This is a genomic window from Orbus sasakiae (genome assembly GCF_039542345.1).
GTDB classification, from domain to species: Bacteria; Pseudomonadota; Gammaproteobacteria; order Enterobacterales; family Orbaceae; genus Orbus; species Orbus sasakiae.
In genome coordinates this window covers 57,672-980,417 of record NZ_BAABHY010000001.1, presented here as the reverse complement: position 1 = coordinate 980,417, position 922,746 = coordinate 57,672, and the positions used below count along the sequence as shown (strand labels likewise).

General features: G+C 37.1%; 796 protein-coding genes, 9 tRNA genes, 1 other RNA gene, 8 pseudogenes, 2 riboswitches and 1 other annotated feature (2 of these 817 running past the window's edge). Of the genes and pseudogenes, 310 read left to right on the top strand and 504 right to left on the bottom strand.

All coding sequences use genetic code 11. The features are described from left to right. Positions 1-479, top strand: the 3' portion of a protein-coding gene (gene yddG / locus ABEA36_RS04300; RefSeq protein WP_345490856.1) for an aromatic amino acid DMT transporter YddG. 433 nt of this gene lie to the left of the window's left edge; 479 of the gene's 912 nt are visible here — the last part of the coding sequence; the start codon falls outside the window, past its left edge; the stop codon is at positions 477-479. Here the strand turns inward: yddG and ABEA36_RS04295 are convergent. Continuing rightward, positions 476-1,975 (bottom strand): MFS transporter, encoded by a 1,500-nt coding sequence (locus ABEA36_RS04295; protein WP_345489165.1) that lies wholly within the window; start codon positions 1,973-1,975, stop codon positions 476-478. The genes yddG and ABEA36_RS04295 overlap by 4 nt on opposite strands. 118 nt (positions 1,976-2,093) lie before the next feature. Between ABEA36_RS04295 and ABEA36_RS04290 the strand changes: the two genes are divergently transcribed. Beyond that, positions 2,094-2,684: a TetR family transcriptional regulator gene (locus ABEA36_RS04290; protein ID WP_345489162.1), complete on the top strand. Its 591-nt coding sequence runs from the start codon at positions 2,094-2,096 to the stop codon at positions 2,682-2,684. Between the two features lie 13 nt (positions 2,685-2,697). Here ABEA36_RS04290 and ABEA36_RS04285 read toward each other — a convergent pair whose 3' ends face one another. Both ABEA36_RS04285 and dbpA read right to left on the bottom strand, forming a co-directional pair. Beyond that, positions 2,698-4,290 (bottom strand): ABC-F family ATPase, encoded by a 1,593-nt coding sequence (locus ABEA36_RS04285; RefSeq protein ID WP_345489160.1) that lies wholly within the window; start codon positions 4,288-4,290, stop codon positions 2,698-2,700. A 122-nt stretch (positions 4,291-4,412) separates the two neighbouring features. After that, on the bottom strand, positions 4,413-5,792 hold the full coding sequence (dbpA, locus tag ABEA36_RS04280; RefSeq protein ID WP_345489159.1) for an ATP-dependent RNA helicase DbpA: 1,380 nt from the start codon (positions 5,790-5,792) through the stop codon (positions 4,413-4,415). Between the two features lie 278 nt (positions 5,793-6,070). Here dbpA and ABEA36_RS04275 point away from each other — a divergent pair, with 278 nt between their 5' ends. After that, complete coding sequence (locus tag ABEA36_RS04275; protein WP_345489158.1) at positions 6,071-7,165, top strand: phospholipase A; 1,095 nt, start codon at positions 6,071-6,073, stop codon at positions 7,163-7,165. A gap of 89 nt (positions 7,166-7,254) precedes the next feature. Here the strand turns inward: ABEA36_RS04275 and fabV are convergent, their stop codons facing one another. The 6 genes from fabV to msrA form a co-directional block, all read right to left on the bottom strand. Further along, on the bottom strand, positions 7,255-8,457 hold the full coding sequence (fabV, locus tag ABEA36_RS04270; RefSeq protein WP_345489156.1) for an enoyl-ACP reductase FabV: 1,203 nt from the start codon (positions 8,455-8,457) through the stop codon (positions 7,255-7,257). Positions 8,458-8,546: 89 nt separating this feature from the next. Beyond that, positions 8,547-9,965 (bottom strand): deoxyribodipyrimidine photo-lyase, encoded by a 1,419-nt coding sequence (phrB, locus tag ABEA36_RS04265; RefSeq protein ID WP_345489154.1) that lies wholly within the window; start codon positions 9,963-9,965, stop codon positions 8,547-8,549. Between the two features lie 56 nt (positions 9,966-10,021). Further along, the gene (msrB, locus tag ABEA36_RS04260) at positions 10,022-10,459 is read right to left on the bottom strand and encodes a peptide-methionine (R)-S-oxide reductase MsrB (protein WP_345489152.1); all 438 of its coding nucleotides are present in this window, start codon (positions 10,457-10,459) and stop codon (positions 10,022-10,024) included. A 69-nt stretch (positions 10,460-10,528) separates the two neighbouring features. Then, positions 10,529-11,548: a lipoate--protein ligase gene (gene lplA, locus ABEA36_RS04255; protein WP_345489150.1), complete on the bottom strand. Its 1,020-nt coding sequence runs from the start codon at positions 11,546-11,548 to the stop codon at positions 10,529-10,531. Between the two features lie 74 nt (positions 11,549-11,622). Then, positions 11,623-12,159, bottom strand: coding sequence for a cytochrome b (locus tag ABEA36_RS04250; RefSeq protein ID WP_345489148.1), 537 nt, complete (start codon positions 12,157-12,159; stop codon positions 11,623-11,625). Positions 12,160-12,164: 5 nt separating this feature from the next. After that, entirely contained in the window at positions 12,165-12,707 is a 543-nt protein-coding gene (gene msrA / locus ABEA36_RS04245) for a peptide-methionine (S)-S-oxide reductase MsrA (RefSeq protein WP_345489146.1), read from the bottom strand. A gap of 367 nt (positions 12,708-13,074) precedes the next feature. On the opposite strand from msrA, the gene ABEA36_RS04240 reads away from it, so the two are divergent. Continuing rightward, complete coding sequence (locus ABEA36_RS04240; RefSeq protein ID WP_345489144.1) at positions 13,075-13,344, top strand: DksA/TraR family C4-type zinc finger protein; 270 nt, start codon at positions 13,075-13,077, stop codon at positions 13,342-13,344. A gap of 176 nt (positions 13,345-13,520) precedes the next feature. Beyond that, positions 13,521-15,482 (top strand): FUSC family protein, encoded by a 1,962-nt coding sequence (locus ABEA36_RS04235; RefSeq protein WP_345489142.1) that lies wholly within the window; start codon positions 13,521-13,523, stop codon positions 15,480-15,482. On the opposite strand, the gene ABEA36_RS04230 is transcribed toward ABEA36_RS04235, so the two are convergent. From ABEA36_RS04230 to lolC, 12 genes are all read right to left on the bottom strand, one after another. After that, positions 15,475-16,833, bottom strand: a complete 1,359-nt coding sequence (locus ABEA36_RS04230; protein ID WP_345489139.1) for an MmgE/PrpD family protein — start codon at positions 16,831-16,833, stop codon at positions 15,475-15,477. The genes ABEA36_RS04235 and ABEA36_RS04230 overlap by 8 nt on opposite strands. An 8-nt stretch (positions 16,834-16,841) precedes the next feature. Beyond that, entirely contained in the window at positions 16,842-17,594 is a 753-nt protein-coding gene (locus ABEA36_RS04225) for an amino acid ABC transporter ATP-binding protein (protein ID WP_345489137.1), read from the bottom strand. 8 nt (positions 17,595-17,602) lie between these two features. Next, the gene (locus tag ABEA36_RS04220; RefSeq protein WP_345489135.1) at positions 17,603-18,274 is read right to left on the bottom strand and encodes an amino acid ABC transporter permease; all 672 of its coding nucleotides are present in this window, start codon (positions 18,272-18,274) and stop codon (positions 17,603-17,605) included. 84 nt (positions 18,275-18,358) lie between these two features. Then, a complete protein-coding gene (locus ABEA36_RS04215) occupies positions 18,359-19,138 on the bottom strand; it encodes an amino acid ABC transporter substrate-binding protein (protein WP_345489133.1) in 780 nt (259 codons plus the stop codon). Between the two features lie 8 nt (positions 19,139-19,146). Further along, positions 19,147-19,686: a GNAT family N-acetyltransferase gene (locus tag ABEA36_RS04210; protein ID WP_345489130.1), complete on the bottom strand. Its 540-nt coding sequence runs from the start codon at positions 19,684-19,686 to the stop codon at positions 19,147-19,149. Next, a complete protein-coding gene (gene purB / locus ABEA36_RS04205; protein WP_345489128.1) occupies positions 19,683-21,056 on the bottom strand; it encodes an adenylosuccinate lyase in 1,374 nt (457 codons plus the stop codon). Before purB ends, ABEA36_RS04210 begins: the two co-directional genes overlap by 4 nt. A 169-nt stretch (positions 21,057-21,225) precedes the next feature. Continuing rightward, positions 21,226-22,731: a glycine betaine/L-proline transporter ProP gene (gene proP / locus ABEA36_RS04200; RefSeq protein ID WP_345489126.1), complete on the bottom strand. Its 1,506-nt coding sequence runs from the start codon at positions 22,729-22,731 to the stop codon at positions 21,226-21,228. Positions 22,732-23,375: 644 nt separating this feature from the next. Next, on the bottom strand, positions 23,376-23,870 hold the full coding sequence (locus ABEA36_RS04195) for a hypothetical protein (protein WP_345489124.1): 495 nt from the start codon (positions 23,868-23,870) through the stop codon (positions 23,376-23,378). A gap of 21 nt (positions 23,871-23,891) precedes the next feature. After that, complete coding sequence (locus ABEA36_RS04190; RefSeq protein WP_345489121.1) at positions 23,892-24,359, bottom strand: hypothetical protein; 468 nt, start codon at positions 24,357-24,359, stop codon at positions 23,892-23,894. Positions 24,360-24,554: 195 nt separating this feature from the next. Further along, positions 24,555-25,790 (bottom strand): lipoprotein-releasing ABC transporter permease subunit LolE, encoded by a 1,236-nt coding sequence (gene lolE / locus ABEA36_RS04185; protein WP_345489119.1) that lies wholly within the window; start codon positions 25,788-25,790, stop codon positions 24,555-24,557. A 3-nt stretch (positions 25,791-25,793) separates the two neighbouring features. Next, on the bottom strand, positions 25,794-26,504 hold the full coding sequence (gene lolD / locus ABEA36_RS04180; protein WP_345489117.1) for a lipoprotein-releasing ABC transporter ATP-binding protein LolD: 711 nt from the start codon (positions 26,502-26,504) through the stop codon (positions 25,794-25,796). After that, complete coding sequence (gene lolC, locus ABEA36_RS04175) at positions 26,497-27,699, bottom strand: lipoprotein-releasing ABC transporter permease subunit LolC (protein ID WP_345489115.1); 1,203 nt, start codon at positions 27,697-27,699, stop codon at positions 26,497-26,499. The genes lolD and lolC overlap by 8 nt, the downstream gene beginning before the upstream one ends. 192 nt (positions 27,700-27,891) lie before the next feature. Here lolC and mfd point away from each other — a divergent pair, with 192 nt between their 5' ends. After that, positions 27,892-31,332 carry a transcription-repair coupling factor gene (gene mfd, locus ABEA36_RS04170; protein WP_345489113.1) on the top strand — a complete coding sequence of 1,147 codons (3,441 nt, stop codon included), beginning with the start codon at positions 27,892-27,894 and terminating at the stop codon, positions 31,330-31,332. Positions 31,333-31,366: 34 nt separating this feature from the next. After that, positions 31,367-32,755: a DUF945 family protein gene (locus ABEA36_RS04165; RefSeq protein ID WP_345489111.1), complete on the top strand. Its 1,389-nt coding sequence runs from the start codon at positions 31,367-31,369 to the stop codon at positions 32,753-32,755. A 62-nt stretch (positions 32,756-32,817) separates the two neighbouring features. Here the strand turns inward: ABEA36_RS04165 and ABEA36_RS04160 are convergent, their stop codons facing one another. Next, positions 32,818-33,426 carry a riboflavin synthase subunit alpha gene (locus ABEA36_RS04160; RefSeq protein ID WP_345489109.1) on the bottom strand — a complete coding sequence of 203 codons (609 nt, stop codon included), beginning with the start codon at positions 33,424-33,426 and terminating at the stop codon, positions 32,818-32,820. 83 nt (positions 33,427-33,509) lie between these two features. Continuing rightward, positions 33,510-33,578: riboswitch (Fluoride riboswitch) on the top strand. Positions 33,579-33,693: 115 nt separating this feature from the next. Between ABEA36_RS04160 and crcB the strand changes: the two genes are divergently transcribed. Next, entirely contained in the window at positions 33,694-34,074 is a 381-nt protein-coding gene (gene crcB / locus ABEA36_RS04155) for a fluoride efflux transporter CrcB (protein ID WP_345489107.1), read from the top strand. Between the two features lie 120 nt (positions 34,075-34,194). Next, entirely contained in the window at positions 34,195-34,656 is a 462-nt protein-coding gene (locus tag ABEA36_RS04150; protein ID WP_345489105.1) for a SulA-like leucine-rich domain-containing protein, read from the top strand. Between the two features lie 26 nt (positions 34,657-34,682). On the opposite strand, the gene ABEA36_RS04145 is transcribed toward ABEA36_RS04150, so the two are convergent. The 3 genes from ABEA36_RS04145 to ABEA36_RS04135 form a co-directional block, all read right to left on the bottom strand. Beyond that, positions 34,683-35,111, bottom strand: coding sequence for a hypothetical protein (locus ABEA36_RS04145; protein WP_345489103.1), 429 nt, complete (start codon positions 35,109-35,111; stop codon positions 34,683-34,685). Positions 35,112-35,218: 107 nt separating this feature from the next. Continuing rightward, complete coding sequence (gene rnd, locus ABEA36_RS04140) at positions 35,219-36,301, bottom strand: ribonuclease D (protein ID WP_345489101.1); 1,083 nt, start codon at positions 36,299-36,301, stop codon at positions 35,219-35,221. A gap of 56 nt (positions 36,302-36,357) precedes the next feature. Continuing rightward, on the bottom strand, positions 36,358-37,509 hold the full coding sequence (locus tag ABEA36_RS04135; RefSeq protein ID WP_345489099.1) for a metallophosphoesterase: 1,152 nt from the start codon (positions 37,507-37,509) through the stop codon (positions 36,358-36,360). Between the two features lie 72 nt (positions 37,510-37,581). On the opposite strand from ABEA36_RS04135, the gene cmoA reads away from it, so the two are divergent. The 5 genes from cmoA to ABEA36_RS04110 all read left to right on the top strand — a co-directional run bounded on the left by cmoA (position 37,582) and on the right by ABEA36_RS04110 (position 48,844). Further along, a complete protein-coding gene (cmoA, locus tag ABEA36_RS04130; RefSeq protein WP_345489097.1) occupies positions 37,582-38,313 on the top strand; it encodes a carboxy-S-adenosyl-L-methionine synthase CmoA in 732 nt (243 codons plus the stop codon). 36 nt (positions 38,314-38,349) lie between these two features. Then, entirely contained in the window at positions 38,350-39,318 is a 969-nt protein-coding gene (cmoB, locus tag ABEA36_RS04125) for a tRNA 5-methoxyuridine(34)/uridine 5-oxyacetic acid(34) synthase CmoB (protein WP_345489095.1), read from the top strand. A gap of 256 nt (positions 39,319-39,574) precedes the next feature. Next, on the top strand, positions 39,575-45,562 hold the full coding sequence (locus ABEA36_RS04120) for an alpha-2-macroglobulin (protein ID WP_345489093.1): 5,988 nt from the start codon (positions 39,575-39,577) through the stop codon (positions 45,560-45,562). A gap of 52 nt (positions 45,563-45,614) precedes the next feature. Then, a complete protein-coding gene (gene pbpC / locus ABEA36_RS04115) occupies positions 45,615-47,969 on the top strand; it encodes a penicillin-binding protein 1C (protein WP_345489091.1) in 2,355 nt (784 codons plus the stop codon). Between the two features lie 176 nt (positions 47,970-48,145). Then, on the top strand, positions 48,146-48,844 hold the full coding sequence (locus ABEA36_RS04110) for a glutathione S-transferase family protein (RefSeq protein ID WP_345489089.1): 699 nt from the start codon (positions 48,146-48,148) through the stop codon (positions 48,842-48,844). A 45-nt stretch (positions 48,845-48,889) separates the two neighbouring features. Here the strand turns inward: ABEA36_RS04110 and ABEA36_RS04105 are convergent, their stop codons facing one another. The 7 genes from ABEA36_RS04105 to ABEA36_RS04075 form a co-directional block, all read right to left on the bottom strand. Then, the gene (locus ABEA36_RS04105; RefSeq protein ID WP_345489087.1) at positions 48,890-49,180 is read right to left on the bottom strand and encodes a putative quinol monooxygenase; all 291 of its coding nucleotides are present in this window, start codon (positions 49,178-49,180) and stop codon (positions 48,890-48,892) included. Positions 49,181-49,742: 562 nt separating this feature from the next. Further along, entirely contained in the window at positions 49,743-50,804 is a 1,062-nt protein-coding gene (locus ABEA36_RS04100; RefSeq protein WP_345489084.1) for a beta/alpha barrel domain-containing protein, read from the bottom strand. A 198-nt stretch (positions 50,805-51,002) separates the two neighbouring features. After that, on the bottom strand, positions 51,003-52,016 hold the full coding sequence (locus ABEA36_RS04095) for an amidohydrolase family protein (RefSeq protein ID WP_345490854.1): 1,014 nt from the start codon (positions 52,014-52,016) through the stop codon (positions 51,003-51,005). A 540-nt stretch (positions 52,017-52,556) separates the two neighbouring features. Then, the gene (locus ABEA36_RS04090) at positions 52,557-54,080 is read right to left on the bottom strand and encodes a helicase HerA-like domain-containing protein (RefSeq protein ID WP_345489082.1); all 1,524 of its coding nucleotides are present in this window, start codon (positions 54,078-54,080) and stop codon (positions 52,557-52,559) included. A 254-nt stretch (positions 54,081-54,334) separates the two neighbouring features. Then, positions 54,335-54,976, bottom strand: a complete 642-nt coding sequence (locus tag ABEA36_RS04085) for a 3-oxoacid CoA-transferase subunit B (RefSeq protein WP_345490852.1) — start codon at positions 54,974-54,976, stop codon at positions 54,335-54,337. A 2-nt stretch (positions 54,977-54,978) separates the two neighbouring features. Then, positions 54,979-55,635 carry a CoA transferase subunit A gene (locus ABEA36_RS04080; RefSeq protein WP_345489080.1) on the bottom strand — a complete coding sequence of 219 codons (657 nt, stop codon included), beginning with the start codon at positions 55,633-55,635 and terminating at the stop codon, positions 54,979-54,981. 11 nt (positions 55,636-55,646) lie between these two features. After that, complete coding sequence (locus ABEA36_RS04075) at positions 55,647-56,825, bottom strand: acetyl-CoA C-acetyltransferase (protein ID WP_345489078.1); 1,179 nt, start codon at positions 56,823-56,825, stop codon at positions 55,647-55,649. 217 nt (positions 56,826-57,042) lie between these two features. Between ABEA36_RS04075 and ABEA36_RS04070 the strand changes: the two genes are divergently transcribed. After that, entirely contained in the window at positions 57,043-57,960 is a 918-nt protein-coding gene (locus tag ABEA36_RS04070; protein WP_345489076.1) for a LysR family transcriptional regulator, read from the top strand. Between the two features lie 18 nt (positions 57,961-57,978). Here ABEA36_RS04070 and ABEA36_RS04065 read toward each other — a convergent pair whose 3' ends face one another. Next, entirely contained in the window at positions 57,979-58,656 is a 678-nt protein-coding gene (locus ABEA36_RS04065) for a DUF4377 domain-containing protein (RefSeq protein ID WP_345489074.1), read from the bottom strand. Between the two features lie 102 nt (positions 58,657-58,758). Then, positions 58,759-59,487: a DUF421 domain-containing protein gene (locus ABEA36_RS04060; protein WP_345489072.1), complete on the bottom strand. Its 729-nt coding sequence runs from the start codon at positions 59,485-59,487 to the stop codon at positions 58,759-58,761. Positions 59,488-59,844: 357 nt separating this feature from the next. On the opposite strand from ABEA36_RS04060, the gene ABEA36_RS04055 reads away from it, so the two are divergent. The 3 genes from ABEA36_RS04055 to ABEA36_RS04045 all read left to right on the top strand — a co-directional run bounded on the left by ABEA36_RS04055 (position 59,845) and on the right by ABEA36_RS04045 (position 63,189). After that, positions 59,845-59,921, top strand: a tRNA-Arg gene (locus ABEA36_RS04055). A gap of 452 nt (positions 59,922-60,373) precedes the next feature. Beyond that, a complete protein-coding gene (locus ABEA36_RS04050; protein ID WP_345489070.1) occupies positions 60,374-62,806 on the top strand; it encodes a deaminase domain-containing protein in 2,433 nt (810 codons plus the stop codon). Between the two features lie 11 nt (positions 62,807-62,817). After that, on the top strand, positions 62,818-63,189 hold the full coding sequence (locus tag ABEA36_RS04045) for a hypothetical protein (protein ID WP_345489068.1): 372 nt from the start codon (positions 62,818-62,820) through the stop codon (positions 63,187-63,189). 152 nt (positions 63,190-63,341) lie between these two features. Here ABEA36_RS04045 and ABEA36_RS04040 read toward each other — a convergent pair whose 3' ends face one another. The 3 genes from ABEA36_RS04040 to ABEA36_RS04030 form a co-directional block, all read right to left on the bottom strand. After that, complete coding sequence (locus tag ABEA36_RS04040) at positions 63,342-63,848, bottom strand: elongation factor P hydroxylase (RefSeq protein WP_345489066.1); 507 nt, start codon at positions 63,846-63,848, stop codon at positions 63,342-63,344. Positions 63,849-64,187: 339 nt separating this feature from the next. After that, on the bottom strand, positions 64,188-64,382 hold the full coding sequence (locus ABEA36_RS04035) for a hypothetical protein (protein ID WP_345489064.1): 195 nt from the start codon (positions 64,380-64,382) through the stop codon (positions 64,188-64,190). A gap of 277 nt (positions 64,383-64,659) precedes the next feature. Then, positions 64,660-65,547 carry a LysR family transcriptional regulator gene (locus ABEA36_RS04030; RefSeq protein ID WP_345489062.1) on the bottom strand — a complete coding sequence of 296 codons (888 nt, stop codon included), beginning with the start codon at positions 65,545-65,547 and terminating at the stop codon, positions 64,660-64,662. Positions 65,548-65,663: 116 nt separating this feature from the next. Between ABEA36_RS04030 and ABEA36_RS04025 the strand changes: the two genes are divergently transcribed. The 8 genes from ABEA36_RS04025 (at position 65,664) to ABEA36_RS03990 (ending at position 74,105) form a co-directional block, all read left to right on the top strand. Next, entirely contained in the window at positions 65,664-66,245 is a 582-nt protein-coding gene (locus tag ABEA36_RS04025; RefSeq protein ID WP_345489060.1) for an NAD(P)H-binding protein, read from the top strand. 154 nt (positions 66,246-66,399) lie between these two features. Further along, positions 66,400-67,545 carry an iron-containing alcohol dehydrogenase gene (locus ABEA36_RS04020; protein WP_345489058.1) on the top strand — a complete coding sequence of 382 codons (1,146 nt, stop codon included), beginning with the start codon at positions 66,400-66,402 and terminating at the stop codon, positions 67,543-67,545. Positions 67,546-67,752: 207 nt separating this feature from the next. Then, the gene (locus tag ABEA36_RS04015; protein ID WP_345489056.1) at positions 67,753-68,970 is read left to right on the top strand and encodes a multidrug effflux MFS transporter; all 1,218 of its coding nucleotides are present in this window, start codon (positions 67,753-67,755) and stop codon (positions 68,968-68,970) included. Between the two features lie 21 nt (positions 68,971-68,991). Beyond that, positions 68,992-69,843, top strand: coding sequence for an aldo/keto reductase (locus ABEA36_RS04010; protein WP_345489054.1), 852 nt, complete (start codon positions 68,992-68,994; stop codon positions 69,841-69,843). 297 nt (positions 69,844-70,140) lie between these two features. Continuing rightward, positions 70,141-70,599 (top strand): DUF4822 domain-containing protein, encoded by a 459-nt coding sequence (locus ABEA36_RS04005; RefSeq protein ID WP_345489051.1) that lies wholly within the window; start codon positions 70,141-70,143, stop codon positions 70,597-70,599. Positions 70,600-70,707: 108 nt separating this feature from the next. Further along, on the top strand, positions 70,708-71,199 hold the full coding sequence (locus ABEA36_RS04000; protein ID WP_345489049.1) for a PACE efflux transporter: 492 nt from the start codon (positions 70,708-70,710) through the stop codon (positions 71,197-71,199). A gap of 259 nt (positions 71,200-71,458) precedes the next feature. After that, entirely contained in the window at positions 71,459-72,406 is a 948-nt protein-coding gene (locus tag ABEA36_RS03995) for an AEC family transporter (protein WP_345489047.1), read from the top strand. A gap of 34 nt (positions 72,407-72,440) precedes the next feature. Then, a complete protein-coding gene (locus ABEA36_RS03990; protein WP_345489045.1) occupies positions 72,441-74,105 on the top strand; it encodes an acetolactate synthase large subunit in 1,665 nt (554 codons plus the stop codon). A 92-nt stretch (positions 74,106-74,197) separates the two neighbouring features. On the opposite strand, the gene rluB is transcribed toward ABEA36_RS03990, so the two are convergent. From rluB to rnm, 3 genes are all read right to left on the bottom strand, one after another. Further along, positions 74,198-75,055, bottom strand: a complete 858-nt coding sequence (gene rluB / locus ABEA36_RS03985) for a 23S rRNA pseudouridine(2605) synthase RluB (RefSeq protein WP_345489043.1) — start codon at positions 75,053-75,055, stop codon at positions 74,198-74,200. A gap of 71 nt (positions 75,056-75,126) precedes the next feature. Beyond that, positions 75,127-75,747, bottom strand: a complete 621-nt coding sequence (locus tag ABEA36_RS03980) for an L-threonylcarbamoyladenylate synthase (protein WP_345489041.1) — start codon at positions 75,745-75,747, stop codon at positions 75,127-75,129. A gap of 30 nt (positions 75,748-75,777) precedes the next feature. Then, complete coding sequence (rnm, locus tag ABEA36_RS03975; protein ID WP_345489039.1) at positions 75,778-76,626, bottom strand: RNase RNM; 849 nt, start codon at positions 76,624-76,626, stop codon at positions 75,778-75,780. A gap of 345 nt (positions 76,627-76,971) precedes the next feature. Between rnm and rraB the strand changes: the two genes are divergently transcribed. Beyond that, positions 76,972-77,361, top strand: coding sequence for a ribonuclease E inhibitor RraB (gene rraB / locus ABEA36_RS03970; RefSeq protein ID WP_345489037.1), 390 nt, complete (start codon positions 76,972-76,974; stop codon positions 77,359-77,361). 50 nt (positions 77,362-77,411) lie between these two features. Here rraB and kdsA read toward each other — a convergent pair whose 3' ends face one another. From kdsA to hemA, 4 genes are all read right to left on the bottom strand, one after another. Next, complete coding sequence (gene kdsA / locus ABEA36_RS03965; RefSeq protein ID WP_345489035.1) at positions 77,412-78,266, bottom strand: 3-deoxy-8-phosphooctulonate synthase; 855 nt, start codon at positions 78,264-78,266, stop codon at positions 77,412-77,414. Positions 78,267-78,293: 27 nt separating this feature from the next. Next, the gene (gene prmC / locus ABEA36_RS03960; protein WP_345489033.1) at positions 78,294-79,130 is read right to left on the bottom strand and encodes a peptide chain release factor N(5)-glutamine methyltransferase; all 837 of its coding nucleotides are present in this window, start codon (positions 79,128-79,130) and stop codon (positions 78,294-78,296) included. Further along, entirely contained in the window at positions 79,127-80,212 is a 1,086-nt protein-coding gene (gene prfA / locus ABEA36_RS03955) for a peptide chain release factor 1 (RefSeq protein WP_345489031.1), read from the bottom strand. The genes prmC and prfA overlap by 4 nt, the downstream gene beginning before the upstream one ends. A gap of 81 nt (positions 80,213-80,293) precedes the next feature. Further along, complete coding sequence (gene hemA, locus ABEA36_RS03950; protein WP_345489029.1) at positions 80,294-81,577, bottom strand: glutamyl-tRNA reductase; 1,284 nt, start codon at positions 81,575-81,577, stop codon at positions 80,294-80,296. A 222-nt stretch (positions 81,578-81,799) separates the two neighbouring features. On the opposite strand from hemA, the gene lolB reads away from it, so the two are divergent. From lolB to ABEA36_RS03920, 6 genes are all read left to right on the top strand, one after another. Next, positions 81,800-82,435 carry a lipoprotein insertase outer membrane protein LolB gene (gene lolB, locus ABEA36_RS03945; protein ID WP_345489027.1) on the top strand — a complete coding sequence of 212 codons (636 nt, stop codon included), beginning with the start codon at positions 81,800-81,802 and terminating at the stop codon, positions 82,433-82,435. Continuing rightward, a complete protein-coding gene (ispE, locus tag ABEA36_RS03940; RefSeq protein WP_345489024.1) occupies positions 82,436-83,308 on the top strand; it encodes a 4-(cytidine 5'-diphospho)-2-C-methyl-D-erythritol kinase in 873 nt (290 codons plus the stop codon). Positions 83,309-83,332: 24 nt separating this feature from the next. Next, positions 83,333-84,208 (top strand): LysR family transcriptional regulator, encoded by an 876-nt coding sequence (locus tag ABEA36_RS03935; RefSeq protein WP_345489022.1) that lies wholly within the window; start codon positions 83,333-83,335, stop codon positions 84,206-84,208. Positions 84,209-84,346: 138 nt separating this feature from the next. Then, positions 84,347-85,555 carry an MFS transporter gene (locus tag ABEA36_RS03930; protein ID WP_345489020.1) on the top strand — a complete coding sequence of 403 codons (1,209 nt, stop codon included), beginning with the start codon at positions 84,347-84,349 and terminating at the stop codon, positions 85,553-85,555. 20 nt (positions 85,556-85,575) lie between these two features. Beyond that, on the top strand, positions 85,576-86,571 hold the full coding sequence (locus ABEA36_RS03925; protein ID WP_345489018.1) for an alpha/beta hydrolase: 996 nt from the start codon (positions 85,576-85,578) through the stop codon (positions 86,569-86,571). Positions 86,572-86,623: 52 nt separating this feature from the next. Further along, a complete protein-coding gene (locus ABEA36_RS03920; protein WP_345489016.1) occupies positions 86,624-87,079 on the top strand; it encodes a cyclophilin-like fold protein in 456 nt (151 codons plus the stop codon). A gap of 79 nt (positions 87,080-87,158) precedes the next feature. Here the strand turns inward: ABEA36_RS03920 and guaA are convergent, their stop codons facing one another. The 3 genes from guaA to ABEA36_RS03905 all read right to left on the bottom strand — a co-directional run bounded on the left by guaA (position 87,159) and on the right by ABEA36_RS03905 (position 92,351). Continuing rightward, on the bottom strand, positions 87,159-88,742 hold the full coding sequence (gene guaA / locus ABEA36_RS03915; protein WP_345489014.1) for a glutamine-hydrolyzing GMP synthase: 1,584 nt from the start codon (positions 88,740-88,742) through the stop codon (positions 87,159-87,161). 209 nt (positions 88,743-88,951) lie between these two features. Then, positions 88,952-91,090, bottom strand: coding sequence for a phosphate acetyltransferase (gene pta, locus ABEA36_RS03910; protein ID WP_345489012.1), 2,139 nt, complete (start codon positions 91,088-91,090; stop codon positions 88,952-88,954). Positions 91,091-91,148: 58 nt separating this feature from the next. Next, entirely contained in the window at positions 91,149-92,351 is a 1,203-nt protein-coding gene (locus ABEA36_RS03905) for an acetate kinase (RefSeq protein ID WP_345489010.1), read from the bottom strand. A 219-nt stretch (positions 92,352-92,570) separates the two neighbouring features. On the opposite strand from ABEA36_RS03905, the gene yfbV reads away from it, so the two are divergent. From yfbV to ABEA36_RS03885, 4 genes are all read left to right on the top strand, one after another. Beyond that, the gene (yfbV, locus tag ABEA36_RS03900) at positions 92,571-93,029 is read left to right on the top strand and encodes a terminus macrodomain insulation protein YfbV (protein ID WP_345489008.1); all 459 of its coding nucleotides are present in this window, start codon (positions 92,571-92,573) and stop codon (positions 93,027-93,029) included. A gap of 11 nt (positions 93,030-93,040) precedes the next feature. Next, positions 93,041-93,571, top strand: a complete 531-nt coding sequence (priC, locus tag ABEA36_RS03895) for a primosomal replication protein PriC (protein WP_345489006.1) — start codon at positions 93,041-93,043, stop codon at positions 93,569-93,571. Positions 93,572-93,694: 123 nt separating this feature from the next. Beyond that, positions 93,695-94,663 carry a cysteine synthase A gene (gene cysK, locus ABEA36_RS03890; protein WP_345489003.1) on the top strand — a complete coding sequence of 323 codons (969 nt, stop codon included), beginning with the start codon at positions 93,695-93,697 and terminating at the stop codon, positions 94,661-94,663. A gap of 138 nt (positions 94,664-94,801) precedes the next feature. Further along, positions 94,802-95,227 carry a hypothetical protein gene (locus tag ABEA36_RS03885; RefSeq protein ID WP_345489001.1) on the top strand — a complete coding sequence of 142 codons (426 nt, stop codon included), beginning with the start codon at positions 94,802-94,804 and terminating at the stop codon, positions 95,225-95,227. Positions 95,228-95,269: 42 nt separating this feature from the next. Here the strand turns inward: ABEA36_RS03885 and ABEA36_RS03880 are convergent, their stop codons facing one another. Continuing rightward, complete coding sequence (locus ABEA36_RS03880) at positions 95,270-96,217, bottom strand: type IV pilus twitching motility protein PilT (protein ID WP_345488999.1); 948 nt, start codon at positions 96,215-96,217, stop codon at positions 95,270-95,272. Between the two features lie 12 nt (positions 96,218-96,229). Between ABEA36_RS03880 and ABEA36_RS03875 the strand changes: the two genes are divergently transcribed. Genes ABEA36_RS03875 through zupT form a run of 3 tightly spaced genes read left to right on the top strand, consistent with a single transcriptional unit; the run spans position 96,230 to position 98,360 of the window. Next, positions 96,230-96,931 (top strand): YggS family pyridoxal phosphate-dependent enzyme, encoded by a 702-nt coding sequence (locus tag ABEA36_RS03875; RefSeq protein WP_345488997.1) that lies wholly within the window; start codon positions 96,230-96,232, stop codon positions 96,929-96,931. Between the two features lie 46 nt (positions 96,932-96,977). Next, complete coding sequence (locus tag ABEA36_RS03870) at positions 96,978-97,538, top strand: YggT family protein (RefSeq protein WP_345488995.1); 561 nt, start codon at positions 96,978-96,980, stop codon at positions 97,536-97,538. Positions 97,539-97,568: 30 nt separating this feature from the next. Next, positions 97,569-98,360 (top strand): zinc transporter ZupT, encoded by a 792-nt coding sequence (gene zupT / locus ABEA36_RS03865; RefSeq protein ID WP_345490850.1) that lies wholly within the window; start codon positions 97,569-97,571, stop codon positions 98,358-98,360. 39 nt (positions 98,361-98,399) lie between these two features. Here the strand turns inward: zupT and ABEA36_RS03860 are convergent, their stop codons facing one another. The 4 genes and pseudogenes from ABEA36_RS03860 to ABEA36_RS03845 all read right to left on the bottom strand — a co-directional run bounded on the left by ABEA36_RS03860 (position 98,400) and on the right by ABEA36_RS03845 (position 103,171). Then, entirely contained in the window at positions 98,400-99,584 is a 1,185-nt protein-coding gene (locus ABEA36_RS03860) for a M20 family metallopeptidase (protein ID WP_345488993.1), read from the bottom strand. 84 nt (positions 99,585-99,668) lie between these two features. Further along, positions 99,669-100,892: a hypothetical protein gene (locus ABEA36_RS03855; RefSeq protein WP_345490848.1), complete on the bottom strand. Its 1,224-nt coding sequence runs from the start codon at positions 100,890-100,892 to the stop codon at positions 99,669-99,671. Positions 100,893-101,214: 322 nt separating this feature from the next. Next, positions 101,215-101,888, bottom strand: a pseudogene (locus ABEA36_RS03850) (CatB-related O-acetyltransferase). Positions 101,889-102,304: 416 nt separating this feature from the next. Then, entirely contained in the window at positions 102,305-103,171 is an 867-nt protein-coding gene (locus ABEA36_RS03845; protein ID WP_345488990.1) for a YicC/YloC family endoribonuclease, read from the bottom strand. Positions 103,172-103,324: 153 nt separating this feature from the next. On the opposite strand from ABEA36_RS03845, the gene rph reads away from it, so the two are divergent. From rph to ABEA36_RS03830, 3 genes are all read left to right on the top strand, one after another. Next, complete coding sequence (rph, locus tag ABEA36_RS03840) at positions 103,325-104,044, top strand: ribonuclease PH (protein ID WP_345488988.1); 720 nt, start codon at positions 103,325-103,327, stop codon at positions 104,042-104,044. 81 nt (positions 104,045-104,125) lie between these two features. After that, entirely contained in the window at positions 104,126-104,770 is a 645-nt protein-coding gene (gene pyrE, locus ABEA36_RS03835; protein WP_345488985.1) for an orotate phosphoribosyltransferase, read from the top strand. A 155-nt stretch (positions 104,771-104,925) separates the two neighbouring features. Continuing rightward, positions 104,926-106,029 (top strand): SIMPL domain-containing protein, encoded by a 1,104-nt coding sequence (locus tag ABEA36_RS03830; RefSeq protein WP_345488983.1) that lies wholly within the window; start codon positions 104,926-104,928, stop codon positions 106,027-106,029. A 142-nt stretch (positions 106,030-106,171) separates the two neighbouring features. On the opposite strand, the gene dinB is transcribed toward ABEA36_RS03830, so the two are convergent. Further along, positions 106,172-107,239, bottom strand: a complete 1,068-nt coding sequence (gene dinB / locus ABEA36_RS03825; protein ID WP_345488980.1) for a DNA polymerase IV — start codon at positions 107,237-107,239, stop codon at positions 106,172-106,174. 71 nt (positions 107,240-107,310) lie between these two features. Continuing rightward, a complete protein-coding gene (locus tag ABEA36_RS03820; protein ID WP_345488978.1) occupies positions 107,311-107,661 on the bottom strand; it encodes a DUF4260 domain-containing protein in 351 nt (116 codons plus the stop codon). Positions 107,662-107,746: 85 nt separating this feature from the next. On the opposite strand from ABEA36_RS03820, the gene rnt reads away from it, so the two are divergent. Then, positions 107,747-108,379: a ribonuclease T gene (gene rnt, locus ABEA36_RS03815; RefSeq protein WP_345488976.1), complete on the top strand. Its 633-nt coding sequence runs from the start codon at positions 107,747-107,749 to the stop codon at positions 108,377-108,379. A gap of 18 nt (positions 108,380-108,397) precedes the next feature. On the opposite strand, the gene ABEA36_RS03810 is transcribed toward rnt, so the two are convergent. The 5 genes from ABEA36_RS03810 to ABEA36_RS03790 are packed head-to-tail and all read right to left on the bottom strand — an operon-like array spanning position 108,398 to position 112,621. Beyond that, positions 108,398-109,084, bottom strand: coding sequence for a hypothetical protein (locus tag ABEA36_RS03810; protein ID WP_345488974.1), 687 nt, complete (start codon positions 109,082-109,084; stop codon positions 108,398-108,400). After that, on the bottom strand, positions 109,084-110,223 hold the full coding sequence (locus tag ABEA36_RS03805) for a beta-ketoacyl synthase N-terminal-like domain-containing protein (protein ID WP_345488972.1): 1,140 nt from the start codon (positions 110,221-110,223) through the stop codon (positions 109,084-109,086). The genes ABEA36_RS03810 and ABEA36_RS03805 overlap by 1 nt, the downstream gene beginning before the upstream one ends. A gap of 6 nt (positions 110,224-110,229) precedes the next feature. Beyond that, entirely contained in the window at positions 110,230-110,523 is a 294-nt protein-coding gene (locus ABEA36_RS03800; protein WP_345488970.1) for an acyl carrier protein, read from the bottom strand. Positions 110,524-110,553: 30 nt separating this feature from the next. After that, complete coding sequence (locus ABEA36_RS03795) at positions 110,554-111,744, bottom strand: ABC transporter permease (RefSeq protein WP_345488968.1); 1,191 nt, start codon at positions 111,742-111,744, stop codon at positions 110,554-110,556. Next, on the bottom strand, positions 111,725-112,621 hold the full coding sequence (locus ABEA36_RS03790; RefSeq protein WP_345488965.1) for an ABC transporter ATP-binding protein: 897 nt from the start codon (positions 112,619-112,621) through the stop codon (positions 111,725-111,727). The genes ABEA36_RS03795 and ABEA36_RS03790 overlap by 20 nt, the downstream gene beginning before the upstream one ends. A gap of 188 nt (positions 112,622-112,809) precedes the next feature. Here ABEA36_RS03790 and ABEA36_RS03785 point away from each other — a divergent pair, with 188 nt between their 5' ends. The 4 genes from ABEA36_RS03785 to darH are packed head-to-tail and all read left to right on the top strand — an operon-like array spanning position 112,810 to position 116,344. Next, positions 112,810-113,724 (top strand): dialkylrecorsinol condensing enzyme, encoded by a 915-nt coding sequence (locus ABEA36_RS03785; protein WP_345488963.1) that lies wholly within the window; start codon positions 112,810-112,812, stop codon positions 113,722-113,724. Positions 113,725-113,738: 14 nt separating this feature from the next. Further along, a complete protein-coding gene (locus tag ABEA36_RS03780) occupies positions 113,739-114,896 on the top strand; it encodes a beta-ketoacyl-ACP synthase III (protein ID WP_345488961.1) in 1,158 nt (385 codons plus the stop codon). Positions 114,897-114,912: 16 nt separating this feature from the next. Next, positions 114,913-115,329, top strand: a complete 417-nt coding sequence (locus ABEA36_RS03775; RefSeq protein ID WP_345488959.1) for a DarG family dialkylresorcinol biosynthesis protein — start codon at positions 114,913-114,915, stop codon at positions 115,327-115,329. Then, a complete protein-coding gene (gene darH, locus ABEA36_RS03770; RefSeq protein ID WP_345488957.1) occupies positions 115,313-116,344 on the top strand; it encodes a BtrH-related acyltransferase DarH in 1,032 nt (343 codons plus the stop codon). The genes ABEA36_RS03775 and darH overlap by 17 nt, the downstream gene beginning before the upstream one ends. A gap of 46 nt (positions 116,345-116,390) precedes the next feature. Here the strand turns inward: darH and ABEA36_RS03765 are convergent, their stop codons facing one another. Further along, on the bottom strand, positions 116,391-116,720 hold the full coding sequence (locus ABEA36_RS03765) for a Grx4 family monothiol glutaredoxin (RefSeq protein ID WP_345490846.1): 330 nt from the start codon (positions 116,718-116,720) through the stop codon (positions 116,391-116,393). A gap of 216 nt (positions 116,721-116,936) precedes the next feature. On the opposite strand from ABEA36_RS03765, the gene yccS reads away from it, so the two are divergent. Further along, positions 116,937-119,063 (top strand): YccS family putative transporter, encoded by a 2,127-nt coding sequence (gene yccS / locus ABEA36_RS03760; protein WP_345488955.1) that lies wholly within the window; start codon positions 116,937-116,939, stop codon positions 119,061-119,063. 139 nt (positions 119,064-119,202) lie between these two features. Here yccS and ABEA36_RS03755 read toward each other — a convergent pair whose 3' ends face one another. From ABEA36_RS03755 to ABEA36_RS03740, 4 genes are all read right to left on the bottom strand, one after another. Further along, entirely contained in the window at positions 119,203-120,543 is a 1,341-nt protein-coding gene (locus ABEA36_RS03755; protein WP_345488953.1) for an APC family permease, read from the bottom strand. Between the two features lie 77 nt (positions 120,544-120,620). After that, complete coding sequence (locus ABEA36_RS03750; protein WP_345488951.1) at positions 120,621-121,361, bottom strand: N-formylglutamate amidohydrolase; 741 nt, start codon at positions 121,359-121,361, stop codon at positions 120,621-120,623. Next, positions 121,361-122,707: a type I glutamate--ammonia ligase gene (locus tag ABEA36_RS03745; protein WP_345490844.1), complete on the bottom strand. Its 1,347-nt coding sequence runs from the start codon at positions 122,705-122,707 to the stop codon at positions 121,361-121,363. Before ABEA36_RS03745 ends, ABEA36_RS03750 begins: the two co-directional genes overlap by 1 nt. A gap of 25 nt (positions 122,708-122,732) precedes the next feature. Beyond that, entirely contained in the window at positions 122,733-123,377 is a 645-nt protein-coding gene (locus tag ABEA36_RS03740; protein ID WP_345488949.1) for a cysteine hydrolase family protein, read from the bottom strand. Positions 123,378-123,802: 425 nt separating this feature from the next. Here ABEA36_RS03740 and ABEA36_RS03735 point away from each other — a divergent pair. Continuing rightward, positions 123,803-124,803: pseudogene (locus ABEA36_RS03735) on the top strand (LacI family DNA-binding transcriptional regulator). A gap of 55 nt (positions 124,804-124,858) precedes the next feature. Here the strand turns inward: ABEA36_RS03735 and ABEA36_RS03730 are convergent. The 3 genes from ABEA36_RS03730 to ABEA36_RS03720 are packed head-to-tail and all read right to left on the bottom strand — an operon-like array spanning position 124,859 to position 128,750. Next, on the bottom strand, positions 124,859-126,043 hold the full coding sequence (locus ABEA36_RS03730; protein WP_345488947.1) for a carbohydrate porin: 1,185 nt from the start codon (positions 126,041-126,043) through the stop codon (positions 124,859-124,861). 3 nt (positions 126,044-126,046) lie between these two features. Next, the gene (locus tag ABEA36_RS03725) at positions 126,047-127,516 is read right to left on the bottom strand and encodes a glycoside hydrolase family 32 protein (RefSeq protein ID WP_345488945.1); all 1,470 of its coding nucleotides are present in this window, start codon (positions 127,514-127,516) and stop codon (positions 126,047-126,049) included. Then, complete coding sequence (locus ABEA36_RS03720; RefSeq protein ID WP_345488943.1) at positions 127,497-128,750, bottom strand: MFS transporter; 1,254 nt, start codon at positions 128,748-128,750, stop codon at positions 127,497-127,499. Before ABEA36_RS03720 ends, ABEA36_RS03725 begins: the two co-directional genes overlap by 20 nt. A gap of 225 nt (positions 128,751-128,975) precedes the next feature. Between ABEA36_RS03720 and ABEA36_RS03715 the strand changes: the two genes are divergently transcribed. The 12 genes from ABEA36_RS03715 (at position 128,976) to ABEA36_RS03660 (ending at position 141,438) form a co-directional block, all read left to right on the top strand. Then, positions 128,976-129,926: an aminoimidazole riboside kinase gene (locus ABEA36_RS03715; protein ID WP_345488941.1), complete on the top strand. Its 951-nt coding sequence runs from the start codon at positions 128,976-128,978 to the stop codon at positions 129,924-129,926. 269 nt (positions 129,927-130,195) lie between these two features. Continuing rightward, positions 130,196-131,233 (top strand): phosphate ABC transporter substrate-binding protein PstS, encoded by a 1,038-nt coding sequence (pstS, locus tag ABEA36_RS03710; RefSeq protein WP_345488939.1) that lies wholly within the window; start codon positions 130,196-130,198, stop codon positions 131,231-131,233. 75 nt (positions 131,234-131,308) lie between these two features. After that, complete coding sequence (gene pstC / locus ABEA36_RS03705; RefSeq protein WP_345488937.1) at positions 131,309-132,265, top strand: phosphate ABC transporter permease PstC; 957 nt, start codon at positions 131,309-131,311, stop codon at positions 132,263-132,265. Positions 132,266-132,267: 2 nt separating this feature from the next. After that, positions 132,268-133,131, top strand: a complete 864-nt coding sequence (gene pstA / locus ABEA36_RS03700; RefSeq protein ID WP_345488935.1) for a phosphate ABC transporter permease PstA — start codon at positions 132,268-132,270, stop codon at positions 133,129-133,131. Positions 133,132-133,161: 30 nt separating this feature from the next. Beyond that, positions 133,162-133,929 (top strand): phosphate ABC transporter ATP-binding protein PstB, encoded by a 768-nt coding sequence (gene pstB, locus ABEA36_RS03695; protein WP_345488932.1) that lies wholly within the window; start codon positions 133,162-133,164, stop codon positions 133,927-133,929. A gap of 76 nt (positions 133,930-134,005) precedes the next feature. Beyond that, positions 134,006-134,710, top strand: a complete 705-nt coding sequence (gene phoU, locus ABEA36_RS03690; RefSeq protein ID WP_345488930.1) for a phosphate signaling complex protein PhoU — start codon at positions 134,006-134,008, stop codon at positions 134,708-134,710. 456 nt (positions 134,711-135,166) lie between these two features. After that, positions 135,167-135,958 (top strand): DeoR/GlpR family DNA-binding transcription regulator, encoded by a 792-nt coding sequence (locus tag ABEA36_RS03685; protein ID WP_345488928.1) that lies wholly within the window; start codon positions 135,167-135,169, stop codon positions 135,956-135,958. A gap of 73 nt (positions 135,959-136,031) precedes the next feature. After that, positions 136,032-136,715: a D-allulose 6-phosphate 3-epimerase gene (gene alsE / locus ABEA36_RS03680; protein WP_345488926.1), complete on the top strand. Its 684-nt coding sequence runs from the start codon at positions 136,032-136,034 to the stop codon at positions 136,713-136,715. Between the two features lie 17 nt (positions 136,716-136,732). Next, positions 136,733-137,662, top strand: a complete 930-nt coding sequence (locus tag ABEA36_RS03675) for a ribokinase (RefSeq protein WP_345488924.1) — start codon at positions 136,733-136,735, stop codon at positions 137,660-137,662. Between the two features lie 31 nt (positions 137,663-137,693). Continuing rightward, positions 137,694-139,010, top strand: a complete 1,317-nt coding sequence (gene fucP / locus ABEA36_RS03670) for an L-fucose:H+ symporter permease (RefSeq protein ID WP_345488922.1) — start codon at positions 137,694-137,696, stop codon at positions 139,008-139,010. Positions 139,011-139,012: 2 nt separating this feature from the next. Continuing rightward, positions 139,013-139,417 carry a VOC family protein gene (locus ABEA36_RS03665; protein ID WP_345488920.1) on the top strand — a complete coding sequence of 135 codons (405 nt, stop codon included), beginning with the start codon at positions 139,013-139,015 and terminating at the stop codon, positions 139,415-139,417. 188 nt (positions 139,418-139,605) lie between these two features. Then, a complete protein-coding gene (locus tag ABEA36_RS03660; protein WP_345488918.1) occupies positions 139,606-141,438 on the top strand; it encodes an ABC transporter ATP-binding protein in 1,833 nt (610 codons plus the stop codon). 74 nt (positions 141,439-141,512) lie between these two features. On the opposite strand, the gene ABEA36_RS03655 is transcribed toward ABEA36_RS03660, so the two are convergent. The 12 genes from ABEA36_RS03655 to ABEA36_RS03600 form a co-directional block, all read right to left on the bottom strand. Further along, positions 141,513-141,827: a MoaF-related domain-containing protein gene (locus ABEA36_RS03655; protein WP_345488916.1), complete on the bottom strand. Its 315-nt coding sequence runs from the start codon at positions 141,825-141,827 to the stop codon at positions 141,513-141,515. A gap of 23 nt (positions 141,828-141,850) precedes the next feature. After that, positions 141,851-142,402 (bottom strand): cupin domain-containing protein, encoded by a 552-nt coding sequence (locus ABEA36_RS03650; protein ID WP_345488914.1) that lies wholly within the window; start codon positions 142,400-142,402, stop codon positions 141,851-141,853. A gap of 253 nt (positions 142,403-142,655) precedes the next feature. Then, positions 142,656-144,824, bottom strand: coding sequence for a FepA family TonB-dependent siderophore receptor (locus ABEA36_RS03645; protein WP_345488912.1), 2,169 nt, complete (start codon positions 144,822-144,824; stop codon positions 142,656-142,658). Between the two features lie 249 nt (positions 144,825-145,073). Further along, entirely contained in the window at positions 145,074-145,832 is a 759-nt protein-coding gene (locus tag ABEA36_RS03640) for an iron ABC transporter ATP-binding protein (protein WP_345488910.1), read from the bottom strand. A gap of 1 nt (position 145,833) precedes the next feature. Further along, on the bottom strand, positions 145,834-146,817 hold the full coding sequence (locus ABEA36_RS03635) for an iron chelate uptake ABC transporter family permease subunit (protein WP_345488908.1): 984 nt from the start codon (positions 146,815-146,817) through the stop codon (positions 145,834-145,836). Next, complete coding sequence (locus tag ABEA36_RS03630; protein WP_345488906.1) at positions 146,804-147,769, bottom strand: ABC transporter permease; 966 nt, start codon at positions 147,767-147,769, stop codon at positions 146,804-146,806. Before ABEA36_RS03630 ends, ABEA36_RS03635 begins: the two co-directional genes overlap by 14 nt. 4 nt (positions 147,770-147,773) lie before the next feature. Further along, a complete protein-coding gene (locus ABEA36_RS03625) occupies positions 147,774-148,730 on the bottom strand; it encodes a siderophore ABC transporter substrate-binding protein (RefSeq protein ID WP_345488904.1) in 957 nt (318 codons plus the stop codon). A gap of 208 nt (positions 148,731-148,938) precedes the next feature. Further along, positions 148,939-150,267, bottom strand: coding sequence for an FAD-dependent oxidoreductase (locus ABEA36_RS03620; RefSeq protein ID WP_345488902.1), 1,329 nt, complete (start codon positions 150,265-150,267; stop codon positions 148,939-148,941). After that, the gene (locus ABEA36_RS03615) at positions 150,254-150,802 is read right to left on the bottom strand and encodes an STM3941 family protein (protein ID WP_345488900.1); all 549 of its coding nucleotides are present in this window, start codon (positions 150,800-150,802) and stop codon (positions 150,254-150,256) included. Before ABEA36_RS03615 ends, ABEA36_RS03620 begins: the two co-directional genes overlap by 14 nt. Further along, positions 150,795-151,760, bottom strand: a complete 966-nt coding sequence (locus ABEA36_RS03610) for a hypothetical protein (protein ID WP_345488898.1) — start codon at positions 151,758-151,760, stop codon at positions 150,795-150,797. The genes ABEA36_RS03615 and ABEA36_RS03610 overlap by 8 nt, the downstream gene beginning before the upstream one ends. A gap of 5 nt (positions 151,761-151,765) precedes the next feature. After that, positions 151,766-152,656 carry an EamA family transporter RarD gene (rarD, locus tag ABEA36_RS03605; RefSeq protein ID WP_345488896.1) on the bottom strand — a complete coding sequence of 297 codons (891 nt, stop codon included), beginning with the start codon at positions 152,654-152,656 and terminating at the stop codon, positions 151,766-151,768. 180 nt (positions 152,657-152,836) lie between these two features. After that, complete coding sequence (locus tag ABEA36_RS03600; RefSeq protein ID WP_345488894.1) at positions 152,837-153,727, bottom strand: LysR family transcriptional regulator; 891 nt, start codon at positions 153,725-153,727, stop codon at positions 152,837-152,839. A 139-nt stretch (positions 153,728-153,866) separates the two neighbouring features. Between ABEA36_RS03600 and ABEA36_RS03595 the strand changes: the two genes are divergently transcribed. From ABEA36_RS03595 to ABEA36_RS03585, 3 genes are all read left to right on the top strand, one after another. Next, positions 153,867-154,661, top strand: coding sequence for a dioxygenase family protein (locus ABEA36_RS03595; protein ID WP_345488892.1), 795 nt, complete (start codon positions 153,867-153,869; stop codon positions 154,659-154,661). 167 nt (positions 154,662-154,828) lie between these two features. After that, the gene (locus ABEA36_RS03590) at positions 154,829-155,227 is read left to right on the top strand and encodes a DoxX family protein (protein WP_345488890.1); all 399 of its coding nucleotides are present in this window, start codon (positions 154,829-154,831) and stop codon (positions 155,225-155,227) included. A 34-nt stretch (positions 155,228-155,261) separates the two neighbouring features. Further along, entirely contained in the window at positions 155,262-155,699 is a 438-nt protein-coding gene (locus ABEA36_RS03585) for a hypothetical protein (RefSeq protein ID WP_345488888.1), read from the top strand. Positions 155,700-155,749: 50 nt separating this feature from the next. On the opposite strand, the gene ABEA36_RS03580 is transcribed toward ABEA36_RS03585, so the two are convergent. After that, positions 155,750-156,013 carry an HPr family phosphocarrier protein gene (locus tag ABEA36_RS03580; protein WP_345488886.1) on the bottom strand — a complete coding sequence of 88 codons (264 nt, stop codon included), beginning with the start codon at positions 156,011-156,013 and terminating at the stop codon, positions 155,750-155,752. Between the two features lie 179 nt (positions 156,014-156,192). Further along, positions 156,193-158,019: a DNA helicase RecQ gene (recQ, locus tag ABEA36_RS03575; RefSeq protein WP_345488884.1), complete on the bottom strand. Its 1,827-nt coding sequence runs from the start codon at positions 158,017-158,019 to the stop codon at positions 156,193-156,195. A gap of 492 nt (positions 158,020-158,511) precedes the next feature. Here recQ and ABEA36_RS03570 point away from each other — a divergent pair, with 492 nt between their 5' ends. From ABEA36_RS03570 to ABEA36_RS03550, 5 genes are read left to right on the top strand one after another with little or no spacing between them, the layout of a single operon-like run. Next, complete coding sequence (locus tag ABEA36_RS03570) at positions 158,512-159,276, top strand: ABC transporter ATP-binding protein (protein WP_345488882.1); 765 nt, start codon at positions 158,512-158,514, stop codon at positions 159,274-159,276. Next, the gene (locus ABEA36_RS03565) at positions 159,273-160,181 is read left to right on the top strand and encodes an iron-siderophore ABC transporter substrate-binding protein (protein ID WP_345488880.1); all 909 of its coding nucleotides are present in this window, start codon (positions 159,273-159,275) and stop codon (positions 160,179-160,181) included. Before ABEA36_RS03570 ends, ABEA36_RS03565 begins: the two co-directional genes overlap by 4 nt. A gap of 4 nt (positions 160,182-160,185) precedes the next feature. Beyond that, positions 160,186-162,159, top strand: a complete 1,974-nt coding sequence (gene fhuB / locus ABEA36_RS03560) for a Fe(3+)-hydroxamate ABC transporter permease FhuB (protein ID WP_345488878.1) — start codon at positions 160,186-160,188, stop codon at positions 162,157-162,159. Between the two features lie 5 nt (positions 162,160-162,164). Next, on the top strand, positions 162,165-163,781 hold the full coding sequence (locus tag ABEA36_RS03555; protein WP_345488876.1) for a multidrug ABC transporter permease/ATP-binding protein: 1,617 nt from the start codon (positions 162,165-162,167) through the stop codon (positions 163,779-163,781). Next, the gene (locus ABEA36_RS03550; RefSeq protein ID WP_345488874.1) at positions 163,778-165,817 is read left to right on the top strand and encodes a TonB-dependent siderophore receptor; all 2,040 of its coding nucleotides are present in this window, start codon (positions 163,778-163,780) and stop codon (positions 165,815-165,817) included. Before ABEA36_RS03555 ends, ABEA36_RS03550 begins: the two co-directional genes overlap by 4 nt. A gap of 98 nt (positions 165,818-165,915) precedes the next feature. On the opposite strand, the gene ABEA36_RS03545 is transcribed toward ABEA36_RS03550, so the two are convergent. From ABEA36_RS03545 to dapF, 8 genes are all read right to left on the bottom strand, one after another. Beyond that, complete coding sequence (locus tag ABEA36_RS03545) at positions 165,916-166,896, bottom strand: alpha-L-glutamate ligase-like protein (protein WP_345488872.1); 981 nt, start codon at positions 166,894-166,896, stop codon at positions 165,916-165,918. Between the two features lie 12 nt (positions 166,897-166,908). Then, complete coding sequence (locus ABEA36_RS03540; protein ID WP_345488870.1) at positions 166,909-168,477, bottom strand: inactive transglutaminase family protein; 1,569 nt, start codon at positions 168,475-168,477, stop codon at positions 166,909-166,911. Positions 168,478-168,499: 22 nt separating this feature from the next. Beyond that, positions 168,500-169,018 (bottom strand): ATP-dependent zinc protease family protein, encoded by a 519-nt coding sequence (locus ABEA36_RS03535; RefSeq protein ID WP_345488868.1) that lies wholly within the window; start codon positions 169,016-169,018, stop codon positions 168,500-168,502. A 225-nt stretch (positions 169,019-169,243) separates the two neighbouring features. Next, a complete protein-coding gene (gene uvrD / locus ABEA36_RS03530) occupies positions 169,244-171,511 on the bottom strand; it encodes a DNA helicase II (RefSeq protein ID WP_345488866.1) in 2,268 nt (755 codons plus the stop codon). Positions 171,512-171,660: 149 nt separating this feature from the next. Next, positions 171,661-172,377, bottom strand: coding sequence for a 5-amino-6-(5-phospho-D-ribitylamino)uracil phosphatase YigB (yigB, locus tag ABEA36_RS03525; RefSeq protein ID WP_345488864.1), 717 nt, complete (start codon positions 172,375-172,377; stop codon positions 171,661-171,663). Continuing rightward, complete coding sequence (gene xerC, locus ABEA36_RS03520; protein WP_345488862.1) at positions 172,377-173,306, bottom strand: tyrosine recombinase XerC; 930 nt, start codon at positions 173,304-173,306, stop codon at positions 172,377-172,379. The genes yigB and xerC overlap by 1 nt, the downstream gene beginning before the upstream one ends. Positions 173,307-173,381: 75 nt before the next feature. Next, the gene (locus ABEA36_RS03515; protein WP_345488860.1) at positions 173,382-174,158 is read right to left on the bottom strand and encodes a DUF484 family protein; all 777 of its coding nucleotides are present in this window, start codon (positions 174,156-174,158) and stop codon (positions 173,382-173,384) included. Positions 174,159-174,170: 12 nt separating this feature from the next. Further along, positions 174,171-174,995 carry a diaminopimelate epimerase gene (gene dapF, locus ABEA36_RS03510; protein ID WP_345488858.1) on the bottom strand — a complete coding sequence of 275 codons (825 nt, stop codon included), beginning with the start codon at positions 174,993-174,995 and terminating at the stop codon, positions 174,171-174,173. A gap of 478 nt (positions 174,996-175,473) precedes the next feature. Here dapF and ABEA36_RS03505 point away from each other — a divergent pair, with 478 nt between their 5' ends. The 4 genes from ABEA36_RS03505 (at position 175,474) to ABEA36_RS03490 (ending at position 176,921) form a co-directional block, all read left to right on the top strand. Then, positions 175,474-175,665 (top strand): BRO-N domain-containing protein, encoded by a 192-nt coding sequence (locus ABEA36_RS03505; protein WP_345488856.1) that lies wholly within the window; start codon positions 175,474-175,476, stop codon positions 175,663-175,665. A 53-nt stretch (positions 175,666-175,718) separates the two neighbouring features. Next, a complete protein-coding gene (locus ABEA36_RS03500) occupies positions 175,719-175,967 on the top strand; it encodes a BRO-N domain-containing protein (protein WP_345488854.1) in 249 nt (82 codons plus the stop codon). After that, positions 175,964-176,254 (top strand): hypothetical protein, encoded by a 291-nt coding sequence (locus tag ABEA36_RS03495; RefSeq protein WP_345488852.1) that lies wholly within the window; start codon positions 175,964-175,966, stop codon positions 176,252-176,254. Before ABEA36_RS03500 ends, ABEA36_RS03495 begins: the two co-directional genes overlap by 4 nt. Positions 176,255-176,351: 97 nt before the next feature. After that, on the top strand, positions 176,352-176,921 hold the full coding sequence (locus ABEA36_RS03490) for a hypothetical protein (RefSeq protein WP_345488850.1): 570 nt from the start codon (positions 176,352-176,354) through the stop codon (positions 176,919-176,921). A 194-nt stretch (positions 176,922-177,115) separates the two neighbouring features. Here ABEA36_RS03490 and lysA read toward each other — a convergent pair whose 3' ends face one another. The 13 genes from lysA to aspS all read right to left on the bottom strand — a co-directional run bounded on the left by lysA (position 177,116) and on the right by aspS (position 189,025). Then, positions 177,116-178,363 (bottom strand): diaminopimelate decarboxylase, encoded by a 1,248-nt coding sequence (gene lysA, locus ABEA36_RS03485; RefSeq protein WP_345488848.1) that lies wholly within the window; start codon positions 178,361-178,363, stop codon positions 177,116-177,118. Then, positions 178,363-178,500 (bottom strand): LPS translocon maturation chaperone LptM, encoded by a 138-nt coding sequence (gene lptM, locus ABEA36_RS03480; RefSeq protein ID WP_345488846.1) that lies wholly within the window; start codon positions 178,498-178,500, stop codon positions 178,363-178,365. Before lptM ends, lysA begins: the two co-directional genes overlap by 1 nt. A 375-nt stretch (positions 178,501-178,875) precedes the next feature. Then, positions 178,876-179,886, bottom strand: a complete 1,011-nt coding sequence (gene ruvB, locus ABEA36_RS03475) for a Holliday junction branch migration DNA helicase RuvB (RefSeq protein ID WP_345488844.1) — start codon at positions 179,884-179,886, stop codon at positions 178,876-178,878. Positions 179,887-179,931: 45 nt separating this feature from the next. Next, positions 179,932-180,552, bottom strand: a complete 621-nt coding sequence (gene ruvA, locus ABEA36_RS03470) for a Holliday junction branch migration protein RuvA (protein WP_345488842.1) — start codon at positions 180,550-180,552, stop codon at positions 179,932-179,934. Between the two features lie 134 nt (positions 180,553-180,686). Continuing rightward, a complete protein-coding gene (ruvC, locus tag ABEA36_RS03465; protein ID WP_345488840.1) occupies positions 180,687-181,172 on the bottom strand; it encodes a crossover junction endodeoxyribonuclease RuvC in 486 nt (161 codons plus the stop codon). Further along, positions 181,172-181,915, bottom strand: a complete 744-nt coding sequence (locus ABEA36_RS03460; RefSeq protein WP_345488838.1) for a YebC/PmpR family DNA-binding transcriptional regulator — start codon at positions 181,913-181,915, stop codon at positions 181,172-181,174. The genes ruvC and ABEA36_RS03460 overlap by 1 nt, the downstream gene beginning before the upstream one ends. An 87-nt stretch (positions 181,916-182,002) precedes the next feature. Beyond that, the gene (locus tag ABEA36_RS03455) at positions 182,003-182,809 is read right to left on the bottom strand and encodes a helix-turn-helix transcriptional regulator (protein WP_345488836.1); all 807 of its coding nucleotides are present in this window, start codon (positions 182,807-182,809) and stop codon (positions 182,003-182,005) included. Positions 182,810-182,831: 22 nt separating this feature from the next. After that, a complete protein-coding gene (locus ABEA36_RS03450) occupies positions 182,832-183,368 on the bottom strand; it encodes a YbhB/YbcL family Raf kinase inhibitor-like protein (protein WP_345488834.1) in 537 nt (178 codons plus the stop codon). Between the two features lie 107 nt (positions 183,369-183,475). Further along, entirely contained in the window at positions 183,476-183,934 is a 459-nt protein-coding gene (locus tag ABEA36_RS03445) for a hypothetical protein (protein WP_345488832.1), read from the bottom strand. Between the two features lie 76 nt (positions 183,935-184,010). Continuing rightward, positions 184,011-184,547 (bottom strand): C2 domain-containing protein, encoded by a 537-nt coding sequence (locus tag ABEA36_RS03440; protein ID WP_345488830.1) that lies wholly within the window; start codon positions 184,545-184,547, stop codon positions 184,011-184,013. A gap of 129 nt (positions 184,548-184,676) precedes the next feature. Beyond that, the gene (locus tag ABEA36_RS03435) at positions 184,677-186,491 is read right to left on the bottom strand and encodes a hypothetical protein (RefSeq protein WP_345488828.1); all 1,815 of its coding nucleotides are present in this window, start codon (positions 186,489-186,491) and stop codon (positions 184,677-184,679) included. A gap of 275 nt (positions 186,492-186,766) precedes the next feature. Beyond that, the gene (gene nudB / locus ABEA36_RS03430; protein ID WP_345488826.1) at positions 186,767-187,216 is read right to left on the bottom strand and encodes a dihydroneopterin triphosphate diphosphatase; all 450 of its coding nucleotides are present in this window, start codon (positions 187,214-187,216) and stop codon (positions 186,767-186,769) included. Between the two features lie 51 nt (positions 187,217-187,267). After that, positions 187,268-189,025: an aspartate--tRNA ligase gene (aspS, locus tag ABEA36_RS03425; RefSeq protein WP_345488824.1), complete on the bottom strand. Its 1,758-nt coding sequence runs from the start codon at positions 189,023-189,025 to the stop codon at positions 187,268-187,270. Between the two features lie 282 nt (positions 189,026-189,307). Here aspS and ABEA36_RS03420 point away from each other — a divergent pair, with 282 nt between their 5' ends. From ABEA36_RS03420 to dusC, 6 genes are all read left to right on the top strand, one after another. Beyond that, positions 189,308-189,853: a cysteine hydrolase family protein gene (locus ABEA36_RS03420; RefSeq protein WP_345488822.1), complete on the top strand. Its 546-nt coding sequence runs from the start codon at positions 189,308-189,310 to the stop codon at positions 189,851-189,853. 35 nt (positions 189,854-189,888) lie between these two features. After that, positions 189,889-190,674 (top strand): DUF3100 domain-containing protein, encoded by a 786-nt coding sequence (locus ABEA36_RS03415; RefSeq protein WP_345488820.1) that lies wholly within the window; start codon positions 189,889-189,891, stop codon positions 190,672-190,674. Then, positions 190,674-191,123: a hypothetical protein gene (locus tag ABEA36_RS03410; RefSeq protein WP_345488818.1), complete on the top strand. Its 450-nt coding sequence runs from the start codon at positions 190,674-190,676 to the stop codon at positions 191,121-191,123. The genes ABEA36_RS03415 and ABEA36_RS03410 overlap by 1 nt, the downstream gene beginning before the upstream one ends. Positions 191,124-191,139: 16 nt before the next feature. Then, the gene (locus ABEA36_RS03405) at positions 191,140-192,459 is read left to right on the top strand and encodes an amidohydrolase (RefSeq protein WP_345488816.1); all 1,320 of its coding nucleotides are present in this window, start codon (positions 191,140-191,142) and stop codon (positions 192,457-192,459) included. A gap of 87 nt (positions 192,460-192,546) precedes the next feature. Beyond that, positions 192,547-193,299: a molybdopterin-synthase adenylyltransferase MoeB gene (locus tag ABEA36_RS03400; protein WP_345488814.1), complete on the top strand. Its 753-nt coding sequence runs from the start codon at positions 192,547-192,549 to the stop codon at positions 193,297-193,299. Between the two features lie 216 nt (positions 193,300-193,515). Further along, positions 193,516-194,448 carry a tRNA dihydrouridine(16) synthase DusC gene (gene dusC, locus ABEA36_RS03395; RefSeq protein WP_345488812.1) on the top strand — a complete coding sequence of 311 codons (933 nt, stop codon included), beginning with the start codon at positions 193,516-193,518 and terminating at the stop codon, positions 194,446-194,448. Positions 194,449-194,625: 177 nt separating this feature from the next. On the opposite strand, the gene ABEA36_RS03390 is transcribed toward dusC, so the two are convergent. The 5 genes from ABEA36_RS03390 to matP all read right to left on the bottom strand — a co-directional run bounded on the left by ABEA36_RS03390 (position 194,626) and on the right by matP (position 201,039). Beyond that, a complete protein-coding gene (locus ABEA36_RS03390; RefSeq protein ID WP_345488810.1) occupies positions 194,626-195,579 on the bottom strand; it encodes a glucokinase in 954 nt (317 codons plus the stop codon). Positions 195,580-195,919: 340 nt separating this feature from the next. Next, positions 195,920-196,864 carry a magnesium/cobalt transporter CorA gene (corA, locus tag ABEA36_RS03385; protein WP_345488808.1) on the bottom strand — a complete coding sequence of 315 codons (945 nt, stop codon included), beginning with the start codon at positions 196,862-196,864 and terminating at the stop codon, positions 195,920-195,922. A 46-nt stretch (positions 196,865-196,910) separates the two neighbouring features. Next, positions 196,911-197,882 (bottom strand): LysR substrate-binding domain-containing protein, encoded by a 972-nt coding sequence (locus ABEA36_RS03380; protein WP_345488806.1) that lies wholly within the window; start codon positions 197,880-197,882, stop codon positions 196,911-196,913. 34 nt (positions 197,883-197,916) lie between these two features. Continuing rightward, positions 197,917-200,532, bottom strand: coding sequence for a type I DNA topoisomerase (topA, locus tag ABEA36_RS03375; protein ID WP_345488804.1), 2,616 nt, complete (start codon positions 200,530-200,532; stop codon positions 197,917-197,919). Positions 200,533-200,571: 39 nt separating this feature from the next. After that, positions 200,572-201,039, bottom strand: coding sequence for a macrodomain Ter protein MatP (gene matP, locus ABEA36_RS03370; protein WP_345488802.1), 468 nt, complete (start codon positions 201,037-201,039; stop codon positions 200,572-200,574). A gap of 179 nt (positions 201,040-201,218) precedes the next feature. Between matP and ABEA36_RS03365 the strand changes: the two genes are divergently transcribed. Together ABEA36_RS03365 and ABEA36_RS03360 are read left to right on the top strand one after the other, a co-directional pair. Beyond that, on the top strand, positions 201,219-202,946 hold the full coding sequence (locus tag ABEA36_RS03365; protein WP_345488800.1) for an amidohydrolase: 1,728 nt from the start codon (positions 201,219-201,221) through the stop codon (positions 202,944-202,946). Positions 202,947-203,083: 137 nt separating this feature from the next. Next, positions 203,084-204,442, top strand: coding sequence for an APC family permease (locus ABEA36_RS03360; RefSeq protein WP_345488797.1), 1,359 nt, complete (start codon positions 203,084-203,086; stop codon positions 204,440-204,442). Between the two features lie 324 nt (positions 204,443-204,766). On the opposite strand, the gene potI is transcribed toward ABEA36_RS03360, so the two are convergent. From potI to ABEA36_RS03335, 5 genes are all read right to left on the bottom strand, one after another. Further along, a complete protein-coding gene (potI, locus tag ABEA36_RS03355) occupies positions 204,767-205,600 on the bottom strand; it encodes a putrescine ABC transporter permease PotI (RefSeq protein ID WP_425571889.1) in 834 nt (277 codons plus the stop codon). Positions 205,601-205,797: 197 nt separating this feature from the next. Then, complete coding sequence (gene potH, locus ABEA36_RS03350) at positions 205,798-206,772, bottom strand: putrescine ABC transporter permease PotH (RefSeq protein WP_425571888.1); 975 nt, start codon at positions 206,770-206,772, stop codon at positions 205,798-205,800. A gap of 242 nt (positions 206,773-207,014) precedes the next feature. Continuing rightward, positions 207,015-208,151 (bottom strand): putrescine ABC transporter ATP-binding subunit PotG, encoded by a 1,137-nt coding sequence (potG, locus tag ABEA36_RS03345; protein WP_345488793.1) that lies wholly within the window; start codon positions 208,149-208,151, stop codon positions 207,015-207,017. Positions 208,152-208,242: 91 nt separating this feature from the next. After that, positions 208,243-209,376: an extracellular solute-binding protein gene (locus ABEA36_RS03340; protein ID WP_345488790.1), complete on the bottom strand. Its 1,134-nt coding sequence runs from the start codon at positions 209,374-209,376 to the stop codon at positions 208,243-208,245. 370 nt (positions 209,377-209,746) lie between these two features. Further along, positions 209,747-210,220 carry a YbjN domain-containing protein gene (locus ABEA36_RS03335; protein WP_345488788.1) on the bottom strand — a complete coding sequence of 158 codons (474 nt, stop codon included), beginning with the start codon at positions 210,218-210,220 and terminating at the stop codon, positions 209,747-209,749. A 307-nt stretch (positions 210,221-210,527) separates the two neighbouring features. Here ABEA36_RS03335 and ABEA36_RS03330 point away from each other — a divergent pair, with 307 nt between their 5' ends. After that, positions 210,528-210,800 (top strand): GrxA family glutaredoxin, encoded by a 273-nt coding sequence (locus ABEA36_RS03330; RefSeq protein ID WP_345488786.1) that lies wholly within the window; start codon positions 210,528-210,530, stop codon positions 210,798-210,800. Positions 210,801-210,851: 51 nt separating this feature from the next. Here the strand turns inward: ABEA36_RS03330 and tsaB are convergent, their stop codons facing one another. The 5 genes from tsaB to ABEA36_RS03305 all read right to left on the bottom strand — a co-directional run bounded on the left by tsaB (position 210,852) and on the right by ABEA36_RS03305 (position 217,496). Then, entirely contained in the window at positions 210,852-211,544 is a 693-nt protein-coding gene (gene tsaB, locus ABEA36_RS03325) for a tRNA (adenosine(37)-N6)-threonylcarbamoyltransferase complex dimerization subunit type 1 TsaB (protein WP_345488783.1), read from the bottom strand. A 26-nt stretch (positions 211,545-211,570) separates the two neighbouring features. Beyond that, the gene (gene yoaA, locus ABEA36_RS03320; RefSeq protein ID WP_345488781.1) at positions 211,571-213,478 is read right to left on the bottom strand and encodes a DNA repair helicase YoaA; all 1,908 of its coding nucleotides are present in this window, start codon (positions 213,476-213,478) and stop codon (positions 211,571-211,573) included. Between the two features lie 267 nt (positions 213,479-213,745). Continuing rightward, complete coding sequence (locus tag ABEA36_RS03315) at positions 213,746-214,372, bottom strand: hypothetical protein (protein WP_345488779.1); 627 nt, start codon at positions 214,370-214,372, stop codon at positions 213,746-213,748. A 91-nt stretch (positions 214,373-214,463) separates the two neighbouring features. After that, positions 214,464-216,089, bottom strand: a complete 1,626-nt coding sequence (locus ABEA36_RS03310; RefSeq protein ID WP_345488776.1) for a phosphoethanolamine transferase — start codon at positions 216,087-216,089, stop codon at positions 214,464-214,466. Positions 216,090-216,125: 36 nt separating this feature from the next. Beyond that, positions 216,126-217,496: a phosphoethanolamine transferase gene (locus tag ABEA36_RS03305; protein ID WP_345488774.1), complete on the bottom strand. Its 1,371-nt coding sequence runs from the start codon at positions 217,494-217,496 to the stop codon at positions 216,126-216,128. Between the two features lie 891 nt (positions 217,497-218,387). Between ABEA36_RS03305 and ABEA36_RS03300 the strand changes: the two genes are divergently transcribed. Then, on the top strand, positions 218,388-219,482 hold the full coding sequence (locus tag ABEA36_RS03300) for a glycosyltransferase family 9 protein (RefSeq protein WP_345488772.1): 1,095 nt from the start codon (positions 218,388-218,390) through the stop codon (positions 219,480-219,482). 38 nt (positions 219,483-219,520) lie between these two features. Further along, positions 219,521-220,498 (top strand): glycosyltransferase family 2 protein, encoded by a 978-nt coding sequence (locus ABEA36_RS03295; RefSeq protein WP_345488770.1) that lies wholly within the window; start codon positions 219,521-219,523, stop codon positions 220,496-220,498. On the opposite strand, the gene ABEA36_RS03290 is transcribed toward ABEA36_RS03295, so the two are convergent. The 9 genes from ABEA36_RS03290 to ABEA36_RS03250 form a co-directional block, all read right to left on the bottom strand. After that, positions 220,485-221,531: a glycosyltransferase family 9 protein gene (locus tag ABEA36_RS03290; protein ID WP_345488768.1), complete on the bottom strand. Its 1,047-nt coding sequence runs from the start codon at positions 221,529-221,531 to the stop codon at positions 220,485-220,487. The two genes, ABEA36_RS03295 and ABEA36_RS03290, sit on opposite strands and share 14 nt — an antisense overlap. Positions 221,532-221,555: 24 nt before the next feature. Next, positions 221,556-222,836 (bottom strand): sigma 54-interacting transcriptional regulator, encoded by a 1,281-nt coding sequence (locus ABEA36_RS03285; RefSeq protein ID WP_345488765.1) that lies wholly within the window; start codon positions 222,834-222,836, stop codon positions 221,556-221,558. Between the two features lie 12 nt (positions 222,837-222,848). After that, complete coding sequence (gene nagZ, locus ABEA36_RS03280) at positions 222,849-223,868, bottom strand: beta-N-acetylhexosaminidase (RefSeq protein WP_345488762.1); 1,020 nt, start codon at positions 223,866-223,868, stop codon at positions 222,849-222,851. Positions 223,869-223,871: 3 nt separating this feature from the next. Beyond that, the gene (locus tag ABEA36_RS03275) at positions 223,872-224,465 is read right to left on the bottom strand and encodes a penicillin-binding protein activator LpoB (protein WP_345488760.1); all 594 of its coding nucleotides are present in this window, start codon (positions 224,463-224,465) and stop codon (positions 223,872-223,874) included. A 26-nt stretch (positions 224,466-224,491) separates the two neighbouring features. Then, a complete protein-coding gene (gene hinT / locus ABEA36_RS03270) occupies positions 224,492-224,839 on the bottom strand; it encodes a purine nucleoside phosphoramidase (protein ID WP_345488758.1) in 348 nt (115 codons plus the stop codon). 53 nt (positions 224,840-224,892) lie between these two features. After that, positions 224,893-225,666, bottom strand: coding sequence for a YchF/TatD family DNA exonuclease (locus ABEA36_RS03265; protein ID WP_345488756.1), 774 nt, complete (start codon positions 225,664-225,666; stop codon positions 224,893-224,895). A gap of 69 nt (positions 225,667-225,735) precedes the next feature. Beyond that, entirely contained in the window at positions 225,736-226,911 is a 1,176-nt protein-coding gene (gene lapB, locus ABEA36_RS03260) for a lipopolysaccharide assembly protein LapB (protein ID WP_345488754.1), read from the bottom strand. A 4-nt stretch (positions 226,912-226,915) separates the two neighbouring features. After that, positions 226,916-227,236, bottom strand: a complete 321-nt coding sequence (locus ABEA36_RS03255) for a LapA family protein (protein WP_345488752.1) — start codon at positions 227,234-227,236, stop codon at positions 226,916-226,918. Between the two features lie 85 nt (positions 227,237-227,321). Then, positions 227,322-228,041, bottom strand: coding sequence for a phosphatase PAP2 family protein (locus ABEA36_RS03250; RefSeq protein ID WP_345488750.1), 720 nt, complete (start codon positions 228,039-228,041; stop codon positions 227,322-227,324). 225 nt (positions 228,042-228,266) lie between these two features. Between ABEA36_RS03250 and ribA the strand changes: the two genes are divergently transcribed. After that, on the top strand, positions 228,267-228,875 hold the full coding sequence (ribA, locus tag ABEA36_RS03245) for a GTP cyclohydrolase II (protein ID WP_345488746.1): 609 nt from the start codon (positions 228,267-228,269) through the stop codon (positions 228,873-228,875). Between the two features lie 48 nt (positions 228,876-228,923). Here ribA and ABEA36_RS03240 read toward each other — a convergent pair whose 3' ends face one another. Next, entirely contained in the window at positions 228,924-230,177 is a 1,254-nt protein-coding gene (locus tag ABEA36_RS03240; RefSeq protein ID WP_345488744.1) for a TPM domain-containing protein, read from the bottom strand. A gap of 343 nt (positions 230,178-230,520) precedes the next feature. Here ABEA36_RS03240 and ABEA36_RS03235 point away from each other — a divergent pair, with 343 nt between their 5' ends. The 4 genes from ABEA36_RS03235 to ABEA36_RS03220 all read left to right on the top strand — a co-directional run bounded on the left by ABEA36_RS03235 (position 230,521) and on the right by ABEA36_RS03220 (position 237,090). Further along, positions 230,521-231,849, top strand: a complete 1,329-nt coding sequence (locus tag ABEA36_RS03235; RefSeq protein WP_345488741.1) for a hypothetical protein — start codon at positions 230,521-230,523, stop codon at positions 231,847-231,849. Between the two features lie 367 nt (positions 231,850-232,216). Beyond that, positions 232,217-234,775, top strand: coding sequence for a DNA mismatch repair protein MutS (gene mutS, locus ABEA36_RS03230; protein ID WP_345488739.1), 2,559 nt, complete (start codon positions 232,217-232,219; stop codon positions 234,773-234,775). 285 nt (positions 234,776-235,060) lie between these two features. Then, a complete protein-coding gene (locus ABEA36_RS03225) occupies positions 235,061-235,735 on the top strand; it encodes a response regulator transcription factor (protein ID WP_345488737.1) in 675 nt (224 codons plus the stop codon). After that, the gene (locus ABEA36_RS03220) at positions 235,732-237,090 is read left to right on the top strand and encodes a sensor histidine kinase (protein WP_345488735.1); all 1,359 of its coding nucleotides are present in this window, start codon (positions 235,732-235,734) and stop codon (positions 237,088-237,090) included. Before ABEA36_RS03225 ends, ABEA36_RS03220 begins: the two co-directional genes overlap by 4 nt. A gap of 48 nt (positions 237,091-237,138) precedes the next feature. Here ABEA36_RS03220 and ABEA36_RS03215 read toward each other — a convergent pair whose 3' ends face one another. From ABEA36_RS03215 to nlpD, 8 genes are all read right to left on the bottom strand, one after another. Then, on the bottom strand, positions 237,139-238,524 hold the full coding sequence (locus ABEA36_RS03215; RefSeq protein ID WP_345488733.1) for a TolC family protein: 1,386 nt from the start codon (positions 238,522-238,524) through the stop codon (positions 237,139-237,141). Between the two features lie 4 nt (positions 238,525-238,528). Beyond that, complete coding sequence (locus tag ABEA36_RS03210; protein WP_345488731.1) at positions 238,529-240,469, bottom strand: MacB family efflux pump subunit; 1,941 nt, start codon at positions 240,467-240,469, stop codon at positions 238,529-238,531. Positions 240,470-240,542: 73 nt separating this feature from the next. Continuing rightward, complete coding sequence (locus ABEA36_RS03205) at positions 240,543-241,712, bottom strand: efflux RND transporter periplasmic adaptor subunit (protein ID WP_345488729.1); 1,170 nt, start codon at positions 241,710-241,712, stop codon at positions 240,543-240,545. Between the two features lie 249 nt (positions 241,713-241,961). Further along, a complete protein-coding gene (gene rlmF, locus ABEA36_RS03200; RefSeq protein ID WP_345488727.1) occupies positions 241,962-242,927 on the bottom strand; it encodes a 23S rRNA (adenine(1618)-N(6))-methyltransferase RlmF in 966 nt (321 codons plus the stop codon). A gap of 123 nt (positions 242,928-243,050) precedes the next feature. Next, entirely contained in the window at positions 243,051-244,259 is a 1,209-nt protein-coding gene (locus ABEA36_RS03195) for an aldose 1-epimerase family protein (RefSeq protein ID WP_345488724.1), read from the bottom strand. Positions 244,260-244,700: 441 nt separating this feature from the next. After that, positions 244,701-245,081: a hypothetical protein gene (locus tag ABEA36_RS03190; protein WP_345488722.1), complete on the bottom strand. Its 381-nt coding sequence runs from the start codon at positions 245,079-245,081 to the stop codon at positions 244,701-244,703. Positions 245,082-245,787: 706 nt separating this feature from the next. After that, positions 245,788-246,540, bottom strand: coding sequence for a 2,3-diphosphoglycerate-dependent phosphoglycerate mutase (gpmA, locus tag ABEA36_RS03185; RefSeq protein WP_345488720.1), 753 nt, complete (start codon positions 246,538-246,540; stop codon positions 245,788-245,790). Positions 246,541-246,621: 81 nt separating this feature from the next. After that, the gene (nlpD, locus tag ABEA36_RS03180) at positions 246,622-247,653 is read right to left on the bottom strand and encodes a murein hydrolase activator NlpD (RefSeq protein WP_345488718.1); all 1,032 of its coding nucleotides are present in this window, start codon (positions 247,651-247,653) and stop codon (positions 246,622-246,624) included. Between the two features lie 249 nt (positions 247,654-247,902). Here nlpD and rsmI point away from each other — a divergent pair, with 249 nt between their 5' ends. After that, positions 247,903-248,763, top strand: coding sequence for a 16S rRNA (cytidine(1402)-2'-O)-methyltransferase (gene rsmI, locus ABEA36_RS03175; RefSeq protein ID WP_345488716.1), 861 nt, complete (start codon positions 247,903-247,905; stop codon positions 248,761-248,763). Positions 248,764-248,832: 69 nt separating this feature from the next. Here the strand turns inward: rsmI and ABEA36_RS03170 are convergent, their stop codons facing one another. Together ABEA36_RS03170 and ABEA36_RS03165 are read right to left on the bottom strand one after the other, a co-directional pair. Beyond that, complete coding sequence (locus tag ABEA36_RS03170) at positions 248,833-249,240, bottom strand: protein YgfX (RefSeq protein WP_345488714.1); 408 nt, start codon at positions 249,238-249,240, stop codon at positions 248,833-248,835. After that, entirely contained in the window at positions 249,227-249,481 is a 255-nt protein-coding gene (locus ABEA36_RS03165; protein ID WP_345488712.1) for an FAD assembly factor SdhE, read from the bottom strand. The genes ABEA36_RS03170 and ABEA36_RS03165 overlap by 14 nt, the downstream gene beginning before the upstream one ends. Before the next feature lie 194 nt (positions 249,482-249,675). Between ABEA36_RS03165 and ygfZ the strand changes: the two genes are divergently transcribed. After that, complete coding sequence (gene ygfZ / locus ABEA36_RS03160; protein ID WP_345488710.1) at positions 249,676-250,620, top strand: tRNA-modifying protein YgfZ; 945 nt, start codon at positions 249,676-249,678, stop codon at positions 250,618-250,620. Between the two features lie 513 nt (positions 250,621-251,133). Here ygfZ and ABEA36_RS03155 read toward each other — a convergent pair. The 6 genes from ABEA36_RS03155 to ABEA36_RS03130 all read right to left on the bottom strand — a co-directional run bounded on the left by ABEA36_RS03155 (position 251,134) and on the right by ABEA36_RS03130 (position 256,211). After that, positions 251,134-251,439 carry a contact-dependent growth inhibition system immunity protein gene (locus ABEA36_RS03155; RefSeq protein ID WP_345488708.1) on the bottom strand — a complete coding sequence of 102 codons (306 nt, stop codon included), beginning with the start codon at positions 251,437-251,439 and terminating at the stop codon, positions 251,134-251,136. Next, positions 251,436-252,509: an RNase A-like domain-containing protein gene (locus ABEA36_RS03150; RefSeq protein ID WP_345488706.1), complete on the bottom strand. Its 1,074-nt coding sequence runs from the start codon at positions 252,507-252,509 to the stop codon at positions 251,436-251,438. Before ABEA36_RS03150 ends, ABEA36_RS03155 begins: the two co-directional genes overlap by 4 nt. A gap of 145 nt (positions 252,510-252,654) precedes the next feature. Then, positions 252,655-253,398: a molybdate ABC transporter substrate-binding protein gene (gene modA, locus ABEA36_RS03145; RefSeq protein ID WP_345488704.1), complete on the bottom strand. Its 744-nt coding sequence runs from the start codon at positions 253,396-253,398 to the stop codon at positions 252,655-252,657. Position 253,399: 1 nt separating this feature from the next. Then, a complete protein-coding gene (locus tag ABEA36_RS03140) occupies positions 253,400-254,146 on the bottom strand; it encodes an ABC transporter ATP-binding protein (RefSeq protein ID WP_345488702.1) in 747 nt (248 codons plus the stop codon). A 1-nt stretch (position 254,147) separates the two neighbouring features. Then, positions 254,148-255,155: a FecCD family ABC transporter permease gene (locus ABEA36_RS03135; protein WP_345488699.1), complete on the bottom strand. Its 1,008-nt coding sequence runs from the start codon at positions 255,153-255,155 to the stop codon at positions 254,148-254,150. A 12-nt stretch (positions 255,156-255,167) separates the two neighbouring features. Further along, the gene (locus ABEA36_RS03130) at positions 255,168-256,211 is read right to left on the bottom strand and encodes an ABC transporter substrate-binding protein (protein WP_345488696.1); all 1,044 of its coding nucleotides are present in this window, start codon (positions 256,209-256,211) and stop codon (positions 255,168-255,170) included. A 334-nt stretch (positions 256,212-256,545) separates the two neighbouring features. Between ABEA36_RS03130 and ABEA36_RS03125 the strand changes: the two genes are divergently transcribed. Continuing rightward, positions 256,546-257,697 carry a serine hydrolase domain-containing protein gene (locus tag ABEA36_RS03125; protein WP_345488694.1) on the top strand — a complete coding sequence of 384 codons (1,152 nt, stop codon included), beginning with the start codon at positions 256,546-256,548 and terminating at the stop codon, positions 257,695-257,697. Positions 257,698-257,774: 77 nt separating this feature from the next. Here the strand turns inward: ABEA36_RS03125 and ABEA36_RS03120 are convergent, their stop codons facing one another. The 4 genes from ABEA36_RS03120 to tesA all read right to left on the bottom strand — a co-directional run bounded on the left by ABEA36_RS03120 (position 257,775) and on the right by tesA (position 264,578). Then, positions 257,775-260,228 carry an autotransporter family protein gene (locus ABEA36_RS03120; RefSeq protein WP_345488692.1) on the bottom strand — a complete coding sequence of 818 codons (2,454 nt, stop codon included), beginning with the start codon at positions 260,226-260,228 and terminating at the stop codon, positions 257,775-257,777. A gap of 178 nt (positions 260,229-260,406) precedes the next feature. Further along, complete coding sequence (locus ABEA36_RS03115) at positions 260,407-261,849, bottom strand: pyridoxal phosphate-dependent decarboxylase family protein (protein ID WP_345488690.1); 1,443 nt, start codon at positions 261,847-261,849, stop codon at positions 260,407-260,409. Positions 261,850-261,860: 11 nt separating this feature from the next. After that, complete coding sequence (locus ABEA36_RS03110) at positions 261,861-263,210, bottom strand: diaminobutyrate--2-oxoglutarate transaminase family protein (RefSeq protein ID WP_345488688.1); 1,350 nt, start codon at positions 263,208-263,210, stop codon at positions 261,861-261,863. A gap of 723 nt (positions 263,211-263,933) precedes the next feature. After that, positions 263,934-264,578 carry a multifunctional acyl-CoA thioesterase I/protease I/lysophospholipase L1 gene (gene tesA, locus ABEA36_RS03105; protein WP_345488686.1) on the bottom strand — a complete coding sequence of 215 codons (645 nt, stop codon included), beginning with the start codon at positions 264,576-264,578 and terminating at the stop codon, positions 263,934-263,936. Here tesA and ybbA point away from each other — a divergent pair. Both ybbA and ybbP read left to right on the top strand, forming a co-directional pair. Further along, the gene (ybbA, locus tag ABEA36_RS03100; protein WP_345488684.1) at positions 264,531-265,235 is read left to right on the top strand and encodes a putative ABC transporter ATP-binding protein YbbA; all 705 of its coding nucleotides are present in this window, start codon (positions 264,531-264,533) and stop codon (positions 265,233-265,235) included. The genes tesA and ybbA overlap by 48 nt on opposite strands. Before the next feature lie 41 nt (positions 265,236-265,276). Continuing rightward, positions 265,277-267,697 (top strand): putative ABC transporter permease subunit YbbP, encoded by a 2,421-nt coding sequence (ybbP, locus tag ABEA36_RS03095; protein ID WP_345488682.1) that lies wholly within the window; start codon positions 265,277-265,279, stop codon positions 267,695-267,697. A 591-nt stretch (positions 267,698-268,288) separates the two neighbouring features. Here ybbP and ABEA36_RS03085 read toward each other — a convergent pair. The 5 genes from ABEA36_RS03085 to ABEA36_RS03065 are packed head-to-tail and all read right to left on the bottom strand — an operon-like array spanning position 268,289 to position 277,673. Next, positions 268,289-269,569 carry an McrC family protein gene (locus ABEA36_RS03085; protein ID WP_345488680.1) on the bottom strand — a complete coding sequence of 427 codons (1,281 nt, stop codon included), beginning with the start codon at positions 269,567-269,569 and terminating at the stop codon, positions 268,289-268,291. Position 269,570: 1 nt separating this feature from the next. Next, positions 269,571-271,964: an McrB family protein gene (locus ABEA36_RS03080; protein ID WP_345488678.1), complete on the bottom strand. Its 2,394-nt coding sequence runs from the start codon at positions 271,962-271,964 to the stop codon at positions 269,571-269,573. 10 nt (positions 271,965-271,974) lie between these two features. Then, positions 271,975-274,875 carry a type I restriction endonuclease subunit R gene (locus ABEA36_RS03075; RefSeq protein WP_345488676.1) on the bottom strand — a complete coding sequence of 967 codons (2,901 nt, stop codon included), beginning with the start codon at positions 274,873-274,875 and terminating at the stop codon, positions 271,975-271,977. 12 nt (positions 274,876-274,887) lie between these two features. Next, on the bottom strand, positions 274,888-276,108 hold the full coding sequence (locus tag ABEA36_RS03070) for a restriction endonuclease subunit S (protein ID WP_345488674.1): 1,221 nt from the start codon (positions 276,106-276,108) through the stop codon (positions 274,888-274,890). An 8-nt stretch (positions 276,109-276,116) separates the two neighbouring features. After that, positions 276,117-277,673 carry a type I restriction-modification system subunit M gene (locus ABEA36_RS03065; RefSeq protein WP_345490840.1) on the bottom strand — a complete coding sequence of 519 codons (1,557 nt, stop codon included), beginning with the start codon at positions 277,671-277,673 and terminating at the stop codon, positions 276,117-276,119. A gap of 272 nt (positions 277,674-277,945) precedes the next feature. Between ABEA36_RS03065 and ABEA36_RS03060 the strand changes: the two genes are divergently transcribed. The 5 genes from ABEA36_RS03060 (at position 277,946) to ABEA36_RS03040 (ending at position 283,635) form a co-directional block, all read left to right on the top strand. Next, the gene (locus ABEA36_RS03060) at positions 277,946-279,907 is read left to right on the top strand and encodes a BglG family transcription antiterminator (RefSeq protein WP_345488672.1); all 1,962 of its coding nucleotides are present in this window, start codon (positions 277,946-277,948) and stop codon (positions 279,905-279,907) included. Between the two features lie 79 nt (positions 279,908-279,986). Then, positions 279,987-281,579 (top strand): PTS transporter subunit EIIC, encoded by a 1,593-nt coding sequence (locus ABEA36_RS03055; protein WP_345488670.1) that lies wholly within the window; start codon positions 279,987-279,989, stop codon positions 281,577-281,579. Next, on the top strand, positions 281,579-283,009 hold the full coding sequence (locus ABEA36_RS03050) for a glycoside hydrolase family 1 protein (RefSeq protein WP_345488668.1): 1,431 nt from the start codon (positions 281,579-281,581) through the stop codon (positions 283,007-283,009). Before ABEA36_RS03055 ends, ABEA36_RS03050 begins: the two co-directional genes overlap by 1 nt. A gap of 10 nt (positions 283,010-283,019) precedes the next feature. Further along, positions 283,020-283,328 (top strand): PTS sugar transporter subunit IIB, encoded by a 309-nt coding sequence (locus ABEA36_RS03045; RefSeq protein WP_345488666.1) that lies wholly within the window; start codon positions 283,020-283,022, stop codon positions 283,326-283,328. 1 nt (position 283,329) lies between these two features. Beyond that, the gene (locus ABEA36_RS03040) at positions 283,330-283,635 is read left to right on the top strand and encodes a PTS sugar transporter subunit IIA (protein ID WP_345488664.1); all 306 of its coding nucleotides are present in this window, start codon (positions 283,330-283,332) and stop codon (positions 283,633-283,635) included. A 140-nt stretch (positions 283,636-283,775) separates the two neighbouring features. Here ABEA36_RS03040 and ABEA36_RS03035 read toward each other — a convergent pair whose 3' ends face one another. The 3 genes from ABEA36_RS03035 to ABEA36_RS03025 all read right to left on the bottom strand — a co-directional run bounded on the left by ABEA36_RS03035 (position 283,776) and on the right by ABEA36_RS03025 (position 287,502). Further along, positions 283,776-285,155 (bottom strand): tripartite tricarboxylate transporter permease, encoded by a 1,380-nt coding sequence (locus ABEA36_RS03035; protein ID WP_345488662.1) that lies wholly within the window; start codon positions 285,153-285,155, stop codon positions 283,776-283,778. A 1-nt stretch (position 285,156) separates the two neighbouring features. Further along, positions 285,157-285,603 carry a hypothetical protein gene (locus ABEA36_RS03030; protein ID WP_345488660.1) on the bottom strand — a complete coding sequence of 149 codons (447 nt, stop codon included), beginning with the start codon at positions 285,601-285,603 and terminating at the stop codon, positions 285,157-285,159. Positions 285,604-285,924: 321 nt separating this feature from the next. Continuing rightward, positions 285,925-287,502, bottom strand: a complete 1,578-nt coding sequence (locus ABEA36_RS03025; RefSeq protein WP_345488658.1) for a sigma-54 interaction domain-containing protein — start codon at positions 287,500-287,502, stop codon at positions 285,925-285,927. 311 nt (positions 287,503-287,813) lie between these two features. On the opposite strand from ABEA36_RS03025, the gene ABEA36_RS03020 reads away from it, so the two are divergent. From ABEA36_RS03020 to ABEA36_RS03010, 3 genes are read left to right on the top strand one after another with little or no spacing between them, the layout of a single operon-like run. After that, entirely contained in the window at positions 287,814-289,181 is a 1,368-nt protein-coding gene (locus ABEA36_RS03020) for an acyclic terpene utilization AtuA family protein (protein ID WP_345488655.1), read from the top strand. 1 nt (position 289,182) lies between these two features. Further along, on the top strand, positions 289,183-289,506 hold the full coding sequence (locus ABEA36_RS03015) for an AtuA-related protein (protein ID WP_345488653.1): 324 nt from the start codon (positions 289,183-289,185) through the stop codon (positions 289,504-289,506). 18 nt (positions 289,507-289,524) lie between these two features. Then, the gene (locus tag ABEA36_RS03010; protein ID WP_345488651.1) at positions 289,525-290,793 is read left to right on the top strand and encodes a hydroxymethylglutaryl-CoA reductase, degradative; all 1,269 of its coding nucleotides are present in this window, start codon (positions 289,525-289,527) and stop codon (positions 290,791-290,793) included. A gap of 93 nt (positions 290,794-290,886) precedes the next feature. Here the strand turns inward: ABEA36_RS03010 and ABEA36_RS03005 are convergent, their stop codons facing one another. Then, positions 290,887-291,738: a PhzF family phenazine biosynthesis protein gene (locus tag ABEA36_RS03005; protein ID WP_345488649.1), complete on the bottom strand. Its 852-nt coding sequence runs from the start codon at positions 291,736-291,738 to the stop codon at positions 290,887-290,889. Between the two features lie 11 nt (positions 291,739-291,749). Then, a complete protein-coding gene (fdhD, locus tag ABEA36_RS03000) occupies positions 291,750-292,550 on the bottom strand; it encodes a formate dehydrogenase accessory sulfurtransferase FdhD (RefSeq protein WP_345488647.1) in 801 nt (266 codons plus the stop codon). Between the two features lie 174 nt (positions 292,551-292,724). On the opposite strand from fdhD, the gene ABEA36_RS02995 reads away from it, so the two are divergent. Continuing rightward, a complete protein-coding gene (locus tag ABEA36_RS02995) occupies positions 292,725-293,255 on the top strand; it encodes a DedA family protein (protein WP_345488645.1) in 531 nt (176 codons plus the stop codon). A 91-nt stretch (positions 293,256-293,346) separates the two neighbouring features. On the opposite strand, the gene gndA is transcribed toward ABEA36_RS02995, so the two are convergent. Continuing rightward, positions 293,347-294,768: an NADP-dependent phosphogluconate dehydrogenase gene (gene gndA / locus ABEA36_RS02990; RefSeq protein ID WP_345488643.1), complete on the bottom strand. Its 1,422-nt coding sequence runs from the start codon at positions 294,766-294,768 to the stop codon at positions 293,347-293,349. Positions 294,769-294,929: 161 nt separating this feature from the next. After that, entirely contained in the window at positions 294,930-296,192 is a 1,263-nt protein-coding gene (gene rho / locus ABEA36_RS02985) for a transcription termination factor Rho (RefSeq protein ID WP_345488641.1), read from the bottom strand. 537 nt (positions 296,193-296,729) lie between these two features. Between rho and ABEA36_RS02980 the strand changes: the two genes are divergently transcribed. Further along, positions 296,730-297,845 (top strand): YcbX family protein, encoded by a 1,116-nt coding sequence (locus ABEA36_RS02980; protein WP_345488639.1) that lies wholly within the window; start codon positions 296,730-296,732, stop codon positions 297,843-297,845. A gap of 95 nt (positions 297,846-297,940) precedes the next feature. Here ABEA36_RS02980 and ABEA36_RS02975 read toward each other — a convergent pair whose 3' ends face one another. Next, on the bottom strand, positions 297,941-298,537 hold the full coding sequence (locus ABEA36_RS02975) for a cell division protein ZapC (RefSeq protein WP_425571847.1): 597 nt from the start codon (positions 298,535-298,537) through the stop codon (positions 297,941-297,943). A gap of 270 nt (positions 298,538-298,807) precedes the next feature. Here ABEA36_RS02975 and ABEA36_RS02970 point away from each other — a divergent pair, with 270 nt between their 5' ends. Next, entirely contained in the window at positions 298,808-299,176 is a 369-nt protein-coding gene (locus ABEA36_RS02970) for an MmcQ/YjbR family DNA-binding protein (RefSeq protein WP_345488637.1), read from the top strand. 44 nt (positions 299,177-299,220) lie between these two features. Here ABEA36_RS02970 and ilvC read toward each other — a convergent pair whose 3' ends face one another. Continuing rightward, positions 299,221-300,699, bottom strand: coding sequence for a ketol-acid reductoisomerase (gene ilvC, locus ABEA36_RS02965; RefSeq protein ID WP_345488635.1), 1,479 nt, complete (start codon positions 300,697-300,699; stop codon positions 299,221-299,223). Positions 300,700-300,898: 199 nt separating this feature from the next. Between ilvC and ilvY the strand changes: the two genes are divergently transcribed. Then, the gene (gene ilvY / locus ABEA36_RS02960; protein WP_345488633.1) at positions 300,899-301,780 is read left to right on the top strand and encodes an HTH-type transcriptional activator IlvY; all 882 of its coding nucleotides are present in this window, start codon (positions 300,899-300,901) and stop codon (positions 301,778-301,780) included. Between the two features lie 40 nt (positions 301,781-301,820). Here the strand turns inward: ilvY and creD are convergent, their stop codons facing one another. The 3 genes from creD to ABEA36_RS02945 all read right to left on the bottom strand — a co-directional run bounded on the left by creD (position 301,821) and on the right by ABEA36_RS02945 (position 304,751). Continuing rightward, positions 301,821-303,194: a cell envelope integrity protein CreD gene (gene creD / locus ABEA36_RS02955; RefSeq protein ID WP_345488630.1), complete on the bottom strand. Its 1,374-nt coding sequence runs from the start codon at positions 303,192-303,194 to the stop codon at positions 301,821-301,823. A 183-nt stretch (positions 303,195-303,377) separates the two neighbouring features. Further along, positions 303,378-303,857: a hypothetical protein gene (locus ABEA36_RS02950; RefSeq protein ID WP_345488628.1), complete on the bottom strand. Its 480-nt coding sequence runs from the start codon at positions 303,855-303,857 to the stop codon at positions 303,378-303,380. A gap of 822 nt (positions 303,858-304,679) precedes the next feature. Beyond that, a tRNA-Arg gene (locus tag ABEA36_RS02945) sits at positions 304,680-304,751 on the bottom strand. Between the two features lie 191 nt (positions 304,752-304,942). Between ABEA36_RS02945 and ABEA36_RS02940 the strand changes: the two genes are divergently transcribed. After that, a complete protein-coding gene (locus ABEA36_RS02940) occupies positions 304,943-305,701 on the top strand; it encodes an MlaA family lipoprotein (protein WP_345488626.1) in 759 nt (252 codons plus the stop codon). Between the two features lie 34 nt (positions 305,702-305,735). On the opposite strand, the gene recO is transcribed toward ABEA36_RS02940, so the two are convergent. Then, positions 305,736-306,428 carry a DNA repair protein RecO gene (gene recO / locus ABEA36_RS02935; protein ID WP_345488624.1) on the bottom strand — a complete coding sequence of 231 codons (693 nt, stop codon included), beginning with the start codon at positions 306,426-306,428 and terminating at the stop codon, positions 305,736-305,738. A gap of 160 nt (positions 306,429-306,588) precedes the next feature. Here recO and ABEA36_RS02930 point away from each other — a divergent pair, with 160 nt between their 5' ends. Further along, positions 306,589-308,226 carry a Na+/H+ antiporter gene (locus ABEA36_RS02930; RefSeq protein ID WP_345488622.1) on the top strand — a complete coding sequence of 546 codons (1,638 nt, stop codon included), beginning with the start codon at positions 306,589-306,591 and terminating at the stop codon, positions 308,224-308,226. A 20-nt stretch (positions 308,227-308,246) separates the two neighbouring features. Then, a complete protein-coding gene (gene ubiT, locus ABEA36_RS02925; RefSeq protein WP_345488620.1) occupies positions 308,247-308,738 on the top strand; it encodes a ubiquinone anaerobic biosynthesis accessory factor UbiT in 492 nt (163 codons plus the stop codon). A 56-nt stretch (positions 308,739-308,794) separates the two neighbouring features. Here ubiT and ABEA36_RS02920 read toward each other — a convergent pair whose 3' ends face one another. After that, on the bottom strand, positions 308,795-309,058 hold the full coding sequence (locus ABEA36_RS02920; RefSeq protein WP_345488618.1) for a SemiSWEET family transporter: 264 nt from the start codon (positions 309,056-309,058) through the stop codon (positions 308,795-308,797). 70 nt (positions 309,059-309,128) lie between these two features. Then, entirely contained in the window at positions 309,129-309,989 is an 861-nt protein-coding gene (locus tag ABEA36_RS02915) for an ROK family protein (protein WP_345488616.1), read from the bottom strand. A gap of 296 nt (positions 309,990-310,285) precedes the next feature. Between ABEA36_RS02915 and ABEA36_RS02910 the strand changes: the two genes are divergently transcribed. Beyond that, entirely contained in the window at positions 310,286-310,729 is a 444-nt protein-coding gene (locus ABEA36_RS02910) for a hypothetical protein (protein WP_345488614.1), read from the top strand. Positions 310,730-310,860: 131 nt separating this feature from the next. Here ABEA36_RS02910 and ABEA36_RS02905 read toward each other — a convergent pair whose 3' ends face one another. Then, positions 310,861-311,154: a DUF6694 family lipoprotein gene (locus tag ABEA36_RS02905; protein WP_345488612.1), complete on the bottom strand. Its 294-nt coding sequence runs from the start codon at positions 311,152-311,154 to the stop codon at positions 310,861-310,863. A gap of 466 nt (positions 311,155-311,620) precedes the next feature. Between ABEA36_RS02905 and ABEA36_RS02900 the strand changes: the two genes are divergently transcribed. Then, positions 311,621-312,280 carry a DUF7424 family protein gene (locus ABEA36_RS02900; RefSeq protein WP_345488610.1) on the top strand — a complete coding sequence of 220 codons (660 nt, stop codon included), beginning with the start codon at positions 311,621-311,623 and terminating at the stop codon, positions 312,278-312,280. Between the two features lie 706 nt (positions 312,281-312,986). Here the strand turns inward: ABEA36_RS02900 and ABEA36_RS02895 are convergent. From ABEA36_RS02895 to ABEA36_RS02860, 9 genes and pseudogenes are all read right to left on the bottom strand, one after another. Further along, positions 312,987-313,295, bottom strand: coding sequence for a hypothetical protein (locus tag ABEA36_RS02895; protein ID WP_345488608.1), 309 nt, complete (start codon positions 313,293-313,295; stop codon positions 312,987-312,989). A gap of 379 nt (positions 313,296-313,674) precedes the next feature. Beyond that, a complete protein-coding gene (locus tag ABEA36_RS02890; RefSeq protein WP_345488606.1) occupies positions 313,675-314,136 on the bottom strand; it encodes a hypothetical protein in 462 nt (153 codons plus the stop codon). A 16-nt stretch (positions 314,137-314,152) separates the two neighbouring features. Continuing rightward, a pseudogene (locus ABEA36_RS13240) lies at positions 314,153-314,455 on the bottom strand (hypothetical protein); the annotation flags it as partial. A 584-nt stretch (positions 314,456-315,039) separates the two neighbouring features. After that, positions 315,040-315,645 (bottom strand): hypothetical protein, encoded by a 606-nt coding sequence (locus ABEA36_RS02885; RefSeq protein WP_345488604.1) that lies wholly within the window; start codon positions 315,643-315,645, stop codon positions 315,040-315,042. Positions 315,646-316,406: 761 nt separating this feature from the next. Then, entirely contained in the window at positions 316,407-316,619 is a 213-nt protein-coding gene (gene cspE, locus ABEA36_RS02880) for a transcription antiterminator/RNA stability regulator CspE (protein ID WP_345488602.1), read from the bottom strand. An 889-nt stretch (positions 316,620-317,508) separates the two neighbouring features. Continuing rightward, on the bottom strand, positions 317,509-318,114 hold the full coding sequence (locus ABEA36_RS02875; protein ID WP_345488600.1) for a hypothetical protein: 606 nt from the start codon (positions 318,112-318,114) through the stop codon (positions 317,509-317,511). A gap of 534 nt (positions 318,115-318,648) precedes the next feature. Next, the gene (locus ABEA36_RS02870; RefSeq protein ID WP_345488598.1) at positions 318,649-318,984 is read right to left on the bottom strand and encodes a DUF6694 family lipoprotein; all 336 of its coding nucleotides are present in this window, start codon (positions 318,982-318,984) and stop codon (positions 318,649-318,651) included. Between the two features lie 920 nt (positions 318,985-319,904). Next, on the bottom strand, positions 319,905-320,306 hold the full coding sequence (locus ABEA36_RS02865; protein ID WP_345488596.1) for a hypothetical protein: 402 nt from the start codon (positions 320,304-320,306) through the stop codon (positions 319,905-319,907). 454 nt (positions 320,307-320,760) lie between these two features. After that, a tRNA-Ile gene (locus ABEA36_RS02860) sits at positions 320,761-320,837 on the bottom strand. Between the two features lie 230 nt (positions 320,838-321,067). Between ABEA36_RS02860 and ABEA36_RS02855 the strand changes: the two genes are divergently transcribed. The 4 genes from ABEA36_RS02855 (at position 321,068) to argE (ending at position 324,204) form a co-directional block, all read left to right on the top strand. Continuing rightward, positions 321,068-321,433, top strand: a complete 366-nt coding sequence (locus ABEA36_RS02855) for a DUF4156 domain-containing protein (protein ID WP_345488594.1) — start codon at positions 321,068-321,070, stop codon at positions 321,431-321,433. A gap of 164 nt (positions 321,434-321,597) precedes the next feature. Next, a complete protein-coding gene (locus tag ABEA36_RS02850) occupies positions 321,598-321,978 on the top strand; it encodes a VOC family protein (protein ID WP_345488592.1) in 381 nt (126 codons plus the stop codon). 226 nt (positions 321,979-322,204) lie between these two features. Continuing rightward, positions 322,205-322,888: a helix-turn-helix transcriptional regulator gene (locus ABEA36_RS02845; protein ID WP_345488590.1), complete on the top strand. Its 684-nt coding sequence runs from the start codon at positions 322,205-322,207 to the stop codon at positions 322,886-322,888. Positions 322,889-323,040: 152 nt separating this feature from the next. Further along, positions 323,041-324,204, top strand: coding sequence for an acetylornithine deacetylase (argE, locus tag ABEA36_RS02840; RefSeq protein WP_345488588.1), 1,164 nt, complete (start codon positions 323,041-323,043; stop codon positions 324,202-324,204). Between the two features lie 87 nt (positions 324,205-324,291). On the opposite strand, the gene aroA is transcribed toward argE, so the two are convergent. The 6 genes from aroA to dnaQ all read right to left on the bottom strand — a co-directional run bounded on the left by aroA (position 324,292) and on the right by dnaQ (position 331,028). After that, on the bottom strand, positions 324,292-325,581 hold the full coding sequence (gene aroA / locus ABEA36_RS02835; protein WP_425571846.1) for a 3-phosphoshikimate 1-carboxyvinyltransferase: 1,290 nt from the start codon (positions 325,579-325,581) through the stop codon (positions 324,292-324,294). A gap of 81 nt (positions 325,582-325,662) precedes the next feature. Beyond that, positions 325,663-326,535: a helix-turn-helix domain-containing protein gene (locus ABEA36_RS02830; protein ID WP_345488586.1), complete on the bottom strand. Its 873-nt coding sequence runs from the start codon at positions 326,533-326,535 to the stop codon at positions 325,663-325,665. 118 nt (positions 326,536-326,653) lie between these two features. Then, positions 326,654-328,039 (bottom strand): hypothetical protein, encoded by a 1,386-nt coding sequence (locus tag ABEA36_RS02825; RefSeq protein ID WP_345488584.1) that lies wholly within the window; start codon positions 328,037-328,039, stop codon positions 326,654-326,656. A gap of 251 nt (positions 328,040-328,290) precedes the next feature. After that, positions 328,291-329,745 carry a catalase gene (locus ABEA36_RS02820; protein ID WP_345488582.1) on the bottom strand — a complete coding sequence of 485 codons (1,455 nt, stop codon included), beginning with the start codon at positions 329,743-329,745 and terminating at the stop codon, positions 328,291-328,293. 314 nt (positions 329,746-330,059) lie between these two features. Continuing rightward, positions 330,060-330,136, bottom strand: a tRNA-Asp gene (locus tag ABEA36_RS02815). Between the two features lie 136 nt (positions 330,137-330,272). Next, positions 330,273-331,028 (bottom strand): DNA polymerase III subunit epsilon, encoded by a 756-nt coding sequence (dnaQ, locus tag ABEA36_RS02810; protein ID WP_345488579.1) that lies wholly within the window; start codon positions 331,026-331,028, stop codon positions 330,273-330,275. A gap of 84 nt (positions 331,029-331,112) precedes the next feature. Here dnaQ and rnhA point away from each other — a divergent pair, with 84 nt between their 5' ends. From rnhA to ABEA36_RS02795, 3 genes are read left to right on the top strand one after another with little or no spacing between them, the layout of a single operon-like run. After that, positions 331,113-331,577 carry a ribonuclease HI gene (rnhA, locus tag ABEA36_RS02805; RefSeq protein ID WP_345488577.1) on the top strand — a complete coding sequence of 155 codons (465 nt, stop codon included), beginning with the start codon at positions 331,113-331,115 and terminating at the stop codon, positions 331,575-331,577. Positions 331,578-331,611: 34 nt separating this feature from the next. Continuing rightward, positions 331,612-332,349, top strand: a complete 738-nt coding sequence (gloB, locus tag ABEA36_RS02800; RefSeq protein ID WP_345488575.1) for a hydroxyacylglutathione hydrolase — start codon at positions 331,612-331,614, stop codon at positions 332,347-332,349. A 38-nt stretch (positions 332,350-332,387) separates the two neighbouring features. Then, the gene (locus tag ABEA36_RS02795) at positions 332,388-333,650 is read left to right on the top strand and encodes a transglycosylase SLT domain-containing protein (RefSeq protein WP_345488573.1); all 1,263 of its coding nucleotides are present in this window, start codon (positions 332,388-332,390) and stop codon (positions 333,648-333,650) included. Positions 333,651-333,750: 100 nt separating this feature from the next. Here ABEA36_RS02795 and ABEA36_RS02790 read toward each other — a convergent pair whose 3' ends face one another. The 8 genes from ABEA36_RS02790 to ABEA36_RS02755 form a co-directional block, all read right to left on the bottom strand. Continuing rightward, positions 333,751-334,542 (bottom strand): endonuclease/exonuclease/phosphatase family protein, encoded by a 792-nt coding sequence (locus ABEA36_RS02790; protein WP_345488571.1) that lies wholly within the window; start codon positions 334,540-334,542, stop codon positions 333,751-333,753. A gap of 20 nt (positions 334,543-334,562) precedes the next feature. Next, a complete protein-coding gene (gshA, locus tag ABEA36_RS02785) occupies positions 334,563-336,125 on the bottom strand; it encodes a glutamate--cysteine ligase (RefSeq protein ID WP_345488569.1) in 1,563 nt (520 codons plus the stop codon). 101 nt (positions 336,126-336,226) lie between these two features. Then, on the bottom strand, positions 336,227-336,922 hold the full coding sequence (locus tag ABEA36_RS02780; protein ID WP_345488567.1) for an aspartate/glutamate racemase family protein: 696 nt from the start codon (positions 336,920-336,922) through the stop codon (positions 336,227-336,229). Beyond that, positions 336,919-338,061, bottom strand: a complete 1,143-nt coding sequence (gene rlmC / locus ABEA36_RS02775) for a 23S rRNA (uracil(747)-C(5))-methyltransferase RlmC (RefSeq protein ID WP_345488565.1) — start codon at positions 338,059-338,061, stop codon at positions 336,919-336,921. The genes ABEA36_RS02780 and rlmC overlap by 4 nt, the downstream gene beginning before the upstream one ends. A 160-nt stretch (positions 338,062-338,221) precedes the next feature. Continuing rightward, positions 338,222-339,076, bottom strand: a complete 855-nt coding sequence (locus ABEA36_RS02770) for a carboxylate/amino acid/amine transporter (protein WP_345488563.1) — start codon at positions 339,074-339,076, stop codon at positions 338,222-338,224. Between the two features lie 103 nt (positions 339,077-339,179). Continuing rightward, positions 339,180-339,389: a transcription antiterminator/RNA stability regulator CspE gene (gene cspE / locus ABEA36_RS02765; RefSeq protein WP_345488561.1), complete on the bottom strand. Its 210-nt coding sequence runs from the start codon at positions 339,387-339,389 to the stop codon at positions 339,180-339,182. A 519-nt stretch (positions 339,390-339,908) separates the two neighbouring features. Next, on the bottom strand, positions 339,909-342,014 hold the full coding sequence (locus ABEA36_RS02760) for a 3-hydroxybutyrate oligomer hydrolase family protein (RefSeq protein ID WP_345488559.1): 2,106 nt from the start codon (positions 342,012-342,014) through the stop codon (positions 339,909-339,911). Positions 342,015-342,104: 90 nt separating this feature from the next. Beyond that, the gene (locus ABEA36_RS02755) at positions 342,105-342,332 is read right to left on the bottom strand and encodes a helix-turn-helix domain-containing protein (RefSeq protein ID WP_345488557.1); all 228 of its coding nucleotides are present in this window, start codon (positions 342,330-342,332) and stop codon (positions 342,105-342,107) included. A 396-nt stretch (positions 342,333-342,728) separates the two neighbouring features. Between ABEA36_RS02755 and ABEA36_RS02750 the strand changes: the two genes are divergently transcribed. Beyond that, complete coding sequence (locus ABEA36_RS02750) at positions 342,729-343,424, top strand: XRE family transcriptional regulator (protein WP_345488555.1); 696 nt, start codon at positions 342,729-342,731, stop codon at positions 343,422-343,424. Positions 343,425-343,778: 354 nt separating this feature from the next. Here the strand turns inward: ABEA36_RS02750 and mgtA are convergent, their stop codons facing one another. Both mgtA and ABEA36_RS02740 read right to left on the bottom strand, forming a co-directional pair. Continuing rightward, on the bottom strand, positions 343,779-346,472 hold the full coding sequence (gene mgtA, locus ABEA36_RS02745; RefSeq protein WP_345488553.1) for a magnesium-translocating P-type ATPase: 2,694 nt from the start codon (positions 346,470-346,472) through the stop codon (positions 343,779-343,781). A gap of 793 nt (positions 346,473-347,265) precedes the next feature. Further along, positions 347,266-349,260 (bottom strand): sigma-54 interaction domain-containing protein, encoded by a 1,995-nt coding sequence (locus ABEA36_RS02740; protein ID WP_345488551.1) that lies wholly within the window; start codon positions 349,258-349,260, stop codon positions 347,266-347,268. A 215-nt stretch (positions 349,261-349,475) separates the two neighbouring features. Between ABEA36_RS02740 and ABEA36_RS02735 the strand changes: the two genes are divergently transcribed. From ABEA36_RS02735 to iolE, 4 genes are all read left to right on the top strand, one after another. Further along, on the top strand, positions 349,476-350,882 hold the full coding sequence (locus tag ABEA36_RS02735; protein ID WP_345488548.1) for a sugar porter family MFS transporter: 1,407 nt from the start codon (positions 349,476-349,478) through the stop codon (positions 350,880-350,882). A gap of 42 nt (positions 350,883-350,924) precedes the next feature. Beyond that, complete coding sequence (locus tag ABEA36_RS02730) at positions 350,925-351,935, top strand: Gfo/Idh/MocA family oxidoreductase (RefSeq protein ID WP_345488546.1); 1,011 nt, start codon at positions 350,925-350,927, stop codon at positions 351,933-351,935. 16 nt (positions 351,936-351,951) lie between these two features. After that, on the top strand, positions 351,952-352,737 hold the full coding sequence (locus ABEA36_RS02725; protein WP_345488544.1) for a hydroxypyruvate isomerase family protein: 786 nt from the start codon (positions 351,952-351,954) through the stop codon (positions 352,735-352,737). 97 nt (positions 352,738-352,834) lie between these two features. Beyond that, entirely contained in the window at positions 352,835-353,731 is an 897-nt protein-coding gene (gene iolE, locus ABEA36_RS02720; RefSeq protein ID WP_345488542.1) for a myo-inosose-2 dehydratase, read from the top strand. A gap of 65 nt (positions 353,732-353,796) precedes the next feature. On the opposite strand, the gene ABEA36_RS02715 is transcribed toward iolE, so the two are convergent. The 3 genes from ABEA36_RS02715 to ABEA36_RS02705 are packed head-to-tail and all read right to left on the bottom strand — an operon-like array spanning position 353,797 to position 356,785. Further along, on the bottom strand, positions 353,797-354,096 hold the full coding sequence (locus ABEA36_RS02715; protein ID WP_345488540.1) for an AtuA-related protein: 300 nt from the start codon (positions 354,094-354,096) through the stop codon (positions 353,797-353,799). Between the two features lie 2 nt (positions 354,097-354,098). After that, complete coding sequence (locus tag ABEA36_RS02710; RefSeq protein ID WP_345488538.1) at positions 354,099-355,436, bottom strand: acyclic terpene utilization AtuA family protein; 1,338 nt, start codon at positions 355,434-355,436, stop codon at positions 354,099-354,101. 29 nt (positions 355,437-355,465) lie between these two features. Continuing rightward, the gene (locus ABEA36_RS02705; RefSeq protein ID WP_345488536.1) at positions 355,466-356,785 is read right to left on the bottom strand and encodes a CitMHS family transporter; all 1,320 of its coding nucleotides are present in this window, start codon (positions 356,783-356,785) and stop codon (positions 355,466-355,468) included. 324 nt (positions 356,786-357,109) lie between these two features. Here ABEA36_RS02705 and ABEA36_RS02700 point away from each other — a divergent pair, with 324 nt between their 5' ends. Next, the gene (locus ABEA36_RS02700) at positions 357,110-357,997 is read left to right on the top strand and encodes a LysR family transcriptional regulator (RefSeq protein ID WP_345488534.1); all 888 of its coding nucleotides are present in this window, start codon (positions 357,110-357,112) and stop codon (positions 357,995-357,997) included. Between the two features lie 76 nt (positions 357,998-358,073). Here the strand turns inward: ABEA36_RS02700 and rsmC are convergent, their stop codons facing one another. Beyond that, positions 358,074-359,105 (bottom strand): 16S rRNA (guanine(1207)-N(2))-methyltransferase RsmC, encoded by a 1,032-nt coding sequence (rsmC, locus tag ABEA36_RS02695; protein WP_345488532.1) that lies wholly within the window; start codon positions 359,103-359,105, stop codon positions 358,074-358,076. A gap of 81 nt (positions 359,106-359,186) precedes the next feature. Here rsmC and ABEA36_RS02690 point away from each other — a divergent pair, with 81 nt between their 5' ends. From ABEA36_RS02690 to ABEA36_RS02670, 5 genes are all read left to right on the top strand, one after another. After that, on the top strand, positions 359,187-359,603 hold the full coding sequence (locus ABEA36_RS02690) for a DNA polymerase III subunit psi (protein WP_345488530.1): 417 nt from the start codon (positions 359,187-359,189) through the stop codon (positions 359,601-359,603). Continuing rightward, positions 359,581-360,027 (top strand): ribosomal protein S18-alanine N-acetyltransferase, encoded by a 447-nt coding sequence (rimI, locus tag ABEA36_RS02685; RefSeq protein WP_345488528.1) that lies wholly within the window; start codon positions 359,581-359,583, stop codon positions 360,025-360,027. The genes ABEA36_RS02690 and rimI overlap by 23 nt, the downstream gene beginning before the upstream one ends. Positions 360,028-360,050: 23 nt before the next feature. Beyond that, positions 360,051-360,662 carry a thiamine diphosphokinase gene (locus ABEA36_RS02680; RefSeq protein WP_345488525.1) on the top strand — a complete coding sequence of 204 codons (612 nt, stop codon included), beginning with the start codon at positions 360,051-360,053 and terminating at the stop codon, positions 360,660-360,662. Positions 360,663-360,888: 226 nt separating this feature from the next. Beyond that, positions 360,889-361,659 carry a hypothetical protein gene (locus ABEA36_RS02675; RefSeq protein ID WP_345488523.1) on the top strand — a complete coding sequence of 257 codons (771 nt, stop codon included), beginning with the start codon at positions 360,889-360,891 and terminating at the stop codon, positions 361,657-361,659. 1 nt (position 361,660) lies between these two features. Beyond that, positions 361,661-362,161: a surface-adhesin E family protein gene (locus tag ABEA36_RS02670; RefSeq protein WP_345488521.1), complete on the top strand. Its 501-nt coding sequence runs from the start codon at positions 361,661-361,663 to the stop codon at positions 362,159-362,161. Between the two features lie 81 nt (positions 362,162-362,242). On the opposite strand, the gene ABEA36_RS02665 is transcribed toward ABEA36_RS02670, so the two are convergent. After that, positions 362,243-362,992 (bottom strand): Nif3-like dinuclear metal center hexameric protein, encoded by a 750-nt coding sequence (locus tag ABEA36_RS02665; RefSeq protein WP_345488519.1) that lies wholly within the window; start codon positions 362,990-362,992, stop codon positions 362,243-362,245. Positions 362,993-363,135: 143 nt separating this feature from the next. On the opposite strand from ABEA36_RS02665, the gene fbp reads away from it, so the two are divergent. The 3 genes from fbp to pntB all read left to right on the top strand — a co-directional run bounded on the left by fbp (position 363,136) and on the right by pntB (position 367,274). Then, positions 363,136-364,137 carry a class 1 fructose-bisphosphatase gene (gene fbp / locus ABEA36_RS02660; protein ID WP_345488517.1) on the top strand — a complete coding sequence of 334 codons (1,002 nt, stop codon included), beginning with the start codon at positions 363,136-363,138 and terminating at the stop codon, positions 364,135-364,137. 174 nt (positions 364,138-364,311) lie between these two features. Continuing rightward, a complete protein-coding gene (pntA, locus tag ABEA36_RS02655; RefSeq protein WP_345488515.1) occupies positions 364,312-365,877 on the top strand; it encodes a Re/Si-specific NAD(P)(+) transhydrogenase subunit alpha in 1,566 nt (521 codons plus the stop codon). Positions 365,878-365,882: 5 nt separating this feature from the next. Next, on the top strand, positions 365,883-367,274 hold the full coding sequence (gene pntB / locus ABEA36_RS02650) for a Re/Si-specific NAD(P)(+) transhydrogenase subunit beta (RefSeq protein ID WP_345490834.1): 1,392 nt from the start codon (positions 365,883-365,885) through the stop codon (positions 367,272-367,274). Positions 367,275-367,345: 71 nt separating this feature from the next. On the opposite strand, the gene cysZ is transcribed toward pntB, so the two are convergent. The 24 genes from cysZ to pgtP all read right to left on the bottom strand — a co-directional run bounded on the left by cysZ (position 367,346) and on the right by pgtP (position 392,766). Further along, positions 367,346-368,116 (bottom strand): sulfate transporter CysZ, encoded by a 771-nt coding sequence (gene cysZ / locus ABEA36_RS02645; RefSeq protein ID WP_345488513.1) that lies wholly within the window; start codon positions 368,114-368,116, stop codon positions 367,346-367,348. Beyond that, positions 368,109-370,124 (bottom strand): tRNA(Met) cytidine acetyltransferase TmcA domain-containing protein, encoded by a 2,016-nt coding sequence (locus ABEA36_RS02640; protein ID WP_345488511.1) that lies wholly within the window; start codon positions 370,122-370,124, stop codon positions 368,109-368,111. The genes cysZ and ABEA36_RS02640 overlap by 8 nt, the downstream gene beginning before the upstream one ends. Before the next feature lie 9 nt (positions 370,125-370,133). Beyond that, complete coding sequence (locus tag ABEA36_RS02635; protein WP_345490832.1) at positions 370,134-370,586, bottom strand: DUF441 domain-containing protein; 453 nt, start codon at positions 370,584-370,586, stop codon at positions 370,134-370,136. A gap of 155 nt (positions 370,587-370,741) precedes the next feature. After that, a complete protein-coding gene (purC, locus tag ABEA36_RS02630) occupies positions 370,742-371,452 on the bottom strand; it encodes a phosphoribosylaminoimidazolesuccinocarboxamide synthase (RefSeq protein WP_345488509.1) in 711 nt (236 codons plus the stop codon). Between the two features lie 212 nt (positions 371,453-371,664). Beyond that, positions 371,665-372,291: an NlpB/DapX family lipoprotein gene (bamC, locus tag ABEA36_RS02625; protein ID WP_345488507.1), complete on the bottom strand. Its 627-nt coding sequence runs from the start codon at positions 372,289-372,291 to the stop codon at positions 371,665-371,667. Between the two features lie 38 nt (positions 372,292-372,329). Continuing rightward, positions 372,330-373,208 (bottom strand): 4-hydroxy-tetrahydrodipicolinate synthase, encoded by an 879-nt coding sequence (dapA, locus tag ABEA36_RS02620; protein ID WP_345488505.1) that lies wholly within the window; start codon positions 373,206-373,208, stop codon positions 372,330-372,332. 206 nt (positions 373,209-373,414) lie between these two features. Then, the gene (locus tag ABEA36_RS02615) at positions 373,415-374,092 is read right to left on the bottom strand and encodes an ABC transporter ATP-binding protein (RefSeq protein WP_345488503.1); all 678 of its coding nucleotides are present in this window, start codon (positions 374,090-374,092) and stop codon (positions 373,415-373,417) included. Then, on the bottom strand, positions 374,092-375,315 hold the full coding sequence (locus ABEA36_RS02610; protein ID WP_345488501.1) for an ABC transporter permease: 1,224 nt from the start codon (positions 375,313-375,315) through the stop codon (positions 374,092-374,094). Before ABEA36_RS02610 ends, ABEA36_RS02615 begins: the two co-directional genes overlap by 1 nt. Before the next feature lie 38 nt (positions 375,316-375,353). Continuing rightward, on the bottom strand, positions 375,354-375,797 hold the full coding sequence (locus ABEA36_RS02605) for a DUF4418 family protein (RefSeq protein ID WP_345488499.1): 444 nt from the start codon (positions 375,795-375,797) through the stop codon (positions 375,354-375,356). Positions 375,798-375,800: 3 nt separating this feature from the next. Further along, positions 375,801-376,466 (bottom strand): ABC transporter ATP-binding protein, encoded by a 666-nt coding sequence (locus ABEA36_RS02600; RefSeq protein ID WP_345488497.1) that lies wholly within the window; start codon positions 376,464-376,466, stop codon positions 375,801-375,803. Between the two features lie 149 nt (positions 376,467-376,615). After that, positions 376,616-377,758, bottom strand: a complete 1,143-nt coding sequence (locus tag ABEA36_RS02595) for an ABC transporter permease (protein WP_345488495.1) — start codon at positions 377,756-377,758, stop codon at positions 376,616-376,618. Between the two features lie 12 nt (positions 377,759-377,770). Continuing rightward, positions 377,771-379,057 (bottom strand): ABC transporter permease, encoded by a 1,287-nt coding sequence (locus tag ABEA36_RS02590; protein ID WP_345488493.1) that lies wholly within the window; start codon positions 379,055-379,057, stop codon positions 377,771-377,773. A gap of 23 nt (positions 379,058-379,080) precedes the next feature. Continuing rightward, on the bottom strand, positions 379,081-380,343 hold the full coding sequence (locus ABEA36_RS02585; protein WP_345488491.1) for a Fe-S-containing protein: 1,263 nt from the start codon (positions 380,341-380,343) through the stop codon (positions 379,081-379,083). 106 nt (positions 380,344-380,449) lie between these two features. Next, on the bottom strand, positions 380,450-381,016 hold the full coding sequence (locus ABEA36_RS02580; protein WP_345488489.1) for an iron transporter: 567 nt from the start codon (positions 381,014-381,016) through the stop codon (positions 380,450-380,452). 41 nt (positions 381,017-381,057) lie between these two features. Then, positions 381,058-382,248, bottom strand: coding sequence for an FTR1 family iron permease (locus ABEA36_RS02575; RefSeq protein WP_345488487.1), 1,191 nt, complete (start codon positions 382,246-382,248; stop codon positions 381,058-381,060). 11 nt (positions 382,249-382,259) lie between these two features. Beyond that, on the bottom strand, positions 382,260-382,901 hold the full coding sequence (locus tag ABEA36_RS02570) for a nitroreductase family protein (RefSeq protein ID WP_345488485.1): 642 nt from the start codon (positions 382,899-382,901) through the stop codon (positions 382,260-382,262). A 381-nt stretch (positions 382,902-383,282) separates the two neighbouring features. Beyond that, positions 383,283-383,933, bottom strand: coding sequence for a glutaredoxin 2 (gene grxB, locus ABEA36_RS02565; protein WP_345488483.1), 651 nt, complete (start codon positions 383,931-383,933; stop codon positions 383,283-383,285). Between the two features lie 9 nt (positions 383,934-383,942). Beyond that, a complete protein-coding gene (locus ABEA36_RS02560) occupies positions 383,943-384,590 on the bottom strand; it encodes a Pr6Pr family membrane protein (protein WP_345488481.1) in 648 nt (215 codons plus the stop codon). 252 nt (positions 384,591-384,842) lie between these two features. Continuing rightward, positions 384,843-386,036 (bottom strand): sugar transporter, encoded by a 1,194-nt coding sequence (locus ABEA36_RS02555; RefSeq protein WP_345488479.1) that lies wholly within the window; start codon positions 386,034-386,036, stop codon positions 384,843-384,845. 118 nt (positions 386,037-386,154) lie between these two features. Then, complete coding sequence (gene tpx, locus ABEA36_RS02550; protein ID WP_345488477.1) at positions 386,155-386,664, bottom strand: thiol peroxidase; 510 nt, start codon at positions 386,662-386,664, stop codon at positions 386,155-386,157. A 304-nt stretch (positions 386,665-386,968) separates the two neighbouring features. Continuing rightward, positions 386,969-388,360 (bottom strand): allantoinase AllB, encoded by a 1,392-nt coding sequence (gene allB, locus ABEA36_RS02545; RefSeq protein WP_345488475.1) that lies wholly within the window; start codon positions 388,358-388,360, stop codon positions 386,969-386,971. Positions 388,361-388,475: 115 nt separating this feature from the next. Continuing rightward, positions 388,476-389,717, bottom strand: a complete 1,242-nt coding sequence (locus ABEA36_RS02540; RefSeq protein ID WP_345488472.1) for an MFS transporter — start codon at positions 389,715-389,717, stop codon at positions 388,476-388,478. 202 nt (positions 389,718-389,919) lie between these two features. Further along, entirely contained in the window at positions 389,920-391,326 is a 1,407-nt protein-coding gene (gene pyk, locus ABEA36_RS02535) for a pyruvate kinase (RefSeq protein WP_345488470.1), read from the bottom strand. Between the two features lie 75 nt (positions 391,327-391,401). Further along, the gene (gene pgtP / locus ABEA36_RS02530) at positions 391,402-392,766 is read right to left on the bottom strand and encodes a phosphoglycerate transporter PgtP (RefSeq protein WP_345488468.1); all 1,365 of its coding nucleotides are present in this window, start codon (positions 392,764-392,766) and stop codon (positions 391,402-391,404) included. A gap of 357 nt (positions 392,767-393,123) precedes the next feature. Here pgtP and ABEA36_RS02525 point away from each other — a divergent pair, with 357 nt between their 5' ends. From ABEA36_RS02525 to pyk (ABEA36_RS02510), 4 genes are all read left to right on the top strand, one after another. Next, on the top strand, positions 393,124-394,341 hold the full coding sequence (locus ABEA36_RS02525) for an ABC transporter substrate-binding protein (RefSeq protein ID WP_345488466.1): 1,218 nt from the start codon (positions 393,124-393,126) through the stop codon (positions 394,339-394,341). After that, on the top strand, positions 394,281-396,293 hold the full coding sequence (locus ABEA36_RS02520) for an ATP-binding protein (protein WP_345488464.1): 2,013 nt from the start codon (positions 394,281-394,283) through the stop codon (positions 396,291-396,293). The genes ABEA36_RS02525 and ABEA36_RS02520 overlap by 61 nt, the downstream gene beginning before the upstream one ends. 19 nt (positions 396,294-396,312) lie before the next feature. After that, positions 396,313-397,560 carry a sigma-54-dependent transcriptional regulator gene (locus tag ABEA36_RS02515; RefSeq protein WP_345488462.1) on the top strand — a complete coding sequence of 416 codons (1,248 nt, stop codon included), beginning with the start codon at positions 396,313-396,315 and terminating at the stop codon, positions 397,558-397,560. A gap of 256 nt (positions 397,561-397,816) precedes the next feature. After that, positions 397,817-399,241 (top strand): pyruvate kinase, encoded by a 1,425-nt coding sequence (pyk, locus tag ABEA36_RS02510; protein ID WP_345488460.1) that lies wholly within the window; start codon positions 397,817-397,819, stop codon positions 399,239-399,241. A 49-nt stretch (positions 399,242-399,290) separates the two neighbouring features. On the opposite strand, the gene ABEA36_RS02505 is transcribed toward pyk (ABEA36_RS02510), so the two are convergent. From ABEA36_RS02505 to clpS, 4 genes are all read right to left on the bottom strand, one after another. Beyond that, a complete protein-coding gene (locus ABEA36_RS02505; protein WP_345488458.1) occupies positions 399,291-400,397 on the bottom strand; it encodes a ribosomal protein uL16 3-hydroxylase in 1,107 nt (368 codons plus the stop codon). A 191-nt stretch (positions 400,398-400,588) separates the two neighbouring features. Continuing rightward, positions 400,589-401,950, bottom strand: a complete 1,362-nt coding sequence (locus ABEA36_RS02500; protein ID WP_345488456.1) for an esterase-like activity of phytase family protein — start codon at positions 401,948-401,950, stop codon at positions 400,589-400,591. 187 nt (positions 401,951-402,137) lie between these two features. Further along, positions 402,138-404,363, bottom strand: a complete 2,226-nt coding sequence (gene clpA / locus ABEA36_RS02495; protein WP_345488454.1) for an ATP-dependent Clp protease ATP-binding subunit ClpA — start codon at positions 404,361-404,363, stop codon at positions 402,138-402,140. After that, positions 404,360-404,662 carry an ATP-dependent Clp protease adapter ClpS gene (gene clpS / locus ABEA36_RS02490; protein WP_345488452.1) on the bottom strand — a complete coding sequence of 101 codons (303 nt, stop codon included), beginning with the start codon at positions 404,660-404,662 and terminating at the stop codon, positions 404,360-404,362. Before clpS ends, clpA begins: the two co-directional genes overlap by 4 nt. Positions 404,663-404,755: 93 nt before the next feature. On the opposite strand from clpS, the gene ABEA36_RS02485 reads away from it, so the two are divergent. From ABEA36_RS02485 to ABEA36_RS02475, 3 genes are read left to right on the top strand one after another with little or no spacing between them, the layout of a single operon-like run. Beyond that, entirely contained in the window at positions 404,756-405,697 is a 942-nt protein-coding gene (locus ABEA36_RS02485) for a VirK/YbjX family protein (RefSeq protein ID WP_345488450.1), read from the top strand. Positions 405,698-405,722: 25 nt separating this feature from the next. Continuing rightward, positions 405,723-406,631, top strand: coding sequence for a LysO family transporter (locus ABEA36_RS02480; protein WP_345488448.1), 909 nt, complete (start codon positions 405,723-405,725; stop codon positions 406,629-406,631). A gap of 18 nt (positions 406,632-406,649) precedes the next feature. After that, positions 406,650-407,045, top strand: coding sequence for a YchJ family protein (locus ABEA36_RS02475; RefSeq protein WP_345488446.1), 396 nt, complete (start codon positions 406,650-406,652; stop codon positions 407,043-407,045). Between the two features lie 121 nt (positions 407,046-407,166). Here the strand turns inward: ABEA36_RS02475 and ABEA36_RS02470 are convergent, their stop codons facing one another. From ABEA36_RS02470 to creB, 11 genes are all read right to left on the bottom strand, one after another. Beyond that, the gene (locus ABEA36_RS02470) at positions 407,167-408,519 is read right to left on the bottom strand and encodes a hypothetical protein (RefSeq protein WP_345488444.1); all 1,353 of its coding nucleotides are present in this window, start codon (positions 408,517-408,519) and stop codon (positions 407,167-407,169) included. 6 nt (positions 408,520-408,525) lie between these two features. Next, positions 408,526-414,789, bottom strand: coding sequence for an AAA domain-containing protein (locus tag ABEA36_RS02465; protein WP_345488442.1), 6,264 nt, complete (start codon positions 414,787-414,789; stop codon positions 408,526-408,528). A gap of 38 nt (positions 414,790-414,827) precedes the next feature. Further along, on the bottom strand, positions 414,828-415,484 hold the full coding sequence (locus ABEA36_RS02460; protein WP_345488440.1) for a 4Fe-4S single cluster domain-containing protein: 657 nt from the start codon (positions 415,482-415,484) through the stop codon (positions 414,828-414,830). A 1-nt stretch (position 415,485) separates the two neighbouring features. Then, positions 415,486-417,303, bottom strand: a complete 1,818-nt coding sequence (locus ABEA36_RS02455) for an AAA family ATPase (protein WP_345488438.1) — start codon at positions 417,301-417,303, stop codon at positions 415,486-415,488. A 307-nt stretch (positions 417,304-417,610) separates the two neighbouring features. Next, on the bottom strand, positions 417,611-418,327 hold the full coding sequence (locus ABEA36_RS02450; RefSeq protein WP_345488436.1) for a UDP-2,3-diacylglucosamine diphosphatase: 717 nt from the start codon (positions 418,325-418,327) through the stop codon (positions 417,611-417,613). A 3-nt stretch (positions 418,328-418,330) separates the two neighbouring features. After that, positions 418,331-418,822 (bottom strand): peptidylprolyl isomerase B, encoded by a 492-nt coding sequence (ppiB, locus tag ABEA36_RS02445; protein ID WP_345488434.1) that lies wholly within the window; start codon positions 418,820-418,822, stop codon positions 418,331-418,333. Between the two features lie 62 nt (positions 418,823-418,884). Continuing rightward, on the bottom strand, positions 418,885-419,739 hold the full coding sequence (folD, locus tag ABEA36_RS02440; RefSeq protein ID WP_345488432.1) for a bifunctional methylenetetrahydrofolate dehydrogenase/methenyltetrahydrofolate cyclohydrolase FolD: 855 nt from the start codon (positions 419,737-419,739) through the stop codon (positions 418,885-418,887). 84 nt (positions 419,740-419,823) lie between these two features. Further along, positions 419,824-420,591: a hypothetical protein gene (locus tag ABEA36_RS02435; protein ID WP_345488430.1), complete on the bottom strand. Its 768-nt coding sequence runs from the start codon at positions 420,589-420,591 to the stop codon at positions 419,824-419,826. A gap of 91 nt (positions 420,592-420,682) precedes the next feature. Continuing rightward, entirely contained in the window at positions 420,683-421,372 is a 690-nt protein-coding gene (locus tag ABEA36_RS02430) for a DUF2884 family protein (RefSeq protein WP_345488427.1), read from the bottom strand. 14 nt (positions 421,373-421,386) lie between these two features. Further along, a complete protein-coding gene (gene creC / locus ABEA36_RS02425) occupies positions 421,387-422,850 on the bottom strand; it encodes a two-component system sensor histidine kinase CreC (RefSeq protein ID WP_345488425.1) in 1,464 nt (487 codons plus the stop codon). A 10-nt stretch (positions 422,851-422,860) separates the two neighbouring features. Further along, positions 422,861-423,553 carry a two-component system response regulator CreB gene (creB, locus tag ABEA36_RS02420; protein ID WP_345488423.1) on the bottom strand — a complete coding sequence of 231 codons (693 nt, stop codon included), beginning with the start codon at positions 423,551-423,553 and terminating at the stop codon, positions 422,861-422,863. A 132-nt stretch (positions 423,554-423,685) separates the two neighbouring features. On the opposite strand from creB, the gene ABEA36_RS02415 reads away from it, so the two are divergent. Genes ABEA36_RS02415 through ABEA36_RS02405 form a run of 3 tightly spaced genes read left to right on the top strand, consistent with a single transcriptional unit; the run spans position 423,686 to position 425,974 of the window. Next, positions 423,686-424,372 carry a heavy metal response regulator transcription factor gene (locus tag ABEA36_RS02415; RefSeq protein ID WP_345488421.1) on the top strand — a complete coding sequence of 229 codons (687 nt, stop codon included), beginning with the start codon at positions 423,686-423,688 and terminating at the stop codon, positions 424,370-424,372. Beyond that, positions 424,366-425,751, top strand: coding sequence for a heavy metal sensor histidine kinase (locus ABEA36_RS02410; protein ID WP_345488419.1), 1,386 nt, complete (start codon positions 424,366-424,368; stop codon positions 425,749-425,751). Before ABEA36_RS02415 ends, ABEA36_RS02410 begins: the two co-directional genes overlap by 7 nt. 4 nt (positions 425,752-425,755) lie before the next feature. Continuing rightward, positions 425,756-425,974: a hypothetical protein gene (locus tag ABEA36_RS02405; RefSeq protein WP_345488417.1), complete on the top strand. Its 219-nt coding sequence runs from the start codon at positions 425,756-425,758 to the stop codon at positions 425,972-425,974. Positions 425,975-426,163: 189 nt separating this feature from the next. On the opposite strand, the gene ABEA36_RS02400 is transcribed toward ABEA36_RS02405, so the two are convergent. From ABEA36_RS02400 to ABEA36_RS02365, 8 genes are all read right to left on the bottom strand, one after another. Next, positions 426,164-426,469 (bottom strand): DUF6506 family protein, encoded by a 306-nt coding sequence (locus tag ABEA36_RS02400; RefSeq protein WP_345488416.1) that lies wholly within the window; start codon positions 426,467-426,469, stop codon positions 426,164-426,166. Positions 426,470-426,521: 52 nt separating this feature from the next. Continuing rightward, on the bottom strand, positions 426,522-427,325 hold the full coding sequence (locus ABEA36_RS02395; protein WP_345488415.1) for an AraC family transcriptional regulator: 804 nt from the start codon (positions 427,323-427,325) through the stop codon (positions 426,522-426,524). A gap of 76 nt (positions 427,326-427,401) precedes the next feature. Further along, positions 427,402-431,409 (bottom strand): NACHT domain-containing antiphage protein EruA, encoded by a 4,008-nt coding sequence (locus ABEA36_RS02390; protein ID WP_345488413.1) that lies wholly within the window; start codon positions 431,407-431,409, stop codon positions 427,402-427,404. A 72-nt stretch (positions 431,410-431,481) separates the two neighbouring features. Beyond that, complete coding sequence (locus ABEA36_RS02385; protein WP_345488411.1) at positions 431,482-432,201, bottom strand: JAB domain-containing protein; 720 nt, start codon at positions 432,199-432,201, stop codon at positions 431,482-431,484. Between the two features lie 486 nt (positions 432,202-432,687). Then, a complete protein-coding gene (locus ABEA36_RS02380) occupies positions 432,688-435,852 on the bottom strand; it encodes an efflux RND transporter permease subunit (RefSeq protein WP_345488409.1) in 3,165 nt (1,054 codons plus the stop codon). Continuing rightward, complete coding sequence (locus ABEA36_RS02375; RefSeq protein WP_345488407.1) at positions 435,852-437,117, bottom strand: efflux RND transporter periplasmic adaptor subunit; 1,266 nt, start codon at positions 437,115-437,117, stop codon at positions 435,852-435,854. Before ABEA36_RS02375 ends, ABEA36_RS02380 begins: the two co-directional genes overlap by 1 nt. Positions 437,118-437,162: 45 nt before the next feature. Beyond that, a complete protein-coding gene (locus ABEA36_RS02370; RefSeq protein WP_345488405.1) occupies positions 437,163-437,501 on the bottom strand; it encodes a copper-binding protein in 339 nt (112 codons plus the stop codon). 18 nt (positions 437,502-437,519) lie between these two features. After that, complete coding sequence (locus ABEA36_RS02365) at positions 437,520-438,887, bottom strand: efflux transporter outer membrane subunit (protein WP_345488403.1); 1,368 nt, start codon at positions 438,885-438,887, stop codon at positions 437,520-437,522. Positions 438,888-439,129: 242 nt separating this feature from the next. On the opposite strand from ABEA36_RS02365, the gene pssA reads away from it, so the two are divergent. Next, positions 439,130-440,485 carry a CDP-diacylglycerol--serine O-phosphatidyltransferase gene (gene pssA, locus ABEA36_RS02360; RefSeq protein WP_345488401.1) on the top strand — a complete coding sequence of 452 codons (1,356 nt, stop codon included), beginning with the start codon at positions 439,130-439,132 and terminating at the stop codon, positions 440,483-440,485. 52 nt (positions 440,486-440,537) lie between these two features. Here pssA and ABEA36_RS02355 read toward each other — a convergent pair whose 3' ends face one another. Continuing rightward, entirely contained in the window at positions 440,538-440,885 is a 348-nt protein-coding gene (locus tag ABEA36_RS02355; protein ID WP_345488399.1) for a hypothetical protein, read from the bottom strand. Between the two features lie 264 nt (positions 440,886-441,149). Here ABEA36_RS02355 and ABEA36_RS02350 point away from each other — a divergent pair, with 264 nt between their 5' ends. The 8 genes from ABEA36_RS02350 to ABEA36_RS02315 all read left to right on the top strand — a co-directional run bounded on the left by ABEA36_RS02350 (position 441,150) and on the right by ABEA36_RS02315 (position 447,808). Continuing rightward, complete coding sequence (locus tag ABEA36_RS02350) at positions 441,150-442,424, top strand: Zn-dependent hydrolase (protein ID WP_345488397.1); 1,275 nt, start codon at positions 441,150-441,152, stop codon at positions 442,422-442,424. Beyond that, positions 442,411-443,211, top strand: a complete 801-nt coding sequence (locus ABEA36_RS02345; protein ID WP_345488395.1) for a dihydroorotate dehydrogenase electron transfer subunit — start codon at positions 442,411-442,413, stop codon at positions 443,209-443,211. The genes ABEA36_RS02350 and ABEA36_RS02345 overlap by 14 nt, the downstream gene beginning before the upstream one ends. Continuing rightward, entirely contained in the window at positions 443,208-444,146 is a 939-nt protein-coding gene (locus tag ABEA36_RS02340) for a dihydroorotate dehydrogenase (RefSeq protein WP_345488393.1), read from the top strand. The genes ABEA36_RS02345 and ABEA36_RS02340 overlap by 4 nt, the downstream gene beginning before the upstream one ends. Before the next feature lie 173 nt (positions 444,147-444,319). After that, positions 444,320-445,981, top strand: coding sequence for a hypothetical protein (locus ABEA36_RS02335; RefSeq protein WP_345488392.1), 1,662 nt, complete (start codon positions 444,320-444,322; stop codon positions 445,979-445,981). An 11-nt stretch (positions 445,982-445,992) separates the two neighbouring features. Then, complete coding sequence (locus ABEA36_RS02330; RefSeq protein ID WP_345488391.1) at positions 445,993-446,334, top strand: hypothetical protein; 342 nt, start codon at positions 445,993-445,995, stop codon at positions 446,332-446,334. A 186-nt stretch (positions 446,335-446,520) separates the two neighbouring features. Further along, positions 446,521-446,868, top strand: a complete 348-nt coding sequence (locus ABEA36_RS02325) for an immunity 8 family protein (protein ID WP_345488390.1) — start codon at positions 446,521-446,523, stop codon at positions 446,866-446,868. A 409-nt stretch (positions 446,869-447,277) separates the two neighbouring features. Then, the gene (locus ABEA36_RS02320) at positions 447,278-447,454 is read left to right on the top strand and encodes a hypothetical protein (protein WP_345488389.1); all 177 of its coding nucleotides are present in this window, start codon (positions 447,278-447,280) and stop codon (positions 447,452-447,454) included. A gap of 15 nt (positions 447,455-447,469) precedes the next feature. Next, entirely contained in the window at positions 447,470-447,808 is a 339-nt protein-coding gene (locus tag ABEA36_RS02315; RefSeq protein ID WP_345488388.1) for a hypothetical protein, read from the top strand. Positions 447,809-447,940: 132 nt separating this feature from the next. Here the strand turns inward: ABEA36_RS02315 and ABEA36_RS02310 are convergent, their stop codons facing one another. Next, positions 447,941-448,714 (bottom strand): DeoR/GlpR family DNA-binding transcription regulator, encoded by a 774-nt coding sequence (locus ABEA36_RS02310; protein WP_345488386.1) that lies wholly within the window; start codon positions 448,712-448,714, stop codon positions 447,941-447,943. Between the two features lie 84 nt (positions 448,715-448,798). On the opposite strand from ABEA36_RS02310, the gene hisN reads away from it, so the two are divergent. After that, complete coding sequence (hisN, locus tag ABEA36_RS02305) at positions 448,799-449,590, top strand: histidinol-phosphatase (RefSeq protein WP_345488384.1); 792 nt, start codon at positions 448,799-448,801, stop codon at positions 449,588-449,590. 118 nt (positions 449,591-449,708) lie between these two features. Here hisN and ABEA36_RS02300 read toward each other — a convergent pair whose 3' ends face one another. Then, a complete protein-coding gene (locus ABEA36_RS02300; RefSeq protein WP_345488382.1) occupies positions 449,709-451,640 on the bottom strand; it encodes a peptidase U32 family protein in 1,932 nt (643 codons plus the stop codon). A 288-nt stretch (positions 451,641-451,928) separates the two neighbouring features. Here ABEA36_RS02300 and arsC point away from each other — a divergent pair, with 288 nt between their 5' ends. Further along, entirely contained in the window at positions 451,929-452,282 is a 354-nt protein-coding gene (gene arsC / locus ABEA36_RS02295; RefSeq protein ID WP_345490830.1) for an arsenate reductase (glutaredoxin), read from the top strand. A gap of 148 nt (positions 452,283-452,430) precedes the next feature. Here the strand turns inward: arsC and agp are convergent, their stop codons facing one another. From agp to ABEA36_RS02200, 19 genes and pseudogenes are all read right to left on the bottom strand, one after another. Then, a complete protein-coding gene (gene agp / locus ABEA36_RS02290; protein ID WP_345488380.1) occupies positions 452,431-453,690 on the bottom strand; it encodes a bifunctional glucose-1-phosphatase/inositol phosphatase in 1,260 nt (419 codons plus the stop codon). A 14-nt stretch (positions 453,691-453,704) separates the two neighbouring features. Next, positions 453,705-454,982, bottom strand: coding sequence for a tagatose-bisphosphate aldolase subunit GatZ (gene gatZ, locus ABEA36_RS02285; RefSeq protein ID WP_345488378.1), 1,278 nt, complete (start codon positions 454,980-454,982; stop codon positions 453,705-453,707). 11 nt (positions 454,983-454,993) lie between these two features. Continuing rightward, the gene (locus tag ABEA36_RS02280; protein WP_345488376.1) at positions 454,994-455,848 is read right to left on the bottom strand and encodes a tagatose bisphosphate family class II aldolase; all 855 of its coding nucleotides are present in this window, start codon (positions 455,846-455,848) and stop codon (positions 454,994-454,996) included. Then, on the bottom strand, positions 455,829-456,998 hold the full coding sequence (nagA, locus tag ABEA36_RS02275; protein ID WP_345488374.1) for an N-acetylglucosamine-6-phosphate deacetylase: 1,170 nt from the start codon (positions 456,996-456,998) through the stop codon (positions 455,829-455,831). Before nagA ends, ABEA36_RS02280 begins: the two co-directional genes overlap by 20 nt. Further along, positions 456,988-457,425 (bottom strand): PTS galactosamine/N-acetylgalactosamine transporter subunit IIA, encoded by a 438-nt coding sequence (gene agaF, locus ABEA36_RS02270; protein WP_345488372.1) that lies wholly within the window; start codon positions 457,423-457,425, stop codon positions 456,988-456,990. The genes nagA and agaF overlap by 11 nt, the downstream gene beginning before the upstream one ends. A 9-nt stretch (positions 457,426-457,434) precedes the next feature. Next, positions 457,435-458,328 carry a PTS system mannose/fructose/sorbose family transporter subunit IID gene (locus ABEA36_RS02265; protein ID WP_345488370.1) on the bottom strand — a complete coding sequence of 298 codons (894 nt, stop codon included), beginning with the start codon at positions 458,326-458,328 and terminating at the stop codon, positions 457,435-457,437. Further along, on the bottom strand, positions 458,318-459,100 hold the full coding sequence (gene agaW, locus ABEA36_RS02260; protein ID WP_345488368.1) for a PTS N-acetylgalactosamine transporter subunit IIC: 783 nt from the start codon (positions 459,098-459,100) through the stop codon (positions 458,318-458,320). Before agaW ends, ABEA36_RS02265 begins: the two co-directional genes overlap by 11 nt. A 12-nt stretch (positions 459,101-459,112) precedes the next feature. Continuing rightward, a complete protein-coding gene (agaV, locus tag ABEA36_RS02255; protein WP_345488366.1) occupies positions 459,113-459,601 on the bottom strand; it encodes a PTS N-acetylgalactosamine transporter subunit IIB in 489 nt (162 codons plus the stop codon). Positions 459,602-459,647: 46 nt separating this feature from the next. After that, a complete protein-coding gene (locus ABEA36_RS02250; protein WP_345488364.1) occupies positions 459,648-460,814 on the bottom strand; it encodes an SIS domain-containing protein in 1,167 nt (388 codons plus the stop codon). A gap of 56 nt (positions 460,815-460,870) precedes the next feature. Beyond that, on the bottom strand, positions 460,871-461,653 hold the full coding sequence (agaR, locus tag ABEA36_RS02245; RefSeq protein WP_345488362.1) for a transcriptional repressor AgaR: 783 nt from the start codon (positions 461,651-461,653) through the stop codon (positions 460,871-460,873). Between the two features lie 815 nt (positions 461,654-462,468). Continuing rightward, complete coding sequence (gene rlmKL / locus ABEA36_RS02240; RefSeq protein ID WP_345488360.1) at positions 462,469-464,571, bottom strand: bifunctional 23S rRNA (guanine(2069)-N(7))-methyltransferase RlmK/23S rRNA (guanine(2445)-N(2))-methyltransferase RlmL; 2,103 nt, start codon at positions 464,569-464,571, stop codon at positions 462,469-462,471. Between the two features lie 256 nt (positions 464,572-464,827). Continuing rightward, positions 464,828-465,382, bottom strand: coding sequence for a hypothetical protein (locus tag ABEA36_RS02235; RefSeq protein ID WP_345488358.1), 555 nt, complete (start codon positions 465,380-465,382; stop codon positions 464,828-464,830). Positions 465,383-465,532: 150 nt separating this feature from the next. Then, positions 465,533-466,987 carry a hypothetical protein gene (locus ABEA36_RS02230; RefSeq protein ID WP_345488356.1) on the bottom strand — a complete coding sequence of 485 codons (1,455 nt, stop codon included), beginning with the start codon at positions 466,985-466,987 and terminating at the stop codon, positions 465,533-465,535. A gap of 560 nt (positions 466,988-467,547) precedes the next feature. Beyond that, positions 467,548-470,109 (bottom strand): annotated as a pseudogene (mscM, locus tag ABEA36_RS02225) (miniconductance mechanosensitive channel MscM); the annotation flags it as partial. 93 nt (positions 470,110-470,202) lie between these two features. Next, positions 470,203-471,051, bottom strand: coding sequence for an archaetidylserine decarboxylase (gene asd, locus ABEA36_RS02220; protein WP_345488352.1), 849 nt, complete (start codon positions 471,049-471,051; stop codon positions 470,203-470,205). Between the two features lie 45 nt (positions 471,052-471,096). Continuing rightward, a complete protein-coding gene (gene dnaB, locus ABEA36_RS02215) occupies positions 471,097-472,500 on the bottom strand; it encodes a replicative DNA helicase (protein ID WP_345488350.1) in 1,404 nt (467 codons plus the stop codon). A 33-nt stretch (positions 472,501-472,533) separates the two neighbouring features. After that, positions 472,534-473,499 (bottom strand): hypothetical protein, encoded by a 966-nt coding sequence (locus ABEA36_RS02210; protein WP_345488348.1) that lies wholly within the window; start codon positions 473,497-473,499, stop codon positions 472,534-472,536. A 22-nt stretch (positions 473,500-473,521) separates the two neighbouring features. Then, complete coding sequence (murJ, locus tag ABEA36_RS02205; protein ID WP_345488347.1) at positions 473,522-475,054, bottom strand: murein biosynthesis integral membrane protein MurJ; 1,533 nt, start codon at positions 475,052-475,054, stop codon at positions 473,522-473,524. 33 nt (positions 475,055-475,087) lie between these two features. Further along, entirely contained in the window at positions 475,088-475,663 is a 576-nt protein-coding gene (locus tag ABEA36_RS02200; protein ID WP_345488345.1) for an LOG family protein, read from the bottom strand. Positions 475,664-475,827: 164 nt separating this feature from the next. Between ABEA36_RS02200 and ABEA36_RS02195 the strand changes: the two genes are divergently transcribed. Further along, a tRNA-Asn gene (locus tag ABEA36_RS02195) sits at positions 475,828-475,903 on the top strand. 260 nt (positions 475,904-476,163) lie between these two features. On the opposite strand, the gene fruA is transcribed toward ABEA36_RS02195, so the two are convergent. The 14 genes from fruA to ppsA form a co-directional block, all read right to left on the bottom strand. Next, a complete protein-coding gene (fruA, locus tag ABEA36_RS02190) occupies positions 476,164-477,912 on the bottom strand; it encodes a PTS fructose transporter subunit IIBC (protein WP_345488343.1) in 1,749 nt (582 codons plus the stop codon). A gap of 8 nt (positions 477,913-477,920) precedes the next feature. After that, positions 477,921-478,856, bottom strand: a complete 936-nt coding sequence (gene fruK, locus ABEA36_RS02185; protein WP_345488342.1) for a 1-phosphofructokinase — start codon at positions 478,854-478,856, stop codon at positions 477,921-477,923. Between the two features lie 2 nt (positions 478,857-478,858). Beyond that, positions 478,859-480,049: a fused PTS fructose transporter subunit IIA/HPr protein gene (gene fruB / locus ABEA36_RS02180; protein WP_345488341.1), complete on the bottom strand. Its 1,191-nt coding sequence runs from the start codon at positions 480,047-480,049 to the stop codon at positions 478,859-478,861. A 125-nt stretch (positions 480,050-480,174) separates the two neighbouring features. Beyond that, positions 480,175-481,209, bottom strand: coding sequence for a catabolite repressor/activator (gene cra, locus ABEA36_RS02175; protein ID WP_345488340.1), 1,035 nt, complete (start codon positions 481,207-481,209; stop codon positions 480,175-480,177). 580 nt (positions 481,210-481,789) lie between these two features. Then, positions 481,790-481,865: transfer RNA gene (locus tag ABEA36_RS02170), tRNA-Lys, on the bottom strand. Between the two features lie 153 nt (positions 481,866-482,018). Further along, positions 482,019-482,717 (bottom strand): tol-pal system protein YbgF, encoded by a 699-nt coding sequence (gene ybgF, locus ABEA36_RS02165; protein ID WP_345488339.1) that lies wholly within the window; start codon positions 482,715-482,717, stop codon positions 482,019-482,021. A 121-nt stretch (positions 482,718-482,838) separates the two neighbouring features. Next, positions 482,839-483,306 (bottom strand): peptidoglycan-associated lipoprotein Pal, encoded by a 468-nt coding sequence (gene pal / locus ABEA36_RS02160; RefSeq protein WP_345488338.1) that lies wholly within the window; start codon positions 483,304-483,306, stop codon positions 482,839-482,841. Positions 483,307-483,509: 203 nt separating this feature from the next. Further along, positions 483,510-484,805 carry a Tol-Pal system beta propeller repeat protein TolB gene (tolB, locus tag ABEA36_RS02155; protein ID WP_345490828.1) on the bottom strand — a complete coding sequence of 432 codons (1,296 nt, stop codon included), beginning with the start codon at positions 484,803-484,805 and terminating at the stop codon, positions 483,510-483,512. Between the two features lie 251 nt (positions 484,806-485,056). After that, complete coding sequence (gene tolA / locus ABEA36_RS02150; RefSeq protein ID WP_345488336.1) at positions 485,057-486,106, bottom strand: cell envelope integrity protein TolA; 1,050 nt, start codon at positions 486,104-486,106, stop codon at positions 485,057-485,059. Positions 486,107-486,218: 112 nt separating this feature from the next. Further along, positions 486,219-486,638, bottom strand: coding sequence for a colicin uptake protein TolR (gene tolR / locus ABEA36_RS02145; protein WP_345488334.1), 420 nt, complete (start codon positions 486,636-486,638; stop codon positions 486,219-486,221). A 5-nt stretch (positions 486,639-486,643) separates the two neighbouring features. Further along, entirely contained in the window at positions 486,644-487,324 is a 681-nt protein-coding gene (gene tolQ / locus ABEA36_RS02140; RefSeq protein WP_345488332.1) for a protein TolQ, read from the bottom strand. Continuing rightward, entirely contained in the window at positions 487,325-487,723 is a 399-nt protein-coding gene (gene ybgC / locus ABEA36_RS02135) for a tol-pal system-associated acyl-CoA thioesterase (protein ID WP_345488330.1), read from the bottom strand. It lies immediately after the preceding gene. Between the two features lie 356 nt (positions 487,724-488,079). Continuing rightward, positions 488,080-488,508 (bottom strand): universal stress protein, encoded by a 429-nt coding sequence (locus ABEA36_RS02130; protein WP_345488327.1) that lies wholly within the window; start codon positions 488,506-488,508, stop codon positions 488,080-488,082. Positions 488,509-488,659: 151 nt separating this feature from the next. Next, positions 488,660-491,047, bottom strand: coding sequence for a phosphoenolpyruvate synthase (gene ppsA, locus ABEA36_RS02125; protein WP_345488325.1), 2,388 nt, complete (start codon positions 491,045-491,047; stop codon positions 488,660-488,662). A gap of 271 nt (positions 491,048-491,318) precedes the next feature. Between ppsA and ppsR the strand changes: the two genes are divergently transcribed. Continuing rightward, positions 491,319-492,143: a posphoenolpyruvate synthetase regulatory kinase/phosphorylase PpsR gene (gene ppsR / locus ABEA36_RS02120; protein WP_345488323.1), complete on the top strand. Its 825-nt coding sequence runs from the start codon at positions 491,319-491,321 to the stop codon at positions 492,141-492,143. A 147-nt stretch (positions 492,144-492,290) separates the two neighbouring features. On the opposite strand, the gene trxA is transcribed toward ppsR, so the two are convergent. Then, positions 492,291-492,617 carry a thioredoxin TrxA gene (gene trxA, locus ABEA36_RS02115; RefSeq protein ID WP_345488321.1) on the bottom strand — a complete coding sequence of 109 codons (327 nt, stop codon included), beginning with the start codon at positions 492,615-492,617 and terminating at the stop codon, positions 492,291-492,293. 183 nt (positions 492,618-492,800) lie between these two features. On the opposite strand from trxA, the gene rhlB reads away from it, so the two are divergent. Beyond that, on the top strand, positions 492,801-494,048 hold the full coding sequence (rhlB, locus tag ABEA36_RS02110) for an ATP-dependent RNA helicase RhlB (RefSeq protein WP_345488319.1): 1,248 nt from the start codon (positions 492,801-492,803) through the stop codon (positions 494,046-494,048). A 6-nt stretch (positions 494,049-494,054) separates the two neighbouring features. On the opposite strand, the gene ABEA36_RS02105 is transcribed toward rhlB, so the two are convergent. From ABEA36_RS02105 to ABEA36_RS02090, 4 genes are read right to left on the bottom strand one after another with little or no spacing between them, the layout of a single operon-like run. Further along, on the bottom strand, positions 494,055-494,381 hold the full coding sequence (locus tag ABEA36_RS02105) for a prepilin-type N-terminal cleavage/methylation domain-containing protein (protein ID WP_345488317.1): 327 nt from the start codon (positions 494,379-494,381) through the stop codon (positions 494,055-494,057). Then, positions 494,374-494,811, bottom strand: coding sequence for a DUF2509 family protein (locus ABEA36_RS02100; RefSeq protein ID WP_345488315.1), 438 nt, complete (start codon positions 494,809-494,811; stop codon positions 494,374-494,376). Before ABEA36_RS02100 ends, ABEA36_RS02105 begins: the two co-directional genes overlap by 8 nt. After that, entirely contained in the window at positions 494,798-495,361 is a 564-nt protein-coding gene (locus ABEA36_RS02095) for a prepilin-type N-terminal cleavage/methylation domain-containing protein (protein WP_345488313.1), read from the bottom strand. Before ABEA36_RS02095 ends, ABEA36_RS02100 begins: the two co-directional genes overlap by 14 nt. Next, entirely contained in the window at positions 495,355-495,864 is a 510-nt protein-coding gene (locus ABEA36_RS02090; RefSeq protein WP_345488311.1) for a prepilin-type N-terminal cleavage/methylation domain-containing protein, read from the bottom strand. Before ABEA36_RS02090 ends, ABEA36_RS02095 begins: the two co-directional genes overlap by 7 nt. 234 nt (positions 495,865-496,098) lie before the next feature. Here ABEA36_RS02090 and epmA point away from each other — a divergent pair, with 234 nt between their 5' ends. The 4 genes from epmA (at position 496,099) to ABEA36_RS02070 (ending at position 499,567) form a co-directional block, all read left to right on the top strand. Next, positions 496,099-497,085, top strand: a complete 987-nt coding sequence (gene epmA, locus ABEA36_RS02085) for an elongation factor P--(R)-beta-lysine ligase (protein WP_345488309.1) — start codon at positions 496,099-496,101, stop codon at positions 497,083-497,085. Next, positions 497,085-498,434, top strand: coding sequence for a DNA recombination protein RmuC (rmuC, locus tag ABEA36_RS02080; RefSeq protein WP_345488307.1), 1,350 nt, complete (start codon positions 497,085-497,087; stop codon positions 498,432-498,434). Before epmA ends, rmuC begins: the two co-directional genes overlap by 1 nt. 149 nt (positions 498,435-498,583) lie before the next feature. Next, the gene (locus ABEA36_RS02075) at positions 498,584-499,039 is read left to right on the top strand and encodes a redoxin domain-containing protein (protein WP_345488305.1); all 456 of its coding nucleotides are present in this window, start codon (positions 498,584-498,586) and stop codon (positions 499,037-499,039) included. A gap of 12 nt (positions 499,040-499,051) precedes the next feature. Next, positions 499,052-499,567, top strand: a complete 516-nt coding sequence (locus ABEA36_RS02070) for a DsbA family protein (protein ID WP_345488303.1) — start codon at positions 499,052-499,054, stop codon at positions 499,565-499,567. Between the two features lie 60 nt (positions 499,568-499,627). Here the strand turns inward: ABEA36_RS02070 and era are convergent, their stop codons facing one another. The 8 genes from era to ABEA36_RS02030 form a co-directional block, all read right to left on the bottom strand. Beyond that, positions 499,628-500,539 carry a GTPase Era gene (era, locus tag ABEA36_RS02065; RefSeq protein ID WP_345490826.1) on the bottom strand — a complete coding sequence of 304 codons (912 nt, stop codon included), beginning with the start codon at positions 500,537-500,539 and terminating at the stop codon, positions 499,628-499,630. Between the two features lie 11 nt (positions 500,540-500,550). Further along, positions 500,551-501,237 carry a ribonuclease III gene (gene rnc, locus ABEA36_RS02060; RefSeq protein WP_345488300.1) on the bottom strand — a complete coding sequence of 229 codons (687 nt, stop codon included), beginning with the start codon at positions 501,235-501,237 and terminating at the stop codon, positions 500,551-500,553. A gap of 142 nt (positions 501,238-501,379) precedes the next feature. After that, complete coding sequence (lepB, locus tag ABEA36_RS02055) at positions 501,380-502,375, bottom strand: signal peptidase I (RefSeq protein ID WP_345488298.1); 996 nt, start codon at positions 502,373-502,375, stop codon at positions 501,380-501,382. Positions 502,376-502,397: 22 nt separating this feature from the next. Then, a complete protein-coding gene (lepA, locus tag ABEA36_RS02050; protein ID WP_345488295.1) occupies positions 502,398-504,194 on the bottom strand; it encodes a translation elongation factor 4 in 1,797 nt (598 codons plus the stop codon). A 114-nt stretch (positions 504,195-504,308) separates the two neighbouring features. Then, positions 504,309-505,340, bottom strand: a complete 1,032-nt coding sequence (locus ABEA36_RS02045) for a MucB/RseB C-terminal domain-containing protein (protein ID WP_345488293.1) — start codon at positions 505,338-505,340, stop codon at positions 504,309-504,311. 35 nt (positions 505,341-505,375) lie between these two features. After that, on the bottom strand, positions 505,376-505,936 hold the full coding sequence (locus ABEA36_RS02040; protein ID WP_345488291.1) for an RseA family anti-sigma factor: 561 nt from the start codon (positions 505,934-505,936) through the stop codon (positions 505,376-505,378). A 37-nt stretch (positions 505,937-505,973) separates the two neighbouring features. After that, positions 505,974-506,546 carry an RNA polymerase sigma factor RpoE gene (gene rpoE, locus ABEA36_RS02035; RefSeq protein WP_345488289.1) on the bottom strand — a complete coding sequence of 191 codons (573 nt, stop codon included), beginning with the start codon at positions 506,544-506,546 and terminating at the stop codon, positions 505,974-505,976. Positions 506,547-506,821: 275 nt separating this feature from the next. Beyond that, a complete protein-coding gene (locus ABEA36_RS02030; protein WP_345488287.1) occupies positions 506,822-509,314 on the bottom strand; it encodes a class I adenylate cyclase in 2,493 nt (830 codons plus the stop codon). A 147-nt stretch (positions 509,315-509,461) separates the two neighbouring features. Between ABEA36_RS02030 and ABEA36_RS02025 the strand changes: the two genes are divergently transcribed. The 10 genes from ABEA36_RS02025 to ABEA36_RS01980 all read left to right on the top strand — a co-directional run bounded on the left by ABEA36_RS02025 (position 509,462) and on the right by ABEA36_RS01980 (position 518,371). After that, positions 509,462-510,070, top strand: coding sequence for an NUDIX hydrolase (locus ABEA36_RS02025; protein ID WP_345488285.1), 609 nt, complete (start codon positions 509,462-509,464; stop codon positions 510,068-510,070). 32 nt (positions 510,071-510,102) lie between these two features. Further along, a complete protein-coding gene (ubiG, locus tag ABEA36_RS02020) occupies positions 510,103-510,801 on the top strand; it encodes a bifunctional 2-polyprenyl-6-hydroxyphenol methylase/3-demethylubiquinol 3-O-methyltransferase UbiG (protein ID WP_345488283.1) in 699 nt (232 codons plus the stop codon). Between the two features lie 173 nt (positions 510,802-510,974). Beyond that, positions 510,975-511,472, top strand: coding sequence for a single-stranded DNA-binding protein (locus tag ABEA36_RS02015; protein WP_345488281.1), 498 nt, complete (start codon positions 510,975-510,977; stop codon positions 511,470-511,472). Between the two features lie 370 nt (positions 511,473-511,842). Then, the gene (locus ABEA36_RS02010; protein WP_345488279.1) at positions 511,843-513,933 is read left to right on the top strand and encodes a BglG family transcription antiterminator; all 2,091 of its coding nucleotides are present in this window, start codon (positions 511,843-511,845) and stop codon (positions 513,931-513,933) included. Between the two features lie 55 nt (positions 513,934-513,988). Further along, a complete protein-coding gene (locus ABEA36_RS02005) occupies positions 513,989-514,294 on the top strand; it encodes a PTS sugar transporter subunit IIB (RefSeq protein ID WP_345488277.1) in 306 nt (101 codons plus the stop codon). A gap of 19 nt (positions 514,295-514,313) precedes the next feature. Beyond that, on the top strand, positions 514,314-515,603 hold the full coding sequence (locus ABEA36_RS02000) for a PTS sugar transporter subunit IIC (protein ID WP_345488275.1): 1,290 nt from the start codon (positions 514,314-514,316) through the stop codon (positions 515,601-515,603). A 17-nt stretch (positions 515,604-515,620) separates the two neighbouring features. Beyond that, entirely contained in the window at positions 515,621-516,028 is a 408-nt protein-coding gene (locus ABEA36_RS01995; protein ID WP_345488274.1) for a tetratricopeptide repeat protein, read from the top strand. 18 nt (positions 516,029-516,046) lie between these two features. Continuing rightward, a complete protein-coding gene (locus tag ABEA36_RS01990) occupies positions 516,047-516,901 on the top strand; it encodes a class II fructose-bisphosphate aldolase (RefSeq protein WP_345488272.1) in 855 nt (284 codons plus the stop codon). 13 nt (positions 516,902-516,914) lie between these two features. Further along, complete coding sequence (locus ABEA36_RS01985) at positions 516,915-517,523, top strand: P-loop nucleotide/nucleoside kinase family protein (protein WP_345488270.1); 609 nt, start codon at positions 516,915-516,917, stop codon at positions 517,521-517,523. Positions 517,524-517,708: 185 nt separating this feature from the next. Then, positions 517,709-518,371 (top strand): MarC family NAAT transporter, encoded by a 663-nt coding sequence (locus ABEA36_RS01980; RefSeq protein ID WP_345488268.1) that lies wholly within the window; start codon positions 517,709-517,711, stop codon positions 518,369-518,371. A gap of 44 nt (positions 518,372-518,415) precedes the next feature. On the opposite strand, the gene ABEA36_RS01975 is transcribed toward ABEA36_RS01980, so the two are convergent. From ABEA36_RS01975 to ABEA36_RS01925, 11 genes are all read right to left on the bottom strand, one after another. Then, positions 518,416-519,111 carry a DUF2461 domain-containing protein gene (locus tag ABEA36_RS01975; RefSeq protein ID WP_345490824.1) on the bottom strand — a complete coding sequence of 232 codons (696 nt, stop codon included), beginning with the start codon at positions 519,109-519,111 and terminating at the stop codon, positions 518,416-518,418. Between the two features lie 30 nt (positions 519,112-519,141). After that, positions 519,142-519,894, bottom strand: a complete 753-nt coding sequence (gene kdsB / locus ABEA36_RS01970; RefSeq protein ID WP_345488266.1) for a 3-deoxy-manno-octulosonate cytidylyltransferase — start codon at positions 519,892-519,894, stop codon at positions 519,142-519,144. Continuing rightward, on the bottom strand, positions 519,891-520,082 hold the full coding sequence (locus ABEA36_RS01965) for a Trm112 family protein (RefSeq protein ID WP_425571842.1): 192 nt from the start codon (positions 520,080-520,082) through the stop codon (positions 519,891-519,893). The genes kdsB and ABEA36_RS01965 overlap by 4 nt, the downstream gene beginning before the upstream one ends. 9 nt (positions 520,083-520,091) lie before the next feature. Further along, positions 520,092-521,081 carry a tetraacyldisaccharide 4'-kinase gene (gene lpxK / locus ABEA36_RS01960; protein WP_345488263.1) on the bottom strand — a complete coding sequence of 330 codons (990 nt, stop codon included), beginning with the start codon at positions 521,079-521,081 and terminating at the stop codon, positions 520,092-520,094. A gap of 17 nt (positions 521,082-521,098) precedes the next feature. Beyond that, positions 521,099-522,850 (bottom strand): lipid A ABC transporter ATP-binding protein/permease MsbA, encoded by a 1,752-nt coding sequence (gene msbA, locus ABEA36_RS01955; RefSeq protein WP_345488261.1) that lies wholly within the window; start codon positions 522,848-522,850, stop codon positions 521,099-521,101. Between the two features lie 39 nt (positions 522,851-522,889). Then, positions 522,890-525,019 carry a DNA internalization-related competence protein ComEC/Rec2 gene (locus ABEA36_RS01950; protein ID WP_486348660.1) on the bottom strand — a complete coding sequence of 710 codons (2,130 nt, stop codon included), beginning with the start codon at positions 525,017-525,019 and terminating at the stop codon, positions 522,890-522,892. A 394-nt stretch (positions 525,020-525,413) separates the two neighbouring features. Beyond that, entirely contained in the window at positions 525,414-527,453 is a 2,040-nt protein-coding gene (locus tag ABEA36_RS01945; RefSeq protein ID WP_345488259.1) for an oxidoreductase, read from the bottom strand. A gap of 457 nt (positions 527,454-527,910) precedes the next feature. Continuing rightward, on the bottom strand, positions 527,911-528,750 hold the full coding sequence (locus tag ABEA36_RS01940) for an SDR family NAD(P)-dependent oxidoreductase (RefSeq protein ID WP_345488257.1): 840 nt from the start codon (positions 528,748-528,750) through the stop codon (positions 527,911-527,913). Positions 528,751-528,791: 41 nt separating this feature from the next. Beyond that, positions 528,792-529,556, bottom strand: coding sequence for a type I 3-dehydroquinate dehydratase (aroD, locus tag ABEA36_RS01935; RefSeq protein WP_345488255.1), 765 nt, complete (start codon positions 529,554-529,556; stop codon positions 528,792-528,794). A gap of 132 nt (positions 529,557-529,688) precedes the next feature. Continuing rightward, complete coding sequence (locus ABEA36_RS01930) at positions 529,689-530,561, bottom strand: shikimate dehydrogenase (protein WP_345488253.1); 873 nt, start codon at positions 530,559-530,561, stop codon at positions 529,689-529,691. A gap of 21 nt (positions 530,562-530,582) precedes the next feature. Next, positions 530,583-531,404: a sugar phosphate isomerase/epimerase family protein gene (locus ABEA36_RS01925; RefSeq protein WP_345488251.1), complete on the bottom strand. Its 822-nt coding sequence runs from the start codon at positions 531,402-531,404 to the stop codon at positions 530,583-530,585. 468 nt (positions 531,405-531,872) lie between these two features. Between ABEA36_RS01925 and ABEA36_RS01920 the strand changes: the two genes are divergently transcribed. Further along, on the top strand, positions 531,873-533,102 hold the full coding sequence (locus ABEA36_RS01920; protein ID WP_345488249.1) for an MFS transporter: 1,230 nt from the start codon (positions 531,873-531,875) through the stop codon (positions 533,100-533,102). A gap of 371 nt (positions 533,103-533,473) precedes the next feature. On the opposite strand, the gene ABEA36_RS01915 is transcribed toward ABEA36_RS01920, so the two are convergent. The 9 genes from ABEA36_RS01915 to ABEA36_RS01875 form a co-directional block, all read right to left on the bottom strand. After that, positions 533,474-534,670, bottom strand: a complete 1,197-nt coding sequence (locus ABEA36_RS01915; protein WP_345488247.1) for an MFS transporter — start codon at positions 534,668-534,670, stop codon at positions 533,474-533,476. Between the two features lie 419 nt (positions 534,671-535,089). Then, the gene (aroL, locus tag ABEA36_RS01910; protein WP_345488245.1) at positions 535,090-535,605 is read right to left on the bottom strand and encodes a shikimate kinase AroL; all 516 of its coding nucleotides are present in this window, start codon (positions 535,603-535,605) and stop codon (positions 535,090-535,092) included. Positions 535,606-535,873: 268 nt separating this feature from the next. Then, positions 535,874-536,227 (bottom strand): Aca2/YdiL-like domain-containing protein, encoded by a 354-nt coding sequence (locus ABEA36_RS01905; RefSeq protein WP_345488243.1) that lies wholly within the window; start codon positions 536,225-536,227, stop codon positions 535,874-535,876. Positions 536,228-536,351: 124 nt separating this feature from the next. After that, entirely contained in the window at positions 536,352-537,179 is an 828-nt protein-coding gene (locus ABEA36_RS01900; protein WP_345488241.1) for a shikimate dehydrogenase family protein, read from the bottom strand. Between the two features lie 129 nt (positions 537,180-537,308). Continuing rightward, the gene (locus ABEA36_RS01895; protein ID WP_345488239.1) at positions 537,309-538,211 is read right to left on the bottom strand and encodes a LysR family transcriptional regulator; all 903 of its coding nucleotides are present in this window, start codon (positions 538,209-538,211) and stop codon (positions 537,309-537,311) included. 247 nt (positions 538,212-538,458) lie between these two features. Next, positions 538,459-538,743: an integration host factor subunit beta gene (locus ABEA36_RS01890; RefSeq protein ID WP_345488237.1), complete on the bottom strand. Its 285-nt coding sequence runs from the start codon at positions 538,741-538,743 to the stop codon at positions 538,459-538,461. Positions 538,744-538,896: 153 nt separating this feature from the next. After that, positions 538,897-540,579: a 30S ribosomal protein S1 gene (gene rpsA, locus ABEA36_RS01885; protein WP_345488235.1), complete on the bottom strand. Its 1,683-nt coding sequence runs from the start codon at positions 540,577-540,579 to the stop codon at positions 538,897-538,899. Between the two features lie 91 nt (positions 540,580-540,670). Beyond that, the gene (cmk, locus tag ABEA36_RS01880; protein WP_345488233.1) at positions 540,671-541,351 is read right to left on the bottom strand and encodes a (d)CMP kinase; all 681 of its coding nucleotides are present in this window, start codon (positions 541,349-541,351) and stop codon (positions 540,671-540,673) included. 103 nt (positions 541,352-541,454) lie between these two features. Next, a complete protein-coding gene (locus ABEA36_RS01875) occupies positions 541,455-542,822 on the bottom strand; it encodes a hypothetical protein (protein WP_345488231.1) in 1,368 nt (455 codons plus the stop codon). A 235-nt stretch (positions 542,823-543,057) separates the two neighbouring features. On the opposite strand from ABEA36_RS01875, the gene dusB reads away from it, so the two are divergent. After that, positions 543,058-544,080: a tRNA dihydrouridine synthase DusB gene (gene dusB, locus ABEA36_RS01870; protein WP_345488229.1), complete on the top strand. Its 1,023-nt coding sequence runs from the start codon at positions 543,058-543,060 to the stop codon at positions 544,078-544,080. Positions 544,081-544,096: 16 nt separating this feature from the next. Beyond that, positions 544,097-544,393: a DNA-binding transcriptional regulator Fis gene (fis, locus tag ABEA36_RS01865; protein ID WP_345488226.1), complete on the top strand. Its 297-nt coding sequence runs from the start codon at positions 544,097-544,099 to the stop codon at positions 544,391-544,393. Positions 544,394-544,457: 64 nt separating this feature from the next. On the opposite strand, the gene ABEA36_RS01860 is transcribed toward fis, so the two are convergent. The 10 genes from ABEA36_RS01860 to thrS all read right to left on the bottom strand — a co-directional run bounded on the left by ABEA36_RS01860 (position 544,458) and on the right by thrS (position 553,534). Continuing rightward, entirely contained in the window at positions 544,458-545,099 is a 642-nt protein-coding gene (locus ABEA36_RS01860; protein WP_345488224.1) for a 7-cyano-7-deazaguanine/7-aminomethyl-7-deazaguanine transporter, read from the bottom strand. Between the two features lie 45 nt (positions 545,100-545,144). Continuing rightward, positions 545,145-545,813: a 7-cyano-7-deazaguanine synthase QueC gene (queC, locus tag ABEA36_RS01855; RefSeq protein WP_345488222.1), complete on the bottom strand. Its 669-nt coding sequence runs from the start codon at positions 545,811-545,813 to the stop codon at positions 545,145-545,147. A 27-nt stretch (positions 545,814-545,840) separates the two neighbouring features. Then, positions 545,841-546,323 (bottom strand): preQ(1) synthase, encoded by a 483-nt coding sequence (gene queF, locus ABEA36_RS01850; RefSeq protein WP_345488220.1) that lies wholly within the window; start codon positions 546,321-546,323, stop codon positions 545,841-545,843. Positions 546,324-546,325: 2 nt separating this feature from the next. Next, positions 546,326-546,370: riboswitch (PreQ1 riboswitch) on the bottom strand. Between the two features lie 46 nt (positions 546,371-546,416). Continuing rightward, a complete protein-coding gene (locus tag ABEA36_RS01845) occupies positions 546,417-546,710 on the bottom strand; it encodes an integration host factor subunit alpha (RefSeq protein ID WP_345488218.1) in 294 nt (97 codons plus the stop codon). A gap of 5 nt (positions 546,711-546,715) precedes the next feature. Next, a complete protein-coding gene (gene pheT / locus ABEA36_RS01840; RefSeq protein ID WP_345488216.1) occupies positions 546,716-549,103 on the bottom strand; it encodes a phenylalanine--tRNA ligase subunit beta in 2,388 nt (795 codons plus the stop codon). A gap of 17 nt (positions 549,104-549,120) precedes the next feature. Continuing rightward, entirely contained in the window at positions 549,121-550,104 is a 984-nt protein-coding gene (gene pheS / locus ABEA36_RS01835; RefSeq protein ID WP_345488214.1) for a phenylalanine--tRNA ligase subunit alpha, read from the bottom strand. An 80-nt stretch (positions 550,105-550,184) separates the two neighbouring features. After that, positions 550,185-550,300: a sequence feature (Phe leader region), on the bottom strand. A 62-nt stretch (positions 550,301-550,362) separates the two neighbouring features. Further along, on the bottom strand, positions 550,363-550,716 hold the full coding sequence (gene rplT, locus ABEA36_RS01830; RefSeq protein ID WP_024496189.1) for a 50S ribosomal protein L20: 354 nt from the start codon (positions 550,714-550,716) through the stop codon (positions 550,363-550,365). 19 nt (positions 550,717-550,735) lie between these two features. Then, positions 550,736-550,933, bottom strand: coding sequence for a 50S ribosomal protein L35 (gene rpmI, locus ABEA36_RS01825; protein ID WP_039104146.1), 198 nt, complete (start codon positions 550,931-550,933; stop codon positions 550,736-550,738). Positions 550,934-551,016: 83 nt separating this feature from the next. Beyond that, complete coding sequence (gene infC / locus ABEA36_RS01820) at positions 551,017-551,559, bottom strand: translation initiation factor IF-3 (RefSeq protein ID WP_345490818.1); 543 nt, start codon at positions 551,557-551,559, stop codon at positions 551,017-551,019. A 46-nt stretch (positions 551,560-551,605) separates the two neighbouring features. Next, positions 551,606-553,534 (bottom strand): threonine--tRNA ligase, encoded by a 1,929-nt coding sequence (thrS, locus tag ABEA36_RS01815; RefSeq protein WP_345488119.1) that lies wholly within the window; start codon positions 553,532-553,534, stop codon positions 551,606-551,608. 558 nt (positions 553,535-554,092) lie between these two features. Here thrS and ABEA36_RS13235 point away from each other — a divergent pair. The 6 genes and pseudogenes from ABEA36_RS13235 to manA form a co-directional block, all read left to right on the top strand. Then, positions 554,093-554,468: pseudogene (locus ABEA36_RS13235) on the top strand (PTS sugar transporter subunit IIA); the annotation flags it as partial. A 71-nt stretch (positions 554,469-554,539) separates the two neighbouring features. Further along, positions 554,540-555,079 (top strand): annotated as a pseudogene (locus ABEA36_RS13230) (PTS sugar transporter subunit IIB); the annotation flags it as partial. A 22-nt stretch (positions 555,080-555,101) separates the two neighbouring features. Beyond that, complete coding sequence (locus ABEA36_RS01805) at positions 555,102-555,902, top strand: PTS mannose/fructose/sorbose transporter subunit IIC (RefSeq protein ID WP_345488115.1); 801 nt, start codon at positions 555,102-555,104, stop codon at positions 555,900-555,902. A gap of 17 nt (positions 555,903-555,919) precedes the next feature. After that, positions 555,920-556,831, top strand: a complete 912-nt coding sequence (locus ABEA36_RS01800; RefSeq protein ID WP_345488113.1) for a PTS system mannose/fructose/sorbose family transporter subunit IID — start codon at positions 555,920-555,922, stop codon at positions 556,829-556,831. A gap of 96 nt (positions 556,832-556,927) precedes the next feature. Beyond that, positions 556,928-557,302, top strand: coding sequence for a DUF956 family protein (locus tag ABEA36_RS01795; protein WP_345488111.1), 375 nt, complete (start codon positions 556,928-556,930; stop codon positions 557,300-557,302). 26 nt (positions 557,303-557,328) lie between these two features. Continuing rightward, complete coding sequence (gene manA, locus ABEA36_RS01790; protein ID WP_345488109.1) at positions 557,329-558,522, top strand: mannose-6-phosphate isomerase, class I; 1,194 nt, start codon at positions 557,329-557,331, stop codon at positions 558,520-558,522. A 40-nt stretch (positions 558,523-558,562) separates the two neighbouring features. On the opposite strand, the gene frdD is transcribed toward manA, so the two are convergent. Genes frdD through frdA form a run of 4 tightly spaced genes read right to left on the bottom strand, consistent with a single transcriptional unit; the run spans position 558,563 to position 561,888 of the window. Further along, positions 558,563-558,916: a fumarate reductase subunit FrdD gene (gene frdD / locus ABEA36_RS01785; RefSeq protein ID WP_345488107.1), complete on the bottom strand. Its 354-nt coding sequence runs from the start codon at positions 558,914-558,916 to the stop codon at positions 558,563-558,565. Between the two features lie 11 nt (positions 558,917-558,927). Beyond that, positions 558,928-559,356 carry a fumarate reductase subunit C gene (locus ABEA36_RS01780; RefSeq protein WP_345488105.1) on the bottom strand — a complete coding sequence of 143 codons (429 nt, stop codon included), beginning with the start codon at positions 559,354-559,356 and terminating at the stop codon, positions 558,928-558,930. Positions 559,357-559,382: 26 nt separating this feature from the next. Continuing rightward, positions 559,383-560,126: a succinate dehydrogenase/fumarate reductase iron-sulfur subunit gene (locus ABEA36_RS01775; RefSeq protein ID WP_345488103.1), complete on the bottom strand. Its 744-nt coding sequence runs from the start codon at positions 560,124-560,126 to the stop codon at positions 559,383-559,385. Position 560,127: 1 nt separating this feature from the next. Beyond that, the gene (frdA, locus tag ABEA36_RS01770; RefSeq protein WP_345488101.1) at positions 560,128-561,888 is read right to left on the bottom strand and encodes a fumarate reductase (quinol) flavoprotein subunit; all 1,761 of its coding nucleotides are present in this window, start codon (positions 561,886-561,888) and stop codon (positions 560,128-560,130) included. A gap of 484 nt (positions 561,889-562,372) precedes the next feature. On the opposite strand from frdA, the gene ABEA36_RS01765 reads away from it, so the two are divergent. The 8 genes from ABEA36_RS01765 (at position 562,373) to ABEA36_RS01730 (ending at position 571,874) form a co-directional block, all read left to right on the top strand. After that, positions 562,373-562,909 (top strand): fimbrial protein, encoded by a 537-nt coding sequence (locus tag ABEA36_RS01765; protein WP_345488099.1) that lies wholly within the window; start codon positions 562,373-562,375, stop codon positions 562,907-562,909. A gap of 83 nt (positions 562,910-562,992) precedes the next feature. Then, a complete protein-coding gene (locus ABEA36_RS01760) occupies positions 562,993-563,754 on the top strand; it encodes a fimbria/pilus periplasmic chaperone (RefSeq protein WP_345488097.1) in 762 nt (253 codons plus the stop codon). Between the two features lie 7 nt (positions 563,755-563,761). Further along, positions 563,762-566,308 (top strand): fimbrial outer membrane usher protein, encoded by a 2,547-nt coding sequence (locus ABEA36_RS01755; protein WP_425571887.1) that lies wholly within the window; start codon positions 563,762-563,764, stop codon positions 566,306-566,308. Then, positions 566,308-567,636: a fimbrial usher protein StbD gene (gene stbD, locus ABEA36_RS01750; protein ID WP_345488093.1), complete on the top strand. Its 1,329-nt coding sequence runs from the start codon at positions 566,308-566,310 to the stop codon at positions 567,634-567,636. Before ABEA36_RS01755 ends, stbD begins: the two co-directional genes overlap by 1 nt. Beyond that, positions 567,602-568,333 carry a fimbria/pilus periplasmic chaperone gene (locus ABEA36_RS01745; protein WP_345488091.1) on the top strand — a complete coding sequence of 244 codons (732 nt, stop codon included), beginning with the start codon at positions 567,602-567,604 and terminating at the stop codon, positions 568,331-568,333. The genes stbD and ABEA36_RS01745 overlap by 35 nt, the downstream gene beginning before the upstream one ends. A gap of 291 nt (positions 568,334-568,624) precedes the next feature. Continuing rightward, positions 568,625-569,449: a 2,3,4,5-tetrahydropyridine-2,6-dicarboxylate N-succinyltransferase gene (dapD, locus tag ABEA36_RS01740; protein ID WP_345488089.1), complete on the top strand. Its 825-nt coding sequence runs from the start codon at positions 568,625-568,627 to the stop codon at positions 569,447-569,449. A gap of 56 nt (positions 569,450-569,505) precedes the next feature. Next, positions 569,506-569,997, top strand: a complete 492-nt coding sequence (locus tag ABEA36_RS01735; RefSeq protein WP_345488087.1) for a YajQ family cyclic di-GMP-binding protein — start codon at positions 569,506-569,508, stop codon at positions 569,995-569,997. Between the two features lie 299 nt (positions 569,998-570,296). Then, the gene (locus tag ABEA36_RS01730; RefSeq protein ID WP_345488085.1) at positions 570,297-571,874 is read left to right on the top strand and encodes a phospholipase D family protein; all 1,578 of its coding nucleotides are present in this window, start codon (positions 570,297-570,299) and stop codon (positions 571,872-571,874) included. Positions 571,875-571,964: 90 nt separating this feature from the next. Here ABEA36_RS01730 and ABEA36_RS01725 read toward each other — a convergent pair whose 3' ends face one another. From ABEA36_RS01725 to ABEA36_RS01715, 3 genes are all read right to left on the bottom strand, one after another. After that, the gene (locus tag ABEA36_RS01725) at positions 571,965-573,488 is read right to left on the bottom strand and encodes an ABC transporter substrate-binding protein (RefSeq protein ID WP_345488083.1); all 1,524 of its coding nucleotides are present in this window, start codon (positions 573,486-573,488) and stop codon (positions 571,965-571,967) included. A 133-nt stretch (positions 573,489-573,621) separates the two neighbouring features. After that, positions 573,622-574,083 carry an NfeD family protein gene (locus tag ABEA36_RS01720; RefSeq protein WP_345488081.1) on the bottom strand — a complete coding sequence of 154 codons (462 nt, stop codon included), beginning with the start codon at positions 574,081-574,083 and terminating at the stop codon, positions 573,622-573,624. Positions 574,084-574,110: 27 nt separating this feature from the next. Beyond that, entirely contained in the window at positions 574,111-575,022 is a 912-nt protein-coding gene (locus tag ABEA36_RS01715; RefSeq protein WP_345488079.1) for an SPFH domain-containing protein, read from the bottom strand. 390 nt (positions 575,023-575,412) lie between these two features. Here ABEA36_RS01715 and trxB point away from each other — a divergent pair, with 390 nt between their 5' ends. From trxB to recG, 7 genes are all read left to right on the top strand, one after another. Beyond that, positions 575,413-576,366: a thioredoxin-disulfide reductase gene (gene trxB / locus ABEA36_RS01710; RefSeq protein ID WP_345490816.1), complete on the top strand. Its 954-nt coding sequence runs from the start codon at positions 575,413-575,415 to the stop codon at positions 576,364-576,366. Positions 576,367-576,382: 16 nt separating this feature from the next. Beyond that, positions 576,383-578,101, top strand: a complete 1,719-nt coding sequence (gene cydD, locus ABEA36_RS01705; protein WP_345488077.1) for a heme ABC transporter permease/ATP-binding protein CydD — start codon at positions 576,383-576,385, stop codon at positions 578,099-578,101. A 5-nt stretch (positions 578,102-578,106) separates the two neighbouring features. After that, positions 578,107-579,771, top strand: coding sequence for a heme ABC transporter ATP-binding protein/permease CydC (gene cydC / locus ABEA36_RS01700; protein ID WP_345488075.1), 1,665 nt, complete (start codon positions 578,107-578,109; stop codon positions 579,769-579,771). Positions 579,772-580,026: 255 nt separating this feature from the next. Beyond that, entirely contained in the window at positions 580,027-580,647 is a 621-nt protein-coding gene (gmk, locus tag ABEA36_RS01695; protein WP_345488073.1) for a guanylate kinase, read from the top strand. Between the two features lie 184 nt (positions 580,648-580,831). Continuing rightward, positions 580,832-581,122, top strand: a complete 291-nt coding sequence (rpoZ, locus tag ABEA36_RS01690) for a DNA-directed RNA polymerase subunit omega (protein ID WP_345488071.1) — start codon at positions 580,832-580,834, stop codon at positions 581,120-581,122. 43 nt (positions 581,123-581,165) lie between these two features. Next, complete coding sequence (gene spoT, locus ABEA36_RS01685; protein ID WP_345488069.1) at positions 581,166-583,280, top strand: bifunctional GTP diphosphokinase/guanosine-3',5'-bis pyrophosphate 3'-pyrophosphohydrolase; 2,115 nt, start codon at positions 581,166-581,168, stop codon at positions 583,278-583,280. A 6-nt stretch (positions 583,281-583,286) separates the two neighbouring features. Further along, complete coding sequence (recG, locus tag ABEA36_RS01680; protein WP_345490814.1) at positions 583,287-585,371, top strand: ATP-dependent DNA helicase RecG; 2,085 nt, start codon at positions 583,287-583,289, stop codon at positions 585,369-585,371. Positions 585,372-585,570: 199 nt separating this feature from the next. Here the strand turns inward: recG and ABEA36_RS01675 are convergent, their stop codons facing one another. The 7 genes from ABEA36_RS01675 to ABEA36_RS01645 form a co-directional block, all read right to left on the bottom strand. Beyond that, positions 585,571-586,230 (bottom strand): OmpA family lipoprotein, encoded by a 660-nt coding sequence (locus ABEA36_RS01675; RefSeq protein WP_345488066.1) that lies wholly within the window; start codon positions 586,228-586,230, stop codon positions 585,571-585,573. A gap of 155 nt (positions 586,231-586,385) precedes the next feature. After that, complete coding sequence (locus ABEA36_RS01670) at positions 586,386-587,177, bottom strand: TIGR03915 family putative DNA repair protein (RefSeq protein ID WP_345488063.1); 792 nt, start codon at positions 587,175-587,177, stop codon at positions 586,386-586,388. A 13-nt stretch (positions 587,178-587,190) separates the two neighbouring features. Continuing rightward, a complete protein-coding gene (locus ABEA36_RS01665) occupies positions 587,191-588,453 on the bottom strand; it encodes a putative DNA modification/repair radical SAM protein (protein ID WP_345488061.1) in 1,263 nt (420 codons plus the stop codon). A 245-nt stretch (positions 588,454-588,698) separates the two neighbouring features. Then, positions 588,699-589,553, bottom strand: coding sequence for a metal ABC transporter permease (locus tag ABEA36_RS01660; protein ID WP_345488059.1), 855 nt, complete (start codon positions 589,551-589,553; stop codon positions 588,699-588,701). Continuing rightward, positions 589,553-590,419 (bottom strand): metal ABC transporter permease, encoded by an 867-nt coding sequence (locus ABEA36_RS01655; protein WP_345488057.1) that lies wholly within the window; start codon positions 590,417-590,419, stop codon positions 589,553-589,555. The genes ABEA36_RS01660 and ABEA36_RS01655 overlap by 1 nt, the downstream gene beginning before the upstream one ends. A 1-nt stretch (position 590,420) precedes the next feature. Continuing rightward, positions 590,421-591,314, bottom strand: coding sequence for a manganese/iron ABC transporter ATP-binding protein (locus ABEA36_RS01650; RefSeq protein WP_345488055.1), 894 nt, complete (start codon positions 591,312-591,314; stop codon positions 590,421-590,423). Continuing rightward, positions 591,314-592,165 (bottom strand): metal ABC transporter substrate-binding protein, encoded by an 852-nt coding sequence (locus tag ABEA36_RS01645; RefSeq protein ID WP_345490812.1) that lies wholly within the window; start codon positions 592,163-592,165, stop codon positions 591,314-591,316. The genes ABEA36_RS01650 and ABEA36_RS01645 overlap by 1 nt, the downstream gene beginning before the upstream one ends. A gap of 404 nt (positions 592,166-592,569) precedes the next feature. Between ABEA36_RS01645 and ABEA36_RS01640 the strand changes: the two genes are divergently transcribed. Further along, entirely contained in the window at positions 592,570-593,382 is an 813-nt protein-coding gene (locus ABEA36_RS01640) for a tetratricopeptide repeat protein (protein WP_345488053.1), read from the top strand. A gap of 108 nt (positions 593,383-593,490) precedes the next feature. Here ABEA36_RS01640 and tusA read toward each other — a convergent pair whose 3' ends face one another. The 6 genes from tusA to ABEA36_RS01610 all read right to left on the bottom strand — a co-directional run bounded on the left by tusA (position 593,491) and on the right by ABEA36_RS01610 (position 597,785). Then, positions 593,491-593,718: a sulfurtransferase TusA gene (tusA, locus tag ABEA36_RS01635; protein WP_345488051.1), complete on the bottom strand. Its 228-nt coding sequence runs from the start codon at positions 593,716-593,718 to the stop codon at positions 593,491-593,493. Between the two features lies 1 nt (position 593,719). Further along, entirely contained in the window at positions 593,720-594,538 is an 819-nt protein-coding gene (locus ABEA36_RS01630; protein ID WP_345488049.1) for a Cof-type HAD-IIB family hydrolase, read from the bottom strand. A 67-nt stretch (positions 594,539-594,605) separates the two neighbouring features. Beyond that, the gene (locus tag ABEA36_RS01625; RefSeq protein ID WP_345488047.1) at positions 594,606-595,871 is read right to left on the bottom strand and encodes a secretin N-terminal domain-containing protein; all 1,266 of its coding nucleotides are present in this window, start codon (positions 595,869-595,871) and stop codon (positions 594,606-594,608) included. Beyond that, complete coding sequence (locus ABEA36_RS01620) at positions 595,871-596,245, bottom strand: hypothetical protein (protein WP_345488045.1); 375 nt, start codon at positions 596,243-596,245, stop codon at positions 595,871-595,873. Before ABEA36_RS01620 ends, ABEA36_RS01625 begins: the two co-directional genes overlap by 1 nt. After that, complete coding sequence (locus ABEA36_RS01615) at positions 596,239-596,784, bottom strand: hypothetical protein (RefSeq protein ID WP_345488043.1); 546 nt, start codon at positions 596,782-596,784, stop codon at positions 596,239-596,241. Before ABEA36_RS01615 ends, ABEA36_RS01620 begins: the two co-directional genes overlap by 7 nt. Positions 596,785-596,795: 11 nt before the next feature. Next, entirely contained in the window at positions 596,796-597,785 is a 990-nt protein-coding gene (locus ABEA36_RS01610; RefSeq protein WP_345488041.1) for a PilN domain-containing protein, read from the bottom strand. 279 nt (positions 597,786-598,064) lie between these two features. Here ABEA36_RS01610 and ABEA36_RS01605 point away from each other — a divergent pair. The 4 genes from ABEA36_RS01605 to ABEA36_RS01590 all read left to right on the top strand — a co-directional run bounded on the left by ABEA36_RS01605 (position 598,065) and on the right by ABEA36_RS01590 (position 599,929). Next, positions 598,065-598,140 (top strand) — tRNA-Val (locus ABEA36_RS01605). Positions 598,141-598,179: 39 nt separating this feature from the next. Then, positions 598,180-598,255, top strand: a tRNA-Val gene (locus ABEA36_RS01600). Between the two features lie 10 nt (positions 598,256-598,265). After that, positions 598,266-598,341: transfer RNA gene (locus ABEA36_RS01595), tRNA-Lys, on the top strand. A gap of 550 nt (positions 598,342-598,891) precedes the next feature. Further along, a complete protein-coding gene (locus ABEA36_RS01590) occupies positions 598,892-599,929 on the top strand; it encodes an alpha/beta hydrolase family protein (protein WP_345488039.1) in 1,038 nt (345 codons plus the stop codon). An 89-nt stretch (positions 599,930-600,018) separates the two neighbouring features. On the opposite strand, the gene ABEA36_RS01585 is transcribed toward ABEA36_RS01590, so the two are convergent. Beyond that, complete coding sequence (locus ABEA36_RS01585) at positions 600,019-600,441, bottom strand: DUF1090 domain-containing protein (protein ID WP_345488037.1); 423 nt, start codon at positions 600,439-600,441, stop codon at positions 600,019-600,021. A gap of 37 nt (positions 600,442-600,478) precedes the next feature. Beyond that, the gene (gene coaA, locus ABEA36_RS01580; RefSeq protein ID WP_345488035.1) at positions 600,479-601,414 is read right to left on the bottom strand and encodes a type I pantothenate kinase; all 936 of its coding nucleotides are present in this window, start codon (positions 601,412-601,414) and stop codon (positions 600,479-600,481) included. Positions 601,415-601,657: 243 nt separating this feature from the next. On the opposite strand from coaA, the gene yihI reads away from it, so the two are divergent. Together yihI and hemN are read left to right on the top strand one after the other, a co-directional pair. After that, a complete protein-coding gene (gene yihI / locus ABEA36_RS01575) occupies positions 601,658-602,146 on the top strand; it encodes a Der GTPase-activating protein YihI (protein WP_345488033.1) in 489 nt (162 codons plus the stop codon). Between the two features lie 152 nt (positions 602,147-602,298). Next, positions 602,299-603,684 carry an oxygen-independent coproporphyrinogen III oxidase gene (gene hemN, locus ABEA36_RS01570; protein ID WP_345488031.1) on the top strand — a complete coding sequence of 462 codons (1,386 nt, stop codon included), beginning with the start codon at positions 602,299-602,301 and terminating at the stop codon, positions 603,682-603,684. Positions 603,685-603,696: 12 nt separating this feature from the next. Here hemN and ABEA36_RS01565 read toward each other — a convergent pair whose 3' ends face one another. From ABEA36_RS01565 to ilvG, 9 genes are all read right to left on the bottom strand, one after another. Continuing rightward, the gene (locus tag ABEA36_RS01565) at positions 603,697-604,575 is read right to left on the bottom strand and encodes a hypothetical protein (protein WP_345488029.1); all 879 of its coding nucleotides are present in this window, start codon (positions 604,573-604,575) and stop codon (positions 603,697-603,699) included. Positions 604,576-604,670: 95 nt separating this feature from the next. After that, positions 604,671-605,063: a 30S ribosomal protein S9 gene (rpsI, locus tag ABEA36_RS01560; RefSeq protein ID WP_345488027.1), complete on the bottom strand. Its 393-nt coding sequence runs from the start codon at positions 605,061-605,063 to the stop codon at positions 604,671-604,673. 11 nt (positions 605,064-605,074) lie between these two features. Beyond that, on the bottom strand, positions 605,075-605,503 hold the full coding sequence (gene rplM, locus ABEA36_RS01555) for a 50S ribosomal protein L13 (RefSeq protein ID WP_345488025.1): 429 nt from the start codon (positions 605,501-605,503) through the stop codon (positions 605,075-605,077). A 225-nt stretch (positions 605,504-605,728) separates the two neighbouring features. After that, complete coding sequence (locus ABEA36_RS01550; RefSeq protein WP_345488023.1) at positions 605,729-606,712, bottom strand: Gfo/Idh/MocA family protein; 984 nt, start codon at positions 606,710-606,712, stop codon at positions 605,729-605,731. A gap of 47 nt (positions 606,713-606,759) precedes the next feature. Further along, positions 606,760-608,295: a threonine ammonia-lyase, biosynthetic gene (gene ilvA, locus ABEA36_RS01545; RefSeq protein WP_345488021.1), complete on the bottom strand. Its 1,536-nt coding sequence runs from the start codon at positions 608,293-608,295 to the stop codon at positions 606,760-606,762. 1 nt (position 608,296) lies between these two features. Then, the gene (ilvD, locus tag ABEA36_RS01540) at positions 608,297-610,147 is read right to left on the bottom strand and encodes a dihydroxy-acid dehydratase (protein WP_345488019.1); all 1,851 of its coding nucleotides are present in this window, start codon (positions 610,145-610,147) and stop codon (positions 608,297-608,299) included. A 177-nt stretch (positions 610,148-610,324) separates the two neighbouring features. Next, positions 610,325-611,254: a branched-chain amino acid transaminase gene (locus tag ABEA36_RS01535; protein ID WP_345488017.1), complete on the bottom strand. Its 930-nt coding sequence runs from the start codon at positions 611,252-611,254 to the stop codon at positions 610,325-610,327. Positions 611,255-611,309: 55 nt separating this feature from the next. Further along, positions 611,310-611,534 (bottom strand): ACT domain-containing protein, encoded by a 225-nt coding sequence (locus tag ABEA36_RS01530; protein ID WP_345488015.1) that lies wholly within the window; start codon positions 611,532-611,534, stop codon positions 611,310-611,312. A 13-nt stretch (positions 611,535-611,547) separates the two neighbouring features. Beyond that, complete coding sequence (gene ilvG / locus ABEA36_RS01525) at positions 611,548-613,254, bottom strand: acetolactate synthase 2 catalytic subunit (protein WP_345488013.1); 1,707 nt, start codon at positions 613,252-613,254, stop codon at positions 611,548-611,550. A gap of 1,081 nt (positions 613,255-614,335) precedes the next feature. Here ilvG and leuS point away from each other — a divergent pair. The 4 genes from leuS to nadD are packed head-to-tail and all read left to right on the top strand — an operon-like array spanning position 614,336 to position 619,145. Next, a complete protein-coding gene (leuS, locus tag ABEA36_RS01520; RefSeq protein ID WP_345490810.1) occupies positions 614,336-616,918 on the top strand; it encodes a leucine--tRNA ligase in 2,583 nt (860 codons plus the stop codon). A gap of 52 nt (positions 616,919-616,970) precedes the next feature. Next, positions 616,971-617,483, top strand: coding sequence for an LPS assembly lipoprotein LptE (gene lptE, locus ABEA36_RS01515; protein WP_345488011.1), 513 nt, complete (start codon positions 616,971-616,973; stop codon positions 617,481-617,483). After that, positions 617,480-618,496: a DNA polymerase III subunit delta gene (holA, locus tag ABEA36_RS01510; protein WP_345488008.1), complete on the top strand. Its 1,017-nt coding sequence runs from the start codon at positions 617,480-617,482 to the stop codon at positions 618,494-618,496. Before lptE ends, holA begins: the two co-directional genes overlap by 4 nt. Then, a complete protein-coding gene (gene nadD, locus ABEA36_RS01505) occupies positions 618,489-619,145 on the top strand; it encodes a nicotinate-nucleotide adenylyltransferase (RefSeq protein WP_345488006.1) in 657 nt (218 codons plus the stop codon). The genes holA and nadD overlap by 8 nt, the downstream gene beginning before the upstream one ends. Positions 619,146-619,219: 74 nt before the next feature. Here the strand turns inward: nadD and ABEA36_RS01500 are convergent, their stop codons facing one another. The 5 genes from ABEA36_RS01500 to ABEA36_RS01480 all read right to left on the bottom strand — a co-directional run bounded on the left by ABEA36_RS01500 (position 619,220) and on the right by ABEA36_RS01480 (position 623,021). Further along, positions 619,220-619,648 (bottom strand): YcgN family cysteine cluster protein, encoded by a 429-nt coding sequence (locus tag ABEA36_RS01500; protein WP_345488004.1) that lies wholly within the window; start codon positions 619,646-619,648, stop codon positions 619,220-619,222. Between the two features lie 3 nt (positions 619,649-619,651). Then, positions 619,652-620,710 carry a lytic murein transglycosylase gene (locus ABEA36_RS01495; protein ID WP_345488002.1) on the bottom strand — a complete coding sequence of 353 codons (1,059 nt, stop codon included), beginning with the start codon at positions 620,708-620,710 and terminating at the stop codon, positions 619,652-619,654. Between the two features lie 27 nt (positions 620,711-620,737). Next, positions 620,738-620,995, bottom strand: a complete 258-nt coding sequence (locus ABEA36_RS01490; RefSeq protein WP_345488000.1) for a YcgL domain-containing protein — start codon at positions 620,993-620,995, stop codon at positions 620,738-620,740. 24 nt (positions 620,996-621,019) lie between these two features. Then, on the bottom strand, positions 621,020-622,225 hold the full coding sequence (locus ABEA36_RS01485) for an MFS transporter (protein ID WP_345487998.1): 1,206 nt from the start codon (positions 622,223-622,225) through the stop codon (positions 621,020-621,022). Between the two features lie 157 nt (positions 622,226-622,382). After that, positions 622,383-623,021, bottom strand: a complete 639-nt coding sequence (locus ABEA36_RS01480; protein ID WP_345487996.1) for a hypothetical protein — start codon at positions 623,019-623,021, stop codon at positions 622,383-622,385. A gap of 140 nt (positions 623,022-623,161) precedes the next feature. Here ABEA36_RS01480 and ABEA36_RS01475 point away from each other — a divergent pair, with 140 nt between their 5' ends. Next, on the top strand, positions 623,162-625,267 hold the full coding sequence (locus tag ABEA36_RS01475; RefSeq protein WP_345487994.1) for a TonB-dependent receptor: 2,106 nt from the start codon (positions 623,162-623,164) through the stop codon (positions 625,265-625,267). 32 nt (positions 625,268-625,299) lie between these two features. On the opposite strand, the gene kdgK is transcribed toward ABEA36_RS01475, so the two are convergent. The 3 genes from kdgK to ABEA36_RS01460 all read right to left on the bottom strand — a co-directional run bounded on the left by kdgK (position 625,300) and on the right by ABEA36_RS01460 (position 628,577). Next, a complete protein-coding gene (kdgK, locus tag ABEA36_RS01470) occupies positions 625,300-626,232 on the bottom strand; it encodes a 2-dehydro-3-deoxygluconokinase (protein WP_345487992.1) in 933 nt (310 codons plus the stop codon). An 18-nt stretch (positions 626,233-626,250) separates the two neighbouring features. Continuing rightward, entirely contained in the window at positions 626,251-626,727 is a 477-nt protein-coding gene (locus ABEA36_RS01465; protein ID WP_345490808.1) for a NanQ anomerase/TabA/YiaL family protein, read from the bottom strand. A gap of 110 nt (positions 626,728-626,837) precedes the next feature. Next, positions 626,838-628,577 (bottom strand): DUF3413 domain-containing protein, encoded by a 1,740-nt coding sequence (locus ABEA36_RS01460; RefSeq protein WP_345487990.1) that lies wholly within the window; start codon positions 628,575-628,577, stop codon positions 626,838-626,840. Positions 628,578-628,731: 154 nt separating this feature from the next. Here ABEA36_RS01460 and ABEA36_RS01455 point away from each other — a divergent pair, with 154 nt between their 5' ends. Next, entirely contained in the window at positions 628,732-630,465 is a 1,734-nt protein-coding gene (locus ABEA36_RS01455) for an AAA family ATPase (RefSeq protein WP_345487988.1), read from the top strand. Between the two features lie 78 nt (positions 630,466-630,543). Beyond that, a complete protein-coding gene (fabA, locus tag ABEA36_RS01450; RefSeq protein WP_345487986.1) occupies positions 630,544-631,065 on the top strand; it encodes a bifunctional 3-hydroxydecanoyl-ACP dehydratase/trans-2-decenoyl-ACP isomerase in 522 nt (173 codons plus the stop codon). Between the two features lie 50 nt (positions 631,066-631,115). Here the strand turns inward: fabA and ABEA36_RS01445 are convergent, their stop codons facing one another. The 9 genes from ABEA36_RS01445 to ABEA36_RS01405 form a co-directional block, all read right to left on the bottom strand. Then, a complete protein-coding gene (locus ABEA36_RS01445) occupies positions 631,116-631,472 on the bottom strand; it encodes a RidA family protein (RefSeq protein ID WP_345487983.1) in 357 nt (118 codons plus the stop codon). A 31-nt stretch (positions 631,473-631,503) separates the two neighbouring features. Beyond that, a complete protein-coding gene (locus ABEA36_RS01440; RefSeq protein ID WP_345487981.1) occupies positions 631,504-631,875 on the bottom strand; it encodes a DUF5362 family protein in 372 nt (123 codons plus the stop codon). Between the two features lie 138 nt (positions 631,876-632,013). Next, positions 632,014-634,017: an excinuclease ABC subunit UvrB gene (gene uvrB, locus ABEA36_RS01435; RefSeq protein WP_345487978.1), complete on the bottom strand. Its 2,004-nt coding sequence runs from the start codon at positions 634,015-634,017 to the stop codon at positions 632,014-632,016. 409 nt (positions 634,018-634,426) lie between these two features. Continuing rightward, positions 634,427-635,908, bottom strand: coding sequence for a molybdate ABC transporter ATP-binding protein ModF (gene modF, locus ABEA36_RS01430; RefSeq protein ID WP_345487975.1), 1,482 nt, complete (start codon positions 635,906-635,908; stop codon positions 634,427-634,429). A gap of 182 nt (positions 635,909-636,090) precedes the next feature. Beyond that, a complete protein-coding gene (locus ABEA36_RS01425) occupies positions 636,091-637,242 on the bottom strand; it encodes an iron-containing alcohol dehydrogenase (RefSeq protein WP_345487973.1) in 1,152 nt (383 codons plus the stop codon). Between the two features lie 288 nt (positions 637,243-637,530). Continuing rightward, positions 637,531-638,502: a bifunctional biotin--[acetyl-CoA-carboxylase] ligase/biotin operon repressor BirA gene (gene birA / locus ABEA36_RS01420; protein WP_345487971.1), complete on the bottom strand. Its 972-nt coding sequence runs from the start codon at positions 638,500-638,502 to the stop codon at positions 637,531-637,533. Further along, on the bottom strand, positions 638,486-639,637 hold the full coding sequence (locus ABEA36_RS01415; protein ID WP_345487969.1) for an MFS transporter: 1,152 nt from the start codon (positions 639,635-639,637) through the stop codon (positions 638,486-638,488). Before ABEA36_RS01415 ends, birA begins: the two co-directional genes overlap by 17 nt. Before the next feature lie 180 nt (positions 639,638-639,817). Further along, positions 639,818-640,837, bottom strand: coding sequence for a UDP-N-acetylmuramate dehydrogenase (gene murB / locus ABEA36_RS01410; protein WP_345487967.1), 1,020 nt, complete (start codon positions 640,835-640,837; stop codon positions 639,818-639,820). 9 nt (positions 640,838-640,846) lie between these two features. Continuing rightward, the gene (locus ABEA36_RS01405) at positions 640,847-643,147 is read right to left on the bottom strand and encodes a Tex family protein (protein ID WP_345487965.1); all 2,301 of its coding nucleotides are present in this window, start codon (positions 643,145-643,147) and stop codon (positions 640,847-640,849) included. Between the two features lie 51 nt (positions 643,148-643,198). Here ABEA36_RS01405 and greB point away from each other — a divergent pair, with 51 nt between their 5' ends. Together greB and ABEA36_RS01395 are read left to right on the top strand one after the other, a co-directional pair. Further along, positions 643,199-643,687 carry a transcription elongation factor GreB gene (gene greB / locus ABEA36_RS01400; protein ID WP_345487962.1) on the top strand — a complete coding sequence of 163 codons (489 nt, stop codon included), beginning with the start codon at positions 643,199-643,201 and terminating at the stop codon, positions 643,685-643,687. Continuing rightward, positions 643,688-643,837 (top strand): hypothetical protein, encoded by a 150-nt coding sequence (locus ABEA36_RS01395; protein WP_345487960.1) that lies wholly within the window; start codon positions 643,688-643,690, stop codon positions 643,835-643,837. A 199-nt stretch (positions 643,838-644,036) separates the two neighbouring features. On the opposite strand, the gene yfbR is transcribed toward ABEA36_RS01395, so the two are convergent. From yfbR to prlC, 21 genes are all read right to left on the bottom strand, one after another. After that, complete coding sequence (gene yfbR, locus ABEA36_RS01390; protein ID WP_345487958.1) at positions 644,037-644,630, bottom strand: 5'-deoxynucleotidase; 594 nt, start codon at positions 644,628-644,630, stop codon at positions 644,037-644,039. A gap of 84 nt (positions 644,631-644,714) precedes the next feature. Continuing rightward, on the bottom strand, positions 644,715-645,629 hold the full coding sequence (gene lpxC, locus ABEA36_RS01385; protein WP_345487956.1) for a UDP-3-O-acyl-N-acetylglucosamine deacetylase: 915 nt from the start codon (positions 645,627-645,629) through the stop codon (positions 644,715-644,717). Positions 645,630-645,704: 75 nt separating this feature from the next. Then, on the bottom strand, positions 645,705-646,838 hold the full coding sequence (gene ftsZ, locus ABEA36_RS01380; protein WP_345487954.1) for a cell division protein FtsZ: 1,134 nt from the start codon (positions 646,836-646,838) through the stop codon (positions 645,705-645,707). A gap of 113 nt (positions 646,839-646,951) precedes the next feature. Further along, entirely contained in the window at positions 646,952-648,205 is a 1,254-nt protein-coding gene (ftsA, locus tag ABEA36_RS01375; RefSeq protein ID WP_345487952.1) for a cell division protein FtsA, read from the bottom strand. A gap of 15 nt (positions 648,206-648,220) precedes the next feature. Then, on the bottom strand, positions 648,221-649,051 hold the full coding sequence (locus ABEA36_RS01370; RefSeq protein ID WP_345487949.1) for a cell division protein FtsQ/DivIB: 831 nt from the start codon (positions 649,049-649,051) through the stop codon (positions 648,221-648,223). 34 nt (positions 649,052-649,085) lie between these two features. Then, complete coding sequence (locus tag ABEA36_RS01365) at positions 649,086-649,994, bottom strand: D-alanine--D-alanine ligase (RefSeq protein WP_345487947.1); 909 nt, start codon at positions 649,992-649,994, stop codon at positions 649,086-649,088. Next, a complete protein-coding gene (gene murC / locus ABEA36_RS01360; protein WP_345487945.1) occupies positions 649,995-651,458 on the bottom strand; it encodes a UDP-N-acetylmuramate--L-alanine ligase in 1,464 nt (487 codons plus the stop codon). A gap of 21 nt (positions 651,459-651,479) precedes the next feature. Further along, the gene (gene murG / locus ABEA36_RS01355) at positions 651,480-652,541 is read right to left on the bottom strand and encodes an undecaprenyldiphospho-muramoylpentapeptide beta-N-acetylglucosaminyltransferase (RefSeq protein WP_345487943.1); all 1,062 of its coding nucleotides are present in this window, start codon (positions 652,539-652,541) and stop codon (positions 651,480-651,482) included. Next, positions 652,538-653,692 (bottom strand): cell division protein FtsW, encoded by a 1,155-nt coding sequence (gene ftsW / locus ABEA36_RS01350; protein ID WP_345487941.1) that lies wholly within the window; start codon positions 653,690-653,692, stop codon positions 652,538-652,540. The genes murG and ftsW overlap by 4 nt, the downstream gene beginning before the upstream one ends. Then, positions 653,693-655,021: a UDP-N-acetylmuramoyl-L-alanine--D-glutamate ligase gene (gene murD, locus ABEA36_RS01345; protein WP_345487939.1), complete on the bottom strand. Its 1,329-nt coding sequence runs from the start codon at positions 655,019-655,021 to the stop codon at positions 653,693-653,695. A gap of 15 nt (positions 655,022-655,036) precedes the next feature. Further along, positions 655,037-656,119 carry a phospho-N-acetylmuramoyl-pentapeptide-transferase gene (gene mraY / locus ABEA36_RS01340; RefSeq protein WP_345487937.1) on the bottom strand — a complete coding sequence of 361 codons (1,083 nt, stop codon included), beginning with the start codon at positions 656,117-656,119 and terminating at the stop codon, positions 655,037-655,039. An 8-nt stretch (positions 656,120-656,127) separates the two neighbouring features. Beyond that, positions 656,128-657,480 carry a UDP-N-acetylmuramoyl-tripeptide--D-alanyl-D-alanine ligase gene (gene murF, locus ABEA36_RS01335; RefSeq protein WP_345487935.1) on the bottom strand — a complete coding sequence of 451 codons (1,353 nt, stop codon included), beginning with the start codon at positions 657,478-657,480 and terminating at the stop codon, positions 656,128-656,130. Continuing rightward, positions 657,477-659,057, bottom strand: a complete 1,581-nt coding sequence (murE, locus tag ABEA36_RS01330) for a UDP-N-acetylmuramoyl-L-alanyl-D-glutamate--2,6-diaminopimelate ligase (RefSeq protein WP_345487933.1) — start codon at positions 659,055-659,057, stop codon at positions 657,477-657,479. The genes murF and murE overlap by 4 nt, the downstream gene beginning before the upstream one ends. Positions 659,058-659,093: 36 nt before the next feature. Continuing rightward, on the bottom strand, positions 659,094-660,818 hold the full coding sequence (gene ftsI / locus ABEA36_RS01325; RefSeq protein WP_345487931.1) for a peptidoglycan glycosyltransferase FtsI: 1,725 nt from the start codon (positions 660,816-660,818) through the stop codon (positions 659,094-659,096). Beyond that, the gene (gene ftsL, locus ABEA36_RS01320) at positions 660,818-661,147 is read right to left on the bottom strand and encodes a cell division protein FtsL (RefSeq protein WP_345487929.1); all 330 of its coding nucleotides are present in this window, start codon (positions 661,145-661,147) and stop codon (positions 660,818-660,820) included. The genes ftsI and ftsL overlap by 1 nt, the downstream gene beginning before the upstream one ends. Continuing rightward, on the bottom strand, positions 661,144-662,085 hold the full coding sequence (gene rsmH / locus ABEA36_RS01315; protein WP_425571837.1) for a 16S rRNA (cytosine(1402)-N(4))-methyltransferase RsmH: 942 nt from the start codon (positions 662,083-662,085) through the stop codon (positions 661,144-661,146). Before rsmH ends, ftsL begins: the two co-directional genes overlap by 4 nt. Beyond that, positions 662,085-662,531: a division/cell wall cluster transcriptional repressor MraZ gene (gene mraZ / locus ABEA36_RS01310; RefSeq protein WP_345487924.1), complete on the bottom strand. Its 447-nt coding sequence runs from the start codon at positions 662,529-662,531 to the stop codon at positions 662,085-662,087. Before mraZ ends, rsmH begins: the two co-directional genes overlap by 1 nt. A 343-nt stretch (positions 662,532-662,874) precedes the next feature. Beyond that, positions 662,875-663,408: a gamma carbonic anhydrase family protein gene (locus ABEA36_RS01305; RefSeq protein WP_345487922.1), complete on the bottom strand. Its 534-nt coding sequence runs from the start codon at positions 663,406-663,408 to the stop codon at positions 662,875-662,877. Beyond that, a complete protein-coding gene (gene rsuA / locus ABEA36_RS01300) occupies positions 663,408-664,109 on the bottom strand; it encodes a 16S rRNA pseudouridine(516) synthase RsuA (RefSeq protein ID WP_345487920.1) in 702 nt (233 codons plus the stop codon). Before rsuA ends, ABEA36_RS01305 begins: the two co-directional genes overlap by 1 nt. 138 nt (positions 664,110-664,247) lie before the next feature. Next, positions 664,248-664,964: a class I SAM-dependent methyltransferase gene (locus tag ABEA36_RS01295; protein WP_345487918.1), complete on the bottom strand. Its 717-nt coding sequence runs from the start codon at positions 664,962-664,964 to the stop codon at positions 664,248-664,250. Between the two features lie 99 nt (positions 664,965-665,063). Continuing rightward, complete coding sequence (gene prlC, locus ABEA36_RS01290; RefSeq protein WP_345487916.1) at positions 665,064-667,115, bottom strand: oligopeptidase A; 2,052 nt, start codon at positions 667,113-667,115, stop codon at positions 665,064-665,066. A 145-nt stretch (positions 667,116-667,260) separates the two neighbouring features. Between prlC and ABEA36_RS01285 the strand changes: the two genes are divergently transcribed. Then, a complete protein-coding gene (locus tag ABEA36_RS01285) occupies positions 667,261-668,319 on the top strand; it encodes an FAD-binding protein (RefSeq protein ID WP_345487915.1) in 1,059 nt (352 codons plus the stop codon). A 167-nt stretch (positions 668,320-668,486) separates the two neighbouring features. Further along, entirely contained in the window at positions 668,487-669,368 is an 882-nt protein-coding gene (locus ABEA36_RS01280; RefSeq protein ID WP_345487913.1) for a D-hexose-6-phosphate mutarotase, read from the top strand. A gap of 73 nt (positions 669,369-669,441) precedes the next feature. Here ABEA36_RS01280 and ABEA36_RS01275 read toward each other — a convergent pair whose 3' ends face one another. The 4 genes from ABEA36_RS01275 to ABEA36_RS01260 all read right to left on the bottom strand — a co-directional run bounded on the left by ABEA36_RS01275 (position 669,442) and on the right by ABEA36_RS01260 (position 675,082). Next, positions 669,442-670,005, bottom strand: a complete 564-nt coding sequence (locus tag ABEA36_RS01275) for an ABC-type transport auxiliary lipoprotein family protein (protein ID WP_345487911.1) — start codon at positions 670,003-670,005, stop codon at positions 669,442-669,444. 3 nt (positions 670,006-670,008) lie between these two features. Further along, positions 670,009-671,613: an intermembrane transport protein PqiB gene (gene pqiB / locus ABEA36_RS01270; RefSeq protein WP_345487909.1), complete on the bottom strand. Its 1,605-nt coding sequence runs from the start codon at positions 671,611-671,613 to the stop codon at positions 670,009-670,011. 214 nt (positions 671,614-671,827) lie between these two features. Beyond that, complete coding sequence (locus ABEA36_RS01265) at positions 671,828-673,069, bottom strand: PqiA/YebS family transporter subunit (protein WP_345487907.1); 1,242 nt, start codon at positions 673,067-673,069, stop codon at positions 671,828-671,830. Positions 673,070-673,171: 102 nt separating this feature from the next. Further along, complete coding sequence (locus ABEA36_RS01260) at positions 673,172-675,082, bottom strand: ABC transporter ATP-binding protein (protein WP_345487905.1); 1,911 nt, start codon at positions 675,080-675,082, stop codon at positions 673,172-673,174. A gap of 207 nt (positions 675,083-675,289) precedes the next feature. Here ABEA36_RS01260 and ABEA36_RS01255 point away from each other — a divergent pair, with 207 nt between their 5' ends. Next, the gene (locus ABEA36_RS01255) at positions 675,290-677,548 is read left to right on the top strand and encodes a hypothetical protein (protein WP_345487903.1); all 2,259 of its coding nucleotides are present in this window, start codon (positions 675,290-675,292) and stop codon (positions 677,546-677,548) included. A gap of 114 nt (positions 677,549-677,662) precedes the next feature. On the opposite strand, the gene ABEA36_RS01250 is transcribed toward ABEA36_RS01255, so the two are convergent. From ABEA36_RS01250 to ABEA36_RS01160, 19 genes are all read right to left on the bottom strand, one after another. After that, complete coding sequence (locus tag ABEA36_RS01250) at positions 677,663-680,044, bottom strand: glucose/quinate/shikimate family membrane-bound PQQ-dependent dehydrogenase (protein WP_345487901.1); 2,382 nt, start codon at positions 680,042-680,044, stop codon at positions 677,663-677,665. Positions 680,045-680,515: 471 nt separating this feature from the next. Next, entirely contained in the window at positions 680,516-682,252 is a 1,737-nt protein-coding gene (locus ABEA36_RS01245) for a phage tail fiber protein (RefSeq protein ID WP_345487899.1), read from the bottom strand. Between the two features lie 608 nt (positions 682,253-682,860). Next, positions 682,861-683,436 (bottom strand): hypothetical protein, encoded by a 576-nt coding sequence (locus ABEA36_RS01240; RefSeq protein WP_345487897.1) that lies wholly within the window; start codon positions 683,434-683,436, stop codon positions 682,861-682,863. An 8-nt stretch (positions 683,437-683,444) separates the two neighbouring features. Then, positions 683,445-685,982: a prophage tail fiber N-terminal domain-containing protein gene (locus ABEA36_RS01235; RefSeq protein WP_345487895.1), complete on the bottom strand. Its 2,538-nt coding sequence runs from the start codon at positions 685,980-685,982 to the stop codon at positions 683,445-683,447. Positions 685,983-686,342: 360 nt separating this feature from the next. After that, positions 686,343-687,392, bottom strand: coding sequence for a hypothetical protein (locus ABEA36_RS01230; RefSeq protein WP_345487893.1), 1,050 nt, complete (start codon positions 687,390-687,392; stop codon positions 686,343-686,345). Beyond that, a complete protein-coding gene (locus ABEA36_RS01225; RefSeq protein WP_345487891.1) occupies positions 687,392-690,235 on the bottom strand; it encodes a TipJ family phage tail tip protein in 2,844 nt (947 codons plus the stop codon). Before ABEA36_RS01225 ends, ABEA36_RS01230 begins: the two co-directional genes overlap by 1 nt. Positions 690,236-690,238: 3 nt before the next feature. Then, positions 690,239-690,820: a tail assembly protein gene (locus ABEA36_RS01220; RefSeq protein WP_345487889.1), complete on the bottom strand. Its 582-nt coding sequence runs from the start codon at positions 690,818-690,820 to the stop codon at positions 690,239-690,241. Next, positions 690,763-691,491 carry a C40 family peptidase gene (locus ABEA36_RS01215; RefSeq protein ID WP_345487887.1) on the bottom strand — a complete coding sequence of 243 codons (729 nt, stop codon included), beginning with the start codon at positions 691,489-691,491 and terminating at the stop codon, positions 690,763-690,765. The genes ABEA36_RS01220 and ABEA36_RS01215 overlap by 58 nt, the downstream gene beginning before the upstream one ends. Then, the gene (locus ABEA36_RS01210) at positions 691,491-692,195 is read right to left on the bottom strand and encodes a phage minor tail protein L (RefSeq protein ID WP_345487885.1); all 705 of its coding nucleotides are present in this window, start codon (positions 692,193-692,195) and stop codon (positions 691,491-691,493) included. The genes ABEA36_RS01215 and ABEA36_RS01210 overlap by 1 nt, the downstream gene beginning before the upstream one ends. After that, positions 692,192-692,521, bottom strand: a complete 330-nt coding sequence (locus ABEA36_RS01205; RefSeq protein WP_345487883.1) for a phage tail protein — start codon at positions 692,519-692,521, stop codon at positions 692,192-692,194. Before ABEA36_RS01205 ends, ABEA36_RS01210 begins: the two co-directional genes overlap by 4 nt. Before the next feature lie 64 nt (positions 692,522-692,585). Then, positions 692,586-694,442, bottom strand: coding sequence for a hypothetical protein (locus ABEA36_RS01200; RefSeq protein ID WP_345487881.1), 1,857 nt, complete (start codon positions 694,440-694,442; stop codon positions 692,586-692,588). Between the two features lie 29 nt (positions 694,443-694,471). Further along, entirely contained in the window at positions 694,472-694,717 is a 246-nt protein-coding gene (locus tag ABEA36_RS01195) for a phage tail assembly protein T (protein ID WP_345487879.1), read from the bottom strand. Between the two features lie 50 nt (positions 694,718-694,767). Further along, the gene (locus ABEA36_RS01190; RefSeq protein WP_345487877.1) at positions 694,768-695,136 is read right to left on the bottom strand and encodes a phage tail assembly chaperone; all 369 of its coding nucleotides are present in this window, start codon (positions 695,134-695,136) and stop codon (positions 694,768-694,770) included. Between the two features lie 19 nt (positions 695,137-695,155). Continuing rightward, on the bottom strand, positions 695,156-695,590 hold the full coding sequence (locus tag ABEA36_RS01185; protein WP_345487875.1) for a phage tail tube protein: 435 nt from the start codon (positions 695,588-695,590) through the stop codon (positions 695,156-695,158). 205 nt (positions 695,591-695,795) lie between these two features. Continuing rightward, positions 695,796-696,119 carry a hypothetical protein gene (locus ABEA36_RS01180; protein ID WP_345487873.1) on the bottom strand — a complete coding sequence of 108 codons (324 nt, stop codon included), beginning with the start codon at positions 696,117-696,119 and terminating at the stop codon, positions 695,796-695,798. An 85-nt stretch (positions 696,120-696,204) separates the two neighbouring features. After that, complete coding sequence (locus ABEA36_RS01175; protein ID WP_345487871.1) at positions 696,205-696,645, bottom strand: lysis system i-spanin subunit Rz; 441 nt, start codon at positions 696,643-696,645, stop codon at positions 696,205-696,207. Next, positions 696,624-697,145 carry a lysozyme gene (locus tag ABEA36_RS01170; RefSeq protein ID WP_345487869.1) on the bottom strand — a complete coding sequence of 174 codons (522 nt, stop codon included), beginning with the start codon at positions 697,143-697,145 and terminating at the stop codon, positions 696,624-696,626. Before ABEA36_RS01170 ends, ABEA36_RS01175 begins: the two co-directional genes overlap by 22 nt. Next, positions 697,105-697,329: a phage holin family protein gene (locus tag ABEA36_RS01165; protein ID WP_345487867.1), complete on the bottom strand. Its 225-nt coding sequence runs from the start codon at positions 697,327-697,329 to the stop codon at positions 697,105-697,107. The genes ABEA36_RS01170 and ABEA36_RS01165 overlap by 41 nt, the downstream gene beginning before the upstream one ends. A gap of 257 nt (positions 697,330-697,586) precedes the next feature. Beyond that, positions 697,587-698,063 (bottom strand): hypothetical protein, encoded by a 477-nt coding sequence (locus ABEA36_RS01160; protein ID WP_345487865.1) that lies wholly within the window; start codon positions 698,061-698,063, stop codon positions 697,587-697,589. Positions 698,064-698,245: 182 nt separating this feature from the next. Between ABEA36_RS01160 and ABEA36_RS01155 the strand changes: the two genes are divergently transcribed. Both ABEA36_RS01155 and ABEA36_RS01150 read left to right on the top strand, forming a co-directional pair. Continuing rightward, on the top strand, positions 698,246-698,929 hold the full coding sequence (locus ABEA36_RS01155) for an XRE family transcriptional regulator (protein ID WP_345487863.1): 684 nt from the start codon (positions 698,246-698,248) through the stop codon (positions 698,927-698,929). Between the two features lie 131 nt (positions 698,930-699,060). Continuing rightward, a complete protein-coding gene (locus ABEA36_RS01150) occupies positions 699,061-699,429 on the top strand; it encodes a DUF423 domain-containing protein (RefSeq protein WP_345487861.1) in 369 nt (122 codons plus the stop codon). Positions 699,430-699,561: 132 nt separating this feature from the next. On the opposite strand, the gene ABEA36_RS01145 is transcribed toward ABEA36_RS01150, so the two are convergent. The 3 genes from ABEA36_RS01145 to ABEA36_RS01135 all read right to left on the bottom strand — a co-directional run bounded on the left by ABEA36_RS01145 (position 699,562) and on the right by ABEA36_RS01135 (position 704,271). Continuing rightward, the gene (locus ABEA36_RS01145) at positions 699,562-700,956 is read right to left on the bottom strand and encodes a sigma 54-interacting transcriptional regulator (RefSeq protein ID WP_345487859.1); all 1,395 of its coding nucleotides are present in this window, start codon (positions 700,954-700,956) and stop codon (positions 699,562-699,564) included. A gap of 19 nt (positions 700,957-700,975) precedes the next feature. Beyond that, positions 700,976-702,793 (bottom strand): two-component system sensor histidine kinase AtoS, encoded by a 1,818-nt coding sequence (atoS, locus tag ABEA36_RS01140; RefSeq protein ID WP_345487857.1) that lies wholly within the window; start codon positions 702,791-702,793, stop codon positions 700,976-700,978. A 131-nt stretch (positions 702,794-702,924) separates the two neighbouring features. Further along, on the bottom strand, positions 702,925-704,271 hold the full coding sequence (locus ABEA36_RS01135) for a TIGR00366 family protein (protein WP_345487855.1): 1,347 nt from the start codon (positions 704,269-704,271) through the stop codon (positions 702,925-702,927). A gap of 551 nt (positions 704,272-704,822) precedes the next feature. On the opposite strand from ABEA36_RS01135, the gene ABEA36_RS01130 reads away from it, so the two are divergent. Together ABEA36_RS01130 and ABEA36_RS01125 are read left to right on the top strand one after the other, a co-directional pair. Continuing rightward, positions 704,823-705,332: an ureidoglycolate lyase gene (locus ABEA36_RS01130; RefSeq protein WP_345487853.1), complete on the top strand. Its 510-nt coding sequence runs from the start codon at positions 704,823-704,825 to the stop codon at positions 705,330-705,332. Further along, positions 705,329-705,751, top strand: coding sequence for a GlcG/HbpS family heme-binding protein (locus tag ABEA36_RS01125; protein ID WP_345487851.1), 423 nt, complete (start codon positions 705,329-705,331; stop codon positions 705,749-705,751). Before ABEA36_RS01130 ends, ABEA36_RS01125 begins: the two co-directional genes overlap by 4 nt. 56 nt (positions 705,752-705,807) lie before the next feature. On the opposite strand, the gene ABEA36_RS01120 is transcribed toward ABEA36_RS01125, so the two are convergent. Further along, a complete protein-coding gene (locus ABEA36_RS01120) occupies positions 705,808-706,614 on the bottom strand; it encodes an IclR family transcriptional regulator domain-containing protein (protein WP_345487849.1) in 807 nt (268 codons plus the stop codon). A gap of 174 nt (positions 706,615-706,788) precedes the next feature. On the opposite strand from ABEA36_RS01120, the gene gcl reads away from it, so the two are divergent. The 5 genes from gcl to ABEA36_RS01095 all read left to right on the top strand — a co-directional run bounded on the left by gcl (position 706,789) and on the right by ABEA36_RS01095 (position 713,251). Next, positions 706,789-708,573 (top strand): glyoxylate carboligase, encoded by a 1,785-nt coding sequence (gene gcl, locus ABEA36_RS01115; protein WP_345487847.1) that lies wholly within the window; start codon positions 706,789-706,791, stop codon positions 708,571-708,573. A gap of 20 nt (positions 708,574-708,593) precedes the next feature. Continuing rightward, positions 708,594-709,373: a hydroxypyruvate isomerase gene (gene hyi / locus ABEA36_RS01110; protein WP_345487845.1), complete on the top strand. Its 780-nt coding sequence runs from the start codon at positions 708,594-708,596 to the stop codon at positions 709,371-709,373. Between the two features lie 16 nt (positions 709,374-709,389). Further along, complete coding sequence (locus ABEA36_RS01105; protein ID WP_345487843.1) at positions 709,390-710,286, top strand: 2-hydroxy-3-oxopropionate reductase; 897 nt, start codon at positions 709,390-709,392, stop codon at positions 710,284-710,286. A gap of 142 nt (positions 710,287-710,428) precedes the next feature. After that, positions 710,429-711,694 (top strand): glycerate kinase type-2 family protein, encoded by a 1,266-nt coding sequence (locus ABEA36_RS01100; RefSeq protein WP_345487841.1) that lies wholly within the window; start codon positions 710,429-710,431, stop codon positions 711,692-711,694. A 291-nt stretch (positions 711,695-711,985) separates the two neighbouring features. Beyond that, a complete protein-coding gene (locus tag ABEA36_RS01095) occupies positions 711,986-713,251 on the top strand; it encodes an MFS transporter (RefSeq protein WP_345487839.1) in 1,266 nt (421 codons plus the stop codon). 64 nt (positions 713,252-713,315) lie between these two features. Here the strand turns inward: ABEA36_RS01095 and ABEA36_RS01090 are convergent, their stop codons facing one another. Continuing rightward, positions 713,316-713,690: a YgiW/YdeI family stress tolerance OB fold protein gene (locus ABEA36_RS01090; protein WP_345487837.1), complete on the bottom strand. Its 375-nt coding sequence runs from the start codon at positions 713,688-713,690 to the stop codon at positions 713,316-713,318. A gap of 139 nt (positions 713,691-713,829) precedes the next feature. Here ABEA36_RS01090 and umuD point away from each other — a divergent pair, with 139 nt between their 5' ends. From umuD to ABEA36_RS01075, 3 genes are all read left to right on the top strand, one after another. Further along, positions 713,830-714,279 carry a translesion error-prone DNA polymerase V autoproteolytic subunit gene (umuD, locus tag ABEA36_RS01085; RefSeq protein WP_345487835.1) on the top strand — a complete coding sequence of 150 codons (450 nt, stop codon included), beginning with the start codon at positions 713,830-713,832 and terminating at the stop codon, positions 714,277-714,279. A 1-nt stretch (position 714,280) separates the two neighbouring features. Further along, entirely contained in the window at positions 714,281-715,546 is a 1,266-nt protein-coding gene (gene umuC / locus ABEA36_RS01080; protein ID WP_345487833.1) for a translesion error-prone DNA polymerase V subunit UmuC, read from the top strand. A 77-nt stretch (positions 715,547-715,623) separates the two neighbouring features. Further along, positions 715,624-715,908 (top strand): DUF2628 domain-containing protein, encoded by a 285-nt coding sequence (locus tag ABEA36_RS01075; protein ID WP_345487831.1) that lies wholly within the window; start codon positions 715,624-715,626, stop codon positions 715,906-715,908. A 32-nt stretch (positions 715,909-715,940) separates the two neighbouring features. Here ABEA36_RS01075 and ABEA36_RS01070 read toward each other — a convergent pair whose 3' ends face one another. Further along, the gene (locus tag ABEA36_RS01070) at positions 715,941-716,279 is read right to left on the bottom strand and encodes a hypothetical protein (protein WP_345487829.1); all 339 of its coding nucleotides are present in this window, start codon (positions 716,277-716,279) and stop codon (positions 715,941-715,943) included. Between the two features lie 26 nt (positions 716,280-716,305). Beyond that, positions 716,306-718,543 (bottom strand): ATP-binding cassette domain-containing protein, encoded by a 2,238-nt coding sequence (locus tag ABEA36_RS01065; RefSeq protein ID WP_345487827.1) that lies wholly within the window; start codon positions 718,541-718,543, stop codon positions 716,306-716,308. Between the two features lie 430 nt (positions 718,544-718,973). Here ABEA36_RS01065 and ABEA36_RS01060 point away from each other — a divergent pair, with 430 nt between their 5' ends. From ABEA36_RS01060 to celB, 6 genes are all read left to right on the top strand, one after another. Continuing rightward, the gene (locus ABEA36_RS01060; RefSeq protein WP_345487825.1) at positions 718,974-720,410 is read left to right on the top strand and encodes a 6-phospho-beta-glucosidase; all 1,437 of its coding nucleotides are present in this window, start codon (positions 718,974-718,976) and stop codon (positions 720,408-720,410) included. 25 nt (positions 720,411-720,435) lie between these two features. Next, complete coding sequence (locus tag ABEA36_RS01055) at positions 720,436-720,756, top strand: PTS cellobiose transporter subunit IIB (RefSeq protein ID WP_345487823.1); 321 nt, start codon at positions 720,436-720,438, stop codon at positions 720,754-720,756. A 170-nt stretch (positions 720,757-720,926) separates the two neighbouring features. Further along, on the top strand, positions 720,927-722,942 hold the full coding sequence (locus tag ABEA36_RS01050; protein WP_345487821.1) for a BglG family transcription antiterminator: 2,016 nt from the start codon (positions 720,927-720,929) through the stop codon (positions 722,940-722,942). Beyond that, positions 722,935-723,285 (top strand): PTS cellobiose transporter subunit IIA, encoded by a 351-nt coding sequence (locus ABEA36_RS01045; RefSeq protein ID WP_345487819.1) that lies wholly within the window; start codon positions 722,935-722,937, stop codon positions 723,283-723,285. Before ABEA36_RS01050 ends, ABEA36_RS01045 begins: the two co-directional genes overlap by 8 nt. Before the next feature lie 30 nt (positions 723,286-723,315). Next, positions 723,316-723,783, top strand: coding sequence for a hypothetical protein (locus ABEA36_RS01040; RefSeq protein ID WP_345487817.1), 468 nt, complete (start codon positions 723,316-723,318; stop codon positions 723,781-723,783). Positions 723,784-723,797: 14 nt separating this feature from the next. Further along, on the top strand, positions 723,798-725,147 hold the full coding sequence (celB, locus tag ABEA36_RS01035) for a PTS cellobiose transporter subunit IIC (RefSeq protein ID WP_345487816.1): 1,350 nt from the start codon (positions 723,798-723,800) through the stop codon (positions 725,145-725,147). 265 nt (positions 725,148-725,412) lie between these two features. On the opposite strand, the gene ABEA36_RS01030 is transcribed toward celB, so the two are convergent. Next, complete coding sequence (locus ABEA36_RS01030; protein ID WP_345487815.1) at positions 725,413-727,902, bottom strand: autotransporter domain-containing protein; 2,490 nt, start codon at positions 727,900-727,902, stop codon at positions 725,413-725,415. Between the two features lie 790 nt (positions 727,903-728,692). Between ABEA36_RS01030 and ABEA36_RS01025 the strand changes: the two genes are divergently transcribed. Genes ABEA36_RS01025 through ABEA36_RS01005 form a run of 5 tightly spaced genes read left to right on the top strand, consistent with a single transcriptional unit; the run spans position 728,693 to position 735,774 of the window. Further along, positions 728,693-730,045, top strand: coding sequence for an anti-phage deoxyguanosine triphosphatase (locus ABEA36_RS01025; protein WP_345487814.1), 1,353 nt, complete (start codon positions 728,693-728,695; stop codon positions 730,043-730,045). Between the two features lie 45 nt (positions 730,046-730,090). Further along, positions 730,091-730,942: a hypothetical protein gene (locus ABEA36_RS01020; protein ID WP_345487813.1), complete on the top strand. Its 852-nt coding sequence runs from the start codon at positions 730,091-730,093 to the stop codon at positions 730,940-730,942. Further along, a complete protein-coding gene (locus ABEA36_RS01015) occupies positions 730,918-733,854 on the top strand; it encodes a hypothetical protein (RefSeq protein WP_345487812.1) in 2,937 nt (978 codons plus the stop codon). The genes ABEA36_RS01020 and ABEA36_RS01015 overlap by 25 nt, the downstream gene beginning before the upstream one ends. Beyond that, positions 733,851-735,251: a hypothetical protein gene (locus tag ABEA36_RS01010; protein ID WP_345487810.1), complete on the top strand. Its 1,401-nt coding sequence runs from the start codon at positions 733,851-733,853 to the stop codon at positions 735,249-735,251. Before ABEA36_RS01015 ends, ABEA36_RS01010 begins: the two co-directional genes overlap by 4 nt. Then, positions 735,244-735,774 (top strand): condensin complex protein MksE, encoded by a 531-nt coding sequence (locus ABEA36_RS01005; RefSeq protein WP_345487808.1) that lies wholly within the window; start codon positions 735,244-735,246, stop codon positions 735,772-735,774. The genes ABEA36_RS01010 and ABEA36_RS01005 overlap by 8 nt, the downstream gene beginning before the upstream one ends. 148 nt (positions 735,775-735,922) lie before the next feature. Here ABEA36_RS01005 and ABEA36_RS01000 read toward each other — a convergent pair whose 3' ends face one another. The 7 genes and pseudogenes from ABEA36_RS01000 to ABEA36_RS00970 form a co-directional block, all read right to left on the bottom strand. Further along, positions 735,923-739,177, bottom strand: a complete 3,255-nt coding sequence (locus ABEA36_RS01000) for an AAA family ATPase (protein ID WP_345487806.1) — start codon at positions 739,175-739,177, stop codon at positions 735,923-735,925. Between the two features lie 12 nt (positions 739,178-739,189). Then, on the bottom strand, positions 739,190-740,419 hold the full coding sequence (locus tag ABEA36_RS00995; protein ID WP_345487804.1) for an exonuclease SbcCD subunit D C-terminal domain-containing protein: 1,230 nt from the start codon (positions 740,417-740,419) through the stop codon (positions 739,190-739,192). Between the two features lie 34 nt (positions 740,420-740,453). Then, positions 740,454-740,666 (bottom strand): KTSC domain-containing protein, encoded by a 213-nt coding sequence (locus ABEA36_RS00990; RefSeq protein ID WP_345487802.1) that lies wholly within the window; start codon positions 740,664-740,666, stop codon positions 740,454-740,456. 1 nt (position 740,667) lies between these two features. Next, the gene (locus ABEA36_RS00985; protein ID WP_345487800.1) at positions 740,668-742,455 is read right to left on the bottom strand and encodes an ATP-binding protein; all 1,788 of its coding nucleotides are present in this window, start codon (positions 742,453-742,455) and stop codon (positions 740,668-740,670) included. Continuing rightward, positions 742,448-743,623 (bottom strand): SIR2 family protein, encoded by a 1,176-nt coding sequence (locus tag ABEA36_RS00980; protein WP_345487798.1) that lies wholly within the window; start codon positions 743,621-743,623, stop codon positions 742,448-742,450. The genes ABEA36_RS00985 and ABEA36_RS00980 overlap by 8 nt, the downstream gene beginning before the upstream one ends. Positions 743,624-743,838: 215 nt before the next feature. Continuing rightward, positions 743,839-744,718, bottom strand: a pseudogene (locus tag ABEA36_RS00975) (phage integrase N-terminal domain-containing protein). Between the two features lie 1,338 nt (positions 744,719-746,056). Beyond that, positions 746,057-746,326 (bottom strand): helix-turn-helix domain-containing protein, encoded by a 270-nt coding sequence (locus ABEA36_RS00970; protein WP_345487796.1) that lies wholly within the window; start codon positions 746,324-746,326, stop codon positions 746,057-746,059. A gap of 114 nt (positions 746,327-746,440) precedes the next feature. On the opposite strand from ABEA36_RS00970, the gene ABEA36_RS00965 reads away from it, so the two are divergent. From ABEA36_RS00965 to ABEA36_RS00955, 3 genes are read left to right on the top strand one after another with little or no spacing between them, the layout of a single operon-like run. Next, the gene (locus tag ABEA36_RS00965) at positions 746,441-746,713 is read left to right on the top strand and encodes a helix-turn-helix domain-containing protein (RefSeq protein ID WP_345487794.1); all 273 of its coding nucleotides are present in this window, start codon (positions 746,441-746,443) and stop codon (positions 746,711-746,713) included. 36 nt (positions 746,714-746,749) lie between these two features. Next, positions 746,750-747,475 (top strand): caspase family protein, encoded by a 726-nt coding sequence (locus tag ABEA36_RS00960; RefSeq protein ID WP_345487792.1) that lies wholly within the window; start codon positions 746,750-746,752, stop codon positions 747,473-747,475. A 15-nt stretch (positions 747,476-747,490) separates the two neighbouring features. Further along, positions 747,491-747,970, top strand: a complete 480-nt coding sequence (locus tag ABEA36_RS00955) for a hypothetical protein (protein ID WP_345487790.1) — start codon at positions 747,491-747,493, stop codon at positions 747,968-747,970. An 88-nt stretch (positions 747,971-748,058) separates the two neighbouring features. On the opposite strand, the gene ABEA36_RS00950 is transcribed toward ABEA36_RS00955, so the two are convergent. The 10 genes from ABEA36_RS00950 to ABEA36_RS00905 form a co-directional block, all read right to left on the bottom strand. Next, positions 748,059-749,243 carry an integrase domain-containing protein gene (locus ABEA36_RS00950; RefSeq protein ID WP_345487788.1) on the bottom strand — a complete coding sequence of 395 codons (1,185 nt, stop codon included), beginning with the start codon at positions 749,241-749,243 and terminating at the stop codon, positions 748,059-748,061. 191 nt (positions 749,244-749,434) lie between these two features. Continuing rightward, positions 749,435-749,797, bottom strand: a transfer-messenger RNA (tmRNA) gene (gene ssrA, locus ABEA36_RS00945). Positions 749,798-749,846: 49 nt separating this feature from the next. After that, positions 749,847-750,209 carry a DUF488 domain-containing protein gene (locus ABEA36_RS00940; protein WP_425571886.1) on the bottom strand — a complete coding sequence of 121 codons (363 nt, stop codon included), beginning with the start codon at positions 750,207-750,209 and terminating at the stop codon, positions 749,847-749,849. An 86-nt stretch (positions 750,210-750,295) separates the two neighbouring features. Beyond that, positions 750,296-750,754: an META domain-containing protein gene (locus tag ABEA36_RS00935; protein WP_345487784.1), complete on the bottom strand. Its 459-nt coding sequence runs from the start codon at positions 750,752-750,754 to the stop codon at positions 750,296-750,298. A 134-nt stretch (positions 750,755-750,888) separates the two neighbouring features. Continuing rightward, a complete protein-coding gene (locus ABEA36_RS00930) occupies positions 750,889-751,869 on the bottom strand; it encodes a 2-hydroxyacid dehydrogenase (RefSeq protein ID WP_345487782.1) in 981 nt (326 codons plus the stop codon). A 125-nt stretch (positions 751,870-751,994) separates the two neighbouring features. Beyond that, complete coding sequence (locus ABEA36_RS00925) at positions 751,995-752,777, bottom strand: class I SAM-dependent methyltransferase (protein WP_345487780.1); 783 nt, start codon at positions 752,775-752,777, stop codon at positions 751,995-751,997. A gap of 10 nt (positions 752,778-752,787) precedes the next feature. Beyond that, positions 752,788-753,135 carry a cupin domain-containing protein gene (locus ABEA36_RS00920; RefSeq protein WP_345487778.1) on the bottom strand — a complete coding sequence of 116 codons (348 nt, stop codon included), beginning with the start codon at positions 753,133-753,135 and terminating at the stop codon, positions 752,788-752,790. Positions 753,136-753,152: 17 nt separating this feature from the next. Next, positions 753,153-753,893 carry an ABC transporter ATP-binding protein gene (locus ABEA36_RS00915; RefSeq protein WP_345487776.1) on the bottom strand — a complete coding sequence of 247 codons (741 nt, stop codon included), beginning with the start codon at positions 753,891-753,893 and terminating at the stop codon, positions 753,153-753,155. Further along, a complete protein-coding gene (locus ABEA36_RS00910; RefSeq protein WP_345490806.1) occupies positions 753,890-754,930 on the bottom strand; it encodes a FecCD family ABC transporter permease in 1,041 nt (346 codons plus the stop codon). The genes ABEA36_RS00915 and ABEA36_RS00910 overlap by 4 nt, the downstream gene beginning before the upstream one ends. 20 nt (positions 754,931-754,950) lie before the next feature. Continuing rightward, entirely contained in the window at positions 754,951-756,027 is a 1,077-nt protein-coding gene (locus ABEA36_RS00905; RefSeq protein WP_345487774.1) for an ABC transporter substrate-binding protein, read from the bottom strand. 97 nt (positions 756,028-756,124) lie between these two features. Between ABEA36_RS00905 and ABEA36_RS00900 the strand changes: the two genes are divergently transcribed. Then, positions 756,125-756,841: a Crp/Fnr family transcriptional regulator gene (locus ABEA36_RS00900; protein WP_345487772.1), complete on the top strand. Its 717-nt coding sequence runs from the start codon at positions 756,125-756,127 to the stop codon at positions 756,839-756,841. 405 nt (positions 756,842-757,246) lie between these two features. On the opposite strand, the gene ABEA36_RS00895 is transcribed toward ABEA36_RS00900, so the two are convergent. The 3 genes from ABEA36_RS00895 to smpB form a co-directional block, all read right to left on the bottom strand. Beyond that, positions 757,247-759,277 carry a TonB-dependent receptor family protein gene (locus ABEA36_RS00895; protein ID WP_345487770.1) on the bottom strand — a complete coding sequence of 677 codons (2,031 nt, stop codon included), beginning with the start codon at positions 759,275-759,277 and terminating at the stop codon, positions 757,247-757,249. Positions 759,278-759,430: 153 nt separating this feature from the next. After that, entirely contained in the window at positions 759,431-760,480 is a 1,050-nt protein-coding gene (locus ABEA36_RS00890; RefSeq protein WP_345487768.1) for a LacI family DNA-binding transcriptional regulator, read from the bottom strand. A 14-nt stretch (positions 760,481-760,494) separates the two neighbouring features. After that, complete coding sequence (smpB, locus tag ABEA36_RS00885) at positions 760,495-760,977, bottom strand: SsrA-binding protein SmpB (RefSeq protein ID WP_345487766.1); 483 nt, start codon at positions 760,975-760,977, stop codon at positions 760,495-760,497. 72 nt (positions 760,978-761,049) lie between these two features. On the opposite strand from smpB, the gene ABEA36_RS00880 reads away from it, so the two are divergent. The 5 genes from ABEA36_RS00880 to ABEA36_RS00860 are packed head-to-tail and all read left to right on the top strand — an operon-like array spanning position 761,050 to position 762,996. Then, entirely contained in the window at positions 761,050-761,481 is a 432-nt protein-coding gene (locus ABEA36_RS00880) for a type II toxin-antitoxin system RatA family toxin (protein ID WP_345487763.1), read from the top strand. A gap of 14 nt (positions 761,482-761,495) precedes the next feature. Then, complete coding sequence (locus tag ABEA36_RS00875) at positions 761,496-761,780, top strand: RnfH family protein (RefSeq protein WP_345487761.1); 285 nt, start codon at positions 761,496-761,498, stop codon at positions 761,778-761,780. Between the two features lie 4 nt (positions 761,781-761,784). After that, the gene (gene zur / locus ABEA36_RS00870; protein WP_345487759.1) at positions 761,785-762,240 is read left to right on the top strand and encodes a zinc uptake transcriptional repressor Zur; all 456 of its coding nucleotides are present in this window, start codon (positions 761,785-761,787) and stop codon (positions 762,238-762,240) included. A gap of 7 nt (positions 762,241-762,247) precedes the next feature. After that, complete coding sequence (locus tag ABEA36_RS00865; RefSeq protein WP_345487757.1) at positions 762,248-762,604, top strand: DMT family transporter; 357 nt, start codon at positions 762,248-762,250, stop codon at positions 762,602-762,604. Beyond that, on the top strand, positions 762,604-762,996 hold the full coding sequence (locus ABEA36_RS00860) for a DMT family transporter (RefSeq protein WP_345487755.1): 393 nt from the start codon (positions 762,604-762,606) through the stop codon (positions 762,994-762,996). The genes ABEA36_RS00865 and ABEA36_RS00860 overlap by 1 nt, the downstream gene beginning before the upstream one ends. A gap of 500 nt (positions 762,997-763,496) precedes the next feature. Here the strand turns inward: ABEA36_RS00860 and ABEA36_RS00855 are convergent, their stop codons facing one another. Together ABEA36_RS00855 and ABEA36_RS00850 are read right to left on the bottom strand one after the other, a co-directional pair. Next, positions 763,497-771,779 (bottom strand): SdrD B-like domain-containing protein, encoded by an 8,283-nt coding sequence (locus tag ABEA36_RS00855; protein ID WP_345487753.1) that lies wholly within the window; start codon positions 771,777-771,779, stop codon positions 763,497-763,499. After that, positions 771,779-775,570 (bottom strand): hypothetical protein, encoded by a 3,792-nt coding sequence (locus ABEA36_RS00850; RefSeq protein ID WP_345487751.1) that lies wholly within the window; start codon positions 775,568-775,570, stop codon positions 771,779-771,781. The genes ABEA36_RS00855 and ABEA36_RS00850 overlap by 1 nt, the downstream gene beginning before the upstream one ends. 576 nt (positions 775,571-776,146) lie before the next feature. On the opposite strand from ABEA36_RS00850, the gene ABEA36_RS00845 reads away from it, so the two are divergent. Beyond that, positions 776,147-776,401: a YfhL family 4Fe-4S dicluster ferredoxin gene (locus ABEA36_RS00845; protein ID WP_345487749.1), complete on the top strand. Its 255-nt coding sequence runs from the start codon at positions 776,147-776,149 to the stop codon at positions 776,399-776,401. Here the strand turns inward: ABEA36_RS00845 and ispH are convergent. The 5 genes from ispH to folE form a co-directional block, all read right to left on the bottom strand. Continuing rightward, positions 776,398-777,345 carry a 4-hydroxy-3-methylbut-2-enyl diphosphate reductase gene (ispH, locus tag ABEA36_RS00840; protein ID WP_345487747.1) on the bottom strand — a complete coding sequence of 316 codons (948 nt, stop codon included), beginning with the start codon at positions 777,343-777,345 and terminating at the stop codon, positions 776,398-776,400. The genes ABEA36_RS00845 and ispH overlap by 4 nt on opposite strands. After that, positions 777,342-777,827 (bottom strand): signal peptidase II, encoded by a 486-nt coding sequence (lspA, locus tag ABEA36_RS00835; protein ID WP_345487745.1) that lies wholly within the window; start codon positions 777,825-777,827, stop codon positions 777,342-777,344. Before lspA ends, ispH begins: the two co-directional genes overlap by 4 nt. A gap of 72 nt (positions 777,828-777,899) precedes the next feature. After that, a complete protein-coding gene (gene ileS, locus ABEA36_RS00830) occupies positions 777,900-780,707 on the bottom strand; it encodes an isoleucine--tRNA ligase (protein WP_345487742.1) in 2,808 nt (935 codons plus the stop codon). A 107-nt stretch (positions 780,708-780,814) separates the two neighbouring features. Beyond that, positions 780,815-781,759: a bifunctional riboflavin kinase/FAD synthetase gene (ribF, locus tag ABEA36_RS00825; RefSeq protein WP_345487740.1), complete on the bottom strand. Its 945-nt coding sequence runs from the start codon at positions 781,757-781,759 to the stop codon at positions 780,815-780,817. A 96-nt stretch (positions 781,760-781,855) separates the two neighbouring features. After that, positions 781,856-782,515, bottom strand: a complete 660-nt coding sequence (folE, locus tag ABEA36_RS00820) for a GTP cyclohydrolase I FolE (protein ID WP_345487738.1) — start codon at positions 782,513-782,515, stop codon at positions 781,856-781,858. A 245-nt stretch (positions 782,516-782,760) separates the two neighbouring features. Between folE and mog the strand changes: the two genes are divergently transcribed. Then, positions 782,761-783,330, top strand: a complete 570-nt coding sequence (gene mog / locus ABEA36_RS00815; RefSeq protein WP_345487735.1) for a molybdopterin adenylyltransferase — start codon at positions 782,761-782,763, stop codon at positions 783,328-783,330. 387 nt (positions 783,331-783,717) lie between these two features. After that, positions 783,718-784,188, top strand: a complete 471-nt coding sequence (gene argR, locus ABEA36_RS00810) for a transcriptional regulator ArgR (RefSeq protein ID WP_345487733.1) — start codon at positions 783,718-783,720, stop codon at positions 784,186-784,188. Positions 784,189-784,204: 16 nt separating this feature from the next. Here argR and nudC read toward each other — a convergent pair whose 3' ends face one another. From nudC to ABEA36_RS00770, 8 genes are all read right to left on the bottom strand, one after another. Next, complete coding sequence (nudC, locus tag ABEA36_RS00805; RefSeq protein WP_345487731.1) at positions 784,205-784,999, bottom strand: NAD(+) diphosphatase; 795 nt, start codon at positions 784,997-784,999, stop codon at positions 784,205-784,207. Positions 785,000-785,056: 57 nt separating this feature from the next. Continuing rightward, positions 785,057-786,682, bottom strand: coding sequence for a membrane protein insertase YidC (gene yidC / locus ABEA36_RS00800; protein ID WP_345487729.1), 1,626 nt, complete (start codon positions 786,680-786,682; stop codon positions 785,057-785,059). Next, entirely contained in the window at positions 786,666-786,932 is a 267-nt protein-coding gene (gene yidD / locus ABEA36_RS00795; protein ID WP_345487727.1) for a membrane protein insertion efficiency factor YidD, read from the bottom strand. The genes yidC and yidD overlap by 17 nt, the downstream gene beginning before the upstream one ends. A gap of 20 nt (positions 786,933-786,952) precedes the next feature. Next, complete coding sequence (gene rnpA / locus ABEA36_RS00790) at positions 786,953-787,315, bottom strand: ribonuclease P protein component (RefSeq protein WP_345490804.1); 363 nt, start codon at positions 787,313-787,315, stop codon at positions 786,953-786,955. Between the two features lie 16 nt (positions 787,316-787,331). Further along, positions 787,332-787,472, bottom strand: a complete 141-nt coding sequence (rpmH, locus tag ABEA36_RS00785; RefSeq protein WP_345487725.1) for a 50S ribosomal protein L34 — start codon at positions 787,470-787,472, stop codon at positions 787,332-787,334. A gap of 174 nt (positions 787,473-787,646) precedes the next feature. Continuing rightward, complete coding sequence (gene mtr, locus ABEA36_RS00780) at positions 787,647-788,870, bottom strand: tryptophan permease (protein ID WP_345490802.1); 1,224 nt, start codon at positions 788,868-788,870, stop codon at positions 787,647-787,649. A gap of 160 nt (positions 788,871-789,030) precedes the next feature. Next, entirely contained in the window at positions 789,031-790,428 is a 1,398-nt protein-coding gene (locus ABEA36_RS00775; protein WP_345487722.1) for a tryptophanase, read from the bottom strand. 554 nt (positions 790,429-790,982) lie between these two features. Further along, a complete protein-coding gene (locus ABEA36_RS00770) occupies positions 790,983-791,996 on the bottom strand; it encodes a LacI family DNA-binding transcriptional regulator (protein ID WP_345487720.1) in 1,014 nt (337 codons plus the stop codon). Between the two features lie 276 nt (positions 791,997-792,272). Here ABEA36_RS00770 and ABEA36_RS00765 point away from each other — a divergent pair, with 276 nt between their 5' ends. The 3 genes from ABEA36_RS00765 to ABEA36_RS00755 all read left to right on the top strand — a co-directional run bounded on the left by ABEA36_RS00765 (position 792,273) and on the right by ABEA36_RS00755 (position 798,880). Beyond that, a complete protein-coding gene (locus tag ABEA36_RS00765) occupies positions 792,273-794,399 on the top strand; it encodes an alpha-galactosidase (RefSeq protein WP_345487717.1) in 2,127 nt (708 codons plus the stop codon). 138 nt (positions 794,400-794,537) lie between these two features. Continuing rightward, on the top strand, positions 794,538-795,548 hold the full coding sequence (galR, locus tag ABEA36_RS00760; RefSeq protein WP_345487715.1) for an HTH-type transcriptional regulator GalR: 1,011 nt from the start codon (positions 794,538-794,540) through the stop codon (positions 795,546-795,548). Between the two features lie 224 nt (positions 795,549-795,772). Next, entirely contained in the window at positions 795,773-798,880 is a 3,108-nt protein-coding gene (locus tag ABEA36_RS00755) for a beta-galactosidase (RefSeq protein ID WP_345487713.1), read from the top strand. Positions 798,881-798,933: 53 nt separating this feature from the next. Here the strand turns inward: ABEA36_RS00755 and galM are convergent, their stop codons facing one another. The 9 genes from galM to xylA form a co-directional block, all read right to left on the bottom strand. After that, positions 798,934-799,965 (bottom strand): galactose-1-epimerase, encoded by a 1,032-nt coding sequence (galM, locus tag ABEA36_RS00750; RefSeq protein ID WP_345487711.1) that lies wholly within the window; start codon positions 799,963-799,965, stop codon positions 798,934-798,936. Further along, positions 799,952-801,109, bottom strand: coding sequence for a galactokinase (gene galK, locus ABEA36_RS00745; protein WP_345487709.1), 1,158 nt, complete (start codon positions 801,107-801,109; stop codon positions 799,952-799,954). The genes galM and galK overlap by 14 nt, the downstream gene beginning before the upstream one ends. Next, positions 801,109-802,152 (bottom strand): galactose-1-phosphate uridylyltransferase, encoded by a 1,044-nt coding sequence (gene galT, locus ABEA36_RS00740; RefSeq protein ID WP_345487706.1) that lies wholly within the window; start codon positions 802,150-802,152, stop codon positions 801,109-801,111. The genes galK and galT overlap by 1 nt, the downstream gene beginning before the upstream one ends. A 20-nt stretch (positions 802,153-802,172) precedes the next feature. Then, positions 802,173-803,189 (bottom strand): UDP-glucose 4-epimerase GalE, encoded by a 1,017-nt coding sequence (gene galE / locus ABEA36_RS00735; RefSeq protein ID WP_345487704.1) that lies wholly within the window; start codon positions 803,187-803,189, stop codon positions 802,173-802,175. Then, positions 803,186-804,490: an MFS transporter gene (locus ABEA36_RS00730; protein ID WP_345487702.1), complete on the bottom strand. Its 1,305-nt coding sequence runs from the start codon at positions 804,488-804,490 to the stop codon at positions 803,186-803,188. The genes galE and ABEA36_RS00730 overlap by 4 nt, the downstream gene beginning before the upstream one ends. A gap of 296 nt (positions 804,491-804,786) precedes the next feature. Further along, positions 804,787-805,770 (bottom strand): galactose-1-epimerase, encoded by a 984-nt coding sequence (locus ABEA36_RS00725; protein WP_345487700.1) that lies wholly within the window; start codon positions 805,768-805,770, stop codon positions 804,787-804,789. 129 nt (positions 805,771-805,899) lie between these two features. Then, positions 805,900-807,066, bottom strand: a complete 1,167-nt coding sequence (locus tag ABEA36_RS00720) for a XylR family transcriptional regulator (protein ID WP_345487698.1) — start codon at positions 807,064-807,066, stop codon at positions 805,900-805,902. Positions 807,067-807,189: 123 nt separating this feature from the next. Continuing rightward, positions 807,190-808,641, bottom strand: a complete 1,452-nt coding sequence (gene xylB / locus ABEA36_RS00715) for a xylulokinase (protein ID WP_345487696.1) — start codon at positions 808,639-808,641, stop codon at positions 807,190-807,192. Positions 808,642-808,703: 62 nt separating this feature from the next. After that, positions 808,704-810,023, bottom strand: coding sequence for a xylose isomerase (gene xylA, locus ABEA36_RS00710; protein ID WP_345487694.1), 1,320 nt, complete (start codon positions 810,021-810,023; stop codon positions 808,704-808,706). A 504-nt stretch (positions 810,024-810,527) separates the two neighbouring features. Between xylA and xylF the strand changes: the two genes are divergently transcribed. The 5 genes from xylF to nhaC all read left to right on the top strand — a co-directional run bounded on the left by xylF (position 810,528) and on the right by nhaC (position 817,177). Continuing rightward, positions 810,528-811,526, top strand: a complete 999-nt coding sequence (gene xylF, locus ABEA36_RS00705) for a D-xylose ABC transporter substrate-binding protein (protein WP_425571835.1) — start codon at positions 810,528-810,530, stop codon at positions 811,524-811,526. Between the two features lie 95 nt (positions 811,527-811,621). After that, positions 811,622-813,148, top strand: coding sequence for a xylose ABC transporter ATP-binding protein (locus ABEA36_RS00700; protein ID WP_345487692.1), 1,527 nt, complete (start codon positions 811,622-811,624; stop codon positions 813,146-813,148). After that, positions 813,141-814,307 carry a sugar ABC transporter permease gene (locus ABEA36_RS00695; RefSeq protein WP_345487690.1) on the top strand — a complete coding sequence of 389 codons (1,167 nt, stop codon included), beginning with the start codon at positions 813,141-813,143 and terminating at the stop codon, positions 814,305-814,307. The genes ABEA36_RS00700 and ABEA36_RS00695 overlap by 8 nt, the downstream gene beginning before the upstream one ends. Positions 814,308-814,543: 236 nt before the next feature. Then, positions 814,544-815,704: a MalY/PatB family protein gene (locus tag ABEA36_RS00690; RefSeq protein ID WP_345487688.1), complete on the top strand. Its 1,161-nt coding sequence runs from the start codon at positions 814,544-814,546 to the stop codon at positions 815,702-815,704. A gap of 12 nt (positions 815,705-815,716) precedes the next feature. Beyond that, positions 815,717-817,177 (top strand): Na+/H+ antiporter NhaC, encoded by a 1,461-nt coding sequence (gene nhaC / locus ABEA36_RS00685; protein WP_345487686.1) that lies wholly within the window; start codon positions 815,717-815,719, stop codon positions 817,175-817,177. A gap of 51 nt (positions 817,178-817,228) precedes the next feature. Here the strand turns inward: nhaC and lplT are convergent, their stop codons facing one another. The 3 genes from lplT to rpsO all read right to left on the bottom strand — a co-directional run bounded on the left by lplT (position 817,229) and on the right by rpsO (position 821,182). Beyond that, positions 817,229-818,407 (bottom strand): lysophospholipid transporter LplT, encoded by a 1,179-nt coding sequence (gene lplT / locus ABEA36_RS00680; protein ID WP_345487684.1) that lies wholly within the window; start codon positions 818,405-818,407, stop codon positions 817,229-817,231. A 62-nt stretch (positions 818,408-818,469) separates the two neighbouring features. After that, a complete protein-coding gene (aas, locus tag ABEA36_RS00675; RefSeq protein ID WP_345487682.1) occupies positions 818,470-820,614 on the bottom strand; it encodes a bifunctional acyl-ACP--phospholipid O-acyltransferase/long-chain-fatty-acid--ACP ligase in 2,145 nt (714 codons plus the stop codon). Positions 820,615-820,912: 298 nt separating this feature from the next. After that, entirely contained in the window at positions 820,913-821,182 is a 270-nt protein-coding gene (gene rpsO, locus ABEA36_RS00670; RefSeq protein ID WP_345487680.1) for a 30S ribosomal protein S15, read from the bottom strand. 682 nt (positions 821,183-821,864) lie between these two features. Between rpsO and purM the strand changes: the two genes are divergently transcribed. The 3 genes from purM to raiA all read left to right on the top strand — a co-directional run bounded on the left by purM (position 821,865) and on the right by raiA (position 824,159). Beyond that, positions 821,865-822,902: a phosphoribosylformylglycinamidine cyclo-ligase gene (gene purM / locus ABEA36_RS00665; protein WP_345487678.1), complete on the top strand. Its 1,038-nt coding sequence runs from the start codon at positions 821,865-821,867 to the stop codon at positions 822,900-822,902. 53 nt (positions 822,903-822,955) lie between these two features. Further along, positions 822,956-823,594: a phosphoribosylglycinamide formyltransferase gene (purN, locus tag ABEA36_RS00660; protein WP_345487676.1), complete on the top strand. Its 639-nt coding sequence runs from the start codon at positions 822,956-822,958 to the stop codon at positions 823,592-823,594. A 241-nt stretch (positions 823,595-823,835) separates the two neighbouring features. After that, positions 823,836-824,159: a ribosome-associated translation inhibitor RaiA gene (gene raiA, locus ABEA36_RS00655; RefSeq protein ID WP_345487674.1), complete on the top strand. Its 324-nt coding sequence runs from the start codon at positions 823,836-823,838 to the stop codon at positions 824,157-824,159. A 42-nt stretch (positions 824,160-824,201) separates the two neighbouring features. On the opposite strand, the gene ndk is transcribed toward raiA, so the two are convergent. From ndk to ABEA36_RS00640, 3 genes are all read right to left on the bottom strand, one after another. Then, positions 824,202-824,630: a nucleoside-diphosphate kinase gene (gene ndk, locus ABEA36_RS00650; protein WP_345487672.1), complete on the bottom strand. Its 429-nt coding sequence runs from the start codon at positions 824,628-824,630 to the stop codon at positions 824,202-824,204. 13 nt (positions 824,631-824,643) lie between these two features. Then, the gene (pbpC, locus tag ABEA36_RS00645; protein WP_345487670.1) at positions 824,644-826,986 is read right to left on the bottom strand and encodes a peptidoglycan glycosyltransferase PbpC; all 2,343 of its coding nucleotides are present in this window, start codon (positions 826,984-826,986) and stop codon (positions 824,644-824,646) included. 277 nt (positions 826,987-827,263) lie between these two features. After that, positions 827,264-832,396 carry an alpha-2-macroglobulin family protein gene (locus ABEA36_RS00640; protein WP_345487668.1) on the bottom strand — a complete coding sequence of 1,711 codons (5,133 nt, stop codon included), beginning with the start codon at positions 832,394-832,396 and terminating at the stop codon, positions 827,264-827,266. A 419-nt stretch (positions 832,397-832,815) separates the two neighbouring features. Here ABEA36_RS00640 and ABEA36_RS00635 point away from each other — a divergent pair, with 419 nt between their 5' ends. Continuing rightward, positions 832,816-834,225 carry a sodium:proton antiporter gene (locus tag ABEA36_RS00635; RefSeq protein ID WP_345487666.1) on the top strand — a complete coding sequence of 470 codons (1,410 nt, stop codon included), beginning with the start codon at positions 832,816-832,818 and terminating at the stop codon, positions 834,223-834,225. Here ABEA36_RS00635 and ABEA36_RS00630 read toward each other — a convergent pair. Continuing rightward, positions 834,215-834,535, bottom strand: a complete 321-nt coding sequence (locus ABEA36_RS00630; protein ID WP_345487664.1) for a YqcC family protein — start codon at positions 834,533-834,535, stop codon at positions 834,215-834,217. The two genes, ABEA36_RS00635 and ABEA36_RS00630, sit on opposite strands and share 11 nt — an antisense overlap. Before the next feature lie 122 nt (positions 834,536-834,657). Continuing rightward, on the bottom strand, positions 834,658-835,221 hold the full coding sequence (gene ampD, locus ABEA36_RS00625) for a 1,6-anhydro-N-acetylmuramyl-L-alanine amidase AmpD (protein WP_345487662.1): 564 nt from the start codon (positions 835,219-835,221) through the stop codon (positions 834,658-834,660). Positions 835,222-835,387: 166 nt separating this feature from the next. Between ampD and ppdD the strand changes: the two genes are divergently transcribed. The 5 genes and pseudogenes from ppdD (at position 835,388) to ABEA36_RS00605 (ending at position 838,975) form a co-directional block, all read left to right on the top strand. Then, positions 835,388-835,840 carry a prepilin peptidase-dependent pilin gene (gene ppdD, locus ABEA36_RS00620; protein WP_345487660.1) on the top strand — a complete coding sequence of 151 codons (453 nt, stop codon included), beginning with the start codon at positions 835,388-835,390 and terminating at the stop codon, positions 835,838-835,840. 5 nt (positions 835,841-835,845) lie between these two features. Continuing rightward, positions 835,846-837,018 carry a GspE/PulE family protein gene (locus tag ABEA36_RS00615; protein ID WP_345487658.1) on the top strand — a complete coding sequence of 391 codons (1,173 nt, stop codon included), beginning with the start codon at positions 835,846-835,848 and terminating at the stop codon, positions 837,016-837,018. Between the two features lie 11 nt (positions 837,019-837,029). After that, a complete protein-coding gene (locus tag ABEA36_RS00610; RefSeq protein ID WP_345487656.1) occupies positions 837,030-838,211 on the top strand; it encodes a type II secretion system F family protein in 1,182 nt (393 codons plus the stop codon). Further along, positions 838,211-838,489 (top strand): annotated as a pseudogene (locus ABEA36_RS13225) (prepilin peptidase); the annotation flags it as partial. The gene ABEA36_RS00610 and the pseudogene ABEA36_RS13225, both read left to right, overlap by 1 nt. Positions 838,490-838,510: 21 nt before the next feature. Next, a complete protein-coding gene (locus ABEA36_RS00605; protein ID WP_345487654.1) occupies positions 838,511-838,975 on the top strand; it encodes a prepilin peptidase in 465 nt (154 codons plus the stop codon). Here the strand turns inward: ABEA36_RS00605 and ykgO are convergent. Together ykgO and ABEA36_RS00595 are read right to left on the bottom strand one after the other, a co-directional pair. Then, positions 838,972-839,112, bottom strand: a complete 141-nt coding sequence (ykgO, locus tag ABEA36_RS00600) for a type B 50S ribosomal protein L36 (RefSeq protein WP_345487652.1) — start codon at positions 839,110-839,112, stop codon at positions 838,972-838,974. The two genes, ABEA36_RS00605 and ykgO, sit on opposite strands and share 4 nt — an antisense overlap. An 8-nt stretch (positions 839,113-839,120) precedes the next feature. Continuing rightward, the gene (locus tag ABEA36_RS00595) at positions 839,121-839,375 is read right to left on the bottom strand and encodes a type B 50S ribosomal protein L31 (RefSeq protein ID WP_345487650.1); all 255 of its coding nucleotides are present in this window, start codon (positions 839,373-839,375) and stop codon (positions 839,121-839,123) included. A 182-nt stretch (positions 839,376-839,557) separates the two neighbouring features. Here ABEA36_RS00595 and coaE point away from each other — a divergent pair, with 182 nt between their 5' ends. From coaE to tsaD, 4 genes are read left to right on the top strand one after another with little or no spacing between them, the layout of a single operon-like run. Next, positions 839,558-840,163 (top strand): dephospho-CoA kinase, encoded by a 606-nt coding sequence (coaE, locus tag ABEA36_RS00590; RefSeq protein ID WP_345487647.1) that lies wholly within the window; start codon positions 839,558-839,560, stop codon positions 840,161-840,163. A 13-nt stretch (positions 840,164-840,176) separates the two neighbouring features. Beyond that, a complete protein-coding gene (locus tag ABEA36_RS00585; RefSeq protein ID WP_345487645.1) occupies positions 840,177-840,932 on the top strand; it encodes a cell division protein ZapD in 756 nt (251 codons plus the stop codon). 40 nt (positions 840,933-840,972) lie between these two features. Next, positions 840,973-841,191 carry a DNA gyrase inhibitor YacG gene (gene yacG / locus ABEA36_RS00580; protein ID WP_345487643.1) on the top strand — a complete coding sequence of 73 codons (219 nt, stop codon included), beginning with the start codon at positions 840,973-840,975 and terminating at the stop codon, positions 841,189-841,191. A gap of 2 nt (positions 841,192-841,193) precedes the next feature. Next, on the top strand, positions 841,194-842,201 hold the full coding sequence (gene tsaD, locus ABEA36_RS00575) for a tRNA (adenosine(37)-N6)-threonylcarbamoyltransferase complex transferase subunit TsaD (protein WP_345487641.1): 1,008 nt from the start codon (positions 841,194-841,196) through the stop codon (positions 842,199-842,201). A gap of 56 nt (positions 842,202-842,257) precedes the next feature. Here the strand turns inward: tsaD and ABEA36_RS00570 are convergent, their stop codons facing one another. Then, positions 842,258-842,614, bottom strand: coding sequence for a DUF4282 domain-containing protein (locus ABEA36_RS00570; protein ID WP_345487639.1), 357 nt, complete (start codon positions 842,612-842,614; stop codon positions 842,258-842,260). Between the two features lie 175 nt (positions 842,615-842,789). On the opposite strand from ABEA36_RS00570, the gene ycaO reads away from it, so the two are divergent. Beyond that, entirely contained in the window at positions 842,790-844,553 is a 1,764-nt protein-coding gene (gene ycaO / locus ABEA36_RS00565; RefSeq protein ID WP_345487637.1) for a 30S ribosomal protein S12 methylthiotransferase accessory factor YcaO, read from the top strand. Positions 844,554-844,709: 156 nt separating this feature from the next. Further along, positions 844,710-845,384 carry a carbonate dehydratase gene (can, locus tag ABEA36_RS00560; RefSeq protein WP_345487635.1) on the top strand — a complete coding sequence of 225 codons (675 nt, stop codon included), beginning with the start codon at positions 844,710-844,712 and terminating at the stop codon, positions 845,382-845,384. Here the strand turns inward: can and nrdG are convergent, their stop codons facing one another. The 4 genes from nrdG to hemB all read right to left on the bottom strand — a co-directional run bounded on the left by nrdG (position 845,385) and on the right by hemB (position 850,519). Next, positions 845,385-845,855 carry an anaerobic ribonucleoside-triphosphate reductase-activating protein gene (nrdG, locus tag ABEA36_RS00555; RefSeq protein WP_345487633.1) on the bottom strand — a complete coding sequence of 157 codons (471 nt, stop codon included), beginning with the start codon at positions 845,853-845,855 and terminating at the stop codon, positions 845,385-845,387. Positions 845,856-845,977: 122 nt separating this feature from the next. Next, complete coding sequence (nrdD, locus tag ABEA36_RS00550; protein ID WP_345487631.1) at positions 845,978-848,113, bottom strand: anaerobic ribonucleoside-triphosphate reductase; 2,136 nt, start codon at positions 848,111-848,113, stop codon at positions 845,978-845,980. Positions 848,114-848,324: 211 nt separating this feature from the next. After that, complete coding sequence (locus ABEA36_RS00545) at positions 848,325-849,344, bottom strand: DUF481 domain-containing protein (RefSeq protein WP_345487629.1); 1,020 nt, start codon at positions 849,342-849,344, stop codon at positions 848,325-848,327. Positions 849,345-849,508: 164 nt separating this feature from the next. After that, positions 849,509-850,519, bottom strand: a complete 1,011-nt coding sequence (gene hemB, locus ABEA36_RS00540) for a porphobilinogen synthase (protein WP_345487627.1) — start codon at positions 850,517-850,519, stop codon at positions 849,509-849,511. 262 nt (positions 850,520-850,781) lie between these two features. On the opposite strand from hemB, the gene rpsU reads away from it, so the two are divergent. The 10 genes from rpsU to uspA all read left to right on the top strand — a co-directional run bounded on the left by rpsU (position 850,782) and on the right by uspA (position 861,429). Beyond that, the gene (rpsU, locus tag ABEA36_RS00535; protein ID WP_121145465.1) at positions 850,782-850,997 is read left to right on the top strand and encodes a 30S ribosomal protein S21; all 216 of its coding nucleotides are present in this window, start codon (positions 850,782-850,784) and stop codon (positions 850,995-850,997) included. Positions 850,998-851,117: 120 nt separating this feature from the next. Continuing rightward, a complete protein-coding gene (dnaG, locus tag ABEA36_RS00530; protein WP_345487617.1) occupies positions 851,118-852,911 on the top strand; it encodes a DNA primase in 1,794 nt (597 codons plus the stop codon). A gap of 299 nt (positions 852,912-853,210) precedes the next feature. Further along, positions 853,211-855,052 carry an RNA polymerase sigma factor RpoD gene (gene rpoD, locus ABEA36_RS00525; protein ID WP_345487615.1) on the top strand — a complete coding sequence of 614 codons (1,842 nt, stop codon included), beginning with the start codon at positions 853,211-853,213 and terminating at the stop codon, positions 855,050-855,052. Positions 855,053-855,287: 235 nt separating this feature from the next. Then, on the top strand, positions 855,288-856,073 hold the full coding sequence (locus tag ABEA36_RS00520; protein ID WP_345487613.1) for a transporter substrate-binding domain-containing protein: 786 nt from the start codon (positions 855,288-855,290) through the stop codon (positions 856,071-856,073). A 31-nt stretch (positions 856,074-856,104) separates the two neighbouring features. After that, positions 856,105-856,773 carry an amino acid ABC transporter permease gene (locus tag ABEA36_RS00515; protein WP_345487611.1) on the top strand — a complete coding sequence of 223 codons (669 nt, stop codon included), beginning with the start codon at positions 856,105-856,107 and terminating at the stop codon, positions 856,771-856,773. Beyond that, positions 856,773-857,429 carry an amino acid ABC transporter permease gene (locus ABEA36_RS00510; RefSeq protein ID WP_345487609.1) on the top strand — a complete coding sequence of 219 codons (657 nt, stop codon included), beginning with the start codon at positions 856,773-856,775 and terminating at the stop codon, positions 857,427-857,429. The genes ABEA36_RS00515 and ABEA36_RS00510 overlap by 1 nt, the downstream gene beginning before the upstream one ends. Next, positions 857,410-858,150 (top strand): amino acid ABC transporter ATP-binding protein, encoded by a 741-nt coding sequence (locus ABEA36_RS00505; protein ID WP_345487607.1) that lies wholly within the window; start codon positions 857,410-857,412, stop codon positions 858,148-858,150. The genes ABEA36_RS00510 and ABEA36_RS00505 overlap by 20 nt, the downstream gene beginning before the upstream one ends. 86 nt (positions 858,151-858,236) lie before the next feature. After that, on the top strand, positions 858,237-859,214 hold the full coding sequence (locus ABEA36_RS00500; protein WP_345487605.1) for a bile acid:sodium symporter family protein: 978 nt from the start codon (positions 858,237-858,239) through the stop codon (positions 859,212-859,214). A 188-nt stretch (positions 859,215-859,402) separates the two neighbouring features. Next, complete coding sequence (gene pitA, locus ABEA36_RS00495; protein ID WP_345487603.1) at positions 859,403-860,905, top strand: inorganic phosphate transporter PitA; 1,503 nt, start codon at positions 859,403-859,405, stop codon at positions 860,903-860,905. A gap of 62 nt (positions 860,906-860,967) precedes the next feature. Then, positions 860,968-861,429 carry a universal stress protein UspA gene (uspA, locus tag ABEA36_RS00490; protein WP_345487601.1) on the top strand — a complete coding sequence of 154 codons (462 nt, stop codon included), beginning with the start codon at positions 860,968-860,970 and terminating at the stop codon, positions 861,427-861,429. 48 nt (positions 861,430-861,477) lie between these two features. Here uspA and metC read toward each other — a convergent pair whose 3' ends face one another. Continuing rightward, positions 861,478-862,656: a cystathionine beta-lyase gene (gene metC, locus ABEA36_RS00485; RefSeq protein WP_345487599.1), complete on the bottom strand. Its 1,179-nt coding sequence runs from the start codon at positions 862,654-862,656 to the stop codon at positions 861,478-861,480. 35 nt (positions 862,657-862,691) lie between these two features. Beyond that, the gene (locus ABEA36_RS00480) at positions 862,692-863,966 is read right to left on the bottom strand and encodes an SLC5/6 family protein (RefSeq protein WP_345487596.1); all 1,275 of its coding nucleotides are present in this window, start codon (positions 863,964-863,966) and stop codon (positions 862,692-862,694) included. 290 nt (positions 863,967-864,256) lie between these two features. Between ABEA36_RS00480 and ABEA36_RS00475 the strand changes: the two genes are divergently transcribed. After that, positions 864,257-865,261 (top strand): LysR family transcriptional regulator, encoded by a 1,005-nt coding sequence (locus tag ABEA36_RS00475; RefSeq protein WP_345487594.1) that lies wholly within the window; start codon positions 864,257-864,259, stop codon positions 865,259-865,261. Between the two features lie 620 nt (positions 865,262-865,881). Here the strand turns inward: ABEA36_RS00475 and ptrA are convergent. The 7 genes from ptrA to dusA all read right to left on the bottom strand — a co-directional run bounded on the left by ptrA (position 865,882) and on the right by dusA (position 874,558). Beyond that, complete coding sequence (gene ptrA / locus ABEA36_RS00465) at positions 865,882-868,761, bottom strand: pitrilysin (RefSeq protein WP_345487592.1); 2,880 nt, start codon at positions 868,759-868,761, stop codon at positions 865,882-865,884. Positions 868,762-868,813: 52 nt separating this feature from the next. Continuing rightward, positions 868,814-869,755, bottom strand: coding sequence for a phosphatidate cytidylyltransferase (locus ABEA36_RS00460; protein WP_345487590.1), 942 nt, complete (start codon positions 869,753-869,755; stop codon positions 868,814-868,816). After that, positions 869,752-870,372 (bottom strand): lysophospholipid acyltransferase family protein, encoded by a 621-nt coding sequence (locus ABEA36_RS00455; RefSeq protein WP_345487588.1) that lies wholly within the window; start codon positions 870,370-870,372, stop codon positions 869,752-869,754. The genes ABEA36_RS00460 and ABEA36_RS00455 overlap by 4 nt, the downstream gene beginning before the upstream one ends. Next, entirely contained in the window at positions 870,317-871,069 is a 753-nt protein-coding gene (locus ABEA36_RS00450; RefSeq protein WP_345487586.1) for a CDP-alcohol phosphatidyltransferase family protein, read from the bottom strand. Before ABEA36_RS00450 ends, ABEA36_RS00455 begins: the two co-directional genes overlap by 56 nt. A gap of 27 nt (positions 871,070-871,096) precedes the next feature. Further along, complete coding sequence (prfC, locus tag ABEA36_RS00445) at positions 871,097-872,689, bottom strand: peptide chain release factor 3 (RefSeq protein ID WP_345487584.1); 1,593 nt, start codon at positions 872,687-872,689, stop codon at positions 871,097-871,099. A 116-nt stretch (positions 872,690-872,805) separates the two neighbouring features. Then, positions 872,806-873,576, bottom strand: a complete 771-nt coding sequence (locus ABEA36_RS00440) for a TatD family hydrolase (RefSeq protein WP_345487582.1) — start codon at positions 873,574-873,576, stop codon at positions 872,806-872,808. 10 nt (positions 873,577-873,586) lie between these two features. Further along, the gene (dusA, locus tag ABEA36_RS00435; protein WP_345487580.1) at positions 873,587-874,558 is read right to left on the bottom strand and encodes a tRNA dihydrouridine(20/20a) synthase DusA; all 972 of its coding nucleotides are present in this window, start codon (positions 874,556-874,558) and stop codon (positions 873,587-873,589) included. 226 nt (positions 874,559-874,784) lie between these two features. On the opposite strand from dusA, the gene ABEA36_RS00430 reads away from it, so the two are divergent. The 3 genes from ABEA36_RS00430 (at position 874,785) to ABEA36_RS00420 (ending at position 877,020) form a co-directional block, all read left to right on the top strand. Next, positions 874,785-875,390: a serine acetyltransferase gene (locus ABEA36_RS00430; protein ID WP_345487578.1), complete on the top strand. Its 606-nt coding sequence runs from the start codon at positions 874,785-874,787 to the stop codon at positions 875,388-875,390. A gap of 806 nt (positions 875,391-876,196) precedes the next feature. Continuing rightward, complete coding sequence (locus tag ABEA36_RS00425) at positions 876,197-876,598, top strand: GFA family protein (RefSeq protein ID WP_345487576.1); 402 nt, start codon at positions 876,197-876,199, stop codon at positions 876,596-876,598. Positions 876,599-876,600: 2 nt separating this feature from the next. Then, entirely contained in the window at positions 876,601-877,020 is a 420-nt protein-coding gene (locus tag ABEA36_RS00420) for an NUDIX hydrolase (RefSeq protein WP_345487574.1), read from the top strand. Between the two features lie 30 nt (positions 877,021-877,050). On the opposite strand, the gene bamE is transcribed toward ABEA36_RS00420, so the two are convergent. Both bamE and ABEA36_RS00410 read right to left on the bottom strand, forming a co-directional pair. Further along, positions 877,051-877,425: an outer membrane protein assembly factor BamE gene (gene bamE / locus ABEA36_RS00415; protein WP_345487572.1), complete on the bottom strand. Its 375-nt coding sequence runs from the start codon at positions 877,423-877,425 to the stop codon at positions 877,051-877,053. 126 nt (positions 877,426-877,551) lie between these two features. Next, entirely contained in the window at positions 877,552-878,655 is a 1,104-nt protein-coding gene (locus ABEA36_RS00410; RefSeq protein WP_345487570.1) for an extracellular solute-binding protein, read from the bottom strand. Positions 878,656-879,052: 397 nt separating this feature from the next. Here ABEA36_RS00410 and lpxL (ABEA36_RS00405) point away from each other — a divergent pair, with 397 nt between their 5' ends. The 12 genes from lpxL (ABEA36_RS00405) to ABEA36_RS00350 all read left to right on the top strand — a co-directional run bounded on the left by lpxL (ABEA36_RS00405) (position 879,053) and on the right by ABEA36_RS00350 (position 894,978). Beyond that, positions 879,053-880,003, top strand: coding sequence for an LpxL/LpxP family Kdo(2)-lipid IV(A) lauroyl/palmitoleoyl acyltransferase (gene lpxL, locus ABEA36_RS00405; protein ID WP_345487568.1), 951 nt, complete (start codon positions 879,053-879,055; stop codon positions 880,001-880,003). Positions 880,004-880,148: 145 nt separating this feature from the next. Beyond that, on the top strand, positions 880,149-881,099 hold the full coding sequence (gene lpxL / locus ABEA36_RS00400) for an LpxL/LpxP family Kdo(2)-lipid IV(A) lauroyl/palmitoleoyl acyltransferase (RefSeq protein WP_345487566.1): 951 nt from the start codon (positions 880,149-880,151) through the stop codon (positions 881,097-881,099). Positions 881,100-881,395: 296 nt separating this feature from the next. Further along, on the top strand, positions 881,396-884,473 hold the full coding sequence (gene fdnG / locus ABEA36_RS00395) for a formate dehydrogenase-N subunit alpha (RefSeq protein ID WP_345487564.1): 3,078 nt from the start codon (positions 881,396-881,398) through the stop codon (positions 884,471-884,473). 19 nt (positions 884,474-884,492) lie between these two features. Further along, positions 884,493-885,458, top strand: coding sequence for a formate dehydrogenase subunit beta (fdxH, locus tag ABEA36_RS00390; protein WP_345487562.1), 966 nt, complete (start codon positions 884,493-884,495; stop codon positions 885,456-885,458). Continuing rightward, positions 885,451-886,137, top strand: coding sequence for a formate dehydrogenase subunit gamma (locus ABEA36_RS00385; RefSeq protein WP_345487560.1), 687 nt, complete (start codon positions 885,451-885,453; stop codon positions 886,135-886,137). The genes fdxH and ABEA36_RS00385 overlap by 8 nt, the downstream gene beginning before the upstream one ends. Before the next feature lie 140 nt (positions 886,138-886,277). Next, a complete protein-coding gene (gene fdhE, locus ABEA36_RS00380) occupies positions 886,278-887,201 on the top strand; it encodes a formate dehydrogenase accessory protein FdhE (RefSeq protein WP_345487558.1) in 924 nt (307 codons plus the stop codon). Positions 887,202-887,234: 33 nt separating this feature from the next. After that, on the top strand, positions 887,235-889,124 hold the full coding sequence (locus ABEA36_RS00375) for a tetratricopeptide repeat protein (RefSeq protein WP_345487556.1): 1,890 nt from the start codon (positions 887,235-887,237) through the stop codon (positions 889,122-889,124). A 68-nt stretch (positions 889,125-889,192) separates the two neighbouring features. Then, positions 889,193-890,176, top strand: a complete 984-nt coding sequence (locus tag ABEA36_RS00370; RefSeq protein ID WP_345487554.1) for an ABC transporter substrate-binding protein — start codon at positions 889,193-889,195, stop codon at positions 890,174-890,176. A gap of 253 nt (positions 890,177-890,429) precedes the next feature. Then, positions 890,430-891,626, top strand: a complete 1,197-nt coding sequence (ubiM, locus tag ABEA36_RS00365; protein WP_345487552.1) for a 5-demethoxyubiquinol-8 5-hydroxylase UbiM — start codon at positions 890,430-890,432, stop codon at positions 891,624-891,626. Positions 891,627-892,188: 562 nt separating this feature from the next. Continuing rightward, the gene (locus ABEA36_RS00360) at positions 892,189-893,175 is read left to right on the top strand and encodes an ABC transporter substrate-binding protein (protein ID WP_425571832.1); all 987 of its coding nucleotides are present in this window, start codon (positions 892,189-892,191) and stop codon (positions 893,173-893,175) included. A 61-nt stretch (positions 893,176-893,236) separates the two neighbouring features. Further along, positions 893,237-894,187, top strand: a complete 951-nt coding sequence (locus ABEA36_RS00355) for an ABC transporter permease (protein ID WP_345487550.1) — start codon at positions 893,237-893,239, stop codon at positions 894,185-894,187. Further along, positions 894,184-894,978, top strand: coding sequence for an ABC transporter ATP-binding protein (locus tag ABEA36_RS00350; RefSeq protein ID WP_345487548.1), 795 nt, complete (start codon positions 894,184-894,186; stop codon positions 894,976-894,978). The genes ABEA36_RS00355 and ABEA36_RS00350 overlap by 4 nt, the downstream gene beginning before the upstream one ends. Before the next feature lie 41 nt (positions 894,979-895,019). Here the strand turns inward: ABEA36_RS00350 and ABEA36_RS00345 are convergent, their stop codons facing one another. The 5 genes from ABEA36_RS00345 to dcd form a co-directional block, all read right to left on the bottom strand. Continuing rightward, positions 895,020-896,039, bottom strand: a complete 1,020-nt coding sequence (locus ABEA36_RS00345; RefSeq protein ID WP_345487546.1) for an MFS transporter — start codon at positions 896,037-896,039, stop codon at positions 895,020-895,022. A 38-nt stretch (positions 896,040-896,077) separates the two neighbouring features. Further along, a complete protein-coding gene (gene gltP, locus ABEA36_RS00340) occupies positions 896,078-897,406 on the bottom strand; it encodes a glutamate/aspartate:proton symporter GltP (RefSeq protein ID WP_345487544.1) in 1,329 nt (442 codons plus the stop codon). Between the two features lie 93 nt (positions 897,407-897,499). After that, positions 897,500-900,184 carry a DNA topoisomerase (ATP-hydrolyzing) subunit A gene (gene gyrA, locus ABEA36_RS00335; RefSeq protein ID WP_345487542.1) on the bottom strand — a complete coding sequence of 895 codons (2,685 nt, stop codon included), beginning with the start codon at positions 900,182-900,184 and terminating at the stop codon, positions 897,500-897,502. A gap of 238 nt (positions 900,185-900,422) precedes the next feature. Further along, entirely contained in the window at positions 900,423-902,336 is a 1,914-nt protein-coding gene (asmA, locus tag ABEA36_RS00330) for an outer membrane assembly protein AsmA (RefSeq protein ID WP_345487540.1), read from the bottom strand. Positions 902,337-902,353: 17 nt separating this feature from the next. After that, positions 902,354-902,935 (bottom strand): dCTP deaminase, encoded by a 582-nt coding sequence (gene dcd / locus ABEA36_RS00325; RefSeq protein ID WP_345487538.1) that lies wholly within the window; start codon positions 902,933-902,935, stop codon positions 902,354-902,356. Positions 902,936-903,177: 242 nt separating this feature from the next. Between dcd and sugE the strand changes: the two genes are divergently transcribed. The 3 genes from sugE to ABEA36_RS00310 all read left to right on the top strand — a co-directional run bounded on the left by sugE (position 903,178) and on the right by ABEA36_RS00310 (position 905,567). Next, positions 903,178-903,495 carry a quaternary ammonium compound efflux SMR transporter SugE gene (gene sugE / locus ABEA36_RS00320; RefSeq protein ID WP_345487536.1) on the top strand — a complete coding sequence of 106 codons (318 nt, stop codon included), beginning with the start codon at positions 903,178-903,180 and terminating at the stop codon, positions 903,493-903,495. Positions 903,496-903,807: 312 nt separating this feature from the next. Continuing rightward, the gene (locus tag ABEA36_RS00315; RefSeq protein ID WP_345487533.1) at positions 903,808-904,161 is read left to right on the top strand and encodes a DMT family protein; all 354 of its coding nucleotides are present in this window, start codon (positions 903,808-903,810) and stop codon (positions 904,159-904,161) included. Positions 904,162-904,493: 332 nt separating this feature from the next. Next, positions 904,494-905,567, top strand: coding sequence for a 3-deoxy-7-phosphoheptulonate synthase (locus ABEA36_RS00310; protein WP_345487531.1), 1,074 nt, complete (start codon positions 904,494-904,496; stop codon positions 905,565-905,567). Between the two features lie 46 nt (positions 905,568-905,613). On the opposite strand, the gene rarD (ABEA36_RS00305) is transcribed toward ABEA36_RS00310, so the two are convergent. Further along, positions 905,614-906,510 carry an EamA family transporter RarD gene (rarD, locus tag ABEA36_RS00305; protein ID WP_345487528.1) on the bottom strand — a complete coding sequence of 299 codons (897 nt, stop codon included), beginning with the start codon at positions 906,508-906,510 and terminating at the stop codon, positions 905,614-905,616. Positions 906,511-906,715: 205 nt separating this feature from the next. After that, complete coding sequence (serS, locus tag ABEA36_RS00300; RefSeq protein ID WP_345487526.1) at positions 906,716-908,008, bottom strand: serine--tRNA ligase; 1,293 nt, start codon at positions 908,006-908,008, stop codon at positions 906,716-906,718. A 335-nt stretch (positions 908,009-908,343) separates the two neighbouring features. Between serS and focA the strand changes: the two genes are divergently transcribed. From focA to pflA, 3 genes are all read left to right on the top strand, one after another. Continuing rightward, positions 908,344-909,195 (top strand): formate transporter FocA, encoded by an 852-nt coding sequence (focA, locus tag ABEA36_RS00295; protein ID WP_345487524.1) that lies wholly within the window; start codon positions 908,344-908,346, stop codon positions 909,193-909,195. A 63-nt stretch (positions 909,196-909,258) separates the two neighbouring features. Next, positions 909,259-911,541, top strand: coding sequence for a formate C-acetyltransferase (pflB, locus tag ABEA36_RS00290; RefSeq protein WP_345487522.1), 2,283 nt, complete (start codon positions 909,259-909,261; stop codon positions 911,539-911,541). Positions 911,542-911,649: 108 nt separating this feature from the next. After that, a complete protein-coding gene (gene pflA / locus ABEA36_RS00285; protein ID WP_345487520.1) occupies positions 911,650-912,426 on the top strand; it encodes a pyruvate formate lyase 1-activating protein in 777 nt (258 codons plus the stop codon). Between the two features lie 52 nt (positions 912,427-912,478). Here pflA and ABEA36_RS00280 read toward each other — a convergent pair whose 3' ends face one another. Continuing rightward, on the bottom strand, positions 912,479-913,084 hold the full coding sequence (locus tag ABEA36_RS00280; RefSeq protein ID WP_345487518.1) for an FMN-dependent NADH-azoreductase: 606 nt from the start codon (positions 913,082-913,084) through the stop codon (positions 912,479-912,481). 108 nt (positions 913,085-913,192) lie between these two features. On the opposite strand from ABEA36_RS00280, the gene ABEA36_RS00275 reads away from it, so the two are divergent. Both ABEA36_RS00275 and ABEA36_RS00270 read left to right on the top strand, forming a co-directional pair. After that, a complete protein-coding gene (locus tag ABEA36_RS00275; RefSeq protein WP_345487516.1) occupies positions 913,193-913,534 on the top strand; it encodes a LysR family transcriptional regulator in 342 nt (113 codons plus the stop codon). Next, complete coding sequence (locus ABEA36_RS00270) at positions 913,488-914,102, top strand: LysR substrate-binding domain-containing protein (RefSeq protein WP_345487514.1); 615 nt, start codon at positions 913,488-913,490, stop codon at positions 914,100-914,102. The genes ABEA36_RS00275 and ABEA36_RS00270 overlap by 47 nt, the downstream gene beginning before the upstream one ends. A 96-nt stretch (positions 914,103-914,198) precedes the next feature. Here ABEA36_RS00270 and purL read toward each other — a convergent pair whose 3' ends face one another. Then, positions 914,199-918,083 (bottom strand): phosphoribosylformylglycinamidine synthase, encoded by a 3,885-nt coding sequence (gene purL, locus ABEA36_RS00265; protein WP_345487512.1) that lies wholly within the window; start codon positions 918,081-918,083, stop codon positions 914,199-914,201. 186 nt (positions 918,084-918,269) lie between these two features. Further along, positions 918,270-919,079 (bottom strand): bifunctional DNA-formamidopyrimidine glycosylase/DNA-(apurinic or apyrimidinic site) lyase, encoded by an 810-nt coding sequence (mutM, locus tag ABEA36_RS00260; protein ID WP_345487510.1) that lies wholly within the window; start codon positions 919,077-919,079, stop codon positions 918,270-918,272. 239 nt (positions 919,080-919,318) lie between these two features. Between mutM and pheA the strand changes: the two genes are divergently transcribed. The 4 genes in view from pheA to mltC are tightly spaced (at most 47 nt apart) and all read left to right on the top strand, a layout consistent with a single transcriptional unit that may run on beyond the window. Continuing rightward, positions 919,319-920,461 (top strand): bifunctional chorismate mutase/prephenate dehydratase, encoded by a 1,143-nt coding sequence (gene pheA / locus ABEA36_RS00255; RefSeq protein ID WP_345487508.1) that lies wholly within the window; start codon positions 919,319-919,321, stop codon positions 920,459-920,461. 17 nt (positions 920,462-920,478) lie between these two features. Next, positions 920,479-921,537: an A/G-specific adenine glycosylase gene (mutY, locus tag ABEA36_RS00250; protein WP_345487506.1), complete on the top strand. Its 1,059-nt coding sequence runs from the start codon at positions 920,479-920,481 to the stop codon at positions 921,535-921,537. Positions 921,538-921,584: 47 nt separating this feature from the next. Beyond that, positions 921,585-921,854, top strand: a complete 270-nt coding sequence (locus ABEA36_RS00245) for an oxidative damage protection protein (protein WP_345487504.1) — start codon at positions 921,585-921,587, stop codon at positions 921,852-921,854. A gap of 24 nt (positions 921,855-921,878) precedes the next feature. Further along, positions 921,879-922,746, top strand: the 5' portion of a protein-coding gene (mltC, locus tag ABEA36_RS00240) for a membrane-bound lytic murein transglycosylase MltC (protein ID WP_345487502.1). Its footprint extends 212 nt past the window's final position; only the first 868 of its 1,080 coding nucleotides appear in the window; it begins with the start codon at positions 921,879-921,881; its stop codon lies off the right edge, out of view.

Sequence of the window (922,746 nt, the reverse complement as noted above, 5' to 3'; positions counted from 1 at the left end):
ATGTACTGAGCATGTTGAATAATATTAAAGATAATCCATTAAGCTACTTTTTAGCTTTAATTGGTGCATGTATTTGGGCAACGTATTGTTTGATTACGGTTAGGTTTGCAAAAGGAAAAAATGCGGTAACACTGTTTTTCTTAATAACAGCTATCATACTATGGGCAAAATACTTGATGACCGATGAATCTACATTAACATGGAGTTATCAAGCGGTGATCTATTTATTCCTTGCTTCAGCGGCTATTGGCTTTGGTTATGCGGCATGGAATATTGGTGTATTACATGGTAACGTGACCCTTCTGGCTGGCGCCTCTTATTTTATCCCAATCCTATCTGCATCACTTTCAGCTTTATTGCTAAACACACCGCTTTCACTTTCATTTTGGCAAGGAACGGCTTTAGTGACCCTCGGTGCAATATTATGTTGGCTTGCTATCCGAGGGATAAAAAATACTAGAAAATTCAGTGATCATTAATGGTGTATAGCAACGGCTTTTGCGGGTAAAAACAACCAAATAACAACTGCAAGTCCTGATAATAAAAGTCCTGACATCAATAATACAATCACGTGTGCACTGACAAATGCTTGCTTAGCCGATGCAATTAATTGATCACTTAATTCACTTTGCTCCAGCTGGCTGGCAACAAAAAAAGCTTCATTAATCGAATTTTGTGCTTGTAAGACTAAATCGCCCGTTATACCAACTGGAACGGTGATATTATGGCTGAAAATAAGGGTCAACATGATACCAAAAAGCACAATACCAAACCCCGCGCCAAGTTCATATGCCATACCTTCAATTGCCCCTGCTGAAGCAGATTTATCTGCAGGTGCAGACGTCATAATCGCCGAAGTTGAAGCAAGAAGTGCGACACCGACACTTAAACCGAGCAAAATCATCATCGCCCATGCCATCAAAGGATAGTTGATAAAGTCACACATAGCTAATCCAAAAAAGCTAAAGGCACTTAAACCCATCCCAAATGTTGCGACAATTCTTAGACCTAAACGAGAAACTAACCAACCGGCAAGGGGCCCCCCCACACCACTAGCTAACATAGCTGGTAACATAAACAAACCCGCTTGTAATGGTGTTAAGCCATGCACAAATTGGAGTTCTTGTGCCATTAATAATTCAAATCCCACAATGCTAATCATCGCAGTTAACGCCATGATAATCCCAATGACCAGTACACGTTGCTTCAAGAGACTAAAATCAATCATTGGTGAAAGACTCTTTCGTTCTTTTTTAACAAAAAAGACGAGTAATAGCACACCACCTAACCCGATGCTTAATATCACAATCAGTGAATTATTGATATTTAGTGCTGATTTGATGGCATAGACTAACATTAAAATAGCAACGATAAATATCAGCGCTTTGCTAATTTGCCATGGCTGTTGATGATTTTGTGGTTGTTTAGGAACAATAATTAAAATCGCTATGATTGTGATAATCACGATTGGGATATTGATCCAAAATACGGACCCCCAATGAAAATGACTTAATAAATAGCCGCCGACTAATGGGCCAATGGCAGCCCCTCCAACACCAATGGTTGACCATATACCTAAGGCTAATGAGCGATTTTTTTCATCTAAAAATGTATTTCTTATGCCTGATAATGTAGCGGGTAAAATCATTGAAGCACCCAGTGCCAATAATGCCCTTGCAAAAATCAGCATAAGTGTATTGGTTGATAATGCAGCACATAATGACGCAATACCAAATATAATTAAACCAATAATCGCTAAAATTTTATAACCAAATTTATCACCTAACGCCCCCATCGGTAATAATAGCCCTGCCATGACGAGTGAATAGATATCAATAATCCATAGTAGTTCACTTGCTGTGGCATTAAGGGCAATACTTAATGTTGGTACTGCAACATGCAATACGGTAGCATCAATTGATACCGGTAAGTACATTAAGATAATGAGTGATAAAATTAACCATTTATTGTTCATCGTCTTTCCTTTTTAAATTCTGGACAAATGTTCAAGTCAAAGGATTCTATATAAATGTTGAACATATGTCCATTTTTATTGTATGATTATTTTAATAAAATTTTATGGATAGTGAATTTTGAGATACTTAAAAAAAACAGATAGATATAATGAGATCTTAAATACGGCAATACATATTTTGATTGACGAAGGCATCGCCTCGATTACCGCACGTAAAATTGCTGCTCATGCTAATATCTCGGTAGGCCAAATTCACCATCATTTTAAGTCAGTTGGGCAACTTAAAGCACAAGCGTTACTGAATGTGACAGAACAAGTGATTGAAAAAGCTGAATTAGCTAATTCCAATCAAACTATAATTGAAAAAATAGTTAATTTAGTCAGTCCGTTAGAGGGTCATGGTGGGTTAGTTTTAAGAACATTATGGAATGAAGCAGTTTTCCTTGCTGAGCGTGATGCCGATATTAAACTGGCTTATAAGGAATCAACATTAAAATGGCATACCACTATCATTACGTTGATTACACAAGCCAATGAAGATAATATTTTAGCGGTTAAAGCACCATCAGAACTTGCATGGCGCCTTATTGCATTGAGTTGTGGGATTGATACGCTTGCTATTATTGATGAGTGCAAATTTGATAAAACAGCCATTAAAGACCATATTATGGCTGTTTTATATAATGAAAAGACCTTACCGAGTAACTGACAGCAATAAAAGGTTAATCGATACCTTGACTGCGTAAATAGTCTTCATAAGTTCCGGTATAGTCGATCACTTTTTCTGGTGTGATTTCGATAATACGCGTTGCCAAAGAGCTCACAAACTCACGATCGTGAGATACAAAAAATAGCGTGCCTTTATAAAGTTCTAAAGCCATATTCAATGATTCTATCGATTCCATATCCAAATGGTTTGTCGGCTCATCCATGACAATAATATTTGGTCGTTGCATCATCAACTTACCAAACAGCATACGCCCTTTTTCACCACCGGATAATACTTTGACCTTTTTCTTAATATCGTCTTGAGAAAACAATAAACGGCCAAGAATACTCCGTACAGCTTGCTCATCATCATGAGGCTGTTTCCACTGACTCATCCAATCAAATACCGTAAGATCGTCATCGAATTCAAACTCATGGTCTTGGGCATAATAACCAATATTACAGTTTTCTGACCACTTAATTTCACCATTGTCTGGCGTCTGTTCGCCCATCAGAGTTTTGATTAGTGTTGTTTTACCAATACCATTGGTTCCCAAAATTGCGACTTTCTCGCCAACTTCAATCATTAAATTGAGATTTTTGAATAATGGCCCATTATCAAACCCTTTTGCTAAATCTTGAACAACTAACGCATTACGGTATAATTTTTTATCTTGCTCAAAACGAATAAACGGATTTTGACGGCTTGATGCTTTTACTTCCTCAAGCTGAATCTTCTCAATTTGTCGCGCTCGTGATGTTGCCTGCTTGGATTTTGAAGCATTAGCGCTAAATCGGCTAACAAATGACTGTAATTCACTAATTTGAGCCTTTTTCTTAGCATTATCCGATAACAATCGTTCTCGTGCTTGGGTTGCTGCTGTCATATATTCATCATAGTTACCTGGATAAATGCGTAATTCACCATAATCCATATCAGCCATATGTGTACACACCATGTTTAAGAAATGGCGGTCATGGGAAATGATAATCATCGTACTTTCACGTTCATTAAGCACTTGTTCAAGCCAGCGAATTGTATCAATATCCAAGTTATTGGTTGGTTCATCAAGTAATAAAATATCAGGGTTTGAAAAAAGCGCCTGTGCAAGTAACACACGCAGTTTCCAACCTGGCGCAACTTCACTCATTAAGCCATAATGTTGTTCAATAGGAATCCCCACACCAAGTAGTAACTCACCGGCTCGAGCTTCTGCGCTGTAACCGTCCATTTCAGCATATTCAACTTCAAGATCCGCGACTTTATAACCATCTTCTTCACTCATCTCAGCTAACGCATAGATTCGGTCTCGTTCTTGCTTAACTTGCCAAAGTTCATTGTGTCCCATAATAACGGTATCTAAAACAGTATATTGTTCAAAAGCAAATTGATCTTGTCTCAATTTACCTAATCGTTCATGGGGATCTAAGGCTACATTTCCCGCTGTTGGGACTAAATCGCCACCTAAAATCTTCATGAACGTAGATTTCCCACTACCATTCGCCCCAATTAAACCATAGCGATTACCATTACCAAATTTAACTGAAACGTTCTCGAATAAAGGTTTGCTACCAAACTGCATTGTAATATTATTCGTACTTAACACAACATAGACTCTCGAAATAAAACCATTTTAGTGTAAGATAAAATGGTCAAAATGTGATTTGGCGCACATTATGCCATAATGGCAAGTTTGGTGCGAGCAAAGAGTGAATTGATTTTGTCAATTTATAAGCTACGGGCTCTTACTGATTTCCCTTTAATCTTGCCCTGCTTGAAGTAATCTAAGGCTTTTTTAATCATTTTTTTATCAATGGCAACATATGAATACAAGTCAGTGATATTAATTTTACCAATGAGTTGACCATCAATTGCTGCATCTTTGGTTAATGCCCCTAAAATATCACCGGGTCGGATTTTATTTTTACGTCCAATTGTCAATGAAAGCGTTTGCATTTTAGGTTGCACAATTTTCGTTTTATCAAACGATACGTCATTAAGCGTGAGCCAATCAATTGTCAGATTTTGTGATTGTTCAAGCAAATTTGCTTTGGCAATTTCATTAGGTGAAACTAACGTAATTGCCAGACCATTTTGCCCTGCTCGTCCAGTTCGCCCAACACGATGAACATGCACTTGTGGATCATAAGCGATCTGATAATTAATCACTAAATCAAGTTCTTTGATATCAAGCCCGCGTGCAGCAACATCCGTTGCGACAAGTATGGTACGACTCTTATTGGCAAACTGAAGCAATACTTGCTCCCTGTCTCGTTGCTCTAAATCACCATTTAAACCAATAACGCTAAACCCAAGTTGACTAAGGTAATGTTCCACTTCATTACAGGCTTGCTTAGTATTACAAAATACCACGACCGATTGCGCCATATGATCAGTAAGTAATTTAGCTAAGATTAATTTGCGTTGTGCATCATCAATTTCATAAAATAATTGTTCAATTTGATCATTAACTTCATCAACAGTAATAAATTCAGGCTGTGTTTGAATACGAGTGCTCATTTTTTCAATACTATCAGGATAGGTAGCTGAAAAGAGTAGTGTCTGTTTCTGAGATGGTATATGTTTGATAATGTGCATCATATCATCTTCAAAGCCCATATCTAACATACGATCGGCTTCATCTAATACTAAAAATTGCAAAGCATCGAAATTAACTGTTTGTCTTTGTATATGGTCAAGTAACCGCCCTGGCGTACCCACTACAATATGTGCACCATGTGCAAGGGAATTGACTTGATGAATAATGGGTTGACCACCGCACAAGGTCAATATTTTTATATTATTTATGAGTCGAGCTAAGCGCCTTAGCTCGTTAGCAACTTGCTCGGCTAATTCACGTGTTGGACAAATAACCAGTGCTTGAGTTGCGTAACTATCGACATTGAGTTTTGATAAAATCCCTAGACCAAATGCAGCCGTTTTACCACTGCCTGTTTTCGCTTTAGCAACCACATCTTTACCCGACAAAATAGCGGGTAACGTCAAGGCTTGGATCGGCGTCATTTGGCTATATTGCATTGATTCTAAATTATCAAGTAACGACTTTGGTAGTGATAATTGATTAAATGCGTTTGATTGATTTGACATGATTTAAGGATTTCCTCAGTAAATACCACACTCAATATATGAGTAAAAAACGATGCTACCTTATACCACAATAAAATGAATGTGCGTAACAAATTACAACATTATTGTCTAGTATTACGCCATTAGTGCTGTGTCGTAACCGTTTATATGATAAATATCTAGGTAATAAGATGTAAATTTATTATAATCCCGCTGATCATTAATCAACGTAATTAATGGCCAAATCTTGCATATACAAAATATTATTAAAATAAGTATGTAATTAAAGGAAATAAAAATTGAAAAAGATTGCTGTAATAGCACTGGTAAGTGCTGTTTCATTTCCATCAATAGGTGCAACTCTTGAGGATGAAGCGAAATTAGGAAATAGCCAAGCAGCCTATCAACTGGCTGAGTTTTATGAAAATAACAATGATCTAAAAAATGCACTGCATTGGTATAAGCAAGCAGCAAAATTATCCATGCAACATCAGGGATCAATGCTTGCCACAAAATCGCCTAATCAAAAGCAAATGAATGCAAACGATAGTCAGTTAATTGAAAAAGACCCTATCTTAATTGCAGAACACGTCACTACCGATAATACGCGTCCTATCATTAGCGATCGTGTTGCGATGCACCAAGATTATGAAGTCAAAAATGGCGCTTTTAAGGTTCTGGATTCAACCTTTGGATTACGTCCTTATCACTCTAATTATATTTTGCCCGTCACGTATGATTCAAAGGCTCATAATGATGGACGTAAACATGTGGAAACAGCATTCCAAATAAGTTTCAAAAAGGATATTTTTACCAATACATTTGGTTTTGATGAAACAATCGGTTTTGCCTATTCACAACGTAACTGGTGGCAAATCACTGAAGATTCATCACCGTTTAGAGAAACCAATTATTTACCTGAAGTCTATGTACAAATACCCTTTCATAATCCAGACAGTAGCCTAAAAGGCACTCAATTTGGTTTTCTACATGAATCTAATGGACAGGGTAATGAAGCTGGGCGTTCACGTTCATGGAATCGTTTATATTTAGAAGGTTATTTTCAATATAAAGACGCGTACATCGTTCCCCGAGCATGGTATCGTATTTATGAAAATAAAAACCATGATGATAACCGTGATATTCAAAACTATTTGGGTTACGGCGATCTGAATATCTATATTCCTTATGATGAACACTTAGTTAAAGTTTTAATTCGTAATAATCTTAATTTAAAACATAATCATGGTGCATTTCAAATTGACTGGACCTACCCGTTAGGTGATACGGGCTTATTTGGCTATATCCAATATTTTAATGGTTATGGTGAGAGCCTGATTGATTATAATAAGAAAACCAATCGAATCGGTTTTGGCGTTGCATTAAGCCGTTAGATTTGATTGTTTAGTTTAACGGTTTCGTATGTTTAAGATAAAAAAATAGTGCCTAGCGCACTATTTTTTATTTTAAAGGAATTAAACACTTAGTTCACAAGATTAACAACATCAAATTGAACATCTGGATTCACATCAGCATCATAATCAACACCTGTGATACCAAAACCAAATAAGCGTAAAAACTCATCTTTATAACCTTGATAATCAGTGACGTCATAAATGGTATCATCCGTCACTTTTTCCCAAATAGCTTGGCAAGCATTTTGGACTTCCGGACGAAGTTCCCAATCGTCTAGACGTAAACGATTGCTGTCATCCGTTTCTACTTGACCATTTGCATACAGCTTAGTGGCAAATAAACGTTGAATCTGTTCAATACACCCCTCGTGAATGCCCATCTCTTTCATGACTTTAAATGACATTGCAATATATAAAGGCATAACAGGAATCGCTGAAGATGCTTGAGTTACCACTGATTTAAGGACGGCAACATAAGCATGCCCCTCTTTTGCAGATAGATTTTTATCAATCGCATGTGCCGCACGATCTAAATCTTCTTTTGCTTTACCCAGCGTACCGTGCCAGTAAATTGGCCACGTTAATTCAGTACCAATATAAGAATAGGCAACAGCTTGAGCATTATCAGCAAGAACCCCAGCATCTGATAGTGCTTTCATCCAAAGTTCCCAATCTTGACCGCCCATAACTTTAATGGTATCGGCAATTTCTTGCTCATTAGCCGGTTCAACTGTCGCTTCAATTAATACATCTTTATTGGTATCTAATGCGACTGATTTATACGGTTCACCAATTGGTTTTAGCGTTGAACGGACTAATTCGCCAGAGCCAGGCATTTTACGTACAGGTGAAGCAAGCGAATAAACCACAAGGTCAATTTGACCCAGATCTTTTTTAATTAAATCGATAACCACTTGGCGACATTCGTTTGAAAATGCATCACCATTAACACTTTTAGAATATAAACCCGCTGCTTTAGCAGCTTTATCAAAGGCTGCAGAATTATACCACCCTGCTGTTCCCGGTTTTGTCTCAGTACCCGGTTTTTCAAAGAAAACACCAATCGTCGCAGCATCTGAACCAAACGCAGCATTAATACGAGAGGCCAATCCATAACCGGTTGATGCACCAATTACCAGTACCTTTTTAGGGCCATGAGTTAGTTTTCCTTTAGATTTAACATAAGCAATCTGTTGATTAACATTTTCAGCACAGCCAACGGGATGAGTGGTTGTACAAATAAAACCACGAATTTTCGGTTTAATTATCATAATTTTTTATCTCAATTGGTTTCTTAACAAAAACAGCTAATTCTATCATTACTCGTTATTTAGTTCCACTCGATTGATAATGCTGTGTTCTATTTTGCGGCATTAAATGCCGCTAAGGTATATTGACGCGCTTTATTATGCTCAACAATCGGTTCTGGGTAATCGAGTTTCACATTATTTTGTTTTGCCCAACGATGAGGGTCACTCATTGCATCATCGGGGATATCTGCAAGTTCAGGTAAATACTGACGAATAAACTTACCATCGGGATCAAACCGTTTGCTTTGTGATGAGGGATTAAATATTCGAAAATAAGGTGCTGCATCAGTCCCTGTTGAGGCTGACCATTGCCAACCACCATTATTTGCGGCTAAATCACCGTCAATTAACTGAGACATAAAATAACGTTCTCCCCAGCGCCAATCTAGCATTAAATCTTTAACCAAAAAGCTTGAAACAATCAATCGTAATCGATTATGCATCCAACCCGTTTGGTTCAGTTGCCGCATGGCGGCATCGACAATAGGATAGCCCGTTAACCCTTTTTGCCATGCTGTAAAATCAGTTTTATCGTTACGCCATTTTATGCGTTGCGTCCAATCGATATACGGTTTATTTTTTGAGAGTTTAGGAAAAAGGAACAGTAAATGACGGTAAAATTCACGCCAAATAAGTTGATTAAACCAACCAAAAGCACCGCTTGATGTCACATCCAAAAATTCGGGGTATTCAAGTTTTAAACGAGCAAAACACTGCCTTGGGGAGAGTACTCCAATCGTGAGATAAGCCGATAAATGACTTGTTGAATCTAAAAAAGGAATATCACGCTGCTTTAGATAATCATCAACTTGTTCCTGACAAAATCGTTGTAAACATTTTATCGCCTGTGTTTCACCGATCACAAAATGATCAGTCTTTTGACACGGGTAAGAGAATGGTTTGATGGCATCCGAATCCACTTTAACCGATTGTACCCGTTTTTTAGGTTTTGGATAAACCTCAACAGGTTGATGACGTAAATAGTCACAATATTTGTTACGAAATGGAGTATAGACTTGGTACATTTTACCTGAACCATTAACAATAGTACCAGGTGCGGATAACACTGAATCATCATATCCATGTAATGCTATTGTTGAATCGGCTAATTGGCGAGCAATGGCTTTATCTCGTTGTACTTCGTTCCATTCATACTGTTTATTGTAAAAAAGATCCGTAATTTGATATTGCAGGCAAGTTGATTGAATGATGGACACCGCATCATCGAATGTGCCTGTTTCTTGGTAAAGTAGCGGTATATTAAGTGTTGATAACTGATTTTGCAGTTCGGCTAAATGTTGATGGATAAACCATGCTTGTCTTGGCGACATATCATGTTGTTGCCATTGTTTAGGCGTAGCGATATAAATAGCAATGACCGTGGCATCAGGGTCTTGACATGCGTGGTGAAGAGCCAAATTGTCAGTTACTCTTAAATCATTACGAAACCAGACTAAATGCGTAGCCATACTTGATCCTTAATACATAAATGAAATGTCAGACAATCGGTATTGCACAAAAATGACTATTTAAACAACGCTAAATATTCACCGTAGCCAGATTTTTCGAGATCCTCTTTTGCAATGAAGCGTAATGCCGCAGAGTTAATGCAATAGCGCAATCCACCTAATGATTGTGGCCCATCATCAAAGACATGGCCTAAATGAGAATCGGCATCTGCTGAGCGAACTTCGGTTCGACTCATGCCATGACTGTGGTCCGCTTTTTGCTTAACATGTTGTGAGTTGATCGGCTTGGCAAAGCTTGGCCAACCACAACCTGAATCAAACTTATCTAATGATGTAAATAGAGGTTCACCTGAGACGATATCCACATAGAGTCCTTCCGCCTTATGATCATTAAACGCATTGTCAAATGGTGGCTCTGTCCCATTTTGTTGAGTAACGTAATATTGCAATGGACTTAATGCCGCAATGTTTTTACTTTTATTTGAATCATTCATGATTGACTCCTCATGTTAATGGGCTATTTTTACACTATATTTATAGGTTATGATAAAAAAATAACGAAATTATTTAATTGCATTACCTAACCATGATGACATTTCTTGTAATTCTGCTGCAAAATCCGGATACTTAGGTAATATTTGATTAATGGCCGTCGTTACAGTTGTGACACTGTAACGATTTTGTTGCAACAAATCAGCTAATTCTTGTATAGGTGCTGGATTTAGGCTATCCGTAAAAATTTGGCAACGGCTAATTACGCCATGCTCAACATCAAAGTGAAAATCAATATTTCCCCAAGGGAAACGTTCATCAACAATATGACTAAAAGCCGGAGCATGACCAAAATTCCATTGCCAACTAGATTGTTTGGCAAAAACGTCCTCAAATCCCACTAGATCAGGTAGAGATTCTGGTGAAATACATTCTGCATCGGCTTGCTCACCATAATAATCAAAAAAGTGTTGCGTAATAACATCACATAGTTTTTGATGGGTTATATTGGGAATATGCTCGGCTAGATTGGTCACTCTCGAACGCACAGACGTGATACCTTTAGCCTGTAATTTTTTGGGATCTGGATTGAGGTAATCCGCTAATTTACTTAAATTGGCATTTAATAAAATGGTACCATGGTGAAAACCCCGATCGTGTGTTTCTTTATAAGCTGAACCTGAAATTTTTTTATCACCGTCATCGGTTGTAAGAACAAGATCATTACGGCCTGAAGCTGAAACGGCAAGTCCTAATGATCCTAGTGCATCAACCATAATTTGAGTTGATACGGCTTTGTTGTATTCAGGTTTGCCGGCCATAAAGGTAAAGCAGCTATTTCCTAAATCATGAAATACGGCCCCACCACCACTACTTCGTCTGGCGAGTTTTATACCGTCTTGAGCCATTTTACCCGTATTGCACTCTTTCCAAGGATTTTGAGCCCTGCCAATCACAACCGTATTATCGTTACGCCAAAGAAACAGCACCCGTTGATTTGCGGGCATATGTTTAAAAATGGTTTCTTCAACAGCGAGATTAAACCAAGGATCATAAGAGTTTGAAATCAGTAATCGTAGTGATGATGTCATAATAGCGTGTCCATAAATTATCCTGATTGATTGTGGTTTAGGTGGTCAATCAATCAGAATAAATTAATGATGAATTAGTCAAACCATCTCTCGGGTAACATCGACTTGAGAACCTTATCTTTAACCCAAAAATGATGATATAAAGCTGCAAACATATGCAGTGCAATCAGAGCTATTAATGCGTAAGCAGTAATAATATGTACAGAATGGAAAAAACCATAAAACGTATTTGGCATTTCAATTGCAGGAATTGAAATGATGCCAAGAAAATTAAGTGGACGACTACTCATTAAATAGCCAGATAAAGGTAAAATTAAAAGTAATAAGTAGAGTATACCTTGTACCGACTTTGATACTATACGTTGTAACCTTTCATCTTTAGGCAGTACTTCTGGCACACCTTGTTTGATAATGACATAAATCCGCCACAGTGTAATAAAGAAGATCATCACACCAAATGACTTGTGTATTGTAAACAGCGTACCCATGCCCCCGACATATTGAGCGACGGAAGTTCTCATTAATGAAAAGACAATAATGATAAAGACTAATATGGCTGTGAGCCAATGAATGGTTTTTTGTTTAACCGAGTATTGAGGACTTTTTTTCATAGTAATTAACTCTTATTATTTTTATCATCCCAGTGTCGCTCAATAAAACCTGCCCGACCCGATAATTGATGATAGCGTTGATAATGGTCAGGTTGTTTTTGGTAATAATCTTGATGATACTGTTCAGCCGGATAAAACTGCACCGCGGGTTCAATTGAAACTTTAATCGGATGAATAAATCGTTTACTCTGTTGAAGCTGAATTTTCGATTCTAGCGCTTGTTCTTGCTGCGTTTTATCATGATAAAAAATCGCAGGTCGATATGAGTCGCCACGATCAGCAAATTGGCCTTGATCATCGGTTGGATCAATTTGCTGCCAAAAGATATCGAGCAATGCTTTGTAACTGATTTTATCGGGATCGAAAGTAATTTCAACCGCTTCTGTGTGACCCGTATCGCCTTTACAGACTTGTTGATATGTCGGATTTTCGACATGACCACCAGTGTAACCGGCTATCACACTAATCACGCCATCATAATGGTCAAAAGGCTTGACCATACACCAAAAACACCCACCTGCAAATGTCGCTTTAGCAAATTGACTCATAACTCTACCCCTCAATAAAGTTAAAATGTACCACGCTTAAATCGTAATTATACATGGTTTAAACCAAATATCAGTAATTAATCAAGATACTGAATTTAAAACATAAATTTAACAAATTAAACGATTATACAGTTCATATCATCGGTTATTTTATACCTAAAATGAAACTATTTCTTTGATTGTTTTTAGTGATTGAAAATAACCGAAATTATCCCCATATAGATAGAAGATTGACTTTCATCCAATCAAATTCAGCATAAATATTACTATTTTAAATCAACTTGTTAAGTGAATACTGAGGCGGTGTATATCAATTCATCACCGTTTCAATACTTAATTGATATAAACGCAAATAAGGAGAATGATCATGGCGAGTGGTTGGGCCTCTGATGATGCAGTTAATCAACAAATTGAAAGCACCATAACAGATGCAATCCAAAAAGTAAGACGGCAGTTAAATACACAAACCGTCAGTGAGGATTATTGCTTGGAATGTGGTAATAAAATCGCCGAAGCACGAAAAAAAGCCATTGCGGGTGTGCAATATTGTATTACCTGTCAAAATGACATAGATAAGCAGCGCAAAAATGTCGACTTGTTTAATCGTCGAGGCAGCAAAGACAGTCAACTGAGGTAGTTTGATCGTTATTACATCACCAATTGAGAGAATGGCAAATAACTCATTGCCTCAATTGGCTGATGAATATTTTCATTACACTCTTCATTGATGCAATAAAAAAGAGTATATTACCTGTACAGTCGTTCAAGACTCTCTATCCAAACCCTATTAATTAATAAAAAGAATAATATATTATGTTTCTTAGTCGCTTTATTACTAAGCCCATTTTTACGCGACCTATTGTGTATTATGGTTTATGCTTAGCTTTTTCATCTTGGTTTGCATTTTGTATTGCCGTTTTATTTAATATTCCTAATCCTTATTGGGCAGCCATGCCTGCATGGGTAATTTTTCAACCAACTCGTGGCTTATTATTAGAGCGGGCTATTTATCGGTTTACAGGAACGTGTGTTGGTGCGGCAATCGGTTTTGGCATATTGCTTATCCCTATTCACCCCATCGCTCAATTGGTTATTTTTACGGTATTAATCGGTGTAACAACCAGTTGCTCTCATGTATTTAGAGGAACCGTGGGTTATGGTTTTTTTACCATTGCATTAACGATGGGGATCGTATTAGTTCCATCAATTATTTCACCCACCGATACGATTCATCTCGCCGTTTCCCGTGTAGTTTGTACCTTTATTGGTTGCATTATCGTGACCATTGTTTTAGCGTTATTTATTCCTAAGTTTCCGATTCGCTCGTTTTATCAAAAAATTCACCTATTGACCAGTGATGTTATTTTTTACTCTCATCAAGTTATAACCGCAAATACAAAAGAAGCGTGTCATGATATTGAACAAACGATTTTAGCCAGTATTAATGATATCAATGATAATGCCGCAATTGCTGCTGCTGGCTCAATTAATAAAAACCGTAAATTACGTTATATTGATGCCATTATTGCCGCTTCGCTTGATGTGATGGCTGCAAGTCGAGCCATTTTAACGCGTAATCAGCGTAGCAATGTCTTACCCGCTGAATTTAGCGACGATCTGCTATCACTATCAAAACAAATCAGTATAAAACAGCCGTTTGATATTAAAGATACGAACTTTTTTGAAAAATGGCAAATTGATAGTAATGAACTTGAACCCGAAATTAAACGCTTACTTTACACCATTGAACAATTACTTGCAGCCGAACATGCGCTACTAAATAACATAGAACAGCACCAAAATTTTATTAAACAAAATTATACATCCACCCTATTACTTCCTCACCGTGATTGGCGTGTTGCTATTAATATTGCCATGATTACCAGTTTTATTGTTTTTGTGGTGAGTTTAACCTGCTATTTTTATCACGTAAAAATGGCAGAACAAATCGCTTTAGGGATCAGTATCTTTGCAATTGTATTTGGCTCTTTTCCCTTTCCACAAAATAATGCCCCAAAACTATTTATGGGGGTGTGTAGTGGCGTCATCCTAGCCATGATATACCGTTTTGGGGTGCAGCCTTACATTCCTGATGCATTTTGGCTGTTAGTGACCTTGATACCGTTTTTGGTGTTAGCAGGAATTAGCCGAGCACATCCCAAAACAGCCATTGCGGCTATTGATGCCAACATGGCATTTTTATTTGTTGGGCATATTGGTATGGCATCCGATCCCGCACTAACTATTTTAAATACGGGATTAATTTATGTACTCAGTGCGGGGCTAATTTGTGGTATTTTCATCTTGTTGCCCCGTAAACCTGACAAACAAGCACTCAATGCCATTTTATCAATCCAACGTGATTTAGATCGAATTATTGCTGCGCAAGATGCGGTTAATAAAAACTGGTATCAACAATCCACTCGACAATTACTGCGTCTTATGTTGCATTTAAGCCGAGCGGGTAAAGTGGGTGATAGTGCACCAAATGGTCTATTATCAACGCTTAATGTAGGTTATGCGATTACGATGTTGCATGCTAAGTTAGAACAACCTAATTTGGATCATACGAGTTATATTCAAATTAAAACAATTTTATATATTTTATCGCTAAAACCGAAAGGTAATTTAACGATTATTAATGAGCTCAATAAACAGATACTTCATATTCAAAGTATCGATATTCGTCGTATTGCTGAAATGTTAGTTGATTCACTTAATGAAAGTCAGCCATTTTTTGACTATATTAGTGAGTTAAAACAAAGCATTAACTAATTTTGTGTCGAATAAATAAATCGCTTAATGGATGGATAATACTGTTGATATTTGTTTGCTCAGTAAACTTCATTAATAAATCATAGGCGTATTGTGCTGCTTGCTTATCTAAAATAGAATTAAAAAATTTCTGTTTTAATTCTATTTTAGAATAAGAATTATTTGGGCTCCCTTTGGGATAAACGATCTGTTGTGAAAGTTGTTGACCATTTTTTAATTGGATTAATACAGTTGCATAACGTTGCGTGGTTTTGTGATCATACTCACGCCTTACCTTTGCCATCATTATGTTTAAGGGTTCATCAATGGGATCATTATTAAAACTATCAAACGTTAATGGACGACCTAATAGTAATGAGGCGACAATATATTCTGCTGAAAAACGACCTTGACTGTGATGAGTGACGCTTTGATAAATCAATGCCTCATCCCCCCGAGCAGAAAAAATAATTTTAATATCATCGATTTGAGTGAGTGAAAATTGATGTTGTTTGAGTATTAATTGGGTAGCATCAGCAACATAGGAAGCAGCAGAACAATAAGAATACTGTTTAAACCATAAACCAGGTTTGACGATTCGCCATGGCTCTCCCCATCTATCTAAGTTTAAGGCATGATTACCTTGGCCATATACTGCTAAGAATCCTGATTTTTCATCTAAAAAGTCACAATCGGCCGTTAAGCCAGCCTGCGCCCATTGGCAGGATTGAATCGCTATTTGGGCCGCCATGCCAGCATGTAATGGTTTTATTGCACTTCCAAAAACCAGCCTTAATCCACATGCTTGTGTTGTGGCTAATGCTAACGCATCTTTAATAAATGCATAATTATGGTAATAACAAATTGCTGCAGTAGCGGCAATACCGCCTAGTGTTGCGGTATTGTGCCATCCTTTTTGGTAATGTTCTGTCCCAACCGCTTTACCTAAATGGGCCATCAATTCAATACCAATAATATACGCTGATAAAAATCGATCAGTCGGTAAATCAGCAGACTGTAGACTGGCCAGTAGTGCCGATAAAATGACTGCCGAGGGATGCCCCCTCACATCAGCATGGACATCATCATAATCAAGCACATGAGCTTGTAAACCATTATATAACGCAGCTTGTCGAGCTGTGGCATGCTGCGACTGACCGACTAACCAACTATTAGCGGTGCCACCTTCTGACTGTATCCACTGCCATAATTTTTGACAGTCAGTATGATGTCGAGCTTGTAAACTCGATGCAAAATAGTCAACAATACCTTGTATTGCCGCATCTTTGGCTGCTTTATTATGTAACGGCTGGCTTAGTAAAATTTTTTTAATCAAATGATCCGTTAAGCTAAGCTGATTAAGATCGGTCATATTGCTACCTAGATTTCAAATTCAATTGTTTCGGATAATTGCCTTAAAAACCGCTGTGTTTGTGGCTGCTTTGGTCTTTCTAACACATCAATAGCCGAGCCCTCTTCGACAATATGTCCTTCAGCCATAAAAATAACACGATCAGCAACCTGTTTTGCAAATTCCATTTCATGGGTCACAATCACCATGGTCGTATTATTATTGGCTAGCTTATGAATAACCTGTAATACTTCATGAACTTTTTCAGGATCGAGTGCCGAAGTCGGTTCATCAAATAGTAATACTTTTGGTTTAACAGCTAATGCTCTCGCTATTGCAACACGTTGTTGCTGTCCACCAGAAAGCGTTATAGGATATTGATTAGCTTGGGCAAGTAATCCAACTTGTTCAAGCAACCTAAGTCCTTCTTGATGCGCCTCTTTTTTACCCCATTTTTGAGCAACAACTAAAGCTTCTGTGATATTCGCTAACGCCGTTTTATTTTTAAATAAATTATAGTGTTGAAATACCATTGCAGACTGATGACGTAAATGATGTTCATCTTGTCGGCTATAGTGCTTAGCATTGAGTACGACATCGCCAATCGTAATAATACCACTCTGAGGTTTTTCAAGTAAATTCAGGCAACGTAATAACGTTGATTTCCCTGATCCTGATGGGCCAATAATTGCGACAACCTCGCCTTGATTAACATGGAAATTAATACCCGCTAATACGGTATTATCACCAAATTTTTTAATTAACTGTTTAACCTCTATCATAATAAATCCTAACGTTTATATGGCAAACTTAAACGGGTTTCCAATACTTTTTGTAGTCCCGAATAGATAACAACGGCGGCCCAATACACTAATCCAACAGCCAGATAGGTTTCAAAAAATTTATAAGAGGATGTGGTTAATAATTTCCCAGCTGCCAAAAGTTCTGATACCCCAACAAAAAAGGCTACCGATGAATCTTTTAAAAGTGAAATGAACATATTTCCGGTTGCTGGTAAAGCATTAACAAAGGCTTGCGGTAAAATAATATCCCGGTAAAGCTGAAAATAGTTAAGGCCAACGGTTAGGCCCGCTTCTTTTTGTCCATGGTCAACCGATTCTAATCCAGCTCTAAAAATTTCTGATAGATAAGCGGCAAATTTAAGACTAAAGCAGATGATAGCTGCGGTCATCGCCCCCATTGAGGTTAAACTTGGAAATAATTGAGGTAATCCATAGTAGATAATAAATAATAAGACGACAGAGGGAATCCCTCGAAATAATGAAACATATAATGCCAACAACGGATCAATGATGATAATTTTATCAATACGAAGTAATGCAATACATAACCCAAGCAGCATAGCAAAAAACATCGATACGATGGAGATAAATAACGTGATAGGGAAATACGGTAATATCTCAGGAAACACACTAAAAAAGTACTGAGTATCAAATTGCATAATTATTTCCCTTTATCCATCTTTCAGTATTTTATTTATGGCACTATCGTAAGCAACAATGCCAGTTATGATTTATGACAACAACTATGGTTTGCTAATATTTTGACCATAATATTTGATTGCAATTTGACTAATTACACCGTCTTTTTGTAATTTATCAATAGCCTGGTTAAATTGATTACGCAACTGCTCACCCTGCTCATTCTTATTAAATGGGTATGCAACTTGTTCAATAACAAGCGGTTCTCCAACCAGTTTAAACGGTAAATTGTTACGCTTAATTTCTGCGAGTAAAATCGGTTTTGAGTTAACATAACCATCAACACGGTTATAAACTAAATCATACATCGCTCCATCTCGTGTCTCATATGTTCTGATCTTGACTTGATCATCCGGAAATGCATTTTTTAATACCGCAATATGATTTGAGCCTAATACGCCAGAAATGGTCTTTCCTTTCAAATCGTCAAGGGTGTTGATATCCGTATTTTTTTGATTGGTCACAATTTGACTACCATAAAAGCTATATGGCACTGTAAAATTGTATTTTTGTACTCGAGCTTCTGTCACTGCAACAGCATTAGCTACGGTATCTAAACGCCCTGCTTCTAATTGAGCCATTAAACCACCAAATTCAGCCGTAACCCATTCAATGTTATAACCCAGTTCTTTAGCTATCGCTTCAGTGACCTCAACATCAAAACCGACCAATTTACCTTCTTGTTTAAATCCATTTGGATAACTTTGACCCGTTGAGCCAATTTTCAATGTGCGTGGTTGATTATCAGTTTTGCTATTTTGATTATCACACCCCACTAATACCGCAGCTGCGATGAATACCGCAACGAACCAATTTTTTTTCATATCTCACCTCATACTATTTGGGGGTTAGTTTGACATTGGCGATTTTGCCAGTTTTGATATAACGCTTCATTCAAAATTTTTTGTAGATAAATGGTAGTATGACCATGGCCTAAATTTGCATGACCAATGCGTCTAAAATGATACTTTTCATACATTTTAATTAACCATGGATGATTTTCGGCGGTGCCTAACGTGACGGCTGGTGCTTTGAGCACATTAATTAAAATATGCTCTTCAACCCATTGCATTAATTCGTTCCCTAAACCCAGTTGCTTATAATCTGGATCCGTAGCAAACCATCCTAAATGAGGTAAGCCATATGGACCGGGATTGTTGCCCCACGGGAAACGAATACTTAATGTAGAAACTAATTGACCACTTTTTTGTAAGCCGTATACCGCATTGTTAGTAATGTGTTCACAAATAAAATCTAAATCCGCAGTTGCTGCTGCGAAGTGGATACCAAGCGCTTCAACCGATTGATAAGCTTTATGAATCAGTTCTAAATATTGTTGCTGATCATCTAATGTAATTTGTCGAATTATCATGATTTATCACCACTTAACAAGCCTGATTGTTCCGCAAAGCGGATCACACTATCGACTTTTTGTGGCGCTGAGCCTAAATAATTCATTGGATCAAGCCATTGGGTTAATTCATCTGCATTTAATTTCGTTTGTAATTGTGGATCAGCTAACAATAGCTCCGCAAAGGGTCGGTTTTGCTCAAATGCTTGCATTGCACATTGGTACACTAAATGATGTGCAGTTTGTTTGCCTAACCGTTTACCTAATTCAAACATGACCTTCTCAGAAAGTAACAAACCATTTTGTAATGAAAGATTTTTAAGCATTTGCTGCTGATTAACCGTCATGCCTTTTAGAACATGTAAAGCGGTTTGCAGTTGTGCAGCTAAATAAATATTAATTTCCGGTAATGCAATCCATTCTGCCCGCCAACTCATTGCATCACGTTCGTGTTCAACTTTCATTGATTCATGAATTAATGCGACACTTTTTAAAATGGGTGGTGTTAAGCTAGCTAACCCTTCTAATGCAGCCGGATTTCGTTTATGAGGCATGGTGGTTGAGCCAATTTTTCCTTCAGAAAAGGGTTCTTCAATTTCGTTAATCTCGGTGCGCATTAGGTTATAAAATTCATTACCTATTTTGCCCAGAGTACCACTAATTAATGCAACGACCGATGCATATTCTGAAAATCGATCTCGTGCTGATTGCCAGCTGATATTCGGTGTATTGAGACCTAAAATCGTTAAAGTACGTTCTTCTACCTGTGGGCCATCTACACCAAATGACGAATAGGTGCCAATTGCCCCATTAATGTTACCCACTAAGACACGTTCTTTGATTTCATCCAGACGAGTTAAATGACGTACAAACTCATCTAACCATACGGCTAATTTGAAGCCAAACGTTGTGGGTAATGCTTGCATACCATGTGTACGTCCAACCATTGGGGTGTACTGATATCGTTTTGCTAACTGTTTCAATTCTAGGGCTATTAAACGTGTATCACGTTGCACAATATCAAAAGCTTGTTTTAATTGTAAAACAGTACCAGTATCAACAATATCCTGGGTTGTAACACCATAGTGAATGTATTGCCCCGCTTCACCGACTTGTTTTTCGATAGCATTAATGGTTGGCATTAATGAATGCTTTGCTTGGGCGACAGCTTTAGCGATATCTTGAATATCAAGTTTATCGGCATCCGCTTTTTCCATGATGGTCTCTGCAATATGCTTTGGGATGATACCGAATTCACCTTCAGCTTGAGCTAAAGCCACTTCAATGGCGACATGATGTTTTAGGCGATTTTGTTCAGACCACACATCTCGCATCTCTTGGGTCCCAAAATTGTTACCTAAAATCAAAAAATCTATAATATGTGATGCCATCTCATCCTCAATACATGTGCTTTTAATTAATTATGATGAAAGCATTATTGAAGATTAAACAATCAGCGTCCAATATGGAGTTTTTATATTGTTATAACTAAATGGAATATAGGAATGCTTAAATAAGCGGCAAAAAAAAGCGACATAAGTATGTCGCTTTATTGGTTTTTTAATCCAGTTTAGGATGCTGATCAATTAAATCCTGACGTTTCTTTTCCAATTCTTTGAGTTGTTGTTCAATATCTTCGACTTTTTGCTCAATATTATCATAGTGTTCTGAAAGAATTTGTTTCGCTTCACTTCGATCTGATGCTGCAGGCGTCGCACCACGTAAAGGCTTGTTGGCCGTCTCTTTCATTTTTAATCCAGTCACTATACCAATTACCGCCACGACCATTAAATAAAATGCTGGCATGTATAAATTACCGGTTGTTTCAACCAACCATGCTATTGCCGTTGGCGTTGCCCCCGCAACAAGCACTGAAATATTAAATGATATGGCTAATGCACTGTAACGGACGTTTGTTGGGAAAATTGCGGGCAATATTGATGCCATTACGCCAATAAAACAGTTTAATAAGATGGCTAAAACAAGTAACCCTAAAAAGATAAATCCAACCATATCACTGTTAATCATAATAAAAGCAGGATACGTGAATAATAGTAGGCCAATACTCCCCCCAATGACAAACGGTTTACGTCCGATTTTATCACTTAATAAACCAATCGCTGGCTGAACAAATAACATCCCTACCATAATCGCAATGATAATTAACAAACCATGATCTGCACTGTAATGTAAATTGTGTGATAAGTAACTTGGCATATAGGTTAATAACATATAGTAAGTGACGTTCGTGACAATGACTAACCCCACACACACAGCGAGACTTTTCCAATATTTGGTTGCAATTTCTTTAAGCGACACTTTCGGTTGATGATCACTATTTATTTTTTCATTCTTTTCTAAATTATCAACATGCTGCTGAAACGCAGGGGTTTCTTCTAAAGCATGACGTAAATAGAGGCCAATAAAACCCAGTGGCAAGGCTAAAAAGAACGGAATACGCCAACCCCAATCATGTAATCGGGCTTCACCAAGCAAACTTGATAATAAAACGACAAATCCAGCACCTAATAAGAATCCCGCAATGGAACCAAAATCAAGCCAACTCCCCATAAAGCCACGTTTGCGGTCTGGTGAATATTCAGCAACGAAAATAGCTGCACCGGAATACTCGCCACCGATCGAGAAACCTTGCGCAAGTTTAGCTAGTAGTAAGAGAATTGGAGCCCAAATACCGATTGCTGCATATGATGGGATTAAACCAATACAGAATGTACTAATTGCCATGATAATGATCGTAACTGAAAGCACTTTTTGACGACCGAATTTGTCACCTAAGATACCAAATACGACACCACCTAGCGGACGTACTAAAAATGGAACAGAAAACGTGGCCAATGCAGCTATCATCTGTACACTCGGTGATGCGTCAGGAAAGAAGACTTGACCCAGAATATAAGCTAAGAAGCCATATACACCAAAGTCAAACCATTCCATCGCATTACCCAGTGCTGCAGCGGTAATTGCTTTTTTAAGTTTTCCATCATCAATAATGGTTATATCATTAATATTTAATGGTTTATTTCGAGTTTTCTTTGTTTTTTTCATAAAAATTGAACCTTTGTGAATCTCTAAAAGAGATTGTTAAAGTAGAGATTACTTTGTCATTTGCTAACGTTAAAATAAAATAATGACAATTTGCTAATGCTAAAATTATCTAATGATAAATATGTGTTACTGATCAGGCTAATTTACTTAAACTGATAGTATTAAGGCAGCTAAATTAAGCTAATACAAAATCCGATTAGGATTGAAAATGAGGATGTTAAAAAAGCAAAGATTGATAGAGTGTTAAGATTAATAATGTTGTTATTTGATAAATACAAAACAAGTCCCTTTTGGTAAAAATGTAAACATACTATAACAAAAATAACTACTGCTGTAAAATCTATCGATTTAATAGGACAATTAATGGTGATGATTTTATTCAATATTTATAATATTTTCGTTATATTATTGTCATAACATGTAATTCTAGTGTAAAAAACATGAGAATAAAACATACTATTTTGGTGATTAATCAGCATTAAAAGGAATTGAACTTTATCAGTAAAGTTGATTATTGATTGAAAATTTAAGAGAGTTTATAAATACTTTTAATATTTTAATGTAGGCTTTTTAGCCATTATTCTATAATAAAGCTCCCTTTTGTTTTCTAAGAGAGCTTTTTTAGATCATCGCTAAAGATAGTGTTATTTTCTTAGGCAAGATCTAGCAACCACTTTTGATTCAACAATTTGTGAAGTTGTCTGCTCTGTGACATCTAATTTACAAAATTTATTTTTAACTTCATATTTCACTAAATATTTTTTGCCTGGTTCCGCGGTAAATTGCTGTATTGGGGCATAGCAAGACCCTTCTCCGCCAACATTATAATAAGCCATAATGCTAATTAAATTATTAGCAGGTACTTTTTCTGATAGTATTTCATTTTTACTTGCTAAAACAAAAAAGCTGCCATTTTGTGGAAAATAATAACCAAGTGACACAAAATCATCGCATTTAGTGCTATCAGGTTTATCAATATTAACTTTAAAATGTACCGGTGCAATACTGTCACCACTAAAATCGGAGATAAAATTAACAATTGGATCCGTATTTTTAGCTTGATATGAATAGTCAGAATGAGAACGACTACAAGCCGTTATCATTAAAGCTAAGATAATTAGAATTAAATAATTTTTCATGATATTTTCCTATAGATTTTTTTATTGTTGTACAAACATTTCATTTAAAAGCGATAAAATAATTTTATCTGTACTTTTCATTGATTCAGCTGAAACACTAAGCCCACTGAGACTATAATAATACTGAATGGATCCTAAGACGTTTTTCTCATTACTTAGCGTTACTTCCATTATAGATAAATATGTTGGTATACCAACATCTCGCCTGATGTTATACGCCAGTAAATATTGGCAGTTTTTTAAATCTTCTTTATTTTTTAATTCATAACTAATTTTTAAATCATCAAGTTTAGTTGTTATAATTTTTTCAGCTTCATTATAAGTCATAAACGTTTCAATATTTTTATAGACACACACATCATGCAATTCAGTTATATCCTTGACTGGTTCAACGTATTTTGTTGGCTTTGCAAATGAGAACCCACATCCTGATAGCAAAATTGCTCCAGTAAAAAGAATACTTATTTTTAGCATTATTAAAATTTTCACAGATTATTAACCATTTCTTTACAATTTGAAGTATGCTAATGTGATTAAATTGTGTTGTCTAGAAATAATGACTAATTTGCTATTATTTTATTAAAAAATATACAATTTTATGCAACTATCGATAATATTTGGCGAAGAATATATACCAATTCAAAGAAGCATTGACCTTGCTTCTTTGAATGCCGGGGAAAGCGATTAATAGCCGTTTAGAATTTTAACTGGATCAACTTTACAAGCTCGATGAGCAGGATAATAGCTTGCAATAAAGGTAAGGATCATCGAGGTAATAAAAACAATTACCACATCAGTTATATGAATTTCGGAAGGTAAAAAATCAATAAAATAGATATGACTATTGAGCAATTGGCGACCAATGATCGATTCAATAACTTTAATAATATTGGACAGTTGTGATGAGATAACTATCCCCAATAACACACCAATAAGACTACCGATTAATCCTGAGATGATGCCATAAAAAATAAAGGTTTTACTGATAAGCTGGTTTGTCGCACCTAACGTTTTTAATATTGCGATATCACGTTGTTTGTCTTTCACGACAATGACCAGTGTTGATACAATGCTAAAACAGGCCACCCCAATCACAACAACCATAGCTAAATACATAATTTGCCTTATCATCTGAATGTCATGGTACATGTAGCCATAATTTTGTTCCCAGCTAGCTGCTTTTAAGGGAACATTGAGATCCATTGCAATGCTGTGGATGATATAGTTGGCATTGTATAAATTATCAACATTGACCTTTATTCCCGTGACGTTGTCACCGATTTGTAAATAGGTTTGCGCATCATATAGTGGAATAATGCCAATACTGTTACCTAAATTACCACTAAAATCCATAATCCCGGCAATGTGTAAACGAACACGTTTTGGCTGTTTGAGTTGACCTGTATTATCGGTGACCGGAATCAGTAATGTTACCCAATCCCCTTCTTTTACCGATAATGAATTTGCTAGACCTATGCCTATAATGATCTGTTTGCTATTGTCTTTAAATGATTGCCATTTCCCATCGAGTACATATTGTGGCAATACACTGGTTTTTGCTTCTTGTTCAATATCAACACCTTGAATTTGAATCGCTTTGAGTTTGTTACCATTTTCAAGTAATCCCGTAAAGCTCACAAAAGGTGCTGATGAGACAATTTGCGGGTAATGTTGAATCGTCTCTTGAACGTGACGCCAGTTAGTTAAGTTACCATTTAATGCGGAAAATTCCCCATGAGGAATAACGGATAAAACACGATTTTTAAGCTCACGTTCAAAACCATTCATCGCACTAAGGCCAATAATCAAAGCCGCAATACCAATTGCGATACTGAGTGTAGAAATAATGGATATTAATGACAGCATCCCACTATTTTTTCGTCCTTGCCTTAATTTACGAGCTAGAAAAACAGATAACATAGTTTATTGACTCGCTACTTGAGTTAAGACACCATGGGACATCATATACTGTTGCTCCATTTTGTTTGCTAAATTTAAATCATGTGTAACGACCAAAAAGGCTGTACCGTGCTGCTGGTTAAGATTGATCAATAATTCAAAAATAGATTCTGCAGTTGCTTGATCTAAGTTACCCGTTGGTTCGTCTGCCATCACAATTGACGGTTGATTAATTAATGCTCTGCCAATGGCTATACGTTGTCTTTCACCACCAGATAACTCTGACGGTCGATGTTTTGCTCGATGGCTTAAGTTAACCGAATCAAGCATAGCAAGTGCTTTTTGCTGAGCTTCTTTTACTTTTATGCCCGCAATTAATAATGGCATCGCAATATTCTCTAGTGCAGTAAAATCAGATAATAAGTGATGAAACTGATAAACAAACCCAATTTCCTTATTACGTAGCGTGGCTTTTTGGACATCCGTTAATCGATTCAACGCGTGTGATTTAAAAATCACTTCACCTGATGTGGCTTTGTCCAGTCCCCCTAATAAATGTAATAAGGTACTTTTTCCTGAACCTGAACTACCAATAATAGATGTCATTGTTTTTGGTGCAATGTCAAAAGTAACCCCTTTTAACACATCGGTAGTAATTCGCCCTTCTTGGTAGCTTTTACACAAGTTTTTTGTTGAAATTAAGGGAGTTTGCTCAATAGAAGTATGATTATTCATAGCGTAATGCCTCAGCAGGCTCTGTATTAGCTGCTCGATAAGCTGGATATAAAGTTGATAAAATTGATAACATAAATAACGCAATAAATACAATACTGACTTGTGTTATGTTAACGTCTGATGGCAATTGGATACCGGAAAAAGTTAAACCTAGGATGGACATAATATCACTTAAATTTAGTGCAATAAGTAAACCAATCGTACAACCGAGTACGGTTCCAATTATGCCTGAACTCGCGCCTTGAATGATAAAAATCATCATGATTTTTTTTCGACTTAATCCTTGCGTTTTTAAGATAGCGATTTCATTTTGTTTTTCCATAACCAGTAAACTTAAAGACGTTATGATATTAAAAGCGGCGACAATGACAATTAAACTGATTAAAAGTCCCATCACGTTTTTTTCCATTTTAATCGCTTGAAATAGTTCACCGCGTTTCGCACGCCAGTCATCAAAATGTAAACCATCAGGTAATGTTTGATCAATAACGGATTCAATATTTAATGGGTTATCTAAATACAGTCGCCAGCTCGTGATGGTGTTTTGAGGATAACGCATCAATTTTGCTGCATCAACAATGTTAAGATAGACATTTGATTGTTCAATATCACGATTAACGGCAAAAATGCCTGAAACAGTAAAGATTCGTTGACTTGGAATTTTACCCACCGGCGTGATTTGACTGACTTCTGCAGACATTAGGCGGATTTTATCACCGACAGAAATATTTAATGAATTAGCTAAGCTACTGCCTAAAATAATATGATAATCGCCAGCTTGTAAACTGCTTAATTCGCCCCAAAAAAGTTGATCTTTGATGGGTTCATATTGATTGGGGTCAATCCCAATCATGGTGCTTAACGTCAGACTTTGTGAGCTTTGCAAAATGACATCACCGGTGACTAAAGGGGTAACATGTGAAACCCCTTTTAACGTGGGTATCATCGATTCAGGATATTGGTCAGTTGACAATTGATTATTCACGGTACTAATTTGTGCTTGAGGTATGTATTGTAAAATACGTTTTTGCATCTCATTTTCAAAACCATTCATGACCGACATAATAACAATCAGACCAATTGAACCCAACATAATGCCAATCATTGATAGCCATGACACAAATCGCCCAAAACTATCAGACTTCTGACTGTACGCATAGCGCAAGCCAATAAACAGCGGTAAAGGATGAAACATATTTATTTCTCTTAAAAAACAACAATCTATAAATTATTGATTTTTAAATATATCATTACGAATTATCACAATAATAGCGATAATCAGTGCGGTTATCAAGCATAAAACGATCATGATTGCTGATTTCTTAATTCGGTAAATTAAGCTATAATTTACCACTAAATCCATTATGATTTTTAGTAAGATTGGTACATGTCTGATATAAAATTACCTAGTGCAAAGGGCGAAGTTCAAGAGTTTGGTCAATTAATTGGTTCATCTATCTCACTATTTTGTGCCCATATTCTGTCTGTTCATCAAGGTCCAGTTGTTATTGTCACCGATGATATGCAACAAACAACACGTTTGAATGATGAGCTAAAGCAGTATTCTACCCTACCGACCCTATTATTTCCTGATTGGGAAACATTACCCTATGATAGTTTTTCACCTCATCAAGACATTGTATCTGAACGTTTAGCATGCCTTTATCAATTACCACATTTTAACAAAGGCGCTTTTATTTTACCGATTAATACCTTGATGCAAAAAGTGTGTCCAAGTGCTTATTTAAGTGGGCACGTTTTCATGATGCATAAAGGACAACAAATATCCCGTGAAGGCCTTCGAATTCAACTTGAAAATGCTGGGTATCGCCATGTAACACAAGTGATGGAACATGGTGAATATACAACTCGCGGCGCGTTATTTGATATTTACCCTATGGGTAGCCAATCCCCTTATCGTATTGATTTTTTTGATGATGAAATCGACAGTATCCGAATTTTTGATGTTGAAACTCAGCGAACGCTTGATGAAATTGATAAAGTACAACTGTTACCCGCACATGAATTCCCATTTGATAAAGCTGCTATTGAGCTGTTTCGTAGTCAATGGCGTGAAAATTTCCCCGTAAGACTCGAAGCTGAGAGTATCTATCAACAAGTTACAAAAGGGATTCTACCAACTGGTATTGAATATTGGCAAAGGCTATTTTTTAATGAGTCTTTGATTAGCCTATTTCGTTACCTGCCTGAAAATACGTTAATAATTAATACACAAAATATTTATCAGTTTGCAGAAAAGTATTGGCAAGATATCGTACAACGTTATGAAAGTCGTCAAGTCGATCCGATGCGGCCATTGCTTAAACCTGAAGAAATCTGGTTAAAAGTTGATGAAGTATTTGCTCAGTTTAAAGCCTATCCTAGAGTGGTTGTTAGCCAAGATATTCAAACGAGCAAAAAAGCGGTGAATCTTAATTATCAAGGCTTACCTGAGCTTGCCATTCAGATTCAACAAAAAGATCCCTATCTGCATTTTCAACAATTTATTGATCAGTTTAACGGTAAAGTGATTTTCTCCGTAGAATCAGAAGGCCGACGTGAAGCCTTACAAGATATTCTAACGCGTATTCGAATCTATCCTAAATTTATTGAAAAAATAGCGGACTTAGACGGCCATACAGAGCGTTTTTATTTAATGATTGGTTCCAGTGAGCAAGGTTTTATTCACCTCAATGGTCAATTTGCCTTTATTACTGAAAACGAATTACTTGGACGTCGAATGATTCGACGCCGTAAAGAAGCAAAACAAGCCATAAATACGGACAATTTAATTCGCAGCTTAGCGGAATTAAGCCCTGGAAAGCCGGTAGTTCATTTGGAACATGGGGTTGGTCGGTACGCGGGTTTAACGACACTTGAGACTGGCGGGATTACAGCTGAATATCTGATCATTTTGTATGCTAATGACACCAAATTATATGTCCCTATTTCATCGTTAAACTTAATCAGTCGTTATTCAGGTGGTGATGAGGAAAATGCACCACTCAATAAATTAGGCACAGATAGTTGGAGTAAGGCAAGAGAAAAAGCCGCAGAAAAAATAAGAGATGTGGCGGCTGAATTACTTGATATTTATGCTCAGCGTGAAGCTAAATCGGGTTTTGAATTTAAACAAGATAGGGAGCAATATGAGCTATTCTGTCAAGGTTTTCCTTATCAAGAAACGGATGATCAAATTAATGCTATTGGTGCCGTAATTAGTGATATGTGTGCACCGTTTGCGATGGATCGCCTTGTCTGTGGCGATGTTGGTTTTGGTAAAACAGAAGTTGCTATGCGAGCAGCCTTTTTAGCCGTCATCAATCATAAACAAGTTGCCCTCCTTGTTCCAACAACGCTGCTTGCACAACAACATTATGAAAATTTTTGTGATCGTTTCGCTAATTGGCCAGTTCGTATCGAAGTGTTATCTCGCTTTAAAACAGCCAAACAGCAACAGCAGATATTACAGGCTCTAGAAGAGGGAAAAGTCGACATTGTCATTGGCACACATAAATTACTTCAAACTGATGTTAAATGGCGTGATTTGGGACTACTGATTGTTGATGAAGAACACCGTTTTGGTGTCAGGCAGAAAGAACGGATTAAGGCGATGCGAGCTAATGTCGATATTCTCACATTAACCGCAACCCCCATTCCAAGAACGTTAAATATGGCAATGAGTGGTATGCGTGATCTTTCAATTATTGCAACGCCGCCAGCTAGGCGTTTGGCCGTAAAAACGTTTGTGCGTGAATATGATAACTATGTCATACGTGAAGCCATCTTGCGTGAAATTTTACGAGGTGGGCAAGTTTATTACCTCCATAATGATGTTGCTGATATTGAAAAAACGCAAGAGCGTTTGGCTGAACTGATTCCTGAAGCACGGATTACAGTGGGACATGGTCAAATGCATGAACGTGATCTAGAGCGTGTAATGAATGATTTTCATCACCAACGCTACAATTTATTAATTTGTACCACAATCATCGAAACAGGGATTGATATTCCAAATGCTAACACGATTATTATTGAACGAGCAGATAAGTTTGGTTTAGCACAATTGCATCAATTACGAGGGCGAGTTGGCCGTTCATATCATCAAGCTTATGCTTATTTACTTACTCCCCCGCCAAAAGCACTGACAAAAGATGCCAAAAAACGCCTAGAAGCGATAGCCTCTTTAGAAGATTTAGGCGCTGGCTTTGCATTGGCTACGCATGATCTTGAAATTCGAGGTGCTGGCGAGCTATTAGGTGATGATCAAAGTGGGCAGATCGAAAGTATCGGCTTTAACTTGTATATTGAATTATTAGATGAAGCAGTGAAATCATTAAAGCAAGGTAAAGAACCCTCATTAGAGTCACTATTGTATAGCCAACAAACTGAAATTGAATTACGGCTACCAACACTCATACCTGATGATTTCATACCTGATGTGAATACTCGTTTATCACTTTATAAACGTATTGCTAGCATTGAACAACTTGATGAGCTGGCTGAAATTAAAATTGAAATGATTGATCGTTTCGGCCGTTTACCAGATCCGGTACAATTTTTGTTAGATGTCACCAAAATTCGTTTTAATGCTCAGCAACTAGGTATTAGAAAAGTAGAATTTAGCGAAAAAGGTGGTTATATTGAATTTGGTGAAAATAATCGTGTTGCGGTTGATTATTTAATAAGTGAAATTCAAAAAGCACCAAAACAATTTCGATTAGATGGACAAAATCGATTAAAATTGTTAACGACAGAATTACAAAGACAGCAGCGAATTGATTATATTAACACCCTTCTTAACCAATTTGCTTTGCATAGTGATTAATAATTATTAAGATAAAAAGAGAGAGAAAAAAACAATGAAAAAGACCGTTATTGCAGCCAGTGTTGTTGCGGTATTAGTTATTGGCTATACAGCCGCTTCTTGGTATACCGGTAATAAAATTGAAGAAAATTTTGGACAAAGCATTACCCATTTAACGGATAAAATTAATCAAAAAATGGACAATACCGATAACGATATGTTCAGGAATCTGAATATCAGTTATAGCAATTATCAAAAAGGAATATTCTCTTCAACAGTCCACCTTAAAGCAAGTTTCACGTTGTTTGAAAATACTACAGAGACATTTTTTGATAATGATGTCACCTTGTATCATGGTCCTTTCCCGTGGAATTTAATTGCATCAGGTTCATTTTTACCTAAATTCGCAGCGGTTTTTTATGAAACGCAAGAAAGTGATAATACACTGCTTTGGAAAGCCGCCGATAACAAACCGTTTTTAACAGCTAATGGTATCATCAGCTACAACAATAATGTTGATATAGTGATAAAAACACCTACATTAGATATTAAAAATGATATTGATCAATATCAACTAAACGTGGCACCAACCTCAACACTTATCTCAATTGAAAACTTTAAAAAAGTTGATTTTGATATGAATGTCCCACAAATCATATTTACTGATTTAGTGCGTGAATCAAATGTAGAAGCAAACACGATTCAATATCATAGCTTATCATCATTTGATGAAGAACAAACCGGTAATGAGAAAGGTCAACTTTCAATTGCTAATCTCATCATCAATAACGATCCTAATGGTTCTGACAATAATGCAATCAATATTCAACAATTAATTCTTGATACTAATATAAATCAAAAAGCAAACCAATCCGTCGGACAACTTGCAATGACCATTGCCAAAGTTGAATTTGGTCAACAAAATTTAGGTAATAGTGAGCTGCAAATTAGTTATGATATTAATTCGGCATTGTTTGATAATGATATGAATATAAATAGTATATTTAATATTGATAAATTTATATGGCACACATCGCAAGGTGATATTGATGGTCGCTTAGCTTTAAATGTTAATCAAGATTTAGCTGATATTGATCAAGCGAATGAAGATGATGTAGAACTGATTGATGCAAAGTTAAACATCCCGCTTAAAACGTTAAATTATGTGATTGCACAGATTAACAATCCGAATAAATCAGAACCTGATAGCTCTGATATTCAAGCTGTTGAACTGATGACACAGCTTTATTTAGGCATTATTTTTGCTAATTCACCTTTGATAGAGGTTAAATTGGATGAAAATGAGGAAAATATCGAAAGTCTATTGTTAGATATGTATTATTCTAAAAATGACAATCAGGCTCGTCTAAAAGGCCAACCGCTGACACCAGGTCAATTTTGGCATAATTTGTTGACTGGCGTAAATCAAATCTCCCCTTATTAAGGGCTTTATATTGATGTGCAGCTTATCGAGTTGCACATCAAGTTTTCGATTCCGCTACAGATTTACATCTTATTTGCTAATACGCGTTCTACCGTATCAACAATCGCTTGTGTTTGTGAATCTATTTCGATATTCACAAAATCCCCTTCTTTTTTATCCCCTAGCGTTGTTATAGCTAGTGTTTCTGGAATCAAATGAAGATAGAAATAATTATTAGATACTTTACCTATGGTTAAACTTGCGCCATCAATACCAATAAAACCTTTAAATAAAACATATTTCATAAAGGATTCGGGAAGCACTAGCTGCATTTCACAATTGGTTGGGGTTTTATTCATCATCCTAATTTTAGCCGTACAGGAGATGTGCCCTGACATAATATGCCCACCAATTTCATCACCATATTTTGCACTGCGTTCAATATTGACCCAATCACCCACTTTTTTGCTACCCAAGGTTGTTAAGGCTAGCGTTTCTTCAATAATATCAAATTTGGCCCAATCCGCGCCAAAGTCCACTACCGTTAGACAGCAGCCATCGTTCGCTATTGATGCACCAATTTCTAACCCATGTGCTAGACTTTCTGGCAATTTGATTTGGTAAGTTCTGAGTTTATCTTGATCAACAATATCGATAATTTGACCAACACCTTGTACTATGCCTGTAAACATAAAGCAAATTCCTTATTTAATTGCTATTATGAATTATTTTATCATTAATCTATTGTAAAATAACCTATCTTATTATACCTTAAATCAAATAAGGTGATGGTGTTCCACCTTACCCAACCGCCGTCTTTACGGATGATGACGCCTGATTGAGTCGTTTTATAACGAGGATGTCGGACGCATATCGATCATATCATTACAGTATCCTTGTGAATTATTCCGACTTATAATACGTCTATTATTTTATATTATTGATATAAGGATATCGTTATGTTAAAGCCTATACTTGCTATTGCCGTAGGTTCAACTGTTGGTGGTGTATTACGCTGGCTATTATCACAAAAATTCAATGCTTTCTTTTATATTCCTTTTGGTACTTTATTATCTAATCTTATTGCTGGCTATATTATTGGTTTTGCGATGATGTTTTTCTCTCATGCACCGACGATTTCGGCAGAATGGCGTTTATTAATCATGACGGGGTTTTGCGGTGGCTTGTCAACCTTTTCGACATTTTCTGCAGAAGTTGTGATCTTCTTTCAAAAAGAACAAATTACTTTAGCATTAAGTACAATCGCAATACATGTAATCGGTTCAGTTTTAATGACAGTACTGGGCATCATGACTTATCAATGGATAAAAGCGATTTAAAATAAACAGTTATTCATTGGGACATATTCATCCATAAGATAAAAAATAAGCAGTTTGCTATTTACATCACCAAAATACTGTATTAATATACACTGTATATCAATACAGTTAGAGGTGGCTATGTTAACAACAAATAAAATGAAAACATCAAATTTGATTCATCTGAATAAGGATAATCAACTTGATATTGTAAGCTTTGATTCCCCACTTCAACATGTTCTACAACAACATCTACTATTATTACGTTTATTAAATCAACAAAATAAATGGCAATTATGGATTTCGAGCAGACCCATGCTCAAACGTTCTTGGATCAAACAAGCTGGATTACATGAACAAAAAGTCATTCAACTCGCCAATATTCATGATACAAATATGATAAGTATCATCGAAAAAGCATTGTTAAGTAAAACCTCAAGTTATGTGGTTGCTTGTATTAATCAACCATTGACGGATAGTGATAAACACAACTTACAAGTAGCCGTCAAAAAGAGCGGAACTCATCTATTCCTAATTGATGATAATTATTTAAATTATAATGATTTTATGACAATGTCACTAGCGGTTAACAATATTCATTGAATGTTAGGGGCTGATGCCCCTTATCGTTACTCAATCACTAAGCGTATATAGTACTCACCGTCATCATCAAGATAACGTTCATTAAATGCACGTTTGCCGAGCAAAGCATGGGATGCTTCTTGGATACAACTTAATTTTCCACCCAATTCAACGTATTCACAATTTAGCCTATTACGCTGACTGTTTTCTTCATCAAGAAAGTCCGCAACATGTAAGCTAAATTGATCTAAGATATCCTCCATCGGATATTGACCTTGAAATGTTTCATTATCTTCGATTTCAAATTGTATCGCCATGCGGTATGAATCATCAAAAAAATGCAGATCGTCCTCTGATATTGAACTAAATTGAGCCGGCTCAAATGCGCCTAATTCTTTATAAATTCCTGGTTCAATTAGTTGATAGTCTGTTTGGTTATCGTACTTTTTCACATGGAAAAATTGTATATTTTTCATTATTATTCTCTTTATCATGATAGTATTTGATGATAATTATATTGTATATAAATCAATCAAGTCAATAAACTATCATGATGTATTTCGCTTATTAGAAACCACAATTTTCACGACAAATAACGACTAAACAGATCCGCTCTCCAGCCAGATAATAATTCTGGTTTTTCAGATAATTCGTTGTTTTTCCAACGGACAAATTGTTCAATATGCCGCCTTGAAACCAATAATTCAGGACTTAATTCAGTTTGTACTGAAATATGATTAGCTGCCTCTTTAATCAGTGTTGTCCAATGTTTATAATCAGGGTATGTCACAATACGTTTTATCTCGGCAATGGGTTCAACTGGCTGAGCTAATAACGAGAGTAAAAGTTCACCAAATAAACGAATCTCTTTACCTTTTAACCCTAATGCAGATAATTCCGCCAATGATTTTGGTTGGAAACGAGCCATTTTCCATAACATTTCTTCATGAATTACAAAATTTAAGGCGATATCGTGTGATTTTGCATAATTAAACCGCCAAGCGGCTAATTGCTGTAAATGTGCGAGTTGTTCAGCACGAAGCTGCCAAGCATTTTTAATATGCAAATACGCGCTGTCAGCTTGAGTAAATTCACATCTTCGCTTAACTGCATTGGCACACTCTTCATAGGCAGCATTCAACCATCCTTTATCAAGCAATAATGATTTGAGCTTGATGATTAAAGGTAATAAGTAATACACATCATTAGCGGCATAAACGCATTGCTTATCCGATAATGGGCGCTGTAACCAATCGGTACGTGTTTCACTTTTATCCAGATCAATATCTAAATACTTTTTCACCAAATTGGCATAACCACTACTTAGTGGGTTGTCTAAAAATGATGCAAGTATTTGACTGTCTAAAATCGGTAGTGGAACAAAGCCAAAATGATGTAAAAACACTTCAACATCTTCACTGCAAGCATGGAAATGTTTTTCAACATCAGGTGTATTTAATGCCTTTTTAAACAAGGTCCAATCTGTAATATTTAATGGATCAATTAACACGACATTGTTACCATCAAAAAGTTGTAATAAGCCTAACTGAGGATAGAACGTACGCGTTCTCACAAATTCACTATCTAACGCAAGATAGCGAACATCATGCATGTTATGACAAAATTCCGTTAACTGTTGATCAGTTGTAATAAGTTGATAAGACAAAATAAATTCCAATATTTAATAATAATAAAAGTGACAGTGTATCGTTTATGATCACGTTACTTAAAGTTTAATTCGGTTACCACTATTTCAGCTCGGGTCATTAAACGAATTGGCGGGCCCCATAGACCATAACCGCTGCTCACAATACTTGTAAAATGCCCATTTGGCGAAGTATAACGTCCCCATGGGTTTTGGTACATCGAATCAACCACTAATGTCATAGGGAAAATCTGGCCTGCATGGGTATGACCTGAATACATGACATCAATACCTAATTTAGCTGGTTCAACCAGGTCTTGCGGCTGATGATCAAGTAAAATAGTAGGTTGATTAACATCAATTTGTTGCATTAATTCACTTAAACTTGCGCGAGTCTTGCCGAAATTTCTTACGATAAAATCATCACGACCAATAATGTAAATACCACTATTACTGTCATAGATCACATCATCTTGTAGTACTTTCATGTTCCCCGCTTCAAATGCATCAATTACCGATTGATTGCTGTTATTTGGCTCACGTTCAATACCATAATGTTCATGATTACCAAAAATAATCACGGTGCCAAATTTAGGTTCAAGTTGAGCAAAAATAGATGCAAATTGTTTATTAACAAACGGTTCTAAACGTAAGTCTAATGTATCACCTGTAATAAAAATATAATCAGGTTTTAAATCATTAACCTGCTCAACCATATTACTAATAAAATGGTTTGATGTGGTTTCATTGATATGAATATCGGTTAGTTGAACAATCTTTAAATGTTTGACTTTTGCGGGTTTATCAATATTAATCTGGTAATGAACGATCCGTGGAGAACTGGCCATATAGAGCCCACCAACAAAAAGTACCATACCAAGAATAACAAAGGTTAATTGCAACACATATCCGCTATTATTGGATTTACGCAATATAAACCAGCGGATAAAACGAATCAGGTCAATCACTAAAATGCTATAAAAAAAGCATAAAATCAAAGAGAAAACAATATTGCCGATTAAAGGTAACCAGTAATCAGACACGGTATAAAATGCACGGCTGCCAATAAAAGATAGCGATCCAGTCAGCAAAATCAGCCAAAATAACTTTCGACTTATTCCCTTAAAATAACCTTGCTGATGGCTATTGAATAGGTTTATTGATCGAAAACCTAAATAAAATGCAATAATTAATGATGTAATGGCAGCAACAACAAAAAACCAGCCCATAAAAGTTACATATACCGAATAATAAAATGGTATGATAGCAGAAATTTTTTAAAGATATTCACTTTTATAATTATGGAACTCAAAAAAGATTCACTTTTCTCAGCCCCTATTGAACGCTTAGGTGACTGGACGTTTGATGAAAAAGTAGCAGATGTTTTTCCTGATATGATCAAACGCTCGGTACCCGGTTATTCAAATATTATTTCAATGATTGGTATGTTAGCTAAACGTTTTGTTCAGCACGATTCCAATATTTACGATCTAGGGTGTTCACTTGGCGCCGCAACCTTATCAATCAGACGTAATATAGAGCAAGAAAATTGTACGATTTATGCGGTAGACAATTCGTCAGCAATGGTGGAACGATGTCAAAAGCACCTGAGTGGCTACAAGGCAAACACACCAGTTAATGTTTTATGTGCTGATATTAATGACATTGAGATGCATAATGCATCAATGGTTGTATTAAATTTTACACTGCAGTTTCTTACACCTGATGACAGACAACGTATCTTAACGAAAATTTACCAAGCGCTTAATCCCAATGGGATATTAGTATTGTCTGAAAAACTCAGTTTTAATGATGATTTGATTAATGATTTGTTGTTTGATATGCATTATGATTTTAAACGCGCAAATGGCTATAGTGAACTCGAAATTAGCCAAAAACGCAGTATGCTCGAAAATGTCATGATTACCGATACACTTGATATCCATAAATCACGTTTAAATCAAGCGGGTTTTAAGCATATTAATCAATGGTTTCAGTGTTTTAACTTCGGTTCAATTATTGCAATAAAGTAATTACATCATTCACATACATTATTTAAAGAGACACAAATGATCGATTTTGGTAACTTTTATCAGATTATAGCTAAAAACCAACTTGCACCTTGGTTAGAAACACTACCTGCACAACTATCCACGTGGCAAAAAAACACTATTGATAACCGGTTTAATCAATGGATCAATAGTATCGATCATTTACCCAATATTACGCCAGATGTTTTGGATTTATTACATAGTGTTACCGCTAAAAAACATCAACCATTATCGGAAGGTGAAACCAAACGAATTACACACTTATTAATGTCCTTGTCACCATGGCGCAAAGGCCCCTTTTCGTTATATGACATTTTCGTTGATGCTGAATGGCGCTCAGATTGGAAGTGGCAAAGACTTACTCCTCATATTGGTAGTTTAGAAGGCAAAACAGTATTAGATGTGGGGTGTAATAGTGGTTATCATTTATGGCGTATGATTGGTGCGGGGGCAAAATTAGCCGTGGGAATTGATCCTATGCCCTTGTTCCTTTGTCAATTTGAAGCGATTCGTAAATTATTAGGCAATGATCAACGAGCTCATTTTATTCCTGTCGGTATTGAAGATATGCCAAAGCTTAATGCCTTTGATACCGTATTCTCGATGGGGGTGCTATATCATCGTCGTTCACCACTTGATCACCTTTACCAATTAAAAGATCAATTAAACCACAGCGGTCAATTAATTTTAGAAACACTGGTTATTGATGGTGAAGAACACCAAGCATTAATGCCGGGTGAACGTTATGCACAAATGCGTAATGTTTACTTTATTCCATCTATCCCAACGATGGTCAATTGGTTGACAAAATGTGGTTTTAAAAATATCACGGTGGTTGATATCTCAAAAACGACACTCGAAGAACAACGCAAAACAGATTGGATGACGTCTGATTCATTAATCGATTTTTTAGACCCCAATGATCATAACAAAACAGTCGAAGGCTACTCTGCACCAATGCGCGCAGTCTTTATTGCAAATAAATGATCTTTTTTGTGTAATTTGATCAACTTCAAGTATAATGATCCTCGCATAAATAATAATGATACCAAGATATAAAATCTTACTTAGCAAGCCATGGATTAGAAAGGAATGATTAAAACGGTACGATAACAGTAATCACTATTTGTAGTGATTAAATTCATGACTATCACAGATTCTTCATCTAATCTTCACTTTCTAATTATAGAGTTGTTTTATTTGAGTGTTAGATACAATAATTATAATGATGATGAGGATCACAATGGGATTTTTACGCTTACTGCTTCGAGTGCCTTTTTATATTTTCGCTATTATCTGGGAAGCATGCCTTTATTTTGCGCTGTTTCTTCTGGTTTTAATCCGTGCTATATTATGGTTAATCAGCCCAATTATTGGTGATATTAATTGGTCTACTCCAAAATGGTACCCAAAAGCACAAACCCTTTACCACACCATTGCCAACTCACTCAGTAAACGTAGCACATTCATTGGTAGTTTGATCATTATTGCTATCATCGGTTATTTTTCAGCAAACTATGCTTATCACTGGTATCAAAACCGACCGAAACCAATCGACCCAGCTCCGATTATTGTTAATCATTATTCCGCAAATTATTACGAACCTAGCTACAGTAATTCAACATTGAAAATCGGTTTTGTCAATCGGACAGGAGCAAGCCCTGCACCACTCGATATGATAGGTAAAACAATTAGTGAAGGGATTACACTCAGTCCGCAGATTGATGGTCAGTGGCGTTGGCACAATAACAAAATGATAGAGTTCAAACCAACTCAACCATGGCCCCTTGGAACACAATATACAGTAAAATTAGAGAGTGATAAGCTTTTTAGTGAAAATAATCTTTTACAAACTAACTCATCATCTTATTCATTTAAGACTCAAGATTTTAGCTATTCAATTAGCCGTGAAGAACTTTATCAAGATCCGATTAATCCGAGTAATAAAATGGCCATTTTTACGGTTAATTTTTCACACCCTATTGATAAGTTGGTTTTTGAACGAAAGATTTCCCTCGCACTTTATGAAAAAAACAGCAATAACCGTGATAAAGATACTTTCATTAAGCAATATGACTACACCGTTACCTATAATAACGATTTGACAACTGCTTACATCAAAAGTGGGCAAATTGGTTTGCCGAATCAAGATGGTTATATGCAGTTATCGATTGAAAAAGGCATTACATCATCAATTGGTGGTACACCATCAAAATCGTTAAATCATAGCGTATTGGTCGTACCAAGTAAGTTTAATCTGAATATCAATAATTTTGATGTGTCACTCGTTGAAGTCAATAATCAAGAGATGCGCCAAGTTTTGACAGTTTCATTCAATTATAATGTGAAAGCATCTGATATTCATAAAGTGATCAAAGTTTGGCAATTACCCATTAATCCTAATAAGCAATATACTGAACGTTATTACGATGAATTGGACAGGACCTACAAAACAAAAATAAATGTCGATGGTCGTGATCTTGAAAAATCAACCCCTATTGCGTTGAAAGTGATTGATACAGAACAAAATTATCAAAATCAAATCAGTTTCGAATTTAAAGCTGAACAAAAACGTCAGATTTATATCGAGGTTGAGCAACCATTAGTCTCAGACGGTGGCTATTATTTATCAACGCCTTATCATGACGTAAAAACAGTACCCGCCTACCCTTATATCATGAATTTCGCTGCCAGTGGTTCACTATTATCATTATCAGGGGACAAGAAAATTCCTATTGTTTCCCGTAATATGTCAGCGTTAAAGCTCCAAATAGGACGTGTTATTCCTTCTCAACTGCAACATTTAGTCGCATTTAATGGCAATGATTTCCAATGGATGAATTTTGGTGATCTCGATAGTGAAAATTTTGTTGAAAAATATACGGTCATTAAATCCATTTCTGGAACGGCAGAATCTACAAAATACACGGATGTAGATATTAGCAAATACCTCACTAAAGACGTCGAAGGTAATGCGATTAGAGGCGTTTTTTTAGTTAATTTATATGGTAATACCAAAGATGCACGTAATGATGATTTTAATTATTACGATTCACGTTTCATCATTGTTACAGACATTGGGATTATTAATAAAAAATCATTAGATCAATCACAAGATATCTTTGTACAGTCTATACGAACGGGTCAACCTATCGCCGATGCTAAAGTCTCAGTTATTGGTGTAAATGGAGTTGAAATCACCGCGTTATATACTGATGAGTCAGGTCATGTGCACTTTGATCCGTTATCTGAGTATTATCAGGGCATTAGACCACTATTTTTTGTCGTTGAAAAAGGCCAAGACTTATCATTTTTACCGATTTCAAGTTATGACAGACAATTAAACTTTTCACGTTTTGATGTCGGTGGTATTTATGAAACGATTGATGGCGGTGAGTTACGTACCCACTTATTTTCAGATCGAGGTGTATATAGACCTGGGGATACATTCCATATTGGGATGATTGTTCGTGCACAAGATTGGTCTAAATCACTTAACGGTATCAGGCTTGAAGCTGATATCTATGATCCTAAATCGAATCAAGTTAAAACTGAATCAATTACCCTTGATAAATATGGATTTGAAGAACTATCTTATAAAACCGATTACAGCTCACCAACAGGTGAATGGTATATTAATCTATATCTTAAAAATCCACGAGAAGACTATCGTACATTATTAGGTTCAACTTCTGTTATAGTACGCGAGTTTGAGCCAGATAAAACGGCGGTAACACTTAAATTATTACCTGATATAAAAGAAGGATGGGTTCACCCTGACGCGCTATCAGCACAAGTTGAAGCAAAAAATCTCTTTGGTACACCAGCTCAAAACCGGATTGTACAAAGCCAATTATTTTTAGAACCTTCTGCGCCTTATTTTAAAAAATATGATAAATATGCGTTCTATCAAAATATTAGTCGTCAACAAAACAGTTTCAATATCGCCGTTGAAGAACGTATCACAGATGAAAATGGTTTGGCTCATTTAGATTTACCTATTGGTAGCTTTGAAGGCAATTATACGGCGAAGCTCCTAACAGAAGTCTTTGAACCTGATAGTGGACGAAGTGTCGCTGCAACAGCAACCGCTTTCGTTTCACCTAATGATTACTTGATTGGTTCAAAAGCTGACGGTCGATTAGACTACATTAAAAAAGATTCCCGTCGGATCATTAATTTTATTGCTGTGGATTCAAATCTTGAACCGATATCGTTGAACGAGTTAACACTGGTAAAAATCGAACAAAAATACCTTTCGGTATTGGTTAAACAGCCTTCTGGTGTTTATAAATATGAATCAAAACGTAAAGATGTGGTCATCAACGAAATCCCGTTTAGTATTGATAAAACATCGACTAACTATACGATTGAAAATGAAGATCCAGGCAACTTTACGTTACAAATTAAAAACAAAAACGGTCATATTATCTATCAAACGGCTTACTCAATTGCGGGAACGGCAAATGTGACACGTAATCTTGATCGTAATGCGGAATTGGTTTTAAAAATCGATGATAACCAATATAAAGCAGGAGATGAAATTGAAGTTTCAATAACCGCCCCTTATATTGGTAGTGGTATCATAACCATTGAGCGTGACAAAGTTTATGCCCATAAGTGGTTTAAAACCAATACAACGAGCTCCGTTCAGAAAATCACCGTTCCAGCAGGAATTGATGGTAATGCGTACATCAATGTGCAGTTTATTCGAGACCCAAGTTCAGATGAAATTTTTATGAGTCCATTAAGCTATGCTGTGGTTCCTTTTAAAATTTCAAATGATAAATTTAATGATCACATTAAATTAACCACACCAGACAAGATTAAACCAGGTCAAACACTACCCATTACCATTGAGACCCATACGAAACAACGCGTGGTTATTTTTGCAATTGATGAAGGTATTTTGCAAGTATCAGGTTATAAACTTAAAAACCCACTTAATGAATTTATTCGTAAAAAAGCATTATCGGTAAGGACACTGCAAATTCTTGACCTTATTTTACCGGAATATAGTCGATTATTGAATTTATCAGCTCCTGGTGGGGATTCAGATGAGATGACAGATGAACTATCTGCACATCTTAATCCATTTAAACGTAAAGTGGATGAACCCGTCGCCTATTGGTCAGGTATTATCGATGTCGATGGTATAAAAACGGTTGATTATACTGTCCCTGATTACTTCAATGGCAAAATCCGTGTTATGGCTGTTTCAGTGGGTCAACAAACGATGGGCAGTACACAAACCGTAGCGACCGTTCGTAACGATTTTGTTATTAGTCCAAATATTCCGTATTTTGTTGCCCCTAATGATGAATTTGAAATCAGTGTGAGTATAGCCAATAATTTAGATGATATTGGCGATCACGCTGTACCGATTCAGGTCACATTAAAAACAACACCGCAATTAACCATTCTTGATGAGGCAATTCGCACCATTACCCTTGCATCAATGAAAGAAGGATCGTTAACATTTAAGTTAAAAGCAACGGATACGTTAGGCAGTGGTGATTTACATTTTACCGCGAGTTATAATGATAAAGTTGTCGACCGACAGGTCAGTACATCGGTACGCCCAGCTTCACAGTATCGATTAAAAACCACCATGGGACGTATGGATGGGAGTCAACAAAGCATTTCTGATATGCGTCAAATGTATGCGCCATATAGTCAGCGTCAAGCGGCGGTTTCTTATTCACCGTTTATTTTAAGTAAAGGTTTGGCAACCTACTTAGCTGATTATCCGCATTACTGTTCTGAGCAAATTGTAAGCCGAGCAATGCCATTATTAATTGACAGTAAATACCCTGATTTTGAGTTAGTTAAAAATAACTCAATTCAATTAGATGCGTTATTCCAAACCTTACAAACCAGACAGAACAGCGAAGGTGCAATTGGTCTGTGGTATTCAACGTATAATGTGGATCCGTTTATCACATTATATGCGGTTAACTTTATGTTAGAAGCAAAAGAAGCGGGTCAAAGCATACCAAATCGATTGTTAGAGCGCGCCAATCAATATGTGGCACAAATCGCTACATCACAACGCACAGATCAATATGGTTTACGTTTAAGAGCTTATGCAAGCTACCTATTAACTCGCCAAAATCAAGTAACAACCAGCTATTTAGCTTCAATCATGGCTGATCTTAATGATAGCCGTAGCACTTGGTGGCAAACTGATTTAACCGCTCTTTACCTTGCTTCATCTTACCAAATGTTAAAAATGGATAAAGAGGCAGACAAATTATTTAAACCTGTATGGAAGTCATTATCTAACGCTTACAATAGTGCTTGGTGGAACCATAACTATTACGATCCTTTAGTGATGGACTCAGGTAAGATTTATTTGATCACCAAACACTTTAGTGGATATACAAAAGAGATACCGGCTCAAGCCCTAGAGAATTTAGTATTAATGCTTAAACAAGAGCGCTATACCACGCAATCCTCTGCCATGACGATGTTGGCATTAGACAGCTACGTATCCAGCATTAATCTTGGCGCTTTAACCGCTAATGATTTAACGATTACTAGCCAAGATCAGCAACATAAACGTCAGACCATTGCGACGCTGAAAGGATTATTAGCGAAGGGGGAATATGATGCTGATGTACGTACTATTTCCTTTAATAATCAGACAAAATTACCGGCCTGGTATATGGTTTCAGAACAGGGGTTTGATAATACCATACAGCAAAAACCTATCACAAAAGGACTGGAAGTTTATCGTGAATTTACCGATGACAACGGTAATGTGATTAATCAAGTCAAATTGGGTGATAAAGTGAATGTGACAATTCGTATTCGTTCACTCTCAAAAGAAGGGGCGACCAATCTGGCTATTGTTGATTTACTCCCAGGTGGTTTTGAAGTCGTCCAACAACCGATAAAAAGCAGCCAAGATAATGATGATGAATACGATGAATATGAAGGTGAGGATGAAGAGTACTATGATGATACAGATTCTCATTGGTTATCACCGATTGCTGTTGGTGATTATACTTGGTATCCAGATTATACGGATGTGAGAGAGGATCGCGTCATTATTTATGGTTCAACTGACAATAACCAAATTCAAACCTTTAAATACCAAATTAAAGCAACCAATGTTGGACAATATAGTGTTCCTTCCGCTTATGGTGAGGCAATGTATGATCGTGATATCCAAGCCGTTTCTCAAGGTGGTAATAACATCACGGTGATGCCTCGTTCGTGGTATTAAATTAGGGGGTGGCCTTACCACCCTCTTAACAATAAATTAATTGATAGAAATGATGTCTTACTTACTTCAATTTATTAAACGCCATCAAAACGGTTTAATGGCCCTGTTGCTATTGACGATTGTGATTGGTATTGTACGAGTTTATCCGCACTCACCGCTTAATACCTCATTAACGTTTTCCAGTACATTTTATGATGAAAAACATAAATTACTCCGCATTACCCTTGCTGATGATGATCGGTATCGACTGTGGACACCTCTTGAAGAGGTTTCACCACTGATTATTAAGGGTTTGCTACTTCATGAAGATCAATGGTTTTATTATCACCCTGGATTTAATCCCATCAGCTTAGTTAGGGCATTTTTTGCCACTTATATGGGGGGCGGTAACCGTCAAGGCGCCTCAACAATTACGATGCAACTTGCACGTATGCATTGGCAACTTAATACCAAAACAATTGATGGTAAATTGTTACAAATCATTCGGGCTATTCAGCTAGAATTAATGTATTCAAAACATGATATTTTAGAGGCCTACCTAAATTATGCCCCTTTTGGTCGAAATATTGAAAGTATTGGCGCAGCCTCATTAATCTATTTCAATAAACCGGCTGCGCAGGTTAATTTACCTGAAGCCTTGACGTTAACGGTGTTACCTCAATCGCCGACGTATCGTATTGATAAGTTAACGGGTGTTGCGGGAAAATCATTAGTTAGTGCACGTAATCAGCTTTTTCAACGCTGGCAAGAAACCTATGATGTTGATCAATATATAGCAGCGCTTTTTAACCAACCATTAATCATGCGCCAACCCGAACAATTACCTTTTTTAGCCCCTCACTTTATCAATCAAATCATAAGTCAGCAAAAACGTGCTGGACAACAAGAGGTGATGACCACATTAGATAGCAATTTGCAGCAGATCATCGAAGATCAAGTCACTATTTTTATTGAGCGAAATCGCCAAAAAGGCATTCAAAATGCCTCGGTATTACTCGTTGATACAAATACAATGGCGGTAAAATCCTTATTGGGTTCGGCTAACTATTTTAATTCAGATATTCAAGGGCAAGTTAATGGTACGTTAGCAAAACGTTCACCCGGGTCGACGCTAAAACCCTTTATTTATGGACTTGGTATAGACCAAGGTGTGTTACATCCGATGACGATTTTAAAAGATGTTGAAACGGATTTTGGTTTTTATACACCAGAAAACTTTGACCGTCATTTTAGCGGGCCGATCTCAGCAACAGAAGCCTTAATTCGTAGCCGTAATATTCCGGCGGTATACGTCGCTTCAAAACTAAAAAAACCATCTTTTTATCAATTTTTACAAAATGCCAATATCCAAAATCTAGCAACTGAAGAGCATTATGGTCTCGCTTTGGTATTGGGTGGGGGCGAAGTAACATCACAAGAACTTGCCACCTTGTATGCCATGCTTGCTAACAATGGGAAATGGCAACCATTGCAATTGATAACACCACAGCAACCGTCTACCGACAGTAAGCAACTGCTGAGTGCTGAAGCCAGTTTTATGACCAAAGACATGTTATTAAAAAATACACGTAAACAAGATATCCTATTTAAAAAACAGCACAATGCGATCCCCATTTATTGGAAAACAGGCACATCATGGGGCTTTCGTGATGCCTGGACAGCGGGTGGTTTTCAACAGTATGTCTTAGTGGTGTGGTTAGGCAATTTTGATGGTTCAAGTAACAATGCATTTGTCGGCGCTGATGCGGCCACCCCGCTGTTTTTTAATATTATTGATGCGATTAATGGGTATTATCATAATCCGATCATTTCACAATATGAAATCCCCAAACATGCAAAAAAGGTGGATATTTGCTTAACCAGTGGGAATTTAGTGACTCAATGGTGTAAAGTAAAAGGTAAAACATGGTTCATACCCGGTGTATCCCCTATTACAGTTGACTCAATTTATCGCCCAGTAATGATAAATAATCAAACGGGTGCTGTAGCATGCCCGCCTTATAATCCGCAAACCACCCATATTGAAGTTTTCGAGTATTGGCCATCAGATTTAGCTAATGTGTTTGCGAAAGCAGGTATTGCGAAAAAATCACCACCAACGAGTTCACATTGTGCCTCACCACAAACTTACTTAGGTCAGCCACCTAAAATTACCTCTCCACTAAAAAATGTGGTTTATCAATTTAGGCTCAATAATCAAAAAAATGAACGCATCAGCTTAAATGCAAATGTTGATGGTGATGTTAAACAACTTTACTGGTTTATTGATAATCAGTTTATTGGCCATAGCCCGCAAAATGAATCGATTGACTGGGTCCCAACACGCAGCGGTTTATTTAAAATATTGGTGGTTGATGACTTAGGTCGCAGTGATTCGCGTGAAATAAAAATTGAGCTAGTAGAATAAGATGATGGTAAATTCAATACTCATTAAGGAGTGATATTTTCGTTAAAAAATTATCATAACCTATCATTCTAGTGTAAAAACAGCCTATATTGTATTTAGGTATACACTTAAGATGATGTATATGCTTTATTATTGAGTAAGTTTAACACCCCGCGCTAGCGGTTAGAGGAGACATCATGAAATATACGCTTTATATCGGTAATAAAAATTATTCCAGTTGGTCGATGCGTGCTTGGATTGTGATGAAACATTTTGGTATTGAATTTAATGAGCGACTTGTTCGTTTTGATAGCTTTGATGATAACTCAATATTTAAGAAAACAATATTACCGCTTAATCCGCTGGGTACTGTGCCAATTTTAGTTGATGATGATTTGGTTATTACCGATTCCTTAGCAATTTGTGAATATTTGGCCGATAAACACCCGACTTTATCTTTGTGGCCAAATCAAACACGCTTAAAAGCAAAAGCAAGGTGTGTCACAGCCCAAATGCATAGTGGTTATCCGCAAATTCGTCGCTATTTGCCAATGAATATTGAAGCTAAATTTGCTGAATGGGGACAGATCATTTTACGTGATCATAGACAAGTCAAACAAGAAGTTGCCTTTTTTGATCGTTATATTTCATCCATGCTAGATAAATCGGAAGGGGCCTATTTATTTGGTGATTTCACTATTGCTGATGCTTTTTATGCACCAATGTGTATACGATTAAAAAATTTTGATATCACGATGTCACCTAAGGTAGCAGATTATATTGATGTTATTTGGCAAACAAAAGGTATTAAAGAATGGGTTGACGATGCCCTTAACGAAAATGATTTTATTGCAATGGATGAGCCCTACCGTTTAAATAATAAAAAGCGCCAATAAGGCGCTTTAATATAAAAATATCTAAGCAATAAAAATAGAAATTAACTAAATCACTTGTTTCATAACATGAACGGTTTTTTTAGCCACTTTACCTTCAGCAAATTTTGCAAATTGTTTATAGTGAGCTTGCGTATTATGTATATCAATTGCTTGACGTGATTGCCATGTTTCAATAAAAACGTAAGTATTTGGGTCTTTGACATCTTGGTTAAGATCATATTGAATACAACCTTCTTCTTGACGACTACCCTCAACAATTTTTTTAAATTCAGTCTGAAATTCAGTATGATATTCAGGTTTAATTGTAAAAATAGCCACAATGTTTAACTTGCTCATATATATCTCCAATTAATAACTCAACGTATTATAACATGTAACTTCAAGGAATTAATGCGATCTTTGCCCTTCTTTTATCGATACCTTCTACCATTCTTATCAAGCAAAATTCTATTTCTGATAGAATCATACATTTCCCCTATTCGCACCAGGAAAAAATATTCACATACCGTTAGTTGAAATCGATAAATGACACTTTGTTGCATCAGACGGTATCGATATCCTATTTCCTTAAAGTGATTAGGATCAATTTTATTTTGTGAATGATAGCAATAAGTAAAACTCACAATAATGCTATTCTATTTAACAGCTATAGCGCTGACTCGCTCATGATAATTTTCTGAATTGTAAGCGGAAAGTGACCATTAAGGAAACTAAAGGATAATTCCGCTGTTATCTAAGGCAACCCTGTCAACAGCAATAGATCCATTTATTGTGTCATGAGATATACCGGCAAGAATACAATACATGTTGCAATTCATATTCAAAAATACGTTATTAAATAACGCTATTTTTAGCGTTATTTATTTTCAATCCCCATTATCATTCTAATATCAATATCTTATTGATTAAGATTATGTTTAATATCAAATGCTAATTGAGGATTCCACATTGCACCAGTTGCACTCATGACTGCATCTGCGCCGGCTGTCATATATTCTTGATAATGTGCAACAGATGATACCCCACCAACACCAATAATAGCAAAGGCCGCATCTAATTCTTCACGTAACCGAACTAACCGTTTCACCATATCTAAGCCAGCCCAGCGAATCGCATCACCGCATACACCACCCGTCGGCCTATCTTGGCCCAGTGCAGGGTGACCATTTTTATCAATAGGACTTGCTGACAATGTATTAATTGTGCTAAAGCCATCAACCACGCCTTTGAGCTTTTTAATAAGAGGCATGACATCGTTGTCATTGGCAAAATAAGCTAACTTTAAAAATAAGGGTTTATCAGGTACAGCATTTTTAATCTCTTTAGCAACGCGCTCGACTTTATCAAAGTCGAAACATAAGAGCTTATGTACCCCTTCATTAGGACAACTTAAATTGGCTTCAAGAATCGGAGCATGAGTTTCATTAATTAAGCGTGCTGCTAATGCATAGTCTTTTTCAATTGTTGCTTCGTTACCTGGTGTACCTTGAAAACTACCAATAACATATTGTCCCTTTTTCGCAGCATTTACTGCATCAGCTAAATCAGCTTGCCATATGTCAGGATTGAATGAGGGAACACCAAATGAATTCGTAATTGAAACGGGTTGTTGATAATTTGTATCAGCTAAAACCGTATCCACATGATGAGATAGATGCCCTTTCGGATGAATTGATAATACATTAGGTAATGGATGGCTTTTATGGGCCTTGGTTCTTACTGTCTTATAAACACAGAGATCAAATCCATATGCAAGTGCTGCTTTAACATAATTCGCATTTAATAAAGGACCCGCAGGAATACCAAATGGTAAATCAACATCCAAATCTAAAAAACGACTTGGCTTATTCATCTTGGTAATGGTGTTTGGTGAAACAGCAAAATCACCAAATGGGCCTTGTTGGTAATTATCTTCATAACTTAATAGTGGATCATAAAAAGGAGTCGTTGTATTTTTCATTTATTAGCCTATTAAATTTTAGTTAGCACTTTATTGACTATTTAAAATTATATATCAATTACGATTGAATATATTGTTTTTTAGTCCATGCCACATTTTTATTTTTAAATAGAGAAAACACATTAAATAAAAAAAGCACAAGCAATAGCCGGGCTTTTTTTATTCATTAAAGAAGATTAAAATGATATTTATTCGTCGTTATTCAATCCCAAGCACAAGGCGACCATTTTTGGTTGCGACATTAATCACATTATCTAGATCCGTGTAGCGGCAACCTGTGACTAATAATTTTAATTCTTCCCACATGTTACCAGTTGAAAATGGTAACATATAATCACTGATATTATCTGTCCCAATTGCGACCGGTATACCTGCAGTTGAGAGTTCATCAACCGGGGTGAGTGAATTACGGGTTGGACCTTGATCTTCACGTCTTGGACTATCAATCCATGCAAATGGGCATGCGATGACCATCATTTTCGCTTCTTTCATTTTTTGATAAAGTTTTTGACGATATTCAAGGCTATGTGCCGTAATTGAAATGCTATGAATTGCAACGACTTTACCATGCATGCCATGTTCAATCGTTTTATCGGTTAATTGTTCTGTTTCCACTTCGTCTTGTGAATTAAATTGATCAACATGAACATGCACCATTTTACCCAATTTTTTACCGGTTTGCATTAATACATCCAAATGTACTAGCCCCATACCAACACCATGATCACGTTCATCTCGTCTTGGTAAACCACCAATGATATCGACAAGATCTGCACCTTTATCAAACCAGTAGCGCGCTTCCTTATCAATCACACCTTTTAATGTTTGATTGACTAATTTAATCGTAATATCATTTTTATACGTTTCACGTGCTTTTATCGCCGCTTTGATAGCACGTTCTTGTGCAATAGGATCAATATCGATAAACGAGCCCATTACCGTCACGCCTTGCTCGATCATCCGTTCGACGGCCATACTAAAATGGCGATAGTAATCATCTTCAGACATTGCGGCTTTAATTCTATCGAGTGTATCCCATTTTTGCATTAAGGTTTGTTTTTGATAAACATCAAAACTGTCTCGCGTAATTGTAAAAGCACGGTCAGCGTGCATATGAGCATTCACCCACCCACCATTTTGTTTAATACTGTTAATTAAATAAGCTTTTAAACTTTGATCTCGGCTTGCTAATAAAATATCTTTATTGGTCATGATAATCTCTCGCTCTCTTTTACTATTACGTTCATAAATTGCAGGCAAAAAAAATCCCCCAAATTGGAGGATCTAAAAATATAAATTAATTAGTCTAAAAACGGTACGTTCGAAATATAATCCATTACGTTGCTTCATCGTGCGAGTTACCTAATTAACTTAAATGACATTAACGGAAAAGAGTTTAATCAAATCATAATGAATAGCAATCATTTTTTTTAAATAAAAAACTAAATAAATGAAAATGTTACAGTATTATTTTTGAGACAAGTCATGGACAGCAAAACCCTTTTTGATATCATATGGTGCGCTAGTAACGTGAGTAAACATCATGATCTATTCAAAAAACAATCAATACACAAATTTTTAATTACCTGTTTTTTATTAATTATTATTTATTTTCAGCGAATAATATAGCATTAGATTGCATAAAAAAAAGCGACCATAGTGATCGCTTTTTTTAGCCTAAATTTTGCGCCAAAATGCAGATTAATCTCTTCAAATTAATGGGATAAAGTCGACAAAATCAAAAAAATGAGACTATTTACGCTTATTGCCACCCAAGATACCACGAGTAATTTCACGGCCAATTTTATTGGCAATTTGTCGTGTCGTGCTCTTTGCAACTTTTTGAGCTAAGCCATCTTTTTGACCGCCACGAGGACCTTTTCCACCAAATAAAAAGTCCCGTATCATTCCCCACAAGCCACCTGATTCAGTTTGACTGTCAGATGTTTGATTTTGTGTTACATCATTTTTTGATGTTTGACTCGTGGGCAATTTAAAACCATTCGTTAATTTTTCATAAGCCGATTCACGATTCACTGTTTCAGCATATTTAAGGTATAAATTAGATTGGTTAATAATCGCATTTTGCTCATCAGCGGGCATCATACCCATTAATGAACACGGCGCAATAATCATTCCACGTTCAACGATATTCGGTCGCCCTTTCTCATCTAGAAATGAAATTAGCGCTTCACCCACTCCTAATTCAGTGATAACTTTTTCAGTATCAATGTTTGGATTTTGACGCATAGTTTGCGCTGCCGCTCGCACGGCTTTTTGATCTTTAACCGAAAAAGCACGTAAAGCATGTTGAATGCGATTACCGAGTTGCCCTAAAACCGTATCAGGAATATCGGTTGGATTTTGAGTAACAAAATAGACGCCAACCCCCTTAGAACGGATTAAACGTACCACATGCTCAATTTTTTCTAATAATACTTTAGAAATACCACTAAATAGCAAATGGGCTTCGTCAAAAAAGAACACTAATTTTGGTTTTTCGACATCACCGACTTCGGGTAAGCGTTCAAACAATTCTGATAGTAGCCATAATAAAAACACAGAATACAGTTTTGGTGAATTGATTAATTTTGCACACTCTAAAATATTAATTTTACCTTTACCACTAACATCACGTTGCATCAAATCGGCGATGTCCAACATCGGTTCACCTAAAAAGAATTCAGCGCCCTGTTGTTCAAACGTTAATAAACTGCGTTGAATCGCACCAATTGAAGCCGATGAGACATTACCATAATCAGTAGTAAATGATTTCGCATTATCACCCACAAATTTGACTAACTCTCGAAGATCTTTAAAATCAATAAGTTGTAATTGATTATCGTCAGCAATTTTAAAAACAAGTTGCAAAATACCCGATTGGACTTCATTTAAATTAAGTAAACGGCTTAACAGTAACGGCCCAATATCACTAACTGTCGCCCGTACTGGTAAACCTTTTTCGCCATAAACATCCCACAACTCAATGATTGATGATTCAGGCTGCCAATCTGTCACGCCAATTGAGGCCAATCGTGCAAGTAATTTTTCAGATGCGGTGGCTTTCACACCTAAGCCCGTCAAGTCACCTTTGATATCAGCGAGGAAAACTGGTACACCGATTTGTGCAAAGCTTTCAGCCATTTTTTGCAATGTTACGGTTTTACCGGTTCCTGTTGCTCCCGTAATTAAACCATGGCGATTGGCTAAAGCAGGTAGAATGGCAAGATCTTTATGATCTTGGTAAGATTTCGCAATAATAATAGGGTCTAACATAATTTATCCTTTCATAACTCTTTTTATCAGCATGGCGTAATAACCGCCGCTCACTATTTTTATAATGACTTATTTTATGCTGAAGTGATTTAATTGACTAACTTTTTATCTCAAATTCAGTCACAATGAATAAATTAGACGCAAATTTTTGTACATCATACACAAAATTCTACGATAGAATGACAAATAATAAAAAGCCCGGGAGGTGACACTCCGGGCTTTTTAAACTATCTACTAATACAACAAGCAGATTCTTATTTAATGGATATCGTCAGATGAGCTTCTGTTGCCGCAATAACATCTTCAATCGTGTATTCAGGGTTCACTTCGGTCAACACTAAACCATGATCAGTTACTTCAATGACCGCCATTTCCGTGATAATAAGATCAACAGCATTAACTGCAGTTAAAGGTAATGAACATGCTTTTAAAATTTTAATTGAACCTTTTGACGTGTGCTCCATGGCAACAATCACTTTTTTGGCCCCCGTGACAAGATCCATTGCCCCGCCCATACCTGGTACCATTTTTCCTGGGATCATGTAATTAGCAATATTCCCTTTTTCATCAACTTGTAACGCACCAAGAACTGACACATCAACATGTCCACCACGGATAATACCAAATGATGTTGCGCTATCAAAAAAGCATCCACCAGGTAAAATGGTGACGGGTTGACCTCCGGCATTAACGATTGATTCATCAATTTGATCACTCGGTGGCGTTGGCCCAAGACCTGTAAAACCATTTTCTGATTGCAATGTAATTTGAATACCTTCCGGTAAAAAATTGGCAACACGTGTTGGTAATCCAATACCCAAATTAACGATATCACCATCATGCAATTCTAATGCAACACGTTTTGCAATATAGTTTTGAACTTGTTCTTTATCCATCATTAGCATGCTTTCCCGTCAACAATATAATCAACAAATACACCCGGTGTAATCACTTGATTTGGATCAAGCTCACCAATTTCGACAACCTCATCCGCTTCAACAATGGTAATATCTGCTGCGGCTGCCATGACATTATTGAAATTATTCATTGAACCTTTATAAATAAGATTACCGGCTTTATCTGCTTTTGAAGCAAAAAGTAATGCCACATCGGCTTTAATCGGTTTTTCAAGCAGATATTCTTTACCGTCAACCGTAATTTTTTGTTTACCTTCTTCAACTAAAGTACCCAGTCCAGTCGGTGTTAAAAATCCACCAAGCCCATAGCCGGCACAGCGTATTGATTCAACAAGCGTCCCTTGTGGCACTAAAACAACGTCTGTTTCGCCTGCGCCCATTTGACGGCCTGTTTCTTTATTTAAACCAACGTGTGATGCAACAATTTTGCTAAATTGTTTTTTCATCACCATTTTACCAACCCCCTTTTCAGGTAAGCCAGTGTCATTACAAATAAGCGTTAAATTTTTGATGCCTTTAGCGCAAAGATAATCAATTAATTGTTCTGGTGAACCATTAGCCATAAAGCCACCAACCATAATCACCGAACCATCTTTAACGTGAGCCATTGCTTTTTCAATACTGATGAGTTTGTTCATTGTTGCTCCAGTTATTGCGATACGATCATAGCAATACCCTGACCACCACCAATACATAATGTTGTTAGGCCATGTTTTGCATTACTTCGTTTCATTTCATAAATTAATGAGATTAATACTCTTGCCCCACTTGCACCGATTGGATGACCTAAAGCAATAGCACCACCATTAATATTTAGTTTTTCAGATGGAATATTGAGTTCTTGTTTTACAGACAATGCTTGTGCTGCGAAGGCTTCATTGGCTTCAAACAGATCGATATCATTTACGGTTAATCCTGCTTTTTCTAGCGCTTTACGTGAAGCGGGGATGGGACCTGTTCCCATAATCTCAGGAGCAACGCCTGCAGAAGCGGCACTGGTGATAGTCACTAAAGGTTTAAGACCTAATTGATCGGCTTTTTCTCGGCTCATTAGAATAAGAATAGCGGCACCATCATTAATACCCGATGCATTACCTGCGGTTACCGTACCATCCTTTTTAAAGGCCGGTTTTAAGCTAGCAAGTTTTTCCATTGTTGAACCAAATTTTGGGTATTCATCTGTATCAACAACATCTGGATCACCTTTACGTTTTGGAATTAACACTGGTACAATTTCATCTTTAAAACGACCCGCTTTAATAGCTGCTTCAGCTTTTTGTTGGCTTGCCAACGCTAACTCGTCTTGATCCTGACGTGAAAAACCATATTTTTCCGCAACATTTTCGGCTGTGATTCCCATGTGGTAATGATTAAACGCATCCGTTAAACCATCACTGATCATGGTATCAACCACTTGGCCATTGCCCATTCTTAAACCAAATCGGGCATTAGGAATCACATATGCAGATTGACTCATACTTTCTGCACCGCCAGCAATAATTACATCGGCATCGCCTGCTGCAATGGCTTGTGCTGCTAATTGCACCGTTTTCAGTCCTGAACCACATACCTTATTGACAGTAAAACTTGGTACTTCATTTGGAATACCGGCATGTACAGCAATTTGTCTTGCCACATTTTGGCCTAGACCCGCTTGTAGAACATTGCCTAAAATGACTTCATCGACTTCTTTCGGATCTAATGAAATACGATTCATTGCTTCTTTTACTGCGGTTACACCAAGATTAACAGCTGAAACATCTTTGAAAGCACCACCAAAACTACCAATAGGTGTTCTGACTGCTGAAACAATAACAACCTCTTTCATGGCTAAACTCCTTTATCTTTTAATCGAAATAATTGGTGCTTATGCTAATCGATGTCTATTTGTTTGTCTAAGTCTTGTTTTTTATACTATCTATAAGTTATATTTATAGTGTAAATTTAATTAAATTGCTTATTTTCTTTTTATAATAAGTATTAACAAACAATATTGTTCGATTTTAACAACTCACTTATTTAAGACAAAATTATAGGTAATACTTATGGAAATTCGCCAATTAGACTATTTTATTGAAGTGGTTAAATCGCATTTTAATTTATCCCTTGCAGCTAAAAAACTGTATATTTCACAACCAGCTCTGAGTCAATTTATTAAATCATTTGAAGCAAATGAAGGTATTGAGCTCTTTGAGCGTTATAAGGGACGGTTACAAGGCCTTACCCCAGCAGGTGAAATTTTTTACGACAATGCAAAAAAAATCCTGACACAATACAACACCATGTTGACTGAAATCAGGGAAGATTCAGGAAAGTTAAAAGGGAAAGTACGAATCGGTATCCCGCCACTGATTTTAGGCGTTGTTTTTGCTGATGTGATTGCTCAATTGATTATTCACCACCCTGATATTGAATTCGAGATTATCGAAAAAGGGGCTTATGAGCTCAGTAAAATGTTTATTGTTGATGAGTTAGATTTCGCTATTTTACTTGATCCAACCAACATCAATCCCGATATCATCGATGAACACCTTTTACAACAAGATGAACTTAGTGCCTTTATGAATCATCATCATCCACTGGCCAAAAAACAAAAATTAGAGTGGGCTGATTTAAATAATCAATTAATGGCAATTTTAGATCCCAGCTTTATTATCCAACATAAATTACAAAAACAATTTGATGAATATGGCATCACCCCTAAAATTTCAGCCATGTCATCATCGTGGGATTTTTTAATGCTAGTGGCAAAAAATTCTGATTTTATTACCGTTTTACCCTCGCCGGTTCACGACTTTTATTTGGATAAAAACATTATTGAAAAACATTTTAATCAGCCTATTTCATGGAAAGTATTATTGTGTCGTCCAAAAAAAGAACATTACAATCGCATCGATCAATATGTTTTTGAATATATTTTAGACTATTTTAAGAAAGGAAAAGAGAAACAGCATAATGATTAATTATGCTGTAAGGTAATGTTAAGCGCGCGTTTTACTGATAACTGACACTAATTTCCAGATAATGGTTGAACGATCTGCTGGTGCATCATCACGTTCCATTTCGGCAATTTTTAAACGATAAATGAATCCAGGTTTGTAATCAAAACCTTCAATGGCTTCATAATGTAAAGACCAACTTTTGTCACCGACGTGTTTGACTTGTAAACATTGCATCGGAGCAACGCCTTGGCAGGGAATAAGTTTTGGCCCGACTTCAATCTCTTTGATAACACGATCCCCTTCAAAAACTTGAATTTGGTTTAGTGTATAGTTAAGTTCGCTTTCGATTGGATTACCTTCAATGTCATAGGCTTTAACATAGCCTTCACCGACAAAGTAAATACGTTGCTCATCGTTTTGTGATAAGTAAATAACGGGTCTGCTTTTATCCCAAACAATGTTTCCGGTCATCGCTTGTGGGATGTAGGTTAAATTACCATCTTCATACGCTTCTTCAAGTTTAAACTTACCATCGTAGGTTAGCGTTAACGTTGTTTTTATTCCTTCACAGTCAGCACAAGGTAAAACACCTTCATAAACGCCGGCCCAATCAAGTGAATTTTGAGCAGTATGTTCTGTGTCAACAGAATCCGTTTGTTTAGATGCACTACAACCCGCCATCAATATTACGGCTAAAACTAACATTATTTTTTTCATTTCAATTCTCCATTTCATGCATTTTGCTTAACTATCTTATCAGTAAACCATTTCTGTGAAATTAAATCCTTTTTATAAAGCATTAATTACACATTTTATATTTTACTTTTCAACTGACGTCTTGCTACTTTTTGACGGTGATTTTCTTGTGCGTTTTTTTGATGGCTTAGTGTTGTCAGAGTCTGTATTTAATTCATTAATATTATCTTTGGGGTAAACCCATAATTTATTATCATACCACTCAGCACAAAACACGTTTGTCACATCATCATAGCCTTGGTCTTTCAACTCTTTTTTGAGCCACGTTTCTGATTTTTTAGCTTGTTTTAAATTGTCTGAGTTAATGGCACCATCCTCAACTAATAAAGAGGCAATATCTTTATCCCCTTTTTTAATAATGGTTAATGAACCATTGAGTTCGTACCATACATGTTGTAATTCGTTAAACGATGAGATTCCTTGCACATTAACGAGCGCCTCAAAATCCCTGACTGGAAGATTTGCTTTTAAAAAATTATTCGACAATAAATGGCCATTTTTCACAAGTTCGATTGGCCGTCCATCAATAATATCCCGCAATTTGGCATTTTTAGATTTGATAAACCGGATAGCCACAAGCAACGACGACCAGACAACGATTACCCCTATCGCCTCCCATGTTGATACGGTTGGACTCAGTAAAGCGCCACCAACGAGTGCACCGATAACCATACTTCCTACTTGATCAAGTTGTGACATGGGCGCAATTTGGCTTTTACCGGATAATTTGACATACAGAAGTAAGATGAAAAGTGCTAAAAAGAATTTTGGTAACATTGATAATAAGTACATAACTCAATCCTTAATGAATATCACTTTTTGTAAGTAAAAACTGATTTTGCTTAATAATAAATCTAAAGATAAATATGATTAAACGCTACTCAAAACGATCATACTCATGCTTATCGAGGTAAATTAATCAACGCTGACTGAATATACGCTGTAGCGATATTATAGCAACTTAATAAAAAAATTAAATAAATCAATGGCACTTTGTCATTCAATTATTGATACTGACGTTTTAGTAACCATTAAGAATTAAATCGAATTGTCGATATTTTAACAGAATAACCAACAAATGATGAAAACTCATTGACTCAATGAAATTGCTTTATATAATACATCTCGTTATTTAAACATTCCAAGATTGTCTCCTTAGCTCAGCTGGATAGAGCAACGGCCTTCTAAGCCGTAGGTCACAGGTTCGAATCCTGTAGGGGACACCATTTCATGATTTCCTATACTTTTCAAATAATATTTATTAAATCTAAATACCTTTTGCACACGCTTTTAATCTGATAGTTCAATTTAATACAAGTTAGTCCGCAAGTTAAAAACTAGCTTTAATCTTGTACTTGGATACCAGAATGTGTTCTATATACGGCGTTGATCTTATCTTGCAAACAGACATATGACACTCAATGTTTAGAGTAAATATGCTGTGACGAAACAATGTAGTTTAGCTATGCTTAAATTGGGTCGGATCATGAACAGTAACAATAGACAAAATTTGATCTGTTTAATTAAACAGGAATAACACATCTTTATTTACCACTTTTTTCATCTTTTAGAGTTTGTTACAATTTACGCGGTTCTATGTATAAAATAAATAATTATAAAAAATGGAATAGTAAAATACATGTATCTTTATCAACTGATGTTAAAAAAGCAGTGGTTAATGCTTGAGGAAAATGAGGCATCATCATCTTCTTATTATCAGCCAAAACCGACACGCATTAAGCACTTTTATGACTGTGGTTATGATGATATTGTTAAACAACTGGCTAATCAGCCACAAAGTTGCAAAGACTTTTATTCTGTCCTACAGCAAGTCGGTTTACCTTATCAACGCTATTATGACAAAATTCCGGATAAAGTCTCAAATACCTTAAAAATGGCATTACATCAAGAACACGTCGTATTAGTTCAGTTGCCCGTGATTAATGGCTATAGTGGAACACCATCCTATTCGCATGATATCAAGCCGATACCAATAGTGAAAAAAGAGCCGACGTTTGAGCCGGATGACAGTTGGTTGGTGGTGGATTTACTCAATCACAAACCAGAGCTGATTCAAATCCTTGATGCCAGTAATAATCATCAGGTGACGACGGCGCAAACCAGCCCCAACCAGATTTTTTTAAAACACGGTGATGTGTTTTCACCCTCCAAGGTCCTGCCCAAGGTACATATTGTCTTAGGCGGTTTAGGCGGGAGCCATGATTTGGCGCTGCGGGGTGATAAACCACTACGCGTTAAACAACTCGCACAAAGCTGGCTCGATGAGTTATCAACACTGCTAGCGTCAGGTAACTCCCCTTTTACCATAGAGCTTGATGAAGCAATGGCAAGTTTGATTAATCAAAAAGCCCTACCGCAACGTGGGCTTCAAGCCAAACACATTGATGAGCTCGCCGCCTTTCGACCCGATGAAACGGTGGGTGTCTTTTTTTACCACATGCTCGCTTTACTCAATCATACCAATTTTATTACCGCAAGGCAGCGTATCGGTACCTGTGGTGCGGATGAGAGTGAAGGTGCAATACCGGATGTTAAATCACTCAAACAAGCCCTAAAATCCTTACATAATATTCACCACAGTGACGGGCAAGATAAGCCAGACTATGCATATCACAGTGATACCCTATCTAAAACGGCTAACCACTATCTAAGCAGTCCACTTGTCCTTGATGGCACAGGCGGTGATAACGACGCACTGTCAGCCTTACTTACTCAAATAAAAATAGCAACAGAGCATGACCAACTAACAGACATTGAGTCGTTATATGCTAATGCCATTAAACTGCTTAAACATCTGCGTGAGCCTGGCATCATTCGCCATGTAGAAACCCGGCGAGAATATCAACTTAAAGCCACTCAACTTGATTATCGCCCGGTTGAGCTTAAAAAGCTGGACTTTATTCAGCTTGAACTTCATGCCAATTATCGTTATGAAATTGTCTCTGAAGATAAGGCTTATCAATTTATTGGGCGATTTAATCCTGACGGTAAAGTGCAGGTTAAAGTGCCTGCTAAATGGGCTTCAGCTAAAAGCTGGCAACTTAATGCACAAGCGGTTGAAGATGATTTTGTGGCTAAAATATTTCCTAAACTGGTTAATCCAACGTGGACTTTACAAGATAGAAATAATGCCGTCATGGGGTTGGCAAGCGGTGGCCTTATCGGTGGTGTTACTGGCTACCTTTACGGTGACCAAATTAAAGAAACAGTGCTTGAAAATCTACCAAGAATAACGGGTGCAGCCCAAGTTGCCAGTGGCATCATGAGTCTTTACGTCGCTGGCGTAGTCGGTGTAACCGGTGTGGGAGCCCCATTAGCCGCTGCAATTGGCTTTGTGGCATTAGATAATATTCAAGCTGGCGCCCGTTCAATGTGGACCAACGAACATACCCCCACCTACGGTGGCGAGCTGATTGAATGGTCAGGATTATTGCCGAAAGGTTATGGTGAAATCGCCTATTCACTGGTTGATATTGGTTTAGTGGGTAAAGCTGCATCAGTACTCAAAACAGCAACACAAACACAAAATGTGATTAAACTGCAAGCGACAAAAGCTGTGAAGGTCGGACAGACAATAAAACCGACGGAGGTGACAATATCTGTTGAGAAAATCAGCTTAAATCAGAAGAATGTTATTGAGCTAAAATCAATAAAAAAATTAATTAATATTGATGAATTGAAAAAAGTTTTTCAAAAAAAATTAGATAATATTAGAGATTTGATGCCTAATATAAAATTTAAAACGCAAGGTAACATGGCTATTGCTAAAGTTGAAATAAATGGTTTACCTAATGAATTTATAGCTCACAGTAAGATTCACAATGCAAATAGTAAAGGTGCTAATATTGCAAATTTTTCATATGCTAGAGATAATAAAATATTTAATTCATATGTTGTCGATAAATTTCCAAGATATAATGATACTGAAGCGAAAATTTTAGAAGACATTGCATCAAAAATTAAAGATCCAAGTATCAGTGGAAAAATTGATCTTTATACTGAATTACCGCCTTGTCAAAGTTGTTCAAATATTATCCTAGAATTTAAACAAAAGTATCCTAATATTGAATTAAATGTATTTTCACAGTAAAGGACACATTTATGTATAATATCAATTACATAGAAGCAAAAAAATTGACGTTAGAATCTTATCATGAATTTATTGATGAAGGGTTTAGCCCTGAACAAGCTATTCCAGCAACATTAGAAGATTTTGTTATTAGTATGAAAAAAAACAATAAAATTCTGATTGCAGTTATTCAAAATTTATCAATATTAAGCTTAAAACATAATTTTATCCCTGATTATTTACTAAATAGATTATCAGATTTAAAAATCAGTTCAGATTTAAACAATGATGAAATATTAGAATATAAAAAAGATGAAAAAGAATTAAATACATTGTTAAAAAATAAATACACTCTTGATGAAGATGAAAGTTATAGTGAAAGAGTGGATAATTTATTAGACTAAACGAAAATGTATTAAGTTTGATTAATCAAAAAGCCCTACTTCAACGTGGAATATTGATCAACAAGTCGCCTTTCGGTCAGATGAAACAGTGGGTGTCTTTTTTATCACATGCTCATTTCACTCAATCATACCGATCATATTAAGACACCTATCTATGTTGATAATGTAATGGGGCCAATTGTAGCAAGTGCGGTTAAGGCTTTTTGGGCTGTAGGTGGTGGTGATAATGTCATTTCTTGATAGACTTCATCAAGTTTAGTTAAAAATTCAGTTGATGATGGTCTGCCTGAAAAGTCATCAATGCTGGGGATAAATTTGATACCCAAAATTTCATACATACGCTTTTCAAGGCCTTGTGGTCTCGCTTCTACTTGTTCAAAAAGCTGTTGCTGCTCTTGTGTTCTGCCACATGGGAAATACCAATAACCAAAATCATCTAACATTCTACGTTTATCTCCCGCTAAACAATAATGAGAAAGCTCGTGTAGCAAGCTCCTTGGGTAATTACTCCGAAAATAGAGTATGGCTTTAGCGTCAGCTTTTGGAGCTTGATAAAACGGCTCATCTGCCCCACCCTGTATAACCAAATCAGGGAATACTGTTGAAAATAATGTTATGAGTAATTGGCATAATTCATCATCATTTAAAATCGTGTTCATATATGTTCCATCAACGTAATACTTCCGTGTATTTTTTTAAATATTCATTTATTAGAGCAAACTTTAAAATGATTATATAAAAATTTCATTCATTTTACAGTAGCTAACCCTGTTAAAATATTAAATGTAAATAGGCCATGAGATAAACTCGTTAAGCTGAAGATAATGTTTGGCGCTAAATCGCTTTGACGGGGACTTATTTTCTTAGTTGCTGGGTAAATGTGAGAAATCAAAGCAATTCGTGATAAACAAATTTAATGCGGTTAATGCGATCAAAAAAACTCGCTAATAGCGAGTTTTATTCATTAATATGTTATGTAATGTTAGACTATCGATAACTTATCGGTTAGTAATATGCATATTTTCATTTAAAAATTGCGTTTTAAATGGTGCATCAACTGATTGATTGGTGCTTGGTGCAATTTGTGTTTTAGTTTGTTCTGCTTGCTTTACAAAATAATTTTTTAAATCTGCATGACTTGAAACAGAAAAAACAACTAATAAACTTGTAACTGCTAAAATAACCTTTTTCATAAATACTCCGTATAAATTTAAATTTGTTTATTTGTTAACATTATGATTATTTTATATAAAACTAAACTGTTTTAATGTAATCGATGACTTGTTTGTTAACAGTGGAGTTATCTTACTCGTTATTATTTCTGTGATAAATAGGGTTTATTTCAATGCACTAATGAATTTAATTCATGAATAATAGCATAAACAGCTTATTATTATTATCGATTATGCCTTGTAAAATATGAATATGTATAAAAGATAAGCGATATTGTATATTAAATAAGCGCGTTTTTTAACGGTGATACCGTAAAGCATCAATCACCAATTTAAATGCATTTGAATGGCCCCGCCTGCTCGGGTAATAAATATAAAAAGGTTCATAAGTAATGGCAAAATCGGCCAATAATTCAACTAATTGACCATTTGCTAATTCATCTTCAACACTTAATTGACCAAACCAACCAATGCCAATACCATCAATGGCAGCTTGCTTACGTAAATCATTGCTGGTTGAAAATTGTGGTTCTGGCATAAATTCAATTTTCCGTCCTTCTACATTAAATTCCCATACCATTTCAGTGCCATGTTGAGCCGAAATACGCATACCAATTAATGTGTGGTTAAGTAAATCTTCGATGTGTTGTGGTTGAGGTTTATCAATAAAATAATTGGGACTCGCTACAAGTGCCATTTTTAACGGTGCAGAAATTTGTACGGCAATCATCTCTTGTGAAACATCTTCCCCTAATCGGCAACCAATATCAAATCCTTGTTTAACAATATCAGCCCAGCTATTATCAACTTGTATTTCTAAATTAATTTGAGGGTAAAGCTTTAATAGTTCTCTGAGTTTAGGGTAAAGAATTTTTTCAGCTGCGATCATCGGTGCATTAATACGAATGGTTCCTGACGGTGTATTTAAAAAATCATTTAATGCATCCACTTCATTATTGATCGAATTAAACAACGGTGAAATTTGATTATACAGTTGTTGTCCAACTTCAGTCAGCGAAACATTACGCGTTGAACGATTAAGTAAACGTAAGTTTAAGCGAGTTTCTAAGCTTCGCATACTGTGACTTAATGCAGAAGAAGATATGCCTAGCAACTTTGCAGCTTTTACAAAGCTACTGGTTTTCGCTATCGTAATAAAATAACTGAGTTCGTTAAAGTTATGCATAAAGATTAATGATTACTGAATTTAATTCAGCATACTATAAAACAATACCCTGTTTATCTCAATAAAATTAATGCATAAAATTATCCCACATTGATTCAGTGATAGGATAATACAATATGAAACATGTTTTAGTCTTAGGAGCAACGGGAAGTTTGGCAAACGTAGTCATTCCCGTTTTATTAAAAAATCCAGATATTAAACTGACTCTATTTGCACGCAATATAAATCCGCTGAGTAAAATATTGGCTGACAATGTGTGTTTGGTACAAGGTGATGTGCTTAATTTTGTCCAATTAAATGAAGCGATGCAAGGACAAGACATTGTTTACGCAAATCTTGCTGGCTCGCTTAAAGAGATGGCAAATAATGTGGTCAAAGCAATGAAAAACCAACATCTTAAACGCCTTATTTGGATAAGTTCGATGGGGATTTATGATGAAACGGGCCAATCACATGGTGCCATCTTACAGCCTTATCGTGATTCAGCTAAGGTTATTGAACAATCAGGCTTAGACTATACGCTTATACGCCCTGCTTGGTTTACCAACGATGCGGCGATTGATTATAAATTAACAACCAAAGGTCAACCGTTCATTGGCTCACAAGTATCAAGGCGTAGCATTGCCGCTTTAATCGATAAATTAATTCAACGTCCAGATTATGCTATCGGCGAAAGTTTAGGTATCGCCAAGGGATAAGTAAAATAGAATCTATTTATATAGCGCGGTTTTTAATAACGAGTATTAATGAATAAAATTCATTATAACAATGAGTTATTAAGCATTTATTTACTTAACGATTATCGATACAATTTAATAAAATTAAACGTAATTTAACAGTGAGGGAAAAGCAATGTATCAATTCAGTTTTCAAAATCCAACTCGAATCGAATTTGGTCTTGATAAAGAAAAAAATATTGGCACGTATATGAGTCAATTCGCAACAAAAAAAGTCCTTATTGTTTACGGCAGTGAGCGTATCAAACAATCAGGATTATTTGATGAAGTTGTCCAAAATTTGCGTGATAATCACATTGAATTTATTGAATGTGGTGGTGTAAAAAGTAATCCGACATTAAGTAAAGTCAAACAAGGTGTGATGCTTGCAAAACAATTTGGTGCAGACAGTGTCTTAAGTATTGGTGGTGGCTCTTGTTTAGATAGCGCAAAAGCGATTGCAGCCGGCAGTTTATATGATGGTGATGTTTGGGATTTCTTTACTGGTAAAAAAGTCACGCAAGCGTTAAATATTTTCTCAATTATGACATTAGCAGCTACAGGCAGTGAAATGAATAATGGTGGCGTCATTACTAATGAAGAAACCAAACAAAAATACCCGATTCATGGTTTTAGTTTATTTCCAAAAGTATCGGTCATTAACCCCAAGCTACAAGCAACGGTGAGTCGTGATTATTTAGTTTATTCAGCTGCGGATATTATTGCGCACTCTATTGAAGGGTATTTTACAGCAACCGTTCAACCAGAACTCATTAATTTACAAGTTGAAGCAAACATCAAAACAGTGATCCGTACAACCGAAATTTTATTGCAAAATCCAGATGACTTAGATGCTCGTGGTGAATTAGCCTGGGCTGCGACCCTAGCTTTAAATGGACTAACGTATCTTGGTACAAGTGGTTACAGTTATCCCAATCATATGATTGAACATGCAATGAGTGCAATTTGTGATGTTCCTCATGGTGCAGGATTATCTGTTGTAATGCCAGCATGGATGACATGGAGGAAAGACCATAATCCAAAACAGTTTACGCGTTTTGCTAAAGAAATTTTTGGTTTAAATACCGCTGATGAAGGCATTGCAGCATTAAAAAATTGGTTTGATAAAATTGGAACGCCAACCACACTCAAACAACTTAATATTTCAGGTCAAGTACTTGATGACGTGATAGATAATGCGACACAAAATGCAATTGATTGGCGAATGGATAAAACCTATAACCGACAAACCATTGCTGATATTTTTGCATTAGCGAAGTAGTCACCGCTAGCCAATTTGATAGCGTGGGTCAGATAATGACTGATACCACGCTATTTTCTACTGAGTATTCATCGTGATAATTGCCTGTTATCACTACTTTTAAATATATCGTTTTACAAAAAGTTTTACTAATAAAGTAATCAATCACAGACAGTGATTTAATGAAAATTCTGCGTTTTATTCATCGCAATTAAGAGAAAAATTGACATGTCGAACAGTCCGGTTTTAAACGTTTCACACAAAAGATCCCAGCATATATCAACTAAAGGTTGGCGATTTTTACTTATTCTAAGTATGTTGATGGCATTTACCTCCTTATCGGTTGATATTTATTTACCCGCAATGCCTAAAATGCATTTGGAACTACAGGGTAATATTGAGTTAACCATTACGGGTTTTTTGATCGGATTTGCAATTGGACAGCTGATTTGGGGACCAATTAGTGACCGGATTGGGCGTCGAATACCACTTATGGTTGGTATGATTCTGTTTGTGATTGGTGCTATCGGTTGTGCGTTATCTGAAACAATGACCCAAATTGTGTTTTGGCGTGTTTTTCAAGCATTAGGGGCATGTACTGGCCCGATGATTGCACGGGCTATGATTCGCGATCTTTACACCCAAACTCGAGCAGCACAAATGCTGTCAACGTTAGTCATCATCATGGCAATTGCGCCTATTGCTGGCCCTTTAATTGGTGGACAAATGATTGTTTATACGAGTTGGCATGCCATTTTTTGGTTACTGGCCATTATTGGCACTATTATGCTGTTCTCTGTGTATTTTTTACCTGAAACCTTACCATTTGATAAACGCAGTACAGGCTCACTCAAACATATTTTTGTGAATTATGCACAGTTATTACAAAACCAGACGTTTATGCGATATGCGCTCTGTGTTACGTTCTATTATGTTGGTGCTTATGCCTTCATTACGGGGTCGCCGTTTATCTATATCTCTTACTATGGTATCGCAGAACAATATTACGGCTGGCTTTTTGGTTTAAATATTCTCGGTGTGATGGGATTAAGTTTTGTTAATCGTAAATGGGTGGGTAAATATGGTATCCGTTTTTTACTGAGTATTTCAACTAAAGTGGCCATGCTTGCCGGATTATTGTTAGCAGTTCTCGTTTATTTTGATATCGGTGGTATCTATAGCATCATTATATTGGTATTTGTCATCTTCTCGATGAATGGCATTATTGCTGCTTGTGCGACTGCTGGCGCGCTCGATAGCGTAGGTAAAATAGCGGGTTCGGCGTCTGCACTCATCGGCAGTTTACAATATGGCAGCGGCATTTTATCTTCGTTTTTATTAGCATTTTTTCATGATAACACGCCATGGACTATGGTTTGGATCATGGCGTTAGCGGTTTTATTTAGTGCATTAATTATTCTCAAACAACCACATCGTTCACTTTAAACTGAATTAAGGAAAATGATTATGAAGACAGTACAATTAAACAATGGCATCAATATGCCACTACTCGGTTTTGGTGTATTTCAAATGACCGATAGTCGAGAATGCGAACAAGCCGTTATCCAAGCGATTGAAACTGGATATCGTTTAATCGACACTGCAGCGTCTTATCAGAACGAAACTGAAGTCGGTAACGCAATTAAACAAAGCAATATTGCTCGTGACGAATTATTTATTACAACCAAATTATGGTTACATGATGCAAACTATGCTGGAGCTAAAGCGCAATTTGAACGTTCAATTAATCGTCTGCAACTTGATTATGTTGATCTTTATCTTATTCATCAACCATATGGTGATGTTCATGGTGCATGGCGTGCGATGGAGGAACTGTATCAACAAGGCAAAATTCGTGCAATAGGTGTCAGTAACTTTCACCCCGATCGTTTAGCTGATCTCATGGCATTTAATCGTATTATTCCAGCCGTGAATCAAATTGAAGTCAATCCGTTTAATCAACAACTGCATGCTGTGCCCTGGATGAAAACCCGCGCAATTCAACCCGAGGCGTGGGCCCCTTTTGCTGAGGGTAAAAATGGCCTCTTTCAACACCCTGTATTAGAGGCAATTGGTCAGCAATATGGAAAAACAATCGGCCAAGTGGTACTACGTTGGCTATTTCAACGTAACATTGTTTCACTCGCTAAGTCAGTTCGACAAGCACGTATGCAAGAAAATATGGCCATTCTTGATTTTGCCTTAAGTGATGATGATATGCAAAAAATCACTGCCCTTGATACCGCAACAAGTGCGTTTTTTTCACATCGAGATCCTGCTCGAATTGAATGGTTAACAAGCCGTAAAATTGATGTATAAAGTAAAAACATGAATATGTAGGCTGCGTATTATCAGTGATATTCAGCCTATTTATTGCGTTTATTGTTAAGGTAATATTGATTCTTTTTGTTATGCAATCCTTCATTATTCCGATTTATGAGACAATTAATCTCACTTTTAGTAGTTTGTCTTAATTTTTATTTGATTATAATGAAAATCGTAAAGTATATGCTTGTGTTAACACATAAGGGTATTCAAGAATAATTAATGAATAACATTAATTATAAAAAACGTGTTGTTAATAAGATCAACAGTTAGACAAAAAAGGATGATAATATGTATATTAATAAATTAATTTTTGCCACTGTCGCATTTTTAAGTATTAATACTGCCTTTGCTGCAGATAAACTCAATCAATATGAAGATCAAATGGTCAACAAAGTTTGGATCACAACCGATGCAATCGATGCAAAAAACCAAGCCATTGCCCCATCAGATAAAAGTGTTAATAACTTCTTTGGGATTGCACAATACAACGAAGATCACACCTTTAAAATGTATACGCCTGAAGGTAAGTTAAAGCTCTCTGGTGATTGGTCAATTAGTGATGATGGTAAAAACCGTGTGATTACCGCCAAAAGACCAGATGGGACCGTGTTATTTACACGAACTGTCGAAAATGTTGCAGTAAAAGCCGATGAGTATACTTATCGAATCTACCCTGATACCAACAACAGCAAAGTCTATTTTGATATCGTTCATAAACCATTATCAGATTTACTGTCTGCAAATTAATTCTTTAAACAATAGCGCATTTGCCCCCATTTATGCGCTATTTTCTTTATTTTTAGCAGTGATATAATAGCCCTCTTAGTAATTGACCGTTAAACCCATTCACGATATATGAAAGCCGATAATTTACAGAATAAACCCAAAAGTAAAATGGAATTAATTTTCAATGCGATTCTTTATGAAATCTGTGGTTCAATTTTAGCATCCGTTTTAATGAAACTGATTAGTGGCTATGAACTCGTTGATACGTTTTTCTTAAGTATTATGCTGTCTTTTATTGCATTATTTTGGAATATGATTTTCAATTATCTGTTTGATCGCTATCTGATTAAAAAACGCGGTAACATTGTTAAAACAGCTAAAGATCGAATTTTACATGGTATTGGCTTTGAAGCGATTTTTGCGATTTTTGCACTTGCATTTATTATGTTTTATAAACAAGTGGGTTTTGTTGAAGCAATGATGATGGAAGCCTTTTTCTTAATTTTCTTTTTGGTCTTCACCATGATCTTTACCTATATTTATGATATGTGTAGAGCATTTGTACTGAAAAAGTTTTGTCATCGCAAAGAGCACAATAAGCAAACGCCTTATCTCAGCTGATAAAAATGGTGTCAGCTGTCCCCTTCCACTTGGTATTTGCCAAAAAAATACGGTTTACTGGCTTTAAAACCATCATTTTTATTATTTAATTTCAATATGTTAAATTTAAAAGTGCGTTTTGAAGAAATAACACCCTACTTATCCATTTTGATTATCAACACCACATCAATAACCAATTTGCCACTAAAATTTAGCTATTTAAACTCATAAAAATAAGCGTATGATAAATAAGTATCAAGTTTTGCAAAGGACATTTTTTATGTTAGAAACATTGATCGCAGCCTTATTACCCATCGTTATTACGCTCATTTTAGGTTTTTTTGCCGGTTGGCATCATGATTTTTCTTCAGACCAAGGTGCTATTCTTAACCGAATGGTCATGCTCTATGCCCTACCAATGAGTTTATTTGCGGGTATTATTGCGACCCCAAAGCAACAAATCATTGATAATCTTGCTATGTTTGGTTGGCTAGCTATTGGTATGGTTGGTGGTTTAGCTTTTGTATTTGTCATCGCCCATTTTATTTTTAAACGTTCAGCCCCTGTTGCGATTCTTCAAGCATTAGCAATAAGTGGTCCTGCCGTCCCCTTTGTTGGCGTATCTGTGCTCGGTGAAATATTTGGTGGAACCAGTGTATTACCTATCGCCATTTGTGGACTACTGATGAACTTGGTACAAGTTCCGTTGACCATCATGCTCTTATCAGGTAACGACTATGCGTCTGGGCAACAACATTCAACTAGCATTTTATCGATCATTGGGAATCGTATTGTCTCTGCGTTGAAAGAGCCTGTCGTTTGGGCTCCAATCCTTGCTTTTGTCATTGTTCTATGTGGTTTTAATTTGAGTGGTTCTTTGCTTGATTCATTCACATTACTTGGTAAAGCAACGGGTGGAGTGGCATTATTTGCCTCGGGTATTATTTTATTTGCCCAAAAAGTGAAAATATCGTCTGCTGTTTGTGTCAATACCATCAGTAAAAACCTGATTTTACCGGCTATTGTTTGGCTAATAATGTACTTGTGCGGTGCAACAATCACTATGCAACATTTAGTTGTCATATCGTTATGTATCCCGACAGCCTCTATCGTCGTTATTCTTGCTGTGCAATATAAAGTGGCTGAGCAAGAAATGGCATCAAGTTTATTCGTAAGTACCTTAATGTCAATGATTACCATGGGTATTTTTATCTGGTTATTTCAGTAAATAAGTCAATTTGATTTGATTAAGGAATTATAAAATGGTCAATAAATCATCAGCTATTGTAGCAAATAACATTGTTAAATGTTTAGAGAATGAAGGCGTTGAATATATCTTTGGTATACCCGGCGAAGAAAACATACGTTTAGTCGATGCAACATTTAATTCGAAAATACGATTTATTTTAGTACGTCATGAACAAGGTGCCTCTTTTATGGCTGATATTTACGGTCGTCTCACCGGTAAAGCAGGTGTATGTGCGGCAACACTTGGCCCAGGTGCAATTAATTTGATTATGGGAGTGACAGATGCACAAACGAATTCATCACCATTGGTGGCGATTAGTGCACAAGTGGGCATCAATCGGATTTATAAAGAATCTCATCAATTAGTCGATTTAGTTCAACTTTTTAAACCCATTACAAAATGGGCCGATATAGTTCTGACACCTGCCGCCGTCCCTGAAATGGTTAGAAAAGCCTTTGCTGTCGCACAAGGTGAACGTCCAGGATCCACATATTTGGCAATTCCAGAAGATGTTGAGGCTATGCCCCAAGCAAAAATAAATAAACCGTTATCCATTTCACCATCTTCTAAACCAGCCGCTGACGAAACACAAATTGAACAAGCCGTTAACTTAATTAAAAAAGCAAAAAAACCGATTATTTTGGCAGGACAAGGTATTGCTCGTGATCATGCGGAGAAATCATTACTCGCTTTGTGTGATCAATTAAATGTTCCGGTTGCAACCAGTTTTATGGGTAAAGGTGTTATTTCAGACCGCTACCCTAACGCACTTGGTGTTATTGGATTTATGCGTCATGATTATGAAAACTTCGCTTTTGATTCTGCCGATTTAATCATTGCCATCGGTTATGAATTGCAAGAGTTTGCTCCGTCACGAATTAATCCAAATGGTGATAAAAAAATTATTCATATCAACTCATTTGCTGAAGATATTGACGTTAATTACCAAATTAGTGTCAATATTGTTGCAGATATTGAAAAAGCAGTCGATTTACTCACAGCGCAACTTAAAGCAAAAAACATTACATTTGTTCCTCAAAAAGCTGTCATCAAAGATTTAGTTGCAGCTGAACTTGATAAAGGTGCTGCTGATAATAGTTACCCTCTTAAACCACAGCGTATTGTCAGTGATGTTCGAAAAGCACTCTCTGATGATGATATTGTTTTAGCTGACACTGGCGCTATAAAAATGTGGATGGCACGACTTTACCCGACTTATCAAACAAACACATGCCTGATCGGTAATGGTTTATCGCCGATGTCTTTTGCGTTACCCGGTGCACTCGGTGCGCATTTAGCTAAACCGACTAAAAAAGTGTTAGCAACCATGGGAGACGGCAGTTTTATGATGAACTCACAAGAAATTGAAACCGCCGTGCGTGAAAATATCCCATTGGTTGTACTGATTTGGGAAGATAAATCTTATGGTTTAATTAAATGGAAAATGGATATGGAAATCGGTCATCATGACAATGTCGATTTTAGTAATCCAGACTTTGTAAAATATGCAGAAAGTTTTGGTGCGAAAGGCTATCGTATTAAAAAAGCTGAAGAATTATTACCAACGTTAAAAACAGCGTTAGCGAGTACTGGTGTTCACATTATTACATGTCCCGTTGATTACAATGAAAATATGAAACTGACGAATAAGTTAGGCGAATTGACTATTTCGCTATAATTTACAGCACATAAAAAAAGCAGCACATGTATATTGGGCTGCTTTTTTATGTCCAAAATTCAAACCTTAATGGTTCATTATAAAAAATTGGATCAACGTTTATTGGAAAAATTAACACTAGGACGTTTTGCAAAAATCCGTTTTGATTTATTTTTTTGTTCGTCAACACTTAAAAAGCTTTTTTCTTCAACTGATAATCCGACTAGACCACGTAAATAGTTGACCGAATTGAGATCAAGCTCTAACCATGTACCTCGCGATAAACGCTTAGGAAGCGTAATATTACCATAGCGTACACGCAATAATCGACTCACTTGAACGCCAACGGCTTCCCACATACGTCTAACTTCACGATTACGACCTTCCGTAATAACGACATTAAACCAGTGGTTTAAGCCTTGGCCACCTTGATTTTGAATTGATTTAAATGCTGCCGGTCCATCTTCTAATTGAATGCCTTTTTTCAATTGGAAGATTTGTTGGTCAGTCACTTTACCAAATACGCGTACAGCATATTCTCTTTCAACTTCATTTCGCGGATGCATTAAACGATTGGCTAATTCACCATCCGTTGTAAATAGCAATAAACCTGAAGTATTGATATCTAAACGGCCAATATTAATCCAACGTGCATTTTTCAATTTAGGAAGATTAGTAAAAACCGTTGCTCTCCCTTCTGGATCATTTTTAGAACAGATTTCACCTTCAGGCTTATAATAGGCTAATACTCGGCAGACATCTTTCTCTTTTGGTCTAACAGGAATTAAATTACCATTAATTCTGATTTTAGGCTGAGTACGAATATCGATTCGATCGCCTAATGTTGAAATTTTACCATCAACACTGATTTTTTTAGCCACAATCAACGCCTCAATTTCACGACGTGATCCATGTCCTAAATTTGCCAATACTTTTTGTAGTTTTTCAGTGTTATCTTTAGGGGTTTTCATTTTTACCTCGTTACCTTCACAGGTATCATTTGTTAATCATTTTAATTAAATATGTATTTATTATACTACAATTATTCAAATGGTGTTATATCACCACTACCCTTACGAATAATATCTGGGTAGTCATGCGTTAAATCAATAATTGTTGTCGGTTGTTCACTGATATAGCCACCATGAATAATGGCATCTAATTGGTGTCCAATTGTTTGTTCTATCTCTTCTGGATCGGATTGAGCAAAGCCATCGTTAGGTAAAATTAACGTTGTGGTCATTAATGGTTCACCTAACAATTCAAGTAAACTTAAATCAATTTTATGATCAGGAATTCTTAGCCCTATCGTTTTACGTTTCTCATTCATTAATCGACGAGGGACTTCTTTACTCGCTTCTAAAATAAATACATAACGACCGGGTGTATTATTTTTAAGCAGTCGAAACGTTGTGTTGTCGACATAAGCGTAAGCGGATAATTCAGATAAATCACGACACATGAGTGTAAAATTATGATTTTTATCAAGTGCTCGGATTTTACAGATGCGATCTAATCCTTGTTTATTATCAAGCATACAGCCAATTGAATAACCAGAATCAGTTGGAAATGCAATCACGCCCTGATCTTTAAGGATATTAACAACTTGTTCAAGTAACCGTTTTTGTGGATTATCGGGATGAATATAAAACATTTGAGCCATAATTTAATCACTTTTCGTTAAGAGTCGATTTTATAACGACCAATCAGTCCAAATTGGTGTTACGCTACCCGGTAAAGGTTGAGTTTTACCTAAGTCTAAATAACTCACATTATCATGGAAATCCGATCCCTGCGATGCCAGTAAATTAAACTCATTGGCACATTTTGCGAGTAAATGTAATTCATCAATTGATTGACGACTTTGCGAAACTTCGATTGCATCTCCGCCATATTGTTTAAAGTAACCAATCAAATTTTTCATTTTTGTGGTGGTAAAGTCATATCTTGAAGGATGTGCAAGTACTGCTTGTCCCTTTGCCTGATGAATCACCTCAATAGCATTGTCGATTGTTGTCCACTGTGGTGCAACATAGGCATAGCCTGATTTACCTAAATATTTTTTAAATGCACGCTTAATATCTTTAGCATAACCTTTTTCCACTAGAAACCGAGCAAAGTGAGCGCGTGAGACGATATCACCTTTTGCATAAACCTGAGCGTGTTCATAAGCATCAGCAACACTCACTTTTGACAGTTTATACGCTATTGCCTTGGCTCGTTCTATGCGTTGATTCTCTTGCTGTATCAATAATTCAGTTAAAATCTGACTGTGAATATCAATATTCAAACCAACAATGTGTATTTCCGTACTTTTCCACAGTGTTGAAATTTCAACGCCATTAATTAAGTGAATCGCTAAATCATGCTCTTTGATACATTGATGAGCTTCATCTAAACCTTTTACAGTATCATGATCCGTAATAGCCAAAACATTGACTTGATTTTGCACCGCACGCAAAATCAGCGCTGAAGGTGTTAATGTGCCATCAGATGCGGTGGTATGGGAATGAAGATCATAACGGTATGCAGAATTAGTCATTCAATTGTATTATCTCGATTTTTTATACTAGAATTAAGCATTACAACAAAAAAATAACGAAACAATTTTATTGATAATTAACTTAACAAAATAAAAGATTATTCTTTAAATAAGAAACGTGTAATATATCACACAATATTCGTTATTTCTCATTATATATATTCATGACAAGGCAAAATGTAAGATTTGGGTCTGTGTGGTAATGAGTTTACGTTTTTTTTCGTGTATAACCATGCAACTCATGCAAGGGCTAGTAAAGGTGATGCTTTTACTCATATACTGTTAATTTAAACTTAATCCTCATCGCATCAGCTTGGATTGCGTATATTTATTTATAGGTTGATTATGAAAACACAAATTGAATTAGCACAACAAGATACTTATTCTATTATTGAAGAATTGTTAAATGATGGTAGCGATCCCGATGCGTTATACTTGATTGAGCATCACATTTCAGCAACAGATTTTGATACACTTGAAAAGGTCGCGGTAGAAGCTTTTAAATTAGGATATGAAGTCACAGATCCTGAAGATATGGATGATGAAAATAGCCAAGAGCTAGTTTGCTGTGATGTGATTTCAGAAATTCCACTTGATGCCGAATTAATCAATGCTCAAATTGCACAAATTATCGAATTAACAACCAAATTTAATATCAATTATGATGGTTGGGGCACGTATTTTGAAGATGGTGAAGATGACGAGGATGAAGACGACGAAGAAGTGCTTCACTAAATCGCGATAAACTCAGTGCGTTTCATGACGCACTGAGTAAAAACGTATACTTAATTTTCAGTATCAATCTCAGCAAAGCTTTTTACTAAATCATCAATTGCTTTCATCTGTTGTAAAAAGGCTTCTAATTTAGCTAATGGTAATGCTGATGGCCCATCACATTTGGCATGTGCCGGATCTGGATGTGATTCAAGGAATAAACCAGCAATCCCAACAGCCATCCCTGAACGAGCAAGTTCAGTCACTTGACCCCGTCTACCACCTGACGCAGCACCCATCGGATCACGGCATTGTAGTGCATGGGTCACATCAAAAATCACCGGCGAGCCTTTGCTTGCTTTTTTCATAATGTTAAAACCTAGCATATCAACGACTAAGTTATCATAACCAAAGCAGCTACCTCGGTCACATAAGATGATTTGATCATTACCTGCTTCTTCGAATTTTTCAACAATATTTCCCATTTGACCTGGGCTGACAAATTGTGGTTTTTTAACGTTGATCACTGCACCGGTTTTAGCCATCGCAACGACTAAGTCAGTTTGGCGAGCTAAAAAGGCCGGTAATTGAATTACATCAACCACTTCAGCAACAGGTTGGCATTGTGCTTCAGTATGTACATCAGTAATGATTTTTACACCAAACGTGGATTTTAATTCTTGGAATAATTTCATGCCTTCTTCAAGGCCTGGTCCTCGATATGAATGTACTGATGAACGATTTGCTTTGTCGAATGACGCTTTAAATACATAAGGAATATTTAATTTTTGAGTGACTGTGACATAATGCTCACAGATTTTCATTGCTAAATCGCGCGATTCAAGGACATTCATCCCACCAAATAGAACAAAAGGTAAATCATTAGCAACCGAAATCTCATCAATTTTAACAATCTTTTGTTTCATAATATTTTCCTAATAGTAGTATTTAAATTAAGGCTTAAACCAACGACCCACAGTAACTCTCTCATTGCCACTGTAATCGGTATAAGTTTCAACAAGTTGAAAACCATGTTGTTTAAAAATCGTTCTGACCATCTCCCCTTGTTGATAGCCATGTTCAATTAGTAGCCAACCATATTGATTAAGATGTTTGGTTGCTCCATGAACGATAATTTTAATGTCAGCAAAACCATCATCTTCTGACACCAGAGCACTTCTTGGCTCGTAGCGTACATCCCCTTGTGATAAATGAATATCAGTTGGTTCAATATAAGGCGGATTACTCACAATCATTGAAAATTTGCGACCTTTTATGGGTTTATACCAATTACCCAATAAAAAGTAAACATTATTGACACCAATTTGCTGCGCATTTTTTTGGGCCAATTCAAAGGCATCTTCATTTTTCTCAATCGCCGTAAACAGGCAATCTGGTCTTTCCGTGGCCATAGCAATCGTGATGGCACCCGTACCTGTTCCTAAATCCAATACTTCACAAGGCACTTTAGGTAAGTATTCAAGTGCTAATTCAACCAACTTTTCAGTATCTGGTCTTGGGATTAGTGTTGCAGGTGAAACATTAAATTTTAGTGACCAAAACTCTTTTACGCCTGTGATATAAGCGATCGGCTCACCAGCTTGTCGTCGTTTTAAAAATCCGTCAAGTTTGGTTAACTCTTCTTCAGTTAAAGCCGTTTCACAAAAAGCCATCAAAAATGTGCGAGTACGCCCAGTGACAAAGCCGAGTAAAATTTCGGCATCACGTCTTGGGCTATCACTGCCATTGAGCACTTGTGTTGCTTGCTTTAGCCACTGTAAAAATGTCATGACTCTTGTTCCGATAATGCAGCTAACTGATCAGCTTGGTATTCTTGAACAATTGGATCAATCAACATTTCAAGCTTACCTTCCATCACTTCATCTAATCGATAGATCGTTAAATTAATTCGATGATCGGTTACACGGCCTTGCGGGTAATTGTAAGTTCTAATACGGTCAGAGCGATCGCCAGAACCTAATAAGTTTCGACGAGTAGACGCTTCTTCTTGTTGGCGTTTTTGTCTTTCAGCATCTTGAATACGTGCGGCCAATACTGACATCGCTTTTGCCTTGTTTTTATGCTGTGAACGCTCATCTTGACATTCAACCACAATGCCCGTTGGGATATGTGTAATACGAATAGCTGAATCAGTTGTATTAACATGCTGTCCACCCGCCCCTGATGAACGATAAGTATCGATCCGTAAATCGGCTGGGTTGATTTCAGGTAAATCGGCTTCTGGAATTTCAGGCAATATCGCTATAGTACAAGCCGAAGTATGAATTCGACCTTGTGACTCAGTTTCAGGTACACGTTGAACACGATGTCCACCAGATTCAAATTTTAAATTACCATAGACACTATTCCCGCTCACCAGCATGATAACTTCTTTATAACCACCATGCTCACCATCATTACTGCTTAAAATTTCTGTACGCCAACGTTTAGATTCAGCATATTTGGCATACATTCGAGCCAAGTCACCCGCAAAGATAGCCGCTTCATCTCCACCGGTCCCTGCTCTAATTTCAAGAAAACAGTTATACTCGTCATTGGGGTCTTTAGGCAATAATAATAATTGTAATTGGTTTTCCTGAGCTTCAACTTTTGCTTTTGCATCGTTAAGCTCTTCTTGAGCCATCTCACCCATTTCAGGATCGGATAACATCATTTTGGCTGTTTCAATATCGTCTTGCGTTGTTTTCCATTGCTCAAAACATTTTACAACATCCGTTAATTGTGAATACTCTTTTGATAATCCACGAAAACGGTCTTGATCTGAGATCACACTAGGATCAGAGAGTAGCGCCTGAACTTCTTCAAAGCGTTCTTGTAAGGTTTCTAATTTAGCAATAATTGATGGTTTCATATAAAGGAAATACCTTTTTAATGTATAAGTGTTAAATAAATGTATTAATGCGTTACGACTAAGATAATAAGGCTAATTGAGCTAATGCTCTTTTAGCCCTAAACCATCACTTAATACTTTTAAACAATCACAACAATCTTGGGTTGCGGCATGGAGTAATGTTTGAGTTGGGGCATGAATAAGTCGGTTCGTTAATTGATGAGAAAATTTAGCTAAGACATCATCAATATCGGCACCTTGTTTAATAGCACTTAATGCTTTGTCTGTTAATTCGAGTTTTATGGTTTCAGCCTGAGAGCGATATTGTTTGATTAAGTCCACTGCATTACGTGAACGCAACCATTCCATAAATATATCAGCCTCTTCATCTATAATATATTCGGCTTCTTTCGCTGCAACAGCTCGCTGCTCCAAATTTGATTGCACCGTTTTTTGTAAATCATCAATGGTAAACAAGTGCACGTCATCAAGCTGGGCAATTTCAGCTTCAATATCACGTGGTACCGCCAGATCAATAAATAACATTTGATGATTTGATAGCGTTTTTTTACGTATTGATAATGACCGTTCAACCATGCCTTTACCAATAATAGGTAACGGACTGGCCGTCGAGCTAATGATAATATCAACGTCTTTTAAGCGCACCGCAATATCCGGTAAGGCAATAATTTCTGCATCCATTAAGTTGGCTAACGTTAATGCTTTTTCACGTGTACGGTTAGCCACAATAATCTTGTTAAAGCTATGCGGTTTAAGGTAACGTGCAATCAACTCAATCGTTTCGCCTGCACCAACTAGCATAATGTTTAAATCAGAAACGGATTGGAATAGCTGACGAGCAACCAAACAGGCTGCATAAGCAACTGACGCGGTATTTGAACCGATATCCGTTTCGGTACGAACTCGTTTGGCCACATGGAATATTCGCTGAAACAGTTTCTCAAGCTCACCTGATAAGCACTGATTTTGATGCGAATAGCTATAAGCCTGTTTTACCTGTCCTAGAATCTGCGGTTCCCCTAAGATCATCGAATCAATACCACTTGCGACCTTCATTAAATGCTCAACAGCATGCTTGTCGTCATGCCAGTATAAACAGTCTGTATAATCCGTTAATTGAATATGATGAAACTGACTTAACCATTGTTCGACAGAAATTTTAATACGGGGTAAATCAGACATGTGGTCATATCCGACATAAATCTCCGTACGGTTACACGTCGACAGTATTACACACCCATTAATTAAAGGGTGTTGATATAAATTATACAGCGCTTTATCTATCACATCAGGGGAAAATGCAATTTTCTCCCTTAATGCAACAGGTGCTGTTTTATGATTAATACCAAGTATTGCGATAGACATTGCTCAAATATTTCTTTAATTATATTTAATAATACTGACCGTAAGTCAGTATCTGATCATTAGCCAGATTTTGTGGCCAATGAATGAAATTGAATTGTTGGTAATTATACACAAAAAAATGTAAAAGGTTAACAGCTTAAAACAATGAAATACAATCGATTCCCTTGTTTAACACTATTCGCTATAATAATGCTATATCGCAACATTAAGATAGGCAAAAAAATGCATTTATTCATCAAACTTTATCGAGCTATCACCCTTTCCTGTATTGCAGTCATGATGATTGCCTGTACATCGATCCCGAAAGATCTCACTCCTGAAAGCCAACAGAACGCGTGGAAGACGCATCAACAGTCACTTTCTCATTTAACGGCTTTTCAGGCAAACGGCAGCTTATCGTATGTTTCTGGTAGTACTAAATATTATGGTCGTTTTTTTATCAATCAAGCCACAGACAATGAATATCAGTTAAAACTTACCACCCCCGTCGGGACGTCTATGTTTTCATTAACGGTAACCCCTTACCTTGCTGAATTAACCGATAAAGATGGTAAAAAATATATAGATGAAAATGTTGATCGTTTAATGGCTAAATTGACGGGTATGAATATTCCGTTTAAATCCTTACACAATTGGTTCAAAGGTTATTCTGATAATCCCCAAAATGATATGTTAGATTCACAAGGTCGTTTATTTAAAACAACGTTATCACAATCGAATCAAAATTGGCTACTCACCATTGCTAAATATGAAACATACCGAGCCAACAATAATAGCCTTGATCTACCATCAAGTATTGAATTAAGCAATAAAAACGACAAGTTAAAAGTGACAATTAATCATTGGAAGATAGACTAGATGAAGGAACAGAAGTATTGGTTATCCCCCGCTAAACTTAATTTATTTTTATATATTACAGGACGTAGAACTGATGGTTACCATAATCTTCAAACATTATTTCAGTTTGTTGATTATTGTGACACTTTGTGTTTTCAAACAAGAGATGATGATCAAATTTGTTTAATGACAGAATTTGTGGGCGTTAAACAGGAAGATAACTTAATCATTAAAGCGACTCAGTTATTGCTGCGCTATATTAACCAACATAATTTATTGTTGCCTCCACACTATGGCGTTGATATAACGGTTGATAAAAAACTGCCCATGGGGGGTGGGCTCGGCGGTGGTTCATCAAATGCAGCAACCACTCTGCTTGCCTTAAATCAGCTGTGGAACTTATCATTAACAACTCAACAGCTAATGGCAATTGGTAGTCAAATTGGTGCAGATGTCCCGATTTTTATTTATGGTCATAGTGCTTTTGCACAAGGTATTGGTGATCAGCTTACCCCGATTGATATTGTCGAAAAATGGTACTTAGTTGTTAAGCCAAATGTTGATATTTCTACCGTCGATATTTTTACACACCCACAATTAAAACGTGACACCGTAACAAGAAATTTAACAGAATTACTTCAACTGCCGTTTAAAAATGATTGTGAACCGACTGTTAGGTTATTGTATCCACAGATTGATCGTTTAATTAAACTCCTTTCAAATAAAGCCCCAACCCGTTTAACTGGAACAGGCTCGTGCCTGTATTGTGAATGTGACAGTGAGTTACATGCACAGCAGTTACAACAGTTTCTAAAAATGATGACACAAAAAAGTGAAAACATTACCAGCTTTATTGCAAAATCCTGTAATGATTCGCCAGTATTTAAACATTAGTCGGTTGCTCAATAGGAGGCTAAATTGGACATTAAAATATTACGTTATTTTTTAGCCCTTACTCGACAAGAAAGCATCACCGCCACAGCTGAATATTTGCACTTAACGCAACCCACACTATCACGCCAACTGAGTGAACTTGAAACTGAGCTTGGCTGTACATTATTCATTCGAGGTAGTCGTAAGATCACCCTAACAGAAGATGGTATACGGTTACGTAAGCGTGCAGAAGAAATTTTAGAATTAGTGAATAAGACAGAACGTGAATTTCTGACCACTGCGGAGACGATCAGCGGTGATATCTATATTGGCTGCGGTGAAACTTATGCGATGTCTCGACTGTCACAAGTTATCAAAATTGTACAAATAAAATTTCCTCTCATTCGGGTACATATATTCAGTGGTGATGCGGATGAAGTCACTGAACGTATCGATGATGGTTTACTCGACTTTGGTCTACTGATTGGCGCTGATAATCGCAATAAATACGAGTCACTATTACTACCAGATAAAGATACATGGGGGGTGCTGATGCAAAAACACAGTCACCTTTCGAGTAAAAAGACAATCCAAGCCGAAGATTTGTGGTCATTACCTCTTATCACGTCAAAACAACGTGAAGTCGATAGCCGCCTAACTCGTTGGCTAAAAAGAGACATCAGCAAACTTAACGTTGTTGCAACCTATAACCTCCTCTATAATGCTTCATTAATGGTCGAACAAGGTATCGGTTATGCATTATGCCTTGATAAACTCATCAACACATCAAGCAGCAACATATGCTTTAAACCTTTAGCCCCGATATTAACAGTCGATAATACACTGGTGTGGAAACGTTATCAGGTGTTCTCTAAAGCAGCAGAGCAGTTTCTGATACATTGCAAAGCCGCTTTTGAATAATAAATCTATCATTCAAAATAGTATAGGCGGATAAAATCATGCTTTTTAGGCATGGGAAGCCATGAAATATCAGTATTTTACATATTAATACGAACGCTCTACACTGCCCTTAAATTCAATTTAAGGCTACATCACCAAATGAATCGAAATCATCCTTCTTTTATCAAAACACAAACACGAACAACAACACACTGGTCAGCAATTTTCTCACTTTTTATGGGTGTAACAAGTCTAATCTCGGCTGAATTTATTCCTATTAGCTTATTAACGTCGATTGCAAAAGATTTAACTATAACAGAGGGTCAAGCTGGACAGAGTGTCACAATGGTTGGTATTTTTGCCGTCATAAGCAGTTTATTATTAGCCCCTTTGACAAAATATATTGACCGAAAAAAAATCCTACTGAGTTTTTCATTATTACTGATTATAGCTAACATTTTAGTCGCAACCGCAGCTAATTATTGGGTAATGTTAATTGGACGTGCTTTGCTTGGTATATGTGTTGGTGGCTTTTGGTCTATGACATCGGCCGTCGTTCTGCAGTTAGCAATGACAAAGGATATTCCGCGAGCCTTGAGTATTGTTTATGCCGGCGTTTCTATCGCTACGATCATCTCCTTACCCTTAGCGAGCTTTCTTGGTGAGATCGTTGGTTGGCGAACTGTATTTTTTATGGCTGCGTTAATCGGTGTAGTTTCGTTGATATGGCAAAGTATGAGTTTACCACAACTGCTAGCCCCAACATATGATCATGCGATTAAGTCATTTGATTTGCTAAAACAGAATTGGGTATTACTTGGTATTATTGCCACGGTTCTGAGTTATGCTGGCTATCATCTTTTTTTTACTTATTTAAAGCCATTTCTTCAATATGATCTTCACTTAAAGAATACATCAATAGCGAGCCTATTATTAATATTTGGTATCGCTAACTGTGCAGGAACGATTATTGCTGGCCTCATCCTTGGGCGCTATTTTCGCAGTGTGATGATCAGTATTCATGTGTTATTAGCCGTTGTTGCATTCTTACTATTGATGGTGAACTCACAACAGATGATAACGATTATGTTAATCATTATTTGGGGGTTCATCTTTGGTTTTATTCCTGTCGGTTGGTCAACGTGGATAACGCGGACTTTAAGCAAACAAGCAGAATTAGTCGGTGGTTTGTCTGTTGCCGCCATTCAGTTTTCAATTGGTATCGCAGCTGGCCTTGGCGGTTTAACTTTTGACCATTTTGGCATTACCGGCATTTTTATCTGTGCAATGGTCGTTTGCCTGGCTGGCGCGGTCGTTATCCGTTTTTGTTTTACACGTTATCAGTCCGCAACCGGCAGACGTGCTTAACCATAAAGGAGAATAATTAAATGAAAAAGAAAACATCAATTGTACTGATATTGTTAATGCTAAGTTATTATGTCTGCGCAAAACAGATCGATATCAACCGTTTTCCGTCCCCACAAACGGTTAGCTTAACATTACAACCCTTGGTCAGTGCTGTACCAATGACATATTGGAATGATCATCCAAAAACACCTAAGCAATGGCATGACTGGGTCAATACGATTGCACAATTTTCATTAGCGCGTTTACCCGAATTAAAACAAAAATTTCAAGTAAATAGCCAACCCATAACACTTGGTGGTGTCAGCGCCTTCATGATTAGCCCCAAAAGTATTACACCAGAAAATAAAAATCGCATCTTGTTACATTTTCATGGCGGTGGTTATGTACTTAATCCAGGTGAAGCAGGTATCGATGAGGCAATTATGATGGCAGGTTATGGCAACATTAATGTGATATCAATTGATTACCGTATGCCGCCTAACGCACCTTTTCCAGCAGCAATCGAGGATGCTTTGTCTGCTTATGCAGCACTACTTGAACAGTATCCGGCTAGTCACATCGGTGTATTTGGTACATCAACTGGCGGCGGCATCACTTTAGCATTAATGTTAAAAGCAAAAACATTAAATTTAGCACTGCCCGCAGCCATAGTAGTCGGAACACCATGGACAGATTTAACAAACGCTGGCGATACTTACGTGACAAATGAAGGAATTGATAATGTGTTAGTTAGCTATGATGGCTGGCTTGGTGATGCAGCTCAATTGTATGCGGGTAAATATGATCTTAAGCACCCACTCATTTCACCGCTATATGGGGATGTTCGTAACCTCCCCCCAACACTATTATTTACAGGTACACGAGACCTGTTTTTAAGCAATACTATTCGCATGCATTTGAAACTTAAAGATGTTGGCGTTAAAGCCGATTTAATCGTGTTTGAAGGCCTTTCACATGCACAATATCTCATGACAGTCGATGCACCAGAAACACAACGGTATTTTTATGAAAGCTAGCAATTTTTTAACCAATATTTAGCAAAGTCACCTCATAACCTTGGAGAATAAAATGGCAATGATTCGCAACATTAAAAAGTTGAATGCACGACTATTATTCACGTTAATTTTCATGAGTAACCCAACGCTGGGGGATAGCCAACCAATACTGGCTAAAATACAAATGACAATTAATCAGCAAATCGTCATAATTGATTTGTATGATAATTCTGCAAGTCGTGAATTTTTAATGATACTCCCATTGTCACTTACATTCACCGACTTTGCTCACAGTGAGAAAATTGCTTATCTACCAAAACCACTCACCACAACAGACATGGCGAATACATTAATAAAGACTGGTGATTTTACCTATTATGCACCCTGGGGGAATGTCGCGCTTTTTTATCAAGGCATGGGTAACCATTCACAGCTTTATCCCTTGGGTACCATCACTAAGGGGAAAAATATTTTGGCCAACCTTCACTCGAATTTTATGGCAACAATTGAACAAATCAATCCCAAATAAGTGAGCAAACGACAATGAATTATCATTTAATAAAAAACCCAGCTGATGAGCTGGGCTTTATTGTAACTTGACGTGAAAACTATTCCCATTCGATAGTAGCAGGCGGTTTGCCACTAATATCATAAACTACACGAGAAATACCGTTTACTTCATTGATGATACGGTTAGACACGCGACCTAAGAAATCATAGGGTAAATGCGCCCAATGTGCAGTCATAAAGTCAATGGTTTCGACTGCACGGATAGAAACAACCCAATCATATTTACGTCCATCACCCATTACACCAACAGAACGAACCGGCAGGAAAACAGTGAAAGCTTGGCTGACCTTGTGATATAAATCGGCTTTGTACAGCTCCTCAATAAAGATGGCATCAGCTTTACGTAATAAATCACAGTACTCTTTTTTCACTTCACCCAGCACACGTACACCAAGACCTGGTCCTGGGAATGGATGGCGATATAACATTTCGTAAGGTAAGCCTAGTTCTAAACCGACTTTACGCACTTCATCTTTAAACAACTCACGTAATGGCTCAACGAGCCCCATTTTCATATCTTCAGGTAATCCACCCACATTGTGGTGAGATTTGATTACATGCGCTTTGCCCGTATCCGCAGCAGCTGACTCAATCACGTCTGGGTAAATTGTACCTTGTGCTAACCATTTTACGTCTTTTAATTTTGCGGCTTCTTCATCAAAGACAGCAACAAATTCACGCCCGATAATTTTACGTTTAGCTTCAGGATCTGCTTCACCTTTTAATGCATTTAAAAAACGTGTTTCAGCATTAACTGCGATAATATTTAAGCCAAATTTATCGCCAAACATATCCATAACTTGTTGTGCTTCATTTAAACGTAACAAACCGTGGTCAACGAATACACAAGTTAATTGATCACCAATCGCTTGATGAAGTAATAATGCTGTCACAGATGAATCAACACCGCCCGATAAGCCTAATAAAACTTTATCTTTTCCTACTTTTTGTTTAATACGTGCAACCGCATCCGAGATAATTGATGATGGCGTCCATAATTTTTCACAATGGCAAATATCAATAACAAAACGTTGTAATAATTCCAAACCTTTAACAGTATGTGTCACTTCTGGGTGAAATTGAACACCGTAAAAAGCTTTGTCGTCATTCGCCATAATTGCAAATGGGCACGTTTCAGTGCGACCAACCACATTAAAACCGCTTGGCAATGCAGTGACTTTATCACCATGACTCATCCAAACGTCAAGTTGGCTTTGCCCTTTATCGTCTTTGCTATCAAAAATACCGTCAGTTAATTTAGATTGAGCGACAATATCAACTTTAGCATAACCAAATTCTCGGTGGTTAGACCCTGTCACTTCACCGCCTTGACCAAGTTGGACTGCCATTGTTTGCATACCATAGCAAATGCCTAAAACAGGCACGCCGGCTTTAAACACATATTCAGGCGCACGTGGTGAACCTTGTTCTGTTGTACTTTCAGGGCTACCTGACAAAATAATCCCTTTTGGATTAAATTGTTTAATTTTTTCTTCAGACACATCCCAAGGCCAAAGTTCACAGTAAACCCCAATCTCACGAACACGACGAGCAATAAGCTGTGTGACCTGTGAACCAAAATCAAGAATCAAAATACGTTGCTGATGGATGTCTTTTGTCATTAAAATTTCCCTAAAGCCAAAAATGTGTGGAACTGAAAATAAAGATCAATGTTAATTTATTGATTTTACTTAAAAGCTAATGATATTTATCAATGCTATCAGTATGCTAAATACCATTAATAAAGACCCTAAATAAATATGAGGCGATATTATATCACCTCATATAATTAATTCTAGTTCTCTAAAATGAGAAGCTAAAACCTAAATGATTACTGCTGAGTTGCTTGGATTGCAGTTAAGGCAATAGTATAAACGATATCGTCAACTAAAGCACCACGTGATAAATCATTTACTGGTTTACGCATTCCTTGTAGCATAGGACCGATTGAAATCAGATCTGCAGAGCGTTGTACCGCTTTATACGTTGTATTACCGGTATTTAAATCTGGGAAAATAAATACGGTAGCTTGACCTGCCACTTTAGAATTTGGTGCTTTCGATTTTGCCACATCAGGCATTACCGCCGCATCATATTGTAAAGGTCCATCAATTAATAAATCTGGACGTTTTTCTTGTGCAATTTTAGTTGCTTCTTTCACTTTTTCAACGTCCGCACCTTGACCTGAGTTGCCTGTTGAATAAGAAATCATCGCAACTTTTGGCTCAATACCAAAGGCAATCGCAGTATCCGCAGATTGAATAGCAATTTCAGCAAGTTCTTGTGCATTCGGATCTGGATTAATTGCACAGTCACCGTAAATATAAACTTGTTCAGGCATTAGCATGAAAAATACCGATGAAACAAGTGAACTCCCTGGTGCTGTTTTGATTAATTGTAATGGTGGGCGAATAGTATTGGCTGTCGTGTGAACGGCACCAGACACTAAGCCATCAACTTCATTACGTTCCAACATCATCGTACCAAGTACCACGTTATCGACAAGTTGTTCACGTGCTAAAATATCAGTCATTCCTTTATTTTTACGTAACTCAACAAGGCGTGGCACATAATTTTCACGAATCACATCAGGATCTAAAATTTCAATACCATCACCAAGAGTGACACCTTGTGATTTTGCAACACGTTTTACTTCATCGGGATTGCCAAGTAAAACACATTTAGCAATGCCTCGTTCAGCACAAATTGCAGCAGCACGAATCGTTCTTGGCTCATCACCTTCTGGTAATACAATTGTTTTACCTGCTTTACGTGCAAATTCGGTTAATTGGTAGCGGAACGCAGGTGGTGACATACGAATCGCGCTAGATGATAATTCCGTGGTTAATGATTTAATCCAAGTAATGTCAATGTAATCAGCAACATAATTTTGTGTATTATCAAGACGCTCTTTATCATCAACTGGAATTTCAAGATTGAAACGTTGTAAATTGATTGAAGTTTGGAATGTATTCGTATTAACACTAAATACAGGTAAACCCGTTTCAAATGCTTGTTTACATAATTCAGCAACTTGTGGTTCAATTTCGTAGCCACCCGTTAGCAATACTGCGCCAATTTCAGTCCCATTCATAACCGACAAAGAGATGGCAGCTAAAATATCTGCACGGTCTGCTGAAGTCACAAGTAATGCATTTGGACGTAAATGTGAAATCACATTCGGAACACTTCGTGAGCAGAATGAAACGTGTTTAATACGACGTTTTTTAATCTCACCTTCATTGATCATTTTGGCTGCGAGATGGTTTGCCATATCAACAGCACGACAAGCGGTAAGATCGATATTCCAAGGAATACACCCTAATACAGGTAATGGGCTATGTTTTCTTAAATCATCGATTTCGATTTTTTTGCCATCGTAAGTTGGGGTATGGTAAATTTCAACAACATCAGGTCTCGCTAATGTTTGTGCATCAATAGGTGCGTTAACTTTATTAACAATGACACCTTTAATTTTTTCATTTTTGATACCACCAAAGTTAGAACGTGCAATTTCAACTCTTTCTTTTAGTTGTTCTGGCGTATCGCTACCCATCGACATAACAAAAATAATTTCAGCACCTAAGGTTTTGGCAACATTAAAGTTCAGTTCATTGGCAAATGGGTAATTTGCTGTAGGAACAATCCCTTCAACTAGCACGACTTCTGCATTTTTTGTGCTTTCGGCATATAATGCAATGATCTCTTCCATTAACACATCTTGTTGATTTAAACCTAATAGTTTTTCAACATGACTCATTTTAAGTGGTTTATTGGTTGAAATTACTGTGTTACTTTGAATCAAAGTTGTTGTTTGATCTGGTCTATCGCCACCCGATGCTGGTTGAGCAACAGGCTTAAATAAACTGATTTTTACGCCCTGACGTTCCATTGCACGAATAACACCTAAACTCACCCCAGTTAAACCAACATTGGAACCTGTAGGAATTAACATAATTGTACGAGCCACTTTTGTACTCCTCTTAAATCGATCTTAAAAAAACCGCCTATTTGAGGCGGTCATTATATTATGCTGTCAAGCGGGCAGCATCTTGTGCAATTACGAGCTCTTCATTAGTGGGAATGACTAATGCAAGACTTGAATCATCTTTTGTAATTTTGCCACCTTTACCAAAACGTGCAGCTAAGTTACGTTCTTGATCAAGTTTAAAGCCAAGAATACCTAATTTTTCAAGTGTTAAGCGACGTACGTCTTCTGCATTTTCACCAATACCTCCAGTGAACACAACCGCATCTAAACGACCATCTAATAACATACTATATCCACCAATATATTTAACTAAACGGTGAACAAAAACATCTAACGCATTTTTTGCATCTTCATTGCTGTCATAATTATCACTTACATAACGACAGTCACTGCTAACGCCTGTTAAACCTAAAAGGCCTGATTTTTTGTTAAGCAAATTATTGATGTCAGCAACAGACATTTTTAAATTGTCATGTAAAAAGAACATAATTGCAGGGTCGATATCACCACTACGAGTTCCCATGACTAAACCTTCTAATGGTGTTAATCCCATTGAAGTTTCAACACATTTACCGTTTTTAACAGCAGAAATCGATGCACCATTACCTAAGTGACAGATAACAACGTTAGTTTGATCAACAGGTTTATTTAGGATTTTAGCGGCTTCACGGCTAACATAAAAATGGCTTGTACCATGTGCGCCATAACGACGAATACCGTGTTTTTCATAAAGCTCTTTAGGAATAGCATATAAATAAGCTTCTTTTGGCATTGTTGTATGGAAAGCGGTATCAAACACGGCCACATTTTTATGTTTTAAATGTGGGAATGCTTTAAATGCTTCACGAATACCAATTAAATGTGCTGGGTTATGTAAAGGAGCAAAAGCGGCTGCATCTTCAATCCCTTTTAATACAGAATCATCGATAACAACAGATTGTGTGTATTTTTCACCACCATGAACGATTCGATGACCGATGGCTTTAATATTAGCTAATAATTCTGGTTTTTTAGAAAAAATATTATTCACAATAAATTGAAGTGCTTCACTGTGCGCAGCTCCCGCACCTAACGAGGCGTCAGCCTTCTCACCATCTAATTTCCATTTGATACGAGCATCAGGTAAATTAAAACATTCAGCTAAACCCGAAATATACTCATCACCATTTGCCGGATCGATAATTGCAAATTTAAGTGAAGAGCTACCACAATTAAGAACGAGAACAAGATTACTCGACATAGTAAACCCTTTTTTTAAAATAAAAGAAATACACCAAAATTAAATTGGTGATACTGTTAAAATAAAATAATGACTAGATTAATCATAATGATTATTGTAACTCAGGGATTATATTTTGATATCGACTATTTTTATCGCTAAAATAGAAATCAAAATCCCTAAAATTTGTGAGCGCTATTGTAAGGCAATAAATAGCTAATGTCGAGGAATCCTCTAGTAATGAATCCAATAAAATTATTTAAATTAGGTCAAAAATACATGCTAATTTGCCCTACTGATAAATACTTAGCAAAATCTTTTCCTGAAATAAAAATTATTTCTTACATAAAATTAGCTAATTACTATATGGGGCCGACTTTAGTATTCCTATTTTTTTGGCAATACTACCTAAATGCTAACCTGATTTTAATGATCATTAGCGCTGTTTTTTTAATCAGCTTGCCAATACAAGGCTATTTATGGTTAGGTAAAAGAGCAACAAGCCCATTACCAATTAACTTGCTGTCATGGTATAACCATGTGAAACAAAAATTGATTGATAACGACGTTATTAGTGAATCTAAATCGAAGACAGAACAATTGGATTTTATCCATTTTATGCAGCTTATTACTTTAACCAAAAACCATTTTGGTAACTATTTTGGTGAAGATGATAATAATCAAGAAAATTTTAATTAAGGATTGTGCTTATGGCACTGACTAATCAAATACTGTTACAACGTTTAAATCATAAAATTAATGAACTTGCACAGCAGGCTAAACAGTATGAAAATGTGGTATTGAATGATGCCTGCTTTGATGAACGATTATTTAAACCTTTATCCGTTAAACGAAACGGTTATCAAGCCTATATTGACGAGATAAAACATCATTATCTGCAACTACACCAGCTAATGAATGATTCCTTTACCTCAGACACTCATGCTGCGCAGATAAGTTACCTCACAGATAAGCTTGTCAACCAAATATCAGCACTTTCAAGAGAGCTTGTCACTCACCAAACTCATAAACCAACGACCCACCATCATCAATTACCCTTATTTGAAAAACATGCTCAATATCTCGGTCATTTACGTAAATTGGAATGGATGAAATCAGAATTGGAAAATCACGCTGATGACCGACAAAAAATACAGCTAATTAATGAAAGAATACATCGTTGTCAGGCTGCAATTAAAAGTGTAGAAGAAGAAATTGAGTTATTTGAACAATCATTTTAATGGTTTGCGACATAATGCTTATTTCAAATTGCTATAATCATATAACAATTTATTACTATAACTGTTGTATGTAACATCTTATAATCAAATAAAATTACTTATCATATCTAAGAGGATTAACGCATGAGCCGAATTTTTGATGACAATTCACAAACTATTGGACACACGCCACTTGTACGCTTGAAACATTTTGGTCATGGTAATATTCTCGCTAAAGTCGAATCACGTAATCCGAGTTTTAGTGTTAAATGTCGTATTGCTTCCAATATGATTTGGGATGCTGAAAAACGTGGTTTACTGACATCAGACGTTGCTCTTGTCGAGCCGACTAGTGGCAACACTGGTATTGCTCTTGCCGCAGTCGCTGCAGCAAGAGGATATAAACTCACCCTAACAATGCCTGAGAGTATGAGCATTGAACGACGAAAATTATTAAAAATACTGGGTGCTAATTTAGTGTTAACTGAAGCTGCTAAGGGTATGAAAGGTGCGATTGCTAAAGCTGAAGAAATAGTCGCCAGTGATCCTAAACATAACCTTATGCTCCAACAATTTAGTAATCCATCTAATCCAGAAATTCATGAAAAAACCACAGGCCCAGAGATCTGGCAAGATACCGATGGTCAAGTTGATATTTTTATTGCCGGCGTGGGTACAGGGGGAACATTTACAGGGGTTTCTCGTTATATCAAAAACACACAAGGTAAAGCCATCACAGCTGTCGCGGTAGAGCCACTCAATTCACCAGTTATCAGCCAAGCATTAGCAGGTGAACCACTGCAACCAGGACCTCATAAAATACAGGGGATCGGTGCAGGTTTTATCCCAGCGAATTTAGATTTAAATCTAATTGATCTTGTTGAAAAAGTGTCTAATGAAGATGCTATCGAAACAGCACGCAAAATTATGGACAAAGAAGGAATTTTAGCAGGAATATCATCGGGCGCAGCAGTTTTTGCCGCTGACAGGTTAGCAAAATTGCCCGAAAATAAAGATAAAACGATTGTTGTTATTTTACCCTCATCTGGTGAACGTTACTTAAGTACTGATTTATTTAATGGTCTTTTTACTGATCAAGAATTGAACCAATGATTTGTATATTTTTTAGCCTTTAATGATTTAATAATATGCAAATTTCTTGATCTAGGATAAAAAAAGACAGATAATTCGTTTGCAGTTAAACGTGTTAAACAAACAACGATAGAAACATCAAATAAGGAAAATAAAACAATGTTAGAAGCTATCTTACTTATCGTATCTGGAATTTTAGCTGTTCCATCTTTACTTTTATCAAAAAAACCTGATGCAAAAGCAACATTAGATAAAATTACGCCATTTCAAGGTTGGATTGGTGTTGTTATTCTAATTTGGGGTCTTTGGAGTGCTATCTATTTATTAATCAACATCGGTACATTTTTTGGAAATGGTTTTGTTGGGTTATGGATTTTATTAGCAGCTATCGCTGTTGTCGAATCAGTACTTGGTTTTATTCTAGGCTTCAACTTAATTAATACTTATGTATTATCTAAAAATGCTAAATCTGAAGAAAAAGGTCAACAATTATTAGCTAAATTGTTACCACTTCAAGGTACATTTGGTATTGCTGCTATCATTTTAGGTGTTGTTGCAATCGTATTACTTCTGATTGTATTTTAATCCTAATTATGTTTATTCAGGCGCCTAATGATGGCGCCTTTTTTATTCCATCATTTTCATACCATATTGCATTCCCGTTTGCATAATCGAAGTCAGTTGTTTTGTTTTACCCTCCTCAATTAAATGACTTACTGCTGGTATATTAATCAAAATTTCAAATACCGCCTTTCGAGCAGTGTTTCCATCGTTAATTAATTTTTGTGCAATAACAGCTTGTAATGTACTTGCTAATTGTGTACGAATAAAATTTTTTGCTTCATCAGGGAAAATATCCACTATGCGATGGATCGTTGAAATGGCCGAGTTCGTATGTAAGGTCGCAAAAACAGTATGCCCAGTTTCAGCAGCTTGCAAAGCAGCTTCAATCGTTTGACGGTCACGTAATTCACCCACCATAATGATATCAGGGTCTTGTCTTAAAATGGCTTTTAATCCATTAGGGTATGTCATAAAATGTTGGCCTAATTCCCTTTGCTGAATCAACGATTTTTTATTTTGATAAACAAATTCAATGGGATCTTCTAGCGTAATAATATGTTTGGTGTAATGCTGGTTGATGTAGCTAATCATTGCAGCAAGTGTCGTTGATTTACCGCATCCCGTAGCACCCGTTACCAAAATCAACCCTTGCTTTGATAATGCTAATTGTTTAAATATTGCTGGCGCTTGAATATCCTCTAATGTTGGAATGTGATGGGGTATTATTCTAAACACCGCGGAAAGACCATGCGATTGATAAAAAAGATTTCCACGAAAACGGCCATACTTTGGATGAGCATAACAAAAATCGAGTTGTTTATTACGCTGTAATATTGTGATCTGTTGCGCAGTGAGTAATGTATAAAGTTTTTGTTCTAATTGCTTTGCTTCTAAAAAATAGTGATCGAGGCAAATTAATTGACCATTTTGCCGAATAATTGCATTCTGATTGCTAGAAAGATGCAAATCCGACGCATTTTGAGTTAAACTGAGTGCAAATAAAGTTTCCATAAATAAAGTTAGATGATGACAATTAAAGACAATTTACAACATATACATCACATGATTAATGAGATTGCCACACAGTGCGAGCGATCTCCCAACTTAATCAAGTTACTTGCAGTGAGTAAAACCAAACCAGTTTCACTTATTGAAGACGCAATTCAAGCTGGACAAACTTGCTTTGGTGAAAATTATGTTCAAGAAGGTGTAGAAAAAATCACCCACTTCCAGCAACATCATCCTGATTTATCGCTGGAATGGCATTTTATTGGTCCACTACAATCAAATAAAAGCAAGTTAGTTGCACAGTATTTTGATTGGGTACAAACTATCGATAGATTGAAAATAGCAACACGGTTAAATGAACAGCGTCCAAGCCATTTATCACCATTAAATGTTTTAATTCAAGTGAATATCAGTGATGAAGAAAGTAAATCAGGCATTCAACCTGAAGACCTTACCTTATTGGCACAACAGATTATGGCATTACCCCATTTAAAACTACGCGGCTTAATGGCTATTCCTAAAGCTGAAAGTGATCTTGACCTGCAATCCATAGCATTTAAAAAAATGTATCAACTTTATCAAAAATTGCAGCAGCTTAATCCGGATATCGATACCCTTTCAATGGGAATGAGTGATGATATGAAGGCGGCCATCATCGCAGGTACAAATATGGTGAGAATCGGTACTGCTATATTTGGCGCAAGGCAATACAACTAAACATTTTTATGATATATTGCTAAAACCTAACGTTAAGGAGTTATCAATGTCACCGTTGTTTTATATTGTAAATACGCTATTAATGCTTTGTCTTTATCTGGTCATATTACGTGTCTGGATGCAGTATACACGTGTTAATTATTACAATCCCTGTACACAATTTGTTATCAAATTAACCCAACCTGTAATTGGCCCTTTACGTAAACTTATTCCATCAATAGGTCGTTTTGATACGGCAACATTTGTGGTACTTTATGTGCTTGCTCTGATTAAGTTTCTTGCTATTCTGTATTTTGCAACGAATGCCTCTTATTTTCATTTTAGCTATCTGTTTTATGCACTTTTAGTTATTGTTCATGCCTTTGGTCACCTCATCTTTTGGATCTTATTGGCAAGAGCGATTTTAAGTTGGGTAAGCCGAGGTCAATCCGTCGTTGAAGAAGTGTTGTATCAGCTTTCAGAACCACTGATTGCGCCAATTAGACGGATTGTACCACCAATTGGTAATATCGATTTATCTTTTATGATTTTTGTTTTTGCACTGATCGTTTTAAATCTCATTTTAATGGCGGTCTTTGTTCCTTGGTGGGGTATTATTTCGTTTTAATTGTTAAGTCAATCACTAAGGTTCTCAATGATTTCAACACCATTGGTTTTAACGATACTTGCTGGTGCCTCAACGTTTATAGGCGCCATTTTAGGGATACTAACTAAAAAGCCATCAGATCGTTTACTTGGATTTTCACTCGGTTTTGCTGCGGGTATTATGTTATTAATCTCACTCATGGAGATGTTACCAGCCGCACTCAACACACCATCTGCCTCACCGATTATATGTTACTTGATGTTTATTTTAGGTTTAATTGGCTATTTTGCTTTAGACCGACTATTGCCCCACTATCACCCACAAGATATTCCGTGTGAAAATGGTGATATTGAATGTATCAAAAAAGCCCAAGTAACCCATAAAGACAAAATCAAGCGAACTGCTATTCTTCTTACCTTAGGCATTAGTTTACATAATTTTCCTGAAGGTATTGCCACTTATATCACTGCCAGTGCAAATCTGGAACTCGGTATCGGTATTGCTATTGCCGTTGCGATTCATAACATTCCCGAAGGTTTGGCTGTCGCAGCCCCTATTTACATTGCAACGGGTTCAAAATGGCAAGCCCTATTTTGGGCTAGCATTTCAGGCTGCTCAGAAATTGTAGGTGGCGTATTAACTTATGTTGCTTTAGGCAGTTATGTGACTGAAACCCTAATGGCGAGCATTATGGCCGCCGTCGCAGGTATCATGATAGCCTTATCGGTTGACGAACTGATACCTCTTGCTAAAGAAGTTGATCCAGCAAGAAACCCCAGTATTGGCATTTTATCAGGCATGACAGTCATGGGATTTAGTCTTATTTTATTGCAATATTTTTGATCATAATACGCCATATAACGATTATATGGCGCCTAATCACTAAAATTTTGTTTGATTAAGATAAGCCCATGCATACTGTGCATAAAGTTCTGCACCTTTGACCATTGCGTCTTCGTCAATATTAAAACAACCATGATGATGTGCCCATTGCGTATCTTTCTTAGGGTTACCTGAACCCAGTAACGCAAAAGCACCAGGAATATTTTCAGTATAATAACTAAAGTCTTCACCACCTGTTGTTGGTCGTTCTTGGTAAAGACAATCATCACCAAACGCTTCTTGGATTACAGTTTGAGCAAGTAGCGCACTACGATTTTCATTAATTACAGGCAATGTACCATACACATAATCAACGTCAGCGGTAGCACGATACATTGCCGCAACCTGATCCGCATAACGCTTAATAGCGTTCACTATTTTTTCACGAACGGCTGTATTAAAACAGCGAACGGTACCTTCTAAGATGGCATTTTCAGCAATAACATTAAATCGGGTACCCACTTCCATACGACCAATAGTCACAACAGCAGGTTCTAGGGGATCGACTTCTCTTGAGACAATAGATTGCACATTCATCACAAAGGCTGATGCAACCATTACCGCATCGACAGTATCATGTGGCATTGAGCCATGCCCCCCCTTCCCTCTAAACTTTATTGTCAGCAAATCAGCCGAAGCAAAACTTGGGCCCTCGACACATGAGATTTTATTAATTGGTGTTTGTGACCAAATATGCATCCCAAACACATTATCAATATTCTCTAATACACCTTGTTTTACCATTGCTTTTGCACCCATTGCTATCTCTTCAGCGGGTTGAAAGACTAAACGTACATTGCCTGGTAATTGATCTCTAATTTGATATAACGCCTTAGCTGCTGTTAGTAACATCGCGGTATGCGAATCGTGTCCACACGCATGCATTTTGCCATCTATAGTTGATTTATAATCTATTTTGTCATTGAGCTCTTGAACGGGTAATGCATCAATATCAGCTCTTAATAAAATCGTTTTACCTGCTTTGCCACCTGTAATTTCAGCAATAATTCCAGTCGGTTCAGTCCGACGGTAAACAATACCAATATTATCTAAAGCTTGTGCTATTTTGTTAGTTGTTCTGACTTCTTCAAAAGGTAATTCAGGGTGACGATGTAAGTCTCGACGAAAATCGATCATATTATGTTTATCGTTTTCGATTAATTTATTGATTTGTTGATTAATCATTTTATAGACCTTTATTAATAATTGATGCTGTAAAATCAAATCGACGGAAGAATACTTTAGGTCAATTCATTGTAATAAATAGTGCTAATTAATTGGTATAATCATGCCGACCATCACTCCCGCTAATATCACAGAAACTATTGTGACAGAAATAAAACCACCGATTAGCATTGGTGCTAGCATGTGATTATTTAAAACTTGCCGCTCGTTGGGATCTCGCGTTAAATTATTAATGACTTCATTCGTAATAATATAATCAGCAGGAAATCCATACAATGCAGTTAAAGCTATAGCAAATGCCATTTCCATACTGACTTTTAACAATTTACCAATAACCACCGAAAAAATAAACATGCCGACCACTGCTCCAGATATCAGTACAACAAGTGGTATAATTAAATTTAATAGCATTTCAGGAGTGGCATGGTTTAATGAATCAAAAATAAAAAGCATTAAGGCCATTACTGCAAAACCAAAACCGTTGGCTTTTTTTAATGGATGGCGCTCTAAAAATCCAATCGATGATGCAATTACGCCGTAAAATAAGCATAATACAAAGGGACTAATTGCGACAATCGGCGCCAGAAAAACTGACGTCAAATAAGCAAGAAACCCCACAATGGCCAAGCGTAAGAATTGGAAATAGCTGGTATTATAACGACTTGGCATTTTACTAAACAATCGTGGCATAGGATGCTCATCACTCTCGGTTAACACGTCAAGTTTACTATTTGTTGCACCCTCATCTGTCGACGCCTGCCATTTGCCCGCACGATACTGATTTAGAACACGTTGGCCTTCACGTTTCAAGACAATCGACGTTAATGGGTAACCTGCAAAGCCTTGCATCACATAAATCACAATGGCAAATACTGATAAATCGACTAATCCGGCAGCTTTAGCACCACCCGACATAATAATTGCAGAGACAATGCCCCCGACCAAAGGTGGGATTGCCACAATGACCGTATTGCGATCAAAAAAGATAATCCCGATGACAGAACAAAACACAATAATACCTAAAATGCCTGATAATGAAATTATAATAGTTTTCCACTGTTTTTTTAGCTCATTAACTGATAATAATGTTCCCATATTGGTGATTAATAAGTACATCAGTAATACCGCGACAACAGTAGGTATCCCTGCTCTTGCAACGATATCTTTAGGGAAAAAAGTCCAATAACCTGCAAGGAAAAGTACGGCACAAATAAACACAGAAGGGATCCATGCTTTAGTATACGTTGAAATTAAATCACCAATATATAATATGAACAAGATAAGAACTAACGCCATCATTTGTGGCATATCTAGCATGGGTGCCATCATTATTGTTTTCCTGTATTAATTTATATTACTTATAAGCTGATATAAAAAGACCAAGGGTTGTCATTTTATTGTGAATAAAGTTCGCAAAATACAGCCAACGCTTTTAATAACATAGTTAAAATCATCAAATGAATACGGTTCTTTGTTTTAATCACTGAATGATTCGTTGACTCACCTTCATTTTATAATGATATAAATTAATTTTGGTAGTCTTTATTATTAATTGTGTGCAAAATCGTTATAAGTAAGGGAAATGATTTAGATCTCCCTATCTTTAAAAGTCATAATGCATAAACTGAAATTAACAAGGGGACGGCAATCCCCATATATACGATTTGTTAACTGTTTCACTAGCATACTTTTGGCTAAACACGTTTAAAGCAGATAAATCGAAACTACAAAGGATCGATTTTGCGTGTTCAAGTTTTGCAACAGGCCAATCATAAATGTTCAGTTTTAATAGTTCATCGATGATATCAGCAGAAAAACGGTATTTAATTGTTTTAGCAGGTTTCCACCAACAATACTATAAGGTTCCAGATTATTTATCACCATACTATTTGCTGCGATAATCGCGCCTTCACCTATCTTGATGTCTGGCATGATAAAAGCTCGCATGCCTATCCAAACACCATCACCGATAATAGTATCGCCTTGACTTAGGTAGGCTTCTTGAATATGTTCAGGGAATGGGTACAAACTCAACCAGTCACTTCGGTACGTGTGATTCCCGCCCATTAAAATGACGGTTTCACTACCAATGCAAACGTAATCACCAATATACCGTTGATCAACATCCCAAGGTCATACCCAGTGATGACTTTGTTCATCACCAGATAAATAGCGAACAACAGATTGTTCAAATCCATCATCTCAATAGTCACTATAATAGCTATGCCTACCTTTAATATGTATATTTCTATTTTGTACAACTTCATGGAGTAATGGGTACGTAGACCAATGTTTTGTATTCATGGTAATTAAGCTATTAATAAATTAATGTCTACCACAGAACGCTTGTCTATGGTGATGTATTCACGTTCAAAATACATCACTTTTAGCAACACGAAGTTGTTTTAATAACAGGTTAAGCATAATAAATTTTAACATTATAAACCAATAATGATTGTCTTAAAAAATATCACACATAAAAATTAATTTATTGTGTCAAATAATCACTCAATTAATCTGTATATCCGTTAATTTCGCCATATCCATTGCCTAATAATCTTTTGTATAGCTAATTAATAGACCATAAACATGGCTATACACAGGTTAAACATGCGCTGCAGTGATAGTATATGTGACTTAATAATACTAAAGAGCCCTTTATATAAGGGCTTTTTGAATGATTGCAAACTAAATGAGATTGCATAAGATTGAGTGAAACATTACTCGATATTTTGAATCTGTTCCCGCATCTGTTCAATCAAGACTTTTAACTCAATTGCAGAGGCCGTGACATCGGCATTAATTGATTTTGAGGCAATTGTGTTTGATTCACGATTAAATTCCTGCATCATAAAGTCTAAACGTCGCCCTACTGCTTCATTCTTTTTCAAGATTGAATAGGTTTCTTTAACGTGCGTGGATAATCTATCAAGTTCTTCTGCGACATCAATCCGTTGAGCTAATAGAATCAGTTCTTGTTCTAAGCGATTTTGTTCCAGTTCAATGTTGGCTTCATCTAATTTTGCTTTAAGTTTATCTTTTTGCCATTGTAAAATTTCAGGCATCCAACCGCGGATTTTAGCAATTTCTTGACTAATACCTTCAAGGCGCTGAATGATTAATGACTCAAGTGCTTTACCTTCACGTTCACGTACATTGATAAAATCGTCAATTGCCGCATCAAGTGAATCTAATAACTCGCGTGAGATGCTATCAAGATCTTGCTCTTTTGCCGACATGACGCCAGGCCAACGCAGTATATCAACCACACTAATATCACCGGTTGTTGCTTCATCTTTAATCCAGTTTGCGGCTTGTAATAGCTGTTTAGCCAAATCTTTATTTAAAAACAGTTCTTGATGCTGATTAGCAAGATCGAGTTCAAAACGTAAGTTGCATTCAACTTTACCTCGCGTTAAGCGATGACGCAGTTTTTCACGAATCATTGGCTCTAACGAACGCAGCTGTTCGGGCAAACGAATATAGGTTTCAAGGTAACGCTGATTAACAGAACGTAGCTCCCATGAGGCATGTCCCCAATTTGCGTTCATTTCCTTTCGTGCATATGCGGTCATACTGCGAATCATAATTCTTCATCCTAAGTCATAAAAGTTGTGGGCATTGTACCATAAATTCTGTATAATGCGCTCTTAGCTTAGGCTAAACATTGCAAATTCATAGTGCAGTGTCCTCCTAATAAATAATTAAATCGATATAAAAAGACCAAGTTGGAGATAGATATGCGCCCTTCAGGCCGAACTGTGGAACAAGTCCGCCCCATAAAAATTACCCGTAATTATACTAAACACGCTGAAGGTTCAGTGTTAATTGAATTTGGGGATACCAAAGTACTTTGTAATGCGACAGTCGAAGAAGGTGTACCTCGTTTTCTAAAAGGTCAAAATCAAGGTTGGATTACCGCTGAATATGGGATGCTACCAAGAGCGACAAATTCACGTACTCAACGTGAAGCCGCTAAAGGTAAACAAACCGGTCGTACCATGGAAATTCAGCGATTAATTGCGCGTTCATTACGTGCAGCCGTTGATCTTAAAGTATTAGGTGAATATACCATTACCGTTGATTGCGATGTCATTCAAGCTGATGGTGGCACCCGTACAGCTTCAATATCAGGGGCATGTGTTGCATTACATGATGCATTAAGCGGCATGATTGAAAAAGGTGTGATAAAACACAATCCATTTAAAGGATTAATCGCTGCTATTTCAGTGGGTATTGTCGATGGTCAGGCACTATGTGATTTAGAATACATTGAAGATTCCAACGCTGAAACAGATATGAATGTCATTATGACTGAAGATGGGCGCATGATTGAAGTACAGGGTACGGCTGAAGGCGAACCATTTAGTCATGATGAATTACTGACATTACTTGCTTTGGCTAAAAATGGCATTGATACCATTATCACAGCACAAAAATCAGCCTTAGGCATTGATTAATAAGCGACATAAGTCGCTTTATTTTTATTGAATATTTATTTTACTACCGTTATCGAAAGTTAAGTTCCGGAGAACTACCCTATGAAGTCATACAAACGCCAGTTTATACAATTCGCATTAGAAAGAGAAGTATTGCGGTTTGGCGAATTTACTTTAAAGTCAGGACGCAAAAGCCCCTATTTCTTTAATGCGGGTCTTTTTAATACAGGTAAAGATTTAGCCCTACTTGGCCGTTTTTATGCTGAAGCGCTGATTGATGCAAACCTTGAATATGATGTAATATTCGGCCCTGCATATAAAGGAATTCCTATTGTGTCAGCAACGGTTGTGGCCTTATCAGAACACCATAATCTTGAAATTCCTTACTGTTTTAACCGTAAAGAAGCAAAAGACCACGGTGAAGGGGGGAATCTTGTTGGGAGTTCAATTAAAGATAAACGAGTCATGTTAGTTGATGACGTAATTACTGCCGGAACGGCGATTCGTGAATCAATGCAAATTTTAGAAGATAACCACTCTAAATTGTCTGGTGTACTCATCAGTCTTGATCGACAAGAGAAAGGCCGTGGAGAGTTATCGGCAATTCAGGAAATTAAACACGCTTATCACTGTGATGTGATTTCCATTATTACATTAACCGATTTAATTCATTATCTCGAACAAGATGGTAAAGTGGACGAGTTAAGTCAAGTAAAAGCCTATCGTGATCAATACGGTATTAAATAATATCCATCATCATGATCATTAAGCGCCTTTAGGCGCTTTTTTTACATCTTTTTACAAATTAATACAGTTAAGTGACACATGACGGCGTCTTTGTCACGTACGATAATTGAGTTATTATGTCTTAAACTCGCGTTATCCTCGAAAGGAATTAAAAAATGAAAAAAACTATATTGTTTGCTTTACTCCTTAATTTAGGCGTCGCCACAATGTCAAATGCTAATGCACCTGAAAACGGTTTAATTTCGACACAGCCACAAATCGATTATGAACAATTAAAATATGGTAATGATCGTTTTGCTATTGGTGAAATTAACGTCAGTGTGACCGAAACCATTACCCTAAAACCGGATACAGCAACCTTTTCTATTACCTATATCACTGAGGGTGATACACCTAATGATGCGTCTAACCGCAATGCTAACAATATCAAAAAATTAAATGATTACCTTATGGAATTAGGTATTAACCAAGATAATCTGACAACCATTGGCTATCAAAATTATGAAAATGAAAAAGAACAACCGATTGATAATGCTGCTAAACGTTTTAGCTCAACCTTTACCATCCATTTAAATATCGATAACGAGCATTTTTTTGATGTCGTTAAAGTCCTTGATGAACACCAGATTAGCGATATTAAGCTTGATGACTCACATCAGTTTTATGTCTTTAATATTCAAGAAATAAATGAATCAGCCAATCAAGCCAAGCAACGTAATCAACAAAAATATCAGCAGATAGTTAAACAACTTAAGCAATTAGGTATCAATGAAATCTCCGTTGCAGGTTACGATAACCAAATGGTGTCTGCTGAAAATGAACTCGTCAAAAAATATTATGTGCAAAATACACAACTCATCAAAGTCAATAATTTTGAACAACTCGGTAAAATTATCACTAAAGCACAAGAACTAAAAATGATGGTCAATAATGACTTTAACTATAGTGTATCAGAGAAAGAAAAGAATCGAATCTTAGAACAATATGAGCAAACAATGTATGACAAACTTGCTGCAAAAGCCACGCGTTTACTAGGTCAACATTATCAATTAGGTGTACCAACATCGTTAGTAAGCAATCAAGATAATCATTTTTATTCTGTTCAACCACGAGATTATGGTTATAGCAGAACGATGGTTAATGCAGGTCAATCACAGATGTTTGAAGCACAAGCAGTTGATATCCAATCGCCATCAGAATTTACGATAACCTTAACTATGTCGGGTATTTTTGAAATTGTCATGAATATTTATCAGTAACCTATCAACATCATCATTTGCTTGAGCTAATAAGCAGTTATTAGCTCAAGCAAGCCAGTGTAACCGGATTCATCAGGTCGTTTTTTTACACTATAATTAACCATTATGATAAAAAAATAACGAAAATTTGTGTTTATTGCACCTATTGTAACGTTAATATCAGTTGTTTATCCAACTGGGGATCGATAAGCGTAACATGAAAACCAATTAAGCGAACGCCTCGGTCTTTTCGTCTTTCTTGCCAAATTTGGTAGGCTTGATCAATTAAATCGTGTTTATCGAGTTTTGGATAAATATGCTCTTGAGTCGTAAGCTGAAAATCATGAAATTTAAATTTTACACCCTGCCTTGCAATAGAAAGATCTGCTCTGACTTTACTTAAACGTAATGCGAGTTCTTCATAGAGTGAATCAAAAAAAGGTAAGCATTCTTGCCAACTGTATAGATCATTAGCCATTGTTCGTTCAACCCCGACGGACTTACGTTGCCGATCATTATTAACATCTCGTTCATCAATGCCTTGACAACGCTCATATAAAACACGGCCAAATTTACCAAATTGATTAAGTAGTTTGCTTAAATCATAAGTGACAACGTCACGACAACAAAATAATCCTAAGTCACTTAGGCGTTTCTCAGTGACCTTACCGACGCCTGGAATTTTTTTGAGTGGTAAGTTAGCGATAAACTCATCAACCTGCTCAGGCGCAATCACAAATTGCCCATTTGGCTTATTCATATCAGAAGCAATTTTTGCCAAAAATTTTAACGGCGCCACCCCTGCCGATGCAGTAAGATGAAGCTCATGAGCAATTTTTTGACGTATATCTTGTGCAATCAGCGTCGCAGAACCATGAAATAAATGACAATCCGTCACATCAAGGTAAGCCTCATCGAGGGATAAGGCTTCAATTAAGGGAGTATAACGCTTAAATATCTGGTGAATTTGGTTAGAGACCTCTTTATAAACTTGATGACGTCCTGCTATCACTTTAAGGTGTGGACAAAGCTTGATTGCTTGAGCCATTGGCATAGCACTGTGTATGCCATATTGCCTAGCCGGATAATTGGCAGTGGCGACGACCCCTCGTTTTTTAGGATCACCGCCAACCGCTAATGGAATATTGCGATAACGAGGATTGTCACGCATTTCAACAGCCGCATAAAAACAATCCATATCAATGTGAATAATTTTTTTTCCAGTCGTCATAGTCAGTCTTTAATATTAACACTGTACAAATATACAATAAATTTACTTAAATTACTATAACAACCTAGTGATTAGGGTTTACCAATAAATCCAAGGTGGGTATGTTTGAAACTATCTCGATATTTTAAGCCAAATCCTAATGCTCGATCAAAACTAATATGCGCGAGCCAAATAAACACGAACGGCATTAACGTAGATGCGATAAAAAAGGCAAACACCGCAAAAATAACCGCACCAATATAGCTATGCATTAAATTGTATAAAATTGCCCCAACTTTTGCATTAATAAGGTAACCGATTAACGTCATGTCAGGTACAAGAAAAAAAATTGCGAATAATGACCAAGAATAGCCATAAAAGTGATATGCAAAGATACTTGCAACAAAAAATACCAGATTTTCTAATCTTAATAACAAAATCATTCATCTTTTCCCTATAAGTTATATGCAAAAACTGGCATAATACTGCTCTTAAATATTGCGCTAATTTTATACTAAGACAGACATAATGCCAGATTTTATTGCTAACAAACTAAACGAGCGTTTTCGTGGTTTTTTCCCCGTTGTGATTGATATAGAAACCTCTGGTTTCAGTAATCAAACAAATGCGGTACTCGAAATTGCAGCGATTACACTAAAAATGAACCATGAAGGATGGTTAAACGTGGATGACAAGCTACATTTCCATGTAAATCCATTTGAAGGTGCGGTTTTAGAACCATCGGCATTAGCATTTAATGGCATCGATCCAAACAATCCATTACGCGGTGCTGTTGATGAATCTGATGCGCTCGATGCCATTTTTAAAATGGTCCGTAAAGGCATTAAAGATAATGACTGTAATCGAGCTGTAATTGTTGCGCACAATGCCCATTTTGACCATGGATTTTTAATGGCAGCAGCTGAACGCTGCAAAATCAAACGCAATCCTTTTCACCCATTTGCCACCTTTGATACAGCCTCACTAGCAGGTCTCGTATATGGTCAAACAGTCCTTGCTAAAGCATGTGAAACGGCCAAGATTCCGTTTGACCATAAAGAAGCCCATTCTGCTTTATATGATACAGAAAAAACAGCTGTTCTATTTTGTGAAATGATTAATCGCTGGAAATCACTCGGTGGCTGGCCACTGCAAGAATAAACACGACAGTTGTTGGTTTTATCTATGTAAATCAATAACTATAATTTTATTTAGCATTAAATTGATAAAAAATTGCTGTGTTGTTTTATGCTCTAATTCATCGATTAGATGAGCAATATCTTGATAAAAATAGCCTTGTTTTTGGACTTGATAACTGTTCACAGAATCGATGATAGTCAACTTCGCTATCGCATTCTCTGGGTGTGTTGATAATAGTAGCCAATGACTTCCCTCTCGTTGATCTGCCATAGGTAAACTAGCCTCATGACACCAACCAATTAATGCTTGCTTAATAATCCCTAATTGTAAATCAGCAATTGCAAATAATATTATTTGCCCCCAATTAGCCCTATCCGAGGCGGTGAAAATAGTTGGTCCACTGAGTTGTTGGGCTTGTGCAATATAAAATGGGACGGCATTATTAATACTATTAATAAAATGAAAAGGTTTTGGTGTCCTATGCTGAAAAACCTGAAGTTCTAATTCAGACATATTACTCGGTGAGCTGAATGATGAAGTAACATAAACACCACTGGTTAAATCTGCTTTTAATGGCATCCCCCCCAATAAAGCTAACAACGTTACGCGACTTGTGCGACGACTTGTTAACGAAAATTTTTGTTTCAGTTGGTCTTTTAAGGTTCTATTATCTACCGTTGAATTGCACATGAACTGGCTTACAGCCTGCAAATAAAAGGTTTTCATCACTGACTTAGCTCCAATAATAATGATGCATTGTTACCACCAAAACCGAGATAATTAAGTAGATAGTACCCTGATGGTAAGTCATTAGCTAAACAATATTCATTCATTAAATTTGGTACAGAATGATTTGAATATTTGACAGGCTTAGGTAATTGCTGATGATTAAAACAGAGTAACAATAGAATAACTTCTAAAACACCTGATGCACCTAAGGTGTGTCCAATGTAAGGTTTTAAAAAAAGTAATGGAGGAACCTGCTCAAATGATGCCAATAGACTTTGTTGTTCCACATTATCATTAATTGGGCATCCGGTAGCATTTACTTTTATTGCTTGAATTAACGGTTGTTCAACTGATGATTTCACCAACAATGACTGCATTAAACCAACGAGATTTTGAGCTGAAGTCGTTGTGATATTGCTTGCATCACAATGGCTAAGTCCATCCACTAATCGATAGAGAGGGGTATGATTGTTTGGCTTAGAACTCATTGCAATACATGCAATCCCCTCACCTAAAATTAAGCCACGACTTTCTTGGGAAAAAGGCGCTAAGAACTGATCAGTGAGTAATCCGAGTGAATAAAATCCACTTAGGGTCACCGAATTAAATGACTCAAAACCGACTACAATCGCTTTTTCGATTATATTTAAGGTTAAATAGCGGTGAGCATATATCATTGCATTTGTGCTAGAGGTACATGAGGTTGCAACGTTAATTACATAAATATTTGGTAATATTTTTTTTAATTCGCTTGAAACTTCATTCAAACTAAACATCTGCTCTGCACATAATTTGGTTAATTGATCTTTTCCCTTATTCATAAAATCAATTTCATGAGATGACATAGAAAAAGATGTCGAGGCTAAAAATATCGGTATATTAGCTAACTCAGATGCTTGCCAACCGCACTGCTTTAATGTTGTGTTAATGTGCTTTGCAATTGACTCAGCTAGCTCTGTTAATGATAATCTATTACATTCAAATGCAGAGAAATAATTAACACATCGTTCTTCATCATCTAATGAAAATGTTATTATCTTTGGTTGCTGTGGATGACAGAAAAGATTGCGTGTTATTTGTTCAATGCCACATCCTTGTGCACAGACAGCTGAGAATCCATGAATATAAGTCGTCATAGATCGTTACTGAGTCTTTTTAGATAATTCATCAATAACATAATTCGTTAAATCTGCAACATTCATCATATGTTTACGCACCTCACGATCACCTTGTAAACGCACACCAAACTGTTCTTTAAGAGCAACAGATATTTGTAGTGCATCTAGCGAATCAAGTCCTAATCGACTATTTGGACCAAATAATGGCTCATTATCCATTAATTCTTCTGCAGAAAGCACATCATCCTTTTCTGACTCTGTGATAATAATATTTTTTAATTTTAAAGGTAGATTATCCAACGTTAACCTCATATTCATTGACTTGATAAGTTGTGTGCTATATTTTGTTTATTTTTTCAATTGACGACAATAAATGATACTTGCTAAAGTCAAAAAAACAGTGGCAAATACAATTAACAAACACCATTCAGGTAGAATCCGACTAAAATCATACTGATTTAATAATAAATTATGGAATGCTTTTAATGACCATGACATTGGTGAAATTAATGAAATTGTCTGCATGGTTTCAGGCATCATATAGCTAGGAACCATTATGCCGCCTAATGCAGCCATAATAATATTACCCCCTCCACCTAATACTACCGCATGCTCAGGTGTCTTAGCTAAAACACTCACTAAAAGTGCATATCCCAGTGCGGATAAACTGATCGCAATAGACAGTAAGCCGTAATGCCAAAACGCGCCATAGAGGTGAAACCCTTCAATACCAAAAATGGGTAAAAAATAAATGCCAAGAGCAATCATTCCAATAAATTGGAATTGATTAATCATAAAATAAGGAATCAATTTAGCAAAGAGTAATGAAAAAGCCGATGATTTCGCTAAGCGCAAACGTGTAATCGTATTGGTTTGTCGTTCACCTGTCATCACATTAGATAAAGGTATCATGATAAAAAACATACCAAATATTAACCAAGCAGGAACGCTTTGTTGAACAGAACTCGGTTTTATTACAGTTTCACCTTCATCATTAATAAATCGATCAATAACAATTTTTGTCGCTAAAAATTGGGTGAGCATTTGTGAGGAAGGTGTTGGTCCACTTATGTCTTCATTTGGTGATGAGAATGTTGAAAACGTCCCAATCCTTTTTTGTAAATAAATGTTTTTAACAATAGCTTGTAAGCTCATTAAACGGGTTTGTTCCATACTTGCAAGTGATAGTAATTCAACAGGTTGTTCGTCTTTCAAACTGGTACTTTGATAATTAACATTGATAATTAAAACATCATATTTTTTATTTATGAGTTGTTGCTTAGCCTTGTCTAATGCCGTTAAATCAAAAAAATCAGCATGAATATGTTGCTGGATCATTAATTCATTAATCACATCATGATTTAATTGATTAAGTTCACTCCCCACTAAGGCGAGTTTGATATTTTGGTTTACGTCATCAGCTTGACTTAATGCTATCGACATGATCAGCATAAAAATCATCGGCATCAAAAATAGCACAACCATTCCATGCAGATCACGGCTTAACAAACGAAATTCTTTAATAATTGCCGATAACATGCAGCCCTTCCTGTTGGCTTGATTGTTTTTGTAATGCAAGATGGTTTAAAAAATCTAAGTAAAATGATTCTAATGATTGATAACCATATTGAATACTTTGAATTTGATAAGGTTCTAAGTCCTGCAATAAAGTCGTAATATTATCTTGTATTACACTGAAAGTAACGGTTTGATAATGATCGTGTTTAATTATTGAAGCATTGAGTTTAGTCAGTTGCAGTTGTGAGATAGGTTTTGCTAAAGTGACTAAACACTGCTGCTCTGTGTGTTGATACAAAATATCACTAATCTTACCATTAAAACAAAGCTGACCACTTTCGACAATCGCAATATTGTGACATAACAGCTCAATTTCATGTAAATAATGAGAAGTATATATTACCGTTACGCCCTGTTCCGTGAGTTCCTTGACATTATTAAGAATAAATTGCCTCGATAAGGGATCGACGCCCACTGTGATTTCATCCATAAACACAATTTTTGGCGAATTGACAAGCGCAATAGCAAAATTTAAGCGTCGTTTTAATCCTCCAGATAAGTGTTTAGCATAAGTATTTGTATAACGGTTTAAATCGACTTTATCTAATAAAGCTTGTAAAAATAATTTATCATTAATTTGATATAGCGACGCAAAAAATTGCATATTCTCAAATACAGTTAACTGTGGGTAAAACGCATATTCTTGGGGAACAACAGAAATTTTTTGCGCTTGCGTTTTAGATAATGTTTTGATCGATAGATCATCAAGAAAAATATCGCCCTGTTGTAATGGTAGTAGACCTGACATTAAAGCAATTAATGTTGTTTTACCCGCACCATTTGGACCTAATAATCCAAAGCAACGTCCTTTTTCAATATTTAAATTAATATTAGACACAGCACAACTTTTTGAGTTTGCGTAACTGTAATTTACATTTTTTAGCTGTAACATTTAAAAATTTTTATCATATTCTTTATTTTTATATAAGAATAGTAGCACATTATGTTAAAATGTAAAAACCACTCACATTCGAAATGTTGTATTAGATTAAAATAGACTCAGTCAGTCACTATAATTATAAAAATATGAAAAAAAATGTTTTATTAGTTTATTATTCTCAAACAGGTCAATTAACAAAACTCGCAGAAAGTTTTATATCACCATTACACGATTTACCTGAAATTAATTTAGAAATACAGGCTGTTGAACCGACAACGAATTATGTATTTCCATGGTCATTCAATCGTTTTTTCAATATTTTTCCCGAAACGGTACATTTAAGACCTGATCCGATCATAACGCCAGTGTTTGCTCAGGATAAATATGATTTAATTATTATTGCATATACGGTTTGGTTTTTATCGCCGTCTCAACCTATTACAGCGCTTTTGCAACACAATAATACCAAAAAAATTCTTGCAGGTACGCCTGTCGTCACACTTATTGCCTGCCGCAACATGTGGCTAATGGCTCAAGAAACCGTTAAACAACTCCTTACACAATCACAAGCTAAATTGGTTGATAATGTTGTTCGCATTGATAGTTGTGGAGGGCCTGCAAGTTTTATTGCCACACCATTATGGATGTTAACGGGTCAAAAACAACCCTTGCGTTGGTTACCCAAAGCAGGGATTGATGATAAAGAAATAAATGATTGCGCTAAATATGGTCAAAAAATAAAAACCACACTGCTATCTAATAAACCTATTGAACAACCGATGTTTAAACATATGTCAGCTGTAAAGGTGAATGAACGGCTAATATTAAGTGAAAAGATTGGCTATCGAAGCTTTTATTTGTGGGGAAAACTACTCATTAAAGCGGGTAATATATCGACTTATTTACGTCAATTCATTTTATATTTTTATATTGCATTTCTGGTCTGCATGATATGCACTGTTGTGCCAATAACAGCATTAATTAAAACCCTTTTATCTCCCTGGTTAAAAAAACGAATTCTTAAACAAAAAAACCGATTTAGTTGGCCTTCTGGTGAATAAATTACAAGAGCTATATGATGAAATTACACGCTGTTTATATTAATAATATTGCAACTTTTTTACCGAACTCCCCTATTGATAATCAATCAATGGAGCAGGTATTAGGCCAGGTTGGCCGAAAACCCTCTCGCGCACGTGCTATTATTTTAAAAAGTAATGGTATTACATCGAGACACTATGCTATTGATCCTGTCACTCGAAAAACAACACATAGTAATGCACAGCTCGCAGCAAAGTGTATTACCCAACTTTTCGACCAGCATCTAAAACCAGAGCAGGTCTCTTTCTTAGCTTGTGGAACATCTTATCCTGATCAAATTATGCCGAGTCATGCGGTAATGGTTCACGGTGAATTGGCTAACGCAGTTCCTTACGAAGTTCATAGTGCATCGGGCGTTTGTGTAGCTGGCATATCTGCCCTTAAGCAGGCCTATAATGCAGTAAGAACGGGTGAACACCAATATGCTATTGCCTGCGCGTCGGAAACAGCTTCAGCATCGATGCGAAGTGAAAATTTTAAAGCAGAAATCGACCAAAAAATTGATGACTTAGCTGAACGCCCGGAGCTGGCCTTTGAAAAAGATTTTTTACGTTGGATGCTGTCTGATGGTGCAGGTTCAGTATGTTTAAGTCATGCACCTTTAAAAGGCCAAGTATCACTTAAAATTGAATGGATCGATATTTTGTCATATGCCAATGAGATGCCTGCTTGTATGTATGCTGGTGGGGATTTTATAAATGACCAATTTTTTGGTTGGAAACAATTTAGCCAATCAGAACAGCTCGAACAAAGTGTCTTAAGTGTAAAGCAAAACGTCAAATTACTTAATGATAATATTGTTAAATATACTGTTGAAAAAATGTTGATACAAACGATAAATAAGCATTGTTTAAGTGCTGATGATATCGATTATTTTTTACCGCATTATTCGTCTCACTATTTTAGAGATAAATTATACCAAGGTCTCGTTAATATTGATTTTGAAATTCCTTATGAAAAGTGGTTTACCAATTTATCAACGAAAGGTAATACAGGATCCGCGTCGATCTTTATTATTTTAGAAGAGTTTTTACGCACACATCATTTAAAAAACGGTCAAAAAATTCTGTGTTACATTCCGGAAAGTGGACGTTTTTCATCGGCATTTATGTTATTACACGTTATTTTGTGATTTTGGGAAAGAGACAATGGATATAGAAAATATACCTCAACACAATAGTAAAACCTATGGCGGACATAATAAAATTATTTATGCCAGACAAAATGGGCACTATATCTCTGCCACATGCAATGGCTGGGAAGATGAAGAGTATGCGACGTTACAAGCCGTAAATGCATTAAATGCTGAAACAAAAAAAGCCCACGAGCTAGTAAAATCAGGACAAAAATCGCCTCTTTATTTTTATATGTATGCTTACCGACATGACACGGTCAGTCTGGCACAATGCAGTGGTTTTTTCCAATGGCAAGTGAAACGACATTTAAAACCTGATATTTTCAATAAGCTATCTTTAAAAAAACTTAACCGCTATGCAAAAGCATTAAATTTATCATTATCACAACTCAAAACAGTTCCACAAACAGGCTATGACACAATTAATTAATGATTTTCATCATCAACATACCGCACATTGCGAAAGTGGGGTTATGTCAACCTTACTAAAACACTACGGTTTCAATTACAGTGAACCGATGTTATTTGGTTTATCATCCGCATTAACGTTTGCATATTTACCGGTCATAAAAATCTCAGGTATGCCTTTAATTGCTTATCGAATGCCGCCTAAAACAATTATAAAAAACTCATGCAAAAAACTTAATTTAAGCCTAAAACTGCAAAAATTCTCTTCATCAGAAAATGGAATGAAAGCGTTAGATATAGCCCTAACTAATAATCAACTGGTGGGTTTGCAAACATCTGTATTTTGGTTACCATACATGCCTCAGGCGCTTCGATTTCATTTTAATGCCCATAATATTTTAGTTTATGGTAAATCTGAACAAAATTATTTAATCAGTGATCCCGTTATGGAGTCCCCCGTCCAATGCCATGAAACTGATTTAAAAAAAGCGCGTTTTGCTAAAGGCGCACTTGCTAGCAAAGGCTTAATGTATACTTTAGAGTTAGCTAGTCACTCAAATAACATCCAATTAGTGCCACTTATTCGTCAGGCAATTTTAAAAAATGCCAAACAAATGCAAGCACCCCTACCATTTATTGGAGTGAAAGGTATTCATTTATTAGCTAAACGTATTCATGGACTAAAAAATACGTCCAAAAGTGACCAGTATAAGAAATTATACCTTGGACATATTGTGAGAATGCAAGAAGAAATCGGTACAGGGGGTGCAGGGTTTCGTTATATGTATGCTTCATTTTTAGAAGAAGCTTCACAGCATTTACCACTAACAAATAAACAGGCATTATTAGACTCATCCAATCAGATGACTGAAGTTGGCGATAATTGGCGTAAATTTGCGAGCCGGACCGTAAAATTATGTCGAAACTTAAACTCGACAGGTTATGATGAAGTTTCTCAATTACTGAATAATGTTGCTGAGTTAGAAAAAGCGTGCTGGCAGAATCTGGTCAAAAGTATCAAGAAAATATCGTATTAAAACGTTATCCAGCCAGCCGAAAACAGGCTGGATAACTAATATATTGTTAGGCTGTTTGATACTTACTTGCTGTCTCTTTAATCAATGCTTGTAATTCACCAGCTTGGAACATTTCAATCATAATATCGCATCCGCCAACTAATTCCCCATCAACCCATAATTGCGGGAAAGTTGGCCAGTTTGCATATCTGGGTAATTCGGCACGAATATCGGGATTTTGTAAAATATCCACATACGCAAAAGGCACACCACATTGTGATAAAAGTTGTGATGCTTGTGCTGAAAAACCACAGCTAGGTAATTTTGGCGAACCTTTCATATAAATAAGGATAGGGTTCTCACTAATTTGCTTCTGAATTTTTTCGATCGTTGTCATTGTCATAATTGATATTAAATCCTACTAAATAAATAAGGTACTATATTAACTTAAAAAATGATAATTGCATTCATTGATAATAACTATTTTTGTATTTATGATTTTTATTAGCTCAAAACGATTGGTATCAGTTGCTTGAATCTATTTTTTAACCCTATATTTTGTAAGTATTCTAAGCTACAATAAATCGTACCCCATAACAGGCATTAACAAATTGTGAATACACTGCGTTCATCCTTAAGACAAGTCTTTTATCACAGTAATGTGCTTTACAGCGTCCGCATTTTAATCAGTTTAGCTGGGACGACGTTTATCCCTTGGTATTTTGGTGAAATCAAAGCAACCATTCCACTTACATTGGGTGTTGTAGCTGCGGCTTTAACAGAAATCGATACCCGTTTATTAAATCGTTTAGTGAATCTGTTTATCACGTTAATTTGTTTTTCATTAGCAACATTTTCTGTGCAGATTTTGTTTCCATATCCGCTCATTTTTATTATCGGGTTAGTGTTATCAACGTTTGTATTTACGATGCTTGGGGCATTAGGTCAGCGTTATGGTGTTATTGCTTTTGGTTCATTATTAATTGCAGCTTATACGATGTTAGGTCATCAAATGTTTGATGATTTCTATTCTCAGCCACTCTATCTCTTAGTTGGCGCAATTTGGTATAATCTCGTCTCATTTGTTGAGTCAATTATTCAACCGATTAGAACAACCCAACAAAGTCTATCAGTGAGTTTTTTCCGATTAGGTCAATACCTCGATGCTAAAGCTGCCCTATTTGATCCAGATGAAACCGAGGGTTTTAAAGCACAATTGTCACAACTTGCCCAAGCAAATGATCAACTTATCGATGCATTAAACCAAACCAAACATTCACTTTTCAATCGGCTAAAAAGTTACCGCGGGCAAGCTTATATTCGCAATATGCTTAACGATTACTTTGTCGCTCAAGATATCCATGAACGAGCTAGTGCTTCTCATGTTCGTTATCAAACATTAAGCCAACAATTTAAACACAGTGATATATTATTCCGTTTTGCGCGCATTTTAAATTTACAAGCTAAAGCGTGTACTAAATTGGCAGTATGTATTAAGTACAATCAAAATTATCAGCATGATCCGATTTTTGAGAAATACTTTAGTTACTTAGAAGAGGCCATCACCTGCCATCAAGGTAATGCTAAACTGATTAATTCATTAATGCATTTAATGAAAAACTTGCAAAGCATTGATTTGTTATTATCTAATATTAATAATGAACAACAATTATCAGGACAATATACTCAGCGACAGCTCATTGATGATAAATTGAGTGGTTTTAAGGACAGTTGGTTGCGTATTAAACAAAATCTTACCGTCAAATCACCGTTATTTCGTCACGCAGTACGTATGAGTTTAGTCTTCTTTGTTGGCTATTCAATCATTCAACTCAGTGGATTACAACATGGTTACTGGATTATTTTGACCAGTTTATTTGTTTGTCAACCTAACTACTCCACGACAAAATATCGCTTACGTTTACGCGTAATGGGAACCATTGGTGGGATCATTATTGGAGTGCCATTAACTTATTTATTACCCAATATTGAAGCGCAACTGGTTTTAATCATTCTGAGTGGGTGGTTATTTTTCTTATTTAAAAACTCACAATATGCTTATGCTACACTATTTGTGACTTTATTGGTCTTTTTCAGTTTTGGATTAGTCGGCGAAAGCAGTATAACCGTGGCAAGTTCAAGAATTGTTGCCACCATTATTGGATGTGCTATCGCGTGGTTTGCAGTTAGCTTCATTTGGCCAGATTGGAAATTCCGTAATTTAAGTAAATTGGTTGAACGCGCTTGTCATGATGATTGTCATTACTTGGCATTAATCGGTTCACAATACTTATCCGGTAAAAATAATGATGCCATGTATCGTCAAGTTCGCCGAAGCGTGCATGAAAATAATGCGGAATTATCCTCGTTAATCAGTATCATGACCAAAGAGCCTCATGTAAACCAAGATATCATTGATAATGCGTTCCGTTTTTTGACGGTCAATCATACTTTAATTAGCTACATTTCAACATTAGCTGCCCATCGTGATAAAACCATTTCTCATGATATATTGTCGCTGTTTGATGATACCTGTGTATTTATCATTAATTCGCTGCACGGCAATCAAAAAATGGATAAGGATTTACCTCATTTAAGGACAGTGATCACTGATCTGGTCGAAAAGGAGCCAAATGATTTAAATCAGAACGATTTATTGGTTTTACAACAATTATTGCTTATTTTAGATGTCCTGCCTGAGACAGCACAACTTGCTTCAGAGTTAATGGCAAAGCCCTAATATATCGTTAAATATGGCGTAATTTTGACGGTTTTTACACTATAATGATAGGTTATGACAATAAAATAACGAACCTGTTCAAAAAAGGCAGATACTTTCAAGATCATGTATCTGCCTTAATACCACTGACACTCAATCACTATTCTATCGATAAAGCTAATGATAATTTCATTTTCGTCATAATGATTAAATAAATAAGGCCAATCACAAACCAAATACCGCCTAATATGATGGCTTGTTCACTCATACTAATTAAAATATAACCAATGATAAAAAAGCCAATCGCCGGACAAATTAAATATCTGAGGTAGTTTTTAGAACCATTACGAATAATAAAGTGAATAATGACACTCAAGTGTAAAAATAAAAATCCAGTTAAGGCGCCAAAACTCACTAATGACGTTAATAAGTCAGCCTCTTCTAAAAAGTATAAACCTAAAAATAAAGAAAGCACCGCAACAAATAAAATACTAATATAGGGTGTGCCCCATTTTGCATGAACTTTAGATAAAACTTTCGGTAACTTTTGGTCACGCCCCATGGAGAAAAGCACTCGTGAGACAGCACCTTGTGAAACCACAGACGTTGCAATCCCCCATGCTAATGCAGTTGCAAGCCCAGTCACTATCCCTAACCATTCTCCCCCTGCGGCTTGGGCGATTTGATAGAAAATGGTATCCGGTGAACTAAACGTCAAACCAGCAGCTAAATCGACGGCAATCCAAGTTTGTGCCATAAAAATAATCCCCATCACAAAGAGTGTGATCAATGCAGCGCGCCCGATTTGTTTAGCGGGATCCCCTTTCACTTCTTCAGCTAACGTTGAAATAGCATCAAAACCAAGAAATGATAATGCAGCAATTGATACCGCTTTCATCACCAAACCAACACTAAATACGTCAGGCTGATAAAGTGGTGCTAAAGTTAATTCGCCATTACCTTGACCTTGATAAAGCGCATATAACCCAACTGCAACAAAAATTGCAAAAACAACTAATTCACCAATAAGAAAAACAATGTTCATTTTAGCGGTAAAACTGATGCCTTTTAGATTAACAACGGTTGCCGTTACAAGGAAGAAAATTAGCCATTGCCAACGTTCTACTGCCGGGAATAATTCATGCATAGCAATCGCACTAAATACATAAACTAATGCAGGAATAAGTAAATAATCAAGTAAAATAGCCCAACCAGCAATAAAACCAACATGCTCGCTGATGCCGCGTTGTGCATATGAGTAAACGGATCCAGCAATCGGAAACTCTTTTGACATTGCGCTATAACTTAGTGCAGTAAATAGCATACCAACCATACCGATTAAATATGCTAAAGGCACCATGCCATGGGTATCTTGATAAATCCAACCAAACACGCCAAAGGGGGCGATGGGTACCATAAAAACCATCCCATAAATCACCAAATCACTTAATGTTAACGTACGTTTCAGTTCTTGTTTGTAGCCAAACTGTTCTAAACTCATAATAATCTCTTGTTATTGTTGCAAATAGTTCAACCGATTAAATTCACCTAATCGGTTAATATTAGTTAGTTTTAAAATTATAAAACGGGTGATAAAAGTTTGACCCATCGATCGATTTTAGCCAGTTCATTAATCTCATTGTTACGAATTTCAAGTAACACTGCTGGTATATGATTATCATCACCATGCAGTGGTACAGTGGTATCCTCACCATAAGCACATTGATAAGGTTCATTGGCTGCAATGATCAGTGCTGGGTCTTTGGCAAGCCCTGCTAAAATTTGTTCGCCATAGTGACGCGCTTGCATATAGAGTACGCCAGCTTGTAATGCTCTGGCTTGACCTTTATAGGTAGCCGTGTAACTGTGTACGCCGACTAAACGTGTATTGTCATGACGCTGCTTACTTTCAGCAATTAATTCAGCTAATTTTTGATGAAATGGTTTAAAAATATTTACTTGTCTGGCTTCAATGTGTTCCTTAGCCAGATTTTGGTTACCGATAATGGTGTATATTTCACTAACGTCAGGAATACTGTCTGGCGCTTCAAGCGGACGATTTAAATCAATTAATAAGCGAGAATAATTAGCCACTAATAAGGTTGCATTCAGTTTGTCAGATAATCCTTTAGCTAAATCTAAAGCACCGATATCCCAGGCAATATGTTCTTTAGCCGCTTTATCCTCTAAACCAAGCTGCTGAAGCTGCGCTGGAATATAGCAACTTGCATGCTCGCACACGAGAATTAATGGGTTGTCAGGATTATATCGGTAAAGAGTATAAGCTGGCTTATCAAATAATAGATTAAAAGGATTCATTAATAAATTTCGCTATAAGATTGGCATAATTGCTCGTCATCAAGATCCGCCGTTAACTCAAGTTCATACTCTTTCATACCAAAGTATGTATCGAGTAGTGGCTGAGGGAAGCAACTGACTAATTCTGTTTCCGATTTAAAAAGGTCTAATGCTTCGCGTAGTGAAGACGGTAAACGGCGGATACCTAAGTGGTCACGTTCAGCTTGTGTCAATTGTTCAGGATCAACATCTAAGCAGGCTGTTAACGGTAACTGTTGCTCTATTCCCAGGCGCCCAGCCATTAAAATTCCGGCTACCGCCAAATAAGGATTAGCCGTGGCATCCATTGGCCTAAACTCAAGATTATATTGTTTAGCTGGTGATGAACCAGCAAACGTTGTGACTGGGCAAATTCGCAGTGCCGCTTCACGGTTACGAAAACCTAAACATGCATAGGCTGCACTCCAATGATGGGGTTGCAGACGTAAATAAGATACGGGCGTTGGTGCCGTTAACGCGCACAAAGCAGGTAAATAACGCAATACCCCTGCTGCCCAATGCTGACCAAGCTGTGACAAATTATTATCACAATTTTCATCATATAAAACGGGATGACCGTCATTATCTTGTAAGCTAATGTGCCAATGCACACCACTGCTAACACTATCAGGCGTTGTCTTAGGTGAAAAACTGACATTTAATTGCATTTGGCGTGCAATATCGCGAACTATTTCACGAATATTTATTGCCCTATCTGCACTAGCTAAACCAAAAGTCGGTTTACAAGTTACTTCGTATTGATTTTTACCATATTCCGGTAAAAACATTTCAGGATCTGCCCCCGCTTGCATTAGCGCATCTAACACCCAATTACCAAAATCACCGACAATACGTTGGGATTGTAATGAAAATGAGCGTATAGCATGGGACTGAGGTAATGTTTTGAAATTGAATTCATGCTCAAACGCAGAATAAACATTCAAGTTGAGTTTATCTTTATAATAGGCAATTTCATTAGCAAGTAGAGTTCTTGTACATGAACGCCATGGTGTACCATCGGTTTCGATTAAATTACAATGAATAAACTCTAATGCAGGGGATGTGGCATCGGGCATATGAGCGACCTTTACCCGACTTTTTAGATCGGGCATTAAACGCAAATCACCATGCGAACCCCAGGGGTTATTATCGGGGATCAAATCTTGAGGTGTTAGTGAACTGTTTGCTGGAACCCAACCACAGCCGCGTTTTAAATAGCTATCAAGCGTATTAGATGGCAATCCTCTACCACGAGTAATTGCGGCTAAATCAGTCGTAATTAATGAAATCAACGCTAACGGTTGATAGGAATTATTTTTATTTTGCATCATGATGGTTTTAACCTAATTCTGATTATATTGATATTTTTGCAATGCGGTCTAACACGGTTTGGGTATCCGCTATCCAACAGTACCCTTTTATGGCCTCTAAGCAGGCATCATGTCGCTTTGGTGAATAAGTTGCACATGCATCTTCGACTAAAGTGACTAAATATCCTCTATCCGCTGCATCACGAACCGCCATATCAACACATTGATCGGTAATCACACCACAAATGATTAAATGCTTGGTGTTTAAATTTTTTAAGACGTAATCAATCGCGGTTGAATTAAATACGCCAGATGACGTTTTCGGTAATACTATCTCATTTTCCATCGGCGCTAATACATCGATAACTTGCGCTTGATGGCAACCTTTAGGTAAATGCATATCGGATAACTTATGGTCTAAAGAGCGATCACGTCCATCAGCCGTTAAACTTTCGATTATTGTATGTAGCACGTTCTGATTTTTTGAACGTATCGCGGCTAAGAGTTTTTGTTGATTAGGAATAACCGTATTTGTCAAACGATGATAGTAGTAGTCAGCTTGTTCAGTTGACAAATGATTATCCATATTGGCATCAACCCAAATATTTTGCATATCAACAAATAGTAATGCGGTTTGATCGCGTGTAAATGGCATATCGCGAGGTGATATATGGGGTAAAGTAAACAAGATTATTCTCACTATTAATTGATGATTCACACATACAGGTAACACATAAGCTGTATATTTTTTATTAAATAATCAGCCATTAAAACCGCTGAATATGTTGCGAATGCTACTTGAGTAAACCATAAATAACCAGTGTTATTGATAAGTTATATAAAAAACTAATGATTAAAAAAATCCTATTAGAAAAATGAATTTACAGTGAATTAACACGATATTTAAAACTGATTGGTCAGATTTATACGTCTCCATCGTGTTTTTTATAATATCTTGAGATTATTGAGTTACTTACTAATATACGCTTAGCAAATCGGTCATGCGTTGATCAGTGAGTGCTTTCCATCGCACGACAATTTGGCTTGTTCATCTAGCCTAATTGCAAGTATGATATGTAAGAGATTTATAAGTTAGTACGTAATTGAGGAAAAATGGCTTCGTTAAAAGATGTAGCAAAATTAGCTGATGTTTCATTAATGACGGTTTCACGGGCAATTAATTGTCCAGACAAACTCAGCAAAGAAACGTATCTGAAAGTCAAACACGCTATTGATGAACTTAATTATGTCCCCGATGTGTCAGCATTAAAAATACGCGGTGATCGTAAAGTACCACAATTAATTGGTGTACTTGCCTTAGACACTGCCACAACACCATTTTCAGTCGAATTATTACAAGCGATTGAAAAAACGGCTCAATCACACCAATGTAATACACTGATTGTTAACCTATTTGATGTTAATGATGCCGAACATGCGGTCAATACACTGTTATCTTATCGTCCTGCAGGAATTATTTTTACATCAATGGGTTTTCGTAAAATTAAGATCCCGGCAAAATTACATCACCATCCGCTTGTACTGGCGAATTGTGTTACCGATGATATTAGCGTAGCCAGTTATATTCCTGATGATTATCAGGGTCAATATCACGCGGTTAAATCGGTTATTGATAAAGGCTATCGAAAACCGCTTTGTCTTTATTTATCAGCAAATGCGCTAGCCGGAAAAATTCGGCGTGAAGCCGTTGAACAGGCTTGGCGAGATATCAATTACCCTTAGATACGCTCACGTCTATTCACTTAAGTTTAGAACAGGGAGATCAACACTACCTTGATACAATTTCGATAATTCAGCGCTATTTTACAGATAATAAAGCCAATTTTGATATTATTATTTGTGGTAATGACCGAATTGCTTTATTGGCATATCAAGTTTTGTTAGGTTTAGGATACAAAATTCCACAACAAGTGGCGATTTTAGGTTACGACAATATGGTTGGAATTGGTGAGTTATTTTATCCGCCTTTAACGACGGTACAGTTACCTCATTACCAAATTGGTGAACAAGCTGCATTACATATTATTCATCGTATCAAAAATAAAAATGTACATAAAATCGATTGCCCTTTATTAGTCAGACAATCGATTTAGTTGCATTTTAAGCATTCACCCTAAAAATTATTTTTTACCGCTATACCAATGCGATTTAGAAGAAATATTTAAATCGGACCCTTGCCCCATAGCGATCTTCAGAATCCCCTCCTTGTGATTCATCACGATCAAGTAACGACCAATATGCACCTAAGTAAATATTAAAATTATCCATATTCATTACATTTGGTATCAGATAGGATGCATTTACTGTATGTAATTTATATTTTCCTTCAGTATCCAGATAGCCTGACGTTTTATACGAGGGATTGAATGTTTTAATATCATTAGCTGCAAAGATATAACCAAGCGAATAATTGTGCCAATTGATATTCATACCGGCACTGAAATCTTGTTCTTGCTCTGCATCTAAATAAGCCGTACTGACATTCACAACGATCCCCTCTGAGGCGCGGTTAAAATCCCCCATACTGTTCCATGTAAACGTGACGCCGTAACCAATTCGTTTTGACTGGTCTTGCCAATCCCCCTCACTGTTAGTATAACCATATGCGTTATTAATCACATTGCCTTCTATCGCCGCCGCAATTGAAAAATCATTGGTTTTATAAGATATAACAGGCCGCAAATAGATAACATTTTTGTTGTTATCCATTTTATATCCATGATAGTTATTCTCATAAAATAGTGTTGTACCATCTTTAATCATGGTATTGAGTTCTAAATTTAAGTCGCCGAGTTGCTGCGTAAACTGAATACTGCCGCCACTACTACTTCGCCCTCTCGCTTCTTTCATCATATAAATATAGCCAAAGCCATCACTATAGAGGTCGTTAGACGTATTGCCAGAATATTCGATAAAAGTATCTTGACCTAGCGGAAACATGTCATATGCTTCAAAGCGTCCTATCTTGAATTGCCAATCAGTCTGCTTACCAAAATAAAATGCGGCATCATCGAGATTTACTTTACCACTCAAATCAGCAAGAGGCTGCACTGAAAATCCGGCATAATGCTGATTTTCAAGCACACGCTTACCATCTAGACCAATTAATATACGACCATTTAAATCCCAACGATCAATGTCACTTGCATCAAAATCTTTTTGTGCGGTCGTTTTGGTTGACGTTAATTGATGCTTTTTACTGGCAACATCGGCATTAAATTCGATGTCACCATACAATTTTAAATCACCTTGTGCGGTTTGCCACTCTATGGCACCAAAACTCGGCAGTGAGTATAGACAACAAACACTTAACATTAGACGAGATATTTTCATTGATTATTTCCCATTCATATTTTCTAAATACCAATAATTGATTTGTTTGATTGCTAACTCACCATTTTCAGCAAATAAATAAATGGTTCGTTCATCACCTGTTGGATAAATACGACTCGTTAATGCTGCTTCACCTTGGTTAACAAACACTTCAACGGATGAGTGATCGATAAAAATACGTAATGTTAAGCTATCCCCTTGAGGTAAAGGAATACTACGATATCCCTGTACACCTTCGCCACTCTTTGCACGATCAAGTATTAAACGCTTTGCCTGATTATCAATATATAATAACGTTGATTCTTTTCCATCTGGAGATGCCGCTAATGCCAATCCAGCCCGTTCAGCGATTGTTTTCGTCATATCAACTTGTACAATAAGTTCACACTGTAGACTGTTAAGTTTTAAATCTTGTTGACCACTTTTTAGTTGTAAATTGAGTAATGTTTTTGGTTCAACACGTAATAATGTAATAGCATCAAGTGGTTTCATTAAAACTTGATTATCTTTAGATAACGTCAGCTCTCTTGGTAACGTTAAGACGCCAGCCCATTTATCCGCTTTACTAGGCATCACGGAATCCCACATATCCATCCAACCAATAATCATTCGTCTATTGTCTTTAGATATAAAAGATTGTGGTGCATAAAAATCATGCCCATGATCTAATTCAGTGAATTGCTGGATAACCTTAAAAGATGATCCTGGTTTCCATTCACCCACCAAATAGCCTGATTGAAATCGATTACGATATTGATATCCCTTGGGTTTCATCCCCTGCGGTGAAAACATTAAAATATACTTATCTCCGAGTGGAAAAAAGTCAGGGCACTCCATCATGTATACATCAGGATCTGATGTTTGAGCTAAAATTTGGTCAAATTGCCAGTCACGCAGATTATCTGAGCGGTATAATAACACTTGGCCAATATCTTGTTGGTTTCTCGCGCCAACAACCATAAACCATTGATTATCTTGACGCCAAACTTTAGGATCGCGAAAATGCATAATGCCATCTGGTGGCGTCAATACCACACCTTGTTTTTCAAAATGAATGCCATCTTTACTGGTAGCGAGACACTGTACTTCACGAACCGCACTATCATCTCCAGCTTGATTTAGCCAAACATGCCCAGTATAAATCAATGCTAATACACCATTATCATCGACCGCTGAACCTGAAAAACAACCATCTTTGTCGTAACTATCTGACGGTGCTAATGCAATCGGTAAATGCTGCCAGTGGACTAAATCATCACTGGTGACATGCCCCCAATGCATAGGTCCCCAATTCTCACTATATGGGTAGTGCTGAAAGAATGCATGATATTTACCTTTAAAGTAGATAAGTCCATTGGGGTCATTTATCCATCCAGCTTGAGCCGCTATATGATAAGCGGGATAATAGCGGTCTTTAACATGCCTAGCTAACTGCTCAACTGACTGATTTGCTTTAGTTAGTAACTCTTTCATTAACGGTTCCTCTTATTACAGATTTAAGATGCTTATCTCCTTTAAGAAGAAAAGCAGCAATTAACATAAATACTCCGGTTGCACAGCCCATTAATAAATAAGTGTTAGCAAAACCGATACAATCATAACCATAGCCAGCCAGCGGCGCTAAGAAACTGGCGCAGACTTGACTAACAAATTGGAATCCAACTAAATATAGTGTTGCGGACAAACGGTGATCAAAACGCGTTGAAATAAATTTAAAAATTGCAATTAACAAGATTGGCAATTCAACAGCATGTAACAACTTCATAGCTGAAATCATGGCAGGCCCTTCTACCAAGCCAGAACCAACGATACGTAATGTCATGATTGCACCACTTAGTATTAAACTGTTTTTAGCCCCAATACGGTTAACTAAAAATGGCGCCAATGCCATTCCACCGGCCTCAAGAAAAACTTGCAATGAATTAAGGAAACCATACATACGATTACCTTCTTCTTGAGTCGCAAATTGATGTGAAAAATAGACTGAAAACTGCTGGTCATAGACGTTATACATACTAACGCCAATTACAAATACAACTAATGCCCAAAATTGAGACAGTTTGAGTAAACCTAATGCGTCTGAAATTTTTAATTGACTGGTTTTACCATATTCAAGTTGCCCCAGTGCATCGATCTTAACCACCTTAACAAAACATAAAATAACTAAAAATACCGCTGCGGAAAGTGACGCTAAGATAAAATTAATATTTGGGTTGATATTAAATAAGAAACCAGCAAAAAATGTGGCAGTAGCCCAGCCTAATGATCCCCACATTCTTGCTCGTCCATATTCAAATCCAGTAATTCGACTTACTCGTTCAATATAAGATTCTAAAGCACCTATCCCCGCAAAAAAGGTCGCACCAATGTAAATTCCACCTAATGCAGCCCCAAAAATGACATTCATTTTTAATATAGGTGCATAGATAAAAATATAAAATGGCCCTGACATTAATAGCAAAATACCAATGACCCATAATAACTGTTTTCGTAATCCTAATTTGTCTTGAATAAAACCATATAGTGGTTGCAGACATAACGCTACGATCGAAATCGCCGAAAAAATAATTCCGGTATCCATTCCTTTTAAGCCAAGCGTCTGCCCCAGCCAAATCGAGATAAGCGAAAAAGATGATGACCATGTAAAAAAGAAAAAGAAAAATAATCCACTTAGTAAAAAATAGTATTGCCTACTCGACTTTTTCATAACAATTAAACCTTTATAATGAGTATAAATTCACTCAAAATGTTAACGTTAACTTTAAAAAATGGAATGATTTGATACTAAAAATGTGATGTTAATCACATAAGTTAACGTTAACATTGGATGATTGTGATCAACATAACATAAAATGAAGGCGATTTTAATGACAAACTTTCCTTTTTTGATTGGGAACATCTATTCACTTTAAGAATAACTAAGAATGGTATTATGAAAAAAACTAAAATCTGGTGTTTAGGGGATGCTGTAGTTGACTTACTCCCCCTTGAAAATCGAACCTATCAAGCTTGTGCCGGTGGAGCCCCAGCTAATGTTGCCATTGGGCTTGCAAAACTTGGATGTGATGCGGGCTTTATTGGGAGGGTGGGTGATGACCCATTTGGTCACTTTATGCGACAAACATTTATTGAACATCAGGTCGATTGCCAAAATCTGGAATTTGATGCAAAAATTAAAACCAGTACTGTATTAGTCGACTTGGCGCTAAATGGCGAGCGAAGCTTTACTTTTCTGGTCTCACCTTCTGCAGACCAATTTCTTTCTGAATCAGCCTTACCTAATTTTTCTGATGACATATTACATTTTTGTTCATTAGCCTTAGTTGGTAATTCATGCCGAACAACCTTAAAGCATGCTATTAATCAATTAAAAACATCGGGTGGAAAAATTAGCTTTGATATAAATTTGCGCGAACAAATGTGGGATGACAAGCGGCTAATGCGTGAAGCGATTACTGAATTTGCACAAAACGCCGATATTTTAAAATTATCAGATGAAGAACTTTTTTGGTTGACGGAAGATACGAATTGGTCAACCGCACTCATAAAATTAGATACCGATTACTGTGCGACATTAAAAATTGTAACAAAGGGGAGTAATGGTAGCATCGTATTATGGGGTAATCAGTGTTACCACTACCCTGCTTATCAGGTTAGGAGCATAGATACGACTGGTGCTGGTGATGCATTTGTTGCAGGATTACTCGCTTATATTGCAACTAATGGACTTCCGGATACAATACTAACCGTTGATGCCATGATATCTATGGCTAGCGCATGTGGTGCGTTAGCAACAACTCAAAAAGGCGCATTGACAGCGCTACCCACTCATTGCTATTTAGCGCAATTTATTTCAGTCAACCAGATACTTAAAAGACAATGAAAAAATGATTTTCTTTTATGCAACCTAATCTATATCCGCGCTAAGTATAATCCTTATTTGATGCTTAGCGTGAGACTCATACATGTTGAACAATATTACGCTATTGTTAGCATTACACTTTGCACGATAATCTTTTACACTATTTTGACAAATTACTTTATATTTCAAATAATAAAACGAAAATATTTATATTGTCATATTTCTGTCACAAAACTTTCATATGATAGCCACGTTGAACCGATTTATGTAGTCAAACTAATGGAGCATATATGAAAAGTCGAGTTATTCTTTCATCTGTTATTTCGTCAATATTACTTCTTTCTGCATCAGCACACGCAGCTGATGTTAATCTGACTGGTGCTGGTGCATCATTCCCTGCTCCGGTTTATGCAAAATGGGCAGATTCTTATAATAAAGCAACTGGCGTTAAAGTGAACTACCAAGCGATTGGCTCTTCAGGTGGCGTGAAACAAATTAATGCTAAAACAGTGGATTTTGGTGCAAGTGATGCGCCACTTTCAGACAGTCAATTGAAAGAACAAGGGCTATTCCAGTTCCCAACGGTTATTGGTGGTGTTGTTATTGCCGTCAATGTACCAGGTATTAAATCTGGCGATTTAGTATTAGATGGTAAAACATTAGGTGATATTTATCTAGGTAAAATCACAAAATGGAATGATGCCGCGATTACAAAACTGAATCCAACTGTAAAATTACCGGATCAAGCAATCAATGTTGTTAGACGTGCTGACGGTTCAGGCACATCATTCGTCTTTACAAGCTATTTAAGTAAAGTCAATGAGGGTTGGAAAGATGAAATTGGTGCAGGTACGACAGTTAAATGGCCTGTTGGTATTGGTGGTAAAGGCAACGATGGCGTTGCGGCATTTATCCAACGTTTACCTGGCTCAATCGGTTATGTTGAATATGCTTATGCTAAACAAAATAATTTAGCTTATACAAAATTATATTCAGCTGATAACACCGTGGTATCTCCATCAGAATCAAGCTTTAGTGCAGCGGCAGAACTTGCAAAATGGGAAGAGTCATTTGCACAAGATCTGACAAACCAACCAGGTAAAAATGCATGGCCGATAACATCAACAACCTTTATTCTCGTTCATCAGTCACAATCTGATGCCGCTAAAGGTCAAGAAGTATTAAAATTCTTTGATTGGGCATACAAAAGCGGAACTCAACAAGCGGTTGATCTTGATTACGCAACATTACCTGATTCGGTCGTAACAAAAATCAAAGCAGCATGGTCAACGAATATCGTTGATAAAAATGGTAAAGCGATTTATTAATTGATTTATCACACGTAAGGCGATATTTTATCGCCTTACTTGATTTAAAGTAGCTTAATAAAAATTTGATACGCGATGATAAAAATAAAGCATACAGCACGTTCTCCATCTAAATGGGGAGACATTATTTTTGATACCTTGGTAAAAGGTTCGGGAGTACTCGTTCTCCTTTTACTCAGTGGTATTATCTTATCTTTAACCGTTGCCGCTTGGCCAAGTATTAGCCAATACGGTTTTTCTTTTTTATGGAACAAAGAGTGGGATGCGCCCGCTGAAGACTTTGGTGCGTTGGTCCCCATTTATGGCACGATCGTCACATCAGTGATTGCGCTTTTGATTGCAGTCCCCGTTAGCTTTGGAATAGCCTTGTTTTTAACAGAATTAGCACCAAACTGGTTAAAAAGACCGCTTGGTATTGCGATTGAATTACTCGCGGCAATCCCGAGTATCGTATATGGTATGTGGGGGCTATTTGTGTTTGCGCCGCTATTTGCGAATTACTTCCAAATTCCAATGAATGATATTTTTGCTAATATTCCCTTTTTAAATCTGTTTTTTACAGGTCCTGCATTTGGGATTGGGATCTTGGCTGCGGGTTTAATCCTATCAATTATGATCATTCCCTATATTGCATCAGTGATGCGTGATGTTTTTGAACAAACCCCTGTATTAATGAAAGAAGCGGCCTATGGCGTCGGTTGTACAACATGGGAATGTATACGTCATGTGGTATTACCTTACACTAAAAATGGTGTAATTGGTGGGGTAATGTTAGGACTTGGCCGCGCACTGGGTGAAACAATGGCGGTGACCTTTATTATTGGTAACACTTACCAACTCGATAGTTTATCGTTATTTATGCCGGGTAACAGTATTACCTCAGCACTGGCTAATGAGTTTGCTGAAGCGGAGCCTGGATTGCATACCGCCGCGTTAATGGAATTAGGTCTGATTTTATTTGTTATTACCTTTATTGTTCTGGCGTGTTCAAAACTGCTAGTAGCAAGATTAAATAAGAAAGAAGGACGATAATAATGAATCGAAATCAAGCCATCACTAATCGATTACAAAATTGGCGTAGAATTAAAAATAAAATTGCTATTGCGATGTCGTTACTTACAATGGCGTTTGGTCTATTTTGGCTTATCTGGATCTTATTCTCTACATTTGAAAAAGGTTTGGGCGGCTTATCAATGGATGTCTTTACTGAAATGACGCCGCCACCAAATACAGAAGGTGGAGGACTTGCTAATGCGATTATGGGAAGTGTGTTGCTTATCGTATGGGCAACGGTTATTGGGACACCCATTGGAATTTTAGCAGGTGTTTACCTTGCTGAATATGGTAAAAAAGGTTTACTGGCAAATATCATCCGTTTTATTAATGATATCTTACTTTCTGCACCATCTATCATTATTGGTTTGTTTGTTTACATGCTTATCGTGGTTCACATGGGGCACTTTTCTGGTTGGGCGGGTATTGTTGCGTTAGCCTTAATACAATTGCCAATAATCGTCAGAACAACCGAAAATATGTTGTTACTGGTGCCAAACACATTACGTGAAGCCGCTTATGCATTAGGTACACCACGCTGGCGTGTTATTTTAAAAATCACCTTGAAAGCATCACTTTCAGGTATTGTAACGGGTGTGTTACTTGCCATCGCTCGTATTGCGGGTGAAACAGCACCACTCCTGTTTACCGCGCTATCTAACCAGTTCTGGAGCACGGATTTAACACACCCGATTGCAAACTTACCGGTAACCATATTTAAATTTGCGATGAGTCCATTTATTGAATGGCAACAATTAGCTTGGGTTGGTGTATTACTTATTACACTATTTGTATTGTTCCTCAATATTTTGGCAAGACTATTATTTAGTCGTAAATCAAAATAAACTGATTAATGAAGACGATTTGGATTAATTATGACATCAAACACAACAACTAAAATTCAAGTAAATAATCTTAATTTTTACTATGATAAGTTTCATGCTTTAAAAGATATCTCTATTGATATTAAAGCGAATTGTGTGACTGCTTTTATTGGGCCTTCTGGCTGTGGTAAATCAACACTATTACGTACGTTCAATAAAATGTATCAACTTTATCCAGAGCAACGTGCCACAGGTGAAATTTTATTAAATGGTAATGATATTTTAACGGATAATCGCGATATCTCATTACTCCGCGCACAAGTTGGGATGGTATTCCAAAAACCGACACCCTTCCCAATGTCAATTTATGATAATATCGCATTTGGCATCAAGCTTTTTGAAAAATTATCACGAGTAGAAATGGATGAACGCGTTGAATGGGCGTTAACTAAAGCGGCACTTTGGGACGAAGTTAAAGATAAACTTCATCAAAGTGGCTATAGTTTATCTGGTGGTCAGCAACAACGTTTATGTATAGCGAGAGGGATTGCGATTCGTCCTGAAGTATTATTACTTGATGAACCATGTTCTGCACTTGACCCAATTTCAACCGGTCGTATTGAAGAGTTGATTACAGAACTCAAATCAGATTACACCGTATTGATTGTTACCCATAATATGCAGCAAGCGGCACGTTGTTCTGATTCAACTGCTTTTATGTATTTAGGTGAGTTAGTCGAGTATGGTAACACTGATGATGTATTTACTTCACCAAATAAGAAACAAACAGAAGATTACATTACCGGTCGTTATGGCTGATTGTGATGGCTAATGCACATACAATAACAACGATTAAATGGTGATATAGTCACAAAACAAGTTATAAGAGGAACCTATGGATTACTTAGGCAAACACATTTCAGGCCAATTTGATGCAGATCTTGCACATATTCGCACACAAATTATGGTAATGGGTGGGTTAGTTGAGAAACAACTTAGCGATGCCATTAGCACCCTACTCAATCATGACACAACACTCGCTGAGCAAGTCATTAAAGACGATCAGAAAGTGAATAAGCTTGAAGTTGAAATTGATGAAGCGTGTGTCAAAATTATTGCTAAACGCCAACCAACCGCCAGTGATTTACGTTTAATCATGGTAATTATTAAAGCGATTGCGGAACTTGAACGTATTGGTGATTCAGCGAAAGATATTTGCCAAATTGCGAAACAAAGTTTTACACAAGAACAGCAAGATGTATTAACAGGTCTTGATGCGATGGGACATAACGTGATTCAGATGCTTCATGATGTATTAGATGCATTTACTCGTATGGATCTCAATGAAGCAGTACGTGTCTATAAAGAAGATAAACGTATCACTCAAAATTATGAGATGGTCATTCGTCAACATATGACATTTATGATGGAAGACCCACGCTCGATTCCGAATATTATTATCGCACTGAATTGTGCTCGTTCAATTTTACGTATTAGTTCGCGTTGTCAGAACATCAGTGAATTGATTTTTTATTTTATTAAAGGCCAAGACTTTAGACATGTCGGTGATGACGTTATCGAGACATTACTAAATAAGTAATAGCGTGCTTGTTATCCCGACTGAGGGCAATACAGATGATATGCTGTATTGCCCTTTTTAGTCGTCATTTTAATTCACCTCGTTAGTCAGCCTCTTTTCTCAACGTCATACATTTTCAAATATGCCTTCGTTTCGTAGATTGTAATTTCATGCTTATGTTTGATGCTATTTTCATCTTTTATAGCGATATTTCTCATAGACAATGTACAATACAGTCTAAAACGGTCATATTCGGTTAAATTAAAACAATTTGCTTTTGACCGAATTTGACTGATTAAGCGTGAATTGACCACGAATAAACCGATTAAGTGTTTATTAATAAGATAACATCACCACGATTGTGAACAACTTCACATCTTATCACTGAGATATTAAACCATGATATAAAACGGAATCACCACACAGAAATCATCGCAATAAACCGCTATTATTTACTACATTGTTAAGGAGAAAAAGATGCTAATACTTGAGCGCCAACAAATGATTATTCAAATGCTGAGTCAACATAATAGTATGACCGTCAATGAATTAGCACAGTTGTGTTCAGTATCAAAAGAAACCTTACGTCGTGATCTGCGTGAATTAGACGAACAAGGTGTTATTCGGCGAAGTCACGGTGGCGCAATGCTATTATCGACGGTAATTAATCAACCGATTATTGTCCCTAAAGTCAGTAATAGCGGTAGTTCATTCCGTCAGCGAGCATTAATCAATACTGATGCAAAAACGCGTATAGCGCGTAAAGCACAGCAATTTGTTAATCCAGCGGATCGTATTGCACTTGATAGCAGTTCAACTTGTTGGTTTTTTGCTCGTCAGTTACCAAATATTGATATGACCGTGATTACGTATTCTATCAATATGATTCAAACCTTAGCCGCTAAAAGCCAAATTCAGATTTTTGTGCTTGGTGGCGCATACAGCGTCGTTGATGAAGATATGGGTGGCTCCATTACTGAAAAAATGTTAGCTGATTTCACCATCGATAAACTCTTTATCTCTTGTGATGGTTTGGATTTTGATAATGGTCTTAGTGACAATAATGATCATCATGCTCGATTAAAAAAACAGATGATTCTATCGGCTCGTGAAGTTTTTTTATTGATGGACTCAACAAAATTTAATCGAAATTCTTTTGCTAAGATCTGCAATTTAGGTGATATCGATGTCTTAATTACCGATCAAAAAATTGATGAATTATTACAAAAAGAGATGGATTGGCACAGCGTTAAGGTCATTATCGCTTAAGAAATGGTTTCTCCTTAAACCGATTTTATATCGTTAATGCTGTTATACCCTATCCTCATTAAGGAGAAACGTTATGCAATACAAAATATCACCATCATTGATGTGCATGGATTTAATGAATATTGGTGAACAATTAGCCTTTTTTAACCAACATGCTGATTTACTCCATGTTGATGTTATGGACGGTCATTATGTCAAAAATATTACGCTTTCCGCATTTTTTATTGAACAAATTAGGCCTCACACTACGTTGCCAATCGATGTGCATTTAATGGTTGAGACACCAACAGACTTTATTGAACAAATGGCTAAAGCGGGTGCAGATTACATTTGTCCTCACGCAGAAACCATTAATGCAAATGCGTTTCGCGTCATTAATCAAATTCATCAACTCGGTAAAAAAGCGGGGGTAGCACTTAACCCAGCCACCCCTATAGAATTTATTTCAACTTATATTCACTTATTAGATAAAATCACGGTCATGACGGTCGATCCTGGCTATGCAGGTCAACCTTTTATTCCTGAAATGCTGAATAAAATTAAACAGCTTGCTGAATTAAAAAAACAACATAATTATAAATTTTTACTTGAAGTAGATGGTTCATGCAATATCAATACATATGCCCCTTTGTTTAATGCTGGTGCTGAAATATTGATTATGGGCAGCTCTGGGTTATTTAAAAAAGAACTGACGTTAGAACAAGCCTGGCAAAAAATGACCACGGATATTCAACAAGCAATTTCAACAATACGTTAATGTTAAAGGAACTCACCATGAAAGGTAAAGTCTGTGTTTTTGGTTCATTTAATCTGGACATTACAGCGATACTTGATCGTTTCCCGATGCCTGGCGAATCTTTAGTTGCCAACTCAAGTAAAATCTCTGCTGGCGGTAAAGGGGCAAATCAAGCAACGGCGGCTTTAAAGGCTGGTGCAAATGTACATTATATCGGTAAAATTGGTGAAGATGATTTTGGTTTTTTTGCTCGTCGACACCTTAAAGCGGTTGGATTTAATGCGCTAACCTTATTAAGTTCAGAACAAAAACCCACTGGTAACGCACTGATTTATGTCGCCGGTGAAGGTGCTGAAAACATGATATCAGTGGATCCTGGTGCCAATATGATTGTCACACAAGAAGAGATCCAAAAATGTGAGCCTGCGATAAAATGTGCTGATGTGGTATTAGTACAACTTGAGAATAATTTATCAGCTATCAATCAAGTTATCGATATTGCTAAACAAAATAACGCTTTCATCATTTTAAATCCAGCACCATTTCAACCCGTTGATGATGATTTACTTGCCAAAGTTGACTTGTTAACGCCGAATGAAACTGAAACCTTTTTATTAACGGGCTGCAAAATTGACGATCAAGTCAGTGCAGAAAAAGCCGCTAATATGCTGCATAAACGTGGCGTCAAGCAACTCATTATCACAATGGGATCTAAAGGCTCATTACTTTCAGATGCCACGACAAAAACTTGGATCCCATGCTTTCCGGCTAATCCAATTGATACAACAGGTGCGGGGGATGCTTTCAATGGCGCACTTGCCGCTCAAATTGCAAATGGTGCCGATATTAAACATGCCGCATTGTTTGGTTCAGCATTCGCTGCAGTGAGTGTGGAATATGTTGGAGCGGCATGTGTCACCACCTATGAACAAGCAGTGCAACGTATGCAATCACTGCCTAATAATTAATTACGATCAATATAATAATAAGGATTTTTTTATGAGTACACCTACTGATGTTTCAACTAAAAAATCAGCGTTATTGGATAAAAGTGTCTATTTAGCTAAAACGCCTTGGTTACAATTTATTTTAGTCTGTTCTTTATTTGGTCTTTGGGGAATGGCGGTTAATCTGAATGATATTTTAATCGCACAATTTAAAAAAGGGTTTGATTTAACTGATACACAAACCGCACTTGTACAATCGGTTTTCTTCCTGGGATATTTTTTTATCGCATTACCCGCTGCAGCCATTATCAAACGCTATTCTTATAAAACCGCGATTATTATTGGTTTAGTACTATATGCAACAGGATGCTTCTTATTCGTTCCCGCAGCATCGATTATGACTTATGGTGCATTTTTGGGATGTTTAGGGATTATTGCAAGCGGCCTAGCCTTTTTGGAGTCATCTTGTAATACCTATTCAAGTTTACTTGGCCCGATTGAAACATCCACACAACGGATTAATTTTTCGCAAATATTTAACTCCGTTGGGGTCATATTAGGTGTTTTTGTCGGTCAAATGTTGGTATTTAGTAAAGATGATGCGAGTCATGAAGAATTATTACAAATGGCGCCAGAGACGGCAGATGCAATCCGCCATCAAATGGTCGGTCAAGTTGTCACACCCTATTTAATCATTGGTTCGATTTTAGTATTGATCGCATTAGTTATCATATGTGTTAAGTTTCCAGCCTGTAAACCAAAAATAATTGAGACTAAAGCTAACGAAAACATGTTAGCATCGCTAAAACGCTTATTTGCAAATCCTCGTTTTAGTTTAGGTATTTTATCACAGTTCTTATATGTTGGTGCCCAAGTTGGTGTTTGGAGTTTTACCATTCGTTTTGTGCAACTTGTCGAAAAAGGGACATCTGAACACAGTGCGACCTATTGGTTATTAGTCTCATTATTCTTCTATGCAGCAGGTAAAGTCGTTTCAACCTATTTAATGAAAAAAATGAGTCCCGCCAAATTATTAGGTATTTTTTCAATTATTGCGGTTGTTTTGTTAAATATTGCCGTAATTAGCGATGGTTTCTTTGCAATATGTATGCTTGCTGCAGTAAGCTTTTGTATGGCACCGTGTTGGCCAACTAACTTTGGTCTAGTGATAAAGGGGATGGGTAAAGATACACAAACGGCAGGCTCAATTGTTGTTATGTCAATTATTGGTGGTGCAGTCATACCGCTAATTATGGGAATGATTTCAGATGCCAATAACGGTAATATGCAAATTGCTTTCTTAGTACCCATGATCTGTTTTATCTATGTTGCATTCTACGGCTTTTACTGTTCACGAAAAGGAGTATAACAATGCAAAATTTAATTACAGGCGTTGCCCATTTAGGGTTACAAGTTAGCGATATCAATAAATCGTCCCAGTTTTATCAATCATTAGGTTTTAAACTGAATGAATCGTTTACAAAACCACTTGAACATGGTGAGGTTAGTGTTCAATTTTTGACTTCACCAGCGTTAACAATAGAACTGTATCAGCTACCAACCACAGTTCACAGTCATCAAGTATTCAGTGGTATTGAGCATATCGCATTGGAAGTCAGTGACATTGAAAAAGCATTACAAACAATTACTGAGCTGGGTTACCCGATTAATGAAGGCCCGGTCTATCAAAAAAGAGAAACGTGTGAAGTTCATTTCTTCTTGATCTCAGGGCCTGATGGTGAGCGGGTTGAATTCGATATGACGCATTATTTTTAACTGTTTCGTTTTGCTTTATAACCTACTGAATAAAAGGGCCGAACAGCCCTTTTATTTTATCCAATACCTTCACATTCTCAATATAAATCTATTTGCATAAGATTAATCACCCAAAAGGTCAATTCATGCTTGAAATTATCGTGTATGATCGCTATATGATAATTAAGTCGTCTAATTTGGAAATCTTAATGTATAAATTTTTTGAAAAGTTAATTAATCCCTATCCAGATACACCACCACAAATTGCGCAAAAAAGCCTAATATCATTTTTATGGCAGGCGACTAAAGGGACTCGTATATTTATTGTATTATTAATTATCTTTACTGCCGCAACGGGGGCCTTTGAGGCTTTTCTGTTTGCGGTAATGGGTAAAATGATTGATTGGTTAGCTGTTGTTGCACCACATGAATTATGGAGCAAAGAAGGTAAAACCCTATTAATATTGTCGGCGGTCATTCTTGCTAGTACCTTATTAGTCGCAGTGCAAACGGTCATAAAACATCAAGTGCTCGCCGGTAACTTCCCGATGCGTATCCGCTGGAATCTGCATCGTTTAGTACTCAATCAAAGTATGCGATTTTTCCAAGATGAGTTTGCCGGTCGGGTTTCTGCGAAAGTAATGCAAACATCTTTGGCTGTGCGTGATACCTGCTTTTTGATTGCAGATATTTTAGTCTTTGCAATGATCTATTTTGTGACCATGTCAGTGGTTTTGACCGGTTTTGATCTCTGGTTTTTACTGCCATTTAGTGCTTGGTTATTATGCTATATTTGTGCTTTGATTTATTTTGTCCCTAAATTAGGTAAAGTTGCTAGTCAACAAGCGGATGCCCGTTCACTTATGACAGGTCGAATTACCGATGCTTATACCAATATTATGACAGTTAAACTGTTTTCCCATGCAGGCAATGAAGCCAGTTATGCGAAAGAGTCCATGAATGGGTTCCTAAATACCGTCAATAAACAGATGCGGTTAGTAAGCAGCTTCGAAATTATTAATCACATACTCAATATTGGTTTGATTTTGAGTACAGCTGGCATTGCATTATGGTTATGGACCGATTCGTTAGTGGGAATTGGTGCGATTGCCGCATCGACCGCTATGGCATTGCGATTAAATGGCATTTCACATTGGATTATGTGGGAGATGACTGCCCTATTTGAAAATATCGGTATTGTACAAGATGGCATCAATACTTTTTCAGCAAGGCAAACTGTTCAAGATAAACCTAATGCGACAGAACTTATTGTCACACATGGCAATATCGCTTTTAAAGACGTCTATTTTCACTATGATAATCGTGATAACGACCCAATCATAAATCATCTTGACTTGGCCATTAGATCAGGTGAAAAAATTGGTTTAGTCGGTCGTTCAGGAGCCGGTAAATCGACATTAATTAATTTATTATTACGTATCTATGATCTTAAAGATGGCCAAATTGAGATTGATGGACAAAATATTGCCAATGTAACACAAGAAAGTTTACGTTCACAAATCGGTATGGTGACCCAAGATACATCATTACTACATCGTTCTGTACGTGAAAACTTACTCTATGGCAGACCTTCTGCAACGGAACAAGAGATGATTGACGCAGCCAAACAGGCAGAGGCAGAACCATTTATTTTATCGTTAAAAGATGCTAAAGGACGCACTGGCTACAATGCGTATGTTGGTGAACGGGGAATTAAACTGTCAGGTGGTCAACGACAACGAATTGCCATTGCCAGAGTAATGATAAAAAATGCGCCTATTTTATTGTTAGATGAAGCAACCAGTGCTTTGGATTCAGAAGTTGAGCTGGCAATTCAAGACAGTCTATACAAACTCATGGAAGGTAAAACGGTTATTGCTATCGCACATCGCCTCTCGACGATTGCTGCAATGGATCGATTAATTGTGTTGGACAAAGGTCAAATTATCGAGCAAGGGACGCATCATCAGCTGCTTGAAAAAAATGGACTCTATGCACAATTGTGGAAACATCAAAGTGGTGGATTTATCGGCGGAATCTAGTTTAAAGTTATTTAGCATATTTGGTTTTATGATGATAGGGATTCACCTATCATCTTTTTCAAGACGAATAGGCCTTATTTTATAACACCTTCCATCACAAAAAAGTCACCTTTCATTGTTGTGTAATAAGCCAGTGATTTCTTTTGTATAAAATTATCACAATGTACAACCGTTGATTTATCACTCTCTTGCCAAGAAATGAGATAGTTATCACTCGGTAAAGCTTTCCAAGTAAATGTGACAACCATCTTGGTTCCAAGTAAATCGCCACTCAGAAATTCAACTTCAAGCTGTTTGCCATCTTTTAAATAACTATTTTTAACTTCTAAACCGTTATTCATTTTTATCACAAAGCTTTTGCCTGCATAAGGGAATTGATTTGCTGTCATAATATTTCCTTTAAAATATATGTTTATTTAACAAAAGTACCACCCGCCATACACCTTTCATCAGTAATATTTTTTGGCAAAGAATCGACCTGAATAACTAATACTTTGGCGGGTTTGTCACCAACGGCTCCCGATAAATGTCCAACTTTACCGTCTTTTGTCTGTGCTATAATATCGTAACCAAAAGAAAGCTCTCCTGGACCAAATTCTCGACGAGTATTATCCATTGACTCGATATACCATTTACCTTCAATCGGGATAACCCATTGTGCTTTTGGACTTTTATGCCAAGTCCCAGTCCAACCTTTAGGCATAATATTAAATACATACCGAGAGGTTTTCATATCATCATTAGAGACGAGTTCAGGTGCTCCAGCAACACTAAATTGTTGAAAAGTGAGACTATCAATTTTACAAAGTGATTGGTGAGATATCCCTTCTTTATCTGTCCATAAGCTCCAATAACCAATCTCATTATCTGAAATACCATTATTTGACTTTACTAAAGTGACACTATCATTTGCATATGAATAGATGGAAAATAAACTGAACATAATTAATATCGTTTTTTTCATGGCGTCGTCCTCTAAAATGGTAGAATAGTATTGATCTAGGTAACTAAATCTGTTTTATATTGCTCATTTTATTTAAAAAATACAATAAATTAGATCAATCAATACGATAGTGTAAAAACGTCACAGCCAGTTATTATTTTTTTAATGCTTAGTCATCAAACGATAGCTATTGGTGCTTTAATCGTCATTTTTATGCAAATAAAAAACCACTCCTTAAATTTGAGTGGTTTTACCTATTAACAGATGGAGAATGTTAGAATGAGACAGTCGTCGTTAAGTAATAAAATCGACCAGGTTCATTATAGGTACTTGCACCTTTTGCTTCACGATATATTTGTTTATCCAATAAATTTGCAATACCGCCATTAATACGCCAATTTTTCATTATTTGGTAATTTGCACCAATTGCAAACTGTGCGTAGGAACCCACTTCAAGATCATTAATTGTTTCACCACGTCTTGTTGAATATTGCTTTGGTTTTTGTCGACCATATTGGGTCCAATTGATGAATGCACTTAAATCATCATTGATTTTCCAATCTAACGTTGAATTAATCGTAAACTTAGGAATAATCGACAATGGATTTCCTGTAGCTTTATCTTTCGATTCAATCATATAGGTCATATTTGTAGACCAAGCAAGGTTATCATGAATCGGCATTCTTACATTCCCTTCAAGTCCTTGGATCACAGCCTTACCTGAGTTTTCCCATTGTGTAACATTATATTTAGTGGTACCAACAGTGATCTCATCAAGTATCGTTTGTCCTGCAATGATTTTATTTTTATAATCATTCCTAAAATAAGTCAAACTGGCTTGCCATGCTTCATATTTATACTCAATACCCATTTCTTTATTCACACTAATTTCAGGATCTAGATCATCATTACCGACCAAATAGCATGATCCTGTCTCAGCTGTTAATGGGCAACCGTTGCCTCTTGAAAGTAATAGATAGCCATTATTCGATTGGTATAAATTCGGCGCTTTAAATGCTCTGGCAATACCTGCCTTTAGTTTAAAATATTGACCTAATTGTTGTGAAAAATTTAAACTTGGGCTAAAGTTTGCACCAAATTCACTATGATAATCAAATCGTAATCCTGGTATAATATTGGTACCGTAAACCGGTTCAATATTGTCTTCCAAATAGAGACTTGTTGTGTGAGCTTCCGTTTTAGCACGACTATCTGTTTTAGAAATCAGATCTAATGCATCCGCTTGTGAAGCAGATGCTGGATCATCCAATTCCTGTTTAGCCCATTCAAAACCAAACGTTAATGATTGATTCAAGCCTTTTTCAATTGGGATGATTGTTTCACCATTTAAGTAGTAATTTTTTAAACGGCTCGTTGTAAACTCCAAATCACTCGATATTGCCCCTTCAACACGACCTGTCAGTCCTTCCTTAAGCCTTGTATTATTGGTTTTATCATATTGGAAAGTTAATTTTGCTTCACCAAAATCCCAATAACTGTCGTAACTTAATGAGTAATTTTGTCGGTACATTCGGTTGGTTTCAGAGCCAGATTTGGCCAGATTTGGAATCGTATTATCGACAGGCGTTGTACTATTTTGTGTATCGCCTGTATAGATATTCCCCTGACGACTGTACCCGGCATCAAAAGTAAGATATTGATTGTCTGCAATTGTCCAAATAAATGAACCATTGAGATCTTTATTTCTAACCCCTTCACGTCCAGCGACACTATCGGAATTATTAATACCATATTCATCAGAATCTGTTTTATTTAAGTTTCCATAGAGCCGGAAACTTAAGGTATCTTGAATCAAAGGGCCACTTAAATTAAGGTTTACACGTTTAGTATCACCATATTTACTGTGTTGAGCAATAGCCGTATAAAGTGAAACAGAGCCGTTCCAACTATTAGTCGGTTTTTTGGTAATGATATTTACAACACCACCAGCAGCACCCGAACCATAGCGTGCTGCTGATGGTCCACGTAATATTTCAATACGTTCAACTTGTTCAACTGGAACCCAGTTGGAATCTCCTCGTGTATCACGTTCTCCTGACCAACCATAGCGAACTGAATTTCGAGATGTAACAGGCTTGCCATCAATTAAAATTAATGTATTTTCAGGTCCCATTCCTCGTATATCAATTTGACGATTATTACCACGAGCACCAGATGAAGAGTTCCCCGTTAAATTAACACCAGGCTGTTTGCGAATAATATCGGATAAATCATTAACTGGTGGATTATTTTCAATATCTTGACTGGTAATGATTGATGCGCCTAATTGCTGTTTAAGCATATCTTCTGCTGAAACAGCGGTGACGACAATAACATCTTTTTCATCATCATTTGCGTAACTTACAAATGGTGTCAGACTTAATAGCGCACATGAACATAGATAAGACAATAAATTTGATTGAGTTTTGATATTAGCTGCCATGCATCATCTCTCCTAACATAGCGAAATAAAGGGATTATGATCTTATTGATAATGAAAATGATTATCAATAAGATTTACATTTGTAATAAGCGGTTTTATTTATCTATTTAATAGGAAAAATGGATTGGATTAATCAGCATATTATGGCGCTATAAAAGCAAATTAAAAAAATAAACCATAATAAAAACATGGGGATAATAAATAAGCCGCATAACAGCGGCAAAAGAAAAAATTAGAAGAGAAAATTAATTAGCGGTAATACATTGCAATAAGTTGATTCTCAACTTCATGAATGGTTAATGGTGTATCAAAAATATCTTCTAAAATGTCGGCTCGCATAATCTCCAGTGGTGTCCCTTGATAACATAAAGCCCCATTCTTCATTGCCATAATATGATCGGAATAAGCGGAGGCAAAATTAATATCATGAATAACTAAAATAATAGTTTTACCCAGTTGATCAGCGGCTTGCCTTAGCTGTTTCATCATTGCAACGGCATGTTTCATATCTAAGTTATTTAATGGCTCATCAAGTAATACGTATTCAGTATCTTGACATAAAACCATTGCGACGTAAGCGCGTTGGCGTTGCCCACCAGAAAGTTCATCTAAAAAACGATGACGTAAGTCAGTAAGATTCAAAAACGATAATGATTCGGTAATTTTATCTTTATCTTGCAGCGTCAATCGCCCTTTTGTATATGGATACCGTCCAAAACCCACTAATTCTTCAACCGTTAATCGACTATTAAACTGGTTTTCTTGACGTAGAATTGATAAACATTTTGCGAGTTTAGCACTTTTGGTCGTCACGACATCTAATCCACAGACACTGACCGTCCCTGAGTCTGCAAACAGCAAACGGCCAATAATCGATAATAATGTCGATTTGCCTGCGCCATTCGGCCCGATGATCGAAGTAATGCCACCTTTCGGGATGATTGTCGTAATATTATCCAAAATAACCGTATCATCATAACGCTTTACGATTTTATCAATTGTTATCACATTAAAACCTTTTTAATACTAAATAGATGAAGAAAATACCACCGATAAACTCAAGCACCACTGATAATGAACCTGCCATATTGAGTCCGTATTCGAGTATGAGCTGCCCACCAATTAATGCAATAACAGATAATAAAAATGCGGTGGGTAAAATATAGCGGTGTTGATGACTACCCGCTAATAAATAAGCTAAATTAGCCACCATCAAACCTAAAAATGTTAACGGGCCAACCAACGCTGTCGATACTGCTACTAGAATAGAGACTAGCAATAACGTTGTGGTGACCATACGTTGATAATCAAGCCCAAGATTGATTGCATGTGCTCGGCCTAAAGCTAATACGTCAAATACGTAACGTTTACGCCATAAGATAAAACCAAAGAAGAAAACCACAAAGGCAGAAAACCAGATAAGTTCAGGTGTTGCACGGGTAAATGTGGCGAACATGCGACTTTGCAATACAGAAAATTCATTAGGATCAAGTAAACGTTGTAACAAGGTAGAAGCACTACGAAACAGTGTCCCTAGCACAATCCCAATCATCAATACGAGATTAATATTAAAATGTACCGATGAAAATAGCCAACGGTATAGCAACACAGAAAAGGCCACTAATAGACACGATTCACCCATAAATTTGATAATACTAAACACCCAATAAGATGACGTGCCATTATAAAAAAAGACAATGAGCGTTTGAATTAAAATAAATAATGCTTCAAACCCCATTAAAGATGGGGTCAAAATCCGATTATTGGTCACGCTTTGAAATAATACCGTTGAGATGCTTGCCGCAAATCCGACGATAATCATCGTGAATAGAATATAACCACGACGTACTAAAATATAGTGTAAATTGTTACCAAGATTAATCGTCATGAAAATTGCCATAACGACCAATGCGAGAACCAACATTACACCAATTCGTTGCATTGGTGAAAGATGCCAATTTGCTGGACTTAAATAACGTTTAACGCTTTGCATGACGAGATTGATTAATAAGTAAAAAGAGAAAAATAACAGCCCCAATAACCCCTAAAATAGTGCTAGCTGGGATCTCAAATGGATAGCGAATAATTCGACCAATAATATCACATAATAAAACGAGACCACCACCGGATAAACAAACCCAAGGAATCGTTTTACGAATATTATCACCCATTATTAGGCTGACTAAATTTGGCACAATTAATCCTAAAAATGGTAATGCCCCAACAACAACAATAATAATGCCACTGACGACAGCAATAACCGAAAGACCTATCAGCATAACTTTACGATAGTTTAGTCCCACATTGATCGCAAACTCTCGCCCCATTCCAGCAACCGTAAAGCTATCTGCTACCCAACAGGCAAGTAACGTCAGCAGACCAACTAACCATAATAATTCATAACGACCTTGTATAATACCAGAAAAATCGCCGCCATTTACCCAAGCACCAAGCGACTGCAATAAGTCATAATACATTGCGCCGAAAATGGTGATTGCACTAATCACACTACCGAGCATAATGCCTACCAGCGGTACGATTAAGGCTGACTTTAGAACAATTTTACGCAGGATAAGCATAAACAAAATGGTGCCAGCCATAGCAAACAAACTTGCTACAATCATTTTGACAAAAATGGAAGCTGAAGGTGCTAACACAAGTACCACTAATAGCCCTAAACTTGCTGATTGAGTTGTCCCAGCGAGCGTCGGTTCAACAAAACGGTTTTGTGTTAACAACTGCATAATTAAGCCTGCAACGCTCATAGCACTGCCTGCTAATAATAAGGCAATGGTTCTTGGTACACGGCTTATCAGAAAAATATCACGCATGTCGGGATCAGACCACAGCGATGATAATGAAATGTGACTCACACCAGTAAACAGGCTTGTCACTGACAAGCCTATTACGAGAAGAACACCAATGATCAGGTAAGAAGATTTCATCCGACTATTTTTGGTCTAGGACCTGATTAATTTGATCTAATAACTGATTATAAGTTTGTAATCCACCTGCAATGTACATTGCTGAAGAATCTAAATAAACGATCTGATTATTCTGCCAAACTTTCGTTTTATGCATTAATGAATTATCCAGTACTTGTTTTGCTGATTGCGCTTCGTTATTTCCAATTGCACTATCACGATCTAAAACAAACAACCAATCTGGATTGACGCTGAGTAATAACTCAGCATTCACGACATTACCATGTTTACCGCTTTCGGCAAATGAAGTAGCAGGTTTAAAGCCAAGCTCATCATAGATGAAACCAAAACGAGAACCTGGACCATAAGCTGACATTTTACCGCCATTGATCATAATGACCATTGCAGTACCATGATTAGCGGCTTTATCTTTAACTGTCGCAATTTTTTGTTTAAATTCACTAATGAGCTGTTTTGCAAGTGCTTCTTTATTAAAAATCTCACCAAGTTGTTCTGTACGTTGTGACAAGCTATTAACAAAATCTTTGTTATCAACCGCTAAAGAAATAGTAGGTGCAATTTCACTTAATTTATCATAAGCATCATTTGCACGACCACCAGCAATAATTAAATCGGGTTTTAAGTTACTTAATGCTTCATAATTTGGTTCAAATAATCCGCCAGCATTTATATAATCACTGCTTTCATATTTTGATAGAAATGCAGGTAGATGAACACTCGTTTGTGGCACGGCAGTGATTTTAATACCTAGCGCATCCATAGTATCAAGCGTCGCAGTATTAAACACCACCACTTTTTGTGGATCGACAGGAATGACCGTAATACCTTGTTGATGCTCGATGGTCATTGTTTTTGTTGATGATGCATTATTCGATGCAGCATCTTTATTATTATTGTCACACCCAGTAACGGCAAGTGCTAAAACTAAAGAAAATGCGCTAGCAACAGCTTTAATAGACATAGTAACACCCCTAATTTGTAAAAGAGACTTATTCTCATTATCAATTGTTCGCCACTATAACAAAATTTATGAATGATAAAAATAATATTATCACTTACTTTACTTAGCTGTTTAATAAATAGTCACATTATCCCTTTTCGCCATAGGGATTTCAATTTTCAGTGTTCGATTTACGCGTGTTTTGCATTACAAATGTAATAATGAAAGGTTAGCGATGGCATAATTGGTCTGCAACATATAAACCACTTGCCGCCGCCTGCGATAATGAACTTGTCACACCGGAGCAATCACCAATAATATAAAGGTTATTCACTTGTGTTAAAAAACGGTGATCTGTTTTAATTACTGGTGCGTAAAGTTTACTATCTAACGCATATAATAAGGTATTTCCATCAATGGGTTCCCCTAATAGCTTTTCTAATGCCTTAAGAAAATCGCAAGTATAGTATAAATACTCATTTGGTGTCACGACCGCTAAATCTGAATAATTTGCTGATGTGAGTGTGGGTTCTATCGTTTGTTGGCAATATTGAAAATGCGAATCGATATCGGCTAATCTTTGCACTGCAATGTTTGATTGATGCTGATTAATCGTTGAAATGGTTTCATAAAGATAGTTATCAGCGGCATCACGCGTTGTAAACCATTTTGGTATAAACAACGTAAAGTTTAAATTATGACTTTGACCAACTTCATGTGCATTTTGACCATCAGCCATGACTAGGCCATCTTGATGTTTTGCAATCACTCGCCCTTTTGGATTCATACAATAGGTTGTGGCGCGGTAATCATTGGTTGAATAATCCAACTTTGTTTCAAAGGTATTTTTGAGTAATGGCGCTAATTGCTGCCCATGCATTTCAATGCGAAAACCCAAATCTAAACGCGTCTGTTGATAATCGAGTTTTAGTTGCTTTGCGATTGGATCAAACCAAGCCATTCCCCCCCGACCAACGGCGACAATCACCTTGTTGGCTAACACTGAACAATTATTATTTAACGTGAGTTTTAATTGCTGTTGATACGGCGTTATGCTATCGACGGTGGTATCAAAATAAAACGACATTTTTGCACTCAAGTACTTAGCAAACTGACTAAATATATTGACCGATAATGATGTGCCTAAATGGCGAGTTTGCGTTGACAGAATATTAAATCCAAATTGCTTCGCGCGTTTCATTAAATCAATATCATCAGTGCGATACATAGCACGAGCAGTCGCACCATATGAACACAATAACTGATCAACCTTATGCTGATAATACAGGCTTTCAGATGGACCTATTTTACTCGCCAGATCACCACCAAAGTCGTTAGTGTAATTGTACTTACCCTCAGACAAGCCTAATCCGCCAAATCCCATATAGCGATCAGATGATTGATTACCTGCAATATCACCTCCAAGGCGACTTAAGCGGGCCGCTAATGATTTACCCGCATCGATAATCAATACTTTTTTATTTTGATTTGCCAGCCCCATCGCCGTAAATAGGCCACTCACGCCAGCACCAATGATAATGATGTCAAACTGTTTCACGATAGTGCCGTAATCCATTTTCGAGTAATTTTTGCAATTGTTTCATATCATATTTTAATGATGAGCTTGCCGCTATCGTAATTGGTGTTCCATACATTTGCTCACTTTTCGTTAATAGATAACGTTGCACAGCATTTTTATGCTGCAAATAGTGGCTTGGATTATGAACATGAATGCAAATAAACTGTGTCGTTGAGGTCGACATAATATTAATAGCAATCATGTCAGACCAACCAATAAATCCAAAGCTAAGGTGGTCAATGATCCCCTGCTCAGCAATGGTTAAACCAATGCGATTATGACGTTTTATAAATAATCGAATTATCCCAATTACCGCACATGCGCCAAAAAAAACGATGGCCAAAATAGCAACCAATAAAATATATCCGCTCGGTGCAAATTGACGGTGATGCAACAATAAAAATAGACCGATCAAGACAAAAACCAATGATAATATAATCGCAATCACCATCTTTTTGCGACTGATTAAAATCTCTATTCGTTCTACGCCATTCCCAACTTTATGCTCAACCACGAAGTAACTCACGTTTGATAAAAAAGCGCCCTGCTAGATAGCTGACCAAACAGGTTATGATTGAAACAATAAAAATACTATTAGCCATCAAATAAAGTAAACTAATATAGTGGTTATAACGTTCTATATCACCTGTTGGCAGGGTTGAAACGAAATACCATTGGATTGCATAAATAGTCATAATCGAAATGATAATTGATACAAATAATTGGCTTAATAAAATCCATACTGCGGTTTTAATAGCTGATTTTGCGCACAGTTGATTAAACGCATTGGTATGTTGTTTAATAAACATGATTAATAGGACTGCTGTGGTAATCGTTGCTAAATAAAACGAAAAATGATGGTATTCCGTTAAGTTATTCCCCCCAAAATAGAGATACACAGCAACATATAAATAACGTTGAAAAATAAAGTTTATTGCCACATAAAACAGCACCAAATAACTTAATTGAATTCTTTGTTTGGCTTCAGTCGCTAAATTGATATTGTTTGATTCATCCGCCCATTTTAGATAGTGTTTAACAAAATAACAGAGCATGAATATAACACTATATGTCACTATCATAGCTAAAATACGACTGAAAATAGGATACCAAAAGAAAAATATTTGGTAACCCGTTTGCAATGACAGATCGATGACGTTGGCCAGTAACATCGTCATATTGCTATCTAACCAATAAGTCAGCAATAGAGATAAAATGACCATCATGATAACGAAAGTGACATTACGCAGATTCATAATATAAATCTTTATCTGATGCAGACAGATAGCGGTCATTAACAACGTATATAAACTACTACCAAGGATTCTTACGAAATCTGGTGAGTAATGATAATTCATCATTGAGGTTTGTTCTGTTACATTATCGAGTTTGAGTATCAATAATGAAAATAATAAACAAAATGACACAATAAAACTGATAATGGGTAAGCGAAAAAAAGAAGTTGTTTTCATAACGGTTATCGAGCAATAAATTTGCCGCCCTTTCTGGTTAAATACGTATCTAAACTAAAAATGCACAAAGCAAGCCAAATAAACCCAAATGTCGCAAGTTTGACTAAACTAAAGTTTTCATTGAAGTAAAATATCGCCAATAAAAAGACTAAAGTGGGTGAGACATATTGTAAAAACCCAATTGTCGAATAAGGTAAATGTTTTGCCGATAAATTAAATAAAATTAATGGTACTAAGGTTAATGGCCCGGCAAGCATACATAGCCAGACCATGTTGCCGGTCCAAAATGACTCGGTTAGCGTCAGTGAATTGGGGCTAAACCACAACCAGAATAGCGCCACAGGTACTAAGGTCCATGTTTCGATCGCCATGCCAGGTAATACTTTAATCGGAACGATTTTTCGTATCAAGCCATAAGCGGCAAATGAAAAAGCCAATAATAACGAAATCCAAGGTAACTGGCCGATTAATAGTATTTGAATCAATACACCAATAAAAGCTAAAGCAACAGCAAACCATTGTAACTTACGCATATGTTCTTTAAGAACCAATGTACCAAGTAGCACGGATAATAAAGGATTAATGTAATACCCTAAACTGGCCTCAAGCATATAGTGATTATTGATAGCCCAAACATACAGCAACCAATTAGCAGACAACGTTAAACCTGTACAAAATAAAATGAGAATATATTTTGGTTGATTAAGTAGCGGCTTCCACCATTTGTGTTCTTTATAAAAAAAGATAAATATTGCACAGAAAAAAGCAGACCAAATAATACGGTGAAAAATAATTTCACTTGCAGGTAAGCTTTGAATACTTTTGAAATAGATCGGCGATAGACCCCAGATCAAATAGGCAATGATCCCGAGGGTAAGTGCTTTCGACTGTGACATAATCAATAATAGCCTTAAATGTTTTATATCAATTAAAACAATAAAGATAATAAAGGCTATTAGTTTAGTCTTTTCAGCAGCTAAAAGCTACTTTTGACGTGACAATCTTAGAGTTCTATAAAATCGGCTTCAATTTTCGTTATTTTTTTATCATAACCTATAAATATAGTGTAAAAATGCTTAACTTAGCGCTTCAACTAAAAAGTCGATTAAACATCGTGTACGCAGCGGTAACAATTTTCGACTAGGATAGACCGCATAAATATTATAATCTTCGACTTTGTAATCGGGTAAAACCTCGACTAATCGACCGTGTTTAAGGTCATCACCAATAATAAAGTCAGGTTGTAACGAAATACCGCCATCATTTAGCATCATTACCCGACACGTATCACCATTATTACAATAGACATTTGCTTTTAGCTGTACCGGATATAAAGATTTATCTTGCCAAAAATCCCAATTCTCTTCTTTTGCCCAATGGCTATATAAAATAATCTTATGTTGTTGTAACTCATGAGGGTGAGTTGGGGTACCATATTTTTTCAAATAGTTGGGCGATGCCGCAGCGATAATACGCGTTGAAGTCAACTTACGTGCAATTAGCGATGAGTTTTCAAGATGCCCAATGCGTATGGCTAAATCATACCCTTCTTCAAGGAGGTCAACGACCCGATCTGACAACGTAATATCTAACTCAATATGCGGATATTTATCAATAAACTTTTGCCATAACTTGGCTAAATCAGAAATACCATAACTAACGGGTACATTGATGCGTAATAAACCAATGGGATCAATTTGCTTGGATTGAATAATAGATTCCGCCTCTTCAACTGAGTTTAGAATCGTTTTTGCTTGTAAGTAAAAATTTTGTCCTTCAAACGTCAATGAAATAGTCCGTGTTGTTCGCTGTAATAATCTCACTTGCAACCGATTTTCAAGTGCATTTAAATAGCGTGATACTGCTTGTTTTGACAAATTGAGTTTATTCGCAGCCGCAATAAAGCTCCCTTCATCAACGATAGTCACAAAGACACTCATCTCTAATAATTTGTTTGACTTATCCATTTATTATTCCACTTATAGGGACAATTAATCGCATTTTAGCCTATTTATCCCAATATTGTAAGTAATTATAATGATTCCATAAATTATATGAAGACGGGGTATATTTGCAACCCACTTCATGATGAATAAGGAGCGAATTATGCAATCAAAATTACCGGTGTTATTTATTACTCATGGTTCTCCTATGCTTGCTGTCGAACCAGGAAAAACAGGACCCTTATTAACACAACTTGGTCAACAATTAGATAAACTAGATATTAAAGCAATTTTGGTCATTTCGGCGCACTGGATCACGCGTGATATGCCGATGCTAACCTCTGGTGAGCAGCTTGAAACTATACACGATTTTGGTGGATTTCCACGTGAACTTTATCAAATAGAGTATCCAGCAAAAGGCTCGCCTGAAGTGGCACAATTGATTAAAAAAGAATTAGAGCATGATGGGATTAAAGTTGGTCTGGACGACCACCGCGGACTTGATCACGGCGCTTGGATACCATTGGAATATTTATTTCCAAAGGTTAATGTTCCTGTCATTCAATTATCTATAGCTTGGCCAATGGATGCTAAACAAGCTATAGAATTTGGCCAGCATTTGAAAACGTTACGTAATCAAGGCATCTTAATCATTGCATCAGGCAGCATGACACATAACCTGTATGATGTTGGCTATAACGATGAACAAGAAGCCAGTTATATAAAACCGTTTGTAAGATGGGTGGAAAGTGTGGTTAAAGCACATGACTTAAATGCCATGCAGCATTATCGCAAATTAGCACCTTATGCAAAACAGGCTCATCCAACTGATGACCATTTCCTTCCGTTAATTATTGCATTAGCGGCAAGTGATAAAGATGAAAAAGTGACTGAACTTGAAGGGGGTATTACTTATCAAGCTTTAGCCATGAATAACTATGTTTTTGGACAATATTAAACTCAACCAATGAGCGTTAAACGTGACAATGTAAGTCGGTAACAGTCATCTATCGCAAATCCAACTAATGGATTGGTGGACGTTGTTGACCCGCGAAATGCATTGATTGTTACTGATACTGATATCACGTTTAATGGAAATAACTAATCATAATTAAGGATTAAAAAATGAAACAATACAATATCGATTTGGCCGCTTTAGCATTACGTATTGCGTTAGGGGCTATGTTTTTAGCACATGGATTTACGAAATTATTGGTATTTACCCCAGCGGGTACTGCTGCGTATTTTGCATCAATCGGTTTTCCAGGATTTATGGGATATTTGACAATTTTGTTTGAAATCGGTGGTGCTATACTTTTATTATTCGGTGCATTTGGTCGTGTTATTTCAGGGCTAACCGTGATACAAATGATCGTTATCGCATATATTCACTCACCAAATGGATGGTCATTTAGTAATCCTGGTGGCGGTTGGGAATACCCTGCATTTATGGCATTAGCTGCGTTTGCCTTAGCATTAATTGGCGATGGACGTTTCAGTATTATGCGATTAATTAAAAAGTAAACTTAGGGCATGATTGCCCTTTATCGGGATAAAAATGAAAAAAGCTTTTTTTGAAATTAACCCACAATCAACAATATTTACTTTCGCCGATCATAGCCAATTACGACTTAATGTTGGTTATGATTCGGTGATTGAACATGATTTTAAGCATCATTTTCCTAACGCTTATCAGACTGAAATGGCCATTATTACCATTGAAACAGCAATAGAACAAGTGATGACACTATGGCAAAAAACCGCTATATTGCAGACAGATAATGGCGAGATAAAAAAAATTGCAAATTATTTTAACAATGAAAAATCACTCAGTACTGAGCAAATTGAACGGCTATTTAATCGCGTGGCAGATATTATTGCTGGCTCACCTAGACAACATGATCCATTGCCAGATTCGTTACAATTTACAGCCAGCCTGTTGATTTTAAGGGAAGTGTTACATCATTTAAATATTGACGTGATTGAACTGGTTTAAGAATCAAACAACCTCAGTTGTTTGATTCTGATTCATGATCTTATTACGGATTATTCGCCAAAACCAGTTGCAAATAATTCACGAATTTCATCCATTGCAGCTTGCTCGTCTTCACCATCACAAATGATTTCAACTGTTGAGCCACCTTTTACACCAGCGCCTAATAATGCCATCATGCTTTTCATTTTAATCGTTTTGTCATTATAGACAAGTTCAATAGTACTTTTATAACGACCTGCTAATTTAACTAAGGTTGTTACTGGACGAGCATGGAGACCAGTACTATTTTTTACTACCATTTGTTCTTTTAACATAATTAAAGTCCTTATTTTGCTTCACTAAATTTAACGAAAAATAATGCGGTCATTTTGGCTTATTTATAGTCTTTCGTCAAATATCAACGACGGATTATTCGCATAAAGGTGCTTAATCGTGATGATTTCAATATTGAACAGCTAATCCATGTTCGATTTACGATTAATTTATAACAGGTCTAATGATTGGTAATGAAACTTTCGATCTCGTCAAGAAACAACTCACCATATTTTTCAAGTTTTATTTTGCCGACCCCTGTGATACCTAATAGCTCTTTTCGATTTTCCGGTAAAGTTTGTACCATTTCTAATAGTGACTCATCACTAAAAATGATATACGGTGCAACATCTTCCATTTCGGCAATCTCTTTTCTTAATCGTTTAAGATTATTAAATAATATACGTTCTTCATAAGATAAAATCGTGGTTTGATTAATTGCCCTTGCATACCGGTTTTGACGACTCTTTTTAACCAATTCAAGACGAGGCTTAACCAACGATAATGTAACATTACCCCGTAGCACGTTACGTGCGTCCTCACTTAAATAAAGTGTTGAAAATGCGGTTAAATTTTGTTTTAAGTAACCCAAATGAATCAATTGTCGGATAACACTAATCCAATAGTCTGATGTTTGATCCTTACCAATCCCATAGACAGATAAAGCATGATGACCATTTTCCTTAATTGACGCACGATTAGAGCCGCGCAAGACATCGACAATATATTGCGCACCATACCGTTGTTCTACGCGATAGACACAAGATAAAATTTTTTGTGCATCAACTAAACCATCGTAGTGTTCTAACGGATATAAACACACATCACAGTTATTACATTTTTCAATACGATGTTCACCAAAATAATTGAGTAATACAATTCTTCGACAAGTTTGGGCTTGAGTAAAAGCCACCATTTCATTGAGTTTATGTGACTCAATGGATTTATGAACCCCCTCTTCTTTTTCATCAAGCAATTTTTTATACCAATTAAAATCCTTTGAATTATAAAGTAACAGTGCTTCCGCCGGTAAGCCATCTCGCCCCGCTCGTCCAGTTTCTTGATAATACGCCTCAATGGTTCTTGGTACATTGGCATGAATAACAAAACGCACATTAGGTTTATTGATTCCCATACCAAAAGCGACCGTTGCAATCATGATTGGCACATCGTCTTTCAAAAAACGTTCTTGTGCGTAAGCCCGTGCATCAGGGGTTAATCCAGCATGATAAGCAACGACACTGTAACCTCGATTGGCTAAGCGTGATGCCATATCATCAACTTTTGCCCGGCTTGAACAATAAATTATGCCGCTATTGCCTTTTTGATTTTCAAGGAATGAAGAAATCTGTTCCAAAGGATTAAAACGCTCAACAACCGTGTAACGAATGTTGGGCCGATCAAAACTGCTAATTCGTATGTTTGGCTGATTCAGATTTAGACGTTCAATAATGTCTTTACGGGTCATTTCATCAGCGGTGGCTGTCAGCGCGATAATAGGAATATTCGGAAATTTAGCTTTTAACTGACCTATTTGTAAATATTCCGGTCTAAAATCGTGGCCCCATTGTGAAATGCAGTGAGCTTCATCAATCGCAATCAAAGACGGGGGAATGGCACGGATTAATGATGAAAATGCCGAAGTGGCTAATCGTTCAGGGGCAATGTAAAGTAATTTAATATTACCTTGCGTATACTGCTTCATTACCGATTGCTGCTCTTCTGGAGACTGTGCCCCAGTTAAACAGGCTGCCTTTATACCATAAGCTAATAATTGATCAACCTGGTCTTTCATTAAAGCAATCAGTGGTGATATAACAATCGTTGTACCTGCTAGTAATAATGCTGGAATTTGATAGCACAACGATTTACCGCCACCCGTTGGAATAATAACTAAATTATCTTCACCACGCACAACCGACTCAATGATTTGCAGCTGCTGATGTCTAAATGATTTATACCCAAAAGTATTATGAAGAACTTCATTGGCCTTCTCAGCTATTGACATATCGATTCTTATTTTTTTGATTTTGTTAGGTTTGATACAATCATACGTATTGAATGTGATGATAATTATTTTATCGGTTATTCGGCTTTAGTCGCAAAAGCGTCATTAATTTACCCTATAACACATGACTTATTTATATAAGCGAGAACCATAGTATAACTAAAAATAACGTTTTAGACGACCGAAATCATCCATTATTTCCATTTAAGCCATCGTCAATTCATCAACACGCCACCAATTATGATTTAAAACAGACCGACTTTAAATAAAAATCAAATAAATGCCTTTCTCCATGATAATGAATTTGTTTTTCATCGTTTTATGATCCATGTCAAACAACTTAATTTACATAAAAATGTATAAAAACAGACACAATATTTAAACTTATTTTACTGTATTTCATTAGACTTTATTGCCGCCAACGTTTAATATGCCAGCCCTTAAATATTATTAGTAATGATAATCATTATTAAATGGGTGATTAAATTTTGTATGCTTATTGCTCAAAACATTGAATATCACATTCAAGAAACGCTTATTCTTAATCACGTTTCTACCCAATTTCAACCAGGCTTAGTCTATGGTATTGTCGGTCATAATGGTTCGGGTAAATCGACGTTTACCAAACTCTTAGCGAAACAAATTATCGCAACATCAGGTTCCATTACACTAAATCAAAAAAATCTTACTGACTATTCACATAAACAATTAGCCAGAAAATTAAGTTATTTACCGCAATATCTACCTACTGACATCAATTTACCCGTTAAAGAACTGGTTAAACTCGGTCGATTTGCATGGCATGGGGTGATTGGCCGCTATACCGATGATGATTCTACCATTATTAATCAGGCATTAGCGCAAACGCATACAGCGCATCTTAAAGATCGCTATTTAAGTTCGCTCTCAGGCGGTGAACGCCAACGCGTATGGTTATCAATGTGTTTAGCGCAACAAAGTCAATATCTTTTACTTGATGAACCGTTGTCAGCATTAGATATTAATTATCAAATTGAAGTCATGAAATTACTCAACCAGCTAGCCAAAGACTATGACATTACGACCATTATCGTGTTACACGATATTAACTTAGCCAGTGAGTTTTGCGATCATTTATTAGCCTTTAAACACGGTCAGTTGATTTATGATTTAGCGACAGAACAGATGATGACACCAACGATTTTACAGCAAATCTATGGTATTCATTTTGATGTGATTACTCACCCTAGTCGGGGTCATAAGGTTGCTTTAGCATGAAGCTTAAAATCGCCTTAATTTGCTTTATTATAGTCAGTTGCCTTTTATGGGTTATGTGTTTACCCGATTATCAAACTGCTCACGTGCAATCCGATAAACCACAACGAATCATCACCACTGACTGGACGATTGCCGAAACATTACGAGTCTTACAAGCACCTTTAGTCGGTGTCGGCGATAAAAAGGAATATGCGACTTGGGTAAGTGAGCCAATATTAAACAATGATGTTGTCGACTTAGGTTTACGTTCACAACCCAATCTAGAAGTCATTGCTAATTTAAAACCCACTCTTTTGATTAATTCAACTTGGTCACAAAATCTGATTCCTGAAAAACTTATCCCGATTGATTTAGCGGCAATCGATTTTTATACCAACGATGGTATCAGTTGGTTACATACAGTACAAACAACTGAAAAACTTGCACAGCTAGTCGATAAAACAGCTCAAGCCCAAACACTCATTCGCCAGACAGAACAGCAATTTTCAGATAATATCCAACGTTTAAATGCAATACCGCAACATCCTTATGTGGTAGTGCAATTTATTGACTCTCGCCAATTACGTATCTATGGCGCAAACAGTTTATATGGCGTGGTATTGGCTAAACTGAATTTAAATAATGCTTGGCAACACCCTACAAATGCATGGGGCTTTAGCCAAATCAGTTTAATTGATTTAGCCACATTACCTCAAAATACCCGCCTTATTATTGTTAAACCTTATCCTGCTAATGTACATCAGTTATTAGAAAAGAATGTATTGTGGCAAACACTGCCTTTTAGTCAGGAACACCATTATTACATTTTACCTGCCACATGGGGATTTGGTGCATTACCCTCAATGCAACGTTTTAGTCATTCCTTAACCGATGCATTAACAATGCAAACCGCAAATGGGTGGTGATACTATGTCAGCATTAAAAAAAATCATCTTAATCAATTTACTGCTGTTATTGCTGTCTCTTATCGCCATTGGTTGGATAATTTTACATGTTATTGCGCAACCGCTTTTGCAAGTTGATTTAGCTCAAGTTAGTACATTAAAGTATTTGATCGTTGTTGATAACTGGTTACCTCGCTTTTTTATGGCGATACTTGTTGGCGGTGCATTAGGCATCAGTACAACAATTTTACAACAAGTAACACATAATCCCTTAGCTTCAGACTCTACATTAGCGGTGAGTAGTGGCGCTTACATTGCACTACTTTGTGCTAATTTATTTATGCCATCGTTACTGCTCTGGGTGAGTGGTGCAATGATCGCTCTTTTTGGCGGTTTAGCCAGTTTGCTAATAGTATTTATGATGTCTTATCGTAATCAGTTTTTACCCGTTAGAATGCTCTTGTCTGGATTAGTTTTAAATCTTTATTTGGGTGCATTAGCAACCGCATTAGTCATATTCCATCCTGAAGCCTCAAAAAATATTTTTGCTTGGCAAGCTGGCTCGTTAATTCAAGACAGCTGGCAAGATATTATACAAATACTGATTGCTACTTTTGTTGCCATAGGAATCTTGTGTTTGTTATTGCGTTCTCTACATGTTATGCAGTTAGGTGATACACAAGCCAAAAGCTTAGGTGTGCCTATCGTAGTGGTCCGTGGTGTGTGTATTTTATTGGTAGCCTATTTGTGTGCGACAACACTGAGTTTAGTGGGAATGATTGGCTTTATCGGACTCGCTGCCGCAACCATGATTAATCAAATTCAATTAACCAAAACATGGCAAAAAATGGTTTTTTCATATTTGACTGCTGGATTAATTTTACTACTGACCGATTGTCTCTTGGCTATTATACAGTTTTATAGTACCTTTTATTTGCCCGTTGGGACAGTCAGCGCATTTATCGGTGCACCACTACTGCTCTATCTCATTTTTAAAGCATTACCAACCAGCATTAATTTATCAAAGAATAATTCATATACCCATCACTCTACATTAACGGCTATGCAATCAAAAGCTTACTGCATATTAGCGATAATAATTGGCCTCATATTGGTGTGGTTTAGTTTAGCTATTAGTAATACTCCGTACGGATTTATGTGGACCGGCTGGGATAATACTCTTCTAGTCATTAAATTGCCAAGAATCATTACGGCTATTGCAGCGGGGATCATGTTGAGCATCTGTGGTGTTTTACTGCAACGTATGACACACAATCCGCTTGCCAGCCCAGATTTATTAGGCATCAGTTCAGGGGCAGCTATTGCAATTATTGTAACGGTTATGGTGTTCGGATACCAAGTCATACCGCTTTGGTTACCTGGCTTAATCGGTGCACTGCTGACCTTTTTGTTTATTATTGCCATCAACATTAAAAACAAATTTCAGCCAGAAAAAGTCATTTTAACGGGTATTGCCATAGCGGCGTTACTCACCGCACTCATTCAATTATTTTTAGTTAACGGTGATCCAAGAATCCAATTCTTATTAATTTGGTTATCGGGTTCAACCTACAGCAGTGGTCTAGTCAGTGGTATTGTCATGCTTATGGTGGCGTTATTCATTTTGCTATTATTATTGATATTCTCGCGTGCGATAAGCCTATTGCAACTGCCCGATAATATCACTAATGCATTAGGTATGAACAGTAATACAGTACGTTTTATATTAATTGTCGTCTCAACCATTTTAATTACGCTTGCCACATTACAAATTGGACCATTGAGTTTTATTGGTCTACTGGCACCATTGATTACTCGCATGATCGGTTATCATTTTGTCAAAAGCCAGTTACTCATGTCTTCGCTGATCGGTAGTATATTAATGGTCAGTGCTGATTGGTTAGGTCGTAATATTCTTTTCCCTTATGAGATTCCAACTGGAATCATGGCTGCCCTTATTGGTGGTTCTTGCTTTTTCTATCTAATGAGGCGCCCTTAACGATTATGTCAACCTTCTACCCACTATTTAAAACACAATCTAAATTACTAATTATTGTTATCTGTTTGACAATATTATCAAGTGTAATGGGCATTGTGATTATGAAATTTATAAATGAATATTTGTTAACAAATGCTGAATCGATTAACTTCACACTCATTATTTTTACGGGTTTGATTTTATTATATTTAATTCTAACGACGCTGGCACAAATTGTGATTTCACTCTTAGGACATAAGATTGTTTTTAACTTACGTACTCATCTGTTAAAACAGATCTTAAACAGTCGATTTGAGTGGGTAAAACGGATCGACAAATCAAAAATTATTGCCAGTTTGACCAATGATATCCAGCATATTTCATTTGCATTTGTTCGTTTACCTGAATTGGTTCAGGGTGGTTTATTTGTCGTACTTATTTGTGGTTATATGGCATATTTATCTGTCAGCTTATTTTTGATTATTGCCATTTGGCTTATTGCAACCATTGTTGGTGGAAACTGGTCAGTTAAACGGGTTTATCACCATTTAAAGTCTGTCCGTCAACAAAATGATGATATTCATGCACATTATGAATCATCATTAGAAGGCTTTAAAGAACTTTCGCTCAATCAACATCGTAAGCATCAACTTTATCAGGATTTTATTCAAGCGAATCAAAATGTCCGCAACCATTCTCTTTTTGCAGATACCTATCATGCCTTTGCGGGTAATTTTACCAATGTCATGATGCTGATGGCTGTTGGGATCATTTTTTATTTATCGGTATATCATCAATGGGCTTCTTTCCAAGATGCAACAACAATTGCTTTAGCACTTCTTTTTATCCGTGGACCGCTGATTACTGCGGTGGGTGCATTTCCAACTATGATGCAAGCGCATGTGGCATTTAAAGCAATTGAAGCACTCCAGCTCAGTCCCCTGACCGATTACAATACAAATGCGCTTAATACCGAAAACTGGCAAACCATACAATTTCATCAAGCTAGTTATCACTATGATAATAATCTCTTTTCACTAAAACCGATCGATTTTACATTGCATCGTGGTGAAGTTGTTTTTGTGGTTGGTAAAAACGGCAGTGGTAAATCCACATTGTCCTATCTATTGTCAGGTCTTTATTTACCAACAACCGGTTATCTCACATTAGATGAGTCAATTATTTCAGAGCGCAATATAGCGTCTTATCAGCAGCTATTTTCGTCTGTTTTTACTGATTTTTATTTGTTTACACATTTAATGGGTGGCGATGGTACTAAAGCCGATACGACACTTATTACGCAATGGTTGTCACACCTTCAGCTAAATACCAAAGTTACGGTTAATGGGCACCAATTAAATACAACGCAATTATCGCAGGGTCAGCGTAAACGATTAGCGCTGTTAGTTGCCGCATTAGAACAAAAATCAATTTTAATTTTAGATGAATGGGCTGCCGACCAAGATCCTAATTTCCGAAAAGTTTTTTACGAGAACCTATTACCTATTTTAAAAAATCAAGGTTATACCATTTTTGCCATCAGTCATGACGATAAATATTTTCAACATGCTGATCGCATTATTGAGATGACCGATGGTCAACTACATGAACTTAGTTCATCACCACAAAGGAGAACACTATGAGTTGCTCAACGCATTTCATATTTAAAAAAAGCGTTTTAGCTTGTGCAATATTATCGGCTTTGCCAGTTGTTGCATTCGCTGAAACAACCGATACCATCGAAGTCGTGGGGTCAATGGCAAAGACGGGGACGGTTAAATTTTACGATACGCAATCGACTGATTCGATCGATGAGCAGCAGATTAGTGATAAGAAGGCTGAAAAAATTGATGACGCATTATCTTATACTTCTGGTGTATCAACTGGCTTGTATGGACATGATGGACGCAGTAACTGGATTAAAATTCGTGGGTTGGATGTATCTTATACCGTTGATGGTATGCCACAAGTCAGCCATGGCTATTTTGGTACCACTCCTGAAACATTTGGACTTGAACGTATTGAAATACTAAAAGGAGCAAGCTCCGAATTATATGGTTCGACCAAACCTGGTGGTACAGTAAATGTGATAACTAAACGACCAAAAGATAGCCCAGCGGGTGAGGTTAATGTATTTTGGGGAAATCATGGTAGAACAGGAATTGCGGCTGATTATAGTGGCATATTAAGCGACGATAATAGTGTAAGATATCGTCTAGTTGGAGAATATCGTGACGAAGAAAACGCGGGTCAACAAAACTATACAGGATTGAAACATTATTATGTTGCACCAAGTTTAACTTGGGATATCAATGATAAAACAAGCTTAACATTGCTTGCGAACTTCCAACAAGACACAGGCGTACCTGAAAATGGTTTTTTCCCTGCTTATGGCACGTTAATTAATACCCAATATGGTAAAATTGATCGTCATACGTTCTTTGGTGAACCTGATTTTGATAACTTAAATCGTAAAACATCGTCCTTAGGTTATGAATTCAGACACCAATTTGATAATGATATTGTTTTCACACAGAGCTATAAATTTGTTCATCAAGATCTTGATCTTGCGGGTGTGTACGGTTCATATACCGATAATAATCGTACTTATACGCGCAATTCTTACCGCCAACAAGGCATTAATAACACTCATACTATCGACAACCGTTTAAGTAAAGAATTCGCGATCGGTAATTGGCGTGATACTCTATTAATTGGTTTAGATTATTTAAAAACGAATATGAGTGGCCAGGACTATAATAATTATGGCGATTCAACCATTGATTTATTTAATCCACAATATGGTTTTACTGTAACCAACAATTTCCAGCCATTCAAGTTAAAAGCAAACGAATTAGGGCTATACTTACAAAACCAATTAGTTTATGACAATAAGTTAATTTTCAATCAAGGGGTTCGTCATAGCAAAATCAAAAACAGTGGTTACTGGACCGGTGCTGATTTTGAAAGAGATTACAGTCATAATGTTTACAATGCGGGTTTAATGTATATTTTTGATAGTAATATTGCTCCTTATGTTAACTATTCTGAATCATTTTTACCTGTTTACGGTTATAACTCAAATACGCAAACCGTGTATCGACCTTATGAAGCAAAACAATGGGAAGCGGGTATCAAATATGAACCAGAATGGATGGACGCAACCTTTACATTCGCTTATTTCCATATTAATGCACAAAATTCATTTGTTTCAAATGGTAGTGGGCAAGCATCACAAGCGTTAGAAACTCGTAGCCGTGGTGTTGAAGTGCAGATGCAAGCAGATATAACGGATAATATCAATGTTGATTTGGCTTATACTTATACCCATGCACAAACCGATCAATCAGCAACATTAACAACACAAAGCTCACTTGTCCCAAAACACTTTGCTTCAGCTTGGGTAAACTATAAATTTGCAGGTCCTTTAGAAGGATTAACGGTGGGTACAGGTCTACGTTATATAGGTAAAACAGTTGATAAAGTTTATTTACCTAATAATGATATTCCAAGTTATACCTTATGGGATGCGATGATTAAATATCAATTTAACAAATCATGGTCGGCACAGCTTAATGCCACTAATTTGACCGATAAAACCTATGTAGCGGGTTGTAGTTATTGGTGTTATTACGGTGCAGAACGTAGTGTGGTTGGCACGGTGACGTATAAATGGTAGTTATTATCACTAGATAACAAAAATGCAGGCTTTTGCCTGCATTTTTATTTTAATGATAAAACAATTAAAGCGTCTTGAGTATCAGTCTTTAATGAATACTATTTATCTAAAACAGAAAAATGTTTCATCGAGAATGCGATGCGTTCTTCTACGGTTTCTGTTCTTTTTTCACGTTTAAGCAGTGCGATATGTTCTTCAACAATATGAGCACGGCTATATAATCCAACGTCGTTTGCGATTTGAATATTCAAACCTGGTCTTGCATTAAGCTCAAGGATCAAAGGCCCTTTTGTCTCATCTAAGACTAAATCAACACCAATGTAACCTAAATCAACTAGCTCATAACAACTTGTTGCCAAATGGATAAATTTATCCCACATTGGCAACTGAATATTGCTGACATTATTATCGGTATCGGGATGGCTAACAATCTGTTCATTAAACCAAGAACCATTAAGCGTAGTCCCTGTGGCTAAATCAACCCCGACGCCAATCGCTCCTTGGTGTAAATTTGCTTTACCATTTGACTGTCGTGTTGGTAATCTGAGCATTGCCATAATCGGATAGCCTAATAACACAATAATTCGTAAATCAGGAACACCTTCGTAACTAATACTTTTAAAAATCGGGTCAGGTTTTACCCGATATTCAATGATTGCACTGTCACGCATACCGCCAAGTGAATATAAACCCGTTATAATATTTGAAAGTTGATATTCAATTTCATTATGACGCATCAATCTTCCAGAAACCGTTTTATAACGATCAACACCATAACGATCCGCAATAACAATAATGCCGTCACCACCTGAACCTTGTGCTGGTTTTATTACAAAATCACGATGATCTTTAATAATCTCATCAAGCTTTGAAATATCATGTTCAGTTTGAATGACACCATACAGCTCTGGGACGCTAATCCCCGCTTTTATCGCTTTTTGTTTAGTTAAAATTTTATCGTCAACTAACGGATAGTTACTGCGTTTGTTGTATTTTAATATAAAATCGGCATTACGTTGGTTAATACCCATAACGCCTTTTTTATTTAATGCTTTCCAAGTTTTAATTAATGATAACATATGATTTACCTGCTATTTCAACATTGCTTTAAAGCGAAACAGTTCGAGTAATCGATAACCTCGGTAACGCCCCATTGCTAGCATGAAAGCAACTAAAAGTAATAAGATAGCAGGGAAAGTAAAGACTAAATAAATCAGCGGTTGATACCCCATTACCCCATAAGCAATAGACGCGGTAATCAACGTACCAATCGCAACTTTTAATGCAAAATTAGCGCCTCGCTCTTCCCATGTGATGGAGAGACGTTCAATTGTCATCGTTAAAATAACCATAGGGAATAATGAGATGGATAAACCACGCTCGAAACCTAATTTATGACTAAAGAGTCCAACACAAATGATCAACATAACCACAAACGTTAATACAATTGAGAGACGTGGTAACATTTGCAATTTGAGATGCTCTAAATAGGAGCGAAGCAATAATCCGAAAAAGACAATGATTGAGAAGAAAATCATTCCAAATACAATACCGGTTTCCCGGAAAGCTAAGGCTACTAACACAGGTGTAAATGTGCCCAATGTATTAATACCAATCACATTACGCAATAATAAAATAATCAGCACACCAAAAGGAATCATTAGCATGATTTGGTAGGCGAGTTGGGTTGAAATCGGTAAAGTATAGAAAGAATACTCCGTTAAGTTACTGCCTTCCGCAGTGAGCTTAGCCAAATTAATTGCCGTCAATTCACTTTTATCTAAGCTAAAGTTTACTCGGGCCTTTGTACCATTTTCAACATTGATAATATCATCACTACCAATCCACCATACAACTTGATCATCAGGTAATCCAATATCACCGTTGGTTGGATTAAAATAATACCAATTCCCACTCGTACCATTAATACTACTATCTCGGTTATCAACCCCTTTATTTGGCTCAATGTAACTTCTAATCCATAAAATTGGGCTTTGGTTAGTTGATTTACTCAATTGCAATGTATGTGCTTGTTGAATAGGAATATATGCATGAGATAACAACAGTTCGATTGCTTTGACTTTGCTTTCGATTGAGTCTTTGTTATTAAGTAATAGCTGTACATCACTGTTATTCGGATCATTAACCGTATGTATGGTCGTCGTAATAAAGGTTGATACATTGGCTGATTTGCTACGAATATCTTTCACCAAACGATCAACCGCTTCTCTTTCTGGCCCTGCGACAGCAATCGGAGAACGCCACATGTCGCCTTTGGTGCTGTTTTCAATTTCATCCGAGAAACGTTTCGTTAAATTCAAACGGTAAAACAATGTTTGTTGACCAGATACGGCACGGGCTGACCATGTGACTAAACGATTGTATTGCTGATTGGTAACATTTTGACCATAACCGCTTGCTAAAAATAGTTCGTTTGATACCGCATAATCCCCACCTTTAGGTGGCACATAAAATTGGATACTGACGGGTTTAGTGCCTTTTACTTCAAAATTGATTTTGGCATCGATAGTCCATAAGTTATCAACTTCACTCTCTTTTAAAGGTGTTTTTAAAACAAAGACTTGATAACTGATAATCGCAATACCCAGTGCAAGCAAAATAGCGATAATGATTTTTAAATGCAGAGTCAAAGAACGCATATAGATATTTACCTATTTATGATTAAATTTTACATTTTGCTGATGATTGAAATTTTAAGCTCGGGTCGACAATCACTTTAAATTTGATTAATGCAGAGCTGCCAAGTAACAGCGGATAATTAAAACGAGAACGATCGGTTAAATTGACTTCTGTTGGATAGACTTCACCATCAAAACAGATATCTAACATAACTACTGGTCGTCTTGAATGTAGTTTGTCTTCATCATCACGTATATCATCGCTACGCGTTTTGATTTTGCTCAATCTTACAACTTGTTTTTCCATAACGGGTAAATCAAGATCTTTAACCTGAGGTTTAAATCGGACCCATTGCTGATCGTCTTTTTTGAAAAAATGAATATCAGTTGCACCAAACGATGAGGTCAGTGCTCCAGTATCTAATTTAGTTTTGATCTCTAGATGATTTATTTCGGGTAATTGAACTTTTTCATAAAGGCCATATACATTTTTTGCTTGCGCATTTACCATGCCTATCACCAATAAAAATAAGCCCGTCGAAAAGAACGTACTTAAACGCATAATAAGTTATTCCAATTACAATTATGGTTTAGAAAAGCCGCAATAGTACGCTATTAGCACCATGTAACCATTGGGCAAATGACATTAACCTGGTATCAAAATTCCATGTACTGAGAACCATTTAATACACCTGTTAAAACTATGTGTATAAAATAAAACGAAATAATAAAATAGCAACATCCTTTTGACGTTTTTTACACTAATTTAATAAATAATCACAACTCATTACATTAAGGTTAGATTAGCTAATTTAATCACTAACCATTTAATCCCTTCATTAACAAATGCAATTTGAACTCGGCGATGTTCGCCTTCGCCATCCAGATGAATAATCGTTCCTTCACCAAACCGTTTATGCAATACTTTACGACCAAGTACATAACCCTGATTTTCAGATTGGCTTTTTATAAAAGAGGCTTTACGTTGATGAATAAATTCATCATTTTTTTGGTTACCACTGATATCCTCTTGGTTTTCCTCATCCATAGGTGTGGTCGAAAAGTTAATTCCACCACGATAGCTAAGATCATGGAGTAACGCTTCTGGTAATTCAGCTAAAAAACGTGACGGCAGATTACGTTCCTCTTTACCATATAGACGACGAATTTCAGAGAGGCTTAACGTTAAATGCTTTCTCGCTCGCGTTATACCCACATAAGCCAGTCGCCTTTCTTCTTCCATTTTTTGTACGTCCGGAATCGATCTTTGAGCAGGGAAAAGTCCTTCTTCTAAACCAACAATAAAGACATGATCGAATTCTAAACCTTTAGCAGAATGAAGAGTCATCAGTTGCACGGAGTCAGACTCTTTTTTACTCTCTTTACCTTCCAGTGAGGTATAGGCTAAAAATGACTCTAAGACATCAAGTGTGCCATTATTTTCACCATCGATTGATTCCATAATCGGATTTGCTTTGCTGTGTTGCTGATAAAACTGCTGCGCAGCACTGATTAATTCATCTAAGTTTTCCAGTCTTGATTGACCTTTAATGCCCGCTTCTTGCTCATACATATCATAAATACCTGATATTTTAACGATTCGCTCAAGCTGTTGATAAAAAGGTAAAGACTCAACATCATCATAAATAGATTGGATAAGTTCGATAAATCGCGCTAACCCTGAACATTGGCGAGCTGCAATAGCTTTCATGCCAATAAGCTGAATCGTCGTTTGCCATAGTGATTGATTTTGTTGACGCGCCATCAACCTAATTTTATTTAATGTAACATCACCAACACCGCGGCTCGGTGTATTGACCACTAATTCAAAGGCATTATCATTATTATGATCATGTAATAAGCGTAGATAAGCTAAAGCAAGTTTGACTTCTTGACGTTCGTAAAAACGAATCGAACCGTAAATTTGATAAGCAATTGCAGATTGTAAAAGTGTGTCTTCTAATAAACGGGACTGTGCGTTATTACGATATAAAATTGCACAATCTTTGTAATTTACCCCTTCCTCATGCAGTTTTTTAATTTGGCCAATAACAAAGCGTGCTTCATCAATATCGTTAAAACCTACATAGACAGAAATTTGCTCACCTTGTTCACTTTCGGTCCATAAATTTTTACCTAAACGATTTTTATTATGGGTAATTAATTGATTCGCGACTTCTAAAATATTGCCACTAGAACGGTAGTTCTGCTCCAAACGAATAATTTCAGTATCAGGATAATCATTAATAAAAAGCTGTAAATTATCAGCATTCGCACCACGCCAACTGTAAATCGATTGATCATCATCGCCAACAATCATTACATTTGACGTATTGCCTGCTAAGGTTTTAACCAACTGAAATTGAATATGGTTTGTATCTTGAAATTCATCAACTAAAATATTGCTAAACCGCCGATGACAATAGTCTAAGACCTCATGATTATTTTTTAATAATTCATATGTTCTTAAAATAATTTCAGAAAAGTCAACATAACCTACTCGGTCACAGATTGCTTGATAATCAACATAAATTTTTTGCCACATTGCTGATTTAGGGTCATCAATCGCAATGTCATGAGGCCTCAATCCATTTTCTTTTTGCGTAGAGATAAATGCGACACACTCTTTTGAAGACCACTGCTTTTCATCAATCTTACGTTCTTTAAAAATACGTTTGACTAACCGATTTTGATCATCATTATCAATGAGTTGAAAGTTGGTTGGTAAGCCTGCTTGCTTAGCAAAAATACGTAACAATCGATGGGCAAGTCCATGGAATGTCCCCACCCACATCCCATTAAAATGAGCTTCACCTATAAGATCTTGGATTCGCTCTTGCATTTCAGCCGCGGCTTTATTGGTAAATGTGACAGCAAATATTGAGTTAGCTGGGTAACGTTTTTCTAAACATAACCATGCAATACGATGCACTAAAACACGGGTTTTACCACTTCCAGCTCCTGCAAGTACTAGTGTATATTGGCTATCGGTTATTACCGCATTTTGCTGTTCTTGATTAAGGTGCATCAACAAAGATTGTTTTATATTTTTCATTGTCATCATTATCGGTTTAATTCTGCTTGCAAGCTATGTACACAAGGTATATTCAGATGTAACGTATTTTACGGACAAAGCTCATTATTATCTTCCCTAATACCGTATACCGTACACATTGGTTTAATAACTGTATTTTTATACATACATTATAGCAAATTATTTAATTCTGACAATTGTGTGATTTCAATGTGTGGAACAACACGCGCTAAACGTTGCTGATATAAATCGATATCAAACTCATTAATCCAACAGGCTTGCATGCCACTATTTATCGCACCTTGTACATCTGCATACAAATTATCACCCACATGCAAAATATGATTGAGAGGAATATTCAAACGCTCAGATGCTAAGGTAAACATATCATTATAAGGCTTAGATAAGCCATCAGCTCCACCTCTAAGTGAAAATTGGAAATACTGCTCCAAACCAATTTTAGCAATATCAGCATTACCATTGGTTATCACCGCTAGTGGAAATTTTTGTGCTAAGGCATTTAATGTGTTTAAGCTCTCACTAGGCACTGTAATTTTATTACGCCATACAACAAATTCATCCATTGCCAGATCGGTGATTTGCTCTAATTTATGGTTATCGGTAATACCATTTAACATTAAAAAACGACGAATCGCTGCCGCACGCCAAATTAAAACATCATGATAAATATCAGGTTCATCGATTAAAACATGTTGTTTAACACGATTAAAATCAGATAATTGTATATGCTGTAACGGCTCATATTGCTTAAGTACATCCATTAATGCCGCTTCGGCTTTCGCCATAAATGGGGTGTTATCATATAATGTATCATCAAGATCAAATGTCAGGGCTTTAATAGGATTAAGTGATCGATAAAAATGCATTAGTTTTTTCCTCGCTTTGCTCGTGGATGAGCTGAATCATAAACTTGAGCTAAATGATTAAAATCAAGATGCGTATAAACTTGAGTTGTTGATAGATCTGCATGGCCAAGCAGTTCTTGTACAGCCCTTAAATCACCACTGGCTTCAAGCATGTGTGTTGCAAACGAATGACGCAATTTATGCGGATGAATATGCACGCTTAAACCTTGCTTAATGCCCCACTGTTCAAACCGTTTCTCAACATTACGTGGTGAAATGCGTTTGCCTAATTTGGAAATAAATAATGCATCATCATGTGGTGATAAAAAATCACGCATTGATAGCCAATGCCGTAACCATTTTATTGATTCACGTCCTAATGGCAGTTTACGTTCTTTATTCCCTTTACCAACAACCCTAACTTCACCATCAATAAGGTTCAACGTTTTACAATTTAAACCTACAAGTTCAGATAAACGTAAGCCGGAACCATACATCAATTCAAGCATTGTTCTATCCCGCACAGAAAGGGGATCATTATATTTAATATCCATTAACTGATTAATGTCATCAATGTTGATATTTTTGGGAAGATGCCTGCCTTGTTTAGGGGTAAGCACACCTTTAGCTGGATTTGCATTTAACTGGCCGTTTTTTACCATCCAGTTAAAAAAACTCCGTAATGCAGATAACCGTAGTGCTAAACTACTGGTATTTAAACCATCGCGTTTGCTGCGACCGATTAATAATCTGACTGCCGATGAATCAACGTTTTGCCAGCACGAAATTTCAATTTGACTTGCCAATTTGATGATGGCATATAATTGACGTCGGTAATTGGTTTGAGTGTTTAAGCTAAGTTGTTTTTCTGATTTTAGATATAGTAAAAACTGTTCAACTGGCAGTGTCAGTAATTCACTATAATGTTGCTCTTTTTTTTGCTCGACCAAAATATCTCCCAAACGTTATCCGTTTGGCCAGTATTAAACATTATAATACTGACTCAAGTCATTTATTGTTGCCTATTAATTGCGTCGAGTTACCCAACGACTGATTAATATTGGTAGAATTTCACTGATTTTTTCTAACAGCAATGTACCTTGCCCCTGCTGATAATGTTCAGCAGAGCGACTAGCAAATACGACTACACCCAAATCACCAAACTTGCCGAGTAACGATAATGCCACGGAGCCCACATAGACTTTATCTGGTATCAACAAATCCAGTTCAGTTGAGTTTAGTTGACCTAAATACTGATAACTATATTGCAAATGACGCACACGGATAAAATCGAATTTATCCGTTGATAACGCAAAATGATAATAGCTTGAGGGCGCATTAAGTAACCATTTATCATCAAATAGGTAAAGGTATGCGCCAACTAAACCGAGTGATTTTGCCCATTGATTTAACCTTAATAACAGATCATTTAAATCGGTTGATTGTAACAACTGATGTTGTAATACCATTAATGATTCAAATAGCTTTTCATTACTGCTGGCATGTTCCATTAATAAAGTGATTTCTGTTTCTAGCTGTTTAATCTTACTACGCTGCCTTGCCATCTGCCATTCTGGTAGTGACATCACTCCCCTAACCGGATGGGGAATTTTCATTTCTTCAATCTGTTGTGCGTGACGTACAAAAAAATCTGGGTTTTGAATCAGGTACTGACTGACTAAGTCATCATTCAATAAAACCGCACCTTTTTTTGCCTGCACTGACGATTTTCGTGGTGCTCGGGTACGTTTTACGGGTGTCGGTTTTTCAGATATGTTGCTTTTTTTAGGCTTCGTTTCCATTATGCATCCTATTTATAACGATATAAAACCATCATAAACGTGTGTAGCACTCCCGGTCATATAAAGCGGAAACCCTGTCCCTTTCCATTCAATCGACAACTCGCCGCCAGGTAAATTGACTTTTACTTTGTTGTCTAATATACCTTGACGGATACCGACTGCAACGGCAGCACAAGCACCAGTACCACAAGCCTGTGTTTCACCAACGCCGCGTTCAAAAACTCGCAAACGAATGTGACTACGATCAACAATTTGCATAAAACCAATATTGGCTCTTTCTGGAAAACGTTCATGAGATTCCAAAACAGGACCTAATGTCGTCACTTGAGCAGTAATGACATCATCAACTTGAATAACACAATGAGGATTACCCATTGATGCTACACCACATAATACGGTTTGTTCTTGTGCACGGATAATATAGGTTTTTTCTTCTTTTATCGCTTTAAATGGCACACGGCTAGGCTCAAAACTGGGCTCACCCATATTCACTTTAACGGTTTCATCCGCATTCACCGTTAATACGATTATCCCTTTTTGAGTACTCACTTTCAGGATATTTTTTTTGGTCAAGCCTTTGAGTTTTACAAAACGTGCAAAACAACGTGCACCATTACCACACTGTTCAACTTCACTTCCATCGGCATTAAAAATGCGATAATGGAAATCGGTGTCGGGTGTATAAGGTGGTTCAACTAATAAAAGCTGATCAAAACCAATCCCAGTATGCCTGTCGGCTAATCGTTTGATGGTTTCAGGTGATAAATGAACATTTTGAGTAATGCTATCAATGACCATAAAATCATTACCTAGCCCATGCATTTTGGAGAAATTCATTTTACTCTCGCTTGCCTATTTTAATGCAGTATTCTATCTAATAGATGCATTATATCAGTGACAGAGCTATGTGGCTATTAGTGATTATGATGATATATAATCATTATATTTCGATGCGTTACACATTTGCACTGTATATTAAAACATGCAAATATATGCAAATGTCTGCAAAATTAAACATTAAATAACAATAACTTAAGAATGATAGTGAGCTAAATTTTGCAACATCCCACCACTCTTTTGACGTAATTTTTTTATCGGGATATATTGTTGCTTAGATGTCAGAACCTAAACCATAAGCAGACATATCACCCCGACAGGGTGATTTTTTTATTTTCAATAATCTATGCCGAGAGGGTGAGGAATAAAAGCCCCAAATAGGGGAATAACTTCAGCCTTTACTTATGGTAGGCTTCTGAACCTCTTGGCGCCTAGATCTGAATGGGACTTATCAGAAAAAGTCATAAGGACAATTATTATGTCAAACCTATCTATCAATTTATCATTATTTTCTTTTCAAGAATTATACAACGTCAGAACTGCCATTTTTGATAATAATGTTTGGTTTTTAGCTAATGATGTTTGTGCAATTTTGGGATATTCAAATCCAAGAAAAGCTATATCAGATCATTGCAAAGCTAAGGGTATACAAAACGTGACTCCCCTATAAAATGTGATGTAACGAGTCGTTACGGCACTTAAATAGCTAGAAAATCTCTAGAAATGACCTACATTGATGAACCCAACTTATACAGATTAACAACAAAAAGCAAAATGCCTAATTCTGAAAAGTTTGAGGAATGGGTATTTGAAATAATCCTACCAACTATCCGTAAAACTGGTAGCTACTCCGTTATAGACAAATCAAATTACATTACAGATAAACAACTAAATGATTTAAAGATAATCGTCAATAACATTTCTACCGCATATTTTACCAAGATTCTTTCATTCAAGGTATTTGGAAAATGATGAGTAATGTGACAGGTGCTGACAGTGTTCAACATATAACTAAAGATAAATTCTATCTATTAAAACCAAAAATTGAAAAAATGCTTGCCATTACTCGCATGTATTTACACTTGAGAAAAGATACAGGAGTGGCAATAGTTAAAAAGATTTTTAGAGGTCATACAAATGAAGATGTTGTAATATTCAACGTGAAACATAAACATGCTAAATTTATAGCTAACCTTAACAAAAATCACCTAATTAAATTAGATAACTTCAGTAAAAAACTTTTGAGTGAACTGAATTAGTAATTAGGCATTAAAAAAAGCCTTCAGGGCTTTATAAGTCTACAATCAAGTGATAATATCATAAACATCATAAACATATTTAATATAAGGATTAGCTATGACCAAAGGTAAAAAAATTTTAATTGCTGCTATTATTATAATCGGAGTACTTTATATAATGGGTCGTAACGGCAATAAAAAAGATGATACTTTTTCTACTTTACAATACCCACAAAATCAAATTGCTTTAATTAATGCTACAGTTGATGCTATGTCAAAATCTAAAAAAGCAGATAACGACATGCAAAAGGGGAATGCATTAAGAGAAAGGAGTAATGCTATATGTTCAACTATCGGATCGCTTTTCGTAAAAGATTGGGTTGGTATTATATCTAACATTGATTCAAATTCAGATGGGTATGGCATTTTAAGTGTCGAGATTAATAATGATATTTTCTTAAAAACATGGAACAATTCAGTATCTGATACATTTGATAATACTTTAATAAGACCCGGCACAAAATTATTTAATACAGTTTCAAATCTTAAAAGAGGTCAAGTAATAAAGTTTTCTGGGACTTTTTTTGCAGATGACCAAACATGTATAAATGAAAGTAGTTTAAGTTTAGATGGGAAATTAAAAGAGCCTGAATTCATTTTTAGATTTTCTAAAGTAACCCCATTATAACTTATTTATTTTGAGGTATTTTGTCTAAATAAAATACATACTGTGTAAATAAACAGTTTAAAAGATAACAATACAGATTTAAATGAATTGCAGAATATCATAAATTTATTGAATTGTTACTTATGATATAGATGAAATAAAAATTTGCCAGATTAGCATAAAAGTAAGGCGCCAAATAAGCGCCTTTTAGCAGACTAAATGATCTCGCCTTGCCATAACATATCAAAGTTTTCACGTTGACGAATTAAACGATGTTGTGATGCTTCAAGAAACACTTCGGCAGCTTTTGGATGGCTATTATAGTTTGATGCCATACTAAAACCATAAGCACCAGAACTACAAACGACTAATAAATCATCTTGTTGTAACGATAGCTGGCGATTTTTACCTAAAAAATCACTGCTTTCGCAAATTGGCCCAACCACATTGTAGGCATAAGTAATAGCATCATCAGTAGTTTGTTTCTCTGGTAAAATACGCATCCATGCTTCATACAGTGCAGGTCGAATTAAGTCATTCATCCCCGCATCAACAATCGCAAAATGATTGTCATCTTGATGTTTTATGTATTCGACTTTGGTGATTAATATACCGGAGTTAGCGACCAATGAACGCCCTGGCTCAAAGACCAATTCAATATCAGAATATGCTGATAGTTTTTTTAAAATCTCATTAACCAGCTCAGATGATTTTGGTGGGACTTCATCATCATAACAGACGCCAAGTCCACCACCAAGATCAATATGCTTAATCACGATACCATCATTTTTAAGCTGATCAACCAGGTTTAATACGCGGTCAGCCGCATCTAAAAAGGGAGACAATTCTGTCAACTGGGAGCCAATATGACAATCAATACCTTCAATAGCAATATGCGATAATTGAGCAGCTTTATGATATACGTCTCTTGCTAATTGATAGCTGATACCAAATTTATTATCACGTAAACCTGTCGAGATATAAGGATGGGTTTTTGCATCAACATCAGGATTAATACGCAATGAAATTGGGGCAATTTTGTTAAGTCGTTTTGCAACCATCTGAATTCGTTCTAATTCAGCTTCAGACTCGACATTAAAACATTTAATACCCACAACAAGTGCTCTTTCAATTTCAATCACTGATTTTGCTACACCCGAAAAGACCACTTTTTTAGGATCAGCGCCCGCTTTGAGTACTCGCTCAAGTTCACCTTGTGAGACAATATCAAAGCCTGACCCTAATTGAACTAAAGCATGGAGCAATGCAAGATTGCTATTAGCTTTAATCGCATAACAAATCAGATGTTTACGCCCTTTAAGCGCGTTATCAAATTCAATCCATTGTTGTTCGATATAGTCTCGGCTATATACATAAAGTGGCGTGCCATATTGCTTTGCTAAATCTGCAATCGCATGGCCTTGAGCTATTAATTTACCATTTTGGTATTGTAAGAAATCCATTAAGCAACCCGATAAAAGAAAGGCGAAGTAAACATTAACGTGGCGGTGTGTTTATCCGGCGCATATAACGGCCCTTTTAAGCCACATGCACTAAGTAAAAAGCTGAGTAATAAAATCGATAAAAACATTTTCATCATAATATATCTACTTAAATAATTTGTTAACAAAGTGATTATTTTGATACTAAGGCAATACACCCCAATAAACCGTCATTTTACTTCTATTAGTATTGAACGTACATTCTACTATACTTTAAAATCAATTTGCTAATAGAGTGTAGTTAGACTGTAAAAATACTGATAAGTTCAAAAGAATAATTAATTTATATTATATTGAAGATATGCGTTTAGTAATTTGAGTCATTGATTGATATTAAATGCCCAAATCACAAGCAATCACAGGGATAATCCGGTTACTCACGATCGTATAACGTGTCTTTTAACAACATGTCATTGCAGTTGACACACATTTTTACACTATAATCACCCATTATGACAATTTTTTAACGAAAATTATCGACGTTCAGGATTGATAATACCAAAATGTCGATAGGCATGCGGCGTTGCCATGCGACCTCTTGGCGTACGTTGAATATAGCCTTGCTGAATTAAAAAGGGTTCAAGTACATCTTCAATCGTTTCACGCTCTTCACCAATCGCTGCTGCAAGGTTATCTAAACCAACAGGCCCGCCCATAAATTTTTCAATAATGGTTAATAGCAATTTACGATCCATAAAATCAAAGCCTTCGATATCAACATCGAGCATGTCTAAAGCCTGTGTTGCAACAGAAGCATCAACAATACCATTAGATTTGACGTCCGCATAATCACGTACTCGACGTAAAAGACGGTTCGCAATTCTCGGCGTTCCACGCGAACGTTTGGCAATATGGTGAGCACCTTCAGCAGATAAATCCATCCCTAAAAATTTTGCACTACGGCTCACAATGTACTCTAAATCTGCCACTTGATAGAACTCCAAGCGTTGCACAATACCAAAACGATCTCGCAATGGTGATGTTAATGAACCTGCCCGCGTTGTCGCCCCAATTAACGTAAATGGAGGTAAATCAATTTTAATCGAGCGTGCTGCTGGCCCTTCACCAATCATAATATCTAATTGATAGTCTTCCATAGCCGGATAAAGAATTTCTTCAACAACCGGGGATAAACGGTGTATTTCATCAATAAAAAGGACATCATGCGGTTCAAGGTTGGTTAACATCGCCGCCAAATCCCCCGCTTTTTCAAGCACAGGTCCAGATGTCGTACGTAGATTAACATTTAATTCATTTGCCACAATATTGGCTAACGTGGTTTTACCCAATCCTGGTGGACCAAAAATTAAAAGATGATCGAGAGCATCTCCACGTTTTTTTGCTGCTTGAATAAAGATTTTCATCTGCTCACGGACATGAGGCTGACCAATGTATTCATCTAAGTACTTAGGACGAATCGCACGATCGATCGTATCATCTTCTTTAAGTGCTTGCGGGGATATTAAGCGATCTGCTTCAATCATAATGTCTTTTGCTCTTTAAATTAACTGGTATTGACTCAATCAATATTATAAGGCTGATTTTAATGCTTCTTTAATCAGTGTTTCACTATCCATATCAGGTTTAATCACTTTACTGATAATACGACTCGCTTCAGGCGGTTTATACCCTAGTGCGACCAATGCAGAAATGGCTTCACTCTCGATTTGGCTCGAGGTACGAAGCGATAATACTGACTGATCTTTACTATCGTGCGGAATCGTTTGATTCAGTAATTCGCCACCAAAGTTTTTGAAGCGGTCTTTCATTTCAACAATTAAACGTTCAGCCGTTTTCATGCCAACGCCCGGTAATTTAACTAATGTTTTAATTTCACCTTGTTCTACGGCAGCAACGAATTGGGTTGCAGACATGCCAGATAAAATAGCCAAAGCCAGTTTAGGCCCAACGCCATTAACTTTAATTAATTCACGAAATAAACGACGCTCTTGTTGGCTATTAAAACCATAAAGTAATTGGGCATCTTCACGCACAATAAAATGCGTCAGTATAATCGCTTCTTGGCCATTATCCGGTAGTTCATAAAAACACGTCATGGGCATCGAGACTTCATACCCGATACCATTTACTTCAATTAAAACTTCGGGCGGTTGTTTTTCAATAATAATGCCACGTAGACGACCAATCACATTAATCCCTTTTAACCGAAAATGAAAATTATATGCAGTTTACCCTATGCGAATAAAAGAATAAAGTAAAAACTGTATAAATAGACAGGCAATTATCCTGTGCAGATGCAACGGATAATTTTAGTTAAATCGAATTATCGCTGTTTAAGTAACGAAGTGAACAAATGACTATGTGTAATAGCAATAGCTAAAGCATCAGCGGCATCAGCCTGTGGGCTGGCGGGTAATTTAAGTAACATTTTAACCATATGCTGGACCTGCTTTTTATCAGCGGCACCCGTGCCAACGACCGATTGTTTGACTAACCTTGCTGCATATTCAAACACAGGTAGTTGATTATTCACCGCGGCTACAATTGCGGCACCTCTGGCTTGTCCAAGCTTTAATGCTGAATCGGCATTTTTTGCCATAAAAACTTGTTCAATTGCAAAAACATCGGGTTGAAACTGGAGAATAATCTCACTGACGCCTGCGTATATGCGTTGTAAGCGACTAGGTAAGTCATCAACCGCCGTACGAATACAGCCACTACCAAGATAGGTTAATTGACGGCCCGTTTGACGAATTACACCGTAACCCGTCAAACGTGAACCAGGATCTATGCCAAGAATTATCGACATTAGAGTGTTGCTGCAACCTCATCTGAAACTTCACCATTATGGTAAACTTCTTGCACATCATCGCAATCTTCAAGCATATCGATAAGACGTAATAATTTAGGCGCAGATTCAATATCCAAATCAACTTTCGTTGCTGGAATCATCGACACTTCAGCTGATTCAGCAACGAGACCTGCCGCATCTAATGCATCTTTTACTTCACCAAATGATTCTGGTGTGGTAAATACATCAATAGCACCATCATCATATGTCATGACATCATCTGCACCAGCTTCAAGTGCAGCGTCCATCACTTTATCTTCATCAGTACCTGTTGGATATGAAATTACCCCTTTTTTGGTAAATAGATAAGATACTGAACCATCAGTCCCCAAATTACCACCAGTTTTAGTAAAGGCGTGACGCACTTCAGACACGGTGCGGTTACGATTATCACTTAAGCATTCAACCATAACAGCCGTACCAGCTGGACCGTAACCTTCATAAATGATAGTTTCCATGTTACTATCATCTTCCCCACCGACACCACGAGCGATTGCACGATTCATCGTGTCACGGGTCATATTGTTTGATAATGCTTTATCCATTGCAGCACGTAAACGAGGATTCGACGCTGGATCGCCACCACCAATTTTAGCTGCCGTGACTAATTCACGAATAATTTTAGTAAAGATTTTACCACGTTTAGCATCTTGTGCTGCCTTACGATGTTTGGTATTAGCCCACTTACTGTGACCTGCCATAAAATTCTCCAGATATAATTGCTTTTATAAAAATCGCTGCATTTTAACAGAGATTTTTATAAAATTCATTATTAAGTTTGTTTCGCGCTATCTTCTCATCTCACTAGGTGAGAAACCAAACCGTTTTCGAAAGTAATGCGCAAAACGTGATCCCGAACTGTAACCAATTTCATGAGCAATTTGTGTAATCGTTAAATGAGAGGTTTGCAGTAACGTCAGCCCTTTTTTCATTCTTGCTTCAAAAATAATATTCGATAACGAATGACCTTGTTGGGCTAAATGTCGCCTTAAGGTTGATTCACTCATCGCAAAATGTTTTGCGATTGCTGCGGCTTGCCATTTTTGCGGTGGTGAGCAAGTCACCATTTTACTAATATTAAATGATAATTGATTATTATGTGGCACAGGTAAACCGATGTTTTCAAGCTCTAAACACAGTAATAGTTGATTGAACTGATGATTGATAAGCCGTAGATCAATCGATGGTGTTTGAAGCATATTTAATAAATAATCAATCGCTTGATGAAATGTCCCCATCGGTGATGAAATCACGTTGATCATGTTGATAGCATTATGATTTTTCGTTAGGCTTTGTGTTTGATAATTGCTTAAAATCTGCTCGGACCATGCAAAACAATCCGCCATATAAATTTGGTTATCCCGATTTTGATTAATCACATCAATTGTGATGCCTGCGGGGATAACCAACAATTGACCAGCAGATATTAGATATTGCTTTTGATTGGCAATAATCATTTTACAACCTTGTAATACGCGGACAAGCAAAGGTTCTGTTATGGTTAATTTGGATAATCGATGCCCACAATCTTGTATCACGCGGGCGTAATATCCGGTACCGTCAAATCGTCGTAATTGCCGAGTAATAGATTGCAAAAGAAAACCTCATATTAAAATGCTATCGTTGATAGTGATAGACCAGCGTTGCTTTATCCAGCATGTGGTGGTAACTAATATAACCAATGAGTGCCGCACTCGTTGTATTGTTGACATCAATAGTCTCAATGTCTAACGCATATAGGGTAAAAATATAACGATGGTTTGTCCCCGCTGGCGGACAAGGTCCACCATAATTGACATGGCCAAAATCATTGCGGACAGCGACTGCACCATTAGGTAATTTGAGAATATCATCACCTGCATTATGTGTAATGTGATTAGCTATCGCAGGAATATTAGCAATGACCCAATGCCACCAACCAGAACCTGTTGGAGCATCGGGATCATACATGGTTAACACAAAGCTTTTTGTTTCTTTAGGAGAATGATGCCACTGTAAATTTGGTGAAATATTTTCCCCATCACAGCCAAAACTATTAAGAATATATTGTTTACTAAAACCATGTTCAGAAAGATCAGTACTGGACAACGTAAAAGGTTGAGCTGTGATATAAAAACTGATCATACTCATAATAAACAGAACAATTTTTTTCATGTTGATGAACTCGATGATTAAATGTGTTTAAAATAGTATCGACAATTAGCGTAGTGTACGACACTAATTCGCTCATTTATGGTACAAATTCGTGCAATTTAATGTATCTAGCAATTTTCAGTATAATCAGGTTCTTCGATATCTACGTCATCACACATCGCGATTTGATAGAAATCCACTTTTGTAATCTCTTCAAGCTGCCCTGTTATTGCATTATAACAAAAGTAGCGAGTAATATAATTAGCACCCATAAACGAACCTATCCAATAAGGTCGATAAACATTTTCATTATCAATTTGGCGTTCTTCTTCAAGCGCAAATAACCTGATTGATGTCGTACTACGCACTTTAGTCGTATTGGCTAATACTTCATTAATAAAACAGTCACATATTTCATGTTCATGCTGAATATTTATCAGTTCTTTTTCACAAAAAAAACCCCAAATAACCATCACGAAAATAACTACAACAATGCTACCGATACCCCAAAGTAGCGAGGTAATAATTGAAAATGGATCACCGCCTAATAGCATGGTAATGTTTAATATTGCGATGTGATTATACATAAAAAATGCTGATTTAAATTAACCTAAACAGATTATCTTATACAGTATGATATTTATCAATCTGATTCATCAAAACTTAACTTAATAACCTAATCTGCTGTTTTAAACTTTCGATAAAACCTAAATCCACTTCATGCGGATATAATCCTTTTTGCCATGTTTGCAAGTATGCAAGTTGTTGTCTAGATAATGGTAATAACACACTGGTTGTATTTACAGTGTTTTGCATCAGCGATGCCGCCGATGGGCTGACCGTTTGCAACGGCCGCACTTCGGCTTTTGCCACTCGCTCAACTGCGTTGGACGAGTGGCAGCATCGCTCATACCATTTTTCATATCCTACTAAATTAAATGTATCGCTTAACCGTGCGCCAAAGGCGGTTTCTACCGCCATTGGCAGCCGATGAGTTAGTTTACTGTAAGGAAACGCACATTCAATGACCAACTGATCATTCAAGTACTTAACTTTATAACATTTTATTTTTAAATTTTGTCCTAACAGTTCAGTTAATATATAGGTTGATTCATTATAACTTTTTAAAAATAACCCATCTCTAAAGAGTAAAAGCGTGTTTACTCCACTTTGTAAAGCTAACTTATCGATCATTTTCATCTTAACATCCTTGTTTAATAGTCATTTATTGACAGTTGATAGTTACCCTAATGGATAACCATCATATTTCCTTATTTGTCATAACACCGATAAAATTCGAATTATTAGCGTATCAAATTATAATGAAAGCTAATCACCTCGGCATATTGCGCCTGTAACAGGATAGTTTGCATAAGCAAAACCAACATAACCATTTGAGCTAACAGTTAGCTGGTAAACGGTAGAATAGGCTTCTGCTGTCCAATAAATTTTCGACGGTGTTGACCAAGGTGATGAGTCATAATTCGCAACATCCCCCCATTCAGACATAAATGTACCAATGTCTCGCGAATAATAATTTGCCACAATATAGGTGCTACTGTTTTCTGGATAGTTTGTGGTATCAGCAAGCGGACTATTAGTCAATTCATCTCGTCGATAAAGGTATTTTTGTCGCCATGCCTTACCTTCATTTGTCATATCCAAAATTTGTGTTTTTAGTGTCGTCGGGCTTGCATTACCATCAACCATAACACGACATGTATTTAACGTATCAAAACTCGATGAGTTTGATAAACTACTCATGTTGCCATAATTCATCATACCGTAGCCTATCGCCCATTTACTTGGTATTGGTATAGCATAGCTATCCACGACAACCCAGCCATTATTATCTGTATTGTATTCAAGTGTTATCTTCGGCACACCACCCGCTACAAATGCGGTTTTAGTAGCAGAGTTATAGGTGACAACACAATTCTGACCTAATACTTTACTTGCGGCCCCTGATAAGGTTATTTTTCCGCCATTATCAGGGGAAGAGCAACGATACTTACTCTGATCACTCCCAGACCCGATAATTTTAAACACAGCATTTACAAAGCCCGTGGTTGGAAAACCAGCACTGACTTTGAATCCCTTTGCTCTTTGCCATGTTGATGAATTATAGCCACTGGCATATTTTACAGAGGATGAGTCAGTTCCTGGATAAACAGTCAAATCTTTTGGCTGAATCGTACAGATGATCTTCTCATTTGGTTCAAACGTATAGGTAATACCGTCATGCGTACCATATGCATTAGTATTTGGATCGCCATATGTGGTATTTGCACTAACAGCCGATGGCACCTCTACTTTTAATGTGTAAGGACCACTACATGCAGTTAATGTTTGACCTAATTCTGCTGATGTTATTGCGACGCCATCGTTATACCACGTCGCCCTCATTGCACCCGTTACATTTGTATTCGAGGCTATAGCCGCATCACCATCATCATCATTGACAGTGATATTCATCAAATTTTCTAAATTGCCATTAACATTAACTAAAGCTACTACATCACTATAGGTCATACCTGATGGTGCCGTTAACACATTATTAGCCATACTGGCGTCGATTCTAACCATGTGTTTTGTTACACCATTAGATTCATATGTACCATCCCACATACTAAAGCCTAATAGATCGTTTAGATTGTTCAATTTAGTGACACTGTCTGGCAATAATAAATACGGCTTATTACCTTGTATGCTATTTGCCGTTGTAGATGATAAGGCTGCATTCGCCCTATTCACGACCAATATTAGGAATAGTAATATGATGAGTAATAATGAAAAAAGCGATGTTAATCGATAATATTTCGAAGGAATCAAAAAAAGTTGAGCCGTTTGATTTATTGATTGGAAGCTCATTAAAATTTTTGTCAAAAGCGTATCTTTACTGCCTGATAAATCAGTATTTGCATAAAGACAATTTGCAGATTGAGAATGTAACGTGAATGAAGCTTTTGATGTTAGACCATGTGATAAATCAGATAAACCGATATTATGAGTATAATTTAAATGCTGCCTGCTGCCTGCTGCCTGCTGCCTGCTGCCTGCTGCCTGCTGCCTGCTGCCTGCTGCCTGCTGCCTGCTGCCTGCTGCCTGCTGCCTGCTGCCTGCTTTATTACCATATTTTACCATATCTTCCTCTCTTTTTCTATTTAATTATTTGTTTTTTTTGAGATTTATTTAAATTTTTATTCTAAATTTAATGCGCATAATAGTGTAACGCCAGCGATTATAATACAATCACTTTTAAAGCTAAAATAAAAATTAATGAAGATTAATTTACACTCTATTACAAAAAACTTACATTAAGATCGCATAAGCTGTCGTACTCTTATCAGTAAAAAGCAAAGCGCAATTTTTTGATAACTTAATTAAAATACTTGAATTCATCACTCAAATATTTCAGCCTAATTTGAAAAGTTAAGTTGTTTCACCAGCTCTATTGCCTGTCGATTGTTCCACGACGGAGTTAAGGCTTTTGCTTTATCAAATGGCAGCCATTGATAAGCCAAGTGTTCAGTTAATTGCGGTGTGATTTCATGGGGTAATGGTAAATAAAACCAGTGTTCTTTGTTAAGAGTGACATCAGGAGCGTAACGGTGTCTGAATTGGGGGAAAATCTCAAACTCGACCATTTTATCGGCATCAATTAACCGATATTCCATAAGTAATATATCAATCCCTGTTTCTTCTTTGACTTCACGCAATGCAGTTTGTTTCGGTATTTCACCCTCTTCCAAACTGCCTGTTACGGACTGCCAAAAATGCACGTCATCTTGCCGTTGAAGCATGAGGCAACGTTCAGTATAAGGACAAAAAATAACAACTAATACTGATTCAGGTTTTTTGTATTTCATCGATATCTACCAAAGCGTTAAATCATTGATTTAACGCTTTAACAATAAAAACTACTTTTTACTCACTTCGATGCCAAGTTCAGTTAATGCAGCAGGATTTGCTGGGCTTGGTGCATCAGTTAATAGGCATGCAGCCGCCGTTGTTTTAGGAAATGCGATAACATCACGAATATTATCGGTACCAACTAATAACATGGTTAAGCGGTCTAACCCAAATGCAAGTCCAGCATGAGGTGGTGTGCCGTATTTTAAAGCATCAAGCAAGAAGCCAAATTTTTCACGTTGTTCTTGCTCATTAATACCTAAAATCGTGAAGACAGATTGTTGCATTTCATTCCGATGAATACGCACAGATCCCCCACCCACTTCATACCCATTGATAACCATATCATAAGCATTTGCCACTGCATTTAGCGGATCAGCTTTCAATTGCTCTGGCGAGTAATCTTTCGGTGATGTGAATGGATGGTGCATTGCACTAAGTCCACCATCAGTTTCTTCAAACATAGGGAAGTCAACAACCCAAAGTGGTGCCCATGTTTTTTCATTGGTTATTTGTAGATCTTTCCCAACTTTGAGTCTTAGCGCACCTAATGCATCACTCACTATTTTATAGCTATCAGCACCAAATAGTAAAATGTCACCATCATTAGCATTTGCGCGTTCTAATAAAGACGCCATCTGATCGGCAGTAAAGAATTTAGCAACAGGACTTTGTACCCCGTCTAATCCTTTACTACGTTCATTGACCTTAATCCATGCCATACCTTTTGCACCGTACACACCAATAAATTGTGTATATTCATCAAGTTGTTTGCGGGTCAAACTGGCTCCGTTTGGTACACATAATAGCGCAACACGTCCTTTCGGATCATTAGCTGGCGTTTGGAATACTTTGAAATCAACGTCTTTAACAATGTCTGCCACATCAGTAATTTCAAGTGGATTGCGGAGATCAGGTTTATCACTACCAAAACGACGCATCGCATCAGCAAATGTCATAATAGGGAATTGCCCTAAATCAACATTCAAAATATTTAACCATAACCCTCTGATCATTTGTTCCATGGTGGCTTGAACTTGCTCAGCTGTCATAAATGAGGTTTCAACATCAATTTGGGTAAATTCAGGCTGACGATCGGCACGAAGATCTTCATCACGAAAGCATTTTACAATTTGGTAATAACGATCAAAACCTGACATCATGAGAAGCTGTTTAAAAATTTGTGGTGATTGTGGTAACGCGTAAAACTCACCTTTATGAACACGACTTGGTACTAAATAATCTCGCGCACCTTCAGGCGTTGCTTTGGTTAACATCGGTGTTTCGATATCTAAAAAGCCATTTTCACTCATAAAATTACGCACAAAAGCAGTAATTTTTGCGCGGGTTTTAAATATTTTAGCCATTTCAGGGCGACGTAAATCAATATAACGGTATTTTAATCGTTGCTCTTCAGTGTTGTTTTGATTAAAGTCTAATGGCAAGATATCGCTACGATTGAAAATCATCAGATCAGTGGCTAATACTTCGACTTCACCTGTAGCCATTTCTTTATTTATTTGCCCTTGTGGTCTTGCACGCACTTTACCTTTAATTTGAATGCAAAATTCATTACGCAGTTCTGAAGCTAGCTTGAAAGCGTGTTCATATTCAGGATCAAAAAATACCTGAACAATACCTTCACGATCTCGCATATCAATAAAAATCATACCACCTAAATCTCGGCGTTTATTGACCCAACCACATAATGTGATCTCCTGATTGATATGTGAGGCGTTTAATTGTCCGCAGTAATTGGTTCGCATAAAAATATATCCTATAAGCTTTGCAAAATGGTAGTTATTATAGAGCAAATTCAATTTGTATAAAGCCTGTTGCGCAAAATATTCAGTATTTATTTTATTTATATTATCGTTACAGTAATCATTTTGTTTAATTACCCCTTTTATCAAATTATTTAAATTCAAAAAGATACTGAAATAGGTTAAACGGATCGTTCTGATTGTTAACAAAACGTAAATTTAACACTTGTCATCGGCTTAATTTATTAATAAGCTTTGGTTTTCAATCAATTTGACTCGTTAAATATGAAAGCATTAATCTCTATTGATTATACCTATGATTTTATCGCATCAGATGGCGCACTCACCACTGGTCATGCAGGCCAAGCTATTGAGTCAAGTATTGTTAAAATAACGCAGTCATTTATTGAACGCGGTGATTTTGTGGTTTTTGCTATTGATGCTCATGATCCAACCGATGTGTTTCACCCAGAAAACGTACTCTTTCCGCCCCACAATATTATCAATACTCAAGGGCAAAATCTGTATGGTGATTTGAACCAACTCTTTCATCAATACCAATCTTCATGCCAAGTTTATTGGATGAATAAACGACACTATTCTGCTTTTTGTGGAACAGACTTAGATTTACGTTTAAGAGAAAGACACATCACAGAACTTTACTTAACCGGTGTTTGTACCGATATCTGTATTTTACATACTGCAGTCGATGCCTATAATCTTGGTTATAAACTTTTTATTTACCAAGATGCGGTTGCCAGTTTTGACCCAATAGGTCATACATGGGCGCTCAAGCATTTTCAACATACTTTAGGCGCAACCATACTATAACCACTTTTAGCTAAACATAATAAAGAGGATCCCTAATGGAAATTTTAAAAGACTATAGAGTGCACCTGCTCGCCCTATTAGTTGTGATTGTATGTGAGTTTATTGGCAGGCAAACAATATGGGTGATTACTGTTTACCCTATGTTATATGCCATGATTATTGGTGGCATAATTAGTTTACCTAAACTCAAAATTCTTAAAGAAAAAAATATGCATAATGCCAGTGCAGTGATGATTGTGACATTAATGCTGCTAATCGCTAAACTTGGTGTATCCGTTGGCCCCAAAATTAATGAAATTTTAAATGCAAAAATGGCATTAATTTTTCAAGAATTGGGACATTTTGCAGGTACAATTTTACTCGGTTTACCTTTAGCAATGATGTTAGGTATGGGACGCGAAGCTGTTGGTGCAACCTATTCCGTCGCGCGTGAGCCGAACATTGCGATTGTAGCTGATAAATATGGACTTGATTCACCAGAAGGTCGTGGTGTAATGGCAATGTATGTTTGCGGAACATTATATGGCGCAATTTGGATGAGCGTACTAGCAAGTTTTATGGCACAATTAGACATTATTCACCCTTATGCATTAGCAATGGGTGCGGGTGTGGGCAGTGGGAGCATGATGGCGGCATCACTCGCTCCAATTAGTGATTTATACCCAGAAATGGCGGGCGATATCAAAGCCTATGCAACTGCCGCTAACTTAATGTCGAGCGTACTTGGTATTTATATTTATATTTTATTTTCATTACCCTTTGCCTCATTTTTATATAACTTTTTCGCCCGTTTTCGTCGCCAAAAATCAGGAGCAAACTAATGAAAATTTTAGAAACGATTTTTTTATTAATCCTTGTTGCTATTATTATGGCGGCAGGTAATACGATTGGCTATCATATTGATTTTATCACTTCATTAGAAGCATTAGGTATATTAGTTGTTATTTCTATTATTGGATTTTTAATCAGCAAATTACCTATTTTTCGTAAATTACCGGTAATTTTGTGGGTATCCATTGTAGCTGCGATAGTCTCATCACCTATTTTTCCATTACATGAAACCATCGTACAAGTTACCGATAAAGTCTCATTACTTGCGGTATGTACGCCAGTACTTGCTTATGCTGGTCTTGCAATTGGTAAAGATTTAGCATTATTTAAACGTATTTCATGGCGAATTATTCCTGTTTCATTAGCCGTTTTTTCAGGTACATTTATTTTTGCGGCACTCATAGCACAAATCACCTTACATTGGGAAGGCGTCATTTAATTTATAGAGGTTGATAATGAATAAAACGTTATTAAAGCAAAAGGTCTGTCAAGCCATTGCGGCCCGAAAACCAGACATTATAGCCGTTGCAGAGGCCATTTGGGCTGAACCAGAGCTTGGCTATAAAGAAACAAAAACCGCAGAAAAAGTCGAAGCAACTTTTAAACAACTTGGTGTTGAGTATAAAAATAAGCTGGCTTTAACGGGTGTTAAAGGTCGTTTAAAAGGTGGTAAAGGGAGTAAGTATAGTATTGCAGTTATTGGTGAGCTAGATGCGATTATCTGCCCCGACCATCCTGCGGCAAGTGAATTATCCGGCGCTGCACATTGTTGCGGTCATAATGCTCAAATCGCCAATATGATGGCAGTGACTATGGGTCTTATCGATGCTGGGGCTATGGCATTTTTAGCCGGTGATGTTGTCCCTTTTGCAGTACCCGCTGAAGAATATGTTGAAATTACTTACCGTAACCGCCTAATTGAAGAAGGTAAAATTAAGTATATCGGCGGTAAACCCGAGTTAATTTATCGTGGTGAATTTGATGATATCGATATGGCACTGCAAATTCATTTAACCAGCGTCCCACAAGAACGTGATAATGGTTTTATTGAAATTTCAACCACCAGTAACGGCTTCATTGGTAAATTGATAAACTACAAAGGTGTAGCTGCACATGCAGCGGCCGCTCCGCATGCTGGCGTCAATGCGTTAAATGCTGCAATGATGGGTATGATGGGTGTTCATGCAATTCGTGAAACGTTTCAAGAAAAAGATTACATTCGTTTTCACCCGATTATTACGCAAGGGGGTGATCTCGTGAATGTGATTCCAAGTGATGTACGTATGGAAAGCTATGTTCGTGCAGGTAATGTCCCTGCTATGATCGATGCAAATGAGCGGATTAATACTGCACTTAAGGCTGGTGCAATGGCAGTTGGTGCCACTTGTGAAATCAAAGATTTACCAGGCTATCTGCCGCTCAACAATAACCCGACATTAAATGATCTTTTACAAAACAATGCTCAAACCCTGATTGGTGAAGAAAATGTTTGGGTGGCGCCACACATGACGGGGAGTACCGATACGGGTGACTTATCTCATATTATGCCGGTTAGCCACCCGTGGATTGGTTCCATTCGTGGGGTTTTACACGGTAAAGACTACACCGTCTTTGATGAGGATATGGCGTATATTCGCCCAGCACAAATGATGGCCTGTACTATCATTGATTTGTTGTATGATGATGCCGAAAAAGCTGACGAATTAATGAAAGATTATAAACCCTTAATGAGTAAAGAAGAGTACTTGACCTTTTTATCGGGTTTTGAAAAATAATCAACTGATTAAAATGGCGCTTAATGCGCCATTTTTTATGTTAGAATAATGACTCTCTTTTTTTGAACGCCCCATGACATTCATTTTATGCTACAACTGACAGATAACGAACTCTTATGCTACGACAGACAAATCACTTTAAAAGGGTTTGATATTGATAAACAAGAATTATTAAAAAACCAATCTGCTTTAATTATTGGTTTAGGTGGCCTTGGTTGCAGTGCGTCACTTTATTTATGTAGTGCGGGTATTGGCAAGCTGACCTTAGTGGATTTTGATACCATATCTGAATCGAATCTTAACCGCCAGATTCTCTACACCAATCAGTCTATTCAACAACAAAAAGTCATCGCCGCAAAATCAGCTTTACTCCAGCATAATCCAGCAATCAGCATCGATACTTGTGCGGAGCAGTTAGATGATAGTGCCTTGTTAAAACTAATAGAACAACACCATGTTGTAGTCGATTGCACCGACAACATACAAACCCGTGAACAAATTAACCGTTGTTGTTATCAACGTAAAACACCGTTAATATCTGGCGCTGCCATTCGTATGGAAGGATTGCTGTCAGTCTTTACCTATCAAGAAAATGAACCTTGTTATCACTGCCTTAGTCTTTTGTTTGGTCAACAACAATTAACGTGCGTTGAAGCGGGCGTCATGGCGCCTTTAGTAGGCATTATTGGCTCAATGCAAGCGCTTGAAGCCATCAAAGTCTTAACCCATTACGGTCAACCATTAGTTAGTCGCTTGTTGATGATTGATACCATGACCATGCAATTTAATGAAATCAGCTTTACGAAATTGGCTAATTGCCCAGTATGTCAGGCTAAATAGGGTAATCCGACTATTTTGATCGTTAATAGCGTTTTGAATTAAGAATAGATATTCAATTATATTAATAATCGCTTGATTACAGCTGTTTTAGTGGTTTAAGTCCTTTATTTAGTTAATGCCGCTTTAATCACTATCGGCTGTACTTGTCTGCTTAATCCCTTATAATATATCTCAATTTATAGCTTAGGTAACATTTAGTAAAAATTAGGCCATGTTATGCGTGTGATGTTAGCGCCAATGGAAGGCGTGTTAGATGGTTTTGTCAGAGAACTACTGACAGATATTAATGATTATGACTTGTGTGTTACCGAGTTTGTTCGCGTCGTTAACACACTTTTGCCAGCAAAAACATTTTATCGTTTATGCCCAGAGCTTCATCATCAGGGTTATACAAAATCTGGCACACCAGTCCGTGTCCAATTATTAGGTAGTTCACCTGAGTGGGTTGCTGAAAATGCGGTTAGAGCGATAGAATTAGGCTCTCATGGAATCGATTTGAATTGCGGATGCCCCGCTAAAAAAGTAGTTGGTAATGATGGTGGTGCCAGTTTATTAAAAAGCCCTGATATCATCTACCAAGTGACTCAAGCGATCCGTAAAGCTATCCCCAAAACACAGACGTTATCAGTCAAAGTACGTTTAGGATGGGATTCTATTGCACAACGTTACGAAATAGCCGATGCTACACAGCAAGGCGGCGCGAATGAAATTGTAGTACATGGCCGTACCAAAGAAGATGGTTACAAAGCAGATAAAATTAACTGGCAGGCCATAAGTGATATTCGTCAGAAGCTTACTATTCCCGTTATTGCCAACGGTGAAATTTGGCACTACCAAGATGGGCAAAATTGCCTCAATATTACTGGTTGTGATAGCTTGATGATTGGGCGCGGCGCATTAAATATTCCCAACTTAAGCAACGTCATCAAATATGATGCTGAAAAATTAGATTGGCAACAAGTATTAACCATTCTAAAAAAATATGTGCAACTGCATAACCCGAATGATAGTGGCTGTTATCATGTTGCCAGAATTAAACAATGGTTAAATTATTTACGTAAAGAGTACACCGAAGCTGCTGTATTATTTTTAAAAATACGAACCATTAGCGATTCACCGCATCTTACTACCGTCATTTTAAATGAATAACCATCAACGCTAAGGCAAGATAATGTTATTTTATTAATATTATCTTGCCAAGATGGTCGTTTATTTTCGTTATTTTTTTATCATCAGCCAACATTATAGTGTAAAAAAACCGAATAAATTTAAAAGTCAAGGCTGAATGCTTTTTTAAGAAAAGAACGTTATCAAGTATTTTAAAGCCTAAGCAATATCTTGCATTAAATACATCCCAGCCCCTAACAATCCTGGATCAGGATGCACTATCACGTACACAGGAATCGTCTTAAGTAAATAGCTCATACGCCCTTTATTTTCAAAATGATGACGAAATTCAGATTGCATAAGGTAGTCAATAAAGCGAGGTACAATCCCGCCAGCAATATAGACACCACCTTTAGTATTCATGGTTAATGCTAAATTGCCACCAAAACGCCCCATAAACGTACAAAACAATTTTAAGGTTTGCTGACATAGTGGACAACGATCGTTAAGTGCATTATCAACAATTTCACTAGGTGATAATTCGGATTTATCGGCATGATTGATTTCAAGAAGAGCTTGATAAATGTTGATTAACCCATTACCTGATAAAAACCGTTCTGCTGAAACGCGTGTGAATTTTTTACGTAAGGTATCGAGTAATTGGTCTTCTTGTGGAGTCGTCATTGGTAATTCAACGTGTCCCCCTTCACCAGAAAGGCTTAACCAACGTTTTTCTGTTTTTAATAAATGCGCAACCCCAAGTCCCGTACCTGCACCATAGATTGCAATTGGGTAATGAGTATCTGGTTTATCACCACCAATTTTTTTTACATCTTCTGCACGTAAAGCCGGTACCGACATAGCGACAGCTGTAAAATCATTAATCACAGATAGGTGCTTTAGCTGTAATGCGGATTGTAGTTCACGACGAGAAAATTCAATATGATTATTGGTCATCGTAACGTGATCACCTTCAATGGGACAAGCAAGCGCTAAACACGCATAATCAATGTTTGCTTCACACGTTTTTAAATAGTTTTCGATTAACTGTTTTAGACATGTATCATCATTAATGGTGAATTTTTCAATGTTAGATAATGTTTTATTGGATTTATCAAATAAAGCAAAACGTGCATTTGTGCCACCAATATCAGCAACCAGTAACTGTTCCATAACCGTCCTTTAAGGCTAAAATCGAAAGTTAACTATTTTAGGCTACAAATAGTGAAACAGCAATTTAATGTTTGGGTTTAATAATTAGAATTATGTTTAAAAATAAACTTAATGTCCTTTTATGTTGAAAACGGATTGGTGAAAAGATTCTTCACAATAAACCATAATGTGGAAATAGGTCATTTATAACATTTGTAGTTTAATCGGTATGTTATGAATTGTTATACAAAATTTTGCCTGCAACCGCAGGCAAAAAACAAAATGAGCAATAAAGAGAATGGATTACAAAATATAGAGACAGGTTATTTTCAATCCTTCTGATTTATTAATTAGAACGTAACTACAACCATTTTTTCAGCTTGAAATAAACATAGGGTGCGAGACCTGCAACCAGCATTAAACCGAGTGCAAATGGATAACCCAGTTCCCAATGCGTTTCAGGCATAAAATCAAAGTTCATACCGTATGCTGATGCCACCACGGTTGGTGGTAGGAACACCACCGACACAACTGAGAATATTTTGATAATACGACTTTGTTCAATATTGATAAAACTGGTTGCGGCCTGCATCAAAAAGTTTACTTTTTGAAACAATGACTCATTATGAGGAACCAGTGATTCGATATCGCGGATAACTTCACGTGCTTGTTCTAATTGTGCGTGTGGCATTTTAGCTCTACGCACTAAATAGTTAAGCGCTCGTTGACTATCCATTAAACACAAACGGACTTTCCATGCTGTGTCTTCAAGTTCAGCCAAAGATGAAATCGCTTCATCATAATGTTCTTGGGCACTTCGGTTCATGATAATTAAACTGAGTTCTTCAAGTTCACTATAGATATTTTCAATCTCATCGGCTAATTGTTCAACTTTTACTTCAAAAAGGTCAAGTAATATTTCATAAGCATTACCATCCACCATTTCTTGATAACGCGAACGCATACGATAGAGGCGAAAAGCCGGCAGATCACGTTCTCGTAACGTAAATAAGCGGCCATTATTAATGGTAAACGCAACCGTTGAGTTTCCAGCGCGATCTTCGGCATCAGCAAAGAAGAAAAATGAGTGAACATGTAAACCTTCTTTATCTTCAAAAAAACGTGCCGAAGCCTCGATATCGTCGAGTTCAATACTGGTTGCCAAATTTTGGCCTAATTGCGCTAATACTAAATCTCGATCAGCTTCTTCTGGCTCTATCAAATCAACCCAAGCGGCACTTTTTATATCGACATCATCATGAATTTTCGCTAAATGTTTGTTTTTTAATTTAAACGCATTAAGCATAAGTGCCTCTTTTTTCCTTTATTACAACAAAACGCCGCATTATAACCTACTTAACTGTCAATTTCACACCATTAAACATGGTTAATATTTGGTTATTATTTTCACAAGCTAAGGCTTGGTTTACCATTTTTTTATCCAGATGAGATGAAAACTGCTGTATAAAATCATACATATAATTACGTAAATAGAGTGACCGTAAAAAAACGATATACGTTGTTTTATACGTGAATAAATGACTGGCATTTAATATCACTAAATCTGTATCATATTGCTGATTAATTGCCATTTTTGCAACAATACCAACGCCAGCACCTAACCGAACATAGGTTTTGATTAAATCAGCATCAGCAGTATTAAAGATGATATTGGCGGCTTTCCCTGATTTTAAAAACGTCTGCCCTATATCGGCACCATCTTTTGCTGAATCATAACTAATCAGTGGGTATTGTGCTAATTCATCCAAGGTAACCATCATTTTTGACGCTAATGGGTGTTCTTTAGTAACGACAATCGATTGGTTCCAGTGATAACAGGGTAAGGCAATCATTTCTTCACTAATCTCGGTTAAGTCAGTCAGTACAGCAAAATCAGTCACGCGATTTTTTAGATTAACCAAGCATTGCGCAGAGTCACCTTGTTCTATTTTCAAAGCAATTTTTGGGTAAGCTAACATGAATTGCTGAAACACGGCTGGCAATGCAAAACGCGCTTGCGTATAGGTCGATGTGACAGAAAGCGTACCAACATTCGGTTTGGTATACTCTTGTGCAATCACTTTAATATCTTGCGTCTTATTGAGAATGTCTCTAGCAACATCAATGACCCTTTCACCAATTGCTGTAACACCGGATAAGTGTTTTCCAGACCTTTTGAAAATCTGTACACCTAATTCATCTTCAAGTTGCTTGATCTGCTTACTTATGCCTGGTTGAGAGGTATACAGTTTTTCTGCTGTCAATGAAACATTAAGTTCATTATTCGCGACTTCAACAATATAGCGAAGTTGTTGTAGTTTCATTACTTACCTCTCAATCGCCAAGCATTATATGCAATTATTTTTTGCTAGTAACCCATTTACCATCAATATAATTCACAACCCAGCCGGTAGATTTACCATTTACTTCGGACGTGACATATTGTTGTTTATTTTTACGACTAAAACGAACAATTGAATCGTTACCTTCAGGATCTTTTACTGGCGCATCAGCTAGATAGTAAAACTTAGCAGGTAAACGGTCTTTAAAACGCTTCAATTCAGCCACTAATGGTGCTCGGGTTTCTCTTGATTTTGGGAAATTATGTGCAGCAAGAAAGATGCCTGATGCACCATCACGTAACACAAAGTGCGCATCAGATTTAGTGCATTTTAATTCAGGTAAATCAACCGGGTCTTCTTTCGGTGGCGCAACATCACCATTTTTCAAAATTTTACGTGTATTCTTACATTCTGCATTTGTACAGCCCATGTAAAGGCCAAAACGACCCGATTTAAGGTGCATTTCACTGCCACATTTGTCACATTCTACAACGGGACCTTCGTAGGTTTTAACTTTGAATGAGCCTTCTTCCACAATGAACCCATCACAAATCGGATTATTACCACAAATATGAAGTTTATGCGTACTATCAAGTAGGTAACTATCCATCGCAGTGTGACATTTTGGACAACGTTTACGAGCCCGTAGAGCATCCGTTTCAGCTGTGCCAGTTTCAAGATCATCGTCTTCAAGGATGGCTAAGGCTTCATGCTCAGGAATTAAGTTAATTGTTTGTTTACAACGCTCTTTTGGCGGCAAACTATAACCCGAACAGGCTAAAAATACTCCTGTACTTGCGGTTTTAATTCCCATTTCACGACCACAGTTTGGACATTTAATTTCTGGCGTTAAGACTAATGGATTTAACTGCATACCGCCTTTTTCAGGATCTTTTTCAGCCACATCGAGGTGAGTAGAAAAGTCAGCAAAAAAAGTATTTAAGACATGCTTCCAGTCATCCTTTTTATTTGCAACATCATCAAGAGTATCTTCCATACGAGCAGTAAAGTCATAGCTCATCAGATCATTAAAGTTTTCACTTAGTCGGTCGGTAACTATTTCACCAATTTTTTCAGCATAAAAACGCCGATTTTCTAGTCTGACATAACCACGATCTTGAATCGTTGAAATAATTGTCGCATATGTAGAAGGACGTCCAATACCTCGTTTTTCCAGTTCACGTACTAATGATGCTTCATTAAATCGTGCTGGCGGTTTAGTAAAATGCTGAGTAGGATTCAGTGTTAATAGTGCTAATGATTCATCTACTTTAACGTGCGGTAAAATTTTATCATCATTATTTTTCAGTAGCTGTGGTTGTACTTTAGTCCAACCATCAAAGCGCAACGTACGACCTTTCGCTTTTAACGTAAAGTTACCAGCTAACGCCGTAATTGTCGTAGAATTATATTCTGCTGCAGTCATCTGACATGCCACAAATTGCCGCCAAATTAATTGATACAGTTTACGTGTATCCGACTCAAGTTCTTTTAATTGTTCAGCTAGTAATGATACATCAGAAGGACGAATCGCTTCATGAGCTTCTTGTGAATTTTGTTTACTTGCATAAAAGTTTGGTTTTGCAGGTAAGTATTTTTGACCGAATTCACTCTCAATATAGCCGCGTACCATAGTAAGCGCATCTTGGCTTAAGTTGGTTGAATCTGTACGCATATAAGTAATGTAACCAGCTTCATAAAGTCGCTGAGCAATCGTCATGGTCTTTTTGACGCCAAAACCTAATCTGGTACTTGCCGCTTGTTGCAATGTTGAGGTAATAAATGGTGCACTTGGATTACTTTTAGTCGGTTTATCTTCTATATTTTTAATCTGATATTGACTTTGATTCAGTTCATCTAGCGCTAAATCGATAGCAACACGATCTTTAGGTTCAAACGCTTTATCTTTAAAATGCGTCACTTGCATGGTGAGCTTATCTTTACCCACCGTTTTGAGATCAGCAAATAAGTCCCAATACTCTTCGGGAATAAAGGCATGAATTTCGCGTTCACGTTCAACCACCAATCTGACGGCGACAGATTGAACACGACCGGCTGATAACCCTCTGGCAACTTTTTTCCAAAGCAAAGGCGACAACATAAAACCAACCACACGATCCATAAAACGGCGTGCTTGTTGTGCGTTAACACGATCTATGTCGAGTAAACTTGGCTTTTTAAATGCATTTTGAATCGCCGCTTTGGTGATTTCATTAAATACCACTCGACGGTATTTATCATCTTCTCCACCAATCACTTCCTTAAGATGCCAAGCAATCGCTTCCCCTTCTCTATCCAAGTCGGTTGCGAGATAAACTTTGTCTGCATCTTTAGCCAGTTTTTTTAATTCAGCAACGACTTTACTTTTGCCAGGTAGAATTTCATAGTTTGCTTTCCAATCGTGGTAAGGGTCAACGCCCATACGATCGACAAGTATTTGCTCTGGCGAACGTTTTACTTTTTTGGTACTGCTTTTTTTTGTCTCTTCAGATGAGTCGGTTGATTTACTGCCGCTTACAGGTAGATCGCGGATATGACCAATACTGGATTTAACAATATATTCTTTACCAAGATATTTGTTAATCGTTTTTGCTTTTGCTGGTGATTCCACAATAACAAGGGATTTTCCCATAATTCGTACCTATGCTCTTTATATAATATGTATTTATCTTTAGTCTTGTTGCTCTTTATTAGTAAAAAGTAAAGACATTAAGTCATCTTTAATCGTTGAAACTTTGTTGGCATATTGCTCTTTTTGCTCTGCGTCTTCAATTAACTGAATGATCACTTCAGATAAGGTTACCTGACGCCTTTTTGCTAAATTGGCTAATCGCTGCCAAACAAGAAACTCAAGATCAATTGATTTTTTGCGCGTACTTTGATGCTCAGCATTAAAATGCCGTTTTCGTCTTGCTCGAATGGTTTGCTTCATCCGATTATCAAGTTCAGGATTTAGATGCAGTTTTATCCAATCATTCACTTTAGTCGGATTATTCTCTAAAGACAATAATTGTTGTATGGCATTTTGTGCTTCACTTTTTTCGATATGACGGGTAATCTCTTCGCCTTCTTGATGTTTTTTAACTAAATATTTCCATCGCCAACCGCATTCGAGATTTTCTAATTGCTGATATTTCATACTGGTTTCTTAGTGACGCTGTAACTTAATTAATATATTTAACATTGTTCAGCTCGAAACTCAACCTATTTATGTGATAAAATTTTTAATTAAAGGAAATTTTACTTGTCACATGAAATAAATCTGCTATCTTGCCTTGTCCATTTTTTATTACTCTAAAGTTAGAAGGAATGTTATCAATGGTAACGAATCATTCTTATGCAGAAACAGCCTATATAAACGGATATATTTATACCGCAGATAGTGCTAACAATGTGTGTGAAGCCATAGCGATTGCTCATGGTTATATTATCGCAACAGGTACCACAAAACAAATACAATACTTGGTTAATCAAAACACACAAGTTATTGATCTGCAAGGGAAGACCATGTTACCAGGCATCATTGATGCGCATTTACACCCATTTTGGGGTGGATTGCAGCTCTCGGGTTGCCACCTTGATTACGCGAGTTTAACGATCGAACAAACCCTCGCTAAAATCCAACATTATTTGGATCAAGACCCTTGTGTGGGGATTGATGATTGGCTTCAAGTCCGCGGTTGGCTGCGCCAAGAAGTCTTGCCACTTGGTACTGATATTACGCGAACTGATTTAGATCGCCTTAATACAGTTCGCCCAGTTATTCTTTTTTCAAACGATTGCCATACCTTAGTTGCTAATACGCGAGCCCTCGAAAAATTTGGTTTAAATCGACATACTCCAGCGCCAAAAGATGGCAAAATAGGTCGACGCCCTGATGGCGAGTTAAATGGCATTTTAGAAGATGCGCCTGCGATGCGGGCTTTTGATAGTATTCCTGCGTTAAATAATAAGCAAGCAATAGAAGTGGCTAAACTGGTTCAATATGAACTGAATAAGCAAGGTGTGACAACCGTTATGGATGCACGTTCTGCTGATTTGCAATTTAGAGCATTTAAAACCTTAGCTGAGCAAGATTGTTTAACCATTCGCTTACTTGGGGCTGCAGAAATCACGCCTGATGATGCTGCAACCTTAAATGATATTCCAAAAGCATTAGAAAACGTAAAAGCATTTGCTAAAACTTACAGTGATGAGCAGTGGCAGCCAAAGCCCGGTTTAAAAATCTCACTCGTCAAATTTTTTATTGACGGTGTTTTGCAAGCTCCGTTAATGACTGCTTCATTATTAAAGCCTTATCGTATAAACCAAGGCACACATGATCAACTTAATTTTATCGAGACAGATCGCTTCGGTGATTTATATTATGATAATACCCTTTTGGAAAACTTGATCATTGAATCAAGTAAAGCGGGTTTTCACCCGCATATGCATACCGTTGGTGATGGTGCAATTGAAACCATGCTCAATCATATTGAAACATTGCGTACTCAGTATCCACATCTTAATCATATTCGCCCAAGTCTGGCACATAATGAATTGGCAGCACCGCATCAATATGCACGTTTCGCACAGCTTAATGTTATTGCCACGTTGTCTTTCCAGTGGGCAGGACCGACCAATGAGATGATTGAACAGTTTTATCATATGCTGGGTGAAGCGCGTTTTAATGAATTAGAGCCGTGTGCTAAGTTTCTTGATGCTGGGGCCAAAATTGCCTTTGGTAGTGACTGGCCGATCGATCCTTTAAATGAATGGTATGATTTTAAAGTTGCGATGACGCGTACTGGCTATAGCCCAGCAGGAAAAATCACAAAACAGCTTAAAACAGACCGCTGTCTAACTGTAACCGAAGTATTAAGAGCAGCAACAATTGATGCTGCATTTATGCTTAGCCAAGAACAGCATATTGGTTCAATTGAAATCGGTAAATTTGCTGACCTTATTATCCTTGATCGCAATCCATTTATGATTGAAGCCGAAGATATTGAGAATGTCAAAATTATCAGTACCATTATTGGAGGAAAATTAGTTTATCAGCAATAATAATAGTAGCCTTATTATCTATTTTTATAGTATAAAAGGTTGCGATGGAGGTAATCGAAACCGATTACACTGAACTTGAAGGCATAAAACTATATTAGTAGTTTTTTATTGTTAATCTGGACACAGGAGCAAAGTGAATGTCCGCAATAAAAATGAAACGAGTTTTAACCACGCCAGCTTTAATTGCGTTTGGTTTAGCTTATATGGTTCCATTAGGAATATTTACGACTTATGGACAAGTAACCGTCATCAGTAATGGCCACCTTCCGGTCGCCTATATAATTACGTTAGCGATGATATTTTTTACCGCGTTAAGCTATTGTCGAATGGCAAATAAGCTCCCTTTAGCGGGCTCTGCTTATTCCTACGTTCTACACAGTTTTGGTGGTAAAATGGGTTTTTTAATCGGTTGGGCACAAATTTTAGATTATTTATTTCTACCGATTTTAAATTACATTGTATTAGGTCTTTATTTACACGAAGCCTTTCCAATGATCCCAGCCTATGTATTTGTACTTGCATCACTGATTAGTGTGAGTTTGCTTAATTATATTGGAATAAGACTGATTAATTCTGTCAATTTTGTTTTAATTATTATTCAATTGATCTTTATTGTACTTTTTATAGCCCTTGCTTTTACAGGCGTATCCCATACGACCGAAGCATTATTAACACCGTTGCAATTCGATTCAAGTGAATTAAGTGGCCTCTTTTCAGGCGCAGCTGTGCTATGTTTAGCTTTTCTCGGATTTGATGCTATTGCAACTTTAGCCGAAGAGTCTAATAATGCCAAAAAAACGTTACCGAGAGCAATTTTATGGACAGTTGCTATTGCTGGTGTCATTTTCTTACTTGTTTCGTATAGTGCGCATTTGGCCTACCCAGCATGGCAGGATTTTGTGGGTAAAGAAGATACTGCGAGTTTAGATGTTGTGTATCGAATTGGTGAACTCAGTCATCTTAGTGGTCAATTTATGTATAACTTCTTTTTAGCCGCTTATTTAACTGGGGTATTTGCCTCTGCAATGACAGCCCAGACCAGTGTATCTCGTATTTTTTACGCAATGGGCCGTGAAGGCGTTTTACCAAGACGTATTTTTTATAAAATACATGTGCGGTTTAGAACCCCCCACTTATCGATTTTATTTGTTGCTACGTTTTCGTTATTATCATTATTCTTACCATTAGATTTGGTGGTTTCGATGATTAGTTTTGGTGCACTCGTTGCCTTCACGTTCGTCAACCTGTGTGTTATTAAAAGCTATTTAACGTCGGAAAATTGCTTGTCGATTACAGTAGTTTTTAAATACGGTATTTTGCCTGGTATTGGTGTTTTATTATCACTTTGGCTATGGACTAGCCTTGAAAAAATGGCAATGATCATTGGCCTTATTTGGTTAGTATTAGGGATTATTTATTTGCTAGTTTTAACGCGAATGTTTACTCGCCCTATCCCATCATTAAGTGCTGATGAAGTTAAAGCCCTAATTACTTAATTTTACTTCCTATGGCGTTTTAGACTATTATGTTCTTAAACGCCATCTTATCATACTTAATAATGGCTTATCCTCATCGTCTAGTCAGTCATGTCTTACAATCGTGAAACCCCTAAAATTATTGATAGATTTATTATCAAGCTAATTTCAACAACATCATACTTAACATTTTTACATGATAATTATAGCCTATAATCGTTTTTTTTGGGTAATGATGCTGATACATAATGCACATTAATCAACAGATACTTTACGTTTTGTCATTTTTTGGCTATTAAAAAAGGACCTAATGGTCCTTTTTAACGATATATGTCTATGTTTGCTTTATTTAGCACTACGCATCTCTTGTATACGCCGTTTTTCTCGCTGTCTCATCAATATCCAAGACACAAAGCCAATTAACCCGACAATTAATAATATGATACTTGCTAACGCGTTAATATCAGGGCTCACACCTAACCTTACTTTCGAGAAGATTAACATTGGTAAGGTTGTTGAACCTGGACCTGCAACAAAACTTGCTATAACAAGATCGTCAAGTGACAAGGTAAAAGCTAATAACCATCCAGATACTAATGCTGGTGCTATCATCGGTAATGTAATAATAAAAAACACTTTAAGTGGATTGGCACCAAGATCCATTGCTGCTTCTTCGATTGAACGGTCCAATTCACGTAATCGCGCACTGACAACAACAGTGACATAAGCGGTACAAAATGTTACATGTGCAAGCCAAATTGTCATTGCACCACGATCTTGTGGCCAGCCAATAATGTGCCCCATTGCAACAAAGAGTAGTAATAGTGCTAAACCTGTAATAACATCTGGCATAACCAACGGTGCTGTTGTCATAAATGAGAATAAATTAGCACCTTTAAAGCGTCTAAAACGAACAATGACATAAGAGGCTAGCGTTCCAAGTATTATCGCTAATGTAGCTGACGCAGCGGCAATCCCTAAACTTAATCCTACAGCTTTGAGTAAAGCCGTGTTGTTAACGAGTTCTCCATACCATTTTGTTGAAAAACCAGCCCATACTGTCACCAATTTTGAGCTATTAAATGAGTAAATAATTAGCATCAACATCGGAATATATAAGAAAGCAAATACAACAACCAAAATAATGCGTTTTGGTGAACGTTGTACAAAACCATCAATAACAAAGGTAACAATAATGGCTAACAATAGTGCAATAACAGAAATCTGACCATGTTCTGCCAGATCAAATAAATCTGGTATTTCACCAGCAATCAAAAGCGCAGCGATTAAACCAAGCAACGTAAAACAGATAAACGTCGCTAAAAAGACTTTAGTCAAAAAGAAAGGACGACTTTTTGAGAAAATTTGACTTAACATTAATCAGCCCCTCCCATTTGTTTATTTTGGAATTTATTAAAATAGAAAATCGGTACAATAAGAATCAGTAACATAATCGATGCGACCGCTGATGCAGCTGGCCAATCACGGTTATTAAAGAATTCTAGCCATAATTGTTTACCAATCATCAATGTATCTGAACCCCCTAATAATTCGGGTATCACATACTCACCTACAGCAGGAATAAAGACCAACATTCCACCAGCTATGACCCCACTTTTCGTTAATGGTACAATGATCTTGAAGAACGTAGCTATTGGTTTACAACCTAAATCGAGCGCTGCTTCAACAAGTGTGTTATCGACTTTGCTTAATGATGTGTAGATTGGTAATACCACAAATGGCAAATATGAGTACACAATACCAATATATACCGCTAAATTAGTATTTAAAATGATGAGCGGCTGGTCAATGATCCCTAACCACATTAAAAAATTATTGAGTAACCCATTATTTTTCAAAATTCCCATCCAGGCATAGACACGAATTAAAAAAGAGGTCCATGAGGGTAAAATCACAAGTAATAATAAAATATTACGTGTAGATGGTTTGCATTGTGTAATGGCCCAAGCTAGTGGATATCCTATCAAAATACATAAAAATGTTGAGATACAAGCAATTTTTAGTGATTGCAAATAAGCGCTAATATAAATGGTGTCATCAATCAAATTCGTGTAATTACCAATATTTAAGACAATATTGAGTAAACCATCTTCATAGGTAATTAAATCAGTATAAGGCGGAATAGCTCGTATCATTTCGGCAAAACTGATTTTAAACACAATTAAGAATGGTAATAAAAATAACAATAACATCCATACATAAGGGATCGCGGTGACAAACAAACGACCATAGGACATCATAAGATCGGATTTATCTTGTAACTTTTTGATTTTTTTATACGAATGGTAAATAGCAATCGCACCAACTGGAATTAATGTTGGTAAAAACATCACACAACCCACGATTGTCACCCAATATGAGAATCGGGTGGCTTTATATTGGGTAAGGAATAAACCGGTTAATGAAACCAGAATCCCAAATATCATAACAGTGAATAAAAGATCCACTGCAGTGTATTCAAATCCACCGTTATTGGCTAAGCCAATATACGCACAGAATAAGATGAATACATTGAAAAAAACACAAGACCCAATGATACGCACTGAGAGCCTCCTATTATCTTAAGGAAAAATTATTCCGTTAATACAACACAGCTATCAACATCCCAACTCAGGTACATATCATCGCCCCATGTTGGCATCCCTTTTCGATAACGGTCTTCATTTTGTAACTGTGCAATAATAATCTGTCCGCTATGTAAACGAACATGGTAAATTGATAAGTCACCTAAATAAGCAATATCAGCGACTTCACCTACCGCAAAGTTATAACCATCTTCTGGAATCTCTTCACATAAACGGATTTTTTCTGGGCGCAATGCGACCATCACAGGTACACCTTCAACTGCCGGTGAATCGTAATCCACTTTAATGTTATGTTTTAGCATTGGGCAGTTAATCACTAAGCCATCTTCTAATGTTTCTTGCAAAATCCCTTCAAAGATATTTACTGACCCAATAAATTCTGCGCTATAACGACTGTTAGGATGCTCATACAGCTCTTCAGGTTCACCAATTTGAACAAATTGACCTTTGTTCATAATCGCGATACGCCCAGCCATTGTCATGGCTTCTTCCTGATCATGGGTAACCATCACACAGGTTGCCCCAACTTGCTCTAAAATTGACACAACTTCAAGTTGCATGCGATCTCGCAGTTGTTTATCAAGTGCCCCCATCGGTTCATCGAGTAGTAGTAATTTTGGACGTTTTGCCAAACTACGCGCAAGAGCGACACGCTGACGTTGTCCACCAGATAATTGGTGTGGTTTACGTTTGCCAAATTGCTCCATGTGGACTAGCGCTAGCATCTCTTTAACACGTTGCTGAATTTCAGCAGCAGGTAAATTATCTTGCTTAAGCCCAAACGCGATATTTTGCTCAACCGTCATATGAGGAAAAAGTGCATATGATTGGAACATCATATTAATAGGTCTTTTATACGGCGGCACCGTTGAAAGATCTTTCCCATCTAAAATAATTTTACCTGCAGTAGGCTGTTCAAAACCAGCTAACATCCGCAATAAAGTTGATTTACCACTTCCTGATGCACCTAATAAAGCAAAAATTTCACCTTCATAAATCGTTAGGTTAATATCATCGACGGCATAATAATCATCATTAAATATTTTAGTTAGATTTTTAATCTCCAACAGTGGAGTTATCATCTTCTTTTTAGGCTGACCCTGAACTGTTGTTGTATTGTTCATTAACCCTTTCCTCATAACAACAAGCCAAAAAAAAGTAGACGGTAAGGTTCAAAGAACCTTCCGTCTATGTATGTTTTTAAGCAAATAAATATTATTTGCCTGTTTTGAATTTAGTCCATGTACGTGTAATGGTTCGTTCAAGTTTAGGTTCTTGCACTTTTAAAGTAAATAATTTTTCCATTGTAGCATCTGTTGGATATACCGCTGGATCATTTCTTACTTCAGCATTCACAAAACCATCATTTGCAGCTTTATTCGCACTTGCAAATTTTACGTCATTGGTGACTTCTGCCGCAACTTTAGGTTCTAAAATGAAGTTTAAAAATTCTAATGCTTCATCCACATTATCTGAATCTTTAGGGATTGCAAAAGTATCAAAAAAGACTAATGCCCCTTCTTTCGGAATCGAATAGCCAATATGCACACCATTATTAGACTCATTTGCCCGATCGCGTGATTGTAAAATATCACCAGACCAACCTAAAACAACACAAATATCACCATTTGCAAGGTCATTAATATATTGTGATGAATGGAAATAACGAATATTTGGTCTTACTTGTGATAATAGATCAAAAGCTGAACCAGTATAATCTTTCGCATTTGTACTGTTAGGATCTTTACCTAAATACTGTAATGCACTAGCAAAAATTTCAGTTGGGGCATCTAAAAATGCAACACCACAATCTTTTAATTTTTCCATGTTTTCTGGTTTAAACACAAGATCCCAACTATCAACTGGTGCATCATCACCTAGGCGTGCTTTAACCATGTCAATATTGTAACCAATACCAGTGGTCATCCACACATAGGGAATCGCATAGCGGTTGTCTGGATCATGCGTTGCCATGAGTTTCATTAAGTTAGGATCAAGATTATGCCAATTCGTTAATTTACTTTTATCTAAAGGTAAGTAAATATCCGATTGAATTTGTCTGGCTAAAAAGCTGTCTGATGGTGAAACGACATCAAAACCTGAATGGCCTGCCATCAATTTACCTTCTAAGACTTCATTAGAATCGAATACGTCGTAATTGACTTTGATACCTGTTGTTTTTTGAAACTCAGAAATTGTTGTTGAACCGATCTGACCAGCCCAGTTATAAACGTTAACAGTACGATCTTTAGCAATCGCGCTATGCGATAATGCCATTGTGATACCAGCAACGATGGAAAGAATTTTAATTGAAGATTTGCTATTTGATTGATTACGTTGAGCAAACATGTGCACCACTCCCTATTGGGTAATAACATGTTAAACACAATGTCTATTGCTGTAAGCCTAACTCACTAAGTACAACAGACACCCAAATTTTGTCTGCAACCAGACGAAACCGAGGTAACGGGTAGATCTAAATCAGAATGTATTTAAATACTACTTTTCTATTACGGAGGCATAACATACTCTAATTTTAGGATATGTCCACTCATTAATTCGTTTAAACGCTAATTTGCCGGCCAACTGGTTAATTTTTAATCTCAAATAAACCTTTTTAAATAGTTTAAACGGCTTACTTACAGTTTCTACAAATTAAATCTAATTTAATCAAATGATTAAATTAGATAATTATAGTACATTATACCCTAATTTTTGATTAATGAAATGTGTGAAAGACCGATGAATGCAATTCATCAGAGCTATGATGTTTGTTATTTAATAAATCACAGCTATGGAGTTCACCAATAACTTGTAAGGCCTCTTCTTCAAGACTTGCAAGTGACATACTAAATTGATTAAACGTAAGACCATCAGTCATATGCAATGAATAACTAAATACGATTCTCGCTTCACTATTGTCTTTGACATCTAAGTAGACTTTGGCAAAAAACGTGCTTAAGTTAATTTGACTTAATTCAGCCATTAAACTCATGATAGCAGATGATTTTATGTCGGCAATTACCGACATCATAACAACATTATCAATCAATTCAACTTTGGCATCGGCAACACCATCAAGCTTTTGGAGATAAGAAAGGTGCAATGCTAAACAACTGTCACATTGATAAAATTCAACATTTAATTTTTTAAGCCATTCACTAATTAAAGAGAGTTCTGAGAGTGTTATCATATTACGAAAAATTGAAAAAATTTAGTGATACTGTAAACAAAGCCGCTTAATAAAGCAATAATAATCATTTATCACTATTACCCTTAACTTAATTTGACTAACAATGATCAATGACCATATTTAGCCATAACGCATTTTAATTACTTAGCCTACGTTAAAAGTCAATTTTTTTAATATTAAGTTTTGACATGACTCACAATCGCCTAATTAATAGTCTATATCTATTTAAACAACCAATATTTACCGCTTCACTTTTTTATAAACTGAAGTATAGTAGTTCACAGTATTTAAAACAAAGAGGTGTTTAATGTACGCAGTCATTTTTGGACGACCAGGATGTCCATATTGTGTCAGAGCAAAAGAGTTAGCAGATAAACTATCTGAAGAGCGAGATGATTTCTCATATCGTTACGTTGATATCCATGCAGAAGGTATCACAAAAGAAGATCTTTCTAAGAGTGTTGGCAAACCTGTTGAAACAGTTCCTCAGATCTTCATTGATGAAAAACCAATTGGTGGCTGCACTGACTTTGAAGCATATGCTAAAGAGCATTTAGGCTTATTTAAAGACCAAGAATAATGGCTTTTGAGCTTTAAAATAGATTGACAGGGGAATAATATATTCCCTTTTTTATTGTCTACCTGGTAGTTTTTTCCATGTAACTTCGTTACGTAAATACGTAGCTTCAACGGCTTCAACGGCAATAACCTCACCTTTAGCATACTTCTCAACAGCAAGCGGTAACATATCTTGTGCACTGGGTAATAAATATTGTGAATCTTGTAAACCACTTAGCATATTAGGATATGTCTGCCATCCTGTACCAGCAAAATAGGATGAGTGATTATTTACTGTAAATTCCGTCAATTGCGATGACACATTATCAGGTTTAATGACTTGCTCATCAATTATTGGTTGCCATTGATTATGATGATAATAGTATGCACCTAAATAGACATCCCCCATTCGTGCATCTATTGCGCTAACAACGCTTGTAGCCCCTTTCAATCGATAAGCACCTTGTGCTAATACGTTTAATGTTGATATGGCAAGCATCGGTTTATCAATCCCTAATGCTAATCCTTGTGCAATGCCAATACCAATTCTAACACCAGTAAAACTACCCGGTCCTTTAGTAAATGCAATAGCATCAACTTGTGACATGCTATAGTCTGATTGTTTTAATAAACGATCAAGCATTGGTAACACTTGTTTAGTATGGTCACGTTGTGAAATAACAAAATCATGCGTAATTTCATTATTAAACATTAAAGCGACCGAACACGCCTCTGTTGAAGTATCTATTGCAATTATATTCATCATACTGTTACTCTTTAATACTAATGATTTTAGTTTTTATTCGACAACAAAAAATTTGTCACACTATTAATATCACGCGTTCTCGGTGATGGAGGCAGACTATTAAGAAATATAGCACCATATGGACGCATAACCAACCGATTATCACAAATAACAATCGCCCCCCTATCCTGATGATGACGAATTAGCCGCCCCACTCCTTGTTTCAAGGTAATTACTGCTTCGGGAATTTGAATATCATTAAAGGGTTCACCTCCTTGTAAGAGGCAATCTTCAATTCTTGCTTTCATTAATGGATCATCAGGTGAACTGAAAGGAAGTTTATCAATAATAACACAAGATAATATATCACCACGTACGTCAATTCCTTCCCAAAAGCTACTTGTTGCAATTAATAATGCATTTCCCTCTTCAATAAATTGCTCAAGCAGTTGCGTTTTCCCTGTTTCGCCTTGAACTAATACTGGTAATGCTGTTTGTTCTTTAAACAAACGCGCTAATTCATTCATCATCATGTAAGATGTACACAAAAAGAAACAACGACCTTGATTAGCTTCAATCATTGGAAGCAATATTTTCACTAATTTTTCAGCGGTATTTTTTTCATTGGGTGATGGTATATACCTGGGCACGCAAAATAACGTTTGATTGGCATAGTCAAAAGGACTTTCTAAAATTAATGATTGCGCGTCAACTAACCCCAATCGTTTTGTAAAATAATCGAGATTATTATCAACCGATAGTGTCGCAGACGTAAAAATCCACGCACCTTGTCGCTCCTCCATTAACTCGACAAACTTGTCTGATACCGAAAGTGGTGTAATGGATAAATTAAAATGATTGCCAATGCATTCATACCAATAACTAAAGCCAGTTACAGTCACATTTAATAAACGCAGTAATAATGCCAAATATTGATTAACACGTTCGAAACAGTTATCGAGTGTCGATGAACGTCCTATTGATAGTTGTAACACTTCTTGACAAAAACGTAGTGAATCGAGTAAATAGTCAATTTCTGACTTTACCGATTTGTGATTAAATAAATCACGTAAATTACCTTTATTATTCACATTACCAATAGCAATTCTTAAATCTTGACAACACTTTTGTAGTTTATCAGCACATTTTTGCAACTGCACGACATCTCGAACTTCTGTTCGATAACAGAGTAGAATCTCTTTTGCCAAATCAAAAAGTTGGCGACTAGATAATTGTTGTCCAAAATATTGGCAAGCAAGATCAGGCAATTGATGGGCTTCATCAAAAATTAAAACATCGGCTTTGGGGATCAGTTCACCAAACCCTGTATCTTTAACCACAACATCAGCTAAAAAAAGGTGATGATTCACCACAACAATATCGGCATTCATCGCGCGCCGACGAGCTTTGACTACATAACAATCATCATATTGTGGACATTCACTGCCCAAACAGTTGTCATTAGTGCTCGTCATCAACGGCCAAATGGGATTATTTTCTGTTAATGCAGAACATTTACTGATATCACCATCACGCGTTTTAATTGACCAATGTTTAACATGAATAAGATCGCTTTGCATCGTTTTAGCTAGCTCGCCGGCCGCCGAATTATGATGAGCAAGTCTTTCTAAGCACAAATAATTACTCCGCCCTTTTAATAAAGCGATTTTACCACTGTAGTCTAATGCTTTTTTTATAATAGGTAGGTCTTTAGTATAAAGCTGATCTTGTAGATTTTTAGACCCCGTTGAGATAATGACTTTTTTGTCACTACGCAATGCAGGAACTAAATAAGCAAACGTTTTACCTGTTCCGGTACCTGCTTCCACAACAAGTGATTGATTTTGAGTAATGGCCAGCCTGATTTTTGCTGCCATCTTTTTTTGTGCTTCTCGAGGCGTAAAATCTTTAATTGCCTGAGCAAGCAAACCATTAGGAGCAAAATCATCAACCACAACTACACCAACCTTATTTCATTAATTGTGTTATTATGCCTGATATTAAGTAAATAGAAAACACACAATCTATCATGCTGATCTTAAATTATTTTTTTGATAAAAACTGATCAAACCTAGATAGGTTAATTTTCCCTATCAAATTGATACACACAATCGATTACCTTAACTGAATCGATTTTGCTACTATTTATCTCGGAATATTTCCTATTCCTTTTTTTCATCATGTTGCCCAGTAGTTATACTATTTGGGCTTTTTTTTGTTCATTATTTACTAAAATGCTCTCTTTTTTGTAAATAAAACACAACTAAGGCTAAACTGAATAAACAAGGAAATTCCATAAGTTCTTCAATTAAATCAGCATTATTTTGATTTAATACTAAATATTCATAACCTATGCGATGATGTTCTGCAATATCAGCTAAACCCAGATAGAAAAAAGCAAAAAAAACATGCCAGACCGGAATTTTTTCCGTGCTATATCGACGTTTAATTTCACGACGTATCGAAGCTATCATAAACATGCTTAAGATCGGAATAGCAATTAAAATACTCGCGATAATTTTATAGTAAAAACGCGGTACATCAGGGAAAAAGTCGCGGCCCCAACTAATTCCACGACCAAATAGTAATAGCCACCAAAAAATAGTCCATATCCAAAACTTATATATATCAGGATTTGATTTAATTTTTTGAGCATAACAATAGGTATATCCCGCCATAAAAAGTAAAAACAAAGATTGAGCATGTTCGATTAAAGTAACAGTGAGCCCAACCCAGTTATCAGCAATACCAAAATTGCCAATAAAGAAAAATATAACTGCTAATAACATTAAAGCATATGAACTGTAATATAATTTATAATCAAATTGAGAAAATGTTTTCTTTTTCATAAGAATGTATTTTAATTTTTGTTGTTGAATAATTGATAAGAATGATTAGCCTATTATTTATACCTTGTAAATGAATATATTCAAGCATAAATTATTCCTTACCAATATTTTTATCAGATCGCATATTTTCATAACGAAATATATTAGATCTCGTATCCATAATAATAAAATTATTTTCAGGGTAATAAGAATCTATTAAAGGTGAACTGATTACTTGTTCATTAATAGCTTTGATACCAAGCCAATTAGCTAATAAATAATAATTATTTCCTGTTGAATAAAGATGAGGATATGACCCCAACTTCTTATCATGACTTGATAAAATAGGGCTATACCAAATAAACTGTGGAACTTCTATTGACTCTTTACTTGGATTGATTGAACCATGAAAATAATCCAATTCTCCCCTTTTCATTCGTCTTACTTGACCATGATCTGAAAAATAAAAAACTGAAGCATGTTTACCTTCCAACATCACAAAAATCTGTTCTAATATTTTATCCGTAAAACGAATTGAATCATCATAGCAATCCGCAACGATAGATTCACCGCCAGTAAAGTATTTTTCACTTTGCGGATATTGGTTACAAGCTAAAAAGTGACTACCGTTAGTATGAATAACAATTAATTTTTTTTGTTTTTGTACAGTACGATCGTTCAGGGCTTCATCTATTTTGGGTGGAAAAATATCATCATTTTTTGTGATATCAAGCCATTCTAAATGATCAGACATTTTAGCGATACTGGTTATCACAGTATTATATTGTCCTAAAGGTCGTTGCAAACTATACCAATAAGTTTCATAACCAGCTTGATTTGCTAAATTAATAATATTATCTGCTAATAATAAATAATCATCACTATTAACTGGTTTCATTGTTAAAGCGGAAGTTAAAGCCATTGTCGTAATTGGTGCAGCAGAAATAGCTTGTTCAAAAATAAATAATTCTTGTTTACGCTTTTGCATATTAGGCATAGTTAGTCTTTCATAGCCATTTAGACTAACATGATCACGTCTTACAGATTCACCTAAAACTAACACATAAGTATCAATCTCAGTCTCTTTAATATCCAGGTTATAAATAGGCCGATTATCTTCAACATTATTAAGAATTTTCATATCTTCATATGTACGAAGAAAAACTGCATAATTATTTAATGTCATATAAGATGATAGTTTTTCAGACATTAAAAAATTAGGTTCATTAAATTTTCCACGCAAAGTTAACTCACAAACTTTATAACCAACTGTCAAAATTAAAAGTGACGATATAATTACTAATGTTTTATTTTTCAAATTGTAAGACAATGAATTAATTGATAAACAGAAAATGATAAAAATGAATAAAAGTATTAATGCTAGATGCCAATAAGCAATGATAAAATTTTTTGCTTCATTAAGGTTACTGCATAAAATCGTCATTGTTAATTGTGAGTCAAGTGCTGTATTAAACAGGAGATAAATACTAAAAGTAATTGAATAATTTACAATCCATATAGTTATCATCAAAAAAGCAAATATACGAGTGAATCTATTTTTCCAAAATAGTGCAACCAAACAAGCATACCCAATTGAAAAAAATAAATTTTTTGCTAATTCTTTAAAACTACTAAAATCAGAGTTTTCTAATACATTAAGCAATGGTAAATAACATGATACCGACAAGATAATTAAAAAAGCGGTTGTAATCATAATTCGAGATTTTATATGGGTCATTTTCATTCTTCAATAAGAGTGTAATCAATTATAATTCTATTCGATAGCGTCATCTTCAAGATTATCATAAAGTACTTTTTTAACTGTCGAATCATAGACGTGTATTTGATTAAGATATTCTGTATTATCAAACCAATCATATTGGTTATTCAACATTTCATCATTTACGCCGATCCATTGTGCTAGCATCGATAATAAATATAGACCTGAACGTTTCGCTTCAACATTAATTGTGCTATTTGCATCATAAGCCGTCATAAAAAAAGGAACATCATAGCTTTGCTTCGTATTAAATCCATGCGTTAATGTTTGATTACTATACCCTTTATTAACCAATTTTAAACCATGATCAGAAAAATAAACCATAGCCCATTTTTTATGATGTTGAGAAGCTAAAGAAGCTATACTTTTTAATAAATCATCTGTTTGCCTAATGCTTGTTACATAACACGAAGTCTCTTTACTTCCATTAATCAGTTCATCATATTGATTATTCGTTCTTGCACAAGGTTGAGGATGTGAACCAAAAATATGAACCACAATGAATTTCTTTTTATGATTATCTATTGTTAAAGCATCATCAATATAAGGAAGCAACAGTTCATCCGGTATAAATTCACGGTCATTAGAATTACCATCTTTAATAAAGATGAAATGATCTGACATTTTACCAATAATAGCCACCGGTGAATCAAACGCCCCTTTTGCGCCTTGATTTGATATCCACCATGATTCCATATTTGCACTTTTTGCTAAGGTAACAATATTATGAACTAAATCAGGTCGTCCATCTTTTTGTAGCACTAAAGAATGAGTTAGACTGATAACAGTTGAAGGCCCTGCAGATATATAATTATTAAGATATAAACCCGGTTGTTGTGACATCCATGGTGTATTGTTAGTAGAATACCCCCAATGATGCATAAAATCTTTGCGAACACTTTCACCAATGACAAGGATATATGTATCATAATCATCTTGAATAATTTTGGGGGCCCAACTATCTTTGGTATTTATAATATTCAAATATTGATTATTTTCATTTTTAACTTTAATACAACTATCAATACCATCAATAAAAAAACGAACCTCAGGTTGACGCAATGACAACAATTCAGTGATATCAAATCCGTATTTGATACAATTTTTCACAGCGGAGGCAAAAGCAATAATTAAAAATAAAACAAATAATAAATAGCTTAATTTGCTATTGATAGGAAATGAAATTCTTACGGTCAAAATGCCTACGACAATTAATAATATTTGATAAAGATAAATCCACAGTGGTAGATTCATTAAAAACTCAAAAGATTCGTCTTTATTTGTGTACATTAATGAGCCGATAGAATTGACATCAGGAAAGTTATACAATAAACCAACTGGGCAATAGAATATTGCAAGAATCATAAATACAATTATCGTTGTCCTATAAAGCCACCGACATTTATTCATTAAAAATAATAATAATGCAACAAAACTAATGACATATATCAGTTTACCTTGATAACCAAAACTAATCTGAACTAAATAAGTAAATAAAGCAATACAAATCAAAGAAAAGCCGATTCTAAAAATATGATTTTTATTCAAAGATTTAAACCAAGAAAAGAACATTGTAATAATTTACCTATTTATTAGTTATTGTTATTTTGAATGACGAGAAAGTGTATAATAAATCATATTAAGTCACAACATTTGAATTATTCAATTTGTAGCTAACTCTTAAATTTATTTAAAAAATCAAATTGTACTTCGTATAAAGAAGATATTTTGGTATTAAATGCTGTCGCATTAATATTGAATTAAAGTGACAAGAATCCTATTACCATTATAGGTGTTGAAATTAAGTCCAATTAGATATTCGTATTTGATACTAATCTTTTTTCTTATCATTTTTTAACATGAAATCTCTCATTAGTGAATGTCATATAAATTATGATATACACTTTAGGTTTTAATTATTCTAATAATATATCTAAGATCATTTAAATCAATGACTAAATAATAAACAAGATATTTTGAATGTTTCTTACTTAAATAAAAATATTTTACCAACACTAAAATATAATTACTTACATAACAATGGTAATTAAATTTTTGTTTAAAAAGCATTAATATAAAACTTAACCTATTTTATCCAATGAAATCTCAACATGTTTATACGCGTATTATTTGATGATGAGATTTTCTTCTTTTTAATAAAATTAGAAAATATTTTTAATGTCATTATTAATATTATAGAATGTGCGGTTAATTATTAGTTTAGTTTAAATAGACGCATAAACAAGAGTTTTATAGATGAATAAAATTTGGCAGAAAATCAAATATCTTAACCGACAAAGAAATTTAAAGACAAAAGTATTAAAAAATAAGTTAAGAATTTTATCATTTAGCTTATATAAACGAAAACAGTCTGAATTCTTGCCTGATGAATATCAAAATATATTAATTTTTATGCATACTAACGGCCTTGGTGATGCTATCGTTACTTCTGGCTTTATTAATGAATTACGGAAAAATAATAAAAAAGTTTATATCGTCGCTGAAAAAAGAATATCATTTTTATTTAAAAGTATTATCCCAGTTGACGGCGTAATTGATTACGATAGAAAAAATATCAGCGAATTAAAGCGTAAAACTCAAAATTATCATTTTGATCTTATCGTTGATTTTTCAGATATGGATGGAACAATCATTGAACGATTAAAAACGTTAAAAATTTTAAAATATAAACATGCAATTAGTTTTAATCAAAATAGAACAACTTTATTTGACACAAATATCATTTATAGCAAAAACAAACATATATCAGATCGAATGATTTATATATTACATTTACTTAATATTAAAGTTGATAACTATTATTACGAGCTTAGCATTCCAGAACAAGTTAAACAAAATGTTAGTTTATTTTTAAAAGAATCTGTAAATCATAATAAAATCATCATTTTCAATCCATTTGCATCAGAACAATCTCGTTCTATGTCAATAAATCAAATTTATAGCTTAATTGATTTTTTAGAAACACTTGATGATTTTACAACGATAGTTTTTGATATGAAAAACTGTATTGATTTTTCAAAATATAGAAATGTCGTTCCAAATAAGTTGAGCTCTTTTATTGACGCTGCTGAGTTAATTAATCGAGGTGATTTAATTTTAACTGTTGACACTTCAATCGTTCATGTTGCACGAGCATTCAATAAAAAATTAATTGCTATTTATAATAATCGACTATTTAACAAACGGTTCATTAATAATATTGTGTGGGGACCAGATTATGAGTTAGCTACTCAAATTACAACAACTGAGTTTCTTAATACAGAATCAGGAGATCCAATATCAAATTTAGACATTGGAATAATCATCGAACATTTAAAAAAGGCGATTTAATCTTTAAATATAAAGATAATTGTAGAATATAAATCATCATGCTATATAAAATATCAGTCATTATTCCCGCATACAATGCCGAAAAATTTTTAGCAGAAACACTAACATCGGTATTTAACCAAACTTATTCAAACATTGAAGTTATAGTGGTGAATGACGGCTCAACCGATCAAACCGAAAGTCTTTTATTTAATATTCAAAAACGAGAACCTAGATTAAAATTTGTTTCTCAACAAAATCAAGGTATTTCCTCTGCCAGAAATGCCGGTATTGCCAATGCGCAAGGTGAATATATTACATTCATTGATAGCGATGATAAATGGGATGTTACATTTTTAGCTAAGATGGTAGAACGACAACAGCAAACAAATGCGAATATTATTTATGCGGGTAACTCTGATTGGTCAAGTCAAGGAATTAAACCTAGATTCAGTGATTTTAGAGAAAATGCAAATTTAGTCGGGTACCTATCACAGAAAGCATTATTACATGTCGGTTGTTTATTTATTCGTAAACAATTTTTAGATTATCATCAAGTATCCTTCAATACTGAACTTAAAACAGGTGAAGATATTGTCTTTATTTGTACATTATTTTGTTTTTCTGATGCATATAGTGTTCCTGAATATCTTTACTATTATAACCATCGTGATGATTCTGTTATGCATCGACCTTGGACAAAAAATGACTACCTTAATGATCTCGCCGCTTGGCAACGACTAGAAAATATCATTAACGATAGTTACCAACAACCAGACCGTCTTGAAGCGATTTCATTGATTGAGTCAAAAATTGTATATTATAAGCTTCGACTTTTATGGATTTTATTATTGGCTGGAAAAACAAAGGAATTAAATCAATTATTGGATGACGGTTTTTTAGTTTATAAAACTGAAACTCTTTCTCTTATACCTACCAAATATGCAGGAATAAGAAGAAAGATTATTGAATCCCAAAGCAAACTTTTATGGTCATTAACAAGACTTATTCATCGTAAGAAAGTTAATTTAGTTTAATGCTTTTAATATCTATTTCATTAATATTGTGCTGATAGTAATAAATTGAGGTATTTTGGTTATTCATCGGAAGCCATTTACAATAAGGATTCGTTGGATCACTTGTCATATAAAATGCAATAATTGGTTTATTAAATGCAGATGCAATATGTACGATAGATGTGTCAGGGCTAATAACTAATGATGCATTGCGAATCAACTCTATCGTATCAAAAATAGTATTGGTATTTTCATATATTATATATTGCCCGGCTGGAAGCGATGATTTTAACTCTTGAGTCACTTTTGGAAAAGTTAAAACAAGTATTTTTTTCTTAGGATAAACTGCCTTAAGTCTTGATAACCATTCAATTTGTTTTATAGATGTAAATTTTTTATGATTAGCAGCCCCAAAAAAGTTAATTGCAATATAATCGCAAGTCAGGTTTTGCTGACAAAATATCGCCAATTCTTTATTATGTGGGATATTCGGAAATGAACAACAACGTTGCATTGGCTCAAAACCTAGCATAAATAATGCTTTTTCATAATCTAAAGTAATATGTTCATTATTGGCCGCAATATTATAGTTAAATAATTTCAAATGATTTTGCTGGTAACCAATGTTAATTGCAGCCTTAACACTCCGAATCAAAACTAAATCTCGATTACGCAAAAACTCTGTCAAATCAATAACTATATCATAATGTTCTTTAGCAATTTTTCGTCCAATTTGCCAGAATGCAAAAAGTGCCCGCTTACGAGTCACATAAAGTGAATCAATGTTAGAATCACTTTTGAATAGATATTGCGTCTCTGGTGCCACAACAACCCCAATATGAATATGAGGATATTGTTTTTTTATTTCACGATATACAAAAGAAGAAACAATAAAATCACCAATTTTCCCATCATGTCTAATAAACAATATTTTACTCTTTGGTAAAGTAGCTCGATTCCATTTCCCAGATGGTTTTTTATCTATAATAAAACGTCCCAAAAAAAGACGAAATGTTCTTAGATAAGCTTTAATTTTTTTGTGTATTTTTTTCATTTGGTTAAATTTTTTATTATTATATTATTTTCCTATCCCATACTCTCGTAACTTGTTCGCTACCGCAGTATGTGAAATACCGAGTCGTTTTGAGAGTTTACGAGAACTTGGAAAGTTTTTATAGAGCTGACTTAAGATTGTTTTTTCAAACTGTTTCGTCATCTCATCCAACGTTTTACCTTCAATATCATGATGTAACGAATACAAAGGTTTTGCTTGATTATTAGGTAATGTGATTTCTTTAGCGGTCAATTCACTGTCACTCAGCTGAGCGAGAGCGGAATATAAAACATTTTTTAATTCACGAACATTACCAGGCCATGAATAATTAAGTAAAAGGAGCTGTGCATCTAATGTCAATATCGGCGCAGCGATCCCTTGCTTATTGGCAAATTCATTGATGAAATAATGCGTTAAATCAATAATATCTTCTTTGCGTTCTTGTAATGAGGGTAAATGTAGTGGTAACACATTGAGTCGATAGTAGAGATCTTCTCGAAATTTACCTTGTTTAACCATTGCAAATAAATCCGCTTTAGTCGCACAAATTACCCTTACATCGACACTCACTTCATTGTCATCACCGACCCGTCGAAAAGAACCATCATTAATGAAACGAATAAGTTTAGTTTGCATTCTAAATGACATCTCATCGATACCATCTAAAAATACTGATCCACCATTAGCTTGTTCAAAAAAACCTTTTTTCCCTTCCATTGCACCAGGATAGGCGCCTGGCGCATGACCATATAATTCACTTTCAACGACTTCATCTGGCATTGCAGCACAATTCAATCCCAAAAAGATACTATCGCCCCGCTCACTATATTGATGACATGCTAACGCAAGTAAATCTTTACCCGTCCCTGTCGCGCCAGAAATTAGTAACGGTTCTTTTTGCTTTGAAAAGGCTTTGGCTTGTTTAATCAATTTTTGCATTGGGGCACTATTTGCACAAAACACATTAAATGCCTGCTGATTAGCAATACCTTTTCTTGATAGTCGATTTTTTAAGTAACCAATTGGTTGAATAACAAGTACAATTCGTTTGATGTCATCAAAAATTTGTAAAAAATAATACTGTTGATTGAGTACAATTGTTGCACTTTCTAAGTCTGTAATAGAAATCGTTGGATCAAGATTTAATAACCGATAGTAATCAAAATGAAAGTTAGCATTTGCTGTTTGAGATAACAGCGATAGTGGTAATGACAAGAGCGTCACGGCAGCTTGGTTAATAGCAAGTAGTAACCCATCTGGGGCTATTTCAATGATTGCGACTGGTGAATAATTACGTTTTGTCATAATACACTCTAGTTATGTCGTTAAAGAATTTTGCCATTCTTCATTAAGCAGGTTTAGTTTTTTAGATCGAACTTGCCATTCATAACTGGCATGCAAAGTTTTATAATCAACTTGTTGTTTACTTAGTAATGCTTTAGGCTTGTCACTGGTAATATGACCTAAACTGTCTAAAATCGCCAAAGTCCCTTGTCGGTTATTGCAAGCTAATAAGATATCACAACCCGCATCGAATGCAGCTTTAGCGCGCTGAGCATACGAACCTAGAAAAGCAGCACCTTCCATGGATAGATCATCAGAAAAAATAATCCCATCAAATTTAAGTTGTTGCCTAAGTATGGTTTTTAACCAAAATGGAGAGCCACTCGCTGGCAAATTATCAAATTCAGGATAGATAACATGAGCAGGCATGATAGCATCGAGTTTACCTGCTTTAATTAAATCTGTAAAAATAAGCATATCCGCCTTTATTAGCTGTTGGCTACGTTTATCAATCGGCGTTTCTTTATGGGAATCAGCAATCACCGCACCATGGCCAGGAAAGTGTTTACCTGTTGTTTTCATTCCTGCGGCATGCATACCATCGATCAAGGCTTCTGCGACAACTTTTGCAATATGCGCATCTTGGTGAAATGAACGGCTCCCGATTGCTAAACAATCATGACCTAAATCAAGTACTGGAGCATAGCTAAGATCAATATCAAATGCTTGAAGTTCCATCGCCAATACCCATCCTGCATCAAAAGCAAGTCGCTTTGCATCATCAAGATTATTCAGCATGGCATAAGATTGGGCAGGAGGAATAGGTGTAAATCCTGTCTTAAAACGCTGAACCCGCCCGCCTTCATGATCAACAGTAATTAACAAGCGTTCATGACTGTGAGAACGAATCTCATGAATTAGTGCACTAAGCTGTGCTGTATTTTGATAGTTACGCCCAAATAATATCACCCCTGCTACCGCTGGATGCCGTAATAATACTTTATCTTCGTCACAAAGCGTTAAGCCTTGTATATCAATCATCAACGGCCCCATAAATTACTCACTTGTTTGCTGTTGATTGTTATTAACTAATTGATCAGATGAAAACTGCCAAACAATTTCCCCTGTTTTAGTTAACAAGAGTTCCATGGAAACATTTGCTGGCGTTTCTGGTAATTTTGGCACCTGATTGATAGTTGTAAATAGCACATAGTCGGCTTTGACCTGCCTTGCAAGTGCAATCATTTTACTTCTTGAAACTAAGGAGTCATCATAAGGAATCCCCAAGTTCTGTTTCGCTTGATTCACCACTTTCTTATCAATAATCGCAAAGATGTTTTGTTGATTAAATGCATTAAAAATGATGCTATTAATTTGAGCCCCTGAAACATATTCATTACTGCGATTACGTATGTCACTAATCAGTAATGAATTGCTATCACTCACTTCAGCTGTTTGTATCAATTCAGCAATTAACGGGGATATCACAACTTGCCAATCTGTTGCAAGAATTTTCGGAGGTTGCTCTACGACAGAAACAGGATTATTTTGTATTGGCGCGGGCGTTTGTCGATTTTGTTCTAAAAGATGACAACCACTTAGTGCCATGGTTGATATGATAATTGCCACAACTGACAAATAATGTTTCATAAATTTGACCTCAGCATAAGTAGCAACTAACTGACCAATTTACCCAATTGTTTACCACCAAGCAAATGCATATGAATATGGAAAACTTCTTGCCCGGCATCCTTATTACAGTTCATAATTAAGCGATAACCACTTTCATCAATTCCTTCTTGTTTTGCAATTTTAGCTGCAACCACAAATAAATGGCCCAACGCTTGTTCATCTGATGCTGAAACATCATTAATCGTCGGAATTAATTTATTTGGAATGATTAGGATATGAGTTGGAGCCTGTGGTGATATATCACGAAAAGCGGTAACTAAGTCATCTTGATAAATAATGTCGGCAGGAATCTCACGACGAATAATTTTACTAAAAATCGTTTCTTGAGCCATACTATCATCCTTTTTATTATTGTATGATTGCTATCTTAATATCAAACAACATATTAACATAATCTTATGCCAAATAAATGGCAAAAATTTGCTGTGGTTTTTTCTGCAATAATATCAAGTGGCTGCTGTTTTAAGACTGCAAGGTATTCGGCCACTTGGCGCACATTTGCGGGCTGATTCTCCTTACCGCGATAAGGCACTGGGGATAAATATGGCGAGTCAGTTTCAATCAATAAACGATCAAGCGGTACAAACCTTGCGACGTCACGTAATGATTCTGCATTTTTAAACGTAAGAATACCTGAAAATGAAATATAAAAGCCCAAATCTAATAATTGCCTTGCTGTATCAAGATCTTCGGTAAAACAATGTAATACACCAGAGTATGCATTTTCACTTTTAATCAACGATAATGTGTCTTGTTTTGCTTGTCTTGTATGCACTATGACAGGTTTTTTTAATTCCCGACCTAATCGAATGTGTTGAGCAAAAGCGGCTTGTTGATCAATAATATTATCTTGTTGGTAATAATAATCAAGGCCAGTTTCACCTAGTGCAATAACATTTTCATCACGCGCTAAAGATTCAAATAAGGTAATATCAAAATCCTCATCATTAAGATTAAGAGGGTGTACGCCACAGGATAAAGAAACTCGCTCAAAATAAGGCATTAACCATTGGCGCATGGCTTGATAACCTGATAGTGTAGTTGCAACACTTAAGCAATGTTTCACATCACGGGATTGCGCTTCAGATAAAATATCTTCAATAGACTTGTTGTTGTAATCTAAACTGTCTAAATGACAATGGGAATCAACTAAAAACATAACTTACTCTTTCAAAAAAGTTTAACGATAATTGCACATGACAACAATATATTAAAGAACATAGTACTGCTAATCAGAATGTTGTGCAAAATCTCGGATGGGTTTGATCGTTGCCCAAGATCGACAGGCCGGGCATAGCCAATATATTGAATTAACAGTAAAACCGCAACGTTCACAACGATAATTAGGAATAGCCTTAACTTGTTCACCGACCATGTTACGCAGTAACAATAAGCTCTCTTTTGCGCGACCTTCTTCTGCATCAGCCAAATGATAATCCATTAAACGGTAAAATCCCTTTAGATTTGGGTGTTTGACCAATTCACGATAAATATAGTACTGAGCAGCATCGCGTCCTGTTTGTTTTTCAATAATATCCGCCAACATAAGTTCAGCCGCATTACCGGAGTCCGTTTCAACGCATTGTTTCAAAAATTGTTTGAGCTCATCTTCTTGGTCTAGATGTTGGTAACACTCTTTAATAAAAGGTAATGCTTCGCCGATAAATGCTTTATCCTGATTTAAAATTTGCCGTAAATATTGCACAGCTTTAACGTAGTTACCTTGTGCCATCAATACACGACCAAACATTAATGATGTTCTTGCACAATTGGCATCAGCTGAAATCGATTTTTGCAAATAAAACATTGCCTTAATTAAATCGTCTGCAGCAATTGCTAAGGCAGCTAATTCACAAAAAAATTGTGCAATATCTTTGTTATATTTGGTTTGTCCTAATTTAACTAATTTAGTTGCAACATTAATTGCTTTGCTCCAATCACTGGTTGATTGATAGACAATGATTAATTGTTGTAATGCATATTGTTGAAAATCTTCTTCATCGATCAATTGTAAAAACATATCTTCAGCACGATCATAAAATCCTGCTGTCATATAATCACGCCCAAGTTGCTGGATAGCAAGTAAGCGCTGTTCAAAGGTTAATGAAGAGCTTTCCATTAGCGCCTGGTGGATGCGAATAGCACGATCGACCTCACCACGGGAGCGAAATAAATTGCCTAAAGTTAAATGAGCTTCAAGTGTACCTGAATCTTCTTTGAGCATATCCAGGAACAAATCAACCGCTTTATCCTTTTGGTTAGATAAAAGAAAATTAAGTCCATCGACATATTCACGTGATAAACGATTTGATTCACTCTTGTATTTTTGCTTAGCATTACGTCCCCCCATATACCAGCCATAACCGGCTGCAATTGGCAGTAACAAAAAGAGTAATTCAAACATAAGTTTATAGATTCGATGTGTTAGTTGATGTTGTCAGTTCATTTTTTTGACGATTCGCAAATTCATCATCATACATTTTCTGAACTTTTTTCAATTTACGTTGTGTTGCTGACAACTTTAATTTTACACGTAAGAAAAAGAACCCCGTCAGTAACCAACCTAATACAAATCCAGAACCAAATAATACGGCTAATAACGTCGATAATTTAAATTCTGTTTGAGCAAATAAATAATTAAAAACAACCGATTGATTGTTGTTAGCTCCAAGTGTAATAGAAATTGCAAAGATGACGATTAGTACTAAAAATAATATCACAAACTTCATTGTTATTTCCTTTTATTCTTTCATCTCTTAATCAATTCTGCTAGATATAATTATATACCAAAGCTCATGAGATGTATTGTTTAGTTTATGGTTCGATTACACGCCATTTAAGGGCTACATAATAGGTAAATAATGCAATAGCCCATGCTAATATTGATCCACATATTACATCAATAGGATGATGCATACCAAGCGCTAAGCGACTAATCTCAATGATTACCGCCCAAATAATAATGATCCCAATCACATTGTGACAACGTTTAAAATTCAAAAATAACAAAGCCAAAAAAGCCCAAGTGGCAGCAAAAAGTGTATGCCCTGATGGAAAGGTATAGCCTGTTTCATTTTTCCAATGTTGGAACAACCAATGAGGGATTTCTGGCGATTGATAGACATGCTGTTCAATCACCGCTTCGCGTTCACTTCGTGACAATGAATAAAAATGTTTATCATCAATTTGATAATTTTTCTCAATCCATATCACAAATGGTCTTGAATCCGCAGTATAGCTTTTAATGACCGTTTTGATCAATTGTCCTAACAAAACAGCCATAGCGAGAATAAGCACTAATTTAATAAATTGCACTTTTGATTTTACTTTTAAACAAATCGCAAATAAAACAGGAAAAAAAGCACACGTTAAAATTGCCCAAGGAATACCCGCGGTTTGAGTAAACCAAAATAAATATTCAGACCAGCCATTAAGAGACTGAGGTTGCCATTGCCAGTTAATTGCAATAATTACAATGGGTGTGACAAGAAAAATGGCGAGTATTACTAATGTTTTTTTGATGACTACTTGCATTATTATTTCATAAAAATTGATAATTCAGATTGATAATTATCATAACATAATTGATTAAATGTGTGCTACTTTTACTCAACACTTGCAGTTAATCTTAATTTCTGTTATCCCTTTGAAATTTTGACAATATAACGTAGTAATTTATTCATCGAAAACTGCAAAACAAAATCATTTCGGTATATAATCAAACGTTATATATTTAAAATCGAATTTAATGGAGTTGTCATGCAGTTAAAAAAAGTTGCACAGGCTAAATTACCGACACCTTGGGGAACATTTACCATTGTTGGTTTTGAAGAACTTGCTACAGGTAAAGATCATGTTGCAATGGTGTTTGGCGATATAACACACCAACATCCAGTGTTAACCCGCGTTCATTCTGAATGCTTAACTGGTGATGCTCTATTTAGTTTACGTTGCGACTGCGGATTCCAATTAGAAGCAGCGTTAAAACAAATTGCCAAAGAAGGAACAGGAATATTAATTTACCATCGTCAAGAAGGTCGCAATATTGGTCTACTCAATAAAATTCGAGCTTATGCTTTACAAGATACTGGATATGATACGGTTGAAGCCAACCATCAATTAGGATTTGCAGCAGATGAGCGTGATTTTACGCTATGTGCTGATATGTTAGCACTGCTTGGCGTCAAAGAGATTAGATTACTCACGAATAACCCAGAAAAGATACGCGTCCTCGAAAATGCAGGAATTATCATTAGTGAACGTGTACCGCTTGAAGTTGGTGAAAACCCAAACAATGAGCACTATCTCGAGACAAAAGCTCAAAAGATGGGACATATTTTACATCTGCATCCCTTCCATAACGATTAGCTATTTTAAGCTTAAACAAACTTATTGTTTAAGCTTAAAATCAATGATTTACCAGCGCCCAGAAGCGCCACCACCACCGCTGCGTCCACCTCCACCACTAGAACGACTACTGCTGGAACTCGAGCTTGAACTACTATGACTCGAACGCGAATACGATCCGCGACTTGATGAATGGCTTGAATTACCAGGTTTAATAATACCAAAGTAGAAACCGACGGTGATTAATAGGCCAAAAATTAATCCACCAAATAAACCTAATATTCCAGAACGCAAAATAGAACCGATAAAAACACCTGAAAATAAACCAAAAATAAAACCGCTTAGCAATGATGATTTGAGTTTTGCAGATTTAATAAATTTACTTGGTACATAGCAAATGATAAATAAAAAACCAATAGTAATCATTATACTAGTAATAAAGCACATAAATATCATCACAACAGAAAACCAGCTTGGGAAAATTTGTAAAAATAACATTTGAACCCATCTGGGTAAGTCTTCTCTTAAAAAATCCTCACCGAAATTCATTCCATTACCTGTAGATAGATCAAATCCACCAAAATACCCTGTTAATAAAACAATCAACAATACGGGTAATCCGGCTTTGATTGGCGAAGATTTGACTGCACTTATTACGCCCCAAAAAAACAATAAAAGTGCACTACCAATTACAGCCGCAGCGATTATATCAATTACCCCAATTGGTTCAGCTTGTTTAGCAATATAAAAAGGCGTTTTACCGACTGCTGGCAATGGTTCTTGCTTAATTTTAGCGATTAATACATCAACAGTCTTATCAATACCTTGTGCATACTGTTCAGCTCTGAAAAATGGCACGATATAATCATTAATTACATGGCGTGCAAAATAATCCGTGATTTGCCCTTCTAATCCATAACCGACTTCAATTCGAACCGCTCGATCTTGTAAGGCCACTAAAACAAGAACACCATCATCAACGGTTAATCGACCTATCCGCCATGCATTAAAAACTTCATAAGCATATTGTTCTATTGATATCCCTTCCGTACTATTAATAATCAATATTGAAAGTTGAGCGCCTGTCGATTGTTCTAGTGCCATGATTTTACTATTAATTGATTGAAAATCATTGGGTGAAAGTAACCCAACAGTGTCAGTGATTCCATCTTGCATTGATGGAAACTTTGTTGGTTTAGCTTGCGTTATCATTGAACTAAAAAGCAAACTCATCAACAAAATTAAGATATTTAGACTTGATTTTTTTACACACATGGTATTATTCTTTTTATCATTGTATTGGTAAGCGTAAGTATATATCATTTTAAAATTCTGTATAAGCTATCAGATGACACATTAATAACATCGTTTTTTAGCTAATACGTATGGTTAAAATCGAAGCATTTATAGCAACAATCCAATATTATTTTATTTATAATCAAATGATTATATAAGCATCAACAATTGAATTGATCGATCAATAACCACATTTTCGATAGGTTTAATATTTATTTAATCTTTAAATTGATCGATAAAAACGATTTTCAATTGATTGAATGTTCATCGATAATCTAAAATATTAGCTGATTTCGTTACACTATTTCTGCTAAGAGTATAGATAAATATATATATAACTAATAAAAACAATATTTTAACGGATGAAATTATGAAAAAAACCCTTTTATGTCTGCTTTGCGCTTTATCATTTAACGCGGTATCGATACTAACCGCATCAACCGCAAAAACGATCATCGGTACAGCCCCACAATTAGTGCCAGGTACAGACCAATATACAAGTTTAGCTTCCCATTCATCATTTACCGTAAATAACGTAAAATACAACTGGTTTGATGGAACCTATAATACCTCATTAATATTTGATTATAATTTGACGCTTGGTGATTTTGTCATTAACGGTTTATCAAAAAGCGATTTTTTATCAAACTACTATTATGACAGTGAAGGAGATGGTGTCAGTTCAAGTGACCCATTAAATATTGGTACATTAACCTATAATTGGACTGACAATGACGAGGTCAGTATCCCATCAAGTGCGAATATCAATACTCTACATGAATTAAGTTATACTTATTCTTTCCCATTAAAATTGTCAATTACAAACACTGGCGTTTACACAACATCAGGCTATGGTAGCCCTAATGTCAGTGATTCGTTAACCATTTCTCAGGTTTATCAAATTCATACAGAACGAGGCATTTATGCGATAAAGCCAAACAGTGTGGGACTATCTTGCCAATGGGTCGAATATATCAACAATAGTTGGGTATGTGCATCTCAATCAACTTCAGGTCAAACCGGTTACCGTTCAGCAACAACCGGTGGTGGATATACCTCTGATTACACACCAGACTTAGGGTTTAAGAAAGATCCATCTGGTGATACATTTCCTACCGTTGGATTTCCTGGTGCGCAATTCCAATTAGTTATGATAGGTAAACCATCGGAATATACGTTTAGTGTTGTATCTGGTAGTGGCGTTACGGTTGATGCTAATGGTATTGTTAAATTATCGTCTAAACCATCATCAACTGTTACACTTCGAGCTATCTATGATCCTAGTGGTTTAGCCACCACATTTGATTATTCATTTACCATTGGAAAATGGCTAGAACCAAAAACAGGAACATCAAATTATGCCGATGCCATCACAAAATGTGGTGGTGAAGCTAATATGATAACACGATCAGATTTCACCAACTCACCGATTGCTAATATTGCAACTGGCCAATCATGGAGCTATATCCGAAACTATGGTACACGAGCAATTGATGGTACACTTTATGGCGAATGGGGATACATGGATGGTAACACTTACCCTGATTCAAATTGGCAAAATAACCGCTATTGGACCAAAGATGTAAATAGTGATAATACCAATGGTGTTAACACATACTTTTTTGTTCATTCTTATGATGGGGGATATATTGGATATGAATGGCAAGATAACACTGAAATAGCAGCAGTTTGTAAGTAAAAAGTGTAAACTAAAATCATAAAAAGGACTCGCTAATTGCAATATAAGCTTTACAGAGTCCTTTTAAAAATAACCATTCCTATTTGTCATCAACTTAACACAGCATTATGCTCTCCAGATATCTATCTAGCTTATTAATTAAATACATCCTATTATTAAGTAATTGCCTAAAATAGCCTTCTGTATCAAAACAATAATCGGCTATAATACATTAATGCATAATAGGTATGTATTAAATTAATGCAATGTATCAAACTAATTTTGCTTATTTTAACCGTTGAAATAAACGACACCTAAAAAGGCAACTAAATTAATACATTTCATTGATATAATTCATGAAAATATAATTAAAAGATGAAATACCACCATGACTGAAAACGAAAATTTAACCAGCCACACCCCAATGATGCAGCAATACTTAAAATTGAAAGCTGAGAATCCTGATATTTTATTATTTTATCGCATGGGGGACTTTTACGAGCTGTTTTATGACGATGCCAAAAAAGCATCACAACTGCTTGATATTTCGTTGACAAAGCGCGGAGCATCCGCAGGCGAGCCAATTCCGATGGCAGGTGTACCTTACCATGCTGTGGAAGGCTATTTAGCTAAGTTAATTTCACTCGGTGAATCAGTCGCAATTTGTGAGCAAATTGGTGATCCCGCATTAAGTAAAGGCCCTGTTGAACGCAAAGTCGTTAGAATTGTGACACCGGGGACAATCAGCGATGAATTATTGCTTGAAGACCGTAAAGATAATCTCTTGGCATCAATCTGGCAAGAAAAATCTGGCTATGGTTATGCAACATTAGATATCAGTTCTGGGCGTTTTCATGTTTTTGAATGCGATAATTTTGATACGATGCAAGCGGAATTACAACGAACAAATCCTGTGGAAATATTGTATCCAGAAGACTTTTCAAGCATGGTTTTAATTGAACATCGTCATGGTTTACGTCGTAGGCCAATTTGGGAATTTGAGCTAAATACGGCCAAACAGCAGCTTAATTTACAATTTGGTACTAAAGATTTAATTGGTTTTGGCGTTGAACAGTCGAGTAAAGCGCTTAAAGCTGCTGGCTGTTTATTACAATATGTTAAAGATACCCAAAAAACGGCTTTACCGCATATCCGTTCAATTACCAAAGAATCTCAAGATAAGTTTATTATTTTAGATGCGGCAACTCGCCGTAATCTTGAATTAACCGAAAACTTATCAGGAGGGAATGAAAATACCGTTGCAACGATTTTAGATAAAACTCAAACTGCCATGGGCAGTCGAATGTTGAAACGGTGGTTACATGCGCCGATTCGCGATTTAATGATTTTAAACCAGCGCCAAACCTCGATAGCGGAATTACTAAATCATGCAGATAGTATCCAACCATTACTCAAGCAGATTGGTGATGTCGAACGAATTTTGGCAAGGCTTGCCCTACGTTCTGCAAGACCGCGCGATTTTGCTCGTTTGAGAGATGCTTATAATACCTTACCAATGCTACAAGCGTCATTGCATAATTTATATAATCCTTATCTATTAGCATTACGGCAGACTATTGGCAGTTTTGATGATATTGCTAATTTGTTAAATCAAGCAATTATTGAATCACCGCCGGTGCTAATTCGTGATGGAGGGGTCATTGCGAGTGGCTATAATACCGAACTTGATGAATTAAGAACATTATCAGCGGGTGCAACACACTATCTTGATCAGTTAGAAATTCGTGAACGTGAAACATTAGGCATTGATACGCTAAAAATTGGTTATAATGCGGTGCATGGCTATTATATCCAAGTGAGTCGAGGGCAAAGTCATTTAGTGCCGATCAACTACACTCGTCGTCAAACACTTAAAAATGCCGAACGCTACATTATTCCAGAATTAAAGGAATATGAAGATAAAGTGCTGACATCAAAAGGACGCGCCTTAGCACTTGAAAAACGACTATATGAGCAATTATTTGATTTATTGTTACCACATTTAGAACGCATGCAAAAAAGTGCTGATGCCATCGCTGAACTTGATGTTTTAACTAATTTAGCTGAACGCGCAAGTACATTAAACTATAGCCAACCTAACCTCACCAGTCATAAAGGCATCAATATTCAAGGCGGACGCCATCCGGTTGTTGAACAAGTCTTATCCGCCCCTTTTATTGCTAACTCACTGAGCTTGTCACAAGATCGACGAATGCTGGTCATCACTGGCCCAAATATGGGCGGTAAAAGTACCTATATGCGTCAAACGGCACTGATTGTTTTATTGGCCTATATGGGGAGTTTTGTGCCTGCAGACCAAGCTTCAATTGGGCCAATTGATCGGATCTTTACCCGTATTGGTGCCTCTGATGATTTAGCTTCAGGTCGTTCAACGTTCATGGTTGAAATGACTGAAACCGCCAATATTATGCATAATGCAACAGACTATAGTCTGGTATTAATGGATGAGATTGGCCGGGGTACGTCAACGTATGATGGTTTATCATTGGCATGGGCTTGCATAGAATCACTGGCTAATCATATTAAGGCAATGACGCTGTTTGCTACACACTATTTCGAATTAACGCAACTCTCAGAAAGTATATCAGGTGTACATAATGTTCATTTTGATGCAGTTGAACATGATAACACTATTGCTTTCATGCATACCGTTGCAGATGGTCCAGCCAGTAAAAGTTTTGGTATCGCTGTTGCTGGCCTTGCTGGTGTACCCAATTCCATTTTAAAACGTGCTAAACAAAAACTGAAAGAATTAGAAACATTATCAAAACAGACATCTTATTCCCATGTTGATAGTTCACAGCTAACCTTTATCACGGAAGCTGAACCATCAGAAGTAGAACGTATGCTAAAAGATATTGAACCGGATACCTTAACCCCTAAGCAGGCGCTTGATATCTTATATTCACTCAAAAAATTACTTTAGTTTTTTGTTTATTTAACGTGTGAAAGTAACATTCTGTCTACTGTATTTTTGTTATACTTTACCCATCATATTATGGGTAAGGTAAATCATGTTTCACAATCATGATGAGTCATCAATAATTGGCCTAACATAATCATTTGATTCAATCGGATAACATGATATTTTATCAATATTAAGTCGATAGATTGTTTGATAAGTTTGAATTAAAACGCTTTATATTGTTGTGTCAAAAATCAAGGATTGCTGTATTAACGATATTAAAATAAATTTAAGTAAGAGTTCATTATGCGAATACTGATTGTTGAAGATGAAAAATCAATTTTAACCGTACTATCTAAAAGACTATCCCAAGAAGGTTATAGCGTCGACATGGCCTCAGATGGGGAAGAAGCGCTTGGTTATATTGCTATGTGCGACTACGATTGCATCGTCATGGATATCATGCTGCCGATACAAGATGGTCTGACTGTTTTACGTCAAATGCGACAAAAACATAATAGTACCCCTGTTTTATTATTAACGGCTAAAGATGGCATTGGTGATAAAGTCATTGGCCTTGATGCCGGTGCAGACGATTATTTGGTTAAACCTTTTGTTTACGATGAACTATCAGCACGGATACGAGCTTTATTACGACGTAATACAGAACAAAAAAGTACATTATTACATTGTGCTGACCTCACACTTGATACGACGACTCGTCAAGTGACTCGCCAAGGTAAAACAATTGAGCTATCAGCTAAAGGGTTTCATATTTTAGAATATTTTATGCGTAATGCGAATCGTGTACTCACTCGCGGTCAAATTATCGATCATGTGTGGAATTTTGATTATGATAATGATTCAAATGTGATCGATGTTTATATTGGTTACCTAAGACGAAAAATTGACAATGACTTTGATACCAAGCTATTACACACTGTACGTGGGGTTGGCTATGTGTTGAGAGAAACAGAATGAAAAAAATGAGTATCCGGACACGGATTACATTGTGGTATACCGCCATGCTAATGATCTTTCTATATCTTGGTGTGGCTGGCTCTTATAATGCAACTCGCCACATTTTGATCAAACAGCATGAAGATGGTATGCGCAAAGGCGCACATATTTTATCTGAACGCTTTATCGCACTGAATAATCATGATCGTTTAGGCCGCTTTGACAAAGATGAAAAATTAGCACCAAAAGATTTTAATTTTATTTTTTTCAACAATCAAAATGAGATTACTCATGGGCAATATGAAGAGTGGATGGTTGATTTGCCTCAAGAAATCGATCAAATCAGAATGGTCGAACATGATGGTCAAAATTGGGCCTGCTTTGATAGTGCCGTTTATCAAAACGGTCAAAAAATCGGTGTCACGCGCTCACTGATCGATATCACATCAACCTTTCAGCTACTACAAGAAATGCAGCAACGTGGTATTATCGCAATCATTCCAAGTCTATTATTATCAGCACTTGGTGGCTTTTTTATTACTCGCTGGGCCCTAAAGCCAATTAAAAATATTGCTAAAATAGCTAAGGAAATTGGCGATGGTAATCTGAACAAACGCATTGAACTCGTTACCGCTAAAGATGAATTGGGTGAACTGCTAAATGAATTTAATCACATGGCAGATAATGTACAAAATGTGATTGAGCGTGAACAGCAATTTAGCTCCGATGCCTCACATGAAATACGCACGCCACTTGCCGTCATTATTACCAATGCTGAATATGCTATTCAAAGTCATGATCTTGAAACATGTACACAAACACTTGAACTCATTGTTAATAAAAGTCAACAAATGCAGCAAATGCTATCACAGCTACTCACCTTGGCGCGTGGTCATGAACAAGCTCAAGCAATGGAACTTGAGCAACTGGATATTAGCAATATTATTACTGATATTGTTGAGGAACGCTCAATGCGTGCTCAGGAAAAGCAAATCACCATTAAAGCCGATGCTGAACATAATGTGATTGCCAATATTGATTTAATGTTGTTTACTCGGATGATAACGAATTTGCTTGATAACGCAGTGCAATATGGTCGTGTCGGTGGGCATGTGAACTTATCAGTTTATCGTGACCTGACACATCATCAGGCAGTGATTTTAGTGGTCGATGATGGCATTGGTATTGATAGTGACCAATTACCGTTTATTTTTAATCGTTTTTATCGTGTGGATAAATCCCGATCGCAGGCAGGTTCAGGGCTTGGCCTTTCATTTGTTGATTTTATTATCAAATTACACAAGGGCAATATTTCCGTTGACAGCCATGTTGGCAAAGGCACTTGTTTTAAAATCACGCTACCGCTATCAAGTTAAATGGGTCATAAAGACCCATTATTTGCGATACCGGTTTAACATCTTTCATCAGCTTTGATGGATTGACTGATAGCGACCGGCCATTGCTTTAAATATCATATTTTCATACTTAATTAGCTGGTAACTTTCATCTAATAAGCTTAATTTTGATGTATTGACCGTATTGATATTATCCAATAAATCTTTAAACTCGACTTTACCAGTACGATAACGATCATCATAAATTTTTAATACTGCTAAATCTGCTTGGTATTTAACTTGCGTATTCCCTAATATCGCCTGATTGTTGACATAAGCAGCATAGTAATAAGCAACTTCGTTCAGTGCCGTATTAATATCACTCGCAAAATCAAGACGACGGCTTTCATAATCAGTTTTAGCAATATTAATATTATTTTTTACCGTATTCCAACTTAAAAAGGGTAAATTGATCGATACGCTACCTAATAAAACAGGGAAGTCTAATGCACTACTCGCTTGACTATCAGATGAACTTAATGCCGTTTTCAGGGTAATTGATGGATACCACGCTTTATTTTGTGCTTCAAGATCTTTAAATGCTTCTTGCAAACGTAATTCACTGGCTTTTAAATCGGGTCGATTAGCCAGCACGGATAATGGCACATCTAAATCAACGGTTAATTTTTTCACCGTCAACATATCGGGATAATGAATATTTAATTCAGCACTTGGTGGTAAATTGAGTAAATTACGTAATACCTGTTCGTTATCTTTAATTTGTGTTTGATACGTTAATAATGAATTTTCATCCGTTTTAATGGTCTGTTTCACTTGTAACAAATCTAACTCATCGGTTTTGCCATTTTGATATTTTGCCGCAATCACGTCTTGCATCTGTTGATAATTATTTAAACTATTTTGCGTAACGTTAACGGCATTATTCAGATAAGCTAAATTAAAATAAACATCAATCACGCTATTAATTAATGTCAGACGTGTATTTTCTTTATCAAAATAGGTCGCTTGATACTCAAATTTATCCGCCTGAGCACTATCGCTAAGCTTACGCCATAAATCAACTTCATAACTCAAACTTAACTCACCTGAAAAGCTGCGGTTCTGACTAAAACTATCATGCTCATACGTATTACGACTAGCTGAAGCCCCCACATCACCCGATAATGTGGGGTAAAGATCAAGCTCACTTAAATTAGCTTGATACATTGCTTTTTGCATCGTTAAAGCACTTTGGGCTAAATCAACATTATTCGCTAACGCCATATCAACCAATTGATTAAGTTGTTGATCCTGATAAGCGCTCCACCATTGATTATCAACACGGTATTGGCTACTCACAGAGGAGGAATAATTCAGCTGAGATGATAACGATGCATCTTTATATTCAACGCTCGTACAACTGCAAATTACCAACGAAATTAATAGCGGTAACACGCTTTTTGTTAATTTTTTCATTATATTACTCCCGTGTTAACGCTTCAATTGGATTTAGTTTAGCGGCATTTTTGGCTGGTACAAATCCAAAAGCAATACCAATAAACATGGAAAACAGAATTGCCATGACCATGACATGGGTCGAAAATAAAAGCGGCATACTGCTACCCATAAACAGGTCAAAAATCACACCAATCACACCCGATAGCATAATGCCTACGATACCGCCTATCGAACAGATTAAAACCGCTTCAATTAAAAATTGTTGCATAATGTTGCTTTGTTTCGCACCAATAGCCATACGTAAACCAATTTCTTTTGTTCGCTCTGTGACTGACACCAACATAATATTCATCACACCGATTCCCCCGACGATTAAAGAAATTAAAGCAATGCACGAAATTAAGAGTGTCATGGTACTTGTTGTACTTTCTATGGTTTGTTTGATACTGTCGCTATTTATGGTAAAAAAGTCTTTACTACCATGCCGAGAGGTTAATAAAGCCGTAATATTATTTTCAGCGACTTGTGAACTGACATTATCCGCAACCTTTACGGTTATCGAACTAATATTTTTGGCCCCTGTCACTTTATTCATGACCGTCGTATAGGGTGACCACATCGTTAAGTTTTCAGACATCCCCATATTGTTTATTTTTTCAGCGACACCAATGATTTTTAATGGCTTTTTGTTAAAAATAAGTATCTTACCGATAGGATTATCGCCGTCAGAAAAGAAGGTATTTTTAACATTTTGATCAATAACAACAACAGCTGCATTATCTTTGATATCCGTTGACGATAGCTGCCGCCCCTGTTCAATGTTAATCCCTTTAACATCAAAATATTGATCGCCAACACCATTGAGCTGTGCTGTTACAGATTGATTACGATACAGTAGAGTGCCACTACTTGAACTATTTGGCGTTGTACTGGCAATATAATTTTGCTGAGATAAAAACTGCGCATCGTCAACCGTTAACGTTTTTATTTTATCCGCATTTCGATCACCAAAATTTTTACCAGGTATGATACTGATTGTATTGGTTCCCATTGAATTAATATTTGCCATAATGGTTTCTGATGATCCACGCCCTAAAGCCACAACACAGACAACCGATGCAATACCAATAATGATACCCAGCATTGTCAGTAACGAACGCATTTTATGAGAAAAGATAGCTTGCACTGACATTTTAAATGATTCAAATAACATATCTTGATAATATGCCCACCACCCCTTTTTAGCCGTTTTAGATGCTTGTTGAGTCGGATAAAGCTCATCATTATTGCGAGAATCAGCAATAATTTGTCCATCTTTAATTTCAATGACACGGCTAGCGTGTTCGGCAACATGCTTATCATGGGTAACTAAAATGATGGTATGCCCTTTACGATGGAGTTCGAGAATAATATCCATCACATTTTTACCACTTTTTGAGTCAAGGGCGCCCGTAGGTTCATCTGCAAGAATAATTTCGCCACCGTTCATTAAGGCGCGAGCAATCGAAACACGCTGCTGTTGACCTCCTGAAAGTTCATTCGGTTTATTTTGTAGCTTATGGCTCAATCCTAAATCAGTTAACAGTTCTTTTGCCCTAGCGCGTCTTGCTGTGACATCCATCCCACTATAAATGGACGGTAATGCCACATTTTCAAGTGCACTTAAATTATTTAATAAATTATAGCGTTGAAAAATAAAACCAAAGGTACGACAACGTAAGTCTGCCAATTGATTATCATCCATTTGATTGGTTTCAACACCATTAATCTGGTATGATCCCGAAGTCGGTGTATCAAGACATCCGATAATGTTCATTAGGGTTGATTTCCCTGAGCCTGACTGACCAATAATAGCAACAAAGTCACCTTTCTTAATGGTTAGATCCACATCTTTAAGTGCATAAACCTGGTTCTCATTAGAACCAAAACAACGGTTTAACTGACTAATTTTGATAATATCCATAATATATTCCTATTACATATTCAGTGTTATTTGCTAAACAGCTTATTGACGCAGTTGTTAACAAGCAGCCGTATTACATCATGCGTGGTTTAGATGAACTTCCCACTGAATTACTAATATCTTGTGCACTCATATTAGACAGTATTACTTTATCACCTTCACTCAGGCCACTACTGATTTCAATATTTATACTGTCAGACAATCCGGTCGTGATAATTTTTTCAACTTGTTGATTATTCTCGTTCAGCACATTAACATATTCAGAATTATCCCGTTTGTGGACAGCTGTTGCAGGAATCACCAGAACATTTTGTGCATGCGCAATTTTGATCACATTTTGGGTTGTCATACCGATATGTAATTTTCCTTGCGCATTCGGTACTTCTAAACGTCCATAATAGTAAATGGCTGCGTCAGTACTTGAACCTTGTTCATAACTTCCATTGGTGAGTGTTGTTAATGCGGGATCAAGTGATTTTAGTGTTGTCGTGAATTCAGTATCAGGATCAGAAAGGACGGAATAAGTCACGGTCATTCCTTCTGCAACTTTAGTAATATCGCCTTCAGAGATTTCCATCAGTATTTCCATATTACTTAAATCAGCAATCTGTACAATTGTTGGCGTAGATGTTGCGGCATTTAATGTTTGCCCCTGTTCTACGGGTACTGACACAACCGTACCATCTAATGAAGAGACAATCTTTGTATAACCTAAATTGACTTCAGCAGTATTAACCGCAATTTGAGTTTGAATGATTTGTGATTCTAACTCGGCAACAGCCGATTTAGCACTTGCAAAGGTGCTTTCTGCTTCTTCAAGACTCGCTTTAGAGGTTGCCTTTTGTGTATAAAGCTTTTGTTCTCGTTCATATTGAGATTGTGAAGTGGTTAATTGTATCTTCGCAGCTTCTAATTGAGCTTGATAACTGGTTAGCTTTGCTTTTTCAATATCATAATTATTTTGCTGAGTTGTGGAATTTATCTGCGCAATCAGATCACCTTTTTTGACGTGTTGACCTAATTTGACATTCAACGTATCGATTTGGCCTGAAACCTGTGCCCCAATAGTCACTAATTTAATCGCGCCAACTTCACCTGTTGCATTCACTTCTTGGCTAATATTGCCCCGCGTTGCATTAATTGTCAGGTAGCTAATTTGTTCCGTTTTTTGGAAAAATAAAAAATAGCTCGCGACACCGATAGCCACGACAGCGAATACAAGAATTAATTTTAAATGCTTCATTTGTTATCCTTTAATGTAAGGTCCTAGTAACTTAAGGCGCACTATAACAAGGTGAAATGAAACAAAAATGAAAAATAAATGAAAGAAATTTCATGTTGCATTTCATTTAGCATGATCAAACCTGAAACATTCGTCAGAGAGGTGATATCTAATAATGGATTAGGTTATTAATTGAATCTTAAAAGAAGCAATATCCAGCATTAAACATAAAAAATTTAGGTTATTTTTGAGTAATGACTCTGGGTAACACTAATGTTTGAGTTGTTCAAAAAAGTGCTGACGTTGTTCAGACGTTAAAAATGTCCAAGCAATAAAACGACTGACTTTCTGACCTTGTGCCATGGGAATAATTTTAACATCTAAAGCAGCGACGTTTTTGAGCTTTTCGCTTAAAACGGCTAATGTCTCTTTTTTAGACACCAATGAACTAAACCAAACACATTGTGATTGATATGACTGACTTTCTGTGATCATATTGCTAATAAAAGTAGCCTCACCACCTTCACACCACAATTCGGTCGAATGCCCACCAAAATTACGAACGGGTTGTTTTTCAATCGGTTTAGACTTTTGTAAATTACTGATTTTTTTCGTGGTATTCGCATTAGCTTCTTCTAATGAACGGTAAAACGGTGGATTACAAATCGTTAAGGCATACTGTTCATTAGGTTTAATAATCTGACTAAAAATGGCATTTTGATGACGTTGTAATCGGCAATGCAAAGCACTTTTTAGGCCGGAATTTGACGTGGCAATCATCGTCGCTATTTTGATCGCAGTCGGATTGACATCACTGCCAACAAATGACCAACCGTATTCAGCATGACCAACAATGGGGTATATTGCATTAGCACCTACACCAATATCAAGGACTCGAATGTGTTTTCCTTGCGGAATGTTTGAGTGATTATCCGATGCTAATAAATCCGCTAAATAATGAATATAATCAACACGGCCTGGTACTGGTGGGCATAAAAAATCATTAGGAATATCCCAAAAATGTAATTGGTAAAAACAGATTAACAAGGCTTTATTTAATGTCTTGACCGCAATAGGATCAGCAAAATCAATTGATAATTGACCATATTGATTTTGCTTCACATAGTTAACCAACTCAGGCAAACATTGCATTAATTTAACAAAGTCATAACCATTACGATGACGATTTCTAGGATGTAACGCGATTTTAATCATTTTATTCGGTGAACTATTCATCTTGAGATCTATAAAAAATTTATTTTATTATACAAGATTTAGTTCCAGCTTAAAATGCTATAAGTCAATAGAATCACGCCAGTCATTTAGACTGGCGACGACATAGTGATTTCACAACGTTGATTACTCATAAGCCATCGGTTCTTCAATCACTGTTGTTAAACGATCCCCCTGAATAGCTTGAATTTTATGGCTAAAATCATCTACCGATTTTTTATCGGTAAAAAGGTGATACGTTAAGCTAAATTCAGCACTTTGTCCTGGTTCTAATTGACGGACACGTTTTTGTTCCCTTTCGATAGTGACTGGATATGCAAAACTGGTCCCTGGCTCAAGACCTGTTACGTAACCTTGCTTAAGTGTATCGGTATTTTTCCATAATGATAAAACAGGTAATTGATTGATATTAAACTCAATACCCGCACCCATATCTCCCGCTTTATTGGCTAACATGACTTTAGTCATGCCCTGCTCATCAGCATAAGGGTAAACATTAAAGACCATCTCATCAAAATCTTTTGTCGGCCCTAAATACATTTGCCAATCTTGTAACCCTTCTACAGCATAGTCATTAAACGGCGAAATTTCTTTAACAGGAGCAATAAATTGCGCCCCCTCTTCTAAAATTGGCGTACCGTAATTACTGTGATAAATAATTTGATAATCGCGTACATAGTCACCCTTATTTGTGACAATATCATGCACAGTAAATGATTTTTGACCCGGTACATAACTGAGTGTTGCCCATGTTTCGAGATGGCTTTTCTTAAACGTATTTTCTTTAATGAGCCCTTTCACCGTGATGGTATAAGGCGCTTTGTCTTCAATATCAATCACCAGTTTAGAGACCGGTGTATTACCCGCACGTCCATGTAGTGTATAGATCATGCCATCAGCCGTCACGGGATGTCCCGTCCATTCAAATCCACAACGTACCATCATTTCATTAAAGCCATCAAGCCAACCTAAGCCGCCGCGGCTTTCTAACGTAATATTAGATGGATTAACCACTTCATCAACGGGTGAATCCCATCCCATACGGACACCATCACCTTCCACCGATAAAATACCCATACCACGCGTTGGACTCACTTTTATCGTAAAGTTGCCACTTGAAATGGTGATAACTTGGCTACCCTCTTGTTTACCACCTTTTAATACGTTATTTTGAATTTTAAATGTACTATTTTTGACGCCCAAATCTTGATTAGTTAATGACCAATCTCCTTTTGAAATAGCATTTTCATTATCGGTTAGAACAAATTCTTTAGCATAACTATTAAGTGAAACAAGACTTAAGATCACAGCCAATGAGATGGTTTTTACTTTCATATTTGCGTCTCCATAAAATATTTATATTTACTACAAACTGAATCGTGTCAGCTAATATGACATAAAAATCGGACAGTAGACAAATAGAAAACCGCAATTATGCGAACTTATTCACATTTTTTATTTAAAGGTCAGTTGTTGGATAATAATAGGGATAGTTTTACATTTGTAATGAGATTATAGCTATATCGATCTGTCTAAATGTTATTTAAATACATGATAGGGAAAGAGTAAAGTTCGAATCCATAAAAAAGGCAAGTCAGTTGACTTACCTTTTTTAAACATGAAGAGATGTAGTATCAATCTATTTTGCTTTGCCATAGTTAGCAACCGCAGCTTGTTTTACTTCAATAGCTGCTGCAACACCAAGATGGTTATATTCAATAACTCTTATATTATTATTTGAGACAAAACGTATCATTCTTATGAATCAATAAATCCTTATGACAAAACTATTTTTGATACTTTATCACCAAAAATGTCTAAAAATGCATTTAAACATTCTTCATCTAATGTATCTTTCCCAAATTTAATTTTATATGTCTTATCACGTGCTGTAATGTTGATTTCACCATATTTAAATGTAGTTGCTTCTTTAAATTCAATTTTTGTGATATCAACACGAGGGACTTCAAATAACACGCTATCACTTCGCATCGCTCTACTAATTTGAATAATAAGCCAAACGACAACATGAACTCTGCCACTCGCTTGTTCTTTAAATTTTATATATTCAATTGTATCTTTTGATTTGTTATAAATTAGCTTACCTTGTTGAGCTGAAATGGCTTTAGGGAGAAGCACTGGATTTAATTCGATCATCCTTATTTCCTTGTTATTGTTTTAATAATGTATTTATTTTACATGTTTTAAAATTAATTTAAAGATACCGTAATGCACAAAATTAAGAGTAAGGGCTTATTTTTCAAATTTACAGAATCGAGTAAAGATAAAAGTGATAGTTTAGAGAAACGCCAAATATGAGTGTATAAGGCGTATGTTTATGTAAATCCTCAACAAGACTTAAGTGCTATATACTATATTTACCATAATCAGTTTCATCTATTTTTTAGGAAGATATATTATAATAAATATCATCTTCAAAAATTTTAATGAATAAAAATACACTATACTTAATTGAATCGTTTATTGTTATCACGAAAGAATTTCACTGAAAAATAATTTCATGGATTCAGTTTATTACTTAAGTATTCCGCAATCGACTTTCTTTTTGCAAATCATCGTTCAAAAATTTTTTATGCAGTTATCAACAATAAGGTCAATTATCATAATAAGATAGTTTTACTTTTATAATGATGTATTAATATAATAGTGATATTTTAACAAGCAGTTGAATTCAGGAATTAAGTCAAGAATGACATAATATTATGCATAATAAGATTATGGATACATCAATCTGTTTGAATGTTATTTAAATACATTGTTGGGAAAAAGTAGAGATCGAATCGATAAAAAAGGCAAGTCAGTTGACTTACCTTTTTTAAACACGAAAAGATGTGGGATCAAACTATTTTGCTTTACCTTGATTAGCAACGGCAGCTTGTTTTGCTTCAATAGCGGCTGCATCACCAAGATAATAATGTTTAATCACTTTCATATTATCATCAAATTCATAGACAAGCGGTACACCGGTTGGAATATTAAGATCAATAATGGCATCATCACTGATATTATCTAAATATTTAACCAATGCACGTAATGAATTACCGTGCGCTGCGATAATAACACGTTCACCTTTAGCGACACGTGGCGCTATATGACTTGTCCAGTAAGGTAATACACGTTCGATTGTTAACGCTAAGCTTTCAGTCAACGGTAATTCTTTATCACTTAAACCTTTATAGCGACTGTCATGGCCAGGGTAACGCTCATCAGACTTTTCTAGTGCTGGTGGTGTAATAGCAAAACCACGACGCCATAATTTAACTTGGTCATCACCGTATTTAGCCGCAGTTTCCGCCTTATTGAGTCCTTGCAGGGCACCGTAATGACGTTCATTTAAACGCCAGCTTTTTTCTTCTTGAATCCAAGGTTGTTCTACACCGTCTAGTACATGCCATAACGTATGGATAGCACGCGTTAAAACTGAAGTATAGGCATAATCAAACTGAAAACCCTCAGCTTTTAATAATTTACCCGCTTCAATTGCTTCTTGATGCCCTTTTTCTGAAAGGTCAACGTCAGTCCAGCCACAAAAACGGTTTTCTTTATTCCACTCGCTTTCACCGTGTCTGATTAAAACTAATTTTTTTACTGCCATGGATAACTCCTTAGTGAATCAATTTTTATAATTTACAAACACGCTCACACTTCATTATTTATCTATTTTTATTATTCGGTACTATTGTTTCGGTAGATATTTTAAAGGATCAACTGATTTTACCTGATAGCGAATTTCAAAATGTAATCGAACAGAACTTGTTCCCGTATTCCCCATCGTTGCAATTTGTTGCCCTGCTTTAACGTCTTGTTGCTCTTTCACTAAAATACTTTGATTATGTGCATAAGCCGTTAAATAATCATCGTTATGTTTGATAATAATTAAATTACCATAACCCGGTAGTGCATTACCTGCATAAACCACACGACCATCAGCCGCCGCTTCAATGCGATCGCCTAATGAACCAGCAATATCGATACCTTTTGTCGCATTAGAAAATGTTTCAATCAACTTACCTTTCACTGGCCATTGCCATTTAATATTGGCAACAGTTGAGGATGGACTTGTTGTCACCGGAGTCGTACTAGCAGTAGACGTTGATGTTGTTGTCACCTGCTTTGTTGGTTGTGTTTTACTCGATGTAGTTGTTGTAGTGGTGGTTGTCGTTGCAGTAGGGCTTGTGGTACCTGGTTTTGTGGTGGTCTGCTGAGTCACGACAACCGTTGTACCACCGCTGACATCAAGCACTTGGCCTACACTTAATTCATAAGGGGCTTTAACATTATTTTTTGCTGCTAATGAACGGAAATCATTACCAGTAATCCAAGCGATATAAAATAAGGTATCCCCCCGATTCACCGTATAAGTATTGCCTTGGTAACCACCTTTGGGGATCTCATCATAGTTACGGCTATAAACCATACGCTCTTGCGTCGTCGTCACAACATTGCCGTTTACCTTAACGGTTGAAGTTGGGACATCAGCCGGTTTTATTTTTGTAATATTTGAAGGGGGCTGACTATAGGTCGTTGTGCTAGATGATGACGTATTTGAAGTAACACCGCCAGAATAAGTCGACGATGAAGAGTCAGATAAGTCATTTATTTGTGCTGGATTAGTTTGTGAACATGCAGAAATTGCTAATGTAATGATACTTAACGAAAAAAACCTAGCTACTTTATTATTAATTTTTAGATTATCTAATGTTCTCAAAGTCATACTCCTAAACGTATTTTTATTACTAAGTTAAATAGATCGTTGCCTAATTAACCAATCATTCAATCAAATGAAAATATTATACACCAGTTATATAAAAAAACATGCTAATACCGACCAATCAAACTCATCATTATTCGCATTTAATTGGTGTTTGAGCTAGCATTGTATATAATAATCGCTCTGTACAACTCATTTTTTGTGCTAATTTAACGTAAATAAATCGCCAAATACAACAAATTATCTATGACATCAGCTATCACAATCGAACCCGCTACACTATATATTGTTGCCACACCCATTGGTAATTTGGGGGATATCACCCTACGCGCCATTGATACCTTAAAGCATGTTGACCTTGTTGCTGCTGAAGATACAAGGCACAGTGGATTATTATTACAGCATTTAGGTATACAAGCAAAATTATATCCACTGCATGATCATAACGAACAGCAAAAAGCACAACAATTAATTGATAGGCTAAAATCAGGCATTTCAATTGCGCTCATTTCTGATGCAGGTACGCCGCTCATTAATGATCCTGGCTATCATTTGGTAAAAGCGTGCCATGAACAAAGTATCCGTGTCGTGCCAATTCCAGGCGCATGTGCTGCAATAACGGCATTATGTGTATCCGGTTTACCGACTGATCGCTTTTGTTATGAGGGCTTTTTACCTGCAAAAAGTAAAGCTAGGATTGATTACTTGAATCAATTAATGGAAGAAACCCGCACTCTGGTTTTTTACGAATCAACCCATCGCATCATTGACAGTTTACAAGATATGCTACAGGTGTTCGGTACACAGCGGTCATTAGTCTTAGCAAAAGAATTGACAAAATCATGGGAAACGGTCATCCAAAAACCGATTGATCAGGTGATAAACTGGTTACAAGAAGACGATAACCGCCAAAAAGGTGAATTTGTATTAATTGTCGAGGGGTATCATAAAAATACCGCTGACGATATTGACCCTAACGCTATCAAGTTGCTTAATCGTCTGCAGCAAGAATTACCCTTAAAAAAAGCTGCAGCTATTGTTGCTGACATGTACGGGCTGAAAAAAAATCAACTTTACCAACGGGGTTTAGATAGCAAAGACGAGTGAAATACATCAACATTGAATTAATTTTCGTTATTTTTTTATCATAACCTATCATTATAGTGTAAAAAACAATCATGATACCTTAACAAATTGGCGTAGAAAATAGTGTAAACTATGCCAATCTTGTTTAGTAAAGCTATCATCTATCAATACTAATACTTTACTTTTACGCTTTCGTTTGGCGACTAAATGGATAATGATAACATAGCGTAAGCATATCGGTTTTTTGATAATGACCCAACGTTGCCGACACCAATACAGTTCATCAATATCATAAAATAGCGCTAACTCACCCCGTATTAATCTACCTGCACAGTAAGCTTTCCACCATTCAATAACCAGAATAATGACTATAATAAATATTATATTATCAAATTCTGTTTGTTGGCATAGCACAATAATCAGTGCGGTAAAAACGACATAAAAAGTGGTGATGCCTATTTGGTATTTTTGCGAATAACGTAAATTAGTATGCCACATGTTGTTGATGGGATTTGATCATATCAACCATCGTTTGAAGATGGCAATCTTGCAGTGGCTTTCGTTTAAAAAAGCAGTCAAAAAGCACCAAATCATCAAGTTGTAGCAACTGTTCAAAATGCGCTTTTTGTGCAGCGGTTAATTGTTCATAATGTACGTCAAAAAAAGGCTGTAAAAGGAGATCGAGTTCTTTCATACCTCGTCGGCACGACCAATGGACTTTTGCCCTGTTTTTTTGCATGCTATCTCCTTTTAAATCGCAGATTAAACCATTAGTGATAATTTACACAAATTCTAATATGGGTCGCAAGTCGTGTTTTAATATTGCGTTGTATATCGCAAAATATCACTCAAATGCGCTTTATTCACATCAGCGATTTAAATCATAATCGGTTGTGTGATATATTAAACCAAATTTGTTATAAGGTATTTGTTATGCTATATACATCCCAATCGTTACCATTGTGCCAAACCACTCTTGATGACTGGCAGCTGATTAAAATTACTGGCGCTGATAGTATAAAATTTTTACAAGGTCAATTGACCAGTGATCTGACAAAATTAACGGAACAAAATTTTGTTTTTTCTGCGCAATGTGATCCTAAAGGTAAAGTTTGGAGTAACATGATATTTTTTAAGCGCGGCGATGATATTTATTACCTTGAGCGTAAAAGTATTGTCGAAACACAGCTTAAAGAATTAAAAAAATACGCGATCTTTTCGAAAGTTCAATTTGATATTGAAACACACTTAATCCCGTTTGGGATCATGGGTAATGACACAACCGATGGCTTAACCCGTATTTCAGCACTCTTTGAGAGTGGGCAAAACTGCATTACCGTTAACCACCTCACCTATTTAAAAATAACTTTCCCAACAACTCGATACCTGGTCATTGCCTCTGCCGATGATATCACTGCACATTGTGCTGAAATGCCCGACCTAGTGGAAAACAGCCAACAATGGGCAATTTTAGATATGGAAGCACACTACCCAATTATTGATTTACCTGTGAGCAATCAGTATTTACCCCAAGCTTTTAACCTACAAAATTTTGATGCCATCAGTTTTGATAAAGGTTGCTATTGTGGGCAAGAAATGGTGGCTCGTGCGCAATATCGTGGTATCAATAAACGCGCTTTATATTTATTAATTGGGCACACATCGCAATTACCACAAATTGGTGACACGCTTGAGCAACAAATCGGTGAAAACTGGCGCGAAACGGGTTGTGTTTTAGCGGCAATTAGACTCAATGAACACACCGTTTGGATACAAGCAATCTTAAATAATGATCTTGAAGACAACACTAAATTCAGGGTAAAAGGCATTGCCGATAGCCAGTTTATCATTCAAGCAAATGCGTCACATCACGATTGAAAATCAGGGTGCTTTGCACCCTTTAATTTTGGTAATGTCTTTACACCATCATGGTATTAGGTCGCAAAGTTTATAACTGCCTTGATAACAAAACATGAACCATTTAGCCTTGTTTGACGGAATATTACATTTTGACAAATCTATCATGTTTTATGATTCTTTTTGTTAAACTATATTATTAAAGTCGAGAATTGTTGATTTAAATGGGTAGTTTACAGTAAAGATATTTGCAGTTTTTTCTAAAAAGGAATTCGTACTTTGTTTTTGAATTCACCGACTTATTAACGTTGTTAGATTAATGTATAGACTAAATACTTGATTAATCTCCTTACCCTAATATCTCTTTTACGATAAGCTTAACTATAGTCTAACCTTAAAATAACCTCCCCTTTTGCAATACACCGACCACAAACTCACATTAAATTAGTGTTGTAATAAAATCTATAATATTGCGATAAAACAATAGACTCGTTTATGCAATATGTTTTTATACTCTCTTCGTTTAAATTTTAGCTATGACGGTTCATCTAGACGGGTGAGTAAATGGCCAAGCCATTCTCGCGCGGTTAACTCATCAGCGGGATAAAAGTAATTACAATCCATGTCATCTAGGAGCAAAATCCGTAATTGATTTTCATCTAACGGGGATTCAAGCAGTGACTTAATTTCATGTTTCAAAGTGTGCTGTTCATCATCTGACTCTGTAGATTGATAAGCCGATAAGGCGTGCTCTGCATCCCCAAAAATAATATCGAAATCTTGGTTTAAATAGGCATTAAAATAGTATGCTAAAGCGGGAAAATGTTGTTGATTTTTCATGGTGCTGGGTATCCGGTAATAATTTTATAGCCAACTGGCATACGGGGATCTCTTGCAAGAATAATACGCGCATTGCGCACTTTAATTGATCCGTATTTGCCTCGGGTCACACTAATACCAATCACGTAATTAGCTTGGTATTCAATTACTAAGTAGCCATGTTCACTACCCGATAAATATTGCTGTATTTTTTTTCGGTTAGCTTCAATAGCCAAACTCACAATTTTTTCAGCGGTCGCCATATCGGTAAAAGAAGAGGCTGTTTTAACTTGTCCGTTTGCCACTCTCTCGAAGAGTTCTTGTTCGGTTTTCGCCACATGACGAGCAATCAAATGCCCGCCTGCGGCTTCATGTGCAATCAGTCCACCGCCCGGTACCTGGTAAATAATGTTATCGAGCTCTGTTGGTTTAACACCATGAGGCACCGTCTGATAAGCACTGGTTGATTCATTCGTCCCCTGAACACGGGAAATAACCGGTTCTTGCACATTTGATTGAGTTTCAATCGTGCTAAAACTTGATAATAAAGCCGACAGTTTCGAACTTTGTTTAAGGTAGGTAATTGATGTCTGGGTTGCTTGTTTAGCAACCGAATCCATTACTTTATCGGCCTGTGCAGTGAAACCAGCTTGATAAGTAATACGACTATCTTTAACAGCGGATTTTAGTGATTTACCCGCAACTTTGTATACTTGGCCATTAACCAAGATATATTGTCGGTAAGCACTCGGCTGCCCTGTCGGTTCAGCAATCGCATATTGCCCCCATATTTTATTATCTCGAATAACAAAATAGTCACGCTGATTGGTTACCGCAATTGTGACGTTATCTGCCAGTTGTGTGGCATCGATGCTAAAAGTTTTTTTATCAAACTTATCAGCAGTAATTTGCTCAATAATTTGCTGAGTATATTCGTTTGATTTACCGCTTTGCTCGTTATCTTTAAAATGAGTTTGAACAACATTTGCTGTTTGCTGTTTTTGGAAAGCAAAAGACGGGGCAATAGATGACGCTAAACATAATGTTAACGCCATGATTAATAAGTAACTAGCTTTGAAAACTTTTTTCACAAATAATTAGCCAATATCTAAAAATGAAATTATGCTAAAGTGAAGTGACATAATTGTCTAGCATAAATCGCCATTTTTATTTAACTTACCTTGTGTATCAGCCTATTGTAATAAAATCATGTTAATAAAAAGATGCGTCTTCATGTTAAGCATCAATTCTGCGAAAGCCATTTTTTTGTAAGATGCCTTGACCTGACTCGCTCAAAACAAAATCAATCATTGCTTGTGCATAGGGATGCGGGTGTTTGAGCAATGCAATACTATAATCAATAGATTGATAATACGTTTGTGGAATAACTGACACCGATAACATGGGGTTTTGTTTTAGCCAATGCGCATAACTTGCATAACCAATAAACCCATCGACAATATCATTAAGTATAAAATGTTCAGCAGGTAACACACCATTTGTGAGTGTTGACACTAATTCGTTACCAACCAGTTGTAACGCTCTCTGCTTAAGCAATTTTCCCTGACCATGATGTTGCTTTTCAATACCATCAAATAACGAAAACGTATAATCACCGGATGGATCACTTTTTGGGGTAGACATCCCAATACGAATAGCGTTATCTAATAGAATCGTAAGCCAATCACGCTTTGACCACTGTGCATTATTCGCTACCGTTAAACATAACTGATTGTGAGCAAAAACTTGCTCGGTTAATGCTATCCCTTGTGCCAGTAAATATTGCGGGTGAACCCGATTGGCAGAAGCAAAAATATGCGCATTGGGTGAGGGGTTTTGTTGAATAATTTGCTGACATAATAACCCTGCTGGCGCAAACTGCACCGTGACGTCTACCGCATAATGCTGTTTAAAGCGTGTGACTAATTCAGTCAATGCATAGCGCAAACTTCCTGCAGCATAAATATTAAGTGAGTTCATTTTAGGGCGTCCAATAAAGCGGAATAATGGTATGGGTGTTGGCAACGTTGATTTTTTTCATCGCAATCTGATAAAGTCGGCTTAAATTTGCTTCAGTCAATAAACGCTCTGCAGGGCCAAACATATAATGCTCACGCCCGAGTAATAAGACTGTTGTGGCAATAGTGATAGCCTGTGCGGGATCATGGGTTGAAAACATTATCGTCAAATCGCGTTCCTTCACTAAATTGTGCAAAATGTGCAAAACACGTTTTTGGTTATGTAAGTCCAGAGCACTAGTGGGTTCATCAAGCAACAATAGTTGGCATTTTGCCGTTAAGGCCCTAGCAATTAAAACTAATTGTTTTTGCCCACCCGATAACTGACTAAAGGGTTTGTCGATACCGTTTTCCAATCCTAATAAAATTAAATTCTGTTTTGCAAAAGCCACATCGTTGCTCGTAGGCTTATTAAATAAACCTAATCGATTAGCACAGCCCATCAATACAATCTCAAGTACTGTATAATCATAAGTAGAATTAAAATGTTGTGGTACAAAACTCAGTGAATAATCGGTCAGAACATGGCCCGATAAGGGTTTTATCGTGCCTAACAGCGTATTTAATAACGTACTTTTACCTTGACCATTCACCCCTAAAATGGCAACGATATCATTTTTTTGGATGGTAAGATTAAGTGCAGGTGTTAATGGCCGATCATGTCGATAGCCACACACTAAATCTTGAGAAACCAATATCGATGATGTCATATTATGTTTTTCTCACAAATTGTTTATAGAGTAATAACACAAAACAAGGGGCTCCAAGTAACGCGGTAATAATACCAAGCGGGACTTCTGCATGACTAATTAGTCGAGCAATATCATCAACTAAAATCATATAACCACCGCCTAGCCAAAATGACAGCGGTAATAATGTTTGATGATTAGCGCCGACTAATAACCTTGCGACATGGGGAATAATCAAACCAATCCAACCGATACTGCCACTGACCGCGACTTGGGCTGCAATAATAATTGAACATAAAATGAGAATAAATGTCCGCGTCCCAAAAACAGAAATACCCAATGAACTGGCTTCATGATCAGCAAGTGATAAAATATTAATACGCCAGCTTAAAGCGATTAACAGTATACTTGCTGCGCTAACCGGTATTGCAAGTAATAACAGTTTGTGCCAACTGGCTGTTGCAAAACTCCCTAACAACCAAAAGATAATGTTTGGCAATTTTTCTTCGGTATCAGCAAGATACTGCATCAAACTCACTAATGCGCTAAAGAAGCCACTTAAAATTACCCCAATTAAGACTAAAATAAGCATATTATGCTGCTTTAAAGACTGTGTTATGACAAAAATGAGAACTAAAACCAACATACCAAATAAAAAGGCTGAGCTCATTAAACCGACCGTTGAAATCCCAAGTAAGATGGCGAGTGTACCACCAAATGCAGCGCCTGATGTAACGCCAATAATATGGGGATCAACTAACGGATTATAAAATATGCCTTGCAATACAGCCCCAACTAAAGCAAGCCCTCCCCCGACAAAAAATGCCAACAAGATACGCGGTAATCGTATATTCCATATAACTTGTTGCTCTAATACTGAAGCGTTGTGGGCATGATCATAAAATGGCGAGACCAAAATCATCATAATCTTTGTAGGCGATAAAGCAAAATGCCCCATACCTAATGAGGCAATAGCCAATAAAATCGTTAATACGATGGTAATGATATAAACTGAGCGATAAGTAAACATGAAATGGCTCAATTATTCAGGGTGATAGTCAGTACGATAAAAACGGCGATAATATTCATCTGCGGCTTTTTGCATATCAATATCGGCAAACCGCTGTGGATAAAGTTTTTTCGCCATCCACAGTTCGCCAAGGGCTAAAGCCTCTGGCATCGGATAGCCCCAAGCTTTAGCATATTCAGGCATAAGGTAAACCCGTTGTTCTTTGACCGCCATAATATTTTGCCACGCACTGTCAGTTAAAATTTCATTCACAACTTGTGGATAGCGTTCTTGTACAAAAATGACCTGAGGATCCCATTGCAACACATTTTCAATCGATATCTGTTTAAACCCTTGAATGGTTGCAGCCGCAACATTATAAGCACCGGCGTGCTGCATCATGAGTCCGGTGTATTTACCCGAACCATAAGTGGTCAAATTGGGATTTGCCATATAAACGCTGATCCGCTGTTCAGGCTTAAGATCCTTTAGACGCTCACTCACAATTTGTCGTTGGCTAAACGTATAATCAATCAGATCTTGTGCTTGTTGTTTTGCATCCATTACCTCACCAATCAGGAGAATGCTGGCTTTTAACCCCTCATTGTAGGTATACTCTTCATTATTCATCTGAGGATTAATTTTACCTGCCTCGGATGCCAAATCTTGACGTAGTGAAATGGCGATAACAGGAATATTCAGCTGTTCGATCTGTTCAATCATCGCTTGTGGCGCATAATTAGCGACAAAGACCACTTGTGGTTTAAGTGTGAGTAAACTTTCGATATTCGCGGATGAAAGATCACCAGGCATAGGGAGGTGAATAAGATTAGGTGCTAGCCGATTATAGTTTTTACCCAATTGCTTTTGCCACGATGATAAGACACCAACGATGTGATCTTGTTGATTTAACTGTACCAATAAATTCAGTGTTTGATGCTGTAATACCACGACACGTTCTATATGATCAGGCACAGTAACAGTACGATTTAATTGATCAACGACCTGCTTTGCAAAGGATGAGTAACTAAAAAAAAGGACTAAACATAAGCTGTAACGAATAAAATAGGTTTTCATTAAATTTCCAATTTGAAAAGAGAGCATTTTATTTAAAGTAACGCTAAAAGATGACCACAAATAATCGTTATATATTTTGTCATATAACGATGGCGACGTCTATTTTTCATCATCAGAGGGGGGTGGTTTCATGATTAATGACATAACGTTGTCAGTAAGATTGTTATATACTAATAATCCATTTGACGACGACAATAAAATGAACTGTGTAAATTGTTGGATATCGATTTGAAATATGAGATCCGTTAATTCACAATAATATCGTCGCACCATTTATCGTAAAGTATTTCGTACTGGGTTATCCAATATATTGCTAAAAACATTAGGGATCATTATGCAACCAAACACATTATCAAGGCGCCTTAATAATGTCATGCAACGCGCTGTTGATGAAAATAAGATTGTCGGTTCAGTGGTTATTGTTGCAAAACAAGGGCAAATTATTTATCAACAAGCGAAAGGATATTTAAATCGAGAAAATAATATTAAGATGGCTGAAAATTCCATATTTTTACTCTCTTCAGTCAGTAAACCCATTGCTATTGTAGCGGCTTTATTATTGATTGAAACCGGTCAACTGGATTTAAATGCGCCTATCACACACTATTTAAGCGACTTTACGCCCCGTTTGGCAGATGGCACACCGGCTATGATTACCCTTCACCAACTGCTCACCCATACCGCGGGTTTAAGTTACCGCTTTAATGAAGCTTACGGTCAAGGTCCATACAATACACTGCAAGTCTCAGATGGCTTTGATCATATTGCAATTAGCCTTGATGAAAATCTGCGTCGCTTATCTTTAACACCCTTGTTATATAAGCCAGGCACGAGCTGGACATACTCATTATCGATTGATGTTTTAGGTGCCATTTTGATGGCTGTAACAAGGCAAGATTTAGATACCCTAATCAGCTCATTAATAACGGTACCGCTAGCAATGCATGATACTGGATTTGTGGTAACGGATATAACACGGTTAACAACGCATTACTACGATGCGATGCCCATACCACAACCGATGCAAGCAGATTATCAAATGCAATTAGGTGATGATTGGAATCATGCTATTTTTGATTATAGCCCTAAACGGATTTTTAATCATAACGCTTATCACTCAGCGGGCGCCGGCATGGTCGGTTCCGCACCTGATTTTATGCGTTTTTTATTAGCAATTAGTTCGCAAGTCAATGCGTTATCTTCGAATAAATTGATAAATAAAATGGCTAAAATGCATGTGAGTGATGAGATTCAGGCACAAGGACCCGGTTGGGGATTTGGTTATGGCGGTGCTGTACTCAATAACCCAGAACTCGCGCATAGCCCGCAAGCAAAAGGGACTATTCAGTGGGGCGGCGTTTATGGGCATAATTGGTTTTATGATCCTGCGCAAGATTTAGCGGTTGTCACCCTGACCAATACCGCAATAGAAGGCATGAGTGGTGATTATCCATTACAGATTCGTAATGCGGTATATGGTGTTTAATGTCTAAAGTCATATTTAAAAGATGAAAAAATGCGCCTGATGACTCAGACGCATTCCTTTTTTACCATACAAATCAATTAAAAACTGACTTTCGCAACAGCGGTCATATAGTGTGCATCATGTTGACGTTGACCATAATATTGGTAACCAATAGCTAACTCAACAGGGTTATATTTAAATGCCATCCTCCCACCAATATTAAATTGGTGTTTACCGCGATGTGTTGTATTTGAACTCATGGTTGCTAAACCACTCACGCCATTAACCGTAATGTCACTATCAAATTCATTATCAAGCAAATTATAGGCATAACCTGTTTTTGCAGTGAGAATGAGTTGTGCATCTTGGCGTTGTAATAATGAATAATTAACGGCGAGATCAAAAGGAATCAATAGTGCTGAATTCGACGACTGACTATATTTAAGCAAGGCAATATCATTATAAGTGACATCATGCGCGCTATTTTGAGTATAGATATAAGATAGCCCAAGTGTTGGCGTTAATGTTAATTGATCGAAGACCTGCCAATCATAACCAACCTGACTACCAACATTCCATGTATTACTATTAAAGTCCTCTTTTGCCCAGTAAAAACCATCATTTTCTTTTAGATTATTATCACTACGTGCATAGCCAGCATAAGCAGATGCAAAAATATTGGACGAAAATTTATAACTTGCATAAGCTTCTATCATATAATGAGTTAAATCTGAATCATGAGTTACCGCTGACTTATCTTTATACTCACCATATGAATGGCCTAATGCGAGCCCAACTAAAAGATGGTTAATCGTTTTATCGTAGCCAATAATAAAGCCATTTTCAGAATATTTATAACCAGTCATGCCTCGAAGCGTATCTGTCGATTCATTACGTCGCGTTATCTCTATCCATAAGTTATCCTGTTTATCAGCTAAGCTTTGGGATTGATAAAATTGATGGGTACGACGATCAATCGCTGCTTTGGTTTGCTTGACAGAATTAAGTGCAATTTCACTAATATGTAAACCCCGATTATTATTATATAAACCAGCAAAGGCTTGGGTAAATTCAGTAGCAGTGTCACTGCTGCTAATTTCACGATTCCCATCTGCAATAGCTTCAAATACAGCCCAGTTAAGATTACCCGCCTGCGAACCATCAGATTGCGCTAAATTACCTGTCAAAGATTTTGATTTATAAGAAACGGCTTTTGCAACTTTGGCTAAATTTTGTGTAAAACGTTCTGCAATGTTTGCCGTATCAATACCGGCACTTTGATAATATCGCCCAATCTGTTTTTCAGCTGCCGTATTTGCCGAACTATCATTGGTAAAATCAGTCATGTCTGTATTGACAAAAATTAAATCAGTTCCTGATAATTTAAAATTAAAATTACGGTATATATTACCAAATAAATCTTTTGTATCGCCATTGTTCATACCAGCAATATTTAATGCATTATTAGCTGATAATACCGTTATATTAGCTTGTGATGTTGTATAATTGAGTGCTTGATTAATAAAATTAGTATTTGCAGTAAATTGCGCAGATGAACCAATATTAACAATATCGCCCGTGATTTTATAGACCTCTCCCGCAGTAGAAGCACTAAGATTAATTTTACCTGCAATATTTAATTGAGACGTATATGACGTTTTATCACTTACCGTTAAGGAACCTTTTAATGCTTCAATTGTCGCATATTGACCAATATTAAGTTGCCCTGTAGAGGAAAGTATTATGTTACCATCCCCCATATTACTACTCAAAATTGCGTGATCAACAACATTGAAATTACCACCTTGACTGACATCAACTGTTGCGCCTCGCATAATCGTCATCTTTGCATCATTACCGACTAATACTGAACTTTTAGTCACATCCGTATTTGTCGTTTGCAATACGGTATTCGAACCAATAATTTCAATATCGCCACCTGTCAAATTAAAAGTTTTTGTGATTAATTTTGCAGCGGCATTACTTGAGCCCGCTAAATGATTCCCCCCGCCACTGATATTAGTATTCCCGTCTACTGTCACAGTGGTTGTTCCCGTTGTATCTGAGCCTGTCCCCATTACATTACCAGCGGCAATCATTAAACCATCCATTTTTTTATCACCACTGATACTCACATTCAAATCACCGGTAATTTTCAAATCGACATTATGGGTAATAGGATCAGTGGGAAAATCTGGATATAAGCCCATCCAAGCAGTAAACATTCTTGTATCAAATTTACCAATCCACGTGTCAGCATATACATTCATATTGCCGTTAATGGTCATATTAATATCACCATTAGCAAGAGAACCTGCTTCACTATCGGTTTTACCAGCAAAACCAAGATGGAACGCACCATCTTCAGCAACGGTTAAATCATTATTGACGCTGACATTCGTTGTTTCTGTGCCACTATTGGTGATAAAATATCGTTCGTGTATGTCACTTATCGCCAGTGTTGTATCGGTTGTTATATCCGTATTTTGTGCATATACATAACCCATATTTAATACACCAAAGACCATTATTGCGATTGATTTAATTTTCATGTTTTCCTCTATATTATTATTTGTTATGTAGCAGATAATACATGATCGATAATGATAATCAATATCATTAAGATGAGTTTTTAATCAATTCGCAAAAAATAAAAAAGCTATTAAAATCGACGTTTAATAGCTTTAAATAAGGACATAAAAATAACTTTATGTTAAACAAAGCGTAACGTTACATTTTGTTAACAAGATACTCGATGTTATCCAACAACTGCTTTACATCATCAAATGTGGTATGCGGATTCAATAATGTCATTTTTAAGGTAACGTGACCATCTCGACGCGTGACACCTAAATTAGCTCGCCCTTGATCAAACAATAGTTGAGCAATGAAACGGTGTATTTTGGTACTATCACGATCTTTAAGTTGCGAAGGATGAATTCGAAATAATACGCTAGCAATTTGTGTTTCATTAACACGTTCAAAAAAGGGTGAACTATCCAGATGATCAGCCACTTTTTTAGCTAAATCAATGGAGTAATCAACCATTTGTGCGTATTTTTTAGTACCAATACTACGTAAGCTCATCCACAATTTTAACGCATCAAAACGACGAGTTGTTTGAATGGATTTAGCAACTAAATTGACTAACCCCTCTTCCTCGTCCTCAATCGGATTGAGGTAATCGTCATGACGGCTAATTAATGTGTAATTATTACTCTCTTTTAATACAAAGGCTCCACAGCTGATCGTTTGTAAAAACTGTTTATGAAAATCCAGTGTAATTGAATCAGCATATTCAATACCTTCAATCCGATGACGATATTTATCTGAAAACAATAATACTCCGCCCCAAGCGGCATCAACATGTAGCCATACTTGATGTTGTTGGGCAAGCTGAGCAATTGCGTTCATATCGTCAATCGCACCCGTATCGGTCGTACCAGCAGTGGCAACAATCGCGAAAGCGCGTTTAGATTTCGTCTTTAAATCATTAAGGGTTTGTGCCAATTTATCCACCAAAATACGGCCACCATGATCACATTCAACCGTTACTGTTGCTGACTCATTGAAACCCAGTAATAACATTGATTGTTGTACTGAAAAATGCGCTTGGCTCGAACAGACCACGACTAAATCATTTTTGGTATATTCTGGACAATGCTTTAAGCAATATTCGCGAGCTATCAATAACCCCATAAAATTACTTTGTGTGCCACCACTGGTAAATACACCTGCATCACCCGTTGGGTAACCAATAACGTGACGTAAAGCCGTAATAATGTGTTGTTCAAACAATGAAGCTGAAGGACTTTGGTCCCATGAGTCCATTGATTGATTTGCAATATTAATCAGCACTTCAGCTAATTGTGACGATAAGGTCGTTGGACAATGTAAATGAGCCGAGCACAGCGGATGATGCACTTGTAATGCATGCTTTAAAAAATACTGCGCAGCCTCTTGCAATGCTTGCTCATCGCCAACACCATCTAACGGCAACATATCAATATGAGTAATTTGTTGTCGCAAAGTATCAATGGTTATACCATCATACATGGTACCATCATGTAGCCAGTCAGCGGCTAAATCTACCGCTTGACGCATTAAGGTGCGGTATTGCTCCGCACCGATTGGACCAATGGCCGTCAGTCCTGTTTGCGATCGATTTTGCATGTTAACAATCCTTATTGGCAAACCATCATTAGGGCTTGATCAAGCTTTTGTAATACTTGCTCTACCTCATGGTGTGAAATAATTAATGGCGGTAAAAAGCGCAACACCGCGCCATGTCTCCCACCACGTTCTGCAACCAAGCCTAAATTAAAACACGCTTTTTGCAAATTAACGGCAAGTTCAGGTGCATAGGGTAAACTGCCTAATTTATCAGCAGCACCTTGGGTATCAACAATTTCAATACCTAGCATCAAGCCCCGTCCGCGAACTTCACCAATACAAGCGTATTTCTTTTGTAGCTTGACTAAGCCTGATTTTAAAAGATTACCGACCACGTTAACATGTTCAAGCACACCATGTTGGTTGATCATTTCCAACGTTGCAAGCCCTGTTGCCATCGCCAATTGATTGCCTCTAAATGTGCCAGTATGTGCCCCTGGTTGCCACACATCAAGATTTGAGCGATAAGCAACTAATGACATCGGTAAACCACCGCCAATCGCTTTAGACATGACGATCATATCTGGCACAATCCCTGATTCTTCAAAAGCAAAAAACTGTCCGCTACGACCGATACCCGCTTGTACCTCATCCAGAATTAAAATGATGCCAAGACGCTCGGTCACTTCCCGAATTCTTTTAAGCCAAGAAGTTGGTGCAGGAATCACCCCACCTTCGCCTTGAATTGCTTCTAATATGACGGCGGCTGGTTTTGTGACCCCGCTTTCAACATCATCAAGAAAACGCTCAAATAAATTCGCTAATGCTTCTGCACCTAATTCACCACCCAGTCCAAGTGGACACCGATAAGAGTAGGGATATGGCATAAATTGTACGTAAGGCATTAATCCCTGAATCGGATTTTTCGCACCAAGATTACCTGTTGTACTCAATGTTCCATTTGTCATGCCATGGTAACCACCGGTAAAACTGATAATTGTTGCTTGTCCTGTTACTGTTTTGGCTAATTTGAATGCAGCTTCATTTGCATCTGCACCGGTTGGGCCACAAAACTGTAGTCGCCACTCATCAGGGTGACCAGGTAAAAGATTAAGAACCGTTTGTGAAAACTGATCTTTTAAAGGCGTTGTTAAATCCAACGTATGTAGTGGTAGCTGACTATCAAGAACCGATTTTATTGCATTCACCACATTCGGATGATTATGCCCTAAAGCTAATGTTCCTGCGCCAGCAAGACAATCTAGATATGATTTTCCTTCAACGTCTGTTAACCAAACGCCTTGTGCTGATTTTATCGAGATAGGAAATTTTCTTGGATAACTTCGCGCATTAGACTCGAAGTGTGATTGTCGATTTAAATAATATGCATTATCGAAAGACGAAGATAATGTTGTTCCCATGTCAAACCCCTGTTTAAAAAGTTCTACTGTGGAAATAAAAGTAACGCGTTATTGAATGCTAACTATCCACCTAATGATACATTTGCCCTAGAACGCTTGTAATATAACGTTCTAAATCAATCTTCTCTGTTCTTTTAATCTTACAGTAATGTCGTGTTTATCAATGCCGAGATTCTACAAATTTTTGTATATCTTTCGGCCCTCCGGTTTTGTTTAATGATTTAATAAGTTGTTAAAATGTTAAATCCCCTGACTTAATCATATAAGCTGTGACATAACAATTTTTAACCAGCGAATTTTAAGCTTAAAAAATATATTTGCAATAAAATAAAGGCAATTGATTCAATATTTTACATTTGAAAAGATAGTTTGGTTGATTTTTATACAAAAATCACTTCCTAGAAAATAGGCAGACCTGTGATTAGGTAATTTTATATCTAACCAAATGATTATAATAGCAATTAATGAAGTTACTGGCTGTTGAATATATACATTAATAGATAAATTATTTAAAGTCGTTGCTGCCGATTTAAAAATACACATTTAGATTAAATTACAAACACAATGCTATTAACTCATAAGCAAGCATTATGTAAGAAATAAATCCAATCTGTACCAAAATGGCGGATTTCAATAAATTATCGTGGTATTTTAATCGAAATGATCAATGGGTCGTTTTGACTAAATTGATAGCAAAATAGTGATGACAACCCAATATTATCATCATTTTAGGATCGGTAGAAGATGCTGACTCATCCACTGAGCGATAAAGGGCTGTGCATCAGCATTAGGGTGAATGCCATCCGCTAACATCCATTGTGGCTTAGTTATGACATCAGCTAAGAAAAAGGGAATCACAGAAATTTGTCGTTCCTTGGCTAATGTTGGATAAATTGCTATAAAAGCATCACTATATCGTTTACCATAATTGGGTGGAACGTATATTTGCATCAATATCGGTATTGCATTGTGAGCTTCTATCATTGTAATGAGTTCAGATAATTGTTGTTTAATTTGTGCGGGTTGATAGCCTCTTAAGCCATCATTAGCACCAAGTTCAATAAGAACCCATTTAGGTTGATGCTGCTTCAATTGCTCTGGCAGTCTTGCATAACCTTGAGCGACCGTGTCACCACTAATACTAGCATTAATAACATTAATCGGATTCTCAAGTTCTTGCCACTGCTGTTTTATGCGATTAGCCCAGATGGTATCGGCAGGTAATTGATAACCCGCACTTAAGCTGTCTCCTAAAATCAATAACGTATTGGCGGCAAAAGTATTCATTGAAAAGAGTCCTAACATTAAAAGGAGTAATGCGTGCCTAAACATTTGCAATCGCAAGACAATATTCTTTCTGTTGAGCATATCACAAAAACCGTTGGTGAAAATGAAAGCAAGTTAACCATACTTACTGATATTAATATGAATGTCAAATATTCACAAACGGTTGCCTTAATCGGTGAGTCGGGTTCTGGAAAATCAACATTATTGGGGATCCTTGCTGGCTTAGATAATGCTTCTAGTGGTGATGCATATTTATTAGGTAAAAATTTGTCGAATCTGAATGAAGATCAGCGCGCTGAATTACGTTCGGATGCTGTCGGTTTTGTTTTTCAATCGTTTATGCTTGTCCCAACGCTAACGGCTCTTGAAAACGTCCAACTTCCCGCACTCCTTCGTGGTGAGCAAGATATAACAACCCGTCGAGATGCAAAGGACTTGTTGACCAAGCTTGGTTTGGGCCAACGCTTAAATCACTTACCCTCGCAGCTTTCTGGCGGTGAGCAGCAACGCGTGGCCTTAGCGCGTGCATTTAGCGGTCGTCCTAAAATTTTATTTGCTGATGAACCTACTGGTAATTTGGACCGGAAAACCGGTGATTACATTATCGATTTACTTTTTTCACTCAACCAAGATTATGCCACAACATTGGTGCTCGTTACCCATGATCTTGGATTGGCAGCACGCTGTGAAAAGCAATATCAATTAATTGATGGCCAATTACACGCTGTGACAGTATAAATACACAAGCAATTGATTTGACCCAATAGAAGGAATATAACGTGATTTGGCAATGGTTTCGACGAGAATTAACATCATCATCTTTGATCATTGTATGTTTTTCATTGATACTGGCTTTTGCAACAGCCTTTTCACTGGGTAATATTAATGATCGTATTTTGCAAGGACTTGGCCAACAAAATCGAGAAGTCTTGACCGGCGATCGCGTACTTCGTGGTTCTTATCCAATTGATGATAACTGGCTCGCCGTTGCTCAAGATAACCGTCTTGAAGTCAGTCAACAGATCAACTTTTCAACGATGATTTATCACCAAGACCAATTGCAACTCACTGATATAAAAGCGGTTGACAGCCACTACCCATTGTATGGCAAACTGCTAACTGATCCACAAATTCCCTTAACAGCCAATCATATTTTTGTTGAAAATCGCTTATTAATACAATTAGGCGCTAATATTGGTGATGATATTGATGTTGGCGATGACACGTTCACGATTAGTGGCATATTAATTGAAGAACCTGATGCCAGATTTAATGCTTTTCAACTTGCGCCACGCGCATTAATCCGCCTTGATGATGCGGCTAAAACGGGCGCAATACAACCGGGGAGCCGATTAACTTACCGAACAATGTTTAAAGGTACGTTAAATGCGCTCACACAATTGGATCATCTTGCTACGTCCAATCTACGCATTGATCAGCGCTGGGTGACATTAGATGAATCGGGTAATGGTGCACTGAATCAAACACTAGAGAGAGCAAAACTATTTTTAGTTTTATCATCAATGTTAGTGATTGTTTTAGCCACAACAGCAATTGTAGTGGCAATGAATCATTATTGTCGAACCCGTTATGATTTAATTGCCATATTAAAAACATTAGGGGCGAATCGACAAACATTAACCAAAATTGTGGTTGGGCAATGGGTAATCATTTTGCTCATTGCAATCTTTATCGGTACTGTTTTTGGCCTAAGTCTTGAAACATTATTACTGTATCTACTTAAGGACGTTCTCCCTGCTAACTTACCTCAAGCAGGAATACAACCGTGGCTCAATAGTGCGGCATTATTATTTGTTATCTCCGGTGTAATTGGTATAAGACCTTACTTGCAACTACTCTCTACCCCACCACTACGCGTATTACGCAGTGATGCAAAAGCGTCACGTTGGCCACTGCGATATTACTTACCAATCACACTATTGATTTTTATTTCTTTACTATTAATCATTGTAGGATTCAATCCCGTTTGGTGGTCATTATTATTGGGCATAGCCGTGTTAGGATTTGCACTTGGTATTATTGGATGGGGTGGCCTTGCCGTATTACGTGTAATCATGACTAAACATTTGGCGTTACGCTTAGCACTCAATCGTTTATTACGCAGCAGAATCAGTACACTCAGCCAGTTTGCAACCTTTTCACTCTCGTTAATGTTATTGACACTGCTAGTCTCAATTCGTGGGGGTCTATTAGACAGTTGGCAAACCTCTTTACCAGACGATAGTCCCAATTATTTTGTATTCAATATCCCCCCCGCACAATTTGACGATATTGAACACTTTTTTAATCAAAAATCAATTACGCTCGGTCATAATTTTCCGATTGTGCGAGCAAGGCTCACCGACATTAATCAACACCCAGTTAAAGAGTTAATCCAAGAGGGACAACCGGGTTATGGCACAACGAGCCGTGAACTGAATCTCACATGGTATGCTGATCCTGCCCCTTATAATCCGATTGTTGAAGGTAGCTGGCCGCCAAAGATGGGGGAAGTGTCAGTTTCGGTTGTACAAGCACAAGAACTCAATATCAAATTGGGGGATAAATTAACTTTCATCGGTAATGCAATGCCCTTTACAGCAACGGTCAGTAGCTTACGAACGGTTGATTGGCAAAGTTTAAAACCTAATTTTGTTTTTATGTTTGATCAGCAGACGTTATCTCAACAGCCTCAATATGGCTTTACTAGCTTTAAATCACCAAGTAATCCTCAACTACTTGCTGAATTTAATCGACTTTATCCGATGGTAATGTTAATGGATCTCACCACGGTATTAACACAAATATCCTCATTAATTAATCAGATCACCTCAACATTACAGTTGATTGTGATACTGGTATTGATCTGTGGTGTTTTACTGTTAGTCGCTCAGCTACAAGTCGGTATGCAACAACGACGACTTGAGCTCAGAGTTTACCGTATACTTGGCGCTAAATTGCGTTTGTTAAATGCCACATTATTCATTGAGTTTTTTATTATTGGTTTGATTTCTGGCCTTATTGCCGTAATAGGTGCTGAAATTGCGCTATATAGTCTACAAACTTATGTGTTTAAATTCCCATGGCAACCGAATATCATGAATTGGTTCTGTGTACCGCTGATCAGTGGTGGGGCATTTTCTTTTATCGGTTATGTATTGAGTAAACAATTATTAACAGGACGCTTGAATCGGATGTGAGACTTATTGAAGTTAGACGTTTTCGTTTATATTAAGTTGATGAAAAGGTAATAAGCACGAAATCAAATAACGACCACATCCAACATAGTAATGTAGGGAATGGTATATTTAACAAGCTGTTTTCGTTAACAAAGTGTTGTAATAGGCAATTATAGTGTAAAAACTCATGATGAATTCAAAAACCAAGTGCGAATGCCTTTTTAGAAAAGACTTCATAGGGTGTTTTGAAGCCTAGCCGCTTTCTGGCTAGGTGATTTAACCAATTCATTGAGATTTGTAAAATCTGCCTTTTTAGGAAAATACTGCCGGATTAAATCATGGGTATTTTCATGCGTTCCTCGCTTTCACGGCGAATACGGGTGAGCAAAGTCATATTGGCGTGATAATGCCTGGGAAACCGTCTTGTGCTCTGCACATTCTAGCCCATTATTTGGGTGAATTTAAACGCAAAGTACAATCAAACACCATGTCAAACATATCAGGTAAAATGATGAATATCCTTCTTGCCACTAAAAAATTAAACCATCTTTGTGTAACAAGACTTAACGGTATTTTATACCAAATAACTATGTCATTATTTCAATTGCAATATTACTGAATGCCACACCATGTCACAATTTTTTGATAAATATGTTCTTGCCATTCACGTATATTGTAATTATTTTCAGTGATGTGCAGAAATAATAAACTGCATATTTTATTAGGATCTTGCTCTGTATTGATATAGCACCCGTCAATATTTTTTTTGATAGATGATGAAGGGTAAAATAACGCGACTTTGTCTGCGCCATAATAATAATGATAAGTATGAAGTTGATGCAAATCTGCACTTGATGGTTTCAAATAATTGGGACATTTCCATTTAGTATCGACAACAAACTGGTACGTGTTTTTCAAATCATGGTGATGGATGACAATATCGGCTTTGATTGTAGTACGATGATTACCATCAGTACTAGACTGCCAAAATAATGATGGTAACTGGGCTTTAATTTGAAGATTCGGATGTTTATTACACCGCTGTAAACTCACTAATACAAACTTTTCCCATAATTGGTTCATATCAAACATGAGGGATAAAACAGAATTGCAGCCTTTGGTAACATCTGGATGATAGTTAAGTAACAACAGTTTTGCAATCATTAATGCGGGTTGATAAGCATGATTTTTACGATGATAACGAATTTTATTAAAAGTCATGTCATCCACATAACAATCCATCATTTCAGGAAAGTTAAATAAGATTGTATTGATACGTGAAGTTAAGTGAGGATTATGGTTTAGCTGACTCAGTAATTTGAGCGTTTTGTAAATGATTTGATTATAGATATTGTGGGTATCATAAACGGTATATTCAACAAAAAATCGTTCTTTATGGGTGTGGTTGTAAGCAATGTGCTTAGTCAAGTTTAAGCGCCCTTTTAACCGCGGTATATTGTCCTGTTGATTGTGATATTGTTTAATTAATCCTTGATGTAATAAAGACTCAACTTCTTTAACAAATAATGCAAAGTAAACATCTAAAATTGAATTTGCTTTTAAATTTAAATCGGCAGTACTTGTTATTTTTGCCTCTATCGATGTGGTTAACAGTAACATATCAATCAGGATTTTTAGCCAAACCGTTTTATTGCTTTCGCTATCATAACCGCTTGGTTTATCTAATTTTGGTAAAACTTCAATCATTAAATTACCAACTTGAATAACACCAACATATTGATTAAAACGCACTCCATGATGAATTAAAGTGTAATAAGGCACCCCCTTTTCACCATAGTAATGCTGCAATGCTTCGAGATCTGACTGGCTAAAATCAGCATCGCGATTTACTTTTAATGTTTGATGTTCAAAAACCCGAATGATTTTTTTCATATTATTGTTTAATGTTACGATGTAATAATGATGATAAAGCCTTCGATAAAGTATCGGGTGCAATTTTATTTAATCGATAAACAATTTTATCTTGATATTGATAAGCCGTATCGTGTTCATCATCAAATTCAGCAAATATGTTGTTTTGATGAGTGTCAATATTTATTTTTTCTACAAAACCATTACCTAATACCAAACCAATTTTAGCGTAATCATTAAAGAAGTATTCTTGCAGTAATGGAATAACGTTATTGTTAAACACATCGCACAATTCATCGAGATGTTGTATATTCATAAAATAGCTGTGGCCAATTTGATGATCCCGATCAAGCAAAATTTCAAGCCGTTTATTGATCGTGCTTAAAATCTCGTTTAAAGGAAATTGCTTTACTTCTGTGGAGTTGTGTTGCTCAGCATTTAATAACGCTGGCTGAGGTCGCATTTCTGTAAAACAAAAGCGACGCCGCAATGCAGTATCCAATGCTTCAACACTACGATCAGCGGTATTCATTGTGCCTATGATATATAAATTATTGGGCACGCCAAATTTTTGTTTGCTATAAGGTAGCGTGACCGTTAATGCTTCGCTATTGCCCAAACGTTTATCATCTTCAATCAATGTAATTAATTCACCAAAAATCTGTGAAACATTACCACGGTTGATTTCATCTATGATAAGAACGAAATTCTGTTTTTTATCTTTAGACGGTTTATTTACGTCTAATTGATAATTCAATTTTAAATATTCACCAATTGCTCTTACGTATGAGGGATTGTAGGCGGTGGTTTTTGATTCACCACTGACGATATATTCGACAATATTTCTAATTGAGGCTGCATAACCATTACCTAAATCGTCATTTATTGAATTTTGAGGATAACATCTAAATGTAGTATTGCCATGATATTTCACATCAAACAATTTTGACGTTGAGGTTTGTAATGTCACCTTTTGCTCTACACATATTTCTTTAAACTTTTCAATTGCCTGATCAATACTCAGTGTTTTGCTTAAGTTACCGATTTTGGCCTTATTCGCCAATTGCTTAAAAACACCCTCTTGAATTTGATAACAAATCTGCGATTGTTCGCAACTATCATCTAATATAGGCTTTATTCCCTCAATAAAATCCTCGTAACATGTACTTTGATGAAAAGTGGTAAATACAATTTGACCTGCCTCTACTTTTTCGTCAAAAATCTGCTTTAAGGTTTGACGGTCTTTTCCTTGAATATCGATACCAATCATACTTAATGCGGTATTAATCGTATGATAGGTTTTACCCGTTCCAGGTGGACCATAAAATATTTGGTTTAAGGATTGTTTTTTATTATCCATAAGTTTTCCATTAATTAGATTGTCATTATCTTGATGTGGTTCAGCAAATGACAATTCAATTAATTCATCTATACTGTAACCAAAGAAATAATCTAGTATTTTTGACTCAAACGATGAAAATTCTACTTTTGGTACTTCATAAAAAGTACTGTTGTAATTGGGTGTCCAACCTTTTTTAAAGGCCTCATCATAAACAATTGGTCTTGGTAACTTTTTAACTATTTTATATTTCCTAACTAACCAAGGGGAATTATTTTCCTGCTCACAGTTACTAATAATTTGTACTAATGCATAAACACTATTGCTACGTGTCAAATAAACAAAATCACCTATTTTAGCTTCATCTTTGAATTTCTTAGCTTGCGATTTTGGTGTATCTTGATGGATCATCATAAAAAGGTCTTTATCAAGTTGATTTAATACTTCTTCTGAAATAGTTTCTTTTCCATGAGACAATTTCCAAATTGTAATTTTTTTCGTACTAATCCATTTTTTGTATATATCATAAGAGACCGCCATCAAGTTATCTTGTGTTAGCGGGTATTCTAATTTATTGAGTACATCAGACATTAGCGTTTTTTCTTGAAAGTAATGTTGAAGTGCTTTTTCACTAAAAATACTCACTAAGATTGGTTTTGTAATATTTTGGTAATGAAATGCTATTTTCCATTTTAAAGTAAAAGCTAAATCAATATTTTCTATTACTGAGATATTTCCTGAACGAATACACTGTATAATTTCGACAATCAATGAGCGAATATTTTCAAATGCTTCTTGTGGAGATTTTCCATATTTGAGATTCCATGTGTAATGTTCATCGCTCGCTAGATGTGATTTAGGATTGGAATCCATATTTTTCTTTTTAAAAATACCGAATTTTTCTGCTGAGCCTCCCCGAATACTACCATAAGGGCGTAGCAAATGTTCTAACCAGTATGTAAATGTCGTTTTATCCTCAATGCTAGTGTATTTATCAATAGGCATGCTTTGGACTTTGTCTAATGGCCAGATTGCCAGAAATTCATTCCATAGTTTAAAATCATTACAATTTATCATTTGTTATCGCCTACCACCCCAAATAAAACACGTCGATGACTTTTTTAATTTTTTCAAGCACTCTTGGGTATACTGTTTTTAACTGACCTAATGATGGTCTTTGTTTTAACGTTGAATACACATCTTCACGAATCGGATCTTGCTGAGTGAAGAGAATATTATCGATGAGCTTATCAACTTTATCAGCTTGTAGCGCTTCATCTTGGCATAATGCGTTTACTGCATTTAACTTGGCTTGTTCAACAAAGGTGGCCAAAGCGTCGTTAATCTCCTCGGTTGAAGCAAGGCTAGCCAAGTTTTGTTCAATAAACTGATCGATTAATTCACGTTTGCTGCGTAGCTCTGGTGAGCTGGCCATGTTTTGCAGCAGTTTTTGGCGTAAAGCCTCGCGCTGCTCGTGATTATCGGCGGTTTTGATGTCACCAAGCAAACGCAGAATATAACCGACATTGATATCATCTTGGGCAATCAGTTCCAGCTCAAAATCGACGTCATCTAAAATCGAAACTTTTTGTTTGCCAAATTCTTGCTTAACCCGATCTTTTAAATCCAGATATTTACTTTGATAGTTTTGAAACAGCTGCTCGCTCAGGGCCAAATCACCTGGCGCATAATCCGCATACGATTTTAATACATTTTGCAAACGAATCAGTTTACGAAAGGTTTTAACAAATGCCAATAATGCGTGTTCATCCGGCAGATCATCAACACTTTGCACGGTAGGCGTTAAGGTTAATAATTGCTCGACTACCGCATTAAATTGACTCACATAGTCCTCATAAGGCGCAATAATCACTTGTTCTTGCGCCTGTTTATTGGAAAACAGCGCCAGCGCGTCATCGGTTGCTTGTTTTAAATTACGAAATACCACAATATTGCCTTGTGATTTGACGTCATTTAATATGCGATTGGTGCGTGAATACGCCTGAATTAAACCGTGAAATTTTAAGTTTTTATCCACATACAGGGTATTTAAAGTTTTGCTATCAAAGCCAGTTAAAAACATATTCACCACCAGGAGAATATCAATTTTACGTTCTTTGACCTTTTTCGAGATGTCATTGTAATAATCATAAAACAGTTTGCTGTCTTTGGTGGTGTAGTGACTTTTAAACATCTGATTATAGTCACCGATAAACTGTTCTAATTTATCGCGAGCTGGCATATATTGCGCGGCCGGCTCAGCAGCATGTTTAAACACCTCATCAATGCCGTCTGCCTCTAAATCCTCTTCATTACTTGTATACGAAAAAATGGTCGCAATACGCAAGTTATGTTGGCCGGCCAGTTTTTTACGTTGAAATATGTCGTAATATTTGATCAGCGCCGGCACACTGCTCACACAACACATCGCGGTAAAATCGCGGCTGTGGGTTTTGGCATCATGATGCGCCAAAATATAATCGACTATCTTTTCAAGCCGTGTTTCGCTATCCATTAACGCTTTGGTATCAATACCTTCAACGTCAACATCTATTTCGTTTTTCGAATCAACGCGGCGATATCGCCCGACATATTCAACGCTAAATTTGAGTACATTTTCGTCCCGAATCGCATCAATAACGGTGTATTTGTGCAAGCAAAGGTGAAATAGCGATTGCGTGGTATGTTTAACTGAGGCTTTGGTAATCGCATTCTCGACAAAAATCGGCGTGCCGGTAAAACCAAACATCTGGTGGTTGGTAAAGAATTGCGTGATATTTTTATGGGTATCACCAAATTGGCTACGGTGGCATTCATCAAAAATAAACACGATCGGTTTATCGGCTAATTTTTGCATCTGCGCTAAGTAGCGTTTATTACTGATGGCGTTATTCAATTTCTGAATCGTGGTCACCACTAATTTGGTATTGCGCTGGGTATTGATTTTTGCACTATCAATCGGTGCGTCAGTTAATTGATCAACTAAAATTTTAGTGTTGTCGGTGCTGTCTACGCAGCCGTCTAAAAAGGCATTAAACTCTTTGGCAGTTTGATAGTCTAAATCTTTGCGATCCACCACAAACACCACTTTATGGATCTGCGGCATAGCTGTTAGGATTTGCGCGGTTTTAAATGAGGTTAAGGTTTTGCCCGATCCGGTGGTGTGCCAAATATAGCCATTCCAACCGTTACCGTTTGCCTCTTGCTGTGATGGTGCTGAAGCTATTTTGTCATTAACGCGGGCAATAATCGCTTCGGTGGCGTAAATTTGATAAGGCCGCATCACCATTAATACATGTTGGCTATTGAGTACCATATAGTGATGTATCATGCCATGAATATGCGCTGGTGTTAAAAAAACGCGGGCAAAATCGGTTAATTCGTTATACGATTTATTGTGGATATCGGTCCAAAAAAAGGTTTGCTTAAAACTTTGGTTTTTATTGTTAGCATAGTAACGGGTATTGACGCCATTGCTGATAACAAACAGTTGCACAAATTGGAATAAGCCATCCTCCGCCCAATAAGAGTGGCGTTGATAACGGTTAATTTGGTTAAAGGCTTCTTTGAGTTCAATGCCACGGCGTTTCAGTTCAATTTGCACCAGCGGTAAACCGTTAATTAAAATTGTCACATCATAGCGATTTTGGTATTGCCCTTCTACCGTCACTTGCTGGGTTATTTGGAAATTATTTTTCTTAACATCATCATACAGGAACGCTATATGGTAATAACTGCTATCATCACGGTGGATGTCGAGTTTATTACGCAACAATTGCGCCTTATCAAATACCGTGCCTTTGGCCAGTGCATTTAAGACTTGTTTAAACTCATCATCACTAAATTGCACTTGGTTGAGTTTTTCGAGCTGGGTTTTAAGGTTACGGCGCACGCCGGCAATATCATTAAGGGATATCAACTGATAACCTTGACCGATAAGCTGTTTAACCAATGCATCTTCCAATTGTAGTTCGGATTGATAAGCCAAAATAAACTCCTTTTACACAAATAACTGCTGCAACAAACCTTTTTTAAATAACGCAGTCTGTTCAATCTGTTTAGTGACACCTTCAATTTTTTGATCTATCGCGGATAGAAAGTCAGCGATTTTTTGTTGCTCTTTTATACAAGAAATGGGCACTACTGTTTTCTTTAATTCTGTTTGATTAATACTGGCTTGATTAACAGCTTGATTTGCTATTGTTTCAAAATTTCGTTTATATTTATTTGCTGTTAATAGATAAAAATAAAATAAACTACTATATTTTTTATCTATAACGATTCTTAATAAATTCATGCCATGATAAAGAGGATAATCTTTATCCACATAAGCAATTTTACCTATATGTGACAAACTATTTATATTACTAAATAGCATATCACCTTTATCTAACTTATAATTGCTGATCTCTTTTTCAGTTAATACATATCCAACTTTATTAATATTAACTTTACCGTCAGAGATTGTTTCAATTCGAGTAACTTTATATCCTTTCTGTTCACTATTTTGCTCCAGACTTAATCCATTAGTAATTAAAGATGTTACGTTACCTAATGTTGAAGGTTTCCACTCAGGATAATTCTGTCCATTTTCATCTTTAAAACGAATCTGCTGTGTAAACAGTTTTTGCATCATGCCTTTTTTATATTGCTGTAACAGTTGGTGTTTCTGTTTTAAGGCTTGCAGCTTATTATCCACACTCGATAAAAACTCAGCAATTTTTTGTTGTTCTTTAAGAGAAGTGAAAAAAGTAACCCATTCACACAACCTATTATAATATAACCGAGTCCTAGTTCCTCCCAATTTTTGTTGAATTGCAAATTTTTTAAAATCTTTGCCAAAATTTAATTTATATAACAAAAAATACGAATTTAAATTTACGGCAGAGAAAACGGGATATTCTTTACTTACTGCTATATTATCTAAAAAATTATTTATATTAAATTTAAAAACATTATCATCACTCATGTGTCTATAAGTTATATATCCTTTTGGTACAACACCATATGAACTTTCATTCTTAATTTCATAATCATCAAAATAATCTTTTTGTGGTTGTAAACCATTTCTTGAAGAAGAATATACTGGAATATCATTTTTACTTACTAAAATCTTTTCTTTATATTCTTTTAAAAATTTACCTAATTTTTCCAGTTTCCACTCCCCACTAAACTCTTTAAACCGCAATTTAGGTACATTGTTGACTTTATTGTTCATCATTGTGTCCCCTAAAATGGCGCTTTAATATTAAGCTCAGCACAAAAGTCAGCAATGGTTTTATCAATATCTATCATATCCTTATCAAGCTGCTGAATCTGGCTGGCAACGGCATTTAAATCAATCTGTTCCTCTTCCTCAAAGGTATCGACATAGCGCGGAATATTTAAATTATAATCATTGTCAGCAATCTCGTTTAAGCTGGCCACATAGGCATATTTATCGTGATTTTGCCGTGCGGTATAAGCGTTAAAAATACGCTCAACATCGTCATCTTGCAGGTAATTTTGGTTAGATGCTTTGGTGAAATGCTGGCTGGCATCAATAAACAGCACATTATCCGCTTGTGGGCGCTGCTTTTTAAACACCAACACACAAGTTGGGATTGACGTGCCATAAAAAATATTGGTTGGCAAGCCAATGACCGCGTCTAACCAATTTTTGGTTTCTAATAAATAACGGCGAATATGCCCTTCCGCTGCGCCACGGAACAGCACACCATGCGGCAATACTACCGCCATAGTGCCATCATCAGCAAGGTGCGATAACATATGTTGCACAAAGGCAAAATCGGCTTTTGAGCTTGGAGCCAGTTTGCCGTAATCACTAAAGCGATCATCGGTTTTAAACTGCTCAGCCGCACTCCAATTGGCCGAAAATGGCGGATTGGCCACTACCGCTTCCATCCGTTTTGCGCTATGTGCCGGGCGCTCAAGGGTGTCATCTTGCTGAATATCAAAACTGCGATAATGCACGCCGTGCAAAATCATATTCATGCGTGCAAGGTTATAGGTGCTTGGATTTTTTTCTTGACCATAAAAGTAACCCACGTTATCCACACCCACTTCTTTGGCAACTCGCAGTAATAACGAACCGGAACCACAAGTCGGGTCGTACACATCACGCAAACGAGTTTTACCGGCGGTAACGAGTTTTGCTAATAATTTTGATACCATGGGCGGCGTGTAAAATTCACCGGCTTTTTTACCGGCACCGCTGGCAAACTGACCGATGAGGTATTCGTAAGCATCACCCAATACATCAATTTCAGTATCATCAAGTAAAAATTGAATCTCATTTAAGTGCTCAAACACTTTGCTAATAATTTGATTGCGTTCGTTAGGATTTTTACCTAAGCGGTTAGAGGTTAAATCAATGTCGGAAAATAAACCGTTAAAATCGTCTTCGCTGGCGCTGCCCATCGTACTTTGTTCAATATGGCGCAGCACTTCGCCCAAATCATCCAGAATAAATTCCCCGTTCTTACCTTTCTCAGCAAGCACTTCAAACAACTCATTGGGCAGTAAAAAATAGCCTAAATAGTCAACGGATTCTTGTTTAATATCATCCAATATGGTTTGCTGATCAGTGGTTAATTGACGATACGTGAGATTATCGGGTTTTAGTAAATCATCCGCATACTGTTCCATTCGCTCAGACAGGTATTTATAGAAAATAAAACCCAAAATATAATCACGGAATTCGTCGGCGCTCATATTACCGCGCAGTGTATTGGCAATATTCCATAATTGGCGTTCTAACTCTTTTTTATGCTGTGCTTCAACCATTTGCTTTATATCCATTTTTAATCGCAATATTGCCGCTTAGTATAACACAACACCTGACTATTTTCATGATTTGATTCACTGATGTCCGTGCACATTTTGAGTGGCAAGGTGATCATTGACAATATAATCGGTAAGATAAGAGTTTTGGTGATAAATCAAGCCGATTCATGTAACAAAGCCCATGTTACATCACAACTTTACTAAAATCGTCTTCAACAAGATCGCTTTTTAGCCTATTATCTTGGGCACATTTTTTAACTGCTGTGCCCAAAATGATGACAAATTATCGCATTGCCTTATTGATTAAGTTATTAAGTAAACATGATCAGCCCATTAGCAGTAAAACCATTTGCCACGAATTGAACATTAAACCGCGTACTTTACGCGATGATATTAGCCGTTTCCGTCAATCGTTACATGAAAATGGTATTGAAATTGCGTCAAAACACGGTGTCGGCTATGAACTGGTCATTATTAATGAAACACACTATTACGCCTTCATTAAAACATTATTAAAAGATGAACAACGTCGTCATTTTGTTTTACCCGTTCAGGCACAAGAACGCATTAATTATTTAATTCGCACGTTCTTATCGGCAGATGATTACGTCAAATTAGATGATATTGCTGATGACATTTATATTAGTCGTTCCACGTTAAATCACTATTTAAAATCAGTACGTGATGAGCTTACTCGATTTAATTTACACTGGCACAGTAAGCCAGGTTATGGCATAAAAGTTGTGGGTAATGAACTGGATTTACGGCAAGCCATTGCTCGTTATTTTTTTTATGATGACAATTATCAACAATTACTGTGCCGTCATGATCAAGACAATACGACCCGAGCCAATATCCGCTCACTCTTAATTGAAGTATTGGCCGAACATAAGATTAAGCTGACGGATTTAGGCTTTCAAAACCTGATTATTCACCTTGAAATAGCCTTAATGCGCATAACCAAAAATCATTATAATCACCAAATCAGTGATGAATATCGCGTACTTGAAAAGCGCAGTGAATTTGCGGTTGCTAGGCAGTTAGCTCATAATATTGCCAAACACTTTACGGTTACGTTACCAGAGCCAGAAATCTATTTCATCACCATTCATTTAATGGGCAAGCGCAGTTTCAATCACGATAATGCCTTTGTCATTACGCCAGAAACGGAGCAACTTTTTAACCAAATTTTTGATCATATCAATGCTGTATTTAAGATTAACTTTAGCGAAGACTTTGAACTGTACACATTGCTAGCACTGCATTTTAAACCGATGCTAGATCGGCTTGCTTATAAACTCAATATTAACAATCCAATGCTCGAACAAATTAAAGAACAAAATGTGAAAGCCTTTGACATTGCCGTGTTATCGGGTCAAGTCATCCATCAGCAAACGGGCTTAATCGTCAACGAGGCTGAGATAGGCTACATGGCAATTCATTTTGCACTTGCTTTAGAACGCCAAAAACAGATCCATACAAAACGCAATATTATTATCGTCTGTGCCAGTGGAATGGGGAGTTCACAACTGTTGTTGTACCGTATTAAACAACGTTTTGGTCATTATATCGAACAGATGAAAGTCGTTCCGCTCTATGAATTGCAACATTTTGATCAGCAGACGTTTGATTATATTATTTCAACCGTTGATATTCCATTTAAAACCCATATCCCCATTTTACGTGTTCATTACTTTTTAGATAATCATGATGAACTGCACGTTGAACGCTGTTTAAGTAACCCACCCACAGAAGTGAATATGGTTGATCGTTACTTTTCACCTAAACTGTTTTTTACCGATTTACAGAGTCAAGGACGCTTTGATTTAATCGGCGAGATGTGTCAAAAGATTACGCAAACCATCCCGATTGGCGATGATTTTGTGCAGTTAGTCATCGAACGTGAAAAATTATCCGCAACCGAATTTGGCAATGGTATCGCCTTCCCCCATCCAATCCACCATTATGGAATCCAGACCTTTGTTTCGGTCGCGATTTTAGCCAAACCCATCAAGTGGGATAAACAATGTGTGCGTTATATCTTTATGCTCAATATTCGCCACGATGAACATGATTCGCTACAGCTACTACACGAAAGTTTAGTCAATTTAATGAGTGACAATCAAAAACTCAAGCAACTCGACAATGATCCCACCTTTGATACATTAACCCACTTGCTTAAATTAACGGTTAATGAAGCCGAACAAACACTCCAGCACCATTCCTTCAAATAATGCCACATTAAATGTGGCAATTTCGTCCATACAGGTTATTGAGTATATCGGCTAAGATTAACTCAATAGGAGACATAACATGAACATATTATTGTGTTGCAGTACCGGTATGTCATCAAGCATTGTTGCTAAAGCATTACGTGAAGCAGCAAAAAACATTGACGTAGATTATCGTTTTATGGCGCTCAGTACAGGGCAAATTGAGATGCAGCTTGATAAAGCTGATATGGTCTTAATTGCACCACAAAATATCGCTGAACTCACACGAATTACCCAGCTAGGAAAAGATAGAAACATTCCTGTGTTGGTGATAGAACGTGAAGATTACGGCAATATCGATAGCCAAAAAATTCTACAGTTCATTAAAATTCAGGCCGAAAAAGAAGGAAATACCGAAATGGAAAATAAATCGACCAATTTTTTGGAAAAACATCTTATGCCAATTGCGGTTAAAGTTGGCAGCAATAAACCCTTAACCATTATTCGCAATGCCATGTGTGCTTGTATGGCACTATTGATTATCGGCAGTATGTCAATTTTACTGTCAAACATTCCCTACGAACCTATTGCTCTTTTTATGTTACCGGCCTCCCCCCTTTTTAATACCATTTTTAATGCAACAACCGGTATTATGGGGCTGTTAACCGCTGCCAGCATTGCTTACTATGGTGCTTTAGAATATAAGCAAGATGTGTTTGTCAGTATTGCAACATCAGTAAGTATTTTTATGTTGTCACAATACCAAATGGCTGAGGATGGTGAATACTTTTTAAATGTCGAAGGTCTGGGGACGGTTGGTCTTATCACTGCAATTTTAGTTGGATTTATCACCTTAAAAACACTCGAATTGTTTAAAAAGAAAAATATTGGTATCAAAATGCCAAGTGGCGTGCCCGAAGCGGTCAGCCAATCCTTTACCTCACTCCTTCCTGCATTATTTTTACTGACATTTTTTGGTATTCTAGTGGTGGTATTTCACTTTAATTTAAATGCCATTATTGCCACCTTACTTTCGCCAGTTACCTATGCTCTAAACTCTGTGCCTGGTTATGCCATTTACCATATGCTGTGTGCTCTCGTCTTTTTTTGTGGTATTAACTCACAAGTAGTAATTGGGGTTGCTTTACCATTTTTAATGCAAAACGGTGCATTAAATGAAAAAGCTTACCTAGCGGGTGAACCGCTGATGTATGCGGCTACAAATGCAACCGATGCCATGATATGGGCTGGTGGCACAGGTGCCACATTAGGGTTAGTGATCTTAATGTCATTGACCGCAAAGAGTCGCTATTTTAAAACCTTAGGCAGAATGTCGATTGGACCTGGTATTTTTAACATTAATGAACCCATTATTTTTGGTACACCTATTTGTTTTAACCCCTTGTTTATGGTGCCATTTATCCTGACACCCGGTGTTTTAGCCGGTTTAACCTTCTTTTTAATGCAATCTGGCATTATTGCCATGCCACATGTTGCAAACCTCCCATGGACTACCCCACCTGTTATCGTCGGTTTTTTAATGACTGGTGGCAGCATATCAACCACAATTTGGTCATTAATGATTGTGATGATTTCAATGTTGGTTTATTACCCATTCTTACGCATTGCTGATAAACAATTTTATCAAAAAGAGTTAGCTGAAAATACCCAAAAACAAGGAGAAACTGCTTAATGGATCATATAACATTGAAACCCTTTCCTGCTGATTTTTTATGGGGCGCAGCAACGGCTGCTTATCAGGTAGAGGGCGCGTATCTTGAAGATGGTAAAGGGCTTTCTGTCCAAGATAGTAAAAATCACAGTAATGCATTTCATGATACGTCAGTAACGTCTGATCATTATCATCGTTATCAGCAAGATGTGGCATTGATGAAAGAACTTGGATTAAAATCTTACCGACTTTCTATTAGTTGGCCACGTCTTTATCCAGATGGTAAAACGCTTAATCCCCAAGGCGTTGCGTTTTATCATCAATTAATTGATGAATTGCTAAAAAATCAAATTACACCACTGGTTACGCTCTATCATTTTGATCACCCACAAGCGTTACAAGATGCTTATGCTGGCTGGTATAACGAGCAAATGATTGATGATTTCTTACGCTTTGCTACAACCTGCTTTACTGAATATGGTCATAAGGTATCTTATTTCATGACCATCTGTGAATCGAATAATGTCGTGCTTTACCCTGATTTGATTGGTGGCGTCCCCACGGGTATTGATGTTGAACGTTGGCGTTTTCAAGTTAATCGTGTGATGGCACTGGCTAATGCTAAAGTGATTAATTGCTGTCATCGTTTATTACCACAAGCTAAAATTGGCCCCTGTATTGGCTATGCTATTGCCTATCCGGCTACGTGTGATCCTAACGATGTGATGGCAGCACTCAACGAAGATGAGTTTAGAACATTTTATCCACTCGATTTACTTTGTCTTGGACGACAGAACCCAACTGTAATCAACTATTTTTCTGAACGCGGTTTAGATATTCGATTAGCTCAAGATGAATTAGATCTGATTGCGAGTGCGAAAGCGGATTTTATCGCCTTTAATTATTACCAAAGTGACGTTGCAAAATATTGTTCACAACATCAAATACAAACACAACCCAAGTTCAATTTAGCCGGTCAAAAAGGCCGTTATGTTTACCCACAATTTCCGGGCTTATACGCAGGAGCAAGCAATCCTTACTTAGAACGTAGTGATTGGGATTGGGAAATTGATCCAGTTGGGATCAGATTAGCGTGCCGCAAACTCTATGATCGTTATCAATTACCACTAATGATCACCGAAAATGGCTTAGGTGCTTATGATGAGTTAGTCGATGGACAGGTTGCAGATGACTACCGCATTGACTACCTAAAAAAACATTTACAACAGTTGCAATTAGCCATTTCAGATGGTGTGCCAGTAATGGGCTATTATCCCTGGTCATTTATGGACTTAATGAGCACCAGCAATGGTTACAACAAACGTTATGGTTTTGTCTATGTCGACAGAACCGATACGGATCTTAAAACATTGCAGCGCTATAAAAAAGCCAGTTTTTACTGGTATCAACAGGTTATCCAAAGTCATGGACAATCATTAATTTCTCAGTAAGGAGTGAGTTATGAAAAATATTTTATTAATGTGTTCAACCGGTATGTCGACCAGTATGATGGTAAAAAAAATGCAAGAAGCGGCGGTTAAGCTTAATCAACAAGTCAATATTAAAGCCATTGCAGAACAAGCACTTAGTGAGCATTTATCACAAACTGATGTTATCTTACTTGGACCACAAGTCCGATTTTTAAAAGATAAAGTTCAAGCCGAAGCAAAATCTATTCCGGTATTGGTGATTGATACAATGGATTACGGCATGATGAAGGGTGAAAAAATTCTTAACCAAGCATTAGCAACGATTGAAGGGAATGTTTAGGATGGATATACAACAGATCTGTTTTGAGCTTATTTGCCATGTTGGTGATGCCCGCTCATCATTCATTCAAGCAATTCAATCGGCTAAACAAGGTGATTTTGCCCAAGCTCAAACGTTAATACATGCAGGACAACAAAGTTTTAATCACGGTCACAGTGTTCATGCAAAATTGGTACAAGCAGAAGCACAAGGGATGCGAGATCACCTTTCGCTACTATTGATCCATGCGGAAGATCAATTAATGAGCGCGGAAACATTTAAAATCTTATGCAGTGAATTTATTGATCTCTATCAACGCATAACATAGCCAAGTATCGATTTTGTTATGGGCTCGTTGATCACACTATCTTAGCATTCAATAAAAAGGCACGATAATCATATTCATTACCGTGCCTTTATTATTGTTCATCATCGATAATCAGATACTTACCCATTACCTCATCAGGGTTATGCTAAACCTAACATGGTGAGAATGGCTGGAATACTTAATGCGGTATAATACCCCATAAATTGTACCCCTGAGTTAAAGCCGAGTTTACCTAAAGCGCCCCCTACTACGCCTAATGTAAGAATAACAAAGATACCGATTAATCCCCCTTCCCATAAACCAATTAAACAAATTAGACCAATGAACGCAGAGATAATCACTTCATGGCCAATTTTTTCACTCACAAAACGGGCGGCAGCTGGCGCACATTTGACCACAAATGGGTAAGCAATACAGGCGGCAATCACCACTGAAAGTAGACCAAATCCTAAAAACTCCCATTGGCTTAACAAATTATGTAAGTTATTGATTTCACCTGTCGATGGATTAGCCACAAAACGGTCACCCGCCACAAAAAGAGGCGATGCAGGCCCTAATGAAACAGGACTGAGAGGTAAACCAATGGCAATTAATGGGATTAATGTTTCAGCAATATAGGTTGCTTCGGTCACGGCTTCTTTAACACATAATGAGGTGGTAAGTTTATGATAAGTGTTTTTAATTTTGGCATGTACAAATTCACCAAAAATGACCGTTAAGGCAACCGGACTAAAAACAAACGTCATACTTGAAAATATCACACTTGGAATAATCCATTTCTTTTGGGTTTTATCCAGTTTTTTAAGTGGATTTAAGCTCGTTTTTGTGCCAACACTTGTCACAAGCGTAACATGATTTTCATGTTCTAAGCGTAAGCTATTACGTGTAACTGGCGATAAGGTTTTCATTAATTCAAAAATCAATGGCCCCACTGCAATACCAAGAAAATAACATACGATCAAGTTCTCATTGTAGTAAGACGTAACGTGTTTTAAGCCTAAAATAATCACAATAAAGGGAATCAACAAAAAGATTGATGCAAATTTACCCGATGAGAAATAAGCAATAACAATCGCGACTACCGCAAATAAAACTGGTGCAATGCCTTTAATTGATTCTGCGTAACCGGCCAAGAAAGATCCAATCAATACCGCAACAGGAATCGCAATAAAGGCAGAGAAAATCGCTGATGCAGCCATTTTTTGTAAGGCAACATGCGGGATCCCTAATTTACGTAGTTTATTGGCATCTTCGATCATGGGTATTGCCATCGTGTCACCTGGAATACCCAGCATCGTTGTGGGAACAGAGTGCGTGATGTGTTTTGAAATCGCACCCGATAAAAAGAACGTTAGAATAGCGGCAGGTGGCGCGCCTAAAATGACGACTAATAAGGTTAAAGGCAACATGGTTGCGGTTTCATCCGTTCCTGATATTAAGCCAATGGCTGAAAATATCACTGCGCCACCGATACCAAATGCGATCGCAATCAATATCTCGGATATGATTGAATATTCCATGCTAGTTATCCTCCTTAACTTTTGTGTTCGCCTCTTGCTCTGCTTTAATAAACAGTTCGTACATACCCAATGTTTTTAGTTCTTCTTTAGCATTGTTAGGCAATGTTGATATGCTGTGTTCGGCGGTGTAATCAACAAATCCTGTTATTACGGTATATAAATTGTCATTATTTTCAACGTCTGTTTCAATGACACGTTTTGGTTTAAACAGTTTCATACAGATGATTGCCCCTAATACACAACCAATTAAACCAATCAATAAACTATACCCTTTCATGATATTAGGATCAGTGACATAAGAACTTAATATATAGATTGCCGAATAAAGAAAAATTACTGTCAACACAATATTAATTATCATCGCTATCACTAAATCTTTAATCACGACACTGTCATTCCAGACTTGATAAAACGTCTGCTTAGTCTTGGGACTAGAAGATTTATTCATTTACACCTCCAAGCATTTTTAATTATGTTCCTAACACATTAGTGACTCAAATATTGTTAAATGCGTTTCCTTCATTTTGAGTTAATGATCTTGAGATAAAGCATTTAACGCGTTTTTTTGCATCTAATAGGATTAAGCAAAAGCTGTACCAAAATTTGGAAGTTAGATTTTTTTAAATTAAAAATGAGAGGTAATTCACAAAATTTATTTCACTATATGAACGTCATCAAGACTGATAACAATAATTAATGACAATAAAAATGTGTAAAAATAAGGCCTTGGCATCAATCATTCGATTGTATGCCAATTAGCGAAAGGATATCAACAGAGTTGATACGCTTTTAATTTACGGTAAAAAGTACGTTTACTGATATTGAGTTGGTTTGCTGCGGCATCTTTATCATTATCATGCTGCGTTAAACTTTGTTTGATTAATTGTATTTCCAAGGCTTTAACCGCTTCATCTAAAGCTGGAACGATGTGATCATCTTTAAGTTCAACCACCGGGACATCAACGGTATCCGCAACAGGATATGAAGGTTGGTTAAATAAGATTGATTCTTCATTGACCATACCATCCGTTGAGAAAATCACGGCACGCTCAATACTATTTTGTAATTCACGAATGTTTCCAGGCCAATCATATTGGTAGAGATATTTAAATACAGAATGCGCAATCGTGGCATTTTTGTGATATTTTTTATTAAACTTTTTAAGAAAGAAATTGGTCAATAACATGATGTCTTCGCGCCGTTCTCTCAATGCGGGTAACTTAAGCGATACAACGTTTAAACGATAGTATAAATCTTCACGAAACTGTTTATTATGAATCATTATTTCGAGTGGCTGATTGGTTGCAGCAATCACTCTGACATTAACCGGAATATTCTTTTTACGCCCAATTTTTTCAATCTCACCTTCCTGTAATACTCGCAACAATTTGGATTGCATAAAAAAAGGCATATCGCCAATTTCATCTAAGAAAATAGTCCCACCGTCAGCCAACTGAAATTTCCCCATCGATCCGCCTTTCGCAGCACCAGTAAAGGCCCCATCCTCATAACCAAATAATTCACTTTCAATTAATTGTTCAGGAATGGCTGAGCAGTTAACCGTGATAAACGGTTTATCACTGCGCTGACTATGTTCATAAATCAGTTTTGCAATCACCTCTTTACCTACCCCATTTTCACCACGCAATAACACGCTAACATCCGTTTTAGCAACCGTTAACGATTGTTTTATCACTTTAACAAACTCAGGTGAATTACCAATAATTTTCAATTTTTTGAGTTCATTTTGTGCATTGATCTGAGTACTGTAATCCTCCGCTAACTGGGTGATACGATTCACCTCTTCAGACAAGCGATTGACTTCGCTGACATCACTAAAAATGGAATAAGCGCCAATAAAAATATCTTTTTCAAAAATGGGATTAATTTTGACAGACACATACTTATCAACAGTTTTAATGTATTGTTTTTCTTTATAAAATGGGGTTTTATATTGCAGTACATCAATCAAAGCAGCATGGGGTTCGACCTCATAAATCGTCTTACCAATAATTTTACCCAGTGGGACACCTAAAATTTTGCTGTAAGCACTGTTAGCAAAATAGATTTTCCCCTGTTCATCAACAAATATAATGGCTTCATTAAAATAGTCCATTAAGGCATAAGGTGGTAAAAGATGGATTTTAGAACTCACATATTCCAGTGTTGATTTATTAACACTACCAACAATTTTGTTCTTAGAATCATTGACATAAATCAAATTGGGCATGTTCTTCAACTGCTTAGCATCAATATCCTCCACATTCATTGAGACATCTAATACCGCATCATGATGATTAAGCGTTAAATTATCAAGTTGTGGTTTCATAATATTAGCGAGTTTCATGGCAATTCCATCGAATACATTGTTTAGTGACAAAAATGACATAAAATGACAGTTTTGACAATCATTTTTGACAGATATGGCAAAATAAATTGCTTGAACGGGTTTTTGATGATTATTCAATAAAACAAGCCCGTATGGCGGGATATTTCGCTATATTGATGACTAAAAATCGCCCTGAGACAAATTTTTGTGACGCAGTTAACACTTTTTAACTTTAACCTTTAAAATCAATAAGTTAGTAGTTGGCATTAATTTTGCTTAACTGATTATGATGATAAATTTATTGTGGGAATTATGGAGGTTAGCGTCAAATGAAAAAAATTTCAGTAGGTGGAGGCCAAGGATTCTGGGGTGATAGTCCCGATGCAGCAATTCATATGGTAAAAGAAGGTAAAATTAATTATTTAGCATGTGACTTTTTAGCTGAACTGACATTATCAATAATGCAAAGGCAAAAACTAAAAAATCCTAATGCTGGCTATGCAAGTGATTTTGTTAAACTCGTCAATACGGTTGGTAAAGAATGTTTTGATAAAAAAATCAAAATTATTTCTAATGCTGGTGGGATGAACGTAACAGGTTGTGTGGATGCGATTAAACAAATCGCTGAAAAAAACAACATGCACGGTTATAAAATCGGCTATGTGCTTGGTGATGATATTATGGATCAGATTCCGGATTTAATCGCTAGCGGTATTGAGTTTAGAAACATTGATAATGGACGTAAACTTGAGGAAATTCAAGATAAAATCGTTAATGTGAATGTCTATTTTGGACATGAACCCATTGAAGAATGTTTAAAACAAGGTGCTGATGTTATTGTTACCGGAAGAGCGGCTGATTCAGCCCTATTTTTAGCCCCCTTTAAACATGAGTTTGGTTGGCAAGCCGATGATTGGGATAACTTAGCTCGAGGTATTATGGCTGGTCATTTACTTGAATGTGGTGGGCAAGGTTCAGGTGGTAACTTTGATTATGATTGGCGTAGTGTCCCTGATATGGATCAGTTAGGGTTCCCGATCGCTGAGATGACTGAAGACAGCTTAGTGATTACCAAACCCGATAACTGTGGCGGCTTAATCACTGAACAAACCTGTAAAGAGCAATTACTTTATGAAGTACACGATCCAGCCAATTATTTAACGCCTGATGTAAATGTTGATGTTAGCCAGGTTAAATTAGCCGAAGTCGGCCATGATCGCGTATTAGTAAGTGATATTCATGGTAAACCTCGACCGGATGATCTTAAATTGTGTGTGGGTTATTTAGCTGGTTATAAAGTGGTGACTCATTTAAGTTTTGCATGGCCTGATGCGTATGAAAAAGCGCAATACGCTGCCGATATTTTAATGAAAAAAATGAAACGTAAAAACCTGCAAGCCGTTGAAATTAAAATCGACTATATAGGCTTAAATTCATTGCATCTTGACGTTGCTAACATGTCACCTGAGTTAGTTAAAGAGATGAATGAAGTGGTATTAAGAATCGCTATCCGCACCGACACTAAAGAAGAAGCAGCAAAAATAATTCCAGAGGTGTCACCACTACAACTTAATGGTCCTCCTGGTGCAAGTTTCTTTGGCGGACGAGCAAAAGTTCAAGAATTAATCGGTCTATGGCCAACGTTTGTGCCACGTGATGCAATTAAACTTACATCACACATTGTGGAGGTAAAATAAGATGTCTAAAAAAACAATTTATTTAAAAGATATTGCACATGGCCGCTCCGGTGATAAAGGCGATACCAGTAATATTTGTGTTTATGCTAGGGATCCCAAAGACTATCCACTGCTAAAATCGCTGTTAACGACAGAACGCGTTAAACACCATTTTGGCGAAATGGTAAAAGGGGATATTACGCGCTATGAAGTGGACACCTTATGTGGTTTAAACTTCGTGATGAAGCATGCCTTAGGTGGCGGTGCGACGTTATCACTTCGTATGGATACATTAGGCAAATCAATGGGATCTGCTTTAATGCGAATGAAATTGGAAATCGAATAAATTCAAGAGGGATTTGAAATGAAAAAAAGTAGTCAATATTCAGGTTTTTATAAAAATTCAGTGGCAGAGCGCCGTGATCTAATAAGTCAGTTTGCTGATCTTACTGCAGAAGAAAAAAATATTATTGCCGATCCAAATTCATTAACAGAAGAAATCAGCAATAATATGATTGAAAATGTGATCGGCCGTTTTTCATTACCACTCGCCGTCGCGACAAATTTTATCATTAATGGCAAAGACTATGTTATCCCAATGGTAACAGAAGAAGCCTCAGTTGTTGCCGCGGCAAGTAATGCTGCTAAAATGGCACGCGCTAAAGGTGGATTCCATACCAGCATGTCGGGTACGGTCATGATTTCACAAATCCAATTAACCGATTTGGTCAACCCGCATCATGCCAGCATTATTATTGCTGAAAACAAACAAAAAATTATTGATATCTGTAATGCCCAAGACCCTGTATTAATTAAACATGGTGGGGGTGCATTAGATGTTGAAACGCGTATTGTCGACTCTAAATTAATTGGTAGCATGGTTGTTGTTCATCTCAAAGTCAATACGCTAGATGCGATGGGGGCGAATGCTGTCAATACGATGGCTGAAGCGGTTGCGCCATTTTTGGAAGAGTTAACAAAAGGCAAAGCAGCGCTACGAATTTTATCTAATCTTGCCATTTATCGTTTAGCAAGAGCCCGTGTCACCATTGCAAAAGAAGATATTGGTGGTGAGGAAGTGGTTGATAAAGTCTTGTCTGCCTATGCTTTTGCTGAAGCCGATCCATTTAGAGCGGTAACCCATAATAAGGGAATCATGAATGGTATCACGCCAGTTGTTATGGCAACCGGTAATGATACTCGTGCCATTGAATCGGGTGCACATGCTTACGCCAGTATCTCGGGGCGATATACTTCTTTAACAACTTGGGAAAAAGATCATAACGGCGATTTAACGGGTACCATCGAAGTTCCTATGGCAGTTGGTTTAGTCGGCGGTGCAACCAAAATTCACCCAGTGGCTAAAGTTGCAATTAAAATTTTGGGCGTCACATCATCTTATGAACTAGGCGGCGTTATTGCAGCGGTTGGGCTTGCGCAAAACCTCGCTGCGATTAGAGCACTCGCAACAGATGGTATCCAAAAAGGACATATGTCACTGCATGCGCGTAATATTGCAAGCGTTGCGGGCGCAAAAGGCGAAATACTTGAAAAAATCGTTAAGCAAATGGTTGCCGAGAAAAAAGTACGTTTAGAGTATGCTCAAGAGTTATTACAGCAATATTCTAAATAAACATCAGATATAAACTTATGACAAGATATATTGGCGAACCGCTTTATCCGTCAATATATCTTTTGATTATTAATCATATACAGAAAACACATATCAATTAAAGATATCCCCCTTAGCAAAAAAACTCACATCACCTTCAATAGTAATATTTTCTGTTTGTTTATCAACTTGGGCATGAATCGTTGATGGTCGGTTAGCATATTTGCCTTGTTGCAATCGAATGGGTTGGTTATAACTTGCTCGCTTATTTTTCACCAAATATGCTGCTAAAGGCCCGGCCGCACTTCCTGTTGCAACATCTTCAACAAGTCCTTGATTATCCCAAGTACGGCATTCTAACGTTGTGGAATTAAAAACATAAACAAATTTAGCATTAAATTGCGCCAAAAATTGATGATAGTTAGCGTGATTTATCTTTACCTGAGCTAATGATGATTTTACCGGGACTAATAAATAAGGTAATCCCGTTGAAACAACTTCAATAGGAAGTGTTTCATCCAGATCGGATACTTGCAAACTGAGTGAATGTGCAATTGGTTTCCGATAAGATGATTCAACCAAATTGATAAACTGCGCCTTTCCTTGGTTCATCACCGCGGTATAAAATTGAGCATGTTTTTGAGAATGAACCGAAATAATCCGTTCCCCAAGTTGAAGGTAAATTATTTTTTGTGCTTGTTCATTAAAAAAATGGTGATGAATCACCGCTGCAGCGCCAATCACCGGGTGACCCGCAAATTGTAATTCTTCTTCAACCGTAAAAATCCGAGCAATGAAGTGATCATCGTTTTGTGCTGGTGTAATAAAAATACTTTCAAATTGTTTAAATTCTTGAGTCATACTTTGCATGACATCTTGGCTAATAGGAGACGCGGGTAATACAACGGTTAAACCATTACCCATAAGAGGCAAATGAGAAAATACATCAACATGATAATATTGCATTATTAACCTTATTATTTATCTATTGTTAATCGTTGATGGCCAGCGTAGATCACCCCTTTTTCACCGCGGAAAAAACCCACCAGGGTTAAATTGCATTGTTCAGCCATATTTACGGCCATGGACGTTGCGGCAGACACAGCAAATAAAACCTCAACACCGCAATTTGCCACCTTTTGAACCATCTCATAACTTGCACGACTTGAGACAACAATAATGCCATCTTGTACAGTTTGCTTAGCTCTATAACCTAGTAGTTTATCTAAAGCAACATGACGGCCGATATCTTCAAAGCCTGCCAGAAATTGCCCGCTATTATTAAGCCAAACAGCCGCATGCGTGCAGCCAGTTTGTTGACCGACAACCTGTACCTGTTTTAAATAATGTAAGCTTTCTTTAAAATCAGCTAATGATAGTTTGGTGCGAGTCTTTAAATAAGGCAGTACTTTGCATACTTCGTCAATCTGCTCTGTTCCACAAATACCACAGCCAGTACGACCGGTAAGATTACGGCGTTTTTCTTTTAAGGCACTAAAACGACGCGACGATAGTTCTATTTGTACTTGAATGCCTTTGGTCGTTTGCTCAATATCAATACCATATATCTCACTAGGATCCTGGATGATACCTTCTGTTAATGAAAATCCCAAGGCAAAATTCTCTAAGTCTTTTGGTGTTGCCATCATGACGACATGAGAAATACCATTATAAACTAAGGCAACCGGCATCTCGACAGCGATTACATCATTTTGTGTAGATTGCAGTTTACTCTCTTGAAATTTTGTCACACTCAGTGATTTACACACCTCAACCATAATTTACCCTTATTGCATAAATTCTTTAAATATTCTTTATATAATTTGGTTTTGCTTATTGTAAAATAGATGATTAAGATAAAGGAATCGCAATCTATTTGCAAACGGATTAACCTTAACCAAACAACTTCGTTAACTGGCAAGTTTGTTTAAAACATGGAGAGTGCTATTAGCATGTCATTACAAGAAATTACCCAAATTATTATGGAGTTTATTAAAAATCACCAAGTTTGGGCACTACCGATTATTTTTCTTTTAGCGTTTGGTGAATCCTTAGCAATTGTCTCGTTGCTTATCCCTGCCACCGCTATTTTATTAGGAACGGGAGCGTTAATTGGTGCCGACCTTATTCCATTTATCCCAACGCTATTAGCCGCATCTGCGGGTGCAATTGTCGGGGACTGGGTCTCATACTGGCTTGGTAAACATTATCATGAAAAAATCATCAATTCATGGCCGTTGAACAAACACCCCAAAACAGTATACCGTGCAGAACAATTCTTTCATCGTTATGGTTTGATGGGGGTATTTATTGGTCGTTTTTTCGGGCCGCTACGTGCCGTTGTGCCGTTAATTGCAGGGGCGATGCACATGCCTAACTTAAAATTTAATATCGCAAATGTGACATCTGCCCCTGTTTGGGCTTTTGTCATGTTAGCACCGGGCGCCTTTGGTGTTCAATGGCTAGAAACATTATTTGGCTAATTAAACAGAGCGTTTCGTTAAAAAATTATCATAATCGGTAATTACAGTATAAAAAAAGGCGACCTGGGTCGCCTTTTACTTTGTATATAACTTATTTTTTCCCTTCAATTCCCATCCAATCAGTATGGAACACACCCTCTTTATCGGTGCGTTGGTAAGTATGCGCACCAAAATAATCGCGCTGAGCTTGAATTAGGTTTGCAGGTAATACTGCACTACGATAGCTATCGTAATAAGCAATCGCCGCTGACAGCGTCGGCACTGGAATACCATGTTGTACAGCAAATGAAACCACATCACGTAATGATTGTTGATAAGCTTCAACTGTTTGCTTAAAGTAAGGCGTCAACAATAAGTTAACCACTTCTTCTTCGCTTTCATACGCTTCGGTTATTTTCTGTAAAAATTGAGCACGAATAATACAGCCAGCTCTAAAGATTTTAGCAATCTCGCCATAATTGAGTGACCAGCTATAGTGTTGTGAAGCTGCTTTTAATTGAGCAAAACCTTGTGCATAAGAAATGATTTTACCCATGTAAAGGGCTTTACGAATTTTTTCAATAAGTTCAGCTTTATTATCACTTTCGATTGCGGTCTGTGGACCACTTAGTAGTTTAGCAGCAGCAACGCGCTGATCTTTAATAGCAGATAAATAACGAGCAAAAACAGACTCTGTAATTAACGATAATGGCTCACCTAAATCTAACGCACTTTGGCTTGTCCATTTCCCCGTTCCTTTATTACCCGCAGCATCAAGAATCACATCGACTAAATGAATGCCAGACGGTTCTTTATGTTTAAAGATGTCAGCAGTAATTTCAATTAAGTAACTGTTGAGTTCGCCTTTATTCCATTCACTAAATACCGCAGCGATTTCATCATTCGTTAAACCGGCTGCATGTTTTAATAATGAATAACTTTCCGCAATTAACTGCATATCGCCATATTCGATACCATTGTGTGCCATTTTAACATAATGACCCGCACCATTTGGACCAATATACGCGACACAAGGTTCGCCATTAACTTCAGCCGCAATTTTTTCGAGGATTGGAGCAACCAGTTGGTAGGCTTCTTTTTGACCTCCCGGCATGATTGAAGGTCCTTTTAATGCGCCTTCTTCACCGCCAGATACACCGGCACCAATAAAGTTAAAACCTGCTTCAGATAATGCTTTATTGCGTCGAATGGTATCTTCAAAATAAGCATTTCCTCCATCAATAATAATATCGCCTTTATCAAGTAAAGGTTTAAGCTCATCAATAACCGCATCTGTACCGCGACCCGCTTGAACCATAATCAAAATACGTCGAGGTTTTTCTAATGAATTAACAAAATCAGGTAGTGTATAATAAGGAACAAGCTGTTTACCAGGATGCTCTGCCATTACCTCATCGGTTTTGTCTTTAGAACGGTTATAAATTGAAACTGAATAACCACGGCTTTCAATATTCAATGCTAAATTACGGCCCATAACAGCCATTCCAATGACACCAATTTCTTGCTTAGACATGTTAAACCTCTTATTGTTCTATTCGCTTAATCGTTGATAAATTCACTTGGTTATTAAACCATACTTAGACAAATAAAAAAAGCTGCTTAAATTTAGCAGCTTTTTTTTCTATATAAAAATCAATTTGTTAAATTATTAACTCTTTTTCCAATTGATAAGGCTTATGAACGTTTCATCATATCGAAGAATTCTTCGTTGGTTTTGGTCATAGATAATTTATCAATTAGGAATTCCATCGCATCAATTTCACCCATTGGGTTAAGAATCTTACGCAGAATCCACATTTTTTGTAATTCATCAGGAGAGGTCATTAACTCTTCTTTACGCGTACCAGAACGATTAAAGTCAATCGCAGGGAAGACACGACGTTCAGCAATTTTACGCGACAAATGAAGTTCCATATTACCGGTACCTTTAAACTCTTCATAAATCACTTCATCCATTTTTGAACCAGTATCAACCAATGCTGTTGCTATAATCGTTAAGCTACCGCCTTCTTCAACATTACGCGCAGCACCAAAGAAACGTTTTGGACGATGTAAGGCATTCGCATCAACACCGCCCGTTAATACTTTACCAGAAGATGGCGCGACAGTATTATAAGCACGAGCAAGACGTGTAATCGAGTCTAACAAAATAATGACATCTTTTTTGTGTTCTACAAGACGTTTAGCACGTTCAATCACCATTTCAGCAACTTGAACGTGACGCGCAGCGGGTTCATCAAATGTTGAGGCAATAACTTCACCTTTAACTAAACGCTGCATTTCTGTTACTTCTTCAGGACGTTCATCAATTAATAAAACCATTAACTCACACTCAGGATAGTTAGTCGCTAAACTTTGTGCAATGTTTTGTAGCAACATGGTTTTACCCGCTTTTGGTGGCGCAACAATCAAACCACGTTGACCTTTACCAATTGGCGAAGCTAAGTCTAAAACTCGTGTGGTTAAATCTTCAGTCGAACCGTTACCGCGTTCCATACGAAGTCTTGAGTTTGCATGCAGTGGTGTTAAGTTTTCAAAAAGGATTTTATTGCGGGCGTCTTCTGGTTTGTCGTGGTTAACTTCATTGACTTTTAATAAGGCAAAATAGCGTTCACCTTCTTTAGGGGGGCGTATCTTTCCTGAAATTGTATCACCCGTTCTTAAATTGAATCGTCTGATCTGGCTTGGCGAAACATAAATATCATCAGGCCCAGCTAAATATGAACTGTCAGCTGAACGTAAAAAACCAAAACCATCTTGCAAAATTTCAAGCACACCATCACCAAAAATGTCTTCACCACTTTTAGCGTGCTGTTTTAAAATTGCGAAAATAATGTCTTGTTTGCGTAGACGGGCTAAATTTTCAAGCCCCATTGTTTTTTCACCAAGCGCGACGAGCTCAGATACCGGTTTTGTTTTTAATTCAGTTAGATTCATAATTTATTAGATTCTTGAGGGTAATTTTGATATGTATAATTTAATTTTATTTATATTCATGCTGGTTAAATTTTTGGATCGACCAACACAATGAATAACCTAAATTGTCATCTCTTTATGCAATAAAAAAGGTTTAACTTAATTTAATAAACTTTGATATTACTTAATTGTATTATAATATTGCACTGTCCACTAACGCTGAGCACTATCATTATTCAACTTGGTGGATAGATAGAGAGGAATCTCAATCGAGACAAATGCAATTTACACTAAAATTATGGCTATGTCCATTATTAATCGCAAATTTTACGCTAAACCATTAATATTTTTCTCGTACCTAATTTTAAGGTTCTAATGATATTATGATCTGCTATTCGATGATTGATTATCTGCATAATGTTTAGTTGTTATACAATAATTAATGTTTAATACCCATTATAAAACGTTACCCTTGTGAAATAGACATAAAACTCTTCTTACCACTTAAGTCTAATTAACGTTATACTAATTGCCTATTTTTTTGCTTTTGTGAATATTATGGTCTTTGTTAATCAACTCTATATCCACCCTATTAAATCAATGCAAGGTATTGCGTTACAATCTAGTGAGGCACTTTTAACAGGGCTAAAGCATGATCGTATTTTTATGGTCAGTGAACCTGATGGCTCATTTATCACTGCCCGTGAAACGCCACAACTATTACAGCTAAAAACCACATTAAATTCATTGGGTGTTTTAATCACATTGAACCATCAAAAAAGTATACAAGTTAACTATAGTGACTTTTCTGCAACCCAGGAGCCTACTGAAGTTTGGGGAAACCAGTTTACGTCACATATTGCATCAATCAGTGTGAATCGTTTTTTGAGTGAGTTTTTGCATAAAGATGTACAACTACGCTGGATTGGCCAATTGCCAGATCGTGTGGTAAAACGCTATCCAGCGACACCGTTGGCTTTTGCTGATGGCTACCCTTATCTGCTACTAAATACCGCATCATTTAACTATTTGCAACAACAATGCCCTGAAAAACTGAGTATTACGCAATTTCGCGGTAACATTATTATTGACGGCGCACTCCCCTTTGCTGAGGACGGCTGGAAAACAATCAAGATTGGTCATATTATTTTTGACTTAGTTAAGCCATGTAGCCGTTGTGTAATGACGCGCGTCAATTTAACTACCCATCAATATTACCCTGACAATGAACCACTAAAAACATTACGTTATTTTAGGCAAGATGAGCAAGGTGATATTGATTTCGGCATCAATATGATAGCGCGAAACTGTGGCGTAATATCAGTGAATGATAAAATTGAAATATTAGAAAGGCAAACCGCCAAGAACTATATAAAATCATTTCCAAGAGAAGATATAACGAAAGCACAACCATGCCAAGTCAATTTTGAATCGATTTCTTTTACGGGCAATAATCAGCAGCCATTATTAGAACAATTAGAACAGCATGATATTGAAATTCCGTATTCTTGTCGAACCGGTATTTGCGGGCGATGTCAGGTGGAGTTAATTGAGGGAGATGTCGTACCAATGACGCAATCTGCAATTAGGCGAAATAACCGTATTTTAGCATGTAGCTGCGTACCTAAAACATCACACATAAAGTTGAAACGAATTAATCAAACCGATGAGTAAAATATAAATGCCGGCTCCATGGACCGGCATTTGCTTCATTATTATTTTTAACAAACCATAGATTTGTATTGCCACTACAACAATTTGGTTAATAATTAACAGACTTGATAAAATAGATTGATGACAGATTCATCGTCATCTTCATGTGTGCCTGCTGTTATGTTTATGCGTTGATGTTTAGAAGCAAGACGATCATTCATCACTTTAACCACATCCGCCATATTAAAGTGTTTGCCAGCCATCATGACATTAGGTTCAGTGATTAGACAAACTGATGCACTGATTCCTGCTTCAACAACGAATAAATTGACTAATTGACCCGTATCTTGAACTTGTGCTTCTACAACTTCACCAAAACTAGGGGTAAATAACATGGGTTGCTGCACAAAATACCAACTCTTTGGCATTTGTGGTTTTATAAAATTAGCAGCAACAATCGCATTTAAAACTAACTCCACTTTTTGAGGTTCTGTCAGGTTTAATTGGCTACAGCTTTCATAGAATAAGTAATACGCCGTTGCATCATCAACGGAAAATGAAACGGAATGAAATGCATCAGGTGTCAATATTTTAGCCGGATAACGGGAACGAAATACCATATCGTTTGCTATTTCTAGCATCAAACAATCGTACTTGCTATCAAAATACCAGCGCCAATTATCGCTTGGTCTAATGGTTATTTTTTTGGCCATATTCCCCCCCATAACACGCAGTGTGTTTAATAAACAATATAACAAATAAACTAAATAAAATACAGATAAATATTTAATTATTTTTTTATAATTTATTAATTTATAAAAAGATTAATATTAGATCTAAAAAATTAAATAATTTTAAAATTAGATCTATTTTATGGTTTTTGGGATCTTTTAAAATGCAAAAAGATCACTTCAAATTAGCGTAAAAGATCGGTATGCTTGAATGATGTTAATCTCTTTTTGCTCTTGTTTGTGAGGTCAAATATGCGACAAAAATATCAATGGATCTTCACTGAAGCCCTGAAATTAAAAGGTGTGAGTATCGACTACAAAGTAGAATGGCAAGCATATCGATTTTTACTTAATGAAAAAATGTTTGCTTATTTAGGAACGAACAATCAAGATAAGGAGATCCTAACGTTAAAAGGTGATCCAGCTGACAATCAACTCATGATCGAAATTTATGATTATGTTACAGAAGGGTATTATATGAATAAGATTCATTGGATCTCAATACGACTTGATGATCGAAAATTACCAAGTGAACAGATGGTTGTTGAGCAGTTAATAAAATCTTATCAGTTAGTGTTTGAAAAACTATCAAAGAAACATCAACAGAAAATAAGACAATAAAAAAGAGCGCATAAAGCGCTCTTGCTAAATCAACATTAACAGAATTACCCTGCTACATTGATTTTTTTCATATCTTTCATATAGCTACGTAGAGTATGACCAATGACTTCAATTGGATGGTTACGAATTGATTCATTGACTTCACGTAATTGAGCATTATCTACGCTACCTTCAGGAATCGCTTTACCTAAATCACCCGCTTGTAATAATGGCATGAATTTTTCGCGTAATAATGGGATAGCCACATTAGAGAATAAGTAGTTACCATATTCAGCTGTATCAGAAATAACCACATTCATTTCATATAAACGTTTACGAGCAATTGTATTGGCAATTAGCGGTAATTCATGTAATGATTCATAGTATGCTGATTCATCAAGAATACCCGCTTCAGTCATTGTTTCAAATGCAAGTTCAACGCCGGCTTTCACCATCGCAATCATCACAACACCTTGATCAAAATAAGTTTGCTCATCGATCTTACCTTGATACTGAGCTGCTTTTTCAAAGCCAGTTTCACCGGTTTCTTTACGCCATTTTAATAAGTTAACGTCGTCATTATTCCAGTCTTCAATCATAGTACGTGAGAATTCACCTGAGATGATATCATCCATATGTTTACGATAAAGATCGGTCATAATCACTTTTAATTCTTGAGCTAAAGCATTAGCACGTAATTTAGCTGGATTCGATAGACGATCCATCATTAATGTGATACCACCTTGTTTTAAAGCTTCGGTAATCGTTTCCCAACCAAACTGTAATAATTTACATGCGTAAGCAGGATCAACGCCTTCTGCAACCAATTTATCGAAGCATAGTAACGAACCTGTCTGTAACATACCACATAAAATGGTTTGTTCACCCATTAAGTCTGATTTTACTTCTGCCACAAATGATGATTCAAGTACACCAGCACGATGGCCTCCTGTTGCCGCAGCCCATGCTTTAGCAATTGCCAGACCTTCACCTTTTGGATCATTTGCAGGGTGAACGGCGATAAGTGTTGGTACACCAAAACCACGTTTATATTCTTCACGCACTTCAGTACCTGGGCATTTTGGTGCAACCATCACAACAGTAATGTCAGAACGGATTTTCTCACCGACTTCAACAATATTAAATCCATGTGAGTAACCTAATGCTGCACCATTTTTCATTAATGGCTGAACGGCTTGAACAACTGCAGTGTGTTGTTTGTCTGGTGTTAAGTTAATCACTAAATCAGCTGAGGGAATTAATTCTTCATAAGTTCCCACTTTAAAGCCATTTTCACTTGCTTTCTTCCAAGATGCACGTTTTTCAGTAATCGCTTCTTGGCGTAGCGCATAAGCAATATCTAAACCAGAGTCACGCATATTAAGGCCTTGGTTTAAGCCTTGCGCACCACAACCAACAATTACAATTTTTTTACCTTTTAAGAAATTTGCTTCTTGAGCAAATTCATCACGCCCCATAAAACGGCATTTACCTAATTGTTCTAATTTTTCACGCCAGCGTAGTGTGTTAAAATAATTTGACATTGTTTTTCCCCTGAAAATAGAATTAAATTTTGATGTAGTATCAAGTGAGATAAGTGATTTGGATTAAATCATTCTTTAACGCTAAATACAAATTACCTCAAATAAAGTTCTGCTACTATACTTTATTTTTTTTATTGCTAAAATTGATATATTTAAAACATTACGTTGCGATTTTTGCAACAAATAGCGTTGATGGATTATGGATATACAAGCATTAAAAACATTTCTGACATTGTGTGAAACCAACCATTTTGGTTTAACCGCTAAAATCATGCACATGACGCCATCGACCTTATCAAGGCAAATTCAACGACTAGAAGATGACGTTGGACAACCCTTATTTATACGCGACAACCGTTCAGTTCATATTACTGATGCCGGTATGCAACTCAAACAGTTTGCTAATCAAGTATTATCAGATTATCGCCAATTACAACAAAATTTAGATCAATCTAATCAACTACTCAGTGGAGAACTGAGCTTATTTTGTTCAGTTACTGCAGCTTACAGCCATTTGCCCGATATTCTCGATAAATTTCGAGTGTTGTATCCACTAGTTGAAATAAAATTAACGACAGGCGATGCAGCTGACGCAGTAAGTAAAATTCAGTCTAACGAAGCAGATTTAGCCATTGCAGGCCAACCGAAACAATTACCATCAAGTATTGAGTTTGTTAAAATTGGTGAAATTGAAATGGTACTTTTGATCCCCAGATTGCGCAGTACGTTTAGCGATAGATTGCATCAAAAACAGCCTGACTGGAATCATATTCCATTTATTTTACCAGAGCATGGACCAAGTCGGCAGCGTATAGATCAATGGTTTAAACAAAATAAAATTCAATCCCCAAAAATCTATGCAACCGTCGCCGGACACGAAGCAATTGTATCGATGGTAGCTGTTGGATGTGGCGTTGCTTTATTACCTAAAGTTGTCATGGAAAATAGTCCTGAGCGCATCAGAGAACGAATTATTGAGTGGCCAACAAGCTTGATTGAACCTTTTGATATTGGCATTTGTGTGCAAAAAAGGCGTTTATCAGAAAAGATCATCTCATCTTTTTGGCAACTAGCAAATTAACCATTGCGCGCCAATGATGGCGCGAAATACCCCAAATTGATTAATTATTCTCTTCTGGCTTTTTTATTTTCTGTGTATTTTTATTATGGCTGATTTGCGCAACTTTATACCAATCGATATGGCGCGTTAAAATCATAATGCCACCTAAAACAACAAAGAGTAAAATACTACCTAATAATAAGGCATTCCCCTCTGAAATCATCACAAAATAAAGAATCATGTAGAGCAGCAGTAAGAATGAAGTGAATATGCTTCCCCATTTGATTCCTTTTAATACCGCAGAAAGATAAAATCCAATAAGTCCACTACAAGCAAATGCCCCCATCACATAAGCCAATAAAAAGCCAATATGTTCTGATAATGCCAACAATAATAAATAGAATATTGTTAATGCCATCCCCACCAATAAATATTGCACAGGGTGAATTTTTAACTGTTTTAACATTTCAAAAATAAAGAAACATATAAATGTTAATACAATAAACAAGATAGCATATTTTACTGCCCTTTCTGTCATTTGGTATTCATCGACGGTCTCAACAAAGCTGGTTTTGAAAGCAGGATAATCACTATAGCTTGACGCATTACGACTAATATTCACATCCTTTGCAAATAAGCTATTGATGTTATTTGCATACCAGCTACTTTGCCATGTTGCGTCAAATCCCTTCTCATCAATTAAGCGTTGGGATGGTAAAGTATAACCAATAAAGTTAGGGTGTGGCCAATTACCCTTCAGATGATACTGACTAGAGCGACCTAACGGAACGATTGATAAATCTTTGGTGCCTTGTAACAATAGTGAAAAGTTAAAATCAAGTTTTTTTCCTGTGACCTCTTCTAGTGACATCGGTGCATTTATTCCCTGAGCATTATAAATATCACTCTGATTAACACCCGGTTCAAACTCAATATTCTTACCGTTGAGTGTCATAAGGGGGACTTGCATAATCCCACGCGTATCACTGATCATCACGATTAAATACGGCTTTTCAATTTCAATGTTTTCATTATTTTGCAATGTGTCTAATTCAACAGGATCAAAACTTCCCGTAAATTTTAATTGGGCTTGGTATACTTGTGCCTGATAAATGCCAATATGTCTGGCTGATATATCCGTATTGGCATCCACTTCCAGTTTTTGTGGTAAAACATAACGCAGGTATTTATTTTGCGTATAAAACTTTTGTTTATCACGATACTCTAATGTTGTTAGCGTATAGGGAATGACAATAATAGGACCAATAATTTTTTGTGAATAACTACTGCTTTGACTGACCGAATCAATCACTTCATTTTGATAGTAGGAACGCTCTTGAATAACCCCCATGATCATCGCCATAGGAATCATCATAACTAAAATAAGCCCAGTTAGCGTTAAGATTTTAAACAGTAATGAGAAACGTGAATGCATTGTTTTTTCCTTATTTATACTTTAAACAGTATAAAAATAACAAAACAAAATGAAATCACGTTGAGTTTTATGTGAAGTTAAGGTGAAGAATGAAATGATTATTACTACACGGCACTTACACCATCGAAAATATTAATTATAGGTCTATTACGCCTACCAACAATAAAATAACCTATCACTATATTAAGAAAATGTTTCAAGCAGTGTTTGTTTAATAAAACGGGCTATTTCCACAAATTTTTGATTGCTTGTGGTATCAATGATAAATTCGTTATATTCACCATTTTTCTCAACTGACATGATCACGTTACCCTCATTGAGCTTCGCATTAAGCTTAATATGATATTGTGTTTTCGGATACGCGTTTTTAGCTTGTTCTAATATAATTTCAATGCCAAAAAGACAATATGGATTTTTACCATTAAACTGATAATTTAATGAATACGCATCTGATACGGTTGGTGGTGATTTTGATAAGTCTAAAATATTAACATAAGTATTAAGACTACCATCATGGTCTTTCCACACACGACCTGATAACCCCAAATCATTTCGTATAAATAGGAACAGTTGATTAATCTGATTAGCAAGGCTATTTTTATTATCCAGACAAGCAACCCTCATATCATTATATTTACTACAAATATCTTCATAAGTGATCATTGTCTTCTCCATTACTTACAGCATCATAAAACTGATCGTATCTTAAACAAAATACATCGAAATAATGCACGCTTGATTCTTGTGTTTATTACAATTAAATAAACAGTTATAAAATTATATTTTTATATCATTTCGATAACTTAACGCAAATTTAAATTGTAAAGAAATTTAAAATTTTTTAACAATTTGAGAAGTTCTGTCTCATCAGATTAATCATAGCTGATGCAAAGGATTTGAAGTGTGTGATTGTACTATTTGAAAAATTTAATGTTTTTTAAAAAACACGATTATTAACAAATAATTTACAATGAATATCATGGCAAGATAATCAAATTCACCTATTGATATAATTTACTAAATAAATCTCCATGAGCAAGGGGATAACGGTGATGAGTGAGCAATAAAAAATAATTTAAAATGGGTTTGCGTTACTTTTTTAATATTCTATATCCACTTTACCATACTCATGTAAGTACCGAATGACATTAGAAAAGCGAACGCAGGTTCTACCTTATTTTCAGCTCTCTTTTTGTTGGAGTTCATGTTGGCATTACCATCCGTTTTCATGACCATATTACTGACCGACATAAAGCAGATCTGCTATTGTGACGAATTTATTTACGACTGATAAATAACTCGGCAGTTTTGACGTGGGCTATACCATGCATAAGTTTGTGGGAATCACTCAACATCTAAGTTGATATTTTTTCGTTGAGTGCGTGATAGTTTTCTTTGAACTTCATTAGACATCAAATTATTGTTGATTCATTGATGTAAAAGGTTTTATTAGACTTTAGTTAACTTTATTAGGCTAAATAATATTGACCCCAGCAGGAATCGAACCTGCAACTAGCCCTTAGGAGGGGCTCGTTATATCCATTTAACTATGAGGTCATAGGCGGCTTATTTTAAAGTATTTACAAAAATTTTCCAGAATTTCTTTACCCCAATTTCAATAAGCATTCTGTGCGATTTTTATTGAAATTATATTTCAAAAGAAGATTAAATTTTTCGGAAATTTTGCAACTCAATGTTACAATGTACCACTATAACAAGATCAACTAACACTTAATGCAATAAATAATATGAAAAAAAGAATATTTGGTTTAATGCTTTCGGTCATGACACTCAGTGGCTGTGCAACTTACAACGCTGAAACAAATACGTATTCAGACCCTTTATCTGGTTTTAACAATGCGATGTTTAGTTTTAACTATAATGTCCTCGACCCTTACTTGGTTAGACCGGTTGCTGTTGCATGGAAAGATTATGTTCCATCACCAGTACGAAGTAGTATTAGTGGTGTATCATCAAACTTAACTGAACCTGCATCAGCATTAAATAGTTTACTACAAGGTAATGTTCAACAAATGGGCGTACACCTTGCTAGATTTATGTTAAATACTGTATTTGGTTTAGGTGGATTAATTGATGTTGCAGGAATGGCTGATCCTCAATTACAAAAAGGGAATCGACAATCCTTTGGTACCGTTTTAGGTCATTATGATGTGCCTTACGGACCTTATGTGGTATTACCATTTTACGGACAAGCAACATTAAGAGAAGATGGGGGATTACTTGTCGATTCACTTTACCCACCATTATACTGGTTATCAATCGAAGCAAGTATTGCTCGTTGGGCATTTGATGGTATCGAATCACGTGCTGTGGCACTTGAATATGAGGATTTATTGAATAACAGTAATGATCCATATAACTTTTTACGCAATGCTTACTTCCAACGCTATGACTTTTTAGCATCAGGTGGTCAAGTCGATGAAAAACGTCAGCAACAGCGCGAGCAAGCAATCAGTAAATATCTTGATGATATTGATGCAGAATAGCACTATTTTAAATACGGCCCCGAGCCGTATTTTTTTATAGCTTCAAAAATAACTCTCGACTTTTAAATGGCTTTGAACCGACATAAGGTTTCAATGCCATTCGTGTAAAGCGCTTAGCGGCTTTTAGACTATCAGCATCATTAAAATTCTTATCCGCAAATGCCCTAAGTTCTTTTCCTGTATAACTCGTAGAATTTTGCATTAAACTACTGATAAAGCCCTGCTCGGGTTGATACTGATAATACATCGAATCGACAATCGCGTCTCCAGTTGCACTACAATGTTCAAAATCGACACTATAGCCTAAGCTTTCCAACAAAATTAACTCAAATTGCCGTAACACTTTTTCCGGATGAATATGTTGAGCGAGTTGCTGAAGGGCTTCAAGATACGCCTGGAATAATTCAGAACTATCCACTTCTGATACAATCACGCGATGAATCAATTCATTTAAATAAAAACCACTGTATAGCGCATGACCGAATAAGGGTAATGACAAAGATGAGGCTTCAACTTGTGATAAGGTTTTGACATTACCATTACCACTGTATTGGACAATTAAAGGTGTAAAGGGTTGTAATAAACCTTTTAGTGCAGATCGTTTACGGCGCGCGCCTTTTGCAATTGCAGTTATACGCCCTTTTGATTCGATAAAAAGATCAACCATTAGACTCGTTTCACTGTACGGTCTGTTATGTAAAACGAATGCTCTTTGCCAATCTTTCATCTTATTATCATCAAAAAATATATATGTTGTTTACTATAACAAAAAGAACGCAATTTTTGTTAAAAAAAGACTGAATTTCATCATCTTTAAACTGAATTTGAGAAAAATTTACGCTATAATAGGTAACCACTAATATAAAAAACTAAATTATAAAAATATCATGGCTTTATTCTCAACAATTCTCATTCTTATTTTGCTTGTATCCATTTCCGGGATTATCGTTAGATTATTTCCATTTCAAATACCATTACCACTTATGCAGATATTGTTGGGATGTATTTTAGCTGCTTTTCATCTTTACGAAGAACAGTTTGATCCTGAATTATTTTTACTACTTTTCATCCCTCCGTTACTATTTGATGACGGAAGGAAAACAGCGATTAAAGATTTCGTACACAATGTACGCGAAATTGTTGGTTTGGCTTTAGTCCTTGTCATTATCACCGTTGTTGCTTTAGGTTATATATTACATTGGATCCTACCGAATGTTTCACTACCCGCCGCTATGGCGCTTGCTGCAGTGCTATCCCCAACAGATGCCGTGGCATTAGGTGGTATTGTCGGTAAAGGGCGAATCGAAAAAAGCAAAATGGAAATCATTGAGGGGGAAGCCTTAATGAATGACGCATCAGGCCTTGTAAGCTTAAAGTTTGCTGTTGCTATTGCCATTGGAGCAATGGAATTTGACATTCTCAATATTTCGTTAGCATTTTTTGTTTCTGCATTAGGTGGTCTTGCAGTTGGTGCACTTTTCACTTGGATCTATATCATCATCTTACGTAAGATAAACCAACTAACGAATAATGACTCATCCATTCAGATTGTTCTATTATTCTTACTGCCTTTTGCCGTTTACTTAATCGCCGAACATTTTTTACATGCATCGGGTATCTTGGCAGCGGTCAGCGCCGGTATGACGGTAAAACAATCAGGAATTATGCGTAATGCACCACTCACCACACGACTCCAGTCTGAAAGTACTTGGTCAATGTTAACCTTTGTATTTAATGGTGTTATCTTTACTTTACTCGGTTTACAGTTACCAAGTATCATCACTGAAACCTATGTTGCTAACCAAACAGATGCCTCAATTGAACTTTGGCAACTGACATTAGTGGTATTCTTTGTATTTGTGGTATTAATGGGAACGCGTTTCTTGTGGTTATGGACCATGAAACATTTGCCGACGCTACCATTTGGTGTAAAAAGACCACTGGCATTTAAAAGCTATACCACGCGGGATTTACTCATTTCGACTTTTGCTGGTGTACGTGGTGCGATAACGCTAGCGGGTGTGCTATCTATTCCTATTTCGACAAAAATTCCAGGCCGTTATGAATTGGTGTTTATTGCAACAGGTGTAATTTTAGTCTCATTAGTGGTGGCCGTAATTATTTTACCAATCTTGTTACGCGGTAGAGTCATTTTAGATAACAGTGAAATTGATAATGAGCTTCTTTATGCTAAAGGTCATATGGCGGAAGATGCAATTGCAAGTCTTGAAAAAATGCAAAACAGCCTTTTACTCGATACATCTGATGGTATTGATAATGAGATTGTTCACGAAGTCGGCTCACGTGTCATAGGATCACTGCGTAGACGTACTGGACTAAAAAATCTTGAAGAAAAAGCCTTAGAGGCAGAAAATTTAGAAAGACGTATGCGTTTAGTGGCAATTGGTTCTGAGCGTTCGTCACTGTATCAACTTAAGATTCGTAATGAAATTTCAGAAGAAACGTTCGAACGACTTAATCATGACCTTGATTTATATGAAGCCATGATTTCTGAAAACAACTAGTTATTGCTTTAGGAATGAATATGTTAAATAAAGTCCATTCACTTTTAGTTGAAAATGCGCCCGTAGTGTTGAGTAAACCATTACAAATGGTCCCCTTTTCAGTTAAACAGAAAATCATTGAACAGCTTTTACAAGCACAATTTGAACAATCGTTAGCTGATGGGGATTTAGACTTTTTAGAAAACCGATGGCTAAAAATCGAAGTACGTGATTTACAATTAGTTTGGTATATTAGTAATGTAAATAACAAGCTAGTAGTAAGTCGTTCTGAAATTGCAGATGTCAGCTTTAGTGGTAATACAAATGATTTGGTATTAATTGCGACTCAGCGTCAAGATCCCGACACGCTATTTTTTCAACGAAAATTAATTGTTGAAGGTGATACCGAATTAGGATTGTGCGTTAAAAATCTTATGGATTCTATCGATTTAACATCAATGCCAAAAGTCGTCCGCTTAGGGCTTGAAAATCTTGCTAATTTTATTGAGTCGAGTCACAATAAAACTCACTAAAACGACACACAATAAAACTGAATGTTTAACATTCAGTTTTACCTTTGACTATCAGACTATAATGCAGTAAAAAATGCAATTAAGCCAAAAATAACACCTGGCGTATTTGCAATCGCAATTGGCCAATCCCTTTGCTCACGAAAAATACCATAACATACCCATAAAAAACAGTTGATTGCAGCGGCAATAGGTTGAATTGGGCTGGTTTTAATACCGTGAATATTATCAATGATCTGAGGGATATAAGATACATACATCAAAAATGCAGTAAATGTTGCAATCCAACCCAAATAATGTAAATGCTTTTTAGGTAAATTCAAGTGATTATCCTTATGCTATTGACTGTTTATCATCATAGCAGATAACGCACAATCTGTGCGCTTAAAAAACCTATTTATGTAATAAATCCTTAGCTAACAATAATCCCCCCATAATCCCTGCATTATCACCAAGTTTAGGTAACGATAAATAGTGCTCAATATCATCAATTGGAAAATAACCATTTAATAATGTTAAACAGGTTGATTTGATTTTACTTAAAAGATGAGGTTTATGCATAATTCCACCACCTAAAATAATAATATCTGGGGCAAATGTTAGTGTATAATTCACAATTGCTTGAGCCAAATAATACGATTCAAATTGCCATGCTTGATGATTATCATCAATATGCACAGGTTTTGTGTTCCAACGTTTTTCAATTGCAGGACCGGAGGCTAAGCCTTCTAAACAATCATGATGGAAAGGACAATTCCCCACGAAATCATCACCAACTGCGCGCTTAATAAAAATATGCCCCATTTCAGGATGATGGCGTCCTGTGATTATTTTTTTATCAATAATAACCCCACCGCCGATACCAGTACCAATCGTCAAATAAATACTGTTATTTGTTTGTTTGGCTGCACCTAATTTAAATTCACCATAAGCTGCAACATTCACATCAGTATTAAAAGCTATCGGTACATCAATATGGTCTTGTATCGTTTTGACAAAATTAAAATGTTGCCAACCCGCTTTTGGTGTCGCGGTAATATACCCATAAGTATTAGAATGGGGATTGATATCAATTGGCCCAAAACATCCAATACCCATTGATTTAATAGAATGCTTTGCAAAAAATTGTAAAACCTGTTTCAAGGTGATGTCTGGTGTTTGTGTATCAATAGTCACCTTATCAACAATATTCAACGCTAAATCCGACACTGCACACACAAATTTCGTACCGCCAGCTTCAATTGACCCCAACATTATATTTACTCCAAGGCTAAAATAGGATTTATGACATAGTTTATCGTATAATGTTATTTCGTGCACTGAAGTAAATTCTAAAAATGCAATGAATACGATCTTGATCCTTAGCTTAAATCCTTGCTACTGCTTGTTACCGATCAAAAAGGACTAACTTCATAGATAAAGATTATCACACTAAGTGATAAGAACAACTTCACTAAGTAAAACAAAGTGATAGTATCCCATTAGCTATTTAAGGCTATCAGGATGATATAAAATCATCTAACATTTTATGATTCAACAGGAATTATTGTATGAAAAAGTTACTTATTTTATTACTTACTACGTTTGCAATTGTCGCTTGTGATAATAAACAAGATTCAAAATTAGACCAATCTATGGATAAAACTCAAGAAAGTACGCAACAAGCTTATGAAGATGCAAAACAAACAGCTTCTGATGCTTACAATGAATCAAAAGATAAGGCTGAACAATACATCAATGAATCAAAAGATAAAATGAGCGAAAACTATCAATCAGCAAAAGATAGCACAACTGAAATGTATAATAATGCTAAAGATAAAACATCAGAAGCCTACGACTCAGCCAAAGATCAAGCGTCTGATGCTTACGATTCAGCAAAAGAAAAAGCCACCGATAGTTATAACAATGCTAAAGACAAAGCAACCGAAAGCTACAATAATACATTAGACAAAACGTCTGATGCATTAAAAGATATGAAAGATTCAAGCAAATAAGCTTAATTTAATAAATTAAAAAACCACCGAATATTAGGTGGTTTTTTTATGGAAGATTTTTAATGTTAAACTCAATGATCGAATAGTCGTAAAGCTACATTAAATAAGCATTATATTAAGTTAAATAAACCCTACTCGCCCCCATACTCTTTTATAATTTCTTTGGCTGTTTTACCACCCAATTTTTCTTGTAAAATTTTCTGTATGCTTCCTTCTTCACCATCAGTTGCAAAACTTGCTGCCAAACCCACTTTCATGATAGCTCGATTAAAATCATCTTTATCTTTTCCTTCAAGTGTACTATTAATGTCTCTCAAAGAAGTCTGAAATGCAGTCTTAGATGATGCATCAATTTTTGGTGCACTATCACCACAACTAACAAGAACGAAACTTACAAGAAATACCGCTAATAATTTTTTAAACATGAAATATCCTTTTTATTATTTAATCATAATGATTATATATGGTTTTAGGTGATAATTAATAGAGAGTTCGTTCACAAAATAGGATTATTTTATTGCATTATACAAGTAAAATAAATTTAAGTTCCTTCAGTCATCATTTTTTAATAACAGACAATGATGGTTATGAATCACAGCTAATATTTTATTGAAAACTAGTACGTTATATACTGATTATCATTAGTCTTTAATGTATCGTAAACAGAATAACTTAATTACATTATTTAACTAACAGAAGATTTGATAATCAAAATCGGTTACTTTATAATTTTTGTAAATGTTAACATTAATCTAACTCATTATAAGTCTTTAACAACAATGCTAAACATCTCCAATAACTAAAAATGGCTCAATGATAAATCTTTTATCTGTTCCTGTAGAATAATAGTCTTCAATATTGAATTAATTTATATAAAAAAGGTGAAAAAAGATGAAAAAAATAATAGCTGCCACTTTATCCTTTGCATTATTAGGATGCGACGCTGAAATTAACACAACAGTATCCATTTCACAATTAAATACCGATGAAACGTTGTCATCTGCTAATTTATTAATCGAGGTACCATCTTGTGATGACTATAAAGATTCCAGACTTGAATCCTCATCATTGATTAGAGCTAAAAAAGAAATTGCTAAGACATTTAAAACAGTTGAATACCATGAATGTTACAGTAAAGAATTTAAGTCATATGCATCTTTTGAAATACCCGTATTAATTGGTTCGGATATTACCCAATCCCCAGATATCAATAAAGTTGATTTTGTTGTAGCTAAAAATGACGACCTCGTTGTTATCATTACCCAACCAGAAGTAAGACATAAGCTGAATAAATTTAAAGAGAAAAACAGTTCTAATTTAAACTTTGAAATAACCATAACGCTTTATAACGATACAAATAAAACAGTGGAAAACATCACTGTAAGAAATACATTTGTGAATGGTACACCTTATGAATATGGTCAATTTTCACTTCCAGCTAATGCAAAAGTGAATATCAAATTAAGTGATGTCTCAACACAAATATTATTAAAGACAGATAAAAATCCAAATATTCCACAAGGTTCAGCAAAATTAATCACGTTAAATTAATCGTAAACAAGCCACATATGTGGCTTGTAGTGTGTCTAAAATTCAACTAGAAAATAGGTTAAACATAAAAAAACAGATTACTTTTTACTTTTAACAAAATAAAAAGAGTAAAAAAGCTCACATTATAAGAAAATAATAGGATATTGAGTACCTGTAACAACAATCTTGGTTTTGTTACTAATAGTTTTGTTAGTTTTATAAATCCACAGCAGTTCATATAGATCTAACGTAAAAATAGACAGTAAAACAAAATGAAATGTCGTTAAATTGTTTTCTTGCTTTAAGTGAATAAAATCTTTCACGCTGAAGCCTCTAAAATCATGTAAACTAAAAAAGATATGATATATCAGATAAAAACGGATAGAAAATTAATATATAACTCAACACTTTTAAGGAATAATTTAAATCAATATCTCTATATTTTTTTTAGATAACGTTTAATACAGAACTGTTTAAATGGTGGATATTTGCAGGCCGTTCCTCGACGGCCAATCTAAAATGTAGTTTTTAAAAGTCAATAAATTCAAAATAAAAATAATACATATAAAGTCAAATTTATCACAATAATGTTACTATCATAGATTTTATCTCAAAGTAAGCCTTGAGTTGAGACTAAAATGAGTGCTTTTAAATGCAATTACAATGGAAAGTAACATTACAGCTATTAATGAGCAAAGAAATTAACTTTCACATCATTGATTAAATATTATTTACTTTCAAAATAAGTTATATTTTCAAGGTGGTCTTTCGCCGATTTCCAACTTTTATAATGTTCATCTTTAATTTCAACAATCTCCTCTAATTCAAGTAAAGACGGCATTTCCTCCCAAAACTCCTCATTCAGATTCACACTTATCTTTTGCTCACTTTTCATATTTAACTGATTGATTGAAAGGCTAGACATCTGCTGAAAAATTGGATTTTCTATTTCATCTTCTTCATGAAATCCACTCGCAAAAGCAATTTCAGCAAACCCCAACATTAAAATGAGAATTAATGGTAATAATTTTTTCATAATTTTTTCCTGCTATATTGATCTTGTTTTAACAGTATCAATTAAAACAAATTAACCTTAAGAAAAACTTAAAAAATATTATTATCGAAATAAATCCCCTAAAAATGGTTGAGATTGGATTGATGTACAAGCTTACTGATTATCAAACCATACATTTTAGCTATTGGAGATTTAAGGTCTTTTCTTTCTAGAAAATTTATTATCAATAACCACAAAATATGATTCAGCTGCCTTAAGCAACACCTAATGCTAATACAACCAATAATTTTAATAGCATTATTCTGCTATTTTATTACTTGCTAAATTTTACATGAAAATATATTTTAAAAGCGTAAAAAAACAGCACTAGGCTGTTTGAAATAGATAGATTATTGATGATTTAGTTCATTCTCTTACATGTCATATCTTGTTTATGACCATAAGATTTGAATTTATATTTCCAAAATATCGCTGAATATTGATAATAAATAAATTCATTATCATTAACATAAATATAACCGTGCTCCATGGTATTATAATTTTCACCTTGAGTATCTTTACCATATGTAGGGTTAAATTTATAGGTTTTAATATATTCAGAATTTGAAATTGCTTTCCTTTCCCCATCTTCGGGTTGATAATCATCATAATCTTCGGGCTTTAAAAAAGTAACAATGATGGGATCATCAGTAACGCTATAATCATAATTAAAATTGGCATCTCCATTGGAAGAAGCGGATAAATGCACATTAACACAATACCAACTACCCAGTAGATATGACTCCGTTACGTTTTTTTCTTCTGCATAAACCAACGATGAGGCAAATCCGATCATACTGACAAACAATACATTCTTTAGCATATTTATTCCTTTTTTATTATGACTGGAATTCTATATGAAAAAGATTATTTTGGAAGCGTGAAAACGACATCAAACACACATACTTTCGAAAATATAACGCGGTAGATTTCTTATACCCGTCAGCATTGATAATACCACCTTTAAAATTGAGTAAATCTAAGAAATGGGTTAATACTGAATGAGGAATAACGATTACACTTAACATATCATCATAAATACGACTTATCAGTCCAACAGCATTTGATACAACCATTGTCCTGAATTTGCTTGTGCTTTGACCATTCCATTTAAATTGAGGGACAAAAATTAGATGAAGGTCATAAACTTTACCCTATCAAGCAATAAACTGTCTAATATGATTCATTATCGAGTGAAATCTAAACATGCTATCTGTGCCAATAATCTTGATCAAGTTCACATCATAACGCTTTATCATTGCGTCCGACTCAAATTCAGAAAGTAATCTTAGCATATTTGTGGTTACTGGCGATATCATGCAATAACCATCTTAACGTTACAGTTATGGTCATCACAGTATTCATTACATTAGCTGACCAGTTAGGATACATAACATAACTTTAATTTATTTATTTGTATGAGGGTTTCACGACAATACAGCCCTGTAACCAGCCAATCGTTAATCTATAATTCTTTATAGAGTCTTAGTGTGATTAAAATGGAATAACGTCTTAAATCGGCATGAATCCCATTTTGTATTTATTGTTCATAGCCATCACCTAATTTTATCGATTTTACTTTTGACTAGATTGATACTTGCCTATTTGGTGCCACGTAGCAGAGGAAATGTTCCCTAAGTACCTCGTTTTTTAGATAATAAAAAAGCCCCCCGTTGGGAGCATTATATAGAAATAAATAAAACTCAGTTTGCTTCATTAATTTTAATTAATTACCATTATTTAAACATTTTGTTATTTTTTCAACTTCACTATCCAAAGAACCAATAACTTTCATTGGACTAGCGCCAGACCACGCGCCAACGTAAGAAAATCCATCATTAGCAGCGGAACCTGTATCTTTTGCTGCCTGTTCTATCTTCGTAAATAAATATTGTGTCTTCGTTTTTTGTGGTGAAACAGTAACAATATATCGCGCATAATGTAAAATAGGTAATAACCCATTTGAGTAATATTCAGCAATACCCGTACCGACAACTTTATCTTTTGATTCTGTAATTATTGAATTTCCACCCTGAACAGTCGTGGTATTAGTATTTTGATAATAATACCCTGAATATGAACCAAAAAAACTACCTGAACTATCATTCAAGGTCACACTCGCATTACTGATGGTACTGGCCAAACAGATTTTTACATCACCGACATTTGAACCTATATTTTTTGTTACCATATAAGTATCAATTGCTTGCTGACCATATCCTATATCTTTAAGTGTTACACCTTGCACTTCTGATAAATCTTTATCAACTGACGTATGAGCACAACCTGTCAACAAAACACCAACAATACCGAATAAAAATACTTTTTTCATAGCATATCCTTATATTAAATAACTGCTCAATATTATGCGTTATTCAGTTTAGCGAATCAACCAAAAGTACTCAGTTAGGGATTTGTAATTTTCATGCTTAGCTTATGGTTTAAGCAGTTTTTGTATCTTCAATTATATTGTTTAAATTTATAGCTAAGTTTATAATTAAAAAAATACTAAACCTTTCTTTATAATCATTTTTTCCTAATTATTTTTCAATCTGTCTTTTAGGATGAAAGTCTCGATGCTTATAAAGCTAATTGATAATGAAGGTAACTATTGAAAGCAGGATACGGATTAGGATGCAACATCAGTTAGACCTAAGGCTTTAAGCAAAGTACAAATAGCACCCTAAAAAAAGAAATAGGTGAAGTATATTTGCCCATAAATAAGTTTTTTATGATTACATCCTATGGGAAGACGTTGATTGATTACCGACAGTAGCCCTTTATGTTTAAATTATCTAAATTGGGTTTACTAAAACGGTTGAGTTGGATAAATTCAGCCCAAAAGAAAAACTCGCATCTATCGTAAGTGTATTAACACTACTAACTTTAGGTAAAAAAAAGCCCCAGCGTTTAGCTAAGGCTTAAATTATGCTAAAATGTTTAATCAATATTTATCTAAAATTCATTCATATAATTTGAGATGAAACTTGATCATTTTACTAAGAATTGATTAAAAACTCGGCCAAGTCACTTTAATCATTTTTTATAGTTTTTTTGTGCTTACGTTTAACTAAAAAATAATATTTTTTCAAATTATGCAACCACTACTACATTGTTTGCTGTCGGACCTTTTTCTCCAGTACCAACTGTGTATTCCACTTTTTGACCTTCATAAAGCGTTTTAAACCCATCACCAACCAATGAAGAAAAATGAACAAATAAATCTTTGCTGCCATCATTAGGAGTGATAAAACCAAAACCTTTACTTTCGTTAAACCATTTTACTAAACCTGTTGTTTTCGACATATAATAAATCCTTTAATAATTAATTGTAGCCAGTTGGCTAATATTTGCAAAATCTCTACGCTAGATGATTAATATAAAGAAAATAGAAGAAAACAAGAGAAGGAATTATTTTTGACTAATGACTAGGTATTTAAAATTAATGCAGAACTGATGCTGTTGATTATTAGAACACAATTATTAATATATTACCAGCTTTATTATATGGTTCAGATAATCAAGGCGTTGTGAAAACATAACATTTTGATTTTATTTTTAATTTAATTTTTTGTTATGTATTTATTATTCGAATTTCTTTGTTACTTTTTTCATAAAGATAAATTCTTAATTTATCATCCTAAAATTGACTTCTCATAAACATAAAATACTCAACTTTTTAGAGCGGGACTTTAAAATTCAAATAATAACTTATTTTGCTTATGTAATTACTTGAATATTTTTTACCTCAATATCAACAGGTTTAAATCGATGAGTTTGAATTTCACTGGTTATTTGAACGAGGTCCGTTGGATTGATGGTAATACCGACCAATATTTTTGATCGATTTCGACATTTATTGAGCCAGTACTATCTTATAATACATAATCTTCATCACCATTTGTTTAACAACATATCGTTGTAAATTACTGGCATTTGTTTGGCTTGTTCTATGGTAATTTCTGCTTGTGTTTGACCTATATAGCAGCTATTGAATTGTTGTATTGTACCGTTATTGAAACCATCTGCCATCGCTGCATCTGTTAAACATAAGGTAGTGATTAAAACTAAAACGATAATTTTTTTAATTATACATTCCTTTATTAAATATCTGTATTTTGCTGACAAGAGATATTTAACTATATAATTATTAATAAAATATTATATTACTTATTTATTTCAGACATTTTGCAAACTAACATGGGCCAACAACACAACCAATCATCATGAAAGGAACAAATATAGGTAGAATAGCGACTGCACTAATCTCATTAAAAACATTATTATTTGGAATTGATTTTGACACTTGATTAACATTTACTTCAATTGGGCTGTCTAACATATCATCTTCTGATAATATATTTTGTTGGGTGATAAATTTTCCTTCAGTATTAAATCCAACGGTCACTAAACCATTGGAAACTTTGCTTCGATCTTTGTATTTATTAAAAAGTTCTAATTTATTTTTAATTTTTTCCTCTGGGACATAATTTATGTATGTTACATAAACAGAATCATCAGTATTTGATTGAAGAAATGACACTTCAATACTATTGATATCATTTTTAAAATCTTTCAAAAAATTGGCATAAATGGCTAAGTTGACCTTTGTTTTTTCATTTGTAAAATAATAGGTTGTATCTTTAGATTCTGCGATAACACCTAAATCACGATCTGATTTTATCTTAATTATTATTTCTTTTTCAGGAAGAACTTTTGATGGGGCATTGATACACCCAGAAATAAATAAGCTGAGTAAAATTAATAAACATAGTTTAACCAGCCTAAAATAATAAAACATTATTCACCTATAGATAACCATTCATGATGGTTAAATTATACAAATAAAATACAAAAAGAAAAAAATTAATTTAACGAATTAAATTTATCGCTATTTTAATTGGATAAAAATTGAAACTTTCTTTCTTATCATTCATAAAATAAAAAAGCCTGATTTTTAGGTTCAGGCTTGATTATTTATAGCTTTTTAGTTTCACCAATCTTTGACAATGAAATAATTGACATTATAACTGACTAGGCTTGTCTTTACCCAGTCGCTATATTCCTGATATTCGGTAAAAATGATCTTCAATTTAGCTAATCACTGTTGGTTATCATCATAAAAATTTTCTTCATCTATATATGGTTGCCTCGAACAAAAGATTTCCTTTGTGGTAATAATTCATTATCCCATATATAAATATCATTAATTACATATAATTTGAATGAGTAACGGCAATAAAAAAGCCCTGCTATCTCTAACAGGACTCTATTCATTCTCTATCAGTCTAGCATATTTATACCACACGATTTTTTTCAATATTATTGAAACCGCTTACCAACCCATTTCTTTTTTATATTCTTCAGAGGCTTTAATAATTTCATCTGCTGTCTTTCCATCAAAAGTTTTTCTTATTTCGTCAAAGGATAATCGGTGCAGCTCTTCGTCGCTAATATCTTGATCATTGACAAGATCACTAAGGGGTAATACAGATTTAATAGTTAATCTATCAATACCGACAGTAAAAGCGATATATTTATCATCAGGCAAATCAGCCTCTATGATCTTAATCGATTCTAAAAAACTTTCTTTGTTAGTTGCGTCTATTTTCTTATCACAGCCTGTGAGCACAAAAACAAAAATAAGTGACATCAATAAGTTAAATTTCATTTACTACCTCAAAAAACAAACTCATAAATTAAGCAGCAAAAAACCCTCAATTTCACTAGAGATTGAATTTTTTTAAATATTTCTTGAATATCGACAATTTTATATTACGAGTAGCATAGACAGTCAAGATATTTAAATTGATTATTTGATAGATGTCTTTTGTTAATGTTAGGTAATTCGTTTCGCCAATTATTACTGAATATTAGACAAATGGCTGACTAACTATCAGGGCACAAGTTGCTTACATTCTAAGTGATGAACAATTACCAAGACAAACATGAGGATTATGCCTCTAGAGATAACACCTGTCACTTTTTTGATAAACGTTACCATGACACTGGATCTGGCATATGTCATTTACTATCCATACGCATAAATAAAAAAAGTGCAATTAAGCGCTTTAATAAGTCAGAAGGCATTAGCTTCTTATTATAAATTCCTTGTTTAATTTTATCGTTGATTTAGTTGCCTAAATAAAATGATATCTATTAATAAATATCATTTTATTTATTTTATAACTTTATCAAACAGTTGTGGTTATATATTTACTCGCTCAAAAATCTTGGCAGATAGGAGACGTTAGGAATGGTTAATAACTACGCCCATTTGAACGCTGAACATAAGATTGAATGTGCAAACAATGTCACATTTACGGCACAAAGCAAATCCAATGACACAATGAAGAATGTAAGTAATTCTTAAAAATTATATAAATCAATGGTTTTTATGGTGGCCCCTACTGGACTTGAACCAGTGACCAATCGATTATGTGTTCTTTGGAATAGTTTTTAAAGTCAATAAGTTATAAATAAATCAAACTATTAAGGATACGCATATAGACACATTTACCTATATAAAAACATTCTCAACCGCCATTTTATCGCCATTATTTACGTTAAGTGTACAGTACTCAATTAATGTTATTTATTACATGGATATTTATAATCTAATGCAAAAATATAAGTCGTAGATAAATTGACATCGAACCGTTTTTTTCGGAATTGTGGAGCAAATGATAAAACGTAATCTTCCATTAATTTCATTGCATCTTTATCTGATATTGCTATATCGTCAGGGACGCAAAAAAGTTTTGTATTATAGTGAACTTCGGCTTTAACTGCCGTCATAGAAACACCTTCCATAACTCCTTTCAAGTTAGATATTGCAATATTTTGGTAATTTTTATCACCTGAATTATATAACTTTAAATAATTACCATAAGTAAGTGCTGGTCTATTTATTAAAGTTTCTAACTCGCTATTTGCTGCTAGTACTAAACCTGAACTTAGTAACAAACAAAATGATAAAATTATTTTTTTCATCTAAATTATTCCTCTTTTGGTCTATTGTTTACAATACTCTCAGAACATTAGTAAGAATGTTATCACTGGTCATAAAATAAATCATAATTATATTCTTAAAATTCATTCAACGGATGCAACCTTACCGTATATTCAAAGTGCTACGGTATGAAGTTTGAACACGATATAGTCATTTTTAGACAACTCAAAAACATGCAATAGATTATTTAATTAATATAACACTAAAACCATGTAAAAATAGTCCAATAGATTAACCTTGTACTGAATAAGATGCTGCAAGCAATCGATTATCTATTGATTGGTCTATGCTTTTTAATAAATGAAAGGTGTGATAAATTTATAACCAATTGAATAAGTTAAGAATATAAAATAAAATTTAGATCGCCATTTTATCGCCATCGGCAAAAAAACAGGGAAAATTGAATTTTATAAATTATTGATTTTATTGCATAAATGGTGGCCCCTACTGGACTTGAACCAGTGACCAATCGATTATGAGTCGACTGCTCTGACCAACTGAGCTAAGGGGCCAAATTGAATATGTGTTTTGATAAGGCTTGCGATTATAATCAACTTAAGCTGTTTTTGCTAGATTTTATTGTGAAATAATTATCGGGTTGATTAAATCTTCAACTATTTTTCATGAATATGAAATATAATGTGCTTAGAACAGCGTGATTTTAATTTATTTAGTCGATAAAATTGTTACAATCATTTATATTAACGCAATGATTTGTGCTTAGCTAAAAGGAAATAATGATATGTCTATGAAAAAAGTACTGTTGGTTGTCAGTGCCGTTTCGGCTACGGTTTTGCTACTTAACGGATGCAGTGGAACATCGAAATACCAACTCACTCCTGCAGGCCAACATGTGAAATTTGTTGATACCAAACCAGCCGATAGTTGTCAATTTATTGGTCAAGCAGAAGGTCGTCGTGGTTCGTTCTTTTCAGGCACTAAAACCCATAGCGAACTTATCCGTGATGCCGCAATAGATTTATTAAATAATGCAGCAAGCATGGGGGGTAATACGATTTATGATGCACAAGATGCCACAGCCAAATATGTGTCAGACTTAGCGCCGACAGATGCGGTGATGGAAGGTAAAGTCTATAAGTGCCCTTAAGTTAAGGCTTAATGATTTGTATGATAGCACCACTCGGTGCTATTTTTTTGACTAAAATTCACTCATATCACTCAATCAAACATCACTACTGACATAATGCTGTCAGTAGCGGTTATGTATACTCGTTTTTGTCATAAACACAACATGAATAAAAAGAGGAAAACATGAAACAGACAAGTCCACTAGCTTGGTTTGAAATCGTCACACAAGATTTTGAGCGTGCCATTCAATTTTACGAAGCCGCGTTTGATATTAAATTTAGTCGTTGCGAAAGCGAGCATATGAAAAATGCAGTTTTTCCCTATACGGAAGGGTATACGGGGGGATCATTAGTATATAGTCCCTATTATCTTGATCATCAACCGGGGGCTGGCACCATCATTATTTACCTAAAAACAGATTCCGTTACTAAGCAATTAGAAAAAATTAACGCACTGGGTGGTGAAACCGTATTTCCGGTCACGGATATTGGTGAAAATGGTTACATTGCTGGTTTTAAAGATTGTGAAGGAAACTATGTTGGCCTTTGGTCACAAAATGTATAATGCAATATATGAAGGGCGATTAGCCCTTCTCTTACCGATAACAGAAAGGATGTATTTGAGATTAATCACAAGGATAAATTTTAATGTTAAGGGCTAAGTTAACACGTGATGATAAAATATTTTACATAAAGCAATACTGAATTTTTAATATACCATTTAGTAGATAGTCATTATATTGTTATCATAAAGATAATGATAATTAAAATAGCGTTAGTTTAAGGATTGTATGCGCCGCGCCGACCGATTATTTCAAATTATTCAATTTTTACGTACGAGGCGTTTAACAACTGCAAAATGGCTTGCGCACACCCTAGAAGTGTCTGAACGCACCATTTATCGAGATATTCAAGATTTATTGTGCAGCGGTGTCCCCATTGATGGTGAAGCCGGTGTCGGTTATATTTTGCATCGAGATTACGACTTACCACCATTGATGTTCGATGTGGGGGAACTGACCAGTTTAGTGATTGGAGCTAAAATGGCATCCTCACTCGGGGGTAAAGTCAAACAAAATGCAGAAAAAGCCCTGTCAAAACTTGGTAGTGCGTTACCTAAAAAACAACAACACGAGATTGATAGCATAAAAATATATGCACCAAGTTTTAATTCAATGCGTTATGGGGCAATGATTGATATTTTAAATCAAGCCATTTGTCAAAAACGGGTGGTAAAAATTGACTACCAAAAACCTCAAGATATTCATCCTCAATCACGAGATATTTACCCATTAGGGATCTTTTTTTGGAATGATAAATGGACGATTGTCGCTTGGTGCTTAATTCGTAATGATTTTCGTCATTTTCGTTTAGATCGGATCTATGAATATACCCTGCAAGATAAATCATTCACATTGAATAAAGAGCAGACTTTAGACACCTTTTTTGCCTTGGTAATGAAAGGCCAAGCCTAATTTAACGGTATTATTTTGTCATTTATCGGTAAGATTGCGCTCAAATATTACTGAATGATGGTTCCCATATGCACTCATAACTTCCAATAATAGCATATTGCTATGGCTAGTTTTGTTGTATGATAGTCAAATGACTATTTATCAAGGCAAAGATGATTATGACATTACCTTCTTTTATCCAAATCTATAATGAGTTAATTACTATTCCGACAATTAGTAGCGTAACCAATGAAAAACTAGATTACTCCAATAAAGCACTGATTGATAAACTGGCTAACTGGTTTGCAGATTTGGGATTTTCGATCAGTATTCAACCCGTCACGGGAACGCGTAATAAATTCAATTTACTCGCAAGCTACAGTAATGACAGTAATCATACTCAAGGTGGATTATTATTAAGTGGTCACACCGATACCGTGCCTTTTGACGAAGGTCAATGGACCAAAGATCCCTTTAAGTTAACAGAGCAAAATAATAAATGGTATGGCTTAGGCACTGCCGATATGAAAGGTTTTTTTGCATTTATCTTAGAATCGCTACGTGATATTGATTTAAAAACCTTACAAAAGCCATTACATATTTTGGCAACTGCCGACGAAGAAATCACGATGGCAGGTGCTGTACATTTTGCTAAGACCGCAACGCTACAACCGGATTGTACGATTATTGGTGAGCCCACTTCACTCATCCCAATTCGGGCACACAAAGGATTTGTATCCAATGTTATTCGTGTGATAGGTAAATCAGGCCATTCTAGTGATCCAGAAAAAGGCATCAATGCAATTGAGGTGATGCATCTGGTGATTGAACGATTATTACAACTTAAACAAAAATTGAAAGACGAGTACCATAATGAGAGTTTTGCCGTCCCTTATCCAACGATGAATTTAGGCATTATTCACGGTGGTGATGCAGCAAATCGCATTTGCGGATGCTGTGAGTTAGTCATGGATATTCGAGCTTTACCGGAAATGGATATCCATTCGTTATTCGATATTTTATGCCACTCACTCAAACCTGTGATGGATAAATATCCAAATCGAATTGAAGTGAAATATGAAGTTGATCCGATTCCAGGTTATGAGTGTAAAAAGGATGAACCCGCTTTACAAGAAGTTGAAAAATTACTTAATCAATCAGCGCAAACCGTCAATTACAGTACAGAAGCACCTTATTTAAATCAGATTTCGCCGACAATTGTATTGGGACCGGGCTCGATTGAGCAGGCACATCAACCGGATGAATTTGTCGATATGGCATTTTTGACACCAACGAAAGAAACCATCCAAAAATTAATTAAACGTTTTTGTTGCTAAGATTAGTGCAAGGCGGTTAGATTTAACCGCTTTGCAACTTAACGGGTTTATTCACAAATGCCCTTTACCCTATGACATTATAAAAGATTAAGCACTCATTTTTTTAAACTGTTCAAAATAAGTCGGAAACGTTTTTGCAGTACATTTTGGGTCTAAAATTGTCACAGGTGTATCCGATAATGCCACTAATGAAAAACACATTGCCACTCGATGATCATTATAGGTTTCAATTTCTGCATGTTTGAGCTGCGCAGGCGGCACAATCGTAATATAGTCATGCCCTTCTTCAACTTGAGCACCTACTTTTCGTAACTCAGCCGCCATCGCAGCCAAACGATCTGTTTCTTTGACTCGCCAGTTATAAATATTACGGATTGTTGTTGGTCCTTTAGCAAATAGCGCTGTTGTTGCAATTGTCATCGCGGCATCAGGAATATGATTCATATCCATATCAATACCATTGAGTTCACCTTTAGTACACTCAATATATTCATCTGCCATCGTAATTTTTGCGCCCATTTTTTCGAGGACATGTGCAAATTGCGTATCGCCTTGTAAACTGTTTTTACCAATACCCGTCACGCGCACAGTACCACCTTTAATCGCAGCTGCGGCTAAAAAATAGGAAGCGGATGAGGCATCACCTTCGACTAAATAGCTCCCAGGTGAACGGTAGGTTTGACCTGATTTAATGGTGAATCGTTGATAATTATGATTATCGACATGAGCACCAAATGTCGCCATCATTTTAATGGTAATATCAATATATGGCTTAGAGACCAAATCACCAATAATCGTGATTTCAGTATCCTGTGGTGCAAGCGGAGAAGCCATCAGTAATGCGGTTAAAAACTGGCTGGAAACCGAACCATCAACATTAACGTTCCCCCCCATAAAACCACCCTGTAAATGTAACGGTGGATACCCCTCATTTTCAAGATAATCAATTTTAGCCCCGGCTTGACGTAATGCGTCAACCAAATGCTTAATGGGACGCTCTTTCATTCGCGGTTCGCCCGTGAGAATAATATTATTCTCACCAAGGCAAAGCGCTGCAGCCAATGGACGCATGGCCGTTCCTGCATTACCTAAATACAGTTCTAAAGGTTTATCTGCACGAAGTGGCCCATTAACACCTTGAATATCACAAATCGTACGATCATCTGAGAGCTGATAGTTTACCCCCAAAGCAGATAAAGCATCTAACATATAGCGGACGTCATCACTATCTAATAAATTTGTTAATCGGGTTTTACCTTGTGATAAAGCCGCTAATAATAATGCACGATTTGATACACTTTTTGAACCGGGTAAATTAATCGTACCAGCAAATAGTGTGACAGGATTTATAGTTAACTTGTTGTTAATATCTGACATTAACATTCTCTTTTTATCATTACGGTTAATGGTAAAACATTTTAGAGGTAATACCCTAATAACTCAATAATAAGTTTATAGTTAGTAACGCTCTAATGTTTTCTTTAATAAATCGATAGCTTGCTGATTTTTTGCGCTATTCTTCCACAAATTATCAAATAAATTCTGGTATCGCTTAATGGCATCGTTTGACGCTGTTATTGAGGCAATCCCTGTACAGACATTAGGTAACTCACCCAAACGAAAAGGACTAATCGCTAATGCTAAAGGTTGCTTTTGTTGATAAAAAATTTGGAAGGTTAATGAGGGAATGCTTTCTTGAGTAATTGCAATTTCAAGGTTTTTCCCCTTTTCTTCTAATAATTCAATTAAATGCCCTACTTCTTTGCGAGCCATCAGGCAGCGTTCCATTTTTTTACTTGGCGAAATATTTAAATTACCCACTAATCCCAAATGTAAAAATCGCTCAACATTTTGTAAACCAATCAGGTTGATCACTTGTGGAAAATGCGCATGGAAATTTTCTTTACGCTCTTTCAAAATCGCGAGTGTTGAGGCAATTTTTTGTTGATTCTGCGGCATATTCGCTTCCGCTAACATAGTAGATAAATGCGATAAATATTGTTTTGATGTCAGTAGAAATGAAAAAGGATCAAAGTGTGAAAAGATATAGCTTGATTTTTCCTCAAGCTGCCGCATGCGCTCAAAAAAACCATCACCACTTGAATAATATTCGGTATCAACACCAAGCAAACTCGTTACAGAAGTATTGAGTAAAGTCGCTAAGCGATCAAGTGTTTCAATTTTAACGATTTCGCCTTTTTCAAGGCGATACACCGCAGCACGTGAAATTTTTAAATTTTTAGCCACATCTTCTGCTTTAAGTGATGCCGCAATACGGTAAGCTCTTAGCCGCTGCCCAATAGAAAGATAATCAATCGTTGAATAATTCATAACATGCTCAATTAAAGTAACTTTCAAAAGTCTACCATATCAACAAATACAAACCAATTATTCGTTTATTTAATCCTATTTAAACCGTAAATAAACCTAAGCAAGGTAGATAATGTCATTATAATAAACACAATGCAGTGAATATTCCCATTGTTGAATAACGACGAACTTCACCATCAAGCATGCTCACGCCATAAACGGTAGTCGAACTGGCACTATCATAATATTCTGACGTATAGTATCCGGTTCCCATCTTAGAATCGGTGTAATTATAGACTCGCCCCCATTCACTTGTTAGCGATCGACTCAATCGGTCACTCGCATTTGAATCACGTGTAAAATATTGAGGTCCCCACCAATTTGGTGAGGTTCCTACTGGTGGTTGAGAAGCATTAGCGGGGAAATACGATGAGTTAGCGTAAGGTGAATTAGTCAGTTGACTTCTTAGCGCTAAAGTTCCTCCTTTACCTTCACAATAGGATACGGCCGCGGTATAGCCATCTTTTGTTCTGTCCGGATCCATATAGTCTGAACTCACAACCCACACATCAATCTTACTTGAGTAAGTCATGATAGGAGCATCGATGTCGTTTTTATGTTTAGCTATCAATTTAATTGTTGCCGGCCAACTCCCTTTTGTTGGCTTGCTATTAAAAACGACCTTACCATTACTATCAATTTCAATTTCTTTGGTATAAGCCGATGGATTTGTTGAATCAGATACGATAACGCCATCGATTTCTACTTGATAATTATAATCTGTTTGTAAACCACTCATTATCATTTGGAAAGTGGCTTTAGGAAATGCTGTTGAAGGAAACGTCGTTTTGGTCGGTATAAAACCATTTTTTGAATCGAAAACACTTGCATTATATCCCCCATAGGCATAAGAACCAAAGAGTGTTGTCCCAGTGGATCGAACGCTCATATCAGTCGGTTTTAAATAACACAATTTTTTTTCTTTTACATCAATACGATACGTTTTAAAACCATATCCATAATTTTTTGTTTGTGGATATCCATATTTAGAATTGACGACAATAGGATTAGCAGAATCTCCTGCATTAATAGTCAAATAGTACGGTGCATTACAGGCATCAAATTGAATGTTGATATTTTCAATCACTTGACGTTTTTTATCTTGCCAAGTGGCTTTATAATAACCACTAATACTGGAAAATTCATCGCCATCTTTGTCATCAAAATGTTCTGCTGAAAATGAGATCACCTGATTATTCGCAAGAAATTTTGTCGCAAATTGGCTAAGAGATTCATTTGATGATACTGTTGTAAGTGGATATGGCGCACTTGCAGGTGGATGCTGGGTTACGCCATCAGGTAACGTGACAATCAGTAAATCATCAACCGATTCAATTACTGTGACACCATTATCCAAAACCAACAAAGGTTCATTCCCTTGAATCACATTTGCTGTTGAAGCAACCAATAATGCATGACATTTTGTCCATATTAGACAAAACGTTAAAAAAAATATTCTTTTCATCATGTTATACTATTTATTATTTTAATTTTAAAAAATTACTGACTTATTTTTATATCATTTTGATTTTTCTATTAATTAACGGCTTAATACCACGTTATAAAATCCCAATAATATCATTTTATGGATAATACCTAAATACAATAAGTACACAATTAAATTTGAATGGTTGAATAATCAATTAACAACCGTATTTTAATACAACCAAATCAAACTGCCAGTATGAGTACTGGCAGTCTGTTTCATATTAGCACTTATTTAATTAACTGAATATCAATACCTAAACCTTTAGCAATACCTTCACCATAAGCAGGATCAATTTTATAAAAATGCTTTAATTGTCTCACTTTGACATCCTGTGTTACATGTTGCATTGAGCCGGTAATGTTATCAATAAGCAACTGCTTTTGTTCAGGTTTCATTAAGTTAAATAATGCTTTTGGTTGTGAATAATAATCATCATCTAGACGATGATTATAGCGATCAGCGCTTACGTCACCAAGATTAAGTGCTGGCTCAGCATATTGTGGCTGTTGCTTTGGTGCACTATCAATACTGTTAGGTTCATAATTAGGTGCACCTTCGCTTGTCAAACGCATCGCACCATCACGTTGGTAATTATGATACGGACATTTAGGTGCATTAACAGGCAACTGTTGGTAATTGGTACCAATGCGGTAACGCTGGGCATCGGCATAAGCAAAAACTCGCCCTTGTAGCATTTTATCAGGTGATAAGCCTGTGCCAGGAACAACATTACTTGGTGCAAAAGCGGCTTGTTCAACTTCAGAAAAATAATTATCGGGATTACGATTAAGTTCGACAAGCCCCACTTCAATTAAAGGAAACGTCTTTTGCGACCAGACTTTGGTAACATCAAAAGGATTTTCATGATGTGAATTAGCTTGAGCTTCAGTCATGACTTGCATATAAAGGCGCCATCTAGGGTAATCACCACTTTCAATGGCTTTATATAAATCTTCTTGCGCCGAATCAGGATTTGTACCATCGATTTCGGCCGCTTTTTTAGGATCGATATTTTTAATGCCTTGTTCAGTTCTAAAATGCCATTTCACCCAAAACCGTTCATTATCTGCGTTAATCACACTATAGGTATGACTACCATAACCATGCATATGGCGATAACCTTGTGGAATACCACGATCTGAAAATAAAATGGTTACTTGGTGTAATGATTCTGGTGAATGGGACCAAAAATCCCACATCATTTGAGGATCTTTTAAATTAGTACGAGGATCTCGTTTTTGTGTGTGTATAAAGTCAGGGAATTTTAGTGCATCACGAATAAAAAATACCGGTGTGTTATTACCAACAATATCCCAGTTACCTTGATCTGTATAAAACTTAACAGCAAAACCACGCGGATCTCGCGCCGTATCAGATGAGCCTCGTTCACCACCGACGGTTGAAAAACGAATCATCATTGGCGTTTGCTTACCAATTTCGGCAAAAATACTGGCATAAGAATAGTGTGTAATATCTTTTGTAACAGTAAATGTACCGTATGCAGCCGAACCTTTTGCATGTACGCGTCTTTCTGGAATATTTTCACGGTTAAAATGAGCTAACTTTTCAACTAGATGGAAATCATCCAATAAAACAGGACCACGTGGGCCTGCAGTTCTCGAATTCTGGTTATCGGCAACGGGGGCCCCATTGGCGGTGGTTAAATTTTTATTATCTGACATTGCTGTGCTCCTCATATAAATAAAAAATTACAACTCAATGATTTAAAATTATTATTATTATTATTATTATTAATTAAGTTCCACTTTAAAAGTATAACCATGTATTTACAAGGGGAATTTGAATATTACACTTATAGAATAAATCTATTGCTATTATTTGATAAATATCAAATGGTTGTGTTAACGCATTGTTGAGCTAAACGGTAATTGATTCAAGTATTTGGAATATAGAGACAAAAGAAGAATATACGATGGATTTTAGATATAAAAAAAGGCGCTTTTAGCACCCTTAATAATCGACTGTTTGATAAAATTGGCGGAACGGACGGGGCTCGAACCCGCGACCCCCTGCGTGACAGGCAGGTATTCTAACCAACTGAACTACCGCTCCGCGTTTTACCATCACTTTATGTCGAATCACTTCGTCATAAAGTAGGCAGAATCATAAAGATTTATTGTAAAATCGTCAATCAAATTTTTCTAATTTCGCGACTGACTGACCAGAAAATCATCATTATCACGATTAATTAGACTAATTTCCGCCAAATAGAACCGCCACTTTTTTTATCAATTTTGTCTAACGACTTATTATGTTCACAAAGTTCTTCAGTACTTGCTTGAATAATTTTTAGATTAAATTTTTCACGCTGTAATTTTTGTATTGCATTTTGTGAAGCAGATGAGTTGGAGTGTGAGCCATCATCCTGACTAAATGATAGCGATGTTTGCCCACCCGTCATTGCCAAATAGACTTCGGCTAGAATCTCAGCATCGAGTAAAGCGCCGTGTAAAGTTCGGTGTGAATTATCGATTTGATAGCGCTCACACAACACATCCAAGTTATTACGTTTGCCTGGGAAAATCCGTCTTGCCATCGCCAAGGTATCGGTAACCACACAATGCGACGCAGTGACAAAATCCATTCCCGCCAGTCTAAACTCATAATCCATAAAACCGACGTCAAATGATGCGTTATGAATAACAAGCTCAGCGCCCTCAATAAACTGAATAAACTCTTTAGCAACATCATTAAAAATGGGCTTATCTTTTAGAAAATCATCACTAATCCCATGCACATTGAATGCTTCTTCATCAACAAGGCGCTGTGGATTAATATAAACGTGAAAATGATTACCTGTTAGTCGCCGATTGATAACTTCAACGGCACCAATTTCAATAATTTTATGTCCTTCATAATGGTTTTTACCATCAAGGTTCATACCAGTTGTTTCGGTATCAAGTACGATTTGTCGATTAGGTGTAATTATATTTTTACTGTTCATGGTTAAATTTTTGGTTTTGTATTACATATTAATTCTGTAATATAGTTTACCGTTTATTTCAAAAATTCAAAAACTTCTTTTAGTATGTTAAAAAAAATCGATATTTATACTGATGGCTCTTGCCTTGGTAATCCTGGGCCGGGGGGTTATGCGGCAATTTTAAAATATAAACAAACCGAACGTGTGTTAACTGAAGGTTATTTTTTAACAACTAACAATAGAATGGAGCTATTAGCGGCCATCGTCGCACTTGAAGCATTAAAACAAAAATGCGACATTACGCTCTATTCTGATAGCCAATACTTACGTAATGGCATATTGACATGGATTCATAACTGGAAAAAAAATGGCTGGCGTACAGCAAATAAAAAAGCAGTTAAAAATGCTGATTTATGGCTAAGGCTAGATAAGGCCGTTAATCAACATAGTATTCATTGGGTATGGGTTAAAGGTCATGCCGGTCATGTTGAAAATGAACGTTGTGATATTATAGCCAAAGAATCTGCAAACAGCCCAACGTTAAATGATGATGGCTTCACCGCAGAATGATTATCAGTGATTTGATTAAATAATAGGTGATAATATGACTCAGCAATATCAATTACATGTTATTCCAGTATTAAAAGATAACTATATTTGGTTACTTGAAAACCAACACCGCCAAGTTGTGATTATTGATCCCTCTGAAGCAATGCCTGTTATTGACTACCTATCGCAGCATCAATTAACACCAATAGGTATTTTACTGACTCACCATCACCAAGATCACATTGGCGGCGTGACATTATTACAAAATACCTACCCTAAGCTCAATGCTTTTGGACCGAATGAAATAAATCTAGAGATTAACAAAATCTCATCACAATCACATATTCGTATTGGTGATATGACGTTTGACATTATAGCAGTGCCCGGTCATACCTTAGGACATCTTGCCTACTACATCAAACCTTACCTGTTTTGTGCTGATACGTTATTCTCGGGCGGGTGCGGACGGATTTTTGAAGGCACTTATCAACAAATGTTTACCTCATTAAATACGCTGAAAGCTTTACCGGATGAAACGATTGTGTGTCCTGCTCATGAATATACATTAAGTAATCTGAAATTTGCTTGCTCAATCCTTCCCGAAGATAAAGCCATTCATGATTATTACCAGCAGGTTCAACACTTGAAAATGACCTTACCGACAACACTTGAAAAAGAGAAAAAAATTAACCTTTTTTTACGCTGTGATGAATCCCGATTACAACAAAAGTTTAATTGCCAAAATGCATTAGCATTATTTGAATTTTTTAGGTCACAAAAAGACAATTTTTAGCTATAATGCGCACCATTATAAAATACTATTATGCCATGATGAAACTACGTATTGTCTTTTTCCTATTAACCGCATTATTGATTAATGGTTGCCAAACTACGCAATCACCCAAGTTAAAGGGAGCCACAGCTTCCCAAAAATCCACCACACTCACAACCAGTCAGGTGGATTCAAATTATGCATTAATTACTCAGGATCCTTGGTCATTTATTCATAATCAATTGCAAATTGATATCCCTAATAATCAAAGAATCATCAACGAAAAAGATAAATTATTAAAAAATAAAATGTCTTTCGAAACCAATATTTTACGTTCTGAACCATATATTTATTATATCGTTAATCAGCTCAATGAACGCAATATGCCTGTTGAACTCGCACTCATTCCACTGATTGAAAGTGCCTATAATCCCTTGGCAACCTCTTATGCTAAGGCTGCAGGCCTTTGGCAAATAGTGCCGATTACAGCAAAAGAATATGGATTAACCAAGAACAGTTGGTATGATCCAAGACGTGATCTGATTGAATCAACCGATACCGCAATTAATCTATTACAATACCTTAACCAACGTTATCAAGGGGATTGGTTACTTACACTTGCAGCCTATAATTCTGGTGAGGGACGAGTTAACAAAGCGATTGCATGGAACAAGTCGAAAGGTTTACCGACCCACTTTTGGGCACTAAATTTACCAAAAGAAACCATGCAATATATTCCAAAATTTTTAGCCATTGTCGATATAATTCGACACAACCAAACCTACAATGTTGCGTTACCGATTTGTACTTATGAAAATTCACTTGTTCGAGTCGATTTGTCAAAACAGATCAGCTTAGAAAAAATTGCGGAATATGCGGGGATCTCATTAGACGAGCTACTCACATTTAATGCCGCGTACTTGAAAAAAATCGTTAAAGGGCCTTACCATCTATTTATCCCGTCAATGTATGCAGAAACACTTTACAATAAATTGCAGCAATCGAATTTAGTTAAATCGGAAGTCATCGACTTATTATTACAAACAAACCCATCGACAGCTAAGTATCCCTACTTTGATCCGACATTAACCAATAATAAATATGTTAAAATCACGGATCATGACATTCGTTTTTATGAACAAGAGCATAAACGCTATAGTCAAATTATTTATCGGATCAAGTCAGGTGATAATCTTTATTCCATAGCAAAAAACCATAAAGTCAAAGTCAGTGAATTGGTAAAATGGAATAAAATACAAAATGCCCATAAGTTAAAACCAGGCGATAAGCTGACCATTAATATCAAAAATGGCAGTTTATAGGATCTTGCTCAGCCTAAAACATATTATTTTTACACTATAATGATAGGTTATGAGCGTTTTATAACGAAACTAATTCAGATCTATCGTTATTGTGAAGTGATTAAATCAAACTGAAATTGACGAGCAGTGGATTATGATCAGAAGTATCGGTATGAATAATTTCAGCGTGTTTGACTGTTAAACCTCGATAGAAAACAAAATCGAGTGGGCGTCCCATAAAGGTTTTGCGAATATCCGTTAAAAAATTAACGGGTTTAAGATTAATATTATGGATCAATTGATACAGTAGATTAATCCGCTGTTTGCTCCAAGCATTAAAATCCCCTGCCAAAATAACCGGCCCTTGATGCAAACTCACTTGAGTGAGTAACATTCTAATTTGTTGACGATAAATTTTGATACCTAAGCTAAAATTCACGGCATGAATATTGGCAACTAATAATGTCTGGGATGTATCTGGTAAAATATATTCGGTAATCAATGCAGATTTAGGAATACGAATAAGGGGCTCTCGCTCTTTAAACGGAATCGAACTGATTGGTGTCGCATTAGAGATTGTCATCACACCAGCATATACATCGTTAAATGAGTAAGCTGCCACTTGGTCAGCAATTTTTTTATTACGTGTAATAAAATTAAGTAATTGCGGTGTAGTCTGGGCTTCTTGTAATAAAATCAGCGAGGTTTTATCACTATAATGTTGTAGCACTGACAAACAGTCCGCACGCTTTTGTTTAAAGATATTCCAAACCAAAATATTAAGCTCACTAGATGCAATCAGTGGTTTTTTCACCAAAATAGTTTGGTTCGGTTCAATAAGTTCAACATGATTACCCTCATGATAACGTATAACGTGCTCATGTTTAGATAGTAATCCGACAAACCTATTCATATCTTTCCTTATCGTTCAGCTTAAAGCTGATTCATTTGAGCTAAATACTCATCGAAAGTTAATGTTTGATTTTGTTCTTTACGACGCTGTTTTTCTAAAGAAAGATTTTTTTGATAAACAAAATCACCTTCGGTTAAAACCTGTAATGGCTCTGAATTAAGTTGCTGTTTGTATTGATTCGCTAGAGCAAAACCAAATTTTGATGTGCCCATATCACTGATTGCTTGCAAAGTCCGTGCAGATAAAGTTAACTCAGGGTTATCAAACATTGTATCTAATCGTTCACATACATTACGATAACGTTTTTTTTCATCTGTGTGGTCTAGTACATCCGCTACCCGTAATAAATCTTTAAACAGGTCGTGACCGACTTTCGCCAGCGGTTCATGGTAACTACCACATCCCATGCTGATAATTTGACCCGGTTTACGGCCTTCCATAATGACGCGATTCCAATTCACTTTAGTACATTGTAACTCATCACTACTTAGCTCTGGTGCAGGAGCTAATGCGCACCAAATCAAGAATAAATCGACAAATCGGATCTGGTCTTCAGTTATACCAATGGGTGAAAAAGGATTAATATCGAGTGATCTGACTTCAATATACTCAATACCGCCTCGTAATAAAGCTGATGATGGCGTTTCATCTTTTTTAGGCACCCGCTTCGGACGAATCGGTGCATAAAATTCATTTTCAATTTGGAGTATATTATCGTTAATTTGACGATATTTGCCATCGACTTTAATACCAATCTGACTAAATTCAGCTGATTTTGTATGGGTTGCTCGTCTTAAACCTTCTACATAAGTGTCTAAATGATTAAATGTAATTCCAAGCTGTTTTTGTGCATTATTCGTATATCCGATATCACTTAAACGTAATGATGTCGCATAAGGTAAATAACAACTACCGCCAGTTTGCGATGCAAACGCTTTTAATTTTTCCGGATCTTTAATGAACGAACCACAAACTGAGGGCGAAGCACCAAACAAATAAGGTATCACCCAACCAAATCGATAATAGTTACGAATTAATCTGAAATAACCTTCAGAGATAACCTCTTTATCTTCCTCTGCGTTTTTAACACCATCACGTGCTTGCCAAAATGCCATCGGTAGTGAAAAATTATAGTGAACACCAGAAATCGTTTGCATCATAGCACCATAACGATTTTTTAATCCTTCACGGTAAAGCGTTTTGAACTGGCCTTCATTTGACTGCCCATATTGCGCAAGAATAATGTCATCTTCATTAGCAACGAAGCACGGCATGCTTAATGGCCACATCAATTCATCATGAATATTAACATTTGCATAACGATGAAGATCACGTAAAAAGGTCAGCATATAATCGATATTAGTATTAACTGGTGTGATAAACTCCAGCATCGACTCCGCAAAGTCAGTGGTAATCCATGGGTGGGTTAAGGCTGAACCAATATCCGCAGGAAATGGGGTTTTAGATAACGCACCATTGGGTAATATTCGCAAAGTTTCACGCTCAACGCCGCGTTGAATACCTTCTAAAATTGTGTAATGTTTTTCAAGCCAAACTAATGCTTTTGATACATCAGGAATCAAAATAGCCTCCATTATAATTATTATCGCCAATATTATTAGCCATCATATCATAAACTGTTATGCGTGTTATTTGTTATCATTGCTCATTGCAATAGTTATTATTATGCTTTACCTAACGCATAGTGTGCAGCAGATTTTGCATGAATTAGGCTGGTATCAAATAAAGGAATATCGGTATCTGATTGATTAATCAGTAAACCAATTTCAGTACAGCCTAAAATAATGCCTTGAACACCTTCGAGCACCAATTTATCAATTATCGACAACATTGCCTTTTTTGAACAGGGATTGATATGACCAACACATAACTCATGATAAATAATATCATTTACGACTTTTCGATCATCACTATCGGGAATGACAACATCGATATGGTTATTAATAATAATGTGTTTGTAAAAATCTTGCTCCATCGTATATTTTGTACCCAGTAATGCCACTTTTTTGATGTGATGATCAACCAATTCGGATGCCGTAGCCTGTGCAATATGTAATATAGGAATGTGGATATGCTGTTGAATTTGATCAGCAATTTTATGCATGGTATTGGTACAAATGACAATAAAGTCTGCACCCGCTTTAGCTAAACTGATTGCAGCATCGGACAATATTTTAGCACTTTTATCCCATTCACCTTTTGCTTGGCATTGTTCTATTTCATAAAAATCGACACTATATAAAATGCATTTTGCCGAATGTAAACCACCAAGCTGATCTTTGACAACTTGGTTTATCACTTGATAGTAAGTTACTGTACTTTCCCAACTCATACCGCCAATTAAACCCATTGTCTTCATAATATTGACCTTTTATCATTTAATTTTTCTAATAAAACGAGTACTTCCATATGAGGTGTATGTGGAAACATATCAAATAACTGAGCATAATTCACTTGATAATCTGTCAAATAGTGTAAGTCTGAAACTAAAGTCTCTAAATTGCAACTTGAATATAAGATAAACTGTGGAGATATGTGCTGCAAATCATTAACCAACGTTAACCCTAGCCCACGCCGTGGGGGATTGACCAAAATCAAATCAGGATGATCATCAACATGTAAATGGGTGAATTGGCTTGCATCAAGGGATTGAAAACGAATTTTATCATAACCAATTTTTGCTGCAGATTGTTTAGCACACTCAATCGCTTCTGAATTAATTTCAATACCAATAAGTTGGCGACTCGGTGTGATACAATGCAGACCAAACCCACCTACACCGCAAAACAAATCCCAAATTAGATTAATTGATAATGTCGCAAGCCATTGCTTTGCCGTTAAATACAATTGCCCTGCGACGAAAGTATTCGTCTGAAAAAAACTCCCTTTTTCAATAAATAATGGAATGTGATTGAGTTCAATCGGGAATTGTTGCTGCTTCGTTAATACATATTCTTGCTCACCTTCTAAAATAGCGGCATGCTGAGGTTGAATATTAATTGAAATAACCGTAATTTGCGGAATACTCGCCTGAATGTCACTGAGTGCGGCGGTGATTTTTGGACGGTCTTTGTCTGAACGTAGTACAAAGCGCAACATAAACTGATCTTGCGCTTCAGTTAAGATGACAAATTTTATTTCGCCCTTCTTACGTCGAATATTGTATGGGACTAATTGAAGTTTTTTAATCAGTTTTCGTATTTTGTATAAAGTAAAGCGCATATTATCAGAATAGAGCGGGCAATCACACAAATCTACGGCTTCACCATTAGTCATGATCCCTAAAACAGGACGTTCAACGGTTCCTAATACGGCCATCTTCGCTTTATTACGAAAAGCAACAGTTGGGCTTGTCATTGGTGACAATATTGACTTTGGTTTTAAAGCGCTTAATTGACTCGATAACGTCTGCTGCTTTTCATCAATTTGTTCTGCATAGGGTTTTGTTATCCACTGACAGGATAAACATTTTTGCTGCTCATAGTAACGACATATCATCTTAATTATTTACTTTAATAAAATCATACAATTAAATTATTTTTAAAAAAATTAATTTTTATTTGGAACTTATGACTGGTTTGCCTGTCTTAATATGTGCCACTGCATTATTTTTTCATTTTATTCTTGCCATCTAATTTAGATGGCATTTTTTTTTATGTTATTTTTGCTTAGCATGATATTTTTGATGAATAATTAGTGACAATACAATCACACCTGCCCCTAAGATAAATCTTAACCAATCAATGTGTTGATGCCATATTACAACATTAACAATAATCCCACCAGGAATCACCACATTGTTCATGATAGCAAGTGTACCAGAATCCACTTTGGTTGCACCATAATTCCACATAAAATAGCATAATCCTGATGCAACAACCCCTAACCAAATAATAATTCCCCATTGAAGATATGTCGTAGGCAACTGTTGACTATTGCCAAATAAGCACCAACAAAAAATAGAAATGATCGCCGCGCCAACATAAACCCAAGCAAACGCATTATGTTGTGGAAGATGATAAAGTTCCATGATACGTTTATAACCGACTTGCCCCATGGCAAAGGTGATATTAGCACCTTGGATTAACAAAAAGCCAACCACAAAATTTGTTGAAATATGATCATAGCGGATAATTGCGGTACCAATAACAGCTAATATCGCCGTTAATAAATAACTGACCCGAAGTTTATGCTGTTGCAAGATATCATATAACAATGTGACATAGATTGGCGTAAAGATAGTAAACAACAATAATTCTGGTACCGTAATATAACGAAATGCGTTGTAATAAAATATATACATAATACCGAGCTGTGAAGCCCCCACAAGCATCAATAGTATAATTTGTTTTAGTGTAAAAAGTCGAAATCTTAAGAAAGGTAGGAACGTTAGTAATGCTAGAATAATTCGAGCAAACACCGCAAACCAGCTATCAACTTGACCGCTTAGGTAAACCCCAATTAAGCTAAATGAAAATGACCAAATGACGGTCACAATAAATAAATAAGCCATTTTATTCTCAATATGTATATCAAAAAAAGAACAAATAGTTTACATTCTTTTAGATAAAAAAAAACCCGCATAAGTGCGGATTTTTTTAGTAAAACAGGTTTATTTACAGAACAACAACTTCAGCTGCTGCTGGGCCACGTGGGCTATCTTGAATTGCAAATTCAACTTGTTGTCCTTCAGCTAATGTTTTGAACCCGTCTCCAGAAATTGCTGAAAAGTGAACAAATACATCTTTGCTTCCATCTGATGGAGTGATAAAACCAAAACCTTTACTTTCATTAAACCATTTAACTTGGCCTGTTTTCTTAGTCATTATTAAGTTTCCTACAAAAATTGATTTTTCGCCTACCGCGGCTGTTTCAAGACTACAACATCAGCCAACTGAGTACAAAACATTAGGAACGTAATAAATAAGCAAAAAAACAGATAACTAAAAATTACATTTAACATCATAATGCTACAACAAAGTTAACTTAGTGTTATAAATCTCAGTATTATTACCTCATATATCGCAGGTGAAATCAAGCAAATAATATTTATTTTAATGGGTTAGGTCACAGTTTTTTATAAATTTTTTCAGTTGACTAAAGATAATGTGATATAAATCAAGTTGTAAAGGTCATAAATTGAATTTATGATTTCATTAAATTAACGCCGAACATTATTTAATAAATAAGTTAAATAAATTATCAAGTTAGCTAATAAAACGGAGTAAGTCATCATATTATGCGATGAATATAACAAACCTTAACACATTGATAAAATATTTTATTTTTATAAATGAATCAAAAAATTAGGCGACAATTGCCGCCTCGTTTAATATTTAACTCACCTAATTTGGTAATATTATTGTGCCGTTATCCAGTTTAATGCGATTGGCTTGTTTTGCGGACTGCATAATTGGCGGTATATTGATATCAGTGATCGCGGGAGCAAAACCAATATTTCCTCCTCGCACTTGAGTTTTCATTATTTGACTGTCAGGTAGCGAGGTATTTTTTGTCAAATTACGCCATAGCCAATCCATGGCATTTTCACCATAATAATCAATTGGAATCAATACATTATCAAATGGCATTGCACTATCTAGGTAACTGGCATTTTCAACTTCAATGTACCGTAAATTTGAAAAACTGCCTTCAACATAACTGTTTAACGCAACATAAGCTCTTGCTGAAAAATCAGGTAAATTGCGTACATTCAGCTGGCCATGTACAATGATCGTTTTAATTTGGTTTAATTTACCACTAGCTAAAACACTGAATAATCCTTCATTAACCCGTCTTTCTAACAATGTGTCACGTAAACACATTGCCCCAGCCAAATTATAATCAATGACATCGCTATTAGGGGAATGGGAATAAAACTCGCGACGAGCGCCTGTCGGATCATTATTGTTAACTAAATCAATGGCAATAATATCATTATTAAGACGAATCGGTAATGACCCACTATTATTTACCCATAAACGTGCAAAGTGAGTTTTTGTTAAAGGGGCAACTTGACCGGTATTAAATAGTGGTTCTTGATTAGTGCTGGCGACAGAGTAATCACATAAAAGCTCATCTAACCCATAACGCCCATATTCACTGATATATTGATAAGGTAAGTTGATCGACTGACTATAATAGTAATGAGGCAACTGGTATGCCATCTCCTTTGTCCAACCATACTGATAGAGTTTTTGTAAGGCTTCTTTAGCTTGCTCTGCTGTACTTTCACTGGTTAATAAACCTGCCTCTTTTAAAGCATTGCAGCGGTTATTTGCAAAAAAGAAATTACTCACATCTGGAACCGAACGATATGCTTCTTGTTCTTTGATTGCGAGTACTGCACAAGGTAAATAGAGAGCCGCATAAGAACTATAATCAATCAGTGATTTTGTTTCTAGCGGGACTTTGGGTGTTTGGCCATATTGAATAAATAATGGGGTCAACGGCGTTTGATGAATTTGAATTTGTGGGTTAACTGCCACAATACCATCAATGATGCCTGTTGCGTCAAGCTCACCGGCTTTTAAGGCTGCGCCTGCACCGTCTGAAACACCATACACTAAAACATGGGTATTATCTTTATTAAATAACACTTCATGCGTGGGTGAAAACATTTCATTGAGTTGGTAAAAGGCAAATTCTATAGAATTAAGAACATATTGTCCCCATTTTTGTTCAGGGTTATGTTTTGAATATAATTGCTTTGGCGCGAACCGGTCATGAGTGTTTTCAGTATGTTTGAATGCTGAATCTGGACTAAATAACAATTCATCATGCGCCACTGATTTATTGGCAACTTGTCCATTTATCATATATCCCTCATTATTAGAGAGATCAAACAACGCATTACCTAATCCTTTATCATTATAGACAACTGCACAATTATGTTTTAGCCCCCATAACCCCCGTATTTGAATATCTTTGGCATTATAAATACCTTGTGAATCCATAGTCGGTACAGCAACAATGCAGGGGTTATCTTGGTCAAAATCTAATGGAATTTGCAACAGTAAAGCAACGTTATTATCACCATCAATCATGTAGGCTTGTATTTCATTGCCCGCCACTTTACCATCAAATAAAGGGGTTAAATCCTGTTTTTTAAATCCCCAATACGTCCCTTCGCCAGTTCTGGTATCAATATAGCGATTAAGCTTTGCCCTTCGCAATTCATAAACAGAGGGGCTATTAGGATTTACAAATTTATCTTCAATTTTTGCTTGAGATAATTTAGAAAAACCAACACCTGCCGTTACCAGATCATCACTATCGGCATCATAAAAAGCCGCATCTTTGATAACTAACCATAATGGCTTTGTATTCAATACCCGTTCGTCATTTTTAACTTGTAATACAGCACTTCTTGCATAACAAACCTGATAGGTGGACAAAACCATTAATAAAAAAACGCTGGTGTTAATAAATATTTTTTTTATCTTAAACATGTTTTTACTCAAGCAATGAATCATGGATAAACGGTATTGGTTTTATTTAATCGTTTGGATTTATCTCTGTATTATAACAGATTAGCCACACTATTTTTTATAGCGAGTTGGCCAAATTTCTTCAGGCTTAACACCGATCGCTTCAGCAATAATTTTTTCGCCTTTTGGCCACTTACGATCTAATGCATTACGTAGGGTATTCTCAGACAATCCCGCTTCCCGTGAGAGTTTTCTTAAACTTGTACCCCGTTTTTCTAATTCTGCTCGAATATCTGCTCTATGCCAATCTTGGTCTTTATTTTCGTTGTTAAATCTCATTTATTTCACCTTATTATTAATATTATGACGTTTAATTTATTTGTATATTGATGTTTTTATTTAGCAATTAATTAAACAAACAAAACAAATGTGTTACGAAGAAAGTCCGTTTATCTTATAGCAAAAACACACCTTCAATACGTCGAAAGTGACCATTTCGCTATTTAATAAATCGTAATCAAACAATATCAAAAAGTATCTCAATGCACTATGTTCTTTACAAATAATATTAATTAAAATTTACCATTTCCTTATAATTCTTAATTTTTCTTAATTTAACTTTATTTTTTGAACACTTTGTGACATCATGACGCCTTGAGTTTTGATAACCTTTACCGTTTAATCTGGTATGGTTCTTTCTTTTGTTTTTTAATAATATTTAAGACAAGAATGCCTATGAAACAAAATTATTCTACGTTTGCTAAGCGATTGAAGTATATTATTGGCGATGATTCTTTATTAAGTTTTTCGAAAAAATGTGGCCTATCAGAGAGTGCTATACGTAAATATATTCGCGAAGAATCTGAACCAACGCTCCAAAATTTATTAATGATGGCAGACGTTGGTAATGTCTCGGTTGCTTGGCTTGCCACGGGGAATGATCCATTTTTATCCAATACTAACCTCCTTCCTAAAGACACTAAAAATATTGTAGTCACCATTCCAGAAGTCCATTTTGATAGTTTGGTTGATGTTTATAAACAAGAGATAGATCATCTTGCCAAAAAAGAAAACATTCTTACGGAATGGGTATTCAGCCGTGATTGGTTATCGCGCTCAGGGCTAATTGATAGCGAACTGGCAATTGTCCAAATTCCTTACAATAACATGGCCAATACCATTAAAACTGGCGATATGGCGATTATTAGTTTAGCTGAAAATGATTTAAATCGAATATTTTCAGGTATTTATATCATATTATTAAATGACAAACTGCTTATCAAGCGCGTTCAATATGATCCCGTTGAAAATGGTTATCATCTGATCAATGATAATCCTATCTACAAAAACCATCTTATTAAGCAAGATGGCGCAGTGCCATTTAATATCATTGCTAAAATCGAGCATATTTTGACAAATGTTGCTGATTAATGATTCAGTCCATTTTTAAATAAAAAAGCCGCAATTTAAGCGGCTTTTTTTGATTTATAATTTTACTGTACAAACAAAAAATAATTTTTTATGAGTAAATGTTCTTGACGAACTGTACATGGTTTTTTCTTTCTTTTTTGTTTTTAATCAGTTTAATTAAATTTTTATGTGGAGTTTTCATAAAGCTCTCCTTTTTCTTTTATGGTTAGATCTCCTAAACGTTTATTCACATAAACGTATCAACTTTTTTTAATAATTTTTTTATCATAATCTTAGTCTTACACCTCTCATTTTATTTTGTCTTTTTAATGCGACTTACATAGTAAGTCGCGCCGATAATGAACAATGAGAATATTAGAACCATTGACCAAAACGTTTGATATAAATTGTCTTCATCAATTGTGCAACAATGCAGTAACACACTAATGTGCCAACCAACCATGGGAAATACGTCCAAGGTAATGGCTCTAAACCAATCAAATGACCTAGTGGTGAGAATGGAATATAAATTCCCACAGCCATAATTAACATTGTCATCACAATAACAGGGAATGCAGCCGTACTTTGAATAAATGGTATCTTTTGCGTTCTTAGCATATGAACAACTAATGTTTGTGATAGCAAGCCTTCAATAAACCAACCTGAATGGAATAATGATTGCATTTCAACACTGTTTGCACTAAATACAAACCACATTAACATATAGGTTGTGATATCAAAGATGGATGAAGTTGGCCCAATCCAGATCATAAAACGTCCAATATTAGGCGCATCCCATTTTCTTGGTTTTTGTAAAAACTCATCATCCATTTTATCCCATGGTAAAGACAGTTGTGAAATATCATACAGTAAGTTTTGAATTAACAGATGAATCGCAAGCATTGGTAAGAACGGAATAAATGCACTAGCAACTAATACAGAGAACACATTACCAAAGTTAGAACTTGCCGTCATATTGAGGTATTTCATGATATTACCAAATGTTTCACGACCGCGGATCACCCCCTCTTCTAACACCATTAAATTCTTTTCAAGTAAAATAATATCAGCAGACTCTTTCGCAATATCGGTTGCTGTGTCAACTGAAATACCGACATCCGCATCACGTAATGCAGGAGCATCATTAATACCATCACCAAGGAAACCAACGGTATGACCATTTTCTTGTAAAATACGGATAATACGTGATTTTTGTAATGGTGTGAGTTTTGCAAAAATAGTTCGCTGTTCAACTAACTCTTTTAACTCTGCATCACCCATTTTTTCAATTTCAACACCAAGCAGTGGTTGGCCTGGCTCAAGTCCGACTTCACGACAAATTTTTGCTGTGATGATTTCATTATCACCCGTTAATACCTTAACGGATACACCATGTTCATGTAATGCCGTGATTGCTTCAAGTGCACTCTCTTTTGGTGGGTCAAGGAATGTTAAAAACCCTTTAATGGCAAGCTCACATTCATCCGCGACGTTATATTGAGTTTTGGTATCTTGTTCATCAATATTTTTAACACCTACAGCCAACACACGAAAACCTTCTTGATTATAGCCATGTGCGATATCAATTAACGCTTTTTTACGATCCTCATCAAGCGGAACATACTCTCCATTTTCATATACTGTTGTACAAATTGATAACATCTCTTCAACGGCACCTTTGCAGATCATGAGGTGACCACTGTTATCATTTTGAACAACCACCGATAAACGACGACGAACAAAGTCAAATGGCAGTTCATCAATTTTAGTATATTGGCCTAAGCCTAATTTTTTGACATTGGCTTTTTGGTCTGCGAATTGGATGATCGCTTTGTCCATCAAGTTTTTCATCCCACTTTGGTAAAAACTGTTTACCCAAGCTAGCTTTAATACCGATGGATCGACTTGACCATAAATATCAAGATGTTGCTCTAAAATAATACGATCTTGTGTGAGTGTGCCGGTTTTATCCGTACAAAGCACATCCATTGCACCAAAATTTTGTATTGCATTTAAACGTTTTACAACGACCTTACGTTTTGCCATACCGACTGCGCCTTTAGCAAGGTTGGCACTGACAATCATTGGCAGCATTTCTGGCGTTAACCCCACTGCAACCGCTAATGCAAATAGTGCAGCTTCACCCCAATCGCCTTTGGTAACACCATTAATCACAAGGACAATCGGCACCATAATTAACATAAAGCGAATAAGTAACCAACTGACACTGTTTACGCCTTTATCAAAAGATGTTTCCGCTCGGGTACCAATAATTGACTTAGCTAATGAACCAAAATAAGTATCCGCACCGGTCGCGACGACAATCGCTTTAGCGGTACCGCTCACAACGTTAGTCCCCATAAAACAGACGTTATTGACATCAAGCGCATTGTCTTTCGTCACTTCTGATAAATTGAGATTATCACTACTTTTTTGTGACACACAGCTTAACGTATCATATTTTTCAACAGGGATGGATTCACCTGTTAATACCGCTTGGCTGACAAATAAATCACGTGATTCAATTAAACGGATATCGGCAGGAATCATATCTCCGGCAGATAAATAGATGATGTCACCGGGTACAATTTCATTAAGAGGAACTTCAATCCGCTCTGAACTCATGTTTTTATGTGGACGTCGTAATACCGTTGCAGTTGTTCTAATCATTGATTTTAATGCTTCGGCAGCTTTATTAGAACGGTACTCCTGCCAAAAACGCAGTAAACCACTTAGTGAAACCATGACTAAAATAATCACAATGCCCGTAATATCGGTTTCTTCACCATCTTGTAGAGGCAACCAATAATCCGTAAAAAAGCTCACTGATGCTAAAATAAGTAAAACAAAAATAAATGGATTTTTAAATGCTAAAAGAAGCTGTACAAAAGCCGAAGGCACTTTTTCTCTAGCAACTTCATTTTTACCATATCTTTCGATGCGTGATTTGGCATCTGCTTGGGTTAGTCCCATTAAATTTGATTGAAAATGAGCTAAAGTTGCATCTAAGTTACCTTTCGCTTCTTCAATCGCTTTGATTTCAAGTTTTTTGTCTTTAATTTGTGCCATAATTTTGTACCTAACATGTTAATGATTCACTGACATGTTTTAATTTTCTATTTTTAGCGATAGTTATCGGATTCGCTATTTGATAATCATGATTTTTAAGCAATAGCAATCTCGTCTCTGATTTGTTAAGTCAAAGAGATATCTACGGGCTAAAAACCAATTTAATCCAGAAAATACAACTAATCGACCGAGTTAAGGCACAAAGGTGACCTAAATCAGCAACGGATTAATCGCAAATTTAAATGGATTAGAAAATGAAATTAGATACAACTTGGGGGTTCTAAATGCTTTTCAGACAAATGTAATATAGACCATGCTAAACGTGTAGCACTATGATTAAAATGTGTGTGATAGCTTCTGTATGTAGAGAATTGCATATCGTTCACCGTTACCGTTTTTGTTATCCATTTTCGGCTTGTGAACTGAAAAAATAGTTATTTAGACAGGTTCGTTAACCGATAATAAGATTGGTGTTAATTTTTCCCCCAAAATACTGCCTGGGGTGTCCAGATTGAGTGTCCATATTGCTCCTGTAATTGAACTCAACATGTCTTTATATTTCTACTTTTTTCAACCCTCATTGTTTAAAAACGAATTAAACAAAGTGAAAAAAGCCAAAAGACGCGGCATTTATACCCCTTTAATCAAGTATTGTCAACAGTATATTGACATAATGACTGAAAAAGCATTCAACCAGCTAATTTTACAGCAATCACAACTCATTATTGCTGACCAAATAGACAATCTTTGTCTTATGCAATACCATTTTTGTCACTAAATCAAGCGATGTTCATTATCGTCGGTATCGATTAGGATCAATCTGATATTTAATCAATTTATTGTATAGCGTACCCCGTGATACCCCAAGTTGGAGTGCTGACTTACGCAAATTGCCATGGGTTGCTTGCAAACAAGCGACAATGTGTGTTTTTTCAGTATGCTGCAAACGATTACTTTCATGTGTTATGCCATCATGGAAGGACGGCTGTTTAAACATGTTCAAGGTCCCATTAGGAATATCTAACAATGAAATTTTGGCATTTTGTGAAAAATGAATACAACGTTCAATTAAATTTTCCAATTCTCTGACATTACCAGGCCAATCATAGTGATAAAATAGTGCTGTCACTTCTGGTGAAAACTCAACGATGGGTTTGTTCAAAGCTAAACAAATCTTTTTCTGGAAATGATGCATTAAAAGGGGCAAGTCATCAATACGTTGCTTAAGGGATGGGATATGAATAGCAATGACATTTAAACGATAATAGAGATCTTGCCGGAATGCATTATTTTCAACGAGTTTATATAAATCTTTGTTTGTTGCCGCAATGATTCTAACATCAATTTTTTGTGATTGATTGCCACCTACACGAATTATCTCATTTTCCTGGATCACGCGTAATAAATTGATTTGTGCTTCAATTGGCATATCACCAATTTCATCCAGGAAAAGCGTTCCACCATTAGCTAATTCAAATTTACCTGGCGCCCCACCTCGTTTAGCCCCAGTAAATGCACCTTCCACATAGCCAAATAATTCACTTTGCACTAATTCTCTGGGTAATGCACCGCAATTCACGGCAATAAACGGCTCATCACACCGTGCACTTGCATTATGAATAGCTTGTGCAAACATTTCTTTACCCGTACCACTATCACCTAAAATAAGCACAGTAGAATCGGTTTGGCTACTTAACTTTCCAATCGAAATCGCTTCAAGTAAAAGTTTAGATTGCCCTACAATCGAATCAAAATGATAGCGAGCATGACTCCCCATCATTTTTTGAGCCATTTTATGAATACGTTTTTTTTCATGAATTGATAAAACAAAATGGCTAAATCTAATGGGGATAACCGAGACAATACATTGTAATAATTGGTTATTATTCAACCTAATGGTAATCTCTTGATCTTGGTGCTTATTACCATCAATCAATGCCATAATCTGTTCATCGGTAAAGTGAGCAATTTGTGATAAATGATATTTAATAGGATCAAGGCTAATATCAAGAAAAAACAGTTTTCGTGCATAGTTATTCATCACATGAATATTAGCAAAATTATCAATGACAATAACACCTTCATCAAACGATTCAATAAACATTTTTTCTGTTTCTAATGCACGTTGTAATTGCATTTGACGAGATATAGCATCTGCGGCAGCTTGAACAGTACCAAGCGTATGATAATGGAAAAATTCATTTTCACCCATAGTAAGGGTCAAAATACCAATAATTTGATGATTCGCGTCAAAAATGGGGGTTGCTGCACAATCCATGTTCCGTTTACGCAGTGATTGGCTGTAGTTTTCTGTCGATAGCACATACACAATCTTTTTTTCAATAATGCAGCGCCCTGTGCAGTTAGTGCCTTGGACTTCTTCGGTCAAAATACTACCAATTGGGGTGATATCGAGTCCACAGCTATGTAAGGTTATACCATCAGCGGTAGTTAAATTAATATGTCCTTTATGATTATATGCCAACAGCCCCATCATAATATGGTCAGCAATACTGATCAGTTCTTGATGCTCTTGTAAAACTTTATGTAGCGTCAACTGATCAACAATTTTTTGATGTCCATGATAAGGATCAATACCTAATTCTCTTGAATATGTCCATGAGGAAAATATTTTATCGCGAATATGAGGTGATGGAGAGCCTTGTTCAACAAAATCAATCCAAGCTTCATCTTGTAAACGCAAAGTATGCATGCGATGACTATCATTACTGAGTTTAGTGATTTGACTAAGATCATATTCATCAAGTTTTTCATTTAACGTGGACATAAATCACCTCTGCTGACCTTCAAATTATGTTCAATATATTAACATGTTCAATCTTAAATGTTCAAAATATAAACACACTATGTACAACCACAAAAAATAACTTATATATAATCAATATGATAAATAAAAAAATAAATTGGCATCATTGTTGCAATGAATTATGCAGCTTAGATACTTAATGTGACATAAAAACACACTGTTATCTGGAGGTCTTAATGCATAAACATAACATAAACTATATTATTTCTGTTTGTAGTATCGCATCACTTGCTGGCCTTATTCTGGGTTATGATGCATCGGTAATTTCGGGTGCCATTGAACCTTTAACGGAATATTTTGATCTGACACCAGCTGAATGTGGCTTAGCCGTATCGAGCGCTATCATTGGGTGTATTCTTGGCGCGTATTTTGTTGGTTATCTCGCTGATAAGTACGGCCGTCGAACAACCTTAATGTTGGCCAATATCTTATTGATGATCTCCGCTATTGGCTCTGCCATTACCGATGTTTTTTCATTATTCATTTTATATCGCGTTTTAGGTGGTATTGCGATTGGTATGGTTTCCACAGTAACCCCCTTGTATATAGCTGAATTTTCACCCAAAGATATTCGAGGCAGAATGCTTGGTTTACAACAATTGGTCATGGTGGGCGGTCAGTTAATTGTCTATATTGTTAACTTTACGATTGCAAAAGGGATGATCCATGAATGGGTCGTCGAATTCGGCTGGCGTTGGATGTTAGCGTCTGTATTATTACCGTGTGTATTATTTATGTTTTTATCGTTTCTCATTCCTGAATCGCCACGATGGAATGTGATGAAAAATCATGATCAAAAAGCAATGGACACGCTAACTAAAATCTCGAATCAGTTACATGCACAACACCTTTTTAATGAGATCAAAGCCTCCTTTGTTGACTCTGCGAAAGTGAACAAAATTGGCTTTTTTTCGGTGCTGTCAAACGCTAAATCACGATATATCACCTTAATTGGCTGTACGATTGCAGTTTTACAACAACTGACTGGTATTAATATTCTTTTATATTATGCGCCATCACTCCTTAAAAATATTACTGGCTCAAATCAGGAATCCTTGTTTCAAACCATTTTCTTGGGGATTGCACTATTTGTCGGTGTATTTATTGCATTACGATTTATTGATAATGTCGGACGAGTCAAACTATTGCGCCTCGGTTCAATTGGCTGTTGCCTCTGTCTGATTATTTCAGCATTAACCTTTTACTTTAATATTATCGGATATCTTCCGATTACCCTCTTAGTCATCTTTGTGTTGATTTATGCGATTTCCTGGAGTCTTGGCGCTTGGTTACTGATTTCTGAAATTTTCCCTAATCGAATTAGAGCGGTTGCGATGGGAATCTCATTTAGTGCGATGTATCTCAGTAATGCATTAATCGCTCAAGTCTTCCCGATGATGAACCAAAATGACTGGTTGATGGCGACATTCAATGGTGGTTTTCCGCTCTTAATTTGTGCCGCCAGCTGTCTATTTGGTTATTGGTTTATTGGTCGGTTTTTACCAGAAACGAAAGGAATATCGTTAGAAAAAATTGAACCTGTTATGTTATCAAAATCGAAACGTTTTGCCGCAAAATCATAAGATGAATTCAATATTAATATGTAATTAAAAGAGGATTAAATCATGACAAATCAAACAAATAATATCCGTGTTGGTTTAATTGGCGCTGGTCGTATGGGGAGTTTTCATGCGCGACTTCTACGTCATTTTGTAAAAGGAGCCGATCTTGTCGCTATTGCAGATCCCAATCTGTCTAATGCACAAAAATTGGCTAAAGAATTAGTCATTAGCACCATTTATGACAAGCCTGAGAATTTAATTAATAACCCCAATATTGATGCCGTTGTTATTGCTGTGCCTGCTCGTTTTCATGCACAGACAGCAATTCAAGCGGCTCAAGCGGGCAAAGCGGTATTTTGTGAAAAGCCGATGGCACTGACACTTGAAGATGCCGATAATGTGATAGCCGCAGCAGAAAAAGCCAATGTCGTCTTACAAGTCGGTTTTAACCGACGTTTTGCAGCAGGTTTTTTAGCCGCACATAATGAAATCTTAGCGGGTAATATCGGTTCGCCACAATTAATCCGCTCATTGACACGCGATCCAAAACTAAATGATCCAGCCCCAATTCCCCAGTGGACAATCTATTATGAAACATTAATTCATGATTTTGACACAATTTTATATTTTAACCCTAATGCCAAACCTATTTCGGTTTATGCCGTCGCGGATGCGCTCGTTAGACCTGATTATAAAGAAAAAGGGTTATTAGACACTTCGGTAGTCACCATCCGTTTTGATAATGGTGCTATCGCCACTGCTGAAGCGAATTTCCAAGCACTGTATGGTTATGACGTAAGAGCAGAAGTATTTGGTAGTAAAGGTATGGTCACAGCGGGGGATGCTCGTCAGAACAATATGTTACGCTTTACTAAAGACGGCGTTTCGTACGATACATGTCGTATGGACACAGAACTGCTAAAAGATGCCTATCAAGCTGAATTAACCTCTTTTATTGATTGCATCAAATATCGTAAAAAAACCCTTGTCGGTGGCAAAGAGGCTAAAGCCGCTTTAGCGATTGCCTTAGCATGTATCGAATCAGTTAAAACAGGACAAGCCGTTAACCTATAAAACAAGAGGTCATCATATGCATTTTTTAAAATCAGCGTGTCTGGACGCAATGTATACCGAATTGCCATTTTTAGACCGGATCTATCAAGCCAAGAAAGATGGGTTTGACTATATCGAATTTTGGGGGTGGCAAGATAAAGATATTGATGCTATACAACGTATTACGCAAGACGTTGATATTAAAGTGAGTGGTTTTAATGGTGATGCAACACTTTCACTGATTGACCCATTGCAACAAACGGATTATTTAGTATATTTAGAAGAATCGGTTAAAATTGCTAAAAAACTGTCCTCAAAATCCGTCACTATTCACTCAAATGGACTAGGAGATAAAGGCCGAGTTATCGATCCTTATCTGCAATTATCTGACACCACGAAATTATGCGCAATGTTTGATACACTCAAAAAATGTGCAGCAATTGCAGAAAAAAATGGTATCCAAATGAATTTAGAGCCATTGAATATCAAGGTAGATCATGTTGGGAATTATCTGGCTACAACCAAAATGGCCGCTGAGTTAACGCGGCTAGTGGGGTCACCAAATCTAAAAGTGCTTTATGACATCTATCACATGCAGATTAATGAAGGTGATCTCGCGGGTAACTTAGCCAGTTATATTGATCAAATTGGCCATATTCATGTTGCTGACTCACCGGGCCGACATGAACCTGGAACGGGTGAAATTAACTATCACTTTATTTTTGATTATCTTAGTCAAATTGGTTACCAAGGAATAATTGGTTATGAGCTGTTTCCAAAAACCAATACGGCATTGGCGGTTAAAGCCATTATGTCTTATTAAGCGCTAAGTGAATGATCGGGATTAAGTCTAATTTAATCCCTGTTTTTTACTTCGCAGATAACAGTAAATCAATCAGCTTATATCTTGGAGAACAGAGATGAATAACAATGTACGGCTTGCGATTGCGCCTATCGGCTGGACGAATGATGATATGCCTGAATTAGGCGCTGAAAATACGTTTGAACAATGTATCAGTGAGATGGCTTTAGCTGGTTTTAGTGGCTGTGAAGTGGGCAATAAATATCCGCGCGATATTGCTTTATTAAAACATAAATTGAGTATACGAGGACTGCAAATCTGTAATGCTTGGCTCAGTACTTATTTTGCGGATGGACGAAGGCAACAGACTATTGAGCAATTTATTGAACATCGTGATTTTCTTTACGAATTGGGCGCAAAAGTCATTGGCTGTTCAGAACAGACCAGCAGTATTCAAAGTTTGCATAAACCCCTATTTGGTTTAGATAAACCCGTATTCAATGATAAACAGTGGCGTCTCTTAGCAGAGGGGTATAATTTGCTCGCCGACATCGCGGCTGAAAAAGGCATGCAAGTCTGTCTCCATCACCATATGGGGACGGGTGTTCAAACCCGTGATGAAATCGATCGCTACCTTGATGAAGTCAACAACAATGTTTATTTGCTATTTGATACAGGTCATGCCTATTATGCTGAAGGCTCTCAACAATCCATGCTTGAAATACTACAAAAGCACCTTGCTCGAACAATACATGTTCATTTAAAAGATGTACGAGATAATGTGGTCGATGAGGTCAAAAAACAGCAACTTAGTTTTCGAGAAGGTGTCGTTAAAGGTACATTTACGGTTCCTGGTGATGGCGACATTGATTTTAAACCTGTATTTTCGATGTTAAATCATGCTCAATATCAAGGTTGGATGGTCGTTGAAGCAGAGCAAGACCCAAGCCAAGCAAACCCATTTGATTATGCGCTAAAAGGACGCCAATATATTCGCAATCTCACTGGACTTTGAATCAATTAGCGATTTTTTCATAATAAAAAGCCGTCATAACGACGGCTTATCAATGAATATAAAAATCAAATATCCATATTCATTAGTGCAGCACTTAGGCCTTTACCATGCATATCATGTGCTAATGTACGAGTGACACCACCACCTAGCGCACTATACATAACAAAATTTAATGCTCCAATGTTAGGAAGTTCATAACGCACAACATCACCTTTTACAATGTCAGAAAAATAGGCTTTAACTTTCTCAGCAGTAACAGCTTGTTTTAATTTTTCATAATCATTCATATCATAGGCAATTAAAGAAATATTAGAGATATTACCTTTATCACCAGTACGAGAATGAGCAATCTCACGAAGTTTCATATTTATACCTCCAAATAACTTACGCTAGTTTTAACTAAATGACGATTAAGCAAAGTTGAATCCATTGCAACGATTTCTTTTACTGACTTATAAGCACCGCCGCCGCCAGCAGGACCATTTGTATAAAGTGTTTCAACTTCATTACCAATTGATGCAGCTTCGTCTTTAGTCGCAAAGCGAGCAGCAACACGAGCTCTCACTTCATAAGGCTTACTCTCGGCAGATAATTTTGCGCCATGTAATGAATTAATACCAATGAGATCAAAACGAATTTCTTGTGGATGGATATGACAAATGGTTAAACGCTCTTTAACAATATCTAATGCAAGCTGACCACGTTCAACAGCACCAGGACCTGCATAGCTCATTTCGCCTTCACCAATGAATCCATCAGTGTACCCCACAGAAACTTTTAATGTTTCGGTACGTGCTTTGCCTGTCGCTCCCGCGACAGCCACTTGGTCTTTTGCAATTTGGGTAAACGTAATACCGGTAAAATCAGCGACCACATCTGGCGTGATATATGCATCGGGTTTATGAATTTCATAAAGCAATTGCTGTTTACACGTGTCGACTGTCACACAGCCACCAGCTCCTTCTACTTTAGTAATGACCGCATTACCCTCTTCTGTGATTTCTGCAATAGGGAAGCCTAAACGAGCTAAACCTTGCACATCACGGAATCCAGGGTCTGCAAAATAGCCTCCCGTAATTTGTCCTGCACACTCAAGTAAATGGCCAATTGCTGTACCTTTACCTAATTTATCCCAGTCATCACTTTTCCAATTAAACTCATACATCATCGTTGATAAAAAGAGTGACGGATCAGATACTCGTCCTGCAATCACAATATCAGCACCATTTTGTAAGGCTTCGACTAATGGTTCAGCACTAAGGTATGCATTTGCAGAAATGATGTTTTTACCTGAAGCAGAAATATGGCAACCGGCTTCATCCAGTTTTAAATCTTCTTTTACCACGGTATCATAGACGTCATCACCTTCTACAATAGCTATTTTTAAGTGCGATAAGCCTAAATCACGCGCTATTTTTTGCGTTAATTCAGCCGCAGCTTTTGGATTAGCGGAGCCCATATTTGTCACAATTTTGATTTTCTTTTCAGCACAAATCGGGAGTACCGCTTTCATTCTTGCCGCTAACAATTCGTTAAAGCCAGTTTGTGGATTTTGTTTCTTTTGACGTTGACCAATGGCAATCGTTCTTTCAGCTAAACATTCAAAAATTAAATAACTGATATTACCTTTTTGGACTAATTCAACGGCTGGTTCAATTCTATCGCCGCCGTAACCAGCACCACAACCAATTCTAATTTTTCTCATAATAAATACCTCTAAATAATTATTGCTTTTTATATTGGGAATACGCCACTTGCGACACATGCAAAAGTCATGATAACGCTTGCTAACCATAAAATTGGAATACTGAATTTCTGGTGATCAGCAAGATCAACCCCTGCTAAACTCACTAATAAGAATGTTGCTGGCGTTAAAGGACTTACAGGGAAACCTGTCGTCATTTGCCCCATGATAGAAGCTTGTGCAACTTGAATACCAGGTACACCTAACATTTCAACCGTATTTGCAACAACCGGCATAATACCGAAATAGTAAGAATCTGGATCAAACACTAAACTCAATGGCATAGAGATCAGACCCGTAATAAATGGCACATGGCTTGCAAAACTTTCAGGGACAAAATGAACCGCTGCTTCAGACATTGCTTTTAACATCCCTGAACCACTCATAATTCCTGTAAATGCGCCAGCTGCGAATAAAATGGATGCCATCATCAACGCGGCTTTTGCGTGAGCATTGATGCGTTCTGATTGCATTTTGACATTTGGATAGTTGATCATTAAGGCTAGCGTTAATGCGATCATAAATGCCACAGTTGGTGAAATTCGGGTAAATACCATGGTACTTAAGACAGCAACAACTAAACCAATATTGACCCAAAATAGGTGTGGACGACGGAGTTTTTTCTCGTCTTCAGTTAATTCTTTTTCATGCACCGCTGATTCGCCACTTGCTAACATTGCAGTTACTGCTGCACTGGTTAAACCTAAACGTTTTTGCTCTTTTTTACCCCAGTAGTATCCCATAAAGATCATGAATGCAAGACCCGCGATTTGTGCAGGAATTAATGGAACAAAAAGATCATGTGTTGAAATATTTAACGCACTCGCTGCACGGATCATCGGCCCAGTCCAAGGTAGGAAGTTAACCCCTGCACTTAAGGCAGTAATACCAATTAGCATACGTTTATCCATACCTAACTTATCAAACAAAGGCAACATCGTTGGTACAGTAATTAAAAATGTCACCGCACCATTACCATCTAAGTGAGCAATTAACGCTAAAATACCGGTACCAATGATGATACGAATTGGATTGATTCCAACAAAACGTAAAATACGTTTAATAATCGGGTCAAACATTCCTGCATCGGTAACAACACCAAAGAATGTAATGGCGAAAACAAACATGGCTGCCATAGGCGCTAATTTTGTAATCCCTGCTACAATGTATTTTGGTGTTTCCAGACCACAACCGGCAATCAGTGCGCCAATCGTTGGGATAACAATCAATGCCACAACGGGCGACATTCGTTTCGACATAATGCAATACAGCAGTACAGCAATCGTCAAAACACCGATAAGTGCTAACATATTTTTCTCCTGTTATAATTTATTAAGTTATTGGCGGCAATATTACGCGTAAATGCGCGGATAATTACTTAAAAATCAAATTATTTTATCGATACGACAAATTAAAAAGGATTAATTAATCATACAAATTGATTTATTTAAAACACAAATAATTGAACCCAAAATAAGGTATTGATAATCAACACGTTAAAAGACCCTAAATTTTATACGACAATTTTCACCTGTTGTGATCACAAAAATTAAAAATCAAATTTGTTAATTCATTCAAACAAATTTGAATTATGTTAAAGTTATGCCATTCGATAGCCAATCAAGGAATAATCAATGAATATTTCTATCCGCCAAATGCGTGCATTTTTAGCACTTGCCGAAGCCGAAAATTTTACTCGGGCATCGGAAATGGTTTGTTTATCTCAACCTGCATTTAGTGCTCTGATTGCTTCTTTAGAGCAAGAAGTGGGCTATCGACTCTTTGATCGTGATACACGAAAAGTACAGCTCAATGCAAATGGCTTACATTTTGTTGAATTAGCCAGTCGTTTTGTTAATAACTATGACAATATTGTGCAGGAGATCAAACTTTATTCGCAAGGTGAAGAAGGAAGTGTGACGCTAGCGGTATTGCCATCGTTAGCCGTGCAATGGTTGCCACAGATTATTTCTAAGTTTAATATTGAAAATCCTCATATTCGAATCAATATTGTCGATACCCAGTGGGATCGATGCTTACAAGCGATTGTCAATAACTCAGCAGATCTTGCGGTAACGGCAGGCACACCATCATTAAAAGAGATTCAAGCTGAATTACTCTTTTCTGATGACTTTTACTTAATTTGCCCTAAAAACCACCCTTTCGCAAAAAAATCGCATGTTGAATTAAAAGATCTTGAAGGTGAAAAGTTTATCGCTTTTTCAAATGGGACGAGTATTCGTTTGTTCACCGATCAATTAACCCAGCTCTACAATATTCGTTATGTGCTTGAAGTCAGGCAACTTACCACCATGATGGGGCTCATTGCAGCCAACCAAGGAATCAGTATTACGACGGGATTAACACTATTTCAGTTTGAACACGATAGTATTGCGATTATTCCATTTAAAGATGTGTCATTAAAACGCGCTGTTTATTTGATTAAGAAAAAAGAGCGCCAGCTATCTAGCCAAGCGCTCAAGTTATATGAGTTTATTAAAGAACATGCGAGTAATGACTAGCATGTTCAATAAATATTATTCAATAAATAATAAATAAAATACTAGGTTAATTTTTATTCAAATCGTCATTAAGTCATTAACAAGCCAAGTAAACCTTAAATTTAGGTGTTTTGGCTATTACGTCAACGCGTTTAAAATTATCATCAAGCAGTTGGTGGTAAGGTAAAAAAGAATTTGCAACAATACACAATTTACCATTGGCATTTAAAAAGGTTTTACTTTGCTTAATCAAGGTTTCTGCTGCATTGTAGTTGGTCTCTTTACCATCATGAAAAGGCGGATTAGATACAATAAAATCAAATTTACCGCTGATTGCTGAAAACACATCACTAGCAAAAACCTCACCGCTTATATGATTCGCTTGTAGGGTACGTTGAGTAGCCGCTATCGCAGCCGCACTTACATCAGCACTCACCAGTTCAACAGTGGGATTTATTTTTGCTGAAAAGGCAGACAAAACACCACTACCACATCCCATATCCAATACTCGCCCTTTTATTAGCTGAGTCTGCTCAAGTAACGTATTTAAAAGTAAGTCACTACCAACATCTAATGTTTTTTGGCTAAATACACCAGGTAAACTACACACAGTAAGGTTAAACTGTTCAAAGTGTAAATCATACTGTAGCCACCATTCTTCCAAATTAAATGCGATTCGACTCTCGGCTTGAAAGTGGTATAGACTGCAACGTCTTGCACTGTCAATTTTTTGAATCGAACCAAAATCGCTTAACAGGGTTTCGGCACTTTTAACACCACTGCGATTTTCACCGACAATAAACACATCTGTTCCTTTAGCCAAATGGTTCAATAAACAGGCTAATTGGAATTGCGCTTCCGATTTATTTTTAGGCCAGTAATAGATAAGCGTATCCGTATTATTGTAACAGCTTTCACTCGGTAAAAGTCCAAATTCAATAACCGCGTTTTGACGACGATCATTTAAATGCGAGTAAATATGAAACAAGGTACAGTGCACTTTTGTCATTGCAGTATCAAGTTGTAGCATGTAGTCATCATGAAAATCACCTGCTACTAACAGATTTTTCCCGCTAAACAATGATTCATGACGTTGTAAAATTTGGCTCGATGGTGTAAATGCCGACATAGGATTAACCTCAAATAAAAATCTTTATAAAAAATTGGTTAGATTATACAATTAACTTTTGTGAATCACTAATAAAACCCTATGAATAAGCAAGATTGGTATCTTAATCAGCTCGGTATTACACAATATGTGCTACGCAACCCCTCTGTGATGAAGGGGGAATCAGCAATGAATATTGCGGATAATGTTCGCCTGATTGTTGTGTCCCAATTAGTCCCCACTGATAAAATTTTTTATGATATTTTAAAAGCAATACATCTTACTGAGCAGGATTGTTTAATTTTATCGCCGTCTCAATTAATCATGCCAATTGAGCAAGTCAATCATGTGATTTGGTTTATTGATCAACCGTTACCAGATCCTTGGCAAACCTCTCCATTATTAGAAAGTAAAGCAATAATTACGACGGTTTCATTAACTCAATTAGCCTTATCACCAAATTTAAAACGCCAGTTGTGGCACAACCTTTGCCAATATGAAAACCATTTCAACGCTTAATGACGCAGACTTAGAACAAGTCTATCACATTGAAACATTGTGCCACCCTTTTCCGTGGAGTAAAAACACGTTACTGTCAAATCAAGGTGAGCGCTATATTAATAAAAAGATTTCTGTTAATCAGCAACTTGTTGGTTTTTTGATTTGCCATGTGGTGCTAGATGAAGCGACATTATTTAATATTGCTATTCACCCTGATATGCAAAAACAAGGCTTAGCAACCGCACTACTCAATCAGTTATTGAAGGAACTTGAGCAAAAAAAAGTACACACTCTGTGGCTTGAAGTCAGGGCCTCTAATCATACGGCAATTCGGTTATATGAACATTTGGGCTTTAACCAAATAACCGTCCGCGCTAACTATTATCCAACGATACAGGGGCGTGAAGATGCGATTATTATGGCTTATACATTATCGTTGTAAATAAAAGAACCACAGGAAACACCATGGCTAAAGCACTCCTTTTTGTAAATGGCGAACCACCCACACATTTTCCATCTGAACTGAGTCAATATCACTACATTGCCTGCACAGATGGTGCTTATCATAATTATTTGATTGATACAGATATTGTGCCAGATTTTATTATTGGTGATCTTGATAGTCTGCATTCAACCCCAATCACTCGGACTATTGATGTGGTCCATACTCCCGATCAAAATAAAAATGATTTTGAAAAAGCATTACTTTTTTTAGCCGATAAAGGCATCAAACACTTTGACATTTATGGCGCATCAGGCCATGCAAGTGACCATTTTTTAGGTAATCTGTCCGTTGCAATGCGCTATTACCTCAAATTTGAACTGAACTTTTTTGATCACTATTGCCGCTTCTTTTTTGCCAAAAATCAATCAACCATTCCTCAAGTAAAAGGTAAAACCATATCGCTGATGCCCTTTTGTAAAGTTTATAATGTAACGATTAGCGGTTTTAAGTATCCGTTAAGTAATGTAAATTTACAACTTGATGGTTTAATCAGTTTACGCAATGAAGCCATTGAAGATGAAATTCGTATCGAATTCGATAAAGGTCATCTTTTACTTTTCATTTCCAATTAAATCAATATCATAAATTTATTAAAGGCTGTCTTAACTTAACAATATTATCTAATTTACATTCACAAAATTGACATTTACATTACCTTACAGTATTGTTTTGCTATTAAACCGAGTCTCTATTGATTAATGGTTAAAAATCATCTGTTTTTCTATTTCAATCTTGATTGTGATTCATTAAAAATAAGGTCAAAACTCGAATCTTAACATGTTTACGTAAGGACAGTTCATGATTAAAAAATGCTCTTTGCTGGTTTGTGCGGTACTGACCTCACACGCCGCATTAGCCGACAGTAATAGTAATGTACAAAGTGTTATCGATGCATTTACTAACTGTGACAATAGTTTCTTTTATCAACTCAAAAGCAATCAAAGTGATTTTAACGGGATAACTGATTTAGTTGTAAAAGACGATATTGCGTATATTCCCGTTGAAGATGTGACGCAAAATGACCGGAATATCACTTTTTTTGAGCAGCCTATTGAATACCGAGGTTTGACAATCACAGGCTATCAAAATATTTATATTGAAACACCATTTTTAGGACAATATTATTATTGGGGAATGGTTATAGATGGGTCGGTGGACAATGTTAAAGCATCATTGAACCAGTTACCATGGCAACAGTATAACTCATCAAGTTATGTGGCCAGCCCTAAATTATTTGATCGTCAAGTCAAAAATAGTGGATGGCAAAACAATCCGTACGCCATTGATGGCGTCATTCCTCGAGCCTTTACTGTCGAAAAATCCCTTTATTTAGAGCCGATTAATGAGCATCAGGTTCATTTGGTTTGTTCAATCCAAGGGGATGTGAATAAAGATATTCTTTATTCTATTCATCCTGATATGCGTTACATCGATGAACACATTGATGCCGTCCGTCAACAAAAAATTAACGCGATTAAAGAACAGCTACAAAATCAAAAACATGATGACGATGCAAGCGCGAATCCGCCACCTACTGATTATAATCAGACCGCGGACAAGGAGATTTAAGATGAAAAAACCTCAATGCTTAAACTATTTCTACGGTCTCATCTTAGTCGTAAGCAGTTGTTACAGCTTTGCAAATAGTAACGAACCCAATGAAACCAATACCAGTTTAACAGATAGCCGAGTACCCACCCAGTATCTGCCGATCGAACACTCCAACATGGGTGCAACGGTGAGCTATACGTTTGTTGATAAAACATCCGTCAAAATCCATCCGTATAATGCGTTAATTAGAACCTACACGCGTGTTATCAACTATGGTCCTGCTTTGATGCAAGACAAAGATGGCGTTAGCGTTCCATACCGTTCAATGGTTATTCATGAATTCGTAAACTGTGATAAAAAAGAGCATGCGAAAGGTTTAATTGAAACCTATGAAAATTATTTTGGTGCAGGCGCATTACAAAATACAAATAATCTTCCAAAACGCTGGGAAGCTACCTCTGTCGATAGTAAAGAAAGACAAAACCTCATTGTCATTTGTTCGTTGCCACTAAATAAATAATCACGCCATGATCAACTGGGCAATTAGCCCAGTTTTCGTTAAATTATTGTCATAAGGTATGATTATAGTGTAAAAATCAGCTTATGCCGGATTATCAATATCCACAAACCTAACATCAAGATCATAATGTTTAGTTAGCCATTGACCTAAAGCTTCAATACCAAAACGTTCTGTAGCATGGTGCCCTGCTGCATAAAAATTAATGCCATACTCACGAGCAATATGGATTGTACGTTCGGACACTTCCCCTGTAATAAAAGCATCAAAACCATGCTGAGCCGCCAACTCGATATAATCTTGTCCCCCACCACTGCACCAAGCAACACGTTTAATCACCGTTGGTGCGTTATCACCGCAGAACAAGACTGGATGATTAAGTCCTGTTTCTAAACGCGCTTTTAGGGTTAATGCCGTTATCGGTTCAATAAATGAGCCTTTAAATAACAAATCAGTAATATCTTTTCTGGAGTCAACAGTGATTCCAAGCTTTGCACCGAGCAAAGTATTATTGCCCAGTGAATCATGTCCATCTAACGGTAAATGATAGCCATACAAATTAATATCATGAGCAAGTAACGTTTTAATCCGTTTAGATTTAATCCCTGTAATGGTCACTGGCTCATTTTTCCAAAAATAACCATGATGCACTAATATCGCATCAGCATTTAGCCTCACAGCTTCATCAAGCAGAAGTTGACACGCAGTGACACCGGTGACAATTTTATGGATCTCTCTTTTACCCTCAACTTGCAGACCATTGGGTGCAAAATCCTTATATAAAGGCGTTTGTAAGTAATTATTAATAATTTGCTCTAGTTCAAAATTTTTCATTTACACCTCAATAGACTTTTTTTACTAAAAAAACTATTTAAATCATCGTTAATTATAGTCGATTTCTATGGGTAACTCACGTATATTTATCATTCTCCACCCCCATATTCAAACTTAAATTAAAATTCAATAGGATCGTTTATATGAAAACGTTAGGTGAATTTATAATTGAAAAGCAGCACGAGTTTCCTCATGCAACCGGCGAACTAACCGCATTACTTTCAGCAATCAAACTTGGCGCTAAAATTATTAATCGCGATATTAATAAAGCGGGACTTATTGATATCTTAGGTGAAAGTGGCCAATCAAATATTCAAGGCGAAAAGCAAATGAAACTTGATGCATTTGCGAATGAAGCATTAAAAGCTGCACTTGAAGCTCGAGGTGTGGTTGCAGGTATCGCCTCCGAAGAAGAAGATAATTTAGTCATTTTTGGTAAAAATAAGGCTACTCAAGGTAAATATGTGGTGTTAATGGATCCATTAGATGGATCATCAAATATTGATGTGAATGTTTCTGTCGGGACCATTTTTTCTATTTATCATCGCATCACCCCGATTGGAACGCCAATTACTGAAGATGATTTTTTACAACCCGGTAATAAACAAGTGGCAGCAGGTTATATCATTTATGGTTCATCAACCATGCTCGTTTATACCACTGGCTGCGGTGTCAATGCATTTACTTACGATCCATCAATTGGTGTATTTTGCTTATCCCATGAAAATGTCCAGTTTCCCGCAACAGGCAATATGTACTCGATTAACGAAGGCTACTACTCTAAATTCCCAACTGGGGTAAAAAAATACATAAAATATTGCCAAGAAGAGGATAAAGCGACATTACGGCCCTATACATCTCGCTATATTGGTTCACTTGTTTCTGATTTTCACCGTAATTTGCTTAAAGGTGGCATTTACATCTATCCAAGTACGGCACAATACCCAAATGGTAAATTACGTTTACTGTATGAAGCCAATCCGATTGCGTTATTAGCGGAGCAAGCGGGAGGAAAAGCCAGTAATGGCTTTAAGCGAATCCTTGATCTTGAACCACAAAAATTACATCAACGAACGCCCTTTTTTGTCGGCATGCTTAACATGGTAAATGATGCAGAAAAATTTATGGCAGAATCGACTGAATAATTGTTTTTTATAACTGGCGGTTAATTAATCAAGTTATCTGATTTTTAAGATATTATATCGATAGATAAATAGATTTTAATGATGTTACATGATAAATTTAACTGACAATTTTTTTACACAACAAATATAGCAGCAACAACGGTTGTGATTGCTAAAACATAAGGACTTATAACAATGCATATAGGTATCCCAAAAGAGCGGTTACCGAACGAAGGCAGGTTAGCAGCGACTCCACAAACTGTGGGGCAATTGCTTAAACTCGGCTTTACGGTTTCGGTAGAAGAAGGTGCAGGTCAAATTGCAAACTTTTCAGACCAATCATTTATTGATGCTGGCGCATCAATACAAAACACACACGACATCTGGCAAAATGATTTAATTTTGAAATTACATGCGCCAACTGATGAAGAAGTGGGTCTGATCAAATCGGGGGCAACATTAATTAGCTATATCTATCCAGCACAACACCAAGCATTGCTAGAAAAACTAGCTGCTAAAAATGTGACAGTGATGGCGATGGATTGCGTACCTCGTATTTCAAGAGCTCAATCCCTTGATGCATTGAGTTCAATGTCTAATATTTCGGGTTACCGTTCTGTGATTGAAGCGGCAAATCAATTTGGTCGATTCTTTACCGGTCAAGTAACGGCAGCAGGTAAAGTGCCACCTGCTAAAATCATGGTCATTGGTGCTGGTGTTGCAGGTCTTGCTGCGATTGGTGCGGCCGTGAGTATGGGTGCAATTGTACGTGCGTTTGATACCCGTCCTGAAGTGGCTGAGCAAATTCATAGTATGGGTGCCGAATTCCTCGAGCTTGATTTTGAAGAAGAAGCGGGTTCTGGAGATGGTTATGCGAAACAAATGTCAGCAGCATTTATTGAAGCTGAAATGGCATTATTTGCAGCACAAGCCAAAGAAGTGGATATCATTATCACCACCGCATTAATCCCCGGTAAACCTGCGCCAAAACTTATCTCAAAAGAGATGGTTGAATCAATGAAACCAGGTAGTGTTATTGTTGACTTAGCGGCAATAACAGGTGGTAACTGTGAATTAACCCGCCCAGGCGAAGTTTATGAAACAGACAATAAAGTCAAAATCATCGGTTACACCGATTTAGCAAATCGTATGCCTGCACAAGCCTCACAGCTTTATGGTACCAATATTGTTAATTTGCTAAAATTATTGGCTAAAGAAAAAGATGGCGAAATTGACGTTAATTTTGAAGACGTCGTTATTCGTGGTGTGACCGTTGTTAAAGATCAAGAAATTACGTGGCCAGCACCACCGATTAAAGTATCAGCACAACCCCAAAAACCAGCAGCAAAACCGATTGCTAAACCTGAACCAACACCGATGTCACCAACTAAAAAGTATGGGATTTTGGCGGCAATTCTGGTCGCATTCTTCTGGCTTGCATCGGTCGTTCCAGATAGCTTCTTATCGCATTTTACGGTCTTTGCATTATCCTGTGTGGTCGGCTACTACGTAGTTTGGAATGTCAGTCATTCATTACATACACCGCTGATGTCGGTAACCAATGCCATCTCTGGTATTATTTTAGTCGGAGCAATTTTACAAGTAGGCGAAGATAACGGTTTAATCACTGCTATTGCCTTTATCGCAATTTTAATTGCTAGCATCAATATTTTTGGTGGATTCTTTGTTACACATCGTATGCTTAAGATGTTCCAACGCGGTGGTAACGATAGTAAAGGCAAAAAAGGGAAAGGAGAATAAACATGCTGAGTCAGGGAATTATTCAGGCCGCTTACGTTATTGCAGCGTTACTGTTTATTTTTAGTTTACAGGGCTTATCTAAACAAGAAACGGCTAAGTCAGGAAATATTTACGGTATTATTGGGATGGTTATTGCTTTAATTGCAACCGTTTCAAGTATTACTGGTGGCTTCCATTGGATTGTGATTGCCATGATCTTAGGTGCGGCAATTGGTCTTTATTTAGCGAAAAAAGTTGAAATGACTCAAATGCCAGAACTTGTTGCATTGCTACACAGCTTTGTTGGTATGGCTGCGGTACTCGTTGGTTTCAATAGCTATTTAGATCCGCATATCGCCCTATTTACCGGCGGTGAATTGACAGTACATTTAGTTGAGATCTTTATTGGTGTCTTTATCGGTGCCGTAACATTCTCAGGTTCTGTCGTTGCATTTGGTAAATTAAATGGCCGTATTAGCTCTAAAGCTTTAATGTTACCAAACAAGCACTATTTAAATCTTGCTGCAATCATTGTTTCAATCATTCTTATGATTGGTTTCGTGCATCTTGAAGCAGGCTTTGTTGCATTCATGTGTTTATTGATCATGACATTGATTGCTTTCGCATTTGGTGTGCATCTGGTTGCTTCAATTGGTGGGGCTGACATGCCAGTTGTGATTTCAATGCTTAACTCATACTCTGGGTGGGCAGCTGCCGCAGCAGGTTTCATGTTAAGCAATGATTTACTTATTGTGACAGGTGCATTAGTGGGTTCTTCAGGTGCAATCTTATCTTACATCATGTGTAAAGCAATGAACCGTTCATTTATCAGTGTTATCGCGGGTGGATTTGGTAATGATGCATCTGCAGCAAGTAGCAGTGATGAAGATATGGGTGAGTATCGTGAAATGCAACCGGTTGATGTCGCCCAAGTATTGAAAGAAGCGCGTTCAGTTATTATCGTACCAGGTTATGGTATGGCGGTTGCTCAAGCACAAGGTGCGGTGAGTAACATCACTGAAAAACTGCGTAATATGGGTATTGAAGTCCGTTTTGGTATTCACCCTGTCGCAGGCCGTTTACCGGGTCATATGAACGTCTTACTAGCTGAAGCGAAAGTTCCTTATGATATCGTGTTAGAAATGGACGAAATCAACGAAGACTTCCCAGAAACAGACGTTGTGTGGGTGATTGGTGCAAATGATACCGTCAACCCAGCGGCAGAAGAAGATCCAAACAGCCCAATTGCGGGTATGCCAGTTCTTGAAGTGTGGAAAGCTAAAACCGTTATCATCTCTAAACGTTCGATGAATACGGGTTATGCGGGTGTACAAAACCCACTATTCTTCAAAGAAAACAGCTATATGTTGTTTGGTGATGCGAAAGCTAGCGTCGAGAAAGTATTACAAGATATCTAATACACAATTAACCATTAAAAAACTCGCCTTATGGCGAGTTTTTTTATCTTCACAGTTTAGCTGACAAATCATTAACGGTAGCGAAAAAAATCCACCTCTTTTGATGTGTTATAAATCTGATCTCGGTAACGATCAACCCAGATTGCGGTTGATCCACATACAGCCACAGGCATAATGATTAAATTTAAAATCGGAATCATGGTGAAAAAACTGACTAAAATACCAAAACACGTATTATCAATCTTGTCTTGTTGTAATAACTGACGCATTTGATAAAAGCTCACTTTATGGTTATCAAAAGCATAGTCTGCATATTGAATATTGATCATCCATGCAGTAAAAATAAACCATAGTACAGGTGTAACAAACTGACCAAATACCGGAATAAATGAGGTTAAAAGTAATGGAATACACCATACAATATAATAAAGTAACTTTTTCAGCTCGCGTGACATAATACGAGGAATATCTTTCACTAAGCTCCATACTGATGCATCTGGTGCAGGCTGCCCTGTCAATTGAGCCTCAACCTGTTCTGCTAATAGACCATTAAACGGTGCCGCAATAATATTGGTGATGGTACTAAAAAAATAACAAAAGAAGATGGCAAATGTCACGACGATGATCAGTGTTGCTAGATAACGTAGCCAATGCATCCATGTTGGCATATAGTCTAATCCTAAATCAACAACAGATGAAATCATCGAAAAAAACCAATAAAAAAGCAATGACATAATGATAATATTTGCCAACATAGGCATAACAACGTAGCGTCGAATGCCGGGTAACTGAATCAATGACCAACCTTGCAAAAAATACTGAAAACTTGTTTTTTTATTCATTAAATAACCCTTGTGTGATCATAAATTGATGCACTTCTTTACGTAATAATACTAATAATGCTTTTTTGCCCGATAATTCATAGGCCTTAATTGTCTGGTATTCATTAAATTGATTTTCCACTAAATGCGTTAATAATGGCAACATCACAATGCATGCGGGATGATATCCTTTGATCCAATGTATCAACCGGCATAATCCCGCCATGCTAGCTGAGTATGCATAAGATGTGGTAGCAAAAAGCTGTAATTCAAGTTTATCATCATCATTAAGCATTTGGTCGTGCTCAATAGAAATCGGTAAATCGATATCAATTAACGTGTTGAGCCAATACCAATTGCGAGATAACTTTTTAGACAGTTTATCACATAACTGGTGTCCCTTGGCCGTTAGCGGATAGATAGCCATGATGGCGTAACTCCCCGAACTCGCATCCTGATGGCTCCCCACTTGAACCACCCTAAAACCATTTTTAATCCAAAATTGATAAAGTCCAGTCGTATATGCAAAACTGACCGACACAAAATCCTGACTAGCACGTCGAGCATCAGCCAACAATGATTGAATTAACGCGCTTGCGATCCCGTGTTGACGTACAGTATGGTACACCGCAATTCGATTAATTCTTATTGAATTTAATTCACCGGCTAACGGTTCCCCTGCATGCGCGACAAGAGATTGGGCAACCAAATTACCTTTAGGACGCCGGTACCCTTTTAAAATCTGATCGACTAATGTTGGGGTAAGTCCCCCTTCTTTAACAGCAACCAAGACGCTTACGGTCAGGTTATTATCCAATTCGCCACTATATAGTGTGATATTTTGTGCATCAAGCAATCGGCGTAGATCAACAACCGTTGTTCGATAATGAGCGGCTTTTAAAAGACCAAAATATTGAGATAATTTGCCATCAGTCTCAACTAATGCTGATTGTGTAAGTTTTTTGATGGCTAATGTGTGGTTATCTTGCCATTTAGGTTGCGACCAATTTGCCACTAATAACTGATCAATAAAGCCTTCTAATGGATCATCATCAAGCCAACGAATCGGTGCCGTCAATTGACATTGAACGACGTCATCGTGTTGCTGATAATGTTCAACAAGTTTAAGCAATAATCCTTGCCCTGTGCCTTCATAACCATCAACTGTCGTGGTGAGTAAAACATGATCAAAATGATCAATTAATTTTTTGATAAGCGGCAGTGGTATCATGGCGGCTTCATCAATAATTAACCATTTATTGGCATTAACATGCTGCGTCTTTAATAAGGTGATTAATTCATCAGGCGCAAAAAAATTGGTATCTGATGGTGCAAATGCCATCAACGTATTCACCGCATTCTTATTTGGTGCCGTCACAATGCAAGCATGATGGTGAGCAAACATCCCCGCTAGGGCCGATTTACCTCGCCCGCGTTTAGCGGTCACCAAGATCATTTTTGCATTGAGTGTCATCAAATCATTTAACAAAACGTGTTGCTGACGATAATCAAAATACGGTGCGATCGGCGATGTTAATGACGTTAACTGTAATAATGTTGCTAGGTGGTTATCAGCCTGATTTTGAGTCAGGGTGTAACATTTGATATATTGCTCATTAATTTGAGAGTGATGCTCAATCACTGTCATCAAATGCGTGATAAAATTAGGGACGGCTAATGCAATCTCCCCTTCATTCCAGCGCAAACTATCATCATCATGCCAGTTTTCAAGCTGCAATGGTAGCCACAATAGAAGTACACTTTGAGCAATAAGGCAACCACTTAATATGGCTAATGCATCTAAATTAAAGCCCTTTCTAGCATCAAAAATGGCATGTTTAAATTCACGGCCTAACAATAATTTGGCTTGATTTGGTCGGTAAGGAATTTTAGACTGAGCTGTAAATAGCGCGTCATCCGTAACCGTTATCCAATCCCCTTCAACCCATGAGGTAATATAATGGAATTGATTGAGAACGGCACTGTCCTCACCTTGCACAATGACTAATCGACGAAATCCATTAACCATGAACAAATATTAACCTTTACCAATCACTAACGACAGTATCCCCGCGGCAATAAGTGGCCCAACCGGTATACCACGAAAAAAAGCAACACCAATCAATGTGCCAATAATTAATCCATTGATAATCGTCGGATTGGCACCAATCAGTGAGACACCACGAGTACCTAACCATGACACCGCGATGCCAACGACAATCGCAAGTAGTGATTGCCAAGTAGTAAATGACTTTACAATATCATTAAAACTGAGTCTGCCATCCGCAAGTGGCACCATCATTGCTGCGGTTAAAATCACAATGCCAATGGTTAATCCATATTGATTAAGGAAAGGAAAATAGGTTGCCAGTGGCGTTAACTTAAACAAGAGTAATAACAATACAGCACATGTCACGGTGTTGTTATGTGTGATATAACACAGCGCAGCAAGTCCTAACAGAATAAAAAATGTAATATCAAATTGAGCCATCATATTTATCACCTCCAAAGTATCAATCCCAACAATCTACCGATAGATGGAGTTTTAAACTGGGCACTATGACCCGCGAGTTTACGAAAAAAAACTCATTTTACTGTAAACAATAAAATGAGCCAATACGTTAAAATAAAGCAATATAAAGAAAATTACAGCACAACCCCAATTCGATGAGCCACTTCTTCATAGGCTTCAATCACGCCACCTAAGCCTTGACGAAAACGATCTTTATCCATCTTTTTCAAGGTTTCTTTTTCCCATAAACGGCATCCATCAGGTGAGAACTCATCGCCTAACACAATTTCGCCGTTAAAAACGCCAAACTCTAACTTGTAATCAACAAGAATTAAGCCAGCTTTATCGAAAATATCCGTTAGGATCGTATTAATTTTAAAGCTAAGCGCTTTCATCTGATTGAGTTGTTCTGGTGTTGCCCAACCAAATGCTTGACAGTGGTATTCATTAACCATGGGATCATGCAATGCATCATTTTTTAAAAATAGCTCAAACGTTGGTGGATTTAAAATAAACCCTTCTTCAACGCCAAGACGCCTAACTAAAGAACCTGCTGCACGATTACGTACCACACATTCAACGGGGATCATATCAAGCTTTTTAACCAATACTTCATTATCTGATAATAGCTGCTCTACTTGAGTCGGAATACCCGCTTCATGTAATTTGGTCATAATAAAATAGTTAAATTTATTATTCACCATACCTTTACGATCAAGTTGTTCAATACGCTGCCCATCAAATGCAGACGTATCATTTCTAAATTCAAGCACTAATAAATCAGGTTTATCAGTTGTGTAGACAGTTTTTGCTTTTCCACGATATAGCTCAGCAACTTTTTTCATTTTTAGGCCCATTAATTAATCAATAAAATCATAATATGTAAAACAACAAACAATTATTAATACTGAAAATACACGTTTTATGCAGCAAACAAAACGTGTAAAGTAGCAAAGCTACTTATCTAACATAAAGCACTTGTCGCCCATCATTTATTTTAAAGAAATAAATAACCTAACGACAAAAATGATTAAGGAGCATTACTGCTCCCTATTTTCTAATTATTTACTTGGCTGCTTGAAGATGAGACTTGGTTCATCAGCAGGTTAAAAAATTCAGCCGTATAATATTGGCTTTCCGTTGTGCCGGATATATCCTGCCCCATTCGCTTTAATGACGTGAGTTCAATCGTAATATATTCACGACCACTGGCCACTCGACGTTGTAATAAATAGGTCGCTTCAACCGGTTGTTCTTCATCCGAACGGTTCACTAATCTGACACCTGTTTTAATTGCTGATTTATCACTACGTTCAGTCGCAATATTATTAGCACTTAAAATGGCAGGAATTTGCGACCAGAAACCTGAATACTCAGGAGAATCAAGTTTAATCATACCATTTTCATAAGTAGCATAACTGTCAGCAATTGTTGGTAATGGTAATACGGGTGGTCGAATATCTAAATTTTTACCGACTTCACCTTCTCTTGCTGCTTTAAATACGTGATAATCAGCTGATTCAGTGGGAACTCTGACACCATTAGGAACAATCAGCGGCTTTAATTCCGATGATTGTAAATAATTTTCATTGCCTTCCACTTCACGTTTATAACGCTGATCAGTACTACAGCCTGCAACCAGTAATGATAAAAGTGAAGCGATAACTAAAGTTTGTTTAAACATAATATCTTCTTTCTACGTAATGTTGGCAAAAACCTATTCTACAACAATTTTGCTAATTTTAACGCTTTTTCTATTTCAGGGATAGCAGAATTCGTTAACGGCGTCATTGGTAAGCGCATTGTTGCGTTTTGAATCAATCCAATGCGTTCACAAGCCCATTTAATTGGAATTGGATTGGGTTCAATAAATAACTTAGCGTGTAAAAGCTCTAATGAATCATTAATTTCACGTGCCTCAGCAATACGTTTATCTTTGATTAATTGACATACCCGTGCGAGTTCACGAGCAGCAATATTGGCTGTTACGGAGATCGTTCCATCACCACCTAATAGCATAAATTCAAAAAACGTACCGTCATCACCACTTAATAGTTTAAAATTGTCACCCACTAATTTACGTGTTTTATATACCCGTGTTAAATCACCTGTCGCATCTTTTAACGCAACAATGTTATTAATTTTTGATAGTCGGGCCACGGTTTCTGGTTTTAGATCACACCCTGTTCGTCCAGGAACATTATATAAAATTTGCGGTAATGATGTATTTTCAGCAATCGCTTTAAAATGCTGATAAAGACCTTCTTGCGTTGGTTTATTGTAATAAGGCGTCACCGTTAGACAGCCAGCAACACCTAAGCTTTCAACTTGTTTCGTTAACGAAATCGCCTCAGCGGTTGCATTCGCGCCTGTACCTGCAACAATCGTAATACGACCATCAGCATAATCAACTGTTTGCTTAATGACTTCGATATGTTCGTGATGATCTAATGTGGCTGATTCCCCCGTCGTACCAACCGAAACAATGGCTGATGTACCACTAGCGATATGATATTCTACGAGTTTTTTTAGGCTTACTCGGTCTACATTTCCTTTGACGTCCATCGGAGTAACTAACGCAACAAGACTACCTGTAAACATAAATAACCTCTTCTTCTTAATATAATAATTGGATTAAAATAAATTTACCGTGCAGTATGCGATATTTCCTAGTGAAATTCAACTTAACCAATTGCCTTTATTTGGTAAAATAATTAAATATAAATATATTAACGATTTCATTACTTTTATTTATTAAAAATGATTTACAAATAATCGGTTAAGCTGAAACTATGATGGCAAAGATATTACACAAACTTACCTGCGGCCATTTTAAATTGTTGCTTAGCATAACATGCCACATCACTATCGTGACTCACTATCAATAACGTGGTGCCTTGCTGATTGATCCGTTGAAATAGCTGCATAATATCTTGTGAACTGTCTTCATCAAGATCATTGGTTGGTTCATCGGCTAACACAAGTTGAGGTGAACAAATTAGTGAACGAATGATAGCAACGCGACGCATTTCACCACCGGACATTTGTGCTGGAAACATGCTTTTCAAGTAACTGATACCCGCTTGTTCAAGTAACGCTAAAGCCCTATCCATACATTGCTGATGACCAAGACGCTGCTGATTTAATTGTGGATAAAGATAAAACGGTAAACAAATATTATCAATCGCGTTCAAATTCGCCAACAAACTTCCACCTTGTGGCACATAGCCAATGTTTTGGTTACGAAATAAAGCAGCGTGTTTATCATCAAGTGAATAAATATCAGTATTGTCGAGTATAACACGGCCATTGGTGGGTGTAACAATCCCCGCAATAATGTTCAATAGTGTTGTTTTACCACTCCCTGATTTGCCCATAATACAAGCAAAATCGCCGGCATCTAACGAGAGGGAAACATTATCAACTGCTGAAAATACTTTACCTCTTGTGTAATCTTTACGGATATTTTTGATAGTAAGTAACATCATTCACCCTCTCTAAACGAATTATAGCTATCGGTTCTGGTGATCGATAATACCGAATATATACTGGCTAGGGGGCCAATTAATAACGTTAATATAAATACCATCAAGGCATAAATAATTGAATCACTCAACGCTAAATTAGCACAAGGCAAACCAAGTGATTGGCAGATCAATAATCGGAAAGCAAACAGCACAATTGCAGCAAATCCAATACCAATCAGTCCACCAATACTGCTGACTATCAAAGATTCCGCCAGAAGCATTTTGACTAATGATGCCCGTGATGCACCAAGTATTCTTAAAATACTCACTTCTCGTTTACGTTCATTAATGGTGGAGGAATACACAATAAAAATAACGACCACTGCCAATAACCAAAATAGGGTTGATAAGCCAAATACGATCATCGAAAAGCTATTTAACCATTTGTAAATATTAGTGATCATGCCTTTCGTCATAATGAAATCGAGATTGTAATCAACAGCGTATTTTTGCATGATTTGGTTGACAACCTCTTTTGGTTGGTAATCAGGGTCAACACGTATAAATACGGATGAGGCATAATCAGCAATATGATCAACATCGCCGGTAATTAATTCCGCTTTTTTCATCAAACTATGCGCAGCTTGCATCGTCATAAAAACAGAAGTATCAAATCCCATTCCGGTACTGTCCATTTTTGCGGCAATAATAAAAGGTTGATTAAAAAAGATCACTTCATCACCGACATTAGCGGTTATTTTAGATCCAACCACCACTTCGTTATCGTGTAATGGACGGCTTAACTGAGTACTCATCCAGGGCGAAATAACAAAATCAGTATCTTGTTCAAATCCAATTAACTGAACCTTGGAAGAACAGCATCCGGCATTTAACGAGGCAATAAACAGCTGCGAAGAAACAGATGTTATGCCTTTAATTGATTTTATCTTCTGGGCAACGTCTGATTTTAAATAGAAACTACTAGGTTCACCGCGTAATAGTGCAACTTCCATATTTTTTTCATAGCCATAAGGTACAATCAAAATATCAGCACCTAAACGATCTGCCATGCCGGAGATACCATTACTTAAGTTTTTAGTCAGTACACTGCCACCAAACAATGTCGCAGCAAAGAGCAATGTAATAATAATTAAACAACTCGTTCTAAATGGCTTACGGGTTAAATTACGCCATGCCAAATTATTCATGGTTATGGGCTTACATTGCACCTTATTTTGCATATCTTATTCCATCTTATGTGTGATAATTGTTAAATGAATTATTGACGATGTGATCGGCTTAAATATAGGACATTGATTAAAGCGATAGCGACTAATAAACCGCTGAGTAAAAGCAGTGCCGGCAATGTTCCCATATGACATGGCATCATTTCACCAGGACAAACCCCAATTAATACCGTTGGAATTGCAGCAGCTAACAAAGCAACACAGATAATCGATAAGCTTAAACCTAACCGAACACTTGCCGAACGCGACAACAACATCAATAATCCTAATGCCATAATCACAGCACCAATACCCATTTCAGCCTGTCCAGTCCAGTGACATTTCATGTATTTTACCGTCACATGAGCAGGTGTTTGGACATTCACCACCGGTGAAATCACTTCCATTGGCGCGCAAACGGGTAAAAGATAAGTTGGCACAAGAATAACAAGCAAACCCAATACAATAAATACAAGTGAGATGATAACTCTATTCATTTTCTAACCTTTATTATTAACAATACGCGCTACTTTGCCATGCTCAAGGACCACCGTACTTTCAGCATGACGTGCCACTTCTGGGGAATGGGTAACGACAATAATTGTACTGCCTTCTTGATGCAGTTGATGTAACAGATCCATGACTAGCTGTTCATTAGCTTCATCAAGGTTTCCTGTTGGTTCATCAGCAAGGATTAATCTTGGGTAGTTAATTAACGCTCTGGCAATACAAACACGCTGTTGCTCACCACCGGAAAGTTGACGAGGCAAATGTTTCGCTCTGGCAGCTAGCCCGACACGTTCAAGGGCTTGCATCGCTTCTTTTTCATCAACCATACTGTGATAATATTGTGCAACCATGACATTTTCAAGGGCTGTAAGATAAGAGACTAAGTGAAATTGTTGGAAAATTAGGCCAATTTTATCACGTCGTATGGCCGTCAATTCGGATAGCGAAGATTGGGTGATATCTTGTCCATCAAGAATCACTGAGCCCAGTGAAGGTTTATCCATACACCCAATAATATTCATTAAGGTCGTTTTTCCACTTCCCGATGGCCCCATAATAGAGACCCATTTCCCCTCACCGACTGTCATATTGATATCAGACAACGCGTGGAGTGAACCATAAATTTTAGAAACATTATTCACTTCAAGTATATTCATTTTTATACCCATTACTGTTTTGATGTGCTATACATCAAGTTATTTAATTTTTGCGTATCTTAGGTCGATTAAACCTTTTAGCTAGCAAAGTGCATCACCACATTAAAGGCAAAATCGATTGTGTCGAACGGTTTATATCAAAAGCATTTTTATTCACCGCGTAACACCAGCGCAGGTTGGACTTCAACAGCGCGTTTAACTGGTATTAAACAGGCAATGACCGTTACAATGATTGAAATGACAATCGTTAACGGGATCAAATAAAACTCGATAATGATCGAGCGACCAAAAACTTGTGTACTAATAATTTGCGCAAACACTAAGCCACATACTGAACCAATAACGCCACCCACAAACCCTAAAATGACACTTTCGGCCAAAAATTCTTTGGCAATTCGGCTATTTTCAGCACCTAAGGCTTTTTTCAATCCAATCTCTTTACGACGTTCTATGACAACGGTCATCATTGTTGTTGCCACACATATCATCGTTAAAATAAGTACGACGGAGGTCACTAAATATAGTAAAGAAGCCAATTTCCCTAACACGGCAGTTTCTGACTGAGTTACCCATTTAATCACATGCGGTTCAATTGTTGGCACCTGCTGTTTTATCTGATCAATGTAGCCTTTGAGTTCATCTTGTGACGCACTGATACTGAGTTCAACCACTTCTACTTGATTCTGTTCTTCTAGCAAAGTTTCAAGGGTATTAAAAGGAATAAAGATAAAGCCATCTTCAGTTTTACCGGTTTTAACAATACCAGTGATTTTAAACTCTTCATCAAAGCGGTAGTCTTGTCTTGACTTACCCGCAATAGGAATGGTGTCTCCGATAGATAAATGACTAAAACTGGCGACATCAGTACCAATCATAATTTCATTATCGTGTTCGGGAAAATGCCCATCGACTAACCAATAAGGACTGGTTTTACGGACTTGCTCAAAATTAGTCCCCACTAAGGTGTAGGGCACCATGTTACTGCGTACTGCAGCATAACGAAATGGTGTTACCCCAACTAACTTTTCAGTTGGAATCAGTTTAGCCGCAGCTTCAACATCGTTTAAATCCATGGTTGGTTCATTGTTGGTCGGCATAAAAATTACATTGGCACCGTATGACCGAAACTCTTTACCCATCTGCCTAGGTATATCATAGCAAAGGGTAACCATACCTAATAATACGGTAGCACCAATGGCCGTGCCGAGTAATGCAACTAAAATCCGTGAACGCCGCCGAATTAAAGAACTCATTAAAGATTTAATGATAAAACGTCTATTTTTATTCATCATAATGTCAAATCCTTAACGACCATGTAATACATCAGTTGGTCTTAAAAACATCATCATACGCAGGGCTGGTAAACTACCGAGTAACGTAATAAACAAGACCATCAATACCACAAGCGGAATAATCAACATTTTCGGTTCTACCGCCGCCGCAAAAACGGTATGCCCAATGATCTGTGCAAAGCCAATCCCGATAAAATAGCCGACAAAACCACCCATAAAACCGATGATTAAAATTTCACAAATCACAAGCAGAGCAACCGCGCTGTTCGTTGCACCTAAAGCTTTCAATAAGCCGATTTCGGCACTACGCTCAATTACATTGGCGGTCACTAAGTTTGAAATTGCCAGGGCAGAACAAATTAACGCCAAAACAGTGAGTAATAACATCAAGAGCTGTGTTTTTTGTAAAATCGCCCCTTCAGATTCAGCCACCTGCATAATCGCTTTTACGCGAACATCAGGCATGACCTCTTCAAGCTGATAGGCAATCGAACTAATGTAAGCAGTACAGTACCAAATATCCCACTCACTACGTGATAAACTATTTGGGTCTTGTGCTGCCCGTCTAGCCAACTCATTCTCAGGGGTTGTAAGCGCACTCACTTCTACTCGTTCAACCAGTCCGACTTTATTCGCTAGTTGCTGTGCGACCGGTAATGAAACAAAGACTTGCGTATCTTCAACGCCACCACTATGAAAAATATTATTAACCGTCAAGCGCATCGTTTGCTTTGTAACGGGTGATAACACCTCAAAACTATCGCCAATATTAAGATTAAATTGTTTAGCAAACGTTTCGCCAATCATTGCCCCTTGCAAGTTATCATCAGTCATCTTTAGCCCATCAATTTGCCACCAAGACTTCATGGCTAGCATACCGGTATCGACTTCGTCGCCAGTTGGAATGGCTAAATGTTTATTAAACCAGGTCCCGACAATGTTAACAGGCTTATTGTTAACTTGTACTGATACGTTAAGATAGGGGGTAAAATCAACAATGTTATATGCCCAAAAGATCATCTTAATTTTGACTAATTGATCCTCAGCAATAAACTGTGCTGACTGAGATTGAGTGTTTTCATCAAGTTGGTACATTTCATTCACTAATGAAGCTCCTCGTGGCACAATATTCAAATTCGCACCATAGGCTTTGAGTTCTTGATTGACCTTATCGCCGACATCAAACATGACATTTAACATCGCTGTTGCTAGCGAAACACCTAATGCAACAGTCAAAGCAATTAAAAACAATTTCTTTTTTTGACGGGTTAAGACCCCTAATAACATTTTGCCAAACATAGCGTTTACCTATTTAAATCGCATTATTTAAAACGATGTTTTTCTGCTTCGAGGTGCATTGGTTTAATCAGCATATTGCCATCAATAATGTCAAATTTTAATGGCACTGGATTGCAACCACCAGGAAAACCAATTGTTGCAATATTCATGACAACATCACACAAGCTACATACGACTTGATCTCCCCGTTGGTAGTATCCACTCGCACCACAAATATCACAGGCATCGAGCCCAACACCATAGGCATTTTCACTTTTTTTGATAATAATAAAACGCACGATTGTGCCATCATGTGTTTCATAACCAAAACGATGTAAATTACCGTCATTGACTTTATCTAATGGCACCAGAATTAAGCCGTTATTTGATGCTGTAATCGGCTCAGCGGGTGAAATTTCTACCCCTTTTTCATAAATATAACGTGCGCGGGTAATGGTATACGCAGTAATTGCAACCCCCGCTAAAATGACTAAAGATGCGCGTCTATCACGACGAATATTTGCTTTAATACGTCGAATCTGTGCGGGGTTTTGCCCATTAAGTGGGGTTGTTTTACCTTTTAGGTAAATGACGAATGCTAATACCAAGCTGACAATAATAAAAATAAAAATAAAAAAGTTTACATGACTTAATACAAAAATGACTAAATCCATCAACCATTGCTGATAAGCAATAAACCGTCGCACGATAAGAATTTGTGCAATCGTAATAAAATTCTGAATAGTGAAAATCACTAACGCGAGACTGACAAGAGCGACGACAAAAGTATTAGAAAGTTGTTTACACACTCGGTACACAAACATCGCAATGATCAACATGATCATTATCGCTAACCAATAGCCAACACTCTTATACAAATAATCAGTATTAAAAATTGATTCCATTCCCACGCCAAACTCAAAGGGATAAAGGAATAAATTTGGCATAAATAATGCCACAACAACCGCTAAACATAATGTAATAGCTACATTAAATAAGCGTGTTACGACAAAATGAGACTGCTTTTTCTTTTGATAAACAAAACATACCCAACTTAATATGAGTGTTGGCAAAATAAGGATAACCCAAGTACTAAGTAGTGTTAAATCATAAAACTCGCGGACAGCATAGCCCGTGTTACGTTTTAAAATTGCATAAATGAATGCTACAACCATCCCTATCAACACGCCTACTGTTGCAGATCGTTTTAATTGGAGTCCATTAATTCGCATGATTGTCATTATCAATGCTGAAATAATTGCAGTTATAAAGGTGTTATCAGTAACATTAATCAGGTATTGCAACATAAAGCTGTCCAATAGAATTGAAGATTTTTCGATAAATCTAAAAATGATTTGGGTTAATAGATCATAACCTATTAACCCATTTTATTATATTCTTACAACAAAAAACTTACCAAGCACGTGGAATAAAGTCAAAGTCCCAAGATACTTCAATCGGTTTTTTCCAGAAACGGCCTTCTACACCGGTTTCTTTATCAACGTGTAATAAGTAACCTTGTTTTTCAGGATTTTCAATAATGAACGTGATTTTATATTTACCTGCACCATCAAGTTTCACATTGTTACCATAGTGAGGGCCATCTGATGCACTCATAGGCATGAAGTTACCTTCGATAAGTTTATTGCTACCTGTTTTTTGAATTTTGTATTTTACACTTAGGTAAGGAACAAAATCACCTACACCGTAGCCTAACTCATTACCTTCTGCTGCTGAAATATCAGCTTCTAAGTGCATGTCAGATTTTGATGCAGCAAGTCCACCCATTCCAGCAGGTTCCATATCAACAGGTTGGAAATAAACAGCTGAAATATGTAAAGGACCGACTGTGACTTCGTCACCAATTGGGAACTCCTCAAATCCAACTTGTTCGCCCGGTGCTGGTGCAGGAGCTGCGTGTGCAAAAGAAGATAACGCTAATAGAGATGAAATTCCTACTGCTAGTGCTAATTTTTTCATTAAATACTCCTTAAAGATTATGCAAATAATCGCTATAAAAACTAATATTGGTGTTTCTTACGATAATAAATAATTGACGCAACCACAATTAACACCATGATAATTTGTGGAATTAGTGTTTCAACCGTTGGGTAAATACCTAAAAGCTCAACCGAATGAATAAAATCAACCGGGGTCACAGATACAATATCCGCTTCTTGCAACTCTTTGACGCCACCACCTGCAAACGAGATCGCCATGATGTACATCAAAATGCTGGTACCAATAAAGAATGGTTTTAATGGCAGTTTCATTGAACCAAAACGAATAATTAAAAATATGGCAACTAAAATCAAGCAACCTAAGCCAAGTCCTAACCAAATCATATTGGTGTGTTCTTTAGCATCAGCGAGCATTGCTTGATAAAATAGAATGGTTTCAGCGCCTTCCCTAAATACAGATAAAAACGCCGCGCCACCTAATGCAAAGCCGCTACCAGTGGCAACCGCCGTTTTGACCTTATCTTCAACGTAATGTTTCCAGGCTTGCGCTTCCGCTTTAGATATCATCCAGTTACTGACGAAGAAGAGGACAACCGTTGCAAGTAGCATAGCAACACCTTCAACAATCTCCTGATTTGCACCGCCAATATCAAACAGATAATAAATCGCATAAGCGGCAGCTACACTGGCAATAATTGCCGCAAATGAGCTTAAATAGACGGTTTTTACCATTGATTGATTGCCTGAGCGAATTAAATATGCCGAAATCGCTGCAATCACTAGAATGGCTTCCGTTCCTTCGCGCAAAATAATGATTAATGAAGCTAAAAAGGCACTCCAGCCGCTATCTTTTTTACCATCTAGCTCATTGGCATCTTCATGCAACATTTTTAAAATCACATCAATTTCCGCTCTAACCGACTTGTTAGGTGCTTTATCGGTCATCAAACGTTTAATTTTCGCAAATTGATATTCGGTATCCGTACCACGCTTACCAGAAATATAAGACATGACCGCTCGTTCAATACCATGTTTTTCATAAAAACCAAAATAGGCTTGATTGACAAGCGCCTTTGCACCATCGATATCTTTTACAAAGTAGGCATCATAGGATTGATTAAGTAAAATATCCATTTCATCAACTAACGCATTCCAGCTATCATACTGTTTTTTCTGTGCTGCCTCAGCGGATGATTGGAAAACAAACAAGCTTGATAATAATAAAATCCCTATCGTTATAAATTTTTTCACCAGTTTGTCCTCTATTTACCTAATAGCATGATACCGATCGGTTGATCGTTATCTGCAAGTTTTAATTCAGTCCGAATTATTTCGGGCTTAATCGAATGAATATAGCGTACATTTAATTTAAGTGATGCAGCCGCTAGATACATATTTTGACTCATCGCACCAACCGCAATTTGGCTAAAATTATTGGCTTTTTCATTATCATTAAAATCAGCTAATGCCGTACCATCCGTGACAAAAATCAATGAGTATGCAGCACGTTTGGTAAAGGCTTGTTGCCCAATATCACCGCGAATATCGTTAGTGCTAATTTCTTGCAAATACTGCCCATCCCATTCATAACGAAAGACACCGTTTTCACCAGCGACATAAATCCGTACATAAGGGGGTTTACCATTAGCCATAGGAACAGTCCAACCACGTTTACCGCGATTTAAACCGCTTGCTGCCCATAATAGGGTTGATAATTCTTGATCTGACACGTTGCCAACGCCAAAACCACCACCTGGTGTTGATGATCGTCTTTTCAGTGCGTCAAAAATGCCCATCCCCTCTTTGGTTTGAGGTGTTGGCAAATTAATGTCAGCATTAGCGGCAAAAACAAAAATAAATAATGAAAGTATTGTGATAGATAGCTTTTGGATGTGGTTAAACATACTGCGCCCAACTTTTCCGATTAATTGGTTTAATATATTATTGCTAATGATAGTAATTATCAATAGTAAATAAAAATAATTCTCATTTATATATAAAATTTCAACTTTATTCTTATTTTTTGATTTAGATCAAATAAAAGGATTCACCTTACATAGCTGAATAAATCAAGATTAAATCTCGAATGGGATTTGTGATCTTGAAAATGGGGGTTTTATTGATAAATAAGCCATACAAGCTTGTTTGTGCGTAAGAACGAAGATCGGCGGTAAAAACCATTAAAAAAAAGCGACTAAAATAAACCTACCAAATAGCAATAAAAAAGGCGAAAAAATGGATGATTCGCCTTTTAGCCCTAAACTGCCTAAGCAATGGATAACTAACTAAACAGCTTGATCAAAATAAAGATTAATCTGACTGTGTTTCGCCATAGATTCAACATACGCTTTTACCGATTCGGGGAAATGCAACCCTTTTACACAGGTCAAATTACGTAATACGGGAAATAAACAAATATCATCCATTGATATTTCGCCATGACACGCATCGTGAGATTTTATAAGGGGAACCAATTTTGCTAAAATTGCTTCAACGTGCTGTGAAATCTGTGCTGTTTTTGCTAAACACTCAGCAAAAGGGCCTGATCTTGCTTGCTTTCTGTTTTCAAAGTAATCCCTTGCACTTTGCGTGGCAAATTCAGGTAATTTTAGCTGTACCAGACGCGGATAAACTAAAATATAATCCACCGTTTGAATTTCATTTAAAATATCTGCGATTGCTTGAGATGTTGCCCCAGTTAAAATCGGCGCGTTGCCATAATGCTTGTCAATGTAATTCACAATATCTAAGCTTTCAGGAAGATAACAACCATCATCTTTATGTAAAATGGGTAACATCTTTTTACCAATCATGCTAATGGGTGTTTGTTCATCATCATTGGCTAATATTTTCAATTCAAACGCAATGTTTTTCAGTCCAAAAATCATCCTTGCGCGTACACAAAATGGACAATGGTCATAAACATATAACTGCATAATACCCTCCTAATGATGAATAATTTGGTATTTTAACTTTAAACGAATAAATTCAACTGCTTTTAATAATAATACAAGGCAGACAAATAAAACAGCAATTGCAATAACAGCGATAAATGCGTTTTCATATCCTACTCGATTAACATTAATAAAAGGATACGGATACAAATTCGTATAGTAACCGCGCATAAAAATATAAACACCATAGGTAAGCAAAGTCAAAAAGGCATACACAATAACCTTGAATTGCATTCGATAGAAAGGGCCATAAATTAACCAACTTATCAGCCCTAATAATGGAATCACCACATGTAAACTTTCATTTGCAAATTGCAATAAAACAGTTGGTGGACGATGTATTCCTCTTAACATTAAGTTATAGACAATCATCGTGATCAACACACCAACTAAACCATTTAAACGAATGACATTAAATAGCAGGTTTGAGCAGTTTGGCTTAAAGGTTAAAATCAAACAACTCAGTGCCAACATAATATTTGAAAGCACCGTAAAAAAGCTATAATAAAAAATAATTCGCCCAATTGGCGAAGCAGGTTGCCATGGTCTAAGCTGGTTGAGCCAATAAGTATGGGTCTCAATTCCAACGACTAAAATGACAAATAAAACAATCAAAAAATTCAGAGCTCGATTTAACATGCTTATAACGACTTCATAAATACAGTGTTGAAAAAATACAACCTAAAATCAATACGTTAATGATGATAGATAAATAATGAATAGTGTTTAGCAAATAATGCTTAACAATCACTTAACAATTACTAGCGATAAACAAAACACTCTTTAATAAACACTTGCAGTAGCCTTACAGACAAACCTGAATAATCTAGGCATACTAGAACCTCAATGATTATTCATTGTTTTCCTATTCCTTATATTAGCCCAATAATTTTATTGGGCATTTTTTTGCCCACTTATCCAAAAATGTCGTGACCAAATCACAAAAATCACAAGTGCAACCGTGACAAACAGAGCGCCAATATAACCAATCTCGCCAATAGTAAGATGAACTAATACTTGACTTCCAACGAGGGCTCCGCCACCAATACCAATATTATAAATCCCAGAATAAACAGACATCGCAATATCCGTACCATCAGGTGCGACTTCAAGCACTTTGCTTTGCATAAGCATACCAAACATCGTAATGACGGTTCCCCACACTAAACACAATAATACGGCACTATATGCATGTAATGCTGACACATAAAACAACACTAAACATAATGCTAGCAATATTAACGTATAAATAAACGAAGCAATCGGATATTTATCTGAATACTTGGCGAATAACACACTGCCAAAAATACCTGACAAACCAATACATAATAATAGGAATACGACGAATTGTTCATCAAACCCGCCAATACGATGCATAAATGGCGTGATATACGTATAAGCGGTAAAGTGACCTGTAATGACAATCGCCGTTAACATAAAGATATGCAGTAATGCAGGACGTCGTAGCAATGACGGCATATTACGCAGTGATTGCGTATTACTGCTAGGTAAAGTTGGTAATAAATAGATTAAAGCCAGCATGACGGCAAAGGCAACAGCGCCAATACATAAAAATGTAATCCGCCAACCGACCAATTGCCCAATCATCGTACCAATAGGCACACCTAATACAATTGCCATTGATGAGCCAGCCACAATAAAGCCCATGGCTTTTGCACGTTTACCATTAGGTGCCAGCCTGACTGCAAGTGGGGTTGTAATCGCCCAAAATACCGCATGCGCACAAGCAATACCAATTCGGCCGATCATTAAACTGATAAAGTCCCAAGCAAATCCCGCCAAAATATGACTCGAAATAAACAGCACAAACAGAAAAATTAACAGTTTTTTACGCTCAAATTTTGCCGTTAAAATGGTCAATGGCAACGAGAGCAGTGATACAGCCCAAGCATAAATAGTAATGAGTAATCCCGTCTTAGCAACACTCATATCAAAACTTGCCGCAATATTAGGCAGTAAGCCAACGGGCACAAACTCGGTGGTATTAAAAACAAACGCAGCAAAAGCCAAACACAAGATTGCTGACCACGCTCTTGAACGATCAATAATAGGATATAAATGCATGATAGGAACTAAATAGCACGAAGAAGAGCTATAATTATAATCAAATTAATTTAAAAATTAAATAGTAGCCTACGTTTATTCTCTCGACTAAGCGAGAGAATAAACAAATTGGCAAAGATTAACACGCTTTAGCTGCGGCTAACGCTTTTTCATAGTCAGGTTCAGTTGCCACTTCTTTAACATATTCAACATAAACAATTTTATCATTTTTATCGATAACAAATACCGCACGAGAAAGTAAACGTAACTCTTCAATCACCACACCGTATTTTTGACCAAAATCCAAATCTTTATAATCTGATGTCACTTTAACAGCATCAATCCCTTCAGCGGCACAATAACGATTAAGGGCAAAAGGCAAATCGACACTCACAGAAAAAATGACAATATCTTTAAGTTTAGCGGCTTCCACATTAAAATGATGAACTTGCGCATTACACACCGACGTATCAACCGATGGAACGGCATTAATGATTTTCACTTTACCTTTAAAATCAGAAAGTTTAACTGGTTTAAGTGCCATATCAGAAACAGTAAAATCAGGTGCGCTATCACCAACTTTTAGTTTAGGACCAAGTAGTGTAACGGGATTACCTTTCATAGTGACTTCATTTGTACGCTTTTGCATCATTATTCCCTCTTGATATATGTATATTAAATACACGAGTAAAGCTCATCATACTGATAGCTAATGACAATACTATGACTGCAAAGTATAAAAAACACAACCAACTAATAAGCTATTTCATACATTGCCATAACTAATTAAATAATCTTTAACCTAATGATTTTATATTATTTTAAAATAAAATCACAATACAATGATAACCTAAACCACTGATAAACTGCGTAATATATTATAAAAAACCCTTTAGCACTAAAGCACTAAAGCACTAAAGGGCATTTTTGATGACTATCTTTTAGGAATGAGCTTATTCAACGGGTCTTAAGAATTGGCCTTGTTTTTCATTCACTAATTGACCATCTTTAACAATGGTTATACCGCGTAAAATAGTCACCACCGGCATGCCCGTTACCTTGACACCATCATAAGCCATGACTTTTCCTTTGCTATGCAGATCATCACGCCTTAACACTTTTTGTTTATTCATATCAACTACCGTGAAATCGGCATCAGAACCGACGACAATGGTTCCTTTTTTCGGGTAAATATGATAAATTTTGGCGGGATTTTCTGACATCAATACCGCAACATCTTCTAATGCCAATTTACCTTGATTGACGGCATTGAGTAGTAATGGGACCTCCGTTTCGAGTCCACACATGCCAGCAGGCACATCAAACAAATCCCCTTGTTTTTCAGCGTAAGTATGTGGCGCATGATCTGAGCATATTGACGTGATTGTTCCATCATAAATTCCCTGCCATAACGCATCTTGATCTGACTGATATTTGACTGGTGGATAAACTTTCAGTTCATTACCCACGCGATCGTAATCTTCATTCGTCAAAAAAAGATAATGTGGGCAGGTTTCGGTCGTGATAGGCAAACCTTGTTGCTTAGCATCACGGATCAAGTCAACGCCCGCTTTCGATGTCAAATGCAAAATATGCAAAGGCGTCCCACTAAATTTAGAAAATTGAATTCCCAAACTGACGGTTGCCGCTTCAGCAACATCAGGGCGTCCATCTAATAAAGCTTGATAATCACATCGCCCTTCTTGCTGAACTTGCTGACTCAACCGACTCATAATTTCACTATTTTCTGCATGAATCGCCAACTGTTTACCAGTGGCTTTTACTGCTTTAAAAATATCGAAGACTTCACCATCGGATAATGGCGCAATCGCATTAGGATCACCCTCTTTATAATTATAAATTAAAAGATGTGATTTTTTATCTATCGCATAACCCCAAAAAAACTTAAAGGCGACAACACCGGCATCGTTTAATGCTAACAATTCATGATTATTCAAATCACCTAAGCATAATCCCCACATTGCAAAATCAATGTTAGCTTTCGATCCTAAATTAGCCTTTTGCTGTTTAAGATTAGCTACATTACAAATTGAGGGATTCGTATTAGGCATTTCAAAAACAGTTGTTATGCCGCCCATTGCTGCCGCTAAAGTACTGTGATAAAAATCTTCTTTATACGTGGCCTGAGGATCACGAGAATGAATATGTGTGTCAATCAATCCAGGTAACACATATAATCCTGCTGCATCAGTGACCTCATCGGCAGTACCTAAATCTTGATCACTTAGTGCTGCGATTTTGCCATCTTTAATGTAGACATTAGTGTGAACAAAACGGCCATCACAGTAGACTTGACCGTTTTTAATAATATGCTGCCATTTCATTGCTTGAACTCCCCTGCAATAAAGTTAGATATCAGAATTGGATACAACAAAGATGTGCATTGATTATCATAATTACCCACCATTACGGTAGGCAATCATGATACATCATAAACGATTACTCTAAAGCTTTACCTTTAGTTTCTGGAATCAAGAAGAAGAAGGCAAATGCAGACAATAAGTAAGCCGCTGATAATAACGCTAATGCATAGCTAATCGAGTATTGCATCGCCAAGTAACCGATTAATACCTGAGAAATACCCGCAATACCACGACCAACGTTGAAGATAATGTTTTCAGCACTTGAACGCGCATCGGTCGGATAGTGTTCGGCCAGCAATGCGCCATACCCCCCCATCATACCGTTAACAAAGAAACCAATCACAGAACCAAAAATGATTAATACCATCATATCTGTTTGTTGGAAGTAGAACCAAATGGAGACTGCCGAAATCAATAAAAAGACGATATAAGATGGTCTACGCCCAAATTTATCACACAACCAACCAAAGACTAAAATTCCGACGGTCATGCCGATGGTTGTTGAAATAGTCCAAAACGTCGTGTTCTTAAATGGCAATTGCAATTCATTAGCAATCATTGTTGGCATCCAAACCATCAAGCCATAAAAACCAAAGTTTTGCACGGCACAAGCAATGGTCAGTCCAATCGTGGTAAATGTTGTACGGGGATTTTTAAATAATTTACCCACTGAAATGGTGTTTTTATTGTTATCTTTAAGATTTTGCCAAATTTCAGGCTCTTTTAAACCTTTACGAGTCCAAGCGACAAAAAGTGCTGGCAATACACCAACCGCAAATGCCCAGCGCCAACCGAAGTTTGCACCAATAATCGTAACGGTTAACGTCGCTAAAATAATCCCCGCTTGGAAGCCTAATGCAACGATCGAGGTTGCACGAGAACGTTTATGTTTTGGCCAACTCTCTGATACAAGAGTCATACCAATACCAAATTCACCACCTAATCCTAAACCACTTAAGAATCGAAATAGTGCAAACGTTTCATAGTTTGGTGCAATTGCACACAATCCGGTAAAAAAGGAAAAGATTAAGATCGTCCATGAGAACACCCTTACTCGTCCATATTTATCGGCCATAATACCAAAAATAATCCCCCCTAACACGGCACCTAATAATGTAATGGCATTAAGTGTACCTGCTTCTGTTCCTGATAAGCTAAAATAAGCCATAATCATAGGTAAACAAAAGCCCAATAGCATAATATCCATGCCATCAAGTGCATAACCGACTGTTGATGCAAAAAGGGTTTTCTTTTGATAAGGCGTCACTCGTGAGCTTTCACTCTCCGGGTGCTTTAGTATTTCTGACTCAGTTCTCATTGTAACCTCAAATATATTCTTATTATTGATCTTTTGACAAAAAATGCCGTGCTATTCTCTACTATCTTTATTTAGAAAGCAAAAAATATGCCATTGAATCGAATGATAAGGAGAATAAATGGATAAGAATTTTTTATATTGTTACTTTACTTAGGCAAGCTTACCCACCGTTAGGTGGGCAAATAAAACGAAAAATGGTGCATTAGACTTTTAATGATATTGTCGTCGAAAAATGATCATCTTTATTTTGATTATTGGCAGCAACGACCATAATCGTATTTTGTTCAGTCAGTTTTTCTGAAATTGCAATCGTTCTACACTGTGTAACAAATGTGTCAATATCGACAGGCTTGTCAATTAGATGCGGGCACACGCCTTTTACTAGTAACAATTGTTTAAATACCCATTCATGCCATGTCATCGCCAAAATATCTGCTTTAGGGAAATACTGGCGGATTGCGCGAGCTTCAGTACCTAACTCGGTCATGACCGCAATGACAGGTGACTGTAATTCCTCCGCCATGACAACGACACTATGACTGGTGGTATGATCTATTTTAGGTATACGATGCACATAATAAGGATTATTGGAAAAGTCTAAATCGGTTTTTTGACAGATTTTTGCCATAACAGCAACCGTTTCTACCGGATAGCGTCCTTTTGCCGTTTCACCAGACAGCATCACCGCATCGGCACCATCTAAAATAGCATTTGCCACGTCCCCCGCTTCAGCTCGCGTCGGTCTTGGATTAACCGTCATACTTTCAAGCATCTGCGTTGCAATAATAACGGGTTTTGCATGTTGGTTACATTTTTCAACCATCATTTTTTGCGATAAAATGACCTCTTCAATCGGGATTTCAACCCCCAAATCGCCCCTGGCCACCATTATCCCATCAGCGACATCTAAGATGTCATCAAAATTATCCAAGCCTTCTTGGTTTTCAATTTTAGCAATGATAGCGATATGATTGCCATTATGTTCATCCAAAAATTGCCGAATCATTTCCACATCTGCACGTTTACGGATAAAAGACGCCGCAATAAAATCAACATGTTGCTCACAACCAAAAATTAAATCGTGCTTATCTTGTACTGACAAAGCGGGCAAGTTAATCGAAACATTCGGCAAATTCACGCCTTTATGTTCACCTAACATCCCAGAATTTAGCACCCGACAAAATAATTGATGACTATCTCGCTGTTCAACCACCAATTCGATAAGCCCATCATCAATTAAAATATGATGACCAACATTAATATCGTTTACAATCCCCGTATAGGTGACGGCGACACAATGTTCATCCCCAACGACCTGTTGATCAGTTGTAATAACAAAGCTCGCACCAGATTGTAAATAGACGGGTTGATGGTCTTTTAATCGCAGGGTTCTGATTTCAGGCCCTTTCGTATCAAGCATAATCGCAACCGGTTTTTTTACATATTTGCAAGCTTCACGCAGTGTGTTAATGCGTTTGGCATGATCATCATGATGACCATGGGAAAAGTTGAGCCGCATGATATCCATGCCAGCGTGAATAAGTTGTGATAACGTTGAAAAAGAGTCAGAAGCAGGACCAATGGTACAAATAATTTTTGTTTTTTTCATAATGCTCACCTAATTCATCTGTTTAATCATGAAAATACAGAACATATTTTCATGATTAACGTCGCTTTTTATGATTTATTTTGCGCTATTTGATGATGTTTTTTGGCTGTTGCGTTCTAACTCTAACGCACCAAAATGTGACAAGATACAAAATACAATACACAAAATCACGGCACCCATTAATAAATAGAAACCTGCATCCCAACCTAATCGGTCAACAAAAATACCAAAAAGCGCGGTCCCTAATGAAGCACCAAAAATATAGCTACAAAAACCACGCAATCCAACAGCAGAACCCACTGCAAAACTTGGCACGATTTCCATTGTTTGTACTGATGCTAAAAACTGTGGCACATAGATTAAACAACCAACACACGCAGCAGAGATCGTCACCATCACTAATGAATCACTTTGCCAATAGCCCACTAAGCAAACAAAAATCAGAAGCATGCTAATTATCGCAAGCGGCATTCTTCGGCCTTTAAATAGTTTATCGGTTAAATAGCCAGCAAAAAGAGTGGAAGGAATTGCCGCCCATTCAAAAAAGAGGAACGCCACACTCATCTCACCTTTAGAAAAACCTTTTTCATGCAGCAGATAAATCGGTAACCAACTGATAACCCCAAAACGAATCATATAAACAAAAACATCGACAAATGACACATACCAAGCATTTTTGTTTTTCAGTACATACGTGCAAAAAATTTGCCATGCAGACATATTCTCTGGTGCATGTTGTGTTTTTTTCGTCACAATGGCATCTTCGCCAACAATATCTTTTAACTCAGGTAAACCTTCTTGTACAGGTGAGTTTTTACCAAAACCCAGTACCACGAATGCAGCAAAAACAGCTAAAATCGCAGGCACGATATAGCACGCTAACTTCCAATGTTCCGTACCAAGTAACGCCAATGAACAGCCGATGATCGGGGCAACAATCCCGCCACCCACATTATGGGAAATATTCCAAATTGCCCCTGCAATTCCTCGTTCACGACGTGGGAACCAATTAGCAATAGTAATAAAAGAAGGCCCTACTCCCATCCCTTGACAGATACCATTACAAATCACAAAAATGGCAAACATCCAAAATGCAAAGCTAAATCCTAAGCCGACATTAATAATCGCACATAAAATTAAACCAGTTGCCATATAAATTTTGGGACTTGCTTTATCTGCTAAACTACTCATCACCCCTTTACTAATTCCATAAGCAATCAGCATACAACTGGATAACAACCCGATTTGTGTTTTGCTTAAGTCTAGCTCTTGCATCAAATAAGGGGTTGATAACGCAAAGTTATTTCTTACAATATAATAGAAAAGATAACCAAAAAAGACGCTAAATAACGCTTTTAATCGATAACTTTTATAAACAGGCATAATCTGTTCTTCAGGTATCGTATAATTAGCGGTTTTTGCTTTTAAAAACTCAAACATAGTTTATACCTCAACGTAATTAATGATGTGTTCTAGTCGTTTAGAACTTGAAATTCGGGGTCATATTGACGATTAACAATGATGGGTTCAATAGGCCAAATTGAGTGATTTTTAACTCAAAATAATTTTTCTGGGATGTTTTTGACTCAAAAAAAAACCAAAACAGATCTATCACCTTTTCTACGGGGTATTTTGAGACAAAATCGGTAAAAAAAAATTGTGGCCTTTTTGTGGGTTACTTGATCGAGATCACAAAAAATTTTTTATGCCGTGCAGTCATCTTGTTATAGCGTTACCATAACGAAAATGTTAAGTTTATCGAGAATAGATAAACCGCCTCTAGCTATGATATTTCAGATGAAAACACTATTTTTTATATTGACACTATTGATGAGCACACCGCTGTATGCGCAAGAATTATTAATTGCAACGACGTTATCAACAGATGCAACAGCACATATTATTGAGCAGTGGCAAAAAGCGCATCCAGACATCAGTGTCAAAACGCTCAATCGTACAAGCACGTCGATTGAGCGCTTAGTCAACTCGCCATTTAGTGGCAAAATTGATTTAATTATCAGCTCATCGCCGATGCTATTATCACACCTTAAAACCAATAATATGCTCAGTCCAATTACCACAATTCCCGATGAGAGCCAGCAATTAGTCCCTAACATTTTACGTCAATATGCTGCAGCATTTGCGATTTCGGGGTCAGGCGTTTTATCAAATAAAGAATATCTTAGCCAACATCAATTGCCTATTCCCCAAAATTGGCAGGATTTAACCTTACCGGATTACTACGGGATGTTATCAATCAGTACCCCATCGCGTTCCGACACGACACATATAATGATTGAGTCACTACTGCAAGAATTTGGTTGGCAAAAAGGCTGGCAAATGATTATGGAAATTGGCGGAAATATTGGTACGATTTCATCGCGAAGCTTTGGCGTCGTCGACAAAATTAATTCTGATTTGAGTATTATTGGCATTACAATTGATAATTATGCGATTGTTAACAATAATGAAAAATTGGTTTTTCATCGTTTTCCGCATAATATCCCTATCCCAACGTTTATTACGGTTTTAGCACAAAGCCAACATAAAGATAGCGCTCAACAGTTTGTTCAATACTTACTAAGTCCCGCTGGGCAACTCGCTGTTTCACACCCCAATACAGGGAAATACCCTGTAATACAATTGGGCGATGAGCTGTCAAACTATTACGAGCAAGCTGAGTTTATCAATACTGAACATATTCATTATGACACCTTGCTAAAGCGTCAAGAACTGGTCCGGCAACTCTTTGATATCGCCATCACGTTCCGACTCGAGCAATTAAAAGACACCTGGAAATTACTGCACGATAAAGAAAAAAAATTGGGTAAACAGTTAGATGAAGTCCGTCAGTTATTAACAAAAATGCCGATTGATGAAGATCAATCCTTACATTATCCCAACAATAACCAAGATCTGGATCTCTATACTGAATATCAAATTAATGCCATCGAATGGAAAAATTTTTTCCAAAATCAGAATCAAATGGCCATGAAACAATTAGAGAATTTATAAAAATGGTCTTAAAAAAAGAGATTGGTCACCGATTACAATGGTCGTTTATATTTTGTGCCTTATTGATCTTTTTAATTGGTTTAGTGTGTTTATACAGTTGGAAAAAACAAAACCAACAAATTCACTATGCACTAGAGGACTATATTCCCAAAATTCAAGCATCAACCCGTATTGATGAAAATTTAAATGCGTTATTTAATGAATTTAATGAACTAGTACAGGCGCCAAATACGCAATCCCGGATTTCACTAAAACAAAATATTTTAGTTAGGCTACAAACCTTATATAACTTGTCTGAACAACTTCCCACAGAACGGCAAGCCTCATTTAAAACCAGTATTAACAGTATAGAAACACTGCTTACTGATGTTGATGACGCGCTCTATCGTTATCATATTGTATTAAACCAGTTATCCGAAACACAAACCTATATCTACTGGCTACACAACGATTTCAACCAAGAGATCAGCTCATTATTACAAGATATCAGCTTGCAACAGAATTTTTTGTTGGATCAACTTAAAAATGAAACAACGTCAGAACAAGACAAAATATATAAAACCCTCAACAGTATTCATCAAGAACTCGATGTTATTGCCAATTTAACCTTATCAGAAAACAGGATCATTGGAGCAATCGATCAGCTTGTCGATAAAAATAATCTGCATAACTTACAAAACAATTTGCACTATTTAAGCTACCTAAAGCAAAGCAGTGAAGACATTCTTATCCAGTCATCAAGCAGCATGACAACCCTACGGCAAATTATTCAAGAACTGTTTAAAATTAGCCTATCACAAAATCAACTACCTGACATTTTGCAACAGTATGATGATGCACTTAAAAAACTTAACCAAGTTGTGATTGATAAAGATAATATGCTTAATGCCATTAAAATCAATTTAGAGCTGCAAGTTGATAGTGACCATTGGCAACTGATCTATTTTTCCAATAAAGTACAAGCAGCGTCTAACTTAAGCATACTCATTATCATCATTACAACATCTGTCGCCATTTTATTTATTTTAATCTTCAATCAATGTTATATTCGCCCTAAAATCACCTCTCGATTAATGGTATTAAACCATTCTGTTATCGAATTAAGCAAAGGTAACTTGCAAGCGGTTATTCCCGTATATGGTCATGATGAACTCGGCCGTATTGCCGAGTTATTACGTCAAAGTATCGCCCAAATCAATATTCAAACGCTCCGCCTTGAAGAAGAGATTATTGAACGAATTACCATTGAAAACGATTTAAGGGACACGCAAGATGATCTGATTCAAGCGGCTAAATTAGCGGTCGTTGGGCAAACCGTGACAACCCTTGCTCATGAAATTAATCAACCTTTAAATGCACTGTCGATCTATCTGTATACTGCTGAAACAGCAAATAACAGCCAGCCAAATCCAGACATTAGCCATGCGATTGAACAAAGCCAACAGCTCATAACGCGAATAAAAAATATTATTACTCAACTGCGAGCCTTTAGTAAGCGGAGTAATGCTGACGAACCGTTACAAACTATTGATCTTAAACAGACAATAAACCATGCATGGGGCATTATTTCATTGAATAAAACCATGCACTTAACGTTAACGTTACCTGATAAACTTGCTCACGTCATTGGCAACGACATTCGTTATGAACAAGTGTTTGTGAATATCTTTGCTAACGCCATTGATGCTTGTGAGAATAAACAAGCTCAAATTGTAATTGAACAACGAGAAACGGATAACGAACTGATGCTTTATATTCAAGATAATGGCATTGGTTGGCCACTGAGTGAAGCCGAACGCTTGTTGACACCTTTTGTGACCAATAAAAAAATTGGCCTTGGTATTGGTTTATCATTAAGCCAATCCATTATGCAACAAAGCCAAGGCGATCTTTTTATTGCCTCAACACTAGACAGACATGCACTGATTATTTTGACCTTTATGAAAGCCTGACATTGTAGGAAACAACACTATGGATTTATTAACTGAATATGAAAATATTCTGATTATTGATGACGATAAAGATATTTTACAGGCTTATCAAGCACTGCTTAAACAACAACATAAAAGAGTGCGTGTGACAGATAATCCACTTAATGTCACTCAAATCATTCCCCATGATTGGAATGGTATTGTGATTACCGACATTTATATGCCCTATTTATCTGGCGTCGAACTCATGGAAAAAATTCACCACATCGATAAATACATCCCGGTGTTATTAGTGACAGGCCACGGTGATGTCCCGATGGCGGTTGATGCCGTCAAAAAAGGCGCATACGATTTTTTAGAAAAACCGGTTGATCCTGGCTTATTTATCAAAAAAATCAATTTAGCCTTGGCCGAACGTGAAACGTACCTCATACAAAAAAGCCAAAAACAGCAACAAATCACCGAACACTTAATTGGTGACAGTATATGGGCAAAAGAGATCAGGGAAAAAATCTATGCTTATTCATTAACAACACTGCCTGTTTATTTATATGGTGCCTCAGGGACCGGTAAATTACTGGCAGCCAAACAACTGACCCCCAACAGTGATAATACCCCATTACAAATTCATAATTTGCAGCAAATTGACTCTTTTGATGAGTTTGAATTATGGATTGAACGTGCGATTAATGGTACGTTGATACTGCAACATATTGATTTGTTACCGATCAAATATCAAAAAATCTTGGTTCAGTACCAAACTCAGCCCAACAAACCATTTAGACTCGTTGTCACAAGTTTGAAACGACCAGAACAACTTGCAAGTGAACAAATTCTTCTACCTGAATTCTATTATTTATTTTCGTTAACTCAGCTCGAATGCCTAAGCTTACAACAACGTAAAAAAGACATCATTATTCTTTTTGAGTATTACCTTAAAATAGCCTGTAAACGATTATCCATAAAACGCCCGATGGTCAATGAAACGTTGAAGAAAACCCTTAATGATCGTTTGTGGGAAAACAACGTGAGTGAATTAATTAATGCAGCAGAATTGTTCGCCGTTGGCATTATGCCAACAAAAGATAGCCAATCGTTTTTCTTTATCAATAAAAATCTTTCTCTAGAACAAAATATTGAAGCATATGAAAAAAATCTTATCATCAAAGCCTTAGATATGTATCACGGCAAAATTAATGAAGCAGCGGACTATTTGCAAATACCTCGTAAAAAATTGTATTTACGAATGAAAAAATATCAATTAGATAAAAATCGCTTCAAATATTAATAGGTAGATTGGCATCTCGGTTATTGTCGGTATTGCTGGCTGTGAATTGATTAAGATTTGCACGGATAAAATTAAGTCTATATGATAAGGATAGACCGACCATAAATTGAGATATGAATGAGCTTCATTAAACGTGAAACTGTTTTATAAAAATCCATCATAATACTTCACGTTGATAACCTGACTAAACATAGCCTTTGATGTAACGCTATGTGCTATTTGATATATGTGCGATTACTTAAACATTGGGGATACTATGAAAAAAACTAAAATCGTTTGTACCATGGGACCGTCAACCATTCAGCCAGAAGTCATTGAGTCTCTCATCTTAAATGGCATGAATGTGGCTCGCTTTAACTTCTCTCACGGGGATCAGCAAAGCCATCATCAACATATGCAACGCGTCAAGGATGTGGCCGCAAAATTGGGGGTGCATATTGCTATCATGCTCGACACCAAAGGCCCTGAGATGCGTTTAGGTAAATTTCAAAATGGTAAAGTCCTCCTTGAACAAGGTAACCCCTTTATTTTAACAGGTCGAGATGTCATCGGTGATGAGCACATTGTCTCGATTAACCATAAAGTCTTATCAAAAGAAGTCAATATTGGCGATCAAATTCTACTGTCTGATGGACTTGTAAGGTTAACGATCACGCGGATTGATGGCTTAGATATTATTACAACAATTGAAAACAGTGGTGAAATGAGTAACAACAAACGGGTCGCCGTACCGGGGGCGAACTTAAGTTTACCTTTTTTATCCGATAAAGACGTCGCCGATATTGAGTTTGGTATTAAACACGATGTGGACTTCATCGCCGCCTCATTTGTACAACGCGCTGAAGATATTCAATCTATCAAGCAACTCCTCAATCAGCACGCAGCAAGCATTCAAATTATTGCCAAAATTGAAAATGCAGAAGGCGTGAAAAATATGGACCAAATATTAAACTTAGCTGACGGTTTTATGATTGCACGAGGCGACTTAGGTGTCGAAATCCCTGCAGAACGCGTTCCACTATTACAAAAACAGATGATTAAACTGTGTAATCAAGTCGGTAAACCCGTGATTACCGCGACACAGATGTTAGAAAGTATGACCGTTAACCCAAGGCCTACTCGTGCTGAAGCCAGTGATGTAGCAAATGCCATTTTAGATGGCAGTGACGCGATTATGCTAAGCGGCGAAACGGCATCGGGTGCTTACCCAATAGAGGCGGTAAAAACCATGACGACGATAGCCAAATGTATTGAACCGACGTTAGATACTGAATTAAGTCTATCTCGCTATGGTTATCATAAAACGGTTACTACCAACGCAATTTGTCATGCTAGTGTACAAGTTAGCCATGAGCTAAATGCAAAAGGCATTATAACAGTGACAGAAAGTGGAACGACTGCACAGATGGTCTCAAAGTACCGCCCCTCTGCACCAATATTTGCGGTATCACCTTATGAAAAAACCTTACGTAAGTTGCAATTAGTTTGGGGAGTGATGCCACTAAAAGGCCATAAAAAAGCGAAAAGCACCAAACTGATGATTCGTGATGCCATCGATCAGTGCCTTGCAAAACAGTACGTATCACATGGCGATCAAGTTATTATTACCGCAGGGGTACCGATTGGTAAAGTGGGCACAACTAACATGATCTTTGTTAACACTGTGGGTGACGATAACTAATGACAAGGGTTAAATCAGTATAAGACGGGGTTACCCCGTCTTCACTTGTCTATTCAAAATACCAATAACCTTTATTGACAAAGTCCAATAACCCCTTTAAAAGCACATCATCGTGTAAGTCATCGACTGTCAGTACGGATTTTTGGCAAAGTAAGTCGATATAGCGCTCAGGTAATTCAATTTTTTCACCATGCACAAAACCTTGATCACCAATTTTAAAAATACGAATACTGGGTACACGTATAAGTTGTGCATCACTTTCAATTTCCTCAACGAGTTCATCCAATGAATAAGGTGGATCTAAAGGGATAATATTGAGTTCATGCATCGGGTGGGTTGTTTGTTTACCAAACCAATCAACAAACAGATCATCATTATTGATTAATTGCATCATCTGCGCTTTTAATCTCTCGATTTCATTACGTTGAATTTGATAAGGTTGATCGGTCAATTGTAAATCAGGGTCTTGATAAAAAATCCCTTTTGGCACGTTATCCAAGACATAATCGGCAAAGCCACTGAGTAATTCTTGTGATGATGGGGTTCTAAATCCGACAGAATAGCTTAATGATTCCGTTAAACTTACACCATTATGTGGGTAACCGATTGGTAAATACAGAATATCGCCAGGGTTGAGCACTTCATCAATAATGGGTTCATAAGGTTCAACATGCAATAAGGCTGCATGCGCACTGAACTGGTGGTAATTGGGATTACGATCACCAACTTGCCAACGGCGTTGCCCCATCCCTTGCGTAATAAACACATCATAATTATCTATATGTGGCCCAACACCTGCGCCAGGCGTTGCAAACGAAATCATTAAATCTTCAAATTGCCAGTGTGGTAAAACACGAAATGGCTCAACTAAGGTGGCAGCCTCTTCGTGCCAATGATCGACCGCTTGGACTAATAGACTCCAGTTGCTTTCACCTAAGTGATCGTAAGACTCAAACGGCCCATACTTTGCATCCCATTTCCCGTCTTTGTTAGTGACAATGCGGCTATCGATTTCGGTCTCTAGTGCTAGTCCAGCTAATTCATCTGGCGTGATAGGATCCACAAAATGAGCAAATCCATTACGGATAATCACCGGTTTTTTTTGCCAATAATGTTTTAAAAATTCATCCCAATTGATCGTTAATTGATTGTTCATACTGATGCCTTTTATCTAAAATCATTTATGCATTTTGAACAATAATAAAATTGTGTCAATATGATTTCGTGATATTCGTTAATGATCTTGTTGGCGTAGGACAATCATCACATTTCGAGCGGTAATAATGGTTAATCAAACCGAACGTTGAATTGTGAGCCCACGTGTGTAGGCTCCATAAAAGCAGAAAATTATTTAGCGTTTAAAAACGACTCGACTGACAATAAAATCAGTTCATTATCATCCGCTTTATTTGGTAGACGGCTGCTTGAAAACGGCAAGTTATTATCATTACCAACAATAATATGCTGATTGTCAACAATATCGACATTTTCAATCGTAAAAAACGGGAAGACAAATTTACCTTGGCTGTAAGCTGCTTTACTCAGGTGATTAGGATCATCAATGGCTAATAAATCAATATAAGCCACTTTATCAACAGCTTGGTTAACATTGCTCTCATCCATTTTGACTTTGTAAACGCGTTTAAATTTTGGTAGGTTATTTTTATCAAAACAATGCGTGGTTGACTGATCACCTTGGCAAGCATACTCAATCACACCTTCCCCATTATCACGTTCAATAATCAAACCATAGTGTGAGTCAATCATATTAAAATCACCAATAGCATGATGATTTTCGGCTAACGGATATTGCCAAGAACGACCCGTCCAAGTATTTTTGATGATATCAAACTCTAAAATCCGCAAATAATTTTTGCCATCAACATGTTCATATTGCTGCGTTTTAGCATCAAACAACGGTCCTTCAAGTAATGGGTAAAGTTTTGTGCCATCAGCAGATACCGCCATCCCTTCAAACCCTTTTGAACGTTTTACTTCAAAATTCACTTTATCCGTTGGTTGACCCGGCGTTTTAACTTGATAATGATCGGGTGAATGAACAATGCTATCTTCGACTTTGGTTTCAAATATTTGTAGTACCTTACCATTAAGATCGGCTTTGATCAGATAAGGTCCAAATTCATCCCCGACCCACAAAAAGCCACCAGCAAATTGGAAACTTTCGGGATCAAAATCAGCGCCTGTTAAATAACGTGTATCCGTAGCTTCATTCGCAATTCTAAACGGTACATTTTTATCTGGATCGTGTAAAAAAATCGTCCTGAGTCGATTAACCGTATTATTCGTAAAATCTATCTGATATTGATTTAAGTAAAGCATAAAATCAGGTGAGTTGACTTTGTTACCTGCACCATTATCCGTTAGGATCCAGTAACTGCCATCGGCCATTTTTTTAATGCCTGAATGACCTTGGATGGGTTGGCCCTCAAACGGGTAACTGATACCAGTAGGTCTACCGGCAGATAACCCTTCGATAGTATGCGCTTTATCTTGACGTGTCGCCGAAATAAATTTACCACTCATCATTAAATCAGGTGGTACATCATTAGGCGGTGTAATAAATGTATTTGCAGGTAAAACAGCATGTCCCGCTAAAATAGCAGGATATTGCTGACTTTCAGCATTGGCCGCTAAACTAAAAATACTTGCGGCAATGAATATAGCAAGGGATGAGGCTTGGCGTGACATCATGTTCTCCTATCGAATGCAGATTAATCAGTTAAGGGATGAAACAAACACCTATCTTAATCAGCAATTAATACAAAAACATGACATCTCGATAAAAGATTTATGACATGAGTTGATAACATTCAATAAAAAAGCACAGTGCGATTAATGGCAGACGGTGCTTTTTATTATTTATCGTGAAAGCCACTTATACGTGTGAATAAAATGCAAAACTCACTTTACCGGCTTTTATACCTACTTTGACCTTACCACCATGTTGCAACTTACCAAACAACAGTTCTTGTGCAATTGGCTTTTTCAGTTGCTCTTGAATGACGCGGGCCATGGGTCTTGCTCCCATCGTTTTATCATAGCCTTTATCAGCAAGCCATGCTTTAGCCTCATTTGAGATCACTAATTCAACACGCTTATCGTTAAGTTGGTTTCGTAATTGGTCAATAAACTTATCAACAATTTGCAACATAATTGACCGACTCAAATGCGCAAACCAAATAATATTATCCAAACGATTACGAAATTCAGGGCTAAACACACGATTAATTTCAGCCATGGCATCCAGGCTTTTATCTTGCTGTGAAAAACCAATGGACGATTTTACGGTCTCTTGGACACCCGCATTGGTTGTCATCACCAGAATGATGTTACGAAAATCAGCACGACGCCCATTACTATCGGTTAATGTGCCATTATCCATAATTTGCAATAGCAAATTATAAATATCGGGATGTGCTTTTTCGATTTCATCGAGCAACAACACCGCGTGAGGATGCTTAATAACCTGATCGGTTAATAATCCGCCTTGTTCAAAACCGACATAACCCGGTGGTGAACCGATTAAACGGCTAATCGTATGTGCTTCTTTATATTCTGACATATCAAAACGCAATAGCTCAATACCTAACTGTTTAGCTAACTGCAATGTGATTTCCGTTTTACCCACACCGGTTGGTCCCGCAAACAAAAACGCACCAATTGGCTTGTTATCACGACCAAGACCTGCTCGGTTTAACGTAATCGCATCACTGAGCACTTCAATAGCACTATCTTGACCAAACACTTGTCGCTTGAGCTGAGTCGACAGATTTTGTAATTTTGTTTTATCTGATGTAGAAACCGAACTTTCAGGAATTCGCGCTATTTTAGCAATGATTTTCTCAATATCCGTAACACTGATCGTTTTCTTGCGTTGTTTGGTTGGTAACAGACGATTTTTGGCGCCAGCTTCATCAATCAAATCAATCGCTTTATCAGGCAAAAAGCGATCAGGTAAATATTTAACGGAGAGTTCAACCGCACTTTTTAACGCATTCGCCGTATAATGCACGTTGTGGAATTGTTCATAATAGCTTTTTAAACCTTGCAGGATTTTGACGGTATCGTCCATTGAGGGTTCGGTCACATCAATTTTCTGGAAACGTCTTGCTAGCGCCCGATCTTTTTCAAAAATTCGGCTATATTCTTGATAAGTTGTCGAGCCTAATACACGCACTTTACCTGATGATAATAACGGTTTAAATAAATTGGCCGTATCCACTTTACTTTCACCTGCGGCCCCCGCCCCCACAATCATATGAATTTCATCGATAAAAAGAATACTATTGGGTTGTTTTTCGAGTGCTTTGGCTAATTCATTAAAACGTTTTTCAAAATCACCACGATAGGTCGCACCCGCAATAATTGACGAGATATCAAATGAATAAATCGTTGCATTAGCTAAGGCTTCGGGAACGTTATGTTGCTCGATTAACCACGCAAGTCCTTCTGCAATAGCGGTCTTACCTACCCCTGCCTCACCAACTAAAATTGGATTATTTTTACGGCGTCGACATAAAACTTGCATGACGCGTTCGATATCATGTTCACGGCCAATTAAGGGATCAATTTTACCCGCTTTAGCCTGCTCGTTAAGATTTGTGGTGTAACGTGCTAATGGATTTTGTTCATCCTGGCTTTCTTCGTTTGATTCAAGATGATTGACCATAGTCGGTAATTGATGAGACAGATAACGCGTTAAATTCAGCCAATCAACGCCAAAACTGTGTAGCAAATATGCCCCATAAGACTCTTCTTCATTTACGATTGACACTAATACATCGCAACTTGTTACTTCCGATTTTTCGGCAGATTGAGCATGGATCACAGCACGTTCAATCACTCGATGGAAAGCCACCGTTGGTTCTGTCAATTGTTCGCCCTGATCATTAGGCAAATAACTGCTGTTTTGTTCAATATAAAAACTTAATTCATCATAGAGTTTATCGATATCAACATTCAAATCGGTTAAAACGTTATTGACCGTTTTATCTTTTAAAAGCGATAGTAATAGATGCTCGACGGTCAAATATTCATAACCGAGGGACTGCGCTTCATTAAATGCTTCGTTAATTGCGATTTGTAACTGCTTATTCATCATGATAATTTCTCCATGGTGCATCTTAGTGGAAACTGATGCTCCTGTGCATACTGTCTTACCTGAAACACTTTTGTTTCGGCAATCTCAGCCGAATAGACCCCGCAAATTCCTTTGCCCTCTTTATGAACGGCAAGCATAATCTGTGTTGCTTTATGCTCATCATGCCCAAAAAAACGCATCAATACATCAATCACAAAATCCATTGTGGTATAATCGTCATTATGTAAAACAACAATATATTTAGCAGGTGGTGCAATATTTTTTACTTTTAATTTTTCAACAACATGTTGTTTACTCATATTTAAAACTCTACTAATCGTCCTTTATCGGTTATCATACTCATTTTTATTTGTGATTTATACTCAAATTCATTTATTGTTAAAATAGAACATATGAACACTATTCGGAACATCACTGCACCTAAAAATAAAATGGTGCTATTTAAATGGCTTTATTCAGGTAAGCTTATCCTTAATCCGCTATGGCAAAATTGGCGTTACCGCTGTAAATTTGTTCTGCGTTCAATTTTTTTAAACCCAAGAACCTTTCAGTGGCTTGAGCATTTAGCCAATTACCGCTTACTTGGCGATTATTTAGCGAGGCAAACAAATTTGCCCTGCAAATTGCAGCGTCCTTATTTATCCTCATGTATGAGCAACAAAGCATGTTTTCAAGCATTAGTGTATCATTATGATTTTTTAGCTGCACACAATGACCAACTCACACACGCTTTTTATGCTGACGCCCCTTATCTATTGGCTGAATTAACAGCTAAAAATGAGGATATGATCCGTGTTGTCATTCAAGCTGAAGATAAGTACTCCCGTGAAGGTGAAATCAGTCTGTGCGTTTATGACCAGCAGGGTGTTGATTTAGCAACCTTAACCTTTTCAATTATTGCGTATCAAGGTAAATCAACCTTATTTATTGCGGGTTTACAAGGATCAAATAATAAAGATGCGCGCAGTGCAATTCAACAAGCAACAAAAGCATGTTATGGCGTGTTCCCTAAGCGTTTGGTGGTAGAAAGTGCGCTAATTTTAGCCAATCTGCTTAAACTCGAACAGATTGTTGCTGTCAGTAACAAAACACATATCTATAATAACTGGCGTTATAAGCGTCGCTTTAAGCAACTGCATTCTGATTATGATGATTTTTGGCAAACGATTGATGGTCAAGTCAATGCACAAGGCTTATATTGCTTACCCAATAGCATTGCACGTAAACCGATTGAAGACATTGCCAGCAAAAAGCGCTCAGAATACCGTAATCGCTATGCATTATTAGATAATCTGCGCGAAACGATGGCTAGCCGGTTATCCACTTTACTTTAAAAAATAAGTTCACAAAGGTCAATTTATGTTGTTTGGCATCTTGATAGCACTGGTTCCATTATTAATCGGCTATCTTATTAAATTATCTAACCCCAAATGGCTCAATACGATTAATCAATCATTAAGTTTGATGGTCTATTTGATTCTATTTTTAATGGGCAGCGAGCTGGCGCAGCTTAACGATTTATTAAGCCACTTGACGACCATCATATATTCCACCTTACTACTGTTCATCTGTACTTTTGGCTTTAATATGATTGCACTGATGGTCATTGATGTGGTATTACCGTGGCGCAGTAAAGGCCCAAATAGCGAACCTTTAGTATCTCGCTTTAAAATGATATTGGAATCGTTACGCATTTGTTTGGCACTGGTATTGGGTTTTATTTGCGGACTCCTTCCCCTATCGATTTGGCAATATAATGAAACAGCCAGTAAAGTCACGCTGGTGGTGTTATTAGTCCTGGTTGGTATTCAATTACGGAGTAACAACATTAGCCTTAAACAAATCCTCATTAATAAAGTCGGTATGACCACGACACTGGTAGTGACACTCAGTGCGCTACTCGGTGGCTTGCTAGCTTCCTATTTATTAGATTTACCGATTAATACAGGATTAGCTATGTCATCAGGCTTTGGTTGGTACTCTTTATCTGGCGTTTTAATGACTGAGGCGCAAGGCCCTATTATCGGTAGTATCAGCTTTTTAAACGACATCATGCGTGAACTGTGTGCGATCATTTTAATACCAAGCTTAATCAAGCGTTTTAAATTAACGTCATTAGGGATTTGTGGTGCTACCTCCATGGACTTTACCCTACCGATGCTACAAAAAGGTGGTGGGATTGTGATGGTACCACCTGCCATTGTACAAGGGTTTTTATTAACGCTGATTATGCCCGTGTTAATGACGTTCCTTAACTACTATTTCTAACTTAAAGTACACTGAATTATGAATAAAAAAATAGCTCAATTATGCCCTTGCTGCTCAAATCAATCTTACCAAGATTGTTGCGAACCGTATCACCTTTGGCAAAAAAATGCGCCAACCGCCGAAACGTTAATGCGCTCACGTTACAGCGCTTACGCACTGCGTAAAGCCGATTACTTAGTCAAAACTTGGCACCCTAAAACATTGCCAAGTAAACTCGCCGAAGAGATCAGTGAAGCTAAATGGATAGAATTAGTCATTCATAAAAGCTGGGATAGCCAATCGCCGAATGAAGCATTTGTTGAATTCACTGCGCGCTACCGTAATAGCCAAGGCAAAGCTGAAAAAATGCATGAAATCAGCCGTTTTATCAAACATGATTCTCACTGGTTTTATGTTGATGGTAAATTTATTTAAGTGAGCTGATTTTTGTATCGATAAACACAGTGATACAGATCATGTTGTGCTTAATAAAGCTAAAATGCAATAACATCATCTGTCTCATTTTGATAACGATACACTTACTGTAGGCCTTGACTCAGTCTTTATAATTTTTCAGTTTGTTTACTGTCTCAACTTGTTGCGTTGTAACTGAAACATATTTTACGGGTGCTTGGCCAATTGCAAGGCTTCGTTCAAGTTCAAATTCACAACCTTGGTTTGCCATCCACTCCCTGAGTTTATCGAAATCATTACACCATAGGGTTTCGACATCTAAATCACGTTTACGGTCCTCGATCGGCGTTAAACGAACCGGTCTTATTTGTAAACGCGGACTGGCTGTTTGCCCGCCAACTTCAATGCCATATCCTGGTATAGAAGGATTATTGACAATAATTTTCCCGTCTTTTTGCCATACGGTCGCCATCCCTTCACGGACTTCATAACCGAGTTTAGATAACCCATTTAAAATGGCCTGTCGGCGATAATTCGCCGTAATCTGTGACGTGTGCTGATCGATACTGGTTTGGCAAGCGGTAATCAAACTTTCAACTTCAGCGATTTGCACCGCATTCAATTGTTTGATTTTCAATTCAACCGCCTCGGGGAGTGTGATATGCTGATTTTTGACTTCGGCAAGCAAACCTTCTAAACGTGCCGTTAACGCTTGGTAATGTTTACAACGGCGAATATCATTAGCTAAGTCAATATTCAGACTATCTAACAAGAGTTGATACTGCGCTTGATGGGATTCATTTTCAAGTTGTGCAATCCTTGAAAGATATGATGTTGCTAACACAGGGTCAATCATGTTTATTTCACTAATATAACGATCCAATTTTTTCAATGCCGAGTTTTCGTTTAACCCTCCTTGTGCTTTTCGCCAATCGTCAAACGTCGTCATGGTGTGTCCTGGCGTCATTTTACTGAGTATATCCTTTTGACTATCAGTCATAACGGGCGTTATAGCTTGTGATTGCTGTATAAACTCAAAGCCAGCTTGTAAAATATGATTAGCCTCATCGGCTAGTGTCCCTTGTTTTATTTGCCTAATTTGTTCTAATAATTGACTTGGCACCGTTGAACGGGTTTTTTTCTCAAGTTGTTGCAATATGACGGCAGCATTCTCTTTTATTTGCCGTTGCTGCTGTAACTGCATGGCCTGCCGATTGATTGCTTGCTCCTGACGATCGGTTATATTGACCGCCAGCGATTCGAGTAATAAAGGGACACTTTTTTGTAATGCTTCAAATTCATCTGCTTGCAATAATGACTGTAACTGTTGACGTTGCTGTGTAATCAAGGCAACGTCATGTTGAATATCACCGCCTAATCGTTGCCGTTTATTTTGCCATTGGCTGATTGCAATATCGACTCGGTTTAGTCGCTGTTGACAATTTTGTATGACTTCCTCACGCGTTATAATCCGTACAACTTTTGGTCCACTCATTCGCTTTTACTCTTTATTATTTAGCTTATCAATTAATTGTTTTAAGGTCTGTTGGATTTGATCTTTATGACTAAACCAACTTGCCGATGAAATTCGGAAGATGTCCGGTAATGAGCGTTTTAACACATTGATGCGCCAAATTTCTCTGGAACGGGCATTAGCGAGTAAAGGATGATGCGGAGGATCACACTCTATTCCTAATATATACAGGTTAGTTTGGGGATCTTTAATCGCAAAATCTAACGAAAAAACGTCATTGGTCGATAACTGATCGTAAGAAATATTAAGCGTATCAAGGAATTTTGCGACATCATTTAAGAAACCATCACGCCCTTGATTTGCTTGAAGAGGACTTTGCGTCTCAATGGAATGAAAACGATTTAACAGTTCTTTATTTTGTTGCCACAGTGCATGCGTCAGGGTACGCGCATACTCAAGGTACGATTGCAGATAGTCACGTGGTGACTGTGGTGGACGCTGAGTCTCTAACATATCTGAAATCGCATCAATCGGCATAGACGATATAATCATCACTCGATGTTTAGCACGAGTAATGGCCACATTGAGCCGACGTTCGCCGCCTTGTTGCCCCAACACACCAAAATGACGGCGAAAAGTACCTGATTCATTACGACCAAATGTTGTCGAAAAAATGATAATATCCCGTTCATCACCCTGCACATTTTCAACATTTTTTATGAAGAAAGACATATCTTCGCCACTATCTTGCCGATTGATTTCCTCAATATAAGTCTGTTTAAACATTTCATCTTCAGCAATACGTTGATGAATCAATGTCGAGATCAGTTCAGCTTGTTTTTTATTAAACGTTACCACCCCGATAGTCGGTCTTTTTGACGCATCTACTTGCCACAATGTGGAAATTTGCTCGATAACGCACTGTGCTTCTTCAAGATTTGACTGATCCTTATAAATACCATTAATTTGAATTAACTCAATAGGTTTAATCAGTTGCAATGTTTCTTTTGAATGGCGCACAGGGACATTAAGCCGTTTAGCATAAAAAGCAACATTCGAAAAATGAATCAGTTCACGATAATTTGAACGGTAGTGCACCTGTAAGGTCGTTGATGGTAATACACTGCGACCTAATTGTAACAAATCTGGGCAATCAATAATTTCTCGCTGATTCCAAAGATTTTCCTGTTCTTTCTGCTCTTTTTCGCTAATTTCTTCATAGGACAGTTTGAGATCAGGTGACTCCTCTTCATCCATCTGTATTTGACTACTGAAAAAAGACGTTGGCGGCATCTGTTTTTCATCACCGCTGACAATTATGGTTTTAGCGCGATACAATGTCGGTAACGCATATTCAACCGGCATTTGTGACGCTTCATCATAGATAACAACATCAAATAATCCCGCTTTAAGGGGTAATACTTGACTGGCAACGTCTGGGGTCATTAACCATACTGGTCTGACTGACATTAACCCTAAACCAATCCCCCTGTTGATAAACTCCCTTAATCTCAGTGCACGTTGCCCTGTTAAACGGGTAATCGCTTCCCATTCACCCAGTGAGGCCAATGCAGAACGATCAATATTATTGTTTAAGAACTGTCGATTAAGGTGTCTCATCCCTTTATCGGCTTCAAGCAATTCAGCAATATACTGCTCGTGTTCTTGGTTATCCGCTAACAAGGCGGGGGTTTCTTGCTCTAACTTTGATTTCCAACTCAGTCTAGCTTCAAAATTTAACACTTGCCTAAAGCTCTGTTCAAGCTGATGTTCTGGCATTTTCTCTAATTCATTGTGATACGTTCGTAAATGCATTAATAACGTCATTGCCTCGGAAGATAAATGCCGGGACCGAACCCTAAAATATTGATAATGATACACCTCTGATAAATGCTGTTGAATCATCAGGATATCAAGCGGTGTTGATTGATGATGGCAGATAGCCAAGTTAGCAGCTTCATAAATGTCAGAATTCAGGTAGCTCTTAATCGTGATTAACGAATTAATGGACTTGACCTTTGCCTCATAACGCACGAAAGCTACATCAAAGTCTTGTAAGAGTGTATTAACTGCTTGTGTGCTATTTAACACAGCTTGCTCAATATCGTCATGGGCAGGGGAAGTTGAAAGTTTCACAGCCCATTGCTGCACGTCTTGCAATTGCGCAATACGTAGACGAATATCGTCGCCAATTGAATGCCCCATTTCGGCCGGATAAGGAGGGAGATCAAGGTGTTGATATAACGAATTTAACGCATCACGGATTGGACGATACTGTTGCTCGAGTTGCAAGGCTTGTAAGAATCGGTTTAATGTTTGAGCATCAAAATGATAGCCCAATTCATTGAGCGTACGCTTCACACGGTAACAATACAGTTTACGTTTAACATTCAATATCGATAGCCATGAACGGGCAGAGTTTGCTACTTGGGTATACAAAATCAACTGTTGTAAGTGTTGAGGCGTGAAACGAATTAATGTTGGTGAAATATCGTGCCATACATGATGACGAATCGTTTGCTGTTGTTCTAAAACTTGATTGAGTTGATGTAAGATCTGTGCACCACGGTCAGAGTTAAAAAGGCTTAACCATTTATTTAATCTGCCTCGCACTGGCTCTGTAATTGCAAGCAAATCTTGAGCATAAGTTTTAATCCACGCCTTATAAGGCGTAGGTTCATCAAAATCAAAACGACTTTGATGTAATGCCAAGATTTCAACACGGCTTTTTTCTGTTTCTAAAAAGTCATTAAATGTCTTTAAAAAATCATTAATCGTTGCCGTATCGTGTGAAAATAATGATAAATGAATCAGTGGATTATTTTCATAATAAGCGGGTAACCAATAGCGAATTAATGGTGCACATTCATTTTCTAATAACATCAACTGATGCAGATTTAAGTCTTGTAAACTTTGTCTAAGTTGTGGGGCAGAAAATGGCAATTCATCGCGACTTAAATAAATTAACTCACTAATAAGTTGTCGATAATTTAAACCTATTTGATTATCTTGATGATGAACCGATTGATACACCTCATCAAGACGCTGTTCCAAAGATGACACAAAATTAGCTTGCTGTTCACGAGCACGGACTAACATATCGATCGGTTCATTGTGCCCTTTTAAGATGGCAACCACTTGTTCCCTGACACTACTGATAATCGCCTGTCGATCGGTATTGATCGCATTTATCATTAAGCTACGAGATGCCAGCTTTTCAGCAACTAACCGTTTATATACCACATCCAGTGCGGCTTTTTTTTGACAAACAATTAATAGTGTTTTATTACGCCCGATTGCATCAGCCACCATATTCACAATCGTTTGACTTTTACCAGTACCCGGCGGCCCTTCAATCAATAGTCCAGGCGCCTGACGTGCCTTAAATATCGCATTTTCTTGTGACGGATCACTGGCAACCGTCAAAAAGCGTTGATGCTCAGGAGGTTTATCAACGATAGCCAAATTTTCAGTTGCAGTATTAAGTCGCATAGCTGTTTCAAGGCCGGTTCCTGTTGGCGACAGTTGCTTGAGAAACCGTAGATCCTCACCAATAACTTGACCAACAAAATTGACATTGAATATCACCGCAACACAATCGAAAAATAATTTACCACTTTCAATCTCTGTATTTTCAGGTAATGGGATTAATTGATGATTTAAGACTAATCCCATGTCACTTAACATATCCATGACATCATGTTGATGTAAAGTGGAACGAATCATTAATTCATCAAGTTTATTTGACAACCGCGTGAACAGGGATTTACCCAGCATGTGCTCAAGCGCAGGATTGATTCGCACTTCTTCACGTTGGTTATCAAATGCTAGCGTCGTATTTTGAGTTGCACCGAGCTCACTATTAATGTTAAGTGGCCACAAAAAGACAGGGGCAATACGTGGCAGACGGTTAACATGACTTTCCTTATAATAAAGAAAAGGAAAACCCATATATAACCCATTCACACCACTATCACGAAAATCTGATCGACACTGATTTTGGAGATTCACCATTCGTCTATTCAGTGGACTATTATTCGAAAATACCATCGGATCTACACGGCACGGTTTTACATTTCGCGTTAGTAAATGGTTAAGTAAAACATCGCTGGGCTTTGTTTCCGTCCCTAAAGAGCTCAGATCCACACGTGATGAAAGAGGCCCTAACCGCATTCTCACTAACGGGCCAAGCATAATGGCTGTTGCAACTTTCTTACTAAAATAATCCATTATCTGAGTGATATATTGATATTCTTCAGGTTGTCGCCACTGCTGTTTTTCGATACCGAGTAACAAAAGCAATCGATTTAATGGAAGCCGTTTTTCCAATCGATATTGTTCTACCCACTGATTAATCTCATCGTAGCCTGTTTTAGCAAAACCGATAATTCGCTCATTAAGTTCTTTATAAAGCGCGACCCTTGGTTGGAGGATCAATTTAGGCAATGATTCTGCTGAAAACGCTAAAATATTAAGATCTTTGACCTGTTGATTAATATCCAATAAGACATTATCAGCTGATCGAAATAGCGATAATGGGCAACTCAATAAAATGATCAGGTCTTCATCACTAATAATTGTTCTTTCCATAAGCGATAACACGCCAGGATGAATGGCATCAGGGAACAGCTGCCAACGCTCTTGCCATTGTGCTAACAACTGCGTACGTGATGTAGACAACAGATGAATTTTCACAAAGTCATCGACGAGTTCAATCTCAATATTTTTAGCACGTTTAAATACGATTGCAATACGTTCGTGTAATTGCCATAACCAACTCTCCGTATTCAATTGTCTTAGGAATGCGGGCACCATGCCACTAATGAGTTGATACCCCTCAATGGGGTATTTTAGCAACCAAGGTGATGATACAATTTCGCCCTCCCACACCAAAGGCATATCCTGATTTAGCACCTTAAGTGCTAACATCAATTTGGCATTATTGGGCAGTGAATCTTGCTGAATAACAAACCGAATATGATTCATTTTACTGATATCATACTCAATTTGTGTTAACCAGGTTAACAGTGATCCATTTAAAAGTAGCTCAGTGGCGGCTTGCCAATGAGCATGCTCCGCGGCAGCAAGGGCAAAATGTTCCGGTTTGCGGTAAAAACGGCGATTAAGCTCAATCGCGACGCCATCGAGTACCTCTTGCTCAATTACCCTACTGGTAGGCGATGCCACCATCTCGCCTTTTAACCATGCTTGAACGTCAAGCCATTGCCAGCGTTGATGATGATTTTTAGTTAATAATCCCCTTAGTAGCAATTGGATATCCGAATCGAGATGGTCGGGAATAACAACACCATTTGTCAAAATATGAATCATAAATGCCTGTTGATTCACATGCTGAAAACACGTGCCGTCAGTCAGCTGTTCTAGCAATATCATGCCAAGACTCCACCAATCTGAACTCATACTGACTCCACCGACCACGGTTTCCGGCGCCATATAGTAGCTTGATGTTAAAGGTGAAATAATATCCAAATCAAATTCAGAAAGTCTGGCTGACCCAAAATCGGTGACAACTAAATCAAGTGGCTGATTGGTGCGAACCAGTAATGTTTCTGGGCGTAAATCACAAAGACGCAGCCCCGCTTGCGCAAAGCAATTGAGTGCCGAACCAAGTTCACTGACCACGTGTTTAATGGTCGGAATATCCGTCATGATGATCCCAGCGTCAGCTAAAGAACCGTGTGACAGACGTTCGGTCACAACATAAGCTTGCCCTTGCCATCGTCCTGACTCAATGATCTCAGGCACATGTTCGCGTGGTAAGGTTCTGAGTACGTCATAGATATCACTATTGGGCTCACGATCGACCGCATACAACGTCAAGGTTGCGTGTGTTAGCAACGTACGATGTTCAACATGATAGCGCGTAAAGACATCGTCTGATTCAGCAATTTTTTGTAATAAACGCCAATCATTCACCGATGTTTCTGATGGATTGGGCGCACTTTGTGCACAATGAATTGAATCATCAGACGTAGACGTCGATGTTGGTAAATGTTCTGCTACCGCGGCAACGTCTTCACCACATGTCAGGCAAATTAAATCCCCCGCTTCGATTGGGTGACCATTACGGCAGGTTAAGCCGGTACAATCATTGGGAATAGAGGGTAATTGTTCAGCGGTAATAATTAAAGCAGGCCGCCAGCCCGTTTCTCTTATCGCCTCACGCGATAAGTCCCATCCACATTGATGTCCATTATGCTGACCCTCACAAAAAATCTCATATAATGACCGTTCAGTTTGGCAATTGGGGCAAAATCTCATCATAGACATCAGTAACTATTCCGTAGGATATTTATATTATTCATCTATCAGCGTCTTTTATGCTGTTTCGTTTTATGAGCCGTTGTTTTTAATTGGTGGCCTTGATTTTCAAGTAGCGTTTGCAGCGTTAAAAAATCATCGCGTTTTGGTATACCCGCAAACCAAATTACACCTTTTTCATCAAACATCATATCCAAAGCATGATGCTGGTCATCCATGCGTTGATATTGATAATCAGCAAAACGTGCTTGACCAAGTGGCGTTAATAAATGCATGTTTTGATTATCACTACCCCGTAACGTAAATGTTTGTGCCTCATTAATAACAAAAGGTTCGGAAATGATCACATCGACATTTGGGGCCATCACATTTACGTCATTAACAATCTTTGCAAAGGGTAATCCCGTATAAATCAGTATATCAACAGGTGTTAAGCGTTTTAATTGGTGAACTAAATAAGCCAGGGCCTGCGGTTGCTCAAAGGGTTCGCCGCCAGAAATGGTGATTCCTTCAGCCAGATGAATCCAATCTTTGATAACATCAAGCAACGCATCAATATCGGTTAAATGTTTTGCTTTTGGCCATGTATCCGTTGAAATACAGCCTTGACACTGTAAGTGACAACCTTGAAACCAAATCCCTAAACGCTGCCCTGGGCCTAATGTCGTTACCGGAAAATGTACGCGTGAAAGCCCCATCTCCATTTTATTTTAACACGACCGTTAACTGATTTGGCTTTACATCTTCAATCAACAAACACTGATTTGGCTGAGGATTTAATGTAAAAACGTGCCGTGAAAGCGGATTGAGCAAATGGGCTTCAATTTGGTTACGAATACCGCGCCCACCATTAGATAAGTCAGCTAACGCAATATTTTCTAAAGCTTGTAATGCGCTCGGCGTTATCTGAAGCTCAAAATGATTGTCACGTAAATCATCAATAATATTGTTGACCATCTGCGTAAAAATGGCTTTTGCAACATTCGGGCGGATAAAATCAAACACCACAATATTTTCACCGATACGGTTTAATATTTCGGGGCGATTAAGGACGAGTTTAAAGTAACGCTCAATCTCCTGTCGTACCTTGGTATTTACCGCGTCATATGCATCAGATTGTGTCACATTAGGCGTACGTAGCCCCTGATTATCCACTTTATAAATGCCCAAATTCGAGGTGAAAATAATCAATGCCTCAGAAAAATAGACGCGTTCACCACGGCCTGAGGTGAGGACACCATCATCAAGAATTTGAAGAAATTTATCTAAAATCCGTGGATGTGCTTTTTCAATTTCATCAAACAACACAACACTAAAGGGTTTTTCACGAATCGCATTTGTCAATTCGCCGCCAACATCATAACCGACATACCCTGGCGGGGCACCAATCAACCGTTGATCAGCATGTTCACTACTAAATTCTGACATATCAAAGCGAATATAGGCATTTTCATCATTAAACAATAAGCTGGTAACCGACTTGGCAAGTTCCGTTTTACCCACCCCTGTTGGGCCAGCAAGAAACACCACACCACGCGGTCTATTGCCTTTGCGTTTATAACCAACGCCTGTAATCGCACGCTTAACAATATCTAAAATATGGGTCACCGCATGTTCTTGCCCTTTTACGCGCTTAGCAATAAAGTCATCGGCCTTTTTAATGCGGCTGTAATCAATTTTTTGCCATGGGTCTTCGGTTACGCCAACTTTATAGCGTCGAACGGCATCCGCGACATTATGCACCGGAACCTGTTCAACCCGAGCTAGCGTGGCAATCGCATTGAGGTCTAGCAATAACATCCCCTCAGTGTTCTGACTAAATTCATTGGTATACTTTTCAAAGTCCTCGCTATCAAGCGTACTGGCATGTAAAAAACCACGTAACAGTGCGGGGGCAAGTGACTGACGCATTGACTGGTCAGGTTTTGGAATCGGAATATGACGTAAATGGGGATTATTGATTAAGAACCAATCCGGTAAATCACCTTCTTTTTCAACGATCCAAACAACGGTATTATAAAAAGGTTTTCGTTGCTCGCCAGATGGTCTTGCAAGCGTAGAATGAGACAGCACTAATGCACGAGTAAATAGTTGATGCTCTTGGGCCGTTAAATTATCCGCTCGCAATACAATTTGTGATGCAAAATCGATCACCAAAGCAACCGGTTCGGTCGTAAGCTGAGTCAGTCGCTCAAGAACCATACTGAGCATATCTATGCCACCTGACGCTTGACCATTATCCGCTGTCAGTCCAATCTGAGCAAAAAACGACTTCTCGTTTTTAATTGGAAAATCATGGCTCGATACTAATCTGAAACCATTCATTGGATTCCAAACCAGCACATTCTCATAACCGGCACAACGAAAGGTTCGAAATAGTGTCTGCTCTAGCGTTTGGGGTGTTACGATGTTTTCTGCTATTTCATAGGCTTGTAAGTCGTGAATATTCCCCGATAAAACAAACTGACTTTTTAACGGTAAAAATCGACATAGATCCTTAATCCATCTTGCTTTTTCTTGCATTTTTTCTTATTTTTTTAGTTCATCAAAGTCACTATTATAGGTCAATTTTGATTTGATACAAATGAATTGTCCTGATAATTATTTTCAGATAATTGCGCCGTAATATGGCATTTTTATTTTAAGTTCTCAGGCCACAACATGTGCATAAATAATGTGTAACACAATGTTGATGAACGTTTTATCATCTTATTGAAAAATGAGGATCAACGCACAATATCTGTTTTACTATTGAAGGTGCAGCTTTTGATATTAATGCATTTTCTTAAACTTACCGTTAATCACCCATTGAAAGGGTTAACGGATAACGTCAACACTGAATCAATTTAACTTGACCGTTTTCATCTTGATGAATGTAGTTAACACCATCATGCCAAGCCCCTAAAACGAGGCGTTCAACAGGTTTTGTGTCAAGTGTAAATCGGTGTGTAGCGGGTTTGTGTGTATGGCCATGAATCATGATATCAGCGTGGTAGTGCGTCATCATCTCCATGACTGCCGTTTGATTCACATCCATAATGTATTGCGCTTTGTGCTGATTATGTTGCTGGCTTTTATTGCGCAGTTTAGCGGCAATGTTTTTGCGTATAAAACGCGGTAACATTAAAAACAGTCGTTGTAGCCACTTGTTGTGCATTTTGCGGCGAAAGTTTTGATAAGCGGTATCATCAGTACATAGCAAATCACCATGCAGTATCAGTAAATTCTGTTGATTAACCGGTAACACGTTCACATCAGATAATAGCGTCATTTGGCAGGCTTTAGCGTAGCGCTGGCCCAATAAAAAATCACGGTTTCCGTGCACAAAATAACTGGTAATATGGCGAGTGGCTAACGCCGATAAGGCACTGGCAACCTGATCTTGCAGCGACTCAGTGAGGTCGTCACCAATCCAATAATCAAACAGATCACCTAAAATATACAGTTCACAATGGTCAGGTAAGTCTGCTAAAAAATGCAAAAAGCCTGTTGTTATCACAGGCTCATTGTCATTTAAGTGAATATCAGCAATGAAAAAACGTTGCATTGATTATTCTACAGTCACGCTTTTAATGACCACATCTTCAACGGGCACATCAGAATGCATGCCATTACGGCCTGTTTTCACTGATTTAATGGCATCAACAACATCTAAACCATCAACCACTTTTGCAAATACACAATAACCGTAACCACTTACATCGGCTGAACGGAAGTCTAAATAGTCATTATCAACAACGTTAATAAAGAACTGTGCGGTTGCAGAATGGGGATCATTGGTTCTTGCCATTGCTAATGTACCACGACTATTTTTTAAACCATTAGCCGCTTCATTTTTGATAGGTGCTTTGGTTTTCTTTTGCTTCATACCTGGTTCAAACCCGCCACCTTGAATCATAAAATTATTAATTACACGGTGGAAAATCGTATTGTCATAAAATCCTTCTTTACAATACTCGATAAAGTTTTTAACCGTTTCTGGCGCTTTGTCATCAAAAGTCTCAATCTTAACATCGCCTTTATTTGTATGAAAAATAATCATATTACATTCCTTTTTAATTTTGTTATCTTATTTTCGCGTTAATACAACGGATCTTAAACTACCTACTTTTGACCAAACTTTTCACAGGCTTCTAATGTATTTTGCATTAGTGTTGCAACCGTCATTGGCCCTACGCCACCAGGTACTGGTGTAATAAAACGCGCATGCTTCGCGGCCGATTCATATTCAACGTCACCGGCTAATTTGCCATCGGCTAAGCGATTAATCCCAACATCGATCACAATCGCGCCCTCTTTAATCCATTCCCCTTTAACAAAGTTCGGGATACCAACACCTGCAATCACAATGTCTGCACGTTTAACATGATCAGCCAAATCGGTGGTGCGGCTATGGGTAATGGTTGTTGTACATCCTAACAGCAATAATTCTAATGCCATTGGACGACCAACAATGCTTGAAGCCCCAACCACAGTAGCATTAAGCCCTGACAGGTTAACGCCTGTTGATTTCAGCATGGTGACTATGCCATAAGGCGTACAAGGTCTTAATACCGGCTCACGCTGCAATAAACGGCCAATATTAAAGGGATGGAAACCATCAACGTCTTTTTTCGGATCAATACGCTCAAGTACGCGCGTTTTATCAATATTATCGGGTAAAGGTAACTGTACCAAAATGCCATCAACATCCGCTTGCACATTAAGTTTATCGATTAAATCTAATAACTCTTGTGTTGTTGATGCAGAAAACTCATAAGCAAAAGAGACAAATCCCACTTCATCGCAGGCTTTTTGCTTATTTTTGACATAAATCTTCGATGCAGGATCAGCGCCAACTTGGACGACAGCAAGGCCGGGTGCACGTAAACCATTCGCTTTACGTTGTGCGACTTTTTGCGAAATATCAGTCCTAATTGTTTGGGCAAGTGCTTTGCCATCAATAATACTTGCGGTCATCTGTTTCTTTACCCCTTTGAAAATATTACATAAGTTCACATTGTCGCAGATGTTGGAAATGATGTCTATCCTCACATCGTTGACTTATTGACTAAATTTATCGGTCTGCCGTATAAAGGCTTGATACTTTTTGTTATAACGGCAAGCAAAAATGATCTCAATCACAGGCAACAGCATTAAAATTAACCAAATGATGACGAGCGGAATTAAAAATCCATTGGCAATTTGCGTCACATAAAACCCCATGATTTTAATGATCGTGTCACCGGTAAATAACTGAGATAATTTGATTTCAAATACTTCATCCATCAACTGCCGATTCAGTCCAACGCCAGAGGCCACTTTATCTTTTAAATTTGATTTGATTAATTTGAGCCCTACTGGTGACTCAATAACCGTTAATATAAATTGATGCACAACTTGGTGATTTTGTTTAGCCAGTTCGATTTCAGACAAGATGATATATTCAATATCATTGACGGCATCGTTCATCGCTTCATCGAGACTTTTATTACCATACACATCGATTTTGAGGTTAAAGTCGAAATTCTGTTCTGCAAACGATTGAGCGGTACTTTGATATAATGGCAGTTTATCAATGATTTGATCGCGACTGGTTGTGATTAAGCCGTAAACCAGACCAAAGCCAAAACAAACTAACGGAATAAGGAAGTAGTAGCTTATAGCTAAATACCTCAGTGCCGGGTAACGACGACGAACTAATACCCATTTTTTAAATAACACTAAAACAATCAAGGCAACAATAAAACTCAATAAACCGGTTTTAATCCCACTCCAAATAATCGCAAAGACATTAATATATTGCGTAAATAAGCCGTAATAATCAGCCATCGTTTTCCCTTTTTATACCCTGCTCTCATTGGCAGTTTTTGCTAATTCAATATTATATCGAGCTTGATGCTAAACGAAGTCAACACACAAACTAATTTAAGCCAATCATCAAATGATTATATTGATTATCAATATCACTGATCAGCTCACACACGTGCTCATCGAATGATTTTAAAATCACTTTTTGTTCTTTCCACTCTTGTTTGGCTATTTTTTTAATGGCTGAATAGTTTTTAAATAGATTAAAACTGGTAATGCTATCACCCAATATTTTATAAAAGACTTTTTCACCAATGTCTTCACCGTCTTTTTTGATATTATTAAAGGGCTGATAATAAAAATACGTCACGCCATCTTTGGTTTGAATTGACTTATGTAATAAATCCGTTAGCTGCGCATGCAGATTATTGAGGTGCTTTAATAATTCACTTTTATTGCCGAGCTTTTCACGGATAGCCGTTTCAAAAGCGACGCGCACATCATTGAGCTGCCAATAAGCACGGTTTTCAAAAAGGGGTAACTGCTCACGCAAATAAGCCTGAAACTGCTTAGCTTCTTTTTGGATGGCCGGCTTGGTTTTAACGCTTTGCCCATTTAACATCACTGCACCGTTTGGCATGATAATCACATTTGTCTGTGGATTTGCCAATTGTACGGATGATTGACTGACAACAATATCGTAAGAGGGCTTAACCAAACATTCCACTGTTTTAGCCATTGCTGGTGAGGCCAATAACAAATTCGCCAGCACGCATAGCCATGCAACACTTCGTTTAATCATCCTTTCCCCTCTTGTTAGGCAATTTTAATCATCAATGTGGCAACTGTACCTTGCCGATCTGGGCGGTTTTCAATCAATATTGAGCCATTATGAACAATCGCAACTTCTTTAACAAACGATAAGCCAAGTCCGCTGCTTTTGCCTTTATTTGGCCTTGGTAGTGAGTAAAAACGTTCATAAATACGATTAATCGCATAATCCGGAATCCCCGTACCGGTGTCTTTAATTTCGACCGAATAATACTCGCCTTTTACCGTCGCATTGATTTCGATTTGGCCACCGCTTGGTGTAAAATCTAACGCATTACTCAATACATTACTGAGCGCCTGAGTCAGCAAAAATTGATCGCCTTTCACTTTTACCGCTTCATTTTCAATCGTAACTAACTCAATACCTAATAACTGTGCTTCAACCAATTTGCTATCAATTAACTGCTCAATAAGCTCACGCATATTGACCGATTTAAAATTGACCCCCACACGACTTTCAAGTCGCGCGAGCTGTAACATACGTTCAATTAACACACTCATGCGCTCAGTTTGCTGATCAATATTATTTAAAAAGCGTGATTGGGTCTTTTTGACATTGGTCAGGTTTTCGGTTTGCAATAACATCTTATCATTAGAATCTTGCAGTATCTCGGTTGCGGCGCGAATCGATGACAGCGGGCTTTTTAATTCATGGGCTAAGGTGTGGATATATTTTTCAATATAATCTTTACCGTCAAGCTTTAAGCGCATCTCTTCTAAAGCGTTGGCTAATGCTTTAAGCTCAGGTGAACCTAACTTAGGTAAAATGGTGTTTTCACGGTTTGATACTTGATTGGCATAACGCACCAATTTTTTAATTGAGCGGTTAATCCACCAAATGATAAACACCCCAATCAATAACGCCACACTAATTAAAATGCCGCCACCAATTAAAATGCGACGTTCACCCTTATCAATAATCACGGACATCGCCTGATTTGGTTTTGATACCGTTAATACCCCAACAAGTTCACCGTCAATTTTAATTGGCGCCGCGACGTACATCACTGAACTGCTGGGATCACTTGGGTCCGTGCGGGTGGTACGTGCGCCATATTTGCCACGTAAGGTTAAATACACATCATTCCAGCGCGAAAAGTCTTTGCCTTCATCTTGCTTGTCCGAATCAAAAATCACCAGCCCGTTTTTATCGGTAATATAGACGCGGTAAGCCATTTTATCTTTAATGATGCCATCAATATTGGCTTTAATCGGTGAGCTATTCACATTGCGAAAGGCTTCGCCAAACGCGCTCTTTTTGACTTGATCCAATGACGTGAGTTCTTCTGCAACTATCGTTGCAAGCAGTGATGCCGTATCGATTAACATCCCCTCGGTCGCACGCCTTACTGTCGGTTTTACCTCTTGCAAAAAGATGGTAAACACCAAGTAACAGGCTAACATTGCAACCAGGACATAACCTAATAAAAGCTGTAAACCAATACGCATACCTAATGCCTTATAAAATACTTAACGAATACCCTAATCCACGATGTGTTTGAATCGGAAGATCAGAGGACGAATTCACTGCCACTAATTTTTGCCTTATTGTTTTTATATGGGTATCAATTGTGCGTTCCATTGACTCTAAATTATCCTGCCAAACCCGCTCCATTAACTGAGCTCTTGAAAACACACGATTGGGTGCCGACAAAAATGTTTTTAATAACAAATACTCATAACGTGTCAACTTTAATGGCTTATCATAATAGCGAATAAATGCGCTATCTTCATCTAATAAAAATGGCCCAATTTGTACAATCGCGCCACTTGATTGCTGGCGCACAACTCGACGTAAAATCACTTTAACGCGGGCTAATACTTCTCGGGGTGAAAACGGCTTAGCGATATAATCATCGGCACCAATTTCAAGCCCCACAATACGGTCGACCTCTTCATTACGGGCCGTTAAAAATATAATCGGTATATCGTATTTGGCTAAAATCAACTTGGCCAAATCAAAACCAATAATATCGGGTAAGCCAACATCTAAAATCAATAAACTGGGCAAGGTTTTGGCTTGCTCTAAGGCTTGTAACAGCAATTGCCCACGTTCAAACCAACGGACCTTAAAGCGCTCGCTTTCAAGCTTATAAACCAAGGTATCTGCAATAGTTGCTTCATCTTCAACCAACCAAATACTGACCATCATCCAAACCTATTTTATTTATTATAATTGACACTATTATATACAAAGTTAACTAATCGTGCACTTGATTACATCATCGCCTAACAGTGATACAATAACGCTATTGTTTTCTAGCGTGATAACGACCAAACCAAGATGAAACTCCTTATCGTCGAAGATAATCAAAGCATGGCCGATTACCTTAAACAAGGTTTAACCGAATCGGGTTATATTGTGGATTTATTGCATGATGGCGTCGATGGCTTACATCAAGCGCTCACTCAAGAATACGACCTGATTATTCTTGATATTATGTTGCCTAAACTTGATGGACTGGCCATTTTAAATGCGGTGCGCCACGCGGGTAAACAGATGCCCATTTTATTGCTCTCTGCACGTGATCAGGTTTCAGATCGGGTGAAAGGGCTTGAGATGGGCGCTGATGATTACCTTGTTAAGCCGTTTGACTTTTCGGAATTAATAGCGCGTATTCGTACCCTACTGCGCCGTTCGATGCTCAATGTGAATGATGCCTCATTATTAAAAATCGCCGACTTAGAGCTTGATATTAAACGACGCTTTGTGATCCGCAGTGGCACACGCATTGACTTAACCGCCAAAGAGTTTGCACTCCTTGAATTGATGTTACGCCGGCAAGGTGAAGTCTTAACCCGCTCGTTAATCGCCTCGCAAGTGTGGGACATGAACTTTGACAGCGACACCAACGTCATTGACGTTGCCATGCGCCGTTTACGCAGTAAAATCGATGATAACTATGAGCCGAAATTAATCCACACCTTACGTGGCATGGGGTATGTGCTTGAGGACAAACGCCAATGTTAAGGCGCATGATGCACTCGCTCACCTTTCGTTTAGCCGTGATGTTTTCAGCGGCGGCACTATTGGTATTACTGTTACTGGGCGTTGCCGTGCTTTATGCGGTCAATCAACATTTTATTTCGCAAGACCGGATGATGCTAAGCGCCCAAAGCAAACACCTTATCCATCGCCTGCATAATGTGACCGAACTCAACCAACTGCCAAGCACCCTAAATCATGTTGCAAATGATGCCGCACACAATGAACACGGTTTTAGCGTCTTGATTGTTGATGACCATAATCAACCCGTATATCAAGATAATAATCATCCGATTACCACACCAGCAATGATTGAGGAAGCACTCAGTCAACAGCTTAGTAGCAGATATGGCCCACAAAACAGCTACCGCATGCTGACTCAGCCAATTGACTTACTGGGCAAACCTGCCACTTTAATCGTGGCCCTCAATATTAATCACCATGAAACCTTTTTAGCGTCGTTTCGTTACTCAATATGGTTTAGCATTGCCATCGCGGCGTTATTAATGGGGTTATTGGCCTGCTTAGTAGCAAAAAAAGGCTTAAGCCCGCTGCATACATTGATGCAACAGACCGAACAAATCACCGTCAATAACCTTGACCAACGTATCCCCGTCAGCCAAAGCTATGCTGAAATCGCACAGCTAACTGCCACGTATAACGCCATGTTAGATCGGTTACATCACTCGTTCCAACGTTTGATTGGTTTTTCATCTGACTTGGCACATGAACTGCGTACGCCACTGAGTACCCTAAAAATGCAAAATCAGGTCATGTTATCAAGGCCGCGCAGCGTTGCAGAATACCAAAAAGCCATGCAAGATAATGCCGAAGCGCTCGATCAGCTAACTCGCATGGTGACAAACCTACTGTTTTTAGCCAAGTCCGATCATGGCTTAATTCAGCCTGAACCTGCACCATTTGCATTGCATGATGAAATCAACCAACTGTTTGAATTTTATGATTACTTAGCGCAGGACAAATCAATGACACTCCAGCTGACCGGTCAAGCCATGCTGTGTGGTGATAAGAACTTATTGCGCCGAGCCATCAGCAACCTGATCGCCAACGCAATCAACTATGGCGAAGCCGGTACCGTTATAGCACTGGAGATTAGCGAGCACACTGACCACGTGTTATTAACTGTCAAAAATACAGGCGACACTATTGATGAAACGCATTTACCGCACCTGTTTGAACGCTTTTACCGTGCTGATCGTGTGCGCAGCCACGGCAAAGAGGGTGTAGGATTGGGGCTGGCAATTACGGCTTCAATCATCGCTGCCCATCAAGGTACGATTACCGTGTCATCTATCCATCGGCTAACCTGTTTTAGCCTAACACTCCCTAAGCATAAGGTATAATACGATGTTTTTTCTCGATCCGGTTGATGCACTACTTGCGTTGGTGGTTATTCCCTCCATCATTGGCCTACTCTTTTCGTTGCTGTTTGCAAGCGTTGAATACGCCATTCGGCGAAAAAGTTGGCTGGCCAGTTTTGGGCGCACAGTACTGACTTTACTGATGTTTTACCTATTTTTAATTCTGTGTATGGTCATTATCAATGCACTAAATTGGTATGTTTAAAGCGTTAATCAAATGGGGTTAAGTTTATTGGCACAGAGTCAGTGCGACTAAATGGGTTAAATCCAATACCCGCTAGCCGATAGTGATAAGCTAATACGTGAAAATCACATCAAGGTAAATAAATCCAGCCCCACATGTTCATTTTGCGAGCGAACTCGCAAAATGATGATGGATGAGCGTGAATCGTGCTTATTCAAACACATCGTCACCGCTGATGTGCCCTAAGCCAGGGTGATGATCAAAACGCACAACGCCCACGACGATTTTATCATTTACTGCTTGTTTAACTTTGGCAACGCCTTCAATCCCAAACCCACCACATAACTCAATAGCAATAAAACCTTCATTAACCAACTCTTTGGCCAGTTCAGCCGCGGCGGTGTAACTGTTTACCGCATACGTGCCAACGGACACGCTGCCTGTTTCGACTAAGCCATGGTGAATGGTTGGGTTACCTTCTTGAGCAATAAAAATAAATGCAGCTTTAAGTGACATTATGTTCTCCTTATCATTGTATGTCGGTTTAACTGCTAGCAATTATGCGTAATTAACGTAAAGGGGGATTGTAAAAATGCGACATGAAGTTAGCGTCTTGAAAGTAATCGGTGGGCGTTTGTTCCGTAAAATGCTTAAAGTCTTTAATAAAATGGGACTGATCATAATAACCATGTGACAAAGCACAATCTAAATATTGTGTTTTTTTGTGCAGCAGTAAATAACGAATTACCGCCTGTATTTTGATGATGCGTTGCAAATATTTAGGGCTGACACCGCTGTTTTGCTTCACCACACGTTGAAAATGGCGCACACCAATGTGCGTCTCGTCAATAACGGCATCTAAGGTGGATTGCCGGTAATAAATCTGATGAAAAGCGTAATCAAGCCATGGGTGCTCATGTTTAAAATTGATCGCCAATTGGCTCATCAAAAACTGCTCAATGATATCAATGCGTGACGCATGACTCGGTGCTGCGCACACCTGATGTAAAACCTGCTCGCCTTTATTGCCCCACAAATCTTGAACGGAATATAACTTATCGGTCAATTCAATCGTTGGCATCGGGCAAAAATGACGTAAAGCGCCAATTTTAAATCGCACGGATATGAACGATAACGGGCTATGTTGCTGAAACTGAAAGCGTGTCGTGCGCGGCGCAATCAACACCGACGATGCTTGCTTGACGATATGTGAATCAACCGTAATTTTATTTGCCGGTTGCTGATAATAAAAAAACAACTCCGCCCCACTGCCCGGCAAGATATCCGGCAAATGGCACTCGTCTTGCCACGACCAATATCGATTGATATACGGCGCAAGCAGAGGGTTAGGTTTAAAATCACATAGCTTCATAGATGTCGAGTTGATGGTTATTCACGTTGGTAGAGTTTATCTTATTTGTTATTTGATTGCTAATGGGGGAATCTGATTAAGTTTGCTCCGACAGATCCAGAACAAAAACATCAATCTTCCCTATTAATTCTTTCGGTATTTCTTTTTCTATTGAATCTTTCAACTCTTCTGGAGAGTTAATAGTTGAAGATTTTTTACCAGCGATTTCAACATGTTTACCATACCATAACACTAAATATATTCCTTGATCTGCTGCATTAGGATGAATAGCATAGCGCTCGTACAATTGTTTCTTAGCTGCGCTATATAATTCTTTATGCCATTGTCCTTTTACTTCTATCACAAGTAGATTTTGCTTACCATCAATTGAAACTGTGCATGTAATATCACAACGATTGCTTGAGGCCATATGATGCTCAATAGATACAACAATATTTAATGGTTCGACTTTAGGTTTTAAATATTCAACCAATCGATTCCTTGCGGTATTTTCCTCTATATGTTTGCCATCTTTATAAAAGACCGTTAAGGGATCGGTTTCTGCACCTTTTAAGTACTTTTGTACTTCTTCAAATTTTTCAATTAAAAGGGAACGTAAGTCTTCAACCGAAGCGATACGATTCTGGTCTAAAAATTGTATAATTTGATTAATCGTAGGTGGTGAATAGCAACCTAACGCCCTTTTTTGTTGTGCAGTATATTGAATATGTTTAAGTGACCTGTAAAAACTAACAAATCGCTCATCACTAAGCATTTTATCAATCATAGAGATAGTATTTTCTGGTTCATCTTTATCTAAATACCAAATAAGATCTTGTAGAAAATGGTAAGCTAATTCTCCCGGTGGGCTTCCTGAGCCAAAAATTAGAGATAATTCAACCTCAGGCCAGACAAGGATAAAAGCATCTAATATTTTATAGACTTTATCCGCAGTAAACTTTGCCCATGAATGCTTATGATGTGAATAATGATTGATAATACTATTAAAATCTAACACTATATTTTTATCACACTTTAATGCATTCCAAACAAAATCAAGTTCACCAATTAATAAAAACTCACGAATATACCAAAATTTTCTTTTAGCTATTGTACTAATAGCTGGTGGTTCATAACCCCATACATCTCGATAATAATTGCATTGTTCCGTTATGAAATCTTTTAAAAAATCTTGGTTACTTTCGTAAGTGATACACATGTCAAAAAGAGTTTTTGTTGTATCAATCGATGAGTGTTTACTATAAACTTCTAGCCACTCTTTCGATAGCTTTTCAGCACAAGGTACCAACTTATCTTGCTCATAAAGAATACTTAAATCGACATGTGGTGTATTTTTTTGTAATCGAGGAGTAATGAACTCTCTAAAATAATCTTCTTGACTATATGTATCATCAAACAGGCAGTGATCAATTGCTTGTTTGAACCTATTTTTTTCATCAGGTAAATAAGTCTCACTACTATAATATGACCTAATATCATATTTAACGAGTTTCAGCATATCGGGTGGCAAACGATTTAATAAACACTCTTCACGAAAAAACAATAACGTAATCGCATGGCACACCATAATAAAACTTTGCCAATTTTCCTGTATTGTCAGTTCCACTGTCGGCAAATTCTCTATAACAAATGGCAAACTATTTTTAAGTGCCTTAATCGATAATTCAGGATCATATTCAACTTTTTTATTTGTTGGGTTAACTAAATAATCATACGCAAATATTTGTAACAATCCCCAATGTTTACCTTGTTTTATATCCTCATAATGCTTTGTAATATATTCTTGATCTTGTTGTTTTTTTGTTCTGTTTCTTTTTTCCCAACGTTTTCGCAGTCGACGATAGTTACGACCGACAGAACTAATTTTTTGAAGTTCCCTCTTAGTTTTGCTGTTATTAAATTTAGCCCATGTTTTCATAAATTCAGGCTTATGGTTAGCATGATGTTTCATCAACATTCTAATTGATTGCAATTCATCATTACTTCTTTTAAGGAAATGAGGATGATAAAAGCCTTCCCACAAAAATAAATTATTATTTTCGTATGCATACTCAATTATGAATTGAGTATCATCTAATGAAAGTTCTAATCCAGAATGAATATGTGTAATTATTTGCTTTGTTTGTCTAACATCGTATGAATGACTAAATATTAATAATTGAATGCTTTGCCTAAGCGTATTATTTTCTTGTAAAGATTTTACGGATAGTGATTTGTCTGATGTGATAGTCTGATGAAAATATAAATCTTTTATCCAACTATACATTCTTTCAGCAGAGGCATAATTAGTCATTATTTGCAATTCAAAATAGCGATCAAACAGTTGCCCAATAATTGTACTTATCCCTGTCTTGCAATAACAATTATAATTATCTTTTCCACAGATACATTTAATATCTGAAGATAATTCATCAAGTAAATATTCAACTGTAATCAGATTCAGTTTTTGTACAACATATTTCACTAAATTATGATTGAATTTCCCATCCCATTCATCTGAATGGTTATTATATAATGGTATGAAAAGCTTAAATAATTGTAAAAAATACTTTTTATCAATATTTGACGTATCACAATGTTCAATTAAATAATCACACAGTTCTAAAGAAGCTAGACTATTTTCAGTGATAAACCGTTCTAATACCGTTTGAACTTCAAAAATGGGAATTTTTGATAGCACTTTTAACGCATACATGCGATTATATTTATCTTGATTAACATCAAATAAAACATCGCTTAGTGTATCAAATAAAGCAATAATAATATTATTATCAACATCTTCTAAAGATCGTAAAACTAAATCAAATAAATCGCTATTGCCTGTTCTAGAAAGTATTATTTTTACCTCTTCAATCATTTCATATGTAAAAAAATGCCGACTATCCGCTATTGGTCGTATATCATTACGCCTGAAATAAGGATCATTTTTTTCTAACTTAGCAAGCGCATGTAGTAATTTAATTTTTGTAGATAAAGATAATGATTTTGAGTCACCATTGGCAATTATAGAATAAGGATCAAGCTCAATTAATATGTGTTGATATTCATCTTTTACAAAAAGAGTTAACCAACTGATGAGCCCCCTTAACTCCTGTCTTAGTAGATTATTTGGAGCAATGATCGACAAACAACGCTTCAAGGTAAGTTGATCTTTTTCATCACCAATTCGTCGACTTAAATATTTAGCTGCTGATATTTCAGCAATAAGGCGATGAACTGGGATATATAAATCTGAGGAGTTGGCTGGTTTAAATAATTGTGACTCAATTGTATATTCTAACAAGTGTTTATCTATATCTTTGGTTAGAGCATATAAATAACAATAATTTTCATTTTGTAATGCTTCTCTTAAAGTGACACCTGAATAACCAGATAGCAACAATTTGGCAAAAATTTGTTCCGATGCTGTAATGATCTGATTCGATGAATATCTTCGGTTATGCTGATGATATTCATTGTGTTCAGCCGCAAGTTTCTCAATTGATTCATCGAATAATTCTATTTTTGAATCACAAACTTTATTGCTTTGCGCATAAGTTAATGAAAACAGTTTTAGAAATAGTGGATTAGATAGAAGCTCACTAAATCCTAATCGAGCAACATCTGTAATAAATGTTATGAAATTTATTGATGGATGTTTTTCTTCAATATACAGACGCTGTTCAATTAGACTAAAAGCCGTTAAATAATAGGTTTTAGATTCTAATTCTGTTCCGATTTTAATTAACCTATCAAAACTTTTTTTGCTCCACTCACTTGCTCTACAAGATAAAATTAAGTTTTTAGGTTGCACTTCAAATATTTTTTTTATTATTAAATCAATCGAATACTGATCAAGCTTAGTTACTTCATCAAAACCATCAACAATAAGAGTTTGAAGATTTTCACACAAAGGTAAAAGTCTAAAGTCGGAAGCTGAAAAGCATTTTGTTTCAAATTTATTAGCAAGGTTATTTAATAAATCAGTTTTTCCCGCACCCGGCTCACCGAGAATTATGGCACATGTTGAGGAATCAAATATATCCTTTTCGTGAATTTGATTTCCTTTGTTATCGTTTAAGTGCCGTTCGATATACATTGTCATAAAGTTATTTTGAATTTATTCTCTTATATTTAAACCACAAAAAATGCGAGACACTCGCATTTTTGACACTCACTACTCTTTTGCTTTAACCGTTTTCTTTTTAACTAGCTTCTTAACATCACTAACTGGAATCTCAAGAATCTTAGCTACTGTTTCCAGATCAACACCTTTATCAAGTAGTGCATCGATTAATAATTTTTTATGTTCTCGTTCTGCTTTTACTAACTCTTTTGCCGCCCTTGCCTTTTCCTCAGCTGTTTTAGTTTTTCCTTTTTCGACTTCTAGTCGCTCTTTCGCAATCACCTTTTCTTCCTTGCGAATCTGCTCAACCACTTGATAGGTTGGCACATATTTTAGGCTTTGCTCAAGTTCGTCCATCAGGTCAATTTGGCGGAAGCTGACATAGTGTTCAGGGGTAATGATGAGGTGGTCAATCACGGCAACATTTAAAATGCGCCCGACTTGAATTAAGCGATCGGTGATGTCTTTGTCAGCATCTGACGGGGTTAAGCTGCCGGCTGGGTGATTATGCACAGCAATCACGCGGGTGGCGTTTTTCATGACGGCAACGCGGAATACGTTCATCGGTTCAACGGGCACAATGCGCACTGTACCTAAGGCGATCAACTCGATATACAAAATAAATCCGGCTTCGTTCATGCCGATGATCCAAAAATGTTCTTTATCGCGGTCGATTTTATTATCTCGCATCAGTATGCGCTGCATAATACTAAACACGTCATCGGTGCCTTCGATATATTTTTTGTCATTTTTACCGAGTTTAATATCCATTTGATTGCCTGTGCCAAGTCATTTGATGACAAAATATAGCACAATTTACCATTAAGTTAAAACGCAAATACACAAACCATGCCTATTTTTGTTGATGTATTTTCAAGGTGTTAGCGAGTAAAACAGAATTTGATTTTGCGATGCAGATCGCAAACTAGCATGAAATGAATATTAAATTTGCGAGTTGCCTCGCAAATTCCACCTAATTTTCGTTAAATTATTGTCGTAACCTATAATTATAGTGTAAAAACACGGCTTATTAATGGCGTCAGATTAATGTTAAGTTTCTTTGCCCGATTGCTCCTCCAGCCTAATATCGCTTTAACAGCAAGCTAAGCCCACAACTTAAACTTAAAAACAACAAACCCTTTTGCGATACAGATCGCAAACTGGCATAAAATCAGTATTAAATTTGCGAGTTGCCTCGCAAATTCCACCTAATTTTCGTTAAATTATTGTCGTAACCTATAATTATAGTGTAAAAAATCACGAATTTTGCATAGGGGTGTGAGCCAGTCGTTTTAAGCGCTGGCGCCAGATCAGCTTATAAGCAGCTGGGATCACAAACATCGATAATAACGGTGCCGTGATCATGCCACCAACCATCGGTGCAGCAATGCGGCTCATGACTTCTGACCCCGTGCCACTGCCTAATAAAATCGGCACTAGCCCAGCAATGATTACCGCAACCGTCATGGCTTTTGGCCGTACGCGTAGCACGGCGCCGTGGTAGATGGCCTCGTCCAGTTCGTCATCGGTTAATTGCAGCTTACCCAACTGGTGTTGGCTGGCTTCAATAGCTTGTCGCAAATACAGCAACATCACTACCCCAAATTCGGCCGATACCCCTGCCAGTGCAATAAAGCCCGTACCCGTTGCCACTGATAAATGAAACCCTTGCATATATAAAAACCAAAAACCACCAATCAAGGCAAACGGTATGCTGGTAATAATCAGCAGTGCTTCATCAATTCGTCGAAAGGCAATATACAGTAAAGTAAAAATAATGAGTAACGTCATCGGGATCATCATTTGCAGTCGGCTGGTGGCGCGTTCAAGCAGTTCAAATTGCCCGGTATAAGAAATGCTCACCCCAGCTTTCAGTTTGACGTGCTGATTAATCGCGGTTTGTAAGTCATGTACTACCGATACCATGTCACGGCCACGGGCATCGATATACACCCAACTTGCTGGCCGTGCATTTTCAGTTTTTAGCATTGGCGCACCGCTACTAATGCCGACATCCGCCACATCAGCAAGGGTAATGTATTGCCCTTGTGGCGTTAAGATGGGTAAGCGGCGTAAGCTATCAAGATTATGGCGGTAATCTTGCGCATAGCGCAGGTTAATTGGGTAACGGGCAATACCTTCAGTGGTGTCGCCAATCATCTGGCCACCAATCGCTGATGCCACAAAAAGCTGCACATCGTTAATGTTCATGCCATAACGGGCAATTTGCTCACGGTTAATATCCACATCCACATAGCGCCCACCGGTTAAACGTTCAGCCAGTGCTGACACCACACCTGGCACCTGTTTAGCGACCTCCTCAACGTGCTGAGCAACCTGATCAATGTCCGCCAGATCAGTGCCCGACACTTTAATGCCAATCGCACTTTTCACGCCAGTTGATAGCATGTCGATGCGGTTACGAATCGGCGGTACCCATAGGTTTGCCAGCCCCGGTAAACGTACTGTGTTATCGAGCTCGTCGATGATTTTATCAAGGGTCATGCCCTCGCGCCATTGCGACTGCGGTTTTAAGCGAATAGTGGTTTCAATCATTTCCATTGGGGCTGAGTCGGTTGCGGTTTCTGCTTTGCCCGCTTTACCAAATACAGTATCGACTTCGGGCACCGTTTTGATCAGTTTATCGGTCACTTGCAAAATGTGCGACACTTGCCCTGATGACACGCCCGGTAAGGTCGATGGCATGTACAGCAGATCCCCCTCATTAATGCGCGGTAAAAACTCCCCGCCAATGCGCCCTAGTGGCCAAATAATCGACAGTAAGAGCACGGCGGCAATCAATAACGTCAATTTGGCGTGTTTTAGCACCACATGAATCAAGGGGCTATAGGCTTTGATCAGCAGTCGATTAAGCGGGTTCGCGTTTTCATTGGGGATTTTACCGCGGATCCAAAAGCCCATTAAAATCGGAATCACCACGATAGAAAGTGCCGCAGCACCTGCCATCGCATAAGTTTTGGTGAAAGCCAACGGTGAAAATAGTTTGCCTTCTTGCCCTTCAAGGGTAAAGATCGGGATAAACGACAACGTAATAATCAGTAAGCTGATGAATAATGCCGGCCCAACTTCAATTGATGCGTCAGTAATCACATGCCAACGCTGGGTTGCACTCAGTGTTTGATGAGGGTGTTCATGTTGCCATTGTTCGAGTTTTTTATGGGCATTTTCAATCATCACAACGGCAGCATCGACCATGGCGCCAATCGCAATCGCAATCCCCCCTAGCGACATGATATTGGCATTGATCCCTTGGTAGTACATCATAATAAACGCAATAAATAACCCCAGCGGTAACGAAATGATCGCCACCAATGCCGATCTCACATGCCATAAAAACACCACACACACTAATGCAACAACGATAAACTCTTCAATCAATTTGCTACTTAAATTATCAATAGCACGGTCGATCAGTTGGCTACGATCATAAGTGGTGACAACCTCAACCCCCGCAGGTAGGCTACTTTGTAAATCAGCTAATTTGGCTTTTACTTGGCTGATGACCTCACGGGCATTTTCGCCTGAACGTAAAATAATGATGCCACCCACCACTTCACCTTCACCGTTAAGCTCTGCAATGCCACGGCGCATATCCGGCCCAAGTTGGACGCGTGCCACGTCTTTTAAGTAAACAGGAATAGCGCCCGCTTCGGTTTTTAATACAATGCGGTTAAAATCCTCAATTGATTGTAAATACCCGCTAGCACGAACCATGTACTCGGCTTCCGCCAGTTCAATCACCGAACCGCCCATTTCTTGATTGGCGCTGTTTATCGCCTGTTTTAGCTGGGCTAATGACACATTGTATTGAATCAATTTAAGCGGATCGACCACCACTTGGTAGGCTTTTACCACACCACCCACACTGGCAACTTCCGCCACATTCGGAATGGTTTTGAGTTCAAACTTTAAAAACCAATCTTGTAATGAACGTAACTCGGCCAAGTCATGTTGGCTGCTGCGATCAACTAACGCATATTCATAAATCCAGCCAACGCCTGTGGCATCGGGCCCTAGCATCGGCACCACGCCCGATGGTAACTTGCCCTGCACTTGATTTAAATACTCTAATACCCGTGAACGCGCCCAATATAAGTCGGTATTATCATCAAAAATAATATACACATATGACTCACCAAATGATGAAAAGCCACGCACCGTTTTAGCACCGGGTACAGACAACATGGTCGTGGTTAAGGGGTAGGTCACTTGGTTTTCAACAATTTGTGGGGCTTGCCCTGGGAAGTTGGTGCGAATAATCACCTGCACATCGGACAAATCCGGTAACGCATCAACCGGGGTTTTATAGGTTGTCCATGCACCCCAAACGGACAGCAATAAAACGCCCATTATCACCAATAAACGATTGGCGACGGATTTTTGAATAATCCACTTAATCATTATTGCGCCTCGTGTTGGTGATCAGTGTGTTGCAAAGTTTGTGTCGCTTGGGTTTGGCGCATACGTTCTAGCGCACCATTGATGTTCGCTTCAGAATCGATTAAAAATAGCCCCGATGTGACCACTTTTTCGCCCACCGTCAACCCTGACAGTAATGCCGTTTGACCTTGACTTTCAGCGTAGATGCTTACCGTTTTCGGGATGAAATGCCCGTCACGATCTTGCGTGATAACGCGCTGCTCAAGGCCGGTATCAATAATCGCTTGCGATGGTACTAACACATAGTCATCACTGGTTGTTGCCAGTTGTACCGTTGCGGTCATGCCCGGTTTTAGGGTGTGATTTGGGTTATCAACAATGAGACGCAAGCTGAGCGTTCGGGTTGCACTTTGTGCATCCGCCAAGATTTGCCAATCTTTTACCACAAAAGACTGCCCCGGCAAAGCGCGCGTACTAACGGTTAACACACTGTGTTCATTCAATAAAGCGCTCAATGATTCTGGCAGTGAGGCCACCACCCAAACCGGATCGATCCCCTCAATTGTCGCAATGGTTGCGGATTTGTTAAGAGTCATGCCATTGCGGATGTCAAAGCTGGTCAGTACACCGCTTTGTGGTGCCCGAATCGTGATATAGCTTTGGATCTGTTTGGTGCGTTTTAGCTGTTCAATCAGTTCGTTAGACATACCCGCAAGGTATAATCTGTCACGTACACCGTTTAATAACGTCGCTGAGGCGTTATGACTGAGCAACGTTAAGTATTCACTTTGCGCCGCGACCCAATCAGTCACTGTCACATCCACTAACGCGTCGCCCACCTGAACATAATCACCGACTGCCAGCGGGTATGTTTTTTCAACAAACCCTGATGCCCTTGCTTGTATCGTGTGATATTGGTATTGATTAAAATTGACATTCGCGGGTAAGTCTTGCCGATAATGCAATTGCCCCATCGTGGCAACATCCGTACGTAACCCTAAGTTTTGGGTTTGGGTTGGGTTAATGGTGACGCCAAGCGCATCATCCCCGCCTTCGTCAGCGTATTTTGGCACTAAGTCCATATCCATAAATGGCGATGGACCCGGTTTATCAAACTTGGTTGCAGGGTACATCGGATCGTACCAAAACAGGATTTTACGTTCAGTCATTGGGGGATTTGATGTGTCGCTCAAAGCGGTATTCGGTTGAATAAATACCGTCGCCGCCACCCCCATCAATACGCCAATCACAATAAGCAATAGTGTTTTATAGTGTCGTTTTAACATGTCTGTTCCTGTTTTGTGTATCGCCAAGCCAATGTACAATAAACCTTACTTCATTACCGTAATGCGTTGTAACAGTGAAAGGTTACCTTGTTGTATAAACTCAAAGCTCACTTTATCGTTGACGTTTAACGATTGAATTTGTTCACGGCTGCTGGCCGTAAAGCGCATTGTCATTGCGGGCCAATTTAGGGCCGGGATGGGGTCATGAGTAATAGTGACTTTGTGTGTATCAAGGTTGATCTGTTTCACCACACCTTGGCTTGTAATCACATTCACTGCTTGCTCAGTTTGCGTGTGATCATGGTGATCGTGGGTCGCCGCTTGCGCCAGTCCACTGCTGCCAAATAATAACGCGCTGGCGATAATAATTGAGATTCGTTTCATGATGTGCTCCTTTATGTGTTATTCCTGCCCACCGCCACCTAAGGCAATAAACAGGTTAATTTGATTGGTGAGTTGATTTTGTTTTAAGGTTAATAACGCTAATTGCGTAATTAGCACATTACGCTGTGCATCAAGTATCGTTAAATAGTTAGCCGAACCATTTAAATAGGCTTGAGTGGATAAGGCTAACGCATTTTGTTGAGTTGTTAGGTAACGCTGTTGCAGTTCAAATTGCTGGTGGTAGCTTTGCCCTAATGTCAACAAATCGGCGACCTCTTTAAAGGCATTTTGTAACGTTTTTTGATATTCAATGGCAGCTTGCTGTTGACGATTATTGGCCAAATCTAAATTGAGGCGATTTTGTTTGCCATTAAAAATTGGCAGACTGATTTTGGGGACTAAATCCCACAGCGTTGCACCACTTAACAGGTCAGCCAATTCAGTGCTGGCGTTGCCCACATTTCCCGTTAAGGATATTGATGGGAAAAACGCAGCTCTGGCAACCCCAATATCCGCATTAGCAGCCGTTAATTGATGTTCCGCTTGGAGAATATCAGGCCGTGTGAGTAGAACCGTTGACGGTACATTTGCCGGAATACTCTGTTCAAGTTGTAGTGGCTGTTTGACTGGGGTTATCGTTACGTCATATCGATTCACTAAATTTTGTAAAGTGTGATGAGCAAGTTGCCGCTGCTGGGCTAATTCTGACTGGCTGATTTTAGTGCTTTCTAGCATCCCCTTGGCTTGTTCATAATCCAAGTAGGTGGCTTCGCCTGACACTAAGCGTGACGCCGTTAAGCTTAATGCCTGCTGGTAGTTTGTCAACTGTTTATCTAGCGTGATTTGCTTTTGGCTAATGATGTGTTCATTCAGGTAAGCTTGCGCGACTTGCGCAACCAATAACATATAGACATTACGCTGCGCTTCTTGCGTTGCTAAATAACGTGCTCGTTGTGCCTGACTCAAGTTGTTTAAACGACCAAAAAAATCCAATTCATAGCTTATGGTGGCATCGATTTTGTAATTTTTCGCGGTTTGTTGCTGATTTTGGCCGGTATAAGTCGTACTTGATTGCCCGGTGATGTGTGGATAACGATTCGATTGCTCAACACCATATTGCAAGTAGCTTTCTTGCGTTTTGAGCACCGCCAACTGTATGTCAGGGTTATTCGCTAATGCACTTTCAATCAATTGCAATAACTGCGCATCATGAAAAAACCCGCGCCAGCCAAGCTGACTTAAATGCCAGTCCTGTTGGGCGTGCTCACTTTTACCGATATTGCTGGGTATTCCCGCTTCTGGCAATGTGCTGCTGTGTGGCGCGAGTGACACACACCCCGTTAATGTGCTCATTAGCAAAATCGATAATACACGGCGTTTTATCATACTGTTCTCAAGCTGACTGATCTTTCATGACATCAGGCTAAGTCAATTCGATAACATCACTGTGACGCAAACATTACAATTTTTGTCATCTTGTCAGGACTTTAATTTTTTGTTATAAATCATTAATTTACATAACACATTGATTTTTATATATAATTAATATTTGTGCCAATATACCAAATTCATAAAATATGCTATGCTATCATTTACGATATGCGTGAAAATTAAAATAAACATAAACTATGCGAATACCCTTTATTAAATATAATCATCAAAAGTACCTTGATGAATTAGCCAAAATTGAACAGTCCGCTGATGACTATCAGGTTCTGTACACTGCCGAAGAATATCGGAAAACGCTATTACAATATATTCAAAACGCAACCCACCGTATTTATATTGTCGCGCTCTATTTAGAACGTGATGAAGCTGGCCAAGAGATTTTACAGGCGATCTATGACGCTAAACGTCGTAATCCCAACTTAGAGGTTAAAATTTTTGTTGATTGGCACCGTGCGCAGCGCGGTCGTATGGGTGAAGGCAAAAGCCAAACCAATGCTCAGTATTACCACCAAATGCAGCAACAACACCTTGATGCGCCAATCGAAGTATATGGTGTGCCGGTTAATCGCCGTGAAGTCTTAGGTGTATTGCACCTTAAAGGCAGTATCATTGATGACACGCTCCTGTATACTGGGGCTAGCATCAATAATGTGTACCTGCATAAGCTCGATAAATACCGTTATGACCGCTATCATGTGATCCGTAATCGTGCACTTGCCGATACCATGGTTGACTATATTAAACAGCAATTTTTGCCGTTTGATGCCATACAGCGTCTTGATAGTGCTGAACAAAAAACACGTAAGCAACTAAAGCCGGATATCCGCGTGTTCCGCCATCATTTAACCCAAGCTAATTATCAGTTTGAACATCAAGCGACGGCTAATCACTTATCGGTAACGCCGATAGCCGGATTGGGTAAAGGTAATAGCCTTAACCGTGTTATTCATCATTTAATCAGTTCAGCACAGCACAAAATTGTTTTTTGTACACCGTATTTTAATCTGCCGCCGATCATTATTCGCGATATTATTCGCCAATTACGCAAAGGCAAACACGTTGAGATTATCGTCGGCGACAAGACAGCAAACGACTTTTATATTCCCGAAGATCAGCCGTTTAATATCATCGGTGGATTGCCCTACTTGTATGAAATCAATTTGCGTAAATTCGTTGAGCGCTTACAAGAATTTGTTGATAAAGACCAACTGATTATTCGGTTATGGAAAGATAATGGCCACACTTATCACCTAAAAGGCTTATGGGTCGATAAAGATTGGGCATTAATTACCGGTAATAATATTAACCCAAGGGCATGGCGATTAGATCTGGAAAACGGCATTTTAGTGCATGATCCACAGCATCAATTGCAAGATAAATTTGCCAAGGAGCTGATGACGATTCGCCAAAATACCTTATTAGTCAATCACTTTCAGCAAATTCAAGCAAGTCAGTTTTACCCAAAACAGGTGCATAAATTGATTAGCCGTTTAAGCCGTATTCGTATAGACCGGATTATTAAGCGCTTATTGTAGGCACGCAGCCTAAACAATCAGGCCTAATCTGTGTTAGGCCGATTTTATGGGCTTACAGTGCAGTAAAAATGGCTTTAATTGCAGCGAGTTCTTTTTGAATTTGGTTCATGCCAATCACTCCCCCTGCAAACCCACTTGAACGTTTTTTAATGGCAACACACATTGTGCCATCATCCAAGCATTGGGGCATAATCTGAATTTTATAATGTTTATAAAATGCACCAAGCAGCATCCTTAATGTGCCATTGCCTTTTTCATAAACATGATCACCAATATCCCGGTAACCCCGTTCAGCCATGATGTTAGCAATTTTTTGTTTGAATTCACCTTCGTTAATACCTTGATATAAAAACGTATAATCGTTTTCATTAACATACGCTTCTTTAATAAATAGTGCCATGCTGTGATCCCTATGGATTGATACAAGGAGGTCGATAATCCATGATTCATATCATTATGTGCCGCTATTTTATGCTACAGCGCGGAGAATAGACAGTCTAAAAAATGAGATTTTATAACATTAAGCCACATATCAGTAATTCTTATTAAGATGCAATTCATTGATTTAAAACAATATTAAATCTTATTTAAATTTGTAAATATTCAATATTTTGCTATAATCTTATTTTTGAGACGCTTTATTAACCAGTGACCATGCCATATCATGAGTACATTATGCCACTTTTCAGCTGATCAACTTTTATCAACGATTGCCCAGCTTGCTCGTTTTAGTGATACGCCTTTACATGAAGGTGTCACCCGTTTTGCTTACAGTGAAAATGATGAACTCGCACATCGCTATATTATCGATTTAGCGACCCAACAAGGGCTTGATTGTCGGCAAGATGCGGTGGGTAATGTGTTTATCACCCTCAAAGGTCAAGACTCATCATTACCGGCTATTGCAACAGGTTCACATTTAGATACCGTGCCAAACGGCGGGCAGTATGATGGTATTTTAGGCGTGGTGGCCGGTTTATATGCCCTGTGTCAATTTAAGCCGAAAACCTTAAAACGTGATTTAACGTTGATCATTTTCCGCTGTGAAGAATCCAGTCGATTTGGTTTATCTTGCGTTGGCAGTAAAATTTTGACAGGCCATACTGATCCAGAAAAATGGCATACGATAACGGATAGTTCAGGCAAAACACTCTATCAAGTGATAGATGAAGCGGGTTATCAAAGCCAACAATTAACACACTGTGTCTTGCCACAAAACGCGTTTGCGGCTTTTGTTGAATTACACATTGAACAGGGGCGTTGCCTTGAAAATGCCAACGTGCAAATTGGGGTGGTCAATGGGATTGCTGCACCGACCCGTTTTCAAGTTGATGTGTATGGTCAAGCCGATCACTCAGGGGCGACGCCAATGGATCAACGGCAAGATGCACTCGTCACCGCGGCCCATTTAATTACGACGATTAATCAACTGGCTAATCAAGAAGCGCATTTAGGCACAGTCGGTACCGTTGGTAAATTAAATGTTTACCCCAATGCGATGAATGTGATCCCAGGGCATGTCCGATTTTATGTGGATATTCGTGGCATTGATGAAGCAAGCATTGCTCGGGTTGCACAAGGTTTAACGCAAACAGTAAATGATTTAGATCAAGCTGCTGCTATTCGCATCAGCCTAAGTCAATTAGCACAGGAAAAACCCGTGCGCTTAAACCAGACAGTGTGTCATATAATCAGTAAATTATGTGATAAACACACTATCACATATCAACCTATGCTAAGTGGTGCAGGTCATGATGCGATGTACATGGCGACACGGTTACCCACTGCCATGATATTTATCCCGTCAAAAGCGGGAATCAGTCATCATAAAGAGGAATACAGCTCATCAGAACAGATTCTGGTCGGCGCCGACTTGTTAACCCAAACTTTAGCCGAATTAGCCAATTTTAAAGAGAACGTGTTAGATGACAGCAATTGATAGTAAATCCCTCATTATCAGTAATGAATGGGTGAACGATGAATATAAACATATGGTGGTGCAAGTCGACCACAAAGCGGCCGATGTCAAACCCGGTCAATTTTTTAATCTACTTTGTCCGCAAACCGATCAAGATAAGCCGTTTTTTCGGCGCCCGATGAGTACCTATTTTGCTAATCGTCAAAATGGCACGGTTGAGTTTTTATATAAAGTGACGGGCACAGGCACACGTACGCTGGCATTGTTAAAAGCCAATGATAGCTTGCCAGTGCTTGGCCCGCTCGGAAAGGGATTTAATCTAAAAGATCACTATCAACATATTTTAGTGTTAGGCCGTGGCGTTGGCCTGGCGACCCTTGCGCCCCTTGCTGAAGCCGCAGCTGAAAAAAATATTTTTGTCACGGCATTACTCAGTGCGCGTCATCGTGATAGTTTAATGTCACAATCACGTTTTTTAGATGTGAATGCCAACGTCATTGAAGTCGTTGATACCGATAACTCCAGCAGTGTGGATAATGTGGAATCAATCATTTTAGCCGAACACCATAAACGCCCCATTGATGCAATGTTTACCTGTGGTTCAACGCGCTTAACCAAATTACTGCAAAAAATTGCCAATCAGCATAATATTGATGGTGAAGTAGCACTTGAACAGCATATGGCGTGTGGTATTGGCATGTGTTATTGCTGTGTTAAACCATTTCATGTTGAGGGTGAAAGTGAACCACGTAGTAAACGTGTTTGTGTTGATGGCCCGGTATTTAGCTTGAAGGAGTTTATCGCATGATCGATCTATCGGTAAATATTAATGGCTTAACACTTAGTAATCCGATTATGCCCGCGTCAGGTACATTTGATAAAGAGCTTGCTGATGTTGTTGATTTTAATCAACTCGGTGCGATTGTTACCAAAACATTCACCGCGGATAAGCGTGCAGGTAATCCGGTACCAAGAGCTTGTGAACTCCCTAATGCCATGCTTAATGCGATTGGTATCCCAAGTAAAGGGGTCGAAAATTACATTGAACAAACCGTGCCGTATTATCAGCAGTATCGTTCACCGCTGATTGCCAGTATCTCGGCAAATACCTCAACGGATTTTGGTAAACTGGCAGCTGAGCTTGATAATGTTGCGGGCATCGCAGCGATTGAAGCCAATATCTCATGCCCCAATATTGAAGCACATGGCAAAGCGTTTGCCATGGAAGCAGAATCAACATCAACGGTGGTTAACGCATTACGCCGTGCAACCAAATTACCGTTATGGGTAAAATTAACGCCCAATACCAGTGATATTATTAGCGTAGCCAAAGCCGCTCAAGATTGTGGTGCCGATGCGGTGGTGGTAGGTAATACCATACTAGCCATGTCAATTGATATCCATACCCGCCGCCCAAAACTCGGTAACATTATGGGTGGACTATCTGGACCGGCCATTAAGCCCATTATGATTAGAATGGTTTATCAATGTTATAAAAATATTTCCATCCCGATTATTGGCTGTGGTGGCATTTCGACAGTGGATGATGTGATTGAATATTTCTTAGCTGGCTCAACGGCAGTGCAAGTTGGCACGGCAAGCTTTATTGAACCTTCAACGATGCCTAATCTCATTAGCGGATTAGCACAGTATTGCCAGCAACATAACATTCGCCAACTTCGTGATTTAACAGGTGCTATCATTGATGAAAAATTTGAATCCATGACTGCCCTTCCCTATTAATCATTGCTCCCCTTACTCAAGGTGGCACTTGCCGCCATGAGTAAGGGTATACAACTAAACAGCGTCCATTAAACTACCGTAAGTCAATCATAGGTTTTACCATTAAACCTTGCCAAATTTATCTAAATCGATTATCTTTTTCGTTCAAAAAAATAAGAACAAAATCCATCTTGATGAAACATTACTATTTAATTACCCAGCAGCAATGGCAAGACTTACAAAAACCGGCTGATGATTCACTGTTAATGCAACGTGATACGCCGTATAACACTCGCATTATCGATAATACCGGGTTTAAACAAGTCCGTTATTATTACCGTCAACAGATGGATGAGATTATTCATTATTGTGTTAAACATCAAGATGAGTGTAAAAACCTGTACCCAACACTTGAAAAACTCGGGTTATATTATGGTAATAATACCTATCACAAAGATGAGGCTAAGTTCAGTGCTGCCTTACGCGACGCATTAAGCTCTGAGCGTGCGGTTTTACTCGAAAAACCGATTGAAGCCAACTCCGGCATGTTACCGCCAGAGGATAATTTTTTAAGATTACCCAGTCATCAGATTGCTCGCCCCCTATCACAAGATGAAATCTATGCTCAAAAAACAGCGTTTCTTGAGGATAATAACTATATTGAATTCACAATCTATGATTTACCCAATCACCCCTTTACCGTATTTGATAATGCCAGTCAAAAAATAGTGGGACAAGGCACCTTAGATAGCAGCGGATATGCTTATGTTAAACTAACACCAGAGGTCAAATACGTTGATGTGGTGTTTGATAAACAACAACAAAGCCGACCTTGGTATTATGATGTGCCATTGCAGTTTGTGGGTGGATTACGTGATATGGCACAATCAACAATGGACTTAGCGTGGGATACATCAGTTCATAAATCGATGACCACAATTATTGCTGGTAACACCGTGAGTAATCCCATACAAATACCTACCATTCCCCAAGCACAAACCGTTGCCGGCTCATTAACACATGGTGTGACGCAATTTTTAGCGGCTTTTATACCTGTTGCAAGGCAATTAAAAGTGATTGCTCCTCTAAAAAACATGGGGAAATTAAGTCGTGGCATGGTAGCAGGCGGTATAGCCGACTATACCGCATTTGCGCCTCATGAAGAGCGATTGTCAAATCTGATTCAGTCCTTTCCTGAGTTACAAAACCCGGTTACCGAGTATTTACAAGCTAAACCTGATGACAGTAATGCTGAGGGGCGATTTAAAAATGCACTCGAAGGACTGACGCTAGGTGCGCTCACTGAGACGTTTTCTCATTCACTGCGTGCGTTGAAATATGCGAGAATAAAATGGACTGCATTTGAAGTGAAAACAAAAGTACATTATAAACTTGAAGCATCGCAATACGCGATAAAAGATGTGCCTGAATCAACCCCAAATTTTTCGGCTATCGATGGGAACTCAAAACAAATTGCCATTTTTATGCCAAAATTAGAGTATGAAGCCCTATTAAAAGACGCTATAAAAAACAGTGATAGTAATACAATGGTTTTAGGTAAATATACCAGAGACAGTTCATCATATCTTGCCGTAGCAAAAGAAAATAATGCGATGTATTTTGATATGGGTGATAAGTGGGGTAAAATCAAAAATACCTATAATTTAACCGATGACAGTATGTTTAAATTATTTAATCTTCCCGCACTGGATGAAGCAATTAAAAATGGTAAAACAATTCAATTTACGCATAATCCAATTGGTGATCAAGGGGCTTTAGGAAAAGAACTTAAGTACTTAATAAGAAATGGGTATAGATTTGAACCTAAAACATTAATTGCGCAACCATTAAAATAGAGACATTAATTATGAATAAACAATTAAACTTAGATGAAATATATAAGCTATTGTTAGAGTTTTTTGGTAATAAAGCTACTATGCTACAATATGATAGTATTGAGCAAGAAATAGACTGTATTTTATACGAAGCATTTATATTTAAATGTGGCATTGATGAGCCATATAAGACATTTAAAGGCGGTATTCTGCTTGATTCACAACACGCTATACTAGATTATTTTGGAAAAGAAATATCTTTAAACAATACTCGTGAAGATATCATCAAAAATTTTGAATTAGTTGATAAATATTGCCAGTTAAGACTCCCTGATAAATATTTAGAAGAATTTTTTAAAAATAAAAATGAGTAGCTGATAAAATCAAAAAAGCAGTTATCAATCACTGCCTTTGATTTTTTCACAATTATGTTTTTGATTTTATGCAAAGCACCTAAAAATAATCCACCCTATAAAGAAAATTATTTAATCATTTCTATTTTAAATAATGTTGATGAAAAAATTAATAAATAATCGGTATTTAAATATCAAGGATTAATAATGAAAGCACTTTTAAAATCAATAGGCTCAATAGACCATGATCTAACACTCTATTTTCCTGAAGATGAAAACGAATTTGGAATAATGCTAAGCTTATCAATAGGTTCATCGGAAAGTAATGGAGCTGATTATTTTAATTTATTTGTCTGTTCGCCAGGATGGATTGATAAAAACCAATGGATACCAGAAATACTAAGGCATACTTTAATCATTAGAAAGTATAATTTAGATGAAATTACAGGAATAATTAATAAATATATAGAACAATGCTCATGTAAAACATGGGCTGAAACCGCGCAAAAGCTATCACGCTACTTTGCATGGGAGTTTGAAGATTATACAGAATAATAAACCATAGTTTTATTTTTGATACTCAACACATCATACTAGATTACAGTGGAAAAGTAATATCCTTAAATAACACTCGAGAAGACATCATCAAAAGTTTTGAATTAGTTGATAAATATTGTCAGTTAAGACTGCCTGATAAATATTTAGAAGAATTTTTTAAAAATAAAAATGAGTAGCTGATAAAATCAAAAAGGTAGTTATCAATCTGCCATTTTTATACCCAAATTGGAGTATGAAGCACTGTTAAACGACGCTATAAAAACAGCGATAGTCATACAATGGTTTTAGGTAAATATACCGGAGATAGCGCTTCATATCTTGCCGTAGCAAAAGACAATAATGCGATGTTTGATATAGGTGATAAGTAGGTTAAATCAAAAATACCTATAATTTAACCGATGACAGTATGTTTAAATTATTTAATCTTCCCGCACTGGATGAAGCAATTAAAAATGGTAAAACGATTAAATTTACTCATGATCCTGTTAATGCAACGGGAGCGTTGAGAAATGAATTAAAATATTTGGAAAATAATGGTTATATGTTTTTTCCCGATACGATGTCCGCAATACTAATTAAATAATTATGGGGTTAAAATATGAACAATCCACTTTCTTTTTTAGATTTAATTAAATTATTAAGAGAATTTTTTAAGGGTAGGATATCTAGTTATAGTGTTTATAGTGAACGCCAAGAGATAGATTGTATTTTGTATGAAGCATTTGTATTCAAATGTGGAATAGAAGAACCATATAATACTTTTAAAGCCGGTATCGTTTTAGATTCGAAGTATATAATCGCTGATTATTTTGGAAAAGAAATATCTTTAAACAATACTCGTGAAGACATCATCAAAAGTTTTGAATTAGTTGATAAATATTGTCAGTTAAGACTGCCTGATAAATATTTAGAAGAATTTTTTAAACATAAACCTTAATTGTTAGCAGCTCAATGTCTCAACAGATTGCTAATACCACACTGCCAGTTTATGCTTTGCGACACACCACACTATAAACCAATCTTGGGTAATCGTGTGCGTCAACGTTTAAATGAGATCACTAACCGTCGATTATTTTGCCCGTATGATGGTGTTGATGCACTCGCAAAAAGGTTGAATTTTATCTTCTGCTAGATCATGCTCGATGATCAGAGTGTCAATATCCTGACAACGAGCCACCTGATAGTTTGCGACGGTCGGGATTTTAGGCGATGTTAATGCAACCATGACTTGTGCACTACGCTGTATTAAGGCTCGTTTAAATTCACTGTCTTCATAATTAAATGCCGTTAAACCTTCATCAACATCAAGCGCGCAACCCCCTAAAATGCATTGATCAATAAATATTGTGTTGAGTTGCTGTAGCGCTGTAATGCCCGTTGCGCCCCCTGTACAGCTATTGATTTGGCCACCAATTAAAATGACCTGTTTATTGGCGATGCGCATGACAATTTGGGCGATATCGGGTGAGTTGGTCACAACAGTTAATGTGATATCGGCGGGAATCATCTGAGCGATAGCAAGATTGGTTGAACCACTATCAATAAAAAGGCAACGGTTATGCGTTAATAAGGGTATTGTCGCTTGTGCTAAGCGCTGTTTGCTATGTTCATTTTGACTGATCCGATGTGAAAAATCTTCGCTCACGGGCGTTTGACTTACCGCTCCCCCATAGACACGTTTACAAATACCGCTGAGAGCAAGTTCTTGCAAATCCCGCCGGATGGTGTGTTCTGACACCTTTAATTCTTTAGCTAACAAAATACATTGCACCCGTCCATGCTTCATCAACCGGTCTTTGATTAAAGCTTGTCGTTGTTCTGGGAATAACATATAATCGAGCATAAAACATCACCTTTGAGCGAAAAATTAACAAAACTATCACAATCAATCATATTCATTATTTTAACCTACTGAGCGGGAGTTGCAATGAATAATCCATTACCTGATGCCCAATTTTTTCATACCTTAGCGGACGCTGCTGATAAAACTATCCTCGCGCATTACCGACAATCATTAACGATTGAAACCAAATATAAGCAGGATGTTCGCTTTGATCCCGTAACCCAAGCCGATCGTCAAGCTGAACATGTCATCCGCGATTTGATTGGTCAACGCTATCCTGAGCACGCAATTTTAGGTGAAGAGTTTGGCGAAAACGATAGCCAAAGTCTGCTCAAATGGGTTATCGATCCGATTGATGGCACACGCCCTTTTATTTGTGGACTGCCTGTGTGGGGGAGTTTGATTGGTTTACAGCAAGCACAAATAGCCCGCATGGGGATGATGAGTCAGCCGTTTACACAAGAACGCTTTTGGGCTGACGGTGAACATTCATGGACATCTGGCCCGATGGGGCATAGTCAACTGCTGACTCGTCAAAATGCGACCTTAGCTAACGCGATATTGCATACCACGTCACCTGAACTGTATTCGTTACACCCACAGGTTAAGTTTGCTGAACTCACTCAACGTGTCTTAATGACGCGCTATGGCGGTGAATGTTATGCCATGGCAATGCTGGCTGCAGGTAGAATCGATCTGTGCTTAGAGTTATCATTACAACCTTATGATATTGTTGCTTTTATTCCGATTATTGAACAAGCCGGTGGCGTTGTTACTACGTTACAAGGTCATCGTGCTGAAGCCGGAGGGCAAATTTTGGCATCCGCCAATCGTGCATTACATGATGCGGCATTAGCGGTATTAAATGGCGAATAAACGATTGCATCAGCGCCATTGAGTCATGTGCGTGAGGATTGCATTACAATAAAAAGGCTAACTGATGTTAGCCCTTGAAGGAAATTAAAACACGGTGTAGCTGATACGTCGTGTCTATTTACTGTTTATCTAAAAAGATAATGTCACTGCCAGGTAAAGGCATTTTTAAAATATGCGACTTAATTTTACCCCAAACCTGCATTTCACACGCTTTACAGTTAAATTTTAATGTCAGCTCTTCATTGTTATGGACCAATTTCATTGGCGACACTTTTGTCCTAACCCCTTGTACCCCTTTAGCTTGTTTTGGACACAAATTAAAGGCAAAACGTAGACAATGTTTAGTAATCATCAATGGCGCATCGTCTTTTACTTCATGAGCTTCATAAGCATTATCAATCAGTTCAACCCCATGACGCTGGTAAAACGCTCGTGCTTTGTGGTTATACACATTCGCCAAAAACGTTAAATGGCTTTCAGGATAAATCGGCGTTGGTGTCACTTCGTTTTTACGCAAGCGACGCACATAATGTTTTAAACGCGCCTGAGTTAATCGATCAATCACGTCTCGGCGTAGCTGATTTAATTGACTGTTTGGAATAAAGTAAACGGGGTTTAACTCAATGTCAGTTGTCGTTGCATAATAGATTGTTTGCCCCAGTTTAGCTAAGCTGTCTGCTAGATTTTTTTGCGCTTTATCCGCTTGCTGTGCCAAGTCAAAATCTGCCAATAGACATTGGCTCACTTCGATGCCCTCTTCACTGACTGCAACCAGTTCAATCCCACCTTGGCAATGACGTAACAAAAAGGCAACGCCAATACGACGTTGACTGGACTCTTTGAGTAAACTTTGTTGCCAAACATGATCTAAATTTCGGTTAATGAGACACGGTAATCGTAACGTCATTAATGACTTGGGTAATTCATTTGGGTAAACGCGGTACAGTTCGGCTGATAATTTTTCAACTTTATCAGCACGAAACCCGACCACTTCACGCTTGACCAATACATTTAATCCATCACCATTGACTAATGGGGTTTGCGATTTAATCTCGATCGATTTATCTGTAACTTTGACCAATTCCCCTACTTGTAAGCCAACAAATTTGGGGGAATCAAATGCGCCAATATCGGCTTTACGACCATTCACAAAATAATCCGTACTCCCTCGATGGAAAGTACGATTAGGATCGGGGGTGAAAAAGTATTCTGTTTTACCACTTGATGCCCGCACTAAATCCGATCGTTCACTTAAAATGAGATCCAATTTTTGACGATAAAAAGCCGTGATATTTTTGACATAACTGATGTCTTTATAGCGCCCTTCAATCTTAAATGAGCGAACCCCCGCATTAACAAGCTGTGTAAGATTGTCAGATTGATTATTGTCTTTCATCGACAATAAGTGCTTTTCATAAGCCACAACACGGCCTTGATCATCTTTCAGCGTAAACGGTAAACGGCAAGCTTGTGAACAGTCACCTCGGTTTGCACTGCGTCCCGTTTGTGCATGAGAAATATAACATTGCCCAGAAAACGCCACACACAGCGCACCATGAATAAAGTATTCAATATTGGCATCAGTTTGCTGATGAATAGCCTGAATGTCTTGCAGATCCAATTCGCGAGCCAACACAATTTGTGAAAACCCGACATCGGCTAAAAATTTAGCTTTTTCTGGGGTGCGAATATCCATTTGTGTACTGGCGTGCAGATCAATTGGCGGAATATCAAGTGCCAAAACCCCCATATCTTGTACAATCAAGGCATCTACCCCTGCTTCGTATAGCTGATGTATCAATAAACGCGCGGGTTCTAGCTCATTATCGTGCAAAATGGTATTTAATGTCACAAAGACTTTTGCATAATAGTGATGTGCAAATTCGACGAGTTTGGCAATATCACTGACCGTATTGCCGGCATTATGACGCGCACCAAAGCTAGGCCCGCCAATATAGACGGCATCTGAGCCATGTAAAATGGCTTGTCTGGCAATCTCGACATCTTTTGCCGGACTGAGTAATTCAAGTTGGTTATGTAGTTGGATCATGACGTATTCGCGGATAAAAAAGACGCGGCGATTATACCTGCTTTTTTGCCAATTTACTAAAATTGAATATCGTCAGTGAGAATGTTTTTAACGCAATGTTACGCTTTCAAGTAAAAAACAGGCATTCAATCAGATCTGGCTGAAATTATGTGACGAAATCAATACGTTGATCATACCATCAGCAACGAAAATCGGTCTGACATATTGGTATTATGTGGTATGGTAAGCACAACATTACATTTCGTTCATTCCTTTTTAGGGATGAGCATGATTAAACGGGAGGACGATATGTCAACGATTACCATTTACCATAACCCAAAATGTTCTAAAAGCCGCGAAACCCTAGCACTATTAAAACAACATGGCATCGAACCGCACGTTGTGCTTTATTTAGATAACCCACCATCCGTCAGTACGTTAACTACATTATTAAAACAGCTTGGTTTTGATTCGGCCCGCTCATTAATGCGAACAAAAGAAGATGCCTATCAAGCGCTTAATCTGAATGATCAAACACTGACCCAAGCCCAACTTTTAGCAGCTATGCACGATAACCCTAAATTGATCGAACGCCCGATTGTGGTTGCGAATGGTCAAGCACGAATCGGGCGACCACCTGAAAGCGTGCTTGACATTATCTGATATAGCGTTATGTAAAAAGGCGCTTTTTTAGCGTTGATGGGCTTCATTCACTCTCATCGTTAGAGATAAAATCAACGCTAACTAAAATCGCCATCATGGACTAACACAGTTAAGCAACCCGTGAATCGCCATGATAACCGCTAGTGATTTATTTGCTAATGTCACTCATCACGTGTTTAAACGTCGTAAATGAGCAAAATCCCATCGCATTAGTTGGGCAATTTTGCATCTCTAGCACCACTTTTTGAGGTGGATTATCACGATTGAGTTCAGTTAAATGACGAATTTGATCGGTTGATTGATAAAAATATTCAATTTTCATTAATGCTTCACCACTGCGATTATCACGCCACTTTTCAAATACCACTTTACCGCCAATCGGTGTTGTTTCAAATTGATTAGGCAGTTGATAAGGTTTGATTTGCAGTGCAGAAAACAGCGATGCGACGTTAGAATCATGCCCGGTCAAAAAGGTAAATTTAATATTGTCGTCACCATCAGCGAACGAGTGATCAATGTAACTGACTAAGTTGGCCGCAACGTGTTTTGCCACAACCGGCGAACCAAATAGCACCGTATTATAATGTTCTTTAATCGCCACTAACTGCTCAAATTGTTGAGGGGTTTTTATGTGTCCCCACGCGACATCTTGTAAAGGTGAACCTTCATAATATTGTAAAATGAACGCATCGGCGATGGATGTGCCAGTGCGCAATGGCCCAGTTAGCCCCGGTTCTTTGCCTTTTTCAATGATGAATTGAGTAGCCGGAGCAATAAAATCACACTGTTTATCGGTAGTACAGTTGCTCGACGCAGAATAATTAATCACATTAGCCATATCTTGGTAGGCATCACGCAATTGGTTATTTAAACCGTCAATCCCATTTGGCCCCGCTGTATCATTCATTGATGCAATTGCCGCTTGTTTAAACGCCGGGCTATCATCACGAATCACAGGGAAAAATACCGGATCCATCGTACCGAGTTTTTCTTTATGCACGACTGGCACTAAACACCCCGGGAAAGCCCCGACTGCAAAATACTGCCCCGTTGCAATTGTGCGCTGCAAACTGTTGGTATAGATATAAACCTCTTTATCGGTTGGGCAGCGATTATCCACGAATAATTTATTATCCACGAGCCATTCACTAAAATAGTGACCAAAATAGCTTTCAAGCACGCCACCACGACTGGTTAAATAACTGGCAGGCGTATCCCATTTAGGCCATTGATTGGGCGTGACTTTACCGAGTGTACTTGTTGGGCTAGCCAGCGGCGCCCGTAAGCCATGTCGGCTAAACACAACCACTTGTTCTAACGTATAGCTATCGAGATTTTCAACGGCTTGCGCTGAAAATGATAAGATAAAAGGCAAACTAAACAGTAATTTTAACTTCACTTTTTTCATATATCCCCCAATGATTAAACATGAATGGTCGATGAACGACAGGCTTGATCATACTGGCGTAATACATCCTGTATTTTATCAATTAGTAGTGATTTTGGCTCATGTTGACACTGCTTAGCCAAGACATGATTAAATTGTATTGGCATATACTGGCTTAACACACCTAATGCAATCGTGGTACTTGATAAGTTACTCAATAGCTTGTCCAATGCTTGGTTAATACTCGGATCGGGCCAATAATAACGACAACGATCAGACAAGCTATAATCCAGTTCAACTCGATATTTTGAATATTTGCTATCATAATATTTTTGCCAATATTGTGGATTATCAAGCATAACATCATCCATTACCGCCATAATCTGACTTTGCTGTGCGGGCGCAATGATCACTTTTTCTATCATCGCCAAAGCAAACACTGCTTCACGTAAGGCAAACGTTAATGCAGGCCCTACTTTTAATATGGCAAAGTGATCGTGCACGAGCTGTTTTAAATGCGCTGGCGTTTGGTAATCGGTTGAATGAGCTTCATAAACAAACGGCGTTGTGTCAATAAAAGCAGATAAATCCAGTGCCTTTTGCCGTTGATATTGAATAATATTGTGCTGATCAAACTCTACCCCTGGTTGCACAACAATAGCAATCACGCGTTTAAATGCGTCATTTAGCCCCAATTGTTGAAAAGCCTGTTGATGACGACTGATAGTCAACTTTGCATTATCCACCGTTGTCACTAAAGCCGTTTCAATGGCATGCGCCTCACCACCTGGAATCGGCACCTCGGTCCCAATCACATAACTTAACGCATGTTTTTGAGAATCCGTAGCGGTGTTTTCTGCAACAAGGCATAAACGCGCAGACCGTTCGGCCACGACATCTGGCGCTAAAGGCATACTATCATCAGCACATGACATTGATGTATCTAAATGTATTTTACGAAAGCCCGCTTTGACATATTGGGCAATCAACACTTCTGCTTTTTGCATCGCAACTTCCGCAGATTCATGTTGCCAACAGTTTGGGCCAAGATGATCACCGCCAAGTATGATGCGTGATGTTGGAAACTTGACTTTATTTGCAATTGCAAAAACAAAGTCACGAAAATCAGCCGGCTGCATCCCCGTATAGCCACCATATTGATTCACTTGATTAGACGTTGCTTCAATCAGCACATGGGTATCTAACGAGCGATTAAACAATAGCACGGCTTCAATAACTAACGGATGTGCTGAACAAACCGAATAGATACCGTGTTGACGGTCATTTTTATGTGTTTTAACAATGGTTTTCATGAGTTACCCACTTAACGTTTGCCTGCACTATTACAGATACGGATTTTTTCTTGCACAATTTTTTTCATTGCAGCTTTACCGGGTGCCATGTAGTGCCTTGGATCGTTAGCGGCTGGGTTATCATTAAAATAGGCTTTGACTGCATCAGAAAATGCAATTTTCAATTCAGTTGCGACATTGACTTTGCAAATGCCTAAACTGATCGCCCTTTTCACCATTGTTTCAGGAATCCCCGATGCACCATGCAGTACTAATGGTACACTCACTCGCTGATGGATTTTAGCAAGGCGATCAAAATCAAGCTTAGGTTCACCATGATATAAACCATGCGCAGAACCGATAGCGACCGCTAATGAATCGATGTTGGTTTGTTTAACAAATTCGACGGCTGCGTCTGGATCGGTATAAAAGCTAGCGGCTTCATCAACCACTAAATCATCTTCTTGCCCCCCCAATCGACCTAACTCAGCTTCGACACTGGCATCATATTGATGACAATAGTCAACGACGTGACGAACAAGCGCAATATTATCGTTGAAAGGGTAATGTGAACCATCAATCATCGCTGAGCGGATACCCGATTGAATCTTGACCTTGATATCATTGAATTGCTCATGATGATCTAAATGTAGTGCAAAGGGTAAATCATACTCTCGCGCAGCTTGCTGACAGATAGCAACTAAATACCCTGTGCCAGCATAGTTAAATGTGCTTGGAGTACCGGCCATGATAACAGGGGATTCCATTTCTGCGGCCGTTTCAGCAATCACTTGAATGGTTTCCAAATTATGAATATTAAATGCGGGTATCGCATAGCCCTCTTTTTGGGCTTTGAGTAACATATTTTTACTTGAGATAAGATACATATTCACTCCTAAACTGATTTGATTGGTAAACCACCTTGCCGTTAACCAACGTAGCAATAAGGTGATGAGTATCATCTAATAACACTAAATTGGCATGTTTGTTCGGTGCAATACTGCCTAATTGGTCATCAACGCCGAGTGCTTTTGCTGGATAATAGCTGCCATGCAACCAAGCCTGTTCAAACGTGATATGGCTAAAGTCAGCAAGATGCTGCACGGCGCGATCGAGCGTTAACGCGCTGCCTGCAAGTCCCCCATCATCGGTACGCACAACGTTATCTTGCATATGGACTAACAATTCGCCTAAGTAATAGTCACCATTGGGCATACCGGTCGCGCGCATCGCATCACTGACTAACAATAAATTGTGCTGACAGCAGCGATGTGCAATAGCAACCGCCGCGGGATGCACATGATGACCATCGACGATAATTTCAGTTTGGCAATCGGGAACGCTTAGCGCAGCGCCAACCACACCAGGATGACGATGATGCAATCCCGACATCCCGTTATAACAATGCACCACGCCATTAGCCCCCGCCAACAAGGCGGATTTAGTGGTTTGATAATCCGCATTAGTATGACCCAGCATGACACGGATATTTAATGTACGTAGCCAACGGATGATGGACAACGCATCGGGATATTCGGGTGCTAAAGCCACACATTTCAATGTGCCTTGGGCAATGGCTAACCACTTTTCTAACACTTTGCGGTCGGGTGCTTGCAGTAAGTTTTGAGGGTGAGCGCCCTTATGAACGGGATTAAAAAAAGGCCCTTCTAAATACGAACCGAGCAGACACGCACCATCAACGCCTTTTTGTATGCTCTGTTGCACTTGTGCTAATGCGGCCTCAATGCGTTGGTGGCTTTCTGTCACGGTAGTGGCTAAAAAGGCACCCACACCATGTTGCGCCAAAAAACAACTCATTGTATTGAGTGCTTCGTGCGTCGCATCCATTGTATCCACACCCATAACACCATGAATGTGAGTGTCAATTAACGCGGGTAACACGCTGATTGAGTGTGGACACGGTTTTCCACTTGGCTCAATAGCAAGAATATTGCCGCCCTCAATATGGATGATGGCATTTTCTACCCAACCGACAGGTGTTAGCACTTGCTTTGCGTGAATCTGCTTAGATTCCATCTTGACATTCCTTATTGGTAGCAGGGCTTTTTTGATTTTCATGCCACAGACTGGTAACACCTTGCTTGCCATTATTAATGGCTAACAGACGAAATGACGCGGAATCTATTGCATCACGTTGCATTAGCATTTCTAGCAGTAATGGCATATTTGTGCCACTGATGACTTCAATATGCGGATATTGGTAACTGAGCATTGCGGCGAAACGAAAAGGCGATCCCCCTAAAATATCGGTTAAAAACACAACACCATCCCCCTTATCACACACCGTTAATGCATCGTTGAGTTGGTGTTCTAGTTGTTCGCTACTCATACCATCGGGGAAATTAACCGCCGTAAACTGTGCTTGTTCACCCATAATTTGTACGGCGGCTTCATAAAGCCCGGTAGCAAAGCTACCGTGACCGGTTAATATGACTCCTAACATGTTTACTCCTTATAAGATCCCTATCAATTTACCCAATACACCCAGCACAACGGTCAAGCCGATTAATTTAACCGGTGAAACGTTACGCTTCATTAGGCTGTAAACAATTAAGGTAAAGCCTAAAGGCAATAAATTGGGCATCAGCTTATCTAAGACATCTATTTGCAAGGCGATATGCGCTTGACCGGCATTGATTTCAAGCGGGGTTGCTAGGTGAACATAGGATGCGACTAATGCCCCAATGACTGTCATTCCAACAATGGACGCCGCATGAGAGATACGTTTAGTATGGGTTTTCAGTAATGGTAGCGCACTGGTACCTGCTCGATACCCGTAATGAGCTAAGCCAAAACGCAAACCAAAATGCACAATATTAAACATTAATAAGAAGATAATCGGCCCAAAGAGACTGCCTTCTAACGCAAGTGAAGCCCCAATACCGGCACAGATTGGTAATAATGTTAACCAGAAAAGTGCATCACCAATGCCACCTAATGGCCCCATTAAGGCGACTTTCACGGCTCGAATTGTCGAGATATTTTCTTTACCTTTTTCCATGGCTAGCACTAAGCCTGATAAAAACGTTACATCAAACGGGTGCACATTAATAAATTCCATATGCATATGCATGGCGTTTTTGAGGTCATCGTTGTTGCGATGAATTTTACGTAAGGCCGGTAAAATCGTGAATAACCAGCCACCTGCTTGCATACGCTCGTAGTTAAATGATGCTTGTAATGCTAAAGAGCGAAATGCCATACGGTTAATGTCGCTTTTTGTTAATGTCACATCTTGGCTTTGGTCAACATAGGTATCAGCAGCCACTTTACTGGTCGCAAGCGCTTGAGCCATGCGTTTTTCTGCTTTTTCCGCCATCTTGTTGTCGTTATCATTAAATGCCATCTTCCACCTCCACAGAACTTGAATTGGCCGGCTTATGACTATCACGGTTGTCGCGGCTATAATTAAAGAAATCGATCATCGCAATGGCTAATGCGCCAAGTGCAATAGCTAATATTGGTAAATTGAGGAATGTCACACCAAGAAAACCCAGAATAAAATAGGCAATGTAGGTCTTTTTCATCATGATTTTCATCAGCATGGCAAAACCAATTGCTGGCATCATGCCTCCAGCAACACTTAAACCATCAAGTAACCATTGGGGTGATTTTTGAACTAATGCCGTGGCCGCGTCTGCGCCGAAATAGATCGGTAAAAAAGCGACAATAAAATAAAAACAAAACAAGATGATCATGCCTAAATAGTTTACCCACTCAATACCTTTAAAATTCAGTTGTTCAACAAAACGGTCACATTTATGCATCATCGGTGAATACACTGTAAATAAAATGGTAATGCAGCCCTGCACAGCTATCGCAAAGGGGACGGCAATACCAATGGCGACTTTAGGATCCGCTTGGGTTAAAATCGCAAAGGTCGTACCAATCACCCCACCAATTACCACGTTGGGTGGCTGCGCCCCAGCTAAAGGCACCATCCCCATCCAAACTAATTCTAATGCGCCACCGACATATAAACCGGTCGTCACATCACCTAAAATTAAGCCCACCAATGGCCCAATGACAACGGGCCGATGTAAATGGGTTAAGCCATCAAACAAATCCACGCCAGCAATACCGGCAAGCAAGGCAATTAACAAAGCATCGATTAACATAGTCTGTTCCCCTTATAGGCGATTAAGTAAATCTGAGATTTTTTCACCGGCTTCATCGGGCACACGGCGTACTTCACACGTTACCCCTAACTGTTCAAGTTGTTTAAACGTTGCAATATCATCGTCATCAACTGAAACGGTTTTATGGATCTGCGTTTTACCTTCGGAAAAATGCATATTCCCCACATTAACAAATTTGATGGGTACACCACCTTTTACTAGCGTTAACACGTCTTGGGGTGTTTTGCAGACAATAAAAATTTTTTGACGACTGGCTGCTTTACCAATGATGTCGATGGTTTTTTGTAAGGTGAAATAGCGATTTTCAATGCCATCAGTAATGACCATATCCATTAAGTTTTGTTGTACAGGATCTTGCGCCGCACTGTCGTTGGCAACGAGCAGTAAATTTGCACCTAAGGCATTAACCCAAGTGACACCCACTTGGCCATGCACTAAACGGTTATCAATACGCGTCATAAGAATATTGGGAGTACTCATAGTTATTGCATCCTTTTGTATTGTGTCTGAATGTCAATTCAGCGATTTATGCCGGATTAAAAGGGTAAATATTAACGCCTTTGACAACGCGATTAACTTCACCGGTTGGGCATGGATTATCCGGTGTTAAACCGCAACTCAACGAGGTTTCAAACGCTAACATCTGCGCAAATAGCAAGTATGGGAACATCAACCAACAATCGGCTAACGCGCTGTCTACGCTTAAGATATGCGGGTTTTGACTTGCTTGACCACTTAAGGCAAGCACATGACTTGCGATATTGTCATGAGTCAATTCATTAAATAAGTCGTTATCATATTGGCGGATATAAGCATCATTGGATAAAAAGCAGATCATAAGGGTGTCGGCATTCACCATAAATTTAGGACCATGACGTAAACCGAGTGTTGAATCAAAACGCGTAGCCAATTTACCCGCCGTAAGCTCGAGGATTTTTAAAGCAGATTCTTGAGCGATGCCCATAAAACAGCTACTACCGACATACACCACACGCTGACACGGTGAACGGGCTAATTGTTTGGTGATGGTTTGCCATGCCACTAATTTTTCCTCACAGATGTCGGCAATTTCCATCACGGCCTGTTTCGCATCGTGTTGTTTAAAATTACCGAGCAACAACAATGCAGCAAGCATCATGCTACTAATGCTTGATGTCATCGCAAAGCTCACATCATGACTTCCTTCTGGCATGACTAACTCAAAAATGCGCTGCGGTTGCTTAGCACTTGCCGCATATTGGGTTAAAGCACTGCTTGGATTACAGGTCAAAAATAAGTGATAACAATTAGGGATGAGTTGATCCGCCAATTTGACTGCTGCGACACTTTCAGGACTATTGCCTGATCGCGCAAACGACACGAGAAGGGTTTTCTTGCCTGGGCGTAGGTATTGCAATGGATCTGTCACGATTTCAGTTGAACCATAAGCATGCACATTGTGTTGCGTCGTTTGCCTTAGCCAAGGTGCAAGCGCAACGCCACCAAATGCCGATGAGCCGGCACCGGTTAAAATAATCTCTAAATCGGTATCATCGAGTAAAGGAGATAAAAATGCGTGCAATGCCGAGTGCTGCTGCTCAATTAACTGCCAAACATTGCGCCAAATTTTCGGTTGTTGGCAAATCTCTTTCGCCGTATGCTGCGCCTGATGTTGAGCTAACCAATCTTGGGAATAATTTAAATATTGATGCATAGCGTCTATCCTATTTAATAAAAAATCGTTTGGTTAAGTGTGGATGCTTAGGGTCATTAATTATCAGCAATCACGACATTGACCCCGAGCGCATGTAATTGTGTTAAATAGTTGTTGGGAATATTGAAATCGGTCACGACGGTTTGGATATGAGTGACTTTTTCAATCATACAAAAACTTTTGCGACCAAACTTTGTTGAATCCGTAATGGCAATAATTTGCCCTGATACTTCGCACATGACTTTGTTAACCGCCGCCTCAGAAAAGTTTGGCGTCGTGATACCGGCTTGTAAATCAAAGCCATCTACGCCTAAAAAGAGTTTATTAAAATGGTACATTTTAAGTTGCTGTTCAACGGTCGGGCCAAAGATTGAATACGCGTTTTTTCTGACATTTCCCCCGGCAATAATGACTTCAATGTCAGTGTGGGTTGCCAAGTCGTAGGCAATATTGAGTGCGTTGGTGAGTACAATAAGATTTTGCTTATCACGCAAATATGGCACCATTGCTGCCGTGGTTGAACCGGAATCTAAAATAATCCGATCGCCATCCTCCACCAGCTCTGCTGCTTTTTGTGCAATTTTGTTTTTTAAACTAAAGTTAATACGGCTTTTATCAAGCAATGGCCGATCAAACGCAAAGGCTTTGTTGAGCATCGCACCGCCATAAGAACGGAGTATGCAGCCCTTTTCTTCTAAATGGCGCAGATCATTACGGATGGTGACCGTTGAAACATGAAATAATTTACTGAGTTTATTTACCGACACGGTATTTTCTGTGTCGAGCAAATGAATGATCTTTTCACGGCGCTGAATGGTATTAATCGTTTCATCATGCATAAGACTCTCACTTAGTGTGCTTTCATTTCCTTATTAGATTTAAACATAGGCTATCAATCGAAAATGATAAGTGAGTCACAAAGTTGCTTTCCGCTAAAAAAGCACAAAAAACCTTTCATTAAGAAACAAAACGAAAGCGAACGAAAGCATGTAAACGTTAAAAATAAAAAAAATGCTGAATATATTCAGTCAATTAGATTACGACCTGAAACAAAAATGATAAGGCGTTTAAAACCCGCATAGTAAACGGGATTTCATTGTGCGACGTGATCAAAATCACAAATTGTGTAATTGAAGAATTTACTGATGAAAAAAGCATGACGTCAACATCCATGAAGTTGATGGCATGATGAGTCAATATAGGATTATTAAGAGGCTATTTTCGTTAAATTATTGTCATAACCTATAATTATAGTGTAAAAAGCGTGGGTGAATTCAAATAATGACCATACACTAAAAATGATATAACTTGTATTATTAATTTGAATAAAAATATATTTAACTTAATAAAATCAATACATAATAGGTTAATTCTATGTTGTATGACGTTAATATAACGAAATTGAATATGTGATATTGCTAAAAGGTTTGTAACATATTGTATTTTGATTCTTAGGTACGATTAGAAAACTATTATAAGCAGTATTAAACAAAAATATACTTTACCGACTCTGACTTAATCATAGTTTCACTGTGTTTATAACGTCTGATACTTAACAAAGTTACCATGCAGAATATTTGTTTTGAATAAATAAAAAATGCCTGATGAAATCAGGCATTAAAACCGGTTATTTAAACCGGTATATGGTATTTTATTAAGAACTGTGTTTTACTAAAAAACAGCAATGGATGTGTTTATTACGTTTAAAATCTAACGATATCGTCTGCTCACTAATATCTTTAGCCGTTAAACCGAGTTGTTTTAATCCATCATAATCAAGCTTAAAACCGCGTTTATTATTGGAAAACATGATGACGCCATTTGGCCGTAATAGACGTTTTAGGTTTTGCATTAAATCCAAATGATCGCGCTGTACATCAAAGGTATCGCTCATGCGTTTCGAGTTCGAAAATGTAGGCGGATCAATAAAAATGACATCAAATTGTTCATCACTTTCGCGCAAGTAAACTAAGCAATCGGCCTGAATTAAGCGGTGTTGTTTCCCAGATAAACCATTTTGCTTGAGATTACGATCCGCCCACTCTAAATAAGTACGTGACATATCCACCGTCGTGGTTGATTTTGCGCCACCCAGTCCAGCATAGACGGTAGCACTGCCAGTATATGAGAACAAATTAAGAAAATCTTGGTTTTTAGTCATTTGGCCAATCATTTTACGGGCGATACGGTGATCTAAAAATAGCCCGGTATCTAGGTAATCGGTTAAGTTAACCCAGAATTGTGCATTGTATTCTTTGACCAAGAAGTAATCTTGCTTTTGTGCTAATGTTTGGTACTGCTTTTTACCTTTTTGGCGTTCACGGGTTTTCAAAATAAGTTGATTAGCCGTTAAACCAAGTACCGACATTGTTGCATTGATAATATCAAACAGGCGCTGTTTAGCTTTGTTTGGATCGATCGTTTTAGGCGGAGCATACTCTTGTACAACAACTTTATCTTTGTAACGGTCAATTGCAACGTTATATTCGGGCAAATCTGCATCATACAAACGGTAACATTCAATTGATTCTTGTTTAGCCCACTTTACCAATTTTTGTTCATTTTTGCGTAATCGATTGGCAAAATCAGCGGCGGGTAATGATGCTTCTATCGTCGCATGACTTTCTCGTTTTGCAATCACATAATTTTTTTGTACACAATCTAGTGGACCATTTTTAGCTTTAAACTGACGTTCTGCACGTAATTGTAGGCAATCAAGGAGTTGTGGCGCAGCACTGAATAATGACACTGTCCAACCACCAAAATAGTGTTTAATACGTTGACCTAATGTAGTGTGTAACGCAATTAATGCAGGCTCACTCTCTAAACGCTCGCCATAAGGTGGGTTACTTAAAAGGGTGCCGGTTCTTTCTGGATAGGGGTTGGTCAAATGGGTGACATCTTGTATGTTAAAGTGAATTAACTCACCGACGCCCGCTTTATTCGCATTTTGCTTGGCTTTTTTGATCACGTTCGCATCATTATCATACCCGACAAAAGGCGTCGTAATTGATTTTACCTGCTCCCTTGCTTCAAAAAGCACGGTGTTCCACAACGTAGCATTAAAGCCAAGCCAGGATAAAAAGCCCCAATTTTTACGTTTTAAGCCCGGTGCAATATTGGCAGCCATCATAGCCGCTTCAATTAATAATGTACCAGACCCACACATTGGATCCACTAATACCTCATCATGATACCAGCCAGAACGAAGAATAATTGCAGCAGCCAAGTTTTCTTTTAATGGTGCTTCACCGGTTTTTTCACGATAACCACGTTGATGAAGGCTCTCGCCAGTAAGATCGAGTGATAGAATAACGCGGTTTTTGTCTAAAAAAGCATGAATTCGAATATTGGGGTTGTCTTTTGTGACATTAGGGCGTTCATTTACTTTACGATTAAAGTTGTCAACGATTGCATCTTTGACTTTTAACGCACCATATTGGCTATTGCGGATAAAGTCGTTAGTACCAACAAAATGAATCATAAATGTTGCATCAACATTGAAAATTGACGTCCAATCGACATTAACCGCGCAGCTGTAAAGATCTAAATCACTGTAGATATCAAATTCGACGATAGGTAGAAAAATGCGTGACGCAAGTCTTGACCATAATAAAGAGCGATAAAGCGTTGCTTCATCGGCCTCAAAATAGACACCACCTTGTGTCACTTGGCACTCTGATGCACCGATATCTTGTAACTCTTTTTTAAGTAATTCTTCAAGTCCACGAGGACTACTAGCAAATAATTTATTCATTGGGTATCACAATTCACTAAAATTGCCGCTAATTATATACAGATTTATGAATAACGCCTAATATTAAGCAGAGTATTTTGATGGTGGTCTCTCTTTCAAGGTGAATACGACAACATTTGCGATACGATGCGTTTAATCTAATCATCAAATGTGGTTGCTTTCATCGTATAATACGAAATAAACATGTTCATATTCCCATCTGCAATCGATAACCATCACGATTGATATTAACGATAACAACTGTATTTCCTCAACACTAAACAAACTTAAAATGTTTTTTTAGCGACTGAATAAATTGATTATTGATGTTATGTGAGTATTTATCAATATGCCATGAAGATAAAAATAACAGTTGTTGCTTGGTTAAAGGTTGATGAAGTCTATCATGGCATAATGTTGTTTCATCACTTTGCCTTTCGTGATTAAAAACAGGCATTAAAGGTTGAACAATGAAATGATTATCAATCGGCATTGATGGCTTTTGTTGCAAATGCTCATCACGATGTTGGATGATTTGGGATTGTTGTTGATACCAATGAGCATATCCCCTTAAATCATAATGCCCTTTTAGTTGGTAACCATGGGATATGGGCTTGGCTTGCGGGTAACGTTGATAGATGGCATTAGCCGGAAAACCACCATAGATAATAATTTGGTCAATTTTTTTGATGTGTTTAATGATTGGTTTGAGCTTAAACCCCAGTAATTGGCTAATAACATAAAATGAGTGATTGTAGACCTTTAAAAATGACCCTTCAGTAAAGAAAATAATTGGCTGTTGGCTTAATATCAATTTTTGTTCAATATCCATGAAACTGTCTTTCCTATTGGTTTGGATTTTGCCGCCAGCAATGCTTAACAGCATTGACGGCGGGCTTTTGTCGCTTTGCAGCAAAAGCTGGATTAACTCACCTATTGTGCTGCTTTTGTAAGAATTTTATCTATGATGAGTATTAAATCATCATGGTTGAGCACATATCCCCATGAGGGAACCATAAGGGCTATCAGCAAATACTTCGCCATCCGTTGACATAACACTAAATTGGAAAGCACCGCTCTCTTCTGCTTCACTTGTCCAATAATAAAAACTGTAGAAAGATGAACCACCGTAATTGATCATCGATCCCCATTCAGAGAATAGCCCTCCTCCAATACGACGTTGGTAATAGTTACCAGGTGAAGCAGGTGTTGCACTAGGAATGGTTGCGTTATTATTATATTCAAAATGACCTGAAGCATTTGTTAAATCTTTAACCTTAACAATGGCATAATGACTGCCATTTAATCCTGCACACCATGTCGTCTGGCTATTCGTACCGATTGCTGCTTGCCAATTAAAGCCTCTATTGACAAACCACTTTTGTAATACGAATCCATATTTAACGACGGCCGTTGAGCCACTGTAACCAACCAGTTCAAAACGGGCAGGTAATGCTGGTGGTGCATCAGCCGTTGCCCCTGAGCTACTTGAACTCGCCATGGGTCCTGTTAAAGTAACCCGCACACTGGTTGCGCTGATATTTGTCATCGTAGCGGTAATTGCATTTGGCGCCGTTCCTACTGTGACTGACGGCCAATCTAATACACTTGACACACCCGCAATATCTAAATCAAAATACAGATTATTGGCACCTGTTGTTGGGAAGTTACTGCTGTAAGAAGAGGGAATAATGGACTGTAATTTAAATCCGTTACTGGTGTCCCATATATTTGATGGCCCCGCATATTGACCCGTTGAATAGGTCATATCCGGTTTCGCGAAGCAAATACCCGCTTGACTGACGGGGACTATCGTAAATATAGCGCTCGTATTATCATAAGCCGTTGTGTGAGGGTCACCATACTGTGTACTAAGTGACAGGGAATCTTTAGTCGTAAACGTTAATGTGTAAGGCGCTAAGCAGTCATTTGGTATTGCCGTTAATTCACTACCAATTGACATACCGTTTTTATCTTTCCATTCACCCACGACATTGCCAATAAGTGTAAATGTATTATCCTCATCATCATCCTTAAACACATCGTCCGGGACAATACTACTCAAATTGTATGACCCCATATCAGCGGGAACAATAGTCGTAACGCTATCAAATTGAGCAGCGACAGACGCGAGACTGATAGCCGTACCTGCAGGTATTACAGTCAGTGTTCCATCACTATTGACCTTTTTCATATTGCCTGAAGCATCACTGATATAGGTATTATCACCAATTTTAATACTCAAAAAACGACTCAAGTCGGTCAATGTTTCACCATTTATTTCAATGTAAGGACGCCTTCCTTGTATTGTATGAGCGGTTTGGGCTGACAACGCGCCAATGGTGAAATCACTCCACACTAAACAGGGTAAGATCAATACTATGGATTTAACGACACGCTTGAGATGTGATAAACGCGCATAAATGCCAGATATCAATGCAGTGGCTGATAAACTTCGGTTTGTAGATGGGGATTGAATAATATGTGAATGAAAATTTGATAATGAATGTGAATTGAATGAAGATGTATTTACACCACCGTTGTCATTAATAACGGTGTTATTAAAATTTAATGTGCTGCCTGCTGCCTGCTGCCTGCTGCCTGCTGCCTGCTGCCTGCTGCCTGCTGCCTGCTGCCTGCTGCCTGCTGCCTGCTGCCTGCTTTATTACCATATTTTACCATGTTTCCCTCTTTTTTTATAGTTAATTATTTGTTTTATAAAAATAATTTTTTAGTTTTCATTCGACGCTAGCATGACTAACGTGGCGTATTTTAGCGCCAGATATTGTATTGCGTTTTATTACATAGTGCAACATATGACCAGTAAATGACGATATATTGATATTGCTAACCATTTTCAACGTTAATTTAATCAACAGTACGACGGGATCAAAACTTTAAAAAATCGTGAACTGATATTTGCTTATTTCGATGTCACTGATGTGATGAATAATCAAATTAATCCAAACAAGCATTATGTATAATCAATAAGACGGTTTATACCGTACCCACGGTATAAGTACGTCGTCCACTTTTGCGGCCTAATGCTTCTAAATTTGTTTGCAATGGCGGGAAAGGCAATTTAAGATTATGCTTATGATATTCTTCAATAATTAATTGCTGAATTTCACTGCGCAAAGGCATGCGATGCATCATCTCTTGTGCAAAGACTCGCAACTCATAAAGTTGAATGCCCTCTTGAATATCCACAAGGAACACTTGCGGCTCTGGATCATCAAGCACATATTCACACTCTTTCGCGACACGCTTAAGAATATCGATCACTAAATGGCTATTGGCATCCATTGTGGCAGGGATCGTTAAAACAATACGTGTAATGGCATCAGATAAAGACCAGTTGACAAGCTGTTCGGTGACAAACGCTTTATTGGGCATCACAATTTCTTTACGATCCCAGTCAACGATGGTTGTGGCACGAGTATTGATTTTAGTAATCGTCCCTGTTAAATCACGGATTGTGACTGTATCACCGATTCGCACGGGCTTTTCAAATAACATGATTAGACCCGAAATAAAGTTAGCGAAGATCTCTTGTAAACCAAAACCAAGTCCGACACCCAATGCTGCAATCAGCCACTGAATTTTAGACCAATCGATCCCAATAAAGGAGAAACCAATCATGCAGCCAATCATCAAAATAATGTATTTGCTAATTGTTGAAATTGCATATCCCGTTCCGGGGGCTAAATCTAAATGCTGTAAAATGCCCAATTCGAGCAGTGCCGGTAAATTTTTAACCAATTGAATCGTAATGGTCATTACCAAAATGGCGATAAACACAGAACTCAGAGAGATATACTGTTCAATCTCAACGCCATTAATGACGGATTTAGTGCCCCATAGTTTAATGTTATCCATGAAAGCAAATGCTGAATGCAGTTCAGACCATAATAAAATCATGCTAATTAAGGCAACCATCACAATAATCGAACGAACTAAATGGAGTGATTGTGAGCTGATGGTATCGAGATCAATCACTGGCTCTTCAACATTATCGGCTGAATTCGTTGTTGTATTTTGGTTATTGCCCGTTTCTTCTTCGGCTTTACTGCGCTGTGCGAGCCTTTCTATACGTCGTTGTTTGGCTCGTTCAAATTCAATACGGCGCCGCTGAATCCACATCCAGCGACGGATCATAAAGTAAATCACCAGTAGTGCTAACCAAATTACGACGGATGCTTCCAGTCGACCCAATAAGACTTGTGCTGTTGATAGGTAACCTAAGCACGCTGCCACAATGGCAACCCACGGCGCACTCAGTAAAATGATCCACAAAATACGGCTAAGCAGGTTATCTCCCGAACCTTTTTTATCAATATACAACGGTACGCCAGCACGGTGAATCGCATTCGTCATAAAAACAAGGGCAAAGCAGAGTAAAATAAAGCAAAACCGCCCAATTGTTGGGGCAAACTGTCGATTATTGTATTGATCAAAACTCATCACAATCATCACAAGTGGAATCACAACCCATACGGACAATTGGTAATATTTCATGGCAGAACGCACACGTTGAATTGGCCAACCGAAATGCGTAATAAATAGGCCATTCGGTGACGCAAACTGGGCACTGATCATAAACACCCACAAAATTGGCGCGGCAGCGTTAACCCCATACCCAAAGGCAACTGCAACAGGATAATCCCAATCAGCTTGCAGCGCATAACCAATAATGCCCCATAATATTGGGATAGGTAGTGCCATTAGCAATGAATACACCACAACACGCATGGTGATAGAAAAACTATCTTGCGTGACCTTGCCCACCCGCGATGACGTTTTTTGCAGGTATTGGTGATACTTAGATTTACTTTTAAAATGCGTAACAACTAAAATAACAGCAAAAATGAGCAATAATAAGGTTTGTGGCGTTTGGACAATCTCAATCGTCGCACTATACAATTGTGATAAGGTATCAACTGAAAAGACGACAAATACCACATCTTTCGCCAAAGCTACTGGATAAGAGGTGCTGACGGGATTCACATCCGCTACCCAGAAAAAATAACGGTGAGCAGCTTCATTCACATCATCAATTGCATTAATCAGCTGTTTATTGGCAATTTTAAGTTTTGTTAACTCTAAGATAATCGTGTCACAGCCAGAAACGAGTGTTTTTAACAATTCACTTTGTTCACGCAATAATCTCCGGTATTGAATTAACTGGCTATTATCAAGGGTTAAATTAATCAGTGACGGGTAATCATTAAGATTATCTAATTGCGTGTTATAGCTCAGTTGCAATACTTTGGCTTCTGCAATATTGGCATCGAGTGTTTGAGACTTAGGTTTTTCAGGTAAACGTAATAGTTGCTGGCGTAGCGTTTCACCTAACGCCGTTGAAAAACTTAACCACTCACCTTGTTCATCAAGTGTTGCTAATGTGTTTTGCACATGTTTAATTTGTGATGATATGGTATTTTGTTCATCATTAATTAATTGCACTTGTGATTTTTGATTAGTGATATTCTCACGTAGCTCACTATTTTGTGTCGTCAGTTGCGTAATCACATTGAGTAAATCATCATTATTTTCGATAACAACCGTCGATTCATCGGCATAGCTAGCAAGTGAAAATAATAAAAGAAAACTGATCAATACTGAGCTTATCTGATTACGCAATGACATGATTTAGATCCTTTCTGCCATTTTTTGACCCACTTTGGCAATCGTGCCCTCTTTAAGGCTTGGTACAAATTGGATACTATTTGAAGCAAATAATGTGATCACCGTTGAACCTAATTTAAAGCATCCCATATCTTCGCCTTTTTCAACCTGAACATCATTGTCATAAATCCAACGCTTCATGACACCATCACGAGGAGGAGTAACCACGCCTTCCCATTTGGTTTCAATGCTACCCACAATCGTTGCACCAACCAAAATTTGTGCAACTGGCCCAAATTCAGTTTCAAATAAGCAGATAACACGTTCGTTACGAGCAAAAATATTAGGAATATTTTCAGTTGTTGCTTTATTAACAGAAAATAATGAGCCTGGAACATAAACCATCTCTTTTAATGTCCCTTTGCACGGCGTATGAAAACGATGGTAGTTACTTGGCGCTAAATACGTGGTGACATATGAACCATTTTTAAAAAACTCAATCATTTGAGGATGACATGCAACCAACGATTCAAGGCTATAAATATGCCCTTTAGCTTGCAATAATACATTATCTTGGATTGTACCAAATTGGCTGATCACACCATCAGCTGGCATCACAATGCTGTTGTCAGCACTGTCAATAGGTCTTGCATCATCGTCAAGCTCACGGGCAAAAAAATCATTAAACGTTTTGTATGATTCTGCTTTTTCGAATTTCGCTTCATCCATATCGATACGGTATAATTTAATAAAACCTTTAATCATCCAAGTGGTTAAAAAACCAAGTTGTTTACTGGCAAGCCAACCAAACATCACGGTTAATAATTGCTTGGGTAGTAGATACTGTATCATTGCTTTAATTTGGTTTAACATACGGTTAGACTCTCTTTTACTTTTAACGTATTAATTTTAATAAAACTATTCATCATCAAAATAATCAGCCGAATTGGCATAATTATCAAATCGCGACCATTGCCCTTGGAATTTTAAACGTACTTTACCAATTGGACCATTACGCTGTTTACCTAAGATAATTTCGGCAATGCCTTTTTGTTCTGATGCTTCGTTGTAGACTTCATCACGATAGATAAACATAATAACGTCAGCATCTTGCTCAATCGAGCCTGACTCACGAAGGTCAGAGTTAACCGGTCGCTTATCTGCACGTTGTTCCAAACTTCGGTTTAACTGTGACAACGCAACCACAGGTACTTGTAATTCTTTGGCTAGCGCTTTTAATGAACGTGAAATTTCTGCAATTTCAAGCGTTCGGTTTTCACTCATATTAGGCACACGCATTAATTGTAAGTAGTCGACCATGATCATACTGATACCGCCATGTTCACGGTAAATTCGTCTTGCACGGGAACGCAGTTCCATTGGGGTCAACCCCGATGAGTCATCAATATACATGTTTTTCTTTTCAAGTAAGATTCCCATTGTACTTGAAATACGCGCCCAGTCATTATCATCAAGTTGCCCGGTTCTGATTTTAGTTTGATCAACGCGCGATAATGATGCGAGCATACGCATCATAATTTGTTCAGCTGGCATCTCTAAACTGAATATGAGAACGGGCTTTTCTTGCATCATTGCCGCATTCTCGCATAAGTTCATGGCAAAGGTCGTTTTCCCCATTGAAGGCCTTGCGGCGACAATAATAAGATCCGAACGTTGTAGACCTGCGGTTTTTTTGTCTAAATCAATAAAGCCAGTGGATACACCAGTCACACCATCATGAGGTTTTTGGAACAGTTCTTCAATTTTGGCAACGGTATCTTCCAATACCAGTGTCACACTTTTAGGACCAACACCTTGCTTAACACGATGCTCTGCAATTTGGAAAATTTTTGTTTCAGCTAAATCAAGAATATCTTCACTACTACGCCCCTCTGTCGCATAACAGTTATCTGCTATTTCATTTGAGGAGCTGATTAATTCACGTAATATGGCTTGTTGACGAATAATATCCGTATAGGCAACCACATTAATTGCGCTTGGGGTGTTTTTTGAAAGCTCAGCTAAATAAGCGAACCCACCCACATCACTTAATAAGTCTTTACTTTCAAGACTTTCAGATAATGTGATTAAGTCAATCGGTACACCTTTAGTGACTAAATTTTGCATCTCGGCAAAGATGAGCTGATGATGGCGAGAGTAAAAATCGCGATCAGTAATTGCTTCAGACACACGATCCCAGCGCTGATTATCAATCATTAGACTGCCAAGTACTGCTTGTTCTGCTTCAATTGAATGCGGTGGAACCTTTAAGCTTTGTACCGCTTTATCTTGTTTAATTGGTTTATTGGGTTTATTTGCCATTTTAAATCACATCAAATTTTGAATCATTTTACACTAATATACCGTGCTTGAATTATAAGGAATCGCAAAATATTTTGCTGTTATGGCTCGTATAATCCATACCGAGCACATGACTTGTAACACTATACTAACGAAAAGGATCACATGAATTATCTCAAAAAAATGAAAATTAATGATCTCATAAGAATCAAAGAAACCAATAAATATCAAAAATAATGTTGCTATCATGATAACAATACTCACCAACGTAGTCAGGATAACACACAACACAGCGCATTTAACAATACGATCAGTTTGCAATGAATTAAAGCGATGAGTAAATCGATTTTTAATCAATAAAAATACAACGGCAGCAATGATTATCATTACTACAAAATAAGTAAAAATGGTGACATTATCACCAAAAAAATACATATCTGGAATAGAAACAGTAAACAAAATTAAAATTGCACAACAGGCAAATGTGAAAAGAACCATAAATAAAATTAAATGAATTTTATTACTTTGTTCTGTCCATCTTGTAAAGCCTGTGTCTTCTTTATCCAAAGTCTGTTGTAAACTCAATATACCAAAATACGTCATTAAACCGCTGATTATATAGAGCGCACTATCTGTAATAATACGATAACTGAGGTAAGTTAAATCAAAAAAATAATAAGCATTATAAGTCGCCATCGATTCAAATAACGCGGCGGCAACGAATTGATAAAATAGATAAATGACCACTACAACGACAAGCGCCACAGCTATCAGTGTGATAATATTCTTGCTACTTGCACAATAAGCGTGACAACGATTTAAGGCAAGTGCCGATATAAAGATCATCCATAAATATTCCGGTATACTATAATAAAAAACCGAAAAAATGATGTTATCAAACATGAAACTAACATCAATTTCATCGCGCATTAATCCTGTATACATAAAGCTAAGAACAACCGAAATTAACGCATACGCCAACGTAAAAATTAAGGGTAATTTAAAAAAAGAGGCCTTCATTGTTTTACCTTTCTATTTATTATTAAATTCGCTTTATCAGCTGCCTTAACTTGAATCCTAAAAGCGTTAACGTGCCAAAATAAGCAATGATACCTGCAACAACCACTAATAACAATCGACTCATTCTTGATAACATGCTACCGGTTGACCAATTAGGTAACAGTTCACTACCTAGCCATAGCACAATTGACATCATCATAACGGCTATAATAATTTTTGCAATAAAAGTGAACCAGCCTGCTTGCGGTTTGAATAACTGTTTTTTTCTTAATTGCCAAAAAAGTAAACCCGCATTAAAACACGCCGCAATACTAATTGACAATGCAAGTCCAGCATGACGTAATGGAATAATAAAAGCCAAATTCATAACTTGTGTTAACAGTAGCGTCATAATCGCAATTTTGACTGGCGTTTTGATATCTTGCCGTGAATAAAAACCCGGAGCAAGAACCTTAATTAACATTAAGCCAAGTAATCCCACCGAATAAGCGACCAACGCTTGCTGAGTCATGTCACTATCTAATGCAGTAAATTGACCATATTCAAACAGCGTTGAAATCAGTGGTTTTGATAAAATCCCTAATGCCACCGCGCTAGGTAAAGCTAACAAAAAGCAGAGCCGTAATCCCCAATCTAACAATTCTGAATATTGCTTTATGTCACCTTTTGAAAAACTTCTTGAGAGCGATGGAAGCAAAATTGTGCCTAATGCGACCCCAAGCACTCCCGATGGGAATTCCATGAGACGGTCAGCGTAATACATCCATGATACCGATCCCGTCACTAAAAATGACGCAAAAATCGTATTAATAATCAAAGAAATTTGCCCAACAGACACCCCTAAAATAGCCGGCCCCATCTGTTTTAATACTCGCCATACACCGCTATCTTTTAAATTTAACCGCGGTAATACCAGCATACCAATTTTTTTAAGATACGGCAGTTGATAAAGTAACTGTAAGATCCCGCCGACGATGACGGCAACCGCTAATGATAAAATGGGCGGATTAAAATAAGGGGACGCAAAGAGTGTAAAACCAATCATACTTAAATTCAGGAATGTCGGCACAAATGCGGGGACTGAAAAACGATTCCAAGTATTTAAAATGGCGCCAGCTAAAGACGCTAATGAAATTAAAAAGATATAAGGAAATGTAATTCGCAGCATTAAGGCAGCTAATTCAAATTTTTCAACTGGCTCGGTAAAACCTGGGGCGGTAATTAAAATAATAATGGGCGCTGCGATCACCCCAATTGCGGTAACCATTGCAAGAACTAAAGTGAGTAACCCAGCAATATAAGCAATAAAAGTGCGTGTTGCCTCTTCGCCTTGTTGGCTTTTATATTCTGCTAAAATCGGTACAAAAGCTTGAGAAAATGCCCCTTCAGCGAATATACGGCGTAATAAATTAGGTAATTTGAATGCGACAAAAAAAGCATCGGTTGCCATGCCTGCACCAAAATACCTTGCAATAATTGCATCGCGAATAAATCCAAGTACACGAGAAATCATTGTCATCGAACTGACAGCGGCCAGCGACTTAAGCAGGTTCATGTTATATAGCCTTGTATAAATAGCTTAAATTACTTATTTCTTAATCCAACGATCAAGATCTTTAGGGACATAATGATCCATCTCAGTTAAGATTAATTTAGGATCGTCTGACACAATTAATGTGTGATAAAAGCTTTCACGAATAAAGCCTTCTTTTACCGCATGTTCCAAAAATTGGCGCATTGGCTGCCAAAAATTCATCACGTTATAAAGTGCAACTGGTTTTTCATGATAGCCAATTTGAGCACCAGTCCAGATTTCAAAAATCTCTTCTAATGTTCCTGAACCACCCGGCATGGCAATAAAACCATCAGCAAGTTCTGCCATGCGAGCTTTGCGTATATGCATATCGGCAACCACTTCTAACTGAGTAATGCCATGGTGAGCAGTTTCTGCCTTGACTAAACGTTCAGGAATAATACCAATCACTTCACCACCGTTAGCTAATACGGCATTTGCAATTGTGCCCATCAATCCTTTATTTCCACCACCATAAATTAAACGCCGCCCTTGTTTAGCGATCTGCTCACCAAGTTGCTGTGCGTAAAGCTGATATTCAGGATTATTACCGTGGCTTGCGCCACAAAAGACACAAATATTCTTTTTCATATTAATAAACTAACTTATCCAAAATTGAAGGAATTAATTTTATCATAAAACATCAAATCCGTGATGATTTATTAAAATGATTATAACCTAACCAATTAAACCTATTTTTTTGTTTTTATGGTTGACAGTTTTCAGCTAGCCCGTTAATATCTTGCTCCATGTGTTCCTCCATAGTTCAGTCGGTAGAACGGCGGACTGTTAATCCGTATGTCACAGGTTCAAGTCCTGTTGGGGGAGCCAAATTTTTTGAAGAACCAGTCATTATGACTGGTTTTTTTTCGCCTAGATTTTATTAATAATCGGTATGCGTTAAGCCCGAGCTAATTTGACTTAGTCGCCCACTTCAGTCGTATTCAATCTTAATTTACCGTTTTATTTTTAGATAAACCATCAATAAGATAGCTCGACGCTTTCGTCCTATGTATTGATATCTCATGTTTGGCACATAAAAAAAGCAAGGATAAAATCCTTGCTTATTAATAAATAGGCTTAAAACAGAATTAAGCGATGGCTTCTTCTTGCTCTAGCTTCGTTTCTGGGCGTTTAATGACGGCATAAATCACACCCGCAACAACAGAACCAACCACGATTGAGAGTAAGTAACCTAACACCGGTGAAACAACACCAGGGATTGCTAATGCAAATAGTCCGCCGTGCGGCGTCATTAGCTGAGAACCAAATGCTAATGCCATACCACCTGTAATAGCACCACCAATAATACAGCTTGGTAATACACGCAATGGATCGCGCGCTGCAAAAGGAATTGCCCCTTCAGAGATAAAGCATAAACCTAATACAAATGCCGCCTTACCACTTTCACGTTCAGCTTTATTAAATTTGTTACGTGCAATGAATGTTGCAAGGCTCATAGCCAATGGCGGAACCATCCCGCCAGCCATAACAGCGGCCATTGGTGCATACTGGTTAGCACTAATTAAACCAACACCAAAGGCATAAGCAACTTTGTTAATTGGACCGCCCATATCGGTACACATCATACCGCCTAACAAAGCGCCTAAGATGATCGCCGATCCCTCTTGCATTGTCTCTAACCAAGTGGTGAGTGAAGTCATCAAGTATGCAATTGGTGTACCGATCACAAATTGCATCGCAAGGCCGGTGATTAATGTAGCCAATAATGGAATAATTAAAATCGGTTTTAACGCTTCCATGCTCTGTGGTAATCGAATGTATTGGGTGAGCAATAATGATAGGTAACCAGCAAAATAACCTGCTGCAATCCCACCAAGGAAACCGGCACCAATTTCTGCAGCAAGCAATCCGCCAACTAAACCAGGCGCGAGACCCGGTCTGTCGGCAATAGAGTAAGAAATATAACCAGCTAATAATGGAATCATAAGCGAAAAGGCAAAATTACCAATTTGAGCTAAGTACGGTTCACCCACTAAGGTTTTAACCATAACCTCTTTTGAAATTTCAATACCATTTATCATTTCTTTTACAATAGTCGGTACATCTTTAAACTCACCAAATGCAAAGGCTAGCGCTATAATTAAACCGCCAGCAACAACCATTGGTAACATATAAGAAATACCGGTTAAAAGATGTTGATATACACCTTTTTTCTCTTTATTACTAGACGCTTTTGCTGCCGTAGTAGAGGGCTGATAAACCTGAGCTTCAGCAAACGCTTTATCAAACTCTTGTGCTGTTTTTTTCAATGCTGGACTGGTTTTTGTACGATATAGCAATTTGCCTGCAAATTTACTCAAGTCAACATCAATATCACAAGCAGCAATAACGATATCCGCATCAGCAACTTCTTGAGCGGTTAATTCGTTACCCACACCAACCGAGCCACGCGTTTCAACTTTACACCACCAACCGCGTTTTTTAGCCTCTTCTTCAATCGCTTCGGCGGCCATAAAGGTATGTGCAACCCCTGTAGGACAAGCTGTTACCGCAACAATGCGTTTAACACCACTGTGGGATGCTGGGGTAGTTTGCTGCGTACTTTCACTATAAACTGTCGCATCTGATTGGGCAGATTGTAAAACCTGTTTTGGGTTAGCAAATAGCGCATCCAAGTCTTTGACGATGTAAACTTTTTTGCCAGAAATTGACGCATCGTTCGTCGCACCTTGACCAAGTAAAATGATCACATCGGCAGCGTCCGCTTTATCGACGATGGCAATCTGGGACGCTTTAGCCGCTAACGTAAGTTCTGCTTTTGCTAAACGGGCATTAACTGGACCGGTTTGGTTAGCACTAACAATATATAAGTTCATTTTTTCTCCTATCCGATCTTAACTTCTATCTGTTCAAGAATACGATTGAGTTTAGCTTTATCAGGTACTCCAACACCAGGCTGACTTACCGATAATGCGGCAACCGCAGAGGCAAAAACTAATGTATCTTTAATGGATGAATGTGACAGCAAACCATGAATAATACCTGCAACCATTGAATCACCGGCACCAACAGTACTCACAACTTCACATTTAGGTGGTTTAGCATGCCAAGCTTCATCTTTCGTTACCCACAGTGCACCTTTACTACCGAGTGAGACAACCACATTATCAATACCTTGTTTGACCAGTGTTAATGCGGCATCTTTAATATCAGCAATCGTCGGTAATGCATGGCCAACTAAAATTTCGAGTTCTTTATCATTCGGTTTAATTAACCATGGTTTAGCTTTTAATCCTGCAATTAAAGCATCACGGCTACTATCAAAAACCAATTTTGGACAGATCTTTTTAACATTTGCAATCCATGCACTAAATTCATCAAGTGAAATGCCTTTAGGCAGACTACCACTAATGACGACCATATCAAAATCAGTTAACCACGCAAGTGATTGTTCAACAAATTGTTGCCAATTTTGTGGTGTAACGTTAAAACCTGAAAAGTTCAGATCGGTAACTTCACTATCTTGCTCAGTAATTTTGACATTGATACGGGTGCGGCCTTCAACAGTTAAAAACTTATCATGTAGACCTAAATCTGAAAATAATAATGAAAAACCATCACGATTAAGATTACCTAAAAATCCACCGACAGTAATGTCATCACCTAAGTCATGTAAAACTTTAGCAACGTTAATGCCTTTGCCAGCAGCCAATAAGCCCGTTGTTTCAACTAAGTTTACATCACCAACTTCAATTTTGGGGCAAAAACCGACTAAATCATAGGCTGGGTTTAAGGTAAATGTTGCAACTCTATGTGCCATGCTTATTCGCTCCCCTCACCCAAACCATCTTTAATTGCTTGACCAATGGCATCAAGCGCTTGATTCGCATCATCACCTTCAGCAACAAATTGTAAACGACTGCCTTTTTTCGCACCTAATGCCACAATTTTCATTAAGCTCGTTGCACTCACTGCATTACCTGTTCCGTCAAGATTTGCAATCGTAATTTTACTGCCAAATTGTTTGACCACTTTAACCAAGACCGAAGCAGGGCGGGTATGTAAACCGTGCGGATTAATAACCGTAAACTCTCGGGTAACTGAGCTATTTGATGCAGGGCTATCATTGCCGTCTTGATTCGTATTTGCAGCCACAACATCAACAGCTTCATCAGAGGTTAAAATTTGAATGATTTGAGCTGAAGTTGCATTATGAAGCAGTGATAATTGTTGGTGATAAGCTAAGTTAGCTAACTTATCAATAATGGGGTCAATCGCGCTTGATTTAGCCGACACACTAATCAGTAATTTAACCGCTTTACCGGATTCTTCAATCTGGTTATTTGTTCGACTAATCACCACCGTATTTTTAAGATTACCCTCGACACTATCGTTTAGCCATACACCTTGGCCAAGATAGGTTGGCTTTTGATCAAGTGAATGGGCTAAATATGTCGTATTAACTGCCCCAACACGTTTAAGTCTTGATGCATTAAGTGCTTGCAATGTTGCCAAGTCATCTGCCGGGATATCTAACAATAATAATTCTTCGCGAATACTATTTTCATCATCGGATGAACTTGCTTGACCCGTTAATAACGCAATAGCGTCTTGTTTCGTTTTGATTTGTTTTATACGATCTTCAACATCTTCATCACCTAGCACGTGCGTAAGTTGGCGCAATAAGGTGAGATGCTCATCAGAACTTGCAGCAATACCAATGGCAATGTAGGCTTTTTCACCATCATCACCCCATTGGACACCTTGCGGAAAACAAAAAACTTGTACACCCGTTTTTTTTACTAAGTGACGCGTTGTTGTTGTGCCATGTGGAATTGCAATACCACTACCTAAAAAAGTAGCCGCTTGAGATTCGCGTTCTAACATCCCATTGACGTAACCATCTTCAACAAAATGGTTTTCAGTTAATGCGTGTGCAATTTTCTTAATGGCGTCTTGTTTATTATCAGCTTGTTGATCAAGATAAATATCATCTTTTGTGAGCTGTAGCATAAATACCCCTTTTTTTTACTTCAAAATACAAATATCTTACCAGTTGAATCGTTTCAGCTATAATGCAAATAAATGGCCCAATTGGCAAATATTTTTTTCAGTTAATCATTAGAATGAGATGAATATCACATTTTGTTTTCAGCGTTTAGATCGCTACGCTTTTGATTTAAACGACCTCGATAATTAAGATTTCGTTTAATTTCTGTATGTCCTGGTTGATAGGTATTTTGGTTATTTAAACTATCGAGCAATGTATCAACCGTAATTTCAGCAATGTGTTTATGATTTTGCGCTAAGCTGATCACTTTACAAGGTAAAAAATCAAGTAATTCGTTATCACCAAATGTGGCAATCACCATATTTTTAGGTAAAGCACTTTGACGGCTCAATATGGCATCAATCACACCTTGTAAGAGAGAAAAAGACGTAGCAAACAAGGCTGATGGTACGGGATTATGATCTAACCATTCGTTAAACAGCTCAACGGCTGCATCACGACTATAATCCTTGGCATACAAATAGGTTATATTTTTATCGGTGCCAGCAATCCCTTTTTTAAACCCTTGTTCGCGATATTGGCTAATCGACATATTAGGTAATGCACCGATGTAAACAACGTGATCAGTAATGAATTTTGAAAACTCATTCGCTAAAGCTTGTGAGTCCGCTTTATCATCACCTAAAATACTTCTAAATTTTTTAGCTGGCAAAGGTCTATCTAATGCCAAAATGGGAATATTGCTATTATCCCAGTTATCATAAAAAGAATGCTCAGCAATGAACGATGACGAGACAATAATTGCATCGGCATGGCGTTGTTTTAAGTGAAACACACATTTTTTTTCAATTTCTGGATCATCTTCTGAACAAGAGATTAATAATTGATATCCGGCTTTTCTCACTTTATGTTCAAGATGATTTGCAATTCGAGTATAACTAATATTTTCAAGATCAGGAATAATCAAACCAATCGAATAGGTTTTACCTGCTCTTAATCCAGCAGCTACCGCATTGGGTTGGAAATTATATTTTTTAACAACTTCCATCACTTTTTCAATGGTTTTATCACTAACCCTATAATGCTTTGCCTTACCATTTATGACATAGCTAGCGGTTGTTCTAGATACTCCAGCAAGTTGTGCTATTTCTTCTAATTTCATTATAGCCATTCCAATGGGGAAATAAATGAAGTCAGAATGTATCACAAAATTGAGTTTAAAATAAAGTGATTAATCAGATAGGTTTTGATCGATTTGTATAAATTTTGTTTTTATGAACTGATAAGCAATTTTTTCACGTCATACACAATAGGCAATATACTTATTATCGATAACCATTTTTAAATGGTCACTGTCATGCTGACATAATGATTATTTTAGGGGATCTTTATCAGTAGTCATACTGGGATGCTAATTGGATTACTATCCAACTTACCTCTAGAAGGAGACGATACATCATGCCTTTTTTGTAAAAAGAATCGTTAAATCTTTTTTCAAGTTATCATCTAAATCAATGCGATTAACTAGCAGATATAAAAAAATCACCATAAGGTGATTTCATTAAAGTGGTGGGTCGTGAAGGATTAACTCATCGCGTCCTGCGACTCGGCTCTTCGAGCGAGTTGCTAAAGCAACATTCAAATTTGTTCCAGACAAATTTGTCGAACCCACGGTTCTCATCCTGATTAGTGTTATTAAATAGCAGATACAAAAAAATCACCATAAGGTGATTTCATTAAAGTGGTGGGTCGTGAAGGATTCGAACCTTCGACCAACGGATTAAAAGTCCGCTGCTCTACCGACTGAGCTAACGACCCACTTGATAGAAAATGCACTTGGCATTTATTGAAATTAACGACGTTTTGTTTGTTGACTTAGCGTCGATTTCGGGTTGCTATAATACTGGCGATTATTATATGTTGCAACCCTTTTTTATTGGTTTTTTGCTTAACAGGTGGTTATTTAGTCACTTAACCTAATGTTGCCAGTTTGTTGTTCGCTAAATTAATAGTGTTCTTATCATTTGGATACTGACTAATCACCTGTTGGAAAACGGCTTTAGCTTTTGTTTTTTCACCTTTTTCTAGCAAAATTACCCCAACCTTATATAAACTATCTGCCGCTTTAGGTGATTTTGGAAAATCTTTAACAACTGTTGCAAAATAAAATGATGCATCATCTTTACGGCCTTGACCGTAACAAAGTTGTCCTAACCAATAATTGACGTTCGCACGGTAAGACGATTTAGGATAATCCTTTAAAAATTGTTGAAAAGCGCTAATGGCTTCTTTTGATTCTTTACCATCCATCACAAATTTAATAATAAAATTGTAATCTGTTTTATCATTACCCGTTGCAGACCAACCCGCAAGCGTAGTGGAAGAATTGTTAGTCGCTGTGTTTGAAGTCGTTTGATTTACTTTAGCCGGTGCCATACCATTTAATTGTTGCAAAATCATTTTTTGACGTTCAATTGTTTGATTAAGCTGGTACGTCGTTTCTTCTAACTGTCCACGCAATTGATCAACTTCTGATTGTAAATCCGTGATTTTTTGCTGTGAATCTGTCAGCAATTGGCCTTGTGCTTGAATGACTCGTTCTAATTCTGAATTCGCATAGCTATAAATTGGCAAGCTTAGCATGATTAAACATACGATCTTTTTATACATCAGATAAACCCTTATCAAGTTGATTCATTAGCATAGTATAACACTGTTTTCATTGCGACATAAAACAATAACGGCCGCATTTAGCGACCGTTATGATACAAATTAATCGGCAGTAATTAGATTAGTAAACAATCACAGCACGACGGTTTTTTTCGTATGCTTTAGCATCATGACCTAATACAGCCGGTTTTTCTTTACCATAAGATACGATAGACATTTGGTTAGCGGTTACGCCACGACCTTGTAAGTAAGCTTTTACAGCAGCTGCACGACGCTCACCTAAAGCGATATTATATTCTGGTGTACCGCGCTCATCAGCATGACCTTCAATAACAACGCTTAGTGCTGGATTAGAACGTAAGAAATCAGCATGTGAATCTAACACTTTAGCAAAGTCAGGTTTGATGTTGTATTTATCAAAATCAAAATAAACTGTGTTAATTTGTTGTAGACGTTGGATTTGTTGTGATTGATCTGTACCAGTTAAACCATCTTGATTCGTTGATTTAGTTGATGTAGATGTACATGCAGTAGCAGCAATTAGTGGAAGAACAATCACTGCACCCTTTAGTAATTTAGAAAATTGCATTTTGCTACTCCTTTTGACTTTATGTTAGTTATTGAAACAACTTAAATTTATCATAAATGATATTGAATTAAAGGGTTAGTTGTTTTTCACTATGACTATGATATGACGAACCTATGCAATATCATGGAAGTCAGAAACAACTAAACTCAAACCGATATCAACCTCGAAAAATACGTATATTATTGTATACCTATTAAATCAAATTACAAATATGGAGACCATGCTGGGAATTTGACTTGCCCATCTGTCCCCGGTAATTTAGCCTTAAAATTACCATCCGTAGAAACTAAGTTTAATATTGTACCAAGCCCTTGCGTTGAACTGTAAATAATCATGGTACCGTTAGGCGCAATACTTGGCGTTTCATCTAAAAAAGTATCAGTTAGCGTTTGATATGCATTGGATGCAAAATCAAATTTAGTCACTTTTTGATCGCCATTATTCGTCGAAATCATGGCAACAAAACGACCGTCAGCCGATACTTTAGCATTTTGATTTTGAGAACCATCCCACGTTAAACGTTGCGGCATCCCGCCATCAATGGTAATGGTATATAACTGTGGACGACCAGTTTGGTCAGACGTGTAAACGAGCGTTTTATTATCTGGCATCCAAGTCGGTTCAGTATTATTACTACGGCCTGATGTAATACGTTTCATCTCTTTGGTTGCAAGATCCATAACATAAAGATTTAAACTGCCATCTTTAGATAAGGCAAAAGCAAGCTTACTGCCATCTGGTGAAAATGATGGTGCACCGTTATGCTGAGGGAATGCAGCAATGGTTTCTATGTTACCTGTTTCAAGCGTTTTCATGACTAACTTTGAACGCCCACCTTCAAAGGTTACATACGCTAACTTTTTACCATCTGGAGACCAGGCAGGTGACATAAGTGGTTGAGTTGAGCGATGAATAGTGATTTCATCATTGCCGTCGTAATCAGATACTCTTAATTCGTGAGTGTAAGGCCCTTTATTCATTTTAACAACATAAGCAATACGTGTTCTAAATGCCCCTTTAATGCCCGTTAACGCCTCAAACACTTCGTCACTTGCTGTATGTCCGGCATAACGCACCCATCGTTGTGCAACTGAATATTGGTTTTGTGCTAAGATTTCCCCAGGATTGTTTACCGTGTCAACCAGTTGATAACTGATTAAATAATTTCCTGACGCATCAGGTTGGATACTACCAATAACAACCGCATCAATACCTAGAGCACTCCATTCTTTTGGTGTGACCGCTGATGCAGTCGTTGGAAGCTGGGGCATATTTCGGGTTTCAATTGGATTAAACTTGCCGCTATTACGCAAGTCAGATGCAACAATTTCTTCAATTTTTTGTGGTGGTGCACCATTACCAGTCCACTTGAACGGTACAACGGCTATGGGTTTTGCAGTGTTAACCCCGTCCGTTATAATAATTCGAATATCCGCAATAGAAATGGCTGCATAACACAGAATAAAACAGCTTATCAAAAAGCGATATGCAAATCGTATCATGTCAAAATTCCTTTCATAATTTTATTGTTATAATTTACCACCTGATGGCGATAAACTAATCACCTATACCAACAACGTTATTGTATATCATTTGTATAATTATCAGCGTTAATGCGGGTGACACCCCTTGATAGCATTAAACTGTAATTCAATATTGTTTTGAGCCAATAATACCAATAGTAATCAGTATATACTATCGCGTTTTTTTGTTAAACACTGTTAGTAAATTGATTGTTTAATGTAAATTCTTACTTAGGTCTAAAATCAATTGTTAGGTTTTTGACCTGTTGATATAACTGATTGTTTTTCGGCTTTGGAAAGCTGGCTAATTTAGTCGCCGATATTGCTTCACGGCATAAGGTAGCATCGCCTTCTTCCGCAGTCACATTGAGTAGAAGTCCATCTGGCGCTAATTGAATTTTTAATACACAGTTTTTACCACTGTATAACTTTGGATTAATAAACTTATTACTGATAGCATTATGGATTTGCGATTTAAATTGATTAAGTTCAGCTGTCGAGACGCCCTGCTGGGATGGTGGTACATTAGACGTCAACCCACCTAAAATATCATCCAGTGCCTGTTGCTGTTTTTGTTCATCAAGTGCTTTTTGTTTCGCATCTTGTTCCGCTTTTAATTTTTCTTGTTTTTCTTTTTCAGCATTTAAGCGTTGTTGTTCAAGAAGTTGTTTCTGCTTTTCTGCTTCTTGTTTTGCTTTTTCTGCTTCAGCAATGGCTTGTTGTTTCGCTAATTCGGCTTCTTTACGCTCTTTTTCAAGGCGCTGTCTTTCTTCGAATTCTTTTTGAGCACGTAGTTTTGCTTCTTCATCCGCTTTTTGCTTCGCGATTAACGCTTGTTTTTGTTGTGCTTCAAGTTCAGCTTTTGCTTTTTCAGCCTCTTGTTGAATTCTTTGTTTTTCAGCCTGAGCTTTCGCAATCGCATCAGCTTCTTGCTTCTGTTTTTCAATCGCAAGCAGGCGTTCTTTTTCTAATTCTTTTAAGCGTTGTTGTTCAGCTAACTGTTTTTGCTGTAACTCTTTGGCTTGTTGTTCGATTTGTTGCTGTTGTTTTTGTTTCACTTGTTGACTTGTTAGCTGATGCTGAAGTTGACGCTGATATTGCTCTGACATGATACTGCTATCAATCATAATTGCATCTATCGACTCACCTTTTACATCACCTGAATAAGGGGATGAATATTGCCATGCACTATAACCCAGTACAGCAATTAATCCTATGTGTAAAACGATTGAGGTGGTCAGTGCAAGACTAAACCTAGAATTTATTTTTTTTGCCATAAAAGGTCATTGTAACCATATTGTGTTAGACATTGTCTCATTATTTATTTAACGAATAGATTATAATTATTATATTCAAATTGCCCCTATATCCCTATAGGGGCAAAAATACTTACATCGGCTGTGTCATTAATCCAACAGATTTTACGCCTGCTGATTGCAACATATTTAACGCATTAATGATCTCTTCATAAGGTACATTTTTAGAACCACCGACTAAAAAAACGGCTTTTTCATTCATTACTAGCTGTTGTTTAACTTCAGCAATAATTTGCTCTTTTGGTAAATTGGTTTGTCTATCTTGATCAATGATCAAGGTATAAACCCCAACCCCAGCAACTTCAATAATAATTGGCTTACTTTCTGAAGCAGCAACTGTTTTTGATTCTGAGGCCTCAGGCAAGTCAACTTCAACACTTTGGCTAATAATGGGTGCAGTGGCCATAAAAATCAAGACTAATACTAATAACACGTCTAATAATGGAACGATGTTAATTTCAGATTTAGTGGCATAACGTGATCTGCGACTCATATTTATTACTTCCTAATTGCAACTGCTTGACGTTGCAATATTGCAGAGAACTCATCAATAAAATTCAAATAACCTTGTTCAATACGGCCAACACGAAGTGTTAAACGGTTAAAGGCCATTACTGCGGGGATGGCTGCAAACAAACCAATGGCCGTTGCAATCAGTGCTTCAGCAATACCTGGTGCGACCATTTGTAAAGTCGCTTGCTTTACTGCACCAAGTGCAATAAAGGCATGCATAATCCCCCAAACAGTACCAAACAAACCGATATAAGGACTGATAGAACCAACAGTACCTAAAAATGGGATATGCTGTTCAAGCGTATCAAGTTCTCGATTCATTGAAAGGCGCATCGCCCTTGATGCCCCATCAAGCGCAGCTTTAGGCATATTGGGATTTATTTGGTATAAGCGTGAAAACTCTTTAAAACCCGAATAGAAAATATGTTCAGTTCCGGTAATATTCTCTTTATTTTTTTGCGATTCATTATAAAGGGAATTTAGCTCATCAGCAGACCAGAATCGTTCATCAAATTCATCAATCTGTTTTTTGGCTTTATTCAAAATTCGACTGCGTTGAAATATAACTGCCCAAGATACTACTGAAAAACCAAGCAATAATAGCATTATACATTGAACTAACAGACTTGCTCCAAGGAACAAATCAACAATATTCATATCTTCCACTTATAAAAACTCCGAAATAAATAACTCAGGAAATACACAAGGTTTCTTTTTATTAAGATCAACACAAGCGATTAATACTTCAGTTTCACTATAGATACGACCGCTTTGATCAATGATTTTTTGCTTAAACACTAACGATGCACGACGCACATTCTCAATCACACTATGAACAACAAGTAAATCATCTAAACGAGCAGGGAAAATATATTCAATACTCATTTTTTTTACCACAAATGCGACACCAAGTTCATCAAGTAGAGCTTGTTGGCTCACATTACATTGCCGTAACATTTCTGTCCGTGCTCGCTCATAAAATGCTAAGTATCGTGCGTGATATACTACACCACCGGCATCCGTATCTTCATAATAGACCCTAATTGGCCAATCAAATTCTTTCATAGCAACTACTTCTCATAATTTTAACACGCATTATATACTGAATAGTGTGAAATTGAACGCTTGTCTTGATCGAAAATTTGATAAAACAGTATTAAATATCAGTTCGTATTGTGTAAATATTACGTTATGTCGTCATTACTAAATAGCGACTATGATAGTCTTTTGCTGTCTAAGTGCAGAAGCAAATATAATATATAACGTTATTTAAATAAAAACAATTATCATTATCATCAATGGTAACTATCATACTTTGCCGATATTTTTTTAATATTGAATAAGTTAATTTACCCAAAATCGATGTAATGCATTTGAATTAATCCGGAATGGAAAGCCCGCACATTGAGCGGGCGACGGGATTATCGAATCACTAACACAGCGGTTTTAGCGTGTCTCACAACTGCTGCGGCATTTGAACCAAGTAAATGCGTAGAAATATTTGGTCTTCTTGAACCAATAATAATGAGATCTGGCTTAAGCTCATCTGCAATGGTCAATATTTCGTCTCGCGGATTACCAAATGCTATTGCATATGAGAGGGTTTCCTTAGGTAAATCAATCGTATTGATTAATTCATTTAACCACTTTTCGGCCTGCACAGTCGCTTTATCTTGAAATTCTTCGAAACCAAATGAATAGGCATTAACAATAGCGGATGCGACAGGTAAAGTATGAAAGAGTTTTACTTTAGCATGAGATAATTTGGCAAGATACTCCACATGAGGGAGCACTTTTTTCGTTAATTCTTTTTCAACCACATCGACAGGAACTAAAATTGATTGGTACATAGTATTTCCTCCATGGATTATATGAGCCTGAAGCAAATCAAACAATATGTCATTTCGATTATAGCGCAATTTATCATCTGATACAGCGTATAAAATAAAATAATGATAAAAAAATAAACCGCTTATCCAGCGGTTTGTCCATTAAGGATCATCATGTATTAGTGTTTTGTTGTGCTAAGAAAAGCCATGTCTCAATCACTGTATCAGGGTTCAATGATAGACTATCTATGCCTTGCTCAACCAACCATTTTGCAAAATCAGGATGATCTGATGGCCCTTGCCCACAGATACCAATATATTTTTGTTGTTTTTTACAGGCATTGATTGCCATTTTCAACATAGCTTTAACAGCGGGGTTTCGTTCATCAAATGTTGCCGCTATGGGCCCCCCGCTATCCCGATCAGTTCCAAGCGTCAGCTGAGTCATATCATTTGATCCTATTGAAAAACCATCAAAATACGCTAAAAACTCATCAGCTAATACGGCATTTGATGGCAGTTCGCACATCATAATGAGTTTTAATCCGTCTACTCCACGTTGTAATCCTTGATGATGTAATATTTCATTAACCACTTTTGCTTCATCTAACGTTCTGACAAAAGGAATCATTATCTCAAGATTTTTAAGTCCTAATTTAGATCGGACACGTTTAATCGCTTCGCACTCAAGTTCAAAACAGTCTCTAAATTCTGTCGAAATATAGCGCGCTGCGCCACGAAAACCAAGCATGGGATTTTCTTCATGCGGCTCATATAAGGTTCCACCGATTAAATTGGCATACTCATTAGATTTAAAATCAGAGGTTCTTAAAATAACTCGTTTAGGATAAAAAGCGCCTGCAATCCGCGCAATTCCTTCTGTGAGTTTTTCAATATAAAACTCTTTTGGCGAAAGATAACCGGATATCCGATTTGTAATTGTTTGTTTTAAATCTGAATTTAGCATATCAAATTCAAGTAATGCTTTTGGGTGGATGCCAATTTGACGATTAATGATAAATTCCATTCGAGCAAGCCCAACGCCATCATTCGGCAGCTTTGCAAATCCGAATACCAGTTCAGGATTGCCGACATTCATATAAATTTTTAATGGAATTTGAGGCATTTCTGTTAGGTCAATTTGTGAACGTTCTACGTTTAACAAGCCTTTATAAACATGGCCTGTATCCCCCTCTGCACAAGAAACTGTAATCTTCTCACCTTCTGCAATCAATGACGTGGCGTTACCGCAGCCTACAATTGCTGGTATCCCCAATTCACGGGCAATAATTGCAGCATGGCAAGTACGCCCTCCTCGATTGGTAACAATTGCTGAAGCTCGTTTCATAATAGGTTCCCAATCAGGATCGGTCATATCAGTGATTAAAACATCCCCCTGTTGCACCTTATCCATATCATTAATACTATCTATAATTTTTGCAACACCTTGACCAATTTTTTGCCCTATTGCTCGGCCATGGCAAATTACTTCTGAAGTATTTTTAAGATGATAATGGGTTAAATTAACCTGCGATTCTTGTGATTTAACTGTCTCTGGTCTGGCTTGTAAAATATAAAGTTTGCCATCAATGCCATCAAGCCCCCATTCAATATCCATAGGGCATCCATAATGTGTTTCAATTGTGATAGCATATTGCGCCAATTCTAAAACTTGATTATCGGTAACTGAAAACTGATGTTGTTGTGATTTAGGGACATCTATCGTACAAATTGATTTATTGGCACTGCACTCATCAGTAAACGCCATTTTTATCAATTTTGAACCTAAGCCACGGTGTAAAATCGCGGGATAGCCATCTTGCAATAGCGCTTTGTGTACATAAAACTCATCGGGATTTACAGCACCTTGCACGACGGTTTCACCAAGTCCATAGGCGGCTGTAATAAAAACAACCTTATCAAAGCCGGATTCAGTATCCATTGTAAACATAACGCCGGATGCCCCATGATCACTTCGCACCATTTTTTGTACGCCAACCGATAATGCGACTTTATCATGTTCAAAACCTTGATGTTCTCGATAAGAAATCGCACGGTCATTATAGAGTGAGGCAAAAACATGTTTGATAGCGTCAATCAAATTCGTGATTCCACGAATATTTAAAAACGTTTCTTGCTGACCAGCAAAAGATGCATTAGGTAAATCTTCGGCAGTAGCTGATGAGCGTACAGCGACTGATAATTGGTCGTCACCATACTCTGCAACCATTTGTTGCCATGCTATCGTAAGATCCGCTTCAAATTCGGCGGTAAAAGGCGTATCAATAATCCATTGCCGAATCTGCTTACCCGCTTTTGCAAGCTCATTAATATCTTCAATATCCAATATCCCTAAGCGATCCTTTATACGCTGCGCTAGGTTATTTTGAGCAAGGAAACATCGATAGGCATACGCAGTTGTCGCAAATCCACCAGGGACTCGAACGCCTTTGGATTTAAGTTGACTAATCATCTCACCCAATGAGGCATTTTTCCCCCCCACATTTTCGACATCTCCCATACGTAACTCGTCGAACCAAATTACGTTCTGCATCACCATATAGCCTCCTAATAATTAACGTTAATGACGTGTAAAATTTAATTACTACTACTTTTAACAACTTAGCGTTTTATATCTGGTACAGATAATTTAAGAGTATTTATTATAAAATGAGGAAAATGTGCTAAAACCAGTTTTATCATGTAAGTACACGAATAACAATGTCGTTTTTTTACTGAAACGTTTAAAGCAGATTAATTCTTGCAATTTTTTTACAATAGCAGTATAAAAATTCAATATTAGTGAATTATCTAACTTAAATGGATATGCAATGAACGCAACCCGTGCTGTTTTTTTTATATCAGATAGAACTGGCGTGACTGCCGAAAATTTAGGTAACTCATTGCTTAATCAATTTAATGGGATAGCGTTTGAATGCACAACAGTGCCCTTTGTTGATTCAATGCAACGAGCAGAAAGCTTGCTTGAACAGATTTTAGAATGCGCGCAGCGACGTGACGAAAAAATCATTGTATTTTCCAGTTTAGTTAACGCAGAACTTAGAACCGTTTTTGATTACCATGATGCCATATTCCATATCGATTTTTTTAATACCTTCATCCCTTCATTAGAAGGCGTGTTACAAAAACCGTCTAGCATGATAGTTGGCTTAACACATGGCATAATCAATGAGAAGCGTTACGATGAACGCATGGAGGCGGTTAATTTTGCGTTAAATAATGATGACGGAATTACTGAAAAAAATTATGATGAGGCAGATATCATTTTAATTGGAGTGTCTCGTTCGGGTAAAACACCAACCTGTCTTTATTTGGCGTTGCAATATGGAATTTTAGCAGCCAATTATCCCCTTACCCCAGAAGATCTTGATCATGCTCAGCTACCAAGAATGATTAAAAATCATCGCAGTAAATTATTTGGCTTAACAATCGATTATCAACGCTTAAGCCGCATCAGGCAAGAACGACGTCCAAATTCTAAATATGCCAATCAAACTCATTGTGATTATGAAGTAAGAACAGCTGAATCCCTATTCAAACGTTTTGATATACCTTATTTGTCAACAACACATAAATCGGTCGAAGAATTAGCCGCCGCTATTATTCAATTAAAACAATTAATACGTCGATGTTAAGGATAGGCAATAAGAGTTAAGGGATGATAGATTCGATATTTTTCGTTAAAAAACTATCATAACCCATAATTCTAGTGTAAAAATCTACTGAAAAAAAGCAAGACATTACCTTTGCAATCAACTTGCAAAGGTAATCATTAGTCACGTTTAAAGATGATTATCAAGAAACGTTTTTAACTGGAGTTTTGACAGGGCTCCCACTTGGGTTGCAACAACTTTACTATCTTTAAATAATAATAGCGTTGGAATACCACGAATACCAAATTTTGGTGAAATGCTTGGGTTTTGGTCAACGTTTAATTTAGCAACTACCACTTTGTCACCATATTCTTGAGCGATTTCTTCAAGAATTGGCGCTATCATTTTGCATGGACCACACCAATCTGCCCAAAAATCAACTAAAACCGGTTTAGTTGCGCCAGCAAGGGTTTTATCAAAATCAGCTTCTGTTAATGAAACAATAGCGTTACTCATTTTATTCTCCTACGGTCGTTTACCATTGGTTAGTAAATTATTTGTTATGTTGAGCAATTCTATGCTAGTTTTTAGTGCTTCACTAGTAATTGATATGATAGGAAGGAATAATTAGTGCTGTATTTAGATTTGATGTGTTATACTCACGAGAATTTTGACAAAATAACAAAGTAAAACATCTATATGACACAATCCTATCTTACGAAAACACGTTTTGACCAATTTGGGTTACACCCATTGGTGTTAACTGCACTTGAAAAAAATGGTTTTTCTTACTGTACGCCTATTCAGGAAAAATCGTTAGCGTTCACGGCAAAAGGACATGATATTGCGGGTCAAGGTCAAACAGGAACAGGCAAAACCATTGCTTTTTTAACTGCAACCTTTAACTATTTGTTAAATCATAAACCATCTGAAAACCACAAAAAGAATCAACCAAGAGCCATTATTTTAGCGCCTACCAGAGAGCTGGCGGTACAAATTCATAGTGATGCCAAGACATTATCTGAAGTGACGGGTTTACAATTAGGGCTCGCTTTTGGTGGTGATGGTTACGATAAACAGCTCAAAGTATTAGCCGATGGTGTTGATATTTTAATTGCTACAACAGGTCGTTTAATTGACTATGCAAAACAGAATTATATAAACTTAGATGCGATTCAAGTCGCGGTATTAGATGAAGCAGATCGTATGTTCGATTTAGGTTTCATTCGTGATATTCGTTGGTTATTTAAACATATGCCGCCGCCAAAACAGCGTTTAACGATGCTATTTTCAGCAACGCTTTCCCATAACGTGCGCGAGCTTGCATTTGAGCATATGAATGAACCAAAATATATTGAAGTGGAACCTGAACAAAAGATCGGGCACCGTATTAAAGAAGAGCTATTTTTCCCTTCAAATGAAGATAAATTGCCTTTATTACAAACACTTGTTGAAGAAGAGTGGCCTGACCGTGCAATCATTTTTGCGAATACAAAAATCACCTGTGAAAGAATTTGGCGACATTTAGCCGCTGATGGTCACCGCGTTGGGTTACTAAATGGTGATATTGCACAGAAAAAACGTTTAGCCGTATTAGAAAAATTTACACAAGGTGACTTAGATATTTTAGTAGCAACGGATGTTGCAGCTAGAGGGCTACATATCCCCCATGTTACCCATGTGTTTAACTACGATTTACCGGATGATTGTGATGATTATCGACATCGAATTGGCCGTACTGGCCGTGCAGGTGATGATGGCCATTCAATCTCATTTGCTTGTGAAAAATATTCACACAATTTACCTGCCATTGAAAATGTTATTGGTCATCCGATCCCAGTCAGTCATTACGATCCAAGTGCGTTATTAACGGATTTACCCAAACCGAAAGCGCCTCGCCCATTTAATCAGCGTCGTAATAAAAGACCACCAAATAATAAATCATAATATTATTTATGTTTTACAAAACCACCTTTCTTGAGTAACTTGCTTACCTAAAGGTGGTTGAACAATCACTTTAATAATCATACAATTTTGTTCTGCTTGTGTAGTGTGTATTTGGTATTGCCAACCTGTTGGTACCATTTCAGGCAAAAATTGCGGATAGATCTCTAATATTTGAAATGCCAGATGTTGTGCATTTAACTGCTGAGTTGTTCGTTCTAAATGCGTCACTAATACGGTTTGTAGTTTGACTAAACTTAATAAGCTAATCGATAAAATTACTATTGTTATTAATACTTCGAATAACGCTATACCATTTTGTTTATGATTATTCATCACAATCCGCACTCTGTTTTTCCGGACAATAGTCAAGCCAATGCCCTTTTTCCATAATCAGTTTACCATGACTTAAGCTTGCTAAATGATAGTGTTTTACTTCACCATACTGCCCCTTAACCAAAATAAAATGGCTTGCTGTCAATCGGGAAGATTTAATACAGACAGAAAATTTAGCGTGCTGGTGATATTGGCATTGCCACTGCTCAGTTGCAGCAAGCCAATTTAATGTGGTAGACCACTGTAAAGATGATAATGTATGATTTACTGCATGATAATAATCTTTTTGTTGATTTAAATGCCTTTGTTGAGATAAAACAAGTTTGTTTAATCCTGCTAATAAAATCCCCCCCAATAATGATAATACCAAGACCATTCCCATGGTGCTAAAACCTTGCTCGGTCATGTTCGTTAATTTAACTATTTTCATTTTTAATATATAACATAACATGATAGTCAATTTTAGTATGATATTTTAATGATACGCTGAGTCTTAACTTAATATAATGGTTGTGCTGAGATACGTTAAAATCGGTTAATATAATTTCATTAGGATCAAATAACTTTTCCCAACGACTAGCGGTGTTTTTACAATGTTCGACTCCCGTTTGTGATTCTAAATTATGTTTTACATAGCGGTATGCAAAAATATCAGATAATTGAGGATTGATAGGATCATAGTGCCAATTACCACGACTATTTGCATCATACCGGATAATGATACAGTTACCCATGGTATTAATATCAATAGCGGATTGCCTAACAGTCGAGGGGATATTTGCAATAAAACCTGCCCGCTTAATATCCTTGATTAAACCAGATAATGCTTGTGTGGTTGCCTGTCGCAAATGATTTTTTTGAAATTCAGCAATAAGACTAAAATGCCACCTCGGATAAAATGCCATGATGCTGCTGGTAATCATTGCAATCATGATTAAAACCAGTAACATTTCAAGTAAGGTGAATCCACGATTTAACATTTTGGCAGTCCCGCTAAATAAGTACGATAACTGCAATAACGAATACGACCTGGGACAGAAATGATAATACGGCTTTCCCCAATTTGATTCTTTAGCTTTATCGTGACAGCTTTTGCAGTACTGCGTCTCCCATAAAAACTACTCAATGCCCGGCTATATTCCCCAACAATGTCGATTTCACCATGTACATGGATATAATTAAATCGATCGTTACATTCGTTTGGTAGTTGTTCATTCACACTTGCGACAAGACACCATTGGTATGTATTACGCTTTACAAGAAAGAGATGCTGTGTGTTATTATAAAAATTAGCATGAGTTTTAACATCATGTAAAAATTGGACAATATTAAGCGTAACAATCGATAATTCACTACGTAACTTAAGATCTCGCCAATTATTAACCCCAATCAAAGACAATATCGCCACAATCATAATGACAATTAATAATTCAAATAATGAAAAACCCGCTGATTTCATCGTAAACTTTACATAAGTGACCATACTGGTACAATACGCAATAGATCATTAAATCTATTTTCTGACGTGTTATATGGCGATCTATTTCGCAAAAATAATGCGAAGTTAACATTTTAATGATAAAGTAATCACATTATGTATCGTTCATCAATGATCAGTGATTATTACCTTTAATTCTTAGTTTAATTTATTTAAACTAAGTATCCATTTTAATGACATTTTGTTATTCATATTTATTGCAAAAGAGTTAATCAAGTTATGATAAATTCCGCGAATTGGCAACCAACAGCGCCAATTGATCTATTATTAAAACGAGCCAAAATAATAAAAAAAGTCCGTGAATTTTTTGCTGACCGCTGTATTCTTGAAGTTGAAACCCCTATTTTAAGCCAAGCTGCGGTAACAGATCGGCATTTAAGCTCATTTGAAACCATTTTTAGCAAACCGGGTATTGTTGATTTACAGCAAGGTCAAAAACTGTCATTAATTACCAGTCCTGAATATCATATGAAAAGATTGATTGCTGCTGGTAGTGGCCCGATATTTCAAATCTGTAAATGTTTTCGTAATCAAGAAGAGATTAGTCGTTACCACAATCCAGAGTTCACCATGTTAGAATGGTATCGAATTCAATTTGATATGATGCAGATGATTAACGAAGTAGATGACCTGTTCCAATTAGTCTTGGATAGCGAACCGGCTGAACATATTAGTTATCAAAGTGCATTTATTAAATATATCAATATCGATCCTTTTGATACAAGCCGTGAACAACTCACTGAGGCAATTGAAGGATTAGAATTAGGCTTTGATACTAAAGATGTCGATATCGATACGCTATTACAAGTATTGTTTACGTTTGGTATTGAACCTAAAATTGGGCAAAACAAGCCAACTGTCGTCTATCATTTTCCTGCATCACAAGCTGCACTAGCTGAAATTTGCTGTGAAGACCATCGCACTGCAAAACGATTTGAATTTTATTATCAAGGCGTTGAGTTAGCAAATGGTTTTAAGGAATTAGTCAACGCAAAAGAACAACGTGCGCGATTTGAACGAGACAATCAAGAACGTCTTGCTAATGGTATACCAGCACAAGTTATTGATGAGTACTTACTTGCAGCAATGGAAGCAGGACTTCCCGAATGTTCTGGCGTCGCCGTTGGCTTAGACCGATTAATTATGCTGGCATTAAAACAACAAACCATAAGTCAAGTAATGAGTTTTAATTTGGAGAACGCGTAATGGCGCTTTCACTACTGATTGATCAGTTTTTATTGCCTATTGTACTTTTTGTAGTGCTATTCGTTTGTGTCTTAATTATCTGGATTATCAAGTTACGCCTACACGATAAAACACAACAACAATTATTCGTAATGCAATTAGAACAAAAAGTAATGGATAATCGGGTGCTTTTAAACGATGTGACAACATTACAACTTGAGCTTGCACAAATAAGGCAACACCATCTTGAAATCAGTATTGAAAACAGTGAATTAAAAACCCGTCTTGAAGAAGTTAAAATTCAAGAAGCCGAAAAACAAAAAATTCTTATTCAAAGTGAACAACGGCTTAATGAACAGTTTGAGAATCTAGCTAATCGAATTTTTGATCAAAGTGGCAAAAAATTAGAAGAACAAAATAAACAGAGTCTGCATCATTTACTGTCGCCATTGAAAGATCAATTAGAGGGCTTTAAAAAGCAAGTTCAAGATAGCTTTGGTCAAGAGGCTAAAGAACGCCACACTCTCACTTTTGAAATTCGTAATCTGCAAAAGTTAAATGACCAAATGGCAAAAGAAGCGATTAACTTAACCAATGCCTTAAAAGGTAATAATAAAACACAAGGTAATTGGGGGGAAGTGATCCTTAATCGAATATTAGAAAACTCAGGTCTACGCGAAGGTTATGAATATGACTTGCAAGTCAGCTTAAGTAATGAAAATAATCAACGACTACAACCGGATGTTATCGTGCATTTGCCACAGGGTAATGATGTAATTATCGATTCTAAAGTTACTCTGATCGCTTATGAACGTTATTTTAATAGCGATGATGAACACGTAAAACATAAAGCAATGGCAGAACATTTAATTGCTGTACGTAGTCACATTAAACAGCTAAGTCAAAAAGATTATCATAAATTAAATGGCGTCAAATCACTTGATTATATTTTAATGTTTATCCCTGTTGAGCCTGCATTTTTAGCGGCGATCGATCAAGATCCGTCATTGATTAATGATGCACTAAAACAAAATATTATGATCGTAAGTCCAACTACCTTATTAGTTGCTTTACGCACCATTAATAATTTATGGCGTTATGAATATCAAAACCGCAATGCTGAACTGATTGCAGATAGAGCAGGTAAGCTTTATGATAAAATTCGAGGATTTATTGAAGATATGGAAAGTTTAGGCAATAGTTTGGACAAAGCTCAACATACTTACCATAGTTCGATGAATAAACTGTCTAAAGGGCGTGGCAATATTATTGGTCAAATTGAACAATTTAGAGAAATGGGGATTGAAGTCAAAAAACCAATAAAAAGTGAGATTAGTGATATAGCGCTAGACGAATTTGCAAATGACTAATCTATTGAGCTTAAATTTTATTCAAAAATGCAATAGATAAACTACCTAGATAGAAATAAATCGCGTTATACTAAGCCGATTATCGATTAAATTAAGATCCTGATTTAACGGCAATATACGACCTGTTTTTTTTAACAATGAGGTATTTTATGTTAGCAAATGGCACCAAAGCACCTAATTTTAAGTTGAACTCAACACCTGATCAGCAAGTCTCACTCAGTGAACTACTTGGTAAAAAAGTGATTTTAGTTTTTTATCCTGCAGATTGGAGTCCCGTATGTGGTGATGAATTATCCATTTTTAATACATCACTAAAACTATTTGAAAAACATAATGCTCAAGTGCTTGGCATTTCTGTTGATAGCATATGGTCGCACACAGCCTTTACCGAAAACCGCCATTTTCATTTCCCTTTATTATCTGATTTTGAACCCAAAGGTGCTATTTCAAAAACCTATGAAGCTTATAATTCAAGTAACGGGACAAGCTTACGTGCCATCTATTTAATTGATGAGAAAGGCCTTATTCGATGGAGCTATTTGTCACCTGAAGGAATTAATCCGGGTGTAGATGGTGTCTTAGATGCTTTAGAAACATTAGCTTAGGAGAAACAGTGCATGTCTTTAAAACCACCTGTTAGTGATCAAGACCATATCCAAGGGAATAAAGATGCTATCATAGAATTGGTTGAATACGGTGACTATCAATGCCCATATTGTGGTGACTTTTATTATGTCGTTAAAGCATTACAACAACATTTTGGTGATAATCTTAAATTTGTATTCAGAAACTTTCCGTTAGAGATGCACCCAGATGCGTTACATGCTGCAATAGCTAGCGAAATTGCAGCAAAATATGACCAATTTTGGTCAATGCATGATAAACTGTATGAACATCAAAATGCATTAAGTGATACTCATTTAATTGCATATGCACAACAGTTAGGAATTGATAAGCAAGATTTTGAAAGTGATTTTTCACATAAACAAATTACGAGTAAAATTGATAGTGATATTGAGAGTGGACTTAGAAGTGGCGTTAATGGCACCCCTTCTGTTTATATCAATGGTCAAAAATACAATGGCGACTATGAGTTTGATGCCTTACGCGATTATTTAACCAAACTGCTATAATCATGATTAAGGCACTATACAAATAATGAGGGTAATCACACCCTCATTATCAATAAATTATTAACCTTCGTCACTATACCCAAGGCTTCTTAGTGCGCGTTCATCGTCAGCCCAACCAGCTTTGACTTTAACCCATAATTCTAAATGCACTTTTGTTTCAAAGAACTCTTGCATATCTTTACGCGCTTCAATACCAATTTTTTTAATTTTTTCGCCTTTATTACCAATGACCATTTTCTTCTGACCATCGCGTTCAACAAGAATCAAACCATTAATACGATACATTCCCGTGCGTTCATCAACTTTAAACTGTTCAATTTCAACCGTCACTGAGTAAGGTAATTCATCCCCTAAAAAGCGCATCAGTTTTTCACGAATAATTTCTGCCGCCATAAAACGCTGTGAGCGATCGGTAATATAATCATCTGGAAAATGATGTTGCCCTTCTGGTAAATGCTTTTTAACAATTGATTTAATAATATCAATGCCTTCACCTTTTTCAGCGCTAATTGGCACGACGTCCATAAAATTTAGCTTTTGGCTAATCTCTTGAATATGAGGTAATAATTTAGTTTTGTCTTGGACATTGTCGATTTTATTGATGATCAGTAATACGGGACACTTCACATCTTTGAGCTTATTGACCACCATTTCATCGTCTTCGGTCCAATGTGTTCCTTCAACAACAAATAAAATTAATTCGACATTACCGATTGAGCTACTGGCTGCCCGGTTCATTAAACGGTTAATTGCGCGTTTTTCTTCAATATGCAGACCGGGTGTATCAATATAAATCACCTGATCATGACCTTGCGTATCGATACCTAAGATGCGATGACGGGTCGTCTGTGCTTTACGTGAAGTAATCGAAATTTTTTGTCCTAATATCTGATTGAGTAATGTTGACTTACCCACATTAGGTCGACCGACAATAGCGACAAAGCCACAGTGCGATACATCATCGTTCTTCATTATTTGTTCTGTCATTTAATACCTAAATTATTTATTGCAGCTTGAGCTGCCGCTTGTTCGGCTTTGCGTCGATTAACGCCCCGCCCCATATATTGATTATCGTCATTATCCAATTTACATTGAATAACAAATTCTTGCTCATGATCACTACCAATCACTTCCACAATCAAGTAAATCGGTCTAGCTTGATGAATACCTTGTAAATATTCTTGTAATCTTGTTTTAGCATCTTTTTGTTTAACGCCAGGTTGAATCTCTTGCAAGCGACTTTGATACCAGTTTAGAATACGTTGCTTAACAACTTCGATATTACTATCTAAATACATTGCCCCAATGATCGCTTCTACCGCGTCAGAAATAATTGACTCACGTCGGTGACCACCACTTTTGAGTTCACCTTGACCTAAGATTAAACAATCACCAATACCAAAACTTTGACCAATAACGGCTAACATTTCACCACAAACGAGTGTTGAACGCATTTGACTTAAATCCCCTTCATCGACCAACGGGAACTGCTTAAATAGGGCCTCAGCTATGACAAAACTCAAAATTGAATCACCTAAATACTCTAGTCGTTCATTATGAGATTTATCTGCACTACGATGTGTGAGTGCTTTTGATAATAGTGTTATATCATTAAACTCATAGCCAATTAATTGCTGTAGTTTGGCTAATTGTTGTTTATTTTGTTTCATAACATCTCTACTTATTCTTTTAGGAACACTTCCCAAATTTTGTATCCAATTTATTTTAATTTATTATATAAAAATAGCGCCCATAAATGGACGCTTAAAATTTTAGCATATTGTTGACGGAGTTAATAGGCATTGAACTCGATTAGTGAACACCACCAATTCGACTAAAACGAATACCGGTTGGCCATTCATTAGGTTGTTTTTCAAAACTAATCCAAATTGCAGACACTCTACCAACAAAATTCTTTTCTGGTACAAATCCCCAGAAACGGCTGTCATCACTATTATCGCGGTTGTCACCCATCATAAAATAGTAGCCATCTGGTACGACCCATTCCCCTGCTTTTTGACCTTCTTGTTTATATAAGTCACTTAATCCATGAACAGACATTGGTAACAAGAGTAGATCATGTTGCTGCTCACCGAGCGTTTCTTGTCTGGTGTTTAAGGCAAATGCTAAAACAGAACCATCCTTAGGTAAATCAAGTGTTTTATATTGTTCATCAGTATAAAAATTAGTCTGTTTTTCACTGAACACTTCTTTCCAATCACTTACCGTGATATTACTATAGTGAAGGTTTAAAGCGCTAGATTGTTGCGCTTTACAATCACTATCAGCAACCTCACATGCAGGATAAATCATCAGTTCTTTTGTGCTTGGTTGATAAACAATTTTATCACCTGGTACACCAACCACACGTTTCACAAAGTCAACCGTTGGATTACGTGGATCTTTAAATACCGCGATGTCACCACGTTCAGGATGACCCGTTGGAATAATGGTTGTATTTGTAATCGGATCTTTTAGACCATACGAGTATTTTTGTACTGCAATAAAATCGCCAACAAGTAGGGTTGGCATCATAGAACCAGACGGAATTTGAAACGGTTCAAACAAAAATGAACGAATCACAAATACCACAAATAACACGGGAAAAAATGAGGCTAATGAGTCAACCCAACCCTTTGGGCTCCCAACTTGAGCTAAAATTTTACCATCAATTTTACCATCAGTCTGTTTTCTGACTTCTTCAACTTTACGTTGTCTTGCTGGCTTCCATTTAAATTTTTCCAGAAACCATAAAATCCCAGTACCAAAAGTTGCTAATGTTAATATAATAGCGAACATTCCAGCCATTGTAAGTCCTCGCTTAAATTAATTACTCTTTACCCACATGTAAGATAGCTAAAAACGCTTCTTGTGGTAATTCAACATTACCAACTTGTTTCATGCGCTTTTTACCCTCTTTTTGTTTTTGTAGTAGTTTTTTCTTACGGCTTACGTCACCACCATAACATTTTGCTAAAACGTTTTTACGCAACTGTTTTACCGTTGAACGCGCGATAATGTGGTTACCAATCGCAGCTTGGATTGCGATATCAAACTGTTGACGTGGAATTAAATCTTTCATTTTTTCAACTAATTCACGTCCACGGTAAGGTGCATTATCACGGTGAGTAATTAACGCTAATGCATCAACTCGTTCACCATTAATTAACACATCCAACCTCACCATATCAGCGGTTTGGAATCGTTTAAAACCATAGTCTAATGAGGCATAACCGCGAGACGTTGATTTGAGTTTATCAAAAAAGTCAAGTACCACTTCAGCCATTGGAATTTCATAGGTTAACGCAACTTGGTTACCGTGATATACCATATTAGTTTGTACACCGCGTTTTTCAATACATAACGTAATAACATTCCCTAAATAAGATTGGGGAACCAAAATATTACATTCTGCAATCGGTTCACGTAATTCTTGAATGTTATTGATAGCTGGAAGTTTAGATGGACTATCAATATAGATGGTTTCATCTGTTGTTGTCAGGACTTCGTAAACCACTGTTGGCGCTGTTGTAATAAGATCAAGATCATATTCACGCTCAAGTCGTTCCTGAATAATTTCCATGTGCAGTAAACCTAAGAAACCACAACGGAAACCAAAACCTAAAGCCGTTGAACTTTCCGGTTCATAGAACAATGAAGCATCATTAAGACTTAATTTACCTAATGCATCGCGAAACCCTTCATAATCATCAGAGCTTGTTGGAAACAGTCCTGCATAGACTTGAGGTTTCACTTTTTTAAAACCCGGTAATGGTTTATCAGCAGGATGACGAGCAAGCGTTAGCGTATCACCGACTGGCGCGCCTAAAATATCTTTAATTGCGCATACAACCCAACCCACTTCGCCGCAAGCGAGTATCTCTTTATCGACTTGTTTTGGCGTGAAAATACCTAAACGATCAACGTTATAAGTCATACCCGTACTCATAACTTTAATTTTATCGCCTTTACGCAATTCACCATTTTTAACACGAATCAATGAAACTACGCCCAAATAATTATCAAACCAAGAGTCAATAATTAATGCTTGTAACGGTGCGGAGCTGTCCCCAACCGGTGGTGGAATTTCTTGAACCAAACGTTCAAGCACATCGACCACACCAACCCCTGTTTTTGCAGAGCAACGTACAGCATCCGATGCATCAATACCTACAATGTCCTCTATTTCTTGCGCAACGCGTTCAGGTTCTGCTGCAGGTAAGTCGATTTTATTTAAAATAGGTACAACTTCTAAATTCATATCAATAGCAGTATAACAGTTTGCTAATGTTTGAGCCTCAACGCCCTGACCCGCGTCAACAACCAATAATGCCCCTTCACAAGCGGCTAGTGAGCGTGATACTTCATATGAAAAGTCCACATGACCTGGCGTATCGATAAAATTAAGTTGATATGTCTGACCATCTTTCGCATGAAAGTCGAGTGTGACACTTTGTGCTTTAATCGTAATACCACGTTCACGTTCTAGATCCATTGAATCGAGAACTTGGGCTGCCATTTCTCGGTCAGACAAACCGCCGCAAATTTGGATGATGCGATCGGATAGAGTTGATTTGCCATGATCGATATGGGCAATAATTGAAAAATTTCGGATATTTTTATTCATATCAATTATTTTAAGTTAATCTTCGTCAGTTAATAGATGCTTATAATTAAGCTCAGCATTCTACACATTAATCGGCTTTAAGCATAGTACTACATCGATGCTTTTTAATAATGATTATTTAGTTTTAATACTTTGTGCGATGCGTTCTATCGTTTCAAATGGTAAATCACCAATAATCACAATATTCATATTGTTTAAATTGGTTGAGTAAACGGTTCTTGCACCTTGAGTTACAACATGTGTTGCATCATTATTTGATAATTCAGACACGTTAACAGTAAAAGAGAAAATACCATCAGAAAATAACTTTGTATCAATCCCTGATTGATTAAAATTAATGTTATAAGCTGCATTTTCCTTAAATCCTTTCGGTAACCAGCCAACTTGCCATGAATTTCGTTCACTCGTTTCTTTATCGATAGGGAAAAGAATAGGATAATCACGATCTTCGATATAACTTTGAAAAGCCGTTTTATTGAAATCCAAATCTAACGTGACCACTTTGATTTGTTTAATAATTTTAGAATTCAAATCGAGTAGATCGATTCGTAATGGTAAATGTGTTTTATCATCAATCCAAATAACGTAGTTATAACGATCTTTATCTTTTGGGACAATCCTCACCAATTGACTGCTGCGGTTAGCCGTTCTGGCTTTGCCTAACAAAATAAAATCATAAGAATCGGTTAGTTTACTAAAATCATTATAAACGACATCAGGAAAAGCTTCGATAATGCGGTTAGCAGACAACGAAAATGCGATACTATCTGATTGAAAATAACTGACAATATTATCATGTAATATAATCTCTTTTGGTGCACCTTCTAAAAAGATTAAATTACCATAATTAAGATTATTGGCGCCTAAATAGCGATATTGTAGCGTATTAGAAAAGTCTGATGATTCTTCAAGTACAATAGAAATTTTATAGTCTGTATGCAATACAGCATCTTGCATGTTGTTTAGAATCGTCATTACAGAATTATCTGTTGACGTTTGAAGACTGGTAGCAGAATCATTTGCAACAATATCACCAGAAGCCATTGCAAAAGATGGCAGCGATACCGTCAATAATATCGCAGTCGAAATAATTTTACAGTGCCGCAAAAAAAATTTTTTACGGCATACATGAAATAACTTATTCATAAGTATTCAGTTTTAATATCATTATTAACAAGCTATTACTGAACATTCAAACGTTTTTGTAATTCGTAATCTTGTATCAACAAACGAATTTTATTGTATTGCTGCTGATCCATTGTATCATTTTGTACTTGATAATTTTGCTGTTGAGCAGGGACTCCGCCAACAGGTGAAACATTGACACCAACTGGCATCGTATTTAACACTGGCGCAGCATTTTCAACTTGACTACCTTGTTGATATTGTACACCAGCGATAATACCGAGAGTGACACATGCAGCAAGCCCAACCTGAGTAAGTTTCCCTACCACATCTTTAGCTTTAATCCAAAACAGATTAGGTGATTTAACAACCGGAGCCTGATCGACAGATGTTTGATCAAATAAGTCATCTAATGCAATAGCATTAGCAACCTTATCTGCAATATCAAATGTTAAAGCGCAATCATGTAATTTACCTTGCATCACATCACGTGCAATATGATAACGATGCCAGCACTGCTTTAATTCATCATCATGCGTAATCGTATCAACCAATATGACATCACATTGATTGTCGTCCATTAGAGATGAAAGCTGCTCTTTTTGCTCTTGTAACATAGTTTGCCCTTTAATCATAGTGGTTCACTTCTGTTTATTAACCTAATAATGGTTTTAATTTTTCATCAATTGCTTCACGTGCTCTAAAAATCCGTGATCGTACCGTACCAACAGGCGTACTCATAATTTCTGCAATTTCTTCATAGCTTAAACCATCTATTTCACGTAATGTAATTGCAGTTTTTAAATCTTCGGGTAGCGAATCAATTGTTTGAAACACCACCTTTTTTATTTCATTTGATAATACTAAACTTTCAGGGTTATCAATGTCTCTTAATAAGTCAGCACCATCGTATGTTTCTGCCTCTTGTGCATCAATATCTGATGCTGGAGGCCGCCGACCCTGTGCAATTAAATAATTTTTTGCAGTATTAACCGCGATGCGATATAACCAAGTATAAAATACACTCTCACCTTTAAAAGAACTTAATGAACGATAAGCTCTAATAAATGTTTCTTGGACGACATCAGGGATCTCTGATTGCGACACATAACGAGAGACTAAATGTGCTAATCTACTTTGATAACGTGTTACCAAAAGATTAAACGCATTTTTATTGCCTGCAAGCACTCGGTCAACCAATACTTGATCGGTTACTTGTTCTCCCATTTAAGGTCATTCCTCATTATCATTCTCTTATCCCTTATGACCTAAAATTCGCATACGGTAAGTTAGAGTTCAAAAAATTAAAAAAGTTCCCAATATTTTAATAGAAATAGAATAAAGAGATCTATAAAAAATATTTTGGCCATTATTGATAGCTATTATACCTTTAAATGACAATAAGTTAAGATGAAATTGGTCAACGAATTGATACGTGTAGAAATGACAAAAAAAGGAATAAGAAGCGTAATGTTACCTTTTATGGTAAATATTTACTCATCTTATTGTGATTGATTAAAAGGTGCAATTCCCCTTTTACCTTCACCATTATAATAAATTTGATAAAACTGAGGTAAATTAAAATTAATCGATGAACTGGTTGCAAAGGTAAAGCGGTCATCTGATAAAGTATAAAAACTATTGACATCTTTTATCATATTTTCAACATTACCATTACAGTTACGATAGATCTCAGCTTGATTATTTTCATTTAAAATATAGAGATCAAAACCTGACGCTTTATTTTCAAAGAAAAATTGAATAATCCCCTCACACGCGACACTATCAATCTCTTTCGGTAATTCATTTGTTTCATCCCAAACATTGAGTGCTCGACCATGAATTTTATTGTTAGACAAAGCACCATAGAAATCAACAGTGTTATCAAATTGATGCGCAGTGACACCAAAGCGTTCAAAAAATAGATACCAAGACGATCCGTTTATACGTAGTGGCATAAATTGTTTTAAATTATTTTTGGTCGTACTTAAACGTAAATCAATACACCGATCCATCAGAACTTGCATCTGTTCACGAATTTCATTTTGCAATTTTTTACTGTAACAAAATATTTTGATTGAATGTGGTAAGTCAGCATCTTTATGCATACGATTTAACAATGTTTTGACCGCATCTAATACACAAAGCGCACCATCAAAATGCAACACTCTGATTTCATTCCAAGAATTACGATACAGTAAATTAATTGATTTCACTAAACTGACTTCCTTTTCACCATAGTTTAATACATTGGTATTTAACGTCGTTTTATGTTGATCGATAATATCTGGATGACTTGTAATATCTTCTTTTAAATTAATTATAATGGCTAATTGTCTAATTTCACAAGGACCATAAAGTGCCTCTTCACTTGCTGACGGCACAGTAACAGGGAAGTACGATTGTAAATCATAAACTAATTGGTTTAATTTTGAAGAATCATGATCTGACCCATCACGATAATATAACGTTGTTTTTTCAGAAATCAGTCGATTAAAGTAGCACCAGGCAACGAGCTTAACTAACGAATTACTGTATTCTAAATATTGATGCCCAACAATTGAATCAAATGAAGGACGTTGATTATACACATACCAACCAATTCGATTCACCCGATCATTTTTAACATGAATAAATGTTAAACTTTGTTCAGATAAATCATTGGCAATATTAGGATTAATGACTGTTACTTTACCAGGTAATACTTCATATGCCGCATAAAGTTTGCGAGTTAATATTGCTAAGTCTTGTGGACTAATAATAGAATCAAGATTATTGCGTCGACCAAAATTAAGTAAGTTACGGTAACCAGTCATCATGGTTTGTAATAAAAGGTCGTTCACATCTCTGACTTTTTCGATTTTCCATAACTCACAGCGATCTAAACTTTTGATATCGCTATCGTTCCATCCCCAGCTATTGACGAGATCGGTTAATAAAGAGCGTCGCCAAGAGATATGCATCGTGGGTTTTGAAAGACGTTCATTTACTTTTAAGTAAAAACACCCCCTCACTAAATCTAAACGAGCGGCATCACCAATCGAAACAAGATAATGGGTAACTTTTTCCAACATCATATAATAAGAGTCAAGGTAGCTATAGCGTAAATCATGATTTTGAATCAATGATTTAACTTGATAAGCAACAACTTTTGTCTCCGGGTATTCCCAAGAATACGCTTCGAGTAATAATGTTTTTAATACGGCTTTAAAGGGGGAGTCGATACTTTTATAAAGTTGCCATAAACAAGCACCAAAATATTCTTGAGCCGATAATTCAACTAATGAACCAAAATCGATCCATTCATTGCGTTCAATTGCATTAGCATCAACTAACGCTGTAATACATTCATCATACGATGCATACTGTTTACCGTTGATGATGAAATCAGAAGGAATCGCATACCAAAGTAGTGATTTACCGGCTAAATGATTAGCACTTCGATAAAATTCTTCAAGTAAAAGCATGTGCTGAGCTGAACCACAATTTTCCCCCATTAAACATTCATGATGTTTCTCTTTAAAGCGATCTGCATCGACAATAAAGAGTGTTAATTGAATGCCAAGGGTATCCGCCCATGTTTCGATTAAGTGACATTTACGCTGTAATAAAGCACGCTCTTCGTCAGATAAACTATGCTCAACACAAACCCAAATATCCAAATCCGATTCAATCGATTGACCAAGTGTACAAGTACTTCCCATTGAGTATAGTGCTGACAACTTGAATTCAGTAATCTGTCTTTCATCAGCCAAAAAACCAAATTTTTTCTCAGCCTTAGACAGTATTTCACCATTTGGCAGGTAGTAAGCAATACCATGAGGTACAGGATTATCAATATAACCAGGTAAATTAGGGTGATGATAATGCAACAATATCGGCAATAATAAAAATACTTCCTGAAAAGATTCAGGCATAACATCAAGCGCTCGCTGCTGTTTTATAATAGCAAGTTCATTGAGGGTATTTTTGATTTTATGGATATACTCTTGCATAATATCTCTGAAATTAAAAACGTGACTAAATGCACATTTTTATAATATCATCGCAATCTAGCATGTTATTTTATTAACGTAAAGAATTTTGCGAAACAACATTAAGCAGATTTTCACGTTAAAGTCAACTTTTAATGCGAAACAATAATGATTACGACTGAATATATATTTAATAAAATTGAAAATCAAATAAAAAAATATAATATTGCAGACAAAGCAGCTGTATTAATACCCATCGTGAGAAATCATGATGGCCAGCTGTGCTTATTATTTGAAGTGCGTTCTTCAACATTAAAGTGGCAACCAGGCGATATTTGCTTTCCCGGCGGCAAAATGGAAGTCAGTGACCACACAGCAATCAATACGGCTTTACGTGAAACAGAAGAAGAACTGGGCATCGAAAAAGATAAAATAAAAGTCTATGGCCAATTACCCTCTTTTTTATCTGCTATCGGTTTAAAAATTTACCCCGTAGTTGGCGAATGTCTGAGCACTCATTTTAAACTCAATGAAGCTGAAGTTGCTGATACTTTTATGGTACCCATTAATTGGTTTATCAGTAATCCGCCCCTTAAAGCAACAATGGAAGTGGCTCATAAACCCGCTCACGATTTTCCATTTGAATTAATACCAAAACGGTCTAAAGACTGGCAAAAACGTTCACAACATGACGTCTATTTTTATCATTATCAGCATCATGTTATCTGGGGACTAACAGCACAAATTATCCAACGTTTTTTAACAACTATTGAGTAATTGACTCACCCCATATCGTTAAGGGAAATAAAATGTCACAAAATATTGATCTACATGAAATTGAAAAGTTTTCACAACTGGCTAGCGAATGGTGGGATCCTAATGGAAAATGCAAACCATTGCATATTATTAATCCATTACGCCTTGACTATATTGTCCAAAATTGTGGATCACTAAAAGGTAAAGATGTATTAGATGTTGGATGTGGCGGTGGTATTTTGTCTGAAAGCTTAGCTAAACTCGGGGCTAACGTAACGGGTCTGGATTTGGCTGAAGCGTCACTTAATGTCGCGCGCAATCATGCTTTACAAAATCAATTAGAGATAAGTTACATTAACGCGCCCGTTGAAGAACACGCACAACAATTTCCAGCTAAATATGACATTATTACGTGTATGGAATTACTTGAACATGTACCTGATCCCGCCTCAGTGATTAATGCATGTGCGACACTGCTTAAACCACAAGGGAAACTGTTTTTATCAACTATCAATCGTAACCATAAATCAAAACTTTTAATGATATATGGTGCTGAATATATTCGCCGCATCGTTCCTAAAGGTACGCATGATTTTAATCGTTTTATCCGCCCGTCTGAATTAATGGATGTCGTCACAAATGCAGGTCTACAAATCAGCGATATAATTGGTATGGAATATCAATTATTTAAAAACAAATTTATACTCAGCAACAATGTCGATGTGAACTATATCTTAATGGCGACGAAATAAATCGTCATTTATTTTTCCATTATTTCAATAATATAATCGAGCACTATCGCAAAATTGGTCAGGGAATAAGAAAAACTAATTACCTTGACTCTTGCTCATGTTACAATGGTAAAATTAACCGCTTAGTTAAAATTTAATTAAAAATAGTTCAATAACGTTTAGGAGTAATATCAATGGCAAATAGAGGAATAAACAAGGTCATTTTAGTGGGTAATCTAGGGCAAGACCCTGAAGTCCGTTATTTACCTAATGGTGGCGCTGTTGCCAATATTAGTATTGCCACTTCTGAAACGTGGAAAGATAAACAAACCGGCGAGCAAAAAGATCGCACTGAATGGCATCGAGTTGTTATTTTTGGTCGTTTAGCTGAGATTGCTGGTGAATATCTGAAAAAAGGCTCACAAGTCTATATCGAAGGTCAATTACAAACACGTAAATGGCAGGACCAATCAGGTCAAGATCGTTATACGACTGAAATTGTAGTTAACATTGGTGGCACGTTACAAATTTTAGGTGGTCGTGGTAGTAATGCTATGGATGAAGCACCACAACAAAGTTGGGGACAAAGCACTAATAATAACTCGTCAGCACCAGCAGCACGTAAAGCGCCTGCACAACAAGCGCCAGCTAATGAACCACCAATGGACTTTGATGATGATATTCCGTTCTGAGTTATACATAATTTAGAATTGCTGTTAAATTAAATTTATAAAAAATGTCAAACCCCTTCACTACGAAGGGGTTTTTTATTTTATGTCTAAACCAATCATATTTTTACTTACCTGAATAAAAACCATTTTACGTTGAAATAATGTTCAGTTGTGTTATGAGTTTGTGACCGCGTTTGCAATAACCCACCGCTACCTCACTTGTGTTTTACAAATAATGTTATCGTTAATTCCCATCATTAAATCAATTGAATAGTAACTGAGTTGGATCTCAGTAGGTATACATTCTTGCAGTAATAATATGCAAACATCTCTACTGAACATTTAACGATAAACTCACTATCATAATTTTAAATTCAAACAGGATATCACTATGCTGAGAGAAAGAACCATTAAAATCATAAAATATTTGATCAATATTGAAGATGGTATTTCATTAGAAGTATTGGCAAAGGAATTCCAAGTTAGCGAACGCACTATTCGTAATGAAATCAGTGATGCTAATTATTTTTTGGCTAAGAATAATTTAAGTTATATTAAAAATGTAAAAAAACGCGGCATCATATTAGAACTTGGCGCTCAAAAAAGAGCAACATTATTAAATAACATTGAACGCGTTAATCAACCTTTATCACCAGAAGAACGTTGTTTTGATTTGATTTTAGATATCGCATTTAATGATTCACCAACTTATTTGTATGTAAAAGAAAAGCAATTTCAAGTTTCGAAAAGTACTTTAGATGATGATATGCGTAAGGTGAGACAATCGTTGCATTACTATCAAATAGAAGTGACTAGCATCGCCAAAAAAGGATTAGTATTGAGTGGTGCAGAACGCAGCATTAGAACCATGCTTTTTGACTTAATTAATAACAGTATTGGTATTCTTGACTATCAAATTAACACTATTGATGAATCCATGTATGAGAAAATTCTCTTTTCTTATATCCCTAAATCGATTTATGAAAATATCGACGACGTATACGATTATACTGTTTCATCCCAACAAAATAGTTATTACCGAAAATATTTTCTATTATTTACGTCAATTTGGTTAGGTCGATTAAAAATCTCCGAAACCATAGCAAAATCGTCACCGGAAATACTGCTTTCAGATGAAACTGATGTCGTTAGTTTTATTCGACAAATTATTCAAACCTTTAAAGTGTATACCTCAACTGAAGAGATCAAATACTTATCGTTTATCCTACAGACACTTAACCACAAAAACATGAACAATTCATTAGAATGGGTTCAAGCTCAGCTACTGACGATTCAGCTCATTAAATTTGTGGAACATGATACTGGTATTCCGTTTTCTAGGCGTGAAGAAGAACTGTATGAAGGACTTTATCAGCATATTACGGGATTACTCAGTCGAATGAAAAACGATTTACAAGTGGTTAATCCTTTAAAAGATAATATCAAAAGTAACTATTCAAAGCTGTACCATTCGATTGCCAAATTCACACCTTATTTTGAAAAAATAATAAAAAAACACATTACTTGTGATGAAATTGCCTTTTTAACCATCTACTTTTCAACATCAGAATGCAAAATAAATCAAGATTTACATTATGTCTACAAAGCGATTGTGGTATGTAATCACGGCATGGCAACGGCGAAATTATTATCAGAAAATCTAAAACAACTTTTTAATATCGATATTGTTGCCACACTGAGTTCTCGTGAATTTGAAATATTATCAAGACTAGATGCGGATATTATTTTTTCGACAATACGCTTGACGAGTGTAAATAAACCTTATCTTTTTTTACCACCAATCATTCGCGATATTGATCAAGAAAAAATCAAAGTTTTTCTTAATCAAAATATACACTTACGACGTACTATCAATGAAAAATCTGATTATACCCAACTCTTTTTATCCATACTTAATGTTATCGAAAGTGAAGATATAACGATTAGCAAACATTTATATCAAAAACTCGAGCAGGCTTTAGATAGTCATGACTTAAAAATTAATCAGGAGGAAATTCAACCTATGTTGAAAGAGATATTAAAAGAATCCAATATTCTTTTCGATTTACAGGCCTCAAATTGGGAAGATGCTATTCAAAAAGTATCTACTCCACTCATTGAGTCAAATACGATCGAGCCTAGGTATATTGATTCAATGATTGAATCGGTTAAAAAACATGGCCCCTATATTGTCATTGGTCAGCATATTGCGCTTGCACATGCTAGACCTGAGGATGGCGTGAATAAGCTGGGGATTAGTGTTGCAAAATTAAAACACCCGATCAAATTTGGTCATGATGATAATGACCCTGTAAAAGTGATCTTCTGTTTAGCTGCGATTGATAGCTACTCACACCTGAATATTATGAAGAATTTAGTGACGTTAATAAATGATGATAATCGTTTAAAACGGTTATTTAGTGCTGAAAATAAACAGGATTTTCAGCAACTTTTATTTAGTGATATTTCCGTAAAAATATAGTTAGTAGCTAAAGTTTTTTAATTTAAATTCAATCAAATACATATAAGGATTATTTATGAAAAAATTAAATATTTTGTTTGTGTGTGGTGCTGGTTTAGGTAGCAGTTTTGCAGCTCAAATGGCAACAGAAGATGTATTAGGTAAATTAAATGTTGATGCAAAACTTGAACATACTGATATTTCATCCGCTTCCTCCATGAATGCTGACCTAATTATAACTGCTGAAAATTTTAAAAGCCAATTTGAAAAATTCAATATTGATGAGACAAAAACGGTCATCGTGTATTTAAAAAATATTGTTTCAAAACAAGAAATAGAACAAAAAATCACGCCTGTCTTACAACAAAAAGGTGTTTTATAAATCTTAAAGGAGCAACATTATGGGAATAATTGAATTTATTATTGATAATGTTTTAACTCAAGCATCAATAACGATTAGCCTGATCGCCTTTGTTGGTTTGGCATTACAAAAAAAATCAATTGGTCAGATTATTTCAGGCTCACTCAAAACATTACTCGGATTTCAGGTCTTAAGTGCTGGTTCAGCAATTATTGTAGGAAGCTTAATCTACTTTGGTGAAATATTTACTGAAGGCTTCCATATGCAAGGCATTATCCCTTCAATTGAAGCGATCAATGGACAAGCAATGAATGAGCTGGGCTTAGGACGGGATATTGCACTGACTTTTTTAGCCATATTTGTGTTTAATATCTTAATCGCGCGTTTTACAAAATGGAAATATATCTTTTTAACGGGTCAAGCCATTTTATGGATGGCCACGATGACAACAGTATTTGGCTATTTTGCAGGACTTCGTGGTATCAGTTTAATTTTAGTCGGGGGAATGGTCGGTGGTATCTTCGCTGTTGCAATGCCCGCGATTGCCCAACCAATTATTCGTAAAGTCACTGGTTCAAATGATATAGCATTAGGTCATTTTTGTACCATTGGTTATCTGTTTGAAGCGGGTATTGCCTATATCTTTGGTGAAAGAGGTGAAAAGAAAAAATCAATTGAAGATATCAAATTACCAAAGGCATTTGAATTTTTACAAGATACTTATCTTTCCGTCATGGTTGTAATGGTACCGCTCTTTATTGTTACAGCGGTCTTCGCGGGTGAAGAATTTGGATCCACATTGTCCGGTTCTCAGAATTATATCATGTATGCCTTTTTACAATCCATTCAGTTTGTTGTTGGGGTATATGTATTACTTGCTGGCGTAAGACTGCTACTCGGTGAAATTGTCCCCGCTTTTAGAGGCATTTCAATGCGCCTAGTCCCTAATGCTATTCCAGCATTAGATTGCCCAGTCTTTTTTCCTTACAGTCCAAATGCCGTTATTCTTGGTTTTATTACCACAACAATTGGATCAATTATTGCAATGTTTGTATTACCTGTATTTGGATTAGCCATGATTCTACCCGGTATGCTAACTAACTTTTTTGCAGGTGGTACAGCGGGTATTTTTGGCAATCAAGTAGGTGGACGACGAGGTGCTATTATCGGCGGTATTGCACATGGCTTTTTTATCACCCTATTACCAGCACTTTTAGTTGTTACCTTTAATAGTCTTGGTTTCATCAATAGTACTGCTACTGATGTTGATACCGTAACAGTTGCATTAATTTATGCCCTCATAATTGGTCCAATATTAAGAGCATTCTAGTTTTAGGAGAAGATATTGTGTTTAACTTTTTTAAGAAAAAAACGGAAGGAAATGTAGTGCCACCGCCAATGGTGAAAATCAGTGATGACGAAATTGTGGCACTTAAAACATCATTAGCCGAAAAACTCGAACAGTTAAAAACACTATTAGCACAAACTGAATCAGATAAAACGGCGATTGCTAAACACTATGAATCAATGGGATTAATCGTGGCCAAGTTCGATAAGGATCAAGCAATAGATTATTTTGAAAAGAGCTTATCTTATCAATTAACCATCGGTGATGGGTATAAACAGCTAATGAGTTTATATAACCAAAAACGCGCTGAAGCGGCACAAAATCGTGACAGTGATGGCATTGATAAGTGGATGAATAAAATGGATGACATGCGTCAAATCGCTAAACAAGTCATTATAACCGGTTAAATAATAGGAGATGATTAGATGTACACAACGTTAAAATATGTTACTCAAAATGCTCAACAACTTAATTATACCGTTGGTGCTTTTAATGCCCATAATTTGGAAATGTTACCCGACATGATCCGTGCAGCAAAAGAGATTGGAGCCCCAATTATTATTCAAACAAGCGTAGATACAGCTAAATACATTGGTATGGATGTTTTGGTATCTGTCGTCAAAAGTATCGCAGATAATGAAATGGTCGATGCAGTGCTGCATTTAGATCATGCCAGAAATTTTGATGATATAAAACAAGCCATTGATTGCGGTTACACCTCCGTGATGTATGATGGTTCACATCTCCCCTTTAAAGAAAATATTTTAAAAACAAAAGCTGTCGTTGAATATGCTCATCGTCATGGTGCAAGTGTTGAGGGTGAGCTTGGTACCATTGGTGGGACTGAGGAAGGGATTCATGTCGATGATAATGATAAGGTCTATACCAAACCTGAAGATGCAGTTAAGTTTGTGCAAGAAACAGGCGTTGATGCCTTAGCGATTGCAATTGGTACTAATCACGGTCAATTCAAAAGCAAAACCGAAGTTAATATTCCTTTACTAAAACAGATTCATCATGTTGTTAATATTCCATTAGTTATTCATGGTGGTACTGGCGTTAAAGAGGAAGATTACCCTGAGTTAATTAACAATGGTATTCGTAAATTTAACGTAGGCACTGAGTTACTTGTGGCGTGGAATTCAACAGCGAAAACCACATTTGCCAGTAGTGAGGTTAACCGTTCACTAAGGCACAATGTCATTCCAGCAAATGAACAGGTAAAATCAATTATTAAGCATAAAATGAAATTATTTATGAACTTAGATAATAGAACATAATTGAGATTATGTCATGAAAAAAACATTAATTTTGGTTGCAGGTCCACCTGCAACCGGTAAAAGCTACTTAATCACCAAAATACGTGAAAAAATACCTCATCTTTTTATGATTTCACCTGATGAGATGAAAGAGTTATTTGCTGATAAATTTGGGTTTAATAATTTAGCTGAAAAAGAGGAGTTAGAACAAAAGGTTTGGCAGTTTTATTACGACATCTTGCAAAAATATATGTGGATAGGGAAAGACATCATTGTGACAGAATACCCATTTAGCGATAAGCAAAAAAACACCTTGGCTAAATTTGCTAAATGCTACCAGTATCAAATTATTACAATTCGTTTAGTCTGTGATTTTGAGATCCTTTGGCAACGTCGTCATAAAAGAGATCTTGAACTAACCCGTCATTTAAGCCATCTGACTACCCGTTATCATGACGGTGATAAATTAACAGATAGAACAGACGCTGACCAACAAATTACGCAATCAGAGTTTAAACAACGTATTACCGAACGTAAGTATAATCAATTTTCATTGGGGAAATTATATGAAATTGATGTCACGAATTATAATACAATTGATTATGACGCATTAATTGCTGATATCATTTTGTATGTTCAATAAATGACGATAAAAATGGAAGGATATCAATTTATACCATTAATCATAAACTATTTATTATTGATAATATATCCGCCTTTTTCTTGGGACTAAAACATTTGTTTAATCAGCACAATTTGCGGTAAAATAATCAGCAAATTAATTAAAATCGAATTCACACACTATAATTGATATAAGAATAACAATCTATGATGGAATTAATACAAGTTATCGGTTTTGGTTTGCTTATGTTTATCCCCCTAACGAATCCTTTAACAACAGTTGCTTTATTGTTAGGTCTATCTGGTGATATGACTAATGATGAACGTAATTACCAGTCAAAAATGACGTGTATTTATGTATTCATTATTATGGTTGTCTCATTTTATTGTGGCCAAATTGTCATGAAAACGTTTGGTATTTCAATACCCGGTTTACGAATTGCAGGGGGAATGATTGTTGCTTTTATCGGTTTTAGAATGCTTTTCCCTCAGCAACCGGTCCATAAAACACCTGAAGCAGATGCTAAAAAGAAAGAACCATCAAATAACATCGCTTTTGTGCCATTAGCAATGCCGAGTACTGCAGGCCCTGGAACAATAGCGATGATAATTAGTATGGCATCGACCGTACAAAGTGGCGGTTATGATGTTTCAACATGGGTCATTTATACCGCTTCAATTCTCGTTCCCTTTATCTTATCCATTATTTTATGGGGTTGTATGCGCAGTGCGGGTAATATCATGCGTTTAATCGGTAAAAGTGGTATTGAGGCAACGTCAAGAATTATGGGGTTTTTGCTAGTTTGCATGGGTACGCAATTTGTCATAAATGGGATTACTGAATTAGTGCACTCTTACCCTAATCTCTAACCTAAATCGATTACCCGTATTGTTACGGGTAATCGATGTTTGTTTTATAATGTTGGTATTGTTTTAATCATCTCTATACGCATTAAATAATCATATAGTGGTACCAGTTGATTGAAGCCTTTGGCTAACTTTTTAGTCAAATTTTCATTATATAAGTCTTCAACATTACAACTTGTTGCCATGACAGCAAAGTCCTTACGATTATACCAAGTGGCAATCTGCTCAGGTTGATTTTTCACTAAAGGGCGTTTGTACAGTTCACCAACCAACTCAAAAGTTTTTTTAACACAGCTCACTGTATCTAAAAATTTTTCTGGGTCTTGGTTAATTTCACTTCTAAATATGTCCATGGTTTGTTTTGGTGCACAGTAGTAACCTAAACCATAACGGTACATATCCGGATCCATTTCAAAAAAGTATGCTGGTGCTTCTTTCCAATCTTTACTCGGTCTTTTAAATGTTAACCACAAACGGTTTCGATAAAGAGACTTATCATGGGAAAAACGTGTATCACGATTAATACGAGAAATCGTTTTACCAATTGCAGGCTTGGTTTCAAACCATTCATCAATCTTAAGCATATGAGGAGCCAGACTTTCAACTAATGAACGAAAAGGTTTAACTAACTCATTATCATATACTGTTCGATGGTTAGCAAACCATTCTCGGCTATTTTGAATTTTTACGTCTTGTAAAAAATTGAGTCCTGCTTTAGAAAATCCGGTAAATTTATTCATTATAAGCCTTTATCGTATTGTATTGATTAATACTTAAAATTTTGCATAAATTGCACGTACTTTATCTAAATCCTCTTGCGTATCAACACCAATCGCTGGTGTTTCAAGTGCCACTGCCACATGAATTTTTTCACCATACCACAATACTCTGAGTTGTTCGAGCATTTCAATTTTTTCAAGCGAACTTGGCTGCCAACGAATATACTGACGAATAAATCCAGCACGATACGCATAAATACCGATATGGCGTAGGTAAAAATCACCAATCGAAGTTTTAGATAAAGCAAATCTATCACGTTCCCATGGTATGGTTGAACGTGAAAAGTAAAGCGCATAACCATCTTTGTCAGTCACAACTTTCACTGCGCCGGTATTGAATGCTTCTTCAACATCGGTAATTGGCACCGCGAGTGTCGCCATACCCGTTTTGTATTTTACTAAATTATCAGCAACTTGATCTATAATAACTGGGGGAATTAATGGCTCATCACCTTGTACATTAACAATGACTTCATCATCTGAAAATTGACACAAATTGATCACTTCAGCCAGTCTTTCTGTACCTGAATTATGTTTTTCACTAGTTAACACGACCTCACCACCAAATGACTTAACGACATCAAAAACACGCTGATTATCTGTTGCAACAATAACTCTTGTCGCTTTAGATTTTTTTGCTTGTTCTAAGACTCGCACAATCATCGGTTTACCAGCAATATCAGCTAACGGTTTTGCTGGTAATCTTGTTGAAGCATAGCGTGCAGGTATGATTACCGTATAATTCATAGCGTTGCCTTATTATTGGTTAGATCTAATGTTTTTGCTTCGTCTTCAATCAAGACCGCAATACCATCAACAACGGTATAAATAAGCTGATCGTTTAGACAAGACAATGTTTGTTGTTGTTCATTATAATCAAGCTTACCAAAACATTTTGGACAAGCAATTGCATCTAGCAGTTTTTGTTTCATCATCTGCACACCTTAATCTGTCTTTCTGATTTTACTGATTTGAGTTAATAGTTGTGCCATAAATTTATCTGGCAATGCGGCATTAATCGGTAAATACCACCAATTATCCTTCGCAAAAGAGAAGCATTTTACGGCATCTTTCTCTGTCATTAATAATAATTCATTTGGTTTTGTCAGTGCAGATAACTGCTGCTCTGTATACTGCTGGTGATCCATAAAAGAAATGGTATTAACAACATCAACGTGCTGTTTTTCAAGCATAGTAAAAAAACGGCTCGGATCACCAATACCGGCCATCGCACAAACATGATGTAATTGGCTAATCGGCTTACGTTCTTGTGTTAATAAATTAATGGCATCATCTGGAATGAATTGCATAGTATAAGCATCGATGTAATGTTTTTGGCTATTGCCATTGATTAAGGTGTAATCAACCTGCTTTAAACGAGAAGTTGATTCTCGCATTGGACCTGCAGGTAAAAACCAACCATTACCAAAACCACGGTTGCCGTCTATAACAACAATCTCAATATCTCGGTCTAGTGCATAATGCTGTAAACCATCATCAGTAATAATGACATCAAGCTTAAATTCGTTCAATAAAGCCTTAATGGCTTCACTACGTTTGGGAGCGACGGCAAAGGGAATGTGTGTTCGTTCATAAATCAGTACAGGTTCATCCCCAACGATCGCAGGCGGGGTTTGCTTTGTCACAATCACTGGATAATGATCACTTTTCCCCCCATAACCACGCGCGACAACACCAACTTTGTAACCATTGGCCTTTAACTGCTCGACTAAATAAATGACGACTGGCGTTTTACCATTTCCACCGACAGACAAGTTACCGACAACAATCACGGGGATAGGAGATCGCCAAGATTTAAATATACCGCATTGATATAAAATCCGACGAACAAAAACCACTAAACCATAAACCAATGATAAGGGTACGAGTAACCAATAGAGTTTATTTTCACCCGACCAGATTTTTGCAATCATTTTTTAGCCTCTCCAGCCTACTCACTGAATTGGATCTGGTGAAGTTGAGCATATACACCATTTTGTTCTAATAAGTACTGATGATTACCTCGTTCAACAATTTGCCCATCACTTACTACTAGAATCTCATCTGCATTTTCAATCGTTGATAAACGGTGCGCAATAACGATTGAAGTACGATTCTTTTGTAACTCATTTAATGCAGACTGAATTGCCCGCTCTGATTCAGTGTCTAAAGCAGATGTTGCTTCATCCAGAATCAGAATTGGATTATCACGTAATAAGGCTCTAGCGATAGCAACGCGCTGACGCTGCCCCCCTGATAACAATACACCATTCTCGCCGATGACGGTATCTAAACCTTGTTCCATATCTTTAATAAAATCCATTGCATAGGCATGTTCAGCAGCTTGAATAATTTGTTGTTGCGTATATTTTCCTGTTCGTGCATAAGTAATATTGTTTGTCACCGTATCATGGAAAAGATGAACATTTTGAGATACTAAACCAATCTGTTCACGCAATGAGGCTAGTGTATATTCTTTAATATTAACACCATCGATAAGAATTTCACCTTGTTCTAAATCATAAAAACGTGTTAGTAAACTGGCAATCGTTGATTTACCTGATCCTGAACGACCAACTAGTGCAATTGTTTTCCCTGCCGGTACTTTAAAGCTCACATTAACTAATGCGGGCGTTTCTCGTGTAGGATAGGTAAATGTCACATTACGGAATTCAATATCACCCTTAGCTCTCGTTAAAACACGAGTCCCTTCATCTTTCTCAAGCGGCATATCAAAAAGATTAAATAATGTCTGACAAGCCGCCATGCCTTTTTGAAATTGTGCATTAACATTTGTCAGTTCTTTTAATGGTTTCATCAACGCAATCATTGCAGAAAATACTGCTGTAAATTCACCAGGTGTTAGCTGTATTTCGGGGAAGCTCGCCATGATTAAAATAAAAGATAACGCAAAGGAAGCTATTAATTGCACAAATGGGGTAGATAACGCTGAAATAGATACCATACGCATCCCATGGCGACGAATCATGTTGCTTACTTTTTGGAAATGGCTGATTTCAGTATCTTGAGCACCAAAAATCAAAACCTCTTTATGGCCTTTTAACATTTGTTCAGCTGAGCTGGTCACTTCCCCCATGCTATTTTGAATATTTTTACTTAATTTTCTAAATCGTTTTGAAATAACACCAATTAATATCCCGACAATAGGCCCAACAACAAACAGAACGAGTGATAGTTGCCAGCTATTATAAAACATCACAAACACTAAGCCGGTTAAATAAATGGATTCTCTAACTACCACAATTAAACTATCTGCTGATGATGATGCAACCTGTTCTGAATCATAGGTGATACGTGAAAGTAATCGTCCTGTTGAATTTTGGTCGAAAAAACTGACTGGAGAATAAACAAAGTGAGAAAAAAGATCTTGCCTTATCCCCATCACAATTTTACCCGATACCCAAGCGAGCGTATAAGCGGAAACATAGTTGGATACCCCCCTAACTAAAAAGAGACCAACCACAATAAAGGCCAAGTTGAAAAGAAAAGAACGGTCATTTTCTGCAAATCCTTTATCAAGCAAAGGCTGAATTAATGATAAAAGGTAAGTATCCGATGCGCCATTAATGACTAAACAAATGACTACAACAACCAAATAAGGTTTAAATGATGAAATTCTGGGCCAAAGGCGTTTAAATGTTTTCCAAGTTGATAAATCTTTATCTAAATGTTGTTCGCTCACGTTAATTCCGATCCGTCATACTAATAAAATTGATCTATTTTACCTGTAAATAGGCAAAGCGCCAAACCAATCATGATACCAGCGTGGTTTTATTTCATAGCGCATACGTTCTATAACCCAATATTCTGGATAAAAGTAGATGGTTATTTGCCCGCTTTCTTGCGTTAAAAAGTAATTTAATTTAAGATCATTATACCGATTTAAAGCCTTATTAGAAGGCAGTTTCCAAGGATTATAACGCGATACTGATCCTAATGTCATTTCAGGCTTTACGTGCGCTAAAAAAGCATAATAGGAAGAGGTATTACTACCATGATGAGGCATTTGTAAAATTGTTGAAAATAGCCGATTTTTTTGCATTAAAACTAAATTTTCCTCTTGTGCCCGTTCAAGATCCCCCGTCAGCAACAATGAATACGTTCCTAGTGTGACTTTTACGACACAAGATTCAGCATTAAAGGCAGCTTGGTTCATCGCTAATGGCCACAACACGGAGAATTGTAATCCATGCCATGCTAATGAATGACCATTAATGCAATCATAATCATTGGGTAATTTAGTCGATGAACTCATCAACCATGCATCAGGGAAATGTGTTTTAATAAAGTTTAAACCGCCAATATGATCATTGTGTTCATGGCTAATAATAATCCCTTCAACGTTGAGATTATGCCAAGTCAAAAAAGGTAAAATAATACGCTGTGCAGCAGAAGTATTTTGCCAACTTGCACCTGTATCATATAAAACAGCCGATCGGCCTTGACTAATCACTACCGCTAAGCCATGGCCAATATCTAACATATCAACCCGCCAATCATGTGATGATCTTTTAAATAAGGGTGAAAAAATGCACATAATAATCAATAAAAAAGTGGCTGTTCGACTACGCCAAAAAGCAGTTTGCCGGCAAAATAGTGCTAACCAACCCACAATACTAAAAAAATAAAATTGATTAGCAATACCAAACCAATACCCTGTTATTGGCTTTAATAACATAAATAATAAGGCTAAGGATTGTTGAGCTAAAACGCCAAACCATAGAGACACATAAAAACAGTTCAACATACTCGTCACAAGTAACAGCAAAATGCATGGAAACGTATAAAATGAAATGATAGGAATGGCAATCAGATTAGCTAAAATAGTAACAAAACTTATTCCTCCAAAAATAAAAAATTGAATAGGCAGTAATAGTAAGGTTAATAAGCATTGTAGCGTAAATAATTGCCTTAAATAATCGATTTTATGTCCTAACCAATCAGACTGTACACGCCATTGCCGAATAATAATTAAACAGACGACGGCATAACACGATAACCAAAAACTTTCAGACAAAATCATCAGTGGATCAAATAACAATAATATCGCAATGACGCGGTTAATAATTTGCCAAGGACTCAATATTGTTTTGCGATAGCGAAGTATTAACCACATTGATAGAGCAAGCATTGCACGCATAACTGGCGGATTTAAACCCGATAACCAAGCATAAAATCCTGCTGCACAAAATCCGACGATCGTCGGTAACCAGTAAGTCATGAGCTTGACGGGTAAAAAATACTGTATGGCTCGTACACTACGTGCACATAAATACACAACAAGTAAAATATGCATTCCTGAAATCGCCATCAAATGAGCAATACCCGTTTGTAACATCATCGTTTTATGCAATTCGGTTAGCTGGCTACGCTCGCCAAATGCAAGTGCAAACATAACATCACCATATTCAAATAAATTGAAATAAGGCGCTGCTTTGTTGACAACCATTTGTCGTATATTCGATGTTTTATCAATGATGGTTGCATCTTGAATTGTGCCACTGAGTAAACGCCGATTGGCAATAGCAAAACGCTGGCTATCAAAACCACCTTGATTCAAATAGCTATGGACAACTTTTGTTTTAATTTTAAGCTGCCAGCGTTCTCCAGCATGAGGAATGGATCTATTTTTCCAGAGTAGAGACACAGTTAAGGAGTCTGCTATTGGTTGTTGATTAATAGTGAGAATAGTAAAGTCAATATATTGTCCATCTTGATGATTATCGCTAACGATATAACCTGTGTTTATACTTTTTACGGATGCTGTAATCATCATTGTTTGATCTATATATCGTTCGATTCCCGCTAAAAATTGTGTTGCACTCGTAGTTGACCACAATAATCCAGCAATAAAAAAACCAACGATAATTCATAAATTACTTTTGCTACAAAATGCACTGATTGCTATCAAAAATAGCAGAATAATTATCCCGTTTCGGACAGGTATCGAGGGTAATTTCACAAAAAATAATAATGGTATACAACCACTAGAAAAGGCCAATGAACTTAAATCATAAGGGATTTTACTCTGCAAATGCCACCTTCATTATCTAATAAGTATGTATTAATTATCTTTAGCAAATAATGAATTCATTCAGCGCATATTAAATATTTAACGATAAAATTTGAGATATAATGTATAAAACAGTGATAGGTGAAGTGAATAAAAAGAATATAATGCGAGATTCTTCACAATAAAAAACCGTGCATCACATTGAAATAATGCACGGCAAAAACGTCATCAATTAAAGCGGTTTATTGATATCAACACCGCGTATTTCGTATGCTTTAGTACGTTCAATTGATTGAATAGCCGCAATAATATCACGCCCTTCGCGCATACCATCAATTAATTTTCTTGCTTGTTTACTGTCACCGATTTGTTGGAAAACATAGTTATGCTGATCAGCATGTTTTCTAAATTCATCAATAAATTGGGTAACCGGAGTCAGACCTAAACAAACAAAACCATAGTCAAATTCAAGCTCTTCAATTTGACCTTTTCGACGTACGACAAAACGATCTTCTTTAACTTCTTGTAACGTCGTTTCTAACATCACATTAACGTTATTATCTTCAATCATTTTCATCATAGATAAGCGACCAATAACATCTAAATCTTTGGCTAATGCTGATTGCATTTCAACAATCGTAGAGCTTTTTGCTTTATTTTCAGAAAAATACTCAACCACATCAAGACCAACAGCCCCGCCACCAATCACGACAATTTTCTTATCAGGGATATTCGTAAAGTATTCAAAATTATCCATTAAATCAAAAATTGAAAAGACTTTACGTTCTTTCTGTGATAATTGTTCATGTAAACCTTTGATTGGCGGTAACAATGCTTTTGCACCGGTTGCGGCGACAACCAGGTCAGGCTGATGGCTAGCCACCATTTCAGGTGTCGCTTTTGTGTTTAAATGGACTTTTACATTAGGTAATTTATTTAAACGATTAATAAGGAATTTTGGTAAATCAGCAATTCTACGTTTATAAGGAAAACGTGAAATAATCGATGATAACCCACCTAAAAATGGTTTTTCCTCATATAACGAGACATTACAACCGACTTCTGCAGCACTCGCCGCCGCTTCAAGCCCCGCAGAACCACCGCCAATGATCACGACATTAAGAGGTTGACTAACTTGATAACGTTTGTAATCTTCGTAACTGATAATATCGGGATTCACGGTGCAACGGATCGGTTTTGATTTAGCAATACGATGATCTGCACAACCAATATTACATGAAATACAACGACGTAATGTATCAAGTTCATTATTTTTAACTTTCTCAACCCAATAAGGTTCTGCAATAAGACCTCGCCCCATTACCACAAAGTCTGCATGACCATCTTCTAATGTTTGAGCAATAATTTTTGGATCACGAAAATTACCCGATGTTATTGTCGGTTTATTGAATTTTTCTTTAACTGCTTTTGCCATATATGAACGCCAGCCATCAGGTAAATTCATTTGGTCTATCTGCATAAACAAAGTATCATTTTGTGCCGCAGATACGTCAAAAATATCGACTTCATCAGTTAAATATTCAAGGATTTCGAGTGTATCTTCTAACGTATTCCCACCTTCAATAAAATCATCAGCACTAAAACGTAGCATAATTAAGAAGTTGGGTCCGACACTTTTGCGGATTTCGTCAATAACCATACGCACAATACGCGATCGATTCTCAACGCTTCCACCAAATTCATCTGTCCGCTTATTGAATAATGGCGATAAGAATTGACTTAATAAATAAGAGTGGCCCGCATGAATTTCAACCGCATCAAAACCTGCTCGTTGAACTCTTGAAGCGGCAATGCCATATTGCTTTACAACATAATGAATCTCGTCAACAGACATTGGTCTTGGTGCATTCCCCCCTGTTTTAGACGGTACATTTGATGCAGAAATAGGCTGCAGACCATTTAAACGGCCAAAGTAAGCTGAGGCGCCGGCATGATTAATTTGTACAGCAACAGTTGCTCCATGCTTATGCATGCGCTCGGTAAAACGATAAAATCCCGGAATATATTGATCATTATCGATTCTTAATTGTGTCGTCCCATTGGTTCCATATGGGTAATCAATACACACATTTTCTAAGATAATAAGACCCGTTCCACCTTTTGCTCTTTGTTCATAATACTGTAAATGATCATCAACAAATTCACCACTGAGTGTTGCAAAATTAGTTCCAATAGGCGGCATAACAATACGGTTTTTGATGGTAGTACGTTTGATTGTTATCGGTTGAAAGATTGCAGAAAAATTGCTCATGTTACTCCCTCATATCACGCCACAAAGCATTATTTGTGGTTAGTTATAATTTGAAATTGATATTCGATTAAGGTCATTATACATGATAATTCATAAAAATATTCATTATTTTTTTAAAAATTCATTAAATTTTACTATAAATAAAATGATAAATAATAATATATATCAATATAATAATTTTTATATCATTAATTTTAATTAAAAAATAATAAATTAACCCACTTTATAAAATAATAAGGAAAACAAATAACACTTTGTTTTATATAAATTAATAAAAAAATACATAAAATATAGTGATAATATGTTTTTAATCGATAAAAAATACAAATCAATCTATATCATGATGAACAATACGAGACAATGAGAGGTAAAATTAACTTTGAAGGATCAGGGCGATGCCCTGATATCCTATAATCTTATTTGAGATAATTGAGTTGATATTACATAATTAGTATCATTATTTTTTAGCTGAAGCTCTTTGATTAATAGCAAATTGACGACGACCACCCGGTCTTGGGGCTAAATCACCTAACATGACTTCATAACCACCATCAACCACGAGCTCTGTGCCATTAGAATAATCAGAACGTTTACTTGCCAAATATAGCACAGCATTTGCAATATCAATCGTTTCACCAATACGACGACTTGCAATCATACGTGTACGACCTTCTTCAACTTCTTTGTCTTCGTAGAATTTTTTCGACAACGGTGTTTTAACAAAACAAGGACAAATTGCATTACTACGCACCCCAAATTGCCCCCATTCAGCTGCGATTTGTTTTGATAACATGGAAACGGCAGCTTTGGTTGAGCTATATGCACCACTGTAGGTTTCAGGTGTGTGTGACGCAACTGTTGAAATGTGAACAATACGCCCTGCTTTTTGTTCAATCATTAAGCGACCAAAACGTTGTGACATCAAAAAATAGCCCGTCATATTAACATTAATCGTTAGATTCCATTCATCCAGAGGTAAGTCTTCTAGTGGACAAAAACGTAGTATTGCAGCCGTATTCACTAATACGTCACAGCGACCAAATTCTTTTTTTACTGTTTCGACAGCGGCATCCACACTTTGTTCATTTGTTGTATTACACGCTAATCCAATTGCTTTAATACCATATTCTTGGGATAACTGATTAGCATAATCTTGACATTTTTCCGCGTCGAGATCGATTAAAACCAAGTTAGCTTTCTGTTTAGCAAACTCCTTACAGATCTCAGCTCCCATACCGCCTACCGCACCAGTAATAACGCAAACGTCACCTTCTAGACCTAACCAATTATTATTCATAAAAAAGCTCCTAATTAAATAGTGATAATCTTTCGTAACTATTACGCTAAGCTGCGATGTAGCACGTTTAATATGTTTCGTAACTCTTTAACATCGAGTTGTCCTGGTGCAGAAACGTTTTTTGCTGCCCCAAATGTTAAATCTGAACCAAATGTTTCACCTGCAACTCGGCTAATCGCACCTTTACCGGCCATCGACATGGTAATAAGTGGCTTGGTTGCATATTTCTCTTTCATTTCTGCTGTTGCCGCTAATAACGTTAACACATCGGTAGTCGAACGTGGCATGACGGCAATTTTAGGAATATCAGCACCTAAATCTTGCATTTTACGTAAACGAGAGACAATATCCTCTTGAGTTGGGGTTTTATCAAAATCATGATTTGACGCAATAACCAATACGTTATTTTGATGCGCTAATGCGATAACTTCTTTAACATAACTATCACCAATAAATACTTCGACATCGACAAAATCAATTAATCCAGATGTAATCATCTGTTTATTTAGATTCACATAAAATTCGGTTGAGGCAGGATAAACACCACCTTCATTTGCCGTACGAAATGTAAATAAAATCGGTTTATGGCCGATCACAGCATTAATTTTAGCTGCCGCTTTTTTTACAGCGTCAATATTGTCAACTTGATTAAAATGATCGACTCGCCACTCTAAAACATCGAAATCAATCTCTCTTAAAAACTCGACTTCATCAGTCAGATCTTGTTCTGTTTTCCCAACAAGTGGCACAATAATTTTAGGTGCCCCTGTACCAATTTCTAATCCTTTGACGGTAATTTTAGTCATTTGCTCACCAATATTTAAATTCTGTTTGAAATGTCTTTAATACATTTTATATGCAACAACCAAACTGACTGTCGCATATAAAGTTGATAATGGTTTTATTTTTTAAACCACCTGCTCCACTTTCATTAAACACTAATCATTAAAGCCCATTTTTTCTTTCACATAATCAATAGGGGCATCTTGTCCTGTCCAAATTTTAATTTGAGCATGCCCTTGCCATAACATCATACCGATACCATTTAGGGTTTTACAGCCTTGGCTCTCAGCAATTTCTAGTAATTTTGTTTTTCTCGGGCTGTAGATACAATCGCTGACGACAAGCTCTTTTCTTAACATACTCGGATCGGTAATTAGGCTTTGTCCTTCAAGTGGCTTCATGCCGACTCCTGTTGCATTACATAAGACAGTACTACCTGATAATGCTTTACGTAATTGATCTTGATCTGCTAAATCATAAACCGTTGCTTTACATTTGGTTTTTTCATTAATACGTTTAGCAATTTCAACAATTTTGTCGTAACAATCATCTTTCTGGTTGAAAATAGCGAGTTCTTTTACACCATCTAATGCTGCTTGAACAGCAATTGCACTTGCTGCGCCACCTGCGCCAATGAGGGTCATTTTCTTGCCAATCACATCGACACCGGCTTCTTTTAATGAACGCATGTAACCCATACCATCTGTGTTATAACCAGTTAGAACACCATCATCATTAGATATCGTATTACAGGCACCGATCATTTCGACTGCTGGAGTCAATTTATCTAAAAATTGACAAACCAATTGTTTATTTGGCATCGATACGGCACTACCACGAAGCCCTAAAGCACGCATTCCTTTTACGGCATCTTCAAGTTTATCTTGTGTGACTTCAAATGCGAGATAGACGTATGGAACATCTAATTTTGAATACAAAATGTTCTGCATTTTAGGTGATAGACTATGTCTAATCGGGTAAGCCATTAAACCGATCAATAAAAAATGACCATCAATATTTTCTCTCATAGATTTCTTACCTTTAGTTAATTATTCAGATTCTGCAACTTTTTTAAGCAATGCTTTTGTATCTTGTAAATACATTTTTGCACGTTCAATCGGAGATTTATGTAAAGCAAGCTCATCATTACAACATTCAATTGAAATGGGCATTTCAGGTAATGCTTTCAATAATGAAACAAGATCAATACCGCCTGTACCTGGTGATAAACGATAATTACGTGCTTGATACAATAAACCTTCTGTATCTTTTGGTTTTTCACGTGTACCATCACACAACTGCATATAGCGCCAACACTCTTTGGGTACTTTCTTGAGATCATCTAATGTATTGGCCCCACGGTCAAAATGTAGCGGATCAATAATCATACCTTGGTTATTTTGATTAGCAGACGTTAATAATTCTACGCCAGAATTGACGGTAGGTATATCAGTCCATGGCATTGGTTCAATATTAATTGCAATACCGAGTGGCGCTGCTATTTCACATAAACGAGCGAAATTGTCAGCTAAACGGTTTTTATCGGGATCATTACCCGCTAATAATACTTGGCTTGCACCGAGTCTGGCTCCCGTTTCAAGTACCGGTAAAAAATTAATGACACGGGTATCTGGCTTCAGGCGGAAAATTTCGATATCAAGCACTTTAATACCGGTTTCTTTCAATCGTCTTTCGACTTCACGAATTAAAGGTGTATCGCCTACTGTCGCATAAACAGGTTCTGTTGGGGTTGCTGGTATCAGCCTTAAGCCAACATGGGTATAACCAGCTTCCGCCGCCACAATAACTTGATTCGCTGGAGATACATCTAATACAGTTAAGGCTGCAAGACCAATTGGACGTTCTGACATAGCTTTCCTCCTAAATAATATAAAACGGTTAAATTTCTAAAAGCATTGGTTATAATTTAAATCATAAAAACAAATTTATCTATAAATAATGCATTTTTAATTTATTTTTTTTATAATTTAGGTTGAATATTTTTTAAAATCAATCAAAATAGATAAATAAATTTAAAATAAATCATTATAATAAAGAAAAAATAACAATATGAATTAATAATGATAGTAATATCACAATTTGAAAAAAGTCTATTTCAAGCTATTTATTTGTCGAATAATATCTGTTATACATAGCATTAATTATTTTACATCGCAGAAATTTTTTTAATGAAAAATAATTAATTATTATTAATCATCAAATTAAAAAATTTCGTGATTTTTCCACCAAAAACAAACTATAAATAGAAAATTACGATTAATTTTAAAAAATAACAAAGAATATTTTATAAATTTATCTTATCTCTAGAAGGACATTTAATGAAAAACAAATATATTTGGACCTCAATTTGCCTGTATATGAACTATTTTGTTCATGGTATGGGAGCAATCATTCTTGCTCAAAACATGAATTACCTAACTTCACAATTAAATACAGATACTGCAGGCGTGGCATTTGTTATTTCTGGGCTGGGGATTGGTCGTTTATTAGTATTATTTGTTATGGGGACATTATCAGATAAATATGGACGTAAACCTTTCGTATTTTTGGGGGGATTATTCTATATTGGCTTCTTATTGGGTATATTAATTAGTCCAAACTTACAAGTTGCCTTTATTTTTGCTATTTTAGGCGGTATTGCCAATTCAACGCTGGATGCAGGAACTTATCCCGCATTAATGGAGTCATTTCCTAAAGCAACAGGAACAGCATCCATTTTAACTAAAGCTGCAATCGCTGGTGGTCAATTTGTTTTACCGATCGTCATGACTGTCATTATTGCCACGCAAGCATATTATGGTTGGTCTTTCTTCTTCTGTATTGCAATTTTAGCGGTGAACGCATTAGCGGTACTTAAGATGCCTTTTCCTAATCATAAAAAACCAGCGTCCGAAGAGGTTACACAAGCTGCATTAGATGAAGATTCAACGCCATTGCCAAAACTTAAAGAGAAAGCAAACTTTTGGATTGAAGGCATATGCTTTATCGTGATTGGTTATACTTCAACAGCCACTTTCTATTTAGTCTCTATCTGGTTACCTAAATTTTCATCGGCGGTTGCACACATGAATGAATCTGCAGCGGCTCAAACCATTAGCTATTATGCTATTGGTACACTTGCTAGTGTTATCTTGACATCAATTTTAGTTAAAAGTTTAATACGTCCAGTATATGTCGTATTTGTCTACCCGATGTTGTCTGCAATCATGCTATTTATACTTTACCTTTTCCCATCACCGATGTTATGTATGGTGGGTGGCTTCATTCTTGGTTTTACTGCGGCTGGCGGGGTATTACAACTTGCCTTAACAACCATGGCAGAGTTCTATCCAGAAGGCAAAGGTCGTGTATTAGGAATTTTCTTTACGTCATCGAGTTTAGCAACATTTTCTATTCCCGTCTTTACAGGCATTATTTCAAAAACCAGTATTGCCAATATTATTCTTTTTGATGCCTTTATTGCTGTCATCGGTGCAGTTTTGGCATTGGTAATCATTGCTCGCTATCACAAAATTTTTGAAATGCCTAAAAAGAAACACGCCGCATAACAGATACACTTCATTTAAGCTAAGGGCACGCATTTGTGCCCTTCTTGCTATCTTAGTAAACCATTTTTTTATTAACTGTTGATATTTTCTTAAAATACCAGGTCAATGCTATTGAGGTTTAAGGTCATGCATCAATACTTGCTCACAAGCAACAAAAAATCATTTTTTACACTATAATTATAGGTTATGATAAAAATTTAACGAAAAACAACACTTGATAAACGGATAAGAAAATAGCGTTAGCGGGGATCATTGATTAAGGCGAAGAAGATAGACACCTTAGTTTTAATTTACATATGACATTTTGGCTAAAATTCGATAGCTTAGTGATACTTACAATCACTTAAGCTATCGAATAAAATAAATAAGGCTTAGATTTTACTCATATCAATCACTTTTCTAAAACGACTAAAGACTATCAAACCAAGCACCGCGCTTGATAACGCGACCGCTAAATCGACTAAAATAGCATAGCTAACATTAGTGATTGCTAATTTTGGCACAATCAATGGTATCACAATAAATGACATACCACTCAATGTATACATCGTCCCTACAGCAAAGCCTTTTTTATCAGGAAATAGCTGCTGCATAACAACTAATGTGAGTTGTAAAACACCACCGGCCGCGGTCAGCCCCATGCCGATTGCGGCAATAAGACTCATTGTTGGTGTTAAATTAAATAGGAACATAATTAATATTGCCGCAGACAACAATGGTAAAATAATAATGCAGTAAATAGGTTTTAATACCTTTTTAACCACATAAGCCGTTATGAAAACAGAAATAATGGAAGCCGTACTATAATAGCTGATCAATTGTCTAGATTCGATGGCGTTCATACCAATGCCTTTTTCAGCAATAACAGGTAACCATTGTAGAATGATGACAAAGGTTGCTGTTGTTGTGAATCCCATAACAATTAACAAAATCCCTTCAAACCAAATATTAGGTTTGCCAATAAAATAATTACTATTCCCCTCATTACCACAGATCACGGTCGTTATAGATGGGAATTTTTTTGGCGCTAAAAATAATGCATTAATCACTAAACATAATGTAAAACCAATAAACGCGTAACCATACCAAATATCATAATAATGAAACAATGTAACGATAAACGGTAATATCAGCGTTCCCATTGAAATAAATGATTTAATTAATACACTTGCAGTACCCGCTGAACATGGGAAACACTCAGTCAGTGCAGGCATTGAACCGGTGTCTAAAAATGAATTACCAACACCAATGAAAATAGCTAGTACAAAAGCAACATGGATATTGTTACAAAACAGTATACCAATAAAGAAAATGACATAACTTAACATACCAAGATAGATAAAGGGTTTTCGACCAAATCTATCAGATAAAATACCACCAATAAACATCAAAAATATCTTACCAAATCCAATACCTGAGGCGACATATCCGACGCCGACAATATCTGTGTTAAGTTGTGCTGAAATTTCAATTGAAAATTGCATAATTACAATTAAAGCGATGCTTTCAATAATATAATTAGCATAAATAGAACCAGCAATAGCATAAGAACTATTGTTATTAGCCATTCTAAAATACCCCACCATAAATTTAAGTTTAAAATTTTAAAAAATCATTAGGATAATATTAGCGTGTATACGCCATTTAGCAAAGAAAAAAGGCAATATTTATCTTTGTTTTTTGTTTATTTTTTAATCTAAAAATAACTTTTTAATAGAAAAACTAATCAAGATCACATTTTTTTATAAATTTAGTCTATAAATTTACTGAATTACAATAGAAATATAATGGATCCGTTTTGTTATAAAACGAACCTCATTCCGCCAGTTGTTTAATTGGTGATGAGAAAATGATTCACTCATTACAAAATCGGCAAAGTAAGATAAAAATATCGTAAGATTAGTAATTTCACGAAGTAAAGTTGAAATGAACAATAAGGGAGCGAAACTAACGACAGCTTCGCTCTTATAGAATTTAAAAGAATACCTTAATCAATATTAAGTGAATCTAGCATTTGACTTAAAATCTTCATTTCTTCACAATCAACATTTATGACATGACTTGCTGAGTCCATATAAAGATGATGACGATCAGACAATACTTTTTCCATTTCATCAACAATCGACAATCCTGTCAATGACGGACGTTGTGCAATATTAGGATCCTTCATTAATCGTGATGCTAACACGTTTGCCGGTGCAGAGAGAAAAAATACAATTCCCATCTGCTGCATGAATTGACGATTATGATCAGCAAGAACCATACCGCCACCAGTAGCAATAACACGACATGGCGTTGTTACATCTTTAAGTACTTGACTTTCTCGTATCCTAAAACCATCCCACCCCTCTTTTTCAACAATTTCAGCGACGGTTTTATTGGTTGATTCAAGTAAATAAACATCTGTGTCAATAAACGAGTAATTTAATTTTTCAGCAAGTAGTCGACCCATTGTTGTTTTACCAGCAGCTCTCGCGCCAACTAAATAAATTGTTTTATTCATGGTTGATTCTCAGAAAATTAATAAAAATAGTACTATCATATTATTCATAATAGCTAGAATTGCAATAAATATTTACACTAATTTCCCATATAAAAAATATTGTTATTTTTCAGCTAAGTAAGAGAAACTCAATGTAAACTATAGTTTACATTTATTTAAAATTAGCACATGCCAATAGAACTAAACGATGTAGCCTAACGATTAAGATAATCATTGGTTATTTGTAACAAACATCATTCTTGGTATAACGTGTTTTACACAATATCCACTAGCAAAGTTTTTCTAAACCACGAAAATACAGTTCTGTAGCTATTGACTGATGTAAACGCCAATCTAATACCGAAAGCGATGGATTGACCTTTTTAAAGTCTTCAAATGTAAGAAAATAGCGTATATTATTGCTACCAATTCGGTTATTAATATCGGCAATAATGGCTGCGATTTTATTTTGTCGGCGAGTTTTAAGATTACGCATCTCATCAATGACTTGTGCTGGAATTTCCGCTTTACCCTGCTCCCATTCATGCCATACTTCTGCAGAGCTATTACCAATATATTCACTAGCCTCTGATACTTTTAACATGAAAAAACGACGATATGCTTGTAGTTCGATATTGGTCATAATAATCTCCAGCTTGTTTTAAATTTGATAAACAGCATAATTTATAATACTCATATTAGCAACTGATGATAAAAAACCATTACACAGTGTGCAATGGTTCAACACTATCATTAAAGTAAGTTAATTAGCCAGCAAGTGCATCAACAACAGCTTGTTTTGCTTTATCGGATAAATCATTACCCGTCCAGATTTTATATTGCGCATTAGCTTGGCCAATAAACATTTCACGACCTGAAATCGATTTCCAGCCTGCTTTTTCTGCATCTAACCGGAATCGCGTAAAATAAGGTGTATAAACGATATCATAAGCCACACCTTTACCTTTAAACCATTCAATATTATAAGGTGTTTCGCTTTCATATTTGCCTAACATCCCTAATGGCGTTGAATTGACAACTAACTGTGCATCCACTTCACCTCGTTTGTCCCAACTAACTGTTTTAAGATTAAACTCTTTTGCGAGAGTGGCAGGTAAATTATCGACGATATCAGTGACGGTGATATCGGTATAACCTAATGCTTGTAATCCTACTACCGCTGCTCTTGCTGCTCCGCCTGCACCAAGTAATAAGACCTGTTTATACTCTTTAGGCAAAGGGTCTTTTTCTAATGGTTCCATAAAACCTTTGACGTCAGTATTATCACCACAGAGTTTATCGCCATCCCAATAAATAAGATTGGCAGCACCCACTTTTTTAACACGATCAGTCACTTCATCTAAAAAGGGGATAACGGTTTGTTTATGGGGAATGGTTACACAACAGCCACGAATATTGAGTAATCTTACTGATTTAACAAAATTTTCAACTTGATCTGGTGGTGTTGGCCAAGCAACTAACACAGCAGGAATATTTTGATCTTTAAATGAGGTCGTGTGAATTAGTGGGCTAAGTGTCTGCCCTAGCGGATAACCAATGATGCCATAAATACTATAGGGTTTAAACTGACTCATATAAAATCTCCTTTTTATGAATATGCAGCATAATATACGTTCGAATAATCAGATGAACAATCAAAATAAAGATATTTTCTATAAAACAACCATTATTCATCAATATTATGAATAGATAATAGCACGAATTTATATATTAAAAAAACCATCACCACAATATTTTGTCAAGAATCGATAAAATTTTTGTGCAACTGGCATTAAAGGTCTATTTTTTACTGTTGCAATATAAATATCACGTTTCTGACGATTCTTATTCATTGGAATTAATGAAACATTTGACTCAGCAGGGACAGGAACTCTCACCATCATTCCAATACCATAATTAATTGAAGCAAGGCCAATCATTGCATTTTCACTTTCAACTCGGCTAACCACGTTATTAAGTACCACACCAGATTCAGCAATCATATTATCTAAATAACCACGCATACCGCTACGTTGCGTATAAAGAATCACGGGTTCGTCTGCAATATCTTTTAAATCAAGTTTTTTGCGTTTTGACAATGGATTATCATTCGATATGATAAAAACGATTTCTTGTTTTGCAAGGCGAGTAAATTCAATCTCAGGATCATCATTCACATATGAGCAAAGTCCAATGTCATAATGTTTATTTTTTAATTCATGTACGATATTACGACTTAAATCTTCGTAAAATGAGAAAGAGATGTTTTCATATTGAGGTAAAGCAGTAAAGGATTGAATAATTTTAGGAACATAATTTAAACTCAATGAATAAACAAAAGCGAGCCTAATATGACCATGGGATATACTTGTTAATTCTTTAACAAACTGTTCACCTTCATTGAGTGATTGTAGTGCTTGGTTAACATAAATTAGATATTGCTCACCTTCTTTAGTCAGCTCAACATTACGACCTTTTTTTTGAAATAATTTAATACCGACTTCCTTTTCAAGTTCTGCAATGGCATGACTTAAGCTGGGTTGGCTAATAGAAAAGTATTCTGACGTATAAGTATAATGTTGATTTTTAGCAAGTATTTGAAAGTATTTGAGCTGTTTTAAGTTCATTGAATATGTAACTCTAATATTAAATTTATCGTATATATCAAAATGTTTTAACACTATTTAATCTTTTTGACAATATTTGATTATAAATATTACGTATTATCTTATAACATGATCCTATAACCATATTATAATCATGGTTGATAAACGACATCAAAATGATATGAGTTACAGCGTTCATGATTTTAAACAAAAAAATAAGCACTTAAAATTAAGTGCTTATTATAAAAAATTCAGTATGAAAAAGTGATTATTTATTACCGTTCACTCGTTCTCTTAATTCTTTACCTGGTTTGAAGTGAGGAATATACTTTTGTTTGACTTCAACTTGACCACCAGTTCTTGGATTTCTTGCTTTACGCGGTGCACGATAATTTAATGCGAAACTACCAAATCCTCGAATTTCGACGCGATCATTGGATTCCATTGCGCCTGTGATTTGTTCAATAATATCCCTAACTGCTTCATCAACTAACTGAACCGGAAGATGTGTCCGCCAGTTGGCAATCTTTTCAGTTAAATCTGATCTGTTCATGAGCGCTCCTTTTTTTCTTTTTATATTATCATTTAGCTATGCTAACTATTTATTATTATAGAATTAATTCTACCCCTTTTATATTAAAAGTAAAAGAGGGCAAGCCCTCTTTTTAATACAAGTAAGTAGTTTACTACTGACTAAAAACAGAAATTATTCTGATTTAGATGCTGCTTTAAATGCTTCTGCCATTGCATTAGAGAATGAAGATTCATCTTGTGCAGGGGTATTGTTTACTGCAGCTAAAGCTTCTTTCTCGTCAGCTTCGTCTTTTGCTCTGACTGATAAAGCAATTGAACGAGTTTTACGATCAAGATTTACGATTTTAGCTTCAACTTCGTCACCGACTTTAACAACTGTTGTTGCATCTTCGACACGCTCACGAGCGATATCTTGTGCTTTTAAGTAACCGTCAACGCCTTCAGCGATTTCGATTGTTGCACCTTTAGCGTCAACAGCAGTAACTTTACCTTTAATAATCATGCCTTTTTTGTAGTTACCAGCAAAACTATTAAATGGATCTTCTTCAAGTTGTTTAACACCTAAAGAGATACGCTCACGTTCAGCATCGACTTGTAATACAACAGCTTCAATATCATCACCTTTCTTATAAGCTTTAACCGCTTCTTCACCTGGAACATTCCAAGAGATATCAGAAAGATGTACTAAACCGTCGATACCACCATCTAAACCGATGAAAATACCAAAGTCAGTGATTGATTTGATCTTACCGCTAACTTTATCACCTTTATTGTGTGATTCAGCAAATTGTAACCATGGGTTTGCTTTACATTGTTTTAGGCCTAATGAAATACGACGACGTTCTTCATCAATTTCAAGGACAACAACTTCAACAACATCACCAAGACTAACAACTTTAGATGGGTGAATATTTTTGTTTGTCCAATCCATTTCAGAAACGTGAACTAAACCTTCAACACCTGTTTCAATTTCAACAAAGCAACCGTAGTCAGTTAAGTTAGTCACTTTACCAGTTACTTTAGTCCCTTCTGGGTAACGTTTAGCAATTGAGACCCAAGGATCTTCGCCTAATTGTTTTAAACCTAAAGAAACACGTGAACGGTCACGATCAAATTTTAATACTTTAACAAGAATTTCTTGTCCAACTTCAACCACTTCACTTGGATGTTTAACACGTTTCCAAGCCATATCAGTAATGTGAAGTAAACCATCAACACCACCAAGGTCAACAAAGGCACCGTAATCGGTAAGGTTTTTGATAACACCTTTAACTTCTGAACCTTCTTGTAATGTTTCAAGTAATTGTTCACGTTCTGCACTATTTTCAGATTCGATAACGGCACGACGAGAAACAACAACGTTATTACGTTTTTGGTCTAATTTAATAACTTTAAGTTCGATTTCACGGTTTTCAATGTGTGACGTGTCACGTAATGGACGGACATCAACAAGTGAACCCGGAAGGAATGCTCGAACACCGTTAAGATCAACCGTAAAGCCACCTTTAACTTTACCATTGATAACACCTAATACGGTCGCTGCATCTTCAACAGCTTTTTCTAGTGTAAGCCATGCTTCATGACGCTTAGCTTTTTCACGAGATAATATTGTTTCACCAAAGCCATCTTCAATAGAATCAAGGACAACATCAACTTCGTCGCCAACTTTAACTTCTAATTCGCCTTGGGCATTTTTAAACTGCTCTACTGGAATTGCTGATTCAGATTTTAAACCAGCATCAACTAACACTACGTCTTTGTCGATTGCGACGACAGTACCACGGATCATATTACCAGAACGAGTATCTAGTTGATTTAAAGACTCTTCAAAGAGTTGAGCAAAAGATTCAGTCATATTTTATATACTTTAAGTTAATATTAACGTCCATCTAGCTTCATGCCGAATGGGGTTGTTCAAAATACTTCATCATATCCTATAATAAAGCTTACAAATTGATTTTGCTTTTGATTACACCTAAGGCTTGATCAAACACTTCTTCAATACTCAAATCAGTTGAATCAATGACGAAAGCATCAGCGGCAGGCCTAAGTGGGGCAATCGTTCTATTACGATCTCGTTCATCCCGTTGGGTAATCTCTTGCAAAATCTCGCCGAATTTAGCACAAATTCCTTTTTGTTGCAACTGTTTCATGCGTCTTTCTGCTCGAGCCTGTGCGCTTGCATCTAAAAAGATTTTAACTGGGGCATCTTCGAACACTACCGTTCCCATATCTCGACCATCAGCAACCAATCCAGGAGCGGTCCTAAAATCACGCTGTCTTTTTAATAATGCCTCTCGAACTTTTGCTAACGGGGCCACTTTTGATGCAGCCTCACCTATCTCTTGACTACGAATGTTGCTTGATACATCGATGCGATTTAATAGAACAATTACGCCATTTTCTGTCGTTTTAAATTCAAGGGGAAGCGTTAAAGCATGTTTTGCTAACGCGGTTTCATTATCTAAAGGGATATGTTGATTTATTGCCGATAACGCAAGTACGCGATAGATCGCACCAGAATCGAGCAAGTGCCATTGTAAATGTTTAGCTAATGATTCGCATAAAGTCCCCTTACCAACACCACTAGGGCCATCAACCGTAACCACAGGAATCTGATTAGACATTATATTACCATCTCTTAAATTACCTTATTAGAATTAATCAATAATTATAAGGTAAAATTGCTTGATGGCATAACACTATCCACGTTTAAATTATGAGATGAAATTAATTATTAATACATGCAAAGGTTCTTGTTGTCGTGCGTACTGCATTATTAACATAGGCACTACCTGTACTTATGGTATATTGCTGTGTACTACTCCATGCTTCAGACGTCCATATCCCAACTGACCGCTCCCAATCACTATTTGGATAAGATGCATACCCCCATTCAGCAAACATTCCCTCACCAATCTGCCTTGTGTAAGAACCTAATAGACTATTTGTGCCATCTGTTGCAGGGTAAGGAGGATAAGTAGTCGCATTAGCATACACACTGTTAGATAATTCTGCGCGGGTTGGCAAACGATAATCAGCATTAGATCCCGTCAATGTATTACAGTAACTTTCTGCCACATCATATTTTAATGCGCCAGCATGTGGAATAAACCATTGTTTGATATCAAATGAATAATTGATTTTTTTATCTTTGTCTTGAATTGTAATAATGCCCGGTCGAAGATATTTAATCGGACCCAGTCCATTTGTTTCGCCAGAGCTTGGCCCAGTCAAAGCGACATTAATCGTATTATTATTAACGATAGATATCGAAGCAGTAATATTCCCTTGTGTAATTTGTGTTGAATCAAACGTTAACTCAGTAGCATTAACACCTAATGTTACTAATGAAAAATATGCACCATTAAAACCCGTTGTAGGAAAATTTTTACTTGCATCTGTGACTGATTGTAATTTAAATCCCGTATTACTTACCCATGGCCCGCTCGTTTTATTGTCAATATTTATATTAGGTCTAGCATAACAAACGCCTTGTATACCAAGAATCTGAAAAGTTTTAGATGGCTGTTTATAATTTGTTTCTAGTGTATTTTGAGTATAATCTTTATTACTTGGATCACCATATTGCGTACTCAAACGTATGTCACCGGATATTTCAATGGAATAAGGGGCAAACGTGTTGTTTAAGTAACAAAAATTAGAGGTTGTATTGGTAATATCTTGACTCGCGCTATTCTTAATTTTGACAACTAAACTATCAATAGCGGATAAACTAAAATCCTTGTCACCATCACTGTCAGTTGCATCATCATCAGATAATGTGGTCTTTAATCCCGCAACAATACTATTTTTTAAACTTTGAGGACTATATAGCATTGGTTCTATTTTTAACGCTGCGATATTGCTATCGTCATATATTATGCCGTTAAACTCAAATTGAAATAAACTGAATATTGATGTTCCTTGACTGATTTCTTGTTCAAGGGTCGTACTGAGACGTGGTTCGTGACCACGAATCGTATTTGCTGTCTGGGCTGAGAGTGCTGCATGTGACTTAGAACAAATAATTAATAATGAACAAAGTAATGAGACAATAAAGTAATCGTGTTTTTTGTTTAATAAATTTTTTATCATAAATAAATGCTCAAAAGCAATCGTTATTATTAAATATGTTTGGTTCTTTAATATAGTAATTTAAAAAAGACTAAAAGATAGTTAAACGCACTTTAATATAGTAAATTCTGGGTAAAATGTCTTTATATTAATGACAATAATGTAATAAAAATAGCACGAAATAATAACATTAACTATCATAAAGAATAGCGTTTGATGATAATTTTTTATTTTCCTCTTTTCAGTTGACAAAAAAATGCGTAATATACGCGCCCTTAAAGGGGATATTTACGTGCTATCTGAATCATTTAATATTGGTAACTTAACGATAAAAAACCGTCTTATTGCGGCACCAATGGCCGGAATATCAGACTTACCGTTTCGTTCATTATGTTATCAATTTGGTGCTGGTTTAGCCTTCTCTGAGATGTTTCTAGCTAACGCTCAAGTTTGGCACACCACACAATCGCAGCAAAAAATGGCCTCAAAAGAAGAATTAGGTATAAAAGCAGTGCAAATTGTTGGTAGCGATCCTGATGAAATGGCAAAAACAGCCGAGCTTAATGCTTTACATGGCGCGGAGTTGATTGATATTAATATGGGCTGCCCAGCCAAAAAAGTAAATAAAAAGCTAGCCGGCTCATCATTATTGCAATATCCTGAATTAGTTGAACAAATTTTACTTAATGTCGTACAGGCAGTTAATATACCTGTAACATTGAAAATTCGTACAGGATGGGACAAAGCTCACAAAAATTGTATAGAAATCGCGCAAATCGCCCAAAAATGTGGTATAAAAGCGGTTACGATTCACGGTAGGACTCGAGAATGCTTATTTAGAGGTTCCGCCGAATATGATTCTATAAAACAAGTAAAACAATATATTACTATTCCCGTAATTGCAAATGGCGACATCACGAGCCCAGAAAAAGCAAAAGAAGTTTTCCAATATACGAAAGCTGATGCTATAATGCTCGGCCGAGCTGCTCAGGGCAGGCCTTGGATCTTTGAAGAGATAGCGTTCTATTTGAAATATGGAAAATTAAAATCAGAAAAGAGCAATGATGAATTGAGGCAAATCGTTTTGCCACATATAGAAGCGCTCCATCGATTTTATGGTGAAAAGAAAGGATTGCTGATTGCCAGAAAACATGTGTTTTGGTATACCAAACACTATGTTAATAGCGATCAATTTAGGCGCTTATTTAGTGAAATCAATGATGCAAAACAGCAAATTGATGCACTAGAAGCATTTTTTCATAAAACTACAGTTAATTAAAAGAGTCAAAAATACTATGTCAGAAATTCGTGTTACAGCTGAAGCATTAAAATTTACAACAGTAAATTCTCAAGAACAGATCACTCAAAAACCTTTACGTGATTCAGTTAAACAAGCTTTAAGAAATTATTTATCACAGTTAAATGGTCAAGATCCTTCTGATCTTTATGAATTAGTTTTAGCTGAAGTCGAGCAACCATTTCTTGATATGGTCATGCAATACACTCGTGGTAACCAAACTCGTGCAGCCAACATGCTGGGTATCAATCGTGGTACATTACGTAAAAAGTTAAAACAATACGGTATGAGTTAATCACAACAAATCAGTTTGATAATAAAATGGCGCATAATGCGCCATTTTATTTTGTCACAAAGCACTATTTTTTGTTAAGCAACGTTTTTAATAATACATTGAGTAATACACCATATAATGGTAAGAAAAATAAACCACATATCAACAATTTAAATCCATAATCTATTGTTGCGATTTCTACCCAGTTTTCGGACATAAAAGCATCTTCGCTACGATAAAAAGCGATACTGAAAAAAACAAAAGTATCGATGATATTTCCAACAATCGCAGCTGCTGATGGTGCAACCCACCATTTTTGATTTTTTCGCAAATAATTAAATACTGTGATATCCATTATCTGACCGACAAAATAAGCAGCAAAACTCGCTAATGCAATACGAAATACAAATACATTGAAGTCAGCTAGTGAGGCTAACCCAGTCCATTGACCATCAAAAAATAGTACTGATATCACATACGATAAAATGAGTGCAGGTATCATGACGACAAATATAATTTTTCTTGCAAGGCTCGCGCCAAAAACACGAATCGTTAAATCTGTTGTTAAAAATATGAAAGGAAATGTAAATGCACCCCATGTGGTGTGGAAACCCAAAATAGTAAACGGTATCTGTACCAGATAGTTACTTGAGGCAATAATTAAAATATGAAAAAAGGCTAATTGATATAATGCCTTTTGTTTTTGGGCTGTTGTAAATAAATCCATTTTGTGTCCTTTTTTAAAATTAATTGGGGTGAGGGAACCCATCTATTATTTGTTGGCTTTTAATTGTAAGTATTCGGTTAATCCTTTCTCGCGTAGTATACAGCTTGTGCATTGACCACACCCATTAATCACACCATTATAGCATGTGTGCGTATGTTGCTTTATATAATCAAGGTAACCGAATTCATCAGCAAGTGCCCATGTTTGCGCTTTCGTTAAATACATAAGTGGCGTAATAATATTAAACGCATAATCCATAGCTAAATTCATGGTGACATTCATTGATTTTACAAATACATCACGACAGTCAGGATAACCACTAAAATCGGTTTCGCAAACACCAATGATAATGTCTGAAATTTGTTTTTGTTTGGCATAACATCCTGCGAGTAAAAGAAATAACGCATTACGTCCATCAACAAAGGTATTAGGGTATTTGTCACCTTGTTGAGCTGATGTTACCGCCATCGTATCATCAATTAAGGCATTATGTGTTGTTTGTTTGATAACAGATGTGTCGATCACAGTTTGGCAAATGCCTAAGTCATCAGCAATGTATTTTGCCCTTTCTAACTCGATAGCATGACGTTGACCATAATTAAAACTAATCGCTTCAACATGATTGACACCATATTGTGCAATAGCTTGAATTAAACATGTTGTTGAATCTTGACCACCAGAAAAGATCACCAAAGCCTTACGTTGTTGTAACATTTGAACACCACTTATCAAAATTAAAGATTAACGATTATCTATTTTTTCAGGATAAAGGTCATGATTAGCTAAACGATTAAAAGCAACATCTTGCCATTTCGTTCCTGCTTTACCATAATTTGCATAAGGATCGATTGAAATACCACCTCGTGGTGTGAATTTACCCCATACTTCAATGTACTTAGGATCCATGAGTTTGATCAGATCTTTCATGATAATGTTAATACAATCTTCATGAAAATCCCCATGGTTACGGAAACTAAATAAATAGAGCTTTAATGATTTGCTTTCAACCATTTTAATATTTGGCACATACGAAATATAGATTGTTGCAAAATCAGGTTGACCGGTGATGGGACATAAGCTAGTAAATTCGGGACAATTAAACTTTACAAAATAATCATTATCTAGATGTTTATTATCAAATGCTTCTAAGATGTCAGGTGCATAATCGTGTTGGTAGCTAACTGACTGATCACCTAATAAAGTGAGGGATGATATATTGTTCATTTTTTTCCTTAGTTTTTTTATGTGGGAGGATTTCGAACCACAAACAAGAAAGCACCGATACAATCAGTGCTTTCAGTAATAAGAACAGTAAAATTAAGATTTTAAGTTCTTTTCAATACGTTCTCTAAATTTAATACCAGGGCGGAATGTAACGACACGACGAGCCGTAATAGCCACATTTTCACCGGTCTTAGGATTTCTTCCTGGTCGAGAGCTTTTATCACGAATCGTAAAATTACCAAAACCAGATAATTTTACGGTTTCACCTTTTTCTAGGGCGACTCGGATTTCTTCAAAGAAAAGCTCTACAAGAACTTTTGATTCTTGTCTATCTATATTAAGTTTGTCAGTTAGACGCTCTGCAATATCAGCTTTAGTTAATGTCATAGTTATTATTCTCTTAATAATGCTTTGAAACGATTTTGTAAGGCAGAAATACATTGACTTACAATATGAGTTATATCTTCATCTTCTAGTGTACGCGTTTTATCTTGTAATATCAAACTGATAGCTAAACTTTTTTGCCCAGTTTTGATATTATCGCCTTGGTACATGTCAAATAAATTAACATCAACCAATTGCTCGCCGCCAACGCTTTTACATACACTTAAAATATCTGCGGCGCATACTTCACTGTCCACGACAATGGCAATATCGCGTCGATTCGCTGGATATTTTGAAACATCTTGTGCGGCAGGAATTTTCTTGGCGCTAATTTTATCTAAAATGAGTTCAAAAACAAGTGCTTTACTGTTTAAACCAAGTTTCTTTTCTATTTCAGGATGTAGAACGCCTAAATAACCGACTAATTCGTCGTTTATATATAAAGACGCATTTTGCCCGGGATGTAAAGCTGGATTGTCTGATTTTTTGAACTTAATCACATCCATTAATCCTGATATAGCTAGAATGGCCTCAACATCACCTTTAAGATCGAAAAAATCAACGGGCTGTTTCTTAATAGCCCAATGTTCATCATATAATGATCCGGTAATCACGCCAGCTAACATAGTCTGTTGTTTGATCCCTAATTCACTATTTTGATCTGGAACAAAGCGTAAACCTGTTTCAAATAAGCGAATACGTTGTTGTTGACGATTTTGATTATAGACAACAGCATCTAATAATCCGGTCCACAACGATAAACGCATCGCTGACATTTCCGTAGAGATTGGATTTGGTAATATAATTGCATCTTGCTGTGGATGAAGTAATGATTGTGTTTTTGGATCAACAAAACTGTATGTGACAGCTTCTTGATATCCACGATCAACAAGTAGATTTTTAAAACGTGTTAATGGAATAGAGCCTTCAGCATTGGCGTGCATAACTAAATCAATATTCAAATTTTGATTAGGAATATTATTGTAGCCATAAATGCGTGCGATCTCTTCTATAAGGTCTTCTTCAATTTGTATATCAAAACGCCAACTTGGTGCTTTCACTTGCCATACATTCCCGTGTGAAACAACATCACAACCTAAACGGACAAGAATATCCATAATTCTTTTAGCATCAATATGATAACCAATAAGGCTATCTACTTTTTCTCGACGTAATGAAATGGTTGCTTGTTTTGGCATTTCATTTGGATCGGTGACATCAATAATTGGACCAGCAGCACCACCACAAATACTTAATAGTAATTCGGTTGCACGTTGCATTGCTTTATGTTGTAAAGCTGGGTCAACCCCACGTTCATAACGATGCGAAGCATCAGTGTGCAAACCATATTCCCTTGCTTTACCCGCTATAGCTAGTGGTGAAAAAAATGCTGCTTCTAATAATATATCTTTCGTTTCAGTATTAACACCTGAGTCTTGTCCACCAAATATACCGGCTAATGCTAATGCTTTTTTATCATCCGCAATCACTAAGGTATGGTCTTTAATCGTCACTTCAGTACCATCAAGTAATACTAATTTTTCGTTTGGATGACCATAACGAACCGTAATACCACCTTCGATTTTTTGTAAATCAAATGCATGCATAGGATGACCTAATTCGATTAATACATAATTAGTAATATCCACAACAGCATCAATAGAACGAATGCCACTTCGACGTAATTTTTCTTTCATCCACAAAGGTGTTTGAGCACTAACATCAATACCTTTAACAACACGCCCTAAATATCTTGGTGCGGCTTTGGGTTCAAGCACTTTAATACTGACTTTATCATTACTTGCAACCGCTGGAGTTTTAAACTTAGGTTCAACAACGGTAATATTGTTAACCGCTGAAATATCACGTGCAATACCAATAATACCAAAACAGTCAGCACGGTTTGGTGTCACGCTTACTTCAATGATGCAATCATCAAGTTTTAAATATTTGCGGATATCTTCACCTAAAGGTGCATCACTCGGTAATTCAATGATGCCATTTTGATCATCAGCTATACCTAGTTCAGAATATGAACATAGCATTCCTTCTGATGGTTCACCTCTCAGTTTCGCTGCCTTAATTTGAAAATCACCGGGTAAAACTGCACCTATTGTTGCACAAGCAACTGTCAAACCTTTACGGCAATTTGGTGCACCACAGACAATATTTAATAAAGTTTCACGTCCAATATCAACTTTAGTAATACGGAGCTTGTCTGCATTTGGATGTTGTTCACACTCAACAACTTTACCAATGACAACACCAGTAAAATCCCCTGCAACTTTTTCTACATCATCAACTTCAAGACCTGCCATTGTTAGTTGATCAGATAATTGTTCACTGCTAATATCTGGGTTAACCCACTCACGTAGCCAGCTTTCACTAAATTTCATGTTTGGTATCCCTTAGACTAGTTAAATTGTTTTAAAAAACGTAAATCATTTTCAAAGAATGAACGTAAATCAGTTACGCCATAACGTAACATGGTCAAACGTTCCATCCCCATCCCAAAAGCAAAACCACTATAAACTTCAGGGTCAATACCAACATTACGTAGTACATTAGGGTGTACCATACCGCAGCCTAATACCTCAAGCCATTTACCATTTTTAGCTTTTATATCAACTTCTGCTGAAGGTTCTGTAAATGGGAAGTAACCGGGTCTAAAACGAATCTCCATATCATCTTCAAAAAAGCAATGAAGGAAATCATGTAATAACCCTTTTAAATGTGTAAAACTGATATTTTTATCAATGATTAACCCTTCCATCTGATGAAACATTGGTGTATGGGTTTGGTCATAATCATTACGGTAGGTTCTACCTGGTGCAATAATTCGAATAGGCGGTTTTTGATTTTCCATCGTACGAATTTGAACGGTTGAAGTTTGTGTACGTAATAACCGATTTGCATCGAACCAAAATGTATCATGATCAGCTCTTGCCGGATGATGAGCAGGTATATTCAGTGCATCAAAATTATGATAATCATCTTCAATTTCTGGACCAGTTTCAACGACAAAACCAAGTTTGCCAAAGAAGTCAACAAGACGATTAATGGTCAGCGTAACCGGATGCAAACCACCCTCAGCCATTTTTTTACCCGGTAAGGTTACATCAATAGTTTCGTTGGCTAATTTAGCATTTAAAGCCGCTCGTTCAAGCATCGCTTTTTTGTCATTTAATGCAGATACAACATCTTGTTTTGCATCATTAATTTTTTGTCCTACTGCAGGTCTTTCTTCAGCTGGGACATCACGCAGCGAGGCCATTTGCAATGTGAAATGACCTTTTTTACCTAAATATTCAACGCGAATCTGTTCTATTGCATTAATATCTTGCGCATCGGCTATCGCCAATTTGGCTTTGTCTACCAACTCAATTAACTGAGACATAGTATCCTCTTTATATTTGTATTGGTTGCTATGATTACTAGCATCCTATTTACTTAAAATTTTACTTATAAACGGTTGATAAAAAAAAGGCCTCTAAATGAGGCCTTTGACAATTCGTTTTCGTTTTCATTCTGCCTCAAAATGAATTCATTTAATAAAGCGAAAAAAGAAACGAAAAAAAACTGTGTACATAATTAATCTCTTAATGGTTTTAAAAATGAAAATTGAGGTCGAATCACTTCGACCTCAAATTAAAAATTATAATGCTGCTTTTGCTTTTTCAACAAGAGCTGCAAAGGCATTTTTATCAAATACCGCAATATCAGCTAAAATCTTACGATCGATTTCAATTGAAGCTTTCTTTAAACCATTGATGAAACGGCTGTAAGATAAACCACATTGACGCGCTGCCGCGTTGATACGTACGATCCATAATTGACGGAATTGACGTTTACGTTGACGACGGTCGCGGTATGCGTATTGACCAGCTTTGATAACAGCCTGGAATGCAACACGATATACACGTGAACGTGCACCATAATAACCTTTTGCTTGCTTTAAAATTTTCTTGTGACGAGCACGAGCGATAACACCACGTTTAACACGAGCCATAATAATCTCCTAAATTAAATTAAACGTGTGGAATACACGCTTTGACTAAACCTAAATCACCTTTTGAAACCATGGTCAAACCACGTAGGTGACGTTTACGTTTTGTCGATTTTTTAGTTAAGATATGACTCTTGTTAGCTTGCTTGTGTTTAAAACCACCAGAAGCTGTTTTTTTGAAGCGTTTTGCTGCGCCTCGTACAGTTTTAATTTTTGGCATAATAATACTTCCACATCCGCATTGTTAATAATATAAAATAATAGGTGTTATTCTTATTCACACAAGAATAAACTTGTTAAAACCTACGATTTCTTCTTAGGTGCAAGCACCATGATCATTTGACGACCTTCAATCTTAGTTGGATAAGATTCAACGACAGCCAAATCAGCTAAGTCTTCTTTAATGCGATCAAGCATTTCAATACCTAACTGTTGGTGAGCCATTTCACGACCACGGAATCGCAGCGTAACTTTGGCTTTATCACCATCTTCGAGAAAGCGAATCAGGCTGCGGAGTTTTACCTGATAGTCACCTTCATCTGTACCAGGTCGGAATTTTATTTCCTTAACCTGAACAACCTTTTGTTTCTTTTTCTGTTCTTTTGTTGCTTTGCTCTTTTCATAGATGAATTTGCCGTAATCCATGATACGACAAACTGGCGGCTCTGCATTTGGACTAATCTCAACTAAATCTAAAGACGCATCTTCAGCTTGCCTTATCGCTTCATTTAAGCTCACAACACCAAGTTGTTCACCTTCGATACCTGTTAATCGGACTTCCTGTGCGGTGATCTCATCATTAATCTTATGTGCACGAGTTGTTTGAATACGTTTTCCGGCTTTAATACTTAAATCCTCCAATCAAATACAATAACAAAACCAAATCGGTGTTTTATTCACCAATTTGATTCAAAGAACGAGTACGAATTTCGTTTTGCAACAATTCTACAACATGTTCGACTTCAAAGCTACCAAGATCTTTACCTTGACGTGTACGAACTGAAACTTTTCCTGCTTCAACTTCTTTATCACCACAAACCAGCATATAAGGAACACGTTTTAAAGTATGTTCCCGAATTTTAAAGCCAATTTTTTCATTACGCAAATCCGCTTTAGTACGGATACCCGCTTGTTGCAATCTATCCGCTAATTCTTGTACATAAGTCGCTTGATTATCTGTAATATTAATGACTACTGCTTGAGTTGGTGCAAGCCATGTTGGGAAAAATCCAGCGCAGTTTTCGGTTAAAATACCGATGAAACGTTCCATTGAACCTAAAATAGCACGATGAATCATAACAGGAATATGTCTGTCGTTGTCTTCACCTACATACGTTGCATCAAGGCGATCTGGTAACATAAAATCAAGTTGAACAGTACCACATTGCCATGCTCGGCCTAAGCAGTCATGTAGTGTGAATTCGATTTTAGGTCCATAAAATGCACCCTCACCAGGTAAATATTCAAACTCAATACCATTTTCAGTCAAACATTCAGCTAAATCTCGTTCAGCAATATCCCATGCTTCTTCACGTCCAATACGTTTTTCTGGACGTGTCGATAATTTAACAGTGATATCTTTAAAACCGAATGTGCTGTACATATCATATACCATTTTGATACAGCTATTTACTTCTTGGCGAATTTGGCTTTCTGTACAAAAAATATGAGCATCATCTTGGGTAAAACCACGTACGCGCATTAAACCATGTAGTGAACCAGATGGTTCGTTACGATGACAGCTACCAAACTCAGCCATTCTTAAGGGTAAATCACGATATGATTTTAAACCTTGATTAAATATTTGCACATGACCTGGACAGTTCATTGGCTTGATGCAATATTCACGATTTTCTGATGATGTAGTAAACATTAAATCTTGATAATTTGCCCAGTGACCTGTTTTTTCCCACAAGACGCGATCCATCATAAATGGACCTTTGACTTCTTGATATTGGTACTCTTTTAGTTTAACTCGCACGAAAGCTTCAAGTTCTCTAAAAATAGTCCAACCATCATTATGCCAAAACACCATACCCGGCGCTTCTTCTTGCATATGGTATAAATCAAGTTGTTTACCAATACGGCGGTGGTCACGTTTTGCTGCTTCTTCTAAAAACTGTAAATACGCATCTAATTGTTTTTTATCAGCCCAAGCTGTACCATAAATACGTTGCAACATTTTATTTTTACTATCACCACGCCAATAAGCTCCAGCAATTTTCTGTAGTTTAAAATGATGACAAAAACGCATATTAGGGACATGTGGCCCACGGCACATATCCACATATTCTTGGTGATGATATAAAGCTGGTGTTGCATCCTTAGGAATATTCTCATCAAGGATAGCCAATTTATAAGGTTCATGGCGTTCTGTGAATGCTTCATAAGCCTCCTGCCAACTCACCACTTCTTTGACCACTTCATAATTTGTTTTAGCAAGTTCTAGCATACGTTTTTCAAGCGCAATCAGATCATCTTCTGTTAGTGTATGCTCTAAATCAACATCATAGTAAAAACCATTGTCAATTGTCGGTCCAATTGCCATTTTAGTCATTGGCCAAAGTTGTTTAATCGCATGACCTAATAAATGAGCACAAGAATGGCGAATAATTTCAAGCCCATCGTCATCTTTAGCAGTAATAATTGCAAGTGTAGAGTCTTGTGTAATTAAATCACAAGCATCTCGTCGTTCACCATTAACACGGCCTGCAATACACGCTTTTGCAAGACCTGTACCGATGCTTTGCGCAACTTCGAGTACAGTGACGGGTTTGTCAAATTGACGTTCGCTTCCATCAGGAAGAGTAATAATTGGCATGATAATTCCTTAACTACAGTGGTGCGCCACACGACAGCGCACATGCATAATGAGTGTTAAATTTTATTTTCAGTTGATTTTACAACCGCATATAATAACATGGTTTATTGTTATTTAAAAGCACTGTAATGATGATGAATTTACATGATAAATTGACTTAAAACGAGTATACTAAACAATTCTCCAAAAAAAATGATTAAAACTATCAAAGTGTTGTGCGTTAATCATGAGATGTAATTAACTTATCACTTTTACTACAAGCTATCCACTGACAATTCATAACTAAAACATAATGGTGTCATTAATAAACTCATTTTGTCGAAAATGAAAAATCACTTAATTTTGGATTAAGTTCTATTTCGCCATGAATATGCTTCAATTAAAATCTCATTTAATTTTATTAATATTACATTTCTTAATTCGCAATTAAACGTTCTTATGCCTTTTTAAGATATTTTTTTTATTAAAAAAAGTGATATCAAATAACAATATTTGATATTTCAAATCTTTATTAAATTTTATATGATATGCAATGTTATATAAAATAGGAGGTTCAATATGGTTGGAATTATTCTGGCAAGTCATGGCGACTTTGCAGAAGGTATTCTACAATCGGGCTCTATGATCTTTGGTGAACAAGAAAATGTTAAAGCGGTAACATTACACCCTAGTGATAGTCCCGAAAGTTTGAAAGATAAAATGAAAGATGCAATCGCGACTTTCGATAATAGTGAACAAATTCTTTTTTTAGTTGATTTATGGGGTGGCACGCCGTTTAATCAAGCAAATGGCTTGTGTGAAGAACATAAAAATAAGTGGGTTATTGTCTCCGGTCTTAATTTGCCCATGTTAATTGAAGCTTACTCTTCCCGATTTTCGATGGAAACAGCTCAAGAAATTGCGGCTGCGATTATCGAACCCGCTCAAGAAGGCATAAAGACAACCTCAACCCAATCACAATCTTCAACAAAAAACAGTAAAGCATCACAGGCAGAAAATACCATTCCTCCCGGTACTACGCTTGGAAATGGCAAACTTAAAATTGTATTAGCAAGAGTTGACTCACGTTTATTACATGGTCAAGTTGCAACTGCATGGACACAATCAACTAGCCCAAACCGTATTATCGTTGTCTCTGATTCCGTTGCCAAAGATGATTTACGCAAAAAATTAATTGAGCAAGCTGCCCCTCCAGGTGTAAAGGCAAATGTTGTGCCAATTAAAAAAATTATTGAAGTCTCCAAAGATCCTCGCTTTGGTAATACAAAAGCGCTTCTTTTGTTTGAAAACCCACAAGACGTATTGCGTGCAGTCGAAGGCGGCGTAGAAATTAATACGCTCAATATTGGTTCAATGGCTCACTCTGTTGGCAAAGTCATGGTCAATAAAGTCTTATCAATGAATGCTGACGATGTGAAAGTTTTCGAAGTGTTAAAACAAAAACATGTTAAATTCGATGTTCGTAAAGTGCCAAATGATTCAGCGTCCAATATGGATGAATTATTGAAAAAGGCGAAAGAAGAATTAGCTGAGCAGAACAAATAATTCAAACTTAAGAGGTTTTATTATGGATTTATCAATTATATCGATTGTGTTAGTCATAATCGTCGCCTTTCTTGCAGGAATGGAAGGCATCTTAGACCAATTTCAATTCCATCAGCCACTTGTAGCCTGTTCATTAATTGGACTGGTGACAAATAATCTTGAAGCAGGTGTTGTCTTAGGTGGTACATTACAGATGATTGCATTAGGTTGGGCTAATATCGGAGCAGCTGTTGCGCCCGATGCGGCTTTAGCATCAGTTGCCTCTGCGATAATTCTTGTATTAGGGGGTCAAGGTATTGCGGGAGTTTCAACTGCTATCGCTGTTGCTATTCCACTTGCCGTTGCAGGGCTATTTTTAACCATGATCGTACGTACACTTGCTGTTCCAATTGTACATATGATGGATTCTGCAGCTGAACAAGGTAATATTGGGCGTATTGAATTACTACAAATTTTAGCAATTTGTATGCAAGGTTTACGTATCGCGATCCCAGCTGGCGCGTTACTCTTCATCCCGGCTCACACCGTTCAAAGTGCTTTAAATTCAATGCCAGTTTGGTTAACAACGGGTATGGCGATTGGTGGGGGCATGGTTGTTGCAGTAGGTTATGCCATGGTCATTAATATGATGGCAAATAAAGAAGTTTGGCCATTTTTCATCATTGGTTTTGTGGTTGCCGCAATTTCACAATTAACCTTAATCGCGCTTGGTGCATTAGGCATTGCCTTAGCATTTATTTATTTGAATCTTTCTGAACGTGGTAATTCATCAAACGGTGGTAACACTGGTGATCCACTCGATGATATTTTAAATGACTACTAAGGATACGGAGAATTAAAATGGAACATAAAATCCAATTAACAAAAAAAGACCGTCTTTCTGTAGCATGGCGCTCCACTTTCCTACAAGGTTCTTGGAACTATGAGCGAATGCAAAATGGCGGCTGGGTATATTCAATGATTCCTGCAATCAAAAAATTATACCAAACTAAAGAAGATCGCTCAGCTGCGCTTAAACGACATTTAGAATTTTTTAACACTCACCCATATTTAGCATCACCCGTATTAGGTGTAACGCTTGCACTTGAAGAAGAACGAGCGAATGGAGCCCCCGTTGATGATGTGGCCATCCAAGGTGTAAAAGTGGGTATGATGGGACCACTTGCTGGCGTTGGTGATCCTGTATTCTGGTTCACAGTGCGTCCAATGCTTGGTGCCCTTGGTGCATCATTAGCAATGAGTGGTAATATCATGGGCCCTATTTTATTCTTTGTATTATGGAATATTATCCGTTGGGGCTTTATGTGGTATACCCAAGAATTTGGTTATCGTACAGGATCTAAAATCACCGATAACTTATCCGGTGGATTACTACAAAAGATAACCAAAGGTGCATCAATACTAGGGATGTTTGTATTAGCCGCCCTCGTACAAAGGTGGGTATCGATTAATTTTAAACCGATTGTCTCTACCGTCAAGCTCGACAATGGTGCCTTTATTGACTGGAGTCAATTACCAGCAGGTAGTGAGGGTATTCAACAAGCATTAATTCAAGTACAAAATGGATTGTCATTGACTCAAGAAAAAGTCACTTCCCTACAAAATAACCTTGACCAATTGATACCTGGTCTTGTACCGCTATTATTGACATTCCTATGCATGTGGTTGTTACGTAAAAAAGTATCACCAATCGTGATTATTTTAGGACTATTTGTGGTCGGCATTGTCGGTCATGTAATTGGATTATTATAACCACGACAAGCAGGGCAGTATTGCCCTGCTTCATTTGTTTACAGTATTCAAAATGACGTACAAATGTCGATTAACCTATTTGGAATTAGCTAACACATGGTTCAATCATTAAATACTAAAGTTGACTTTGTTATTAAAGGTACGGCTTTTATGGGATTATCCGAATATGGTGAGATTATGATAGGCGATCAAGCCTTTGAGTTTTATCATAAAACAGATAATCGAAAATATATTCAAATTCCGTGGGAAGAAGTTGACTGTGTCATCGCATCGGTACTTTTTAAAGGCCGCTGGATCCCTCGCTATTCAATCAAAACAAAACGTAATGGTACCTTTACTTTTGCATCTAAAGAACCTAAAAAAGTGCTCCGCGCCATCCGTGTTTATATTGAAGGTTCTAAAATGGTAAGATCTCTAGGCTTTTTTGGTGTATTAAAACGCGCGTTAACGAAGAAAAAATCTAAAACGTAAATCGTCTCATGCTAGCAGGTAATCATATGAATCATTCCATGTGGAAGTTACATAATGTGATTAAACATTATGACTGGGGAAGTAAAACAGCACTAACTCAGCTATTTAATATTGAAAATACGGATCATTTACCACAAGCTGAACTCTGGATGGGGGCTCACCCTGCTGGCACATCAATCGCAGTAACACAAGACGGGCAATCAATTAAACTCGATGAGCTCATTGCGCAAAATCCGCGTTTAATATTAGGTGAAAAGACGGCAAAAAACTACCATGGTTTACCTTATCTGTTCAAAATATTGGCCGCTGATTCGGCTTTATCAATTCAGGTTCATCCTGAATTATCAAAGGCCAAAAGGGGTTTCAATAAAGAAAATGAGCTGGGTATTGCCCTTGATTCCCCCATGCGCAATTACAAAGATCCCAATCATAAGCCAGAATTGATTTATGCATTAACCCCATTTTGGGCAATGAATGGTTTTAGGCCGGTGAAACAAATCATCGAATTATTTCAACAATTAAATATCGAATGTCTTGAAAAGGGATTAACTGCATTTACTAACACACCGACCGAAACAGGTCTAAAGACCTTTTTTTATTTTTTACTAACGTTAAATGATGACATAAAACAACAAGCAATATCTGAATTAAAAAATCGACTTATTGAACTTGATAGCACACCTTTTAACATTATCAAACACTTAATTAAACAATATCCAAATGATTGCGGACTATTTTCACCATTAATACTCAATGTGATTGAACTAAAACCAGGTCAAGCGATGTTTTTAACTGCTCAAACCCCACATGCTTATTTAAAAGGTAGTGGACTTGAAATTATGGCAAATTCTGACAATGTACTACGAGCTGGGTTAACACATAAACATATTGATATTAATGAACTTCTTGATAATACCGAATTCAAAAGTATTTTTCCCAATGCACTATTAACCACACCGATTCACCACAAAAATAAAATCGATTTTCCAGTACCTGTAAAGGATTTTGCATTTGAGATATTACATAGTAATACCCAGCCAACAATGCAATTGATTCATAGTGCGGAGATTATTTTATGTATTGAAGGCGAAGTGACTTTATCAACAAAAACTGACCTCTTTAAAATTAAAACGGGTGAGTCAGTTTTTATAGCACATAACGCCCAATCTTTTCATTATTATGGTCATGGTACGTTAGCTAGAGCATTTAATGCTGAGTGATAAAAGACCAACATGAGTTGGTCTTAAGGCTCATAACAATTTAATAAATAAAAAGAATATAACCTGCATGTAACGTCCAAGCTAAAGCTAAGCCATATGTTAATAATTTACCGCGTTTAGGATGAATATTAAAATCATGCAAAGTATGTAAAATACGATGCAAAGCACACCAAATTGGTAAACTGATCATTAAAAATAGAAAGACTTTACCATAAGTACTACCGATGAGTTTCAATATGTAACTTCGTGTTACCACATCACCAAATGGGATAATAAAGGCAATAATCACAATAACTACTGGCGCAAAAATAGCAGCCCACATTCCACCGGCACTGAATAACCCCCAAAAGACAGGCTCATTAGAACGTTTTAGTTGTGTATTCTCTTTTTTCATTAATACTGTCCTTATCTAAAATAGCCATATACAGTCATCAATAAACAGATTGAGACAGCTAGCGTAATAATCCATAAACTCGCAACAAACATGAAAGCAGGTGGTTTTTTTGCAGCAATTACAACATTCGTTGCCTTAGGGGCCAAATTAAACCAAGTCACAGTATGCAGTAAGGCGGCAAGTAACGCTAAAACATTAATGACAACAACAATTGGGTGTTGTAGGAAAAAAATAAAACGATAAAACTCATCTTGTCCAACGTCGTTAGTATGAGCACAAACCACACCATACATCAAAACAATACTAACCCAAATCATAAAAAAAGCTGTCGATTCACGCATAATATAAAATGTATAGTGACTAATTTTTCGCCACCATTTCGTATCCATCTTAGCACAATGGGGATTACGATAAGATTTATTCTGATTGTCTATATTCATTATCTATGATTTCCGATAGCCTCTAATTAAGGCTGTAATTTAAACTTAGCGATTAAATAGTCTTTTGCACTTTCAACTTTGCCTAACTGCACCGCTGCAGCTGGATCAACATGTTTTGGACATACTGTCGAACAAAACCCGACGAAAGTACATCGCCAAACACCATCATCTTGATTAAGTATTGGCATCCGTTCAGCTTTTCCATTGTCTCGACTATCAAGATTGTAACGCATTGCCAAAGCGATTGCTGCTGGACCAATAAATTCAGGATTTAAACCAAATTGAGGGCATGCTGCATAGCATAACCCACAATTGATACATTGACTAAACTGCTGATATTTTATAAGCCAAGCGGGAATTTGCTTATTCATTTCATCGTTAGTTATTTTGTCATTATTTATAATATAAGGTTTAATCGCTTCAAGGCTTTGCATAAAATGCGTCATATCGATCACTAAATCACGTTCAACGGGAAAATGCGCAAGCGGACTGATTGTCACAACCTTTCCAGCATAATCCCTTACAAAGGTTTTACACAATAACTTCGGAATATGATTAATCATTACACCGCATGAACCACAAATCGCCATACGACATGAGCTACGATAAACTAAATCAGGGGCTAATTGTTCTTTAATATAGTTAAGCACATCAAGTATTGAAGTCATCTGATCATAAGGGATATGTTCAAATGTTTGCACATAAGGTTCACTATCTTTTTCGGGATGATAACGCAAGATATTAATAGTGATCATTTGAGAGGTTAACATACTAGTGCCCTTTATTTTCACCATAAGTTCGATCCGCTGGTGAACATTTTGTTATATTGACTTGGCTAAACTCAATTTTAGGTAATGCATCGGCAGAATAAAACGCTAAACTATGCTTCAAATAGTGTTCATCATCCCGCTGTTGATATAATGGTTCAAGGCGCTGGTGAGCACCACGAGATTCCTTACGCAAAATAGCACTACAAACCATAGCCTGTGCAACAAGCAAACTCTGTTTTAACTCAAGAACCGTTATCAGTTCGGTATTAAATACATGAGATTTATCTGCTAAGGCAATGTGAGCACTACGTTCAATTAATTCCGATATTTTATTAATTGTTTGTTGCATCCCTTGTTCAGAACGATAAACACCACACCCTAAATCCATAGCCATCGCCATTTCAGCTCTAATATTAGCCCAATTTTCACAACCATCATGATGAATAACCGAATATAATTGGAGCTCTATTTGCTTCGCCATCTGTTGATTATATTGATAAGTAACCGAGTGCTGGTTTACATATTGGATAGCTTGTTTCGCAGCGAGTTCACCAAATACCAAAATTTCTGATAAGGAGTTTGAACCTAAACGATTTGCCCCGTGTAAACCAACCGAAGCGCACTCCCCAACCGCATATAACCCTCGTAACAATGTCGCACAATATTTATCCGTTGCAATTCCGCCCATTGTATAGTGGGCCGTTGGGCGAACGGGAATTTTCTCAAACACAGGATCAATACCAACATAGGATTTGGCTAATTCGCGTATAAAAGGTAATCTTTGGTTAATTTTAGCCGCGCCAAGATGCCTTAAATCCAAATAAACCACATCACCATAGGCCGTACTGTGAGTATTACCTTTTTGGCTTTCATGCCAAAATGCTTGTGAAAGACGATCACGAGGCCCTAATTCCATAAAACGATTTCTTGGCAGCCCTAAAGGGGTTTCGGGTCCAAGCGCATAATCTTGCAAATATCGATAACCATCTTTATTGACGAGAACGCCACCTTCGCCACGACATGCTTCAGTCATTAAAATGCCACTACCTGGTAAACCCGTCGGATGATATTGCACAAATTCCATATCACGTAGCGCAATGCCATGACGATAAGCAATCGCCATACCCTCACCCGTTACAATACTACCATTTGTATTGTACTGATACACTCGTCCAGCACCACCAGTCGCCATAATGACAACCTTAGCATTAATTTGGGTCAACGTCCCTTCAAGCATATTTAAGACAACAAGCCCTGTTATTTGATCATCATTAACCAATAAATCTAATAAAAAGTGTTCATCTAAACGGTGAATCTGATTAAACTGCAAAGATGCTTGAAATAAAGTATGTAAAAGATGGAATCCCGTTTTATCAGCAGCAAACCAAGTACGTTCGACTTGCATACCACCAAAACGACGTACATTAATTGAGCCATCTTTTTTTCTCGCCCAAGGACAGCCAAGTCGTTCTAATTTAGCTAAAGATTTTGGTGCTTGTTTAACAAAGAATTCGACCACATCCTGATCTGACAGCCAATCGCCCCCAGCGACAGTATCATAAAAATGTAAATCGACCTTATCATCTGGTTTGATCACTCCTGCTGCGCCCCCTTCTGCTGCAACGGTGTGACTGCGCATCGGATAGACCTTAGAAATTAATGCAATATTTAGATCTGGAGAACTTTGCGCTATTTCAATTGCCGCACTTAAACCGGCTCCGCCACCGCCAACAATAGCAATATCGGTTTCTATAATTTGCATAGTGAAATCAATTTAATGAAAAATGAGATGGCAATAATTCTACTGATAATTAACACATTACACAATGCAAACACCGTTTTCTTTAAGTCTGATTTGTGAATAGTTAACACTTTATTACAAGCTTATTATCTATTCATAAGCTTTAGATAGTGACAAAAAATACATTTTTTATGGCTTTATAATGATTACTCAAACAATATCATGTTTAACGTGATTTTTTTGCATTAAAAACACACTTTTTTCTTTTGATTTTGCAAATTTTTAACATGGTAAATGATGTTTTTTACATTTTTAAGCTCTTTTTTTGTAAAGAATTCATAAAACATACACGGTTTATTTGATTTAAATCAAAATAATCCTACAATAAACCGTGTAAAATAAATTTTTTATTATTTAAACCAGTTTTTTTGCGTTATTAGTCAGTTTAAAAAATAAAATTAAATTCTAATGAATTTAAATATCAACAATTATGAGAGGTCATAAAATGAAAAAACTTTATTTAACAGCAATCATGTTTGCAACCGCTACAGCTTCATTTTCAAGTTTAGCTGCAAGTAATAACACCATTTCATTTCAAGGTGAAGTGACAGACCAAACTTGTGAACTAACCGTTAATGGCGAACTTGAATCACCAATTATTTTATTACCAACCGTATCTACAGCAGATTTTGCATCGAATGTAGCAGGTAAAACACCGTTTGAAGTTGGTGTTGCAGGTTGTAAAGCAGATGGTTCAAGTATTTCAACAGTATTTGTTGGTAACAATGTAAGTACTGCTGGTAACTTAGGTAACACGGGTACAGCTGCCAATGTAGATATCCAAATTTTAAAACCGGATAACTCTACAGTGATTAACTTTACCGATAAATATGTTGGGGCAAGTGACTTAACATTAGCTGATTCTGCAACAAGTGCAACATCAACTTATTATGCACAATATTATACATCAGGTACGACTGCGGATACGATCAATAAAGGTACCGTAACTGCATCTTTACAATATAGTGTCAGTTACCAATAATTTTTCAAAAATTGTATAATAAATGAGGTAAATTTTTTTATCTCGTTTATTATATACATAATATTATTTTGCGAGGTTTATCAATGACTAATTTCAATTTTTCTAAGAATATAGTGGTTTTGATAGTCTGTCTTATCATGTCTGCTTCATTGAGCATCTCTTATGCTAGCGTTACGATGATGGGGACTCGCATTATATACAATTCAAAAAACAAGTCGGTTGATGTCAATTTAAAAAACCAATCAGATTTTCCTTACGTTGTTCAAGCTTGGTTTGATGATGGCGATCCGTCAATCACACCTAATGACAAAACCAATGTCCCTTTTTTTGCAACTCCACCAATTTTTAAGGTTCAACCAAATACCACACAAATTGTTAGAATTGCCTATACCAATACACAGCAATTACCTCAAGATAGAGAATCTGTTTTCTATTTTAATTTTTTACAAATTCCACCTTCAAATGTTGGTGATGCAGTACAATCAAATAAAAATAAAATGCTTGTGATGTTAAAAAGTCGCGTTAAACTTTTTTATCGTCCGGACGGCCTTGCAGGAAAACCTGATGATTTATTAAAAAAATTACAAATCAAGAAAATCACCTCAGGCAAAAACTTGTCCATTGAAATTTCAAATCCTTCACCATTCTATGCATCTTTTGGTGAAGTATCGTTTACAACTAACAATAAAAAAACATATCAAGCACAATCCGATATGATTGAACCATTTGGCCGTAAAACATTTACCTTTAAAAATGTTGCTATGAATGAAAATGGTAGTGTGAAAGTAACATTTATCAATGATCAAGGAGCAAGACTGAGTGAGCACTATCTACTTGAGAAGTAGTCGGTCTATTCGAAACACTTTGTCAGTTAAAGTTACATCTTATTGTTTAGTTGTTGGTTTTATTCTTTTACCAACGATTGCTCAAGCAGATGATTATTTTTTCGACTCCGCCCTATTCCATGGCACAACATTTGGTCAAAACTTAGCGCGATTTAATAAACAAGATGGTCAATTATTACTTGGTGATCAAATACTGGATGTTTACGTTAATAATAGTTTAATAGTGTCACAAGCAAGTATCGTCTTTGAACGTATTGATGATAAAAAATCGATGCCATGTCTGTCATTAGAAACACTAAAAAAAACAAATATTCGTTATGATAGCGATGACCAAAAAACACAATGTATTTTAATCAATCAGCTAGGTAATGGTATTTTTTGGGATGTTGACACAGCACAATTACGATTAAATATTACCGCAGCACAAAAAGATCTCTACACAAAACCACGTGGTTATATCCCAACATCTGAATGGGATGAAGGAAATACTGCGTTGTTCTTAAGGCATAACACGAACTACAGTCACACCAAAAATAGTAGTAATGATTACGATTACCTATGGAGTAACATTTACAGTGGTATTAACTTCGGTTTGTGGCAAGTTCGTCATCAAGGTAATATGCGCTATACCACCCTAGATACAAATAACCGACGCTTTCAGTATAGTTCTGTTCGTACTTGGCTACAACGACCTATTTCCGCCATCGAAAGTACATTAATTATCGGTGAAACATCGACAGACAGTAGTTTATTTGGTGGATTATCTTTTAGAGGTGCTAAGTTAGGTACTGACCAAAAAATGTGGCCACAAAGTAAAAAAGGTTATGCCCCAGAAGTAAGAGGTATTGCCACAACGGCTGCTCGTATTGTCATTAAACAAAATGATAGAACAATCTACGAAACCTCTGTCCCTCCTGGCGAATTCGTTATCAGTGATTTATATAACACCCCTATGGAAGGGGATCTAAACGTCGAAGTTATTGAGTCAAATGGTAAAATATCCTCATTTACGGTTCCCTACTCTGCAACGCCTAGCTCTGTTCGTGCTGGAAATTGGGACTATGCCCTTTCATTAGGCGAGGTTCGTCAATTTAGCGATGTCAACAATCGCTTTATTGAAGGAACATTTCAATATGGTATCAACAATTCAATCACCGCTAATATTGGTGCAAGATTTGGGCATGACTATCAATCTGGCCTACTTGGTGGTGTTTACGCTTCACCACTAGGGGCAATTGCACTTAATACAGTTTGGTCACATGCTAAAATGGCAAATCAAACCAGTGAAACAGGTTGGAGAATGGAAGCAAGTTATAGTAAATCATTTCAAGCAACCAGAACCAACTTAACTTTAGCAGCCTATCGTTATTCAACGGCTGGTTATCGTGATTATCAAGATGTATTAGGCATTAATCGTCAATTAGAAAAAGGGATTTATTACGATTCAGATACGTTAAAACAGCGAAACCGCCTTGCTGTAACAATTAGCCAACCCTTAGATGATTGGGGCTCACTTTACATGACCGGTAGTACTGCTGATTACTATAGTGATAAATCAAGAGTCAACCAATTACAACTCGGCTATAATAATTCCTACAAACAATTTAACTACAATATTAGTGTTGCTCGCCAACAAATTTTAAATACGAGTAGTACCTCTGATAGTAATTATGCTTACAGCTATCATCAAAAAACCACTGAAAATTTGATTTCTTTTAGTGTCACTATGCCACTTGATTGGGGATCAACGCGCTCATCATTATCATTTGATGCAAGTCGTTCAAAAGACAATAAAAACGGTAATATCCGTCTTGCGGGGGCCGCAGGCAGTCAAAATGATATAATTTACTCTGTGTATGCTGGTTTAGAAAAAACGACAGATACTGATGCGACTAATACTTGGGGTGCTTCACTACAAAAAAGTACCTCGGTTGGATCATTTAGAGCTTCGTTATCAAATGGTAAAAATTATCATCAGCTAAATCTTGGTGCTTCTGGTGCGTTTGTGTTACACAGTGGTGGTTTAACAACCGGTCCTTACATCAGTGATACGTTTGCTTTGGTTCATGCTCCTGGCGCTAAAGGTGCACTAATTAAAAATGGACAGGGCGCTGCTATTGACCGTTTTGGTTATGCATTAATGCCATCACTATCAGCTTATAACTATAATAATATTGTTCTTGATACTAGTGAAATGAATGATGATGTAGAATTAATTGGGGGAGGTAAACGTATTGTGCCATATTATGGCTCAATGGTAAAAGTGGACTTTGATACACACTATGGACATGCCATCTTAATTAATATCACCTCACCAGAAAATAATATCAGTGTTCCTATGGGGGCGGATGTAACAGATGAGGATAATAATTCTATCGGTATGGTTGGTCAAGGTGAACAACTCTATGTACGTTTAAACAAACTTTCTGGTATCTTAAACGTTGTTTGGGGTGATAACTCAACCCAATCTTGTCAAATTCATTATCAGCTTTCCGAAATTTCTGATGATTTAATGACCGTTTTAAATTTACCTTGTGTTCAGGAATCAATGTAATGAAATTAGTTAACACTTTGTTTATTGTTGCCTCAGTCTTTTTGGCTAAAGAATCAATAGCAAATTGCATAAGAGTGACAAGTACATCAAGCTTATCAAGTGATGCAATAGCGGCAGGTTATACAGCAAGTTCCTGGACTGGTGCCTCTGATACAGCTAACAGTAAAAATATAGGTATTCCTTCAGTGATATCACTCAGCAGTGGCACGTTCCAAGATGCTGGTACACTGTTGGCAAGTTCGACATTAGATTTTATCAGCCAAGCTCTTTCCACACCATTTACAGCACAACAAGTACTTTTTCGATGTGCTGTTGCCGATGCTGATAGTATTTATGAAATGTATGCGACAAATGGCGATAACGCATATAGCGGCATGTATACAGTCGGCGATATTGATAATGCTTATTACTCCTATGTCAAAAATGTTGCTTTTCGTTTAACAAATACTAAAACGGGAAACTATTACACTCGTTATTGGCAATCACGAAAATTGACGGCTGATGATTGGTACTCGGATGGGACTTACATTTATGTTCCTGCCAGTGCATTTAGTGGCGTAACAATTGAGTTATTTAGAACAGAAAGCATCAGTTATTATGGCAATACTGCCAATACTTATTCTTATGGCTATTCTCAGCCATTTGGTTATATTGATTTTAAAGGTCCTGGCGTCTCAGCAAATATCACTGACGGAGCTGATTCAGCTAATCACTATGATGGATTTTATGCCTACTGGCCTGCTGGCTGGAGTCTATACAATACTGGCACGACTTTTGTTCGTGGCGCAATGTGTAAAGTAAATGATTATCCAAGTGTTGTGACGATACCCAGTATTAGTGTTCCCCTGCTAGCAAGCGGAACCACCAGTCAGGCAAACTTTACGGTGAGTATTGAATGTGAATCAGGTGCTGTATCAAGTACTGCGACGTCAACGACACGCTCAGCCAATGTTTCAATGGGATTTTTAGTTAATAATCCAACTGCAGTGAGTGCGGCACAATCACTAGGATTAACAACCAGCTCTGGGGGCTTAACTTGGCTACTCGATGATGATTATGGTACGCTTGATAGCATCGCATCAGGGGTGGGAATTCGCATTTATTCAAGCAATGGCACCGCCCTAAACTTATTACCAAGTTTATCGTCTTTTGGTACTGGTAACCCAGGTGGTTGGTATGCGTTTGGTGATATCACGTCATTACAGTCCAGTGGAACAACCAATATTTATAGTGGTGAATTTATCGCATCACTTGAAGCCATTAGCGGTCAAACAATCACTGCAGGGAGCGTCAATGCACAATTACAAGTTGTGGTCAGTTTTCAATAAACTGTCTATTATTGGATTATTAAGTCTATTATTTACACTGCAAGCTTATGCCGTTGTTAATGTTGAAGGCACGCGTGTTGTCTTTAATGCAAATGATAAAACATTGTCACTTTCACTCGCTAATTCTGAAAAACACCCCACATTAATCCAAATGTGGGTTGATGATGGTGATATGTTGGCTTTACCTGAAACCATCAAAAGCCCCATAATCATTTCTCCCCCTGTATTTAGTATGCAAGCAAGTGAAATCAGAGCAGTTCGTCTTATGTTAGCATCGCGAGCTATGTTAGCTAAAGAGCAAGAGTCACTCTATTGGTTAAATATTTATCAAATTCCGCCTAATACGCAAAGTAATTTTCGATTAGATCAAAAAGTGGTATTACCGCTAAGAATTAGAATGAAAATATTTATCCGCCCAGAAGGCGTCCGCCCCTTACAACAACAAGACGGTTATTTAATTACTTTCAAATTGACAGATGAGAAAGGTAAAACAAAACTAACGTTTATTAATCCAACCGCTTGGCATATGAATCTTAATAGTGTGTTTGTGTCTGGTGAGCAAGTTCCAGACGTTATGCTTTTACCGAAATCAGAATACTCGGTAATGTTAAAGAAATCGCCAAATCACTATCAGCAGATTATTTATGATGTGATCAATGATCAAGGAACATCATGGCAATATCAAGTCAAATTCTAGCCTAACTCACATGATAAGCTGATATTTTCACCAATAAAAACATCAACTTATCATGATTGCTCGCACGTTAATGCTTTTAAAAATATTCCCAATATCCCCCAAGGCGAATATCTGTTTAATTGAATCAACAGGTTGTATGCGAATAATATGATAATTACATTAGATTATGATTTACCAACAATTATAAGAAAACTATTTGAGCATTAAAAACTACACAATTTTATATTATACTAGTGCGCGAAACTCATATTTAACAAGCTAAAATTTTTATACAGCAAAGGATAAAATATTATGCAACAATTACAAACCATTATCGAAGCTGCATTCGAGCGTCGAGCTGAAATCACTCCAACTAATGTTGATGCAGTCACTCGTGATGCTATCAATCAAGCCATTAACCTATTAGATAGCGGGAAAATGCGTGTTGCAGAAAAAATTAACGGTGACTGGATTACTCACCAATGGTTAAAAAAAGCGGTGTTACTGTCTTTTCGTATTAATGAAAATCAACTAATTGATGGCTGTGAAACAAACTACTATGACAAAGTACCTTTAAAATTTGCCGATTATGATGAAGCGCGTTTTAAAGAAGAAGGCTTCCGTGTTGTTCCATCGGCGATTGCACGTAAAGGCGCATATGTTGCACGTAATACAGTTTTAATGCCATCTTATGTCAATATTGGAGCTTATGTTGATGAAGGCACAATGGTTGATACATGGGTAACGGTCGGTTCATGCGCCCAAATTGGTAAAAATGTTCACTTATCAGGTGGCGTTGGAATTGGTGGTGTACTTGAACCATTACAAGCAAACCCAACGATTATCGAAGATAACTGTTTTATTGGAGCACGTAGTGAAATCGTTGAAGGCGTTATCGTTGAAGAAGGCTCAGTGATTTCAATGGGTGTATTTATTGGTCAAAGTACAAAAATTTATGACCGCGCAACAGGTGAAGTGTTCTATGGTCGTGTACCCGCTGGCTCAGTTGTTGTATCGGGTAACTTACCCTCTAAAGATGGTTCTTACAGTTTATACTGTGCAGTGATTGTTAAAAAAGTTGATGCAAAAACACGTGGTAAAGTTGGCATTAACGAACTACTTCGTACCATTGATTAACATTAATTTGATCGCCACATAACCTGTGGCGATAAGTTTTTAACTGGAGTAAATCTATGCCTTCTTTTGATATTGTCTCTGAAATTGATATCCCAGAAGTCCGTAACGGTGTCGAAAATGCCACCCGTGAGCTTTCAACGCGATGGGATTTTCGCAATATACCAGCTTCATTTGAGCTCAATGAAAAGAATGAAACCATTAAAGTATCAAGTGAATCAGACTTTCAAGTTCAGCAACTATTAGATATATTACGTGATAAGCTAGCTAAGCGCGGCATTGATGGTGGTGCACTTGAAATCCCCGAAGAATTAGAACATAGTGGTAAAACCTATTCGATAACCGTAAAACTTAAGCAAGGTATCGATAAAGAGCTTGCTAAAAAAGTGGTTAAATTAATTAAAGACAGTAAACTTAAAGTACAAGCTCAAGTTCAGGGTGAACAAGTGCGCGTAACGGCTAAAGCACGTGATGATTTACAAGCAACCATTGCATTAGTAAAAGGTGCTGAACTTGGTCAACCATTCCAATTTAATAACTTTCGAGATTAAATTAAGAACATTGTATGAATATAATCATTTTGATATTAGAAGTTATTGGTGCCATTTCCGTTTTATTTGCGTTTTATAAGGTGGATGAATACTTTAAAAGTAAAAAAAAGTAACCAATATTATCATGATTAATGGGCGCTTATTGCGCCTGTTTAATTCGTAAAAGAGCCATATTTCGCACAGAATGTCATATCAATATTATTTCTATTGGTTGTATAGTATTTTGTATGCAATTGGTTATAATCACTACCATATCACTGATTACCATATATTTCTAACTAACGCATTTTGGGCATAATATGACGCGCATAGGAAAACTGCGTATGTTTCTTCTCATCATTATTCTATTTATTTTTGCATCGCTGATTGCAGTATACAGTTTTGGTCGTTTTGCAAAACAAGCTAAAGGGGAAGCAAGTTATTCACTCCCTATTCAACCCGATCAAACCCGATTGGATAAAGCACTTGGACCAGAATTTGTATTACATCCAGAACAAAGTAGCTTATTATTAATTCCGAGTAATCTTGATGCTTTTGCGATAAGAGCAATGAGTGCACGTGAAGCTGGACGTAGTCTTGATTTGCAATACTATATCTGGAAGGATGATCTAACGGGTCAACTACTGGGTCTTGAGTTATTGGATGCTGCTGATCGTGGCGTTAGAGTTAGAATCCTATTAGATGATATGAATGCTCATGGTAATAGTAGTTTATTAGCCACACTGAATTTGCATCCTAATATCAGTATTCGTATGTTTAATCCTACTCGAGCTCGTGATAATTCTTTAATGCGCGGTATTGAGATGATTTTACGCGTGTTTAGCATTAATCGACGTATGCACAATAAATCATGGATTGCTGATGGTAGAATGGCTGTTGTTGGAGGCCGAAATATTGGTAACGAATATTTTGGTGCTGCAGATAATCGTAATTTTTTCGACGCTGACCTATTAATTGGTGGTGTCGCAGTCAAAGAGACAGAGATGATCTTTGATGATTTTTGGAACAGTGACGCGGTCATTCCCATTGAAGCATTGGTTAAAGCAGAGGACGATTCGCTCGATCTACTACGCGAGACAATTAAACAAAAACGTGAAAATTTAACTGCCCTACCTTATTTAAACAAATTAAAAGAAACACCAAGTGTGACGTCACTTTTTAAAGGTGAATGGAATACCGGTGGCTGGCAAGTACATTGGACTAATGACGTCCATGTTTATTCAGATCCCGCAATAAAAGCCTTTGGACAGGGTAAATCACAATGGCTTATCCATCATCTTGAGCCTGCATTACAAACGGCAACGGAAAGATTAAAACTTATTTCACCCTATTTTGTGCCAGGTAAAAACGGTGTCGAACAATTTAGTCAAATCCATCAGAAAGGTGTTGATGTTGATATTTTAACGAATTCGCTGGCAGCAAATGATGTACTAATGGCACATGGTGGCTACGCGCCATATCGTAAATCATTATTGGAAAAAGGTATCAATCTTTATGAATTAAAACCATTTGGTAAAACTGAACGAAGCCTAATTGGTTCAAGTGATGCAAGCTTACATACAAAAGCCTTTTTGGTCGATAGCAAAATTGGGTTTGTTGGATCATTTAATTTTGATCCTCGTTCAGCTAATCTTAATACTGAAATGGGGATTATTTTTGAAGAACCCGCAATTGTACAAGCATTACAACGTGAATTTAATATGAAAATGAGTCGTGATTTTAGCTATCAAGTTGTATTACAAGATGGGCAATTACGCTGGCTAGATGAAAATCAAAACGATGAACCTGTAATATGGGAACATGACCCACAAAGTAAATGGTGGCAACGTTGGGTTGCGACTATCGTTGGTTACTTACCCATCGAATCACAATTATAGATACCCTTTTAATCAATGATAGTATGTAGGGAATTTGGATTAATCTATCAAATATAAAAACCTGTTTTTTAACAGGTTTATGATAATGATTTACTTCTCAATACTGACGTGATTAAAATTATGTAGTCCCGCTGATTCAATCATATATCCTTTTACCTCTTTTCGAAGTATAACATAATATTGAAGATCAACTAACGGCAATAATGGCAGCTGTTGTTGCACGGCTTGCTGAAACTCTTGATAGTATTCAATGCGTCGTTGTTTGTCTGTTTCACGTTGTATTTTTTGTAATAAATTAACGTAATAAGGCTCACACCAATAAGAAAACGGCATGTTTGTTCTCTGGCAATCACGCATCGTAAGATTAAATGCATTATCTGATTTTTGCGGATAAAAAAGCATTGCATCAGCCCGTTCAGTCAATATGCTATCGGGTTCGAATGTGACACGTTGAGTTCGAATACCAATATTTTCCCATTCTGATTGAATCCTACTCACCATATTTAAGCCATCTTGATCAAGATTTTTGGGTATCGCTAATTGAATCGAAAGGTTATGATCATCACCTTCTTTTTTTAACAAAGTCTCTGCACGCAAAGGATCGTATAGATCATCAATCTCATCAATATATTGAGAGGGGATACCGGCAACACTGATACCACTAGCTGTTTTTACTGAATCTTGCAAAATACTATCAACAATGGCCTGTTTATTCACTGATAAATTCAATGCCTGTCTGATCGCTATATTATCTAATGGTGCATGGTCAAGATTAAACGCAATAAAACGTGGATTGATACTAGCGAAGTGTTGAACTTCTAAACGGCTATCTTGCTGCGCACGTTTAACATCATCCACATTTGGATAAGCCATCGCATGGCATTCCCCTTTTTGAAGTTTCGCATAACGCATTGTCGGATCAGGAAGAATAATAAAAACTAGACGATCAAACTTCGCTTTTTGACCAAAATAACTGTTATTTACGCGATATAAAATACGTGAATCTTTTTGATAGTGTACATAGCTAAAAGGTCCAGTGCCAATCGGATGAGTATCCATTTTTTCTGGTGTGCCTGCTTTTAGCATCATTTCAGCATATTGAGCCGATAAAATGGAGGCAAATGGCATTGTCATAGCAACTAAAAAATTAGCCGATGGCTCTGTTAAGTGAACAACAACAGTATGACCGTCAATTTTCTCAATTTCTTTAATAATTCGATTTAGACCAGTGTAATTAAAACCGGGGAATTGCCCATCTGATATAGCATAATAAGGATTATGTACATCAATTTGGCGCATAAAAGAGAAAATAACGTCATCGGCATTAAAATGACGTGTTGGCCTAAAATCATGATTACTGTGCCATTTCACATCATCCCGTAAATAAAATGTATAACGCATTCCATCTGCACTGACTTGCCAAGCTTCAGCAAGACTCGGCATAATATCGTATGAATCTGAGTTTAATTCAACTAATCGATTATAAATGGGTATAGCACTTGCATCAAACGAGGTGCTATCAGTGACGATATGGGGATTTAGACTTTTTGGTGATGCATCACTACAATAAACAAAGGTACCCGCTGCATATGAATGATAACTTACCAATAACACAAATATCCCTATTACGAACTTAAATTTGTGTTTTAACTTCATAAAACGTTCTCTGCTATTATTAGGATGTTAAGGAATACTTTACAACTTATAAAAATAAAAAAGGCAACACTCGTGTTGCCTTTTCAAGACGTTAATTCGTTTTTACAACTTTTAGCATAATGCCATCAACGGCAATCACTTTCACTCGAGTTCCGGTATCCATGTCTTCATCACTATGTGCTGACCATGTACCATCTTTGATTTTAACTCGACCATAACCATTTATAATCGGTTCAACAACAACAGTTGAGATACCAATCAAATCTTTTTGTGGTTGATTTAATGTCCCTTTTTCTGCTTTATCACCGCCATGTTTTTTAAGCCAGACCCACCAAACATAAGCGATAATTAAAGTAAAAATAGCAAATAAAATCCACAAAAAAGGCCATGAAATTGGCACTATCCAAGCGATTAAGCCGACAATAAATGCCGATACACCGCTCCACAATGAGTAGCCACCCGTACCGAGTAATTCGATAATTAATAACACGCCACCAAGGGCAATGAAGACCCAATGTGGATTAGTATAAATAGCGGATACAAATTCAGTCATTAAAAAATTCTCAATTAAAATTACAGGTTATTTTTTCGCTTCATTAATTAATTCAGCAATACCGCCAATACTACCCATTAAGTTAGACGCTTCAAGTGGCATCATAATGATTTTGCTGTTTTCGGCTGAACCAATGGTTTGTAATGCATCGGTATATTTTTGAGCAACAAAGTAATTAATTGCATTAATGTTACCTGCCGCGATAGCTTCAGATACCATTTGTGTTGCTTTCGCTTCTGCTTCTGCGGCACGTTCACGCGCCTCAGCTTGTAAAAACGCGGCTTGTCTTTCACCTTCAGCTTTCAGGATTTCAGATTGCTTTTCACCTTCTGCTCGTAAAATAGCACCTTGACGCACACCTTCAGCATCGAGAATTTCAGCACGTTTATTACGTTCAGCTTTCATCTGCGCGTTCATCGCGGCAATCAATTCAGCAGGTGGACGAACGTCACGAATTTCGATACGTGTAATTTTAATCCCCCATGGACTAGTTGCTTCATCAACAATACCTAATAAACGCGTATTAATATGATCACGCTGTGATAACATTTCATCAAGTTCCATACTACCTAATACAGTACGAATATTTGTCATCATTAAATTAATAACAGCACGTTCTAAATGATTGACTTGATAAGCCGCACGCGCAGCATCTTGTACTTGAATAAAACAAACTGCATCAATGGTAACATTGGCATTATCTTTAGAAATAACTTCTTGTGAAGGTATATCTAAAACTTGTTCCATCATATTAATCTTACGACCAATACCATCCATATAAGGAACAATTAAATTTAAACCTGGTTCTAACGTATGGGTATATTTACCAAAACGCTCAATCGTGTATTGATAACCTTGAGGAACCATGGTAATTCCTTTATATACAGTGATTAATGCGAGTAAAACTAATATACCAATAACAATGTAAAATATAGACATAGTGATTCTCTTAATTATTTTAGTAGTTGATAAGAGATGTTATTTTATTCGTTAATGATCTATTTTCATAGCTTTTATCAACATGATAATTAAATTTTTGTTAAAGAGATGTTGAATACATGATTTCATATTATTATATTTAGTTTAAAAACATTATAAATCAGACAATTAAAATTAAAACCGACGCCAATAAAACCTTATTTTTTATCGTGTTTTACATTGAAATTATTCCGCTAACTTAAAACGCGACAAATCACCTATTAATATAATCACTAAACACAATAGAAAAAATTAACCAATGTAATACAATAAATGCCAGTAATATCAAATCGTGTTAGACTTATCCGCAATGTAATTTCAACTTAGAGATAAGCTAAATATCAGGAGCTTATAATGAATACCAAACATTCACGTTTAATGATTTTAGGATCAGGGCCAGCAGGCTATACTGCCGCAGTTTATGCAGCTCGAGCAAATTTAAAACCGGTATTAATCACCGGTATGCAAGAAGGTGGACAGTTAACCACGACCACTGAAATTGAAAACTGGCCAGCAGCATCAATTGATCTGACCGGACCAGAATTAATGGTCAAAATGCGTGAACACGCAGAACGTTTTGAAACAGACATCATTTTTGATCAAATTGAACGTGTCGATTTTAGCGAAAAACCCTTTAAACTTTATGGTGGTGAAACACTCTATACCTGTGATGCACTGATTATCGCAACAGGAGCAAGTGCGCAGTATTTAGGATTACCATCGGAAGAAGCATTCAAGGGCAAAGGTGTGTCAGCCTGTGCAACATGTGATGGTTTTTTCTATCGTAACCAAAAAGTCGCAGTCGTCGGTGGCGGGAATACTGCGGTTGAAGAAGCATTATACCTTGCTAACATTGCTAGCGAAGTCCATCTTATCCACCGCCGAGATGAATTTAGAGCCGAAAAAATTCTTATTAATCGTTTGATGGAAAAAGTTGAGCAAGGTAAAGTGATTTTGCATACTCATCAAACGTTGGATGAAGTACTGGGTAATGAAATGGGTGTCACTGGAGTTCGTTTGCGTAGTACACAAGATACAACGAAAACGCAACAAGTTGATGTTTTAGGTGTATTCATTGCAATCGGTCATAAACCCAATACGGCCATTTTTGGCCATCAGCTAGAACTTGATAATGGCTATATAAAAGTCAAATCAGGTATTAAGGGTAATGCAACCCAAACGAGTGTGGAAGGTATTTTTGCCGCGGGTGATGTAATGGATCATATTTATCGTCAAGCGATTACCTCGGCAGGTACTGGCTGTATGGCTGCGTTAGATGCAGAACATTATCTTGATAATCTTTAATTATAATTAGGGTACAATGTCAGCTTCATTAGATAAACAGCGACAAAAACAGCTATTAACTTGGTTAAAACAGCAAGCAAAACAACATAAAAAATTGTTAATGCTTTCTGTTTTAACCGGTTTTATTTCCGCAATTGGTATTGTGGCACAAGCGGCATTATTTGCGTTAATTCTACAAGAATTAATCATTGAAGGTGGTCATTTTTCAACGATTTTGCCTTATTTTATTGCATTAATGGGTGTATTTGTTTTTAGAACATTATTAACTTATGCACGCGAACAGATTAATTTTTTAATGGGTCAATCATTACGAAGAAGCGTCCGTGAGCAGCTGATTAATAAAATCGAACAAGGTGGACCAATATCAATTAGTCAGCACACGAGTGGTGGGTTAAGTACATTATTAATCGAACAAATTGAAGATTTACAAGATTTTTATGCACGTTATTTACCACAAATGCGTCTTGCCACCATCATTCCCATTTTAATACTCATTGTCATTGTGCCATTTAATTGGGCCGCGGCATTAATCTTATTTTGTACAGCTCCCCTTATTCCCATTTTCATGGTTTTAGTTGGTATGGGTGCCGCCGATGTTAATCGGAAAAACTTTAAAGCATTAGCGTATCTCAGTGGTCATTTTTTAGATCGATTAAAAGGTTTACACACCATCCGTCTATTTAACCAAGGTAAAAATCAAGCAAATGCAATTCATCAAGCCGCTGAAAGTTTTCGAATAAGAACTATGAATGTGCTTAAAGTGGCCTTTTTATCGTCAGCCGTCTTAGAGTTTTTTACGTCTGTTTCAATTGCGGTGGTAGCCGTATATTTTGGATTTTCTTATTTAGGTGAACTTAATTTTGGCGCTTATAATGGGGTCGTCACCTTATTTGCTGGCTTTTTTGCGTTAATTTTGGCCCCTGAGTTTTTCCAACCATTACGCGACTTAGGTACCTATTATCATGCAAAAGCACAAGCAATTGCAGCAGCTGATAATATTGAAGGATTTTTAGCTAGCAATACACATGACACTGGTCATCATACGGATAAAACTCATCTCATTAACGAAATACAGACGATTGAAGCGCAAGATTTAATTATTTTATCCCCCGATAATAAACCGATTGTGGGTCCACTAAACTTTACGCTAAAAACCCCTTTTAAACTGGCCTTAATGGGAGTGAGTGGTGAAGGTAAAAGTTCACTATTGAATGTCTTGCTAGGTTTTTTACCGTATCAAGGCTCATTGAAAATCAATCAGATTGAATTTCACACGCTTGATATTGATAACTGGCGTTCACAGCTCAGTTGGCTTGGACAAAATCCTTATTTACTGAATGGTTCTATCCGTGACAATATTTTATTAGCTGATAGGGATGCAAGTGAACAACGGTTAAATCAAGTCGTTAAACAAGCACAACTTGATAGTTTTATCACGCAATTGCCAGATGGTCTTGAGACGCAAATTGGTGAAGATGCAGTACGGTTATCTATCGGACAAGCCCAAAGAATTGCAATAGCCAGAGCGTTGCTAAAACCCTGTCAACTATTGTTGCTCGATGAACCAACCGCCAGTTTAGATAAACAAACGGCGCAAGATATTGATGCCATTTTAGCAAGTAACTACCAATCCCATAATATTATTATGGTTACCCACCAGATGACAGAATCGATGTCATTTGATCAAATCTGGCAATTGCGTAATCATCAAATTCATATTGATCAAAAGGCTTAATGATCATGTTAAAAATACTGTCACCCTATATTAAGCTTTATAGCCATTATTTTGCGATGATTATCTTAGGAATGGTTCTTGTATTAGTCGCACTTGCTGCGAGTATTTTTTTACTCTCGTTGTCAGGTTGGTTTTTATCTGCAACCGCTTTCGTTGGTGTTGCAGGATTATATACCTTTAATTACATGTTACCCGCTGCGGGTGTAAGAGGCGCAGCCATTCTCAGAACTGTCAGCCGCTATTTTGAACGTTTAGTAAACCACGATACCACGTTTAAAATTTTAGCTTACTTACGCACGAACGCATTTAAAAAAATTCTACCATTGAGTGCCATGCAAATTGCACAATATCAAAAAGCGGATTTACTCAATCGCTTTATTGCTGATATTGACCATTTAGATCACCTTTATCTTCGATTATTTGTGCCGATTGTCAGCGGATTATTGACAACACTCTTTATTTATCTGGCAATTGGCTATTTTGATCAGACCATCGCTTTGGTCATCACTGTGATTTTACTGATGGCGATTTTAGTCATACCCGTTATTTTTTATCAAGCCGGTAAACAAATCGGTGCACAAATTGCAGCACAACAAAGTGAGTACCGCCAGAATTTAGTCAGTTATTTACAAGGGCAAGCGGAATTAACATTATTTAATGCTAAACCGCGTTATCGAGCACAGCTTGATACCGTTGAACAACGTTGGCTAGATAATCAGAAAAAACAAGCTACATTACTCAGTTTAGCCACGGCATTAATTTTATTGATCATTGGTTTAATGACATTATTGATTATCTACCTTGCCGCAGATGGTATTAGCCAATACGATAGCCCTATCATCGCGTTATTTATTTTTGTTGGCTTAGCATGTACTGAAATATTAGCCCCTATTCCGGCTGCATTTTTATTTTTAGGTCAGGTGCTGACATCGGCACAAAGAATGAATGAGTTGATGAAACAGCAACCCGATATTTTATTTCCTCAACATGGCGCTAAAACAGAACCGAATGTGTGCAGCATTGAATTTAATAACATTGCGTTCGCCTATCCAAATCAACCCATCACTGTTTTTGAAGCAATCAGTTTCAATATTAAACATGGTGAGCATGTTGCCTTAGTGGGTAAAACTGGCTGTGGTAAATCAACGCTACTCAATTTAATAACACGGACATGGCAACCGACTACTGGCAAAATTTATTTAAATAAAGTCGAAATTAGCCAATTTGATGAACCAACACTTCGCAACATGATGGCCGTCATCCCACAAGTCATTACTATTTTTAGTGATACCCTACGCAACAATTTATTAATCGGTCATCCACAAGCAACCGATCAACAGTTAATTGATGTATTAAAAAGTGTTGAATTAGAAAAATTACTGACGAGCGATAATGGCCTTGAATTATGGTTGGGAGAAGGTGGAAGAACCCTATCAGGGGGGGAAAAACGCCGTATTGGCATAGCACGTGCATTATTACATAATGCACCATTAACATTAATGGACGAACCGACAGAAAGTTTAGATAATCAAACTGAACAACAAATCTTGGCGATCATCAAAAAGTGTTATCAAGGCAAAACGGTGTTAATGGTGACTCATCGCTTAACAGACCATGAGATGTTTGATCATACATTTGTGTTAGATAATAAGCATGTTTCAATTCGTTAACAGTCATTTTCGTTAAAAAATTGTCATAACCTATCATTATAGTGTAAAAATGTTAGGTAAATTTAAAAATGAAGTATCAATGCCTTTTTAGAAAAGACGTCATAGGATATAACGCCCTTAGTCGCTTTCTAAGTCATTGATTTAACCAATTAGCGCATTTAAACCTCACATTTATTCACATGAACATAGCTAATACTTTTATTTTGACTCAATTTCATGAATAATAACCACAACTTCACTAACAGAATGAAAAATATGTATACAGGAACGCTTTTTATTGTCTCTGCGCCTAGTGGTGCAGGGAAATCGAGTCTCATTAATGCCTATTTAAATCAACAAAATCAATTGTCCGCCAGTGTTTCTATTTCTCATACTACGCGCACACCTAGACCGGGAGAAAACCATGGTGAACACTACTATTTTGTTGACCATAATCAGTTTGAAACATTAATTTCCCAAGATGCTTTTGTTGAATATGCAAAAGTATTTGATAATTATTATGGGACTTCAAAAGCCGCTATCGAGCAAAACCTACAACAGGGAATTAATGTGTTTTTAGATATTGATTGGCAAGGTGCTCAACAAGTCAGACAAAAAGTCCCAACAGCTAAAAGTATTTTTATTTTACCTCCGTCATTAGATGAACTTGAAAAACGTTTAATCAAACGTGAACAAGATTCAGCTGAAGTGATAGCCAAAAGAATGCTAAAAGCCAAATCTGAAATGTCACACTACAATGAATATGATTACTTAATCATTAACGATGATTTTAGTACATCACTGGATCATCTGACAGCCATTATCAAAAGTGAAAGCTTACATACACAAAAGCAATATATATTGCATCAGGCTTTAATTAATCAACTTATCGATTAAGATAAGCGGGAAAACTGACTCATATGCTCGATAATTTGCCTTTTTTTAATTTTTTAGCTCATTTTTATAAAGATTTTGCTCATCAAATCAAATAAGCATAGCAATTTAAGGGAAATTTCAGTAAAATTGATGATTGATTTCAAAAAAGAATTTACAATTATTTTCAGAAAATATAGAGGTAAACATGGCTCGCGTAACTGTTCAAGACGCTGTTGATAAAATTGGTAACCGATTTGACCTAGTATTAGTTGCGGCAAGACGCGCACATCAATTACAAGCTGAAGGTAAAACACCTTTAGTACCAGAAGAAAATGACAAAGAAACGGTTATTGCGCTACGTGAAATCGAAGAAGGCTTAGTCAATAAACAAATCCTTGATACTGCAGCTTTCCAAGCTCGTCAGGAAGAGGAAGCCGAAGCACGTTCAGTTCTGCATGAAACCATTCTGTTCGAAAACGAACCATCATACGAATAATCCAACAATTAACAGGCAAAGCATCATTACTATATAGGCGAATATGCAATATTTTGCTCCATTAAAAAACATCGTAGAAACGTATCTTCCTAGTGAACAAGTTGAAAAGATCTGGGAAGCATATTTATTTGCCTATGATGCACATAATGGACAATATCGCTCGAGTGGTGAACCTTACGTTACTCACCCAATTGCCGTTGCCTGTATGCTGGCGGATATGAAGCTCGATTTTGAAGCTGTCACCGCCGCGCTGTTACATGATACCATTGAAGATACACCCGTTACCTACCAAGATGTTGTTGATCGCTTTGGTGAAGATGTTGCTAAACTGGTAGATGGTGTATCTAAACTAGATAAATTAAAATTTCGTAACCGTCAGGAAGCCCAAGCCGAAAATTTTCGTAAAATGGTTTTAGCAATGGCCAAAGATGTCAGGGTCATTTTAATTAAATTGGCTGACCGTACGCATAATATGCGGACACTGGACTCGCTACGACCGGATAAACGTAGACGAATCGCCAAAGAAACGCTTGAAATTTATGCACCGCTTGCCCACCGATTAGGTATTCACCACATAAAAACAGAGCTTGAAGTCTTAGGTTTTACCGCACTACATCCTAATCGTGCACACGTCATTGAAAAAGTCGTTGATTCAGCAAGACAAACGCGTAAAGAATTGATTTTACAAATATTATCGGATATTAGAGAGCGGCTTAGTCAAGCCAAAATCAATGCGACGGTTGAAGGTATTGAAAAAAATATTTATGCTATCTATCAGAAAATGCAGTTACGGGAACAGTTTTTTCGATCGATCATGGATATTTATATCTTTCGTGTGATTGTTGATGATGTTGATAGTTGTTACCGTGTATTAGGCCTTGTGCATAACCTGTATAAACCAAGATTAAACCGTTTTAAAGATTATATCGCGATTCCCAAAGCAAATGGCTACCAATCTCTCCATTCTTCATTAATTGGTCCTCATGGTTCCCCAGTTGAAGTACAAATCCGAACGTCAGATATGGATCAAATGGCTGAAATGGGCGTTGCTGCACATTGGGTATATAACAAAAATGATGAACTGAACAATACCACTGCCCAAATTAAAGCACAACGTTGGATGCAAAATTTACTTGAACTACAACAGAGTGTGGGAAATTCTTTCGAATTTATTGAAAATGTGAAATCAGATCTCTTCCCAAAAGAAATTTATGTTTTCACGCCGAAAGGTCGTATTGTTGAATTACCTGAAGGTGCAACACCTGTTGATTTAGCTTATGCAGTACATACAGATATCGGTCATCAATGTATTGGCGCAACCGTCGATCGAAAACCGTATCCGTTATCCCAGCCATTATCAAATGGTCAAACAGTCGAAATTATTACCTCACCCGACAGCCGCCCAAATGCAGGTTGGCTAAATTTTGTGGTGAGTTCAAAAGCCCGTTCGCGTATTCGTCAAGCGCTGAAAAGTTTAAAACGTGATGATGCGATTGTCTTGGGACGCCGTTTATTAAATTATTCACTGGCTGATAAAGGTGGCATTGAGGGAATTTCCCCCAAAATTATCGACAAGCTCGTTAGTTTCGCAAAATTAAATAGTTTTGATGATTTATTGGCTGAAATTGGCTTAGGTAATATTATGAGCCAATTTGTTGTCAAAAGTATTGAACACAGCGATACTGTCGATATTGATAAGCATGAACCAAGTAAAAAATTGACCATTACCGGTTCGGAAGGATTACTTGTATCATTTGCTAAATGTTGCCACCCTATTCCAGGTGATCCGATTATTGGACGCGTCAGCCCTGAAAAAGGACTCTCTGTTCATCATGAATCTTGTCGTAATATTATTGGCTATCAAAACTACCCAGATACGTTTATTCCATTAGCTTGGTCACCTGCACCAGAACAATTATTTATTGCTGAAATTTGGATTGATATCACCAACAATGCCGCAACTGGACTTTCAAATATTATTTCAACCATTAATGCTGAATCCGCAAATGTACAGTGGCTTAATACCGAGGAGAAAGACTCTCGTATTTATACTGTTATTTTGCATATTGAAGTCAAAAATGTCATTCAACTTAATGAAATCATTCGTAAAATTGGTCACCAACAGGACGTTATTAATATCACTCGCAATATCAATTAAGCTATGATAGATAAACGGCTTCTTAATCACTTGACCATTAGCCATTTACCTGGACTGGGTGATGCCTTAGCCAAAAAATTTAATGTCCTTGGTATTTATAGCATCCGTGATTTATTGTTACACCTGCCTATACGTTATGAAGATCGTTCGTCTTCAAACGAAATTAATCAGTTATCAATCGGTGAACACACATCAATTCAAGGTCAGATCATCAAAACAGAAATTGTTATGAGCAGAAAACGCATGTTGATTTGTACTGTTCAAGATGATAGTGGCATTATTCAATTACGGTTTATGCATTTTTATCCCAATATGCAACAAAGCTTAGCCGTTGGTAAATGGTTAAAAGCCTATGGAGAAGTTAAAAAGGGTAAAATCTATTTTGAAATGATTCACCCTCAAATACAGGTGCGAACGACAAATCATGACTTTGATATTGTTGATACAGAGCGATATACACCGATTTATGCAGCCACTTATGGCCTAACACAAACCATGTTGCGTAAATTTATCCATTTGGCCCTGCTTTTACTTAAGCGTAATCCAACGTTAGAAATTATTCCCAATACCTTTATTGCCGGTTTACCAAGCATTGAAGAGGCATTGCACATTATCCATGAGCCACCGCTAGATGCAGATATTATTCAACTTGAAGATGGCTCGCATCCAGCTAAAAAACGCCTTATATTTGAAGAACTGTTGGCTTATCATTTAAGTATGCAAATCACCAAAACGCATAACCAAACACTATTAGCAACACCAATTATCCCTAACCATCACTATATTACGCCCTTTTTACAAGCATTACCTTTTTCACCGACCCGTGCGCAAAATCGAGTCGTAAATGAAATTTGGCAAGACATGGCCAAAAATGTACCAATGATGCGGCTTGTTCAAGGCGATGTTGGCTCAGGGAAAACACTTGTCGCAGCACTCGCTGCACTAAATGCCTTAGAGAATAAACAACAAGTGGTCTTAATGGCGCCAACCGAGATCCTTGCGGAACAGCATTTCCTTAATTTTACAAACTGGTTTGAACCGTTAGGCTTACAGGTCACTTTATTATCGGGTAAGCTGACCGCTAAGCGTAAGCGAGAATGTTATGAAAGTCTTGAATCTGGTCAGATTGACATTTTAATTGGTACACATGCAGTATTTGTTGAACAGGTCAAATTTGCGAATTTAGGTTTTGTTATCATCGATGAACAGCATCGTTTTGGCGTTGCTCAGCGGCTTACACTCTGGCAAAAAGGCATTAAAGATAATACCCATCCTCATCAATTGATCATGACGGCAACGCCAATCCCAAGAACGCTCGCCATGACAATTTATGCAGACTTAGATGTATCAACAATAGATGAATTACCACCTGGAAGAACGCCTGTTACCACCGTTGTGCTACCAAATACGCGCCGTGAAGAAGTCATAACTCGTATTGAACACGCCTGCCACGATGGTAAACAAGTGTATTGGGTTTGTACACTGGTTGAAGAGTCAGAAATCCTGGAAGCGCAAGCTGCTGAAGTTGCCTATACCGATTTACAATCTCTGTTGCCAACCATTAAAGTCGGTTTAATTCACGGTAAAATGAAACCGTCACTTAAACAAGCCGTGATGCAAGATTTTAAACAAGGTCAGATTCAGCTATTAGTTGCAACGACCGTAATTGAAGTTGGTGTAGATGTGCCTAATGCTAGTTTGATGGTCATTGAAAATGCTGAACGATTAGGATTATCACAACTTCATCAACTCCGTGGTAGAGTGGGTCGTGGTAGTGCTGCATCCCATTGTGTTTTAATGTATCAAACCCCGCTCAGCCGTACGACGAAAGAACGTTTAAATGCGATGCGTGATAGCAATGATGGCTTTGTCATTGCACAAAAAGATCTCGAAATTCGAGGAGGCGGAGAGATACTCGGAACAAGGCAGGTCGGAATTGCCGATTTTAAAGTGGTTGATTTAATCCGCGATCAACATATGATTAGTGCTATACAAAATGTGTCCTCATATATTTTAACCTATCATCCTGAGTCAGCTATCACTATTGTGAATTGTTGGTTACCTGACCGGGCGAAATACATTAATGCTTAATCATGATTAAAACAGCACTCATTATATTTCATTTTTAATCTTTTAATAGGCTTTAGCCATTTACCTACTGCTAAGCGTGATTCCCAATAAGAGATCATGACGGTTTTAAACATTTCTGCACCCACTTAAACCTTACAAGTTGGCAAGGATAAGTATGGTCAGCGGGTGACTGACCATACTTAATTAAACAGCGAACAATTTATTGAATTGGGGATAGTGTTATTTCTACACGACGATTTTGTGCTCGACCAGTATCAGTACTGTTTGATGCAATCGGTTGTGAAGAACCCGCACCATAAGCATACATCCGGTTAGCTGAAATACCTTGTTGAATGAGTAAATTTGCCACACTATTGGCACGATTTAATGATAATGTTTGGTTAACTGCGTTACTTCCTGTTGAATCCGTATGTCCAACAATATTAATTGCTGTTTTGCTGTATTCTTTAAGGACTAAGGCAACACTGGTTAATGTCTGTGTACCCATTGGTTTTAATGTTGAACTGTTCGTATCAAATGTCACATTATTAGGCATATTCAGAATAATACTATCGCCAGAACGCGTGACACTCACACCACTATTACGAAGTTTATCACGCAATTTAGCCTCTTGATTATCCATATAAAGACCAACGCCACCCCCTAATACGGCACCCGATGTTGCACCAATCAACGCTCCTTTACCTCGATCACTTTTAGATGAGGATAACACGCCAATGCCCGCCCCCACAGCACCACCAATTAATGCACCTGTCGTGGTATTGGCCACTTTTTGTTCACCGGTATAAGGGTCTGTTGAACAACCTGATAAGACTAATAATGAGCTAAGCGCTAAGACAATAATTGAATAACGTTTCATAAATATTTCCTTTTTTTATCATCGCATTTATTATTTAACTGTTGTGTCGTATCAACAATATTTAATCAAGCTGGTACCATTACTGTGCTGATTAACATCGTATTTAACACCAACACGTTCCGATTTTATACCATTTAAAAAAAGGCCTTTATACTTTAAGTGGCATTTTCCTCTTGCCAAGTTTCAGGAAGGTGTTTCCAAAATCGAGTCGGCATAAATTGCCGTTGTAACTTAGGATTAATGCGTTCTTTAATCGTAATCGCTTGGCAATAACGACGCCACATTTTTTGAAATTGTTGCTCATCCTCAGATAAAAGCTGAACATTAATGCCCCCATTGATAACAAGGTTATCATCTTGGTTCAGATGAATAATTTCAGTTTGTTTTAAGTCATAAAAATAACCATACTGCCGTTTAGTATCAAAAATAGCCCATTTTTGGTCGGCAAAACGATCTGCAAAAAAATCAATAGTAAGCGGTAATGAATTATATCTGGGGTCAACCGTTGCAAAATACACTTTATCCCCCTGATTATCGATAGCATTAAAACGGACGAACATCATCAAATAATGGCGTTCATGCGATACCTTTTTAGCCAATTTTTTAATCGCTAAAATATCGTGGTCAGCATAATTACTGCTAATATTTTGTGTTGTTTTAAATACTTTAATCAAATAATTAAAAATTAGTGTTGCTCGTTCAGGTAATTCAGAGAACCAAACATAAGTAAGTTGATTCAAGACTATTTTTGATAAACGGCTTTGCATTGCTTGACGTACTCGGCGATATTTTTCTTCTGTTGTTTCAACCTGATGAATGTCTGAAGTTAACATGGGTAGAACGTCTTGTTCGGCAACAATTTGTTGTGGCCATTTTTTTAATGAAAATGCGTCAAATACGCCCGAAAGCACACCTTCAAAAGTATTATCATAACGAAAAATAAGCATAATAATCCCTCCATCACAGCGACATTGCTAGCTGTTGTGGTTGTGGTATTGAATGTTCAAGTAATGGGGGTTCTTGTAGTGACATTCGAATATATTCAGCCGAGGCATTTTGTAATTTAAATGACGTCATTTCATGACAAAGGATAAAAAACTGTGCACGTTTTAAGACCACACCAATGCGTTTTAAGGCATCAAAATTCAGTCGGCCATGCTGACGAGCAGATACGATGAGTCTCGCTGATTTCACCCCAATTCCAGGTACCCTTAAAATTTGTTCATAGCTTGCGCGATTAATATCAACAGGAAAATAGTGTGGATTACGGATTGCCCAACTGAGTTTAGGATCCATGGTCAAATCTAACTCCTGATGTTCATCATTCACAATCTCATCGACACTGAAATGGTAAAAACGTAATAACCAATCAGCTTGATATAATCGATTTTCACGAATACGAGGAACATCTTGCACCATTGGCAGACGTTTATCATATCCGTTCACAGGAATAAACCCTGAATAATACACTCTTTTCATACTTGGTCTTTTATAAAGCTTGGAACTTAGCTCTAAAATCTGCTTATCATTTTCATCTGTCGCGCCAACAATCAGCTGCGTACTTTGACCGGCAGAAGCAAATTTAGGGGCATTACGGAACTTCTTACGGTCTTCTTTATTTTCGATAAGGTGCTGCTGAATGTGGCGCATTGGTAAATAGATACTTTGATGATCCTTATCAGGTGCTAACCGTTTTAAATTTGTTTCCGTTGCGATTTCAAGATTGACACTTAACCTATCAGCATAAAGACCAGCTTGATAAATTAATTCACTGCTAGCGCCAGGTATTGCTTTCATGTGAATATACCCATTAAAGCGGTGAATTGTACGTAAATCTTTGACAACCCTAAGCATTCTTTCCATAGTATGATCCGGGTTTTTGATGATCCCAGAACTGAGAAACAACCCTTCGATATAATTGCGTCGATAAAACTCAATTGTCAGTTCTGTCAGCTCTTTTGGGGAGAACGCCGCTCGAGGAATATCATTACTATGACGATTAATACAATATGCACAATCATATAAACAGAAGTTAGTCAGCATGATTTTGAGTAATGCAACGCATCGACCATCTGCGGTAAAGCTGTGACATATTCCCCATCCCTGCGCACTGCCAATTCCGCCTTGCTGATTTTTTCGCGAGGTGCCACTTGATGCACAAGACACATCATATTTAGCTGATTCAGCTAAAATTTCTAGTTTTTTTATCGTACTATCTTTCATCAAAATGGCCTCAAACAATAACTGTATATAAATACAGTATATAAAAACAAAACACAAAAGTCATTAACGGATTTGTTTAATTTTTGAGGGTGTTTTTGCTAACACATGAATAATTTTCGTTAAATTATTGTCATAAGGTATAATTATAGTGTAAAAAGTATCTAAAATTCGTTACCGTAGATCATGATGTAACTATCTGAGAGTCAAATATGCAAGCTTGTGCCTTATATTCATAAGGCATGGGCTTAGAGGTGTGCTTTTCGATTAATTTCGCTTTGATAATGATTAACTAACAATCGATAAGCTTGAGCAAATATAAAAATTACAGCTTGAATTAATACAATACACGCACTGGTGCTCGCACTAAAATGATAACTGATCAACGTCCCTGAAATACAAGACGCAATAGACACAATTACAGCAATAATCAGCATACGATCAAATCTCTTAGATAACAAAAAAGCAATAATACCGGGCGCGATCAGCATAGCAATGACTAAGATAACACCAACTGCTTGTAGTGAGGCAACAATGGTTAATGCTAAGAAAGTCAATAATCCATAGTGTAATAGTCTCACTGGTAAACCGACAACTTTTGCTTGCACAGGATCAAAACAAAACAGCATCAAATCTTTGCGTTTTGTCAGTACAATTACTGAAACGATGATACCGATAATTAAAATTTGGATTAATTCACTATGGGTTGTCCCCAATACACTACCGAAGAGAATATGATTTAAGTGCTGTTCAGTATCAACTTTAGAGAATAAAACTAAACCAAATGCAAACATACCGGAATAGACGATACCCATCACTGTATCTTCTTTTACTCGGCAATTTTCTTTAATATAACCCGTTGCAAGTGAACACAAAAAGCCCGATGCAAAAGCACCAATAATAATCGGAATGCTACCTAAATATGCAAGTACAATACCGGGTAAAACCGCATGGGAAATCGCATCCCCCATCAGTGACCAGCCTTTTAACACTAAAAAACATGATAGAACAGCACACACAAAACCGGTTGTTACCGACACAATAATAGCGCGTTGCATAAAGGGATAGCTGAGCGGTTCAATAATAAAATTTAACCATTCCATTAAGCATGCTCCTTATTGTTAAGCTGTTTACGAATTCGCAAACGAGTTGGGATAAGGCCATGCTCTGGTGCAAATAAAAAAGCTAATAAAAAAATAACCGTTTGTAGTGAGATAATCACCCCACCTGTTGCACCATCTAAATAATAACTGATCCAAGCGCCAATACCACTGGTGAAAAAACCTATTAAAATAGCAATAATAAGTAATCGTGAAAATCGATTAGTTAATAAATACGCGGTTGCACCGGGTGTTATCACCATGGCAATAACTAAAATGGCCCCAACCGTTTGTAACGCAGCAACGGTACAAGCACTGAGTATCGTAAAAAAAATGATTTTTAACCTTAATGGTGAAAGGCCTATTGAGCGAGCATGCGTCTCATCAAAAAATGCAACAAGGAGATCTTTCCAAATCAAAAAAAGCACTAACAATGAGGCTGCGATAATAATTTGTACTTGAAACATATCCTCGTCGGCAATAGTCAAAATATTTCCCATAATAATGGCATTAATATTTACCGAGGTTGGATTGAGTGAAATGATCAGTAAACCAAACGCAAAAAAAGTGGAAAAGATAAAACCAATAATCGCATCTTCTTTTAATCGACTAAAATATCGAATCACTGTGATGGATAATGCGGCTAAAAAACCGGTAAAAAAGGCACCTATCGAATAAGGTAGCCCTAAAGCATAGGCACCCGCAACCCCAGGAACAACAGAATGCGATAAGGCATCCCCCATCAATGACCAGCCTTTTAACATTAAGTAAGCGGATAAGAATGCACATGCGGCACCAACTAAGCTACTTGCCCAAATCGCTTTTATCATATACTGATATTGAAATGGTTCTAACAACAGTTCTAACATATTACTTTTTCCTAAACTGTTCGTGCAGCAGATTATTATGCGGTGAATCATCTTTACCTTCACCATAAAAGACCGCAGCTCTTTCATCATCGGTTAAGACGGAAACCATTCGAGTATCTTCATCTTCATGAAGTTTTTCACCCGATAAGCTTAAGTAACGTAAAGCCCCGCCAAACGTAACCATCAAATTTTGTGGGGTAAAAGTTGTTTTGGTTGGCCCAGTTGCTAAAACGGTTCGATTAAAGAGTACCACCTGATCACAAAACTCCGGTACGCTACCCAAATTATGCGTAGAGACTAAAATTAAATGACCTTCTTTACGCAGCGACTTTAACAATTCAATTATGGCGTTTTCAGTTTGCACATCAACACCAGTAAATGGTTCATCAAGTAACAAGACTTTACCTTGTTGAGCAAGTGCACGCGCTAAAAAAACGCGTTTTTTTTGTCCACCAGACAGTTCCCCTATCTGGCGGTGTCTAAGTTCAGACATATTGACGCGTTCTAACGCAATATCAACTTGCTTTTTATCCTCTTTTGATGGAATACGTAGAAATGACATTCGTCCATAACGTCCCATCATCACCACATCAGAGACCAAAACGGGAAAATCCCAATCAACCTCTTCAGTTTGTGGCACATAAGCAATAATGTTTTGTTTTAATGCTTGGGTTACAGGTAAATGATTCAGCGTAACACTACCCGTATTGGGTTTCACCATTCCCATAATACTTTTAAACAGTGTTGATTTACCGCTACCGTTAACCCCAACTAAAGCACAGATTGTGCCGCCATTTAGTTTAAAACTCGTGTTATGAATCGCGGTATGGCCATTATTGTATGTAACCGTAATATCATCGACATTCAAGGCTATTGGGGTTTGTTGTTCAGTCATTATTCAAAACCTTTTGCAATTGTTTCCACTGTGACATTTAATAAATCAAGATACGTTGGTACAGGGCCATCTTGTTGAGATAGAGAATCGACATACAATACTCCACCATATTTAATGCCGGTTTCACGACTGACTTGTATAGCAGGTTTATCAGAAATCGTACTTTCACTGAAAATAACAGGAATGTTATTTGCTCTCACTAAATCAATCACGGCTTTAACTTGTTTTGGTGTACCTTGCTGTTCAGCATTGATTGGCCATAAATACGCTTCTTTAAAATCATAGTCACGAGCAAGGTAACTGAACGCACCTTCACTGGTCACTAACCAGCGTTTTTCCTCAGGGATTTTAGCTAATTTTTCACGTAATGGGCGATCCATGGCTTGAATTTTTTTAACATAATTAGCCGCATTTTGGTTATAAATATCCGCATTTTGGGGATCATATTTCACCAACGCTTTGCGAATATTCTCGACATAAATCAGTCCTTCACTCGGTGACATCCAAGCATGGGGATTGGGATTACCTTTATAGCTACCTTCACGGATTGGCATTGGTACAATCCCTTCAGTTACCACAACGGAAGGTACATTTTTAATATCTTGGAAAAAACGTTCAAACCAACGTTCTAAATTTAAACCGTTCCATAGCACTAAATCAGCAGACTGAGCGCGAACCAAGTCTTTCGGTGTTGGTTCATACTCATGAATTTCAGCACCAGGAATCGTAATGGATTCAACAATAGCAGCATCACCAGCGACATTTTGAGCAATATCTTGGATAATTGTAAATGTGGTGATGACTTTAAATTTCTTTTCATCTGCATTAGCAAGATTGATATTTGTTGCCATTAATAACACAAAAGAAATAGAGATAAATGTGAGGATTTTATGTAGAAAAGCATTTTTGCAAGATAATTTCATTTTACACCTTATTCGTTATGTTAGGATGATAATGAGAATTATTATCATTTAAATTAAAAATGTCAATTATTTTTAATTATCCTATGATTGCACACGATAAAGAAGTCTATTTCTGTCTATCTATGAAATAGCTAATCATAGCATAGCAGACAACTAATTATGACGAAACTGATTAATTATCGTGCTAAGTCAAAAATTGCTTGTTATAATTCGTGTGTCATACACTATGACTAAATCAATTATCTGCTTTATTATTATTAAAAATCAGAAAGTTGATAAAATATAATAACGATAATTATCAATCCATTAACAATTGAAAGTAAGAAGATACTATGAAAAAAATCCTTTTCCCTTTAATGATTGCATGTGGTCTTTTAGTTGGATTTATTTCTAACGCAAACGCCAAAACAAATAAACAATACGAAATAGCATGTAAAGCTGGTGATCTAGAAAGTTGCGATGAACTTGCTTATCGTTATCAAGAAGGACTTGAAAGACTAAATCAAGACTCAGCAAAAGCCATTGAGCTTTATAGTAAAGCATGTGATGGTGGATATGCTGAAAGTTGTAAAAATTTAGGCTTTATGTATCGAAATACACCGGACGTACCTCGGGATGATCAAAAAGCATTTGAACTTTATAAAAAATCATGTGATCTAGGTAATGCTACAGGTTGTAATAATTTAGCATTCTTATATCAGCACGGTGAAGGCGTTGACGAAGATAAACAACAGGCATTTGAGCTCTATAAATTATCTTGTGACGAAAACGATGATTCGGGTTGTTATAATCTTGGTGATATGTATCAAAATGGTGATGGTGTTGAGCAAGATTTTAAACAAGCAATGAAACTTTACATCAAAGCGTGTAATAATGAGCATGCTTCAAGCTGTAATAACATTGGTTACCTTTATGATATGGGTCAAGGCGTTGACCAAAACTATAAAAAAGCAGCTGAATATTATCAATTAGCCTGTGATTTAGAAGAAGAAATTGCCTGTTATAACTTAGGAAGCCTTTATGAAGAAGGTTCTGGTGTAAGACAAAGCTATAAAAAAGCAAAAGATTTATATGAAAAAGGATGTAAACTTGGTGATGACGATAGCTGTGAAGCTTATACTGACTTAATGCGCAGTGGCTACTAAGCATAAAAAAGCGTTATCACGATATAATACGCCGTTCTTTAACTATTTAATTTTAATAATATGCCATCATAATTGATGGCATTTTTATTCTCTTGATCTGGTATTTTGCTATTGTTTCTTAACCCAATAGTGATAAGGTTTTTGCTCAATTTGTGAATCGATCAGTTGATGATCCATATGACGACAGAAACCGGGAATATCGCGTGTGGTTGCGGGATCATCCGCAATAATATGCAAAATCTGACCTGATGCCATTTCTCTAATTGTTTTACGCACCATCATAACAGGCTCAGGGCAGCGCAAACCGGATGTATCAAGTTCTCTATCCATTTTCATACTAAATTTTATCATCAAAAAAAAGTTTACTGAGGTAGTGTGGAACAGCATCATCCGCATTTGAACCAATCACATCTAAATGGGGTAAACGCGCTTTAAGTTCTGCACTGGCATTTTTCATTAAGCATCCTTTGCCCGCCATAGAAAGCATCTCAAAATCATTCATACCATCACCAAAAGCGATACTGTCTTGTAAGGTATACCCCAGCTTATGAACAACATTTTGTAACGCATTTCCTTTAGAAACTTGACTCCCCATAACTTCTAAACAATTTATTGTTGAAAAGGCGACACTAATTTGTGAGCCATATTGAGCTTCAAGACGTTTTTTTAGTTCAAGTAAATGTGGATACAATTCTTCATTTGACGTCGTAAAATAGATTTTTGCAATATCATCTGTCGCAAAATCGATAGGGTCAAATAAGCGGTATTTAAAATGCGTATCTTTAAAGAAACCAAGTGAATAGCTATCTTCTTTATTAATTAACCAATCATCACCGCGATAAATGTGGGTATAGACTAAAGGATCGTCCATCGCAACTTGTGCAACTTCATAAGCAATTTTTGCATCCAAACTTTTACTGTAAATTAAATTGCCATGACTATCATGAACTCTTGCCCCGTTTGAAGTGATCATAAAGGCATCAATTTCCATATTTTCGCGCATTTGGGCGACATCAATATGATGCCTACCTGTGGCAAAAACAAAATTGATATTTTCTTTTCTTAATGCTTGTAAAATTTTTTTTGTATAAGCGGACAAACTGTGCTGAGGATTTAATAATGTACCATCAAGATCGGACGCAACAACATGAAACATAACGGACTCTTATTTCTTAAATTTGATAGCTTAATTATACTCCATCCTAACCAACCATTAAAGTAAATTAAAAACGAATTAATTGTGGCGTAATAAAAATGACGAGTTCACGTTTTTGTAACTTCACACCATCATATTTGAATAATCTACCTAGAAATGGAACCTGATGAATACCTAGAACATGACGTTGATCTTGATATTGAGATTGCTGAAAAATTCCGCCTAAAATAAGTGTTTCCCCGTTATTGACTAATACTTGTGTTTTTATTTCTTGAGTATCTATCGCCAGTGCCTCACCACCATCACGACGCTTAATGGAACGGCCAGCGGTATTTTGCGTAATATAAAGAGTTAACTCTATTTGATTATCTTTTATAATGCGTGGCGTCACTTCTAGACCTAATACCGCTTGCTTAAACTCAATTGATGTTGCGCCGTTGTTACCACTTGCCACTTCATAAGGTATATCGGTACCTTGTTTAATTGACGCGGTTTGTTGATGCGTCGTCAATAAGTTAGGGCTCGCGATAATTTCTAATTGATTTTCGGCCTCTAGTGCTGATAGTTCAAGATTTAATAAATTACCTGCACGTTTTGCCAAATTAAACCCCATTACTGAAGGGGCATTAGCAACACCGAAATCAACATTAAATTTATTCACCCACTGCGAAGATTCACTTACGTAACCCCATTTAATTCCCAGTTCTGTGGCACTTTCCTGACTCATGGTAACAATGTGTGCTGAAATATGAATTTGTGGCAACGGTAAATCTAGCTGCTTAACTATTGACTCGATGGTTTGTATATTTTGTTGTATATCATGAATAATTAAAGTGTTAGTTCTGGTATCAGTAAGGATACGTCCCCTTTCAGATAACAGTTGTTGTTGATTGATCATTGTCATCAGTGATTGAATATCAGTATGTAAAATACGCAATGGTTTGAAAATTAATGGCTGATTGAGTTGCGCATCTTTAATTTGTAACTGTTTTAATTCAAATAATAATTTTGGATCAGGCTTTGATGAAACACTCAGCACATTTTTTTCATGCACATATTGTAAATTTGCTTTTTGAGTAATGAGCGCTAATGCCTGATGCCAATCCATATTATGTAACGTTACTGTTTGTGGATTATCATGCGTGAGATCTAATATCAAATTAAGCTGCTGGTGATCTGCCAATGATTGTAAAATAATACTTATGGGTGCCTGATGGAAACTCAGTGAAATGGTGTCGATACGACGATTATCGTCTTGTAATGCACTGCAAAGTAATGGATATAAGCAACTTAATATCAGTAATCGTTTACTTAATTGAATCAAGTGCATCATCATCGCCCCATGAATGGCATATTAAATGTTAACGTTTTATGACAATAGTCGACTAAATCGGTTTGCCACATGATATATTGAGATGAAATATCCAAAATTCGCCAGTGCTGTAACGGGTTAGGGATTGATGATTGAATCTTTAACCACTGCTGTTTATCACTCAGCCAAATTGTAGGGATCCCCTTCGATGGCCCAGCATGTCCAGCCACATAACCGTGATAGTGCCATTGACTGAGTTCTTGTAACAATGCATTTTCTTGATCCTGACATATGACGAATGACGGTTTTATAAATGGATTATGCATATCACCATAGGTTGATTTACAAAGTATGCTAGATAGTAATACTGCGATTAAACATAAAGGTTTTACCATAAAGCAACCTCATTGGTATGTGATTGTTTAATCTGAAAATCACATACAATAGATGCCGATTTAGGACTAATCGATAATGTATTAATGACGATATTTAATGATTGAGTGGATAATTGTTGGAGAAAACCAATAAATTCATGATAACGACCTGTTACTCGATAATTTAACATGATCCATTGTTGCGTATCGTCGTATTCAAAGTTTATTAATTGTTGATTGTATTTAGATAATTGTTGTGCAATCTGATGAGTTAATTGTTGTATCGATAATGTTGTGTGATCAGCTAATAATGATTGCTGATGAGATAGATACTGCTGTAAGTCATTCAACGTAGGATAATCTGCAATTTGCTGATTTAACTGCACAATTTCGTCTTTTAAAAGGGCTTCATTATGCTGCTCTAACCGATAATTATCCGTCACTGATTGAATAAATGCGTAGTAAATTATGACAGAAATAATGATAAAAATACCGATGACAATGCCATAGCGCTGTGTCGTTGAGTAATGAATTAATCTATTGATGAGAGGTAACAACATACGCTTAATCACTAATTATTCTGGCTAAATTTAATCTTAAGATTAAACTTTTGCAAAGATTGATGATGTTTAATAGACAATAAATCCGCAGATTCAACGGTAACCTCTTCATTAAGTAAGCGAACAAAGGTTAAAATAGGCTGAATTAAAAAACTTTCCCCCTTTAACTCTATAATTTGATCTCGATATACAAAAGCGGTAAACCATAGATCAGTTGGTACTATTTGCGTTGTTAATATTATCCTATTAATAAGCAGTGTTAATTGACGCTGTGTTTGCTGGCGAATCTCAATTTTTGATTGCAGTTGCTCGCTGTTTTTTGCCAATAAGATAAGTGATGACAAATAAGTTTGTTTTTGTTCAACCTCGATACGTAAAACACGATTTGTGACTAATTGCTCTTCAAGTTGATTGTCAATATGCCAGTAAACATAGAGTAGGCTCAATATCACAATGATTGCCCCACTTAATGTTATCGTTGTTAGACAAATCATTTTCTTTCGAAAAAATGATTTTCGCCATGGTAAAAGGTTAAAACCGGATAGATTAGGTAAACATGCCATCGTTTCACATACTGACGACAAATTATCTGACTGATCTGTGGGTATCATCAATTCATGAAGCATACCAATAAACTGCAATTTACAATGCTCAAATACAAGTATCAAGCAGGCAAGTAAATGCTGTGGGTAAGCATATATCATTAATGAAAGAGATTTATGGTAATGTTTTGTGATTTGATAATCATAAGTGAGTTCTTGTTCTTCTTTAAAAATTTTTACTAAAGAAGCTTGAATATAATGCTCGATTTCAAAAGGTTTCAAGTCAATATTGGGGAGATCAATGCGTTGATACCGGACTTGCTGATTAACGATAACCACTCGGCATAATGCTTTCTTAACATTAAATGAGGTATTGTTAGCGCAACGAATAAGTAATGTTTTTAAATGAACTGCAATATCATCATTATTGCAAATTGATTGCGTTAATTGATTTATCATTTTGATCTGATATTTAGTTTTATGCGTTAAAAAGACCAAAATATCGTCATTCTTTATAAAAAAAGTCACATACCACAAATTTTAGCTCGCCTTGTTTGTATTATTAATCATTATCATTGTGTTTTAAAATGATTGAGACTCGAACAATAAATAACCCATCTGTGAAAAAGCTCGCAAAAAACGTCTAAATTTAAAACGAAAGAATAATATTTTGCAGAAAAATGAAAAAAACAGTTGACTGAAAAGCCATGATCCTTATAATGCTTTTCCACACGGTAAGGGTGATTAGCTCAGTTGGGAGAGCACCTCCCTTACAAGGAGGGGGTCACTGGTTCGAACCCGGTATCACCCACCAATTCTTACTGTGTATATCTAATCTTGGCAACAAGAATAGGGGTGATTAGCTCAGTTGGGAGAGCACCTCCCTTACAAGGAGGGGGTCACTGGTTCGAACCCGGTATCACCCACCATCTTTAAGATGGGTCGTTAGCTCAGTCGGTAGAGCAGCGGACTTTTAATCCGTTGGTCGAAGGTTCGAATCCTTCACGACCCACCACTTTAATGAAATCACCTTATGGTGGTTTTTTTATATCTGCTATATAAGAATGCCAATCAGGATGAGCACCATAGATTCGACATATTTGTTTAGAACAAATTTACATGTTGCTTTAGCAACTAGTTCGAAGAACCGAATAGCAGGACATGATGAGTGTTCCTTTCACGCTCTCCCTTAATTAGATCTTCAAAATTAATTAAAAACACTATACTCCTTAGTTATCACATTCTTGTGAAGGATGATAATTTTGATTACTTGGACAACACGCCAGCAGCAGGCTTTAAATGTTGCTTCAGTCACAACATGTTAGGAAAGTGATATGAATGCACTAAGTAATCCATAATGTCATTCACTAGCCACAATTTTGATAAGATTTTGATGTGAGTCATTTGATAATATTGTGCTAAATAAAAAACCAATGAGGCCGTTTTATCCTATTTCTAAGAATTCACAACGTGAATTAAAACTCATCACCCTATTGATAAATCTATCTAAATGATAAACCAATCGATATAATAAAAACCTTTGATAATGATTAGGTTAATCCATAATGTTAAATAAATTGTGCATTTTATTTACCCTACTTTTAGTATTTTCACTTTCAGCTAATGCTACATCAGTCGAGCAAGTCGAATACCAATCTGGTTTTCAAGAAACCACCATTATGGATGATCATCGGCCATTAGACATTGCGATTTGGTACCCAACTCATCAAACAGAGCCACGCGAAAAAATTGGCGATAACATTATATTTGAGGGTGAATATGCAGTTAGAAATGCAAAACTTGCTGGTAAAAATCATCCTGTCATTTTAATTTCACATGGTTTTGGCGGCTCTTGGCGTAATCAGGTATGGTTGGCCAGTGCATTAAGTCATCAGGGTTATATTGTTGCGTCCCCAAACCATCCAGGTACAACCACGAAAAATATGGATCGTATGGTTGCACAAAACATGTTAGAGCGTCCTAACGATATTCGTCGAACATTAACATACTTATTATCAGATCCCACATTTTCAGTAGCGATTGATCCACTTAAAATTGGTGTCGTTGGCCATTCTTATGGTGGTTTGACTGCAATTGAACTTATTGGTGGTCGATTTTCAGCAAGTCTGTTTGAACACGCTTGCCAAACTTACCCATTTTTAGCATCTTGCAAAGTTTATCATCAACAGATGCAGAGCTTGGATAAAGAATCTGATTATTTTAAGCTTGATAAAAATATGCAAGATTCCCGTATTCAAGCAGCATTTATCTTTGACCTTGGATTAGCTCGAGGATTTACAAAAGATAGTTTGGCCAATATCAATATACCGACGTTAGTCGTTTCGGCTGGTGATTTTGACAAAACCTTACCTGCTGAACTTGAATCGCAATATTTAATACAAAATATGCCATCAAGCACAACTGAATACCTTTCACTTGATGCCGCAACACATTTTAGCTTTATTGGTATCTGCAAAGCAAATGCGACGACAATATTAAAAGAAGAAGAAATCGATGATAGTTATATTTGTGAAAATGATACGAATCAACGTCAAGCGATCCATCAATTATTAGTAGATAAAATAATCTCTTATTTGCATTAAATAAGATATCGATACAGATATTTGGTTAAATGTTCATTGGATATCGATAAAATCGGGTAAATTTCCATTTACCCGAGATTAACAAAAGACTATTTCTGTGCTTTTAACTCTTTATAAAAAGCGTCTAACTTATCTCGAGCTTCTTTAAGTTCATACTCGTCTTTTTGTAACTTAGCCTGTTGTTTAGCAATTTTGTCAGGACGACCGTCCATTTTCGCTTTTTCTAAGTCATATTGACGATCTTTCACATCATCCATTTGTTTACTGATTTTCTCTTTATATTTCTTTTCAAGTTTTTTATCAGTACAATAAGTTAACACTTCGTTTAAGGCTTTCTCTAATCCTTGAACTTGATATACATTATTTGCTTTTTTCGCATAACTTAATTGAGTTTGTATTGCATTTTGTTTCCCTAAGCAAGTTAAACCCTCGTAATCGCTATAATCAGCAAAGGCATTAAAAGAAACGACTGCAGATAATGCGATTAAACTCATTTTGATTGTCTTTTTCATAAACATCCATCCTTCTGTTGTGACTATTATTTTTACTTTATTTTCGGAGCTGTACACTATCAACTCGGTGAGATGCACCTTTTGTTAATATTAAACTTGCTCTTTCTTTCGTTGGTAAAATATTTTCTACCAAATTCAATTCATTGATGTTTTTCCAAATTTTTTCTGCGGTTGCTAGCGCTTCACTTTCAGGTATTTGCGAATAATGATGAAAATAGGAATTTGGATCACTAAACGCGCCTGCTCTAAATTTCAAAAAACGATTAATATACCAATCATGTAATAACGGAATATCTGCATCGACATAAATTGAAAAATCAACATAATCTGAAACAAAGACTCGATTATTTGCATTATTACAATTTAGTGGACTTTGTAATACGTTTAAGCCTTCAAGAATTAAAATATCTGGGCTTTCAACTTTTACCGCTTCACCATCAACAATATCATACACCAAATGCGAATAAACAGGTGCTAAAACGTGCTCTACCCCAGACTTCACATCTGAAACAAACTTAAGTAGCTTTTTAACATCATATGACTGAGGAAAACCTTTTTTATTCATAATGTTACGTTCTTCTAATACACGATTTGGGTATAAAAATCCATCGGTCGTCACAAGTGAAACATTACGATGTTCAGGCCATCGTGTTAAAAGCGCTTTTAATACTCGAGCAGTGGTACTTTTACCGACTGCCACACTACCCGCAATGCCGATAATGTAGGGTACTTTATAATCTGTCCCTAAAAACTTAGCTAAAATACTTTGCCGAGTAAAATGATTACTTATATAGTAATTTAGCAAACGGGATAATGGTAAATAGATTTCTATCACTTCTTCTATGGATAGATCTTCATTAATCCCTTGCAAAGAAACTAACTCTTCAGCCGTTAACGTCATTGGTACAGCATTACGTAAACTTGCCCACTCTTTACGTTTAAAATGCATATAAGGACTTAAATGATTATTCATACGCTCTTTTCTATATTAAAATTATCGAACTAATTTTTACCTATCATAGTTAATAAAGCAATAGTAAAAAGATTCATAATGCTAACAATTCAACAATAATGTGATAACAATAGCTATCATTACAATTAAAATCGAAGATATACTGCTATTTTATCTAAGTTAAGTGTATAATTTCATTTATTCCTAATATCTGATATTCATTGTAATAATGAATTATTAATAAAATATTAAATTCTAAAATTTATGATAAAAAAGAAACCCAAATTAAGTCGTGATGAGCTTAACGAACAATCAAAGCAACTAAAACGTAAACGCAAACATAAAGGTTTACCCAGTGGTTCTCGTCTTCAAAATGCCGAACAATCAACGACTAAACAACCAAAAACAGCACAAGACCCGCGTATTGGCAGTAAAAAGCCAATTCCGTTGACGGTTAATGCAAAACCTAAAGCACAGCCGAAAAAAATCGACGTGGTGCCAGTAAAAGCCAAAAATCTACCGCCAGAAAAAGAACTTGCACAACTAGAGAATGACCCATATTTAGAAAAACTACTTGATTTAATGGACGATGGAGAAAACCTATCACCTAAACAACAACAAGATCTTGATAAGATGTTAGATCGCATTGATGAATTAATGAATCAACTTGGCTATAACCAAGATGAAGACGATGATCTAGATGATGATTTTGCAGCTAAAGAAGATATTGTCAGTTTACTAAAGAAACATTAATCCGATGCTAATGTTAATTATGCTCTGTTTTTATATAGGTTTATTTATTTGCCTTATTCTATATTTAAAAAAACAGCGCATAAAGAAGACAACGTTATTTAGCAAACGAAGACAAGCCACTACATCAAATAAGCGACGTAAAAACAGAAGCAATGTCAAAAGAAAACAGTAATCAAACTATCATTTGGGATCAGGCTTTAATCCAAAAATATAATTATTCTGGCCCAAGATACACCTCTTATCCGACCGCATTAGAATTTAATGAGCAGTTTACTGAGCATGATTTTCTTGATGCAGCTGCGTTATACCCAAATAAACCATTGTCACTTTACATTCATATTCCGTTTTGCCATAAGCTTTGTTATTTTTGTGGTTGCAATAAAATCGTCACGCGTAATCATCATAAAGTGGCGACCTATTTAAATGCCTTAAAACACGAAATTATAACCCGTTCTAAATTATTTAAAACTCGTACAGTTACCCAGATGCACTGGGGTGGTGGAACACCGACATTTCTCACTAATGAAGAAATATCGTGGTTAATTGCAAACTTAAAACAGCACTTTAATTTTGCTGATAATGCCGAGTTATCGATTGAAATCGATCCAAGAGAGATTACAACCGATACCATTGCTCACCTTGCTAAAGAAGGCTTTAATCGATTGAGCATGGGGATTCAAGATTTTAATCATGAAATTCAAACACTTATTAATCGAGAGCAAGATGAGAATCTTATTCAAGCCTTAATTGAACAAGCTAAGGCTAACCATTTCTCATCAATTAGCTTAGATCTCATTTATGGTTTGCCAAAACAAAGTGTTGAAAACTTTATGCAGACTTTAGAGAAAGTGATTGAACTTGGTCCGGATCGTTTGAGTATTTTTAACTATGCACATTTACCTGATCGGTTTGCAGCACAACGTAAAATTAAAGACCAAGATTTGCCTTCAGCTCAAGAAAAAGTCAAAATTTTACAAAATAGCATTGAATATTTAACACATCATGGTTATATCTTTATCGGTATGGACCATTTTGCGAAGCCCACTGACGAGCTAGCAATTGCACAAAAAAATGGGGTATTACATCGTAACTTCCAGGGCTACGCGACGCAAGGTGATGCTGATTTATTAGGGATGGGTGTTTCTGCCATTAGTATGATTGGTGATAGCTATGCACAAAATCAAAAAGATTTGAAAATCTACCAAGATCAAGTTGAGCAAATCGGGAATGCGCTATGGAAAGGCTTTACCATGAGTGAAGATGATAAAATCCGACGTGATGTGATTAAGCAACTTATCTGCCACTTTTACCTCGATAAATCTGTTATAGAACAGCATTATCATATTGATTTTGATCAGTATTTCGCTGAGGATTTATTATTACTGCATCCTTTACAGCAAGATGGCTTAGTTGAAATAGATCACAAATCGATTCATGTTTCAGCAAAAGGGCGTTTATTAATTCGTAACATTTGTATGTGCTTTGATATATATATGCGCCGAGTAGCTAGACAGCAACAATTTTCACGCGTGATTTAATTTAGTAAAGATTTAAAACCCTTGGATATGATAGTGTTTTAAATCTTTTGCCACATTTTGCAGCGCTTGTGATTGAGTAAGCTCGTGATATAAAATGGCTTTACTACGAGATACCCCTAACTTTTGTTGCCATTGAAGCTGATCCCATGTTAATAATTGTTGCCATGTATATTGATTTACATATTCGGGAATATCAACAAACTCGAGACCTCTTAACCATTCGTGAAACATTTTTTGTTTAGCTAATTGAATTTGATTTGCAATCTGTTGGGCTTTTTTGTCTGCCACGTTACCAATGCTCAATACATCTTCCTTAGATAAGCCAAGCCAACTTGTCAGGCTAATTGATTGACTTGAGCTAATCCATTTTTGCAATATCGGTTTATTAAGTGAATTGAGTTTTAAACCCGTTTTACCTGTTAATAATAATAAACGATCTAATAATAATTCATTGCATCCAGTGACCGCATTATCATAACATCCCATATTGATCATAGAGGCATTTAGCGCACGATGATCAACAGCTTGTTTCATATCAGATAAAACTTGAATGCCATTTTTAACTTGTGTCACAACCTCAGGCACAGTAATCGTTGTTTTAGTCTCAATCTGTACTGAAGTTATTAACGTTTTTTTTGATTTATTTGAAATTAAGTAAACAATCAATGTAATAAAGATTATGCCAACCAACAAAATAAAGCACCGATATTTATAAGGTGTACTTTTTGTTGGTGTTGTTATATGAGTATGTTTAACATGGATATTGATATCGTCATTATCAAGGAAATATTCCGTCATGCACTGTTCACATTGATATGACATATTGGTTATTTGACTTTTATGAACACTTCCACAATGTGGGCATTTTATTGCTTTAATTTTTTGCACCATCAAGGAACCGCCTTAGTTATTATCATTCTTATTGCAGTAATACACTAATAAAAAACCCGGCAATAACCGGGTTTTTTGATTTCTCGAAATACAAATTAACGTTTTGAGAATTGTGGACGACGACGTGCTTTGCGTAGACCCACTTTCTTACGTTCAACTTTACGTGCATCACGAGTAACAAAGCCCGCTTGACGTAGTGCAGAACGTAGAGTTTCATCATATTCCATTAACGCACGAGTAATACCGTGACGAATAGCACCTGCTTGACCTGAAATACCGCCACCTTTAACAGTGATGTATAAGTCAAACTTGTCAGTCATTTCAACTAACTCTAATGGTTGCATAACAACCATACGCGCAGTATCACGACCAAAGTATTGCTCTAAAGAGCGTTGATTAATTACAATGTTACCACTGCCTGGTTTAATAAAAACACGAGCAGCAGAACTTTTTCGGCGACCTGTACCGTAATATTGATTATCAGCCATCTTCTATCCCCTTAAATATCTAATACTTGCGGTTGTTGTGCCGCATGATTGTGCTCACTACCTGCGTAAACTTTCATTTTACGGTACATTGCACGACCAAGAGGACCTTTCGGTAACATGCCTTTTACAGCAATTTCGATGACTTGTTCAGGATGACGTTCAATCATTTCTTTAAAAGTCGCTTCTTTAAGTCCACCAATATAGCCAGTGTGACGATAATACATTTTATCAGTGCGTTTTTTGCCAGTTACAGCAACTTTTTCTGCATTGATAACAATGATGTAATCACCTGTATCTACATGTGGTGTATATTCTGCTTTGTGCTTACCGCGTAAACGGCTTGCGATTTCTGTTGCAAGGCGACCAAGTGTTTTGCCTGCCGCATCAACAACGTACCAGTCGCGTTTTACTGTTTCTGGTTTAGCTGAAAAAGTAGTCATTTATAATTTACCCAAAAATTTTAAATTAATCTCACGTTAATAAATCGAAACGATTTATTTACACTTTTGTTTTATTCAACGAATAATCAACCCCTTCGAGCCATTAGTTCAATGAAGTTCAACTAAAAAGGCAATATCGGGAATAACATTGCCGTAACGTGGGTGCGATTATTATACAGAAATAAAATAAGATCGCTAGCTACCTATTCAAAATTATTTGGTTAATTAGGATAATTTATCTGCAGGAAAGATAACGCCTGTTTGTTGTCTGATTTCGGTTAAAAGTTTAGCTGAAATTAACGAATAAGTTAATCCTTGGTGATCGATATCGCGTTGCTCAATTGCCTTTGCAAATTTCACTGCTTCATAATACATTTCATTATCGATTTGCAAAGCCGTAATATCTTGTAGCTCCCCCTGACGAGGTTTGTATAACACCTTTTCACCCACTGAAAGGTGTTCAATAATTAATGACCCGTCTTCGCCTTGAATTTCACTAGCAAGGCAAGAATCACTGACTTTTGAATGCCAAATCACCACATCAAAACCATCATACTTCATCAATACCGTGCCATGCCCATCAACACCGGAGTCAAGTAAAAGCGCATCTGCAGAAATGTGATTGGGTTTTCCCCATAATGCAACGGCAACATTAAGCGGATACACACCAATATCCATTATCGATCCATTTGAAAAAGCAGGATTAAAGGTATTCGGGTTTTGGCCATCTAAGTACAGTTGATAACGTGAAGAGTACTGGCAGTAGCTTAATAATACTTTACGCAATTTACCTAATTTGGGTAAATAAGATTTTATGCGGTCAAAATTTGGGAGGTAATAGCTTTTTAATGCTTCAAAAATAATTTGATTATGTGCTTTAGCTGTTTCGATCAAAGTACGTACTTGAGAATAATTTGAAGCAAGGGGTTTTTCGCAAATCACATCTTTACCACTTTCTAAAAGTTGCTTCGCTTGTTCAAAATGTAACGAATTGGGGCTAGCAATATAGACGGCATCCACCACTGAGCTGTTTAATAGTTGATTGATATCGGTATATAATATTAAATCACCGTATTTTTTGGCAAATTGGGCTGCTTTTTCTTCACTGCGTGAATATACGGCTGAAAGTTGATATAACCCAGTTTGCAAAGCGGCATCAATAAATTTTTCGGTGATCCAATTTGTACCAATAATGGCCAGCTTAATCATATTCTCTCCTAAAAATTAAAAAAGGCCAATTAAGGCCTTTAAGATGATTAATTGGTTAAAAAGAATTTTAATGACGGATTTTCCGTTTCATTATGATAATCGTAATTTAACTCACTAAGATGTGATTGAAATGCCTGATTGTTTGGTTCAATCTCAAAAGCAGCGAGTACACGGCCATAATCGGTACCATGACTACGATAATGAAATAATGAGATATTCCAATTTGTACCTAATGTTTGTAAGAACTTGAGCAAGGCACCTTGTGATTCAGGAAATTCAAAACTGTACACTTGTTCTTTGATCGGTTTACAAGGTTTACCCCCAATCATATAACGGACATGAAGTTTAGCCATTTCATCATCAGAAAGATCCGAAATTTGATAACCATCTGCCGTCAGTTCACGAATAATCTCTTCTTTTTCTGCTTCACCGTTTGCAATACGGATACCCACAAAAATACAAGCACTTTTATCATCATGATAGCGGTAGTTAAATTCAGTAACAGACCGTCCACCAAGTAACTGACAAAATTTTAAAAAACTGCCTTTTTGCTCAGGTATTGTTACAGCAAACAATGCTTCTTTCTTTTCACCAATCTCACAACGTTCAGAAACATAACGTAAGGTGTGGAAATTTAAGTTTGCGCCCGATAAAACGTGAGCTAAATTTTCCCCACGAATATTATGTTGCTCAATATATTTTTTCATACCAGCAAGAGCTAATGCACCAGATGGTTCAGCAACGGCGCGCACATCATCGAATAGGTCTTTAACAGCTGCACAAATTTCATCACTATCCACAATCACGATATCATCAAGGTATTGCTGACATAAACGAAATGTCTCATCGCCAATTCGTTTTACCGCAACGCCCTCGGCAAACAAACCAACCCGAGTTAAATCAACCGGGTGACCGGCATCTAATGCCGCTTTTAAACAGGCTGAATCAGCTGCTTCAACACCAATAACTTTGATTGACGGCATAATTTGCTTGATTAAAACAGCCACCCCAGCTGCAAGCCCCCCCCCCCCTACAGGTACAAATATACGATCAAGTCTTGCATTTTGTTGCAATAGCTCCATGGCAATACTGCCTTGACCAGCAATTACCAACGGATGATCAAACGGGGGAATAAATGTTCGATTTTGTTCAGCTGCCAATTCAATTGCTTTATTTTTGGCTTCATCAAAGTTGGCACCATATAATAATACTTCTCCACCAAAGCCTTTTACAGCCTCAACTTTGATATCAGGCGTTGTTAGTGGCATTACAATCAATGAATTTATACCTAGCTTTGTTGCTGATAATGCAACACCTTGAGCATGGTTACCCGCTGATGCAGCAATCACACCACATTTTTTTTGCTGCTCATTGAGGCTAGCAATCATCGCTTGTGCACCACGAATTTTAAAGCTATGGACAATTTGGCGATCTTCACGTTTAACAAAAATACGGTTACCAAGTCTTTCCGAGATTTTCTCCATCTCTTCAAGTGGGGTTACTTTTGCAACATCATAAACGGCCGAACATAGCGTTGCTTTAAGATAATCCGCACCTGTTAATGTTTGTTTTGATGAGTTCACATTAGCCACCTAGTTTACTTTTATCACGTACCGCACCTTTATCGGCACTGGTTGCTAAGCTTGCATATGCTTTTAACGCAAATGAGACTTGGCGTTTACGGTTACGAGGTTTCCAAGCTTGATCACCGCGTGATGCTTGTTCAACACGGCGCATTTCAATCTCAGATTCAGATAAATCTAATACTAGTTTACGGTTTGGAATATCAATATCGATAATGTCACCATCTTTAACTAAACCAATCACACCACCGTTAGCAGCTTCAGGTGAAATGTGACCAATTGAAAGCCCTGACGAACCTCCAGAGAATCGTCCATCAGTAATTAATGCACATTTTTTACCTAATCCCATTGATTTTAAATAGGTCGTTGGATACAACATTTCCTGCATACCCGGCCCACCTTTCGGACCTTCATAAATAATAACGACCACATCACCTGCAACAACTTTACCACCTAAAATAGCCTCAACGGCATCTTCTTGGCTTTCGTAAACTTTAGCTGGCCCTCTGAAAACAAGGTTTTCAGCAGCCACACCCGCTGTTTTGACTATTGCGCCATCAATTGCAATATTCCCGTATAGTGTTGCAAGTCCACCATCTTGACTATAAGCATGTTCTTTAGTACGAATACAACCATTTTGGCGGTCATCATCTAATGAATCCCAATAGCAGTCTTGTGAAAATGCTTTCGTCGTACGAATACCTGCTGGCCCACTACGGTACATTTTTTTAACTTTTTCATCTTGGGTTTGCATAATGTCATATTTGGCAAAAGTTTGTTCAAGGCTCAAACCTAATACATTTTTTACATTACGATTAAGTAATCCGGCACGATCAAGCTCAGCCATAATACCAATCACACCACCAGCTCGATGAACATCTTCCATATGGTAAAGTTGTGAACTTGGCGCGACTTTACATAAATGGGGAACTTTGCGTGATAAACGATCGATATCAGCCATAGTAAAGTCAATTTCACCTTCTTGCGCAGTCGCGAGTAGGTGCAATACTGTATTTGTTGATCCCCCCATCGCGATATCAAGTGACATCGCATTTTCATAGGCCGCTTTAGTTGCCACCGCTCGAGGTAAAACCGATGCATCATCTTGTTCATAATAACGTTTAGTGATGGTAACAATGTGTTTAGCGGCATCAATAAATAGCTGTTCGCGTTGTTTATGAGTTGCAACTAATGAACCATTTCCTGGTAATGCCAAACCTAATGCCTCAGCTAAGCAGTTCATTGAGTTAGCTGTAAACATCCCCGAACAAGAACCACAAGTTGGGCAAGCAGATTCTTCAATTTGTTGACTAACACTATCAGAAACAGTTGGATCGGCACTTTGAATCATCGCATCAATAAGATCTAATTTTATAATCTGATCCGATAATTTGGTTTTACCTGCTTCCATTGGGCCACCCGAGACAAAAATCACTGGAATATTAATTCTCAGAGCTGCCATTAGCATACCTGGTGTAATTTTGTCACAGTTTGAAATACAGATCATCGCATCAGCACAGTGAGCATTGACCATATATTCCACTGAATCGGCGATTAATTCGCGCGATGGCAATGAATATAGCATCCCACCATGCCCCATAGCGATGCCATCATCCACCGCGATAGTATTAAATTCTTTCGCAATCCCGCCTGCCGCCTCAATGTGTTTAACCACTAATTGACCAATATCTTTTAAATGAACATGGCCAGGTACAAATTGTGTAAATGAGTTGACTACCGCAATAATTGGCTTACCAAAATCTTCATTTTTTACGCCTGTCGCACGCCATAATGCACGTGCACCTGCCATATTACGGCCTTCTACGGATGTTGCTGAACGATACTTCGGCATAAATGCTCCCAATTCTTTTTAAAATAATGTGTTAAGTATATACTTAATTTTCTTTGTTTTGCAGTTTTAGATTGAGCTTATGGCTCAAAATAGTATGTCACTTATTTACAGCATTTTATTTATGTCATTCCTGCATTAAAGGTGACCATACTACATTTTTAGTAATGATAAATATCGCTATTTAACGAGATCAAGCCAATGATATTTGTCTTCGGTTTGGCCATTAAATAAACCAAAGAAGGCTTGTTGAATCTGTTTGGTGATATCACCGCAACGACCAATGCCCACTTGAATGCCATCCACGCTTCTTACTGGTGTAATTTCAGCTGCTGTACCGGTCATAAAGACTTCATCAGCAAGGTAAAGTGATTCACGCGATAACGTTTGTTCACGAATTTCAATACCTAAATCTTTAGCTAGGGTTAAAATAGCATCTCGTGTTATCCCTGGCAATGCAGCTGAAGTCAGGGTCGGTGTAAATAAAATACCATTTTTAACAATAAAAATATTTTCACCCGCACCTTCAGATACATAGCCATGTACATCCAAAGCGATCCCTTCTTGATAACCATGACGACGGGCTTCACTCCCCACCAATAATGACGATAAATAGTTACCACCGGCTTTAGCGGCAGTTGGAATCGTATTTGGCGCGGATCGATTCCATGAAGAAACCATGGCATCAATACCTTGTTCTAATGCTTCAGCGCCAAGGTATGCCCCCCAAGGAAATGCAGCGATGATGACATCGGTTTTATAACCTGCTGGAGGATTAACGCCCATACCAACGTCCCCAACAAAAACTAATGGTCGAATATAGGCACTTTTTAAATTATTTTTCAGTAATGTTTCTCGGGTAGCGGCCATTAATTGATCAACGGAATATTCAACTGGCATACGATAAATTTTTGCAGAATCATGCAAACGTTGCATATGTTCACGATGACGGAAAACAGCAGGACCTTTATGAGTATCATAACAGCGAACACCTTCAAAGACAGATGTGCCATAATGGAGTGCATGTGACATAACGTGAACTTTTGCTTCTGCCCATTTTACCATTTCGCCATTGAACCAAATATAATCGGATTTTGCAGTTGTTGCCATTTTGATATTCCTCTAAATTTTTAAATATAATTCATTAAATTAATAACTTCAGCCGTTATTCATTAACGGTCACAATATCGACTAACTTTTTTAACTGATCAGAAATTTGTTGCTTCGCTTTACTATTTGCAAGATCAAATCTAGCAGAAAAAAATGCAGCTGACTCAACTTGCATATCCATTTTTACGATAATACCGCCACGATGGCGAATCACTCTTAAAATTCGTTCTAATGAACCCGGTCGGTTATGGGCTTTAATGACTAATTGATAATTTTCCATCGTACACTCCTGATTATTCCATTGACTCAAGCATATCGTGATTAGCGGCTCCTGGCGGAACAAGTGGCCACACATTTTCCATTGCATCAATTTGAACATGCAATAAAAATGCCCCTGGACTCGATAACATTTGATCTAATGCTGGCAATACTTGATCTTTGGTTGTAATCGTCACTCCCGGTATATTAAAGGCACTCGCTAAAACAAGAAAATCGGGATTATCAGAAAGATTGGTTTCACTGTAACGTTCATTAAAAAACAGCTGCTGCCATTGACGAACCATTCCTAAACGAGAATTATCAATTAATACTATTTTAACTGGTAAATTTTTCCGTTTTATTGTCCCGAGTTCTTGAATATTCATCATGATTGAACCATCACCTGAGATACAAATAACACAATCTTCTGGTCTTGCAATTTGGGCGCCAATCGCGGCAGGTAAACCAAATCCCATTGTGCCCAGACCGCATGAGCTAATGAACGAATTAGGTTTTTCAAATAACATATGCTGTGCAGCCCACATTTGGTGCTGCCCGACATCAGTGGTTACAATTGTTTGCGTTTGTTGATTAGCTAAGATTTTATCTGATAATTGTTTGAGTAATAAAGGTGCATATATCGCTTGTCCAGGATGATCATAACGCGCTGGGTATTCTGACTTTAACGATAAAATATGTTGCTGCCATGGTTTAATATTAATGCTTTGACTAAGTTGTGGTAATACTGTTTTGGCGTCAGCTGCAATAGCAACATGAGCTTGTTTTAATTTGCCCAATTCTGCAGGATCGATATCAATATGGATCACTTTGGCATGTGTCGCAAATTGATTTAAATTACCCGTTACACGATCATCAAATCTCACACCGATAGCAATTAATAAATCACATTGTTGTACAGCTAAATTAGCAGATTTAAAACCGTGCATACCGATTAATCCTAAATAATGGGGATCATTGATATCCAACGCACCTAATCCTTTTAGCGTCGCAACAGACGGTATTGCTGTTTTGGCAACAAAATCACGTAATTGATTAACGGCATCGGACATCAATACACCGCCACCAATATAAAGCATTGGCTTTTGAGCCTGTTTTATCATGGATTTGGCCGTTTGTATGTCTTGTTCTGTGATGGGTGAAAAGGAGGATGAAATTGGAGTGTATGCAGTATCTGGTGACGGTTGATAATAAGATGAACACGTTAAGTAATGTTCAAAATCAGCGCAACTTAATTGGATATCCTTAGGAACATCAATCAATACTGGCCCAGGTCTACCCGAACTGGCAATTAAAAATGCCTGTTCGATAATATCGGGCAGTGCTGCTGGATCATCAACCAAAAAACTATGCTTTGTGCAGGCCAGTGACATACCCAACATATCAACTTCTTGAAACGCGTCTGTACCGATTAATGGACGAGGAACTTGACCGGTAATTGCAATAACAGGCACTGAATCCACTAACGCATCAGCTAAACCCGTGATTAAATTCGTCGCACCTGGACCTGATGTCGCAATACAAACGCCAGGCTTGCCTGTTGAACGTGCGTAGCCTATTGCTGCCATTGCCGCACCCTGTTCATGACGGCATAATACGTGTTCTACGCCACCATCATATAATGCATCATACAGTGGCATAATCTGTCCACCAGGATACCCAAAGACGGTTTTAACTCCATGTTGTTTTAATGACTTAACTATCCATTGAGCGCCGTTGGTCATTACCTACCCCTTTTTATTATTTATTATCGATTAATAAAAAAAAACCCCTGCAATTTTGCGGGGGTTTTAAATCGTCAATAAAGACATTTTTAATCAATAGCGCCCCCGCGTCGGCATAATAATGACCACGCTAATAATGTTAATGAGGACGATACGGATATTAAATAAGTTCATAGTATTAAATTAAATGTCTTGTATGTGTATTAAATATTTTGCTTAAACTTCTATTAAAAATACTCGTTTTAAAAAAAAGTGCAACTTTTTTCATCACAATAATGTAATATTTTATCCAAACAATATGAATATCATATTTATGTTATATGCGTTTTGAAAACCATAAATAAAATAGCCATCTTAATTTGGCCCAACATGATCCAATCATTCAATCCCTTTTTAACAGAGGACTAATAACCATTATTATCAACCAACCTACAAAAGTGATAATGAGTATGGGTATCAATAAAATGTAAAATCTCGATAAAGTTGTGTTTCTTGCTAATGTAAACGCTTTTTCTGTTAATAATGCCAAGCATGATTCTTAGCAGTTATAGTCGCAAAAAGTAAACGTACTTGGGCAAAATATGTTGATATTGTTATTTTATACCCCAAGATCATTATTGCTGATAGACCATTTTGGGGAAATCAAACACGCAAATAAGGGTTGTTAATAACAATAATCATGATAGTTGCTCTATTCTTAACTATAAAGATGGGTAATATTTAAAATAATATCATTTACATTGTAAGGTCATAAAAATTTGCGTTTTGATTAAATTTGGTAATACATTGATCGCTTTACTTATCTTTATACCTATATGCGTTTCATAAAATGCGATTTACCATATAGGAAAAATTCCTAACAACATGCACTATCGCACCAAAATACGTTAATTTAAGTAGAGATTGAATATTACTGCTTAAAAAGCTTCTATTTACAAGCTTTTTTAAATAAAATCATAATCAGATATTTCATTTTAAGCCAATAACCAATACAATTAGCAGATCATTTTTTTAGTCAGCTGTATATACAATACAAGTATAAAAATAGTTAATAGGACGCAGACCAACTATGTCAACAAATATGCAAGAACAATATCGCCCTGATGAGATTGAAGCACAGGTTCAACAATACTGGCAAGATAATAAAACATTTCATGTCAAAGAAGATCCGAATAAGCCAAAATATTACTGCTTATCTATGCTCCCCTATCCATCTGGTCGACTGCATCTTGGACATGTGCGTAACTATACGATTGGTGACACAATTTCTCGTTTTCAACGTATGCAAGGTAAAAATGTGTTACAACCCATTGGTTGGGATGCATTTGGCTTACCTGCAGAAGGTGCGGCAGTAAAAAATAATACAGCCCCAGCAAAGTGGACTTATGAAAATATTGCTTATATGAAAAAGCAATTAAAACTATTAGGTTTTGGCTATGATTGGGATCGAGAGGTCACCACCTGTAAACCAGAATACTATAAATGGGAACAATGGTTTTTTACCAAACTGTATGAAAAAGGGTTAGTGTATAAAAAGACCTCTGCAGTTAACTGGTGTCCGACCGATCAGACAGTATTAGCTAATGAACAAGTGGTTGAAGGCTGTTGCTGGCGTTGTAATACCCCTGTTGAACGTAAAGAGATTCCGCAGTGGTTTATTAAAATTACTGAATATGCTCAAGAATTGTTAGATGATTTAGATACGCTAGAAAGCTGGCCAGAACAAGTTAAAACCATGCAAAAAAATTGGATTGGTCGCTCTGAAGGCGTAGAATTTGATTTTAGCGTTGAAAATTATTCAAATAAACTACGTGTTTATACCACACGCCCAGATACCTTAATGGGCGTCAGTTTTGTATCCGTCGCAGCAGAGCATCCTCTTGCACAGCTAGCTGCACAAAATAACCCAGCTATTACTGAATTTATTGCTGAATGTAAAAATACCAAAACCGCTGAAGCCGACATGGCCACCATGGAGAAAAAAGGTATTGCAACTGGTTTTTATGCCATTCATCCATTAACGCAACAAAAAATTCCCGTTTGGATTGCAAACTTCGTTTTAATTGAGTACGGAACAGGTGCTGTTATGGCGGTACCTGGCCATGACCAACGTGACTATGAATTTGCCACCAAATATCATCTAGACATTAAACCTGTGATTTTAAACAAAGATGATAATGCTCCAGATTTGAGTGAACAAGCTTATACTGACCATGGTAAGTTGTTTAACTCGGGTGAATTTGATGGTCTTGATTTTGAACAAGCCTTTGCTGCTATTGCGAATAAATTAATTGCATTAGGTATTGGTGAGCGCAAAGTCAATTATCGATTACGCGATTGGGGCGTTTCTCGCCAACGTTATTGGGGTGCACCAATTCCAATGGTCACACTTGAAGATGGTACGACGATGCCAACCCCTGAAGATCAGCTGCCGGTCATTTTACCTGAAAATGTTGAAATGAATGGTATTACCAGTCCAATTAAAGCTGATCCTAACTGGGCAAAAACCACAGTTAATGGTATGCCTGCATTACGTGAGACTGATACCTTTGATACATTTATGGAATCTTCATGGTACTACGCACGTTACACATGCCCACATTATAATGATGGCATGTTAGACGAAAAGGCTGCAAATTATTGGTTACCTGTGGATCAATATGTTGGTGGTATTGAGCACGCTATCATGCACTTATTGTATTTCCGTTTTTTCCATAAACTGATGCGCGACTTTGGAATGGTAACATCAAGCGAACCTGCAAAACGTTTACTTTGCCAAGGCATGGTACTTGCTGATGCGTTTTACTACACATCATCAACCGGTGAACGTATTTGGATATCGCCAACTGAAGTTACGCTTGAGCGAGATGATAAAGGTCGTATTACAAAAGCGTATGACAAGACTGGCCAAGAGTTAGTACATGCTGGCATGACCAAAATGTCTAAGTCTAAAAATAATGGTATTGATCCCCAAGAGATGGTCGAAAAATATGGTGCAGATACGGTTCGTTTATTCATGATGTTTGCGTCGCCTGCAGACATGACACTTGAATGGCAGGAGTCTGGTGTAGAAGGTGCAAATCGCTTTATTAAACGCGTGTGGCGTTTAGTATACGAGCATGCTGAAAAAGGTAGCGTTGCAACCCTCGCAGTGAACCAACTGAGCGATGAACAAAAAACATTACGACGTGAATTACATAAAACAATTGCTAAAGTGAGTGATGATATAGGTCGTCGCCAAACCTTTAACACTGCCATTGCCGCTGTTATGGAGTTTATGAACCGTTTACAAAAAGCACCACAAGAGACTGAGCAAGATCGCGCATTAATGGATGAGGCTTTACAAGCCATTGTTCGCCTTCTATACCCGATGATGCCGCACGCCTGCTTTATGATGTGGAAATCATTAGGACATCAAAGCAATATTGATAATGCCACTTGGCCTGTAGCGGATGAGTCGGCAATGATCGAAGATGAAAAACTGATTGTGGTACAAATTAACGGTAAAGTTCGTGCTAAATTAACCGTACCGGCAGATGCAACAGAACAATTTGTTACAGATACCGCTAAATCAGAAGTCAATATTCAAAAATATTTAGAAGGGACGACGATCCGTAAAGTCATTTACGTACCGGGTAAATTATTAAATATTGTTGTTGGTTAATCTTAAGATAAACTTGGGGTAATTTTTACCCCCATCAATTTAGGTAACATAAATGAAAAAATTGCTCTGTTTATTTGCTTTAATGTCAGTTTTATTAAGTGGATGTGGATTTCACTTACAAAATGACACCGAAATTCCTAAGCAATTTCAAACGATGACGTTGTACAGTTATGACCCATATGGTCAATTATCACGAGAAATCAAAAAAGTACTCAGTAACAATAAAGTACACGTTGTTGAAAGTGATATTGATCGTAATTATCCGTCATTACATGTTTTGGATAGCCGAATTTCAAAAGATACCATTTCAATATATCAAGATGGTAAGTCTGCTGAGTACCAATTAATTCTGACGGTGAATGCCCAAGTTATTATTGCTGGTAATGATATTTATCCGATTACAATTAAAGTATTTAGAACATTCTTTGATAACCCAGCAACTGCATTAGCAAAAAGCACCGAACAAAACTTAATTGAACGTGAAATGTATGCTGAATCCGCTAAACAGTTGATAGGTAAACTTAAATCAATTAATGCCGTCGATAAAAAATCTAACACACAATGATTAGAATCAGTGACAGCCAATTATCTGCAAAACTAGAGCAACACGATTCGTTGCGCTACTTTTTGGCTATTGGCTCTGATCCTTATTTACAATACACCACGCAAAACCTTATCAAAAGTAAGCTTCGCCATTTAGGATTTGACGAACAGACTGTTTTCACAATTGACAACCAGACAGACTGGAATCGAATTATAGAAAGCAGCCAATCGATGAGCTTATTTTCTAGTCAAATATTATTGATATTACAATTTGGTGAAACATCACTCAATGTCGCTATCGCTAAAAAACTTGATGAATTAGTACAGCATCTATCACCTGATGTTAGTTTACTGATTTCATTAGCTAAAATGACAAAAACGCAAGAAAATGCAATTTGGTTTAAAGCATTAGCGGAAAATTTACTGATTATCAGTTGTAATACACCTGATTCTCAACAGTTACCCGCATGGGTCAGTTTACAGTTACAACAGTTATCTTTGCAAATCGAAAAACAAGGGATTGATCTCCTTTGTTACTATTATGAAGGTAATCTACTCGCATTATCCCAAGTACTAGCACAACTTAAATTACTTTATCCATCGGGTAAAGTAAGCTATGCACAATTGGAAAATAATATAAACGATTCTGCTGTGTTTACGCCTTATCATTGGATTGATGCGATGTTAATGGCAAAAACAAAACGTTCAATGCATATTTTACAGCAACTTAAAATGAATGATGTAGAGCCTTTAATTTTACTAAGGACATTTCAACGGGAACTCATTCAATTAATAAATATAAAAAAATATACGACCAAACATAACCTTAAAGCGGCTTATGATTTTTATAAAGTCTGGCAAAATCGTCGTAATCTAATTACCCCCTATATCAATCGTGTTAATGTTGAACAGCTTTATCAATGTTTAAAAAAATTGACAGAAATTGAAATTATCCTAAAACATGAATATAGCACCCCTGTATGGGAACAATTAGATGCACTTAACATGTTATTTATAGGCTCAAAACATGACTAATTCATTAACGGCACTTTTTGGCGGAACTTTTGACCCAATCCATTATGGGCATTTACTTCCTGCTATCGCTTTAGCAAAAGAAATTCGATTGTCCCATGTTAGCTTATTACCAAATCATATTCCGCCCCATAAAGCACAACCAGAAGCGACGACGAATCAACGCGTCGAAATGATTAAGCTAGCCATTGAAAATGATCCGATTTTATCAATTGATATGCGTGAAATCACTAAATCGATCTTAGACAGGCCTTCTTATACCATAGAAACATTACAAGCTTGGCGAGTCGAAAATGGCGCATCTCCGGGATTAGCATTTATTTTAGGGCAAGACTCATTACTGAGTTTACCGACATGGAATAACTGGCAGACATTATTGAATTATTGTCATTTATTAATTTGCAGGCGCCCTGGTTATGCTGAGACGACCAATGATCAAGCCTTAAAGGAATGGATAACACAGCATCAAACTAAAAACATTGATGATTTACATCGTCATGCAAATGGTTTTATTTACTTTGCAAATACGCCTTTAGAAGATATTTCAGCGACCGAAATTCGCGATAAAATTAGCCAAAAACAGAGCTGTGAATCACTGTTACCGCCAAAAGTGTGGCAGTATATACAACAACATCATCTATACGGTGCTTGAGATGAAATGATGTATGTCATACATCCGTTTTTTCGTTAAAAAATTGTCATAAGCTATCATTATAGTGTAAAAAATTAATCTCGAACGATGTGATCTTGCCAATGAATCACATCTTTTTCATATACAATCCGATTTTTTACAGAAATCCGTTTTTTATGCATCATTTGTTTGCTACCCGTGATGAGAGGGTGCCAATCTGGTAGCGTCTGATAATCTTGAAAGTAACGATAGGTACAAGTTTTAGGTAACCACTCAATCGTTAATAAATTTTCACGCGTTAATTTAATACAATCAGGTTCGTAACTAAAACGGTCTTCATAATGCCGACATAAACAGGTTTTACCATCAAGCTGATCACACGCTACATTGGTATATAAGATTTCATCGGTATCCTCATCAATTAGCTTATTTAAACAACATTGACCACATCCATCACAAAGCTGTTCCCATTCTTGATCAGTTAACTGTTCAAGCGTTTTATTATGCCAAAATACTGTGGTCATTGTTTAATTACCTTCATGAATAGTTAAAGTCCCATCCGTTAAACTATCAGCTAACATACCGACGCTAACAGCAAAATAATATGAACGATTCCAGTGCATTAATGTTCTAAAATTATTTGAGACTAAGTAACCCTCACCACTGTTGGCATCAGGAATAACGACCCATGCTTTTGCAGTATTTTTCGGTACAGGCTTGTTGCCGATATATTGAATACCCGTTTTTAGCCATGCCGCAACAGTCTGAGATTTATCGTTATCTAAACCTGCAAGTTCAGTATTAAAATGAGTGGGTAATTTTATTTTATTTCCCCAACTTTCTAGACTATTCCACCCCACCGTTGCTAAATAGTTCCCCGTAGAAGCAAAAATATCCGCCATATTATTCCAGATATCGATGGTGTTATCACCATCACCATCTAAACCATAGGCTAAATAAGACGAAGGCATAAATTGATTTTGCCCCATCGCGCCAGCCCAAGAACCTTTAAATTGCGTTTTTTGGATGTGTCCATTTTGTAGTATGGTTAATGCAGACACTAATTCTTTAGTAAAGAATTGTTCTCGTCGACCATCAAAGGCTAGCGTTGATAAGGCTGAAATGACATCTTCCTTACCCTGATATTTACCATAAGCACTTTCAACACCCCATAGCGCTAAAATATAAGTTTGAGGTACATTCGTTAATAGCGTCGCATTGCGTAATTCGGAATGATAGGCTAAATACTTTTCTTTTGCTAACGCAATACGTGCAGGTGAAACTGCACGAGCAAGATAATCATCTAAGGTAATTTTTTTCTCAGGTTGATTTTTATCCGCTTGTACGACATGTTCAACATAATGAACATCCTCAAAAGCAATATTAATAGTATGACTATCAATACCTTGCTGCTTAGCATAAAGTTTTAAAGCATTAACATAATCAGAAAAATATTGGCTTTCTCGTGGTTTTTCAAAGCCAACAACGCCAGCTTTAATCTCAGTTTGAGTTTGATGTGTTTGCTGTGAACAGCCCCATAATGTCACCATACTTGTTGTGAAAACAAGCGCTTTAATTAGTTTCATTAGTACTCCTATAACTGGCTCAATTAATTAATGTGAATTCACATAAAAGTCATCATCTTTAAGCATTTGCACAAAAAAACCATCTTGCTTAATTTTGTCTTCAATGTCTTGAGAAGAACCGACAACAAATTGACGTTTGCCATCTAATAATACTTTCATTACTAAAATCGGTTCCCCAAATACGTTCATTAAGACGTCGGGTACCTTAGAAAAGTCATTTTCAGTATCAATATATAAATAGCTATTTTCTTTTTTTGGGCTTCGATAAATATAACACCATATCATGACTTAACATCCTTAATTAATCGTCTAAGACTTATTTTTACGACCTTTTGTTTCTTGATAAAATGCAATTATGGCGGTGAGTACCATAAAGATCGCTGTACTCCAAAATATTCCTCGAGGATACCCCTGATCCAATATCCAACCAAATAAAATCGGCCCAATTGTACCACCTAAATTAAATCCTGTTGAAACAATTCCAAACACCCGGCCTTCAGCACCTTTAGGTGAAACACTTCTTACCAACATATCCCGTGATGGTGCGATAATCCCGGATAAAAATCCCATTGCACCGATAAGGAATGTAATCATGATGGTTGATGAAACGGTTAATATTGCCAAAACAAAGGCAAGCAAAGCCGTAATCACCAAAGCTCCCGCAGCAATTAAACCATGTCGACGAGTATAATCAGCCAATTGTCCACCAACCAAAACGCCGATTGAACTCGTTACCAAAAAAGCTGTCAATGCAATATTCGCATCTGCTAATGAAATAGAATAACCCGTCACGAGAGCCGAAACTGAAAAGTTTTGTATTGAACCGCCACTTAAACTTAAGAGTAAAAATAAGACTAACATCAATAAAATGGCCGGAGTTACTAACGGAATTTTATTATTAGGTTTAACCGCTAATGCTGGGTTTTCAGGGATGATAAGCGGATCTTTTTTTACAGATTCATTTTTTGCTTTAGGATAAAGAATAATTGCAGCGAATAACCCAATAATACCGCTCACAATAAAGGCCATACTTACGTTATATAATGAACTTACCGTTAACATTAGCGTTGGCGTTACAGCAAAACCAATATAGCCACTAAATGTATGTAACGAAAATGCTCGCCCCATTCTACTTTCAGTGACATTTTGAGATAAAATCGCGTAATCTGCGGGGTGATAAACCGCATTAGCTAAACCCGCAATCCCCATTGCAATAACCAACCAAGTATAGTGGTTAATAAATCCAAGCGATAAAAAGCTTAAACTACCAACAATCAACCCTGCAATCAAAACCCGTTTCGGTCCTAATTTATCAACAAAAAATCCTACCGGTGCTTGTACAAGTGCTGAGACGATATTAAAGACACTAATTGCAAAACCAATCTGCACAAAACTAATGTCATTATTAGTCAGCAGCATCACCGGCATAAGCACTGGCAGGACCAACATATGAATATGGCTGATAAGATGTGTGATACAAATTTGTGATAAAAGCGAAAGTCTAGGTAATTTCATGATAATGCGTTACTGAATGTCAGGTGCTACCAACTCTATGTACAGACTAGATTACCATAAACTGACCTATTTGATAATCAATAACAGGAAATAAATTAAATCATTAACTTATAAAATTGATACGGTTATTTTAAATCCTGTTACTGTATTTTATCACTTACGAGTTTGTTGATTGTTTGTTAACTAAACATTGTTGTATTTTATCAACTTGTTTGTTTAATGCTTCAATAACTAAATCAGGATGGGTATTTTTTAATGTTCGCACGGACTCAAATCCATCATTGGCAACACTTCCAGTATACTGCTTAGCCTGCTTAATATTGCTAAATAAATAATGGATGCTGTTTTTATTTTGTGTCGCGGTCACCGTATACCCGACAAAATATTTCATATCTGAAAATGATTGATACACATAATCAGTAATGGCATTAGCAACGACTTGGTTTTTCTCAATCAACTTAATTGTTTCCCCCCCATTTGTGGTCACCGATTGTTGACTTGGGAATTCATCGATAAAACCATAGTAGGGCCAACCATAATAAAAGCGTGCCTGACTATTACTGAGATTATTTAAAACAACCGGCGAATTATCGAGTTCTTGTGCAATACACAATGATAAAGAATTTTCTATTTCAGCGATTGGCCTAACCATTTTATATTTATCAATAACTTCATGACCAAAACTATCTTGAGTCAAGCTCAACCCTTCAATTTCAGAGAGTGATGCGAGTTGCTGCTGAGATGAACAACCCACTAATAAACCAAAAATAACAATAAAACACAGTCGTTGTGTCATAGTAACCCTCACATAATATTCGCAAAGCAAGAATAAAAATTATTTGCCCTATTGATAATGATAATAGTAATTATTATCATTTAAAGCGGTTGTAAAATCAATTTAACTATAATTAAAGATAATCATAAATAGGAATAATAATGAAGAAAAAAATTATCGTTTTCACCCTATGTAGCACAATAAGTAGTATTGCTATAGGACAAGAAAAAAGCAACTCAGATATTGAAACAATCAAAGTGACTGCCAAAATCACGGATATTAATGATGAAAGAGTGACTCAATCATCGACAGCCACTAAAATGCCCTTCGAGATAAAAGATATTCCGCAAACCATCAATTCAGTCAATGTGAATCATGCCAAAATGTATGGACAAAATGATCTTGGTGTTATATTAAATAATTTACCTGGTATTGATACAACCTATGACATGCGAGACGAAGGAATCATGATTCGTGGTTTTTCAGCGAGTTCTGGCGATATATACCGTGATGGTGTTCGTGCTAGTGGCCAAGTAAGACAAAGCACCGCAAATATCGATCGTATAGAGGTGTTAAAAGGACCCGCCTCTGTGCTGTATGGGCGTGGTGCAGGTGGTGGGATTGTTAATATGATTAGCAAACAAGCCAATTTTGACTCACCAACCACACTTAACCTACGTGCAGGCTCTTGGGATAAATATGGTGGAATGATCGATATCAACCAAGTGGTACATGATAATCTTGCAATACGATTGACAATCGATCATGAAAATAGTCATAACTTTAGAAAAGGAATCAAACAACGCGATACCATGGTTTCACCAAGTATTTTGTATGATAATCTTGAAGGATTTAGTTGGTTAGTACAATACACCCAAGACAACTTATGGCGTAGACCTGATCGAGGCCCCTCTTACGGTGATTTACCGAGTAATGTCTCCATCAAAACCGCTTACGCACATCCCGATGACTATGTTGAAGACCGCTATAAATCTTGGCGTTCAGTCATGCAATATGAATTTAATCATGATTGGTCAGTCAAACTCACAAATGTCTATCGTAAAGCAAGCCAAAATTTCGACCATCTATACGCAGGGACCTATTGCCAAACTAATGGTACATTAGCCAGTAATGGTAGACCGTGTAGTTATGCGGGAAAACTTCAATTTAGACGAGCATGGCAAGAAACCGAGAATACAACATTTAGCAACACGTTTGATCTGATGGGCAAATTTGATACAGGCAGCATAACGCACGAAATGTTACTTGGTAGTGAATACATTATCGAAAAGCGCTTACCGACACTTGCAACATTAGGCTTTCCACAAACAGTTGATCCTTATAATCCTCAATGGACAATCAGTAAACCTTATCATGGTGCCCCAACGATGGATAATAAGCACAAAGCAACTTCTCATGCACTGTATTGGCAAGATTTGATCAGCTTTAGTCCTGAATGGAAACTATTGGCTGGTTTACGTTATGATAAATATGAATTTTCTTCACACGATAAGATCAATAACTTATCGCGTTCATACGATGGTCATTCGTTAAGTCCACGGGTGGGGTTAATTTGGCAACCAATTGAACAGCAGAGTATTTATTTTTCTTACAGTAAAAACTTTGCGCCCTATGGTGGACGAGGTTTAATTACACTTTCAACGAACCCTGCTACCGTATATGACAATCAGCCTCAATATTCTCGTCAATATGAAATCGGCCTAAAAAGTGACTGGCTAGATAATACTGTCTCAAGCCAAATTGCACTGTATGATTTAGAACTTTATAATGTACGTTACCAACCTGATTCTGTGAATGATCCTTACAATTGGCAAGTAAGAGGGAAAGACGGAAGCAAAGGTATCGAATTAAGCATTATCGGTAAAATTGCACCACAATGGTATATTAATAGCGGCATCGGATATCAGATTGCTAAAGTAAGAGAAGATAAAAGAACGCCAGCTAATGAAAACAAATATCTTGCTAATACCGCGAAAAATAGTGGCTATTTTACGATTCGCTATTTACCGCAAGAGAACTGGTTTACTGAACTGGGCTTGACTTACAAAAGCTCAATGTTTAATGACAGTACCAATCAAGTCAAACGCCCTGGTTATGCGGTATGGAATGCAGCTGTTGGCTATCAATCTCAAACATTTGATGTAACGTTTGCTCTCACCAACTTGTTAGGTAAAGAATATTGGCGTTCAAGTAGTATGCCAGGTACACCTAGAGCATTTTTCATGAGTGCAAGCTATAAACTTTAAGATGAAAAAGGCGGAAACAATTCCGCCTTTACTCATGCTAAAACAGATATAGCATCTTTTGGAATAATGGCGCCTCGATATTGAATTACAGTACCTGCAACGTGATGTCCTTGCAGTGCTGATTCATCGGGACTACGGCCCGTCAATCGGGCGGCTAAATAGCCGGCACTAAATGAATCACCGGCTGCGGTCGTATCAATCACTTTCTCTTTACTGATTTTATTCGCTGGTACTTCAAAACGGCCTTCTTGGCTATCCACAATACAGCTATCACTCCCTCGTTTGATCACGATTTCAGTTACACCAAATTGTTTTGTTCGCGAAATTACCTGTTCATACGGCTGTTTTCCCCACAGCAAATCTTCATCATCAAGTGTTAAAAATGCAATATCAGTAAAAGATAAAACATCGGCATATACGCTTTGTGCGAGTTCAACACTTTGCCATAATCGGGGGCGGTAGTTATTATCAAAAATCACTTTGCCACCATTAGTTTTGATTTGTCTAAGAAGATCAAGCAGTTTTAAGATGCTTTCAGCATCTAAAATCGCAATACTGACCCCACTTAAATAAACATAATCAGATTGACTAATAGTTTGGCAAACTTCAGCACTTTGACTTGTCTTTAGCCAAAACTTAGCTGCCGCATCATTACGCCAATAATAAAATGATCGTTCCCCTACTTCATCGGTAACAATCGAATATAATCCAGGCATTTTATCGCTCAAACGCTGGACTAAATCTGTTTTAATGCCTTCAATTTGCCAAGCATCAAGCATTTCCTGACTAAAGGAATCGGTTCCAAGCGCAGTCACATAATGGATATCAAATGCTTGACCAGCAAGTAGTCTGGCCAGATAAACCGATGTATTTAATGTGTCACCACCAAAACTGCGAGATGTAGATTGTTGTTTGATTGACATCTCAATCATACACTCGCCAATTACCGCTACTTTTGTTGTCATATATGGGTCCCTAAATCATTAAAATGATAAATAATTTATATCAACTTTGACGACGACTTTACGAATTTTTGCTAATGTATTATTTACAGCACAAAGAGGCTTATGTACTTCATTTGGATAGAAGATAACAAAATCATTAGCTTGGGCGACAAACATTGTTTCTTCTGATGGCGTTTTAACAAAGGCTATATCATCATTTTCAAGCCGTTCATCCGTCACTTGCGTGTGAGGTGGTAATGTTGATACTGCCATGCCCTCTTGGCCTTGTAATATTATTTGAATATCAATATAGCGTTGGTGGTACTCAGGTTCCGCATCTTGTATAAACCTTGATGAGTTTTCAGAGACCATAAAAAAGACGCGATCCCCATCAATATGGTATTTACCTACTGGCGTATTGCTATTGACATTATCTCGAATATATTCGATAGCATGCTTGAGTTTTGCAGGTAAATAAGGGACTAACGCTAAATGTTCAGTATTACCAATAATCATTTTATCAATCTCCATCATTTATGTTTATCTCTCTATACCAAATAGACTAGAGAGGGATTTGTTAAATCGTCACCTAAGCGTTATTGTCGTGTAACTGAACTGATATATTGTTAATGCGCCACCATAAATCGTCGATTTTCAGTCACTAATTGCAAAAATGTTGATAAACCTAATTTCTCATTTTTTTGCCGTTGATTATTCAAATCATAAATTTGGTAATAACCCGTACTATCAATCAAAATTGTTTGTGATGGGTATAATGCTGCTATATCGGTTTCAGTACCTGCAATTAACCATTTGCGATTATTGGGTGCAAATAAATTCTCACCTTGACTATATTGTTTAGCGGAAGTCGTCACATTAAGAGCATCTTGCATTAATGTTTGCATAATATCAACATGTGAAGTAGTGCTTGTGATCACTTCATGACCTTTATTTGGCCAACCAATCACTAATGGTACATTTAACAGCTGTCGATCAAAAGCATGTTGGTCTGATTTTGATTGGCGATTACTTGCGGTAATAACGACGATCGTTTTATCTATGTCACTAGAATGTTTAATCTGTTCAATAACCCGGGCAATGGCTTCATCTAAATCTTTTTGCTGTTTAGATGTCCCCTCTTTTTGCATTTGTTTATATTCAATAATTGAAAACCACGGAGCACTATTATCCGTTTTCTTCTGTTCATTGTACCAAGTTAGCCACAAATCACTGGTGGCTTGATAAGATTGTTTTTTAGCCACAATCGGCATTGAAAAATTAGACAATAACGCATAACGATAAAGTGGATGATCGAAACCATCAGAGGAAAATAAACCCAAGTTATAACGTTGCTTAGCTAACGTATCGATAAAGACTGACGATTTGTGACTGGCTAAAATACTGTTGTAATAGTTCGGGTCAAGTCCATAGAATAACGAAAACTCACCTAAAAATGATTCATTACTTGAGCTATAATGGTTAACGAATTCTACATTTTGCTGAGCATAATCCGTTAATTTTGGCATATTTTTTTGCTGATCGGCAGTTTGCCACTCATCGACGACAATCATTAAAATATTGTAAGGTGACTTAGTCCGCTCGTAATTAATTTTTGCTAACGGATACTCTATAGCAATAGCAAAAGGGTTACCTTCTTGCTTAAATCGTGACTCATAATTACCCGCTTCAATGAAACCATAACGCTCCAAAAAATGCCTTGCGGTAAGTGGATATGAGACAGGTAAACTTGAACGTTGCATTGTAATAGGGCGATAAAAATTAGCGTCAGCCCAAATATGAATTAAATGCGAAGATAAAAAACACAGAACAAAAACAATAATAATCGGTAGGCAAAAGCGACTTCGTTTACTTAAGCTACGTAGCTTACGCCAACTCCAGATAGCAAAAACAGTTTCAAGCAATAAAATAAAAGGAACAAAAATAAATAATTTTTGCCATTCTGCACTTAAAATATTGTCATCAGGAGAGGTTAAAACCTGCCATATTGAAAAATTAAGGTGCATCCTAAAACGCGAAAACACTTCAATATCAATCAGTAACGTAGTTATCGCGATCGTAGCAACAATGACAGCAATAATACGCTGCCATTTTGAGGATTGAATAATAAAGCTGAGCGGAAATAGTAAGATTAAATAAACCACAAAGGTTAAAAAACTAAAATGCCCAATACAACTAATAATCGCATAAATTCGGCCAAGTAATGTTTGAGGCCAATCCGCGATAAATAAGTAACGACTACCTAAAATGATCACCAAAAAAATATTAAAAAGTGCAAACCAGTGACCCCAGCTGACTATTTGTGAGGTTCGATCGTCGCGCAATGAATTATGTTTAAGTTTGACCATAAATTAGTATAGTAATGAGATGAAATTGGTAGTCATTAATGAATGGAGCCTAGTTTACCCGATTTTAAAAAATCTTTCTGTAAATTTTTTATATCTTGCAATAAATCAGGTATAATCTGTCGATTAATTTGACACTTTTAATAAGACGATAACTTTGACTATTAAACAATTAAACTGGCAAGACACTCAGCCTAATGTAGAACATATTCAAACACTGTTACAAGACTCAACCTTTGAGGCGGATTTACTGACATTACAGCCTCGAATTCGCTCGGCGTTATCTTTATTATGTCCTACTGTTAGGAAAACCTATCAGCCAAAATTTTTGTTACTCAAAGCACCTGAAAGCCAATTGGTATTTTCATTATTACAGCATGCCGTAAAATCTGTTTTAACGTCAAATGGAACAGGATTTGCTTATCATATTAATGAGAATAAAATCACATTAACCCCCGCGAAAAGTAAACAAGATAATTTTGCAGCCATTGACAACTGTCTTTATTCCTCATGGGTTGACAATGAAAACTTGTTTGGTTGCGTGCGTCAACCAGAAGACAATACTTTCAAACTCGAACCTGGTCTTGTACATGACGCAAATGGTGGCGTACTCATCTTGGGACTACGCACTTTATTATCCCAGCCTGCGTTATGGGGACGATTGAAAAAAATGGTCACCCATGGTGAATATGAATGGTTTTCAACTGATGATGCGAATCCATTACCGATTTCTATTCCCTCAATGCCTCTTGATTTACGTATCATACTTGTTGGTGATAGATTGAGCATGGCAGAAATGCAAGATGATGATCCAGAATTTTTTGATACCTCACTTTATGCTGAGTATGAAAATGATTTACACCTGAAATCAGATCAAGACTTACAAAATTGGGCTGCTTATTTACGTTTTTTAGCCAATGACCAACAATTACCTAAAATTGATAACTCAGCATTTACCGAATTAGTTAAAGCGGGATCAGCCTATACGGAAGATCAATACTACTTACCCTTATCCCCGGATTGGTTAAATACACAATTGATTAATGCAGCTCAAGTTGCTGAGTATCAAATTGACGCTGCAGCAATCAAGAGTGCAATAGCTCAAAAGCATTGGCGAGAAAGTTATTTGATCGAACGGTTTAGGGATTCCATCTTTACAAACCAAGTCACGATTAATACCAAAGATCAAATTATTGGGCAAATAAATGGTTTGTCAGTGGTTGAATACCCAGGTTATCCAAGACCAATTGGTGAACCGACACGCTTAAGCTGTTTGATTCATTATGGCGATGGTGAATTTATCGATATTGAACGTAAAAATGAGTTGGCGGGTAATATTCATTCGAAAGGCATGATGATCATGCAAGCATTTATTACCTCAGAATTTGCGATTACACATCAATTGCCCTTTTCTGCATCATTAGTTTTCGAACAATCTTATAATGAGGTTGACGGTGACAGCGCGTCACTTGCAGGATTATGTGTATTGATTAGTGCGTTATCAGGACAGCCGATTGATCAGCAGCTTGCGGTAACCGGGTCGGTTGATCAATTTGGTCATGTCCAAGCTATTGGTGGCGTTAATGAAAAAATTGCAGGATTTTTTGCTGTCTGTCAACATCAAGGGTTAACCGGTCAACAAGGTGTCATTATTCCTTCAGCAAACCAACGTCATTTATGTTTAAGTGATGAAATCGTTGAGGCGATAAAAAACCAACAATTTTCAATTTGGACTGTAGATAATGTTGGCGAGGCACTTTACTTATTAACGGGTATCGCTTACCGCGATGAATCAACGATTAGCTTATATAAATTAATTCAAGCACGAATTCAAATGATGATGAGCACAGAGAAACGACCAACTTCATGGTTTAATAAATGGCGCAAATAGCGTTGCAAAAGCGCATAATTAAGCTTACACTTGTACGCTTAATTTATTCTATGATATAAAAAAACAAAAAGGCTACCTATGACTTTTGAACGTAAATCATCTTATACAAAAGAAGACTTAATTAAATCTGGTAATAATGAATTATTTGGCATTGATGGGCCTCCTTTACCATCAGATAATATGCTAATGATGGATCGTGTTGTTGAAATGAATGAACATGGTGGTCAATACGAAAAGGGTTATGTTGAGGCTGAACTTGATATTAATCCTGACCTATGGTTTTTTAAATGTCATTTCAAAAATGATCCTGTTATGCCAGGTTGTTTAGGACTTGATGCAATGTGGCAACTTGTTGGATTTTATCTTGGCTGGGTTGGCGGTAAAGGTAAAGGCCGTGCACTGGGTGTAGGTGAAGTCAAATTTACAGGGCAAGTATTACCAACTGCAAAAAAAGTAACCTACAAAATTCATTTTAAACGCGTGATTAATCGTCGTTTAATTATGGGAATTGGTGATGGTGAAGTATTTGTAGATGGAAAACTCATTTACCAAGCAACAGATTTAAAAGTTGGCTTATTCCAAGATACGACTGCATTTTAGAAATTCAGCCATTTTGCTACTTCGTAGCAAAATGGCACTCAATCAAATCATTATGATGGTTTTTTTACTGCTGCGACAATTTTAATTTCAACTTTATAACTGTCTTTCATTAACCCTGCTTGAACAGTACAACGAACGGGTGCTTGACCTTTAGCAACCCACTCATCCCACGCTTTATTCATCGCTTGAAAATCGGCTTTATCAACGATAAAAATTGTTGCATCTAAAATTTGTGTTTTATCACTGTTAGCACGTGCTAAAATTGTATCAATTTCAGACAATGCACTTTGAGTTTGTTGATATGCATCACCGGTTAAATCTGCTGGCACGCTAGTGTAATAAATTACATCGTTATGGATAACCGCTTCTGACCAACGATCCGCTGGGTCAAGTCGTGTAATTGTCACTGATTTTACTCCTATATTATTAACGCATTGATTATCTTAAATAGCCGTAGTTTTGACTTGCGAAGATAAAAATAAAGATTAAAAAAATAACATAGAAAACAATACATGCAAGAATTAATATTAATGTTGTGAACCAATACGAGGCTAAATTGATAATCGCTTCTCTTAAAAATTTACCATCATTACTGTATGCAGCATAAGTAAATGCACTACCGGATTTAAATAATTTTACGCCAGCAATGATATAAGGTATTCCCAAAATTGCGGTCACAATACCGATACAACTTATAGCACCTGCAATGATCGCTAGCACACCAAAAATTTTTTGCATTGTCCCAATAAAAGACATCTTTTTAATTAAAAATGAATCAACTTCAACTTGAATAATATTATTGTTTTCCATTTTATTTCCTTGTAGTTAATATAATTAGTGCATACGAAAAAAATCAATACAAATAACAAATTGATTAACATCAAAAAGACTTAAAGCAGCGTAATGATATCAAACAAATTGCTCGCTAATCATAATCGAGTCAATACATTAAGACAAGGTAATAAAATCACTGCGTAACTTTTTAATTTCATCACGTAAAACACCTGCTCGCTCAAATTCAAGATTTTTAGCTGCATCATGCATCATGCTTTCAAGTTCTTTGATGCGAGCTTGAACGTCTTTAATAGAGACATATTCATAATTTTTACCTGGCTCAAACATCTTGACTTTGCTGGTTGATTTTTTGGTGCTTAAACCAGCTTCTAAAATATCTTGAATCTGTTTTTTCACCGATGTTGGCGTAATATGATGCTCTTGATTAAACTCTTTCTGTTTTGCTCGCCTACGCGCAGTTTCATCTATCGTCCTTTGCATAGCCGGTGTAATTTTATCAGCATACAAGATTGCCCGACCATTGACATTACGTGCCGCACGCCCAACGGTTTGGATCAATGAGCTGGCCGAACGTAAGAAGCCTTCACGATCAGCATCCAAAATAGCAACAAGTGAAACTTCCGGAATATCTAAACCTTCTCGTAATAGGTTAATCCCCACTAATACATCAACTTCACCTAAGCGCAAGTCTCGAATGATTTCCATACGTTCCACCGTATTAATATCCGAGTGTAGGTATTTAACCCGTACACCATGCTCCGAAAAATAATCGGTTAAGTTTTCAGCCATTCGTTTTGTAAGGGTTGTCACCAAAACCCGTTCTTCAATCGCCATTCGCTGTTTAATTTCAGACAACAAATCATCAACTTGGGTCATTACAGGCCTAACTTCAATAATCGGATCGAGCAATCCGGTTGGTCTAACAACTTGTTCTATGATTTCACCGCCCGACTTTTCAATTTCATATTTAGCAGGGGTTGCCGATACATAAACGGTTTGTGGCATTATCTGTTCAAACTCGCTAAATTTAAGTGGTCTGTTGTCTAATGCGGAAGGCAAACGAAAACCATATTCAACGAGAGTTAACTTACGAGAGCGGTCACCATTGTACATCGCACCGAGTTGTGGTACGCCGACATGTGATTCATCTATAAATAACAAGCCATCAGCGGGTAAATAATCAAATAATGTTGCTGGTGGTTCGCCAGCTTTACGTTGTGCTAAGTAACGTGAATAGTTTTCAATACCAGAACAATAACCTAATTCTGACATCATCTCTAGATCAAACAAGGTTCGTTGTGTTATTCGTTGCTCTTCTAATAAACGATTTTCATCTAATAGAATTTTCCGACGTTCTGCTAATTCTTGTTTAATCTGTGCAATTGCATTATCAAGAATATTTCTCGGCGTGACATAATGGGTTTTCGGATATACAGTGATACGAGAGACTTCATTTACAGCGCTACCAGTTAAGGGATCAAATAGTACTATTTTTTCAACTTCATCATCAAATAATTCAACTCTAACAGCCAGAGTGTCAGAATCAGCTGGAAATATATCAATAACATCACCTCTAACACGAAATGTACCACGATTAAAACCGACGTCATTACGTTTGTATTGCATCTCTGCTAAACGCGTTAAAATCGCTCTTTGATCGGTAATCGTGCCTTTAGTCAAGTGTAAAATCATTGCCATATAGGTTTCTGGTGCACCTAAACCGTAGATTGCCGACACCGACGCAACAATCACAACATCACGACGTTCTAACAATGATTTTGTTGCTGACAAACGCATTTGTTCAATATGCTCATTAATTGAAGCATCTTTCTCGATAAATGTATCGGTCGTCGGTACATATGATTCTGGTTGATAATAGTCATAATAAGACACAAAGTATTCAACCGCATTATCCGGGAAAAAGGCCTTCATTTCTCCATACAACTGCGCCGCTAGTGTTTTATTCGGTGCCAAGATAACCGTTGGTCGATTATGAGTCGCAATAACATTAGCCATGGTAAAGGTTTTACCTGATCCCGTTACCCCAAGCAAAGTTTGATGAGCAATACCATCTTCTAAGTTTTGGTTAATTTTTTTTATGGCTTCTGGTTGATCTCCTGCGGGGCTAAAGTCTGAATATAATTTAAAATTTCGCATATTTGATATACCTTGTTTCGATAACGACGTGATTACCTATTAATAAAATTTATCCCCAAAAAGACTTGACCTTTCAGATTTATTGATTTTTAACATATCATGCTAAAAAATAGATTGACGATGGCTGATAACCGTCGCTTGATTTATTATAACTAGCTGATTATTAATGATTTAATTTTTTATGTCTACAATCTAAGCAAGTTGAACTAAAGCCAGCTATTTCCAACGGTTAAGCCCCTTTTCAAGAAACTATTCACAAAGTTATCCACAGCCATCGGGGATAACTTTAATAGTATGGGCTAATCCTTAATTTTCAAGAGTTTCTGTAATATTAATGTATTTTGGTTGTTCCAAACTACCAGTAAAGAAAATTTTTTTTACCTATTTTTGTTAGTAAAATTAATAGTAATTACCTAACTTCTGCTGTCAATAATGATGTTATATCATATTGAAAACCATTTTTATGATCACCAACAAATGTTAAACGATGCGTAATACATGCCGGAGCATCTTCAATATGATGTGAAACAAAGAGTAATTGGGTTTGACCTTTTTGAATAAGTAAATCAATCCAGCGTTTTACCAGCTCACGATTTAACTGATCAAGACCTTGTAGAGGCTCATCCAAAATTAATAATGTTGGATGTTTAACTAAAGCTCGGGCAATTAAAACTAAACGTTGTTGACCCCAAGATAAAGATTGGAAAGGTTGATGAGCTTGTTTAGTCAAATTCAATAATGCAAGCCACTCATCAGCTAATTTATTTTGTTTATCACTTGTCGCACAATACACGCCGATTGAATCAAAATAGCCCGATAATAAAACATTTTTTACACTGATATTGACGCGATAATCTAAATGTAAACTACTACTTACATAACCAATATGCTTTTTAATATCCCAAATAGTTTCACCTGAGCCTCGTTTACGGCCAAATAAGGTTAAATCATTACTGTACCCTTGAGGATGGTCTCCTGTCACTAAACTAAGTAATGTTGATTTCCCAGCACCATTGGGTCCAACAATTTGCCAATTTTCTTTTGCATTGACTTGCCAATTGAGGTTTTGAATAATCGGTTTCTCGTCATACTGCACATAACCCTGTTTTAGAATAACACGCGGTAGATGGTCAGCTAAATATAACGGTTGTTCATCGGGTAAAGGTAACTGTGAACTGTTTAATAATTCGATATTAGCCAATTCTTGTATGATCTGATCTTGTAAAATTGTCTGACGATCTGCCACTTTTATCAATTTACATTCAGCCAGCACCCCAATATATTGAATAAATTCAGGTATTTCATTAAAACGGTTTAACACAAGCACAAGTGTCACTCCGTGTTTAGCAAGTTCAGCCAATAATAAAGCCAATTGCTGTCGAGAATCAACATCGAGCCCATCAAATGGCTCATCAAGAATGAGAAGTTGCGGAGAAGACATTAAGGTTCTACATAACAACGTTTTGCGGGTTTCACCAGTTGATAAGTATTTAAAACGACGTTCAAGTAAATGTGAAATACCAAACTGTTTGGCTAACTGATCACATAGATCTTGATTTTTAATATCACTCTGAATCATTTGCCCTGTTGTTAACCCCGTATCATCCTCACCTTCACTCAGTAAATCAGTATTATTTTTTTTCCATTCTTCATCAATAATCTTTTGTAATTGCTCAAAAGAAATGTGCGCAATACGAGAAAAATGATTAGCGATTTCCCCCGATAACAAAGGTTGTTCGTTTGCTAATGCTTTAACAAGTGTTGATTTACCGCTTCCATTACTTCCCACAAATGCAAAGCAATCTCCTGAATTAATCGTTAATTGGGGAATAAAAAACGTCATATTATCGCTAATTTTATATTTAGCATTGTTGATTTTAATCATATTCATACTCGATTCATTTAGATTATTTCGCACATGATTTCAATTTATTATACATTTGTATCATGATTCATAGGATTTCAACTTTTAACATAGCACCCTCTGGCCTTGCCACTTTTTAAGCGTTTAGACAAGGCTCATCTGATTGATGAATTTTTAGATAAATTAATCGACAATTAGTCAGTCATCGATTAAATTTTCTCAAGAATTTTACGGCTGACAGCTAATGTGATATCTTGATGCTCACCCAATGCAGTTTGACCGTGTTTTTCTAAGCGTTGTAGTAATAGCTCAATATCTTTTGTCACACCATAATCACTTAGTTGCATTTTCATACCCAATGATTCAAAAAATTCAATGGTTTTACTGATGGCTATTTCTGCTTTTTCTAATTCTGAGCCACTGTGAATATCCCATACTCGCTCAGCATATTGACAAAGTTTGGCCTGTTTCTCGGTTATTTTCAAACGCCATAATACGGGTAATATTAGTGCCAATGTTCTCGCATGATCTATTCCATAAAGCGCAGTTAACTCATGACCAATTCGGTGCGTTGCCCAATCCTCAGGCACACCTGTTGCTAAAACGCCATTTAATGCAACCGTCGCTGCCCACATAAAATTAGCTCTCGAATTATAATCATGCGTTTTATTTATGACGTCAGGTGCAATTTCGATTAATGTGCGTAAAACACCTTCAGCAAAAGCATCTGTAACCTTAGCATCGACGGGATACGTTAGGTATTGTTCTAAAGTATGTACAAACGAATCAACTAAACCATTTTCTAACTGTCTTTTCGGTAAAGTATAAGTTTTCGTTGGATCAAGAACCGAGAACTTTGGATAGACAAGTTCAGTTCTAAAAGAGAGTTTTTCTTGAGTTTTTGCTCGTGTCACAACACCTCGACAATTCATTTCTGAACCTGTTGCAGGAATGGTTAATACCACTCCAATCGGTAATGCATCTTTAACTTTTGGACCTTCACGAGTTAAAATTTGCCATGGTTCATCACGATAAAGTGCTGCTTGAGCCACAAATTTAGTGCCATCAATCACTGAGCCGCCCCCTACTGCAAGAAGGAAGTTGATTTTATCTTTTTTGACAAGTTCGACGGCATTGAGCAAGGTTTCAAAATGTGGGTTAGCTTCAATACCGCTAAATTCGTTATAATAGAAAGGGGATAAAACATGTTTGATTTCATCAATTGTGCCATTTTTAGTGGCACTTTGACCACCATACAAAATTAAAACACGTGCATCTTTTGGTAAATAGCGTGCTATTTCTTTGACGGTATCTTGACCAAAAATAATGCGAGTTGGATTATAAAATTCGAAATTTAGCATAAGCATTCACCCTAATTTTTACAAGTCTCACACGGATACTCTATCATGAATATATGATATTCTAACAAAAAAAATAACCGGCCAATCAAATTGTTTTTATGACGAAAATAGCGATGCTCGCTTAACTTTTTTTGATGCTTTGATGTTTTATTGCAGTTAAGCGTATCAGTATGCATCCGAGATAGATTGGATAGCCATTAGGATTAAAGCATATTAAAGGTAATAAATATTATCGGTATCAAGGATTAAAAATCATTATCAAATAACATATTAATTTAATCTAATGTTTTATTTAGTATTATCCGCTCTTAATGAAATTTCACCACCAATATAAGCTTTAAGTATACCATTTTGCTCGAGTAGCAACGCACCTTGTTCATTAATGCCTTTTGCTATACCTTTAATTTCAGTCTCGCCAATAATTAATTTTACAGGCCTATCAGCAAAATTATCTAACGGCTGCCACTGTTTTATAAATGCGCTCAATCCTTCTGTTTCAAAACAATAAAGCGCATCTCGCAAACGATATAGCAATTTAGCTACAAGTAAATTACGATCGATATCACCGAGGTTTGACCACGCTTGGTTAACAATATCTTGATTAGGATTATGCATACGTAAATTAATCCCCATGCCAATAACGATATGTGCTACATCGCCGGTTTTACCCGCAATTTCGACTAAAATTCCCGCTAATTTTTTATCGTTAAGATAAAGGTCATTTGGCCATTTGACTTTAATATCTTGTCCTGATATTTCACGTAATACTTGAGCAATGACAATACCAATAGCCAGACTCAGCCCCATCGCAGCGGCAGGCCCTTGTTCAAGACGCCAGTACATCGATAAATATAAATTACTTGCAAAGGGTGAAAACCATTGCCTTCCACGCCGACCTCGTCCTGCTTGTTGGTATTCAGCAACGCAGGCAAAACCAGTTGAAAGCGTATTTAGTCGTTCCAATAAATATTGATTTGTTGAATCAATAACAGGGATAACATCAAGATTTATCGGTTTGTCGGTATGTTGTGTATAAAAATGTTCAATTTTGGCAAATTTTAAAAGATCGAGTGGGTAAGTGAGTTGATAACCTTTACGCGGAACCGAAGTAAGCTCTACACCCCACTCTCTAATCAACTTAATGTATTTGTTAACCGCAGCACGGGTAATACCAAATATAGCGGCAAGTTCTTCGCCTGAATGGCATTCACCATCAGATAACAGATCAATAACTTTAAGTGGATTAGAAAGATCCCGCATGTCGACTCCATCGATTTTTTATTAAACTTCTTGAAAGTAACCAAACAAAATAAATTGAAATCAGCACAATACTGACAAATAGGTAATCATTACCTAATTTATCCATCGCTAAGGCAATCAGTGCTGGTGCAACCAAACTGCCTAATGTATTAACTAATAACATGGTTTGATTCATTGTCACAATATCTTGTTTCTTGACGGTTTCACAGGCCCAAGCCATTGAAATAGGATATACCGTATAGATTGTTGCTCCAAGTAATATTGTTGCAATCACATCAAAAACACCCGCTATTAACATCATACACGCCAAGGTTGCAATGATCATTTCAATAATCAGCAATTTTTGTTTACCATAGCGGTCAGCTATCCAGCCAACAGGAATTTGTGCAATAACCCCTGATGTTATCAAAATAATCATCCAGTTAGCAACTTGGCTATCATCATAACCTAAATGAGCATAGTAAGCAGGCAATAAAGAATAGAAGGATCCAATAATCATTCCCGCAATCACACATCCCATTAATCCTAAGCGAGCTTGTTTATGCACAAGCATAGGCATTAGGTTAAATGAACTTTTTTTCTTTTTAGGTAGCTTATAGTGTGTTAAGGCTATAAATAAAATGGCTAAAGCCATTAAAGTACTAATCACTAAACCAAAATAAAGTACATCAATGGGAAAATAGCGTAATAAAGCTTGTCCAAATACAGTACCTAAGTAGTAAGTCGTCATATATACAGCTAACATTTTACCACGAGTCCGTACCGTCCCCGTAACAAGAATACAGCTTTCCACAATAACCCATGTTACCGCACAAGCAATGCCAATGATTAATCGCCAAAATGACCAACTATAAACATCCATTGAAAGACTTAATCCTAACGTGGCTAAAGCGAATAAAATACACACATAACTATACGTTTTTTTTGCATTAAATTTACCAATAATCCAATTAGCAATAATCGTACCAATGAGATTACCAACAAAGTAACTTGACCCCACTAATCCAATTTGCCAAACTGGGAATTGGTTATGGACAAGCCAAAGCGGAACTTGTGTATTTAGTGTTGAAAGTGAAATAGTGACAAACAGCAAACTGATTAATAGAATTGGAAAAGAATATGAACGTGCGCCCATTTTATTATCTCTAAATAATGCAATACATATCAAACCAAGTACCAAGATTTTCCTAAACAATATAGCGTGTTAAAGACATAAATAAATACCTTTTATCTAATTTAGATAAAAGGTATCTCATCATAATTTATCTCGTTTATTTTAGGTCATCGAGCGATATTTGGTTATAACCGATCCAACTTATTGAGATAGCAATTCAATCGCATCTATTTCACCATCTTTACCAATAAATCGGATCTCAGGTGTAAGACTGATACCAAATTTTTGTTGTACAGTATTTCTCACAAAAGCAGCTAAATCAATCACATCTTGTGCTATTGCCTGATGTTTATTAACCAGTACTAGTGCTTGTTTATCATGCACTGCTGCGCCACCAATTTGGTGTCCTTTTAGCCCACACTGATCAATTAGCCAACCAGCGGCAATCTTAACATAATCATTGGCTTGTGGATAAGCAGGTAAGTCAGGATATCGTTGTTTTAATTGATGATAATCGATATTTTTAATCACAGGATTTTTAAAAAAACTGCCCGCATTACCGAGTACTTGGGGATCGGGCAATTTACTGCGCCGAATATCGCATACTTTATCAAAAATTATTTTTGCACTAACAGTTTGCTGATCAAATTGTTTAAGCTCACCATAACTTAAAATAGGTTGCCAATTTTTCGCCAGTTTTATTCCGACCGAGATGACGACATAACCATTTAAATACTGGGATTTGAAAATACTTTCTCGGTATCCATAGTGACCATCTGTTACTGTAATGATGTTGCCTGTACTCAGCTCTAAAAGTTCAACAAAATCAGCAACACGTTCAAATTCCACACCGTAAGCGCCAATGTTTTGAATTGGAGCTGAGCCCACACATCCCGGTATCAAGGCTAGGTTTTCAAGACCAGGTAGATCATTTTCAATCGTATATGTCACCAGCTGATGCCAAATTTCCCCTGCACCCACTTTCAAAAACCAGTGCTCACTATCTTCAGAGATCGCTATGCCATCAATACGGTTTACGATAATAATACCATCAAAATTTTGGGTAAATAGTGTATTACTTCCCTGCCCTAAAATCAGAATAGGTAAATTCTTCTTGGTTGCTTGGTGATAGCAGTCAATTAACTGTGCGACAGAATTAGCTGTTATGACATCATTAGCATAAACTGGCAAATTAAATGTATTCGGTATTCGTGTTGCCATCCTCAATCCTTATTTCTTTTTAAATGCCGCAGCAAATGCATTGCCCATAGCACTGTTAGAGACGGTGTTCGCCTGTTTAGTATTGATTGGACGGGACTCTTTATTTTGTCCTTGTGTGTTTTTCGCCGAAGATGAAGTTTGGTCATCTAATCGCATTGACAACGCGATACGTTTACGTGCAATCTCGACTTCCATGACTTTAACTTTAACAATATCACCCGTTTTAACCACGGTTCTTGGATCTTCAACAAATTTATCGGATAACGCGGAAATATGAACTAATCCATCTTGATGAACACCAATATCAACAAAAGCACCAAAGTTTGTTACGTTAGTGACCGCGCCTTCCAAGATCATCCCCACTTTAAGATCATTCATTGTTTCAACATTTTCACTAAATTGTGCTGTTTTAAATTCAGGTCTTGGATCACGGCCCGGTTTATCAAGTTCTTTGATAATATCAGTGACGGTTGGAACACCAAAATGCTCATCCGTAAAATCGACAGCTTTTAATGATTTAAGTATTGTACTATCGCCCATAATATCTTTAAGCGGTTTGTTAATCGTTGCTAAGATGCGTTCCACCACGGGATATGCTTCAGGGTGAACCGCTGAGGCATCTAGTGGATTTTTACCATTCATAATACGTAAAAAACCGGCACACTGCTCAAATGCTTTTGGGCCAAGTCGAGTAACGTTTAAAAGTTGTTTACGTTCAGCAAACTGACCATGTTCATTTCGATATTCAACAATATTCTGAGCAATCACTTTATTGAGACCCGCAATTCTTGATAACAGCATAACTGAAGCTGTATTAAGGTTTACCCCGACGGCATTTACACAATCTTCAACAACTGCATCCAGTTTTTTAGCAAGTAGTGTTTGACTCACATCATGTTGATATTGACCAACACCTATCGATTTTGGGTCAATTTTAACTAATTCAGCAAGGGGATCTTGCAGTCTACGTGCAATTGATACTGCACCACGAATTGAAACATCTAAATCAGGAAATTCTTGCGCAGCAAGTTCAGATGCTGAATAAACTGAAGCGCCAGCTTCACTGACAATGACTTTTTGAGCTTTAACTTCTGAATACTTTTTCTGTAAATCAAGAAAAAACCGCTCAGTTTCTCGTGAAGCAGTACCATTACCAATCGCAACGAGCTCAACGTGATATTTAATACATAACGCGGCCACAATCATTGCCGCTTTATCTGCTTGGCCAGTATGTGGGTATATAGTTTCAGTTGCTAACAATTTTCCCGTTGCATCAACAACTGCTATTTTGACACCTGTACGTAATCCTGGATCCATCCCCATTGTCACTTTCATTCCTGCTGGGGCGGCCATCAACATATCATGTAAATTGGCGGCAAACACATTAATCGCTTCATCTTCAGCACGCTCACGTAATGTTGTCATTAATTCTGTTTCCATTGACATCAGAATCTTAATGCGCCACGTCCAACTAATGACAGCTTTACGCCACTTATCTGCGGGTTGGTCATTAAGCTGGAGCCCCAAATGTTGAGTAATAATGTGCTCACAATAACTTTCTTTTGGTGGTTCTTCGGATAAAGGATCGGCATTAAGTGACAGCTGTAAAAAACCTTCGTTACGACCACGAAACATCGCTAAAGCACGGTGTGAAGGAATTTTTGAAATCAATTCATGCTGTTCAAAATAGTCCCTAAATTTTGCGCCATCTTCTTCTTTACCTGTATTGACTTGTGAAACTAAATGCGCATTATTCCATAAGTAGTGACGGACTTTAGCCAATAATCCTGCATCTTCAGCAAATCGCTCCATCAGAATGTAACGAGCACCATCTAAAACTGATTTGATATCGTCAAAGCCTTTATCTGTATTGAGATATTTTTCAGCTTCAATTTCAGGAACGCGTTGCGGATTTAGCCATAAACTATCAGCTAAAGGCTCAAGTCCTGCTTCAATAGCAATTTGACCACGTGTACGACGTTTGGGTTTATAGGGTAGATAAAGATCTTCTAATTCGGTTTTATTCAGTGTTTGTGTAATACTTTTTTCTAATTCTGGCGTTAATTTACCTTGTTCTGTAATCGATTTTAAAATTGTTTGCTTACGATCATCTAATTCACGTAAATAATTTAGCCTTGTGTCTAACGTCCTTAACTGTGTATCATCAAGCCCGCCGGTGACTTCTTTTCGATAACGTGCAATAAAAGGAACGGTACTACCTTCATCAAGTAAAGTGATAGCCGCTAAAACTTGTTCTGGTTTTACAGCGAGTTCACCCGCTATAATATGGTTAATTTGAGGATTTATCATAAGTACTAATCTTACTTTTCATTAATGGAATCAAAATAAATAATTTTAACTATGGCAAAGAGTAATTATATAACAAGAGAAGGATATTTGGCACTTGATCGTGAATTAAAATATCTTTGGAAAGAAGAAAGGCCGATCGTGACACAAGCTGTTTCAGAAGCGGCTGCAATGGGTGATCGTAGTGAAAATGCTGAATACATTTATGGGAAACGTCGATTACGTGAAATAGACCGGCGAGTCAGATTTTTAACCAAACGATTAGAAGCACTTACCGTTGTTGAACCTAATCCGGCTCAAGAAGGTAAAGTCTTTTTTGGTGCCTGGGTAAAACTGGAAGATGAACAGGGTCAGCTAAAAATATACCGAATCGTTGGGCCGGATGAATTTGATCCTAAAAAGAATTGGATTTCAATTGATAGCCCAGTTGCTAGAAGCCTAATCGGTCATAAAGTCGATGATGAAATAACCGTGAATACACCCAATGGTAAAGCCTATTATTATATTTTAGCGATTTATTACCATGATAAGCTAATAACATAAATGAAAAAAGGGCAATATCGCCCTTTAATCATATCAATTCGGTTTAAACACTATTTCTTTTTAGAAGGCGCTTTAGCAGGTGCTTTTGCTGGGGCTTTAGCTGGTTCTTTTTTAGCTGGAGCTGATTTAGCCATTTTTATTCATCCTTAGTTAAAAAAACTATTTAGTTTATGAATATTCTTAAATATTCCATTACTATATACTCCTAAGAAAATTAAAAAACAATATGCAGATAAGAAAATATTTTTGGATTGCTAAAATTTGAAATTTTCCCGTAATTTTTTAATAAAAAATGATGATTCTCGTATGACATCCTAGTCTATAAAAAAAGTTTTAGCATTTCATTTTATTAATCATCTAATGTAATTTCATCAAGCGATAAACTAAAACTTGGTACAAATACATCTAAAAAATAATCCATTTCAGCGCTATCTCGTTCGGATAATGTCTTCTTTAATCGCTGCTTTGCTAATTTAAACTCATTGTTACCAGCACTCAGCTCTTCAATTGTTTTTAAATAAGCACACAATGCATCAGCTTGCTTGATAATATGCCGTTCATCATCGCTGTAAAAATCATCATCAATTAAGGGACTAAAATCAGCTTGAAGTTCTTCAGGCAACATATCGATTAATTTATTTTGCGCGATTTTTTCTATCTTCTTATATTCAACGGTAATTTGTGGATTGTAATATTTCGTTGGTGTTGGCATGTCACCAGTAAGCACTTCTGAAGCATCATGATACATCGCCATTAATGCAATCCTTTCTGGATTAACACCACCACCAAATTTACGATTTTTAATGATCGCTAATGCATGTGCGACAAAAGCAACTTGTAAACTATGCTCAGAAACATTTTCAGTTCTGATATTACGCATTAAAGGCCAGCGATTAATTAACTTTAATCGTGCAAGGTGAGCAAAAAAATGACTAGTTTTCATAATTAGTAATCAAATATTTATATTTAGTAGAAATAAAAAACGCTTTCACTGTAAGATGAAAGCGTTAATTAGAAAATTGATAAATTAAGCTAAAACAAGCGATTGATTAGTTAAAGCAACAGGAACAGCTTGTGCATCATCAAATGTAACAAACTCCCAAGCTTCTTGGTTAGCAAGTAAAGCCTGTAATAATTGGTTATTTAGTGCATGTCCTGATTTATAACACACCACTTCAGCCAACATGTTATGACCACACATGTATAAGTCACCAATGGTATCAAGCATCTTATGTCTAACAAATTCATCATCAAAACGTAAACCATCTTCATTTAAAACGCGATAATCATCAACAACAATTGCGCAATCTAAACTACCACCAAGACATAATCCTTTAGACTGTAACATTTCAATATCACGCATGAAACCAAAAGTTCTTGCACGGCTAATTTGACGAATAAATGATTCGGATGAGAAATCCATTTGATAACGTTGCGAGCTACCATCAATAGCTGGGTGATTAAAATCAATCGTAAAATCTAATTTAAAACCGCTATAAGGTCTGATTTCTGCCCATTTATCACCATTTTCAACGCGTACTGTTTGTTTAACGCGTAAGAATTTTTTTGGTGCATCTTGTTCAGCAATACCCGCATCTAATAATAAATAGATAAATGGACTTGCACTACCATCCATTATTGGAATTTCAGGTGCATCCACTTCAATAATAATATTATCGATACCAAGACCAGCTAAAGCGGCATTGATATGCTCAACTGTTGAAATTCTAACGTTGTTCTCATTCACTAAACAAGTACATAACATAGTGTCACGGACTGATTTTGCATCAACAGGAAAATCAACTGCAGGACTTAAATCAGTTCGACGATAAATAATTCCGGTATTATCAGGCGCAGGGCGTAAAGTTAGCGTGACTTTTTTACCTGTATGTAAGCCAACTCCAGTCGTCTGAATTTTATTTTTTAATGTTCTTTGTTTCACTCTTTGCACCTATCATTATGTAACTAACGATTTATGACTTATTTATTCGACAACAAAACTTGTTATAAGTTCAAATTAATCCGCTTGTTTACGTAAAAAAGCGGGAATATCTAAATAATCTTCTTTATTAACCGTTGACGTAGAAGTGTCATTTACCACTTGAGCTGGTTTAATCTCGTGCTGAACTGGTGCAGCAGGTTGCTGATACGTCTGACGCGGTGCAATAGGTTGTACCATTTTCATTTCAGGACGTTTATCCATACCAATACCTGTAGCAACAACCGTTACTCTAATTTCATCAGTCATATCAGGATCAATTGTTGAACCAACAACAACTGTTGCATTATCTGAAGCAAATGCCTGCACAGTACGACCTACTGTGTCAAATTCTTCTAAGCTTAAATCAAAGCCCGCGGTAACATTGACTAGTACACCACGTGCACCCGACAAATCAATATCTTCAAGTAATGGACTTGAAATAGCCATTTCAGCCGCTTCTTCCGCACGGTTGTCACCAGATGCTTTTCCAGAACCCATCATGGCATAACCCATTTCAGACATCACTGTTCGTACGTCAGCAAAGTCAACGTTAATAATACCTGGTTTAGTAATAAGCTCAGCAATACCTTGTACTGCGCCCATTAAAACACCATTAGCAGCAGAAAACGCATTGAGTAATGTTACGCCTCGCCCTAATACTTTAAGTAATTTATCATTTGGAATCGTAATTAATGAGTCAACGTGTTTAGCAAGTTCGGCAATACCTTGTTCGGCAAATGCCATTCTTTTTTTACCTTCAAAACCAAACGGTTTAGTGACGACAGCAACAGTCAAAATCCCCAATTCTTTAGCGATTTCAGCAACAACGGGGGCCGCCCCTGTACCGGTACCACCACCCATACCTGCTGCGATAAAAACCATATCGGCACCTTCAAGTGCTGTGCGAATAACATCACGGTCTTCTTGAGCTGATGTTTTCCCCACTTCAGGGTTTGCACCAGCACCTAAACCTTTAGTAATCGCACTACCGATTTGGATTGTTTGACCAACTTTGATTCGTCTCAAAGCTTGCGCATCGGTATTTGCAGCAAAAAACTCTACGCCTTCAATGTGCTCTGCAACCATGTGTTCCACGGCATTACCGCCACCGCCACCAACACCGATAACTTTAATAACTGGTTCATTTGATGCAACCATTGGTTCAAACATAATTACTCTCCAAATTTACATTCTCTGCGTCTACACAACGCTTGGCTGATATTGTACAGATAAGCTCTGGCAAAGTCACGCAGTTAATGAATTAATTATTATAAAAATATTGACTAAAACTCTTTTTTAAACCAGCCTGTTAAACGTTTAGCCAATCCCTTTATTGACGACTTATCTTTTGTATCGCCGTCATCGTTTAATATACTTTGTTTTCCATAATGCAAAAGGCCAACCGCGGTTGAACAATAAGGTTTTTGTACATAATCAGTTAAACCTGATATATTAAGTGGGTATCCGATTCTGACTTGATTTTGGAATACTTTTTCAGCACATTCAACCAAGCCTTTAATTTGGGCTGCCCCACCAGTTAAAACAATACCTGCGGCCAACTGATGCTTAACATTTTGTTGCTTTAAACTCTCTTGTAGTGTGGTCAGTTCTTTTTGTACTAATGATAATAACTCTGTGTATCTTGGCTCAATAACATCTGCCAATGTTTGTCGCTGTAATGTTCGAGATGGCCGCCCGCCGACACTTGGTACATCGATAACTTCATCTTTACCAACTAAGGCTCCGGTTGCACAACCATATTTAATTTTAATATTTTCAGCATCCATAGGAGGGGTACCAAATGCATAAGCGATATCACTGGTTACGACATTTCCGGCATACGGAATAACCACAGAGTGACGTAACGCCCCCCCTGTATAAACCGAAATATCCATCGTACCGCCACCCATATCAATAACACATGCACCGAGCTCTTTTTCATCATCGGTCAATACAGCATAACTGGATGCAAGTCCTGAAAAAATAAGTTGATCAACTTTTAATCCACAGCGCTCTACGGCTTTAACGATATTTTTTGCCATATCATTATGACAGGTAATCAAATGAACTTTTGACTTCATTCGTACACCAGATAAACCTATTGGGTTTTTTATCCCCTCTTGTAAATCAATAGAATATTCTTGAGCAATAACATGTAATATACGGTGTTCATCTAAAATACGAACTGATTTTGCCGTATGAACAACATTTTCAACATCATCAGCCGTCACTTCTTCTTCAGCAATTGGCACCATACCAATTTCATTTTGACAACGAATATGCTTACCTGAGAGAGCGAGATAGACTGAAGAAATTTGACAGTCAGCCATTAATTCAGCTTGATCTGCGGCTCGTTGTATTGATTTTACCACTGATTCAAGATCATTAACGCCACCTTTATCCACGCCTTTTGAAGGACAATGACCAACGCCAATAATGTTAACAATACCGTCTGGAAGTACTTCCCCAACAAGTGCAAGTACCTTGGATGTACCAACTTCCAGTCCAACGACTAACTTTTTTTCTGTTGTTTTCATACTTCGTTATCCTAATTATTTCTCAATTTTTTGTTTTTTAACTGAAATACCATTTTCATAACGTAAATCAGCTTCAATTAATCTTTCATCTTCAGGCAATCCGGCCTGAATATCTGAGAACAGTCGAATAAACCGCTCGTAACGCTCTATAATATTTTCTCGACCAAGTTTAAGTGTAATGTTTTGATTATCAACACAAAAACCTTTTACACACGGTTTAACAATTAATTGCCAGGCATTTCGATCATCGGCCATTGCATCACTAATTGATAATGTTAAATCTTTATTAGCCAGTTGCGTCGAAACTGTCTCTAGTTGATGATACATATCTAAAATGAGTTTTTCTTTGCCAATTGGGCCATATAACTTTGGCATCATGTCATTGTTAATGCGCTCTTTTGGCACACTAAACATCACAGCATGATTATCCAATAAAAAAATCTCATTCCAAAAGTAATGCGGTTGGTACTCAACAATGTGTACAATTAAACGATCTGGCCACTGTTTACGTACACTGACTTGTTTAATCCAAGGCAGACGCATAATTTCTTGCTGAATATCATCAACATCTTGAGCAATATAAGTATTGGGCAAACCAAGACCTAATATTGCTTTTCTCACATCTTCTTCGGTTGTAAATGTGTTATCACCTGTTAAGGTTAACTGTGATAATACCACGCGTTCCGGATTATCTACCCAATTTTTAACGGTAATAACAACCCATACGCTTAATGATATAACGATAATAAAAAACAAAAATCCTACAAACTGTTCAACATTAGCAAATAATAGAAAAGCCTTTTTTTTAGTCTCTTTTCGCTGTGCCGCTTGTCGTGTTTTTTTCATATTAACCAGTTTGACTATCGTAAGTTCTTAAACATTATACTTTAGCTAAAGATAAAATTTTATAAACTAAATCACTAAACGACCAACCACATTGTTTCGCTGCCATTGGCACTAAACTATGATCAGTCATGCCTGGTGCGGTATTCACTTCAAGCAAATAAGGGTTTCCCTCTGCACTAAACATGATATCAACTCGTCCCCAACCACGGCATCCCACAGATTGGTATGCTTTATAGGCAAGGTCACGAAGTGCCATTTCTTGCGCTTCATCTAATCCACTTGGACAAAAATACTGTGTTTTATCCGACAAATATTTTGCGTCATAGTCATAAAATGGGGTAGCAGGTTGAATTTTAATGGTGGGTAACACTTCATCACCAACAATGGCGACAGTATATTCAGCCCCCGATAAAAAAGCTTCAACCATCACTGAATTATCAAATTTAAAAGCATGTTCTATAGCACGTTGTAAATCTGTTGCTTCATTAACGCGACTCATTCCCACACTTGAACCTTCATGACTTGGCTTAACAAACAATGGCAAACCAAGTTGTTTAACCAGTTCTTCAACACAAATTGGTTGACCTTTTTCAACCATGACATACTCTGCAACAGGTAAATTAGATGATTTCCAGACTAATTTGGTTTTTAATTTATCCATGGTCAAAGCTGATGACAGCACATCACTTCCTGTATAAGGAATATTTTGATAAGTCAAAATGGCTTGAGTAATACCATCTTCGCCACCTCTGCCATGTAATGCAATAAATGCCTTAGTAAAGCCATCTTGCTTAAGTTGAGTAATCGGATAGTCGCGGGTATCGATTGCATAAGCATCAATACCTTTTTCAAGTAAACCGTTTAATACTGCATTGCCTGATTTTAGCGAAACTTCACGTTCTGCTGATGTACCACCAAACAATACTGCAACTTTATCAGCCATTTATTTATCACCTTCTACTAATGATTGTTGCACAAATAATTCCATATTTGATAAATGACGCGCAATTTTACCTACACTGCCTGCGCCTTGGGTAAGTAATAGATCACCACCTTTTAATACTTCAGCTAATACTTCCGGTAACGTGTTAGGATCAGCAACATAAATCGGATCAACTTTGCCTCGATTACGTATTGTACGACATAGTGCTCGACTATCTGCCCCCGCTATGGGTTGTTCTCCTGCCGAATAAACATCAAGCATGACTAATACATCCACTTGAGATAAAACATTAGCAAAATCATCAAACAAATCACGTGTACGTGTATATCGATGGGGTTGAAACAACATCGCTAAGCGTTTTTGAGGCCAACCATTTCTAGCTGCCTGAATCGTCACATTGACTTCACTTGGATGATGACCATAATCATCAACCATCATAATTTCCCCACCTTGTGGATGCGCGTAAGAACCTAAAAAATCAAAGCGACGACTTGTGCCACCAAATTTAGCTAATGCTGCTAAAATCGCATTATCATCGATACCATCTTCGGTTGCGGCTATTAACGCTGCCGTTGCATTTAGTGCATTATGTTTACCTGGCGCATTAAGTTCGACATTGAGTTCAGGTAATCCCTCTCGTACTACGGTAAAGAAACTACGGCTTAATACCTGTTGATAATTTTTTATGATGACATCAGCACCGTCATTGAAACCATAGCTAATAATTTTACGTCCAATAATTGGCAATAATTCTCTATTTATAGGATCGTCATAGCACATAATTGCTAATCCATAAAACGGTAAATTACGTAAAAAAGTAATAAACGTCTGTTTTAAATTATCAATATTACCCTGATAGGTATCCATATGGTCAGCTTCAATATTAGTAACAATCGAAACCATAGGCTGTAAATGTAAAAAAGAAGCATCACTTTCATCGGCTTCAGCAATAAAATAACGGCTACTACCTAATCTTGCGTGAGTCCCAGCGGCTTTAACTAACCCACCATTGACAAAAGTCGGATCCAGTTTTGCTTCAGCATAAATTGCTGTCACCATAGCGGTTGTGGTTGTTTTACCATGTGTACCCGCTATGGCAATACCATATCGAAAACGCATTAATTCAGCTAACATTTGTGCACGTTGAATAACCGGAATTCGCGCCTCAATGGCGGTTACAACTTCAATATTATCTTCTGAAATAGCAGATGAAATAACAACAACACTGGCACCGGTCACATTTTCTGCCTTGTGACCAATTGTAATTTTTGCACCGAGTGTGGCTAAATGTTGTGTCACTGCATTTTCAGCGATATCAGAACCACTGATTTCATATCCTTCATTAACGAGGACTTCGGCAATGCCGCCCATACCAGCACCACCAATTCCAACAAAATGAATATGCCTTACCCGCTTCATTTCAGGAATCATTGTTCTTAGTTCTGCTAATTTTTTTGCATTCATATTTTATCTTATTACTGTTTTTTAATGTTTAACAACGCAATCTTTAATCGCTTGAGCAACCTCTAACGCTGAGTCTTTAATGGCCAGACTATTGGCCTTAATTGCCATATCTAATAATCGCTGACGATCTAGCGGTCTTAACAATTCAACTAACTTATCGGCAGTAAAATTCATTTGTTCAATAATATTCGCTGCACCGATATCTTGTAAAGGTTTTGCATTCCAATATTGTTGGCGATCTTTATGCATAAAAGGGACAAAAATTGCACCGAGGCCAACAACCTGTATTTCACTTACGGTTAATGCTCCACTGCGACATATGACAATATCCGCCCAATGATAAGCAGCAGCAACATCATCAATAAATTCAGTGACTTTACTTCCAGTCATATCAATCCCATCATACGCGTTGAGTACCGTTTGTTGAGCACCTTTTCCTGTTTGATGCCAAATCACAAATTGTTCATTAACGTCTTTAAATGCAACAGGTAATACGTCATTTAATATTTTAGCACCTTGACTACCGCCCATAACCAATATTCTCATCTTACCATCATGATGGCTAAAACGCTCTGTTGGGCTTGGTAAAGCTAAAATATCCTCTCTGACGGGGTTACCGACTACTTTAGCCTTTTTAAATGCCGATGGAAAAGCTTGTAAAACGGTTGTAGCTACTTTTGATAACCATTTGTTGGTTAATCCAGCAATACCATTTTGCTCATGCAACACCACTGGAACACCACATAATTTTGCAGCGATACCACCAGGTCCTGACACATATCCCCCCATCCCAAGTACTACATCAGGTTGATAAGCTTTAATTATTTTTCGTGCTTGCATAACGGCTGTAATAATGCGTAGTGGCGAAAATAATTTAGCAACTAACCCTTTGCCTCTGATGCCGGATATTTTAATAAAATCGATATCAATACCATGTTGAGGAACTAATTGAGCTTCCATTCTATCAGCAGTGCCTAACCAACGAACTTGCCAACCTTGTTTCATCAATTCGTGGGCAACGGCAAGCCCAGGGAAAACATGCCCGCCCGTACCACCAGCCATCACTAACAATTTTTTTGTCATTTTTTAATCCTTACTCTTGCTTGAATCTGCTCTTGACGAAATTCAAAATCGATTCTGAGTAATAATGCAACAGCCAAACTCATAATAATTAAGCTCGAACCACCATAACTAATAAACGGTAATGTCAGCCCCTTAGTCGGTAGCATTCCTGATGTCACGCCAATATTAACAAATGTTTGAAACCCAAACCAAATACCGATTTGACAGGCCAAATACCCTGGAAATAATGAACCAACACTTAATGAACGGTAACCAATTGATAACGCTTTAAACGTCAAAAAGAATAATAAGGCTAAAATGGCAAGTACACCAACATAACCCAGCTCTTCCGCAATAATTGAAAAAATAAAGTCTGTATGCGCTTCAGGTAAATAACCAAGTTTACGGACTGAGTTACCTAAACCTTGCCCCCAGAAACCACCATTACCAATTGCCATCAATGAACTGGTAAGCTGATAACCAGACCCATTAGGATCTTTCCAAGGATCAAGAAACGTTGTAAAACGGACTAAACGATAAGGTTCAAATAAAATCAGCAAAATGACCGAAAAGATCCCTGTACCTAATATCGCAATAAATTGCCATAATCTTGCACCCGCGATAAATAAAATACCCAGCGTGACAGAGAATAAAACAATGACCGTACCTAGATCCGGTTGCTTCAACAATAATAATGATAAAACGAGCATCACTGTCATCGGTTTAAAAAAGCCCCAAAAGCTACTTTGGACCTCATCAGATTTACGCGTTAAATAACTTGCCAAATAACAAAATAATGCTAATTTTGATAATTCCGCAGGTTGAAAGTTAAAAACGCCTAACGGAATCCAACGTGCAGCGCCTTTGATTGATGAACCCACAAATAACACTACAATTAACATCACAATACTGACAAGCAATAAAATAGTACTGGCTTGTTTCCATCGATACGTTGGGATATAGAGTGCAATTAGCATCACAAACAACGCGAGTCCAAGCTGAACAAGTTCTCTTTGCGTATAGAAAAACGGTTTGCTTTCGCTTATGGCCATCGAGGCTGATGTCACCATCAATACGCCAAAGACCATGAGACCGATGATGGTCCATAATAATGCACGATCATAAAGCATGCTTTGCGCATTAACATGATTTTTGACATGGAACCAACGCATTTATCCGAGCTCCTTCGCTAACATAGCAAATACCTGGCCTCGTTCTGCATAATTTTTAAATTGATCAAGACTTGCACAGGCTGGGGACAATAGCACCACATCACCAGATTGTGTTTGATGTGCAATATCGACTAATGCGTCTTTCATTGTATCGACAACCTTAGTAACATCAGGTCTTAGCTTAGCTAATTCTACTTTATCACGACCAAAACAATAGATGTGTAAGGCAGGTTGTTTTAATAAATAAGGAATAAGTGGTGAAAAATCTGCTGATTTGCCATCACCACCCAATAATAAATATAAGGTACCGTTACAAACCACACTTTTTAATGCTGCCTCAGTACTACCAACATTGGTCGCCTTAGAATCATTAATCCAACGAACGCCATGATGTTCATACACAAGTTCAAAACGGTGCGATAACCCTTTAAAGTGTTTAATTGCCAGCAAACTGACTGAACGTTCAATGCCTAATGCATCTGTGATGGCTAATGCAGCTAAAATATTGAGGTAGTTATGTACACCAAACAGTGATAGTTGGCTGGTGTTTAACACTAACTGATCATTAACAATCATATGTTGATTGTGTAAATCTAAGTGATACTTGCCATCTTGTAATCCAAACTCAATCCACTGACCTTTTTTAGCGTCAGTGTGTGGATAAGTTAATTTATCATCATAATTAATAATGCAATTTTCAGCATTTTGATAGATTCTTTGTTTCGCTGCTGTATATTGCAAAATACTTTCTGGATAACGATCCATATGATCTTCTGATATATTTAAAATTGTCGCCGCTGTTGCCTTTAAACTGTAAGTTGTTTCAAGCTGAAAACTTGATAGTTCTAAAACGTAAATATCACACTCTTCATCAAGCAAGCTTAATGCTGGCTGGCCGATATTGCCACCAACACCGACACGACAACCTGACGCAGCAACGATCTCTCCGACTAGACTGGTCACAGTTGTTTTACCATTAGAGCCCGTAATTGCTGCCACTTTTTTATGAGGTTGTTGATTAACTTCTAAACAAAATAATTCGATATCACCAATAATTTGAATGCCCCGTGACTTAGCTTTCACGAGTTCAGGGGTAGCTAGAGCAATACCAGGGCTGACAACAATAAGATCAGCGTCTAAAATCCAATCAAGGTTTAATCCACCAGTATGATACATTACACGCGGGTCAAGTTGTTCAATACCACTTGGTTTATGCCGAGTATCAATGACTTTGGGAATCACATTTTTGGACAAAAAATAGTTAACACAAGATAAACCCGTGACTCCAAGCCCAATAATAATGATGTTTTTACCTTGATAATTAATCATATCGAACCTTATGACTTAACGCATTTTTAGCGTAACAAGTCCAATTAAAACAAGCATTAACGAGATAATCCAAAACCGAACAATGACTCGTGGCTCAGGCCAACCTTTTAATTCATAATGGTGATGAATGGGTGCCATACGAAATATACGTTTCCCACGCAATTTAAATGAACCAACTTGTAAAATAACGGAAAGTGTTTCAATGACAAAAATCCCGCCCATTACAAGCAATAAAAATTCTTGTCTTAATAAAACGGCGATAATACCAAGTACACCACCCAAAGCAAGTGAGCCCACATCCCCCATAAAGACCATTGCAGGATATGTGTTAAACCATAAAAAACCAAGCCCAGCTCCAACGATCGCCATACAGACAATCATCAATTCACCGCTATAACGAATATACGGAATATGTAGGTAATCAGCGAAATTAACATTACCTGTTGCCCATGACACTAATGCAAAGCCACCAGCCACAAAAACAGTAGGCATAATCGCTAAGCCATCTAAACCGTCAGTCAAATTAACGGCATTACCTGCACCAACCACGACAAAATAAGTTAATAAGATAAAGAAAACACCTAACTGAGGAACAACATCTTTAAAAAATGGTACGACAAGGGCTGTCACAGCAGTATCTTTCCCATAAACATAAAGACCAAATGCCACAATTAACGCAATCACTGATTGCCAGAAATACTTCCAACGCGCAATTAATCCTGCGGTATTTTTACGTACCACTTTTAAATAATCGTCAGCAAACCCGACTAATCCATAACCAATTAATACGAATAATGCGATCCAAACATAGGGATTTTTTAAGTCAGCCCATAGCAATACTGAAATTGAAATGGAAGCAAGAATAAGTGTCCCTCCCATTGTTGGCGTGCCTTTTTTACTTAAATGACTTTCAGGACCATCATTACGAATGACTTGACCTATCTGCAATTTTTGTAACCAATCTATCACTTTCTGTCCCATGACAAGTGATATCACTAACGCGGTTAATAAAGCAAAAATCGCCCTAACCGTCAGATAAGAGAACACATTAAAAAATGTGATATATTTAACTAAAAACCCAAATACCCAAGCTAACATGATTTGTCCTAATTATTGCTAAGATTATGAATAATTTCTTCCATTTTTGAACTTCGTGAGCCTTTAACTAATAAAGTCACGGTAGGCTGTTGTTGTAATATTTTCTTTAAAAAATCCGTGGCAGCGATTTTATCATTAAAATGGTGACCAACCCCACTAAATTGACTAATAAACGCACTATTTTTGCCTACACTGACAACACAATCTAATTTTGCTATTTTAGCTTCTTCACCAATTTGTTGATGCAATTTTTCAGAATCTTTACCTAACTCAGCCATGTCGCCGACGACGAAAACACGGAAACCTTTTTGTCCTGCTAACACCTTGATTGCAGCAGTCATTGATCCAATATTAGCATTGTATGAATCATCTAAAATTAGCTGGTTTTCGTTAAGATGAATCGGGTAAAGCCGCCCTTTCACCGCCTGAACAGATTCTAAACCGACTTTAATTTGATTTAACGTTGCGCCCACCGACATCGCTAATGCTGAAGCAGCGATGGCATTGGAAACATTATGTAAACCAAGCATAGGTAAATTAATTGAAATCTCCCCTGCAGGAGTATGTAAAATAAATTGTGTTAAGCCTGATTGTTGTATTGTTTTTGCATAAAAATCAGCGTTTGCCTGTTGCAATGAAAAACACACAACTTGTTTATTTGTTAAATGCGTTAACCAACTTTGTCGGTAACTTTCTAAATTAACAATTGCTACACCGTTTTCAGGCAATCCCATAAAAATTTCACTTTTTGCTTGTGCAACACCGTCTAACGAGCCAAATCCTTCTAAATGTGCTTCAGAAATATTATTGATCAGTGCTGTATGCGGTCTAACGATTTGAGTAGTATAAGCAATTTCACCAATATGGTTCGCACCTAACTCAATAACAGCAAATTGATCGTCTTCAGTGAGTCTAAATAGTGTTAATGGCACACCAATATCATTATTGAAATTACCTTTCGTAAATAAGGTCTTACCACATTGTGATAAGATTGCCGCGGTCATTTCTTTGACTGAGGTTTTACCGGAAGACCCTGTTAACGCGACCACTTTTGCCGTTGATTTAGACCTAACCCAAGCGGCAATTTGCCCTAATGCTTGATGCGTATTATTCACAATAATTTGAGGCGTTTGATCATCAATTTGATGGCTCACCAATACTGCTTTTGCCCCCAATTCAACGGTTTGTTGAGCAAAATTATGCCCATCAAATGTCTCACCAACTAATGCAATAAATAACGATTGAGCGGCAATATGTCTTGAGTCAGTACAGATGTCATGAATTAAAACACTATCGTCTTTAATTGCGACTAATTGCCCGTCAACAACGTGTTTCAATTCGCTTATTGAAATAGAAATCATAACGTCATCCCTAACAAATCACTGACGGTTTCACGATCAGAATAATGATGTTTCGTTTGACCAATTATTTGATAATCTTCATGTCCTTTACCAGCGACAAGTATAATGTCATTCTCATTTGAATGATCAATTGCCCATCGTATTGCAGTCACCCTATCTTTAACGATGTTAATTTGATTTGGTTCAGTAAATCCGGCCATGATGTCATGAATAATCGTATCTGGGTCTTCTGTCCTTGGGTTATCATTAGTGACAATAATATTATCGGTATAAGATTGCGCAACATTCGCCATTAATGGACGTTTACCACGATCACGATCACCACCACAACCAAAGATTACCCACAATTTGCCATGACAGTGCTCTTTAGCCGCGAAGAGTGCTTTGTCTAATGCATCAGGTGTATGAGCGTAATCGACAATCACGGTTGGTTTGTTTTTGACAGCAAAAATCTCCATGCGTCCACAGACTGGCGATAAATGTGGCACCGTATTAATCAATGCGAAGAATGGAAAACCTAATGCGAGCAGTGCTCCTAGCGCTAATAATAAATTTGAAACATTAAATGATCCAAATAAGCGGCTCTCTAAAACACCATTGCCAAAACTTGAATCAAAATAGAGTGATACACCTTTGTCATGATACTCGATTGATGAGATACCAATATAGGCTTTACCCAATGCACGAATTTTGGTTAAATATTCTGGCTGTGTTGAAACAACAACAGCGTCTTCTAATTTATTAATCCAGGCTCTGCCAACTTTATCATCATAGTTAATCACGCGTTTGCCAGAATGTTTCACCGCCAGCTCTTTTGTCAACGGTGAGAATAAAGACCATTTCGCATTTTTATAGTTTTTGATTGTATGATGAAAATCTAAATGATCACGGCTTAGATTAGTAAATAAACTCGCTGCATATGACACATCTTGCACACGCCCTAACGCTAAACCATGGGAAGAGACTTCCATCGCCACAATTTTTACATCTTCGGCTAAAAATGCCGCTAGATATGATTGTATTTCAATTGATGATGAGGTGGTATTCGCTGATGGAGTAAGCTTTCCGTACACGCCATTACCCACTGTACCTAATACAGCACTTTTTTGACCGATTAAGCTCGCCCATTGAGCAATTAGCTGGGTGACCGTCGTCTTACCATTTGTTCCTGTCACACCGATGACTTTCATTTTGGACGACGGATGATCATAAAATTCATTTGCAAATGCAGAAATACGATTAGCTAATTGATAAATATTGATCTGTGGAATTTTTTTACCATCAAAAGTAAAATAACTTAATGTTTTATCTTCTACAGAATTATCTGTCTCAGCTAAAATTGCAATGGCGCCAGACATAACAGCTTGAGGGATAAACTCTCGACCATCATGCGATTGACCTTTTAAAGCAATAAAAAGATCGTTAGGCTTAACTTGACGACTATCTAAGCGTAATTGTTCAATTATTTGATTTTCAAATGGCAAAGACGCTAATGAGCAAACATTATTTAATGATACTCCAAAATAATTGACTAGCGTTTTTAAATCATAATGTGCCATTTTTGTATTCTCTATCATCCAGACGTGTACCTATTTTTACTGCTATTTTATTGATTAATAAATAATCATTTGATTATCTAATTCTTTATCTGGCTCTATATTCATCGTTCGTAAAGTACCACCCATTATACGACTAAAAATCGGTGCTGATACGGTACCGCCATAATATTGTCCAGCTTTTGGATTATCAATAATCACAACCAACGAATACCGCGGTTTTGATGCTGGTGCAATACCTGCCGTATAGGCGATATACTGATTAATATATTTACCATTGGGGCCCAGTTTTTTAGCCGTCCCCGTTTTAACTGCCACACTGTAGCCAGGCACAGATGCTTTTGTCCCTCCGCCACTTACCGCGACGGCTTCCATTAATTCAACCACTGTTTTAGCCGTTTTTTCATCAATAATGCGCTGACCTTTGACTGGTTCATTCACTTTCTGTAAGGAAACGGGTCGATAAACACCATAACTACCAATGGTTGCATAAGCTCGAGCCAATTGTAATGGTGTTACCATTAAACCATAACCAAACGAAAACGTCGCCCGTTCGATATCTGACCAACGCGTTCGGTTGGCTGCAATCGTACCACTTGATTCCCCCCCAATACCTAAACCTGTTGTTTGCCCTAACCCAAAACGTGAATAAAACTCAACAACTTCACGTGGATCCATCTGAAGGGCTAACTTACTCACACCAACATTACTTGATTTTTCTAAAATACCAGCCAAATTCAGTGACTTTTGGTAAGAAACATCTTTAACTTCATAACGATTAACATAAAACGGTCTTGTGTCAATAATGGTCTTTAAATCAGCGATTTTCTTTTCTAAAGCGGCCATCACAATTAATGGCTTAACCGTTGAACCGGGTTCAAATGCATCGGTAATGGCCCGATTTCGTAATAAACTCGCATCAATTTTTGAGCGGTTATTTGGGTTATACGATGGATTTGTGGCCATTGCTAAGATTTCGCCCGTCTTGATATCCACCAACACTGCGGTGCCACTATCAGCTTTATTAAACTCGACGGCTTGATCGAGTTCTTTATAAACAAGCGATTGTAAACGTTCATCAATGCTCAGCACTAAATCCGCAGCAGCTTCACCATCAACCCGTTCAAGCTCTTCGATCACGCGCCCAAATCGGTCACGGCGTACAATTCGTTGACCCGACTCGCCGATTAACCAACTATTGTAACTTTTCTCTATCCCCTCAGCGCCAACTTCAACACTATTATCAATGTTAGTTAAACCAATGAGCTGAGCAATCATTTCACCAGCGGGATAATATCGTTTTGATGTTTTATCAAAATAGATACCTGGTAATTTCAATTTTTTTAAATAATCAGCATTAGTAGGCGTAATTTGTTTCGCTAAATAAACAAACCGTAATGAAGGCTGATTTAACTTTTGTTCCACGGTTGCAATCGGTAAGGCTAAGCTACTGGCAAGTTCTTGCCATCGAATATCATTCACATCAATGCTGCCTGATTGCATCACCACTTTTGGGTCAGCCCACACATCATACATTGGGACGCTCACCGCTAGTGCTCGACCATTACGATCGACAATCATTGCTCTTGGCACGCCAACATTTTGGTGTCGAATAGAACGCTTATCCCCTTCTGTAATTAACCGTTCAGGATCAACTAATTGTAATAAAGCCAAGTTTAATGCTAAACCAAATACTGCTGCAAAAATAAAGCCATAAACTACATAAAATCGCCATTTAGCAAAAAATTTGTTCTCAGTTGGTTTCTTTTTAGCTGCTTTCATTATCGATTCTTTATAACAATTACGGTCTCATTTTTCGGCGATACATACTGCATATTCAGCAAATTTGCTTTTTGCTCTATCCGTTTAGGATCAGCCAGTACATTTTCCTCAATCACTAAATTTCGCCATTCGCTTTCAAGTACATCACGTTCAAGTATCAATTGTTCTCTGGCAAAAAGTTGTTTTCTGGTTTGTTGTGTTGTCCACAACACTAAAATGGCAGAAACAATAATTAAACAAACTAATAACAACGATATTTTTTGATTTTTAAATAAATCATCAATAATCAATTTCACTAAACTAAAGCGTTTTTTTTGATTATTACTCATATTATTCGCTCAGCAACGCGTAATATTGCACTTCGAGACCTTGGATTTTGTTCAATTTCTGATTTAGACGGTTTTACCTTACCTAATGATTTAACGCTCGCAGAACCATATTGTTTAATTTGTTGTTCCGTTAATGGTAAACCTCTTGGTATTTCAGGTCCTTTACTCTGCTTTGCTATAAATTGTTTTACAATTCGGTCTTCTAAAGAATGAAAACTGATCACAGCTAATCGACCATGATCCGATAAAATGTCAAGACTGTCTTTTAACGCGTTTTCCACTTCTTCAAGTTCACTATTAATATAAATTCGTATGGCCTGAAAACTACGGGTTGCTGCATGCTTATGACGTTCTTTGATAGGGCTTGCACTATCAATTAAGGCTGCAAGCTCTAACGTTCGTGTAATAGGTTGTAGCCTATTTTGAGCAACAATTGCTCTGGCAATACGTTTAGCAAATCGTTCTTCACCAAATGTCTTTAAGACCCATGCAATGTCATCCTCATCGCTTTGCATTAACCATTCGCTTGCGGAAATACCTTTAGTCACATCCATTCTCATATCTAATGGCCCATCACGCATAAACGAGAATCCTCGTATAGGGTCATCTAGCTGTGGTGATGAAACCCCTAAATCGAGTAAGAAACCATTGACTTTTCCCATTAAATTGAGATCTTCAATATAATGTTTTACATTAGAAAACTCACCATGGATCATGTGAAAACGCGGATCATCAATTAACTTTGCTTGTTCTATTGCACGTGTGTCACGATCAATCGCAATTAATCTGCCCTGCGGCCCTAATTTTTCTAAAATTAGTCGAGAATGTCCACCACGACCAAATGTGCCATCCACATAAATACCGTCTTGCTTAATGGCAAGCGCGTCGACGGCTTCATGTAATAATACGGTAATGTGTTGGTAATCCATTTTAGTCACTAAATTGTTAAATGTTTAAGGTTTTCTGACAACTCACCAATGTCAGCTGGAATTGCCGCAATATCTTCAGCAATTTGTTCATACCAGATTGTTTCATCCCAAATTTCAAATTTATTGGATTGCCCAACAAACATGGTACTTTTATCTAATTTGGCATATTTACGTAATGTCATCGGAATCAAAATCCGTCCCGAATTATCCATTGGGCATTCCGTTGCATGACCTAATAATAATCTTGCAATACGTCTTTCAACCTCAATCATAGAAGATAATTTTGCTAACTTTTGCTCAATCAATTGCCACTGTTCTAGTGGATAAAGCATTAAACAAGGATGATGCAGACCGATAGTACATACCAATCCTGTAGACAATACTTCACGATAGCGCGTTGGTATCGCTAAACGCCCTTTACTGTCTAAATTGATTGAAATTGCACCACTAAACATGAGCAGACCTTATCCATTGCAAATTTAACAAAATTAAATTTATTTAAAATCAAGTAATTAATTATAATTATTTTTTTATGCCACTTTTCACCACTTTTTACCACAAAAAAACAAAAAATGATAGTTATTTCACCATTTTATTTATACTGGTTATTTATCTAGTATGTCCGATAGCACAAGGGATTGATTAGAATTTTTAAAGCGCAAATTGGCAATTTAAAACATAGATGGGGATGATAGACAAGGAGATACTTTTTAAGCACGATGAAAGGGGCCAATATCCAGTCTTACAATGGCTATTGGCATGATTTAATATTTAACTCATTGTAATCAACTGAATGATTTATAACTCATTGGTTTCAACAATCTGTAAGGTATTTTTATACCGTAGCCCATTTTGTTGATAATGGTCTGCATTCACTTGGATATGATTTATTTCATCTTCTGTTAATTTACGTACTATTTTTGCCGGCGATCCCATAATAAGGCACCCTTCTTCATAAGGTAATTTATGTGTCACAACAGAACCTGCACCCACCATGCAATGTTTAGCAATGTGGCTATTATTAAGCACAATGCTCCCCATTCCAATAATGACATTATCATCAATAACACAACTGTGTAAAATCGCGTTATGCCCAATGGTGACGTTACGTCCAATTTTACACGCTAAATCTTTATCTGTATGAATAGTTGCATTATCTTGAATGCTGGTATTTTCATCAATAAGAATTGTTGCAATATCACCACGAATGACCGCGCTAGGCCATACTGTCACATTCTTAGCTAAAGTGACATCACCAATCACCGTTGCTGAAGGCGCGATATACATCGCGTGTTTAATATTGGGAACCAAATCACCTAAACGATAAATCATTATGATAACCTCTCATAAATTGAGTCAATTTCTTGCTGAGTTAATGCGCGATATTCACCTTCGTCGACATCTAAATTGATGATACCTATCTGTTGACGATGTAGTGCCGTGACGTGATTACCCACAGCGGCAAACATTCTTTTTACTTGATGATAACGACCTTCACTAATCGTTAAGCGAGCATGATATTCGTCAATAATTTCAAGTAATGCTGGTTTTGTTAATGCTTTTTCGCCGCGAAGTTCAATCCCCTTTTCAAACACACCGATTAGATCCGTTACTAAAGGCTGCTCGAGTGTCACGAGATACACCTTTTGGCAGTGATGCTTTGGTGACGTAATACGATGTGACCATTGACCATCATCAGTGAGTAAAACTAAACCTGTCGTATCAAGATCAAGGCGTCCAGCTGCGTGCAGCTTTTCTGCCATAGGCTCGTCAATAAAATAAAGAATCGTTGGATAATCAGGATCATCCGTCGAACACACATAGCCTTGAGGTTTATTCAGCATGAAATAGCGTTTACGATGAATTTGCTCAATAATATTATCTTGATATTTAACAACTTGATGCTCATTAATTTGAAAAGAACCGGATTTAATGATCACATCATCGACAGTCACGTTGGCTGCTTTTAGCTCTTTACTAACAAGATTACGGCTAATCCCCAAATGATGAGCTAAGAATTTATCTAATCGCATAAAATTATTTTATCGGAAATGAATAGCGTTTATTGTAAAGAAAAACCGGACGGGACTAAATGATTTTTTGAGCTTTGACGCATTATTTCGTTATATTTTTATCATAATAGCTAATTATAGTGTAAAAACAGCCACAAACTATATCGTGGCAAGGGGAGAATAAAGATCAAAACGATGGTTTTTCGTTTTAATTGAAGAAACGGGTTTTTGATCAGCAAGAAAATGAGCATAATCTGGCCGTTTAACTGCAATCCGTTTTTTAGCAATTTTTCTTGCTGACTCAAGTAATAGATCAGCATCATCATCGCTACCAACGAGTTGTTGGAAAACTCGCATCTCTTTTTTCACTAAAGCACTTTTTTGACGATGTGGGAACATCGGATCGAGATAAACGACATCAGGTTTGTCGGTAATATTAGCTAACCCTTCGACGCTGTTATGATGAATCATTGATAAACGAGCGGGTAACCAAGTACCGAGCTCTGGATCTTGGTAAGCACGTTTTAATCCATCTTCTAATAAAGCCGCAACTACAGGATGGCGTTCAAACATCAGAACGTGACAACCAATAGCGGCTAGTACAAAGGCATCTCGACCAAGTCCTGCTGTTGCATCAATGACGGTTGGTAAATAATCACCTTTTATTCCCACCGCTTTTGCTACAGCCTCTGCACGTCCGCCACCAAAACGGCGACGATGAGCCATTGCACCATCAACAAAATCAACAAATACGCCCCCCAATTTGGGCTCATCAATTTTGATTAATTTTAAATAGCCGTCTGAGTCAGATAAATCAAAACAGTCATTTTGATTATTTTGCACTAACCAATTTTGTGCTTGTTGCAATAAATTCATGATTTATCCACGATGAAAAACGTAAGTCATCTAATCGTATTAGCAATATTTGCTATTGTATTGATAAAAAAGCACCCATCATAATGGGTGCTTTAAACATTAATGGCTTATTTTAGACTTAATACCATAATGGTGCAATAACGCATCTAACTGCGGTTCACGCCCTCTAAATTGTTTAAATAGCGTCATCGGTTCATCCGATCCACCTTGTGATAAAATGTTATCTAAAAACGAATTCCCCGTTTTAGTATTAAAAATACCTTCTTCTTCAAAACGTGAAAATGCGTCAGCGGATAATACCTCTGCCCACAAATAACTGTAATAACCGGCTGCATAGCCACCAGCAAAAATATGGCTAAAGGCATGAGGGAAACGCCCCCATTCAACCGTAGGCGTAACCGCAACTTGTTCACGAACTTGCTGTAAAGTTTGTAAAATTAATGCCCCTTTTTGTGGTGAATATTCATAATGTAAGCGGAAATCAAATAAGCCAAATTCTAATTGACGTAAAATAAATAGCGCTGCTTGATAATTTTTAGCATCCAGCATTTTATCTAACATATCTTTAGGGAGTGGCTCACCCGTCTGGTAGTGGCCAGAAATAAAGGCCAAGGCTTCAGGTTCCCAACACCAATTTTCAAGGAATTGGCTCGGTAATTCAACCGCATCCCAAGCCACACCATTAATACCAGAAACGGCAGGAGACTCGATTCGCGTTAACATATGGTGTAATCCATGCCCAAATTCATGGAATAAGGTGGTCACTTCATCATGTGTAAATAGTGCCGGTTTGTCACCTACAGGTCGGTTAAAATTACAGGTTAAATAAGCAACGGGTTTTTGCAAATGCCCATCGGCAAAACGCATTTGACCAATACAATCATCCATCCATGCTCCACCTCGCTTATGTTCTCGAGCATAAAGATCAAGATAGAAACTGGCTTTATATTCCCCTTGATGATCAAATACATCAAAGAAACGCACTTCGGGTGACCAAACTTCAACTCCAGAACGCTCTTTTACAGTGATACCAAATAAACGTTTTACAACTTCAAATAGCCCGCTAACAACACGTTGTTCCGGAAAGTATGGGCGCAATTCTTCATCATTGATGGTATATAAAAATTGTTTTTGTTTCTCACTGTAATAGCTGATATCCCAAGGTTTTAATTCGCTGGCACCAAAGTACTCATAAGCATAACGTTTTAGTTGGGTTAACTCTTCCTCGCCTTGAGGTTTTGCTTTATTGGCCAAATCATTTAAAAACTCAATGACTTGCGTTGGTTTTTCAGCCATTTTAGTTGCTAACGATTTATGTGCATAGGTATCAAATCCGAGTAGATTCGCCAATTCATAGCGTAATGCGAGAATTTGGTTAATATTATCTGTATTGTCCCATTTACCAGCATTTGGGCCTTGATCTGATGCTCTGGTGGAATACGCATGATACATTTCGTAACGTAACTCACGATTATCACAGTACATCATGACAGGAATATAGCTCGGCATATCAAGCGTTAATAACCAACCTTGTTGTTCTTTAGCTTCCGCTTGAGCTTTAGCCGCAGCCAGTGCACTTTCAGGCAGACCGGATAAGTCATCAATATTGGTAATCAGCTTAGACCATCCCATCGTGGCATCAAGCACATTATTACTATAGTTAGACGATAATTCAGATAATTTTGCTACAATTTCGCCGTAGCGTTTTTGTTTATCATCGTCTAATCCAATACCCGATAATTCAAAATCACGTAAAGCATTGGTGATTGATTTCTGTTGGGCTTTACTTAAACCATTAAATTGAGGGCTAGTTTTTAAATGTTTATATGCCTGATAGAGGCCTTTATGCTGACCGACCCAAGTACTGTATTCAGAGAGTAGCGGTAAACATGCTTCATAAGCTTCACGAAGTTCTGCACTATTTTTCACTGAATTTAAATGACTGACGGGTGACCAAACACGACTGAATTTTTCATCGACTTCATCGATGGGTTGAATTAAATTGTCCCAAGTATAATCTGTTTGATTTACGACCTTTTCAATCACTTCACGGCAATCGGCAATGGCTTTTTTAACCGCTGGAAGCACATGTTCAGGTTTGATTTGAGAAAATAACGGAAGCTCCGATGGGGTTAATAATGGGTTTGTCATTGCAATACCTTTATTTGAGACTTATCTTAAGAGAATAATACATTATATTGGCTTAAATTTTCTAAATTCAAGGGAAGAATGACTATAATTTATTAACAGCTTAATATAAAATGTTGTTCTTAAATAAAAATAATAAGTTATAAGAATGGATTACGATATTGCAATAATTGGACTGGGTCCAGCCGGCGCAACCCTTGCGCGATTATTAGATTCTAAATTTAACATTATCGCTTTGGATAAGAAACTGACTTGCGGAACAGATGGGTTTAATAAACCCTGCGGTGGTTTATTAGCAACCGACGCGCAACGCTCATTTATCCGTTTCAACCTCAATTTGCCAACCGACATTTTAACTAATCCGCAAATTTTTAGTGTCAAAACCTATGATTTACAGACTCATTTAGTACGTAATTATCAGCGTACTTACATCAACTTTGATCGGCATAAATTTGATTTGTGGCTAAAATCACTCATTCCATCACAGGTAGATGTCCGAAATAATACCTTATGTAAAAACATAGAACGAATCATTGATGGTTATCAAATTACCTTTGAAGAAAATGGGCAACACAAGGTCGTGACCGCTAAATATGTGGTGGGTGCTGATGGTGCAAACTCAATGGTACGACGCATGCGTTATCCAAATCATACATTGAGACAATATATTGCAATTCAACAATGGTTCGAAGAAAAACATCCCGTACCGTTTTACTCGTGTATTTTCGATAACAAAAGTACCAATTGCTATGCCTGGAGTATATCAAAAGATAATCACTTTATTTTTGGTGGAGCCTTCCCTAAAAAAGAGGCGAATTTAAAATTTGAACAACTTAAACAAAAACTTGAACAAAATGGTTTTATTTTTGGTACCCCAGTGAAAACAGAAAAATGCCCTGTTGTTTACCCTCAGCGTTGGCGTGATTTTCATGTCGGTAATGAGCGCATATTTTTAATTGGAGAGGCGGCTGGTTTTATCAGCGCAAGTTCATTAGAAGGGATTAGTTATGCATTTGATAGTGCAGAAATTTTAAGTAACATTCTTAATCGTGACATCAAAAATCCGAATAAAGCCTATTATCAAAGAACCATCAAATTACGTTTAAAATTACTGGGTAAAATTGTTAAAGCCAAATTGATCACCACACCGATTTTACGTCGCTTAATTATGAAAAGTAACATTTCACATATCGCGAATGTAGAGTAATCAATATAGGCATACTCAGCAAATGATCAAATATTTGATAGATGATAATCATTTAGCTGCCACTTGATTAATATCATAAAAGCATATTAGCTCTGAGTCAGGCCACTTTACGAATGAGTAAGAAAAGGTACAATATGCAGCATTGATGATTATTATGGAGAACAAGAATGTCAATCATCCAAGCTATTGAGCAGACCGAAAACAATGCAAAATCTATCAGTGCATCTGTCACTCAAATACGTTTTTACGAACATACATTACTTAAGATTGACCACCCTAAATGCCAAGCCGCTATTTCGTTACAAGGCGCACATTTACTTTATTGGCAACCCGTAAACACACCGACGCCGGTGATATGGTTAAGTAATAAAACCTTATTTAAAAAAGGAACTGCCATCAGGGGCGGGATACCCATTTGTTGGCCATGGTTTGCCAATGTCAGTAGCCCCTCTCATGGTTTTGCTCGCATTGTTGATTGGCAAATGAGTCAGGTGATTGAAACGGCAGAAGGGGTGGAGATCGTGTTCACATTATGTAATAATCAAGATACCCAGCAATACTGGCCGCACGCATTTGAGCTAACAATGACCTTTAAATTAGGCACAAACTGTGAAGCCCATTTATCTTGCAGTGGTGACTTTGAGGCAACAAGCGCTCTACATACTTATTTTGGCGTTGATGATATTTCATCCGTGACCATTAGTGGATTAGGTGATAACTATCATGAAAAACTCTCAACGGTTAACCCACCAAAAGTCATTGGGCAAATGACGTTTGATCAAGAAGTTGACCGAATTTACTCCGCAGCCATGCCTGAGACACTGATTACAGATTCTCATCGCACACTAAAAGTCTCTCATATTAATAACAGCGATGTGGTTGTTTGGAATCCTTGGGTCGAAAGAGCACAGGCAATGAATGATTTGGATGATGATAGTTATCAGCATTTTGTGTGTGTTGAAACATGTCGAGTAACAAAACCTATCCAATCAACGTCAACGGAAAAAACACATTTCGCACTTAAAGTTGAAGTAACAGCATCATCTTAATCGGCGTTAAATGATGTCATGAAAAAATCGGATAATCTGCAAGACTATCCGATTTTCACAATGAAGAATAGCACTATAATTTAAGGCTTCTTACTAAGTCTATCTCTTCTTCTTGCCAGCCTTTTGATAAGGTTTTAACCAATGCTAAATAACCGTCTTCACCGAGTCTTAGTGTGTAATCAAAATTTTTGGTAATCACTTCATTTTTATTATTGGTCATCTGCCAGCGCCCTTTGATAACCGCGTCGCCAGTATAGACGCCATGAAAAGCATCGATAAACAATTTTACTGTCAATTTAGGATGATTTGCAGGCTGAGTGGTCACCAGATAATTGGGTAATAATATTGATAAATCTTGGACTAACCTTTGTGTAATTTGATCTGACAAAGACGTTAACCATAGATTATTGTTTGCCGTTGTGTACTCAAGTTCACCCGTTTGGTAAACAATACCATTTTTATCAAGATAGTTAGCGACTTTAATCTCTTCAATAACAATGGCATCATTAACTTTTCTGGCTTGTAACACTTTACTATCACTAAAATCACTGTCTAATTGATAGTAAGTTTTGTTAGGTATCGAAGATGAACAACCAACAATGAATAACAATAGCAGCGTTATGATTGATTTTTTCATTGTTTAATTTCCTTTTGCTTTAGGTTGTGGATCCTCTTTCTTTGGCGCGGCAAAGATTAAGGAATTACTTTTATCATTTAAAGTTTCAAGTAATGGATTGAGCTGATCCATGACTTGCTCAAATTTTTGTAAATCTGCTTTTAATTGATTATTGAGTGTTGAGCCAGGCTGCACACTTTTTAAGGTGCTATTAAGTGACTCAATTGTCGCTTTAATGTCTTTTGGCAGATTTTGCATCTCTTTACTATTAACAATGGTCGTTAATGAAGCCATCAACTCTTGACTTTTTTGTAACGATTTATTGAATTCATTAATCGTCTGATCTAATGGCAACTTATTAAAATTATCTAACGTCTGGATGAGTTTAGCTTGTAGCTGTGATAAACCAGCAGGTACCGTCGCAATCGTTTCAAAACCATATTGTTTGGTTTCATTTTCATTATATTTATCATCTAAATCAGAATAAAAATCGAGATCGACATATAATGCACCGGTAAAAAGGTTACTGGATTTAAGTGCGGCTCTTAAGCCATTTTTTTGTTCTTTCATGATTAAACCAGCAAGATCAATTTGCCCATCGATTAGATCACTTAAACGACCCGGCTCAATTCGAATTAAGACTGGAATGTTATAGCTTAAAATCGATGTCTTACTCATCATAGGATCGTTATAAAACGGAACTTCACTGACCGTACCAAGACGAATACCGCGATATTCAACCGGGGCCCCTTCACTTAAGCCCGAAATAGAATCTGTGAAAAACAATAAAAATTCTGTATAGTCAGTATATTGTGAATCTTTAATCGACTTTTTATCTTCATACAATTTATACGTCGTTAATGTTGTGACCGGATCACCAAATTTGGAGCCTTCAGGCACATCAAAACTGATCCCGCCAGAGAGTAGAACATCGAGAGATGGCACTTCCAAACTTGCCCCTTTCGGTGATAGCGAAAGATTCACCCCACCTTCTTTCCAGAATCGAACATTTTGTGTTACCAAGCGATCGTAGGGTTTAGCAATAAACAGCTGATATTTCATCTTTCGTGAATCAATATCAAAATCAGAGGTTTCAACACTCCCGACTTTAAAACCTCTAAACATCACCGAGGCACCACGCGGGATAACACCACTTTGATCACTTTCAAGATTGACGCGAATGCCTGCATCAGCTGGCCCTGACAGCGGCGGAGAATCCAGTAAATTAAATGGTTTATTATTAAATGTTTCTTTATCATTACCCGAAATTAATTCAATATAAACACCTGATAATAGTGTGCCTAAACCCGTAATACCTTCCCGACCGATTTGCGGTTTAACGATCCAAAATACAGAGTCGTTATTTAATAGGGCTTGCATCCCCTTATAAATTTGTCCTTCAATCACGACTTGTTTATAATCTTCACTTAATGTGACATTTTCAACGATACCAACCTCAACACTGCGGCTCTTAATCACCGTTTTACCAGCAACAATCCCACTTGCATCATGAGCAATTAAGGTGAAACGTTGGCCTTGATCAGCAAAATGGGAATAAAGCATCCACACACCGATGATCAATGTGACAATCGGGATAATCCAAATTGCTGATACACGATCACTTTTCATCGTTTTTGCTAATTTTTTGGGTATAATCGACATAATTCACCTAATTCTCTAAACTCAACCGGCTTAATTTATTATTAAGCTTGAGGTTATTACTTAACCATGTTTCGATGAAGTCATCGACTTCTCTCGTCACCTTCAGATGGGATAATTAAACTATACGCTTTAATTCCCGTAACCACTTTATTCAAATCCGATGGATATGAACAATGCTATATTAACGTTTATCCCAAATTAATCTGGGATCATATTGGTGTGAGGCCACCATTGTGATAATCACCACAATCGCAAAAAATATCGCGCCAACATCAGGATAAACGGCCATCATTTCACCATTACGAATTAAGGCTGAAATAATTGACACTACAAAAATATCGATCATCGACCAGCGCCCAATAAATTCAACCACATTATATAATTTGTTCATTTTAATACAGTCACGTTTACGCTTACGCCCAAACATTGATGCAAAATAACATAACCATGTTAGTGCAATGATTTTTAAGATGGGAATAATGACGCTGGCGGTAAAAATAACAAGTGCCACAGGGTAGTCCCCATCTTTCCACATATAGATGACACCATCTAAAATAGTAGAACTTGATGCTGACCCCACAAAAATGGTATTCATAACACCAAACAAATTGGCAGGTATGTACAAAATTAGAGAGGTGACAAGCAATGCAAGTGTCCACTGAATTTTATTACGTTCTCTGACCTGTCCTTTTTGTTTACATCGTGGGCAATGGCGTTGTTCAGCCGGTAACATGGCATGGCAACATAAACATAAACGCACTTGCTGACTCATGCCAGTCTTACCCGATTTTAGCTCAGTTTTCACAAAATTATTTGTCGCCAATTCATTCCAAATTTTACGAATTGAAAAATCAATGGACGCTTTTAAATAAAAAATAATGAAAAAACAAAATGACCAAAATGCCCGATCAATCCCAATATCACCATAGCTGGTTAATTTTACAAAACTGACTAACACACCTGCCATAAAGATTTCAGGCATGCACCAGCTTTGTAATTTTTCATAGACAATCAGTAGATCTCGCTTGCGATATTTTGATAGGGGAATTTTGCTGCATACGACAATTTGGATAATCAATGTTATGGCAGGAAACAGTAGTACAAATAATAAAAAAAGCAGCATTAATGACATATAATTGTCACGATACAAAATATCGGGAATGGCTAAAATATTTAAACTATTTGTGATCCCCATCACTCTGATATGAATGAAAATAAAGCAGCATGTCATCGCTAACATAAAAAGGGAACACAATGAATAAACAATTGTGTTTAATTTCATATTACTGCGCCCACGTGCTAAGCGTGTGTTGCAACGGGGGCAAACTGCTTTATATTGATTGGCAATCGATGGCAATTCACTAAGTAAGTCACAATGGTGACATAATACATATGATGCCGGCTTGCCACTACTTTCTACCATATAAAAATACCGCTAATACAATTCAATAACTCGTATTTTGAATGATCACAACAATAAGACAAGTTTAATCATATCGGTAAAGCATGATTTATCAAATTTGCCTTAACTGTTTTTAATCGCCTCTAATGTTTCCCAAGCATTAAATGCTTGTTCCAATTCTTGTTCCTTACTGGCTAAGGTTTGTAGTACTTGACTGGATTTTTCATGTGATTGATTAAAAAACTCGCTGTCACTCACTTGAATTTGTAGTTGCGCGATCTCAGTTTCTAATGTTTCAATCTTAAGTGGCAATGTTTCAAGTTCTTTAGTCTGCTTGTACGTCAATTTTTTAGATTCACGTATCTTGTCATTTGTTGTTTTAACTTCGGTTTTAGGTTCACTGACTTTATCTGAGAGATCTTTCCCACGTGGTTTAGTATGTTGTTGCTGATGATAAGCATCAAAATACCCCCCAGGGTAAGTCATAATCTTACCATTACCTTCGAAAAACCAACATTGATTGACGGCATTATCCACAAATTGACGATCATGGCTAACTAATAAAACGGTACCGCTGTATTCACTGACTAGCTCTTCTAACAATTCAAGCGTTTCTATATCTAAATCATTGGTTGGTTCGTCAAGAATCAATAAATTACTTGGTTTTAAAAATAATTTTGCTAATAGTAAACGATTTTTTTCACCACCTGACAGCGCACTCACTGGCGTTCTAGCACGTTTAGGGTGGAACAGGAAATCTTGTAAATAACCTAATACATGGCGATTACGTCCATTTACTTGCACTTCTTGTTTACCTTCGGCAAGATTGTCCATCACGGTTTTATCGGGATCTAAATCAGCGCGATGTTGGTCAAAATAAGCAACTTCTAATTTGGTGCCGCAATGAATAGTCCCTGAAACAGGTTCAATCTGTTGAAGCATCAACTTAATCAAGGTCGTTTTACCTATACCATTTGGGCCAATCATTGCAATTTTGTCACCGCGCAAAACTTGCATGGTAAAATGATCAACCAGCTGTTTACCCGCAACGTGATAGCTGACATCTTCAAGATCAAACACAATTTTACCCGAACGTAAGGCTTCTTCAACTTGCATCTTAGCTGTACCAATCACTTGGCGACGTTCCGAATATTCACGACGTAACGCTTTTAAAGCCCGAACACGCCCTTCATTACGTGTACGACGCGCTTTAATGCCTTGACGGATCCAGACTTCTTCTTGAGCAAGTTTTTTGTCAAATTCAGCATTTTGCAATTCTTCGACGCGTAATGCTTCTTCTTTACCTGTCAAGTATTGATCATAATTACCTGGCCATGAACTGATTTTCCCTCGATCTAAATCTAAAATGCGTGTTGCCATTTGACGAATAAACGATCGGTCATGAGAAATAAACACAATACTGCCCGTAAACCCTTTCAAAAACTCTTCAAGCCATTGGATTGCGGCAATGTCTAAATGGTTAGTCGGTTCATCGAGTAATAGAACATCAGGTTGACATACTAATGCTTTAGCCAGCGCCGCTTTACGTAGCCACCCCCCAGATAATGATGACAATTCAGTTTCAGCTGATAACGACAATGCCATCAACACATTATTAATTTGGTTATCAATTTGCCAACCATTTTTATGATCAAGTTGTTCTTGCAAAACAGCAAGTTTATTTAAATTTTCGTCAGTGGGTGCAGATTCTATCGTTTTAGACAAGGCATAGTACGCTTTGAGCAATGCAGCTTGTTCTTGGATCCCTTCTGCAACAAAATCAAACACGGTTCCTTGGATATCACGCGGTGGATCTTGTTGTAAGCGAGAGACCACGATATCGTTTTCAACGATCATTTGCCCATCATCAAGGGGAATCTCTTTATTAAGGATTTTTAATAACGTCGATTTACCCGCGCCGTTACGACCAACCAAACACACCCTTTCACCGCGTTCAATGGATAAATCAACATGATCGAGTAAAGGCGCATCACTAAAAGAGAGGTAAGCATTATGTAATGTAATTAAAGCCATAGAATATTAAGTCGTTTTATTAAAAATGATTTTGAGCTGAATTATGCCATGTAATGAGTAAGAATACCTAATAAATCAATAAATTTCTGTTGCTAAATAAACAAGCTCGCAACTAAAAACCTTTAGAATCGATAGGCTTATCGCTATGGCATAAAAAAAACATATATTGCATAATAGGATAGGTATTTTTTATAAGAAGGTAAATATATGGCAAACAAAACGACGGCTTATCCTTGGAAATTTCAACGAATTGGTGGACTTGATCAAGTTGTTTTAAGTACCGCTAATGACATTGCTCATTTAGATAAGTTAGATCCAAAACTTTGGGTTGCGTTAAGCTGTCCCGCTTCAGGGCTTGAATTTGATGATAAGACATTATCATTATTGGATGAAGATAAAGATGGCCGAATTCGTATTCCTGAAGTGATTGATGCCGTAAACTGGCTAAAAGCACGTTTAAACCATTTAGATAGCATTATTGAATGTTCAAGTGAATTGCCTTTATCAGCGATCAATACCGACTCTGACGAGGGTAAACGTTTATTAACGACTGCGAAAGCCATCCTTGCCAATATTAATAAAAATGATAGCCAAGCAATTTCTGCTGAAGATCTGAGTGCATCAACGATCATTAATACGAATAACTTATTTAATGGCGATGGCATTATTCCGGCAACCAATAAAATTGATAGTGACTTGCAAGCGTTTATAAAAGATGCTTTGAATGTGATGGGTGGCGTAAAAGATGCCAGTGGTTTAGATGGGATTAATGATAAGATTTCACAAGCCTTTAAACAGTCTTTACAAGACTGGATAAAGTGGCATGAAAGTGTAGGTTCTGCGACCACACCACTCGGTGATGATACTGCCGAAGCCTGGCAACTCGTCCAAGATTTAAAAGATAAAATTAATGATTATTTTTTACGTACTGAACTCGCCAGTTATGCCCCCCAAGCACAGGGTGCACTAAATGTAGATGAAAAATATATTGTGCCAACCGATAATGGGCTACTAGAAGATAGTGCACTTGCCGAATTGCCGCTCTCTAAAGTAGAAGCAAACCGTCCGCTCGATCTTAAAACGGGCCTCAATCCAATTTGGCGTCCAAAAGTGTTACGTTTGATTAGTCTGGTTCAACCATTTATCACAACAGATAATGAATTATCTCAAGCTGATTGGCTTAATATTCAAAAGATTTTATCACCTTATGCCATCGCGGTATCATCTAAACCGGCATTAGCGAAAGCTGATATTACAATTCCTGCCACCAGTACGATTGATAAGTTAGGTGAAAATAGAATTAACCAAATTCTAAATAGTGATATTTTTGAAAAGTTTGCAGCCTTAGCAGAAAAAGATAGTAAAACACCGGCTGCTGCTGCCGATATTGCAGATGTGGAAAGAATAGTCATTTATCACAAATATCTTTATCGTTTATTAATGAACTTTGTTTCATTCCATGATTTCTTTGATTTAGAAAAACGCAGAGCGGCTTTCCAATCGGGGCGCTTATTTATTGATGGCCGTTGCTGTACATTATGTATACCGGTCACGGATATCGCCAAACATACTGTATTAGCTAACTATTCAGAGCTTTTCTTACTGTATTGTGAATGTACACGTAAAAATCCACCAGTCAGTGGCAATCAAGAGAAGAAAACCATTGTGGCCGCAATGACTGCGGGTGATGCAGACTTTTTACTTGAAGGGCGTAATGGGGTATTTGTTGATAATGATGGTCATGATTGGGATGCTAAAGTGGTCAAAATTATTACTAAACCAATCAGTATTAGCCAAGCCATTTGGGACCCTTATAAACGCATTGGTCGTTTTATTACTGACCAAATTAATAAATGGGCAACTTCAAAAGATACCGCGTTGTTAGATTCAGCAAACAAAGCTGCACAACCCCCTGCTGCCACAGCTGATACATCAAAATTTGATATTGGTAAAAGTGTGGGTATTTTTGCAGCCATCGGCCTTGCAATAGGAGCCATTGGTACAGCACTGGCAAGTATTGCCAGTTCACTTTTTCAACTGCATTGGTGGCAATTTCCATTTGTCTTTTTAGCGATTTTCCTCATTATATCCGGACCATCGGTTATCTTAGCTTGGTTAAAATTACGCCAAAGAACACTAGGCCCTCTGCTTGAAGCATCAGGGTGGGCGATTAACGGTAAAGTCAAAATTAATTTCTTTTTAGGGGCCCAATTAACTTCCAAAGCAGAGCTACCTAAAAATGCATCAAGAAGTTTGGTTGATCCCATGCGTAAACGCTACTATAAATACTGGATTGCCTTTATTTTTGCTTTAATTATTGGATGTGCAGGTGCCGGTGGATGGTTATGGTACAGCGGGTATTTTGCTAAAGATATCGAAGAGCCAATAAAAGAGGCCGTGCAATCAACAACGCCGCAAACAACAGAGCCAGCAACTCAACCTACTAGCACACCTAGCGGTTCTTGACAATGTCATTCTTAGAAAACGAGATTAATAAAAAAGCCATCACTCGTGATGGCTTTTTATGATTTAACAAATCTGCATTAGCATTAACTTATCAGCATTGAATGGCTGATTAAGTTATTCGTTTGGTAACGCATAGGCGATAATATAGTCACCCATTTTTGTACCAAATGAACCATGCCCACCAACGACTAACACAATATATTGACGTCCATCTTTACCCATAAACGTCATTGGTGTGGCTTGTCCACCAGCAGGTAAACGTGCTGACCAAATTTCTTTACCGGTTGTCACATCATAACCACGTAAATATTGATCAAGCGTACCGCTTAAGAATGCCACGCCACTTGCTGTTGTCATTGGTCCGCCCATTGCAGGAACACCCACAGGGAATGGTAATGGGATAACAGGGGTGTTATCACGAGAGGTACCGTTAGGGTGCTTCCACGTCACTTTATAGTTGCTTAAGTTAATACCCGCTACATCACCCCATGATGGTGTTTGACAAGGGAATCCAACCATTGATAAAAATGGATGCAATTCGACTGCATAAGGCGCACCATGGTTTGGTTGTAAACCAGCCCCTTCTGATGCTTGTGCGGCATCTTTCGCAACATCACTTTGCGGAATCAATTTTGAAACAAATGCCATATAGTTTGGACTTGCAAAAATAATTTGTCTTGCAGGGTCTACTGCAACTCCCCCCCAGTTCATCACCCCAACATTACCCGGATAAATTAAACTACCTTGTAATGATGGCGGCGTGTACTGACCTTCATAACGCAGTGATTTAAATTGAATACGGCAACTTAATTGATCAAAAGGTGTTGCTCCCCACATATCTTGTTCAGTTAGCGGTGGAGGTAATAAATTTAATTGTGAACGCGGCTGTGTTTTTGCTGTCCAATCACCCTGAACAGCACCTTGAGGCGCTGCAACTTCATCAATTGGCACGATCGGTTCACCGGTTTTACGATTCAACACATACAAACTGCCTTGCTTAGTCGGTTGAATGACGGCAGGCTCAATCCCCTTACTCGTTTTAAGATCAACGAGAATTGGTTGTGCCGGCACATCCATATCCCAAAGGTCATGATGGGTTAATTGATAATTCCAAGCAACTTTACCGGTTGCAATATCAAGTGCAACAATACCTGCAGCATATTTTTCAGTAGCTGCACTACGATCCGGACCATATTGGTCTGGTGTTTGATTGCCCAGTGGTAAGTATACTAAACCTAACGATTCATCTGCACTCGTAATCGACCAAACATTAGGTGAATTACGAGTATAATGCTCACCAGCAGGTAATGGTGTGGTTGCTTCTGGGTTACCGCTATCCCAGTTCCAGACCAAATGACCATCATAAATATCAAAAGCACGTACCACACCAGAAGGTTCATTAGTGGATTCATCATCAGTAACATGACCGCCAACAATCACTAAATTTTGCGTCACAAGCGCTGGTGATGTTGAGTAGTAACCACCTGGTGTAAATGGCCCGATACCCTGTCTTAAATCCACTTGTCCATTCTCACCAAAGCTATCACATAATTCACCAGTATTAGCATTTAATGCAATTAGGCGTGCATCGGCAGTTGGTAAATAAAGACGACGTGGGCACGCGCTACTACTCACTTTTTGTGCCACACTGGAGTCTGGAGCCTGTTGTAAATAACGTTCACTATCATAATAAGACAATCCACGGCAGGTCATATGCGCCCAACCTTTAAATGTGCCAGCGCCTTCATTACTGATGGCAGGATTGTATTTCCATAACGTTTTACCCGTTTCTGGCTCAAGTGCAATTACCCATCCATGAGCCGTACAAGTATAGAGTGTATCGTTGACTTTTAAAGGCGTATTTTCATTCGTCAGTTCAACGGGATCATTGCTTGTCGGCATATCACCGGTCTGAATACGCCATACTTCTTGTAATTGATGGATATTCTCTGGTGTGATTTGATTTAATGTCGAATAATGTAAACCTGAATTGGTTCCGCCATAGGCTGTCCATTCATCACCTGCGACTTGATTGGGATTAACCTGTACAAGTTCAAGATTATCAATTTTACCGTTTATCACACCAGGTGAGGTAAACAGCGAAGCAACACCAACAACTGTTGTGATGATAATACTGGTGAGTAAACATGTTGTAGATTGACGACTTTTGGTTAACGAATTGCGAATCCATGGAATCAACAAGACTAAACCGACAACAAACCATACCCATAGCCTTGGCACTAATTGCCACCAACTTAGCCCTACTTCCCATAAAGCCCAGCAGGTTGTTAAAAATAAAATAATTGAAAACAAAATTAAAGCAGATGATTTACGTTTTAATAATAAAATTGCGGTTAACAAAATACCGATACCACTCAATAAGTAATACCAGGACCCGCCGAGGCTGACAAGCCAGCCCCCGCCGGCGATGAGCATTGCACTCATCACAATTAAACCCGCTGCGACAATTAGTAATAATAGATTGTTTTTACGCATAAAACCTCACAAATTTACGCTGTTTAAAGACTTATCAACCAGTGTACGCCGATTAAATAATTTAAAAAGAGTTAATGTGAAATAATTTCAATAAAAACAATAGGTAATAACTAATAGATTGATTGATGATATGGATGTAATGGTATCTTAAAACTCAGATGTTAAGTGATTCTTGGATATTCTACCTATTCCAAAATATTTGAAGTCAATAATTTGATCTTTTTTAGACATTATATTGATAAATACATCGTGGTATCAAATCTGACAAATCAATATACTCATTTATTCACTAATATCATTAATACGATATAAAATTTGTATTTTAATTTAAAGTATTAATGTTATATTACCTTGGCTAACATATCTCAAATACGGTATAACAGTGTAAAATATAATGATTAACGAACATGTGCAGTTTTATCAAAAATAATGGTCACAATTTGATTTATTAGACTTTATATATTAGTTTTTTCAAGAAAGTTCAACCGAAGGCATTTCTAAACGAATATCAATCCATCTACCACCAGTTATATCTTGCGGTTCACCAGCAACGATCTCACATTTTGCAAAGTCGAATTTCTTCGTGTAAGTTTTAATGGTGATCACGTTATTTTCATCCGTCGAATATTTGGCAAAAAGCTTTTTATTACCGTTAGCATCTTCTGGCAGTGTAATGTACCAACCTTCTTTCGCAAAACCTAATGAACTATGTATTTCATAATGTCCAACAGCAATCTTAGTGGCCGTAACGCCGTTAGCTTCACTATTAATTAACCCACATCCTGATTTTTCAAACCCATCTACTGGCTCCATATCATCATTAGAAAATAATCGAATGATTGGTGATGCTTTTTTATAAAATCCATTGCTATCTACTGTTGAGTTTGCGGTTGTAATAAACTCTTTCCAATTACTCCAAACCCATTTACCACTGATGATATCACCTTCACGTTCATACGTCCTACTTTGGTATTTAATTACTTGAACACAAGCAGTGCTAGTATCATACAAACGTCTTGTTATTTCTAAGGTTCCACCCCAAGATTTTGTATCGTCAGGGGTTCCAATATATTTACCACTTAAAGTATATTTTCTACTTGCGGTAGTACAAGCGTCCCAGGTTAAATTGGTATTCGCTGGCAATAATGGAGATCTGCTACCAAGCCCATAATCCCCTAGTTTCAATACATTTGTATGGGCAGTAGTGAGTAACTCTACCCAAGAAACATTTTCAGTTGATGTTAAATTATAACCGATATAAATCTTGTTATTATTATAAGGTTTAAGTAAAAATGCCCCACCATTCTCTCGATTCCTTGCGCCAAACTTATATAAATAATTGTAATCACTATTTGGGAATAAAGTTCCCAATGAATCTATGCCTAACTGATGATCACCACAAGCAATCCCCGATAATTGAGATAAACTTGTAAAAGTTGTTAAAGGTGTAGAGGTATTACCTATGTTGTAATCACCCTGTTTTAATACTGGCTTGTTGTTGATTGTTACTGAGCTGTTTTCAAAGTTCCATGTATCATTAAGAGTATTCCAGCGGAGTCTCGTCGCTTCTCCTCCAACACCAGTTATATAGTGAGACATGGTGTTATTCTGGTTTATTGTTATTCTATAAAATTTATTATAGTTTAAAGCTGTTAAAGTTCTTACAGTTAAATCACCAGTCACCGTACCTCCATCAGTAGATAAAGCCCCCACATCATTCGCAGTGGGTTTATTATTTGGTGAATAAACTCTAACACCGTTCTCTTTTAACTCCGTAACATCAAGTATGCCGTTAACTGTTTGACTTATTTCACCTGTTTTTTTAACGCTATTTTCAAGTGTTTTAACAGCTTCACTAGCAGATTGTTGTGTCAGTTTTCTTTCTTCAACAATTTGAGCAAGTATTTCGGGTGATATTTCACTTTCATTAGGATTAAGTAGGTAATCATTTAATGTACCATTTTGCGAATCAGCATAAACTTTTATACAACCCACTTTTTCAACTGAGTAGCCATTTCTTAATACAGTTACAGCATAATACCCAACTTGAGCATTAATAGAATATGCACCCGTTTCTGATGTCGTCGTAATGAATGCTTTAGATTGATTTAATACTTTGCTTGATGTCTTTAGTGCGGTTAAAACGATTTGAACATTCGGTAATGGTTGCCCTGCACCATTAATTAAAATTCCTGATATTATTGCCATTTTATAAGTCCTTAAAATAAAAAACCGCCAGTCAAGGCGGTCATTTTGGTTAATTAATCTGATTGTAATTAATATTTATATATTTTGGTTGTAAGATGTCGTGATTTATCTCTCTATCTTGTTATCGAATCATCGTCTAAAACAATTAAAAATTATTCTCAGGACCTTCCAATATAATTGAATATTTGCTTCCTATATTCTAACGATATATAACTCTGACCTGATCTATCAAACCTTGTCTAATAATACTGTTCTAACTTTTAACTATAATATTACTATCTTCAATTACTATACCAACTTACTATGAAAATATTTGTTAGTAATGTGACTAAGTTTATCAACAAGAGATAAATCATTAATATTACTCCCCATAATTAATTGTCGTTTTAATCTCATTACCAGCAGCAAATCTATTACTTTTGATGACGACTATTATCATAATAGATACACCTGAAATTCACAGCAAACAACAAGTAGTAGATTTATTGACGATGTTAATGTAGGTGTATTTTTAACGTTCTTATGTTATGGCATATATTATTAAATATAGCTAAAAAAACGCAAATCTCAAGAAACAAAAAATGAATTAAAAGTAAGATAATACTTACCTATTCAGTAATTTTAGCCCCTTTAATAAATATTTCATCTAGCTGCAGCTCCGTTAGATCATGCTCTCTTTGAATCATCAAAATAACAGAGGAATATCTATTAAATTCTGAAGCCATAATCCATGCATCAACAACTTCATCATTTTCAGCTATTGAAGTATCTAACGTTTTTATGTATTGATCTGATAATTTATATAAAGACATATTATCTTTAATAATCAAATCTTTTAAAACCGTTATGATCTGATAGCGACTTAATCTTTGTGGGATAGGCTCAGGTAACGCTATCCATGTACCTATTTCCGTTATAATTTTATTATTAATATCTTCAGGTATTTCATTGATTATGATATATCCATCAGGTAAATTAGGTATATCACTCGATTGCCACCTCGATGGATTATCAGGAATAGTCCCATCAGGTAATGTATAATATTTGTATGTTTTGGATTCAATAGTGTTTTTAACTTCATCTTCTACCATACCAACTTTTTCAATCTTAACATCATCCCACTGATATATTGCATGTTGAATTGTTTGATTAGTGCCAATTTTGCCTATAGTGATAATTTTCATGAGTACCTTTATTTATAAATAGCAACACGGATTTGAGCACTTGTTACTGTAGCCTTAGGGCAATAACTATCAGGAATCCCCCAAGCGGTACCATCAACATACATCAATTGTTTTGTACCACCTCTAATTAATACTTTATTATCAGAAGTTCTAGTAAGTTTTACGCCATGTGGGGTGCCATCCCATAACCAAATGGCAGGCATCCACCTAGTAACACCATCTTTACAGGTGTATCGTATTTGAGCCTCCATCGTGACGCTTTTCGACGGATAAAGAGTATCATCAATTATAATAGTGCCATTAACGTTCAACGTAGCAGGAGCACTTTCAGTCCCCGTTAAATACCAATATTCAATATTAGGAAGAATAGTTCCTACATTAGCGGATGTAACAACCTCAGCCCAATATATAACTAAAGATCCAGATAATGAATAACATTCACCAATCCATTTTTTAGGATTTCTAGATCCATTCTCAATAACCTCATAATGAGTGACAGAGCCATCACAACGTACTGTTACTGTTAGTCTTGCATTAGATGAACCCGTAGGGGCATTAGGTGTTGCAATATTGGGGACTTTAGAACCAAATGCCCTATATATTCCGCTATTGATAGATAATGTTTTAAAATCAGTTATTAAAGGAAGATTTCTTGTGTTTAAACCGGCATCACCTTGTTTCAAAACCGACACATTTTTTAAAGTAAGTCCAGTACCAATATCAACAACACCATCTTGTGATCGAATATTAAGTGGACGTAAATTATTCCATTGACCATTAGGGGTTGTTGCATCAGTAAATAAAATATGATATCTATCACCATCATATCTAAAAATCATCGATGGTTTATTCGCAACTTTAAATCTAAAATCGTTACCAGTTGACGCACTAATTATTTCATTATTAAATATTGCACTACCATTTTCAAAAATCCAATTATTGGAATCCTGTTTCCACCAAAGTCTTGACAACTGCTTACCATCTGAACCATTGAAATTGAACGCAAAATTAGTGGCTGAAATTATTTGATGTTTTCCGTAAGGAAAATTAATAATCCTTCGATTTCCATACATGTGAAGATCTGTATTTAAAGAAGCATCATTATCATGTAAAACCTTAACTGTTGTAGAATAATTCGCTGTCCCTGTTGGTGCCGACTCGGTGGCTACCGGATCATCTAAAAATAAGGTTGTATTAGAGTTTGTTCCCGAAACTACTGATATACCAAATGCACCTCTAAATGTTCCAAATCTGATCCAAAGCTCATATAGTCCAGCTATATTATTATAAATCCAAAAATACTTCGCTCTATTTGATGATGAAGCAGAGTCAAAAATTATCTGATGATTTAAATAGACATTGCTACCATTTAATCCAAAGTTAACAACGTCGAGTGAGTTGTTTGTATCAACACAGCTATTTGCCCCAGATACTAGTAAAGAAATTTTACTGACTTTACTTGATGTATCTGATTTTATAGCACACAATTTTTTATATTGTACATTTGCGTTATTCTGATTAATCTGAGTTAGTTGCTTCACAGACGAGCCATCAACCAATATATTTTTTCCACCAATAGTGACAGTACTGTTTAAAAAGCTCCAATTTTTAGTTGCGTAATTATAAGACAATTTAACACTTTCTGTATCTTTTGAATCATATAATCCAAATTCATAACCTGTTGATAAAAGAACTGCTCCGCTACCAGAAACTGAATCGGTTAAGTGCAATCTGGGGATAGATTTTTTGATAGTAAGATCACCACTTGATGTCGCACCCTTGTTTGACAAAACATCTTTTAATTTAGCAAGTTTGTCACTATTTTCGTAAACACCTCCAATAGCATTTAATGTTCCCTTTCTTGTATCTATAACAACAGTGCTATTAATCGCGTTAGATTCTTGAGAAGCGTATAGGGGAGCAAAGCCTACTCCTTGCCAACTTGCAATCGTTAAATTATTTGTTTTACCTAATGAGGCATTATCATTACCATTAAATACCGCATATTGAGAAGAATTATTCCCCCAAATAGCATTAGGGTTTAATTCGGAAGCTGATTTTGGTGTATTTGAAGCAATAACAGAAGAAACAACTGGCCTATCGAATGAAATTTTTCCAGTCACAGTTGAACCCGTTTTTTTGACAACATCATTTAACAACTTTTCTGCATTAGTAAAACTTTGAGATGCATTTGTTGCTGAAATTAGTGCATCAGCTCTAGCTTGCATAACCTGGGCTAGTAATTCAGGGGTAATTTCATTTTCACTTGGATTGAGTAAATAGTCATTCAACGAACCATCGGTTGAATCTAAAAAAACACGAATATATCCAACTTTTTCAACCGGATAACCTTCTCTAAAAACAGTAACCGCATAATGACCAACTTGAGCACTAACAGAATATGCACCAGTTTCTGATGTTGTCGTAATTAACGCTTTAGATTGGTTTAAAACTTTGCTTGAAGTCTTTAGTGCGGTTAAAACGATTTGAGCATTAGGTAATGGCTGACCAGCACCATCAATTAAAATACCTGAAATTGTTGCCATTTTATCAGTCCTTAAAATAAAAAACCGCCAATAAAGGCGGTTTAAATTATTTAAATGTTTAATACTTTTTTCCAATAATATTCACGTTCTTGATCTGAACATTTAATATCAATAAACTTGTGCGTATTTGGGTATGGGTAATTATTAAGCTTGTTGCGTGTAGATCCTTTTTGTTTGACTTCTATATTGTAATGTACATTATCTTTGCTCAATATGGACTCAATGTCATAATCTTTAATTTTCCCACCCAGTACTGAGCTTTTAAAGTAAGCTTTACACCCACTCACTGGCTGCTTATCATATTCGTAAGATAAAAAACTAACAAACAGAGTTTATAGTATTATTTTTCATTGCTCACCTCTAGTCAAAATTAAAATAATTTTCCGCGTCTATAATCATCACTTGTTGCTCTGAGACAAATGATGAGATAGGTATATCAGATTCTAGAAATGCTGATTTAAATGTATTTTGCGTTATAGTAGAAACTTTTCGCCCATTGGATCTTAGTGCAATATCACAAAAATAACCGCCACCGCTTTTATCATTAAAATATTTAGAACCTACTGTTACTTTCGGGAACATAGGTCTTTTGATACCAGGCACCTCTACCATTTGCCCTACGTTGTGCGGTGAAAACTCCATAAATTTGGGGTTTATTAGAATCTCATTGCATGAATCATAAACTATTTTTTTGTTGTTATATATTCTCATCCCGTATTTTGATGTTTTTATTTTATCATTACCAAAAACTACAATTTTTGCTTTAACGCTTCTGTTGCTAATAAAACCATCAAGATCATAGGGAAGTAAAATTATATCACCTCTCTCTGTGATCCTATTACTACGTCCGATTGATATTGTCTCGTCATCACAATAAAAAAAAACAAATGAGTTTTGATAGCTAAGATTACTATTTATTTCAGCAACACTCCAACCTCTATTTGTTATTTCAATATCACCTTTCCATATAACATTTGAAAATAAACTATCTCCATTGATTGAAAAAAAATTGTTTACACCTTTCATTGATATCCCATACCCAGAAGCAGTGTTATTTTCCGGCCATGTTAATACTATGAGTTGCTGCTTGGTGATAACAGGACGCCCGTCATAGCCCCAACCCGCATAAGATGCGTGCTTACCATTTTTAAAACAAAGATGCTGATTTTCATCCAAGTAAGCTATAGATTCAATTGATCCTACAATCATATTTGAATCGTTGTCTATTTCATCATAAAATCCACACCCGTCAGATAAATAAGCGTAGTAGTTATATCCTTTTGGTATATAGATCTTTGTTTTTTCCGAAATATCACCATACCGTGCCGCAGTCATGAACATTGACGTGGTATTGTTATCTAGATGATACCCCCGACTATCCTTTGTGAAAATTTTTATACCGTAAGACATCAAACCTCCAGATTGCCAATTTGAACAACTAAATAACCTTTCTCATCAAAAATTTTTATTGTTCCATCTTTCAATATTGTGCCTGCTGATCCATCTTGGTAACTTATGGTTACAGAACCATTTCTATCAACAACAAATCTATCATTAATGTTAATCTCCCCGCCTTTAATCACAGGCGCTTTAATTTCTGTGTAAGCAACCAATCTATCACCACTTATTGTGCCTTCTGCGATTAAATCACCATTAAGAAATAAGGCTGGCGTTACCCATTTTGCACCGTCATACATTTTTGCTTCGGATTTTGTGATATTGTTACTTTCATCAGTTGCATAAACGATTAATACAGTATCGCGTGACGGGTACATTCCAAGTACGCTATGAAAAAGTTCGGTTGCGTTATCACTATTAGTGGGGAAAATACCATCATCCGTTTTGATTCTAAATATTCCCCCAGCTGTACCAACACTATCAGATTCAGTCACGGCTGATCCAGTACATAATCCGGAGCGTCCAGCAGCATTGACTGCAATCACACCATAGTAATAAGTAGTCGAAGCTTGCACATCGGCATCAATTAGACTATTTGATGTTCTGCCAAGATAGTTTGTCATTGCTTTTACTTCGGCAAGTGTTGTTCCTTTATAATATTCAAAGGTCGTACCTAACCCAACATTAGATGGCATCAAAGGTTTGATGGTGACACTATTGCTTGTAACCGAGAAAGCGAGCTGGGTTGGTGTTGATGGGGCAGCAATAGTAAATGTGACAGTTGACTCATTACCTAGTCGGCCATCTTCCGTTGATATGCCTCTTATTGAAGCAGTATAATGGCCCTCATCAATATTATTGATAGTAATAACCCTATCAGGTACGGTCTGACGTGATACCAACTTACCATTACGTAAAATTGTGACCTGAAATTCTAGATTGCTCATTGTTCGAGGGGTTGACCACGTTAAAACGGCTTGGTATAAATCACTATCTGGCGTAACCGATACAGCTAAACTTTCTATAGCTGGGATCGACCAATTTAAAGATTCATTAAGATCTGGTGTAAATGATGCGCCATGATCAACAATGCTTTCTTTCACGGGATTATGTTCAAGTGCCGTTACGGATAAACTGCCATCATCATTTTCAGTAATAGAAATTGCCTTAAATAGGCGTGATGAAACAGCATTGTTTGTCAAAATCCATGTTGACCATTCGTCCGCATTAATATCGTCGTCTAAAACAATCGTATTGGCTGATTTTTGTGATGACACTTTGACCTTAAGGATTTCTGCATGTATATTTTGGTAGCTGATATAAGAGTTATCATTAATTTCAACATCACGATCAAGCTCAATGATTTTACCATCAATTGCTTTTATCCGTCCTCCAGACTGAACTCCGGCATAATCGTTATCAAGAATTTCAATAATATCGCCAGGCAAATGTCTTAAGCCATCTCTCCCAACTGAAAAGCTAACCGTTTGCCTTTCATGCTTTTCTGTTTTAATCAACCACTTACCGACCCGATGAGCCTGACCTCTTGATGTACATCCAAAACCTTCAACGTTTAAAATATTTAAACCAAACCGCTGAATAGACTCATCATCAGCTACATATTCTGTTACAGCTTCCCATCCAAAATTAGGATCAACATATTTTACTCGCGCAGCCGTATGTCTATCTTTCATTGCTGCGGATGAATAACTAAATTTTCCCTCTACAATGTTTGCATTAGTATAAACAGCAACCGTATCAGATGGTCTATCAATGACGGCAGTTAATTGTACGCCATCCCATACAGGTAAAGATCGAAATATCGAGCAAAATTTTGAGATGAGATCATAGGCTTGTGACTGTTGTGTTATATGACAATTACAGGTAAACCGTGGTTCTAATCCACCAAAACCGTCATCAACCATTTCATCACAATATTTAGCAATCGAATATAATGTAAATTTATCAATAGGGAAATGACCAAAACGCGAAGCCATACCATATCGTGTGCTTGTCATGAGATCATAAAAAATCCAAGCAGGATTATCCGTCCATGCGGTCTTAAATTCACCAAGCCAAAGCCCACTATATAAGCGAGTTATCGGATCATAATTATCAGGAATTTTACACATAATTCCTTTAACTAAATAAGTTCGGCTTGGTACGCCATTAAATTGAGATGAATCAAACCTAAGTCCTACCAATGCGGTATTTGGATAAGCAAGTTTAGCATCATATATTTCTGTGTATGAGGCCCAAACCGTATTATTTACTAATAGATCTGAGGTACTATCTACCGTTAATCGCATAACGCGAATATTAAAAGGTGTTGCGGGTAAATCATCTAAAATAACGGATGTAAGATACTGTGAACGCGTTTTTTTATCGGTTAATTCAATTGTTTTTTTTGTTGTCCAATTATTTCCTGCCCCGATTTGTACAGCCATTTTTACGGAGGTTCTGACAACATCCCCGCTGTTGGTTTGTGCATACAGTGCAGATACACCAGCTGTAATACGAATTCTATCGACATTAGGATCTGTAATAGTCCTAACAATTGGTGTATTATTTTTAACTTCTAAACTAACGGGTACTTCATTTTGTGTTTCAGAAAATCCATTTAATGGTTCTTGTGCTTGGGTACCCGCAACCCATTCGACCTCAACACCGTTAAAATTATATGATCCATCATCCGCTTCAATTGGGGTTTTATTCAGAAAAACCCCTTTTAATCCGCCAACAGGCCCTTCAATTTGTCCTTCGCCAAGAATATCAATAATAGATAGTCGTTGCTTTGACTCTAGATTATCAGCTGCAATACTTGGTGTTTTTGCACTCCCTGAACTCTTACCCATGATTTACTCCGTATCCATCGTTTCTAAGCCTTGTGATAATACTTTTGAACCAACCATAACTTGACCATAAATAAGGGGTATCGGAGCACCCTGAGCGATTGTATTGCTTAAACTTGAGAATGATGTACTTTTTTTCCCTGATTCACCTAATGAATGATCTAACTTAGGTGTTTTTGTTAACATTTGAGCTACACCACCAAGCATCATTCCTGCACCAGCAAACATCATACTTACGCCAAATTGAGCCAACGTTCCAACTGAGACATAACTTATCACTGCGCCAGCAACGAATAGCACAGCGCCAGCAATAACTTGAAATACCCCGCCATTTTTAGCACCTGTTGTAGCTGGCACAATGTGGATTACCGCATCTTGGGGGATTTTTGACCTGAGTCCAAACTGAACTGTTTTTTCTGAAATATCTTTTTTGTTAACCCGAACTCTAAAATATCCATTCATAATATCTTGCTTTAATCCTTTTACTTGAATATATAAGCAATTTAACGCTTCTGCAGCTGTATCAGCACTTATTTTGTATTTATCGCCATATTGCTTAAGATTGCCGTAAAATTTGATGATTGCCATTCTTTGTGCCTCCAAATTGAATGATAATTTTTTAACCAGTAACCACTAAATAGATCTCTTTTTGATAATCTTTTCGGTAGATGATGAAGAATTGAATTGTTACCAATATAAATTGCCGCATGATTAGCTTTCTGGCTAATAAGTGAGAAAAGAATAACATCTCCCTCTTGTATTTCTGATAGTTTAACTTGATAAAACCCATTAGATTCAATGTGTTCGGTATAAAGATCAAGTCCCTTATTCCACCAATCATCATCCCGAACATAATTAGGGAAATCAAAACCACATAAATGATAAGCATCACGAAAAAGCGTATAACAATCCATAATGCCATGTTGAAAATCCCGTCCAATTAACGGTTGAATATACCTGAATTGAAATATTTGGTTATTACAAACTAGCCACCAGTCTACGGCTGTTTTTTGTTGATAAAACTGGTCTGCCTCACTAAGTATGGGTTGGCCATTATTTGGATGGGAATGCACAATTGCGGTAATTTTTCCTTGCTCTTCAGCCTTAATCCAATCATCCGCAGCTATTTCAAAATGGTTTAAGGTATCAGTTGCAATATTCACACAAGGCATATAATGCATATTATCAATTACTATCCCACAACTCTCATGATCCCCACATTGGATTGCATGTTTAAGTATTATTTTTTTCATAGTCATTAAGATAATTTTGCTGAACTCGGAAAACCACCAAATGGTAAAATACTATTTTTTCCAAACCTCAATCGACATCCGTTAATCGAATGAGAACATTTATCTTTCGTGATATCATTAGTTAAATTATCTAACTCGTCAGCAACAGCGCCACATGTATAACCGCATTCCGCACTACGATATTTCCAACAACACGTATGAGCAATAATGACGCGTGCAGGTAATAATGTTCCATCGCTTTCACATGGTAAAGCCAATTCAAATGATGCTGTCTCACTATTTAATGTCGTCATTCTTTCGATAATATATCGTGACAGGATTTCTTGTGTAGAATCGGCCTTGTTATTACCCTCTTCAAAATTGACTGAATCTAAAAACTGAGCTAATACTTGGTGCCGAGTAACAATAGCACCGAGTAAATCATCATAATTTCGACTTAATCCAGTAATTAACCCAAACGCATTTGATACGACCATTGAGGGACGATTACTTGTTCCTTGGCCATTTTTTTGAAATCCACTTACTTTAATTGGATAGGGGTCATAAACATGACCTTGCCATACAATAGATTGTCTTAATTCATTTAATCCATTATGAAAACGGAAAATTGTTTTTTCACCAATAATGTCTGTTAAATCAACTTCATATAACTCAATAATCGTATCTTGTTCAATCTTACTGAATTCGATTAACATTTTCTGTGAAATCATGCAATCACCTCTTCAAAAGATGCACTAATTGTGGTGACAGTATTTTCAATTGTTGAAGACCAAACAGAACATTTAACTGTAATTAACCGATGGCGATTCGGTTCACGCCATAAAAAAGCCTTTATACCTTTGTGTTTTGCTAAAAAGTCATCGATGTAATGGGACTCATCACGTGGAACTTTTAATGTGACTTCATAGGTTCTTAAATCACTATTAATACCATCTTGATGTCGTTGTTCATAGCCATCACCAAATTTAACTGTTTTAACGCGTGGTTGAGCGCGCTCGCTCATATTTGGCATAACATGCCAATGAAATTGTTCCATGATTACCTCGAATTTTATGCAATAAAAAACCCGGCAATTGCGGGGTTCACCAATAAAAAATGAATTAATAGCGATTTAACACACCACCAGGCCGTTGTTGTTCCTGAATAATGCTCATTACCGATTGTTTAATCATCACACCGAGCTGCTTGCCCTCTTCTTCAGACACATCACCACCACTAATCGTTACTGGCACATTAACACTGAAACCAGATTTACTTGGATTGGGTGATTGCAAGAAATTTTTTAAATCAGCATTTGTCCTCGCATCAACCACTCGTTCGCCTTTATCTAACAGCCAAGTTCCTTCTTTAGGTATATAGTCGATACCGGAGTGAGCCATTCCTGATAAAGCTTGACCAGCAACCATTCCTACCGAAGCATACCCCATTCCACGGATCCAGCTTTGCATCGAAATCCCAAATAATCCAGCATCAGCCGTAACTTTTGAAGCTGCTACTTCAGTATTAATAAGAATTTGAGCTATTGCAGCAGCTTTACTCATCAAAAACATTGCCTTATAAGCTTTAGAATTCTCACCTTGCATTTTAGAAATAACGTCCATAAAACTTTGATTTATAGATGAAAATGTTGAGATAACTGAAGATGCATAAGCAAAATTTGTCTCTTCGCTCTGCTGCCCATATTGTTTCTCAATATCATTCTTTCTCGAATGATATTCTTCTATTGTTAATAATTTTTTTTCATTAGCTTCTTCTAATAATTTTAACTCCGTGTCATGCCAATTATTTAATTCATTCTCATATGACATGACATTAATTAAAGACTCACCTAATCCTGAATATCCATCAAAATAAGACAACTTTGTAGGGTTAGAAGATGCATTAGAAAAAAAATTATTTCTTTCATTTTCTCGATCAACTTCCTGTGCAGCGTGCAGTAATTTTTGCTTGTTAGTTTCACTAATAACCTTTAATGATTCATTTTCTATTAAATTTTTTATCTTGGCTTCTTCGGTTAATGTTTTATAAACAGCTTTCATTTCTTGTAAACGTTGTAACTGATTTTCAAAATTTTTATTAGCTTCATCGAATTTAAAATCAGAATTACCTTGTAACGAAAGAAATTTATTTTGTTCTGCGAATAAATCACCAAATTGACTAAAATATTGCGTAATAGCAGTGAATTCTTCACTAGATATCATTGAGTTATCAAGAAAATTATTCTGAATTTTTTTTAGAGCATCTGCTTTATTAAAATAAGGATCTGTATTTTCAATCACTTGTTTCATTTCTTGTTCTAAAGCATCTATCAATTTTTTATTATCATCAGAAAGGATATATGAAATTTTCATTTGAGGGTAATTACTCCCTTCTGGAGCAATATTTTCTGACTTAAATGTAGTGAATATTGTTTTTATATTAGAAATAGAATCCTCTAATTGAACAGAAATTTTTTCAATATTTTCTTTTTGTTTTTCCAATAACTCACGATCAAACGCCTGTTTTTGTAGTACATTCAGTTCTTGATATTTTCTTTTTAAGCTATCTAATGGTTCAGTTAAATCATATAATTTATTTTTACTATTTTCAGCTGAATTTCCCAACGAAATAAAACTTGCCGCAACAGAAGCTGCTGTGATAGCTAACCCTAACGGTCCACCTAACACACCTAATAAACTCGTTCCAATGCCAATAAGCCCTTTTTGACTTTTATAGACACTATTTAACGATTTTGCTGTATCTAAAGCACTATTAGTAACCCCTGTCAAATATTGAGCTGTACGAATAGATTCAATTGTTCGACTCACCTGAGCTAACATATCAAACTCACTGGTAATCGGTTTTATTCTTGCAGGAATTTCATCTAAACGTTTAACTAAATCAGATAAACTTTTATTTAATGCTTCAACAGATTGTTGTTCATTTTTAGAATCTATAATAGAACGGATATCACTCATTCTTACCTCGTATTTTAATTATTAACCTGTTAGCTCGATAATTGCTCAAACAATTTTTCCAAACTATTATCCTTATTTAATTCTGATTTTTGGCCAAAATTAAGCAATATGTCCTGCAAACTCACTTTTGCACCCTGAGACTGATAAACGGCCGAGGCCACTTGGGCGGCGTGAATATCATTACGCTCATCACCTATGGGATTGATTTGATCAAAACCAACCCACAGATAAAATTCACTGGCCGTCATTGAATGTTCAAGTTGTGAAAGTGTCATACCAAGTCTTAGTGCTAACTTCATTTTGAAAAACAGCCCGGCATCATCTTTTACTTTTTTTTTGCCTCTTCAATTGGCGTGTTTCCAATACCAGAAAGCTCTAATGCTTGATTAAGAAGACGGGAATGAACAGGGCCATAATTAGCAATAAGGTCATCGAATTCACTATCAAAAATCACATTGCCTTTTTCATCACAAAGTGTTGAAGCGAAAAGTTTTGCTTCAGCCACAATGCGTTGAGCGTGTTTATCCACAGTGTTTTCGCTGTTTTCAATACCACGTAGTGTCTCTGCCCAATGTGACCACGCACCAACTGATGGTTCCCTTAGAATAACGGTAATACCGCCCCATTCTGGGACGGTAACTGTTTTCGTTCGGAAGCCTGAATTTTTAGCTGCTATAATTTTTTTTAAACTCATGAGTTGCTCCCTTTCATTATTAAATTTCGACAAGTTTGCCTTTCATACGCAGTGTATAAGATGCGGTTACCACACCCGCTTTTGCAACAGAAAAGCTATTTTGACGAACTTCAGCCATAAAAGCGTAACCTTTTCCTGATGGGAAAATGATCTTAAATGCATGAGTTGCATCATTATCGTAAGCAGCACGCAATGATTTTTGAGCTTCATCATCAATCACCCAGTTACCTGAAAATGTAATTTCACCAGGTGCAGGTAAACCATTTGTCATTTCTTGTTCGGTAGAAGCTAGTGTCGTTACTTCAATATCCGATTTTTGACCACCGTTATAGCTAAACTCAGTTACAGTACCACCAAGATCAAGCCAGACTGTACTTGCTGAATTTGCTTCAGTAGCAGCTGTTTTTGATACACTTAATTTTGTTCCTTGGGTTAATTCATATTTACTAGCCATTCATTTTCTCCATAAATAAAAAAACCACCAATTGGTGGCTGTTGTTGATTGTTCAATAAGAACACGGTATTCCCTTTAATACATTAAAGGATTAGGTATAACAATAGACTCATGAGGATGAATGATCCCCTATGATTAAATAGATTTTAAATCCGTTGTTTCACTTTAATTAAGCATTACAACAATACAATAGCGGTCACAAGCGCTATAGTGAAAACTCTAACGTCGCACAAAACAAAGCCTTGTCTTTATCATAGCGTTGCATGCCTTTTACATTATAGGGGCGCAGTGATTTTAAATTTTCATACGCTTGATTTTTGATTTGTTCTGCTTGCTTCATGTCATCGGCAAAGACATTTACTTGAAAGCAATATGATGTGCCAATTGGGCCATCAAATACATCAAGAGACAGTTCAGATTTTTTGCGATAACAAATGTATGGCGTTTCAGTACCAGGCTTGGCAATAAGTGGGCTAATACGTCCATCACAAAGTGAAATAAGTGCGAGTTCGATTTCAGTTTCGATCATAATGGTTGTCCTTTCATAATTGTAAACAATAAAAAACCAGCTTTTGCTGGTTATATAAGGGGTATATCAATCAGGTTATTTAAGCCTACTTAGCAAGGCACACCTCACGAATATAATGTTGTAATCCGAGGATCACGTTGTCTTTGGTGATGATGTCGTTTCGGAGTAAATAATAATTTTGTCGAGCTTCTCCAGTGAGTTCGCAGGCGTTTGCATCATCCAAGGTGGCGGTGGCGGTTTTTGAGCTATTGAGTTGCAGCCTTGCAACATGGTTAATGACATTATTATAACGATGTAGATTTTCAGCTTTTGCATCTGTCAATTCCTGTGTAAATTTACTATCGATATCATTCACTTTTTGAACAACTTTTTGATATTGTTCAAATTGTTGTGAAAGTGCTGATAACTCATGTTGTATTGCACCAAGTTCTAGGTAGGTTTGTCGAATATCATTTAAAATAACCCACATTAAAGACGCTATCGACAAAACGATGACAATACAGATTAATTTAAATCGGTTAGACATAATTCACGCTCTTTGTTGCGTCTTACGATTAAGCCATTTAATACTTTGCCAGCCGCTTTATTCCAACGAGGGAATTCATTACAAGCACTGTGATAATCTTGTTGATTAAGATAATAATACAGTGTCGAGGTTTTCATTTTCGTGCAACCAACGTTAAAGGTAATTGACACAACCGCATCAAACACTGATTGCGGGAGATTCGAACCATTCGCATGCTGATTGATACACAGCTCCGCTTGTTTAATATCATTCACCCATCGCTCAGCGATTTCATTATCAGAGTATGTTCTAGACTCTATATGCCCTGTAGAACCAATACCAACCGTTAAAATATTAGCAGGACAATAATATGGCTGTTTGAGACAATTTTCGGCATTGCCTATAATATCTAATCCCTGTTTACTGGTTTGAATCTCATCGGCATAATGAGACAAAACCATGCCAATAATCAACGAGACACTACAGGTTGTTACGGTGGCAATCTTTGTTATATTTTTCATAAAATTGCTCTCTTAACTTTTTCTTATGTAAAAATTCTCGGCGCCGATAAATCCAGTTAATAATGAATGTTGCGATCGATAAAACGATACCGATCACCATTGCAATGTCATTTAGACTTAACGCACCAAATAGTGCACACAATGCACCCCATATATACGAAATAGGAGAAGAATATTTATCCATGTGGTAACCATAGCTAAATGTTAATGAAAAGGCGTTAACGCGGCTTTTATGTATACGATGAACACATCTGTGAGTTATCCGCGAACACCTGTATTTGAGAAATAAAAAAGCCCCGATAATATTATCGAGGCTAAAATTGTTATGCTTCATGCAAAATCACAATCGGTGTGATTTAAATAGTAATTTTCACTGTGGAATAATAATATCACTAACCGTCCCAAAAGTCAACCTAAAATAAACTTTAATTTACTAAAAAGTTAACTTTTATTTAATAATTGATTTAAAACATAGTGCTCGGCTAATTTTTTACGATTTGCCACTGTCGATTTAGGTAAATTTAAATATTCAGCAATTTCACGTACCGTTAACTTTTGACTCCAATCGTAACCATCAACTACCAAATCAGCACCTTTATAATATGCCTCAAGTACCGCATATTGTTGCTGTTCTTTGCGACAACTTGAGTGCTTAAGCGATCGTAATATCTCATCGACAACATCGACCTCTTTTTCAATAAACACAGTCGTTTTGATTGAGTTGACGCTTTTCCAAAAAGCACTCATGCGTTGATAGCCACAGCGTGAACCATAACGATGAAATTTACCCCACATGACTAAACGATCTTGTACGATTTCAATCGTTAATCGGGATAGTGAATCACACATTATTGTCGGTGTCGCAGATTGGAGCGTTTTACCGGTTAACTGAACAGAATTGGTGGTTATCATTGTCATACCTCATCATTTAGGGTTTATTTATATATTTTATTTTGATAAATAGTTAATTTAACGTGATATTTCATATTAATTGCATCATTAAAAGTTAACTTAATGATAATAAAAGTTGACACAATAGTCAATTTTTATTTACCATAAATCAGTTAACATAAGTTAACAATCATATTAGGACTTACACTATGCTAGGTGACAGAATCAAACAAGCTCGGCTTGCCGCAGGTTTAACACAACCCGATATTGCCCAAAAACTTGCCGTATCGAAAGCTGCAGTATCAAAATGGGAAAAAGGCGACAATACACCAAAAGAACTTGATCGCCTGGCTAAATTATTGCAAGTTGATCTGAACTGGTTAAGAACCGGTAAAGGCAATATGCAACAACACACCACAACACTAAATGAAATAAAAGGGATTCCAGTTGATGAATGGGATGACGTAACCCCATTACAAAGTGATGAAGTTGAGGTGCCTTACTATAAATCAATCGAACTTGCTGCTGGAGTGGGGTGTACAGCAGAACCAGACTACAATGGTTATAAATTGCGCTTTGGTAAACGTTTTTTTAGGCGTAAAGGCGTACAAAAAGAGAATGTCGTGTGTTTTCCTGCTCGTGGCAACTCAATGGAGCCGATTATCCCCAATGGTGCAACTGTCGCGGTAGATACCGCGCGAAAAGAGATTATTGATGGCGATATTTATGCAATTTGCCAAGATGGACTTTGCCGTTTAAAACGCTTATATCTGATTCCAAATCATCGAATCAGAATTAACTCCTTTAATTCTGAAGAACATCCCGATGAAACAGCTGATCTAAAAGAGGTTGAAATTATCGGACGCGTATTCCACTGTTCCTTTGAATTATAACTTGATCAATACAATATTATTGATAAATAAGCATGATTACGATCATGCTTTTTTTTATGCGTGGTAAGTGTATTTCATTAAAATGGGTATGCTATGATGTGACTACCTATATTTTCTCTGTTAACTTCATTATGAATAGACTATTTTTTGCTTTTGCTGGTTTTTTTGGTGCAAGTGGTGTTATTTTAGGTTCATTAGCGTCACATGCACTTAACACTGTCTTAACGGCACATCAAATTGAAATATTTAAACTTGGTATTCAGTACCAAATGTATCACACGCTGGCTTTATTCGCCGTGGGTATCTGGTTACACTTTCAAAAAAGTCGTTTTTTAATCATGGCGGGATGGCTATTTATCGTAGGCATTATCTTGTTTAGTGGTACTTTGTACAGCATTACCTACTTATCATTACCAATTAATGGAGCGGCACCGATTGGTGGTTTTGCGTTTATTATTGCTTGGCTACTGGTGATTATCGCGGCCTTCAAAAGAAACTAATGACTTTTTAAGAAATGCGTAAACGCGAAATCTTTCGCGTTTTGCATGCTGACAATGCCATTGAATGAATAATACAGCGCGATTTTTACACTATAATTATAGGTTATGACAATAATTTAACGAAACGAATCCCTAAACAATGGTTTCGTTAATATCATATTCTTGCATTTTATATAGCAATGTCCGTTTACTCACCCCTAATGCTTTAGCTGTATTTTCACGGTGGCCATGATTCTGTTTTAGCTCACTGATGATTAACTCTTTTTCGTAGTTTTTTACTTTTTCTTTTAATGTTCCGTTTACGTAGAGACTATCACTCAGGTCTAAGGACGTTTCTGTGACTTTTTTATTTTCAATAATATGCTCAGGCAAGTCTTCAGGATAGATAAACAACCCGTTAGACATAATAACGGCGCGCTCAATAGCATTAGACAATTCACGAATATTGCCAGGCCAATGATATTGATTGAGTACCTCAATGGTATTTAATGAAAAATCAAGCAACGCTTTATTGTTCTCAAGACAAAACTGATTAGCGAAATAACGCGCGAGTAACATAATATCATGAGGCCGTTCACGTAGCGGAGGTAAGCTCAGCCCCATCACATTAAGCCGATAATAGAGATCTTGTCTAAACGTTCCGGCTTCAACCATTTCTTGTAAATGGCGGTTGGTTGCGGCAATTAATCGAAAATCGGCTTTCATCACCTGTGTCGCGCCAATAGGCTCAAACTCCTTTTCCTGAATCACTCTAAGCAGTTTAACTTGCAAATGGGTCGACATCTCACCCACTTCATCTAAAAACAGTGTCCCTTGATGTGCCCGTTCAAACAAGCCAACTTGTCGTTGATGTGCGCCTGTAAATGATCCTTTTTCATGACCAAATAATGTGCTTTCTAGCAATGTTTCGGGTAAGGCACCACAATTGACTTTAATAAAAGGGCCGGTAGAGCGTGTACTATAATAATGAATGGTTTTTGCCACCAACTCCTTACCAGTACCACTTTCTCCCGTAATTAAAACCGTCGTTTTTGTTTGTGATACTTTGGCAATGTCACGGCATAACTCCATCATATTGGGACTATTTGTCAAAATATGACCTTTATCATCCGCATTCGATAAACTAATTTTAGGTGATAAATTCACGCCCTCTTTATGGGCTTTATTAAGTTCTAATGAACGTTTAACGAGCGCCTTTAATTCATTAAGATCAAACGGTTTAACGATATAATCAAAAGCACCAAGCTTTAAAGCCTCAACTGCGGTATCCACCCCGGCATAAGCCGTCATAAGAATCACAAACATTTCAGGGTGAAGGTGTTTAATGATTTTAAGCGCAGCCAAGCCACTCATATGAGGTAAATGATTATCCATCAAAACTAAATCTACGCTTTGCTGTTTAATGAGTTCAATCGCCTCCTCTGCATTATCAAATGCAATCACTTGATACTGCGCTTGCGTTAACAAAATGGATAATAATTTTTTAAGATTCGGCTCATCTTCAACAATTAGAATTTTTTCAGACATTGTGTTCCTTTCATCCTGATTAATCGATAGGTAATGCGACTTCGACGGTGATGCCTTTGCTATCTTCATTATGTTTAACCGAAATTTTGCCTTTGTGTGATGATATAATTTTTTGCACCATTGATAACCCTAATCCAGTACCTGACATTTTGGTCGTAAAAAAGGGCATAAAAATTTTATCCATCAATTCAGGTTTGATTCCTTCACCACTATCTTTAATTTGAATTAATTGATATTTTTGATTCACTGACAGCATGGTTGATATCTCAATCTTCCCGTTAAGCTTAATCGCTTGGATCGCATTGATCAATAAGTTAAGTAAAGCTTGTTTAATCAGTTCTCTATCTAAGTAAAGCGCGTTTAATGAGGGGTCTAAATGCAAAATAAATTCAATATCATTGGCGCGGTGTGACGAATTAAGCAAAACAAGCACGTCATCAATCAACGTATTAATATGAATAGAAACATAATAATTTTTAGACGGTGCAGCAAAGTCTAATAATTGTTGGATAACTTGATTAATTGAGTCAACTTCTTTGAGAATAATATCAATGTATTCTTGTTGTTCACATTTTGGTAAATCATTTTGTAAATATTGCACAAACCCTCTTACCGCGGCAAGTGGATTGCGAATCTCATGTGCAATCCCAGCCATTAATTCACCAATGGCAACCAGACGTTCGGTTTGTTGAATCAGTTTTTCGACCTCTTTTTGTTCAGTAATATCCTTAAAAATCACCACAGCCCCCATAATTTGGCCATTGTGATCTTTTAAGTGACTCGTACTTGAACTAATTTTAATAATTTGTTTTGCTACCGGGAAATCGACTTCAACACCAACATGATCAACACCATTAAATAATGTATCAAGTAATGGACTTTGGAAATTCTTATCATCAACAATTGTGTAATAAGGTTTGCCGAGTACTTGTTCTAACTTATAACCGGTCATGTTTTCCGCCGCAGGATTTAACATGGTAATTGATCCATTATTATCGACAGTAATCACACCATCCAAAGTATTTTCAAGAATAAGTTCATTCATTGTTTTGGCTTTTTGCAATTTTTCAGCCAAACGATTAATTCCGCTTACAATTTGATTGAGTTCACCGCGAATAATAGGCAGTCGGTAATTAAGATCGAAAGGTAAAGCTTGTAAACCGTCACGAATCACTGCAATATCGGTATTAAGTTTTCGGGATAACACCGATGCAATGAGAATGCAGCTAAACATGCATACTAAACTGATTATGATCACGTTTTTATCAAACACCAGCGTTTGTTGTTCAATATCATCTAAGGTTTCATTAGCCCAAATATAACCGACGACCTTATCCTGCCGTACGATTGGAATCATCGCATTCATAATATTGCCACGAACTTGTTTACCGACATCAACCATATTGAGTCCGGTTTCCATCACTTCGCGTCCTTTGTGTGTCGCAGGAATTGATTTTCCAACATTTACGCCATAAGCAACTTTAGGTGCATACACCAAAATCGCATCTAAACCTTTATGGTAATAGCCCGTCCCTATTTTTGGCATGGTCGCCAATAATGGTTCAACTTTAGGGGACAAAAACTGATTAAGTTGGCTGATTTGTTGTTGTTTTGACAGGCTGGTATCCACATGGGTATAGGCATCATCCAATAATAAATCTAACATTTTGGTAATGGCAAATAACTTATGGCTTTTTTCTTGTATGAGTAATTCGCGTCCTTCTTTTTCAATTAAAACAGCGACCACCATAATAGAAGCACAAGACATCAGGGTAATGAGTAAGAAGATCCGAGCACTAATTTTATCTGGATATAAGCGCTTTAAAAAATTCCTCATTGGTGCTCCAGTCGTTAAAATAATGAGTCTATCGTTGCTCATTCATCTTGTATATAACAAAAAGATAACTCCTATGAGCTATCTTTTAATTACTAAAAAACCCCTTAAATCGCCTTTTTATATCAATACAACTAGAAAAAATATAAGCCGATTAAAAAGATTGGGGTTGTAAAAATTAAGGCGGTCATACAGTAACCCATAATGTCTCGAACACCAAGCCCTGCAATTGCTAGCGCCGGCAATGCCCAAAATGGTTGTAACATATTCATCCACTGTTCACCATAAGCAATAGCCATGGTAGATTTACCTAAATCAGCACCCAGTGCTTCAGCGGCTGGAATCACAAAAGGCCCTTGAATAACCCAATGCCCACCGCCAGATGGCACAGCAAAATTAATAATCCCTGAGCTAAAAAATGTCCAAATTGGAAAGGTGTCTTTGTCTGCAATATTGATAAAAAACTCAGTAATTAACCCACCTAATCCCGAATGTTCCATCATCAATTGAATCCCTGCATAAAATGGGAACTGAATAATAATGCCTGCTGTACTTCTTGCGGCATTCGATACTGCTCGCATATATGCCATGGGCGTTTTATGCAATAAAATACCCGCCGTTAAAAACACTAAATTAACGGTATTGATGGTGATATTAAAGCCATTATTACAAAAATAAATCACCAAATAACCAATTCCTAATGCACCAATTAGGAGGGATAATATTCGGCTCTCCTCTAACTTTTCAGCAACGCTTGCCGTTTTACGATCCAGTTTCTTTTGAAAATCGGGTTCTGGGGCTAACAACGCAGGATCAATCGTCACAATGTCATTATCTTTTCTGACCATAAAACGCACTAAAATGGGCAAACAGACAACGAGCATCACCGTAATAAAAATATTACTTGCTGAGAATATGGTGTGTGAGATCGGAATGATACCTTGTGGATTTGATTCGCTCACCATCAAATGCGCAACTGGATTGCCTGGCGTTGCAGCCATTAATGGCATCGACCCCGAAAACCCTCCCCCCCATGTCATGAAAGCAATATACGCACAAGCAATCAATAAACCATAATCTACATTTTTAACTTGCCTTGCGACTTCTTTGGCTAGCATTGCCCCTACCACTAACCCAAAACCCCAGTTTAATATGCATGCGATACAACCGACAAAGGTCACTAACATGGCGGCTTGAGATGGTGTTTTAGCTAACGAAGCAATCGAGACTAAAATCGCCTTAATTGGTGGTGAACTTGCTAAAGCATGTCCAGTTACCACAATTAATGCCATTTGCATACCAAAAGCCAATAAATTCCAGAACCCATCGCCCCACATTTTCACTAGGCTAACCGGCTGAGAGTCAGTCAACCCCCATGCCAGTAAAAAGGTAATAAAGGTGAGTAACACCGCAAAAATAAGTGGATCGGGTAGATATTTACTGACCAGATTGGTGGTGTGTTTTGATAAACGTGAAATCATAATCCAGATCCTCGTAAATGACGTGAACTAACATTAAATGGAATTGCATTGCGACAGTCAAAATAAAAAACAAAATGGTCCCTAACCGTATTAGTACCGATTGTTTGATGATTCATGTGTTACCTCTTGTGTAAAAGCTAAATGAGTTTATAACTGTAAAATACACTGCAATTGATGTACCAACTTCATCCCACACAGAGTTAAAACACAATGAATTGATTTATATTGATAAAAATTAGATCTTTTATTTTCTTAAGATGGAAAACATGCAACTCTTTGCACGTATGCGCAAAATTTGTTGCGTCCTATACATTGTCATCTGTCTGCATCGCCTCGTCATAGACGGCAATAATCGATAACCGATTCAGGTAAAAACTTGCGCTAAGTCACATTATTCTTTAAATAATTTTTGCTATCCATCCTGCTTATTGTAAATAATTTATATAAAATACAAAAAATGAAAACTATTTCCAAAAATGGTTTTTTAATCAGAATAACTGTGCTAATTTAATGATGATCCAATTAATTATTAACTTTCATTTAGGTGATTTATGAAAACATTATTAGTTGAACCATTAACCGCTGAGAATTTTTCCAAATTTGGTGAAGTGATCGAAACTTGCAAACGGCATGCACATTTTATTAATCAGGGGCAAACTGAGCGTTTTCATGCTTTAGCCAGAATTAACATTAAAAATGAGCATTCCCTTATTAGTATTTTCCGGACCAAACATCTTAATTTTCCGATTGTTATCCCCATGTTAGAACGCCATGCGCTAGGCAGTCAGGCGATTTATCCCATCAATCAAAAACCATTTTTAGTGGTGGTAGCTGAGCAAGGTGATAATATTGACTTAAGCACCGTACGTGCCTTTATCACCAATGGTAAACAAGGCGTAAACTATTTTGCTGGAACATGGCATGCCCCCACTATCGCGCTAGAGAGTACCACCGATATGTTAGTCGTAGACAGAGGCGGCGCCGATAATTGTGAAGAACAGATTTTAGACACACCCTTTGTGATCAACGCGATTGAGCTAGTAACGGAGAAGCATGCATGAAAAAAAATTATCAAATTGAATACCAAGATGCCAAATTAATCATTGACGCGGCTATCGAAGAAGCCAATAAATACCAGTGGGCGGTATCGATTGCTGTTTGTGATTTAACGGGGTGCTTAATCGCGTTATCGCGTCTTAATAATGCACCCGCGATGAGTGCTAAAATAGCCGAACAAAAAGCCTTTACCAGTGTGATCAGCGGTAAATCGAGTGGTAGTTATGAAAATATGATCAATGATGGCCGATTTGCGGCATTATCAATGCCAATTACGCCCTTACAAGGTGGTGTGCCCATTATTGTTGAAGAAAGCTTGATTGGGGCAATTGGGGTCTCCGGTGTAAAACCCGATCAAGATGAGCAAATCGCGCAAGCTGCCCTCACCCGATTCTATCAACTTATCAAAAATCAAAATAAGTAATTAATGTATCATAAAGCCGGTTTATACCGGCTATCGTTAATCAATGGTATTCATCATTACTTGAAAGAAAAGCCAGCATATATTTTAGTAATATCATCGGCGGCTTCCATCACTTTAGCGCCTAAAAAAGTAATACGATCTAAGCCAATCCTGATTTTTGGACCCGATATTGAGATCGCACCAATGGCCCGTCCATTTTCATCATAGAACGCGGCTGAAACACAGTGTAAACCTAAAACTTGCTCTTCAAGGTCAGCTGAATAACCTTGCTGGCGGATTTTGCTTAATTCATCAAGCAAACCTTGTTGTGTAATAATCGTATAATCCGTATATTTTTTTAGACCTTTACTTTTGATAATGCTTTTAACATCATCGTCAGTAAATGTTGCCAATAACGCTTTACCACCACCAGAAGCATGCAACGGTAATGAACTCCCGATTGGTGCAACCATTCGCATTAGCTCAGTACATTGTACCTGACTAATGATCACGGCATTTAACGATGATTGTTCAAAGACCAACAAGTTAACTGTTTCGCCAACTTGAGCCATCAATTTAGATAAGATCGGGTAGACTGATGACACCAAATCTCGACTACTAAAAAAAGCACTTCCTACAGTGAATGCTTTTGCATCAATATACCAATGACCAAGATCGCCTTTCTGGGTCACAAAGCCTTGCTGCTGCAGTGTTATCAATAAACGATGTAGCGTTGAATTTGGTAACCCCACTTGCAGTGCTAAATCGGTCAAAGCAACGCCACCTTTATTTTCGGAAATCTTTTCCAACACAATCAAACCTCGTGTTAGCGATTGTACCGCACCAGCGGTTGAGTCTGTTTTGGTAACTTTAGTTTTAACCATGTTAAACCCTATTAAACTGACAATTTGGCTAATTATAACATATAAGTATAAATAATCAAAAATCCAACAGAGATCACATTTTTAAAAAATATAAAATGGAAACTGTTTCCATTTTTTAAATATTAACATAAATTAGTGATACAAAATGACTATTACTTTGTTGAGGGATTGATTATGGCTAAAATGAAAGCAGTAGAAGCAGCAGTACTTGTATTACGTAAAGAAGGTATTTCAACCGCTTTTGGTGTACCTGGTGCCGCCATTAATCCATTTTATTCGGCTATGAATAAAATCGGCGGAATTAGCCATGTATTGGCTCGTCATGTTGAAGCCGCTTCGCACATGGCTGAAGGCTACACACGAGCAAAAGCAAATAATATAGGTGTTTGTATTGGCACATCAGGCCCTGCTGGTACTGATATGATAACAGGGCTGTATTCAGCTCAAGCTGATTCCATTCCGATATTGTGTATAACCGGTCAAGCTCCAACAGCTAAGCTTCATAAAGAAGATTTCCAAGCTGTCGACATCGAGAGCATTGCCAAACCCGTTACAAAAATGGCCGTTACAGTCAGGGAACCGGGATTAGTGCCGCGTGTTTTTCAACAAGCTTTTCACCTTATGCGTTCAGGCCGACCAGGACCGGTGCTAATTGACCTTCCCTTTGATGTACAAATGGCTGAAATTGAATTTGATATTGATACTTATGAACCTTTACCCATCTATAAGCCCGCGGCAACTCATAATCAATTAGCCAAAGTATTTACGATGCTAAATAATGCTAAACGGCCAGTAATTGTTTGTGGTGGTGGTGTCATTAATGCTGATGCAGCCGATCTACTAATCACATTTGCCGAGATAACCAATACCCCGGTAATTCCGACATTAATGGGCTGGGGTACAATTCCAGATGATCACCCTTTAATGGCGGGCATGGTCGGTTTACAAACTTCACATCGCTACGGTAACGCAACCTTATTAGAATCGGATTTGATATTAGGGATAGGTAACCGCTTTGCTAACCGCCATACGGGTTCAATCGATGTTTATACCAAAGATAGAAAAATTATTCATATTGATATTGAACCGACTCAAATTGGCCGAGTTTTTAATCCTGACTATGGCGTTGTCTCTGATGCAAAAAGTGCACTTGAAGGCCTAATAGCGATCGCACAAGATAAATTCGCCTCTTTAACTGACCGCACTGACTGGGTGAAATCCTGTGTTGATCGTAAATCAGATATTAGTATGTTACGAAAAACCCATTTTGATTGCACTCCAATTAAACCTCAGCGCGTCTATGAAGAAATGAATAAAGCCTTTAATCAAGATGTTTGCTATGTATCAACCATTGGTTTGTCACAAATTGCTGCTGCACAATTTCTACATGTGTATAAACCCCGGCACTGGATCAATTGTGGGCAAGCAGGCCCATTAGGTTGGACATTACCTGCGGCTTTAGGTGTTGTAAAAGCAAATCCACAGCTTAATGTGGTCGCCATTTCGGGCGATTATGATTTTCAATTTTTAATTGAGGAGCTGGCAGTCGGTGCGCAATTTAAACTGCCTTATATTCATGTTGTTGTAAATAATAGTTATTTAGGCTTAATTCGTCAGTCACAACGCGGATTTAACATGGATTATTGTGTACAGCTATCGTTTGAAAATATTAACTCACCTGAATTGGAACAGTATGGTGTCGATCATGTCAAAGTCGCTGAAGGGCTAGGCTGTAAGGCAATTCGGGTTACAGACCCTAATAAAATCGGTGACGCTTTCACAACCGCGAAGGCATTAATGACACAATACAAAGTACCGGTTGTGGTTGAAATCATTTTAGAACGCGTGACCAATATCTCGATGGGCGCTGAAATTAATAATATTAATGAATTTGAGGAAATGGCTCGTAATTTAGACGATTGCCCAAGTTCAATCGCCAAGCTATCTAATGATAAATAACCACTAAGAGGAGGACTCAAATGTTAAAATTATGTGCCAATCTTACCATGTTATTTAATGAATATGATTTTATGGCAAGGTTTGAACAAGCCGCTAAAGCGGGGTTTAAAGGCGTCGAATTTTTATTTCCTTATGCCTTTGATAAACACCAACTCGCTGAGCAACTCAAAAAAAATCATTTACAGCAGGTATTATTTAATTTACCCGCAGGTGATTGGAATAACGGTGAACGGGGGATTGCGATCCTCCCAGATCGGGTTGATGAATTTAAAGATGGCGTTGCACAAGCTATCGAATATGCTCAAGCACTGAATTGCAAGCAAATAAATGTCTTGTCTGGATTACGCCCTAGTCATCTCGATTATCAAGAAGCGCAAAGCACATTTATTCATAATGCTAAATATGCCGCCGAACAATTAGGCAAGGCAGGAATCACACTGCTGATTGAAGCAATTAATAGCTACGACATGCCAGGGTTTTTTGTCACCAATACCAAACAAACCATTCAATTAATTAAGCAAATTTCGCGACCGAATGTGGCTTTTCAATACGATATTTACCATATGCAAAGAATGGAGGGTGAACTTTCTTCAACCATCAAAAATAACCTTCAATACATCAAACATATTCAAATTGCAGATAATCCTGGACGGCATGAACCGGGCACCGGTGAAATTAATTATGCCTTTATTTTTAATTTCCTAGAAAAAATTGCCTATTCTGGTTGGATCGGTTGTGAATATAAACCAGCAACGATAACACAAGATAATCTGCAGTGGGCCAATGCCTATTTAATTTAATATGAAGGAATTGATTATGAAACAAAATATTGGCTTTATTGGTTTAGGTATTATGGGTAGACCCATGGCATCTAACTTACTTAATGGCGGGCATAAACTGCACTTATATTCACGGTCAGGCGTACCGGATGATCTTATTGAGCAACGCGGTATTGTGTCACATTCCATCAAAGAAGTGGCAAGCCAAAGTGATGTCATCTTTATTATGGTGTCAGATACACCCGACGTTGAACAGGTCATTTTTGGTCCTAATGGTTTGATTGAAGGATTGTCACCGGGCAAATTACTGATTGATATGAGTTCCATCTGCCCGATTAAAACCAAAGCCTTCGCCAAAAAAGTGGAAGAGATCGGTTGCCATTATCTTGATGCGCCTGTTTCAGGGGGGGAAGTCGGTGCAAAATCAGGCACCTTATCAATCATGGTTGGTGGTGATGAAGCGGTATTTCATAAAGCGAAACCATTATTACAACTATTAGGCAAAAATATCACATTGGTGGGGGATGTGGGTTCAGGTCAAATTGCTAAAGTGACAAATCAAATTATTGTTGCGCTGACAATTGAAGCCATTGCCGAGGCACTTGTTTTCGCGGCAAAATCGGGCGCTGATGCTGAAAAAGTGCGCCAAGCATTAATGGGCGGATTTGCATCATCTAAAATATTAGAGATCCACGGTGAACGAATGATCAAAGGAACATTTACACCTGGCTTTAGAATCGATTTGCATCAAAAAGATCTCAATTTAGCCTTATCTTCGGCTAAAGCTTTAAATATCGCGTTACCGAACACCGCAACGACGCAAGAGCTCTTTAATGCTTGTGTGGCTAATTATGGCTCACAATTGGATCATTCAGCAATTATTAAATCGCTGGAGCTGCTAGCTAATTTTTCGCTAAATAGCCAAACAGAATAAATGACAATAAGGCAGTATTAAATCACGCACCCAATTAATACTGCCTGAGTTATCTAGCAAACTTTATCGAAACGTATTCATCGCTAGTGATACGTTATTGTTAAAAATAGCAATAAAAAACAATCAATTGATAGGTGTGTATATGACAATTTTTAACCCACAAAAATTACTTTGTGATATGTTTAATGATGCCATTGACGCAGCTCAACCCAAATATACGCTTCCCCCTTTTATTCCAAACCCGACTAATGGTAAATTAATGGTTATTGGCGCAGGTAAAGCGTCGGCTGAAATGGCCCGCGTCGTTGAGCAATCCTATACTGGACAGCTTTCAGGTGTTGTTGTTACGCGTTACGGCTACAGTGTACCATGTTCCAAAATATCCATTATTGAGGCAAGCCATCCTGTGCCTGATCAATCGAGTATTGATGCTGCTAAACAGATACTCAATACCGTAAAAGACTTGACTGAACATGATACAGTCTTATGCCTAATATCTGGTGGGGGCTCATCTTTATTATCTTTGCCTTTCGAGGGAATTACCCCAGCAGAAAAGCAAACAATCACCAAATTATTATTAAAATCAGGGGCGACAATCAGTGAAATCAACTGTGTCCGTCGGCACCTGTCAGCCATAAAAGGTGGTAAACTGGCTGCAGCATGTTACCCAGCAAGACTCATCACGCTTGCCATATCCGACGTACCTGGCGATCATATCAATGATATCGCATCAGGCCCCACGTGCGCAGATCAGACAACCTGTGCCGATGCGCTATCGATTTTAACAAGATACCGCATCGCGGTACCATCACATATTACGGATATTCTTTGTCAAAATTTGAGCGAGACCATCAAAGTTGAAGATCCGCGATTAAAAAACAGCGAATACCATTTAATCGCAACCCCCATGCACGCTTTATCGACTGCCGCTAATCGCGCCAAACAAGCTGGGATTACCCCCTATATTCTCGGTGATACTATCGAAGGGGAATCGAAAGATGTTGCGAAAACATTAGCGGGATTAACGTATCACATCAAACGGCATAATCACCCCTTTAAAAAACCTTGTGTGCTGTTATCGGGCGGCGAAACCACCGTCACCATTAAAGGTAATGGCAAAGGGGGGCGGAATGTTGAGTTTTTGTTAGCCTTAGCTATCGCACTTAAACATGTTCCGGATATTTATGCCTTAGCGGGTGACACGGATGGGGTTGATGGTATGGATGACATTGCTGGTGCGTACATGACACCGGATACGCTTGAACGCGCTTGGTCTCAACACCTGAATCCACAACAATTTTTAGATAATAACGATGGTCATCATTTTTTTGAGTTACTCAATCAACAAGTTATTACGGGCCCGACTCGGACAAATGTTAATGATTTTCGAGCCATTTTAATCGTTTAAGGAGAGGATTACATCGTGCCTATAAGCTTAGTTAGCGTTCGTTTATCCGCAACACAAGAATCGGTTTAAAACAACGCTCGCATTGTTAGTAAACTTATTGGTGATGTTTAAACATAACAGCGACATAACAATAATCTGTAACACAATAATGATAACCCATCATTAAAGGACATGACAATGAAACCGTGATGAGTTGATGAGAGCAAGATAAAAATTCTATTGCTCATTTTTCAGAATGTGAAAGCGACTTAAAACTGTCTTCATTGACTTTTCGCAATACGAGGAGATAACATGAACGACGTAGTTAAAAATCAACCCAAAAAGCGTTGGAAAGTGCGTTATACGGTATTACTAGTATTATGGTCAGGTTGGATGTTCTCATTTTTAGATCGCATGGTAATGAGTGTTTCTTTACCTTTTATCGGTAAGGATCTGAATCTTGACCCGGCAGAACAAGGCATGATTATTAGTGCCTTTTTTATTGGTTACGCAGTATTTCAAATCCCTGGCGGATTTTTTTCAGATAAATTTGGTGCCCGTAAAGTAATGGTGATTGCGATTACCTGGTGGTCAATTTTCACCTCTTTAACCGGTTTGATATTAACCTTACCCCTAATGCTATTAGTCCGTTTTTTATTTGGTGTTGGCGAGGGGTTTTTCCCGACGTCATCTTGGAAAATGATTTCCATTTATTTCCCGTCCAAAGAACGCGGACGTGCTACCGCGATTCAATCATCGGTTAACACATTAGGCCCGGCATTGGCGGTCATTTTTTCAGCCAGTATTATTGCCGCCTTTGGCTGGCATATGGTATTTATTATTTTAGGTATTCCTGGTTTAATCATTGCTGGATTGATGTTTTATTATTGCCGAGACAATCCCAAAGATGCCCCAAACATGACGCAAGAAGAACTTGATGAAATTACACAAGATAACCCGTCACAACAAAGCAATCTGACCCAAGTGATCCCTTTTAGCCAAGTCCTCAAACAAGGTATTCTTTGGAAAATGTCGGCAATTTGGTTTCTATTTGATATCACATTTTGGGGGTTTTCAACGTGGTTACCCAGTTACCTGATGAATGTACGAGGATTTTCATTAACGAGCACAGGCGTGGTTGCCGCTATTCCTTTTTTATGTGGTACCGTTGGGACACTTATCGGCGGCTGGTATTCTGACCACTTCAAGTCAAATCGTAAACTCGGCTATATCGCCGCCTCATTCATTGCGGCGTTTTTCTTATATATGACGTTTTCGGTAGAAAGCTGTTATGCCACAATAATTTACCAATGCACATCTACCCTATTTATGTTTTTTGCCATGAGCCTATTTTGGGGAATTCTAATGGATTGTATCGCGCCCAATATTATGGGAAGGGCATCCGGTATTGTTAACTTTGGTGGTCAACTTGCGGGTATTGTATCGCCTGTCATCATCGGATATTTAATTAAAATCAGTGACGGGAATTATGATGGGGCATTTATTTGCATGATTGTTGCATTAATTTTATCTGCCGCGGTTGCTGCCACGATTAGTCGCAAAGCCTCCTCTTTATAAGCCATAAAAATGCCCATATAAATGGGCATTAAATCATGCGGTAGACTGAATCACTTTAGTGAACTTATTGACTTAATTTTCGGATCTGTTTCACTTCAATTTCGACTGATGTCCAGTCTTTATCAATTTCACCACTAATCTCAACTAAATCTTCTGGTGTAATTGTTACGCCATTCCAAATGTGGTTTTTAATTTCAATTTGAATGGTGCCTGTTTCATCTTTAAATAAATAATCTTTATGATCTAATTGTTGCACGATATATCCTTTTAACGTAACACGGATATCATCCGCCATACGTTGTGCCTGGCTAACGGTGACAGTTTGAGATGCCGGACCACTGAATCCACCACCTTGATATGGCATATCATACGATTTTGCTAATGCTGCGCCTGACGTGGCTAATGAAGCAATCAGTAATAATGTCGTTACTTTTTTCATTGTTATCATCCTTTGCGTTTTTGCTAATTTGATGCTATTTAACCATTAAATTATTAAAGAAATATTAAGCACAAAATTAATTGATGATGCTACGCAGTTTAGATATTTATTTTCATTTCAAAATAAATATACTGTATAAATGAACAGCGAAAATAAACAAAGCTTACTAGAATGTGTTTCAATTTTAGCTAAGAATCCACAACAAACAATAAATATTCCGATTTTTTTAGATACGGTCGCGGCTGGATTTCCAAGTCCTGCACAAGATTTTATTGAAAAACGTATTGATCTTAATGAACTACTCATTAAGCATCCCGCGGCCACCTATATTCTTAAGGTATCGGGTGAATCAATGATTAATGATCATATTCAAGACGGTGATTTAGTGATTGTCGATTCAGCTAAAGAAGCAAAACACGGTGACATCGTGATCGCCAGTATACTGGGTGAATTTACCATAAAAAAACTCTGTACAACGCCTAAACTGATGCTAAAACCAATGAACCCTAATTTTAATCCGATTATGATCCCCAATCCTGACGAACTGAATATTTTTGGGGTTGTCACCTATATTATTCACAAGGTGTAATATGTTTGCTCATATTGATGTTAATTCGTTTTATGCTAGCTGTGAAAAAGTATTTCGACCTGACTTGGATAATGAACCGATTATTGTATTAAGCAATAATGACGGATGCGTTATCGCACGTAGTCAAGAAGCGAAAGCCTTAGGAATTAAAATGGGTCACCCTTATTTTCAATTATCCGCTCAATTTATTGAACAGCATAATATTCAGGTTTTTAGTAGTAACTATGCGCTGTATGCCGATATGTCAAATCGGGTCATGGAAACGCTTGAAAGACTTACGCCCGCCATTGAAATATACAGTATTGATGAAGCCTTTTGCCAACTCGCAACTCACTCGCCTTCGCTCGAATTAGAACAGATCGGGAAAACGTTAAAAGATACGGTCAAGCAACATACTCACCTTGCCGTAGGCGTTGGTATTGCACCAACCAAAACCCTTGCCAAATTAGCAAACTATGCGGCAAAAAAGTGGCAAAAGACACAAGGTGTTGTTGATTTATCCAATCGGATTAGACAACACAAACTCATGGCGATTACCCCCGTTGAAGAGGTGTGGGGAATTGGTCGACGTTTAGCGAAACAATTAAATGTGCTGAAAATCAATACCGCGCTCGATTTGGCAAAATTATCGCCCCATGAAGCACGTAAAAAATTTAATGTAATCGTTGAGCGCACCGTACGTGAGCTCAATGGTGAATCTTGCTTAACACTTGACAATATTCATGAACCACGTAAACAAATTATCTGCTCGCGATCATTTGGCGAGAAAGTCACCGAATTAGAGGTGATGCAGGCGGCAATTTGTAACTACACGGCCAAAGCAGCGGAAAAGCTACGACATGATAAGCAATATTGTAAACACATTACCGTATTTATTAAAACAAGCCCTTTTGTCCCTAACTCACCTTATTATAGTAACTATTCATCAGAGGTCATCGCTGCAACAAATGATACTCGTGAGTTACTCACTGCGGCTCAAAATATTTTACAACGGATCTGGCAACCCAATAAACATTACCAAAAAGCAGGCGTCATTTTGAATGATTTTTGTGATAATGAAACCAATCAATTCGATCTGTTTATTGATCATCACAAAAAAACCCGAAATGGTGATTTGATGCAAGTGATTGATAAAATTAATTACTCTCATTTAGGGAAAATTTTTTTTGCCTCGCAAGGTGTCAACGGCCAATGGCATATGAAACAAAATCGACTGTCACCGGCCTACACCACTCGAATTGCTGATATTGCGACCGTCAAACTTTAAACTTTATTTAATTTATATATCATTTTTCATCTCATCGCTTATAATCAATTTATTTTTAAACACGTAGACTAAAACAAATGATACATAACCAATCGATTTACAGTAAGGATGGCCACATAGTACAAGTAAAATACGGCTTTTGCTGGGGCGCATTCTTTTTTGGATGTTTATGGTTCCTGTATAAACGACTCTGGACTGCGGGTATCAGTTGGCTTGTTTTCATCATACTCATTGGTATAGTCAAAAACGATTTACAGCAACAACCTGGTTTTAATAAAATTTTACCTATTTCCACCCTTGTTTTTATCACTTACTCAATTGTACAAGGTGTGACGGCTAATCCGATGTTAATAAAACATTGACAAAAAAAGGTATGTAAAAATAGGTTACTGCCCTACTCATGATCGATTTTAGCTCGCCGTTCTAGTAAGTATGTCCTTTGTATTGCCGTCTTTTTTGCGAGTTGAGCATGCTCAATAAAGTGGGTTAACTCAATTGGCCCTTTTTTGAAAGTGAGATACTGATGGTGATTGATTCCAATAGTATCGCCACAACGTTCACAATATATTTTCCGTTTCGTTAAAAAAGGAATGGTTTTGATAGCAAAAAAGCTGACCCATTCCCGTTCTATATTTAAAACCCATCGCTTGGCATCATCGCAATTATAGCAATAACATTGTGTAAAATTGGGGATATCAACGATATCTTTCTCCCATCCGAAAATAATCAACATGGTTCCTATTCCGTATTCATTTATTTTTATACTAAATACTGCCGAGTAATACTGGTGGTTGATTGATGAATATCTTGTAAAGTACCACTATAAATAATCTTACCGCCGTTGGCACCGGCTTCTGGCCCGACTTCAATCAACCAATCAGCTTGTTTAATAACACTCAAGTTATGCTCGGCAATAATCACCGAGTTCCCTTGCTCGACCAGCTGGTTAAATAATTTTATTAGCTTTTTAACATCGTCCATATGCAGCCCAACGGTCGGTTCATCAAGGACATATAACGTGCCTTTTTTATTTAAATGAGACGCTAATTTTAAACGTTGTAACTCACCACCGGATAACGTTGATAACGCTTGATTCAAATGGATGTAATCTAAACCTACCCTTTCAAGTGCTTGCAGTAAATCGACAAAGGGTTGATCACTAAAAAAAGCGATACTGTCCGTTACTGACATATCGATCACTTCAGCAATGTTTTTGCCTTTATAATGATATTTTAATGCGTTATCGTTATAACGTGAACCGTGACAACGTTCACAAAGGGTTTCGATGTCATCCATAAATGACATATCCGTGACAATCACTCCCTTTCCTTTACAGTTTGGGCAAGCTCCTTTCGAGTTGTAACTAAAATAGGCAGTACTGACATCGTTAGCTTGTGCAAAAAGTTTTCGGATATAGTCATTAATATCCATATAGGTTGATAAAGTAGAACGAATACTGGTACCAATATTTTTTTGTGAAATCGCCACGACAGGCTGAGTTATATTACGTAACAACACATCCATTAATGAACTTTTACCGGCACCCGCTACGCCGCACAATACGGTTAATACGCCTAATGGGACATTAACGGTTACGCCTTGAAGGTTATGAAAATGAATATCGTTAAGTGTTATCCATGCGGTTGGCTTACGCGCAATGCGTTTAAGTGGTAGGGATTGACGTAACTCTTTACCGGTGAAGGTATCGGCACTTAATAACCCCTCAAATGAGCCTTGATATACAATTTGCCCACCACGTTGCCCTGCACCCGGCCCCATGTCAATAATATGCTCAGCAATACGAATCAATGCAGGATGATGTTCAACCATCAAAATCGTATTACCACGTGCTTTTAAATGAAATAACGATTTGGTGAGTTTCTCTATATCTTTAGGGTGTAAGCCAATGCTGGGTTCATCAAGCACGTATAAAATGTCGGATAGCGCACTGTTAATATGTCGCGCAATTTTAACGCGCTGTCCTTCACCGCCAGATAATGTCCCCGTTGCCCGACTGAGCGTTAAGTAACCTAAACCAATATTGATTAGTGCCAATAACCGATTGCTAATTTCACGTTTGATTTCACCAGCAAGCGGGTGTTCGATATCTTGGATAAAATCACATAATGCCGTTAAAGGCAACAAGCAGGCATCGGAAATACTTAAGCCATTAATTTTACAACGTTGAATTGTCTCATTAACCCGGGTACCATGACACACTGGGCAAGTTTGTTCAACCACAAATTCATCGACACGTTTGGCATGCCTTTTCCCTTCATCACTATTAATGATGCTGCGCTCCATCCTAGGTACAATCCCTTCAAATTTAGCCGTTGCAGGCCATGCGAGTGGCGGATTTTTTAATTTAATTTGTGGTGAATATAAAAAAAGGGCTAACTCTTCGGATGAATAATCACTGATCTTTTTATCTAAATCAAATAGACCACTGTCCGCATAACGCTTCCAACGCCAAGCGCCAGGGTGAAAAGTGGGGAAATCAATGGCATCTTCATTTAATGATTTATCAAAATTAATCAAATTTTCAAGAATTAAGGTACGATACACACCTAAACCATCACATTTATGACATTTACCTTTTGGGTGATTAAATGAGAATATATCAGAATAGCCAACAAAAGGCTGACCAACCCGAGAAAACAATAAACGTAAAAAAGTATAAATATCAGTATAAGTCCCTAATGTCGAACGCGCATTATCACCTAATCTTTTTTGGTCAATAATGATCGTAACCGGTAAGTTTTCGATGATATCAACATGGGGGCGTTCATATCTTGGCAAGTAGCGTTGCACAAAGCTAGGAAACGTTTCATTTAATTCGCGCCTTGACTCAGCACCGATGGTATCAAAAATCAACGATGATTTGCCCGATCCTGAAACACCGGTTATCACCGTTAATGTTTTTTTAGGAATGTCGACTGAGACCCCTTTTAGATTATTCTCGGTTGCGTTAACCACTTTGATCACGTTTTGATCCATTTTAAACACCTCTTCAAGACTTTACTTCAATCTATTTTTACAACACTGAGTGAATATTGTACTCCTTATTGGATTGAATCACAGTACTGTTAGTGTAATGAAGCGATCCTTTCATTAAAATCTAGCCTTTGTGTATTCACCTATTCGGCTGTTTTATCAGGCTTGTTTTGATTGATCCCACATACATAAGTTACCTCATGCATGGTGATAAGCCAACTGACAACTCCCTTCACACCTACCTGATAACATTATAATGGTTTAATATATAAAAAAGCGTCGATAAATTACAGCATTGAACCACTGTCTAGCGTAAAACATATTGATTTTAAGATTTATTTTTCCTGATCGATAAGGAAAAAGTTGATTAGCAATTTTATTTTTTCCTTTTTATACTGAATTTGAATTGAAAATCAACAATGGGGATTGCGTTATGAATAATAAAGGATTACCAAAGGATTTTTTATGGGGCGGTGCAGTTGCAGCCCATCAACTTGAAGGTGCATGGCAAACCGATGGCAAAGGTATCAGTGTTGCTGATGTTATGACCGTTGGTTCACCAAAAAGTTTTCGTAAGATAACGAAAGGCGTCGTTGCGGGGGAATATTACCCAAACCATGAAGCCATTGATTTTTATCATCGATATAAAGAAGATATTGCGCTTTTTGCCGAAATGGGATTTAAATGTTTTAGAACATCCATAGCGTGGTCCCGCATCTTTCCAAAAGGGGATGAACTAGCGCCAAATGAAGCTGGACTAAAATTTTATGATGACCTTTTTGATGAATGTTTAAAGCATAATATTCAACCGGTTGTCACCCTGTCTCATTTCGAACTACCTTATCATTTAGTAACTGAATATGGTGGATTTCGTAATCGAAAACTGATTGATTTTTTCATCCGTTTTGCTGAAGTTTGCTTCGAGCGTTATAAACATAAAGTGAAGTATTGGATGACATTTAATGAAATTAACAATCAAGCTAATTTTCATGAGGATTTTGCCCCCTTTACCAATTCTGGGATTGACTATCAAGCGGGTGAAAACCGTGAACTCATCATGTATCAAGCCGCCCATTATGAACTGGTTGCGAGTGCAAAAGCTGTCCAAATTGGTCACGCTATTAACCCTGATTTTGAAATTGGTTGTATGATTGCGGTGGTACCGATTTATCCCGAAACCTGCAAACCGGGTGATGTCTTAATGGCACAAAAAGCCATGGAGCGCCGTTATTTCTTTACCGATGTGCATGTACACGGTGATTACCCAAATTACATGAAAAAATATTGGCAGCGCAAAGGATTTACCTTAGATATCACCAATGAAGATCGTGAAACACTGAAAAAAGGCACTGTCGATTACATTGGCTTTAGTTACTACATGTCCAATGCAATTAGGAAAAAAGACGGTAATGACAGCTATGAATATAACGAGAGCACAGACCTCGTTGGCAATCAGTATGTAAAAGCGTCAGATTGGGGATGGCAAATCGATCCCGAAGGGTTACGTTATACCCTTAATTGGTTAACTGACATGTACCGACTCCCGCTGTTTATTGTCGAAAATGGCTTTGGGGCTTACGACAAAATACAACCCGATGGATCAATAAATGACGATTACCGTATCGAATATTTACGTGAACATATCAAACAAATGAAATTAGCCGTAGAAGAGGATGGTGTTGATTTAATGGGCTATACGCCATGGGGATGTATTGATCTTGTTTCGGCCGGTACTGGTGAAATGGAAAAACGTTATGGCTTTATTTATGTCGATAAAGATAACAAAGGAAACGGCACATTAAAACGCAGCCGAAAAGCCTCATTTGCATGGTATAAGCAAGTTATTTCATCAAATGGTGAGAGTGTATAATAATCCATTTTGTTTAGGAGGAAATATGAAAAAAGCGTTGATCATATGTGCGGCGGGTATGTCATCATCATTGATGGCAAAGAAAGTAACCGATTATTTTGCAAGTAAAGGCCAAGAGATATCCGTTGATGCCGTTTCCGCAACAGAGGGAAACAACATGATAAAAAACTCTGATTTTTCATTATTTTTAATTAGTCCACAAACCATGATGATGCTTGATAAATTCAAGAAACTTGGTGATGAAGCGGGTAAACCCGTTGTGAGTATTCCCTTCCCAGCGTATATTCCGATACAGTCTGGAATTGAACAACTCGCGGCACTGATCGAGAATAATATTGCATCATGATGATCAAGACATGTTGATTTATAAGAGTGCATCGATGACATCATTCACCGTCATCGTTGCTTACTCTTTAGGTCAATAAGCGATAATGTCTTAACAATAAAAGACATGAACCATAAAATGGAAGTTATTCATCACCAGAATAATATTCAGCTCGAGGGTAACTGATATAAATGATTAAAAATAAGCAACGTGAACTCATTAGTTTACTCGTTCATGCTAAAAACACATTTAAAACCAGTATTGAACTCGCAAAAGAGTTGTCATTATCCGATCGTACTGTTCGGACTTATCTTAACGATTTAAAAGAGATTATTCAGGACAATGGTGCGTTAATTATTAGCAAGCAGGGATATGGTTATCAATTACAGATTAACGATAGAAAAGAGTTTAATTTATTTTTGATTAAACATCATTTTATCGATAAAAATCAGCCCCAATCAAAATATCGGGAGTCTTCAGAAAGGAAACATTATTTACTCAATTTATTACTCTTAGAAAGCCAGCGAATAAACATTGATGATTTATCTGAGTATTTATGTATTAGTTCATCACAACTCAACAAGGATATCGCTGAAATAAAAAGCCAACTCCTTCCTTATGAATTATCGCTCAAAAAGTCTAAATCGCTGATTTTTGTTGACGGTCAAGAAAGTGCTAAACGGCACTTTATTATGAGTTACTTCTTTCATCAAGATTCGATTCATTTTTTACAACGGTTAACCTATTCACATCATTTTATCGAAACAATCAGCTTTGATATGTTAACGATCATCATATTAGATGAGTGCCGTGAAGCACAAATCAAATTATCGGATGTGATGATTCAAAATATTGTTTTACACCTCTCTTTAAGTATTAAACGCCTGCAATCTGGACTGGCGATTCAACATCTCAATATGCCTAAATCGACGATTGAATCACTTGAGTTTCATGTTGCTAAAAAGATCCTTGTTCGCGTTGAAGCAATTATTGGTTTCGATTTTCCAAAAGAAGAACAAATGTATTTAACCTTGCATTTAATGGCAAAATCAAATCTTCTTAATCACGAATCGGATAGTAATCTCAATTTAGCTATCAGCCATCTTCTCATTAAAATACAACAAGAAACCGGTTATCGTTTGTACCAAGATGAACAACTCAAGCATGGCTTAATTCAGCATTTAAAACCGATGTTGATTCGTTTAGAGCAAAATATTAAATTAGACAATCCACTATTATGTGAAATAAAAGAAAATCACGCTGAGCTTTTTACACTGACAAAGCATTATTGTAAACAGTTACCCTTCCTGATTGATTATGATATTAACGATGATGAATGGGGGTATTTAGCACTGCATTTTTTGGCCTCAATCGAAAAACTTAAAAATGACCAAAAAATTAAAGTTCTCATCATTTGTGCGACCGGAATGGGCAGCGCTCAGTTATTAAAAAATCGAATTCAACGTGAATTTGAAGATAAACTCAACATAGTCGCCACCGTTGGCTACTATGAAACCAATAATGACATCCTCAACGAAGCGGATTTTATTATTTCATCCATCGACCTCTCCTCGAAAATTATTAAAATTCCGGTATTTCATGTTTCCGTATTTTTTAGTGAACAAGACGTGCAAAAAATTCGCCGATTTATTTCATTGCGTCAAGCCCCTGTCTCCGTGCGCAAAGATGAAACGTCGGTGCTGACGCATTCGCAAAAATGCCTTCCCCACATAGAACATACCGTTGATGACTTACTGGCGAATTATTTTTATTGTTATGAACAAAAACAACCGAATAGAGAGCCCGTTTTAGCGCATTTACTTGATTTACTTGCTATCGACGAATCACTCGATTATAAAAAAAACATGATGCAACAAATGGATAATCGAATGATGTTAGGTGAAATACTCTTCAGTTCAACCATTGTTGTTCCACACCCCGCCGTTCCTGTTGGGCAGTTATCTAAAATTGGCATTGCCATTATTCCTGAAGGTCTATTTTGGAGTAATGATTATCCAAATGTTCATTTTGTTTTTATGATTTCACCGTCTGTGTATCAAAACCCTGATTTAGCCATGATGACAAAAGCAATCGTCGCGTTAATAGACGATTTAGACTTACAAGAGAAAATGCTAAAAACAAAAACCTACATGCAATTCAAACAACTTTTTATAACACTGATTGAAAAGGAATATGACCATGAATGAAAAATTGTCCTCAGAACAGATTCAACTCGTTGCGTTTACGATCATTTTGCATAGTGGTAACGCCAAAATGAAAATACATGAGGCATTTAAAGCAATGCGAAATGCCAATTTTGTGCTAGCCCATGAATTACTTGAAGCGGCGAATGACGAGCTCTTAGAAGCGCATAAATCTCAAACGGAATTACTGCAATCTTACGCCAATGGCACAAAAATAGAGATGGAAATCATCATGGTACATGCTCAAGACCATTTAATGACGGCAATGACACTCCATGAAATTGCAAGTGAAATGTCTCACTTATACTCATTAAATCACGAACTCCGTCAAACGTTAAAATTGTAACAATCGAAAGTGATACAAGAGGAGATGACAATGCATAAAAAAATGGGCTTAACCCATCTTTATTTTAATCGTTTCTTAGCTGTTCGCTATAGTACGGCCTTTTTTTTATTCTTAAATCTTTATTGGGCTGTTTTTCTATTAGGCTCACGATCAATGGTGGTGATTTTACCCCTTTTCCTATTTGTTTTAAGTATCTTCACCGCCTTAGAACAGATTAAACTCTACCGCAACCATAGCAATAAATTACCTTATGCCCATTTTTTTTATAAAGTCATATTGTTAACCAGTATTATCTTACTCATTACCCTTTATTCACCCTTTTATAATGTCTTTTATCCATTTTTAAAAAATACACAACATGTTTTAAACATATTGACGGTGTTACTTGTAGTAAGCCTATCTATTTCTTTTTTAATGCTTAAAAAGCTCAATAAAATTAAGCTCAACCAAGATAAACATTTTGCAAGAGTTGAAGCTTACAAAAAAATTATTAATTAAATAAGGAAAATTAAATGAATACAGGATTTGTCATTTTACAAAAATATTTAATGACCCCGATGGCCAAAATATCACAATTGAGGCTTGTGCGTGCTGTTATGGCCGCGGGTATGGCATCAGTGCCGTTTACGATTGTCGGTTCCATGTTTTTAGTGTTTAACATTTTACCGATGACATTTACCGGACTACAAGGCGTGTTTGAAAATACATTCTTTAAAGTCAGTGATCTTTATATGGTTGCCAATACAGCAACCATCGGTATTTTAGCGCTGTATTTTAACTTTGTGGTCGGGTATGAATTAACCAAAATTGAAGCGGAAGAAACAGGACTTAACGTCAATGCACTCAATGGCGCCCTACTTTCAGTTTTTGCTTTTTTTATGACACTTCCCGAGTTAGTGATGCAAAATAATGTGATTCATTTAATCAATGCTCCAAGTGAACACATCATTAATGGTCTAAGAATCGGTTCAACCATTGTCCGCCTTGGCACTGCCGGCATATTTATTGCGATTATTATGGCCGCGTTAGCAACACAATTATATTTTCTTTGTATCAGACGAAATTGGGTCATCAAAATGCCTGAAACGGTGCCATTAGGTGTTTCACGATCATTCTCTGCACTCATTCCAACGTTTGTGATTGCATTTTGTATCATCATCATCAACGGCTGTTTTATCTATTTCGGTACCGATATCTATAGCATCATTTCGATCCCGTTCCAATTTGTCACCAACTTAACAAAAAGTTGGCTCGGCGTCATGGTGATTTTATTTTTAATTCATGCATTATGGGTTGTCGGTATTCATGGCGCGAGTATCATTGGAGCCTTAATTACCCCAATCACCTTGGTCAATATGAACGAAAACACACTAGGGGCTCATATTCCATTTGCTGGTGAGTTTAATAATTCGCTGGTTATCTTAGGGGGATCAGGCGCCACATTATTGATGACGTTTTTTATTACCTTTTATGCAAAATCAAGTCAATTGAAAATATTAGGCCGGGCATCTGCCGTGCCGGCCATATTCAATATTAATGAACCCATCATCTTTGGTTTACCTATCGTTTATAATCCTTACTTAGCGATTCCTTTTTTCTTAGCGCCTATGGTATGTGGTACGTTGGGTTATTTTGCAATAAGCTTACACATCATCAATCCGGTGGTGGCGTTAATTCCTTGGCCATCTCCGCTAGGTTTAGGTGCATTTATTAGTACAGGTGGGGACTACAGAGCGATTTTTGTCGCCATATTATCAGCGGTTGTGGCACTACTTATCTATCTTCCTTTCGTCAAACTTTACGACAACAAACTGTATAAAGAAGAACAAAGTAAGATTAAAAATGAGGGTGAAATACGTTAATCTTATGATTAACATGTCATTATTTCAGCTAAAAATAATGACATCTTTTAAATCAGGAAATGATATAACAATATTCGGTATCATTTCCTATTAATGTTACTGCCACGATACTCAAATTCAAAACGGTCTAGTTGATACTTCAATCATCGCATTGTTGTTTTGGTATTTAGGCTCGTAATTTTCGGTAAAACGATGGTGCTAATTAATTATGCTGCAATAAAAAGGGTGCCCAACGCACCCTTACGATACAAAAAATCATCAATAATTAAAAATCATATTTCATCATAACAAAAGCATTAACCCCATCACGTTTACCGCTGTAACCACGTAAAATGATATTTAGACCAAAATTAGTCTCATTTTCAATCGGTTTTGCTTTTATCCCCAATTCAAAAATACCGGTTGATCCTTTGACACTTGGCGCATTAATCGCCATACCGGCTACGTTAGCGTTCGCTTTAGAATTAAACTCATACTCATAAATACCCGCTAAGGTAAAAATTAAACGAGCCGAAGATTGATAATTAAATTGTTCTTTTAACTGTACTCGCGATGATGTTAATGTTTGAAAATGAATATTATCACCATCAATCACAACACTATCACTGCTTAAACGACTATAAAAATAGCGTAGTGATGAGTCAAAACTATATCGGTTATTAAGTTGGTAAATATACCCAGAGCCTAAGTTCACACCAATATATCCCACTTTGCTATCATAACTTGCGGCACTGCCCGCCCCTGTAATAATATCATGTGACAAAAACGCGGTTTTAGCCTGGCCAAACCGAAAGGCCCCATCAATATAGAATTCGTTTTCGGCATTAAATTGACTGTATTTACTAAATAATGATGCGCCATAATTATAAGTATGACCACGTCCATGCACACTCCCGGAAGCAAAATCATTATAAGTATCATAATGACTACGCCCATACTCAATGGCGATACCCGCATACAAGTTGTCTAAAATTTGATAACGAGAACCAACCATAATACGGTAATCGTTTGAATCAATCGATGAACCACTATCATATTGGTTAATACCGCCATCGATTGCCGCTATTGGCGTAAATGTCCCTGCATCAACATGCTTTAATGATAAATGGCTTAAGGCATCCGCGCCACGCGTCACATTCATTAATGTTGCAAGGCGTCCTTCTGCCAGCGGTTTGATATTATCATCGACTTTTTCTTTAATGATCTCAGTGATTTTGTCAATCGTTGCCACAACAGAGTCATCTTTAATGCTGTAGCTGATGTCTGCTTCTCTGACTAATCCGACCTTAACTTTATTATCACTGTTGGTTAAATCAAAAAAATCATTTAAAGACGTGGTATCATCGCCTTGAGTGACCACTCCACCATTTACTGTAATCAAATTGATCGTGTCACCAACATTAATATTCGTAGTACCCGATATTCCTGTCAATTTGGTGTATGAGACATTCGTTGTTGGCGACGTGTCTGACGGTTGATAGGTATTACGATTAGATAATTCATCGGTCACGGTAATTAAAGCCGAACTGCTGTCATTAATCACGGATTTATTATAATCATTAATGGCAAATTGATAATATTCAAAATTACCTAACTTAGTGACCGTTAATGGGCTAGAACTCATATTTAATGTATTATCCGTAAAAACATTATAATACAGGGTGCTCATATCATCATTAAATGCGGATAAATACCCGCCCCAAAGTTCGGCATGATAACTACCATCATCACTTTGTAATTTTACATCACCCTCAATATTAACCGTACTGTGTGCCGAGACATTAACAACGACCGTGGCATCAGTGTAACTGCCCGTAAATGCAGCCACTTGAGCTGACGCGCCGTAAATACTACCTGTGACAGTACCACCAGTAAGATTCACCGTACCATTGGCATTCGCAGTAATATTCGTGGTTGATGTTGCAACGCCGGTAGCGGTATCCGTTACGGTTGCTGTTGCATTAGCATCAACATCAACGGATGCACCATAAATACTGCCAGTAACTTGACCTTGAGACATATTCACCGTCCCAATTGCATCAGCCGTGATCGTCGCAGTCGCGCTCGCCGCTGCCGTCGAGCCGGAATACACATAGGCATACACTGAACCTTCAGTAATCACTGAAGCGCCATAAAGATTACCCGTAACGGTTCCACCATAGATATTGACAGTGCCTTGACCCTTAATGGTCCCCACAACATTCATTGTGGCATCAGCACTGGCATAAGTTTCGGCAGAAATTCGAGAGGTATCGACCACATAGGCACCATAAATATTATTGCTCACTGTACCGCCGTACATATTTACACTGCCCGTTACATCAGCACTGATCGTTTTATCATTTATCACTGGGGCGGTCGCATCAGTAAACGCTTCTGCTGATGCAGATAGCGGCACATCTGCCGATGCACCAATCAGATTGTCCACCGATCCAGCATCCATAATGATCACATTATTGTTTAATTCGCAGCGTTGATTATCTAAACACGTCGCACCATAGATATTCGTCGCGGTATCCGGTGTACCCGTGATATGAATAACATTATTGCTTGGTTCAGTTGGCCTTAATTCACCACTCCCATCTAGACGATTTTCGCTATCACTGCTGTCTAACGTAATCACCGCGCCACTTAATAAATGCGTGTCCGTATCACTGTGCGTTATTGCAAATGCAGTTGGAGAAACTAAAAGCGTCGATATTGATATAGCCAAATACGTCTTACTAAAAGACTTGAGGTTAGCACTTATTTCCATCTTTATTCCTAGTTAAGTTATTAATCATTCTTATTATGGGCATTTTGAACCATGACTCGGTTTTAAATAGTGTTATTAAATGATTCAAAATGATGGTGAAATTAGTGGTTAATTTATCAGCTTTAAATTTTCTTTTCCATATAAAAACACTTTAAACACAATAAATTAACATTGGTAAAAAAATAATGTTTGCGAACTGAATAAAGACGTGACGAAGCGACTGTTATCGAGTGATGAATTAATTTTTCGGTAAGCGATATCACACTTATGTGTGTGAGATTTTGATGTATCTGTCTAAATAGTGCTGAAGCTTAGTATCACAAAATAGCTTGTCATTTATAGACTGAATGGTTTGATTATAAAGGTAAGTAAATACTTCGCATTAGAGCTGGCGGGAGTTGAATTATTTTATAATCAATTGATTAATTAAGATAAAAATATTTTAATTTTTTTCGTAGTCCAATTTTGGTGCCAATGGGGAAAGTGAGCTCATTTTGTGGGGTTGACAAAATGTGATTTACACCAAATTGTAGTTTTGCTCGTTCGTAAAAAATCAAAAGAGTCATTTCTTTTCTACGCCGTAAATTCTATATATTTTTCTCTTTTAGCCTGAATAAGGCAATAACTTAATACGTGATATAGATCATAGATATTAATAAACTATTCCGAATTCCTGATAAGTAGCAGAATTTTTTTAAAGCGACATGAAATAATTGCTGTATATTAGTTACATTGTTTAGAGTAAAACGTATAAATAAAATGTATTTTAATGATAAATAGGAAAATTCACATGGATAATGAATGGTTATGTAGAAAAAGAAGTGATGATGAACCATATCCCGCGAAATCATTTAATTCAGCAACAATAAATGAGCCTGATGATCAATTCCACCGTGATAGAGCACGAATAACTCATTCTGCATCATTTCGCCGTCTTCAGTCAAAAACACAAATTATTAATCTTGGAGACAGTGATTTTTATCGAACACGACTTACTCACTCTCTTGAAGTTGCCCAATTAGGTTCGAGTATATGCAATGCTTTAAGAGCTAAATATAAAAATGAGTTCGAAATTTTAACATGGATCCCTGAAAATAGCTTAATTGAGGCAATTGGTTTAGGACACGATTTAGGCCACCCACCATTCGGACACGCCGGAGAAATTGCGTTAAATAATTTTATGAAAGACCATGGAGGGTTTGAAGGAAATGGTCAAACCTTAAGAATAGCTGCCAAACTTGGGGAATATTCACCTCATCATGGTTTAGATTTGACTCGAAGAACACTTTTAGGTTTAGTTAAATATCCAGCTATCCATAATACTGTAGCTAATTATGATCTTGACGCAAAATGGTCAAAAAACAATATTGAAAGTTCAAAGCCACCTAAATGTATTCTCAACGATGAGAAGGAAGTTCTTGATTGGATTTTACGACCTCTCTCAGATGAAGATAAAAAATGCTTTATGAGTATAGTGGAGAATACCAATATAGAAATTAAAAAACACCATAAAACCCAATATAAATCGCTAGATTGTTCAATCCTGGAACTCGCTGATGACATGGCATATGGAGTACATGATCTAGAGGATGCATTAGCATTAGGTTTAATTACTTCAACACACTGGGAACAAGATTTATTATCTCTTAGTGATAAATTTCCGAGTTCCCCATTAATTAAAGAAAAAGATACCTATATTCAACGGCTATTTTCATGTTCAGGTAAAGAGAGAAAACATGCTATAAGTAAGCTAATTGGCTATTTTGTTAGTTCTATTTCTATAGAAAGAAGAGCTCTTTTTCAACATCAATTACTTTCTTTTAATGCTGTGATGGAAACTGATGCCGCTGAATGCCTTAAAGCTTTAATCGACTTAGTTGTAAAGTACGTGATTAAACGCAACCAAGTTCAACTCTTAGAATTTAAAGGACAAAATATTGTTTTAAATTTATTCGAAGTTTTTAGTGAAAATCCAAATAAGCTACTACCCAAAAATAAGCTTGAAGAATATACACTAGCAAATAATGAACATAAAAAAAGGGTGATTTGTGACTATATTGCAGGCATGACTGATATATATGCGACAAAACAGTACTGTCGTTTATTTATGCCTAATATGGGATCTATTTTTGATCATATTTAATAAACATTATTTCTAATATTAGAAATTAAATAACAAGGGATAAATATGTCGGCAATTATCAAAGATAAACTTTCCCAATATTTACAAAATATTCAACAAGGAAAATTAATCAATTTTACTATTTTTAGAGAGACTCTATTAAAAAGAAATATTCCGGATACGAGAATTGATCGACTTTTTCGAGTAGATCTAATTAAACGAAGGCAATATAAAGTAGAAATATTAAATGAAAAGGATTTCTCCGATTTATGCCAGCAAGTGAGCTATGATGATTGTACAAACCGAATAACTTCTGCTTTTAAAGGCAGAAGTCATAAAGTATCAGTGAGTGGCTCTTTCCTACTACTTAAATCACCACACATAGAGCATCCACAGGTTATTATTTTTAATGAAGAAAGCTGGCTCTGTCCTGTAAAATCTTGTAAACAACTACTACTTGTCGAAAATTTAGAGAACTTTTTATCTTACCAGCAAACAATAGACTTACTTAAACAATGGGGATTCATCTCAAATAACGTATTGGATATCGTATTCAGTGCAGGTAATCAAATCAATAATAGCCTTCATCGCGACTACCTTTTTTCCTATGAGAAAGTTTTCTGTTTATTTGATCTTGATGTTGGTGCACTAAAAACATTTAAGAGCCTGACAAAATGGCTATTAAGAGAGCGCTTAGAATTCATTATTCCTCCGAATGTTATTGAGCACCTACTTTGTTCTGAATGGCACCTTTCTGATTCTGAGCGTGCTTTATTAACAAAATATACCGGACTCTCAACTGAAATAGATAATCTCATTATCACAATGCGTGATAGCAGTAGAAAATTAGAGCAGGAGACTTATCTTTATATAACTAACAAAGAGGCTAGCTTATGCAACAAGAAAATGCTTTTGTAGATCGTTTTGCCATCCGGCGGTTAATCTTTGTTAACAGTGCAGCTTACGCTTATACCGAAATTAGGATTGACCAACATACAGCTTTATTTGGGCGCAATAATCTTGGTAAAACCTCAATGTTAAATGCTCTCAAACTCTTTCTTTTACCAGAGATCAATTTTCGGCAATGCGACCGCAAATTTGGCTTTAAGGGCGCTAATGGTAAACAATACGAAGGGCCTGAAAGTTACCAATATTACTTTCCAGAAGATCGTTCTTTTATCATTCTTGAAGCTGAAAATATTCATGGTCCTTTTTGCCTAATATTACATCGAGGTAGTAGTGAATTAAGCTATGGCCGCATGGCTGTACCCATTAATTATGATGAAATAAGATGCCTATTTTGGGACTTATATCATAGTGACAATGAAGGCCTTGGCTCACCATTAGAATCCTTGTCACTAAAGGGGATCTTATCTCAGCTCTGGACACATAAAGCGGAACCTTTAGGGGATGTTAAAATTCTCAAAGAACGATTATTTAGTGAGAATCGCATTGATCCCTTTCATAGTCGTTACTGTCTTTTACCCTTCAGACACGGTGGAACCCCAAAAGAAATTGAAGCCTGGCGTCAATTAATTCATTTAGCCTTCGATATTAGCGCTAAAGACGACAAAACCTTACCTACAGCAATAGCAACGATCATTGAGGGAGAAAAAAAACGTTCAGAAGAACAAGTTTCTGTCGATTTTGCCGAAATTTTGGATGGTTATCATGCGTTAAAAGTAAACAGCAATCGACTACAGAAAATTCAGAATGCTCTACCTGAGTGGCTAGAGCTGGATAACCTCTATGAACAATATAAGCATGATACTAAACATTTGGCACAACAATGCTATAACCAAATTGAAGCACTCAATATCTCCATCAATACGAATGGACAGAAATTAAAACACGCCCTTGAAGCTCAAAATAATGCTAAAAATAAAGAGAAGCATGCTAATCAGCGTTATACTGAATTAACCAATAAACTTCATCAAACCCAAGGGGAACTTAAGTCTGAACGTAAAATATTGGATGACATAACACAACGCATTAAACTTATAAAAAAGATAAAAGATGAATATCCAGGTACCTTTTCTAACAACGAAATTATTGAGTTACTACAGGAGCATATCACTGAGCAAAGTACTCTATTGGACACTTTGCGAAATGACAATAAACGTCAAGAAAGAATGATGTTCTTGATAGAAGAACAGAAATCATTACAAGCAAATAGAGAACAATACAAGATCTTATTAGAAAGCGAACAACCTTTATTACTTGAAACGTTAAAACCAGAAACAGCTAGATTACTTTATAATCTTAACCATGGATTTGCAGATATTCAAATGCGACTCAATGAGAAACAAGCAGAGTCTATAGAAGCATTTGCTGATCTATTTACTATTGATCAACAAGGTATATGGTTTCTAGAGCAACAGTTACTAAAAACTGTCTCCTCTTTTGATAAAAAACAAAATAAAGAGCTATTGCAAAAAAAATTATTAGAGACTGAGCAGGATATTACGCGGAATGATAAGGAGTTGCATGAACTTAAACGACAAGGTACTGACAGTAAAGAAATAATCAAACAAAAACAGGATACAGCGAAGAACCGACTAATTAAAACTAAAGAGGATATTGAGCGAATAAAAGCTGAGGAAACTTATCAAAAAGATTACAAAAAATATACTCAGCAAGTTGAGACCGTCGAAGAGGTCCTAAAAGCCCTCTCTGCTGAATCTGAAAAAATACAGGAACAAATAATTCTCCTAAAAAAAGAAACAGCCCGTAGTGATGATGTGGTTAATACCTTAAAAGAACAGCAACGAAATAATAATGTCTTTCATGATCAATTGAATCAGGTAAAAGAAGTTACTGCACCAAGTATACAATTATTGTTTTCTCAATTAGAAGCAGAACAATGTGAGCTCACACATGATGCCGTCGCAAAGACTCGTTCCCAAGCCGAGCATTTAAAAGAGTGTTCTGAATCAATACAAGAACTTTTATCTAACTTATTAAAAGCAGATATTATTGAGAATACTGAAAATGCTGGTTTTAAAGGTAGTTATACCTATCAGGAGATAAAAAACTTTCATCAATCTTTAAAATTATGTTTTGATAATTTATCAGCGGAACAACAAAATCAACAAGATAGAATTATTGCCCATAATAAAGAAACTGCGATAAAAATTGATGAATTACGCAGTGCTGCCTCTCAGATTCATACATTTGAAAAAGAATTAAATCAACAATTTCTTGCTTATTCAGTCTCTAATCTAGCGGCAATTAAAGTAAAATTTTCATTACATCCTCGATTTGAAGTTCTGATGCGAGAAATGGAAAAGATTAACTTTCATAATAACGAAAATTTGTATGATGAGACGTTATATAACCACCTTAATGATTTTTGTGAAGAATTTTTCAAGCGTTCAACTAACAGCACTCCAACATTACGTATGGAACTAATCATTCAGAAAGTTATTTATTGTTATCTTCTAGAAGGGCATGAAAAGTTTAGTGAAAAAGAACAATCAAATGGAACGACAACAATGGTCAACTGTTTGTTGCTATCTATTTTACTTAAACGTTTATTACGCAACGATGCTTCTATCTCAATACCATTAGTTATGGATGAAATGGGGTCATTAGATAGAGAGAACTTAAAAACAGCTACTTATATCGCTGAAAGTCATGGTTTTTATCTTTTTGGTGCAAGTCCCGATATTTCATCTGAAATTGTGTCTGCTGTAGGTCATTACATTTCATTAGGGGCGTTTAAAGCCACAAAAAGTTATCACGCGGATCGCCTAGTTATTTATCATGGAAAATGTGAATCTTTGACATCAACGAACGAGATAACATCTGAATCGGTAGGTAATGAATGAGTGTATCAACAGATATCACATTAATCCGAATGATCGAGTATAAACAGATCTTTTTTGGACTAATTGATCACTTAGACAAGCAAGAACAAGGGGGTGAAATCCCTCTTGCTCTCTACTATAAACTCGTTACTGATGTGATTAATAATCAAGTTGAACCCAAATCCCGACAATTAAAAGAGACGTTTGATCCTGATAACTTATTCAAAACAGGGTTGCTACTTGAGCTTGATAAAAGTCGTAATATCTTAGTTTTTCAAGGTTTTGTTCTTGATATGTTCAGGCATTTCGATAAAAGCCGATTAAGAGAACTAAGCAGTGAACAACTTGAAAGTTTAAGACAAGATCTCAATGATAGCTACGAACGTTTAAATTCTATTTCACTTTCCCCTGGTGACGAAATATACGAAGAAGTCGTTGCACTCTTGTTTGAGCGACTACGCCATACCCATGGGCGCATTAAACAAAATATAACTAGCCTACAAGGTCAAACTGAGCGTTTATCAGCGATTGCTGAAGCAAAAAATATACAAGATTTAACTCAAACTCGATTAATTAGAGAAGCACTTATACAAATTAATCGTATTTATCAACGTCATGTTTTACCTACCTTACAGTTTCTAAATGAACGTGAAGATTTAAAAAGAGGCAAGCCAGCGTTAACAGCTGTTGGTGAAATTGCACAATTATTCGAACAATCTGGATTCCCTGAAATCAGTCAACGAATACAGTTTGCACAAGGAAGTATCCGTTCTTATTCTAAAAATATTGAGATAATACGTAAAACACTGGAGCGCTATGTCCGGCAAGGGAAACGCCAACGTCATCAGTATGATTGTATTGAACACCTTTTTAATCAACTAAAAGCTGAAAGTCAATTAACTCAAGATGGCAAATTAAATAATAAATATGTGAATAAAGATTCTAAAGCTTTTCACTTCGCCTATCAGTTTACTGGTTTAAAAACACATCGTTTTGCTCCTCGTTTAGATTGGAGAGATAATCATCAATCCGTTTTATTCACAGAATATCTCAGAGTAACACTACCTAAATTAAGGGAAAAATTACAAAATCAGCTCGTTCATTTAGACAATCAAAACAATCTTAATCAAAATGAACAACAGCATATTCGTCATAAAATGAATATACAAAAATTAATGGCGGAATATGTATTACCTAAACAAAGCGATGATCTTCATCTTTTAGTACATAATTATTTATATTTAACGCTTTCGGATTATAAATTAGTTGATTTATTAGATGGTTTAGGTTGGTTACGTAGCAGAATCGGTCTGCCAATAAAAGTACAATTTTTGTTAAAAGAAATTATCTATGGTGGATTAAAACTTGTTTACCATCCACTTCAATTGAATGATATACAGGATACGTCTGATGATTAATAAAGCAAAAAGCCAGGAAATATATTCAGAGTTCATAAATGGTAAAGTAATTAATGATTTTATTACGCTAGATGGACAGTTACAGCAAAATCCACTCTATGAAGAATTGTTTAAACACTATGATGCTATTTATCAAGAACTGTATAGTAATATTGGTTTTGAACTGGTGATGAAACCTGGATTTATGTTTATTAGAAACATGACTAATAATGATCAACTGAGTGATGTTGCCTTAAAAATTCATGCATTATTAACAGTTCTGGGTAGAGGCGTGCAAATACAGGGATATGAGTTTGAGATAATGACAACACATGAAGCGGGAATTAATGAACAATTAATTAAGCTTATTGAAACAGAGGAGATGAAAGAGATTTTAATTGCATGTGAAATTAAAGATCCTCTTGAAAAAGCCATCAATAATATTTTAGTTAAGCGTAATATAGCTTATCGAAATTCTAAAGGAAGTTTAGTGTTATCCTCCGCAGGAAAAGCATTTTTTGAAGAGGTTTTTGGAGAGTTATAGCAAGTTTATGTATTACCTATTTTTAGTTGTTATAATTAAAAATAGGTAATCCTTACTTGTCTGATCATAAAAGATAATACGAACCGGTTAGACTGAATTTAGGATATCAAGTTAGTAAAAAAGGTATTTTTAGTCTTCTACCGATATTTTAATTTATCTGACGACAACCCACCCCATTTAATTGGCTTTTACCATTATTAAGAGGACTTACATTTATTTGGGTATTAATACGCTCTTTTAAGGTCGATACATGAGAAATAACCCCAATTAATTTACCTTCTTGCTGTAATCCTGCTAATGCTGATAATGCCATTTCTAAGGCGTCCTCATCTAAAGTACCAAACCCCTCATCGAGGAAAAGCGAATCAACTCGAACTTTTTGACTGGACATTTTTGATAATCCAAGGGCTAATGCTAAACTAACAATAAAGCTTTCACCACCAGAGAGATTTTTTGTTGATCGAATTTCACCTGCTTGATAGTTATCAATCACACTCAGTTCAAGGGTTTGTTCTTTTGATGGAATTAATAAATAGCGATCTGTCATTTTTACAAGTTGTTGATTAGCATGAGAAACCATAACTTCAAATGTTAAACTTTGGGCAAAATTACGGTATTTTTTACCATCAGCAGAACCAATTAACCCATGTAATTTTAGCCACTTATGATATTCATTTTTTTGCTTATCAATTAACGTTTGTTTATCTTTTAATTTGTTCTTGATGTTTTCATTATCTAAAAGTTGTTGTTTAATTGCTCCCAGTGTTTCAGTATATTCACTCAGTTTTAAAATAAGTGTTTTATCTTCCTGTTCCAACGTTTCATAATCATTTTGTATCAGTGAGACTTGTTGCAAGGTTTCAGCGTAACGTTTTTCGCGGTCATTGATATTCGTTATTATTTCAGTTTTCCTACTTGCCAGTGATGTAGACTGATTAGCTAATGTTTCTCGCTCTTGTTCAGAAAGGCGACAAGTTAAAAAATCAGCTTCACTGGTAAAAGATTTTTTGGCTAAGTGAGAAATAAAACTGTTTTCCTTGCTTTGCAAAGCCTCGGACCTTTGTGTAATATTTGCCGATAAGGTCTGTATTTTTGTTTTGACCTGAGTATCTTGTTCTTTTATCTCATCATACCGTTTTTGAACATTTTGTAATTGCTGTTCAGCATCACTCAACATCTTTCCTAATTTTTCTTCTTCTTCATCTGGCGATTTTTCACCATAGAGCGATGCTCGCAGTTGTTTATACTGCTCTTGTTGTTGTTTAAGTGAAGTCAACTGAACTTGTTTTTCACTCAATTGACTATCAAGCAACTGTTTAATACTATCGAGTTGTTGTTGTTCAGCTTCAATTTGTTTGCTTTGGTCATGATATAAATTGCTTTCTTCCTGATATTTTGACCAGTTATCACGACGAGTACTCAGCTGTACCATAAGCTCTGTCGTATCATTATTTGCTGGTAGTTCAGAAACACCAAATATATTCAGTTGATTCAGTATTGTATTTTTTAATTGGGTATTACGTGAGCTCACACCTTGATGCTGAGACTCTAACTCTTTTAAGTTTTGTTCTACACTAGTGATTTTAGTTGCCAGAACTTCAAGACTATTTTCTATTTTATCTTTTTGTACACTAATCAGTTGTATTTTTTCCTGAGCTTGCTGAATTTCACTTTCAATATCTTCAGCTTGTTTAATGAGTGTAGTTAATACTTGTATTTGCTTCTCTACTTCATCTATTTCAGGAATATTACCAACAGCAAAGGGATGTTCAAGTGCACCACATAATGGACAAGGTGCACCATCTATTAGTTTTTGACGCTCTTCTTCTAAGCTACTTATTTTTAACCTGAAAAGTTTTTCTTTTAGTAAATACTCTTTATCACTACGATATTCTCTTAATAAACGTCCACCTAATATTTCTGATAATACATTTTTCTTTTGTTCAAAGGTCTGTTGGTACTCCTGATACGTCTTTTGGACCTGCGTAAGTTGTTCATTACCATTTTTAGACTCATTGGAATATCCAATTAAGATTTTTGTTCTTTGCTCAATAGCTAATTGATTTTGTGAAAGATCATAAAGGCTTTGTTGAAAGCTGTTTAACTGTTCCTGAATACTGGCAAGTTTCTCGATTAATTGTTCATCCTGAGAATGAATCTTTAAATAATTTTGTACTTGTTGGTTTTTTTCAGCTATTTCAGTTTGTTTTTTTAAAGAGGATTGATAATCAATGCGATTTTTTTCTATCTTAGTAATAAGGTTATTTGACTCATCCTGAACTACCTTAAGTTGGTTTTGTTTTTCTGTTTGCTGTAAATCAAGCGTTCTAACTTTATTAATTATCGGAATAGCCTGTTTTTGTTGCTCTTTAATCTCAACCAAAGACGTTTTCCTCACATTTAATTGAGACTCTTCATCTTTAAGGCTATTGATAATGGCTGGTAATCTGTTTTCAAGCGCTAATAACTGTTCTTGCTCTGTTTTTTGCTCACTACGTAATGTTCTTAGGGTAGCGAACTCCCCCTCTAATTCAGCTGCTTTCAGTGCTAGATTTAGTTTTTGTTGAAAGGTAGCAAACTGTTCAATTTCATCTAAAATGTGTTTTTGTGATACTTTTAAAGTATGTAATTCAGATGATAATGTTTTTAAATTGTTATGTTGACGTAGATTCTCTTGTATTGTCTTTTGTTGCTGAATTAACAGCTTTATCTGCACTGATTTGTCAGTGTGCTGTTGCTTTAGACTATTTTCCTGAGCTTCATCTAAAACTGCTATTCCACCCAATTCAGCTGATAAGATATCTAGTTTTTCTTTTTCAATTTTTTGTCTTTCATGAACTTTTTTAGAGATATCACTATAAATTTCAGTTCCTGTAATTTGCTCAAGAATAGGGGATCGTTCATCTGATGATGCCTGTAAAAAAGCAGCAAAGCTTCCTTGAGCAAGTAGAATTGAGCGTGTAAAGCGCTCAAAGTTCATACCAGTCTTATCTTCAATGGCTAATTTAACATCCGTTTTTTTGGATTCTAAAACCTCGCCATTTAATCCATTTGAAATTTCATGTTTAGCATCCTGCAAAGCGCCATCAATTTTCTTTCTAGCTCGGCTTTGGCTCCAATGGCAACGATATGTACCAGATGAAGAGATAAACGTGACTTCTGCATAACATTCTGCTGTTCTACGTGAGATGATCTCATTATTTTTAGCTGTAATTTTTCCTAGTCGAGGTGTTTCACCATATAAAGCTAAACAAATTGCATCTAAAATTGTCGACTTCCCGGCACCTGTAGGACCCGTAATTGCAAAAATACCATCAGTTAAATATTCTGGGCGCGTAAAATCAATATGCCATTCGCCATATAACGAATTTAAATTTTTAAAACGTAATTCAAGTATTTTCACAACGGATCCTTTTTATTCAGCACGAATATCATCTTCCTGCATCGTTCGAATAATTTCATTATAGATAAATTGTAATTCTTCTCTTTCAGTCTCAGTAATATCATTGGCATCTAAGCAGCGTTCAAAGACTTCAAATTCATTTAGTTGTTCCAGCTGCTCATCTTCTGTTGCCTGTCGTAATATTCTTTCTACCTGACGGCGATTTCTTACTCTCAATATCTCTAATTGGGAACTTGAAATTGCTTCATTAAGCGCCTCTTGTAAATTAGGCGCTATTTCAGTACCGGTATAATCAATCTCGAGCCAAGCATTGCTATTATTGAGTTTTAATTCAGCTATTTTAGTGAGAATATCTTCAAAATTTCCTGAAATCCGAGCTAAGGATTGAAAACAAGGGATTGTAATCTCCTTGATCTGAGGTACTTTTCCCTGAAAAGTAATGTTAATAACCTGCTTAGTCTGATTTGCTTCACCGTACCCCATTGCAATCGGTGAACCAGAATAACGAATTCGGTCTGATTTTCCAACTCGTTGAGGAATATGTAGATGTCCGAGAGCAACATAATCAAAGCACTCGGGAAAGGCATCTTCACCGACTTGAGCTAATGATCCAACATAGAGTTCTCTTACGCCATCATTATCGGTTGTTTTTCCACCAGTGGCAAATAAGTGACCCATAGCAATAATTGGTACATCTTTACCTATTTCTTTTTGTTTTTTCTGCGCAATAATGCTAACTTTCTGATAATGATCATGAATCCCAGCAATTAATTTCAGATTTTTATCGGCTCCTGATTCGCCAGCCTCAACAGTACGAACATCCTTATCGCGAAGATAAGGAACGGCACAAATAATCGCCTCTGAATTACTATTTATATCAATTAACGTAATCACTTCATCTTCTAAATTATCGGTTATAGCCCCCACCACATAAATATTCAAAGCCTCTAATAAAACTTTAGGTGCATTTAAAAAAGAGGGCGAATCATGATTACCACCAGTAATAACGATATGCCGACAACAAGTTTGTGAGGCTTTATTTAAAAAACGATAATAAAGTGACTGAGCTCTATTACTTGGTGTGCTAGTATCAAAAATATCCCCAGCAATAAGTAATACATCAATCTCTTGTTGAATAATTGTTTCAACAAGCCAATCGAGAAAAGCCGCAAACTCATCATAGCGTTTGCGGTTATATAATGATCGGCCAAGGTGCCAATCTGATGTGTGCAGGAATTTCAATTTTTCCTCTTAATTGATTAAATACAATATTTGTTTACCCCACCTTTTGGTAGGAATAATGTGGTTTTATTTGATAGCTAAAATATTGTCCATGAGAACCAGCTGTCATTAATTCATTATATACTTGTTCAGGTACATTAAAGTACTGGTATATACCGCTTTTTTTAAATTCTATTTCCAATGTATTGGTTTCTAGTTCATATCCAACAGATGCAAGGTTGCTTGAATCAACAGAAATTCTATCCATACTATTCTTCCTCTTTAAGTGGCTTATTTATTCGCCATGATTGAATTAACTTAACATAGCTTTCTTCTTGGACTTTCTTACCCCACTGTTTTGATACTAATGGGTCTTTACTATCTGGATAACCATTTGCTGGTGGTAGTTTGAATCGACAACGGGAAGGCAGCTTAGCAGCTTCTCCGACGATAATAGCCTCTCCCGTTCTTAAAACAGGTAAACTATCTATAATTGTAGATAAACCATCTGACATAGCTGATTTTACTCTAGATTTATCGCTTGAGTTTGTAATTCGTAGAGCAAATAACGTACCACATTGTGATAAAATAGTTTCATCAATCTCAGAAGGTCTCTGACTTACTAGCATTAAGCCCATACCAAATTTTCGTCCTTCCTTGGCAATACGCTGAACCATATCTTTAGCCAATCCATTATTATTACCAGATAGATATCTATGAGCCTCTTCGAGTACTAATAGTAATGGGCGGTTTTTCATTCCCGCTTTAAGATTACGACCCCACAGTGCTGATTCAAATAAGATATCTAAGATTGCACCTAGTAACATATCAAATTGTGAAGATGGCATACCAGATAGGTCAAGAATAGAAATAGGCTTATCATGTCCTATCCACTGTTGTAATAAATGATCTAGGTCTTTCTTGATTATTCCATTAGCATCAGGATTCCAGTCTCCGGGCTCTAAAAAAAAAGAATAATGGTTATTTAACAACCTAGTTCGCATCAATTCTAGTTGGCGGGTTAGTGCATGTGTACCAAAACTAAAAGGAGGAGTACTGCCTGTTCCTGGTGGTTTAAATATTGGTGCAATTAATTGTATAGGATCACCTTTTGAGTGTTCATCCCGATAAGATGGAGTACTTATGTCCGCTTTAGTTTCGACAGTAATTGTATCTTTATAAACTAAGTCAAACCAAATTTTCTTTAATCTAAAAGGTAATGGTGTAAAAGAGTTAATTTTCTCTGGATCTATATTCTCGATGTGATTAATAGTTATGGCCATTTTTTTTTCTTCTTTTATTTTTTCTAAAATGGCATTTTTATTTACTTCATTAAGTGTTCCACATAGGAAGTCTAATAGTTTATCAGGAGATACAGCCCAATATGGTATAGATAATAATTCTTCATCTTCAGCAGGAGTAATAGAGAAAACAGTGGCTATATCCTTAAGAGCCTTAGAATATTCACCATGAATATCAACTAATATAATTCTCGATGATTTGTTAGGTTTACCATCCTGATCAGTAACAATTGATCTAAGCAAACTTGCTACACTGGTTGATTTACCAGAGCCTGTTGAACCAAGAATAGCAGAATGCCTTGTGATCAATTTATCTAAATCAATGTTAATATCTATACTATCTGAACTCGATAATGTCCCAATGGAGAATAAATGTTCACCTTGTTCACCGTACACAATTTTTAAATCTTTCTCTAATACTAAATGAACCTCATCATTTACTGCAGGGTATTGGCTTATACCTCTATCAAAACAATAACCAATACTTTCACCAATTAATTCAATTTTAATAAGTCTTTTATTAGATGCAAAACCTATTTGCTCTTTTTCTAGTGATGTTTCACTGCTTTCTGATATAACACCAAAAAGATCATTATAACCCTGAGGAATTCGAACAAAGCTTCCAACTTGCCCTACTCGGTATGATCTACCAGATAGAATTAATAATCCTGAACTTACATCAGGTGACAGTTCAGCTACAGCAGATGTGCTGGAAACAGAAATAATAGAACCAATTAATGTCGCATTACTATTCATCGATCCCCTCTGACTCTGGTAATTTAGGTTTTATTATATCGCCACCAGCGATAGCAAGAAATCTTGCAAGAAGTTTAAAATCACCAAGTAAAAACTCATCTTTATTATTCAAAAATTCTGTTTGAATTTGTTCCCAGTCTTTATTTGGTAAACTACCTCTTTTCCATTTGGCTTGAATTGAATTTATTACGGCACCATTCTTACAATAGACACTTAAATTCGGATTTTTCGCAGCAAGTCCTGTAGCAAAAGTTTCATCTTCAAGAGTTTTATACTGAAAGGCAAAAACAGCAGATGTAGGGTTTGCCGCTAAACATTCACTTATTTTTGATGATATATGTGCATCAGCAAATGAAAATCCAGTAGTAATAAGAAGAGTATCAGGTTCTAGTAAGAAATTCTTCAAACGTTCAAATAATGAAGAAAAAGGAGCTGCTTGAGTTTGTGAATATTTAATATGAGAAGGATATACCATCACAGATTTTTCACAAACAGGAATACGAATAGTTTCGCCTTCATCATTAGATGTCCAACCAATTGAACCATGCAGTTTCCACAATCTAACCCATCTTGGTGGTAAATCATTTTTTGATATACTTGAAGGGTCAAAAAAAGCCATTTTAGAACCCGAAAAACCATCAAAATAAGGAGTTTTAGTTTTTTCTAATGCCTCTTCACATAAAAGGTCATAATTAGTTGTAAATATCTCAACGCCATAACTTCGATTCATTCCATTTATCCATGAAACTAATTCTATATATGGGTTATTTGAACTTGGAAGTGGTTTATCAACTACGTTTTTAATTTCTTTGCAGATGGATTCAGAAAGAGCCTTATGCCCATTTGCATCTAATCCATGTATTTTATTCTCTCCGATAACCTCTGATAAGGTTCTAATTTCAGATAACACCCGTTCAATATTAGAGTTTTTTAACTGTTTTTCGATCGAACTAAAAGATCCTAATTCTTCTCCCTGTAATGATTCCTTAACTTTTTTTGTTAAGCCTTCTATATTAGGGATAAGTGGTTCATATTGTTCGGGAGTTCCAACATTTATACTTACGGGAGCCCCTGCTCCTATTAAAATACCTATTTTCTTTCTGCCATTAGATACTATTTGCCGAAAATCAAGCATATATCTATCTATGTTATGAACTGATTCAGCCACATGCAACCTCGATATCTTTAAATAATGGTTTATTTCTTCATTATCATTAATGCAATTTCTATTCTACGGAACCTCTATAAACCTTTTTTATTAATGTAATTCACTTTATTAAATACATCTTTATAAGATAAAGTTTATTAAATTTTTAGTAAATATAATTTTACCTACTTTTGCATAAAAGCATACCTATGTCACATTTTATTAGAAATAGTGGCTTACCTTTTGTTTACACCCCCCAAATACACCCTAACCACCTCAATCCGCTCATGGCCAAGTTCTCTGCTAATTATCTGCCGAGCCCATTGATCTTTGATCTGCTGCTCTGGCGTTAAATCTTTACTGGTGAGTCCTCCTGCTTTCGGTGACTTCCAACCGGTTAGTTTTTCGTATCGTGTCTGCGCATAAGCGTGCCGTAAGCCGTGCATTTTGTTGAGTCCGATTTTTTGGCATTGCCAGTCGTAGGTGTTTCGTTGTTGAATGTAGCTTTTATGGGCAGGAATTAGCGAACCTTTGCCGGCAAAGTGGTGGATTTGGTTTAGGGTGTCGCGCTGCTCGGCGGTTAATATGGGGACGATTCGTTGCCGACCGCCTTTTGTCCAACTGCCTTTGAGTAACAGGTGGTCGCCCTTATCCGCATAGGCAGGTTGAAACTTGATGCACTCTTCGCGCCGTAAACCGAATGTTTGCTGTAAGCGTAAACTCATTTGCACATAAGGATCGCTAATTTGGGTTAGGGTCTGCTCGTCAACATGTTTCGCTTTATTTTCTGCCGTGACATATTGCCGATGTTCTATGCCAAGTTGAATATTATCTTTGGGAATGACGCTATTTTTTCCGACTTTTTCCGCCCACCAACGTAGGTGTGCCATGCGGTTTTTAATGGTGCCAATCGATAAATCTTGGGCCTGCCACTGTGCAACTAAAATAGCTAACGTGCTTAGGTTTGAGTGAACTCGCGTTCATACGCTTAAAACCACCGCTTTTAAGCTGTTTGCTAATCAAAGTTAAGGTGGTTAGCCGTTCTGCTTGGGTTGCATGGCTGCCATCTTTGTTGCGCTGACATAAGCCACGCAAATCATACGTCAGATTATCGATGTTTACCTCGCTTTACGAATTTGCTGAAAACAATTTGGTGAGTGTTAATGCCCATTTATTACCAGAAGTAATAAATTATCTGTAACAGATCAAAGGGCTGAATGTTCAGCACATTCAAGGTCTCTCATGAGACGTTTATGCGTTAGCTTGTCAACCAATCACATAAAGTTGATGTTAAAATTTAATGAACCTGCTTTGGGTATCTGCATTATCTGCTGAGGCATAACGCGGTTGTTAAGATGAATAAAAACGTGTTATGCCATAAAGTCTGATAATGGCGAGTGATGTTAAAATGACTACTCAGATAAGTAGCCGCTGTCCCTCTTGTTTGGGTAACAAGCAGTGTGCTAACGGGAAATCACACTCTGGGTTATGGTTTATTCGGTCGACGACCGAACAGCGACTTAAAAAACCTGCCGCTCTGGGTTTGCGTGCTGCACCAGCACGTCTTTTAAATTGATTATAACAAGGGTTAATTGCTTGTAAATAGGGGCTTTGTGTAAAGGACTGCTCTGGACTAGTATGGACTAGTATGGACTGAAAATAATTTTTTAAAGGTTGTTTTTATGAACTTTGATTACCTGATTAGCAAATCAGGTTCAGGTTGCTATCACTCTGTCATCTTATCGCAAACGGCTGGTTTCGGCGTAGTATCGATAACGCTGAAGCATCATGTGCACCATAACATCATCACACTAACCGCGTTTTGTTTTTTTGAAATATAAAATGTACATAACCACTAAATACAGCAAATTAAAAATAATAATCATACCTAGCGTATCGAGTATAGAATAGACCGCCCCAAGCATCTCTGAGGTATCGGTTGTCATTTCTACTTGATATTTAACCGTCAGAGAACAACCGACAAGTATAAATAATTCAACTATAACGACCATAATCATAAAAATTATCATGAATATTTTCATAATCAGCCTTTCTCCCATTTTTAATTTGCTGATGAACGTAAAAACACCGTTTATCAAAACTGTTGATTCTACAACAAATGAGATTGTTTTTTTACATTCCAAGAAAAAAATATTGTCAGGAATTGGGTACCACGAAAAATTCTTCGTCACGAATAACATGAAATTCTAATAAAATCTCGGTAGAATTGAAAAAAGATGATTGATGTAAAGATCGATAGTCGATATTGGACTGAAAATCATTTGTTGCCCCTCGTCATGTAGTGGTCATGTCGATAATCAATGTGAAAATAGCGGTGTTGCTTCGAGTTGCCGTCGCCGTCACTGCGGAGCAGTGACGGCTGTATTCATGCTGAGGCTTAGTGTGCTCACTGAACTTAAAACCGTGGCAATCCCTTTTAGCACCTAATTTAAATTAGGTGCTAAAAGGGATTTGGTTGTTTTCGTCAGTATTTTTTATTCGTACTACACGATTTTTGTTCACATAACGAGAAGGCCAAATCTGTTTTGGCTCGATACCGAGTACACTCGCAATAATTAGTTCGCCTTTTGTCCACGGACGCACCAGTGCGTTGGCTAGTGTTGAAGGTGCATAGCCTGATTGCCTTGATAACTCGGAGAGTGATGTTCCTTTCTTTTTCAATGCCGCAATGATATCGGCAAGGTGCCAGTCTTGTTTCATCATAACTTTTTATCCTTAGTGATATTCGTTATCTCTTATACTACGATAAACGTAGTATCTAGAACAAGTAAAATCTACGATTATCGTAGCTTCTGATTTTCGATTACAGAGGTTACAGTGAAAAATACCAATAAATACAGAGATCTTTTTTGTTTGAGACTAAAAGAAGCTCGATTCAAAAAAGGCTTATCACAAAAAGAGTTAGGTAAATTAGCTGGAATTGATGAATTTGTTGCCAGTACTCGAATTAATCGTTATGAGCAAGGTATTCATGAGGCAAGTCTAGATACTGCTGGAAGATTAGCCGAAGCTTTAGATATACCATTAGCTTATTTGTATGCAGAAGATGATAAATTGGCTGAAATGATTTTGAATTACCGGAAGAAATAATTAATAAAATTAGTTCTTACTAAATGAGGATATAATATGAAAAGAAAAGCTTTACTAATAGGTGCTCCGGGTAAAGGTACCCAGGAATTGCCTGGTGTTAAAAGTGATATGAAAAATTATAAAAATTTTTTAATGTCAGAGATTGGAGGAAAATGGGCTAATAATGAAATAATTATATTATTAGGTGAAAGCAAAGAGAAAATACTAAAACAAACTGAATTAATAAAAAAAGAAAATAATGATTTTGTTTTCTTAGTTTTTTCTGGTCATGCTAATTATTCAACTATATGCAATAGTCGTCGTTTGTATATTGATAATTCAGAGTTCGTTTACGAGACACATATTAGAAAATTAAGTGATAAACAACTAACGATTATTGATTCTTGTGCTGAGAGTGTTTCTTTGATTACTGAAAAATTCAGCGAAGTTGCAGGTTTAGAAAGTTTTCATATGGAGCTCAATGATTATCGTAAGGTTTATGATGACTATATCCTTAACTGTCCACCACAAGAAATAGTCTTGTACTCTTGTAGTATTGATGAATTTTCTGTTGATACAAATAAGGGTGGCCTATATTCATATAATTTACTTAATACCGCTAAAAATAATCACAATAAAATATTGACGGCATTGCAAGCTAATGAAAAGGCATCAGAAGTAGTTAGAGTTATATCTAATGGAGATCAAAACCCAGATTATTATGACTCGAGAAAAAGCGGTAACAAATTACCTTTCTCTATCTATTTAAATAATTTTGTTTAATGATGTGGAGTATATATGTCATCTGAAAATATAAGAATTATAGTTCTTATAATATCTATACTTTTATCTAATGGGTTTAGTTTATTCTTTTATTTAAAAAACAAAAGAAGCTCAAAGGAAGGAAAGATTAACGATAATTTATTTAAGTTACAAGGAATTGCACTAGAATATCCGTACTTAGAAGATAAAAGATTCATTTCCGGCTGGGAATATTTCCGGGAAAAATATTCTAAGGTCAATCAAATAGACTTTGATGCAGATAAAAAGTATTTACAATATGAACAGTATTGTGAAATGCTATTCAATTTTATGTCAGATAGTTTTTATTATTATAAGCAAAAGGAAACTAAATTACTTAAAGAGATTGATTTTAAAAGCTGGGCTAAAAAACATCAATCATGGTGGCATAAACCATTAGTAGACAATTCGAATTATGAAACATATGAGAAAAGTTTTTCAAAAATGATTGATTCCTGGATTGAAGAAAAAACCTAGTAATTTTTATAATATAAAATTAACTAGGTTCGAGTATTATTTACAATAAAGCGGCATGTTCACGTCGCTTTAATCTTTCCTTTATAATTCATAAACCCGTTTCCCCCCACCAAGCCATTAATTCCTTTCGCTGTTCAAGGTAAGTAGAACGATTATAGGCACGCCTGACTTCGTTTTTATCGTTATGCGCGAGTGCTGCTTCAATCACGTCGGGATTAAATTCGGCTTCGTTCATGGCGGTACTGGCAATAGAACGTAAGCCATGCGCCACCAGTTGACCGCCATAGCCGATACGCTTTAACGCAGCATTGGCGGTTTGCGGATTAAGGGGTTCATTGCGATTAATACGGCTAGGGAACACATATTCACTACCGCTACTCAGCGGTTTTAATTGTGCTAATAAGCCTAACGCTTCATTAGATAGCGGTACGGTGTGGGCTTTTTTGGCTTTCATCCGCTCGGCAGGAATATGCCATAGTTTGTTTTCAAAATCGATTTCAATCCATTTTGTTCCTGCCGCTTCCGACGGTCTGACTAAGGTGAGCAGTTGCCAAAGCAGTAAAGCGCGTGTGGTGACTTGTAAGTTAGACATGCTGATATCGCGCATCAGTTGCGGCAATATTTCTGGCCTTACCGTGGGTAAGTTTTGTTTTTTCGGCTTTTCAAATGCCTGACTAATGGTGGAGGCAGGATTCGCTTCTAACAAACCAGTATTGATGGCATAGATCATTATCTCATTGATACGTTGGCTTAATCGCCGAACGGTTTCTAGCGCGCCACGGGTTTTGATGGGCTCTAACACTTGTATTAAGGTACGAGCTTTAATCTCAGTAATTGCCATATTTTCAAGACAGGGCAAGACATCTTTTTCCAGTGAGCGCCAGATATCTTTTGCGTAATCGGCGGTAATGCTCTTTTGCTTAAATTCAAACCATTTTTTAGCAACATTAATAAAACGGCTTTCTTCGGCAATTTCAGCTTGCTCTTCTTGCTGTGCTGCTTTGGCTTGTGGATCGATGCCTTTGACTAATAAAGACAGGTATTCATCACGTAATTTTCTGGCATCGGCTAAACTCAGATAAGGATAAGCGCCAAGACTGATATTGGTGCGTAATTTGGTGTTTGGGCGTTGATAGCGAAAACGCCATAATTTTTTACCCGACGGTTTGATCAAGAGAAATAAGCCGTCACCATCATGCAGGGTGATTTCTTTATCAATGGCGCGTTTCTTTTGGATCTCGGTATTGCTTAGGGGTTTTGTTACTCTTCCCATTAGTACACCTCCTATAGGTCACAAGAAAATTGGTACACGAAATAGTGTAACATACAATCGTGTACCTAAAAATGTACCAATTTGGGTTGGACTCCCGCGGATTAGTCTGGATGGGGTTGGAAACAAAAAGCCAGTAATTCTTTATTTTTCAATAAATTATGGGTTTTAATGGACGGCTATGGAACAATAAGTGGTGGAGCTGGGGGGAGTTGAACCCCCGTCCGAAATTTCTACATCCTTGGCACTACATGCGTAGTTTGTCTTTAAGTTTCATCTACCCGCTGCGGACAAACACGCCACTGATAAACTAGCTTGATTAAGTTTAATGCTTCCGCCCCAAGCAAGGCTTCCACACGATCTCGTTTTGGTTTGACTCCCCTTGATCCCCGTCCTACGAGCGGAGGCTAGAGAGGGAAGGCTCTGAGCAGGTTATTAAGCTGCTAGTGCGTAGTTTTCGTCGTTTGCGACTATTTTTTGCGGCTTTTTACGAGGCCAACCGCCCCTCGGCATGCACCTTGGGTTTCGCAAATCCCGTCGAATCCAGAATCAGCCCCAAAAATGAGTTATCATTATACTAAAAAATGTTGAGTTTAACTAGCGCTATTATTTTTGCTTAAGCTTTTTGACTAAAAAATCACGTAATACAATCGCGTGATTATGTTGAGGATCTTTACTGCCAAATAAGAGCGTGATGGTTTCATTATTCATCAGCTTTTGAGCTAATAGGGTTACAGCTTGATTCGTTTCAAGTTCTTGTTGATAGTGTTGATAAAAGATATCCCATTCATTTACGTGTTCATGATACCACTGACGCAACTCACTTGATGGTGCAACGTCTTTTAACCAAATAACGCCAGTGAGTGTTGCTTTACTCACGCCTCGTGGCCATAAGCGGTCAATCAAGTAACAATTGCCATTAAGGTTTAACGGTTTTTGGTAAACCCGCTCAAGCATAATGTTTGATATCATATTGATCAATCCAGTAGAACAGATGAATTAAGGGGAACTGCATCATTATTGAATAATGATGCAGAAAGTCTAGCAATAAAAAACTATTTGGTGTTATCTTTGTGAGTCATTGGTAGTTCTTTTTGTTGGTAAACCAGTGTGTTATTCCCTGATTTTAAAATCAATTTACCATCAACTTTTTCGACTTTAGCACCACTTGCTAGCATATTGCCAATTAATGTGTCTAATTCGTTTAAAGCGGTTTCACTACAATACATACGAGTCATCGCAACGCCGTTAGCAGCTTGTAATACCCCATTTTGGTAAATAGCTTGACCATTAAAAATATTACACATTTTACCATTGATATCGATTTTAGTGACTTCGCTTGATTCAGTCACATTTAGCACAGGTGGAATAGAGTTTGGTAATGACTGATCATTTAATGAGACCAGAACATAGCTACCCGCAATACTTTGATCAGCAGCTTTTGGTCCATTTGAACAAGCAGCTAATAAACCCGCTACACCAACAACCGCACACAATTTTGCATTTATTTTCATATACCCTCCTAAACTTGTTAAAAATTATACAATTAACGAACTTACTTTGTTAGGGTAACATAACTAATAGACAATTCAATCATGTTAACCTATGATTTGTAATTAAAGCATCAATAGCTTATTTTAGTCTACTTTTAACCGACTTCGGGATTCACCCAGTTTTCGGTCGGTTTGTCATCTTGTAAGGCAGCAATCATATTATCAACGGCACACTTTGCCATTGCATAACGCGTTTCAACTGTTGCCGAACCGACATGGGGTGATAATAAAACATTATCAAGTTTTAATAACGGTGAATCCATAGGCAAAGGTTCCACCTCAAAAACATCAAGTCCAGCGGCGCGGATAACGTTGTTTTGTAGTGCTTGGGTGAGTGCTTGCTGGTCAATCACTTTACCGCGAGCGCCATTAATTAAGATTGCCGATGGCTTCATTAATGCCAATTTTTGTTGGGTAATTAAATGTGTTGTTTCTGCGGTTAAAGGTAGGATGACCACCACAAAATCGGCCTGTTGTAACACGTCATCTAATTCAAGGCGCTTAGCGTTATATTTTTGTTCGACATCGCTATGAGCCGAACGGTTATAATAAAGCACATTCATATCAAAACCACAATGCGCACGCTTAACTAACGCTTTAGCAATCCGCCCCATCCCTAAAAATCCGATCGTTTTACCATGAATGTCTATACCAAAATGTTCAGGGGTAATGCCTTTTGTCCATTTACCAGCATGAATAAGGTTAGACAGTTCCACCGTTCTTCTGGCGGTTGCCATGAGTAACGTAAAAATTAAATCAGCGGTGCCTTCTGTTAATACGGTTGGGGTGTTCATTAACCGAACACCGTGTTTTTTAAGCGCCGCTAAATCATAATTATCAAACCCAACTGAAATAGTTGAAGCGGCGCGAAGTTTTGGGGTTTGGGCTAAAAAATCGTCATCAATACGCATCGACATGCTTGCACCAATAATGCCATCGGCATTCGCTAATGCCTGTTTAAATGCATCACTGTTTGGATCACTTTGGCGGTTTAGCATTGTTAAATTGAAGGTTTGAGCGAGTCGAGCTTGTTGATCTTGCGGAATTTGGCTAAATAAAATAACGTTCTTTTTCATACGATCCCCTTGATAGGATTCAAAAATCACGCTTTTAGTTTAGTCTTTATAATAGAAAAAGAAAGTGGAATCATCGTGCCATGCGCATAATGATTCCAAAATAGACATAACATGTAGTGAATAAATTACGCTGTACCATTTAATGATTTGGTACTACAAACCGCTAAATAATTAAGCTGATGTCGATGACGCCTAAATGTTTTAAACATCGTGATAAATTGACGGCGGTTTTGTTTTCTCATGGCATTACGAATAATACGCAAGGTACCGCAAAACCCTTCATCAGCGATTAATCCCCGAGGCGACATCAACGTCATTGCACCATTATCAGTGATGACCTGATCAAATCCAGCTTGCTGAAATAATTCAATCCAAGCTGGCTTAGATATCGGCTGAGCATTCACATTAATGGCGGATTTAATACGCGCAATAATCTCATCAGCAGACTGTGGATCATGTAACATAATGTCATGTGTTAATAATTTTCCACCGGGTTTTAAAACCCGCAAGTACTCTTTTAATAGATGTGATTTAGCTTTATTGGCATACATTGTTAACATTGCTTCATTAATGACAACATCAAAACTGTTATCAGCAAATGGTAATTTAGACGCATCCGCCTCTTGGACGCTAACGAATGTTTCAAGCCCATGCTGAGTAATATTATCACGCGCTTTAGCAAGGGCGGATTTGTCCATATCAATGCCCACAACATGACATTGATAACGACTTGCCATTTCAATGGCGGTCGTCCCCATATTACAAGCAATTTCCAACACGTGACTTTGCGGAGTCAAATGAGCGTGTTTGAATAACCATTCAGTGGCTTTTTTGCCCCCTGGACGTAGTCGGGTTTTGCCCAGTTTCGCTAAAAATTTATGCCCAGCTTCTTTTTTTATGCCATCCATACATCGCTCCTTACTCTGCTTTTAATGTGATTTCCCTTAACATAATCAACAGCATTTTAGCTGGCTTAGGGGCTTCCACTGAATGAGGAATATTCGCAGGCATACGTACAAGCGTGCCCGGCGTTGCAATGACAGGTTTACCATCAATAATTAATCGTAATTCACCTTCAATCACTTGTACCAGCGCATCAAACGGTGCACTATGTTCAGATAAGCCTTGCCCTTCATCAAAAGCAAAAAGTGTTAAATTGCCACCCGTGGTTCTTGCCAATACTCGACTGGCTATCCCCTGTTCGGTTGGGGTTATCAATTTCGCGATATTTAACGCTTCTGCGGCTGTTATCGTATTATTGCTCATCATGTTTCTCCTAATAGTTAATTAAATAAAGGGACGACCGCCGTTGTGTGATAACGTTCTCGGTCAACAGGTTCAAGTGCAACGGCAAGGTGATACAACTGCTGTAAAGCAGGCTCATTAATAATGTGTTGGGTTAAACCAAATTGGTATTGATGGTTGTCATGCAATAACAGTGAATAGTCAGCAATATGTAACGCATGCTGTGGGTAATGACTGGTAAACAAAATGGTCATATTGTGTTGTTGAGCCAATTCGCGTAATACGGATAAAATACGATCTTGGTTGTGCAGATCGAGTGCTGATGTCGGCTCATCTAAAATTAAAATTTTAGGCTCGCTAGCTAATGCGCGTGCAATCATCACCATTTGCCGTTCACCACCACTTAATTGGTTAAAGGGGGTTGATGAAAAGTCTGTTAGCCCTAAATAATCAAGACACTGCATCACGATGTTTTTATCTTTAATAGACGGCGAAGCGTACCACGCAATATGCCGCGATCGGCCAAGACTCACCATCGTTTCAACGCTGTAATTAAAAAGTGACGAGCTCAGTTGCGGTACATAAGCCACATCTGCATTTAAACTGATCTTGCCGTCATACCCGTTTTGTAGTCCTAAAATGAGACGTAATAGTGTCGTTTTACCCCGACCATTAGGGCCTAAAATGGCAGTAATACTGCCTTTAGGTAAATCGAAACTCAACCCCTCAAATAATGATTTCTGTTTCACCTTAAATGACAAATTATTGATGTTTATCATGCCATAGAGACCTTTTTATTCATGCTTTTCAATAAGATGGCGAAGATAGGTGCACCAACTAAAGCGGTGATGATGCCCAATGGAATTTCTGCGTTTGTGACGCTACGGGCAATCGTGTCTACCCCTATCATATAAATCGCACCAATGAGTGCTGAAATTGGAATTAAAACACGATGATCGTGACCAACAACTAGGCGTGCAATATGCGGTATAATGAGTCCAACCCAACCAATCGTGCCAGAAATGGCCACCGTTGCACTGGTAATTAATGTCACACAAGCCAAGATTAACCACCGAATACCATTAGATGATAAACCCAGTGCTTGGACCTGCTCTTCACCGAGCGACAACGCATTTAATCGAAATCGACAGGCGGTAATTAAACCACCGCCGAGCAGTATTGCCGGTAACAGCACGGCAAGTTTTTGGTAAGTTGCCGTTGAAAAGCTCCCCATCAACCAAAATACAATCGTGGGTAGTGTATTATTCGGGTCAGCAAAATAAGTAATTAATGAAATTAACGCGGCAAAAAATGCATTAATTACTACGCCGGCTAAAATCAACATTAAAATCCCCGATCCGTAACGCTGATAACCTAAAATAAATACCAGCATCATCGCTAACATACCACCTAAAAAAGCAAAACTCACGGTGAGCCACATTGATGAAAAAAGTAAAATAGCCAGTACACCACCAAATGCAGCCCCAGAAGAGACCCCAATAATTTGCGGGCCAACCAACGGATTACGAAACAAACTCTGTAGTGCTGTCCCTGCGATAGCCAGCCCTGCTCCCGTTAAACAGGCAATGAGTATGCGAGGTAATCGCACATGCAATATCACTTTTTCAGCGGTCTTGCTCCAATTGGGTGTTATTACCCCATCGGGTAGTATCTGATGGACTAAAATTTGACAGACATGACTTAGGGATATGGCATATCGCCCAACACTTAAAGCCATAAATATGGTAACTAACAGCAACATAATTAAAGCAAACCAAATGAAAATACGGTATCGCGAATAGACTGTTTGATTCATGATCATTATGTTTGTTACCCCTATTGAGCCGTATCAGCAAATTTAAACTGGTCATAATCGGAGATCTGATTAAGTTTAATTTGCAGAATCTGATCAATCTGTTGTTGGTTAAGCGTAGAGTGATAGAGCATTTGATACTGTTTGATCATCTCTTGGCGTAATGGCCATTGCATTTTATCAGGATGGAATATCATCGAGAGCCATAACCAATAAAGCGGCGTTTCTTGGTTAGGTGCATCCCATATAAATCCCCCGATGGGTAATTTAAATACTCGTTTATGTTTTACGGCCGCAACATCTGATAATAAAACATTATCATAGACATCTTGTGGTTTTAAACCTTGCTCAAAATTACCCAATAAGATGATATCGGGATCCCATACTAAAATTTGTTCAATATTCAGGGTTCGAGCACCAGTAATGTCTTTATTTAGGCTAATGCCACCTGCTAATTCAATATCAAAATTATTATGTGAGGTTGAGCCAAATGTTTGAATACTATTATTGAATTGAGACAAGTAAAGGACTTTGGGTTTTGCCGATAATGCGGCTGTTGCTTTTTGCAACTGATCGATAACGTCATTACGCCAATGGATCATTTGCTGAGCTTTTTCGGGTTTATCTAATGTCAGCCCCATCAACGTTATCCATTGCTGAGTGTATTCTTCTTTACCGTAATTGAGTGTTGCGACAGTGAGTCCGGCATTTTCAATAGGCGCAATAATATCATCACCACGATGCCCCCATTGCCATACCAGATCAGGATTTACATTCAATAATGTTTCGATATTTGGTACAAAATTATTACCGACTGTATCAGAGCGAACGGACAATATGGTTGGGAATAGCTGACTGAATATGCCTTCTTTTGCGGCAACTTTGGCAAAAGGGTGCATACCAACGAGTTTGTCCGTACTTTCATCCATGCCAACTAACATCGATGCAGCTGGAATGGGGATGACAACAACCCGTTCTAATGGCTTATCTAATGTTACTATTCGCCCATTCATATCAGTAAATTGTTGTGATGTCGCTTGTGCGGATAATGAACAGATATAACAAAAACAAAATGTTAGCAATAAAAGCTTGTTTTTCATAAGGTTATTCTCAATAAATTCCTCTATTTCGTTATTGAAATGAGAATTATTATCAACTATATTGAGCCTATTCTATCTGTTAAATAGAGTGAATCCTATGACATTTGTCAAAAATGGATTATCTGAGCAAACAATCTATCAAGTGTTAATTAGTACCAAATTGTTTGAAGGGTTATCCAGCTCAGCGCTTAGACCCATTATAATAAGTTGTACGCATTTGGCTTTTTCAGAAGGTGACATTATCAGCCATGAAGGCACAACGCTCAATGCTTGCCCATTGATTCTTGATGGTGAGATTGAAGTGCTGCGTAATACTTATTTAGGTGATGAAAAAATATTTGGTATTTTTTCGCGTCATGAGCTTGTGGCGATTGCCGCCGTCTTTATGCCACATAATCGTTACCCAATGACGCTACGTGCGAAAACACATGGTAGTGCCTTATTACTCGATAAACGCAGCATTTTACAAGTTTGTGAAGAGAACCCGATCGTGATGAAAAGGCTGCTCATTCGATTTAGTTCAAAACTATATGAACATGTTAATCATATCGATTGGCTAACGTCGAGCTCGGCTGAGCAGCGACTGGCAGCCTATTTGTTAAGCTTACAACGGGAACAACGAACAATTGAACTGGTTTTACCGATAACCCGAGGGCAATTAGCCACTAAATTAGGTATTCGCTATGAAACATTGAGTCGCTTGCTTTCAAATTGGCGTCATAAGCAAATCATTGATTTAAATGGCTATCATATAAAACTTAAACAGATTACGTATTTGGATCAATTGGTTTCATCAGCTAAGCGGAGTTTTTAAGTTTTTACACTATAATTAGCTATTATGACAATAATTTAACGAAAATGACGATACGTTATTGCCCAAATATTTGCAGGTCCCGCCATCTTATTTCAGGGTTTATCTAACATTGATGGCGTTTACCCAATTATTCTCTTGTTAAACATTGTGTACGTTAATTGTTAAATAAGATTAAACTATCGTTTTCGTTTGACTCTTCCCATGAGGCGTTCTCTCATCCATAACGCTTATCAATATAAGTCGTCATACGAATTATCACGTGAAAGATTGGAATAAGAATATTAACAATGCCTTAATCACATCATTAAGATAGGGTTAGTTTCAAAACATCAATTAAAAAAACAGGCGTACTCGGTATCAAATATTCACGACGAGGGTAGGATAACCCCTCGCCAGATTAAATGATTAAAACTGATACATAATACCGCCATTCAAGTTAAACTTCATACCTGGGAATAACGTATTATCACTTTTCGAACTGACGACACGGTTAGCTACCGATGCTGTTGCATAACGTTTATTCGTTAAGTTATCAGCAATCAAATAAGCTGACCAGCCATGGCTATTTTGATAGTTGATTTTAAATCCAAAAATAGCGTACTTATCACGGTATTGCACATCCATGCTATTGGCATGATCAACTGGGGTGTTGGTTGGTAACCAATGAATATTGGGCCCAAATGACCAATCATCAATTTTATAAAGTAGCTCACCACTAATCACATTGCGTGGGATTCCAGCAATATATTTACCATTGTATTCACCGCCCATAAATCGAAAGTCGCTGTAGGTCCAACTTAATCGATAGACAACATCACCAACGCCTACAGGCACTAGCCCTTTGATGCCAGCTTCAATGCCTTGGTGGCGTGTTTTATTTGCATAGTTAAATACACCGACAGCCGTCCCCGTTGAATCATAGGTGGTGATGTACTCGTCTTTGATCATGCTGCGGTATAACGCGAGATCCCAATTAAGTCCTTTAACGATTTCCCCATCACCACCAATTTCAAATGTGATACCTTTTTGTGGGTTGAGTTTATTATTTTTACCATCATTGGTAATAATTTCCCGAAATGAAGCCGGTTCATGGCTTGTGCTTACATTGGCATAAAAACGCTGGGTATCGTTTGGTGTCCAAATCACCCCCAGTTTAGGTGTCCAAAATGTCCATGATTGGTCAAGTTGCTGACGATTTGTGCGGTCAAACACATCACGTTTGGCATGCGTGACTTTAATGTCTAAATTTGCTTGCCAATCTTGGGCAAATTTCAGAGAAGACCCGACTGACGCATAAATATTTTCAGCCGTTGCATCATAGTAACCAATCGGTTTTTTATTGTTGACAGTGCCTAAACGATTCAATAATAAATCACGGTCAAGCGATGTATGATCCCAAGCTAATGCGGAACGGTAACTGATCGCATCATAATCAAGTTGATACATAAATTGTGCGCCTTTAGTACGGCTATCACTGAGGATATACGTTGTTGGCGTAATAAAATTGTCATGGGTTTGCTGGTACCATAATCCAAGTTCTAATGATTGATTGTCAAATTGCCAATTTGATCGGTTTGCAATCCGACCTTGTTGAACCGTACGATGCGGATCACGTAGCCACACCGCTTTATATACACTACTTGGATCTGCTTTTAATTGATCTTGCGATAAAGACCCCGCCACATCAAAACGTAAATCAGTCCAACTTAACCAAGTTCTGTTTTCAAAATTATCGGTCACATAACCAAAATTGGCTCTTGCGGTTTTACGTTGTGAACTAGAATGATCACGGTAACCATCAAAATGGTCATAACTTAAGCTAATGCGCCCATCGAGATTATATTGTTGATTTATTCCACCTAGAGCAATTTGGCTACCCGTACGGCCAAACGATCCATATTCATAACGTGCACGTAATGTTTCATCCCGCCCGGTATAAGAGATAAAATCAAGTTCTCCCCCTAAACTGTTCGTTTGTGGGTGAATACTATTTGCACCGCGATAAACTGAAATTAACCGCGCATCTCGCATATCCAGTGTACTAATATGAAAATTACCATCTGCATCTGTGATGGGTAAACCATCTTGTAATAGCATCACGCCCCGTGATACGGGTGCACTTTGTACACCTGAGCCACGAATATTTATACGAGGTTGATCAGTACCACCAAAGAAGTTTTGTACAATAATACCCGGCTGATAATCTAAAGCATCTTGTAAAGTGGCAAGCCGACCTTCTTGCTCAGGTGCGATAAGATTGGTCCCCCCTGCTGTTTCTTTTAATTTTTTTTGTTCTTGCTGATAGCTGGGTGACAATTGAGTATTCGTACTGCTATCACTTTCATTGCTTACAATAATTGTATCAATGGCTGCAAAGCTAAATGTGGAATGGAGCAGACAGAGTGAAGTTAAAATATGAATTTTTTTTATACGCATAGCGTCCTCTTAATCACAAATACCAATAAACGATAATGATTATTATTATCATGAATAGGCGAATTACCTATGATATTTGTCATAAAGACGAAACAATTAATTGGCTGACGTTAATTTCTTACCTAACATTTAGATTCATATCATAAAATACGGTTAGCGATCAGATGATAAGGATTGTGTTGAACTGCGTATGATAAGTTCGCCGGCAAACAGGATATCTTGTGGTTTTCCTTGATAACCATTAATACGTTTCAACAATAACTCAAATGTAGCGTAACCCATGCGATAGGTCGGTTGTTTAATAGAGGTAATACCATCGCCAACAACAGCAGCCCATTTGGGATCATCAAAGCCAAGTAAACCCACTTCTTGGCTATTGGCTAAATTTAACATCTTTAAGGCTAAAGCAATCTCGAGCGTTAATGATCCGTTGATTGAAATAATGGCTTTACGCTTTGTCGGATAAGCATCATAAAATTGGGCGATTTGGGTTGCTAACAAAGCGCGATCATGTTCACTATCCGTTTGTTCTGTAATTTCAATCACATCCCCTGACACATTGTGATGATTTGCTACCACTGATTTAAAGGTATTAACACGATCAAGCCGTGAACTAATCCCCACTATCGGTTCGCTAATGAATAAAATTGCGTCAAACCCATTATCAATAAGATGCATTGTTGCCAAAGTCGCGGCTTGAATATTATCTAAACCCACTCTATCTGCGCTAAAATTTTCAATCTTTCGATCAACTAATACTACGGGGTAAGGGTAAGCGGTAAGACTATTAACATGTGAGCGGATGGGGTGAAAAACGAGCCCTTCTACACTGTAGCTCGATAGCAACTGCAGATAATAGTGCTCTTTTTCAAGGCTCCGGTTGGTATTACACACCAGTAGTGTATAGCCATTATCTTGACAGGCTTTTTCCAGCCCTTGCATGACTTCAACAGAATAAGGATTGGTAATATCAGGAATTAAATACGCAATCAATTTTGAACTGCCTCGCTTTAAACTGCGAGCCATTTGATTGGGCCGATAATCTAAAATATTGATTGCCAATTCAATTTGCGCTTTAATCCGTTCAGATAATGCGTCAAATTCACCATTTAGATAGCGTGAAACACTGGTTTTACCGACTTTAGCAAGTTTTGCAACATCACTAATTGTCGGTTTTTTATGTGTACTTGCCAGTGAGTTCATCGGCGTAGGAGGGATTAACGATTAGCGTTTTTCATAATTCGCGCTTTATTGACTTGCCATTCGCGATCTTTAACGTCAGCACGTTTATCGAATTGCTTTTTACCTTTAGCCACACCTATTTTGATCTTTGCCCACGCATTTTTCCAATACATGGATAACGCAACAACCGTATAACCTTCACGGTTAATTCGACCAAATAATGAGCTTAACTCTTTCTGGCTAAGTAGCAATTTGCGTGTCCGTGTCGGATCACAAACAACATGGCTTGATGCAACATTTAATGGTGTAATCGTCGCACCAAATAACCATGCCTCACCATCTTTAAGTAACACATAGCTATCACTAATGTTGACTTTACCTGCGCGTAAAGACTTAACTTCCCAACCTTGCAAAGACAGGCCAGCCTCGATTTCTTCTTCAATGAAGTATTCGTGACGTGCGCGCTTATTAAGTGCAATTGTTGCCGAACCCGGCTTGTGTGAATTTTTCTTCGTCATAATGTGCGATATTATAGATTTACATGATACTATATGCCACAACTTTATGTGTAAATATAGTAATTTAAATTTATGACCCGTGTTTTTTATGAAATAAAAGAGCCTTACTCAGCCAAACAGATGTATGATTTGGTTAATGATATTAATACCTATCCACAATTTGTACCTGATTGTGTTGATGCGGGTATTTTACAACAACAAGATAATGTTACCAAAGCTTTTCTTGAAGTTGAAAAATTAGGTTTTAAGAAAAAATTTATTACGCTAAACAGACTATCAGAACCCCGTTCTATCGAAATGTCATTAGTTGATGGCCCATTTAAAAAATTACTTGGATATTGGAGTTTTACCCCCATATCAGATCATGAGTGTAAAATTAGTTTTGATTTGACGTTTGAATTTAAAAGCAAATTACTGGATATTACCTTTACTCCACTGTTTAAAGATCTAATGGAAAACATGGTTAAGGCTTTTTCAAATCGAGCAAAACAAGTTTATTCATAGATAGGATGGATTGAATGATTAAAGTACAAGTTGTGTATGCGCTTCCTGAAAAGCCAACGGTAATTGACTGTCGCGTCGATGATCAAACAACCGTTTTACAAGCAATCACACAATCCGGTATTTTATCACTGCATAATCTGACGTTAACGGATCATCCAGTGGGTATTTTTGGTAAGCAAGTTTTATTAACCGATCCGCTAACTGATGGCGATCGGATTGAGATTTACCGACCATTAATTAATGATCCAAAAGAAATCAGGCGTCAACGAGCTGCCGAACGGCAAAAGAGAATGAGGTAAGTCAATGAGTCAACATCATCATTTAACAATCCTAAATGATATTGAAGCCGTTTGTAAGAAGCGTAACGTTAAATTAACTAATCAACGAAAAATTGTGCTAGAGATTATGTTACGCGCAGAAAGAACCATGAGCGCTTATGATCTGCTTGATTTACTAAAATTAGAAGAACCTCAAGCTAAACCACCCACGATTTATCGGGCCTTAGAATTTTTGTTAGAACAAGGATTTATTCATAAAGTTGAGTCTTCAAATAGTTATATTATTTGTCCGCATTTTAGTCATCCCAATCATATTTCGATTTTATTTATTTGTGATAACTGCAAACAAATTTTAGAAAAACATAGTCATGATATTGAACATAATTTACAACAATTGGCAAACAAGAACCAATTTGATGTTAAACACAGTATCATTGAGATACATGGACTTTGTACATCCTGCCAAGTGTTAGCTGACTAATGAGCTTATGACGGTGACTATTTTTTGCTTATGGTTATGCAGTATTTGTTGTGATACGGTTGGCCAAATTGCATTTAAATACGCCGCTATCTCCCCTAAAAATCGTAAAAATTGGTATTTTTGGTTAGATTTGTTAAATAACTATTGGCTTTGGATTGGTGTACTCTCTTATGGCATCGGTTTTTTATTTTGGATCGCATTTTTAACGTTACTACCACTATCTCAAGCTATTTTATTGGGTTCAGCAAATATTATCAGTGTTATGCTTGTTGGTCGGCTGCTATTTAAAGAGCAACTCACACCTTATCGTATTATTGGTGTTGGTTTAATCACCGCAGGTGTTGTTTTAGTCGGGGTTGGATGATGAAACGATTTTATCTTATCGGATTTGCTTTCTTACTCCTATTTGATACGCTTGGCCAAACAGGTTTTAAGTTTTCTGCGATTAATGCCCTGCCACTGGATTATTCGATAGAGTGGGTCATGCGAATTTTATCAAATAAATGGATATATATCACCACCCTGAGCTATATGGGTGCATTTTTTACATGGATGGTTTTATTGAAAAAAGCGCCTGTGGGGCCAGCATTTGCGGCTTCACGTTTACAAATTGTGACCGTCATGCTGATTTCAATGTTCATTTTTAATGAACAATTGACGCTAACACGTTGTTTAGGTGCATTGCTCATCATTAGTGGTATTATATTTTTAGCTTTTGCAGAGAAAAAACTATCAGCAAAAAAGGGGAAGAACTAAAAAGGCCCGACAATAATGTCAGACAAAAGTGAATGAAATAAGAAATAAAAAAGTTACTACACGTTTTTTCCAGTCCGACTCTCCCCCCTATGTTATATATGACAAAAAAAATAATTTTATTTAATAACTGGGATCATTTTCAGCACTTAACTCGCATGCTTTTCAATAAAAAAAACCGCAAAAGTGATAAATGATATGGATTAGATTATTAATGAAGACGGTTATCATTGAAAATCGTTTGTAACGATCAATAAAAGACATATGATTTTCATAATCTATTAATTGCAAAACAATCGATCGTTTATATCGATTATAAATATCGGTAGTAAAAATATAAAAAAGCCCGGGGACACCGGGCAAAAGTAAATAACTTAAGAAATAAAATTGTTACTATGTTGTTTGCCTTTCCTCCCTTAATTCATTACGACTAAAAACGAATTGATCAAATCATCAGTTCAATCACCAAACACCGAAAAAAGCGTGTTTGGCGATAAGACTCACTATTTATCTTCACTAATTTTAAAATCAATTTTACTTGGTAAACCAGGTGATAATCTCACCACAATCGGATTACGCCCAATCACTTTATACCCTTTCGGTAAACTTTTCGGATCGAGTTTTAATACAAAGTTTGTGCCGCGCTCCCAACGACCGCCGTTCACGCCCGCTAAGTGATATCGACCAAACGCATCCGTGGTGATAATTTCACTGCGGACTGTCACTAATTTCACCCCAGCAAGGCCTTCTTCGCCTTCGTCTTGAATCCCATTACCATTCCTGTCCACATACACCGTGCCAAAAATCAGCGCATTATCAAATAACGGGTCACTGGTTACCGTCACCGTCGCCTGTGACGTATTCGAGGCATCCTTACCGCTGCGGTCTATCGCCACCGCCACGTTTTTATACTCACCTTGCGTCACACCCGCACCCACAACTAACATATAGGTTAACGTGCGTTTGGTTGGGAACGCACTGCCCGCACCCTGACCACCAATGTCCATCGGACCAAAGAACACTGGACGTCCACCTGTCGGCTCCGCTATCTTTTGCCCGTCAAGACGCGCTGACCCTTTCACATATTTAAAGCCCGCCGGGATTAAGTCCTTAATCATCACATTAAACGCCGTCGTCGCTTTGTTGTTTTCAATCGTAATGGTATACGGCACAATATCACCCACCACCACATTGTCTTTTAGCGCCTTTTTGTGAATGGTTAAGTCTCCACCCGCCGACCGGTAACCAAAGTATAAATTACCTAGCGTGATTTCATTGTTCGCCGCCGTACTTATCGCTGCTAAAATCGTATGGGTTTCATTAACCACATCCACCGTACTTGATACCGGTGGGATTAAACTAATCGTCCCCGCCTGAGAGTCATAACTCGGGTCCATCTCCCCTAACGGATGCGTCGGTGATACCGCTAATGCCGCACTACCAAACAAGACCTGAACATGGTAATCCATCGTCGGGTCTAAGTTACGGAAACTAAACTCACCATGACTATTCGTGTTGACCGTAATTGGGTTGCCTACCGTATCGAGTATCGCCCCGTTTGTGGTATCAAGCAGTGACACTTCCACCGGGTTTACCCCCGCATCACCACTGTTGTATAAACCACTCGCACTGGCATCGTTCTTCAACTCACCCACCAGCGCACCCCCTTTGATATAACCAAAGTGCTGATTGGTTAACGTGCTACCGCTCACCGTAATCACTGCCGTATTCGCCGTCGTCGCCAGACTGCTGGCACTATACACATCATCCGGGTCAAAACTCGCCTTAAATGTCGTTGGTACCCCGCTAGTTGCAACCGTCCAACTGCCCGGTAATAACCCCGTGGCACTGTAAGCCGTTGAACCACTGGCGATGGTGCGCGTGATATTTGGCACCGACCCGCTGACATGACTCAGTGTCACCGTCACCGCCGAACCCACATCACTGTCGATAGTATTGGTATACACACCATCATCGTTTTTATCCCAGAACACATTACCACTCACGCCACCAGCACCTTTCCACGCAAAGTGGCTGTTTTGTGCCTGTGTGCTAAGCGCCGATAACGTATAGGTCTGCGACATCTTCGCCGTCGTACTCACCGGCACGCCCGCCGTCACACCGCTACTGCTACTGGTCAACGTAAAGCTGTTGATGTAATTGCTACTTGGCTGAGTCACTTCAACGGTATACGCCACATTATTCGTTAAGTTAGCAAACTCATAATTCCCACCAACAACCTTGGTTGTTTTCAGTAAGGTACTGCCGTTATATAAACTCACGACATAAGTCGGGAAGAAACCGCTCGCATCAATCGCAATATCCCCTGCCATCACATCCGCCGCTGCCGGTGGCAGTGGGTCCTGGTCATCAACGTCTATCACCACTTTACCTGAGATTATCGCATTCGCTTTCACACCAAAACTGACCGTTGCCCCTTTGACGGCTCGGGTTATAGCTGTTGGTAATATATCCACCTCTGCGCCATTAGTGACAACCGTTGCGGTTGTCCCAAACGTATCTGCAATATAACTGTATGAATAGTCCGATGACGGCAGTGTGTCTATCTCAACGGTCCATAGCCCCGCCGCTAAGTTCTCTATCGTGTATTCACCGTTTGCCGTTGTCAGGTTAGAGTAACGCACCACACTCCCTTGTGTCGCTTTAATCTTCACACCCGCTAACTTGTCATCCACGGCTGAATGACGTGTTCCGCTACCACTGATATCACGATAAATATAACCGCTCAATCCCCCACTACTCTTGTAACCAAAGTCTTGAGTGGTCAAGTCACTGTTTGCAGCACTGACCACTAAGTTAACACTACTGCTGCTACTCGTACTCGTCGCTGTTGATAACGGGTCAAAACTAATCAGATGACCCGCTAACTGCGGATTGGTTGAATCCACACTGACTTTATACGTATGAATACTTAAATCCGTAAACTCATAGTAACCATTACTGTCCGTTGTTACCGTGCGACTCACAAAGCCCGCAGTATCCGAACTTAATGTCATCGTTAGTCCCGTCACTGGTGTATCCGTCCCATTTACCGCATGGATACCATCTGTCGGGTCAACATCAAGCACCACATAACCACTGATTTTAGCCCCACCTTTATACGCGACCTCAAGATTAGCAAAAGTGGGATCGCTGGCCGTAATCGCCATCGTCAATGGCAGCGCCGTACTACCCGTCACTTTGGTTCCTGCACTGTTTTTGCTGTAACTTAACGTATAACTGCCCCAGTTCGTCATCGTCTGACTGGCTGTCGGCGCAACATCTAAACTCCAGTTCCCTATCGGTAAGTTATCAATGCTGAATTTACCGTCAGTGTCCGTTATCGCTGTTTTGGTTATCATTACGCCATTGATGGTCGCTTTTAACGTTAACGCCACACCAGCAAAGTGGGTATCTACCGCACTTCTTGCTCCATTGCCGTCGATATCGACAATAAATTGACCACTCACCTTGCCATTGTATCTGTAAGCGGTACTTTGTCCGGTGACATCTGCCGATAGCCCCGTTGTCTCAAACGTATTGGTATTGCCCGCAATACTACCGATACCACTTGATGGAATCAATGACGTTCCTGCCAACACCGCAGAGGTATTGTCTACCGTTACTTTATAGTCCGTCCCTTTGGGTAACGCCGTAAAGCTGTATTGACCATCTAAAGAAGATGCATTCGCTGTTGTGGTCGTCTTGAGTGTACTGTAAGCTGATGCGCCCGGTGCTTTATACTCCAGTTTCACTGTCACGCCATTTAACAAATTACCGGCTGTTCCTTTAATTAAATCACCATCAACATCGACCCACACATCACCCGTGATTTTTTGTTTACCTTTCACCAGATAATGGTTATCCGTTGAGCCGGCCGATGGTAGATTTGCTACATCAATAACTACATTAGTTGAGCCACTACCACTTTTACTTAATTTAAACGCATAGTCAGTGATATTTGACATATCAATTTTTACTGAATAGTCTACCCCAGTACCAAATATCAAGTTCGGGAATTGATATACACCATTGACGGTCGTCGTGGTCATCAGTTTAGTACCTGTTGCCCCGATGCCATCATAAAGTTCAACCGTTACGGCATTGCTGTTACCGATTAAGTGAGCATGACTATCAAGTGAAGTTGTTGAGATACTGGCATCGGCAAAGTCGACATATACTTTACCTTGAATCCCCTCAGCACTAGCCGTCTTATACCAAAAGTTTTTACTGTTAGAACCTGACGTGGTTAAAGTAATACCAGATAAAATATCTAGTGGTTGTGTTGTTCCATCGGCATTTTTGACAATTGCATAACCAGTAGGAGAACTGATTACATTAATTTTATAGGTATCACTGGGTAAATTATAAAAATGATAATAACCGCTGCTATCACTGATTTGACGGGCAATTTCGATGCCATTACCATCGATCAATCCTAATAAAACATTCGCCATTGCAGTATTCACACCATCATCAATTAATGTTTGACCGGCTATACCACTATTAATCGCACTACTGCTTGTGTTACCCGCGGTAGGATTACTGTTTGACCCTCCCGCAAGAAGAAAATATTGGTTTGATGCTGATATCGGCGTTTCCCCAATTGTAATTGCTGATAATGTATCTGTCGCCACACCATTTGCATTTTTAATCACACCATAACCACTTGGTGTGACCATTTTTACGATGTAGTTAGCATTAAGATCAATACCACTAAAACTATAATAACCTTTAGCATTGGTTTTAACTGTTTTATAAGGTATTGTCGATACACTATTTTTATGCAGTTCGATTGTTACGTCCTCAACAGCTAAATCTCCCGTTTTACTAAAATTGATATCAACGACACCATTATTGTTAATATCAATCATGACATTACCGGAAATTGAAGCATCACCTGTCTTCTTAAAAATAAAATCAATACCACTGACTATTGGGGCTGTCGCGTTAGCAATACTGATACCATTAATCGTCTCTGCACTTTTTAACTCATAACCACTTGGTACTCCGGTTGTCGTCACTTTAATATCATAATTACTATCAAATAGATTGCTAAACTCATATTCACCATTGTCATTTGACGTTGTGTAAGTATAGAGACTTCCGGCCTTCCATAATTCAACCCTCACACCGCCAACCGGACTGTCACCATCGGCTGGGATATAGTTGGCATCATCATTAATATCGTAAAACAGCTGGCCACTAATTTTGGTATTATTTTTTAGTTTTACTAACCAATATTGATCTGGCGCCCCACCAGATGTTGATGTAACTTGAATAAAATCTAAACTATTCGTGACTAGACTTGGTAAATAACTACCTTTACTTTGGCTACTGTTAGCCACTAATTCAAATTTTGATGTATCTAACCCCTTTAATTGTAATAATGCATTTGTCATATACAATTTATCACCACGGGTAGAATTCGCTGCAGTATAAGAAAATCGACCGTTTGTTGAAACATTACTATCAATAAAATCTGGATCGGCCAAAATGATATTCTCTGTCCCAGCAATAAAATAGTTTGGATAAAGACGTGGTGTAAAAAATCCTTCAACAGAAATACCGCTATTTAATTCACTGCTGGTCAATGCAATTGATTTATCATCTTTTATACCATTTCCAGATACATCTAAATAAATGTGTCCAGATACAGCTTCAGTTACATTTAACACTCCAGCCTGAAAATAAAATCGGTTATAACTCCCCAAACCGTCGGCAATTGCTCCATCTGATAAGACTTCAAATTCAATGGTTCCAGCATTACTCGAAGGATCTGAATCAGCAATATCAAGGTAACCACTTAAATTGACATCGTGTACTAGCTTATACTTTCCTTCAGGTAAGGATCTTAACTCAAAATTATTATAATAATGGCCGGCGGCTCCCCAATATTGATAGGTACTACCATCCCAATAATAAAATTTGAAACGACCACCTCCATTTTCGGCAGTACCTGCCCCAGCATAAGCTCGATCCCCATTAAAATCATTTACTGGGTGACCGCTAAATACGCCTTTTCCTTGCATTAAAAAGTTCTTTGTAACCGGAACATCGATTTCCGTAAAGTTCACGATATAAGTTGGAAACAAATCTTTTGCACTATTGGTAACGGGTGTTGTCCCTGTACGTAACACTTTCACCATATAATTAACACCGGCCGTTATACCATCTGTCGTTCCCGTAAATTCATATTTGCCATTGACCGTTGTGGTTTTATGACTGAGATAATTAGCACCACCAATGGTACAATCGCTACTATCACCTTGCGAACAAAGCAGAACCGTTGCGTCAAACAATGTTAAGTCATTCTCATTATTTGGCTGACCTTGCTGAATAACCTTATCGGAATATCGAGTATCTAAATATACCGTGCCACGAATAACATAATCATTTTGTTTTAGCTTTAACCAAAAGTTAGTATCATTATTAATCGTCTGCCCGCCCGATAAATTGACATAAAGATAAGAGTTTGCAGCTGAAGTTTGAGCTGTCACGTTTTGATCATTATTTTCAAAGGTGACATCATCTGCGGTAACATTACTGATTGAACCAAATTGATTACTGACGGTTATACGGTACTCACCATCCGGTAAATTAGTAAAATTATATGCACCATTGGTATTCGTGGCATAAGTTGTAATCCCTTGCCATACACCGGTTGACACTTGTTTACGAGCTAAACTAACTCGAATAGCATTGATAGGACTATCAATATTTGGATCATATGAACCGGTTGTACCAGGATGACTTTTGTTTAAATAAACATAACCCGATACATTATTTGGTGTTTTACCTCGAAACGTAATATTACCTGAACCACTGTTTGAGCTATATGTACCATTAAGCGCTGAACGGACAAAGTAATTTGCCGATGCAATAGTTAAATAGTCAGAATCATATTCATCTAATTTAAAATAATAAATACCTCCATGATCGGAAGCACTATCAATTCGTCCAATATAGCCATAGCCATCAGGGCCTGAAAGATAAGAAGCAATTAGCGGTGTAGAATCTAATTTTGTAGCAGGTGTAATACCATCTTCTTCATAAAATGTCCCTTTCATATAAGCCGCAGCAGTACTCCCCGTCAATCCATTTCTATTCCCACCCCAGTTGATATTATTATCAGCATTGTACATATAATCAGTGACATATAATTTTGATATACCAATGCCTGAATACCAAAAGTTTTGATCTATTTTTGTACTATTTAATCCAGTGATAATAATTTCTCGAGGAGCAATATTGGCTTGGTTGCCATTGCTGAGAGTAACTTTTCCTTTATGGCTACTTAATGAGGATGAAGAAGTTGAAGTCGATTTACCATCAGTATCACCAACAAATACATATTGAGCGGTATTAATACCCGATTCGGTTATTTCAACTTTATAATCTTTACCTTTGGTTAATCCTCTAAATCCATAAGCACCGTTTGCTGATTTTGATGTCTGAGTTGAATAGAGCTTCCAATTTGTACCATCGTATTGATAGAGGTTAACTGTAGTAGCAAAACGCGTGCTCGCGGTAGCTGGTCTAGTATTACCTGTATTTCCACTATCTGGGCCTAATTGAGGAAATTGGTCAGACGCTAACGCAAACACATAACCACTTATACTCGCAAGCGTCGTATCATTAGGATCAACTTTAACCAAAAAGTTAATTGCGGTCGGATTACCGGTGGTAGATGTAACTGTAAAGCTTCCACTAGCAGGTGTGACAGGTAAATAAGGATTACTAATATTCGTCACAGCTACGTCATAGTTACCTAATGGCAAATATTTAAAGTTATACTTACCATCATCGCCGGTCGTAATCGTCGATGATCCTAAAACTTTGGTTGTTGTTCCAGAATAGTAAACCTCAACCTTCATGCCAGATGCACCCGTATCACTTGCCGCAGAATAACTGCCATCATCATCCTGATCGACAGCGACAATACCATCAGCCCCCCAATCATTACGTTCACGGACATTAAATGAGCCGGATTGATCATTACCTAACATAGCAAACACAATTTCATCAATATATTGATTATTACTATTTGCTAACGTAGCATCCCATAATGCATATTTTTTTGTATTTGTCATATCATCAACAATATCTGATGGTAAAACTTTAGCTGTATAACTCACATTCATCAGTGTATTTTGAATATTGATATAGCCAGATAAGTCAGTTGCCAGATGCATACTAGGGTAGCCTGATACAGAAAGTGTAACGGGAATAGTCTTGACACCGGAAGAATCAGCATCTTTAATTTGTAAACGAATATCACCACCTTTACCTTTTAAAAAGACATTCTGACCAGAAATACCACTGGCCCCCGTCACAGAAACCGTTATCATTTCGCTTTCATCGTGACTTGTTTGTGCTTTAACTTTAAAACTACCTAGTGTAGGGGTACTAAAGGTATAGCTACCATCAACAGACGTTGTGGTTATTACTGGAGTACTTAATGAGGTACCTGAACTATCTAGTAATTCAACGGTTAACCCTGCTAAAGGTGCATTGGTGTTTGTTTGGGTATTATCATAATCCAAAAAGACCTTACCTGAGAGTGGTGCGGCTAAAGCACTTGTGCTCATCATCAGTCCCAGCGTCAGGGCTCTCACACCCCCCTTAATCCATCGTTTCATCATCACTGCTTTCTTATTATCTGTATTGTGTCGCATTATCCCGTCTCCCGATAAGCGTAATTTTTTTGCTTTTGCGTTTGTGTTTGCTTTCCCGCTCTCGCTAGCTGCCACCAAAGGCACAGTGTGTGTCAGTATTCCGCTCATCAAAAGCTCCCCACCACGTTAATAAACCAGCCATGGGCGTTGTAGTTCATGTGCGTTAAGTTGTCGTTGTAATCGGTAAAGTTATACCCCACCCCTAGCTTGGCATTGTCACCAAGATGGCGGTACACACTTAGCACCACCCCGTCTTTATGGTCATCCGCAAGGCTTGTGCGCAAGGTGCGCCCCTCAATTTGGTATTCAAAGTCCGCATACTTAAAGTTGATGCGTGCTGCATACAAGCTGGCCCCCGAACTAAACCACTCACTCTCACCTTTATAGCGCAAGTGACCCTGACGATGTGCCGCCTTAAATGCCGTCTCCCAATATTGGCTCCACTCATACACTCCTTCAAGTGACCACACCCAACTCTTTTGGTCATACTCCACCTGCTGGTAACTCACACTGCGACTACTGCTGGTATTGGCTATCAGCTGGTCACTGGGGTCAACCCCTCGCACATACGTCACCTTACCAAATACGTTCAGGTTGTTAATCCACTGTGGTCGGTATGCAAAGCCCACCGCCGCCTCCAGATAATCACTCACCACCGCATTATCAGCCTTCGTATCACCTTGTGTATTGGCCATGTCAAACTGACCCAGCCAACTCCAGTTCTCACTGACTATCGTTTTACCCCGGTTCGTTGAGACCCACTGACGGATGTGCTCCTTTTCACTGCGCTCAAAGCGGTACTCCACTTTGCTGCGCCACTGGTAACGCTCATCTTTATAACCATACCCCACCAGATACACATCCCGCTTCGTGCCGTCGTCTCCCGTTAAGTTGGTGCTACCTTGATGACGGCTATTGACCTGACCGGTGCTGTAAGACGCCTCTATCGTCTGTGACGATGTCGGCTTATAACTCACCCCATACACATCAGATGTGCTGCGCTCAGTGCTTTGTGACTTGAACTGCTTCTCACTGTAAATATCCAGCTCGCTAGTTGCCTTCATCTTCTGACCGACTGTCGTGGTAATGCCTCGCCCCGCATTGGAGTCCACATCATTTATCACTTTGGTGTAAAGGCTTGCGCGCTCATTCACATCCCACACCGCATTCACCCCGCCGCCCGCGCCGCGGTTTGAACCAAACACTTCACCCCCTAAACTCAAGCTCGGCATCACCTGTGACTGATACCCTAACGTCGTCTTGTTGTTGTCACTGATATCACCCGACTTACGCACCGTCGCCTGCTGTATCACATAGGCCTTATCCCGTCCATCAAACAACGTCGCTTCCACTTTCACCGCCGCCAAGAGCTCTTTAGTCTCACCAGCATGGGTATAGTTGTTCTCCCGGCGGTCTTGCAGCTCAAGTGCCCCGCTGAACATTTCCGTCAGCTGGCTAAAGTACTGGGCCCGCGCTATCTTCTCTAAATGACGCCCTTTATCCTCTTCATAACTGTAACTGACTAATAGCCCTTTCTTATCTTGCTCAAAGTCATAGCGCAGCGTGCCGCCCCACTCGGTTAAGTCACTGTCACGTGCCGTTGAAAACGACGAGAATCCCGCCTGCTTACGGGAGAAGTAACCGTCAAATGTCAGTGGCACATCACCGTCAACATACTCATTAAAATCTATCGCCTGACGCACACCCCAAGCGGCCCCTTTCGTGCTGCCCGATAACGTCACCTGACTAAACCCCAGACCGCCATTGCTTGACACAAAGATATCGCTGTTTGACGCATCACTCATCGCATACTCCAGCTGTGTGTGCGTGCCTTTAAGTGGCCGTAATGTCACATCAAGCCCTTGCAGCTCATACGCCTCACCGCCGGCTTGCTCTTCATGCACATAGCTACCCCCTAAACGGATATGGTCATTTAACCAGCCATAACCCCGTGCGCCATACACTTTTTGCCCGTCCATATCAAAGCCATCTGAGTAGTACTCATACTCAGCAATTAACCACACATTATCCCCGCCCAGCAGCTGACCACCGGCAATAATGCTGCTGCCACTGCCCACACTAGCGGTCATCGGTAACGGCGTACTGAGTAACACCCGACCCTGGAAGTTATCGATTTCATAATCCGTGCCTTCACTTAACGCCTGCGTGCTTAAGACCCGTCCAGTGTTACGGTCACGAATCTCAACCGACAGTTTTAAGCTGCCCTCGGTCACCCGTTGGTGCTTTAAATAGTAAAGGCTGCCGCCCGTTGAACTGAACTCATTGTGGCTACCGCGGGTTTCACCGGTTGAGCCAAATACCGTCAGGTAACTCTTCGTGTCGCCAAACTTGGTGGTATTCTCACTCTCATGATACAGCTTTGCCCCATACAAACTGCGGTTAAAGTCCGAATACGCCGTGCCCGTCATCTGGGTGTTAAAGTTGCCCCACAGTGCATAGCTTTTGCCTTTTTCAAGCTTCACATAGAACTTGCCCTGCGTATCAACATCATTCTCTACCGTCGAATCATCACCGTATATCGGGTAGTAAGCCTGTGGGTCAAGCTCTCGCGCAAAGCGTGTCGGGTCTTTATCACCCAGCCGCCCAAAGGCATCTGCCAGCTTCGTCTCGGTGGTATCCAAATGCGCGGTCACCCGCACCTCGTCATAGTTCCCTTTCAAATAGAACGCCACCCGGCCATCCCAGCTGCCTTTGCCGCTGTAGTGATGGGCGTCCGCATCTTGTAGTATTGATTGACCTGTGCCACTGACATTATTCTGCGCATACGTGACTTCCGCCAGCCCGACAAAGAACACCTCATTGGTCTTCTCTATCACCAACGTCTCGGTCTGTGTCTGCACCGTACCCGCATCATCCGTCCAGCGCAGGTTAAAGGTGTACTCACCCGGCGCTAAAATCACTTCCCGCACCGCCCGTCCCTGACTATCGACCACCAGTGGCTCATTATTAAGCATCAATCCCTCAAGACCATACAGCCCACTGAGCTGCAGCACCACCTTACGGTCTGTCGCCGCAGCCACAATCCCCTGATTATCCATTTGATTAATGCCAAAACCCGGAATTTCGTTGCTCACCTTTAAGCGGCCGCGTAGAAAAGGTGTATAACGCGCTGGTATCTGTGATGGAGTCATCATTGATTTGGTTGATTGAGTTGTGGCTAAAGAAACACGTTGCTCGGATGTCATAACCTGAACATGTCCCCAAAAACGATCTTGTTCCTGTTGAGGCATTACAGCTAATTTACTTAGGTCAACAATTTGTACAACTTGCCCATTTTGGGTTTGTTCAGACAAGTAAGGTATCGAACTTAATTGCGCGTCTAGCAAATTAACCATTGTTTGATCTGAAATAGGTAGGTAGGCATCAAAATCACTCATTTGCGCCGTGTCATACCCCAGCGTGGTAAAACTCACCGCTCGGGTGATATCTTGTCGGCCATTGCGGGCGGTTACCGTTAATATCGCTTGATATTGACTGTCAATCGACAGCGTTTTTCCCTCATCACACTCCCCATCCCACAGCAGCGCTTCATACGGACTGATGTCGGTGAAATCAAAGGTTTTAAGGGGGGAGAGTAAGTCTTTATCATTGGCGTGATATATCGTTATGCTGTAGCGGGAGATTTTATCGGGGTAATTCGTGTAAACATAAAACCCCATCGGCTGGCTAAACTGACCATTGGCCATGAGATTAACACGGGGATTATAAATACTCAGATTCAGTTTTTGTTCGGTGTTGAAATTGTCTTGGATTACACTCATTTGAGGAGAAATATGATTCATGTGCTGTAGTTCACTGTATACAACACTTGAACCAAACAAAAAACAAGCGCCTATACCCAAACTTGGGATATGCCGCAACCAATTGCGTCTTTTCATCGTTTTTCCTATTCGCTTTATTTTATTATCATAAATACTGGAAATTAAGATGACAAAATTGTCATTTATAACTAAGCACAAGATAGCTACCCAGCTGAACCAGCAGAATTCCTCAGAATTATCAAGGAACAAAAGGTGAAATAGAAATCGTTTATATCGATCAATTGCAAAATTAATAATAGTTAAATACTATTAAAAATATCTTATTGATCGTTTATTCCAATATAAAAGCTTTTTTTATAATCATTTGAAAATAAATAATATAATGAGGGTGAGTTAAAATTTAGACAGTTTGATTTTATTTTCAGCAAAACCGAGCAAAGGATTGATGTGAAAGGGTTTATCGATAACGATAAGTTAAAAAGCATATTTTGATTATTTTTTAATTTTTTAAACTTACATTAACTTAATGTATTTTACATATATTTACATTTAATGGTAAATTCATTTACATTACCAATCAGCACATCTTATTAAATTGGATTATGCATCTTCTCGATAATAAAAGATTATAGTCAAACTCATTGAACTAAAAAAAGAACAACGTATAATGCTCAAGAATTTTCAGGAGTAGTTATGGCTTTAAAAATTACATCAAAATGTATCAACTGTGATATGTGCGAACCCGAATGTCCTAACGATGCAATCACTATGGGATTTGACACTTATCAGATCGATCCTGCAAAATGTACTGAATGTGTAGGGTATTACGATCACTCAACTTGCCAACGTGTATGCCCGATCAGTAATGCGATTATTGCTGACCCTGAGCATGAAGAAACACAAGAAGAGCTTATCGCTAAATTTGATCTGCTAAAACAGTCACGCTAGTCTTGCACAATATCAATACGCAACGCTTTTGGAATCTCAAAAATAATATCTTCTAAAATACCATCCATTTCAACTAATGACTGGCATCCCATCGTTTTAAGATGTTCAACGACTTCATTGACAAGGACTTCCGGTGCTGATGCGCCAGCCGTGACACCAATCACTTTCGCCCCATCAAGCCATTTAGCTTGTATATCGGAACTAAAATCAATTAAATAAGCGGGTTTTCCCTCGCGACGTGCTAATTCAGCAAGACGATTGGAGTTAGATGAGTTTTTTGAACCAACCACTAATACCACATCGGCTTTATTGGCAAGATCACGAACTGCAACTTGCCGATTGGTTGTCGCATAGCAAATATCGTTTTTACGTGGCCCACGAATATTAGGAAAACGTTGATATAATGCGTCAATCACTTCAGCAGTATCATCAACCGAAAGTGTTGTTTGAGTTGTGAAGCATAAAAAGTTTTCATCATGCACACGTAATTTAAACACATCATCAATCGACTCAATAAGGTAAATACCACCTTGTGGATTACTGTATTGACCCATCGTGCCCTCTACTTCGATATGTCCAGCATGACCAATTAAAATGACCTCTTCACCACGATTACTGGCTCTGGCAACTTCCATATGCACTTTTGTTACCAGCGGACAGGTTGCATCAAAGACTTTTAAACCACGTTCCTTGGCTTCATTTCTGACCGCCTTAGATACGCCATGTGCCGAAAAGATAAGCGTTGCACCATCTGGCACATCTTTCAGCTCTTCAATAAAAATTGCCCCTAACTCTTTTAGCCGATTAACCACATAACGATTATGTACCACTTCGTGCCGTACATAAATTGGCGCACCAAACAATTCAATCGCGCGTTCAACAATACTGATTGCACGATCAACGCCAGCACAAAAACCACGTGGATTGGCTAACACGATTTTCATGATTTTTTCTCTTTTTGAGTTCTAAAGCTCGACAATATAAAGAAGGCAATACCAACGCATATTGCACAGTCAGCCAAATTAAATGTTGGGTAATGCCATGTACCAAAATTCACATCAAGAAAATCAATAACAAAACCATGATAAATACGATCAAAAAGATTACCTAATGCACCACCAAGGATTAATGCCAGTGAGAAATTTTCTAGTTTTTTATTGCGACCATTTTTATACAGCATATAAATGATAAAGAGGCTGATAACAACCGCGACAACCGCCAATAACCACCGCTGGCCTTCAAGAATACTAAATGCAGCTCCTGTATTACGCGCGTAGCTAATCGAAAAGAAATTGAATAATCGGATCGACTCACCAAAATAAAAGGTATGGTGAATGATGAATTTGCTCATAATATCAGTAATAAACACTATCACTGTCAAGACTAACCAAATAAGACCATTTGCTTTTTGAAAACTTTGTTTCATATTACATCACTCTTACAGATCGGAAAACAAGCACATAACGGCTTGTTTTCCAAATCAGATCTTAATTACAACTTATGCAAAATGGCGAATCTCACCCAAGCCATGAATATTGCTATCACAGCGCTTACACAGATGAGTAACAGGATCATTATCAACCGTATAATGCCAACAACGAGGGCATTTATCACCTTTGGCTTTACTCAACTCAATTTTAAGTCCAGCAATTTCAGTACTAACGGCATGTCCCGTCGCTTCACTTAATGGTTTTACGGTAGCTTCTGAAGTCAATAATACAAAACGCAGTTCATTTTGCAAGGCTGAAACGGCATTAAAGATCTTATCGTCCGCATACAGTGTTACCGATGCCTCTAATGAACCACCAATCACTTTATCGTTACGACCTTGTTCTAAGACTTTATTCACTTCATCACGTACTTGCAAAATATGGGCCCAGTATTCACTGTTCATTTTTTCACTGTCAGCTAGAGTGAAGAGATCTTGATACCACTCGTCAACAAAAACAAACTGTTGTTTTTGCTCATTTGGTAAATATTGCCAAATTTCATCTGCCGTAAATGACAATACTGGTGCAATCCAACGCACCATCGCCTGAGCAATGTGATATAACGCCGTTTGACAACTGTGGCGCGCAACACTATCACTTTTGGCAGTATATTGACGATCTTTGATAATATCTAAATAGAATGATCCCATTTCAACTGAGCAGAATTGCATGATACGTTGTACGACTTTGTGGAAGTCATAGTTCTCATAAGCATCAATAATTTCAGCTTGTGCTTCTTGAGCTGCACTTACCGCCCAACGATCCAAAATAACCATATCTTCTGGCTTAACCAGATCCGTTTTTGGATTAAAGCCTGTCAAGTTTGCTAATAAGAAACGTGCTGTATTACGAATACGACGATAGCTATCGGCTGAACGTTTGATAATTTCGTCTGAATAAGCAATTTCACCAGAGTAGTCGGTTGATGCAATCCATAAACGTAAAATATCAGCACCCAGCTTGTTCATTACCTCTTGTGGGGTAACGATATTACCCAGAGATTTGGACATTTTTCGTCCCTGACCATCAACCGTAAAGCCATGAGTTAACACTTGTTTGTAAGGGGCTTTTTTATCAATCGCCGTTGATAGCATTAATGATGACATAAACCATCCGCGATGCTGATCTGATCCTTCTAAATATAAATCAGGTGAATGGCCATTAAACTCAGGGCGAACACTGACAACGGAATAGAATGTTGATCCTGAATCAAACCACACATCTAATGTATCTGGAATTTTACGGTAATCATCAGCATCTGGGCCTAATAAATCTTTAATATCAGCATCCCACCAAGCTTGAATACCACCTTTTTCCACAAGTTTAGCTACTTTTTCAATCAATTCAAGTGTGTCTGGGTGCAATTCATCTGTCACTTTATTAACAAATAATGTCATTGGAACACCCCACGTACGTTGACGCGAAATACACCAATCAGGACGGTTTGCAACCATTGATTCAATTCGAGCTTGACCCCAATCTGGAATCCAGCGAACTTGCTTAATTTCACCTAATGACTGTTGACGTAGACCTTCTTTATCCATGCTAATAAACCACTGAGGCGTTGCACGGTAAATCACTGGCGTTTTATGGCGCCAACAGCAAGGATAACTATGTTCAATATTTTCAAAATGCAATAACGCATCTTGTTCTTTTAACATTTCAATAATGACTTTATTACCTTTAAAGACAAATAAACCGTCTAAACCAGCTCCTGTACCTGGTAAATAACAACCATCACCACCGACTGGATTAGCTACTTCAAGTCCATATTTTTGACCAACAATAAAGTCTTCAGCACCATGGCCTGGTGCGGTATGTACAGCCCCGGTACCTGCATCAACAGTAACATGATCACCTAAAACAATCGGCTCATCAAAGTCAAATAATGGATGCTTAAAGCGTAATAATTCAAGATCAGCACCTTTACAGTTTGCGATGACCTTCCAATCCGTAATTTTAGCTCTCGCCATGACGGATTCAACTAATTCAGCAGCGAGAATTAAACATGCTTTGTTATCGATTTGTACCAGTTGATATTCGACGTCTGCGTTTAAGGCAATCCCTCGGCTAGCAGGTAATGTCCATGGTGTTGTGGTCCAAATCACTGCATAAATAGGTAAGTCAGTTTTAACGTTAAACTGCTTAGCCACAGCTTGGTTATCGACCGCTTTAAATTTGACATCGACAGCGGGTGACGATTTGTCATAATATTCAACTTCAGCTTCAGCAAGTGATGACATACAATCGGTACACCAATATACAGGCTTAGCCCCTTTCACCACATGACCATTTTTAATGACTTTACCTAATGCGCGGATAATGTTCGCTTCAGTATCGTAGCTCATTGTAAGATAAGGATTATCCCAATCACCAATTACTCCCATACGAATAAAGTCGGCTTTTTGAATAGCAACTTGTGACGCCGCATAATCACGACAAATTTGACGGAACTCAGCGGGTGAAATTTTCTCACCAGGTTTGCCGACTTGCTCTTCAACTTTTTGTTCAATCGGTAAACCGTGACAGTCCCATCCCGGAATATACGGTGAATCATAATTAGATAATGTTTTTGATTTTATAATAATATCTTTAATAATTTTATTAACCGCATGACCGATGTGTAGTTTACCGTTTGCATAAGGAGGACCATCATGCAAAATAAAACTTTTTTTACCTTTTTTAGCTTCGCGAATATGGCGATAAAGTTCTTTATCATACCAATTCTGTAACATAGCGGGTTCGCGTTTCGCTAGATCGCCACGCATAGGGAAACCCGTCTCTGGTAAATTTAATGTATCTTTATAATCTGTCATGCTTTTTTGTTCCGCTTTAATATGACTTAGTTAATAAATTAATGATGCTATTTTTCTTTCAAACACACTGACCGTGAATTTGAATAATGACTTTTAGTCGGCTAGTATCAGGAAGATACTGACAATTTTGCCTTAATCTTGTGTGCGATGCAAATATCTTGTTTAATTTGCGTCTGTAATGCTGCTAATGAGGCAAATTTAACCTCATCACGAATTTTTTCAATGAACTCGACATCTAAATACTGACCATAAATATCTTGGTTAAAATCAAAAATATTGACTTCTAGTACTGCAGTTTTACCGTTTATGGTTGGTCTAATACCAATATTTGCAATGCCGGTATAATATTGATTCGAAATGGTATTTTTAACCTTAACAAAATAAACACCGTGCAAAGCTGGTTTTTTGCGATGAAGGTGAATATTGGCGGTTGGAAAACCTAGCTGCCGAGCAAGTTGGTTTCCATGAATAACACGACCTTGAATCGTGTAAGCTCGCCCCAGTAGCATACGTGCTTGCTCAAAATGATCATCTAATAGCGCTTGACGAATGGCAGTGCTACTCACTCGTTGCTCATCGACAATATAAGTTGCTAAGCTTTCTACTTCAAATGCGCCCATTTCAGCATAGTGTTTTAATAACGCTAACCCACCTTGTCGTTTGGCACCAAATCGAAAATCATCGCCAATAACAATATATTGGGCCATGAGTTGCTTAATTAAACCCTGCTCAATGAATGTTTGTGCACTCATACTGGCAAATGTCTGATTAAATGGAATAACTAAAATATAATCGATGTCTAGTGCTTCAAGAAAAATACACTTTTCTTGAAACGACGTTAACCTTGATGGTGCTTGCTCAGGATTAAAAAATTCTAATGGTTGCGGTTCAAATAACATGACCACGGTAGGTAATTGTCGCTGCTTACCCACGTCTTTTAGGCGAGTAATCAGGGCCTGATGACCTAAATGAATTCCATCAAAATTACCTAATGTAATAACACACTGCTTAAAACGGTTACGTAGGTTATAGAGTCCGCGGATAATTTCCATTAGTTCACGCTTTTAAAAATATGGGTTTAAATAATTGTATTGCGTTATGAATAACGCGTGATTATATCAAGAACTACGATGAAACGATATAGTGAATCAGTAGTGTTTTAATGCCCTTAAGAATTCTTGTCGTGTACTCGGATTGGTTTTAAACCCCCCACCCAATGATGTCGTTGTCGTAATACTTGTCGCATCCTTTATACCACGAGCTTTAACACAGTAATGTGTTGCATCAATTGACACTGCAACATTTACGGTACCTAATAAGGTTTGTAGTGCGACTAAAATTTGCTGTGTGAGTCGTTCTTGTACTTGTGGGCGTTGCGAAAAAAATTCAACAATACGATTAATTTTTGATAATCCAATGACTGAAGATTTAGGAATATAAGAAACCGTTGCTTTACCATCGATTGTGACAAAATGATGCTCACATACGCTCGTTAATGTAATATCACGTACCGTTATCATTTCATCAACTTGCATTTTGTTTTCAATTAAGGTGATTTTAGGAAAATTGCTGTAATCCAGCCCCGAGAATATCTCGTCAACATACATTTTTGCGACACGGTGCGGCGTTTCAATTAGACTGTCATCGGTTAAGTCGAGTTGCATCAGTTTCATAATTTCACGAAAATGTGACTCTATTTTTGCTTTACGTTCGGCATTGTCCATGACAATCCGACACATCGGCGTTTCAAGATTTTTTGCCTCTAAGGCTGCCTTAACTTTTTGCGCTTCATTACTTAGCTCATTCATGATAAAAACCAATGTACAATAACAAGTTGCGTTATTATATACCAATAATCATTGAATATATACTCACTGCATTTTGTCGATTGCATAAAATTTCGTTATTTTTTTATCATAATGGGTGATTATAGTGTAAAAACAGGCTGATTATTGTTTATCACTAACCATCCCACCGCTCAAGTATTTCTGTTAAAATAGTCAATTAAACATGACTGTTAAACATTTAGTTTCTTTTTGTAAAGGATTATCACATGCTAAAAATTGGTTTAGTTTCTGTCTCTGATAGAGCATCAACAGGTATTTATGAAGACAAAGGAATTCCTGAACTCGTAACTTGGCTCAAGCAAGCGATAAAAGGTGATTTCTTGGTTGAAACAAGATTGATACCCGATGAACAACCGATTGTTGAGCAGACTTTAATCGAACTTGTCGATTGCCATTGTTGCCATTTAGTTTTAACTACCGGTGGAACGGGGCCAGCTAAACGTGATATTACACCCGATGCAACACTCGCTATCGCCGATAAGGTCATGCCTGGTTTTGGTGAGCAAATGCGTCAAATTAGCTTACACTTTGTACCAACAGCTATCTTATCACGTCAAGTTGGTGTTATTCGTCATCAAACGCTCATTTTGAATTTACCTGGGCAACCTAAGTCAATTAAAGAAACGTTGGAAGGTGTAAAAGATGCAGCGGGTCATGTATTAGTACACGGCATTTTTGCGAGTGTTCCCTACTGTATTCAGCTACTCGATGGCCCCTATATTGAAACCCAAGATGAAATTATCAAAGCGTTTCGGCCTAAAAGTGCAATAAAATAGATGCCCGTTTTGAGAGAGTACCAGGTACAGTTATCCCAGATTTTGTCATTTTCAGCTAAAAAGCGGATAAACATACTATTTGCCTGATACATTATGACAATCAATAAGGATTTATGTCCTCATTAGTGTAACAGGCAAAGATCACAAAGATTATTTGAATAAATAAAGCCAAAGCAAACGCTCAACAGAATTTTTTAAACTGGATACTAATGTGAGATTATCAATTTATATGGTATTAACTAACACAAAGTCACACCACTTTTCACAACGTATTTTCGATAATTGTCAGCATAAATAAAGATATTATGATTTATCGATTTTATTTTATGCAAATTTATTGCATAATTATCTTGTTTTTATGCAAATGAAAGATAGGGATACTAATCGATGACCACTCGCAATAAACCTGATGATCTTGTCAAAGTCTTTAAAGAGATGTTAAGGCAAGAAAAATTCAGTTCACAACTTGAAATTGTTCAAGCATTACAAGAACATGGTTTTGAAAATGTGAATCAATCTAAAGTATCTCGTATGCTGACTAAATTTGGTGCAGTCAGAACGCGTAATGTCAAAATGGAAATGGTATATTGCCTACCTGCGGAAATCAGCGTTCCCACGACCTCAAGCCCACTTAAAAACTTAGTGATTGATATTGATTATAACCATGCTATGGTTGTCATTCGTACCAGCCCTGGTGCAGCACAACTGATTGCGCGCTTACTCGATTCGATTGGTAAAGCGGAGGGAATTTTAGGTTCTATCGCAGGCGATGATACCATATTTAGTACTCCTACCAATGGTTTTACTGTAAAAGCACTTTATCACACTATCTTGGATCTGTTTGAGCAAGAATTATAATTCTTGCTCACTCAGTTTATTCACCGTATTCATCGTACTCTCGACACAAGATAATCGTATCTTCAATAAGTCGCCTTGCGACTGTGCCATATTCAGGAATTTTTGGTAATTGACTGTAGTGATACCAATTCGCTTCGACCAGTTCAGTACGGTCGACATGAATATCACCCTGGTCATAATCTGCCAAATAAGCCATCATCATTGAATTTGGAAATGGCCAAGGTTGTGATGTCACATAGCGAATATTTTTGATTTTAACTTTTGATTCTTCATAAACTTCGCGTGTCACCGCTTGCTCCATTGTTTCACCCACTTCAACAAAACCCGCTAATACGGTATATAAATTATCTTGGTTATGCCGAGTGTGTTTGGCAAGTAATATTTTGTTTTTATCACGTATTGCAACAATGATCGACGGCGAAATTTGAGGATAATAACGTTGATGACAGCTGCCACACAAGCAACACCATTCCGTAGTGCTTAGATGCATTTCGTGACCACAGTAGCCACAATATTTGTGAGAACGGAAAAATTCCGCGAGTTGTACTGCACGACCCGCCATTAAAAATAATGATTGATCGGCCATACTCAATAAAGGCCTGATCGATCCCATACTGTGTTTCATTTCTTTGCAAATAAGCCAAGCCGTCTGCCCTTTCCATTCACCAATCGGCTGCGCAGTGGCATCAATAAAACCAAACTCGCTAGCAGAACCAACGGGGATTTCACCTTTAGGTAACCATAAACGCCCATTCTGGCTGACAAACCAATATCCAGACTCATGACCTGTTAAGACAATTTGTTGTTGCATACGTGATTTTTAACCTATAAAAAATTAAGGCAGAGAAATCTCTGCCTTAATAATATATTACTTTTTCTTCTTCTCATGAAGCCCTTTCTTTTCAAGCTCCCAGTATATAATACGTTGTTGAACAATCGTAAATAAGTTACTGACAATATAGTATAAAACGAGACCTGATGGGAACCATAAGAAAAATACCGTAAAGATCAATGGCATGTAAGTCATTAATTTTTGCTGCAATGGATCATTAACGGGTGTCGGCGACATTTTTTGAATTAAGAACATCGTTGCACCCATAATTAACGGTAAAATATAATAAGGGTCTTGTGCTGATAAGTCTTGAATCCAAAGCGCAAACGGCGCATGACGTAATTCAACTGAGTTACCTAGCATATAGAACAATGCAAGGAAGATTGGCATTTGCACCAGTAAAGGTAAACAGCCCCCTAATGGGTTAACTTTTTCTTGCTTATATAGAGCCATAGTCTCTTGACCCATCTTCTGACGGTCATCACCATAACGTTCTTTAAGGGCTTGTAATCTAGGTTGCAAAAGTTTCATTTTGGCTAATGAACGATATTGTGCACGTGTTAACGGGAATAAAATACCACGCACAATAAAGGTAATAATAATAATTGCTACACCCCAGTTAGAAACAAAACCTTGGATGAATTTTAATAAATGGAATAATGGTTGTGATAAGAACCATAACCAACCGTAATCAACAATAAGATCTAAATGTTGTGCAGTGGCTTTTAATTCGCTTTGAATTTCTGGACCTAACCATAATTGAGCATCAACAGTTTGTGATTTACCTGCATCTACAACGACGGTTTCACCTCTAAAACCAATCGTCGCTTGTGATCCTTTTGCTGACGAACGTGTATAGAATGAATTATCTTGATCTTGTGATGGGACCCATGCAGAAGCGAAGTAGTGTTGCAACATCGCAACCCAACCCGTTTGTGAATTAATCGATAAATTTTTATCTTTTATGTCACCAAAACTGTATTTACTATAGTTAGTTTCAGAACTTGAGTATGCCGCACCTCGGAAAGCACTCATACCCAATCCGCCACCACCTTCAACTACGATATCGCTTGGTAAATCAACCGTCTGTTTTAACTGACCGTATAAAGCGATTTCGATAGGTTGTGTACTGTGGTTATTCACTTCATAACTGACGTCAATCGCATATTTACCACGTTTTAAGACATATACTTTCGTATAATTAACACCATCTTTTTGATATGTCATTGGGACGCGAATTTCATCTTGATCGTTAGCTAATACAAATTCACTTTGTGTAACTTGGTAAACAGGACGAGCACCTTGTCGCGCATTGTCAGGACCATTTCTGCCTGTCAATCCACTTTCTGCAACATAAATAAAATCCGGTCTAGCAACCAATAATTGGAAAGGCGTATTAGAATTTAAAGACTGATCATACTTTAATAACTGTGCGGCTTGAACATCACCACCGTAGGTATTGATCGTTAAAGATAATACATCTGATTTAATCGTGATTGTTTTCCCAGTTGTATTAGCAACTGATTCATCATCACTTATCATTTGTTCTGTTAATTGATTCGCTTTTGCTGGTTTTGGCGCATGATCGTTATTCCAAGCCTGCCAAATTAAAAAAGAAACAAAAAGTAAAGCAATAATTAAAATATTACGTTGAGATGCCATTCGTGTTTTCTCTATTGTTTTCGTCTTTGCGTGGCGGAACCGGATCGTCGCCGCCTTCATGTAAAGGGTGACATTTTAATACACGTTTGAGTGTTAGCCAACTACCTTTTATCAATCCAAAGCGCTTTAATGCAATAATTGCGTAATGTGAGCACGTTGGTGTGAAACGGCAATGAGGGCCAAGTAGTGGACTAATAAAGCGTTGGTAGACCCTTATTAACAAAATAAAGCTATTTGCACCTAATGACATTAGTTGCGTGATATATAACCTTAACTTTTGTTTTGTTGGGTTATCAGGAGGCGTTGCCATAACTTATCTAATACCTGCCTTAATGCGGCGTTATCAATATCGATAGCAGCCGTTCTTGCCATTACAATTACATCTATTGCCGGTAGCTCATGCTGCGCTAAACGAAAATGGTCTCTAATTACCCGCTTTAAACGATTACGTTCGTGTGCACGTTTGACTTGTTTTTTAGCAATCGCAAAACCGAGCCGTGGGTGATTAAAGGAATTTTTCCTGGCGACAAGAGTAATATAAGGTGAACTAACCCGAATAGACTGGTTAAAGACGTGGTTAAAGTCGGTGGGAGTTAACAAACGTAACTCCCGAACAAAGGTGAGTCGATTAATCACTCAACTTTAAATATTAGCTAGAAACTGTTAGACGAACGCGACCTTTAGCGCGACGACGAGCTAATACTTGACGACCATTTTTTGTAGCCATACGAGCACGAAATCCGTGAGTACGATTACGCTTTAAAACTGATGGTTGAAATGTACGTTTCATGACGATTTATACCTAAATCAAATTATTAATAATGAGCAGAGTAAAAACTCCACTTTGGATATAAGAGGTCGAGATTATAGAGACAATTCGCCAGATAGTCAACGAACTTTATTGCCTTTTTTCTCCCGCAAAAATACCATCACGGTTTAGTGATGGTATCGTTATTTTACACTATTAGTAGATCGGGAGTAAATTTAAGTTTGATAAAATAAAAGCAATAATATTAATAATACCAAAAAACAAAATAAAATAGATCATCGTGCTGCCGCCCCAAACTGTAAACGTCGATGTTTTAAAACGAATTCGAGCTTGTTTGCTTAATAGTGCTGGCACAATCACCGCCCAAATGGTCGCGGCTAATCCCGCAAAACCAATGGCGTATAAAAAACCATTTGGATAAATGATACCACCGACAATCGGAGGTAAAAAAGTCACTAAAGCCGTTTTAAAACGACCTAATGGGCTGTTATCAAAACCAAAAAGATCGGCTAAGTAATCAAATAATCCTAATGTGACACCTAAAAATGAACTGGCAACCGCAAAATTAGAAAAAATTAATAAAATAATATTAAGCCAATTTGCCGTATTAACGCCACCTAATGCAGCAATTAGATGATCAATATTACCGCCAGCGGCAATAATTGGTTTAAAATCGACTCGAGCAATATTGCCCATAGCGCAAATCAACCAAACAATATAAAGCACTAACGCTAATAGCGTCCCAAGCAATAAGGCGGCCATAATACGCTTCGGTGATTTGCCGTAATGGATGACTAAACTCGGCACATTGCCATGAAAACCAAAAGACGCAAGGCAAAAAGGGAAAATCATTAAAAGGTAAGGTAAGTAACTGGCATCAACGTCATTTGAATTCATTAAAATAATCGGATCAATGTGACCCAGTAAGTTGCCAAATGTGAGGACAAACGTCACAATTTTAACGCCGAGTACAAAAGATGCGACTCGACTAACTGCGGCGGTACTCAGCCAAACCACAAAGGCGAATCCAACTGCAAATAATGTACCCGCTATTTTAGCAGGCAAATGTATACCAAACTCATTGATTGCGGTTAAACTAAGTACTGAGCCACTAGCGGAGATATACGCATACGTTAAGATATAAAGTACAAATGCAACAGTAAAGCCGTTTATCACATTCCACTTACTGCCTAATAAATCTTTTACAATCGTATTAAAACTTGCACCTATTGGGTAATGCAAATTGGCTTCTAAAATCATTAAGCCTGAGATCAACATACAAAACCAAGTTAAAATTAAAACAGCTACCCCCCAAAAAAACCAAGGTCCAGCCATAACAATCGGTAATGAAAACATTCCCGCACCAACAATGGTGCCGCCAATAATCATGGCGCCCCCAAATAGTGATGCTTTAGGCATATTATCAGACCGTGGAGCAGAATCACGCATACACTCCCCCCCTAGGTAATAAACAAATACCTATTGATATTGAATTTAGCAATAATTGAGCTACATCACAGAGGTCTATTTTTAAAAATGGCGTGTTATTATTCAACATCGCCATTGATTATAGACAATGCTATTCTTTATTTTTAACCGGCGCTAGATGAGCCTGAAAATGCCTTAATATTGGTGGTTCCCAGGTAATGGTATAACCTGTTGTTATTGTGTTTGCTCGTTGTTTGATCGCGATTAATGCATCAGCCATGATATCGATATGCGCTTGTGTATAAACTCGGCGTGGTATCGCCAATCGCGTAAATTCAAAGTCAGCTTGAAGTTGTTGTTTGGTATCAGGATTATTGCCCAACATATAAGAACCAATATCACAAGTTCGAATTCCGGCTTCTTTATATAACTCAATAGCTAATACTTGCCCGGGAAATTGATGATAAGGGATCGCAGGGAACATGGCTTTTGCATCAACAAAAACACCGTGTCCACCCACTGGTGATTGATATGCAATACCCGCATCATCTAACCGTGACGCTAAATATTCCATTTGACCAATACGATATTTGAGATAATTTTCATCAATTCCCTCATATAATCCAATAGCGAGTGCTTCAAGATCACGTCCAGCCAATCCACCATAAGTAAAAAAGCCTTCAAACGAAATACAATTTGCCTTAACTTTTAAGACCAAATCTGATTGTCCATCCTTAATACCAATTAATCCTCCCATGTTAACAATTGCATCTTTTTTAGCCGACATAGTAAACGTTTGTGCATGACTAAACATTTCGCGAATAATATCTTTAATTGGCACATTGTTGAATTCAGGTTCATCACGCTGAATAAAATAGGCATTTTCAGCATAGCGAGCAGCATCGATGTGAAATGGAATTTGATATTTATGACATATTTCGGCTGTTTCACGAATATTTTTAATTGAAACAGGTTGACCACCCGCCGAGTTGTTTGTGACCGTCATGACAACTAAACCAATATTAGCCGCGCCGTGTTCATTAATTATTTTTTCAAGTTTGACAACATCCATATTACCTTTAAATTTGACTCGTTTACTTGGATCTTTTGCCTCCTCAATCACGCAGTCGATGGCTCTTGCACCAGCTAATTCTACATGGGCTCGCGTTGTGTCAAAAAACATATTTGAAATAGCAAACTGCCCTTTGCTTAAAAATAATGGGAAAAGAACCTTTTCCCCTGCACGACCTTGGTGAACGGGCTGGATATAATCATAATCGAAAATATCTTGCCCTGCTTTAACCAATTTATAATAACTTGATGCCCCCGCGTATGCTTCATCGCCTTTCATTACCCCAGCCCACTGCTCTTGACTCATGGCATTTGTCCCTGAGTCAGTCAGTAAATCAATGTAACAATCTTCACCCGCTAATAAAAACAAATTGTAATTTGCAGTTTTAATCTTTTGTTCACGTTCTTCACGCGTTAACATACGTAACGGCTCTACAGCTTTGATACGAAACGGTTCAGGAATATATTTAATAGACATAATCAATACCTCCAATTAACGATTAATTAGATACCCCGGTCGTCACAATGACTGGCGGACAGTATTGTTAACAAAATAAGACAACACACTTCATGCACAGTTAAGCTGTGACATGACAAGATTGAGACACACTTGTTACCCGTTCACATTACAAACCGCAATAATCGGTTGTGTTAGCGTAATACCAAGAGAAATGAGATAAAAGAATAAAGGAAATTAATCAGGGAAGTGACAAGTTAAACGATGGTCGAGATTGATCCATAAGCAACTGCGGTAAGATAAGTGGCCTTTTGTTAGATAATAATGCAACATACTACCTCCCAACCAAAACACAAATTAATCATTTTTCCATTATTAATGAGGCGTCATCATAGAATATTTTCATTAAAAATACAGTGAAGTTGGTCACAAAATAAACATTTTAGATAAAAAGACCTTGATTACCGTCAAGCTATGTTAATAAAAACACGATACCTAATTGATATCATATCGTTACAAAATGAACTATTTACGCTGTTTTAATCAATTGTTCACAAATCACGATACATCATAGATTAATGATTAGGCGAATGAATTTTTAACACGGGTTGCCATAAAACCTGAAGATTTTTTATCTCTTCACCTGCCAGTAACTGTACCAACATGTTCGCAATCTGTTTACCAACAAGATTACGTGTTGATTGTGTGATGGTAGAATATGGATAATTCGATAACGTATCGAGAGGTAAACCATCATAAGTGATTAGTACCGGTTTAGTTCTTTTAGGATTGCGTTGCATATATTGTTCTAACGCCATCGCTACCCCATCAGCAATCATATTACAGTCAGTAATTATCGCAGTGGGAATTTGTGATGCATGACGAGTGAGTAATACCTGGCAAGCCTGATATCCACCGCGTCGATTCATTTCGGTCATTTGACAATCCTCATCGTTGAATGCAAGCTGTGCCGATTGCATACCAAGCACATAACCAGTTCGACGTAAATGAATAAAGGTCAATGGCTGGTTACCGCCAATATACGCGATTTTTTGATGTCCTTGTTGCACCAAATAATCAATTGCCATTCTGATTCCCTGCTGATTATCAAAATCAAACCAAGCAAATTCCGCTGAGAGATTGCTACGGCCAAGGGCAATAAATGGAAACTGATGTTTGACTAAGTAACGCAAACGGGCATCATCCATAAAGGTATGTGCAATTAATAACGCATCAACACGCTGGCTTGATAATAAACGGTGAAATACGGGAATTTCATCTTTATTTTCATCAGGAATGAGGAGTAGATCAAATCCCAATTGATTCAGCTCTTTATTTAAGCTATCAATCATCTGCGTAAAACAGATATCATTTAATACGTCCACATGGAAAGGATAAACTAAGCCAATAACATAGCTTTTACCCATTTTTAAACTACGCGCTGATGCATTTGGTCGATACCCCATTGCCTTTGCAGCTTTAAATACCTTTTGTTTTGTATCCTTGGCCACATCATCATGGTCATTCAAGGCTCTACTTGCCGTTGTAACAGAAATACCGAGTGTTTGCGCAATTTTTTTTAAAGACATAATGTGATTTTACATTTTTTATACACAAAGATAATACGTTAACAAATTAATACTGTGCTGGCTAGCTGAGTTATCAATCAACACTCAAAATAGACAGCATTTCAGCGACTTTTATGTAATCGATTACACCATTGTTAAATCAGGAATATTTAATTAAAAAATCTGATTAAGATCACATATTTTCAATAATAATCTATTAATCCGAAACGTTTCGGATTAAGGTGCTAAATGTCAATTGCACGATTAATTTGTAACTTACTTATTTAAGGAGTTGAAATGAACGCCACAACTGTCCATCTGCAAAGCAAAGATACTGATATTATTTTACGCACTAAACCTTATGCACAATTGCTTTATTGGGGTAAACCTATACAGCATTTTAATCAACAATCTATTGATTGTTTACAACCTGCCATACCAAATTCTAGACTTGATATCGATATCCCTTTTGCTTTGTGCCCAGAAGAAGCAGTAGGTAATTTCAGTACTCCCGGTTTAGAGGGGCATCGATCAGGGCAAGATTGGTCTCCCCATTTTACAACTGAACAAGTGATTCGAGATGAGCGAGGTGTCACAATCATTGCCGATGATATTCATGCACAGTTACGCCTTACTTCACGTATTGAGTTTGACAATAATGGTGTCTTACAAACTCAAAATAGCCTAACCAATCTTGGTGAAACGCCTTATCAAGTGAATCGTTTATCAGTGACGTTACCTTTACCCGAACGCGCTATCGAATTAATGGCATTTAATGGCCGTTGGATTAAAGAATTCCAATCTCATCGCACCCATATTGATCATTGTGGATATTTACAAGAAAACCGACGTGGGCGAACTTCTCATGAGTACTTTCCAGGAATGGTCATTGGTACTAACGCATTTAGTGAGCAACAAGGTGAAGTCTGGGGTATACATCTAGCATGGAGTGGAAATCATCGTATACAAGTCGCAGTTAAAAGTAATGGTAAACGCTTTATCCAAGCAGAAGCTTTGTATTTAGCGGGTGAAATCCAATTAGCTCAAAATGAAACATTAACAACACCTTGGCTATATGCAACTTATAGTGATCAGGGCCTAAATAAAATGAGTCAACATTTTCATCATTTTGTACGTCAAAACATTATTGCTCAAATGAAAAATAAACCACGCCCTGTTCACTTAAATACTTGGGAAGGTATCTATTTTGATCATGATCCCAACTATATCATGCAGATGGCGACAAAAGCGGCTGAAATTGGTGTTGAACGATTTATTATTGATGATGGTTGGTTTGGAACTCGTGATGATGACTGGCAAGCCTTAGGTGACTGGTATCTTGACAGAAGAAAATACCCTCATGGTTTAGAACCTGTTATTAGTCATGTAAAATCATTAGGCTTAGAGTTTGGTATTTGGGTTGAACCTGAAATGATCAACAAAAATTCAGATCTTTATCGGGCTCATCCTGATTGGTTATTACAACTTCCAGCCTATAATCAGCCCTCTGGTCGACATCAATATGTCCTAGATTTACAAAATCCAGCCGTATTTGATTATTTATTAGAACGATTAACGTGGTTATTAGGGAATCACGATATTGATTATATAAAGTGGGATATGAACCGTGAAATTGTGCAAGCCGGTCATCAAGGTTCCCCTGCTATCGTTGGTCAGACAGAAAGTTTATATCGTTTGTTAGACATACTCCAACAAAAATTCCCACATGTTGAAATCGAATCATGTTCATCTGGTGGAGGCCGAATTGACTATGAGATATTAAAGCGTACTCAACGTTTTTGGACTTCAGATTCCAATGATGCATTAGAACGTCAAACGATCCAAAGAGGAATGAGTTATTTCTTCCCACCTGAAGTAATGGGTGCGCATATTGGTGGTAAGTTATGCCATACCACTTACCGCCAACACGATATTAATCTGCGAGGGCTCACCGCATTAGTCGGGCATATGGGGGTTGAACTCGATCCCGTAAAAGCATCACCACAAGAGCAAAAAGAATTTTCTCATTATATTCAATTACACAAAAAATTCCGCGAGCTATTACATCATGGCAATAGTCTAAGACTTGATGTTGATGACCCACAAGCCATGCAAAGTTATGGCGTAGTTAGTCAAGATCAACAACACGCTATTTTTATTATCGCACAACTCAAAATGCCAACTTATGCCCTTAGTGGTGATTTACGTTTAACTGGTTTAAGGCATGATCTTAACTATCGTATTGAAGTTCTGGATATGCCAGAAAACATTAATCCAGTAAATAGTGGGCATACTATGAAGCAGTTACCTTATTGGATGATGGAAAGCACTACGCTCAGTGGAGAGTGGCTACAAAACATCGGTTTACCTTTACCGGTTCTCGATCCCGAAACTGCCATGTTATTTAAAGTCTCGGCGTTATAATTTTATGAAGGGAATCGCGATATTGCGATTTCCCTGAGTAACATGAACCAAAGACAATGAAGATAACAATTTGCTTTTTTAGTTATTCTATTTAACACTATATACATTAATTGCATATTCAATAATAAGATTATTATCATGTCTACAATAAAAGATGTTGCTCGATTAGCAAAAGTGTCAATAGCGACAGTATCGCGTGTTGTTAATAACTCAACGAGTGTGAGTGAAAAAACACGCATCAATGTACAAAAAGCGATGTTGACACTAAATTATTATCCCGATGCTAATGCTAGAGCACTGTCTCAACAAACCACCAATACTATCGGTATTGTTGTTGCTGATGTATCAGACCCCTTTTTTGGGGCAATGGTCAGTGCAGTTGAAAAAGTAGCTTATCAAACGGGTAACTTTTTATTGATCGGCAATGGCTATCATAATGAACAGCAAGAGCGTAATGCCATTTTACAACTTATTGAACATCGATGTTCCTCGCTTGTTGTACATGCAAAAATGTTAACCGATCAAGAACTCACTAAATTAATGCAACAAGTGCCAGGTATGGTGTTAATCAATCGAATACTTGTCGGTTTTGAACATCGTTGTATTGCACTCGATGATCGCTATGGTTCAAATTTAGCTGTTCGTCATTTAATTCAAAATGGTCACAAAAATATTGGTTATCTTTGTTCTAACCATTCAATTTCAGACGCTCATGACCGTTTGCAAGGTTATAAAGACGGTCTACAAGAACATGCTATTGCTTTTGAAGATGTTAATATCGCGTTTTCTTCACCCGATGAATCAGGTGGAGAACAGGCCATGATGACATTACTTGAACGCAATTGCCAAATCACTGCCATCGCATGTTATAACGATTCAATGGCTGCAGGTGCGATGTCAGTACTGTATGATAACGATATCAAAATTCCAGTCGATATTTCTGTCATTGGTTTTGATGATATGCCGATTGCGCGTTATCTTTATCCTAAATTGACCACCATTCGTTATCCATTACAATCAATGTCACAACAAGCGGCACAACTTGCATTAGCACTGGCAAAAGGACAAGATATTCCCCAAAATACCATTAATATCTTTACGCCGACCTTAACTAAACGTTATTCAGTACAAAATTTAGGAAGTGTTTAATTTACATTAATGCGATTGTATAGGTAATATGCTTCACGGAGCAAACCAGCATTAACTGTGCTAATCGATCAATGAAAACGTTATTAAAAAAATGATTTTATAAATAAAAAATGTATTGAAAATATTATATGTATGCGTTTACATATTTGTTATCAAGATCACTTTTTTAATTTTTTAAGTTGCTATAATATTATTCATTATTCACCGTAATACATGGAGATACTATGACAGTAGTGACGACTCATTCACTTAAAGATGTGCTCGATCGGCAAGATTGGAATAACCTATCTGTACTCAGTATTAATAGATTACCAACCCATGCACCTTACCATAGTTGGCGCAATCCGTATGATGCACAATATAATCATCAATCTGATTCAATATTATCTCTCAATGGAGATTGGTTTTTTAGTTATTTTGATTCACCCGATCAGATTCCAGAACGGTGGCTCGTTGAAGAACTGGATCAAACGACGCTTGCTGTTCCTGCAAATTGGCAACTCCATGGTTATGATGCTCCCGTTTATACCAATATTCGTTACCCGTTTCCTTATAACCCACCATTTGTTCCAGAACAAAATCCGACAGGCCTTTATTCTCGCTATATTGATATCAGTGAACAATGGTTAACAAAAGGGGATACCCGCATTATATTTGATGGTGTTTGTTCAGCCTTTCATTTATGGTGTAACGGACAATGGGTTGGCTATTCACAAGATAGTCGGATTGCCGCAGAGTTTGATTTAAGCCAATACTTAAAAGTAGGCCAAAATCGTATAGCCGTTTTAGTGTTAAAATGGTGTGATGGTAGCTATCTTGAAGATCAAGATATGTGGCGGCTCAATGGTATTTTCCGCGATGTAACATTGCTCAATAAACCAAAACAACATATTCGTCATGTCCAAATCAGTACACAACTTGATGCATGCTATCGCAATGCGACACTTAACTTGCAAGTCGATGTGATCGATAGCCTGCGATTAAATCACAAAAATGAAGATTTAAATGTCGAAATAAATCTTTGGCTAGGTGATACGCTTGTTGTATCACATCAACAATCGTTGGGTACAGAACTAATCGATGAAAAAGGAGCTTATCATGATCGTTTGGTATGCTCAATTCCGGTTAATGCTCCACAGTTATGGAGTGCTGAAACGCCAACACTTTATCGAGTCACTGTATCCTTAAATCATCAACATCATGGATTGATTGAAACAGAAGCCTATAATATTGGATTCAGGCAAGTCGAAATCAAAGATGGTCAATTGATGGTTAATGGAAAACCGCTATTAATTAAAGGCACTAATCGTCATGAATTTTATCCTGACCAAGGCTACGCGGTAACTCGAGAGGCGATGATCCATGATATTTGTTTGATTAAACAACATAACTTTAATGCTGTACGTTGTAGCCACTATCCAAATCATCCGCTTTGGTATACGTTATGTGACGAGTATGGACTTTACGTTGTCGATGAAGCCAATATTGAGTCACATGGTATGTATCCTATGTCACGTTTATCTGCCGATCCTAATTGGTTTGCCGCATACAGTGAACGAGTCACCCGTATGGTTCAACGTGATTTTAATCATGCATCAATTATCATCTGGTCACTGGGTAATGAATCGGGTCATGGTGCGACACACGATGCCTTATATACGTGGATTAAAAGTTATGATCCAAGTCGTCCCGTTCAATATGAAGGCGGTGGCGCAAATACCGCAGCAACGGATATTATCTGCCCAATGTACGCGCGAGTCGATGAAGATCAATACCATCCGAATGTCCCTAAATGGTCTATCAAAAAATGGATTAGCTTACCAAAAGAAAATCGTCCATTAATATTATGTGAATATGCGCATGCTATGGGTAATAGCTTAGGGGGCTTTTATAAATATTGGCAAGCATTTAGGCAGTACCCTCGTTTACAAGGTGGATTTATTTGGGAATGGGCCGATCATGGTATTCGCTGTCACACAAAAGACAACGAATCATATTGGGCATATGGCGGTGATTTTGGTGAGGCATATCATGATCGTCAATTTTGTATTGATGGTTTGGTTTTCCCTGAACGTCAGCCTCACCCAAGTCTGATTGAAGTTAAAAAAGTTCAACAACCGTTTCAATTCAAATTATTGAGTCAATCTCCACTCACGCTTGAAATAACAAGTGAATATGTATTTCGAACAACAGATAACGAATACTTACATTGGGAGATTCAATTGAATGGTGTCACTAAATTAACCGGTGAGATGCCTTTGAATATTTCGCCATCCCATAAAGTTATTGTCACTTTAGTTGAGCAACTGCCTGACTCATTAGAACAAGGCCTGTGTTATCTTAACGCACGTATCGTTCAGCCTAATGCGACAACCTGGTCGGATAAAGACCATCTTGTTGCTTGGGATCAATGGGCATTAGAAAATCAATTTATGCCTGATATTTCCCTTAATCGATCAGGCGATTTACAACTGATTGAAAATGAACAATCTTATCTTATCTGTCACACCGATCAGCGTATCGAGATTAATAAAGAAACCGGCCAATTAAGTCAATGGTGGAAAGGTGATCGCGCTGGACTAGATTGCGCTTTTCAAGATCAGTTTGTACGGGCTCCGATTGATAATGATATTGGCATCAGTGGTGATTTTGATAGTAACAATAACCCCTTTGCTTGGGTGGAGCAGTGGAAAGCAGCAGGATACTATGATTTATCTCATCAATGCTTAGCCATTGAAAGCCAGGCAAGTTCTCATCACATCATCATCAAAGTCCTTAATGGTTACTTCTTTAATCATAAAAAAGTGATTCAAAGCTGCTGGACTTATGATTTTACAGCAGATGGCACTCTTACGATATCCGTCGCAGTTGATATCAGTAATGCGATGCCAGCTCCAGCGCGTATTGGTTTCTATTTTCAATTAGCTGAAACACCAAAACAGGTTAATTGGTTAGGGCTTGGTCCTCACGAAAATTACCCGGATCGTAAAACATCAGCACAATTTAGTTACTGGCAACGCCCCCTCAGTGATCTTTATACGCCATATATTTACCCGTGTGAAAATGGTTTACGCTGTGATGTGAAATCATTAGATGTCAATGATTGGTCTATTACAGGTAATTTCCAGTTTAATATCAATCAATATGGTACTCAGCAACTGACTGAAAAGACCCATCGCCATCTTCTCGTTGCCGAGCAAGGTGCTTATGTCAGTATTGATGGTTACCATATGGGATTAGGTGGTGATGATTCATGGACGCCGAATGTGCATCAAGAGTTTTTACTAAACCAAAAACATTATGAATATCAAGTGTCGATAAAACGTCATTAAATCAAATGAGCCATCAAATTGATGGCTCACTTATAACGAATAAGGCATGATGTCTAACAATCAAACTGATAAATGGTATGATGACGATAAGTCTCACCAGGTAACAACCAGCAACTCGGTTGTGGCCAATCTGAATGATGCGGGCTGTCAGGTAAAAACTGTGTTTCAAGCGCAATACCAGCATAATTTTGATAATATCCCCCGACCCGATTCGGGGTCCCTGCCAGAAAATTACCGGTATAAACCTGAAGAGCCGGTTTAGACGTAAAAACATGTAAAGCCAGTAAATTATCAGTTGATACTAAACTTGCTACCATTTGACCATCTTGCTTAAGTAAATAAGCATGATCATATCCCCCTGCTAATTGACGTGAAACGCTGGTTAATAAATTTTTGCCTACCTTACGGGCATGACGTAAATCCATATCATCATGTTCTACCGTAATCAGCGAACCAAGTGGGATTCCATCTTTATCAACCGGAAGGTAATAATCAGCATTAACGTGCAAAGTATGGTGTTTAATATCTGAATTGGGTGAATCCACATTACCATCAAGATTAAAATAAGCATGATTAGTTAAATTAACTGGCGTTGCCTGATCTGTTGTTGCAGTAAAATCTATATGCATTTGATTATTATCGTCTAATTCATAGCATGCTTTAACGGATAAATTACCAGGAAATCCCTCGTCACCATCACTGGAGAAGATGGTAAAAATCACTTTATGAGCATGCTGTTCTTGAATATGCCACCGACGTTTATCTAGCCCCATGACACCACCATGTAGCAAATGAGGAGCTTGGTTTGCAGACAAAATATACTGTTTCTGTTGATAATCAAGTTTTGCCTGTGCAATTCTATTGGCATAACGACCGATTGTTGCGCCTAAGTAAGCCTGCTGTGCTAAATACTGCTGAGCGGAATGACCCCCCAACAAAACTTCTCTAAATAGGTGCTTAACCTTTATGCGGCATGAAAACCATGTCGCCCCCCAATCACAGAATGTGGCGGTCGTTCCTTGTCGATTAACGAGTGTGATTAAGTTAAATGGCTTACCATCTGGAGCAAGTTCAGTTTGTGACATCACTGGCTCCTTTACTCGCATTACAAATATAAAAATCTTCTTTCAAACCAAAACGTTGTTGGTACTTCTCTGCAACAGTTTGCTGTACCTCAGCAATTTTTTCATGTGGCATAACGGCAACGATACATCCGCCAAAACCGCCGCCTGTCATACGCACACCACCTTGGTTGCCCAGCACCTGTGCAACAATCTCGACTAAATAGTCAATGGCCGGAATGGTAATGGCAAAATCATCACGCATTGACGCATGACTTTGTGCCATTAATAATGATAATTTCGCATAATCCCCATCGGTTAATGCTTGTGCAGCTTCAATAGTGCGGGTATTTTCAGTAATAACATGATGGGCACGTTTAAATACATCAGGTGACAGTTTATTTCTGATCTGATGTAATTGTACTAAGTTTGCATCACGTAATGCTTTGACGCCTAGTGTTTTAGCGGCAATTTCACACTGTTCTCTTCGCGTATTATATTCACTACCGACTAAACCCCGTTGAACATTTGAGTTTATGATCACCACTGCGCCATCTTTAGGTAATGGAACCGGCTTCACGGCTAACGTTCGACAATCAATTAGTAGAGCATGCTGTGCTTGACCTAATGCTGAAATCAGTTGATCCATAATTCCACAATTACAACCGACAAATTTATTTTCTGCCTCCTGACCAATCAATGCTAATTGTGTGCCAGATAGAGGGAGGTCATATAAAACCTGCATCATTTTTGCTACTGCCACTTCCAATGATGCAGATGAACTGAGTCCTGCACCTTGTGGAACATTGCCGCTGACAACAAAATCGACACCATGAAAATGACAATGATGTTGCTGAAGATATTTAATAACACCACGAATATAATTAGCCCATTGGTAATTAGGGTGAGGTTCGATAACGGTGTCTAATGAAAATTGGTCATGTTGATTGTGATAATCAGCCGCAATCACATTGATCAGGTTATCATCACGCTTATGACAACAAATGACCGTTTGATAATCAATCGTACACGGTAAAACAAAACCATCATTATAATCGGTATGCTCACCAATTAGATTAACGCGTCCAGGAGCCTGAATGAATGTGTCAGGTTGATAGCCAAATTGTTGTTCAAAAATATGCGTTACATTTTTAATCAAGTCTTTCATTATTGGGTTTCCTTATAGTGAATATCACTCACATCTCGTAATCTTTGTGCCGCTTGTTCTGGCGTCAAATCACGTTGAACTTCAGCAAGCATTTCATAACCGACCATAAATTTTTTAACGGTTGCAGAACGGAGTAAAGGGGGATAAAAATGTGCATGAAGCTGCCAATAATCCGTTGTATCAGCCATAAATGGGGCTCCATGCCACCCCATTGAATAGGGGAATGAACATTGAAATAAATTATCATATCGACTGGTTAATTTTTTCAATATTACCGCCAGATCACAACGCTGTTGCTGATCTAATTCCACCATTCTTGCGATATGTATTTTGGGTAACAATAATGTTTCAAAAGGCCATGTTGCCCAAAATGGTACTACCGCAATCCAATGCTCTGTTTCAACAACAATTCGACGACCATCTTGTAATTCACGTTTAACATAGTCAACCAACATCACTGACTGATGCTGCTTGAAATATTGTTTTTGCTGATAGTCTTCTCGATCAACTTCATTAGGGATAAAACTATTTGCCCAAATCTGTCCATGAGGATGAGGATTAGAACATCCCATCACAGAACCTTTATTCTCAAAAACTTGTACCCAAGGATAATGTTGTCCAAGTTCAGTTTGCTGTTCAATCCAAGTTTTAATCACCTGCTCAATTGCTGTAACAGTTAATTCAGGCATCGATTTACTATGATCGGGTGAAAAACAGATCACACGACTTGTGCCGCGAGCACTTTGCTGCTGAAAAAGTGGATCATTCAACATTGGAGAGTCAGGAGTATCAGGCATGAGTGCTGAAAAATCATTAGTAAATACAAAAGTACCCGCATAATTTGGATTAATATCGCCAGTAATTCGTCGATTACCCGCACATAGAAAACAATCAGGGTCATGGGGTGGTTTTTGCTCTTCTAAAATGGCCTCTTGTTGGCCCTGCCAGGGGCGCTTAGCTCGATGCGGTGAAACTAAAACCCACTGCCCTGTTAATGGGTTATACCGACGATGTGGATGATCAACGGGATTAAACTGTACCATGATATACGTCCTTTTACTCACTAATCTAAATAGCCTTTAGGATTATTAACTTGCCATAACCAAGAATCAGCAACCATTTGTTGTAATGTCATTTTTGTTTGCCAACCAAGTTGCTGTTTTGCTTTACTTGCATCAGCCCAAAATGCAGGAAGGTCACCGACCCTACGTGGAGCAAAATGCCATGCTAATGGCTTACCTGACGCTTGCTCAAAAGCATTAATCACCTCAAGAACACTATGTCCAACTCCTGAACCTAGATTATAAATATGTAAACCATTTTGATTTAAGCCTTTTCTTAAGGCTGCAATATGACCATCGGCGAGATCAACTACATGGATAAAATCGCGCACACATGTCCCATCATTTGTCGGATAATCATGACCAAATACGGCTAAAGCAGGACGTGCTCCAATTGCAACTTGAGTGATATAAGGCATAAGATTGTTAGGAATCCCTTGCGGATCTTCGCCCATTAAGCCTGTTGGATGTGCACCGACGGGGTTAAAATAACGCAGTAAGGTTAGTGACCAATCGTTTTCTGCTGTTGATAAATCGATCATAGCTTGTTCAGCCATCATTTTACTTTTACCGTAAGGACTTGATGGTAAACCTAATGGCATATCTTCTCGATAAGGCACATCAGCAGTTTCACCATATACCGTTGCCGATGAACTAAATACCAGTTGTTTAACCCCTGCTCTTCGCATAGCTTGCATTAATACCAATGCACCAGATACATTCGCATCATAATATTCCAATGGTTTATGTACTGATTCGCCAACGGCTTTTAAGCCTGCAAAATGAATTACAGCACTAATATTATGTTGACTAAATATTTGCTCCAGTTGTTTTTTATCACGCACATCACCTTGATAAAAACGAACCTGATGACCCGTAATTAATTCGATACGTTTTAAAACAGCGACTTTACTGTTAACTAAATTATCAAGGACAATCGGTGTATAGCCAGCTTGTATGAGTTGAACACATGTATGACTACCAATATAACCACAGCCCCCTGTCACTAAAATATTCATGATTGTGCACCTTCGTTAGAAGAAAGTTCGTTCACGCCAGGCTCACTTTTTTTACCACGCAAGACAGCAATCGGCCCTCTCCCTGAAAGGGTAAATACTGAAATAATGGTAAACGTGAAAGCAATAATACCAAGCACCAGATAGGTGCCTTCAAAACCAATATTGACATACATTAAGCCTGCAAAAGTTGACATAAACATAATCGATAGCTGCTTTGCAAAACAAAATGCAATTAAGTATATTGTTGCGGAAAATTTAAGTGGAAAATGCTTTGTGATATATTTAAATGCACCGACAAGTAAAAGCGGCGCCTCAAACATATGTAATGTTTTTAGGATAATGACTTCGATTGCAGAACTTGCAAATGCGGAGCCGGTAATACGTATTGACATAATTAAACCTGCAATCAATAACGTATTTTTACTGCCAATTTTCATCACAATCACGGGAGCAAGAAACATCACCATAGCATTCAAAAACTCACCCATCGTAGTCACATAACCAAAGGCTTCACGACCCGTTGCTTCACTTTGGAAAAATGATGTAAAGAAGTTTGCAAACTGTTGATCAAATACATCATAAGTACATGCAACACCAATAATGTATAACATAAAGAACCAAATTTTAGGCATCTTTAACAACTCTATGACTAACTTCAGTTTAAAGGGTTGTTCTTTGTTAAGACCCATTTTTTCAATCACATCAACCGTTGAACTTTTTTCTGGATTGGCAACTTTAACAAGAATTAATAAAATAATCGCAAAGCCTGAGCACAACCAATACACGGCGTTAGCATTTATGGTGATCATAATACCGACAAATGAAGCACAAATGGCCCACCCAAAACACCCAAACATTCTAGCTCGACCAAACTCAAACCCACTACGTCGGCTCACTTTTTCAACATAAGCTTCAATAGCAGGAGCTCCGCCATTAAATACCATTCCCAAGTATAGTCCGCCGACAATCGAGCCAAGTGTCACATTAATTTTCAGTAATGGGCCTAATACAAAAATAAAAAAAGGTCCAAATAATACTAATAGCCCAGTGATAATCCATAATAAATTTTTACGCAATCCTAATTTATCGGATAGTAATCCAAAAATAGGTTGGAAGCACAGTGCGAATAAAGAGATAAATGAAAAAACATAACCTGTATCAGCCTGATTGAGCCCATTCATTTTTAGCCAAACAGGAAAAAACGGGAAATAGGCACCCATAATAAAAAAGTAGAGAAAGAAAAAAGCACTAAATATCCAGTAATTTTTATTTTCAAAATACGATGACTTCTTTATGTCCATTACTATTTCCTCTTTATTGATATAGCACTGTGCAAAATACATATTAAGTAATCGATTACATTCGATAATGAAATAAATTACTTAATAACTTTAATCATCATATCATTTAAAAAGAGTAAAAAAAGTGATCTATGCATCATTTTATGTAAACGCTTACATTTTTTTAAAAAAGGCACGTCATTACTTGATAATAATGAAATAACACCGTCAGATATCCCTATTTCAATTTCATTGCTGTCAGGGTATCGCACACGAGATGAATTCAACAATCAACCTTATTTTGTAAGATATTAACACTAAAAATAAAATTGGTACCCAGTTGTATAACAATAAAATTGTTCAGCAGTAAACCAACTGCTCTCATGAGGCCAATCATGGCGATTTGGACTATCAGGTAAAAATTCTGTTTCCAGAGCAATCCCTTGATAATTTTGTAAACGGTGGCTAGCCGTATCGACAACCGCTAAATGATTACCCGTATAAATTTGTAATGCGGGCTTATTGGTGCACACCGTCATCTTCACCTTTTGGTCGCCAGAAATTAACTTTGCGACTGCTTTTTCACGTTTCGGATCAGTATGATTTAACAAATAAGCATGATCGTATCCCCCTAATCGCTGACGATCTGGGCATGATAGTAAAGATTCACCTATTGGCTTGGGTTGGCGTAAATCCATCATCCCATCCTCAACAGCAACTAAACCATTAAGCGGAATACCATGTTTATCAACTGGCAAATAATAATCTGCATCGACAGATAATTGATGTGTAAGTATCGTTCCACAGCCATCGAGATTAAAATAAGCATGGTTAGTTAAATTTATTGGGGTAGTGTGATCTGTCGTTGCAATATAATTAATCATGACCTGATTATGGTCAGTAATAAAATAATCAACGGTTGCTTTCACTTGTCCAGGAAATCCCTGATCACCATCGGTGGAAATCAGTCCAAAAATAATTCGATTTGTCTGATGACTTAGCCGTTGCCATGTTCGGGTATGAAAACCGCCAGCACCACCATGTAATTGATGAATAGACTGATTAGCATTTAGCGCGTAGTGACGGTTATCAAGTTGAATCACCGCCTCTTTAATTCGATTCGCATAACGTCCTATTGTTGCACCTATAAATGCAGCACTATTATTATGTGGAGACGGACATGGGAGTAAGACTTCCCGTTCATGGTTATGAGATAAAGGTAACTTGCAAGATAACCATGTCGCACCAATAGCTGAAAATTGTAATTTAACACCATGACAATTTTGTATACTCAGTGTCATCACTCAAGCACTCCGTGTTATTGCTTAATGTGTGACTAACATAAAATACAAACAAAGATTTGTTTATTGTGTTTTTTCATCTTAGTATTATGATTTTTCATTAATGTGAGATTATGCAAATAACTCACACTATTTTTCCTGTTCTCGATACTCTTTCGGCGTTTTATTATAATGTTTTTTAAATAAAAAATAGAAATATTGTAAAGACGGATAACCACACATTTGATAAATTTCGTTAATTGATAATGTGGTGTTCAATAACAGATATTTCGCTTTATCAAATTTTTCTTGGTGAATCACATTATGGATGGTTTTATTTAATTCAGCTTTAAAACGTGCTTCCAAATTAGAACGTGATAATCTCACCTCAGCTAACACTTGCTCAACTTTAATGCCACGACAGGCATGATTACGGATAAAGTTCATCGCTTGCATAACATAAGGGTCTTGTACTGAGCGATAATCAGTTGAACGCCGCTCAATGATTTTTTGCGGCTCAACTAAAATTCTCGGCGTTCCATTCATTTTATTGAGTAATAATTTTTGTAATAATGACGCGGCTTTATAGCCCATCTCCTCTGTGCCTTGTGCAATGGTTGATAATGTCACAACAGATAAATAATTGATAATATCTTCATTATCAATACCGATCACACAATGTTGTTCAGGAATCTTGAGTTTCATAAACTCACAAGTTTGTAAAACATGGCGTGCTCTTGCGTCATTAACCGCAATAATGCCTGTATTTGGCGGTAAGGATGTAATCCATTTCACCAGTTCATTTTGAGCCAGTTGCCAGTTATCGAGTGTTGTTTCCATGCCTTGATAAACAGAGCCAGTTAACCCTTTTTGTATCATAATTCGATTAAACGAGTTTTCGCGTTCACTCGCCCAACGGCAGTACTGGCTTGGCGGAATACTGTAAAAAGCGAAGTGCTTAATGCCTTTAGAGTATAAATGATTAAATGCTTTTTCGATTAACGTATCATTATTGGCCGCGACATAGGGGATTGTTGGATAATCGAGTGGGTTTTGGTAGGATGCGCCAACGCCCACAATAGGAATATCAATATTTGCAAGTAAGTCAACAATATCGGGATCATCATAATTTGCAATAATGCCATCACCCGATAAAACGGGAAAATGTTTAAAACTGGTGCGGAAGTCATCGGCAATGTAGATGTCCCAATTGACTTGAGTTGCTTGTAAAAAATAGCCCACTCCTTTGATAATTTGTCTGTCATAAATTTTATTTGCATTAAACAATAAGATAATTCGATGACGTTTTTCTTCCATTGATCAGCACTCGGTTGAATAACTGTAATAGAAATTATATATCAATAATTAATTTTTAATACAATGAGTTCAATAATGTTAATTTGCGACCGATCTAAGTCGCAAATTAAGTCATATAATCAATCAAAATAAAGATTCAATTTGTTGATACAGCCTATTAAAAAACTGACGTTGTGATTGGTATTGCTGGTACTGAGTCTTGTCTGTAACAAACTGCCTGATCACCTTAGGTTGCGTTACGATATCACCGATAGATAATGCGGGATGACATGCTAACTGTGCTAATTTTGCAGCACCAAGTGCTGGCCCTACATTCCCGCCTTCGCAAAAGGTTAACGTTTGCCCAGAAATGTTACTCAGCAACTGACACCAATAAGCGTTCTGAGCACCACCACCAATAAGTAAAATCTGGGTTGGTGTAACTCCTGTACTATGTAATATATCCATACAATCCGCTAATGCAAAACTCACCCCCTCTAATACCGCTCTAGCCAAATCCACTTGAGTATGCGCCATCGTCATGTTAAAAAAGACGCCTTTTGCGTTAGCGTTATTATGTGGGGTTCTTTCACCTGATAAATAAGGTAAAAAATAGATCGGAACTTGTGGTTTTTGTGATGTTTCAACTAATGTTAATAGCTGACCAACATCATGAATATTGAGAATTTTACACGCCCAATCTAAACAAGATGAGGCTGATAACATCACTGACATAAGATGCCAACGTTCCGGCAACGCATGGCAAAAACTGTGTACGGCTTGTTCGGGTTTACTTAAAAACTGGTCTGTCACAACAAAATAAACGCCTGATGTACCTAATGATAGCATGGCTTGTCCTGACTGGCTTAGCCCAACCCCAACAGCGCCAGCAGCATTATCACCACCGCCAGCAATAACGGGAATACAGCCAATGCCCCATCGTTTTGCAATATCCTCTTGCACTGTACCAGTAATCTCACACCCTTCATATAATTTTGGCATATGATGACGAGTAAGGTGACAGGCATTCAAAAGTGCATCACTCCAATCTCGTTTCGCAACATCGAGCCACATAGTCCCTGCGGCATCAGACATATCTGTCGCGAAAACATTCGTCATACAATACCGTAAGTAATCTTTTGGTAATAATACTTTATCAACTTGAGCAAAAAGTGTGGGCTCATGTTTTGATAACCATTTCAATTTTGGCGCCGTAAAGCCAGGCATCATTAAATTACCTGTAATTTGACGACTATTGCTAACCAATTGTTCTAATTCAATACATTCTTGTACACAGCGTCCGTCATTCCACAAAATAGCAGGACGTAATACTTTCCCTTCTTTATCGACTAACGTTGCACCATGCATCTGCCCACTTAGTCCAATCGCTTTGACCGCAGAAAGGTCATGATTGGCTTTAAGTGATAACATAGCTTTATCGGTTGCCTGCCACCAATCAGCAGGACTTTGCTCAGACCACAATGGTTTTGGGCGTGAGATTGGGATTGCTTCAGTTTGCGAGGTAATAATTGTTTGTTTTTCATCCATCAAAATCACTTTGACACCGGATGTGCCTAAATCAATACCAATATACATATTTTAACCTCTTTAATCCTACGTATAAGCCGATGCCTGATAAGTAGCACCGGCTGACGTCATTAACCATAAATATAACGGTTAACAATGTTTTCCAGACGTTCTTGATCACCACTCGCATGTGATGGATTGAGATTATGTTTAACGACATAATCAGCAATATCTTGCAGCGATAATGTTTTATTTAAAATATCTTGTCCAAATGTATTATCCCAACCTGCATATCTTGCATTAACTTCATTTTCTAACACTTTGTCTGTTAGAAGTTTTGCCGCACATTTCAGCGAGATAGCCATAGTATCCATTGCACCAATATGACCATAAAATGGTGCATATTTATCGGTACTTTGTCGTCTCACTTTTGCATCAAAATTGAGTCCACCCGTTTTAAATCCTCCCGCTTTTAAGATTTCATACATAACGAGTGTATTTTCTTCCACGCTATTTGGGAATTGATCGGTATCCCAACCAAGCTGTGCATCACCACGATTCGCATCTAATGAACCAAAAATATCGAGTGCAATTGCCGTGGCAACTTCATGTTGAAATGAATGACCAGCTAATGTGGCATGATTTGCTTCAATATTCATTTTAATCTCTTTTTCTAAACCAAATTGTTTTAAAAAACCGTAAACGGTAGCAACATCATAATCATACTGATGTTTGGTTGGTTCTTGTGGTTTAGGTTCAATTAAAATCGTCCCTTTAAAACCAATTTTGTGTTTATGCTCAACGACCAGTTGCATAAAACGACCGAGTTGTTCTCTTTCTCGACGTAAATCCGTGTTAAGCAGTGTTTCGTAGCCTTCTCGCCCACCCCATAATACATAGTTCTCACCACCTAATTTATGTGTTGCACTCATTGCATTCACAACTTGTGTTGCTGCCCATGCAAATACATCTGGATCAGGGTTGGTTGACGCACCAGCACCATAACGTGGATGACTAAATGCATTAGCCGTTCCCCATAATAGTTTGACCCCTGTTTCCACTTGTTTTTGTGCTAATACATCAACCATTACCGCAAAATTATTCATATACTCTTTGATTGAATTGCCTTCCGGTGTTACATCAACATCATGAAAAGCATAGTAAGGAACATTGAGTTTATGGAAAAATTCAAAAGCAACATCGGCTTTAGCTTTTGCCATGTCGAGTTCATCGTTACCTTTATACCAAGGATAATTAAAGGCAGGTGAACCAAACATGTCAATCCCTTGCCAACAAAAAGTATGCCAATAACAAGCGGCAAAACGCAGATGTTCTTGCATTGTTTTGCCTAAAATAACCTCATTGGGATTATAATGACGAAACGCTAAATCATTTTTTGATCCCACACCTTCATATTTGATTTTTTCAATTTTATCAAAAAAATTACTCATCTCAGTTACCTCTATACTTGATTGGTTAAACAGCTTGTTCTTGTTAACTGCATATTAGAGGCAACAGTTTGACATTGTTATTGTAGAATTTTGTATCGTAATTATGAAATTTAGTTTACGTGATATACCTCACATTATTAGGATTCATGAGAGATAAAAAATAAAAATAAACATTAATAATCATGTAATTAATTTTTATTCTTTCGTCTAATTTAATAAATGTGATGAACATCAAAAAATAGACATTTAACCAAAAATCATAAAACCAATATCAAATTCGACAATTGCTGAGAAACCACTTAATCAATACTCTAAAACGGTTAATTGATATAGAAAAATCCGATTAATAAAAATATCTACAGCGATAAAACCATCTATTTCTAAATAGTTTGTGATGTATTTAAATGGATTTTGCTAGCGAGATTTTAGATGGCACTGGAGTATATACACCGAAATGCGCGCAATAATGCAATCATTTCTATCAAACTCACTCGAGAGGTTATCATGATAAAATTGAAATATATCCTATTGACTCTTTTCACCTTACTGTGCTCTATCAATCCAGCTTTAGCTAAAAATATTAAAATAGGGATGTCAATTGACGATCTGCGTTTAGAGCGTTGGCAAAAAGACAGCCGGATTTTTAGTTCCGAAGCAGAAAAATTAGGTGCCACTGTTTTTGTCCAATCAGCTAATGGCGATGAAAGAACGCAAGTATCACAAATCGAAAATATGATTAATCGCGGTGTTGATGTACTAGTCATCATTCCCTATAACGGTAATGTCTTAAGTAATGTTATTGCTGAAGCAAAACGCGAAGGTATTCCAGTTCTAGCTTATGACCGACTAATCAACAATGCTGATATTGATTTTTACATCTCATTTGATAATGAAAAAGTAGGCGAATTGCAAGCACAATATATTCTTGATCGAGTACCACAAGGTCGCTATTTTTTAATGGGCGGCTCACCGGTTGATAATAATGCTAAATTATTTCGTCAAGGACAGATGAATGTTTTACAACCTCATATTGATAGTGGTGAGGTACAAATTGTCGGTGATCAATGGGTTGATTCATGGCTCGCTGAAAATGCACTTAAAATCATGGAAGCCGCACTCACAGCAAACAATAATCGAATTGATGCTGTCGTTGCATCCAATGATGCAACGGCAGGAGGGGCAATCCAGGCACTTGCGGCTCAAGGACTAGCGGGTAAGGTGGCCATATCGGGTCAAGATGCTGACTTAGCGGGTATTAAACGTATCGCAATCGGAACACAGACCATGACGGTTTATAAACCCTTAAAAGCTCTTGCAACACAAGCTGCTAATATTGCGGTCAGCTTAGCGAAGGGCGATACCCCACTCTCGAATGCAACATTAAATAACGGCTTAAAAGAGGTACCTGCTTATCTCTTAACCCCTATTGCTATCGATCAAACTAATATAGAACAAACCGTCATTGCCGATGGTCACCACACTAAAGAGGCGATATATCACTAATCGAGTTTCCCATAACGGTAACTAAAATCACATAGTTAATTTTAGTTACTTTTTTCTCGTTACGTTGGTGAACAAAATCGTAGGAGAACGTCAGTATGTCATGTCTGTTAGAAATGAAAAACATCACAAAAACATTTGGTTCTGTCAAAGCGGTCGATAACGTTAGCTTACGTTTAAATAGTGGTCAAATTTTGTCACTATGTGGTGAAAATGGTTCTGGTAAATCAACCTTAATGAAAGTACTCAGTGCGGTTTATCCTTATGGCAGCTACAGTGGTGAAATTTATTTTGCCGGTGAACGGTTAAAAGCCAATCATATCAGAGATACTGAAGACAAAGGTATTGCCATCATTCATCAGGAATTAGCTTTAGTTCAAGAAATGAGTGTACTCGAAAATATTTTTCTAGGCCGAGAATACATCCAGTATGGAGTAATGGACTATAACAAAATGTATCTTCATTGCCTCTCATTATTAAAACAAGTGAAATTAGATATTGATCCCAATACCAAATTGAGCTCGCTGGGACTAGGGCAGCAACAACTCGTTGAAATCGCCAAGGCATTAAATAAGCAAGTCAGGTTATTAATTTTAGATGAACCAACGGCGTCATTAACGGAACGCGAAACAGATGTTTTATTAGCAATTATAGAAGACTTACGTAATCATAATATTGCCTGTATTTATATTTCACACAAACTCAATGAAGTGAAAGCGATTTCAGATATGATTTGTGTCATTCGTGACGGTGTTCATATTAATACCTTATCCGCTAAGATGCTTACTGAAGAACAGATTATTGCGATGATGGTTGGACGAGAACTCACCGATCTTTATCCCACTCAACCCCATCAAATTGGGGATGAAATTTTACGTGTTGAAAATCTATCAGCTTGGCATCCCTTTAATAAACATATAAAACGAGTTGATAATGTTTCATTCTCATTACATCAAGGTGAAATCTTAGGTATTGCTGGATTAGTGGGAGCAGGCAGAACAGAAACGGTACAATGCTTATTTGGTGCTTATAAAGGCAAAAAACAAGGTAACCTATACCTTAATCAACAACCAATAACGGTTGATAATTGCCAGCAAGCGATTAAGTTAGGCATTGTTATGGTACCCGAAGATCGTAAAAAAGATGGTATTGTGCCAGTGATGAGTGTCGCTGAAAATATCACGCTGGCAGCATTAAATGATTTTACAAATTGGCTTTCCATGATTAATGAAGCAAAAGAACAACAAACGATTGTTGATGCTATTCAATCTTTAACCGTTAAAACCCCTTCTCCATCGCTTGCCATCGCACGTTTAAGTGGTGGTAATCAGCAAAAAGCAATTCTCGCTAAATGTCTATTATTAAAACCGAAAATTTTAATTTTAGATGAACCGACACGCGGAATTGATATTGGTGCGAAATATGAAATTTATAAATTAATTCATCAATTAGCGAAACAGAACATCGCAATCATCGTTATTTCATCAGAATTACCCGAAGTACTAGGATTAAGTGATCGAATTTTAGTAATGCATGAAGGTAAGTTAAAAGCCAACTTAGTTAATCAAGCATTAACCCAACAAAATATTATGGAAGCGGCGTTAAGGAGTCAACATTATGAATAAGCAAATTCAGACAAAATCAACTCATCCCCTGATCGATTATTTAAAAGGCGTCAACCTCCAAATTTATGTCATGTTAATCGCGATTGTGGTACTAATGTTATTGTTTTTCCTGTTAACTGAAGGTTCATATCTTAGTGCTCGTAATATGTCTAATGTTCTTAGGCAAACATCCATAACCGGTATTATGGCTGTGGGAATGGTATTTGTTATTGTTTCTGCTGAAATTGACCTTTGTGTGGGATCATTAATGGGGTTATTAGGCGGGATAGCTGCAATTTTAGATGTCTGGTTTGGTTGGCCACTTCCTTTAACAATCCTTGCAACATTAGCGGCAGGTTTTTTATTAGGTGCATGGAATGGTTGGTGGGTTGCCTATCGTAAAGTACCGTCATTTATTGTAACGTTAGCCAGTATGCTAATTTTCCGCGGTATTTTAGTCGGCATTACCGATGGTACAACAGTCTCGCCAACGAGCCAAAGTATGTCATTAATCGGACAAAGTTATTTAAGTAACCACATTGGATATACTATTACGCTTGTTTTACTGATAGTGTTTGTTTTTTGGCAACGTAAAAGCCGCAAAGCTCGCATTCAACTAGGACTCAATGTACCAACTCAAAGTAAAACCATCGGTAAAGATGTCATTATTGCAGTTTTTGCATTAGGTTTAGTCTATCTTCTCAATACTTATCGTGGCATCCCTACTCCAGTACTCATTTTGTTAGTTTTAATGTTTATTGGTATGTTTATTGCCAGCAAAACAGCCTTTGGGCGACGAATTTATGCTGTAGGTGGTAATATTGAGGCCGCACGCTTATCTGGTATTAATGTTGAAAAAACCAAACTCATGGTCTTTGCCATAAACGGCTTATTAGTTGCTGTGGCAGCGTTAATCTTAGCATCGCGTCTTGGCGCAGGCTCTCCCTCAGCGGGAACCACCGCTGAGATGGATGCGATTGCGGCTTGTGTTATTGGTGGAACAAGCCTTTCTGGTGGTACAGGTAGCGTCTCAAGAGCTGTTATGGGGGCGTTTATTATGGCGCTCCTTGATAATGGAATGAGTATGTTAGATGTACCAACATTTTGGCAATATATTATTAAAGGTTTCATTGTATTGTTAGCGGTATGGATGGACAGTGCCACTAAACAAAAAGCTTAAACCCAATTTATTCGTTTAGTTTACTGATCTCAATCATCACTTAGGAGCAAAATACTGACTCCTAAGTGATCTCACTCATCTTTAAGATGCACATTCTGATATTTATCACATTTGCTACGTGATAAATATCACATAAACAAATTTTCATAATAACAATAGAAAAAATCAGAATAACTCACCAAAACGCGACATAGTATCTTGATAAGACCGAAGTGATACATTTAAGGTAGCTATTCATGCAAAAATATAATTTTGAAGAAATGATTCCACGCCATGGCACTAATAGTGCGAAATGGTGCAATCGTAACCAAAGTATCATTCCACTCTCTGTCGCTGATATGGATATTGCTCTGCCAGATATCATAATCACATCATTATCTGAATCAGTACAAAACGGAATTTATGGTTATACTTTATTAAGTGATAATTGGTATGACGTTACTGCCAATTGGTTTATGCGGCATTATCAATGGTACGTCAATCCAGAGCATATTGTATTTTGCCCTCGTGTTATTCAAGCGGTGTCACTGTATATCCAAAACTATACTCATATCGGTGATAAAATCACCATCTTATCACCTGCTTATTCACCCATTAGCCAGGCGGTTGTGGTTAATCAGCGGCACTTATTAGAAAGTGAACTTATCTATCATGATCAACAATACACGATTGATTTTGCCGACCTAGAACACAAATTCAGTCAATCAGTCTGTTTTATCTTATTATCGCCCCATAACCCTACAGGCACGGTTTGGTCTAAAAATGATTTAATTAAGATTGCAAAACTCGCTGAAAAATATCAGGTGTTCATTATTTCTGATGATGTACATGCTGACTTTATTTTTAACGGTCAACATCACCAATCCATTTCTACCATCAGTTCATTTGTTGAACAAAACTCATTCATTTGTACTTCACCTGCCAAAACATTCAATATCGCAGGGCTTGAGGTGTCAAATATTGTGATTGCTAATGATAAACATCGACAAAAATTTAAACATTGTTTGATTGCAGCTGGCATCCACAATCCGGGTTATTTTTCAGTGCCTGCTTTTTTAGCCGCGTATCAACGGGGTGATGAATGGTTAAACGCGTTAAAAATTTATCTACAAAGCAACCGAAATTGGGTTATTCAAACTTGCCAGCGCCACTTTCCACAATGGCATATTACCCAAAGCGATGGGACCTATATGTTATGGGTAGACTATCGTGACATGAATATCAGCGAGTCACAATTAAAACACTGGTTTATTGAACTTGCTGGCATTGAAATGAGTTGGGGATCAAGTTTTGGTCAGTCTGGAAAGGGTTTCTTCCGTATTAACATTGCCACACCAAAGACACGATTAGATGAAGCATTTAAGCGCCTTATTCGTAGCAATCCATATTATCATTAGGAATACATTGACATGAAAATAACAAGCAATAAGCAACCAAGAACGCCGACTTTATTTGAATCTTTACTGCCAATATTATCAATGGTTATCCTACTTGGCGGTGGTTATGCCGCGTTTGATCTTCCCCCAGAACCATTAATGGTTATCTCAACCGTTATTGCTGGTCTTTTAGTAAAACGATTAGGTTATAGTTATAACGAAATTTTAAACTCTATTTCACAAAAAATTGCTAAAACAATGCCTGCGTTACTAATTTTGATTAGTGTTGGTTTATTAATTGGCACTTGGATGATTGGCGGCACAATTCCGATGATGGTCTATTATGGGCTAAAAATGATCAGTCCCGCAATGTTATACGTTACCGCCTTACTCGTCACATCGTTAGTATCAGTTTGTACGGGGACATCTTGGGGATCAGCGGGGACTATTGGTGTCGCGTTTATGGGGGTAGCCATTGGCATGGATGCAAATCTTGCTGCGACTGCTGGTGCTGTTGTAGCTGGTGCTTACTTTGGTGATAAGTGTTCACCACTATCAGGCGATACTAACTTAGCTGCGTTGGCAGCTCAAGTTGATCTTTATGAACATATGTGGCATTTATTATACACCACATTACCTTCTTTAATTCTTTCGGCAATTGTCATGACCGTGTATGGATTTAATAGTGGGCTGGCTAGTGATGATGTACCTGAACGAATTATATTAATTACTGAAGGATTAAATAACGTTTATCATTTTAATCCGTTAATGTTGTTACCTGTCATTATTGTCCTTTATGGTTCAATCACTAAAAAACCAACTATTCCAATTATGCTCGTATCTGCCGTTGTTGCTATGTTTAATGCCTATTTCATTCAAGGATTCAATCTACACGACATCATTAAAAGCGCTGTTGATGGTTTTAATGTCAGTATGATTCATCAAGAGATACCCGCAATTTTACACAATTTGCTCAATCGTGGGGGTATGAATTCGATGATGGGCACCTTATTAATCTGTTTTTGTGCACTCTCGTTTGCGGGTACTCTGGCATTAAGTGGTGCCTTAGAAGTCATTGTCCATCAACTCTTAAAGTTAGTTCATTCAACAGGAACGATGATTCTAGCAACGATTGCCTGTGGTTTAACAATGATTGGGGTAACATGTAATGGGCAGATTTCGATCTTAATCCCAATCGAGATGTTACGTAATGCTTATATCGAACGAGGTTTACATCCTAAAAACTTGAGTCGAACGGTTGAAGATTCAGCAACAATTTTTGAACCGATTTTACCTTGGACAGCGGCTGGCGCATATATGGCGGGAACCTTAGGCGTTGCAACGTTAAGCTATTTACCGTGGGCGGTGTTATGTTGGAGTGGGATAGTTTTTGCAACACTATGGGGGTTTACTGGTTTTGGGATTGCTAAATTAACCAAACAGCAACAGAGTGAATTATTGGCCCAAGCTGAAATAGACACAGCCAAAAATTGATACTTTTAACGGATGCTATCGCGTGACGATTGCGATAACATCCGTATTACATTATTTTTGTTTTTGCCATATCCACAGCAGTAAGATAGCAAGTGAAAACAGAATGCCAAAGCCAATACCGATCCATAGAACAGAGATAGATAAAGCGACTGTAATCGAATAAAGTCCAAGCATCACCATCATTGCACTGTATTCACTAAAATTCTGGACAGCAATTGCGCTACCGGCACCGATGGTTTGTTTACCAAAATTTTGAAGTAAGGCATTAAGCGGCACTAAAAAGAATCCACCAAGCATACCAATCGTAACCAACAAAATATAAGATGTCACCATGCTGCTTTGTACAGTAAAACAGATGACAACAATCCCCATTAAGATTCCCGCTGGAATACACCGCATCGTGTGTTGCATACTGATAAATTTGGCAGCAAGACCTGCCCCAACCACGATTCCGACGGCAACAACAGCATTTAAAATAGTCGGCGTCTTATTATCATGAATCCCTAATACTAATGGGACCCAATCTATTAATAAAAAGCGTAAGGTTATGCCGGCTCCCCAAAATAGACTCGTACCAATTAATGTGATCCTTGCTTGTTGGTGGGTTAATAATACCTTAGCTGAATGCACAAAATCAGTAATCATCGTGAAGATATTCCAACTGACATCCGTGCGTGCTGGCATAAGTTTGGGAATAAATGAATTTGCCACCATCGCAACGGCAAACATTAATACGCAGGCCATGATCGATAATAGTTCATTAAGATCGGCAATATAACCACCAGCAACGCTTCCAAGTAAGATTGCAGCGATGGTTGAGGCTTCTATCAAACCATTGGCTTTGACTAAATTATCACCACTGGTAAGCTCACCCAAAATACCATATTTAGCGGGTGAATAGCAGGCGGCACCAATACCAACTAATACATAACCTAAAAAAGGACTAACCCCAATACAAATCGTCACTGCCCCAAACAGTTTTAGTGCATTAGAAAATAACATAACCCGGCCTTTAGAAAATCGGTCAGCAATTTGTCCAACAAAAGGGGCTGTCACAATAAATGCCACAACAAAAACCATTTGTAATACAGGCTTACTCCAATCGGGATAATGTAATTGTTTAATTAAAGCGAGGATTGCAAATAATAGCGCATTATCACCAAAGGCAGAGAAAAACTGTGCCAGCAGGGTTGCAACCATACCTCGATTTAGTAATTTTTGATTATTCATAGCCACTCCTACCTAATAACCACATCATATTGATGTGGTTATTGATCATAGAATATGTAAACTTAGGCTTCTTCGGCCATTTTACGTAAAGAAACAAAATCAATTTTACCCGTGCCAAGCAACGGTAATTGTTTCATAAATCGAATATCTCGAGGAACTGCAATAGCAGGAATACCTTGTGCTTGTGCAGCTTGATTGAGTTTTTCACGAGTGAGATCATGTGAAGTGGTAAATAACACAATCGCTTCACCTTTAGCAGAATCATTTTTAATTGAAGCGCCGTGTGTTGCTTCACTATCTACCGATTTGGCTAATGCTTCAACTGTTTCAAGTGAGACCATTTCACCTGCAATTTTAGCAAAGCGTTTTAAACGACCTTTTATTGTAATAAAGCCTTGTGAATCAATATCCACGATATCACCAGTATCATACCAACCTTTTTGCATATTACCGTCATTATCTGTCGCCGACGGCGGCACCAATTGACCTGGATTATCAACTAATAAATAGCCTTTCATGACATTTGGACCATTGAGCTGTAAGCGCCCCCCCGATTCAATGCCTGGCACTTTGATTAACCGCGTGGCAATGCCGGGTAATGCTCGCCCAACTGTCCCAGATTTGTAGGCCATAGGGACATTAAGTGCAACAACAGGAGCACATTCAGTCACACCATACCCTTCAAGAATACGAATACCAAACTTTGTTTTCCATTGTTCCCGAATACTTTCAGATAACTTTTCAGCACCTGCAACAACATAGCGTAAACGCATAAAATCAAAAGGATGAGCATAACGTGCATAATTAGCTAAAAACGTCGGTGTACCAAATAATATGGTGCAATTCTGATCATAAATAATTTCAGGTACCACTTTATAATGCAGTGGATTAGGATATAAAAATGTCTGGCTACCAGAATAGAGTGGTAAAAGTAATCCCCCTGTTAATCCAAAAGCATGGAATAACGGTAATGCTGACATAAAGCGATCACTTGGCATTGGATCGATAACCGTTCTAATCTGTTCGACATTAGCTAATAAACTGGCATGTGAATGTACGACCCCTTTCGGATTACCTTCTGAACCTGAAGTAAATAAGACTAAAGCTTCATCTTCATAGTTATGATTACATTTAATAAAACGAGGCATATATTGGTGGATGACAATCCAGAGTTTATCCATCATGGTTAAGGTATTTTTTTGATCTTCAAGAAAACACCATTTCACGTCTTTAATATCATCCAGTAAATACTCAAGTTTACCTTTCGTTAAAAATTTTCTTGAAGTAATAATCGTTTTGACTTCAGCCGCTTTGACGGCACAATTCAGCCCTTTTTCACCCGCAGTATAATTTAACATGGTTGGGGTGCGATGCTTTAAAGACAAGCCAAAAATCGTCGCGACACTAATGACCGCATTCGGTAATAATACACCGACACGCTCTTTCTTATCGGTAAGTTTTTCAACAATACATCCCACACCTAAAATGTGTTTTAATAACTGGCGATATGATAAGTGTTTAGAGGTCGGATCTTGGATAATCCGTGATTTTGCACCATAACGAACTTGTGACTCAAGAAACGCATCAAAAAGAGTTAACTTTGGACGACTCGCCATTCTTGCTTCCATCATGATTTGATGGAGCTTTTCACCGGCAATATAGCGTCGTTCACTGGCTTTAAGAGCTTGTGGCATCGGTATATTTTTAGGCTCAAGCACATGAATTGTGATTTTTGGAAATAAACGACGTCGTAGTACACCTTTAAGACGGCTTGTTACAGTAAACTCCGCACCTTCAATCCAAACTGGGACAATAGTTGCATTTGACTTTGCAGCAACAAATGCAGCACCGTCATAAATTTTCATTAATGATCCGGTTATTGTGATTCGTCCCTCTGGAAAAATCACAATCGGTCGGCCTTTCTCGACCTCACGAACTAAGCGTTTTATCGCCATTGGATTCGTGGGATCCATCGGTACAAAGTCAACATAGTGCTTTGCGATTTTAACTAACCAGTGATCAATAAAACCTGCATATATCGCAAATACTGGGCGAACCGGTAAAAATACGCCTAATAAAATACCATCTAAAAAAGAGACATGATTAGACGTAATAATGAGTTTTTGTTGATTGAAATGATTAAGATTGCCTTTTACGCGAACATGGAACAGAACTTTTAGAATCGTTTTTATTATCTTAAATACCATGGGAGTTTCTCAAAAATGTGCAACATTACACATTGAAAATAATAGTGATAAAAAATTACCAAGCAAGTCACCAATGTTTATTTTTTGTAAAAAAAACCATAATATTTTACTAAAAACGTCATTATAAAGGTGATAGTTAATTGATTTAAATCAATTTTAAACATTTGAGGTTTTTGTGCTTACAATAACATGATAGGTTAAAATTTGACCATTCTATTGATGAGAATCACTTATACCGTTTTAAAATCGAAAAAAAAAGGACAATCTACATTGTCCTTTTTTATTACTTTTGATAAAACTAGCGACGTAAGCCTAATTTTTGGATTAATTGATTATAACGTTCAACATCAGTACGTTTTAAATAATCAAGTAATTTACGACGGCTAGAAACCATACGTAATAGACCACGACGGCTGTGGTGATCTTTTTTATGCTCAGAAAAGTGACCTTGTAGATCATTAATACGAGCAGTTAAAAGAGCAACCTGAACTTCAGTAGAACCCGTATCGTTAGTTCCACGACCATATTCAGCAACAAGTTTTGCTTTATCTTCAGCAGTTAGAGACATAATAAACCTCAATTGATTTTAAATGAATTTAAGAAGACCCGATCTCTAATTCAGTGACTTCCCCAAGATTCATAGCAAATGATAAACAGTTGCTCATGAATAGCGGCTAATTATACGATGATTTGCCCAAATAGCAACGCCAAGTTGAGACTTTTTTATGTCAGCTATTGATTAACCAATGAACAATAAAATGATATGGCTATTTTATTTACCCAAAAGACTAACAACCATATCATCATGAGGATAAAAAATAATACCCCCTTTATAATAGTATTAGACAGCACTATTTTTAGTATTAGCTTAAAATTGTTATTTCTAAATAATAAGCGCAACGCCTTAAATAAATCAAAGATCATGATACGCAACAGCACATAGCCTTGCAAAACGTCACTGCACCGCTCAATTGTTGGCGAAATGTGTTATACGCTTTAATTACGTCATTTAGCCCAATTCTTGCCAATAGCACTCACAAACGATTTAACCCCTCCTGCCTCATGTTCCCTTGAGTACAAACAGATGTAAGGTATCATTTTATGCTTGGATTAAGCCTAAGCTCAATCAAGCTTACTGAGCAACAGTTTGTATAATAAAATAAAATAACCATCAACAAACTATCGCCAACACGGGATAACATTGCTAAAATAATGCCTGTTTTTTATTCTTTCTGGTAAGGAATCATATTGTGTCAAACCAAACTTCCCTTAGTTATAAAGATGCAGGCGTTGATATTGATGCCGGTAATGCCCTTGTAGAACGCATTAAATCAGTTGTAAAAGAAACTAAACGACCAGAAGTTATTGGTGGATTAGGCGGATTTGGTGCCCTTTGCGCTATTCCACAAAAATATAAAGAACCGATCTTAGTATCAGGCACTGATGGTGTTGGTACCAAACTTCGTCTTGCAATGGACCTAAATCGACACGACTCAATTGGTATTGACTTAGTCGCAATGTGCGTTAATGATCTTATTGTACAAGGTGCTGAGCCTTTATTTTTCCTTGACTATTATGCAACAGGTAAACTCAATGTTGATGTTGCCGCAACAGTGGTGACTGGGATTGCAGATGGTTGCAAACAATCTGGCTGCGCATTAGTGGGTGGTGAAACAGCCGAGATGCCGGGAATGTATCACGGTGATGATTATGATATTGCCGGCTTTTGTGTTGGTGTAGTTGAAAAATCAGCCATTATTGATGGTAGTAAAGTACAAGATGGTGATGCGATTATTGCACTAGCCTCAAGTGGTCCTCATTCTAATGGCTATTCTTTAGTTCGTAAAATCATTGAAGTCAGTGGTGCAAATCCAGCGACAGAACAGTTAGAAGGTAAACCCCTTGCAGATCATTTACTTGCACCAACAAAAATCTATGTAAAATCAATTTTAAATTTAATCTCACAGATCGATGTTCATGCTATAGCACACATTACTGGTGGTGGTTTTTGGGAAAATATTCCACGCGTCTTACCAGACAACACTCAAGCTATTATTGATGAAAAGAGTTGGCAATGGCCTGTTGTTTTTAATTGGTTACAGCAAGCCGGTCATGTCGATAAACATGAAATGTACCGCACATTTAACTGTGGTGTTGGTTTAATCATTGCGTTGCCAAAATCTGACGTTGCACAAGCGATCAAATTACTTAATGAAAATGGTGAAAAGGCTTGGTTACTTGGCGAAATAAAATCGTCTAGCTCAGCTGAACGAGTCGTGATTAAATAAAAAACTAGCTAGGGCGTAAAATTACGCCCTTTTCATTATGGTAAATGTGTATTATGAAAAAAATTGTCGTGCTTGTTTCGGGTAGTGGCTCAAATTTACAAGCTATCATTGATGCTTGTCAACAACATCAAATAAATGGTCAAGTCGTTGCTGTTATCAGTAATAAAGCAGGTGTCTATGCACTTGAACGAGCAAGTCAAGCCAACATTCCAACTCATGTTATCAGTCATCACGATTACCCATCTCGTGAAATATTTGATCAAGCTGTTGCAACAATCATTGATACGTACCATCCGGACTTAATTATACTTGCAGGTTATATGCGTATTCTTACGCCTGATTTTGTCGATCATTATGCCGGTAAGATGCTCAATATTCATCCATCACTATTGCCAAAATATCCAGGATTACATACGCACCGTAGAGCCATAGAAGCTGGTGATTCGGAACATGGCACCACAATTCACTTTGTAACCCAAGAGCTTGATGGGGGGCCTATTATACTACAAGCCAAAGTGCCGATTTTTGCCGATGATGAAGAACAAGATGTTATCGACCGCATTTTGGTTCAAGAACATCAGATTTACCCACTCGTTATAAAATGGTTTTGTGACAATCGTTTGAAAATGCTAAACGATGCAGCATATCTTGATGATAAACGCATTCCGGCCAGTGGATATGGTGACGAGTAATCGCTGAAATATCATTAGTATCCCTAATTATTTAAATTCGCGTGATTTTTATGCAAACAAATATTTAGTGTCTTAATCGTCAATCACAATGTGCTTGATTGATAACTCTTTTTCGTAAAATTATGGTTAAAAATAAAATAGAGTTAAAACTTATATTGACCTTTTTGAAATAATTTGCCAATGTAGTAAGTAAGTATTTAATCTGTTAGTGGTATTTGTTATTAAACAAAAGGAGGTCATTATGACTTTAAGTATTACCAGTAAACAAATGGATATTACCCCAGCAATCAGAAGCTATATCGAAGAAAAATTTGCTAAACTCGATAAATGGCGAGCACAATTAATTAATCCGCATTTTATCCTATCAAAAGAACCCGACGGATTTATTGTTGATGCGACGATTGCAACAAAAGGATCACCGCTGGTGGCCTCCGCAAAACATGATGATATGTATAGCGCAGTGAATGATTTAATTGGTAAACTAGAAAAACAGTTAAATAAAATACAACATAAACCAGAAGCGAGACGCGCTTCGGAAAGTATCAAAGATTATGTCCCTGAATAGATAATGTTTTAGTCAGGATTAAGGCACCATAAGGTGCCTTTTTTATTTTTTAGCAAAAACTTCGCTATCGGCAAAGAAATAAGCAATTTCACGCTGAGCTGATTCAGTTGAATCGGAGCCATGTACTGCATTTTCAGTCACATTATCAGCAAAATCATAACGTAATGTCCCTGCTAATGCTTTTTCTGGATCGGTTGCGCCCATAATCTCGCGGTAATGAGTAACAGCATTGTCGCCTTCTAACACCTGTACAACAATCGGCCCTGATGTCATAAAACCGACTAAACGTTCAAAAAATGGCTTCCCCTGATGCTCTGCATAGAATCCTTCTGCTTGCGCCCGAGTTAATTGCACCATCTTCATAGCAACAATATTTAATTTTGCTTGTACTAGGCGAGTTTCAATAATACCAATCAAATTCTTTTTGACTGCATTAGGTTTTATTATTGATAATGTTTGCTCAATACTCATTCTGAATTCCTCTTCATTGAATTTGAAAATATATTCTATCAACTTGTCCACTTTCGTCCAACAACAATAAATGATGGTGACCTTTATCATTGATACTTAAAGCCAGTTTAATGCTTGTAGGATAATCTGTTTCAGCCAATAAATCACCATCCAAAAACCACCAACGTTTACCACGACCACCTTGACTATTAATGGCAACTGAAAAATCTTGTTGGTTTGGTAATGCCCTAAAAACCTGATTAGGCACAATGCCGGTAATCAGTAATGGGGAGAGTTGTTCTTCCCCTAATGGTGGACAAGACAAGTCAATAGGTGGAATGAGTGTTTGTCGTCTCTCACGCGTTAAAATCCAGTTCTCAAGTGAAATTGGCCATAATGCAACACTTTTAGCAATCGCACCGCGACAATCTGCAGCGACGCGTAATCCTTGTTCATTTAGCCACAAGGTTATCGAACCTGACTGGTAATATTGATGTTTAGCAATATTCAGTAGCTCGAGCGTTGGTGGAATCTGCTCGTTAATAATCCAGGCGCGTTTCTGACGATGGCAATTTGTATCTTGAGGCGGTAAAACTTGCCCCGTAGGCCAACAAATATCGGCGATAGTTACTGAATCGGGCATGGGATCTGTTGGTAATGGGCGATTTTGTCCTCGCTCTTTATTTAACAAAATCGTATTAACTTGCTGTAGAACCGGTACCGCTGTAAGGTTACCATACTGACCAACGACAGGCGTACCATCGGGTCTACCGACCCATATCCCGATTAAATAACGCGGATTTATCCCTATCGCCCAAGCATCACGATAACCATAACTGGTTCCTGTTTTCCAGGCTAACGGTACAATATTATCAATTTGTTGATTTAGCATTGGCACATTTTGCATCGCTAAAATACGTCTTGTAATCCAGGCACTCCCTTCATTAATCAATGGCTTTTCAATGAGTGGCTCATCTAGCGTAAAACGTAATGGTGCGACATTACCATGCCTAGCAAAAGCACTGTAGCTACTGACAAGTTGATCCATTTTTAAAGATACGCCACCTAGAATATAACTTATATTTGGCTGATTATCAGAAGATGAAAGCATTAATCCGACAGAATTAAGCTGACTGGTAAACCGTTTTGCACCATAAATTTCCATTAATTGTACTGCCGGTAAATTTAATGAACGCTGTAAAGCCTCACTGACGCTGACGGGTCCATTAAAACCTTCATCAAAATTTCTCGGACGGTAGTCTGTTGTCATTCTTGGTACATCTTGTAGCAATGATTGCGAATGAATGATTCCATCATTAAGTGCTAAAGCATACAAGAAGGGTTTGAGTGTCGACCCTGGAGAACGTAATGCTTGAATCATATCAACCTGTCCAAACCGGCTGTTATCATTAAAATCAATTGAACCGACATAAGCTTTGACGGTCATATCAGTATGATCAACCACTAATATGGCTAATGACGTTTTGGGCAATAATTGATTTTTCCAATTTATTGCTAAATCTTCCAGCGTATACTGCAAGGGTTGATCAATTGTAGAATGAATAATTGCTTGGTGCGGGTAATGAAGACTTAATCGGCGTGCAAGCAACGGCGCTAGTTGTGGTGACTGGCGTGGGTAAGCCCATACTTCCTCTTGCCTGATTTGTTCTAACTTATCTGATGACCAAACATGGTATGTTTCAAGTCGATCAAGTACTTTATCTCGTGCTTGTTGTGCTCTATCTGGATAGCGATCTGGGCGTAATCGACTCGGCGCTTGGGGCAATACGGCTAATAGCGCTGCCTCACTGTAGGTTAATTGGCTTGGTGGTTTGCCCAAATACGACCAACTTGCAGCCCCAATTCCTTCTATCGTGCCACCATACGGGGCCCGGTTAATATATAAGGTCAAAATCTCTTTCTTACTATAATGCCATTCAAGCTGTAAGGTACGAAATAGTTGTTTTAATTTCCCCCAAAATGAGCGTTCATGTGGATCAATAATTCTCGCTACCTGCATGGTTATTGTACTACCACCAGAGATAATTTTACCATTTGCAAGATTTTGATAACTCGCTCGTAATAACGCGGTGAGATCGACACCAAAATGTTGATAAAAATGACGATCTTCATAAGTTAATAATGCTTGCAAGTAGTAATTGGGGACGTCATTTAAGGTAACGGGATAGCGCCATATTCCTTGGCTATCAGCAAAACGCCAGAGTGGTGCGCCATTTTGCGCTAAAATCGTTTGAGTAGGTTTCGTTTCGGTAATGGGGAGTGGAAAAGAATAATCTGCAATAATAAAAGAAATGAATAAGACAAACGGTATCGCAACCAGTGTGAATAACCTTTTTTTGAGTCGATGTAATTTCATGTTTTATGTTCTACTCGGATTAATTATCATCTCACACTGACGTAAAGGTCTCGCTATTTATCAAAACTATTTCATCTTAAGCTGAACACTATATGACACAACCTCATATTAAGAGATTAAGTCGGTGGGTTTACTCAATATACTCACTACTTTGTTGTATATTTTAATCTACTGGGTAGTACTAAAACCACCCAATTATATTCATATTTAAACCCAACCAAATCAATAAGTTTGCTACCGAATTATGCCAAAACTGACCAATGTCAGTAATACGTATCTAATCTTTACGATTTGTTTTATCTGCAATAATCATAAAGCCAAGAGTATTGCCAAGCGCATTCCATTCAGGTTTATACATCGATTCCACAAATGGTGCTGGTACAGCATAAGTTCCTACTGTTACAGCACGAGCCAAATAGGTTAATCGTGTTCGATAACGATTATTGGCAATACTATTTTTGACATCAATTGCTGCCACATAACGATCATCTCGATATTCTTGATAACGCACATCACTACTGCTCTCTTCTTTCAATAATTCAGCAAGTTGTGGAATCGCTCGAATATCGACATAGCTGTTAGATAAATTAGGATTCTCAATTTCTAATCCCGCTGGTAACATATCAACAACCAAAGCATCATTAATGACCGTATTAGCACGCACATCCAGCATCACAATAACCATATCGCCAACGTTGAGTTGTTCTGCTGTTATCGGTTTACCCTTAAGATCAAAATATTGTCTTGTAATATTCAGCACATTATTGGCTGGTGTCGGTGGTGGCATTTTTTTCGCGTAGCCTGACATCGAGAAACTAATATACAGTGGTGCAGCATTATAAGGATTATGTACACTAATTCCATTAGATAACTGTTTGTAATCCATTGTACGATAAATTGTTTCTTTCGCTTTGATGCTCTCTTTGTTATTGAATAAGACAACAATATTCTCTTGTTCTTTTTGTTGCATATTTTGCCAACTCACCAAGAACAGCGCACTCAGCTCTTGTGTCGACAAATAACGTTCATTACGTAGTGAATTAGATAGTTTTAATAAATAACTGGCCTGTGCATCAGTTTCTAGTTGATATTCAACCATCAAGTTATAAATTTGGGCTTTATCTCGTATAGCACTACCATAATCACCTAACCAGTAATATTGACTATCTCGATTGGTCATTAATGCAGTATTGAATAAGTCATCAGCACTGCGATTATTGCCGGTCAATTTTGAAGCAATTGCCAATTGCATAATCGGTAATGGCGATAATAAAACCGTGCTATCATTACTTTTGACTTGCTGATACAGTCTTTTTAATTCATTACGCATCGATGGTGTAATCTTATGCTGTTTGGCTAATATTAATGCCGCGTAAGATTTAGTTGCAAATTCAATATAAGACTCAATATCACTGGCGTAATACCCATTTAGATTATAAAAAGCGGCTGGATCATAAATATACTGAGCAAGACGCTCAAATGCATGAGTCAAACCTTGCTGGTTAACTTGATAACCACGTTCTTGTGCTCGTAACAGAAAATCAACCGCATAAACAGTTAACCAATACTCTTCAGGGCTTTCTTTTCCCCATAGTCCAAAGCTACCATTATTGCGCTGCATGCCAAATAAACGATCAATACCAATTTGGACATTTTTACGTCGTTGGTCATCAGAATCCCCTTCAATACCTAATTTTTTTAATATCTCTTCATTGATATACAATGACGGATATAAACGGCTGATGGTTTGCTCTAAGCATCCATAAGGATAGGCATACAAGGATTTAATGTACTTAGCAATATTAAATGGTGGATTATGTGAAATCACAATCTCAGCATCAACCGTATTTGCAATTAAATCCGTTAAAGCAGCTGGAGATAGCGTCCATCCCTCACCACCATTTAACGCAGCTGATGAAGCCCGTGTGGTTGCTGCATAAGGAGGCCTAACACCTATCGCCCATGCTCGCGATAAATGATAGTTATCTCCATCAGCCAATAATACGTCATCAATATTAACCGTAATTTTGCCCTGTCCATAGCCATATTCAGCCGTTGCAGGAATTTGCATAACACGCTGCTCTTGTGGTGCTAAACTAACCTGCTGGGAAAGGGGATAATCAAGTAATTTAATTAAGCCTTGCGTATTGATGCCGATTGTCAAATTTTGTGTTATATCAGTCAAATTACGTAATTCAAAAGCCATAACAGTTTGATCACCGCCCGAGAGGAAACGAGGCGTTGAAAGTTCAGCAATAACCGGGGCTGAAACCGTCATAGTTTGTTCAGCAAAACCAAAGCGATGACTATCCCAAGCTTGTGCCATGAGTCGTAATTCACCATTAAAATCAGGTATTGCAAGGTCTAATTCACCTTCGCCTTTACTATTGAGCATTACCGTCTTGAGTTGTTGAGCAACAATGTTAACTTGTGTAAGCGGCTTTTTACCACCTGCTACACTTTGTAATGACATACTGCTGTCGCCACCAAAACTTATGCCGACAAGGCGGCCGCCGCCCTCAATTAATTTACCATAGACATCAAACTGTTCGACATTATAGCGTTTACGCCCAAGAAAAGCCGAATACGGATCGGGTGTGACAAAGTCAGTAATATTCAATACACCACTATCAACCGCGGATAACAGTACGGTAATTTTACCGTTTGCAGCCTGTTTATTCGCAACACTCACCTTGATTTTAACGGTTTTATCAGGATGAGTCTTTTGCGGTGATATAATGTTTAATTTAAGCTGCCGACTTGATGTGTCGATTGGAAAATAAAGCAAGCCGACGGCGCGTTTAATCGTTTGTATGGCTGAATCGGTACTTGGTCTGACAACCATCGCATTAATGTAAATATCATGTCTTCCCCAATCTTTAACTGGGATATCAACATCGATACCATTTTGCGATACCGCGATTTCTTTCATCCAAAGCGTGCCATCATTGGTCTCTAATGAAACATAACCAGAACCGCTAACAGGGGCTTCAATATGAACTTTGGCGGTATCTCCAATTTGGTAAGTCGCTTTATCCAAACTTAATTTAACTTGATCAGGACGTACCGCACCACTATGATCGGTATTATCACTCCAACTATAGCCATGCCAAAAGCGCATGCTACTCATCACATTGTTTTTTGCATCAATGACTTCTATGCGATATGAACCTTCATCATCAGGTAAAAAGCTCACTTTGGTTACTTCATTTGCAGCAACTTTTATTTTATCTTCGGAGATAACAAACTCTTTTTGATCATATTGAGCTTGCCACCCTTCACTATCAGACCAAGTCCAATAATAATCGCGTCGTTCTTTAACGAATCTAACCGTTAGCTGATTAGATGACAATTTGTTACCTTTACCATCAACATAAGCGATTTCAAACTCAGCATTGTTACCTATATCGACGGTTGGACGATTAACGTATTTATCTAATGACCAATCATAATAACGACTTTCAGCAAACAGTGCTCTGATAGCTGGCATTTGGGTAGCAGGCCAAATTGTTTGTGTGACAGAACGTGTTACAGGCCGTCCGCCGACATCTAAAACACTCGCTTGTAATACAACTTTGATGGGTGACTTAATATCGCTCCAATTTTGTTTATCAATAGTAATTTGCGTTACACCTTGATTGTTTAAGGTTTGATTAATACTATTGAGCTGGCGGTCAATATTGGCCTCTGAAACTGAACCAATATTGAACCCCGTTAATTGGGCAACGGAACGCTCTTTTAATACCACAATATTTGCTTGTAACTCGTTGCCAGATGCCGGCGCGCCATACAAATACCAACCTTTTACCGCAAAAGTCGCATCTTGATTATTGAGAATAGGTTTATCTGCCGTTGGGGTTAACGTTATCGCCATTCTTTCAGGTAAAAACTCTTCAACTGAAAAAGAGTGATAGCGATAAATATCATCACCTAAATTAAATTTAAATAACCATTTACCCGTTGCAGCATTTGTCGGAATTAAATATTCAGTCTGATAAAAGCCACTTTGTTTATCCGTCGCTTTCCAGACAAAGTCTTTAATAATTTGTCCTGTTGGACTAATAATTTCGGTTTTTATTGGCTGATCAGGTAGCAACTGACCATCTGCATCACGCAATAACGCATTGAGATTAACAGTTTCATTTGGACGGTATAAATCTCGTGGTCCAAAAGTGAATAACTGTTTTTGATAAAATGTATTACCTAATACATTAAATTCGCTCAGATCTAAGGCCCCTCGATCAATATACACAAACGACATTTGCTCACCATCGCTTGCGGTTAATAATCGATATTGCCCATCAAGATTTAATTTGAACTCAGCGTAGCCCTGTTTATTCGTTTTAACATTAACTGACTGACATTTTTCTACTTTTTTCGCACACAATGCTGTAATTTGAATATTATCTAGCGCACTGCCATCATCTAAACGATGAGCAAAAACCGCAAGTTTGCCTTTTTCATAGCTGTGTACAGAAATGCCAACATTGCTGATTGAAAAAATTGTCATCGGATTCGAATAATTATAACTTCCAGATTGATTTAAGATGGCAATATAAGTGCCTTCCCCTTTCAATTCATTGATGTTTGTTAAATCAATAATGACATTTTCTTGCACATTGGCTTTTGGAGCCAAATTAAAACGCGCAGAATATACCAAGTCAGCATAAGATAAGGCATATTGTGATGACCAAACAGATAAGAGTTTGACTGAACCATAATCAAGCATGAAATCATAGATTTTGTCTGATTTAATCCGGAAAAAATTCACATCAACTTGGTTCACATTTAAGGTCGTAATTGGCAGACCCGTCATTGATTTACTGGGTAATAATGAACCATTACTTGAAAATCCAACCATTGGCAGGCGATCACGCGTCGTGATATTTGCTTTATAGGCTGATTTTAAGCGTTCACCATTTATTGCCTGCAACATTTTATCGATATGTAAACTGAGTTTACGATTTGGTTCTAAATAACGATGGCGAAGTTCTAACCCATTACTCGATAGTTCCCAATGGCCATCAAGGTCGCCCTTACCGTCTTCAATCAGGCGAATAACATTATTGAAATTTTGCTTAGGATCTAAGGGTACCGAGAATGTTACAACGAGTGTACTTGCACCCTCTAAAATCATTTCTGAGCTATCAAGTACTGAAAGTGACTTATTCTGATACTGTTTTATTAGCTCTTTACTTGGCGCAAACGCGAGCTTGTGATTGCCAGAATTAGCCGTTGTTGTATCAGGCAGGTCTATTTTATTTGAGATAACCGGTGTATCATCAAATTCAACCACTATCTCATTTTGTGTATTATCGTCAGGCTTACTTAAATTAGTATCTGTGTTATCACAACCCCACAATAACAATGAGAAACTGACTAATAACACATAATTAATCCAGTGTTTCATTATCCTAATCAATCCTTATTTAAATCATGTGATTTTATGTCATAGAATAATAAAAATGTAAAAATTGGCTTATCCTAAAAGCCCAGTTCTAAAACATAAAATGTAGCAAAAGAAATTCTTATAATTTTATGCGCATATAATAACGAAAATTATACGAAAACTCTATCTTTCAACCAAAGATAATTTGTTTATTATGTTAGATATATCAAATATTAATGATAAATCCATTCGAAACCGGTGTTTATTCTTGCAAAAAAAATGATTTTATGAGTTATTTTGCATTTTTTAAGCAAAAATATCATCATTTTGTGGTTTTAATATGTTAGTCGTCGCCGAAATTGGATAAATCATAATGATTTTATAGTAAATTTTGTTAAAATGTCGTCTTTGATTGAATATAATCTTATTTGGAACGGTGCATGCGCTTTCGAACAATACTATTATCATCTTTACTTTGCTTTTTACCATATAATGCGATAGCGGCCAGTTTTGATGCAACCACTTTATCGCTTGGCTGGGGGATTCCATTTGCGGGTATTTTGTTATCGATTGCCCTCTTTCCTCTTTTTCTACCGACGGTATGGCACCATCACTATGGTAAAATAATTACCATTTGGACTTTACTCTTTGTGATTCCCTTCGCATGTGTATTTGGGTTAGATACCATCATCTATATTGTTGCCCATGCGACGCTTGAAGAATACATACCGTTTATTTTGCTCTTACTTGCTTTATTTACGGTTTCTGGTGGAATATTGATCACCGGTAATTTAAAAGGTACTCCCAAATTTAATGTACTCCTGCTTGCGATTGGCACATTACTGGCTTCAATAATGGGCACAACGGGCGCTGCGATGCTCATGATTCGGCCCATTATCCGAGCAAATGACAATCGCCATCATCGCGTGCATATTATTATCTTTTTTATCTTTTTAGTGGCAAATATTGGTGGTGGTTTGACTCCATTAGGTGATCCACCTTTATTTATTGGCTTTTTAAAAGGGGTTGATTTTTTCTGGACAGTAAAACATATGTTTTTACCAGTACTGCTTACATCTATTTTGCTACTGGTTATCTTCTATTTTATTGATAACTATTACTACAAACGTCAAGGTGAAATACTCAGCGCTGATCCAACACCCAATAAAGCGATAAAAATCTATGGTAAACAAAATTTTATCTTATTAATCGCGATTATTATCACGGTATTAATGTCAGGTGTATGGCAATCAAATATCATTGTCACAATATTAGGTACACATCTGGCACTTCAAAATATTGTTCGTGATCTGCTTTTTATTGTCATTACCATTACCTCAATGATAATTACCCCAAAACAAGTCCGAGCTGGTAATCAATTTAATTGGGAACCCATTGTTGAAGTAGCAAAACTGTTTATTGGTATCTTTATTACGATAGCCCCCGTATTAGCCATCTTACGTGTCGGTAACCAAGGGCATTTATCGTCATTGGTATCATTAGTCAGTAATGCTCAAGGTGAGCCAATAAATATTATGTATTTTTGGCTAAGTGGCATTTTATCGGGCTTTTTAGATAATGCACCAACTTACTTGGTGTTTTTTAATTTAGCGTCAGGTGATGCAAATGTTTTAATGGGGCCACTTGAAATGACGTTATTAGCCATTTCAATGGGGTCGGTTTTTATGGGGGCACTGACCTATATTGGTAATGCACCCAATTTTATGGTCAAAAGTATTGCAACTCAAAGTAACATTGCAATGCCGAGCTTTTTTGGTTATATGAAGTGGTCGATCGGAATACTTCTGCCTGTTCTCATCATTAATACGGTTGTATTTTTTATGATTTAGCCAATTCATCTAAACGTTTAATCAAGGAGAGAAGCTCAGCCGCTTCCTCCTGTTCTTTTAATGATTCTTCAAAGTAAGGATGCAAACTAAAATTGCGGGGTAATATGGCATTTGCATCAATTAATGCCCGCATTCGGGGGATAAAAATCCATTGTAGCCATTCATACGATGACATCCTATCAATGGCAAAAGGCTGCTCACTCAAAAATGCGTCAGGATTTGGCGGTAAACTTTGCCATAATAACTTTTGCTGCATTTCACATTCAATTTCTTTGAGTAACAGTAAAACCGTGTTATTAAAATTGTTCATAATAAAATTCTTAATTGCATGATCGCGTATTCAATAGTATAGCATTAACGTTTAAGGGTTAATTGTCCTTACCTATTTTTTGTTATTTTTTTATCATAAGGTATGATTATAGTGTAAAAACATCAAAAAATAACCTTTTGGGTAACCAGTGAACGATAAAATGACCAATCAAAATAGGGGCCTGGATCGGTTTTACGTCCCGGCGCAATATCACTATGACCGGCAATATGCTCAATAGGATAGTAGTGTTGCAAACATTGTGTAATCTTCGCTAACACGGAGTATTGAACAAGTGTAAAAGGTTCAAAATCAGTGCCTTCCAATTCAATACCTATTGAATAATCATTACAGTTCGCTTTACCTTCAAACGTTGATATACCAGCATGCCAAGCTCGTTTATCAAAAGGGACAAACTGAGTCACCTCACCATTGCGACGAATAAACAGATGAGAAGACACCTCAAGTTGGTAAATCGTTTGAAAATAGGGATGTTGATGTGGATTTAGCTTACCTAAAAATAATTGCTCAACATAAGGCCCGCCATAATGGTTTGGCGGTAAGCTAATATTATGAATAACCAGCAATGTAATCATCTCACCAATCGGTCGTTCATTAAAATGTGGTGATGCAATATATTTGGCATCACTTAAACAGCCCTGTTGAATTTTTGCGTAACTATGCCCCATCGTTTAATCCAATAATTTTGTGTGGCTGATCGCAAAATTATATCACTGACCGCTCATATTCAACAATCTTTACTATTGATGTCACATCGCAGTGTGATACCAAGTACAAAACGTTGTAACTCGTCTATGGTGTGATTAATTCTTACTTTATTTATAGGCATTAACCATGAAAAACTTAAACAAAAATCCATTATCACAATCTGGTTTTACACTATTTGAACTCATGATCGCCATCGCCGTGATTGCCATTTTAACCGCGATTGGTGTCCCGGCGTATCAAGGGTACCTACAAAAAGCGGCCATGACAGACATGCTACAAACCATGACGCCCTATAAAACAGCTATCGAAATTTGTGCCTTAGAACAAGGTAATTTAAGCAACTGTAGTAGTGGTAGTAATGGAATCCCAACCACAAAATCAACATCTTATGTTACATCAATTGATGTGTCGTCGGGTATGATAACACTCGTAGGGCAAAGTGCATTAAATGGGCTCACGGTCACATTAACTCCGACGATAAATTCAATACACGGTCACCTTGATTGGCAAAAAAACTGTGTCAGCGCTCCCGCCAACAATACTCTTAATGATGTGTGTCATGATATTTTTCGGTTTTAATCAATATGAATATGACATCAATCCGCTATCCGGAACATGAAATAACGACATTAACGGATCAATTTTTACAAGATGCGCTCAATAAGCGAGCGTCTGATATACATTTTGAGCCTTATTCGAATGAATATCGGATACGAATGCGCATTGATGGTGTTTTACAGACAATGGCCATTTTGCCACTATCGCAAGTCAAACCAATGGCAGTAAGACTTAAAATTATGGCCAATCTGAATATTGCGGAACAACGCTTACCGCAAGACGGACAGTTGACTTTAGGGCAACATGCCATGCGAATGTCGACACTACCTATTTTATCTGGTGAAAAGATTGTGCTGCGTATTATGGATAATCCACAACATACGCTATCTATTGATCAATTAGGTTTATCTCAACAAAATCATTTAGACTTTGTAAAAACCTTGAATTTACCACAAGGTCTCATTCTAGTGACTGGGCCGACAGGTAGTGGTAAAACGAGCACATTGTATAGTGGGCTTAAAGAGATAAATGTTGAAACTCGCAACATTTGCAGTGCGGAAGACCCTGTTGAAATACCCATTAGTGGCATTAATCAAACACAAATCAATCCTAAAACAGGTCTTGATTTTGCGCAAACGTTACGTGCTCTTTTAAGACAAGATCCCGATATCATTATGATTGGTGAAATTCGGGATCAACAAACCGCAGAGATAGCTGTACAAGCAGCCCAAACAGGACACTTAGTCTTATCAACATTGCATACCAATTCGAGTGCTCAAGCGTTAATCCGCTTAAACCAAATGGGGATAAAACACTATTTGATTGCCTCAAGTATCAAATTGATCATTGCACAACGGCTAGTACGAAAATTATGCCCCCACTGTAAAGCGCTTTCACCACTTTCTTTTTCATCTCTCCAAGATGTCCATCAAAAAATACCGCACCACTATTTAGCTAAAGGCTGTCATCATTGCTTAGGTGGCTACTGTGGACGAATAGGATTGTATGAGTTTTTGCTGATTACAGAGCCAATACAAGCGCTACTGTTATCTGAACTCAATTTTTCATTAAACCAACTGGAAAAAATGATGGCGCAATGTGAGATCCAAACTTTGCATCAATCAGCCATAAATTTAGTTATGCAGGGCATCACCTCATTGGCGGAAATTGAACGAGTATTAGGCATAGTTTGCCTATAAGGGAGCACGATATGCAATTAAAACGCATTTATGTATGGCTTGACCAAAATGGTGAATCACACTTACTGGTTGCAAAATCGTTATCTCAGGCGAGACAACAACTGTTATCGGAGCAACATGCATTTATTAGCTTAAAGGTACAGGGTTGGTTTACTTTTCGTCACTTTACTAAGCAACAACTGATTATCGTCACTCAACAACTTGCTATCATGTTAAAATCGGGCTTACCAATTGTTGAAAGTTTAGCCACACTCATTGATCAGCATCCATTAGCTCATTGGCGCTGGCTACTTGAAGAAATAAAAAAGCAACTGATTGCGGGCAAATCGGTGTCACAAATCTTGATACGGTACCCTGCAATATTCCCCTGTATTTATCAGCAAATTGTTGCTACAGGGGAACTGACTGGTCAACTTGATCACTGTTTCGATAAAATTGCCCTACAACTTGAACAGCGTTTACAGTTACAGCAGAAAATAAAAAAAGCGATGCGTTATCCCCTATTTTTATTACTTATTTCAGCAATTGTGTCACTCATTATGTTAGTTATTGTGTTACCTCAATTTGCTGAAGTGTACCAAAATTTTGATGCACAATTACCGTTTTTTACGCAAATAATGATTGAATTATCACACACATTGCAATCCCATTTTTTATGGTTAGTTAGCCTTGTATTAGCCAGTGCTGCGCTATACCGATATTACTTTAAACAACGTTACTCATTACACATCGCTAAATACAGTCTTAAATTACCGATTATTGGTCACGTCATTAAAAGCGCTTGCCTTACTCAAATTTTTCAAACCTTACTTATCACATTACAATCGGGTATTCCATTACTTAGTGGGCTAGAAGCCGCACAAACATCGACACTCAATCCCCAGTATCGATTTAGCGTAATACAAATCATTTCCGATATTAAACAAGGCTATACCTTTAGCCAAGCCGTTGAAGAACAACCGCTATTCCCGCCATTATGTCGGCTATTAATTCGTGTTGGAGAAGAGTCTGGTACTTTAGAACTGATGTTATCAAGATTAGCAGATCATTTTCAAAAAAACAGTGTTGAGTTAACCCAAACGCTTGCACAAAAAATAGAACCTTTAATGATGTCAATAATGGCAATTATCATTGGCAGCCTTGTTATTGCAATGTACCTACCCGTGTTTCAACTCGGTAATGTGATTCATTAATGCTGAACATGTTCATAAGTGCAATTTTTGGGCTATGCATGGGGAGTTTTGTACACGTCGCCATAAGTCGCTTTTCACCGCACTATTCTTTTTTTCAATACGTCTTTCATATTTGTTTGAGCCGTTCAAAATGCCCCGATTGTCAAATGCGGCTTCATGGTCTTTTATTAATTCCAATATTATCTTGGCTGATACTTAAAGGACGTTGCAAAATCTGTAAGAAATCGATTCCGATTCACTACTTACTTATGGAGTTAACCTTAGGTTGCCAGTGTATTTTTATAACGTGGTTACTGGATATGACCGTGTGGACAGGAATTATCATTTTACTCGGTCATCTTTTTTTTATTCTTGCTTGTATTGATATAAAATATTTATTGCTACCTAATTACTTTAATTATGCAATTTTGTTAATTGGACTACTTACCGCTCATTTGGGTATTGCAAATATTCAGTTGGATGAAGCCTTAATCGGTATAATATGCGGTTTTGCTTTATTGTGGCTACCCGCTAAACTTCACCATTGTATAAAAAAATACCCGGGTTTAGGTGGCGGTGATATCAAGTTACTTTCAGCATTGGGAACATGGATCCATTACGAGTATTTGCCACTGCTATTAGTTATCGCCAGTACAATCGGTATTATCTATTTACTGTTTTATGGTTATATCAAACAAGACAGATTAACAAATGTAAAAATCCCATTTGGACCTTGTTTATTAATTGCCAGTTATGGGATTTTACTTTTTGCGTCTGTTGATTAGTGCTTTTTCTTTTTACCTTGTACTGCTTTAAATCTTGGATTTGATTTACAAATAACAAAAACACGTCCATGTCTTCTTACTACCTTACAATCGCGATGACGATTTTTCGCCCCTTTTAATGAAGATAATACCTGCATAATGACCTCTATTTTGTTTTAAATAATTTACCAAATTGTTGTTCAAAACGTGCCACACGCCCTTCGTTAACTACTTGTTTTTGTTTGCCAGTATAAACAGGGTGAGAAGCCGCTGAAATTTCGATTGTGACATAAGGATAGACTTGACCTTCAAAATCAATTGTCCGATCCGTTTTAATGGTTGAACCGACTTTATAATACTCATTTGCTGTTGTATCATGAAATACCACTGTCTGATAATCAGGGTGAATATTCTTTTTCATATAATCCTCAGTAAAATTGTTACGTTATAACATAACAATTTATGCCAAAATGAATAAATTTGCAACAAATTATTACGATCGTATTTTAATTAATATAAAACAATCAATTAATAAGGTTACTTGCAGTTACTTTTTAGTATGATAAGCTAATTTTATCTTTCTATTTATTACTTATTCATTTTATGCCATATATTGTTGCCTTAAGTGGTGGGATTGCTAGCGGGAAATCAACGGTTGCAAATTTATTTTCGCAACTTGGCGTACCCATCGTAGATGCAGATATCATAGCCCGCCAAGTTGTCAAGAAAGAGACTTTTGCGCTTTCACAAATAACTGAGCACTTTGGTAGACAAATTTTATTGGCTGATGGTGAATTAAACCGAGCAAAACTGCGTGATATTATTTTTCATAGTGAGCAACAGCGACAGTGGATAAACCAGCTTTTGCATCCAATAATTCAACAAGAAACACAGCAACAGATTGCCCAAATTAATTATCCTTATGTGATTTGGGCCGTCCCTTTATTGATAGAAAATAATCTGCAACAATATGCTAATCGCGTGTTAATCATCGATACCCCTCCAGACCTACAATTAGCAAGGCTACTTAAGCGTGATAATATTAGTGAAAATTTAGCCAAAAGCATGTTATCATCACAGATAAGCAATGCACAAAGAGTCAGTTTTGCTGATGATGTGATTGTCAATGACGGCCACACATCGGCATTAACATCACAAGTTGAACATTTACACACTAAATATCTTAAACTATCTCAAAATTGCAATTAAGAGCTACATTGACATGGAAAATGCTAAAACTATGGTAATTTTTGAACATCCGCTTAATGAAAAGATGCGAACGTGGTTACGTATTGAGTTCCTTATCAAGCAGTTAGAACAAAATAAACATTTTAGTACCCATAATGCATTATTATTTTTTCACTCACTGGCAGAATTACTTGAAATTGTTGAACGTAATGACATTCGTGGCGATTTAAGTAAAGACATCGAAGAACAAAAACAAAAACTTTCTGTATGGCTTAATGTACAAGGTGTAGATACCAGTTTATTAAACGCTTTATTGGGTAAGCTTAACTCCATTTTAAGCGAATTAACCATAGCGCCTAAACTCGGTCAGAGTTTAAAAGAAGATCGATTGATCATGGCGATACGTAAGCGTTTAGCGATTCCTGGTGGGTGTTGTAGTTTTGATTTGCCTTCATTTTATTTATGGTTGCAACAAACACAAACTTACCGCGATAATCAAGTGTCATTATGGTTAAATAGTTTTTCAACACTATACCAAGCGATTTCACTTTATATGCAGCTCGTTCGACAATCGGGTAACTTTAAATCTTTTACCTGTAATAATAATTTTTACCAAAACCCGAATGATGTAGCACATTTATTACGCATACGTATTTCTCTCGATAAAGGGTTATATCCGCAAGTATCGGGGAATGCCGCTCGTTATGCCATTCGTTTTGTGGGGCTTGACTCACCAAATGATCAGAAAATTGAGACAAACTGTGTTGAATTTGAATTAGCGAACTGTTAAGGTGCTAAAAGAGATTTAACTTGCAAATATGATGTTATTCATGAAAAAAGAAAAAATAACGGTTAACTGCCCAACCTGTCAAAAAATGATTGAATGGGATGAAACAAATCCTTATCGCCCTTTTTGCAGCAAGCGCTGCCAATTGATTGATTTAGGTGAATGGGCCAATGAAAGCCATCGAATCCCAACCGATGAGCTAAATGAACATGATTTATGGAGTGAAAATGACTCCTACCAATTTGACCGTAAAGATAATTAAGTATGAAAATCCTTGGTATTGAAACCTCCTGTGATGAAACTGGCATTGCCATTTATGATGATCAACAGGGTTTGCTTGCAAATCAGCTCTATTCACAAATTAGTTTACATGCTGATTATGGCGGTGTTGTGCCTGAGCTGGCATCGCGTGATCACATTCGTAAGACTGTTCCCTTAATTCAAGCAGCGTTAAAACAAGCTAATTTAACGCGTGATGATATTGATGCGGTAGCCTATACAGCGGGTCCAGGGTTGATTGGTGCATTACTTGTTGGCGCCTCAATTGGTCGTTCACTGGCTTATGCATGGGATGTCCCCGCGATTGCGGTGCATCATATGGAAGGACATTTACTTGCCCCTATGCTAGAAAGTCACCCACCACAATTTCCATTTGTGGCGTTACTTGTCTCTGGTGGGCACACGCAATTAATTAAGGTAACGGATATTGGTCATTATGAATTACTAGGGGAATCGATTGATGATGCCGCTGGTGAAGCGTTTGACAAAACGGCTAAATTATTAGGAATTGACTATCCAGGTGGGGCAAAACTCTCTAAACTCGCTCAAGCGGGTGATAGCAAACGTTTCCATTTTCCTCGCCCGATGACTGATAGACCTGGGCTAGATTTTAGTTTTTCAGGTTTGAAAACCTTTGCTGCCAATACGATTCATCAAAATCAACCGCTCTCAGAACAAACAAAAGCCGACATTGCAAGAGCATTTGAAGATGCATTAGTTGATACATTGGTCATCAAGTCAAAGCGTGCTTTAGAACAAACCGGTTATAAAAGTCTGGTGATTGCTGGTGGCGTGAGTGCCAATCTCACTTTACGGCAAAGGCTGGCTGAATTAATGAGCAAAAGAGGGGGGCAGGTTTATTATCCTAGGCTCGAGTTTTGTACTGACAACGGCGCAATGATTGCTTATGCCGGAATGGTTCACCTTAAAAAAAATCAACTTGCGGATTTAGCCATTGATGTTAAACCACGTTGGCCATTGAACGAATTGTAACATGTCAGTTATTCGATGCGTTTAAAAGACGCATCGAATGCAACAATGTGATAGTGTTAGTTCTCTTCTTTATCGTGCGCGATATGAATATTTGCATCAGTTTTTTCACCTACATCTTCAGGTGTCGTGGCAACATTAGCAGAACCAGACTGAAGCTCGACTAACTTTTGTAAATTACGATTAATACTAAAAATAACGCAAATCAATTCAAAAGTAATACGTGTAGAGACAAAACCCACTAAAATCGTGATTAAACCACCAAAAAAACTGGCAAACATCATCACTAAGCCACTTAAGACAACCAGTACTAGTGCAATCCAGTAAACTAATGTTAACACTGATGGTACAACAAATTTATCAAAAAAGAATAAATCTTTAACTGAAAAATCAAATTTACCGTTAAACTTTTCCATACGCTTAAATCCTCGTTAAATATTTTACTAAATATCAATTATCTGAAATAATCTGCGCTTAATTAAAAAGGAAAAGTGACGAATAATCAATTCATTTGTGATCTAAATCACCAAAAGCACAAGATTGAATCACTCTTCTGTCTATAAAATTACCTCAACAACAATGAGAAATGACATGAAAACCTACATTCCTGGTAAAGATGCAGCACTTGAAGATTCCATCAATCACTTTCATCAATTACTAAAAGACTATGATCTTGAAGCAAAAGAAGCATCATGGCTAAATCCCGTACCGAATGTTTGGTCTGTCCATATTCAAAATAAAGCATGCCCGGCATGTTTTACGAATGGTAAAGGTGCAAGTAAGAAAGCAACATTAGCCTCTGCACTTGGTGAATATTTTGAGCGCCTTTCAACCAATTATTTCTTTTCTGATTTTTATTTGGGTAAAAATGCAGCTAATGCTGATTTTGTTCACTACCCTAGTGAAAAATGGTTTCCTATCCCTAAAAATAATGCACTGCCAAAAGGTATTTTAACTAAAAAACTCTTAGGGTTTTATGATGAAGACAAACAACTCACTGCAACAGATTTGGTCGATTTACAATCAAGCCATCTAGAACGTGGGATTTGTACTTTACCTTTCATTCAACAGTCAGACCAACAAACGGTTTACGTTCCGGTGAATCTAATTGCAAACCTTTATGCATCAAATGGTATGTCAGCAGGTAATACACGTAACGAAGCGCGTGTGCAAGGTTTATCCGAAGTTTTTGAGCGTTATGTTAAAAACCGAATTATCACTCAGGCAATTAGTCTGCCAGAAATTCCTCAATCAGTCTTAGAGCGTTACCCGAATACAGTAGAATCAATCAAAACATTAGAACAAGAAGGTTTCCCAATTACTTGTTTTGATGCGTCACTTGGCGGCCAATACCCCGTTATTTGCGTGGTATTATTTAATCCAGCAAATGGGACATGTTATGCTTCTTTTGGTGCACACCCTAACTTTGGGGTTGCTTTAGAAAGAACAGTAACCGAACTATTACAAGGTCGCAGTTTAAAAGATTTAGATGTCTTTTCACCGCCTTCTTTTGATAATGATGATGTTGCAGATCTCAGCAATTTAGAAACCCATTTTATCGATTCAAGTGGCTTAATTTCTTGGGATTTATTCAATCAAAAAGCGGATTATGAATTTGCTGATTGGTCTTTCGTTAGTGCAGATGGGGTTCGTTCAACGGAACAAGAATTTCATGATTTAATGCAGATTATTCATCAACAAAATGTTGAAGTACTGATCATGGATTATGAACATTTAGGCGTTTATGCGTGCCGTATCTTGGCGGTTGGTATGTCTGAAATCTATCCGCCTGAAGACCTTTTAATTGCCAATAACAACATGGCGATTCATTGGCGTGATACGATTTTATCTTTACCAAGTAGTCAATTAAAAGCGCAGCACTATCTTGAGTTAATCGAACAACTTGATGATGATAACTTGGATGATTTTGCGCGTGTCAGGGAGCTACTCGGTCTTGCAACGGGTAAAGATAATGCATGGTATACATTACGAATTGGTGAACTCAAATCCATGTTAGCTTTAGCAGGCAAAGACCTTGAACAAGCAAAACTATGGCTTGATTGGACAATTGACATGAACAGTTCCATTTTTAGTTCACAACGTAATCATGCTTATCGTTGTTTATTAACGTTAGTTGATTTTGCCTTAATGCGTGATGCTAAACAATTCCCGGATTATCAAATTGCCTTTAATAAAATGTATGGAGAAGAGTGTGTTAACGAAATGTGGCAATATGTCACGGGTAAAAAACGCTTCTTTGGGTTATTTGATGTTGATGAGAATCTAACCCAGTTTCCAGCACACCAGCAATTACTAGGCGTTTACAATAAATTACATCAGGCAATGATGAAATAGTTCGATGTGAAGCCTTTATACGGTGAGACTTGATTGTTCACTCATACAAATCGGTAAGATAAGTAAAACCAATCTTACCGATTATCATCATAACCTAATTGATATTTTTTGCTACTGTCAGTAAACTAAATCCTTAATCAATGAAAGAGTGTTGTCATGAAAAAGATTTCTGACTTAATCATACGCAACCATGCATGGTCTGCAAAAGTCGCCCAAGATGATCCTGATTTTTTTAAACATCTTGCTATTGCCCAGCGCCCAAGGTTTTTATGGATTGGTTGCTCGGATAGTCGTGTTCCAGCTGAAAAGTTAACTGAACTTGAACCCGGTGAATTATTCGTTCACCGAAATGTAGCAAATCTAGTGATACATACCGATCTAAACTGCTTATCTGTCGTTCAATATGCCATTGATGTATTAGGTGTTGAAGATATCATTATTTGCGGTCATTTAGATTGCGGTGGAATTCGCGCAGCCGTGGAAAACCCTGATTTGGGTTTAATCAATAATTGGCTGTTACATATTCGAGATATCTGGTTTCGCTATAGTTCATTAATTGGTGAGTTTCCTGCCGAAAAACGTATGGATATTTTATGTGAACTCAATGTTATTGAACAAGTTTATAACTTAGGTCATTCAACGATTTTACAATCGGCATGGCAACGTGGTCAAAAAGTTAATATTCATGGCTGGGTATATGGGATTGATAATGGGCGTATTACTGACCTTAAAATCAGTTCTTCAAGTCGCGAAAACTTAGAAATTCATTACCGTGAAGCCATTTCTAACTTACTTAATCAGCATGATATTTACGACGAAAATAAAATTTAATTATTTTTGATGTAGATGGTGTACAACCTGATTACTACTACCCCGCCATATTAGTTTAGGATCAGCAAGATCCTGAACAAATTTACCATCAATAAGCACATCAATATGCGCTAATACCGCTTGTTGTTGTGCCGTTAGTTCATCAAGTTTATAACCCGTCCATAGCCAAATATCTTTGGCGTCACACTCATTTTTAACACGTTGAACCAGTTTAAGAATTGTTGGCACGTTTTGGGGATGCAAAGGATCGCCACCCGATAAGGACAACCCTTGGCGTTTAATCTCTTTATTCTGTAAATCGTGAATAATTTGATCTTCAAGCTCTTGCGTAAAAAGACAGCCTGAATTAAGTGACCATGTGCTTTTATTATAACAACCACGGCATTGATGAACGCAACCAGCCACAAACAATGTGCATCGTGTCCCTGGCCCATTCACTACATCAATTGAATAATAACGATGATAATTCATTATCTTTAATGCCTAATTAAATCTTGATTGTCACTAGCTAAAATAATACAGATCATAGGATACCTGATCGTGGTGATAGTCATGTCGTCGTTAGATAACCGACGACACAATATATGTGGGCACTAACCGAGTTGTCCATTACCAAGATGTTTTACGCGGCGTTTAACTTCTTCTTGCTTACCCGCATTAAATGGTCTTGCATCAGGGCTACCTAAATAGCCACAAACACGTCTTGTTACTGACACTTTGGCTGAATCATGGTTCCCACAGCTAGGGCAAACAAAACCTTTGCTAGTACACGAAAACTCACCTGCAAAGCCACATTCATAGCACTCATCAATTGGGGTGTTCGTGCCATAGTAAGGTACACGGCTATAGCTATAATCCCAAACATCTTCTAATGCTTTTACATTATTAATCATATTCGGGTATTCACCATAACAAATGAACCCTCCACTTGCTAACGGTGGATAGTATTTTTCAAATTCAATTTTCTCATAAGGGTTGACTTTTTTCTCAACGTCTAAATGAAAACTATTTGTATAGTAGCCTTTTTCTGTCACGTCGGGAATGACACCAAACTCAGCGGTATCTAAGCGACAAAATCTATCGCATAGGTTTTCACTTGGTGTACTATACAGACTAAACCCATAACCCGTCTCTTTTTTCCATTGTTCAACAACTTGACTTAATTTAGCAACAATTTGTAAACCTTTTTCTCGCAATGTGTCACTATCAAATGGATGCGTTTTGTTACTAAAGAGTGCATTTAGCGTTTCATGGATACCAATATAACCTAATGAAATGGATGCTCGCCCGTGTTTAAAAATATCTAATACGGAATCATCTTCTTTAAGACGGACACCACACGCTCCTTCCATATAAAGAATCGGTGCAACCCTAGCTTTAACGCCTTCCAGTCTTGCAATACGAGTCATTAACGCTTTTTTACAGAGTTCTAAACGCTTATCAAGTAGTGACCAAAATTTCGTTTCATCCCCTTTAGCTTCGATCGCAATACGTGGTAAATTTAAGCTAATAACGCCAAGATTATTACGTCCATCATGAATCTGTTTGCCCTCTTCTTCATAGACACCCAAGAAACTACGACATCCCATCGGCGTTTTGAAAGAGCCAGTCACTTCAACGACTTTTTCATAATTTAAAATATCGGGATACATTCGTTTAGATGCGCAATCTAATGCTAATTGCTTAATATCGTAATTGACGTCGCCTGCTTTATGATTAATGCCATCTTTAATCGCAAATACCAATTTAGGAAATACTGCTGTTTTATGGTTTTTCCCTAAACCTCTAATTCTGACTTTCAAAATTGACTCTTGAATTAATCTCGATTCCCAACTGGTTCCTAAACCAAAACCGAATGTGACAAAAGGTGTTTGACCATTAGCGGTATGCAACGTATTGACTTCATATTCTAAAGATTGAAATGCATCATAGCACTCTTTTGCAGTGCGATCTTCGGCATATGCTGTGGCATCCGGAATATTCCATTCTTCTGCTATTTTCTTGTGTTTTTCAAAACTGATGGTGACAAATTTAGCTAGAATTTCATCAATACGATTAATTGTTGTACCACCATAAATATGACTGGCCACTTGTGCAATAATCTGTGCAGTTACAGCCGTTGCCGTTGCGATCGATTTTGGCGGTTCAATTTCAGCATTACCCATTTTAAATCCGTTGGTTAACATGCCGTCTAAATCAATTAACATACAGTTAAACATAGGGAAAAACGGTGCGTAATCAAGGTCGTGGTAATGTATTTCACCACGTTCGTGGGCCTGAGAAATATCTTTTGGTAAAAGATATTGTTTCGCATAGTGACGAGCAACAATTCCTGCTAATAAATCACGTTGAGTAGGAATCACTTTACTATCTTTATTCGCATTTTCATTTAAAATTGAGATATTACTCTGCTCGATAAGACCTTTAATATCCTGATTTAATCGACTACGTTGTTCACGTACACGATCACGATCATGGCGATATTCGATATATTTTCTAGCAAGTTTTTTGTATGGTCCTGACATTAATTGATTTTCAACTGAATTTTGAATTTCATTAATATCGACACTGTCTCTATCTGTCATCTGATTAGTGACAACTTTAGCAACTGATGCACAATAATCAGGATCATTGACATTAGCAGCTACCGCTGCCTTCAAAATAGCATCACGAATTCGGCTTTCATTGAAAGCAGTTTGGCATCCGTCTCGTTTAATTACTACTGGCATTTTGTATTCCCCAAACTAAAATAAAACAATATATAGACATTTTTAGAGAATTATACACCACATATTGTGTTTTTCTACATGATATATCCAGAGAGGAAAATTGATAGGAAAAATCTTAATTTTGAGTTAAAACACTATCCGTCTTTATTTAATGACAGATCAACAATATAAAAAAAGCACCAGATGGTGCTTTTGCATGATTATACCATCATTACCAGTTAACGCCCATACCAATATTGTAGTTAGTATTGTTCGAGTCACCATCGCGTGTTTTACTTTTCTCTTTTGTAAGACTGGTATTAATTGATAGCCAGTCAGTTAAACGATAAGCAATTCCAGCGGTTGCAGAGAGATCCAAATCAACGTCATTATTAAAACTCCGGCCGACTTCACCCGTTGTAAAGAATTTCAACGATTTCCCTGCGAAAAATTGATAATAATTCCATTTAACCGAACCCATTGGATGCGTGGAATCATTGCCGTTTCGATAATCAATTTTCTGATAGCTGACTAAACCAGTGAATGATAGCGCTGATAATTCATCTTCCCATACTTGCCAACCAGGACCTGTACCAAAACTTGTTTTCGTTTTTATATCTTCAATCCAATCATGCTTATACTGAACATTACCTTGCCAGAAAAATGACGGTGTAAAAAACCGGTCAACTTCATATTGGGTGGTATAATAGTAGTTACTGGTTTCTTGGTCATCTTTCGCTCTAAAAAGTGAAGCTCGTAGACCATGACGCCATAAATCATATTTAGCTGTAACATTACCATTTAAACTATATTGTTCTGATTTCGAAGAACCTTTGTTGTAATAAGCTCCTGCATTAAGACCACCATTTATGATTAAATCACTTGGCGCTAAAGAAGCTTGTGTATTTTTAGTGATGGTTAAATCATTGTTTATAGGTAATGTTTTATTACCTTCGCGCGTCACTAAGGTAATATTGCTGTCACCGCCTGATTGAATTGCATCGGCATATTGTGCTTGTGAGAATAGTCCATCTTTAATTTTGACAGGTTCATCGATAGAGAAAGTTTTGATTTTGCTGTTATCAATTGAAATAGTGCCAGCGTATTCGGTTTCGATTAAGACTTTGCTACCATCAACTAATTTAATCTTACCAGACAAATTATCCCCATTTTTGAGTTGAATCATATCACCCCAAGCAATAAAAGATGTAAATATGCCAAGTACTGATGTTGTTAATAACTTATAAACCATAATTTGAACCCCAAATGTTAATAAAAATAATAACTTATTTATAAACTAACAAGTTAAGGATAGGGAAGCCAATTTGTTTTCTCTATAGATTTGATTGAGAAGTCGACGTAAATAACAAGAAGTCTCTTTATTATGAAAAGATAAAGAGACTTTAAAGCGTTAAATTATTGCTGTGCTTTTAACTGCATCGCAATTTCTTTAGCAAAATAAGTCAGTACACCATCAGCACCGGCCCGTTTAAAACATAATAATGACTCCATAATCACGGACTCTTGGAGCCAACCATTTTTAATCGCCGCCATTAACATGGCATATTCGCCTGAAACTTGATAAGCAAATGTTGGTACAGCAAAGGTCTCTTTGACTTGGCGTAAAATATCAAGATAAGGCATGCCTGGCTTCACCATAACCATATCCGCCCCCTCTTGTAAATCTTGATAAACTTCTTGCAACGCTTCACGGCTATTGGCAGGATCGAGCTGATAGGTCTTTTTATTACCGCCTTTAATATTTGATGATGAGCCAACAGCATCACGGAAAGGCCCATAAAAACTAGATGCATATTTTGCTGAATACGCCATAATTTGCGTATTCACAAAACCGCAATCCTCAAGCTCACAGCGAATACCACCGATTCGTCCATCCATCATATCGCTAGGAGCGACGATATCAACCCCGGCTTCGGCTTGAACCATTGCCTGCCTAATTAATGTCTCAACAGTTATATCATTTTGCACATACCCATGATCATCGATGATGCCATCTTGCCCATGTATTGTGTAAGGATCGAGCGCCACATCCGTCAAAATCCCTAATTCAGGCATTTCTTTTTTAAGTGCCCTTACAGCGCGTGGAACCAGCCCATCTTCATTGAATGCTTCTTCTGCTAGGAGTGACTTTTTATCATGCTCAATAGCAGGGAATAGCGATAAAACAGGAATACCTAGCTTAGCGACGGCTTCAGCTTCTTTAAGTAACACATCAACACTCATTCTGTTGACATTTGGCATCGAAGCAACAGGTTGGGTAATGTTTTTACCTTCTACAATAAAAACAGGATAAATCAAGTCATTTACGGTTAAATGATTTTCGGCAACTAAGCGGCGGCTAAAATCATGAGCACGCAAACGACGTAAACGTCGTTGTGGAAATTCGCCCGAAAGAATTGATGACATATTAATAACTCCTTTGGTATATCAATCTTTGTTTATGTGCACTATTATCGGACGGTCGTTAATGATAAGCAAATTAAAAATGAAACTCTTTAGCGGATAACTCTGAATATACATTTGTAGTTGATAAAACAAATTATCTTGATAAAACACTTTACAAGCGCTATCTATTAGCAGTACAATTCAGCACTAATTTTTTAACGCTAGCCATTTTGATATCTGACACTAGGCTGGTAAAAATCCAATAATTTGAGGTGAGAGGCACATGCCAGTAATTAAAGTACGTGAAAATGAACCTTTCGATGTTGCATTACGTCGTTTTAAACGTTCTTGTGAAAAAGCAGGAATCTTAGCTGAAGTTCGTAATCGTGAGTTTTATGAAAAACCAACCACGATCCGTAAACGCGCTAAAGCTGCTGCGGTAAAACGTCATGCGAAGAAACTAGAAAGAGAAAACGCACGTCGTATTCGTTTATACTAATAACATTATTAGTCATAAACTATATAGTCTTATACTATAAAATAGTCCAGATATATACGCAAACCGTACTACATGTACGGTTTGTTGTCTTTGTTATATAGCAAGTTGGATAGAGTCACCATGAAGCGAATTCCTCAAGACTTTATTATTGACCTGATTGCAAGAATCAACATTGTTGATGTTGTTGGGCAGCGGATCAAAATAAAAAAACGAGGTAAAGACTATTGGGGAAACTGTCCCTTTCATAACGAAAAAACCCCTTCTTTTTCTGTCAGTGAAAAAAAACAAATGTACTACTGTTTTGGCTGTGGTGCTGGTGGTTCTGCGATTGATTTCATGATGAATTATGACCGCTTGTCTTACCCTGAAGCGATTGAAGAATTAGCTAATTTGCATGGTATAACAGTTCCTTTTATTGAAACTTCGACAGATAATACGGGGCAACAGAATAAATCTCAAGTATCCGGGCAAAACGTTCGGCGTGAATTGTATAATCTGATGGGGAAATTAGCGAATTTTTACCACGCTCAACTCGATACAGATCAAGCACAAAAAGCCAGAGAATATCTCATTCATAGGGGATTAGATGAAACAACCATTAATCACTATAATATTGGCTATTCTCCAGATGACTGGCGTTTGACATTTAATCAAATAGCGAAAAGCACGCAAGAAAAAAAACTTTACGATCAAGCTGGGATGCTAGTCAGCAATGATGCCGGTAATCAATACGATCGTTTTCGCGGCCGTATTATGTTCCCAATTCGTGATCGTCAAGGCAATATTATTGCATTTGGTGGGCGTACAATAAAAGCCAATGAATCTGCGAAATATATTAATTCACCCGAAACAGCTATATTCCACAAAGGTTATCAACTTTATGGATTATATGAAGCACAGCAGATTAATCGCAATCCCGATAAGCTACTTGTGGTTGAAGGCTATATGGATGTGGTGTCCCTTGCCCAATTCGGAATTAGCTATGCCGTCGCCGCATTAGGCACCGCGACCACAGAAGATCATATTAAATTATTGTTCAGAGCAACGGATAATATTATTTTTTGCTTCGATGGTGATGAAGCGGGTCGTCGCGCTGCATGGCGGGCTCTCAATGTATTGTTACCAACATTGATTGATGGCAAACAAATTAAGTTTGCCTTCTTACCAGAAGGTGAAGATCCTGATAGCTTAGTTCGTAAAGAAGGCAAAGATGCTTTTGAGCAACGTTTAGATGATGGCTTAACCCTATCAAAATTCTTATTCGAAGAACTCGTTGTTCAAGTTGACTTGAAAACATCAGAAGGTAAATCCAAGCTCAGTTCACTTGCTTTACCATTAATTAGTCAGGTTAAAGCCCAATCTTTTGCCCTGACACTCAAGCAACAACTTGGCGATTATCTTGGTTTTTTAGATATGAACCAGATTGATAAGCTGATACAGCAACATACATCAAGTCCTTCAACTGAAGCTGAATCTGAAAAATCAGCGCCAATTATCAAAATGAAGCTAACCACGATGCGCATTTTGATTGGTTTATTGATTCAAAATCCTGAACTTTCAAAATTAGTGCCTGATGTGGCGAGTTTAAAACAAGTTAACCTTGCTGGAATTGAGCTGTTTATAGAATTGCTAAAAATTTGCCATGATCATCCAAACATTTTGACCGCACAGATTTTGGCTGAGTATGCCAATAAACCGATTATTAAACAGCTTAACTTGTTAGCAATTTGGGAACATAAATACCCAGAAGAGGAAATCTCAACGATTTTTTCTCATACTTTAAAAGAGTTATATGATAATATATTGGCCCAAAGGCAAGACGAACTGATTGCTAAAGATCGCGTGACAAAGCTCACTGCTGCAGAAAAAAAAGAATTAGCAACCTTGATACTTGTTTTATCAAAAAAAGACTAAATATAGATAAAAGAGCAGCTTAATTGCTGAGACAAAAAACAATACTCAATTATGATTAATATTGGGGTGGCTATGAAGTTAACTTACTTGCTAATTAGCCAAAATAGCTTAAGTAAGAATTGAATAATATACTTTTAAAACAACAGATAAATCTAAACAGATAGATAAGATACAGCTAATTAACTAGCTCTCACTATACAAATAGTAATCATCTTTTGCGTTTATTGATTGATAATAAAAGTATTTAGTCGGGTAACCCGTTTACCCATTACTAAACAACAAAATGTGGATATTTTGATATGGAGCAAAACTCTCAGTCACAACTAAAGCATCTTATTATCCGAGGTAAAGAACTTGGGTATTTAACGTATGCTGATGTCAATGATCATTTACCAGAAGAAATTATTGATTCGGATCAAATCGAAGATATCATTCAAATGATAAATGATATGGGTATTCAAGTACTTGAAGAAGCCCCTGATACAGATGAAATGCTTTTATCGGATAATGTTCCAGACGAAGAAGCCGTTGAAGCAGCAACAGCACTTGTATTATCAAACGTAGAATCAGAAATTGGCCGTACAACTGACCCAGTGCGTATGTATATGCGTGAAATGGGTGCTGTCGAGTTATTAACTCGTGAAGGCGAAATTGATATTGCAAAACGTATTGAAGATGGTATCAATCAAGTTCAGACGTCTGTTTCTGAATACCCAGAAGCAATTACCTATCTTTTAGAGCAATATAATCTTGTTGAAAAAGGTGTGGTTCGTCTTTCAGATTTAATCACTGGTTTTGTTGACCCAAATGCCGAAGAAGGCCTTGAAGAATTACCAGAAGAGCTTGAAGTTGAATCTGAAAATATTGATATCGACGACGATGAAGACGAAGATGAAGATAGTGAATCAGAATCAACAGATGATGATACATCGATTGATCCTGAAGTGGCTAAAGCAAAATTTGCAGAATTAAAAGAGCAACATGAAAAAACATCTGTTGCAATCAAAAAAAATGGCCGTTCACACAAGAAAGCACAACAAGAAATTGAAAACTTATCGGAAATCTTCAAACAATTCCGTTTAGTGGGTAAACAATTTGATATTCTTGTTAATAATATGCGTGAAATGATGGATCGCGTCAGAACGCACGAACGCGTTATCATGAAAATGTGTGTTGAACAGTGTAAAATGCCGAAAAAGCAATTTATGACACATTTCACTGGCAGTGAAAACAACATGAGTTGGTATGACAAAGCGGTTAAATCAAAGAATACCTATGCCGTAAAATTAAAAGAATTTGAACCGCAAATTGCAGAGCAAATTGAACAGTTACAAACGATTGAAACCGAAACCAACCTTTCTATTGAGCAAATCAAAGACATTAACCGTCGTATGTCGATTGGTGAAGCAAAAGCGAGACGCGCGAAGAAAGAGATGGTTGAAGCAAACTTACGTCTTGTTATCTCAATTGCTAAAAAATACACTAACCGTGGATTACAGTTCTTAGACCTGATTCAAGAAGGAAACATTGGTCTAATGAAAGCGGTTGATAAGTTTGAATACCGTCGTGGTTATAAATTCTCAACTTATGCAACTTGGTGGATTCGTCAAGCAATAACGCGTTCAATTGCTGACCAAGCAAGAACAATTCGTATTCCTGTGCATATGATTGAAACGATTAACAAACTTAACCGTATTTCGCGTCAAATTTTGCAAGAAATTGGTCGAGAACCAACACCGGAAGAGCTATCTGAAAAAATGCAGATGCCTGAAGATAAAATCCGTAAAGTATTGAAAATTGCCAAAGAGCCAATTTCAATGGAAACCCCTGTTGGTGATGATGAAGATTCTCACCTTGGTGATTTTATTGAAGATACCGCAATTGAGCAACCACTTGATGCTGCAACGTCTGAAAGTCTTCGCGCCGCAACCAGAGACATTTTATCGGGTTTAACGCCAAGAGAAGCAAAAGTACTTCGCATGCGTTTTGGTATCGATATGAATACTGATCATACGCTTGAAGAAGTGGGTAAACAATTTGATGTTACGCGTGAACGTATTCGTCAAATCGAAGCCAAAGCACTACGTAAATTACGTCATCCAAGCCGTTCGGATGTATTACGTAGTTTCCTTGACGAATAATATCGTTATGATATCCGCTGCATCATGTGGCGGATATCTCATTATGTTGATCCAATCTATCATGATCTGCCTTGTTTCAGTGCAATCCCATCATATACGACTTCCCGCAAAAACCGAACGCAAGCACCTTAAATAATAACCTATTGTTTTTATATGTTTTTTATCTAATTTTTATTTTGGCATAGTTGTTGCATTACCTTAAGTGCCCATTTTAAAGCGTTTGAGGAATCACAACATGACCATCCGTAAATATGTTTGCTTAATTCTGTCACTATTTATCTTTTATACCACAAGCAGTCATGCCGAGCTTGAGGATATTTTAAAACGCGGTACCTTAAAAGTTGCCATACCAACTGATTATCCCCCATTTGGTTTTGTCGGCACAGATCTACAAGCACAAGGTTATGATATTGATGTTGCAAAATATCTGGCTAAACAGCTTAATGTAAAAATAGAATTGGTTCCGGTGACATCCGCTAATCGTATTCCTTACTTACAGACTCAGAAAGTTGATCTTATTATTTCTACACTTGGTAAAACCGCTGAAAGAGAAAACGTTATTGATTTTACGATACCATATGGGCCATTTTATCTTGGCGTATTCGGTTCACCATCAATTTCAGTTAATAAAATTGAAGACTTAGCAGACAAAACCGTTGGCGTAACGCGAGGGGGACTAGAAGATATTATGTTATCAGAAATTGCCCCCAAACAGACGATAATAAAACGTTATGAAGACAACAACACAACGCTTACGGCTTATTTATCGGGTCAAGTTGAGTTAATCTCAACCGGCAATGTGATTATTTATGCCATTAACAATATGAGTAATGGTAAACCAACGGTAGGTAAAATTACCTTAAAAAACTCACCCAACCATATCGGATTACGCAAAGATGAACCAAATTTAAAAAATAAAGTTAATACGCTTTTACAACAAGCTATTAATGACGGTACGTTAAACAGCTATTCGCAAAAATGGTTAGGAATGCCTTTTACAACCGATCAGCAAACAATGTAAATCATATTCATGGCGTTATCAGGAATAAAATATGAACTATTCATTCCAGTTTAGCCCACTGATTGCCTACATACCTAATTTCTTGTCTGGACTATGGTTAACGATTGAGTTAACCATCATTACGACAATATTAGGGATAATAGTTGGTACACTTGGTGCGGCGGTGAGAACAAGCCAATATCGCGTATTTAGCACATTATGGTCAGCCTATGTTGAACTGATTCGCAATACGCCATTTATTGTTCAATTATTTTTCATTTTCTTTGGATTACCTAACTTAGGCATAAAGATCAGTGAAGTAACCGCGGCAATTATCGCCATGATCGTTAATCTTGGTGCATATAACACCGAGATCATTCGTGCAGGGATCCAATCCATTCCTCTTGGTCAGTGGGAAGCTGCTCGCGTACTTGGTTTTTCTAAAGCTAAAACCTTTATGTTGGTTATTTTACCCCCCGCAATGAAGAAAATTTATCCAGCTCTAACAAGTCAGTGCATTATTGTGATGCTGGGGTCATCAGTGATATCACAAATTTCAGTTGAGGAGCTGACTTTCCAAGCAAACTTTATTCAGTCACGAACATTTTTAAGCTTCGAAGTCTATTTTATCACTGCCCTAATCTACCTATTACTATCAATTCTGATGAGAAAACTACTGACTCAAATTGGTCACTATTTATTTGGGAATAAGGCAATATGATGGTCTCATTTACAAACTGGGATATTATCCGTAACTTAATATTAGCTTTGCAATGGACATTGTTATTGTCACTAATTGCTTTTGTTGGCGGATTTGCTGTCACAGTATTACTTACACCACTACGTATTAGCAAAAATGTCTGGAGCAAAAAATTTGTCGATTATTATTGTGGCCTATTTCAAGGTATTCCATTATTAATGCAATTATTTTTGAGCTTTTTTGGCCTTGGGTTGCTTGGCATCAATGTGAATCCAATGATTGCGGCTGGTGTTGCCTTAACTTTGTATACAAGTGCTTATTTGATCGATATTTGGAGTGGGAGTATTAATGCAATCGAAAAAGGCCAGTGGGAAGCATCACGCTGTATCGGGCTCAGTTTTTCACGAACGCTTTTGAGTGTCATTTTACCCCAAGCGACTCGCATTGCACTTGCGCCAACAGTCGGGTTTATCGTGCAAGTGATTAAAGGGACCGCTTTAGCCTCGATAATCGGTTTTGTCGAATTAACCAAAGCGGGAACACTGCTTAACAATGTGACTTATCAATCATTTAAAGTCTTTAGCTTTGTCGCGATTGGGTATTTTATTATCTGCTACCCAATTTCCCGTTATAGCCAATATTTGGAGAAAAAACTCAATGCCAATCATCACCGTTAATGAAATTCAAAAATATTATGGGGCAAACCATGTATTAAAAAGCATCAATCTTGATATTGAGATTGGAGAAGTTATCTCAATTATCGGACGCAGCGGTTCCGGGAAAAGCACACTCTTACGCTGTTTAAATGGACTCGAAGAATATCAAGATGGTAGCATAAAATTAAATGGACTGACTGTGACAAATAAAGCGTCACAAAGCAAAGAGTTAAGTAAACTAGTTGGTATGGTTTTTCAGCAGTTCAACTTATTTCCGCATATGACCGCACTAGAAAATGTGATGTTAGCACCGAAACACGTTCTTGGCTTAGACAAAAAAGCCTGTCAGGAATTAGCTGAGCATATGTTACATAAAGTGGGATTATCTGAACGACTGCACTATTACCCAGCTAACTTATCAGGTGGTCAACAGCAAAGAGTTGCTATAGCCAGAGCGATGGCAATGAAACCCAAAGTATTATTATGTGATGAGATCACATCAGCACTTGATCCTGAATTAGTGGGGGAAGTGCTAAAAGTATTAGAACAACTCGCACTAGAAGGAATGACGTTAATTTTAGTCACGCACGAGATGAATTTTGCAAAAGAGGTGGGGGATCGTGTCGTCTTTATGAACCAAGGAACAATTTGGGAACAAGGTAAAAGCGATACCCTTTTTTCATCCCCTAAAACCCCTGAATTGCAACAATTTATCGCATCAGTGAAAGGATTAAATCACTAGTTATATGTTATAATTGCTGCTAATTATCTAAAGAAACGATTATAATCGTTTCTTTATATTGCATTATTAACCAGCGATCGTGTGTTATGAATCTTCTTAAAACATTAAAAATTGATCCATTTTTACTTATTTTAATCAGCGTTGTTATTACCGCGACATTTTTTCCATGTGAAGGCAATATCAAGATATTTTTTGAATACTTAACCACATTTGCAATCGGCCTGCTATTTTTTATGCATGGCGCGAAACTGTCATTAGATGCGATAATCAGTGGGATAAAAAGTTGGAAACTGCATCTCATTATTTTTGCCACAACATTTGTGATTTTTCCTATTTTAGGATTAGCGTTACATATTTTTGTACCGTCTTTTTTATCCGAAAATCTCTATTTAGGTTTCTTATACTTATGTACACTACCGGCAACCGTACAATCAGCAATCGCGTTTACATCCATAGCAAGAGGAAATGTTGCCGCGGCAATTTGTAGTGCATCCGCATCCACTTTACTGGGTGTTTTTGTTACCCCCATTTTGATCAGCTTATTAATGCATACACAAGCGGCTGGTGCGATCAATATCCTTGATGCAATATCATCGATCATGCTTAAGTTGATGTTACCTTTTATCATTGGTCACTTGTCTCGCCGTTGGATTGGTGGTTGGATTGACTCACATCGTAAAATCATCAACAAAACCGATCGCTTATCTATTTTATTAGTGGTATATGTTGCCTTTAGTGATGCGGTTATCAACGGCATTTGGCAGCAAATTAATGCGTTATCTTTCGCTTCTATTATTGCTTTCTCATTACTACTGTTAACCATCGTATTATTGATCACAACCTATGGTTCACGTTTATTGGGCTTTAGTAAGGAAGATGAAATTACGATCGTCTTTTGTGGTTCTAAAAAAAGTTTAGCCAGTGGTATACCTATGGCAAGTGTGATTTTTCCCGTTTCAATAATGGGTATTATGGTATTACCGTTAATGATTTTCCATCAAGTGCAATTAATGACGTGCGCAGTATTAGCATCTCGATATGCCCGTCGCAAGGATGATCTATAATGGCATGGATTATGTTCACTCGTTAAAATATTGTTGTTAGCCCCAATTCTAGTAACAAAATATTCGCTTTTTGCTGTAAATTTTAAGAATTAACAATAAATATCAATAAAATAATAAAAATCACTTTGCTGATTGGTTATTCTTTAGGATAATAAGCGGGTTTAATTCATTACATTAAAGAAGCCGATATGTTTCATCTATTTTCTGATTTAGAAATTTCGACACTCATTCTTCTAGGTTTAGCACTACTCTTTGTTTTATTCTATGAAGCCATTAATGGATTTCATGATACCGCCAATGCCGTAGCCACGGTGATTTATACAAAAGCACTAAAAGAAAGACTTGCTGTTTTAATGGCTGGTATTTTCAACTTCTTTGGTGTTTTACTCGGTGGCTTAAGCGTTGCTTACGCGATTGTGCATCTTTTACCAACAGACTTACTATTGAATGTCAGTTCAGCGCATGGCCTTGCTATGGTATTTTCAATTCTACTGGCCGCAATAATTTGGAATTTAGGGACCTGGTATCTTGGGATTCCTGCATCTAGCTCTCACACGTTAATCGGTTCAATTATTGGTGTAGCACTCGCCAATGCGTTTATCACTGATACATCAATTATTGATGCACTCAATATTCCAAAAATGATTCAAATTTTCTTATCCTTAATCATTTCGCCGATTGTGGGCTTGGTAATGGCAGGTCTAATGATCTTTATATTAAGAAAATTATGGAAACGCAAAAAGAATGGTAAAAAAAGAGAACGTATCTTTATGACACCAGAACAGCGCGAAAAACTTTATGGTAAAAAGAAACCACCATTTTGGATTCGTATCATGCTGATTGTGTCTGCTGCAGGTGTAAGTTTCTCTCACGGCGCTAATGATGGCCAAAAAGGGATTGGTTTATTAATGTTAGTGCTAATGGGTGTCGCTCCCGCTGGTTTTATTGTTAACATGAGTGCTTCAACATACGAAATTACCAACACCCGTAATGCGATTAACAATATTGAAGAATATTTTATTACCCATCAATCAACATTGGATGAAGTGATTGGTAAACAACCTTTAGTGAATACGGATATTGCCGCTACAGAGTTAACTAAATACCATTGTGATTTTTCACGCTCGTTTACTACCATTCATATTGCTAAATCACTTTTCCAAAACATTAATGATTATGAGGCTCTTAGTGTAGATCAGCGTTCGCAAGCAAGACGTATTCTTATCTGTCTATCTGATACCGTAGCCCATGTTGCCAAACGCCCTGAAATATCAAGCGACGATAAACGTTATTTAAACTCATTAAAGAATAACCTATTAGAAACCGTTGAGTACGCACCAATTTGGATCATTATTGCGGTGGCATCAGCACTTGCAATCGGTACAATGATCGGCTGGCGCCGTGTGGCAATTACGATTGGTGAAAAAATTGGTAAAAAAGGGATGACCTATGCTCAAGGTGTCTCTGCACAAGTAACCACTGCATTATCAATTGGTGTAGCAAGTTATACAGGTATGCCTGTTTCAACAACACAAGTATTATCATCATCTGTTGCAGGGACGATGCTAGTTGATGGCGGTGGTGTACAAAGTAAAACGATTAAAAGTATTGCATTAACATGGGTTTTAACGCTTCCAATTTCAATTTTATTATCTGCTTCACTTTTTTGGCTTGCTCAAAAGCTAATTTAGTAGTAAATATATAAGAAATGGAAAGTTAATTTTTGGCAGTTCAAAGTAAAGAGGAGAATATTATGGCTTACAAACATATTTTAGTAGCAGTTGATTTATCACCTGAAAGTGACATTCTCGTTGAAAAAGCTGTTTCTATGGCAAGGCCATATAACGCAGAAGTTTCACTTATTCACGTCGGTATTAATTATTCTGATCTTTACACTGGGTTAGTTGATATCAATATGAATGATATGAAAGATCGCATCACTGAAGATGCACACATTGCCTTAAATAAACTTGCTGCTAATGCTGGCTATCCCGTTGCTCATACGCTTTCCGGCAATGGTGAATTTGGTCAAGTATTAATTGAAGCCATTCATGAATATGGTGTTGATCTTGTCGTCTGTGGCCATCATCAAGATTTCTGGAGCAAGTTAATGTCTTCTGCTCGTCAATTAATTAACAACACACATGTTGATACCTTAATTGTGCCACTTAAAGATGAAGAAATAACGGAAGAACAACCAGTTGAAGCGAAATAATCCATAAAAACCGGCTTTTGCCGGTTTTTTTTTATTTTCAACTATTTGTTATTGATGCAATCGCTGTAAACCTTGTGCTAAATCATGTTTTAAATCATCAATATCTTCAAGCCCAATTTGTAATCTTAAGGTTAACCCTTCTGGATGCCATTTAGTAACAGTGCGATACTGCGTACAATCAAATGGAATGATTAAACTTTCAAATCCTCCCCACGAAAATCCCATAGAGAAAACCGACATATTATCAAGCATCTTGGCTACATTTTCTGAGTTAAATTTAGGATCGAGCACAATCGAAAATAGGCCAGATGAACCTTTAAAATCTCGTTTCCAATATTCATGGCCAGGGCAATCAGTTAAAGCTGGATGCAGGACTTTGATGACTTCTGGGCAGTGTTTAAGCCAATGTGCCATCTCTAAACCACGCTTTTCGGCCTCTTTTAATCGTAAGTGTAAGGTCCGAAGTCCCCGTAACGCTAAAAAGCAATCTTCAGCGCCTGGCAACATTGCCATATGATCATAAGCCTCACGCAGTGCAGGCCATGTTTGCTCATTGGCTGAAATTAATCCCATAAGTAAATCAGAATGCCCGCCTAAGTATTTAGTCCCCGCTTCAAGTGATAGATCAATTCCGTGTTGATGAGCTTGAAAAAAGATGGGGGTTGCCCAGGTATTATCAATAATAGTTTTAATATTATGCTTTTTTGCCACCGCTACAATAGCGGGAATATCTTGAACCTCAAAGCTTTGTGATCCAGGTGATTCTAAAAATATGGTTGATGTGTTTTCTCTTACTAATTTTTCAATATCACAGCCAATCATCGGATCATAATATTGGGTTTCAACACCAAAGCGTTTAAGCATCCCATTACAAAAATTGCGGGTCGGTCGGTAAACACTATCGGGCATCAAAAGATGATCCCCGGATTTTGTTGTCGTAAACAGCGCTAATGCAATTGAGCCTAACCCAGATGGCGAAATCACAGTACCTTTTGCACCCGCAAGCACTGACCAAGCATTTTCCAAATTTTCGATGGTGGGAGTACCCGCCGTCCCGTAGCTAAAGCGTGCACTTTTATTTTCGATATCTTGATAAGTATTATAAATTACCGTTGATCCGCGATAAATTGGGCTGTTGACAAAACCGCATTGTTCATCAGGACAACGTCCCAACTGGGTCAATTTCGTACTTAACTGAAATGTCGAATTTTCTATTTTATTAACCATACCCTATTAGCTCCTTATTGATCTCAGATGCAATCTTACTCAAAAAACTTAAAAAAAGGTGATAAACACAGCATTATGCCCATCAAAATTACAAAATAGACTTTCATGCCTTTTAAATGATTTAACACAGGTACTTTATACACTAAAAAGCATGGAATCAAACATGAAACAAATCCATATAGCGGTGCACTAATTTGTTGTAGTAAAAGGAACTTTATTCCCGTCATCACAAATAGCCATAATGCCATTAATGCAAATAAACAGACACAAATTGTTAAGAGCCGATCACTGAGCCTTTCTTTTGATACGATACGCAACAAAAGATTGCTGGCAATCCCTTTAAGCGCCTCTTGAAACGCCATAAAAACGCCAAAAAATGCGGTTAAAATAGCAAAAATATTCAGCATAACCGTCATTAATTTGATGATTGATCCAGGCAAGACTTTTGCCGCTAAAGCCAGTGCAGTAATATTTTGTTCATAGGCATAAACCGCATCATCATGTGTTAACGTAAAGGTAAACGAAAAAGCAAAAAATAATACGGAAATCACCAACACAATATATGCGATGCGATGCGCTCTGATTGCTCGATAGGTAGCGATACGACTATCTGCTTCAAGCTTTCGAAAAGCAACGTTCATCGGACTTAAAATTTGTACAAATAAAATCGAAAAAAGTGTAAACGGCAGTGTTAGAAAGGTATCTCGAATTAAAGCACCCAGTGAGGGGAAAGCGGCTATGTTGCCAAAATTCCAATGTGGAATCATCACCACCCCAATAATAATAACAATAGCTAGTTTCGCAATCACCATTGGACCAGAAACCTTGAAAAGGAGCTTTTCACCTTGTGCTGCAATCGAAATTAAAATCGCCAGTACAAGCAATCCCCACCAAAAATGCTGCGACATTAACTGCTCTGTAATACCAAAGGTTTGCAAAAATGAGGCACTATCATAGGTGATAGCAATAGACACTGCCGTCATACCCTTTAATAACATCAGAAAATAAGCAATCCCTAAAAATACGCCCCAGTTAGGGCCTAAATATTGCGTAATGACGCTGGTATAATCATTACATTCTCGCGCTTGTGATAATGTTTTTAAATATAAGTTTTGCAGAATGTAGATAGCGGGGTAAGTGATAATCACCGATAACATAAATACCCAAAGACCCTTTAAGCCAATTTGAATCGGTAAAAAAATAATTCCAGAACCAATTGCCATACCGATACACAAAATCACCCATCCCATATCGTAACGGGTAAAAGGAACCAGTTTAAGTTGTTGCTTCGTCAATACGCCTTCTTGCATACTTTAACTCCTTATATTTTATTGATATAAATTTGGTTAGAGTACTACTTGAAAATATGATGCTCACTGCGAGATAACGCGGAACAAGAATCAATCATACCATAACAAATTAACAGGCATTTGATCAGCTGTACAATGCAAATAACTCAAAACACTTTTGCAGGCTCAGCAAAAATTGAGCGAGATCACAATTCATTAATTCAATCACATCAGCATACAGTTTTACTTGTTAAACGTGACTCAAAACACTATGCTCAGTAGTCTATTTTGATCTGTTATGAGAATGTAATATGTCAGTAAATAGCAAAAAAATGACCTTCAAATCTAAAATTGATAACTATACTATCTTTAAAAGATTAGAAGTGTTCATCAAAATTGTCGAATGTAATAGTTTATCGATTGCAGCCCAAAAACTCAGCCTTGCCCCCTCCTCCGTTAGCCGCACTTTAGCTAAGTTAGAAGAGCAACTTGGCGTAATATTAATTAAGCGTACTACACGTCATATCGTGCTAACCGATGCCGGTCAATATCTTTACCTGCGTGCACAAAATTTACTGATAAATTTAAATGAATCATTAACAAATACCGCCAGTTTTTATAAACATCCGCAAGGTGAACTGAAAATCACCTGTTCAATTGCCTTCGGAACATGCCATTTAATGAAATTATTTAGCGAATACCGCATGATAACGCCTGATGTGAGCTTGTCAGTTGATCTAAACGATCATCTCGTTAATTTAAATGAGGAAAATTTTGATATAGCACTTCGGATCACCCAAAACCCACCGCTTAACTTTGCAATGCGTAAAATTAGTGAAATTCATTGGCTGTATTGCGCAAGTCCACATTACCTAACCTTAAAAGGCACACCCAAAAATATTGAAGAATTAATTCATTATGATTGTTTAGTGAATCCGAATGTTTCCCATGCTTGGGTTATAAAAGATTCACTGGGGAATAATGTCCCATTAAGAATAACCCCATTAATCCAAGCCAACAGTAGTTTAGCTTTACTGCAAGCTGCGCTAAACCATCAAGGTATTGTCTGTTTACCCACCTATATTTTAGGGGATTATTTACAATCTAAAGCATTGATCCCTATTTTGCTCAACCATCATAATGAAAGTATTTATCATCTTTATGCACTTTATTGTCCAAGTAAATACAATGATCCCAAAATTCGCAGTTTTATTGATTTTCTGATGATAAAATTTCAAGATTATGCCCCATGGGCAGAGTGGATTAATCATAATCAAAACGCACACACTCAATGTTTTGATAAAACAAAGAGTTGAATATGATTCATTTAATGTTTAGGTAAGTGACTATTCATGATATTGAATGCAGTTTTGAGATTAAGTCAATGACATATAAGGGGGATGAGGCTGCAACTAAAACGAACATTGCAACCAGAATTGCTGCATATTCAGCAGGCTTTTTATCTATCGAATTAAATAATGTTATCTGTTTAATTAATTTTGGGTGAATATGACAAGTCGTATGCCTGACTAAGCATTTAAAGACCTTATTGGACACAATGCAAAAGCCCCAAACGTTGTCATTATGCCAGTCATGATTGATCCTATTTGCTAAGGTAAAGGCTATGCTAGCAAAATGATGAATCGTTATATCACATTAATGTAAGAGGCATATAAAAGTACCATTTACCTGATGTGTAAAACTCAGCATATTCAATTTTATATACAATAGGGTTACCAATATATCAAGCTTTCGAAACATCGTGGAATGCCATGGCACGAAATGATGATGGTGTTGTGGCCGAATATTGTTTGTTTGCTCAATCAAAAGAATACGACTCGTTTTTACACTATAATCATCGGTTATGATAATTTTTTAACGAAAAAAAATATTTTCAGCCCTAATTAAACTCAGGCTGATATTCATTCATCTTTTATCACTGATCATGTAAGACTTTTTGTAGTGCTTCTGCGCCAGAATAAGGTGTAACCCCATCAATACCATTAATGCTTTTATCCGGCTGCGTTCCTAGCACTTGTGAAACCAGCGTTAATCCTGTTGGATGAGTTATTGATTTACGATAAAAATCGACTAGGTCAGCTTGTGTTAATGTTGCTAAACGAGCAAGATTTTCCTGCCGGCTGTCAAAAGTAAATTTTGATTGGCTGAAATCAGATAAATAATGGTCGAACTCTTCATCTAATGTCTGTGGCGGCATGGATAATTCATTAATCAGCGACTGTTTATATTGATTAAATTCACTTTCAGTCAACTCATTAAGTTTATCCAACGCTGTTGGATAAAACGCTTGATAACGTTGATATAAATAAGCAGGATCATATTGATTACTTTGAATTAAAAAGCCGACACCATAACTATCACCTAAGCCTATTGGTAAGGCAAATACAGCATAGCCAAGTTGTTCATTACTTCTTAATTGATCATAGAACCAAGGTGAAATAATATTATACAAGAGATGACTGGTGACTCGACCAGTAATGCTATCAACATTGGCCGGCACATACCCGACTAATAAGGCATTATCGGTACTATCACTGTGTTTAGTGATGTTAGCATCAAGCACTTTCTTTATCATAATATTCGGTTCGATTTGATAACGGGCTTCCTGATTTAAGGTATGTTTAAGCTCATTATAAATCGCAAGCGACTGCGGTTCAGTCATATTACCTAAACTCAACATATAAGGCACTGAATTAAATAGAAGCTCATCACGATACTGTTGTAAGTCACTTACCGAAATGGTTGGAATAACTGCCCTTTTACTTTCACGCTCAAAATATTGTGATGACGATAATGCCCCCAATGTTTGTAGCGCCAAAGTATAACTATTGGCATGATCAGCAGCATCTAATTTTTCCAGATACCATGATTTCGCTAATTCAAGATTAGCATCATTAATGGTCGCACTATGATAAGTAGCCAACATTTCAATCAACATATCCCCCAAGTGTTGATTGAAACCACTTAATGACAATGATAAACCGGAATCAGAGAATGATGACAAGCTGACACCTGCAACCGACGCTTGGAAACGCAATGTGGCTAATTCACGATTCACAATGTAATCCATTAAGGTAAATTTAACCTGATTTTCGACCGTTTGTAATGCCTGATTTGTCCTTAATGAGAAAATAATGTTTGCTTTTGGTTCATTAGCAAAATATTGACTAGTAAAATGAAAATGATTCCCTGCAGGATCAAATGGCTGCATTTTGCTATCAGTTGCACTATCACCTTGAGCAAGAATGGTGACATCATCGACAATATATGGATTCACCATTGGTAATGAAAATTGGCTATCAGCAGCTAGTGCAATAAAACGCTGTTTTTGTTGTTGGCTGATGTCATCAATACGGTATGGTGCGTTCACAAAATAAGCGACTTTGTTCGTCTGTTGGTTAGGTGCGATGACCCAAATACGCGCATTATCAACAGTCAGACTGTTTAAACGAGCGGCTATCGTTTCTGCGTTAAAATGAGTGGCAATATAATCAGCATCCAACACATGATTAACGGGATAAAATAACATTTGATCGGATAACCATTCAACATAAGCCATATCACGGGTAATATCGGGGTATTTAAAATCAAGTGCTAACACTTTAGTAATTTCATCATAATACTGTTGATTAATACCTTGTTGGGCGATCAGTTTCAGATAAGCAAAAATATCACCAATCACTAAGTCTTTTTGAGCAAGCCCCTGATCAGTTAAGCCGACAAAAATACTTAAAATGCCACTATTACCGTAACGCATTGGACCCAGGTTGGTATTAATTGACTCGATTAGTCCTTGTTTTTGTAATTTATCAAACAGCGTATTTGGGCTACGATTGTCGATTAAGTACCCAATATATTCATCACTTTTATCACTAAATTGCGCGATGTTATTCGCTATCGGGAACTGAATATACAACACTTTTTTGGCTTGAGCGGGCTCCATATAGATCATTTTCCCCACGTTTTGCGTCGTTATTGCTGTTTGTTGAATATCATCAACTTTAACCTCGCGATTGGTAATCTGTCCAAATGTCTTATTGGCGGCTAATGCCAGTTCATCTAATGACTGATTACTATAGACTACCCCAACCATAATATTGGCCGAATAGTAGTGATGATGAAAGTGCTCTAATTCTGTCTGTAACACGCTATCAGGTTTATCACTTAAAGTTTCAAGATTTCCCCCTGAAAACATAGCTGCTGGATGGTCTTGATTTATCGTCTCAGCATCAACTTGACCGATTCGAAAACCATCATTTGAGCGAGCCATCGTCAGCTCAGAATCAACGGCATTACGTTCACGATTTGCATACTTAGGGTCAAGTAATGGCTGAGCAATGGCATCCGCTAAACGATCTAATGCACCTTCAAATGCCGAATTTTCAACTTCAAAATAAAATGCAGTACGATAAGCATAGGTACTGGCATTATATTTACCCGCATGTTGACTTAAGAACTCGGCAAAACTAGCGGCTTTAGGGTATTTTTTGGATCCCATCAAAACCATATGTTCAGTATAATGCGCTAGCCCTTGCTGTGTTTTAGGATCATGTAAAGAGCCAACAGGTAAGGCAATTGAAGCCAATGATTTAACTGCATTATGATCAGAAATCAGTAACACTTTCATCTGATTACTCAGTTCTATCACCCGATACAACCGATCATCTCGTTCACTTTTATTGATTGTGTCACTTAACACCGTATAGGATAGTGATTGACTTTGTGCATAAGCAGGTACACTAAAAATAAATAAAACACTAATACAAAAAGCCAAAAAAAGAGAATTCTTTTTCATAAAAACCACCTTAACCTCGATGAGATTTAATCAAATCGTAATAACAGATTGATTAGAAAAAATAATGCACCACATGGAAAAAAACGGGAGCTGAAAAACATAATGAATCAATACGATCCATCATTCCACCGTGCCCTTCGATAATCGTACCAAAATCCTTAATGCCACGATCGCGTTTTATCGCTGACATACACAAACCACCACAAAAACCTAGCAACGTAATGAGTAGTGAAATTAGGCCTGCTTGCCAAAATGTAAAGGGTGTTATCCACCAAAGCGATGTGCCAATTAAACTGGCTGATATGATTCCGCCAACAAAGCCCTCAATGGTTTTATTTGGACTTAGTTTCGGTACAATAGGATGGCAGCCAAATAATTTACCAAATACGTATTGTAAAACATCAGAAAGTTGGACAACAATGACTAAGAACATGATCAGTTTTATATTTTGCATTTGAAAATTAGCGATATCTAATAACAACAATGCAGGAATATGACTAATACAATATACGGATATCATCATGCTCCACTGAATTTTAGCCACTCGACCTAAAAAATCGACAGTATCACCATTAATCGCAATACGTGTTGCGATAAATAAGAAAACAAAGACAGGAATAAAGATAGCAAATAAATTATACCAATCTAAGCCAATCCATAAATATTGTACTGGTAGGAAAATAAAGAAACACCAAAATAAAGCTTGATGGTCACCAAGTTGTGTTGGGGTTAATGTGATACATTCACGCAATGCAAAAAATGAAATTAGCACAAATAAAATCAGGGTTCCCACCGTACCGACTAAAATAGCCAATAAAAGAATGATACTCATCACCCACCAGGCATTAATACGTTGATTAAGGTTGATAATGGTATGACGATTTTTATCGTTAGTCTTAAATTTAGCAATTAGCTGTCCAACTAAACTGGCAAAAATCAATAAACCAAAAATACACATTAGGAGCAACTGCAAGTCATTATCATATAAAATCATGATGCTAACTCCTCTAACGATTGTTTAGCTCGGGTGAGGAAACCATTTTTACTTTCTGTTTCTTGTAGTGGTTTAATCGGTTCACCAAAAACGGCAGAACAAATAATTGGCACAAGCAATTTGGAACCTTTAGGAAGCACGCGATTAAGATTATTCAAATAAACAGGCACGATGTCTACATCCGTAAATCGCTTGGCCAAAAGGTATAAACCACCTTTAAAATCAGCAATTTGCTGTCCATGTCCACGAGTCCCTTCTGGAAAGATAATTAAAGATTGTTTGTTTGCTAACAGTGTTTCTAGTTCAGCAAGGGGATTGCTATTATTTATCGGCTTACGATTGATTAAAACAGCATTAAAAACATCTTTTGCTAAAAAACGTTTAAATTTTGTTTTCGCCCAATAATCTTGTGCTGCAACGGGATGAATATGATGACGAAGTGATTTAGGAAAACACGACCAGAGTACCAGCCCATCAAGATGGCTTGAATGATTAGCATAGTAAATAGTGACCTTTCCAGTTGGCTGCCTTAACCAACGAGCCTGAATACCCGTAATGATTTTACAACTTATCAATAGTAATACGCGGAAAATCCTCGCGAATAATCTCTTCATCATTATCACCATTTTGAAGGTTATCGTATTGAACATCATTGTCTTTATTTTGGTGATTAAGCGTGATGACAATATGATACGTACGCCAAATTGTCGTTAGTAATGAGCCTAATGCTACAATCCATAAACAAAGGTATAAAATCCAGTGACCATAAAATGGCAGGATGACCGAGAGCGCACACCCACCTGTAAGCACTGCCATACGTTGTTGTTTAGCCATAGGTCCTAGAAACTGTTGCTCAAGACCACATGTCCCCCCGAGTAAACGTACATAAGCCGTCATGACCGAACACAGTGCCGCAGCCCAGCCTAAATAAGCCGACCACTCGAACATCCACAAACCATAACCAACACCTAAAAAGATAATAATATCAGAGATACGGTCAGGAAATTCGTTATAAAGTGGACCAACTGGGCTTTTTAATCCGCCTTCTATTGCAACCATGCCATCAAGTAAATTACACACTAAGCGAGCTTGTATACCGATAATGGCTAAAATTAGCAAGAGCATTGATGACCAATAATTATCGTAATAAAATGTCAATAAAAAAGCGATGCCAGCAATCTCAGCACAAATGATACTGAATAATGAAATATCATTAGGTGTAGCTCCTTTATCTTTAAGCTCAGTTGCCAACCAATTAGCCCACTTGGTATCGCGGGAACGAATCGGTCGGCGATTTTTAATCTCTTGGGTCATGATTGCCTCTATGACAAAACCAATTCATTAATGTTCGCGGGTTTTTCTAAATGTCACGTCAGGATAGCGTTCTTGCGTTAAATTTAAATTTACCATACTTGGTGCAATATAACTTAAATTGTCACCGCCATCTAATGCTAAGTTAACTTCACATTTACGTTTAAACTCTTCTAATTTTTTAACATCCGAGCATTCAACCCAACGTGCTGTTGTAACGTTAACCGGCTCATAAATTGCTTCAACATTATATTCAGATTTTAAACGTGCGACGACCACATCAAATTGCAGAACCCCTACTGCACCAACAATAAGATCATTATTGATAAGTGGTCTAAATACTTGTACTGCACCTTCTTCGGAAAGCTGAACTAGACCTTTAAGCAACTGTTTTTGTTTAAGAGGATCTTTTAATCGAATGCGACGGAATAATTCTGGTGCGAAGTTAGGAATTCCAGTAAATTTGAGCTCTTCACCTTGAGTGAATGTATCTCCGATTTGAATGGTACCATGATTATGTAAACCAATAATATCCCCCGCGTAAGCCTCTTCAACATGTTCACGATCACCAGCCATAAAAGTTAAAGCATCAGCAATCGTCACATCTTTACCAATACGGACATGACGTAGCTTCATGCCTTTTTCGTACTTACCTGATACAATCCGCATAAATGCAACTCGGTCACGGTGTTTGGGATCCATATTTGCTTGAATTTTAAAGACAAAACCAGTGAATTTTTCTTCTGATGATAAGACGTCACGTTTATCCGTTTTACGAGGCTGTGGTGATGGAGCCCAAGCAGTTAGACCATCGAGCATATGATCAACCCCAAAATTACCTAAGGCTGTTCCAAAAAAGACTGGCGTCAAATCACCAGACAAAAATGCATCCAGATCAAATTCGTTAGAAGCGCCCTGAACAAGCTCAAGTTCATCGCGTAATTGCGCCGCGAGATCTTCACCGACAGCCAGATCTAATTCCGGATTATTGAGTCCTTTAATTATCCGCACATCTTGAATCGTATGCCCTTTACCTGTTTGATAAAGATACGTCTCATCTTTTGCTAAATGATATACCCCTTTGAATAATTTTCCACAACCAATTGGCCAAGTAATGGGTGCGCACATGATATTGAGTTCGCTCTCAACTTCATCAAGTAACTCCATTGGATCTCGAATATCTCGGTCTAGTTTATTCATAAAGGTCAAAATGGGGGTGTTACGTAAGCGTGTTACTTCCATTAACTTACGTGTACGATCTTCTACCCCTTTTGCTGCATCAATGACCATTAAACAGCTATCGACAGCAGTCAAAGTACGGTACGTATCTTCGGAAAAATCCTCATGGCCTGGCGTATCTAATAAATTGACCAAACAATCAGCATAAGGAAATTGCATCACAGATGTCGTGATCGAGATACCACGCTGTTTCTCCATCTCCATCCAGTCTGATTTTGCATGTTGAGCATTCGCACCACGACCTTTAACAGTCCCCGCAGTTTGAATAGCATGCCCAAATAACAATACCTTTTCAGTAATAGTTGTTTTACCTGCATCGGGGTGAGAAATAATAGCAAAAGTGCGGCGCGTTGCCACTTCATCGAGATAGGCTTTTTCTGTCATGATAATAAAATAATAGCTAATTCAAAAAATGATGAGCAATTTTATCAGAAACGAAGTGAAATAGATATGTATGATAATAAGAGATTTTATGCGACTTGCGATGATAATCGATCTTATCAATGGCTATTTAATGCTTCGATTCGCCATAATATTTGCGCATTATTTTGACTGATAGTAATAATATCTTGTGCAGTGCAGTCAAACATTGAACCAAGCTTATCAGCGACGGCTAACATCATTTTAGGCACACCTCGTTGCCCTTCGTATGGCCATGGTCCATCACTTTCCAAACATAAGCAAGTTTTAGGTATATTTTTGACCGCATTTTGATAGTCAGTATTCGTTATGACATCTGGCGAAACAGAAATAAACCATCCTTTATCACTAATTGCCTTCATTAAATCACCACTACCGGCAAACCAGTGAAACAATGCTCGCTCAATATTATATCGGTTTAAACATTCAATTGCTTGCCAAGTTTCATCACCGACACAATGCAAATTGACGGGTAGAACTAATTGGTTAGCTAATTTGATAAATTGTTCAAATAGTATAAGTCCGCGTTTAAAATACTCAATTCGCTGCTGAGCTGGCATGTCAACTAAGCTAAAATAAGGCAGCCCAATTTCACCAATACCAATGATATCTGACTGATGTTGTTTAATTAGCTCTGCAACTCGCGGAAAATCGTGATAATGATCAAGGTGTTCAGGGTGAATCCCCAAACAAATGTCTAATTGTGCAGAGTGCTGTTTTAAAGCAAGCAATTGACAACAGCTTAAATAATCAGATGCGACCCCTACTACATGAAAATCAGCTAATGCGGCATGTTGTTCTTGCTGGGTTAATTGTTCAAAATGACAATGGTGATCAATAATTTTGAGCATGATAATGAATCTATCTTTGATTGGCTATATACGCAAGTGCCGTTTCAACAACATCAATGCCAGCAGCTTTTTTATGCGCATTTTCACTCAAATGACGTCGCCATTGTTTAGCCCCTTTTTGACCATTAAAAATACCCAGTGTATGACGCATAATGTGATTAAGTTGCGCACCAGCTGATAATTCCCGTTCAATATAAGGAAAAAGTTGCTGAATTGCATCAATCGGATCTAGCACTGCGCGGTCTACTGCAAAAATTTGCTGATCTATTTCGGCTAAAAGCATTGGGTTTTGATATGCTTCGCGCCCCACCATCACACCATCAACTTGTTCAAGATGTGTTTTTATTTCATCTATTGTCTTAATACCACCATTAATGGCGATTGTTAAATCTGGATAATCTTTTTTAAGTTGATAGACTCGTGCATAATCAAGTGGCGGAACTTCACGGTTTTCTTTTGGACTTAAACCTGACAACCATGCTTTACGCGCATGTACGATAAAGGTTTGGCAGTAAGGCATAATGGTTTCAATAAACTGACATAAGAATGAGTAACTATCTTGATCATCAATACCGATTCGGGTTTTAACAGTCACGGGAATATTAACCTGATCTTGCATTGCTTGGACGCACTGCGCAACTAATTGAGCATTCCCCATTAAACACGCACCAAACATACCATTTTGAACACGATCAGAAGGGCAACCCACATTTAAATTAATCTCATTATAGCCTCTTTGCTCAGCAAGTTTTGCACATTGAGCAAGTGCATCAGGATCACTCCCCCCTAATTGCAAACTCACGGGTTGCTCATCATCACTAAACGCTAAATAATCACCTTTACCATAAATAATCGCGCCTGTTGTCACCATTTCGGTATAAAGTAAACTATTTTTGGTTAAAATTCGATGAAAATAGCGGCAATGACGATCCGTCCAATCGAGCATAGGTGCAATAGAAAATTTGTTAAGGGTTGATTTCATTGTTATACCAGTATTTATAACGTTTTTTGTTGAATTTTAATAAATATTTTTTTGTTTATTTTATGATGATTTATTTTTACAAATCAATAAACATCAAGATACTTCCTTCCACACAACGGTTAAATAAACAGTTCATTACATAAAAAGTCAAGATGAACTCATTCTACTCAAAGCGGTTTAGTGGTAATATTATGACTTACTCAATACAAAAGACATAGATTTATTTATGCTTAAATATTTTCATATAATTAAATTTTTAATGACGCATGATTTGACTAAACTGAAAGAATTTTGGGAAGCAGACATTATTATTGATAAAAGTTTTAAATGGAGAAGGCTATTACGACGTTTACGTGAAAGAAAGCGAGAAGGTCTGCAAAATTATTTTTTTTGGTGGAGACTGGCAAATGAAATGTTTTTAAATGGAAACATTAGTCAACATTTAACAGCAAAAAGAATTCAGATTGATTTAGTCTCAAAATATAATATAGAGATAGCATTTGGCGCTAGAATTGGTAAAAATTTTATAATAGGTCACTACACTGGCATTGTTATTACTGAGACAACAGATATTGGTGATAATGTTACCATTCGTCAGAATACAACAATTGGAAGAAAAACGGTTTTTGTTGAACATGATTATAGAAATAGATTATGTATAAAAATTGGTAATAATGTCGATATTGGAGCACATACATGCATTATTGGTGATAATCTATCAATTGGTAACAATGTCAAAATCGGTGCAATGTCTTTCATAAACAAAGATATTCCAGATAATTGCACAGTGTATACTGAAAAAACTAATAAAATACAAATAAAATCCCTTTAATTGGGCATTTCTGGTAACTCGATTTTGCCTTCACTTGTTTTTATATGACCAAGTAATATACGATATTTGCTCAATTGTTTGAGCTTATCAACTTTGTCATATTTCGCCATGTCTATGTCTAAAGTATCTTAAAGTTCAGCTTCTCTATTATACTGAATTCTTGTGTCAGTATCTTAAATCAATTACAAACCATCCTATTTATAAAATATTTAGGATCATGATATAGTTACAATACTTGTCAATTTGCAAAAATATAATACTTAAATTTAAATTTTTTAAAGCTATTTCAACAAATTCATAATGATAAAAAAGAATTTCAAATCTTACCAAAAGTAAAATGGTACTTTTTAATGTTTGGTCTTGATAGCTAGTCTGATTTAAAAAAAGAATGTGCAACTTTTCTTGATGAATATTATTTTAAAGATAAAAATCGACATAAATTAGCAATAATCATTCACCAAAAAGCTACGCCAAAGATATTAAAGCGATTAGAAAGATTATCAATTTCTGAATCGACTTCATTCCTTGAAGCCGATGAAATTGCAGCTAAAATCAAAAATCAGTATTCAAATGAAGGTAATTAATAGGTATATTTTGGAGGATTTTATCTTTTAATTACTTTAACAAGATCCCTTACCAGCCCCAAACATCATTAAATATAATCAATGCGTCCAATCGAGCATTGGAGCCACGGAAAACCGATTTAAATTAGATATATTACGCAAATAAAAACCTAGTCACAAAAAAAATTTAGCGTTATTCTAACATAAGATGGGGCAATTGGTTTGAATAGCTTAGGAGAATATATGCTAACAGGAAGCTGTTTATGTAGTGCAGTCCAGTACCAAGTCGCGATGAACGATCATGTTGATAAAATGGTCTTTTGCCACTGTCAGCGCTGCCGTAAATGGAGTGGTTCAGCATTTAATTCAGCGATACCAATAAACAGTGATGCTTTTACACTATTATCAGGTCAAGATAAGCTAAAAATATTTTCAGTTAATGGGGTTAACCGGTTCTTTTGTTCGCAATGTGGTTCTAACTTATTTACTTCACGTGATAGTATGCCACAATTTTACCGTCTACGCGCCGGCACGCTAAATTCAGCTCTTTACCCTAAACAAAAAATACATATATACACTCAATCTAAAGCAAACTGGGATTCCATCTGTGATGGTGGTTTACAATTTGACGAAAATATAACATAACAATGAAACAATCGAATATTATTCATATTGCAGCTGCAATTATTACTAATTATAGTAATGAAATGCTATTAGTGCGTAAGCAAAATTCGCCCTATTTTATGCAAGCTGGAGGCAAAATTGAGCCAACTGAGAGCCCGATTCATGCATTAGTACGCGAATTACATGAAGAATTACAATTAGTGATTCCCCCACAACAGCTGCACTACGTTGGTAAATTTAGTGAATCAGCCGCAAATGAAGCCAATCATCGGATCAACGCCCATCTTTTTTCTATGAAATTAGCCAAAATTAGTATAAAGGCGCATGCAGAACTCGCAGAAGTGGGGTGGTACTCAATGGAACAAGCACAACATTTATGCTTAGCACCGCTGACCGAAAAAGTGATTTTGCCAATAGTACAAAAAAATAAACCCGCTCATTAAGCGGGTTATTAACATTGGGTTTACTTTATTTTATTCAGAACCTTCTTGTTCATCCATTTGCTCAAGCGTCTTTGACGTATCAGATGAAGCTTTAATGTCTATCACAATGCCTTTTTTATCAAAAGTGATTGTATACGTTTTTTGGCTGACATAACCATGTTGCGGTAATTCACGGAATACGTAGTACCAAACATCATCACCAAACACCGATGTTAACATTGGCGACCCCATAATATAGACAATTTGTTCCTTAGTTTGACCCACTTTTAGTTGGTCAACTTGTTCTTGGGTCACATAATTACCTTGATTAATGTCTGGTCGGTACACCCAACGATCAACAAACGAACATCCACTGAGTAAAAGGGCAGCAACAACTAATGTAATAATTGAACGATACAAAGGCATTTCACAAAATCCATTCTTACTTATAATGGCATACATTATCGCTGATATTTTCATTAAACGCTACTTGTAATTGAAGAGATAAAAAAGCCGATTATCAATAAATCGGCTTAGCAAGAATTAACCATTTTAATGATCAGTTAAAACACGTGTCCAACTACGCGTCATTAGCTTATCAATTTTAGGCGGCATGACTTGTAATGAAAACAGTTTATCCATTGTTTGTTGTGTCGGATAAATAGCAGGATCATTTTTAATTCTATCATCTAAATAAGGTAAAGAATTTTTAACCGCATTAGCATAAAACACATGATTACTAATATCAGCAATCACTTGCGGATCCATTAAATAATTTAAAAAAGCATATGCTTCATCAACGTTCTCAGCATCTTTGGGGATTGCAAACACATCAAAATACGCAATTGCACCTTCTTTAGGAATATAATATTTAACATTCACCCCATTATTGGCTTCTTTAGCAGCTTCAATCGCTTGCATAATATCACCAGACCAACCTACCGCGACACAAATATCACCATTAGCTAAGTCATTAATAAACTTAGAAGAGTGAAAATAAGTGACCGAAGGTCGCAATTTGCTTAAATGCTCTGTCGCTAATTTATAGTCATCTGGATTTTGACTGTTGGGATCTAAACCTAAATAATTAAGAACAGTTGGAAATATTTCAGTTGGTGCATCCAAAAAGGCAACACCACATTGTGAAAGCTTAGCCAAATTATCTGGATTTAAAACCAAATCCCAACTATCAACAGGCGCATTATCACCTAAAATTTTCTTCACTTTATCGACATTATAACCCACACCAGTTGTCAACCACATATAGGGAATAGCATATTGGTTGTTAGGATCATGCTTTGCCAACATTTTTAATAGATTTTCATCTAAATTCTGATAGTTAGCTAACTTACTTTTATCAAGTGGCATGAAAATACCCGCTTTTGCCTGACGTTCCAAAAAGCTATCAGAAGGAACAACTAAATCAAAGCCAGTATTGCCTGCCATTAATTTACTTTCAAGCACTTCATTAGAATCAAACACGTCATATATGACTTTGATTCCAGTTTGTTTTTCAAAATTCTTTATTGTATCTGGAGCAATATAGGATGACCAATTATAAATATAAAGTTGACGATCTTTAGTGAAACTGACAAATGATATTGAGATTAGGAGCAAAGCAGTGGCTGCTTTTAACCATTTAAACATATTAAACATCCGCACGATCCTCAAAGAGTGCAAATTGAATAACAATCTTATTTAATTTTGAGCAGCATAAACGCTAATAGACATTGACGCGTTCTAATAGCCTAACTCACCTCTTATTAGATAAGACCCAAACTTTGCTGGTAAGACAAAGCACGGTAAGCGCGAGCCAAATAGTTAGGCTATTTGATAAAAGGGAACCACCCTCGCTTTACTCTGCCAAGAATACTGCGATATTTCCCTTTTTACTAGTGTTTTTTCATAAAAAAAACAATTAATTTTAATTTTATAAATCAAATAGATAATTAAACATCTGGGAAATTTTAGCTACAAATGCGAACCCACTTGGCAAAAATGTTTTTTTGACGGATTATATATCATAATTTATTTATTTGATTAATTGAAAAGTATGAGCAGTAATCAAGAAATCCACGCAAAATTTACTAAACAATTACTCTATCCACGTTACTGGTTAACTTGGTTTGGTATTGGTGTTTTATATCTTTTTGTATTACTTCCCTATCCTGTTATTTACCAAATGGGTAAAGGATTAGGACTACTCGCTAGTAAGCTAATTATTAAACGCCAAGAAACTGCCCGTCAAAATCTTAAACTCTGTTTTCCACACCTTTCTGCGTCAGTAAGAGAACAGATGTTACGTGATAATTTTATCTCTACTGGTATGGCGATCTTTGAAACGGGTATGGCATGGTTTTGGTCAGATCAACGTTTAAAAAAGCATACTAAAATTGAAGGCGATAATTACATTAAGCAAGTCCAGCAAACGGGACAAGGTATCTTATTAATTGGTATTCATTTTTTAACATTAGAACTGGGTGCCAGAATACTGGGAATGAGCCACCCCGGTGTTGGCGTTTACCGTCCTAATGATAATCCAGTCATCGATTACATTCAGTTAAAAGGTCGACTAAAATCGAATAAATATATGCTAGATCGTTACAATACAAAAGGAATGATTAGGGCTCTTAAGAAAGGCGAATTAGTCTGGTATGCCCCTGATCATGATTACGGCCCTAAAAACAGTGTTTTTGCCCCCTTTTTTGCTGTTGAAAAAGCAGCAACCACAATTGGTACTACAATTTTAGTCAAACTCGGTCAACCCGCAATTATTCCGTTTACGCCTAAACGAGAAAAGAACGGTGATTACTGCGTATTTGTTACCCCTCCGCTTGAACACTACCCACTTGATAACGAAATTGCGGCAGCCACTTTTATGAATAAAGCAATTGAACTTGAAATCCTAAAGGCTCCAGAGCAATATATGTGGCTACATCGGCGTTTTAAAACTCGGCCGGAAGGCGAAGCTGCGTTATATACAGATAGTGTACAAAACGACTAATATTCTATTGGTCGATACAGTGATAATATGATAAACTTATGCTGTTTTATTCTTTAGCATCTCGTCATGTGATGCTATTTTTTTGTAGTCGTAAGCATGATACGCCTTCGATTGATAGCTTTTTGATAACATTAACTGAGATTTTGTGAATACTGCCCAAGAAATTTATCCTCGCTTCACCAAAGATTTATTACATCCAAAATACTGGTTTACTTGGTTTCTAATTGGACTTTGGTATGTACTACTTTTACTCCCTTATCCAGTCATTCGTTTATTAGGAAAAGGGCTTGGTTTGTTAGCCCCTAAAGTGCTTGGTAAGCGCCAAGAAACGGCCCGTCAAAATTTAAAATTATGTTTTCCTGACATGACAAAAGCACAGCGTGAACAGATGCTACGTGATAATTTTATGGCTATTGGTATGGCAATTTTTGAGACAGGTATGGCTTGGTTTTGGCCTGATCGTCGTCTTAAAAAACATTTTAAAGTGATCGGCGGCGAGCACATCAAGCAAGTACGAGAAACTGGCCAAGGCATCCTCTTAATCGGCGTGCATTTTTTAACATTAGAATTGGGTGGTCGAATGCTGGGAATGAGTCATCCTGGCGTTGGTGTTTATCGTCCTAATAATAACCCAGTTTTTGATTATGTTCAGTTAAAAGGTCGACTAAAATCGAATAAATACATGTTAAGTCGTCATAATACAAAAGGAATGATTCGAGCGTTAAAAAATGGAGAAATTGTTTGGTATGCACCCGATCATGATTATGGTCCTAAAAATAGTGTGTTTGCGCCCTTTTTCGCTGTTGATAGCGCAGCCACAACGGTTGGTACCAAGATTTTAGTTAAATTAGGCAAACCGAAGATCATTCCATTTACTCCCAAGCGTGAAAAAAATGGTCAATATACTGTATTTGTCACCGCACCATTAAAAGACTATCCATTAAATGATGAGATAGCTGCAGCTACCTTTATGAATAAAGCCGTCGAGCATGAAATATTAAAAGCACCAGAACAGTATATGTGGCTACATCGCCGTTTTAAGACTCGCCCTGAAGGTGAACCACCACTTTATTCAAGTGAAGTACAAGGTGATTAAGTCAAGTTAAGTGATTTGATTAAGAATGTGCAATAAGTAGCATTCTAACCCAATAGCCCTTGTTAATTGAACGATGAGTAATCTAACTATTATCGTTTATCTAATAAGTAATGATTAGATTCTATTTAATTAACTTTTTATGCTTAAATTATTTGATATAGATCAAATAATGGCATTTAAATTTGTTTTTCACTTTATTTAATCTAACTAAACTATTATCATTATAAAAATAAGGGATTAATCCCATTAATAAAAATTAAGCAATATAGTTAATGTCATTCTTTTAAGGAGTTCATATGCTATTTAACCGTAGGCAGTTCTTTAAGATCTGTGCGGGTGGTATGGCTGGAACCACAGTTGCAACACTGGGTTTTGCACCGAATGTTGCACTTGCGCAAACTCGTCAATACAAATTATTAAAATCTAAAGAAACGCGTAATAACTGTACTTACTGTTCGGTTGGTTGCGGAATGTTACTTTATAGTCGCGGAGATGGTGCAAAAAATGCAATCTCCTCAATTTTTCACGTTGAAGGCGATCCCGATCACCCTGTAAGCCGTGGTTCACTTTGTCCTAAAGGGGCAGGTGTGCTCGACTATATTAAAAGTGAAAATCGCGTAAAATACCCTGAATATAGAGCGCCTGGCTCTGATAAATGGCAGCGCATTAGTTGGGATGACGCAATTGACCGTATTGCACGTTTGATGAAAGAAGACCGTGATAAAAATCTGGTAACGCAAAATGAGCAAGGTACTACAGTTAATCGTTGGACAACGACTGGTTGGCTCGTCACCTCTGCTGCCAGTAATGAAACCGGTTGGCTAGCATTTAAAGTTGCGCGAGCATTAGGCATGCTTACCCTTGAAACACAAGCACGCGTTTGCCATGGCCCATCAGTATCGAGCCTCGCTGCAACGTTTGGTCGCGGTGCAATGACTAACAACTGGAATGATATTAAAAATGCCAATGTTGTCATCGTGATGGGTGGTAATGCAGCGGAAGCTCACCCAGTCGGTTTCAAATGGGCAATGGAAGCCAAAATAAATAATGGTGCCGAACTGATTGCAATTGATCCCCGTTTTCACCGTACAGCCTCTGTCGCTGACCTTTACGTCCCAATTCGGTCTGGTTCTGATATTACCTTTTTGCTTGGTGTTATCAATTATTTAATCAGTAACAATGAAGTCAATTACGACTATTTGCTAACTCACAGTAATGCTAGTTTAATTGTTAGTGAAGATTACCATTTTGATGACGTTAGTGGATTATTTAGTGGATATGATGAAAAAAACCACAAATATGACCAATCAAGTTGGACTTACGAAACTGATGCTCAAGGCTATGCGTTACGTGATAAAACATTAAAACATCCTCGTTGTGTCTGGAATTTATTGAAACATCATGTTAGCCGTTATACACCAGAGGTAGTCAATAACATTACAGGCTCACCTGTAGAACAATTTTTACATGTCTGTAAATCATTAGCGAGTACTAAAGCAAATAATCGAGCTGCAACCTTTTTATATGCATTAGGTTGGACACAACACAGTTATGGTTCCCAAATTATTCGTACAGCTGCAATGGTGCAACTGTTATTAGGTAATATTGGTGTGATGGGTGGCGGCATTAATGCTCTGCGTGGTCACTCAAATATTCAAGGATTAACTGATGTCGGCTTATTATCAAATCGATTACCCGCATATTTAGATTTACCGAAAGAATCACAAATCACGCTTGAACAATATTTAGCAGAAAAAACGCCAAAACCATTTGGCCCAACTGAAGTCAATTTTTGGGGGAATTACCCTAAATTCTTCGTCAGTTTTATGAAATCAATGTATGGTGATAAAGCGACCAAAGATAACAATTGGGGCTTTGACTGGTTACCAAAATGGGACAAAACATACGACGTATTACAATTTAGTCGAATGATGCGAGATGGACAAGCTAATGGTTTTATTTGTCAAGGCTTCAATCCTTTAGCCGCTTTCCCAGATAAAAATGCAGTACGTGACGGTTTATCAAAATTAAAATTTTTAGTTAGCATTGATCCAATGCCAACTGAAACTGCCGTATTTTGGCAAAATCACGGTGAGTCCAACGATGTTGATCCAAGTACCATTCAAACCGAAGTATTTAGATTACCATCTAACTGTTTCGCAGAAGAAGACGGAACAATCGTTAACTCGTCGCGTTGGTTACAATGGCATTGGGCGGCAGCAAAACCACCTGCTGATGCGATGTACGACCCAGAAATTATTGCTCGTATCTTCTTGCGCATGAAAGAATTATATCAAGAAGAAGGAGGGCCTTGCCAAGAGCCAATGCACAATTTGGCTTGGAATTACAAAATCCCTCATGAGCCATCAGCTGAAGAGTTAGCGAAAGATTATAACGGTTATGCCCTTGCTGACTTAAAAGATGCTAATGGCAATATTACCGTTAAAAAAGGTCAATTACTCAGTGGCTTCAGCCAATTGAAAGATGACGGTTCGACATCCAGTGGTATTTGGATTTTCTGTGGTTGCTGGACGGAACAAGGTAACCAAATGGCCAGACGAGATCCGACCGATCCATCTGGTAAAGGGATCCATGCAGGTTGGGCATGGGCATGGCCAATGAACCGTCGAGTTCTTTATAACCGAGCCTCTGCTGATAGTAATGGTCGAGCATACGATCCAGAAAGATTATTAGTTGAGTGGAATGGTTCTAGTTGGACGGGCAATGACATCCCTGATTTTACTGCCACCCTATCACCAAGTTCAGGAGCCGGTGCTTTTATTATGAATAACGATGGTTTAGGTGGATTATTCTGTTTAAATCGCTTAGTCGATGGCCCATTCCCAGAACATTATGAACCATTTGAAACGCCAATTAGCACTAATCCACTGCACCCGGCTCAAGTTAATAGCCCTGCAGCACGTGTCTTCCCTGAAGATTTTGCTAGATTAGGTAATGCTGAACAGTTTCCATATGTTGGAACGACATATAGTATTACTGAACATTTCCACTTTTGGACCCAACATGCAAAGTTAAATGCAATTATTCAACCAGAACAATTCATTGAAATCAGTGAAAATCTGGCTAGCAAAAAAGGAATTAAAATTGGGGATACAGTAAAAGTCAGTTCTAACCGTGGTTATATTAAAGCCAAAGCGGTTGTGACAAAACGTTTGCCAACACTTACAGTTGACGGTAAAGAGATAGAAACAATTGGCGTACCAATTGTTTGGGGATTCACAGGTCAAACCAAAAAAGGATTTTTAGTCAATGCGCTAACACCGCATTTAGGTGATGCGAACTCGCAAACACCTGAATATAAAACCTTTTTAGTGAATGTCGAAAAAGTTTCTTCTGAAACCTCAGTTGCTTAGTGAATAGGAGGCAAAAATTATGTCATTACAAACTCAAGACATCATAAGACGTTCAGCCACTAATCAACTGACACCAGCACCTAAAGCGCGCGATTTTCAACAAGAAGTTGCCAAATTGATTGATGTCACAACCTGCATTGGTTGTAAAGCGTGTCAAGTTGCTTGTGGCGAATGGAATGATCTTCGACCTGAAATTGGTAACACCGTTGGTGTTTATGATAATCCGGCTGATTTGGAACCCAAAGCTTGGACCGTCATGCGTTTTTCAGAAGTTGAAGTAAACGGTAAATTTGAATGGTTAATTCGTAAAGATGGATGTATGCACTGTAGCGATCCTGGATGCTTAAAAGCCTGTCCTGCAGAAGGTGCAATCATTCAATATGCCAATGGTATTGTTGATTTCCAATCAGAACATTGTATTGGTTGTGGTTACTGCGTTGCAGGTTGCCCATTCAATGTGCCACGAATTAGTAAAGAAGATAATCACGCTTATAAATGCACATTGTGTGTGGATCGCGTTGCGGTAGGTCAGGAACCGGCTTGTGTTAAAACTTGCCCAACAGGTGCAATTCATTTTGGTACCAAAGAAGACATGATTAATTATGCTGACAAACGGATTATTGACTTGAATAACCGTGGTTATAAAAATGCTGGACTGTATAATCCTGAAGGTGTCGGTGGTACACATGTCATGTATGTATTACATCATGCCGATCAACCTAACTTATATCATGGTTTACCGCAAGACCCGCATATTAGTGAAATTGTTAAATTCTGGAAAGGTACTTGGAAACCACTCTCTGCAGCCGCATTCGTTGCAACCTTTGCAGGCCTCGTTTTCCATTATATGGCTGCGGGTCCAATTGAAGTCGATGAAGACGATATCGAAAATGAAAAAGAGTTTGACAGACACGCTCGTCAAGCATTCATGGCAGATAAGTCAAAATCAACGTCATCTGTCATTGAGGGGAAACGTCATGAATAAAAATGGAATGATTTTAAGAACACCATTAATTGTCAGATTTTGTCACATCTGCATTGTGATATTATTTTTGCTAACAGCGTTATCAGGATTATCACTGTTCTTTCCATCAATTAAAGCTTTTGGTTTAGTACTCGGTACGCCACAACTCGTCAGAGAACTACACCCATTTTTGGGATGCATCATATTTATTTTATTAATGTTTATGTTAATTAAACTCGCACATCATAATATCCCCAATAAAGATGATGTACGTTGGATGAAACACATTGATAAAGTCATTGCAGGTAAAGAGCCAGAAGATATTCCAATCGGTAAATATAATGCTGGGCAAAAATTTCTGTTTTGGTGCATAATGAGTCTTATTAGTGTGTTACTTGTCACCGGATTTGTGATGTGGCGCCGCTATTTTTCTGATTATTTTTCAATTGAAATTATTCGTATTGCTATCTTTTTTCATTCTGTGGCGGCCATTGGCCTTATTTTACTCATTATTGGTCATGCTTACATGGCAATTTGGGTTAAAGGATCGATCAAAGGTATGATTACAGGTTATGTTTCTCGAGCTTGGGCTCGAAAAAACCACTCAAAATGGTATCATGACGAAATGAAAGCCGTGTATGAAGCAGAACAAAAAGCCCCCGCTGACGATAACCAAAATGCCGAACAAAAAACGGTATAATCAGTCGCTTTATTCACACTAAGCCAATATAACGGTGCACTTGCTTAATGAATATTAACAAGTTGCACCGATAAATAGTGCCATATCATTACGAACTCATCTAAATGTTCAAATCGGTTACTTTTAATAATAGGTTAAACATGAGTATTAATATTGTTCCACAAGAACAGCTAGCAGAGCAAAACGACAAAACCAGTATTATTAGTAAAATCCCATTACTATTTTATCCTAATCCGAAAACACTTTATCAGCATCGTGCTAAGCGTATGGCGTTTTTAGCCAAAGATAGTCCATTCACTGATTATCTTAACTTTTGTGCTAAAATCGTTTTGGAACAGGCGAAGTTAATTGAAAATTCACCGATTAAATGTGATCTTACAAATACAGTGGCATCTGCTGCACAGCAAAAGGTGGCACCATTATCAATCTCACATTATCCAGTCGATACGCAATGGATTGATTACCTATCTCCAATCATGGATGCCGTAGTAAACATCAACTCTGAGATTGATCAGACCATAGAGGCACTTGCACAAAATACCGTGCAACAACTTACAGATAAAGCAAATCTACTACGTAATGGTCAATTTGAACAAGTTAATAATAATGAAGCGTTATTTATCTGGTCTGCTATGTCTGTCTACTATAGTCAATTAGCACATCACCTTCCGGGGAAAGCGGTTGCACAAATGGGCGAACATCGTTGGCTATGCCCAGTTTGTCAAAGTAGCCCTGTCGCAAGTATTGTCCATCTTGGTAGTCATGTTGGTTTACGGTATTTACATTGTAGCTTGTGTGAAAGTGAATGGTATGTGCCAAGATCAAAATGTACCAACTGTGACAATATGGAAAATATTACTTATTATTCACTTGATGATGCATTATCTGCTGTCAAAACAGAATGTTGCGATCATTGCCATAGCTATCTAAAAGTTTTTAATCAAGAGCGTGATCCACACCTTGATATTATTGCAGATGACATTAACTCGTTAGTATTAGATATGGAAACAGAACAAGAGAAATTTGCGAAAAGTGGGGTAAATCCGTTATTATTATCAACATAATAATAATGAAGTACTCAATTTTAAGTGGATCAGATGCGCAAAACTTTCTTTCTCATAACCTTGGTTTGTTGCTTTTTCCCAATATTAGCTGTCGCTGATGAAAGTGATTATTCGTCAGCACAACTCGCCATTACTGATCCTCAATCACAGTTCGAACAAGCTCTTCAATATGATCGTATTGATGCTAGCCAAGAAGACCTCAATAATGCTTTGTTATGGTATCAAAAGGCCGCAGAGCAACACCATCAGCAAGCCGCATTTAATCTTGCGTCAATGCATGAAAAAGGCATTGGTACCATAAAAGATCCTGTAAAAGCTCTATACTGGTATCAAAGAGCCGTAACAGAAAACGTCAATATTGATACCAACAATCCTTACAACTTTTTACCCTTCTACTTAGCCGCTGCTACGCAAGGTAATGTTTATGCGCAATATAAATTAGCGATTATTTATGAACAAGGTACATATTACCAAACGGTGGATACTCAACAAGCTCTGCATTGGTATCAAAAAGCCGCTGAACAAAATTTTAGCGATGCGATGACGTCAATTGGTTATCTCTATGAAGAAAGTCCAGACCTTGAACAAGATTATCAAAAAGCGTTCTACTGGTATCAAAAAGCGGCATTATTAAACAATAAAATCGCGCAATATAATTTAGGGTTAATATATCAATACGGTAAAGGGCAAACCATTGATTATCCTCAAGCGGTTGAGTGGTATAATCAGTCTGCTGATCAAGGTTATGTGAGCGCAATGTTTGCACTCGCTTATCTTTATGAAGTGGGAAACAATATTCCCCAAGACTATAATAAAGCCATCATGTGGTATACCAAAGCTGCAGAATTAGGTCAGACTGATTGCCAATATAATTTAGCATTAATTTATGAATTTGGTAAAGGCGGCGTGACTATCAATAATGAAACCGCATTATACTGGTATACCAAAGCTGCTGAAAGTGGTGATGGTGATGCAATGGAAAGATTAGGCTATTTTTATCAGCAAGGTGACGCTGTCGAGCAAGATGATATTAAAGCTCTCTATTGGTATCAACAAGCTGCCGATGTGGGTAATATGAAAGCACAATACAATTTAGGTATCATCTATGAGTTTGGTTATGGCACAGAAATTAATTTGGATGATGCAAGTAAATGGTATTTATTGGCTGCCGACCAAGGATCAGTTAAAGCAATATTTAGAATGGGTTACCTCCATGAATCCGGTAAAATAAGTGCTATTGCCGATTACAATAAAGCCTTTTATTATTATGATAAGGCCGCCAACGAAGGTTATCCACCTGCACAAAATAATCTGGGTTATTTTTATGATAATGGCTATGGTGTAAAACAAGATCAACAACTTGCTTTATATTGGTATCAGCAAGCGGCTGAACAAAATGATGAAGTTGCTCAATATAATCTGGGATTATTTTATCAATATGGTAAAGCAGTGCCCAAGAATAAAGAGTCCGCGCTTTATTGGTACAAAAAATCAGCGGATAATGATTATGTCGATGCGATCGTCGCGGTTGCCAAACTCTACCAAAAACAATTTCGTAATCAACTTAAAGCCGCTTGGTGGTACACAAAGGCAGCCAAACAAGGCAATGCAGAAAGTGCCAATCAATTAGGTGTGTTTGAACAAAACAAAAAGAATTATAGTCAGGCGCTAGTTTGGTATACACAAGCAGCTGAAAACAACTACCTTGCCGCACAATATAATTTAGCAAACTTACTCTACGGTCATCCAATTAAAGAAAATGCACTGATAGAGGCTTATGCGTGGGCCTACATTGCCGATCAAAATGGCCATAAACAAGCTAAAAATATACTTAATTTAATTGCTGATAAACTGTCACCAAGTCATTTAGTTAAAGCGCAGCAACTTGCTGTTGATTATTTACAAAAATATAAAATTAAATAAAAGTACTTAACATTTAGTGTTATTCTCGCTACAATACAAAAATCATCGTACTAGTTTAGAGATACATTATGTTAAAACATCCTTTTTTATCGTTTTTAAAAACGAGTAGCCTAGTTGCTGCTATTATCATACCGATTTTTAGCTATGCAAATGAGATTAAACATGTCGCGATCACGGCGATTGTTGAACACCCTTCGCTTGATGAGATTCGTGATGGCGTAAAAGATGAGCTTAGCGCACAAGGTTATCAGCTAGGTAAAGACCTTAATGTGCAATATCAAAGTGCTCAAGGTAGCAGTGCAAATGCCGCACAAATCGCCAAACAATTTGTTGCCAATAAACCGGATGTGATTGTAGCCATTGCAACGCCAAGTGCACAAGCGGTTGCTGCCTCAACAAAAACAATTCCATTGGTTTTTGCTGGCATAACCGATCCGATTGCAGCAAAGCTGACCAAAAATTGGCAGCCTACTGGTACAAATATTACAGGTGTGTCTGATTATTTAGAATTAGCGCCACAAATTAGTTTTATGAAAACGATTGTGCCAAATCTGAAATCCGTCGGGTACATCTATAGCCCGGGTGAAATTAATTCAACTATTGTTTTAAAGCAGTTACAAGAGTTGTTAGCACTGCAAAATATCAATATTGTCGCGGTGCCAGCGCAAAGAACGGCCGATATCCCCACCGCGGCAAAAAGCTTAAAAGGTAAAGTCGATTTAATTTATACGACGACAGATAATAATGTCGTGTCAGCCTATGAATCATTAGTTAAGTTTGCTAATGAAAATAAAATTCCATTACTCGCATCATTCCCTGATGCCATAGAACGTGGTGCCGTAGCGGCATTTGGAATGAGTTATTATGACGTGGGTCGTCAATCGGGTAAGCTTGTTGTCCGTATTTTAAAAGGTGAAAAACCTGGTGATATCGCGCCAGAAACGGGGCAAGAAACTCATCTTGTCATTAATCTTGAAGCAGCTAAACGCCAAGGTGTTGTGTTACCCGAAGATGTGATTAAATCGGCTTACCGAGTGATTAACTCAAAATAATATGCGTATTATCGTTAAATAAAGACAATAGTGCCTTGGATTATCAAGGCATAATTGTAAAATTCATTGAGAATGTCATGTCATGGTTTATCAAATCCCAACATGGCTTGTTTAACAATTTGAGAAATTATGCACTTTAACCTGTTAAATGTTCGTCAAATCAACAAACTATCATCATTGAAATCAAGCTACCTCTGTTTTATATTATCATTTTAGGTTATCCTACTCATGATTGACATGATAGGAGGCAAAAATGACAGCCTTACCCCAAATTAAAACTGACGTTCTTATTATTGGTGCTGGACCATCAGGCTTGAGCTTAGCTCGTGTTTTAGCTACCAGCGGTTTAAAAATAACCTTAATTGAAAAGAACCCAGAATCCCTCTTACAAGATCCACCATTTGATGGACGTGATATTGCACTGACGCACTATTCACGTGAAGTCATGCAAGAGTTAGGAATGTGGCAACATATACCACAACAAGATATTTACCGGCTACGCGATGCTAAAGTGGTTAATGGTGTTTCTGATTATCAATTACACTTCCCTCAACCTGATACGGCTCGTGGTAAGCCTGCTGACTCGTTAGGTTTTTTAGTGAGTAATCATAATATTCGTAAAGCTGCCTATGCATCGATTCAGGGATATTCGAATATCACATTAATGTGTGAACATACAGCGACCGACGTCAAAACCACAAAAGAACATGCTTATGCAACCTTAGATAATGGGCAAATCATCGAGGCTCGTTTACTCGTTGCAGCTGACAGTCGATTATCACAAGTCCGTAACCAACTTGGTATTTCCGCTGATATTCATGATTTTGGACGGACTGTTATTGTGTTTCGAGTAAAGCATACTATTTCAAACAACCATAGCGCGTTTGAATGTTTCCATTACGGACGCACACTTGCTTTGCTACCACTTGAAGCTCACCTGACTAATTGCGTTATTACCATAAATAATGATAAAGCTGCCGAACTATTAAAATTGTCTCCTGAAGATCTAGCACGAGATGTTGAACAACAACTCAATGGTCATTTAGGTTCACTTTCAATGTGCAGTACTATTCATCATTACCCACTTGTGGGCGTTCACGCTAATGCATTTTATACTCAGCGAGCCGCTCTTATTGGTGATGCAGCGGTTGGCATGCACCCAGTGACCGCACACGGGTTTAATTTAGGACTACAAAGTGCAGTGTTGCTCGGTGAACGCGTAATAAAAGCCCATCAGCAAGGTAAAAGTATTGCCAGCCATAACTTACTTGCTCAATATCAGCAAAAGCATATCTTACATACTCGATTAATGTATCACGGCACAAATGCGATCGTATCACTTTTCACTAATGATACGCCTTATGCAAGAGCATTTCGTTCTATGGTTATTCGGGCAAGTGATCATCTACCACCATTAAAAAATTTAATTATCCGCCAACTGACTGGATAAGCGCCAATCACGAAATACATTAATCAAAGCGTTGTGTAAACAGCGCTTTTTTAATTGGGTCCTATTGGTAACGATAGTTAGCTTGTTGAGATGTGCTGTAATGTGTTCAAAAAGACGTGAACAATACTTTTGTTTTAGACCATAAACGCTTAAGCAACATCATTTATACTTTAAATATCATAGCATGATAGCTCAAAGCCCAAGTTATAGAATGTGATAATGATCATGCTATTTTCATTTTGAGATAATCGGTTATTAACGACCAAACGCGCCTACATGATTTGTTTATCCTAACATTAATCAGATAGTAAGATGAATGGGTTTGATGATGCTCTCTTTTCTGATTTTAATATTACGACATCTATCACCTTGATTATATTCCCCAAAAAGCATATTGAGTTTTTTTGATACTATAACTCTCTTTTTATTGTCTTTGAATAAAATTGTAAACAAATGTGTACAATTTTATACTCATTATCAAGCTGGATAATTTATGTGAATTAGTTTATATTAAGTATTCTTCCATTTTATTATTGTAATTTAAACTTTACAGGAAATCAAAATGCGTCATATTAAAAACCGCGTATTATCGTCAGTGATGCTTGCTGTTTGTGCATTAATCGTTCCTTTCACTGCATCCGCCGTAGAGCAAGAAATGAAATATGTTGCAATTACTGCAATCGTAGAACACCCCGCCTTAGATAACGTTAAAAAAGGTGTTGAGGATGAACTTAAAGATAACGGCTATATTGTTGGTGAAAACCTGAAATTACAGTATCAAAGTGCCCAAGGCAGTAGTGCAAATGCAGCGCAAATTGCCAAACAATTTGTTGCCAGTAAACCCGATGTTATTGTTGGAATTGCAACGCCGAGTTCACAAGCGTTAGCGGCAACAACCAAAACCATTCCAATTGTATTTACCGCAGTGACTGACCCCGTTGTTGCAAAACTCACACCAAGCTGGGATGCATCAAAAACGAATGTTACCGGCGTATCTGATGCATTAGCACTCGAAACACAAATTGATGTCATGATGAAGATCAAACCAAATTTAAAGACAATCGGTTATGTTTATAGTCCAGGTGAAGTTAATTCAACCATCGTATTAAAACAACTCCAAGAGATTTTAACACCAAAAGGGATTAAAGTTATTGCTGCCCCAGCCCAACGCACATCTGATATTCCAACTGCAGCCAGAAGTTTAAAAGGTAAAGTGGATTTAATTTATACGACTACCGATAACAATGTTGTGTCAGCATACGAATCGTTAGTCAAAGTGGCGAATGAAAGTAAAATTCCGTTAGTTGCATCGGATCCCGATTCAGCCGGTCGCGGTGCGATAGCTGCTTTAGGAATGAGCTACTATAATTTGGGTCGACAAGCTGGTAAAATTGTCATCCGTATATTAAATGGTGAAAACCCTGGTGATATTCCACCACAAGTAGGGAATGTTACACAATTAGTCATTAATACCAAAGCTGCTGAGCGTCAAGGTGTTGTGCTCTCAGATGAAATATTAAATATGGCGGCAGAAGTTGTTGAAAAATAAGGCCATATCAGGATAACTACCACTTACTCTAAGTGGTAGTATAAGAAGTTAGGATAATTAAATGTCATTTGAATTTTTTTTAGGATCTCTTGAAATAGGATTGATTTACGCTTTAGTGAGTTTGGGTGTATTCATCTCATTTCGTCTACTCGATTTTCCCGATTTAACTGCCGATGGAAGCTTTCCATTAGGTGGAGCTGTTTGTGGGTTGTGTTTGTATATTGGTATCGATCCATGGACCGCAACGATATTAGGTACATTTGCCGGTTGTATTGCTGGAATGGTAACGGGATGGCTTTACGTCAAACTCAATATCTTACAGTTACTATCCAGCATTATTGTCATGATTGCGCTATATTCGATTAATTTGCGTATTTTAGGATTAGCACCTTATATTATGGATGAAACTACCCGAATGGCGGGTTCACCAAACCTCTCATTACTTGATGCAACAACTATTTTTTCCCCCTTTATTAATGCTGATTATACTAACCAATATATTGTTCAGCCTTTAATGGTCCTTGGTTTTGTTGTTGTCTTTTGGTTGCTATTAAATAGTTTTTTAAATACTCAAAAAGGCTTAGCATTAAGAGCAACTGGCACGAATGCACGTATGGCAAAATCGCAAGGAATCCCAACGGGTGCCATGACAATTTTAGGTATGGCAATTTCAAATGGCTTAATTGCGCTTGGTGGTGCACTGTTTGTACAAACACAAGGTGGTGCAGATATTACAATTGGTGTGGGAACAATTGTAATTGGTCTTGCCTCGATTATTATTGGTGAAAGTATCTTCCCAGCTAAACGTATGTGGGTAATTACACTATCAGTTATTTTTGGCGCGATTTTATATCGACTCTTTATTGCGGTTGCGTTAGGTAACGAATTGTTACAAAGCATTGGTATTGGTACTGAAGATCTGAATTTAATCACTGCGGTATTAGTGGTTCTTGCATTAGTCTTGCCAAAACACTTAAAAAAATGGGCACACAAGCGAGGACGTAGAGCATGATCAAAGTTGAACAGTTACAATTAACCTTTAACGCGGGTACGCCAATTGAAAACCATGTGCTAAGAGGTCTAAATCTTAACATCAAAGAAGGCGAATTTGTGACGGTGATTGGTAGTAATGGTGCCGGTAAAAGTACGCTACTTAATGTCATTAGTGGGGATTTAATTTCTGATTCTGGCTATGTTATCATCAATGATAAAGATGTGACACGTTTACCCGCTTGGAAAAGAGCGGGAATGGTCGCGAGAGTATTTCAAGACCCAATGATTGGTACTTGCGAAAAACTCACTATCGAAGAAAATCTAGCACTCGCCTATAACCGTGGTAAAAAACAATGCTTAAAACCTGCTCTTAATCGTCATATTAGGGCATTATTTAAAGAAAAACTGAGTATTTTAAACTTAGGCTTAGAAAATCGCTTATCCGACATGATGGGACTATTATCAGGCGGACAAAGGCAAGCTGTTAGCTTATTAATGTCAACACTACAACCATCAAAGCTTTTATTGCTTGATGAACACACCGCTGCTTTAGATCCGAAAACAGCCCAGTTTGTTTTAGAGTTAACCAATCAAATCGTCCAAGAAAGTAAGTTAACCACCATGATGGTCACTCACTCCATGAAGCAAGCACTTGAATACGGTACTCGCACAGTTATGTTGCATCAAGGCCAAGTTGTATTAGATGTATCGGGTGATGAGCGTTCAAAAATGACCGTCAGTGATTTACTCAGTATGTTTGAAAAAACACGAGGTGAAGTTATCACCGATGATTCTTTATTGTTAGGTTAACATATTACAACCGCGGTACTAACCGCGGTTTACACCTTATATTATTCAACCAATGAAAGCTCATTGAGTTTATTTTGTACAACTGCCACACCAATCGGTAATAAAAATAAGCTAATTAATATTAATCCCCAATTGGTTTTTCTAATAGCCCCTTTTTTCTCATTAATTACATCATTTAAAACAATCAACATCACCGGCATCGCGAAAGGAACCAACAAAGCACTCCATCCAGCACCAAATGGCGTCATTAACTTAGCTGACTGGCTATAATAGCGAATATCACGATATGCCCTAACAAACCAAAAAATGAGATAAAAAGGAATGATAGTAGCTAACAAAAATGTAACTACAGGTTCATGATATGTTTTCCCAAAACTCTCAACATGTCTTAATGATGGATTTTCAGTAAATAATGTTTTTTTAATTGGTAATAAAAATAGTACCCCAGCAATAACTATGAATATATTGATGATGAAAACAATTTTATAACCTAATGAATCAACTAGTAAAGCCATTTCCACAGGAGCAATAAAATTACTCATCCATGTTACAGTTGATAGCAAGCCAAATGCTAATACAAAAAATTCAATACTATTGGTAGCTTTGGCAATATTTGCCGCAATAAATAAAGTAGATGCGCCGGTAGATAGCGCTATACAAAATAAACATATCGACATGATAAATAAATTATCACTAAATAAAGAGATGCCCAATAATGATAGTATCGCAATAGCAGAGAATACATAAAGTGCATAGTAGCTCTTTGTTCTACTGGCTACCCAAGCTGGAATAATAGCAAGAAACAAACCAACAGATCTAAAGCTCACTAAATAGCCAATATGATAATATGGGTATCCATACTCCGATACTAAAAATGGTGCAATATATGAAAATGTGACATTAATTAAATTGAGAAAAAAAATGAATATTATTAGTCCCCAAAATCTATAACTGCTAATTAAATCAGCCCAAGTCCATTCTGATTTGTTACTTATTATAGTGTCCATAATTACAACTCTCTTATTATTTAATTTAGTTTTTTTTATAAAGTTATATTCCAAATATATCTTTTTATTAACAATCTATTGGTAAATAAACATTATCTATGACTGATATACTCTTTTTCATATTCACGCGCTTTATTATCATCAAATAGATGTTCCCACCGTGCAATGACAATTGCAGCAAGCGCATTACCAATCACATTAACAACCGTTCGCCCCATATCTAAAATACGCTCAACCCCCATAATATAACCAATACCTTCTAGAGGGATTCCTACACTGCCCAATGTTGCAGACAGTACCAAAATTGAAGCGCCAGGCACGCCTGCGATCCCTTTTGAAGCAATCATTAAGGTTAAAACAATAATCACTTGCTGCATAATTGGTAATTCCATACCATATAGCTGTGCCAAGAAAATCACTGCAATACTTTGGTAAAGCGTAGAACCATCAAGATTAAATGAGTAACCCGTTGGAATCACAAAACTCGTCACCGATTTAGGTGCGCCATAGGCTTCCATCTTCTCAATAATTTTGGGTAAAGCTGTTTCAGAACTTGCTGTAGAAAAGGCAATAATGATCTCTTCTTTTAAAATACGTAGCAGCATAAAAATATTAAATTTACACAGTTTACAGACTAAACCAAGTACACCAAGTGTAAACACAATCATCGCGAGATATACAACAGCAACTAATTTTAACAATGGCATCAATGAACTAAATCCATATTTTGCAATCGTGACTGTCATGAGCGCAAATACACCAATAGGAGCATATCGCATAATGATATTGGTCACTTTAAACATTGTGTCAGAGATCACTTTTAAGAATGCAATAAAGGGTTCACGCTGTTTATCAGGTAATTGCATTAAGCCTAACCCTAAGAATACACAGAAGAAAATCACCGGTAAAATTTCACCATTACTCATTGCTTTAAATATATTAGCCGGAATCATATCTAAAATCATAACGATCAAACCATGTGGTTTATCACTGATTTCAGCGCTTTGTGTAATATATTTTGATACATCCGCATGACCTAATTGTGACAGACTAACGCCCTCACCAGGGCTAAAGACATTACCAAAAAATAGCCCGAGTAAAATGGCGATAGTGGTAATCACCTCAAAATACAAAATGGTCTTAAAGCCAAGTGTACCCAGTCGTTTCGATCCCCCTAAACCTGCAATACCTAAAGTTAAAGTACTTAAAATAATGGGTAGAACAATCATCTTAATGAGTCTAATAAAAATATCCCCAGCAGGCTGAAATATATTCACAATACTAAATTGATAATATGAATATAATGAATGAGACGGGTCTGCAATCATATGTAGCATTGCCCCAAATGCAATCCCGAATACCAGCGCAAATAAAATTTGCCAGGCTAAACTTTTAGTAAATTTTTTTAAAATCAAAGACATACCTATTCCTATAATAATTTAAAATGAGTTATTATTATTCAAAAAAAAAGATTAGTGGCTAGCTAATCTTTTATTAATACTATCATCTCGTGATTAAGACAACGCCTCATCACTGCTGAGCTCGTTATCATTATCATCTTCGGTCTCAGCCACGCGTTGTAGTCCGACGACTTTTTCATCCTCAGTCGTTCTAATTAAGGTGACACCCTGTGTATTTCTTCCAACAATACTGACTTCAGAAACTCGCGTTCTAACAAGCGTTCCCGCATCGGTGATTAACATAATCTGATCACCTTCCTCTACCTGTACAGCACCAACGACCTGACCATTTCTTTCACTTACTTTGATTGAAATAACCCCTTTCGTTGCACGCGACTTCGTTGGATACGAAGCCTGCTCTGTTCGTTTACCATAACCGTTTTGAGTAGCTGTTAAAATCGCACCATCACCACGCGGAACAATTAATGAAACAACTTTATCATCTTTATCAAGTTTGATACCACGTACGCCTGCCGCGGTACGTCCCATGCTACGAACTTTACTTGCAGGGAAACGCACTACTTTACCATTAGCTGAGAATAGCATGATATCTTCTGTCGTGGAAACTTCATGTGACTCATCATCTTCTGATTCAACGTCATCGACAATTACATCATCATTTAACTCTTCATCATCAAGTACTGCAGATGTTTCATTATTGGTTAAATCAACACCAATCAGTTCATCATCATCGCGCAGATTAATCGCAATAATCCCGCCACTGCGTGGACGACTAAACTCAATCAATGATGTTTTCTTAACGGTACCTTGTGCTGTGGCCATAAAGACACAATGTTCATCATCAAACTCTTTAACTGGTAATATTGCCGTGATTCGTTCATTCGCTTCCAATGGCAATAAATTGATAATTGGGCGACCTCTTGCTCCACGGCTTGCTTCTGGTAATTGGTAGACTTTCATCCAATATAAACGACCACGGCTTGAGAAGCAGAGAATCGTATCATGCGTATTAGCAACGAGTAGTTTCTCAACAAAGTCTTCTTCTTTAATTTTAGTCGCTGATTTACCTTTACCACCACGGCGCTGTGCTTCATAGTCAGACAATGGTTGATATTTGACATAGCCTTGATGTGATAGTGTAACAACTACATCTTCTTGGGCAATTAAATCTTCAATATTAATATCAGCAGAACTTGCTGTAATTTCGGTTCTTCTGGCATCTTGGAATTGTGCTTTAATGCTTTCCAATTCCTCTCGAATCACTTCCATTAAACGTTCCGGACTTGCAAGAATATATAATAACTCAGCAATTTGTGTTAATAGTTGCTTATATTCATCTAAGATTTTTTCGTGTTCAAGTCCAGTTAAACGATGTAAACGAAGTTCTAAAATTGCTTGCGCTTGAGCTTCTGATAAGTGGTAATAACCGTCACGGATACCAAATTCAGGAGCTAGATCTTCTGGTCTTGCCGCATCGTTACCTGCTTTTTCAAGCATAGAGGCCACATTACCAAGCTCCCATGCACGAGCAAGTAGCTTTTCCTTAGCTTCAGATGGGGTTGCAGCACTTCGAATCAGCTCAATCACAGGATCAATATTCGCGAGTGCAATTGCAAGGCCTTCTAACACATGAGCACGCTCACGAGCTTTACGTAACTCAAAAATCGTGCGACGTGTTACAACTTCACGACGGTGCAACACAAACGCTTCGATCATATCACGTAGCGTAAGCAGTTTTGGCTGACCTTTATGAAGAGCAACCATATTCATACCAAAAGTGACTTGTAATTGTGTTAATGAGTAAAGGTTATTTAATACCACTTCACCAACTGCATCACGTTTAATTTCAATGACAATACGCATGCCATCTTTATCCGATTCATCACGTAATGCTGAAATTCCTTCAACTTTTTTATCTTTAACTAATTCGGCAATCTTTTCAATCAACTTAGCTTTATTCACTTGATAAGGCAGTTCATGAACGATAATGGTTTCACGACCAGTTTTATCATCAACTTGCACTTCAGCTTTAGAACGAATATAAACCTTACCACGCCCCGTTTTATAAGCATCTTCAATCCCTTTACGGCCATTGATGATTGCCGCTGTCGGGAAGTCAGGGCCTGGAATGTGTTCCATTAAGCCATCAACCGTAATATTCTCATCTTCAATAAACGCTAAGCAACCATTAATGACTTCAGCTAAATTATGCGGAGGAATATTGGTTGCCATACCAACAGCAATACCTGATGAACCATTAACCAGTAAAGCAGGGATTTTAGTGGGTAATACAGCTGGAATCTGTTCAGTACCGTCATAGTTTGGCACAAAATCAACGGTTTCTTTTTCAAGATCGGCTAATAATTCATGGGCAATTTTAGACATACGAATTTCGGTATAACGCATCGCTGCCGCTGAATCACCATCGACCGAACCAAAGTTACCTTGGCCATCAACAAGCATATAGCGTAATGAAAAGGGTTGCGCCATACGAACAATCGTATCGTATACAGCGGTATCACCATGTGGGTGATATTTACCGATGACGTCCCCGACCACACGGGCTGATTTTTTGTAAGCTTTATTCCAATCATTGCCTAATACATTCATCGCAAAAAGCACACGACGGTGAACAGGTTTTAGTCCATCGCGAACATCCGGTAGTGCTCGCCCCACAATGACTGACATGGCATAGTCTAGATATGATGTTTTTAATTCTTCTTCAATATCGACAGGGGTAATTTCTTTGGCAAGTTCAACTTTTGATAAATCGGTCATAAAACCACTTTCTCACTAGGTAAAATATAAACAAAATAATGCGAAATTATATCACAAAATTAGCATTTTAGTCAGTGAAAAAGTGAAATAAATTATCAGTTGAATGACAATTTTAGGCAATCAATTTATATGTGGCTAAAGGGGGGATAAGAATTCGTTACATTTTTATCATAAGTGATAAATATAGGATAAAAAAATCGCCACAAAAGTGGCGATCAAACGATAAATACCATTCACATTATTTAATTTTATTAATCAATCCACCTAAAATATCTTTTGCTTTTTGCTTATCATCCGTGCTCTCTGTGCCTGATGAATCACTCTGCTCATCGGTAGTGGTTTGATTACTACTGTTTAAGCGATCTTTTAATTTATCAAGCTCACTTTGCAATTTACTGCTTAACGCATCTTTAATCAGTTTATCCGCATCGACTCGATAATGAAGTTCATTAAATGCCCCATAAATTCGGACCGGAATCACTAAATTCTGTAGTTTTTGGATTGTGCGACTATCCCCATTCCAACCACTGAGCATTTTAACTTGTAAATTAATATCCAGATCTTGTTTGGTTAAGCCTATTTTACCATTACCTGTAACATCAAGTGTTTCCGACAACGCTTTAAGTGAAGTTAGGTTCATATCACCATTTGCAAGTGTTGCATTAGCACTAACTTCATGCAGTTCAGTGAATTTTTGATATTCATCGGCAGTCACTGCTTCTTTAGAATATTGAGAAACAGCCGTTTGAATAATCCGTTGGATATTAAAGTTTTCAAGTCGCGCATTATTCACATTCACATCTAAATTCCCGGTTAAGGCTGTCATGATATTTTGCGGAACAATTGTATTGGTTGCGATGTTACCATCAGCATAGAATACACCTTTAAAGTTATTGACAATTTGTAACTGTTCAAACAACACACCTAAATCAATATCCATGGCTTTCGTTGCAAGTTTAATGCTTGTTATCGCTTGTTTACCATTCGCCGAACCATTTGCAGTGATATGCCCTTTAGCTACATCTAAATTAACTTTATTCAATGATGCAATACCATCTTTATTGTCCGCATCAATAATAAAGTTATTAATGACCACGTTATTGGCTAAAACTTCATTTACAGTCAAATTAAATTTAGCATCAAAAGTTTGTAAAAAAGCCAATTCGTTGCCTTTTATTGTTTTATTCACAACCACGGGTTCACTTTGGGATGTTTGACCCGTACTGCTTGTTTTACCTTCTGAGTTAGACGCTAAAAATGGGCTTAAATCAAATTTATCAGATTTAAATAATGCTTCAAAATAAGGTTTTTTATCTAAATTTGCTTTCAGTTGACCAGTAATCTTATTACCATTTAGCAATAAACTAAAATTTTTACTATCAAGTACTAATGGCGTTTGTTGATAGTTAAATGTTGCACTGACTTCACCCTTTAGCTGCCCCGCTGGTACACCAACGCCTTTATAATCATAAGTCAGTTTATGTAGTTCAACTTGCGCATTTTTAGGAAAGTTCGCTAGATTGACATCGGCATTTAAGCTATAAATAAAATCTTGTTGATCGCGATTGACGCTACCACTCAAATCGACAGCAATATTTTTATCATCTTTTTGTACCACCGAGACATCAATATCCCGAAAACTGATAATATCTTTATTTTGCTGATACACAACGGTACTATCGACAATCTCAAGCTTATTTAGCGAGAAAGACCAGCCTGAACTTTCTTTGGTTGATTGTTCGGTTTGTGTTTGATTGACAGTGGTTGTGGATTTTTTACCGCTAGCAACATGACCTTTACTCTCATCAGTAATATTGATAACCGCTGCCTTAACTAAGACATTTTTAACAGCAAGTTGTTTTGAGAATAATGGCAATAACTCCACATCTAAACGCATATTATCTGCGGTTAAAATCGGTTTTTTAGCACCGTCATCTTCTAAACGAACGGAATCGGTTAAAATACTAATTTGTGGCCAAATATGCCAACGTAAATCACCTTCGATAGTTAATTCGTAACCCGTTTGTTCTTTAACCGTGTTAGAGATAAACCCTCTAAAGTTATTCGGATCGACAAATACCACTAATGCAATAACACCTGCAATAGCCAGTACGATTAAAATGAATAAAGTTAGTAATATCTTCTTAATCATTGGGGTAATTCCTTCTATTAATCTTTGTCAATGCGACTTGCAACCGCACCTTGTTGCCCTTTGTATTTAGCATCTTGGCGACGATTATAAGGCCTAGCAGCTGGGCCGCTTAATGTTTCAAAACTTAATGCACCAATTGTCATGCCTGGACGTAATGCCAATGGTAATTTACCTGAATTATAAAACTCTAACACGATCTGACCTTGCCAGCCTGGATCAATACGATGTGCTGTAACGTGTACCATCAGTCCTAATCTTGCAAGTGATGAGCGACCATCAAGCCAGCCAACCAAATCATCAGGGATCGTGACAGACTCGAGTGTGACGGCTAATGCTAATTCACCTGGATGCAAATAAAATGCTTCACCCTCTTGCAAAATGATTTCATCACTCATAATTCTTTCTAGTGAAGCAGTCACTTCTTCTTTAGGTCCACTTAAATCAATATATGCGGCAGTATGTTCGCGAAATGTTCGAAATTGATTGCCAAGTCTGACATCAACGGTTGCACCATTAATACTGCTAACAGCGGGTTCTGGGGTTATTTTTAGCTTCCCTTCTGCCAAATATAACTCTATATCACGATCACATAATCTCATCTGCTTTTCTCCAAGCATAAATTAATCTATTTGATATCTATTTTATCAGGTAATATGTTGTTTGATAAATAAATACTATTATTGCCATCAGTATATAGATTTCAATGCATTAGCGCTATATGATCTACTGAATTAGATTGAATGATTATTCAATAAAAGCACTTCTTATACTCATTAGGACGACCTGATGATGTTTCATGATAACGAGGGACGACCCTGACAATGTTAAAAGGAACATCAATATGGCTTGGCTATCTCTATTTATTGCAGGACTGCTTGAAGTCGTGTGGGTCATTAGTCTTAAATACAGTTATGGCTTTACTCGCTTAACACCAAGTATCGTTACCATCATCACTATGGCTTGTAGCTTTTTTTTACTTGCCTATGCGATGAAAAGCTTACCGATGGGGCTATCTTATGCTGTTTGGACAAGTATTGGTATTATTGGCTCAACACTAGTTGGATTCTGCATTTTTAATGAGTCAGTGAATATGTTAAAAGTGGTTTGTTTATTTATGATTTTAATGGGTGTTATTGGCTTAAAATTAACATCAAGTTAACCTGCTACGCAAAATGGTATAGCTAATTTTGTATTAGTCTCTGCCATTTTCATGCAATGCGAGTAAATGAAATGGTATATTAAAAACAATACCGAGATGATATCCCTATTTTTAATTATAGTAACAATGGTTGCGATGTGGATGTCTAACGATAATACCTAAAAGATTCCATGCTCTGACCAATATCACGCTAGTCTGATATAAAAATACCCCATAAAATAATAAACTCGGCAAAAATATTGTTTGCTTTAGAATGTTGATGTATATTGGTATTTACTTGATTTTTATTCTTTTCCTTTCGGTATTTTCATCATGAATCCTATTTTTATCACAATCGGCATGCTGACGCTTAGTAATGTATTTATGACATTTGCTTGGTATGGTCATTTAAAGTACTTTCATAATAAAGCATGGATTGTTGCTGCATTAGTCAGTTGGGGTATTGCGTTATTTGAATACCTTTTACAAGTACCAGCAAATCGCATAGGTTACGAAGTCGCAACAGCAGGTCAACTTAAAATTATTCAAGAAGTCCTCAGTTTAAGCGTCTTTATTCCGTTTTCACTGTTTATTTTAAAAGAACCTTTTCGCTTGGATTATGTATGGGCTGGGTTATGTTTACTTGGTGCCGTATTTTTTATGTTTCGGGATAAAATTATGGGCTAATTTCGCCTTCAACTGGCTGTAACCACCATGATACCCCCTAATATTGGGGTTACAGCTAACATTATACTCTCAGTTACACCCCTTCTTTAACTGTTCTGCCATTCACTATTTTCAATTAAACCTATCTATCATCATCTGGATACAACGCCACAACAAGCCACACCTAAATTCGTAAACATTAATTTACACAAAAATAATTTAAATACATTTTTAACAAAAAGCATTTACTGATCACAGTTTTTATGATTAGATGAACCTCTATCGATTGTAAATTATATTTTACATTGTCGTAAAAATTTAAAAACATTAACACGTTTTAAGGTTAATATTCTATGTTAAAAGATAAATTAAATAACGTTCGTATTAAGAGCGAACAACAACTCATCACACCCGATGAGATAAAAAAGCTATTTCCACTGGGAAATGAACTTGAAAATCAAATTGCACAATCAAGACAACAAATTGTGAATATATTAGAACGCAAAGATCCCCGATTACTCGTCGTATGCGGTCCATGTTCAGTGCATGACCCAAAATCCGCAATCGAATATGCTCACAAACTAAAAGCCTTATCCGATGAATTACAAGATCAGTTGCTAATTGTGATGCGCGTCTATTTTGAAAAACCACGTACAACCGTAGGTTGGAAGGGGCTCATCAATGACCCACATATGGATAGTTCATTCGATATTGAAAACGGATTGAAAAAAGCACGTCAGTTATTACTCGATGTAACACGAATTGGTTTACCGATCGCGACAGAAGCACTCGATCCAAATACACCACAATATATTGGTGATTTAATTAGTTGGTCTGCAATCGGTGCTAGAACCACGGAATCACAAACCCACCGAGAAATGGCGTCAGGATTATCAATGCCGGTTGGTTTTAAAAATGGTACGGATGGTAATTTAGACGTTGCCATTAATGCCATGAAATCTTCTGCCATGCCGCACCGTTTTGTGGGGCTAAATCAATTAGGGCAAGTGAGCGTCCTCCAAACGCAAGGTAATCCACATGGCCATGTGATTTTGCGAGGCGGCAAAACACCTAATTTTGGCGCAAGCAATGTCGCATTATGTGAAGTACAAATGAAAAAGTCAGGTTTACTTCCTAATCTAATGATTGACTGTAGTCATGGTAATTCAAATAAGGATTACCGTCGCCAACCCCTCGTTGCAGATTCCATTATTGAACAGATCAAAAATGGTAATCAGTCGATTATTGGGGTGATGATTGAAAGCCATTTGTTTGAAGGCAATCAATCATCTGAACAGCCACCAGAAAAGATGAAATATGGTGTATCGGTAACCGATGCGTGTATCAATTGGCAAGTCACTGAAGAACTATTACGTAAAATGGCTAACGATCTGGCTAAACCGCTCACCGAACGTCTTAGTGCTTAATTATTGTAACCCCCTCATTTTTCCCCATATTTACTATGGGGATTTTTTATTTAATGCGCTTTCGTTTAAAATTACGAATGGTATAAACCAGTCCCTCAAGCACGAGTACACAAACTGCCCCCCAAATCAAACCATAAGACACAATATGTTCTGGTTGGATGGTTTCATGTAAAAAGACAATTGATACGATGGCTAATAAAATCGGCTCAACATAACCCAGTAAGCCAAATAAACCCAACGGTAACAATCTACTCGCTGAAAAATAAGCCGCAAAAGCAATCGCAGTAATAATACCTAATAACGGGATATAGACATGAAAATTGACCACATCATCAATGATCTTTTGTGTATCATATTGAACGATGAAATAAATTAAACAGCCTAACGCTAAAAAGAAAAAATCAGAAAAGGTACCGGCAATACCATCAATGCTCATTCTGCGGCGAAACATAAAATAGATGGGATAACCCAAAGTAATAACAATCGTCTCCCACGAAAATGCCCCAGTAATATACACTTCAAGCGCAACACCGACAAAAGCCAATGCAACCGCAATTTTTTGCAGAAAACTAAATCGTTCTTTATAAAAAATCCGCCCACATACCACCATTGTCAACGGTAGCATAAAATACCCCAGTGAAGTCGATAAAGCTCGACCACTCAATGGTGCCCATACAAAAATTAACATTTGTATTGAGAGCAATAAAGCCGAAAAAATCAATGCAAATAAAAATAACGGTTTCTGAACAATTCGTTTAAATAATTCAGTGACTGATGCCCATTGCCTCTCAGCAAAAACTAACAACATAATGGCAGGAAAAGACATAAGTAACCGCCAACAGAATATATCAATGATTGATAGCGGTTTTAAAAACACGGGATAATAATAAACTAATCCAAAAAGGCAAGATGCGCTTAATGAGAGCAATATTCCCTTATACATTTCATTTTCTCTATCAGATAACACAAGCGATTAATCGTGATATCGAAACATAACCCCAATTAACATGTTTTTATATTATTTATGAAGCTAAACATAAAATGAATAAACATTGAGCTGAACTTATGTTTCAATTGTTCTTAATATTTTTCTTGATAAAAAAATAGCGCTAATCAACATTAGCGCTATTCATGGTTTATCACAAAATCTAACCTACGTATTGCAAACCATTCATATAAGGTACTAACACATCTGGAACTTTAATTGTACCATCCGCTTGTTGGTAATTTTCCATGATTGCAACTAAAGTACGACCAACCGCTAGTCCTGAACCATTTAATGTATGCACTAAATATGGTTTATTATCCGCTTTACTGCGGAAACGAGCTTGCATTCGACGCGCTTGGAAATCCCACATATTTGAACATGATGAGATTTCACGATACGTATTTTGAGCTGGAACCCAAACTTCTAAATCATAGGTTTTGCGAGAACCAAAGCCCATGTCACCAGTACATAGTACAATTTTACGGTATGGAAGTTCGAGTAACTGTAAAACTTTTTCAGCGTGACCTGTCAGCTCTTCCAATGCTTTCATCGACGCTTCTGGTTTAACAATTTGCACTAATTCAACTTTATCAAATTGATGCATACGAATTAAGCCACGCGTATCTTTACCATATGAACCCGCTTCGGAACGAAAACAAGGTGTGTGAGCCGTCATTTTTAATGGTAATACATCTTCATCAAGAATTTCATCACGAACCAAGTTTGTAACGGGAACCTCAGCAGTTGGAATCAAACCATAATTACTGGCGTCAGATTCTTCTTCAAGTGGTTTAGTATGGAAGAGATCTTTACCAAATTTAGGTAACTGACCCGTGCCATATAATGTTGCATGGTTAACCAAATAAGGAACATACATTTCAGTATATCCGTGCTCTTGAGTATGTAAATCAAGCATAAATTGTGCAATAGCACGATGCAAACGCGCGATTTGCCCTCTCATGACGACAAAACGTGCTCCCGTTAATTTTACGGCAGCAGCAAAATCGAGCCCCCCAAATTTTTCGCCCAATGCAACATGATCTTGAACAGGGAAATCAAACTGTTTTGGCTCTCCCCAACGAGAAACTTCAATATTATCAGCTTCATCTTTACCATCAGGCACATTATCATCGGGAATATTTGGGATAGCTGAATAAATATCTTTTATCTGACCTAATAGCTCTTCTAATGATTTTTTAGCAGCATCAAGTCTTTCCCCTAATTTATTGACCTCTTCACGAACAGCTGAAATATCTTCACCACGAGCTTTTGCTTCACCAATCGATTTGGAGCGCGCATTGCGTTCAGCTTGTAAACTTTCTGTTTCAACTTGTAAAACTTTACGTTTTTCTTCTAGTCCACGAATGGTCTCTACGTCTAATTTGAATCCGCGACGCGCCAATTTTTGAGCTACTTGATCTAACTCATTGCGTAGTAAATTAGGATCTAACATAATTTGATAACCTGTTTTTTTATTATGAATAATACGAAGTGATAGAATTAATCGCTATTATACGCCATTTTAGCATGGCGTACAGTTTAGAATACAGATCAAATAGGCAAAATACCCGTCATTTTTATATGGATTAGGATAAGACGAAAATATCAGCTAATAACAATAGATTATAATATACATGGTACCATGTTATCATCAAAATTAATAAAAATAGAATTAAAATAAGAGCTTATTATTTTGTTGGTTTTTTATTGGAAAAAAAGAGTGATCTGGCTCAAATTTTGAGTATACTATGCTTCTCATAAAACCACAGTTTTTTTGAGGACGTTAGTTTGAGTACTGACAACAAAATTGTTGATTCCTTATCTCCCGCACAAATGACTGCGCTCGCAGAAGAGATCGGAAACTACAAAGTAAATAAACATCCCTTAACAACTATTTTCTCTGCCATTATTGCTGGTGTATTCATTTCGCTTGCATTTGTCTTTTATATCACCGTGACAACCGGTGCAGGTGGCGCGCCTTATGGATTAGTCAAATTTGTTGGTGGAATTTGCTTCTCATTAGGCTTAATGTTAGTGGTCTGCTGTGGTGCAGATTTATTTACCTCAACCGTTTTAACCATTCTACCGAAAATGACGCATAAAATTAGCTGGTGTAGAATGTTACGCAATTGGGTACTCGTTTATTTTGGTAATTTTATTGGGGCTATCTTTTTCGTTACCGTCATTTGGTTTTCTGGTCAATACATGGCAGTTAATGGGGCTTGGGGATTAAATGTGTTGCAAACCGCCGATCACAAATTACACCATACTTTTATTGAAGCAGTCTGCTTAGGTTTTCTAGCGAATTTAATGGTCTGTCTTGCAGTATGGTTGAGCTATGCAGGGCGATCACTCCTTGATAAAATGCTGATTATGATTTTACCTGTCGCGATGTTTGTCGCGAGTGGTTTTGAACATAGTATTGCAAATATGTATATGATTCCGATGGGAATTGTCATTAATCACTTTGCAACACCTGAATTTTGGCTATCTATTGGACTCCAACCAGATGCCTTTCCCAATTTAACCATTGAACATTTTGTGATTAATAATTTAATCCCAGTAACAATTGGCAATATTTTAGGAGGATTAGCCGTTGCGCTATCCTACTGGGGCCTTTATTTACGTAAAGCCCATTGAATTTTAATTATTTACCCTTATATAAAGGGTAGATAAAGTTTTTATAAATCTGAGGTGACAAATATGAGTAATTTAAACGAAGTACAAGCAAGTGCTTGGAAAGGATTTAAAGACGGTGATTGGCAAAATAGTGTTGATGTCCGTGATTTCATTCAAAAGAACTATACACCGTATGAAGGTGATGAGTCTTTCTTGGCTGGAGCAACTGATGCGACAACAAAACTTTGGGATAAAGTTATGGATGGTATCAAGATTGAAAATGCTACCCATGCCCCTGTTGACTTTGACACAAGTGTCATCTCAACCATTACTGCTCACGATGCAGGTTACATTGAAAAAGACCTCGAAAAAATTGTTGGTCTACAAACTGAGAAACCATTAAAACGAGCGATGATTCCGTTCGGTGGTATTAAAATGATTGAAGGTTCATGTAAAGCTTATAACCGTGAACTCGATCCATTGGTCAAAAAAATCTTTACCGAATACCGTAAAACACACAACCAAGGTGTTTTTGATATCTATACACCAGACATTCTTCGTTGTCGTAAATCAGGTGTCATCACTGGTCTTCCTGATGCTTATGGGCGTGGTCGTATTATTGGTGACTACCGCCGTGTCGCACTTTATGGTATCGACTTTTTAATGAAAGATAAATTTGCTCAATTTAATTCATTACAAGACGATTTTGAAAATGGTGTTGATCTTCAAATGACAATGCAACGTCGTGAAGAAATTGCAGAACAACATCGTGCATTAGCACAAATTAAAGAGATGGCTGCAAAATACGGTTATGATATTTCAGGTCCTGCAAAAACAGCACAAGAAGCAGTCCAATGGACATATTTTGGTTATCTTGCTGCAGTTAAATCACAAAACGGCGCGGCAATGTCATTAGGCCGTACTTCAACGTTTTTTGATATTTATTTTGCACGCGACTTAGCTGCTGGTTTAATCACTGAAAAAGATGCTCAGGAAATTATTGACCACTTCGTAATGAAATTACGTATGGTGCGTTTCTTACGTACACCTGAATATGATGAATTATTCTCAGGTGACCCAATTTGGGCAACAGAATCATTAGCGGGTATGGGTGTTGATGGACGTACGCTTGTCACAAAAACAAGTTTCCGTTTCTTAAATACACTTTATACAATGGGTCCATCACCAGAACCAAACATGACAATTCTTTGGTCTGAACAATTGCCGCAAGGATTCAAAAACTACTCAGCAAAAGTATCAATCGATACCTCATCATTACAGTATGAAAACGATGATTTAATGCGTCCAGACTTTAACAATGATGACTACGCGATCGCATGTTGTGTAAGCCCAATGATTGTTGGTAAACAAATGCAATTCTTTGGTGCCCGCGCTAACCTTGCAAAAACACTACTTTATGCAATCAATGGTGGTGTTGATGAGAAATTAAAAATCCAAGTGGGTCCTAAATCGGCACCAATTAAAGATGAATACCTTAACTTTGACGTTGTATTCGAACGTTTAGACCATTTCATGGATTGGTTAGCAAAACAATACGTTACGGCATTAAATGCGATTCACTATATGCATGACAAATATAGCTATGAAGCGTCATTAATGGCGTTACATGATCGTGATGTTATTCGTACAATGGCATGTGGTATTGCCGGTCTTTCTGTTGCAGCTGACTCATTATCGGCAATTAAATATGCAAAAGTGAAAACGATTCGTGATGAAGATGGTCTTGCAGTAGACTTCTCTATCGAAGGCGAATACCCACAATTTGGTAATAATGACTCACGTGTTGATGACATTGCTGTTGATTTAGTTGAACGTTTCATGAAGAAAATTCAAAAACTTAAAACTTATCGTAATGCCATTCCTACGCAATCAGTCTTAACCATTACATCAAACGTTGTTTATGGTAAGAAAACAGGTAATACCCCTGATGGACGTCGTGCTGGCGCACCATTTGGACCTGGTGCGAACCCAATGCATGGCCGTGACCAAAAAGGTGCGGTTGCCTCATTAACGTCTGTGGCCAAATTACCATTTGCTTATGCGAAAGATGGTATTTCTTACACATTCTCAATCGTACCAAATGCATTAGGTAAAGATGATGATGCACGTAAACGTAACTTAGCAGGCTTAATGGATGGTTATTTCCATCATGAAGCAAGCGTTGAAGGCGGCCAACATCTCAATGTTAACGTATTAAACCGTGAAACATTACTCGATGCCATGGAAAATCCAGAAAAATATCCACAATTGACGATTCGTGTTTCTGGTTACGCTGTACGTTTTAACTCTTTAACAAAAGAGCAACAAAAAGACGTTATTACGCGTACTTTTACACAAGCAATGTAAGTAATATGTTGTAGCAATGAGTAAAGGCTCCCGTTGGAGCCTTTATTTTTAAAAATAAAGATCATTACAATAATAAAAGCATCGTGCAGCAATAATTAGAGAAAATTAATGAACCAAAATATTATTATGACGACAGAAGAGCAAATTACAGGTCGCATCCACTCTTTTGAATCATTTGGCACAGTGGACGGGCCGGGAATTCGTTTTATTGTTTTCTTTCAGGGCTGTTTAATGCGCTGTCTATATTGTCATAACCGTGATACATGGGATCTAAAAGCAGGTCGGGAAGTCACTGTTGAAGAACTCATGAAAGAAATCGTAAGTTATAAACACTTTATCATTCCAAATGGTGGTGGTGTGACCGCATCGGGTGGTGAAGCAATTTTACAAGCTGAATTCGTTGCAAAATGGTTTAAAGCCTGCCATGCCGAAGGTATTGGTACATGTTTAGATACGAATGGATATGCAAGAAATATTGATCACACCATTGATGAATTAATGGCTGAAACAGATTTAGTTATGTTAGACCTTAAACAAATGAACGATGATATTCACCAAAAACTGGTTGGCGTATCAAATAAACGTGTTCTCGAATTTGCGCAATATCTCCACAAAATTAATAAGCGTACTTGGATTCGCTATGTGGTGGTACCGGGTTGGTCAGACGACGACGACTCAGCTCACCGTCTAGGTAAATTTATCCAAGGTATGAATAATATCGAAAAAGTTGAAATGCTACCCTATCATAAAATGGGCGCATTTAAGTGGGCAACACTTGGCGATAAATACATGCTAGAAGGTGTTGAACCTCCACCACGTGAAACGATGGATCGTATCCAAGGTATCCTTGAAAGTTACGGTCACGAAGTCACATTCAGTAAGTAGTTAAAGTCATTTATTACTTTGCTAAGTAAATTAGCAAAGTGATATGTGCAAATTAAATATCAATATGAAGATAGTCTTTTAACTGCTGTTGTGCTTTCGCCACTCCTGCAAGATACCCCTCTGGCTTCATATCCAAACCTTCAGCGTAAACAAAATGAACATCGTTAATACCCATTAATCCCAATGCAGCGGTTAAATACGGCGTGATTGCATCAGTTGGTTGCCCTTGATGAATACCTCCGCGTGCACTCACAATTAGCGCTTTGACATTATTGACTAATCCTTGTGGGTAAGAGTCGGTATAAAAAAAAGTGTGTTTTGCACGTACCACCATATCAAACCAATTTTTTAATTGTGTTGGCACATTCAAGTTATACATCGGTGCGCCAAGTACCAATATATCAGTCCTTTTTAATTCTGCAATTAATTGATCAGATAATTGAATTGTTGATAATAATTCTGCATCATCGGTTTGTGCTCCCCTTAATGCATGAAATCGCTGATGGGTCAGTACTGGCAATGGCACAGACTCAACATCATGCTCGATCACACTATCTTTGTAGCCTTGTAATTTACGTTGGTTTAAATAATATTCAATTAATGTATTGGTTTGTGATTGATGCCCATTAATACTTGATTTTATAACTAATATTTTCACGTTTGATAAACTCTTGTTGATATACAATGGCTTTAGTATACCTAAATTGCAAACAACATAATGAGTGATATAATTTCCCATTATTGATTCCTATAATTCAACAATATTATGAAAATAGACCTTAATTGTTTACCCATATTCGTTGCAGTCATTGAACACGGTAATTTTTCTGCCGCAGCAAAACGGCTTCATTTAACGCGGTCAGCAGTCAGTAAAAGTATATCTCGACTTGAAAAAATGCTTGGTGTCGCGTTATTTCAGCGTTCGACACGCCATCAAGTACTAACGGACGAAGGAATGGTATTTTATGAATATAGCGTGAAAGCACTTGAATCAATTCATGACGTTCAATCTTATTTAGAAAGTGGTAAGCTAGACGTTAAAGGAAAAAGTCTCTATCACTTTGCCACAATTACTAGGCAGCTTATATATCACGCCAATACTTGTTGATTTAATGGAACAGTACCCAGAATTACAGATTGAAATCATACTCAATGACGCGATTATCGACCTACCACGTGAAGGGATTCACGTCGCGGTAAGGGTCGGTGAAATTGCTGACTCAAATCACTTTATCGCCCATCAAATTGGTAATCATAGAATGACACTGTGCGCATCCCCCCAATATTTGGCGAACAAAGGGGAACCCAGCACAATTGATGAGCTAAAGGATCATTGTTTAATTGCCTATGCACAATCGGGTAAAGTGATCCCATGGTACTTTTACGATATAAAACAAAAACAGATAGTGTATTTACCCAGTAGCAGGCTCGTTATGAATGATTTACAAACGATGATGCCCGCCGTATTAAGAGGCTTTGGTATTGCCCACTTACCCAATTGGTTAATTAAAAATCACATTCAGCAAGGCCTGTTAGTCGAAATACTACCAAAATATCAAAGTATCAATTACCCTATTTCTGTCGTTTGGCCAAAAACCCATTCTTTACCGGTAAAAACACGCGTTGTGATTGATGCGATACGTCAGTATTTACCAAATCATTTAGAACTGTTATAAGTCTATTAAGTAAAATTTACTCACAATCATATATCAAAAAGGGAGCCCGCAGCTCCCTTTTGTATTTCAGTATTTGATATAAAAATCAAATCACCATTATCCCAACTGTTTACGAGCATTGCGGAAAATACGCATCCATGGGCTATCTTCGCCCCAATTATCTGGGTGCCATGAATTACTTACCGTCCTAAATACACGTTCAGGATGAGGCATCATAATTGTTGACCGACCATCTTTTGTCGTCACCGAAGTAATACCATTTGGCGAGCCATTTGGATTTGCCGGATAACTTTCGGTTACAGAACCAAAGTTATCAATAAATCGCATTGCAATCTGATTGGATGCCTCAAGTGCTTGTAAGTGAGTCAGATCTTTAACTTCAACATGCCCTTCACCATGTGATACGGCAATTGGCATATGTGAACCCACCATCCCCTCAAATAGCAATGATGCGCTCTGCTCGATTTTAACCAAACTGAACCGTGCTTCGAATCGTTCAGAAAGATTACGCACAAAACGAGGCCACAGGTCAGCTCCTGGGATCAAGTCTTTCAAATTAGACATCATTTGACAACCATTACATACCCCAAGTGATAAGGTATCTTGCCGATGAAAGAAGCTCACAAATTCTTGGCGTACACGTTCATTAAATAAAATGGATTTAGCCCAGCCCTCACCTGCACCAAGCACATCCCCATACGAAAACCCACCGCAGGCGACTAAAGCATTAAAGTTATCTAATGTGGTCTTGCCTGATAATAAATCGGTCATATGCACATCAAACGCATCAAATCCAGCACGATAAAATGCCGCTGCCATCTCAACATGAGAGTTAACGCCTTGCTCACGTAAAATAGCAATTTTAGGTTTGATCCCTTTCACAATGTAAGGTGCTGCAATATCTTGGCTAGGGTCAAACGTAAGCTTAACATTTAAGCCAGGATCTTGTTCAATCTGTTTAGCGTGATGCTCACTATCGGCACAAGCTGGGTTATCGCGCATACGTTGCATCTGCCACGTGGTCTCTGCCCACCAAGTACGTAAAGTACTACGTGTTTGGTTATAAATAACCTGATCATCATGTCGAATAACAATCTCATTACCACAAAGCGCATAACCAAGATCATAAATGTGCTGCGTTAATCCAAAAGCGTCAAAACACGCTTTAACAGATGCCAACTCTGATTCACTGACTTGAATCACTGCGCCAAGCTCTTCTGTAAAGAGACTTGCAATCACCTGTTTACCAAGCGCTGATATATCAATATCTAGACCACAGTGTCCAGCAAATGCCATTTCAAGTAATGTCACAATCAAGCCACCATCTGAGCGGTCGTGATATGCTAAAATTTGACGATTTTCAACGAGTTGCTGCATTGCTTGATAGAAGTTAGCAAGCACTTGCACATCACGGACATCTGCCGCTTGCTGACCTAACTGACGATAAACTTGCGCTAAAGCTGTTGCACCTAATGACTGTTTACCACATCCCAAATCAATAAACAAAAGACGGTTAGCCGATGTTTTTAATACTGGTGTGACAGTATTTCGTACATCTTCAACGCGAGCAAAGGCAGAAATCACTAGCGAAAGTGGGGCTATCATGGCTTTTTGTTGGCCACCTTGTTGCCATGTGGTTTTCATTGACATCGAGTCTTTCCCCACCGGAATCGTCAGCCCTAACTGTGGACACAGCTCTTCACCGATCGCTTTAACGGCTTCATATAACCCGGCATCTTCACCGGCATGCCCAGCCGCCGCCATCCAGTTAGCGGATAGTTTTATACGTTTAATATCACCAATATGGTTAGCTGCAATGTTAGTGAGTGCTTCACCAACAGCAAGTCTGGCTGACGCAGCGAAATCAAGTAGCGCAACGGGCGCTCGTTCACCAATTGACATGGCTTCACCATAATAGCTATCTAAACTTGCCGTTGTTACAGCGCAATCTGCTACTGGAATTTGCCATGGACCAACCATTTGGTCACGGCTCACCATACCAGTAACGGTTCTATCACCAATGGTAATCAAGAACGTTTTTTCAGCAACGGTCGGTAAATGTAATACCCGTTTTATCGCCTCGTTAAGATTAACATCTGCGGCATCAAACTGATCACCAACGGCTTTTTGTGTTGTGACATCCCGCAACATTTTAGGTGTTTTACCCAGTAACACATCGAGTGGTAAATCAATGGGGTCATTGCCAAAGTGATCGTCATGTAAAACAAGATCTTGCTTCGCGGTCGCTTCACCGATGACTGCGTAGGGAGCCCGTTCACGCTGACAGAGTTCATCAAACAGTTCTAAACTTTCTGGCGCAATCGCAAGCACATAGCGTTCTTGTGATTCATTACACCAAATTTCAAGTGGAGACATACCCGGTTCATCATTAAGAATCTTACGTAATTCAAACTGTCCACCACACCCACCATCACTCACCAATTCAGGCATCGCATTCGATAAACCACCCGCTCCGACATCATGTATAAATAAAATCGGATTATGATCACCGAGTTGCCAACATCGATCAATCACTTCTTGGCAACGTCGCTCCATCTCAGGATTATCACGCTGAACTGAGGCAAAGTCTAAATCTGCATCAGATTGCCCTGATGTCATCGATGATGCTGCGCCACCACCAAGACCAATATTCATTGACGGTCCACCAAGTACAATGAGTTTTGACCCTGCCGGAAATTCACCTTTTTGTACATGTTCACGGCGTATATTACCGATCCCTCCAGCCAGCATAATCGGCTTGTGATAACCGCGTAGCTCTTTACCGTTATGGCTGTTGACTTCTTCTTCATAAGTACGGAAATAGCCCAATAAAGCAGGACGACCAAATTCATTATTAAATGCCGCACCACCAAGTGGTCCATCGGTCATAATATCTAATGCAGAAACAATACGTTCAGGTTTACCAAAATCTTGTTCCCAAGGATGCGTAAAACCAGGAATACGCAAGTTTGATACTGAAAAGCCCACCAACCCAGCTTTAGGTTTTGCACCGCGCCCAGTTGCGCCTTCATCTCGAATCTCTCCCCCGCTCCCGGTTGCTGCGCCTGGCCAAGGTGAAATTGCCGTTGGGTGATTATGGGTTTCAACTTTCATTAAAATATCAGCATATTCTTGATGGAAGGAATAATGATGTTTGCCACTATCAGCAAAAAAGCGCCCGACGACTGAACCATCCATTACCGCAGCATTATCCTTATACGCAGATGACACATAATCAGGCGTGGTTTCAAACGTATTTTTAATCATTTTAAACAATGATTTTGGTTGAGCTTGACCATCAATAATCCAATCTGCATTAAAGATTTTATGGCGGCAATGCTCTGAGTTCGCCTGCGCAAACATATAAAGTTCAACATCACTCGGATTACGATTTAATTGCTTAAAATTTGCCAATAAATAGTCAATCTCATCAGCGGCTAACGCTAACCCTAATTTGATATTCGCATCTTCTAACGCTTGGCGACCATCACTTAATATATCAATTGTCGCGAAAGGCGCGGGTTTTTGATGCGTAAAAAGCTGTTTTGCATCATTAAGGTCATGCAGCACACTTTCCATCATTCGGTCATGAATTAAGCAACTCAATTTGGCTTGCTGCTCAGCGCTTAACGTTGGACTTTGCACATAGTAAGCAATTCCCCTTTCAATACGTAAAATTGATGTTAAACCACAATTATGCGCAATGTCGGTTGCTTTAGATGCCCAAGGGGAGATTGTCCCCGGTCTTGGCGTCACCAAAAACAATTGCCCATTTACCGTTTGTTGATGTGCTTTTGGGCCATACTGCAATAGTTGGCGTAACGTCACCCGCTCATCAGTTGATAAAGGGGCATTTAAATCAATAAAATGGACATATTCAGTGTAGATAGATTCAATCGGGATATTTTTTTCATGACAAGCTGCGATGAGCTTAGTAATACGAAACGCTGATAATGCAGGGGAACCACGCAAAATTTCCATAACAATTCTCTTTTAGGCAAGATTAGATTTTGGAACGCTAAAAATAGGCGAACATTATAAATCAAATTACTGAATTTTTGAATATTTCTTAGTGGTGATTATCGAAAAAAGCATTTTCATATTGCTCACGTTGGTCGAATTTTCGAGGTAATTCAACATCAGCGTCAGCAATTTTTAATCTCATATTTAGTGTTGGCAATGTGGACAATAAAACGTATTGCGCTGGGCAATCACTTTCGATTCAATGACTGAACCACAATCAAAACAAGCCTCGTTTGATCGACCATACACTTTGAGTTGCTGAACAAAATACCCTGGTTTTCCATCGGATTGCAAAAAGTCTTTTAATGTTGTACCACCTTGCTTAATCGAAGCATCTAAAACTGTTTTTATGGCATTAACCAAGGCGCGGACTTCTTTTTTTGTTAATGTGTTAGCAAGCCTCATCGGTAGAATTTTAGCCATAAAAAGCGATTCACTGGCATAAATATTCCCCACGCCCACCACCACATGATTATCCATAATTAATGTTTTAATCGGCACTTTGCGAGATTGTGTCATTCGATAAAGATAATGCTCATCAAACTCATCACTCAATGGCTCAGGGCCCAGTTTACTCAATTGTGGCAACCATTCTAAAAACGGTGTCCATAGCCATGCACCAAAGCGACGAGGATCGGTATAACGCAAGGTCACGCCATTTTGTAAGACTAAATCAACGTGATCATGTTTTTCAGCAGGTTTATCCGCCAATAAAATCCGTAAACTACCAGACATGCCTAAGTGAATAACAATCCACCCACTTTCAAGTTGCAGCAGTAAATACTTTGCTCGACGCTTTATATCAATAATTTTTTGACCGTGCGCCAAACAAATATCAAGATCTATCGGCCAACGTAATTTAGGCTGACGAATAATAATCTCTTGAATTGTCTGATGTTTAAGATGGGGTAAAATCCCTAACCGACTGGTTTCAACCTCTGGAAGTTCTGGCATATTAAAGACCATATTATTATCACGGATGCACTAGTATACCTTAAATTAATCCAACAAACCTATTAGGCTCATTGCTATTGTTAAAATCGGTTTTTCGTTAAATAATTGTCATAACATGCAATTATAGTGTAAAAACACGCCCGTTTGCGCTCACGCCTGCCTTTTTCGGCAAACTTTTATCACTGCTTTTTAATTAATGGTATATAATGTGCCATTATTTTATTCAAGCTAAATATCCTATGACTGATAATCCATTACTGCCATTACGCGATAAAATTACTGCATTAGACAAACACCTTCTTGAACTGTTAGCACAGCGTCGTGCGCTATCTACTGATGTTGTAAACACCAAAATTGAAGCCAATATTCCAGTGCGTGATATTGAGCGTGAAAGGATACTGGTTAAAACTCTCATTGAGCAAGGTAAAAAGTATCATCTTGACGAGATGTTTATTCAGCGTCTTTACCAAATTATTATTGAAGATTCGGTGTTATTACAACAACGCATTTTACAAGAAAAGCATAATCAACATACGATTAAAACAGCTAAAATCGCCTTTTTAGGGCCAAAAGGTTCTTATTCCCATTCCGCGATGCGCCGCTATGCTGGACGCCATTTTGATCACGTAGAGGAATCTGGCTGTTCAAGTTTTAAAGATATTTTTGAACACGTGGAAAAAGGCTTAGTGGATTATGGTATTTTACCGATTGAAAATACCAGCTCAGGTTCAATCAATGAAGTCTATGATTTGTTGCAAAAAACAGATTTACACATTATTGGTGAGCTCTCTCTGCCCATCGATCACTGTATTTTAGCGAATAAACACACGACATTAGATCAAATTGATACGGTGTATAGCCATCCTCAACCTTTCCAGCAATGTACCAATTTTTTAGAGAATTACCCACATTGGAAAATCGTCTATTGTGACAGCACATCTTCCGCGATGGAAATGGTCAGCAAACTTGATAAACCAAATGTTGCCGCGATTGGAAATAAAGACGGTGGTGAACTTTACGGTTTACAAGTTTTAGAACATAATTTTGCGAATCAAAAAGAAAACATTACGCGATTTATTATCTTAGCGCGCAAGGCGATCGACGTGTCAGATCAAGTTGCCGCAAAAACCACCATATTGATGAAAACAGGCCAACAAGCTGGTGCGTTAGTGGATGCACTATTGGTATTACGTAACCACAATATTGTGATGACTAAACTGGAATCAAGACCGATTCATGGTAACCCATGGGAAGAGATGTTTTACATCGATCTGCAAGGTAACCTTGCCACATTAAAAATGCAGCAAGCACTTAAAGAGCTTTCATCCATCACATTATTTGTCAAAGTACTGGGCTGTTACCCTAGTGACAGTATATTTTAGATATTTCAAAACGTAATATGTGCACTTTTTCTGATCACATTTTGGCATGGTACGATAATTATGGTCGTAAGACCTTGCCTTGGCAACTTGAGAAAACACCTTATCATGTTTGGCTATCTGAGGTTATGTTACAGCAAACTCAAGTCGTGACGGTGATTCCCTATTTTACGCGTTTTATTGAGCGTTTTCCGACCATCGTAGATCTCGCTAAAGCATCAATTGATGACGTGTTGCATTTATGGACTGGGCTTGGCTATTACGCCAGAGCCCGTAACTTGCATAAAACCGCACAAACTGTTGCCGATAAATTTGCTGGCGTGTTCCCGACCCAATTTGATGATGTACTGAGTTTACCCGGTATTGGTCGTTCAACCGCTGGCGCAATATTGTCACTATCACAACAGCAACATTACACCATTTTAGATGGTAATGTTAAACGTGTCCTTACCCGCTATTTTGCTGTTGAAGGCTGGCCGGGTAATAAAACGGTCGAAAACCGATTATGGCAACTGGCAGAGCAAGTCACACCTGAACAAAATGTTGATAAGTTCAATCAGGCTATGATGGATATTGGCGCAATGATTTGTACACGTAGTAAACCAAAATGTACGCTCTGCCCACTCCATCAAGAGTGTATCGCATATAAAACCGATAGTTGGCAAGCGTACCCAACTAAAAAACCCAAAAAAACCATTCCAACCAAAACCGCTTATTTTTTAGTGCTCGCACAAGAGCAGTCCATTTGGTTAGAAAAACGACCACCCGCGGGAATATGGGGAGGATTGTATTGCTTTCCTCAATTTTCATCTTACGATGAGATTACACCCTGGCTCGCTAAACATCACATAACAACGAGCTCACTCACCCAATTAATCGCGTTCAAACACACGTTTAGCCATTTTCACCTCGATATGGTACCGATTTATACTCTCGTCACAAAAAATAAAAATGGCCTAGATGAATCCAATGGCTGTTGGTATGATTTGATTAATTCACCTCAAATTGGGCTTGCAACACCAGTCAATAACTTATTGAAGCAATTGTCGAGCCAAACACAATCATCCCTTTTGAGCTAGTCATTTTTAAGCTATAATTTTGACAGTAAAAACCAAAGGATAAGATTATGAGTAGAACAATTTATTGTCATTATTTAAAGAAAGATGCTGATGGGCTTGATTTCCAACTTTATCCCGGTGAGCTAGGTAAACGCATTTTTAACGAAATATCAAAAGAAGCATGGGCAAAATGGATGAAAACCCAAACCATGCTCATCAATGAACACAAACTCAATATGATGAATCCCGAGCATCGAAAACAAATTGAAAATGAGATGGTCAAATTTTTATTTGAAGGGCAAGATATTACGATTGCGGGTTACAAACCAGAAAATTAACTTTTATTTTAGGTGTTCAATGTAATGAGTACAAAGATAAATTATTTAAAGATATTTTGTTTGTGTGCGATAACGGCATTTTTAGCAGCCTGTTCTGGTGGTTCAAAGAATAATGACCAAGATACACCAATCTATGTGAAAGATACTAATGCGTTAAATATTCTTATTAGCCAATATGCCAATAATATTGAACAGATTTGGGGAAGCAAAGAAGTCTTAATTGCTGGACCTAAAGATTACGTACAATATAGTGATGACTTACAAACGCGTGTCCATATTAACTTTGTCTCCGGTAAACTGACCATTGAAACCTTATCAGATGATCCGATTAATCAGTTAAAATCAGCGATTGTTACAACCTTGTTGATGTCAGAACCCGAAGATATCATTAAGCAGTCACAATCAAGTTATGATGTTAAAAAAGAGCCGTTTCTGTATAAACAAATATTAGACGAAACCGGTCAACCCATTCGTTGGGAATGGCGTGCCGTGCACTTTGCACAATATGTTATTGATAATCAATTAAAAATTAGATTATCTGGCAATAAACAAATTAGCTACGTTACCCTAAACTTAGTGGCTAACCATGTGAATGAACGTGCACATAAATTTTTACCGTTAGTCCGTGAATCCGCTGCTCAATACCATCTTGATGAAAGATTAATTCTAGCAATCATGGAAGTGGAATCCAACTTTAACCCCTTTGCGGTCAGTCGTAGTGATGCTCTAGGATTAATGCAAGTTCAGCAACATACGGCGGGACGAGATCTCTATAGTCGTTGGGGGAAACGTGGTGAACCGACACGCGCTTTCTTACTTGATCCGCGTAATAATATTAATATGGGGTCAGCGTATTTAGCCTTAATTAGAGATGGCTATTTAGCTGGCATTA

Excerpts from the sequence above, each read along its gene's own strand:
- ABEA36_RS00635 (WP_345487666.1), top strand. The coding sequence starts at position 832,816 with ATGCGCTTTCGAACAATACTATTATCATCTTTACTTTGCTTTTTACCA.
- birA (WP_345487971.1), bottom strand. The coding sequence starts at position 638,502 with ATGCGGGATCTTTCTAATCCACTTAAAGTTATTGATCTGTTATCTGAT.
- ABEA36_RS00875 (WP_345487761.1), top strand. The coding sequence starts at position 761,496 with ATGATTAAAGTACAAGTTGTGTATGCGCTTCCTGAAAAGCCAACGGTA.
- ABEA36_RS02435 (WP_345488430.1), bottom strand. The coding sequence starts at position 420,591 with ATGGCTGATTATTACGGCTTATTTACGCAATATATTAATGTCTTTGCG.
- ABEA36_RS03570 (WP_345488882.1), top strand. The coding sequence starts at position 158,512 with ATGCTTATTGCTCAAAACATTGAATATCACATTCAAGAAACGCTTATT.
- ABEA36_RS03660 (WP_345488918.1), top strand. The coding sequence starts at position 139,606 with ATGTATAAATTTTTTGAAAAGTTAATTAATCCCTATCCAGATACACCA.
- ABEA36_RS03070 (WP_345488674.1), bottom strand. The coding sequence starts at position 276,108 with ATGATGAACAATAAAGTCAACAATGTACCTAAATTGCGGTTTAAAGAG.
- rpoE (WP_345488289.1), bottom strand. The coding sequence starts at position 506,546 with ATGGGAGAACAAGTAACCGATCAAGTATTGGTTGACCGAGTGCTTGCA.
- ABEA36_RS02680 (WP_345488525.1), top strand. The coding sequence starts at position 360,051 with ATGGCTAAAGCACTCCTTTTTGTAAATGGCGAACCACCCACACATTTT.
- ABEA36_RS00725 (WP_345487700.1), bottom strand. The coding sequence starts at position 805,770 with ATGACACTGAGTATACAAAATTGTCATGGTGTTAAATTACAATTTTCA.
- zur (WP_345487759.1), top strand. The coding sequence starts at position 761,785 with ATGAGTCAACATCATCATTTAACAATCCTAAATGATATTGAAGCCGTT.
- ABEA36_RS02665 (WP_345488519.1), bottom strand. The coding sequence starts at position 362,992 with ATGAAAAATTTTGAACTAGAGCAAATTATTAATAATTACTTACAAACG.
- ABEA36_RS02895 (WP_345488608.1), bottom strand. The coding sequence starts at position 313,295 with ATGAAAAAATTATTACCATTAATTCTCATTTTAATGTTGGGGTTTGCT.
- ABEA36_RS02430 (WP_345488427.1), bottom strand. The coding sequence starts at position 421,372 with ATGATTAAACGAAGTGTTGCATGGCTATGCGTGCTGGCGAATTTGTTA.
- ABEA36_RS04085 (WP_345490852.1), bottom strand. The coding sequence starts at position 54,976 with ATGGATAAAGAACAAGTTCAAAACTATATTGCAAAACGTGTTGCATTA.
- ABEA36_RS00860 (WP_345487755.1), top strand. The coding sequence starts at position 762,604 with ATGAAACGATTTTATCTTATCGGATTTGCTTTCTTACTCCTATTTGAT.
- ABEA36_RS04100 (WP_345489084.1), bottom strand. The coding sequence starts at position 50,804 with ATGAAAAATACAACGACTCCTTTTTATGATCCACTATTAAGTTATGAA.
- ABEA36_RS00520 (WP_345487613.1), top strand. The coding sequence starts at position 855,288 with ATGACCATCCGTAAATATGTTTGCTTAATTCTGTCACTATTTATCTTT.
- pstS (WP_345488939.1), top strand. The coding sequence starts at position 130,196 with ATGAAAAGTCGAGTTATTCTTTCATCTGTTATTTCGTCAATATTACTT.
- lplA (WP_345489150.1), bottom strand. The coding sequence starts at position 11,548 with ATGACATCATCACTACGATTACTGATTTCAAACTCTTATGATCCTTGG.
- ABEA36_RS01875 (WP_345488231.1), bottom strand. The coding sequence starts at position 542,822 with ATGATAAAAAATTTATTAAACAAAAAACACGATTACTTTATTGTCTCA.
- ABEA36_RS01655 (WP_345488057.1), bottom strand. The coding sequence starts at position 590,419 with ATGTTAGAACTGTTGTTAGAACCATTTCAATATCAGTATATGATAAAA.
- ABEA36_RS01775 (WP_345488103.1), bottom strand. The coding sequence starts at position 560,126 with ATGTTAACCTCTCAAATGATCACTATTAATATCTTGCGTTATCATCCC.
- ABEA36_RS00775 (WP_345487722.1), bottom strand. The coding sequence starts at position 790,428 with ATGTCTATTAAATATATTCCTGAACCGTTTCGTATCAAAGCTGTAGAG.
- ABEA36_RS03045 (WP_345488666.1), top strand. The coding sequence starts at position 283,020 with ATGAAAAATATTTTATTAATGTGTTCAACCGGTATGTCGACCAGTATG.
- ABEA36_RS02000 (WP_345488275.1), top strand. The coding sequence starts at position 514,314 with ATGGGAATAATTGAATTTATTATTGATAATGTTTTAACTCAAGCATCA.
- cydD (WP_345488077.1), top strand. The coding sequence starts at position 576,383 with ATGTCAGCTTCATTAGATAAACAGCGACAAAAACAGCTATTAACTTGG.
- murJ (WP_345488347.1), bottom strand. The coding sequence starts at position 475,054 with ATGAACCTGCTTAAGTCGCTGGCCGCTGTCAGTTCGATGACAATGATT.
- gatZ (WP_345488378.1), bottom strand. The coding sequence starts at position 454,982 with ATGAAAACCATTGTTAAAACACATAAAAATGACCGTCAACACGGTATC.
- ABEA36_RS03750 (WP_345488951.1), bottom strand. The coding sequence starts at position 121,361 with ATGAATCCTTTTAATCTATTATTTGATAAGCCAGCTTATACTCTTTAC.
- ABEA36_RS01150 (WP_345487861.1), top strand. The coding sequence starts at position 699,061 with ATGAATAGACTATTTTTTGCTTTTGCTGGTTTTTTTGGTGCAAGTGGT.
- ABEA36_RS02095 (WP_345488313.1), bottom strand. The coding sequence starts at position 495,361 with ATGTTAAATCGTGGATTCACCTTACTTGAAATGTTACTGGTTTTAATC.
- ABEA36_RS00920 (WP_345487778.1), bottom strand. The coding sequence starts at position 753,135 with ATGAGCAATAATACGATAACAGCCGCAGAAGCGTTAAATATCGCGAAA.
- rpmI (WP_039104146.1), bottom strand. The coding sequence starts at position 550,933 with ATGCCAAAAATTAAAACTGTACGAGGCGCAGCAAAACGCTTCAAAAAA.
- ABEA36_RS01025 (WP_345487814.1), top strand. The coding sequence starts at position 728,693 with ATGGATAATGAATGGTTATGTAGAAAAAGAAGTGATGATGAACCATAT.
- ABEA36_RS02500 (WP_345488456.1), bottom strand. The coding sequence starts at position 401,950 with ATGTCACGCCAAGCCTCATCCCTTGCTATATTCATTGCCGCAAGTATT.
- ABEA36_RS03120 (WP_345488692.1), bottom strand. The coding sequence starts at position 260,228 with ATGAAAATTAAATCAATCGCAATAATGGTCTTTGGTGTATTAAATATG.
- ABEA36_RS02760 (WP_345488559.1), bottom strand. The coding sequence starts at position 342,014 with ATGTTTAAGATAAAAAAAATATTTATTAACACCAGCGTTTTTTTATTA.
- ABEA36_RS02300 (WP_345488382.1), bottom strand. The coding sequence starts at position 451,640 with ATGATCCAACTACATAACCAACTTGAATTACTCAGTCCGGCAAAAGAT.
- rraB (WP_345489037.1), top strand. The coding sequence starts at position 76,972 with ATGAAAACACAAATTGAATTAGCACAACAAGATACTTATTCTATTATT.
- ABEA36_RS03515 (WP_345488860.1), bottom strand. The coding sequence starts at position 174,158 with ATGGAAACGAAGCCTAAAAAAAGCAACATATCTGAAAAACCGACACCC.
- ABEA36_RS00950 (WP_345487788.1), bottom strand. The coding sequence starts at position 749,243 with ATGGGAAGAGTAACAAAACCCCTAAGCAATACCGAGATCCAAAAGAAA.
- aspS (WP_345488824.1), bottom strand. The coding sequence starts at position 189,025 with ATGCGAACCAATTACTGCGGACAATTAAACGCCTCACATATCAATCAG.
- ABEA36_RS01980 (WP_345488268.1), top strand. The coding sequence starts at position 517,709 with ATGATGGAATTAATACAAGTTATCGGTTTTGGTTTGCTTATGTTTATC.
- ABEA36_RS02390 (WP_345488413.1), bottom strand. The coding sequence starts at position 431,409 with ATGACAATGTATATCGAACGGCACTTAAACGATAACAAAGGAAATCAA.
- ABEA36_RS00455 (WP_345487588.1), bottom strand. The coding sequence starts at position 870,372 with ATGATGAAGAGATTATTCGCGAGGATTTTCCGCGTATTACTATTGATA.
- ABEA36_RS03810 (WP_345488974.1), bottom strand. The coding sequence starts at position 109,084 with ATGAAAACCTTTTATTTGCAGGCTGTAAGCCAGTTCATGTGCAATTCA.
- ABEA36_RS03310 (WP_345488776.1), bottom strand. The coding sequence starts at position 216,089 with ATGACCCATATAAAATCTCGAATTATGATTACAACCGCTTTTTTAATT.
- yigB (WP_345488864.1), bottom strand. The coding sequence starts at position 172,377 with ATGCATTTTTATCGATCACTTAATCCTATTAAAGCCCTGACATTTGAT.
- pitA (WP_345487603.1), top strand. The coding sequence starts at position 859,403 with ATGTTTCATCTATTTTCTGATTTAGAAATTTCGACACTCATTCTTCTA.
- folE (WP_345487738.1), bottom strand. The coding sequence starts at position 782,515 with ATGAATGAGCTAAGTAATGAAGCGCAAAAAGTTAAGGCAGCCTTAGAG.
- mutS (WP_345488739.1), top strand. The coding sequence starts at position 232,217 with ATGACTGAAAACGAAAATTTAACCAGCCACACCCCAATGATGCAGCAA.
- manA (WP_345488109.1), top strand. The coding sequence starts at position 557,329 with ATGAATCATTCCATGTGGAAGTTACATAATGTGATTAAACATTATGAC.
- ABEA36_RS03295 (WP_345488770.1), top strand. The coding sequence starts at position 219,521 with ATGCTATATAAAATATCAGTCATTATTCCCGCATACAATGCCGAAAAA.
- ABEA36_RS03205 (WP_345488729.1), bottom strand. The coding sequence starts at position 241,712 with ATGAAGCATTTAAAATTAATTCTTGTATTCGCTGTCGTGGCTATCGGT.
- ABEA36_RS02570 (WP_345488485.1), bottom strand. The coding sequence starts at position 382,901 with ATGTTTAACCACATCCAAAAGCTATCTATCACAATACTTTCATTATTT.
- ABEA36_RS03235 (WP_345488741.1), top strand. The coding sequence starts at position 230,521 with ATGAAAAAAACCCTTTTATGTCTGCTTTGCGCTTTATCATTTAACGCG.
- mutY (WP_345487506.1), top strand. The coding sequence starts at position 920,479 with ATGTGCACTTTTTCTGATCACATTTTGGCATGGTACGATAATTATGGT.
- gpmA (WP_345488720.1), bottom strand. The coding sequence starts at position 246,540 with ATGGCAGTAAAAAAATTAGTTTTAATCAGACACGGTGAAAGCGAGTGG.
- ABEA36_RS03540 (WP_345488870.1), bottom strand. The coding sequence starts at position 168,477 with ATGCGTTCTTTGACTCTGCATTTAAAAATCATTATCGCTATTTTGCTT.
- ampD (WP_345487662.1), bottom strand. The coding sequence starts at position 835,221 with ATGGGGCATAGTTACGCAAAAATTCAACAGGGCTGTTTAAGTGATGCC.
- ABEA36_RS02705 (WP_345488536.1), bottom strand. The coding sequence starts at position 356,785 with ATGTTAGCACTTATCGGTGTTTTGACGATTGCTGTACTGCTGTATTGC.
- rsuA (WP_345487920.1), bottom strand. The coding sequence starts at position 664,109 with ATGCGATTAGATAAATTCTTAGCTCATCATTTGGGGATTAGCCGTAAT.
- ABEA36_RS02400 (WP_345488416.1), bottom strand. The coding sequence starts at position 426,469 with ATGTCACTTAAAGCTGCATTTATTTTTATTGCTCAAGAAGGTAACCCA.
- ygfZ (WP_345488710.1), top strand. The coding sequence starts at position 249,676 with ATGCTATATACATCCCAATCGTTACCATTGTGCCAAACCACTCTTGAT.
- rlmKL (WP_345488360.1), bottom strand. The coding sequence starts at position 464,571 with ATGAATAAATTATTTGCTAGTAGTCCTCGTGGACTTGAAGAATTACTT.
- ilvD (WP_345488019.1), bottom strand. The coding sequence starts at position 610,147 with ATGCCGAAGTATCGTTCAGCAACATCCGTAGAAGGCCGTAATATGGCA.
- ABEA36_RS03030 (WP_345488660.1), bottom strand. The coding sequence starts at position 285,603 with ATGAATAAATCTTCTAGTCCCAAGACTAAGCAGACGTTTTATCAAGTC.
- ABEA36_RS00960 (WP_345487792.1), top strand. The coding sequence starts at position 746,750 with ATGAAAAGAAAAGCTTTACTAATAGGTGCTCCGGGTAAAGGTACCCAG.
- ABEA36_RS01905 (WP_345488243.1), bottom strand. The coding sequence starts at position 536,227 with ATGACCAATATCGAACTACAAGCATATCGTCGTTTTTTCATGTTAAAA.
- lptE (WP_345488011.1), top strand. The coding sequence starts at position 616,971 with ATGAAAAAATTGCTCTGTTTATTTGCTTTAATGTCAGTTTTATTAAGT.
- fruB (WP_345488341.1), bottom strand. The coding sequence starts at position 480,049 with ATGCTACAGCTCACAAAAGATGATATTTATCTTGATCAACAAGCTGAT.
- kdsB (WP_345488266.1), bottom strand. The coding sequence starts at position 519,894 with ATGAATTATACGGTAATCATACCTGCACGCTATGCTTCAACAAGATTA.
- ABEA36_RS04225 (WP_345489137.1), bottom strand. The coding sequence starts at position 17,594 with ATGATAGAGGTTAAACAGTTAATTAAAAAATTTGGTGATAATACCGTA.
- murE (WP_345487933.1), bottom strand. The coding sequence starts at position 659,057 with ATGATAGAGAATACAAAAATGGCACATTATGATTTAAAAACGCTAGTC.
- fhuB (WP_345488878.1), top strand. The coding sequence starts at position 160,186 with ATGTCAGCATTAAAAAAAATCATCTTAATCAATTTACTGCTGTTATTG.
- umuC (WP_345487833.1), top strand. The coding sequence starts at position 714,281 with ATGTTTGCTCATATTGATGTTAATTCGTTTTATGCTAGCTGTGAAAAA.
- ABEA36_RS02415 (WP_345488421.1), top strand. The coding sequence starts at position 423,686 with ATGAAACTCCTTATCGTCGAAGATAATCAAAGCATGGCCGATTACCTT.
- ispE (WP_345489024.1), top strand. The coding sequence starts at position 82,436 with ATGAAGGAACAGAAGTATTGGTTATCCCCCGCTAAACTTAATTTATTT.
- ABEA36_RS02045 (WP_345488293.1), bottom strand. The coding sequence starts at position 505,340 with ATGAATAAGTTATTTCATGTATGCCGTAAAAAATTTTTTTTGCGGCAC.
- asmA (WP_345487540.1), bottom strand. The coding sequence starts at position 902,336 with ATGATTAAGAAGATATTACTAACTTTATTCATTTTAATCGTACTGGCT.
- ABEA36_RS03275 (WP_345488760.1), bottom strand. The coding sequence starts at position 224,465 with ATGAAACATTATTTGTCAGTTGTGGCAATTATCATATCAACCATGGCA.
- ABEA36_RS01615 (WP_345488043.1), bottom strand. The coding sequence starts at position 596,784 with ATGTTGTTACCTCTCATCAATAGATTAATTCATTACTCAACGACACAG.
- ndk (WP_345487672.1), bottom strand. The coding sequence starts at position 824,630 with ATGAGTATTGAGCAAACATTATCAATAATAAAACCTAATGCAGTCAAA.
- ABEA36_RS00955 (WP_345487790.1), top strand. The coding sequence starts at position 747,491 with ATGTCATCTGAAAATATAAGAATTATAGTTCTTATAATATCTATACTT.
- ABEA36_RS03745 (WP_345490844.1), bottom strand. The coding sequence starts at position 122,707 with ATGCAAAATAAAAATAATTCCTATCAACCGTTAGCGTTGATTTCATTA.
- ABEA36_RS01920 (WP_345488249.1), top strand. The coding sequence starts at position 531,873 with ATGAAAAACAAATATATTTGGACCTCAATTTGCCTGTATATGAACTAT.
- tolA (WP_345488336.1), bottom strand. The coding sequence starts at position 486,106 with ATGGCAAAAAAAATAAATTCTAGGTTTAGTCTTGCACTGACCACCTCA.
- rmuC (WP_345488307.1), top strand. The coding sequence starts at position 497,085 with ATGGCGCTTTCACTACTGATTGATCAGTTTTTATTGCCTATTGTACTT.
- ABEA36_RS00990 (WP_345487802.1), bottom strand. The coding sequence starts at position 740,666 with ATGGATAGAATTTCTGTTGATTCAAGCAACCTTGCATCTGTTGGATAT.
- ABEA36_RS03225 (WP_345488737.1), top strand. The coding sequence starts at position 235,061 with ATGCGAATACTGATTGTTGAAGATGAAAAATCAATTTTAACCGTACTA.
- rpoZ (WP_345488071.1), top strand. The coding sequence starts at position 580,832 with ATGGCTCGCGTAACTGTTCAAGACGCTGTTGATAAAATTGGTAACCGA.
- rimI (WP_345488528.1), top strand. The coding sequence starts at position 359,581 with ATGAAAACCATTTCAACGCTTAATGACGCAGACTTAGAACAAGTCTAT.
- ABEA36_RS00765 (WP_345487717.1), top strand. The coding sequence starts at position 792,273 with ATGAACGCCACAACTGTCCATCTGCAAAGCAAAGATACTGATATTATT.
- kdsA (WP_345489035.1), bottom strand. The coding sequence starts at position 78,266 with ATGAAACAAAAGATTGTTAAAATTGATGAGATTTCGGTTGCTAATGAT.
- ABEA36_RS02615 (WP_345488503.1), bottom strand. The coding sequence starts at position 374,092 with ATGTTACTTACTATCAAAAATATCCGTAAAGATTACACAAGAGGTAAA.
- ABEA36_RS02380 (WP_345488409.1), bottom strand. The coding sequence starts at position 435,852 with ATGATTAAGTGGATTATTCAAAAATCCGTCGCCAATCGTTTATTGGTG.
- ABEA36_RS03400 (WP_345488814.1), top strand. The coding sequence starts at position 192,547 with ATGCTACAACTGACAGATAACGAACTCTTATGCTACGACAGACAAATC.
- ruvC (WP_345488840.1), bottom strand. The coding sequence starts at position 181,172 with ATGTCGATAATTCTTGGCATAGATCCTGGTTCACGTTTGACGGGTTAC.
- ABEA36_RS02280 (WP_345488376.1), bottom strand. The coding sequence starts at position 455,848 with ATGTATCTTATCTCAAGTAAAAATATGTTACTCAAAGCCCAAAAAGAG.
- mgtA (WP_345488553.1), bottom strand. The coding sequence starts at position 346,472 with ATGGCACAAATTAAAGACAAAAAACTTGAAATCAAAGCGATTGAAGAA.
- epmA (WP_345488309.1), top strand. The coding sequence starts at position 496,099 with ATGATAAATTCCGCGAATTGGCAACCAACAGCGCCAATTGATCTATTA.
- ABEA36_RS01495 (WP_345488002.1), bottom strand. The coding sequence starts at position 620,710 with ATGAAACTAATTAAAGCGCTTGTTTTCACAACAAGTATGGTGACATTA.
- dnaG (WP_345487617.1), top strand. The coding sequence starts at position 851,118 with ATGAAGCGAATTCCTCAAGACTTTATTATTGACCTGATTGCAAGAATC.
- ABEA36_RS02910 (WP_345488614.1), top strand. The coding sequence starts at position 310,286 with ATGAAAAAGTTACTTATTTTATTACTTACTACGTTTGCAATTGTCGCT.
- ABEA36_RS02870 (WP_345488598.1), bottom strand. The coding sequence starts at position 318,984 with ATGAAATTTAACTTATTGATGTCACTTATTTTTGTTTTTGTGCTCACA.
- murB (WP_345487967.1), bottom strand. The coding sequence starts at position 640,837 with ATGGCAACACGAATACCGAATACATTTAATTTGCCAGTTTATGCTAAT.
- ABEA36_RS01845 (WP_345488218.1), bottom strand. The coding sequence starts at position 546,710 with ATGACATTAACTAAAGCTGATATTGCAGAGCGTCTAACTGACAAACTT.
- ABEA36_RS04035 (WP_345489064.1), bottom strand. The coding sequence starts at position 64,382 with ATGAAAAAGGTTATTTTAGCAGTTACAAGTTTATTAGTTGTTTTTTCT.
- ABEA36_RS03715 (WP_345488941.1), top strand. The coding sequence starts at position 128,976 with ATGAAAAAAACTAAAATCTGGTGTTTAGGGGATGCTGTAGTTGACTTA.
- ABEA36_RS03115 (WP_345488690.1), bottom strand. The coding sequence starts at position 261,849 with ATGCAAAATCGATCGCAAACAGGACTGACGGCCATTGGTCCAATCGGT.
- ABEA36_RS02600 (WP_345488497.1), bottom strand. The coding sequence starts at position 376,466 with ATGAATATACTTGAAGTGAATAATGTTTCTAAAATTTATGGTTCACTC.
- aroL (WP_345488245.1), bottom strand. The coding sequence starts at position 535,605 with ATGAATAAAACAATTTATTTAGTTGGCGCGAGAGCTGCTGGTAAAACA.
- ABEA36_RS04090 (WP_345489082.1), bottom strand. The coding sequence starts at position 54,080 with ATGTTAGACCCTATTATTATTGCGAAATCTTACCAAGATCATAAAGAT.
- nagA (WP_345488374.1), bottom strand. The coding sequence starts at position 456,998 with ATGGAATCTAAGCAGATTCACGCAAAGCAAGTGCTAACACCTGTCGGT.
- dbpA (WP_345489159.1), bottom strand. The coding sequence starts at position 5,792 with ATGTCAAATCAATCAAACGCATTTAATCAATTATCACTACCAAAGTCG.
- gloB (WP_345488575.1), top strand. The coding sequence starts at position 331,612 with ATGACTCAGCAATATCAATTACATGTTATTCCAGTATTAAAAGATAAC.
- ABEA36_RS02715 (WP_345488540.1), bottom strand. The coding sequence starts at position 354,096 with ATGAAACTTCGTGAGATTGCTCATTCTCGTACTGGTGATAAAGGTAAT.
- ABEA36_RS03925 (WP_345489018.1), top strand. The coding sequence starts at position 85,576 with ATGAAAAAGAAAACATCAATTGTACTGATATTGTTAATGCTAAGTTAT.
- ABEA36_RS04020 (WP_345489058.1), top strand. The coding sequence starts at position 66,400 with ATGTATCAATTCAGTTTTCAAAATCCAACTCGAATCGAATTTGGTCTT.
- ABEA36_RS02675 (WP_345488523.1), top strand. The coding sequence starts at position 360,889 with ATGATTAAAAAATGCTCTTTGCTGGTTTGTGCGGTACTGACCTCACAC.
- prmC (WP_345489033.1), bottom strand. The coding sequence starts at position 79,130 with ATGACATTTTTACAGTGGCTAAAGCAAGCAACACAAGTGCTCAATGGC.
- ABEA36_RS02950 (WP_345488628.1), bottom strand. The coding sequence starts at position 303,857 with ATGATCACTTATGAAGATATTTGTAGTAAATATAATGATATGAGGGTT.
- ABEA36_RS02250 (WP_345488364.1), bottom strand. The coding sequence starts at position 460,814 with ATGCATCAATATTTAAATTATTCCCAAGATTGGTTAGCTCAACATCAG.
- agaW (WP_345488368.1), bottom strand. The coding sequence starts at position 459,100 with ATGTTAATCGATGCTTTGTTAATTGCCTTGCTTGCCGGTATTGCTGGC.
- ABEA36_RS03015 (WP_345488653.1), top strand. The coding sequence starts at position 289,183 with ATGTCTAAAAAAACAATTTATTTAAAAGATATTGCACATGGCCGCTCC.
- ABEA36_RS01675 (WP_345488066.1), bottom strand. The coding sequence starts at position 586,230 with ATGAAACGTTATTCAATTATTGTCTTAGCGCTTAGCTCATTATTAGTC.
- celB (WP_345487816.1), top strand. The coding sequence starts at position 723,798 with ATGAATACAGGATTTGTCATTTTACAAAAATATTTAATGACCCCGATG.
- ABEA36_RS01250 (WP_345487901.1), bottom strand. The coding sequence starts at position 680,044 with ATGCGTAAAAACAATCTATTATTACTAATTGTCGCAGCGGGTTTAATT.
- ABEA36_RS00350 (WP_345487548.1), top strand. The coding sequence starts at position 894,184 with ATGATCAAAGTTGAACAGTTACAATTAACCTTTAACGCGGGTACGCCA.
- ABEA36_RS01665 (WP_345488061.1), bottom strand. The coding sequence starts at position 588,453 with ATGAAAGATAGTACGATAAAAAAACTAGAAATTTTAGCTGAATCAGCT.
- potG (WP_345488793.1), bottom strand. The coding sequence starts at position 208,151 with ATGAACAATACAACAACAGTTCAGGGTCAGCCTAAAAAGAAGATGATA.
- ftsZ (WP_345487954.1), bottom strand. The coding sequence starts at position 646,838 with ATGTTTGAACCAATGGTTGCATCAAATGAACCAGTTATTAAAGTTATC.
- ABEA36_RS01660 (WP_345488059.1), bottom strand. The coding sequence starts at position 589,553 with ATGGAATGGTTAAATTTTATTATTGAACCGCTCAGCTATCCCTTTATG.
- nudC (WP_345487731.1), bottom strand. The coding sequence starts at position 784,999 with ATGCAACAACAAATTGTCTTAACAGGTCATGAGTCTGGATATTGGTTT.
- ABEA36_RS01095 (WP_345487839.1), top strand. The coding sequence starts at position 711,986 with ATGAACGACGTAGTTAAAAATCAACCCAAAAAGCGTTGGAAAGTGCGT.
- ABEA36_RS01620 (WP_345488045.1), bottom strand. The coding sequence starts at position 596,245 with ATGGTAAAACCTTTATGTTTAATCGCAGTATTACTATCTAGCATACTT.
- ftsW (WP_345487941.1), bottom strand. The coding sequence starts at position 653,692 with ATGCGTTGGTTCCATGTCAAAAATCATGTTAATGCGCAAAGCATGCTT.
- ABEA36_RS02830 (WP_345488586.1), bottom strand. The coding sequence starts at position 326,535 with ATGAATTATTCAACGATTGATTATCTTTCTATTGGGCAGCGGCTAAGA.
- ABEA36_RS01010 (WP_345487810.1), top strand. The coding sequence starts at position 733,851 with ATGAGTGTATCAACAGATATCACATTAATCCGAATGATCGAGTATAAA.
- gyrA (WP_345487542.1), bottom strand. The coding sequence starts at position 900,184 with ATGACCGATTTATCAAAAGTTGAACTTGCCAAAGAAATTACCCCTGTC.
- lpxL (WP_345487568.1), top strand. The coding sequence starts at position 879,053 with ATGAGCAGTAATCAAGAAATCCACGCAAAATTTACTAAACAATTACTC.
- pstA (WP_345488935.1), top strand. The coding sequence starts at position 132,268 with ATGAATCGAAATCAAGCCATCACTAATCGATTACAAAATTGGCGTAGA.
- ABEA36_RS02750 (WP_345488555.1), top strand. The coding sequence starts at position 342,729 with ATGAAACAAAATTATTCTACGTTTGCTAAGCGATTGAAGTATATTATT.
- ABEA36_RS03765 (WP_345490846.1), bottom strand. The coding sequence starts at position 116,720 with ATGACAACGATCGAAAAAATTCAGAAGCAAATTAGTGAGAACCCTATC.
- ABEA36_RS03905 (WP_345489010.1), bottom strand. The coding sequence starts at position 92,351 with ATGTCGAGTAATCTTGTTCTCGTTCTTAATTGTGGTAGCTCTTCACTT.
- ABEA36_RS01860 (WP_345488224.1), bottom strand. The coding sequence starts at position 545,099 with ATGGATTTATTTACAACAGCCCAAAAACAAAAGGCATTATATCAATTA.
- ABEA36_RS03780 (WP_345488961.1), top strand. The coding sequence starts at position 113,739 with ATGATGAAATTACACGCTGTTTATATTAATAATATTGCAACTTTTTTA.
- sugE (WP_345487536.1), top strand. The coding sequence starts at position 903,178 with ATGGCTTGGCTATCTCTATTTATTGCAGGACTGCTTGAAGTCGTGTGG.
- ABEA36_RS03365 (WP_345488800.1), top strand. The coding sequence starts at position 201,219 with ATGGTAACGAATCATTCTTATGCAGAAACAGCCTATATAAACGGATAT.
- ABEA36_RS03860 (WP_345488993.1), bottom strand. The coding sequence starts at position 99,584 with ATGATTAATCAACAAATCAATAAATTAATCGAAAACGATAAACATAAT.
- ABEA36_RS02635 (WP_345490832.1), bottom strand. The coding sequence starts at position 370,586 with ATGGCTCAATTTGATATTACATTTTTTATTCTGTTAGGACTTGCTGCG.
- ABEA36_RS01210 (WP_345487885.1), bottom strand. The coding sequence starts at position 692,195 with ATGATTTCACAGAAAATGTTAATCGAATTCAGTAAGATTGAACAAGAT.
- proP (WP_345489126.1), bottom strand. The coding sequence starts at position 22,731 with ATGAAAAAAACAAAGAAAACTCGAAATAAACCATTAAATATTAATGAT.
- fis (WP_345488226.1), top strand. The coding sequence starts at position 544,097 with ATGTCAGAAATTCGTGTTACAGCTGAAGCATTAAAATTTACAACAGTA.
- ABEA36_RS00605 (WP_345487654.1), top strand. The coding sequence starts at position 838,511 with ATGACCGTGTGGACAGGAATTATCATTTTACTCGGTCATCTTTTTTTT.
- ABEA36_RS03285 (WP_345488765.1), bottom strand. The coding sequence starts at position 222,836 with ATGACAAAACGTAATTATTCACCAGTCGCAATCATTGAAATAGCCCCA.
- ftsL (WP_345487929.1), bottom strand. The coding sequence starts at position 661,147 with ATGAGTAATAATCAAAAAAAACGCTTTAGTTTAGTGAAATTGATTATT.
- queF (WP_345488220.1), bottom strand. The coding sequence starts at position 546,323 with ATGAACAATATATCATCCCTCACTTTATTAGGTGATCAGTCAGTTAGC.
- dnaQ (WP_345488579.1), bottom strand. The coding sequence starts at position 331,028 with ATGAACAGTAAAAATATAATTACACCTAATCGACAAATCGTACTTGAT.
- lysA (WP_345488848.1), bottom strand. The coding sequence starts at position 178,363 with ATGGATTTCTTACAATACCAAAATGGTAAATTAATAGCTCAAGGCCAT.
- ABEA36_RS02790 (WP_345488571.1), bottom strand. The coding sequence starts at position 334,542 with ATGAATAGGTTTGTCGGATTACTATCTAAACATGAGCACGTTATACGT.
- ABEA36_RS00385 (WP_345487560.1), top strand. The coding sequence starts at position 885,451 with ATGAATAAAAATGGAATGATTTTAAGAACACCATTAATTGTCAGATTT.
- ABEA36_RS01055 (WP_345487823.1), top strand. The coding sequence starts at position 720,436 with ATGAAAAAAGCGTTGATCATATGTGCGGCGGGTATGTCATCATCATTG.
- pyk (WP_345488460.1), top strand. The coding sequence starts at position 397,817 with ATGAAAAAAACTAAAATCGTTTGTACCATGGGACCGTCAACCATTCAG.
- ABEA36_RS02735 (WP_345488548.1), top strand. The coding sequence starts at position 349,476 with ATGCATAAACATAACATAAACTATATTATTTCTGTTTGTAGTATCGCA.
- nrdG (WP_345487633.1), bottom strand. The coding sequence starts at position 845,855 with ATGAATTATCATCGTTATTATTCAATTGATGTAGTGAATGGGCCAGGG.
- ABEA36_RS01135 (WP_345487855.1), bottom strand. The coding sequence starts at position 704,271 with ATGATTTCACGTTTATCAAAACACACCACCAATCTGGTCAGTAAATAT.
- ABEA36_RS04050 (WP_345489070.1), top strand. The coding sequence starts at position 60,374 with ATGCTTGAGGAAAATGAGGCATCATCATCTTCTTATTATCAGCCAAAA.
- ABEA36_RS03255 (WP_345488752.1), bottom strand. The coding sequence starts at position 227,236 with ATGAAGTTTGTGATATTATTTTTAGTACTAATCGTCATCTTTGCAATT.
- ABEA36_RS01230 (WP_345487893.1), bottom strand. The coding sequence starts at position 687,392 with ATGTCTTACGGTATAAAAATTTTCACAAAGGATAGTCGGGGGTATCAT.
- ABEA36_RS01765 (WP_345488099.1), top strand. The coding sequence starts at position 562,373 with ATGAAAAAACTTTATTTAACAGCAATCATGTTTGCAACCGCTACAGCT.
- hinT (WP_345488758.1), bottom strand. The coding sequence starts at position 224,839 with ATGGCTCAAGAAACGATTTTTAGTAAAATTATTCGTCGTGAGATTCCT.
- ABEA36_RS03055 (WP_345488670.1), top strand. The coding sequence starts at position 279,987 with ATGAACATATTATTGTGTTGCAGTACCGGTATGTCATCAAGCATTGTT.
- ABEA36_RS01735 (WP_345488087.1), top strand. The coding sequence starts at position 569,506 with ATGCCTTCTTTTGATATTGTCTCTGAAATTGATATCCCAGAAGTCCGT.
- ABEA36_RS02670 (WP_345488521.1), top strand. The coding sequence starts at position 361,661 with ATGAAAAAACCTCAATGCTTAAACTATTTCTACGGTCTCATCTTAGTC.
- ABEA36_RS01295 (WP_345487918.1), bottom strand. The coding sequence starts at position 664,964 with ATGAATTTATTGCAACAAGCACAAAATTGGTTAGTGCAAAATAATCAA.
- ABEA36_RS02610 (WP_345488501.1), bottom strand. The coding sequence starts at position 375,315 with ATGCAAAATAAGGTGCAATGTAAGCCCATAACCATGAATAATTTGGCA.
- guaA (WP_345489014.1), bottom strand. The coding sequence starts at position 88,742 with ATGACAAAAGACATCCATCAGCAACGTATTTTGATTCTTGATTTTGGT.
- galM (WP_345487711.1), bottom strand. The coding sequence starts at position 799,965 with ATGTCACAAACTGAACTTGCTCCAGATGGTAAGCCATTTAACTTAATC.
- ABEA36_RS02450 (WP_345488436.1), bottom strand. The coding sequence starts at position 418,327 with ATGCAACGTTTTTTCATTGCTGATATTCACTTAAATGACAATGAGCCT.
- ABEA36_RS04005 (WP_345489051.1), top strand. The coding sequence starts at position 70,141 with ATGTATATTAATAAATTAATTTTTGCCACTGTCGCATTTTTAAGTATT.
- ABEA36_RS00515 (WP_345487611.1), top strand. The coding sequence starts at position 856,105 with ATGAACTATTCATTCCAGTTTAGCCCACTGATTGCCTACATACCTAAT.
- ABEA36_RS03775 (WP_345488959.1), top strand. The coding sequence starts at position 114,913 with ATGGATATAGAAAATATACCTCAACACAATAGTAAAACCTATGGCGGA.
- tolR (WP_345488334.1), bottom strand. The coding sequence starts at position 486,638 with ATGAGTCGCAGATCACGTTATGCCACTAAATCTGAAATTAACATCGTT.
- dusC (WP_345488812.1), top strand. The coding sequence starts at position 193,516 with ATGCGTGTGATGTTAGCGCCAATGGAAGGCGTGTTAGATGGTTTTGTC.
- rhlB (WP_345488319.1), top strand. The coding sequence starts at position 492,801 with ATGACACAATCCTATCTTACGAAAACACGTTTTGACCAATTTGGGTTA.
- ABEA36_RS02330 (WP_345488391.1), top strand. The coding sequence starts at position 445,993 with ATGAATAAACAATTAAACTTAGATGAAATATATAAGCTATTGTTAGAG.
- thrS (WP_345488119.1), bottom strand. The coding sequence starts at position 553,534 with ATGCCAATTATTACTCTTCCTGATGGAAGCGAACGTCAATTTGACAAA.
- ABEA36_RS00275 (WP_345487516.1), top strand. The coding sequence starts at position 913,193 with ATGAAAATAGACCTTAATTGTTTACCCATATTCGTTGCAGTCATTGAA.
- agaR (WP_345488362.1), bottom strand. The coding sequence starts at position 461,653 with ATGCATGATGAAACGATTAATACCATTCAGCGCCGTGAAAAGATCATT.
- rpsO (WP_345487680.1), bottom strand. The coding sequence starts at position 821,182 with ATGTCTCTAACTGCTGAAGATAAAGCAAAACTTGTTGCTGAATATGGT.
- ABEA36_RS04195 (WP_345489124.1), bottom strand. The coding sequence starts at position 23,870 with ATGAAAAATTATTTAATTCTAATTATCTTAGCTTTAATGATAACGGCT.
- ABEA36_RS00510 (WP_345487609.1), top strand. The coding sequence starts at position 856,773 with ATGGTCTCATTTACAAACTGGGATATTATCCGTAACTTAATATTAGCT.
- ABEA36_RS02540 (WP_345488472.1), bottom strand. The coding sequence starts at position 389,717 with ATGAGAACTGAGTCAGAAATACTAAAGCACCCGGAGAGTGAAAGCTCA.
- murD (WP_345487939.1), bottom strand. The coding sequence starts at position 655,021 with ATGATTAATTATCAAGGTAAAAACATCATTATTATTGGGCTTGGAGTC.
- ABEA36_RS03800 (WP_345488970.1), bottom strand. The coding sequence starts at position 110,523 with ATGAATATGAGGTTAACGTTGGATAATCTACCTTTAAAATTAAAAAAT.
- ABEA36_RS01365 (WP_345487947.1), bottom strand. The coding sequence starts at position 649,994 with ATGGCTGATAAAGTTGCAGTATTGTTTGGTGGTACATCAGCAGAACGT.
- ispH (WP_345487747.1), bottom strand. The coding sequence starts at position 777,345 with ATGAAAATCGTGTTAGCCAATCCACGTGGTTTTTGTGCTGGCGTTGAT.
- fruA (WP_345488343.1), bottom strand. The coding sequence starts at position 477,912 with ATGAACTTATATATTGTTAGTGCTAACCAAACCGGTCCAGTTAATGCC.
- ABEA36_RS01645 (WP_345490812.1), bottom strand. The coding sequence starts at position 592,165 with ATGGCAACAAATATCAATCTTGCTAATGCAGATGAAAAGAAATTTAAA.
- crcB (WP_345489107.1), top strand. The coding sequence starts at position 33,694 with ATGTTAAAGCCTATACTTGCTATTGCCGTAGGTTCAACTGTTGGTGGT.
- pyk (WP_345488470.1), bottom strand. The coding sequence starts at position 391,326 with ATGAAAAAAACAAAAATTATTTGTACCATTGGTCCTGCTTCTGACTCT.
- xylF (WP_425571835.1), top strand. The coding sequence starts at position 810,528 with ATGATAAAATTGAAATATATCCTATTGACTCTTTTCACCTTACTGTGC.
- ABEA36_RS01465 (WP_345490808.1), bottom strand. The coding sequence starts at position 626,727 with ATGATTATTGGTAATACTGAACATTTAGCGTTAGTCCCTTATTTACCT.
- ABEA36_RS03535 (WP_345488868.1), bottom strand. The coding sequence starts at position 169,018 with ATGCGTTTAAGTACGTTCTTTTCGACGGGCTTATTTTTATTGGTGATA.
- murF (WP_345487935.1), bottom strand. The coding sequence starts at position 657,480 with ATGATTTCTATTTCAATAAGCGAATTGAAACACGTTGTTGACGGGCAA.
- ABEA36_RS01180 (WP_345487873.1), bottom strand. The coding sequence starts at position 696,119 with ATGATCGAAACTGAAATCGAACTCGCACTTATTTCACTTTGTGATGGA.
- ABEA36_RS01530 (WP_345488015.1), bottom strand. The coding sequence starts at position 611,534 with ATGGAAAATTATCAATTAGTCATTAAAGCCCATAACCGACCGGGTTCA.
- ABEA36_RS01395 (WP_345487960.1), top strand. The coding sequence starts at position 643,688 with ATGAAAAAAGGGCAATATCGCCCTTTAATCATATCAATTCGGTTTAAA.
- ABEA36_RS00245 (WP_345487504.1), top strand. The coding sequence starts at position 921,585 with ATGAGTAGAACAATTTATTGTCATTATTTAAAGAAAGATGCTGATGGG.
- ABEA36_RS01460 (WP_345487990.1), bottom strand. The coding sequence starts at position 628,577 with ATGGTCAAACTTAAACATAATTCATTGCGCGACGATCGAACCTCACAA.
- ABEA36_RS01155 (WP_345487863.1), top strand. The coding sequence starts at position 698,246 with ATGCTAGGTGACAGAATCAAACAAGCTCGGCTTGCCGCAGGTTTAACA.
- dcd (WP_345487538.1), bottom strand. The coding sequence starts at position 902,935 with ATGAGATTATGTGATCGTGATATAGAGTTATATTTGGCAGAAGGGAAG.
- ABEA36_RS01245 (WP_345487899.1), bottom strand. The coding sequence starts at position 682,252 with ATGGCAATAATATCAGGAATTTTAATTAATGGTGCAGGGCAACCATTA.
- ABEA36_RS03725 (WP_345488945.1), bottom strand. The coding sequence starts at position 127,516 with ATGAAAGAGTTACTAACTAAAGCAAATCAGTCAGTTGAGCAGTTAGCT.
- ABEA36_RS03600 (WP_345488894.1), bottom strand. The coding sequence starts at position 153,727 with ATGGATAAGTCAAACAAATTATTAGAGATGAGTGTCTTTGTGACTATC.
- ABEA36_RS01220 (WP_345487889.1), bottom strand. The coding sequence starts at position 690,820 with ATGGCAATCATCAAATTTTACGGCAATCTTAAGCAATATGGCGATAAA.
- ABEA36_RS01285 (WP_345487915.1), top strand. The coding sequence starts at position 667,261 with ATGGATTACGATATTGCAATAATTGGACTGGGTCCAGCCGGCGCAACC.
- ABEA36_RS01170 (WP_345487869.1), bottom strand. The coding sequence starts at position 697,145 with ATGAAAAATATAACAAAGATTGCCACCGTAACAACCTGTAGTGTCTCG.
- pheT (WP_345488216.1), bottom strand. The coding sequence starts at position 549,103 with ATGAAATTTAGTGAAAGCTGGCTACGTGAGTGGGTTAACCCAGATATT.
- cspE (WP_345488602.1), bottom strand. The coding sequence starts at position 316,619 with ATGTCGAAAACAACAGGTTTAGTAAAATGGTTTAACGAAAGTAAAGGT.
- cydC (WP_345488075.1), top strand. The coding sequence starts at position 578,107 with ATGTTAAAAATACTGTCACCCTATATTAAGCTTTATAGCCATTATTTT.
- phrB (WP_345489154.1), bottom strand. The coding sequence starts at position 9,965 with ATGGCTACGCATTTAGTCTGGTTTCGTAATGATTTAAGAGTAACTGAC.
- ubiG (WP_345488283.1), top strand. The coding sequence starts at position 510,103 with ATGTCACAAAATATTGATCTACATGAAATTGAAAAGTTTTCACAACTG.
- pheA (WP_345487508.1), top strand. The coding sequence starts at position 919,319 with ATGACTGATAATCCATTACTGCCATTACGCGATAAAATTACTGCATTA.
- agaV (WP_345488366.1), bottom strand. The coding sequence starts at position 459,601 with ATGAGTACTCCCAATATTCTTATGACGCGTATTGATAACCGTTTAGTG.
- yfbV (WP_345489008.1), top strand. The coding sequence starts at position 92,571 with ATGAATCCAATAAAATTATTTAAATTAGGTCAAAAATACATGCTAATT.
- ABEA36_RS02820 (WP_345488582.1), bottom strand. The coding sequence starts at position 329,745 with ATGTCAGATAATAAAAATTTAACCACCGCCAATGGGGCCCCCGTTGCC.
- ABEA36_RS03220 (WP_345488735.1), top strand. The coding sequence starts at position 235,732 with ATGAAAAAAATGAGTATCCGGACACGGATTACATTGTGGTATACCGCC.
- ABEA36_RS01990 (WP_345488272.1), top strand. The coding sequence starts at position 516,047 with ATGTACACAACGTTAAAATATGTTACTCAAAATGCTCAACAACTTAAT.
- ABEA36_RS01780 (WP_345488105.1), bottom strand. The coding sequence starts at position 559,356 with ATGAATATAGACAATCAGAATAAATCTTATCGTAATCCCCATTGTGCT.
- ABEA36_RS01915 (WP_345488247.1), bottom strand. The coding sequence starts at position 534,670 with ATGGCTAATAACAATAGTTCTTATGCTATTGCTGGTTCTATTTATGCT.
- ABEA36_RS00410 (WP_345487570.1), bottom strand. The coding sequence starts at position 878,655 with ATGTTTAATATGTTTAAATGGTTAAAAGCAGCCACTGCTTTGCTCCTA.
- ABEA36_RS01630 (WP_345488049.1), bottom strand. The coding sequence starts at position 594,538 with ATGTTTCATGTTGTTGCGTCCGATCTTGATGGTACATTATTAAATCCT.
- ABEA36_RS02345 (WP_345488395.1), top strand. The coding sequence starts at position 442,411 with ATGACAGCAATTGATAGTAAATCCCTCATTATCAGTAATGAATGGGTG.
- ABEA36_RS00730 (WP_345487702.1), bottom strand. The coding sequence starts at position 804,490 with ATGGACATAAAGAAGTCATCGTATTTTGAAAATAAAAATTACTGGATA.
- ABEA36_RS01965 (WP_425571842.1), bottom strand. The coding sequence starts at position 520,082 with ATGATGAAACAAAAACTGCTAGATGCAATTGCTTGTCCAAAATGTTTT.
- ABEA36_RS01105 (WP_345487843.1), top strand. The coding sequence starts at position 709,390 with ATGAAACAAAATATTGGCTTTATTGGTTTAGGTATTATGGGTAGACCC.
- rsmC (WP_345488532.1), bottom strand. The coding sequence starts at position 359,105 with ATGTCGGCATTTACACCATCGAGCCAAATTTTACAACGTCATGAATCA.
- rpsU (WP_121145465.1), top strand. The coding sequence starts at position 850,782 with ATGCCAGTAATTAAAGTACGTGAAAATGAACCTTTCGATGTTGCATTA.
- fdnG (WP_345487564.1), top strand. The coding sequence starts at position 881,396 with ATGCTATTTAACCGTAGGCAGTTCTTTAAGATCTGTGCGGGTGGTATG.
- ABEA36_RS02690 (WP_345488530.1), top strand. The coding sequence starts at position 359,187 with ATGAATAAGCAAGATTGGTATCTTAATCAGCTCGGTATTACACAATAT.
- ABEA36_RS01195 (WP_345487879.1), bottom strand. The coding sequence starts at position 694,717 with ATGACACTTTCACAACTTGAACATTCAATGACGGCCAGTGAATTTTAT.
- ABEA36_RS01730 (WP_345488085.1), top strand. The coding sequence starts at position 570,297 with ATGACGCGCATAGGAAAACTGCGTATGTTTCTTCTCATCATTATTCTA.
- ABEA36_RS03215 (WP_345488733.1), bottom strand. The coding sequence starts at position 238,524 with ATGAAAAAATTAACAAAAAGCGTGTTACCGCTATTAATTTCGTTGGTA.
- ABEA36_RS03265 (WP_345488756.1), bottom strand. The coding sequence starts at position 225,666 with ATGTTTTTAGTTGATTCCCATTGTCATTTAGACAGTTTAGATTACAAC.
- ABEA36_RS02845 (WP_345488590.1), top strand. The coding sequence starts at position 322,205 with ATGCGCCGCGCCGACCGATTATTTCAAATTATTCAATTTTTACGTACG.
- ABEA36_RS02515 (WP_345488462.1), top strand. The coding sequence starts at position 396,313 with ATGGATTTATTAACTGAATATGAAAATATTCTGATTATTGATGACGAT.
- era (WP_345490826.1), bottom strand. The coding sequence starts at position 500,539 with ATGAAGAACGATGATGTATCGCACTGTGGCTTTGTCGCTATTGTCGGT.
- creB (WP_345488423.1), bottom strand. The coding sequence starts at position 423,553 with ATGATGGTCAGTATTTGGTTGGTTGAAGATGAAGCAACTATTGCAGAT.
- gcl (WP_345487847.1), top strand. The coding sequence starts at position 706,789 with ATGGCTAAAATGAAAGCAGTAGAAGCAGCAGTACTTGTATTACGTAAA.
- ABEA36_RS03555 (WP_345488876.1), top strand. The coding sequence starts at position 162,165 with ATGTCAACCTTCTACCCACTATTTAAAACACAATCTAAATTACTAATT.
- ABEA36_RS02370 (WP_345488405.1), bottom strand. The coding sequence starts at position 437,501 with ATGAAACGAATCTCAATTATTATCGCCAGCGCGTTATTATTTGGCAGC.
- rarD (WP_345488896.1), bottom strand. The coding sequence starts at position 152,656 with ATGTCACAGTCGAAAGCACTTACCCTCGGGATCATTGCCTATTTGATC.
- gmk (WP_345488073.1), top strand. The coding sequence starts at position 580,027 with ATGTATACAGGAACGCTTTTTATTGTCTCTGCGCCTAGTGGTGCAGGG.
- ABEA36_RS00850 (WP_345487751.1), bottom strand. The coding sequence starts at position 775,570 with ATGAAAAGACGCAATTGGTTGCGGCATATCCCAAGTTTGGGTATAGGC.
- folD (WP_345488432.1), bottom strand. The coding sequence starts at position 419,739 with ATGACCGCAAGTATTATTGATGGCAAAGCACTTGCCCAAACAATTAGG.
- rnhA (WP_345488577.1), top strand. The coding sequence starts at position 331,113 with ATGTTAAAAAAAATCGATATTTATACTGATGGCTCTTGCCTTGGTAAT.
- ABEA36_RS01090 (WP_345487837.1), bottom strand. The coding sequence starts at position 713,690 with ATGAAAAAAGTAACGACATTATTACTGATTGCTTCATTAGCCACGTCA.
- hisN (WP_345488384.1), top strand. The coding sequence starts at position 448,799 with ATGAATAATCCATTACCTGATGCCCAATTTTTTCATACCTTAGCGGAC.
- ABEA36_RS02385 (WP_345488411.1), bottom strand. The coding sequence starts at position 432,201 with ATGGATATTAAACTCGGTAAAAATGACAAAAAATATATCGAAGGCACC.
- lspA (WP_345487745.1), bottom strand. The coding sequence starts at position 777,827 with ATGAAACAAAGTTTTCAAAAAGCAAATGGTCTTATTTGGTTAGTCTTG.
- ABEA36_RS01535 (WP_345488017.1), bottom strand. The coding sequence starts at position 611,254 with ATGGCAACAACTGCAAAATCCGATTATATTTGGTTCAATGGCGAAATG.
- pstC (WP_345488937.1), top strand. The coding sequence starts at position 131,309 with ATGATAAAAATAAAGCATACAGCACGTTCTCCATCTAAATGGGGAGAC.
- ABEA36_RS04145 (WP_345489103.1), bottom strand. The coding sequence starts at position 35,111 with ATGAAAAATATACAATTTTTCCATGTGAAAAAGTACGATAACCAAACA.
- stbD (WP_345488093.1), top strand. The coding sequence starts at position 566,308 with ATGAAATTAGTTAACACTTTGTTTATTGTTGCCTCAGTCTTTTTGGCT.
- ABEA36_RS04110 (WP_345489089.1), top strand. The coding sequence starts at position 48,146 with ATGAAATATACGCTTTATATCGGTAATAAAAATTATTCCAGTTGGTCG.
- ybgF (WP_345488339.1), bottom strand. The coding sequence starts at position 482,717 with ATGTATAAAAAGATCGTATGTTTAATCATGCTAAGCTTGCCAATTTAT.
- ABEA36_RS03730 (WP_345488947.1), bottom strand. The coding sequence starts at position 126,043 with ATGAAAATATCTCGTCTAATGTTAAGTGTTTGTTGTCTATACTCACTG.
- ABEA36_RS02555 (WP_345488479.1), bottom strand. The coding sequence starts at position 386,036 with ATGCATTTATATCCTATTATTGATCGTTCAAGAGCGTGGTCAGCAATC.
- nudB (WP_345488826.1), bottom strand. The coding sequence starts at position 187,216 with ATGAAATACAAAAAACCTGAATCAGTATTAGTTGTTATTTTTTGTCCT.
- ABEA36_RS04065 (WP_345489074.1), bottom strand. The coding sequence starts at position 58,656 with ATGAAAAAAATAATGTTAGTTTTAGCCGTAATATTGATGGCGGGTTGT.
- ABEA36_RS04160 (WP_345489109.1), bottom strand. The coding sequence starts at position 33,426 with ATGTTTACAGGCATAGTACAAGGTGTTGGTCAAATTATCGATATTGTT.
- ABEA36_RS01235 (WP_345487895.1), bottom strand. The coding sequence starts at position 685,982 with ATGGCAACAATTTCAGGTATTTTAATTGATGGTGCTGGTCAGCCATTA.
- ABEA36_RS03340 (WP_345488790.1), bottom strand. The coding sequence starts at position 209,376 with ATGTTTGCTCAACGTAATCAATCAAATAGCAAATCTTCAATTAAAATT.
- ABEA36_RS03380 (WP_345488806.1), bottom strand. The coding sequence starts at position 197,882 with ATGAAACTACAACAACTTCGCTATATTGTTGAAGTCGCGAATAATGAA.
- ABEA36_RS02580 (WP_345488489.1), bottom strand. The coding sequence starts at position 381,016 with ATGAAAAAATTAGCACTAGCAGTAGGAATTTCATCTCTATTAGCGTTA.
- ABEA36_RS02005 (WP_345488277.1), top strand. The coding sequence starts at position 513,989 with ATGAAAAAATTAAATATTTTGTTTGTGTGTGGTGCTGGTTTAGGTAGC.
- ABEA36_RS01165 (WP_345487867.1), bottom strand. The coding sequence starts at position 697,329 with ATGGATAAATATTCTTCTCCTATTTCGTATATATGGGGTGCATTGTGT.
- ABEA36_RS02980 (WP_345488639.1), top strand. The coding sequence starts at position 296,730 with ATGGTCTTTGTTAATCAACTCTATATCCACCCTATTAAATCAATGCAA.
- ABEA36_RS03450 (WP_345488834.1), bottom strand. The coding sequence starts at position 183,368 with ATGAAAAAAATTGTTCTGTTTATTATGAGTATGATCAGTTTTTATATC.
- ribA (WP_345488746.1), top strand. The coding sequence starts at position 228,267 with ATGCAGTTAAAAAAAGTTGCACAGGCTAAATTACCGACACCTTGGGGA.
- ABEA36_RS01130 (WP_345487853.1), top strand. The coding sequence starts at position 704,823 with ATGAAAACATTATTAGTTGAACCATTAACCGCTGAGAATTTTTCCAAA.
- ABEA36_RS04235 (WP_345489142.1), top strand. The coding sequence starts at position 13,521 with ATGTTTCTTAGTCGCTTTATTACTAAGCCCATTTTTACGCGACCTATT.
- ABEA36_RS04025 (WP_345489060.1), top strand. The coding sequence starts at position 65,664 with ATGAAACATGTTTTAGTCTTAGGAGCAACGGGAAGTTTGGCAAACGTA.
- yfbR (WP_345487958.1), bottom strand. The coding sequence starts at position 644,630 with ATGAAAACTAGTCATTTTTTTGCTCACCTTGCACGATTAAAGTTAATT.
- ABEA36_RS03305 (WP_345488774.1), bottom strand. The coding sequence starts at position 217,496 with ATGATTCTTGCAATATTCTATTGCCCAGTTGGTTTATTGTATAACTTT.
- dusA (WP_345487580.1), bottom strand. The coding sequence starts at position 874,558 with ATGAAATCAACCCTTAACAAATTTTCTATTGCACCTATGCTCGATTGG.
- ABEA36_RS02365 (WP_345488403.1), bottom strand. The coding sequence starts at position 438,887 with ATGATAAAACGCCGTGTATTATCGATTTTGCTAATGAGCACATTAACG.
- ABEA36_RS01585 (WP_345488037.1), bottom strand. The coding sequence starts at position 600,441 with ATGAAAAAGACAATCAAAATGAGTTTAATCGCATTATCTGCAGTCGTT.
- ABEA36_RS00425 (WP_345487576.1), top strand. The coding sequence starts at position 876,197 with ATGCTAACAGGAAGCTGTTTATGTAGTGCAGTCCAGTACCAAGTCGCG.
- ABEA36_RS02900 (WP_345488610.1), top strand. The coding sequence starts at position 311,621 with ATGAAAAAAATAATAGCTGCCACTTTATCCTTTGCATTATTAGGATGC.
- ABEA36_RS01805 (WP_345488115.1), top strand. The coding sequence starts at position 555,102 with ATGGATTTATCAATTATATCGATTGTGTTAGTCATAATCGTCGCCTTT.
- ABEA36_RS00985 (WP_345487800.1), bottom strand. The coding sequence starts at position 742,455 with ATGAATAGTAATGCGACATTAATTGGTTCTATTATTTCTGTTTCCAGC.
- ABEA36_RS03035 (WP_345488662.1), bottom strand. The coding sequence starts at position 285,155 with ATGGAATATTCAATCATATCCGAGATATTGATTGCGATCGCATTTGGT.
- matP (WP_345488802.1), bottom strand. The coding sequence starts at position 201,039 with ATGAAATATCAGCAATTAGAAAATCTCGAATGCGGTTGGCGATGGAAA.
- ABEA36_RS03315 (WP_345488779.1), bottom strand. The coding sequence starts at position 214,372 with ATGAAAAAGAAAACATTTTCTCAATTTGATTATAAATTATATTACAGT.
- kdgK (WP_345487992.1), bottom strand. The coding sequence starts at position 626,232 with ATGACAACAAAAGTAGCGGTAATTGGCGAGTGTATGATTGAGATGTCA.
- ABEA36_RS01425 (WP_345487973.1), bottom strand. The coding sequence starts at position 637,242 with ATGCTAAATTTCGAATTTTATAATCCAACTCGCATTATTTTTGGTCAA.
- ABEA36_RS00895 (WP_345487770.1), bottom strand. The coding sequence starts at position 759,277 with ATGCGTATAAAAAAAATTCATATTTTAACTTCACTCTGTCTGCTCCAT.
- allB (WP_345488475.1), bottom strand. The coding sequence starts at position 388,360 with ATGAAATGGCAGCATATTATTAAAAACGGTCAAGTCTACTGTGATGGC.
- ABEA36_RS03990 (WP_345489045.1), top strand. The coding sequence starts at position 72,441 with ATGGTCAATAAATCATCAGCTATTGTAGCAAATAACATTGTTAAATGT.
- ABEA36_RS02770 (WP_345488563.1), bottom strand. The coding sequence starts at position 339,076 with ATGGCTTATTTATTTATTGTGACCGTCATTTGGTCATTTTCATTTAGC.
- ABEA36_RS01795 (WP_345488111.1), top strand. The coding sequence starts at position 556,928 with ATGGTTCAATCATTAAATACTAAAGTTGACTTTGTTATTAAAGGTACG.
- pntA (WP_345488515.1), top strand. The coding sequence starts at position 364,312 with ATGCATATAGGTATCCCAAAAGAGCGGTTACCGAACGAAGGCAGGTTA.
- ABEA36_RS01895 (WP_345488239.1), bottom strand. The coding sequence starts at position 538,211 with ATGAACTTAAAACAGCTCAAATACTTTCAAATACTTGCTAAAAATCAA.
- ABEA36_RS01280 (WP_345487913.1), top strand. The coding sequence starts at position 668,487 with ATGTCAATCATCCAAGCTATTGAGCAGACCGAAAACAATGCAAAATCT.
- ABEA36_RS03880 (WP_345488999.1), bottom strand. The coding sequence starts at position 96,217 with ATGGAAACTTTATTTGCACTCAGTTTAACTCAAAATGCGTCGGATTTG.
- cspE (WP_345488561.1), bottom strand. The coding sequence starts at position 339,389 with ATGACTAAGAAAACAGGCCAAGTTAAATGGTTTAATGAAAGTAAAGGT.
- frdA (WP_345488101.1), bottom strand. The coding sequence starts at position 561,888 with ATGCAAATTATAGAAACCGATATTGCTATTGTTGGCGGTGGCGGAGCC.
- ABEA36_RS02395 (WP_345488415.1), bottom strand. The coding sequence starts at position 427,325 with ATGAAGCTATGTGATTTTAAACCTAACCCTCTGCTTGCGCCGTATATC.
- ABEA36_RS03675 (WP_345488924.1), top strand. The coding sequence starts at position 136,733 with ATGAAAGGTAAAGTCTGTGTTTTTGGTTCATTTAATCTGGACATTACA.
- ABEA36_RS04075 (WP_345489078.1), bottom strand. The coding sequence starts at position 56,825 with ATGAAAGAGGTTGTTATTGTTTCAGCAGTCAGAACACCTATTGGTAGT.
- modA (WP_345488704.1), bottom strand. The coding sequence starts at position 253,398 with ATGAACTCACTTAATATTTATGCTGCAGGAAGTTTGCGCTATGCATTG.
- pflA (WP_345487520.1), top strand. The coding sequence starts at position 911,650 with ATGAACCAAAATATTATTATGACGACAGAAGAGCAAATTACAGGTCGC.
- ABEA36_RS00375 (WP_345487556.1), top strand. The coding sequence starts at position 887,235 with ATGCGCAAAACTTTCTTTCTCATAACCTTGGTTTGTTGCTTTTTCCCA.
- ABEA36_RS03855 (WP_345490848.1), bottom strand. The coding sequence starts at position 100,892 with ATGCCACAAATGATGGCGTTAGTTCTTATCTTGTTCATATTATATATT.
- ABEA36_RS03930 (WP_345489020.1), top strand. The coding sequence starts at position 84,347 with ATGAATCGAAATCATCCTTCTTTTATCAAAACACAAACACGAACAACA.
- ABEA36_RS00610 (WP_345487656.1), top strand. The coding sequence starts at position 837,030 with ATGCAATTAAAACGCATTTATGTATGGCTTGACCAAAATGGTGAATCA.
- atoS (WP_345487857.1), bottom strand. The coding sequence starts at position 702,793 with ATGAGGAATTTTTTAAAGCGCTTATATCCAGATAAAATTAGTGCTCGG.
- lapB (WP_345488754.1), bottom strand. The coding sequence starts at position 226,911 with ATGTTTGAATTACTCTTTTTGTTACTGCCAATTGCAGCCGGTTATGGC.
- ABEA36_RS01370 (WP_345487949.1), bottom strand. The coding sequence starts at position 649,051 with ATGAAAAAAACACGACAAGCGGCACAGCGAAAAGAGACTAAAAAAAAG.
- ABEA36_RS03645 (WP_345488912.1), bottom strand. The coding sequence starts at position 144,824 with ATGGCAGCTAATATCAAAACTCAATCAAATTTATTGTCTTATCTATGT.
- ABEA36_RS01070 (WP_345487829.1), bottom strand. The coding sequence starts at position 716,279 with ATGTTGATTATTTTCGGATGGGAGAAAGATATCGTTGATATCCCCAAT.
- cmoA (WP_345489097.1), top strand. The coding sequence starts at position 37,582 with ATGGAACTCAAAAAAGATTCACTTTTCTCAGCCCCTATTGAACGCTTA.
- rplM (WP_345488025.1), bottom strand. The coding sequence starts at position 605,503 with ATGACTACTTTTTCAGCTAAACCAGAAACAGTAAAACGCGACTGGTAC.
- uvrB (WP_345487978.1), bottom strand. The coding sequence starts at position 634,017 with ATGCGAAATTTTAAATTATATTCAGACTTTAGCCCCGCAGGAGATCAA.
- ABEA36_RS02465 (WP_345488442.1), bottom strand. The coding sequence starts at position 414,789 with ATGTCTATGATGAGATTTTGCCCCAATTGCCAAACTGAACGGTCATTA.
- ABEA36_RS02890 (WP_345488606.1), bottom strand. The coding sequence starts at position 314,136 with ATGCTAAAGAATGTATTGTTTGTCAGTATGATCGGATTTGCCTCATCG.
- ABEA36_RS03085 (WP_345488680.1), bottom strand. The coding sequence starts at position 269,569 with ATGAAAAAAATCATTCGGGTTTTTGAACATCAAACATTAAAAGTAAAT.
- ABEA36_RS02105 (WP_345488317.1), bottom strand. The coding sequence starts at position 494,381 with ATGAATAATCATAAACAAAATGGTATAGCGTTATTCGAAGTATTAATA.
- agaF (WP_345488372.1), bottom strand. The coding sequence starts at position 457,425 with ATGTTAGGAGTCATATTAACCGGTCACGGTAGCTTTGCTACCGGGCTT.
- ilvY (WP_345488633.1), top strand. The coding sequence starts at position 300,899 with ATGGATATACAAGCATTAAAAACATTTCTGACATTGTGTGAAACCAAC.
- topA (WP_345488804.1), bottom strand. The coding sequence starts at position 200,532 with ATGGGAAAATCCCTTGTTATTGTGGAATCACCAGCAAAAGCAAAAACG.
- ABEA36_RS02730 (WP_345488546.1), top strand. The coding sequence starts at position 350,925 with ATGACAAATCAAACAAATAATATCCGTGTTGGTTTAATTGGCGCTGGT.
- ABEA36_RS02915 (WP_345488616.1), bottom strand. The coding sequence starts at position 309,989 with ATGTTGGGGTCAATTGAAGCTGGCGGTACGAAATTTGTGTGTGCAGTG.
- ABEA36_RS03805 (WP_345488972.1), bottom strand. The coding sequence starts at position 110,223 with ATGACGACTTATATTCATGGATTCTCAGCTGTCTGTGCACAAGGATGT.
- ABEA36_RS01940 (WP_345488257.1), bottom strand. The coding sequence starts at position 528,750 with ATGAATAATAATTGGTTAGGTCTAGAAGGTGACGTTTGCGTTATTACT.
- purC (WP_345488509.1), bottom strand. The coding sequence starts at position 371,452 with ATGAAAAAAGTTGCTGAGCTATATCGTGGAAAAGCAAAAACTGTCTAC.
- ABEA36_RS04210 (WP_345489130.1), bottom strand. The coding sequence starts at position 19,686 with ATGATAATTCGACAAATTACATTAGATGATCAGCAACAATATTTAGAA.
- rarD (WP_345487528.1), bottom strand. The coding sequence starts at position 906,510 with ATGTATAAGGGAATATTGCTCTCATTAAGCGCATCTTGCCTTTTTGGA.
- ABEA36_RS01060 (WP_345487825.1), top strand. The coding sequence starts at position 718,974 with ATGAATAATAAAGGATTACCAAAGGATTTTTTATGGGGCGGTGCAGTT.
- pyrE (WP_345488985.1), top strand. The coding sequence starts at position 104,126 with ATGAAGTCATACAAACGCCAGTTTATACAATTCGCATTAGAAAGAGAA.
- ABEA36_RS00970 (WP_345487796.1), bottom strand. The coding sequence starts at position 746,326 with ATGATGAAACAAGACTGGCACCTTGCCGATATCATTGCGGCATTGAAA.
- ABEA36_RS02595 (WP_345488495.1), bottom strand. The coding sequence starts at position 377,758 with ATGATGAATAAAAATAGACGTTTTATCATTAAATCTTTAATGAGTTCT.
- ABEA36_RS03420 (WP_345488822.1), top strand. The coding sequence starts at position 189,308 with ATGAAAGCATTAATCTCTATTGATTATACCTATGATTTTATCGCATCA.
- rlmF (WP_345488727.1), bottom strand. The coding sequence starts at position 242,927 with ATGAATAGTTCACCGAATAAAATGATTAAAATCGCGTTACATCCTAGA.
- ABEA36_RS03025 (WP_345488658.1), bottom strand. The coding sequence starts at position 287,502 with ATGAAACTCGCTAATATTATGAAACCACAACTTGATAATTTAACGCTT.
- ABEA36_RS03445 (WP_345488832.1), bottom strand. The coding sequence starts at position 183,934 with ATGTATAATCACATCGCAATATTAAACATTACCATGCTATTAGGCGGT.
- ABEA36_RS04215 (WP_345489133.1), bottom strand. The coding sequence starts at position 19,138 with ATGAAAAAAAATTGGTTCGTTGCGGTATTCATCGCAGCTGCGGTATTA.
- ABEA36_RS00615 (WP_345487658.1), top strand. The coding sequence starts at position 835,846 with ATGAATATGACATCAATCCGCTATCCGGAACATGAAATAACGACATTA.
- ABEA36_RS02740 (WP_345488551.1), bottom strand. The coding sequence starts at position 349,260 with ATGTCCACGTTAAATGAAAAACTTGATGAATATGATCTTAGTCAAATC.
- tusA (WP_345488051.1), bottom strand. The coding sequence starts at position 593,718 with ATGAAAATGGATAGAGAACTTGATACATCCGGTTTGCGCTGCCCTGAG.
- ABEA36_RS01590 (WP_345488039.1), top strand. The coding sequence starts at position 598,892 with ATGTTAAATAAATTGTGCATTTTATTTACCCTACTTTTAGTATTTTCA.
- rpmH (WP_345487725.1), bottom strand. The coding sequence starts at position 787,472 with ATGAAACGTACATTTCAACCATCAGTTTTAAAGCGTAATCGTACTCAC.
- fbp (WP_345488517.1), top strand. The coding sequence starts at position 363,136 with ATGAAAACGTTAGGTGAATTTATAATTGAAAAGCAGCACGAGTTTCCT.
- ABEA36_RS01720 (WP_345488081.1), bottom strand. The coding sequence starts at position 574,083 with ATGACTGAATTTGTATCCGCTATTTATACTAATCCACATTGGGTCTTC.
- ABEA36_RS02825 (WP_345488584.1), bottom strand. The coding sequence starts at position 328,039 with ATGAAAAGAATATTTTTTTTAACGTTTTGTCTAATATGGACAAAATGT.
- ABEA36_RS03845 (WP_345488990.1), bottom strand. The coding sequence starts at position 103,171 with ATGATTCGCAGTATGACCGCATATGCACGAAAGGAAATGAACGCAAAT.
- recO (WP_345488624.1), bottom strand. The coding sequence starts at position 306,428 with ATGAAAGATTGGCAAAGAGCATTCGTTTTACATAACAGACCGTACAGT.
- ABEA36_RS03500 (WP_345488854.1), top strand. The coding sequence starts at position 175,719 with ATGACCTACATTGATGAACCCAACTTATACAGATTAACAACAAAAAGC.
- ABEA36_RS03020 (WP_345488655.1), top strand. The coding sequence starts at position 287,814 with ATGAAAAAAATTTCAGTAGGTGGAGGCCAAGGATTCTGGGGTGATAGT.
- ykgO (WP_345487652.1), bottom strand. The coding sequence starts at position 839,112 with ATGCAGGTATTATCTTCATTAAAAGGGGCGAAAAATCGTCATCGCGAT.
- ABEA36_RS01625 (WP_345488047.1), bottom strand. The coding sequence starts at position 595,871 with ATGATGCACTTGATTCAATTAAGTAAACGATTACTGATATTAAGTTGC.
- ABEA36_RS02100 (WP_345488315.1), bottom strand. The coding sequence starts at position 494,811 with ATGAAAATAGTTAAATTAACGAACATGACCGAGCAAGGTTTTAGCACC.
- lptM (WP_345488846.1), bottom strand. The coding sequence starts at position 178,500 with ATGATGAAAATGTTTTTATCGATTTTATTACTCAGCTTTTTACTTAGT.
- frdD (WP_345488107.1), bottom strand. The coding sequence starts at position 558,916 with ATGAAAAAAGAGAATACACAACTAAAACGTTCTAATGAGCCTGTCTTT.
- pgtP (WP_345488468.1), bottom strand. The coding sequence starts at position 392,766 with ATGTTTGAGTTTTTAAAAGCAAAAACCGCTAATTATACGATACCTGAA.
- pssA (WP_345488401.1), top strand. The coding sequence starts at position 439,130 with ATGCGAATACCCTTTATTAAATATAATCATCAAAAGTACCTTGATGAA.
- raiA (WP_345487674.1), top strand. The coding sequence starts at position 823,836 with ATGACTTTAAGTATTACCAGTAAACAAATGGATATTACCCCAGCAATC.
- ABEA36_RS03490 (WP_345488850.1), top strand. The coding sequence starts at position 176,352 with ATGACCAAAGGTAAAAAAATTTTAATTGCTGCTATTATTATAATCGGA.
- ABEA36_RS01120 (WP_345487849.1), bottom strand. The coding sequence starts at position 706,614 with ATGGTTAAAACTAAAGTTACCAAAACAGACTCAACCGCTGGTGCGGTA.
- aroA (WP_425571846.1), bottom strand. The coding sequence starts at position 325,581 with ATGTCAGATATTAACAACAAGTTAACTATAAATCCTGTCACACTATTT.
- clpA (WP_345488454.1), bottom strand. The coding sequence starts at position 404,363 with ATGATGAATAAGCAGTTACAAATCGCAATTAACGAAGCATTTAATGAA.
- ABEA36_RS01065 (WP_345487827.1), bottom strand. The coding sequence starts at position 718,543 with ATGGATCAAAACGTGATCAAAGTGGTTAACGCAACCGAGAATAATCTA.
- pal (WP_345488338.1), bottom strand. The coding sequence starts at position 483,306 with ATGCAATTTTCTAAATTACTAAAGGGTGCAGTGATTGTTCTTCCACTA.
- ABEA36_RS00315 (WP_345487533.1), top strand. The coding sequence starts at position 903,808 with ATGAATCCTATTTTTATCACAATCGGCATGCTGACGCTTAGTAATGTA.
- ABEA36_RS00930 (WP_345487782.1), bottom strand. The coding sequence starts at position 751,869 with ATGAAAAAGAACGTTATTTTATTTAGCCAAATTCCGCAAGATCAACAA.
- ABEA36_RS03755 (WP_345488953.1), bottom strand. The coding sequence starts at position 120,543 with ATGAGTTTAGAACAGTTTGGCTACAAACAAGAACTGAAACGTACGTTA.
- ABEA36_RS00925 (WP_345487780.1), bottom strand. The coding sequence starts at position 752,777 with ATGGATGGCATAAAAAAAGAAGCTGGGCATAAATTTTTAGCGAAACTG.
- ABEA36_RS02485 (WP_345488450.1), top strand. The coding sequence starts at position 404,756 with ATGAACACTATTCGGAACATCACTGCACCTAAAAATAAAATGGTGCTA.
- agp (WP_345488380.1), bottom strand. The coding sequence starts at position 453,690 with ATGAAAAAAGTGAAGTTAAAATTACTGTTTAGTTTGCCTTTTATCTTA.
- rpsI (WP_345488027.1), bottom strand. The coding sequence starts at position 605,063 with ATGGCTGATAATCAATATTACGGTACAGGTCGCCGAAAAAGTTCTGCT.
- rpoD (WP_345487615.1), top strand. The coding sequence starts at position 853,211 with ATGGAGCAAAACTCTCAGTCACAACTAAAGCATCTTATTATCCGAGGT.
- ABEA36_RS02970 (WP_345488637.1), top strand. The coding sequence starts at position 298,808 with ATGCGACAAAAATATCAATGGATCTTCACTGAAGCCCTGAAATTAAAA.
- ABEA36_RS01800 (WP_345488113.1), top strand. The coding sequence starts at position 555,920 with ATGGAACATAAAATCCAATTAACAAAAAAAGACCGTCTTTCTGTAGCA.
- ABEA36_RS02210 (WP_345488348.1), bottom strand. The coding sequence starts at position 473,499 with ATGAAGGCCTCTTTTTTTAAATTACCCTTAATTTTTACGTTGGCGTAT.
- argE (WP_345488588.1), top strand. The coding sequence starts at position 323,041 with ATGATTATGACATTACCTTCTTTTATCCAAATCTATAATGAGTTAATT.
- ABEA36_RS03065 (WP_345490840.1), bottom strand. The coding sequence starts at position 277,673 with ATGGTTGAAGCACAGCATAAAAAAGAGTTAGAACGCCAATTATGGAAT.
- ABEA36_RS00935 (WP_345487784.1), bottom strand. The coding sequence starts at position 750,754 with ATGAAAATAAATGCAAAATTGTGTGCGGTTGTTGGTGTAGCGGGTTTA.
- trxA (WP_345488321.1), bottom strand. The coding sequence starts at position 492,617 with ATGAGTAACGCTATTGTTTCATTAACAGAAGCTGATTTTGATAAAACC.
- ABEA36_RS02585 (WP_345488491.1), bottom strand. The coding sequence starts at position 380,343 with ATGTTGCAATACCTGATTAATGTTACTGATAACACCTTTATAACTGCA.
- rlmC (WP_345488565.1), bottom strand. The coding sequence starts at position 338,061 with ATGATATGTCGTTACTATGAGCAGCAAAAATGTTTATCCTGTCAGTGG.
- lolB (WP_345489027.1), top strand. The coding sequence starts at position 81,800 with ATGCATTTATTCATCAAACTTTATCGAGCTATCACCCTTTCCTGTATT.
- ABEA36_RS03110 (WP_345488688.1), bottom strand. The coding sequence starts at position 263,210 with ATGGGAACAACATTATCTTCGTCTTTCGATAATGCATATTATTTAAAT.
- cysK (WP_345489003.1), top strand. The coding sequence starts at position 93,695 with ATGAGCCGAATTTTTGATGACAATTCACAAACTATTGGACACACGCCA.
- prfA (WP_345489031.1), bottom strand. The coding sequence starts at position 80,212 with ATGAAACCATCAATTATTGCTAAATTAGAAACCTTACAAGAACGCTTT.
- ABEA36_RS03820 (WP_345488978.1), bottom strand. The coding sequence starts at position 107,661 with ATGATTTTGTTATTAAGATTAGAAAATCTGGTATTTTTTGTTGCAAGT.
- ABEA36_RS00595 (WP_345487650.1), bottom strand. The coding sequence starts at position 839,375 with ATGAAAAAGAATATTCACCCTGATTATCAGACAGTGGTATTTCATGAT.
- ABEA36_RS02795 (WP_345488573.1), top strand. The coding sequence starts at position 332,388 with ATGAAACTACGTATTGTCTTTTTCCTATTAACCGCATTATTGATTAAT.
- aas (WP_345487682.1), bottom strand. The coding sequence starts at position 820,614 with ATGGTATTTAAGATAATAAAAACGATTCTAAAAGTTCTGTTCCATGTT.
- ileS (WP_345487742.1), bottom strand. The coding sequence starts at position 780,707 with ATGACAGATTATAAAGATACATTAAATTTACCAGAGACGGGTTTCCCT.
- ABEA36_RS02235 (WP_345488358.1), bottom strand. The coding sequence starts at position 465,382 with ATGGATATTGAACAAAAATTGATATTAAGCCAACAGCCAATTATTTTC.
- iolE (WP_345488542.1), top strand. The coding sequence starts at position 352,835 with ATGAATAACAATGTACGGCTTGCGATTGCGCCTATCGGCTGGACGAAT.
- aroD (WP_345488255.1), bottom strand. The coding sequence starts at position 529,556 with ATGACTAAAATTACCGTCAAAGGATTAGAAATTGGTACAGGGGCACCT.
- ABEA36_RS02090 (WP_345488311.1), bottom strand. The coding sequence starts at position 495,864 with ATGGTCACTTATGTAAAGTTTACGATGAAATCAGCGGGTTTTTCATTA.
- fdxH (WP_345487562.1), top strand. The coding sequence starts at position 884,493 with ATGTCATTACAAACTCAAGACATCATAAGACGTTCAGCCACTAATCAA.
- ABEA36_RS02995 (WP_345488645.1), top strand. The coding sequence starts at position 292,725 with ATGTCATTACAAGAAATTACCCAAATTATTATGGAGTTTATTAAAAAT.
- ABEA36_RS04060 (WP_345489072.1), bottom strand. The coding sequence starts at position 59,487 with ATGTACTTATTATCAATGTTACCAAAATTCTTTTTAGCACTTTTCATC.
- fabA (WP_345487986.1), top strand. The coding sequence starts at position 630,544 with ATGACTTTTGAACGTAAATCATCTTATACAAAAGAAGACTTAATTAAA.
- ABEA36_RS01900 (WP_345488241.1), bottom strand. The coding sequence starts at position 537,179 with ATGAGTCAGTTTAAACCCTATAGTATTTATGGCATCATTGGTTATCCG.
- leuS (WP_345490810.1), top strand. The coding sequence starts at position 614,336 with ATGCAAGAACAATATCGCCCTGATGAGATTGAAGCACAGGTTCAACAA.
- ABEA36_RS03125 (WP_345488694.1), top strand. The coding sequence starts at position 256,546 with ATGCAACCAAACACATTATCAAGGCGCCTTAATAATGTCATGCAACGC.
- ABEA36_RS04070 (WP_345489076.1), top strand. The coding sequence starts at position 57,043 with ATGGAAATTCGCCAATTAGACTATTTTATTGAAGTGGTTAAATCGCAT.
- ABEA36_RS03630 (WP_345488906.1), bottom strand. The coding sequence starts at position 147,769 with ATGAAATCTTCTTACCTGATCATTGGTGTTCTTCTCGTAATAGGCTTG.
- creC (WP_345488425.1), bottom strand. The coding sequence starts at position 422,850 with ATGCGTATTGGTTTACAGCTTTTATTAGGTTATGTCCTGGTTGCAATG.
- gndA (WP_345488643.1), bottom strand. The coding sequence starts at position 294,768 with ATGTCTAAGCAAGAAATTGGTGTCATTGGAATGGCTGTTATGGGCCGT.
- ABEA36_RS03785 (WP_345488963.1), top strand. The coding sequence starts at position 112,810 with ATGAAAAAAAATGTTTTATTAGTTTATTATTCTCAAACAGGTCAATTA.
- spoT (WP_345488069.1), top strand. The coding sequence starts at position 581,166 with ATGCAATATTTTGCTCCATTAAAAAACATCGTAGAAACGTATCTTCCT.
- hemB (WP_345487627.1), bottom strand. The coding sequence starts at position 850,519 with ATGTCATCAATTCTTTCGGGCGAATTTCCACAACGACGTTTACGTCGT.
- ABEA36_RS03545 (WP_345488872.1), bottom strand. The coding sequence starts at position 166,896 with ATGTTATCATTAATTAAAACTTGGAAAGCATTAAATAAAAAAGGCGTT.
- mraZ (WP_345487924.1), bottom strand. The coding sequence starts at position 662,531 with ATGTTTAGTGGTGCAATTTCAATCAATTTAGACAGTAAAGGGCGTTTA.
- recQ (WP_345488884.1), bottom strand. The coding sequence starts at position 158,019 with ATGTCAATAGCTGAGAAGGCCAATGAAGTTCTTCATAATACTTTTGGG.
- ABEA36_RS02075 (WP_345488305.1), top strand. The coding sequence starts at position 498,584 with ATGTTAGCAAATGGCACCAAAGCACCTAATTTTAAGTTGAACTCAACA.
- ABEA36_RS04105 (WP_345489087.1), bottom strand. The coding sequence starts at position 49,180 with ATGAGCAAGTTAAACATTGTGGCTATTTTTACAATTAAACCTGAATAT.
- ABEA36_RS01040 (WP_345487817.1), top strand. The coding sequence starts at position 723,316 with ATGCATAAAAAAATGGGCTTAACCCATCTTTATTTTAATCGTTTCTTA.
- ilvC (WP_345488635.1), bottom strand. The coding sequence starts at position 300,699 with ATGTCAAATTATTTTAACACACTACGCTGGCGTGAAAAATTAGAACAA.
- creD (WP_345488630.1), bottom strand. The coding sequence starts at position 303,194 with ATGCATTCACGTTTCTCATTACTGTTTAAAATCTTAACGCTAACTGGG.
- ABEA36_RS00910 (WP_345490806.1), bottom strand. The coding sequence starts at position 754,930 with ATGAATCAAACAGTCTATTCGCGATACCGTATTTTCATTTGGTTTGCT.
- smpB (WP_345487766.1), bottom strand. The coding sequence starts at position 760,977 with ATGACGAAGAAAAATTCACACAAGCCGGGTTCGGCAACAATTGCACTT.
- ABEA36_RS03005 (WP_345488649.1), bottom strand. The coding sequence starts at position 291,738 with ATGCAATATTATCATGTTGATGTATTTTCTCATTTGCCTCTTATGGGT.
- ABEA36_RS02130 (WP_345488327.1), bottom strand. The coding sequence starts at position 488,508 with ATGTACCAATCAATTTTAGTTCCTGTCGATGTGGTTGAAAAAGAATTA.
- ABEA36_RS01030 (WP_345487815.1), bottom strand. The coding sequence starts at position 727,902 with ATGGAAATAAGTGCTAACCTCAAGTCTTTTAGTAAGACGTATTTGGCT.
- ABEA36_RS03080 (WP_345488678.1), bottom strand. The coding sequence starts at position 271,964 with ATGATAAATTGTAATGATTTTAAACTATGGAATGAATTTCTGGCAATC.
- yacG (WP_345487643.1), top strand. The coding sequence starts at position 840,973 with ATGAAAAAAGAAAAAATAACGGTTAACTGCCCAACCTGTCAAAAAATG.
- ABEA36_RS03290 (WP_345488768.1), bottom strand. The coding sequence starts at position 221,531 with ATGAAAAAAATACACAAAAAAATTAAAGCTTATCTAAGAACATTTCGT.
- ABEA36_RS03250 (WP_345488750.1), bottom strand. The coding sequence starts at position 228,041 with ATGCAAGTAGTCATCAAAAAAACATTAGTAATACTCGCCATTTTTCTT.
- ABEA36_RS02710 (WP_345488538.1), bottom strand. The coding sequence starts at position 355,436 with ATGAGAAAAATTAGAATTGGTTGTGGTGCTGGTTACGGCGGCGATAGA.
- ABEA36_RS03330 (WP_345488786.1), top strand. The coding sequence starts at position 210,528 with ATGTACGCAGTCATTTTTGGACGACCAGGATGTCCATATTGTGTCAGA.
- ABEA36_RS03040 (WP_345488664.1), top strand. The coding sequence starts at position 283,330 with ATGGATATACAACAGATCTGTTTTGAGCTTATTTGCCATGTTGGTGAT.
- ABEA36_RS03135 (WP_345488699.1), bottom strand. The coding sequence starts at position 255,155 with ATGTTTACTTATCGCTCAGTTTATATCATTACCATCGTATTAACGATT.
- ABEA36_RS03595 (WP_345488892.1), top strand. The coding sequence starts at position 153,867 with ATGCAATCAAAATTACCGGTGTTATTTATTACTCATGGTTCTCCTATG.
- ABEA36_RS02200 (WP_345488345.1), bottom strand. The coding sequence starts at position 475,663 with ATGAAAAAGAATATTTGTGTCTTTTGTGGCGCAAGCCACGGTAATAAT.
- yidD (WP_345487727.1), bottom strand. The coding sequence starts at position 786,932 with ATGTCATTAGGTGCAAATAGCTTTATTTTGTTAATAAGGGTCTACCAA.
- ABEA36_RS01475 (WP_345487994.1), top strand. The coding sequence starts at position 623,162 with ATGAAGAAAAAAATTATCGTTTTCACCCTATGTAGCACAATAAGTAGT.
- nagZ (WP_345488762.1), bottom strand. The coding sequence starts at position 223,868 with ATGGGGCCGTTGATGATTGATATACAAGGCTTAACGCTTTGTGACGAA.
- ABEA36_RS03140 (WP_345488702.1), bottom strand. The coding sequence starts at position 254,146 with ATGACATCATCGATATTGGTTTCTCAAGATTTAGTGTGTGGCTATCGA.
- cmoB (WP_345489095.1), top strand. The coding sequence starts at position 38,350 with ATGATCGATTTTGGTAACTTTTATCAGATTATAGCTAAAAACCAACTT.
- ABEA36_RS04080 (WP_345489080.1), bottom strand. The coding sequence starts at position 55,635 with ATGAACAAACTCATCAGTATTGAAAAAGCAATGGCTCACGTTAAAGAT.
- ABEA36_RS01745 (WP_345488091.1), top strand. The coding sequence starts at position 567,602 with ATGCACAATTACAAGTTGTGGTCAGTTTTCAATAAACTGTCTATTATT.
- ABEA36_RS01050 (WP_345487821.1), top strand. The coding sequence starts at position 720,927 with ATGATTAAAAATAAGCAACGTGAACTCATTAGTTTACTCGTTCATGCT.
- xylA (WP_345487694.1), bottom strand. The coding sequence starts at position 810,023 with ATGAGTAATTTTTTTGATAAAATTGAAAAAATCAAATATGAAGGTGTG.
- ABEA36_RS02480 (WP_345488448.1), top strand. The coding sequence starts at position 405,723 with ATGTTGTTTGGCATCTTGATAGCACTGGTTCCATTATTAATCGGCTAT.
- ubiT (WP_345488620.1), top strand. The coding sequence starts at position 308,247 with ATGTTAAATAAAGTCCATTCACTTTTAGTTGAAAATGCGCCCGTAGTG.
- uspA (WP_345487601.1), top strand. The coding sequence starts at position 860,968 with ATGGCTTACAAACATATTTTAGTAGCAGTTGATTTATCACCTGAAAGT.
- ABEA36_RS01485 (WP_345487998.1), bottom strand. The coding sequence starts at position 622,225 with ATGAAATTACCTAGACTTTCGCTTTTATCACAAATTTGTATCACACAT.
- ABEA36_RS03155 (WP_345488708.1), bottom strand. The coding sequence starts at position 251,439 with ATGAAAAATCAACAACATTTTCCCGCTTTAGCATACTATTTTAATGCC.
- fdhD (WP_345488647.1), bottom strand. The coding sequence starts at position 292,550 with ATGGTTGAGGTGTGTAAATCACTGAGTGTGACAAAATTTCAAGAGAGT.
- ABEA36_RS03050 (WP_345488668.1), top strand. The coding sequence starts at position 281,579 with ATGGATCATATAACATTGAAACCCTTTCCTGCTGATTTTTTATGGGGC.
- ABEA36_RS01480 (WP_345487996.1), bottom strand. The coding sequence starts at position 623,021 with ATGACACAACGACTGTGTTTTATTGTTATTTTTGGTTTATTAGTGGGT.
- ABEA36_RS02905 (WP_345488612.1), bottom strand. The coding sequence starts at position 311,154 with ATGTTTAAAAAATTATTAGCGGTATTTCTTGTAAGTTTCGTTCTTGTT.
- ABEA36_RS02310 (WP_345488386.1), bottom strand. The coding sequence starts at position 448,714 with ATGCTCGATTATATGTTATTCCCAGAACAACGACAAGCTTTAATCAAA.
- corA (WP_345488808.1), bottom strand. The coding sequence starts at position 196,864 with ATGCTTAATGCGTTTAAATTAAAAAACAAACATTTAGCGAAAATTCAT.
- ABEA36_RS03335 (WP_345488788.1), bottom strand. The coding sequence starts at position 210,220 with ATGATAACACTCTCAGAACTCTCTTTAATTAGTGAATGGCTTAAAAAA.
- dusB (WP_345488229.1), top strand. The coding sequence starts at position 543,058 with ATGCGTAATATACGCGCCCTTAAAGGGGATATTTACGTGCTATCTGAA.
- prfC (WP_345487584.1), bottom strand. The coding sequence starts at position 872,689 with ATGACAGAAAAAGCCTATCTCGATGAAGTGGCAACGCGCCGCACTTTT.
- ABEA36_RS03410 (WP_345488818.1), top strand. The coding sequence starts at position 190,674 with ATGAAAATTTTAGAAACGATTTTTTTATTAATCCTTGTTGCTATTATT.
- rnt (WP_345488976.1), top strand. The coding sequence starts at position 107,747 with ATGCCAGATTTTATTGCTAACAAACTAAACGAGCGTTTTCGTGGTTTT.
- ABEA36_RS03875 (WP_345488997.1), top strand. The coding sequence starts at position 96,230 with ATGATGACAATTAAAGACAATTTACAACATATACATCACATGATTAAT.
- ftsI (WP_345487931.1), bottom strand. The coding sequence starts at position 660,818 with ATGAAAGCAGCTAAAAAGAAACCAACTGAGAACAAATTTTTTGCTAAA.
- ABEA36_RS04165 (WP_345489111.1), top strand. The coding sequence starts at position 31,367 with ATGAAAAAGACCGTTATTGCAGCCAGTGTTGTTGCGGTATTAGTTATT.
- ABEA36_RS00640 (WP_345487668.1), bottom strand. The coding sequence starts at position 832,396 with ATGAAACACTGGATTAATTATGTGTTATTAGTCAGTTTCTCATTGTTA.
- ABEA36_RS01020 (WP_345487813.1), top strand. The coding sequence starts at position 730,091 with ATGTCGGCAATTATCAAAGATAAACTTTCCCAATATTTACAAAATATT.
- ABEA36_RS03885 (WP_345489001.1), top strand. The coding sequence starts at position 94,802 with ATGTTAGAAGCTATCTTACTTATCGTATCTGGAATTTTAGCTGTTCCA.
- lplT (WP_345487684.1), bottom strand. The coding sequence starts at position 818,407 with ATGAATAATCAAAAATTACTAAATCGAGGTATGGTTGCAACCCTGCTG.
- ABEA36_RS00845 (WP_345487749.1), top strand. The coding sequence starts at position 776,147 with ATGGCTTTAAAAATTACATCAAAATGTATCAACTGTGATATGTGCGAA.
- ABEA36_RS04150 (WP_345489105.1), top strand. The coding sequence starts at position 34,195 with ATGTTAACAACAAATAAAATGAAAACATCAAATTTGATTCATCTGAAT.
- ppdD (WP_345487660.1), top strand. The coding sequence starts at position 835,388 with ATGAAAAACTTAAACAAAAATCCATTATCACAATCTGGTTTTACACTA.
- yihI (WP_345488033.1), top strand. The coding sequence starts at position 601,658 with ATGATAAAAAAGAAACCCAAATTAAGTCGTGATGAGCTTAACGAACAA.
- ABEA36_RS00370 (WP_345487554.1), top strand. The coding sequence starts at position 889,193 with ATGTTAAAACATCCTTTTTTATCGTTTTTAAAAACGAGTAGCCTAGTT.
- ABEA36_RS01415 (WP_345487969.1), bottom strand. The coding sequence starts at position 639,637 with ATGGGCGCACGTTCATATTCTTTTCCAATTCTATTAATCAGTTTGCTG.
- bamE (WP_345487572.1), bottom strand. The coding sequence starts at position 877,425 with ATGCCTTTGTATCGTTCAATTATTACATTAGTTGTTGCTGCCCTTTTA.
- ABEA36_RS01205 (WP_345487883.1), bottom strand. The coding sequence starts at position 692,521 with ATGGAACAATTTCATTGGCATGTTATGCCAAATATGAGCGAGCGCGCT.
- ABEA36_RS02340 (WP_345488393.1), top strand. The coding sequence starts at position 443,208 with ATGATCGATCTATCGGTAAATATTAATGGCTTAACACTTAGTAATCCG.
- ABEA36_RS01565 (WP_345488029.1), bottom strand. The coding sequence starts at position 604,575 with ATGGTGCAAAAAATTAAAGCAATAAAATGCCCACATTGTGGAAGTGTT.
- arsC (WP_345490830.1), top strand. The coding sequence starts at position 451,929 with ATGTCAACGATTACCATTTACCATAACCCAAAATGTTCTAAAAGCCGC.
- ABEA36_RS01275 (WP_345487911.1), bottom strand. The coding sequence starts at position 670,005 with ATGAAAAAATCAATCATAACGCTGCTATTGTTATTCATTGTTGGTTGT.
- ABEA36_RS04135 (WP_345489099.1), bottom strand. The coding sequence starts at position 37,509 with ATGGGCTGGTTTTTTGTTGTTGCTGCCATTACATCATTAATTATTGCA.
- ABEA36_RS02030 (WP_345488287.1), bottom strand. The coding sequence starts at position 509,314 with ATGCAAGAGTATATCCATAAAATCAAAAATACCCTCAATGAACTTGCT.
- ABEA36_RS03190 (WP_345488722.1), bottom strand. The coding sequence starts at position 245,081 with ATGATCGAATTAAATCCAGTGCTTCTCCCTAAAGCCATTTCAGCTCAA.
- ABEA36_RS02865 (WP_345488596.1), bottom strand. The coding sequence starts at position 320,306 with ATGAAAAAAATAATTTTATCATTTTGTTTGTTACTAAGTTCAGGTTTA.
- greB (WP_345487962.1), top strand. The coding sequence starts at position 643,199 with ATGGCAAAGAGTAATTATATAACAAGAGAAGGATATTTGGCACTTGAT.
- pqiB (WP_345487909.1), bottom strand. The coding sequence starts at position 671,613 with ATGAAAAGTGATCGTGTATCAGCAATTTGGATTATCCCGATTGTCACA.
- ABEA36_RS01715 (WP_345488079.1), bottom strand. The coding sequence starts at position 575,022 with ATGTCTATATTTTACATTGTTATTGGTATATTAGTTTTACTCGCATTA.
- ABEA36_RS01045 (WP_345487819.1), top strand. The coding sequence starts at position 722,935 with ATGAATGAAAAATTGTCCTCAGAACAGATTCAACTCGTTGCGTTTACG.
- holA (WP_345488008.1), top strand. The coding sequence starts at position 617,480 with ATGATTAGAATCAGTGACAGCCAATTATCTGCAAAACTAGAGCAACAC.
- ABEA36_RS03585 (WP_345488888.1), top strand. The coding sequence starts at position 155,262 with ATGAAAAAAGCTTTTTTTGAAATTAACCCACAATCAACAATATTTACT.
- ABEA36_RS02605 (WP_345488499.1), bottom strand. The coding sequence starts at position 375,797 with ATGAATAGAGTTATCATCTCACTTGTATTTATTGTATTGGGTTTGCTT.
- nadD (WP_345488006.1), top strand. The coding sequence starts at position 618,489 with ATGACTAATTCATTAACGGCACTTTTTGGCGGAACTTTTGACCCAATC.
- ABEA36_RS03505 (WP_345488856.1), top strand. The coding sequence starts at position 175,474 with ATGTCAAACCTATCTATCAATTTATCATTATTTTCTTTTCAAGAATTA.
- ABEA36_RS03440 (WP_345488830.1), bottom strand. The coding sequence starts at position 184,547 with ATGAAAATGATCGATAAGTTAGCTTTACAAAGTGGAGTAAACACGCTT.
- ABEA36_RS02560 (WP_345488481.1), bottom strand. The coding sequence starts at position 384,590 with ATGTTAAATCGAGCTCTGAATTTTTTGATTGTTTTATTTGTCATTTTA.
- xylB (WP_345487696.1), bottom strand. The coding sequence starts at position 808,641 with ATGTATATTGGTATTGATTTAGGCACATCCGGTGTCAAAGTGATTTTG.
- ABEA36_RS02040 (WP_345488291.1), bottom strand. The coding sequence starts at position 505,936 with ATGTTACAAGAGCAAAAAGAGCAGCTTTCATCTCTAATGGACGACAAT.
- ABEA36_RS00450 (WP_345487586.1), bottom strand. The coding sequence starts at position 871,069 with ATGACCCAAGAGATTAAAAATCGCCGACCGATTCGTTCCCGCGATACC.
- ABEA36_RS01500 (WP_345488004.1), bottom strand. The coding sequence starts at position 619,648 with ATGACCACAGTATTTTGGCATAATAAAACGCTTGAACAGTTAACTGAT.
- ABEA36_RS02640 (WP_345488511.1), bottom strand. The coding sequence starts at position 370,124 with ATGGTTAATGGATTTCGTCGATTAGTCATTGTGCAAGGTGAGGACAGT.
- ABEA36_RS02475 (WP_345488446.1), top strand. The coding sequence starts at position 406,650 with ATGAATAAAAAAATAGCTCAATTATGCCCTTGCTGCTCAAATCAATCT.
- fruK (WP_345488342.1), bottom strand. The coding sequence starts at position 478,856 with ATGGCACATAGAGTTGCAACATTTACCTTAAACCCAGCCTATGATTTA.
- ABEA36_RS02325 (WP_345488390.1), top strand. The coding sequence starts at position 446,521 with ATGAAAGCACTTTTAAAATCAATAGGCTCAATAGACCATGATCTAACA.
- ABEA36_RS02375 (WP_345488407.1), bottom strand. The coding sequence starts at position 437,117 with ATGTTAAAACGACACTATAAAACACTATTGCTTATTGTGATTGGCGTA.
- ruvB (WP_345488844.1), bottom strand. The coding sequence starts at position 179,886 with ATGATTGAAGCAGATCGCTTAATATCCCCGCAAGCACTTAAAGAAGAT.
- coaA (WP_345488035.1), bottom strand. The coding sequence starts at position 601,414 with ATGAATAATCATTTAAGTCCTTATATGCATTTTAAACGTAAAGAGTGG.
- prlC (WP_345487916.1), bottom strand. The coding sequence starts at position 667,115 with ATGACAAACCCATTATTAACCCCATCGGAGCTTCCGTTATTTTCTCAA.
- mfd (WP_345489113.1), top strand. The coding sequence starts at position 27,892 with ATGTCTGATATAAAATTACCTAGTGCAAAGGGCGAAGTTCAAGAGTTT.
- ABEA36_RS03435 (WP_345488828.1), bottom strand. The coding sequence starts at position 186,491 with ATGGTAAAATATGGTAATAAAGCAGGCAGCAGGCAGCAGGCAGCAGGC.
- ABEA36_RS04120 (WP_345489093.1), top strand. The coding sequence starts at position 39,575 with ATGGGATTTTTACGCTTACTGCTTCGAGTGCCTTTTTATATTTTCGCT.
- ABEA36_RS02725 (WP_345488544.1), top strand. The coding sequence starts at position 351,952 with ATGCATTTTTTAAAATCAGCGTGTCTGGACGCAATGTATACCGAATTG.
- dapF (WP_345488858.1), bottom strand. The coding sequence starts at position 174,995 with ATGAATTTCTCCAAAATGCATGGGCTAGGTAATGATTTTATGGTCATT.
- ABEA36_RS01125 (WP_345487851.1), top strand. The coding sequence starts at position 705,329 with ATGAAAAAAAATTATCAAATTGAATACCAAGATGCCAAATTAATCATT.
- ABEA36_RS02410 (WP_345488419.1), top strand. The coding sequence starts at position 424,366 with ATGTTAAGGCGCATGATGCACTCGCTCACCTTTCGTTTAGCCGTGATG.
- ABEA36_RS01175 (WP_345487871.1), bottom strand. The coding sequence starts at position 696,645 with ATGTCTAACCGATTTAAATTAATCTGTATTGTCATCGTTTTGTCGATA.
- ribF (WP_345487740.1), bottom strand. The coding sequence starts at position 781,759 with ATGGAAATTATCCGCGGACTCTATAACCTACGTAACCGTTTTAAGCAG.
- ABEA36_RS01550 (WP_345488023.1), bottom strand. The coding sequence starts at position 606,712 with ATGATTAAGCTGGCCATTATTGGTACAAATTGGATCACCGAAAAATTT.
- galK (WP_345487709.1), bottom strand. The coding sequence starts at position 801,109 with ATGAAAGACTTGATTAAAAATGTAACGCATATTTTTGAACAACAATTT.
- ABEA36_RS00890 (WP_345487768.1), bottom strand. The coding sequence starts at position 760,480 with ATGAACTCACTGGCAAGTACACATAAAAAACCGACAATTAGTGATGTT.
- fabV (WP_345489156.1), bottom strand. The coding sequence starts at position 8,457 with ATGATAATTAAACCGAAAATTCGTGGTTTTATTTGTACAACCACTCAT.
- lolC (WP_345489115.1), bottom strand. The coding sequence starts at position 27,699 with ATGTTTCATCCTTTACCGCTGTTTATTGGCTTGCGCTATGCGTACAGT.
- ABEA36_RS03920 (WP_345489016.1), top strand. The coding sequence starts at position 86,624 with ATGGCAATGATTCGCAACATTAAAAAGTTGAATGCACGACTATTATTC.
- ABEA36_RS03360 (WP_345488797.1), top strand. The coding sequence starts at position 203,084 with ATGTCCGCAATAAAAATGAAACGAGTTTTAACCACGCCAGCTTTAATT.
- ABEA36_RS04240 (WP_345489144.1), top strand. The coding sequence starts at position 13,075 with ATGGCGAGTGGTTGGGCCTCTGATGATGCAGTTAATCAACAAATTGAA.
- ABEA36_RS00475 (WP_345487594.1), top strand. The coding sequence starts at position 864,257 with ATGTCAGTAAATAGCAAAAAAATGACCTTCAAATCTAAAATTGATAAC.
- ABEA36_RS02025 (WP_345488285.1), top strand. The coding sequence starts at position 509,462 with ATGATTACGACTGAATATATATTTAATAAAATTGAAAATCAAATAAAA.
- ABEA36_RS01305 (WP_345487922.1), bottom strand. The coding sequence starts at position 663,408 with ATGATTTATCGTTTAGGTGATTTGGTTCCCAATATTAAACACGCGATG.
- ABEA36_RS01640 (WP_345488053.1), top strand. The coding sequence starts at position 592,570 with ATGAAAAAAATCCTTTTCCCTTTAATGATTGCATGTGGTCTTTTAGTT.
- ABEA36_RS02755 (WP_345488557.1), bottom strand. The coding sequence starts at position 342,332 with ATGAGATTTAACAACGAAAATAAAGACCAAGATTGGCATAGAGCAGAT.
- ABEA36_RS03830 (WP_345488983.1), top strand. The coding sequence starts at position 104,926 with ATGAAAAAAACTATATTGTTTGCTTTACTCCTTAATTTAGGCGTCGCC.
- ABEA36_RS02930 (WP_345488622.1), top strand. The coding sequence starts at position 306,589 with ATGGCTTTATTCTCAACAATTCTCATTCTTATTTTGCTTGTATCCATT.
- ABEA36_RS01985 (WP_345488270.1), top strand. The coding sequence starts at position 516,915 with ATGAAAAAAACATTAATTTTGGTTGCAGGTCCACCTGCAACCGGTAAA.
- pflB (WP_345487522.1), top strand. The coding sequence starts at position 909,259 with ATGAGTAATTTAAACGAAGTACAAGCAAGTGCTTGGAAAGGATTTAAA.
- ABEA36_RS04045 (WP_345489068.1), top strand. The coding sequence starts at position 62,818 with ATGTATAATATCAATTACATAGAAGCAAAAAAATTGACGTTAGAATCT.
- ABEA36_RS00700 (WP_345487692.1), top strand. The coding sequence starts at position 811,622 with ATGTCATGTCTGTTAGAAATGAAAAACATCACAAAAACATTTGGTTCT.
- dapA (WP_345488505.1), bottom strand. The coding sequence starts at position 373,208 with ATGTTTACAGGTAGTCTTGTTGCGTTAGTTACTCCGATGGACGTCAAA.
- ABEA36_RS02975 (WP_425571847.1), bottom strand. The coding sequence starts at position 298,537 with ATGGCCAAAAAAATAACCATTAGACCAAGCGATAATTGGCGCTGGTAT.
- ABEA36_RS02010 (WP_345488279.1), top strand. The coding sequence starts at position 511,843 with ATGCTGAGAGAAAGAACCATTAAAATCATAAAATATTTGATCAATATT.
- ABEA36_RS02855 (WP_345488594.1), top strand. The coding sequence starts at position 321,068 with ATGTCTATGAAAAAAGTACTGTTGGTTGTCAGTGCCGTTTCGGCTACG.
- ABEA36_RS02015 (WP_345488281.1), top strand. The coding sequence starts at position 510,975 with ATGGCAAATAGAGGAATAAACAAGGTCATTTTAGTGGGTAATCTAGGG.
- rluB (WP_345489043.1), bottom strand. The coding sequence starts at position 75,055 with ATGAAAACCCCTAAAGATAACACTGAAAAACTACAAAAAGTATTGGCA.
- ABEA36_RS00690 (WP_345487688.1), top strand. The coding sequence starts at position 814,544 with ATGCAAAAATATAATTTTGAAGAAATGATTCCACGCCATGGCACTAAT.
- ABEA36_RS04220 (WP_345489135.1), bottom strand. The coding sequence starts at position 18,274 with ATGCAATTTGATACTCAGTACTTTTTTAGTGTGTTTCCTGAGATATTA.
- lepB (WP_345488298.1), bottom strand. The coding sequence starts at position 502,375 with ATGGCTGGAATGTTCGCTATTATATTAACATTAGCAACTTTTGGTACT.
- ABEA36_RS02460 (WP_345488440.1), bottom strand. The coding sequence starts at position 415,484 with ATGGAGATGGGGCTTTCACGCGTACATTTTCCGGTAACGACATTAGGC.
- rsmI (WP_345488716.1), top strand. The coding sequence starts at position 247,903 with ATGACATCAGCTATCACAATCGAACCCGCTACACTATATATTGTTGCC.
- queC (WP_345488222.1), bottom strand. The coding sequence starts at position 545,813 with ATGTTACAACAACGTAAGGCTTTGGTGATCTTTTCTGGTGGTCAAGAT.
- ABEA36_RS01405 (WP_345487965.1), bottom strand. The coding sequence starts at position 643,147 with ATGATAAATCCTCAAATTAACCATATTATAGCGGGTGAACTCGCTGTA.
- ppsA (WP_345488325.1), bottom strand. The coding sequence starts at position 491,047 with ATGGTGATGCAGAACGTAATTTGGTTCGACGAGTTACGTATGGGAGAT.
- ABEA36_RS03415 (WP_345488820.1), top strand. The coding sequence starts at position 189,889 with ATGGAAATTTTAAAAGACTATAGAGTGCACCTGCTCGCCCTATTAGTT.
- nrdD (WP_345487631.1), bottom strand. The coding sequence starts at position 848,113 with ATGCCAGTAGTAATTAAACGAGACGGATGCCAAACTGCTTTCAATGAA.
- galR (WP_345487715.1), top strand. The coding sequence starts at position 794,538 with ATGTCTACAATAAAAGATGTTGCTCGATTAGCAAAAGTGTCAATAGCG.
- umuD (WP_345487835.1), top strand. The coding sequence starts at position 713,830 with ATGAACAGCGAAAATAAACAAAGCTTACTAGAATGTGTTTCAATTTTA.
- hemA (WP_345489029.1), bottom strand. The coding sequence starts at position 81,577 with ATGTCTATCGCAATACTTGGTATTAATCATAAAACAGCACCTGTTGCA.
- ABEA36_RS02505 (WP_345488458.1), bottom strand. The coding sequence starts at position 400,397 with ATGAACAATCAATTAACGATCAATTGGGATGAATTTTTAAAACATTAT.
- ABEA36_RS00865 (WP_345487757.1), top strand. The coding sequence starts at position 762,248 with ATGACGGTGACTATTTTTTGCTTATGGTTATGCAGTATTTGTTGTGAT.
- ABEA36_RS03495 (WP_345488852.1), top strand. The coding sequence starts at position 175,964 with ATGATGAGTAATGTGACAGGTGCTGACAGTGTTCAACATATAACTAAA.
- lolD (WP_345489117.1), bottom strand. The coding sequence starts at position 26,504 with ATGAATAATCATACTTCTATTGAGCAAACTCCCTTAATTTCAACAAAA.
- ilvG (WP_345488013.1), bottom strand. The coding sequence starts at position 613,254 with ATGACCAACGGCGCTCAATGGATAGTTAAGTCATTAAAACAACATGGA.
- ppsR (WP_345488323.1), top strand. The coding sequence starts at position 491,319 with ATGAACGCAACCCGTGCTGTTTTTTTTATATCAGATAGAACTGGCGTG.
- ABEA36_RS01225 (WP_345487891.1), bottom strand. The coding sequence starts at position 690,235 with ATGGGTAAGAGTTCAGGGAGTGCAAAAACACCAAGTATTGCAGCTGAT.
- ABEA36_RS02885 (WP_345488604.1), bottom strand. The coding sequence starts at position 315,645 with ATGAAAAAAGTATTTTTATTCGGTATTGTTGGTGTTTTGTTGACAGGT.
- ftsA (WP_345487952.1), bottom strand. The coding sequence starts at position 648,205 with ATGAAAACAACAGAAAAAAAGTTAGTCGTTGGACTGGAAGTTGGTACA.
- ABEA36_RS02315 (WP_345488388.1), top strand. The coding sequence starts at position 447,470 with ATGAACAATCCACTTTCTTTTTTAGATTTAATTAAATTATTAAGAGAA.
- ABEA36_RS03405 (WP_345488816.1), top strand. The coding sequence starts at position 191,140 with ATGAATAAAACGTTATTAAAGCAAAAGGTCTGTCAAGCCATTGCGGCC.
- msrB (WP_345489152.1), bottom strand. The coding sequence starts at position 10,459 with ATGAATGATTCAAATAAAAGTAAAAACATTGCGGCATTAAGTCCATTG.
- darH (WP_345488957.1), top strand. The coding sequence starts at position 115,313 with ATGACACAATTAATTAATGATTTTCATCATCAACATACCGCACATTGC.
- ABEA36_RS00545 (WP_345487629.1), bottom strand. The coding sequence starts at position 849,344 with ATGGTTTATAAGTTATTAACAACATCAGTACTTGGCATATTTACATCT.
- cra (WP_345488340.1), bottom strand. The coding sequence starts at position 481,209 with ATGAAATTAGAAGAAATAGCACAACTTGCTGGAGTATCTAGAACAACC.
- fdhE (WP_345487558.1), top strand. The coding sequence starts at position 886,278 with ATGAGTATTAATATTGTTCCACAAGAACAGCTAGCAGAGCAAAACGAC.
- ABEA36_RS02700 (WP_345488534.1), top strand. The coding sequence starts at position 357,110 with ATGAATATTTCTATCCGCCAAATGCGTGCATTTTTAGCACTTGCCGAA.
- ABEA36_RS01075 (WP_345487831.1), top strand. The coding sequence starts at position 715,624 with ATGATACATAACCAATCGATTTACAGTAAGGATGGCCACATAGTACAA.
- ABEA36_RS03165 (WP_345488712.1), bottom strand. The coding sequence starts at position 249,481 with ATGCAAAAAAACAGGGCAAAAGTCCATTGGTCGTGCCGACGAGGTATG.
- ABEA36_RS00905 (WP_345487774.1), bottom strand. The coding sequence starts at position 756,027 with ATGAAAAACAAGCTTTTATTGCTAACATTTTGTTTTTGTTATATCTGT.
- ABEA36_RS03300 (WP_345488772.1), top strand. The coding sequence starts at position 218,388 with ATGAATAAAATTTGGCAGAAAATCAAATATCTTAACCGACAAAGAAAT.
- phoU (WP_345488930.1), top strand. The coding sequence starts at position 134,006 with ATGGATTACTTAGGCAAACACATTTCAGGCCAATTTGATGCAGATCTT.
- ABEA36_RS00355 (WP_345487550.1), top strand. The coding sequence starts at position 893,237 with ATGTCATTTGAATTTTTTTTAGGATCTCTTGAAATAGGATTGATTTAC.
- ABEA36_RS04250 (WP_345489148.1), bottom strand. The coding sequence starts at position 12,159 with ATGAAAAAAAGTCCTCAATACTCGGTTAAACAAAAAACCATTCATTGG.
- rph (WP_345488988.1), top strand. The coding sequence starts at position 103,325 with ATGCGCCCTTCAGGCCGAACTGTGGAACAAGTCCGCCCCATAAAAATT.
- ABEA36_RS02940 (WP_345488626.1), top strand. The coding sequence starts at position 304,943 with ATGAAAAAAAGAATATTTGGTTTAATGCTTTCGGTCATGACACTCAGT.
- ABEA36_RS01260 (WP_345487905.1), bottom strand. The coding sequence starts at position 675,082 with ATGGCTTTAATTACATTACATAATGCTTACCTCTCTTTTAGTGATGCG.
- ABEA36_RS01945 (WP_345488259.1), bottom strand. The coding sequence starts at position 527,453 with ATGAGCAATTTTTCTGCAATCTTTCAACCGATAACAATCAAACGTACT.
- ABEA36_RS01440 (WP_345487981.1), bottom strand. The coding sequence starts at position 631,875 with ATGGAAAACAATAATATTATTCAAGTTGAAGTTGATTCATTTTTAATT.
- ABEA36_RS01240 (WP_345487897.1), bottom strand. The coding sequence starts at position 683,436 with ATGAAAATTATCACTATAGGCAAAATTGGCACTAATCAAACAATTCAA.
- murG (WP_345487943.1), bottom strand. The coding sequence starts at position 652,541 with ATGACAAAAAAATTGTTAGTGATGGCTGGTGGTACGGGCGGGCATGTT.
- potH (WP_425571888.1), bottom strand. The coding sequence starts at position 206,772 with ATGTTTTTACCAACATTAATTCCAGTTGGTGCGATTGCTATTTACCAT.
- ABEA36_RS01650 (WP_345488055.1), bottom strand. The coding sequence starts at position 591,314 with ATGACTGAACAACAAACCCCAATAGCCTTGAATGTCGATGATATTACG.
- dapD (WP_345488089.1), top strand. The coding sequence starts at position 568,625 with ATGCAACAATTACAAACCATTATCGAAGCTGCATTCGAGCGTCGAGCT.
- ABEA36_RS00460 (WP_345487590.1), bottom strand. The coding sequence starts at position 869,755 with ATGATTTTATATGATAATGACTTGCAGTTGCTCCTAATGTGTATTTTT.
- ABEA36_RS01185 (WP_345487875.1), bottom strand. The coding sequence starts at position 695,590 with ATGGCTAGTAAATATGAATTAACCCAAGGAACAAAATTAAGTGTATCA.
- ABEA36_RS01255 (WP_345487903.1), top strand. The coding sequence starts at position 675,290 with ATGGCAAACAAAACGACGGCTTATCCTTGGAAATTTCAACGAATTGGT.
- ABEA36_RS03635 (WP_345488908.1), bottom strand. The coding sequence starts at position 146,817 with ATGCAAAGCGTTAAACGTTATTTAAGTCCAGCAAATTGGCATCTTTCA.
- mutM (WP_345487510.1), bottom strand. The coding sequence starts at position 919,079 with ATGCCAGAACTTCCAGAGGTTGAAACCAGTCGGTTAGGGATTTTACCC.
- msrA (WP_345489146.1), bottom strand. The coding sequence starts at position 12,707 with ATGAGTCAATTTGCTAAAGCGACATTTGCAGGTGGGTGTTTTTGGTGT.
- ABEA36_RS03610 (WP_345488898.1), bottom strand. The coding sequence starts at position 151,760 with ATGAAAACAACTTCTTTTTTTCGCTTACCCATTATCAGTTTTATTGTG.
- ABEA36_RS01930 (WP_345488253.1), bottom strand. The coding sequence starts at position 530,561 with ATGAGAGAAAATATTGATGGTCATTTTTTATTGATCGGTTTAATGGCT.
- ABEA36_RS03720 (WP_345488943.1), bottom strand. The coding sequence starts at position 128,750 with ATGAAAAAGTCGAGTAGGCAATACTATTTTTTACTAAGTGGATTATTT.
- ABEA36_RS01670 (WP_345488063.1), bottom strand. The coding sequence starts at position 587,177 with ATGCTTATTTTTCGTTATGATAATACTTTTGAAGGTGTGCTTTCGGGC.
- ABEA36_RS03060 (WP_345488672.1), top strand. The coding sequence starts at position 277,946 with ATGATGACAAATTATCGCATTGCCTTATTGATTAAGTTATTAAGTAAA.
- priC (WP_345489006.1), top strand. The coding sequence starts at position 93,041 with ATGGCACTGACTAATCAAATACTGTTACAACGTTTAAATCATAAAATT.
- ubiM (WP_345487552.1), top strand. The coding sequence starts at position 890,430 with ATGACAGCCTTACCCCAAATTAAAACTGACGTTCTTATTATTGGTGCT.
- ABEA36_RS03995 (WP_345489047.1), top strand. The coding sequence starts at position 71,459 with ATGTTAGAAACATTGATCGCAGCCTTATTACCCATCGTTATTACGCTC.
- ABEA36_RS01215 (WP_345487887.1), bottom strand. The coding sequence starts at position 691,491 with ATGACTATGAAAAAAATAATACTTAAACATGCAATCCAATGTGGGGAT.
- ABEA36_RS03170 (WP_345488714.1), bottom strand. The coding sequence starts at position 249,240 with ATGTGGCATACTAATTTACGTTATTCGCAAAAATACCAAATAGGCATC.
- fucP (WP_345488922.1), top strand. The coding sequence starts at position 137,694 with ATGAGTACACCTACTGATGTTTCAACTAAAAAATCAGCGTTATTGGAT.
- ABEA36_RS01200 (WP_345487881.1), bottom strand. The coding sequence starts at position 694,442 with ATGAGTGATATCCGTTCTATTATAGATTCTAAAAATGAACAACAATCT.
- rnc (WP_345488300.1), bottom strand. The coding sequence starts at position 501,237 with ATGAAACAAAATAAACAACAATTAGCCAAACTACAGCAATTAATTGGC.
- ABEA36_RS00480 (WP_345487596.1), bottom strand. The coding sequence starts at position 863,966 with ATGCAAGAAGGCGTATTGACGAAGCAACAACTTAAACTGGTTCCTTTT.
- rho (WP_345488641.1), bottom strand. The coding sequence starts at position 296,192 with ATGAATCTAACTGAATTAAAAACAAAACCGGTATCTGAGCTCGTCGCG.
- pheS (WP_345488214.1), bottom strand. The coding sequence starts at position 550,104 with ATGTCTCAGTTAATTGAGTTGGTAGACAAAGCCAAATTGGCGATAGCC.
- ABEA36_RS02875 (WP_345488600.1), bottom strand. The coding sequence starts at position 318,114 with ATGTTTTATTATTTTAGGCTGGTTAAACTATGTTTATTAATTTTACTC.
- modF (WP_345487975.1), bottom strand. The coding sequence starts at position 635,908 with ATGAATATGATTAAAATCAACAATGCTAAATATAAAATTAGCGATAAT.
- ABEA36_RS02070 (WP_345488303.1), top strand. The coding sequence starts at position 499,052 with ATGTCTTTAAAACCACCTGTTAGTGATCAAGACCATATCCAAGGGAAT.
- ABEA36_RS04295 (WP_345489165.1), bottom strand. The coding sequence starts at position 1,975 with ATGAACAATAAATGGTTAATTTTATCACTCATTATCTTAATGTACTTA.
- ABEA36_RS00855 (WP_345487753.1), bottom strand. The coding sequence starts at position 771,779 with ATGAGCGGAATACTGACACACACTGTGCCTTTGGTGGCAGCTAGCGAG.
- tsaB (WP_345488783.1), bottom strand. The coding sequence starts at position 211,544 with ATGATGAATATAATTGCAATAGATACTTCAACAGAGGCGTGTTCGGTC.
- ABEA36_RS01145 (WP_345487859.1), bottom strand. The coding sequence starts at position 700,956 with ATGTCTGAAAAAATTCTAATTGTTGAAGATGAGCCGAATCTTAAAAAA.
- rpsA (WP_345488235.1), bottom strand. The coding sequence starts at position 540,579 with ATGACTGAATCTTTTGCTCAACTCTTTGAAGAGTCTTTAAATCAACTA.
- lepA (WP_345488295.1), bottom strand. The coding sequence starts at position 504,194 with ATGAATAAAAATATCCGAAATTTTTCAATTATTGCCCATATCGATCAT.
- ABEA36_RS02455 (WP_345488438.1), bottom strand. The coding sequence starts at position 417,303 with ATGCAAGAAAAAGCAAGATGGATTAAGGATCTATGTCGATTTTTACCG.
- lpxK (WP_345488263.1), bottom strand. The coding sequence starts at position 521,081 with ATGATTGCAAAAATCTGGTCGGGTGAAAATAAACTCTATTGGTTACTC.
- ABEA36_RS00360 (WP_425571832.1), top strand. The coding sequence starts at position 892,189 with ATGCGTCATATTAAAAACCGCGTATTATCGTCAGTGATGCTTGCTGTT.
- hyi (WP_345487845.1), top strand. The coding sequence starts at position 708,594 with ATGTTAAAATTATGTGCCAATCTTACCATGTTATTTAATGAATATGAT.
- ABEA36_RS03590 (WP_345488890.1), top strand. The coding sequence starts at position 154,829 with ATGAAACAATACAATATCGATTTGGCCGCTTTAGCATTACGTATTGCG.
- coaE (WP_345487647.1), top strand. The coding sequence starts at position 839,558 with ATGCCATATATTGTTGCCTTAAGTGGTGGGATTGCTAGCGGGAAATCA.
- tesA (WP_345488686.1), bottom strand. The coding sequence starts at position 264,578 with ATGCTCAACAGAAAGAATATTGTCTTGCGATTGCAAATGTTTAGGCAC.
- pbpC (WP_345489091.1), top strand. The coding sequence starts at position 45,615 with ATGTCTTACTTACTTCAATTTATTAAACGCCATCAAAACGGTTTAATG.
- ABEA36_RS01490 (WP_345488000.1), bottom strand. The coding sequence starts at position 620,995 with ATGATATGGTGTTATATTTATCGAAGCCCAAAAAAAGAAAATAGCTAT.
- purN (WP_345487676.1), top strand. The coding sequence starts at position 822,956 with ATGAAAAAAATTGTCGTGCTTGTTTCGGGTAGTGGCTCAAATTTACAA.
- metC (WP_345487599.1), bottom strand. The coding sequence starts at position 862,656 with ATGGTTAATAAAATAGAAAATTCGACATTTCAGTTAAGTACGAAATTG.
- ABEA36_RS01760 (WP_345488097.1), top strand. The coding sequence starts at position 562,993 with ATGACTAATTTCAATTTTTCTAAGAATATAGTGGTTTTGATAGTCTGT.
- nhaC (WP_345487686.1), top strand. The coding sequence starts at position 815,717 with ATGAAAATAACAAGCAATAAGCAACCAAGAACGCCGACTTTATTTGAA.
- ABEA36_RS01890 (WP_345488237.1), bottom strand. The coding sequence starts at position 538,743 with ATGAACAGATCAGATTTAACTGAAAAGATTGCCAACTGGCGGACACAT.
- ABEA36_RS02525 (WP_345488466.1), top strand. The coding sequence starts at position 393,124 with ATGAAAACACTATTTTTTATATTGACACTATTGATGAGCACACCGCTG.
- ABEA36_RS02335 (WP_345488392.1), top strand. The coding sequence starts at position 444,320 with ATGAAACATTACTATTTAATTACCCAGCAGCAATGGCAAGACTTACAA.
- ABEA36_RS03240 (WP_345488744.1), bottom strand. The coding sequence starts at position 230,177 with ATGATATATACTTACGCTTACCAATACAATGATAAAAAGAATAATACC.
- ABEA36_RS04095 (WP_345490854.1), bottom strand. The coding sequence starts at position 52,016 with ATGACCAATAAAGATATTTTATTAGCAAGCCGAGATCAAAGTTTAAAA.
- ABEA36_RS03870 (WP_345488995.1), top strand. The coding sequence starts at position 96,978 with ATGTCACCGTTGTTTTATATTGTAAATACGCTATTAATGCTTTGTCTT.
- ABEA36_RS03460 (WP_345488838.1), bottom strand. The coding sequence starts at position 181,915 with ATGGCAGGTCACAGTAAGTGGGCTAATACCAAACATCGTAAGGCAGCA.
- ABEA36_RS03565 (WP_345488880.1), top strand. The coding sequence starts at position 159,273 with ATGAAGCTTAAAATCGCCTTAATTTGCTTTATTATAGTCAGTTGCCTT.
- ABEA36_RS02590 (WP_345488493.1), bottom strand. The coding sequence starts at position 379,057 with ATGTTTGGCAAAATGTTATTAGGGGTCTTAACCCGTCAAAAAAAGAAA.
- ABEA36_RS00310 (WP_345487531.1), top strand. The coding sequence starts at position 904,494 with ATGTTAAAAGATAAATTAAATAACGTTCGTATTAAGAGCGAACAACAA.
- ABEA36_RS00915 (WP_345487776.1), bottom strand. The coding sequence starts at position 753,893 with ATGATAAACATCAATAATTTGTCATTTAAGGTGAAACAGAAATCATTA.
- alsE (WP_345488926.1), top strand. The coding sequence starts at position 136,032 with ATGCAATACAAAATATCACCATCATTGATGTGCATGGATTTAATGAAT.
- ABEA36_RS00420 (WP_345487574.1), top strand. The coding sequence starts at position 876,601 with ATGAAACAATCGAATATTATTCATATTGCAGCTGCAATTATTACTAAT.
- purB (WP_345489128.1), bottom strand. The coding sequence starts at position 21,056 with ATGGCATCACATATTATAGATTTTTTGATTTTAGGTAACAATTTTGGG.
- tpx (WP_345488477.1), bottom strand. The coding sequence starts at position 386,664 with ATGCAAAAGCGTACAAATGAAGTCACTATGAAAGGTAATCCCGTTACA.
- ABEA36_RS00880 (WP_345487763.1), top strand. The coding sequence starts at position 761,050 with ATGACCCGTGTTTTTTATGAAATAAAAGAGCCTTACTCAGCCAAACAG.
- ABEA36_RS03625 (WP_345488904.1), bottom strand. The coding sequence starts at position 148,730 with ATGTCTATTAAAGCTGTTGCTAGCGCATTTTCTTTAGTTTTAGCACTT.
- rplT (WP_024496189.1), bottom strand. The coding sequence starts at position 550,716 with ATGGCTCGTGTTAAACGTGGTGTTATCGCTCGTGCTCGTCACAAGAAA.
- uvrD (WP_345488866.1), bottom strand. The coding sequence starts at position 171,511 with ATGAAAAATATAAAACAATCTTTGTTGATGCACCTTAATCAAGAACAG.
- ABEA36_RS03550 (WP_345488874.1), top strand. The coding sequence starts at position 163,778 with ATGAGTTGCTCAACGCATTTCATATTTAAAAAAAGCGTTTTAGCTTGT.
- ABEA36_RS03655 (WP_345488916.1), bottom strand. The coding sequence starts at position 141,827 with ATGACAGCAAATCAATTCCCTTATGCAGGCAAAAGCTTTGTGATAAAA.
- ABEA36_RS03650 (WP_345488914.1), bottom strand. The coding sequence starts at position 142,402 with ATGAAAAAAACGATATTAATTATGTTCAGTTTATTTTCCATCTATTCA.
- ABEA36_RS03580 (WP_345488886.1), bottom strand. The coding sequence starts at position 156,013 with ATGTTAAAAGAACAAATGGTAGTAAAAAATAGTACTGGTCTCCATGCT.
- can (WP_345487635.1), top strand. The coding sequence starts at position 844,710 with ATGAAAAAGATTTCTGACTTAATCATACGCAACCATGCATGGTCTGCA.
- grxB (WP_345488483.1), bottom strand. The coding sequence starts at position 383,933 with ATGCAGTTATATGTTTATGACCATTGTCCATTTTGTGTACGCGCAAGG.
- asd (WP_345488352.1), bottom strand. The coding sequence starts at position 471,051 with ATGTTAAACCAAATTAAAGCAATGATACAGTATCTACTACCCAAGCAA.
- ABEA36_RS01265 (WP_345487907.1), bottom strand. The coding sequence starts at position 673,069 with ATGGTAGAAAGTAGTGGCAAGCCGGCATCATATGTATTATGTCACCAT.
- gltP (WP_345487544.1), bottom strand. The coding sequence starts at position 897,406 with ATGTCTTTGATTTTAAAAAAATTTACTAAAAGTTTAGCCTGGCAAATT.
- ybgC (WP_345488330.1), bottom strand. The coding sequence starts at position 487,723 with ATGAAAGAATTTGATTGGCCAATTAGGGTCTATTATGAAGATACGGAT.
- dinB (WP_345488980.1), bottom strand. The coding sequence starts at position 107,239 with ATGACGACTGGAAAAAAAATTATTCACATTGATATGGATTGTTTTTAT.
- galE (WP_345487704.1), bottom strand. The coding sequence starts at position 803,189 with ATGAATATTTTAGTGACAGGGGGCTGTGGTTATATTGGTAGTCATACA.
- ABEA36_RS03795 (WP_345488968.1), bottom strand. The coding sequence starts at position 111,744 with ATGTTATCGGCAATTATTAAAGAATTTCGTTTGTTAAGCCGTGATCTG.
- purL (WP_345487512.1), bottom strand. The coding sequence starts at position 918,083 with ATGGAAATTTTGCGTGGTTCCCCTGCATTATCAGCGTTTCGTATTACT.
- ABEA36_RS03195 (WP_345488724.1), bottom strand. The coding sequence starts at position 244,259 with ATGAAAGTAAAAACCATCTCATTGGCTGTGATCTTAAGTCTTGTTTCA.
- ABEA36_RS01005 (WP_345487808.1), top strand. The coding sequence starts at position 735,244 with ATGATTAATAAAGCAAAAAGCCAGGAAATATATTCAGAGTTCATAAAT.
- ABEA36_RS03130 (WP_345488696.1), bottom strand. The coding sequence starts at position 256,211 with ATGAAAACCTATTTTATTCGTTACAGCTTATGTTTAGTCCTTTTTTTT.
- ABEA36_RS00570 (WP_345487639.1), bottom strand. The coding sequence starts at position 842,614 with ATGGAAAAGTTTAACGGTAAATTTGATTTTTCAGTTAAAGATTTATTC.
- ABEA36_RS02320 (WP_345488389.1), top strand. The coding sequence starts at position 447,278 with ATGTTTAAATTATTTAATCTTCCCGCACTGGATGAAGCAATTAAAAAT.
- ABEA36_RS00900 (WP_345487772.1), top strand. The coding sequence starts at position 756,125 with ATGACATTTGTCAAAAATGGATTATCTGAGCAAACAATCTATCAAGTG.
- lolE (WP_345489119.1), bottom strand. The coding sequence starts at position 25,790 with ATGTTATCTGTTTTTCTAGCTCGTAAATTAAGGCAAGGACGAAAAAAT.
- ABEA36_RS00500 (WP_345487605.1), top strand. The coding sequence starts at position 858,237 with ATGAATCTTCTTAAAACATTAAAAATTGATCCATTTTTACTTATTTTA.
- mraY (WP_345487937.1), bottom strand. The coding sequence starts at position 656,119 with ATGTTAGCTTGGGTATTTGGGTTTTTAGTTAAATATATCACATTTTTT.
- serS (WP_345487526.1), bottom strand. The coding sequence starts at position 908,008 with ATGTTAGATCCTAATTTACTACGCAATGAGTTAGATCAAGTAGCTCAA.
- ABEA36_RS00585 (WP_345487645.1), top strand. The coding sequence starts at position 840,177 with ATGGAAAATGCTAAAACTATGGTAATTTTTGAACATCCGCTTAATGAA.
- ABEA36_RS03010 (WP_345488651.1), top strand. The coding sequence starts at position 289,525 with ATGAAAAAAAGTAGTCAATATTCAGGTTTTTATAAAAATTCAGTGGCA.
- pstB (WP_345488932.1), top strand. The coding sequence starts at position 133,162 with ATGACATCAAACACAACAACTAAAATTCAAGTAAATAATCTTAATTTT.
- ABEA36_RS02780 (WP_345488567.1), bottom strand. The coding sequence starts at position 336,922 with ATGAAGACAATGGGTTTAATTGGCGGTATGAGTTGGGAAAGTACAGTA.
- galT (WP_345487706.1), bottom strand. The coding sequence starts at position 802,152 with ATGGTACAGTTTAATCCCGTTGATCATCCACATCGTCGGTATAACCCA.
- argR (WP_345487733.1), top strand. The coding sequence starts at position 783,718 with ATGACCACTCGCAATAAACCTGATGATCTTGTCAAAGTCTTTAAAGAG.
- cysZ (WP_345488513.1), bottom strand. The coding sequence starts at position 368,116 with ATGAATAAAAAAACAAGTTTTCAGTATTTTTTGCAAGGTTGGTCATTG.
- ABEA36_RS04010 (WP_345489054.1), top strand. The coding sequence starts at position 68,992 with ATGAAGACAGTACAATTAAACAATGGCATCAATATGCCACTACTCGGT.
- ABEA36_RS01160 (WP_345487865.1), bottom strand. The coding sequence starts at position 698,063 with ATGACAATGATAACCACCAATTCTGTTCAGTTAACCGGTAAAACGCTC.
- ABEA36_RS00440 (WP_345487582.1), bottom strand. The coding sequence starts at position 873,576 with ATGCTCAAAATTATTGATCACCATTGTCATTTTGAACAATTAACCCAG.
- ABEA36_RS03390 (WP_345488810.1), bottom strand. The coding sequence starts at position 195,579 with ATGGAACAGTTACTGGTTGCTGATATTGGTGGCACAAATGCACGTTTT.
- mtr (WP_345490802.1), bottom strand. The coding sequence starts at position 788,870 with ATGCCTAAAGCATCACTATTTGGGGGCGCCATGATTATTGGCGGCACC.
- clpS (WP_345488452.1), bottom strand. The coding sequence starts at position 404,662 with ATGAGTAAACAACATGTTGTTGAAAAATTAAAAGTAAAAAATATTGCA.
- ABEA36_RS04040 (WP_345489066.1), bottom strand. The coding sequence starts at position 63,848 with ATGAACACGATTTTAAATGATGATGAATTATGCCAATTACTCATAACA.
- mog (WP_345487735.1), top strand. The coding sequence starts at position 782,761 with ATGCTAAAAATTGGTTTAGTTTCTGTCTCTGATAGAGCATCAACAGGT.
- dnaB (WP_345488350.1), bottom strand. The coding sequence starts at position 472,500 with ATGGCAAATAAACCCAATAAACCAATTAAACAAGATAAAGCGGTACAA.
- ABEA36_RS00430 (WP_345487578.1), top strand. The coding sequence starts at position 874,785 with ATGCTTAAATATTTTCATATAATTAAATTTTTAATGACGCATGATTTG.
- ABEA36_RS03685 (WP_345488928.1), top strand. The coding sequence starts at position 135,167 with ATGCTAATACTTGAGCGCCAACAAATGATTATTCAAATGCTGAGTCAA.
- cmk (WP_345488233.1), bottom strand. The coding sequence starts at position 541,351 with ATGTCTAATCAGATTCCTGTGGTTACGGTTGATGGCCCTAGTGGTGTT.
- ABEA36_RS02470 (WP_345488444.1), bottom strand. The coding sequence starts at position 408,519 with ATGAGTGGACCAAAAGTTGTACGGATTATAACGCGTGAGGAAGTCATA.
- ABEA36_RS02265 (WP_345488370.1), bottom strand. The coding sequence starts at position 458,328 with ATGGCATTTAATGATAACGACAACAAGATGGCGGAAAAAGCAGAAAAA.
- ABEA36_RS03665 (WP_345488920.1), top strand. The coding sequence starts at position 139,013 with ATGCAAAATTTAATTACAGGCGTTGCCCATTTAGGGTTACAAGTTAGC.
- ABEA36_RS03210 (WP_345488731.1), bottom strand. The coding sequence starts at position 240,469 with ATGGATATTATCAAAATTAGTCAGTTAAACCGTTGTTTTGGTTCTAAT.
- ABEA36_RS01610 (WP_345488041.1), bottom strand. The coding sequence starts at position 597,785 with ATGATAAATCAATTAACGCAATCAATTTGCAATAATGATGATATTGCA.
- bamC (WP_345488507.1), bottom strand. The coding sequence starts at position 372,291 with ATGTTTAAACAAACTTTAGTTATCGCTTCACTTTTATCATTACTGGTT.
- ABEA36_RS01190 (WP_345487877.1), bottom strand. The coding sequence starts at position 695,136 with ATGAGTTTAAAAAAAATTATAGCAGCTAAAAATTCAGGCTTCCGAACG.
- ABEA36_RS00695 (WP_345487690.1), top strand. The coding sequence starts at position 813,141 with ATGAATAAGCAAATTCAGACAAAATCAACTCATCCCCTGATCGATTAT.
- yidC (WP_345487729.1), bottom strand. The coding sequence starts at position 786,682 with ATGGCATCTCAACGTAATATTTTAATTATTGCTTTACTTTTTGTTTCT.
- rnm (WP_345489039.1), bottom strand. The coding sequence starts at position 76,626 with ATGACTAATTCTGCATACCGTTATGATCTTCATTCCCATACCACCGCA.
- ABEA36_RS03980 (WP_345489041.1), bottom strand. The coding sequence starts at position 75,747 with ATGGCTCAAATGTTTTATATTCATCCCGATAATCCACAAAAACGGTTA.
- ABEA36_RS00630 (WP_345487664.1), bottom strand. The coding sequence starts at position 834,535 with ATGAACAATTTTAATAACACGGTTTTACTGTTACTCAAAGAAATTGAA.
- ABEA36_RS00720 (WP_345487698.1), bottom strand. The coding sequence starts at position 807,066 with ATGGAAGAAAAACGTCATCGAATTATCTTATTGTTTAATGCAAATAAA.
- ABEA36_RS00755 (WP_345487713.1), top strand. The coding sequence starts at position 795,773 with ATGACAGTAGTGACGACTCATTCACTTAAAGATGTGCTCGATCGGCAA.
- tsaD (WP_345487641.1), top strand. The coding sequence starts at position 841,194 with ATGAAAATCCTTGGTATTGAAACCTCCTGTGATGAAACTGGCATTGCC.
- ppiB (WP_345488434.1), bottom strand. The coding sequence starts at position 418,822 with ATGATTATTTTTCATACAAATAAAGGCGATGTTAAGATTGAGACTTTT.
- ABEA36_RS04230 (WP_345489139.1), bottom strand. The coding sequence starts at position 16,833 with ATGACCGATCTTAATCAGCTTAGCTTAACGGATCATTTGATTAAAAAA.
- ABEA36_RS01100 (WP_345487841.1), top strand. The coding sequence starts at position 710,429 with ATGACAATTTTTAACCCACAAAAATTACTTTGTGATATGTTTAATGAT.
- pbpC (WP_345487670.1), bottom strand. The coding sequence starts at position 826,986 with ATGAAATTACATCGACTCAAAAAAAGGTTATTCACACTGGTTGCGATA.
- ABEA36_RS02850 (WP_345488592.1), top strand. The coding sequence starts at position 321,598 with ATGAAACAGACAAGTCCACTAGCTTGGTTTGAAATCGTCACACAAGAT.
- hemN (WP_345488031.1), top strand. The coding sequence starts at position 602,299 with ATGTCAAAAGAAAACAGTAATCAAACTATCATTTGGGATCAGGCTTTA.
- ABEA36_RS04030 (WP_345489062.1), bottom strand. The coding sequence starts at position 65,547 with ATGCATAACTTTAACGAACTCAGTTATTTTATTACGATAGCGAAAACC.
- murC (WP_345487945.1), bottom strand. The coding sequence starts at position 651,458 with ATGAATGCAAAAAAATTAGCAGAACTAAGAACAATGATTCCTGAAATG.
- ABEA36_RS02405 (WP_345488417.1), top strand. The coding sequence starts at position 425,756 with ATGTTTTTTCTCGATCCGGTTGATGCACTACTTGCGTTGGTGGTTATT.
- ptrA (WP_345487592.1), bottom strand. The coding sequence starts at position 868,761 with ATGAAAAAGAATTCTCTTTTTTTGGCTTTTTGTATTAGTGTTTTATTT.
- ABEA36_RS04000 (WP_345489049.1), top strand. The coding sequence starts at position 70,708 with ATGAAAGCCGATAATTTACAGAATAAACCCAAAAGTAAAATGGAATTA.
- ABEA36_RS02355 (WP_345488399.1), bottom strand. The coding sequence starts at position 440,885 with ATGGCACTATTTATTAAAGAAGCGTATGTTAATGAAAACGATTATACG.
- ABEA36_RS01015 (WP_345487812.1), top strand. The coding sequence starts at position 730,918 with ATGCAACAAGAAAATGCTTTTGTAGATCGTTTTGCCATCCGGCGGTTA.
- ycaO (WP_345487637.1), top strand. The coding sequence starts at position 842,790 with ATGAAAACCTACATTCCTGGTAAAGATGCAGCACTTGAAGATTCCATC.
- ABEA36_RS01925 (WP_345488251.1), bottom strand. The coding sequence starts at position 531,404 with ATGTCAGAACGTCCAATTGGTCTTGCAGCCTTAACTGTATTAGATGTA.
- ABEA36_RS04015 (WP_345489056.1), top strand. The coding sequence starts at position 67,753 with ATGTCGAACAGTCCGGTTTTAAACGTTTCACACAAAAGATCCCAGCAT.
- ABEA36_RS02350 (WP_345488397.1), top strand. The coding sequence starts at position 441,150 with ATGAGTACATTATGCCACTTTTCAGCTGATCAACTTTTATCAACGATT.
- ABEA36_RS02520 (WP_345488464.1), top strand. The coding sequence starts at position 394,281 with ATGGAAAAATTTTTTCCAAAATCAGAATCAAATGGCCATGAAACAATT.
- ABEA36_RS00505 (WP_345487607.1), top strand. The coding sequence starts at position 857,410 with ATGCCAATCATCACCGTTAATGAAATTCAAAAATATTATGGGGCAAAC.
- ABEA36_RS00770 (WP_345487720.1), bottom strand. The coding sequence starts at position 791,996 with ATGTCTTTAAAAAAAATTGCGCAAACACTCGGTATTTCTGTTACAACG.